The 922,746-nt window shown below is 61.4% G+C and carries 724 protein-coding genes, 5 tRNA genes, 3 rRNA genes, 1 other RNA gene, 2 pseudogenes and 1 riboswitch (1 of these 736 cut by a window edge); of the genes and pseudogenes, 373 read left to right on the top strand and 362 right to left on the bottom strand.

Features of this window, described 5'->3' with window-relative positions; genetic code table 11:
- The first annotated feature begins 19 nt into the window (after positions 1-19).
- Entirely contained in the window at positions 20-376 is a 357-nt protein-coding gene (locus tag AUC43_RS12960) for a hypothetical protein (RefSeq protein ID WP_068194226.1), read from the top strand.
- 126 nt (positions 377-502) lie between these two features.
- On the opposite strand, the gene AUC43_RS12955 is transcribed toward AUC43_RS12960, so the two are convergent.
- The 4 genes from AUC43_RS12955 to AUC43_RS12940 form a co-directional block, all read right to left on the bottom strand.
- Positions 503-1,219, bottom strand: coding sequence for a hypothetical protein (locus tag AUC43_RS12955; RefSeq protein ID WP_157781069.1), 717 nt, complete (start codon positions 1,217-1,219; stop codon positions 503-505).
- A gap of 340 nt (positions 1,220-1,559) precedes the next feature.
- Positions 1,560-2,231 (bottom strand): hypothetical protein, encoded by a 672-nt coding sequence (locus AUC43_RS12950; protein WP_068194211.1) that lies wholly within the window; start codon positions 2,229-2,231, stop codon positions 1,560-1,562.
- 316 nt (positions 2,232-2,547) lie between these two features.
- Entirely contained in the window at positions 2,548-3,279 is a 732-nt protein-coding gene (locus AUC43_RS12945) for a hypothetical protein (protein WP_068194207.1), read from the bottom strand.
- 136 nt (positions 3,280-3,415) lie between these two features.
- Positions 3,416-4,195, bottom strand: a complete 780-nt coding sequence (locus AUC43_RS12940) for a hypothetical protein (RefSeq protein ID WP_157781068.1) — start codon at positions 4,193-4,195, stop codon at positions 3,416-3,418.
- A gap of 149 nt (positions 4,196-4,344) precedes the next feature.
- Between AUC43_RS12940 and AUC43_RS12935 the strand changes: the two genes are divergently transcribed.
- Positions 4,345-4,923 (top strand): hypothetical protein, encoded by a 579-nt coding sequence (locus AUC43_RS12935; RefSeq protein WP_068194202.1) that lies wholly within the window; start codon positions 4,345-4,347, stop codon positions 4,921-4,923.
- 420 nt (positions 4,924-5,343) lie between these two features.
- Here the strand turns inward: AUC43_RS12935 and AUC43_RS12930 are convergent, their stop codons facing one another.
- The 3 genes from AUC43_RS12930 to ffh all read right to left on the bottom strand — a co-directional run bounded on the left by AUC43_RS12930 (position 5,344) and on the right by ffh (position 9,721).
- Positions 5,344-7,236: a CHRD domain-containing protein gene (locus AUC43_RS12930; RefSeq protein ID WP_082685081.1), complete on the bottom strand. Its 1,893-nt coding sequence runs from the start codon at positions 7,234-7,236 to the stop codon at positions 5,344-5,346.
- Between the two features lie 356 nt (positions 7,237-7,592).
- On the bottom strand, positions 7,593-8,300 hold the full coding sequence (locus AUC43_RS12925; RefSeq protein ID WP_068194198.1) for a DUF1345 domain-containing protein: 708 nt from the start codon (positions 8,298-8,300) through the stop codon (positions 7,593-7,595).
- Positions 8,301-8,356: 56 nt separating this feature from the next.
- Positions 8,357-9,721, bottom strand: a complete 1,365-nt coding sequence (ffh, locus tag AUC43_RS12920) for a signal recognition particle protein (protein WP_068194197.1) — start codon at positions 9,719-9,721, stop codon at positions 8,357-8,359.
- A 156-nt stretch (positions 9,722-9,877) separates the two neighbouring features.
- Between ffh and AUC43_RS12915 the strand changes: the two genes are divergently transcribed.
- Entirely contained in the window at positions 9,878-11,191 is a 1,314-nt protein-coding gene (locus tag AUC43_RS12915) for a glycosyltransferase family 4 protein (protein WP_233254006.1), read from the top strand.
- A gap of 363 nt (positions 11,192-11,554) precedes the next feature.
- On the opposite strand, the gene AUC43_RS12910 is transcribed toward AUC43_RS12915, so the two are convergent.
- The 3 genes from AUC43_RS12910 to AUC43_RS12900 all read right to left on the bottom strand — a co-directional run bounded on the left by AUC43_RS12910 (position 11,555) and on the right by AUC43_RS12900 (position 15,173).
- Positions 11,555-12,439, bottom strand: coding sequence for a hypothetical protein (locus tag AUC43_RS12910; RefSeq protein WP_157781067.1), 885 nt, complete (start codon positions 12,437-12,439; stop codon positions 11,555-11,557).
- Positions 12,440-12,474: 35 nt separating this feature from the next.
- Positions 12,475-13,947 carry an MBOAT family O-acyltransferase gene (locus AUC43_RS12905; RefSeq protein WP_068194190.1) on the bottom strand — a complete coding sequence of 491 codons (1,473 nt, stop codon included), beginning with the start codon at positions 13,945-13,947 and terminating at the stop codon, positions 12,475-12,477.
- A gap of 266 nt (positions 13,948-14,213) precedes the next feature.
- Positions 14,214-15,173 carry a S1C family serine protease gene (locus tag AUC43_RS12900; protein WP_068194187.1) on the bottom strand — a complete coding sequence of 320 codons (960 nt, stop codon included), beginning with the start codon at positions 15,171-15,173 and terminating at the stop codon, positions 14,214-14,216.
- A 142-nt stretch (positions 15,174-15,315) separates the two neighbouring features.
- On the opposite strand from AUC43_RS12900, the gene pseB reads away from it, so the two are divergent.
- The 9 genes from pseB to AUC43_RS12855 all read left to right on the top strand — a co-directional run bounded on the left by pseB (position 15,316) and on the right by AUC43_RS12855 (position 24,199).
- On the top strand, positions 15,316-16,335 hold the full coding sequence (gene pseB / locus AUC43_RS12895) for a UDP-N-acetylglucosamine 4,6-dehydratase (inverting) (RefSeq protein ID WP_068198580.1): 1,020 nt from the start codon (positions 15,316-15,318) through the stop codon (positions 16,333-16,335).
- Positions 16,336-16,349: 14 nt separating this feature from the next.
- Complete coding sequence (gene pseC, locus AUC43_RS12890) at positions 16,350-17,540, top strand: UDP-4-amino-4,6-dideoxy-N-acetyl-beta-L-altrosamine transaminase (RefSeq protein ID WP_068194186.1); 1,191 nt, start codon at positions 16,350-16,352, stop codon at positions 17,538-17,540.
- A gap of 105 nt (positions 17,541-17,645) precedes the next feature.
- Positions 17,646-18,326, top strand: coding sequence for a pseudaminic acid biosynthesis-associated methylase (locus AUC43_RS12885; RefSeq protein ID WP_068194183.1), 681 nt, complete (start codon positions 17,646-17,648; stop codon positions 18,324-18,326).
- Positions 18,326-19,060, top strand: coding sequence for a cytidylyltransferase domain-containing protein (locus AUC43_RS12880; protein WP_068194180.1), 735 nt, complete (start codon positions 18,326-18,328; stop codon positions 19,058-19,060). The genes AUC43_RS12885 and AUC43_RS12880 overlap by 1 nt, the downstream gene beginning before the upstream one ends.
- Entirely contained in the window at positions 19,057-19,995 is a 939-nt protein-coding gene (locus AUC43_RS12875) for a class I SAM-dependent methyltransferase (RefSeq protein ID WP_068194178.1), read from the top strand. The genes AUC43_RS12880 and AUC43_RS12875 overlap by 4 nt, the downstream gene beginning before the upstream one ends.
- A gap of 19 nt (positions 19,996-20,014) precedes the next feature.
- Positions 20,015-20,767 (top strand): class I SAM-dependent methyltransferase, encoded by a 753-nt coding sequence (locus AUC43_RS12870; protein WP_068194176.1) that lies wholly within the window; start codon positions 20,015-20,017, stop codon positions 20,765-20,767.
- Positions 20,768-20,907: 140 nt separating this feature from the next.
- Positions 20,908-21,501, top strand: a complete 594-nt coding sequence (locus AUC43_RS12865; RefSeq protein ID WP_068194175.1) for a GNAT family N-acetyltransferase — start codon at positions 20,908-20,910, stop codon at positions 21,499-21,501.
- A complete protein-coding gene (locus AUC43_RS12860) occupies positions 21,485-23,434 on the top strand; it encodes an NAD-dependent epimerase/dehydratase family protein (RefSeq protein ID WP_068194170.1) in 1,950 nt (649 codons plus the stop codon). Before AUC43_RS12865 ends, AUC43_RS12860 begins: the two co-directional genes overlap by 17 nt.
- Before the next feature lie 69 nt (positions 23,435-23,503).
- The gene (locus AUC43_RS12855; protein WP_068194168.1) at positions 23,504-24,199 is read left to right on the top strand and encodes an HAD family hydrolase; all 696 of its coding nucleotides are present in this window, start codon (positions 23,504-23,506) and stop codon (positions 24,197-24,199) included.
- A 72-nt stretch (positions 24,200-24,271) separates the two neighbouring features.
- Here the strand turns inward: AUC43_RS12855 and AUC43_RS12850 are convergent, their stop codons facing one another.
- Positions 24,272-24,709 (bottom strand): hypothetical protein, encoded by a 438-nt coding sequence (locus AUC43_RS12850; protein WP_157781066.1) that lies wholly within the window; start codon positions 24,707-24,709, stop codon positions 24,272-24,274.
- 357 nt (positions 24,710-25,066) lie between these two features.
- Between AUC43_RS12850 and AUC43_RS12845 the strand changes: the two genes are divergently transcribed.
- From AUC43_RS12845 to AUC43_RS12820, 6 genes are all read left to right on the top strand, one after another.
- On the top strand, positions 25,067-26,095 hold the full coding sequence (locus tag AUC43_RS12845; RefSeq protein WP_071885911.1) for an alpha/beta fold hydrolase: 1,029 nt from the start codon (positions 25,067-25,069) through the stop codon (positions 26,093-26,095).
- Between the two features lie 51 nt (positions 26,096-26,146).
- On the top strand, positions 26,147-26,518 hold the full coding sequence (locus AUC43_RS12840; RefSeq protein WP_068194163.1) for a hypothetical protein: 372 nt from the start codon (positions 26,147-26,149) through the stop codon (positions 26,516-26,518).
- A 299-nt stretch (positions 26,519-26,817) separates the two neighbouring features.
- Positions 26,818-27,861 carry a pseudaminic acid synthase gene (pseI, locus tag AUC43_RS12835; protein WP_068194160.1) on the top strand — a complete coding sequence of 348 codons (1,044 nt, stop codon included), beginning with the start codon at positions 26,818-26,820 and terminating at the stop codon, positions 27,859-27,861.
- Positions 27,861-29,165, top strand: coding sequence for a glycosyltransferase family protein (locus tag AUC43_RS12830; protein ID WP_233254005.1), 1,305 nt, complete (start codon positions 27,861-27,863; stop codon positions 29,163-29,165). Before pseI ends, AUC43_RS12830 begins: the two co-directional genes overlap by 1 nt.
- A 35-nt stretch (positions 29,166-29,200) precedes the next feature.
- Complete coding sequence (locus AUC43_RS12825) at positions 29,201-30,577, top strand: DUF7033 domain-containing protein (RefSeq protein ID WP_157781065.1); 1,377 nt, start codon at positions 29,201-29,203, stop codon at positions 30,575-30,577.
- Between the two features lie 34 nt (positions 30,578-30,611).
- Positions 30,612-32,099 carry an oligosaccharide flippase family protein gene (locus tag AUC43_RS12820; RefSeq protein ID WP_068194154.1) on the top strand — a complete coding sequence of 496 codons (1,488 nt, stop codon included), beginning with the start codon at positions 30,612-30,614 and terminating at the stop codon, positions 32,097-32,099.
- A 100-nt stretch (positions 32,100-32,199) separates the two neighbouring features.
- Here the strand turns inward: AUC43_RS12820 and AUC43_RS12815 are convergent, their stop codons facing one another.
- From AUC43_RS12815 to AUC43_RS12785, 8 genes are all read right to left on the bottom strand, one after another.
- On the bottom strand, positions 32,200-33,246 hold the full coding sequence (locus AUC43_RS12815; RefSeq protein WP_068194151.1) for a methyltransferase domain-containing protein: 1,047 nt from the start codon (positions 33,244-33,246) through the stop codon (positions 32,200-32,202).
- A gap of 189 nt (positions 33,247-33,435) precedes the next feature.
- Positions 33,436-36,585, bottom strand: coding sequence for an efflux RND transporter permease subunit (locus tag AUC43_RS12810; RefSeq protein WP_068194147.1), 3,150 nt, complete (start codon positions 36,583-36,585; stop codon positions 33,436-33,438).
- Positions 36,586-36,724: 139 nt separating this feature from the next.
- Positions 36,725-37,804, bottom strand: coding sequence for an efflux RND transporter periplasmic adaptor subunit (locus tag AUC43_RS12805; protein ID WP_068194144.1), 1,080 nt, complete (start codon positions 37,802-37,804; stop codon positions 36,725-36,727).
- A gap of 137 nt (positions 37,805-37,941) precedes the next feature.
- A complete protein-coding gene (locus AUC43_RS12800) occupies positions 37,942-39,246 on the bottom strand; it encodes a TolC family protein (protein ID WP_199243445.1) in 1,305 nt (434 codons plus the stop codon).
- A gap of 132 nt (positions 39,247-39,378) precedes the next feature.
- Positions 39,379-40,017 carry a DUF937 domain-containing protein gene (locus AUC43_RS12795; protein ID WP_068194141.1) on the bottom strand — a complete coding sequence of 213 codons (639 nt, stop codon included), beginning with the start codon at positions 40,015-40,017 and terminating at the stop codon, positions 39,379-39,381.
- 3 nt (positions 40,018-40,020) lie between these two features.
- Entirely contained in the window at positions 40,021-40,179 is a 159-nt protein-coding gene (locus AUC43_RS20985; protein ID WP_199243444.1) for a hypothetical protein, read from the bottom strand.
- A gap of 356 nt (positions 40,180-40,535) precedes the next feature.
- The gene (locus tag AUC43_RS12790) at positions 40,536-41,867 is read right to left on the bottom strand and encodes an OmpA family protein (protein ID WP_082685078.1); all 1,332 of its coding nucleotides are present in this window, start codon (positions 41,865-41,867) and stop codon (positions 40,536-40,538) included.
- Between the two features lie 160 nt (positions 41,868-42,027).
- The gene (locus AUC43_RS12785) at positions 42,028-42,366 is read right to left on the bottom strand and encodes a hypothetical protein (RefSeq protein WP_068194137.1); all 339 of its coding nucleotides are present in this window, start codon (positions 42,364-42,366) and stop codon (positions 42,028-42,030) included.
- 83 nt (positions 42,367-42,449) lie between these two features.
- Here AUC43_RS12785 and AUC43_RS12780 point away from each other — a divergent pair, with 83 nt between their 5' ends.
- From AUC43_RS12780 to AUC43_RS12765, 4 genes are all read left to right on the top strand, one after another.
- Positions 42,450-43,190 carry an electron transfer flavoprotein subunit beta/FixA family protein gene (locus AUC43_RS12780; RefSeq protein ID WP_068194136.1) on the top strand — a complete coding sequence of 247 codons (741 nt, stop codon included), beginning with the start codon at positions 42,450-42,452 and terminating at the stop codon, positions 43,188-43,190.
- Positions 43,191-43,316: 126 nt separating this feature from the next.
- On the top strand, positions 43,317-44,294 hold the full coding sequence (locus AUC43_RS12775; protein ID WP_068194135.1) for an electron transfer flavoprotein subunit alpha/FixB family protein: 978 nt from the start codon (positions 43,317-43,319) through the stop codon (positions 44,292-44,294).
- Positions 44,295-44,504: 210 nt separating this feature from the next.
- Complete coding sequence (locus tag AUC43_RS12770; RefSeq protein WP_068194132.1) at positions 44,505-45,140, top strand: bifunctional nuclease family protein; 636 nt, start codon at positions 44,505-44,507, stop codon at positions 45,138-45,140.
- Positions 45,141-45,283: 143 nt separating this feature from the next.
- The gene (locus tag AUC43_RS12765) at positions 45,284-45,802 is read left to right on the top strand and encodes a YfiT family bacillithiol transferase (protein ID WP_068194129.1); all 519 of its coding nucleotides are present in this window, start codon (positions 45,284-45,286) and stop codon (positions 45,800-45,802) included.
- Between the two features lie 57 nt (positions 45,803-45,859).
- Here the strand turns inward: AUC43_RS12765 and AUC43_RS12760 are convergent, their stop codons facing one another.
- Together AUC43_RS12760 and AUC43_RS12755 are read right to left on the bottom strand one after the other, a co-directional pair.
- The gene (locus AUC43_RS12760; protein ID WP_068194123.1) at positions 45,860-46,675 is read right to left on the bottom strand and encodes an ABC transporter ATP-binding protein; all 816 of its coding nucleotides are present in this window, start codon (positions 46,673-46,675) and stop codon (positions 45,860-45,862) included.
- Between the two features lie 95 nt (positions 46,676-46,770).
- Entirely contained in the window at positions 46,771-47,502 is a 732-nt protein-coding gene (locus AUC43_RS12755) for an MlaE family ABC transporter permease (RefSeq protein WP_068194121.1), read from the bottom strand.
- 100 nt (positions 47,503-47,602) lie between these two features.
- Between AUC43_RS12755 and AUC43_RS12750 the strand changes: the two genes are divergently transcribed.
- Complete coding sequence (locus AUC43_RS12750; protein WP_068194118.1) at positions 47,603-48,328, top strand: SDR family oxidoreductase; 726 nt, start codon at positions 47,603-47,605, stop codon at positions 48,326-48,328.
- A gap of 102 nt (positions 48,329-48,430) precedes the next feature.
- On the opposite strand, the gene AUC43_RS12745 is transcribed toward AUC43_RS12750, so the two are convergent.
- Positions 48,431-49,228: a GIN domain-containing protein gene (locus AUC43_RS12745; protein WP_157781063.1), complete on the bottom strand. Its 798-nt coding sequence runs from the start codon at positions 49,226-49,228 to the stop codon at positions 48,431-48,433.
- 27 nt (positions 49,229-49,255) lie between these two features.
- On the opposite strand from AUC43_RS12745, the gene AUC43_RS12740 reads away from it, so the two are divergent.
- The 5 genes from AUC43_RS12740 (at position 49,256) to AUC43_RS12720 (ending at position 54,251) form a co-directional block, all read left to right on the top strand.
- The gene (locus AUC43_RS12740; RefSeq protein WP_068194112.1) at positions 49,256-49,948 is read left to right on the top strand and encodes an SDR family oxidoreductase; all 693 of its coding nucleotides are present in this window, start codon (positions 49,256-49,258) and stop codon (positions 49,946-49,948) included.
- A gap of 149 nt (positions 49,949-50,097) precedes the next feature.
- Positions 50,098-51,006 (top strand): gliding motility-associated ABC transporter ATP-binding subunit GldA, encoded by a 909-nt coding sequence (gene gldA / locus AUC43_RS12735; RefSeq protein WP_068194110.1) that lies wholly within the window; start codon positions 50,098-50,100, stop codon positions 51,004-51,006.
- Positions 51,007-51,126: 120 nt separating this feature from the next.
- The gene (gene gldF / locus AUC43_RS12730) at positions 51,127-51,852 is read left to right on the top strand and encodes a gliding motility-associated ABC transporter permease subunit GldF (RefSeq protein ID WP_068194107.1); all 726 of its coding nucleotides are present in this window, start codon (positions 51,127-51,129) and stop codon (positions 51,850-51,852) included.
- Complete coding sequence (gene gldG, locus AUC43_RS12725; RefSeq protein WP_068194104.1) at positions 51,852-53,582, top strand: gliding motility-associated ABC transporter substrate-binding protein GldG; 1,731 nt, start codon at positions 51,852-51,854, stop codon at positions 53,580-53,582. Before gldF ends, gldG begins: the two co-directional genes overlap by 1 nt.
- Positions 53,583-53,618: 36 nt before the next feature.
- Positions 53,619-54,251 carry a ferric reductase-like transmembrane domain-containing protein gene (locus tag AUC43_RS12720; RefSeq protein ID WP_068194101.1) on the top strand — a complete coding sequence of 211 codons (633 nt, stop codon included), beginning with the start codon at positions 53,619-53,621 and terminating at the stop codon, positions 54,249-54,251.
- Between the two features lie 12 nt (positions 54,252-54,263).
- Here the strand turns inward: AUC43_RS12720 and AUC43_RS12715 are convergent, their stop codons facing one another.
- Positions 54,264-57,494 carry a WD40/YVTN/BNR-like repeat-containing protein gene (locus AUC43_RS12715; RefSeq protein ID WP_068194098.1) on the bottom strand — a complete coding sequence of 1,077 codons (3,231 nt, stop codon included), beginning with the start codon at positions 57,492-57,494 and terminating at the stop codon, positions 54,264-54,266.
- Between the two features lie 277 nt (positions 57,495-57,771).
- Between AUC43_RS12715 and dnaN the strand changes: the two genes are divergently transcribed.
- Both dnaN and gldC read left to right on the top strand, forming a co-directional pair.
- The gene (gene dnaN / locus AUC43_RS12710) at positions 57,772-58,896 is read left to right on the top strand and encodes a DNA polymerase III subunit beta (protein WP_068194095.1); all 1,125 of its coding nucleotides are present in this window, start codon (positions 57,772-57,774) and stop codon (positions 58,894-58,896) included.
- A gap of 146 nt (positions 58,897-59,042) precedes the next feature.
- Complete coding sequence (gldC, locus tag AUC43_RS12705; RefSeq protein ID WP_068194092.1) at positions 59,043-59,378, top strand: gliding motility protein GldC; 336 nt, start codon at positions 59,043-59,045, stop codon at positions 59,376-59,378.
- A gap of 73 nt (positions 59,379-59,451) precedes the next feature.
- Here the strand turns inward: gldC and AUC43_RS12700 are convergent, their stop codons facing one another.
- The 5 genes from AUC43_RS12700 to AUC43_RS12680 form a co-directional block, all read right to left on the bottom strand.
- Positions 59,452-60,000 (bottom strand): hypothetical protein, encoded by a 549-nt coding sequence (locus AUC43_RS12700; RefSeq protein ID WP_068194090.1) that lies wholly within the window; start codon positions 59,998-60,000, stop codon positions 59,452-59,454.
- Positions 60,001-60,130: 130 nt separating this feature from the next.
- Positions 60,131-60,670, bottom strand: coding sequence for a dCTP deaminase (gene dcd / locus AUC43_RS12695; RefSeq protein ID WP_068194087.1), 540 nt, complete (start codon positions 60,668-60,670; stop codon positions 60,131-60,133).
- Positions 60,671-60,731: 61 nt separating this feature from the next.
- On the bottom strand, positions 60,732-61,613 hold the full coding sequence (locus AUC43_RS12690) for a hypothetical protein (protein WP_157781062.1): 882 nt from the start codon (positions 61,611-61,613) through the stop codon (positions 60,732-60,734).
- A 125-nt stretch (positions 61,614-61,738) separates the two neighbouring features.
- On the bottom strand, positions 61,739-63,037 hold the full coding sequence (gene hemL / locus AUC43_RS12685; RefSeq protein ID WP_068194081.1) for a glutamate-1-semialdehyde 2,1-aminomutase: 1,299 nt from the start codon (positions 63,035-63,037) through the stop codon (positions 61,739-61,741).
- Positions 63,038-63,249: 212 nt separating this feature from the next.
- The gene (locus AUC43_RS12680) at positions 63,250-64,992 is read right to left on the bottom strand and encodes an ABC transporter substrate-binding protein (RefSeq protein WP_068194078.1); all 1,743 of its coding nucleotides are present in this window, start codon (positions 64,990-64,992) and stop codon (positions 63,250-63,252) included.
- Between the two features lie 142 nt (positions 64,993-65,134).
- Between AUC43_RS12680 and AUC43_RS12675 the strand changes: the two genes are divergently transcribed.
- The 3 genes from AUC43_RS12675 to dgt all read left to right on the top strand — a co-directional run bounded on the left by AUC43_RS12675 (position 65,135) and on the right by dgt (position 70,343).
- Positions 65,135-65,818 carry a DUF1361 domain-containing protein gene (locus AUC43_RS12675; RefSeq protein ID WP_071885910.1) on the top strand — a complete coding sequence of 228 codons (684 nt, stop codon included), beginning with the start codon at positions 65,135-65,137 and terminating at the stop codon, positions 65,816-65,818.
- A gap of 113 nt (positions 65,819-65,931) precedes the next feature.
- Positions 65,932-68,922, top strand: a complete 2,991-nt coding sequence (locus AUC43_RS12670; RefSeq protein ID WP_068194074.1) for a M1 family metallopeptidase — start codon at positions 65,932-65,934, stop codon at positions 68,920-68,922.
- 38 nt (positions 68,923-68,960) lie between these two features.
- Positions 68,961-70,343 carry a dGTP triphosphohydrolase gene (gene dgt / locus AUC43_RS12665; RefSeq protein WP_068194071.1) on the top strand — a complete coding sequence of 461 codons (1,383 nt, stop codon included), beginning with the start codon at positions 68,961-68,963 and terminating at the stop codon, positions 70,341-70,343.
- Positions 70,344-70,481: 138 nt separating this feature from the next.
- Here dgt and AUC43_RS12660 read toward each other — a convergent pair whose 3' ends face one another.
- Positions 70,482-71,180: a type 1 glutamine amidotransferase gene (locus AUC43_RS12660; RefSeq protein ID WP_157781061.1), complete on the bottom strand. Its 699-nt coding sequence runs from the start codon at positions 71,178-71,180 to the stop codon at positions 70,482-70,484.
- Positions 71,181-71,361: 181 nt separating this feature from the next.
- Positions 71,362-72,897, bottom strand: coding sequence for a glutamine-hydrolyzing GMP synthase (guaA, locus tag AUC43_RS12655; protein ID WP_068194066.1), 1,536 nt, complete (start codon positions 72,895-72,897; stop codon positions 71,362-71,364).
- Positions 72,898-73,128: 231 nt separating this feature from the next.
- On the opposite strand from guaA, the gene ffs reads away from it, so the two are divergent.
- From ffs to AUC43_RS12615, 9 genes are all read left to right on the top strand, one after another.
- Positions 73,129-73,226: signal recognition particle sRNA small type (gene ffs / locus AUC43_RS12650), an RNA gene on the top strand.
- Positions 73,227-73,407: 181 nt separating this feature from the next.
- The gene (gene fsa / locus AUC43_RS12645; RefSeq protein ID WP_068194063.1) at positions 73,408-74,064 is read left to right on the top strand and encodes a fructose-6-phosphate aldolase; all 657 of its coding nucleotides are present in this window, start codon (positions 73,408-73,410) and stop codon (positions 74,062-74,064) included.
- A gap of 103 nt (positions 74,065-74,167) precedes the next feature.
- Complete coding sequence (locus tag AUC43_RS12640) at positions 74,168-74,371, top strand: fructose-6-phosphate aldolase (RefSeq protein WP_068194060.1); 204 nt, start codon at positions 74,168-74,170, stop codon at positions 74,369-74,371.
- 142 nt (positions 74,372-74,513) lie between these two features.
- Complete coding sequence (locus AUC43_RS12635; RefSeq protein WP_417999857.1) at positions 74,514-75,200, top strand: cell division ATP-binding protein FtsE; 687 nt, start codon at positions 74,514-74,516, stop codon at positions 75,198-75,200.
- 54 nt (positions 75,201-75,254) lie between these two features.
- Positions 75,255-75,761, top strand: coding sequence for a glycosyltransferase family 2 protein (locus tag AUC43_RS20110; protein ID WP_071885909.1), 507 nt, complete (start codon positions 75,255-75,257; stop codon positions 75,759-75,761).
- A complete protein-coding gene (locus AUC43_RS12630) occupies positions 75,644-76,144 on the top strand; it encodes a hypothetical protein (RefSeq protein WP_068194054.1) in 501 nt (166 codons plus the stop codon). Before AUC43_RS20110 ends, AUC43_RS12630 begins: the two co-directional genes overlap by 118 nt.
- 80 nt (positions 76,145-76,224) lie before the next feature.
- A complete protein-coding gene (locus AUC43_RS12625) occupies positions 76,225-77,403 on the top strand; it encodes a DegT/DnrJ/EryC1/StrS family aminotransferase (RefSeq protein WP_233254003.1) in 1,179 nt (392 codons plus the stop codon).
- Between the two features lie 9 nt (positions 77,404-77,412).
- Positions 77,413-78,438, top strand: a complete 1,026-nt coding sequence (locus AUC43_RS12620) for a Gfo/Idh/MocA family protein (RefSeq protein ID WP_082685075.1) — start codon at positions 77,413-77,415, stop codon at positions 78,436-78,438.
- Between the two features lie 118 nt (positions 78,439-78,556).
- Positions 78,557-79,426, top strand: a complete 870-nt coding sequence (locus tag AUC43_RS12615) for a cation diffusion facilitator family transporter (protein ID WP_068194049.1) — start codon at positions 78,557-78,559, stop codon at positions 79,424-79,426.
- A gap of 48 nt (positions 79,427-79,474) precedes the next feature.
- Here AUC43_RS12615 and AUC43_RS12610 read toward each other — a convergent pair whose 3' ends face one another.
- Positions 79,475-80,419 carry a DUF3078 domain-containing protein gene (locus AUC43_RS12610; protein ID WP_071885907.1) on the bottom strand — a complete coding sequence of 315 codons (945 nt, stop codon included), beginning with the start codon at positions 80,417-80,419 and terminating at the stop codon, positions 79,475-79,477.
- 246 nt (positions 80,420-80,665) lie between these two features.
- Here AUC43_RS12610 and AUC43_RS12605 point away from each other — a divergent pair, with 246 nt between their 5' ends.
- From AUC43_RS12605 to AUC43_RS12585, 5 genes are all read left to right on the top strand, one after another.
- Positions 80,666-81,121, top strand: coding sequence for a BLUF domain-containing protein (locus tag AUC43_RS12605; protein ID WP_068194043.1), 456 nt, complete (start codon positions 80,666-80,668; stop codon positions 81,119-81,121).
- A gap of 266 nt (positions 81,122-81,387) precedes the next feature.
- Positions 81,388-84,381, top strand: coding sequence for a PD-(D/E)XK nuclease family protein (locus AUC43_RS12600; RefSeq protein WP_068194040.1), 2,994 nt, complete (start codon positions 81,388-81,390; stop codon positions 84,379-84,381).
- A gap of 184 nt (positions 84,382-84,565) precedes the next feature.
- Entirely contained in the window at positions 84,566-85,018 is a 453-nt protein-coding gene (locus AUC43_RS12595) for a nucleoside deaminase (protein WP_068194036.1), read from the top strand.
- 157 nt (positions 85,019-85,175) lie between these two features.
- Positions 85,176-86,936, top strand: a complete 1,761-nt coding sequence (locus AUC43_RS12590; protein WP_199243443.1) for a chloride channel protein — start codon at positions 85,176-85,178, stop codon at positions 86,934-86,936.
- 142 nt (positions 86,937-87,078) lie between these two features.
- The gene (locus tag AUC43_RS12585) at positions 87,079-88,320 is read left to right on the top strand and encodes a BaiN/RdsA family NAD(P)/FAD-dependent oxidoreductase (RefSeq protein ID WP_199243442.1); all 1,242 of its coding nucleotides are present in this window, start codon (positions 87,079-87,081) and stop codon (positions 88,318-88,320) included.
- Here AUC43_RS12585 and AUC43_RS12580 read toward each other — a convergent pair.
- Positions 88,304-88,567 carry a hypothetical protein gene (locus AUC43_RS12580; RefSeq protein ID WP_068194027.1) on the bottom strand — a complete coding sequence of 88 codons (264 nt, stop codon included), beginning with the start codon at positions 88,565-88,567 and terminating at the stop codon, positions 88,304-88,306. The genes AUC43_RS12585 and AUC43_RS12580 overlap by 17 nt on opposite strands.
- A gap of 149 nt (positions 88,568-88,716) precedes the next feature.
- On the opposite strand from AUC43_RS12580, the gene AUC43_RS12575 reads away from it, so the two are divergent.
- Positions 88,717-90,210 (top strand): diadenylate cyclase, encoded by a 1,494-nt coding sequence (locus AUC43_RS12575; protein WP_068194024.1) that lies wholly within the window; start codon positions 88,717-88,719, stop codon positions 90,208-90,210.
- 102 nt (positions 90,211-90,312) lie between these two features.
- On the opposite strand, the gene AUC43_RS12570 is transcribed toward AUC43_RS12575, so the two are convergent.
- Positions 90,313-91,305: an aldo/keto reductase gene (locus tag AUC43_RS12570; RefSeq protein WP_068194021.1), complete on the bottom strand. Its 993-nt coding sequence runs from the start codon at positions 91,303-91,305 to the stop codon at positions 90,313-90,315.
- A 169-nt stretch (positions 91,306-91,474) separates the two neighbouring features.
- Here AUC43_RS12570 and AUC43_RS12565 point away from each other — a divergent pair, with 169 nt between their 5' ends.
- The 6 genes from AUC43_RS12565 (at position 91,475) to AUC43_RS12540 (ending at position 96,713) form a co-directional block, all read left to right on the top strand.
- Positions 91,475-91,939 (top strand): hypothetical protein, encoded by a 465-nt coding sequence (locus AUC43_RS12565; RefSeq protein ID WP_068194019.1) that lies wholly within the window; start codon positions 91,475-91,477, stop codon positions 91,937-91,939.
- A 3-nt stretch (positions 91,940-91,942) separates the two neighbouring features.
- The gene (locus AUC43_RS12560) at positions 91,943-92,644 is read left to right on the top strand and encodes an SCO family protein (RefSeq protein WP_068194016.1); all 702 of its coding nucleotides are present in this window, start codon (positions 91,943-91,945) and stop codon (positions 92,642-92,644) included.
- A gap of 110 nt (positions 92,645-92,754) precedes the next feature.
- Positions 92,755-93,114, top strand: a complete 360-nt coding sequence (locus AUC43_RS12555; RefSeq protein ID WP_068194011.1) for a c-type cytochrome — start codon at positions 92,755-92,757, stop codon at positions 93,112-93,114.
- A 187-nt stretch (positions 93,115-93,301) separates the two neighbouring features.
- Complete coding sequence (locus tag AUC43_RS12550; protein ID WP_068194008.1) at positions 93,302-94,234, top strand: enhanced serine sensitivity protein SseB C-terminal domain-containing protein; 933 nt, start codon at positions 93,302-93,304, stop codon at positions 94,232-94,234.
- Between the two features lie 167 nt (positions 94,235-94,401).
- Positions 94,402-95,760 carry a M28 family peptidase gene (locus AUC43_RS12545; RefSeq protein WP_068194003.1) on the top strand — a complete coding sequence of 453 codons (1,359 nt, stop codon included), beginning with the start codon at positions 94,402-94,404 and terminating at the stop codon, positions 95,758-95,760.
- 182 nt (positions 95,761-95,942) lie between these two features.
- Positions 95,943-96,713 carry a slipin family protein gene (locus AUC43_RS12540; protein WP_068194001.1) on the top strand — a complete coding sequence of 257 codons (771 nt, stop codon included), beginning with the start codon at positions 95,943-95,945 and terminating at the stop codon, positions 96,711-96,713.
- A 42-nt stretch (positions 96,714-96,755) separates the two neighbouring features.
- Here the strand turns inward: AUC43_RS12540 and AUC43_RS12535 are convergent, their stop codons facing one another.
- A complete protein-coding gene (locus AUC43_RS12535; RefSeq protein ID WP_068193996.1) occupies positions 96,756-97,613 on the bottom strand; it encodes a DUF2911 domain-containing protein in 858 nt (285 codons plus the stop codon).
- 174 nt (positions 97,614-97,787) lie between these two features.
- On the opposite strand from AUC43_RS12535, the gene AUC43_RS12530 reads away from it, so the two are divergent.
- A complete protein-coding gene (locus AUC43_RS12530) occupies positions 97,788-99,251 on the top strand; it encodes an SDR family oxidoreductase (protein ID WP_068193993.1) in 1,464 nt (487 codons plus the stop codon).
- Positions 99,252-99,471: 220 nt separating this feature from the next.
- On the opposite strand, the gene AUC43_RS12525 is transcribed toward AUC43_RS12530, so the two are convergent.
- Both AUC43_RS12525 and AUC43_RS12520 read right to left on the bottom strand, forming a co-directional pair.
- Positions 99,472-102,057 (bottom strand): type IA DNA topoisomerase, encoded by a 2,586-nt coding sequence (locus tag AUC43_RS12525; RefSeq protein WP_068193990.1) that lies wholly within the window; start codon positions 102,055-102,057, stop codon positions 99,472-99,474.
- A 255-nt stretch (positions 102,058-102,312) separates the two neighbouring features.
- On the bottom strand, positions 102,313-103,041 hold the full coding sequence (locus tag AUC43_RS12520) for a hypothetical protein (RefSeq protein WP_157781059.1): 729 nt from the start codon (positions 103,039-103,041) through the stop codon (positions 102,313-102,315).
- Positions 103,042-103,388: 347 nt separating this feature from the next.
- On the opposite strand from AUC43_RS12520, the gene AUC43_RS12515 reads away from it, so the two are divergent.
- From AUC43_RS12515 to AUC43_RS12505, 3 genes are all read left to right on the top strand, one after another.
- Complete coding sequence (locus AUC43_RS12515) at positions 103,389-103,868, top strand: hypothetical protein (protein WP_068193985.1); 480 nt, start codon at positions 103,389-103,391, stop codon at positions 103,866-103,868.
- Positions 103,869-104,169: 301 nt separating this feature from the next.
- Positions 104,170-104,640 (top strand): YsnF/AvaK domain-containing protein, encoded by a 471-nt coding sequence (locus tag AUC43_RS12510; protein WP_071885905.1) that lies wholly within the window; start codon positions 104,170-104,172, stop codon positions 104,638-104,640.
- 115 nt (positions 104,641-104,755) lie between these two features.
- On the top strand, positions 104,756-105,610 hold the full coding sequence (locus AUC43_RS12505; RefSeq protein ID WP_068193982.1) for a YsnF/AvaK domain-containing protein: 855 nt from the start codon (positions 104,756-104,758) through the stop codon (positions 105,608-105,610).
- Between the two features lie 71 nt (positions 105,611-105,681).
- Here the strand turns inward: AUC43_RS12505 and AUC43_RS12500 are convergent, their stop codons facing one another.
- The 4 genes from AUC43_RS12500 to AUC43_RS12485 all read right to left on the bottom strand — a co-directional run bounded on the left by AUC43_RS12500 (position 105,682) and on the right by AUC43_RS12485 (position 112,040).
- On the bottom strand, positions 105,682-107,157 hold the full coding sequence (locus tag AUC43_RS12500; RefSeq protein WP_068193978.1) for an amino acid permease: 1,476 nt from the start codon (positions 107,155-107,157) through the stop codon (positions 105,682-105,684).
- A 195-nt stretch (positions 107,158-107,352) separates the two neighbouring features.
- Entirely contained in the window at positions 107,353-108,372 is a 1,020-nt protein-coding gene (locus AUC43_RS12495) for an LLM class flavin-dependent oxidoreductase (protein WP_068193975.1), read from the bottom strand.
- 3 nt (positions 108,373-108,375) lie between these two features.
- The gene (locus AUC43_RS12490; protein ID WP_157781058.1) at positions 108,376-109,407 is read right to left on the bottom strand and encodes an ATP-grasp domain-containing protein; all 1,032 of its coding nucleotides are present in this window, start codon (positions 109,405-109,407) and stop codon (positions 108,376-108,378) included.
- Positions 109,408-109,861: 454 nt separating this feature from the next.
- Positions 109,862-109,954: riboswitch (SAM riboswitch) on the bottom strand.
- Between the two features lie 121 nt (positions 109,955-110,075).
- Positions 110,076-112,040 carry a TonB-dependent receptor plug domain-containing protein gene (locus tag AUC43_RS12485; protein WP_068193971.1) on the bottom strand — a complete coding sequence of 655 codons (1,965 nt, stop codon included), beginning with the start codon at positions 112,038-112,040 and terminating at the stop codon, positions 110,076-110,078.
- Between the two features lie 178 nt (positions 112,041-112,218).
- On the opposite strand from AUC43_RS12485, the gene AUC43_RS12480 reads away from it, so the two are divergent.
- Positions 112,219-114,705 (top strand): M1 family aminopeptidase, encoded by a 2,487-nt coding sequence (locus AUC43_RS12480; protein ID WP_068193968.1) that lies wholly within the window; start codon positions 112,219-112,221, stop codon positions 114,703-114,705.
- A gap of 341 nt (positions 114,706-115,046) precedes the next feature.
- Here AUC43_RS12480 and AUC43_RS12475 read toward each other — a convergent pair whose 3' ends face one another.
- From AUC43_RS12475 to AUC43_RS12455, 5 genes are all read right to left on the bottom strand, one after another.
- Entirely contained in the window at positions 115,047-115,835 is a 789-nt protein-coding gene (locus tag AUC43_RS12475; protein WP_335340878.1) for a carbonic anhydrase, read from the bottom strand.
- Positions 115,836-115,882: 47 nt separating this feature from the next.
- On the bottom strand, positions 115,883-117,514 hold the full coding sequence (locus tag AUC43_RS12470) for a SulP family inorganic anion transporter (RefSeq protein ID WP_082685072.1): 1,632 nt from the start codon (positions 117,512-117,514) through the stop codon (positions 115,883-115,885).
- A 149-nt stretch (positions 117,515-117,663) separates the two neighbouring features.
- The gene (locus AUC43_RS12465) at positions 117,664-119,058 is read right to left on the bottom strand and encodes a HAMP domain-containing sensor histidine kinase (protein WP_068193964.1); all 1,395 of its coding nucleotides are present in this window, start codon (positions 119,056-119,058) and stop codon (positions 117,664-117,666) included.
- A gap of 222 nt (positions 119,059-119,280) precedes the next feature.
- Entirely contained in the window at positions 119,281-119,961 is a 681-nt protein-coding gene (locus AUC43_RS12460) for a response regulator transcription factor (protein ID WP_068193961.1), read from the bottom strand.
- Between the two features lie 110 nt (positions 119,962-120,071).
- Positions 120,072-120,305 (bottom strand): hypothetical protein, encoded by a 234-nt coding sequence (locus AUC43_RS12455; protein ID WP_157781057.1) that lies wholly within the window; start codon positions 120,303-120,305, stop codon positions 120,072-120,074.
- A gap of 342 nt (positions 120,306-120,647) precedes the next feature.
- On the opposite strand from AUC43_RS12455, the gene AUC43_RS12450 reads away from it, so the two are divergent.
- Positions 120,648-121,784 (top strand): XdhC family protein, encoded by a 1,137-nt coding sequence (locus tag AUC43_RS12450; protein ID WP_068193956.1) that lies wholly within the window; start codon positions 120,648-120,650, stop codon positions 121,782-121,784.
- A gap of 104 nt (positions 121,785-121,888) precedes the next feature.
- Here AUC43_RS12450 and AUC43_RS12445 read toward each other — a convergent pair whose 3' ends face one another.
- From AUC43_RS12445 to AUC43_RS12405, 10 genes are all read right to left on the bottom strand, one after another.
- Complete coding sequence (locus AUC43_RS12445) at positions 121,889-122,164, bottom strand: hypothetical protein (protein WP_068193951.1); 276 nt, start codon at positions 122,162-122,164, stop codon at positions 121,889-121,891.
- A 165-nt stretch (positions 122,165-122,329) separates the two neighbouring features.
- Positions 122,330-123,718, bottom strand: coding sequence for an NAD-dependent dihydropyrimidine dehydrogenase subunit PreA (gene preA / locus AUC43_RS12440; protein ID WP_071885903.1), 1,389 nt, complete (start codon positions 123,716-123,718; stop codon positions 122,330-122,332).
- Between the two features lie 135 nt (positions 123,719-123,853).
- The gene (locus tag AUC43_RS12435; RefSeq protein ID WP_068193949.1) at positions 123,854-125,179 is read right to left on the bottom strand and encodes an FAD-dependent oxidoreductase; all 1,326 of its coding nucleotides are present in this window, start codon (positions 125,177-125,179) and stop codon (positions 123,854-123,856) included.
- Between the two features lie 173 nt (positions 125,180-125,352).
- Positions 125,353-126,219: a nitrilase-related carbon-nitrogen hydrolase gene (locus tag AUC43_RS12430; RefSeq protein WP_227785070.1), complete on the bottom strand. Its 867-nt coding sequence runs from the start codon at positions 126,217-126,219 to the stop codon at positions 125,353-125,355.
- 243 nt (positions 126,220-126,462) lie between these two features.
- Entirely contained in the window at positions 126,463-127,836 is a 1,374-nt protein-coding gene (hydA, locus tag AUC43_RS12425; protein WP_068193946.1) for a dihydropyrimidinase, read from the bottom strand.
- Positions 127,837-127,992: 156 nt separating this feature from the next.
- A complete protein-coding gene (locus AUC43_RS12420) occupies positions 127,993-129,345 on the bottom strand; it encodes an aminotransferase class III-fold pyridoxal phosphate-dependent enzyme (protein ID WP_068193941.1) in 1,353 nt (450 codons plus the stop codon).
- Positions 129,346-129,649: 304 nt separating this feature from the next.
- Positions 129,650-129,946 carry a GIY-YIG nuclease family protein gene (locus AUC43_RS20105; protein WP_071885902.1) on the bottom strand — a complete coding sequence of 99 codons (297 nt, stop codon included), beginning with the start codon at positions 129,944-129,946 and terminating at the stop codon, positions 129,650-129,652.
- 119 nt (positions 129,947-130,065) lie between these two features.
- Entirely contained in the window at positions 130,066-131,538 is a 1,473-nt protein-coding gene (locus tag AUC43_RS12415; RefSeq protein WP_099092897.1) for a CoA-acylating methylmalonate-semialdehyde dehydrogenase, read from the bottom strand.
- A 184-nt stretch (positions 131,539-131,722) separates the two neighbouring features.
- The gene (locus tag AUC43_RS12410) at positions 131,723-133,699 is read right to left on the bottom strand and encodes a WG repeat-containing protein (RefSeq protein WP_082685071.1); all 1,977 of its coding nucleotides are present in this window, start codon (positions 133,697-133,699) and stop codon (positions 131,723-131,725) included.
- A gap of 111 nt (positions 133,700-133,810) precedes the next feature.
- Positions 133,811-134,332: a DUF6799 domain-containing protein gene (locus AUC43_RS12405; protein ID WP_157781056.1), complete on the bottom strand. Its 522-nt coding sequence runs from the start codon at positions 134,330-134,332 to the stop codon at positions 133,811-133,813.
- Between the two features lie 505 nt (positions 134,333-134,837).
- Here AUC43_RS12405 and AUC43_RS12400 point away from each other — a divergent pair.
- From AUC43_RS12400 to AUC43_RS12335, 14 genes are all read left to right on the top strand, one after another.
- Positions 134,838-137,546, top strand: a complete 2,709-nt coding sequence (locus AUC43_RS12400; protein ID WP_068193934.1) for a M14 family metallopeptidase — start codon at positions 134,838-134,840, stop codon at positions 137,544-137,546.
- A gap of 190 nt (positions 137,547-137,736) precedes the next feature.
- Entirely contained in the window at positions 137,737-139,074 is a 1,338-nt protein-coding gene (locus AUC43_RS12395) for a TolC family protein (protein WP_199243441.1), read from the top strand.
- Between the two features lie 111 nt (positions 139,075-139,185).
- Positions 139,186-140,124 carry an efflux RND transporter periplasmic adaptor subunit gene (locus AUC43_RS12390; RefSeq protein WP_068193928.1) on the top strand — a complete coding sequence of 313 codons (939 nt, stop codon included), beginning with the start codon at positions 139,186-139,188 and terminating at the stop codon, positions 140,122-140,124.
- Positions 140,125-140,358: 234 nt separating this feature from the next.
- Entirely contained in the window at positions 140,359-143,487 is a 3,129-nt protein-coding gene (locus tag AUC43_RS12385) for an efflux RND transporter permease subunit (protein WP_068193924.1), read from the top strand.
- Positions 143,488-143,668: 181 nt separating this feature from the next.
- Positions 143,669-147,001 (top strand): efflux RND transporter permease subunit, encoded by a 3,333-nt coding sequence (locus tag AUC43_RS12380; RefSeq protein ID WP_068193921.1) that lies wholly within the window; start codon positions 143,669-143,671, stop codon positions 146,999-147,001.
- Between the two features lie 250 nt (positions 147,002-147,251).
- On the top strand, positions 147,252-148,448 hold the full coding sequence (locus tag AUC43_RS12375; RefSeq protein ID WP_068193918.1) for an efflux RND transporter periplasmic adaptor subunit: 1,197 nt from the start codon (positions 147,252-147,254) through the stop codon (positions 148,446-148,448).
- 93 nt (positions 148,449-148,541) lie between these two features.
- A complete protein-coding gene (locus AUC43_RS12370; RefSeq protein ID WP_068193914.1) occupies positions 148,542-150,110 on the top strand; it encodes an efflux transporter outer membrane subunit in 1,569 nt (522 codons plus the stop codon).
- 211 nt (positions 150,111-150,321) lie between these two features.
- Positions 150,322-151,128 (top strand): phosphatase PAP2 family protein, encoded by an 807-nt coding sequence (locus tag AUC43_RS12365; protein WP_082685068.1) that lies wholly within the window; start codon positions 150,322-150,324, stop codon positions 151,126-151,128.
- Positions 151,129-151,431: 303 nt separating this feature from the next.
- Positions 151,432-153,081, top strand: a complete 1,650-nt coding sequence (locus AUC43_RS12360; protein WP_068193907.1) for a TldD/PmbA family protein — start codon at positions 151,432-151,434, stop codon at positions 153,079-153,081.
- 241 nt (positions 153,082-153,322) lie between these two features.
- Entirely contained in the window at positions 153,323-154,642 is a 1,320-nt protein-coding gene (locus AUC43_RS12355; protein WP_068193904.1) for a TldD/PmbA family protein, read from the top strand.
- A 132-nt stretch (positions 154,643-154,774) separates the two neighbouring features.
- On the top strand, positions 154,775-156,427 hold the full coding sequence (locus tag AUC43_RS12350; protein WP_068193900.1) for a TldD/PmbA family protein: 1,653 nt from the start codon (positions 154,775-154,777) through the stop codon (positions 156,425-156,427).
- Between the two features lie 209 nt (positions 156,428-156,636).
- The gene (locus tag AUC43_RS12345; RefSeq protein WP_068193894.1) at positions 156,637-157,971 is read left to right on the top strand and encodes a TldD/PmbA family protein; all 1,335 of its coding nucleotides are present in this window, start codon (positions 156,637-156,639) and stop codon (positions 157,969-157,971) included.
- 173 nt (positions 157,972-158,144) lie between these two features.
- Entirely contained in the window at positions 158,145-159,794 is a 1,650-nt protein-coding gene (locus tag AUC43_RS12340) for a TldD/PmbA family protein (protein ID WP_068193890.1), read from the top strand.
- A 244-nt stretch (positions 159,795-160,038) separates the two neighbouring features.
- Positions 160,039-161,364, top strand: a complete 1,326-nt coding sequence (locus AUC43_RS12335; protein ID WP_068193887.1) for a TldD/PmbA family protein — start codon at positions 160,039-160,041, stop codon at positions 161,362-161,364.
- A 309-nt stretch (positions 161,365-161,673) separates the two neighbouring features.
- Here AUC43_RS12335 and AUC43_RS12330 read toward each other — a convergent pair whose 3' ends face one another.
- Entirely contained in the window at positions 161,674-162,300 is a 627-nt protein-coding gene (locus tag AUC43_RS12330; protein ID WP_068193884.1) for a porin family protein, read from the bottom strand.
- A 282-nt stretch (positions 162,301-162,582) separates the two neighbouring features.
- Here AUC43_RS12330 and AUC43_RS12325 point away from each other — a divergent pair, with 282 nt between their 5' ends.
- From AUC43_RS12325 to AUC43_RS12295, 7 genes are all read left to right on the top strand, one after another.
- Complete coding sequence (locus AUC43_RS12325) at positions 162,583-163,206, top strand: DUF4159 domain-containing protein (protein WP_068193881.1); 624 nt, start codon at positions 162,583-162,585, stop codon at positions 163,204-163,206.
- A gap of 394 nt (positions 163,207-163,600) precedes the next feature.
- Entirely contained in the window at positions 163,601-164,584 is a 984-nt protein-coding gene (locus AUC43_RS12320) for an AAA family ATPase (protein ID WP_068193878.1), read from the top strand.
- A 151-nt stretch (positions 164,585-164,735) separates the two neighbouring features.
- A complete protein-coding gene (locus AUC43_RS12315) occupies positions 164,736-165,611 on the top strand; it encodes a DUF58 domain-containing protein (protein WP_068193875.1) in 876 nt (291 codons plus the stop codon).
- Between the two features lie 246 nt (positions 165,612-165,857).
- Entirely contained in the window at positions 165,858-166,634 is a 777-nt protein-coding gene (locus AUC43_RS12310; protein ID WP_068193871.1) for a hypothetical protein, read from the top strand.
- 228 nt (positions 166,635-166,862) lie between these two features.
- Positions 166,863-168,518, top strand: coding sequence for a BatA domain-containing protein (locus tag AUC43_RS12305; protein ID WP_071885901.1), 1,656 nt, complete (start codon positions 166,863-166,865; stop codon positions 168,516-168,518).
- The gene (locus AUC43_RS12300) at positions 168,515-170,773 is read left to right on the top strand and encodes a hypothetical protein (RefSeq protein ID WP_068193866.1); all 2,259 of its coding nucleotides are present in this window, start codon (positions 168,515-168,517) and stop codon (positions 170,771-170,773) included. The genes AUC43_RS12305 and AUC43_RS12300 overlap by 4 nt, the downstream gene beginning before the upstream one ends.
- 4 nt (positions 170,774-170,777) lie before the next feature.
- Entirely contained in the window at positions 170,778-172,589 is a 1,812-nt protein-coding gene (locus AUC43_RS12295; RefSeq protein ID WP_068193863.1) for a hypothetical protein, read from the top strand.
- Positions 172,590-172,845: 256 nt separating this feature from the next.
- Here AUC43_RS12295 and AUC43_RS12290 read toward each other — a convergent pair whose 3' ends face one another.
- Together AUC43_RS12290 and murI are read right to left on the bottom strand one after the other, a co-directional pair.
- Positions 172,846-174,222 carry a T9SS type A sorting domain-containing protein gene (locus tag AUC43_RS12290; RefSeq protein ID WP_068193861.1) on the bottom strand — a complete coding sequence of 459 codons (1,377 nt, stop codon included), beginning with the start codon at positions 174,220-174,222 and terminating at the stop codon, positions 172,846-172,848.
- 132 nt (positions 174,223-174,354) lie between these two features.
- Complete coding sequence (gene murI / locus AUC43_RS12285; RefSeq protein ID WP_068193858.1) at positions 174,355-175,206, bottom strand: glutamate racemase; 852 nt, start codon at positions 175,204-175,206, stop codon at positions 174,355-174,357.
- Between the two features lie 119 nt (positions 175,207-175,325).
- Between murI and AUC43_RS12280 the strand changes: the two genes are divergently transcribed.
- Positions 175,326-175,553: a hypothetical protein gene (locus AUC43_RS12280; RefSeq protein ID WP_068193855.1), complete on the top strand. Its 228-nt coding sequence runs from the start codon at positions 175,326-175,328 to the stop codon at positions 175,551-175,553.
- 15 nt (positions 175,554-175,568) lie between these two features.
- On the opposite strand, the gene AUC43_RS12275 is transcribed toward AUC43_RS12280, so the two are convergent.
- Positions 175,569-176,282 (bottom strand): arylesterase, encoded by a 714-nt coding sequence (locus AUC43_RS12275; RefSeq protein ID WP_099092939.1) that lies wholly within the window; start codon positions 176,280-176,282, stop codon positions 175,569-175,571.
- A 200-nt stretch (positions 176,283-176,482) separates the two neighbouring features.
- Between AUC43_RS12275 and AUC43_RS12270 the strand changes: the two genes are divergently transcribed.
- The 9 genes from AUC43_RS12270 to AUC43_RS12230 all read left to right on the top strand — a co-directional run bounded on the left by AUC43_RS12270 (position 176,483) and on the right by AUC43_RS12230 (position 193,859).
- Positions 176,483-177,187 (top strand): ABC transporter ATP-binding protein, encoded by a 705-nt coding sequence (locus AUC43_RS12270; protein WP_068193852.1) that lies wholly within the window; start codon positions 176,483-176,485, stop codon positions 177,185-177,187.
- A complete protein-coding gene (locus tag AUC43_RS12265) occupies positions 177,180-179,708 on the top strand; it encodes an ABC transporter permease (RefSeq protein WP_068193848.1) in 2,529 nt (842 codons plus the stop codon). The genes AUC43_RS12270 and AUC43_RS12265 overlap by 8 nt, the downstream gene beginning before the upstream one ends.
- Positions 179,709-180,375: 667 nt before the next feature.
- On the top strand, positions 180,376-180,798 hold the full coding sequence (locus tag AUC43_RS12260) for a hypothetical protein (RefSeq protein ID WP_068193843.1): 423 nt from the start codon (positions 180,376-180,378) through the stop codon (positions 180,796-180,798).
- 25 nt (positions 180,799-180,823) lie between these two features.
- On the top strand, positions 180,824-182,842 hold the full coding sequence (locus tag AUC43_RS20980; protein WP_068193841.1) for an ATP-binding protein: 2,019 nt from the start codon (positions 180,824-180,826) through the stop codon (positions 182,840-182,842).
- A 231-nt stretch (positions 182,843-183,073) separates the two neighbouring features.
- Positions 183,074-185,419 (top strand): S9 family peptidase, encoded by a 2,346-nt coding sequence (locus tag AUC43_RS12250; RefSeq protein WP_068193838.1) that lies wholly within the window; start codon positions 183,074-183,076, stop codon positions 185,417-185,419.
- Between the two features lie 411 nt (positions 185,420-185,830).
- On the top strand, positions 185,831-187,366 hold the full coding sequence (locus tag AUC43_RS12245) for a lipase maturation factor family protein (RefSeq protein ID WP_068193836.1): 1,536 nt from the start codon (positions 185,831-185,833) through the stop codon (positions 187,364-187,366).
- Positions 187,367-187,398: 32 nt separating this feature from the next.
- Positions 187,399-188,853: a phytoene desaturase family protein gene (locus AUC43_RS12240; protein WP_068193833.1), complete on the top strand. Its 1,455-nt coding sequence runs from the start codon at positions 187,399-187,401 to the stop codon at positions 188,851-188,853.
- A 551-nt stretch (positions 188,854-189,404) separates the two neighbouring features.
- On the top strand, positions 189,405-190,784 hold the full coding sequence (locus tag AUC43_RS12235) for an amidohydrolase family protein (RefSeq protein ID WP_199243440.1): 1,380 nt from the start codon (positions 189,405-189,407) through the stop codon (positions 190,782-190,784).
- 288 nt (positions 190,785-191,072) lie between these two features.
- Positions 191,073-193,859: an alpha/beta hydrolase family protein gene (locus tag AUC43_RS12230; RefSeq protein WP_233254001.1), complete on the top strand. Its 2,787-nt coding sequence runs from the start codon at positions 191,073-191,075 to the stop codon at positions 193,857-193,859.
- Positions 193,860-194,176: 317 nt separating this feature from the next.
- Here AUC43_RS12230 and AUC43_RS12225 read toward each other — a convergent pair whose 3' ends face one another.
- Positions 194,177-194,764: a hypothetical protein gene (locus AUC43_RS12225; RefSeq protein WP_157781055.1), complete on the bottom strand. Its 588-nt coding sequence runs from the start codon at positions 194,762-194,764 to the stop codon at positions 194,177-194,179.
- Between the two features lie 289 nt (positions 194,765-195,053).
- Between AUC43_RS12225 and AUC43_RS12220 the strand changes: the two genes are divergently transcribed.
- Positions 195,054-196,973: an ABC-F family ATP-binding cassette domain-containing protein gene (locus tag AUC43_RS12220; protein WP_068193818.1), complete on the top strand. Its 1,920-nt coding sequence runs from the start codon at positions 195,054-195,056 to the stop codon at positions 196,971-196,973.
- A 99-nt stretch (positions 196,974-197,072) separates the two neighbouring features.
- On the opposite strand, the gene AUC43_RS12215 is transcribed toward AUC43_RS12220, so the two are convergent.
- From AUC43_RS12215 to AUC43_RS12200, 4 genes are all read right to left on the bottom strand, one after another.
- Positions 197,073-197,687 (bottom strand): hypothetical protein, encoded by a 615-nt coding sequence (locus tag AUC43_RS12215; protein WP_068193816.1) that lies wholly within the window; start codon positions 197,685-197,687, stop codon positions 197,073-197,075.
- Between the two features lie 46 nt (positions 197,688-197,733).
- The gene (locus tag AUC43_RS12210; RefSeq protein WP_068193813.1) at positions 197,734-198,585 is read right to left on the bottom strand and encodes a hypothetical protein; all 852 of its coding nucleotides are present in this window, start codon (positions 198,583-198,585) and stop codon (positions 197,734-197,736) included.
- Between the two features lie 186 nt (positions 198,586-198,771).
- Positions 198,772-199,131 (bottom strand): DUF952 domain-containing protein, encoded by a 360-nt coding sequence (locus AUC43_RS12205; protein WP_068193811.1) that lies wholly within the window; start codon positions 199,129-199,131, stop codon positions 198,772-198,774.
- A 171-nt stretch (positions 199,132-199,302) separates the two neighbouring features.
- A complete protein-coding gene (locus AUC43_RS12200) occupies positions 199,303-199,689 on the bottom strand; it encodes a hypothetical protein (RefSeq protein WP_068193808.1) in 387 nt (128 codons plus the stop codon).
- A 152-nt stretch (positions 199,690-199,841) separates the two neighbouring features.
- On the opposite strand from AUC43_RS12200, the gene hppD reads away from it, so the two are divergent.
- Positions 199,842-200,975 (top strand): 4-hydroxyphenylpyruvate dioxygenase, encoded by a 1,134-nt coding sequence (gene hppD / locus AUC43_RS12195; RefSeq protein ID WP_082685066.1) that lies wholly within the window; start codon positions 199,842-199,844, stop codon positions 200,973-200,975.
- A gap of 124 nt (positions 200,976-201,099) precedes the next feature.
- The gene (locus AUC43_RS12190) at positions 201,100-202,836 is read left to right on the top strand and encodes a phospho-sugar mutase (protein WP_068193801.1); all 1,737 of its coding nucleotides are present in this window, start codon (positions 201,100-201,102) and stop codon (positions 202,834-202,836) included.
- 104 nt (positions 202,837-202,940) lie between these two features.
- Here AUC43_RS12190 and AUC43_RS12185 read toward each other — a convergent pair whose 3' ends face one another.
- The 9 genes from AUC43_RS12185 to AUC43_RS12145 all read right to left on the bottom strand — a co-directional run bounded on the left by AUC43_RS12185 (position 202,941) and on the right by AUC43_RS12145 (position 214,533).
- Positions 202,941-205,109 carry a hypothetical protein gene (locus tag AUC43_RS12185; protein WP_068193798.1) on the bottom strand — a complete coding sequence of 723 codons (2,169 nt, stop codon included), beginning with the start codon at positions 205,107-205,109 and terminating at the stop codon, positions 202,941-202,943.
- A gap of 418 nt (positions 205,110-205,527) precedes the next feature.
- Positions 205,528-207,213, bottom strand: a complete 1,686-nt coding sequence (locus AUC43_RS12180) for an ABC1 kinase family protein (protein WP_068193796.1) — start codon at positions 207,211-207,213, stop codon at positions 205,528-205,530.
- Positions 207,214-207,343: 130 nt separating this feature from the next.
- Positions 207,344-207,814: a phasin family protein gene (locus AUC43_RS12175; protein ID WP_068193793.1), complete on the bottom strand. Its 471-nt coding sequence runs from the start codon at positions 207,812-207,814 to the stop codon at positions 207,344-207,346.
- A gap of 250 nt (positions 207,815-208,064) precedes the next feature.
- Positions 208,065-209,042 (bottom strand): alpha/beta hydrolase, encoded by a 978-nt coding sequence (locus AUC43_RS12170; RefSeq protein WP_068193790.1) that lies wholly within the window; start codon positions 209,040-209,042, stop codon positions 208,065-208,067.
- 293 nt (positions 209,043-209,335) lie between these two features.
- Positions 209,336-210,499 (bottom strand): lysophospholipid acyltransferase family protein, encoded by a 1,164-nt coding sequence (locus tag AUC43_RS12165; protein ID WP_068193786.1) that lies wholly within the window; start codon positions 210,497-210,499, stop codon positions 209,336-209,338.
- An 88-nt stretch (positions 210,500-210,587) separates the two neighbouring features.
- Positions 210,588-211,256 (bottom strand): YggS family pyridoxal phosphate-dependent enzyme, encoded by a 669-nt coding sequence (locus tag AUC43_RS12160; protein ID WP_068193782.1) that lies wholly within the window; start codon positions 211,254-211,256, stop codon positions 210,588-210,590.
- Between the two features lie 147 nt (positions 211,257-211,403).
- Positions 211,404-212,426, bottom strand: a complete 1,023-nt coding sequence (locus AUC43_RS12155; protein WP_068193778.1) for a vWA domain-containing protein — start codon at positions 212,424-212,426, stop codon at positions 211,404-211,406.
- A 288-nt stretch (positions 212,427-212,714) separates the two neighbouring features.
- On the bottom strand, positions 212,715-213,638 hold the full coding sequence (locus AUC43_RS12150; RefSeq protein ID WP_068193775.1) for a hypothetical protein: 924 nt from the start codon (positions 213,636-213,638) through the stop codon (positions 212,715-212,717).
- The gene (locus AUC43_RS12145) at positions 213,631-214,533 is read right to left on the bottom strand and encodes a DUF58 domain-containing protein (protein ID WP_068193773.1); all 903 of its coding nucleotides are present in this window, start codon (positions 214,531-214,533) and stop codon (positions 213,631-213,633) included. Before AUC43_RS12145 ends, AUC43_RS12150 begins: the two co-directional genes overlap by 8 nt.
- Positions 214,534-214,570: 37 nt before the next feature.
- Between AUC43_RS12145 and AUC43_RS12140 the strand changes: the two genes are divergently transcribed.
- Positions 214,571-214,984: a DUF4296 domain-containing protein gene (locus AUC43_RS12140; protein WP_157781054.1), complete on the top strand. Its 414-nt coding sequence runs from the start codon at positions 214,571-214,573 to the stop codon at positions 214,982-214,984.
- Here AUC43_RS12140 and AUC43_RS12135 read toward each other — a convergent pair.
- From AUC43_RS12135 to egtB, 6 genes are all read right to left on the bottom strand, one after another.
- Complete coding sequence (locus AUC43_RS12135; RefSeq protein WP_068193767.1) at positions 214,977-215,321, bottom strand: tRNA-binding protein; 345 nt, start codon at positions 215,319-215,321, stop codon at positions 214,977-214,979. The two genes, AUC43_RS12140 and AUC43_RS12135, sit on opposite strands and share 8 nt — an antisense overlap.
- A gap of 44 nt (positions 215,322-215,365) precedes the next feature.
- A complete protein-coding gene (locus AUC43_RS12130; protein WP_068193764.1) occupies positions 215,366-215,950 on the bottom strand; it encodes a DUF922 domain-containing protein in 585 nt (194 codons plus the stop codon).
- A gap of 109 nt (positions 215,951-216,059) precedes the next feature.
- The gene (locus AUC43_RS12125; RefSeq protein WP_233254000.1) at positions 216,060-217,433 is read right to left on the bottom strand and encodes an MATE family efflux transporter; all 1,374 of its coding nucleotides are present in this window, start codon (positions 217,431-217,433) and stop codon (positions 216,060-216,062) included.
- A gap of 101 nt (positions 217,434-217,534) precedes the next feature.
- Positions 217,535-218,647, bottom strand: coding sequence for a pyridoxal phosphate-dependent aminotransferase (locus AUC43_RS12120; RefSeq protein ID WP_071885900.1), 1,113 nt, complete (start codon positions 218,645-218,647; stop codon positions 217,535-217,537).
- A 233-nt stretch (positions 218,648-218,880) separates the two neighbouring features.
- Positions 218,881-219,843, bottom strand: coding sequence for an L-histidine N(alpha)-methyltransferase (gene egtD, locus AUC43_RS12115; protein ID WP_068193753.1), 963 nt, complete (start codon positions 219,841-219,843; stop codon positions 218,881-218,883).
- A 121-nt stretch (positions 219,844-219,964) separates the two neighbouring features.
- Positions 219,965-221,302: an ergothioneine biosynthesis protein EgtB gene (gene egtB, locus AUC43_RS12110; protein WP_068193748.1), complete on the bottom strand. Its 1,338-nt coding sequence runs from the start codon at positions 221,300-221,302 to the stop codon at positions 219,965-219,967.
- Between the two features lie 273 nt (positions 221,303-221,575).
- Between egtB and AUC43_RS20435 the strand changes: the two genes are divergently transcribed.
- The 4 genes from AUC43_RS20435 to AUC43_RS12090 all read left to right on the top strand — a co-directional run bounded on the left by AUC43_RS20435 (position 221,576) and on the right by AUC43_RS12090 (position 224,795).
- Positions 221,576-221,851: a KGG domain-containing protein gene (locus AUC43_RS20435; RefSeq protein ID WP_068193744.1), complete on the top strand. Its 276-nt coding sequence runs from the start codon at positions 221,576-221,578 to the stop codon at positions 221,849-221,851.
- A gap of 40 nt (positions 221,852-221,891) precedes the next feature.
- Positions 221,892-222,962: an o-succinylbenzoate synthase gene (locus tag AUC43_RS12100; protein ID WP_068193741.1), complete on the top strand. Its 1,071-nt coding sequence runs from the start codon at positions 221,892-221,894 to the stop codon at positions 222,960-222,962.
- A 113-nt stretch (positions 222,963-223,075) separates the two neighbouring features.
- On the top strand, positions 223,076-224,359 hold the full coding sequence (locus tag AUC43_RS12095) for an aspartyl protease family protein (protein WP_082685065.1): 1,284 nt from the start codon (positions 223,076-223,078) through the stop codon (positions 224,357-224,359).
- A gap of 58 nt (positions 224,360-224,417) precedes the next feature.
- Positions 224,418-224,795, top strand: coding sequence for a DUF423 domain-containing protein (locus AUC43_RS12090; RefSeq protein WP_068193734.1), 378 nt, complete (start codon positions 224,418-224,420; stop codon positions 224,793-224,795).
- A 138-nt stretch (positions 224,796-224,933) separates the two neighbouring features.
- On the opposite strand, the gene AUC43_RS12085 is transcribed toward AUC43_RS12090, so the two are convergent.
- The 3 genes from AUC43_RS12085 to AUC43_RS12075 form a co-directional block, all read right to left on the bottom strand.
- Positions 224,934-225,467 carry a DUF1573 domain-containing protein gene (locus tag AUC43_RS12085; RefSeq protein ID WP_071885899.1) on the bottom strand — a complete coding sequence of 178 codons (534 nt, stop codon included), beginning with the start codon at positions 225,465-225,467 and terminating at the stop codon, positions 224,934-224,936.
- 508 nt (positions 225,468-225,975) lie between these two features.
- Positions 225,976-227,406, bottom strand: a complete 1,431-nt coding sequence (locus AUC43_RS12080) for an ATP-dependent DNA helicase (protein ID WP_068193731.1) — start codon at positions 227,404-227,406, stop codon at positions 225,976-225,978.
- Positions 227,407-227,537: 131 nt separating this feature from the next.
- On the bottom strand, positions 227,538-227,996 hold the full coding sequence (locus tag AUC43_RS12075) for a PaaI family thioesterase (protein WP_233253999.1): 459 nt from the start codon (positions 227,994-227,996) through the stop codon (positions 227,538-227,540).
- A 211-nt stretch (positions 227,997-228,207) separates the two neighbouring features.
- On the opposite strand from AUC43_RS12075, the gene AUC43_RS12070 reads away from it, so the two are divergent.
- The 4 genes from AUC43_RS12070 (at position 228,208) to coaD (ending at position 230,956) form a co-directional block, all read left to right on the top strand.
- Positions 228,208-228,795 carry a DUF4126 domain-containing protein gene (locus AUC43_RS12070; RefSeq protein WP_233253998.1) on the top strand — a complete coding sequence of 196 codons (588 nt, stop codon included), beginning with the start codon at positions 228,208-228,210 and terminating at the stop codon, positions 228,793-228,795.
- A 113-nt stretch (positions 228,796-228,908) separates the two neighbouring features.
- Positions 228,909-229,412: an NUDIX domain-containing protein gene (locus tag AUC43_RS12065; protein ID WP_071885898.1), complete on the top strand. Its 504-nt coding sequence runs from the start codon at positions 228,909-228,911 to the stop codon at positions 229,410-229,412.
- Positions 229,413-229,536: 124 nt separating this feature from the next.
- Positions 229,537-230,412 carry a DUF3822 family protein gene (locus AUC43_RS12060; protein WP_082685064.1) on the top strand — a complete coding sequence of 292 codons (876 nt, stop codon included), beginning with the start codon at positions 229,537-229,539 and terminating at the stop codon, positions 230,410-230,412.
- 76 nt (positions 230,413-230,488) lie between these two features.
- A complete protein-coding gene (coaD, locus tag AUC43_RS12055) occupies positions 230,489-230,956 on the top strand; it encodes a pantetheine-phosphate adenylyltransferase (RefSeq protein ID WP_068193718.1) in 468 nt (155 codons plus the stop codon).
- Positions 230,957-230,972: 16 nt separating this feature from the next.
- Here coaD and AUC43_RS12050 read toward each other — a convergent pair whose 3' ends face one another.
- Both AUC43_RS12050 and AUC43_RS12045 read right to left on the bottom strand, forming a co-directional pair.
- A complete protein-coding gene (locus AUC43_RS12050) occupies positions 230,973-231,239 on the bottom strand; it encodes a hypothetical protein (RefSeq protein WP_068193714.1) in 267 nt (88 codons plus the stop codon).
- Between the two features lie 238 nt (positions 231,240-231,477).
- Positions 231,478-232,182, bottom strand: coding sequence for an NUDIX hydrolase (locus AUC43_RS12045; protein ID WP_068193711.1), 705 nt, complete (start codon positions 232,180-232,182; stop codon positions 231,478-231,480).
- Positions 232,183-232,319: 137 nt separating this feature from the next.
- Here AUC43_RS12045 and AUC43_RS12040 point away from each other — a divergent pair, with 137 nt between their 5' ends.
- Complete coding sequence (locus AUC43_RS12040; RefSeq protein WP_068193708.1) at positions 232,320-232,823, top strand: metallophosphoesterase family protein; 504 nt, start codon at positions 232,320-232,322, stop codon at positions 232,821-232,823.
- A 187-nt stretch (positions 232,824-233,010) separates the two neighbouring features.
- Here the strand turns inward: AUC43_RS12040 and AUC43_RS12035 are convergent, their stop codons facing one another.
- Positions 233,011-233,388: a hypothetical protein gene (locus AUC43_RS12035; RefSeq protein ID WP_068193704.1), complete on the bottom strand. Its 378-nt coding sequence runs from the start codon at positions 233,386-233,388 to the stop codon at positions 233,011-233,013.
- A 225-nt stretch (positions 233,389-233,613) separates the two neighbouring features.
- On the opposite strand from AUC43_RS12035, the gene ltaE reads away from it, so the two are divergent.
- Genes ltaE through AUC43_RS12015 form a run of 4 tightly spaced genes read left to right on the top strand, consistent with a single transcriptional unit; the run spans position 233,614 to position 237,381 of the window.
- Positions 233,614-234,702 (top strand): low-specificity L-threonine aldolase, encoded by a 1,089-nt coding sequence (gene ltaE / locus AUC43_RS12030; protein ID WP_071885897.1) that lies wholly within the window; start codon positions 233,614-233,616, stop codon positions 234,700-234,702.
- 21 nt (positions 234,703-234,723) lie between these two features.
- A complete protein-coding gene (locus tag AUC43_RS12025; RefSeq protein WP_068193702.1) occupies positions 234,724-236,010 on the top strand; it encodes a cation:proton antiporter in 1,287 nt (428 codons plus the stop codon).
- 60 nt (positions 236,011-236,070) lie between these two features.
- Positions 236,071-236,724 carry a metallophosphoesterase gene (locus AUC43_RS12020; RefSeq protein ID WP_068193699.1) on the top strand — a complete coding sequence of 218 codons (654 nt, stop codon included), beginning with the start codon at positions 236,071-236,073 and terminating at the stop codon, positions 236,722-236,724.
- A 24-nt stretch (positions 236,725-236,748) separates the two neighbouring features.
- Positions 236,749-237,381 carry a DNA-3-methyladenine glycosylase family protein gene (locus tag AUC43_RS12015; protein WP_068193695.1) on the top strand — a complete coding sequence of 211 codons (633 nt, stop codon included), beginning with the start codon at positions 236,749-236,751 and terminating at the stop codon, positions 237,379-237,381.
- A 190-nt stretch (positions 237,382-237,571) separates the two neighbouring features.
- On the opposite strand, the gene AUC43_RS12010 is transcribed toward AUC43_RS12015, so the two are convergent.
- Together AUC43_RS12010 and AUC43_RS12005 are read right to left on the bottom strand one after the other, a co-directional pair.
- Positions 237,572-238,111, bottom strand: coding sequence for a 2'-5' RNA ligase family protein (locus tag AUC43_RS12010; RefSeq protein WP_068193692.1), 540 nt, complete (start codon positions 238,109-238,111; stop codon positions 237,572-237,574).
- 6 nt (positions 238,112-238,117) lie between these two features.
- A complete protein-coding gene (locus tag AUC43_RS12005) occupies positions 238,118-238,690 on the bottom strand; it encodes a DUF1572 family protein (RefSeq protein WP_068193690.1) in 573 nt (190 codons plus the stop codon).
- A 171-nt stretch (positions 238,691-238,861) separates the two neighbouring features.
- Between AUC43_RS12005 and AUC43_RS12000 the strand changes: the two genes are divergently transcribed.
- The 3 genes from AUC43_RS12000 (at position 238,862) to AUC43_RS11990 (ending at position 244,270) form a co-directional block, all read left to right on the top strand.
- Positions 238,862-241,552, top strand: a complete 2,691-nt coding sequence (locus AUC43_RS12000) for a hypothetical protein (protein ID WP_068193687.1) — start codon at positions 238,862-238,864, stop codon at positions 241,550-241,552.
- A 113-nt stretch (positions 241,553-241,665) separates the two neighbouring features.
- Entirely contained in the window at positions 241,666-243,609 is a 1,944-nt protein-coding gene (locus AUC43_RS11995; protein WP_068193684.1) for an ABC-F family ATP-binding cassette domain-containing protein, read from the top strand.
- A gap of 100 nt (positions 243,610-243,709) precedes the next feature.
- Positions 243,710-244,270, top strand: a complete 561-nt coding sequence (locus AUC43_RS11990) for a GNAT family N-acetyltransferase (protein ID WP_068193682.1) — start codon at positions 243,710-243,712, stop codon at positions 244,268-244,270.
- Between the two features lie 15 nt (positions 244,271-244,285).
- Here AUC43_RS11990 and AUC43_RS11985 read toward each other — a convergent pair whose 3' ends face one another.
- A complete protein-coding gene (locus tag AUC43_RS11985; protein ID WP_068193680.1) occupies positions 244,286-244,672 on the bottom strand; it encodes a DUF7793 family protein in 387 nt (128 codons plus the stop codon).
- Positions 244,673-245,059: 387 nt separating this feature from the next.
- Here AUC43_RS11985 and AUC43_RS11980 point away from each other — a divergent pair, with 387 nt between their 5' ends.
- The 4 genes from AUC43_RS11980 to AUC43_RS11965 all read left to right on the top strand — a co-directional run bounded on the left by AUC43_RS11980 (position 245,060) and on the right by AUC43_RS11965 (position 250,265).
- Positions 245,060-245,617 carry a dihydrofolate reductase family protein gene (locus tag AUC43_RS11980; protein WP_199243439.1) on the top strand — a complete coding sequence of 186 codons (558 nt, stop codon included), beginning with the start codon at positions 245,060-245,062 and terminating at the stop codon, positions 245,615-245,617.
- 128 nt (positions 245,618-245,745) lie between these two features.
- Positions 245,746-247,086: a type IX secretion system plug protein gene (locus tag AUC43_RS11975; protein ID WP_068193674.1), complete on the top strand. Its 1,341-nt coding sequence runs from the start codon at positions 245,746-245,748 to the stop codon at positions 247,084-247,086.
- Positions 247,087-247,189: 103 nt separating this feature from the next.
- Positions 247,190-248,665 (top strand): M48 family metalloprotease, encoded by a 1,476-nt coding sequence (locus AUC43_RS11970; protein ID WP_068193672.1) that lies wholly within the window; start codon positions 247,190-247,192, stop codon positions 248,663-248,665.
- A gap of 115 nt (positions 248,666-248,780) precedes the next feature.
- A complete protein-coding gene (locus tag AUC43_RS11965) occupies positions 248,781-250,265 on the top strand; it encodes a M48 family metalloprotease (protein WP_068193667.1) in 1,485 nt (494 codons plus the stop codon).
- A 186-nt stretch (positions 250,266-250,451) separates the two neighbouring features.
- Here the strand turns inward: AUC43_RS11965 and ychF are convergent, their stop codons facing one another.
- Both ychF and AUC43_RS11955 read right to left on the bottom strand, forming a co-directional pair.
- Positions 250,452-251,552 carry a redox-regulated ATPase YchF gene (ychF, locus tag AUC43_RS11960; protein WP_068193664.1) on the bottom strand — a complete coding sequence of 367 codons (1,101 nt, stop codon included), beginning with the start codon at positions 251,550-251,552 and terminating at the stop codon, positions 250,452-250,454.
- A gap of 178 nt (positions 251,553-251,730) precedes the next feature.
- Positions 251,731-252,099: a DUF3276 family protein gene (locus AUC43_RS11955; RefSeq protein WP_068193661.1), complete on the bottom strand. Its 369-nt coding sequence runs from the start codon at positions 252,097-252,099 to the stop codon at positions 251,731-251,733.
- Between the two features lie 370 nt (positions 252,100-252,469).
- Between AUC43_RS11955 and AUC43_RS11950 the strand changes: the two genes are divergently transcribed.
- The 3 genes from AUC43_RS11950 (at position 252,470) to AUC43_RS11940 (ending at position 254,438) form a co-directional block, all read left to right on the top strand.
- A complete protein-coding gene (locus AUC43_RS11950) occupies positions 252,470-253,387 on the top strand; it encodes a DUF58 domain-containing protein (RefSeq protein ID WP_068193658.1) in 918 nt (305 codons plus the stop codon).
- A 61-nt stretch (positions 253,388-253,448) separates the two neighbouring features.
- Positions 253,449-253,676, top strand: a complete 228-nt coding sequence (locus tag AUC43_RS11945; RefSeq protein ID WP_068193656.1) for a hypothetical protein — start codon at positions 253,449-253,451, stop codon at positions 253,674-253,676.
- A 297-nt stretch (positions 253,677-253,973) separates the two neighbouring features.
- Positions 253,974-254,438, top strand: a complete 465-nt coding sequence (locus AUC43_RS11940) for a hypothetical protein (RefSeq protein WP_068193653.1) — start codon at positions 253,974-253,976, stop codon at positions 254,436-254,438.
- Positions 254,439-254,497: 59 nt separating this feature from the next.
- Here the strand turns inward: AUC43_RS11940 and AUC43_RS11935 are convergent, their stop codons facing one another.
- A complete protein-coding gene (locus AUC43_RS11935; protein WP_068193651.1) occupies positions 254,498-254,800 on the bottom strand; it encodes a hypothetical protein in 303 nt (100 codons plus the stop codon).
- 153 nt (positions 254,801-254,953) lie between these two features.
- On the opposite strand from AUC43_RS11935, the gene AUC43_RS11930 reads away from it, so the two are divergent.
- A complete protein-coding gene (locus AUC43_RS11930) occupies positions 254,954-255,334 on the top strand; it encodes a PH domain-containing protein (protein ID WP_068193647.1) in 381 nt (126 codons plus the stop codon).
- Between the two features lie 79 nt (positions 255,335-255,413).
- On the opposite strand, the gene AUC43_RS11925 is transcribed toward AUC43_RS11930, so the two are convergent.
- The 4 genes from AUC43_RS11925 to AUC43_RS11910 all read right to left on the bottom strand — a co-directional run bounded on the left by AUC43_RS11925 (position 255,414) and on the right by AUC43_RS11910 (position 259,748).
- Complete coding sequence (locus AUC43_RS11925; protein WP_068193644.1) at positions 255,414-256,385, bottom strand: deoxyhypusine synthase family protein; 972 nt, start codon at positions 256,383-256,385, stop codon at positions 255,414-255,416.
- A gap of 157 nt (positions 256,386-256,542) precedes the next feature.
- Positions 256,543-257,082 carry an ATP-dependent protease subunit HslV gene (hslV, locus tag AUC43_RS11920; protein ID WP_068193641.1) on the bottom strand — a complete coding sequence of 180 codons (540 nt, stop codon included), beginning with the start codon at positions 257,080-257,082 and terminating at the stop codon, positions 256,543-256,545.
- 130 nt (positions 257,083-257,212) lie between these two features.
- Entirely contained in the window at positions 257,213-258,958 is a 1,746-nt protein-coding gene (locus AUC43_RS11915; RefSeq protein WP_068193637.1) for a pyruvate dehydrogenase complex dihydrolipoamide acetyltransferase, read from the bottom strand.
- Between the two features lie 136 nt (positions 258,959-259,094).
- Positions 259,095-259,748 (bottom strand): histidine phosphatase family protein, encoded by a 654-nt coding sequence (locus AUC43_RS11910; protein ID WP_068193635.1) that lies wholly within the window; start codon positions 259,746-259,748, stop codon positions 259,095-259,097.
- 107 nt (positions 259,749-259,855) lie between these two features.
- On the opposite strand from AUC43_RS11910, the gene AUC43_RS11905 reads away from it, so the two are divergent.
- From AUC43_RS11905 to menB, 5 genes are all read left to right on the top strand, one after another.
- The gene (locus AUC43_RS11905) at positions 259,856-260,290 is read left to right on the top strand and encodes a hotdog fold thioesterase (RefSeq protein WP_068193631.1); all 435 of its coding nucleotides are present in this window, start codon (positions 259,856-259,858) and stop codon (positions 260,288-260,290) included.
- Complete coding sequence (locus tag AUC43_RS11900) at positions 260,290-261,531, top strand: chorismate-binding protein (protein ID WP_071885896.1); 1,242 nt, start codon at positions 260,290-260,292, stop codon at positions 261,529-261,531. Before AUC43_RS11905 ends, AUC43_RS11900 begins: the two co-directional genes overlap by 1 nt.
- A 253-nt stretch (positions 261,532-261,784) precedes the next feature.
- Entirely contained in the window at positions 261,785-263,929 is a 2,145-nt protein-coding gene (locus tag AUC43_RS11895) for a M20/M25/M40 family metallo-hydrolase (protein ID WP_199243438.1), read from the top strand.
- A gap of 78 nt (positions 263,930-264,007) precedes the next feature.
- Positions 264,008-265,774, top strand: a complete 1,767-nt coding sequence (menD, locus tag AUC43_RS11890) for a 2-succinyl-5-enolpyruvyl-6-hydroxy-3-cyclohexene-1-carboxylic-acid synthase (protein WP_068193625.1) — start codon at positions 264,008-264,010, stop codon at positions 265,772-265,774.
- A 130-nt stretch (positions 265,775-265,904) separates the two neighbouring features.
- Positions 265,905-266,729, top strand: coding sequence for a 1,4-dihydroxy-2-naphthoyl-CoA synthase (menB, locus tag AUC43_RS11885; protein WP_068193622.1), 825 nt, complete (start codon positions 265,905-265,907; stop codon positions 266,727-266,729).
- An 83-nt stretch (positions 266,730-266,812) separates the two neighbouring features.
- Here menB and AUC43_RS11880 read toward each other — a convergent pair whose 3' ends face one another.
- Positions 266,813-267,007, bottom strand: coding sequence for a hypothetical protein (locus AUC43_RS11880; RefSeq protein ID WP_068193619.1), 195 nt, complete (start codon positions 267,005-267,007; stop codon positions 266,813-266,815).
- 262 nt (positions 267,008-267,269) lie between these two features.
- Between AUC43_RS11880 and AUC43_RS11875 the strand changes: the two genes are divergently transcribed.
- From AUC43_RS11875 to AUC43_RS11865, 3 genes are all read left to right on the top strand, one after another.
- On the top strand, positions 267,270-267,719 hold the full coding sequence (locus tag AUC43_RS11875; RefSeq protein WP_068193616.1) for a hypothetical protein: 450 nt from the start codon (positions 267,270-267,272) through the stop codon (positions 267,717-267,719).
- A 44-nt stretch (positions 267,720-267,763) separates the two neighbouring features.
- The gene (locus AUC43_RS11870) at positions 267,764-269,518 is read left to right on the top strand and encodes a DUF885 domain-containing protein (RefSeq protein ID WP_068193613.1); all 1,755 of its coding nucleotides are present in this window, start codon (positions 267,764-267,766) and stop codon (positions 269,516-269,518) included.
- Between the two features lie 79 nt (positions 269,519-269,597).
- Positions 269,598-270,713 carry an AMP-binding protein gene (locus AUC43_RS11865; protein WP_068193609.1) on the top strand — a complete coding sequence of 372 codons (1,116 nt, stop codon included), beginning with the start codon at positions 269,598-269,600 and terminating at the stop codon, positions 270,711-270,713.
- 13 nt (positions 270,714-270,726) lie between these two features.
- Here AUC43_RS11865 and AUC43_RS11860 read toward each other — a convergent pair whose 3' ends face one another.
- Positions 270,727-271,425, bottom strand: a complete 699-nt coding sequence (locus AUC43_RS11860; protein ID WP_068193606.1) for a hypothetical protein — start codon at positions 271,423-271,425, stop codon at positions 270,727-270,729.
- 198 nt (positions 271,426-271,623) lie between these two features.
- Here AUC43_RS11860 and AUC43_RS11855 point away from each other — a divergent pair, with 198 nt between their 5' ends.
- The 5 genes from AUC43_RS11855 to AUC43_RS11835 all read left to right on the top strand — a co-directional run bounded on the left by AUC43_RS11855 (position 271,624) and on the right by AUC43_RS11835 (position 275,596).
- Positions 271,624-272,097, top strand: a complete 474-nt coding sequence (locus AUC43_RS11855; RefSeq protein ID WP_071886090.1) for an ABA4-like family protein — start codon at positions 271,624-271,626, stop codon at positions 272,095-272,097.
- Between the two features lie 37 nt (positions 272,098-272,134).
- Positions 272,135-272,968 (top strand): hypothetical protein, encoded by an 834-nt coding sequence (locus AUC43_RS11850; RefSeq protein ID WP_068193600.1) that lies wholly within the window; start codon positions 272,135-272,137, stop codon positions 272,966-272,968.
- A gap of 62 nt (positions 272,969-273,030) precedes the next feature.
- Positions 273,031-273,660, top strand: a complete 630-nt coding sequence (locus tag AUC43_RS11845) for a hypothetical protein (protein ID WP_068193597.1) — start codon at positions 273,031-273,033, stop codon at positions 273,658-273,660.
- A gap of 54 nt (positions 273,661-273,714) precedes the next feature.
- Complete coding sequence (locus AUC43_RS11840; protein ID WP_068193594.1) at positions 273,715-274,740, top strand: sensor histidine kinase; 1,026 nt, start codon at positions 273,715-273,717, stop codon at positions 274,738-274,740.
- A gap of 7 nt (positions 274,741-274,747) precedes the next feature.
- Positions 274,748-275,596: a LytR/AlgR family response regulator transcription factor gene (locus AUC43_RS11835; RefSeq protein WP_068193591.1), complete on the top strand. Its 849-nt coding sequence runs from the start codon at positions 274,748-274,750 to the stop codon at positions 275,594-275,596.
- Between the two features lie 20 nt (positions 275,597-275,616).
- Here AUC43_RS11835 and AUC43_RS11830 read toward each other — a convergent pair whose 3' ends face one another.
- From AUC43_RS11830 to AUC43_RS11820, 3 genes are all read right to left on the bottom strand, one after another.
- Positions 275,617-276,429, bottom strand: a complete 813-nt coding sequence (locus AUC43_RS11830) for a LytR/AlgR family response regulator transcription factor (RefSeq protein WP_068193587.1) — start codon at positions 276,427-276,429, stop codon at positions 275,617-275,619.
- A 140-nt stretch (positions 276,430-276,569) separates the two neighbouring features.
- A complete protein-coding gene (locus AUC43_RS11825; RefSeq protein WP_068193584.1) occupies positions 276,570-277,655 on the bottom strand; it encodes a sensor histidine kinase in 1,086 nt (361 codons plus the stop codon).
- A gap of 313 nt (positions 277,656-277,968) precedes the next feature.
- A complete protein-coding gene (locus AUC43_RS11820) occupies positions 277,969-278,688 on the bottom strand; it encodes a hypothetical protein (RefSeq protein WP_068193581.1) in 720 nt (239 codons plus the stop codon).
- Positions 278,689-278,927: 239 nt separating this feature from the next.
- On the opposite strand from AUC43_RS11820, the gene AUC43_RS11815 reads away from it, so the two are divergent.
- Positions 278,928-279,629: an outer membrane beta-barrel protein gene (locus tag AUC43_RS11815; protein ID WP_157781052.1), complete on the top strand. Its 702-nt coding sequence runs from the start codon at positions 278,928-278,930 to the stop codon at positions 279,627-279,629.
- A gap of 96 nt (positions 279,630-279,725) precedes the next feature.
- On the opposite strand, the gene AUC43_RS11810 is transcribed toward AUC43_RS11815, so the two are convergent.
- Positions 279,726-281,960 (bottom strand): TonB-dependent receptor, encoded by a 2,235-nt coding sequence (locus tag AUC43_RS11810; RefSeq protein ID WP_068193577.1) that lies wholly within the window; start codon positions 281,958-281,960, stop codon positions 279,726-279,728.
- 299 nt (positions 281,961-282,259) lie between these two features.
- On the opposite strand from AUC43_RS11810, the gene AUC43_RS11805 reads away from it, so the two are divergent.
- A complete protein-coding gene (locus AUC43_RS11805) occupies positions 282,260-283,570 on the top strand; it encodes a PAS domain-containing protein (protein WP_082685057.1) in 1,311 nt (436 codons plus the stop codon).
- Positions 283,571-283,636: 66 nt separating this feature from the next.
- Complete coding sequence (locus tag AUC43_RS11800) at positions 283,637-283,999, top strand: CZB domain-containing protein (protein ID WP_068193570.1); 363 nt, start codon at positions 283,637-283,639, stop codon at positions 283,997-283,999.
- A 341-nt stretch (positions 284,000-284,340) separates the two neighbouring features.
- On the opposite strand, the gene AUC43_RS11795 is transcribed toward AUC43_RS11800, so the two are convergent.
- Positions 284,341-285,108 carry a TatD family hydrolase gene (locus tag AUC43_RS11795; protein WP_068193565.1) on the bottom strand — a complete coding sequence of 256 codons (768 nt, stop codon included), beginning with the start codon at positions 285,106-285,108 and terminating at the stop codon, positions 284,341-284,343.
- A gap of 151 nt (positions 285,109-285,259) precedes the next feature.
- Between AUC43_RS11795 and AUC43_RS11790 the strand changes: the two genes are divergently transcribed.
- Together AUC43_RS11790 and AUC43_RS11785 are read left to right on the top strand one after the other, a co-directional pair.
- Positions 285,260-285,649, top strand: a complete 390-nt coding sequence (locus AUC43_RS11790; protein WP_068193562.1) for a BlaI/MecI/CopY family transcriptional regulator — start codon at positions 285,260-285,262, stop codon at positions 285,647-285,649.
- Positions 285,639-287,147, top strand: a complete 1,509-nt coding sequence (locus AUC43_RS11785; protein ID WP_068193559.1) for a M56 family metallopeptidase — start codon at positions 285,639-285,641, stop codon at positions 287,145-287,147. The genes AUC43_RS11790 and AUC43_RS11785 overlap by 11 nt, the downstream gene beginning before the upstream one ends.
- A 97-nt stretch (positions 287,148-287,244) precedes the next feature.
- On the opposite strand, the gene AUC43_RS11780 is transcribed toward AUC43_RS11785, so the two are convergent.
- From AUC43_RS11780 to AUC43_RS11760, 5 genes are all read right to left on the bottom strand, one after another.
- Complete coding sequence (locus AUC43_RS11780) at positions 287,245-288,363, bottom strand: glycosyltransferase (RefSeq protein WP_068193554.1); 1,119 nt, start codon at positions 288,361-288,363, stop codon at positions 287,245-287,247.
- Positions 288,360-289,052 (bottom strand): polysaccharide deacetylase family protein, encoded by a 693-nt coding sequence (locus AUC43_RS11775; RefSeq protein WP_068198546.1) that lies wholly within the window; start codon positions 289,050-289,052, stop codon positions 288,360-288,362. Before AUC43_RS11775 ends, AUC43_RS11780 begins: the two co-directional genes overlap by 4 nt.
- Positions 289,053-289,057: 5 nt before the next feature.
- On the bottom strand, positions 289,058-289,606 hold the full coding sequence (locus AUC43_RS11770) for a hypothetical protein (RefSeq protein ID WP_068193545.1): 549 nt from the start codon (positions 289,604-289,606) through the stop codon (positions 289,058-289,060).
- Between the two features lie 97 nt (positions 289,607-289,703).
- Entirely contained in the window at positions 289,704-290,849 is a 1,146-nt protein-coding gene (locus AUC43_RS11765) for a glycosyltransferase family 4 protein (RefSeq protein ID WP_071886085.1), read from the bottom strand.
- A 257-nt stretch (positions 290,850-291,106) separates the two neighbouring features.
- Positions 291,107-292,510 (bottom strand): oligosaccharide flippase family protein, encoded by a 1,404-nt coding sequence (locus AUC43_RS11760; protein ID WP_257721727.1) that lies wholly within the window; start codon positions 292,508-292,510, stop codon positions 291,107-291,109.
- Positions 292,511-292,719: 209 nt separating this feature from the next.
- Between AUC43_RS11760 and AUC43_RS11755 the strand changes: the two genes are divergently transcribed.
- From AUC43_RS11755 to AUC43_RS11745, 3 genes are all read left to right on the top strand, one after another.
- The gene (locus AUC43_RS11755; RefSeq protein ID WP_068193537.1) at positions 292,720-293,802 is read left to right on the top strand and encodes a GumC domain-containing protein; all 1,083 of its coding nucleotides are present in this window, start codon (positions 292,720-292,722) and stop codon (positions 293,800-293,802) included.
- Positions 293,799-295,274: an O-antigen ligase family protein gene (locus tag AUC43_RS11750; RefSeq protein WP_068193534.1), complete on the top strand. Its 1,476-nt coding sequence runs from the start codon at positions 293,799-293,801 to the stop codon at positions 295,272-295,274. Before AUC43_RS11755 ends, AUC43_RS11750 begins: the two co-directional genes overlap by 4 nt.
- Positions 295,275-295,573: 299 nt before the next feature.
- Entirely contained in the window at positions 295,574-296,005 is a 432-nt protein-coding gene (locus AUC43_RS11745) for a hypothetical protein (protein WP_068193532.1), read from the top strand.
- Positions 296,006-296,271: 266 nt separating this feature from the next.
- On the opposite strand, the gene AUC43_RS11740 is transcribed toward AUC43_RS11745, so the two are convergent.
- The 8 genes from AUC43_RS11740 to AUC43_RS11705 all read right to left on the bottom strand — a co-directional run bounded on the left by AUC43_RS11740 (position 296,272) and on the right by AUC43_RS11705 (position 303,062).
- On the bottom strand, positions 296,272-296,931 hold the full coding sequence (locus tag AUC43_RS11740) for an alpha/beta hydrolase (RefSeq protein ID WP_068193529.1): 660 nt from the start codon (positions 296,929-296,931) through the stop codon (positions 296,272-296,274).
- Between the two features lie 5 nt (positions 296,932-296,936).
- Positions 296,937-297,875, bottom strand: a complete 939-nt coding sequence (locus AUC43_RS11735) for a ring-cleaving dioxygenase (protein WP_068193526.1) — start codon at positions 297,873-297,875, stop codon at positions 296,937-296,939.
- Between the two features lie 94 nt (positions 297,876-297,969).
- On the bottom strand, positions 297,970-298,629 hold the full coding sequence (locus AUC43_RS11730) for a YceI family protein (RefSeq protein WP_068193523.1): 660 nt from the start codon (positions 298,627-298,629) through the stop codon (positions 297,970-297,972).
- 190 nt (positions 298,630-298,819) lie between these two features.
- A complete protein-coding gene (locus tag AUC43_RS21285) occupies positions 298,820-299,041 on the bottom strand; it encodes a hypothetical protein (RefSeq protein ID WP_199243437.1) in 222 nt (73 codons plus the stop codon).
- 309 nt (positions 299,042-299,350) lie between these two features.
- Complete coding sequence (locus AUC43_RS11720) at positions 299,351-300,028, bottom strand: DUF305 domain-containing protein (RefSeq protein WP_068193521.1); 678 nt, start codon at positions 300,026-300,028, stop codon at positions 299,351-299,353.
- Positions 300,025-302,166, bottom strand: coding sequence for a heavy metal translocating P-type ATPase (locus AUC43_RS11715; protein WP_068193518.1), 2,142 nt, complete (start codon positions 302,164-302,166; stop codon positions 300,025-300,027). Before AUC43_RS11715 ends, AUC43_RS11720 begins: the two co-directional genes overlap by 4 nt.
- A 64-nt stretch (positions 302,167-302,230) precedes the next feature.
- The gene (locus AUC43_RS11710; RefSeq protein ID WP_157781050.1) at positions 302,231-302,458 is read right to left on the bottom strand and encodes a hypothetical protein; all 228 of its coding nucleotides are present in this window, start codon (positions 302,456-302,458) and stop codon (positions 302,231-302,233) included.
- Positions 302,459-302,624: 166 nt separating this feature from the next.
- The gene (locus AUC43_RS11705) at positions 302,625-303,062 is read right to left on the bottom strand and encodes a hypothetical protein (protein WP_068193513.1); all 438 of its coding nucleotides are present in this window, start codon (positions 303,060-303,062) and stop codon (positions 302,625-302,627) included.
- Positions 303,063-303,107: 45 nt separating this feature from the next.
- On the opposite strand from AUC43_RS11705, the gene AUC43_RS11700 reads away from it, so the two are divergent.
- Both AUC43_RS11700 and AUC43_RS11695 read left to right on the top strand, forming a co-directional pair.
- A complete protein-coding gene (locus AUC43_RS11700) occupies positions 303,108-303,494 on the top strand; it encodes a COG3415 family protein (RefSeq protein ID WP_068193510.1) in 387 nt (128 codons plus the stop codon).
- A complete protein-coding gene (locus AUC43_RS11695; RefSeq protein ID WP_233253997.1) occupies positions 303,491-304,057 on the top strand; it encodes an IS630 family transposase in 567 nt (188 codons plus the stop codon). Before AUC43_RS11700 ends, AUC43_RS11695 begins: the two co-directional genes overlap by 4 nt.
- A 285-nt stretch (positions 304,058-304,342) precedes the next feature.
- On the opposite strand, the gene AUC43_RS11690 is transcribed toward AUC43_RS11695, so the two are convergent.
- From AUC43_RS11690 to AUC43_RS11680, 3 genes are read right to left on the bottom strand one after another with little or no spacing between them, the layout of a single operon-like run.
- Positions 304,343-305,647, bottom strand: coding sequence for a PP2C family protein-serine/threonine phosphatase (locus AUC43_RS11690; RefSeq protein WP_082685056.1), 1,305 nt, complete (start codon positions 305,645-305,647; stop codon positions 304,343-304,345).
- A gap of 47 nt (positions 305,648-305,694) precedes the next feature.
- Entirely contained in the window at positions 305,695-306,900 is a 1,206-nt protein-coding gene (locus AUC43_RS11685) for an ABC transporter permease (protein WP_082685055.1), read from the bottom strand.
- Between the two features lie 2 nt (positions 306,901-306,902).
- The gene (locus tag AUC43_RS11680) at positions 306,903-307,160 is read right to left on the bottom strand and encodes a hypothetical protein (protein WP_068193501.1); all 258 of its coding nucleotides are present in this window, start codon (positions 307,158-307,160) and stop codon (positions 306,903-306,905) included.
- A 204-nt stretch (positions 307,161-307,364) separates the two neighbouring features.
- Here AUC43_RS11680 and AUC43_RS11675 point away from each other — a divergent pair, with 204 nt between their 5' ends.
- Positions 307,365-307,769, top strand: coding sequence for a hypothetical protein (locus AUC43_RS11675; RefSeq protein WP_233253996.1), 405 nt, complete (start codon positions 307,365-307,367; stop codon positions 307,767-307,769).
- A gap of 78 nt (positions 307,770-307,847) precedes the next feature.
- Here AUC43_RS11675 and AUC43_RS11670 read toward each other — a convergent pair whose 3' ends face one another.
- Complete coding sequence (locus AUC43_RS11670) at positions 307,848-308,858, bottom strand: glycosyltransferase (protein WP_068193495.1); 1,011 nt, start codon at positions 308,856-308,858, stop codon at positions 307,848-307,850.
- A 182-nt stretch (positions 308,859-309,040) separates the two neighbouring features.
- Positions 309,041-310,111, bottom strand: coding sequence for a lysylphosphatidylglycerol synthase transmembrane domain-containing protein (locus AUC43_RS11665; RefSeq protein WP_068193493.1), 1,071 nt, complete (start codon positions 310,109-310,111; stop codon positions 309,041-309,043).
- Positions 310,112-310,234: 123 nt separating this feature from the next.
- Between AUC43_RS11665 and ruvC the strand changes: the two genes are divergently transcribed.
- Entirely contained in the window at positions 310,235-310,819 is a 585-nt protein-coding gene (gene ruvC / locus AUC43_RS11660; RefSeq protein ID WP_068198540.1) for a crossover junction endodeoxyribonuclease RuvC, read from the top strand.
- 166 nt (positions 310,820-310,985) lie between these two features.
- Here the strand turns inward: ruvC and AUC43_RS11655 are convergent, their stop codons facing one another.
- Positions 310,986-311,789, bottom strand: coding sequence for a PhzF family phenazine biosynthesis protein (locus AUC43_RS11655; protein ID WP_068193488.1), 804 nt, complete (start codon positions 311,787-311,789; stop codon positions 310,986-310,988).
- Positions 311,790-311,996: 207 nt separating this feature from the next.
- Here AUC43_RS11655 and AUC43_RS11650 point away from each other — a divergent pair, with 207 nt between their 5' ends.
- The 3 genes from AUC43_RS11650 (at position 311,997) to AUC43_RS11640 (ending at position 315,405) form a co-directional block, all read left to right on the top strand.
- Positions 311,997-312,569, top strand: a complete 573-nt coding sequence (locus tag AUC43_RS11650) for an RNA polymerase sigma factor (RefSeq protein ID WP_068193485.1) — start codon at positions 311,997-311,999, stop codon at positions 312,567-312,569.
- Positions 312,566-314,338: an outer membrane beta-barrel protein gene (locus AUC43_RS20430; protein ID WP_082685053.1), complete on the top strand. Its 1,773-nt coding sequence runs from the start codon at positions 312,566-312,568 to the stop codon at positions 314,336-314,338. Before AUC43_RS11650 ends, AUC43_RS20430 begins: the two co-directional genes overlap by 4 nt.
- 95 nt (positions 314,339-314,433) lie before the next feature.
- The gene (locus AUC43_RS11640) at positions 314,434-315,405 is read left to right on the top strand and encodes a hypothetical protein (RefSeq protein ID WP_068193478.1); all 972 of its coding nucleotides are present in this window, start codon (positions 314,434-314,436) and stop codon (positions 315,403-315,405) included.
- A 173-nt stretch (positions 315,406-315,578) separates the two neighbouring features.
- Here AUC43_RS11640 and hutI read toward each other — a convergent pair whose 3' ends face one another.
- Both hutI and AUC43_RS11630 read right to left on the bottom strand, forming a co-directional pair.
- Positions 315,579-316,838, bottom strand: a complete 1,260-nt coding sequence (gene hutI / locus AUC43_RS11635) for an imidazolonepropionase (RefSeq protein ID WP_068193475.1) — start codon at positions 316,836-316,838, stop codon at positions 315,579-315,581.
- Between the two features lie 187 nt (positions 316,839-317,025).
- The gene (locus tag AUC43_RS11630; RefSeq protein WP_233253995.1) at positions 317,026-318,147 is read right to left on the bottom strand and encodes a spore photoproduct lyase family protein; all 1,122 of its coding nucleotides are present in this window, start codon (positions 318,145-318,147) and stop codon (positions 317,026-317,028) included.
- A gap of 195 nt (positions 318,148-318,342) precedes the next feature.
- Here AUC43_RS11630 and AUC43_RS11625 point away from each other — a divergent pair, with 195 nt between their 5' ends.
- On the top strand, positions 318,343-318,882 hold the full coding sequence (locus AUC43_RS11625; protein ID WP_068193473.1) for a 2'-5' RNA ligase family protein: 540 nt from the start codon (positions 318,343-318,345) through the stop codon (positions 318,880-318,882).
- Between the two features lie 18 nt (positions 318,883-318,900).
- Here AUC43_RS11625 and AUC43_RS11620 read toward each other — a convergent pair whose 3' ends face one another.
- From AUC43_RS11620 to AUC43_RS11610, 3 genes are read right to left on the bottom strand one after another with little or no spacing between them, the layout of a single operon-like run.
- Positions 318,901-320,451, bottom strand: a complete 1,551-nt coding sequence (locus AUC43_RS11620) for an ArnT family glycosyltransferase (protein WP_071885893.1) — start codon at positions 320,449-320,451, stop codon at positions 318,901-318,903.
- Between the two features lie 39 nt (positions 320,452-320,490).
- Positions 320,491-321,495, bottom strand: a complete 1,005-nt coding sequence (locus AUC43_RS11615) for a dienelactone hydrolase family protein (protein ID WP_068193468.1) — start codon at positions 321,493-321,495, stop codon at positions 320,491-320,493.
- Between the two features lie 54 nt (positions 321,496-321,549).
- Entirely contained in the window at positions 321,550-321,795 is a 246-nt protein-coding gene (locus AUC43_RS11610; protein WP_068193464.1) for a hypothetical protein, read from the bottom strand.
- A 149-nt stretch (positions 321,796-321,944) separates the two neighbouring features.
- Between AUC43_RS11610 and AUC43_RS11605 the strand changes: the two genes are divergently transcribed.
- On the top strand, positions 321,945-323,297 hold the full coding sequence (locus AUC43_RS11605; RefSeq protein ID WP_068193460.1) for a YfcC family protein: 1,353 nt from the start codon (positions 321,945-321,947) through the stop codon (positions 323,295-323,297).
- A 106-nt stretch (positions 323,298-323,403) separates the two neighbouring features.
- Here AUC43_RS11605 and AUC43_RS11600 read toward each other — a convergent pair whose 3' ends face one another.
- Positions 323,404-323,811, bottom strand: a complete 408-nt coding sequence (locus tag AUC43_RS11600) for a DUF6960 family protein (RefSeq protein WP_068193457.1) — start codon at positions 323,809-323,811, stop codon at positions 323,404-323,406.
- Positions 323,812-324,159: 348 nt separating this feature from the next.
- Between AUC43_RS11600 and AUC43_RS11595 the strand changes: the two genes are divergently transcribed.
- On the top strand, positions 324,160-326,034 hold the full coding sequence (locus tag AUC43_RS11595; protein ID WP_233253994.1) for an alpha-amylase family glycosyl hydrolase: 1,875 nt from the start codon (positions 324,160-324,162) through the stop codon (positions 326,032-326,034).
- A 97-nt stretch (positions 326,035-326,131) separates the two neighbouring features.
- Positions 326,132-327,016, top strand: a complete 885-nt coding sequence (locus AUC43_RS11590; protein ID WP_068193451.1) for a YitT family protein — start codon at positions 326,132-326,134, stop codon at positions 327,014-327,016.
- 257 nt (positions 327,017-327,273) lie between these two features.
- Here AUC43_RS11590 and AUC43_RS11585 read toward each other — a convergent pair whose 3' ends face one another.
- Both AUC43_RS11585 and AUC43_RS11580 read right to left on the bottom strand, forming a co-directional pair.
- Positions 327,274-327,924 (bottom strand): NADPH-dependent F420 reductase, encoded by a 651-nt coding sequence (locus AUC43_RS11585; RefSeq protein ID WP_068193449.1) that lies wholly within the window; start codon positions 327,922-327,924, stop codon positions 327,274-327,276.
- Positions 327,925-328,161: 237 nt separating this feature from the next.
- A complete protein-coding gene (locus AUC43_RS11580) occupies positions 328,162-328,791 on the bottom strand; it encodes a nitroreductase family protein (protein ID WP_068193445.1) in 630 nt (209 codons plus the stop codon).
- A 179-nt stretch (positions 328,792-328,970) separates the two neighbouring features.
- Between AUC43_RS11580 and AUC43_RS11575 the strand changes: the two genes are divergently transcribed.
- The 7 genes from AUC43_RS11575 (at position 328,971) to trpS (ending at position 335,720) form a co-directional block, all read left to right on the top strand.
- Complete coding sequence (locus AUC43_RS11575; RefSeq protein WP_068193442.1) at positions 328,971-330,809, top strand: glycosyltransferase; 1,839 nt, start codon at positions 328,971-328,973, stop codon at positions 330,807-330,809.
- Positions 330,810-330,877: 68 nt separating this feature from the next.
- Positions 330,878-331,759, top strand: coding sequence for a DUF4198 domain-containing protein (locus AUC43_RS11570; RefSeq protein ID WP_068193438.1), 882 nt, complete (start codon positions 330,878-330,880; stop codon positions 331,757-331,759).
- Between the two features lie 70 nt (positions 331,760-331,829).
- The gene (locus tag AUC43_RS11565) at positions 331,830-332,204 is read left to right on the top strand and encodes an STAS domain-containing protein (protein ID WP_046246220.1); all 375 of its coding nucleotides are present in this window, start codon (positions 331,830-331,832) and stop codon (positions 332,202-332,204) included.
- Positions 332,205-332,274: 70 nt separating this feature from the next.
- Positions 332,275-333,231 (top strand): ribonuclease Z, encoded by a 957-nt coding sequence (locus AUC43_RS11560; protein WP_233253993.1) that lies wholly within the window; start codon positions 332,275-332,277, stop codon positions 333,229-333,231.
- A 111-nt stretch (positions 333,232-333,342) separates the two neighbouring features.
- A complete protein-coding gene (locus tag AUC43_RS11555) occupies positions 333,343-334,089 on the top strand; it encodes a queuosine precursor transporter (protein ID WP_068193434.1) in 747 nt (248 codons plus the stop codon).
- Between the two features lie 48 nt (positions 334,090-334,137).
- On the top strand, positions 334,138-334,737 hold the full coding sequence (locus AUC43_RS11550) for a hypothetical protein (protein WP_068193431.1): 600 nt from the start codon (positions 334,138-334,140) through the stop codon (positions 334,735-334,737).
- 8 nt (positions 334,738-334,745) lie between these two features.
- Entirely contained in the window at positions 334,746-335,720 is a 975-nt protein-coding gene (gene trpS, locus AUC43_RS11545) for a tryptophan--tRNA ligase (protein ID WP_068193427.1), read from the top strand.
- Between the two features lie 234 nt (positions 335,721-335,954).
- Here trpS and AUC43_RS11540 read toward each other — a convergent pair whose 3' ends face one another.
- The 5 genes from AUC43_RS11540 to AUC43_RS11520 form a co-directional block, all read right to left on the bottom strand.
- Complete coding sequence (locus AUC43_RS11540) at positions 335,955-336,866, bottom strand: hypothetical protein (RefSeq protein ID WP_233253992.1); 912 nt, start codon at positions 336,864-336,866, stop codon at positions 335,955-335,957.
- A gap of 89 nt (positions 336,867-336,955) precedes the next feature.
- A complete protein-coding gene (locus AUC43_RS11535; protein ID WP_082685052.1) occupies positions 336,956-338,170 on the bottom strand; it encodes a CaiB/BaiF CoA transferase family protein in 1,215 nt (404 codons plus the stop codon).
- Between the two features lie 45 nt (positions 338,171-338,215).
- Positions 338,216-338,905 carry an ATP-binding cassette domain-containing protein gene (locus AUC43_RS11530; protein ID WP_068193424.1) on the bottom strand — a complete coding sequence of 230 codons (690 nt, stop codon included), beginning with the start codon at positions 338,903-338,905 and terminating at the stop codon, positions 338,216-338,218.
- Positions 338,902-339,234 carry a hypothetical protein gene (locus tag AUC43_RS20975; RefSeq protein ID WP_157781049.1) on the bottom strand — a complete coding sequence of 111 codons (333 nt, stop codon included), beginning with the start codon at positions 339,232-339,234 and terminating at the stop codon, positions 338,902-338,904. The genes AUC43_RS11530 and AUC43_RS20975 overlap by 4 nt, the downstream gene beginning before the upstream one ends.
- Before the next feature lie 43 nt (positions 339,235-339,277).
- On the bottom strand, positions 339,278-340,018 hold the full coding sequence (locus AUC43_RS11520; RefSeq protein ID WP_068193418.1) for a class I SAM-dependent methyltransferase: 741 nt from the start codon (positions 340,016-340,018) through the stop codon (positions 339,278-339,280).
- 346 nt (positions 340,019-340,364) lie between these two features.
- Between AUC43_RS11520 and AUC43_RS11515 the strand changes: the two genes are divergently transcribed.
- Entirely contained in the window at positions 340,365-342,056 is a 1,692-nt protein-coding gene (locus AUC43_RS11515; protein ID WP_068198530.1) for a DEAD/DEAH box helicase, read from the top strand.
- 114 nt (positions 342,057-342,170) lie between these two features.
- On the opposite strand, the gene AUC43_RS11510 is transcribed toward AUC43_RS11515, so the two are convergent.
- The 4 genes from AUC43_RS11510 to argS all read right to left on the bottom strand — a co-directional run bounded on the left by AUC43_RS11510 (position 342,171) and on the right by argS (position 346,483).
- Positions 342,171-343,064, bottom strand: a complete 894-nt coding sequence (locus AUC43_RS11510) for a 1,4-dihydroxy-2-naphthoate polyprenyltransferase (RefSeq protein ID WP_068193415.1) — start codon at positions 343,062-343,064, stop codon at positions 342,171-342,173.
- Between the two features lie 244 nt (positions 343,065-343,308).
- On the bottom strand, positions 343,309-343,815 hold the full coding sequence (locus AUC43_RS11505; RefSeq protein ID WP_227787513.1) for a glutathione peroxidase: 507 nt from the start codon (positions 343,813-343,815) through the stop codon (positions 343,309-343,311).
- A 155-nt stretch (positions 343,816-343,970) separates the two neighbouring features.
- Positions 343,971-344,552, bottom strand: a complete 582-nt coding sequence (locus tag AUC43_RS11500; protein WP_068193409.1) for an LOG family protein — start codon at positions 344,550-344,552, stop codon at positions 343,971-343,973.
- 134 nt (positions 344,553-344,686) lie between these two features.
- On the bottom strand, positions 344,687-346,483 hold the full coding sequence (gene argS, locus AUC43_RS11495; RefSeq protein ID WP_068193406.1) for an arginine--tRNA ligase: 1,797 nt from the start codon (positions 346,481-346,483) through the stop codon (positions 344,687-344,689).
- A gap of 513 nt (positions 346,484-346,996) precedes the next feature.
- On the opposite strand from argS, the gene AUC43_RS11490 reads away from it, so the two are divergent.
- The 3 genes from AUC43_RS11490 (at position 346,997) to AUC43_RS11480 (ending at position 349,399) form a co-directional block, all read left to right on the top strand.
- Positions 346,997-347,503 (top strand): hypothetical protein, encoded by a 507-nt coding sequence (locus AUC43_RS11490; RefSeq protein WP_068193403.1) that lies wholly within the window; start codon positions 346,997-346,999, stop codon positions 347,501-347,503.
- A 53-nt stretch (positions 347,504-347,556) separates the two neighbouring features.
- Positions 347,557-347,883, top strand: coding sequence for a hypothetical protein (locus AUC43_RS11485; RefSeq protein WP_068193400.1), 327 nt, complete (start codon positions 347,557-347,559; stop codon positions 347,881-347,883).
- 310 nt (positions 347,884-348,193) lie between these two features.
- The gene (locus AUC43_RS11480; protein WP_233253991.1) at positions 348,194-349,399 is read left to right on the top strand and encodes an alpha/beta hydrolase family protein; all 1,206 of its coding nucleotides are present in this window, start codon (positions 348,194-348,196) and stop codon (positions 349,397-349,399) included.
- A gap of 250 nt (positions 349,400-349,649) precedes the next feature.
- Here the strand turns inward: AUC43_RS11480 and AUC43_RS11475 are convergent, their stop codons facing one another.
- Positions 349,650-350,624: an arginase gene (locus AUC43_RS11475; protein WP_068193395.1), complete on the bottom strand. Its 975-nt coding sequence runs from the start codon at positions 350,622-350,624 to the stop codon at positions 349,650-349,652.
- Positions 350,625-350,950: 326 nt separating this feature from the next.
- Between AUC43_RS11475 and AUC43_RS11470 the strand changes: the two genes are divergently transcribed.
- Positions 350,951-352,345 carry a type III PLP-dependent enzyme domain-containing protein gene (locus AUC43_RS11470; RefSeq protein WP_068193392.1) on the top strand — a complete coding sequence of 465 codons (1,395 nt, stop codon included), beginning with the start codon at positions 350,951-350,953 and terminating at the stop codon, positions 352,343-352,345.
- Between the two features lie 100 nt (positions 352,346-352,445).
- A complete protein-coding gene (locus AUC43_RS20970) occupies positions 352,446-352,601 on the top strand; it encodes a hypothetical protein (RefSeq protein ID WP_157781048.1) in 156 nt (51 codons plus the stop codon).
- Between the two features lie 171 nt (positions 352,602-352,772).
- Here AUC43_RS20970 and AUC43_RS11465 read toward each other — a convergent pair whose 3' ends face one another.
- Entirely contained in the window at positions 352,773-353,294 is a 522-nt protein-coding gene (locus AUC43_RS11465) for a D-glycero-alpha-D-manno-heptose-1,7-bisphosphate 7-phosphatase (RefSeq protein WP_068193388.1), read from the bottom strand.
- 70 nt (positions 353,295-353,364) lie between these two features.
- Between AUC43_RS11465 and hemG the strand changes: the two genes are divergently transcribed.
- From hemG to AUC43_RS11450, 3 genes are all read left to right on the top strand, one after another.
- Entirely contained in the window at positions 353,365-354,729 is a 1,365-nt protein-coding gene (hemG, locus tag AUC43_RS11460; RefSeq protein ID WP_068193384.1) for a protoporphyrinogen oxidase, read from the top strand.
- Between the two features lie 86 nt (positions 354,730-354,815).
- Positions 354,816-355,580: a polyprenol monophosphomannose synthase gene (locus tag AUC43_RS11455; protein ID WP_068193382.1), complete on the top strand. Its 765-nt coding sequence runs from the start codon at positions 354,816-354,818 to the stop codon at positions 355,578-355,580.
- A 121-nt stretch (positions 355,581-355,701) separates the two neighbouring features.
- On the top strand, positions 355,702-356,625 hold the full coding sequence (locus AUC43_RS11450; protein ID WP_068193380.1) for a TerC family protein: 924 nt from the start codon (positions 355,702-355,704) through the stop codon (positions 356,623-356,625).
- Between the two features lie 29 nt (positions 356,626-356,654).
- Here AUC43_RS11450 and AUC43_RS11445 read toward each other — a convergent pair whose 3' ends face one another.
- Positions 356,655-358,781, bottom strand: coding sequence for a transglycosylase domain-containing protein (locus AUC43_RS11445; protein ID WP_157781047.1), 2,127 nt, complete (start codon positions 358,779-358,781; stop codon positions 356,655-356,657).
- Positions 358,782-358,945: 164 nt separating this feature from the next.
- On the opposite strand from AUC43_RS11445, the gene purB reads away from it, so the two are divergent.
- Positions 358,946-360,286, top strand: a complete 1,341-nt coding sequence (gene purB / locus AUC43_RS11440; protein WP_068193374.1) for an adenylosuccinate lyase — start codon at positions 358,946-358,948, stop codon at positions 360,284-360,286.
- A gap of 40 nt (positions 360,287-360,326) precedes the next feature.
- Complete coding sequence (locus tag AUC43_RS11435; RefSeq protein ID WP_068193371.1) at positions 360,327-361,421, top strand: glycosyltransferase family 9 protein; 1,095 nt, start codon at positions 360,327-360,329, stop codon at positions 361,419-361,421.
- Between the two features lie 46 nt (positions 361,422-361,467).
- On the opposite strand, the gene AUC43_RS11430 is transcribed toward AUC43_RS11435, so the two are convergent.
- The 15 genes from AUC43_RS11430 to AUC43_RS11355 all read right to left on the bottom strand — a co-directional run bounded on the left by AUC43_RS11430 (position 361,468) and on the right by AUC43_RS11355 (position 378,290).
- Positions 361,468-362,586, bottom strand: a complete 1,119-nt coding sequence (locus AUC43_RS11430) for a glycosyltransferase (protein WP_233253990.1) — start codon at positions 362,584-362,586, stop codon at positions 361,468-361,470.
- Positions 362,587-362,763: 177 nt separating this feature from the next.
- On the bottom strand, positions 362,764-363,741 hold the full coding sequence (locus AUC43_RS11425; protein ID WP_233253989.1) for a glycosyltransferase family 2 protein: 978 nt from the start codon (positions 363,739-363,741) through the stop codon (positions 362,764-362,766).
- Positions 363,734-364,255, bottom strand: coding sequence for a DUF4199 domain-containing protein (locus AUC43_RS11420; protein WP_082685048.1), 522 nt, complete (start codon positions 364,253-364,255; stop codon positions 363,734-363,736). Before AUC43_RS11420 ends, AUC43_RS11425 begins: the two co-directional genes overlap by 8 nt.
- A 48-nt stretch (positions 364,256-364,303) precedes the next feature.
- Positions 364,304-364,861, bottom strand: coding sequence for a DUF4199 family protein (locus tag AUC43_RS11415; RefSeq protein ID WP_082685047.1), 558 nt, complete (start codon positions 364,859-364,861; stop codon positions 364,304-364,306).
- Positions 364,862-364,937: 76 nt separating this feature from the next.
- The gene (locus tag AUC43_RS20095; RefSeq protein ID WP_071885891.1) at positions 364,938-367,004 is read right to left on the bottom strand and encodes a BatA domain-containing protein; all 2,067 of its coding nucleotides are present in this window, start codon (positions 367,002-367,004) and stop codon (positions 364,938-364,940) included.
- A 244-nt stretch (positions 367,005-367,248) separates the two neighbouring features.
- Positions 367,249-367,360: ribosomal RNA gene (rrf, locus tag AUC43_RS11400) — 5S ribosomal RNA — on the bottom strand.
- A gap of 105 nt (positions 367,361-367,465) precedes the next feature.
- A 23S ribosomal RNA gene (locus AUC43_RS11395) occupies positions 367,466-370,389 on the bottom strand.
- A 146-nt stretch (positions 370,390-370,535) separates the two neighbouring features.
- A tRNA-Ala gene (locus AUC43_RS11390) sits at positions 370,536-370,612 on the bottom strand.
- Between the two features lie 35 nt (positions 370,613-370,647).
- Positions 370,648-370,721, bottom strand: a tRNA-Ile gene (locus AUC43_RS11385).
- 128 nt (positions 370,722-370,849) lie between these two features.
- Positions 370,850-372,365: ribosomal RNA gene (locus AUC43_RS11380) — 16S ribosomal RNA — on the bottom strand.
- Together the 16S, 23S and 5S rRNA genes with 2 tRNA genes alongside form the textbook arrangement of a ribosomal RNA operon.
- A 939-nt stretch (positions 372,366-373,304) precedes the next feature.
- Positions 373,305-374,573, bottom strand: a complete 1,269-nt coding sequence (locus AUC43_RS11375; protein WP_068193348.1) for an adenylosuccinate synthase — start codon at positions 374,571-374,573, stop codon at positions 373,305-373,307.
- 141 nt (positions 374,574-374,714) lie between these two features.
- Positions 374,715-375,065 carry an STAS domain-containing protein gene (locus AUC43_RS11370; protein ID WP_068193345.1) on the bottom strand — a complete coding sequence of 117 codons (351 nt, stop codon included), beginning with the start codon at positions 375,063-375,065 and terminating at the stop codon, positions 374,715-374,717.
- On the bottom strand, positions 375,062-375,523 hold the full coding sequence (locus AUC43_RS11365) for a Fur family transcriptional regulator (RefSeq protein ID WP_068198527.1): 462 nt from the start codon (positions 375,521-375,523) through the stop codon (positions 375,062-375,064). Before AUC43_RS11365 ends, AUC43_RS11370 begins: the two co-directional genes overlap by 4 nt.
- Positions 375,524-375,747: 224 nt before the next feature.
- Positions 375,748-376,080, bottom strand: coding sequence for a CHY zinc finger protein (locus AUC43_RS11360; protein ID WP_068193340.1), 333 nt, complete (start codon positions 376,078-376,080; stop codon positions 375,748-375,750).
- Positions 376,077-378,290 carry a RelA/SpoT family protein gene (locus AUC43_RS11355; RefSeq protein WP_068193338.1) on the bottom strand — a complete coding sequence of 738 codons (2,214 nt, stop codon included), beginning with the start codon at positions 378,288-378,290 and terminating at the stop codon, positions 376,077-376,079. The genes AUC43_RS11360 and AUC43_RS11355 overlap by 4 nt, the downstream gene beginning before the upstream one ends.
- 140 nt (positions 378,291-378,430) lie before the next feature.
- On the opposite strand from AUC43_RS11355, the gene AUC43_RS11350 reads away from it, so the two are divergent.
- From AUC43_RS11350 to AUC43_RS11340, 3 genes are all read left to right on the top strand, one after another.
- Positions 378,431-378,512 (top strand) — tRNA-Leu (locus tag AUC43_RS11350).
- 88 nt (positions 378,513-378,600) lie between these two features.
- Positions 378,601-379,929 carry a trigger factor gene (gene tig / locus AUC43_RS11345; RefSeq protein WP_068193335.1) on the top strand — a complete coding sequence of 443 codons (1,329 nt, stop codon included), beginning with the start codon at positions 378,601-378,603 and terminating at the stop codon, positions 379,927-379,929.
- Between the two features lie 147 nt (positions 379,930-380,076).
- The gene (locus tag AUC43_RS11340) at positions 380,077-380,784 is read left to right on the top strand and encodes a ClpP family protease (protein ID WP_068193332.1); all 708 of its coding nucleotides are present in this window, start codon (positions 380,077-380,079) and stop codon (positions 380,782-380,784) included.
- A gap of 125 nt (positions 380,785-380,909) precedes the next feature.
- Here the strand turns inward: AUC43_RS11340 and AUC43_RS20965 are convergent, their stop codons facing one another.
- Complete coding sequence (locus tag AUC43_RS20965) at positions 380,910-381,647, bottom strand: outer membrane protein (protein WP_157781045.1); 738 nt, start codon at positions 381,645-381,647, stop codon at positions 380,910-380,912.
- 483 nt (positions 381,648-382,130) lie between these two features.
- Here AUC43_RS20965 and clpX point away from each other — a divergent pair, with 483 nt between their 5' ends.
- Entirely contained in the window at positions 382,131-383,354 is a 1,224-nt protein-coding gene (gene clpX, locus AUC43_RS11330) for an ATP-dependent Clp protease ATP-binding subunit ClpX (RefSeq protein ID WP_068193327.1), read from the top strand.
- 115 nt (positions 383,355-383,469) lie between these two features.
- Here clpX and AUC43_RS11325 read toward each other — a convergent pair whose 3' ends face one another.
- From AUC43_RS11325 to AUC43_RS11305, 5 genes are all read right to left on the bottom strand, one after another.
- On the bottom strand, positions 383,470-387,117 hold the full coding sequence (locus AUC43_RS11325; protein WP_082685046.1) for a reprolysin-like metallopeptidase: 3,648 nt from the start codon (positions 387,115-387,117) through the stop codon (positions 383,470-383,472).
- A gap of 369 nt (positions 387,118-387,486) precedes the next feature.
- Positions 387,487-388,599, bottom strand: coding sequence for a lipid-A-disaccharide synthase (gene lpxB, locus AUC43_RS11320; RefSeq protein ID WP_068193319.1), 1,113 nt, complete (start codon positions 388,597-388,599; stop codon positions 387,487-387,489).
- Positions 388,600-388,722: 123 nt separating this feature from the next.
- Positions 388,723-389,139, bottom strand: a complete 417-nt coding sequence (locus AUC43_RS11315) for a 6-pyruvoyl trahydropterin synthase family protein (RefSeq protein WP_068193313.1) — start codon at positions 389,137-389,139, stop codon at positions 388,723-388,725.
- An 86-nt stretch (positions 389,140-389,225) separates the two neighbouring features.
- Positions 389,226-390,224 (bottom strand): FecCD family ABC transporter permease, encoded by a 999-nt coding sequence (locus AUC43_RS11310; RefSeq protein WP_233253988.1) that lies wholly within the window; start codon positions 390,222-390,224, stop codon positions 389,226-389,228.
- Positions 390,221-391,114: an ABC transporter substrate-binding protein gene (locus tag AUC43_RS11305; protein ID WP_068193310.1), complete on the bottom strand. Its 894-nt coding sequence runs from the start codon at positions 391,112-391,114 to the stop codon at positions 390,221-390,223. The genes AUC43_RS11310 and AUC43_RS11305 overlap by 4 nt, the downstream gene beginning before the upstream one ends.
- A gap of 75 nt (positions 391,115-391,189) precedes the next feature.
- Here AUC43_RS11305 and rfaD point away from each other — a divergent pair, with 75 nt between their 5' ends.
- The gene (gene rfaD / locus AUC43_RS11300) at positions 391,190-392,158 is read left to right on the top strand and encodes an ADP-glyceromanno-heptose 6-epimerase (protein ID WP_068193305.1); all 969 of its coding nucleotides are present in this window, start codon (positions 391,190-391,192) and stop codon (positions 392,156-392,158) included.
- Between the two features lie 150 nt (positions 392,159-392,308).
- Entirely contained in the window at positions 392,309-393,700 is a 1,392-nt protein-coding gene (locus AUC43_RS11295; RefSeq protein WP_157781044.1) for an FAD/NAD(P)-binding protein, read from the top strand.
- A 213-nt stretch (positions 393,701-393,913) separates the two neighbouring features.
- On the opposite strand, the gene AUC43_RS11290 is transcribed toward AUC43_RS11295, so the two are convergent.
- The 4 genes from AUC43_RS11290 to AUC43_RS11275 form a co-directional block, all read right to left on the bottom strand.
- Positions 393,914-394,198 (bottom strand): hypothetical protein, encoded by a 285-nt coding sequence (locus AUC43_RS11290; protein WP_068193301.1) that lies wholly within the window; start codon positions 394,196-394,198, stop codon positions 393,914-393,916.
- 143 nt (positions 394,199-394,341) lie between these two features.
- Positions 394,342-395,352 carry a zinc-binding dehydrogenase gene (locus AUC43_RS11285; RefSeq protein WP_068198517.1) on the bottom strand — a complete coding sequence of 337 codons (1,011 nt, stop codon included), beginning with the start codon at positions 395,350-395,352 and terminating at the stop codon, positions 394,342-394,344.
- Positions 395,353-395,474: 122 nt separating this feature from the next.
- A complete protein-coding gene (locus AUC43_RS11280; protein WP_068193295.1) occupies positions 395,475-396,347 on the bottom strand; it encodes a rhomboid family intramembrane serine protease in 873 nt (290 codons plus the stop codon).
- Positions 396,348-396,479: 132 nt separating this feature from the next.
- Positions 396,480-397,313, bottom strand: coding sequence for a hypothetical protein (locus tag AUC43_RS11275; RefSeq protein ID WP_068193292.1), 834 nt, complete (start codon positions 397,311-397,313; stop codon positions 396,480-396,482).
- 145 nt (positions 397,314-397,458) lie between these two features.
- On the opposite strand from AUC43_RS11275, the gene AUC43_RS11270 reads away from it, so the two are divergent.
- From AUC43_RS11270 to treF, 3 genes are all read left to right on the top strand, one after another.
- Positions 397,459-397,731 (top strand): hypothetical protein, encoded by a 273-nt coding sequence (locus AUC43_RS11270; RefSeq protein WP_068193289.1) that lies wholly within the window; start codon positions 397,459-397,461, stop codon positions 397,729-397,731.
- 184 nt (positions 397,732-397,915) lie between these two features.
- Positions 397,916-399,736 (top strand): glycoside hydrolase family 10-like protein, encoded by a 1,821-nt coding sequence (locus tag AUC43_RS11265; RefSeq protein WP_068193287.1) that lies wholly within the window; start codon positions 397,916-397,918, stop codon positions 399,734-399,736.
- A gap of 483 nt (positions 399,737-400,219) precedes the next feature.
- On the top strand, positions 400,220-401,881 hold the full coding sequence (gene treF / locus AUC43_RS11260; RefSeq protein ID WP_068193284.1) for an alpha,alpha-trehalase TreF: 1,662 nt from the start codon (positions 400,220-400,222) through the stop codon (positions 401,879-401,881).
- A gap of 240 nt (positions 401,882-402,121) precedes the next feature.
- Here treF and AUC43_RS11255 read toward each other — a convergent pair whose 3' ends face one another.
- The 3 genes from AUC43_RS11255 to AUC43_RS11245 form a co-directional block, all read right to left on the bottom strand.
- Positions 402,122-403,375 (bottom strand): hypothetical protein, encoded by a 1,254-nt coding sequence (locus AUC43_RS11255; RefSeq protein WP_068193281.1) that lies wholly within the window; start codon positions 403,373-403,375, stop codon positions 402,122-402,124.
- Positions 403,376-403,441: 66 nt separating this feature from the next.
- The gene (locus AUC43_RS11250; RefSeq protein ID WP_068193278.1) at positions 403,442-404,998 is read right to left on the bottom strand and encodes a SusD/RagB family nutrient-binding outer membrane lipoprotein; all 1,557 of its coding nucleotides are present in this window, start codon (positions 404,996-404,998) and stop codon (positions 403,442-403,444) included.
- Positions 404,999-405,030: 32 nt separating this feature from the next.
- Positions 405,031-408,159 (bottom strand): SusC/RagA family TonB-linked outer membrane protein, encoded by a 3,129-nt coding sequence (locus AUC43_RS11245; protein WP_068193275.1) that lies wholly within the window; start codon positions 408,157-408,159, stop codon positions 405,031-405,033.
- Between the two features lie 387 nt (positions 408,160-408,546).
- On the opposite strand from AUC43_RS11245, the gene nagB reads away from it, so the two are divergent.
- The gene (nagB, locus tag AUC43_RS11240) at positions 408,547-410,481 is read left to right on the top strand and encodes a glucosamine-6-phosphate deaminase (RefSeq protein ID WP_068193272.1); all 1,935 of its coding nucleotides are present in this window, start codon (positions 408,547-408,549) and stop codon (positions 410,479-410,481) included.
- 88 nt (positions 410,482-410,569) lie between these two features.
- The gene (locus tag AUC43_RS11235) at positions 410,570-411,781 is read left to right on the top strand and encodes an anhydro-N-acetylmuramic acid kinase (RefSeq protein WP_068193269.1); all 1,212 of its coding nucleotides are present in this window, start codon (positions 410,570-410,572) and stop codon (positions 411,779-411,781) included.
- Between the two features lie 183 nt (positions 411,782-411,964).
- On the opposite strand, the gene AUC43_RS11230 is transcribed toward AUC43_RS11235, so the two are convergent.
- A complete protein-coding gene (locus AUC43_RS11230; RefSeq protein WP_068193265.1) occupies positions 411,965-413,263 on the bottom strand; it encodes a RagB/SusD family nutrient uptake outer membrane protein in 1,299 nt (432 codons plus the stop codon).
- A 22-nt stretch (positions 413,264-413,285) separates the two neighbouring features.
- Positions 413,286-416,495: a SusC/RagA family TonB-linked outer membrane protein gene (locus AUC43_RS11225; protein ID WP_068193261.1), complete on the bottom strand. Its 3,210-nt coding sequence runs from the start codon at positions 416,493-416,495 to the stop codon at positions 413,286-413,288.
- A 269-nt stretch (positions 416,496-416,764) separates the two neighbouring features.
- Here AUC43_RS11225 and AUC43_RS11220 point away from each other — a divergent pair, with 269 nt between their 5' ends.
- The 3 genes from AUC43_RS11220 to proC all read left to right on the top strand — a co-directional run bounded on the left by AUC43_RS11220 (position 416,765) and on the right by proC (position 420,334).
- On the top strand, positions 416,765-417,946 hold the full coding sequence (locus AUC43_RS11220; RefSeq protein WP_068193256.1) for an acyltransferase family protein: 1,182 nt from the start codon (positions 416,765-416,767) through the stop codon (positions 417,944-417,946).
- Positions 417,947-418,194: 248 nt separating this feature from the next.
- Entirely contained in the window at positions 418,195-419,451 is a 1,257-nt protein-coding gene (locus tag AUC43_RS11215) for a vanadium-dependent haloperoxidase (RefSeq protein ID WP_068193252.1), read from the top strand.
- Between the two features lie 82 nt (positions 419,452-419,533).
- A complete protein-coding gene (gene proC / locus AUC43_RS11210) occupies positions 419,534-420,334 on the top strand; it encodes a pyrroline-5-carboxylate reductase (protein WP_068193248.1) in 801 nt (266 codons plus the stop codon).
- A 103-nt stretch (positions 420,335-420,437) separates the two neighbouring features.
- On the opposite strand, the gene AUC43_RS11205 is transcribed toward proC, so the two are convergent.
- Entirely contained in the window at positions 420,438-422,063 is a 1,626-nt protein-coding gene (locus AUC43_RS11205) for a 3-(methylthio)propionyl-CoA ligase (RefSeq protein ID WP_199243436.1), read from the bottom strand.
- A 108-nt stretch (positions 422,064-422,171) separates the two neighbouring features.
- On the bottom strand, positions 422,172-425,366 hold the full coding sequence (locus AUC43_RS11200) for a glycoside hydrolase family 3 N-terminal domain-containing protein (RefSeq protein ID WP_068193242.1): 3,195 nt from the start codon (positions 425,364-425,366) through the stop codon (positions 422,172-422,174).
- Between the two features lie 570 nt (positions 425,367-425,936).
- Here AUC43_RS11200 and AUC43_RS11195 point away from each other — a divergent pair.
- The 20 genes from AUC43_RS11195 (at position 425,937) to AUC43_RS11100 (ending at position 453,945) form a co-directional block, all read left to right on the top strand.
- Complete coding sequence (locus tag AUC43_RS11195) at positions 425,937-426,356, top strand: hypothetical protein (RefSeq protein WP_068193238.1); 420 nt, start codon at positions 425,937-425,939, stop codon at positions 426,354-426,356.
- A 136-nt stretch (positions 426,357-426,492) separates the two neighbouring features.
- On the top strand, positions 426,493-426,912 hold the full coding sequence (locus tag AUC43_RS11190) for a hypothetical protein (protein WP_068193236.1): 420 nt from the start codon (positions 426,493-426,495) through the stop codon (positions 426,910-426,912).
- Positions 426,913-426,933: 21 nt separating this feature from the next.
- Positions 426,934-427,818 (top strand): TorF family putative porin, encoded by an 885-nt coding sequence (locus AUC43_RS11185; protein ID WP_157781043.1) that lies wholly within the window; start codon positions 426,934-426,936, stop codon positions 427,816-427,818.
- Positions 427,819-427,830: 12 nt separating this feature from the next.
- Positions 427,831-428,505, top strand: a complete 675-nt coding sequence (locus tag AUC43_RS11180; protein WP_068193228.1) for a response regulator transcription factor — start codon at positions 427,831-427,833, stop codon at positions 428,503-428,505.
- Between the two features lie 68 nt (positions 428,506-428,573).
- Entirely contained in the window at positions 428,574-429,911 is a 1,338-nt protein-coding gene (locus AUC43_RS11175) for a sensor histidine kinase (RefSeq protein ID WP_068193225.1), read from the top strand.
- Positions 429,912-430,186: 275 nt separating this feature from the next.
- Positions 430,187-432,763, top strand: coding sequence for a T9SS type A sorting domain-containing protein (locus AUC43_RS11170; RefSeq protein ID WP_068193222.1), 2,577 nt, complete (start codon positions 430,187-430,189; stop codon positions 432,761-432,763).
- Positions 432,764-433,002: 239 nt separating this feature from the next.
- Positions 433,003-433,194, top strand: coding sequence for a hypothetical protein (locus AUC43_RS11165; protein ID WP_068193220.1), 192 nt, complete (start codon positions 433,003-433,005; stop codon positions 433,192-433,194).
- A 274-nt stretch (positions 433,195-433,468) separates the two neighbouring features.
- Positions 433,469-435,292 carry a DUF885 domain-containing protein gene (locus AUC43_RS11160; protein ID WP_068193217.1) on the top strand — a complete coding sequence of 608 codons (1,824 nt, stop codon included), beginning with the start codon at positions 433,469-433,471 and terminating at the stop codon, positions 435,290-435,292.
- 270 nt (positions 435,293-435,562) lie between these two features.
- Positions 435,563-437,407: a DUF885 domain-containing protein gene (locus AUC43_RS11155; protein WP_068193213.1), complete on the top strand. Its 1,845-nt coding sequence runs from the start codon at positions 435,563-435,565 to the stop codon at positions 437,405-437,407.
- Positions 437,408-437,534: 127 nt separating this feature from the next.
- Positions 437,535-439,145, top strand: coding sequence for a serine hydrolase (locus AUC43_RS11150; RefSeq protein ID WP_068193210.1), 1,611 nt, complete (start codon positions 437,535-437,537; stop codon positions 439,143-439,145).
- 131 nt (positions 439,146-439,276) lie between these two features.
- Entirely contained in the window at positions 439,277-440,950 is a 1,674-nt protein-coding gene (locus AUC43_RS11145) for an N-acyl-D-amino-acid deacylase family protein (protein WP_068193207.1), read from the top strand.
- A gap of 53 nt (positions 440,951-441,003) precedes the next feature.
- Positions 441,004-442,782: a DUF885 domain-containing protein gene (locus AUC43_RS11140; protein ID WP_068193204.1), complete on the top strand. Its 1,779-nt coding sequence runs from the start codon at positions 441,004-441,006 to the stop codon at positions 442,780-442,782.
- A gap of 218 nt (positions 442,783-443,000) precedes the next feature.
- Positions 443,001-444,788 carry a DUF885 domain-containing protein gene (locus tag AUC43_RS11135; protein WP_233253987.1) on the top strand — a complete coding sequence of 596 codons (1,788 nt, stop codon included), beginning with the start codon at positions 443,001-443,003 and terminating at the stop codon, positions 444,786-444,788.
- A gap of 30 nt (positions 444,789-444,818) precedes the next feature.
- The gene (locus AUC43_RS11130; protein ID WP_157781042.1) at positions 444,819-446,153 is read left to right on the top strand and encodes an amylo-alpha-1,6-glucosidase; all 1,335 of its coding nucleotides are present in this window, start codon (positions 444,819-444,821) and stop codon (positions 446,151-446,153) included.
- A gap of 17 nt (positions 446,154-446,170) precedes the next feature.
- Positions 446,171-447,538 carry a POT family MFS transporter gene (locus AUC43_RS11125; protein WP_068193192.1) on the top strand — a complete coding sequence of 456 codons (1,368 nt, stop codon included), beginning with the start codon at positions 446,171-446,173 and terminating at the stop codon, positions 447,536-447,538.
- 280 nt (positions 447,539-447,818) lie between these two features.
- Complete coding sequence (locus AUC43_RS11120; protein ID WP_068193191.1) at positions 447,819-449,855, top strand: alpha/beta hydrolase family protein; 2,037 nt, start codon at positions 447,819-447,821, stop codon at positions 449,853-449,855.
- A 58-nt stretch (positions 449,856-449,913) separates the two neighbouring features.
- Positions 449,914-451,428 carry a M28 family metallopeptidase gene (locus AUC43_RS11115; protein WP_068193188.1) on the top strand — a complete coding sequence of 505 codons (1,515 nt, stop codon included), beginning with the start codon at positions 449,914-449,916 and terminating at the stop codon, positions 451,426-451,428.
- Between the two features lie 18 nt (positions 451,429-451,446).
- Positions 451,447-452,385 carry a proline iminopeptidase-family hydrolase gene (locus tag AUC43_RS11110; protein ID WP_068193185.1) on the top strand — a complete coding sequence of 313 codons (939 nt, stop codon included), beginning with the start codon at positions 451,447-451,449 and terminating at the stop codon, positions 452,383-452,385.
- Positions 452,386-452,417: 32 nt separating this feature from the next.
- The gene (locus tag AUC43_RS11105; protein WP_068193181.1) at positions 452,418-453,290 is read left to right on the top strand and encodes an alpha/beta hydrolase family protein; all 873 of its coding nucleotides are present in this window, start codon (positions 452,418-452,420) and stop codon (positions 453,288-453,290) included.
- A gap of 25 nt (positions 453,291-453,315) precedes the next feature.
- Positions 453,316-453,945, top strand: a complete 630-nt coding sequence (locus AUC43_RS11100) for a flavin reductase family protein (protein WP_068193179.1) — start codon at positions 453,316-453,318, stop codon at positions 453,943-453,945.
- Positions 453,946-454,023: 78 nt separating this feature from the next.
- Here the strand turns inward: AUC43_RS11100 and AUC43_RS20090 are convergent.
- The 3 genes and pseudogenes from AUC43_RS20090 to AUC43_RS11090 form a co-directional block, all read right to left on the bottom strand.
- A pseudogene (locus tag AUC43_RS20090) lies at positions 454,024-454,971 on the bottom strand (MBL fold metallo-hydrolase); the annotation flags it as partial.
- A complete protein-coding gene (locus AUC43_RS21280) occupies positions 454,863-455,243 on the bottom strand; it encodes an MBL fold metallo-hydrolase (RefSeq protein WP_071885888.1) in 381 nt (126 codons plus the stop codon). The pseudogene AUC43_RS20090 and the gene AUC43_RS21280, both read right to left, overlap by 109 nt.
- Before the next feature lie 186 nt (positions 455,244-455,429).
- The gene (locus AUC43_RS11090; RefSeq protein WP_068193176.1) at positions 455,430-455,801 is read right to left on the bottom strand and encodes a hypothetical protein; all 372 of its coding nucleotides are present in this window, start codon (positions 455,799-455,801) and stop codon (positions 455,430-455,432) included.
- 125 nt (positions 455,802-455,926) lie between these two features.
- Here AUC43_RS11090 and AUC43_RS11085 point away from each other — a divergent pair, with 125 nt between their 5' ends.
- Together AUC43_RS11085 and AUC43_RS20960 are read left to right on the top strand one after the other, a co-directional pair.
- Positions 455,927-457,144 (top strand): esterase/lipase family protein, encoded by a 1,218-nt coding sequence (locus tag AUC43_RS11085; RefSeq protein ID WP_068193170.1) that lies wholly within the window; start codon positions 455,927-455,929, stop codon positions 457,142-457,144.
- A 78-nt stretch (positions 457,145-457,222) separates the two neighbouring features.
- Positions 457,223-457,546: a hypothetical protein gene (locus tag AUC43_RS20960; RefSeq protein WP_068193167.1), complete on the top strand. Its 324-nt coding sequence runs from the start codon at positions 457,223-457,225 to the stop codon at positions 457,544-457,546.
- A 119-nt stretch (positions 457,547-457,665) separates the two neighbouring features.
- Here the strand turns inward: AUC43_RS20960 and AUC43_RS11075 are convergent, their stop codons facing one another.
- Complete coding sequence (locus AUC43_RS11075; RefSeq protein WP_157781041.1) at positions 457,666-459,216, bottom strand: HTTM domain-containing protein; 1,551 nt, start codon at positions 459,214-459,216, stop codon at positions 457,666-457,668.
- A 293-nt stretch (positions 459,217-459,509) separates the two neighbouring features.
- On the opposite strand from AUC43_RS11075, the gene AUC43_RS11070 reads away from it, so the two are divergent.
- The gene (locus AUC43_RS11070; protein WP_068193164.1) at positions 459,510-459,926 is read left to right on the top strand and encodes a thiol-disulfide oxidoreductase DCC family protein; all 417 of its coding nucleotides are present in this window, start codon (positions 459,510-459,512) and stop codon (positions 459,924-459,926) included.
- A gap of 654 nt (positions 459,927-460,580) precedes the next feature.
- Positions 460,581-463,040: a reprolysin-like metallopeptidase gene (locus AUC43_RS11065; protein ID WP_157781040.1), complete on the top strand. Its 2,460-nt coding sequence runs from the start codon at positions 460,581-460,583 to the stop codon at positions 463,038-463,040.
- Between the two features lie 58 nt (positions 463,041-463,098).
- Here AUC43_RS11065 and AUC43_RS11060 read toward each other — a convergent pair whose 3' ends face one another.
- The gene (locus AUC43_RS11060) at positions 463,099-464,520 is read right to left on the bottom strand and encodes a serine hydrolase (protein ID WP_233253986.1); all 1,422 of its coding nucleotides are present in this window, start codon (positions 464,518-464,520) and stop codon (positions 463,099-463,101) included.
- Between the two features lie 127 nt (positions 464,521-464,647).
- Between AUC43_RS11060 and AUC43_RS11055 the strand changes: the two genes are divergently transcribed.
- Positions 464,648-465,571, top strand: a complete 924-nt coding sequence (locus AUC43_RS11055) for a T9SS type A sorting domain-containing protein (RefSeq protein ID WP_068193155.1) — start codon at positions 464,648-464,650, stop codon at positions 465,569-465,571.
- 147 nt (positions 465,572-465,718) lie between these two features.
- Positions 465,719-466,786, top strand: coding sequence for a WD40/YVTN/BNR-like repeat-containing protein (locus tag AUC43_RS11050; protein ID WP_157781039.1), 1,068 nt, complete (start codon positions 465,719-465,721; stop codon positions 466,784-466,786).
- A 110-nt stretch (positions 466,787-466,896) separates the two neighbouring features.
- Here AUC43_RS11050 and AUC43_RS11045 read toward each other — a convergent pair whose 3' ends face one another.
- On the bottom strand, positions 466,897-467,580 hold the full coding sequence (locus AUC43_RS11045) for a hypothetical protein (RefSeq protein ID WP_157781038.1): 684 nt from the start codon (positions 467,578-467,580) through the stop codon (positions 466,897-466,899).
- A gap of 255 nt (positions 467,581-467,835) precedes the next feature.
- A complete protein-coding gene (locus tag AUC43_RS11040) occupies positions 467,836-470,334 on the bottom strand; it encodes a glycoside hydrolase family 31 protein (protein ID WP_071885886.1) in 2,499 nt (832 codons plus the stop codon).
- A gap of 225 nt (positions 470,335-470,559) precedes the next feature.
- On the opposite strand from AUC43_RS11040, the gene AUC43_RS11035 reads away from it, so the two are divergent.
- The 3 genes from AUC43_RS11035 (at position 470,560) to AUC43_RS11025 (ending at position 474,593) form a co-directional block, all read left to right on the top strand.
- Positions 470,560-471,924: a glycosyltransferase family 4 protein gene (locus AUC43_RS11035; RefSeq protein ID WP_068193147.1), complete on the top strand. Its 1,365-nt coding sequence runs from the start codon at positions 470,560-470,562 to the stop codon at positions 471,922-471,924.
- 78 nt (positions 471,925-472,002) lie between these two features.
- A complete protein-coding gene (locus tag AUC43_RS11030; protein WP_068193143.1) occupies positions 472,003-472,473 on the top strand; it encodes a YdeI/OmpD-associated family protein in 471 nt (156 codons plus the stop codon).
- A gap of 242 nt (positions 472,474-472,715) precedes the next feature.
- Positions 472,716-474,593, top strand: a complete 1,878-nt coding sequence (locus AUC43_RS11025; protein WP_068193141.1) for a glycoside hydrolase family 13 protein — start codon at positions 472,716-472,718, stop codon at positions 474,591-474,593.
- A 144-nt stretch (positions 474,594-474,737) separates the two neighbouring features.
- On the opposite strand, the gene AUC43_RS21570 is transcribed toward AUC43_RS11025, so the two are convergent.
- From AUC43_RS21570 to AUC43_RS11010, 3 genes and pseudogenes are all read right to left on the bottom strand, one after another.
- Positions 474,738-477,017, bottom strand: a complete 2,280-nt coding sequence (locus tag AUC43_RS21570) for a tetratricopeptide repeat-containing sensor histidine kinase (RefSeq protein WP_068193138.1) — start codon at positions 477,015-477,017, stop codon at positions 474,738-474,740.
- A gap of 9 nt (positions 477,018-477,026) precedes the next feature.
- Entirely contained in the window at positions 477,027-479,201 is a 2,175-nt protein-coding gene (locus tag AUC43_RS21805; RefSeq protein WP_068193135.1) for a sensor histidine kinase, read from the bottom strand.
- Positions 479,202-479,324: 123 nt separating this feature from the next.
- Positions 479,325-480,068, bottom strand: a pseudogene (locus AUC43_RS11010) (peroxidase family protein); the annotation flags it as partial.
- Between the two features lie 97 nt (positions 480,069-480,165).
- Between AUC43_RS11010 and AUC43_RS11005 the strand changes: the two are divergent.
- From AUC43_RS11005 to AUC43_RS11000, 3 genes are all read left to right on the top strand, one after another.
- Positions 480,166-480,369, top strand: a complete 204-nt coding sequence (locus tag AUC43_RS11005) for a hypothetical protein (RefSeq protein ID WP_068193130.1) — start codon at positions 480,166-480,168, stop codon at positions 480,367-480,369.
- Between the two features lie 212 nt (positions 480,370-480,581).
- Positions 480,582-480,755 (top strand): uS8 family ribosomal protein, encoded by a 174-nt coding sequence (locus AUC43_RS20955; protein ID WP_199243435.1) that lies wholly within the window; start codon positions 480,582-480,584, stop codon positions 480,753-480,755.
- 21 nt (positions 480,756-480,776) lie between these two features.
- Entirely contained in the window at positions 480,777-481,211 is a 435-nt protein-coding gene (locus AUC43_RS11000) for an outer membrane beta-barrel protein (protein ID WP_071885885.1), read from the top strand.
- Between the two features lie 117 nt (positions 481,212-481,328).
- On the opposite strand, the gene AUC43_RS10995 is transcribed toward AUC43_RS11000, so the two are convergent.
- Together AUC43_RS10995 and AUC43_RS10990 are read right to left on the bottom strand one after the other, a co-directional pair.
- Positions 481,329-481,853 (bottom strand): REP-associated tyrosine transposase, encoded by a 525-nt coding sequence (locus tag AUC43_RS10995; RefSeq protein WP_068193124.1) that lies wholly within the window; start codon positions 481,851-481,853, stop codon positions 481,329-481,331.
- A 229-nt stretch (positions 481,854-482,082) separates the two neighbouring features.
- Positions 482,083-484,137 (bottom strand): alpha amylase C-terminal domain-containing protein, encoded by a 2,055-nt coding sequence (locus AUC43_RS10990; RefSeq protein ID WP_068193120.1) that lies wholly within the window; start codon positions 484,135-484,137, stop codon positions 482,083-482,085.
- A gap of 143 nt (positions 484,138-484,280) precedes the next feature.
- On the opposite strand from AUC43_RS10990, the gene ggt reads away from it, so the two are divergent.
- On the top strand, positions 484,281-486,035 hold the full coding sequence (gene ggt / locus AUC43_RS10985; protein WP_199243434.1) for a gamma-glutamyltransferase: 1,755 nt from the start codon (positions 484,281-484,283) through the stop codon (positions 486,033-486,035).
- A gap of 227 nt (positions 486,036-486,262) precedes the next feature.
- On the opposite strand, the gene AUC43_RS10980 is transcribed toward ggt, so the two are convergent.
- The 4 genes from AUC43_RS10980 to AUC43_RS10965 form a co-directional block, all read right to left on the bottom strand.
- A complete protein-coding gene (locus AUC43_RS10980; RefSeq protein WP_068193116.1) occupies positions 486,263-486,634 on the bottom strand; it encodes a hypothetical protein in 372 nt (123 codons plus the stop codon).
- 156 nt (positions 486,635-486,790) lie between these two features.
- The gene (locus AUC43_RS10975; protein ID WP_068193113.1) at positions 486,791-487,135 is read right to left on the bottom strand and encodes a hypothetical protein; all 345 of its coding nucleotides are present in this window, start codon (positions 487,133-487,135) and stop codon (positions 486,791-486,793) included.
- 160 nt (positions 487,136-487,295) lie between these two features.
- Positions 487,296-489,473, bottom strand: coding sequence for a M3 family metallopeptidase (locus AUC43_RS10970; RefSeq protein WP_082685278.1), 2,178 nt, complete (start codon positions 489,471-489,473; stop codon positions 487,296-487,298).
- 386 nt (positions 489,474-489,859) lie between these two features.
- Positions 489,860-490,882, bottom strand: a complete 1,023-nt coding sequence (locus tag AUC43_RS10965; RefSeq protein ID WP_068193107.1) for an NYN domain-containing protein — start codon at positions 490,880-490,882, stop codon at positions 489,860-489,862.
- Between the two features lie 276 nt (positions 490,883-491,158).
- Between AUC43_RS10965 and AUC43_RS10960 the strand changes: the two genes are divergently transcribed.
- Positions 491,159-491,695, top strand: a complete 537-nt coding sequence (locus AUC43_RS10960) for a GNAT family N-acetyltransferase (RefSeq protein WP_068193103.1) — start codon at positions 491,159-491,161, stop codon at positions 491,693-491,695.
- Here the strand turns inward: AUC43_RS10960 and AUC43_RS10955 are convergent.
- Together AUC43_RS10955 and AUC43_RS10950 are read right to left on the bottom strand one after the other, a co-directional pair.
- Positions 491,692-492,486, bottom strand: a complete 795-nt coding sequence (locus tag AUC43_RS10955; RefSeq protein WP_068193102.1) for a phosphatase PAP2 family protein — start codon at positions 492,484-492,486, stop codon at positions 491,692-491,694. The two genes, AUC43_RS10960 and AUC43_RS10955, sit on opposite strands and share 4 nt — an antisense overlap.
- A 91-nt stretch (positions 492,487-492,577) precedes the next feature.
- Positions 492,578-493,615: a YncE family protein gene (locus tag AUC43_RS10950; protein ID WP_068193099.1), complete on the bottom strand. Its 1,038-nt coding sequence runs from the start codon at positions 493,613-493,615 to the stop codon at positions 492,578-492,580.
- Positions 493,616-493,950: 335 nt separating this feature from the next.
- On the opposite strand from AUC43_RS10950, the gene AUC43_RS10945 reads away from it, so the two are divergent.
- From AUC43_RS10945 to AUC43_RS10935, 3 genes are all read left to right on the top strand, one after another.
- On the top strand, positions 493,951-495,396 hold the full coding sequence (locus tag AUC43_RS10945) for an alpha-amylase family glycosyl hydrolase (protein WP_068193096.1): 1,446 nt from the start codon (positions 493,951-493,953) through the stop codon (positions 495,394-495,396).
- 118 nt (positions 495,397-495,514) lie between these two features.
- Complete coding sequence (gene gloA2 / locus AUC43_RS10940; protein WP_068193093.1) at positions 495,515-495,904, top strand: SMU1112c/YaeR family gloxylase I-like metalloprotein; 390 nt, start codon at positions 495,515-495,517, stop codon at positions 495,902-495,904.
- 112 nt (positions 495,905-496,016) lie between these two features.
- Positions 496,017-496,976: an aldo/keto reductase gene (locus AUC43_RS10935; RefSeq protein WP_068193088.1), complete on the top strand. Its 960-nt coding sequence runs from the start codon at positions 496,017-496,019 to the stop codon at positions 496,974-496,976.
- 209 nt (positions 496,977-497,185) lie between these two features.
- Here AUC43_RS10935 and AUC43_RS10930 read toward each other — a convergent pair whose 3' ends face one another.
- Positions 497,186-498,214, bottom strand: coding sequence for a transglutaminase-like domain-containing protein (locus AUC43_RS10930; RefSeq protein WP_233253985.1), 1,029 nt, complete (start codon positions 498,212-498,214; stop codon positions 497,186-497,188).
- Between the two features lie 270 nt (positions 498,215-498,484).
- On the opposite strand from AUC43_RS10930, the gene AUC43_RS21270 reads away from it, so the two are divergent.
- Positions 498,485-499,342, top strand: a complete 858-nt coding sequence (locus AUC43_RS21270) for a helix-turn-helix domain-containing protein (RefSeq protein WP_068193081.1) — start codon at positions 498,485-498,487, stop codon at positions 499,340-499,342.
- A 160-nt stretch (positions 499,343-499,502) separates the two neighbouring features.
- Positions 499,503-499,910 (top strand): DUF983 domain-containing protein, encoded by a 408-nt coding sequence (locus tag AUC43_RS10920; protein ID WP_071885884.1) that lies wholly within the window; start codon positions 499,503-499,505, stop codon positions 499,908-499,910.
- 329 nt (positions 499,911-500,239) lie between these two features.
- On the opposite strand, the gene AUC43_RS10915 is transcribed toward AUC43_RS10920, so the two are convergent.
- The 3 genes from AUC43_RS10915 to AUC43_RS10905 form a co-directional block, all read right to left on the bottom strand.
- The gene (locus AUC43_RS10915) at positions 500,240-502,231 is read right to left on the bottom strand and encodes a M1 family metallopeptidase (RefSeq protein ID WP_068193078.1); all 1,992 of its coding nucleotides are present in this window, start codon (positions 502,229-502,231) and stop codon (positions 500,240-500,242) included.
- Positions 502,232-502,384: 153 nt separating this feature from the next.
- Positions 502,385-502,762 carry a hypothetical protein gene (locus AUC43_RS10910; RefSeq protein WP_068193075.1) on the bottom strand — a complete coding sequence of 126 codons (378 nt, stop codon included), beginning with the start codon at positions 502,760-502,762 and terminating at the stop codon, positions 502,385-502,387.
- A 54-nt stretch (positions 502,763-502,816) separates the two neighbouring features.
- Positions 502,817-503,503, bottom strand: coding sequence for an alpha/beta hydrolase (locus tag AUC43_RS10905; protein ID WP_068193071.1), 687 nt, complete (start codon positions 503,501-503,503; stop codon positions 502,817-502,819).
- 160 nt (positions 503,504-503,663) lie between these two features.
- Here AUC43_RS10905 and AUC43_RS10900 point away from each other — a divergent pair, with 160 nt between their 5' ends.
- Positions 503,664-505,076, top strand: coding sequence for a hypothetical protein (locus AUC43_RS10900; protein ID WP_068193068.1), 1,413 nt, complete (start codon positions 503,664-503,666; stop codon positions 505,074-505,076).
- Between the two features lie 59 nt (positions 505,077-505,135).
- On the top strand, positions 505,136-507,037 hold the full coding sequence (gene serA, locus AUC43_RS10895; protein ID WP_068193065.1) for a phosphoglycerate dehydrogenase: 1,902 nt from the start codon (positions 505,136-505,138) through the stop codon (positions 507,035-507,037).
- A gap of 29 nt (positions 507,038-507,066) precedes the next feature.
- Here serA and AUC43_RS10890 read toward each other — a convergent pair whose 3' ends face one another.
- From AUC43_RS10890 to AUC43_RS10880, 4 genes are read right to left on the bottom strand one after another with little or no spacing between them, the layout of a single operon-like run.
- Positions 507,067-507,774 carry a GNAT family N-acetyltransferase gene (locus tag AUC43_RS10890; protein WP_071885883.1) on the bottom strand — a complete coding sequence of 236 codons (708 nt, stop codon included), beginning with the start codon at positions 507,772-507,774 and terminating at the stop codon, positions 507,067-507,069.
- Between the two features lie 23 nt (positions 507,775-507,797).
- Positions 507,798-508,235, bottom strand: coding sequence for a hypothetical protein (locus tag AUC43_RS10885; RefSeq protein ID WP_068193059.1), 438 nt, complete (start codon positions 508,233-508,235; stop codon positions 507,798-507,800).
- Entirely contained in the window at positions 508,183-508,401 is a 219-nt protein-coding gene (locus AUC43_RS20075; protein ID WP_071885882.1) for a hypothetical protein, read from the bottom strand. Before AUC43_RS20075 ends, AUC43_RS10885 begins: the two co-directional genes overlap by 53 nt.
- Positions 508,402-508,449: 48 nt before the next feature.
- Positions 508,450-509,892 (bottom strand): D-alanyl-D-alanine carboxypeptidase, encoded by a 1,443-nt coding sequence (locus AUC43_RS10880; protein WP_157781035.1) that lies wholly within the window; start codon positions 509,890-509,892, stop codon positions 508,450-508,452.
- 81 nt (positions 509,893-509,973) lie between these two features.
- Here AUC43_RS10880 and AUC43_RS10875 point away from each other — a divergent pair, with 81 nt between their 5' ends.
- The 4 genes from AUC43_RS10875 to AUC43_RS10865 all read left to right on the top strand — a co-directional run bounded on the left by AUC43_RS10875 (position 509,974) and on the right by AUC43_RS10865 (position 514,634).
- Positions 509,974-511,617 carry a CTP synthase gene (locus AUC43_RS10875; RefSeq protein ID WP_068193050.1) on the top strand — a complete coding sequence of 548 codons (1,644 nt, stop codon included), beginning with the start codon at positions 509,974-509,976 and terminating at the stop codon, positions 511,615-511,617.
- A gap of 104 nt (positions 511,618-511,721) precedes the next feature.
- Positions 511,722-512,003, top strand: coding sequence for a GIY-YIG nuclease family protein (locus AUC43_RS20070; RefSeq protein ID WP_071885881.1), 282 nt, complete (start codon positions 511,722-511,724; stop codon positions 512,001-512,003).
- A 125-nt stretch (positions 512,004-512,128) separates the two neighbouring features.
- Positions 512,129-513,913, top strand: a complete 1,785-nt coding sequence (yidC, locus tag AUC43_RS10870) for a membrane protein insertase YidC (RefSeq protein WP_068193047.1) — start codon at positions 512,129-512,131, stop codon at positions 513,911-513,913.
- Positions 513,914-514,079: 166 nt separating this feature from the next.
- Entirely contained in the window at positions 514,080-514,634 is a 555-nt protein-coding gene (locus tag AUC43_RS10865; RefSeq protein WP_068193044.1) for a DUF6438 domain-containing protein, read from the top strand.
- Positions 514,635-514,677: 43 nt separating this feature from the next.
- Here AUC43_RS10865 and AUC43_RS10860 read toward each other — a convergent pair whose 3' ends face one another.
- On the bottom strand, positions 514,678-515,520 hold the full coding sequence (locus tag AUC43_RS10860) for an alpha/beta hydrolase (RefSeq protein WP_068193039.1): 843 nt from the start codon (positions 515,518-515,520) through the stop codon (positions 514,678-514,680).
- Positions 515,521-515,556: 36 nt separating this feature from the next.
- On the bottom strand, positions 515,557-517,290 hold the full coding sequence (locus AUC43_RS10855; RefSeq protein ID WP_068193036.1) for an ABC transporter substrate-binding protein: 1,734 nt from the start codon (positions 517,288-517,290) through the stop codon (positions 515,557-515,559).
- 173 nt (positions 517,291-517,463) lie between these two features.
- On the opposite strand from AUC43_RS10855, the gene AUC43_RS10850 reads away from it, so the two are divergent.
- From AUC43_RS10850 to lepB, 7 genes are all read left to right on the top strand, one after another.
- Positions 517,464-518,273, top strand: coding sequence for a ParA family protein (locus AUC43_RS10850; RefSeq protein ID WP_068193033.1), 810 nt, complete (start codon positions 517,464-517,466; stop codon positions 518,271-518,273).
- Between the two features lie 104 nt (positions 518,274-518,377).
- Entirely contained in the window at positions 518,378-518,608 is a 231-nt protein-coding gene (locus AUC43_RS10845; RefSeq protein ID WP_068193031.1) for a DUF433 domain-containing protein, read from the top strand.
- Positions 518,608-518,943, top strand: a complete 336-nt coding sequence (locus AUC43_RS10840; protein WP_071885880.1) for a DUF5615 family PIN-like protein — start codon at positions 518,608-518,610, stop codon at positions 518,941-518,943. Before AUC43_RS10845 ends, AUC43_RS10840 begins: the two co-directional genes overlap by 1 nt.
- A 74-nt stretch (positions 518,944-519,017) precedes the next feature.
- A complete protein-coding gene (locus AUC43_RS10835; RefSeq protein ID WP_233253984.1) occupies positions 519,018-520,046 on the top strand; it encodes a ParB/RepB/Spo0J family partition protein in 1,029 nt (342 codons plus the stop codon).
- Between the two features lie 111 nt (positions 520,047-520,157).
- Positions 520,158-520,889 carry a DUF5683 domain-containing protein gene (locus AUC43_RS10830; RefSeq protein WP_068193025.1) on the top strand — a complete coding sequence of 244 codons (732 nt, stop codon included), beginning with the start codon at positions 520,158-520,160 and terminating at the stop codon, positions 520,887-520,889.
- A gap of 109 nt (positions 520,890-520,998) precedes the next feature.
- Positions 520,999-521,718: a 4-hydroxy-tetrahydrodipicolinate reductase gene (gene dapB, locus AUC43_RS10825; RefSeq protein ID WP_068193022.1), complete on the top strand. Its 720-nt coding sequence runs from the start codon at positions 520,999-521,001 to the stop codon at positions 521,716-521,718.
- A 91-nt stretch (positions 521,719-521,809) separates the two neighbouring features.
- On the top strand, positions 521,810-522,958 hold the full coding sequence (gene lepB / locus AUC43_RS10820) for a signal peptidase I (RefSeq protein WP_068193020.1): 1,149 nt from the start codon (positions 521,810-521,812) through the stop codon (positions 522,956-522,958).
- Between the two features lie 203 nt (positions 522,959-523,161).
- Here lepB and AUC43_RS10815 read toward each other — a convergent pair whose 3' ends face one another.
- A complete protein-coding gene (locus tag AUC43_RS10815) occupies positions 523,162-523,824 on the bottom strand; it encodes a uracil-DNA glycosylase (protein ID WP_068193017.1) in 663 nt (220 codons plus the stop codon).
- A 114-nt stretch (positions 523,825-523,938) separates the two neighbouring features.
- Here AUC43_RS10815 and apaG point away from each other — a divergent pair, with 114 nt between their 5' ends.
- Both apaG and AUC43_RS10805 read left to right on the top strand, forming a co-directional pair.
- Positions 523,939-524,325, top strand: a complete 387-nt coding sequence (gene apaG / locus AUC43_RS10810) for a Co2+/Mg2+ efflux protein ApaG (protein ID WP_068193013.1) — start codon at positions 523,939-523,941, stop codon at positions 524,323-524,325.
- A gap of 63 nt (positions 524,326-524,388) precedes the next feature.
- Complete coding sequence (locus AUC43_RS10805) at positions 524,389-525,168, top strand: O-methyltransferase (RefSeq protein WP_068193010.1); 780 nt, start codon at positions 524,389-524,391, stop codon at positions 525,166-525,168.
- A gap of 12 nt (positions 525,169-525,180) precedes the next feature.
- Here the strand turns inward: AUC43_RS10805 and AUC43_RS10800 are convergent, their stop codons facing one another.
- The 3 genes from AUC43_RS10800 to AUC43_RS10790 are packed head-to-tail and all read right to left on the bottom strand — an operon-like array spanning position 525,181 to position 527,208.
- Positions 525,181-525,708 carry an STM3941 family protein gene (locus AUC43_RS10800; RefSeq protein ID WP_068193007.1) on the bottom strand — a complete coding sequence of 176 codons (528 nt, stop codon included), beginning with the start codon at positions 525,706-525,708 and terminating at the stop codon, positions 525,181-525,183.
- A 24-nt stretch (positions 525,709-525,732) separates the two neighbouring features.
- A complete protein-coding gene (gene kdsA, locus AUC43_RS10795; protein ID WP_068193003.1) occupies positions 525,733-526,593 on the bottom strand; it encodes a 3-deoxy-8-phosphooctulonate synthase in 861 nt (286 codons plus the stop codon).
- A 6-nt stretch (positions 526,594-526,599) separates the two neighbouring features.
- Positions 526,600-527,208 carry a methyltransferase domain-containing protein gene (locus AUC43_RS10790; RefSeq protein ID WP_068193000.1) on the bottom strand — a complete coding sequence of 203 codons (609 nt, stop codon included), beginning with the start codon at positions 527,206-527,208 and terminating at the stop codon, positions 526,600-526,602.
- A 125-nt stretch (positions 527,209-527,333) separates the two neighbouring features.
- Between AUC43_RS10790 and AUC43_RS10785 the strand changes: the two genes are divergently transcribed.
- The gene (locus AUC43_RS10785; protein WP_068192997.1) at positions 527,334-528,284 is read left to right on the top strand and encodes a hypothetical protein; all 951 of its coding nucleotides are present in this window, start codon (positions 527,334-527,336) and stop codon (positions 528,282-528,284) included.
- A 76-nt stretch (positions 528,285-528,360) separates the two neighbouring features.
- Here the strand turns inward: AUC43_RS10785 and cphA are convergent, their stop codons facing one another.
- The 3 genes from cphA to rpsA form a co-directional block, all read right to left on the bottom strand.
- Complete coding sequence (cphA, locus tag AUC43_RS10780) at positions 528,361-531,000, bottom strand: cyanophycin synthetase (RefSeq protein ID WP_068192994.1); 2,640 nt, start codon at positions 530,998-531,000, stop codon at positions 528,361-528,363.
- 160 nt (positions 531,001-531,160) lie between these two features.
- A tRNA-Cys gene (locus AUC43_RS10775) sits at positions 531,161-531,231 on the bottom strand.
- Between the two features lie 115 nt (positions 531,232-531,346).
- A complete protein-coding gene (rpsA, locus tag AUC43_RS10770; protein WP_417999856.1) occupies positions 531,347-533,539 on the bottom strand; it encodes a 30S ribosomal protein S1 in 2,193 nt (730 codons plus the stop codon).
- 320 nt (positions 533,540-533,859) lie between these two features.
- Here rpsA and AUC43_RS10765 point away from each other — a divergent pair, with 320 nt between their 5' ends.
- The gene (locus AUC43_RS10765) at positions 533,860-534,696 is read left to right on the top strand and encodes an alpha/beta fold hydrolase (RefSeq protein ID WP_068192991.1); all 837 of its coding nucleotides are present in this window, start codon (positions 533,860-533,862) and stop codon (positions 534,694-534,696) included.
- A gap of 178 nt (positions 534,697-534,874) precedes the next feature.
- Here the strand turns inward: AUC43_RS10765 and AUC43_RS10760 are convergent, their stop codons facing one another.
- The 5 genes from AUC43_RS10760 to tsaD all read right to left on the bottom strand — a co-directional run bounded on the left by AUC43_RS10760 (position 534,875) and on the right by tsaD (position 539,273).
- Positions 534,875-535,801 (bottom strand): fatty acid desaturase family protein, encoded by a 927-nt coding sequence (locus tag AUC43_RS10760; RefSeq protein ID WP_335340873.1) that lies wholly within the window; start codon positions 535,799-535,801, stop codon positions 534,875-534,877.
- Positions 535,802-536,026: 225 nt separating this feature from the next.
- Entirely contained in the window at positions 536,027-536,521 is a 495-nt protein-coding gene (locus AUC43_RS10755; protein WP_068192983.1) for an HNH endonuclease, read from the bottom strand.
- A gap of 241 nt (positions 536,522-536,762) precedes the next feature.
- Positions 536,763-537,554 carry a C40 family peptidase gene (locus tag AUC43_RS10750; protein WP_071885879.1) on the bottom strand — a complete coding sequence of 264 codons (792 nt, stop codon included), beginning with the start codon at positions 537,552-537,554 and terminating at the stop codon, positions 536,763-536,765.
- A 148-nt stretch (positions 537,555-537,702) separates the two neighbouring features.
- A complete protein-coding gene (gene smpB / locus AUC43_RS10745) occupies positions 537,703-538,161 on the bottom strand; it encodes an SsrA-binding protein SmpB (RefSeq protein ID WP_068192980.1) in 459 nt (152 codons plus the stop codon).
- 101 nt (positions 538,162-538,262) lie between these two features.
- Positions 538,263-539,273 (bottom strand): tRNA (adenosine(37)-N6)-threonylcarbamoyltransferase complex transferase subunit TsaD, encoded by a 1,011-nt coding sequence (gene tsaD / locus AUC43_RS10740; protein ID WP_068192978.1) that lies wholly within the window; start codon positions 539,271-539,273, stop codon positions 538,263-538,265.
- Positions 539,274-539,570: 297 nt separating this feature from the next.
- Between tsaD and AUC43_RS10735 the strand changes: the two genes are divergently transcribed.
- The 11 genes from AUC43_RS10735 (at position 539,571) to AUC43_RS10685 (ending at position 554,939) form a co-directional block, all read left to right on the top strand.
- Positions 539,571-544,175 carry a translocation/assembly module TamB domain-containing protein gene (locus tag AUC43_RS10735; protein ID WP_068192975.1) on the top strand — a complete coding sequence of 1,535 codons (4,605 nt, stop codon included), beginning with the start codon at positions 539,571-539,573 and terminating at the stop codon, positions 544,173-544,175.
- A gap of 279 nt (positions 544,176-544,454) precedes the next feature.
- Positions 544,455-545,354, top strand: a complete 900-nt coding sequence (locus AUC43_RS10730; protein WP_068192972.1) for a cell division protein FtsX — start codon at positions 544,455-544,457, stop codon at positions 545,352-545,354.
- A 111-nt stretch (positions 545,355-545,465) separates the two neighbouring features.
- Positions 545,466-545,789 (top strand): DUF3098 domain-containing protein, encoded by a 324-nt coding sequence (locus AUC43_RS20065; RefSeq protein ID WP_082685040.1) that lies wholly within the window; start codon positions 545,466-545,468, stop codon positions 545,787-545,789.
- Between the two features lie 85 nt (positions 545,790-545,874).
- On the top strand, positions 545,875-546,705 hold the full coding sequence (locus AUC43_RS10720; RefSeq protein ID WP_068192969.1) for an undecaprenyl-diphosphate phosphatase: 831 nt from the start codon (positions 545,875-545,877) through the stop codon (positions 546,703-546,705).
- A complete protein-coding gene (gene truB / locus AUC43_RS10715) occupies positions 546,702-547,547 on the top strand; it encodes a tRNA pseudouridine(55) synthase TruB (protein WP_082685039.1) in 846 nt (281 codons plus the stop codon). The genes AUC43_RS10720 and truB overlap by 4 nt, the downstream gene beginning before the upstream one ends.
- 118 nt (positions 547,548-547,665) lie before the next feature.
- The gene (locus AUC43_RS10710; protein ID WP_068192966.1) at positions 547,666-548,613 is read left to right on the top strand and encodes a bifunctional riboflavin kinase/FAD synthetase; all 948 of its coding nucleotides are present in this window, start codon (positions 547,666-547,668) and stop codon (positions 548,611-548,613) included.
- 34 nt (positions 548,614-548,647) lie between these two features.
- Positions 548,648-549,913 carry a carboxypeptidase-like regulatory domain-containing protein gene (locus AUC43_RS10705; RefSeq protein ID WP_068192964.1) on the top strand — a complete coding sequence of 422 codons (1,266 nt, stop codon included), beginning with the start codon at positions 548,648-548,650 and terminating at the stop codon, positions 549,911-549,913.
- Positions 549,910-550,608 carry a CoA transferase subunit A gene (locus AUC43_RS10700; protein WP_068192959.1) on the top strand — a complete coding sequence of 233 codons (699 nt, stop codon included), beginning with the start codon at positions 549,910-549,912 and terminating at the stop codon, positions 550,606-550,608. The genes AUC43_RS10705 and AUC43_RS10700 overlap by 4 nt, the downstream gene beginning before the upstream one ends.
- Before the next feature lie 150 nt (positions 550,609-550,758).
- A complete protein-coding gene (locus AUC43_RS10695) occupies positions 550,759-552,192 on the top strand; it encodes a serine hydrolase domain-containing protein (RefSeq protein ID WP_068192958.1) in 1,434 nt (477 codons plus the stop codon).
- A 114-nt stretch (positions 552,193-552,306) separates the two neighbouring features.
- Positions 552,307-552,966: a CoA transferase subunit B gene (locus tag AUC43_RS10690; protein WP_068192955.1), complete on the top strand. Its 660-nt coding sequence runs from the start codon at positions 552,307-552,309 to the stop codon at positions 552,964-552,966.
- Between the two features lie 230 nt (positions 552,967-553,196).
- The gene (locus AUC43_RS10685) at positions 553,197-554,939 is read left to right on the top strand and encodes a bifunctional GNAT family N-acetyltransferase/carbon-nitrogen hydrolase family protein (RefSeq protein WP_068192952.1); all 1,743 of its coding nucleotides are present in this window, start codon (positions 553,197-553,199) and stop codon (positions 554,937-554,939) included.
- 60 nt (positions 554,940-554,999) lie between these two features.
- Here AUC43_RS10685 and AUC43_RS10680 read toward each other — a convergent pair whose 3' ends face one another.
- The gene (locus tag AUC43_RS10680; protein ID WP_068192948.1) at positions 555,000-555,530 is read right to left on the bottom strand and encodes a GNAT family N-acetyltransferase; all 531 of its coding nucleotides are present in this window, start codon (positions 555,528-555,530) and stop codon (positions 555,000-555,002) included.
- A 242-nt stretch (positions 555,531-555,772) separates the two neighbouring features.
- Here AUC43_RS10680 and AUC43_RS10675 point away from each other — a divergent pair, with 242 nt between their 5' ends.
- From AUC43_RS10675 to AUC43_RS10655, 4 genes are all read left to right on the top strand, one after another.
- Entirely contained in the window at positions 555,773-556,486 is a 714-nt protein-coding gene (locus tag AUC43_RS10675) for an SDR family oxidoreductase (protein ID WP_068192944.1), read from the top strand.
- A 505-nt stretch (positions 556,487-556,991) separates the two neighbouring features.
- Complete coding sequence (locus AUC43_RS10665) at positions 556,992-560,129, top strand: SusC/RagA family TonB-linked outer membrane protein (RefSeq protein WP_199243433.1); 3,138 nt, start codon at positions 556,992-556,994, stop codon at positions 560,127-560,129.
- A gap of 20 nt (positions 560,130-560,149) precedes the next feature.
- A complete protein-coding gene (locus AUC43_RS10660; RefSeq protein ID WP_068192938.1) occupies positions 560,150-561,655 on the top strand; it encodes a RagB/SusD family nutrient uptake outer membrane protein in 1,506 nt (501 codons plus the stop codon).
- Positions 561,656-561,995: 340 nt separating this feature from the next.
- Positions 561,996-563,909 carry a DUF4394 domain-containing protein gene (locus AUC43_RS10655; RefSeq protein WP_068192935.1) on the top strand — a complete coding sequence of 638 codons (1,914 nt, stop codon included), beginning with the start codon at positions 561,996-561,998 and terminating at the stop codon, positions 563,907-563,909.
- A gap of 81 nt (positions 563,910-563,990) precedes the next feature.
- On the opposite strand, the gene AUC43_RS10650 is transcribed toward AUC43_RS10655, so the two are convergent.
- Together AUC43_RS10650 and phhA are read right to left on the bottom strand one after the other, a co-directional pair.
- Positions 563,991-564,725: an RDD family protein gene (locus tag AUC43_RS10650; RefSeq protein ID WP_068192931.1), complete on the bottom strand. Its 735-nt coding sequence runs from the start codon at positions 564,723-564,725 to the stop codon at positions 563,991-563,993.
- A gap of 42 nt (positions 564,726-564,767) precedes the next feature.
- On the bottom strand, positions 564,768-565,541 hold the full coding sequence (gene phhA / locus AUC43_RS10645) for a phenylalanine 4-monooxygenase (protein ID WP_068192928.1): 774 nt from the start codon (positions 565,539-565,541) through the stop codon (positions 564,768-564,770).
- 279 nt (positions 565,542-565,820) lie between these two features.
- Here phhA and AUC43_RS10640 point away from each other — a divergent pair, with 279 nt between their 5' ends.
- From AUC43_RS10640 to AUC43_RS10590, 11 genes are all read left to right on the top strand, one after another.
- On the top strand, positions 565,821-566,780 hold the full coding sequence (locus AUC43_RS10640; protein ID WP_068192925.1) for a stage II sporulation protein M: 960 nt from the start codon (positions 565,821-565,823) through the stop codon (positions 566,778-566,780).
- A gap of 28 nt (positions 566,781-566,808) precedes the next feature.
- Positions 566,809-567,786, top strand: a complete 978-nt coding sequence (locus AUC43_RS10635; RefSeq protein ID WP_068192922.1) for a hypothetical protein — start codon at positions 566,809-566,811, stop codon at positions 567,784-567,786.
- A gap of 377 nt (positions 567,787-568,163) precedes the next feature.
- Positions 568,164-568,841: a DUF4129 domain-containing protein gene (locus tag AUC43_RS10630; protein WP_157781034.1), complete on the top strand. Its 678-nt coding sequence runs from the start codon at positions 568,164-568,166 to the stop codon at positions 568,839-568,841.
- Complete coding sequence (locus AUC43_RS10625) at positions 568,841-570,223, top strand: DUF4350 domain-containing protein (protein WP_068192916.1); 1,383 nt, start codon at positions 568,841-568,843, stop codon at positions 570,221-570,223. Before AUC43_RS10630 ends, AUC43_RS10625 begins: the two co-directional genes overlap by 1 nt.
- A gap of 146 nt (positions 570,224-570,369) precedes the next feature.
- A complete protein-coding gene (locus AUC43_RS10620) occupies positions 570,370-570,633 on the top strand; it encodes a hypothetical protein (RefSeq protein ID WP_068192913.1) in 264 nt (87 codons plus the stop codon).
- A 4-nt stretch (positions 570,634-570,637) separates the two neighbouring features.
- Entirely contained in the window at positions 570,638-571,678 is a 1,041-nt protein-coding gene (locus tag AUC43_RS10615; RefSeq protein ID WP_082685036.1) for an AAA family ATPase, read from the top strand.
- 115 nt (positions 571,679-571,793) lie between these two features.
- Positions 571,794-573,143, top strand: coding sequence for a DUF58 domain-containing protein (locus tag AUC43_RS10610; RefSeq protein ID WP_068192910.1), 1,350 nt, complete (start codon positions 571,794-571,796; stop codon positions 573,141-573,143).
- Positions 573,140-575,188, top strand: coding sequence for a beta-N-acetylhexosaminidase (locus AUC43_RS10605; RefSeq protein ID WP_071885876.1), 2,049 nt, complete (start codon positions 573,140-573,142; stop codon positions 575,186-575,188). Before AUC43_RS10610 ends, AUC43_RS10605 begins: the two co-directional genes overlap by 4 nt.
- 47 nt (positions 575,189-575,235) lie before the next feature.
- Positions 575,236-576,696 carry a hypothetical protein gene (locus AUC43_RS10600; RefSeq protein WP_068192902.1) on the top strand — a complete coding sequence of 487 codons (1,461 nt, stop codon included), beginning with the start codon at positions 575,236-575,238 and terminating at the stop codon, positions 576,694-576,696.
- Positions 576,697-576,746: 50 nt separating this feature from the next.
- On the top strand, positions 576,747-577,361 hold the full coding sequence (locus AUC43_RS10595; RefSeq protein ID WP_068192900.1) for a 3'-5' exonuclease: 615 nt from the start codon (positions 576,747-576,749) through the stop codon (positions 577,359-577,361).
- Between the two features lie 199 nt (positions 577,362-577,560).
- Positions 577,561-578,490 carry a hypothetical protein gene (locus tag AUC43_RS10590; RefSeq protein WP_068192897.1) on the top strand — a complete coding sequence of 310 codons (930 nt, stop codon included), beginning with the start codon at positions 577,561-577,563 and terminating at the stop codon, positions 578,488-578,490.
- 21 nt (positions 578,491-578,511) lie between these two features.
- Here the strand turns inward: AUC43_RS10590 and AUC43_RS10585 are convergent, their stop codons facing one another.
- The 19 genes from AUC43_RS10585 to AUC43_RS10495 form a co-directional block, all read right to left on the bottom strand.
- Positions 578,512-582,312, bottom strand: a complete 3,801-nt coding sequence (locus AUC43_RS10585) for a hypothetical protein (RefSeq protein WP_157781033.1) — start codon at positions 582,310-582,312, stop codon at positions 578,512-578,514.
- 79 nt (positions 582,313-582,391) lie between these two features.
- A complete protein-coding gene (locus tag AUC43_RS10580) occupies positions 582,392-586,273 on the bottom strand; it encodes an ATP-binding protein (RefSeq protein ID WP_233253983.1) in 3,882 nt (1,293 codons plus the stop codon).
- Positions 586,274-586,536: 263 nt separating this feature from the next.
- Positions 586,537-586,794: a DUF983 domain-containing protein gene (locus AUC43_RS10575; RefSeq protein ID WP_068198497.1), complete on the bottom strand. Its 258-nt coding sequence runs from the start codon at positions 586,792-586,794 to the stop codon at positions 586,537-586,539.
- Positions 586,795-586,905: 111 nt separating this feature from the next.
- A complete protein-coding gene (locus AUC43_RS10570; RefSeq protein ID WP_068192889.1) occupies positions 586,906-587,160 on the bottom strand; it encodes a hypothetical protein in 255 nt (84 codons plus the stop codon).
- A gap of 69 nt (positions 587,161-587,229) precedes the next feature.
- The gene (locus tag AUC43_RS10565; RefSeq protein WP_082685035.1) at positions 587,230-587,799 is read right to left on the bottom strand and encodes a DUF420 domain-containing protein; all 570 of its coding nucleotides are present in this window, start codon (positions 587,797-587,799) and stop codon (positions 587,230-587,232) included.
- On the bottom strand, positions 587,783-588,457 hold the full coding sequence (locus AUC43_RS10560; protein WP_068192884.1) for a thioredoxin domain-containing protein: 675 nt from the start codon (positions 588,455-588,457) through the stop codon (positions 587,783-587,785). The genes AUC43_RS10565 and AUC43_RS10560 overlap by 17 nt, the downstream gene beginning before the upstream one ends.
- 3 nt (positions 588,458-588,460) lie before the next feature.
- Entirely contained in the window at positions 588,461-588,802 is a 342-nt protein-coding gene (locus AUC43_RS10555; RefSeq protein WP_068192881.1) for a cytochrome C oxidase subunit IV family protein, read from the bottom strand.
- A 97-nt stretch (positions 588,803-588,899) separates the two neighbouring features.
- Entirely contained in the window at positions 588,900-589,673 is a 774-nt protein-coding gene (locus AUC43_RS10550) for a cytochrome c oxidase subunit 3 (protein ID WP_068192879.1), read from the bottom strand.
- Between the two features lie 22 nt (positions 589,674-589,695).
- Entirely contained in the window at positions 589,696-590,283 is a 588-nt protein-coding gene (locus AUC43_RS10545) for a cytochrome c oxidase subunit 3 (protein ID WP_068192876.1), read from the bottom strand.
- Between the two features lie 93 nt (positions 590,284-590,376).
- Complete coding sequence (cyoE, locus tag AUC43_RS10540) at positions 590,377-591,228, bottom strand: heme o synthase (protein ID WP_068192873.1); 852 nt, start codon at positions 591,226-591,228, stop codon at positions 590,377-590,379.
- Between the two features lie 68 nt (positions 591,229-591,296).
- Positions 591,297-592,442: a COX15/CtaA family protein gene (locus AUC43_RS10535; protein WP_068198491.1), complete on the bottom strand. Its 1,146-nt coding sequence runs from the start codon at positions 592,440-592,442 to the stop codon at positions 591,297-591,299.
- Positions 592,443-592,569: 127 nt separating this feature from the next.
- Positions 592,570-594,447 carry a cytochrome c oxidase subunit I gene (locus tag AUC43_RS10530; protein ID WP_082685277.1) on the bottom strand — a complete coding sequence of 626 codons (1,878 nt, stop codon included), beginning with the start codon at positions 594,445-594,447 and terminating at the stop codon, positions 592,570-592,572.
- Positions 594,448-594,482: 35 nt separating this feature from the next.
- On the bottom strand, positions 594,483-595,556 hold the full coding sequence (locus tag AUC43_RS10525; protein ID WP_068192870.1) for a cytochrome c oxidase subunit II: 1,074 nt from the start codon (positions 595,554-595,556) through the stop codon (positions 594,483-594,485).
- A gap of 86 nt (positions 595,557-595,642) precedes the next feature.
- Entirely contained in the window at positions 595,643-596,977 is a 1,335-nt protein-coding gene (locus AUC43_RS10520; protein WP_068192867.1) for a quinol:cytochrome C oxidoreductase, read from the bottom strand.
- A 3-nt stretch (positions 596,978-596,980) separates the two neighbouring features.
- On the bottom strand, positions 596,981-597,745 hold the full coding sequence (locus AUC43_RS10515; protein ID WP_068192864.1) for a c-type cytochrome: 765 nt from the start codon (positions 597,743-597,745) through the stop codon (positions 596,981-596,983).
- Positions 597,745-598,272 carry a DUF3341 domain-containing protein gene (locus AUC43_RS10510; RefSeq protein ID WP_068192859.1) on the bottom strand — a complete coding sequence of 176 codons (528 nt, stop codon included), beginning with the start codon at positions 598,270-598,272 and terminating at the stop codon, positions 597,745-597,747. The genes AUC43_RS10515 and AUC43_RS10510 overlap by 1 nt, the downstream gene beginning before the upstream one ends.
- Complete coding sequence (gene nrfD / locus AUC43_RS10505) at positions 598,265-599,719, bottom strand: NrfD/PsrC family molybdoenzyme membrane anchor subunit (RefSeq protein WP_082685034.1); 1,455 nt, start codon at positions 599,717-599,719, stop codon at positions 598,265-598,267. The genes AUC43_RS10510 and nrfD overlap by 8 nt, the downstream gene beginning before the upstream one ends.
- 21 nt (positions 599,720-599,740) lie before the next feature.
- Complete coding sequence (locus tag AUC43_RS10500; protein ID WP_068192857.1) at positions 599,741-602,776, bottom strand: TAT-variant-translocated molybdopterin oxidoreductase; 3,036 nt, start codon at positions 602,774-602,776, stop codon at positions 599,741-599,743.
- A 165-nt stretch (positions 602,777-602,941) separates the two neighbouring features.
- Complete coding sequence (locus tag AUC43_RS10495; RefSeq protein WP_082685033.1) at positions 602,942-604,285, bottom strand: c-type cytochrome; 1,344 nt, start codon at positions 604,283-604,285, stop codon at positions 602,942-602,944.
- 524 nt (positions 604,286-604,809) lie between these two features.
- Between AUC43_RS10495 and rpsF the strand changes: the two genes are divergently transcribed.
- From rpsF to priA, 6 genes are all read left to right on the top strand, one after another.
- Positions 604,810-605,187, top strand: a complete 378-nt coding sequence (gene rpsF, locus AUC43_RS10490) for a 30S ribosomal protein S6 (RefSeq protein WP_068192852.1) — start codon at positions 604,810-604,812, stop codon at positions 605,185-605,187.
- Positions 605,188-605,241: 54 nt separating this feature from the next.
- Positions 605,242-605,475 (top strand): 30S ribosomal protein S18, encoded by a 234-nt coding sequence (gene rpsR, locus AUC43_RS10485; RefSeq protein ID WP_035561439.1) that lies wholly within the window; start codon positions 605,242-605,244, stop codon positions 605,473-605,475.
- 93 nt (positions 605,476-605,568) lie between these two features.
- The gene (rplI, locus tag AUC43_RS10480) at positions 605,569-606,012 is read left to right on the top strand and encodes a 50S ribosomal protein L9 (RefSeq protein ID WP_068192847.1); all 444 of its coding nucleotides are present in this window, start codon (positions 605,569-605,571) and stop codon (positions 606,010-606,012) included.
- Positions 606,013-606,109: 97 nt separating this feature from the next.
- On the top strand, positions 606,110-608,617 hold the full coding sequence (locus tag AUC43_RS20060; RefSeq protein ID WP_071885873.1) for a GSCFA domain-containing protein: 2,508 nt from the start codon (positions 606,110-606,112) through the stop codon (positions 608,615-608,617).
- A 69-nt stretch (positions 608,618-608,686) separates the two neighbouring features.
- The gene (locus AUC43_RS10470) at positions 608,687-610,786 is read left to right on the top strand and encodes a thioredoxin domain-containing protein (RefSeq protein ID WP_068192844.1); all 2,100 of its coding nucleotides are present in this window, start codon (positions 608,687-608,689) and stop codon (positions 610,784-610,786) included.
- A 66-nt stretch (positions 610,787-610,852) separates the two neighbouring features.
- Entirely contained in the window at positions 610,853-613,396 is a 2,544-nt protein-coding gene (gene priA / locus AUC43_RS10465) for a replication restart helicase PriA (protein ID WP_068198483.1), read from the top strand.
- Positions 613,397-613,474: 78 nt separating this feature from the next.
- Here priA and AUC43_RS10460 read toward each other — a convergent pair whose 3' ends face one another.
- Positions 613,475-614,095 carry a hypothetical protein gene (locus tag AUC43_RS10460; RefSeq protein WP_068192841.1) on the bottom strand — a complete coding sequence of 207 codons (621 nt, stop codon included), beginning with the start codon at positions 614,093-614,095 and terminating at the stop codon, positions 613,475-613,477.
- Positions 614,096-614,303: 208 nt separating this feature from the next.
- Between AUC43_RS10460 and AUC43_RS10455 the strand changes: the two genes are divergently transcribed.
- The 3 genes from AUC43_RS10455 to AUC43_RS10445 all read left to right on the top strand — a co-directional run bounded on the left by AUC43_RS10455 (position 614,304) and on the right by AUC43_RS10445 (position 616,809).
- Positions 614,304-615,107, top strand: a complete 804-nt coding sequence (locus AUC43_RS10455) for a class I SAM-dependent methyltransferase (protein WP_335340870.1) — start codon at positions 614,304-614,306, stop codon at positions 615,105-615,107.
- 34 nt (positions 615,108-615,141) lie between these two features.
- Positions 615,142-616,404 carry an S-adenosylmethionine:tRNA ribosyltransferase-isomerase gene (locus AUC43_RS10450; RefSeq protein WP_068192834.1) on the top strand — a complete coding sequence of 421 codons (1,263 nt, stop codon included), beginning with the start codon at positions 615,142-615,144 and terminating at the stop codon, positions 616,402-616,404.
- An 81-nt stretch (positions 616,405-616,485) separates the two neighbouring features.
- Positions 616,486-616,809, top strand: a complete 324-nt coding sequence (locus AUC43_RS10445) for a hypothetical protein (RefSeq protein ID WP_068192830.1) — start codon at positions 616,486-616,488, stop codon at positions 616,807-616,809.
- 60 nt (positions 616,810-616,869) lie between these two features.
- On the opposite strand, the gene AUC43_RS10440 is transcribed toward AUC43_RS10445, so the two are convergent.
- Positions 616,870-617,133, bottom strand: coding sequence for a hypothetical protein (locus AUC43_RS10440; RefSeq protein ID WP_068192827.1), 264 nt, complete (start codon positions 617,131-617,133; stop codon positions 616,870-616,872).
- 145 nt (positions 617,134-617,278) lie between these two features.
- On the opposite strand from AUC43_RS10440, the gene AUC43_RS10435 reads away from it, so the two are divergent.
- Together AUC43_RS10435 and AUC43_RS10430 are read left to right on the top strand one after the other, a co-directional pair.
- Entirely contained in the window at positions 617,279-617,746 is a 468-nt protein-coding gene (locus tag AUC43_RS10435) for a hypothetical protein (protein WP_068192824.1), read from the top strand.
- Positions 617,747-617,830: 84 nt separating this feature from the next.
- A complete protein-coding gene (locus tag AUC43_RS10430; protein WP_068192820.1) occupies positions 617,831-618,739 on the top strand; it encodes a prohibitin family protein in 909 nt (302 codons plus the stop codon).
- Positions 618,740-618,818: 79 nt separating this feature from the next.
- On the opposite strand, the gene AUC43_RS10425 is transcribed toward AUC43_RS10430, so the two are convergent.
- Both AUC43_RS10425 and AUC43_RS10420 read right to left on the bottom strand, forming a co-directional pair.
- The gene (locus AUC43_RS10425; protein WP_068192818.1) at positions 618,819-620,207 is read right to left on the bottom strand and encodes a RagB/SusD family nutrient uptake outer membrane protein; all 1,389 of its coding nucleotides are present in this window, start codon (positions 620,205-620,207) and stop codon (positions 618,819-618,821) included.
- Between the two features lie 51 nt (positions 620,208-620,258).
- A complete protein-coding gene (locus tag AUC43_RS10420) occupies positions 620,259-623,366 on the bottom strand; it encodes a SusC/RagA family TonB-linked outer membrane protein (RefSeq protein WP_068192815.1) in 3,108 nt (1,035 codons plus the stop codon).
- A 343-nt stretch (positions 623,367-623,709) separates the two neighbouring features.
- On the opposite strand from AUC43_RS10420, the gene AUC43_RS10415 reads away from it, so the two are divergent.
- The 3 genes from AUC43_RS10415 (at position 623,710) to AUC43_RS10405 (ending at position 627,027) form a co-directional block, all read left to right on the top strand.
- Positions 623,710-624,876, top strand: coding sequence for a ribonuclease D (locus tag AUC43_RS10415; RefSeq protein ID WP_068192812.1), 1,167 nt, complete (start codon positions 623,710-623,712; stop codon positions 624,874-624,876).
- 147 nt (positions 624,877-625,023) lie between these two features.
- Complete coding sequence (mltG, locus tag AUC43_RS10410; RefSeq protein WP_068192809.1) at positions 625,024-626,064, top strand: endolytic transglycosylase MltG; 1,041 nt, start codon at positions 625,024-625,026, stop codon at positions 626,062-626,064.
- A gap of 210 nt (positions 626,065-626,274) precedes the next feature.
- Complete coding sequence (locus AUC43_RS10405; protein ID WP_157781032.1) at positions 626,275-627,027, top strand: hypothetical protein; 753 nt, start codon at positions 626,275-626,277, stop codon at positions 627,025-627,027.
- Between the two features lie 18 nt (positions 627,028-627,045).
- Here AUC43_RS10405 and AUC43_RS10400 read toward each other — a convergent pair whose 3' ends face one another.
- On the bottom strand, positions 627,046-628,566 hold the full coding sequence (locus AUC43_RS10400; protein ID WP_068192802.1) for a hypothetical protein: 1,521 nt from the start codon (positions 628,564-628,566) through the stop codon (positions 627,046-627,048).
- Between the two features lie 90 nt (positions 628,567-628,656).
- Here AUC43_RS10400 and dtd point away from each other — a divergent pair, with 90 nt between their 5' ends.
- Entirely contained in the window at positions 628,657-629,103 is a 447-nt protein-coding gene (gene dtd / locus AUC43_RS10395; protein ID WP_068192799.1) for a D-aminoacyl-tRNA deacylase, read from the top strand.
- 33 nt (positions 629,104-629,136) lie between these two features.
- On the top strand, positions 629,137-629,478 hold the full coding sequence (locus AUC43_RS10390) for a nucleotide pyrophosphohydrolase (protein WP_068192795.1): 342 nt from the start codon (positions 629,137-629,139) through the stop codon (positions 629,476-629,478).
- A 54-nt stretch (positions 629,479-629,532) separates the two neighbouring features.
- Here AUC43_RS10390 and AUC43_RS10385 read toward each other — a convergent pair whose 3' ends face one another.
- The 9 genes from AUC43_RS10385 to AUC43_RS10345 form a co-directional block, all read right to left on the bottom strand.
- A complete protein-coding gene (locus AUC43_RS10385) occupies positions 629,533-630,261 on the bottom strand; it encodes a 2-phosphosulfolactate phosphatase (protein ID WP_068192792.1) in 729 nt (242 codons plus the stop codon).
- A 103-nt stretch (positions 630,262-630,364) separates the two neighbouring features.
- Positions 630,365-631,465 (bottom strand): glycine cleavage system aminomethyltransferase GcvT, encoded by a 1,101-nt coding sequence (gene gcvT, locus AUC43_RS10380; RefSeq protein WP_199243432.1) that lies wholly within the window; start codon positions 631,463-631,465, stop codon positions 630,365-630,367.
- A 154-nt stretch (positions 631,466-631,619) separates the two neighbouring features.
- The gene (locus AUC43_RS10375) at positions 631,620-632,684 is read right to left on the bottom strand and encodes a branched-chain amino acid aminotransferase (RefSeq protein WP_068192789.1); all 1,065 of its coding nucleotides are present in this window, start codon (positions 632,682-632,684) and stop codon (positions 631,620-631,622) included.
- A gap of 166 nt (positions 632,685-632,850) precedes the next feature.
- The gene (locus AUC43_RS10370; RefSeq protein ID WP_068192786.1) at positions 632,851-633,399 is read right to left on the bottom strand and encodes a cob(I)yrinic acid a,c-diamide adenosyltransferase; all 549 of its coding nucleotides are present in this window, start codon (positions 633,397-633,399) and stop codon (positions 632,851-632,853) included.
- Positions 633,400-633,453: 54 nt separating this feature from the next.
- Positions 633,454-634,173: an ABC transporter ATP-binding protein gene (locus tag AUC43_RS10365; RefSeq protein ID WP_068192783.1), complete on the bottom strand. Its 720-nt coding sequence runs from the start codon at positions 634,171-634,173 to the stop codon at positions 633,454-633,456.
- 12 nt (positions 634,174-634,185) lie between these two features.
- The gene (locus tag AUC43_RS10360) at positions 634,186-636,951 is read right to left on the bottom strand and encodes a tetratricopeptide repeat protein (protein WP_157781031.1); all 2,766 of its coding nucleotides are present in this window, start codon (positions 636,949-636,951) and stop codon (positions 634,186-634,188) included.
- Positions 636,952-637,002: 51 nt separating this feature from the next.
- Positions 637,003-637,290, bottom strand: coding sequence for an Asp-tRNA(Asn)/Glu-tRNA(Gln) amidotransferase subunit GatC (gene gatC, locus AUC43_RS10355; RefSeq protein WP_068192777.1), 288 nt, complete (start codon positions 637,288-637,290; stop codon positions 637,003-637,005).
- A 27-nt stretch (positions 637,291-637,317) separates the two neighbouring features.
- Positions 637,318-638,142 (bottom strand): lysophospholipid acyltransferase family protein, encoded by an 825-nt coding sequence (locus tag AUC43_RS10350; protein ID WP_068192775.1) that lies wholly within the window; start codon positions 638,140-638,142, stop codon positions 637,318-637,320.
- A gap of 105 nt (positions 638,143-638,247) precedes the next feature.
- Complete coding sequence (locus AUC43_RS10345) at positions 638,248-638,814, bottom strand: NUDIX domain-containing protein (RefSeq protein ID WP_068192772.1); 567 nt, start codon at positions 638,812-638,814, stop codon at positions 638,248-638,250.
- Positions 638,815-639,285: 471 nt separating this feature from the next.
- Here AUC43_RS10345 and AUC43_RS10340 point away from each other — a divergent pair, with 471 nt between their 5' ends.
- Together AUC43_RS10340 and AUC43_RS10335 are read left to right on the top strand one after the other, a co-directional pair.
- Positions 639,286-639,537, top strand: coding sequence for a hypothetical protein (locus AUC43_RS10340; RefSeq protein WP_068192769.1), 252 nt, complete (start codon positions 639,286-639,288; stop codon positions 639,535-639,537).
- A 110-nt stretch (positions 639,538-639,647) separates the two neighbouring features.
- Positions 639,648-640,226 (top strand): ribonuclease HII, encoded by a 579-nt coding sequence (locus AUC43_RS10335; protein ID WP_068192765.1) that lies wholly within the window; start codon positions 639,648-639,650, stop codon positions 640,224-640,226.
- 28 nt (positions 640,227-640,254) lie between these two features.
- Here AUC43_RS10335 and AUC43_RS10330 read toward each other — a convergent pair whose 3' ends face one another.
- Genes AUC43_RS10330 through AUC43_RS10320 form a run of 3 tightly spaced genes read right to left on the bottom strand, consistent with a single transcriptional unit; the run spans position 640,255 to position 642,707 of the window.
- Positions 640,255-640,698: a response regulator gene (locus tag AUC43_RS10330; protein WP_068198479.1), complete on the bottom strand. Its 444-nt coding sequence runs from the start codon at positions 640,696-640,698 to the stop codon at positions 640,255-640,257.
- Between the two features lie 57 nt (positions 640,699-640,755).
- Positions 640,756-642,312: a sensor histidine kinase gene (locus AUC43_RS10325; protein ID WP_068192762.1), complete on the bottom strand. Its 1,557-nt coding sequence runs from the start codon at positions 642,310-642,312 to the stop codon at positions 640,756-640,758.
- Positions 642,313-642,332: 20 nt separating this feature from the next.
- Positions 642,333-642,707 carry a CZB domain-containing protein gene (locus tag AUC43_RS10320; protein WP_068192760.1) on the bottom strand — a complete coding sequence of 125 codons (375 nt, stop codon included), beginning with the start codon at positions 642,705-642,707 and terminating at the stop codon, positions 642,333-642,335.
- A gap of 239 nt (positions 642,708-642,946) precedes the next feature.
- Between AUC43_RS10320 and prfB the strand changes: the two genes are divergently transcribed.
- Positions 642,947-644,024, top strand: a protein-coding gene (gene prfB / locus AUC43_RS10315; protein ID WP_099092893.1) for a peptide chain release factor 2 whose coding sequence is annotated in 2 segments (ribosomal slippage) — positions 642,947-643,006 and positions 643,008-644,024 — 1,077 coding nt in all. Because the reading frame shifts where the segments join, the coding sequence is not laid out codon by codon here.
- A gap of 99 nt (positions 644,025-644,123) precedes the next feature.
- Here the strand turns inward: prfB and AUC43_RS10310 are convergent.
- Both AUC43_RS10310 and AUC43_RS10305 read right to left on the bottom strand, forming a co-directional pair.
- On the bottom strand, positions 644,124-645,812 hold the full coding sequence (locus AUC43_RS10310) for a SusD/RagB family nutrient-binding outer membrane lipoprotein (protein WP_071885871.1): 1,689 nt from the start codon (positions 645,810-645,812) through the stop codon (positions 644,124-644,126).
- A 12-nt stretch (positions 645,813-645,824) separates the two neighbouring features.
- On the bottom strand, positions 645,825-649,097 hold the full coding sequence (locus AUC43_RS10305) for a SusC/RagA family TonB-linked outer membrane protein (RefSeq protein WP_071885870.1): 3,273 nt from the start codon (positions 649,095-649,097) through the stop codon (positions 645,825-645,827).
- A 1,101-nt stretch (positions 649,098-650,198) separates the two neighbouring features.
- Between AUC43_RS10305 and AUC43_RS10300 the strand changes: the two genes are divergently transcribed.
- From AUC43_RS10300 to AUC43_RS10265, 8 genes are all read left to right on the top strand, one after another.
- Positions 650,199-653,444, top strand: a complete 3,246-nt coding sequence (locus AUC43_RS10300; protein ID WP_071885869.1) for a SusC/RagA family TonB-linked outer membrane protein — start codon at positions 650,199-650,201, stop codon at positions 653,442-653,444.
- A gap of 22 nt (positions 653,445-653,466) precedes the next feature.
- Entirely contained in the window at positions 653,467-655,269 is a 1,803-nt protein-coding gene (locus AUC43_RS10295; protein ID WP_068192749.1) for a SusD/RagB family nutrient-binding outer membrane lipoprotein, read from the top strand.
- Positions 655,270-655,311: 42 nt separating this feature from the next.
- On the top strand, positions 655,312-655,956 hold the full coding sequence (locus AUC43_RS10290) for a hypothetical protein (RefSeq protein WP_068192746.1): 645 nt from the start codon (positions 655,312-655,314) through the stop codon (positions 655,954-655,956).
- Between the two features lie 136 nt (positions 655,957-656,092).
- Positions 656,093-659,488: a SusC/RagA family TonB-linked outer membrane protein gene (locus AUC43_RS10285; RefSeq protein ID WP_071885868.1), complete on the top strand. Its 3,396-nt coding sequence runs from the start codon at positions 656,093-656,095 to the stop codon at positions 659,486-659,488.
- Between the two features lie 18 nt (positions 659,489-659,506).
- Positions 659,507-660,925 (top strand): SusD/RagB family nutrient-binding outer membrane lipoprotein, encoded by a 1,419-nt coding sequence (locus AUC43_RS10280; RefSeq protein WP_068192738.1) that lies wholly within the window; start codon positions 659,507-659,509, stop codon positions 660,923-660,925.
- A 173-nt stretch (positions 660,926-661,098) separates the two neighbouring features.
- Positions 661,099-661,515 carry a hypothetical protein gene (locus AUC43_RS10275; RefSeq protein WP_157781030.1) on the top strand — a complete coding sequence of 139 codons (417 nt, stop codon included), beginning with the start codon at positions 661,099-661,101 and terminating at the stop codon, positions 661,513-661,515.
- Positions 661,516-662,122: 607 nt separating this feature from the next.
- A complete protein-coding gene (locus AUC43_RS10270; RefSeq protein WP_157781029.1) occupies positions 662,123-665,215 on the top strand; it encodes a SusC/RagA family TonB-linked outer membrane protein in 3,093 nt (1,030 codons plus the stop codon).
- 45 nt (positions 665,216-665,260) lie between these two features.
- A complete protein-coding gene (locus AUC43_RS10265; protein WP_068192728.1) occupies positions 665,261-666,649 on the top strand; it encodes a RagB/SusD family nutrient uptake outer membrane protein in 1,389 nt (462 codons plus the stop codon).
- Positions 666,650-666,717: 68 nt separating this feature from the next.
- On the opposite strand, the gene hslU is transcribed toward AUC43_RS10265, so the two are convergent.
- From hslU to lon, 3 genes are all read right to left on the bottom strand, one after another.
- A complete protein-coding gene (gene hslU / locus AUC43_RS10260) occupies positions 666,718-668,127 on the bottom strand; it encodes an ATP-dependent protease ATPase subunit HslU (RefSeq protein WP_068192726.1) in 1,410 nt (469 codons plus the stop codon).
- 213 nt (positions 668,128-668,340) lie between these two features.
- A complete protein-coding gene (gene porQ / locus AUC43_RS10255) occupies positions 668,341-669,402 on the bottom strand; it encodes a type IX secretion system protein PorQ (protein WP_068192724.1) in 1,062 nt (353 codons plus the stop codon).
- Positions 669,403-669,707: 305 nt separating this feature from the next.
- Positions 669,708-672,233, bottom strand: a complete 2,526-nt coding sequence (gene lon / locus AUC43_RS10250; RefSeq protein WP_068192723.1) for an endopeptidase La — start codon at positions 672,231-672,233, stop codon at positions 669,708-669,710.
- A gap of 234 nt (positions 672,234-672,467) precedes the next feature.
- Between lon and AUC43_RS10245 the strand changes: the two genes are divergently transcribed.
- On the top strand, positions 672,468-674,618 hold the full coding sequence (locus AUC43_RS10245) for an OmpA family protein (RefSeq protein ID WP_233253982.1): 2,151 nt from the start codon (positions 672,468-672,470) through the stop codon (positions 674,616-674,618).
- A gap of 4 nt (positions 674,619-674,622) precedes the next feature.
- On the opposite strand, the gene AUC43_RS10240 is transcribed toward AUC43_RS10245, so the two are convergent.
- The 5 genes from AUC43_RS10240 to AUC43_RS10225 all read right to left on the bottom strand — a co-directional run bounded on the left by AUC43_RS10240 (position 674,623) and on the right by AUC43_RS10225 (position 678,325).
- Positions 674,623-675,651 carry an MBL fold metallo-hydrolase gene (locus AUC43_RS10240; RefSeq protein WP_068192720.1) on the bottom strand — a complete coding sequence of 343 codons (1,029 nt, stop codon included), beginning with the start codon at positions 675,649-675,651 and terminating at the stop codon, positions 674,623-674,625.
- Between the two features lie 103 nt (positions 675,652-675,754).
- On the bottom strand, positions 675,755-676,219 hold the full coding sequence (locus tag AUC43_RS10235; RefSeq protein ID WP_068192716.1) for a 3-oxoacyl-ACP synthase: 465 nt from the start codon (positions 676,217-676,219) through the stop codon (positions 675,755-675,757).
- Positions 676,198-676,623 (bottom strand): hypothetical protein, encoded by a 426-nt coding sequence (locus AUC43_RS20950; protein ID WP_157781028.1) that lies wholly within the window; start codon positions 676,621-676,623, stop codon positions 676,198-676,200. The genes AUC43_RS10235 and AUC43_RS20950 overlap by 22 nt, the downstream gene beginning before the upstream one ends.
- Complete coding sequence (locus tag AUC43_RS10230) at positions 676,610-676,807, bottom strand: hypothetical protein (RefSeq protein WP_068192713.1); 198 nt, start codon at positions 676,805-676,807, stop codon at positions 676,610-676,612. The genes AUC43_RS20950 and AUC43_RS10230 overlap by 14 nt, the downstream gene beginning before the upstream one ends.
- Positions 676,808-676,825: 18 nt before the next feature.
- Complete coding sequence (locus AUC43_RS10225) at positions 676,826-678,325, bottom strand: GH3 family acyl-acid amido synthetase (protein ID WP_068192710.1); 1,500 nt, start codon at positions 678,323-678,325, stop codon at positions 676,826-676,828.
- Positions 678,326-678,462: 137 nt separating this feature from the next.
- On the opposite strand from AUC43_RS10225, the gene AUC43_RS10220 reads away from it, so the two are divergent.
- Together AUC43_RS10220 and AUC43_RS10215 are read left to right on the top strand one after the other, a co-directional pair.
- A complete protein-coding gene (locus AUC43_RS10220; RefSeq protein WP_068198472.1) occupies positions 678,463-678,891 on the top strand; it encodes an OsmC family protein in 429 nt (142 codons plus the stop codon).
- A 100-nt stretch (positions 678,892-678,991) separates the two neighbouring features.
- Positions 678,992-679,486 carry a hypothetical protein gene (locus AUC43_RS10215; protein WP_068192706.1) on the top strand — a complete coding sequence of 165 codons (495 nt, stop codon included), beginning with the start codon at positions 678,992-678,994 and terminating at the stop codon, positions 679,484-679,486.
- A 12-nt stretch (positions 679,487-679,498) separates the two neighbouring features.
- Here the strand turns inward: AUC43_RS10215 and dnaA are convergent, their stop codons facing one another.
- The 3 genes from dnaA to AUC43_RS10200 all read right to left on the bottom strand — a co-directional run bounded on the left by dnaA (position 679,499) and on the right by AUC43_RS10200 (position 682,939).
- On the bottom strand, positions 679,499-681,052 hold the full coding sequence (gene dnaA / locus AUC43_RS10210; RefSeq protein ID WP_068192704.1) for a chromosomal replication initiator protein DnaA: 1,554 nt from the start codon (positions 681,050-681,052) through the stop codon (positions 679,499-679,501).
- Positions 681,053-681,205: 153 nt separating this feature from the next.
- The gene (locus tag AUC43_RS10205) at positions 681,206-682,147 is read right to left on the bottom strand and encodes a bifunctional metallophosphatase/5'-nucleotidase (protein WP_068192700.1); all 942 of its coding nucleotides are present in this window, start codon (positions 682,145-682,147) and stop codon (positions 681,206-681,208) included.
- A gap of 30 nt (positions 682,148-682,177) precedes the next feature.
- Positions 682,178-682,939: a 5'-nucleotidase C-terminal domain-containing protein gene (locus AUC43_RS10200; protein WP_082685028.1), complete on the bottom strand. Its 762-nt coding sequence runs from the start codon at positions 682,937-682,939 to the stop codon at positions 682,178-682,180.
- Positions 682,940-683,602: 663 nt separating this feature from the next.
- Here AUC43_RS10200 and AUC43_RS10195 point away from each other — a divergent pair.
- Together AUC43_RS10195 and scpA are read left to right on the top strand one after the other, a co-directional pair.
- Entirely contained in the window at positions 683,603-685,384 is a 1,782-nt protein-coding gene (locus AUC43_RS10195; RefSeq protein WP_068192692.1) for a methylmalonyl-CoA mutase family protein, read from the top strand.
- A 141-nt stretch (positions 685,385-685,525) separates the two neighbouring features.
- Positions 685,526-687,664 carry a methylmalonyl-CoA mutase gene (scpA, locus tag AUC43_RS10190; RefSeq protein ID WP_068192689.1) on the top strand — a complete coding sequence of 713 codons (2,139 nt, stop codon included), beginning with the start codon at positions 685,526-685,528 and terminating at the stop codon, positions 687,662-687,664.
- A 56-nt stretch (positions 687,665-687,720) separates the two neighbouring features.
- On the opposite strand, the gene AUC43_RS10185 is transcribed toward scpA, so the two are convergent.
- Positions 687,721-689,346, bottom strand: a complete 1,626-nt coding sequence (locus AUC43_RS10185) for a T9SS type A sorting domain-containing protein (RefSeq protein ID WP_157781027.1) — start codon at positions 689,344-689,346, stop codon at positions 687,721-687,723.
- A gap of 455 nt (positions 689,347-689,801) precedes the next feature.
- Between AUC43_RS10185 and AUC43_RS10180 the strand changes: the two genes are divergently transcribed.
- Positions 689,802-690,593, top strand: coding sequence for an SDR family NAD(P)-dependent oxidoreductase (locus tag AUC43_RS10180; protein ID WP_068192682.1), 792 nt, complete (start codon positions 689,802-689,804; stop codon positions 690,591-690,593).
- A gap of 176 nt (positions 690,594-690,769) precedes the next feature.
- Positions 690,770-691,312, top strand: coding sequence for a hypothetical protein (locus AUC43_RS10175; RefSeq protein WP_068192679.1), 543 nt, complete (start codon positions 690,770-690,772; stop codon positions 691,310-691,312).
- Positions 691,313-691,371: 59 nt separating this feature from the next.
- On the opposite strand, the gene AUC43_RS10170 is transcribed toward AUC43_RS10175, so the two are convergent.
- The 13 genes from AUC43_RS10170 to AUC43_RS10110 form a co-directional block, all read right to left on the bottom strand.
- Entirely contained in the window at positions 691,372-691,854 is a 483-nt protein-coding gene (locus AUC43_RS10170) for an ankyrin repeat domain-containing protein (RefSeq protein WP_068192677.1), read from the bottom strand.
- 111 nt (positions 691,855-691,965) lie between these two features.
- Entirely contained in the window at positions 691,966-692,706 is a 741-nt protein-coding gene (locus tag AUC43_RS10165; RefSeq protein ID WP_068192674.1) for a J domain-containing protein, read from the bottom strand.
- Between the two features lie 264 nt (positions 692,707-692,970).
- Positions 692,971-694,005 (bottom strand): aspartate--ammonia ligase, encoded by a 1,035-nt coding sequence (gene asnA / locus AUC43_RS10160; protein ID WP_068192671.1) that lies wholly within the window; start codon positions 694,003-694,005, stop codon positions 692,971-692,973.
- Positions 694,006-694,668: 663 nt separating this feature from the next.
- Positions 694,669-695,790, bottom strand: a complete 1,122-nt coding sequence (gene leuB / locus AUC43_RS10155) for a 3-isopropylmalate dehydrogenase (protein WP_068192668.1) — start codon at positions 695,788-695,790, stop codon at positions 694,669-694,671.
- Positions 695,778-696,374, bottom strand: coding sequence for a 3-isopropylmalate dehydratase small subunit (gene leuD, locus AUC43_RS10150; protein ID WP_068192665.1), 597 nt, complete (start codon positions 696,372-696,374; stop codon positions 695,778-695,780). Before leuD ends, leuB begins: the two co-directional genes overlap by 13 nt.
- 200 nt (positions 696,375-696,574) lie before the next feature.
- Positions 696,575-697,969, bottom strand: coding sequence for a 3-isopropylmalate dehydratase large subunit (gene leuC, locus AUC43_RS10145; protein ID WP_068192663.1), 1,395 nt, complete (start codon positions 697,967-697,969; stop codon positions 696,575-696,577).
- Between the two features lie 228 nt (positions 697,970-698,197).
- A complete protein-coding gene (locus AUC43_RS10140) occupies positions 698,198-699,364 on the bottom strand; it encodes a 2-isopropylmalate synthase (RefSeq protein ID WP_068192660.1) in 1,167 nt (388 codons plus the stop codon).
- Between the two features lie 306 nt (positions 699,365-699,670).
- The gene (gene ilvA / locus AUC43_RS10135; RefSeq protein ID WP_068192658.1) at positions 699,671-700,939 is read right to left on the bottom strand and encodes a threonine ammonia-lyase IlvA; all 1,269 of its coding nucleotides are present in this window, start codon (positions 700,937-700,939) and stop codon (positions 699,671-699,673) included.
- 247 nt (positions 700,940-701,186) lie between these two features.
- Positions 701,187-702,254, bottom strand: a complete 1,068-nt coding sequence (gene ilvC / locus AUC43_RS10130; RefSeq protein WP_068192655.1) for a ketol-acid reductoisomerase — start codon at positions 702,252-702,254, stop codon at positions 701,187-701,189.
- A 171-nt stretch (positions 702,255-702,425) separates the two neighbouring features.
- A complete protein-coding gene (gene ilvN, locus AUC43_RS10125) occupies positions 702,426-703,016 on the bottom strand; it encodes an acetolactate synthase small subunit (protein ID WP_068192651.1) in 591 nt (196 codons plus the stop codon).
- Positions 703,017-703,155: 139 nt separating this feature from the next.
- Entirely contained in the window at positions 703,156-704,892 is a 1,737-nt protein-coding gene (gene ilvB, locus AUC43_RS10120) for a biosynthetic-type acetolactate synthase large subunit (RefSeq protein ID WP_068192648.1), read from the bottom strand.
- Positions 704,893-705,018: 126 nt separating this feature from the next.
- Positions 705,019-706,692 carry a dihydroxy-acid dehydratase gene (gene ilvD, locus AUC43_RS10115; protein WP_068192645.1) on the bottom strand — a complete coding sequence of 558 codons (1,674 nt, stop codon included), beginning with the start codon at positions 706,690-706,692 and terminating at the stop codon, positions 705,019-705,021.
- A gap of 35 nt (positions 706,693-706,727) precedes the next feature.
- A complete protein-coding gene (locus AUC43_RS10110) occupies positions 706,728-707,621 on the bottom strand; it encodes a branched-chain amino acid transaminase (protein ID WP_068192642.1) in 894 nt (297 codons plus the stop codon).
- Positions 707,622-708,039: 418 nt separating this feature from the next.
- On the opposite strand from AUC43_RS10110, the gene AUC43_RS10105 reads away from it, so the two are divergent.
- The 3 genes from AUC43_RS10105 to AUC43_RS10095 all read left to right on the top strand — a co-directional run bounded on the left by AUC43_RS10105 (position 708,040) and on the right by AUC43_RS10095 (position 716,047).
- Positions 708,040-709,584 (top strand): hypothetical protein, encoded by a 1,545-nt coding sequence (locus AUC43_RS10105; protein WP_068192639.1) that lies wholly within the window; start codon positions 708,040-708,042, stop codon positions 709,582-709,584.
- Between the two features lie 276 nt (positions 709,585-709,860).
- Positions 709,861-714,384, top strand: a complete 4,524-nt coding sequence (gene gltB, locus AUC43_RS10100) for a glutamate synthase large subunit (RefSeq protein WP_068192636.1) — start codon at positions 709,861-709,863, stop codon at positions 714,382-714,384.
- 193 nt (positions 714,385-714,577) lie between these two features.
- The gene (locus AUC43_RS10095; RefSeq protein WP_068192633.1) at positions 714,578-716,047 is read left to right on the top strand and encodes a glutamate synthase subunit beta; all 1,470 of its coding nucleotides are present in this window, start codon (positions 714,578-714,580) and stop codon (positions 716,045-716,047) included.
- Between the two features lie 18 nt (positions 716,048-716,065).
- Here AUC43_RS10095 and AUC43_RS20055 read toward each other — a convergent pair whose 3' ends face one another.
- Together AUC43_RS20055 and AUC43_RS10085 are read right to left on the bottom strand one after the other, a co-directional pair.
- Positions 716,066-716,890 (bottom strand): tetratricopeptide repeat protein, encoded by an 825-nt coding sequence (locus AUC43_RS20055; protein WP_157781026.1) that lies wholly within the window; start codon positions 716,888-716,890, stop codon positions 716,066-716,068.
- A 326-nt stretch (positions 716,891-717,216) separates the two neighbouring features.
- Positions 717,217-718,383 carry an NAD(P)/FAD-dependent oxidoreductase gene (locus AUC43_RS10085; protein ID WP_068192628.1) on the bottom strand — a complete coding sequence of 389 codons (1,167 nt, stop codon included), beginning with the start codon at positions 718,381-718,383 and terminating at the stop codon, positions 717,217-717,219.
- A 416-nt stretch (positions 718,384-718,799) separates the two neighbouring features.
- Here AUC43_RS10085 and AUC43_RS10080 point away from each other — a divergent pair, with 416 nt between their 5' ends.
- The 4 genes from AUC43_RS10080 to AUC43_RS10065 all read left to right on the top strand — a co-directional run bounded on the left by AUC43_RS10080 (position 718,800) and on the right by AUC43_RS10065 (position 722,797).
- A complete protein-coding gene (locus AUC43_RS10080) occupies positions 718,800-719,510 on the top strand; it encodes a GAF domain-containing protein (RefSeq protein WP_157781025.1) in 711 nt (236 codons plus the stop codon).
- A 56-nt stretch (positions 719,511-719,566) separates the two neighbouring features.
- A complete protein-coding gene (locus AUC43_RS10075; RefSeq protein WP_068192623.1) occupies positions 719,567-720,733 on the top strand; it encodes a 1-deoxy-D-xylulose-5-phosphate reductoisomerase in 1,167 nt (388 codons plus the stop codon).
- A gap of 122 nt (positions 720,734-720,855) precedes the next feature.
- Positions 720,856-722,202: an RIP metalloprotease RseP gene (gene rseP, locus AUC43_RS10070; RefSeq protein ID WP_068192620.1), complete on the top strand. Its 1,347-nt coding sequence runs from the start codon at positions 720,856-720,858 to the stop codon at positions 722,200-722,202.
- A 91-nt stretch (positions 722,203-722,293) separates the two neighbouring features.
- On the top strand, positions 722,294-722,797 hold the full coding sequence (locus AUC43_RS10065; protein WP_068192616.1) for a DUF6702 family protein: 504 nt from the start codon (positions 722,294-722,296) through the stop codon (positions 722,795-722,797).
- A gap of 174 nt (positions 722,798-722,971) precedes the next feature.
- Here the strand turns inward: AUC43_RS10065 and AUC43_RS10060 are convergent, their stop codons facing one another.
- Both AUC43_RS10060 and AUC43_RS10055 read right to left on the bottom strand, forming a co-directional pair.
- Positions 722,972-723,640 carry a DUF2461 domain-containing protein gene (locus tag AUC43_RS10060; protein WP_068192613.1) on the bottom strand — a complete coding sequence of 223 codons (669 nt, stop codon included), beginning with the start codon at positions 723,638-723,640 and terminating at the stop codon, positions 722,972-722,974.
- A gap of 199 nt (positions 723,641-723,839) precedes the next feature.
- Positions 723,840-726,311, bottom strand: coding sequence for a bifunctional YncE family protein/alkaline phosphatase family protein (locus AUC43_RS10055; protein ID WP_071885865.1), 2,472 nt, complete (start codon positions 726,309-726,311; stop codon positions 723,840-723,842).
- Between the two features lie 174 nt (positions 726,312-726,485).
- Between AUC43_RS10055 and AUC43_RS10050 the strand changes: the two genes are divergently transcribed.
- From AUC43_RS10050 to AUC43_RS10040, 3 genes are all read left to right on the top strand, one after another.
- Positions 726,486-727,253, top strand: a complete 768-nt coding sequence (locus tag AUC43_RS10050; protein WP_199243531.1) for a L,D-transpeptidase family protein — start codon at positions 726,486-726,488, stop codon at positions 727,251-727,253.
- Positions 727,254-727,317: 64 nt separating this feature from the next.
- Positions 727,318-728,556, top strand: a complete 1,239-nt coding sequence (locus tag AUC43_RS10045; protein ID WP_068192609.1) for a glycosyltransferase 87 family protein — start codon at positions 727,318-727,320, stop codon at positions 728,554-728,556.
- Between the two features lie 148 nt (positions 728,557-728,704).
- Positions 728,705-729,793, top strand: a complete 1,089-nt coding sequence (locus AUC43_RS10040; RefSeq protein ID WP_068192606.1) for a WD40 repeat domain-containing protein — start codon at positions 728,705-728,707, stop codon at positions 729,791-729,793.
- Between the two features lie 73 nt (positions 729,794-729,866).
- Here the strand turns inward: AUC43_RS10040 and AUC43_RS10035 are convergent, their stop codons facing one another.
- Entirely contained in the window at positions 729,867-731,288 is a 1,422-nt protein-coding gene (locus AUC43_RS10035; RefSeq protein WP_068192603.1) for a DUF5723 family protein, read from the bottom strand.
- 99 nt (positions 731,289-731,387) lie between these two features.
- Between AUC43_RS10035 and meaB the strand changes: the two genes are divergently transcribed.
- Positions 731,388-732,392, top strand: a complete 1,005-nt coding sequence (gene meaB / locus AUC43_RS10030) for a methylmalonyl Co-A mutase-associated GTPase MeaB (protein WP_068192599.1) — start codon at positions 731,388-731,390, stop codon at positions 732,390-732,392.
- Here meaB and AUC43_RS10025 read toward each other — a convergent pair.
- Entirely contained in the window at positions 732,376-732,861 is a 486-nt protein-coding gene (locus AUC43_RS10025; protein ID WP_068192596.1) for a hypothetical protein, read from the bottom strand. The genes meaB and AUC43_RS10025 overlap by 17 nt on opposite strands.
- A 445-nt stretch (positions 732,862-733,306) precedes the next feature.
- Between AUC43_RS10025 and AUC43_RS10020 the strand changes: the two genes are divergently transcribed.
- Entirely contained in the window at positions 733,307-734,926 is a 1,620-nt protein-coding gene (locus AUC43_RS10020; RefSeq protein ID WP_082685027.1) for a S8 family serine peptidase, read from the top strand.
- A 74-nt stretch (positions 734,927-735,000) separates the two neighbouring features.
- Here the strand turns inward: AUC43_RS10020 and AUC43_RS10015 are convergent, their stop codons facing one another.
- The 6 genes from AUC43_RS10015 to AUC43_RS09990 form a co-directional block, all read right to left on the bottom strand.
- On the bottom strand, positions 735,001-737,592 hold the full coding sequence (locus AUC43_RS10015) for a DUF5916 domain-containing protein (protein WP_082685026.1): 2,592 nt from the start codon (positions 737,590-737,592) through the stop codon (positions 735,001-735,003).
- Positions 737,593-737,761: 169 nt separating this feature from the next.
- Positions 737,762-740,674 (bottom strand): M56 family metallopeptidase, encoded by a 2,913-nt coding sequence (locus AUC43_RS10010; protein ID WP_068192589.1) that lies wholly within the window; start codon positions 740,672-740,674, stop codon positions 737,762-737,764.
- The gene (locus AUC43_RS10005) at positions 740,661-741,086 is read right to left on the bottom strand and encodes a BlaI/MecI/CopY family transcriptional regulator (RefSeq protein ID WP_068192586.1); all 426 of its coding nucleotides are present in this window, start codon (positions 741,084-741,086) and stop codon (positions 740,661-740,663) included. Before AUC43_RS10005 ends, AUC43_RS10010 begins: the two co-directional genes overlap by 14 nt.
- 188 nt (positions 741,087-741,274) lie before the next feature.
- Positions 741,275-741,649: a dihydroneopterin aldolase gene (folB, locus tag AUC43_RS10000; RefSeq protein ID WP_068192583.1), complete on the bottom strand. Its 375-nt coding sequence runs from the start codon at positions 741,647-741,649 to the stop codon at positions 741,275-741,277.
- A gap of 132 nt (positions 741,650-741,781) precedes the next feature.
- The gene (locus AUC43_RS09995) at positions 741,782-742,858 is read right to left on the bottom strand and encodes a DivIVA domain-containing protein (RefSeq protein ID WP_068192580.1); all 1,077 of its coding nucleotides are present in this window, start codon (positions 742,856-742,858) and stop codon (positions 741,782-741,784) included.
- A gap of 88 nt (positions 742,859-742,946) precedes the next feature.
- Complete coding sequence (locus tag AUC43_RS09990; RefSeq protein ID WP_068192578.1) at positions 742,947-743,882, bottom strand: WD40 repeat domain-containing protein; 936 nt, start codon at positions 743,880-743,882, stop codon at positions 742,947-742,949.
- A 111-nt stretch (positions 743,883-743,993) separates the two neighbouring features.
- Here AUC43_RS09990 and AUC43_RS09985 point away from each other — a divergent pair, with 111 nt between their 5' ends.
- Positions 743,994-744,683 carry a 4'-phosphopantetheinyl transferase family protein gene (locus tag AUC43_RS09985; RefSeq protein WP_082685025.1) on the top strand — a complete coding sequence of 230 codons (690 nt, stop codon included), beginning with the start codon at positions 743,994-743,996 and terminating at the stop codon, positions 744,681-744,683.
- A gap of 38 nt (positions 744,684-744,721) precedes the next feature.
- Positions 744,722-745,303 carry a redoxin domain-containing protein gene (locus AUC43_RS09980; RefSeq protein WP_068192572.1) on the top strand — a complete coding sequence of 194 codons (582 nt, stop codon included), beginning with the start codon at positions 744,722-744,724 and terminating at the stop codon, positions 745,301-745,303.
- A gap of 171 nt (positions 745,304-745,474) precedes the next feature.
- Here AUC43_RS09980 and AUC43_RS09975 read toward each other — a convergent pair whose 3' ends face one another.
- The 3 genes from AUC43_RS09975 to AUC43_RS09965 all read right to left on the bottom strand — a co-directional run bounded on the left by AUC43_RS09975 (position 745,475) and on the right by AUC43_RS09965 (position 748,786).
- A complete protein-coding gene (locus tag AUC43_RS09975; protein WP_068192569.1) occupies positions 745,475-746,308 on the bottom strand; it encodes a transglutaminase-like domain-containing protein in 834 nt (277 codons plus the stop codon).
- Between the two features lie 78 nt (positions 746,309-746,386).
- Entirely contained in the window at positions 746,387-748,114 is a 1,728-nt protein-coding gene (gene poxB / locus AUC43_RS09970; RefSeq protein WP_068192566.1) for a ubiquinone-dependent pyruvate dehydrogenase, read from the bottom strand.
- 93 nt (positions 748,115-748,207) lie between these two features.
- The gene (locus tag AUC43_RS09965; protein ID WP_068192562.1) at positions 748,208-748,786 is read right to left on the bottom strand and encodes a PH domain-containing protein; all 579 of its coding nucleotides are present in this window, start codon (positions 748,784-748,786) and stop codon (positions 748,208-748,210) included.
- Between the two features lie 277 nt (positions 748,787-749,063).
- Here AUC43_RS09965 and AUC43_RS09960 point away from each other — a divergent pair, with 277 nt between their 5' ends.
- A complete protein-coding gene (locus AUC43_RS09960) occupies positions 749,064-750,320 on the top strand; it encodes a hypothetical protein (protein WP_068192560.1) in 1,257 nt (418 codons plus the stop codon).
- Between the two features lie 100 nt (positions 750,321-750,420).
- Here AUC43_RS09960 and AUC43_RS20945 read toward each other — a convergent pair whose 3' ends face one another.
- The 4 genes from AUC43_RS20945 to AUC43_RS09940 all read right to left on the bottom strand — a co-directional run bounded on the left by AUC43_RS20945 (position 750,421) and on the right by AUC43_RS09940 (position 754,873).
- Complete coding sequence (locus AUC43_RS20945) at positions 750,421-751,140, bottom strand: hypothetical protein (protein ID WP_157781024.1); 720 nt, start codon at positions 751,138-751,140, stop codon at positions 750,421-750,423.
- The gene (locus tag AUC43_RS09950) at positions 751,140-752,768 is read right to left on the bottom strand and encodes an acyl-CoA carboxylase subunit beta (protein ID WP_068192555.1); all 1,629 of its coding nucleotides are present in this window, start codon (positions 752,766-752,768) and stop codon (positions 751,140-751,142) included. The genes AUC43_RS20945 and AUC43_RS09950 overlap by 1 nt, the downstream gene beginning before the upstream one ends.
- A gap of 112 nt (positions 752,769-752,880) precedes the next feature.
- Entirely contained in the window at positions 752,881-753,897 is a 1,017-nt protein-coding gene (locus AUC43_RS09945; protein ID WP_068192552.1) for an MlaD family protein, read from the bottom strand.
- Positions 753,898-754,015: 118 nt separating this feature from the next.
- Complete coding sequence (locus AUC43_RS09940) at positions 754,016-754,873, bottom strand: N-acetylmuramoyl-L-alanine amidase family protein (protein WP_335340917.1); 858 nt, start codon at positions 754,871-754,873, stop codon at positions 754,016-754,018.
- Between the two features lie 184 nt (positions 754,874-755,057).
- Here AUC43_RS09940 and AUC43_RS09935 point away from each other — a divergent pair, with 184 nt between their 5' ends.
- The 11 genes from AUC43_RS09935 to rplS all read left to right on the top strand — a co-directional run bounded on the left by AUC43_RS09935 (position 755,058) and on the right by rplS (position 765,862).
- Positions 755,058-758,048, top strand: coding sequence for a putative LPS assembly protein LptD (locus AUC43_RS09935; protein WP_068192549.1), 2,991 nt, complete (start codon positions 755,058-755,060; stop codon positions 758,046-758,048).
- Between the two features lie 144 nt (positions 758,049-758,192).
- Positions 758,193-758,324: a hypothetical protein gene (locus tag AUC43_RS21710; protein ID WP_257721721.1), complete on the top strand. Its 132-nt coding sequence runs from the start codon at positions 758,193-758,195 to the stop codon at positions 758,322-758,324.
- 35 nt (positions 758,325-758,359) lie between these two features.
- A complete protein-coding gene (locus AUC43_RS09930; RefSeq protein ID WP_068192546.1) occupies positions 758,360-758,581 on the top strand; it encodes a hypothetical protein in 222 nt (73 codons plus the stop codon).
- A 162-nt stretch (positions 758,582-758,743) separates the two neighbouring features.
- Positions 758,744-759,559 (top strand): 3-methyl-2-oxobutanoate hydroxymethyltransferase, encoded by an 816-nt coding sequence (gene panB / locus AUC43_RS09925; protein WP_068192543.1) that lies wholly within the window; start codon positions 758,744-758,746, stop codon positions 759,557-759,559.
- A 314-nt stretch (positions 759,560-759,873) separates the two neighbouring features.
- On the top strand, positions 759,874-761,355 hold the full coding sequence (gene creD / locus AUC43_RS09920) for a cell envelope integrity protein CreD (RefSeq protein WP_068192539.1): 1,482 nt from the start codon (positions 759,874-759,876) through the stop codon (positions 761,353-761,355).
- Positions 761,356-761,511: 156 nt separating this feature from the next.
- Positions 761,512-762,222 carry an RluA family pseudouridine synthase gene (locus AUC43_RS09915; RefSeq protein WP_068192537.1) on the top strand — a complete coding sequence of 237 codons (711 nt, stop codon included), beginning with the start codon at positions 761,512-761,514 and terminating at the stop codon, positions 762,220-762,222.
- Between the two features lie 226 nt (positions 762,223-762,448).
- The gene (locus AUC43_RS09910) at positions 762,449-763,204 is read left to right on the top strand and encodes an acyl-CoA desaturase (protein ID WP_068192533.1); all 756 of its coding nucleotides are present in this window, start codon (positions 762,449-762,451) and stop codon (positions 763,202-763,204) included.
- Between the two features lie 160 nt (positions 763,205-763,364).
- Entirely contained in the window at positions 763,365-763,910 is a 546-nt protein-coding gene (locus tag AUC43_RS09905) for a 30S ribosomal protein S16 (RefSeq protein WP_068192529.1), read from the top strand.
- A gap of 91 nt (positions 763,911-764,001) precedes the next feature.
- Positions 764,002-764,583, top strand: coding sequence for a ribosome maturation factor RimM (gene rimM / locus AUC43_RS09900; protein WP_068192526.1), 582 nt, complete (start codon positions 764,002-764,004; stop codon positions 764,581-764,583).
- 97 nt (positions 764,584-764,680) lie between these two features.
- Positions 764,681-765,358 (top strand): tRNA (guanosine(37)-N1)-methyltransferase TrmD, encoded by a 678-nt coding sequence (gene trmD / locus AUC43_RS09895; RefSeq protein WP_068192523.1) that lies wholly within the window; start codon positions 764,681-764,683, stop codon positions 765,356-765,358.
- Between the two features lie 123 nt (positions 765,359-765,481).
- Entirely contained in the window at positions 765,482-765,862 is a 381-nt protein-coding gene (gene rplS / locus AUC43_RS09890) for a 50S ribosomal protein L19 (protein ID WP_068192520.1), read from the top strand.
- Positions 765,863-765,981: 119 nt separating this feature from the next.
- On the opposite strand, the gene AUC43_RS09885 is transcribed toward rplS, so the two are convergent.
- Both AUC43_RS09885 and AUC43_RS09880 read right to left on the bottom strand, forming a co-directional pair.
- Positions 765,982-766,392 (bottom strand): hypothetical protein, encoded by a 411-nt coding sequence (locus tag AUC43_RS09885; RefSeq protein ID WP_068192517.1) that lies wholly within the window; start codon positions 766,390-766,392, stop codon positions 765,982-765,984.
- Between the two features lie 149 nt (positions 766,393-766,541).
- The gene (locus AUC43_RS09880) at positions 766,542-767,249 is read right to left on the bottom strand and encodes a hypothetical protein (RefSeq protein WP_068192515.1); all 708 of its coding nucleotides are present in this window, start codon (positions 767,247-767,249) and stop codon (positions 766,542-766,544) included.
- Between the two features lie 267 nt (positions 767,250-767,516).
- Here AUC43_RS09880 and AUC43_RS09875 point away from each other — a divergent pair, with 267 nt between their 5' ends.
- The 5 genes from AUC43_RS09875 (at position 767,517) to AUC43_RS09860 (ending at position 770,884) form a co-directional block, all read left to right on the top strand.
- Positions 767,517-767,924 (top strand): 6-pyruvoyl trahydropterin synthase family protein, encoded by a 408-nt coding sequence (locus tag AUC43_RS09875; protein WP_068192512.1) that lies wholly within the window; start codon positions 767,517-767,519, stop codon positions 767,922-767,924.
- The gene (folE, locus tag AUC43_RS09870; protein ID WP_068192509.1) at positions 767,917-768,576 is read left to right on the top strand and encodes a GTP cyclohydrolase I FolE; all 660 of its coding nucleotides are present in this window, start codon (positions 767,917-767,919) and stop codon (positions 768,574-768,576) included. Before AUC43_RS09875 ends, folE begins: the two co-directional genes overlap by 8 nt.
- Positions 768,577-768,693: 117 nt before the next feature.
- On the top strand, positions 768,694-769,029 hold the full coding sequence (locus tag AUC43_RS21685; RefSeq protein WP_250636914.1) for an NAD-dependent epimerase/dehydratase family protein: 336 nt from the start codon (positions 768,694-768,696) through the stop codon (positions 769,027-769,029).
- Positions 769,026-769,628 carry a TIGR01777 family oxidoreductase gene (locus AUC43_RS09865; protein ID WP_250636913.1) on the top strand — a complete coding sequence of 201 codons (603 nt, stop codon included), beginning with the start codon at positions 769,026-769,028 and terminating at the stop codon, positions 769,626-769,628. The genes AUC43_RS21685 and AUC43_RS09865 overlap by 4 nt, the downstream gene beginning before the upstream one ends.
- 230 nt (positions 769,629-769,858) lie before the next feature.
- The gene (locus AUC43_RS09860; protein WP_233254147.1) at positions 769,859-770,884 is read left to right on the top strand and encodes a DUF1259 domain-containing protein; all 1,026 of its coding nucleotides are present in this window, start codon (positions 769,859-769,861) and stop codon (positions 770,882-770,884) included.
- A 32-nt stretch (positions 770,885-770,916) separates the two neighbouring features.
- Here the strand turns inward: AUC43_RS09860 and AUC43_RS09855 are convergent, their stop codons facing one another.
- From AUC43_RS09855 to AUC43_RS09830, 7 genes are all read right to left on the bottom strand, one after another.
- Positions 770,917-773,313 (bottom strand): transglycosylase domain-containing protein, encoded by a 2,397-nt coding sequence (locus AUC43_RS09855; RefSeq protein WP_082685022.1) that lies wholly within the window; start codon positions 773,311-773,313, stop codon positions 770,917-770,919.
- 148 nt (positions 773,314-773,461) lie between these two features.
- Positions 773,462-773,920, bottom strand: coding sequence for a hypothetical protein (locus AUC43_RS09850; protein WP_157781022.1), 459 nt, complete (start codon positions 773,918-773,920; stop codon positions 773,462-773,464).
- 52 nt (positions 773,921-773,972) lie between these two features.
- Complete coding sequence (locus AUC43_RS09845) at positions 773,973-774,365, bottom strand: hypothetical protein (RefSeq protein WP_068192504.1); 393 nt, start codon at positions 774,363-774,365, stop codon at positions 773,973-773,975.
- A 378-nt stretch (positions 774,366-774,743) separates the two neighbouring features.
- The gene (locus AUC43_RS20940; RefSeq protein WP_157781021.1) at positions 774,744-774,926 is read right to left on the bottom strand and encodes a hypothetical protein; all 183 of its coding nucleotides are present in this window, start codon (positions 774,924-774,926) and stop codon (positions 774,744-774,746) included.
- A 74-nt stretch (positions 774,927-775,000) separates the two neighbouring features.
- Complete coding sequence (locus AUC43_RS09840) at positions 775,001-776,656, bottom strand: DUF4153 domain-containing protein (RefSeq protein ID WP_082685021.1); 1,656 nt, start codon at positions 776,654-776,656, stop codon at positions 775,001-775,003.
- A gap of 79 nt (positions 776,657-776,735) precedes the next feature.
- On the bottom strand, positions 776,736-777,029 hold the full coding sequence (locus tag AUC43_RS09835) for a winged helix-turn-helix domain-containing protein (protein ID WP_068192498.1): 294 nt from the start codon (positions 777,027-777,029) through the stop codon (positions 776,736-776,738).
- Positions 777,026-777,706, bottom strand: coding sequence for a hypothetical protein (locus AUC43_RS09830; protein WP_068192494.1), 681 nt, complete (start codon positions 777,704-777,706; stop codon positions 777,026-777,028). Before AUC43_RS09830 ends, AUC43_RS09835 begins: the two co-directional genes overlap by 4 nt.
- A 243-nt stretch (positions 777,707-777,949) precedes the next feature.
- Here AUC43_RS09830 and AUC43_RS09825 point away from each other — a divergent pair, with 243 nt between their 5' ends.
- The 3 genes from AUC43_RS09825 to AUC43_RS09815 all read left to right on the top strand — a co-directional run bounded on the left by AUC43_RS09825 (position 777,950) and on the right by AUC43_RS09815 (position 780,413).
- Complete coding sequence (locus AUC43_RS09825) at positions 777,950-778,795, top strand: hypothetical protein (RefSeq protein WP_068192491.1); 846 nt, start codon at positions 777,950-777,952, stop codon at positions 778,793-778,795.
- A gap of 28 nt (positions 778,796-778,823) precedes the next feature.
- Positions 778,824-779,699, top strand: a complete 876-nt coding sequence (locus tag AUC43_RS09820) for a UbiA family prenyltransferase (RefSeq protein ID WP_068192489.1) — start codon at positions 778,824-778,826, stop codon at positions 779,697-779,699.
- Positions 779,700-779,786: 87 nt separating this feature from the next.
- Positions 779,787-780,413, top strand: a complete 627-nt coding sequence (locus tag AUC43_RS09815; protein ID WP_068192487.1) for a hypothetical protein — start codon at positions 779,787-779,789, stop codon at positions 780,411-780,413.
- A 242-nt stretch (positions 780,414-780,655) separates the two neighbouring features.
- Here AUC43_RS09815 and AUC43_RS09810 read toward each other — a convergent pair whose 3' ends face one another.
- Positions 780,656-781,330, bottom strand: a complete 675-nt coding sequence (locus AUC43_RS09810) for a DsbA family protein (RefSeq protein WP_068192484.1) — start codon at positions 781,328-781,330, stop codon at positions 780,656-780,658.
- Between the two features lie 230 nt (positions 781,331-781,560).
- The gene (gene rho / locus AUC43_RS09805; RefSeq protein WP_068192481.1) at positions 781,561-783,900 is read right to left on the bottom strand and encodes a transcription termination factor Rho; all 2,340 of its coding nucleotides are present in this window, start codon (positions 783,898-783,900) and stop codon (positions 781,561-781,563) included.
- A 446-nt stretch (positions 783,901-784,346) separates the two neighbouring features.
- Here rho and serS point away from each other — a divergent pair, with 446 nt between their 5' ends.
- Positions 784,347-785,624 carry a serine--tRNA ligase gene (gene serS / locus AUC43_RS09800; protein WP_068192479.1) on the top strand — a complete coding sequence of 426 codons (1,278 nt, stop codon included), beginning with the start codon at positions 784,347-784,349 and terminating at the stop codon, positions 785,622-785,624.
- Between the two features lie 56 nt (positions 785,625-785,680).
- Entirely contained in the window at positions 785,681-786,025 is a 345-nt protein-coding gene (locus AUC43_RS09795; RefSeq protein WP_199243530.1) for a DUF2695 domain-containing protein, read from the top strand.
- Between the two features lie 3 nt (positions 786,026-786,028).
- Here the strand turns inward: AUC43_RS09795 and AUC43_RS09790 are convergent, their stop codons facing one another.
- Positions 786,029-787,093: a glycosyltransferase family 9 protein gene (locus AUC43_RS09790; protein WP_068192473.1), complete on the bottom strand. Its 1,065-nt coding sequence runs from the start codon at positions 787,091-787,093 to the stop codon at positions 786,029-786,031.
- Positions 787,094-787,220: 127 nt separating this feature from the next.
- On the bottom strand, positions 787,221-789,053 hold the full coding sequence (locus AUC43_RS09785; protein WP_071885864.1) for a helix-hairpin-helix domain-containing protein: 1,833 nt from the start codon (positions 789,051-789,053) through the stop codon (positions 787,221-787,223).
- 232 nt (positions 789,054-789,285) lie between these two features.
- Between AUC43_RS09785 and AUC43_RS09780 the strand changes: the two genes are divergently transcribed.
- The 8 genes from AUC43_RS09780 to AUC43_RS09745 all read left to right on the top strand — a co-directional run bounded on the left by AUC43_RS09780 (position 789,286) and on the right by AUC43_RS09745 (position 796,198).
- Entirely contained in the window at positions 789,286-789,600 is a 315-nt protein-coding gene (locus tag AUC43_RS09780; protein ID WP_233254146.1) for a hypothetical protein, read from the top strand.
- Between the two features lie 239 nt (positions 789,601-789,839).
- Positions 789,840-790,472, top strand: coding sequence for a thioredoxin family protein (locus tag AUC43_RS09775; protein WP_068192468.1), 633 nt, complete (start codon positions 789,840-789,842; stop codon positions 790,470-790,472).
- A gap of 92 nt (positions 790,473-790,564) precedes the next feature.
- Positions 790,565-791,611, top strand: coding sequence for an FAD:protein FMN transferase (locus tag AUC43_RS09770; RefSeq protein ID WP_082685018.1), 1,047 nt, complete (start codon positions 790,565-790,567; stop codon positions 791,609-791,611).
- Positions 791,612-791,674: 63 nt separating this feature from the next.
- Entirely contained in the window at positions 791,675-791,872 is a 198-nt protein-coding gene (locus AUC43_RS09765) for a DUF4266 domain-containing protein (RefSeq protein WP_335340919.1), read from the top strand.
- Positions 791,873-791,895: 23 nt separating this feature from the next.
- Entirely contained in the window at positions 791,896-793,224 is a 1,329-nt protein-coding gene (locus tag AUC43_RS09760; protein WP_157781019.1) for a DUF3570 domain-containing protein, read from the top strand.
- A gap of 138 nt (positions 793,225-793,362) precedes the next feature.
- Positions 793,363-793,773 (top strand): EVE domain-containing protein, encoded by a 411-nt coding sequence (locus AUC43_RS09755; protein ID WP_068192458.1) that lies wholly within the window; start codon positions 793,363-793,365, stop codon positions 793,771-793,773.
- Positions 793,774-793,853: 80 nt separating this feature from the next.
- Entirely contained in the window at positions 793,854-795,461 is a 1,608-nt protein-coding gene (locus AUC43_RS09750; RefSeq protein WP_068192456.1) for a hypothetical protein, read from the top strand.
- A 182-nt stretch (positions 795,462-795,643) separates the two neighbouring features.
- Positions 795,644-796,198: a DUF4252 domain-containing protein gene (locus AUC43_RS09745; protein ID WP_082685016.1), complete on the top strand. Its 555-nt coding sequence runs from the start codon at positions 795,644-795,646 to the stop codon at positions 796,196-796,198.
- 225 nt (positions 796,199-796,423) lie between these two features.
- Here the strand turns inward: AUC43_RS09745 and AUC43_RS09740 are convergent, their stop codons facing one another.
- The gene (locus AUC43_RS09740; RefSeq protein WP_068192451.1) at positions 796,424-797,716 is read right to left on the bottom strand and encodes an aminopeptidase P N-terminal domain-containing protein; all 1,293 of its coding nucleotides are present in this window, start codon (positions 797,714-797,716) and stop codon (positions 796,424-796,426) included.
- A 199-nt stretch (positions 797,717-797,915) separates the two neighbouring features.
- A complete protein-coding gene (locus tag AUC43_RS09735) occupies positions 797,916-798,368 on the bottom strand; it encodes a hypothetical protein (RefSeq protein WP_068192448.1) in 453 nt (150 codons plus the stop codon).
- Between the two features lie 428 nt (positions 798,369-798,796).
- On the opposite strand from AUC43_RS09735, the gene AUC43_RS09730 reads away from it, so the two are divergent.
- The gene (locus AUC43_RS09730; protein WP_068192443.1) at positions 798,797-799,156 is read left to right on the top strand and encodes a hypothetical protein; all 360 of its coding nucleotides are present in this window, start codon (positions 798,797-798,799) and stop codon (positions 799,154-799,156) included.
- A 93-nt stretch (positions 799,157-799,249) separates the two neighbouring features.
- Here AUC43_RS09730 and trxA read toward each other — a convergent pair whose 3' ends face one another.
- The 10 genes from trxA to AUC43_RS09680 all read right to left on the bottom strand — a co-directional run bounded on the left by trxA (position 799,250) and on the right by AUC43_RS09680 (position 816,522).
- Complete coding sequence (gene trxA / locus AUC43_RS09725) at positions 799,250-799,579, bottom strand: thioredoxin (RefSeq protein WP_068192441.1); 330 nt, start codon at positions 799,577-799,579, stop codon at positions 799,250-799,252.
- 308 nt (positions 799,580-799,887) lie between these two features.
- On the bottom strand, positions 799,888-803,601 hold the full coding sequence (dnaE, locus tag AUC43_RS09720; RefSeq protein WP_068192437.1) for a DNA polymerase III subunit alpha: 3,714 nt from the start codon (positions 803,599-803,601) through the stop codon (positions 799,888-799,890).
- Between the two features lie 339 nt (positions 803,602-803,940).
- Positions 803,941-806,265 (bottom strand): LysM peptidoglycan-binding domain-containing protein, encoded by a 2,325-nt coding sequence (locus AUC43_RS09715; protein ID WP_199243529.1) that lies wholly within the window; start codon positions 806,263-806,265, stop codon positions 803,941-803,943.
- 91 nt (positions 806,266-806,356) lie between these two features.
- Entirely contained in the window at positions 806,357-809,281 is a 2,925-nt protein-coding gene (locus AUC43_RS09710) for an outer membrane beta-barrel protein (protein WP_071885863.1), read from the bottom strand.
- A gap of 81 nt (positions 809,282-809,362) precedes the next feature.
- Positions 809,363-810,010, bottom strand: a complete 648-nt coding sequence (locus tag AUC43_RS09705; RefSeq protein WP_068192428.1) for an O-methyltransferase — start codon at positions 810,008-810,010, stop codon at positions 809,363-809,365.
- Positions 810,011-810,151: 141 nt separating this feature from the next.
- The gene (locus tag AUC43_RS09700) at positions 810,152-810,601 is read right to left on the bottom strand and encodes a YDG/SRA domain-containing protein (protein ID WP_068192425.1); all 450 of its coding nucleotides are present in this window, start codon (positions 810,599-810,601) and stop codon (positions 810,152-810,154) included.
- Entirely contained in the window at positions 810,598-811,836 is a 1,239-nt protein-coding gene (locus AUC43_RS09695) for a M16 family metallopeptidase (protein ID WP_068192422.1), read from the bottom strand. Before AUC43_RS09695 ends, AUC43_RS09700 begins: the two co-directional genes overlap by 4 nt.
- A gap of 84 nt (positions 811,837-811,920) precedes the next feature.
- On the bottom strand, positions 811,921-812,973 hold the full coding sequence (locus AUC43_RS09690; RefSeq protein WP_068192420.1) for a glycosyltransferase family 9 protein: 1,053 nt from the start codon (positions 812,971-812,973) through the stop codon (positions 811,921-811,923).
- 450 nt (positions 812,974-813,423) lie between these two features.
- A complete protein-coding gene (locus AUC43_RS09685; RefSeq protein WP_068192418.1) occupies positions 813,424-813,888 on the bottom strand; it encodes an Lrp/AsnC ligand binding domain-containing protein in 465 nt (154 codons plus the stop codon).
- 408 nt (positions 813,889-814,296) lie between these two features.
- Positions 814,297-816,522: a protein-disulfide reductase DsbD family protein gene (locus tag AUC43_RS09680; protein ID WP_068192415.1), complete on the bottom strand. Its 2,226-nt coding sequence runs from the start codon at positions 816,520-816,522 to the stop codon at positions 814,297-814,299.
- Between the two features lie 260 nt (positions 816,523-816,782).
- Here AUC43_RS09680 and AUC43_RS09675 point away from each other — a divergent pair, with 260 nt between their 5' ends.
- The gene (locus AUC43_RS09675) at positions 816,783-818,117 is read left to right on the top strand and encodes a hemolysin family protein (protein ID WP_068192411.1); all 1,335 of its coding nucleotides are present in this window, start codon (positions 816,783-816,785) and stop codon (positions 818,115-818,117) included.
- A gap of 47 nt (positions 818,118-818,164) precedes the next feature.
- Here the strand turns inward: AUC43_RS09675 and AUC43_RS20935 are convergent, their stop codons facing one another.
- The 9 genes from AUC43_RS20935 to AUC43_RS09630 all read right to left on the bottom strand — a co-directional run bounded on the left by AUC43_RS20935 (position 818,165) and on the right by AUC43_RS09630 (position 826,366).
- Positions 818,165-818,560, bottom strand: coding sequence for an NINE protein (locus AUC43_RS20935; protein ID WP_071885862.1), 396 nt, complete (start codon positions 818,558-818,560; stop codon positions 818,165-818,167).
- 571 nt (positions 818,561-819,131) lie between these two features.
- A complete protein-coding gene (locus tag AUC43_RS09665) occupies positions 819,132-819,644 on the bottom strand; it encodes a gamma carbonic anhydrase family protein (protein WP_068192404.1) in 513 nt (170 codons plus the stop codon).
- Between the two features lie 236 nt (positions 819,645-819,880).
- A complete protein-coding gene (locus AUC43_RS09660) occupies positions 819,881-820,864 on the bottom strand; it encodes a radical SAM protein (RefSeq protein ID WP_068198448.1) in 984 nt (327 codons plus the stop codon).
- A gap of 175 nt (positions 820,865-821,039) precedes the next feature.
- A complete protein-coding gene (locus AUC43_RS09655) occupies positions 821,040-821,924 on the bottom strand; it encodes an endonuclease III domain-containing protein (protein ID WP_233254144.1) in 885 nt (294 codons plus the stop codon).
- A 34-nt stretch (positions 821,925-821,958) separates the two neighbouring features.
- Positions 821,959-822,675: a YiaD family glycine zipper/OmpA-like lipoprotein gene (locus AUC43_RS09650; RefSeq protein ID WP_068192401.1), complete on the bottom strand. Its 717-nt coding sequence runs from the start codon at positions 822,673-822,675 to the stop codon at positions 821,959-821,961.
- Between the two features lie 232 nt (positions 822,676-822,907).
- Entirely contained in the window at positions 822,908-823,189 is a 282-nt protein-coding gene (locus tag AUC43_RS09645; protein WP_068192398.1) for a YMGG-like glycine zipper-containing protein, read from the bottom strand.
- A gap of 197 nt (positions 823,190-823,386) precedes the next feature.
- Positions 823,387-824,133: a YiaD family glycine zipper/OmpA-like lipoprotein gene (locus AUC43_RS09640; RefSeq protein ID WP_068192395.1), complete on the bottom strand. Its 747-nt coding sequence runs from the start codon at positions 824,131-824,133 to the stop codon at positions 823,387-823,389.
- A gap of 117 nt (positions 824,134-824,250) precedes the next feature.
- Entirely contained in the window at positions 824,251-825,153 is a 903-nt protein-coding gene (accD, locus tag AUC43_RS09635; RefSeq protein WP_082685013.1) for an acetyl-CoA carboxylase, carboxyltransferase subunit beta, read from the bottom strand.
- A gap of 166 nt (positions 825,154-825,319) precedes the next feature.
- Complete coding sequence (locus AUC43_RS09630; RefSeq protein ID WP_068192393.1) at positions 825,320-826,366, bottom strand: class I fructose-bisphosphate aldolase; 1,047 nt, start codon at positions 826,364-826,366, stop codon at positions 825,320-825,322.
- A 195-nt stretch (positions 826,367-826,561) separates the two neighbouring features.
- On the opposite strand from AUC43_RS09630, the gene AUC43_RS09625 reads away from it, so the two are divergent.
- On the top strand, positions 826,562-827,578 hold the full coding sequence (locus AUC43_RS09625) for an OmpA family protein (protein ID WP_068192391.1): 1,017 nt from the start codon (positions 826,562-826,564) through the stop codon (positions 827,576-827,578).
- A gap of 82 nt (positions 827,579-827,660) precedes the next feature.
- On the opposite strand, the gene AUC43_RS09620 is transcribed toward AUC43_RS09625, so the two are convergent.
- Complete coding sequence (locus AUC43_RS09620; RefSeq protein WP_071885861.1) at positions 827,661-830,468, bottom strand: TonB-dependent receptor; 2,808 nt, start codon at positions 830,466-830,468, stop codon at positions 827,661-827,663.
- Between the two features lie 305 nt (positions 830,469-830,773).
- On the opposite strand from AUC43_RS09620, the gene AUC43_RS21705 reads away from it, so the two are divergent.
- Positions 830,774-830,908: a hypothetical protein gene (locus AUC43_RS21705; RefSeq protein WP_257721720.1), complete on the top strand. Its 135-nt coding sequence runs from the start codon at positions 830,774-830,776 to the stop codon at positions 830,906-830,908.
- Positions 830,909-830,927: 19 nt separating this feature from the next.
- Here the strand turns inward: AUC43_RS21705 and AUC43_RS09615 are convergent, their stop codons facing one another.
- The 5 genes from AUC43_RS09615 to AUC43_RS09595 all read right to left on the bottom strand — a co-directional run bounded on the left by AUC43_RS09615 (position 830,928) and on the right by AUC43_RS09595 (position 838,345).
- Entirely contained in the window at positions 830,928-833,699 is a 2,772-nt protein-coding gene (locus AUC43_RS09615) for a TonB-dependent receptor (protein ID WP_068192385.1), read from the bottom strand.
- An 840-nt stretch (positions 833,700-834,539) separates the two neighbouring features.
- Positions 834,540-835,163 carry a hypothetical protein gene (locus AUC43_RS09610; protein ID WP_068192383.1) on the bottom strand — a complete coding sequence of 208 codons (624 nt, stop codon included), beginning with the start codon at positions 835,161-835,163 and terminating at the stop codon, positions 834,540-834,542.
- On the bottom strand, positions 835,163-835,993 hold the full coding sequence (locus AUC43_RS09605) for a metallophosphoesterase family protein (protein WP_068192380.1): 831 nt from the start codon (positions 835,991-835,993) through the stop codon (positions 835,163-835,165). The genes AUC43_RS09610 and AUC43_RS09605 overlap by 1 nt, the downstream gene beginning before the upstream one ends.
- Positions 835,994-836,210: 217 nt before the next feature.
- Positions 836,211-837,056, bottom strand: a complete 846-nt coding sequence (locus AUC43_RS09600) for a maleylpyruvate isomerase N-terminal domain-containing protein (protein WP_068198444.1) — start codon at positions 837,054-837,056, stop codon at positions 836,211-836,213.
- Positions 837,057-837,205: 149 nt separating this feature from the next.
- Positions 837,206-838,345, bottom strand: coding sequence for a cystathionine gamma-synthase (locus tag AUC43_RS09595; RefSeq protein WP_068192376.1), 1,140 nt, complete (start codon positions 838,343-838,345; stop codon positions 837,206-837,208).
- A gap of 438 nt (positions 838,346-838,783) precedes the next feature.
- Here AUC43_RS09595 and AUC43_RS09590 point away from each other — a divergent pair, with 438 nt between their 5' ends.
- The 10 genes from AUC43_RS09590 to AUC43_RS09545 all read left to right on the top strand — a co-directional run bounded on the left by AUC43_RS09590 (position 838,784) and on the right by AUC43_RS09545 (position 850,604).
- Entirely contained in the window at positions 838,784-839,497 is a 714-nt protein-coding gene (locus AUC43_RS09590) for a TVP38/TMEM64 family protein (protein WP_068192373.1), read from the top strand.
- A 121-nt stretch (positions 839,498-839,618) separates the two neighbouring features.
- Positions 839,619-839,695, top strand: a tRNA-Arg gene (locus AUC43_RS09585).
- Positions 839,696-839,986: 291 nt separating this feature from the next.
- Positions 839,987-840,271: a helix-turn-helix domain-containing protein gene (locus tag AUC43_RS09580; RefSeq protein WP_068192370.1), complete on the top strand. Its 285-nt coding sequence runs from the start codon at positions 839,987-839,989 to the stop codon at positions 840,269-840,271.
- Between the two features lie 115 nt (positions 840,272-840,386).
- The gene (locus AUC43_RS09575) at positions 840,387-843,215 is read left to right on the top strand and encodes a type I restriction endonuclease subunit R (RefSeq protein WP_068192367.1); all 2,829 of its coding nucleotides are present in this window, start codon (positions 840,387-840,389) and stop codon (positions 843,213-843,215) included.
- Between the two features lie 16 nt (positions 843,216-843,231).
- Entirely contained in the window at positions 843,232-844,812 is a 1,581-nt protein-coding gene (locus AUC43_RS09570; RefSeq protein WP_071885860.1) for a restriction endonuclease subunit S, read from the top strand.
- A 40-nt stretch (positions 844,813-844,852) separates the two neighbouring features.
- Positions 844,853-845,416, top strand: coding sequence for a hypothetical protein (locus tag AUC43_RS09565; RefSeq protein ID WP_068192363.1), 564 nt, complete (start codon positions 844,853-844,855; stop codon positions 845,414-845,416).
- Between the two features lie 58 nt (positions 845,417-845,474).
- Positions 845,475-846,953: a class I SAM-dependent DNA methyltransferase gene (locus AUC43_RS09560; protein WP_068192359.1), complete on the top strand. Its 1,479-nt coding sequence runs from the start codon at positions 845,475-845,477 to the stop codon at positions 846,951-846,953.
- 291 nt (positions 846,954-847,244) lie between these two features.
- A complete protein-coding gene (locus AUC43_RS09555; RefSeq protein ID WP_157781016.1) occupies positions 847,245-847,589 on the top strand; it encodes a helix-turn-helix domain-containing protein in 345 nt (114 codons plus the stop codon).
- Positions 847,590-848,070: 481 nt separating this feature from the next.
- A complete protein-coding gene (locus AUC43_RS09550) occupies positions 848,071-848,457 on the top strand; it encodes a hypothetical protein (protein ID WP_068192354.1) in 387 nt (128 codons plus the stop codon).
- Positions 848,458-849,053: 596 nt separating this feature from the next.
- Positions 849,054-850,604, top strand: coding sequence for a hypothetical protein (locus AUC43_RS09545; protein WP_068192352.1), 1,551 nt, complete (start codon positions 849,054-849,056; stop codon positions 850,602-850,604).
- A 241-nt stretch (positions 850,605-850,845) separates the two neighbouring features.
- On the opposite strand, the gene AUC43_RS09540 is transcribed toward AUC43_RS09545, so the two are convergent.
- Positions 850,846-851,688: an alpha/beta fold hydrolase gene (locus AUC43_RS09540; protein WP_068192349.1), complete on the bottom strand. Its 843-nt coding sequence runs from the start codon at positions 851,686-851,688 to the stop codon at positions 850,846-850,848.
- 270 nt (positions 851,689-851,958) lie between these two features.
- Here AUC43_RS09540 and AUC43_RS09535 point away from each other — a divergent pair, with 270 nt between their 5' ends.
- The 4 genes from AUC43_RS09535 (at position 851,959) to AUC43_RS21560 (ending at position 855,798) form a co-directional block, all read left to right on the top strand.
- Positions 851,959-852,450 carry a hypothetical protein gene (locus AUC43_RS09535; RefSeq protein ID WP_068192346.1) on the top strand — a complete coding sequence of 164 codons (492 nt, stop codon included), beginning with the start codon at positions 851,959-851,961 and terminating at the stop codon, positions 852,448-852,450.
- 128 nt (positions 852,451-852,578) lie between these two features.
- Positions 852,579-852,764: a hypothetical protein gene (locus AUC43_RS09530; protein ID WP_068192342.1), complete on the top strand. Its 186-nt coding sequence runs from the start codon at positions 852,579-852,581 to the stop codon at positions 852,762-852,764.
- A 123-nt stretch (positions 852,765-852,887) separates the two neighbouring features.
- On the top strand, positions 852,888-855,179 hold the full coding sequence (locus tag AUC43_RS09525) for a PAS domain-containing protein (RefSeq protein ID WP_068192339.1): 2,292 nt from the start codon (positions 852,888-852,890) through the stop codon (positions 855,177-855,179).
- A 217-nt stretch (positions 855,180-855,396) separates the two neighbouring features.
- Positions 855,397-855,798, top strand: a complete 402-nt coding sequence (locus AUC43_RS21560; RefSeq protein ID WP_082685011.1) for a type I restriction-modification system subunit M N-terminal domain-containing protein — start codon at positions 855,397-855,399, stop codon at positions 855,796-855,798.
- A 176-nt stretch (positions 855,799-855,974) separates the two neighbouring features.
- On the opposite strand, the gene AUC43_RS21850 is transcribed toward AUC43_RS21560, so the two are convergent.
- The 9 genes from AUC43_RS21850 to AUC43_RS09475 all read right to left on the bottom strand — a co-directional run bounded on the left by AUC43_RS21850 (position 855,975) and on the right by AUC43_RS09475 (position 873,947).
- A complete protein-coding gene (locus tag AUC43_RS21850; RefSeq protein ID WP_068192332.1) occupies positions 855,975-856,343 on the bottom strand; it encodes a glycoside hydrolase family 16 protein in 369 nt (122 codons plus the stop codon).
- 119 nt (positions 856,344-856,462) lie between these two features.
- Positions 856,463-857,968, bottom strand: a complete 1,506-nt coding sequence (locus AUC43_RS21845) for a BNR repeat-containing protein (RefSeq protein ID WP_335340916.1) — start codon at positions 857,966-857,968, stop codon at positions 856,463-856,465.
- A gap of 66 nt (positions 857,969-858,034) precedes the next feature.
- Positions 858,035-861,190 carry a beta-galactosidase, LacZ type gene (lacZ, locus tag AUC43_RS09505; RefSeq protein ID WP_068192329.1) on the bottom strand — a complete coding sequence of 1,052 codons (3,156 nt, stop codon included), beginning with the start codon at positions 861,188-861,190 and terminating at the stop codon, positions 858,035-858,037.
- A 251-nt stretch (positions 861,191-861,441) separates the two neighbouring features.
- Positions 861,442-863,598 carry a glycoside hydrolase family 43 protein gene (locus tag AUC43_RS09500; protein ID WP_068192327.1) on the bottom strand — a complete coding sequence of 719 codons (2,157 nt, stop codon included), beginning with the start codon at positions 863,596-863,598 and terminating at the stop codon, positions 861,442-861,444.
- Between the two features lie 279 nt (positions 863,599-863,877).
- Positions 863,878-865,938: a DUF2264 domain-containing protein gene (locus AUC43_RS09495; RefSeq protein WP_068192324.1), complete on the bottom strand. Its 2,061-nt coding sequence runs from the start codon at positions 865,936-865,938 to the stop codon at positions 863,878-863,880.
- 219 nt (positions 865,939-866,157) lie between these two features.
- Positions 866,158-867,747, bottom strand: a complete 1,590-nt coding sequence (locus AUC43_RS09490) for a RagB/SusD family nutrient uptake outer membrane protein (protein ID WP_068192320.1) — start codon at positions 867,745-867,747, stop codon at positions 866,158-866,160.
- A gap of 33 nt (positions 867,748-867,780) precedes the next feature.
- Positions 867,781-870,753, bottom strand: coding sequence for a SusC/RagA family TonB-linked outer membrane protein (locus AUC43_RS09485; RefSeq protein WP_233254143.1), 2,973 nt, complete (start codon positions 870,751-870,753; stop codon positions 867,781-867,783).
- Positions 870,754-871,041: 288 nt separating this feature from the next.
- Positions 871,042-872,199, bottom strand: coding sequence for a glycoside hydrolase family 43 protein (locus tag AUC43_RS09480; RefSeq protein WP_068192314.1), 1,158 nt, complete (start codon positions 872,197-872,199; stop codon positions 871,042-871,044).
- Positions 872,196-873,947 (bottom strand): glycoside hydrolase family 35 protein, encoded by a 1,752-nt coding sequence (locus AUC43_RS09475; protein WP_257721726.1) that lies wholly within the window; start codon positions 873,945-873,947, stop codon positions 872,196-872,198. The genes AUC43_RS09480 and AUC43_RS09475 overlap by 4 nt, the downstream gene beginning before the upstream one ends.
- Before the next feature lie 630 nt (positions 873,948-874,577).
- Here AUC43_RS09475 and AUC43_RS09470 point away from each other — a divergent pair.
- From AUC43_RS09470 to AUC43_RS09445, 6 genes are all read left to right on the top strand, one after another.
- The gene (locus AUC43_RS09470; protein ID WP_157781015.1) at positions 874,578-878,822 is read left to right on the top strand and encodes a hybrid sensor histidine kinase/response regulator transcription factor; all 4,245 of its coding nucleotides are present in this window, start codon (positions 874,578-874,580) and stop codon (positions 878,820-878,822) included.
- 201 nt (positions 878,823-879,023) lie between these two features.
- The gene (locus AUC43_RS09465; RefSeq protein WP_068192306.1) at positions 879,024-880,157 is read left to right on the top strand and encodes a glycoside hydrolase family 88/105 protein; all 1,134 of its coding nucleotides are present in this window, start codon (positions 879,024-879,026) and stop codon (positions 880,155-880,157) included.
- A 26-nt stretch (positions 880,158-880,183) separates the two neighbouring features.
- Positions 880,184-881,437 carry a DUF2264 domain-containing protein gene (locus AUC43_RS09460; protein ID WP_068192303.1) on the top strand — a complete coding sequence of 418 codons (1,254 nt, stop codon included), beginning with the start codon at positions 880,184-880,186 and terminating at the stop codon, positions 881,435-881,437.
- Positions 881,438-881,513: 76 nt separating this feature from the next.
- The gene (locus AUC43_RS09455; RefSeq protein WP_068192300.1) at positions 881,514-882,278 is read left to right on the top strand and encodes an SDR family oxidoreductase; all 765 of its coding nucleotides are present in this window, start codon (positions 881,514-881,516) and stop codon (positions 882,276-882,278) included.
- A gap of 85 nt (positions 882,279-882,363) precedes the next feature.
- The gene (kduI, locus tag AUC43_RS09450; protein WP_068192297.1) at positions 882,364-883,194 is read left to right on the top strand and encodes a 5-dehydro-4-deoxy-D-glucuronate isomerase; all 831 of its coding nucleotides are present in this window, start codon (positions 882,364-882,366) and stop codon (positions 883,192-883,194) included.
- A gap of 11 nt (positions 883,195-883,205) precedes the next feature.
- Positions 883,206-884,432, top strand: coding sequence for a DUF4861 family protein (locus AUC43_RS09445; RefSeq protein ID WP_068192294.1), 1,227 nt, complete (start codon positions 883,206-883,208; stop codon positions 884,430-884,432).
- Between the two features lie 432 nt (positions 884,433-884,864).
- On the opposite strand, the gene AUC43_RS09440 is transcribed toward AUC43_RS09445, so the two are convergent.
- The 6 genes from AUC43_RS09440 to AUC43_RS09415 all read right to left on the bottom strand — a co-directional run bounded on the left by AUC43_RS09440 (position 884,865) and on the right by AUC43_RS09415 (position 899,821).
- Positions 884,865-887,024 carry a hypothetical protein gene (locus AUC43_RS09440; protein ID WP_082685010.1) on the bottom strand — a complete coding sequence of 720 codons (2,160 nt, stop codon included), beginning with the start codon at positions 887,022-887,024 and terminating at the stop codon, positions 884,865-884,867.
- A gap of 21 nt (positions 887,025-887,045) precedes the next feature.
- A complete protein-coding gene (locus AUC43_RS09435; protein ID WP_082685271.1) occupies positions 887,046-890,486 on the bottom strand; it encodes a DUF4450 domain-containing protein in 3,441 nt (1,146 codons plus the stop codon).
- Between the two features lie 109 nt (positions 890,487-890,595).
- Positions 890,596-893,601, bottom strand: a complete 3,006-nt coding sequence (locus AUC43_RS09430; RefSeq protein ID WP_233254142.1) for a glycoside hydrolase family 2 protein — start codon at positions 893,599-893,601, stop codon at positions 890,596-890,598.
- A gap of 222 nt (positions 893,602-893,823) precedes the next feature.
- Positions 893,824-895,326: a RagB/SusD family nutrient uptake outer membrane protein gene (locus AUC43_RS09425; protein WP_068192280.1), complete on the bottom strand. Its 1,503-nt coding sequence runs from the start codon at positions 895,324-895,326 to the stop codon at positions 893,824-893,826.
- Positions 895,327-895,362: 36 nt separating this feature from the next.
- On the bottom strand, positions 895,363-898,575 hold the full coding sequence (locus AUC43_RS09420; RefSeq protein WP_068192277.1) for a SusC/RagA family TonB-linked outer membrane protein: 3,213 nt from the start codon (positions 898,573-898,575) through the stop codon (positions 895,363-895,365).
- Between the two features lie 163 nt (positions 898,576-898,738).
- Positions 898,739-899,821, bottom strand: coding sequence for a glycoside hydrolase family protein (locus AUC43_RS09415; RefSeq protein ID WP_068192274.1), 1,083 nt, complete (start codon positions 899,819-899,821; stop codon positions 898,739-898,741).
- 238 nt (positions 899,822-900,059) lie between these two features.
- Here AUC43_RS09415 and AUC43_RS09410 point away from each other — a divergent pair, with 238 nt between their 5' ends.
- The 3 genes from AUC43_RS09410 (at position 900,060) to AUC43_RS09400 (ending at position 903,654) form a co-directional block, all read left to right on the top strand.
- Positions 900,060-901,391 carry a rhamnogalacturonan acetylesterase gene (locus AUC43_RS09410; RefSeq protein WP_071885858.1) on the top strand — a complete coding sequence of 444 codons (1,332 nt, stop codon included), beginning with the start codon at positions 900,060-900,062 and terminating at the stop codon, positions 901,389-901,391.
- A gap of 211 nt (positions 901,392-901,602) precedes the next feature.
- Positions 901,603-902,553: a glycoside hydrolase family 43 protein gene (locus tag AUC43_RS09405; protein ID WP_068192272.1), complete on the top strand. Its 951-nt coding sequence runs from the start codon at positions 901,603-901,605 to the stop codon at positions 902,551-902,553.
- Between the two features lie 3 nt (positions 902,554-902,556).
- The gene (locus AUC43_RS09400) at positions 902,557-903,654 is read left to right on the top strand and encodes a glycoside hydrolase family protein (protein WP_199243527.1); all 1,098 of its coding nucleotides are present in this window, start codon (positions 902,557-902,559) and stop codon (positions 903,652-903,654) included.
- A 181-nt stretch (positions 903,655-903,835) separates the two neighbouring features.
- On the opposite strand, the gene AUC43_RS09395 is transcribed toward AUC43_RS09400, so the two are convergent.
- The 8 genes from AUC43_RS09395 to rhaT form a co-directional block, all read right to left on the bottom strand.
- Positions 903,836-906,700 carry a glycoside hydrolase family 2 protein gene (locus AUC43_RS09395; protein WP_068192270.1) on the bottom strand — a complete coding sequence of 955 codons (2,865 nt, stop codon included), beginning with the start codon at positions 906,698-906,700 and terminating at the stop codon, positions 903,836-903,838.
- A 127-nt stretch (positions 906,701-906,827) separates the two neighbouring features.
- Positions 906,828-908,573: a hypothetical protein gene (locus tag AUC43_RS09390; RefSeq protein WP_068192268.1), complete on the bottom strand. Its 1,746-nt coding sequence runs from the start codon at positions 908,571-908,573 to the stop codon at positions 906,828-906,830.
- A gap of 82 nt (positions 908,574-908,655) precedes the next feature.
- The gene (locus tag AUC43_RS09385) at positions 908,656-909,495 is read right to left on the bottom strand and encodes a rhamnogalacturonan acetylesterase (protein WP_068192266.1); all 840 of its coding nucleotides are present in this window, start codon (positions 909,493-909,495) and stop codon (positions 908,656-908,658) included.
- A 13-nt stretch (positions 909,496-909,508) separates the two neighbouring features.
- Positions 909,509-910,291 (bottom strand): rhamnogalacturonan acetylesterase, encoded by a 783-nt coding sequence (locus tag AUC43_RS09380; RefSeq protein ID WP_068192262.1) that lies wholly within the window; start codon positions 910,289-910,291, stop codon positions 909,509-909,511.
- A gap of 121 nt (positions 910,292-910,412) precedes the next feature.
- Positions 910,413-912,359, bottom strand: coding sequence for a rhamnogalacturonan lyase (locus tag AUC43_RS09375; protein ID WP_199243526.1), 1,947 nt, complete (start codon positions 912,357-912,359; stop codon positions 910,413-910,415).
- Between the two features lie 74 nt (positions 912,360-912,433).
- The gene (locus AUC43_RS09370; RefSeq protein ID WP_068192260.1) at positions 912,434-913,951 is read right to left on the bottom strand and encodes a RagB/SusD family nutrient uptake outer membrane protein; all 1,518 of its coding nucleotides are present in this window, start codon (positions 913,949-913,951) and stop codon (positions 912,434-912,436) included.
- Positions 913,952-913,984: 33 nt separating this feature from the next.
- Entirely contained in the window at positions 913,985-917,098 is a 3,114-nt protein-coding gene (locus AUC43_RS09365; RefSeq protein ID WP_068192252.1) for a SusC/RagA family TonB-linked outer membrane protein, read from the bottom strand.
- A gap of 258 nt (positions 917,099-917,356) precedes the next feature.
- Positions 917,357-918,439 (bottom strand): L-rhamnose/proton symporter RhaT, encoded by a 1,083-nt coding sequence (gene rhaT / locus AUC43_RS09360; protein ID WP_068192250.1) that lies wholly within the window; start codon positions 918,437-918,439, stop codon positions 917,357-917,359.
- Positions 918,440-918,701: 262 nt separating this feature from the next.
- Between rhaT and AUC43_RS09355 the strand changes: the two genes are divergently transcribed.
- The 3 genes from AUC43_RS09355 to AUC43_RS09345 all read left to right on the top strand — a co-directional run.
- On the top strand, positions 918,702-920,810 hold the full coding sequence (locus AUC43_RS09355; protein WP_068192248.1) for a bifunctional aldolase/short-chain dehydrogenase: 2,109 nt from the start codon (positions 918,702-918,704) through the stop codon (positions 920,808-920,810).
- A gap of 306 nt (positions 920,811-921,116) precedes the next feature.
- Positions 921,117-922,127, top strand: a complete 1,011-nt coding sequence (locus AUC43_RS09350; RefSeq protein ID WP_068198433.1) for a GntR family transcriptional regulator — start codon at positions 921,117-921,119, stop codon at positions 922,125-922,127.
- 364 nt (positions 922,128-922,491) lie between these two features.
- Positions 922,492-922,746, top strand: the 5' end (the start) of a protein-coding gene (locus AUC43_RS09345) for a sugar isomerase (RefSeq protein WP_068192246.1). It continues 1,026 nt past the right edge of the window; 255 of the gene's 1,281 nt are visible here — the first part of the coding sequence; the start codon lies at positions 922,492-922,494; its stop codon lies off the right edge, out of view.

Here is a 922,746-nt window from a genome sequence, read left to right as displayed (position 1 = left end):
ACCCATTACTTAATTCTTCATGAACCCGAAACCTACCCGCTTTGCTGCCTGGCTGTTCGGCAGCCTGTGCACTTTAGCAGCCGTGGGCTGCACCTGCGAACTAGAGGACCCAGCACCGGAGTTGGTGGGGGTTCGTTACGCCCAAACCCAATGTGCTGACCGCTGGGGCCAAGCTCCAAGCACACAACAACTCGTAGCCGCGGCCCAGGGCTATCTAGCTCAGCAGGGCCTCACGCTGCACCAGCCTCGGGCCAGCGTCAAGGACGCTGGTGCTGTTTGTACCGCCTGTACCTGTCTCACAGGCCTGGTGCTGGAGGGCGCGGTACAACCGGCCGACTTACCAGCCGTGCTCGCATTGGGCTTTACCAAACAGTAGCCACCTCGCCTCTCACCCGTTCCTGTTGCCATTCCGGGCAGTACCCGCATTTGCTTGTGGCTGCGAAAACGCTCCTTTCGCTTTTGGGACCGTTTTTGTAAACCGGCAAGTCGGTAGCCCCTCCCTTTACAGAGCGTTAGAAGCCCCCGCTTTTCGCTTTACGTCGAACCGGTAGCGTAGCCCCACGTTCCACCCGCGCTGGAACCCGAGCGTGCCATTCAATTGCTGGGTGCTGAACGTGCGGTCGATGGTGCGCAGATTTTTGGTCAGCGAGGCCTCTACTGTGGCTTCAACATGCTGCCCGAACAGGTAGGAAGCGGCAGGGCCGAGCGTGAGGTAGGAGTTGGTGGCACGGCTGCCCCACGCCTGTTCCCGCACCACGTGGCCGTTGGTTTGTTCTATGACGGCCAACTGGTCGCGGTACTGCACCACGGTGAGGCCCGCCAAGCCGTCGAATTGGAACCGGTGCGCGGCTTGGTGGGTCAACCGGCGGCGCAGCAGCACCGGCAGGGCCGTGGCCCAGTCCTCCGAAGAAGAATACCGACTGGTCGGCTCCCCCGTGGCGGTGGTGCCGTACGCGGTGCGCTTATCCACAAAGTGATACGCCGAATACCCAACTTCCAAGGCCCAGCGCGGCCCCAGCCACCGGCCAACCTTCACCTGGTACGGCTGCACGCCCGTCAGGCCCGGGGCGTAGCCAGGCACGACGATTTCGAAGTTGTGGTCCGCCAGGTAAACCGCCGCGTACCACGGCTGGCCCGGCCCGGAGGGCAGCGCCTGTGCCGACACGTGCTGCCTTCCGGCAAGCAATAGGGTGACAAAAAAGAGACCGAAGCGGCGCATGCGTTAGTAGTTAGGGAAGCGGCCGGAAAGGTAATGCCCACCGGCTCGGCGCTCCATGTTGGTAGCAGCTGCCAGTTCCGCTGACCGGCGGTCCCGGACATGTAGAATTACGAGGAATGACCCTCCTTTTACTAATCTGACCGTGGCTGTTGCAGAACCCGTGTACCGGCCTAGCGTTCCTAAATTTTCCACCTAACGAGCACGAAAACCGGCCTTTTTGCTGCTTATCCGCTCGTTAACGTCGCCATCAACAGGGATTATATGCACAACGAGGACTTCTGCAACAGCCACGACCGTTTACGTGAACTGAAATCTAATGCCTTTGGGGCCTAGGCTGCTTCTAAAAGGACACGGTAGCGAGCACGCGAAACGCAGGAGTACTGCTCTTTCTCCTGTAGAGCCTAGAGAACGTGGAGCCGTGCGCATGGTCTTCGTAAAGGTCAGTGGTGCGGGTGAACACGTCCTCGTAATACAGTTCCGGCACAACCGCGAAGCGGGAGAACAGGGCAATGGTCGCCCCCATCCCCGCTTGGGTGCCCCAGCCCTGGCCGGTCCGGGTCTGGGTGTAGTCCAAGCAGCCGCATAACCCGCCGGTGTAGTCCCCGGACACGACGCTATTGCGGTAGGTTCCGTCAACAAATCCATAGAACCACGGCAGTTTCCGAAAGGGCACGTAGTGAGCGCCCGCCCGTAGGGTAAGCGCCCGTGCCGTTGTTTCGCCTTCGGGACAATCCCGGCAAGAGGGAATGGGGCCGGTCACGCGCTGGCTGAACCCGGCGCTCGCCCGCAGTCCAGCCCGCCCCGAAAAGTAGTGGGGTGGCGTGTAGCGGAAGAACAGGCCCGCAGGGCCGTGGAGCTGGGAGCGGGCGTCGGACTCCAACGGAAGGGAAACGTAGCTCACCACGTCTAGGCCGACTTCGTAGGGCCGCGGGGCCGTCTTATGCCCCGGCACTTGCCCGTGGGCCGACAGGATGCAGCCCCCGAAGGCCGCCAGCAGTAAAGGATGTTTCATGGGCAAGGGATAGCTAAACGGCGCAGCTGCGCATCAGCTGTGAGTCCGTGACCGCCTAAAGTACTCCTTGGTTGCGTGCCCCCATTATTTATTCCTCGTTTGCGTGAACCGCTGCTTGTGGAAGCGTGCTGGCCCTCTAAACCCGCTCCACCGTCCAGATTGAGTTCAGAAAACTGGTTCAATTAATCAAAGTACAGAAAACGTGCAGAGGCATGAGTTTCCTGAACTCCTTTAATGACGTGTTTATCTTGCCTCGCCAGTGCTAGAACCAGTTAATGCCGAGACTGCTCATTCCCACGGTTAAGCAGAACGAGCCTTAGAACGCATAAGTGGCGCCCAGCAGCTGCACGGGCCGCCACACCAGCGATAGGCGGTTGGCGCGACCCCGCTGGTCGAGATAACGGTCAGTTTCGTCTGCCTTCGTGAATACTTCGCGCACCTGATAGTTCGTGCGCTGGTGGGTATAGGTCAGTGGCAGGGCCGTTTCGGTAAACAACCGAAGGCGGGGCATGGGGCGGTAGCTGAACCCGGCAAAGGGGCGCACCTGCACCTGGAAGTCTTGGGTCGTGCGCTCGAAGTAGTCCATGACAAAGCCCCCGGGTGGGTAAACCTGGCGGCGGGCGGCGGAAAAACCTAGGCGCCGGTAGCCCAATCCCGCTTCCAGCCCGTAGTCTAAGACGATGCGGCGACCCAGCGGGCGCTGCCAAGCAAAGCCAGCAAAGGCCTGCAGCTGCCACTGTCGGTAGCTGGGGCCAGATACGTACCTATCTACGATGCCAATATCCTCAAAATTGCTGGAGTCGGCGTAGCTAACTAAGCCGACTAATCGCAGGCGCAGTGCCTTGGTGGGCGTGAGCTGGCGTTGATAGAACAGGCCCAAGGGTAAGCTGCGGTTGGCGGTAAAGAAGCCATCGAGCACGGGGCTGGCGGTGAGTCCAAACTGGTGCCGGTAGTTGCGGGCCGTGTCGGCGGGCGGGGTAGTCTGCGCAGCCGCAGCGAATGGGAACAACAAGGCGGCGCACAGGGCGCGGGGTAGAAAAAGCGACATTAGGTGTATGTAGCGGAACAGTAGATCCGGCAAGGTAGCACGGCAACAGGTTGTGGCGGGCCGGTTTCACTGTGCCAGCGTGGTAGACTTTGGGAGGCGTTCAGCGAAACGGTAGAAAAGCGAAATGAGGGTTGATTTAGTTTAACTGCTGTGCGTAAGCAAGAACGGTATCTAAGGTTCGGAGCTGACCCTGTAATTCGGCTTCCGTCGTGAAGTACTGCAAATTCGAGTCCGTTGACATCGCTGATATGAAAGGTCCAAACTGCTCTACTTGCATGACCCGGGCCATGACAAAAGCAGCTGTTTTAAGCCCGAAGTACCCGTATACGTCGTCCACGAGCAGCTTCTTTGCCGCGTATTTCGCCAGCGCTTCGCGCAGCAAGGACCGACGTTGCGCCGCCGTTAGTTGCGCCAAGTACTCATTTTGTGCCAACAGCAACTCTACATAGCTGAAGCCGAACGAATAAGCGCCTTGTTGGGCTGGGTCGGGCAGGCAAGCAGGCGTCATCAATTGATAGTGGCGGAGCAACAAGGGCGCCGCCTCCGGACGCTGGCGCAACTCCGCATAGCCATTAAAATTTCCTAGAACGGTGCGGGTGTCCCGTTGCAACCGAGTAGACAAGAGGATGTCTGATAGCAGTGGGTAATCCAAACAGGTCGCCAGCAGGCCCGGGGTAGAAATGGATTGCAGCGTGCTGCTCGGCATCTGCAGTGCTTGCAACATGTCGGCCGTGGTGGTAAGCGAAGCCCACGCGGCCATGCCGGGTCGTAGCGGGTAACGGTAAACATCCGCCGGAAGTGGTGCTACATAAGGCGCACAGGAAGCAGCAGCGGGCGCATCTTTTGAACAGGCAGTCAACGCCAATAAACCCATTAAGCACAACGACTTGCAGAACATGAGTCGAGATGGTTTCATTCGGCGGAGGGTTAAGCGGGGATGGTCTAGGGTAAGACTAGAAGTAGAACTGCAATGGTACTACAAGTTTACTGGCTGTGTAAGCGCGGTTTACAATAACGGTCCGAATCGTAAAAGGAGCGTATTTGCAGTCCCCATTCTTAAACCCTATGCCCCGCCGAAAGCTCACTATCCTTCAGGAACTCCGCGCTGCGATTGACAAAGCCAACGCGGAGGGCAAAGACGTGCTTGCGGCAGAACTCTCCCAGATACGGCACGCCGTTCGGGGGAAAACCAGTCCGCTCGCCTTGGTGCCGTTGCTGGACACTGCCACGAGTCAAATCACCAAGAGCTTCGTCTCGATAGTCCTAGGCGCAGCCAAGGATGTGCGCGTGCTGAAGCCTTTGATGCGGGCCGCCGTTAATCCGGCGAACACCAACTATGCTGCGTGGTACCTGTGGGCCTGTGCCCGCTACGATTGCTCGGCTTACCTCTCGTTTTTCGTGCGCTTCCTCTTAACCTGCCCGGAGGCCAACGAAGCCATGCTGTCCGCGAGTGAAGTTATCAAAGCCATGAAAGGCCCCTTTGCACCCGCGGCGGTCAAAGGCGCTATTGCCCGGCTGCTGCGCCCCAAGCTACGGCTCGAGGAGTTGGAGTCACAGGCCGAATTCTTCCGCGTGCAAGCCGCCTACGCCCTGCTCGATACGTATTACGACCAAGTAGACCACGAGTGGAAAAACGAGCCGTAACCTACTGTACTAGTTTACAAAAACGGTACGAATTGTAGCCACACCTGGGCCAAAAGCATCGAGTTATCCACATATCTCGGAACCCGACGTAATCCCATTTCCCTCAAGCATTTGCTGCCCGGGTGAAACGTGTCCAGATGCAGACCAAATTTGTCCACAAAACGGGCCTTTTTGTGGACAACAACTCGAAAACCATATATTATCTTCGCGTAAATCACTGATAATCAGATAGAAAAAAAGACGGAAGGGAAACCCCTCCGCCTTTCCATACCAAAACACCTTAAAAAACTATTCTTTCACGAGATAGCTAACAAGAATTGCACCAAAAGATTCCGCCAGTTTCAAAAAAAGTTGCTGAATCATTCAACAGCACCGGAGCCGGCCGACAGTGCCTCGCGGACTGACGAGCCTGGGCTGGTTTTATTCTTTTGCCACGCGCGTAACCAGGCGGGAATCGCCCACTTGCAGGGTAAGCAAGTACAGTCCCGGCGCGATGCTGGGCAGCGCCACCGGCATGGAATTGAGCCCCGGCCGCAGGGGCACGGCCCGGCTGGCTACCGGCCGACCCAGCACATCGGTCAGCCGGAGCTGGCCGGCCCCGGCGGCGCGGGATTCAAACGAGAGCATCAGCCCCGTGCTGAAGGGATTGGGCGCCGTGCCAAAGGTGCCGGCCACGACCAGGGCGGGCTGGGTGGCGAGCACGCGCTGCAGGTTGCGGGCGCCGCGGTAAACCTGCCCGCGGATTTCGCCGCCCGGAAACGCCGCGGTATGCAGGTTCATGTACATGCTGTCGGCGCGGAACTGCAGGGAGCGCCGCAACGTGAACGGCTGGCCGGTATTGTCGCTGGTCCAGTACCCGTACACGGCGGTGGGCGCGGCGGCATTATCAAAGTACGGCGCCAGGTTGAACACCACCGGGCCCGCCTGGTTGGGCAGGCCGGTGTGGAAGTGGCCCATGGTGGCCGGGCCCGTGAGCCCGCCCCACACGCTCATGAAGTGGGCGTTGGTCTGGTCGCGGTCGATGCTCACGATGCCCGCGCCGTAGCCGGGGCTGGTGGTGGGCGTGGGCCGCTCCTGCGCGCCGTTGAGCACGATGGTGTAGCCTTCGCGGGCTAGGCGGTACACCTGCCCCCGCACTTCGCCATTGGGGTTGGCGGCGGTGGTGAGCACCACGTTCAGGTTGCCCCGTAGCAGCAGGTTGACAAAGGCGGGGTTGAGGCTGGGCGCTACTAGGTTGAAGCTGGTGACGTTGCCCACCGTGTTGCCGCCGGCGCCCGTGGCAATGGGCACAGAACCCAGCAAGTTGGCGGTAGCATTGGCCTGGCCGGCCGCGCTGTTATAAAAATTGATGGCCAGCGGCGGGCCGCTCAGGCCGGTATAGCCCACTTGAACCCGAATAGTATCCAGGGTGGCGCCCAGCCGGGCCACGGCCACGGCTTTGGCGGCGGTGCTCAGGGCCGGCACCATCTGGGCGCCATCGAAGCGGGCATCGAAGGTGAGGCTGCGGTTTTCGGGAAGCACCTGGGCCCGGATTTCGCCGCCGGGGTTGGTGGTGGTGTGCACGTTGATGTATATCTGCCGCTGCAGCAGCGAGGCAAGGAAGGCGGGCGTGGGCACAATCTCGCCTTCGATAACATTGTTGTTGAGAAAAGGAAGCAAATCCACCACCACGGGGCCGCTCACGCCCACGGCCCCGGTGTGGAAGTGCGTGGCCGTAATGGGGCTGCTCAACCCCGACACCACCACCCGGAATTTCAGCTTGTCCTGGCTTTGGCTGAGGGTAAATACGCCCAGGCCCGTGCCCGAGGTGGCCACGGGCGGCACTTCCTGGGCGCCGTTGAGGGTGCCCGCCAAGGTCAGGTCGGTTTCTAGCAGTATCTGCCCGCGGATTTCGCCGTTGGGGTTAGCGGCGGTGTGCACGTTGATGTAGTACTGCCCGAGCAGGTACTTGGCCAGCTTTTCTTTGGAAATATCGGCCCCGGTGAGGAAGCCCGACAGGCGGTTGCCGCGCACCATGGGCACCAGGCTGGTGATAATGGGCCCGGCCACGCCCACGGCCCCTTCGTGCACGTGCGCGCCGGTGATGGGGCCGCTCAGGCCGCTGAAGGCCGCCTGCACAAAGAGCGTGTCGCGGGTTTCGTTGAGGGTGAAGGCGGCCACGCCCTGGGCCGCAGTGGTTACGGGCGGGGTTTCCTGGGCCCCGTTCATGCGGGCCGACAAGAGCAGGTGCGCACGCAAGTGGTCGGCCGAGGCCGCCAACGGTGCAGCCATCAACAGGGCCGCAACCAAGGAGTGCAGTAGTCTTTTCAACATGGCAGTGGAGGTTAGGTAAGTAAGACAATCGGAACGACGCTACCGGCGCGGGGCCTGCCCTCTCCAACTCGAAATGGCGGGTCCGTTCGTTGCCTGCGGCGCTGGGGTTCTTGGTGGTCTTACTACGACCTGCTCACGCCAAAAAAGTTTGCAAAAAACAACCCTAATCACCTAAACACTAAAGCACTACCTTACCCAATCCAATGTGTTTTAGGTTCATTGCCGCCATAAGGAAGCGGTTACCGATACCGAAAATTCAGGGTTCGGGAATTGGGCTGGCATTGAGCTAAACCACCCCTGAAAACGTGTAGCCGCCCACGGGGCGCGGGTCCCTTGCCGAGCGTGTGTTGGGTTATTTACAGCAGCCCGGCCAGGATGTTGATGCTCAACGCCAGGATAGCCGTGTTGAAGCCAAAGGACAGCATGCTGTGAAACAGCACCATTTGGCGCATCCGGAAGGAGGTTACCGCCACGTCAGCGGTTTGGGCCGTCATTCCAATTACAAAGGCGAAATACACGAAGTCCCAGTACAGGGTCGGGGGAGTGCCCATGAACCCCAACCCGCCCTGCTGGCGCTCGGGCTGAACCCCCGGCTCGGGGCAGAAGTACGTGTGGGCATAGTGCAAGGCAAACAGCGTGTGGAGCATGAGCCACGTGCCCACCACGGCCACCACCGACACCATGACGTGCTCGAGCCGCTCTTCCAAATCCATGGTGAAAAGGCCCCGCAAGAGCAGCGTGACCGCCAGCAGGCTGGTGGCAATGCCCACAAACGAGATGCACAAGAGCAGGCCCCAGGTGCGGTTGGGGTGCAATACCCGGGCCACCCGCTGAATATCGGCGGTGCTGGCCTGCAGGATGGTGAGCCAGGTAAGCAGCAAAATGCCCACCAGGAACCCGTCCCAGCCCAGCAGCAAGCTGGTAATCAGCTCAAAATCGGGCGGTGCCAGCCAGTAGCAGAAGCCCGCCATTACCAAAGCCAGCCCCACGCGCAGCAAGCGCGCCGGCAAGCCCAGCCGGAGCAGCACCGGAACCGCCGGCCGCGTAGGAGTAGAAATATCCATGGCGTAAGAAACAGGTGCACCACCTGCTTCTTACGCCATGTATGGGGTGGTGTTGCTTAGCGCATCATGCCACCGGGGCCGCCCTTCATGCCGCCCATCATCTTGGCCATCTGGGCCATACCGCCCTTGGTCTGGCTCATTTTGTTCATGGTGCGCATCATTTTGCGCATGTCGTCGAACTGCTTCATCAGGGCGTTTACCTGCTGAATGTCGGTACCGGAACCCTTGGCCAGCCGGCGCTTGCGCGAGCCGTTGAGGATGTCGGGGTTGGCCCGCTCCTGCTTGGTCATGCTCTTGATGATGGCCTCGACGGGCTTGAAGGCGTCGTCGTCGATTTCCACGTCTTTCATGGCCTTGCTCATGCCTGGAATCATGCCCATCAAGTCCTTGATGTTGCCCATCTTCTTGATTTGCTCCAGCTGCGAGAGGAAGTCGTCGAAGTTGAACTGGTTTTTCCGAATTTTGGCGTTGATGCGCTTGGCCTCGTCCTCGTCGAACTGCTGCTGGGCGCGCTCCACGAGCGAAATCACGTCGCCCATGCCCAGGATGCGCTGGGCCATGCGGTCGGGGTAGAACAGGTCCAGCGCGTCCATCTTCTCGCCCGTCGAAATGAACTTGATGGGCTTTTCCACCACGGCCCGGATGCTGAGGGCCGCGCCGCCGCGCGAGTCGCCGTCGAGCTTGGTGAGCACCACGCCGTCGAAATTGAGCCGGTCGTTGAAGGTTTTGGCCGTGTTCACGGCGTCCTGGCCGGTCATGGAGTCCACCACAAACAGCGTCTCCGAGGGGTTGATGGCCGCCTTCACGGCTTCAATCTCGCGCATCATCTGCTCGTCGACGGCCAGGCGGCCGGCGGTGTCGATGATGACGACTTTCTTGTTGTTCTTTTTCGCGTACTCGATGGCGTTGCGCGAAATCTCAACGGGGTTTTTGTTCTCGACTTCCGAGTACACTTCCACGCCAATTTGCTCGCCGAGCACCTTGAGCTGGTCGATGGCCGCTGGGCGGTACACGTCGCAGGCCACGAGCAGCACCGTGCGGTTCTGCTTCTTTACGTAGCTGGCCAACTTGCCGGCAAATGTGGTTTTGCCCGAGCCCTGGAGGCCCGAGAGCAGGATAACGGCCGGGTCGCCCTTGATGGTGATGTCCTTCTTCTCACCGCCCATGAGCTCGGTGAGCTCGTCGTACACGATTTTGACCATGAGCTGGCCCGGCGAGACGGCCGTGAGCACGTCGCGGCCCATGGCGGCCTCCTTAATCTTGTCGGTTACGTCTTTGGCAACCTTGTAGTTAACGTCGGCATCGACCAGCGCGCGGCGGATTTCCTTGATGGTGGCCGCAACGTTGATTTCCGAGATGCTGCCCTGGCCTTTCAGGGTCTTAAATGCCCGGTCGAGCTTAGTGGAGAGATTATCGAACATGAGTCGCTGAGTTGAGCGGAATTTACGGAAGGGGCCGATTCGGTACCGGACGAGTTACCGGGAATCAGGCTGGAACTGAACCCCAAAAGTAACCATAAATGCCCGAAAACCGGCAAACCACGTACCTTCGCGCCCCGCTAGTTGTCTCCTTCTTTCGTGCCCTCCCCTCGCCCGTTGCGCCTGCTCGTCATCACCTACTATTGGCCGCCCTCGGGCGGGGCCGGCGTGCAACGCTGCCTGAAGTTTGTAAAGCACCTGGGCTCCTTCGGCGTTGAGCCCACCGTGATAACCGTGGACCCCGCCGAAGCGACCTACCCGGTGCTGGACGAAAGCCTGCTGGCGGAAGTGCCCGCCGGCGTGCGCGTCATTCGCACCGGCACGTCCGAGCCGTTTGAAAGCTACAAGAAACTGACTGGCCGGGCCGTGCCCTACGGCGGCTTTGCCAACGAAGGCAAGCCCGGGCTGATGCAGAAAGCCATGCGCTTTGTGCGCGGCAACGTCTTTATTCCGGACCCGCGCCGGGGCTGGAACCGCCACGCCCTGGCCGCCGTGGAGCGGCTGCTGGCCGCCGGCGAAACGTTTGACGCCGTGCTCACGTCCTCGCCGCCCCACTCCACCCAGCTTATTGGGCTGGAGCTGCAGCGGCGCCACGGCCTGCGCTGGCTCGCCGACCTGCGCGACCCCTGGACGGACATCTACTACTACAAAGACCTGCACCACACGCCCCTGGCCGCCTGGCTCGATGCGCGCTACGAGCGCCGCGTGCTCACCCAGGCCGATGCCGTGCTGGTAACCTCGCCCGAAACCAAGCGCCTCTTCCTGGCCAAGCTCCCGGACTTGCCTTCGGCCAAATTCCACGTGCTGCCCAACGGCTACGACGAATCGGATTTTCAGCAGCCCTCGCAGCCGCCCACCGACTGCCTGCGCATCACGCACACCGGCACCATCACGGAGCTCTACCACATCAACCGCCTGCTGGAAGCCGTGGCCGCCTGCGCCACCCGCAACCCCGACGTGCCCCTGCGCCTGCGCTTCGTGGGCCAGGTATCGGCGGAGCTGCGCCACCAGATTGAGCTGGCCGGCTTGCTGCCAACCACCGAATTTCTCACCTTCGTGCCGCACGACGAGTCGGTAAAGCACCTGCTCTGCGCGTCGGCGCTCCTGATGGCCATCCCCGATGTGCCGCGCAACTTCGGCATCCTGCCCGGCAAGGTGTTCGAGTACCTCGCCGCCAATAAGCCCATTCTGTGCGTGGGCCCCGCCGGCTGCGATGCCGATATTCTGCTGCAGGAATGCGCCGCCGGCCACGCCCTGCCCTACCAGGACTACGCCCTCATGCTGGAAACGCTGGAAGGCATGGTAGACCAGTGGCGCAAAAACCCCAACCTGGACCTGCCGGCAATTAGCCACGAACGGTACTCGCGGGTGTCGCTCACGCAGCGGCTGGCAGAGCTGGTGCGGGTGAAGTGAATTTGGTGGAAACTCACCCCCGGCCCCTCTCCCGCGGAGAGGGATGCTACGGCGGCGCGGTGCTGTCATTGCGAGGCCGTAGGCCGTGGAAATCCGTCCTGGTCTCAGCGACTACCCTTCTAATGTGAAAAGCCCTGGCTCTGCTGCAGAGTCGGGGCTTTTTGCTTTAAAAGAGTTTGTCACAACTCTAGGCTGGTCGCAGCGAGAGGACGGATTGCCGCATTCCGCTGCGCTTCATTCGCAATGACAAGCAGGCTCCCTTCTCTTTTGGAGAGGGGCCGGGGCCGTGCCCGGCAGGGGTGAGGTTCCTCGAGTGGAGTTACCCTTTCACCCCTATTCTGACAGCAAGCCGGCCTCCAGAATCTAAAGCTGCTTTAAATCCTTGGCTAGCTGCTCGCTGAATGTTTTACTAGCGGCCTTTTGCAGGTGGTTGCCATCCGTGGTAGCATAAGGCTGGGTGCTATAATCCAGGTAGGACACCGCTTGGTTAGCAGCCATTTCGCGCATGAGCTGGTCGAATTTGGGCTGGTAGCTTAGCTCAAGTTGATACAGCGAAGGCCCAACCGGCAAACGGACCAAATAGACCCGGCCGTGTTGCTTGAGCAGCTCAATGGTTTGGCGCAACGCCTGCAAGCGCCCGGCGGAAAGGTGCTGCGTGGCTGCCAGCTGGCGGTAATCCTGCAATTTGCGGGCGGTGCGGGCCTGCACCTGGGCACTGTCCGTGCCGATATTTACTTCCAACCAGCCGTCGGGGTGCAGGCGCTCGGTGGCGGTGGCATAGTCGAGCAGGAGCCGGTACAGGGGCTTGGTTTGGTAGCGCGTGAGGTAGGCCAGGTTGGGGTTCTGACTAATCTGGTGGAGCTGGCCAATGAAGGAATTGTCTTCCGGATACGTGCCCTCCCGCCCGGTCAGGGACAGTGACCACGGGTCCACGGCTACGATGTAAAGGCCGTTTTTCACCTCCGGGCGAAGCTTGCGCTGGATGCTGCGCAAATAAGCCGGACCATATGGCGAGTGCGTAAGCGTGAAGGCATAATTTAGCAACGGTGGCTCGAATCTGGGGCCTAGGCTGGCCGTGAGCACCGCCGGCTGGATGCCCTGCGCCGCTCGCGACGTACCCAGGATGAGCGACCCGGCCCGGGGGCTGGTGAAGCGGCCATAAAATGCATCGACATGGCCGCCCAGCACAACCGGGCCCAGCAACAGCAGCCCCGCCACGCCTGCACTAGCCAGCAGCACCAAGCGCACAAGAAATCGGGATACAGCGGGGGACAACGGGCGTATCAGAATTGAAAGTAGATAAAGGAGGTGCTGTTGAAAATGCCCAAGTACAGGATGAGCAGCGTGAGCCCCACGTAGCCCACCCACCGCACCCGAAATGGCTGCGCGGTCATCCAGTCCTGCAGGCTGCGGTTGCGGCCCAGGTATTCGACCAGCATCATCACAAAAACGGCAAACAAGGCCATCGCCAGCTCGGGCCGGTAGTGCTGGGAGAAGTCCAGCAGCAGGGTTCCTATCCGGCGGCCATTTAGCGCAGTCCACCCACTGCCCAGGTGCCGGCTGATGTACAAGGCATCTGCCAAGCTGTTGGCTCTGAAGAATATCCAGGCGTAGGTCACCAGCGTGAAGGTGACCAGCACGCCCAGGCCGTGGCGCAGCCGCGAATGGGCGGCCAGCCCCGTAAGTTGAGCTAGTCGCTCGCGCAGGGGCTTGGCCCAGGTGCTAAGCACCAGGTACAGCCCATGCAAGCCGCCCCAGACCAGGAACGTCCAGTTGGCGCCGTGCCACAGGCCGCTGATGAGGAACACAGCCATCAGGTTGCCATAGGCGCGGGCCGGGGCCACGCGGCTTCCCCCCAGCGGAATGTATACGTAGTCGCGGAACCAGCTGGAGAGCGAAATGTGCCAGCGCCGCCAGAATTCGGGCACCGAAGCTGATAAGTAAGGCTGCCGGAAGTTGAGGTTAAAATCGAAGCCCAGCACCCGGGCGGCGCCCCGCGCCATGTCGGTGTAGCCGGAGAAGTCGCCGTAAATCTGAAACGCAAAGGCCAGCGTGGCCAGCACCAGCAGCGGGCCTTCGGGGTGCTGCTGCGGATTATTAAACACCGGGTTGACGAACAGGGCCAGCCGGTCGGCTACCACCACTTTTTTGAACAAGCCCCAGGCCATCAGACGCAGCCCGCTCACTACCTTCTGGTAATCGAATGCGTGGGTTTGGCGGTACTGCGGCAGCATGTGGCCGCCCCGCTCGATGGGGCCGGCTACCAGCTGCGGAAAGAAGGCCACGAACAAGGCAAACCGCCCAAAATTCCGCTCCGCTTCCAACCGACCCTGGTACACATCGATGATGTAGCCCACCGACTGAAACGTGTAAAACGAAACCCCTACCGGCAGCAGCAGACCCAAGGCCGGCCAGGACGCGTGCGGCAGGTGCAGCGCGCCAGCCAGCTGCAAAGTCGCGTCCCGGAAAAAGTTGAAGTACTTGAATACGAACAGCGTGCCCAGGTTGCTCACCAGACTGAGGTAGAGGTACGGCCGCCGCTCCTGCCTGGTGGGCAGCTGGCTCATGCGGTAGCCGCTGTAGTAGTCTACCAGCGTGGTGGCCAGCAGCAGCAGGGCGTAGGCCGCCCGCCAGCTCATGTAGAAATAGTAGCTGGCCAGCAGTAGCAGCGGCCCGCGCCACCGCGGCGGCAGGCCGTAGTAGAGCCCGACTACTATCGGGAAAAACACCAGAAAATGAAGGGAATTGAATAGCATTCGCAACGCGGAAGAAGCTCCGGCGGCCAAAGGTCGGGAGCCGCGAGCGTTTCTGGGCAGAAGTCCCGCAGACTGGGTGGTTCTGAGCTAAAAAGCCAGGCCTGCTGAGCATCGCCGCATCATCTGCAGAACTGCAAGTGTCTGTCATGCCGAGGCACGAGGCATCTTATCAGGTTAGAACGAATCGTTGCGCCATGAAATCATTCAGACCTGACAAGCTGCTTCGCCAGCCTCACATGTGACATTACCCGCTCCCTTCCCGCCACTTACGCGGCCACTGGCCGCACCCGGGCCTGGCCCGCGCTGTTGTCGACGGGCGTGATGCGCAGGTCGAGTATTTGCTGGCCGCGCAGGACGGTGAGGTAATGAAACGCCCCGATTTTTTCGTGCGTCAGCAACCGGAACAGGTCGTCGCTGCTGGCCACGGGCTGGTCGGCAAATGCCACCACAAAGTCGCCTTCGCGCAGGCCGCCCACCTCGGCTGGCGAGCCCGCCTCCACACTCACCACAAACAAGGCCTGGTGGGTGGGCAATTGGTGAAAGTTCACCACCCGCGGGTGCAGGGCAATCTGCTGGGTCATGAGCCCCAGGTAGCCGCGCCGCACCCGTCCTTCGGTGAGCAGGGCGGGCAGAATGGTCGTGGCCGTGTTGATGCCGATGGCAAAGCACAGCCCCTGCGCGCCCCGAATGGTGGCCGTGTTCACGCCCAGCACCTGCCCGTCGGCGTCGATAAGCGGCCCGCCGCTATTGCCGGGGTTCAGGGCGGCATCGGTCTGGATGATGTTGTCAATCAGGCGCCCGGTTTCGGTGCGCAGGGTACGGCCCAGCGCACTCACCACGCCGCTGGTTACGGTGTGCTGGAAGCCGTAGGGGTTGCCAATGGCAATGACAAGCTGGCCGATTTGAATGGCCGCGGAGTCGCCGAGCCGGGCGGCCGGGTGCCCCGCGGCCGGCGTGTGCAGCAGGGCCAGGTCCGAATCGGGGTCTTCGCCGACCAGCGTGGCCGGGTGCTCGCCCCCGTCGGTGAAGGTGAGGCGGATGTCTTCCGCCCCGTGCACCACGTGGCTGTTGGTGAAGACGTAGCCGTCGGTGGAAAACAAAAACCCGGAGCCCGACCCTACCGGGGCCAGTTTTTGCTGCTTGTTTTTCTTCCGTACGTCAATCTTCACGACGGAATGCCGGGCCGCTTCCACGGCCGAAATAACGATTTGCGAATAGGAATCCATGGGAATTACCGGTTAAGCCAAAAGACGCAGCCGTATGACTGGCAAATAGTTGGCCGCTGGAAAAGCCCGCACCACTATGGCAGGTGAGGCAGCCAACCCGCATTCACCTACTTTTGTGGTCCTATTCGGCTTCCCCTTTTTCATGGCTCTCGACCTCAACCACAAATCCATCCTCGTTACGGGCGGCACCGGCTCGTTCGGCAAGCAGTTCGTGCGCACCGTTTTCGAAAAATTCCCGCAGGTGAAGCGCCTCGTGGTGTTCTCGCGCGACGAGCTCAAGCAGTACGAAATGAGCCAGGAGTTTAGCCCGGCCAAGTACCCGGCCATCCGCTATTTCATAGGCGATGTGCGCGATGGCGAGCGCATGCACCGCGCCTGCGAAGGCATCGACATCGTGATTCACGCCGCGGCCCTCAAGCAAGTGCCCGCCGCCGAGTACAACCCGATGGAGTGCATCAAGACCAACATCTTCGGGGCCGAGAACGTCATCAACGCCGCCCTCGACTGCGGCGTGAAGGAAGTAGTGGCCCTGAGCACCGACAAAGCCGCGGCCCCCATCAACCTCTACGGCGCCACCAAGCTCTGCTCGGACAAGCTCTTTGTGGCCGCCAACAACATGAAAGGCGCGCGCGACCTACGCTTTTCGGTGGTGCGCTACGGCAACGTAATCGGCTCGCGCGGGTCGGTAGTACCGTTCTTTTTGCAGGAGCGCCACAAAGGCGTGCTGCCCATCACCCACCCCGACATGACGCGCTTCAACATCTCGCTCGAAGAAGGCGTGGATTTGGTGCTGTATGCGCTGGAGCACTCCTGGGGCGGCGAGATATTCGTACCCAAAATCCCCAGCTACAAAATCACGGAAGTGGCCCGCGCCATCGGCCCGGAGTGCGAGCAGCAGATTGTGGGCATCCGCCCCGGCGAGAAGCTGCACGAGGCCATGATTACCGAAACCGACGCCCTGAGCACCGTGGAGCTGGACCGCTACTACGTCATCCTGCCGTCGATGCCGACCTGGGACGTGGACAAGTTCATTGCCGAATTCAACGGCAAGCGCGTGCCGTTGGGCTTCCATTACGACTCGGCCAACAACCAAGAATGGCTCAACGCCGAGCAGATTCGGGACGAAATCCGGCTGCACGTCGACGCCCATTTCGCTGTCTAACTTCTCACCGGCCCATGCCTGAAACAGCCTTCCAGCCTACCCGGGCCCTGCCCTACGGCCGCCAACACATTACGGACGCCGATGTAGCGGCCGTGACGGCGGCCCTGCACGCCGACTACCTCACGCAAGGCCCCACCGTGGCCGAGTTTGAGAAGCAATTCGCTGCCTACGTAGGCGCCAGGTATGCCGTGGCCGTGAGCAACGGCACGGCAGCCCTGCACCTTTGCGCCCTGGCGCTCAATGTGCAGCCGGGCCAGCGCGTTATCACCACGCCCCTCACGTTTGCGGCCTCGGCCAACTGCGTGCGCTACTGCGGCGGCGAGGTTCATTTCGCGGACATTGACCCCGCCACCGGGCTTATCGATTTGCTGAGGGTTCGGGCGCTGCTCGAGGCGCACCCCAAAGGCTACTTCACGGGCTTGATTCCCGTGGATTTTGCCGGGCTGGCCGTCGATTTGGAAGCGGCCCGCCAGCTCGCCGACGAGTTTGGTCTTTGGATAATTGAAGACTCCTGCCATGCCCCGGGCGGTTTTTTCATTGACTCCAAGGGCCGGGAGCAGCTTTGCGGCAACGGCAACTTTGCCGCCCTGGCCATTTTCAGCTTCCACCCGGTCAAACACATTGCCACCGGCGAGGGCGGCATGATTACCACCAACAGCGAGCCGCTGTTTCACCACTTGCTGCGCCTGCGCACCCACGGCATCACCCGCGACCCCGCCGACCTCAAGCGCGAGCCCGATGGCGGTTGGTACATGGAAATGCAGGAATTGGGCTACAACTACCGCCTGCCCGACCTCAACTGCGCCCTCGGCCTGAGCCAGCTCGCCCGCGCCGACGAAGGCTTGGCTCGTCGCCGGGCGCTAGCCGCCCGCTACGACGCCGCTTTTGCCCCAGTGCCCGGCGTGAGAGTGCTGGCTCCCGGCCGCCCCGGCCACGCCTACCACCTCTACGTCATCGAGGTAGCCAACCGCAAAGGCCTCTACGACTTCCTCAAAACCAAACAGATTTTTGCCCAGGTGCACTACATCCCGGTGCACCGCATGCCCTATTATGAGGGCTTGGGCTGGAAAGCGGGCGACTTTCCATTGGTGGAAGACTACTATGCCCACTGCCTCAGCATTCCGCTTTTCCCGACCTTGACGGATGAAGAACAGGACTATGTGGTAGCGTGCATTTCGGAATTTGTCCAGAAGCACGAAGAATAAAACTATATCACAGCACGTCATGCTGAGCGGAGCCGAAGCATCTCTATTGCAGCAGTAATTCAATCGATTCAACGAAGCGGTAGAGATGCTTCGCCTGCGCTCAGCATGACGTTCTTTAATTGCCAAATAACCTTGCAGCACACCCAACAAGAGGATTTCTGGGCCGGCGATTTCGGCCGGGAATACACCGACCGCAACTCCCGCCCGCTCGACGAGTGGAACGCCTTTTACCGCGACCTCTACGGCCATACCAAGCTGGAGATGAACGCCGAATTCCTCAGTGACCTGCCGCGCGATGCCCGTATTCTGGAAGTGGGCTGCAACACCGGCATGCAGCTGGTGGGGTTGCAAGCCGCTGGCTTCACCAACCTGTACGGCATTGAGCTGCAGCAATACGCCGTGGAGAAGGCGCGCGACTTTGTACGGGGGGTGAACATCCTGCAAGGCAGCGGCTTCGACCTGCCGTTCAAAGACAATTACTTCGACGTGGTATGCACCAACGGCGTGCTCATTCACATTGCGCCCGAAGACCTGCCGCGCATCATGGGCGAAATGGTGCGCTGCTCCAGCCGCTACATCATGGGCTACGAGTACTACGCCCCCGAAACCACGCCCATCAAGTACCGCGGCAACGAAGGTTTCCTTTGGAAAACCGACTTTGCCCAGGTCTTCCTGGATAATTTCCCGGAGCTGCGCCTCGTGAAGCAGAAGCTATACCCCTACATCAACGACGCCGAGCGCGGCAACCAGGACGTGGTGTACCTGCTCGAGAAAACCACCGCCTGATGCAGCGCGCCGGAATCATTTCGCAGGTGCGGATGGGCAGCACCCGGCTACCAAGTAAGGTGCTGCTGCCCGCCGCGGGCCGCCCGCTGCTCGACTATCACGTGACCCGGCTGTGCCAAAGTGGCCTGCCCGTAATCCTGGCCACCACCACTGAGCCCGCCGACGACGTGCTGGCCGCCTACGCCGAAGCCAACCAGCTGCCCTACCACCGCGGCAGTGAAGCTGACGTGCTGGCCCGCTACTACGAAACGGCTCAGAAATTCGACCTCGACGTCATTGTACGCGTCACCAGTGACTGCCCTTTGGTGGATGGCCCCCTGATTGGGGCTGCCGTGGCGCGCTACCTCGAGGAAGGCAACCCGCTGGTTTACCGCTCCAACTCCATCGTCCGCACCTTTCCCCGGGGACTCGACTTCGAGATTTTCTCGATGGAGCTGCTGGCCGAAGCCTATGCCAATGCCACGCTGCCCTACGAGCGGGAGCACGTGACGCCCTATATCAAGGCCAAACCGGCCACGGCCGGCCGCGTGATTTACCGCGACGAAGTATGGCCCGGCGGCGACCTCAGCCGCTTCCGCATCACGCTCGACACGGCCGAAGACTACGAAGTACTGCGCGCCCTGATTGAGCAATACGGCGCGGCAGAGCTTCGCGTGGCCGACCTGCTGGCCCTGCTCGAAGCCCACCCCGAAATCATGGCTCTGAACGCGCACATCGAGCAAAAAACCACATGAACCTGCCCGATACCCTGCGCCTGAACGAGTTTGGCTTTTACGAAATCAAGCACAAGCCCACGCCGGAGGAGCTGCGCGATTACTACGCCCAGCGCTACTACCAGGAAAATTTGACCACCTACCAGGCCAGCTACCCGCCCGAAGAGCTGGAGCACATTGAGGGCAAGCTGAAGCTGCGGCACTGGGTGCTGGCGGATTTGCGCAACCAAGGCACCAGCGACGTTGAGGCATCAGCTGCTGAAGCAACAGATGTAGCTCAACTTCCCGCTGGGTCTTTCCTCGATATTGGCTGTGGCGAAGGCTGGGCCTTAGATTATTTTCAGCGCCAGGGCTGGGAGGTGCTTGGGATGGATTTCAGCAGCTTCAGCCTGGAGAAGTTTCATCCGGCGCTGCGGGAGCGGCTGCGCACCGGCGACTTGTACGAGGAACTGGAAAAGCTCGTGGCGGCGGGCCAGCAGTTTGATGTGCTGTGGCTGGACAATGTGCTGGAGCACGTACTCGAGCCCGCTGAGTTATTCCGCCTTTGCCGGGCGCTGGTGAAGCCCAATGGCGTGCTGATGGTGGACGTGCCCAACGATTTTTCGGCCCTGCAGCAGCACTTACTCGACGGTGGCCACATCGACCGGCCGTTCTGGGTGGTACTGCCCGACCACCTTTCCTACTTCAACCAAACCGGCCTGCGCAACCTGGCCCAGGCCACTGGCTGGCACGTTTCAAAAGCCATTGCCGACCAACCCATTGACCTTAACCTGCTAAACCCAGCTACCAACTACGTAATGGACCGTGCGGCCGGCAAAAGCGCCCACCGCGCCCGTGTCGAGCAGGACAACCTGTTGCTGCGCACCGCCCCGCTGCCCGCCGTGGCGGCCTACTACGAGGCCATGGCCGGCGTAGGCTTGGGCCGCAGTATTGTCGCATTTTTGCAGCCGGCGTAGTCGCCGCTCAGCTTTTCTTATGTCCGCCACCGCCCCCATTTCCGTCCTCAGCGGAGCCCCTGTTCCCGAGCAGGCCCGCCGCGAAAACTTCGCCCAAACCCTGCGCGAGTCGCCCATCCCCAACACCGAGCTGCTCAACAACCTGGGGCTGTACCTGAACCGGCAAACGTTTTCGCGCCTGCTGTTTTTCACGGAGCTCTACCAGCAAATCATTCCGGTGCACGGCGTGGCCATGGAGTTTGGCGTGCGCTGGGGCCAGAACCTGGCTTTGATGCACGCACTGCGCGGCATCTACGAGCCGTTCAATTACAACCGCAAAATCATTGGCTTCGACACTTTCGGCGGCTTTCCGTCGGTAGACCCCAAGGACGGCGACCAGGTGAAAGAAGGCGACTACGGCGTGACGAAGAACTACCAGGAATACCTCTCCCACATCCTGGCCCTGCACGAGGCCGACAGCCCCATTCCGCACAAGCGCAAGTTTGAGCTGGTGGCCGGCGACGCCTCCGAAACCGTGCCCCGCTACCTGAAGGACCACCCCGAAACCGTCATCGCCTTCGCCTACTTCGACTTCGACATCTATGCCCCCACCAAGGCCTGCCTCGAAGCCATCCGCCCCCGCCTGACCAAGGGCGCCGTGGTGGCGTTTGATGAGCTTAACTGCCCGGAATTCCCCGGCGAGACGCTGGCCTTCGACGAGGTATTCGGCGTGGCCAACTACGCCCTGCGCCGCAGCCCGCTCAATCCGCTGATTTCTTACTTGGTTATCTGATTCTAATTAGCACGTCATGCTGAGCGCAGCCGAAGCATCTCGCGTGCTGTCACTAAACCAATCGTTTAACCATGCGAGCGAGATGCTTCGGCTGCGCTCAGCATGACGGCCTTTTTACGGCCACGCATCTACCGTTTGCCTTGACCACCTACATCCCCCTCCCCCAAACCGAACACCGCTGGGAAAACTACCGGCTCATTCCCATTCGCTACGAAGACCGGGAGCCCATCCGGGCCTGGCGCAATGCCCAGCTGGAGGTGCTGCGCCAAGCCGAGCCGCTCACGGCCGAGCAGCAAGACGCTTATTTCCAGCGTGTGGTAATGCCTTTGTTTGACCAGGAAAAGCCGGGGCAACTGCTCTTTTCACTTCTGCACCACGACGAGCTGGTAGCCTATGGGGGCCTCGTGCACATCTCTTGGCCCGACAGCCGGGCCGAAGTCTCCTTTCTGGCCGATCCCGCGCGGGCTGCGGCGCCGGAAACATACCGGGATGACTTTCTCGCCCACCTGCGCCTGTTGGGCCAGGCCGCTTTTGTTGGGCTGAAATTCAACCGCTTGTTCACCGAGACCTACGACATCCGGCCCGCGCACGTCGCCATCCTGGAAGAAGCTGGCTTCCGGCTCGAAGGGCGCCTGCGCCAGCACGTGCGCCTGGCTCCGGATACCTTTGCCGACTCACTGATGCACGGCCAACTGGCCACCGACTATGCCACAACCTTTGGTTCTGCCCTTTAAACGAATTTTCATCAGCGGCGGCGCCGGCGTTATTGGCCAGGAAATGGTGCGCCGCCTGGCTACCTTGCCCGCCGATATTCAGGTGTTGGTCGGCGACATCAAGCCCCGGCCGGCGGATTTCCCGGTCCGCTTCCAATACCGGCAGGGCGACCTGAACTACCTCACCGAGCAGGAAATCGGCGCTTTCGGGCCCGACCTGTTCATCCACCTCGCGGCCACTTTCGAGCGCTCAACGGAAACCTACGGGTTCTGGGAAGAGAACTTCCAGCACAACGTGCGCCTGAGCCACCACCTGATGACGGTGCAGAAGGACCTGCCTTCGCTCCGCCGCGTGGTGTTTGCCTCGAGCTACCTCATATACGACCCCGCGCTCTACAACTTTGCCGAGGTGCCGGCCCAGGCCCGCAGCCTGCGCGAAGACGACCCCATCCTGCCCCGCAACCTGACGGGCATGGCCAAGCTGGCGCACGAAATTGAGCTGCGCTTTTTGCAAACCTTTCGGGGCGAGCAGTTCAGCACGGCCATTCCGCGCATCTACCGCGGCTACGGCCGCAACGGGCGCGACATCACCTCGCGCTGGGTGCGCATGCTGCTGGCTGGCGAAGAAATCACGGTGTATGGCGCCGAGTCGTTCTTCGACTACCTCTACGCCGCCGACACGGCCGAAGGTATGCTGCGCCTCGCCGCGGCCGAAACCGTGACGGGCATCATCAACCTGGGCACTGGCCAAGCCCGCCGCGTGAGCGAAGTAGTGGAGGTACTGCGGCAAAACTTCCCCGACCTGCGGGCCAAGTACGTGGCGTCGGATATTCCATTCGAAGCCTCGCAGGCCGATATGACGCGGTGGTCGAGCCAGATAGATTGGCTGCCGCCCACCACGTTGGAATTGGCCATCCCCCAAATCATCGCCTACGAGCAAGCCCGGGGCGATGCTCCGGCCACTAAAGCGCCCGGCCATGTGCTCATCAGTAGCGTAGCGGCCAAGGTGCCACTGGTGCGCGCCGTGCAGGCCGCTGCGAAACGCCTGCACCCCGACATGAAAGTAGTAGGCGGCGACATGAACCATGCCTGCCTGGCCCAGCACTTCACCGATGCATTCTGGCATATGCCGGCCACCGCCGATGAGCACCTGCCGGAAATCATCCGCTACTGCCTCGACCACGGCATTGGACACATTATTCCCACCCGCGACGGCGAGCTGGCCTTCTGGAGCCGGCACCGCGCCGCGCTGGCCGAGGCCGGCATTGCCGTGCTGGTAAGTGCGCTGGAGGCCATAAACCGCTGCATCGACAAGCTGGAGTTCTCAACTTTTGGCCAGGAAAACGGCTTGCCCATCATCCCCGCGGCCCTGGGGCTGGATGCACTGGGCATCACCACCGATGTTCACGGCTCGGCCACGCCCGGCTTTGTGGTGAAGGAAAGGCACGGCGCGGGCTCTCTGAGCCTGGGCCTCAACCTACCGGAAGCGGCGGCCCTGACCCATGCGCACGCGCTGCAGGAGCCCATTTTTCAGCCCTTTGTCGAGGGCCGGGAAATCAGCGTGGATGCCTACGTGGACCGCAGCGGCAAAGTGCGCGGCCTGGTGCCCCGCACCCGCGACGTCATCATTCACGGCGAATCGCAGATAACAACCACGCTGGACGCCCCCGGCCTGGTGTCCCGCCTCGTTCCCATTGTCGAAAAGCTGGGCTTGTACGGCCCGCTCGTGCTGCAAGCCCTGCTCACCCCCGATGGCGGGCTGCACATTATTGAGTGCAACTGCCGCTTTGGGGGGGCCTCCACATTGGGCATCGCGGCCGGAGTAGATTCGTTTTTCTGGTTTTTGCAGGAGGCGGCGGAGGCCGATTTAAACCTGTTTCCGTTCCAGCCTGCGGCGGGACCGTTGCGCCAGGTGCGGGCAGCAGCCGATATCATAATGAGGAATTTTGAATGAGGAATGAAGCATTAGCCCAGCGACCAATTCCTCATTCTTAATTATTCATTCCTCATTAAGCGCAGCGCCATGCCCGTTCTCGTTTTTGACCTCGACGACACGCTCTACCCCGAATTGAGCTACGTGCACAGCGGCTTCCGGGCGGTGGCCGAGTTCCTGAGCCCGCTGCTGGGCGTGCCGGCCGAAGCGCTGGCCGCGGGCATGATTGCCGAGGAAGCCACCATGGGCCGGGGCGAGGTATTTGATAACGTGCTGCACCAGCACGGCCGCTGGTCCAAAGCGTTGGTTGGCGCTTGCCTGCGGACTTATCGGCATCATATTCCGGCACTTGCGCTCTATCCCGATGCCGAGCGCTGCCTCACGCGCTTCAGTAGCCAGCCGCTTTATATCGTCACCGATGGCCATAAGGAAGTGCAGGCGCGCAAGGTGACTGGCTTGGGCCTGGCCGGCCGCGTGCGCCATGCCTACCTCACCAACCGGTATGGCCGGCACCGGGCCAAGCCCGACCCGCACGTGTTTGATTTGATTTGTCGGCGCGAACACGTGGCCCCCGGCGAGGTAATTTACGTGGGCGACAACCCGCGCAAGGACTTTGTAGGCATCAAGCCCCTGGGGTTTCGTACGGTGCGCATTATGCGAGGCAACTACGCGCACCTCGAAGCCGATGAGGCCCACGAAGCGCACCGGCGCATTCACTCGCTGGATGAGCTGACGGAAGATTTTGTAACCTCGCTCTGCACGCCCCCGCGGGAACTGGCTGCATAAGGCTTATGGTTGAGGTGTATGGTTTAAATTACCGTTTTGATAGACTCTTAACCGCCCTTGCCGTGAACGGAACTACTCAAAAATTAGGGGTCTGTTTGTTTTCGTCACATAAGACGAATCAGGATAAAAATCCATGCGAATCAGTTGGTACCGGCGGTCTACACGCAAGCTGATGTACTGTTTCTGTTTTAGCGAAACAGCAATCACGCGAATGGTCTTGGGCGGGTGGTTCAAGCCGAAATGCACCTCGCCGATACTTTTTAGCCAATTGCCCTCTTGAAAAACAGGGGCGGGCACGATGGTTTGAAGCCGGCGATTCTCAACATAAAAAAGGATGCTGTCGTTGCCGGGGCCTCCACCAAAGAAAAAAGTCACCCCCTCTACTTTCTTCTTGGGGGTCTTATCGATGTGAAGAATAACTTTGGCTTGTTTATACGCCTGCAAATTGGGCACTTGCGCGCTTGATGCATGTGCAAGGCATACAAGGCCCAAACTCATTACAGAAAGCATTCTAATTGCTCGAATACTAGGTGATGGGTTCAGCATATTGCTAAACATACCCTCCTTCAAGTGAACGGGCCTCGTTTACCTTCGGCCCGTGGCTGTTGCAGAACAGGGCGCAGGTGGTTGCTCTGGTGATGAGGCACCTTAAAGCCGACCGTAACCGGCCGTAGGCTAAGGGGCCCGAAAAGGGCCGTGAAAGCGACGGGTCTGCCGCGGGCCATTGGAAGGCACGGGCACTACCCCGCGGCTTGCGGCCCTTCGGGGCCGTATTTCGTTTTTGGGCAGGCCTCGTTTAGCCATTTCGGCGGGCCGGCTGTTACAGGGCGGTACGTTCTTTTTCACGCGTTTTTATTCTTCCCTTTTATGGAGTTGCATTTTGTCCGCCGCGGCACCGGCCGTCCCCTGTTACTGGTTCACGGCATCGGCGGCAGCTGGCGGTCTTGGAACACGATTATCGACGCCCTGGCCGCCGAGCGCGACGTTATTGCCGTCGATTTGCCCGGCCACGGCGAAACCCCCCAGCTGAACGGCATCCACTCCATCGCCACCTTGGCCGACGCGGTGACGGGCTTTCTCACCCAACACGACCTGCTCGGGATTGATGCCGTGGGCAGCTCCATGGGCGCCCGCCTGGTACTGGAGCTGGCCCGGCGCGGCGGCGTACTCGGCGCGGTGGTGTCGCTGGACCCGGGCGGGTTCTGGCAGGGCTGGCAGATTCCGTTCTTCTACCATTCGGTGGACGTGTCGGTAAAGCTGGTGAAGGCCCTGCAGCCGGTGATGCCCGCCCTGGCCAGCTCGGCGGTGGGCCGCACGGTGCTGTTGCCGCAGTTTTCCGCCCGCCCCTGGGCCGTGGATGCGCAGCAGGCCCGCGACGAGATGTACACCTTCGCCCACTCGCCCGCCTTCGACGAGTTGCTCGACCAGCTGGCGCACGGCGAAGCGCAGCAGGGCGCGGCGAAGGGCAGCATCCCCGGGCCCCTGCTCATCGGCTGGGGCCGGCAGGACCGGGTGTGTTTGCCGAGCCAGTCGAAACGGGCGCTGGCGAAATTCCCCGACGCCCGCCTGTATTGGTTTGAGCACTGCGGCCACTTTCCACAGTGGGACCAACCCGCCGAAGCCACGCGCCTGATTCTGGCCGTCACCAACCGGCAGCCCTTCACCGACGCGTCCATTGCCCGGGCGAGACCCGCCGTGCCGGCACCGGCGTTGGCCAAAGCCGCCGTCGGGGGGCCGCGTTGGCGCTGCTGGCCGGCGGCATCTGGCTGCTTTCGGCGCGGCGGAAAAGGGGCCGGTAGTCCGGCGAGGAACCGGACGGCAGCACGTTGGCGGCCCGGGCTTCCAGGCACAAAAAAGCCCCGGCCCTTTAGCAGGACCGAGGCTTTAAGTAACTAACCGATTTATTGAAGGGCGCAGCGGTACTTTCACGACCAGTAACAACGCCAGATGCCCTTCATTGACTACGTCTTTTATTGCCACTACCTGCTCTTCGGCTGGTTGCGGAAAGACGACTTTCCCGAGGCGAAGGCAACGGTTATCATGGCCAGCAGCAACTACTGCCTTTTGCTCACCCTGCTTTTTGCTTCAGGGCACTTCTTTCGCCTAATCGTTCATCCTGGGATTGCGGTCGCCGGGGGTGCCCTGCTGTTAGTTGGCTACTATCAGTACTTTATTCGCCACGACCGCTATGTGGCCATTGTCAAGCGGTTTGTTGCCTCCCGAAGCCACCAGCAAGTCCAAGACCGGACCTTTGCCGTGGCGTGGGCACTGCTCAACTATTTTGCCATCATCCTCTATGTATGGCTCCGTTATGATTAATGGCTCCTTTCCCTGAACCGCAAAATTAACGGCCTGCCATTCCCGTGAGGGCTTAGAATCGTCTTCCACGGCGTGTATTGAGTTTACGAAAATCGTCTACCAATCAAAGTTTACGAAACCTGGTTAGGAGATGAGTTTCGGAGACTCGGAAAGGTAGGGCTGACAGTACCCCTTGCGTTGGTACATCTTTGGCAAAAACACTCCTGCGATGCCTTAATCCACGATGGGCTACGAGTAATTGTCAGGCCTTGCCTGCGCGGAGCCCTACCTTTGTCGCCCTACTTCGCTTCCCGTCAAACATGACCGAAATTACCATCGGTGGCCGTCCGGTTGGCCCCGCTCACAAGCCGTTTATCATCGCCGAAATGTCGGGCAACCACAACCAGAGCCTGAAGCGCGCTTTGGCCCTGGTCGATGCTGCTGCCGCTGCCGGCGTTGATGCCCTCAAGCTGCAGACCTATACCGCCGATACCATTACCATGGACACGGGCTTTGCCATCGACGAAGAAGGCCAGTCGCTGTGGGAGGGCAAGAATTTGTACAAGCTCTACGAAGAGGCGCACACGCCCTGGGAGTGGCACGCCGAGCTGTTTGCCCGGGCCCGGCAGCACGGCATGCTGGCCTTCAGCTCGCCGTTTGATGAGACGGCGGTAGACTTTCTGGAGACGCTGGACGTGCCGGCCTACAAAATTGCCTCGTTTGAAAATGCCCACTGGCCGCTGCTGCGCAAGGTGGCCGCCACCGGCAAGCCCGTGATTGTGAGCACCGGGGCCGCCACCCTGGCCGAAATCGACGACGCCGTGCGGGTGCTGCGCGAAGCCGGCTGCCGCGAGCTGGTGCTCCTTAAGTGCACCAGCACTTACCCCGCCTCGCCGGCCAACACCAACCTGCGCACCATCCCCGTGCTGGCCGAAACCTTCGGCTGCCCCATCGGCCTGAGCGACCACACCATGGGCGTGGGCGCGAGCGTGGCGGCCGTGGCGCTGGGCGCCTGCGTCATCGAAAAGCACTTCACCCTGAGCCGGGCCGAGGGCGGCGTGGACTCCGCCTTTTCGCTGGAGCCCCACGAGCTGAAAATGCTGGTGGAAGAAACCGAGCGGGCCCACCAGGCCCTGGGCACGGTGCAGCTCTGCATCCAGACCGGCGAAGAAAAAAGCCGCCTCTACAAGCGCAGCATTTACGTGGCTCAGCCCATTGCCGCGGGCGAGGAATTCACTACGAAAAACCTGAAAATCATTCGCCCCGGCGACGGCCTCTGGCCCCGGCACTGGGACGTGGTGCTGGGCCGCAAAGCCACCCGCGACCTGAAGCCCGGCACGCCCCTGACGTGGGAGGCGCTCTAATGCCGCCGCGTACCTTGCCGCTTATTGCGCGGCTGCGCGACATTCTGCAGTTGCGCTTCACGGCGGTGTTTGCAGCGCTGCCCGCAGCGGCCCTGGCCAGCATCTCGCCCGCCAATCCGCTGAAACGGCTGGCGCGGGTGCTGGGCTACGCGGGCCTGCGGCTGGTGGGCAACATCTTTCAGCCCATTCGGAACCGAGAGGACCTGCACGGCAAAGTGTGGCTCTACGTGGTGAGCGCCAACAACTACGACGCGCTGGAGTTCATCCAACAAGCCCGGCCCGATGCCGTGCTGGTGGCCGGGCAAGCCAAGCACATTGGCCGGTATAATGCCACGGTAAACCGGCTCTCATTGCGCCGCAAGCTGCTGTACTACTGGCAGTTTCCACTGGCCTTCGTTGGGCTGCTGCGCACCGATGGCCGCCGGGCGTGGCGTTTTTTTGACTTCATTTTTTACGCCATCGGCTACTACGAGGTGTATCGCCGGGCGCTGCGCCACTACCGGCCGCGCGCCGTGGTGTTCTCCAACGACCACAACGACGACACCCGCTCGCTGCTGCTGGCCTGCCGCGCCGAGGGCGTGCCCACGGCCTACGTGCAGCACGCCAGCGTAAGTGCCAACTTCCCGCCCCTGGGCTTCGACCTCAGCCTGCTGGAAGGCCAGGACGCCCTGGACAAGTACCGCCGCTGCGGCCCCGTGCAGGGCCAAGTGGAACTGGTGGGCATGCCCAAAGCCGACGCCTACCTGGCCCGGCGCAACACCGCGCCAGCCGTGCGACGCGTGGGTGTGGCCTGCAACATCCATGACCCGCTGGAGCCGTTGACCGAGGCGCTGGTGTACCTGCTGCGTGAGCTGCCGGAACTCACCTTCACCCTGCGTCCCCACCCCAGCGACGGGCGCGACTTTGAGCCACTGCGCCGGTTGCTGCCCAACTTACAATGGTCGAGCGCGCGGGAAGAAAACGTGTTCGATTTTCTGCTGCGGCAGGATGCGCTGGTGGCAGCCGATACTTCCACGCACCTAGAAGCCACGCTGCTGAACGTAGCCAGCATTTACTACCGCTTCGGCACCAACCCCCACACCGACGACTACTACGGCTACGCCGCCCACGGGCTGGTAGAGCGCGCCAACAACCCCGTGGAACTGGCGGCGGCGCTGCGCCGGTACGCCCAGCACAAGCCCGCCGACCTCTACCGCCGCGCCGCCTATTACAACGCCACCCTCGGCACACCGGACGAAGGCTGCAGCCAGCCCCGCACCCTGGCCCTGCTCAACCAGTGGCTCGAAGCCCAGCCTCGGCGCTAGCGAACGCGGGCAAGCCCCACCGTACTTTTGCTGCAATGCCTGCCGCTGCTCCTTCTGCTTTGCTACCGCCGCTGGTAGCTACACCGGTTTCGGCCGAGGTACGGCTGGCGTATGTATTGCGGCATTTTGAGCTGGCTTACCAGCGGGTGCCCGCTGTCAGCATCGGTTACGCAGCAGCCCGGCCCACCATCGAAGTTCGGGAGGGCGCGGGCGACTTTTTCAGCGGCACGCTCCCCTACCCGGCGCCGCCCAACCGGCGCGAATGGCGGGGCCAGTTGGTGCCGTTCTTTTTTGATGCCGCCCCGGAGGCGCCGCTACTGGAGTTGAGCCCGGGTCGCACCACCATCAATGCCGATATCATAGCTGCTGCTTTTTACCTGCTGAGCGGCTGGCAGGAATACTTTTCGGCGGCGCGCGACCGGCATGGGCGGTTTCCTTATGCCGAAAGTGTGCAGCAGCAGTATGGCTTTGTGGCCTTGCCCGTGGTTAATTATTATTTCGATGTGCTGAAGACGGCCATCGAACACGTAACCGGCCAAGAGCTAAAGCCAAGAAGTTGGGCTGGAAAAGCCCCGTTCGCCGCCTTCATCAGCCACGACATCGACAACCTGCGCAGCGGCTGGAAAGCCTCCGCCAAGACTGCCTTGCAGCGGCGAAATTGGGCTACTTTCGGCCGCAAAGTCTGGCAACACCTCACCCGGCCCGGTGCCTGGGACAACCTAGAAGCCGTGGCGAAAGCAACAGCCACACACGGCGCGAAGTCTACTTTTTTCATCCTCCCGAATCACCAGGCGAGCGCCGATGGTACTCCCAATGCGGATTACCGGCTCACGCCGCCCCTACGCCAACGCTTCGCTGAGCTAAAAAAGCAGGGCTGTGAGCTGGGCCTGCACGGCAGCATTGGCACGGCAACCGAGGTGCGGCAGCTTGCGAAGGAGCTTCACTCCCTGCAAATTGAGCCACAGGGGCTGCGTTTTCATTACCTGCGCTGGGAGCCCCGGCGCACGCCCGCTATAGTCGATAACGCCGGCTTTGCCTACGATTCCACGCTGGGCTTTGCCGAGCATTTTGGCTTCCGCAATTCCTACTGCCACCCCTTCTACCCCTTCAACTTCGAAACCGGCACCAGCCACCACTTCCTGCAAATCCCGCTCCAGGTGATGGATGCAACCCTGCACCACCCCCACTACCTGCAACTGGGCCCGGAAGAAATCCTACCGGCTTTGACGCCGCTGTTTGCTGAGATTGAGCGGTTTGGCGGGGTGGCCTCGGTGCTCTGGCACAATGAGAACTTTGACCCCGCCAACCAGACCACCGGGCCCCGTCAGTTTCACGAAATCATGCAGCACCTGAGCCAGCGGGGAGCCGTCTTCCTCACGGGGCGCGAAATCTGTCAGCAATTTTCCGTTTAGCCCAACTTCTTCACTTCCTCATTCCCGCACTCTTTTGGGCATCGTTCAGCGCCAGGGCATCCGCAACACCCTGATTTCTTATGTGGGCCTGGCCATTGGCTTTGCCAATACCATTCTGGTGCTGCCGCGGCTGCTGTCGCCGGCCCAGATTGGTCTGGTAGGCAGCGTGCTGGTGCCCATGGCCACCATTGGGGCACAGGTGGCAGCCTTTGGCTTTGCGAATGCGGGCATGCGCTACTTCCCGTTTTTCCGCAACCAGGGGCGCAACCACGCGGGGTTTCTGCCGCTGCTGCTTGGCCCGCCGCTCATCGGCTTTGGAGTGGTGTCGCTGCTCATGTGGGTTGGCAAGCCGCTGCTGTTGCAGTGGTACGCCAAGGGCGATGCGGATTTGCTGGCGCCGCATTATCTGGCGGCCATTGGGCTGGCGGGCTGCATTATGCTGGGCTCGCTGCAGGATGCCTACCTGCGCTCGCTGTTTCACACGTCTTTTTCCTCGTTTTGCCAGGAGATTTTGCTGCGGCTCATGCTGGTGGGCGCGGCCGTGGCCTATAGCCAGGGCTTTTTGACCTTCCATGGCTTCGTACTGGCGTATGTGGGGGCGTATGCCGTGGTGGCGTTGCTGCTTGCGGCCTACCTGGCGGCCATTGGCGAGCTGCACCTGCGGCCCACGCGGGCGGCGTTGCGCATCAAGCCGCTGCGCGAGATGCTGGGCTTCGGGGCTTTTGTGCTGCTGAGCAACATTTCAGGCACGGTGCTGCTCAACATCGACAGCCTGATGGTGGGCACCAAAAAAGGCTTTGCCATGGCCGGCATCTACCTCATTGCCACCAACGTAAGCACCGCCCTGGTGCTGCCTTTCCGGGCGCTCTACAAAACGGCTTTTTCGCTTATCGCCGAGTACTGGAAGGAAGGCGACATGGCCAAGATGGCCGACTTCTACCGGCGCAGCACCCGCATCAACACGCTGCTGGGCTGCTACCTGGCCCTGGGCATTGGGCTGAACCTGAACTTCATTTACGGGTTGATTCACCGGCCGGAGTATGCGGTAGGCACCACGGCGGTGCTCCTGCTGCTGGCCGGCCGGCTTGTCGATGGCATCACGGGGGTCAACGGCATCATCGTGGCGACCTCGCCCCGCTACCGCTTCGACCTGGTTTTCAACATCTCGCTGGCTGCCGCCGTGGTGGTGCTCAACTGGCTGCTGATTCCGTGGCTGGGGCTGGCCGGCGCCGCCCTGGCCTACTGCATTGCGCTGGTCGGCATCAACACGGCGCGCACCTGGTTTGTGTGGCGCACCTACGGCATGCAGCCGTTTGATGGCCGCATTGCGCGCATTCTGGCGGTGGCCGCAGTGGCCGGCCTGGCCGCCTGGGCCCCGCCCGAACTGCCCAACGCTTGGCTCACGCTGCTGCTGCGCGGCAGCATTCTCACGGTGGTATACGGCGCGGGCGTTTTGCTGACCCGCACCGCTCCAGAGCTTACTGGCCTAATGGCCAACCTGAAAGCCCGCCTAACGCGGTAGTGGGCGACTCGTATTTCCAAATAAAAGAACGGTCATGCTTCGGCTGCGCTCAGCATGACCGTTCTTTTATGAGCAGGCCTTCTTTTATCAGGCACAGACCCTAGCAGCAGCTGCCGCCTAATGTTTCTCCCGAGGCCTTGGCCGTGGCCGGTGTAGGGCCGCAGTCGAACAAGCCAAAATGCCGGCTTTTGTCGCCTACCACTTGAAAATACGGCGCGTAGCGGGTGTCGCTGACCATGGCGGCGGTGTTGCCGCACACCAGCATGGGCCGGCCGGTCTCGAAGGTGTGGTGGTCGTCGAGCACAAACTGGGTGGGCTGGCCGGGCACGGTGCCGAGGTAGGTGGCTACCTGGCCGTGGTCTTCGCAGCGGTCTTCCAGGTCGAGCTTGAAGGCGCGCACCGTAAAGGAATAGAAGCCGATGTTACCAACTTTGGCTTCGATTTCGGGGTTGTTGATGGTGAGGCGGCGGCTCGAAAACAGGCGGTAGTCGTGCACGCCCAGGCTCAGGAGCAGGCGCCGGAAATCTTCGGTGTACAGGGCGCCGCTCAGGCACTCGCCGTAAAGGATTGGGTCCTGCCGGAGGGCTTCGGGCACGCGGCGGTCGGCAAAAACGTCCGCGATGAACAGCTCCCCGCCGGGCTTGAGCACCCGGAAAATCTCGCGATACGTGGCCTCTTTGTCGGTACTGAGGTTGAGCACGCAGTTGCTCACCACCAGGTCCACGCTATTATCGGGCAGGCCGGCGGCGAGCAAATCTTCAATGTAGCCGTGGCGGAACTCCACGTTGGGCTGGGTGTAGCCGAACTTTTCGGTGTGAAACGCCACGTGGCGGCGGGCTACGTCGAGCTGCTCCTCAGTCATGTCGACGCCGATAACGCGGCCGTTTTCGCCCACCAGCTTGGAGAGCAAAAAGGCGTCGCGGCCCGAGCCGCTGCCCAAATCCAGCACCGTGAGGCCCTCGATGGCATCGGGCACGCACACGCCACAGCCGTAGTATTTATCCAGCACTTCGGGCGCGAGTTGGGCCAGAATGCGTCGGTGGGCTAGCGGAATATCGTCGGTGCAGCAGGCGTTGGTGAGCAGGTCCTGGCTGGTTTGCAGTTGGGTGCCGTAATAATCTTGAACCTGGGCGTGGGTATCGGACATAGAAAAATCTGGTGGGAAATAATCGGGGACCCGCGGGCCGTTGAGCCAACGGAGTTGCTCTCAACCGCCATTGCAGCGGTTGGTTTGCGCAAATTACCTACGGCCGGGCTTTTCAGTTGGATTTCCAGTGAGTGGCCAGCGGCCCACACGAATTCATCCCGACGGTTGGCGTTGCAACCAGCGCTAGGCTTACGCCCCCACCAGCACGGGCCGCTCCGCTTCCACCTGCTCCGGCGTGGGGCCATCCTGGTGCATTTCGCGGTAGAAGAAAGCGAAAATGAGCGGGAAAATCAGGAGCGTGAGCACCGTAGCTGTCACCAGCCCGCCAATCACCACGATGGCCAAAGGTTTCTGGGTCTCGGAGCCGATGCCGGTGCTCAGTGCCGCTGGAAACAGCCCAATCATGGCCATGAGGGCCGTCATCACCACGGGGCGCACGCGGGAGGCCACCCCCAGGCGCAGGCTTTCGGCCAGGCTCAGCTTCTTGCGAAGGTTCTCTTTGAACACCGTAATCAGCACAATGCCGTTCTGAATACATATCCCGAGCAGGGCGATGAAGCCAATGCCCGCCGAGATGCTGAAGTTGACGCCCGTGAGGTGCAGGGCCGCGATGCCGCCGATGAGCGCAAACGGCACGTTGGTGAGCACCAAGGCCGCGTCTTTGCCGTTGCCGAAGGTGATGAACAGCAAAATGAAGATGATGACCAATGACACCGGCACCACTTGGGTGAGGCGCTTGGTGGCGCGCACCTGGTTTTCAAACTCGCCGGCCCACTCGATGCGGTAGCCTTTGTCGAGCTTGATGGCCTTGTCCATCTTCTTCTGGGCCTCGGCAATGGTGGAGCCCATGTCGCGGTCCCGGATGCTGAACTTCACGGCGATGAAGCGCTGGCCGTTGTCGTGGTAAACGAAGGCTGGGCCGTTTTCAGTTTTGATGGTGGCTATTTCCTTCAGGGCCACCTTGCTGCCGCGGATGGTTGGCACGCGCAGCTCGCCGATTTTGGCTTCGGTGTCGCGGTCCTGCTTGGGGTAGCGCACCGTCACGTCGAACTTGCGCTCGCCTTCGTAAATTTGGGTGGCGGCTTTGCCGCCCACGGCCATTTCCACCACGGTCTGGGCGTCGGCGGTTTGCACACCGTAGGCGGCCATGCGGGTTTGGTCGAGCTTCACGCTCATTTCGGGCTGGCCCAGGTTGCGCAGGATGCCCAGGTCTTTCACCCCCGGCACCGTGCTCAGCACTTTAAACACTTCGTTGGCCTTGCCATCGAGCGCTTTGAGGTCGTTGCCGAAAATCTTCACGGCCAGGGCTGCGTTGATGCCTGCCACGGCTTCTTCCACGTTGTCAATAATCGGCTGCGAGTAGTTGAACACAATGCCCGGGTACTCCTTCAGCTTCTTGTCCATCTCGTCAATCAGCTGCTCCTTCGTGATGTTGCGCTTCCACTCTTCCTTGGGCTTGAGGTTGACCTGGGCCTGCACGTAGTAGATGCCCGAGGGGTCGGTGCCGTCGTTGGAGCGACCCGTCTGGCTCAATACGGAAGTCACCTCCGGAAACGAGCGCAGGATGCGGCGGTAGTTGGCCGCCATCTTGTTGGTTTCGGTGAGTGACGACGACATGGGCAGCTTGGTTTCCACCCAAAGCGCGCCCTCGTTTAGCTCTGGCAAGAACTCCGAGCCCAGGAACTTGAACGAGTACAAACCCAGCGCCACCACGGCCAGCGCCGTGCCCACGCTCAGCAGCTTGTGCCGGTAGGTGAAGGCAAACGCGCCGGTCACGATGCGGTCGAAGAAGTTCACCACCGGGTTGTGCTTCTCCTTCACGTTTTTGTTGAGCAGCAGCGAGCACAGCACCGGCACCAGCGTCAGGGTCAGAATCAGGGCGCCCACCAGCGCAAAGCCCAGCGTGTAGGCCAAGGGGCTGAACATCTTGCCCTCCACTTTCTCAAAGGAGAAGATGGGCAGCAGGCAGGTCAGAATAATCAGCTTGGAGAAGAAAATGGCCTTGCCCAGCTCGCCGCCGGTTTTCTTAATCATGCCCAGCTTGGCCAGCTTGTTGAACTTCTCCATGCCCACTTGGTGGGCCTTGTGGTCGAGCACCACAAAAATGCCCTCGACCATGACCACGGCGCCGTCGATGATAATGCCGAAATCAATGGCGCCCATGCTCAGCAGGTTGGCGCTCATGCCCTTCAGCCGCAGGCAGATAAAGGCAAACAGCAGCGCCAGCGGAATCACAATGCCCACTGTGAGGGTGGTGCGCCAGTCGGCCATAAACAGCAGCACAATCACCGTCACGAGCACAATGCCCTCAATCAGGTTGTGAATCACGGTGTGCGTGCAGTGGTCCATCAGCACGTCGCGGTCGTAGAACGTTTTCAGGTACACGCCCTCGGGCAGTACTTTTTCGTTGAGCTCGGCGATTTTGGCTTTGACGCGGCCCAGCACCTCGGCCGGGTTTTCGCCTTTGCGCATGATGACAATGCCTTCCACCACGTCCGATTGGTCGTCGAGGCCGGCCTGGCCCACGCGGGGGGCGTTGCTCTCCGTTACCTGGGCCACGTTGCGCACCAGTATGGGCACGTCGTTCTGGTCCTTTACGATGATGTTGCCGATGTCTTCGGGCTTGGTTAGCAGGCCAATGCCGCGCACCACGTAGCTCTGCGAGTTCTTCTCAATCACGTCGCCGCCCACGTTCAGGTTTGACTTCTGCACGGCATCGTACACCTCCAGCGGGGTCATGTCGTACTTGGCCAGCATGGCGGGGTTCACGCTGATTTCGTAGATTTTACGGGTGCCGCCGAAGGCCGCAATGTCGGCCACGCCGGGCACCGACTTAAGCTGCCGCTCCACTACCCAGTCCTGAATGGCCAGCAATTCGTTGGTGGTGCGCGGCGTGCGGCTTTGCACCGTGTAACGGAAAATCTCGCCGGTGGGGCCGTACGGCGGCTGCACATGCGACTCACAGCCCAGTGGGAGGTTCACGCTCTGCAGCAGGTTGTTGACCTGCTGCCGGGCGAAGAAGTCCTCCACGTTGTCCTCGAAGTTAATCTTGAGCACTGACAAACCGAACATGCTGATGGAGCGCATGTTGCTCTTCATCTGCACCGAGTTCATGGCCACCTCAATGGGCGTGCTCACAAACCGCTCCACCTCCTCGGCCGAGCGGCCGGGCCAGAGCGACACGATTATCATCTGCGTGTTCGTGACGTCGGGAAACGCCTCGATGGGCGTGTGCACGTAGCTGTAGGCGCCCCCAGCCACCAGCAGCGCCGTCATGAAAAAGACGAAAAACCGATTCTTCAGCGAGAAGGCAACAATGCCCGAAATGAATTTATTCATGGTTGTATGTCATCCTGAGCGCAGCGAAGGAACTTATCACCTCCGCGCAGCACGGGTTAGTAATTCTGGCGAAAGCAGCCGTGATAAGATGCTTCCTTGGCTGAGGCCGACCTTCGGTTCGTCAGCATGACAGAAAGAGCTAGTCGTTTAGCTCGTCGTACACGAGCAGCTGTTCTTTAGCAATCACCACGTCGCCGGGCTTCACGCCCGAGGCCACGTAGCTGTAGTCGCCCACGGTTTTGCTGATGGTCACGGGGCGGGTTTCCACGTGCGCGCGGTCCTTGAAGACCATCACGAAATTGCGGTCCTTGTCAAATACCACGGCTTTGGCGGGCACGGCCAGGGCCTTGGCGCCCTCGGTATTTTCTACCCGCACCTGGGCATACATCTCGGGCTTGAGCAGGTAGCCGGGATTTTCAAGGCGCACGCGCACCTTCATCACCTTGCTCTCGGGGTCGAGCACGTTGAAGACCTTGTCAATCTTGCCGCGGAAGTGCTTGTCGGGGTACGAGAGCGTGGTCACGTCGGCGGAGTAGCCCACTTTCACCTTCGAGATATCCGATTCGAACACGTTGGCCATAATCCAGACGTCGTCGAGGTTGCTCACCGTGAACAGGTGCTGCACGTTGTCGTGGTTGAACTGCTCGTGCTCGCTGGCGTTTTTCTCTGTGATAAAGCCCGAGATGGGCGCCCGCAACTCGTACACGCCGTCTTTGCCGATGCCGAATACGCTCAGCTGCTTGAGGTTCTTGCCCACCGTGCCGCGGGCTTTCGTCACCTCGGCCCGGGCCAGCACCACGTCGCGTTCCGAGTTGAGCCCGGCCTTGAACATGTCTTCGGCCACGGCCAGGTTTTTCTTGGCAATGTCGAGGTCCGAAGTGGCCGCCGTGGTCTGGTTCTGCACATCGGCAATCTCGCTCGATTTGATAACCGCCAGCACCTGGCCCTTGGTCACCTTGTCGCCCAGCTGCACGTTCAGCTTTTCCACCACGCCCCCCACCAGCGGGTACACCTTCACCGTCTTGTCGCCGTCCGACATGATTTCGCCGGTCAGCACCAGCTCGTCCTGCACCGGCCGCTCGCGCACCGTGTCCAGCACTATCTGGTGCATCATGGTATCGGAAAGCCGGAAGGCCGGCTTCTGCTCTTCTTTGGCTTCTGGCTTTGTGCAGCTGGCCAAAGCCACAGCGGCCAGCAAGGGGAGAAAAATGCGATTCATTACCGTTGGTTACTAAAAAAACATCGGGCGGCGTTGGCCAAAGCAGCGCGCTCGCCCCATTGGGGATGATGGATTGATGGCCCCGCGCGGGAGGCGTTGGCGGCGCTAAGCAGCCCGTTTAAAAAGGGGTTTATCTGCTACTCCGCCCGGAATACCGGCTTGCCCACGGCGAAATTGAGCTGTTCGAACGCCCGCACGCGGTTGGCGCGCAGGGTGTTGAGTTGCACCAGGTTGTTCTTGTAGGACTCGTAGAAGTCGAGGTATTCCACCACGCTCAGCACGCGCTTGGCGTAGCTCTGCTCAATGCCGGTCATCAGGCGCGCAAAGGGCGCCGTGTCGCGGTCGGTGCTCTGAAACAGCTCGTCGTTGCGGGCCGCGAGCTGGTAGGCCTGGTGCACTTCGCTTTGCACTACGAGCTGTTGCTGGTCAACCTGCAGCTTGCCGCCGGCCACCTGGGCTTTGGCGGCCTGGATGTTGCCCTGGTTGCGGTTGAAAATCGGCACGGCCATGCCCAGCGTCACGGCGTGGTAGTTGTTGATGTAGGAGCCGGCCTTGTCGTAGGTATAGCCCACGGCCAGGTCGGGCGTGGCCAGCTTCTGTTGCAGGCGCAGGTTCAGGTTTTGCTGCTCCAGGGCGGCGCGGCGGGCGTTGAGGTCGGTGCGCAGCACCTGGGCAGTATCCACCAGCTGCTGCTCGGTGTAGCCGTTTAGATTCAGGTCCCGGGTGCGGGCCAGGTTCACCTGCGGCACGTACTGGCTGCCGGCCGGGTCGCGCAGCAGCACGTGCAGGTCGGTTTGCTCGGCGGCGGCATCGTTGCGCAGGGCTTGCCGCTCGCTTTGCAGCGCAAAGAGGAAGGCCCGCAGGCGAATTACCTCCTTCAGGGCTACGTTGCCCTTTTCGTACTGCGTCTGGTACAGGCCCACGGTGCGGCTCAACGAGGCAATTTCCGTGTTGTACACCTTCAGCGTCTGCTGCTTAAAGAACAGGTCGTAGTACGTGGTGCGCAGCTGGTAGCGCAGCGTGCGCAGCAGGTCCTGTAGGTTGTACTGCTCCACCACGGCCGTTTGCTGGGCCACGCGGTTGGCGGCCCGGCGCCGGCCCGCGATGGAAAACAGCTGCTGCACCTGCAGCACCACCTCGCCGGGGGCGCGGCCATCGAAATGGTCGCGGTTGATGTTTTTGTTGATGGCGTTTTGCTCCAGCGTCACCGTGGGGTTGTCGATGAGGCGGGCCTGAATGGCTTGGGCCTGGGCCACCGTCACGTTGTACTGCTGGGCCAGTACGGCCAGATTGTTCTGGAAAAAGCGCTGCTCGGCGTCGGGCAACGTGAGGCGCACGGTATCGGTTGGGGCGGGCGCGGGGGCAGCGGGCGCCTGGGCCAACGCCGGCAATGCCGCCACTCCCCAAAACCCAAGAAATACCAGAAATGAAAAACGGGACATAAAGAGCATTGATTTCCCCACAAATGTGGACAGGCCCGCATGAGGATAAAATGAACCCTGCGCGCACGCCCTCAATGACTCTATCCGCTCGGCCAATGGCGGTTTTTACCAGCCCAATGGCTTCTCTACTGCCTAGCCCCGCAAGCCAATGCCGGTAGCGGCCTCGCTCGATGCAAAGGAACCCGCGCTGGCTCGGGAGCCGCCCGTGGGGCTGGCCACGTCAGTGGCCGGCAGCCCCCACACCAGCAGGAAATACCGCACCAGCACAAAGGCAATAAACGGCACGAGCAAATGGTACCACCAAGTTCTGAGGCCGCCCGCGACAGTTGGCGCGACGCGCGAAGCCGCCAACCGGCCGTTGGCAGCCGGCGCAGCCCAATTGCCCAATCTGCCCAACCGGAGCACGCCCGTAAGGCCGTGCAGGCCAGCGGGCAGCAAGCTGCGCACCTGCCCTTTTAGCCCCACCAGCAGCCAAGCCGTGCCTATTGCTTTGAGATTATGGCTGCTGGCGTACTGGCCCAGCAGGGCGGGCACCACCACTCCTGCCGTGCCCAGCAAGGTCTTGGCCGAGCTGGGCTTAATGCCTGCATACGCACTGACGGCATCGGCAATGGTCCCGGAATTTGCGCCAAACAAATTGGTTAACAGGCAATCACCCTGTACCATGGCGCCGCCCAGCGTGTCGCCGCTGCCCACGATGCCTAGCAACCCGGTCATGGTGCTGCAGTGGCCACTGGCCGTGCGGCTGGCATTTTGGCTCAGGTCGTACACCAGTTAGGCTTCTCCCGCTCCGACCTTTTTTATGAGTCCGGCCAACTCCACCGGCACAAGGCCGCCCAACGCCTTGCTGACGCCATTCTCAGCCTCGCCGAGCCGGCTGGCGAGGTGGCTTACCAACTCACGGGAGAAAGTAGCCTTGATGGTGTCGAGCAAACTTGTCATCGCTGTGCTGGAAAAGCACGGTAGTTGAAAGTCATGTTATTCAGTCTTAAATCATTTATATAAGTAAATAATAAATAAAAATAGTTATAATATATGGTGCATGCATTATTATTCTCGCTCAACATGTGCCAGCGCCACTCCAATTAATTATTTAATGTTAGAATTAATTAGTTTCACTTAGGCAAGTTTGCCGGCAAAGACCGGTGAAACGCAGCGGTGGCAAGGAATTGAGCTACTTCCACCTGAAAGACCTTAAGTTGAGCTAAAACCCATTACGGGTTTGAACACCAAAAGGCCCCGTCGTGTGCTCGCGGGGCCTTTTGGTGTTAAGCAGAATAGCTTAACTGCTATTTGGCTGTCACCCGTACGTCTACGCGGCGGTTTTGCTGGCGGCCTTCGGGCGTGTTGTTGCTGGCCACCGGGTGCTCGGGGCCGTAGCCCTCCGAGGCGAGGCGGTTGGCCGCAATGCCAGCGGCCACGAGGCGGTTAAGCACCGTTTTGGCGCGCTCGCCCGACAGCCGGCGGTTCAGGGCCGCATCCCCGCGCGAGTCGGTGTAGCCGCCCAGCTTCAGCTTTACGGCGGGGTACGCTTTCAGGATGGCCGCCAGGTTGTCGAGCTGTTCCTGCGAGTCGGGTAGCAGCTCCGAACTGGCCGTTTTAAACAGCAGGCGGTCGAGCGAGAACCACGTGGTTTTATCCACGGGCCGCGACTTGTCGTTAATATAGGCCACCAGCTTGCTCTCGACGCCATTCGCAGGAGCGTTGATGGTGCTGCCATCCCGCAGCTTAATGGCCGTCATAGCACCCAGCTTTGCCCAGCCGGCTTTGAGGGCCGCGGAGGCCGAATCCAGCCCCGTGCTTACGGCCGGGGCCACCGGCTTCGGCATGCCTTTGGTTGTGTCGGCCATGGGGGTGGTTTGCGTGGTAGTTGGGTTGGTAGTGGTTTTGTTGCAGCTGCGCGTGAAAAAAAACAGAAGGGCCAGCACCGCCAACGCCCCCAGGATGAGGGGCCAGCGCGTACCGCCCCCGGCAGGAGCCGGGGTAATTTGGCGCCGCGGGTCACCGCCCGGGTTGGTCATGGCCGAGCCGAGGGTGCCCGCGGCACCGGCCGCCGCACTGCCCATGCGGCTGGCGGCCGCACCCAGGCCCCCCAGCAACGCGCCCAGGCCACCGGGTAGCATGGCCATTACCTGGTCCTTCAGCCCAATCAGCATGGAGCCCATGCTGCTGGCGTTGAGGTTGTTTTGTTTGACGTGGCGGCCCAGCAGCGCCGGCACCGCCATGCCCGCCAGACTCAGCAGCGAGCTGGCCGAACCCGAGCTGATGCCCGCGTGGCTGCTGAGCGGGGTAGCCAGGTTGGAAGCCTGCCCGCCAAAAATCGAGGTCAGCATGTTTCCGGCCTGTGGGCTGCCGGTATTGGTGCCACTCAGCAAGCCCAGCAGCCCTTTGGACGAGCCCAGGCTGCTGCCGTGCTGCTGAAAGGCCGTCTGCGCCATGCTGAAGACCGACTGCGCGCCGTCGCCGTTGCCAACTTTCTGGATAAGCCCGGCCAGCACCAGCGGCAGCGCGGCCGACAGCCCTTTGCTCACCCCGCCCTGGTTTTCGCCCAGGCGGCCTGCCAGCCCACTAGCCAGGTCGGGCGTAATCATTGCCTTGATGGAGTCAAGTAAATTATTCATCGGAAATAGGAAAAATGGTGACGCTTACCCGGCCCTCCGCAGCCCGCATTGCGTACTAAAATAACCATTTTATCTTATACTTTTCCGATTAAAAAATTAAGCATAACACTATCTGCCAATGCCTTTGCTGTAATAATCAAGCAGGGAAGCTATCGACTGCTTAATCATCTTCGTAGTCCAGTCCTAGGCACTTGTTGAGGGCTTGCAGCAGCTCGCTGGCGGCGTGCTGCTGGCCGGCCTGGCGAGCTACTTTCAGGCCGTCGCGGTAAACTTTTTCGGCCTCGTCCTGCTTATCAAATTGCTCGAGCAGCTTGCCGGCATGGTAGTACGTGCCCACATAATCAGGGTGTTCGGACAGTAGTTTTTGGTAAAATCCCCAGGCCCGCTCCGGCTCCTGCGCCCGGTATTCCGTGGCCAGGGCATAGATGGTAAAGGCGTCGGTGGGGTCGTCTTGGTAAAAGGCGAGCAGTTGCTGCAAACGGGTGGACGGCGTGTTCATTCGGGGCGGTTTCAGGTTATCTTTGCGCCAAAATTGCGGTTTTTCCGCGTGATTTCTCCTTTCTCTGGTTTCAGCCCGCTTGCATGAAATTCCTCGTTTGCATTAGTAACGTGCCCGACACGACCACCAAAATCACCTTTACGCCCGATAACAAGGAGTTTAACAAGGCCGGGGTGCAGTTCGTGATTAACCCCTGGGATGAATACGCCCTCACCCGCGCCATTGAGCTGAAAGAGGCGGCCGGCAGCGGCACGGTCACCGTTCTCAATGTAGGCGAAGCCGATACGGAGCCCAACATCCGCAAGGCGCTGGCCATTGGCGCCGACGACGCCATCCGCGTCAACGCCGCACCGCAGGACGCCTTTTTTGTGGCCGAGCAGATTGCGGCCGTGGCCAAAGAAGGCGGCTACGACGTGATTCTGATGGGCAAGGAAAGCATCGACTACAACGGCTTCCAGGTGCACGGCATGGTGGGCGAAATGCTCGGCATCCCAACCGTGGCCCCGGCCATGAAGCTCGACATGAACGGCAATACCGCCACACTGGAGCGCGAAATTGAAGGCGGGAAGGAGATTGTGACCGTAACCACCCCCTTCGTGGCCTCGTGCCAGCAGCCCATGTGCGAGCCCCGCATCCCCAACATGCGCGGCATCATGACGGCCCGCACCAAGCCCCTGAAAGTGGTGCCGCCCGTAGGCGAGCCCGCCCGCACCCAAGTCGCCGAGTACGCGCTGCCGCCCAAGAAGCAGGGCGTGAAGCTCATCCCCGCCGAAAACGCCGGCGAGCTCATCAAGCTGCTGCGCAACGAAGCCAAGGTTATCTAATAATCATCTGTCATGCTGACGCAGGAAGCATCTTATCACGGTTGCGCTCGTCAGAATCACTAATTCATTGCGGCGCGGACGTGATAAGGTCCTTCGCTCCGCTCAGGATGACAAACAAGAAAAATTATGTCTGTACTAGTTGTAGTTGAATGCGCCGATGGCGAAGTGAAAAAATCTTCGCTGGAAGTCGCTACTTACGGGGCCGAAGTGGCCGCCATGCTGGGCACCACCGCCACGGCCATTGCCGTGGGCGAAGCCACCGAGGCCAACCTGGCCAAGCTCGGCGAGCAGGGCATCACCAAGGTGCTCTACGATGCCGAGCCGCGCCTCAAGGACTTTGTAAACAACGCTTACACCAAGCTCATTGCCACCGCAGCCGAGCAAGAGCAGGCCAAGGTGATTATCCTGGCCAACTCCAACATTGGCGCGGCCGTGGGCTCGCGCCTGTCGGTGCGGCTCAAGGCCAGCTTGGCTACCAACGCCGTGGAGCTGCCCAAAACCGATAACGGCCAGTTTGTGGTACGCCGCGGCGCCTTCTCCGGCAAGGCGTTTTCGGACGTGGTGCTGAGCGGCGAGCGCAAAATCATCGCCGTGAAGAAAAACTCGACCGAAGCCAAGCACGAAGCCGGCAAAACGGCCGAAGTGCAGAGCTTCACGGCCCAGCTTACCGATGCGGACTTTGCCGACGCCCCTACCCAGGTGGTGATGCAGGACCAGGCCGGCGGCATTCTGCTGCCCGAAGCCGACCGCGTGGTATCCGGCGGCCGAGGCATGAAAGGCCCCGAGAACTGGGGCCTGATTGAGGACCTGGCCAAGGCGCTGCACGCGGCCACGGCCTGCTCCAAGCCCGTGTCGGACGTAGACTGGCGCCCTCACCACGAGCACGTGGGCCAAACCGGCATCACCGTGTCGCCGAACCTGTACATCGCCTGCGGCATTTCGGGGGCCATCCAGCACCTGGCCGGCGTAAACAGCAGCAAGGTGATTGTGGTCATCAACAAAGACCCGGAGGCGCCGTTCTTTAAGGCTGCCGACTACGGCATCGTGGGCGACGTGTTCGACGTACTGCCCAAGCTGACGGCTGCCGTAAAAGAATTGGGCTAATATTTTTTCAGGAATTGGGGACTTAGGCATTTTGTTTTCGTAAGAAAACGGCTGCTTAAGTCCCCAAATCTTTTATCATGCGGCGGGCCCGGGCTCAGTTCTGCGGTGGATAGCCGGACTTTTCTTTAGTTTGCACCTACATCCCTGCCCCCGCTGCTTCAGGCGCGCCGCCCTCCTCCTAAGTCCCAAGACCCACAGTTCCCCAGTCCCTTGAAAAAAATCCAGCTTGAAATCCTGGGCCTTTCGTCCAGCCAGTCGCAGTCTGGCTCCTTTGCGCTGATTTTGGGCGAGAAGGGTGGCAACCGCCGCCTGCCCATCATCATCGGCATGTTCGAGGCGCAAAGCATCGCCATCCAAATCGAGAAAATCAGCCCCAACCGCCCGCTTACCCACGACCTGTTCAAATCGTTTGCCGAGCACGTGCACGTGGTGATTCTGGAAGTGGTAATTTCTGATTTGAAAGAGGGCGTGTTCTATTCGCGCATCGTGTGCTCCGATGGCGCCACCACGTTCGACATCGACGCCCGCCCTTCCGATGCCATTGCCATTGGCCTGCGCTTCGGAGTGCCCATTTTCACGGTTGAAAGCGTGCTCAGCGAAGCCGGCATCATCCTTTCGGACCTCGATGAAGCCGAAAGCGAAACCGAAGAAGAGGAGGATGAAGACGAGGACGACGATAACGACACCGACGCGCCCCGCCCCAGCCGGACCCAGCCGGAAGCCCGCGAACCCAGCGGCCAGGTTTCGCTGGACGAGCTAACCAAAATGCTGGCCCAGGCCCTCGAAAAAGAAGACTACGAAAAAGCCGCCAAAATCCGCGACGAATTGAACAAGCGCAACGGCTAACGGACGCTGCGCTTTATGAGGAATGAAGAATGAGGAATTGGGAATTTGCTTCCGGTTCCTCATTTTTTTTGTGAGCCAACTGCCGCTTCGTTTCACTCCATCCCCAATTCTTCATTCCTCATTCTTAATTCTTCATTAAAAATATGGTAAGTCTCAGCTACCCCATCGGGCAGGCCCAACTGCCGGAAGGCGCCCTCCCCCCTGCCGAGCGCACGGCCCTCATTCAGCAGCTTGCGGACTTGCCGGCTCAACTCACGGCCGTGGCCCGGGCCGTGGGCGGCGTGGGCCTGGAGCGCCCCTACCGCCCCGGCGGCTGGAATGGCCGGCAGGTAATCCACCACCTTGCCGATTCGCACCTGAACAGCTACTGCCGCTTTCGGCTGGCCCTGACGGAGGAAAACCCTACCATATGCCCCTACGACGAGCAAGCTTGGGCCGAGCTGCCCGACGTAGCCGCCACGCCCATCACGGTGTCCCTGACGCTGCTGGAGGCCCTGCACACGCGCTGGGTCTCGCTGCTGCACCACCTCAGCGACGAGCAGTGGCAGCGCACGTTCTACCACCCCGGCACCAAGCGCGCTTTTACCCTCGACCAAGCCCTGGCCCTGTACGCCTGGCACGGGCAGCACCACCTGGCCCACCTCAAGGCCTTGCAGCAATAAACGAAAGGGCCCGCCCGGCAATGCCGGGCGGGCCCCTTCGGTTTGGAGTAAGTTGGGCTAAATGCCGCCGCCGTGGTCCACGGATTCGGTAAGGGCGGCGAGGCCACCAACCGATTCGTCGTCTACTTTTTTGGCGGCCCGCACCAGGGCGCTGCTGAAGATAAACTCCTGCAGCTCGGGCACTTCGGCATTCAACACCTCTTCTTTGGTGCCGTCCCAGAGCTTTTTACCCTGGTGGAGGAAGATGATGTGCTCGCCAATTTCAATCACCGAGTTCATGTCGTGGGTCACGATGACGGTGGTGATGCCGTATTCGTGGGTGATTTCGCGAATCAATTCGTCGATTTTAATGCTCGTGGCCGGATCCAGGCCGGAGTTGGGCTCGTCGCAAAAAAGGTAAGTACAGTGCGGGGCAATGGCGCGGGCAATGCCCACGCGCTTCTTCATACCGCCCGAAATCTCGGCGGGCATCTTGTCGCCGGCTTTCTCCAGCCCCACGCGCTTCAGGCAAAACTCTACCCGTTCGCGGCGCTCTTCGGGCGTCATTTCGGGGGTGAGCATCTGCAGCGGGAATTCCACGTTCTGGGCCACCGTCATCGAGTCGAACAGGGCCGAGCCCTGGAACAGCATGCCGATTTTGCGCCGGATTTCCTGGCGGATGTCAATCTTGCTGTTGGTGTACACCGTGCCGTCGAAGGTAATGGAGCCGATGTCCGGCTTCATCAGGCCCACAATGCACTGCAGCAGCACGCTTTTGCCCGTGCCGGAGCCGCCGAGCAGCAGGTTGCACTTGCCGGTTTCGAACACGCACGAAATGCCTTTCAGCACGGGCGTGCCGTCGAACGATTTTTCAATATTGGATACTTCAATCATGATGGTTGTCAGTTATCAGGTGTTCGTTGTCCAGAGTTGTTGGGCTGTGAGCCATTAGCAGAGCTAACAACCGACAACCAGCAACTGACAACTAATCAGAGCAGCAAAGCGGCCAGGGCAAAGTCGGCGACCAGAATGGCGATGATGGAGTTGGTAACCGCCCCGGTGCTGGCCGCGCCCACTTCTAGGGCCCCGCCGGTGGTGTAGTACCCCTTGAAGGAAGAAATGCCGGACACGAGAAAGGCAAACACCACGGCTTTAATCAAGGCAAACACGATGTTGTAGGGAATAAAATCCGTCCGAATGCCTTCGATGTAGTCCTGGGCCGTCATCACGCCGGTGAGGGTGCCCGCCAGGTAGCCACCGAGAATGGACAGCCCCATGGCCAGGATAACCAGCAGCGGAAACATGAGCAGCGCGGCAATAATGCGCGGCAACACCAAATAAGATGTGGAATTGATGCCCATCACCTCAAGCGCCGACACCTGCTCGGTGATGCGCATGGTGCCCAGCCCACCGGCGATGCTGCTGCCTACTTTGCCTGCCAGCACGATGCTGGTGATGGTGGGCGCCAGCTCCAGAATGGTCATTTCGCGCACCATGTAGCCAATGGTGGATTGCGGAATAAGCGGATTGGTGAGGTTGTAGGCAATCTGCACGCAGGTAACGGCCCCGATGAACGCCGACACAATGGAAACGATGAGAACGGAGTCGACCCCGATAAGCATGGCCTCTTCCATGGTTCGGTTCCAGAGCACGCTGAAGCGCTCCGTGCGCGAGACCATGCCGCGCAGAAAAAGGACGAACGAGCCTAGAGTTTTAAGCATTGGGGAATAGTTGAGAATAAAAACCGAAGTTTGGGCGGTCGTGTTGCTACAGTCGAGTGCCTGTGTAACGCCGCACCTTACGTAAAATCACGCAGAGATAGTGCAAACGAGCGAAAAATTAATTGTCGTCACCGGCGGCAGCAAAGGTATCGGACGCGCCTTAGTGTCGCGCTTCCTGCGCGCGGGGCACCCAGTGGCCACCTGCGCCCGTTCGGCCGCCGATTTAACCACCCTCACAACCGAGTTGGCCGCGGATGTTCCCGGCGCCCGGCTCCACACCTTGCCGGCCGACTTGAGCCAGTACGAGGACTGCGCCCGCTTTGCGGCCTTCGTACTTGAACTGAATCTTCCGATTGAAGTGCTGATAAACAACGCCGGCGCCTTCATTCCCGGCCGGCTGCAGGACGAACCCGCCGATGGCTCGCAGCTGCGCCAGATGCTGGCCGTGAACCTGCTCAGTGCCTACGACGTGACCCTGCCCCTGCTGCCGGGCCTCATCGCCCAAAGCCGGGGCCATATTTTCACCATTTGCTCCACGGCCAGCATCACCGCTTACCCCAACGGCGGCTCCTACGGCATTGCCAAGCACGCCCTGCTGGGCTTCACCAAAAACCTGCGGGAAGAGCTAAAGCCCAGCGGCGTGCGCGTGACGGCAGTATTGCCGGGCCCCACCCTCACGGCCAGCTGGGAAGGCGTGGATCTGCCCACCGAGCGGTTTGTGCGGGCCGAAGACGTGGCCGAAGCCGTGTTTTCGGCGTTTTCCCTTTCGCCGCACGCCGTGGTGGAAGAGCTGCTGATTCGGCCGCAGCTGGGCGACTTAGGCTAATGTCATGCTGAGCTGGCAAAGCATCTTGTCACGCCAATACGATTCGTGCAGCGGTGATAAGATGCTTCGCCAGCTCAGCGTGACAGTCTTTTTCTAATTCGCCTACTCTGTTTTCTGGCCGCCCTTGCCGATTACTTTGATATCGGTATAGGCCGGCGCGCCGCTGTAGTAAAACGTGCCGTTGCCGGCCACGGTGCCGCCCACCGCTTCGGTGGCGCGCACGTGGGCGGCGCCGTCGCTGTCGCGGGTCATGTTGAAGTAGCATGTGCGCGAGGCCAGGTCGTGGGCGAACAAACGCCCGGAGCCGCCGAGGGTGAAATTGAAGCCGCCGGTGCTGCCGCGCAGGTTTACATCGCCCAGCTCGTACAAATCGAGGTACACCTGGCGGGCTTTCAGGGTGAGGTCGAAATCGCCGGCTCCTACCAAATGGAAGAAGATGGTGTCTTTCACAAACTCGCCCACGGTGCTCACGTTGCCCTGCCCGCGCAGAAACACGTTGGTGATGCGGGGCAGGTGCAGGGTTACTTCGCGGGGCGTGTCGTAGCTGCGGGCCCAGTTGCAGCGGCTGGTATTGTTTATTTCCAGGCTGTTGCCTTTGCGCGTGAACTCGATGTCCGTCATCAGGTTTTCGCCGGTTCGCACTTCGGCGTAGGTCTGGGAGTCCTGCACCAGGCGCAGGTCCACGTTGTCGTAGGCCGTTACGGTTATGAGGTCGGGGGCTACTTCGCGGCGCTCCACGATGATGGTGCCGGTGCTTTTCAGGCAGTCGGTGCCGTGCCCGGGGCCGCAAGTGCTCAGGCCCGCCGCCAACGCCACCCCCAGCCCCGCGCGCCCCAGCCGCTTCATCTTCCCAAACCCCCTTGTGCCGCTAACTTGCGGCCGCAAATTCGTATAGCGCATTTGCATTCTTAATTTTCTCAAAGATAAATGGACCTCACCGGCAAAGTAGCCATCGTCACGGGCGCGGGCAAAGGAATAGGACGAGCCACCGTGGAAGCCCTGCTGGCCCGCGGCGCCGCCGTAGCGGGCTGGGGCCGCACCGCCCCCGAAGGCCTGGTGCACGACCGATTCCAGTTTTTTGAGTGCGACGTGCGCGACGAAGTAGCCGTAGCCGAAGCCTTCACCAACACCGTGCGGGAGCTGGGCCCGGAAATTCACGTGCTGGTAAACAACGCCGGCCTGGGCATCATGGGCGAAGTCGATGGCTTTAAATCCAAAGACTGGAAAGCGATGTTCGATACCAACGTGCACGGGGTTTTCCTGTGCACCCGCGCCGTGCTCCCGCAGATGAAGCGCCAGCACCAGGGCCACATCGTGAACGTGGCCTCGCTGGCGGGCACGGCGGGCTCCGCCGGAATGTCGGGTTACTGCGCCACCAAATTTGCCGTGCGCGGCTTTTCCGATGCGCTGTTTAAGGAAGTACGGCCGGCCGGCATCCGCGTCACGTGCGTCATGCCGGGCTCAGTGGAAACCCATTTCAACGGCAACCAGCCCGGAGCCACGCCCGACCCGCATAAAATGACGCCCGAATCCGTTGCGGCGGCCATGGTGCACGCCATTGAAGCCCCGGATACAACCATGATTTCCGAAATTCAGCTACGGCCGGCCAACGTCAAGTAGGACGATTACACAAGACCGTCATGCTGAGCGGAGCCGAAGCATCTCGCGTGCCACCACTGACTAATGACGTTTGAACGATTGAGTTACTGCTGCACGCGAGATGCTTCGGCTCCGCTCAGCATGACGGTCTTTCTGACAAATAACCCCATATGGTAGAAATAGAACACCTGACCAAAACCTACGGCACCCAAAACGCCGTGGACGACATCAGCTTCACGGCTGGCAAGGGCGAAATCGTGGGTTTCCTGGGGCCTAACGGTGCGGGCAAAAGCACCACGATGAAGATTGCCACCGGCTACCTTCCTCCTACCTCCGGCACGGTGCGCGTGGCCGGGCACGACGTGCTCACCGAAAGCCTAGCCGTGCGCCGGCATGTGGGCTACCTGCCTGAGCACAACCCGCTCTACCTCGACATGTACGTGCACGAGTACCTCGAATTCATCGGCTCGGTGCACGGGCTGCGCGGCCCTGGCTTGCGCACGCGCGTGGCCGAGCTGGTGCGGCGAGTGGGCCTGAGCCGCGAGCAAAACAAGCAAATCGGGGCGCTCAGCAAGGGCTACCGGCAGCGGGTTGGGCTGGCCCAGGCCCTCATTCATGACCCGGACGTGCTGATTCTGGACGAGCCCACCACCGGCCTCGACCCCAACCAGATTCTGGAAATCCGGCAGCTCATCCGGGAAGTCGGCGAAGACAAAACCGTCATTTTCAGTACCCACATTCTGCCCGAAGTCACGGCCCTGTGCTCGCGCGTGCTCATCATCAGCCGGGGCAAGCTGGTGGCCGACAGCCCCGTGGCCGAGCTAGCTGCCCGCGCCGCTGGCGAAACCGTGGTGCGCGCCGAGTTCGAAGGCACCGTGGCCCCGTCCCTGCTGGCCAAGCTTCCAGGCGTGCGCCACGTCGAAACCGCGCCGGATGGCGCCATCCTGCTCCGCACCGCGCCCGGCACCGACCCGCGCGCGGCCGTGTCGCGGCTGGCCGCGCAGGAAGGCTGGATTTTGCTAGGGCTGCGGCAGGAGCAGCAGAGCCTGGAAGAGGTGTTTGGGGAGCTCACCAAGTAGAAACAAAACAACGAAAAAAGAACGTCATGCTGAGCTTGCCGAAGCATCTCTACCTCAACACTAATCAATTACTTGCGCGGTAGAGATGCTTCGGCAAGCTCAGCATGACGTTCAGACACTATGCTAACAATCCTTCAAAAAGAATTCAACGCCTTCCTGAACTCCCCCGTCGCCTACGTGGTGCTGGGCGTGTTTCTGATTGCGACCGGCCTGTTTGTCTGGGTTTTTCCCGACAGCAGTGTGCTGGACTACGGCTATGCCGACCTGCAGACGCTGTTCAACCTGGCTCCGTGGATATTCCTGTTTCTGATTCCAGCCATCACCATGCGCACGTTTGCAGAGGAGAAAAAGGCCGGCACAATTGAGCTGCTCCTCACCCGTCCGCTCACCGATGGGCAGATTATCGGCGGCAAGTACCTGGCCTGCTTTATCCTGGCCTTGCTGGCCCTGATTCCGACGCTGCTGTATTACTTCTCGGTTTACAAGTTGGGCAACCCGGAAGGCAATATCGATTCGGCCGCCACGGTGGGCTCCTACCTGGGGCTAGCGCTGCTGGCGGCGGTGTTTGCGGCCATCGGCATTCTGGCCTCGGCCCTCACGCGCGACCAAATTATCGCGTTTCTGGTGGCGGTGGTGGGCTGTTTTCTGGTGTACTCCGGGTTCGATTCGCTGGCATCGGTGCTGGAAGGCGGCCCGGCGTATTACGTGAGCCAGCTGGGCATTGCGGCGCACTACCGCGACTTGAGCAAGGGCCTGATTGACTCGCGCGACTTGGTTTATTTCTTCAGCGTGGTTGCGGTGGCTTTGCAGGCCACGCGACTGGCCTTACGCAGCCGTAACTGGTAATGGAAAATACGTTGAATGATGCGCCGCTTGCGGCTCCTGTAGCGGCCTCGCGCAAGCAGCGCGACCTGCTTTACTTCGCGGCCATTCTTGGCTTCCTGCTGTTGATAAACTTCGTGGCGCAGCGCTTTTTCTTCCGCATCGACATGACGGAAGAGAAGCGCTACACGATGTCGCCGGCCACCAAAACGCTGCTGCGCGACCTCAAGCAGCCGGTTACCATCACGGTGTACCTTACCGGCGATTTCCCACCCGCCTTTCGCCGCCTGGAGCAGGGCGTGCGCGAAACGCTGACCGAGTTCCAGGTGTACGGCGGGGCCAATTTGAACTATATCTTCATCGACCCCAGCGCGGCCGGTACCGAAGCGGCCCGCAACCAATTCTACGCCTCGCTCATCAAAAAAGGGCTGAAGCCCACCAACCTCGGCGCCACCGAAAACGGCAAGCGCGTGGAGAAAATCATCTTCCCCTGGGCGGTGGTGAGCGTGGGCGGCCAGGACAAAAACGTGCTGCTGCTGCGCGGCAATCAAGCCGCCGCGGCCGACGTTCGGCTCAACCAAAGCATTGAAGGGCTGGAGTATGAGTTGGCCAGCACCATCCGCGCGCTCGTTCCCGGGCTGCGCAAGCGCATCGGGGTGATTGAAGGCCACGGTGAGCTCAGCAACGCCCAGGCCGGCGACATGCTCAGCACCTGGCAGCAACAGTACGACGTGTACCGCGTCACGCTCAGCAAGGTGCCCGACTTGCGCGCCCTCGACGCCGTAGTGGTGGCTCAACCCAAGTCGCCCTACTCGGAAGACGACAAGTTCAAGCTCGACCAGTTCATCACCCAGGGCGGCAAGGCGCTGTTCTTTGTGGATGCCCTGCGCGTGGACCTCGACAGCGTGAGCCGCAACGGCGTGGCCCTGGCTACGCCCTACAACCTCAACCTCGACGACCTCTTTTTCAAGTACGGCCTGCGCGTAAACCAGAACCTACTGCTCGACCTCAACTGCGGCCAGATTCCCCTGGTGACTGGCATGGAAGGCAACAAGCCCAAAATTGAGCCCATGCCCTGGCAGCTCTACCCGCTCATCAACAAGTTCAGCCCGCACCCCATCACCCGCAACCTCGACGCGGTGTACCTCAAGTTTGTGGGCAACCTCGACACCGTGAAGGCCGTGGGCATCCGCAAGACGCCTCTGATGACCACCTCGCGCTACACCCGCGTGCTGCCAGCGCCCGTGCCCATCAACTTCAACGACGCCCGCCTCGAGCCCAACCCCAAGCTGTACCAGAAAGGCTTCCAGCCGGTGGCTTACCTGCTCGAAGGCCAGTTCCCCTCGCTCTTTGCCAACCGCGCCCGGCCCGGCACGCTGCAGTTCCAGCCCGAAAAATCTCCCAACGGAAAACCCAGCAAAGTCCTGGTTATTTCCGATGGCGACTTCATCCGCTCGGAAATCGACCCCAAAACCGGCAACCCCTACCGCCTGGGCTTCGACCGCCTCGCCAACACCGAATTTGCCAACCGCGAGCTGGTGCTGAATGCCACCGACTATCTGCTCGACGAAACCGGCCTCATCTCGGTGCGCGGCAAGCAAATCACCCTCCGCCCCCTGGACAAGGTGAAGCTGGCCGAGCAGCGCCGCCGCTGGCAACTGCTCAACCTGGGTGCCCCACTGGCTTTGCTAGGGCTGTTTGGGGCCGTGCGGGCGTGGCGCCGGAAGCGGCGCTATGCGCGGTTTGCGGCCTAACAACGGGGCATCGTGGCTGCCTCACTTTTTTTGCCCATGGACATTTCCCTACTGGACCTTTCATCGGCGGCGGGCCTGGTGGCCACGGTGCTCCTTACCGCCAACTTCCTGTTGGGCATGATGCTCAGCACCGCCTACCGGAAGTCGTGGTACTGGAAGAAAGCCCCGGCCCTAGTGAAGCGCATTCCGGTAGCCGACATCCACAACTGGACGGCTTACGTGGCCCTGGCCATTGCTGCCGTGCATCCGCTGTTGCTGGTGGTCGATAAAACGTCAAAATTCACGCTGGTTGACGTGCTGTTTCCCCTGCATGCCCCGCATCAGCGGCTTTTTGTAGCACTGGGCGCCTTGGCATTTTACGCTTTGGTGCTCGTGGTACTCACGTCGCAGGATGGCATCCGCAAGCGCATGGGGTTTCGCGCCTGGAAAAACGTGCACCTGATTTCCTACGCCACGGCCCTGCTTTTCGTGGTGCACGGCGTGGTGATGGACCCGCTGCTGAAGGACCGGCCGGTAGATTTTTTTGATGCCGAAAAAGTACTGAGCGAAGGCTGCGCCCTGCTGCTGCTCGTGGCAACCTGGTTCCGGGTACGGTACCAGATGGCCAAACGCAAAGCACCGGTTGAGCAAGCCGTTGCCTCAGGGGCTGAAACTGACCCGCGGCGGTAGTGTCAGGCCCCGCTACAAGCTGCTGGGCGCCGCCGGGGCCGGCTGCTTGGGCAGCGTGATGGCGTCCACGCCCTTGTCGCGAATGAGCTTGTTGAGGGCGGGGATGTCCTGCTCCTTTATCATCTTGAACTGACTGAGCTGCTGGTTAATCTGCTCCGTTACCTCCTTCTTGAATGCCTCGGCCTGCTCGGTGGGCCGGTAGCTGCCATTGCCCACCTGGCTGGCCAGGTTCGCCAGCTTGTTGTTGAGCTGAATGGGGAAGTTCAGCGGGTCTTGGTCGCTCTTGTTTTTGGTCTGGTACAGCAGCTCCTCAATCTGGGTCATTTTCTTCTCGATGGCGCCGGCCGAGTCCACCACGTCCTTGGCGTTGGGCTGGCCTTTCAGGGGCGCCGTGATGGTGCGGAGCTGCCCGCGAATGGTGCGGATGTCCCGGATGGCGTCGTGAGTTTCGGTGAGTTTCTGCTGCACGTCGCGCAGGAAATCGAACTGCGCTTTCAGGTCTTCCGGCGTGGCCTTGCTGCGGGGGTCGGCCAGCACCACAAAGTCAGTTTCCTGGGTTTCCTGGTTGAGGGTCAGGCGGGCTTTGTAGGTACCGGGTACGGCTTTGGGCCCCTGTGTGCCCCCGCCCCACAGGATGAGGCCTTCGAAGCGGCTGGCATCGGGGTAGCCCAGGTCCCACACGAAGCGGTTCAGGCCCTTGCGCGTGGGCAGCAGCTCTTTCTTGGCCTTGGCTTTCTCTTCCTTGGTGAGGTTTTTATCGCGCAGGTCACGGTCGGTGTTGGCGAAGGTGCGGATGAGCTTGCCACTGGCATCTAGAATCTCCAGCTTCACGGCGCTGGTCGAGTCCTGTTTCTGAGCCAGGTAGTAGTACAGCATTACGCCGCCGGGGTGGTTCTGGCCGGCGGTTTTGGGGACGTCGGGCGTGCCGCTGCCTTCCATCTTATAGCTCGGCGTGGGCTTATACAAGTGAAACTTGCTGGCTGCCACCGGCGCGCCCAGCTGGTGCAGGGGCGTCACGTCGTCAATCAGCCAAAAGCCCCGGCCCTGGGTGGCCGCAATCAGGTTGTCGTTTTTGAGGGTGAGGTCGGTGATGGGCGTGGGCGGCAGGTTGAGCTGAAACGGCTGCCACTGCGCGCCATCATTAAAGGAAATGTACATACCGTACTCAGTGCCGGCGAAGAGCAGACCGGGCCGCTTGGGGTCGGCGCGCACCACACGGGTGAAGTGGGTGGCGGGAATGCCAGTGGTGATTTTCGTCCAGGTTTTGCCGTAATCGGCGGTTTTGTAGAGGTAGGGCCGGAAGTCGCCCGACTTGTACATCGTGGCCGCCACGTAGGCCGCGCCCTTTACCGTGGGGTGTGCCTCAATGCTGTTTATCTGAATCCACTCGGGCAAGCCTTTGGGGGCCACTTTCGTCCAGGTTTTGCCGTTGTCGCGGGTCACGTGCAGCAGGCCATCGTCGGAGCCGGTCCAGATAACGCCGGGCTCCACCGCCGATTCGGCGATGGCGAAGATGGTGCCGTAGTACTCCACGGCGGTGTTGTCTTTGGTAATGGGGCCGCCCGAGGAGCCCAGCGTTTTGGGGTCGTTGCGGGTCAGGTCGGGGCTGATGACCTCCCACGACTGGCCTTCGTTGGTGGTCACGTGCAGGTGGTTCGAGCCGGCGTAGAGCCGCTTGGGGTCGTGGGGCGAAAACAGCAGCGGGAAATTCCACTGAAAGCGGTATTTCATGCCTTCGGCGCCGTGGCCCATGGGGTTGTCGGGCCATACGTTTACCATGCGCTCCTGCTCGTTGGCGTGGTCTACGCGGGCCAGGTAGCCGTCGTAGCTGCCGCCGTACACCACGTCGGGGTTCAGCGGGTCCACGGCCAGGTGCGCGCTTTCGCCGCCGGCGGTGCTCTCCCAGTCCCGGTCACCGATGGTGTTGCCGCCGCTGCGGTGCGCTATCCGGACGGTAGAGTTATCCTGCTGCGCCCCGTAGATGCGGTACGGGAAGTGGTTGTCGGTCACAACGCGGTAGAACTGGCCGGTGGGCTGGTTGCCGTAGGTGGTCCAGTTCTGGCCGCCATCGGTGCTGATTTGGGCCCCGCCGTCGTCGGCAATAATCATCCGGCTGGGGTTTTCGGGGGCAATCCATAGGTCGTGGTGGTCGCCGTGCGGGGCGTTGCTGGCCGCGAAGGTGCGCCCGCCGTCCTTGCTTTTGTGGTACGACACGTTCATCACGTACAGCACGTCGGCGTCTTTCGGGTCGGCGTAGATGCGGGTGTAGTACCAGGCGCGCTGGCGCAGGTTGCGGTCGTCGCTGAGCTTGGCCCAGTGCACGCCGCCGTCGTCGGAGCGGAACATGCCGCCTTTTTCGGCTTCCACCAGCGCCCAAACGCGTTGGGAATTAACCGGCGATACCGCCACCCCGATGATGCCCAGCGTACCCGTGGGTAGCCCTTCAGCGCGCGAAATATCTGCCCAGGTATCGCCGCCGTCGGTGCTTTTCCAGAGCCCCGAGCCCGGCCCGCCCGACGAGAAGCTGTAGGGCGTGCGCCGCACATTCCAAGTGCTGGCGTAGAGAATGCGGGGGTTCGAAGGGTCCAAAATAAGGTCCACGGCGCCGGCATCGGGGTTGGCAAACAGCACTCGTTGCCAGTTTTTGCCGCCGTCCTTGCTGCGATATACCCCACGCATCTCGCCGGGCTTATACAGGTCGCCCATGGCCGCCACGTACACCAAGTCGGGGTTTTTGGGGTGAATGCGGATGCGGCCGATGTGGCGCGAGTCCTTCAGCCCAATATTGGCCCAGGTCTTGCCCGCATCCTGCGACTTCCACACCCCGAAGCCCGACGACACGTTGCCGCGCACGGTTTGCTCGCCTTCGCCGGCATAAATCACGTTCGGGTCCGATTCGCTCACGGCCACCGCCCCCACCGAGCCGCCAAAGTATTTGTCGGTGATGTTGGCCCAGGTGCCGCCACCGTCGGTGGTGCGCCACACCCCGCCGCCAGCCGTGCCCATGTAGTAGAGGTTGGGGTTGCCGGGCACGCCTGCTACGGTGCCGGCCCGCCCACCGCGGTACGGCCCAATGGAGCGCCACCGCAAGCCGTTGTATAGGACCGAGTCATAAACTGCGCCAGTGCTCTTGGGCGCATTGCGGCGCCCGGCAGCCTTGCGCTGGGCCACAGCTGCAGGCCCCAGCAGCAACAAAACCACGAGAGCAAAGAAAGCGGTTTGAAAGGTTGAGGTTGGCTTCATGGGAGTAAAGAGAAAATTCCTTTTCAAAGGCGTAGCAGTTCTGAAAAAAGTGCCGGCAGGCCGCCAGGCGCTTTGGGCTCCCAAGGTATTACCGCTTTGTCACTCAGCCAATGGAAACGCGCCGAAGCCTTCCGGCCGGCCGCAGCACAACAGGCCCTATAAGTATGCTACGAGTATGGCAAAGATTCTAAATTCACTCCGGTGCCCGCCCCCCTTCCAAACGCCGAATCCGCCCCCTATCTTTGCCATCCCTTATTCCTAGCCCTAGCCTCGCACCATGAAATTCATCGTCTCATCCTCCGCGCTGCTCAAGCAGCTGCAAAGCATCAACGGCGTGGTTACGAACAACCCCGTGGTGCCCATTCTGGAGAACTTTCTCTTTGAGATTGAGGCCGGTAAGCTGACCATCACGGCCTCCGACCTGGAGACCAGCATGATTACCGAGCTGCCCGTGGAAGCCCGCGAAACCGGCCGGATTGCAGCCCCGGCGCGCATCCTGCTCGACACCCTGAAGAACCTGCCCGACCAGCCCGTGACCTTCACGCTGGACGAGGAAACCTACACCATCGAAATAAGCTCTTCCAACGGCCGCTACAAGCTGGCCGGCGAGAACGCCGCCGACTTCCCGCGCGTGCCCGTGGTGAAGGGTTCGGCCCCGATTGAAATGCCCTCGTCGTCGCTGGCCCGGGCCATCAACAAGACCATCTTCGCCGTAAGCACCGACGAGCTGCGCCCCGCCATGACCGGCATTCTGGTGCAGCTGGCCGACAACCAGGTAACCTTCGTGGCCACCGACGGCCACCGCCTGCTGCGCTACCGCCGCCAGGACGTGGGCGCCGGCCAAACCGCCAACCTCATCATCCCGCGCAAAGCCTTTAACCTGCTGAAAGGCACGCTGCCCTCCGAGGCTACGCCGGTGAAGATGGAGTTCAACCAGAGCAACGCCTTCTTTAGCTTCAACCAGATGCGCCTGGTGTGCCGCCTGATTGACGAGCGGTACCCGGACTACGAGAACGTGATTCCGGTGAGCAACCCCAACAAGCTCATCATCAACCGCGCGGAACTGCTCAATTCGGTGCGCCGCATCAGCATCTACTCCAACAAAACCACCCACCAGGTGCGCCTGCGCCTGGCCGGCTCCGAGCTGGTGGTATCGGCCGAGGACCTGGACTTCAGCAACGAAGCCAAGGAGACCCTGAGCTGCCAGTACGACGGCGAAGACATGGAAATCGGCTTCAACGCCCGCTTCCTCCTGGAAATGCTTTCCAACATCGACTCCGAGGAAATTACCCTTGAGCTGAGCACGCCCAACCGCGCCGGCCTGCTCATGCCCACCACCCCGGACGAAAACGAAAGCATCCTGATGCTGGTGATGCCGGTGATGCTCAACAACTACGTTTAAACTTATTCGCGCCTACTCAGAACGTCATGCTGAGCGCAGTCGAAGCATCTCTACCGCGCAACTAATCCTTTCGATGGGATTGCTGCTGCGGTAGAGATGCTTCGACTGCGCTCAGCATGGCGTTCTGCTTTTCTTCTTTACAAAACATGAAAAAATCAGAAATCCGCTTCAGCATTGCCCTCGACGAAAACAAAGTCCCCGAGGCCATTAGCTGGTCGGCCACCGATGCGGGGCCGGACATCCACTTCGCCAAAGCCATCAACATTGCGCTGTGGGACCGGGAGCAGGTGGGCACCATGAAAATTGACCTCTGGACCAAGGACATGCCCGTCGATGAAATGAAGCGCTTCTGCGTGGACAACATCGGCTCGATGGCCGAAAACATTGTGACGGCCACCGACGACAAGGAAATGGCCGCCAAAATGCGGGCCCTCTGCAAAGAACTGTCCGATTACCTCGACCAGCAAGAGCAGGGCCGCTAAGCCCCTGTTCGTAACAAAAAAGGCCCGTCGCACTTTGCGACGGGCCTTTTTTATGCATTTGGGGTTAGCTAAATTAGCGAGCGTTCCGGCCAAGGTTGCCAGCCGGCCGACTGGTGGGCTTGGCTTTGGCCGGGGCGATAACGGCGTTGTTGGCCCGGGCCGGCGCCGGGTTCTGCACGGCCTCGGTCAGCAGGATGCTAGCCGACTGCGCGGCGTAGTCCTTATCGTATTTATAATAATTAGAACGGGCACTAAAGTAGCTGGTGTATTGGTCGTTGCTGAGCACGTCCTGCAGCTCCTTGTCGCGTTCCTTGCACACGCCTTTGCACTCTGCGTCAATCACGGACGGGTTGCCGGCATTCTTGCGCTCAATGGCCGCCATCTTGGCAATTTTATCGTCGTTGATGGCGCGGAGCTTACCCGCCTGGTACCCGTTCAGGTGCAGGTCGCGCACCATCTGGTTGCTGAGACGCGCGGCCCGGGCCTCCACCGCATTGAGACGCGGGCTGGGCTGGGTTTTATCCTGTAACTGAACCGTGGAAGCAGTCGGGGCTTGCTGGGCAGCAGCACCACCGGCCAGAAGCGCCAGCAGCAATGAAGCAAAAGCTTTTTTCGTAGTCATCGTCGTAGGGGTTTTGGTAACACGCTTACGCAAGGACCGGGCCAGCGTAGCCGAGCCCAGTGACCATTAAACGTAGAAAACATACCCCTGGTTCGAGCTTAAGCCAGCTCACCCAGCTGCGGCACCAGTGCTACCAGGTGTTTTTCCACATCATCGACTCCACTGGCTTGTCGGTGCGGTCGTTGTATTTGGCGTTCAGCTTGCGGTTGTAAAAGGTGTTGACATCGCCCTGCACCGTGAAGTAAATCAACTGGCCGATGGGCATGTAGCGGTACACCCGCACGGGCATGGACACGCTGATTTCCAGGGTCCAATGGTTGCAAAAGCCAACGTCGCCCTTGCCGGCGGTGGCGTGGATGTCGATGCCGAGGCGGCCCACGCTGCTCTTGCCTTCGAGGAAGGGCACGGTGGCATGGGTCTCGGTGTATTCCTGGGTTACGCCCAGGTACAGCGTGCCGGGCTGCAGCACAAACCCCTCGGTTTCGGGGATTTCAAAAACATCGATTTCGTTGTGCTTTCGGGCATCCAGCACCTCATCGCGGTAAGTGGCGAGGTACTGGCCCAGGTGCACGTCGTAGGAATTGGTACCCAGGCAGCTGCGGTCGTAAGGCTGAATAACGATGGTGCCTTTTTCGATTTCCGCGAGTATTTGCTGGTCGGTTAAAATCATTAGAACAAGTTAGGGTGAATTTGAAAGGCTGAACTACTCCGCGGATGCAAATTCAGAGCGGTTAGTCGTCGTCGTGGCGCGAGGGGTCGGCGGGCTCAAAGTCGTCCTCGTCCTCCTCGTACCGGTCTTCGCGCAGGCCCTGCGAGCGGGCCGGGCGCAGGCGGCTGGCCAGGCTGCGGGGTTCGGGCTCGGGCTCCGGCTCGGCCGCCAGGTTGTTTATGCGGCGGCTCAGGCTCGGCAGCACGGTGGTGATGAGGTACAGCAGCAGCAGGGTGCTGGTGAGGCTGAGCAGCAACGTGAAGTAGTCGAGCCAGTCGTGGCGCGGAGCGGCCCCGGATTCGGCCGCAGCCTGCGATGAGAGCGGCTCTTCGTCGTTGGAAGCCGAGGTGGCCGGCGCGTCTTCGTGGGTGGTAAGGGGGGCGGCCATGGCCGCTTCGGGCTGGGCGTCCACGTCGGCCGGAGGCACGGCGGCTACTTCTTCGGGCGCACCCGACGCATTGAATTGGGCGCTGGCTTGCTGAATGAGGCGCTGCTCGGCCCGCACGAGGGCCACCCGCTCATCACGCGGCAGGTTGTGAATAAAGAATTCGAAGTTCTTATCCAGCAGCACCGACTTGAGCTGCTTCTCAAACTCGGCCAGGGTGTTGGGGCCATTGCCGTAGCGGTTCTTGTACCGTTCGGCAATGCCGTTGTAGTTCATGAACAGCTGCTTGAGCGGGGCGTTGTTGCCAAACCCATCGAAGCTGCGGCGGGCGGCCGCGGTGCGCAGGGTGATGGGGAATTTGCCCCGGGCGAACGACTTGTCGTACACCGTTTCCATGGTGCGGAAGTTCAGCTCGTCGATGGTTTTATCAAAGAGGCGCTTGTTGGCCTCGGCGGGGGTTTCGGCGTGGGCCAGCTGCGCCAGCACCATTAGCAGAACCAAAAGAAACTGTTTTACCATGAGACAAAGGTCGCTGGAATATGAGCGCAAGGTTTCGCAAAGTGGAAAATTAAGTCTCGCGGAGCCAAAAGCGAACAGTAATGTCTCTGCGAAACTTAATTTTTTTCAGCCTGCGACCCTGTTCGCTACAGCCCGTGGGCTTCTACCAACGACTCCCGGCAGGCCTTCAGGTACATTTCCACCAGCTCGTCGGTGATGGCCGTGGACACAAACAGGGCTTCGAACTGCGAGGGCGCCAGGTAGATGCCGCGGTGGAGCATGGCGTGGAAGTAGCGGCCGAACGCGGCGGTGTCGCACTTTTTGGCATCTTCCAGGTTGGTCACCGGCTCGCTGGTGAAGAAGAGGCTGAACATGGAGCCCACGCGGTTCACGGTGTAGTTCAGGCCCAGGTCGGCGGCAATCTGGCGGGTGCCGTCGGCGAGGCGGGCACTGCTGGCTTCCAGCGCGGTGTAGAGCTCGGGGTGCTCGTGCAGGTAGCGAAGTTGAGCCATGCCCGCGGCCGTGGCCATGGGGTTGCCGGACAGCGTGCCTGCCTGGTACACTTTACCGGCGGGAGCCACCTGGTTCATAATATCCTCGCGGCCGCCGTAGGCGCCCACAGGCAGGCCGCCGCCAATGATTTTGCCCAGCGTCGTCATGTCGGCCTTGATGCCGTAGAGCTGCTGGGCACCGCCGGGCGCGAGGCGGAAACCGGTCATCACTTCATCAAAAATGAGGACGATGCCATGCTCGGTGCAAAGGGCCCGGAGGGCTTGCAGGAAGCCGTCGGCGGGGGCTACCAGGCCCATGTTTCCCACTACCGGCTCCAGAATTAGGGCTGCTACCTGGCCGGGATTGGCGGCTATCAGGGCTTCCACGGCGGGCAGGTCGTTGTAGGGAGCAGTGAGGGTGTCCTGGGCCACGCCGCGCGTCACGCCGGCCGAATCGGGTTCGCCGGCGGTGAGGGCGCCGCTGCCGGCCGCAATCAGAAAGGCATCGCCGTGGCCGTGGTAGCAGCCTTCAAATTTGATAATTTTGGCCCGGCCCGTAAAGCCGCGCGCCGCCCGAATGGCCGACATGCAGGCCTCGGTGCCGGAATTTACCAGCCGAACCTTCTCGATGCTGGGCACCATCTGCCGAATCAGCTCCGCCATCTCGACCTCGCGCTGGGTGGGCGCCCCGAAGCTCAGCGAGTTGGGCAGGGCTTTGGTCACGGCATCGAGCACCACTTGCGGGGCGTGCCCCAGAATCATGGGGCCCCAGGAATTGATAAAATCAACGTAGCGGTTGCCGTCGACGTCGGTGAGCCAGGCGCCCTGGGCGCTTTGCATAAACACCGGCGAGCCGCCAACCGACCGGAAGGCCCGCACCGGTGAGTTTACCCCACCGGGAATGAGGGGTTTAGCACGGTCGAATAAGGCAACGGAAGTGGTGAGGTTGAGCATATTTGGAGTGACTGTCGAAAGAGAATTATTAAAAGCTTTCATAGTGTGAAGAGCATCACGGTTGGGGTAGTCACCCAATCGTCTGTCATGCAGAGCGCAGCGAAGCATCTTATCACCGCAGAACGAATCGTTCACACCTGATAAGATGCTTCGCTGCGCTCTGCATGACAGGCAAGCTCAGCATGATGTACTGTGAGGAGTACAGATGCGCCCTAGCGCAGCACCTGTAGCTCCAGGTTGTTCAGCTTGACAATAGGCACTACTTGGTTATCATGAGCTCCACCCGTGTAGCTCTGGCCTTCGAAAATAGCCCCGGGCACGGGCCCCACACCAGCCAGACCTGCCTGGAAAGCAGGACCGAACTGGAACAAGGCCGAGCCGAAATACAGCAGCATTTCAAACCCCTGGTTGGCGTAGATGGACGGAGGAATGTGCTGGTACTGCAAATACAGCTGGCGGAAACGCCGGAAACCGGGTGCCTGTTCGTCGTAGTACTTGGGCTGAACGAAGTATATGCCCTGCCCATTGAGCTGGCCAATGCTGATGCGGGGGTTATCTAACCAGGAGCCGGGGCAGATGAGCGGAGGCCGCTTGCCTGCGGGTTGCTGCTGCAGGACATTGAGGGTATAAGGCCCTACGCGGCGGTTGTCGGAGGCCACCACCACGTGGCTGGCATTGGCCAAGTCCAGGCCCGCGAAGGCGGCGCTCAGGCTGACGTCGACGTCAGAATCCAGGCTGCGCAGCACGCCTATTTTGCCGCCCTGCGCTTCGTAGGTGGCCCGGTAGGCATTGGCAAAGGCGGTTTCGTCCTTGGTCTTTTCGTGCAGCAGAATGCCGGGCCGGCCGGAGCCAAAAGCATTGAGCGCAAACTGGGCTGCCACCCGTCCCTGGGTGGCCGAGCTGGGTCCAAACAGGTAGTGCCAGGGGTTATCGAGCACCAAGTCGCCGTCTTCAGATAGCGGATTGACGCACACTATCTGGTGGTCGCGGGCGTAGCGGGCCAGCAGGCGGGCGCCGGATTTGTAGACCGGCCCAATCAGCAAGTCCATGCCGGCCAGCTCGGGTTGGGCCAGCACCTGCTTCAGGGTGAGGGTATCGGCGCCGGTGTCGTAGGCAAAGAGCTGGAGCTGGCGACCGGCGCGCTGCAGGCTGTCCTGGGCCAGGCGCAGGCCGGCGTAGAGGTCGGTTACGAACTGGTTTTTGCGCTGGGTTTGCCAACTCGGGTCGTTCAGCTCGAAAGGCAGCAGCACGGCCACGTTGTAGCTGCTCTTTTTGGTGGCCCGGGGGCGGGGGGTGTAGCGGGCGCGGTCGAGGCTGAACTTGGCGATAAGCTCGTCGAGCACCGGGCGGTCGGCTTCGGTGTAGGCGCCGCCGGCTATCAGGTGGTCGGCGTAGGCCCGCGCCAGGGTGGCATCGTCGGAGCTGCGCCGCAGCAGGCGCAGCCAGGTGTTGCGGTCTTTGATGCGCGGCAGGTAGGTGGCCTTCAAGGCCTCGCGCTCCGGCGTCAACTTATCGGCTGGCATCAGGGCCAGCGTCTTGAGTGCGGTGTCGTAGTCTTCCTGCTCAAACGACGCCTGGCCTTGCAGCAGCAGGGCATCGGGCAGGTTGGGGTAAGTGGGGTATTCGGTCCGGAGCAGGTTGAGCAGCTGCTCGGCTTCGGGCCACTGCTTGAGGCGGGCGGCGGCCACGGCGCTCAGGTAGGCGGCATCGGCGGCGCGGTCGAAGCGGGCCTTGGGCTGGGCCAGGGGCTCGAGCAGCTTCAGGGCCTCGGCGTATTTGCCTTGGTCGAGCAGGGTTTTGCCGCTGCGGTAGCGGGCATCAGGCGAAGTTGCTTGGGCGGGCGCCGGCGCCGGGGTCCGCGGCTTGGCCGGGACTTGGGCTAGCACAGGGCTGCTCAGCAGTAGGCTGGCCACCAGCCACCCGAGCGGCCGGCGCAGCGTAAGAGTAAACGTCATTTAACCGATAATAAGCTTGCCCCTGTGGTAAGCGGCGCGAAATTAGCCACAAATGCCGGGCCCCACGAAGTGCCGGCCCGTACGTATACGCCAGACGCTGCGCCCCGCGTTATCTTTCCCTTCACCAACCCAGCTGCTTGCCGTGTCGCTTTCTTCAAGCCTACCGTTTTCCCGTGCCCGGCTCACCTTGGTTTTTGTCTTGGCTGCTTCCATCACCCTCAGCCTGTTGCTGGTGGTGGGCCGTATGGCAATGACGGGCCGCCTGCAGTTCCTGTTTCTGCTTTGGAATCTGTTTCTGGCCGTGGTTCCCTTCGCGCTCAGCACCTTGCTGGGCATAGCGCGGGCGCCGCTCCGGACCCGAATACTGGTACCGGTGAGCCTAGCCTGGATACTGTTCTTTCCCAACGCGCCCTACCTCCTCACCGACTTGTTCCACCTCAATCCCCGCCCGGGCGTACCGCTCTGGTACGATTTGGCCCTGATTCTGAGCTGTGCCTGGAACGGGCTGATGCTGGCCTACGCCTCGCTCTCGGACATGCAGCGGCTGGTGCAGCTGCGGCTGGGTGCCTGGGTGGGCTGGGCCTTTGCCACGGTAGCGCTGCTGCTCAGCAGCTTCGGCATCTACCTGGGCCGCTACCTGCGCTTCAATTCCTGGGACGTACTTACCAACCCGCTCACGCTGTTCTACGACATTGTGAACCGCGTGCTGCACCCGTTTTCCTTTCCCGGCACCTGGGGCGTGACGCTCGTTTTTGGGCTGTTTTTGTTGGTGGGCTACGGCACGGTGCGCCTGCTGGGCCGTACGCACGAGGACCCTATTCTCTAGCATTGAGCTAAGCTGGCCGTACCCCGAGGGGCCATCTGGCGTGCGGCTGGCCCCTCACCTACTACTTTCACTCGTCCGTTGTTCGTACGGATGTTCCTCGTTTCTACCACTGCATGCAAAACCGTATACTGTTCGGGTTGCTGGCCCTCCTCCCGGGCCTGGCCCTGGCCCAACCCGCCAAACCTGCCAAGACGCCCCGCATTTCTTCGGCCCCTTATTTTCAGCAGGAAGTCAACTACTCCATCGACGTTGCCCTCGACGACAAAACCCACCAGCTCACCGGGCGCGAGGAACTGACTTACATCAACAATTCGCCCGCCACGCTGTCGTTCATCTGGTTTCACCTCTGGCCCAACGCCTACCGCGACAACTCCACGGCCTTCGCCAAGCAGCAGCTGCGCAACGGCAAGCGCAAGTTTCAGTTTGCCAAAGCCGCCGACCGGGGCTTTATCGACGGGCTCGACTTTAAGGTAAACGGCCAGCCGGCCAAGCTGGAATTTGACCCCAAAAACCCCGACATGGCCAAGCTGGTGCTGCCCCAGCGGCTGGCGGCCGGGGCCAGCGCCACCATCAGCACGCCGTTTCGGGTGAAGATTCCGGCGTCGTTTTCGCGCTTTGGGCACGTGGGACAGAGCTATCAGATTACGCAGTGGTATCCCAAGCCCGCGGTGTACGACCGGCGCGGCTGGCACCCCATGCCGTACCTCGACCAGGGCGAATTTTATTCAGAATACGGCTCTTTCGACGTCACCATTACGCTGCCCGCCAACTACACAGTGGGCGCTACCGGCGAGCTGCAAAACCCCGACGAGCGCGCCCGCATGGACGCCCTGGCCGCCGAAGCCGCGCTTAAAAAGACGGCCAAGGAATTCGGCAAAGACCTGTCGTTTCCGGCTTCTGACGCTGCCACCAAGACCCTGCGCTACAAGCAAGACCGGGTGCACGACTTCGCCTGGTTTGCCGACAAGCGCTTTAATGTGCTGAAAGGCAGCGTGACCCTGCCCTCGGGCCGGGCCGTTACCTCGTGGGTGCTGTTCACCAACAAGGAGGCGGAAAAATGGATTAAGGGCCTGCAGGACGTCAACGACGCCCTCACCTACTACTCGCAGTGGGTGGGCGAGTACCCCTACACGGCCGCCACCGCCGTGGACGGCGCCCTGAGCGCCGGCTCCGGCATGGAATACCCCATGGTGACCGTGACCGAGCCCGACGCCATAGTGCACGAGGTGGGCCACAACTGGTTTTACGGCGTTCTGGGCAGCAACGAGCGCGACTTCCCGTGGATGGACGAGGGCGTGAACAGCTACGAGCAGCTCCGGGTAGAAGCCCGCGAAAACCCGCAAAACGGTTTGCTGCAGGGCATTTATAAAAATAAGCGTGCCGCCAGCGCGCTGGGCGTGGAGGGGCTGCCCGGCAGCGCCCTCAACCAGGTGCCGTACCAGGTAATGGCCAGCCGGGGCCTCGACCAGCCGGTGCAGGGCCCCACGTCGGCCGCCTTCGGGCAGAATAATTACGGCATAATCGTGTACTTCAAAACGGCGGCGCTGCTCAGGTACCTGGCCGGCTACCTGGGTCAGGAGAAGTTCGACGCCGCCATGCACGCCTACTATGCCAAGTGGCAGTTCAAGCACCCCTACCCCGAGGATATGGAGGCGGTATTTGAGGAAAGCACGGGCCAGAAGCTGGATTGGTTTTTCCGCGAAATGCTGACCAATACCCGCGAATACAACGCCGACATTTTTGCCACGCAGCAAATTGGCGACGTCGTGAAAGTGCTGGTCCGGACCGATTCGCCGGTACTCTGGGCCGTGCCCGTTTCCACGGTAGATGCCCAGAGCAAGGTGCTCCAAACGCTCTGGACGCCGCCCTTCGGCAACCCCGAAGACGACGCCGAAGCCCAGCTCGACTTCCGCCGGGAAAACGTGGCCGCCGTGGTGGTCGACGCCGAATACGTCACCCCCGAGCTTAACCGCCGCGACGACCGCCTGCTGCTCGGCGATGGCAACTTCCGGCGCTGGGAGCCCGTGCGCCTGCAGCCGCTGGTCGGCGTAGAGCGCTGGGACCGTTCCTTCATCAACTGGGCGCCGGTGCTCGGGGCCAATACATCCGACAAGTTCATGCTCGGCGCGGCCTTCTATAACAATCCGCTGCAAATCAAGAAGGTGCAGTACCTGGCCATGCCCATGTACAGCTTCAACCGCAACGAGCTCAACGGCATTGCGTCCCTCAAGCTCAACGTGCTGCCCGCACGCGGCAGCCGCCAGGTGATTACGGGCGTCTTGGTGCAGCGCTTCGAGCGCTACCTGAAGCTGGAGCCCAGCATCACGGTGGTGCTGCCCCACTCGGCCTACGACCAGCCCCAGCACCAAGTGAAAATAGCCCTCACCTCCGTGGACGACCAGGACCGGGGCGTGAACAACATTACCACCGTGGAGTACGGCGTGCATGCCGGCAATGCCCTGCAAAGTTGGGCGGCCCAGGTTGAGCTAAACCAGCTCGACAATACGTCTAAGGGCGCTGAGTTTAGCGGCACGGCGTTGCTGCTGCGGGCCGAGGCCAGCTACGAGCGGTATTACTCTCCCGAGAAGCGCGTGTCGGTGCGCCTGTTTGGCGGGCGCTTTCTGAATCAGACCCGGGACGACGTGTTCTTCCTCGGCCTCAGCGGCAGCCCCGACTACCGGCGCCAAACCGCCTTCCTGGACCGCCAGCAGATTTCTCACACCGTCACGGCCCAATTGCACCAGACCGACAATCGCGACGGCGCTTTCAAGGCCTATGTGCCCGCCACGAGCGGCAAATGGCTCAGCACGCTCAACCTAAAGGCCGACTTGCCGGTAACGCGCCTTGCCTTATTCGGCGATTTTGGGGCCACCGCCGAGCGCCAGGTAGTGGAAGGCCGGCCAGCCCAACGGCTCTTTTACGACGCCGGTGTGGTGGTGCCGGTTATCCGCAACGTTTTTGAGCTGTACCTGCCCGTAGCCGGCTCGCAGTACCAAAACGGCCTGCCCAACAGCCGCCAGGATTTCACCGACCGCATTCGCTTCGTCCTGAACCTCACCGAAGCGAATCCCTTCCGGCTGCTGGACCAAAAATTAGCTCAATAAGGCCGCCCGGCCCGTTTTCGCCTTCAGTCTTTTCCCCGATGCCCGAGCCCATGCACTGGCCGCGCCTGCTGTCGCAGCGCCGTTTTCCCGACCAGCAACTGCCCCCGCCCAGCGCCGCGCCCGTCCGCGGGGCCTTCGTGCAGGACTACGACCGGGTGGTGTTCAGCTCCGCCTTTCGGCGGCTGCAGCGCAAAACCCAGGTGATGCCCCTGCCCGAAACCGACTTCGTGCACACCCGCCTCACCCACTCCCTGGAAACCGCCGTGGTGGGCCGCTCGCTGGGCCGCCTCGCCGCCCGCCACCTGCTGGAAAACGATGCCGCCCTGGCCCAACTGCTGCCCAACCTCGACCAGGACTGCGGCGACATCGTGGCCGCCGCCTGCCTGGCCCACGACATCGGCAACCCGCCCTTCGGCCACTCCGGCGAAGACGCCATCAGCAGCTACTTTGCCAGCCACGCCGCCGCGCCGTACCTGGACAAGCTCACGCCCGCTGAAGTGGCCGACTTGCAGCACTTTGAAGGCAATGCGGCCGGCTTCCGCATCCTCACTCACACCTACGCCGCGCACAGCACCGGCACCGCCGGCCTGGGCCTCACCTACGCCACGCTCGGCGCCTTCACCAAATACCCCAAGCCCAGCCTCGTGCCGGCCGAAGCCAAATCGGGCGGAGCTTCCGAAAAGAAATACGGTCATTTCCAAACCGAAAATCCACGCTTCCGGCACGTGGCCGCCGAGTTGGGCTTGATTCCCAAAGGCGACCGCGCACTGGGCTTCACCCACCGCCACCCGCTGGCATTTCTGGTAGAGGCGGCCGATGACCTTTGCTATCGCATCATCGACTTTGAAGACGGCCTGAAACTGGGCCTGATTGATCCGCAAGCCGGGCTGGGCCTGCTGAAAAAGATGCTCAACGACCCGGCCGGCCGCGTGGGCAGTGTGCAGTGGCACGACTGGCGCGAGGAATTGGGCTATGTTCGCGCCCGCCTGATTGGCAAGCTGGTGGCCGAATCGGCGGCCTTGTTTGCACAACACGCCCCGGCCATCCTGTGTGGCGAATACGACCAGCCGCTTATCAAAGAACTGGGCTGTTGGGCTGATTTGCAGGAAGTGCAGCGGCTGAGCATCGAGAAGCTGTACCGCAGCCGCCCGGTGCTCGAAATTGAAGCCGCCGGCTTTGAAGTCCTCGGTGGCTTGCTGGATGCTTTTCTGTGTGCCGTGTTCGACGAGGGCCAAGGCCACCGCAGCCGCAAACTGCTGCTCCTGCTGCCCGAGCAGTTCCGCGCCGAAGGCCACCAAGCCGGCGTATCGGCTTATGAAAAGATTCTGTTGCTGACCGATTTTGTGGCGGGCATGACCGACCAGAATGCCTTGAGCCTGTACAAGACCATCAAGGGAATTGAGTTGCCGAAAGGGTTTTAGGGTGCCCGGTTTTAAAACTTATAAAACGGTCATGCTGAGCGCAGCCGAAGCATCTCTACCACAAGAGTAATTCATTACTTCCCCGGCAGAGATGCTTCGGCTGCGCTCAGCATGACCGTTATTTCTGGATTCCTGGGTTTAAAAGGAGAGCAGTTCCCCCTCATGCACAGCCACCAGATTCGCAAGCAGCGACTCCAGCAGCTTGCGGCCCTTCCAAACCGATTTGAGCTTGGCCCGAATCTGCTCGGCAGTCTGCACAAATTCTTGCTCTTCGGCCGCTTCGTGGTTTTCAAACTGCATCAGCTTCTCCACCATTTCCACCGTGAACTCGGGGTGAAACTGGAGGCCAATAATACCATCGCCCCACACAAAACCCTGCGTGGCACAGCCCGCCGACATGCCCACCCGGATAGCCCCCGGCGGTACCGTAAACGTATCGACATGCCAATGAAGCACCCCCGCTTTCTCTGGCCAGCCGCGCAACAGTGGGTGTTCCAGCGCCTTGGCAGAGAAGCGCACCGTCCAAAAACCGATTTCCGGCTCTGCATTGGGCCGCACCTCGGCTCCGAGCTCCTGGGCTACCAACTGCGCGCCCAGGCAGATGGCCAGCGTCACTTTACCGGCCCGCAATACTTCCTTGATGAAGGCTTTCTCCTCACGCAGCCAGGGGAATTTGGCTTCGTCGTGCACGCTCATGGCCCCACCGAGGATGAGCAGCCCATCAAACTCAGCCAGTGCCGGGAATGCCGGATTCGCCTCAAATAATCGTGTAAAAGTGAGCGAATGGCCGTGCGCCGCCAGCCAGTCGGCCGCGTGGCCCGGGCCTTCGTCGGGCATATGTTGGAGGCAGTGCCAGCGCATGTTTTCCTTGTGTTATTAGTCTTTGAAAAAAGGCTGTCATGCTGAGCGCAGCCGAAGCATCTCTACCGAGCAACTAACTCCATCGATTGGATTAGTATTAAGGTAGAGATGCTTCGGCTGCGCTCAGCATGACGTTCTGTGAATTGTCAAGCCCGTTCTACTCCCACTCAATCGTTGCCGGGGGCTTGGAGGAAATATCATACACCACGCGGTTGATGCCGCGCACTTGGTTGATGATTTTATTGGAAACCTCGGCCAGAAACTCGTAGGGCAGGTGGGCCCAGTCGGCGGTCATGCCGTCCACGCTGGTCACGGCGCGCAGGGCTACCACCTGCTCGTAGGTACGCTCGTCGCCCATCACGCCCACACTTTGGATGGGCAGCAGCATGGCGCCGGCCTGCCACACTTTGGAGTAGAGGTCGTGCTCCTTCAGCAGGTTGATGAATACGTTGTCGGCGCGCTGCAGCAGGTCTACCTTTTCGGGGGTGATGTCGCCGAGAATCCGGATGCCCAGGCCGGGACCGGGGAACGGGTGCCGGTTCAGTATCTCGCCGGGCAGGCCCAGGGCCGCGCCCACTTCCCGCACCTCATCCTTAAATAGCATGCGCAGGGGCTCCACTACTTTCAGGTTCATGTCGTCGGGCAGGCCGCCCACGTTGTGGTGGCTTTTGATGGTCACGGCCGGCCCTTTCACTGATACCGACTCAATGACATCGGGGTAAATGGTGCCCTGGGCCAGCCAGGCGGCACCTTCCACTTTGTGGGCTTCGCGGTCGAATACCTCAATAAACGTGCGGCCAATGGCCTTGCGCTTGGCTTCGGGGTCGGTGAGGCCCACCAGGGCGGCGTAGAACTCGGGCGCGGCATTAACGCCGGTCACGTTCAGGCCCAGGCCTTCGTAAGCCTTGAGCACCGTAGCAAACTCGTCCTGCCGAAGCAGGCCGTTGTCCACGAAGATGCCGTGGAGGCGGGGGCCAATGGCGCGGTGCAGCAGCAGCGCGGCCACGCTCGAATCGACGCCGCCGGAGAGGCCCAGAATCACCTGGTCGTCGGGGCCGATGGTGTGCTGCAGAGCTTGCACGGCCGAATCCACAAAGTGGTCGGGCGTCCAGCTTTGGGCGCACTGGCAGATATTGACCACGAAGTTGTGCAGCAGTTGCTTGCCTTCGGTGGTGTGCGTTACCTCGGGGTGAAATTGGATGCCGTAGGTGTCCTGGCCTTCGATTTTGAAGGCTGCCACCGCCACTTCTGGTGTGCTGGCGATGATGTCATAGCCAGCCGGCAGGGTTTGGATGGTGTCGCCGTGCGACATCCAAACCTGCGACTCGGCGTGCAGGCCCTCGAGCAGCGGCGAGGCCTCGTCCAATTGGGAAAGCCGGGCCCGGCCGTACTCGCGAATGGTGGCCGGCGTAACCTCGCCCCCGCCCTGCTGGGCCAGCAGCTGCGCGCCGTAGCACACGCCCAGCAGCGGTACGTGGCCCTGAATGTGGCTCAGGTCGGGGTTGGGTGCGCCTTCTTCCCGCACCGAGCAGGGCGAGCCGGAAAGAATAACGCCCAGAATATCGTCGGTCAAAACGAGGTTCGGGGCGTGGGTATAGGGGTGAATTTCGCAAAACACGTGCAGCTCGCGGATGCGCCGGGCTATCAATTGCGTGTATTGCGAGCCGAAATCCAGAATGATAAGTCGTTCCATGGTGCAAAGCTAACCACGGATGAGCACCGATTCTGAATGGCTTTCCCAGATTCTATAGTCAACTTCACTCCCCGAACCCTGCTTTTAGGAGGCCAGAAACCCGTTCTATTAGCAGAACAGTCAAGCTGTTAATCACGCGCTTATCCCAGTAGCAGTGGCTTAGCTGACTACAAAATCCACGAAATTCGTTTAAAACCCACGCTAATCCGTGGTTCGTGCCTTATCTTTGCATCGGCAAGTCAGAACGACCAGCTCCTGCTGAACTCCCCCAGGACCGGAAGGTAGCAAGGGTAGGTGGTTGTAGCGGTGCGATTTTGGCTTGCTTTTTTTTGCCTTTTCCGGTCGGCCCCATCGCTGCTCTGTTCCGCATTTTGGCGGCCCAATGAGTAGCTTTGGGGCCGACCTTTTTCCGATGAGGAATGCAGAATGAGGGATAAAGAATGGGCGGTGGCACCGCCCGCTTTGCGCCATCATTCCCACTTCTTCATTCCTCATTCTTCAATTATTTCCATGAAGTTCTTCATTGATACCGCCAACCTCAACGACATCCGCGAAGCAGTAGAGTTGGGCATCCTCGACGGCGTGACCACCAACCCCTCGCTTATGGCCAAGGAAGGCATCCGCGGCATGGACAGCGTGATGGCTCACTACCGCCAAATCTGCGAGCTGGTGAATGGCGACGTATCGGCTGAGGTTATCGCCACCGACTTCGACGGCATCATTCGCGAAGGCGAGGAGCTGGCCGAGCTGCACCCCAACATCGTGGTGAAAGTGCCGATGACCAAGGAGGGTGTGAAAGCCATCAAGTATTTCTCGGACAAAGGCATCAAAACCAACTGCACCCTGATTTTCACGGCCGGCCAGGCCCTACTTGCCGCCAAAGCCGGCGCGACCTACGTGTCGCCGTTCGTGGGCCGGCTCGACGACATCGGCCACGACGGCCTGCAGCTGGTGGAACAGATTGTGCAGATTTTCAGCAACTACGGCTACCCCACCGAAGTCCTGGCTGCCTCGGTGCGCCACGTGCCGCACCTAATTCAGTGCGCCGAAATTGGCGCCGACGTGGTGACCTGCCCGCTCAACGTCATCACCGCGCTGCTCCACCACCCGCTTACCGACAAAGGCCTGGCCACTTTCCTGGCCGACCACAAGAAGGTTAATTCGTAATTGAGTTATGAGTTAAAAGTTAGGAGTTATGAGTTCACGGTCAGCTGACTAACGCACTCACAATCCCTACTCATAACTCCTAACTTTTAACTCAACTCGAAAAATGTACATCATCAAGGTAAAAGGCAAGGCCAAAATCCCCGATTACATTCAGTTACGGGACGAAGCCTTCGTGCTCATTGCGTACTTCCGGGCCGACCGGCCGCTCAAGGACTTGCACCGCTACGGGCTCGAAGGCAAGGAAAGCGAGCTGGCCGCCGTGATTGCAGAACTCGAATTTGGCAAGCTGCGGCCCCTGGCAATCTGAGCCAATTATGCTTGGAATCACCAGTAAAACTTGCTGATTTCGCTGCGCGATTTAACGCGTTTTATTTCGCTGAAATGGCAGTTATGCAGCCGAATTAAGCGCAACGCTAAAAACCCACTAACCCGACTAACCCGATAAAACAGTGGTTCAGACAGAAAACGTTATTGAGCTGCACGATGCGACTATAATGCAGGAGCAGCAAGCGGTGCTGCAGGGAGTATCGTTTTCCCTCGAAAAAGGCGCGTTTGCGTATTTGGTCGGCCGCACGGGCGCGGGCAAGTCGTCGCTGCTCAAGACGCTGTATGCCGACCTGCCGCTGCAGAGCGGCACGGGCACCGTGGCCGGCTTTGCGCTACCTAAATTATCCGCCAGCAAGGTACCGTATCTGCGCCGCCGTCTGGGCATTGTATTTCAGGATTTCCAGTTGCTTTCGGACCGCACCGTGGCCGAAAACCTGATGTTTGTGCTCAACGCCACCGGCTGGAAAGGCAAGGCCCACAAGCAGCAGCGCATCAGCGACGTGCTCACCCAAGTGGGCCTCAACGGCACCGCCAACCGCATGCCCCACCGCCTCTCGGGGGGCGAGCAGCAACGCGTGGTCATTGCCCGCGCCATGCTGAATGAGCCGGTGTTATTGCTCGCCGATGAGCCCACCGGCAACCTCGACCCGGACGTGTCGGCCAGCATCATGCAGCTGTTTGGCGAAATTAATAATGCGGGCACGGCTATTTTAATGGCCACCCACAATTTTCAATTAATTGAGCGGTACCCGCACCGCGTGCTCACGTGCAAGGATGGCGAGCTGCTGGATTCGGCCAAACGCGTTTAAGCGAATTCGTGCGTCTATTATTTGCTGATTGCTCATTGCTATTTGTCCATTAACATGGCACTCGGGCTGTCGGTATTAATTCCGGTTTTCAATTGCGACGTCAACGAATTGGTTGACTCCCTACTCGCGCAGCAAACGGCCTGGCCCGGCCCGGTCGAAATCCTTTTATTCGACGACGGTTCAGCCGAAAACATTCGCACGCTCAACCGCCCCTTAGCACACCGCCCCGGCGTACGCTACCACGAACTGGCGCACAACGTGGGCCGCGCCGCGATTCGCAACCGGCTGGCCGCCGCTGCGCAGCAAGAATGGCTGCTGCTGCTCGACAATGACAGCCTGCTGCCGGATGCCCGGTTTCTGGCCCGGTACGCCGCCGCCTGCCACCGCGCGCCCGTGCTCATCGGCGGCACCTGCTATACCACCCTCCCCCCACGGACCCCGCTTTGCACCTGCGCTGGTACTACGGCCAAGCCCGCGAGGCCCGCGCCTCCGCGGCGCGCCAGCAGCAGCCCCACACCCAGCTCACCATCAACAACGCGCTGGTGCAGGCCGGTATTTTAGCTCAATTTCCGCTCGATGAGCAGATGAATGGCTACGGGCACGAGGACACGAAATTTGGCCTGGCGCTGGCAGCGGCGGGCGTTAGCGTTTTTCACCTCGACAACCCGGTGCTGCACAACGGGCTGGAGCCCGGCGCATCCTTTTTGAGTAAAAGCGAGGAAGCCGTGCGCAACCTCGTGCAGGTGCACGGGCACAACGGGGCAAGCCGGCATTCGCGGCTGCTGCGGCTGGCGCTGCGGCTGCGTCGGCTGGGCGTAGCTACGGCGGCCCAGGCCGTGCTGACAGCTGCGGAGCCCCAATTGCGGCGCAACCTGCTTTCGGCCCGGCCTAGTCTGCGGGCGTTCGACTTGCTCAAGTTGAGCTGGCTGCTGAAGCAACTGTAGTCGCATTCTGCTTTTAGCTCAATTTCCCGGCGGCTAAGCTGCCCGGCCCCGGGCGCCGCTAGCCGGGGATGCGGCTATCTTTGGCCGACTTTTTTTACCCGCTGCATTTGATACTCCCGGCTCCTCCCTCTCCTATTCACCTGCTCGATTTAGCGGCGGAGCATGCGGCCATGCAGTCGGCGCTGGACGAGGCCCTGCGCGAGGTAATGGCATCGGCGGCGTTCATCCAGGGGCCGGCAGTGAGCCACTTTGCCACGGAGCTGGGCGAGTACCTGGGCGGCGCTCACGTGATTCCCTGTGCCAATGGCACCGATGCGCTTACCCTGGCCCTGCTGAGCTTGCAGTTGCCAGCGGGGGCCGAAGTCATTGTTCCCGCCTTTACCTACGTAGCCACGCTGGAGGCTGCAGCGTTACTCGGCCTGCGCCCCGTGCTGGTGGATGTGCTGCCTACTACGTTCAACATTGACCCGGCGGCGGCGGAAGCCGCCATCACCCCCCGCACGGGCGCTATCGTGGCGGTGCATTTGTTTGGGCAATGCGCCGATTTGGAAGCCTTGCACGCCATATCTGCCCGCCACGGCGTGGCCCTTATTGAAGATAATGCGCAAGCTATCGGGGCAACGTTTGATTTTGCCAACGGTCAGCAATCGGCGGCCGGAACTGTGGGCGAAGTGGGCACCACGTCCTTCTTTCCCTCCAAAAACCTGGGAGCCCTGGGCGACGGCGGTGCCCTGCTCACCCGCGATGCTACCCGCGCCGACCTGCTCCGCCAGTTGGCCAACCACGGCCAGACCCAGAAATACCACCACCAGCACATTGGGCTGAACTCCCGCCTCGACACCCTGCAAGCCGCCCTGCTGCGGGTGAAGCTGCAGCACCTGCCCGCAGCTACCGCAGCCCGCCAGGCCGTAGCGGCCCGCTACGATGCCGCCCTGGCGGGTATGGCTGGCCTGCACATCCCGACCCGGGACGCGCGCAGCAGCCACGTTTTTCATCAGTACACCATTACGCTGGCCGAGCCGGGTCGCCGCGATGATTTGCAGCACTTTCTCCAGCGCTGCGGGGTGCCCACCATGGTTTATTACCCGCTGCCTGTGCACGCGCAGCCGGCCTATGCCTACCTGGAATACCAAGCTGGGCAGTTTCCCGTGGCAGAGCGGCTGTGCGGGTTGGTGCTGTCGCTGCCCATTCATCCGCGGCTGACGGAGGAGCAGCAGGAGTACATTATTGCGTGCCTGGGCATTTTCTTTGGGCGTTAAATCTGTTTAGTGAGCAATTCTATCTCCGGAGTACGCTTCGTTATCTGCGGGGTGGGCCACATTGGTCGGCGCCACGCGGCCCTGATTTCCCGATACCCAGGCGCCACATTAGTCGCCCTGATTGACGTGCGCCAGGAGTTGCAGCCGAGCCTGGCCGCCGAGTTTCCGGGGGTGCCGTTCTTCGCTTCGCTGGAAGCCTACCTGGCCCACGGCCCGGTCGCCGATGTGCTCACCGTGGCCACGCCCAACGGCCTGCACGCCCCGCAGGCAGTAGCCGGCCTGCGCCACGGCCTGCACGTGGTGGTGGAAAAACCCCTGGCCTTGGCCCAAGCCGATGCCGAAACCATCGTGCAAACAGCCCTGCAAACCGGGCGGCTGGTGTTTTGCGTGATGCAAAACCGATACTCGCCCCCAGCCGCCTGGCTCAAGCAGGTGGTTGACGAAGGCCGCCTGGGCCAGGTGTACCTTGTGCAGTTCAACTGCTTCTGGAACCGCGATGCGCGCTACTATAAGGCCGGCGGCTGGAAAGGCTCCCAGGAACTGGACGGCGGCACGCTCTTCACGCAATTCAGCCACTTCGTAGATTTGCTGTACTGGGTGTTCGGCGACATTACGAATATCGACGCCCGCTTCCGCGACTTCAACCACGCCGGCCTCACCGAATTCGAGGACAGCGGCCTCGTCACCTTCGACCTGCTGCGCGGCGGCAGCGGCACCCTGCAATATAGCACCGCCGTGTGGGACCGCAACCTCGAAAGCAGCCTCACGGTGGTGGCCGAGCACGGCAGCCTCAAGCTGGGCGGGCAATACATGGACAAAGTGGAGTACTGCCACTTGCGCGACTACACCCTGCCCCCGCTGCCGCCCACCAACCCCGCCAACGACTACGGCCCCTACCAGGGCTCGGCCGCCAACCACGTGCAGGTGATTGAAAACGTGGTAGAAACGGTACTGCAGCGCAGCTGCGCAACCACCAACGCCCAGGAAGGCCTGAAGGTAGTGGAGATAATTGAGCGGATTTACGCGTTAAGGTAGTCGGCCACACTTCCTTGCCGTTAAGGTCAACGGCCCGGCCAGTTCCTTGTGGAGCAACCAATTGCCTGACGGATGGCACAGCCTATTGAAGTCGGTTCGCTCTATATTATTGCCGATAATGACAAACGAACAAACCGCTATCAAAGCCACCTATTTCAGCATCGCTGGCAATACCTGCTTGGCTCTGATAAAAGGGGCCGCCGGCGTATTTGGCAATTCCTACGCCTTAGTAGCGGATGCCATCGAATCAACGACGGATATCCTTTCGTCTTTTCTGGTACTGTTGGGAATAAAATACTCCAATAAGCCGGCCGACGAAAACCACCCCTACGGCCACGGGCGCGCCGAACCACTCGTCACCTTTCTCGTGGTTGGTTTCTTAATTACCTCGGCCACCATCATTGCTTACGAAAGCATCCAGAACATCGGCACGCCCCACGCCCTGCCCAAATCCTGGACGCTTTACATTCTCGGCGGCATCATTGTCTGGAAGGAAATTTCTTACCGGCTGGTTCTTAAGAAAAGCAAGGAAACCAACAGCTCGTCGCTGAAAGCGGATGCCTGGCACCACCGGAGCGATGCCATTACCTCGGTTGCAGCCTTTATTGGAATTTCGATTGCCCTGATTCTGGGGAAAGGGTACGAATCGGCCGACGATTGGGCCGCGCTTTTTGCCTCCGGGTTTATCCTATATAACAGCTACTTGATTTTCCGGCCGGCCCTAGGTGAAATCATGGATGAACACCTGCACGGTGACCTGATTGAGGAAATCAGAAAGGTGGCGCTGCAGGTGGACGGTATCAAGGGCACGGAAAAATGCTTTGTGCGTAAAGCAGGCATGCAGTACCACGTCGACCTGCATGCGACGGTGGCCGCGAGCCTAACCGTCCGGCAAGGGCACGACATCGCCCACCAGCTCAAAGACACGCTGTGCCAGGAGATTCCCGAACTAGGGCATGTCTTAATCCACATCGAACCATACGAGTAACCTGCTCTTTCAGAGTGCGACTCCGAAATAGCTGGTAGCAAACCTACGCTACTTCTTCTCGTCCACGAAGTTCTGGAAGGCGTAGGCGATGCCGATGGTCAGGCCCTGGCTGAACTGCACGCTGCTGTCCTGGTCGTAGTCGTAGAGGGCGATGCCGTTGAGGGCGACGTTGATGTATTTACCCACTTTGGCGGTGAGGCCCAGGTCGAGGCGGTGGTCGATTTCCTGGGTGTTGAGGTGCTCGTAGTTGGCGAAGAGGACGTAGCGCGCTTTCAGGTTGACGGTTGGGCTGATGTTTTTGTCCAGCTCGGCCAGGATTTGGGCGGCCAACACTTCAAAGCGGGTACTGTGGCCGGGGTTGACGCCGTAGGGCTTGTCGCCAAGGGCCGCCACAAACCGGTCAGCGCGGTTGACGACGGTGAGGCGCGGGGCGAAGGGAGCCAGCCGCACGTGGAAATACGTTGTGGGGTGGTACTCGAAGCCGTAGGCCGCGGTAATGAACGCCGGGGCAAAGAAATCGGAAACCTGGCGGGCGCGCTCGTTGCCGGTGGCGTCCTTGTCGTACTTGTAGCCCGGCGCAAACTGCGATAGTAAGTTCAGCGACAGGAACATATCCCAATCGGTACTGATGGCGCGGCCGTACTTGGTATCGAGGTACAGGCGGTCCTGGCCTTTGCGGTAGCCCAGGCCCTTGGTTTCGGAAAAGGCAAAGAGGAAATCGGCTTCGTTATCGAAGCTGTGGGGCCCGCTTTTCCGGTTTGCCCGCAGATTGGCCAGGGCGTTGAAACCGATGGTGTTGACCCCGCCGCCGCGCCAGTTGCTGCTCAGCAGCGATTCGTTGAGCCCAAGGCCGGTTTTGCCGGATTTCCGCCACAGGAGCACCGGCTCGGCCTGTGCATCGGCCGGGGCTGCCGCAGGCGCGGGTGTGGTTTGGGCTTGGGCAGGAGCTGCAGCCAGCCCAACGGCCAGCAACGGGAGGAACCGGAGACGCATAAACAAGGAGTAGAGTTTGCGTGGGCAAAGTAATCAGGCACCGCTCCGCTTTCTCTAAGGCCCTGCTCCCTGATGAATGGGCCGCAGTCTTTGAAACGAGGCCCGACCCAAGCATACTATTGGTTACCAGTTTCATTGTTCATGCGTACGGTATCTTTTGCTTAATTTTAGGCTCGCAATGGCCCAGGAGCACAGAGCCCTTTGAGCGTTGCATGAGCCTTGCGGTCACATCTGCTGGTTGCGCTAATGGGCCTTTACCAACTCATCTACCAGAGCCAGTCGCTGGTGCCGTTTGAGACGCCCGAGCTTACGGCCTTGATGCACCAGGCACGGGCCTTCAACCGGATTCACCACATCACGGGCCTGCTTCTCTACACCCCCGACGGCCGGTTTCTGCAAGTGCTGGAAGGCGAAGAAGAGGAGGTGCGGGACCTGTATTACAACCACATTGTATTTGACCCGCGCCACTTCAACTGCCGGGTATTGGCCGAAGGGCCCTGCCAGCGTCGCAACTTCGCCGACTGGACCATGGGCTTCCGCGTGGCGCAGGCCCAGGACCTGCGCAAGCTCTTGAGCCCCGTGCCCCCAGATATCCCCGGCCTGCTCGTGCCGCGCCCCCATACCCGCCCCGAGCTACTGGAGCTGCTGCTGGACTTTGTGGCCAATTGCGAAACCGAGCCGTGGCGGGAGCACCCTGTTTAAAAGTGCGGAGGCCGACTGTCGTACCGAGCGGAGCAGCTCTACCCAGCACTGTCATGCAGAGCGCAGCGAAGCATCTTCTCACGCCTGAGTCGTTCCGCGGCGATAAGATGCTTCCTTCGTCAGCATGACAAGAGGCGCGAGCGAGCTGCTTGGCTACGCCGACCGTCGGTTTGCTGTGCTATGCATGACGGCCCAAAAACGAATTTCTAAACAACTTCGCCGCCGCGCCACCACTCCTATCCGCTGCCTCCGGTATCTTTACCATAATGCCTGCCCGCCCCACTTCCTTCTCAGCTTCTGCCACTGTTGCGCCGCTTGAGGCGCCCATTTCCTTTCTCGCCGCCACCGCCCGCGAGTTGCTGGACCGTTACGGTTCCGGGCCGCTTGATGAGCTGTCGGAAATTGTGGTGGTGGTGCCCACGCGCCGGGCCGTGGTGTACCTCAAAAACGAGCTGGCCCTGGCCCTGCCCACGGGCTCGCCGCTGTGGGCGCCGCGTGTGGCCGCCATGGAAGACTACATGGTGGAGCTGGCCGGCGTGCAGGTAGAGGAGCCCATTGCCCTGCAGCTGCTGCTGTTCGACATCCTCAAAAACATCGACACCCACCTCGACTTCGACCGGTTTGTGGGTTGGGCCGGGCTGCTGCTGAGCGACTTCTCCAACCTCGACCAAAACCTGGCCCCTACCCGCAAGGTGTTTGAGTACCTGAGCCAAGCCAAGGCCCTGGAGCGTTGGGACCTGGACGCCCTGCCGGAAAAAAGCAAGGCCGCCGCGCACTCCTTCAGCTTCTGGGACCAGCTCGAAAAAGTGTACCGCGAGCTGAAGCGCCGCATGCTGGCCAACCACCTCGCCTACCCCGGCCTGGCCTACCGCATGGCCGTGGAAAAGCTGGAAAAGCGCATCCAGGACCCCGCCGAGCCCGAAGCGGCCCGCCACGTGTTCGTGGGGCTGGGCAACCTGTCGAAGGCCGAAGAAAAGCTCATCCGCCTGCTCATCGGCGCCGGGCGGGCCGAAGTCCGCTTTGACGCCGACCCGTTTTACCTGGAGGAAGGCTCGCCCAACCGGGCCGGCCAGCACCTGGGCCGCTACTTCAAGCAGTGGAACCTGCCCCGCGAGAACATGGGCGGCGGGGTGGAGTGGCTGCGCGGCCAGCCCCACCACGTGCGCTACCTGGGCGTGGTCAATCCCAGCATGCAGGGCAAGCTGGCCGGCCAGCTCCTGGCCGAGGCCCGGCGCCAGTACCCCGACGCCACCGTGGCCGTGGTGCTGCCCGATGAAACCCTGCTCCTGCCGGTGCTCCACGGCCTGCCACCCGACGAGGTACCCGACTACAACGTAACCATGGGCCTGAGCTTCCAGGCCACGCCCCTGTTCAACCTAGTCGACCTGCTGTTTGAGGTGCACCTAACTGGCATCCGGGAGGGCAGCGCCGAAAGTGGCTACGGGGTACCCCGCTACCACCACCTGGCCGTGACCAAGCTGCTGGCCCACCCCTTCCTGCGCCGCTACCAGCACTGGCAGGACCGCCAGCCCAACCAGCCCCAGTACCACGGCATTCTGGACCACGTGTGCCGCGAAATCGTGCGCCTGAACGCGGTGCTGCTGCCCGCCAGCGAGCTCGTGAAACTTGGGGCGCACCACCCGCTCATCGAGGCCCTGTTCAAGACCTGGGATAACTGTGACGACATCATTGCCGCCTGCCACACACTGATTGACTTGCTCAAGCAGGTGTATTCCGACAAGCAGTCAGGCATTGAGGCCGAGTACCTGTACCTATTCTATACCCTGATAAAGCAGCTCGACTCGGCCTTCGATTGCCGGGAGCAGCGGCTGTCGGTGCGCTCGTTCCGGCGCTTTCTCTACGAGCAGATGGCCCGCACCCGCCTGCCCTTCTCGGGCGAGCCGCTGGCCGATGTGCAGGTGATGGGCTTGCTCGAAACCCGGGCGCTGGACTTCGACCACGTTATCATTCTGAGCTGCAACGAGGGCGTGCTGCCCGCGCCCAAAAAGCAGCAGTCGCTGTTTCCGTACGACGTCCTCACCGAGTTCAAGCTGCCCACCTACGCCGATGCCGAGGCCATCACGGCCTACAACTTCTGGCGGCTGCTGCAGCGGGCCAAGCGGATTGATTTGGTGCACGTGCTGCCCGGAGCCGAGGGCATGAAAAGCGGTGAACGCAGCCGTTTTTTGCTTCAGCTGCAAAACGACTTGCTGCCGCAAAACCCGCAGCTGACCTTAGAAGACCTGACGGTGAGCGTGGCCGGTCCGGACACCGAACTAGCCGTCGACCCTTACGAGGGCGACCTCATCTTGGAGAAAGACCCCGAGATGCTGGCAGCCCTGCGCGGCGTGCTCGAACGCAACATTTCCCCCTCGCGGCTCAACGATTTCCTGGCCTGCTCGCTGCGCTTCTACTTCTCGAAAGTGGCCCGCTTCCAGGAAAACGACGCCGTGGAGGAAACGCTGGAGGCCGGCAGCTTTGGCACCATGGTGCACGCGGCGCTGGAAAACCTGATGATGCCTTTTGAGCAGCAGGCCCGCCCCATCACGGCCGCCGACATCCCGGAGCTGCTCAAGCACGTGCCCGAGGAAGTGCGCAAGGCCCTGCGCCAGGAAGAAACTGAAAAGCACGCCCGCCCAGACGAAGGCCTGAACCACGTGTACGGCCAAGTGGCGGTGCGCCTTATTTCGCGCTATCTCGAGGGCCTGGAGCAGAACGAGGGCCTGCCGCTGCGCCTGTTCAGCCTAGAGAAAGACCTAGCTGCCACGGTGTTCGTCGATGTGCCCGGCTCCGGCCCGCTCGCCGTGCGCCTGTTCGGCAAAGCCGACCGCGTGGACCAGCTGCCCGACGGCCGCCTGCGCGTGGTCGACTACAAAACCGGCCTCGTCGAGGCCAACGACCTCAACCTCACCAACCGCGGCAAGCTCACCCCAGCCGAAGCCACCGAACGCCTGCTCTGGGAAGCCACCTCCAGCGCCGACAAAGTGCGCCAGCTTTGGCTCTACCGCCTCATGCTGGCCAGCACCGAAAAGCGCGAAACCGAAAACACCGCCATTGTCTCGATGCGCAACCTCGACAAAGGCTTGCTGTCGGCGGACTTAAGCTTCCTCACCCCCGAAGGGCAGGATTTCGTGCAGGTTTCGGAAGAATTGGTGCGTAAAATTGTACTGCGCATTCTGGACCCAACGGAGCCCATTCGCAAAACCGACGATTTGAAAAAGTGCGAGCACTGCCCCTACCGCGGCGTTTGCGCACGGTAGCAGTGCTTCCCTGTCATTGCGAGGACGAAGGACGAAGCAATCCGTCCTCTGAAAGCGACAAGCCATCTATTGTGACAAGCCCTTTTTCAAGTCTCCTACTATAACTTATCACATTATTTAGCTTAGCGCTGAGACCAGGACAGATTGCTTCGTCCTTCGTCCTCGCAATGACAGAATCCCACCCATGACCGACCAGAAACAGAAAGACGAATTCATGCAAGCCGCTATCGACGAAGCCCGCCTGGGCCGGTCGCAAGGAGGCATTCCCATTGGCTCGGTGCTCATCCGGGATGGTAAAATAGTGGGCCAGGGCCACAACAAGCGCGTGCAGGAAAACTCCGCCATCAAGCACGGCGAAATGGACTGCCTGACCAATGCCGGCCGCCAGCGTACTTACCGCGACACTGTTATTTATACCACGCTCATGCCGTGCTACATGTGCGCCGGCACCATCGTGCAATTCAAAATCCCGAAGGTTATCGTGGGCGAGTCGCGCACTTTCGGCGAGTCGCGGGCCTTCCTCGAAAGCCACGGCGTGGAAGTGGTCGACCTCGACCTGCAGGAGTGCGTGGATATGATGAACGAGTTCATCGAAGCCGAGCCCACGCTCTGGAACGAAGACATCATGGAGCTGTAAGCAACCCGCGGCACCGGGCCAGCGAGTTCAACGTGAAAATCGGCGAGCCCACCGAGCTTTAGCGTTTCGCAGGCACCTGCCGGCTTCATTTTTGCGTTGCTAGAAATGCGTTAACCACTCGCAGCCGTCCATGCCCCACCACGCCGTCCATAGATTGTTGCGTCCGCTGCTCGTTTGGCGAGCGCGCCACATCAGCGAGCGGATGTACATGCTCATCTTGAGTATATTGGTGGGCGCGGCGGCGGGCCTGGCGGCGGTATTGCTCAAAGTCTGCATTCGGGCGCAGGTGCAGCTGCTGCAGGGCGACATCTCCGAGCCCTATCGGGTATTTGCCTCCTCGGTTTACCCCATCATCGGCATTTCGCTTACGGTGCTGGTTACCAAGTATTTTCTGGGCGGACAGCTGGGCCGGGGCATTGGGCCGATTATCTACAGCACGGCCCGCGAAAACAGCATAGTTCCGCGCTCCAAGCTGTATTCGCAGCTCATCACGGCCTTTCTCACCGTCAGCTTCGGCGGCTCGGCCGGTACCGAGGCCCCGATTTCGGTGACAGGGGCGGCGCTGGGCTCCAACATCGGGAGGGTGCTGCACGTGGACCGGCGGCGACGGCGCCTGCTCACGGGGTGCGGCGCGGCGGCTGGCGTGGCGGCCATCTTCAACTCGCCCATCGCGGGGGTGCTGTTTGCAGTCGAGACCATCTTGCTGGAGCTGCCGGCTCAATATTTTATTCCGCTGCTCATTTCCTCGGCCACGGCCACGGTGGTGTCTAAGGCGCTGTATGCGGGCCAGCCGTTCGTGCTCATCACCACCAGCTGGCCCGTCGATGCCGTGCCGTTTTACGTACTGATGGGCTTGTTTACGGCATTTTTCTCGGTTTACATGATTCGGACCTACCACTGGTTCGAGCGGTTTTTTGACCGGTGGCCGGGCCTGGACTGGCGCAAGGTGCTGCTGGGCGGCACCCTGCTCGGCGGGCTGATTTTCTTTTTTCCCACCCTCTACGGCGAGGGCTACAACACGGTAGAGCTGCTGCTGCGCGGCCACCCCGAGCACATTACCGACGGCAGCATTTTTTCGGTTTACCAGGACAATAACCCCTGGCTGCTGCTGGTACTGGTGTTGTTTAGCATGCTGCTGAAAGTGGTGGCGACCAGCATCACGGTGGGCAGCGGCGGCAATGGCGGCATGTTCGGCTCCTCGCTCTTTGCGGGCGCGTTGGCGGGGTTTTTCTTTGCCCGGCTCATCAACTTGAGTGGGCTGACGCACGTGCCCGAAGTGCATTTTGTGGTGCTGGGCATGGCGGGCACCCTGGCGGGCGTCATTCACGCGCCGCTCACGGCCATCTTCCTCATTGCCGAGATTACGGGCGGCTACGCCCTGTTTGTGCCCCTGATGGTGGTCAGCAGCTCGTCGTATCTCATTACCAAATACTTCGAGCCGTATTCGGTGTACACCCGCAAGCTCACCGCCCGCGGCGTGGACGTGTACGCCAACCGCGACCGCGGCCTGCTGGCCCAACTCGACCCGCGCAAGCTGCTCGAAACCGATTTCATCCCGGTGCGGCCCAACACCACGCTCGGCGAGTTGGTGGACATCTTCCGGCATTCCTCGCGCGACCTGTTTCCGGTGGTGGCTTCCGGCGGCCGGCTGCTGGGTGTCATCAGCCTCGATGCCGTGCGTAACGCTCTGTTTGACGACGCGCATTACCAAACCACCAAGGTGAGCGAGCTGATGAAGCCGGCTCCCGCCGTGGTGGGCCCCAACGACGATTTGGAACACACCCTCTCCCTGCTCGACCGCCACGGCGCCTGGGCACTGCCCGTGTGCGAAGAAGACGGCCGCTACCTCGGCTTCATCCTCAAATCGGCCATCCTGGCCCGCTACCGCCGGCAACTCATTCTGGAAAGCGAAGCATAACGCTGGGCTTAATGAAGAATTACGAATGAGGAATGAGGAATTAAAAGCGGGCATTAACAAGGACTCCGGGGAACAGCACGAAGAATTACGAACGGAAAATTCTTCATTCCTCATTCCTCATTCCCCATTAAGCGAAGCGTTTGTGGCCATCATCGGTGGCGGACCGGCCGGGCTGATGGCAGCTCAACGGCTGGCCGAAGCCGGGCACAAGGTGCATCTATTCGAAGCGCAGGCCACGGTAGGGCGCAAGTTTCTAGTGGCCGGGCATGGCGGCTTCAACCTGAGCAATGCGGAAGAGTTGAGCCGCTTTGCTGGGCGGTATGGCGCCGAAGAAGCCCGGTTCGTTTCCCTTCTCAGCCATTTCTCACCAGCGGAGCTTCGGACGTGGGCTGCTGATTTGGGCATCGAAACCTTCGTGGGTACCAGTGGGCGCATTTTCCCGGTGGCCGCGCATAAGCCCGCCGATTTGCTGCGCGCCTGGCTGAGCCGGCTGCGCGAGTTGGGCGTTGAAATTCATACCCGACACCGCTGGCTGGGGTTTGCAGGAGCTGCCGGCTTGCGCCTACGCGACGAAAGCGCCGGCCTGGAAGCGGCCCGGGAGTTTATCATTGAGCCCACTGCTACCGTACTGGCCCTGGGCGGAGCAAGTTGGGCTAAAACCGGCTCGGATGGTACCTGGGTGCCGCTGCTACAGGAACTGGGCGTGCCCGTCGTGCCATTTGCGCCGGCCAACTGCGGCGCGGAAGTGACATGGTCCCCGTTTTTTAAACAGAAAACCGGCCGCGCCCCACTCAAAAATATTGCCTTGCGCGTGAACGACGGGCCCGAGGTGCGGGGCGAAATCATGCTGACCGAATACGGTGCGGAAGGCACGCCCGTGTACGCCCTCACGCCCCAGCTGCGGGCCGCACTGGCCAGGGGCGGCCCGGCGGTGCTGCACCTCAACCTGAAGCCCGACCTGCCAGCTGCCACCTTACTTGCCAAGCTGCAGCAGCGCCGCTCCGGCGCCTCGCTGCCTGATTTTTTGCGCAAAGCCCTGCACCTGGGCCCGCCCGTGCCTACGCTGCTGCGCGAAGCCCAGCCCGACGCGGCCAGCCTGGGCCCGGAGGCACTGGCGGAGCTCCTGGCGGCCGTGCCGCTGCCGGTAGCGGGTCTGCGCCCACTGGATGAAGCCATTTCTACGGCCGGCGGCCTTGCGTTTTCGGCGCTGGACGAACACCTGATGCTGCGGCAGCGGCCGGGAACTTATGTGGCCGGTGAAATGCTGGATTGGGAAGCGCCTACGGGCGGGTACCTGCTGCAGGGCTGCTTTAGCACGGGCGCCTGGGTGGCCCAGGCCATCGCGGCTCAACTTCAGCCCAACCGAGCTAGCGCTGGCTCTTGATGGCGTTGGCCTTCTCTTCCGCGTCGCGCAGAATTTGCTTGGCCTCGGCCAGGAGCCGGCGGCCGGGGTCCAGCTCGTCGCGCGCTATCAGGGCGAAGAGCAGGAAGAACGAGACTATCGGCAGCACCCATCCCAGCACAAACCACAGCCAGAACGACCGTCCCCGGCTGTTGGCGCAGTACCCCGTGAGAATCGGGATAAAGGAAATAGCTACCGCCACCACAAAAAGCATGTCGACGAAGAGCATAAGCTTGCGTGGTTAGTGCGGTGAGGTAGAGGCGACTTCGGCGGGCAGCGCCAGTCCGAAGATACGAATTTATGAGCAGTGCATGAAGTGCTGGGAGAGGAAAATTGTTTACATAAACCACTATGCCGAGCTTTTTTCCGTAGTTCGGCATGAAGTCGGGCCCGCAAGGGGGCCCGGCCGTCCTGTACTTGCCCATGTGGGAACACCAAAGTCTATTCCGTGTATCGGCCCAGCTCTTCGCCGAGGGGGTTTTTAATTTGCTTGACCGCAGCCTGCGGCCCGAAGTGTTTCTGCTGGGCATGGCCTCGGCCAAAGAGGCCGACGACCCCGATATGGTGGTACTGGAGCCGACCTCCATCCGCTACTCCCCCGCCGACTTTAAGCATATAAAGGCCCAGGCTGCCACCCTCGAGGCCGATGCCGGCCCCCGGGACGTGGTGTACCATCTGCACCCCAACGACCACGACCGCATTGAGAAGCAGCGCTGGTACGAGCTGGTGTGCCGGGCCACCGAGGCCACCATGAATGCCCTCACGGCCACCCGTGAAGAAAACCGGCGCTCGTTTTGCTCGGTGCCCGTGAGCCTGCAGGGCTACCTGGTAACGGTGGTGCTGCAGCTCTCGGCCGACTGCTACGAGGGCTACTACGCGCTGCCCAAGCACAGCACCGGCCGCCCCTCCAACCTGCCCCACGCGGCCGTGCTGGAGTTCCTGCACGACTGCACCCGCGCCCTGCGCGAAGCCGACACGGCCGACAACGACCAGCCCGTGCTCGACCGCGACTACAACGAGGTGCTGCGCTCGGCGGGCCGCCGCCTGATGCTGCGCGTGGCCCCGGCCGGCACCCACGGCCTGTACGATGCCTGCAACGGCGTGGCCGCCCTGCGCCACGAAGGCGACGAAGGCATCGGCACCATGCTCGTGAGCCGGCGCCAGCACCCGGCCATCGTGCCCGTGCTTACCCTGGAAACGCCCGTGCACATGCGCGACCACCGCTCCATTCGCAAGCTGCTGGAGCTGAGCGAGGGCCACACGGCCTTGATTTCGGATGCCTCCCACGTATTCGGCCTGGGCCAGCTGGTGCCCGAAACGGACAGCCAGTACGAGCCCCTGGTGACGGTGCACTTCACCAACCACTTCAGCTGGGAAATGAGCCACGCGGGCCACGTGCTGATGCGCGTGGTGAGCAACACGCCGCGCCTGCCCCAGGGCCAGGTTGCCGCCGACAACTTCGCCCGCATCGTGCGCATCGTCTTTCCCAAGCTCAACTCCGACAGCACCGATTACCTCTGGGACCTGGCCCAGAAAGCCAGCACCCAGCCCACCGGCACCATCCTGGTAATCACCACCGGAGCCGCCCAAGAAGCCCAGCGCCTCACCCGACAGTGCTTCCGGGTGGTTCCCCGCATCATGACGCCCTCGGTGCTGCGCCTAGTTACCAATATCGACGGGGCCGTACTCATCGAGCCCAGCGGCATGTGCCACGCCATCGGCGCCATCCTCGACGGCCTGGCCACCGAAAAAGGCGATTCATCGCGCGGCTCCCGCTACAATTCGGCCCTGCGCTACGTCAACAGCAGCAAGTACCCCGCGCTGGCCGTGGTAGTGAGCGAAGACGGCTGGATTGATTTGCTGCCATCTTAGTCAATTAACAGTTATCATTTAACATTTATCAGCTGTTCCAACGGGCCCATTTGGTCCTTCGGAAAGGCTGATAAATGTTAAATGATAACTGTTAAATGAAAATTATCCGTTTACCGAGCCCATCATGGCTTCGGGGTAGCGCATGCCGGCTGCGGCCTTGCCCTTGGGGGCAATTTCATCGAGTTGAGCTAACTCGGCGGCGGACAGGTTAACCTCCAGCGCACCCAGGTTTTCTTCCAGGTACTTCACGCGCTTGGTGCCCGGAATGGGCACGATGTCTTCGCCCTGGGCGAGCACCCAGGCCAGCGCCAGCTGGCTGGCCGTGCAGTTCTTCTGCTGCGCCAGGTCGTTGATGCGGGCTACCAGGTCCAGGTTTTTCTGGAAGTTCTCGCCCTGAAAACGGGGCGTGTGGCGCCGGTAATCGTCTTCGGCCAGGTCTTCGAAACTTTGAATATGGCCCGTCAGAAAGCCGCGGCCCAGCGGAGAATAAGGCACGAAGCCCACACCCAATTCCCGGATGGTGGGCAGAATTTCATCTTCCGGCTCACGGCTCCACAACGAATACTCCGTTTGCAAAGCGGCAATGGGGTGCACGGCCACAGCCCGGCGCACGGTGGCCGGTGCCGCCTCGCTCAGGCCCAAGAAGCGGACTTTGCCGGCCGTAACTAGGTCGGCCATAGCGCCCACGGTTTCTTCAATGGGCGTGTTGGGGTCCACGCGGTGCTGGTAATACAGGTCGATGTAGTCGGTACCGAGGCGCTTCAGGCTGGCCTCGCAGGCGGCTTTCACGTACTCGGGGCGGCCGTTTATGCCGCGCTTGGCCGGGTCGTTGGGGTCGCGCTGAATCCCGAACTTGGTAGCCAGCACAATGTCCTGGCGCTTGCCCTGGAAGGCCCGGCCCAGCAGCTCTTCATTCTTATAGGGGCCGTACATGTCGGCCGTGTCGAAGAAGGTAATGCCCAGCTCTAGAGCTCGGTGCAGGGTGCGGGTGCTTTCGGCATCGTCTTGGCCGCTGTAGAAGTCGGACATGCCCATGCAGCCCAAGCCCAAGGCCGAAACGGTGAGGCCAGAGCGGCCCAATTGGCGAGTTTTCATAAGCGTTAGCGTTGGTTAAGGTGTAAGTGGTAAAGAAATAGCGGGTGCCCTGCCTACTACGCAAGATGCCCGAGGTCCTCCAACAGATTCAGCCCAATTTTTGATTTTCCGGGTTTCGCAAGCTCCTCCATCTCCTTTGCTACCCGCCCGCTGCACGTACCTTTGGCCCGTGAAATTCTCCTCCGAATACGCATTGCGCGCGGCTCTGCTGGCCCTCATGCCCCTGCTGGCCGCCTGCCCTTCCCCCAAAAAGCCGATTGCCGAAAATGGCCCGCCGTCTCCCGCCGCTGCGGCCGAGATGGCCCTCATGGCCCGCCACGATTCCCTCATGGTCCAGGAAGACCAGCTGTTTTCACTGAAAGCCAAAATTGCGGCCGCCCACTCCCCCGCCGCCGGCCCCTACCTGCGCGGCCTGGCCGCGGCCGATGCCGCCATGATGGACTGGATGCACCAGTACCACGCCCCCGACTCCACGGCTGACCCCGCCGCGCGGCTGGCTTACTTCCGGCAGCAGCAGCAGGTGCTGGCCACGGTCAGCCAGAAATTTCGGGCAACGATAGACTCGGCTACGATGTTCATCAACAAGCTGCCCGCTGCAGCCGTCCCGGCAAAGCCTGCCGCTTCTTCTAAATAACTCATGCTCAAACGATTTTTCCTGCTGCCAGCCTTGGCCGCCTCGCTTTTCACGGCCTGCACCGGCGCCGAAACCAACACGGTAGCTCAACTTCCCATTCTGGGCGAGCGCGAAGTGAAGCCCCGCGCCGACGGCGGCCCCGCTGATACAATTTTTGCCACGGTGCCAGCCTTCCGGCTCACCGACCAGGCCGGCCAGGTCATCACCAACCAGACCTTCGCTGGCCGGGCCTACATCGCCGATTTCTTCTTTGCCACGTGCCCCGGCATTTGCCCCAAGATGCAGAGCGAGCTGCTAAAAGTGTATAGCAAATACGCCAAGGACCCGCGCGTGGTCTTCCTCTCGCACACCATCGACCCGGCCCATGATACCCTGCCCGCGCTGCGCGACTACGCTCAGCGCCTGGGTATTACCGACGCCAGCCGCTGGCACTTTGCCACCACCGGTGCCCACGGCGAGCCCACGGCCAAGGACACCGTGTTTCAGCTGGCCCGCGCCTATTTCACCGCTGCCCAACCCGACAAGGAGGCTCCCGGCGGGTTCGCCCACAACGGCACTTTCGCGCTGGTCGACGACCAGGGCCACATCCGCGGCCTCTACGACAGCCTGAACCCCAAAGAAGTGGACCGCCTGCTGGCCGAGCTGCCCACGCTGCTGGCCGAGATTGACGCCCGCAAAGCCAAGCCGGTAGCCGGCATTCAATAGTCCATATCAGGGCAATAGCTCTTATTAATCAGCTGATTCACGGCATGTCAGAACACCTTCGTCCGACCACTGACTACCGGCTACTGATTGCTTTCCTACTTATTTCGCTAATGCTCCCGGGCTGCTTTAGCAACAACCGCCACCAAGGGGAGCGGCTGTATGCGCAGCACTGCGCCAGCTGCCACGGCGACCAGGGCCAGGGGCTGGCGCGCCTGGTGCCACCGCTGGCCGGGTCCGACTACCTGGTGGACCACCGCGCCGAGCTACCCTGCCTGCTGCGCCAGGGTCAGAACGAAGTCATCGTGGTAAACGGCGTGGGCTACCACAACGTGATGCCCGGCAACAAGTCCCTGAGCCCCGCCCAGCTCACCAACCTGCTGAATTACATCGAAAGCCACTGGGGCAACGAGGCCGCCCCGCGCACCATACGCTACGTGCAGCAGCAGCTCGACAGCTGCCGCGTGCCCTAAGCCAGCTCCGGCCCGGAGAATGCAGGTGCCAGCAGTGGTGCCTGAGTAGCAAGGCCTACGGCAGAAATGGCTCAGCTTAAGGCCCTGATTTGGCCATTTAACCTCCGCAATTGCCCTTTTTCACCCCATCGCAACGCGGTTTTCGCCGTAGATTGCACTTTCAACTCACTCGCTTCGCTTTTCTATTATGGGTCTGCTCGACTTTCTGAAGAATAAACCCGCCGAGGACAAACCGGCCACTCCTGCCCCGGCTGCTCCCAGCACCCCACCCGCCGCCACCGAAAAGCCTGCCGGCGGCCCCCGCTACCAGGGCGCCAAGTTCACGGCTCCCCCCGCGCCCGCCGAGCCGGTCTTTAACATTCCGGAGCCCGAGCCTTTCCCCTTCGAGCCCGAGAACGTGCTGGAACAGCTCCTGCTCTTGGCCGCTACCGACGAAAACGCCCGCCCGGCCTTTTACCAGGCCCTGCTTCAGGAAGAAATTCTGATGATTCTGGCCCCAATGGAAGGCATTGCCGAAGGGGAAGTGGTGCTGGCCGAAGGCCAGGAAATACAGCTCCAGATTCTGTCTGATGGGAAACTGCCCATCTTCTCCTCGGTGCCCCGCCTCACTGATGGCGGCGTCGACAACGGCCCCGTGAGCTACGTGCGCCTGCCTGGCCACGCGTTTTTTAACATGGTGCAGGGCCAGGACTGCGTGCTGAACCCCTTCTCGCCCGCTGGCAAGCTGCTGCCCAAAGACGAGCTGGCGGCGCTGCTGGCCGGCCAGCTCACCGGCCCCCTCTCGCCCGCGGGCGGCGATGCGCAGGTGCTGCTGAGCCAGCCCGCCGAGTACCCCACGGCCGTGGCCGAGGCCATCAAGACCTGGGCCGCGACCCAGCCCAACATCGAAGCCGCCTACTTGGCCCAGATGCAGTTGGCCGACAACCCCGATGTGCCGCGCCTGCTGCTGGCCTTCGTGAGCAACACCCCCGACCCCAGCTTCATGCAGGAGCTCGGCCCGGTGCTGCAAGGCCAGACCGACGCTTACCAATTCGTGGACCTGATGCTGCTGGATGTAAGCTCTGACGAGGGCGTAAACCCCTACTTCCGTCAAGTTGAGCCGTTTTATAAAGCTGGCTAACGGTTGGCCTAAGTCAGCTGTTGTTTCTGGAACGTCATGCTGAGCGAAGTCGAAGCATCTCGCGTGTAATAGTAAATGAATTACTACCCCACGCGAGATGCTTCGACTTCGCTCAGCATGACGTTCTTTTTTCTTTGTTATTCTGCTTCCCGTCCTACCTTCCGTCCATGAAACTCGCTACGCTCCTATTCCTGGCGCCCTTTGCCGCCCTCGCCCAGACCAAACCAGCCCCGCTGCTGCCCCCCGCCGACCCCAAAATCCAAAAGCTGGTCGATGAGATTTCAGCCAAAAACCTGGAGGCCGACATCCGCAAGCTCGTGTCCTTTGGCACGCGCCACACCCTGAGCGACACCCAAAGCCCCACCCGCGGCATTGGCGCGGCCCGCAACTACGTGCGCGATGAGTTCCTGAAGTACAGCAAAGCCGGCGGCGGCCGCATGACGGTCGAGATGGACACCTTCACGGTGAAGCCCGACGGCCGCCGCATCAACAAGCCCGTGCTCATGGCCAACGTGCTGGCGACCCTACCCGGCACCGACCCCACCGATACCCGCATCATCCTGGTAAGCGGCCACATCGACTCGCGCGTGAGCGACGTGATGAACGCCACCGCCGACGCGCCCGGCGCCAACGACGACGGCTCCGGCACGGTGCTGGTGATGGAGCTGGCCCGCGTGCTGGCCGGCCAGAAGTTTCCCTGCACGCTCAAGTTTGTGGCCGTGCAAGGCGAAGAGCAGGGCCTCTACGGCTCCGGGCACCTCGCCGAGCGCGCCAAGAAAGAAGGCTGGAACCTGATTGCCATGCTCAACAACGACATCGTGGGCAACTCGCACGGCTTCGACCCGGTGATTAACGACGACAAGCACCTGCGGGTGTTCAGCGAAGGCGTGCCGGCCAATGAAACGCCCGAGCAAGCCAAGATTCGCCGCCAGCTCAGCAACGAGAACGACGGCATCAGCCGCCAGCTGGCCCGCTACTCGCAGCGCGCCGGCAAGCTCTACGGCAAAGGCCACGAAGTAGTGCTGGAGTACCGCCCCGACCGCTTCCTGCGCGGCGGCGACCACACGCCCTTCAACCAGCAGGGCTTCGCGGCCGTCCGCTTCACGGAGATGAACGAGGATTACACCCACCAGCACCAGGACCTGCGCACCGAAAAAGGCCGGGCTTACGGCGACGTCATCGAAGGCGTGGACTTCGCCTACCTGCGCCGCAACGCGGGCATTAACCTCGCCACCATGGCCAGCCTGGCCCTGGCCCCCGCCGCTCCCGCCAAGGTCGAAGTTCTCACCGCCAACCTCACCAACCGCACCGAGCTGCGCTGGCAGGCCCCCGCCACTGGCGCCAAGCCCGCGAGCTACGTGGTGCTGGTGCGCGAAACCAGCGCCCCCCAGTGGCAGCAGCGCATCCCCGTGAGCGGCCTGACCGCCGACCTGCCCATCAGCAAAGACAACTTCATTTTCGGCGTGGCTTCGGTTGATGCTGCCGGGCATGAGAGCGTCCCGGTGCTGCCGGTGGTAGGCCGGTAGAAGACTATCCATAATCACCAGTCATGCCGAGCGGAGCGAAGCATCTTATCACTGTTGACGGAATCGTTGACACGTGATAAGTTGCTTCGCTCCGCTCGGCATGACTGGTAGTTGCAATTAGGCTGTAATGCCCACACTATCTCGGCGATATATTGACCAAACCTCACCAATCTCCTTCGGTCATGTCGTCGTTCGCCCTACTCCTCATCATTGTTCTTCTCCTGCTTTCCGGCATTCGCATAGCGCAGGAATACGAGCGGGCTCTTGTTTTTCGACTGGGCCGATTCACGGGACTACGCGGGCCTGGTATTTACTGGATAATTCCGTTCATCGAACGCCAGCAAACCATTGACATCCGTACCAAAACCGTTGATTTGGAGCAGCAGGAAACCATTACCAAAGACAGCGTGACCATTAAGGTGAACGCCGTGCTGTGGTTTCGGGTAGTGAACCCTGCCGATGCCATCATCAAGGTGGCCAATTTCAACCAGGCAGTTTACCAGTTGTCCGTCACGGCGTTGCGCAATATCATTGGGCAGCATCAGCTGGATGAGGTACTGCGGGAGCGCGCTCAAATCAATGCGTCGTTGATGCAAATTGTGGATGCGGCCACCGAATCCTGGGGCGTGAAAATTGAGCTGGTCGAAATCAAGGATGTGGAAATTCCGGAATCCATGCAGCGGGCCATGTCCCGCGAGGCCGAGGCCATCCGCGAGAAGCGCGCCCGCATCATCAAAGCCGAGGCGGAATTAGAAGCCAGCATCAAGCTCACGCAGGGCGCTTTGGAGATGGAGAAAAGCCCCATTGCCCTGGAGCTGCGCCGCATGCAGATGCTCTTGGAAATCGGCATCGATAACAACACGACCACCGTCGTGCTCATCCCCTCGGAGTTTACCAATGCGGCCAAAAGCTTCACGCAGATGGTGAACCAGGGCAATAACTCCGCTTCCTGATTAATGCCTTTTTGTTTAAGTTAAATATCAGCCCAGGCAGCTCTATTTCTTGGCGCCAGCAGCAGTTAGCACCTCTTGGTTCAGGCGCGTGTATTCGGTGCGTGAGACCTCATTCTTGTCGGCTTTTACCAGCTCCAACGACTTGTTGGCCGCCTCTATGGCTTCCTTATTCTTGCCTTGCTTCTGTAGCAGCTTGGCTTTCCAGTAGTAGCTATAGTAGTCAGGTTTGGCCTTAATGGCTTCGTCAATCCATCCAATGGCGGGCGTCAGGTCTTTGCCGGTGTTGTAGTAATACTGAGCGGCCGTGATGTAGGGCTTCTTTTCGCCCTTCATGGCCTCCTGAATCTGGCCCATTACGATGCGGTCGGGGTCGGCGGTGATGGGCAGGGCTACTTGCGTGCGGTCCCAACTCACGACGAGGTCGGCCGCGTTGGGCCGTAGGTTCTCGACGGTCAGCGACATGGTTTCGACCGGCGCGGCCAGTTTGGTGGGCTTCGCTTTCACGCGCAGCACGTCGAGGGCCTGCTTGTACTCATAAGTCCCCCACTGGGCGGTGTCGCGGTTCAGGATGAAGGTCCACTCCTTGGCGTCGGGGATGGTGAGCAGGGCGTAGGCGCCGGCGGGCACGGTTTGGCCGTTGATTTTCACTTCCTCGCCAAAGCGCACCTTGGTGATGGTGTTGGCCCCCGTGCGCCACACCGTGCCGTTGGGCACAAGGTTGCCGAAGGCCACCCGGCCCCGCAGCGACGGCCGCGAGTAGGTCAGCTCGATGTACGACGTGGAAAAAGATTGGCGGATGTGCGTGCTGGGGCTCAGCGGCGGCGCCGTGAGCTTGGTTTGGGCCTGGGCCGCGGAGGCCAGCAGCAGGCCCGTGGCGAGAAGGGGGACGAAGTGTTTCATGCGCGCAAAGATGCTGATTAGTCCCTGATGATGCAGCAGTTGCGGCCAGACTTTACTACGTAAGCCCGAACAAGGCAGTGCCCCCGTTGGTATTCTTCCTGGTCGGCCCTCGGCAAGCCGGGCAGCCCGGCCGGCTTCACGGAAAAGCGCCAGCCCTGATTTCTCCTCTGCCGCATGAAAATCCTCCTCACCGGCGCCACCGGTTACATTGGTCAGCGCCTGCTGCCGCTTCTGGCCACGGCCGGCCACGAGGTGGTATGCTTGGTGCGCGACCCGCGCCGCTTTGTGTTGGCCGACGCCCTGCCCGCCGCCTTGCACGCGCGGGTGCAGGTAGCCAGCGGCGACCTGCTCCGGCCCGCCACGCTGGCCACCCTGCCCACCGACCTCGATGCCGCCTACTACCTCGTGCACTCCATGAGCGGGCACAGCGAAGACTTCTTCAACCTGGAGCAGCAGTCGGCCGCCAACTTTGTAGCGTACCTGAACACGACCTCCGCCCGGCAGGTCATCTACCTCTCCGGCATCGCCAACGACGAGGGCCTGAGCGTGCACCTGCGCTCCCGCCGGGCCGTGGAAACGGTGCTGGGCAAAGCCAGTCCAGCTCAACTCACGGTGCTGCGGGCCAGCATCATTATCGGCTCGGGCTCGGCATCGTTTGAGATAATCCGCGACCTGGTGGAGAAGCTACCGGTGATGATAACACCACGATGGCTAAAATCTCGTTGTCAGCCCATTGGCATCCGCGACATCATGTTTTACTTGATGTCGGTGCTGGACAACCCGGCATGCTTTGGTAAAGGCTTTGATGTAGGTGGCCCCGATATCCTTACCTACCGCGAAATGCTGCTGGGGCTGGCCGCCGAGCGGGGCTATAAGCGCTGGATATACACGGTGCCCGTGCTCACGCCGCGGCTCTCCTCGTGGTGGCTGTACCTGGTCACGAGCACCACGTTTTCCCTGGCCCAGAGCTTGGTCGAAAGCCTGCGGAACGACACCGTGTGTGACCCGGCCAAGAGCATCAGCGCCGTGATTCCGCACGAGTGCATGAGCTACCGGGCGGCGCTGGCCCTGGCGTTTCAGCGCATCGAGCAAAACGAAGTGGTGAGCAGCTGGAGCGACGCGCTGAGTTCGGGCACCATGCGCAAGAACTACATGGACGCCATCCAGATTCCGAAGAACGGCATGTTCTTCGACCGCCAGGTGCTGCCCTTCACCCGGCCCGTGTCGGAGGTGCTCGACAACATCTGGAGCATCGGCGGCGAGCGGGGCTGGTACAAAACCGACTGGCTCTGGCGCCTGCGCGGCCTGATGGACAAAGCCGTGGGAGGTGTGGGCCTGCGCCGGGGCCGCCGCTCACCCAACCAGTTGCGTCCCGGCGACCCCCTCGACTTTTGGCGCGTGCTGGTGGCCGACCGCGACGGCCGGCGCTTGTTGCTCTATGCCGAAATGAAGCTGCCCGGCGAAGCATGGCTGCAGTTCCGCATCCTGGACCAGCCCAACGGCGGCCACGCGGTGGAGCAGCTGGCCGCGTTCCGCCCCCTGGGCCTGGCCGGGCGCCTGTACTGGTACCTGATGCTGCCGTTTCATGGCGTCATCTTCAAGGGCATGCTCGAGAATTTGGTGCATTTTGGCGAGTGAGCAGTGAGCAAAAGAACGTCATGCTGAGCTTGTCGAAGCATCTCTCCGGGGCGCCATTTGTCATGCTGACAAAGGAAGCATCTTATCACGTTTGAACGACTCGTTGAGCCTTGAGAAGCTGTTTCGCCAGCTCAGCATGATAGCCGATTAATAACAGCCGAATAAGTTACTGCCGCACGTGAGACGCTCCACTCTGCATGACAGACGTGCTGAGACACTGTTAACCAAACACCGGCACCACGCGCCCTTCCTCCACCTTCAGCGCAGCATCGTACTTCTTCCCCGTTTTGGCGGAGATAAAGCCTTTGATGACACTTGTTTCGCCGCGGCGCAGCAGCAGCTTGAGCTGGGCCTCGGTGAGGGCCTTGCCACCCCATTCGAAGGCCACGCGGAACTGGCAGTCCTCGCGGAAGCGCGAGCAGCCGTAGGCCGCTTTGCCCTTGAGCATGGTGCCGAGCTTGCACACCGGGCACGGAATCTGCCCCGAGTCGGGAGCGGCGCCGGGCTTGCTGTCGGCTACAAGCAGCAGCGTGGGTTGGAAGGCCGTATCGAGCCCAATGGCGGCGTCGAACTTCTGGCCGTCAGCCCCCACAAAGCCTTTCATAATGGGCGTGCGGCCTTTGGCGAGCAGGGCTTTTACTTGCGGGTCGCTCAGCTTCTTGCCGTGCACTTCGGCGGGCAGGCGGAACGTGCAGCCCTCCCGGAAACGGGCGCAGCCGAAAGCCGTTTTGCCGCGCAGCACGTGCCCAGTTTTGCACATCGGGCAGTAGCCCAATCCGTTGCCGCTGGTGGTACCGGCGGGGTTGGCGGCTTTCGCGGCCTTGGTTCCGGTGAGGCCGGCGGGCACTTTACTGCCCGCGGCCGCGGCGCCATTGGCCGCGCCCTGGCTCATGGCCAGCTCCGCACTGCCGGACGTGACCATGCGCCCGCGGCCGTCGGTTTTCACTTCCTGCACCATCTCGCGCACCAGCCCCGTGAGCTCGGCCAGGAACTGCTCCGACGACAGCTCGCCCTTCTCAATCTGGCGCAGCTTGCGCTCCCACTGGCCCGTGAGCTCCGCCGATTTCAGCGTGGGGTTGCGAATCAGCCCAATCAGCTCAACTCCGGTGGGTGTGGGCAGCAGGCGCTTTTTCTCGCGCCGGATGTAGTTGCGCTTGAACAATGTTTCGATGATGGCGGCGCGGGTGCTGGGGCGCCCGATGCCGTTTTCCTTCATGGCCTGGCGCAACTCTTCGTCGTCGATGTTGCGGCCGGCGGTTTCCATGCCACGCAGCAGGCTGGCTTCGGTGTAGTCTTTGGGCGGCTGAGTGATTTTGCTGTCGAGGCGCGGGTTGTGGGGGCCGCTCTCGCCTTTCACGAAGCTAGGCAGCACGGTGCTCACCACGTCTTCCTGCTCCTCGCCACCGGTCTTTGCGTTGGGTGCGGGGGCTGGGGTGGGCGCCTGCTGCTCTTCGGGGTTGCCGTATACCACGCGCCAGCCGGGACTTAGAATCTGGCGGCCGCGCACCCGGAAGGGGCGCTCGGCCGCTTCGGCCAGCACGGTAGTGTTGCTCACCTCACAGTCGGGGTAAAAGGCGGCAATGAAGCGGCGCGTGATGATGTCGTACACGCTGCTTTCCATGCCGCCGCCCGGGCCGGCCGCGCCGGTCGGGATGATGGCGTGGTGGTCGGTTACCTTGGCGTTGTTGAACACCTTGGGCGTCTTCGGAATCTTGGTGGCCAGCAATGGGGCGGTCAGGCTGTCGTAGCCGATGCCGCGCAGAATGCCAGGGATTTTAGCATACTGGTCGTCGGGCAGGAAGGTGGTATCGACGCGCGGATAGCTCACTGCCTTCTTCTCGTAGAGCCCCTGTACAATCTTGAGCGTGTCCTCGGCCGACAGCCCCAGCTGGTTGTTGCACTGCACCTGTAAAGATGTCAGGTCGAACAAACGCGGTGGAGACTCACGAGCTTTTTTGATTTCCACATTGGTGATAACCAGCGGATCAGGCCGCACAGCCTCAAGTGCTTCTTGAGCCTCTTGCTCGGTCACGAAGTAGCCCAGGGCCCGCAGGCGGGTCTTCTCGTCGGGAGCATCTTCGGCGTCCTTGGCCTGCTTGGGTGGGGCAATGTGGCTGAACATGGTGCCTCGGTATTCGGTCCGCAGCACCCAGTACGGCTCGGGCTTGAAGTTCTGGATTTCGTGCCAGCGGTCTACCAGCAAGGCGAGCGTAGGGGTCTGCACCCGGCCGATGCTCAGCAGCTGCTTGTCTTGGTAGGTGGTGTACTTGAGCGTAAAGAGGCGGGTGGCGTTCAGGCCCAGGAGCCAGTCGCCCACGGCGCGGCTTTTGCCGGCCTGGTAGAGCTTGTCGAAATCCTTGCCGTCACGCAGATTGGCGAAGCCCTGGCGGATGGCTTCCTCGGTGAGCGACGAAATCCATAGGCGCTTCACGGGTTTGCGGCACTTGGCTTCCATCAGCACCCAGCGCTGAATCACCTCCCCTTCCTGGCCGGCGTCACCGCAGTTGATGACTTCTTCGGCCTCGTCCACCAGCTTCTTGATGGTGTGGAACTGCTTCACCACGCCCTCGTCGCGGCGCATGAGCTTGATGCCGAACGAGTCCGGAATCATGGGCAGGTTGTGCAGGCTCCAGCGCTTCCACTCGGGCTGGTAGTCGTCGGGCTCCTTGAGCTGGCAGAAGTGCCCGAACGTCCAGGTGACCTGGTAGCCGTTGCCCTCAAAGTAGCCGTCCATGCGGCGGGTAGCGCCTAGTACGTTGGCAATTTCTCGGGCCACGCTGGGCTTTTCGGCAATACAAACCTTCACTGACTTTTTGTTGATTTAATGGATGCCGCTGATAGATAATGCAGCATCGTAATCAACAAAGGTAACCGGAGAAAAGGTCGGTTTTAGAGGCGAGAGATGCGCCTAACGGGACGGAAGAAATTAGCCACCTTTCTCGCCTCAGCTACTCGATGTGAGATGTGGCTAGCCAGGCCTAGCGCCATACCGCCCAAGCTGCTTTCGCCGCCAGCAAAGCGCAGTTCGGCCTTTCGAAATTCAGTTAGGTTGTCTTGCGGATTACACCACCTCGGCCATCGCCGCCAGTAGCTCGCGGTGAATGGTTTGGGTCAGGTAGCGGGCTTCGTCCACGCGGGAATCGTCGTAGCGCTGGGCTTCTTCGGTATCGGCGGGAGGCGCCAGTTGGCGCAGCTCGGCCAGGGTAGCGAGGCGGGTGAGGGTCTGCTGCACCGGGCCGTCGAGGCGGGTGCGCAGGGCCGCCACCAGCGTGGCATCGGCCATGCGCACTGCTTGCAGGCGCAACAGCTCCTGGGCCACCAGGGCCAGGTCTTTCAGCAGGAGGCCCTCGGCGGGGCTGAGCTCGCGGCGCTGGCGGTCGAGCACGCACAGGCTGCCCACGGCCAGGCCGTCGGGGGTGCGCAGGGCCTGCCCGGCGTAGAAGCCCAGGTTCATCTGCTGTGCCACGAGGGGGTTGACCAGCTCGCAGGGTTCGGCCACGATGTCATCAAACACGGTGAGGCCGTCGTTGAGGATGGCCACCGAGCACATGCTGTCTTCGCGGTTCACCACCAGGGCTTCCGGCAGGCCCGCGTTGCCGATAAACACTACATCGGCGGCGCGCACCAACGACACCAGCGCAATGGGCATGTCGAAGAGCTTGGCCACTACACTCACAAAGTCGTTGAACAGCTCCTGGCCGGGCGAGCCCAGCACCTGGTAGGGCTGCAACGCCTCCATGCGCTTGTGTTCGTGAGAAGGAATAAGGCCGGGGTATTTTATCGTATCCATAGTAAGCGGGCAAACCGAGTACGCACTTGTCCTGCTGTTGACTGAATGCTTCCGGCAGAACTACAAAAGTACACCGGGCTTGCGCAAGCGGTAGGCACCGTTCGGGCAATTAACTATCAACATTGTTCATTGCTACTACCCCAAGCCTTAGGGGAGGCCGAAAGTTTTCAACCCGCCCCTGCCCTATCCAAACCTGGCGAGGCGCAGCTCAGCAAGCGGCGCCGGAAGCATGGGTACTTCCTGCAGCGCAATACTTTGCCGTCCGAGTGTGGCCATTGGGTTCGCGCCGGGCGCGTAAAACCGGGCGCCACCCCAGCCGTAAACCAAGGCTCATCCACTCCCTCGTCATGGCCGGAATCGTCGTTGGATTATTCACTAGTAGCATCGAAGCGCAGGCTGCCGTTGAGCAGCTGCTGGCGGCTGGTTTCGAGCGCAGTCAGCTCAACCTGGCCACCCGGGATACGTTGCGAGGCCAGCACCTGACCACCGACGCCGCTGCGCCCACCGAATCGGTTGAGGACGGCGTCGTCCGGTTTTTCACCGACCTTTTTGCGGGCAATGAGAATGCCGAAGCCCAGGCCCACATCGCTGCATCCGGACCCGATAGCGCCGTGCTAACCGTGAATACCGCCACTGATGAGCAGGCACAGCGGGCGGGCGGCGCCCTCAACGCAAACGGCGCCGTCGACGTGTACCGGCAGGCGCAAAGCCCTGGCAATGCCGCCGCCAGCAGCGCCGCCGAGGATGACATTGTGGACCTGGAAGGCAGCCTTTCCCGCGTGCGCGACGACGACGAGCTAGATGCCAATGGAGTCACCACGCACTAGGCGAAGGCGAGCAAGAATAATCAAAGGAAGGCCCCAGCCGCGGGAGCGGCCCCGCTGCGAACGACAATAAATCTTTAATAAGATTTTGCACTGTCCGGCGCTGCTAGGCGCTGGCTAGCAGGCGCTGCCTTTGCTCGGCTTTAGGCATTTTAACCTTTTGATTTGCAATTATCGCACTGCGCCGTCTCAGCCTGGTTCGCCACTGGCGGTGCCTTTTTTAGCGCCAGTGGCCGCCGACCTTACAGGGGCATGGCCGTTGGGAAAAATCACCCGCGCTTCAGCGAAGGCCGTATTCTAGGCCATGTCTCCAAACACCCCCGAATTCCTCCCCTCGTCGGGTACGCCCGAGTTCCTGCCCCGGACCATTCCGGTCATCGAAGAAGTAGCCCACATCGAGAAAGAAGTGGTCGAGACGGGTACGGTCACCGTGCGCAAAACCGTGCACAATGAAACCCAGACCGTGAACGTGCCCACCAAGCACGAACAGGTTTCGGTGGAACACGTGCCTGTGAATCAATACGTAGAGGTAATACCTCCCGTGCGCCACGAAGGCGATACCATGATAATTCCGGTGTTCCGCGAAGAAGTGGTGGTGACTACCCGCATCCTGCTCGTGGAGGAAGTGCACGTGCGGAAGCAGGTAGTTACCACCAATACCGCGCACCAGGTGGAGCTACGCCGCGAGGTCGTGACCGCCGAGCGGGTAGCCGCGCCAGCCGCTGGTTCTGCCAGCCCCACTTCCGGAGCGCCCACTAGCTCCCTCCCCTCCTAGCCTTCCCATTCCTATCCTTCCTTTCCACATTTTCAGTTAGTTACTTATGGCCCAACAAACAGTAGTAGGCTTGTTCAACAGCGCTTCAGAAGCCCAACAAGTCGTCCAGAAACTTATGTCCGCCGGTTTTGTAAGCAGCAACGTGGACATAGCCGCCCAAGACGCCCAGAATGCCCAGCACATGACCGCGAGCAGCACCGGCACCAACCATAACGACCCCTCCGATTTCCGGAATATCAGCGGCACGGCCGCCGAAGGCGCCGCCGATGCCACCAGCCGGGCCACCGGCAAAGCCGAAGACGGCATCAGCCGATTCTTCAGCAATCTGTTTGGCACCGACCACCAGGACACCCACGCCTACACCAACGCCACCCGCAGCGGCCGCTCGGTGGTAACGGTACACGCCGCTTCGTCGGAAGAAGCCGAGCGCGCCCGTGATATCATGGATGGCAACGGTGCCATCGATGTGCGCGAGCAAGCCACTGCCCAAGGGTATGGCATGACCGGCGCCCAGGGATTCGCGGCCAACAGCGGCACCGCCCAAACCGCCACCGGCCAGCAAACCGGCTCGCTGCCCATCATCGAAGAAAACCTGCAAGTGGGAAAGCGCGTGGAGCAAACCGGCGGCGCCCGCATCCGCAGCCGCATCATTGAAAAGCCCGTGGAAGAGCACGTGCGCCTGCGCGAAGAGCACGTAAACGTGCAGCGGCGCGACGTGAACCGCCCCGCCACCGAAGCCGACTTTGCCGCCTTCAAAGAAGGTGAAATCAAAGTAACGGAGCAGGCCGAGCGCGCCGTGGTTTCCAAAGAAGCCCGCGTAGTGGGCGAAGTCAACATTGGCAAGGAGGTGACCGAGCGCGACGAAACCGTGCGTACCACCGTGCGCAAAACCGACGTGGACGTGCAGCAGCTCGGCGCCACCGACACCCGCACCGGCAACGTGGACAATGACAATCGTACCAACCGATAATTTACCTTAACGGTATAGAAAAAGGCAGCTGAGTAATCAGCTGCCTTTTTTTATACGCGTTGGGCTAGGCGTTAAGCCACCGCTTGGGGAGGAACTTGAGCGGCTGCTTCTTGAGCCAGCCGCAGCTTGCTGTGCTTTTTGCCGTAGCCGTAGTATATCGCCAGCCCAATGGCCAGCCACACTATCAGGCGCAGCCAGGTTTCGCCGGGCAGCGAAAACATCATCACCAGGCACACGATAATGCCCAGGATGGGCACCACCGGCACCCACGGCGTGCGGAAGCTGCGCGGCGCGTTGGGGTTGGTGCGGCGCAGGATGAGCACGCCCAGGCACACCATCACAAAGGCCAGCAAGGTGCCGATGCTCGTCATCTCGCCCACCACGGCAATGGGCACAAAGCCGGCAAACAAGGCGATGAACAGCCCCAGCAGCAGGCTCGACTGAAACGGCGTGTTGAAGCGCGGGTGCACCTTGGAAAACACCGGCGGCAGCAGCCCATCCTTCGACATGGAGAAAAACACCCGCGACTGTCCCAGCAAATCCACCAGAATTACGGAGGTGTAGCCGATAAGAATAGCCAGGATTACGGCCGAGCTGAGCCAGGCGTAGGGCGTTTTTTCAATGGCAATGGCCACCGGCGCCGCGCTGTTTTTGAACTCGGTGTAGTTGGCCACCCCCGTGAGCACGTGGCCGAAAAGCACGAACAACACCGTGCACACCGCCAGCGAGCCCAGGATGCCAATGGGCATGTTGCGCTGCGGGTTCTTGGTTTCCTGCGCCATGGTAGCCACGATGTCGAAGCCAATAAACACGAAGAAAATGACGCCGGCCCCGCGCAAAATGCCGCTCAGGCCAAACTCGCCAAACTTGCCGGTATTGGCCGGAATGTAGGGTTGGTAGTTGGCCGGGTCGATGTATTTCCAGCCCAACGCAATGAACACCAGCACCACGGCCACCTTCAGGGCCACCACCAGCGCATTGAACCACGCCGAGCCCTTGGTGCCCCGCGTGACGATGGCTGTGATAGCCAGCACAATAAGCATGGCCGGCACGTTGACAAAGCCCGACACCACCGAGCCATCGGCCAGGGTGGCTTTTTCGAAGGGCGACATCACCAGTTGCGCTGGAATGTGCAGTCCATACTTGCCCAGGAACTTGATGAGGTACTGCGACCAGCTGATGGCTACCGTGGCCGCCCCTACCGAGTATTCCAGTATCAGGTCCCAGCCGATTATCCAGGCGAATAGCTCGCCCATGGTGGCGTACGAATAGGTGTAGGCACTGCCCGAAACGGGCACCAGGGACGCAAACTCGGCGTAGCACAGCGCAGAGAAAGCACAGCCCACCGCGGCCACAATGAAAGAGAGCGTAACGGCTGGCCCGGCATTATTGGCTGCGGCAATGCCTGTGAGGGAAAAAAGGCCGGCGCCAATGATAACCCCGATGCCAATGGCAATGAGGCTGATGCCGTTGAGGCTGCGTTTGAGGGTGTTGGCCCCCGTTTCGGCCGCTTCCAATCGAAGCAGCTCCAGTGATTTTTTGAGCATGTAATTTGTGAGTACGCGCCATAGGCACGTTAAGTACTAATGCGCATTAATGCGCCTAAAGAACCGTCATGCTGAGCGCAGCCGAAGCATCTCGCTGGCAGTAATAACCCAAACGTGAGAATTACTTGCACAAGCGAGATGCTTCGGCTGCGCTCAGCATGACGTGCTGGTGTTTGGCAATCCGAAATTGCCGGACTACGCTAAAACTTGAATCACCGACTCCGAGAACCGCTCCATTTCCTCAAGCTGCGGGCTGGCCTGCAGCAGGAAGAAATCCACGCCTACTTCTTCGAAGGCGCCGATGCGGTCCTGAATCTGGGCCGGCGTACCAGTGAGGCCGGTGCGGAGGCCGCGGTTCGACACCGAGTAATCGTGCAGCGACACTTGCTGCTCGAGCTGGGTGCCGGCCAGCCACTGCTGGTAGTTGCCGTAGCCCGCGGCTGAGGACTTCACGTTGGTAATGCGGTCGAGCTCCTTCTTCACGTCCTGGTCGTTGTCGCGCACGATGGTGTAGCCAGCCACGCCAAACCTCATGGGCGGCAGGCCTTTCTGCTCGCGGCGGCGGCGCATGTCGGCGATGCGGGCCCCAATTTGCTCCGGCGAGTCGCCGTGCATCACGTAGCCGTCGCACTGGGTCGAAATCAGGTCTTTGGCCGCTTCCGACTCACCGCCGGCGTACAGGAAGGGCGCCTTAGCGGGCTTGGGCTGCAGCACGTTATCGGCCACCTGGTAGTACTTGCCGTCGTAGCTGAAATGGTCCTGCTTCCACACGTTGGTCACCACATCGAGCCACTCGCGGGTGCGGGCGTACCGGTCGTCGTGCTGCTCGAAGTGCAGGCCGTACTTGGTGGCCTCGTCGCGCCACCAGCTTGATACCACGTTCAGCGACAGCCGGCCGGGCGCAATCAGGTCGATGTTGGCGGCCTGCTTGGCCAGCTGCGCGGGGTTGTGGAAGGTGGGGCGCACGGCCACCATGATTTCCAGCTGCTCGGTCACGGCGGCCAGTGCGGCAGCGGTGCTCCAGGCTTCGAGCGAAGGCGCTTCCTGGCCCTTGATGTCGTTGAGGTACAGCTCGGCGATGAGCGTGAGGTCGTAGCCGAGGGCCTCGCTGCGCTGCGCCAGTTTCTTAACGTAGCTCCAGTCGGTGGGCATCTGCTCGTCTTCCACGTTGCGCAGCCAGCCCCCAAAAATGGGCATCCAATATCCGAATTTCATGGCTTAGTGTATTGATTCCGTGACAAGTTGTGGAGCTGATGTGGCCGTGGTTGTGGCAGCTGATTGGGCTGGGGTGCCAGTACCGGGAAGCTGGGCTTCCAGGTAGTCCACGAAGCGGGCGTAGGGGTCGAAGCCGACCACGTTCACGGCGTCGGCCACGAAGTTGGACAGGGCGTTGATGTCGTAGAAAAGCACGTCGCCGGTGCGGTCGTCGATGAGGTATTCGATGCCGCCCACGTCAATTTTGGCGGCGGCCACGATGCGCTCCACAGCGGCAATCACCTCGGCGGGCGGCGTGAAGGCTTCCACCTGAATGCCTTTTTTGGGTGCTTCGGTTAGGCAGAACTCCGCCGACTGCTCCTCCGGAATCTGGCAGATTTCGGCCGGGCACAGGTTGAAGCTCTCGCCGGTGGTAAACACCTTCATGGCGTACAGGAACTTGCCATCCAGCGTTTCCACGCGGTGGATGTTGCCGCCCCGGGGCGTCACGTATTCCTGCACCAACGCGGTTTGGTCGATGCCCAGGTCAATCTGGTTGTTGTCGACCGCCGCCTGCAAGCCTTCCAGCGTGTCGAAGCGGATGATGCCCGCGCCGCTGCCGCCGATGTTCACCTTCACCACGATGGGGAAGCGCAATTGCTGGGCCGCATCGACCGCCCGCGAGGCGTGATTTATCACAAACGACTTCGGGTATTTCAGTTCCAGCGACTCAAACAGCGAGAGCTGGCGGGCTTTGTTGGTTTCGATGGCCGTGGCCGCTGAACCGTTGATAATGCGCGTGCCGATGCGCTCAAGGTGCGTCGCGTAGCCCGCGGTGTGGAAAATGCCCTGCCCATGGCCCCGCAGGTAGGCCGAGGAACTCATCCGGTTCACTACCAGGCTGTAGCCACTCTCCTTCTCGGAAGGGTCGAAGAGGTGGTGGGCGGCGTCAATTTTCTCGTAGGCTAGCCCACGGCGGTCCAGCTCCGCAAAGAGTGGCTTAAACCATTCAGGGTGCTCGAAATAAATGCCAATGGGCTTTTGGTTCAGCGACATATCAAAAGAGTTAGTTGAAATAAATGTGGTGAGAACAGCAGTCCGCAACCAGATTAGGCTGGGCTGCGGCTACAAAAAATCAAGTAAAAGCAGGGTATGATGGGCCGGAAGAGCCTTCCATTCGGGGTAGCCGAACCTTGCGCCGGCGCTTGCTCAATTTTGGGCCACAACAGCGCAGGTAGTTCGACACGAAGCCGGCTGCGCGCACAGCGGAGCAGCCGACAGCAACCCAGAAATAGAGGAAATGAACGCCGCGGGGGCGGCGGTACAGCACACGCAGGCTCCCAGCCTGCGCTACCGCCTGCCTACCCGCGAAGAAACGCTCGGGGCAGGCGGGCTAGGCCAGACAACAACAGCAACAACAGCCCATGCCAGCCCAACGCATGACAGCGGGGCGAGCAGTAACAGCAGCAATCGGAAGGGGGAGGTTGTTGGCAGCGTCCACGGCAACTTGTTTTTATATGGTCAGGAATTGGCACCTTGCCCGCGGTTGCGGATGGTTGCCGGCGCTTCATTGAGCCTGTCTCTCAGCGCCTCTGTATAAAAACAATCCTTTAGGGAGAAAGAATTGATACGGCAAAGATACAGCAAAGCCCCCGATATGTTCCAAATCGGGGGCTTCAATTGTAAAAAGTGCGGGTGGGGATGCGCTAAGGCGCATTTCTCATCTACCGCTGCAGAGCCAGCCGCAGGCCGCCCATCAGCCAGCGGGTGGGCATCTGGGCGCCCAGCAGGTCGGAGTACTTCTCGTTGAACAGGTTTTGCACCTGCCCCGTGAGCCAGAGTTTCTTGGGCAGCAGCGCTACTTCGAGGCGGGCATTGAACACCACGTATTCGGCGGCCTGGCTCCGGCTGATGGCGGCCACGGCGGCGCTATTGCGCTGCTTCCACAGGCCGCTCAGGCTGCCGTTTACGCGGTGGGAAGTGAGGCTGACCGTGCCCGAAATCACCTGGCGGGCAATGTTGGCCAGGTACTGCGAGGCAATGTTCTCGTTGTTGGTAACGCGCACGTTGGTGTAGCCCACGCTGCCATCGAAGCGGGTTTTGGGGGTGAAGGCGTGGGCCCAGCTCAACTCCGTTTCCAGCCCCTGGGTGGTTACCTCAAACAGGTTCTGGGCGAAACGGTACGTGCGGGAGCCGGACAGGTTGGTGAGCCCCGTCACGTAGTAAATGTGCTCACCGGAATCGGGCACGTAGTCTATCTGGTTGTTGCCTTTGCGCACGAAATAGGTAGCCTTGGCCGTGAGGCCCGGCAGCGGGCGCACGTCGGCGCCCAACTCGTAGTTTACCGTGCGCTCGGCTTCTAAGGCGGGGTTGCCCACGTTGAAGCCGTTGGGCACAATGCCGGCCCGGCCGTTGGAGGTGTAGCGCTCCGTAAAATCAGGGGCACGGATGGCCCGGCCCACGGCCCCGCGTATGGTCAACACCTCCCCTATCTGCTGGCTCACGTTAAGCTGGGGCACCAGCTCGGTGCCGTAGGCTTGGTCGTGGTCGAGGCGCAGGCCGCCGGTGAGGGCGAGGCTGGGCGTGAGCGTGACGGCCACCACTCCAAACGCGGCGTAGTGCCACTGGGCGTGCGTGCCCCGGTCGTTGCTGACCACGGCGCGGCGGTCGGCCTGTCCGCCCAGGGTGGCGCGTACCTTGTCGGAAAACTGCTGCTGGTGGCTCAGCAGCACGTTGGTGTAGTGGGTGAGGTGGTCGCTGGCCGCCGACGTGGGCGTGAACACGTAGTAATCGGTGCTGCGGCTGGCCGATACCTGCGCCTCGGTGCGGCTGCGCTCGTTGTGCTGGTAACGCAGCTGGCCCTGGTACCAGTTGCGGTTGGTGGTTTCGCGGGCCTGGTCGGCGGGGTTGGTGGTGTAGAAATACTGGGCGCTGTAGTTGCGACGGTCGAAGCTGCCGCGGGCGGCCAGGCTGAGCTTAGGGGCCAGCTCGTAAGCGGCGGAGACGGAGTACGTTTTCAGGCTGGCATCGCTGCGCAAGGTGCTGGGGTAGTCGCGCGGCTGGCCGTCGGTGGTGTTCAGCAGGATGCCGCCGCCCACGCGCAGCTTGTTCTTGGCCAGGAAGCCGCCGGTGTTGGTGTGCCACAGGTTCCACTCGCCGCGCATGGTGGTGCTGGTGAGCTCGGCTTCGTCGCGGCGCTCGGTGGCGGCAAAGGTCTTGGTCACGATGTTGATTACGCCGCCCACGGCATCGGGGCCATACAGGGCCGCGCCCGCGCCGCGGATGATTTCAATCTGCTCAATTTCGGCAGGGGTGATGGGCATATACGCGCCGAAGTGGCCCGAAAGCGGGTCGTTGAGCCGCATGCCATCGAGCAGGAATAGCACCTGGTTGAAGGTGCTGCCGCGCAGGCTTACGTCGGCCTGAGCCCCGAAGCTGCCGCGGCTCTGCACTTCCAGCGCGGGCAGGCAGCGCAGCAAATCGTCGAGGGAATTGACGGGGTAGCGCGCCACGCTGGCCCCAGAAATCACCGTCACGGCGTGGCCGGTCTGGTTTACGGGTTGGCTCAAGCGCGAGGCGTACACCGTGACTTCGCGCAGCGCGCGGCTGCTGTCGGCGGGCGTCTGGGCCAGGGCATTAAGCGTGGGAATGGCGAGGAAAAGCGGCGTGAGGGTACTAAAACGAAACATTGGGAAATAGTGAATGCGGCCACAAACTTACGCGCCGACTTGGGCTGGCCGCTCCACCGGGATTTGCAGCATGGTCGGCGGGAGCTCACCAATTACATTCGTGACTGGAATTGGCAACCTTGCCCCGGCGGCCGAGTCCTTCGCGCGAATCCTTATTTTTATCAACTTCTTCTTTTTCATGAAGCACCTTTTAGCGTTGGGTCTGCTGGGCTTGGTAGCCGAAGCACCGGCCCTAGCGCAGACCCCCACCACCCCCGCTGCGAAAGCGGAATCCCCCTACCGCGCCTCGGCCACCAAAATCAACGACCTGGTCCACACCAAGCTCGACGTGCGTTTCGACTACGCCAAGCGCTACCTCTACGGCAAGGAATGGGTAACCTTGAAGCCCCACGCCTACCCCACCGACTCGCTGCGGCTCGACGCTAAAGGCATGGACATCAAGACCGTGGCTTTGATGAACGGCGACCAGCAGCAGACCCTGAAATACAACTATGCCGATGGCATGAACCTGCGCATCAACCTTGGCAAAACCTTCAAGCCCGGCGAGCAGTACATCATCTACATCGACTACACCTCCAAGCCCGATGAGCTGAAGGTGAAAGGCAGCGCGGCCATCACCGACGCCAAGGGCCTGTACTTCATCAACCCGGACAGCGCCGTGAAGGGCAAGCCCGTGCAAATCTGGACGCAGGGCGAGACCGAAGGCTCGTCGGCCTGGTTCCCCACCATCGACCGGCCCAACCAGAAAACGACCGAGGAAATCAGCATGACCGTGCCGAGCAAGTACGTCACGCTCAGCAACGGCGCGCTGGTGAGCCAGAAGCCCGCTGGCCCTGGCCTGCGCACCGACACCTGGAAGATGGACCTGCCCCATTCGCCCTATCTGTTTATGATGGCGGTGGGCGACTTCCGCATCACCAAAGATTCGTGGCGCGGCAAGGAAGTGAGCTACTACCTCGAGCCGAGGTACGCGCCCTTCGCCAAGCAGATTTTCGGCAATACGCCCGACATGCTGGAGTTTTTCTCCAACCGCCTCGGCGTGGAGTACCCTTGGAACAAATACGCCCAGATTGTGGCCCGCGACTACGTGAGCGGCGCCATGGAAAACACCACCGCCACGCTGCACGGCGAGCAGGTGCAGCTCACCGACCGCGAGCTGCTGGACCGCGAGTACACCGGCGAATCGGTGATTGCCCACGAGCTGTTTCACCAGTGGTTTGGCGACTATGTGACAGCCGAATCCTGGGCCAATATCACCGTAAACGAGACCATGGCCGACTTTTCGGAAGGCCTCTACGCCGAGCACAAGTACGGCAAGGACGCCGCCGATGCCCACTACTACCGCTACCTGCGCCGCTACCTGAGCTCGCCGCGCGATGCCGCCAAGACCCTGGTGCGCTTCCACTACGACGAGCAGGAAGAGGTATTCGACCTGGTGAGCTACCAGAAAGGCGGCGCCATCATGGACATGCTGCGCACCTACCTGGGCGACGACGTATTCTTTGCCGGCCTGCAGAAATACCTTAAGGACAACGCCTTCGGCAACGGCGAAGCCCACCAGATGCGCCTGGCCTTCGAAGCCGTATCGGGCCAGGACCTGAACTGGTTTTACAACCAGTGGTACTTCGCCCCGGGCCACCCCGTCGTGACCATCGACTACGCCTGGGACGCGGCCAAGAAAGTGCAGTCCGTGACCGTGAAGCAGACCCAGCCGGGCCAGGTGTTCCAGCTGCCGTTTGTTATCGACTACTACATGGGCGGCAAGGTGCAGCACCAGCCCGTGACCATGACCGAGGCCACCCAAACCTTCACCATGCCCCTCGCGGCCAAGCCCGAGCTGGTGAACGTGGACGCCAACAAGAAAACGCTGTGGATTAAAACCGACAACAAGCCGGTGGGCGAGTCGGTGTATCAGTACAGCCACGCGCCCCTGTTTGTGGACCGCCGCGAGGCCGTGGATGCCGCCGCCAAGGCCCAGACCACCGATGCCGCCGCGCGCAAAATGTTGCTGGCCGCCCTCAACGACAAGTTTTACGGCGTGCGCCTGGCCGCCATCGAAGCCCTGAAAATGGACGACAAATCCGTGGCCAAAGCCGCTGCCCCGGCCCTGCGCAAACTGGCCACCAAAGAGAAAGACCCGTTTGTACTGTCCAGCCTGCTCACGGTCCTGGCCAAGGCAAAGGACAAGAAAGACGAGAAGTTCTTCTCCAAGCAGCTCAACAGCCAGTCGTACAACGTGCAAGGCGCGGCCCTGCGCGCCCTGGCTACCGTGAAGCCCTCAGAGGCCCTCGTTCAGGCCAGGAAATATGAGAACGACACCCACGGTGCCCTCACCCAGGCCGTAACGGAAGCGTATGCCAAGAACGGCACCCTGGCCCAATGGCCTTACGTGCGCGACAAGTTCGACGCGGCCCGCATCCAGGGCAAGTTCAACTTGATGGAGCCCATGGCCGCCATGCTTGGCCGCCTCGACGACCCCACGGCCCTGTCCGAGGGCATCGCCCGGTTGAAGGACCTCGGTGTGAAATACAAATCCTACGGCGCCGACAAGCCCGTGATTGGTTTGCTGCAAGGCATCGTGCCCGCCAAGACCGGCCGCGCCAACGCCGCCGAAGCCCAGCAAGCCGTGGAGAAGGCCGTAGCCGAAATTCAAGCGGCGAAGTAATCAGCTTTTATCCACTACCAAAAAGCCCGGCGACTCTAGCAGTCGCCGGACTTTTTAATAAACCCATTGGGCTCAGCAGCAAGTTAAAATGATGGGCGCATCATGCTGAACGCAGTCGAAGTAACTCGCGTGCTCAACTAATTCAATCACCTGTCATGCTGCCGAAGGAAGCCTCTTGTCACACCATAACGATTTGTTCCAACGTGATAAGATGCTTGCTTCGTCAGCATGACAGATGGCTGTTTCGAGCCAGGATAACTATCCTCAACCTCGAGCCCCGATAAACAAAAAGCCTTCCCGCAGCGCTGCGGGAAGGCTTTTTGTTTATCGGGGGCTAATGTTTAGCCCAATACGCTGCGCTGCGCTTGCTTTTCCTTCTCGGGTTTCTGGGCTTTGGCGCTTTCGGGTTGTGGGCTGGCGGGAGCTTCGTGGGCGTGAGCCTCCTGGTGCGGTTCCTCGGCTTCGGTGCCGTAGATGTGCGCCATTTCGCGCATCACGTTCTTGCTGTCCACATTAAGATCTTTGAGCACGCCGTCGGCCACGTCGTACACCAGGCCGTGCAGGCGGGGCGGGTCGTCGGAGCGCATGGCGTTCTGGATGATGTTGGTCTTGGCCAGGTTGCGTACCTGTTCAATGACGTTCAGCTCCACGAGGCGGCGCAGGCGCTGCTTGTCGTCTTTCACGCGCAGAAACTCGGTTTCGTGCAGCCGAATGACGTCGCGGATGGGCGTCAGCCAGTTGTCAATCAGGCCATACTGCTTGTTGGAAGCAGCGGCGGCCACGCCACCACAGCCGTAGTGGCCCACCACCAGAATATCTTTGACACCCAGTACTTCCACGGCGTATTGCAGCACGCTGAGCAGGTTCATGTCGCTGTGAACTACCAGGTTGGCGATGTTGCGGTGCACAAACATTTCGCCCGGCCCGGTACCGGTGATGCCGGAGGCCGGCACCCGCGAGTCGGAGCAGCCAATGAACAGGTACTTGGGCTGTTGCCCGTCGGCCAGCCGCTTAAAAAACCCGGGGTCCTGGGCATTTTTATCGGCTACCCACTGACGATTGTTTGCAAGGATGTCTTCTACACCGGCCATGTTATCGGGGGATTTTGTGATGAGGGAATGAGCAGTCACTGTATACGGGATTATAAAGAAACAGAAGAGCAGGCAAAGCGGCCGGGCTAATGCCCGGCCACGGCCACCGGGGAAATGCCGCGCAGCTCCAGGTCGATGTGGCGCTCGGGCGCCACCTGGCGGAACGATTCGATGGCTTCCAGCACGTCGTGGTCGATGTCCATGGATTTGCTGCCGTCGAGAATCACGCGGCTGCCCCGGGGCAGGCGCTCGAGCGTGTTGATGATGCTGGCCTTGTTGAGAAAGGATACGTGCTCGGACAGGCGCAGGTAGAACGTGCCGGGCTCGCGGCCGGGGGCGTCGCGGGTCAGGAAATAGGCCTGCTCGGCGTTGGCCTTGAGGATGAAGAAGAAGCCCACCACCAGGCCCACGCCCACGCCCTTGAGCAGGTCGGTGAACAGTACGGCCACGATGGTCACGATGAACGGCAGGAACTGCCCCCAGCCCAATTTCCACTGCGTGCGGTAGAGCGCCGGCCGGGTCAGCTTGAAGCCCACCGTGAGCAGCACCGCCGCCAGTGCCGACAGCGGAATCATGTTCAGCACCGACGCCAGGAACAGCAGGCTGGCCAGCAGCAGCAGGCCGTGGATAAAGGAAGACAGCTTGGTTTGGCCGCCGGAGTTGATGTTGGCCGACGACCGCACAATCACGGCCGTCATGGGCAGGCCGCCGATGAGGCCGCTCACCATGTTGCCCACGCCCTGGGCCAGCAGCTCGCGGTTGGGTGGCGTGCGGCGCTTGTGCGGGTCGAGTTTATCAACGGCTTCCACGCTGAGCAGGCTTTCGAGCGAGGCCACAATGGCAATGGTCAGGGCCACGCCGTAGGTAACGGGCCGCGCAAAGGCCGACCAGTCCGGCAAAGTCAGCTGGCCGAGCAAACCGCTGAGCGACGAGATGACGGGCAGCTTCACCAGGTGCTCGGGGCGTACCTGGTACTCTGGGGCCACGGCGCGCAGCAATTGGTTCAGGCCAATGGAAACCAGCACGACCACCAGCGCGCCGGGCACCTTGCGGGCCCAGGCCTGCCGCTGCACCGCCCGGGTATCCCACAGGAGCAGCAGCGCCAAGGACGCAAAGCCCACCAGCACCGAGCCGGGGCTCAGGGCCCGGGCGGCAGCGCCAATGGCTGAGAAGGTGTTCTGGCCATTGAACTGCATAAAGTCCATGTCCTCAAAATAGTCGGTGTCAGCCCCGAGGAAGTGCGGAATCTGCTTGAGAATCAGAATCAAGCCAATGGCAGCCAGCATGCCGCGGATAACTGCTGCCGGGAAGTACATGCCGATGACCCCGGCCTTGGCCACGCCCATCAGCACCTGAATGGCTCCGGCGATTACCGTGGCCGCCAGCAGCGCCTGGAAAGAGCCCAGCGTGCTGATGGCCGTGAGCACAATCACGGTGAGGCCGGCGGCGGGCCCGCTCACGCTCAGCTGCGAGCCACTGAGCCAGCTCACCAATACGCCGCCCACAATGCCCGTGATAAGGCCCGCGAGTAGTGGCGCGCCCGAGGCCAGCGAGATGCCCAGGCACAAGGGCAGCGCCACCAGGAAAACCACCAGCCCGGCCGGGGCATCCTGCCCGATTGAGCTAAAAACCGAAGGCTTGGGCGCCGGGCCGGCCGGCTCGGCAGCCGCCGCAATGCGAGCACCGGTGCGAGCCGGCGAGGAAATAATTTCTGACATAACCGTGTCTTAATAATAGAACGACTGCTGCGAAGGCGAGCAGGCGTCGTAACCGTAGGAATTCTGCCACAAGGTTACGGGGGGGCTATTAAGACCGAATTAAACTCAAGTTAAAAGGAAATTAAAACCAGAAAAACGACCTTTTTGGGCTAAATAGGCCAATTGAGCCATACCTGGGTGCCCTTGCCCACTTCGCTCTCGACGCGCACCGTGCCGCCGTGCAGCGCCATAATGCGCGCTGCCAGCGGCAGGCCGATGCCGTGGCCCGGCACCGCCCGCGCCGTGGCCGCCCGGAAGAAGGGCACGAACACCTGCTGCAAATCGGCCGGACTCAGGCCGGGGCCTTCGTCCGAGACTAGCAGCGTGAGGTGGTGGGCGGTGCGGGCCAGCGAAGCCGTGACCGTGCCGCCATTGCCGGCCGAAAACTTACAGGCATTGTCCAGCACATTGAGCATGGCCGAGAGAAGCAGCGCCTCGTTGCCGCGCACGGTGAAGCAGTTGGCTTCTTCGCCTTCGCGAAAATCGAGGTCGACCCGGCAGGTGGGGTGGCGGCGCAGCAGCTGCTCGTGGGCCTGCAGCAGCAGCTCGTCGAGCCGCACCGGGCCCATGGGCACTTGCGAGGAGTCGTCGGAGGCGCGGGCAATCTGCAGCAGGCCGTTGGTGAGCTCGTTGAGCTGGCGGGCCGAATCGAGGGTGCTTTGCAGCACGCGCCGGTACTCGGCCGGCGGGCGCTCGGCTTGCAGCAGGGCCACTTCCAGCTCCCCAATCAGGGCGGTGAGCGGGGTGCGCAGCTCGTGCGAGGCGTCGCGCACAAAGGTGCGCTGGCCGGCAAAGGCCGATTCCAGCCGGTCGAGCAGGCGGTTGAAGCGCTGGGCCAGGCGCCCGATTTCGTCGTTTGAGCCCGCGGCCTGCGTGAGGCGCTGGCTCAGGTCGGTGGCGGTGATGCCGTCGACTTCCTGCACCATGCGGCGCAGCGGACGCAGGGCCTGCCCGGCAAAAAACCAGTTGCCGATGCCCATGACCACCAGCGCGGCCAGCAGCCCCACGGCCAACAGCTGGCGCAGCTGCGCCAGCTGCTGGCGGCTGTCTTCATCTACGGACGAGGCCACTACCACCAGCGGCCCCAGCCGGGCATCCTGGTAGAGCAGGCCCACGGTTTCGTGGTAGTGGGTTTCGGGCTCCAGCACGGCCCGGCCGCTGCGCCGCACTTCGGCCAGCCAGGCGGCGGGGACTGGCTTGGCTGGGCCCTGCCCTTCCCGAAACACCAGGCGATTGGCGGCATCGTACACCCGGCCTTCTTCTTCGGGCAGGGTGCGGTAGAGCTGGCGCAGGTAGCGCCGGTAGGAGGCCTGCTGGTTGGCGTTGCGGCTTTCCTGACCTTCGGCGTAGGCATGGCCTACCACTAGCGTCCTTTTAAACAGGCTTTGGGTAAACAGCGCCCGCCGCGACTGCTTGGTGGCAAAGTAGATAGCCAACGCAAACAGCAGCAGCGTCACGGCCAGAATGGCCCCAAACTGAATGGCAAGACGCAGGCGTATGGACACGGAGATGTTGCGTTTAAAAGGATGTTACAAACGAGAGGTTGTCAAAAACTCCCCTCCTTAGCCAAGGAGGGGATGTTCGAACCGCAGGTTCGGACGGGGGTGGTTGGATTCGTTGCACGACACCCGAACGATACTACCGCAAGCCGTGCAACGCCCGCAACCACCCCAGCTGCCGCTTCGCGCCAGCGTCCCCTCCTTGGTAAGGAGGGGAGTGCTGTTCTTTTACCCCTCCGTCTTCATCACGTAGCCCATGCCCACCAGCGTGTGAATGAGCTTGGGCTCAAAGCCTTTGTCGATTTTCTTACGCAGAAAATTGATATACACGTCGATAACATTCGAGCCGGTATCGAAGCTGATGTCCCACACGTGCTCCAGCAGGTCGGCCCGGGAAACCACGCGGCCTTGGTTGCGCAGCAGGTACTCCAGCAAGGAAAACTCCCGCGCGGTGAGTTGCACGGCTTGCCCGGCCCGCTCCACGCGCTTGGCGGCGGGGTCGAGGGTGAGGTCGGCCAGGTGCAGCACAGCTTTGGGCGCGGGGGCTTCGGTGCGGCGGCGCACCAGGGCGCGCAGCCGGGCCAGCAGCTCCTCAAAGGCAAAGGGCTTCACCAGGTAGTCGTCGGCCCCGGCGTCGAGGCCGCGAATTTTATCATCGGTTTCACCCAGGGCGGTGAGTATGAGGATGGGCACGCCGGGGTCGTGGGCGCGCACCTGCCGGCACACTTCCAGACCGCTCAGGCCCGGCAGCATCTGGTCGAGAATCAGGCAATCGTATTGCGTAGACTGCGCCCGGCGCAGCCCCAGCAGGCCATCGGCGGCCAGGTCCACGGTGTAGTCCTGCTCGGTAAGGCCCTGGTGGAGGAAGGCCGCCACCGAAGGTTCGTCTTCGACTAAAAGAATTTTCATGGGGCCGGAAGGTAGCGCCGACGGCCCGAAAATACAGTCGGCCCGCTCCGGTAGGTTTACTACGGAGCGGGCCGGCTTGTTTACAATCGGGTTCGGCGGGGCGGGCGGGGTTAGCGCGCTGCCACCGTGCCACCCGCACCAGGGCTCTGAAAGCCAGCCGGTGCGCTCGTGGTTACTTCTTCCTTTGCAGTCGTTCCTGAGCCCAGCGGGGCAGCTTGCAACCGGACTCCAATAGCCAACAGAATAGATAAAGCCAACGCCAGGTAGAAGCGAAAATACTGTTGAATATTGGTAAACATCATCCAGGAGACCGAAAGTGAAGTGCCGAAAACGACTGTTGCCATTCTCACGCTTCGAAAGTATCAGCCCCGTGAATATCGCCCCGACTATTTTAGCCTAACCCCACCCTTTTCCGGACGAACTCCCGCAACTTCTCGGTGAACCGAGTACTACCCAGCTGTCTAGTTGAGCTAACGTCTTAAAGTACAAAACCTGCAGGCAGCTACTATTACCCGAGGTTTGGGGCGCCAAGCTTTTCCATTTGATTAACTACAAAAAGGAATAAAACCTCCCGAAAGTGCCTACAAGAAACCGTAAGCCCCGTACTGTACTTTCTCCTATGGCCCTCTCATCCTCGCTGCAGGTGGCCGCGCAATCCAAACCGGCCGTTGGCTGTTACCTGATTCATGACTGAACTGCAACGCCTGCTTCTGGCCTACGACCAGCACCGCGCCGATGGGCGGCCCTGTGCCCTGGCCACGGTAGTGGAGGTACTGGGCTCGGCCTACCGGCGCCCCGGCGCCCGCATGCTCGTCACCGACGACGGCCAGCTCACCGGCGCCATCAGCGGGGGCTGCCTGGAGGGCGACGCCCGCCAGCGGGCCCGGCAAGCTATTTTCCGGGGCCAACCTGCGCTGGTCACCTACGATACCCGCGACGAGGACGACCCGCGCCACGGCCTGGGCCCCGGCTGCCAGGGAGTGGTGCGCATCCTGCTTGAGCCGCTTGATTTCGCCGATGCCGAAAATGCCATGGAACTGCTGCGCAACTTTGCCAGCTACCCCGAGCCCGCCGTCCTGGCCACCGTCTTTGCCACCGAAGCGGCCGACTTGCGGGCCGGGGTGGGCCAGCGCCTCCTGCTCACGGCAGCGGGCACAGTGCGCGGCACCGCTGACCTGGCGGCCCCACTAGCCGAAGCGGCCCGCGCCACGCTAGCCCAAGGCACCTCGCAGGTGCTGGATATCGACACCGAAGCGGGCCCGGTGCGGGCGCTGGTGGAGCTGCTCACCCCGCCCCTGCGCTTGCGCATCTACGGCGCCGGCAACGATGCCCAGCCGCTGGTGCGCCTGGCCGCCTCGTTGGGCTGGCACATCACCGTGCTCGATGGCCGCCCCCACCTGACCACCGCCGCTCGCTTCCCCGAAGCCGCCGAGGTGCGCGTACTACCGGTGGCAGCCATGGCGCAAGAAGAGCCGGGCACTGCCTACGCCGTGCTCCTCAGCCACAACTACGCCTACGACTTGGCCGCCCTGCAGCTGCACTTGCCTGCGCCCACGCCCTACATCGGCCTGCTCGGCCCCCGCGCCAAAGCCGCGCGCCTGCTCGACGAGCTAGACCTTGCCGCGGCCGAGCAGCAGGAGTTGCTTGCCACCCGCCTCCACAGCCCCATCGGCTTGGACCTGGGCAGCGAAACGCCCGAAGAAATAGCGCTGGCCATCGTGGCAGAAATTCAGGCCAGCCGCAGCAACCGCAATGGCCGCCCTTTGCGCGAACGGGCAGGCACCGTGCACGCGCCCAACACCTTCGAATTGCAAGGCCTATAGCCCTTCGGTTTGGCTCAATAAAAACCGGGCTGCTCACACCTTGCAGTGCGGACAGCCCGGAGAGCAGTGCGGTTGACAAAACCGCAGCGACGAATGCAGACGGTTTAGTCTAGCCGGCGCCGACTGTGGCCGTAGTTGCCGTAGCCATTGTTGCCACCATCGCGCCGGTAGCCGTCATAGTGCGAGCGGTAGGGCGGGCGGTAATAGCGGGGCACCACAACCACGGGGCGGGGCGGGTAATAGTAAGGCCGAACGGGAGCGTAGTACGCATGAACCGGTGGGTAATACCCATAGTCAGCCCCCACCCCAACCGAGGCGGCGCAACCGCTCAACAGCAGCGCGCAAAAACCAATAGCAAACAACCAGGATTTCGTTTTCATAACCAGCTACGCAAGCGCGTAGAATTAACAAGTGGATACAGCCGTTAATGCAAAATATAGACTAGAATAATTGCGAAAGGATGCTCGCAGCAATCTGGGCACTAGTTTTTTACGGCTTATCCGGGAGTAGGTTCTCCCCTTGTTTTGGCAATGAAAATTCTGGGCTTAGGCGGTGGCTGGCAACTCGGTTTCGCCGTTCAAAACGCGGGCTTTGCCGGGTAGGGTTTTGTGGCGCTCTTTGCCCAGGGCAGCTGCCGGCTCGGGGACCCAGTGGTGGCGGCCGCCTGCTTTCTCATCGTTAAATTCGGTGGGCGCCGTGCCGGCTTGGGTGCGCTCCTTCCAGGTAAGGTGCTGGGTGCCGTCGTCGGTGCGGTCCATGGTAATGCAGTCTTCCACCGGACACACCAGCGAGCACAGGTTGCAGCCCACGCAGTTCTCCTCGATGATTTCCGGCACGCGGGTACCGGCGTTGAGCTTGATGGCCTGGTGAGCGCCGTCTTCACAAGCGGTGTAGCACAACTGGCAGCCAATACACTTGTCCTCGTGGATGTTGGCCGTCACCTTGTACTTCATGTTCAGGTCTTCCCAGTGCAGCACGTTGGGCAGGGCCTTGCCCACGAAGTCGTAGATGGTGTTAAATCCCTTATCCACCATGTACTGCTCCAGCCCAGAAGTCATTTCGCGAATGATGCCAAAGCCAAAGTGCATGGCCGCCGTGCACACCTGCACGCTGCTGGCACCCAGCAAGATGTGCTCCACGGCATCGCGCCAGTTTTCGATACCACCAATGCCTGAGATGGGCAGCTTGATATCGGGGTGCTGCGCGCAGTTTTTCACCATGTTCAGGGCAATGGGTTTCACGGCCGGGCCGCAGTAGCCGCCGTTACTGCCCTTGCCGTCCACAATCGGATACGGCGCAAACTTGTCGAGGTCAACCCCAACAATGCTCTGAATCGTATTGATGAGCGAAATGGCATCCGCCCCGCCGCGGCGCGCGGCCATGGCCGGCTCCGTAATGTCGGAAATGTTGGGCGTCAGCTTCACGATGACGGGTTTGGTGGCCACTTCCATCACCCACTCCACTATCATCTGCAACACCTTGGGCTCCTGCCCCACTGCCGAGCCCATGCCGCGCTCGCACATGCCGTGCGGGCAGCCGAAATTCAACTCAAATCCATCGGCACCGGCGTCCTGCGACTGGCGCACGATGTCGTGCCACTCTTGCCGGGTCTGCACCATGAGCGAGGCGATGACGGCATGGTTCGGAAACCGTTTTTTCACTTCCTCAATCTCGCGCAGGTTGTCGGCTAGCGGGCGGTCCGAAATCAGCTCAATATTGTTGAATCCGACCAACCGCTTGTCGCGATAATTCACCCCGCCGTAGCGGCTCGACACGTTCACGACGGGCACGCCAAGCGTCTTCCACACCGCGCCGCCCCAGCCGGCGTCGAAAGCCTTCATGATTTGGTAGCCGGAATTGGTAGGCGGAGCCGAAGCCAGCCAGAAGGGGTTCGGCGATTTGATGCCGGCGAAATTGATGGATAAATCAGGCATTGTTTCTATTCTTCAGAACGTCATGCTGAGCGTAGCCGAAGCATCTTGCTCGCATCGTTGGACGATTGATTTACTACCACACGCGAGATGCTTCGGCTGCGCTCAGCATGACGTGCTTTTAGATTCGGAGAAAATTTACTTGCTCAGGTAGGCGTGAATGCCGCGGGCCGTGAGTTTGGCTTCGGCAGCGGCGTTCACCACTTCGGCCCCACCGTTCCAGGCGTCGCCGGAGGCGAAGTACTGGGGGTTGGTGGTTTGGCCAGTGTGAGCATCGGCCACGATGCGGCCTTTGCTGTCCACTTTCAGGCCCGGAATCAGGCTCAGGAAATCGGTTTGCTTGGCCTGGCCCGTGGCTTTTATCACCATATCGCAGAGCTCCACGAACTCGGAGCCGGCAATTTCTGACACCTTGCCCTCCTTGGTTTCCGTGCGGATAAACTTCACGCCGGCTACGTAGCCATTGCCTACAATCTCAACCGGGGCCACGTTGAACAAGCCCTTCACTCCTACACCTTTGGCCAGGTCGTATTCGAAGTCATAGGCGCCCATTTCTTCCTTGCCACGGCGGTAGGCCAGCACTACATTCTCGGCCCCAAGGCGGGCGGATTCGGAGGCCGCATCCATAGCCGTGTTGCCGCCGCCAAGCACAATTACCTTCCGGCCCACCGCTACCTGGTGGTGATGCTGACGCAATTCGGCAATGAATTCTACGGCGCCGGTGCAATTGATTTTATCTTCTCCGGCCAGGCCCAAGTCGTTTGTTTTGCCCAAGCCAATGCCGAGAAAAATAGCGTCGTATTTATTCTCTAATTCTGCTAATTCTTCGCGAGAATTAATCGGCGAATTAAAGTGCACGTTGTAGCCAAATTGCGCTTGCAAATAGGCCATTTCGGCCAGTGTTTCTTCGTTAGTGATTTTGTAGGGTGCCACGCCGTATACCGTTAGGCCCGAAGGCTGGGATTTGGCTTCAAACACATCCACTTCATAGCCCAACGCGCGCAACTCGCACGCCGCCGAAATCCCCGACGGGCCCGCGCCAATTACAGCCACCCTTTTCCCATTGGCTTCACCCGGACCAAACAGCTTTTTTCCGCTTTCAATGACCTTGGTGGTGGCGTAGCTCTGCAAGCGCCCGATTTCGATGGGCTTCACATCCTGCAGGTTGTACACGCAGGCACCCTCGCACAGCACCTCCGTGGGGCACACTTTACCGCAGGCATTCCCGAAGTAATTGGCATCGTAAATGGTGCGCGCCGCGCCGGTGTCGTTGCCCGAATTTATCTGCCGAATAAACTGCGGAATGTCAATCCCCGAAGGGCAGGCTTTGATGCAGGGCGCGTCGAAACAAAACAGGCAGCGCGAGCTTTCGTATAGCGCCTCCGTCCGGTTCATGTGGGGCTTGAGCTGCGCGAAGTTGAGCTGGAATTCCTGTTCGCTGGTTGGGGTGGAATATTCGGCCATTGGGGCGGGGATTCGGAATATTTTTAAATAACAGAACGGTCATGCTGAGCGGAGCCGAAGCATCTCTACCGCTTCGTTGAGCAAGTATTGATTACTACTGCGGTAGAGATGCTTCGGCTCCGCTCAGCATGACCGTTCCCTATTCTTTAATTAGTAATGGAAGCAGGAAAGCCCTACAGCTCCACCAGCTTCTCGTAGGTCTCCGGGCGACGGTCGCGGAAGAACTGCCAAGTGTTGCGCACCTCGTCAATCATGTCCAAATCGAACTCGCTCACCAGCAGCTCGTCGTTGTCTTCGCTGGCCTGGGCAATGATTTGGCCGCGCGGGTCCACAAAGTAGCTGGTGCCGTAGAACTTGCCCAGGTTCCAGGGCTTCTCGGTGCCGACGCGGTTGATGCAGCCCATGAAATAGCCGTTGGCGGCGGCGTGCGCGGGCTGCTCCAGTTTCCAGAGGTACTGCGAGAGGCCGGCTACGGTGGCCGAGGGGTTGTACACGATTTCGGCACCGTTGAGGCCGAGCACGCGGGCGCCGTCGGGGAAGTGGCGGTCGTAGCAGATGTACACGCCTACTTTGGCGTACTTGGTCTGGAACACGGGGTAGCCCATGTTGCCGGGCTTGAAGAAGAATTTCTCCCAGAAGCCGGAGGTATGGGGAATGTGGTTTTTGCGGTACTTGCCGAGGTAGGTGCCGTCGGCGTCAATTACGGCGGCCGTGTTGTAGAGGAAGCCAGCGGCTTCGCGCTCGTACACGGGCACAATCATCACCATGTTGTACTTCTTGGCGTACTCGGCCATGCGCTCCGTAGTCGGGCCGGGCACGGCTTCGGCCGAGGCGTACCAGGCTTTGTCCTGGCCGGGACAGAAATACGGGGTATTGAAGATTTCCTGCAAGCACAGGATTTGCACGCCCTGACGGCCGGCTTCCTCAATCAGCGGAATGTGCTTCTGCACCATGGCCTCCTTGATTTCTTCAATGGTGCCTTCGCCTTCGGTCATCGGCAGGCTCATCTGAATCAGGCCGGATTTGATAATTCTGGACATGCGGTTGGAGTGGGTTGGGGTTAATTGACTTTGCGAGGAGACACGATGGAGTAAGCCGTCCGGGTCTCAGCGCAAAGGATTGAAAGGTGATGAATTAAAATCCTTATTCGTCAGCCCAAAGTGAGCTAAAAGTTAAGCAAAAAACGGGGCTTTGCACAAGGTTGAGCTGGCCGCATCGGCACAAGGATTTCCTTCGCTCCACTCGGGACGGAAAAGCGCTTGCCCATCAAGCCAATTAGCTCATTAAAAAGCAGTTTTGCTCCGCTTGATGAATTGCCCGTAGCCTTTCGCCACCTTGGTTTCACCGGCATCTACAGCTACTTTGCCGCGCAGCAAAACGGTGTCAATCTTGCCGGTGAGCTCCCACCCTTCGTAGCCAGAATAGTCGCAATTCATGTGGTGCGTTTCGGCCGAGATTTTGTGCTTTTTAGCGGGGTCAAAAATTACCAAGTCGGCGTCGGCCCCAATGCTGATGGTGCCTTTGCGCGGGAACATGCCAAAGATTTTCGCAGCATTCGTAGAGGTCACTTCCACGAATTTATTGAGCGTGATTTTGCCTTTGTTTACGCCTTCCGAAAAGAGCAATTCCATGCGGTGCTCCACGGCGGGGTGGCCGTTGGGAATCTTCGAAAAGTCGTCTTTGCCCATCAGCTTCTGGTCCCACATAAAGGGGCAATGGTCGGTGCCCACTACATGCACCAACCCTTGGTTGAGCCCGGCCCACAAGGTGGCCTGGTCTTTCTTCTCACGCAGCGGCGGCGACATCACCCACTTGGCTCCTTCCGCTTCGTTTTCATACAGCGAGGCGTCGAGCAGCAGGTACTGAATGCAGGTTTCAACCAGCATGCGCTGGTTGCGCTCGGTGGCGCGGCGCACCTGGTTGAGGGCGCCCTCGCAGGTGAGGTGCACGATGTAGGCATTCACGCCCGTGTAGTTGGCAATGTCGGCGAAGCGGCCCGAGGCTTCAGCTTCGGTCACTTCGGGCTGCGAGAGGTAGTGGTAGAGCGGCGAGAGCTTGCCCTGGGCCCGGTGCTGGGCGATGAGCGTGTCAATCATGTCGCCGTTGGTGGCGTGGGCCGTCACGAGGCCGCCGTGCTTTTTCACTTCCTGCATCAGGCCCACCATTTGCGCGTCGTCAATCATGAGCGCGCCCTTGTAGGCCATGAAGGTTTTGAAGGAAGTGATGCCTTCGGCAATCATGTCCTTGATTTCCTCCTTGGTATCGGGGTTGAAATCCGTCACGGCCATGTGGAAGCTGTAGTCGCCCACCGCATTGCCGGTGGCACGGCCACGCCACTCGTCAAAGGCGGCGCGCAAGGAGTTGCCCTGCTTTTGCAGTATGAAATCGATAACCATTGTGGTGCCGCCGTGCAGGGCCGCGCGGGTGCCGGTTTCGTAGGTGTCGCTGCTGAACGTGCCCATGAAGGGCATCTCCAAGTGCACGTGCGGGTCGATGCCACCGGGCACAACGATTTTGCCGGTGCAGTCGATAACCTCCGCCCCATCGGCCGACAGGTTGCGGCCAATGGAAACGATGGTTTCGCCCTCAATCAGAATGTCGCAAACCGCGTCGGAATCGGCGGTGACGACGTGGCCGTTTTTTAGGAGAATGGACATATGCATGCGTAGAACCTCACCCCCGGCCCCTCTCCCGCGGAGAGGGGAGCCACGGCGGTGTAGAAGTATGATTCTTGATTCGCTGTATTCGTGAAAAGTCGGCTGGCTCCCCTCTCCGCGGGAGAGGGGTCGTACCCGGTAGGGCCGGGGGTGAGGTTAGTACACGTACTTATCGGCAATGCTGATGGCCTCGGAAATAATGGCCAGGCCCTCGTTGATTTCCTCTTTGTTAATCGTCAGCGGCGGGCAGATGAAAATGTAATTCCAGCGCACGAAGGTGTACATGCCCAGCTCGCGGATTTTTGCTGCTACTTGGTTCATGATGGCCATCTGGTCGTTGGTCGCATTCCAGGGGGCCATGGGCTCTTTGGTGTCGCGGTTTTTCACCAGCTCAATACAGCCGAAGAGGCCGGTGTTGCGCCAGTCGCCGATGCTGGGGTGGTGGCGCATGAGTTGAGCTACTTGCTCGTCCATGTACTTGCCCATTTCCACCGTGTTTTCCAGTAGGTTATCCGACTCGTAAATATCGAGCACGGCCACGGCGGCAGCGCACGAAACCGGGTGAGCCGAATAGGTCAGGCCCAGGGGCAGCGGCTTTTCGTCGAAGGTCTTGGCAATTTTCTCGTCTACCATCACGGCGCCCAGGGGCAGGTAGCCGGCGGTGATGCCTTTGGCCATGCACATCAGGTCGACTTTCACGCCGTGGTGGTCGGAGCCGAACCACTTGCCGGTGCGGCCAAAGCCCGACATCACCTCATCGGCAATGAGCAGGATGCCGTGTTTGTCGCAGATTTCGCGCACGCGCTTCCAGTAGCCGGGTGGATACTTAATGCAGCCCGACGTACCCGACTCTCCTTCCAGAATAATGGCGGCCACACTGCCCGGGTTCTCGTAGCCGATGATCCGCTCCATGGCGTCGGCGGCGCGCTGGGCGCACTCTTCGGGCGTAGCGCTATACCAGGGGCAGCGATAGAAAAACGGGTTTTCGACGTGTACCGTGCCGGGCATGGCCTGGCTGTCGACGGCAAATTTGCGCGGGTCGCCGCCCACGCTGATGGCGCCGTAGCTGGCCCCGTGGAACGACTGGTACAGCGACACAATCTTGTGGCGGCCGGTGTACACCCGGGCCAGTTTGATGGCGTTTTCGATGGCCTCGGCGCCGCCCAGCGTGAAGAAGGCTTTGGTGAGGTTGGGCGCGGTGATTTCGGCCAGCCGCTTGCCGAGGTCGCCGCGCGCTTTGGTTATCATGCCCGGGTACACGTAGCTCAACTCCCGCATTTGGGCGGCCACGGCTTCGGTCACGCGCTGGTCGCCGTGGCCGATGTTCACGTTCATCAGCTGCGACGAAAAGTCGAGGTAGCGTTTGCCGTCCCGGTCCCACACGTACACGCCCTCGGCGCGCTCGGCGTTGATGGGGTTCAGGCCCGTTTGCTTCGACCAGGAAAAGAGGGTGTGGTCGAGGTTGTCGTGCAGGATTTGGTCCTTGTCGGTATCGAGGGTCGGATGCATAACTATTGTATGGGAAGGAATGGAAGGAAACGGAAGCGAAGGACTTCCCCGTTCGGCGCAACAACTTACGAAACAGGGGGCAGCCTTCTATCTCTGCGGCCCCGAAGCCAGTAAGGTGTTTTGGTACTGTGCACCGTTCAGAAAAGCCCTCCGTTCCGCCACGGCGCGCGGCGGAAGCGCGCCGTGTTGAGTGGGAATTCTCGCCGGGTGTTTTTCAGGAATGAGTTTGAATATTGAGAAAACATCAGGGCGGTCATGCCGAGCGTAGCCGAGGCACCTCGCGTGCTGACGTAAAGTTGGGTAATCAGCCGGTCCAGGTTTGTAAATCTATTGGCTCCCAAGCTGGGTTAATTGTGGAAATAAGAAATTCCTTTTTCCCACGAGCCCAGTTCTTAATCTGTTTCTCTCTAGCAATAGCTTGCCGGGCATCAGGACTGACTTCAAAGTAGACAAGCAGGTTGCATTGATAGCGGCCAGTAAACTTCCCCGCCTCACCCAAACCCATGCTATGCTCGTGCAGGCGACGCTCCAGGTTGTTGGTAACTCCGGTGTATAGCACAGTTCGGGCTGGGTTGGTGAGAATGTAGACGTAAAAACCCAACTTAGAAAGTCATGCCGAGCGCAGCCGAGGCATCTCGTTCGCATCGTTGCTATCGTCATTGATTACTGCTGCACGCGAGATGCCTCGGCTGCGCTCTGCATGACCGTGTTTATTTCAAACTAGCTCATCCAGTTCACCCGCGACTCGGGGTTCCACTTGGTGGTGGTTTTCTTGAGCTGGGTCCAGAATTCGATGGAGCTTTTGCCGGTGATGTCGCAGGCGCCAAACTTGGAATCGTTCCAGCCGCCGAAGGAGAACGGCTCGCGGGGCACGGGCACGCCGATGTTCACGCCTATCATGCCGGCGTTGGCGTGGTCCATGACATAGCGGGCGCTGCTGCCGCTGGCCGTGAATACCGCGGCGGCGTTGCCGTAGGGGTTGGCGTTTTCGATTGCCAAGGCTTCGTCCAGGGTGCTGGTGCGCATGATGGCGAGCACCGGGCCGAATACTTCTTCCTGGGCGATGCGCATGTCGGGCGTCACGTAGTCAATCACGGTGGCGCCCACGTAGTAGCCGTCTTCGTGGCCGGGCACTACGGCGTTGCGGCCGTCGAGCAAGACCTTGGCCCCGGCCGCTTCGGCCTCGGTGATGTGCTGCTCGATGCGCTCCTTGGCCTCTTTGCTAATAACCGAGCCCAGGTTCTGGCCGGGCACAATCTTCTTGGCTTCTTCTACAATCTTGGCCACGATGCCATCGATAGCACCCACGCCTACCATGGTGGAGCCGGCCATGCAGCGCTGGCCCGCGCAGCCCGACATACTGGCGGCCACGTTCGAGGCCGTCATTTCGGGATGGGCGTCGGGTAATACCATCAGGTGGTTTTTGGCGCCGCCCAGCGCTACGCAACGCTTCAGATTGCTGGTGGCGCGGATGTACACCACCTTGGCAATCTTGGTAGAGCCCACGAAGGACACGGCCTGAATATCGGGGTGGTCGCAGATGGCTTCCACGATTTGCTTGTCGCCGTTCACGATGTTGAGGACGCCATCGGGCAAGCCGGCTTCCTTCAGCAGCTCGGCAATCTTAACGGCGCTCAGGGGCACTTGCTCCGAGGGCTTCAGCACCATGGTATTTCCCAGCACAATGGCATTTGGAATGGTCCAGTGGGGCACCATGTTGGGGAAGTTGAACGGCGCGATGCTGGCCACCACGCCCAGAGGCTTGCGCTCAACGCGGGCTTCTACGCCCTTGCTCACTTCCAGAAACTCGCCCTGGATAAGCTGCGGCATGGAGCAGGCAAACTCAGTCAGCTCAATGGCTTTTTCGACCTCGGCGCGGGCCTCGTCGTAGGTCTTGCCGTTCTCCTCGCGCACCAGGTCGGCCAGGGCTTTCATGTCGCGCTCGAGCAGCGTTTTGTAGCGGTAAAAGATTTGCACCCGCTCCTTAATCGGCGTGGCCGACCACGCGGGATAAGCCGCCTTAGCTGCTTGCACCGCAGCGTCGAGCGCTGCGGCCCCGCTTAGCGGAACGGTAGAAATCAAGGCCCCGGTGAGGGGGCTAAATACGTCCATGGTGGCCGTACCGGAATCGTTTGCGGGTTGTCCGCCAACATAATTCTGGATAGCGGGATACTTCAGAGTTTGAACTTCCATATTACTTAAATATTAAGCGGGGCGCAAGCTAAGGGTTTTGCGCGAATTGATGCAATTAGACCATATGTAAATTTATTCTTTTTCAGCAGGCAAGCTCAAAAAGCCCTGAGGCCGCCCGCCATTGCGTGGTGCAATGGCGGGCGGCCTCAGGGCTTTAATTTTTACAGGGCTGAGCTAAAAAGCGCTACTTGACTTCTTCCCCGCGCCGGTCTATTAGAAAGCTCCGGCCCTTCTGGGTGACGCGGGCTTGGCCATCGACAAAGTCGGCGGCCTGCTCGTAGCGCCCAAAGGGAGCCGTGCCTTCGCTGGGGTCGTCCAGGTAATCGGGGGTGATGAAGGTGTAGCCGTCGGGGAGTTTCACCCGCGCCAAGCCGTCGGCGAAGGAATGCGCCTCGAGGAAAATAACGGGCTTGGTGGGCTCGGTGGGGCCCGTGATGTAGTACCAGCCGCGATGGTCGAGCACGGCGGCACGGCCCCCGGCAAAGTCCCGGGCGTTGAAATAATAGTTGCCAAACTCCTCCCCGTCCTCATCGATAAAGGTGTAGGCATCGCCGACACGGGCCCGGGCATAGCCACCGGCGTAGGCATTAAGGGCATCGTAGGCCGGAGGCACCACTTCTTTGCCCGCTTCGTCCACAAACCCATAGGAATGGTCGCGGGCCACCACCGCCCGGCCCCCCTGAAACGGACTTGCCGACGTGAATTGGGCTGGAATCACGGGCTGGCCCTTGCCATCGGCAAAGCCCCACTTGCCATTTTCCTGGTAGGGCACCGGCGGGGTACTGCCCACGTGGCTCAGTCCCCACACCCCAACCCCGCCGATGGCGACCACCCCGGCCACCACCGTGAGCCGCGGCAGGCGCCGACGCCACACCCGCAGCTGCCGGAACCACGGGCTGGCGGTAGCCACAAGGGCGGGCCGCAATGCCGACAGATTAATACCGCGGGGTTTGGGCGGCACCATGGCTGCGGCCGCCGCTGGTGGGCCGGCAGCTGTAGGTGGCGGGGGGCTGGCCGGCTCCGCAGCCGGCTGCGCGCTCAGGCGCTCAATGAGCTGGCTGAGCTGCTGAATCTTGGCGTCGAGTTCCTGGTTGCGGGAGGCCGATTCGGCGCGCGAAGCCTGCATGGCCGCTTCCATGGCGGCTTTTTCGCGGTTCTCGGCGGCCAGGCGGGCTTCAAGTGCCTCCGCTTCGGGGGCCACGGCGGGAGCCTGGGCCAGTGCCGTTCGGAGCTGGGCAATGCTGCGCTCCCGCTCGGTTTCACGGGCTTCCATGGCTTGCAGCTGGGCAGCCACGTCGGCTTGCATTTGCAGGCGGATTTGCTCGAGGCGCTCCTTTTCCTCGCTGCGCGCCGCCAAGGCATCGGAGCTGTACCCATAGGGTACGTCGTCGGGGATGTCGTTGGCCCCAAGCCAGCCCCACAGTTCCCGGGCTTTCTGACTTAGAAAATTAGCTGGCTTGCTGCTATCCGTAAGCTGGGGTTCGGGCTGGCCGGCTGGCTCAATTTCTTCATCATGCGCCTCTTCTAGCTCCTTCTCTTGGCTAGCCGGGTGGGCAAAGGCGTTTTCGATTGGTGGGTGGGCTGGCGCCAGGGTGGCGGCCCACTCGGCCAGGTCTTCCTCGCTCAGGTCAATTTCGGGGCTGGCGAGCTGGCGCAGGCGGCGGGGCAGCTCGGCGGGGTTGGTCAGGAGCTGGAAGCCGTTGGCCGCGGCGCTGTTGAGCGACGGCTCCACATCGGGCCCAAAAGTGACCGGGCCGCCAAACACCACAATGCCGCTGATAAAGCGCAGGTTGGCCTGCTCGGGGCTCAGGCGCGAACTCAGCCATGTTTCCAGCGCCATGCGTTGCTGAATGAACTGCTCAAACGGGTTGTCAAACTCGCCACCACAAGCCAGCGGTGCGCCATCGAGCAGCCACGAGCCATACCCGAGCGCCGGAATGCTAAGCCGCCCGCCCCGGGGCACAAATACCAGCAGCGTAATGCCGTGGGGCCGCATCACCACCGCGTCGAGCGGGCCACTTTCGGCATTAGCCACGGCTAGGTTGCCCAACAACAGCGAATCGGGACCGGCGCTTTCTGCCTGCAGGGCTCCGGCCGCCGCATCGAAAAGGCGCTGGCGAGCAGGGTCAGAAAAAGGAGCAGAAAGGCAACGGTAAAGCATACATGATTAACTAAAGAAACCGGGCGCTAAGAGCTTGGGCTGGTTTCCGGACTTTGGGCGCCTCTGATGTGCCAGGGCGCCGGGGTTTGGTGGCAGATACGAACCGGGTTGCTAATCGTCCTCGCCTTTCCAGCGGCCGTGGCCTTTGCCCTTGCCTTTGCCGTGGTGCTTTTTCGCTTTCTTCACTTTGTATTTGCCCTTGCCTTCGTCCTCGTCGTTGTCCTCATCATCGGCCCTTTCGCCGAAAATTGCTTGCAGTACGGACCGGGTGGGTGGTTCTTCGGGGGTGGCCTGGGGTGCGGCCTCCCGCACAGGAGCCCCCAGCGCCAAGGTTCCGCTGGCCGTGGTGAGCACTTTTACGGGGCGGCCCCGCAGGTCGCAGCCCTGGCCGTCGCGCAGCTCGGTGCGCTGGCCGTCGGGGCTCACGATGAAGCCGTCTTTGGTAATCACAGCGCCGGTAGGCAGGTGGGCATCACGGGTCATGGGCCGGGGCTGGCCGTTTCGGACCACTTCCATCTGGCCGTTTCGGCGCAGGAAGCCGTCGTTGTTGCGGGACTGCTGAGCCCGGCCGGGCAGGCTTAGTGCCAGCATGAGGCAGGCCGCGCCCATCGCCCCAAGGGTGCGCATTGACATAGAATAAGAGTACTGAATAACGGGGCCGAACCGCGGAATAAGCCGGGCAGCAGGGAGTATACGACAATCCGGGTGCAAAGCTGCGTGGCGGGCTGTTTTGAGCGCATTAGGCATGTCACATTTCAATTACCTACGGCCCGCCATGGCACATAAAGCGTGGCAACTTTGCGTTTGTCAGCAAAGAACGGGCTTTATCTGCAAGCCATTCTGACCGGGGCATGCGCCCAGAATAAAGCTCTTCCTCATTTCTTCATAATTGTGCTGCTGCTTTGCAGCGCTTATTAGGATGAATTTTTGGGCTACAGACTTGTTTTAAAGGCTTTTTCCCGCCGACTGGGTCGCCACAGGGAAGCAGCTGCCCTTGCTTGAGCAGCCCTGCTACAGCTTCCCGCATATGCTTTTAAGCTAGTGTTGTGGTAAGTTGCGGGTGCCAATAAAAAGCAATCCATTAGTTGCTTCATCGAGGCCTGATTTTTCCTTCAACACTTCTCTTCCACCATTATATATGAGAAAATACTACGCTTTGCTGCTGGCGGCGCTGATAACGGTTGGGGCGCAGGCCCAAACCAAATCCAACCTCGCCTACTACCTGCCCCAGAACGTGACCTACAACCCGGCCATCCCAACGCCGGCCGCGGTGCTGGGCTACGAGGTGGGCGAATGGCACGCGAGCCACGACCAGCTGCTGATGTACATGCGGGCCGTGGACGCGGCCTCCGACCGGGTGACCATCACGGAATATGCCCGCACCCACGAAAACCGGCCCCTGCTCCTGCTCACCATTACCTCGCCGGAAAACCAGCGCAACATCGCCCAAATCAAAGCCGACCACCACAAGCTGACCGACCCCGCCGAGTCGGGCAAGCTGGACGTGAGCAAGATGCCGGCCGTGCTCTGGATGGGCTACAGCGTGCACGGCAACGAGCCCAGCGGCACCAACGCCTCGCTGCTGGCGGTGTATTACCTGGCCGCGGCGCAGGGCCCGGCCATCGACGAGGTGCTGCGCAACACCGTGGTGCTGGTCGACCCCAGCATCAACCCCGACGGCATGACGCGCTTCTCGAGCTGGGTGAATTCGCGCCGCAGCAAAAACCTGGTCACCGACCCGGCCAACGTGGAGCAGAACGAAGCCTGGCCCGGCGGCCGCTTCAACCACTACTGGTTTGATTTGAACCGCGACTGGCTGCCGCTGCAGCACCCGGAGTCGCGCGGCCGCCTCAAGCAATTCCACGAATGGAAGCCCAACCTACTCACCGACCACCATGAAATGGGCACCAATTCCACGTTCTTTTTCCAGCCCGGTGTGGTCTCGCGCAAGCACCCCCTCACGCCCGACCGCAACTTTGAGCTAACCCAGAAAATCGGCGCCTTCCACGCGAAGGCGTTGGACAAGATTGGCTCGCTCTATTTCACGGAGGAGAACTACGACGACTTCTACTACGGCAAGGGCTCGACGTACCCCGACGTGAACGGCGCGGTGGGCATCCTCTTTGAGCAGGCCAGCTCGCGCGGCCATGCCCAGGAAGGCGCCAATGGCGTCGTGCGTTTTCCCTTCACCATCCGCAACCAGGTCACTACTACCCTGTCGTCCATCGAAGCCATGCAGGCGCTGCGGGTCGACCTGCTGAACTACCAGCGCGACTTCTACCAAAAAGCCGCCAAGGAAGCCAGCGGCCAGGGCGTGCGCGCCTATGTGTTTGGCGCCGAGCAAGACCCGGCCCGCTCCTACGAGCTGGCCCGCATCATCCGCCAGCACCAGATTGCGGTGTACCGGCCCAAAAGTACCCTTCAGCTCAACGGCCGCACCTTCAACCCCGCCGATACGTACGTGGTGCCCACCGACCAGCCCCAGTTCCGGCTGATTCAGGCCATGTTTGAGGAGCGTAGCACGTTTAAAGACAGCATCTTCTACGACATCTCGGCCTGGACACTGCCCCGCGCCTTCGGCCTCGACATGGCCTCGGTGACCAAGCTCCCCAAAGGCGGCTTGCTCGGCCAGCGCCTCGACAGCGTAAGCTTTCCGGTGGGCAAAGTAACCGGGGACAAAACCGCTTATGCCTACGCCTTCAGCTGGCACGGCTATTACGCACCGCGGGCGCTCAACACGCTGCTGGCGCGCAAGCTGGTGGTGAAAGTGGCCACCGAGCCCTTCTCCATTGGCGAGCGGAAGATGGACTACGGCACCATCATGGTGCCGGTGGGCGTGCAAACCGTGCCCGCAGACACGGTATTTGCTCTTATGCAGCAAGTGGCCGCGGCCAATGGCCTTGAGGTAGTGGGCATTACCACCGGCCTTTCTGCCCAGGGCCTGAAGCTAGGCAGCGTGAACTTTGTGACCCTGAAAAAGCCCGAAATCATGCTGCTGGCCGGGCCCGGCGTAAGCCCCACGGACGTAGGCGAGGCCTGGCACCTGCTCGACCAGCGTTTCGGCATGACGCCGAGCCTGGTGGCCCCCGAAAGCCTGGACCGGGTGAACCTGGACCGCTACACCGTCATCGTGGCCTCGGATGGTACGTACAATGGCATCCCCGTGGCGGCGCGCGAAAAGCTGCGGGCCTGGGTGCAGCGCGGCAACACGCTGCTGGCCATGGGCAAGGGAGCCAAATGGCTGGCAAATAACGGCCTGTCGGCGACCAAGTTCAAGGCCAGTGGCCCCACGCCCACAGCCCCGGAAACGGCGTCTGGCCCGGCCGCGCCCAGCCCAACTGCGCCGGCCACTCCCGCTCTGGCTACCGCGCCCGGCGCCAGAGACCGGGCCGGCGCGGTGCCGCCCGCCGCCCCGCGCACCGGCGCCCTGCCGCAGCGCCCCTACGTGGGCATGCGCAACACCGCCAGCGCCCAGGAAATCACCGGCGCTATTTTCCACGCCCGCCTCGACCTGACGCACCCGCTGGGCTACGGCTACGACAGCCCCGATGTGTACCTCTTTCGCGACCACACGGTGTTTATGGAGCGCTCGGCCAGCCCGTATGCCAACCCGCTCATGTACACGGCCAAGCCCCTGGCCAGCGGGTTTATCTCCAAGCCCAACGAGCTAAAACTGCGCAGCACAGCCGCCGCCGACGTGGCCGACGTGGGCGCCGGCCGCATCATTTCGCTGGTCGACAACCCGAACTTCCGGGCGTTTTGGTACGGAACGAACAAGCTCTTTTTGAACAGCGTGTTTTTTGGGCAAATCATACGGGCAAACGCGGCTCCAGCGACTGAAGAATAGGCCAGCGACGTAGAATAAGTGGGTGCCCGGCACGGAAAGTGCGGCTGATAATTCAGCTCCTGTAGTGGCTTTCGGCTGTGAAGGCCGGGGTTTGCGTATGCGGCAGCAAACGTTTACCTATTCCGGCTTTCTTCATCTTTCGAATTACAGTTTTGCGCTAATGCCGGTTGTGTATTTCTGTATTTGGTTCTTGAGTAGAGGAGAGCGCTGGGCGCAACGCGGACTGGCGCTCGGCAGCCTGTGGCTGCTGGCGGGTGGGGCAGGTGCCCAGGTACCAGGACGCGCCACCCTGACCCCGCAGCCCGCTGTGGCGCCCGCCCCGGCCAGCCCGCGCCGGCTCGATGACTTCCTAGGTATAGCCCGCCAAAACAGCCCCCTGCTGCGCGCTACCGCCAACCAGGTGCGCCAGAACAGCCTCGATAGCCTGGTGCGGGCTCGGCAAAATGGCGTGCAGATTGGTGGCATTGGCTCGGCGCTGTACTATCCGTCGGTCACGAACAGCAAAGGCGAAAGCGTGCTGGGCTACGACAACGCCGTGACCAACGGCGGCAACTACGCGGCCCTGGCCCAGGCCACCAAGCCCATCCTGAACCGGTTTCAGCTCCAAAACGACTACCGCATCCTGGCCAGCCAGGGCCAGGTGCTGCGCAACACCGGCCGCCTCACGGCCCTGGACCTGCGCCGCAGCATTACCGACCAGTTTCTGACGGCCTACGCCGCCGAAAGGCAGCTCACCTTCAGCCGCTCGCTGCTGGGCCAGCTGCGCCAGCAGGATGCCCAGCTGCGCAAGCTGGTCGACGCCGGCATTTTCAAGCAAACCCAATACCTGACCTTTTACCTCTCGGTGCGCACCCAGGAAGTGACCGTGGAGCAGGACCGGCTGGCCTACCGCCGCGAGCTGGGCACGCTGCGCTTTCTGGCGGGCGTGGCCGACACGGCCCTGGTGGCGCTGGAGACTCCTTCCCCACCCTCGCACCGCCCCCTGGCCGGCCTCACGGCGCCGAGCCAGCGCCAGTATACGCTCGACAGCCTGCGCCTGCTGCTCGACCGCCAAGCCGTGGACGCCGCCTACCGGCCCAAGGTGAATGCCGTGCTCGACGCGGGCTTGCAATCCTCGTCGTACCTGCCCATGGCCTTGGCGCACAGCGTGGGCTTTGGGGGCGGGCTGCAGCTGGCGGTGCCGATATACGACGGCCACCAGCGCCAACTCCAATACCAGCGCCTGGAGCTGAGCGAGCAGTCGCGGCGCGGCTACCGGCAGTTTCTCACGGTGCAGCGGCGGCAGCAATACGACCAGCTCGAAGGCCTGATTCGGGATTCGGATGCGCTGCTGGCGCGCATTCGGGAGCAGGTGCGCGTGGCCGAGGCGCTGGTGGGGGCCGCCCGCCAGCAGCTGGCCACCGGCGATGTGGCCATTCTCGATTACCTCAACCTGGTGACCAGCTACCGCACCCTGCAGTTCAGCCTCACCCAGGCCGAAATTGACCGACTGCGCAGCCGTTTTGCGTTAGACTATCTGGCTGAGTAAGACCGATGCACCGTGAACCTTAAGTTGAGCTAACTATTCACCAGCTGCCATCGTTAGGCTCCTCCTATTTAGCTCAACTGAAAGGTCACCAACCCCATACTTTTTAATTTTATGAATTTTCACCGGCTGCCTTTATTTCTCCTCCTGCCCGCCCTGGTGGCTTGTGGAGCCCAAGACCCGGCAGCGGGCGAGGATGCTAATGGCGAGGAAGAAGCGGTAAAACCCCGCGCCCTGGTGACGGTGGGCACGGTGCAAACCGATACGCTCACGGACGTGCTGCGCCTCAACGCGGTGTCGGCGTTTCCGGCCAAGGATGCGCTGCGGGCCACCACCACCGGCTACGTGCTGCCCCCGGCGCCGGTGGTGGGCCAGCAGGTGCGCGCCGGCCAAACGGTGTTCACCATCCAAACCAAGGAGTCGAAAGTGCTGCACCTGGACAAGCTCACCGGTGACCCGCGGCTCAAGTTCAGTGGCATCATTCAGATAAAAACGGCCCGCAACGGCGTGCTGGCTTCCGTAGACAAGCTGCCGGGTGACTATGTGCAGGACGGCGAGCAGCTGGGCGTGACCTACGACAAAAGCCGCTTCGGCTTCATCCTCGACGTGCCCGTGACGCAGCTGCGCTTTGTGCACCCCGGCCAGGCCTGCCGCATCCTGCTGCCCGATGGCCGGGCGCTGCCCGGCCGCGTGGCTGAAGTGCTGCCCACCGCCGACGTAAGCACCCAAACCCAGCGCTACACCGTGCGGCCCATCGGCCCCATCCCGGAGCTCCCCGAAAACCTGGCCGTGCAAATTGAGCTAAACCGCACCGAACCACGCCGGGCCAGCACGCTGCCGCGCACCGCCGTGCTCACCGACGAAACCCAAACCCAGTTTTGGGTGATGCGCTTGCTCAACGACACCACCGCCGTGAAAGTCCCCGTGACTGTTGGCACGCAGGACAAGGACAATATTGAAATCAAAGCCCCCAGCTTTTCGGCAAAAGACAAGATTTTGCTGAGCGGAAATTTTGGGCTAGGCGATACTGCAGCGGTAAAGGTGACACGGTGAATAATTGTGATGTTATAACGGAATGCCGAGCGAAACTGAAGAAGCTCGCGCCTCCTGTCATGCAGAGCGCAGCGAACCGGAGGTCGGCGTAGCCAAGCATCTTATCAGGTCAGAACCAATCGTTAGAGCGTGAGAAGATGCTTGGCTACGCCGACCTCCGGTTCGCTGCGCTCTGCATGACAGACGGCGCGAGCTAGATTCTCCGCATGCCGCACTACTAAAGCAATACCCTTTATGCCCCGCACCTCCCCTTTTCAAGCTTACAAAGCGCCGATAACGGTGCTGCTGGTGCTGGCCCTGGCCTTGGGAACGGTGGCGTACCGCCGCATCAACGTGGCTTTGTTTCCGGAAGTCACGTTTCCGAAGGTGAAGGTCATTGCCGAAAACGGGCTGCAACCCGTCGACCGCATGATGGTGACCGTGACCAAGCCCATGGAAGACGCCATGAAGCGGGTGCCGGGCCTGAAGCTGCTGCGCTCGACCACCAGTCGGGGCAGCTGCGAAATCTCGGCCTACCTTGACTGGAGCGCCAATGTGGCCACCAGCCAAACGCTGATTGAATCGCGCCTGAACCAGATTCGGGCCGACCTGCCGCCCACGGTGCAAATCACCGTCGAGCGCATGAACCCGGCCATTCTGCCGGTGATGGGTTACACCCTGGAAGCCCCGGGCAAGTCGGCGCTGGAGCTGCGCAAGCTCGCGCTGTACACCATCAAGCCGTTTTTGTCGCAGGTCGATGGGGTGTCGTCGGTGCAGATTCAGGGTGGGCGCACCAAAGAATACCAGGTGCAGCTGCTGCCCGACCAGATGGCGGCCCTCGGCCTGGGCCCCGACGAAATTACGAAGGCCCTCACCGCCACCAATTTCGTGCAGAGCAACGGCTACCTCAGCGACTACCGCCGCCTGTACCTGACCGTGACGGATGCCACCATCCTGCAGAAAGAAGACCTGGAAAACATTGTGCTGCGCAACGACGGCCGCCGCATCGTGCGCCTCACCGACGTGGCCACCGTGAACCTGGGCGAGCAGCAGGAGTACATCCGCATCAACGCCAACGGATCCGACGCGGTACTGATTTCCATCCTGCGCCAGCCCGATGCCAACGTGGTGCTGGTGTCGGATGGGGTGAGGGCCAAGGTAGCGGCCCTGCGGGCGGGCCTGCCGAGCGGCGTTAAGCTGGCCCCTTACTACGACCAGGCCGATTTTGTGGCCGAGGTGGTGCGCTCCGTGCAGGATGCGCTGTGGATTGGCCTGGCCCTGGCCCTGGTGGTCACGGCGCTGTTTCTGCGCTCGGTGAAGGCCACGCTCACCATTCTGGGCGCCATTCCGGTGGCGCTGGCCCTCACGGTGGCCGTGCTGTATTTCGTGCTGGGCTATTCGTTCAACATCATGACGCTGGGCGCCATCGCCGCCGCCATCGGCCTGATGATTGACGACGCCGTGGTGATGGTGGAGCAGCTCCACCGGGTGCGCGAAGACCATCCGTATGAGTCGGCGGGCGAAGTGGTGCGCCGCTCGGTGGGGCACCTGCTGCCCGCGCTAATTGGGTCGAGTTTGAGCACCATTGTGATTTTCCTGCCCTTTGCGCTGCTGGGCGGGGTGGCCGGGGCCTATTTCAAGGTGCTGGCCACTACCATGGTGGTGGCACTGTTATGCTCGTTTTTTGTAGCCTGGCTGGGGCTGCCGGTCATCTATCTGCTGCTCAGCCGGAAAATGAAAGGCGAAAAGGCCGAGGCGCCGGATGATATCGACGCCGATGATGCCTTTAACCAAGTGAGCGGCGAGGGTGGCGCGGCCCTTTCGCCCAAAACCGACTCCAACCACCACGAAATTCCGTGGGTGCGGGCCGTCATCCGGCACCCGGCCTACAGCATCATCGGCATCGTTGTGCTCATCGGCTCGATGGTGCTCATCATCCCGCGGCTGGCCACCGGTTTCCTGCCCGAGATGGACGAGGGCGCCATCGTGCTTGACTACCACTCGCCCCCCGGCACCGGCCTGGAAGAAACCGACCGCATGCTGCGCCAGGCCGAAAAGCTCATCGTGAAGGTGCCGGAAGTGGCCAGCTACTCCCGCCGCACGGGCACGCAGATGGGCTTTTTCATCACCGAGCCCAACAGCGGCGACTACCTCATCCGCCTCAAAGCGGACCGCAAGCGCACCACCGAGGAGGTCATTTCCGACATTCGCCAACGCGTCGAGGCCACCCAGCCGGCCCTTACCATTGACTTTGGCCAAGTGATTGGCGACATGCTCGGCGACCTTATGAGCACGGTGCAGCCCATCGAAATCAAGGTATTCGGGCCCGACGCCGCCAAGCGCTACGCCCTGTCCGACCAGGTGACGGCCGTGGTGGAAAAAGTAGCCGGCACGGCCGACGTCTTCAACGGCATCGTGCGCATGGGCCCGAGCGTGGACGTGCGCCCCGACCCGCGCCGCCTGGCTCAATTTGGCCTCACGGCCACCGATTTTCAGACCCAGCTCCAGACCCAGCTGGTGGGCACCACGGCCGGCAGCGTGCTCGAAGGCGAGCAGCTGCTTAACATCCGCCTGCGCTACCCCAACGCCGCGCAGGCCACACTGGAGCAGCTGCGGGCCGAGCCGGTGTTTCTGCCCAACGGCCAGCGCCGCCGCGTCGATGAGCTAGCCACCGTACGCGTGACGCCCAGCGAAGCCGAGCTGGAGCGCGAAAACCTGCAGGCCATGACGGCCGTGACGGCCCGTCTCGACAACCGCGACCTGGGCAGTGCCATGAGCGAAATTCGCCAGAAACTGGAAAAACAAGTGCCGCTGCCACCCGGCTACTTTATCCAGTACGGCGGCTCCTATGCCGAGCAGCAGCAGTCGTTTCAGGAGCTGCTCACCATTCTGGGTTCGGCCTGCCTGCTGGTGTTTGCGGTGGGGCTGTTCCTGTTTCGGGACCTGAAGGCGGCGGGGCTGATTTTGCTGGTGGCCATCCTGGGGCCCGCCGGGGGCAGCTTAGCCTTATTCCTCACCAATACCCCGCTGAACGTGGGCTCCTATACGGGCCTTATCATGGTGGTGGGCATCATTGGAGAGAATGCCATTTTCACCTTTCAGCAGTTCAACGAGGCCCGGGCGGAGGCGCCCGTGGAGCAGGCCATTGGCTATGCCATTGCGGCGCGCCTGCGGCCCAAGCTGATGACGGCCTTTTCGGCCATCGCGGCCTTACTGCCGCTGGCGCTGGGCATCGGGGCGGGCGCGCAGCTGCACCAGCCGCTGGCCATTGCCGTGATTGGTGGATTGCTGCTGGCCTTGCCGCTGTTGCTGGTGGTACTGCCCAGCTTGCTCCGCATGGCCTACCGCCAGAAGCAGCAGGTGCCGCTGGTTCCGGCCATTTAGAAAATACACCGGCACTATTTCACTGGCTCGTCGATAAAATCACCCCATATAGCTGATATTAGCAGCTGTTCCTTTGCCGAAGGGGTTAAATTTACCCCTACCTTGCCAACCTTTGCCACCCTAAATGGTTAAAGCCCCTTGCAATCGAGCCGACTTGGGAGAACTCATCAGATAACGTGGTATGTGGATAGTTAGGCTGGCACTGGCGCGCCCCTACACCTTCGTGGTGATGGCGCTGCTAATCCTCGTGGGCGGCGGGCTCACCATTCAGCGGATGGCGGTGGACATCTTCCCCGATATTCCTATTCCCGTGGTGGGCGTGGTGTGGGGCTACGCCGGCATCTCGCCCGAGGAGATGAACCAGCGCATCGTGATTCCCAACGAACGCGCCTTCACCACTACCGTCAACAACATCGAGCACATTGAAAGCCAAAGCCTTAAGGGCGTGGGCTTGATTAAGGTGTTTTTCCAGCCCGGCTCCAACCCCGATGCCGGCGTGGCCCAGCTCACGGCCATTACCCAAACGCTGCTGCGCATCCTGCCGCCGGGCATTTCGCCCCCGCTCATCATCCGTTATTCGGCTTCCAATGTGCCCATTGCGCAAACCTCGCTCAGCAGCGAGACCCTGGGCGAATCGGACCTTTTTGACGCCGCCAATGCCTTTATCCGGCCGGGGCTGGCCGTGGTGCAGGGAGCCTCGGTGCTGCTGCCCAACGGCGGCAAGCCCAAGCAAATCATGGTCGACCTCGACCCCGACAAGCTGGCGGGCAAAGGCCTGAGCGGCAACGACGTGGTGGCCACGCTCATCTCCCAGAACGTCATTATCCCAGCCGGCTCGGCCAAGCTCGGCGACCGGGAGTACGACGTGAAGCTCAACTCCAGCCCCGAGGCCATTGCCAGCCTCAACGACCTGCCCATCAAGACGGTAGACGGCACGCCCGTGTACATCCGCGACGTGGCCTTTGTGCACGAAGGCGCCGCCGTGCAAACCAACATCGTGCGGCAGAACGGCCGCCGCACCGCCATCATCCCCATCCTAAAAAGCGGATCGGCAAGCACGCTGGACATCATCGACAAAATCAAAAAGGCGCTGCCCAACATCCAGGCCAACGCCCCGCCCGGCCTGAACATCAAGCTGCTGTTTGACCAGTCGTTTTTCGTGCGCGCCAGCATCAAGGGGGTCATTGTGGAGGCCTGCATTGCCGCTGCCCTCACGGCCCTGATGATACTGCTGTTTCTGGGCTCGTGGCGTTCCACGCTCATCATTGCCACCAGCATTCCGCTGTCTATTCTGGTCAGCATCATCGTGATGAACATGCTGGGCCAGACCCTGAACATTATGACCCTGGGCGGCTTGAGTTTGGCGGTGGGCATTCTGGTGGATGATGCCACGGTGGAGATTGAGAACATCCACCGCAACATGGGCATGAAAAAGCTGCTGAAACGCTCCATTCTCGATGGGGCTCAGCAGATTGCGACGCCCGCGCTGGTGGCAACGCTCTCCATTTGCATCGTGTTTGTGCCGGTGTTTTTCCTGGGCGGGGTGGCCTCGGCCATTTTCGCGCCGCTGGCCACGGCCGTGATTTTTGCCATGCTGGCGTCCTACGTCCTGAGCCGGACGCTGGTGCCCACGCTGGTGATGTACCTGCTGCGCAAGGAGCTGCCCATCTACCACGCCCTGCCCGAGCCCGACCTGCCCAGCCTGCACCAGCGCAACGGCCGGCCTGTGAGCAAAATAGAGCGCGACCTGGAGCTGATTCGGCACGAGCAGTTCGAGAAAGCCCACCCTAGCGCCACGCCCGAGGAAGAAGCCGAAGAAGCCATTACCAACGAGGAGCGCGCGGCCGGGCTGGCCATCACCAAAACCTGGGTTTGGAAGCTACACGAAGCCTTCGACCACCGGTTTGAGAAGTTTCGGGCCGGCTACGGCCGCGCGCTGGACTGGGCTCTGAGCAACCGGCCCAAGGTCATTGTGGCCTTTGTGGTGCTGTTTGTGGGGTCGCTGGGGCTGTTTCCGCTCATTGGCCAGAACTTCTTCCCGACGGTGGATGCCGGCCAGCTGCGCCTGCACGTGCGGGTGCCCACCGGCACGCGGGTGGAAGAAACGGAGGCCCGCTTCCGCCAGGTAGAAAGCGTGATTCGCAGCGTGATTCCGGCCAAGGAGCTGGACTTGGTGCTCGATAACATTGGCCTGCCCGTCATCCCCATCAACCTGCTGCTGAGCGACAACCCCACCATCGGAGCCGGCGATGGCGAAATCCTGGTGAGCATGAAGGAAGACCACGGCCCCACGGCCGACTACATCAACGAAATCCGCCGCCGCCTGCACCAGGAGCAGCCCGACCTCACCATATTCTTCCAGCCGGCCGACATCGTAAACCAGACGCTGAACTTCGGCCTACCCGCCCCAATTGACATTCAGGTAATCGGCCGCGACAAAGCTGCCAACCAGCGCATTGCCGGCGAGCTGCGCACCAAAATCAACAAGGTACCCGGCGTGGTCGATGCCTTTATCTACCAGGCCTTTGACCAGCCCCAGCTGCGGGTCGACATCGACCGCGTGCGAGCCCAGCAAGCGGGCATTTCGCAGCGCGACATTGCCAACAACGTGCTGGTGAGCCTCTCCTCCAGCACCCAAACCAACCCCAACCAGTGGCTCAACCCCACCACCGGCGTCAACTACACGGTGGCCGTGCAAACGCCGCCGCGGGCCCTTTCCACACTTGATGAGATTGGCAGCATCGGCATCACCAGCGCCACCCAAAACCGAGCCCAACTGCTCAACAACTTCGCCACGGTGCGCCGCTCGCTCACCACGGCCGTGGCCTCGGACTACAACATCCAGCGCACCGTGGACCTCTACGCCAGCGTGAGCGGCCGCGACCTGGGGGGTGTGGCTAAAGACGTGCGCAAAATCCTGGCCGATACAGAAAAGCAGCTGCCCAAAGGCACCACGCTGGCCCTGCGCGGCCAGGCCGATTCTATGCGCACCTCGTTTGCGGGGCTGGGCCTGGAGCTGGCCGGCGCCATCATCCTGGTCTACCTGCTGATGGTGGTCAACTTCCAGAGCTGGCTCGACCCGCTCATCATCATCACGGCCCTACCAGGCGCGCTTGCTGGCATCCTGTGGATGCTGTTTGTGACCCAAACCACCCTGAGCGTGCCCGCCCTGATGGGCGCCATCATGTGCATCGGCGTGGCCACGGCCAATAGTATTCTACTCGTCACTTTTGCCAACGAGCGCCGCGAAGAGCAACCCGACCTCTCCCCGCGCGATGCCGCCCTCGACGTGGGCTTCACCCGACTGCGCCCCGTGCTCATGACGGCTCTGGCCATGATTATCGGCCTGCTGCCCATGTCGTTGGGCATGGGCGAAGGCGGCGAGCAAAACGCGCCGCTGGGCCGCGCCGTGATTGGGGGCCTCATGCTGGCAACTGTTACCACGCTGTTCTTTGTGCCCATCATGTTTTCCTATTTGAAAAAGCAAGCGCCGGTGCAAAACGCGGCCGCTTAGGCTTATCAGTTTAATATGCGCGAGTTTAATAGGCACGTTATGCAGCGTATAGCAAAGCACCTCTATACCCATAACTCAACTAATCGCCAGTCATGCAGAGCGCAGCGAAGCATCTTATCGCCGCGGAATGGTTAGACGTGATAAGATGCTTCGCTGCGCTCTGCATGACAGATGGCGCGGATGAGATGCTCGCCATGACGGTCAATGCACCCAACATGACCGTTCTAGAATTTGATTGATTACCGTCTTGATGTCTGAACCTACTACTTCCAGCTCCAGCCGCTTCTGGCTTATCATTCTCATCGTACTGGCGGTGTTTGGAGGCTTGTTTTTGCTGGGCTATATGCCGCGCCACAACCGGGAAAAAGCCCGCGACAGCGAGGCGAGCCAAAATGCGGCCGCCGCTCCTACCGTGACGGTGGTAGCCGCCCAGGCCGCGCCCGACACCACCACCCTCACCCTGCCCGCCGACACCAGGTCGAACCGGGAAACCTTCGTGTTTGCCCGCGCCAATGGCTATATTAAGTCGTGGTCGGCCGATATTGGGCAGAAGGTGAAGGCCGGGCAGGTACTGGCCGAAGTCACTACCCCGGAGCTCGACCAGCAGATTGCTGAAGCCCGCGCCACCCTCGGCCTGGCCCGCACCAGCTACAACCGCCTGGCCGGAATTGGGCTGCCCGGCGCCATCTCCAAGCAGGAGCTGGACGCCGCCCAGGCCCAGTACGCCGCCCAACGGGCCGGCGTGCAACAGCTGCTGGCGCAGCAGGCGTTTCGGCGCGTCACGGCGCCGTTCAGCGGCATCGTGACACAGCGCAACGTGGAAGTGGGCAGCCTGGTAAACAGCAGCAACACGCCCGGCTCGCACCTCTACAAGCTGGAGCAAACCGATAAGCTGCGGGCCTACGTGCAAGTGCCGCAGAACTTTGCGCCCGCCATCAAGCCTGGGCTGACCGCCGATTTTCTGGTGCCGGAGTTTCCGGGCCGGGTCTTCGCCGGGCGGGTGGTGCGCGAAGCCGGCGCCCTCGATGCCAACACCCGCACGCTGCTCACCGAAGTGGAAGTGCCCAATGCCCGCGGCGAGCTGCGGCCGGGCAGCTACGCCCAGGTGCGGTTCCACTTGCCGCGCACCTCGCCCGGCGTGCTGATACCGGCCAATGCCCTGGTGCCCGGCGGCACCGACGTCCGCGTGGCCACCGTGCAGGACGGCAAGGTTCATTACCAGACCATTACCCCGGGCCGCGACTTTGGCTCCCAGCTGGAAGTAGCCCAGGGCCTGAAAGGCGGTGAGCTGCTGGTGCTCAACCCCGCCGAAAACCTGACCGAAGGCCAGGCCGTGCAAACCCGCGCCTACAAGCCCGCGCCCAAACCCGCCGGCCCCCCACCCGCCAAGCCCCGGCTCAATGACCCCGACGCCCCGCGCGTGTCGTCGCCGGCGCTGTTGAAATAAGAAAAGCTGACAGTGAGTGCCTGGAAAGCAGCGATGTTCTAAATGGTACCGCTGGCGCTGATTACAGACGACTCACTACTGAGTATCAACCCCATGACCTTCCGCGTTTCGTCTTTCTTGCTTGGGCTGCCGCTTTTGCTGAGTGCCTGCGCCACCGCGCCCCGGTACCAGCCGCCGGCGGTGAGCACGCCCACGGCCTGGCAAAATGCCGTGCCCGCCGATACGGCCGGCTCGCGCATCCCAAGCGCCGCCGAAACGCGGGCCAAAGCGCCGGTTGCCTCCCCAAGGTTTGGGGGGCAGGCGCCGCCAGTGCAAGCCGTAGCGCCCGCCCGGTCTGCCACCGATTCGTCGGGCACAAATGCGCCAGCCCAACCGCAGCAGCTACCCCAGGCGCCGCCCGAAACGGCCTGGTGGACGGTCTTCAACGACCCGGTTTTAGCTCAACTCGAAGAGCAGGCGCTGGCTCAGAACTTCACGGCTCGGGCGGCGCTGGCCCGCGTCGAGCAGGCCCGCGCTAGGTTGCAGGTGGCTGATTCTTACCGCACACCCGACGTCACGCTCAACCCTTCGGCCTACCGCACGCAGCTCTCGGGCCTGCGGCCGGTGCCCTTCGATGTGCCCGCCCGGGCCATCACCCAAACGCAGTACTTCGTCCCCGTCAACGTGAGCTACGAAGTGGACGTGTGGGGCCGCATCCGGCGCAACATTCAGGCGGCCCGCGCCGATGCCGCCGCTGCCGAGGCCGACGTGCAGGCCGTGCGCCTGTCGCTCACCGCCGACGCCGCCACCTACTACTTCAACCTGCGCGGCCTCGATGCCGAGCTGGCCGTGCTCGACAGCGCCCGGCTCGCCCGCGTGCAAAACGTGCAGCTCACCCACGCCCGGTACCAGGCCGGAGTAGACAATGAAATAGGCTACCGGCGTGCCCAAACCGAGCTGGCCACCCTGGAAGCCAGCCTGCTGGAGCTGGCCCGGCAGCGGGCGGGCGTAGCGGCCGCGCTGGCCACGGTGGTGGGCCAGCCCGCCAGCAGCTTTGCCCTGCCGTCCAAGGGTGGCACGGAGCTGCCCGCGGCCCCGGCCATCCCCCCGGCCCTGCCCGCTGCGCTTCTCGCCCGCCGCCCCGATTTGCGCCGCGCCGAGCGCCAGCTGGCCGCCGCCAATGCCCGCGCCGACGCCGCCCACCTGGCGCGCCGGCCCACCGTCCAGCTCAACGGCTTCATTGGGTCCCAAAGCGCTGCCCTGGCCAAGCTGCCCCAACTGGCCAATGGCTTTACTTACTACCTAGGCGGCGGCGTGGCCATTCCCATTTTCAACGGGGGCCGGCTGCGGGGCAACGAGCAGCTGGCCCAGGCCCAATACCAAGAGTTCGAAGCCCAGTACCGGGGCGCGGCCCTCACGGCGTTTCAGGATGTCGAAACCGCCCTGGCCAACCTGCGCCTGAGCACCGCCCAGCTGGCCGCCCAGCAACGCGCCCTGCGGGCCGCCCGCCTGGCCGGACGCCTCACCAACGTGCGCTACCGCAGCGGCCTCACCAACTACTTCGAAGTAGTAGACGCCGACCGCCAGACCCTGGAAGCCGCCCGCGCCCTGGCCCAAACCCAGGCCGCCCAGCTCCGCTACAATGTGCTGCTGGTGCGGGCCCTGGGCGGCAGCTGGCAATGATTTTGGCGGCAGCATTTCCGGAGTTCCTCAACTCACTGCTGCTACGCCAAGCCAGCAAATGCCTCCTGGAAGACGTGGGGCTTTTCTCATTTCATAAATTCAAGTCGCCTATTATCAAAAAATTAGGATTTTCAATAGCATCGGCCGACACGTTTATAGCTCGCTTCCGTACTAACGGGTTCAAAATAAACCCTGACCCCACTTTTCTTTCATGCGCTCATTTCTCGTTACCCGTTTCGCCGCCGCTATGCTGTTGTTCGGGGCGCTTCACCCGGCGCAGGCCCAGGTCAAGCCGACCCCTGCCGATACCACCAGAAAATACGCGAACCCCGGCGGGGTCCCTTCCCCGGTAAAAGCCGTCTGGTATAAGAGTAAGTTCGTCAGAGCCATGGCCATTCCGGCCGTGATGATAGGCTACGGCGCTATTACGGCCCAAGGGGATGCGGGCATCAATCACCGGGAAAGAACATTCGTGCAAAAGCAATTCCGGCCGGTCAGTACGGGCTTCGACAATTCGCTGATTATCGCGCCGTACTTCGAGCTGGCGGCGGTGGCGCTGGCGGGCGTGGAGTCGCACAACGACCGCATCAACATCTTGCTCATCATTGCCAAGGGCGAGGCAGTCATGCTGGCCTCCACTTTTGCAGTGAAGTACCTGAGCCGCGAGACGCGACCTAACGGCGACGACAACCTCTCCTTTCCCTCGGGCCACACGGCGCAGGCCTTTCTGGCGGCCAGCATCGTGCACACCGAATTTCGCGACAAAAGCCAGTGGTACGGCATTGGGGCCTACACCATTGCCACTAGCGTAGCCGCCCTGCGCATGATTAACGACAAGCACTGGCAGAGCGACGTGGTAGCGGGCGCCGGTTTTGGCATCATGTCGGCCCACCTGGCTTACCTCTCGCACCGCAACCGCTGGGGCCGCAAGGCCATCGGCCGCGACGTGGGCATGGCCCCCATGTACTTCGGCAACGGCACGCCGGGCCTCACCATCAGCTGGCACCCAACGCATTAATAAACGCCTGGCCACCCCTAGCGCCGTGGCCAGGCGTTTACCGCGCCGCCCAATTTAGCCCAATCACAAAAGCCCCGACTCGTGCTGAGTTGGGGCTTTTGCGTTGTAGCGCGGGCCCCTCTGGCTGAAGAAATTCGTGCGGTACCCAAGGCTTTTGGCCTGAGTGGGCTGGCCGGATTAACAAGTATTCAAATTAAATCCGAAGATTAACGCAACAGTCCGGGCAACTTCATGTCTTTTCAGTTAAGATTTGTGCTCATCTTTACGAATCTCCTTTTTCTATTTCCGAATCTTTACCCGCCTTTGAAACGTCGCGACTTTGTGGGACTCTCCGGCCTGGCGGCCGGCGCCCTGTTTCTGCCAAACTTTCCCAGTTTAGGAGGTACGCCGGTTGACCCGTCCCGCCTGCTGGAAGGCATCGACCCCGCCCTGAAAAAGCGCCTGGCCAATGCGGGCCTCAACGCCGCCAAAACGGCCGGGGCCAGCTACGCCGATGTGCGCATCGGCCGCTATCTCAACCAAAGCATTTTCACCCGCGAAAAGCAGGTGCAGAACATCGCCAGCGGCGAGAGCTTTGGCGCCGGGGTGCGCGTGCTGGCCAATGGCACCTGGGGCTTTGCGGCCACCAATAACGTCACGGAAGCCGGCATTGCCAAAGCCGCCCAGTTGGCCGTGGCCATCGCCAAAGCCAATGCCAAAGTACAGAAAGAGAAGGTGGTGCTGGCCCCGGAAAAAGGCCACGGCGACGTGACCTGGAAAACGCCCATCCAGCAAAACGCCTTCGAAGTACCGGTGGCTCAGAAGGCCGAATTGCTGCTGGCCGCCAACGCCAAGGCCCTGGAAAACGGCGCCAGCTTCGTCAATTCCTCGCTGTTTCAAATCAACGAGCAGAAGTACTTCGCCAGCACCGACGGCTCCTACATCGACCAGGACGTGCACCGCATCTGGCCCACGTTTAGCGTGACGGCCATCGACCGTGCCTCGGGCAAGTTCCGGAGCCGCGACGCGCTGAGCGCCCCCATGGGCCTGGGCTACGAGTACCTCACCCCCAAGGCCGCCGACAAAATTCCGGGTGCCGCCGGCACCGGCCTCATCGGCTACCGCAACAGCTACGACATGCTGGAAGATGCCGCCCTGGCCGCCAAGCAGGTGAAGGAAAAGCTGACCGCCAAGTCGGTAACTGCTGGTAAATACGACCTGGTGCTCGACCCTAATCACCTGGGCCTGACCATTCACGAGTCGGTGGGCCACCCGCTCGAACTCGACCGCGTGTTGGGCTACGAAGCCAACTACGCCGGCACTAGCTTCGCCACCTTGGAGTGGAAGGCCAAGAAGATTCCTTATGGCTCGAAACTGGTGAATATTGTGGCCGACAAGCTGCAGCCCGGCTCGCTCGGGGCGGTGGGTTACGATGATGAAGGCGTGAAAACCAAACGCTGGGACCTCATCAAAGAAGGCATGCTTGTGGACTATGAAAAGATTCGGGACCAGGCGCACATTGTCGGTCAAAACGAATCCGACGGCTGCTGCTACGCCGACTCCTGGGACTCGGTACAATTCCAGCGCATGCCCAACGTGAGCCTGCAGCCCGGCACCGCCAAAATGAGCGTCGACGACATGATAAAGAACGTGGACAAAGGCATTTACATTGCCGGCCGCGGCTCCTATTCCATCGACCAGCAGCGCTACAACTTCCAGTTCGGTGGGCAGGTGTTCTACGCCATTGAAAAGGGCCAGATTGCGGGCATGATTGAGGACGTTGCCTACCAGGCAAACACCCAGGAATTCTGGAACAGCTGCGCGGCTATTTGCGACCAGTCTGACTACCGCTTGTTCGGTTCGTTCTTCGATGGCAAGGGCCAGCCTTCGCAGGTGTCGGCGGTGAGCCACGGCTCGGCGACCACGCGCTTCAACGGCGTCAACGTCATCAACACCGCCCGCAAAATCGGCTAACCGTCGAACAACCACTCCCCTCCTTACCAAGGAGGGGATGTTCGAGCCAACGGCTCGGACGGGGGTGGTTGAATCGTTGAACGATACCCGAACGATACTACCGCGAGAAGTTCAGGCCCAATCGTTCGGGTGTCGTGCAACGCCTCAACCACCCCAGCTGGCACGTCGCGCCAGCGTCCCCTCCTTACCAAGGAGGGGAGTTAAGAAAGACTCGCATTCTCAATCGCACTTCCCTCCCTAAATGGCAATACTCTCTCAAACCGAGGCGCAGGACATCCTGAAGAAAGTCCTCAGCTTCAGCACCGCCGATGAGTGCGAGGCGACCCTCAACGGCAACATCGGCGGCAACGTGCGCTCGGCGCGCAACACCATCAGCACGGCCGGAGCAGTGGATAATGTCTCGCTGGCTGTGCAGTCGCGCTTCGGAAAGCGTAGCGGCTTGGCTACCTGCAACGAATTCGACGAAGCCAGCCTACGCCGCTGCGTGCAGCGCGCCGAGGAAATTGCCAAGCTCGCGCCCGAATCGCCGGAGTACGTGCCCCTGCTCGGGCCGCAGAAATACCTGGCCTCGCCCAGCTCGTTTGCCCAACGCACGGCCGACATTACCCCCGACTACCGCGCCCAGCAAATTGGGGCGAGCATGGCACTGTGTGAAACCAAGAAGCTTTCCTCAGCCGCTTTTTTCCAGGACTCGGCCGGCTTCGTAGCCAAGCGCAACTCCAAAGGCCTGGAGGCCTACCAGCGCCTCACCGGCCTGGACTTTTCCATTACGGTGCGCACGCCCGATGGCACCGGCTCGGGCTACGCCATCACCAACTACACCGACCTGGCCAAGTTCGACGCGGCCCGCCTCACCCGCGTGGCCGCTGAGAAAGCCGCTTCATCGGTGAAAGCCAAGGCCATTGAGCCGGGCAAGTACACCGTCATCCTCGAGCCCGCCGCAGCGGTGGATTTGCTCAGCAACATGATGGGCGCCTTTGACGCGCGCAACGCCGACGAAGGCCGCAGCTTCCTGAGCAAAAAAGGCGGCGGCAACAAGAAAGGCGAAAAGGTCTTTGAAGAGCGGGTGACCATTTACTCCGACCCCACGCACCCCGACGTGCCCGACCTGACCTTTGCCGGCGATGGCCGCCCCCAGCAGAAGGTGACCTGGATAGAAAAGGGAGTGGTGAAAAACCTGTACACCTCACGCTTCTGGGCGCAGAAAGCCGGCATTCCGGACGTGCCCCCTCCCGGCGGCTGGATTATGGAAGGCGGCAACCAGAGCACCGCCGACCTCATCAAGGGCACGGCCAAAGGCATTCTAGTCACGCGCCTGTACTACATCCGGGCGGTTGACCCACAGACGTTGCTGTACACCGGCCTCACCCGCGACGGAACGTTTTACATTGAAAATGGGCAGATTAAGTTCCCCGTGAAGAACTTCCGCTTTAACGAGAGCCCGGTGATTATGCTCAACAACCTGGAGGCCGTCGGCAAGCCGGTGCGCCTGAGCGGCAACCTCGTGCCGCCGCTTAAAATCCGTGACTTCACCTTCACCAGCTTGTCGGACGCCGTGTAGCTGGTTTTGACCGCGAATTAAGGTCGTCATGCTGAGCTTGTCGAAGCATCTCTACCTCAATACTAACTTAATTACTTGCGCAGTAGAGATGCTTCGACTGCGCTCAGCATGACGTTCTAAATCATCATCTTCATGAAAAGACGCGACTTTGTGGGACTTACTGGCCTGGCGGCCGGAGCCCTGTTCATCCCCAACATTCCCAGCTTCGCCGGCAACCTGGTGGACCCCGCCCGCCTGCTGGAGCCAGGGGCTGACGCGGCCCAGAAAAAGCGCCTGGCCGATGCCGGCCTCAACGCCGCCAAAGCCGCCGGCGCTACCTACGCCGATGTGCGCATTGGTCGCTACCTCAACCAGGGCGTGTTCACCCGCGAAAAGCAGGTACAGAACATTTCGAGCACCGAAAGCTACGGCGTGGGCGTGCGCGTGATTGCCAACGGCACCTGGGGCTTCGCAGCCACCAACACGGTGACCGAAGCCGGTATTGCCAAAGCGGCCCAACTGGCGGTGCAGATTGCCAAAGCCAACTCCAAGGTGCAAAAAGAGAAGGTGCAACTGGCTCCGGAAAAAGGCCACGGCGAAGTAGCCTGGAAGGCGCCCATCCAGCAAAACGCCTTTGAAGTTCCGATTAAAGACAAGGTTGACTTGCTTCTGAGTGTCAATGCCAAAGCGCTTGACCTGGGGGCTTCCTTTGTCAACTCGGTACTGTTTCAGGTGAATGAGCAGAAGTACTTTGCCAGCACCGACGGCTCTTACATCGACCAGGACATTCACCGCATTTACCCCACCTTTGGCGTGACGGCCATTGACCGGGCTTCGGGCAAATTCCGTTCGCGGCAGGCGCTCAGCTCGCCCATGGGCCTGGGCTACGAATACCTCACGCCTAAGGCCACCGACAAAATCGCGGGCCCGGCCGGCTCCAACATTATCGGCTACAAGAACAGTTACGACATGCTGGAAGACGTGGCCGCTGCCACCAAGCAGGTAAAGGAAAAGCTGACCGCCAAATCGGTAACGCCAGGCAAGTACGACCTCGTGCTCGACCCCCACCACCTGGGCCTGACTATCCACGAAAGCGTGGGCCACCCGCTCGAGCTCGACCGCGTGTTGGGCTACGAAGCCAACTACGCCGGCACCAGCTTTGCCACCCTGGAGTGGAAGGCCAAGAAGATTCCATACGGCTCAAAGCTGGTCAACATTGTGGCCGACAAGCTGCAGCCCGGCTCGCTCGGTGCCGTGGGCTACGACGACGAAGGCGTGAAAACCAAGCGCTGGGACCTCATCAAAGAAGGCACGCTGGTAGACTACGAGAAAATCCGCGACCAGGCGCACGTGGTAGGCCAGAAGGAATCGGACGGCTGCTGCTACTCGCAGTCGTGGCAGGATGTGCAGTTTCAGCGCATGCCCAACGTGAGCCTGCAGCCCGGCACGGCCAAGCTGAGTGTGGATGAGCTGGTGAAGAACGTGGACAAGGGCATTTACATCGCCGGCAACGGCTCGTTCTCCATCGACCAGCAGCGCTACAACTTCCAGTTCGGTGGGCAGGTGTTCTACGCCATTGAAAAGGGCCAGATTACCGGCATGCTCGAAGACGTGGCCTACCAGGCCAACACCCAGGAGTTCTGGAACAGTTGCTCGGCCATTTGCGACCAGAGCGATTACCGCTTGTTTGGCGCTTTCAACGACGGCAAGGGCCAGCCCTCGCAGAGCTCGGCCGTGAGCCACGGCTCGGCCACCACGCGCTTCAACGGCGTCAACGTCATCAACACCGCCCGCAAAATCGGCTAACCGTCGAACGGTCAACTCCCCTCCTTGGCTAAGGAGGGGATGTTCGAACCGCAGGTTCGGACGGGGGTGGTTGGATTCGTTGCACGATACCCGGACGATTCGAGCGCGAGCCGTGCAACGCCCGCAACCACCCCAGCTGACGCTTTGCGCCAGCATCCCCTCCTTGGTAAGGAGGGGAGTTTGTTCTCTCAACTCAACAACTCTGACTAATGCCCATTCTTTCCAAAGACGACGCTCAGACCATCCTGAAGAAGGTACTGAGCTTTAGCACGGCCGACGAGTGCGAGGTCTCCCTCAACGGCCAAATTGGCGGCAACGTGCGCTCGGCGCGCAACACCATCAGCACGGCCGGTGCCGTGGATAACGTATCCCTGGCCGTAGAAAGCCGCTTCGGCAAGCGCAGCGGCCTGGCTACCTGCAACGAGTTCGACGATGCTACCCTGCGTCGCTGCGTGCAGCGGGCCGAGGAAATTGCCAAGCTCGCGCCGGAGAGCCCCGAGTACATGCCCCTCCTCGGCCCGCAGCAATACCTGGACGGCAGCAAATCCTTCGCGGCTTCCACCGCCGCTATCGACCCCGACTACCGCGCCCGCCAGATGGGCGCCAGCACGGCCTTGTGCGACCAGAAAAAGGTGAGCTCCGCCGGCTTTCTGGTAGACTCGGCCGGCTTTGTGGCCAAGCGCAACTCGAAAGGCCTGGAAGCTTATCAGCAATTCACCAACGTGGAGTTCAGCGTGACGGTGCGAACCCCGGACGGCACCGGCTCGGGCTATGCCGCCGCCGACTACACCGACGCCAGCAAGTTCGACGCGGCGCGCCTCACCCGCGTGGCCGCCGAAAAGGCGTCGTCCTCGATGAAGGCCCGCGCCATTGAGCCGGGCAAGTACACCGTCATTCTGGAACCCAACGCGCTGGTTTCGAACGTGGACACCTCGCTGATGGTGGCCCTGATGGGCGCGCTAGATGCCCGCAACGCCGACGAAGGCCGCAGCTTCCTGAGCAAGAAAGGCGGCGGCAATCGCAAAGGCGAAAAGATGTTTGACGAGCGGGTGACCATTTACTCCGACCCACTGAACGCCGAGATTCCTGACCTCACGTTTTCCGGCGATGGCCGCCCGCAAAAGCGGGTGACCTGGATTGAGAAAGGCGTGGTGAAAAACCTTTACTCGTCGCGCTACTGGGCCCAGAAAGCTGGGATTCCCGACCTGCCCCGCCCCGGCGGCTGGATTATGGAAGGCGGCACCCAAAGCACCGCCGACCTCATCAAAGGCACGGCCAAAGGCATCCTGGTCACCCGCCTGTGGTACATCCGCCCGGTTGACCCCCAGACTCTGCTTTACACAGGCCTGACCCGCGACGGAACGTTCTACATCGAAAACGGCCAAATCAAGTTTCCGGTGAAGAACTTCCGCTTCAACGAAAGCCCCATCATTATGCTCAACAACCTGGAGGCCATTGGCAAGCCGGTACGCTTGGGTGGCAACCTGATTCCGCCGCTCAAAATCCGAGACTTCACCTTCACCAGCCTGTCCGACGCTGTTTAACCGACCAACCCAGGGCCGTCATGTTGAGCTAAATGGAAGCCCTTTATTGCGCGAGTACTTCGATTACTTTCTCAGTAAAGCCGCTGCAGCTTAGCTCAACTTGACGGCCTTTTTGGCACCTGGCACGCTCCCACTAAAACTGAATTATTGACTCACCTTTACTCCTGCAAACAATGAAAAGACGTGACTTTGTCGGCCTTACCGGCCTGGCGACTGGTGCCCTGTTTCTCCCGAGCTTACCGGGCTTTGGCCACACGGCCGTCGACCCGGCCCGCCTGCTGGAGCCCGGCGCCGATGTCATCGTGAAAAAACGCCTGGCCGACGCGGCTCTGAACGCCGCCAAAACGGCCGGCGCCAGCTACGCCGATGTGCGCATTGGCCGCTCCCTCAATCAGTACGTGTTTGCCCGCGAGAAGCAGGTGCAGAATATTGTGAGCACCGAGAGCTACGGGGTCGGCATTCGGGTGCTGGTAGCGGGCTGCTGGGGCTTTGCCTCGACCAGCGTGGTGACCGAGGCCAGCCTGGCCGCTACCGCCCGCGCGGCGGTGGAAATTGCTAAGGCCAACCGGCTGTTGATGAAGGAGCCCGTGCAGCTGGCGGCCCAGCAGGGCTACGGCGAAGTGAGCTGGAAAACACCCCTCCAGCAAAGCGCTTTTGAGGTGCCCATCAAGCAAAAAGTCGACCTGCTGCTGGCGGCCAATGCTGCGGCGCTCGATGCGGGGGCCAATTACATCAACTCGGCGCTGTTTCAGGTGAACGAGCAGAAGTACTTTGCCAGCACCGACGGCTCTTACATCGACCAAGACATTCACCGGCTCTGGCCCACGTTCAACGCCACGGCCGTGGATACAAAGTCGGGCAAGTTCCGCTCGCGGGAGGCCCTGAGCGCGCCGGTTGGGCTGGGCTTCGAGTACCTCACGCCCAACGCGGCAGAGCAGGTGCGCGGCCCGCAGGGTACCGATACTGTGGGCTACAAGCTGCGCTACGACATGCTGGCCGATGCGGCCCTGGCGGGCAAGCAGGCCAGGGCCAAGCTGACGATGAAATCGGTGACGCCCGGCAAGTACGACCTGGTGCTCGACCCGGGCCACCTCGGCCTGACCATCCACGAGTCGGTGGGCCACCCCACGGAGCTCGACCGCGTGTTGGGCTACGAAGCCAACTACGCCGGCACTTCCTTTGCCACGCTGGAGTGGAAGGCCAAAAACCTGCCCTACGGCTCGAAAGAAGTCAACATAGTGGCCGACAAGCTCCAGCCCGGCTCGGTGGGGAACGTGGGCTACGACGACGAGGGCGTGAAAACCCGCGAGTGGGACATCATCAAGGAAGGCAAGCTGGTGAATTACCAGAAAATCAGGGACCAGGCGCACATCGTGGGCCAGAAGGAATCGGATGGCTGCGCCTATGCGCAGTCGTGGGAAGACGTGCAGTTCCAGCGCATGCCCAACATCAGCCTGCGCCCCGGCAAAGCCAAAATGAGTGTCGATGATATGGTGAAGGGCGTGGACAAGGGCATTTACATTGCCGGCGCGGGCTCGTTTTCCATCGACCAGCAGCGTTTCAACTTCCAGTTCGGCGGGCAGCTCTTCTTTGCCATCGAAAAAGGGAAAATCACGGAGCCGTTGGAAGACGTGGCCTATCAGTCGAATACCCAGGAATTCTGGGGCGCCTGCGCGGGCTCCTGCGACCAGTCCGACTACCGCTTGTTCGGCACGTTCTTCGATGGCAAGGGCCAGCCAGCGCAGGTGTCCTCGGTGAGCCACGGCTCGGCTACCACGCGCTTCAATGGCGTGAACGTCATCAACACGGCGCGCAAGGTTTAGCGTCAGGACGACAACTCCCCTCTTTTTTTAAGGAGGGGACGCTGGCGCGAAGCGCTAGCTGGGGTGGTGGCATTCGTTGAAAGATGGACGAACGACACCCAAACGATTCTCACGAGAGACGTTCAGGTGCCATTCTTCGCCTATCGTTCAACGATTCAACCACCCCCGTCCGGGCCTGCGGCTCGAACATCCCCTCCTTGGTAAGGAGGGGAGTTTTTCACCTTTCAATCCCTGCAAACCCCTCATGGCTATTCTCTCCAAAGACGACGCCCAGACGTTACTAAAAAAGGTTCTCAGCTACACCACTGCCGACGAATGTGCGGCCACGCTGCGAGGCCGCACCGCTGGCAACATCCGCTACGCCCGCAACAGCGTGAGCACGGCCGGCTCGCAAGACTCCGTGTCCCTGGCCGTTGAGGCGCGCTTCGGCAAGCGCAGTGGCATTGCCACGTGCAATGAATTCGACGATGCTACCCTGCGCCGCTGCGTGCAGCGGGCCGAGGAAATTGCCAGGCTCGCGCCCGAAAGCCCGGAATACGTGCCATTTATTGGTCCGCAAACGTATCTGAGCCCACCCTCCACGGCCACTACCCTGCTCACGGCGGCCACCCGGGCCCAAGCCGCGGCCGACAGCATGGCCGTGTGTGCAGCCAAAAACCTAACCTCCGCCGGATTTCTGGATGGCGGCACCCGGTTTGTGGCCCTCCGCAACTCCAAGGGACTGGAAGCCTACCAGCAAACTACCAATACCGACTTCTCGGTGACGGTACGCACGGCCGATGGCAAAGGCTCCGGCTATGCTATTGCCGACGTAACCGACCCCGCCAAGCTCAACGCCAAAGTCATCACCGAACGCGCCGCCAACAAGGCGCTGAGCTCGGTGGGGGCCAAAGCCATTGAGCCCGGCAAGTACACCGTGATTCTGGAGCCGGCCGCCCTCATGGCCGGCGATGACCTGTCGCTACTGGGCGGGCTCGTCTTTGGCATGGGCGCCCGCGAGGCCGACGAAGGCCGCAGCTTTCTAAGCAAAAAAGGCGGCGGCAACCGCAAGGGCGAAAAGCTATTTGACGAACGGATAACCATCTACTCGGACCCCATGAACGCGGAGGTGCCCGGCAATGCCTTCGACAATGACGGCCTGCCCACTAAGCGCCAAACCTGGGTTGAGAAAGGCGTAGTCAAAGACCTATTTTACACCCGCTTTTGGGCGCAGAAAAACAACGTGCCCGCTACGGCCTTCCCCAACGGCTTTATCATGGCCGGCGGCACCCAGAGCACGGCCGACCTCATCAAGGGCACGGCCAAAGGCATCTTGGTCACGCGCCTGTGGTACATCCGCGAAGTAGACCCGCAAACGCTGCTCTACACCGGCCTGACCCGCGACGGAACCTTCTACATCGAGAACGGGAAAATCAAGTTTCCCATCAAGAACCTGCGCTTCAACGAGAGCCCCATCATCATGCTCAACAACATCGAGGCCATCGGCAAGCCGCAACGCCTGGCCGGCTGCCTGGTGCCGCCGCTCAAAATCCGCGACTTCACCTTTACCAGTCTTTCTGACGCCATTTAATTAACTAGGTAAGAGATTGGTTGAAAGAGGATAGAGACTGTCATGCCGAGCGTAGCGAACCGAAGGTCGGCGTAGCCAAGCATCTTTACCTCAGTACTAACCTTTCATCTATTAGCCCCTTCTGTCATGCAGAGCGCAGCGAAGCATCTTATCATGTCAGCACGACTCGTTCAACGGTCATAAGATGCTTCGCTGCGCTCTGCATGACAGCCGATTGGGCCATAAGGCAGGCGGTTTAGCTAGTACAAACCGCGAGATGTTTCACTCCGCTCGGCATGACACTCTAATTTTCTTCACACCATCTCAACCCTACTTCTTCCCAAACTGCAGCGCTGCATACACTTGAAACACCCGGTTCTTGAGGCGGGGGTCGTTGATGCCGGAAAGGTTCTTCACATCGTTGATGTCGTTGAGGCCAGCCACCAGCCGGCCGCCCAGCGAGAAGTTGCCGGCCAGCTTCAGCCCCACGCCGCCCACCAGGCTGAAGTCGCCGCGTTTGAAGCTGCCGGTTGCAGGTCGCGAGTCATTGCCGTAGGCGGGCGTGCCATCGGGCGCGAGTCCGACCTGCAGCTTGCCCGATTGGTTGGCGCTGAGCAGCACCCCGAACTGCGGCCCGCCTTCCACAAACACGGGCCCTACGGTAACTTTGGCCAATACCGGAACCGTGAAGTAGTGCAATTCGCTGTCGTAGTTGGTGAAAGCCGATTTTAGGTTGCCGCCGGCCACGGAGTACTGCACTTCCGGCTGGATGGCAATCGGCCCCAGCAGGTTGGCTTGGTAAAAAATACCGACGTGGTAAAACGCTTTGTAAGAGGCGCTTTCTCCCTCTCGGCCGGTTAGCTCAGCGACGTTCAAGCCGCCTTTTACGCCAAATTGCGCTTGCGCCATGGGCGCCGAGAGCATACTTAGCAAAATGATAATCAGGGACTTTTTCATAGGATAAAATAGAATAATGGACGGAGATAAATTGCTGCGATGCATTCGATTAACAAGCATGTTTTCAACTTAAAAAGACAGCTCAACTAGAAGGTGCAGGAATGAGTACGCCAGCTTCCCGCGCAAAAGTTGCACCCACTCTTTCCGAATCAGCTTGAGAAGCGCCCCTACACCGGCGGCGCAATTGCAACGAAAAAGCAACCCCATTATTTCTACTTCGAATAACAGCCCAACGGCCGTGCTTCCGGCCACTTCCCTTTTTACTTCCCTATTTCGTTATCTGTGCCCGGTACCCCTTTCACTTTTGTGCGTTTGAAATACCATTCCGGCGACTGGGACGCCGTGGACGAGCGGATGCCGGCCAACCTGCTGCACTCCCTGGTGCAGTACACCACTGTGCCCGTCGACCCCAAGGAAAAAGTAGTGGCCCTGGATAGTCCGGAGCTGTTCAACTATCCGTTCTGCTACCTGTCGGGCCACCGGCTGGTGCAGTTTTCGGCTATCGAGAAAAAGAACTTTACCCAGTACGTGCGCAACGGCGGCTTCGTGTTTGTCGACGATTGCAATCACGACATCGACGGCCTTTTTGCCCGGTCCTTTGAGGAGCAGATGCGCCAGTGTTTCGGCACGGGCGCCCTCAAGAAAATCCCTAATACCCACCCGATTTACTCGCAGTTTTTTAAGTTCAAGGAAGGCCCGCCCAACACCGGCTTTGAGCTCAATGGCTGGGGCGACGACCTGGTGCACGACTATCTGAAAGCTGTGGAAATAAAGGGCCGCATTGGCGTGCTTTACTCCAATAAAGACTATGGCTGCGAGTGGGATTACGACTTCCGCAACAAGCGCTTTCTGGCCGAAGACAACACCAAGTTTGGGGTCAATATTCTGCTGTATGCGCTGACTTGAGCTGCTGATTATTTCATTTAATCACAAGACACCAATAAGCAATGTATTTCAAGGCGACTACTGGTTTTGAAGTTTTTGCTTTGTGCTGCGCTGGTCTATTTATGCCTATTCTAGCACTTTCAGGCCTGTATTCATTATATCATAAAAGAGGAGCACGGCATGATAAAAGCAAATATCGATTCAGTAATCTTAGGCTCATTCTGTTTTATCTGACGGTCACAGCTTTTGTATATCTATTCTGCATGGATTGGGGCTTAAGAATTCTTTTTGGAACAAGACTAATAATAGGTGCTACACTTCTTAGCCTATATGGCCTAATAAAATATGTGAGCAACACATTTCAAAAACGTTAAATCCTCAGGCCTCTTTTGGCAATGAAGTATTTCTTAACCTAATGACTGAACAAGAAGTGAACACCCTGCTGGCCAAGCTGCCAGTGCTCAAAGCCGAAATTGCCAAGGTCATTGTGGGCCAGGAGACCGTGCTTGACGAAGTGTTGGTAGCGCTGCTGGCCGGCGGCCACGCCCTATTGGAAGGTGTACCGGGCCTAGCCAAAACGCTGCTCGTGCGCACGCTGGCCGCGGCCACCGACCTGCCCTTCCGCCGCATACAGTTCACGCCGGACCTGATGCCGACCGACATCCTCGGCACCGAGGTGCTGGAGGAAGACCACGGCACCGGCCACCGCTCGTTCAAGTTCAACCCCGGTCCCATTTTCGCTAGCCTCGTGCTGGCCGACGAAATCAACCGGACGCCGCCCAAAACCCAGGCTGCCCTGCTAGAAGCCATGCAGGAAGGCCACGTAACCTACGCCGGCACCGAGCACGCCCTGCCCAAGCCCTTCTTCCTGCTGGCCACCCAAAACCCCATCGAGCAGAGCGGTACCTACCCCCTGCCCGAAGCCCAGCTCGACCGCTTCCTGCTCTACGTGCGCATCGGCTACCCCACAGCCGCGGAGGAGCTGGCCGTATTGCGCGGCACCACCGGCGCCAACGGTCAGCAGGTGAAGCCCGTGCTAGGCGGCGCCGACATCCGGCAGCTGCAGCAGCTGGTGCGTCAGGTCAGCTTTAGCCCCGAGCTCATGGATTTCGTCAACCGCTTGGTGCGCGCCACCCGGCCGGCTACGTCGGAAGTGCAGTTCATCAAAGAGTACGGCCGCTGGGGCGCTGGGCCGCGGGCTGGGCAGGCGCTCATCCTGTGTGCTAAAGCCCGGGCCTTGCTGCACGGCCGCTTTGCCGCAACGCTGGAGGATATCCGCACGCTGGCGCCGCCAGTATTGCGCCACCGGGTCCTGCTCAATTTCAACGCGGAAGCTGAAAACCTGACCGCTGACGATGCAGTAGCTGCATTGTTAGGAGCCGTTGCGGTAACGGTGTAGCTGGAAATAGAACGTCATGCTGAGCTAGTCGGTTCAGCGGCGATAAGATGCTTCGCCGCGCTCTGCATGACAGACGGTAAATAGCATAGCCGCACTGCCGATAAATACAACTCCTAAAGGCCCTACCAGACACTCTGACTCCAAGCCCCACATGCTGAACCCCGAACTCCTTCACGGCTTGCGCAACCTCTCCCTGGCCGCGCGGCAAGCGGCCCAGGGCTTTATGAACGGCGCGCACGCCAGCCGCCGGCACGGCCCGGGCATGGAGTTCAGCCAGTACCGCCCCTACCAGCCCGGCGACGACCTGCGCCGCCTCGACTGGCGACTGGCCGCCCGCTCCGACCGCTACTACCTGCGCGAGTCGGAAGTAGACACCTGCCTGACCGTGCACCTGCTGCTCGACGCCAGCGCCAGCATGAACCACCGCGACGACAACGGCCTGACCAAGCTCGACTACGCTCGGCTGCTGCTGGCCGCGCTGGCCTACATCAGCCATCAGCAGGGCGACTCCGTTGGGCTAACTATCCTGAGCCCGGCGGGCCTGCGCCACCTGCCCGCCCGCGCCGACACCCGCCAGCTGCCGCGTATTTACCATGCCCTCGAAACGGCCGAAGCTACCGGCCACTTCCCCGATGCCGCCACGCTGGCCCCGCTCACGGCGCGCAGGCAGCGCTCCCTCACCGTCTGCGTGAGTGATTTGTACGAAGAAGAATCCGAGATAAATGCCCTGCTCACCCGCCTACGGGCCGTGAGCGGCGACGTTTTGCTGCTGCATTTACTCGCGAATAACGAACTGAAATTCAGCTACCAAGGCGCCGTCACTTTCAGGGACTTGGAAAGTGGGCGCACCATGCAGCTTGATGCCGACCAGCAGCGCCCCGCCTACCAGCAACAGCTACAGCAGTGGCTTAAAGAAACGGCCCAGGCCGCCCGCCGCAAAGGCTTCGACTACCACCAGCTCAGCACCGGCGAACCACTGGATTTGGCCATCCGGGAATTTCTGCGTCGCCGCAATTTGTCGAGTTGAGTCGTTGAGCTAGCGGCCGTGCTTGGCCTGATCAGGGGCATAAGTCACCCTGTATTGCCAGGCATTTTTGCTGGTTTTAACCATTAAAGCCACTGGCACAAGGTGAAGAAACCGGGAGGCAGCGGAGGCGTTCTTTCGCTAAAAAAGAACCAGAGCCGTAAGTGACCATGTTTTTGGGCCGGTAATTGCCCATCCTGGTTGGCGCCCGGTAGCCGGACGTTCGTATAGTTTCCCTTTACCCAACTTATGAAACGCATTCTTCTCCCCATCGCGCTTATCGCCCTGATGTTTCCGCTGGCCGTTACCGCCGCCTCGGCCCAACAGACGACAGCGGCCAAGAAAACCACTACCTCCGCCACCACTACTGCTGCCAAGGTGGCCACTACCACCAAAGTAACCACCACGGCCAAGAAGGCGACCGTAACTACCAAAGCAGCCACCAAGAGCAAAGCCCCGGCCACTACCCCCGAACAGGCCTTGCGGACCTTCAGCAATTGGGTCGATGCAAAGCTGGAGCTAAACATGGCCACGGTGCGCCTCGACTGGGGCAGGCTGCAGAGCGACTACACCCGCATGACCAAGCGCTTGGATGGTGCCACCGACAGCCTCTCAGTGCAGTCGCGGCGGGAGTACCTGGGCCAGAAGGCTCGCTACAAAGCCTGGGCCGCCGAGCAGGGCCACCCGGTGCCTGAAACCGTGCTCGTGGGCGAAGCCCGCGACAGCGCCGTGAGCGCCGTGCAGCGCAAGCTGCTCAACACCAGTGCCCCCATCAACCGGGCCATGGCCAGCGCCCTGCCTGACCTCTACTCGCGCCTGGTCGAGTCGACGCGGGCGCAGCATAGCCGCTGGACCAAGGCCAACTGGGACGAAGCCAACCTCGTGTTGAGCCGCCTCAACGACCGTTACAGCCAGGTGGGCGACCAGCTCCCCATCGAAGACCGGGTGCGCGTGCGGTCCCTGCAGGCCGAGTTTAAGACCCTGGAAAAAGCCCGCGACCTGAAGGGCATTCTGGATGGCTTTTAAGCCGTTGGCCGCGCGACGGCCCGTGGTGTAGGCCGGTTGCGGCAGTATGGACAAGGTCAAGGCATAGTTCAGGTAGGGGGATGCAGAAATAAGTGCAAACGGGTTGGCTGCTTCGCCTACTTTTGTTATTCCCGTTTCTCCCGCTGCACCGCTCTTTGTTGAGGGGCCCGTGCAATGGTCAGCAACTTTCCTGCGTCTGTGCCCTGACCTTATCCTGACCTAACTTCCTTGCTTACGCTGCTCACCCCATCTGCACTGCTGGCCTTATTGGGGCTGTTGGTGCCGGTGGCGATTCATCTCTGGAACCGCCGCCCGGGCCGCGAGGTGGCCGTGGGCAGCCTCCGCTGGCTGGAGGCCGGCGCCAATCGCCGGCTCCGCAACCTCAAGCCCGAGCAGCTGTGGCTGCTGCTGCTGCGGGCGGCCCTGCTGGCGGTGCTGGCGCTGTCGCTAGCGGGCCCGGTGTGGCGCCAGGCGCTGCCGGCCGGCCGGGGCCAGGTGCTGGTGAGTCCCGAACTGATTGGCACTCCGGCCCTGGCGGCGTCGCGGCCGCTGGTTGACTCGCTGCGGCGGAAGGGCTATGCGCTACGGTGGCTGGCCTCGGGCTTCCCCAAGATGTCGCGGGCGGCCTGGCGGGCCGATTCGCTGGGGCAGCGCGATAGTGCGCGGCTGCTGGCGGCCGTAAGTCCCTCGGCGGCGAATTTTCAGTGGGCGCGGGTTCAGCAGGCGGCTGGCACGTTTCCCGGCCAGCCGCTTTTCGTGCTCACGCCGGCTTCGCTGCGTGGCTTTCAGGGAACTCAGTCCCCACTTCCCGCTAACGTCACTTGGCAAGCCCTGCCCAATGCTGCTTCTGAAACCTGGGTGCAGGCGGCCGCGCTGCGGGGCGACAGCCTGCGCCTGCTATTGGGCCAAAGCAACGAAACCCGGACCTCGTTTCGGGTGGTATCGGTGGCCCGGCCGGCGGCTGGGGGCCTTGTCCGCCTTGCCGAAGTGCCGCCGCTTCGCTTCGAGACCAACGCCGACGGCAGCCAATTGCAGCCCATTGCGTCAGCTTCGGGCACCGTCGCCAAACAGCTGACCCCCATCCAGGTTCGCTCGAAGCCCCTGCGCATAATCATTTATGCGACTGCTGATTATGCTTCGGATGCGCGTTACCTGCAGGCCGGGCTTCGGGCTGCCGCTGCTGGCCTGCCTGTGCCGCTGGCTTTGAGCACGACCAGCACACCACCCAGCCCAACTACCTCGCCGGACTGGCTGTTTTGGCTCACCGATGCTCCATTGCCAGTCACTTGGCGCGATGCCGTGAAGGCCGGCGCTCAAGTCTGGCAAGAAGCTCCCGGGGCTGGCGTAGTCGATAAGGCTAGCCTGGCCGTGACCGAGGCCGATGAAACCCCCGCAACCATCTTCCGCCGCAGTACGAAGCAGCCCAGCCCGGCAACCGCTGCGGCCAGCTACCCACTGTGGACGGATGGCCGGGGCCGGGCAGTGCTGTCGCGGCAGAAGTGGGGCCAGGGCGCGTTCTACCAACTGGCCACCCGCCTAGCCCCAGCCTGGAGCGACATGGCCGACAATCCAACCTTGCCCACGCGGCTGCTAACTCTGCTACAGCCCGAAACGGCTGATGCAGTAGACATTGCCGAGCCTGCCCTTGCCCAGGAGCTGGCTTCCCACGACCAGCGCGCACTGGACCCCACGCAGCTTCGCTTGAGTGCTGGCACCGCCCCTGGCGCTCCCGCGGTTGCGACGCCGAGTGCCGTAACGCAAAGCTTCCGCCAATCAGATTTGCGGCCGTGGCTGGTGCTGATAGCCGGGCTGCTCTTTGCCCTTGAACGCCTGCTGGCCCGTCGCCGGGAAATGCAGGCTTTGCCTTCTTCTACTGTTCTATGAGCCAGCCGGTAGCCACTTCTCAAACGCTGGATTTAGCGCAGGCTCGGCAGCTGCTGCGGGCGGTAGGGCGCCGCTATGCGTGGCGGCGCGCGGCCGGCATATTGATACCTGCGGCAGCCGGGGCCTTGCTGCTGGTTTTGCTGAGCCGGCACTTGCCCGCAGCTCAACTGGGCTTTGCTACATTGGCGGCACTTGGGCTGCTGGCTCTGGGGTGGCTGCTATGGCCGCTGCGGCACCTGCCCGCCACCATCGCGCAGCGCCTGGACCGTCAATTTCCGGCCCTGGAGGACAGCACCGGCCTACTATTACAGCAGCCCCAAAACCTGAATTTACTGGAGCTACTGCAGCAGCAGCGGGTGGCGCGGCGGCTGGGCGAGCTGGAAGTTGCCAAGGAATTATCTCTTCCTGTTTCCTTCCAAGTGCCGCTGCTGCTCACGGCTTTGCTTCTGACGGGCAGCGCGGCGGTGTGGTGGTTGCCGCAGGTTGAAAAGCTGGTGAAGCCGGCCAGAGTTGCCGTGCATTATTCCAACAGCGCGCCTACAGTAGCGGGGCAAGTGCCGGCCCGCATCTTGGAAACGCAGGTGCGGGTGACGCCTCCGGCCTACACCCGCCAGCCCAGTTTTGCGCCCTCACAAGCATCTTTCCAGTGCCCGCAGGGGTCGGGGGTGCGGTGGCAGGTGCGGGTAAACAAAGCCAGCCGCACGGCGCCCGAAGTGGAGCTGGGCCGGCAGCGGCTGCGCATGCAGCCAGTAGCCGGGCAGCCGGGCGTGTATTTCGCTGAGCAAACCTTGACGGGCTCTACCCTCTACCGCCTGCGCTTTGCCGGAACCGTTTCCGATGACTACGCCATCGACGTGCGCGCCGACCTGGCGCCCGTGGTCCGCATTCAAACGCCTAAGCCTTATGCCTTGGTGGACTTCGGCATGCGGCCCGACTTGCCGGTGCGCGCCACCGTGCGCGACGATTACGGCCTGAGCCACGCCGAGCTGGTCATCACCGTAGCCCAGGGCCAGGGCGAGGCGGTAAAATTCCGGGAAGTGCGGCGTGATTTGAGTGCAGGCCTGGGCGCCCAGCCCACCCAAACCAGCCTTGCCAGCCAGCTCAACCTGCCCAAGCTGGGCCTCACCTACGGCGACGAGCTGTACTTCTACATCGCGGCCCGCGACAACGCCGGCCACTCGTCCCGCACCGACTCCTACCTCGTGCAGTGGCAGGACACCGCTGTGGCCGACAGCCAGGCCGACATGGGCATGGGCATAAAAGTGGCGCCCGCTTACTTCCGCAGCCAGCGCCAAATCATCATCGACACCGATAAGCTGATAGCCGAAAAGCCCCGGCTTGACGCCGCCACGCTGGCCAACCGCGCCAATGCCTTGGGCTTCGACCAGCAGACGCTCCGCCTGCGCTACGGCAAGTTTATGGGCGAAGAAGTGGGCGGCAGCATCAGCCCCCAGGCCCCGCACTCGCCCATTGCCGAAGACGAGGGGGACGCGCCCACTGAGCACGCCGCCCCCACCGCCGAGGCCGCCGAGGAAGAACACCACGACCACCCCGAGCCGCCCGCCTCGTCGGCCAAAGCCTCGCCCACCGCCGAAACCGACGCGCTGATGGAGCCCTACATGCACAAGCACGACGACTCCGAAACGGCCGACTTTCTGGAACCCGCCGTGAAGGCCAAGCTGCGCGCCGTGCTCGACCAGATGTGGGCCGCCGAGCTGCGCCTGCGCACCGGCCAGCTGGCGGCTGCCCTCCCCTACGAGTACCGGGCCCTGCGCCTGCTCAAGCAGGTGCAGCAGCAAACCCGCGCCTTCGTCAAGAAAGCCGGCTTCGTGCTGCAGCCCCTCCCCGAAGCCACCCTGCGCCTCACCGGCGACTTGGCCGGCGCCGCCGTGCCCCAGCGCCAGCAGCAATTGCCCGCGCCCGCCACCCAGCCCGAGGTGCGGGCGGCCCTGCGCTGGCTGGCCCAACACTCCAGCGCAGCGCGGACCAACCCGGCCGATGCCCGCGTGCTGGAGCAGGCTGGCGCCGTGCTTTCGGGCGCGGCGCTGCAGCGGCCGGGCGTGTACCTGCCAGCGCTGCGGGCGCTTAGGCAGCTGGTGGGCGATGTGCGGGCCGGGCGCCCCGCCTGCGCCGAGTGCCGCCCGCCCGTGGAGCACGCCCTCACTGATTTGCTGGCTGCCCCGACCCCGGTACCCCCGGCCACTCCTGCTCCTAACCGCCTGGCCCGCCGCTATTTTGAAGAGTTAAGCCGCTAGAATTTTGCTCCGAACGCTACCCCACCCTACGGTTTACTATATCCTGCTGGCGCTGTGCCTGGTGCTTGGCATTGGGCTGATGGTGCTGGCCTGGCAGCGGCCGCGCCGGCGCCAGCGCGGGGCGCGCGTAGTAGCCGGCGCGGTAGCCGCTGGGGCGCTGTGGTTCCTGGCCTTCCCGCCCATGCGCCAGCTGCCCGCGGCCCGCGCCGAGGCCATCCTGCTTACCGACGGCTATCAACCCGATACGCTGCGCCAGCTGTTGCGCCGGTTGGGGGCTGGAACTCCGGTGTGGTACTACGGCATCGCCGCCGCGCCCACCAAAGCTCGCCCCCTGGCCAGCTTGCTCGCACTAGCTGAGCAGCGGCCCGCGCTGCGCCGTCTGCACGTGGTGGGCCAGGGCCTACCGGCAACCGATTTGGCAACTCTGGGCAATATGCCGGTGCAGTTGCATCCAGCACCAGAGTTCAGCGGTTTCCGCACGGCTTTATGGCCGCAGAAGCTTGCCTTGGGCGAGGCCCTGTATGTGGAAGGAACCGTCGCAGCTCCTAAAGGGAGCAAGCCGGCATGGGTGTATCTGCGGGCCGCCGGCACCGCCCGAGACTCCGTGCGGCTGCCGGCTGGCAGCGGGGCCTTCCGGCTGCGGTACCAGCCCAAGACGGCCGGGCTGGCGCTCTACGAGCTGCAACTCCGCCGGCCGGGCCAGCTGCTGGCCGCCGAGCCGGTACCGGTGGAAATAACCACCGCACCATTGCCTGCCGTGCTGCTGCTGACGGCGACGCCCTCCTTCGAATTTAAATTCCTAAAAAACTACTTAGCCGAAGCTCACTACCCGGTGGCCTTGCGCACCACAGTGAGCCGCGGCCTGGTGCAAACCGACTTCGTGAATCAGCCGGCGCTGGCGTTAAACAGCCTCACGCCGGCCCTACTCAGCCACTATTCGGTAATAATTGCTGATGCTCCGACGCTGGCCGGCTTGGCGGGCGCCGAAGTCCGCGCTCTACAAACTGCCATCAGCTCGGGCCGGGTTGGGCTTGTGGTGCTGGCCAATGGCAGCGCCCTGCCCCGCACCACGCCCGCCCGGGCCGATTTTGCAGTGCTACCTCGCGCGGCGACGCAGGCCCTGCCCCAAGCCCTCGCCTGGCCCGATGCCCCAGCTGAAGCCCGGGCGGCCATACCAGCTCAGCTGCGTCCGGCCCCGGCCCTGCACCCGCTCATCACTGGCCCGGGCCAGGCGCTGGTGGCCGCCAGCCGGCGCATGGGGTTGGGCTTCGTGGTGGTATCGGTAGTGCCCGAAACTTTCCAGTGGGCGCTGCAAGACCGCACGCCGGTGTATGCCTCTTTCTGGACCCGGCTGCTCACGGCCGCCACGCCTCCAGCCCAACCCGCGGCCACCTGGCACATTTCCCCGCGCTGGCCCCGCCCGCATCAGCCAAGCACACTGCGCCTTACCGGAGCTATGCCCGATGCCCAGCCCACGGCGGGCGCCCTGGCCGGAGGCCCAGCCGTGCGCCTGGCCCTGCGCCAGGATACGCGCCTGCCCGAGTGGAGCACCGCCCAATTCTGGCCCGCTGTTCCGGGCTGGTACCAGGTGCGCGGCCCCGGCCGCATCGCTCAGAGTTTCTATGTATTCCCGGCCACGGCCTGGCAGGGCCCCGAGCTACAAGAGCGCCAACTAGCGGCTGCCGGGCGCTCAACACCCCCTACTAGCCCAGGCCAGCAGCCAACCAATACCGTACAAGTGCCCTGGCCAGCAGCCTGGTTTTTCGGGCTATTCCTTCTAGCAGCCGGGTACTTGTGGCTCGAAGAGAAGCTATAAGCGCCTATTTTACCGTAGCCCAACGACGTAGAGACGCGACACTTCGCGTCTCGTCGTGCGCGCCGTTCGGAAATCGTTCACCCATTACCGTTCAACGACGAGACGCAAAGTATTGCGTCTCTACATTGTTCTGGAAGCCCAATTGTTAACCCAAACAGTTTCTTAAAACTCAATTAATAAAAAAGGCCCCTGGTGTAGCAGGGGCCTTTTTACTATCCTAGAAAGCAGTCCAACCAAAAGTTGGGCTGTAACTCAACTAGTTTTTCTGGAGGCGGCGCACGGCAGTAATGGCGCCCTGGCGTACTTCGAGCAGGTAGGTGCCAGCGGCCAGGCCGGCGGGCAGGCGCAGCTGGCGGTCAGTGCCGAGAGCGGCTGGGGCCAATACCAAACGGCCGGTCAGGTCACGCAGGGCAACCGTAGCGGCGCCTGCCTGGGGCAGCGCCACCGTGATGCGGTCGGTGGCGGGGTTTGGGGAGATGGTCAGGCCGGGCAGGGCATTGCCGGGGTTGGTGGCGGTAACCGTTGCGGCGGGAGCAAACGCGACACCGCGAAAGACAGCGTTGGAAGCCGGCGCGGCAATAAGCGCGGCCGGCAAGGTAGTGGTGCTGGGCGCGGCGTTGTAGCCGGCGTTGTCTGAAACGAGGTATACGCCGCCGTTGCCGCTAGCTAGCAGCGACACCGTAGTGCCGGTCGTCTTGCCGTCCAGGCCGCGCAGGGCCGGAGCCGGCGTACCGGTGATGGTACCATTCAAAGTCCAGGTGGAACCCACCAGGCTCCACTTCTGGATGCCTCCATCGGTAGTGGTCCGGTCATCGACTGCATAAACCACATCTACGCCCGGTACGGTGGTACTCAAATCAGCAAAGTAGAAAGCATAGGTGCTGGGGCCACTTGTCGTTGGAAAACCCGGCAGCAGCGTAATAGTCTGGGAGGCCGTGGTGGGCAGGCCCGTGCCAACCTGCGAAATACCGAAGTTGCTACCCGAGGCCGAAGACACGTACAGGTTGCCCCCGAAGATGTTGACGCTGCGGTTGTTAGTGGGCGCTGCGGTAGAAAGTGCGGTGGTAGCAGCCGTGCCGCTGTTACCAAAAGGCACATAGCGTACGCCCGTGTTGGAACCCACGGCGTAGAACGCGGTGCCATCAACCGTGGCTGCCGAGCGAATGTTGGCGGTAGACGCCGAAGTGCCACTGAAGGCGTCGCTGATGCGGGTGCTGGTGTCCACCGTGCCATCGGCAGCCACGCGACCGATGACGCGGTTATTGGTGGCGGATGCCGTGGCAGTTAAGGTCAGAGTGCCCACGGCGGCGTCGTAGCCTGTGAGCACCAGGTAGGCACCGTTCACCGAACGGGTCAGGACGGCGTCGGAAGTTGAGCTTCCCGTATTGGTAAGAATGCTGTTGTTGCCGGCCACAGCCGTGGGCAACGCAATGGTTTGAACCAGCACGCCAGCGGGCGTATACTCGAGCAGGAACGTGGCAGTGGCCGCGCTAGTGAGGGTCGCCGAGCCATCGCCCACGCGCACCACCACAATGTTGCCCGGGGTAAATGGGGCAGCCGGTGCTAGCGCGGGCGCCATAATGAAGAGGGAAGCCAGGCAAGCCCGGAGTTTCGTTGCGAAGAGGTGCTTCATGTGAAGGAATAAGGGTGAAAAATTGAGGTTTTACAATCTGAACCGGTGGCGCGATGCTATCCTAAAGATAGAGCTACGGGCGAGCTTATCATGTTATTAAATTGCAACGATTGGAAAAAATCTGCCCTCGCTTTACTCCCAGAGCGGGTAATGCTCGAGGTGCACCTCATGCTCGAAAAATATCCGCGTGCTTTCCTCAAATGAGCGGGTGAAATCCGACACGTAGAAGTGGTGCGCGGGCGGCGTGGCCGCCGAGGGCGCCAGCAGGCCCCGGGCCGCGAGGTAGGCTTCGGCATCGGCGGCCACCACGTCGGAGGCGTCGAGCACGTCGACCCGGCCGTTGTAGTAGCGGGCAATCTGCTCTTTGATGAGGGGGTAGTGCGTGCAGGCCAGCACCAGCGCGTCGATATCGGCCAGGGCCGCGTGGCTGAGGTAGGTGCCGATGATGTCGTCGCTGATGGAATTTTTAAAGAAGCCTTCCTCAATCATCGGCACGAGCAGCGGCGTGGCCAGGGACTGCAAATCGACGCCGGCATCGAGGTCGTCGACTTTCTTTTTGTATACGTTGGAGTTCACCGTTTGCTTGGTGCCGATGAGGCCCACGCGGCGGCCGCTGTAGGCCTGGCCCAGGTGCGCCACAATGGGGTCGATGACGTTGAGCACCCGCGCTTTGGAGCCCACGTACTCGCGCACCAGCTCGTACGCCGCGGCCGAGGCGGAGTTGCAGGCAATCATAATCACCTTGCAATGTTGCCGGAGCAGTAAGTCGCAGATTTTGACCGAATAAGCCTGAATGGCGGCGGCGCTTTTGTCGCCGTAGGGCAGGTGGGCCGTGTCTCCGAAGTATACAATTCGCTCGTGGGGCAGGCGGCGGGCCACGGCCCGGGCCACCGTGAGGCCCCCAATTCCGGAATCGAACATGCCAATGGGCCGGGCGGCCAGCGCGGCGGTCGAAACGGCAGATGCAGCAGCAGCAGTAGTCATGGAGCAAAGGTAGTTGGCAGCCGCAGCGCCTCCGTATCGGCGCCATTCTTTTGAGTAGCAGCTTTCAAGATTCTTAAAAACCTCCTATATTTCCGCCCCTTCCAGGAAAGTTAATTCCCATGAGCCCCATTTTAACCGAAATAGACCAGGTACTGGCCACCCGCGATGGCCGCCTGGCCCGCCCCGTGGCCATCTATCTCGGCGAGCGCAAGTTCACCCAACTCACCCTCGACGCGGCCCGCTGCCCGCTGCCCGAGCTGAGCACCGACGCCGGCCGGCCCCTCGCCTACCGCAACCTGGAGCTGCTGCGCGACGAGTTCGACATCGACGGTGTTCGGTTGATTTAAGCGGCTCAATCTGCCTTACTCCGTGGCAGGTACTTCCAGTAGCGGCTGCAGCGTGCGCCACACCGTGCGGGCCACAATGCGGTGGCCGGCCGGCGTGGGGTGAATGCCATCGGCCTGGTTGAGGCGCCGGCTGCCGCCCACGCCTTCGAGCAGAAAGGGTATCAGCACCAGCTGGTTCTTTTCGGCAATTTCCTGGTAGAGGGCCTTAAAATCAGTGGCATAGGTTTGGCCCAGGTTGGGCGGAATCTGCATGCCGGCCAGTACAATTTGCGCGTCGGGGCTGCGGCGGCGCACCGTGTCGATGATGGCCTGCAGGTTGCGGCGGGTGTCGGTGAGGGGGATGCCGCGCAGGCCGTCGTTGCCGCCCAACTCCAGCACAAACACGTCCACGGGCTGCCGCAGCACCCAGCCCACGCGGCTGCGGCCCCCGGCGGTGGTTTCGCCGCTCAGCCCCGCGTTTATAACTTCATAGTTCAGCCCCAGCGAGTCGATTTTCTGGCCCACCAAGGCGGGAAAGGCCTGCTCGGGCTCCACGCCGTAGCCCGCGGTGAGGCTGTTGCCGAAAAACAGCAGACGCTTTTTGCCGCTAGAAGCGGCGGGCTTGGGAGCGGCCGAGCGGACGGCGGGCGCCGCCGGCGCGGTACGCCCCGTTTCGGTGGCCGGGTCAGAATTGCAGGCGCTGAGCAGCAGGGCAAAACCAGCGACTAGCGAGGAGCGAATTACGGTCATGGGCAGCATTTTGGGCACTAGGTCGTAAGGACAGAAAACATGGCAAAGGGTTTGACGTCTTCCGTAAGCATAACGAATGGCAGGCCGACCGGTTGCTACGCCGGGACGCCACGGGCACTTGGGCCCGCGTTTTCGGCGCACTATCTTTTGGCTGCCAGCGGCACCGCCGGGGCCCCACCACCGGATATCATTTTTTCTGCATGAGCATTCTTCGCGTCGAAAACCTCACCAAAACCTATGCCAGCGCCGGCCATGCGCTCACCGTGCTGCACGCCGTGAGCTTCGACCTGGCGGCCGGCGACACCTTCGCCATCGTGGGTCCGTCGGGCTCGGGCAAAACCACCCTGCTGGGCTTGTGCGCCGGCCTCGACCGGGCCACTTCCGGCAGCGTGTGGCTCAGCGGCATCCGGCTCGATGCCCTGAGCGAAGACCAGCGGGCGGCCGTGCGCAACCAGCACGTGGGCTTCATTTTCCAGAACTTCCAGCTCCTGCCCACCCTCACAGCGCTCGAGAACGTGCTGGTGCCGCTGGAGCTGCGCGGGCAGCGCGGGGCCTCGCACACCGCCCTGGCCCTGCTCGACCGCGTGGGGCTGGCCGACCGCGCCCACCACTACCCGGCCCAACTTTCGGGCGGCGAGCAGCAGCGCGTGTCGCTGGCCCGGGCTTTTGCCAACCGCCCGGCGGTGCTCTTCGCCGATGAGCCCACCGGCAACCTCGACCCCGACACCAGCGAGCGGGTGGTGAACCTGCTCTTTGAGCTGAACCGCGAAGCCGGCACTACGCTCGTGCTCGTGACCCACGACCTGGAGCTGGCCGCCCTTACCCAGCGCACGCTGCGCCTGCGCGGCGGCAAGGTGGTAGAAGGCCAAACCACGAACGCTCCTTCTACGCTTTCTCATGAGTAACCTGCTCTGGCTCTTGCGCATGGCCTGGCGCGACAGCCGCCGCAGCCGGGCCCGGCTGTTGCTGTTCATGGCCAGCATCGTGCTGGGCATTGCGGCGCTGGTGGGCATCAATTCGTTTGGCGACAACCTGGCGCGGAGCGTCCGCGAGCAGGCCCGCGAGCTGCTGGGTGCCGACCTGGTTTTGTCGGCCAACAAGCCCTTTGCCCCGTCCCTGAAACCGGTGTTGAGCCGGCTGGGCGTGGCCCGCACGCGCGAGGTATCGTTTGCCTCCATGGCGGAATTCCGGCCGGGCAAGGGCGTGCGCTTGGTGCAGGTACGGGCCCGCGACGGCGGTTTTTTCTACGGCGAGTGGCTCACCGAGCCCCGGGCGGCAGCCCAACGCTTCACCGAGCCGGGCGCCGCACCCGGCGCCCTGGTCGACGACGTGCTGCTTTCGCAGTTTGGGGCCAAAGTCGGCGATTCGGTGCAGGTGGGGCGCGTGACGCTGCCTATTATCGGGCGGGTGCTGAAGACGCCGGGCCAAACGGGCATTGCCACTGCCGTGGCCCCCACCGTGTTTATTCCGGCCCGCCTGGTCCGCCAAACCGGCCTGCTGCAGCGCGGCAGCCGCGTGCAGTACCGTCGCTCCTTCCGATTCGCGCCGGGCACCGATGTGGCGGCCGTCATCAAACCCCTGCAGGCGCGCCTCGACAAAGCCGACATCGACGTGGACACCGTGGCCAGCCGGCAGCAGCAAGTGGGCCGGGCCTTCGCCGACCTCACCCGCTACCTGAGCCTGGTGGCCTTTGTGGCGCTGCTGCTGGGCTGCGTAGGCGTGGCCAGCGCCGTGAACCTCTACGTGCGCGAAAAGCTGGCGGCCGTGGCCATCCTGCGGTGCCTGGGGGCCAGCGGCCGGCAAGCGCTGATGATTTATTTGCTCCAAACCTCGGGCCTGGGGCTGGTGGGGGCGGTGCTGGGCGCAGCTCTGGGCGCGGCGGTGCAAACCATGCTGCCGCGGGTGCTCGGCGACTTTCTGCCCGTGGCCATCACCGTGAGTGTGTCGTGGCCGGCGGTGCTCACGGGCCTGGCCACGGGGCTGCTCATGGCCGTGCTCTTTGCGCTGCTGCCGCTGCTCAGCATCCGGCGGGTGTCGCCGCTGCGGGTGCTGCGGGTGGCGTTTGAGGATGATACCACTGCGCCCGACCCGCTGCGGGGCGTGGTGCTCATGATAATTGGGCTGTTTATTCTGGCCTTTGCCTATCAGCAAACCCACGACTGGAAGCTCACGCTGGGCTTTGGGGCCGGGCTGCTGGTGGCCTTTGTGGCGCTGGCGGGCATGGGCCGACTGCTCATGGTGCTGGTGCGCCGCTTCTTCCCGGTGGGCTGGGGCTACGTATGGCGGCAGGGGCTGGCCAACTTATACCGTCCCCAAAACCTGACGCTTACCCTGATAACCTCCATTGGGCTGGGCACCTTCTTGCTGGCCACCCTTTTCCTTACCCAGGCCTTGCTGCTGGGGCGCGTGCAGATTGCCGGCCGGGGTTCCCAGCCCAATCTGGTGCTGTTTGACATTCAGCGGGAGCAGCGGGCCGGCGTGGAAAACCTGCTGCGGGCGCAGCGGCTGCCCGTGCTGCAGCGGGTGCCCATCGTCACGATGCGGCTACTCGCCATCAACGGCCGCTCGTCCTCGGCCCTTAAAAAAGACACCGCCGGCATTCCGCCCTGGGTGCTTTCCCGCGAGTACCGGGTGACGTATCGCGACTCCCTGAATTCGTCGGAAAAGCTGACGACCGGCCAGGCGCCCACCCTCGGCGCCGATGGCATCCCGCTCATCTCCATCGAAACAGCCTACCTGAAACGGGCCAAGCTCAAAATCGGCGACACGCTGGATTTCAACGTGCAAGGTGCACCCCTGCGCGCCATTGTGGGTGGCAGCCGCGAGATAGACCGCAGCCGGGTACAGCCCAGCTTTTTGGTCTTGTTTCCGGCCGGGGTGCTGGAAGAGGCGCCCCAGTTTGTGGTGCTGCTCACGCGCACGCCCAATACGGCCGTACTGGCCGCCGTGCAGCAAGTCCTGGTGCGCGACTTCCCCAACGTGTCGGCCATCGACCTCGGCCTGATTTTGCAAACCGTGGAGGACATTCTCGACAAAATCTCCTTCGTTGTGCGGTTCATGGCCGGCTTCAGCATCCTCACGGGGCTGCTGGTGCTGAGCAGCTCGGTGGTTATCAGCCGCTACCAGCGCGTGCGGGAGAGCGTCTTGCTGCGCACGCTGGGCGCCAGCCGCCGGCAAATCCTCCGCATCACGCTGGTCGAATACGGCCTATTGGGCTTGCTGGCGTCGCTGGCAGGCATTGGCCTGGCCGTGCTGGCCGCCTGGGCGCTGGCCGTGTACGTGTTCGAAGCGAGCTTTGGGCCGGCGGTGTTGCCGCTATTGGGCCTGGCCGGACTGGTCACGGCCCTCACGGCCAGCATTGGGCTGTTCAATAGCCGCGACGTGCTGCGCCGCTCGCCGCTGGAGGTACTGCGGGCCGAGGGGTAAGCTGGCGGGTAAGCGTTGGTTATTAGGGGTTTCCGATATCCTATACCATCGGTATACCAGAACGACTGTAGAGACGCCACACTTGGCGTCTCGTCGTTGAACGACTTGCGTTAGCACGAAACCCGAACGGCGTGGACGACGAGACGCCAAGTGTGGCGTCTCGTCGTCATTTAAGCATGTTGCGCGCGGTGTTATTGCAGCCCTTCCTGAGCGACAGTAAGCTGGACGAATGCGTTGCCCCGAATAGTATCGGGGCGCGTATTGTCATTTCCAAACGGCAGGCTCCTCGCCGTAAGCGTAAGCGCTGACTTGCATTTTAGGCATTAATGGCGCTGCCATAAACGGGAATAAAATCGGCGGAAATTCAGCTCAACCCTACTTTGGGTTTCGAATTAGTTTTTAGAATTATTCCCGATGATAATTAAAATATCTAAACATTGAAAACCACAGCGAATTCGGGCCGCCTGGAAGGTACGCTCTGGCCTTGCGCTGATCAATGCCAGGCTTGTAATGCCTGCCGTTATCACCGGCGGCCCGGAAACGCTGGAGCTCAACCGGGTGCAATACCAAAGAGCCGAGTTTGTCCGTAGCTTGCCTCTTTATAGCTCAACTTTACCTCAGATTATTTCCGCTCGCGAGTAGCGCTTGCTGCGTGGCCCCAATTCCCATGCGCTACATCATTTTGCTGGCCGCCATCTGGCTGCTGGCCCTGCCTGCTCAGACCACACCGCTCCCCACCCCTGACACCGCCGTGCTGCGCATCGACCGTCTGCCCACCAGTGGCCTGATGCTGATCAAAGGCTGGCGCTACCACCCTGGCGACGACCCCGCCTGGGCCCGGCCCGACTTTGACGACAGTGCCCGGGGCACGCTCAACCCCTACCGGCCCCAGCGCGAGTTGCCCGCGCGGCTGCACATGGGCATAGGCTGGCTGCGGCTGCGCGCAACTCGGCGACAGCCTGCGCCAGCGCACCCTGCTGCTGCCCAACGCCAACGGCGCTTGGGAACTGTACCTCAATGGCATCATGCACCCCGGTCCTGCCCGGGTGCAGATAAGGGCACCGAATTCACCATAAGCCTGCCTGTATAAACCACTACAATAAGTAGCCTATTGAATGAAAGCTTACTTTAAATGGATATTGCTGCTCGGGCACCTGGGCGCCGCCGTACTGGCTCACGCTCAGGTGCCCGCCAGCCGGGCCGATAGTTTGCAACGGCAGCTTACCGCGGCTCCTCCTGATACAAACCGGGTGATTTTGCTCACGCAATTGGCCTACGAACTGGCCGAATTTGACCCGGTAACCTCGGCCCGGCGGGCGCGGCAGGCGCTCCAGCTGGCCCAGGAGTTGGGCTACGTGCGCGGCGAATGCCAGGCGTATGTGTGGCTGGGCGTGGGGCTGCGCAATACCGGCGATTTCCCAGGCGCTCAGTTGCTATTACTCCGAGGCCTGCACCTGGCCGAAACCCTTGGCGACCAAGCAACCATCGCAACCGTGTACAACGCCATGGGCCGGTTAAAAAGCGAACAGCACAATTACCGCCCAGCATTAGGCTTTTATCTGCGAGCAAAAAACATAGCTCAGAACACCAGGAAGCTAACTCTGCTCACGCGCGTGACGGGCAACATCGGTGAAGCGTATTTCCGCTTGGGGGTATTGGATTCGGCTAAGACCTACTTGATTGAAGGCTACCGGCTCGACATGCAGCAGCACGACAGGGTGAGCGAAGCGGGTGACCTGTACGCGCTCGGCGTTTTGGCCGCCCGGCAGGGGCAGCCGGAGCAAGCCCGGGATTATTACCGGCGCAGCCTGCGGTTGGCCCATATCGTCACTTACTTGGTGTCCCCCGTGTTTCTGGGCATGGCCGAGTTGGCCCAGTCCGCTGGCCAACCCGACTCTGTGCTGTACTACGGCCACCGGGCGCTGGCAGCCGGGCTTGCGTACCATACCCCAGCCAGCGTATTGGCTGCGAGCAATTACCTCAGCCGTGCCTACGCGGCCCGGCGCGACAGCGCCGCGGCGTTCCGCTACCTGGCCCTGGCCAATGCAACCCGCGATAGTCTCTACAGCCAAGCCAAAACCATCCAGATGCAAACCCTGGATTTCAGCGAGCGCCAGCGCCTGAAAGACCTGGCCGACCAGCAAGCCCAAGCCACTGCCCGGCAGCGCCAGAACCTGCTGCTGGCCGCATTACTCTGCGCCGTGCCGGGGCTGGTGCTGCTCTGGCGCCACAACCGCCTGCAGCGCCGCAGCAACGAGCAACTCCTCCAGCTCAACGAAGCCGTGACGCAGCAGAAACTGGAGCTGCAAGGCCAGCACGACCAGCTCGATTCCTCCCTGACCAGCCTACGGGCGGCCCAGACCCAGCTCATCCAAAAGGAGAAAATGGCCAGCCTGGGCGAGCTGACGGCCGGCATCGCCCACGAAATTCAAAACCCACTCAACTTCGTCAATAACTTCTCGGAGGTGAGCAGCGAGTTGCTCTCCGAATTAGCAGAGGAGCAGGCCCGCTCGGAGCGCGATACCGCGCTCGAAGCCGAACTGGTGGGCGACCTGCGCCAGAACATGGCCAAAATCACCGAGCACGGCCAACGGGCGGCCAGCATCGTCAAGGGCATGCTCGAGCACAGCCAAAATCGCGCCGGCGAGCGCCAGCCCACCGACCTCAACCGGCTTACCGACGAGTACCTGCGCCTGGCTTACCAGGGGCTACGCGCCAAGGATAAAAGCTTTAATGCCTCCCTCACCACGGATTTTTCCACCGACTTACCGCCGGTAACGCTGGTAGGCGTGGACGTGGGGCGGGTGCTGCTCAACCTGTTCGCCAACGCCTTTTATGCCGTGCGCCAGCGCCAGCAGCAAGGCGACCCCGGCTACCAGCCGCAGGTAGGCGTGCGCACCGTACTGCTCAACCAGCAAGTTCAGATTCAGGTCACCGACAACGGCACGGGCATGCCCGAAAGCGTGAAAGAGAAAATCTTCCAGCCCTTTTTCACCACCAAGCCCAGCGGCGAAGGCACCGGCTTGGGCCTGTCGCTCAGCTACGACATCATCGCCCAGGGCCACGGCGGCACGCTCACTGTGGAAAGCCAGGAAGGCCACGGCACCACCTTTTCCATGGGCCTGCCTGTGTGACTCTTGCCCGCTTAGGTTTCCTGCCTGCTGATTGATTGAGCTGGTTTAGGGACGCCCGGCCAGACTATAAGCAGGCGTGCCCTTACAAGCAGGAGCCCTGGGCGATGGCTCATTATAATGAGGCAAATCCAAGGGCAATGCTGCTGGGCTGACTGCCTTCAGATTTTAAGCCAGCTCAACCAAGGATTTCGCAATACCTTGCGGCTATCAAATCGTCCATTTTCTGAGCTTATGCCCAACTATTTACTTGCCCTGACGTCGCTGGCGGTATCATTACCGCTCGCCGCGCAGGCGCAACAGCCACCCGCCCTCACGGCCCAGGACTATGCGCGGGCCGAACGATTCATGGGCTACAACACCCAGGCCCTGGTAGACCACAGCATGGGCCAGCCCAACTGGCTCGGCGGCGACCGGTTTTGGTACCGGGTGATGACCGCGCAGGGCAGCGAATTTGTGCTGGTAGACCCGGCCCACAAGTCCAAAAAACCTGCCTTCGACCACGCCAAGCTGGCGGCGGGGCTTTCGGCGGCCAGCGGCAAAAGCTACGAGGCTACCCGCCTGCCGTTCCGCAGCTTCGCGTTTTCGCCCGATGACAAGCTGGTTTTGTTTTCCTCCGGCGGCAAGAAGTGGCAGTACGACACGGCCAGCGGCCAGGTGAGCGCCGACCCCACGCCGGCGCCCAGCCCAGGAGCGGGGGCCAATGCCCGCAATGAAATTGTGTCGCCGGATGGCCAGCGGGCCGCCTACATCCAGGACTACAACCTGTGGATGCGCGACACCAAAACCAACAAGCTAACCCAGCTGACCACCGACGGGGCCAAGGACTACGGCTACGCCACCGACAACGCCGGCTGGACTACCAGCGACAAGCCGGTGCTGCTCTGGGCGCCGGATTCGCGCAAAATCGCCACCTACAAGCAGGACCAGCGCGCGGTGAGCGACATGTACCTGGTGACCACCAACGTGGGTAAGCCAACGCTGAAATCCTGGAAATACCCGCTGCCCGGCGATAAAGACATCATCACCATCGAGCGGGTCATCGTGGAAGTGGAGCAGCCGAAAGTGGTGAAGTTCCAGATGGCGCCCGACCCGCGCCGCGGCTCATTGGCCGACGACATCTCGGCCGGCAACAAGGGCTTCGACGACGTGGACTGGAGCCCCGACGGCTCGCAGCTGGCGTTCGTGTCGACCTCGCGCGACCACAAAGTGGAGAAGCTCCGGGTGGCCGACGCCGCCACGGGCAACGTCCGGGAAGTCTTTTCTGAAACCGTGCCCACGCAGTACGAATCGGGCCAGGGCGACATCAACTGGCGCTACCTGCCCAAAACCAAGGAAGTTATCTGGTATTCGGAGCGCGACAACTGGGGCCACCTCTACCTGTACGACGCCACCACGGGCAAGCCCAAGTATCAGATTACCAAGGGCAACTGGGTGGTAACCGAGCTGCTGAAAGTGGATGAGAAAGCCCGTCAGCTGTACTTTCTGGCCGATGGCCGCGAGCCGGGCAACCCCTACTTCACCCACCTCTACCGCGTGGGAATGGACGGCAAGCACCTCACCCTGCTCACGCCCGAAGCCGGCAACCACCGCATTAGCTTGTCGCCCTCCGGCCGCTACTTTCTCGACAGCTATTCCCAGCCCAACGTGCCCACGGTGAGCCTGGTGCGCAGCCTGGACGGCAAGCTCGTGACGCCGCTGGAAAAGACCGACATTTCGCGGCTCACGGCCACGGGCTGGAAAGCCCCCACTCCCATCACGGTGAAGGGCCAGGACGCGCAGACCGACCTCTACGGCCTGATGTTTACGCCCACCACGCTGGACCCCAATAAGAAGTATCCGGTTATCAACTACATCTACCCGGGGCCGCAGGGCGGCAGCGTGGGCAGCTGGTCGTTTGCCCCGGCCCGCGGCGACCACCAGGCGCTGGCCGAGCTGGGCTTCGTGGTGGTGGTGCTGGAGGGCAGCTGCAACCCGCTGCGCTCCAAAAGCTTCCACGATGGCTGCTACGGCAACATGGCCGAAAACACCCTCGCCGACCAAACCGCCGGCATGCGGCAGCTGGCCCAGCGCTACCCCTACATCGACCTGAGCCGGGCCGGCATCTGGGGCCACTCCGGTGGCGGGCTGGCGGCCGCCTCGGCCATGTTCCGCTACCCGGATTTCTTTAAGGTGGGCATCTCCGAATCGGGCAACCACGACAGCCGCAACTACGAGGACGACTGGGGCGAACGCTACATCGGCCTGCTCACGACCCAGCCCGACGGCACCTCCAACTACGACTCCCAGGCCAACGCCACCTACGCCAAAAACCTGAAGGGCAAGCTGATGCTGGCCCACGGCCTGATGGACAACAACGTGCCGCCCTACAACACCCTGCTGGTGGTGGAAGCGTTAATCAAGGCCAATAAAACCTTCGACCTGGTGGTGTTCCCCAACGCCGCGCACGGCTACGGCGCTTATTCCGACTACATGACCCGCCGCCGCTGGGATTATTTCGTACGCAACTTAGCCGGCGCCGAAACCCCGCAGGACTACCAGCTGACCGCAAAGCCCGACCCGCGCAACGCGACGCTGTAAGCAGCCCGCTGCTCCATCTTTTTCCCGCTCAATAGCGGCATTAGCCCCAGTGGGGCGGCCCAGCCAGACGCCCCACCGGCGCGCTGGTACGGGTCGCCTCCCTGGGGCTTCTGCTTTGTGCTCCCGGTTTCTCAGCCGCCAGGGCATCCTTTACTTAATCATAATATAGTGAATCAGTTAAGAACAAAACCTCATCAACTACTTCATCTCAAAAGCAGGCTACCCAACTAAACTCGACCTGAACCTGCTCGCCCATTCTAAGTATCTACAGGCAGCGGCTGGGGCTAAAGTCCAGTGAAAGATTCCGAGGTAATAGCCTCCCCAACACCCGGCTATTTACGAATCGGATTTTAGCTCCGGCACCCACCCGAAAAGCACCCGACGTATTGTTTTCCTTCAGCGAACAACACAATGGACAGCCCCGCCCCCAGCGTGTCGCAGGCGCCAGCCGGCCCTCCTACTTACTGGCTCACCCGGTTTGTAATTCTGCGCTTGCTGGGGGCCATCTATGCGGTAGCTTTTCTGGTGGCCATAAACCAGATTGTGCCCTTGATTGGCTCCCACGGGCTGCTGCCGGTGGGCACGTTTTTGCGGCGGGTGAGCCAGGTACTGGGGTCTGATGGGGCGGGCTTTGCGCACCTGCCGTCGCTGTTTTGGTTCTGGCATTCGGATACCGCCTTGTTGACGGTGGCCTGGGTTGGGCTGGCGCTTTCCTGCGTGGTGGCGGCCGGCTGGGCCAATGGGCTGCTGCTGGCGGTGCTCTGGGTGCTTTACATGTCCATCGTGCACGTGGGCCAGGAATGGTACGGCTACGGCTGGGAGATTCAGCTCACCGAAACCGGGTTTCTGGCCATCTTTCTGTGCCCCTTTTTCGACTGGCGGCCTTTTCCCCGGTACGCCCCGCCCATGCCCGTTATCGTGCTGTTTCGGTGGCTGGCCTGCCGCGTCATGCTGGGTGCCGGGCTGATTAAGGTGCGCGGCGACGAAGTGTGGCGGAACAGCACCGCCCTGTATTACCACTTCGAAACCCAGCCCATTCCCAACCCGCTGAGCCGGTGGTTCCATTTCCTGCCGCGCATCGTGCTGCGCCTGGGCGTGTGGTTCAACTGGCTGGCCGAGCTGGTGGCGCCCTTTTTCGTGTTTGGGCCCCGGCTGGCGCGGCACTTGGCTGGCACCGTGATGGTGCTGTTTCAGCTCAACCTCATTCTCAGCGGCAACCTTTCGTTTTTGAACTGGCTGACCATTGTGTCGGCGCTGGCGTGTTTCGACGACGGCTTCTGGGCCCGGCTGCTGCCCCAGCGGCTGGTGAAACGGGCGGAAGCCGCCGCGGCCGGCGCCGAGGAGTCGCGGCCCCTGCGCACGGCGGCGTGGGTCGTCACGGCGGTTATTGCCGTGCTCAGCATCCGGCCGGTGCTGAACATGGTGTCGCCGGGGCAAATCATGAACACATCCTTCGACCCGCTGGACCTCGTGAATACCTACGGGGCCTTCGGCACGGTGGGCAAGGAGCGGCTGAACGTGGTATTTGAAGGCACCCTGGACGAAAACCCCAGCGACAATGCCCACTGGAAGCCCTACCTCTACAAAGGCCTGCCGGTGGCCCTGAACCGGCGCTCGCCGCAAATTGCGCCCTACCAGCTGCGGCTCGACTGGCAGATGTGGTTTGCCGCCATGGCCTCCCCCAACGAATACCCCTGGACGGTGAACCTGGTGTGGAAACTGCTGCACAACGACCCCGGGGCCCTGAGTCTGTTTGCTAATAACCCCTTCCCCGGCCGGCCGCCGCGCTACGTCCGGGCCATTCGCTACCGCTACACCTTTGCCAAGCCCGGCAACGAGCAGGGCCTGTGGTGGACCCGCGACCGGCTCGACGTGTGGCTGCCCGCCATCTCCACCGACAATCCGCGCCTGCTTGCCTTTCTGAAACAGACCGGCTGGATTCCCTAACTTGAGCCGTTTAGCCCAATTTCACCCCACGCATGAGCACATCTGCCTACGATGCCGTTGTCGTCGGCTCCGGCCCCAACGGGCTGGCGGCGGCCATCGCGCTGCAGCAGGCGGGCCTGGCGGTGCTGCTGCTGGAGGGCAAGCGGGAGCTGGGCGGCGGCCTGCGCACCGCCGAGCTGACCCTGCCCGGCTTCCGCCACGACATCTGCTCGGCCATTCACCCGCTGGCCGCCGCCTCGCCGTATTTCCAGACCTTGCCACTGGCCCAATACGGCCTCCACTACCTCACGCCACCTGTGGCCGCCGCGCACCCCTTTGATGATGGCACCGCGGCGGCCGTAGTTACTTCGCTGGCCGATACCGCCCGCAGCCTCGGCCCCGACGCAGCCTCCTACCAACGCCTGCTCGGCCCGCTGGTCGAAAGCTGGCCCAACATTGCCAACGACGTGCTGGCCCCGCTGCATTTCCCCAAACACCCGCTGGACATGGCCCGTTTTGGGCTCTCGGCCCTGCAGCCGGCCACCCTGCTGGCCCGGCGCTTCACCGGCGACAAAGCCCGCGGCCTGCTAGCCGGCATGGCGGCCCACGCCATTCAGCCCCTGTCCAACCTCACGACTTCGGCCATCGCGCTAGTTTTGCTGATTGCGGCACACCGGGGCGGCTGGCCCCTGCCCCAGGGCGGCTCGCAGGCCATTGCCGATGCGCTGGTGGCCCACTTCCGGGCCCTGGGCGGCCACGTCGAAACGGGCACGTTCGTGCGCTCGCTGGCGCAGCTGCCGCCGGCCCGGGCTGTGCTGCTCGACGTAACCCCAGCCCAACTTCTGCAGATTGCGGGGCACAGCCTCTCCAGCATCTACCAGTGGCAGCTCCGGCGCTACCGCTACGGCATGGGCGTGTTTAAAATCGATTGGGCGCTAGCCGAACCCATCCCCTTCACCGCCCCGGAATGTGCCCAGGCCGGCACGGTGCACCTGGGCAATACGCTGGAAGAAATTGCCGCCGGGGAGCGCGCTTCCTCGCGGGGGCAGCACCCAAACAGGCCCTTCGTGCTGCTGGCCCAGCAAAGCCTCTTCGATGCCACCCGCGCCCCAGCAGGACGCCACACCGCCTGGGCCTACTGCCACGTGCCCAACGGCTCGCGCGTAGACATGACCGCCGCCATCGAGGGCCAGGTCGAGCGCTTTGCGCCCGGCTTCCGCGAGCGCATCCTCGCCCGCCACACCTTCGACACTGCCCAGCTGGAAGCATACAACCCGAACTACGTGGGGGGCGACATCAACGGCGGCTTGCTGGACCTCAGCCAGTTGTTTACGCGGCCTGCCCTGCGGGCTTCGCCCTACCGCACCTCGCAGCGGGGGCTCTACCTATGCTCCTCGGCCACCCCGCCCGGCGGGGGCGTGCACGGCCTGTGCGGCTACTACGCCGCCCGCCGCGCCCTGCGCGACGTATTTGGCCTGCCTGCGCCGCCCCTGCACGGAGAGCGGTGAAAGCGCACCTCGCGCGCCTGTAGCAGACTTGAGCCAGCCAGATGCCGAAGCACCATGACCATCCAACTGCTAGGAGCCCAATCGGTAGAAACGAATGAAGCTAATGGCTTCACTTCCTGCTCAAGTAGCTATCTATTGAATCCGGCTATCGAGGCCGGCAAGCTGAGCTTGTCGAAGCACTTTGACCGTTCTTTTTAGCCGATAGTTGGATAGGCTTAAATCTGATAAACGGGAAGGGCGCTGAAGCGCAGACGGCTTTTACCCGTACGCCGGCGCGGTGGGAAGGTGGAGTCTCGAGCTGCTAGAGGCGCTGCTGGAGAGGGCTGAGGCAGCACGGCTTAGGTATTCTTCCGCAGCAAGAAAGGCACACGGTATACTGGCACACGGTATACTCCGAATTCGCGCTGGGCGGAAATGTTTGCAACTGCCCAGCGCCGGAGCTAAACCGCTGCCATTGCAGCGGCTACCTTCGCTTCCGTGAGCCGGCCCTCGGGGCCCTTGGTCGTTTCTCATTATCGCCCTGCAATCTGTTCCTTCCTATGCGCCTCGTCTTGCTTCTCTGTTTCGCCCTGCTGCTCCTTAGCGGCGCCAGCCACGCCCAACAGCTAACCATCGTGCACGTCAACGTGGTCGATGTCGTATCCGGCCGCATTCAGCCCAACATGACGGTGGTTATTGCCGGCAAGCGCATTGCCCGGGTGAGCCCGTCGGCCCGCATTAATCCGCAATCCGGCAAGGTAGTCGACGCCACCGGCCAGTACCTTATCCCCGGGCTGTGGGACATGCACACCCACGTGTATTTCGACGGCACGGCAGCCGCCGGCACCGACCTGATTCTGCCCTTGTTCGTGGCCAATGGCGTCACCGGCATTCGCGACATGGGCAGCGAGCTGGAGGCCGTGCTGCAGGCGCGGGCCGGCATTGCCGCGCACCGGCTGGTGGGCCCGCGCATGGTGGTGAGCGGCCCCATGCTCGACGGGCCCAAGTCGCCCTACAAAGCTTCCATTGCCATTGCCACGCCGGCAGACGGGCGCAAAGCCGTTGACCAGCTCAAAGCCCGGGGCGTCGACTTTATCAAGGTACAGTCGCTGGTGCCCCGCGAAGCCTACTTTGCCATCGCGGCTGAAGCCAAGAAAGCGGGCCTCCCCCTGGATGGCCACGTGCCCGACGCCGTGCGCGCCACCGAAGCCATAACGGCCGGCCAGCGCACGTTTGAGCACCTGATTGGCATTTTCGAGGCCAGCTCAACGGCCGAAGATGGCTACGTGACGGGCCAGGAAAAATCGCCCGGCCGTTTGCTGGCTACCTACGCTCCGGCCCGCGAAGCCGCGGTGGTCCGGCTGCTGGCGGCCCACCCGCAGGTGTGGCAATGCCCCACGCTGTTCTGGGAGCGCGGCCAGTGGCTGGTCGACTCCATTGCCTGGCAACAGGACCCCGACCTGAGCTACGCCGGCCGCAGCTGGGTGAACCAGCGCTGGCCCAAAGCCCAAACCAACATTGCCCGCACCCTCGACACCGAGCCGCTGGCCGTGCGCGCCCGTTTCGTCACCCACGAGCTCGACCTCGTACGCAAGCTGCACGCGGCGCACGTTGGCTTCCTGGCCGGCACCGATACGCCGGCCGGCGTCGACCTGATTCCCGGGGCCAGCCTGCACCTGGAGCTGCAGCGCTTCGTGGCAGCCGGCTTTACGCCCCTGGAAGCCCTGCAAACGGCCACCCTCAACCCGGCGCGGTTCCTCAAGCGGACGCAGGATTTCGGCACCGTGCAGGCTGGCCGCCTCGCCGACCTGGTGCTGCTCAGCGCCAACCCGCTGGCGGATATCGCCAACACCCGCAGCATCGTAGGCGTGCTGGCCGATGGGCAGTACTTCTCGCCCACCGATTTAGCGCAGCTGCGGCAGCGGCTACAGCAGGTGGCGGCTGGCAAATAGGGCGGTTTGGAAGCTGATTTGCGGAAGGTGCCTGGGATGGAATGGGTTGTCGTAAAGCTGTAGAAACGCGACACTTCGCGTCTCAACGTTGAACGACCTGCCTAATCCGCAGGCCTACCAAAGTCAACAACGATTGAGACGCGAAGTGTCGCGTCTCTACAGCTGCTGGGGCGTTCGCGAAGCGGCCCTCTGGCATTCCGCTAACACCTTCGCGCCAGGAGTATATTTGGGGATAATCCCTTCCATATGCCAAAGCCATTCCTCCTAATTACCACACTGCTTTGCCAGTTGCCCGCGCTGGCTCAGCAAGCCCCCAAAAAACCGCTCGACCACTCCGTTTATGACAAATGGGAAAGCGTCGTCAACCCCAAAATCAGCAACAACGGCAAGTACGTGCTGTACCAGGTGAAGCCCCAGCAGGGCGACGGCACGCTCTACCTGAAAACGGCCGACAACCGCCCGCTGGCCCAAATTAGCCGCGGCGACTCCGCAGCCTTCTCGGCCGATTCGCGGTTTGCGGTGTTTCCCATCAAGCCGCCGTACGCGCTGGTGCGGCAGGCCAAAATCAAGAAGAAAAAGGCCGACGACATGCCCAAGGATTCGCTGGGCGTGTACGCCCTCGAAACCGGCAAGCTCACCAAATACCCCAACGTGAAGTCGTGGCAGCTGGCCGAGAAAGCCTCCGTGCTGGCCTTCCTGGGCAACAAACCGGTGGTGAAAGACACCAAGCCCAAAGCCCCGGCCGATACGCTCAAGAAGCTCACCGACGGCCTGCTCGACGCCAACAAAGCCGGCGCGCCCCTCACCTTGGTAAATCTGCTGACCGGCACCACCCGCGAGTTTGCGTCGGTTACCGATTACCAGCTCAGCAAGCCGGGCAACCGCGTGGCCTTCGCCGTGCTGGCCCCCAAAGGCAGCAAGGACGTGAAGTCGGGTCTGTTTGCGTTCGATGTAGCGGCCGGGAAGCTCAAGAAGCTGAGCACCGGCAAGGGCACTTATAAGAATCTGGCCTTCGACGACGCGGGCAAGCAGCTGGCCTTCGCGGCCGAGAAGCACCCGGAGAAGGCCCTGGTGAAGCCGTTCAGCCTGTACTACTCCAACTTCGCCGCTGATTCGGCCGCCATTATCCTGCGGCCCGGCGACAAGGCGCTGAAAAGAGGTTGGTCGCCGAGTGGCTTCGGCAAAATCCTGTTCAGCGACAACGGCGAGAAGCTGTTTTTCGGCACCGCGCCCGACCCCCTGCCGCAGGATACCACGCTGGTGGACTTTGAGCACGCCAAGCTCGACATCTGGAACTACAAGGACGACTACCTGCAACCCATGCAGCTGAAGACGCTGAAGAAGGATTTGCAGCGCAACTACCTGGCCGTCATCTACCCCAAGCAGGCCAACAAGATGGTGCAGCTCGAAGACGAGTACCTGCGCGACTCCTACCTGGCCGACAATACCAATGCCGAGTACGTGCTGGCCACCACCGACACCGCCAAGCGAGTATCGATGCAGTGGGAAGGCAACACCCGCAAGCAGGCCTACCTCGTCTCGACGCGCACCGGCCAGCGCATTGCCATCAACCCGAAAGCTTCCAAAAGCCGGTTCCAGATTTCACCCCACGGCGACTACGCCCTGTGGTACGACGACGCGGCCAAGGCCTGGTTTGCCTACTCGGTAGCCACCCGCAACACTGTGAACCTGACCCAGAAAACCGGCGTGAGCTTCGCCGACGAGGAAAACGACTCGCCGACCGACCCCGAGCCCTACGGCCTGGCCGCCTGGACCAAGAACGACGAAGCCGTGCTGCTCTACGACCGGTACGACATCTGGAAAATCAACCCCAAAACCGGCCTTGCCACCAACTTCACCAATGGCCTGGGCCGCCAGCAGAAGCTGCGTTTCCGCTACCGCATCCCAGTGGACAAGCAGAAATTCATCGAGCCAAAAGACGAACTGCTGCTCCTGACGCAGAACGACGTGGACAAGACCTGGGGCTACTACCGCAAGCCCCTCGGCAGCACCAAAGCCCCCGAGCGCCTGGCCATGGCCCCGATGACTTTCTCCAATGTGGAGCAGGCCAAGAACGCCCGCCGCTACGTCTACACCAAATCGAGCGTGAGCCAGCCGGCCGACGTGTACGTGAGCGCCGACCTGAAAAAAGAAACCAAGCTCAGCGCCATCAACGCCCAGCAGAAGGACTACAACTGGATGACAGCCGAGCTCGTGCACTGGACCACTCCGCAGGGCCACGCCGCCACCGGCGTACTCTACAAGCCCGAAAACTTCGACCCCACGAAGAAATACCCGATGATTTCGTATTTCTACGAGAAGGTGTCGGACGGAATCTACCGCTACCAGGGCCCCGCGCCCACGCCCTCGCGGCTCGACATTGCCATGTTTGCAAGCAACGGCTACCTCGTGTTCACGCCCGACATCAGCTACACCGTGGGCGAGCCCGGCCCCTCGGCCGTGGAGTACGTGAACTCGGGCGTGGAGGCGCTGAAGAAAAACCCCTGGGTTGATGCCGCCCACCTGGGCATCCAGGGCCAGAGCTGGGGCGGCTACCAGGTGGCCTACCTCATCACCCAAACCAACATGTACGCCGCCGCCTGGGCCGGCGCGCCCGTTGTGAACATGACCTCGGCCTACGGCGGCATCCGCTGGGAATCGGGCATGAGCCGGCAGTTCCAGTACGAGCGCACCCAGAGCCGCATCGGCGCCACGCTGTGGGAAAAGCCGGAGGCCTACATCCGCAACTCGCCGCTATTCCAACTGCCCAAGGTGCAGACGCCGGTGGTCATCATGTCGAACGATGCCGACGGGGCCGTGCCGTGGTACCAGGGCATCGAGATGTTCACCGACCTGCGCCGCCTGGGCAAGCCCGTGTGGCTGCTGCAATACAACGGCGAGGCCCACAACCTCATCAAGCGCGAAAACCGCAAAGACATTTCCATCCGCGAGCTCCAGTTTTTCGACCACTACCTGAAAGGCGCTCCGGCTCCGGTGTGGCTCGACAAGGGCGTGCCCGCTGTTGAGAAAGGCCGGAATTGGGGTTTGGAAACCTCGAAGGGGACCGGAATGTAGAGTAGCAGAACGACAGAAAAAGGCCCGTTTCCCAGTTGGGAAGCGGGCCTTTTGCGTTGGTTGAAACTGCGGGATAAGTGATGATGGCTCAGCCGCTGAACTGGCGCGAGTTTAGCGCAGCGTAACTCGTGACGGTTTATTTGGGCGAGGCGGTGCCTCGCATCCGAACGACTTAGCAATAACCTTCTTATGGCCAGTCTTGCGTTGCCGCCGAAGCGGCAGTGGAGGCCCAGCCTCCACCTCATAGCTGGTCACGAGTTACGCTGCACTAAACTTGCGCCAATTCAGGGGCCTAGACTGCTACCTGACTTCAATGCTCAATTTGGAAAAATTGTGGCGGCCGTTTCGTATGACACCTCCTCAATTTCTTTGCGGAAGACGTAGGAGTACACAATGCGTTTGAAATCATTGCGGCCCACCAACCCGGCCCGGATGCGTTGGGCAAGCAGCGGGTTATCGATAAAAAATGCGGGCATATGGCGCGCAAAATCAGTTTCTTCCCACGGCACCACTACTAGGTCGGCCTCGGGGGTAGGGCGCAGCACCCACGCCAGGTAGTGAGATGGCCCGTACTGAGGGCTCATGCCCGGCACCAACTGGTCATACTGCAATACCTGGAGCTTGCCCCTGAGCATGACTCGAAAAAAAGCAACATCCCCAAACGGCAGGTTCATGGGCTGGCCGGCCAGTGCCACTTGCCGCGCCACAGTAAAAGAATCGGGGCCTATGGTGAAATGGCACATCTGCTCGGCAGCCAAGTTCACAGGGTCGGCTTTGCCCTGGTCTACCTGCACCACGTTTCGAGACAGGGTTTGCCAGATACGCAGCCGACCGGCGTGCCGGGTACCGTCGGCCAAGGTGTAGTACCCCGGCTGGTATTTCCCATGAACTGCAGCTTCCAGCAAATTTCGGTGTCGGCCTTGGCCATGCCCTAGCGTGGGCAGCAACAACAGGAGAACTAGCAACCGACTAAGGCTTAGCTTTTCAAGAAACATGCAGGAGGGACTATGGTAGAGTATTTGGAAATAGAGGGCTCTCCGCCCGAACAAATATATCCACAATAGGGAGGCCCCCTTGGCTCTGTGCCTGCAGTCAGGCGATACCTTCCAGCGGGTGAATACGCAGGTGCCATACTCGCGAGCTGGCTGCTTGCGCACACCAACCCCAACCGCTCCGGCCGTACCTTTGCGGTCTATGAATCTGTTATCCGCCGAGAACATCTCGAAGAATTACGCCGACCGCTGGTTATTTAAAGACCTCAACTTCGGCTTGCAACAAGGGCAGCGCGTGGCCTTTGTGGGCATCAACGGCACGGGCAAGACCACGCTCATGCGCGTGCTGGCCGGCCTCGAAATCCCCGATACCGGCCTGGTGAGCGTGCGCAAGGGCATCCGCGTGACCTACCTGGGCCAGCAGCCCGTGTTCGACGAAAGCCTGAGCGTGGAAGAAACCATCTTCGCCAGCCAGAACGACACGCTTAAAGCCATCCAGGAATACGAGCACGTCATCAACGACCCTAATCACAAGTCCGACGACCTCCAGCGCGTGCTCGAGCGCATGGACGCCCTCAACGCCTGGGACTACGAAGCCCAGGTACAGCAAATTCTCGGCCGCCTCGGCATCCTAGGCGAGCTGCTGACGCGCAACGTGGCCCAGCTCTCGGGCGGGCAGCGCAAGCGCGTGGCCCTGGCCCGCGTTCTCATCGAAGAGCCCGACGTGCTGCTGCTTGACGAGCCCACCAACCACCTGGACCTGGCCACCATCGAGTGGCTCGAAAACCGGCTGTCGTCCCCCACCCTCACGCTGCTGATGGTGACCCACGACCGGTACTTTCTGGACAAGGTGGCCAATGAAATCGTGGAGCTTGACAAGGGCAACATGTACCGCTACCAGGGCAACTACGCCTACTTCGTGGAGAAAAAGGCCGACCGCGAAATGCGCGAAACCGTGGAAGTAGAAAAGGCCCGCCAGCTCTTCAAAAAGGAGCTCGACTGGATGCGCCGCATGCCCCAGGCCCGCGGCACCAAGCAGAAAGCCCGCATCGACGCCTTCTACGTGACCAAGGAAAAGGCCAGCACCAACCTCAACAAGCAGCAGGTGGAGCTGAGCGTGAAAACCACCCGCCAGGGCGGCAAAATCATCGAAGCCGACAGCCTGAACAAGAAATTCGGCGACAACGTGGTGCTGAATGATTTCAGCTACGTCTTCAAGAAGAAGGACCGGATTGGCCTCGTGGGCCCCAACGGCGCGGGCAAGTCCACGCTGCTCAACATGCTCACGGGCAAGCTGCAGCCCGATTCCGGCACCATCGACGTGGGCACCAACACCGTGTTTGGCTACTACACCCAGACCGAGCTGGAATTCGACCCTTCGCAGCGCGTCATCGACATCGTGAAGGAAGTGGCCGAAGTAGTGGAGCTGGCCAACGGCGACGTGCTCACGGCCAGCCAGTTCCTGAACCTGTTCCTGTTTCCACCGGCCCAGCAGTACACGCTGGTAAGCAAGCTGAGCGGCGGCGAAAAGCGCCGCCTGCAGCTGCTGCGCGTGCTCATCAAAAACCCCAACTTCCTGATTCTTGACGAGCCGACCAACGACCTGGACCTGGCCACGCTCAACATCCTGGAAGATTTTCTGCTGCACTTCACCGGCTGCCTGCTCATTGTGAGTCACGACCGGTACTTCCTCGACCACCTCGCCGAGCACCTCTTCGTGCTCGAGCCCGGCGGGGCCGTGCTCAACTTCCCCGGCAACTACACCGACTACCGCGAATACCTCGAAGAGCGCGAAACCGAAGCCGCCCTGGAAGCCGAAGAGAAGGCCGCCAAAGCCGCTCGGGCCGCGGCCAAGGCGGCCATCACGCCCGCTGCGGTGAGCACGGCGGTGGCCCCTTCGCCGGCCAAGCGCCGCGCCACCTTCGCCGAGAAGAAGGAATACGAGCAGCTTGAAAAAGCCATGGCCGGCCTGGAAACCGAAAAGGAGCAGCTCACCGCCAACCTGAACGGCGGCAGCGGCAGCCCACAGGACTTTGCCGCCTGGGGCGCCCGCCTGCAAGCCCTGGAAAAGGAATTGAGCCAAAAAGAAGAACGCTGGCTGGAGCTGGCCGACTACATGTAAGCACTACCGTCTCACGATAAACGCAACAGGCCCCCGCGAGCTTTTCGCGGGGGCCTGTTGCGTAGCTGGCAGCTTACCAAAGCGGCAGGCGACTGCCGCTTATTCCCCTGTGGCGATGTTGATAACGTGGTTATTGCCGTCGAACAGGATTTCAAACCAGCCGTCGTATTTCTCGTCGCCGTACCGCGTATGGTTAGCAGCAATGGCCTTGTAGTTGATATTCCGGGACCTTCCGGGCTTGGCAATCGGCTTTAAATCTCGGAGCACGTTATTGTCTATCAGATACCGGGTATAGGTAGTTGGAGCGCCTGGCCTGAGGGATTTTGTTTCGGTAAAGGGTTTGATTTCGGAGGTCAGAACGCCGCCCACCCGAAACGCCTGCTCTGGTGATTTGCCAAAGGCCAGCGTGTTGTCATTCAGCTCAAAGCCCACCAACCCATCTTTGAGGAAGTACAGCTTATTGGCGTTGTAGTAATACACCACGGCCGTATCGGCTTCCATTTCAAAGTACATACTTCCCATCCGGGTGGGCCGGCCCAGGGCCTTCACAGCGGCCTTGGTGCCCTGGCCCAAGCCAAGTTTGGTCTTGCTCCCAGTCTTGGCATTCAGCAGCCCAAGATGCTGCACATCAAATCCTTTCTGGGCAAAAGCGGTGGTACCCCAGCCCAACTGCCAGGCCATCACAATGGCCAGGAGGCACGCTATTCTCTTCATCAAGGTGGTGGACTTTTTGGTGTAAAGTAGGGCGCTAAAGCTAGCGCTACCTGCGCGTATGTACCTGCACAAATTCCAGCGGTACCGCACGGCGGCCCACCGGCGCCTGCACCACCAAGCCGTCGGCCGCGTCGTAGCGGGGGAAATAGAGGTAGCCCCGCACCTGATAGCCCGGCGCCAACGACACCTTGCGCAAGGCAAATTCCTGCAGGTTGGCCGCCCGCGCCTGCATGGCCTCGGCGGCGACGGCGTGGCCGATTTTGGCGGCTGTGGAAAAGGCGCTATAAGTCACGGCCGCGTCGTGAATGGCGGCGCGGCTTTGATATTGTTGGGCCGTTTCCCGCTTGCCGATGCTGGCCACATCCGTGGCCAGGCTGGCGGCGCCCAGGACCAAGCCAAGCCAGTCGATGCGGGCCGCTTTGTCCGCCTCCTTTCGGGCCCGCTCGGCCAAGGCCATTATTTCGGGTTCGGGGTCGAAGGCCGGCACGGCTTGGGGTGGCAAGGGCGGTAGCGGCAGGGCCATGCTGCCAGCGGCCACGGCGGCCGTTACCTTGGCGCCAGGCAGAGGCTTGGGCCGCTTGGCTTTCTGGCCCGGGGCGGGTGCCGGAGCTGGCAAGCGGCTGGCCTGGTACTGAAACGCGGCGGGGTCGATGACCAGCGTGCGCTTCGTGGGGTTAAAGTATTCGGCCTCAAACACGACCCGCGTGGGCTCGTAGCACACAAAACTCAGGCGGACTTCCACGCTGTCGGCCACGGCCAGGGCTTGCTCCCGGCCTTCGGTGTTCTGGCCCGTGGGTTGAGCTGGTTTCAGGCCCAGTTGATACGTGGGGGCGCAGGCCGTAGTAGCCAGCCCAACCAGAGCCAGCAATTGGAAGTGGCGGAAGTAAAAAGGCAGCATAAGACCAGGCGAAAGGAAAAGTGCTTCTGGCCGGAAGATGCTGGTTGCCACCCTGAGGTTGCAAGGCCCGGCACATTTATTTCGCAATATGGTGCTATCCGCTGATTTATTTAGGCTGAGATATCCGCACAGCTTTTTTTAAGCTCAACTTACTGCGTCGGCGCCTAAAAATTATTCCGCCCCGGCTTATTCCGCCCCACCACTCAGCTCTGCTGGCAGCTGGAACTGCCCGACTGTATCCGGCGCGAAAGGCCACACGCGGCGTACCGCCGCCAGCGGCACCGACCCAAATACATGGGCGAAGGCTTCGCCGCGCGAGGCCACCCACTCGCGTTCTACCCGCACATGGGCCGCCGTCAACGCGGCTTCGTCCCACTCCAGCAAAACCAAATCGGCCCGCCTGGCATAGTACCGGCGGGCCGTTTCGAGTATTTGCGGCTGTTCCGAGGAGTGAATAAAGCCTTCGGCCTGCAAGTCGGCGCTGGCAAAAAAGCCAGTTTGTTGGGCTCTTTGCCAGTCGCTGGCTTCGGCAATGCGATAGAGCATTGGTCTGGTATTGATTGAGGATAAAAGTAGAACGTCATGCTGAGCGGAGCCGAAGCATCTCGCGTGCTTTCACTAATCAATGCCTATGCAACGATTGGGTTACTACCACACGCGAGATGCTTCGCTGCGCTCAGCATGACGTTCTGGGTTCGTTCTTACGGAACGGTCAACCTACGCTTTCCACAGCTCCTGCTGCACCTGCTTGCCCACCGTAAGCATGATGCGCACGGGGTTCGGTATCAGCGTGATGCGGGCTTCTTTGCCGGGGTACTTCTCTGAGTCGACCCACACGCCTTCTTTGGGCGAGGGAGTGGAGTTGGGGTCGCTGGGCAGGTAGGCCGTTGGCAGCAGCACGTCGGTGTCAGACTTCAGGTCGGTGTGCACTTTGTCGAGCGCCGTTTCGAGGAAGTCGCCGTATTCGTCGTTGAAGTCGTCTTCCAGGTCGTGCAGGGCTTCCTCCACGTCGTCGTAGCGGGCATCGTCGTAGGTGAGGGTGTGCAGCTCGGCCTTCTTTTCAATCAGGGCCACAAGGGCGCGGTTCAGTTCTTCGGTATTCATGGGAGCGCTAAGGCAGATGATTGGGCACAAAAATGGGAATGATTTGCTAAACACTCGCCGCAGCCGGCCATCAATTTTTAAGTACCAGCCAATTTATATCCGAACCTGTAATTTTACCGCAGTATCCCCACCCTTCTTTTTCCCTCCCACCCATGCAATCCATGACCTCGCCCGAAGTGCTGGCCCAACCCGCCCAGGACTTCCTGCCCCTCAAAGGCACCGACTTTGTTGAATTCTACGTCGGCAACGCCAAGCAGTCGGCCTACTACTACCAGGCCGCTTTTGGCTACGAGCTGGTGGCCTACGCCGGCCCCGAAACCGGCCTGCGCGACCGCGCGAGCTACATGCTGCAGCAGGGCAAAATCCGGCTGGTCCTCACCACCTCCCTCCTGCCCGATTCCGACATCACCCGTCACGTGGCCCAGCACGGCGACGGCGTGAAGGTGATGGCCCTGTGGGTAGACGATGCCCGCAAATCCTTCGAAGAAACCACTAAGCGCGGCGCCCGCGTGGCCTTCGAGCCCTATACTATCGAGGACGAATTCGGCTCGGTGACGCTGGCCGGCATCTATACTTATGGCGAAAGCATCCACACCTTCGTGGAGCGCACCAACTACACCGGGCCCTTCATGCCGGGCTTTGTGGCCAAGAAAAGCCTGGTGCCGCAGGGCGAGCCCGTGGGCCTGCTGCACGTGGACCACTGCGTGGGCAACGTGGGCTGGGGTGAAATGAACACCTGGGTGAAGTTCTACGAAGACGTGATGGGCTTTAAGCTCCTGCTCACCTTCGACGACGAGGACATCAGCACCGAGTACTCGGCCCTGATGAGCAAGGTGGTGAGCAACGGCAACGGCTACGTAAAATTCCCCATCAACGAGCCCGCCGAAGGCAAGAAAAAGTCGCAGATTGAGGAGTATCTCGACTACTACCACTCGCCCGGCGTGCAGCACATCGCCATCGCCACCAACGACATCCGCCGCACCGTAACGGAGCTGCGCCGCCGCGGCGTGGAGTTCCTCTCAGTGCCCGGCACGTACTACGACGACCTGCTCGACCGCATCGGCGCCATCGACGAGGACCTGGCCTCCATCAAAGAGCTCAACCTGCTCGTTGACCGCGACGAGGAGGGCTACCTGCTCCAGATTTTTACCAAGCCCGTGGAAGACCGGCCCACCGTGTTCTACGAAATCATCCAGCGCAAAGGCGCCAAGAGCTTCGGCAAAGGCAACTTCAAAGCCCTGTTTGAAAGCATTGAGCGCGAGCAGGCGCTGCGCGGCAATCTGTAGGTTGAATTATCCGTAGAGACGCATATTTGCGTCTTGTCTTTGAGCGTGGCCCCGGCCACCTGTTCGACGACAAGGCGCAAATCTGCGTCTCTTCATTTCCTGCCCTTACACCTTTTCCTTTCCCATGGCCCTTTCTCCCGACATTCAGAAGACCGTCGACTCGTGGCTCACGCCCGACTACGACGCTCAAACCCAGCTCGCCATCCGCGAAATGGTGGCCAGCGGCCATTACGAAGCCCTGACCGACGCCTTCTACCGCACCCTCGAGTTCGGGACCGGCGGCCTGCGCGGCATCATGGGCCCGGGCTCCAACCGCATGAACCGCTACACGTTGGGCATGGCCACGCAGGGCTTGTGCAATTACTTGATAAAGAGCTTCCCGGGCCAGGAAATCAAGGTGGCCATTGCCCACGACAGCCGGAACAACAGCGCCGAGTTTGCGCAGATTGCGGCCGGCATTTTCTCGGCCAATGGCATCACGGTGTATTTATTCGACGCCCTGCGCCCCACGCCCGAGCTGTCGTTCACCATCCGGGAATTGGGCTGCCAAAGCGGCTGTGTGATAACGGCTTCGCACAACCCCAAGGAGTACAACGGCTACAAGGTGTACTGGAACGACGGCGCGCAGGTGGTGGCCCCGCACGATAAAAACATCATCGACGAAGTAACTAAAATCACCAGCGTCGGAGCGGTTAAATTCGAAGCCGACCAGTCGAAAATCATCAGCATCGGGCGAAACATGGACGCCCGCTATTTTGCCCGGGCGCGGCAGCTCAGCATCGACCCGGCGGCCATCCAGCGGCAGCACGATTTAAAGATTGTGTACACGCCCATTCATGGCTCGGGCATTGCGCTGGTGCCGGGCTTGCTGCAGGAATTTGGCTTCACCAACGTGAGCATTGTGGACGCCCAGGCCACGCCCGACGGCAACTTCCCCACCGTGCAGTCGCCGAACCCCGAGGAGAAAAGCGCCATGCAGCTGGCCCTCGACCAGGCCCAGGCCCAGAACGCCGACATTGTGCTGGCCACCGACCCCGACGCCGACCGCGTGGGCGTGGGCGTGAAGAACAACAAAGGCGAATGGGTGCTGCTCAACGGCAACCAGACCGCCGCCCTGCTCACGTACTACCTGCTCTCGGCCCGGCACCGCGCCGGCCAGGCGGCCCCCAACGATTTCATTGTGTACACCATCGTGACGAGCGAAATCATTGGCGACATCGCCCGGCAGTACAACATCAAAAGCTACCAGACGCTGACCGGCTTCAAGTACATTGCCGGCCTCATCCGCGACCTTGAGGGCCGCGAAACCTACGTGGGCGGTGGCGAGGAGAGCTACGGCTACCTCATCGGCGACTTTGTGCGCGACAAAGACGCCGTGTCGGCCTGCGCCATGATTGCCGAAATGGCGGCCGTGGCCAAAGACCAGGGCCGCACCCTCTACCAGGAAATGGTGCACATGTACGCCCACTACGGCCTCTACGTGGAAGACCTCATTTCACTGACCAAGAAAGGCATGCGTGGCGCCGAGGAAATTCAGGAAATGATGGCCCAGCTGCGGGCCACGCCCCCGGCTACCATCGCCGGCCTGAAAGTGGTAGAAATCCGGGATTACAAAACCGGCCGCATCCACAACCTCACCACCGGCCGGATTTCCGAAACCGGCCTGGAAAGCTCCAACGTGCTGCAGTTCCTCACCGAAGACGGCAGCAAAATATCGGCCCGCCCCAGCGGCACCGAGCCCAAAATCAAGTTCTATTTCAGCGTGAAAGAGCCCCTGCACTCCGCCGTGGATTACGACCTAGCTACGCGCCTGGCCAAGGAGAAAATCCAGGCGATAATTGCGGATATGAATCTGCAATAGCGCGCGAAGGTATCGCGAAGTTGAAAAAGGGAAGTCCCGCAAAGTTTGGCAGAACGTCAAACTTTGCGGGACTTCCCTTTTTAAACTTCGCGGACCTTCGCGCGCTACAGCCGCACCCCAATGCCCGGCCCCAGCAGGTAAAACCACTTGCCGGCGCCCAACAGCCGGCCGCCGCCGAGATACAGCGGAAACGTAAACTTGGCGTCGCGGCGCGTGGGGTACACCGAGCCCAGAATCACAATCCCCAGGTCCCGTTCGCTGGTGCTATTCTGGCTCAGGTTGAAGGCATTGAGCGCCACGAAACCCGCCCCGATTTTGTACGGGCGCAGGCGGTTGATTTTGTCGGGGCTGTAGAAACTGAGCTGCGCCAACGTAGCCAGCGAGATGCCGCCGAAGTTGCCGTAGCCGGTTTCACCCTGGCGGCGGGTGAGCAAGCCCGCCGGGAAACTCACGTCGATGTCGAACTTGTAGCGGCGCTTGAGCACCAGCTCCACGGTTTGGGTGTAGCCGGGCTCGGCGTATTGGCTGGCCTGGTGCTTCACCGTGACCACGATGCGGCTCCAGTCGTCGAAATCGTAGGTTTTGCGCGATAGCAACGAGTTCAGGCTGAGCGGGTCGGTGCGGCACTGCTTGTCGGAGTAGAACACGGCGCGGGGCGAGTTGTCGCCGGGGCAGATGACCACGTTGTCGACGCTGCGCATCTCCATCAGCTCGCCTTTGCTGTTGAGGGTGCGCACTTCAAAGCTCAGGAACTGCTTGCCGTAAAGCTCGTCGCCTTTGTCGATGCCGTTGGGGTTGAACTGGAACACCACGTCGCGGATGGTGCCGTCGTGCAGCACCGGGCCATCGAGCCGCGTGATGGGCCGGGCTGCCTCGCCGTAGACAACCGACACAAAGTCGAGCGGGTGGGGCCGCTGGAATTCCCTTACGCCCAGGGTATAGCCGGTGGACTGCCCGGCGTTGAAGATGGTAATCTTGCGCTTGGCAAAATTTACGGGCACCTGCACCCGGTACACCAGCCGGGTATCGGTGCGCACCGACGAATCGGAGCGCATTATCGGCAAGTCCTCAAAGGACATCCGCGCTTTTTGCAGGCCCTCGCCCTCCAGGCGCACGTCCACGGTTTCGCCGGGGCTCACGCTGAGCGAGGAAGTCCATTCGCCGCCCCGGTGCAGCACCTGCGCGCTGCGAATCACGGTTTGGGGCGTGATGTCGAGGTTGGTGATGTAGCGGGCCACGTCGGCTTCCTTGATGTAGAGGTAGCCTTCGGTTTGGCGGTGCGTGTTGTAGGGGCGCAGGTAGCACAGCACCCGGTCGTTGCTAAGGTACTGGCGCGTAAACACTTCGGCAATCAGCGAGCCACCGGCTTCTTCCTGGTCCTCAATGCGGTAGGTGCGATGCAGCTCGAAGCTGCGGCCGTTATCCAGAATCAGCTCAACGCCCCGGCGCCGGCTCAAGTCGTCCATGGTCACGCTGCGCTGGTCCGGCGACAGGAACCTGAGGCGGCTGCCTTTCACGTTGAACTCCTGCCGCAGCACCGGGAGCTGGTAGCTGAGGCGCCCGTTGGGCAGCAGGCTGGGCCGCTCGGTTTGCAGCTTCACCAGCAGCGTGCGGGCCCCGAGCTGGTTGGGCAGCACGTGCAGGCGGAGCAGGCCGTTGGCTTCGGCCACCACGCGGTAGTCGAAATCGTTGCCGCGCACCCACTCGCCGGTGGCGCGCACGTTGCGGGCGTTCGAGCTGGTCAGCTCCAATACTTTCTCTTCGCCCACAAATAGTTCGGCATCGGGCACGCGCAGCGCCAGGGAGGTGCGGGCCAGCGGCAGCAGCGGCACCACCTGCCGGTGGGGCTCCCGGCCCACCGAGTCGGCCGCCTGCTCCACCACCAACCGCAGGAAGCGGGCAGTAGTGAGGTTCTGAAACTTGAGGCGCGTGCGAAAGCTGCCGTCGTCTTCTTTCGTGAGCGAGTCGAGCTGCTGATAATCGGGGTTTCGGCGCAGGCGCAGCGGCTTGGGGCTGACGGCATTGGCCGGAAACAGGCGCAGCTCCACGGTTTCATCGTCGCGCCGGTACCACAGGTACAGCGTGGGCACGCCTTGCACCATCACCGTATTTCGGCTCAACAGGAAGGTGGCGGTATCGGTGCGCAGGCTGGCTTCGCGCAACACGGGCGGGCCCCAGGGCGCCGTTTGGGCAGCTGCCAGCCGGGGAATGATGCCCCCCAGCAGTATACCAAACGTGGCGATAAGTACCCGGTAGCTAAGCGAAACTGGCATGCCAAATCAAGCGGAACGGAAATAAGGCCCCGCTTCGCAAAGGTCGGCGCGCATAAGCTCGACTACAATGCCTTGTTGACAAATTAGAGCTGTTTCGTGGGGCACCTCACCCACGGCCCCTCTCGTTGGGAGAAGGGAGCCACGGCGGCGCGGTCCTGTCATTGCGAGGAGGTACGACGAAGCAATCCGTCCTGGTCTCAGCGATTAACCCAATAATGTGAAAAGCCCCGGTCCTGCACAGTGCAGGGGCTTGTCGCTTTAAAATAGCTTGTCACAAGTTGGGGTTGGTCGCACAGAGAGGACGGATTGCCGCATTCCGCTGCGCTCCATTCGCAATGACAAGTAGGCTCCCCTATCCGCCGGAGAGGTACCGGGCCGGGCCCGGCTGGGGTGCGGTTTCGTCCGAGCTGAGGTGCTCCTACCCTTTTTCCCGACGGCCCATACCCAGCAGCATCAGAATGAGCAGGATAAAGCCTGTAGCCCCGAGGCTCCACCAGGTAATTTCGGGCACGCCGCGGTGATAGGGCATATCGGGCGAGTAGCGGCCCAGCAGCGACAGGCCCGAAAACACGAGGCCGCCCACGCTGAGCAGAGCCAGGATGGTGCGGCTCACCAGCTGGTCGGCCTTGCGCACCAGGGTGTTGTAGCCCACCAGCTCAAATTTCAGGCGCAGCTCGCCCTTGCTGATTTTGCGCACAATCTGCCGCACGTCGGAGGGCAGCGTCTGGAGCAGCGCCAGCAGCTGCGTGCCGGTGTATTCTGCTTCGCTGAGCAGGTTTTGGCGGGAGTATTGCTCGCGGATAATCTTGGCGCCGTAGGGCCGCACAAACTCGAAGGTGTTGAAATTCGGGTGCAGCACCTTGCCGATTCCTTCCAGAATAACCAGCGCCCGCAGGATGAGGAATACCGCGCCCGGCACCTGCAATTTGTAGTTGTAGATAATGGTCTGGAGCGCATCGGCCAGGTCGCTCATGCTCATCTCCTTCACGTCGAGCGTGGCGAAGTCTTCGATGAGCTGGCTGAGGTCGGACTCGAAGGCGCGCATGTCCGGGATTTCGGCCGTGATGGCCAGCCGCCGAAAATTGAGCGCCATGCTGCGCGCGTCCTGCCGCGCCATGCCGATGAACACGCCGGCAAAGGCGTATTTCTGCTGCTTGGTGAGCCGGCCCACCATGCCAAAGTCGATGAGGACCACCGTGCCATCGGGCTGCACCAGCACGTTGCCCGGGTGCGGGTCGGCGTGGAATATCCCAAACTCAAAAATCTGGGTCAGGTAGATGTCCATGCCCGTTTCGGCTACAGTCTCGGGGCTAAGGCCCCAGGCTAGGAGCTGGGCCTTGTCCGTAATTTTGCAGCCGCTCACGTACTCAATTACCAGAATACGCGCGGTACTCAACTCCCGGAAAGGCTTGGGAATGTAGAAGCTCGTATAGTCGGCGTAGAGCTTGCGGAATTGCTCCATTGAGCGGGCTTCGGCAGTGTAGTCGAGCTCCTTGCTCATGCTGCGCTCGAAGGCATCCACAATGTCCTGTGGGTTCGAGAGACCCTGTTTTTGCAGAAAGCCCGCCGTGAGGCGCACCAGTTCGTGCAGCAAGGCCAGGTCCGAACGCACGGTTTCGCGCACGCCGGGGCGCTGCACCTTCACCACCACTTCCTCGCCGGTGAGCAGCCGCGCTTTGTGCACCTGCCCAATGCTGGCCGAGCCCAGCGTAACGTCTTCAAATTCGCTGAAGACTTCTGAAATGGGCTGGCCTAGCTCTTCCTCAATTATTTGCCGGGCCACCACCACATCAAACGGCGGCACGTTGCTTTGCAGCTTCTCAAATTCTGTAATCAGGGCCTCGGGCAGCAAATCGGCCCGGTTGCTCATGGCTTGGGCCAGCTTGATAAACGTGGGACCCAGCTCCTCGATTACCAGGCGCACCCGCTCCCAGCGTGTGGTTTCGAACACCTGCCGGTCGGCGCGCTGCCAGTTCAGGCGGCGGGCCTGGCTCACAAGGCGGCGCAGCGGCGTGGTAGTCACCACGTCCTCAAAGCCATACCGCAGCAGCACCTCCGCCACCTGCCGGATGCGGGTGAGGTTGGAAATCGTGTTTTTAAACATCGACAGTGAAAGTAGTGCCTCCGCACGGCTTCAGGCCCTAAGGCCCAAGCGCCACGCTGGTTTGGCAACTAACAAAAGCCCCGTTCGCGAGCTGCGAACGGGGCTTTGATAAAGCTAATAGTCGTTGAAATCAGGCGTTGTCGCCGCCAGTGGCCGCCGAGGCGCTGGCGGCAGGTTTCTTGGCAGCGGTTTTTTTGGCGGTGCCGGCTTTGGCAGCGGCCGATTTTTGGGCGGTGCCGGCGGCGCTGCTCACTTTGTCGGCGGCTTTTTTGGTGGCACCGGCAGCTTTGCTGGTGGCGCTGCTGGCAGGCTTGGCGGCCGATTTGGCGGCGGGCTTCTTCGCGGCAGGTTTGCTTTTCGGCTTCGTCTCGCCCAGGCCTACCGTGCTCTTAATGCGCTCCGAGAGGCCCTGAAACTGCTTTTCGAGCTCGGCGCGCTTGCTTTCGCCGCTTTTCATCAGCTCATCCACTATTTTTTTGCCTTCGGCCTGGGTCATCTTGTTGTCTTTCACCAGCTTTTCGATGGTGGTCTGTACCGACTTGCTGCCCTGCGCGATGTACCCAACGCCGGCATTAACGAACTTCTTAAACAAATCTTCCATGGCGATGAAACAAATTGAGGTGAAAATGAAATCGGGGAAGTAGTTGAAGTCAAAGGCCTTGCCGCACTAAACTAGTATGCAAGCCGACTACTATTGCTGCAAACCTACGAATGCTACGCAGTAAAATCGAGCTGTTTACGCCGCTTTTCTCAAAATGTAGTGCTAAAGCGGCAAAATCAAGAATTATTTTTCTGAATACTACCATGAAAGCCAAAAAAATGGCTGCGCCAACGCCTTCATCCTAGGCTATTTACGCAGCCTTCCGGCCCGAAGCAGCCCGCCGCGGTGCGGCCGCCGGCCACGCAATGGCGGCGGCCGGCGGCGCGGCCCACAGCTGCTCCAGGAAGCCGGCCACCTGGTCGAGGGCCTGGCGGGCTTCGGGCACGATGCGCCAAAACAGGTGCCACCAGTGCACCAGCCCCTCAAAGGGCTGCAGCGTCACCTTCACGCCGGCAGCCCGGGCCTTATCCACGAATTTTACCACGTCTTCGTACAGCACTTCGGCGGTGGAAACCTGGATGAGCAGCGGCGGCAAGCCGTGCAAATCGGCCTGGGCAGGCGAAAGCAGCGGGTGCTCGAGGGCAGTTTTGTGGGCGTAGAGCACGCCCCAGGTGCGCATCTGCAGAGCTTCGAGCAGGAGGCCTTCTTCCCGGGCCACGCGGCGCAGGGCCGTGATGGGCAGGTTCAGGTCGGTCCAGGGCGAGAGGCACACGGCGGCGGCGGGCAGGGCCTCTCCGGCATCGCGCAGGGCCAGCAGCAGCGCCAGGGCCAGCCCACCGCCGGCCGAATCGCCGGCCACTACTATGTCTTTAGCCTCGTGGCCGTGGCGCAAGAGCCAGCGGTAGGCGCGCTTGGCGTCGTCGAGCGCCGCCGGAAACGGATGGTCGGGCGCCTTGCGGTAGTTGATGGTGAGCACGTTAAGCTTGCAGCGCTCGGCCAGGCTGCCCACCAGGCTGCGGTGGGTATTGAGCGAGCCCAGCACGTAGCCCCCGCCGTGCAGGTACAGCATCACGCGCTTGGGATGCGCGCCGCGGGGGCGCAGCCATTCCGCCTCGAGCCGCTTATCCAGCTTCAGGCTCTCGAGGTGTACTTTCCAGGGCATGAACTGAAACAGCGAACCGGCCTCCATGGCCAGGCGAATGGCGCCCACACTGGGCTTGTGCCGGGCCAGCGGGGCCGCCGCCGCGGTGAGAAGCTGCTTGAGCAGCAGGTGCTGGAAAGAGGGCATTGGGTGGGATAAATGCGGGAGGCAGAGCGGTATTTGGCAACTTCAACGGGCAACTTCGGAACGCCGGGATTAGCCGGTGTCGGCGCAGCAAAAAGCATCTCGCTCGGCGCCTTTTGTCATGCAGAGCGCAGCGAAGCATCTTATCAGGTTAGCACGACTCGTTCAATCGTGATAAGATGCTTCGCAGGCTCAGCATGACAAACGATTAGAGTACGCTGGTCGTAGAGATACATGGGCCTCGGTAATCACCCGATTACCAAGGCATTCGTCTTATGCTTTAAACATTAGAAACCCTAGGATTTGTGCCCCAGCTTGTTGTGCCGGTACCCCTTGATGGCCAGCGGAATCCAGCCGAGCAAGGGAACGAAATAAGCCAACGTAATGGGGTTGCGCCATAGCATACGCAGCCAGGCGCCCGGGCGGTCGAGCTTCATACGAAAATCCCGGTGACCTTCCTTCACATAAAGCCGCTCAAACTCGGTGAAAACGGCCGGCCAGGCAAATGGCAGGAAGAATGGGAAATAGCGGCGGTTTTCCTTCATGCGCTGCCACAGCTCGCCCCAGCGGTAGGGCTTCTGGCCGTGGGCGAGCACAGCAGCGTCCAGCTCCACCTGCATTTTCTGGCGCACTTGCTCGGACAGGGCCAGGTAGTCGTCGCGGGTCATCTCGGCCGGGGCTTTATCCGTGAGGTCGGAGGGCCGGATGCGGGTGCCCATCACGAAGATGAGCTTGGCCGGGAAGGCCAGGTAGAACGCCCAGGGCTGCACCAGCACCAGCAGCAGCAGCAGCGTGATGGGCAAAAACGGAATGCCGATTTTCTTGGTGAGGTTGTTTACCCAGGGGATGCTGTAGGCGTAGGGATTGAGGTATTCGGCGTTGATGGTGTAGAAGGGCACGATGTCCGTGCGGTGCAGCACGCTCAGGCGCACCATGCTGGTGGCCAGGCGCTGCAGCTGGTACTTGCGGTTGAAGCCCTTGCCAATGCCGGCCACGCCCTCGGGGTACAGCATCAGGTTGTGCTCCTGATAGTACATCATGGTCTCGAAGTTGAGCGTGGTGGCATCCACGGCGCCGCAGCGCTTCCAGAAGTTCCGTATTAGGTACGGGTTCATCAGGGCCGTTTTGGAGAGCAGCGGGGCCGAGAGGGGCCGCGGCAGGTCGTGTATCGACGAGTGCTCGGGCAGGTAGCGAAACAAGTGCGACAGGGCCACGATGGCATCCCAGGGGAAGGCCATGCCGGAGTGGTTGCTGGCAAAAATCAGCGGCCGGTCGGGGTTGTTGCGCTGCGGAAACGGCTCGAAGCCCACCAGCTCGGACCGGAACCACACGCGGTCGAGCAGCTGCAGGATGTTTTCGTCCACCGACCGGGTGAACTCTTCCTCGAAATAGTCGTCGTAGATGTGCTGGTTCGCCTGAATCTCTGGCGGAGGCGACGTAGCAGAAGCAGCAGTGGACATAACCGGAAGAGCAGCAGAAGCGGGAAAGATAGGAGAATTTCGACCGCCGTGCGGCCCGCCCCGGCCCTACCCTGCCGCCCGGACTGGCTTAGCCGCGGCTGCCGAAGATGGCACTGCCCACCCGCACCAGCGTGCTGCCTTCGGCCACGGCCAGCGGGTAGTCGCCGCTCATGCCCATCGATATTTCGCAAAACGCTGGCTCCGAAGCGAAATAGGCCGCTTTTAAGTGCTCGAAGTACCCACGGAGTTGCCGGAATTCCTGACGCAGCCGGGTTTCGTCGGGAGTGAACGTGGCCACGCCCATCACCCCGGTCAGGCGCACGTGCTTGAGCTGTTTGTATTCCGCCGAAGTAAGCATTTCTTCGGCTTCGGCCAGCGTCAGGCCGGATTTGGTTTCCTCCTGGGCGATGTGGAACTGCAGCAGCCCGTTGATGACGCGGTGGTGCGCGGCGGCGTGCTTATCCAGCTCCCGCAGCAGCTTCAGGCTGTCAATGCTTTGCACGGTGTGCACAAAGGGCGCCAGCAGCTTCACCTTGTTGGTCTGGAGCTGGCCGATGAGGTGCCACTCCACATCGGCGGGCAGGTTGGGCTGTTTGGCCGCCATTTCCTGGGGCCGGTTTTCGCCGAACATGCGCGCGCCGGCGTCATACGCTTCCTGCAGTTTCTCGACGGGGTGCGTTTTGGTAACCACGACCAGCCGGGCTCCTGTGCCAGCTAGCTCCTTTTCGATGCGGTGTATATTGTCGGCGATGGACATTTTTAAACGAGTGAAATAATACCGTCATGCTGAGCGCAGCCGAAGCATCTCACGTGCAGTCACTAATCCTGACGATTGGATTACTCCTCCACGCGAGATGCTTCGGCTGCGCTCAGCATGACGTGCTTTTAATAACAACGAACTACGTTAATCCTCCAGTGGATTGCTCAAAAACGTGCTTCGCAGCCCCAGCCAGAGCAGCCAGAGGCCGATGGACAGCCACAGGTACGGCAGGTAAAAATCCTTGGTATTGCGGAAGCGCAGCTGCTTGATTTCGGACTTTTCGAGGCGGTTAATCTGCTTGAAAACTTCGCGCAGGCCGGCCGTGTCCGTGGCCCGGAAAAACTGGCCTTCGGCGGCCGAGGCCAGCTGGCGCATGGTGGTTTCGTCGAGGCGGGTTTGCACATAGCGCGTGCGGCCCAAGGAGTCCTGCCCGTAGGGCACAAAGCCGTCTTTGCCCAGCCCAATGGTGTAGATGCGGATGCCGAAAGCATGGGCCAGTTGGGCGGCCAGCAGCGGGTCGAGGCTGCCGGCGTTATTCTCGCCATCGGACAGCAAGATGCACACCCGCGACTTCGCCGTGGACTCGCGCAGGCGGTTGGTGGCCACGCCCAGCGCCGTGCCAATGGCCGTGCCGTCGAGCTTAATCATGCCCACGCGCAGGGCGGCCAGGTCTTCACGCAGCAGGTCGTAGTCGGTGGTGAGGGGGGCCAGCGAGAAGGCCTCGCCGGCAAAGGCCACCAGGGCCAGCCGGTCGCCCACGCGCGTTTTCAGGAAGTCGGTGGCAATGCGCTTGGCCGCTTCCAGGCGGTTGGGCCGCAGGTCCTGGATTTCCATGGAGCCCGACACGTCGAGGGCCAGCACCAGGTCGATGCCGCGGCCCGACTGCTCCACCCGCTCGTCGGTGCGCTGGGGCCGGGCCAGCGCCACAATGCCAAAGCTGAGCGCCAGGCCCAGCACCACATCGGGCACGAAGCGCAAGGCCGCCACCCAATCGCGCGGCAGCAGGCCGGGGCCGAAAGCTACCCCCACCTGGGCCCGGCGGCGGGCCAGCACCCGGCGCAGCACAAACAGCAGCGGCACCGCCACGATGAGCAGCAGCAACCGCGGCTCCTGCCACTGGTAGCCGGCCAGGGTGGTGTAGCGCAGAAGGTTAAAAAAGTCGTTCAAGCAACCGCGAAGGTAGGAAGTCGCCACGGTGCGGCGCCTGTGGCATTATGGGGAAATGAATGCTGGGAGGCTCGAGCTTCAGTAGCAGTCGTTGTTCTTCGGGTTGAGCTAAACCACTGTTGTCGCTACCGCGCCTTTTGTCATGCCGAGCGCAGCGAAACATCTTATCCCCGCTGAACGAGTCATGCTGGCCTGATAAGATGCTTCGCTGCGCTCGGCATGACAGCCGATTATATGACAGCCGAATAAATGACAGCAGATTAGCTCAACGAACCATTTGTGCGTAGGCTACCCAACCAGCGAGGTATAGCGCCGTTCGGCAAAACCCCGCAGGCGCTGAAAGGCGCGGTCCACCTCTTTGGCGTCTTCGGTTTGCAGGTTGCCGTAAATCACTTTATCGGTCGCGCTCAAGGCATTGCGCACGTCAATGTCGTTTTCGAAGTACGCCACGATTTCGCGGGTGGTAAACGAGCTCAACTCGCTGTTTTCCAGTCCTGCGAGGTAGTTTTTCCAGAGCACCACTGCCCGCTCCACGTTGGTGGCCGAGCGGGATAAGTCGAACCGCTCCACGTGGCGGGCAAATTGAGCCAGAAAGTAACGGTGGTTTTTGCTCAGCTTGTAGGCTTGGTAGCGCCGCGTGAGCCGCCGCCGGAACAGTGCCGCCCCGCCCCCCAGCAGCAGCAGCACAACCGCCGCCCCCGCCAGCCAATACGGGTAATTAAACACGGGCTCGACGGGCACCAGGGTTAGGTTCTGGCGAAGCGGCGGGAGGTCGGCCGTGGCCGGCGCCGAGGCGGCAGTGCGCCGCAGGCGAACCTGGCTGGGCGGCGGCGCCACGCTCAGCGTATCGGGGCCCCGCAGCACGGCCACCGGCAGGGCCAGCGACTGCACCGAATCGAGGCGAAAGGTGCGCAGGTGGTAAATGGTCCGGTCGAGGCTGCGGCCCTGGCGGGTACGCGTGGGGAAGTACGTTTTGCCGGTGTACTCAAACGGCGCAAAACGCGCCAGCGAGTCCGGAAATACCACCTCCAGGCCCGGCTCGTGCTCGTACCTCAGCTCATAGTCCAGCGGCTCCCCTACCAGCACGGTTTTCTTCAGAAAGCGGCCCTGCAGGCCTGCCGGGGGACCCGCCTGCGCCCTGGCCGGGCTGCCGAGCAGCAGGCTGAGCGCCAGGCAGCTCACGGCTTTGCCAATGCTGCTGTACTTACCCACGGCGGCCAGACTGTCGGCGGTGACGGAACAGGTTTACCAGCTGCGGCACGAAGTCGCCTTCGGTGCTCAGCGACACAAAGCCCGTGCGATTGCGGCGGCAGATGTTCACCAGCTGCGCCTCTTGGTAGTCGGCATTGGACTGCACGTGGGCCCGAAAATCGTCGGACGAGGTGTTGACCCAGCGCACCTGCCCGGTTTCGGTATCGCGCAGGGGCACAATGCCCAGGGCCGGGAAGTCCCGCTCGCGCGGGGCCAGGGTTTGCACCACTATCAGGTCGTGGCGCTGGGCCAGCATGGCCAGCTCCCGCTCGTAGTTTCCGTCGATAAAATCCGAAATCAGCACCACCAGGCTGCGGCGCTTGAGCAGCCCCAGCGCCTGCCGGATGCCCGCGCCCACCCCCGTGCGCCGCGACTGGGGCTGCAGCGCAAACAGCCGCTGGATGAGGGCGTACGCGGCCCGCGGGCCCTTGCCGGGCGGCAGGTACAGCTCTTTTTGGTCGGAGAACGCAAACAAGCCCAACGCCGAGCCCTGGCGGGCGGCCGATAGCGCGAGCAGGCCCGCAATGTCGCGGGCCACATCGAGCTTGCGGCGCTGGCCGTCGCCCACTTCCAGCGAGGCACTCACGTCGAGCAGCACCAGCACCTGCTGCTCCTTTTCCTCTTTGTAGGTTTTCACGAAGGTGCCGTGGCCCTTGCTCGACACGGCCCAGTCGATGGCGCGCACCTCATCGCCGTATTGGTAGAGGCGCACATCGTCGACTTCCAGGCCCGTGCCTTTGAATACGGAGTGAAAATCGCCCTGTAGCTGGGCCTCTACCGCCTTGCGAATGCGGATTTCGAGGTGGCGCAGGCGGCGCACCAGGGCGGTGAGGGCCGGGGGCACGGAGGGGTTCATGGCGGCGAAGCTACGGCTTGGGAGTAACTTTGCCCCCGTGAAATCATTCCGTCGTCGTTGCCTGGGCGTGCTGCTGCCCTCCCTCCTGCTGGTCCTGCCCGCGTGCCAGCGCCCCGAAGAGCCGCCCAAGCCCGCCGACCTGCTCCCCAAAGAAAAGATGATAGCCCTGCTCGCCGACTTGCACGTGCTCGAAGCGCGCGTGGAAAGCAGCCGCCTCCAGCCCGATTCGGCCCGGGCGCTGTACCTGTCGCAGGAAAAGCAGCTACTCGCCAGGCGCGCGGCCACCGATTCGGCTTTTCAGCGCAGCTACCGCTACTATTTCATCCACGGCAAGGACCTCGACGACATCTACAAGGCCGTGATTGATACGCTGGGCCGGCGCGAAAAGAAGCTCGACCCGGCCAGTGCCGCCTACAGCAAGGAGCCGCAGCACAACCAGCCGGCTAAATAAGCCGGCTGCCATTCGGCACCGGTCCGGCCACGTCGGCCAGCACAATGTGGCCGTCGGCATCGGCAAAGCCGGTTACCAGTACCTCGGAGCGGAATTTGCCGATTTGCTTGGGCGGAAAGTTGACCACCGCCACCACTTGGCGGCCCACGAGGGCCTCCAACGTGTAGTGGTGCGTGATTTGGGCACTGGATTTTTTCAGCCCAATCTCCGGGCCGAAATCAATCAGCAACTGGTACGCGGGCCGGCGGGCCTCGGGAAACGGGTGGGCCTCGCGAATGGTACCCACGCGCAGGTCCACGCGCTCAAATTCAGTCCAGGTTAAAGTAGCGTCGGGCATGGACGAATGTAGCGCAAGGCGCCCAAACGGCTTATATCCAAAAGCTATTCCTGGGCCGCAAAAGCCTGCAGTTGAGCCAGCTTGGTTTGGGTTTGCTTTTCCCAGTATGCCTGCTTCGCGGCATTCAGGCCGTGGTTGGTTTCCACGTCGTAGCGGTTTTGCTCCCGGTCCCACTCGGCGTACACGCTCTTGGTGAAGTTGTTGAAGGCCGGCTGCAGCTTGGTGCAATCTACTTTGGCCTGAAAGGCCACCAGCTTCTGCCGCATGATGCGGGCGTACACTTCCGTCAGGTCGAAGTGCATCTGCTCGTGGCGCAGCAGCGCGGGCGTGAAGTTCTTGGGGTCCCGAAACCAAGAGGTGTTCGGGTCGAACGTGGCCTGCACGGTCCCGGTAAACACGAAGTCGCGGCAAGCGGCGCCGGCTTTTATATCGGTAGTCGTGAGGGCGGCCAGACGCTCGTAGGGTTTGGGCCGGCTCAGAAAATCGGCCACGGTGAGCGGGCGGTTGGCCGACCAGGCAATAGGGGCCGCCGCGGGTTTGGCGGCTGCGGGAGCCGCTTGGGCAGGCTTCGCCGCCGGGCCCTGGAACAGCGTGGCTGCCGCCAGAAAGGAGGTTAAAAAAGAAAGCATAAAAATGGTAGGGTGGGAAAAAGTCCGAGCTCCGCGGCTGAACACGTGCCGCCCTGCAAAAATTGTCCCAACTACAGAAATTACTTTCCGAGTTCCCTGTGGCGCTGGGCTACACCGTGGCCCGCTCTTCGGCCGCGGCGGGCAGGGCCGCGGCAAAATCCGGCTCGGTTTCGCGGCGGAAGCGCAGCAGCAGTACTGTGGCCACAATGCTCAGGCCCACCAGCAGGCCCGTCCACACGCCGGGTGCGCCCATGTGCAGCTTGAAGCCCAGGAAATACCCCAGCGGCAGCGCCACCGCCCAATACGCCAGCAAGGCCACCACCGAAGGCACTTTCACGTCTTCCAGCCCGCGCAACGCGCCCAGCCCCACCACCTGCAAGCCATCGGATACCTGAAACAGGGCCGCAATGAGCAGCAGCGTCGACGCCTGCGCCACCACCTGCGGGTCGCTGATGTAGATGTACGGCACCAGGTGCCGGGTGAAAATCAGCAGCAGGGCCATGGTGCCCATGAACCCAAAGGTGAGCCAATACGCGGCAAAGCCGGCGTGCCGGGCCGCGTTCAGGTCGCCGGCCCCGCGCAGGTTGCCCACCCGGATGGTGGCCGCCGCGGCAATGCCGCTGGCGGCCATGTACGTCATGCTGGCCACGTCGATGGCCACTTTGTGCGCCGCCTCGGTGGTCACGCCCAGCCAGCCTGCCATGAGCAGCGACAAGCCGAACGCGCCCACTTCCAGCGCCATCTGCACCCCGATGGGGGCGCCCAGGTCCACTACCCGGCGCACGGTGGCGCCCACGGGCAGCCAGCTGGTTACGGCCGCCCGCTCGGCCCGCAGGCGCTTGGCGCGCAGCACGTAGGTAGCCATGAAGGCCGCCATCAGCCCGCGGGCCATGAGCGTGGCCCAGGCCGAGCCCATCATGCCCATGGCCGGCAGCCCCAGGTGGCCATATACCAGGGCGTAGCAGAGCAGGCCATTGAGCACGTTGCCCAATATCGATAGCCACATGGCTTGCCGCGTGAGCCCCAGCCCCTCGGCAAACTCCCGAAAGCCCTGAAACACCATCAGCGGAAACAGCGACAAACTGATGACCTGCACCCACGGGCCGGCCAGGGCCACCACCTCGGGGGGCTGGCCCAGCAGGTGCAGAAACGGGGGCACCAGCTGGCCCAACCCGGCCAGCACCAGCCCGGCCAGCGCGTTGGTCCACACCGAGGCCACCAGCAGGCGGCCAAGCTCGGGCAAGTCGCGGCGGCCGTCAGCGGCGGCTACCAACGGCACGCTGCCCATGCTCAGGCCCACGCCCAGCACCAGGAGCACGCTGGTGGTGCTCACGCCCACGCCTACGGCCGCCAGCGGCACTTTGCCGATGTGGCCCACGACCACGGAATCAACAAAATTTACCAGCACGTGGCCCAGCTGCGACAGCATGACGGGCAGGGCGAGCAGCAGCGTGGGGCGCAGATGCGGACGAAGGTTTTCCAACTTAAACAACAAAATCAACCGGCAAACGCGCCGGGCACAAAGGTACGGCCGCGGGCTTTCGGGCCCGGCGATAACCAGGTATTTCCGGGGTGAGAAAGTTTTTAGACCGCCAGTGGAGCCAACACTTCCCGCATTCGGGCCAACGCCTGCCGGAGCGCCGCCTCGGGCACCGCATAGGAAAGCCGCGCAAAACCGGGCGCTCCGCAGCTAGCACCGTCTACTACCTCCACCCCGCCCGCCGCCAGTTGCCGTACCAGTTGAGCCGAAGCTTCGGTGGCAGGCAGCCCGGGGTCCAGAAAGCGGGTGAAATCGGCGAACACATAATATGTGCCTTCGGGCGCCACCCCCGTAGCTGCCCCGGGCAACGCCGCCAGCCCGCTCAGCAATACATGCCGTGTGGGAAGCAGCTGCGCGCACAGCCCCGCCCCAATGGCTTCGGCGTGCTGCGTAGCCGCCAGAGCCGCCGCTTGAGCTAGAACCGGCACGGCCACGCCGGTACCAAACAGCCGGGCCGCCACGCGGCGCGCCAGCGCGGGCGGCGCCACCAGGCAGCCCACGCCCCAGCCCGCCAACGCCAAAGACTTAGAGAAGCCGCTCACCACCACGTGCCGCTGGTGCGGGTCGGGCAAGGCGAGCAGCGTAGGAACGGGCTCCGCGCCAAAGCAGATGCCTTCGTAAATCTCATCGCTGAGCACCCACAGCTGCGGAAACTCCCGGGTAACGGCCAGCAGCGCCGCCCATTCGGCCCGCGAGTACACCCGGCCGGTGGGGTTGTTGGGGTTGCTGATAATGAGCAGCCGGGTCGCCGGCGTGAGCCTGGCCCGCAGGGTTTCGGGGCTTAGGGCATAATTGTCGGCCGCTGCGAGGGGCAGCGTGCGCAGCATTCCTCCTGCCCGGCGAACCAGCTCATAAAATCCGAACCAGTTGGGTGTGGGCAGCAGCACGTCATCACCCTGCTGCAGCATTTCGCTGAGCAAGGCAAATAGGCCCGTTTTGGCTCCGGCTGTCACCAGCACTTGCTCGGCGGTGACGCGGCTGGCGCCGCGCTGGCGGTAACGTTGGGCTAACGCTTCGCGCAGCTCGGGTGTGCCGGCAGCCGGGCTCACGGCTAGCGGTGCCTGGCGCTGCTGGGCACTGGCTAATACTGTGATGGCGGCTTCCATCGCCACTGCGGGCACTGCAAAATCTCCGTAGCCAGATGCTAAGCTTATCATTTCCACTGGACTTCTTTATTGAGTAAAAGTAGGGTTGAGTTGGGCTAGCTGAAGCCTCACTCGCACCATTTGTCATGCAGAGCGCAGCGAAGCATCTTATCCGGTCAGCACGAGTCGTTCAGCGGTTAGAAGATGTTTCGCTGCGCTCTGTATGACGGACGATTAAGTCACTACACCAAGCGAAATGCTGCGCTCTGCATGACAGACGTTTGCAGCCTTAATACTCAAGCGACTTACTCCGCCTGCGTAGCCAGAACCACATCGGCAAAATCGGTCTCGGCGTCGGTAAACGCAGTCACCACCCGCAACCCAGCCGAGGCGGCCAGCTCCTCAATCTGTGGCAGGGTGAATTTGTAGGAGTTCTCGGTGTGAATGACTTCCCAGGCCGCGAAATCAAAGGTTTCGTCCAGCGCTTCGATGTGCACCTGCTGGGCGCGGGTGCTCACCAGGAAGGAGCGCACGGCCCCGTTCAGGGGGCTGTAATCGGTGTAGTGCTGCCAGTGGGCGAGGTCGAAATCGGCGCCCAGTTCGCGGTTGAGCCGGGTGAGCAGGTTCAGGTTGAACGCGGCCGTCACGCCCTGGGCGTCGTCGTAGGCCGCGCGGATGCGGCGCGGGTCTTTTTGCAGGTCGAAGCCGATGAGCAGCCGGTCGGTCGGCGCTAAGGGAGCGGCCAGCTGGCTCAGGAAACTGAGCCGCTCGGCCGGGTGGAAGTTGCCGATGTTGGAGCCCAAAAACAGCACCGCCTTGCTGCCAGGCCGGGTGCGCAGCTGGTGCAGGGCCGTGAAGTAATCCGACACGGCCGGAGCCACTTGCAACTCCGGCAGCTCCTGCCTGAGTGCGGCGACCAGGCCCGTCATGGCGCCTTCGGAAATATCCACGGGCACGTAGGTAAACGGCCGGCCGGCCTCCAGCAATTCGTGCAGCAGCAGCTTGGTTTTGGCTCCATCGCCGGCGCCCAGCTCCACCAGTGCAAACTCCTCCCCTGCTTCGGGGCTTAACGCAGCCACGATGGCAGCGCCGTGTTCCCGAAAAATGGAGAATTCGGCCCGCGTGGGGTAGTACTCCGGCAGCTCCATTATCTGCTGAAACAGCCGGCTGCCGGCATCGTCGTAGAAATACATCGACGAAATGGCCTTGGGAGTCTGGCGGAGGCCCTTGGCCACGTGCTGGGCCAGGTCGCTTAGTACAGTTACCATTTAACAATGAACATTTTTACCAGCCCTTGCGCTTGCTCACAGGCCGTTAATTTAAAAGAAAAGAGAAGCACCGCGAGGTTGCGCAAAGCGCACAGGTAAAAGAACTGATAACTGTTACCTGTTAACTGTTAAATGACCTCGCCAGCCGAATGCCGGTGAACTGCCAGCGCTTGTCGGCATGGAAAAAGTTACGGTAGCTGATGCGAATGTGGTTTTCGGGCGTGGCGCAGGAGCCCCCGCGCAACACCAGCTGGTTCACCATAAACTTACCGTTGTACTCGCCCAGGGCGCCGGCAGCGCGCGCATAGCCCGGGTAGGCGTGGTAGGCAGAGTATGTCCACTCCCAGCAATCGCCAAGCAGCTGGTGGCAAGCGGCAGGGTCAGCGTCGGCCGGCAGAGGCTGGGGGTCGAGCAGGCTGCTTTCCAGCCAGGTGCCGCCGCGGGTAGTGGCCCCAAAGTAGCGGGCGGCGGTTTCCCATTCGGCCTCGGTGGGCAGGCGGGCGCCGGCCCAGTTAGCGTAGGCATCGGCTTCGTAAAAGCTGATGTGGGTGACGGGGGCGTTCAGCGCTACCGGCTGCAGCCCGTGGTGGGTGAACCGGTACCAGGTGTCGTCGCGCTTTACCCAATACAGCGGCGCTTCCCAGCCCTGTGCCTGGGCCAGGTCCCAGCCCTCGCCCATCCAGTAGCGAAAGTCGTGGTAGCCCCCGGCATCGATGAACGCCAAGTAATCGGCGTTGGTAACGAGACGGTTTTGCAGCTCAAAATGAGCCACCAGCACATCATGCGCGGCCAGCTCGTTATCAAAGCAAAAGCCTTCTTCCTGAAAGCCCACCCGGTAAATGCCACCGGGCACAGCCAACCAGGACGCTTCGCTTAATGAGGAATTATCGGCACCCGCCAATTCTTCATTCCTCATTCCTGATTCTTCATTCTCCTCAATGTAGGCGGGCGCCAGTGGACTGGTGCTGAGAATGTATTTAATGTCGGTGGCCAGCAGCTCCTGGTGCTGCTGCTCGTGCTGCAGGCCCAGTTCCAGCAGCTCGTAGAATGCGGGCGGCAGGGCCGCTTCGGCGCTGAGCAGGGTGGCCAGCGCGGCATCTACGTGGGCGCGGTAAGCCAATACGTCGGCCAGGGGCGGGCGCGACAGGGTGCCCCGGTCGGCGCGGTTCACCCGCGAGCCCAGAGAATTGTAGTAGGAGTTGAAGAGGAACGCGTAATCTGGGTGGAAGAGCTGGTAGCCGGGCGCGTATTCTTTCAGCAGGAAGGTTTCCCAAAACCAGGTGGTGTGAGCCAAATGCCACTTGGGCGGGCTCACGTCTATCATGGGCTGCACCACGGTGTCTTCGGGCAGCAGGGGCGCGCACAGCGCCTGGCTTTGGGCGCGCACGGCTTGGTAGCGGGCCAGCCAGGAGGGGGCAGCCGGCGGGGCTGGGGCGGAGGGAGAATAGGCTGGAAGCATAGCAAAAGGAATGGCAAAAAACCGCCATCAGCTCACTAACCGCATTAGTAGGCTTCGGGTTGCGGCGGGCGCTCGGGGAGGCTTCGGCGCGATTTGCCGAAGCTCGACAAATAAACACGCAGATGAGCTGATAAGTACGTAGAAGCTCGTCAGCATAAATTGGTATTTACACTTATTTTCTGGGTAAATCACAAAAATACCGGGGTAAAAGGGTGGTAGTCTCGACTAAGAGCCCTACACTTGTATCATACTTAACCTCCTTTCATTATTCCTATGGCCTCTTCAGTTTCGAACATCGCCAACACGGCGGCCGCGGCCGCCAAATCGTCCACCCGCCCTGCTAATCGTGTGGGCACAAAAAGCCGCCGGGGCTTTGCTGCCATGAGCCCCGAGACCCAGCGCCGCATCGCCAGCGAAGGCGGCAAGGCCTCCCACGCCAGTGGCCGCGGCCACCGCTTTTCTGCCGAAGAGGCCCGCGACGCCGGCCGCAAAGGCGGCCTGGTAAGCCGTCGGGGCAAGACGGCCGCCTCGGCGAACGCCAACAAGTGAAACCCGAGCTAAGTCGAAGCAGGCCCCGCATCTTTGCGGCATGCTTCGACTTAGCTTTTCACGGCGCCCGCTGCGCTTCAACTTCCCGGCCCGCACCTCCCGTGGGGCTTTGGCGGAACACGTGGCCTGGTACCTGTACCTGGCCCACACCGCCGAACCTACCACCGTTGGGCTGGGCGAGGCCGCGCCACTGGCCGGCCTCAGCCCTGACTACGTCCCCACATTTCCTGCCTCAGTAGCTCAACTTTGTGAGCGCTTCAATGCCGAAGCATTTGCCACCTTCACGGCGGCCGATGCTTCGGCATTTGTGGGTCCGGGGCTCCCCTCCCTGGTATTTGCCCTGGAAACAGCGGCCCTGGACCTGGCCCGCGGGGGGCAGCGGCAGCTCTACGCCAATGCCTTCAGCCGGGGCCAGGCCGCGTTGCCGATCAACGGCCTGGTGTGGATGGGCGACGCCCCGTTTATGCGCGAGCAGATTCGGCAGAAGCTGGCCGCCGGGTACTCCTGCCTAAAGCTGAAAATTGGCAGCCTGGATTTTGCAACCGAGCTGGCGCTGCTCGCCGAGATTCGGGCCGTGGCCGGCCCCGAGCAGCTCACGCTGCGCGTGGACGCGAACGGCGCCTTCGCCCCCGCCGACGCCCCGGCCAGGCTGGAGCAGCTGGCGGCCTTCGGGGTGCATTCCATCGAGCAGCCCCTTGCCGCAGGCCAGGGGCCGGTCCTGGCGGAGCTGTGCCGCACGTCGCCGGTGCCCATTGCGCTGGATGAAGAGCTAATTGGCGTGACGGACCCGGCCCGGCAGGCGGCGCTGCTCGACGAAGTGCGACCCGCCTACATCGTGCTCAAGCCCACGCTGCTGGGCGGGCACGCCGCTACCCGCTGCTGGATTGCGCTGGCCCAGGCCCGGGGCATTGGCTGGTGGATGACGTCGGCGCTGGAGTCTAACGTTGGGCTAAACGCCGTGGCCCAGCTCACGGGCGAGTACGAGGTGCACGGGTTTGCGCAGGGCCTGGGCACGGGCCAGCTGTACCACAACAACCTGGCGGCCCCGCTGCGCATCGAAGCCGGCGCGCTGCGCTACGACCCGGCCGGGGTCTGGGAGCTGCCGGCGTAGCGGCCCGGCGCCGGCTTAGCACTGCCTAGCAGGTGCGGCGGGAAAGTGTGCGGCCCCATGCACAATGGCGACTCTTTTCGCTTACTTTACCGGTCCGGTCACGCCTCCTAGCCATGCATATATCGCGCTTTATGTGTTTGCTGGTTTTCCTGAGCTTTTGCTGGGAAACCGGCGGCTCTGCGCATGCCCAGCTCCCATCTTCGGCCGCACCCCAAAGCCCTAGCTCGCCCTTCGCTTTTACCCGAGCCAAGCGCAAAAAATCGCGGGCGCCCGTTTTTCTGCAGCGCAACCTGCTCATTGTGAAAGCCACGCTCAACCATGCCGGGCCGTATAATTTTTTGCTCGACACCGGGGTCAGCATGTCCATCATCACATCGGCCGAGCTGGCCGATTCGCTGAAGCTGCGCCACGGCCAGCAGTTTCGGGTAATGGGCGCGGGCGGCATGGATTCGGGGCTGCTGGCCTACCAGACGGACAGCGTGCGGGTGGAGCTGCCCAAAATAGTAGCGGCCCACATGACCTGGCTGGTCCTGTCCGAAGACGTGCTAAACCTCTCGGGCTACGTGGGCGTGCCCATACACGGCATCCTGGGGTCGGAGCTGTTCCGCAGCTTTGTGGTCACGCTCCAGCCCGAAGCTGGCGAAATCGTGCTGAGCGCCCCGGCCGCGTACAAGGCCCCCAAGGGCAAGCAGTGGACCAGCATCCCGCTGAGCATCCAAAACAACAAAGCCTACATCACGACGCCGGTGCAGGTCTCCGATTCGCTCACGCTTCCCCTCAAGCTCGTGCTCGATACCGGCGCCAGCCACGCCCTCTCCATTGAGCTGGATTCGGACCCGCGCCTCAAGCTGCCGCCCCAGCGCCTGTCGGCCGACCTGGGGCGGGGCCTCACGGGCCTGGTGCAGGGCTACCTGGGCCGGGTGGCCAAGATTGAGCTGGGCCGCTACACCCTGCGGTCGGTGCTCACATCTTTTCCCAACGCGGCCGACGTGCACCGGCGCGTGGAGGTGCCCCGCAACGGCAACATCGGCTACGAGCTGCTGAAGCGGTTTTCGCTGGTTGTTGACTACCCGCACGAACGCCTGCTGCTCCGCCCCAACAACACCTTCAGGGACCCGTTTGAGCACGACATGTGCGGCGTGGAGCTGCTGGCCACCGGCCCTGACTACCGCCGCTACCTGGTGCTGCGCGTGATGCCCAACTCGCCGGCTTCCGATGCCGGCCTCGCCGTCGACGATGAGCTGCTGAGCATCAACTTAATCCCCGCCAACGTGTTTAGCCTCACCCAGCTCGACCGCATGCTGCACTCCGAAGATGGCCGCGCCTTGCTGCTGGTGCTGCGCCGGCCCGACGGCAACCTGCATACCGCCACGGTGAAGCTTAAACGCCAAATCTGAGCACGGCCGGGCCGTACCTTCGCGGCCGCTGCTCTTATTTACCCCTTCACCCTTCTATATGACTGCTCGTCTTTTGCTTCAACTCGCGGCCCTGCTCGGCGGGCTCGGCGTGGCTATCGGGGCCTTCGGGGCCCACGCCCTGCACGATACGCTGGTGAAAGCCGGCCGCCTCGACACCTTCGAAACCGCGGTGCGCTATCAGTTTTACCACGTGCTGGCGCTTTTGGCCATAGGCGTGCTGTGGGCGCTGCGCCCCGACATGCAGGCCCTGGGCACTACAGGCTGGCTGTGGCTGGGCGGCATCGTTGTGTTCAGCGGCTCGCTGTACGCGCTGTGTTTCACGGGCATTACCAAGCTGGGGGCCGTGGCGCCAATCGGCGGCTTGCTGCTGCTGGCCGGTTGGCTGAGCGTGATACTGGCCCTGCGGAAGCTGTAGCTCAGCAGGATAATAGGCGCGGCTGAACGCCCTTGGCCTCGCTTGCGCTTAAGTTGAGCTAAACACCGAACCCCAAATAACAAAAAGGCTGTCTGCTTGCGCGGACAGCCTTTTTTATGAGTCAGCCATTGGGGCTGCTTACTTCACCTTAGCTTTTACTTTGCTGGAGGTGGTTTTCTCTTTTACTTTTTTAACGTCGGTGGCAACCGGAGCGGCAGTCGAGCTGGCGGCCGTCGTAGCGGCGTTGGCGGTAGCCGGGGCTTCCTTCACCTCGCCTACCAGCGAAACGGTGGTGCTGCCGGCAGCGGCGTTCGACTCAATGGTCAGCACCTTGTTCTGCATGCCCATTTTGCCGGTCGAGTTGAAGTGAGCCGTAATCGAACCGGTTTTGCCGGGCAGTACGGGCACTTTGGTCCACTCGGGGGTGGTGCAGCCGCAGCTCACGCCGATGTTCGAAATAACGAGGGGCGCGGTGCCCGTGTTTTTGAACTTGAAGGTGTGGTCAACGGTGCCGCCTTGTACCACGGAACCGAAGTCATACTTCGACTCTTCAAACGTAATGGCGGGACCTGCTACCGGGCCCACCGCTTTGGTGGCCGGCGCAGTGGCTTGGGCCTGCGCGGTGTAAGCAGCGGCCGTCAGGCTCAGGGCGAGGAGCAAGGTTTTTTTCATGGTACGGGATTTTATATGATTTGGAGAGGGGAGACAGGGGAAATCGGTATCGAACAAATTTACTTCTTTCGGGTCGACTGGCAAATTTCTGACCAAACTAACCGCATAGCTCTGAAGAAACAATGAAGTTAATATTTCAACTCAGATATTATGCTGTAATATATTTACCGTAAGCAGCTTGACACAACTTTCTCCCGAAATAAGTTGCAGCAATTTACCCGCTGCCCGCGCCACTTGTTTGCACCATACGGGCCTCGTGGCTCTCCGCAAAGCTCAATGCTTTCACCGGCGTTCGTGTTGATTTTCAGCGTGCCGGCGCACGCAAGCTCCACCGCGATAACTGGCTTACTGCCGCGCCTCAAAAACCTGAGCTGAGCGCCTGAGAAATTGCGTGAGAATGGGCTGCGAATTCAGTCCCATACTTCCAGCACCACCCTGCACCGGGTTGTCAATCTGTCAGTTGTCCGGGCATTTCTGGCAAGTAGGGCGCTGCAATTGGCCCGCTCCCCTATTCTTCCTCTACCGCGTCGCCGATTAGCTTCTGCTGGAAATTGAGCAGAAACAGCCGTTCCGAGGCGCGCGTGATGGCCGTGTACAGCCACCGGGCAAACTCGCCCGCCAGCGGCTCGTCGGGCTTCAGAAAGCCGTGGTCGACAAAGACGGCCTGCCACTGCCCGCCCTGCGCCTTGTGGCACGTGAGGGCGTAGGCAAACTTGATTTGCAAGGCGTTCAGGTACGGGTCTTTGCGCATTTCCTTGTAGCGCTCGGCCTTGGTTTTGAGGTGGGCGTAATCCTCGCTCACGGCCATGTACAGGGCATTGTTGCGGTCGGAAGGCAGCGCGGGGCTTTCGGTGTGCAGCGTATCCAGGAGCAGCTTTACTTCGATTTCGGGCTCGTCGGGGTAGTCCACGAGGCGCACCTGGGCCTGGGCAAAATGGAAGCCGTACATCTCCTCGCGGCGGATGATTTTGCTGATTTGCAGGAAGTCGCCGTTGGCCAGAAAGCCGATTTCCGAGTCCTTGGGCAGCCAGAAATAGTTGTTGCGCACCACCATCAGGTAGTCGCCGCCTTCTATCTCCTCCTCGGCATCAAACAAGGCCCGCCGAATGAGCTGGTTGTACTGGTTGGCGTTGCGGTTGGAGCGGCAGATAATGGTCGTGTTTTCGTGGCCAAAATTGCGGTACGCCCAGCGCAGGCCGTCCTCCAGCTTATCGCCGCCCATCTTAAAGATGTCGCGAAAGCCCTTAGTGTGCAGCTGAATGTTGGGCACCTCCTCGCGCAGTTCTTCGCGCAGCTCGGTGGCATTCACCAATATGCCCGATTCCTGGGCCTGGCGCATCACCTGGCGCAGTTCCACGCTGCCCACCGTGGCCCGGAAGCGGTGGACCAGCAGCTCCGGGTCCAGGGCCGGGCTCAGGAGCTGGCCCACCGGCGGCAGCTGCGCCGTATCGCCAATGAGCAGCAGCTTGTTGCTCGTTTTCTCGAACACAAAACCCATCAAGTCATCGAGCAGGCCACTTTCGCCGAAGGCTTTCTCGTCCGAAATCATCGAGGCCTCGTCCACGATGTAGAGCGTTTGCTCCACGCGGTTGGGCTGGCGCTGGAAGTTGAGCCGCTCGCTGGGCGCGCCGGAGGTCTGGCGGTAGATTTTCTTGTGGATGGTGCTGGCCGGCACACCCGCGTAGCCAGACATCACCTTGGCGGCCCGGCCGGTGGGCGCCATCAGGGTGTACTTGCGCTGCAGCTTGTGCAGCCACTGCACCAGGGCACTCACCACTGTGGTTTTGCCCGTACCGGCGTAGCCGCGCAGCACAAACACCTTGCGGCCCGGCAGGTCGTCGCGCAAAAACGCGTCGAGCTGCGTGAACAGCAGGGCCTGGTCGTCGGTGGGCTCGTAAGGGAAGTAGTCGCGAACGGAGGGGGTTCGAAGTTTTAACATGGGTATTTCTTAAGCTTCAAATCCAGGGCTCAGATTTGAAGGCAACGCCACGGGATTGGCTCAATCCGGGCTCATTTCCTCAACAACAATAGCCGCACAATCGTCCGCTGGAGGGCCGCTGTTTGGCAAACTTAGTTTGGCTCAATTACCGCCATGGTCGCGCTGGCTTTGGCAATCAGCACGTCGTCGCACCACACTTCCGCCTCGCAGAAATGCAGCCGCCGCCCGGCTTTCAGCACCCACCCGATGGCTTTTATTTTCTGCCCAACGCCGGGGTTGAAGTAGGAAATTTTCAAATCGGAAGTCACCACGCCAAAGTTGTCGGGCACGAGCGTGACAGCGGCAAACCCGGCCACCAAATCGGCCATGGTGGCGGTGAGGCCGCCGTGGGCAAAGCCGCGCTGCTGCAGGTGTTGCGTGCCCATGGTCAGCTCGGCCTCCACCCGGCCGGGAGTTATCACCGTCAAGTCGGCCCCCACCAGGTGCATGAAATTCTGGCGCACGAGCTTCCGGCGAATGCGCGCGACTAAGTCATCAGCGGCTTCAGGAGCGGCCGGTATGGTATTGCTGAGTTGTTGGTTTGAAGACACTGGAATCGTTTATGTTTGCTCAAAGGATAGCCGCAGGCAATTACCTCCCACAGCCTTTGTACCGGTTTGTACTTTCTGTTCGGGCTTATAACTTCTTAGTGCTTTGAAGCTGCTTTTAAGGTGCGGCAGGGCCCATAGCGGTTTAGTCGCCCAAAGGTACTGGCTGGGTTCTGGCCCGTACTTTCTCCTCCCATTTTAGCCTTCTAAAGCCATGGAACAGTTGCCGGCGATGCAGTATCTCGTGGCGGGTGCGCTGGGCCTTGGGCTGGCGGCGTGTAGCGGCTTCCGGGTGTTTGTGCCGCTGCTGGCGGCCAGCCTGGCCTACCATTTCGGCTACCTGGCGCCGGCGGCGGGGTTTGCGTGGCTGGGGAGCTGGGCGGCGCTGCTCACCCTGGCTACCGCCACGCTGGTGGAAATAGCGGGTTACTACATCCCCGTGGTCGACCACCTGCTGGACACCCTTACCACCCCGGCCAGCTTCATCGCCGGTACCATCCTCATGACCTCGGCCCTGCCCCACCTCGACCCCACCCTGCGCTGGACGCTGGGCATATTGGTGGGCGGAGGCACGGCCGGGCTGGTGCAAACCGGCACCGCGCTGCTGCGGGGAGCCTCCACCGCCACCACCGGCGGCCTGGGCAACCCCGTGCTGGCCACGGCCGAAAACACGCTGGCCCTGGGCGGCGTGGCCCTCACGCTGCTGCTGCCGCTGGTAGCGGCGGCCCTGGTGGTGGTGCTGCTGGTGTTTATTCTGAGCCGGTTGCGGCGCTGGCGGGCCCGGCGGCGCCGGGCGGCTTAGGCGGTGTCATTTCTTTCTTTTTGGGCCCCAAACAAACAATGTCGTTAGCCCAACGTTAGGCTTAGTGCCTGCGCTTTCACCTTCGGAAGCGCCGTGGTGCCTGCCGATACGTTATGCCCCATTCGAAAAACCCTCCTCCCGACGCCCTCCTTCAAGCGTATTCCGGTCAGGTAAGGGTACGCGTCGGGGGGCTGCTGCTGCGCGATGGGGCCATGCTGCTGGCCGGCCACCGGGGCCTGCTGCCCAAGGGCAAGCCGTTCTGGTCGCCGCCGGGCGGCGGCTGGCAGTTTGGCGAAAGCATCCGCGAAGCGCTGGTGCGGGAATTTCGCGAAGAGACCGGCTTAACGGTGCAGGTGGGCCGCTTTCTGCACCTCCACGAATTCAGCAGCGGCAAGCTCCAGGCGCTGGAGCTGTTTTTTGAGGTCCACGCCGAAGAAGGTGCCCAGCCTCAGCTCGGCCACGACCCGGAGCACGCCGCCGACCAGCAGCTGCTCACGGAATTGAGCTGGTTTACTCCCCGCCAACTTATGCAATTACCTCCGGCGCAGGTGCACCCCGTGCTGCGCATGGTGCTCAGCCTGGACGACATTTTTGTGCCGCAAACCCGGTTTGTGTAAGGCCCCGGCTTAGCTCAACTATAAATTTGGGCCCCAACCGCTGTTTCCGGGCTGCTCGTTCTTCGTTCCTCGTTCCCCGAAGCCTTATCTTTAGCCCCGGCCATTGCCTGTTTAGCTTCGATTCGTGCCTGCATCCGCTGCTTCTGCTTCTTCCGTCCCCGCGGCCGCGCCGTCGTCCCTGTTGCGCTTGCGCGACGAGACGTTTGACCCCGCCAACCGGGCCGCCTACAACCTGTACCTACTGGCCGGCCCCTCGCGCCTCTACGTGGCCGCCGTCGATGTAGAGCGGCGCAAATTCGTGGCCCTCGAAGAGTACGCCCTACCCGCGGGCGGCGTGCCGGCCCTGGCCGCTCAGCACGATTTTCTGGACCAACGCGGCTGGAACGCGGTGCGGCTCGCCGTCACGGGCCGGGCATTCACGCTGCTGCCGGCGCCCCTGTTCCGGCCCGGCGATGAAGCGGCGGCCCTGCGACTGCACCACACCCCCGCCCCCACCGAAACGGTGCGCCACACCACCCACCCCGGCCTGGAGCTCGTGAACATATTTGCCGCCGATGCGGCCCTGGCCGACTGGCTAACGGCCACGCACGGCGCCACCGGCCGGCTGCTGCACCACACCAGCGCGCTGCTGGCCGGCCTGGTTCACCAGCGGGGCGCCGCGGCGCCCCGCCGCCTCTACCTCAACCCCGGCCAGCAAGAGCTTGCGCTGGTGGTGCTGGGCCAGCACCTGGAGTATTGCAACGTGTTTCCCTGCACCACCGCCGAGGACGTCGTGTATTACACCATCCTGGTCATGCAGGAGCTCAGCCTCGACCCCGACCAGGACGAGGTCACCATCTGGGGCGAATTGACGCCCGACTCCGCCGTGTTCAGCTTGCTGCGCACCTACGTGCGCAACGTCCGGTTTGGCTCCCGCCCCAGCAACGTGCAGTACAGCTACCGGCTTAACGACGTGTTCGAGTATCGGTATTTCGACCTATTCAGCCTGCATTTCTGCTAAAAAGGAAAAAGTGGGGAGCAGAATATTTTTCCGGCTCTTCAATAATTCCTCATTATTAATTCTTCATTTCTAAAGAATGTCCCGCATTGCCCTTTTTCCTGGCTCCTTCGACCCCTTCACCAACGGGCACCTCGACGTGGTGCGGCGCGGCGCGGAATTGTTCGATCAGGTGATTGTGGCCATTGGCACCAACAGCAGCAAGCAGCGCTACCTGCCCGTCGAGCAAATGCAGGCGCTCATTGCCGACGTGTTTCGGGACGAGCCCCGGGTGTCAGTTCGAACGTTTAAGGGCCTCACGGCAGAATTTGCCCGCGAAGTAGGTGCCACCTACCTGCTGCGCGGCCTGCGCAATGCCCCCGATTTTGAGTACGAAAAGCCCATTGCCTACGGCAACCAGCACGTAAACCCCGGGCTGGAAACCGTTTTCCTGCTGACCTCCCCCACCCTGAGCGCCATCAGCAGCACCATCATCCGCGACATCCACCGTTTCGGCGGCAACGTGGACGCTTTTTTACCCTTCCCGCTGACGCCTGTGGCGGGCTAGCAAATTGGGCTAAGCCCTACTGGTTTAGGGAAATGGCCAGCACCCGCAGCCCCAGCAGCCGGGTGGGATGGTTCTCCTGAAAAACGGGCAGCACCAGGTAATGGTCGGCGCCGAGGTGCAGTTGCGCCCGGCGCATCAGCTCGTTTTCGTTGGAGCCCAGCAGCAGGATGTCGCTCACCCGCCGGGTGTGGTAGTCGAAAGAGGCCACCAGGGCCAGGCCCGGCGTCTGGAAATAAGCCGTGGAATCCAGCCGCTCATGCCGCTGCAGCAACGGAATAAGCATGGGGTCAGAAAAGCCAGGCGGAATCGGCCCAGCCGGCCCTATGCGTTGCGTTATTTCATTAATGGACAGCGCCAGCAGGCTGGGAACATTGAGCCCCGCGGCCGCTCGGCCCGGCGCGGCGCCCGAGGAAACCGCGCGGTCGTGGGGAGCATCGTGGGAACCGGAGCAGGCCCCCATCCCCAGTGTTGCCGCTGCCAATAACAGCACGTTGTACGGTCGCATAGACCGCAATATAACGCTATTTCTCTGCTGCGGGCTTTACCTTGGCGTGCTTGCCGGCCATGTTGTTGAGGTAGTACCGCACTACCAGCGCAATGGACGCATAAGAGTCCTCCAGCTTGGTCAGCGCCTCCTGCGGCGACATCCAGCGCACTTCCTCGATGTATTCCTCGGTCTGGGGCTTCATCAGCGTGTCATCCAGGCACTTCATGAGGTACCAGTTGGTCTTCTTCAGCATTTTGTTGCCCTTGTAGGCGTAGCTGTGCCAGGTGCTGGGCAGCTTCTCGCCGAGCTCCAGCTTGATGTTCGTTTCCTCCTCCACTTCGCGCAGAGCACCAGCAGCGGTATCCTCGTCACTCTTGAGCTTACCCTTGGGCAAATCCCATTTACCGAGGCGGTAAATCATCAGCACCTGGTCGCCCTTTACCACCAGCCCACCGCCGGCTTTGGCAATTTTGAACTGGTCTTTGAAGTGCAGGATGACATGCTTTTTCTTTTTGACCAGCATGGTCAGCGAGTGGAGCTTTTTGAGTTTTTTCACCTCCATCAGGCGCAGCAGCCGGTCGATGAACAGCGGGCCGGCGTCGCGCACCAGCACGTCGCCCACCAGGTCCTTCGACGTGAAGTCGTCGTCGGGGTTCAGAATCAGGTCAAACTTGTGCTTGTACACTTTTTCGCTCAGCTTTTTGATAACCAGCGGTATGTCGTTGATGAAAATATTCATCGGGATATGCGAATTGAGAAGATGAAGACGGGCAGCGGGGGGCGCCGGGGTCAGTAATTTAAGGAATAATAAGCCTCGGGCAACGGCTGCAAGATACGCGGCCGTACCGATTTGCCGGTGTGCCGCATATTTGTGGCATGACGCGTATTGGCTTGCTTTCCGACACCCACGGCTACCTCGACGACCGAATAGCGCATCATTTGCGCGACTGCGACGAAATATGGCATGCCGGCGATTTCGGCGATGCCCGCGTGGTGGACGAATTGCAGAGCTTGGCGCCGCGCTTTCGGGGCGTGTACGGCAATATCGACGGCACGGACGTGCGCCGCACCCAACCGTTGGTGCAAAATTTTGAGGTAGAGGGATTACGCGTGCTCATGACGCACATTGGCGGCTACCCGGGGCACTACGCCCCGGCGGCCCGGCCCCTGCTCGCGGCCGCGCAGCCTGGGCTGTTTATTACCGGCCATTCGCACATTTTGCGGGTCATGCCCGACAAGAAGCTGGGCCTGCTGCACCTGAACCCTGGCGCTGCGGGCCGGCACGGGTTCCACCAGGTGCGCACGCTGTTGCGCTTCGGCATTGAGGCCGGCAAGGTGGTCGACCTGCAGGCCGTGGAGCTGGGCAAGCGCGCCGGCTGAGGCTCCGAGCGCCAAATTGAGCTGGCTTTCGCAGGCACGGCGAACCTTGCCTGGTTTTCTTTCTTAGCAATTGCCTATAACACAACAAGCCCCACTGCCTGCAATACAGGCAACGGGGCTTGTCACGTTTGTAGACAAAACCGCTTAGAACAAGACTAGCATGCCTTGCTGGCTACGGCAGGCTAACTTATAGCGCGATTTCGGGCTTGGGGTGCTCGCCTTCCTGACCGTCTTCATTGACGGGCTTGGTTACGGCTTCGGCATCGTCGAAAGCGGCGGCGTTGTCGGCAGCGGTGTTATCGGTGCTGGTCGATACGGCTTCTTTTACCGATTCTACGGCATCGCTAACTACTTCTTTCACTTTGTCAACGGCAGCAGCAGCGGTGTTTTTCACTGCGGCTACGGCGCCGGCTACGCCACCGGTGGTGGTGAAACGCGACTTCAGCTCTTCAATATCCACGTTTTTCAGAACGGGCGTGCGGAGCAGCTCCTTGATGATGTGCTGCTTGTTGTTGGCACGGGCAATGTTTTTGCGGTGCTTGCGCTTGAGGCGGGTAACGGACATGGTGCCGGATTGGTTAAAGTCTAGGGGCTTACGAAACGGAGGGCAAAAGTAGCGCTTTCATTTGGAAAGTGCAAGCCCATGAGGCATTTTGCTGAATTACTGCGTATTCAGGCGGGCCGCCCCGGGCCCGCTTCGAATGTTATTTTTGCCCCAATCCGGGCCGCGGCGCTAGCCAATGCGGTTCGCGAAAGCCTACCTTCGCTTTCTCCCATAGCCATCTATCCTATGTCTTATAGTACCCCCCTCTTCCCCCAGCCCCAGACCACCGACGCCTCCACCCTGCCCGCGGTGGACCTGCGCTCCGATACCGTGACGAGGCCCTCGGCGGCCATGCTCGCGGCCATGTCGGCCGCGCCCGTCGGCGACGACGTGTACGAGGAAGACCCCACCGTGCGCCGCCTCGAAGAAGTGGCGGCGGCCCGCTTTGGCCTCGAGGCCGGCTTGTTTTGCCCGTCGGGCACGATGACCAATCAGATTGCCATCAAAGCCCACACCGAGCCGCTGAGCGAAGTAATTTGCGAGCAGACGGCCCACGTGTACTTGTGGGAAGTGGGCGGCATTGCGTTTCACTCCGGCGCGTCGGTGGCGCTGCTGGCCGGCAACCGCGGCCGCCTCACGGCCGCCCAGGTCGAAGCCGCTATTAGGCCCGAAAATATTCACTATCCCACCACCCGCCTCGTGTGCCTCGAAAACACCCACAACCGCGGCGGCGGCAGCTGCTACAGCTGGGACGACATGGCGGCCATCAGCGAGGTAGCTAAGCGGCACGGCCTGGCCCGCCACCTCGACGGCGCCCGCGTGTTCAACGCCCTGGTGGCTACCGGGCAGCGCAGCCAGGACTATGGGCAGCTGTTTGATTCGATTTCGGTGTGTTTGTCCAAGGGCCTCGGGGCGCCGGTGGGCTCGGTGCTGCTGGGCTCAGCCGACTTTATTAAGAAAACCAAGCGCATCCGCAAGGTGATGGGCGGGGGCATGCGCCAGGCCGGCTACATTGCCGCCGCGGGCCTCTATGCGCTGGAAAACAACGTGGACCGCCTGGCCGATGACCACCGCCGCGCCGCGCGCCTGGCCGAAGTGCTGCGGCAGCAGCCTTACGTGGCCGAGGTGCTCAACCCGGAAACCAACCTCGTCATCTTCCGGCTGCACGACAGCCTGCCGGCGGCCGACTTCCTGGCCGGGCTGGAGCAGCAGGGCATCAAAGCCAGCAGCTTCGGCCCGCAATGGATTCGCTTTGTGACCCACCTCGATGTGGACGATGCCGGCCTGAGCCGCGTGGAAGAGGCCCTGCTTGCCGCGGTACCGGCGGCAGTTTAGCCTTTCGCTGCGGTTTCCTACATGGACCTATACAATGCCCTGGCGCTTCTGCTGGTGACAGCGGCGGCTTTTGCCTACCTCAACCACCGCTTTCTGCGGATGCCGCCGGCCATTGGGCTGATGGTGCTGGGGCTGGCCGCGTCGCTGCTGCTGGTGGGGTTTGCGCACCTGGGGGTACGGCCCATTCTGGACCTGGCCCAGCTGGTGAAGCGGCTCGACTTCAGCACCATCGTGATGCAGGTCATGCTGGGGTTTTTGCTCTTTGCGGGGGCCATTCACGTGGATGCGCGGCGGCTGGGCACGCTGCGCTGGCCGGTGGGCGCGCTGGCCCTGATAGGCACGCCGGTGAGCACCGTGCTGGTGGCCGGGGCCATGTATGGGCTGCTGCCATTTTTCGGTTTCCCGACGCCGTTTATTTACTGCCTGGTGTTTGGGGCGCTGATTTCGCCCACCGACCCCATTGCGGTGCTGAGCATTCTCACCAAAGCCAACATTTCCAAATCTTTGGAGACCAAGGTCATCGGTGAGTCGCTTTTCAACGACGGGGTGGGCGTGGTGCTGTTTGTGGTGACCATGGAAGTGGCCATGCTCGGTTCCCAGCATGTCACGCTCACGCACGCGCTGGGGGTCTTTGCCCGCGAGGCCGTGGGCGGACTGGCCCTCGGCACGGCGCTGGGGCTGGGCGCGGCGTGGCTGCTGCGCACCATCGACAACTACCAGGTGGAGGTGCTGGTGACCCTGGCGGTAGTGGCAGGCGGCACGGCTCTGGCCACCCGCCTGCACACCTCGGGCCCGCTGGCCATGGTGGTGGCCGGCTTGCTGGTGGGCCACTTCAGCCGCAGCGGCGGGGTAATGTCGGACGAGTCGCAGGACTACGTGGACAAGTTCTGGGAGCTGGTGGATGAAATACTCAACGCCATGCTGTTTGTGCTGATGGGCCTGGAAGTGCTGGTGCTGCACATTCCGGGGCGCACGGTGCTGGCGGGCATCATGGCCATCGTGGTGGTGCTGCTGGCGCGGTGGGCGGCCGTGGCGGTGCCGCTGGTGTTTTTGCGCCTCATCCCCTCGTTCAAGCCCTCCGACCATGGCATTGCCGTGCTCACCTGGGGAGGGCTGCGCGGGGGGCTGTCGGTGGCGCTGGCCCTGAGCCTGCCGCAGTCCATGCCGCGTGAGCTGCTGGTGGGCATTACCTACGTGGTGGTGGTGTTTTCCATTATTGGGCAAGGTCTTACGATTGGGCCGCTAGTACGCTGGCTGGGCGTGGGCCAGCCCACCGGCACCGCCAAACCCGTGCCGGAGCTGGATTAAGCAGAGGAAGTGGGCGGAGGGGAGCGGACCCAAAAGGCGACTTCTTACGTTCCACAGGCCATGAATCTTTTCATCATCGGCGATGTGCACGGCTGCTTCCACACGTTTGGCGAGCTGCTCACGCACTGGCAGCCCGATACCGAACACCTTATTCAGGTGGGCGACCTGGTGGACCGGGGCGCCCACGTGCCCGAGACCGTGGAGCTGGCCCAACAGCTCAACGCCCGGCACCCGGACACCACCACCTTCCTGATGGGCAACCACGAGCACGGCATGCTGCGCTACTTTGGCCCCGAGGGCCCCTACCCCAGCTGGCTGCAGTGGGGCGGCCGCAGCACCGTGGAGCAGTACCAGGCCCGCCCCAAGCTCCTGGCCCAGCACCTGCCCTGGCTGGCCGAGCGGCCCCTGCAGTGGCAAAACGGCAACGTGCTGGTCAGCCACGCCGGCTTGTCCGAATCGCCGTATGCCCTCGACCCCGGCCACCCCGACGGGCTGCTCTGGCGGCGCGGCCCCCTGCTCAAGCTGCCCCAGCTGCAGGTAGTGGGCCACACCCCCACCGATGGCAAGCCCCGCTTTGATGCCCGCACCAACGCGCTTTACATCGACACGGGCGCTTTCCTGGGCCGCAACCTGGCCGGCGTGCGGCTTTCGCCCACCGGCCAGGTGCTAAAAAAGGTGCTGGTGCGCACCCACCCCGAAGATTTGAGTTACTAGTTCCGTTCTGCTTTTATTGCCTGCATGATTAACCAAGCTGCCATTCAGCATTTAACCACGGCCGACCCGGTGTTGGGAAGCCTTATTGCGCAGGGCCGCGAAATTCACCCGCGGCCCCACGAAGATTTGTACCTGGCGCTGCTACGCGCCATCGTGAGCCAGCAGATTTCGACCAAGGCGGCGGCGGCCATCTGGAAGCGCTTCCAGGCCTTGTTTCCGCCCGAGGGCTACCCCGAGCCGCGCGAAGTGCTCCAGATGGACGAGGACCTGATGCGCAGCGCGGGCCTCTCGCGCCAGAAAGTGGGCTACCTCAAGGCCATTGCCGAGTACAACGAGCGCGGCCTGCTCGATTACGAGCACGTGACCAGCCTTTCCGAAGAGGATTTTACGGAGCACCTCACCGCTATTCGGGGCGTGGGCCGCTGGACGGCTCAGATGCTGCAGATGTTTGCCCTCGACCAGCCCGACGTGTTTTCGGAAGGCGACCTGGGCGTGCAGAACGCCATGCGCAAGCTCTACGGCCTGGAAGAAACCGGCCGTGCCCTGCAAAAGCGCATGCTCCTGATTGCCGAAGCCTGGCGCCCCTACCGCTCGCTGGCCTGCAAATACCTGTGGCAGTCGCTGGATAATGGCACCCAGATTCCGCCTACGGCTTAAAATTCAATTATCAGTGAGCAGTTATCAGTGAACATTAGAGCAGTATCGGAATCGCTGTACAGTAGCGCGGACTTTTAGTCCGCGAGCCAGAAGCGCCAACGGCCTCGCGGACTAAAAGTCCGCGCTACTGCATACACTAAGGCCGAAACTGCTCTAAATACGCTGTTCAACTGCTCACTGATAACTGCCCCTACGGCTTGCCCGTCAGTTCGAACACCTCTTCCTGCACAAACAGGTCGCCTTTTTTTCGCAGGATGGCCAGATTGTTCACGTTGAGCCGCAGGTTGTAGGTTTCCTTGTTGAGGTAGCCCAGCACAGGACCCAGCAGGTCGGGCGTGGTGTCGTGCAGGGCCAGGGAGAGGTGGGGGAGCCAGCGGTCGGGGCCGTAGGTGCTGCTGGCCCGGCAGAGCGGGGCCGTGACATCGAGCACGCGCTGGTGCAGCAGGTTCAGGTCGTTGGAGCGCAGCACCGGAATGTAGATAACCGGGTTTTCGCCCGGAAATACGCCCAGGCCGGTGGTATAGGCCGAAAAAGGCGGCGTAGTAGTCGCCACTTCCCTGAGCATGTCCTTCAGGTCGTTCAGGCGCCGGGTGCCAATGAGCAGGTACGTAAGGTGCGGGTCGGGCGTGTCCTGCACGTCGTCGAGGGCGAATCGGGTTTCCAGGCTCTTTACAATGCGGTTGATGCGCTTGGCATTGGCAGGGTTGAGCAGCGATGTAATGGCGAACATACCGGGCTAAACTGGAGAAGCGCCCTGCGGGTTGGCACGGAAGGGCATTTGCTGATTGAACTGCTCGCTCTGCCCCCGCGGAATGCTCAGGCTATGAAAGGCTTCGCCCCGAATGATTTTAGCCAGCTGCACTACCTGGCCCACGTGGTAAGCGTAGTGGCTCACCTGCCGCTGCACCGCCGCCAGCACGGTGTGGGCCTCGCCCCGAATGGTGACCGTGCGCAGCAAGTCGTCGGGCTGCAGCTGGTCGAGCAGCGTGAACAAAACCTGCCAGGCGGCTTCCCACTCTAATTTGAGCGCCGGAATATCGGCTGCGCTTGTGGGCTCCTCGAATTCCTTATCGCGCTGGCGGGTAGGCTTTTCGCCATCCGTAGTCAGGAAATCGGTGAAGCGGGAGCGCAGGTTGCCGGCCATGTGCTGCACGATAACGGCGGCACTGTTGCTGCCGGCCGCGGGCACGTGCAACCACTCGGCATCGGTGATTTGGGCCAGGGCGCGGTCGGCCAGCGACTTGTAAGCCAGGAAGTTTTGACGAAACGAGGCGAGCAGCGCCGCGCCGATGGAGTCTTGAGGAGACATGGCCCAAAAGTAAGGAATATAGCTAGTTGAAAATAGGCAATCTGTTTGGCTCTTCAAAGCCCTCGATTTTAACTTACTGGTCGGGAAATCACCCGTCTCCGTCGGCTAAATGGTTCCGAGTTCAATCCTTGAGGGGCGCTTTACCGTTATGCTAGCCTTGCCTTTGTACTCGTGTTAGAACCCCAAACCGCTGCCGATTCCGCCGCTGCCCCCTCAGCTAAGGGGGAAACACCCGCCCCGCGGCCCCGCCGCTGGGCCCGCTGGCTGCTGGGCGCCGTAGCCCTGCTGGTGGTAGTGGTGCTGGTAGCCCAGCAACTACTGGACCCCTGGCTGCGCCGCACCCTGGAAAAGCAGGTATCGAAGCAAACCCACGGCCAGTACCGGCTGCAGGTAGGCGAGTTCCACACCAGCTTTTTTGGGCGCGCTATCCGGCTGCGCGGCCTGCGCCTGCGGCCGGCCGCGGCGGTGGCCGATACCCTGCCCCGCCTCCGCCTCGATGTAGACCAGCTCAACATTACCGGCGTGGGCCTGCTGGCCCTGCTACGCAAAAGCGTGGTGCCCATCGACAGCGTAGTCTTGGAATCAGCCCGGGTAGAGGTGCTGGCCCTGGCCACCAAGCCCACTAAAAACTCCGGCAAACCCTTGTATCAGCGACTTCCACTCAAGATAAAGGGGTTACAAATTGGCTACCTGGGCCTGCTGCACACCCAAGGAAGCTACCTCCCCGGCTCTGCAGAAACAGCTCAATTTAAGCGCGCCGACCTGACAGCCCGCGATTTGCTCATCAGCCCCGCCGGCGCTGCCGACACCCAGCGCCTGGGCTTCGCTGCCGCCTGGGGCCTGCAGCTGCTCCAAGCCAAAGCCCAGCTGGCTGGCCACCGCCTCGACTTGGGTGGCCTGCAGCTTTCTACCGATGTCCAGCAGCTGCAGCTCGATTCCGTTCGCATTCAGCCCAACGGCCCTAGCCAGCCCAATAATCCCCGCGTGGACCTGGTGCTCCAGCGCCTGCGCCTCACCGGCCTCAATGCTGCGGCCCTGCGGCAGCACCGGTTCGCGGCCGATTCGCTATTGCTCCAGCGCCCCCGGCTCACATTCACACCCCCAGCCCAAACCCCGCCAAAAGGCGCAAAGCCCGGCTCAGAGTACTTGCAGCGCCTGGATTTAGCTCACTTGGCCGTGCGCCAAGGCTTTTTGCGCGTGGCCGGCATTGCCCAGGCGCCGGTTATTCGCGGGATTGAGGTGGGCGCTACGGCCATCCACTTCGATGCGGCCGCCAAGCCGGATTCCCGCCGCTTCTTTTTTGCCAAGGACTGGGACGTGGCCCTTGGCCGAAGCCAGGCAACGATGGCCGCGCACGCCCTCACGCTGGGCAGTATGCACCTTTCCACCGCGGCGGGTACGTTTGGCATGCGGGCGGTGCGCATTCGGCCGCCCGCGCCGGGCCAGGGCAAGCCCGGGGGCGTGCGCGTCGACCTCACTTTACCCAGCCTGGCCATCGCCGGACTCGATGCCGCTGCCTTGCAGCATCAGCACCATTTCCAGGCCAAGTCAGTGGTTTTGAATGGGCCCCAGCTCAACTTCACTCCTCCCACCCAACCGCCGCCCCCGGTTTGGAAACTACTGTCAACGTTTCTGCGCCGGTCCGATTTAGCGCTGCTGCGCGTGCAGCACGCCGACATGCAGGTGGGCGGCATGCGACACTCGCCCGAAATCCACAACCTGAACGTCACCGGCCGGGCCATTCGCATCGATTCGCTGGCTGCGCTGGAGCCGCGCCGCATTGCCTACGCCCGGGCATGGCAGGCCAACTCCGGCCTTATCGGGGCGCCTTTCGACCCGCCCTACTACCGCGCCACCAGCCAGCACATGCGCCTGGACACCGACGCCAAAACCATGCGGTTTGAGGACATGGCCCTCACGCCGAAGTACTCGGCCGTGGGGATGAACCTGCACAAAGGCTATCAGGCCCCTTCCATCAAGGTAAATCTGGCGGCCCTGACGGCCAGCGGCCTGGATTTTGCCGCCCTGGTGCGCCGCCGCGATTTCCGGATTGCGCTGGTCACGGTGCAGAGCCCATTGATTAAAATTGCCTCCGATGGGCGCGGGCCCATCAACCCGAACCTATCCAAGGTCACGGCGGAGAGCATGCGGCTGCTGAAGGTGATTGTGGATGTGCGGCGGCTCGACATCAAGGACGGCAACTTGTATTCTATCTACCGCAGCCCACTCACACCTATCCCGGGCACGCTGAGCATCAACCGGTTTAATGGCAGCTTCTACAACCTGAGCAACGACCCCAAGCGCCAGACACCCGCCACGCCCCTCACCGGCCAAGCCTCTACCTACCTCCAAAACCAGTGCCGGCTCGAGGCCCAGGTGTCGATGTACTTGCTCGACCCGCTGGGCCGCCACCACGTGTGGGGTGCCTTCGGCCCCGGCCCGTTTTCCATGCTCAACGCCATGACCGTGCCCACCCGCTTGGTCAAGTTCAAGAGCGGCAACGTGCAGCGGCTGCGCTTTGACCTGCACGCCGACCGCAAACAGGTCACCGGCACGATGGTGACCGAATACACGGGCCTGCAGATGACCCTGCTCAGCTACAAGGAAGAGGAAGTGAAGAAATCCCTATTCAGCCGCATTAAGTCCAAGGCCGTCAATGTGATTGTCATTCGCGACGAGAACCCGCGCAAGGGCGGCAAAGTGGTGAGCGGCGAGATGACCTCGACCCGCGAGCCGCGCTTTTCGATGTTTACGCTCTGGCGCCAAGGCATGGTGAGCGGCTTGTTCAACAACGTGGGCGTGCCCCAGAAGCTGGCCCAAAAGCTGAGCGAAACCAAGGACGAGGGGCCGCTGCCCAAATAGCCCAGTCGGAGAATTTACGGGACGGTTCTGCTGTTAGCCCGTAGCGAGCCGGCGCTTTTAGGTGCCCGCCCCAACGCAGCGCCGTACCTTTGCGCCCGAATACCCCCGACCAGATGATTTCAATCTCCGACCTCGACTTCCACTTTGGCTCCCGCGCGCTGTACGACAACGCTAGTCTGCACATCAAACCCAAAGACAAAATTGGGCTAATTGGCCTCAACGGCACCGGCAAATCCACGTTACTGCGCCTGTTGGTGGGCGAATACAAGGCCGACGGCGGCTCCATTTCGATGAGCAAGGAGGTGACCCTCGGCTTCCTGAACCAGGACCTGCTCAGCTACGACACGCACGAGAGCATCCTGCACGTGGCCATGCAAGCCTTTGAGGAAGCGCTGGAACTCCAGAAAAAGATTGACGACATCCTGGTGCAGTTTGAAACCGACTACTCCGATGATTTGGTCGACAAGCTGGCCACCATGCAGGAGCGGTTTGAGGCGCTGGGCGGCTACACCATGCAGTCGCGCGCCGAAGAAATTCTGGAAGGCCTGGGCTTCACCACCGAGGAGTTGGCCCGGCCGCTCAAAACGTTCTCGGGCGGCTGGCGCATGCGCGTGATGCTGGCCAAAATCCTGCTCCAGCAGCCCTCCCTCCTGCTCCTCGACGAACCCACCAACCACTTGGACCTGCCGTCTATCAAGTGGATAGAAAACTACCTGGCCGACTACGAAGGCGCGGTTATCATCGTCAGCCACGACCGCGAATTCCTGGACCGCACCACCAACACAACGGTGGAAGTGACCGGCGGCAAGCTGGTGCCCTACGCCGGCAACTACTCCTACTACCTGGAAGAAAAAGAGGAGCGCAACCTGATTCAGAAAGGCGCTTTCGAAAACCAGCAGTCCCAGATTCGGGCCGCCGAGCGGTTTATTGAGCGCTTCAAGGCCAAGGCCAGCAAGGCCAAGCAGGCCCAGAGCCGCGTGAAGGCGCTGGATAAGCTGGAGCGCATTGAGGACGTGGCCAGCGACGCGGCCAAGATTAACATGAAGTTCCAGTTCAAGGTGGAGCCCGGCCGGCACATCCTGCGCATGGAGCACGTGATGAAGAAGTACGACCAAAAGCTGATTTTCCGCGACACCCACGTGCACATCGAGCGGGGCGACAAAATCGCCCTAATCGGCGCCAACGGCAAGGGCAAATCGACGCTCATGCGCCTGGTGGCCGGCACCGAAGCCCCCACCGACGGCAAGCACCAGCTGGGCCACAACGTCATCATGTCGTTCTACGCCCAGCACCAGCTCGAGTCGCTGACGATGGAGAACGAAATCATCCAGGAGATGCTGGAAGCCGGCTCCAAGCGCAGCGAAATGGAGCTGCGTTCGGTGCTGGGCTCGTTCCTGTTCACGGGCGAGGAGGTATTTAAGAAAATCAAGGTGCTGAGCGGCGGCGAGAAAAGCCGCGTGGCCCTGGCCAAAACCCTGATTTCGGAAGCCAACTTCCTGCTGCTCGACGAACCGACCAACCACCTGGACATGGTCTCGGTAAACATCCTGATTCAGGCCCTGGAGCAGTACCAGGGCACGTTCATCGTCATCAGCCACGACCGGTTCTTTGTGGAGAACGTGGCCACCAAAATCTGGTACATCGAAGACTACCAGCTCAAGGAATACCCCGGCACCTACGCCGAGTACGAGCAGTGGCAGGAAGACCGCGAGAAAGCCGCCAAGAAAGCCGGCCTGCCCAGCCCCTCGGCCCCCAAGCCCATGCCCAAGGTAGCCGAAGTCACCAAAAAGCAGCTTTCCGACACGGAGCGCCACGCCAACCAGCAGGAGCTCAAGAAAGCCGGCAAGGAGCTGCAGGAAGTGGAAACGCGCATCGCCGCCCTGGAAAAGGAGCTAGCCGTGTACGAAGCCCAACTGGCCGACCCGGCCATTTATTCCAACGCCGCGCAGCTCAAGGACGCCACGGTGAAGTTTGAAACAGTGAAGAAAGAGTTGAGCCAACTGAACACCAAGTGGGAGGCCCTGGCCGAGCGCGTGGAAGCCTTGGAGAAGGCCTAGCGCCTACTCAAACCGTCAAGCACCTGCGCGGCATGGTTTACATGCCGCTCGGTTATATTTTTGGGCAAGGCCTCGCGAAGGCCTTGCCCAATTTCATTTTATGCTGACGGTCAACTTCACGCCTTTCCCCACGCTCACCACGGAACGCCTCACCCTGCGGCAACTCACGCCCGCCGATGCTCTGGCGCTCTTCGAGTTGCGCGCCGACCCGCGGGTGATGAAGTTCATACCGCGGCCCCTGGCTCAATCCGTGGCCGATGCCGTTGAATACATTAACGTTGTGAACGAATGCGCTAGCAAAAATGAGCGTCTTACCTGGGGCATTGCCTTGCGCGCCGATGCTTCCCAAATAATCGGCACCATTGGCTACGTGAGCTTTCAGCTGGAGAACCACCGGGGCACCATCGGCTACATGCTCCATCCTGGCTTTCAGGGCAAAGGGATGATGTCGGAAGCGGTGGCAGCGATTTTGGATTACGGCTTCGACGTACTCAATCTGCATTCGATAGAAGCTGCTGTGGACCCGCAGAATTTGGCTTCCACCCAAGTGCTCAAGCGTAGCGGCTTCGTGCAGGAGGGCCACTTCAAAGAGAACGAATTCTGGGATGGCAAATACCTGGACACGCTCTATTTCTCGCTTCTGCGGCCCGGCAAGCGCTAAAATCAGCTGGGGTAATTACCGGTATTGCTGCAGCCATGCTTTGGCTAGCTTTTCGTCGGCAAAGCTTTTCATGGGAATAGGCGGCGCCTTAAGCGCAAACAGAATATTCATAATAAACTTTGCCAGGCCAGGCTTGGAAACCATGGCCATTGCCGAATAAATAAGCGGCAATTGTGCTGATGCAAATTTCCGGGTCTCTTTTCTCGGAATTGGGGAATTAGACAAATAAATCAACAGCGGGGCGCGCTTATTATTTGTGATTTCCTTTACGAGGGCAACGTTTTTGGTAATGTTTTCAACCGTTCGCTCAGGGCTTTTAGAAACTGAAACCAGGATGCCTTCATCAAACCAGTAGGTAGCTATTTCGCCCTCAAAAACTTGCTTGTCTACTGGACTTGTCATGCGGTAATTAGTGACTTTTATTTAATAATTGAACTGACATTTTACACGGATTTAATTAAATTCAGCTCAATACTTAATCTGAGACCGTGGCAAAGGGCAGTAAGCCTCCCAAAATCACGCAAATCAGGGTGTTGACTACGCACAAAATCACAAAGTTCGTTGCTGGCGTTGCCGTAGGCGCAAAATTAAGTCGAGCGACTAAGCTGCTGTTTTTAATTAAAAGACAATGCGGTTTGGGAAGTGCGTGGCACGGACAGAAAAATAACTGCCAGCCGTCGCTCACGGTCCTCCTACATGGTCAGAATTTCCCTCCTGCTTTTGCTGTCTCCGTGTTAATCTTGTGCAGACATTAAACTGATAGCAAACGACATGAGAAAAATTAGAATCATGGAGCACATGTCCCTGGACGGCGTGATTCAGCACGACGACAGCGACGGCTTTGCGCATGGCAATTGGACGGTGCCCTATCGCACGCCGGCCGGGTTGGCGGCCGTTGTCGAGGCCTTTGGCAGCCCCTTCGATTTGCTGCTGGGCCGCCGCACTTACGATGCCTGGGCCGGCTTCTGGCCCCAGGCCGGGGAAAGTCCGATGGCCAGCGGGCTGAACGCGGCCACCAAATACGTGGCGACCCACCGGCCGGAAAGCCTCGGCTGGGGCCCGGTCCAGGACTTAGGCGCCGACATCCTGGCGGGGATTCGCCGCGTCCGGGCCACAGACGGCCCGGACCTCATCGTCTGCGGCAGCTCCACGCTGACGACCGTGTTGCTCGACCAGGGGTTGGTCGACGAGGTGGTGGTGCTGGTCTACCCGGTCTTGCTGGGCCGGGGCAAACGCTTGTTTTCGGACCATGCCGCGCCGCGCGAACTCGCGTTCGTCAGCTCACAGGCAACGCCCACGGGCGTGCTCCTCAACACGTACCAGCATGTGGGAGCGCTGCGACCCTGAGGCAGTTGGCGTGAAAAGAACCACTTGAGGTGTTTGAAGCCTGATTAGATAGGCGTCGAACTGCCCGCCTACCGTTGCAATGCCTTGCCAGCAATCAGGCAAAACCCATAAATCGTACCTTTCGGGCCATGCGCCTTTTTACTTACCCCGCCCTTCTGCTGGCCACGGCCTGCGTTCCCCTCGGCACCCCCATCACCGACCCCAACGCGGCCCGCGGCACGGCCGGCACCCAGAAGCCCCCCGAGTATTACGCCGACAAAACCCTTCGCTACCAGGACTACACTTACGCCCCCGAGGTGCGCAGCGTGCAGTGCTACGTGGCCACCGGCCAGCCCAACGAGGTGTTTCAGCCGCCGGTGGTGCCGTTGGGCCGCAGCCAGGCCATCACCCTGGAGTTTGACGTGCTGGGCGGGCAGAGCCAGCGCTACACCGCCAAGATGATTCACTGCGACGCCAACTGGCAGCCCTCGGTGCTGACGGACATGCAGTTTCTGAATGAGATAAACGAGTTTCTAATTACTGATTACCGGGTGGGCATCAACGCCAAAGTGCCGTACTTTCACTATCGGATGCGGGCGCCGGGCGTGAAACTGAGCGGCAACTACCTGCTGGTGGTGCAAAGCGCGGGCGGCGTGCCCGTGGTGTCGCGCCGGCTGCTGGTGTATGAAAACCAGGTGCAGGTGGGCCTGCGCCCCGGCATCGTGATAGGCGGGCAGGAGCGCTACACCCTGCAGCAGCTCGATTTCGGCATCAGCTACGCCTCCGTGGACCTGGTGAACCCGGCCGTGGAAGTGAAGGTGGTGCTGCGCCAGAACTTCCGCTGGGACAACGCCAAGTACAACCTGCGCCCCACCTTCGTGCGCGACGCCGAGCGCCGTCTCGAGTACCAGTACTTCGGCTTCGAAAACGCCTTCCCCGGCCTAAGCGAGTACCGGTACTTCGACACCCGCTCGGTGCAGGCCGCCGGCATCGGGGTGCTGCACATAGACCCGCGCGCCACGCCCGTGGCCGTGACCCTGCAGCCCGAAGCCTCGCGCAGCCAGCAGGCCTACAGCCAGTATCAGGACGCTAACGGCCAGCGCGTGTTTGAAAGCCGCGAGTACGGCAACGGCGCCACCAATGCCGACTACGCCGACGTGACCTTTCAGCTCAAGGCCGACCAGCCCGCCCCGGGCCCCGTGTATGTGCTGGGCGCCCTCACCGACTGGCAGCTCAAAGACGAATTCAAGCTGGCCTACGACGAAGCCAAGAAGCTTTACACCGGCCATGCCCTGCTCAAGCAAGGGTACTACAACTACGATTTTGCCGTGGCCGGCCCCCGCGGCACGGCCCCCAACGAAGTGTACTTTGAAGGCTCGCACCAGGAGACCGAAAACCAGTACGACCTGCTGGTGTACTACCGCCCGCCGGGCACCCGCACCGATTTGCTCATTGGCTACCAGACGGTGGACATGAACACCCGGCAATGAACCTGCTGAACAACCCGTTGGGCTGGGCTGCGTTTGTACCCCTACCATTGGAAGCTCGCCCCTAGGGCCCCAATGGAGAACCGTACATCCCCTCTCCGTCTTTATGAAAACACGTCTGATTCAAGCCGTTGGCACGGCTGCGGTGCTCTTATTCACGGGCTGCGCCACCAACCCCGTCACGGGCAAAAAGGAAGTAATGCTGGTTTCCGAAGGCCAGGAGCTGGCCATGGGCCAGCAGTCGGACCCGGCCGTGACGGCCCAAATGGGCTTGTACCCGGACAAAAAAATTCAGGCCTTCATCAATGAGAAAGGCAAAAAGATGGGGGCCGTTTCGCACCGCCCCACCCTCGAGTACCAGTTCCGGGTCGTCGACTCGCCGGTGATAAACGCCTTCGCCATCCCCGGCGGGTACGTGTATTTCACCCGCGGCATCATGGCGCACTTCAACAACGAAGCGCAGTTTGCCGGCGTGTTGGGCCACGAGATTGGACACATCACGGCCCGCCACTCGGCCAAGCAGCAAACCAACTCCATTATCGGGCAAGTGGGCCTGATGGGGGCCATGATAGCCTCGCCCCGCCTGGCGCAGTTCGGCGACCAGGCCATGCAGGGCATGCAGCTGCTGTTTCTGAAATTCAGCCGCGACGACGAAAGCCAGGCCGATGGGCTGGGGGTGCAGTATTCTTCTAAAATCGGGTACGACGCCAGCCAGATGGCCGATTTTTTCCAGACCCTGGCCCGCGAGCAGGAAGCCAAAGGCGGCAGCGCCGTGCCCGACTTTCTCTCAACCCACCCCAACCCCGCCGACCGCTACACCATTGTGCACCAGCTGGCCGACGAGTGGAAGCAGCAGAACGGCAACCCCAAGCTGGCCATCAACCGCGACCAGTACCTGCGCCTCATCGACGGCATGGTGTACGGCGAGGACCCCAAGCAGGGCTTCGTGGAAAACAGCACGTTTTACCACCCCGAGCTCAAATTCCAGATGCCGGTGCCCACCGGCTGGAAGCACCAAAATACCCCCCAGCAGTTCCAGATGGCCGACCCCGCCGGCAAAGCCCTACTTATGCTGATGACGGCGCCCGGCGCCACGCCGGAAGAAGCCGCCCAGGCCCTGGCCAAGCAGCTCGGCCTGCAGCCCACCGAGTCGCGCCAGACCACCATCAACGGCTTTCCGGCCCTCGTGTTTGTGGCCGACCAGGTGCCGCCGCAAGACCAGCAAGGCGGCCAGCAGGCAGCCCAGCAAGCCCCCGGCGTGCGGGTGCTGGGCCACGTCATTCAGGACGGCAAGAACATGTACGCGCTGCTGGGCGTGTCTGCCCCGGCCGACTTCCCCAGCTACGCCCCGCAGTTCAGCAGCGTGGCCGAAGCCTTCCGGCGCCTCACCGACCCCGACAAGCTTAACCGCCAGCCCGAGCGCATTCGCGTCAAAAAGCTGGCCTTGCGCAGCAACCTTTCGCAGGCCCTCACCAGCAACGGCGTGCCCGAAAAGCGCCTCGAGGAAATGGCCATTCTAAACGGAATGCAGCTCAACGAGCAGGTGAATGCCGGCTCCCTGATTAAGGTGGTCGGAAAATAACTGGCACAGCTTTCGATAAAGCTGGGGCTGGCAGACCGCGCAACCCTGCTTTCGGTCATGCGTTTGCAAGCTCATCAATGGCACTTCACCGGCACAGGCCGCTTTACTTATTCCCATGAACTTCTCTTTCCTTCGCCCCCTTCGCACCGGGGCCGCTTTGCTTCTGCTGGTCCCCTTGGCCAGCACGTCCAGCGTCACCAATTGGGCTGACCGCGGCCCGGCCAAGACCAGCCCCATTGCCAAGGTTCCCACGGCCAGCCCGCTGCAAGGCGCCAAGCCCGACCCGGCCGTAATAGCCCAGTTTGGCCTCTATAACAACGCCACCCTGCAAAGGCTCATCGATGCCAAGGGCAAGCAGATGACTGCCGTGTCGGACCGCCCCGGCGACTACGGCTTTACCGTGGTCGATTCGCCGGTTATCAACGCTTTTGCCACGCCCGATGGGCACGTGTACTTCACGCGCGGCATCATGGCGTATTTCAATGACGAAGCGCAGTTTGCTGGCGTACTCGGGCACGAGCTGGGCCACATCACCGCCCAGCACGGCAAAAAGCAGCAGACCCGGGGCACCATTGCCGGCATCGGCATGATACTGGGCTCGGTGCTGGCGCCGCGCGTTATGCAGTCGGTGGGCGGCGTAGCGCAGCAAGTCGTGGGCCTGGGCATGCTCAAGTACAGCCGCAACGACGAGAACGAGGCCGATGCCCTGGGCGTGAAGTACTCCACCAAGATTGGCTACGACGCCAGCCACATGGCCGACTTCTTCCAGACCCTGCAGCGCACCGAGGCCCAGAGCGGCGCCGGGGGCATTCCCACCTTCCTTTCGTCCCACCCCAACTCGGCCGACCGCTACACCCGGGTTAAAAGCCTGGCGGCGCAGGCCAAGCAGTCGGCGGGCCGCTCCACCTTCGCCGTCAACCGCGACCAGTACCTGCGGTCCATCGAAGGCCTGAACTACGGCGAAGACCCGCGCCAGGGCTTTGTAGAAAGCGGCGTGTTTTACCACCCCGACCTGAAATTCCGCTTCCCCATTCCTTCGGGCTGGAAGTCGCAGAACTCGCCCGACAAGTTTCAGATGGGTGAGCCCAACGGCAAGGCGCTGCTTGTGTTTCTAGGCGCCGGCAACGGCTCACTTGACGACGCGGCCCAGGGTTTGGCCAAAGCCATTGGCGTGCAATCGGCCAATGCCCAGAAAACGACCATTAACGGCTTCCCGGCCCTCGTGTTCGAAGGCGACCAGGTGCAACAGGACCAGTCCGGCCAACAGGCCGCTGGCGCCCACGTACTGGCCCAGCTCATTCAGGACGGTCAAAGCGTGTACGCGTTTGTGGGCCTGGCCGCGCCGGCTGATTTCAGCACCTATGCGCCGCAGTTCCAACGTGCCGCCCAAGGCTACGCCCGCCTCAGCGACGCCAGCAAGCTAAACCGCCAGCCCGAGCACATCCGCATCAAAACGGCTACTTCGGCGACCACCCTCGCCTCGGCCCTCGCCGCCAATGGTATCCCCTCGAAGCGCTACGAGGAAATGGCCATTCTCAACGGCATGCAAACCAACACGCAGCTAGCCAAAGGCACGTTGTTTAAAGTAGTGGGCAAATAAATGACGGATTTTTCGGATTGAAACGGATTGCACGGATTTTGTAGCTGGCGCTCACGACTACTTAATTCCAGAAAAACCAATCATAAAAAAAGGCCACCTTTCGGTGGCCTTTTTTTATTTCTAAGGATGGCATTCAATCGACTACAAAATCCGTGCAATCCGTTTCAATCCGAAAAATCCGTGATGTTAGACGTTGAAGCGGAAGTGCATGATGTCGCCATCCTGCACCACGTAGTCCTTGCCTTCCACGGCCATTTTGCCGGCTTCTTTGATTTTGACTTCGGTCTTGTACTCCTGGTAGTCCGGGAGCTTGATAACCTCGGCCCGAATGAAGCCCTTCTCGAAATCCGAGTGGATAACCCCAGCGGCGGCCGGGGCTTTGTCGCCGCGGTGAATGGTCCAGGCGCGCACTTCCTGCACACCGGCCGTGAAGTAGGTAATCAGGTTGAGCAGCTCGTAGCTGGCGCGGATGAGCTTGTTCAGGCCCGACTCCGTGAGCCCGTATTCGCCCAGGAACATGGCCTTTTCCTCGGGGTCTTCCATCTCGGCAATCTGCGCTTCGATGGCCGCCGACACCAGCACCACCTGGGCACCTTCAGCTTTCACGTGCTCGCGCAAGGCGGCTACGTGGTTGTTGCCGTTGGTGGCAATGCTGGCTTCGTCCACGTTGGCCACGTAAATCACGGGCTTGATGGTGAGCAGCTGCAGGTCGGCCACGGCTTCCAGCTCGTCGGGCGTGGCCTGAATGGCGCGGGCGTTCTGGCCGGCTTCCAAGGCATCCTTGAAACGCTGCAATACAGCTACTTCTTTCTTGGCCACGGCGTCGCCGCCCTTGGCGCTGCGCTCCGATTTCACGAGCTTCTTGTCCACGCTCTCCAGGTCTTTAATCTGAAGCTCGGTGTCGATGACGTCCTTGTCGAACACGGGGTCAACGCCGCCGGCCACGTGCACAATATTGGGGTCGTCGAAGCAGCGCACCACGTGAATGATGGCGTCTACCTCGCGGATGTTGGCCAGGAATTTATTGCCCAGGCCTTCGCCCTTGCTAGCGCCCTTCACGAGGCCGGCAATGTCAACAAACTCGATGATGGTGGGCAGCACGCGCTTGGGGTTCACGAGGGCTTCCAGAATCTGGAGCCGCTCGTCGGGCACGGTGATGACGCCCACGTTGGGCTCAATGGTGCAAAAAGGGTAGTTGGCCGATTCGGCCTTGGCGTTCGAAAGCGCGTTGAAAAGAGTGGATTTACCGACGTTCGGCAAGCCGACGATACCGCAGCGGAGGCCCATTACTTGGAATTATGAGTTGTGAGTTATGAATTATGAGTTGACACAATTCGGCCGCAAAGGTACGGCCTGCCGCCACGCAAAACGGCGCGAACCAACCGAAGTCTGTTCACGCCGCTGGAATAGCCCCAAAAGCTAACCGCTACGGGTTAGCCATTCATCACCCCTTATTAGCAGGTATTTAGTAGTTGTCGTCGCTCTTGTTCGGGTCGAAAGCGGGCCGGTCGAAGTCCTGGCGCGGCTTGTCGCGGTCGTCAAACTCGCGGGGACGGTCGAGTTCCGCTACTTCCTCGGCGGTTAGCAGCTCTTCGCGCACGTAGTCCACCGCGTCCTGCAGGGCATCCACAAACTTGAGGAAGTCTTCCTTGTAGAGGAAGATTTTATGTTTTTCGTACGACACCGAATCGTCGCCGTTCATGCGGCGCTTGCTTTCGGTAATGGTCAGGTAGTAATCCTGGCCACGGGTGGCTTTCACGTCGAAGAAATACGTGCGCTTGCCGGCTTTTATGCGTTGGGAGTAAATTTCTTCCTGTTCGTGACGGTCGTCCACGGGATGGGGTTGGGGTATGAGTGGGAAATAAAGCCGGTCGGTTAATTGTCGGGCTAACTTACGAAGGTTGAGCCAAAGGTAAACGCCACAGCAAGGGTTGCTGTTAATTAGATTGAGCAGATAGAGCGTCATACTAATTAGGAAGTACGTCGTGCTGAGCAGATTTGAAGCGTTTCTGCCTCATTATTAGCTCAATTGCCATCCAAAATTCGGCTGTCATGCTGAAGTATGTAGCATCGTATTACGAAGCATTTTGTCCCGCTGAATGAGTCGTGCTGACCGGATAAGACGCTTCGCGCGCTCAGCATGACAGACGCCAGCTCAACTTGCCGTTCTTTATATTTCCAACTGCGCCACTACCACCCTCGCCATGCCCCTCGACCTCGCCGCCGTTCGCTCTTTCGAAAACCTCGAGTTCCTGGCCCGCCAGCTCGTCGATGGCTTCATTACCGGCTTGCACCAGTCGCCCTACCACGGGTTCTCGGTCGAGTTTTCGGAGCACCGCCTCTACAACCCCGGCGAAAGCACGCGCCACATCGACTGGAAAGTATATGCCCGCACCGACAAGCTCTTTGTGAAGCGCTACGAGGAGGAAACCAACCTGCGGGCCCACCTCCTGCTCGATGTCAGCCCCAGCATGTACTACCCCGCGCCAGGCTACGACAAGCTCAAGTTCAGCGTCCTGGCCGCGGCGGCGCTCACCACCCTGCTCACCCGCCAGCGCGACGCCGTGGGCCTCGTCACCTTCGCCGAAACCGTGGAGCTGCAAACGCCGGTGCGCTCCACCAGCACCCACCGCCACACCCTGCTGCTGGCCCTGCAGCAACTGCTGGAGCGCCCGCCGGCTCCCAAAACCGTGCGCGGCACCGACGTAGCCGGCACCATCCACGCCATCGCCAAGCAGATTCCCAAACGCTCGCTTGTCATCATCTTCAGCGACATGCTGGGCCGCAGCACTGCCGACCAAGACGCCGCCCTGGCGGCCCTGCAGCACCTCAAGCACCAGCACCACGAGGTACTACTTTTCCACGTGCTGGACCGCGCCACCGAAGCCGACTTCGATTTTGCCGAGCGGCCATACATCTTCGAAGACGTAGAAACCGGCCTGGAAGTCAAGCTGCAGCCCTCCCAAATCAAAGAGCAGTACCAGGCGGCCATGACGGCCTACGAGCAGGAGATGGCCCTGCGCTGCGGGCAGCTGCGCATCGACTTTGTGCCGGTCGACGTGCGCGAGCCTTTCGAGAAAGTGCTTTACGCCTACCTGGTGAAGCGCGGCAAGGTGCGGTAACCGGCGCCGGCTCAATTTCCACTGGCACGGCCACCTCCTATTCTTCTCCCCCTGATTCCCGATGCGCTTCCTGGAAATAATCTTAGTACTGGTGGGAGCGTTGGTACTCTTCGCCCCTATCACCGGCTACATCGCGGCCAGCTACGGCCGGTCGTTTTGGCGCTGGTATGTGATTGGGCTCCTGCTGCCCTTCTTTTCCATGTTTGTGGCCATTTTCATGGCCATCCGGAGCCGCATGGCCGAGGAAAAAGCGGCCGAAAACGTGCCCAAGCCACCTGCTGCCGAATAGCTCAGCCTTATCTTTGCGGGTAGAGCTATGCCGCTATACTTGTGGTTGAAGCCCTTGTTGTTATTCTGGCGCCGCTCTTCTTTATGCCGCTCATGCCGGGGCAGTTATGGCTTATACCCACAGCCGTTCGTGCTGGCGGTGGTTTGGCTCAGGATGCCAGTTGCTCTACATATCATTATTCGTGATTATGTTCGTGGTGCCCCGCGACCAGGAAAAGTCATCTTTTCAAGCTGCTGCTTCATCTATGGGCTGCTCCCCGGCCCTCGCTTCTAATTTTCTTCACCTTTTTTCGCTTTCATGTCCGCTTATTCGGTTCTGCTCGTTCTCCACTCCTGGTCCCGCTGGTTTGTCATTCTATTTGGCCTCATCGCCATCTACCGCGCCTACGTGGGCTGGACCGGCCGCCGCCGCTTCCTGGGGGCCGATAACGGCATGGGCGCCAGCTTCTCGGGCTTTATGTGGCTGCAGGTGCTCATCGGTTTTGGCCTGTACTTCGGCCTCAGCCCCTGGGGCCTCAACGCCATGAAGCAAGCCGGCGCCATGAAAAACCCAACGGCCCGCTTTTTCGGCATGGAGCACGTGGCCGTGATGATTCTGGCTGCCATACTGGCCCAGGTAGGGCGCATCGCCGTGAAAAAGACGTCCGACGATACCCTCAAGCACAAGAAGGCCTTCACCTACTTCGGCATTGCCCTGCTGCTGGTGCTGCTCATGATTCCGTGGGGAATTTGGAACCCAGCCCGACCGTTGTTTCGATTTTAACTACTAAGTTTGAATCGCTGCGTATAATCTGCAGGCATCCCGCTATTTTGCTCGCTATTCTATCTAATGTTTGCCCCGTGTCCACCGCGCCGAAACGTTGCTATTCTGTAGAGGACTTCTCCGAATTGATAAACTCTCGCCTTCAGGAAATTGAAGGCCAGAAAGAAGCCCAACAACGTTACGGCAGTTTGCTGGCGGTGCTCCGGCAGCAGGTTGATTCGTACCGCCAGCGCCGGACCCGCAAGTAGCCATTCAGCTCCGGGCTCAAGGCCATCACGTAGCAATACAATCATAAAAAAAGCCTGCTGGACACTCTCCAGCAGGCTTTTTTTATGATTGTATATGGCACCCCAGAAGCTCATTGGCGCAAAAGTTACTTGGCGGCATCGTTACGCTTATTGGCATATTCTTCAGTTTGAAATTGATGGGACGTCCCACGCAGCAATTCAGGATTACCCGAAACCCAAGTCGACTAATTTCTTTATACTTACGGGCACCTCTTAATTAATTCCGCCATGGGCTTTTTCTCTGCAATACTGGGCAACGCGGGCGTTGTCCAACCCGCTGAACTACACAGCGAATACGGCGTGCTTCTCGCTGACAACGAATCCATTGAAATCGGCTTTAAGCTGGTGCGCGACGTCTTTATTTTTACCAATAAACGGCTGATTTTAGTTGAAAAACAGGGCCTTACCGGTAAAAAGGTAGATTACCTTTCAATTGCTTACAAAAGCATTTCCAGGTTTGGCATTGAAACCGCTGGCCATCTGGACCTGGATGCCGAATTGAAAATCTGGGTGTCGAGCGAGGCACAACCCAGCATCATCCGCAAATTCGACAGCCAGGTCAATATCTACGACCTGCAAAAGGTGCTGGCTCAACATGTATTGGGCTAGCCGCAGCTCATTAGAAACCAGAAAAGCCCCCGCTGAAAATCAGCGGGGGCTTTTCTGGTTTCTAATGAGCTAGCCGCAATTACTGCCCCAGCACGATGGCAAACACCAGTGGCGCTACGATGGTCGCGTCCGACTCGATGATGTATTTCGGGGTGTGCTCGCCCAGCTTGCCCCAGGTGATTTTCTCGTTGGGCACGGCACCAGAGTAGCTGCCGTAGCTGGTGGTAGAGTCCGAAATCTGGCAGAAGTAGCCCCACAGTGGCACTTCGTGGCGGCCGAGGTCCTGGTGCAGCATGGGCACCACGCAGATGGGGAAGTCGCCGGCAATGCCGCCGCCAATCTGGAAGAAGCCCACTTTGCTGTCGTGGGTGGCCTGGGCGGTGTACCAGTCGGCCAGGTACATCATGTACTGGATGCCGGTGCGCATGGTGTGCACGTTTTGCACGTCGCCGGTCATCACGTGGCCGGCGTAGATGTTGCCAAGGGTGGAGTCTTCCCAGCCCGGGCAGATGATGGGCAGGTTTTTCTCGGCCGCGGCCAGCATCCAGGAGTTTTTGGGGTCAATCTGGTAGTACTGCTCCAGCTCGCCCGAGAGCAGAATCTGGTAGAAGAATTCGTGGGGGAAGTACGACTCGCCGGCTTTGTCGGCCTTTTCCCAGAACTTGAGCACGGTGTGCTCGATGCGGCGCATGGCCTCTTCTTCGGGGATGCAGGTGTCGGTGACGCGGTTCATGTGGCGCTTGAGGAGCGCGGTTTCGTCGGCGGCGGTGAGGTCGCGGTAGTGCGGCACCCGCTCGTAGAAATCGTGGGCCACGAGGTTGAAAATGTCCTCCTCCAGGTTGGCGCCGGTGCAGCTGATGATTTGCACTTTGTCCTGCCGAATCAGCTCGGCCAGCTGAATGCCCAGTTCGGCAGTGCTCATGGCGCCAGCCAGGGTTATCATCATTTTGCCACCATCGGCGAGGTGCTTGTTGTAGCCGTCGGCCGCGTCGATGAGCGCGGCGGCGTTGAAGTGACGGAAGTGGTGGCGAAGGAAGTTGGTTACTTGCATTGGGTTGGATGGGTGGTTGTTTCCGGGATTGGGTTAAACGTCATGCCGAGCGTAGCCGAGGCATCTCGCTCGCTTCGTTGCCTTAAGTGAGTTACTTGGGCACGCGAGATGCCTCGGCTACGCTCGGCATGACGTTCAGGTTATTCATACAGTCCGTCTACACCGGCTGCTCAATCATCAGGTTATGATTGGTGTAAATGCAGATGTCGGCGGCAATGTGGAGGGCGTCTTCCACCATTTGCCGGGCCGACAGGTGCGGGGCGTGTTTCTTGAGCGCCAGCGCGGCGGCCTGGGCGTACATGGCGCCGCTGCCGATGGCGGCCACGTCGGAGTCGGGCTCTAGTACGTCGCCGGTGCCGCTAAGGATGAGCAGCTCGTCCTTGTCGGCCACCACCATCATGGCTTCCAGCTTGCGCAGGTACTGGTCTTTGCGCCATTCCTTGGCTAGCTCAATGGCGGCGCGCTTGAGGTTGCCGCCGTAGCCGTTCAACTTCTCGTCGAATTTGTCGAGCAGCATGAAGGCATCGGCCGTGGAGCCGGCAAAACCGGTCACGATTTTGCCGTCTTGCAGCTTGCGGATTTTGCGCACGTTGCTCTTGGCCACGTGCTTGTCCATGGTGGCTTGGCCATCGGCCCCGAGGGCCACTTCGCCGTTGTGGCGCACGCCGAGGACGGTAGTGGAGCGTATTCTGGTCATTTAACAATTAGCATTTATCATTTAACAATCCGATGAGTTCCATTCCTAGCATAACCTAAATCAGGTGGCCGGACTGGCAAATTGCAAGTCCAACCACCTGATAAATGTTAATTGCTAATTGTTAAATGAATCAAATCAGCATGCGCATGGGGTCTTCCAGCAGGCCTTTCAGGGTCTGGAGGAAGGCGGCGCCGGTGGCGCCGTCCACCACGCGGTGGTCGCAGCTCAGGGTCACCTTCATGATGTTGCCGACCACAATTTGGCCGTCTTTCACGATGGGCGTCTGCTTGATGCCGCCCACGGCCAGGATGCAGGCATCGGGCGGGTTGATGATGGCCGTAAATTCGTCGATGCCGAACATGCCCAGGTTGGAGATGGTGAAGGTGCTGCCCTCCCACTCGGCGGGCTGCAGCTTCTTGCTCTTGGCTTTGCCGGCCAATTCCTTTACCTCGGTGGCGATTTGCGACAGGCCTTTCTGGTCAGCGTTGCGAATCACGGGCACCAGCAGGCCTTCGTCTACAGCCACGGCCACGCCGATGTTGATGAGCTTGTTCTGGCGGATTTTATCGCCGAGCCACGAAGAGTTTACCACCGGGTGCTGGCGTAGGGCCACGGCCGCTGATTTCAACACCAGGTCATTAAACGACAGCTTGATGGGCGACAGCTCGTTCAAGCGCACGCGGGCTTCCATAGCTTTGTCCATGTTGATTTCCATCGTGAGATAGAAATGCGGGGCCGTGAACAGGCTTTCGGAGAGGCGCTTGGCAATCACCTTGCGCATCTGCGATACGGGGGTATCGGTGTAGGTGCCTTCGGTGGCTGCCGGAGCGCTGGGGGCCGCTTGTGGGGCGGCAGCAGCCGGAGCAGCCGTTGGGCTGGGAGCGGCGGCCGGAGCAGCTTGCGGGACGGGAGCAGCCGAGGGCTGGAAGTTCTCCACATCGCGCTGCACAATGCGGCCGTTGTCGCCGGAGCCCACTACCTGGGCCAGGTTGATGCCTCGCTCTTTGGCAATGCTCTTGGCCAGCGGCGAGGCCAGGATGCGGCCAGCAGGCGCAGCGGCTTGAGCCGGAGTCACGGCAGCAGGTTGGGCTGCCGGGGCGGCTGGGGTTGCAGCGGGTGCGGCCGGCGCTTCAGCAGCTTTAGGCGCTTCGGGGGCGGGCGCCGCAGCAGCACCGCCGCTCTGGCCGCCCAGCAGGGCCTGAACGTCGGCACCTTCTTCGCCGATGATGGCTAGGATGCCGTCGACGGGCACGGCTTCGCCGGCTTTGGGGCCGGTGTAAAGCAGGGTACCATCCTCGTAGTTTTCCAGCTCCATCGTGGCTTTGTCGGTCTCGACTTCGGCCAGAATATCACCCGATTTCACCTTGTCGCCTACATTCTTGAGCCAGGAGGCAATGGTGCCTTCGGTCATGGTGTCGCTCATTTTAGGCATGCGCACCACGGTGGCTTTCTTACCGTTGGCCGGCGCGGCCGGAGCTGCTGCAGCTGGCGCAGGAGCAGCGGCGGGAGCAGTTTGCGGCGCAGGTGCCGCGGGGGCCGGAGCCGGAGCAGCCTCGGGCTTGGGAGCCTCCGCCGCCGGAGCAGCACCGCCGCTTTGGCCGCCTTGGGGCTGGGCGAGCAGGGCCGAAAAATCTTCGCCTTCCTTGCCTACAATGGCCAGAACGCCGTCTACTACTACCGATTCTTTTTCCTTCGGCCCAATGTAGAGCAAGGTGCCGTCTTCGTAATTCTCCAGCTCCATGGTGGCCTTGTCGGTTTCGACTTCGGCCAGGATATCACCGGATTTAACTTTATCACCCACTTTCTTGAGCCAGGCCGCGATGGTCCCTTCGGTCATCGTGTCACTCATTTTGGGCATTTTTATGATTTCGGCCATCGGGTTTGTCGCGCTTGAATTGAGGAGGCCAAAATTAGCCCGAAAAGTTGGCCAGACAATTCCTGACCGCAATCCGTTAATAGACGCCCCGGCTGCAGCCGCAAATGCACCCTAATTCCCCGTGTCCGGAGGCTGCTTAAGCCGGCACCTGCAGATGCGACACGTCAAGGAAATTCTTCACCGTAAACATGCTGCCGGTGTACTCCAGCTTGTAGAGACATAAGTTGCTGTGCTCGAAGCCCTCCATGTAGCTCAGCGGGTAGTTGAGCAGCTGGCAGAGCATCACGCGCATGGCCCGGCCGTGCATGCAGATAAGCACCGTTTGTTCTTCTTCCCGGGATTTGAGCAGTTCAATAAACGGGCGCTGGCGGGCGGCTACTTCCTCGGGACTTTCGCCCCCCGTGAGGCGCGCGTGGGTGTTGCCGGCGGCCCAGCCGGCCAGCACCTGGCGGTATTCGGCGTCTTCGTCGAGGGTAATGCGGGTGCCTTCGCGCACGCCCCAGCTGATTTCGTTCAGCCCGGCGTGGGCTTCGTGGGGTAGGCCCAGGTCCAGGAACTGCTGCACCGACTCGTGCGTGCGCCGCAGCGCCGACGTGTAGATTTTGTCGAAGGGCATGTGCTTGTAGGCCTCGAAAAACTGCGCGGCCTGGCGCCGGCCGGTATCGTTCAGGCTCGAATCGACGCCGCTGCCCTGCACTATGCCCTGCACGTTGTAGTCGGTTTGGCCGTGGCGCAGCAGAAAGATGGTCCGGGCCTTCACGTTGAGTGGTAGTTTTGCGTGAACATGCATCAACAATACGCCAGAGTACGGGGTTTTAACCCCGGCCGTTGGCAGTTTTTCTCACAAATTGCGGCGAGCGTGCCGCTTCGACATTCCTCCCCCCTGCCCCTCTCCCCATGACATTGGAAGAAGTGAAGCGCTGGACGGCTTCCCGCCCAACCCTGGCCGATGCCCTCGGCATTGAAATTACCGCCGTTGGCGCAGACTACATCGAAGGGCGCATGCCGGTAGATGGCCGCACCCACCAGCCCATGGGCCTGCTGCACGGCGGCGCGTCGGTGGCGTTTGCCGAAACCCTAGGCAGCATCGCTGCCGCCACGCGCGTTGACCGTACCAAACAGGCCACCGTGGGCCTGGAAATCAACGCCAATCACCTCAAAGGAGTTCGCGACGGCTGGGTGCGGGGCCGCGCCACGCCGGTGCACGTAGGGCGCAGCACGCAGGTGTGGGAAATCCGCATCAGCCACGAAGAAACCGGCGCGCTGGTGTGCATCAGCCGCATCACCATGGCTGTGATTGACCTGCCGGCTGCGCCCCCAATCCCGGCCTAATGAACACCCCCAACTTCCGGCAACTGCGGTGGCCCGCCGCGGCCGCCGGCCTCGATGCCCAAGCCCGCCTGCGCCACGTGGTGGCCGGCGCCTTGCGCACGAACCGGCCGGTAGCCGTGTGGCGCGAGCCCGGCGCCGCCGAGCCCCGGCTGCTGGTGGCCCGCTCCCTGGAAGCGGCCTACACCGGCTTGCCGCCCGCGCTCGATGCCCAGGCTCCGGCCGGCTTTGCCTTTTTCCCCTTCCGCGATTCCGACCACAACCCGGCGCTGTTTCTGCCCGCCGATGTGCTCTACGACGCCGCCCAGCCCGAAACCGTGGCTGTCTCGGCCCTGGCTCGTGACCTGGTACCGGCCCTCACGGCCTGGCTCGCCGCGCCGACAGTGGAAGAGTTGAGCTGGCACTACGGCGCGCAGCCTGTACCCCACGCCGCCACTGAAGCCGAGTACACCGCATTGGTGCGCACCGGTGTGGCCGCCATCGAGGAGAAGGAAGTGGTAAAAGTGGTGTCGTCTCGCGCTGCCCGCCGGCCTTTGCCCCCGAAATTCGACTCGCTCGCTGCCTTTGCCGGCCTAAGCCAGAGGTATCCGCAGGCGTTTGTGTCGCTGGTGAGTGTGCCCGGCGTGGGCACCTGGCTGGGGGCCACGCCCGAAATCCTGGCCGAAGTGACCGCCGATGGCACGTTCCGGACCATGGCCCTGGCCGCCACCCAGCCCCTCACGGCCGACGTGACGCCGCGCACGGCCATCTGGCGTCAGAAAGAAATCGAAGAGCAGGCCCTGGTGGCGCGCTACATTGTGAGCTGCTTCAAGCAGTTGCGGCTGCGCGAATACCAGGAAACCGGCCCGCGCACCGTGGTGGCCGGTGAGTTGCTCCACCTGCGCACTGATTTTGAGGTGAACTTGCAGCACGTGCCGTTCCCCTCGCTGGGCACCGACATGCTGCGGCTGCTACACCCCACCTCCGCCGTGGGCGGCATGCCGAAAGTGGCCGCCATGGACTTTCTGCACAAACACGAAGGCTACGACCGCGCCTACTACAGCGGCTTTCTGGGCCCAGTAAACGTGGCCGCACCCGGCATCGCCCGCCTCTACGTGAACTTACGCTGCCTGCAGCTGCGCGCCGACGAAGCCATCCTCTACGCCGGCACCGGCCTGACCGTGGATTCGGACCCGGAGCAGGAATGGCAGGAAACCGAAATGAAATTGCAAACGGTGGGGACTGTGGTTGCGGCGGCTTCGTAACACAAGTCCTTTAGTAGCTCAACTTGTTAATCAGCTGTCATGCAGAGCGCAGCGCAGCATCTTATTAGGTCAGCACGACTCGTTCACACCTGAGAAGATGCTTCGCTGCGCTCTGCATTACAAGAGGCGCGAGCGGGATGCATAGACCAGCTCAGCATGACGTTCAAACAGATGTGCCTCGAGCCACCTAATGGTCAATACCTTCGCTTCTACAGCCGCCAAATCCATCCACCCAAATCAACGCTCCGTGCTTATGCGTTTTTTTACATTGCTGTTGCTGCTAAATAGTTGGGCTGGAATCGCTGCGGCTCAGTCGCCGGCGTTGCTGCAGGCGTATGCCCGCACGAGCGCGGTGTCGGGCCGGGAGGAAGAAGCCAGTCGCTTCGTAATGGCCTTATTCAAGGCCGGGACTGTGCAGCGCGACCGCCTCGGCAACCTGGTGCTGGTGCTGGGCACTGGTACTCCGCGCCGCCTGCTGGTGGCTCCGCTGGATGAGCCGGGGTACGTGGTGAGCCAGATTCAGGACAACGGCTACTTGCGGGTGGCGCCCGTGGGCAGTGGGCAGGTTGGGCCGCTGTTCCATCAGTTTCTGGAAGGCCACGATGTGAGCATTATCACCGAGCAGGGTGCCCGCAATGCGATTTCGTGCGTGCCATCGTCGCACTACGAAAACCTACGGGCAGAGCCAGAAAGAAACAAGCCGCCTTTTTCCTGGCAAGCAGCTTTTCTCGATGTTGGCGCAACCTCCGCCGCGGGAGTAGCCCAACAAGGCATCCGTTTGCTGGACCCGCTCACGCTTGAGAAAAAGACGGCAATTATCGCCCAGCAGTGGGTGGCGGCCCCGGCCATGAAAGCCAAAGCCGCGGCCATGGCGCTGGCCACCGTAGCCCAAACGCTGGCCGCCGCCCCAGTGAAAGGTACGGTGGTAATTGCCTGGACCACCCTGGAACTACTAAACGGCAAAGGGTTTGAAGCCGTGGCCAATCAATACGGTCCTTTTGACGAGGTATATCGTTTCGACCGTACCCTGGAAGCAGAGCCCACGGGCACTGCCCAATTTCTGGCCAGCCCGGCGCTGCCTTGGGCTCTGCCGGGACAGGTGCTCGTGCAGCCGGCTCGCCCCGCCCGCAAGCCCGTGCTGCCCAATACCAAGCTGGCTGCGGCCCGCACTTACCTACTGGGACTGCCGGCCCGGTACGCCAATACGCCCGTAGAAGCCGTGGCCGTAGCCGATGTGCAGCAGCTGACGCAAGCGTGGCTGCAAGCCGCCGGAGCCGCTACCACCCTGGCCACGCTGCCGATGCCTGCTGCTAAGTCTAATTTAATTCAACCGGCCCAATCGCCGGCTGCAAAGCTCCTGGCCGGCCTCGTGGGGCAGTACGGGGTGAGCACGGCCGAAACACCCGTGCGCGAATTCATTGCGCGGCAGCTGCCCACTTGGGCCAAGCCCGTGGTGGACCCGGCCGGCAACCTCACGCTGACCTTCGGGCAAGGCAAGCGCCACCTGGTTTTCGTGGCGCACATGGACGAAGTGGGCTTCGTGGTCGACTCCATCCGCCCGGATGGCCGGCTGGTGCTGGGCCTGAAAGGCGGGGCGTACACCTGGCTCTGGGAGGCGCAGCCCGCCTTGCTGCACATCCCCGGACAGGCCGACATCGCGGCGGTGTTTGAGCCGCGGCCGGGCTACCAGAAGGCTACCAAAAGCTCCCCCACCGGTGCGCTTACCGCGTTTGCGGGCTTCACATCAGCCCAGCAGGCCCAGGCCGCGGGCATTCGCCCGGGCACCACCTCCGTCACCATGCCCAAGCAGCTGCGCCCGCTGGGCCCGCAGCGGGCCGCCGCCCGCGGTTTCGACGACCGGGTGGGCTGCGCGGCCCTGCTACTCAGCCTGCAGAAGCTCGACCCCGCCAAGCTGCCTTACCGGGTGACCTACGTATGGTCGGTGGGCGAAGAAATTGGGCTGATTGGCTCCGCTTTTGCCGCGCAGCACCTGCAGGACGCCAGCGTGGTGTACCCGATTGATACGTTTGTGTCGTCGGATGCGCCCCAGGAGTCCCGCGCTTTTGGTTACTGCCCGCTGGGGCAGGGCGCGGTTATCCGGGTATTGGAAAGCCCCAACTTTGCCCGGCGCGACTTGGTGCGGGAAGTGCACGCCCTCGCGGACCGCCAAAAGATTCCCATTCAGGAAGGCATGACCGTGGGCGGAACCGATGGGCTGGAATTCCTGAACTACGGCATCCCATCGGTGCCGCTTTCCTGGCCGGGTCGCTACTCACACTCGCCGGTAGAAGTGCTCGACTACCGCGATATGGACAGCCTCGTGCGCCTCCTGCGGGCACTGGTGCAAGCGGAGCCCCCAGTAAAGCCCGCTGCCAAGACTGCCAAAGCCCGACCCTAGCCAAGTACGCTTTTCGTGCGTAAAGGCTCTCCAGCACAAGCCCAGCTGGCCTGCTACAATCCAGATTACCCTGTTTTCATGACCATTCAAGCTGTATTCAACGTTGCTGAAATCTGTGCGCAGCACGGCATTACCGACGTCGTACTGTCGCCCGGCTCGCGCTCAGCCCCGCTTACGCTGGCCTTTGCCCGTCACCCGGCCCTGACGGTGCGCGTGGTGCCCGACGAACGCGCGGCGGCCTTCATTGGGCTGGGTATTGCGCAGGCGCAGCGGCGGGCAGTGGCACTGGTTTGTACCTCCGGCACGGCCGGGCTCAACTACGCACCAGCCGTGGCCGAGGCATTTTTTCAGCACATTCCGCTGGTGATTTTTACCGCCGACCGGCCGCCGGAATGGATAGACCAGCTTGACGGCCAGACCATCCGGCAGCGCAACCTCTACGGGGCCCACGCCAAGGGCGAATTTGAATTCCCGGTGGACACCTCGCACGCCGATGCCAAATGGCATTCGGCTCGCATCGTAAACGAGGCCATCAATCTGGCCCAGGCCGCGCCCGCCGGACCGGTGCAGGTGAATGTGCCGCTGCGGGAGCCGTTTTATCCGAAGGCGGGCGAGGAAGTTGGATATGAGAAGGATGTGAAAATTATCCAAACTCTTCAGGATGCCTGTTTTCCTGCAACACAAGAATTGAAGAGCCTTGTATCGGAGTTCAATGCAGCACCTCGTGTTTTGCTTGTTTTCGGCCAACAACCGCGTCAGCCCTGGCATGACGAGTTTGAATTGTCGGCGCAAAATGACCGTGATAATTACGTCGCGGTAGCTGATATTATTAGTAATGTCAATCAACAAAACGAAGGCTGTTATTCAATCATCAATCTTCATGATGTTTTTTTAGCGGGTGCCACTGCAACATTAAAAGAAGCGTTACAACCGGCGTTGTTGATTACTTGCGGGCAGTCATTAATCTCCAAGTCGTTAAAGCAGTTTTTGCGTCGGTTTCCTGCTGCACAGCACTGGCATATTCAGCCAGCCGGGCCCGTAGCTGATACTTTTGGCCAGCTAACCAAAATAATACGGGCCGACCCTTCGGAATTTATTCCGGAGTTATTGAAAAAAGTCCAGCATACAGAAGCACAGCCACTTGAGCTACGCAATCAACGAAGCAATTTCCGGCAAAGCTGGGCTGCAAGCGAAATAGCAGCTTACAAATTACTCCGTAAGGAAGTATACTCCTTTGAGCACGTTCCTTTTAATGAATTCAGCATCTTCGGCTTGCTACTTCACTGGGTGCAACAAGAAACTGCTCTGCATTTAGCTAATAGCATGGCGGTGCGCTACGCCAATATATTGAGCTTACCGCAAGGAGAAGAGAGAAACATAGAGGTCTTCGCCAACCGCGGCACCAGCGGTATCGACGGCTGCAACTCCACGGCCGTGGGCGCGGCGCTGGCCCAGCCCAACCGGCCAGTGGTGCTGCTTACCGGTGATGTGGCGTTTTTCTACGACCGCAACGCGTTCTGGCACAATTACCCCACGCCCAACCTGCGCGTGGTGCTGTTCAATAACCACGGCGGTGGCATCTTCCGTATCATCGACGGGCCGCGGCAGCAGCCCGAGCTGGACGAGTTTTTTGAGACGCGCCAGACGCTCACGGCCGAGAACACGGCCCGGGATTTTGGCTTGCGCTACTTCCCGGTTTCATCGTTTGAAGAACTTGAAGCCGCGCTGCCGGTTTTCTTTGCACCCGACGGTGGAGCTGCAATTCTGGAAGTGATGACCGATAGCCGCACCAACGCCGCTTTTTTTGAACAGTACCGCGCCGCGGTCAAACAAGCTTTCGCATAACTTTTAATTTAAACGTCATGCTGAGCGCAGCCGAAGCATCTCGCGTGTGGTAGCAATCCATGACGTGAGAACGAAGCGGGCGAGATGCTTCGGCTGCGCTCAGCATGACGTTCTTTTTTCATCTTAATCTATGTCAGAAACCATTCAGTGGAGCCCCATTAAGGAGTTCCGCGAAATCCTGTTCACGCAGTACGGCGGCATCGCCAAAATCAGCATCAACCGGCCGCAGGTGCACAACGCCTTCACGCCGCTCACGGTGCAGGAGATGATTGAGGCGATGAACATCTGCCGCGACCGCACCGACATCGGCGTCATCATCCTCACCGGCGAGGGCGGCCGGGCCTTCTGCTCGGGCGGCGACCAGAGCGTGCGCGGCCACGGCGGCTACGTGGGCGAAGACGCCATGCCCCGCCTCAACGTGCTCGATTTGCAGCGCATCATCCGCACCATTCCCAAGCCCGTGATTGCCATGGTGGCCGGCTGGGCCATTGGCGGCGGCCACGTGCTTCACGTGGTGTGCGACCTGACCATCGCGGCCGAAAACGCCCGTTTTGGCCAGACCGGCCCCAACGTGGGCTCGTTCGACGGCGGCTTTGGCGCTTCCTACCTCGCCCGCGTGGTGGGCCAGAAAAAAGCCCGCGAAATCTGGTTCTTGTGCGACCAGTACGATGCCCAGGAAGCCCTCGACATGGGCCTCGTGAACAAAGTAGTGCCACTGGATAAGCTGGAAGAAACCACCGTGGCCTGGTGCCACAAGATTCTGCAGAAAAGCCCGCTCTCGCTGCGCATGCTCAAGTCGTCGTTCAATGCCGAACTCGACGGGCAGGCTGGCATTCAGGAGCTGGCCGGCAACGCCACGCTGCTCTACTACCTCTCCGACGAAGCCAAGGAAGGCCGCAACGCCTACATGGAAAAGCGCCAACCCGACTTCTCGAAGTTTCCAAAATTTCCGTAACGGCCCGTTTTCTCTGGTCTTTGCACAAAAAAGCCCTGCCGTTCGGCAGGGCTTTTTTTATGGCTGGTCAATGGTTGATTGAGCTAAAACGCGGAGCCAAAAGCCTGAACGCCTTCGCACCAGCCAAAGAAAAACCGCAGTCGGGCGTTTTTGCGCTCTTTTTTCTCGGCCTTGTGCTGGGCCTTTTGCTCGGGCGTCCAGTCGTCGTGCGCTTTGGAGACAGTGGCACCGCTAAGCAGCGGCGTGGGCACGGGGGCGGAATTGGGCTGAACGGTCATGGCAACACGGGGCTGATGAGACACCCATATTAAACATTCTGGGAGCAGAAGTCAAGTAAAATCTTTAGCTCCTCCGCTCCACCAAGCATTAAGCTAGCACCACTGCTTCCCAGGGCGTTACAATCCATGAAATATAGAAAATACAAAGTCCGTTTTTAGCTCAATTTTTAACAAAACCGGAGCGTAATAAAGCGCAATTTCAATTGCCGGAGCTGCCCATGGCGCGCTATTTTTGTTGAAGGCCGAGCCCTGTACTGCTGATATGACGGACGCTGATTTTCACAAAGCCATCCGGCGTATCCGCTGGCTGCACTGGCTGCATTACCCGGTGCAAGGCCTGTTTATGGGGGTGGTGGTGCTGGTGGCTGGCCGGCACGCCGCCGTGGGGCCCACGCTGGAGCCGCGGCTGGCCACGTGGCCGGCCTTGCTGCTGCTCGGGGCCCTGGTGCCGGCGGTAGGAGTGCTGCTGTACGTGCTTTACCGGCGCATGCAGCCCAATTTGCGCCGGCCCGCCGAGCTGAACCTGCGGGTATACCAGGGCCGAATGTTCTTGCGCGACAGCCTGCTGAGCCTGGTGGGCCTGCCCATGCTGGCTTCCTACGTCTTCACCCACGCCGTATTCGACCTGGTGGCGTGCGGGGCCATGCTGCTAGCATTGAGCTGGCGCACGACGCCCTCGGCTAAAACCTACCAACGCTGGCTGCTAACGTAGCGCCTATATTCACGCCACGTTTTGGTATTCATATGGGGTCTGTTATGAAATTTTCTGTGCTTGCGTTCGCATTTCTGGTGCTGTTCACCTTCCGCGTTCAGGCGCAGCAGCGCATGCACCCGGATATTGCCGTGGCCGTGAACGCCATCAAAGGGTTTGAGAAAACGGAATTGCAGCGCGACAGTAGCCTCCACCACCCGCTGCGCTCCCAAACCGAAAGCACCTTTCAGGCGCGCTATACCTTTTATAAAAAAGTAGCCACCAATCTGCGCGCAATCAATAAAAAAACCATGTCCTTCGAGGACGAGGTTAACCTGGAATTATTGGATTATCGGATTCAGGAAGAACTGGCTGAGTACGAGTACCAGGCCTATTTAAATCCGCTATATACCGACACGGGGTTTCACGCCGCCCTGGCTGATGAGGGAAGCGCAACGCTCCGCACTAAAAAGGATGCCGAGCAATATCTTATTCTGCTCCAAGATATTCCGCGCTTCATGCGTGAGAACATTCAGCTGATGCGCAAAGGCATTTCGCTCGGCATCACCCAGCCCCGGGAAGTGCTCAACGGGTACGAAACGAGCTACACCCAGCACATTGTGGAGGCGCCCGAGCAGTCCGTGTTCTGGAAGCCTTTCGCTACCAAGCCCGCCGCCATCCCCGAAGCCGAGTGGCTGGCCCTGCAAAACACCGCCAAAACCGTCATTAGCAAAGACGTAATCAGCAGCTACCAAAAGCTCAAGGTGTTTTTCGACCAGGAGTACTTGCCCAAAGCCCGGGCCACGCTTGGCGCCACGGGTTTCCCCAATGGCAAGGCCTATTACGAGGAGCGGGTGCAGCATTTCACCACCACCAAGCTAAGCTCCGAGGAGGTGTACCAAATTGGCTTGCAAGAGGTAAGTCGAATCAGAGCGGAAATGGATAAAGTTATCCGCGACGTCAAATTCAAAGGTGATTTTAAAGCATTCGTCTCTTTTTTACGCACCGACCCGCAATTTCATCCCAAAACGGGCGATGAATTACTGAAAGACGCTGCCTTTATCGCCAAAACAATTGAGGGCAAATTGCCCGCGCTGTTTGGCAAGCTGCCCCGGCAGCCCTTTACCGTGGTGGCCGTGCCCGAATATCTGGCGCCCAATTACACGTCGGGCCGGTATTCGGGGGCACCTATCAGCAGCAAACAAGCGGGAGAATACTGGGTAAATACCTCTAACCTGCCGAACAGAACCCTTTACACGCTGGAATCACTCACGCTGCACGAAGCCGTGCCCGGCCATCATTTGCAAAAGTCCCTAACCCAGGAATTACCCAACGTGCCGGAGTTTCGCAGAACGTTATACATCAACGCCTTCGGCGAAGGCTGGGGCTTGTACAGCGAATACCTGGGCCACGAAATGGGCATGTACAAGGACCCCTACAGCCTGTTCGGCCGCTTGACGTATGAAATGTGGCGCGCCTGCCGCCTGGTAATTGACGTGGGCATTCATACCAAAGGCTGGACCCGGGACCAGGCCGTGACCTACTTGGCCGACAATACCGCCCTTTCCCTTCTTGAAGTTAATACCGAAGTCAACCGGTATATTTTGTGGCCCGGACAAGCCCTGGCTTACAAAATGGGCGAATTAAAAATCAAGGAGATGCGTGGCAAAGCAGAGGCCGCCTTGCAAGCCGATTTCGACGTCCGCGCCTTTCACGACATGGTGCTTTCCAACGGCACAGTAACCCTAACTATCCTGGAAAAGATGACGGACCGGTTTATCAAAGAGCAGCAGGAAAAAGCGAAAAAGAAGAAAGCCTGAGCTACTCCCGGTTTCCGGCGCGGGCGGGCACGGCGCGGTGCAACGGCATTGCCCAGCCGTGCAGCGCTAGTTTTGCCCCATGACCACTGCCCTGCCCACTTCCCTCCTGCTCAACGGCCGCGAGTTCAGCTACGCCGCCATCCAACAGTACCCGGCCCAGCTTGAGGCCCCGGTGAACGGCTACGAAGCCAAGGCGCTGGACTTTATAAGGCAGTGGCTCAATGGCGTACAGGAATTTCAGCTCACCACTTCCGGCTCCACGGGCACGCCGCAGCCCATTGCGCTGCGGCGCCGGCAGCTGGAGGCCTCGGCCCAACGCACGGGCGACTTCTTCGACCTGGGGCCCGGCGACCGGGCCCTGGTGTGCCTCAACTGCGAGTACATCGGGGGCCTGATGATGCTGGTGCGCGGCCTGGAACGCAACATGCACCTGACCATCGTGGACCCGCACGCCAACCCGTTTGAGCTGGTGGCGCCCGATGCCGAGTTTGACTTTGCGGCCTTTGTGCCGCTACAGCTCAAGGCGGTGCTGGCCGCCGGCCTCGCCCCTCGCCTAAACCAGATGAAGGCCATCTTGCTGGGCGGCGCCCCGGCCGATACGACCTTGCAAACCGAGCTGCAGCCCCTCCGGGTACCGGTGTACCTAACCTACGGCATGACCGAAACCTGCTCGCACGTGGCCCTGCGCCGCCTCAACGGGCCCGAGGCCAGCTCAACCTACCGGGTGTTCACGGGCATTGCAACTGGGCAGGACGAGCGCGGCTGCCTGACCCTGCGCGGCGACGTGACCGACGACCAGCTCATCGTGACCAACGACCAGGTGAACCTACTCGACGCCCACACCTTCGAGTGGCTGGGCCGGGCCGATTTTGTGATAAACTCCGGCGGCGTGAAGGTGCCGGCCGAGAAAGTGGAGCTGGTGCTGGACGTGGCCCTGGCCGAAATTGGGGAGTCGCGCCGCTGCTTTGTGGCCGGCCAGCCCGATGCGCGACTGGGCCAGGCCGTCACGGCTTTCATTGAAGGCGCAGCCCTGGCTCCTGCGCTGGAAAAGCAGCTGCAAGGCCTGCTGGCCGAGCGCCTGGGCCGCTACGAGCAGCCCAAGCAGCTCCGCTATGTGCCCGAATTCCAGACCACGGCCACCGGCAAGCTCGACCGACCCGCCACGCTCCGCAGCCTGCACCTGGCCGGGCACTGAGGCCATGTGCGCGTTAGCCTTTCCGCAGGCCTTCCTGGGTGAAAAGCGGCGTCTTGTTTTTCACCACCTTCAGCAAATCGCCGAGGAAAAGCTTGCCCCGCAAGTAAAAAACGGGGCCGTTGAGCTCCCGCTGAATGGCCCCGGACACCAGCACCGGCTGCCGCCAGCCCACCCCGGCGCCCAGCCCCGCCCACTGAAACACCCGCAGGTGCGCCGATACGGAAGGCTCCACCACGCCCATGAACTGCTTTGGGGTTACGTGAGAACGGCCATCCGGGGTGTTGTAGCGCACGTAGGCCGAGCCCAGGCCGAGTTGGAGGTTGCTGCTCAGCTCCCAGCGGGGCGTTTCCAGCAGCACGTACTCGCCGTACCCGGCCAGGTAGCGGAACCGCAGGTCGGCCTGGGCATCGGCCGCGGCGTTTTCGGGGCGGGCCTGGCGAGTGGTCACACCCGTGCTAAGAAAGTAGATGGCCGTGCCGGCGCGGAAGCGGTTTTTGAACTCCACGCCCAGCTTCAGGCCGTTGATGGTCGTGAAATGGTGGTTGAGAATGGAGTAGCGCGAGTCATACTGCACCACCACCCGGCGGTGCGGAATGCGCGGCACCACCCGTCGGCCCACCGCCGAATCGGGGGAAGGGGCCTGGGCCCAACTGCCGGCGGGCACCAGGGCCGCCAGCCAGAGCAACGTGACGAAGCGCAAGGGAAGCAGCATAGCACAGGCCAAACACGGCCAATGAGCCGAAGGTTGTGAGTACGGCCAGCGTCTAGTACAAAGGGAAGCCCCATCCAAGCCGGATATGGGCGGGCCGGGGCCGCACTTCACCCCCGCTATCCGCGGCTTAACCGGCGCTTTGCGCGGCTTCACCCCGCTTGGGCTAGCAACGGCGGGGCGACTTCGGTAGTTTTGGCCATGCTCTCTCCCGACTCCTTATTCCAGGCAGCCAACCTACTAGCCATGCTGGGCTGGGCCCTGCTGGTGCTGGCCCCGCGCTGGCGGGGCACCCGCGCCGTGGTGCTGCGCGGGGCCCTGCCCCTGCTGCTGGCGGCGGTTTATACCGTGCTCATTGGCTACCAGATGCTCGCGCACCCCGCGCCGGGGGCGGGGTTTGGGTCGTTGGCCCAGGTGGCGGCGCTGTTTCGGGAGCCGTGGGCGCTGCTGGCCGGCTGGGTGCACTACCTGTGCTTCGATATGTGGGTGGGCGCCTGGGAAACCCGCGATGCGCAGCTGCGCGGCGTGCCGCACTGGGCCCTGGTGCCGTGCCTGCTGGCCACCTTCATGCTCGGGCCGCTGGGCTTTGGGCTGTACTGCGGCGTCAGGCGGCTGTTTTTGCCCAACGTGGCCCGCCCAGCGCCAGTGGCAGCCCAAGAGCAGGCGAACCGCTGATTATTAAATCTTAACCGCTGCCTCGCAGCCCGACGACATGACCGGCATCTCCCTCCCCCTGGCTGCTACCCGCCACTCGGGGGCCGCGCCTCACTTCGTGGCCCAGCTGCGGCAGGCCAACCCGGCCCTGTTCTGGACCGGCGCCCTGAACCTAGCCCTGGCCGTGCTGGCGCTGGCGCTGCTGCCCTTCGATGCCCGCGTGGTCACGGGCCTGCCTGTGTGGATGAAGCCGCTGAAGTTTTCCTTGTCCATCCTGGCCTATGCATGGACGCTGGGCTGGCTGCTGGCCCAGCTGCCCAAGCATGCCCAGCGCAGCGTGCGCCGCCTCAGCCTGGGGGTGGCCGTGAGCATGCTGGTAGAGCAGGCCGTTATCTGGGGGCAGGCAGCCCGCGGCACCACGTCGCATTTCAATACCGGCTCGGCCCTGAGCGGCGTGCTGTTTGGGCTGATGGGCTGGTTTATCATGGTCAACACCCTCATGACGTTTTGGGCGCTGTGGCTGGTGTGGCGGCACCGGCCGCGGGGGGCGGCCGGCACGGTATGGGGCATCCGTTTGGGCCTGCTCCTGTTTGTGGTCGGCAGCCTCATCGGCGGGGTCATGATTCACTTCAACCAGCACACCGTGGGCGCCCCCGACGGCGGCCCCGGCCTGCCCGGCCTGGGCTGGAGCACGCGGGCCGGCGACCTCCGCGCCGCCCATTTTCTGGGCATGCACGCGCTGCAAGTGGTGCCGCTGTTGGGCTGGGCGCTCAGCCGCTGGGTGCCGGGCCGGGCGGTGCTGCTCACCTGGGTAGGTGCGGCGCTCTACGCCGGGGGCGTGGCCGGGCTGTTTGCGCTGGCCCTGGCGGGCCGCCCGCTGCTGCCCCTCTAACGCCGCACCACGCTCCTCGGGCCACGTCCATTCTCTCTACCTTGTTTCTGCACTCTTTCATTATGGCCACGCTTCATCAGCTCAATATCCTGGTTCACATCGCGTTTGGGACGCTGGCGCTGCTGGTGGGGCTGGCGCCCATGCTCACGGCCAAGGGCGGACCGGCCCACTTGCGAACGGGGCGCTGGTTTCTGGGCCTGGCGACGGTGGTGCTCGTGACGGCGGTGCTGGGGCTGGCGGTGTTCAACTTCCGGCCCTTTCTCACCGTCATCGTGATGCTGAGTGTGTACCAGGCCTACTCCGGCTACCGGGTGCTGCGCACCCACGCCACCGGCCCCACCCTGAGCGACGGGGTCTTTTCGGCAGTTTTTCTGCTGGGGGCCGGGGCGTTTCTGGTGCTGCTGCCGCGCATTGCGCTGGTATGGTCGCCGGTGGTGATGTACAGCACCCTCGGCACGCTGCTGGCCATGACGGTCTACGACCTGAGCCGGTTTGGGTGGCTGAGCCGCTGGCGGCGCGGGGCCTGGCTCTACGAGCACATCTGGAAGATGATGAGTACTTATTCGGCGCTGCTCTCGGCCTTCACGGGCACGGTGCTGGGCGCCTACAAGCCCTACAGCCAGTTTCTGCCGTCTGTGCTGGGCTCGGCGGTGGCAATGGGATTTATGCTGTATACTTATCGGCGCAGGTAGCGGCGCGCGGCGCCCATGGTGGCCGCCTAGCCGCTACCTGACGAGGGCCACCCCATGAAAGACCGCCGTTTCCGGCTCATCGGCATTCCCGCCCTGAGCATTTTGATTGTCTTGCTGGTGACGCCGCTGCATCGCCTGCTGGCCTCGCCCGCCGATTTTTTCATCAATTGGGCCATCTCGCTGTATTTCACCGCGGCGCTCTGGCTCGGCAACCGCGCGCTGTGGGCGTGGCTGCTGCACCGGCTGCCCCACGTGAGCCAAACGGCCCAGCGGCTGTGGGCGCTGGTGGTGCTGTCGGGGCTGTTTACGGCCGCGGCCACGGTGGTTTTGCAGGTACCGCTGCACTTTTTACTGCCCTCCTACTTTCCATTCAGCGCGCCCTCTCTGCTCGGGGCCATCGGGTTCAACCTGCTACCGACGCTCATTGTGAATACCGTGTACGAAAGCCGGTATTTCTTCGAGCAGTGGAAGGCCAACCTGCTGCGCGCCGACCAGCTGGCCCGCGCCAGCACGCAGGCCCAGCTCGACGCCCTGCAAAGCCAGCTCGACCCGCACTTCCTGTTCAACAACCTCAATACCTTGTCGGCCCTCATCGAGCCCGGCAATGCGCCCGCCCAGCAATTTGTGGAGCAGCTGGCCGATATGTACCGCTACGCGCTGCTGGCCCAGGGCCAGCCCACCGTGCCGCTGGCCGACGAAATCGCCTTTGTCGAAACCTATCTGGCGCTGCACAAAGCCCGATTTCGCGACAACCTGGTGGTGGAAATCTGCCTACCGCCGGCTGCCCTGGCCCGCCGTGTGGCCCCGCTCAGCGTGCAGCTTCTGGTAGAAAACGCGCTGAAGCACAACGTGGCCTCGCGCGAGCACCCGCTGCACCTGCGCCTGACGGCCACCCCCGACGGGGCGCCCGAATTCGTCTTCGTAGAAAACACCCTGCGGCTCCGCTCGGCTGGCCTGGCGCCCGGCACCGGCACGGGGCTGGCTAATGTGCAGCAGCGCTACCAGCTGCTCAACGCCGCGCACCGCGTGGAAATTGAGCAGCAGGAAGGCACGTTCGTGGTGAAATTGCCGCTGCTCTAATCCCGCCATGACCATCCTGCTCCTCGAAGACGAGTACCCCGCCGCCGAGCGCCTCCAGCGCCTGCTAACCCAGGCCGCGCCCGAGGCGCAAGTGGTATCTGTGCTCGATACCGTGAGCGGCGCCCTCGCCTGGCTGGCCGCCCACCCCGCCCCCGACCTCATCCTAAGCGACATCCAGCTCGCCGACGGCCTCAGCCTGGAGATCTGGGAGCAGGCCGTGGTGCCCAGCCCGGTCATTTTCACCACGGCGTTCGACGCCTACGCCATCCGCGCTTTCCAGGCCAATAGCATTGCGTACCTGCTGAAACCAGTGAAGCTGGCCGAGCTGCAAGCCGCCCTGGCCAAGCGGAACGCGCTGCGAGACGCTGCGCTTAATGAGGAATTAAGAATGAGGAATGAAAAATCATCCGGCGAAAGGTTTTCGCAGGCCGAACAGGCTACCTCGCCCCATTCTTCATTCCCCATTCCTCATTCTTCATTAAGCATCGAGCGGTTGCTCGATGCGTTGCCACGGCCCTATAAAAGCAGGTTTCTGGTGCGGCAGGGAGAACAGCTGCTGCCTCTGCCAGTGGCTGACATTGCCTGGTTCAGCAGCCGCCACGAGACCACCACCCTGGTGGCTGCGGACGGCCGCCGCTTCGTGCTCGACTACACGCTCGAGCAATTGGAAAGCCTGCTCAACCCAGCCCAATTTTTCCGGCTCAACCGCCAAATCATAGCCCAACTACCGGCGGTGCGCCGCCTGCACCCGCACTTCAACGGCAAGCTGCTGGTGGAGCTGCACCCCGCCGCCAGCGAAGACGTGCTGGTGAGCCGCGAAAAAGCCAGCGCCGTGAAAGCATGGCTCGAAGGATAATAATCGGGCGGAAGCGGCCTTTAGCGGTCCAGCCAGCTCTTGAACACGTTCACCTTCTCACGGCTCACCAGCACCTGGGTATCGGGCGCGAGGGGCTTGAGCACGGTTTGCAGGCGCGAATTGGTATAGTGAATGATGTCCTGAATGGCGGTTTGTTGGGCTAAATAGGCCCGATTCAGGCGGAAGAAGCGGCGCGGGTCCAGCAGGTTTTCGAGCTGGTCCATGGTGTAGTCCACCACGTACTTGCGGCCTTCGGTGGTTTGCAGAAAGGTGGCTTTTTCAAGGCTGAAGAAATAGGCAATCTGGTCGAGGGGCACCACTTTCAGGTGCTCGCCTACCCGCACCACAAACTGTGTTTTGTAAGCCGCGCCTGGTGTGGTCGTACCCGGCAGGGTTTGCTGCATCTGCTGCAGGAGCTGCCCCAGCAGCGCGGGGTCGAAGGCAGGGGCCGGCGCGGCGCGTGCCGCACTGTGCAGGGCGCGCAGCTTGCGCAGGGCCGCGCTCAGCTCCTCCTCGTCGATGGGCTTGAGCAGGTAGTCCACGCTGTTCACCTTGAAGGCCTGCAGCGCATACTGGTCGTAGGCTGTGGTGAAGATGACGGGGCAGCGCACCGGCGTGCGCTCAAACAGCTCAAAGCTGAGGCCATCGGCCAGGTGAATGTCCAGAAACAGCACATCAGGCGCGGGCTGCGGGCTTTCGAGCATGGCCACGGCCTGGGCTACCGATTCGGCCGTGCCGAGCACCTGCACCGGTTCGGGCTGGCGGGCCAGCATGTCGGCGAGGCGGCGGGCAGCCAGGGGTTCGTCTTCAACGATGAGGGCAGTCAGTTTCATTTAACAATTAACATTTATCATTTAACAGTCGACCGACTTGGGCAAGCCCATTTGGTCAGTTGCAGGGAAACATCAGCGAAAATTGCGACTCAAGACATGCGATTGACGAAGGATAAATGATAACTGTTAAATGATAAATGTTAAATGACGAGCAGTGGCAGTGTCACGACAAATTCCCCGGCCTCCTCGCTCACCACCAGCGGCTTGCTGCTGAGGAAGCTGTAGCGAGCGGCCAGGTTTTTCAGGCCCAGGCCGGACTTTTCCTCGGGCGCAAGGCGGCGGGGGCGCCGCATGTTGCGCACGGTGAGGGTGTGGGCAGCGGCATCCAGGGTCACGCGCACGCGCAGCGGGTCGGCCTGGAAAGCGGTGTTGTGCTTGATGACGTTTTCGAGCAACAATTGCAGGGCCAGCGGCGGCACGAAGAACGGGGCCACGGCGGCGGGTGGCAGGTCCATTTCCACGGCCAGGGCATCGCCAAGACGGGTTTTCTGCAGGTACAGGTAGCTTTCGGCGAAGCGCACTTCCTCGGCCAACGGCACCAGCTCCTGGCTTTCGCTGTCGAGCACGTAGCGGTACACCTGCGAGAGCTGGCGGATGAAGCGTACGGCCCGGGCGGGGTCGTTTTCTTCTACCAAAGAAGTCAGCGCGTTCAGGGAGTTGAATAGAAAATGCGGGTCCACTTGCCGGCGCAGGGAGTCGAGCCGGGCAATGGCGGTTTCCTTTTCCAGCCGCTCGGCGCGCACGGCCGCCGCCCGCCAGCTCATGAAGAATGAGCGGCTGTGGTTAAACAGGGAAATGATGATGGTAACGGCCAGCGGCACCAGCACCTGCCCGTACATGCGCGGGCTCCAGAGCAGCGCCAGCGAGTCGCCCATCAGCGTGAGGAAGGCGGCCTGAATGAGCACAATCACCGCCACCGACCCGCCCACCGCCGTGGCCAACGTGAGCAGCAGCCGGCGCAGGGGCCGCTCGGCCCAGGAAACGCGGCTGTTGAGCCAATCCACCGCGTAGCCGTTCACAAACCACAGCCCCCCGCTGTAAGCGAAGGTGATGGCGAAGGTGATGGCCAGGGCTTTGGCACTGGTGAGCGACCCGGGGTTGAGCAACACCGTGAGCACCGCCGAGATGAGCAACAGTATCCGCAGCGCCTTCCACTTGCTCACCCACGAACCCGAAATGGGCAGGTAGCCACCGGTAAACAGGGAAGAAGAATTGGGCTGGGCCATGGGCAAAGGCGGGCAATGTTCCATCAAAGTAAACGAAAAGCTTCGTTGAGCTGGAATTGAAGACGTTTAGGGATTGTGCTTGAGCCGTTCGTGTCGAGTGGGGCTACGGCATGTCTACCGCGCCGGCTGTCATGCTGACGAAGGAAGTATCTTATCACGTTCGAACGAGTCGTCCAGCGGCGATAAGATGCTTCCTTCGTCAGCATGACAGCCGCTTATTGACAGACGATTGGATTACTATCCCACGCGAGATACCTCGGCTGCGCTCGGCATGACGTTCTCTTGGCTTCGCGTTAGGCTTGAACAACCCTGATTATTTAGTAGCAGTAGTGCTGCCAGCTGCTTCGGTGGCCATTTGCTGCAGGGTAGCTGTCACGGTCTTCTCGCCCCAATTTGGGCTGAGCACGGTGGCGGGCTTGAAGGTGGCGAAGCTTTGGCGGGCCTTTTCGTAGTAAGGGCGCGCGGCGTCGGCTCCGCCACCGAACATCTTGGGCCGGAAATAGAAGTCGTTGCCTAGCACCAGCAGCGCCCGCGGGTTATTGGGGCTGAGGCCAAGGGCTTGTTCCAGCGCCTCGTGCACGCGGCCCGTGAAGACGGGCCCGCGCGTCATCGGCGAAACCTGGATGCGGCCCTGGTAGAGGTAGGCCTGCAGCACGAGAAGCTCGGCCTTGTCGGCGCCGGGCAGCTTCTGGGCCTGGTCGAGGGCGGTTTGGGCTTGGTCCAGGAATTTTTCCTTCTGTTCCCCATCCTTGGCGGCGAAGCTCATTTTGACGTAGCCGCGGGCCTGGTAGTAGCGGGGCAGCCAGTCGGCGGGCTTGGCGCTGGCGGCCCGCTCCAGCTTGGCAATGGTAGCGGGCAGGGCGGCCGCGGGTGCCGCATCCAGCTCGGCAATGGTGGCGGCCATCATGGCGGTGTAGGCATCGGCCGGGGCTTGGGCTGCGATGGCGCCGGGAGCGCCAGCCGCGGGCTGCGATTGAGCCACGGCCGCAAATGAGGCGGCAGCGAGGGCGAGGGTGAGGAGGGTGGTTTTCATGGAATTGAGCTGAATGTGATGAGGTGAAATCCCTGGCGGGGGTTGATGATTCAAAGGTGGCAGCGGGCCGGGCCGGCTGAAAATCCCTGTTGCCGAAGCGTCGGTTTAAGCCGATGAAGCGACGGGACTAGGAGATGACCTTCCCCCGAAAACATTGCCACCGGCCAAGCGCGCCATGCAACGTTTGGCCCGCCAGCAGCCTCATACCGGCAATCCATATCACTTTCCCCATCCTATCCATGCTTTTACCCCGACTCGCGGCCCTTGGCGGCTTGCTGCTCAGCACTCCCCTTCTCAGCCTCGCCCAAACTACCGACCCGGCCCCCGCGCCCCGCTTCTATGTGGGGCTGGGCGCCTACAGCAGCTACTACCAGCATCTGGGCAATCGAGGGTTCCTCGGCGGCGGCGTGCAGGTGCCGGTGCAGCTTACGGTGGGCTACCAGTGGCGCCCGCGGCTGGCGGTGCAGGTGGGCCTCGCCTACAGTGGCATGTCCCATAGCTACTCCAACTCGGGCTACTTTTATGATTATGCTTCCGGCAGCCCGGTCCTGAGGTACTCCGAAATGTCGGGCCGGTACACCGGGCGCAATGCCTCGCTGTCGGTCTTGGCCCGCTACACGCTCACGCGCAATCCGGCCCACCGCCTGCAGTTCGACGCGTTGGGCGGCCTCACCCTGGAGCACCGGGCATCCAGCAGCCGCGGTACCCGCTCCGACAGCGTCCAGAGCAGTTTTGTGGCGTCGCCCTACGGCTACCAGTACTCCCAAAACACACTCCTCCTAACGCTGGGAATGGGCGCACACTACCGCATCACGCCGCGCTTCGAGCTTAACTACGACTTCACCATCAACCGCGCGGTAGCGCCGGGCTATTATCTCACCAACTCCTTCCTTACCCATACCAACGCGCTGGGCCTGCGCTACCGGTTCGGCAGTAAGTAGCCTATGAGTGCAACTCCGAAAGAGCGAGCAGTGAGGAGCCCAAGCAAAAGAGCCACTCAACTTGCGCAGAGTGGCTTTTCTGTATTGCTGCAGGAATCAATCGGGCCGCTCGTTCAAGTCCACTTTCTTGTTTTTGTTGATGGAGATGAACACGCCCACGAACAGCATGCGGGGCGCGCCCGGCGTCACGGCCACGCTGCGGAACTGGCCGTTGGCATCGGCAGTACCGGTGTAGCTGTAGCCGTACACGTTGTTGCGGCCCAGCACATTGGAAGCCGACAGGTAGACGATGGTGAACTGCCCAAACCAGTTGGTGAGGTAGCTCACGTTCAGGCTCAGGTCCTGGTAGGCGGGCAGGGTGCTTTGGTTGTAGCCGGGCAGGTTGGGGTTGTGGTAGCGGCGGCCGCTGCCGTAGCCGTACGTGAAGCCCACCTGCGTGTGGAGCTTCTGCACCCAGTACTTGCCCACCACGCTCAGGTTGTGCCGGGCGGCGAAGGTGGGCACGGCCATCACCGGGTCGGCCCGGAACTGGCGGCGGGTGTCCAGCAGCCCGTAGCTCACCCAGTAGTCCACTTTCTTGAACGTGGTGCGGTCGCGCCACAGCACGTCGAGGCCCCGGGCGTAGCCCCCGCCGGCGTTTTGGTAGGTGCCGGGGTTAAAGCTCCGGGCACCATCGAAGGTGGTAAGCTGGGTATAGTTTTTCTGGTAGACTTCGGCCCGCAGCGTCCGCTCCTTCACCATGCGCTGGTAGATGAGCAGCAGGTGCTCGGCGCGCTCAAACTTGAGCTGGCTGCTGATGCGGAGCAGGTCCGTGGTCGGGCTTTGGTAAAACCAGCCCCAGGCGGCCGATATCTGGCTGTTTTCGCCGGTTTTGTAGGCCAGGCCCAGGCGAGGCGCGGCGTTCCAGCGGCCCAGCAGCGCCGAGTATTCGGTGCGGAGGCCGGCCCGGCCGGCGAGCTTGTTGGTCAGCACCAGCTCACATTCCACCAAGCCGGCGCCGCGCTGCTCGTCTACGCCCAGTGTCTGGGTGGGGCCCTCGGCCGTGGCCTGGTACTGCTGGCGGTAGCGCTGGGCGTAGGCTTCGGCGCCCATTTTCAGGTTAAACCACGTGCTGGCCGAGTCGTTGGTGAGCACCACGCGAGCCACGGCCGACTGGTCGAGCTCGAGCACGGTTTGGGCGTCGGGGCGCACGGTGTTGTCGTCGCGGGTCAGGGCCAGGCCGGTGTTCAGGCTCCAGCCGCGCACCAGCGGGGTGCGGTAGGTAGCGTTGAGGTAGGCGTTGTCGTTGGCCAGGGCAATGGGATGGCCCGCGGCGGCAAATTCGGGGCGGGCATCGGGCTGGCGCAGGGCCAGGCGCTGCTGACTGAAGGTGCCGTAGAGCTTGAGCATGCCGGCCTGCCCAGTGCGGTGGGCTAGCTTGAGGGAGCCGCCCCGGCCCTGCGGTGCCTTGTCCCAGCCAAAGCGCTGGGGCACGAGGTTGAAATAAGGCGCGAGGTTGCTGTAATCAGCCGAAACGGCCACCGAGGTGCGGTCCCAGCGCTGGGTGCGCGACAGGCTGCCGCCCACCGACATCAGTGAAATACCGGTCTGGGTTTCCGGCGCGAGGTCCGTCGAGTTCAGCGCCACCACCGCCGACAGCGCCTGCCCAAACTCGGCCGAATAGCCGCCCGTGCTAAACACCGTGCCTTTGAACAGAAACGGCCAAAACCGCCCCCGCGCGGCCACGTTGGGCACCGCGCTGCCGTAGGGCGTTTGCACGGGCAGGCCGTCGAGGTAGGTTTTGGTTTCCGAAGCCGCCCCGCCGCGCACAAACAGCTTGCCTTCCTCCCCCACCCGCGTGGTGCCGGGCAGGGCGTTCAGCGCGCCGGCAATGTCGCCCAGGGCCCCGGCCGTGGTCACGATGTCGAGCGGCTTGAGGGTGGCCGAGCATTTGTCGTCGCTGGCTTCGAAGGCCCCGGCCGTCACCACCACGTCGCCGAGCTGGGCCCGGTTGGCTTTCAGGCGGATATTGGGCAAGAAAATGGCGCCCTGGCCCAGCGTCAGAGGCAGCTCCAGCGGCTCGTAGCCCACGTAGCTCACCACGAGCGGCAGCCCGCCGGCGGCCTGGTCGGTGCTGAACCGAAACCGGCCCAACGAGTCGGTACTGGCACCGTCGAAGGTGGTTTTCAGGAACACGTTCACGCCGGGCAGGGGCTGGCCGGCGTGGTCGCGCACCGTACCGGAGATGAGCGTAGCCGAGTGGCTGAGTGGCTGGAAAGCGGGCGCCGTTTGGGCCGAGGCAACACTGGAGGCGCTCAGCAGCAGGAGCAGCGGGAGTAGCAGGGTTTTCACGAGGCAGCGGGAAAGGATTGAGCCAAAGGTGCCCGCTGGCCCCACCCGGGCTCAACTTTGTGTTGCCGAACCGGCGAATGGCCCGGATGAAACGCGGCCCCGTGGGATGAGCCTTTTTCAAATCCGCTGGCTTTTTGGCCAAAAAGTGCCGCCTGTGGTTCTGCTGCCACTATCTGGGCCGCCCGTTTGCCTTTCAATTCATCCCCGCCAAAGTACCTTTACCGTCGAGTTTTTCCGGGCCATTCATCCGGTCCACATTCTGAAGGCGCAAACTTGTCCCCTGGCGGCTACCCCTAACTATGACTGCTCCCGATTCTCCCATTGATTACCAGCGTTTATTCCGCTCGTTGCCAGACAGCTTTCTGCTAATGACCCCGGATGCAACCATCCTGGACAATACCGACAGCCACGTGGCCGTTTCGATGAAATCGCGCGAGGAAGCGGTGGGGCGGTCGATGTTTGAGGCCTACCCGGCCGTCGACCAGAACCAGGGCGACATCATTGCGCAGTCGCAGGAGCACGTGCGCCAGTACCTGGAGCCCCACGCCATGCCGGTAATCCGCTACGACCTGGCCCGGCCCGCCGAGCAGGGCGGGGGGCTCGAAGAAATGTATTGGCAGGCCACCCACTACCCCCTGCTCGACGAGCAGGGCCAGCTGCAGTACATCCTGCAGCGCACTCAAAACGTAACCGAGCAGTACCGCGCGGCGCAGGAAGCCAGCAAGGCCCAGCAAGCGCTGGCCGACGCCCACGAACGCACCCGGTTCGTGCTCGAAAGCCTGCCCGTGTCCATCTGGACGGCGCAGCCCGATGGCAACCGCGACTACTTCAACCCCCGCTGGCTGGCCTTCACCGGCCGCACCATGGACCAGGAAGTGGGCGGGCAGTGGAGCACCAGCCTCCACCCCGAAGACCGCGACCGGGTGCTCAACGCCTGGAAAGAGGCCGTGGAAAGCGGCAACCCCTACCAGGTAGAATACCGCCTGCGCCGCCACGACGGCGAATACCGCTGGATACTGGTGCGGGCCACCCCCCGTCGCAACGCCGAAGGCGCCATCAGCATGTGGGTGGGCGGGGCCATCGACATCCACGAGCAGCGCCAGATGGTGCAGGAGCTCCTGGAAGCCAACGAGCAGCAGAGCGCCCTCTCGGAGCAGGCCTACGAGCTGTACCAGAAAGCCGAAAACCAGCGCGAGACCTTCCACAACCTGTTTATGCAGGCGCCGGCCATGATTTGCATCCTGCGCGGGCCGGAGCACACGTTTGAGTTTGTGAACCCCGTGTACCAGCAGATTTTCCCGCATCGGGAGCTGGTGGGCCACACAGTAGCCGAAATCCTGCCCGAAGTCAAAGACCAGGGCATCATCGGCATTCTGGATAAAGTGTACCAAACCGGCGAAACGTTCTACGGCAACGAGCTAAAGCTGCAGTTGGAGCGCGACGCCAGCAAGCAGCTCCAAGATTCCTACTTCAACTTCATCTACCAGCAGTTCCGCGAAAATGACCAGCCGGCTGGCATCATGGTATTTGCCTTTGAAGTAACCGAATTGGTGCTGGCCCACCAAGCCCTCGACCAGCTGCGCAATGCCTCTGGCACCACCCCACAGTAAGTGCCTAGCCGCCTGCTTCGCTAGCTCCCCTCCTTTTTCTGCATTTTTCGCTTACCTCTTTCCCGAATGGCCCTTACTTCTTTCGACTTTCAACAAGCCCGCGTAAAGCAGGTCTTGTTTAAGTCGCGGCTGCGCTCGGTGCTCTACGGGGTACGTGCGGCGGAGCCGGAACTGTTTTCTATTCACGACAATCCCCTCGGCCAATGGCTGCAAACCGCGGTAAAGCCCACGTATGGGGCCTATCCCGAGGTGCGCGAAATTGAGCGGGTGCTGCAGCAAATGCTGCACACCGGCCGGGACCTGGCCGCCCGCTATTCCCGCGGGCTCATCGAAGAATCGCGCACCGGCCTCGACCAAATCAATGGCTACGCGGCCCAGATTGAAACCCTGCTCACCGACTTGGAAAAAGCAGTTACCGCCAAAGCTTGATAAACTCAGGCAATAAAAAAAGGGCGGATGGCTTGGTAGCCATCCGCCCTTTTTTTATTGAAGCTGTTTAGGAGTTCGAGACAAGGATTTCGGCTGTTATGTAAAGCAGAGCAGAGTGAAGCCGCTCGCGTGGGGAACCTCACCCCCGGCCCCCCCCAAAAGAGAGGGGTGCCGAACGCCAGTTAGCTCTATTTCTAAAAACAGAAAGCCCTGGCTCAATACTGAGCTGGGGCTTTCTGTTGCTTAGCATTAGGCACCCCTCTCTTTTGGAGTGGGGCCGGGGGTGATGTTCCGCCGGCATGACCTAAAATCTCTATAACAGCTTCATAATATCTCAGCGGCTACAAGTTGAATAGCGCCGCGGCATTGCGCGAGGTGGCTTCGGCCACTTCTTCCACGTCTTTGCCCAGCAGTTCCGCCACGCGGCGCAGCACGAACGGGAGATAGGCCGGCTCGTTGCGCTTGCCCCGGTGCGGCACCGGCGCCAGGTACGGGCAGTCAGTTTCCAGCAGCAAATGCTTCAGGTCGATGCCAGGCAGTACCTTGTCGGCCCCGCCGTTTTTGAAGGTAGCCACGCCTCCAATTCCCAGCATAAAGCCCAGCTTGATGGCCTGCTCGGCTTCCTCGGGCGTACCCGAAAAGCAGTGAAACACGCCACGCAAGGTGCCATCCTGGGCCGCTTCTACCAGGGCCGCGGTTTCGGCAAAGGCTTCGCGGGTGTGCAGCACGATGGGCAGGTTGTGCTGTTTGGCTAGCTGCAGCTGAATTTTTAGCGCCTCCTGCTGCTCGGCGAGCAGGGTTTTGTCCCAGTGCAGGTCCAGGCCGGCCTCGCCCACGGCGGCAAACGGCCGGCGGCCCAGCCAGGTCTCCACCTCATATAGGTCTTGCTCGAAGCTGCGCGTGACCGAGCACGGGTGCAGGCCCATCATGGCAAAACAGGTTTCGGGGGCCTGGGCCTCCAGCTCCATCATGGCGTCGATGCTGCTGTGGTCCACGTTGGGCATCACGATGGTGCGCACACCGGCTTCCTGGGCGCGGCGCAAGGCGTCGAGCCGGTCGGGCTTAAACTGTTCGGAGTAGAGGTGGGCGTGGGAATCGGTGATGTGCATAGTGGGGCAAAGGTCGGGGGCGCAGCGGGGCCACAACAAATTCAGCTCAACTATCTTCTTTTCCAGCTCAATTTAGCCATTTAACTTATTATTACGTTTTAAAACTGATAAATAAGTTTATAAACTGAATCGTAGGTTATACATTTGAAACATGGAAGATTTAACCAAGACCGAGGAGCGTATCATGCAGGTGCTGTGGAAGCTGAAGAAAGCTTTCGTGAAGGACGTGATTGAGCACCTGCCCGACGAGCCTAAGCCGCCATACAACACCATTTCGTCTGTGGTGCGCATCCTGGAGCGCAAAGGCTACGTGGGCTTCAAAGCCTACGGCAAGACCTACGAGTACTTCCCTCTCATCAGCAAAATGGAGTACCGGGCGGCCAGCCTCAAGCGCATGTTAGCCCAATATTTCGACAACTCCCCCACGGCCCTGGTCTCCTTTATGGTGGAAGAAACCCTGAGCCAGCGCGAAAAGCAGCAGCTGCTCGACCTGCTCCACGATTCCGAAAACCCCTCTAAACCCGACGGCGATGCTCACTAGCACCCTCCTGTATCTGGCCGAGGCCAGCTTTTGCCTGGCGTTATTTGCCCTCACCTACCGCCTGCTGCTGGCCCGGCTCACCTACTTCGCCTGGAACCGGGCCTACCTGCTCGGGGCCCTGGCCGCGAGCGTGCTCCTCCCCTTCCTGGCGTTTCCCGGACTGGCCGGGTTTTTAGCTCAATCCGCTAGTGTCCCGGCCGGGCAGCCGTTGCCATTTCGGTTGAGCTGGCAAATGAGCCCAGTTGCCGCCAGCGCCTCGGCGCCCGCGGCCACTTCACTGGATATTGCGGAGGTGCTGATGCTCAGCCTGCTGGCCATTTACGCTCTGGGCGCGCTTTATAAGCTCATTGCCGCCGTGCGCAACCTGCGGGCCCTGACCGACCTGGCCCGGCGCAACCCCCAAACCAACCTGGGCAGCTTCTCCATCGTGCATCTGCCCGAGCCCAGCCTACCGGCATTTTCCTTTGGCCGGCACGTGTTTCTCTCGCCGCTGCACGACAGGTTGAGCGACACCGAGCGCGAGCAGCTCCTGCTGCACGAGCAGGTGCACGTCCGGCAACGACATACCCTGGACCTGCTGGTGGTGGAGGCCCTGGGCGTGGTCTTCTGGTTCAATGGCCTGCTGCCCTACTTCGGCCGGCAGCTCAAGGCGGTGCACGAGTACCTGGCCGACGAGGCCGTGGTGCGCACGCAGCCCAGCCCTACCGGGTACGACCCCACGCCCTACGGCGAGTTGCTGATAAAGCTAGCTTCCCAGCAGCTGCCCTTTGCCCTGGTTCACGCCTTCTCCAACAAACAACTTTTTCTGCGCATCCACATGCTGACCCAGCCCAGTTCCCGCCCCATGCAAAAGCTTCGTTTTCTGCTGGTACTGCCCGTATTCGCCTTTGCCTGGGTAGCCACGGCCTGCGCCGGCTCGCCCACTCCAGAGGCTGCGGCCCCGGTTGCCACTTCGCCCGCTGATGCGTTCTATTCATCGCCTTCGGCGCGGCCCATCGGCCGCATCAGCTGGCAGGGCAACACGTACTTATCCACGGCCAAGCTGAACCAGGCGCTGGGCCTGAAACCCGGCGACGCCTACGACTCGCTCGAAGTAGCGCGGCGCCTGAGCTTCGGCACCAGGGGCGGCGACATTACCTCCCGCTACATGGACCACGGCTACCTGTTTTTCTCGGTGAGTCCCAAAGCCACGCGCCAGCCCAATGGCACTACCGACCTCGCCTTCACCATAAACGAAGGCCGGAAAGCCGACTTAGGCACCATCACCGTCACTGGCAATACCAAATCACCGACGGCGGCGCTGCTCAAAATGATTCCGCTGCGCTCCGGCGAGCCATTCAGCCGAGCCAACCTTATCGAAACGCAGCGTATTCTAGCCCAACAGGGGCAGTTCGACCAAGCCAAAATCGGTATTAACCCCAAGCCCGTTATGCGTCCCAACCAGCCCACCGACCTGGTAGATATTGAATTAGTGGTGGTTGAAAAAGCCAAGCCCTAGGCTCAATACTACTCCTCGTCTTTCGCCCGACTCAACTGCTCAATGACAGCAGGTTGAGCCGGGTGAATTGCTTTAGTGGGAGCTTTAGCTGCACCAGCTACTCGTAGCGCCGCCCCTTCCAGACCACCGCGCCACCCGATACCCGGAATGCTACAAGACTGATGGTTAGAGCCAATGTATAGAACTCAAACAGCGGAAGCAGCTGCCAGGGCAAGCGCGCACCCGCCCCGCGATGCGCGAAGTGCGCCAAGGTGCCCTGCACCAGCACTTTCAGGCCCCACGCCCCAAGCGCCAACGCCGGCCAGCCCAACGCCGCCACGGCCACCAATGCCGGCCAGAAGCCACTGAAAAACAACAGCTCCAGCCGCAGGCGCAGCGGCAGCGCCCCCACGCCGCGCAGCCAGCGGCGGCGCTGCTTCATTAGGGCCGGCCACGTGGGAATGGGCAGCGAATCGGCCCGCACTTCCGGGTGGAACACTTGCCGGAAGCCGAAGCCTCGCGCCAGCACGGCCTTGAAAAGGGCGAAATCTTCGGTCACGGAAAAAGGCAGCGCTTCGTAGCCGCCCGTGGCTTCGTAGGCGGCGCGGGTCACCAGCATGTTATTGCCCATGGCCGTTACGGGCCGCCCCATGTCGCTGACCACCTGCACCATGCTGAGCGACAGCAGCCAGTCGAGGCCCTGCAGCCGATGAAACAGCCGCGGCCCACTTACGGCCGTGATGCCCGTGACGGTGCCCACGCCCGGCGCCGTGTGCGCCAGCAGCGCCGCTATCCACGTCGGGGGCACGCTGATATCGGCATCGGTGATGAAGAAATAATCGGTGGTGGCGTGGCGGGCCAAGTGCGCCAGCACGTTGGCTTTGCCGCGGGCCGCGCCCAGCGTATCGGAGATGGTAATTACCCGAAACCGGCCGGCGAAGCCCTGCATGGCGGCCACGGCCACGGCGGCCGTGTGGTCGGTGCTGGCATCGTCCCCTACCAGAATTTCCAGCAGCTCGGGCGGGTAGTGCAGCGCCCGCAGACTGGCCAGGCAGCGCGGCAAGGCCGCTTCTTCGTCGCGCGCCGCAACGAGCACGCTCACGCGGGGCAGCGGCGACCGCAGCGGCCCGGCTGGCGCTGCCCCGCGCTGGGTGGCAAAGCGCCAGGCCGTGTAAGCCATGCCCAGCAGCCACAGCGCCAGAAAAACCAGCAGAATGCTCAGCAAGAAGCCGCTCACAGCGTAAGAAACTGAAAGCCCTGCTCGGCCAGGTGCGCCAGCACCCGCGGCAGCACGAAGCGCAGCCGCGCACTGGCCTTGTGGCTGTCGTGAAACACGAGAACATCGCCGGGCCGCACAGCAGCCAGGGTGTAGCGCAGGCAGCTTTCTGGGCTCAGGTCGGGGTCGTAGTCGCGGGTGAGCACCGACCACATCACCACCCGATATTCCGGGCGCAGGGCCCGCAGCAAGGGCCAACTCAGCCGGCCATAAGGCGGCCGGAAAAGTGGAGCTGAAACCACGGGGGGCTGCCCCGATTCGCCCTTCGCATTCAGCCCAATTTCGGCCAATACCTGCTGGCAGCGGGCCACATCGGCCAGGTAGCCGGCGCGGGGCGTGGCCCAGGCGCTGCGGTGATGATGGGTGTGGTTGGCCACCCGGTGCCCGGCGGCCAGGGCCGCGCTGGCAATGTCGGGGTAGCGCTCCAGATTTTGGCCCACGCAGAAAAACGTGGCCTGCGCCCGGAAGGCGGCCAGCTGCTCCAGCACCCAGGGCGTTTCGTCGGGGATGGGGCCGTCGTCAAACGTCAGGTACACCACGGGGGCGCCGGCGGGCGTGGCGCTGGGGCCGGTCCATTCGCAGCCGGGCAGCAGGGCGTGCAGCAGCCGGGGCGGGCGCGTGAGCAAGGCCGCTTCGAGCCGGGAAGCCATGCGCATCAGGAGCGCACCACGCGCATAAACGGCACTTCCGTTTCGGGCGGCAGTGGGCCCAGCACGGTGGCCAATGTTTCCAGGAAGGCCGTGAGGGTGTTGGGCTGGCCGGCCGCCGGGCCGCGGCCCAGGTGGCGGTGCACTTCGCCGGCCCATTCGCCCACCTCGGTGGGCGTGCCGGCGGGGCCGGCCAGGCCCAGGGTAGCTTCCAGGGTGAAGTAGCGGGGGCGCTTTTCTTCGGCTTCGGTTTCGGCCGCGTCCTCATCCTCCTCATATACCAGGGCCGAATAATGTGCCTCCATGGTGGCCTGGGGCGGCGGCAGGTGAAACAGCGCCGTGACCCGGCCGGCTACTTCGTGCCAACTCAGGCGCAGGCCCTTGGGCGCCACTTTCTCGGCTGGGGCCAGGTTTTCGGCGGCCTTGTCCCACACATAATGCAGCAGCTCACGCGCCAGGTAAGGGTCGCTCAGCTCGCGGCGTACCGATGTCGGCCGGCGCCACGCTAGCTGCGGCAGCAGCACATGGGCAAAATTGTAAGGATGCGAACGGGCCATAAGGAAAGGCAAAAGTAAAGTAACGCTTCGCTTAATGAGGAATGAATAATTAAGAATGAGGAATTGGTCTTTGGGCTAATTCCTCATTCTTAATTATTCATTCTTCATTAAGCGCAGCGTCAACCGCTTCCCACAGCACTTCGGCGCTTCGGGCCCACGAAAAGCGGCTCAGATTCTGGTGCCCCTGGGTGATGAGCTGCTGGCGTAGCTCCGGCTCCTGCCACAAGCGGGTGAGGCCGCCGGCAATATCCTCCACCTGGTGCGGGTCGACCACCAGGGCGCCGCCTTCGCCGGCCACCTCCGGCATGGAGCTGACGCCAGCCGTGAGCACCGGGCAGCCACTGGCCTGCGCTTCGACAATGGGGATGCCGAAACCTTCGAAATAAGGCACGTACACCGTGGCCAGGGCCGCCGCATAAAGGCTGGCCAATTCCGGGTCGGCTACGCGGCCGGTGAAATGCACCGACGTCTGGTGGCGCATCCGTTGGTAGGCGTCGAGAATGGGGCCGGCTTTCCAGGCCTTGCGGCCCACAATGAGCAGCTGCGCGGGGGCTACACCGGACCCACCGTTTTCCTTGAATATGTCGAAGGCCTGCAGCAGATGGCCCAGGTTTTTGCGCGGCTGCAAGGCCCCCACAAACAAAAAGTACGGCTGGCCGTGGCTGAACCGCCGCCGGGTTTCGCGCTGGGCGGCCTCGGGCTGGGGCTGAAATTGGGTGGCCGGCGCATTGTACGCTACCCTGATTTTAGCCGGCGCGATGCCATAGGTCTGCACAATGTCGGCCTTGGTGGCTTCCGATACGGCCACCAGCTGCTCGGAGGCCCGCGCAAAGCGGGGCGAGAAAAAGTGGTAGTACTTGCGCTGCAGCAGCCCCACATCGAGCGGATAATGCTCGAAGGCCAGGTCGTGAATGACCGTTACCCGGGGCACGCGGGTGTTGAGGGTCGTAAAGCCGTCGAGGCTGAGGAACGCCGCCGGCCGGCGCCGGGCCAGCCACTGCGCCACCGCTCCCTCAAACCACGCCACGAACAGCAACGGATGCCGGGCCGGCGGAAACAGCACGTGCGGCACCACATTAGGCCCAAACAGGTAGCGGACATCAAAAGGCCGGTCGAACAGAAAGTGAAACGTGACCTCGGGATGCTGCGCCACCAGGTGCCGCAGCGTCTCATACGAGAAGCGGCCAATGCCTTCCAAGTGGTTGCCCGGCAGTAGGAAACGGGTGTTGACAGCGACTTGCACGGAAGCAAAAATGGAATTAAACAATAAACTCCCCTCCTTACCACCCGAAGGTCAGCGAAGCTAAGGAGTGGATGTTCGAACCGCAGGTTCGGACGGGGGTGGTTGTGGGCGTTGAACCGAAGGACGGCGTAGCCAATGATACGCGAACGATTCCAGTACGAGTCGTTCGGGTGTCGTACAACGAACAAACCACCCCAGCTGGCGCGTCGCGCCAGCGTCCCCTCCTTACCAAGGAGGGGACGCTGGTCGTTCGGTGCTTACCGCTTCAACGCCATGATTTCGTTGCGGCGCACCAGCCCTGTTCCGAGCACAATCACCCCAAACACAACGGCCATCACTCCTGCTTCAACCCACCAGCTCAGGGCTTTGCTGAAGCCATACTGCAGCATATACCAACTCCCGCACAGTAGCCCGAAGGCCAGCAACAGCCGGGCCAGCAGCCGAAACGGCACGCCCACGCCGGTGCGCTGCGCCACCAGCACCAGGTAGCCCACCGAGACGGCCGCCGCGCACAGCAGGGTATCGAGCGAGGCGGCCACGGCGCCGTAGCGGGGCAGCAAAAACAGGTTCAGGCCGATGTTGAGGAAAATGCTGCCGGCCACCAGCCAGCTAACCGCCCGCTCGTGGGTGGTGCTGGTAAGCAGCGTGCTGTAGATGGCAAAAAAGGCGTGCACCAGCACGTTGATGAATAATATTTTCAGGCACCAGGTCATCCGGGCCACCTCGGCGGGCGTGCTGTGGCTGAACTGCCAGAACAGCACCTCGCCCCGAAACAGCACAAAGGCCACCACAAACAGCAAGGGCAAGGTGAGGACGCGCTGCCCAAACCAGAGCAGCTGGCGTTGGGCCGAAGCATCGCGGGCCACGCTGGCAAACTTGGCAAAAAACAGCGGCAGCACCGTCCAAGCGTACATCATCACGGCATCGACCCAGCGGTAGGCGCCGGCGTAGTAGCCGGCCTCGGTGGGCGAGGCCAGGCGCTCGAGCATCACCATGTCGATGCGCTCGTTCACGCCGTAGAGCAGGGTCATGAAGGCAAAGGGCAGGCTGGCGCGCAGGGCCGTGCGGGCCACAAGGCCCTGCCAGCGGTACTTTACGCGGCCAAACAGGCGCGTCATCAACCCATAGAGCACCACCGTGGTGAAGGCCGCCGCGCCCAGCCGCGCGCCCACGTAGCGCGGCAGCGTGAGGCCCACCGGCAGGAGCACCAGCACGGCGCCCAGCAGCACAAACTTCTCCACTACCGAGAGCACCGCATCGGTATTGAACTTCTGGTGGGCCTGCAGGGTGCCCCTCAGAAACTGCCCGTACTGCGTGAGCAGCAGTGCAATACCGATGGCGGCCAGCAGCACCAACTCCGAGCCGCGGTAGCCCAGCACCCAGCCCACGCCCAGCATGGCGGCCAGCGCCACGGCGTTGAGGGCGCCGCGCAGGGGCAGCAGCGTGGGAAAGGTCTCGGCCATGAAGGTGGGCTCGGCGGCCACGCGCTGCACGGAGTAGGGCGTGAGGCCGAGGTCGGACAGGGCGGCCACCACCAGTGTGAGGGCCGATAGCGCCGTGATAAGGCCAAACGTGGCATGGCCGAGCCGGTCCTGCACCAGGTTTTCAACCACCACCCAGCCGGGTTTTACCAGCAGGTTGAGCAGGACGACGAAGCTGATATTGCCAAAAAACCGTTTGATGCCGACGAGGGTGCTAAAACCGAGAGAAAATAACCTGCGCCGTGCGCCAGAATCGCAAAGCTACGCACCGCGTCGGGCCAGCCGCGCATGGGGGCGCACGGGGCCTTTTTCCGGCTATCTTTGCTCGCCCCTCCCCCGCTCCGCGCCCAATAATTTAGGCGGACGGGGCAAGCGGCTTTCTTCATTGTATGTCTGCACCTTCTTTCTCGCTGGTGGGCCTGGGCCCCATTATCAACCGCTGGAAGTACTTCGTGGCTGGGGCCGTGGCGTTGGCCGCACTGGTGAGCATTGTGGTGGCGCTGCTGCTGCCCAACTTTTACCGCTCCACGGCCATCTTCATCCCCACCAACCCGCAGACGGCTGACCCCGACCGCCTGCTCGAGGACAACGTGGAAGTGCGCAGCAAGCTGGAGCTGGGCGGCCGGGCCGAAGACCTGGACCGCGCCATCACCATCGGCGAGTCGCAGCCGGTGGCCGAGCAGATTATCCGCAAGTTTGACCTCTATAAGCACTACAAGGCCGGCACGCCCGGCGACGATGCCAGCGACAACTACGTGCTGAGCGAGTTCAACAGCAACCTCAGCATCGTGCACAACGAGCGCGACGCCATTGAGCTGGCGTTCATGGACAAAGACAAGAACCTGGCGGCGGCCGTGGCCAATGCCATGGTGCACGTCATCGACTCGGTGAACCAGCAGCTGACCCTGGAAAACCGCCGCACCGTGCTCGACCTCTACCGCCAGCGCTACGAATACCTGAGCACCAGCTTCGAGCGCAGCCGCCGCGAGCTGGTAGGCGCGCGCCGCCGCTACGGCATCTACGGCCTCGAGATGCAGGGCCGCTACCTGGCCAAGCAGCTGGTGGAAACCGAGGCCGCGCTGCGCAAGGCCGAGGCCAGCGGCGGCGACGTGGCCGGGCTCAAGCGCGTGCTGCGCGGCCTCACCCGCGCCGATGGCGGCAACCTGCTCAACCTGGAAAACTATGTACAGGGCACCGACTCGGTGACCATGTTCACCACCCGCGTCACCGACCTGCAAACCCGCCTCATCGCGGCCCGCTCGGCCTACGAAACCGCCGAGCTGAGCATTAAAGGTCGGATATCCAGCGTGTACCTGGTGCAGAAAGCCTACCCAGCCACCAAGAAGGCCAAGCCCGTGCGTTCACTCATCGTGCTGGGCTCGGTGCTGCTCACGTTCGTGCTGTCGGTGGTCTTTATTGCGCTGCTGGAGCTGTACCGGTACAACCGGCCCCGGGTGGCCCAGCTGGCGTGAACCCGCCCGTGACCGAGCTGCTGCACCGGCTGCGGCGGTCTTTCGAGGGCCCGCAGCTGCTCTTCATGGGCCTTGTGCTGCTGCTGCTGGCCGGCGGCGCGGCCGCGGCGCTCCGGCAGCAGCCGGCCCTGCTGCTGCCGGGGCTGCTGGCGGTGGGCGCGCTGGTGGCGCTGGTGGAGTGGCGCATCCTGTACTACCTGCTGTTTCTGCTGCTGCCTTTCTCCGAAGAAATAAGCTTGTTTGGCGGCCTGAGCATGGACGTGCCCTCCGAGCCGCTGATGCTGGCCCTCACGGCCTGCGTGGGGCTGGCGCTGCTGCTGCGCACCGGCCGCATGCCGCGCCGCGAATGGCTGCACCCATTGGGTATTATTCTGGCACTGATGCTCTTGTGGACGGCCACCGACACGGTTTTTTCGGTCGACAAGGTCAAGTCCGTGAAGTACTTGCTGGCGAAGGTGTGGTACATCACGCCGTTTTTGCTGGGCACCCTGCTCATCGTGCGGCGGCCCAACGACACCTGGCGCTTTGCCGCCCTGTATGCCACCGGCGCCTGCCTGAGCGTGCTTTACGTGGCCAGCCGCCACGCCACCAAAGGCTTCAGCTTCGAGGGCATCAACTGGGCGGTGCACCCGTTCTTCCGCAACCACGTCATCTACGCTACCATGCTGGCGCTGCTGGTGCCGTTTGGGTGGCTGGCCATGCGGGCGGCCCACACCGCCGGCCGCCGCCTGGCCTGGCGGGTGGTGCTGGGCGTTTTGCTTTTTGGGCTGTTCACTTCTTATACCCGCGCGTCGATGCTGTCGCTGCCCATTGCCGGGCTGTTTTATGTGGCAATGCGGCTGCGCCTCACGCGGGTGCTGCTGCTGGGCGTGGCCCTGAGCGCCACCGTGGCGGTGAGCTACTTTGCCCGGGGATACCACTTCATGGAGTACGCGCCCGACTACGAGCACACCGTGTTCAACGGCCATAACTTCGAGAAGCACCTCGAGGCCACCTACAAGCTGCAGGACGTGTCGGGCATGGAACGGGTGTACCGCTGGATAGCGGCCGCCCGGATGATAGCCGACAAGCCGCTAGTGGGCAGCGGGGCCGCCACCTTCTACCCCGAATACAAGCGCTACACCGTGAAAAGCTTCCGCACCTACGTGAGCGACAACCCCGAAAAATCGACTACCCACAACTACTTCCTGCTGCAGCTAGCCGAGCAAGGCATCCCCGGGTTTCTGCTGTTCGTCATCCTCATCTCCACGGCGTTGCTGCAGGCCGAGCGGCTCTACCACCGAGCCCAGCACCAGCCCGAAGTGCGCCGCGTGGTGCTGGCCAGCTCGCTCTCGTTGGTCATCATCATCTTCCACCTCACCCTCAACGAGCTGGTGGAAGCCGACAAAATTGGGTCAGTATTTTTTGTATGCCTGGCCCTACTTATCCGGGCTAAATCCTGGTTAGCTAATGGTAATGAAGCGAATAGCTGATTATGGATACGCTGTCGTACTAAGCTCCCCAGAAATCCCCTTACCGAAGAAGTTTTACCGAATAGGCCTTGGAATACGTGCGGGCTTCGACCCGCCCCGCTGCTGTTCCCAGCGTGATACTTTTCTTCGGGCGCTCCCCATTTGCCCCCGCATTTTTTGACCCTGCTGGACAATTTAAACGGTTGGCAGTTCGAGAAAGAAGAAAATACCGCCGTTTGGTTAAACTTCAAGGCCGTTAAAAATCAGGTGTTCGCTTGGTTCGTTTTTAACCAAGGTTGTCATCGCTGTAACTCTCCGAAATGGCTTTGTCTATGATTGCAGCACAGACCTATTTAGAGGCCGCCAAAGCGTATTTCGCTTTTCTTATTCCGGAATTTGCCTTTACGCTTTCGAAGGAGACGGCCCGGGACGCAGTCTTTTATGAGCTGCAGTACCGTAACCCAGCGCAGATTATTTCCATTTCCTACGAGAACCTCGAGAACTACTTACAAGTTATCGTTTTCCAGTTGGTGAACCAGCAATTGCCGAGCTACGATGACCCGCGGCGAACGCTCCACTTAAACGCCCTCAATCAAGCCCTGGGTGCCCTCGTGGGGCCAGCCAATTGGAAAGAAAACCAGCGCCATTTTCGGCAATTTAAGCCAGAAGGAAACGTCGAGAGGCAGTTATTAAAATCCGCAAAGGAGTTACGCTTGTGCTTAACGCATTTTGAAAAACTCCAGGCACCTTAACCCTCGTTTCAATGAACCGCTTCTTGTGGAGCTGGTACACCCTGCCACTACTTTACAGAACAGATTGAGTTCAAGAAAATGGTTCATGAATCGCCGTTCACGAAATACCCTTAGGAGATGAGTTTCGTGAACTCCTCACAACTCTCCATAGGTAGCGCTCTTGCCTCTTGCCCCCGGCCGCTCTGTTAGCAACACCCAGGTAATAGGCTTCCGGTCCGCCCATAAGCTTGGGCAGGAAAAGCTTGGCTCTCCGCTACCCCAGGGGCTTAGCGAGCAGGGTTAGGGGCCGCCGGCGCAGCGAAGTGCTGGCGAAACCATGCGATGCCCCCATCCACGTCGGCTGGAGTCAGGTTGTGGCCGGCGGGCGTGTCTTGGCGGGTAAGCTGAAAGCCGGCTGCGGATAGCAAAGCCGCGTAACGCTCGGTGGCTGCGGGGTCCACCGTGGGGTCCCGGCTGCCCGGGTTGAAAAACACCGGGGGCCGGCGCGTGGTGTGTACCGCCGGCACGTCGCGGGTGAGCGGCTGCATGGGGCGCCAGAGTACGGCGCCGGCCAGCAGCTCAGGGTAGAGCAGCAGCAGGCTGCCGGCAATGTTGGCGCCGTTGGAGTAGCCCACGGCCACGACCTGCGTCGCATCAAAACCCTCTTTCTGGCTGACCTGCACCAGGAAGGCGGCCAGCTCGTGGGTGCGGAAGCGCACGTCGTCTTCGTCGAACACGCCCATGCCCAGGCGGCGGAAGAAGCGGGGCATGCCGCCTTCCGACACGTTGCCGCGCACGCTCAGCACGTTCACGCCGGGCCCGAAGCCCTGAGCCAGCGGCAGCAAGTCGCGCTCGTCGCCACCGGTGCCGTGGAGTAGTAGCACTGTCACCCCCGTGGGGATAGAGGTAGCCGCTTGATAGATATAGTGCAGGGGTTGGTAGTTCATCGGACTTAGAGGACGAGTTTGGGCAGGCGTTTTTCGAGCTGCGGGCGCAGCGGCTCGTGTTGTTTGGGCAGCATCAGGCCGGTGCCGAGTTGAGCCAAGGGCTCGTCTACGGTGAAGCCGGGGTTGTCGGTGGCCACTTCAAACAGCACCCCGCCCGGCTCACGAAAGTAGATGGCGTGGAAGTAGTCGCGGTCAATCTGCGGGGTCACGTTGAAGCCCTTGGCGGCAATCTTCTGGCGAAAGTGCAGGTGGGCCGCATCGTCCTTCACGCGGAAGGCCACGTGGTGCACCGAGCCGGCCGCGACATGGCCGCGCGGTTCACCGGGCACTTCCACCAGGTCCACGAGCGCGGCGCCTTCTACGGTGTCGGTGGCGAAGCGGTAGCGGTTCACGTGCTGGTCGCTGAGCTTATAGCCGAAAATATCGGTCAGCACGTCGGCCGTGCCCTTGATGTTGGCCAGCGTCAGCGTGATGTGGTGGAAGCCTTTGGTGGCCACGTCGGCCCCCACTTCGGCCGTGGTCCAGGGCGTGCGCGGGTCGGGCGTCTTGGACACCACCAGCTCCAGCTTCAGGCCATCGGGGTCGAGCACGGTCAGGTACTGCTCGCCGAACTTCTCGCTCGGCTTGTTGTAGGTAATGCCGTGGTCCTGGAAGCGCTTAAGCCAGAAGTCCAGGCTTCCCGCGGGCACGGAGTAGCCGATTTCGGTGGTTTGGCCCGTGCCGCGACGCCCCGGTCCAATGCCTTCCCAGGGGAAGAAGGTCAGGATGGTGCCCGCCGAGCCGGCCTCGTCCCCGTAATACAGGTGATAGGTGCCGGGGTCGTCGAAGTTGACGGTCTTTTTCACGAAGCGCTGGCCCAGGACTTTGGTGTAGAAGTCCAGGTTGCGCTGGGCGCTGTCGGTGATGGCCGTGATGTGGTGCAAACCTAAAATACGGGGTTCCATGGCTGGAGAATGAAAATCGGTGAAAGAAAGTAGTTAAGAGTGGTGCCGGAGGCTACTGACGTAATGCGCCTCAGATGGCCCGGTTGCGGGCGGATTAGCGCGTGGCGACGCCGTTGGCTTTGGCAATGACGTTGAAGCTCAACGCGAAGGTGTCATCAACGGCTTTGTCGGCTGCGGCGCCGAACAAGGTCGAGCCAAACGTAACATCGTACTTGGTGCGGTCGATGCTGGCCGTGCCGGAAGCAGCAGCCACGCCGTTTTTCACGCCTACTTTGGCCGGGAAGCTGAGCGGGTTGGTTTTGCCTTTGATGGTCAGGTTACCGGTGATGGTGGCGTTGTTGCCGGTGGCGTCACCCTTCAGGGGTTTGATGCTGGTGATGACGAAGGTGGCCGTCGGGTTCTTTTCAACCCCGAAGAAATCGTCCGATTTGAGGTGGCCCACCAGCTTGGCATTGTAGTCGGCGTCCGTGAGGTCAGTGTTTTTGATGGAGGTCATGTCCACGACGAATGTGCCGCCGGTAATCTGCGTGCCTTTCACCAGCACCTGGCCGCCTTTCAGGTTGATGGTGCCGGAGTGTTGGCCGCCTATTTTCTTGCCCGTCCAGCCGATGGTGCTCAGCTGTGGTTGCACTTGGTAGGAGGCTACCGCCGCAGTTGCAGCGACGCGGGTGGTGGGCTCAGGGCTAGTAGTGGGGTGAGCAGTGGCAGACAAAACGGTAGCGGCCAGCAGCAGGGGCATCAGGAGCTTTTTCATGGGGATGATTTGAGTTGCTATTCGATGTACATACATCAAATGTACGTACATGATTCAATTGCTGGCTTATGTTTTCCTAGCCACCAAGGCATATCTCATCCAAGCACCTGATTAACATTATTTTAATTTTTAGCAGGTATCGAATAAAGGATACCCTACTCATTAGGCATTTCTTGTAGGAGGCCAGACATTAACGGCTAAGGGCAGGCGAAAAATGTGGTTGGCTCAACTGCAGGCAGGTCGGGAAAGGCCCGCTCTTGGCGAAGTAGAACACCTTCGTAGCACCGTATTTGGTGTAAGGCATGAGCGCGCCGTACTGCGGTATCTGTTGCCAGCGGTTCGTATTCCTCACGGTCACGGCATAGAGGCGAATGATTGGACCGGGGTTATTCTCATTGCGGAACAGGGCCATCTCATGAAAGTCCCTGGCCAAAGCCATCGAACTCACGCACCAAGAAACGTTTCGTAGCCCGGACAACGCCCTCGGGCTGGGGCGCATCGCCCGTTGCCGCGACCGGCCGTACTGGCACCATTCCGCGGAACGGGCGGGGCCAGTTCGTTTGTCGGCTTCGACGCGCAACGGCAATTGGGCGTGGTCATTCTCTCCAATGCGGCCGACGACGTGACGGCCATCGGGCAAGCGCTGTTGGAAAGGTAAAGAGTGTACGGGTTCATTTAAACGGCAGGAAGTGCTGTCGTCATGGGGAAGAAGCGAAAACAGTTATCGGGTGGTGCCGGCCGCTTGGGCCTTCAGCCAGCGCTGGTATTGCTTGATTTCGGCTTGCTCGTCGCGGACAATGCGGCGGGCGGCTTCTTTCAGCTCGGCGTCTTTGCCGAAGGCCAGCTCCACCTGGGCCAGGGCCACGCCGGTTTGGTGGTGCACTTGCATCAGGGTGGCAAAATCCGAATCTAAGGGGCCGGGAGTGGGAGGCAGCTGGCGCAGGGGGGCCAGGGCCGCAGCAATGCGCCGCACGAATGGGTCCTTGGTATTGCCGGGGCGGTATTCCTGGCCCTTGGGTGGCTGCCTGGTGAGGGCCAGGGTGAGGACGTGGTTGTCGCGCCCGTGGCCATTGAGCACGTGTTGGGCCAGGTCGCGCAGCGTGGCGTCTTTGCCCTGGGCAATTTCCACGGCGGCCAGGCGCTGGGCACCGGCGTGGTGCACGGTCATGAGGCGGGCAAAGTCCTCGTCCCAACAGCCGTCGCGGTGCACGGTGTCGAGCTGCTGCGCCAGCCGCTGCAGGGTGTCGCGCAGGCTGGGCGGGGCGGCTACGGGGGCAGGCTTGGGCTGGCCAGCGGGGGCCTCCTGCTTGTGGGCGTTGGTGTCGGGCTTGGAATTACAGCCCGTGAATGCCAGACTGGTACCCAAGAGCAGCGCAGCGAGTACGAGGTGGTAGCTCATGACTTGGAGGTGAAGTCCATGCGTTGGATACGCACGGCGTTAAGGATGGCGAGCAGGGCGACGCCCACATCGGCGAATACAGCTTCCCACATGGTGGCTAGGCCGCCGGCGCCGAGGGCCAGCACCACGGCTTTCACGGCGAAGGCCAGCCAGATGTTCTGCCAAACCACGCCGTGCGTGGCCACGGCGATGCGGCGGGCGGTGGCAATCTTGCTGGGGTGGTCGGTTTGGATGACGACGTCGGCCGTTTCGATGGTGGCGTCGGAGCCGAGGCCACCCATGGCAATGCCGACCTCGGCCAGCGCCACCACGGGGGCATCGTTCACGCCGTCGCCCACGAAGGCCAGGCGATGGCCGGCAGCCTTCAGCCGCTCGACGTGGGCGGCTTTGTCCTCGGGCAGCAGCCCACCGTGGGCTTTGGTGATGCCCAGGGTCTGGGCCACGCGCTGCACTATGCTGTCTTTATCGCCGGAGAGCATGACGATGGTGCTGATGCCCTGGGCTTTGAGCTCGCGCACGGCCTGGGCGGCATCTTCTTTGATTTCGTCGGCCACGGTGAGGTAGCCGGCGTATTGGTTGCCCACGGCGACTACCACGATGCTGTCAACCAGCTGGTCGATGTCGGCGGGGTACGCGACGTTGAATTTCTTCAGCAGCTTGGTGTTGCCGGCCAGCACTTCCTGGCCGTCGACGCGGCCGCGCAGGCCTTGGCCGGATATTTCCTCGACGTTTTCAACGGCAAGGGCCGGGCCGGTGGGTTTCACGTGCTGCACCAGCGCCTGGGCGATGGGGTGCGTGGACTTAGCTTCGAGGGCCGCCGCCAGGGCCGTGAACCGGGCTTCGGTCTGGCCGGGAGCAGTGACGACCTGCTGCACGGCGAACACGCCCTTGGTGAGGGTGCCGGTTTTGTCCAGCACCACGGTGTCAATCTCGCGCAGGACGTCGAGAAAATTGGAGCCCTTAAATAGCACGCCCGCTTTGGAGGCCGCGCCGATGCCGCCGAAGTAGCCCAACGGAATGCTGATGACCAGGGCGCAGGGGCAGGAAATCACCAGGAACACCAAGGCCCGGTAGAGCCAGTCGCGGAACACGTACTCGTCCACGAAAAAATAGGGCAGGAAGGTGAGCAGCAGCGCCAGGGCCACCACAATGGGCGTGTAGATGCGGGCGAAGGTGGTGATGAACTGCTGGGTCTTGGCTTTGCGGCCCACCGCGTCCTGCACCATCGCCAGAATCTTGCTCAGCTTGGTGTCTTTAAAGGCGGCGGTGACGGCAATCTGGCTCAGCGTATCCTGGTTTATCATGCCGGCCAGCACGGTTTCGCCCTTCCGTTTGGTTTGGGGCACAAACTCGCCGGTGAGGGCGGCCGTGTTGAAGGTGCCGCGCTCGGACTGCAGGGTGCCGTCGAGAGCCACTTTCTCGCCGGGCTTTACTTCGATGACATCTCCTACTACTACCTCTTTAGGGTCGAGCAGGAGGCGCTGGCCGCCGCGCAACACGCCCACTTCGGTGGCCTGGATTTCGAGCAGGGCCTGGATGCTGCGCTTGGCGCGGTTCACGGCTGCGTCTTGAAACAGCTCGCCCACGGTGTAGAACAGCATGACGGCCACGCCTTCGGCGTATTCGCCCAGGGCAAACGCGCCAATGGTGGCGATTCCCATGAGCAGAAACTCATTGAAAATATTGCCGCTGGGGATGCTTTGGATGGCCGAGCGAATGACCTTCCTGCCCACCAGCAAGTAGGCCACGCCGTACCAGGCAGGGCGCACATAGCCGGTAAAGAAGCTCGCTTGGTAGTAGTCCAGGGCTATGCCGACCAGCAGGAGCACCAAGCTGATGCCGGGCACCAGGTAGGGATTGGTGCCGGCAGGGCCGTGGTCGTGTTCGTCCCCGCTGCCGTGGTCATGGTCGGCGGACTCCTCTTTGGCGACATTTCCTTTGTCCGCCACCCGTTTGCCGGCGGGGTGGTTGTAGCCCGCGTGCTCCATGTGGTCGTGGCCGGGCACGTCGTGGCCTTCGGGCTTGGTGGCGGCCTCGGGCGTGAGCTGGGCGCGGGTGAGGGCGCCCACGTTTTCGGGTTCCACCTGCTTGGCGGTGTTCAGTTCCTCGTTGAGGTTATTGAATGAAGGGTCGGGCATGGGGTGGATTGGCTATTCTTCCGCTTCGGCATTCTTCAGCTGGCCAAGGAGTGCATACGCACTTTCAATGGAAAAATCGCAACGGTAGGCCTGGTGCGGCGGGCAAGTGGACTTCGATGTAGCCGTCCTCGCTTACACCCCGGGTGACGGGCACCAAGCAGTAGATGGCGGCACCAGCCTTGGTAGCCGAGTCGGCGGCCACGAAGATGTAGGCCGCGGAGTCGTACTGCACCACGGCTTTGTCGGGCCGGGTGGGCAGGGCGATGCGGTTGGTTCCGAGGAAGGCCCGCACGAACGTGCCGGGCAATAGCTCCCCATGGCTGGGCAGTCTACGCAGCTAAGTCTTACATACATAGGCACAACACGAATACTTGAGCTCAAGTAAACGGTGGCTCAGGCAAATGAGGGAATCCCTACCGGTTTTTCTCTCGGCAACCCCTCGCCCGGTAAGGCTTCTGTTAGAACGGCACCGTGGTGAACACGCCGTTCGTGATGGTGGTGTACGGGCCCGGAATTGAGCTACTTGAGGCACTGACCTTCCCGGCGAAGCGACCGGAAAAGCTTCCTTCGCCGGCAGGAGTCAGCGTGAAGCTCGTGCCGGCAAAATTGTACGGCGAGCCATTGCACCCGGTGTAGACCAACAGGTTGTGCAGCAAGTAGGTGGAGGCCGGGGAGCCGGGCACTTTGTACAGACTCAGGCGAAGCCGGCCCACTCCCCCAGCGGCCGGAGTCGGCGTCAGGTCGAGGTCGAGGAAATCATAGAACGTGCCGCCAATACTGCCCGCGCTGCGAGTGGCTTTGGCTTGGCAGCTGATGGCGGTGCCGTCCAGCTGGAAACTGCCCGTATTGGGAGCTGGGGATGCCTCTTCTTTCTTCGAGCAACCGGAGGCGCTCATTAGAGCAGTTTCGAATAATATGTACGGGCTTCGTATTTTACGGGAATGAAAGCTTATTCCCTCGATTTGCGAGCGCGCATCGCCGCCGCTTGCCAGCGGCCGGGCGCTACGTTAGCAGCGGTTGCCCAGCAGTTTAGTGTGTCGCTCTCCTTCGTGGAGAAGCTGCGCCGCCGGCAGCGCCAGACCGGAACGCTGGCTCCGGCCGGGGGCCGACGCGGACCGTTGCCGCGCTTGGATGCCGCTGCCCGCCAGCGGCTAGCCGCCAGCGTGGCCGCCCGGCCCGATGCCACGCTGGCGGAACTGGCTCGGCAGTTGGCGGCGGCCGGCGTGCCGGCCGTGGGCCGCACCAGCCTCTGGCAGGCGTTGCAAGACCTGGACCTGCGGCGCAAAAAAAGAGTCTGCACGCCGCCGAACGCGATACCGAGCGCGTGAAGGCCCTGCGCCGCGAGTTTATCGAAGCCCTGCAACACGAAGATGTCACCCGTTTCAAGTTCGTGGACGAGACCAGTGTGAACCTGACCTATACCCGCCGTTACGGCCGCGCCCCAGGCGGGCAGCGCGTGGACGCGGCCGTGCCGCTGCACAACGGCCCCAACGTCACCATCGTGGCGGCGCTCACCCCGCAAGGCCTGGCGGCCGTGATGGAACTGGACGGGGCCGTGAACACGGCCAGCTTCGCGGCCTACCTCGAGCAGGTGCTCGGGCCGACGCTGCAAGCGGGGGACGTGGTCGTGCTCGACAATCTGCGGGTGCACAAGGCCGTGGGCTTGGCCGAATTGGTGGAAGCCCGCGGGGCGCGACTGCTGTTTCTGCCGCCCTACTCGCCCGATTTTACCCCGATTGAACTGGCCTTCAGCAAACTCAAAACCCACTTGCGCGCCGCAGCGGCCCGCACCCGGGAAGCCCTGACGGAGGCGGTGCGCACGGCCCTGGACTGGGTCACGGCGCAAGATGCGCACGGCTGGTTTCACCATTGCGGTTATCACGTACATTAACTATGAATCTGCTCTAACAAAGCAGTGGCTACGAAGGGCGTAGCGAGGAGGCGTACGTTCATGACGGGTGGAGGTAGCAGCTGGGGCGCAGCACCGCTAGACGGTTGATTTTGACAAGCCGGCTAGTGACAATCAAATATAGAAATGCTGTTGTTTCCAATTGACAAAAACAAAGGGCAAAGCGGAGCCACGGCCCGGGCCAACATTGCTGCTGCAACGGCATGCTAAATCCCTCAACTGCGCTGCTTTGCAGCGAAGGCCAACTACCCCACAACGTAAACTACATTACTTAAACCGGCAGCTCAGAATCGTCACATCGTCGGCGAATTGCGCGTTGTGGTCGCTGAAGGCATTGATGCTGCTCAGGAGCTCCTGGTGCAGCTTGGGCAGCGGCAGGTAGCGGTTGCGCTGCAGCACGGAGAGCACGCCTTCTTCGCCAAACTCATTGCCCTCGGCATCAAACACTTCGGTGAGGCCGTCGGTGTAGAGCAGCAGCAGGGATTGGGCTGGAATGTGGATTTCGCCCACGCGCAGCAAGGGCAGCTCTTCCATGATGCCGAGCATGACGGTGCCGTGCTTCAGGGTCTGAACGGCCGCGTTGTCGGTGATGAGCAGGGGGTCGTTGTGGCCGGCGTTTACGTAGTGCAAGCGGCGGGTGCGCCGGTCGTAAATGCCCAGAAAGGCCGTGATAAATTTCTCGCCGCCAGAGTTGCGAAACAGCAAGTGGTTGAGCTCGGGCACAATGGTGGCCAGCTCCACGCCCTGGCGCAGCAGCGTGCGCAGCCCCGCCTGGAAGTTCGACATCAGCAGCGAGGCCGGCACGCCTTTGCCGCTCACGTCGGCCACGCACAGCAGCAGGCGGTGCTCGTCGATTTCGACCACGTCGTAGTAATCGCCGCCGATTTCGGTGTGGGGCACGTAGCTGCGCTCAATGGCCAGGTGGCTGTCGTTGGGCAGGTTGCGCGGGAAGAGCATGGCCTGCACCTCCTGCGCAATTTCAATTTCCTTGCGCACGGCCGCATCGGCCACGCGCTGCGCTTGCAGGCGGTGGTTTTCCACGGCCCCAATCAGCGTATTGGTTAGCGAGCCCAGGAAGGGAATGAGCTGCTGGCGGTCAAAATCGGTGCGCAGGCCACCCACAAACACGTACGCGGCCACCTGCTTCTGCCGCATGATGGGGATTACCAGCTCGTACCGGTCCCAGGCCGGGGGCAGGTGCAGGTCTTCCACGGCCTGGGGCTGCGTGACGCCGCCTTCTATGAGGTGCTGCGAGAGCGTGAGCTTTTCGGCCTCGGCCATGTCGCAGCCCAGGGCAATGCGCACCCGAAAACCTTCGTCTTCAAGGGCAAACATCAGGAGCTGCACCACGTTGCGCTGGCCCTGCAGGGTGAGGCGCAGCATGTGGTAGAGCTCGTCGACGGTGTGGTCGCGCGCCGTCATGTCGTGCGCAATACCCAGCACGGTATCCAACTCGAACTGCTTGAGCAGCAGCTGCCGCCGCAGCTGCTTGAGCTGCTCGCCATGCGTTGCCTGGCTCTCAACGGGGTCGGCTAACGGCTCAGCAGAAGAAATTGAAGACGCAGAGGGCATACAGCAAGGTAAGCAAGGCGAAGGAAACACGCGCCATTGGCACAAATTTAACCGGCCACCGGGGTTTTGGGGTCGTAGGCATCGCGCAGGCCGTTACCGAGCAGGTTGAAGCTGAGCACGAGCAGCGAGATGGCCGCACCCGGGAGAAGCGTGAGCCACAAGCCGGCCTCGGTGCCCAGCAGGTCGTAGCCTTCCTTCACCATGAGCCCCCAGCTGGGCGCGGGGGGCTGCACGCCCAGGCCCAGAAAGCTCAGGCCGGCTTCGAGCAGAATAGCCGCCGCAAAGTTACTGGTGGCCAGCACAATGAGCGGGCCGCGCATGTTGGGCAGCAAGTGCTGGGCAATGAGCCGCGAGGTGGGCAGGCCCAGGACCCGGCCGGCCTCGACATACGTGGCCGAGCGCAGGCTCAGCATCTGGCCGCGCACCACGCGGGCCACGTCGACCCACATGGTAAGGCCCACGGCCACAAAGCTGACCCACACGCCTTTGCTATCCAAGGCCAGCGAAATGGCAATGACCAGCATGATGCCCGGAATACTCCACACCACGGTCATCACGCCCAGCAAAACCGAATCGACCCAGCCGCCGAAATAACCGGCCACCGCGCCCACCGCCATGCCCAGCACCAGCGAAATAAGCACTGCCACCAGCCCAATTCCCAGGGAAATGCGCGTGCCCAGCAGCAGGCGGCTCAACTCGTCGCGCCCGGCCTTGTCGGTGCCTAGCAGGTAGGTGCGGTTGATTAGGTGGTGTTGCTGCACCTCACGCTGCAGCTCGGCCCGGGGGCCGGGGTGGCCCACCACGGTGGCCAGCGCCAGGCGGCGCAGCCGGCCGGCTTCGGCCGAATGCACGCCTCGGGGTTTCAGGATAATGGAGTCGCCCGAAAATTCGTAGCCACCAATGGGTGTTTCCTGCACGTCGGGCTCGCGGCCGTGCAGCCAGGTGCTGAAGATGTTATCGGCGCCCTGGCCGTTGCGGGCCGAATCGGGCAGGGGCTGGCGGAGCAGCAGCACGTGCAGCACGGGCCGCTCCTTTTGAATCTGGACGAAGCCGTGGTTGGCGTTGGGCGAGTTGTCGGGCAGCACCCAGTAGCCCAGCAGCGCCACCAGCGTGCACAGGGCAATAAAGGCCAGGCCGGCCACGGCGGGCCGGTTTTGCCACAGGCGCTGGCGCACGTAGTAGCCCGGCGGCCGGGCCACGGCACTGGCCTGGGCGGCCGCGGCCACAGGTGCGCTCGAAACTGCTGTTGCCACTATTAGCGGGGGTTGTGCTTCAGCAGGCCCTCCTTGGAGGCCAGGTAGGAAGCGTCGCGGGCAATGGCGCCAAACGAAGTGGTTTCGTAGGCCAGCTCCGTATCCACATCGGGCCAGTAGCTGCGGATGAGGCCCTGCTCCAGCAAGTTGCGCAGCTGGCTTTCCAGCTCAGGGGCGGGCAAGCCCGTTTTCTGGAGCAGCGTGCGAAACGGGGTGACGAAGTACAGCTCGTCGAGCAAGTCGAATTCGGGGTCAGTCACGGAAAAATGGCGTGAGGAGGTAGTTAGGCAAATGTAAGGCGGGCAGGCGGCAAAGGCAGCTTGAATTGCGAAACCCTACATTCACTTACGCAAAGGAGTGTGAAGCTTACTACTATTTATCAGCCTTCACTTTAATACAGGGAACTGCTTGACTTTTTACCAGAGATTTAAAGTATGGTGTATCCACAAGAAATATTTCTAAGAATGGAGGTCGTATGGAAAGACGAACATATTCTTGAAGTTGAATTTACCGCCAGCAACGCTTTTTTCAAAGGCACTACTCAAGCTTACGACACAAGTGAATCGCTCAGCGACTTAGCCAATAAACTAGTCGATTTCCCAGACAAAGAAGCTTCAATATTTCATCAGGCTGGAGCAAAAGACGGTTATGCCTATTGCTCAATGAGGTTCTACCCTATAGGCGGCGGATTGATTGGAGTTTTTATACAACTGGAAGAAAACGTATCAACCGCCTACAGGAAGGAAGAAAAATCAAAGCTTGCGTTGGAGCTAATAGTTGAGCCAAATGCCATTGACAACTTTTACAAGCAACTAAAAACAATGGCTCATAAGCAGGAAGGCATTGCTTTATTGGTAGGCAGAGTGTAACAGTTAAAATAAACCCATCCTTTAAAACGAGCCGATTTCTGCAAATACTTGAATTAGCCAGTGGAAGTAAATTTCGATTTACCGCACTGCCCTCCCCTTCCACTCATACCCGCCGCGCCAGCCGGCCACGCCCACGGCCAGCGCATACGGCGCGTACAGCACCTGCAGCGGCAGCAGTCCCCACAGCCACTTTCGCTGCCCGAAAAAGGCTAGCACTGGGCTCAGAAACCAGGCATCGGCTCCGAGCTTGATAACCCACGCCGCCAGCACCCACGGCCAGAGCGCCGGCCAGGCCAGCCCCACTCCTGCTCCGGCGGCCAGGGCCACGTTGGCCCCGAGCACCAGCACGGCCAGGCGGCGCGGCGCGTGGCTTTGGTAGTGCCGCCACTTGCTGGCCCATCGCACCCGTTGCCGTAGCAGCGTGGGTAAGGTACGGGGAGCGGCCGTGCGCACAATGGCTTTTTCATCGGCTAGGAAATACACCGTACCGGGGAAGGCCGCGTGTATTTTGTGCAGCAGAAACTCATCGTCGCCGCTGGCTACGTGGGCGTTATCCACGAAACCGCCCACGGCCTCGAAGGCGCTACGGCGATAGGCCAGGTTGGCACCGTTGCACATGGTAGGCTGCTGGCGCGAGATGCAGGCCCCGCCCACCCCCACCAGGCCCGCAAATTCCAGCCCAACCAGCAAGTGAAGGAACGTAGCCGGCCCCGTGAGCAGCACCGGCCCGCTGATGAAATTGGCCTGGGGCGCGCGCTCTAACTGCGCCGCGTAGGCCGCCAGCCAGCCCGGTCCCACCCGGCAGTCGGCGTCGGTGCACACAAGCCAGGGCGCCTTGGCCGCTTGGAAAGCCGCAAACAGAGCAGCTTTTTTACCCGTTTGGGCGGCCGGCAGCGACACCAGTCGCAGCGCTAGGCCCGTTTCCTGAGCCGCGGCCGAGACTAGCGCCGCCGTGGCATCAGTGGAGTGGTCGTCGGCAATCAGGACTTCGAAGCAAGCGGCCGGCAGCGTTTGGGCGGCCAAATCCCGCAGGAGTTGGGGCAGGGTTTCGGCTTCGTTGCGGGCCGCGATGAGAATGGAGAAAGTCAATGAAGAATGAGGAATGAAGAATGAGGAATTGCTCGTTGGGCTACTTCTGCATTCCTCACTCCTCCTTACTAATTCTTCATTCTCCATTCTTAATTCTTCATTTATATTCCAGCCGCCTCGTAGCCAGCCCATGAGGCCGGCGTATGCCAGGGGCAAAGCCAGCAGCGCAATTCCTGCTGCTATCATCGGTTACTACGCTTTTCGCGCAGCACCCGCAGGCCAGGCACCAGCAGCAAGCCGGCGGCGCTCGGCAGGGCGATGTTGATGACCCACAAACTCAGGCTGGCGCTGAGCACCGGCAAGGCCGGCTGGCCCAGCAGCCCAAAAAGGTGCGTAGCCGACAGCTCCCGCACGCCCACATCGGCCAGCGCATTGAGCGATGGCACCAGGGACTTGAGCAAAAAAGTACCGGCCACCGCCGCCAGCCCCGGCCCCAGCGGCGAGCCCACGCCGTAGGCCATCAGAAGTAGCAGAAACTGCCCGCAGAACACGGCGTAGCGCAGCCCCGAAATGGCCAGCACCGCGTGCAGCGCCCGCGCCGGGTAGGTGGGCATGATGGCCAGAGCCGGCCGAAACCGCCGCAGCGGCCGCCACAACCCCAACGCCGCCAGCAACAGCCGCGACCGATACAGCGGCACCAGCACCAGCCCGCTCAGCAGCAGCGCCGATGCCACCACGCCCAGTCCGGCGGCCGGGTAGCCCTTCAAGTAAAACGTGAGCAAAAAGTAGAGCAGCCCCGCCACGCCCGCCAGCACCGTGGCCACCAGCTGGCAGTAGCGCCCCAGAAACACGGCCCCGAGCGCACTCACCCGGCGGCTTTTCAGCTCAATAATGCGGCCCGCGTAGTCGCCCACGCGGTTGGGGGTGGCAAAGCCCAGGGTGAGGCCCACCAGTACCGCCCGGAAGCTGCGGCCGAACGTGACGGGCTCCAGGTGCCGGGCCAGCCGGTGCCACTTCCAGGCCTCCAGACCCCAATTGACGGGCACCAGGGCCAGGGCCAGCAGTACGGGCACACGCCCGGCCCCGCTCAGGGTGGTGGCCAGCAGCGTGCGCCAGGCCGCCGAGGTATCGGGAGCGGCAAAGATGGAGTTGTACAGCAGGCCCAGCGTGAGCAGCGTGACCAGCACTTTGCCCCAAAACACGAGGCGGCGCCATTTGCGTTTGCCGGGACCTTTTTCGGGCTGCTTTGCGCTTGTGCTGGGTAAAGCAGCCGGCGTGGGGCCGCACGCCTTGCCCGCGTCGTAGCTTTGCAAAGGAAGCCCACTGGCTGCTGTCCATTCCGGGCTTCCCGCTTTTTGCTCCCTACCACCGCTACTTTGGCTGCCCCCCTTCGCCCCCGCCCCGCTCCTGCTGTCGAGCTGCTGCCCAAAATCATCATGGGCGTCGACCCCGGCACCCAGATTATGGGCTACGCCCTGATTGAGGTGCGTGGCCAGCGGGTCGACGTGCTGTGCTACGACGTTATCAATATGAAGGCGCTGGGGTCGAATCACGCCGTAAAGCTAAAGCGGATTTTCGACCGCATGCTGGAGCTCATCGACGAGTACCTCCCCGACGAGCTGGCCATCGAGGCCCCGTTTTTTGGGGTCAACGTGCAGAGCATGCTCAAGTTGGGCCGGGCTCAGGGCGTGGCCATTGCCGCTGCTCTCAGCCGCCAGATTCCCTACGTGGAGTACGCGCCCACCAAAGTGAAGCAGTCCGTTACGGGCTCGGGCTCGGCCACCAAGGAGCAGGTGGCCCACATGCTCCGCCAGACGCTTACGTTGCCGCCCATTGCCGAAGCCTCTAAGTTTCTGGACGCTACCGATGCGCTGTCGGTGGCCCTGTGCCACCATTACCAGAAAGGCAACGCCGCCGGTGCCAGTGGGGGAAAAAGCTGGGGAAAATTCCTGGCCGAAAACCCGGAGCGGCTGGGCGCTAGCACGACCACGAAGAAGACAACTGCCAAGAAAACGGTTTAAGGCGAGGATTTGGTATTAACCCGAAGGCATTACAGGGTAGCGGGGGTATTTCTCTTAATCCGGCTTGTCATGCAGAGCGCAGCGAAGCATCTTCTCACGGCTCAACGACTTGTGCTGACCTGACAAGATGCTTCGCTGCGCTCTGCATGACAGGCGATTTAGAAAATTACCCCACCATGATTTCCCCGGTCGAATAGGTTACGGCATAGCCGCTGATGTCCACCCGGTCATCGCGTAGGCGACACCAGAGCTCGCCACCACGAGGCGAAATCTGCCGGGCGCGCAGCTCGGTCTTGCCCAGTTTTTCAGCCCAATACGGAATTAGAGTGCTGTGCGCCGAGCCCGTGACTGGGTCTTCGGGCACGCCCACGCGGGGCGCAAAAAAGCGCGATACGAAATCGACGCCATTGCTGCCCGGGGCCGTGGCGATGACGCCCACGTATTCGAGCGCACCGATGCGGGCATAGTCGGGTTTCAGGGCGCGCACTTCGGCTTCGGAGCCGAATACGGCCAGCAAGTCGCGCGAGGCCAGCACATGCGAGGGCGTGGCCCGCAGGCCATCTACCAGGCCCGTGGGGTGCACGGCCAGCGGCTGGGGCGGGCGCGAAGGGAAGTCCAGTGTGAGGCGCCCATCGGCTTCCCGCGAAACTTCCAGCGGACCACTTTGGCTGTGGAACACCACTTTGGCCCCCGCAAAGCCGAGGTGGGCAAACAGCACGTGGGCCGAGGCCAGGGTGGCGTGGCCGCACAAGTCAATTTCAACGGCCGGCGTAAACCAGCGGATGTCGTACTCGCTGGCCGAGCCAACCCGGGGCACGATGAACGCCGTTTCGGCCAGGTTGTTCTCGGCCGCGATGTGCTGCATCAGCTCCGTGGGCAGCCAGGTTTGCAGGGGGCACACGCCGGCGGGGTTGCCGGCAAAGGCTTTCTGGGCGAAGGCATCGACGTGGAAATAGGGAATGGCGGGCATGGTGGTTTAAGTGGGATTGAGCAGCCCGGGCTGGGCGGTGGGCATTTATTCGGCAAGGATACGGCCTGGCGGCGGGCCCGCGGCTACTGCCCCGCTCAAACTATTTTCAAAATACCTTAGAGCCCGCGCAACCGTGCCGGCCACTCGCCGGTCAGGGGTGTACAAGGCGGGACCCGTACAGCCTGCCTTTCCTACCAACGTTCTCCTATGCCGCCTCCCGTTGCCCCCGTCGATGTGGCCCTGCTGGCGGCGTGCCGGCGCGGCGAATCGGCGGCGCAGCACCGGCTCTACCAAAAGCTGGCCTACGGCTTGATGGGCGTGTGCCTGCGCTACTGCCCTTCCCGGACGGAAGCGGAAGACGCGCTGCAAAACACGTTCGTCAAAATATTCACCCGCCTCGACCAATACCGGGGCCAGGGTCCCTTTGAGGCTTGGGCCCGGCGCATTGCCGTGACCACTTCGCTGCACGCCGTGGAGCAACACCGCCTGCGCCACCCCGGCCCGGCCGGCGATACGCTCGACGAGCTGGCGGCCGACCTGCCTACGGCCGAGCCATCGGCTCTGGAGCAGCTGGCGGCCGACGACCTGCTGGCCCTGCTGGCTACCCTGCCGCCCGGCTACCGCACCGTGCTCAACCTCTACGCCGTGGAGGGCTACTCCCACCAAGAAATCGGCGAGCTGCTGGGCATCGCCGAAGGCACTTCCAAATCGCAGCTGGCCCGGGCCCGTCGGCTGCTCGAAACCCGCCTGGCGGCCCATCATCACCCGCAATTGCCATGACCGACCGCGAACCCGACGACTTATACGATGCCTTGCGCGACCGCCTGGCCGACTACGGCCAGGAGCCGCCTGCGCAGCTATGGGCCGGCATTCGAGCGCAGCTGCCCCCGCCGGTGGCCCAGCCGCAGCTGCGGCGCCGGCGGCGGCGGGCGCCCGTGGCCCTGCTGGTCTTGCTGCTCACCATCGGCAGTGGAGCCGGCTGGTTTTGGTGGCAGGGCCGCCACCCATCCGGCTCAGCAGCTGACGCCTCACTAGCTACTTCTGCTTCGAGCCAACTGCCTGCTGAGGTTGAAGGCACCCCGGCCACTAGCCCCACTACCGGCACAGGCGCTGGCCTAAACACGGCTTCTTCGAAGGCAAAGCAGCCCAACACCGCTACTACGACCACGCCCCAAAACCGCTCTAAAGTTGCGGACTTGAGCCAGCCAGCAGCTGCGCCCGCCCCTGCTTCCTGGGCCGTTGTTACCGAAAAGAGCCTTTCTCAAGATGCAGCAGTTTCTAGTACTGCTAGGCATACTAGCAAAGTACGACGCGGGCGTACGCGGCGCATTGCCCAGTCCGCCGCGGCATCAGCCCGCCCAGCAAAGCTGGCGAGCGTAAATGGCCTTTTGGTAGCGTCTGGCAATGAATCTAATAAACCGCGCCAGCCATTTGCTCGGAACAGTGGCCCTAATAGAAGCCGTAGTGTCGAGCGGAAGCCAGCTCAAGCAAATACCATTGTAGCTCAACTTGCTTCCGCTGTCTCCAAGCGTAGCCGCAAGCTTACCGAAAACCTGCAGGCCGGAGCCAGCCCCGCAGCTCCAACTTCTAACTCAGCTTCTTCAGCAGTTGTAGCAGCTCAAGTGGAGCTAGCTCAGAACCAGCTCAATGGCGTGGCTGCCAGCTCAACTACTGCCAGCGGCAATGCGCTGGAATCTACCACAAGCAAGGGGGCTGGCGAAATCAACATCTTGAGCCGGCTGGTTGAGCTGCAGCTGGCGGCGTGGCCCCAGCCCGCCGCCCCTCAACCGGTGGCGGTAGAGCAACTGCTACCCCCCGTACCCGTACTGGCCCGGTGGTCGGTGCAGGCCACGGCGGGCCCTGCCTTCACGTACCGTTACCTGCGGGGCGCGCCAGCTGCGGGCAACGCCACGGGCGGGCCATATGTCAGCGCCGTGCCCGGCGCCTCCTACCCTGTTGCATCGCCCAACACGGTGGCCGAACTGGAACGGCCCGCGCTGGGCGGGGGCGCCCAGGTAAGCGTCCGGCGCACGCTCTCCGAGCACTGGAGCCTGAGCGCCGGCCTGGGCTATGCCGAATACGCGACCCGGCTGACGCTCCAGCAAGTACACGCCACCTACACCGTCAAAGCGGGGTCGGCCGGGCCGGACTCCAGCAACACCACCAGCCTTCATCGGCGCGATGCGTACCGCTTTGCCACGGTGCCGGTGCGGGTGGGCTACACCTGGGCCCCGGCCGGGCGCTGGCGGGTGGGCGTGCTGGCCGGAGCCGATGCCGCCATTTACCTGGGCGGCAGCAGCACCGAGGGGAGCAGCTGCGCCTGCCAAACCCAGACCTGGGGCCTCACGGGCAGCCCCTACCGGCGCGTGAGCCTGGGCGCGAGCCTGGGGGCCGAAGTGCGCTACCGCCTCACCGGCCGGTGGGAGCTGCTGGCCCAGCCTACGGCCACCTACCTGCTCACACCCCTGGCCCGGCAGGCCACAGCCTTCTACCCGCGCCACCTCTTCGGGGGCACGGCGCTGCTGGGGGTATCCTACGATTTGCCCTAATGCCCAAACACACGGTTTTCGGCTGGCTGGCCAGCGGCCGAAGGTGCGCAACAGGGTGGTATTTCTATCCACTTTTTTCATCCCGACTACTAGCTATGAAGCATTTTGCATTCGCATGCCTGGGCGTAGCCCTGCTGGCCAGCTGCCGCAAAGACGACATGATTATCTGTGGCCCGCCGGTACCGGCTATTCAGCCGACACCGACGGTCCCATTTGCCGATTTGCGGGCCGCCTCGCCCGCCGTCCAAACCTTTGCCTTTGACCTCGGCCAGGCCCAAAGCCTGCGTACCCGCGGCGGGGCCTCGCTGGCCTTCGGCGCGGGGGTATTCCTGCTGCCCAACGGCACCGTCGCCACGGGACAAGCCGAGCTGCAGGTGCGCGAAATCTATACCGTGGCCGACATGATACTGGCCAATCTGCCCACCTCGACCTCCTCCCGGCAGATGCTCATATCCGGAGGCGAGTTCAACATTCAGGTGTGGCAAGGCACCAGCCGCTTGCGCATGGCCGGCTCTTCGCCGCAGATGCCCCAGGTGCCGCCTCGCCTCACCCTCACCTCGCCCGTACCCATGGCTGGTCTCGACACTACGCAGATGATGCTCTGGCGGCGGGCCTCCCCTGTGGGCGCGGGCACCGCTGCCGACACTTCGGGGTGGCAGCTCAACGGGACGCGGGTGCCTCCCACAGCAGGCTTCTTCAAAGCTGCGCTCCCACTCGATTCCATCGCCAACTGGAATCTTGACCAGTTCTGGCATGCGTACCAGACCAGTCCCCGCACCGTTGTGGGGGTAGACGTTCCGGCAGGGGGCAACAGCTACACCAATGTGTTTTTCCGACCGGTGGGCTTCAATGCCCTGGCACGTACCTACGTGGGCAGTTCCGCGCCTACCCGCTGGCAGTGCACCCTACCCATGGGAGCCGATGTGGTAGCCGTGGTGCTACAGCAGCGCGACGGCCAGCTCTACTTTGGCACCCAGCGCATTACCGTCCAGCCTAACTCCACCGTGACGCCCACCCTACAAGCCCTGACCGCCGCCGACATTGTGCAGCGCATCCGCCAACTCTAAGCAGCTATCTGAGTTAGTCAGAACGATGTAGAGACGCCATACTTGGCGTCTCGTCGTTGAACGATAACGCTTCAGTAGTCATGTGAGAAGTAACGTTCTGAAGGCGCCTACAACGAGACGCCAAGTATGGCGTCTCTACATCGTTCTGACGTTCCATTAATTAATTCAATCAGCTACCACTGGCCGCCAATAACCACGTCGCGCACTGGGTTTTCGCCCAGCCAGTACGGGATTTCGGCCACGCTGCCCACGTTCAGCACCAGCACATCGGCGCGCTTGCCGGGTTCCAGGCTGCCGCAGTCGTGCTGCTGGCCGATGGCCCAGGCAGCGTTGAGGGTGGCAGCGGCCACGGCTTCCTTGGGTCTGAGCCCCATTTTCAGGCAGGCCACCGACAAGGCCAGCCACAGGTTTTTGCTGGGGCACGAGCCGGGGTTGAAGTCCGTGCTCAGCGCCACCGGCAGGCCATTATCGATGAACTCCCGGCCAGCCGCATACTGGCTTTGCCGCAGAAACAGCGGCACCAACGGCAGTAGCACGGCCACCGTGCGGCCTTGGCTCACCTGGGCAATGCGGGCCGCCGCTGCAGGCGTGAGGTAGTCGCAATGGTCGACGCTGGTGGCGCCTAGTTCGGCGGCCATTTCGCAGCCGCCCAAATCGTGCAGTTGCTCGGCGTGAATTTTCAGGCCGAAGCCCATTTTGTGGGCCTGCTCCAGGTAATAGCGCGCCACGGCCAGCGGGAAAGCCCCCTGCTCGCAGAAAACATCGACAAACGCCGCCTCCCCTTTCAGGTCCGACAGCACTTCGCGCAGCATAAAATCGACGTACGCCCGCGGCCCGGCTTCCTTGAACTCGGGCGGCACCACGTGCGCGCCTAGAAAAGTGGGCACTACGCGCACCGGTTGCCGGTGCCCGGCTTCGCGGGCCACGCGCACCAGGCGCAGCTCCGTGTCGCGGTCGAGGCCGTAGCCACTCTTGGCTTCCAGGGTGGTGATGCCGTAGCGACGAAATCCTTCCAGGTGGTGCAGCGCGTTGGCTAGCAGCTCAGCTTCGGAAGCGGCACGGGTGGCTCGCACGGTACTCAGAATGCCGCCGCCGCTGGTCAGAATGTCGAGGTAGGATTCGCCGCGCAGCTTGCGCTCGAACTCATCGGCACGGTTGCCACCGAATACGAGGTGCGTATGGCACTCTACCAGCCCGGGCATCACCACGCAGCCCGTGGCATCGATTAGCCGCGTTTCGGGGCCGATGTGGGCCAGGTTGAGCTCGTTCATGGCGCCCACGGCCACGATTTTATCGCCCACGCAAGCCACGTAGCCGCGTTCGATGATGGTCCAGCTGCTGAGGTTGGGCCCCGCTAATGGGCGTTCGGCGGAGCCGCCGGCCATAGTAAGCACCTGCGCGGCGTGTTGAATAACCAGAGTGTAAGGAAGCATGGGATAAATGTAGGAGACTTCAAGCCCCTGCCTTCTTCAACTGCCACACTGCACGCCATCTGTCATCCAGAGCGCAGCGAAGGACCTTATCACCGAAGAACGACTTGAAGTAATTACTGCTCCAACCGTGATAAGGTCCTTCGCTGCGCTCTGGATGACAGACGCTATTCAGCTTACTACACTCACTCTATGTCCAGTACTGCACGGGCGCGTTGGGAAACCGCCACTGCCACTCCGTGTAAAACCACGCTTTCATGGCCTTCATCTGCTCGGGCTGGTACACGTATTTGAGGCCGCCGAACTTGTTGCGCTTCACGGCGCGGCCCTCCTCGGCCAGGTCGAGGCTGGTGTTGGGGTACCACTGCAGGAGCACGTCTTTCGAGCCGGGCGTGAAGCGGTGGGTGATGAATTCCACGGTTAGGTCGCAGTCGAAATCCAGGGCAGCTTGCAGGCGGTCGAGCAATTCGGTGTAGTGCTGCTGCCAATCGGGGATGGGCATAATGGGCGCGAGCACCACGCCCACGGGGTAGCCGCCCCCGCCTTGGCCGGTGGGCAAGGCCAGCTGGCGCAGCGCCCGAATCCGGGCGCCGACTGAGGCCGTGCCGCCTTCCAGGCGCCGGGCCACGGGCTCGGCATTGAGCGAGAAGCGGGCCCGGCTGCGGCCGTGGTGGGCCAGGCCCAGCAGCGGGCCAATGTGGTCGTACTTGCTCACAAAGCGCAGCTGGGCGCCCTCGCGGGTGCTGAAGTGGCGCACTGCCTCGGCCAGGCTGCCGGTGAGGTGCTCGATGCCCAGCACGTCGGTGTAGCAGCTGGCCTCGAAGCTTACCACGCGGCCCGGCTGCTCGTAGCTGGCGGTGTTGGCCAGCAGCTGGGGCAGGTTGGCAAAGGCCTTGACCACGGGCGGGCCGCTGAGCGAGCCGGCCAGGTAGCAGTACTGGCAGTGCGCGGGGCAGCCTTCGGCCAGATTGAGCTGCCAGTCGGCCGAGGGCGGCGTGGGCTGCAGGCGCAGGGCGCCGGCGGGCGCTTTCACCACGGCCAGGGTGTTTTTGGCGGTGCGGTAGGTGGCGCGCACGTCGTCTTGGCGCAGGCCGGTGAGGCGGTTGCTTTTCAGTAGCTCCACTTCCAGGTTTTGGGCCGAGACGCGGGCCAGGATTTGCTGGCCAAACTCCTCGTCGAGGGCATCGGGCGTGAACACCACCCGCTGGGGCAGCCACAGCTTGGCCGAGTGGGTGCGCGGGACCGCCGCAGGCTGCGGCTGGTCAGTAAGCAAGGTATCGGAAAGGGCAACGAGGGCGCCGGAAGTAAGCATGTAAAGGCATTGGTGACGGATATTTTCCAACGTTTTTCAAGGGAAATTAAGTCCTCGAAAAGTGAGGTAATTCCCTGATTTTCGGTACAATTAATCCTCGCATACGCCTTTCATTGTCAGCTCATTGCGCCAAGCCGACCCAGCGGTTGTGGCGTGGTTTCCGTACGCCTAGCTGCTCCGACTCTGCTCTGCCCCATGCCCGACTTCGACAACGCACCGCTCATCCTCACGCTCATGCTGGACGACGCGGCCCACACGTACTTCAACGCCTTGCGCCGCCAGCACTTTCCGCCCAAAATCAATTACCTGGCCGCCCACCTCACCCTCTTTCACCACCTGCCCGGCGCCGAGCTGGCGTCCGTGTGCGAGCAGCTGCACGACTGCTGCAAGCTGCAGAGCGCGCTGCCGCTGCAAGTAACGGGGCTGCGCTCCCTGGGCCGCGGGGTGGCTTTCACGCTGCACAACGAGGAGCTGCTGGCCCTGCACCGGCGGCTGCAGCTCACGTTTGGGTCCCAGCTCACGCCCCAGGACCAGCAAAAGCTGCAGCCCCACGTCACCATTCAAAACAAGGTGGACCCAGCCGCCGCCCGGCAGCTGCTCACCGACCTGCAGACCGATTTTGCCCCTTTTACCGCCGTGGGCACGGGCCTGGAGCTGTGGGCCTACCGCGGCGGGCCTTGGGAAGCGCTGCAGCAGTTTCCGTTTGTCGCCGCCCCGGCTGCGCGCCTGGCCTAGCTGGCGGGGCCCAGGAACTCACGGCTGGCCCTCCCAAGCGGCCATGCTGGTGCGCCACTCCTGCCGTACCTGCGCCCGGATGGCGCTATCGGGCCGCAGACCAATGGAAATGGCCGTGCCCTGCTCCCGGGCATAGGGGTTGGCGATTGCGCCAAAGCGGCGCAACGACGCAAAATGCGGGGCCACTTCGTCGGTGGGCTCGTCGTCGACGATGATGACGGCCTGGCAGTGGTCCAGGGCCGGGTACCAGAACAGATAGCTGCCGTTCATGCTGCTGGCCCGGGGCATGGGGCGGGTGCGGTTGTAGTAATTGATGGCGCTGGCCTGGCCGTAATTGCCGCAGGAGATGAGCGTGTGGGCCCGCACCGAATCGGGCAGGGTTTGGTAGGCGGCCCAGGTTTTGTCGGCCAGCTCGCGCCAGCCCAGCATGTCGGCATAGTCCTGGGGCAGGGGGTGGTCGCGGCCGTCTTCCCAGCGGTACACGCCCAGGTGGGCGTAGCGGGCGTGCAGGGTGGCCATGGCCGCGGGGCTGCGCACCGGAAACATCAGGGGCAGATACATCACCACAAACGCCAGCGGCAACACCACCAGCACCGGCCGCAGGGCAGTTTTCCAGCGGAAGTTTCTCAGCTCGCCCCATTGGGCTATCCGGGTTTCCCACCACACCGCCCCGAAGGCAAACAGCACGGGGTAGTAGCCCAGGGCGTAGTAGCTTTTGCCGTGCAGCGCCGCCAGGAGCGCCACGCCCAGCACCGCCACCCAGCCCACCGCCCGGTAGGGCCGGAACGTCCGCCCCAACAGCAGGGCCAGCAGCCCCGGCATCCACACCCAGCTGGCGGCCACGCACATCAGCAGCTGGTCTTTCCAAAAGCCGGCGGCTTCCACGTGCACCAGCTGGCTGTCGTGCAGCAGGGCCATGTGGTGCAAAAACGGGATACCGTGCCGCAGCTGCCACAGCACATTGGGCAGCCACAGCAGCCCGGCCAGCCCCACCGCGCCCCAGAAGTGGCGGTTGAGCAGCAGCCGGCGGCTGGGCGTGAGCAGCAGCAGCGCCCCGCCCAACGCGGCCATGAAAAACAGCGTGGTGTACTTATTGAGCAAGCCCAAACCCAGCCCAATTCCAATTAAATAGAGGTAGCGCGCCCGCCCCTCCTGCAGAAAGCGCACAAGCCAGTACAGGCAAAACATAAACCCAAACACCTCGAAGGAATTGGGCTGAAACAGGATGTTGAGCCGGGCAAAACCGGTACCTAGGTAGCAGGTGCAGGCCAGGCTTTGGGCAAACCAGCCGCCGCCCAGCCGCTGGGCCAGCCGCCCGACTAGGTACACCGTGGCGGCACCCCACAAAAACGGCCAGAAGTGCACCCAGCCCTCGCCCCCGCCCAGCGCCAGCGTGAGCCAGCCCTGCGCTGCGATGAGCGGCGGCACTTCCAGGTAGCCCCAGGCCAGGTGCAGGCCCTGGTTGAGGTAGAGGTATTCGTCGCGCTGCAGGTCGTAACCCGGGCTAATGAGGAAGTAGCCCGACACGAACTTGAGCAGCGCAAAGCACAAGGGTATCAGTCGTTTCATGGCCGGTAAGTTCGCCAGAAATCGATTATGGCGGATTCGCTATTTCGTAGCTGGGGCCAAGAGCCCGGCCCACCGCAGAAAGTCGTCGCCGACGTTGTCCCAGTAAAAATCGTCGTAGTTAATCTGTCCGTTTTTGAAACCAAAAAAGTTGTGCTCGCGGCCGGGGTAGTCCCGGAAGGTGAAGTTGGTTTTGTGCAGGCGAATGGTCTCGAGGTGCAGGTAGTCGTCGCCGGCCACACCCCGGTCGCGGGTGCCGTAGCCCACGAAGACGGGCACCTTCGCGCGCAGCAGCACCGGCAGCGGGGTCGCCCCAAAGCCGAAGGTGTTGCGAGGGTCGTCGCCCACACAGTCGGCCACCGTGGGGTTGGCCACCACGGTTTGCCAGCGCTGAAAGGTGGCGGCCGCGGCCACCGAGTCATCCGCTTGCCGGCTCTCGCTTAGCATGGACATGAGCTGGCCCAACGGGTTGCCGCTCAGGTACACGGCGTGGCTCACGAGACTCGGCACGGCGGCCAGATGCGCCACCACGGTGCTGCCCTGTGAGTGGCCAGCGGCCACCACGTGCGCCTTATCAACCCAGGGCTGTTTTTTGAAATAGCGCAGCACGGCCACGTCGCGCCGCACAAAGTAGCCGAGGTAGTTGCGGGCGCAGTAGTACGGCGGCGGGGTGGTCTCGCCGAACATTCGATTGGGATTGCGCCCTTCCACGTCGGCGGTGAGGGGAATACCCGGCTTGCCCACGATGGCCAGGTGGCAGGTTTTCTGCACCGCTTTGGGGTGAAAGGGGAAGACCGGGAAGGCGCCCCGCTTGTCGTAGAGCACCAGTGGTGTGGGCAGCGAGCCCTGCACCCAAAGCAGCAGCGGCTTCTTCTGCATCTCCTCGCCTGGTTTCGAGAGCACCAGCACGTCCACACTGTCTCGGCCGAACATCACCACCAGGTGCCGGTAGCCAAACTCCTCGGGAATGCGCGGGGCCTTACTTGGTTGGGCCACCCCGGGCGCGGCAAGGCCCAGCAGGGCAATAAGTAACCACCAGCCACGCATTCGTACTTCTCTTTTTTAGCCCAACGGCGGCGTTGCCGGGGCGGCGCAAGGACTTCAGAGGTTGCCCGGAAGCTGCACCAGGCGAAGGTAGTCGCCGAGGCCCGAGGGCTTCTGGAAGACGTGGATGAAGAGGATGGCCTCCTCGCCGCGGCTGCGCCAGATTTCGGCATAAAAGCCTTCCACCGCATACAGCGTCAGGTCGAAGCTGTCTTCCTGGCGCTCGGCCAGGCGGTGGCCGTGCCGGGCGAGGTGCTCGGCCTGGCAGCGCTGGTGCAGGGCTTTGAAGGCGGCGATGGTCATGTCATTTAACAGTTAACAATTAGCATTTATCAGCTCGACTGGCCTTGCCGGTGCCAGTCGTCCTAACTTGCCGCCAACTGAACCCTAAAAATAACAGGCCCGGCGAAGTTCCTCACGAGTTGGTTTGCTTGTTAAATGATAACTGTTAAATGTTAAATGATTTCCGCTTTCCTCATCCGCTGGTGCTGCTGGTGGGCTTTATCATCCTGGCGGCCGTGCTGAGCTACGTGCTGCCGGCCGGCCGCTTCGACCGCCGGCAGGACCCCGTGGCCAAGCGCGAAGTGGTGGTGGCCGGCTCCTACCACCGCGTGCCGGCCACCCCCGTGGGTCCGCTCGACATGCTGGTGGATATCCCTAAAGGTCTGGCCGATGCAGCGGGCGTGGTGTTCCTTATTTTCCTGGCCGGCGGGGCGTTCACAGTAGTCGACCAGACCGGGGCACTGCGCCACGGCGTCGACTGGCTGCTGGCCCGCACCCAGGGCCACGAGGTGCTCGTGATTCCGCTCATCGGCCTGTTGTTTGCCACCATGGGCGCCCTCGAAAACATGGGCGAAGAAATTATTGCCCTCGTGCCGGTGCTGCTGGTGCTGGTGCGGCGGCTGGGTTTTCCGGCGCTCACGGCCGTGGCCGCCAGCGCGGGCGCCGCGTTTGTGGGGGCCTCGTTCAGCCCCATTAATCCGTTTCAAGTGGGCATTGCCCAGAAACTGGCGCAGCTGCCGCTGCTCTCGGGCGGTGGCTACCGCATGGCGTTTCTGGTGCCGGCCCTCGGCTTCTGGCTCTGGGGCACCATTCGCCACGCCCAGCGCAACCGCGTGCCGGTGGCCGTCACCCCGCAGGACCTGCAGGCCGATGCCGCAGGCTCCGGGCGCCACGGCCTCATCTTGCTGCTGATGCTGGTGGCCTTCAGCTTCTTTGCCTACGGCGTGGTGCAGCAGGGCTGGGGCTTTGAGGAAATGGGCGCGCTATTTCTGGCCCTGGGCGTAGCGGCCGGCCTGCTGGGCGGGCGCGGCCTGACTGGCACGGCCGAGGGCTTCGTGACAGGCTTCCGCGACATGGCGTTTTCGGCCATGCTCATTGGCTTTGCGCGGGCCATTTTCGTGGTGCTCGACCAGGGCAACATCGTCGATACCATTGTACAAGGACTGGCCACGCCCCTGGCGCACTTGCCGGTAGCGTTTGCCGCCTTGGGCATGATGGGCGTGCAAACCGCCCTGCACGTGCCCGTGCCCAGCGGCAGCGGCCAGGCCACGCTCACCATGCCGCTGCTCACGCCCCTCTCCGACCTCATCGGCCTTTCCCGCCAGGTTATGGTGCTGGCTTTTCAGTACGGCGCGGGCCTCTGCGAATTGATTACGCCCACCAACGGCACCCTCATGGCCATGCTCGCCGCCACCGGCGTGCGCTTCGACCAGTGGTTCAAATTTGTGTGGCCACTGTATCTGGGCTTGCTCGCGCTGGGAATCGCCAGCGTGGTCGTGGGCATCGCCGTTGGGCTGAATTAGGGGTGTTTAAGACTGGGCGTAAAGGCACTGCAACCGTAATGCAAAGCGCAGCGCACAGGGGTGAGGTTCTATAAGGCTTGCCCTTTACCAACGGCCCAACTTCCGCCTAGTCAGCCCGCAGCTCGGCGGCCGTGAAAATGCGCGGCAGCTTGCGCTTGCGCTCCACTATCTGGTAGGTAGCCGTGTCGGTAGACTCGTTCCAGAACACGTCCGATACGTGCCCGAAGTGGCGGTATTGGCCGGGCTGCGGCGTCACTTCTTCCACCGAGTCGCCGAAGCTGAACTTGGGCTTGTGGTAGATTTCCTTGAACAGCTCGGGGCGCACCAGAAACTGCTGCTCGTCGTAGCGAATCGTGACCCACTCGCCCTCTTCGTCTTCGCTGATTTTCTCAAACAGCTTGCCCACCGGCTCCAGCAGCTCAAACGAACGGCGGTTGGCGGGGTGGATATACCGGAAGCCGTATTCGGGCGACCAGCCATAAAGACCAAAAATAACGGGTTTGGGACGGCGCATGCTTCTATAAACGACTAAACAATGGGCAAAGAACACGCGAACAGCCCAATTTGCTCACCGCCGGCGAAAATTATCGGCGGGCGCCGCCCATTTTTTTGCCCCCGGTTTATCAATCCCAGGCCTCATCCCGCCTGCTTGAAAGACTTCTGGACGTGCACCAGCAGCCAGCCGGCGCTAGTGCCGGCCCAACGCAGGAATTGGGCCCAACCAATTAGTAGAACAGCGGTTTGAAGCGAATCAGGCCGTGCTTTTTGGCCGAAAGGTGAGCAGTTGCGTATTGCTGAGTTAACTGCCGCCTGGCAGCAGCCGCATCTTCGGCTGCGCCGGCGGTGGCCTCACGTTTATTTAATGCCCCACTCCTCCGCTTCCGCTCCTGTTCGCGCCAAAGCTGCCCCCAAAGCTCCTTCCAAAAAAGCGCCCTCTCTTTCTTCCGCCGCCCTGCAATCGGGCATGGGCGCCGTTCCCCACGCCCGAGGCACCACCTTCCGGGTGTGGGCCCCGCACGCCGAGGAGGTGGCCGTTATTGGCACGTTTAATAACTGGGCCCCGAAGAAAAACCCTTTACAACCCGAAGGCAACGGCTACTGGGCCACCGACGTGGCCGGGGCCAAGCCCGGCGACGAGTACAAGTTTCACCTCTGCCGCGCGGGCCAGGAGTTTGACCGCAACGACCCCTACGCCCGCCAGGTAACCCACTCGGCCGGCTCCTCGGTGATATTCGATTCTAGTTTTGACTGGGGCGACGACCACTTTCAGATGCCGAGCTGGAACGAGCTGGTAATTTACGAGCTCCACGTGGGCACGTTCAACGCGGCCGATGCCAGCAGCGTGGGCACCTTTCTGAACGTGGTGGAGAAGCTGCCCTACCTGCGCGATTTGGGCATCAACTGCATTGAGCTGCTGCCCGCCACCGAGTTTCCAGGCGACCGGTCGTGGGGCTACAACCCCGCCCATCCGTTTGCGCTGGAAAGCGACTACGGCGGCCCCATCGCCTTCAAGGAACTGGTGAAGCAGGCCCACCGCCACGGCATCGCGGTGGTACTCGACGTGGTGTACAACCACTTCGGCCCCGGCGACCTCGACCTCTGGCAGTTCGATGGCTGGAGCGAGAACGACGGCGGCGGCATCTACTTCTACAACGACTGGCGCGCCGAAACGCCCTGGGGCCACAACCGCCCCGACTACGGCCGCCCCGAAGTGCGCCAGTACATCCGCGACAACGCCCTGATGTGGCTCAACGAGTACCGCTGCGACGGCCTGCGGGCCGATGCCATTGCCTTCATTCGCAACGTGCACGGCGAAGACGACCCGGCCGCTGACCTGGCCGACGGCTGGAGCCTGATGCGCTGGATTAACGAGGAAATCGACCAGACCATGCCCTGGAAAATCACCATTGCCGAGGACCTGCGCGGCAACGCCAGCATCACCGAAACGGTGGGCAACGGCGGCCAGGGCTTCGACTCGCAGTGGGACGGCTCCTTCGTGTACCCCATCCGCGAGGCCCTCACCATTCAGGAAGACGCCGACCGCGACATGGAGGCCGTGGCCGCGGCCCTGGGCCAGCTTTACAACGACAACGCCTTCCGCCGCGTCATCTACACCGAAAGCCACGACGAAGTGGCCAACGGCAAGAGCCGCGTGCCGGAGGAAATCATGCCCGGCGACGCCGCCCACTGGTTCCCGAAAAAGCGCGCCACCTTGGGCGCGGCCCTGGTGCTCACCGCGCCGGGCATCCCCATGCTGTTTCAGGGGCAGGAGTTTCTGGCTGATGGCGCCTTCTCCGACGCCGAGCCCCTGCAGTGGCAGCGCGTGGACGAGCACCGCGGCCTGGTAAACCTCTACCGCGACCTGATTGGGCTGCGGCGCAACCTGGGCGGCAAAACCCGGGGCCTGGGCGGGCAGCACACCCACGTCTTCCACGTAAACAACGAGGCCAAGCTGGTGGCGTTTGCCCGGCAGGCCGGCGAGGGAGGCCCCGGCGACACCACCGTGGTACTGGCCAATTTCGCCAACCAGGGCTACGACGGCTACACCATCGGCCTACCCGGCCCCGGCCACTGGCAGGTGCGGTTTAATAGCGACTGGAAAGGCTACGACGGCGATTTCAGCGATTTCGACAGCTTCGGCGTCGATGCCGAGGAAGGCGAGCAAGACGGGCTGGGCTGGCACGGCAGCTTTGGCCTGGCGCCGTATTCCGTGCTGATTTTATCGCAGGAAGGCTAGCTTGCGGGCTAGCTGCTCGCCTTAAAAACGGGAAGTGCAGCGCCGGCCCGGTGCTGCACTTCCCGTTTTTAGGGGCCTCATCCCGAACCTGTCTGCTATGCCGAACGCCTCCAAAGCCATCAACCGCCCCGCCTCCGAATGGGAGAACGCGGCTTTCATTATTGCCGGCGTGTTTTCAGCTGCCTTTGGCCTGAAGGCCTTCCTGCTTTCCAGCCACTTTATCGACGGCGGCGTCACGGGCATTTCCATGCTGCTGGCAGCGGCGCTGAAGCTTCCGCTGGCCGCCTTTATCCTGGCCATCAACCTGCCCTTTGTGGCCCTGGGCTACAAGCAGATGGGGCGGCGGTTTGCCCTGCGCAGCGCCTTGGGCATCGGGGGGCTGGCGCTGGTGCTGGCCTTTGTGCCCTTCCCCGACGTCACCCCCGACCTGCTGCTCACGTCCGTCTTCGGCGGGGTATTCATCGGGGCCGGCATTGGCCTGGCCATGCGCGGCGGCGCCGTGCTCGACGGCACCGAAATAGCCGCCCTGCTGGTGAGCCGCCACTTGGTCCTGCTCAAAGTCAGCGACATTATCCTGATTTTGAACTTGTTGATTTTTGGCGCGGCGGTCTTTGTGCTGGGCACCGAGCCGGCGCTGTACTCCATGCTGACCTACTTCGCGGCGGCCCGTGTGATGGAGTTCGTGCTCAACGGCATCGAGCAGTACACCGGCGTCACCATCGTGTCGGAAGCGAGCGAGGCCATCCGCCTGGCCATTACCGAAGGCTTGGGGCGGGGCGTCACGGTGTACCAGGGCAAGTCGGGCTTTGGCCGGCGCGGCGACCAGCTCCACGAGCGCGACATCATCTTCACCGTCGTCACGCGGCTGGAGCTGCCGCAGCTCCGGGCCGAAGTGCAGCGCCTCGACCCGCAAGCATTTATCGTGCAATACGGCATCGACGACGCCCAAGGCGGCATTATCAAGAAGCGGCCGCTGCACTAATCAGTTTAAACGTTAGGCAGAGCGCAGCGAACCGAAGGTTGGCGTAGCCAAGCATCTTGCCTGCGCCTCTTGTCCGTGCCGCCTGTCATGCAGAGCGCAGCGAAGCATCTTATCGCCGCTGAACGATTCAAGCGTGAGAAGATGCTTCGCTGCGCTCTGCATGACAGACGGCGCGAGCGAGTTGCTTGGCCATGCTGACCTTCAGTTCGCTGCGCTCTGCCTAACGGCGAGTCCGAATGGCGAACCGGTGAACTGGCTTATGCTTTTTTGAGCAGCTTAAAGGCGTGCGTCCACTGATTGGCGCGGAAGCCGGGAATGCACCAGAGGATGCTCAACGGCTCGATGGCCCGGGCGGCTTCGGCGCCGCCCATATCTTCGGGGTCGAAGCCGAAGGCGCGCACCACCCCGGCCGCTTCCGATTTGGCACCTTCGTCGTTGCCGCAGATAAACATGGTGGGCCGCTCGCCGCCGTAGTCGGGGTTGACCATCACGGCCGCCCCGATGCTATTGAAGGCCTTCACAAAGTTGGCGCCGGGCACGGCCTGCTGGCACTCTTCCATCAACGACTCGTCGAAGTTGGTAAAGAACCGCAGCACGCCGTTTTTCGGCGGCACGTCGTCAATGGGATTGGTGGCGTCCAAGATGGTTTTGCCGGCCATGGTGCTGCCGTCCAGCGTGCGGAGCAGGTGCATGGCCACGTGGCCTTTCACGGCCAGCACCAGCAGCTCCCCAAAGGCGGCGGCTTCGGCAAAACTGCCCACGCGCCCCACCGAGCCGGCCTTGGCCTGCCAGGTGGCCAGCTTGTCGGGGTGGCCGGTGCCCAGCATCACGGTGTGGCCTTGGCCGATAAACCCATCGGCCAGGGTGGTAGCGACCACGCCGGAGCCCAGAATGCCAATATTTTTCATAGAACGAGCGGGTGTTGAGGTAAAGTCGAGAGAAGATAAAAATAGGGTATATCCGCTTTTATATCAAGCTGAACAACTGATAATCAACTTACTTTAGGCCGCCTTTTAGCTCAACTACCCCAACGCACCTGCCTGGCAATGGACCCGAAAAAGAGCCGGCTGGAGCAGCGCGATATGACGCGCCGCTCCAGCCGGCTCCATAACCTGATTCGTTGGGCTCAACAACGCCCAGCCCAATTACACCGTGGCCTGGTCGTAGCGCTCGGTGGCCGGCGTGGGCCATTCGCCTTCAAACATGAACTCGGCCAGCGGCTTGCGAACGCGGGGCGCTATCTCCTTGTCGCGCAGTCCATCGGGCAGGCTGGCGGGGTCGCCGGGGTAGCCCAACGTGAACACGGCCACCGGCTCGTACCCGGCGGGCAGGCCGAAGGCGGTGCGCACCTTGTCGATGGAGAAGCCGGCCATCTGGTGCACTTGCAGGCCCAGCTCGGCGGCCTGAATGGCGAGCGTGGCGGTGGCCTGGCCCACGTCGTGCAGGGCGTGGCGGTTGGGGTTGTCGTCGTGCGAGAAGTGGAGCTTGGCGATGCTCACGGCCAGCACGGGGGCGCTTTTGGCCCACACTTGGTTGAATTCGCCCATGCTGGTCAGGATTTTATTGTAAGCCTCGGGGCTGGTGGCGCGGGTGCCCACCAGGTAGCGCCAGGGCTGCTCGCCAAAGCAGGACGCGGCCGAAGAAGCGGCGGCAAAAACCTGCTTGAGCACATCGGCCGGCACGGGCTGGCTGCTGTAGGCCCGGGGGCTGCGGCGCTGCGTGAGCACGGGCAGAATGGGAGATTCGAGAACGAGGAGGTTGGTGGTATCGGCCATGAGCGGCTAAAAATGATGAGAAAGAATGCCGGTAACCGCGGCCGGGCCCCGATGTTTTGGCGGCCCGCCGGGTGGTTTCCAGCTCAACCATCCAAAAAAATCCATTTACAGTGGCAATTAAACGCCAATGAGCTTACCTTTCGCCACCTTCCTCCCACCGTTCCTTCGCCTGAGCCTCCATGCCCAATACGTTAATCGCCCCCGAACCCTTGTTTCCCGACGCTTTGCTGGTGGAAGTGGCTTGGGAAGTTTGCAACCAGGTGGGCGGCATCTACACGGTTATCCGGTCGAAAGTGCCGGCCACCATGCCGGCCTGGGACGACCGGTACTGCCTGCTGGGCCCGTACTTTCCCAACCAGGCGCAGGGCGAGTTTGAGCCGCTCGACGAGCTGGCCGTGCACACCGCCTCCGACCCGTTTGGGGCCGCCGTGCGCACCATGCGCGCGCAGGGCTACGAGGTGCACATCGGCACCTGGCTGGTAACGGGCCGGCCCCGCGCGGTGCTCATCAACCCGTTTCAGGCCTACCCCCAGCTGGGCCAACTCAAGTCGGACCTCTGGCAGCGCCACAGCATCCCCTCGCCCGACAACGACGACTTGCTGCACCAGGTCATCGCCTTCGGGCACCTGACCACCATTTTCTTCCAGCACGTGGCGGCGCAGGTGCCGCCGGCGCAGCGCCTGCTGGGCCACTTCCACGAGTGGATGACCGGCGTAGCCATCCCGGAGATGCGCCGCCTGCAAGTACCAGTGCACCTGCTATTTACCACGCACGCCACCCTGCTCGGCCGCTACCTGGCCATGAACGACCCCAACTTCTACGACCACCTGATGTGGGTGAACTGGGAGGCCGAGGCGCGCAAGTTCAACATTGAGCCGGCCGTGCGCATGGAGCGCGCCGCCGCCCACGGCAGCCACGTCTTCACTACGGTGAGTGAGCTCACGGTGCGCGAGTGCATTTACCTCCTCGACCGGATTCCGGACGCCGTGCTGCCCAACGGGCTCAACATCGAGCGGTTTGTGGCCCTGCACGAATTCCAGAACCTGCACCAGCAGTACAAGGCCAAAATCCACGAGTTCGTGATGGCGCACTTCTTCCAGTCGTACGCCTTCGACCTGGACCAGACGCTGTACTTCTTCACCTCGGGCCGCTACGAGTACCACAACAAAGGCTTCGACCTGACCCTGGAGGCCCTGGCCCGGCTCAACCACCGCCTGCAGGTGAGCGGCATCGACCTGAACGTGGTGATGTTTTTCATCACCAAACGGCCCTTCACCAGCATCAACCCCCAGGTGCTGGAGCGCCGCGCCATGCTCGACGAAGTGCACGAAACCTGCCGCGCCATTGAGCACCAAGTGGGCGAGCGGCTGTTCTACGCCGCCGCCTCCAGCGCCGACCACAAGCTGCCCGACCTTGACAGTATGGTGGACGACTACTGGAAGCTGCGCTACCGCCGCACCCTGCAAAGCTGGAAAACCAATGCCCTGCCCTCGGTCATCACCCACAACCTGGTGAACGACCAGGACGATGACATCTTGAACTTTATGCGGCGGGCCAAGCTGCTCAACCACCGCCACGACCGGGTGAAAATGGTGTACCACCCCGATTTTGTGTCGCCCTCTTCGCCCCTGCTGGGCATGGAGTACGGCCAGTTTGTGCGGGGCTGCCACATGGGCGTATTTCCGAGCTACTACGAGCCTTGGGGCTACACCCCGCTCGAATGCGTGGCCCGCGGCGTGCCCGCCATTACCTCCGACTTGTCGGGCTTTGGCGACTACGTGCTCCAAACCATCCCCGACCCCGAGCAGAAAGGTATTTTTGTGGTGCACCGCCAGGAAAAATCCTTCGACGAGTCGGCCGAAGAGCTCACCGATATGCTCTGGCAGTTTGTGCAACTCAACCGCCGCGAGCGCATCATGCAGCGCAACGCCGTGGAAAGCTCCGCCGAACTCTTCGACTGGAAAAACCTGCGCGTGCACTACGACCGGGCCTACGCCCTGGCCTTGGACCGGAAATAAGGCACCGTTCTTGCCAACTCGGCTGGCAGCGGCCGCCGTTTGGCACGCTTCGGCAGCCCGGGTGCTCTATGAAAGTAAAGTCCTTGTTCATTTGCGCAGGCCTGTTAGGCGTTGCCACGTTAACCGGCCTCGCCCACGAGTTCTGGCTGGAAGCGCCGCGCTTCCGCATTCAGCCGGGCCAGGTACTTGCCCTGCATCCGCTGATAGGCGCCAATTTCAAAGGCGAACCCTGGACCAACAAGGCGGCAAAGGTGTTGCGCCTGGTGCGCTACGGTCCTGCCCCGGCCGACTCGACCGACCTTACTCCCGCTTCCGGCTTGGCCGCTACTGACACTTTTCGCACGGCTTTCGCCTTTGCCCGGCCGGGCACCCACATTGTACTTCTGCGGTCTACCAATTCCTATATTGAGCTGCCCGCCGAACAGTTTACCGCCTACCTGCGCGAGGAAGGCTTGGACTATCCGCTCAAGCTGCGCCAGGAGCGCGACCAGCAAGCCAACGCCGGCCGCGAAACCTACCGCCGCTGCGCCAAAGCGCTGGTACAGGTAGGCGAGGCCAGTGCGACTGCTGCTGCTTCGGACAGCGCGTGCCTGCACACGTATGGCCTGCCGCTGGAGCTGGTGCCGGAGCAAAACCCCTACCGGCTAGCCGCTGGCAAATCCCTGACGGTGCGCGTGCTACGAGCCGGGCTACCCGTTTCGGGGGCGGCGGTGCAGGTGTGGCAGCGCCAGCCCGGCGGGCTGCCCACCACTCATTTTACCACCCGCGCCAACCAAAACGGCCGCGTGTTGTTACGACTACCCGGACCCGGCCCATACCTGCTGGCCACCGTCAACATGACCGAGGCGCCGGCCAAACTTCGCGACCGCGCCGATTGGCAATCTACCTGGGCTTCGCTAACGTTTGCGGGGCCTCCCGCGTCACCGTCAAGGTTTACCACAAAACATTAGCCAACTTCACCCAAAATTTTGGGTTTTTTCTTTACCTTCGCCGTTCTCTTACCCTCCTTGCCTACGCTGTATGAAGTACACGATTGATAAAAAAGAAAGCTACACCATCATCACGATTGAGGAAAAGAAGCTCGACACCACCGTTGCGCCAGACCTCAAATCGGAGTTTGTGAAGCTTAACGCTGAAGGCATTAACAACCTGATTCTCGACCTGACCAACGTAAAATATACGGATTCGTCGGGCCTCAGCTCCATTCTTATCGCCAACCGGTTGTGCAATTCTACCGGCGGCCTGCTGGTGCTCACCGGCTTGCAAGACCACGTGCTCAAGCTCATTACCATCAGCAAGCTGGAGTCGGTGCTGCACATTTTGCCCACCGTGGAAGAAGGCATCGACCGGGTTTTTCTGCACGCCATCGAGCGCGACCTCACGGACAAGGAATAGGCTAAAGTTACCAGTGGTTGGTTGTCAGTTGTCAGTTTGTTGAAGCTGGCAACCGGCAACCAACTTTTTATTGCCCCTTGCCCACCGCCACCTATCAACTGACAACGAATTCGCCTTGACTTTTGAGCTGAAGATTTTGGGCTCCGCCTCCGCTACGCCGGTCCTGGCCCGCCACCCCACGGCGCAGGTGCTCACGGTGGGCGCGAATAGCTACCTGATTGATTGCGGCGAGGGCACCCAGTGGCAGATGCTGGAGCACCGCGTGCGGCCCCATCAGCTGCGGGCTATTTTCATTTCGCACCTCCACGGCGACCATTACTTCGGGCTATTTGGCTTGCTGGGCACCATGCACCTGCAGGGCCGGACCCAGCCGCTGCAAATCATCGGCCCGCCCGGCCTCGACGAGGTGCTCACCGCGCAGGCTCGGGTTTCCAACATGCAGATGGGCTTCACGATGGAGTTTATCCCCGTGGATACCGAGGCGCATGCCGTGGTGTACGAAGACGCGCTTATCACCGTGGCGTCGCTGCCCATGCGCCACCGTATTCCATGCGCCGGCTACCTTTTTGCCGAGAAGCCCCGCCGCGCCAACCTGCTGAAGGACAAGCTGCCTGCCGGGCTCCGCCCCGAGCAACTAGCGCGCCTGGCGCAGGGCGAAGACCTGGCCGCCGATGAGCACCAGCCAGGCCTGCGCCACGCCGACGTAGCCGGCCGCCCGCCCACCCCGCGCCGCTACGCGTTCTTCTCCGACACGCTGTACACGCCCGCCCTCGCCGACCTCATCCGCGGGGCCGACCTGCTCTACCACGAAGCCACCTTTCTGGAAGACCTGAAGGAGCGCGCCGCCCAAACCCACCACAGCACCGCCCGACAGGCCGCGCAGCTCGCCCACGATGCCGGGGTGAAACACCTGCTGCTGGGCCATTTCTCGAGTCGCTACAAAGCCCTGGAGCCGCTGCTGCACGAGGCGCAGCCGGTGTTCCCCACCGCCCAGCTGGCCACCGAGGGCCTGGTGGTTTCTCTTTAAATTAAGAATTAACAATTAAACAAGAAAACCGCCGCCTGCCGAAGAAAGCGGCTGAAGTGGATGAAGGGCATTTTTAATTTTTAATTCATAATTTTTAATTCCCTTCCCAACATGAGTCCTTTCGCCCACAAAAAGCAGCAGTTGTACCTGGTCCTCAGCGGCATTTTTCTGGTGAATGCGCTGCTGGCCGAAATTATTGGCGTCAAGATATTTTCGGCCGATAAGCTCATGGGCCTGCCCGGCAACCTTACCGCGGGAGTGCTCATCTGGCCGGCCGTGTTTGTCACCACCGACATCATCAACGAGTACTTTGGCAAAGCCGGCGTGCTGCGCATCAGCTACCTCACGGTGGTGCTCATCCTGTTTGCGTTTGGCGTTATTTTCCTCACCACCAAGCTGCCGCCGGCCGATTTTTGGCTCGATGTAAATAAGACCGACAACCTCGGCCGGCCCTTCAACATCGACTTTGCCTACAAGAGTATTTTCCGGCAGGGCCTGGGCATTATCACCGGTTCCATCGTGGCGTTTGCGGTGGGCCAGGTGCTCGATGCCACTATTTTTACGGCCATTCGCAAGGCTACCGGGGGCCGATTTGTGTGGCTGCGCGCTACGGGCTCCACGCTGATTTCGCAGCTGGTCGACTCTTTTGTGGTGCTGTATGTGGCCTTCTACCTGTTCGGCAACTGGTCGCTGAGCCAAGTGCTGAGCGTGGCCAACACCAACTATTGGTACAAGTTCGCGGCCGCCATTCTGCTCACCCCCGTGCTCTACCTCGCCCACTTTCTCATTGACCGCTACCTGGGCCCGGAAGAAACCGCCGAGCTGCAGGAAGAGGCTGTGGAAAACGTCAGCGTTTGATGCACAGCCCTTAGCTACTCTATTTCTATTTTGCTATTTATTCGTCCGTTGATTATCGTGCTTGCGCTGGTCTGGCTGCTGCCGAGCTTAGCCCGAGCCCAGTTTAATTTTGCGCCCGGTACCTACCAGCTGGCTAATGGCGCTACGGGTACGGCTTCGCTCAGGCTGGTCCTGGCCGTAGGCGGCAGCCCAACCGTGGTAGTGGGAGTAAAAAACGGCCGGGAGCGTAAGTTTCGCAGCAACGAAATCACCCCCTTTACCATCGATGGCCATCGGTTTGTGCAAGCGGCCAACTTCCGCTTTCGCAGCGGCGACGACGCCGGCTTCCAGGACCCGGCTTTCCTGGAGATAGTGGAAACCGGAAAAGTTGAGCTGTTTTATTACCACTACCAGGTCACGATGGGGCCCAACTTTCAGGCCCACGTGAAGCTGCCCGTGCTGCGCAAGCCCGGCACCACCACGTTCTTTGCCTACAGCCCCGGCCGTACCCCGGGTTTCGACTCTAAACTAGCTCCCGGTACTTTTGTGGCGGCGCTCTTCCCCGCCGACCCGGTGCTGCAGCGGCAATTTGCCACCAACGGCATCAGCCGGGCTCAACTCGCTGCCGCCGTGCACGCCTACAACCAAGGCGTGCGTTTCACTCCCTAATCCCTCACATGTCCCGCATTCTTACCGGCATCCAAAGCACTGGCCGCCCGCATTTGGGCAATCTGCTCGGCGCCATCCTGCCTGCCATCGAACTGTCGAAAAACCCGGCCAACGACTCGCTCTACTTCATCGCCGACCTGCACTCGCTTACGACCGTGCGCGACCCGGAGCTGCTGCGCCAGAACACCTACGCGGTGGCCGCCGCTTGGCTGGCCTGCGGGTTCGACACCGAGAAGAACCTATTCTATCGGCAGTCCGACGTACCGCAGGTGACCGAGCTGACCTGGTACCTGAGCTGCTTCACGCCGTACCCGATGCTGGCCAACGCCCACTCGTTCAAGGACAAATCGGATAAATTATCGGATGTGAACGCCGGCCTGTTCACCTACCCGGTGCTGATGGCGGCCGACATCCTGCTCTACGACGCCGAGATTGTGCCCGTGGGCAAAGACCAGATTCAGCACCTGGAAATAGCCCGCGACATTGCCGCCACCTTCAACGCCCGCTACGGCGAGACGCTGGTGCTGCCCCAGGCGCGCGTCGATACCGATCTGATGACCATCCCCGGAACCGATGGTGCCAAGATGAGCAAAAGCTACGGCAACATCATCGACGTTTTCGCCCCTGACAAAGAACTGCTAAAAGCGGTGAAGACGATTATTTCGGACAGCACGCCGCTGGAAGCGCCTAAAAACCCGGACACCGATACCACTTTCAAACTCTATTCGCTGCTGGCCACCCCCGAAGAAACGGCCACCCTGCGCGCCAACTACGAAGCGGGCGGCTACGGCTACGGCCACGCCAAAAAGGAGCTGTACGAGCTGATTCTCCGCCGCTTTGCTACGGAACGCGAGCAATTCAACTTCTACATGAACAACCTGCCCGAACTCGATGCCAAGCTGGCGGTGGGTGCGCGCCGCGCCCAGGAATACGGTGCCGACGTGCTGGCCCGGGTGCGGCAGAAAGTGGGGTACGGGCGGTAGGCATAATGACGAGTTTAAACTGTCATTGCGAGGACGCAGGACGAAGCAATCCGTCCTGTCAATCCCAGACACTTTCTAAAGCGACAAGCCCCGGTACTGCGCAGTACCGGGGCTTGTCGCTTTAGAAAGCATTTGTCACAATTCGGGGTTGGTCGCTGAGACCAGAACGGATTGCCGCGCTGCGCTCGCAATGACAGACGGGACTTCGCCTAACTCATAAGCAAAGCCCAAAAACTAATATTCCTGCTGGTTCGAGAAGCTAAAGCCTACTTTGCTGCCACGGCTCACCTGCTGGTTTTCCAGCTTTTGCTTGACGTTGATTTTCTGAATCTCGGCCAGTGGCGGCGCAATCAGGTCATTGTTGACGGCGGCAATCATGGCGCTTTCTACGAAGAGGCGCATCATATCGGGGGTAATTGGGTTGTCTGACATGTCGTTGTCGGGCAGTTCCAGTTGCTGTACCCCTTCCAGGAAATAGTGGTTGTTGATGTTGACCAGTAGGCGGCCCACGAGGTAGCCGGGGTCGTTCATGCGCTGGTACTTGATGCTGTCGGCCATGAAGTTGTAGGCCATGATATGGCCGAAGAAGCGCCGCCGGAAGTCCTGGTTCACGTAGGCGCTGGACATGGGCCCGTAGTCGTCGGGAAAGGTGACGATGTTGGAGTGCATGATAAATATCAGCAAGTCGCCCGAAAACCGGATGTGAAACTCCATCTCGTTGATGGGCCGGTACTCAATCATCACGCTCGAATCCAGCGGCGTGAGCCGGCGGGTTAGCTCCACTACCAGCTCCTGCGAAGCCAGCCGCAAGCAGTCAAATGCCGCCTGCGTATTGCGAAAAATGGCCTGCTTCGCGGTGGATTTCTGCTTGAGGCCTTCGAAAATTTGGTCGAGGCGGTCGGCGGGCGTTTCAGCTGGCGAGCCGGCTTCGGCAGTGGGGAGGTTGTCGGTAGCGGTTGCCCCGGTGTGGCTGGCATCCAGTGCCGGAGTAGCGTCAGACTTGGCTTTCTTCGCCGAGCCGGATTTGGCGGTCTTTTTCTTGGGCGAAGCTGCCGGGGCCGTGGGTTCGACGGCAGCGGGAGCTACTTTTTCCGTGGTGGTGAATAGCTCGGGCTCGGCGTGCTTTTTGGTGGTTGACTTGGCCATGCGAATAGGAAATAACGCCCTGGAAAACAGCGGCGAAAAGGAACACAACGAAGGTAAGCGCAACCGCTGGGGAAATTTCGACTGGGCGGCTACCCTGCAGGTGGTACGGAAATAAGCGGGGCATTAGTTTCGGGCGTGGCTCCTGCAGCTGAGGCAAAACCGGCGGTCCCGCCTTGCCCAAGCGCGGGCGGCGCGCTCAGCTGGGCCGCCACCGCCCACGCATCGCTGCGGAAGGCCACCGTGCGCAGGCCGGCGCGCATTGCCCCCGCCGCGGGCAGCAGCATAGCCTGGCCCAACGGCTGCTCCAGGGCCTCGCCTACCGTGTGCACAGCCCCGGCTGGCACGGCCAGGCGCGCCAGCTCCGCCAGCAGCTCGTCGCCATTGAGGGCGGCTATGGCCTGGCTGAGCAGGGCTTCGAGCTCGGCGCGGTGGGTTACTCGGGCGGGGTTGGTTTGGAAGCGGGCATCGGTAGCCCAGTTGGGCTGGCCCAATGCGGCGCACAGCTTCCGAAACTGGCCATCGGAGCCCACGGCCAGCACCAAATGGCGGCCATTGGCGGCGCGGTATACCGTGCCGTAGGGCACAATGCTGGGGTGGCTCGAGCCCATGGGCAGCGGGTCGTGCCCGGTTACGAGGTAAGTAGCCGCCATATTAGCCAGGGCCGACAAAGCACTGTCGAGCAAACTCACGTGCACCGAGGCCCCTCGCCCCGTCCTTTCCCGTTGGTACAGCGCGGTGAGCAGCCCTTCCTTGAGCTGGTGGGCGGCCAGCAAATCCACCATGGCCACGGGCATTTTCTGGGGTGGCCGACCGGGCCCCTCGGCGTTGAGGTAGTAGAAACCGGCCTCCGCCTGGAGCACGGCATCGTAGCCGGCGCGCGCATTATCGGGGCCGTAGCCGGTGAGGTGCCCGTAAATCAGCCGCGGGTTTTGCGCGGCTAGCGTGGCGTAATCGGCCTGCAGCTTCTCGGCATCGCCGGGCTTGTAGCTGGCCAGCACGATGTCGGCTTGGGCTGCAAGGTGCTGCAGCACGGCTTGGCCGTCTGCGGTGGTCAGGCCAAGTACCAACGACTGCTTGCCCCAATTGGAAGCCGCGAAATAGGCCGAAACTGACGCCTCCAAAGCGGTGCTGGGAGTGGCTGTTTCGGCCGCCGTTTTCCAGGTGCGCGTGACGTCGCCGGCGGGGCTTTCCACCTTCAATACTTCGGCCCCCAGCTCTGCGAAAAACTGCCCCACCTGCGGGCCCGCCAGTACGGAAGCCAGCTCAAGAACGCGGAGGCCGGCGAAAGGAAGTTGATTATTCATGAGTTCACAAAATAAGCGGCCGTAAAACCTCCCCAGCAGGTGGCGCTAATGGGCCAGATAGCCGTAGTCCCGCAGTTCCTCCCTCACGTCGCCTTCCAGCTTGAGCAAGCGGCCTCGGTGCAGCAAATAAACCACATCGCAAAGCGGCAGCACTTCGGCGTAGCGGTGGTCGGTTATGAGCAGGCCCTTGCGCTGCTTGAGGCGCTGCATCTCGTCGGCCAGGGTTTCTACGTGCACGGGCATCACGCCGGAAAATGGCTCGTCGAACAGCGAGAAAGCCGTGTCGGCGTGGAGCAACAGCAGGGTTTGCAGCAGGCGCGCCGAACCGCCCGACAATTCGCCGGCGCGGCAATCGAACTGGGCCCGTAGCGCGGGGAAGCTGGCGGTGGCTTTCTCCAGGTCGACCCCCAGCAGGCGGGCGGCTTGGCGCAGCGGTAAGGAGGGCGGCAGCAGTGGCTCCTGCGGCAGGTAGTTTACCAGTCCCGGCCGGTGGAAAGCCGGCACCACGCGCAGGCCGTTCACGCGTACTGACGCATCGGCCACGGCACGGGCCCCGAAAATAGTTTGAAGCAAAACCGATTTGCCGCTGCCATTGCGGCCCAACAAGCCCACAATCTGGCCGGTTTGCACGCGCAAGTAAATATTGGCCAGCACCTGCCGCGCCCCAAACGCCACCCGAATGCCGTCGGCTTCCAGCACCTGCGGGCCCGCCGGGTTCCAGGTCGCGGCCCTCACGCCAAGCTGGCCCGCATGGCCAGTGCGCCCCCCAGAAAAACGAGCCCATCCAGCGCCACCACGCTGCTCCACAAGCGCCGGCGCGACATGCCCAGGTTGAAATAGAACCAATACTGGTTGGGCCGCAGCTGCTCGGAGAGGTACCATACCACCGGCGCTGTGGCCAGTTTGGTGAGCAGCAGGCCGGGCAGCAAGCCCTCGCTCCAGCCCTCCTGCAATGCCGGCAGCAGCACGGCCAATAGTATCAGGCCCGACAGGCCCAACATGAAAGGCGCCACCGTCCGATAAAACAGCAGCAAGGCTCGAGCGTGGGTAGCCAGTAGGGTCATAACATGGTCTTCCGTGAGGCACACCAACGCGGTCCACCGCAGATTATTCTATTCGCCCAGCCCGCGCAAAAACAGGAAATACCACCTCCCGCTCGCCGGCCCCCCACCGCTGCGTTACTTCCTCCGCAATCAGCGTCACAGCGTCTTCGCCATGCGCTTGCTGGTACTTGGCCACGCTGGACCACGTGCCCAAGTAGTGCAAAAACCACTCGGCCGACCACTGCCGCTGCACCGCAAAATGCGCCCGCTGCACCCGGGCAAAAGGAAAGGGAATGCGCGCGTACTCATCGTCGATGTGCCAGCGGTTGGCATCCCAATACGGGCCCATGGTGTCGCGGTAAAAATGCGCCACGAGGGCGTCGATTTCCGGGCATATTTGCACCAGGCCGTAGCCCCACTCGGCCAGCACGGCGCCGGGCCGGGCCACGCGGCGCACCTCCCGGTGGTAGGCCTCGGCCTCGAACCAATGCACGGCCTGCGCCACCGTGATGAGGTCGAACCGCTGGGCGGGAAAGGGCGTGTGCTCGGCGCGGGCGGTTTGGTAATGGAGGTTGGGCCGCGGGGGTGCCTGGGCTAATTGCTTTTCGCTCAAGTCAGTGGCATCGACCCGCACGAAGGAGTCGGCCAGCACGGCGGCTACCTGGCCGTTGCCGGTGGCGCAGTCCCAGGCGCGCTCGCGGGCCGCTACCTGGGGCAGGAGCCACTCGTAGAGCGCGGCCGGATAGTCGATGCGGTAGCGGGCATAGTCGGCGGCTTGGGCTGAAAAACGGTCGAGGGCGGGCATGGGGTAAATGTAGAGACGCCGGATTTGGCAGCGCCGAAGAACATTGGTTTAAAAGAACGGTCCTGCTGAGCGGAGCCGAAGCATCTCTACCGCGCAGGTAATTCCAATCAAAAGAGGTGGTGACACGGTAGAGATGCTTCGGCTCCGCTCAGCATGACCGGCTGGTGGGATGGGCAAGATAACCCTCTCTGAAATTGCTCTCGACTGTGCCCTATCTTTACACCAAATCAAGCGGTTTGCTGGCCCAAGCACCAAGGTCAGCCCAATATTTCAACCCCAAATAAGCTGAACCTTGACGTTTCACGAATTTAAACTCCACGACGACCTGCTGGCGGGCATCGACGCCATGAATTACCAGCAGGCCACCCCAGTTCAGGAGCAGGCCATTCCCAAAATTCTCGAAGGCAAAGACCTGATTGCCTGCGCCCAAACCGGCACCGGCAAAACTGCTGCTTACCTGCTACCGCTGCTCGACAAGATTTCGCACGCCAAGCACGGCCACACCACCACCCTCATTCTGGTGCCCACCCGCGAGCTGGCCACCCAGATTGACGAGCAGGTGATGGGCTTCGGCTACTACGTGGAAGCCAGCAGCATCGCCATCTACGGCGGCGGCAAATCCGAGAACTGGGAGCAGCAGAAGCGCGCCCTCACCTCGGGGGCCGACATCATCATCGCCACGCCCGGCCGCCTCATTGCCCACCTGCAAATGGGCTACGTGAAGTTCGACCAAATCAAGTACCTGGTGCTGGACGAGGCCGACAAGATGATGGATATGGGCTTCTCCGATGACATCTTCAACATCGTGCGCCAGTTGCCCAAGGAGCGCCAGACTCTGCTGTTCTCGGCCACCATGCCGACCAAAATCCGCGACTTCTCGCAGCAGATTCTCAAGAACCCTGAGGAAATCCGGCTCGCGGTTTCGAAGCCGGCCGCCGGCATCGACCAGCAGATGTACATGGCCTTCGACCGTCAGAAAATCTACGTGCTCGAGCACATCATCAAAACCCAGGACGTGCAGAGCATGGTGCTCTTTACGAGCCAGAAAGCGGCCGTGGGCGGCATCGTGAAGGCCGTAAACAAGCTGGGCATCGAAGCCCGGGGTATCAGCTCCGACCGTACCCAGGAAGAGCGCGAGGAAATCATGCGCGCCTTCAAAAACAAGCAGTTCCCCATCCTCGTGGCCACCGACGTGCTGAGCCGCGGCATCGATATCGACTCGTTGAGCCACGTGGTGAACTACGACATTCCGCGCGCCGCCGAGGACTACGTTCACCGGATTGGTCGTACCGCCAGAGCCGCTACCAAAGGCACGGCCATCACCTTCATATCCGACCAGGACCAGGACCGGGTCGTTAAGATTGAAAAGCTCATCGAGCGTGACCTTGAGAAGCGCAGCATCACCGAGGAGCTGGGCCTGGGCCCGGCCCCGGAGTTTGACCCCAAGCGCTTTGCCGGCCTGGGTGGTAAAATTGGCGGCCGCCCCGAACGCGGTGGCCGGAGTGGCGGCAGCGGCGGAGCTCGCAGCGGCGGCTTTGGTGGTGGAGGCTCCCGCGAGGGCGGCCCGCGCCGCGAAGGTAGCGGCGGCCGCGACGGCGCTCGTGACGGTGGCCGCCCGCCCCGCCGCGACGCGCCCGACCCCAAAGACCCCAAGCACATGGAGCGCATGGCCAACGCCAAAAATGCCCTCGCGGCCCTCGATGCCGGCCACGCGCCCACCGTGCCTTACCAGCGCCCGCCCCGCCCCGAAGGCGAAGCTCGCCCGCCGCGGGAGCCGCGCACCCCTCGCCCCGAGGGGGAGCAGCGCCCACCCCGTGAGCCCCGCGCTCCACGCCCCGAGGGGGAGCAGCGGCCGCCCCGTGAGCCACGCCCGGAAGGCGAAGCTCGTGCTCCCCGCGCAGAAGGCGAATCGCAGGAACCCCGCGCCGAAGGCGAGCGCCGCCGGAGCCGCGGCGGCCGCAACCGCAAGCGCGGTCCCAAGCCCGAAGGCAACGGCGAGGTAGCTGCTCCAGCTGCGCCAGCCCCTACTGCCGAGTAAGTTTTAGCTCAATAAAAAAGCCCCGCTGTGTAGCACAGCGGGGCTTTTTTGTGGGTGCTATTTGACATTTCAGATTCTCACAACACTGAGTAATGCAGCAGCTTGAGCATCAGCTTAAACCACCTGCCCCACGCCAAATAGTACCGTGAAAACAAGCGTGCTCAGAGCCATTTGCTTGAGCAGCGGGTCAATTTGCATGGAGTCCTGCCGCTGCCACACCTGCATGGCGTTGAAGACAAACAGCGGCGTGCTCAGCGCAAACAGCCACTGCCACGGCGAATGATAAGTAAGCGCCACAAACACGGTGGCGCAGCCCAGGCCCAAGAGCAGCAGCAGCCAGTGGTAGCGGCGCGCACGGGCCGGGCCGAGCCGTACCGGAATGGTGATTTTGCCGGCCAGCACATCGGAGTGGATGTCGCGGATGTTGTTCACGTTGAGCACGGCCGTGGCAAAGCAGCCCAGCGCCGCGGCGGGCAGCAGTATCTGCATCGGCAGCGCCCGCACTTGCAGGAAATAGGTGCCGCACACGCCCACCAACCCAAAGAATAGAAACACCGAAATGTCGCCAAACCCCGCGTAGCCATAGGGATTGGAGCCGGCCGTGTAGTTCACCGCCGCCCAAATGGCCGCCAGTCCCAGCGCCAGAAACCCGAGGAACAAGCCAAACCCGGCCGCCCCGAGGGCTACCCACAGCAAGCCAAAGCCACTGGCCAACGCCAGGAGCCCACAAATGACAATGCCGCGCTTCATCTGCGCTGGGGTGATGGCGCCGCTCTGCACGGCCCGCTGCGGGCCTTGGCGGTGCACGCTGTCGGCCCCGTTTTGGGAGTCGCCGTAGTCGTTGGCCAGGTTGCTCAGCACTTGCAGCAGGATGGTGGTGAGGGCCGCCAGCCCAACCACCAAGCCGTTGAAATGGCCCGCAGCGGCCGCCAGAAAGCCACCCGTGAGAATGCTGGCCAAAGCCAGCGGCAGGGTACGGGGGCGGAATGCAGATATCCAAGGTGACATGAACGGGCGGGGCAAGCAGGAAAAACGAAACCGGAACAGAAGCAAAAGAACGTCATACGAAGCTAGCCGAGGCCTCTATACCGCGCCTCTTGTCATGCAGAGCGCAGCGAAGCATCTTCTCACGCCACAACGATTCGTTCCTCGGCGATAAGATGCTTCGCTGCGCTCTGCATGACAAATGGCGCGGGCAAGTTGCTACGCGGCGCTCCGAATGACGTTCTGAAAAATTCAGAAAATGAAAACGCTACTTCATAATGTCGGCCAGAAGCTCGGGGCTCAGGGGCTTCACATCTGATTTGTAGAATTTCACCACATGCCCGTTCTGGTCGACCAGGTACTTGCAGAAGTTCCAGCTGGGGGCGCTGTCTACGGCGCCGTTCTGGGTCTTGTCGGCCAGGAACTTGTAGAGTGGGGCCGTGTCGTCGCCCTTCACCGATACCTTGCTGAATAAGGGGAAGGTCACGCCGTAGTTTTTCTCGCAGAAGGTGGCAATCTGGGCTTCGGTGCCGGGCTCCTGGCCGCCGAAGTTGTTGGCGGGGAAACCCAGCACGGTCACCTTGTCGCCGTGCTTTTTGTAGAGCTCTTCCAGTTCCTTGTACTGCGGCGTGTAGCCACACTCCGAAGCGGTGTTTACAATCAGGAGCTTTTTGCCTTTAAACTGGCTCAATTTCACGTCTTTGCCGTCGATGGATTTCACGGTGAAATCGTACACGGACTTCGGGGCGGCTACGGTTTCAGAAGAGTTGCTCATGGAAGTGGGTTGGGCTGGTTTTGCTGCGATGAAAGCTACTGCTGCGGCTGCGGTGGCCAGCATGAGAAGAGTGGACTTTTTCATTGATTAGAGCGGCGGGATTCATTCGCCGCCTGCATAACTCTTGGTAAGCCAGTAGGGTTTTCGGCGCCGGATTAGGTGGTGGGCGGGGTGAGCCACTTTTCGAGCTGCACCGGCTGGTAGGCCGCCAGCTGGGTCAGCAGGGCCACGGGGTCGGGCGACTGCAGGAGTTGGGTGCGGTTTTCGGCGCGCAGCAGCTCGTCGTCGCGCATGCGGTCGAGGGCCAGCAATAGGTGGTCGTAGTAGCCGTCTACATTCAGCAGCGCCACCGGCTTGCGGTGCAGGCCGAGCTGGCCCCAGGTCAGGACCTCAAACAGCTCTTCGAGCGTGCCGTAGCCGCCGGGCATGGCGATGAAGGCATCGGCGCGGTCGGCCATCAGCAGCTTGCGCTCGTGCATGCTTTTCACCACGTGCAGCTCGGTGCAGCCCAGGTGGGCCAGCTCCTTATCGGCCAGGAAATCAGGAATAACCCCCACTACTTCACCGCCGTGGGCTAGCACCGCATCGGCAATAGTGCCCATCAGCCCAACTCGCCCGCCGCCGTACACTAGCGTGAGGCCCTGGGCCACCATGGCAGCCCCGAGGGCTTGGGCCTGGGCAATGTAGAGTGGGTTGGTTCCGGCGCTGGAACCGCAGTAAACGGCAATGCTTTTCATTATCTGGTTAAATAGAACGGCTGTAGAGACGCGACACTTCGCGTCTCCGCGTTGCTGATGTTGTTATGGCTGTGTGGTATTGGTCGTTCAACCGGGAGACGCGAAGTGTCGCGTCTCTACAGCCGTTCGAACAATTACATGCGCTCGGGCACCTGCATGCCCAGCAGGCCCAGCGACACCTTTATCTGCTCGCCTACGCGGGCCGACAGCGCCACCCGCAGGCTGCGCTTGGCCACGTCGGTTTCCTGGAAAATGGAGACCTCGGCGTAGAAGCGGTTGTAGGCTTTGGCCAAATCGTAGGCGTATTGGGCTACCACGGCCGGCGACAGGTTGCGGGCGGCATCGGCCACCACGGCGGGGTAGCGGGCCAGCTCCTGCACCAGCTCGCGCTCGGTGCCGTCGAGGCTGGCGATGCTGCTCCAGTCGGCCGCTTCGCTGATGCCCAACTCGGCCGCTTTGCGGCGGATGGCGGCGATGCGGGCGTGCGAATACTGGATGAACGGCCCCGTGTGCCCTTCTAGGCTCACCGACTCTTCGGGGTTGAAGAGCATGCGCTTCTTGGGGTCTACTTTCAGCAGGTAGTACTTCAGCGCGCCCAGGCCCAGCATGTGGTAGAGTTCTTCCAGCTCAACATCGTTCAGGCCTTCGGTTTTGCCTTTTTCGAGGGTGGCGGCTTTGGCGGCGGCCACTACGTCGCGCACCAGCTCATCGGCATCCACCACGGTGCCTTCGCGGGACTTCATCTTACCCGAGGGCAAATCCACCATGCCGTAGCTCAGGTGATGAATGGCCTCGGCGTAGGGCTTGCCCAGCTTGCGCAGGGTGGCTTCCAGCACCTGCATGTGGTAGTTCTGCTCGTCGGCGATGACGTAGATGCTGCTATCGTAGCCGAAATCCTGGTACTTAAGCTCGGCCGTGCCCAGGTCCTGGGTGATGTAGACGCTGGTGCCGTCGGCGCGCAGCAGGAGCTTTTCGTCGAGGCCCTCGGCTTGCAGGTCAACCCACACCGAGCCGTTTTCTTTCTTGAAGAATACGCCTTTGCTGAGGCCCTCTTCTACCCGCTCCTTGCCCAGCAGGTAGGTTTCGGACTCGTAGTAATACTGGTCAAAATCGACGCCGATGTTCTTATAGGTTTCGTCGAAGCCTTCGTACACCCAGCCGTTCATCTGGCTCCAGAGGGCTTTCACCTCGGGGTCGCCGGCTTCCCAGGCCTGCAGCATCTGCTGGGCCTCGGTCATGAGGGGAGCTTGCTTTTTGGCAATGTCGGTGGTCACGCCTTCGGCTTCGAGCTGCTTGATTTCCTCGCGGTAGTGCTTCTCAAACAGCACGTAGTACTTGCCGGCGAGGTGGTCGCCCTTCATGCCCGCGCTCTGGGGGGTTTCGCCCTGGCCGAAGTGCCGGTAGGCAATCATCGACTTGCAGATGTGGATGCCACGGTCGTTCACCAGGTTGGCTTTGGTGACGGTGGCACCAGTGGCTTTCAGAATCTCGGCCACCGAGTAGCCCAGGAAGTTGTTGCGCAAATGGCCCAGGTGCAGGGGCTTGTTGGTGTTGGGCGAGGAGTATTCGACCACCACGCGGCGTGGGGCGTCGGGCAGGTTCACCGGTGCCTCGGCGGGCTGCGCGCGCAGCTGGTTGAATACTGTCAGCCACTCCGAATCGGCAACTTCGAGGTTCAGGAAGCCTTTCACCACGTTGTAGCCGCTCACGCGGGGCTCGTTGGTTTTCAGCCACTCGCCCAGCGCTTGGCCGATTTGCTCCGGGCCTTTGCCGAAGGCTTTGGTTAGCGGGAACGTGACGAGGGTGAAGCTGCCGGCAAACTCCTTGCGCGTGGGCTGAAGCGTGAGGCTGGCGGCGGGGATTTCTACGCCAAAAACAGCCTGAGCGGCGGTTTGCAAGGCGGTTTTGAGGGACTGTTCGAGTTGTTGCACGAGGCAAAGGTACGGGCTGGCGTTAACCTCATCCTCTGCCCGCCTCGCCAAAAAAGTGGGTCCCCAATTCCGGTTCTATCCGCTAACTGCTGGCCCGCGGACGCTGGACTAGCGTTGGCCGGATGAAAAACCCGCCGAAACTTGCAGCAACAGAAAGCCCCGTTAGTGTCTAGCGGGGCTTTTTGTTGCTTCACTAATTCAGTTCAGAAAACTCATATACGAACGTAATCCCCTAATCTTTAATCAGTAAACGAGTTTCTTAAACTTGAGCCTACCTGTTAAGGTCTATTTCTGGCCCGTGTAGAATCAGTTAGCACTTTAGATTAAAAGTTTACTGGAAGGAGGGTCTAATTGGGCTGCACGCTTTAGGAAGAGGCTCTGCAGCGTATTTCGCTCCTCACGCCATGTCATCACAGGCCATACAGGGGTGGCTATTTTGAGGACGAGCTGGTTGGCACGTTTCAAGGGAATAGGTGAGGCTGTACCTTCGAGCCCTACCAATAGCTTACAAGAATGCCCACACTTACCGAGCAACTCGCCAACTTCAAACAGGCCCAGCATGCCCTTTACACCCACTTGGGGGTTTCTCGGCGAAATGCTAAAGGCCAGCACATTTCCGTTCCCCAACTGCGCTATACCCACGGCAGCGGTAACCAAGACATTCCCACGGCCTATCCTGAGGTGCTTGATTATCGGGGAAAAGAATGGCGGGCAAGCGAAACCGCAGGCAACAGTGATGAAGAAATTCACATCATGATTGACAGTTCGCAGGACTGGACCCCAAATAACACGATACGCTTTAGCATCCTTTCTATATGGGATACTGAAGAGGAAGGCGGTACGGTGTTCGTGGCTGCCAATCACTTGCTCAAAGCTGACGAGATGCACTACGAACACAGTGATTCCGTCGAGAGCGTAGAAGCAGGAACTAACTTCTACGGCGACACCTGCCTGCTTATCCTTAACCCGCGTTTAGGTGAATCGCTTCTAGAAGATTATCATGAGTACACGCGGAAGTAGTAGTTGAAAAAAGCACCACATTATAGAGCAACTAAAGAGGGTTACTTTCGTGTATGGGTGCTAAACACGTGTGCTTCGCTTGCCGCAAAGCGGTAAATGTGTCTTATGCCGCCACGGGCCCGGTGCGGTGCACGGACTGTGGGGCCGAACTCGTGGTGCTGCCCCATCGGTTTCGGCCGCCCAAAAAACGGGAAGCCGAGGAGTGGGCCGCCGCGCAGTACCTCGTCGAGCAAGGCTTCTGGTACCAACACCTTAATCCTGACGATTTTCCGGATTGGACCAGCGGAGGATATGGAAATCACGTGAGCTACCCGAAAAATCTGCGGGTAGCCAAAGAGTTTGTCGAGGCGTACCGCGCACACAAACGCAAGAACTTATGAGTACTCCGTGTTCAGCCAAACGGTAAAACTTCTATACTAACTTTTCACAAGTTAAACTGCTCAGCAAAACGACAACCACTAAAAAGCCCCGCCAGCTACTGGCAGGGCTTTTTGTTTCTTCAGCGACTTAGGTGGCAGGCTTGGGGTCGGGTCGCATTAGCTGAGGGGAACTTACCGCTGGCAGCCGTTTAGCGCGCAATGCCAACCAGCGGCACAGCGGCCAATCTGCCATCAGGTACTGACCAGTCACCGGAACGTCGACGCCGCGAAGCAATGTTGGGCATGAATTCTTGCTCTAATTCTTCGCCACGTGCTGCTATCCCGTTTTTCCTTCTCTTCCAAATACCGTTTTCTGTGGCTGTTCGTGGCGCTTGTTGCCTCTCCGGCCTGCAAGAACACAGCTCCCGAGCCTGCCGCCGCAGCCCCCACCGCCGAGGCCCCGGTCCTGACCGGCAGCACGCTGATAGGCGAGTATAGCGCCGCCACCCTGGGCAGCCGCGTGCAGGGCGTGCCACTGGCCGGCAGCCTGGTGCGCTACCCCATTCGGGTGTACCGCCTCACCTACCACACCCGCACGCCCGAGGGCACTGAGACCACTGCCTCCGGGGCGGTGCTGGTGCCGGTGGCTACCATGACCCTGCCGGTGCTCAGCTACCAGCACGGCACGCTGGCGCCCAGCAGCGAAGGCCAAGCCCCCTCCTACTACGCCACCGGCAGCGACGTATGGTCGGTGGTGTCGGTGCTGGCCTCGACGGGCTACGTGGTCTCGGCCCCCGACTACCTGGGCTACGGCGCTTCCAAAAGCCTGCCCCACCCCTACGAGCAAGCTGCCTCGCTGGCCTCCGCTTCGGCCGACATGCTGCGGGCCGCCCACGAATTCTGCCAGCAGCAGAAAGTGACCCTGAACCAGAAGAATTTCCTGCTGGGCTACTCCGAGGGCGGCTACGCGACCATGGCGCTGCACAAGCTGCTGGAAGAGAAATACGCCACAACCCTGCCCGTGACGGCCAGCGCGCCCGGCGCGGGCGCCTACCACAAGTCTGCTTTTGCCCGCTACATTCTCAGCGCCACGCAGCCGCTCAGCTTCCTGAGCACCTACGTGTGGGTACTGTGTACCTACGACCGCATTTATGCCCTAAACCGGCCGCTGTCGTTCTACTACCAGGAGCCCTACGCCACCCAGCTGCAAGCCGACCCGTTTGCCGCCGTGCCCAGCCAGCAAGCCCAGCTGTTCACCCCCGCCTTCCGCCAGGCCGTGCTCAATAATTCCGATGCGCCGCTCGCCGCCACCCTCACCGCCAACGACATCTACGACTGGCAGCCCCGCGCCCCGCTGGCGCTGTTCCACGGCACCGCCGATGACTACGTGCCCTTCTTCAACTCGCAGGACGCCTACGATGCTATGCAAAAGCGCGGCGCCACCCAAGTTGAGTTGCATCCCATTGCCGGCGGCAACCACTTCTCCTCGACCACGGAGTACACGCTGGGCGCTTATGCGTTTATCAGCAAGTACTGATTTTACTACCGGCTGTGTATGCTGTTGGCCGCTGCTGGCCGCAGTTTAGCGCAGCGTAACTGCTGGCCGATGGGTGAGGCGAGTTTGCAACTCGCCGTTGAAGCAAGCGGCCCGGCTCCGCATCGTGGCTTTGCCGCCGTGAGTCGCAGACTCACCTCACCCATCGGCCAGCAGTTACGCTGCGCTAAACTGCGGCCAGCGTCCACGGCCAGCGTCCGCCGGCGCCCAGTTCGGCCAGCCGCCTTACGCCTTACCGGCTCACCACCTCATCCAGGCGCAGGCGCTGCTCAATGGCCTCAGTAGCGGCTTCCAGGATGTTGAAGGCATTCTTAGCCATGGTGTTCTCGCTGTCGAGTGTGGGGTTGATTTCCACCATCTCGAAGCACACCACCCGGTCGTTTTCGAGCAGGGCGCGGCACAGGGCAATGGCTTCGGGCACGTCGAGGCCCAGCTCAACGGGCGTGCCGGTGCCCTTGCTGAAGCGCGAATCCAGGGAGTCTACGTCGAAGGAAATGTAGACCATATCGCAGAAGCGCAGCTGTTCGTAAATCTCGCGGGCTACCTGGCGCGGGCCTTTGGCGCGGAACTCGTCCAGTTTGAAGTTCTTGATGCCCAGCTGGTCGATGATGGCATTTTCCTGCTCCTCGGTATCGCGCACCACCACGTACACCAGGTGGTTGGGCGTGAGCTTGGGGCCGGGCTCGCCCAGGTCCTTGAGGCGGCGCCAGAAGAACTCGGTTTCGGGGTCGGGCTGGTTGCGCTGGTGCGAGAGGTTGTCCTGTCCCAGGGCGGCGGCCAGCGGCATGCCGTGCACGTTGCCGCTGGGCGTAGTGTAGGGCGAGTGGATGTCGGCGTGCGCGTCTATCCAGACCACGCCGAGGGTTTTGTGCGGGTAGGTGGCCTTGATGCCGGCAATGGTGGCATTGGCGCTGCTGTGGTCGCCGGCCAGCACCAGCGGGAATTCGCCAAAGCGCAGCGTTTGCTCCACGGCGTTGGCAATGCCTTTTTGCACGGTGTAGATGGCGTCGATGTGCTTGGCAAACGGGAACGGGTTCTTGTCGAACAGCACGTGGTTCAGGTCCGGCACCACCACGGAGTTGAAGCGGCGGAAATAATCGGAGCCTTTGTTGAGGCAGGCCACGCGCAGGGCGTCGATGCCCATGCTGGCGCCGCGCGTACCAGCCCCCAGCTCGGAGCGGACTTCCAGTAATTTGATGCGTTTCATCGGGTGGGAATTTGGGTAGGACATGGGGCATCGTTCCAAGGGGATTCATTATACAATTATCATTCATCAATCAACAGTCGTTCAGTCCGTTAGGAGTGTATGCGCTTGTTAATTGTTAACTGATAATTGTTAAATGAAAAAACCTTCGAGCGCTGCCTTGCGGTAGAGTAGCTCTACCGTAGCCAAGTCGCTATCATTCCATCGTCACGATGCGAGGCGGGACAGCGGTAGAACAACGGATTGTTCCCACTACTTCCCAACCTCGGCGGTACTTTTGACCCGCCGACTGCAAAGGTCGGGTTTTCCCGCCGCATTCAAAAACCCGAATGGATACGTACCACGACCTCATCTCCCAAACCTTCGATTTTCCCACGGCCGATTTCACCGTCCAGGACCACGAGCTCCGCTTCCATGACATCGACCTGATGGCCCTGGTGGAGAAATACGGCACCCCGCTCCGCCTCACGTACCTGCCCAAAATCAGCTCCCAGATCCAGCGGGCCAAGCAATGGTTTGCCGACGCCATTGCCCAAACCAACTACCAGGGCTCGTATTCCTACGCCTACTGCACCAAGTCGTCGCACTTCCGCTTCGTACTGGAAGAAGCCCTGAAAAACGACATCCACCTCGAAACCTCATCGTGGTTCGATATCAGCATCATCCGCAACCTGCATGCCCAGGGCAAGGTCGACAAGCAGAAGCACATCATCTGCAACGGCTTCAAGCCCGAGGCCTACAAAAAGGAAATTGCCGACCTGATTAACGACGGGTTTGTGAACTGCATGCCGATTATCGATGCGCCGAACGAAATCGAGTACTACCACGACCACGTGCGCGAGAAGGTGAACCTGGGCATGCGCCTGGCCTCCGACGAGGAGCCTCGCTTCCAGTTCTACACCTCGCGCCTGGGCATCCGTTACGCCGACGCCATCCCGCTCTACGAGAAGCGCATCAAGGAAGACCCGCGCTTCGAGCTCACCATGCTGCACTACTTCATCAACACCGGCATCAAGGACACGTCCTATTACTGGTCCGAGTTGAGCCGCTTTGTGCACAAGTACTGCGAGCTGCGCAAAGTGTGCCCCACGCTGGCCACCATTGATATTGGCGGCGGCTTCCCCATCCAGACCAGCATCCAGCCCGAGTACGACTACCCCTACATGGTGGCCGAAATTCTGCGCACCATTCAGCGCATCTGCAAGGAAGAAGGTGTGCCCGAGCCCAACATTTTTACGGAGTTCGGCATCTTCACCGTGGGCGAAAGCGGGGCCACCATTTACTCCATCCTGGACGAGAAGCTGCAGAACGACAAGGAGCTGTGGTACATGATTGACGGCTCGTTCATCACGAACCTGCCCGACACCTGGGCGCTTAACCAGCGCTTTATCATGCTCGCGGTTAACGGCTGGGAAAGAGGCTACAAACGGCTGCAGCTCGGCGGCCTCACCTGCGACTCGCAGGACTACTACAACGCCGAAAAGCACATCTACCAGGTGTTCTTGCCCGAGCGCAAGCCCACCGACGCGCAGCCGCTCTACGTGGGCTTCTTCCACACCGGCGCCTACCAGGAAAGCCTGAGCGGCTACGGCGGCATCAAGCATTGCCTCATCCCCGCGCCGCAGCACGTCATCCTCGACCGCGCGCCCGACGGCACGCTTATTGACACGGTGTTTGCGCCGCAGCAGGAAGCCGCCAGCATGATGAAAATTCTGGGATACTAATAATGCAATTTCTGCGCTGGTATTTTTTCTTAAAATATAGGTGTAGCTCCTTATCTTTGAGGCTGAACCCCGTCTCCCCTCACCCGTTTTCTTTATAATTATGAAAAAGCTCGTTCTGCTCGCTGCCGGTTTTGCGGCCCTTTCGCTCGGCGCTTGCAACCGCCAGGTTTGCCCCGCTTACAGCAGCACCAAAGCAGCTAAGCCCGTTTCCGCGCCCATCACGGCCAGCACCGCTACGCCTGCCGAACGCCAGTAGTAATTGAGCTGGATTGCATAAAAAGACCGGCCTCCCCCAAACGGGAGGCCGGTCTTTTTATGTCCAGCGGCAGAACTGTAGGAACGCGCCTTGGCGCGTTCGGCAGCAGAATAATCCGGGCGAAATCGCCCATTGGCACTGTTCAACGATTGAACGCGCCAAGGCGCGTTCCTACATTTTTGCCCCCAGAATAATATCCGTGGCGGCCTGCAAATCCGCGACGCGGGGCGTGAAATCTACCAATTCGGTGTGGCCCACCATAATGCCGCGCACACCGATTTTCTCGCCTGCTTCCATATCCCGGTACCGGTCGCCCACAATCCAGCACTGCGACACGTCGAGGTTGAACCGGGCCACGGCTTTTTCGAACATGCCCGAATCGGGCTTGCGCATGATGGAGTCGCTCACGCTGGGGTGCGCATCGCTGAAATAGAGGGCGTCGAGGGCGTGGTTGCAGGCCGCCTGCAGCTTGGTGTGGCAGTCGAGCACGTCGGCGGCGGTGTAGAGCTTTTTGGCAATGCCGGCCTGGTTGGTCACCACCACAAGGTAGTAGCCGGCTGCCTTCAGGCGGGCCAGGCTTTCGGGCACGCCGGGGCTCACCACGAAGTCGTCCAGCTTCCAGACGTAGTCGCCGATTTCGTCGTTCAGGACGCCGTCGCGGTCCAGAAACACAGCTTTGTTCTTTGTTTTCATTGGCGCAAAGCTACGGGCCAACCGCAGGACTGCCCGGCTAACTTTGCAGCCCAATTCGCGCAAGCTCCATATGAAAATTGCCATCATCGGCGGCGGCATCAGCGGCCTCACCCTGGCCTGGTACCTGCAGCAGGCCGGCGTGGCCTACGACTTGTTCGAAGCCGATGCCCGGCCCGGCGGCGACCTGCTCAGCCAGCACACGCCTGAGGGCTACCTCCTCGAAGCCGGCCCCAATTCCCTACAGCTGAGCACCGAGCTGGAAGAGCTGCTGGCTGACCTCGGCCTCAGCGACCAGATACAGGACAGCGCGGCCGTGAGCAAACACCGCTTTGTGCTGCGCGGCGGGCGCTACCGCCAGCTGCCCGGCTCGCCCCCCACCCTGCTCACCAACGGCTTTTTTAGCCTGAAAGCCAAGTGGCAGCTGCTGCAGGAGCTGCGCCAGCCCGCGGCCCAGCCCAACGCCCACGAAACCGTTGCCCACTTTTTCCGCCGCCGCTTCGGCCCCGAAATCGTGGACTATGCCGTAAACCCCTTCATGGCCGGCATCTACGCCGGCGACCCCGAGCGCCTGCTGCTGCACAAAACCTTTCCCCAGCTCGCCGCCCTGGAGCAGGAATACGGCTCGGTGCTGCGCGGCCTGACCAAGACGGGCAAGGGCGCGGCGCGCCGGCGCATCGTCACGCTCCGAGCCGGCGTGCAAACCCTGACCGATACGCTCGCGGCCCGGCTCACTCATTACCATGCCAATACGGCGATTACCGGCGTAACTCGCCTCGCCGATGGCAGCTATCAGCTCCAGCTCAACTCTTCAGCAGCCGCTCCTGGCTACACGCACCTGGCGCTGGCTCTGCCCGCTTTTGCGGCGGCCGCCCTCCTGCAGCCGCTATTCCCGAAGGAAGCCGCGGCTTTGGCGGCCGTACAGTACCCGCCCATGAGCGTCGTTTTCTCGGCGTACGACCGCGCAACCGTGGCGCACCCGCTCAACGGCTTCGGGGCGCTGCACCCCAAGGTGGAAGGCACCTACGCGGCCGGCTCCATCTGGACCAGCTCCATTTACCCGGAGCGGGTGCCGGCCGGGCAGGTCCTGTTTACCACGTTTGTGGGGGGTGCGCAGTACGAGGCCGCTGCCAACCAAGCCGAGGGGGCCCAGAAAGCCGCCGTACACGCCGAATTGAGCCGTTTTTACGGCATCACGGCCGCCCCGCGCTGGCAGGGCCGCTACTTTTGGCCCCGCAGCATTCCGCAATTCGACGAGCACATTGTAGGAGCCCACGCGGCCGCTTTGGCCTTGGAACCCGAGCACATTCTCGCCGTGGCCAATTGGCGCGCCGGGGTAAGCGTGCCGGATTGCGTGCGCCATGCCCGGCGCGTAGCCGGGGCTTTAGCCGCTTCAAACCAGGTGATTCCTGCCGTGGATTTGCCGCGACAAGCATAGGAATATTACGATTTATCCGCTAAATAGCACCTTGGGAATCAGCACGGCCATGCAGCTTCGTGCGGGCAGGCCCTATCTTTGAGCCCATGAGTGAAGGCCTCGTCCTAATTCCTACTTACAACGAGCGCGAAAATGCAGAGCTGATTATCCGCAAGGTGATGTCGTTGCCGCGGGATTTCGATGTGCTGATTATTGATGACGGCTCGCCCGACGGCACCGCCGCCATTGTGCGGGGCCTGCAAGCCGAATTTCCGGGGCGCTTGTTTTTGGAAGAGCGCAGCGGCAAGCAAGGCCTGGGCACGGCCTACCTCCACGGCTTTCGCTGGGCGCTCGCACACGGCTACGAGTACGTGTTTGAAATGGACGCCGACTTCTCGCACAACCCCGAGGACTTGATTCGCCTGCACGATGCCTGCGCCTACGAGGGCTACGACATGGCCATCGGCTCGCGCTACATTCAGGGCGTGAACGTGGTAAACTGGCCCATGTCGCGGGTTTTGATGTCGTATTTCGCCTCCTGGTACGTGCGCCTGATAACGGGCATGCCCATTCGCGACGCCACCGCCGGCTTCAAGTGCTACACCGCGCGGGTGCTGCGCGCCATCGACCTGGACAGCATCCGCTTTGTGGGCTACGCCTTCCAGATTGAAATGAAATGGCTGGCCTACCAGTTGGGCTTCCGCATCAAAGAAGTGCCCATCATCTTCACCGACCGCACCCGCGGCACCTCCAAAATGTCGAAAGGCATCGTGGAAGAGGCCTTCTTCGGCGTGCTGCAGATGAAAGTGGGCAGCTGGCTGCATCCGCTGAAGCCAGTGGGGCGACAGGCGGGCGACGCGCACGTCAGCTAGCGCGGGCAGAAAAGGCATCCTAGTAGGGAATTGAGCTACGCTAGGCAGTATTGGGGGTGGCGGCGGTATGCGTGCCGCTTTGCCAACCTGCACCTTGCCCCGGCGTATCTTGCCTCCACGCATGGAAAATTCTCCCCTGTTCTGGCTGGCCTTTAATGCATTCGTAATCGGACTGCTACTGCTCGACTTGTTGGTCTTCAACCGCAAGGCCCACGAAATACAGCTGCGCGAAGCCCTGAGCTGGAGTGCGTTTTGGGTCGTTCTTTCGCTGTGCTTCAACGTGCTGGTGTACCGCACCATGGGCTCCGAAGCCGGGCTGCAGTGGCTCACCGGCTATCTGGTAGAGAAGGCATTGAGCGTCGACAACCTGTTTGTCTTCCTGCTCATCTTCAACTACTTCAAAGTGCCCGCGCAGTACCAGCACCGCATCCTGTTCTGGGGCGTGCTGGGCGCACTCATTCTGCGCGGGGTGTTCATTCTGGTGGGCGGGGCCTTGCTGGCCAAGTTTCACTTCCTGATTTACCTGCTGGGGGCCTTCCTGGTGTACACCGGCATTCGGATGGGCCTGACCGGCGACGAACCCGAAATTGACCCCGAAAACAACCCCGTGGTGCGCTTTCTGAGCCGCCACCTGCCCATTACCCGGCAGCTGGACGGCGGAAGATTCTTCATCCGCCGCGACGGCCTGCGCTTTGCCACGCCCCTGTTTGTGGTGCTGGTAATGGTCGAAACCACCGACGTCGTGTTTGCCGCCGATTCCATTCCGGCCATTTTGGCCATCACCCGCAACACCTTCGTGGTTTTCACCTCCAACGTGTTTGCCCTGTTGGGCCTGCGGGCCATGTACTTTGCCCTGGCCCGCATGATGCGTGTGTTTCACCACCTGCATTATGGCCTCTCGCTTATCCTAGTATTTATTGGAGCCAAGATTCTGGTCGAAAGCTTCTTCCCCATTCCCATGCCCATTGCCCTCGGCGTGGTAGGCGGCCTGCTCGTGCTGAGTGTTTTAGCCTCGGTGGTGTGGCCAAAGAAAGAATCAGAATAACTGCTTGCGCGCCACGCACTTTCGCGGTGCTACTTGGGGGCTTTGGGCGGCTCCACCTCCGGCGCGCCGGAGTTCACGCCGGCATCGGGCGTAGCGGCGCCGGTGTTGAGCAAGTCAATCAGGTTGAGGGGCTCAAACTGGCTGGAGTCGGCGGCGGCAGTGGCGCGGGAGGTATCGGGCCGCGGGGCGAAATGCATGAACTGCTTGGCCGGGCCCCGCAGGTTGAGCGAGTAGGCCAGGTTTTCGCGGTCCGTATCCGTGATAAGGCCGCGGGTGGCCATGATGTTGGCAATCAGCCGGAAGAAGTAGCGCGTGCTGCTCCGCAGGCCGCCGTAGGAATCGAATGAGTAGCGCGAATACTTGGGCTTGGGAATGATGCTGGCCAGATAGAGGCTCTCGGTCAGGTTGAGCTCGCTGGGACGCTTGCCGTAGTAGAACAGGGCCGCGTCTTTCACGCCGTACACGCCGCGCTTGCCGCTGGGCCAGCGGTACTTGCTCGGGCCCCACTCAATGATGTTCAGGTATACCTCAAACATGCGCTGCTTGCTGGCCAGGCGCGTGTTTTCGAGCAGCCACACAATCAGGGCTTCTTCTATCTTGCGGGCCACCGTCTTCTGCCGGGTCAGAAACACGTTTTTGACCAGCTGCATGGAAATGGTGCTGCCGCCGCGGGCAAAGCGTTTCTCCTTGATGTTCTGGATGGCCGACTTCACAAACGCCTGCTCCATAAAGCCTTTGTGGGTGAAGAAGCGCGGGTCCTCGGCCGTGGTGATGGCGTGAATGAGGTAGGGCGAGACTTCGTTGTAAGGCACAAAGTCGGGGTTGGGCGGGCCCACGACGAACGTGCGCACGGAGTCGCCCTTGTCGTTGTACACGGTGTGGAGGAAGGGCGTGTTCAGCTTGTTCAGGTCTTCGTCGCCGAAGCTGGTGAGCTTGAAGTTCTTGCCGCGCAGGCCAGAATCAAATTTCAGGCTGTCGACGTGCGCCATGTCCAGGCTGCTGCGCAAGTGGTAAGTGAGCGTACCCGTGCCCTTCACGCCCCGCACCTCGTCGAAAATACCCGTGGGCAGCGATTCAAAGAAGTCGTTGGCCGGCGTCTCAGCCGACGTCACGTTGATGCTGACGGCCCGGCTGGGCTTCAGGCGCACGTTGAGCTCGGGGAAGAGCACGATTTTGTTTACCGTGACCTTGCTGCCCTTTTCCAGCACCGCGGTACCGCGGCCCAGCGTGGCCACAAAGTCCAGGGCGCCGCGCTTTACTTCGATTTCGTCGGCCGCCAGTTTGGGGTGGTACAGGCTAAAGTTGCGGGCCGCCAGCGAGCCACGCACGGTCAGCTTGCCGCCGGTATCGTCGTTGTCGAAGTCCTTGCTGTCCAGCCGCACCAGCACCGTATCGAAGCTTACCAGGGCCCCAAAGCGGCGCGGCACGTACGGCAGCTGCACCGAGCCGCCTACGCCAAACACCCGCGCCGACAGGGCGTAGTCGCCCGGCTCGATGTGCCCGCTGATGCCCAGCTCGTTTGATACCGAATCGATGTTGGCCGTGAGCCGCCCCGAAATGTCGCCGTTCTTGATGCTAAGCTCGGGCAGGCGCAACAGCGCCGAGTGGTGTGGGCTGTAGTACGTGACGAAAAAATCTTTGAAGCTGGCCTCGCCCGGCACGTTGTCGAAGACCGTTTCGAGCACCTGGTTCAGGAGCATCCCGTAGTTGGTGCCCTTCGTGGTGTCGCGCGGCACGGTGCTGGCTTTTTGCTTTTTAATCAGAAAGCCGTAGTTGTCGCCGTGGGCAGTTTTATGGGGCGTGAGGCGAGCCGTCGTGATTTCGAGCCCGCTGAATACCGGCCGCCCCGCAAACAGGGACCGCACGCTCAGGCTGGCCTCCAGCAGCTTGGCGGTGAGCAGGGTATCGGTGGGGGTAGCGCGCGGCACGATGCTCAGCCCGGCGATTTCTACGGTTTTGAAACCCGAAAATTGGGCTGGCCCCAGGGTGAGAATCACCGGGTATTTGCGCTCAACCTTGGCTTTTACTTCGCCCAAAGCGTAGGTCAGCAATTGCTGGCGCTTCCACTGAAACACGGCGAAAGCCAGCAGAAGAAGCGCAGCCAAACTGCCCAGAATGCCGATAAGAAGTCGTTTGGTGGAGGGGGATATGCGCACGGAACTCAATAAGTTGGGCTGGATAGCCAGCGCCAAAGGTAAGAAAAACGGGAGCGGCAAGTGGAAATTTCACTGCCGAGTTGGAGGTACTATACGGGTAATGTGTCGGGTACGGGGGAGCAGGCCGGGCCGGCGCGCTCATTTCAGCGAGTACTTTTGCCTTTATGCCCAGTCCCCTTACCGCCCTCTCGCCCCTCGACGGGCGCTATGCTCGTGCCACCGCCCCGCTGGCCCAGCGCTTTTCCGAAATGGCCCTGATTCGCTACCGCGTACTGGTCGAAGTCGAATATTTTATTTCGCTGGTTGAGTTGCCCTTGCCGCAGTTGCACGGCGTTTCGGCCGAAATATTCCCGGCCCTGCGCCGCCTCTACGAGGCCTTCAGCGAAGCCGACGCCGAGGCCATCAAGGCCCACGAAGCCATCACCAACCACGACGTGAAAGCCGTGGAATACTTCCTGCGGGACCAGTTCACGGCCCTTGGCCTTGGCGCTTACGTCGAGTTTATTCACTTCGGCCTCACTTCGCAGGACATCAACAACACGGCCATCCCAATGAGTTTCCGCGATGCGCTGATGGGCGAGCTGCTGCCGGCCTACGCCAGGGTGCGCAATGCCCTGGCCGACCGCGCCCAGGAGTGGGCGGCCGTGCCCATGCTGGCCCGCACCCACGGCCAGCCGGCCTCGCCCACCCGGCTAGGCAAAGAAATTGACGTGTTTGTGGCCCGCCTCGACGCCCAAGTGGCGCTGCTGGCCCAGGTACCGTTTGGGGCCAAGTTTGGGGGCGCCACCGGCAACTTCAATGCCCACCACGTGGCTTACCCGCAGGTAGACTGGCACGGCTTCGCCACCACCTTCGTTAATGCGCGCCTCGGCTTGCATCGGTCCTTCCCAACCACTCAGATTGAGCACTACGACCACCTGGCGGCCCACTCCGACGCGCTCAAGCGGCTCAACACCATCTTGCTCGACCTGGCCCGTGACGTGTGGCAGTACATTTCCCTGGGCTATTTCAAGCAGACCATTAAGGCCGGCGAAGTAGGCTCCTCGGCCATGCCCCACAAAGTCAACCCCATCGATTTTGAGAACGCCGAGGGCAACCTGGGCGTGGCCAATGCCCTGCTCGAACACTTTGCCGCCAAGCTCCCCATCTCCCGCCTCCAGCGCGACCTCACCGACTCCACGGTACTGCGCAACCTGGGTGTGCCGCTTGGCCACATCCTCATCGCCCTGGGGGCGCTGCAGCGCGGCCTGGGCAAGCTGGCCCTGGACGAAACCGCCCTGCAACGCGACCTGGAAGCCAACTGGGCCGTGGTGGCCGAAGGCATCCAGACCATCCTGCGCCGCGAAGCCTACCCCGACCCCTACAACGCCCTCAAAGCCCTGACCCGCACAGGCGAGGCCATTTCGGCGGCCAGCATCCGGGCGTTTATCGAGTCCCTCGACGTGAGCGACGCCGTGCGAGCCGAGCTGCTCCACATCACCCCTTCCAATTATGTAGGCGCCTAAAGTCCTCCTAACTTTGGCCCCGCACCTTCTTTCAGCCCACTTGACGCTCCACCCCGATTGCCGCCACTTTCGCGGCGACTTGCCCTGCCGCCCCAACAAAACCCACGGCTACGTGTGCGAAGGCTGCCCGGCCTACGCGCCCGTCAGCAGCCGCGTGCTCATCATCAAGCTTGGGGCCATCGGCGACGTCATTCGGACCACGCCGCTGCTGCGGCGGCTACGCCAGGAACGGCCCAACTGCTACATTACCTGGCTCACGCACACGCCCGCCATCCTGCCGCAGCACGAGGTCGACGAAATTCTGAAATTTGATTTTGCCAGCGCCCTGCAGCTCCAGGCCCGGGAGTTCGAAGTGGTTATTAACCTCGACAAGGAAAAGGAAGCCTGTGCGCTGCTGAACACCATTCCGGCCAAGGAGAAATTCGGCTACGCCCTCCGCTCCTACGACGGCGTGGCCTGGCCCCAGAACGAGCTGGCGGAGCACAAATTCCTGACCGGCCTCTTCGACCAGGTCAGCCAGGCCAACACCAAGCCCTACGTGCAGGAAATCTTCGAGCTCTGCGGCTTCGATTTCCGCAGCGAAGAATACGTCTTCGATACCCACGAAGACAAAGGCTATGACTGGAGCCAGCTGCCGGCCGTCGGCCTGCGCATCGGCCTCAACACCGGCTGCGGCGACCGCTGGACCACCCGCCTGTGGAGCGACGAAAAGTGGATTAGCCTCATTACCCAGCTGCAGCAAGCAGGATACAGTCCCGTGCTGCTCGGCGGCGAGGCCGAAGCGCCCCGCAACCAGCAACTGCGGGCCGCCACCGGGGCCACGTACCTGGGCACCTTCCCTCTCCCCCAGTTCATCAACCTGATGCATCAGATGGATGCCGTCGTCACGCAGGTGACCATGGCCATGCACATCAGCATTGCCCTGCGCAAGCCCACCATCCTGATGAATAACATTTTCAATCCCTACGAATTCGACCTCTACGGGCGCGGCCAAATCGTGCAGCCCAACCGCGAGTGCGTGTGCTTTTACCGGGGCACCTGCAAGCTGGGCACCAGTTGCATGGAGGACCTGCCCGCCGAAAAGGTATTTGCCGCCGTGCAAGCCACGTTGCCCATCCCGGCAGCTGTTCGCTAGCAGTTGAGCTGAAGTCTTTGCCGGTTTATTTACAATCGAGCAGTAACTACTTCAGCTCAACTGGCTTCGGTTGCTCGATAGCAGCACCAGCCACTTGCTTTAAAGCGGCCACCATAATGGGCCACGAGAACTGCTTTTTCTGCTCGCGCACGCCGGCTGTAAACGCTGACTCTCGCTGCTGAGCATAAAAATCCACTACCGCATCGGCAATGGCCTTTGCGGTGGGCGGCACCACATAGCCCACTACGCCGTTAGGAATCAGCTCAGCGAGCCCGCCCACGTCCGTCACCAGCATGGGCCGTTCAAAGTGATAGGCTATTTGCGATACCCCGCTTTGGGTAGCGTTTTTGTACGGCTGCACGATTAAGTCCGACGCACAGAAATAGTCCACCACCTTCTCATTGGGAATAAAATCGGTAGCTCGGACTATCCGTGTTTCTAAATTATACCGCTTAATCAAGACCTCATACGGCGCGGCATCTTCGTAGAATTCACCGGCAATAATCAGCTTTACTGGCAGGGCCACAATACGCTCATCGGCAAAAGCCTCAAGCATGATATCCAGCCCCTTATAAGCCCGGATGAAACCGAAAAACAACAAATAACGGGTAGTAGCTGGCAGCTTAAGAGCCGATAATGCTTCCTGTTTAGACTTTATCGGCCCGAAATTATCATAAAGCGGATGCGGCCGGTACAGGGCCGGTTTCCTGCCAAACCCAAGTCGCTGCAAGTCGCTCAATACGCTGCGGCTCATGGTCACGAATCCATCGCACGCACTGAGGAAATAGCGCGTGAGGGGCCCATCGCCCGGTCGTTTCTCGTGCGGAATTACATTATCGGTAATCGCCACCACGCGGGTATGGCCGTTGCCGCGCACCAGCCGCGCTACCGTGCCCAATGCCGGGCCCATAAACGGCAGCCAGAACCGGAACACAACCATATCCGGCCGCTCGGCCCGCAACCGACGCCCCACCCGCCACCACGAGAGTGGGTTCACCGAGTTCAAGCTCACGTCAATATCCAAATCCGCTGGTCCCGCCTCGGTGCTGAACTGCGTTTGGCCAGGAAAAAGAAAATCCGGGTATTGCAGCGAAAACGTGACAATGCGCACCTCGTCGCCCGCTTCCTTGAAAGCCCGCGCCAGACGCTCATTATATGTAGCCAAGCCACCCCGCAAAGGGTACGCTGGCCCAATTATTACAATCCGCATTTAGTAATTACGTACTCGTCCGAATGTACCGCCTTTCCCTTTTCCGGGTGGTTCAGGGCTGTTGATTTGTGGCTTGAGCTAAAAGTATCCGTCGGGAGTTGAGCTGACCTAGAATGCCATCGTTGAGCCAGCTCAATTCAGCGTTTCCCGCACCAGATAGTCATTGCGCCGCGGGCCATTCAATTGCACCATCTCCGCCAGAAAGCCGGCCAAAAACAACTGCACACCCACAATTACCGCCACCAAAGCCAGAAAAAACAACGGCTGGTCGGTCACGTTGCGCGCCCGCAGGTTGTGGTAGGCCAGCCACACTTTCTCACCCGTCAGCCACAACGTGAGCAGCATGCCAAAGAAGAACGACAAAGTGCCCAGGGTGCCAAAGAAATGCATGGGCCGGCGCCGAAACCGGCTGACAAACGTGATGCTGGCCAAATCTAGGAACCCGTACACGAACCGCTCCAGCCCGAATTTAGTTACGCCATACTTGCGCTCCTGGTGCTGCACCACCTTCTCGCCAATGCGACGAAAGCCGTTCCACTTCGCAATCACGGGAATGTAGCGGTGCATCTCGCCGTACACCTCAATGCTTTTCACAACGCGCTGGTCGTAAGCCTTCAACCCGCAGTTAAAATCGTGCAGCTTAATGCCCGAAATCCACCGCGTAGCGCCGTTAAACAGCTTAGTCGGAATGGTTTTCGACAGCGGATCAAACCGTTTCTGTTTCCAGCCACTCACCAGGTCAAACCGGTCCTCCGTAATCATCCGATACAACTCCGGCAATTCCTCAGGCGAGTCCTGCAAGTCGGCATCCATCGTGCATACCACCCGGCCACGCGCCGCCTCAAAGCCCACATTCAACGCCGCCGACTTGCCGTAGTTCCGGTTGAAACGAATGCCCCGCAACGTAGCATCCCCCGTGGCCAATGCCTCAATAACGCCCCAGGAATCATCCGTTGAGCCGTCATCAATCAAAAGCACCTCATAGGTCAGCCCACGCGCAACTAGCACCCGCGCAATCCATTGGGTTAGTTCGGGCAACGATTCTGCTTCGTTGAGCAGCGGAATTACGATAGATAATTCTACCGGAAACACAGCGGACGATTTATTCAAACTCAGGCTTCGAATGCTTAATAAATGCTGAAACGACCGACGCCAGCAACACCCCAAAAAAAACGGTCCCCAGCACCACACCCACCAGCATAATCGGACCATTCATGAACTTACCAGCCATGGCCATGCCTTGGTCAATTTGTTCGTCCGGCAAGCCTTTCGCCTCCATGTCCGCGCGGGCCTTTTCCATCATGCGGCCCACCACCTCGGGGTCGATGATGTTCATGTACACATAAGAGAAAATGGCACTCAGGGCCCCAACTACCGCCGATAATATCGTGCCGATGCCCACGCCTTCCCCAAAATTCATGAAGCCGTGGTTGTTCTCTTTGTAGTACCGCATGGCCATTACCATGCCGCCCACCAGCACCAAAAAGCTTACAAACCGCAGCGGGCTTTGCTCCATGTGAGCAGCGAATAAGCCGAACGATATAATAATGCTAAGCAGCCCCGTGAGCAGGCCATAGCGCATTCCTACCGAAGCAGTCGTAACCGGAGTAGCGTTTGTCTCCATGTAAATTAAAGTTGTGAAAGGTGTGAATAGGCCGAAAGATAATCCGAATTATTCCCGCAGAAATATTCCCGCTGGCACGGCCAACACCAACCCCAGCACCAGCACTTGCAAAAAATTGCTTGTGGCCATATCGCCCACGGTCATATTTTCCACACGCTGAATTTGCTCCCGCTGTTGCTGCGCCGATACCACCACCTTCGCGTTTTCGTGCTGTTGCGCCCGCACAATTTCCATTACTTCGGCCCGCTGCCTGGCCAATGCCGGCTCACCGGCGGCATACGCCAGCCCCACTACACTACCCGCCGATACCAGCGCTGCGAGCAGCGCCGTCAAGGCCCCAACCCCCAGCGAGCGGCCCAATCCGGGTTTATCGGGTTGTAACTTTCGCCGCAAAACCCACTCGCTGGCCACTGCTGCTAGCGGCACCAGCAACTGAGCCATTATTTGCTTGGGGCCAAAGCCATTATTGCCGGTTAGTTGCAATCCCACCATCCAGGCGGCACATAACATTCCTACCCCGACTCCAAAACGCAACCCCAACCGCGTCACGATGCCTGAATCAGACTTCACAGCGGGCGTATTCGGTTCAAAGGAAGAAACAGTCATAAAATGCACCTATTAAAGCGGCAAGTTACGAGCCCTGCGCCACCAGACCCGTTAGACTGCTCACAAAAGCTCAATCCTATGCCGCTACTTTAACCCTGGCAACCGCACGCCGGGTCCCAAAACGAATTAGCAGCGCCTCGGCCAGTAAACACACAAGCGCAAAGGCCAAAAAGTACCGCCACAACGGCTGCCCCGTTTGCTGAGCCTGAAACTTTGCCAAATCCGCGCCGCTTTCTCCTGCCTCTAGCACCCGAATATTTGGCCGGTTCCCAACCATTTTCCGCAAGTCATCAGCCGAATAAGCAGCCAGTTCTGACTCGCGCTTATCCATATTAAAGGCCAACGTGGTTAACGTCTTTCCTTGGCGTTGCACCTGGTAGAACCCCGGCGAATCCATTCCCACCGGCAGTTCCAAACGCACTTCTTGGCCCAACACACGCTGGGCCGGAATGAAGGTCAAACTATCCTTTACAAGCCTAAAGCCCGCTTCATCGGAAGTTCCATTAGGTCTTGCTGCCTCATTGCTCACTGGTGGCAATTGTAAAGTCACCGTTTGTTGAGTCAATGAGTAAGCCGGAAGTTGCTCATTCCGATAGCTCAGCATGGCCATGCGGTACATTACCGGCACGAAGAGCGCATGCGAAGTAAAATCAGAGTACTCTTTCGAGAATGGAGCTGAAAAAACATAGACCCGGCCAGCTCCGCTCGGAAAATCAGCGAGGTAACTTTCCCCATCTCTAAGCCGCAGGATATCTGTCCCCGTCCTTGTCCACCGCAGCACCGGTGCCACACGGGGCATCGTCACGGCGCGCTGTTGTGCCCCAAATACATCCCGAAAAAACGGTTCCCTAGCACTGGGCATGGCCACATCCCGTAGTTCTGGCGGCGCTGTCGCAGCCTCCCATTGAGCAGTACCCAACCCCAAATCCTTGAATAACCGCTGATATGAATCATGAGCCGCTGGCGAAGCAGACGGGACTACTACAACATTCCCACCACGCTTCGCTACTTCTCGCAATCCTTCACGCAGCCCGGCATCAATCGTCTCAACTTCCCGCACTATCACCAAATTCGCTTGCCGCATGGCGGCATAATTCACACTTTGGGGCTTAGAGTAAGTGTACGTAAATAGGGGCTCATTGCCATAAAGCTGTTGAGCCACCTCCTCTGGCCCAATTTCTAACACACGGATAGCGGCCGCAGGCTGCAGCGTAAAATAGAAAGTATTATCAAAAGTCACAGGAGTGTCTTCATTAACTACTCTCCCCAATGCGAGTGCATTATCATTTAACTGCACATGAACAACAGGAGTCACAGTCTGGCCTGGCTCCACAGTCACTCGAAAAGCGGCAACCTGCCTATTACCCAGATAGACCTTAACCGGGCTACCGTTTGCTATTGCTCCCCCTCCATTGTGAACCCGCACATGCAACCCAATATTAGCACGAACGCGCACAAAGGCATCGTCGAGCCACACGCTATCAACATACAAATTGCCGACCTTCTTACCTACAAGCGGCACCAAAACCACATTTTGGGCTGGATTTATATTAGTTAATAGTTTAGGATTAAATGAAGCCTTTTGAAAATCGGATAATATAAATAATGAATTTTTGGATTCAGTTTGGGCATCATCTCCCTCACCAATTTTATAATAGGGATTATGGCTGGTTAGTTTTAATCCATCTAGTTTATTGAGATAAACAGTTTTAGTAACCTGTCCATAACCGCCATTCATTAATTTGAGTCGACCACTCGCAGGCTCTAAATCCGCCAGATGCCTAGCTTGAGCAACTGCTTCCTGGAATAAAGAGCCATGAGAAGCACTCTGTAGCTGCATGCTAAAAGTATTATCGACCAATACATCAAGACCACCCGACTTAGCTCCCTTTACACTTTGTGCAGCAGGAATAAATGGTTGGCAAAAAACCAATACCATTGTTGCAACCGCCAAAATCCGCGCCAATAGAATAAATAGATGCTGCACCTTTCGATGCCGCACAGTTACTAAGTCAACCTCCCTTATAAAAGCAGTATTGGTAAATAGCAGCCGATGTGGCCGACGTAACTGCAGCAAGTGAATAGCTATGGGAATGGCGATTGCCAGCAGTGCTATTAAGAACCAAGGATAATTCAGCTTCATACCCAATGAAAATTGATTAACCGAAAGTACGGCTAATGAACTGATGTCGATAAGCGACTATGGGAGTGTGTGGAAAAAGCTACTGCAGCTGCTACCCTCGCATCAAAAATCACGGCCTCATTGGTACCGTGTTGCTAGCCTAGTATGCGTTAGCCTGCTTTATCGGCTTAGGCGAGCGGGCACAAAATGCAAAACGCCCCCCGCTCGGCTGGTGAAAGCGGCGGGGGGCGTTGTTGGACAATAAGGTTGGCGGCGACCGACTCTCCCACCGGTGAAGGCAGTACCATAGGCGCACCGGGGCTTAACGGCTCTGTTCGGAATGGGAAGAGGTGAACACCCGGGCTAAAGCCACCATTGCTGGCGGGTCACTGCGTGTTCGTGCAGGACTCAATAACGTTGACATAAGGGGACAAAAACGAAGCGTGTGTTGCGCGCTCGACGAATGAATTCAATTGCTTGAAGTAGCGAAGCCCTCGGCCACTTAGTACGGCTCAGCTATTGCATTTCTGCTTGTTCACCTGCCGCCTATCCACGTCGTCATCTCCGACGGGCCTTCAATTGGGAAATCTCATCTCCAGGTGAGTTTCGCACTTAGATGCTTTCAGCGCTTATCTCGTCCCAGCGTAGCTACCCGGCGCTGCACCTGGCGGTACAACCGGCGCACCAGCGGCTGGTCCATCCCGGTCCTCTCGTACTAAGGACAGGTCCTGTCAAATTTCCAACGCCCACCACAGATAGGGACCGAACTGTCTCACGACGTTCTGAACCCAGCTCGCGTGCCACTTTAATCGGCGAACAGCCGAACCCTTGGGACCTTCTCCAGCCCCAGGACGTGACGAGCCGACATCGAGGTGCCAAACCTCCCCGTCGATATGAGCTCTTGGGGGAGATCAGCCTGTTATCCCCGGCGTACCTTTTATCCTTTGAGCGATGGCCCTTCCATGCGGAACCACCGGATCACTATATCCGTCTTTCGACCCTGCTCGGCTAGTCGGCCTCACAGTCAAGCCCGCTTCTGCTATTGCGCTCTGCGTACGGTTACCAAGCGTACTGAGCGGACCTTTGAAAGCCTCCGATACTCTTTTGGAGGCGACCACCCCAGTCAAACTACCCAGCAGCCACTGTTCTCTGGAATCCAGAGTTAGGCATCAGGCACGGCAAGGGCGGTATTTCAACGGTGGCTCCCCGAGAACTAGCGTCCCCGGCTCAGCGCCTCCCGCCTATGCTACACATGCCGAACCCAACACCAATGGCAACCTATAGTAAAGGTGCACGGGGTCTTTCCGTCCCGTGGCGGGTACTCGGCATCTTCACCGAGACTACAATTTCACCGAGCTCACGGCTGAGACAGCGCCCAGATCGTTACACCATTCGTGCAGGTCGGAACTTACCCGACAAGGAATTTCGCTACCTTAGGACCGTTATAGTTACGGCCGCCGTTTACCGGGGCTTCGATTCAAACCTTCGCACCTTGCGGCACTAAGTTCCCCTCTTAACCTTCCGGCACCGGGCAGGTGTCAGGCCTTATACGTCCGCTTGCGCGTTAGCAAAGCCATGTGTTTTTGTTAAACAGTCGCCTGGGCCTTTTCACTGCGGCTTCTCTTGGTTGCCCAAGAGGAAGCGACCCTTCTCCCGAAGTTACAGGTCCATTTTGCCGAGTTCCTTGGCCGTGATTCACTCGAGCGCCTCAGGATACTCTCCTTGACTACCTGTGTCGGTTTGCGGTACGGGCAATAATTGCATTAAAACGCTTAGCAGGTTTTCTTGGCAGTCGGATTAGGCACACTATCCGCGTGTCCCGAAGGACGTACGGTACTATCAGCTTTCGACAAAAAAGGCGTACTTAACTACCTCTCCTATATCTACGGCCTTCAACGGGCACTTCCGTCCGCCCGCGGTGCTTTCACTTCTGCGTCACTGCATCACTTGCAATCATTGGTACGGGAATATTAACCCGCTGTCCATCGAGTTCACCTTTCGGCTGCCCCTTAGGTCCCGACTAACCCAGCTCCGATTAGCGTTGAGCTGGAAACCTTAGTCTATCGGCGTGGGGGTTTCGCACCCCCATTATCGTTACTCATGCCTACATATGCTTTTCTCCACGCTCCAGCACGCCTGACGACGCACCTTCACCGCAAGGAGAATGCTCCCCTACCACGTAACCGTCTTGCAGGTTACATCCATTGCTTCGGTACCAGATTTGATGCCCGCGTATTATCGATGCCCGGTCGCTCGACCAGTGAGCTGTTACGCACTCTTTAAAGGAATGGCTGCTTCCAAGCCAACCTCCTGGCTGTCAAAGCAACTGGACCTCCTTTGTTCAACTTAATCTGGATTTAGGGACCTTAGCAGATGGTCTGGGTTCTTTCCCTCTCGGCCGGGGACCTTAGCACCCCAGGCCTCACTGCCGTGTATAGCCGCTGGCATTCGGAGTTCATCAGGATTCGGTAGGCTCTGACACCCCCTAGTCCTATTGGTAGCTCTACCTCCAACGACCTCACCACGACGCTGTACCTCAATACATTTCGGGGAGTACGAGCTATTTCTCAGTTTGATTGGCCTTTCACCCCTACCCACAAGTCATCGAAATCCTTTTCAACGGAAACTCGTTCGGTCCTCCAGTGCGTGTTACCGCACCTTCAACCTGCTCATGGGTAGCTCACCAAGTTTCGCGTCTACCCCCCCCGACTCCGCGCCCTGTTCAGACTCGCTTTCGCTGCGGCTCCTTGACTCAAGTCAATTAACCTTGCCGGGGAGGAGTAACTCGTAGGCTCATTATGCAAAAGGCACGCTATCAGGAGACGAACTCCCTCTAACTGCTTGTAAGCACACGGTTTCAGGTTCTTTTCACTCCGGTATTCCCGGTTCTTTTCACCTTTCCCTCACGGTACTAGTTCACTATCGGTGTCTGAGGAGTATGTAGCCTTAGCGGATGGTGCCGCTCGCTTCAGACGGGGTTTCTCCGGCCCCGCCCTACTCAGGGTATCGCTACCGTGCATCAGAATTGTCGCTTACCGGGCTCTCACCGTCTCTGGCCTGCTTTCCCAAGCAGTTCAGCTAACTCGATGCAATCAGATGTCGCGACCCTACAACCCCGGACTGGCCGTAACCAACCCGGTTTGGGCTCCTCCCCGTTCGCTCGCCACTACTTGGGGAATCATTGTTATTTTCTTTTCCTGCCGGTACTTAGATGTTTCAGTTCTCGGCGTTTGCCGCCGCGGGTCAAGCCCGTCGGCTCTTGGTTCTTCCAACCAAGGGGTTGCCCCATTCGGAAATGCGCGGATCACAGGGTATGTGCCCCTCCCCACGCCTTATCGCAGCTTATCGCGTCCTTCGTCGCCTCTCAGACCCTAGGCATCCCCCGTGTGCTCTTGCTTACTTCGCTTTCGTAATCACACTTGTAATTCCTGCATTGCTGCAGGCAAGCGCGCTACGCTTCGTTTTTGTTACCCCTTACGTCAAAGAACGTGTACTACTCTGGTGTCTAGTAGTGTCGTGAAAAGCAGCCAATTGCTGTTTTTCGATTATATATGGTGGAGAATAACGGATTCGAACCGTTGACCCCCTGCGTGCAAGGCAGGTGCTCTAGCCAGCTGAGCTAATCCCCCGTGTTTCGTGCCAGCAGCAATCCCGCTAGGTACAGTGGGCCTGCGTGGACTCGAACCACGGACCTCTACATTATCAGTGTAGCGCTCTAACCACCTGAGCTACAAGCCCGGGTTTCGACGATACCCGAAGGCAAACGTAGAATCCGTATTCAAATATTATTTGAATGAGGAAACAAACAAAGAGTAAGTACCAAGCAGTACTTATAATAGATAACGTCGTGAGCAAGGCCGCTCCAGAAAGGAGGTGATCCAGCCGCACCTTCCGGTACGGCTACCTTGTTACGACTTAGCCCTAGTTACCTGTTCTACCCTAACCGGCTTCTGTGACGAGCACCGGCTTCAGGTCTACCAAACTTCCATGGCTTGACGGGCGGTGTGTACAAGGCCCGGGAACGTATTCACCGCGTCATTGCTGATACGCGATTACTAGTGATTCCAGCTTCACGGAGTCGAGTTGCAGACTCCGATCCGAACTGAGAACGGCTTTTCGGGATTGGCGCACCATCGCTGGTTGGCAACCCGCTGTACCGTCCATTGTAGCACGTGTGTAGCCCTAGGCGTAAGGGCCATGATGACCTGACGTCGTCCCCGCCTTCCTCACTGCTTGCGCAGGCAGTCTGTCTAGAGTCCCCGGCATGATCCGCTGGCAACTAAACATAGGGGTTGCGCTCGTTGCGGGACTTAACCCAACACCTCACGGCACGAGCTGACGACGGCCATGCAGCACCTTGCTTTGTGTCCCGAAGGAAAGCCTCATCTCTGAGGCGGTCACGCGCATTCTAGCCTAGGTAAGGTTCCTCGCGTATCATCGAATTAAACCACATGCTCCACCACTTGTGCGGGCCCCCGTCAATTCTTTTGAGTTTCACCCTTGCGGGCGTACTCCCCAGGTGGGATACTTAACGCTTTCGCTAAGCCACCGACCTTGTATCGCCGGCAGCGAGTATCCATCGTTTACGGCGTGGACTACCAGGGTATCTAATCCTGTTCGCTCCCCACGCTTTCGTGCCTCAGCGTCAGTTACAGTCTAGGCAGCTGCCTTCGCAATCGGGGTTCTGGAGGGTATCTATGCATTTCACCGCTACACCCTCCATTCCGCCGCCCTCGTCTGTACTCAAGCCGACCAGTTTCCAGGGCAGTTCCACTGTTGAGCAGTGGGCTTTCACCCCAGACTTAATCGGCCGCCTACGCACCCTTTAAACCCAATAAATCCGGACAACGCTTGCACCCTCCGTATTACCGCGGCTGCTGGCACGGAGTTAGCCGGTGCTTATTCACCAGGTACCGTCAGTGGAGGACGCATCCCCCTTTTTCTTCCCTGGCAAAAGCAGTTTACGACTCAGAAAGCCTTCATCCTGCACGCGGCATGGCTGGGTCAGGCTCTCGCCCATTGCCCAATATTCCCTACTGCTGCCTCCCGTAGGAGTCGGGCCCGTATCTCAGTGCCCGTGTGGGGGACCAGCCTCTCAGCTCCCCTAGCCATCGTCGCCTTGGTGGGCCGTTACCCCCCCAACTAGCTAATGGCACGCAACCCCATCCAATTCCAATAAATCTTTAACCACTGAGCGATGCCACTCTATGGTCTTATGCGGTATTAATCCGCCTTTCGGCGGGCTATCCCCCAGAACTGGGTAGGTTGGTTACGCGTTACGCACCCGTGCGCCACTATCTCCATTGCTAGAGACCGTTCGACTTGCATGTATTAGGCCTGCCGCTAGCGTTCATCCTGAGCCAAGATCAAACTCTCCATTGTAAAATGTTCTACACCCCGGCGAACCGGGGCTGATGTCGAGTGCTGACCTTGCTCACATATTTGACGTTATCGTCTAATTCGTTTCGCTTGGTTTGTTTCACTGTGTTCTTCCCGAAGGAAGAGCAGCAAGTGGAACACTTACTATTTTGTCTGTTTCCGTCATTCAAAGAACGTGTGTTACTTCCATTTGAAGTAACAGTGTGGAGTTAGTCATGACTCCTTTTTGTTGCTGTTGCAGCGCCCTGTTCGATTTGGGAGTGCAAAGGTACGATGCTTTTTCTACTTGGCAAGTTTTATTTAGAAAAGTTTTTAATGCTTTTTCAACTTGCTTTTCAAATTTTCCCCTTCCTATCGAAGCGGGCTGCAAAGGTACGGTAGCTCTTTTCGGCTTTGCAAGTGGTTCGAAAAATAAATTATTTCGAGAATTTTTAAGCGCCGCAGATGACAGACAATTCTAACGTCTGCAGGAGTTCCGACACTTTCAAATTTTTCGCTCCGAACTTTCGTTGCGTTGCGCCCCGCAGTCCGTTTGACGTTTTGGGACTGCAAAGGTAGGAGGAGTTTTTGGAGCGACAAGGGTGATTTTACGAAATACCTGCAACCAGGTTGTAAGTATCTGATTGATGCGTCGAAAAATTTGTCCATATGACAATACTGCGTAGTGACGTATCCCTGTTGAACTAAACCAGCCTAGACGTGAAGCCTAGCAATTGTCGCTTTTAGCTCAATCATTAGGCGAGGACATACTCCTATTAACACTACTATTACAAGCTCACTTAGCCACTGCTTACTTTCTCAATTGGTAGTGGAAGTGTAGTAGACTTGACTGGCAACTATAAAAAAGCGCCGTAAGCTGTCCCTAATGGAAACAGCTTACGGCGCTTTTCTTGGTTTGCACTTGGCAGGGGCCATGCTTTACCGTGGCTTCTTTGGCAAGAATTAGCGGTGGAGGGTGCTTATTCTATCGGGACCAACGCTGACAATGCTGATGGGCACTTGCAGCTCTTGCTCCAGGAAATCCAGGTAGGCTTGTAGATTGGCGGGAAGTTGGGCTGCATCGGTAATGGTAGTGAGGTCGCTGTTCCAGCCCGGGAGGGTGCGGTACTCGGGGGTAATGGTGGTGAGCTCGCCGGGGTCGGGGAGTTGCGGGCTGCTTTCGCCGTTGGCGGTGCGGTAGTGGGTGCAGGCCTGGATTTCGGTGAAGGCGTCGAGCACGTCGGCTTTCATGAGGTGCAATTCGGTGACGCCGTTGAGCATAATGGCGTAGCGTAGGGCGGGCAGGTCTATCCAGCCAGTGCGGCGGGGACGACCAGTGGTTGAGCCAAATTCGCGGCCGGCCTGGCGAATTTGCTCGCCGACCTCGTCGTGGAGTTCCGTGGGGAATGGGCCGCTCCCGACGCGGGTGCAGTAAGCTTTGGTGATGCCGTAGACCTTATCGATGTGCCGGGGCGCAATGCCGAGGCCGGTGCAGGCGCCGGCGGCAATGGTACTCGAAGATGTGACGTAGGGATAAGAGCCGAAGTCAATATCCAACAAGGAACCTTGAGCGCCTTCGGCAAGAATGCGCTTGCCTTGGGTGAGCAGGTCGTTCAGCAGGTACTCGGTGTTGGTGAGTTGAAGGGTGCGAAGGAAGTCGACAGCTGAGAAAAAGTCGGCTTCGAGCTCTTCAATTTCCAACTCCTTATTATAGTGAGAAGCCAGAGAGCCATGCTGGGCGACGGCTTCCTTATACCGAGTTTCGAAATCGGGCAGCAGAATGTGGCCGACACGTAGGCCGACGCGGCCGATTTTGTCGGAGTAGGTAGGGCCGATGCCTTTGAGAGTGCTGCCGATTTTGGAGCCGCCGCGGGCTTCCTCGTTGATGCGGTCGAGGGCGCGGTGCGAAGGCAGGATGAGCTGGGCCTTCTTGGAGATGTACAGGTTTTTAGCCCAATCCACTCCCCTATCGGTTAGCTTTTGGAGCTCGGCGCGGAAGACAATGGGGTCGAGCACGACGCCGTTGCCGACGATATTAAGGATGTGGGGGTGGAAGATGCCGCTGGGCACCTGGTGCAGCACGTGCTTGATGCCGTCGAAGGTGAGGGTGTGGCCGGCGTTGGGGCCGCCCTGGAAGCGTGCTACGGCATCGTAGGTGGGCGCGAGGACGTCTACGATTTTGCCTTTGCCTTCATCGCCCCACTGGAGGCCTACTAATACGTCTACTGGCATTTGAAATGGGTTTGTGTCGGGCTGAGCGTGGGAAGGACTGGATGCTTCCGGGCAGGCTCAGAGAAATTATTATATAAAGGAAAGTGGTGCCTCGGGGTCCGTCGCAGGCTTCGGATGGCAAATGGCAAAAAAACAGCCGCCCTATTGGACGGCTGGGATTAGCTGCTGGCGGGCGGCCGCCTCGTCGGTGGCGATGGCGAAAATGTTATTAAGCTTGGTTAGCGCCAGCATTTTCTTCGGGTGGTCGGCGGGGTTGATGAGGACCATTTCGCCGCCTCGGCTCCGGAATTTGGTGAGGAGCGAGACGAGGACGCCGATGCCGGTGCTATTGATGTAGCGGACTTCGGACAAGTCCACGGCACAGAAATTAAGCGTTTCGCCCAGGTGGTCGTTGACCGACTTAAGAAGCAGGTCGGTATCGGGGCTGCCGATGAGGTCGCCGGCGAGGCGAATGAATAGGATGCCGTTTTGAACGAAACTGGTAATGGTCATGCGGGAGAAACGGATGAACGGGCGGCAGCCTGGGCACGGCAGTCGCCGCAAATGCCGTAAAGATTTAAAGAATGGTGCAAGATATGGAAGTTCAGAAGCTCGCCGACCATGGTCTGGATGCCGTGAATACGTGGGTCGCAGAATTCCACCACTTTATGGCATTCGGTACAGATGACGTGGTCGTGCTGGCGATAACCGTAGCTCTTCTCATATTGAGCCAGATTGCGCCCGAACTGGTGCTTGCTCACCAGGCCCTGCTCCACCAACAGGTCGAGCGTATTGTACACCGTGGCGCGGCTCACTTGCAGGCCTCGCTCCTTCATGCCAGCGTAGAGCTCCTCCACGTCGAAGTGGCCGGAGCGGGCGTAGATTTCTTCGAGGATGGCGTACCGCTCGCCGGTTTTACGCAGGCCTTTGTTTTCGAGGTGGGCGGTGAAGAGCTTGCGCACCTCCTCCAGTTTGTCGGTATTGAGGGTGGCCTGGGAGGCGGCGCTGGGCGTGTGCTTGGCCGCGTAACCCGTTTCGGAAGAGCCGCCTACCTCCTGCCCTGCCGCTTTGGCGGAGTCGGTGGGTGGCTGGGGCGCCTTGCGGGTGGCTTGGGAGGAATTCACTGTATATATAAGGTATAGTTCGGCAAAGGTAGAACCTCAGGCTAGCTAAGCGCCAAAGCTGGCTTTCGGTTTTACCGGTCGAAATAAAGATGGTAATGATTGGCGCAGCCCGGGTTAAAGGCAGCCTGGCACGTTGGGCAGATGTTGTCGCACCCCAGATACTCAGCGATGCTCAAGGTGCTTTTGCAATTGCCGCAGTAGATGGCCTGGGTCGCGAATTCAGCCTTAGGCCAAACCACAGGGGCATGGTCGACCGCTTCTTCGTGGCACTGGATGCAGGCGTAGAAGGCCTCGCAGCACTTGAACTGGATGGCGATGATGTCGCGCTCGGAATGGTAGTGGGCGCATTGCGTGCGCTCGTTTACCCCGGTGCCGTGGCAGATGATGGGGGCCGCGATTTTCACTTCAACGAATCAAACCGCTCTACCTGCAACACGCCATGTACCCTGCTCAGGCGATGGATGAGCTTATTCAGGTGGTCGGTATCGTTTACAAAGACCATAATCTCCCCTTCAAAGATGCCGTCGTTGCTATCCACGGTGATGGCCCGCATGTTAACCTTGAGGCTGGTGCTGATGATGCGGGTTACGTCGTTGACGAGGCCCACGCGGTCGGTGCCTTTGATGCGAATACCAGCCAAGAAAGCCAGCTCAAGTTGCTCAGTCCACTTGGCGCGCACAATGCGGTTGCCATAGTTCGACATCAAATCGACGGCGCGGGGGCAGCTGGTACGGTGAATGATGATGCCGCTATCGGTTTCGAAACCAAACACGTCGTCGCCGGGAATGGGATTGCAGCAGCGCGCAATGCTGTAGTTGAACTTGTCAGTATTCTCCCCCACCACGAGCATATCGGGCCGAAGGCCACGAATTTTCTGCACCTCGTGGTCGAAGGTCTTGGGCTCGAGCACCGAGGCCACACTGGCGACGGGCTTGTCGGCATTGAACAACGACTCCCGAATAGTACGGCCGTCGACCTGCCCTACCGCCAAGCGGTAGTAAAACTCCTGGGCCGTAGGCACATTGAAGTAAGCCAGCAGCCGGTTGAAATTGTCTTGAGTAAAGGGCACCCCAATTAGCTCAAGACGCTTTTCGAGCAGCTGGCGGCCGTCCTCGGCTTTGGCCCGGCGGTCGTCGCGCAGGAAATCCTTGATTCTGGACCGGGCCTTGGTCGTGATGACGTAGTTGAGCCACTCGTTGGTGGGCCGCTGCTTATGCGAGGTCAGGATTTCGACCTGGTCGCCGTTGTGGAGCTGGTAGCTCAGGGGCTCCAGCTTCTGGTTGACTTTGGCGCCCAGGCAGTGCAGGCCGATTTGCGAGTGAATTTCGAATGCAAAGTCCAGCGCCGTGGCCTTGTCGGGCAGAATTACGAGCTTGCCTTTGGGCGTGAAGGCGTACACCTCCTTCACGAATAGGTTCTGGCGGAACTCGTCCATGAATTCCAGCGCGCTCGAATTGTTGGATTCCAGCATCTCGCGCACCTTGTTTACCCAGCCTTCCAAAGAGCTTTCGGGTTGGATGCTGCCGGTGTCCTTATACTTCCAGTGCGCGGCATAGCCTTTCTCGGCGATGTCGTCCATACGCCGCGAGCGGATTTGCACCTCCACCCACTGGCCCGAGCGGGACATCACGGTGGTATGCAGGCTTTCGTAGCCGTTGGCTTTGGGCGTAGATACCCAGTCGCGCAGACGGTCGGGGTTGGGCTGGTAAAAGTCCGTCACAATGGAGTAGACCTGCCAGCAGGCAGCTTTTTCCTGCTCTGGCGGCACGTCCAGAATCACCCGAATGGCAAACAGGTCATACACCTCGTCGAAGGTGATGTTCTGCTTTTTCATCTTTTTCAGGATGGAGTAGATGCTCTTGGGCCGGCCCTTGATTTCGTACTCGAAGCCCTGTGCCTTCAGTTCCTCATCAATCGGCTGCACAAACTCCTTGATGAAGCGGTTGCGCGCGCTCTGGCTTTGGCGGACCTTCGCCTTGAGGTCGTTGTAAGTCTCGGTGTCGGTGAACTTGAGGTACAAATCCTCCAGCTCACTCTTAATAGTATAGAGGCCGAGGCGGTGGGCCAGCGGCGCGTACAGGTACAGCGTCTCGGAGGCAATCTTGAGCTGCTTGTGGCGCGGCATCGAGTCCAGCGTCCGCATGTTGTGCAGGCGGTCGGCGATTTTGATGAGGATGACGCGCACGTCTTCGCTCAGCGTGAGCAGCATTTTGCGGAAGTTCTCGGCCTGCTCGCTGGTGCCGTACTCGAATACGCCGGAAATTTTCGTGAGCCCGTCGATAATGCGGGCCACTTTGGGGCCGAACTCGCGCTCGATGTCCGAAATTTCCGTCGGGGTGTCCTCCACCACGTCGTGCAGCAGAGCCGCCACAATGCTGGTGGTGCCCAGCCCAATTTCCTCCACCGCAATCTGCGCCACCGCCAGTGGGTGCAGAATGTACGGCTCACCCGACTTGCGGCGCATCTCCTTGTGCGCCTCAAGGCTCTGATTGAACGCCTTTTTGATGAGCTTGGTGTCGCCGTCCTTCAGGTAGGGCTTGGCCGTGCGCAGCAGGCGGCGGTAGTGGCGCAGGATTTCCTGGCGCTCAGCTTCGGGAGAGATAACGGGAGGCATAATAGGTAAAGTAACAAAGCAGAAGAAGAAATGGTGGCCCAAAAGTGGGCGCCGCGACTACTTACACTTGGGCTTTGCGTGCAATCATTTTAGCGAGTACCTTTGCGGGCCCGTAGCAATTGGCTGCGCGGCGTTCATATGCGGATATGGCGAAATTGGTAGACGTGCCAGACTTAGGATCTGGTGCCGCAAGGCGTGTGGGTTCGAGTCCCTCTATCCGCACTTTTTTTGATGTAGGCCTTCAGTCGCATAGGCTGGAGGCTTTTTTTTCAACTTTTCAACCTGGCCAGCGGAAGCCGGCTCCCCTGTTTTGAACATTACCCTCGACAAGAACGACGAGCAGCTGACCGGGCTGCTGACGGTGCATCTGACCGAAGCCGACTACGCGCCTACGGTTGACAAGCAAATCAAAGAGTACACCAAGCGTGCCCAGGTGAAGGGCTTCCGCCCAGGCATGGTGCCGGTAGGCATGGTGCGCAAGATGTACGGCAAGGGCATTCTGGCCGAGGAAATCAACAAAATGCTGGGCAAAGCGGTGGACTCATACATCAAGGAGAACAACATCAAGCTGCTCGGCGAGCCCCTGCCCGTGCAGAGCAACGTGGATTTTGACACCGATAAGGATTTCGACTTCCAGTTTGAGCTGGGCCTGCTGCCCGACTTTGAGCTGCCCGCCGAAGGTGCTTTGAACGTAGAGCGCCACCAGGTAACCATCGACGAGGACACCCTGAGCCAGACCAACGAGCAGATTGCCCGTCAGTACGGTGAGACCACCAACCCCGAAGTTTCGGAAGCTGGCGACTACCTGTTTGGCAAGCTGAAGAAGGCTGACGAGGAAGGCGAAGGCCGCACAGTGCTGCTGCCCCTCAACAAGGTGACCGGCGACGTGTCGCAATTCATCGGCAAGAAAGGTGGCGACACCATCACGTTTGACCTGCAGGCCGCTTTCGGCAACGACGCGGCTTCGATTTCGAACTTCTCGGGCCTGAGCAAGGAAGAGGCCGCAGCTGCCACCGGCGACTACGTGCTGAACGTGGAGAAGGTGAACCGCACGGCGGCTCCCGAGTTCAACCAGGAGCTGTTCGACAAGGTATTCGGCCCCGAGGCGGTTTCTTCGCAAGAGGAGTTCGACGCCAAAGTGCGCGAGACCATCCAGTCGAACTACGACCGCGAAAGCGACGGGGCGCTGAACAACAGCATCGTGGAGCAACTCGTGAACACCGTTGACATCAAGGTACCCACGGAGTTCTTCAAGAAGTGGCTGGTGCGTGCCAACGAAGGCAAACTGACGCCCGAGAAAGTAGAGGAGCACTACAGCGACTACGAGAAGGAGCTGAAGTGGAGCATGATTCGCAACAAGGTGGTGGAAGACGCCGGCCTGAAGGTGAGCAACGACGAAATCGTGAACCGCACCCTCGACAAAATCATGGGTCAGTTCAATATGCCCAATATGCCCGACGAAATGCGCGAGTCGATGCGCCAGTACGCCGACAGCTTCCTGAAGCAGGACAACGGCAAGAATTACGTGAGCGAGTACGAGGCCATTCTGGCAGAGAAAGTGCTCGAAAACCTCCGCGGCAAAGTTGTTGTTACGGACAAGCCCGTAACGGCCGAAGAATTCCGGACCCTGCACAGCTAATTCTTAGCCGCGCAGAAACCGCTTTTTCAAAAAGCCCTTACGACGTCGTAAGGGCTTTTTTGTTGGGGTTCCGACAACATTCCTTTACTTCGCCCGTCTTTCTAACCTCACCCGCGCAAGCTTCGGCGGGCGCCTCATTTCCTTCAAATGCTGAATAAACAAGAGTTTCGCAAGTTTGCCGTTAAGCACCAGGGCCTCAGCGGGCTGGGTGTCGACCAGTATATCCAACACGTGGAAGGCCAGACGCGCGGCGGCCTCATCATGCCCACGGGCATGACCCGCTCGGTGATTGAGGAGCGCCCCACGCGCTTTGCCGAAATTGACGTGTTTTCGCGCCTCATCATGGACCGGATTGTGTTCCTGGGCACGGCCGTTGACGATTATGTAGCCAACATCCTCACGGCCCAAATGCTGTTTCTGGAGTCGGCCGATGCCAAAAAGGACATTCTGCTTTATATCAACTCGCCCGGTGGCTCAGTATATGCCGGCCTGGGCATCTACGACACCATGCAGTACGTGAACCCCGACGTGGCCACGATTTGCACGGGCCTTGCGGCTTCGATGGGTGCCGTGCTGCTGGCCGGTGGTGCCACCAACAAACGCTCAGCCCTCCCCCACGCCCGCGTGATGATTCACCAGCCGTCGGGTGGCGCGCAGGGTCAGTCGTCGGACATTGAAATCACGGCCCGCGAAATTCTGAAGCTCAAGAAAGAGCTGTATGACATTTTGGCCCAACACACCGGCAAGACCTACCAGGAAATCCACGACAACTCGGACCGCGACTACTGGATGCGCGCCGACGAGGCCAAGGAATACGGCCTGATTGACGAGGTGCTGGAGAAGAAGAAAGACTAATCCTGATTTAGTCGGATTCTTCGAAATCCTTCAATAAGAAAAGCCCCTGCTGGTTTAGCAGGGGCTTTTTCTTTGCCGGAATGATTGGAATTCAGCTCAAGAAGAGCGAATTGAGCCGACGGCGTTTAGAACTTACCCGTGAGGCCTACTTTGAGGTAGGTTTGGTCGTAGCCCAACTCGGCAAAAGCGCCGAAGTTTTCAAATAGAAAGTAGCGCCCGCCCACAAACAGACCGTAGGCCAGGCCGGTGGAACTGTTGGTGTCCAAGCCGTTGGGATTACTTCCTTCGAAAGACACGCCGGAATGCCGCACGCCCACTCCCACCCCACCGTAGGCATCAAACTCGGGCGTGACAGGGTAGTGAAACGAGCCGCGTACGGTCATCATTACATCCGTGTATTTCCATTTATCGCCGCTGGTCAGTACATATTTGGCGCCCTGGTAGCCCGCGAAGATGCCCGCGCCCAGCACGCCAGGGCCCACGGCCATCAGCCCTTTCTCATAGGACAAGCTGATGGCTGGCGACACGGTGGAACTGCCGCCAATCACCTTCATGCCGTAGTTGTAGCGGCTGCCAACTCCGATACCCAAATTAATGGCTCGGGTGCCGACCTGAAAGGGGCCTGTAGTGAAAGTGGTGGGAAGCGCGGTTTCGAGCAGCGACGGCTCCGGCTCGGATGCGGGTGCCGGCTGAGCTTTGGGCTGAGAGGTCGGCGCGGGAGTTGGTTTAGAAGCTGGTTTAGCAGTTGGCTTGGTAGCCGCGGGGCGAGGTGCCGGCTTGCGAGTGGTTTGGGCTTGGGCCCCGAGAAACGGAAGCGCGGCCACCGCCGAAGCCGCTACTAAAATGTGAAAGACGCTTTTCATAGAAGGGCAAAGTAAGACGGTATGGATAGAAAAGCGCGGCGCTAGGGTGAACACTGGCGGAAGCAAATGGGCAACGCAACAGGCAGCGGCCACTTTCAGCCCCTGGGCATCGGACAAATTGTTCCAAATACTGCCTTGGCATGGTTTCGGCGAGAATTAGAAAAAACTACCGGGCGGGAGGTGCGGTTGTCTTCTCGAAGCCGGTAAAATATTGGTCTTATCGGCAGCGTAGCAACCCTTAGCTCATTGCCAGTGTCTTGATAGCGTGCTTATTGAAAATTGGATAAGTGGGCAGCCAAAAATGCTTTGCCGGTAAAAGCTGGGCCAGGCCCTGATTTTAAATAGCTCAACATCTAGGGAATACCTTATCTAAGCTTTTGAGAATGGCACCAATTTCCGCGCAACAGGCGTTGGCCTTGTTGTACCTTTGAGCCCGCTTGTTTAAAAACTAGCCTTCCCACCTACTATTCTATTCCTCTTTCCGTGGCTGAAATATCCTGTTCCTTTTGTAATAAAAGCAAGCGCGAAGTCGCTGTTATGATTTCGGGCATCAACGCCCACATCTGTGAGAAATGCGTGGGCCAGGCCCAGCACATCCTCAACGAAGAAGCCAAAGCCCAGGACGTCAGCAAGCAGCCCAAGTTCAACCTCATCAAGCCCAAGGCCATCAAGGAGCACCTCGACCAGTACGTGGTGGGCCAGGACGAAGCCAAGCGCGTGATGTCGGTGGCGGTGTACAACCACTACAAGCGCCTGATGCAGAAGCCTCAGGACGACGAGGTGCAGATTGAAAAGTCCAACATCATCATGGTGGGCGAAACTGGCACCGGCAAAACCTTCCTGGCCCGCATGCTGGCCAAGATTCTGCAAGTGCCCTTCTGCATTGCCGATGCCACGGTGCTCACCGAGGCCGGCTACGTAGGCGAGGACGTGGAAAGCATCCTCACCCGCCTACTCCAGGCAGCTGATTACAACCTCGAAGCCGCCGAGCGCGGCATCGTATACATCGACGAAATCGACAAAATTGCCCGCAAGAGCGACAACCCCAGCATCACGCGCGACGTGAGCGGCGAGGGGGTGCAGCAGGCCTTGCTGAAGCTGCTGGAAGGCACCGCCATCAACGTGCCGCCGCAGGGCGGGCGCAAGCACCCGGAGCAGAAAATGATTTCGGTGAACACCGAGAACATCCTGTTCATCTGCGGCGGCGCCTTCTCCGGCCTCGACCGTATCATCAAGAGCCGTCTGAACACCAAGCCCATGGGCTTTGCCAAGACCAACCTCGACGACCAGGTAGATACCGAGAACTTTCTGCGCTACGTGTCGGCTCAGGACATCAAGTCGTTCGGCCTCATCCCCGAGCTCATCGGCCGCCTGCCGGTGCTCACCCACCTCAACCCGCTGGACCGCACCACGCTGCGCATGATTCTGACCGAGCCCAAGAACTCGCTCGTGCGCCAGTACAAGCGCCTGTTCGGCATGGAAAATATTGAGCTGGATTTCACCGAAGACGCCCTAGAGTACATCGTGGAGAAAGCCGACGAGTACCGCCTCGGAGCCCGCGGCCTGCGCTCCATCTGCGAGAGCATCATGACCGACGCCATGTTCGAGATGCCCTCGGAAGAAGGCGCCGACGCGCTGCTCATCAACCTAAGCTACTGCCGCAGCAAGTTTGAAAAGTCGACGCTGCGCCACATGCGTGCCGCGTAAGGCCGCAACGAATCAACTGCTATTTCGCCTGAACTTATCAAGCATCAGCAAAAAGGCCCGCCAATTGGCGGGCCTTTTTGCTTGCGGGAACTGCTTGGTTTCAGCTCAATTTCGCTTATTCGACTACCACACGCCGGATGCTGGGGCTGCGGCCCTCAGCCTGCACGGTGAGCAGGTAGGTACCCGCCGCCAAGCCCGCGGTAGCCAGCTCAGTAGCACTGCCGCTAAAGGTGCGTGTGCTCACTAGTTGGCCCACTACACTGCGTAACGTGAGGGTGGCTTTTGCGGCGCGGGCGGCCAGCTTTACCTGCAGTGCGCCATTGCCCGCCACCGGGTTGGGCCACACGCTGAACTCACTGGTGGTGGCATTGGTGGTGACCGTCGGGGTCGTGACGGTGAAGGGGCTGCCGGCGCTGGCACCGCCTGGTGTGGTGACTACCACGTTGCCGGTGGTAGCCCCTGCGGGCAGGGTAAACGTGATGGTGGTGGCATTCACCAACGTGAAGCCTGTGATGGCAGCTCCGTTCAAAGTCAGGACCGTGGCGCCGGTGAAGTTGGTGCCCGTGACGGTGATAAGGGTGCCGACTGGCCCACTTGCTGGGCTCAGGCTGGTGATGGTTGGGGCCGAAGTTGGGCGGGCACAGGTGGCACTTAGCACGAACGTGCCAGTGTCGCCATTGTAGCCGCTCACAAAGACGAGGTATTGGGTGCTCGCTACCGAATTGAACGTTACGGTAGAGGCCGTTGAGCCAGTGGTGCAGTTGTCATCTTCGTCGTTGCCGCCCACACAGGTATAAGCGCCGCAAGTGCCGGAATATACAAAGAGCTTCGTGTCGTAGTTCGTGCCGGCATTGCAGGTAGAAACGGTGAAGCTGGCTCCCGTCCCGGTGATGCTATAAAACACGCCCCCGCCATCCACCGCGGTAGTACAGGCGGTGGTGGGGTCGCCGGTGGCCGTGGCCCTCACAGTGGTTCCGATCAGGGTCTGGCCGCAGGCCAGGGGGAGCGCATTTCCGCACAAATCATTGGCGGGCGCTACCACAAATTGAGCCGTCGAAGTGCCCACGCCGCCAGCAGAAGTAACGGCGATGGGGCCGGTGGCGGCGCCTGTGGGCACGGTCACCGTAATCTGCGTGGCCGAGTTCACCGTGAAGGCAGGCGCCACGGTTCCATTAAAGGTGATTTGGGTGGCGCCGGTGAAATAGCCGCCCGTCAGCACCACTACGGTCCCCCCGGCGCCGGCAGTAGGTGTGAACGAGGCAATAAAGGGAGCGGGAATTACCGTGAAGCTATTTGCCGAAACGCCTGTGCTTACGGGCGTAATCACGGAAATGGAACCAGTGGTGGCATGCCCGGGTACCGTCGCCGTAATCTGGGTGGCCGAGTTTACGGTGAAGGCAGGCGCGATGGTCCCGTTAAACGCCACCTGCGTAGTTCCCGAAAAATCTGAACCGGTGATTATGACGCTGGTGCCCACTGGCCCGGTGGTGGGGCTAAAGCCGCTGATAACCGGCGGGGCTCCCACCACAAACGGCATAGCAGAAGTGACCGTGCCGGCCGGACCCACAACGCTGATGGGACCAGTAGTGGTGCCGGTAGCTACCATTGCCGTTAGCTGCGTCGAAGAGTTGACGGTGAAGCTGGTAGCAACCGTGCCGTTGAAACTCACCGCCGTTGCGCCGGTAAAGTTTGAGCCAAATACAGTTACTACTGCACCACCCAACCCACCGGTGGGCGTGAAGCTGGTAATGGTGGGCCCCACAGCGGGCGGGGTAATGGTGAAGTCGGCGTTCGAGATGTCAAAGAAGTAGTTATCGGCGGCTTCAACCATTACGCGGGCCCGGGTTTGCGCAGTGATTGGGCTGGGGGCAATTACCACGGCCGAGCCGTCGTTGGCTTCGTTCTGGGCCAATACGATAGGGTACGTCAAGCCACCATCAAGGCTAAGGCGCAGGTTTACCAGGGCGCAGCTCACCGGAGCATTGGTGGTACTGGCTACGTCCCAGGTCACGGTCTGGGCCGTGCCGCCGGTCCAGAACACGGCTGTATTAGGCGCCGTAACCACGAAGGGGCCGGCGGTGCTGCTCACCTCCAGGCTCACGAGGGGGCTGAAGTTTACGCCGCCAATGATGCCGGCCGGGCCGTTGTGCTCGTCGCGGGCCGTGCACCGAAACGTCAGCGCGCGCGTCACGGAGGGCAGTCGCTCTCCCATGGCCGTGGTGTTAGCCACCAAGTTGCTCAACCGTGGAAAGTAGCGGGTACCCGACGCCGTGGGGTAGAAGGAGCGAAACAGCGGCACGTTGTCGCCTGGCACCTGGGCCGTGGTGGGCGCGCCCGCACTGCCCAGGTCTAATTCCTCCCAAGAGTAGGTCAGCGCGTCATTCTCAGCATCGGTGGCCGAGGCCGTCAGCTTGAAGGGCGTGCTGATGGGCAGGGTTTTGCCGCTGGCGGGGGCCGTAATGGTGGGAGCCGTGTTGCCAGTAGGCGATTCAACGCTGCACGTGGTGGCTTCGATGAAGGCCCGCATCTCCTGGTAGTTACCCGTATGAAACGTGGGGTCGGAGTTGGGCTGCAAGTCGTTGGAGGAACCACAGATGCCCGCGTAGGCCATAATTGTGGAGCCCGAGCCCGGCTCCCAGGCCGTGCTTGGGTTGCGGTTGCCGCCCGCGCAGTTGCCGGCGTTGCCATTGAAGGGATGGTTGCCGGCAAACTGATGGCCCATTTCGTGGGCTACAAAGTCGATGTCGAACGCATCGCCCACGGGGCTGGGCGAGCCGGTGACACCGGCGGCTTTCCAGGTGCTCGAGCAGACCACGCCGAAGTAGGCCCACCCGCCGCCCCCGGTGCTCACCACGTGGCCGATGTCATAATTGGCTGGGCCGATGAGCTGGTCAATATTGGTTTGGTTCTGGCTCAGCATGGCGCTGCCGCTGGAGTTGGAGTACGGCGTGGGAGGCTGCGGCCCGACGCCGCTCAGAAAAATCAGCTTGTCGTTGTTGGGCACCAGCACCATGCGCACGGCCAGCTCTTTTTCGTACACGCCCACCACCCGGTTCACGGTCGTGACTTCGGCGGCCATCACGCCAGCCACCGTGTTGCCTTTAGTGAGGGCATACTCCGGCGTGCAGGCCAGGGCCAAGCGGTAGGTGCGCAGCTGCGGCCCACTCGACCGCGCCATGGCGGCACCAGCCAGCACGGCCAGCCGAGCCGCTTGGGTTTTCAGTTCGGCCGCAGTGGGCGCGAAGCCGCACGCGATGGCCGACCCGGCCGCCGCCCTATTCATATCCCGCTGGTAAAAGCCCAAGTAGTGGCGGGCATCATTCCGAGACACGGGGTCGATGTAGAAGCTATTGCCACCGGCCGTGAGCACTTGGCCATGAAAACCCTGCGGCGTCATATCGAGCCGCACCGACGCCGAGGCATCGTCGAGGCCTATGCCGGCGTAGGTTTTTATATCGGGAAAGTGAGCGGCCAGCGCTGGGGCCATTATTGGAGCTTCGTGCAGGGCGAAGCGACCGGTGCCCCCATTGGGCAGAGGCAATGCTATTACCAGCGGCACGGCGCCGACCTGGGCTTCCGGCGGCGCCGTGGCCAGGGCCGCTTGCAGGCCATCTACATCTAGTGTCAGGGCCTGCGACCGGTACAGCGCCGCTGCCAGTGGCGAGGTGGCCGCCGTTGTTCGCGCCGCCACATCGGCGTGGAAGAACTGCGGCGCTTGCTGTTGAGCCTGAGCACCCAGCGTTACACCAAGAGCTAGGAGCATTGAGGCACCAATTCGGCTCAGGCTAGTTTTAACCGCAGAATAGCTTGCCGGCACGCAGGTGCTGTAAAATTGCTTCACGAAGAAATGGTGCCTTTAGTAGCAGGAGTAAATTTAGCCGAAAACGATATGCTATTAGAATTTGATACTCCACCCCTCTTGCTTTGCGTGGTCTAACAGCAATTGATTACCCCGCTAATATTATAAAGACCTAATTACAAATGCCTCGCTAATGGATTTGGGCAGAAAACAAAAAGCTCCGACGCTTATCGTCGGAGCTTTTAGGATAGTCAGCAAATAAAACTTTTCTTAGAACTCGCAGCTGGCACTCTGCAAATGAAGCGAGAACTTAGCTCAACCCGGTGAGCTTTGTTAAGCCTCTTTTAAGTACTTCACCATCAGCTCGGCCGTCTTACGGGCGGCTTGTTGCTGGCCGAGCTTTTCGCGCAGCTCGGCGTAGCCGGCCTTGATGCGGGCCATGTAGTCGGCATCCGTCAGCATGGTCTTAAGCTCGTCGAGCAGGTTGCGCGCGTTGAAATCGCTCTGTATGAGCTCTTTTACGACAGCGCGGCCGGCAATGAGGTTGACCAGGGAGATGTACGGGACTTTGATGACCATCTTGCCGATGGCGTAGCTCAGGCCGCTGGTGCGGTAGCACACAATCTGGGGCACGCCAAACAGGGCAGTTTCGAGGGTGGCTGTGCCGCTGGTAACCAGGGCCGCGCTGGCATGGCTCAACAAATCGAAGGTTTGCTCGAACAGAAACCGGATGCCATTTCGCTCAAAGTGGCGGTAGTAATTCGGGTCGAGGTTGCTCACACCGGCCACGACAAACTGATACTCCTGAAAACCGGGCAGAATGGCAATCATCTCGTGCAGCATCTCCTCGATTTCCTGCTTGCGTGAGCCTGGCAATACGGCGATAATCGGCCGGTTTGGGTCGAGGCGGTTGCGGTCGTAGAAGTCCAGTGCAGGCTGGAACTCGGCCACGGCATCGGCGGTGGGGTTGCCGGTGTAATCCACGTTGTACCCAAACTTCTGGTAGAATTCCTCCTCAAAGGGCAGGATGACGAACATCTTGTCGACCCGGGCCTTCACCTTCTCGACGCGGCCCTGGTTCCAAGCCCAGATTTTGGGCGAGATGTAGTAAAACACCTTGATGCCGTGGTCTTTGGCCACCTTGGCCATGCGCAGGTTGAAGCCGGCGTAGTCTACCAGAATCAGCACGTCGGGCTTGTAGGCCAGCAAATCGGCCTGGCACTGCTTCAAATACCCCCGGAACTTGAGCACGCTGGTGGCCGCCTCCACAAAGCCCATGATGGCCAGGTCCTGGTAATGGCGCACCAGCTCGCCGCCTTCGGCTTGCATTTGGTCGCCGCCCCAGAAGCGGAATTGCGCGGCAGCGTCCTGTCCGCGCAGTTCGCGCATGAGGTGGGCTGCGTGGAAATCGCCTGAACGCTCGCCGGCAATGAGGTAATATTTCATTCTTTCATTTAACAATTATCAATTAACATTTAACAGTAAGCCGTTGCCTCCAAGGTTGTTCAGAGTAGCACAGGCTCATCAATCAACAAGTGTTAACTGTTAATTGATAATTGTTAAATGAAATCAGCCGCCGTAGTATTCTACAAAGTTGCGTGGCGTTTCGTAGAGTTTTACGCAGTGCAGCTTGGCCTCGGTGATGGCGGGTAATTCGCGCTCCAGAATTTGCCAGAAGGCGATGACTAGGTTCTCGGTGCTGGCCATTTGACCGGCCATGAACGGCACGTCGAGGTTGAGGTTTTTATGGTCGACCTGCTCGGTGATGTGCACGCGCAGCAGGTCGGAAAGGGCCTTTAAATCAACCACAAAGCCGGTGTCCGGGTCGGGCTGACCTTTGACGGTTACGATGAGGTCGTAGTTGTGGCCGTGCCAGTTGGCGTTGGCGCAAGGTCCAAATACCTCGCGGTTGCGTTCGTCGCTCCACTTGGGGTTGTGCAGCTTATGAGCGGCGTTGAAATGTTCCTGACGGCTAACGTATATCATTCTTCGGGTTGTCAGCTGTCGGTTGTTGGCTGTCAGTATAGACGAGCCTGTTCCAGACCTGACAACTGATACCTAACAACCGGCAACTATGAATTTCTACGCAGCAAATATACGAAGAAGGGTACCCCGAACAGGGCTGTGACCAAGCCCACCGGCAGGCCGGCCGGCGGGTACAGCAGGCGCGCGAGTAAGTCGCAGGCCAGCAAAAACACCCCACCCAGCAGCGCACACGCCAGCAGATTGTAGCGGCCCGTGGTGCCCAGCAGCCCCCGCGTGAGGTGCGGAACCAGCAGGCCCACAAAGCCTACCGGGCCGCACAGCGCCACCACGCCCCCCGTGAGGCCGGCCGCCAGCAGCACCAGCAGCCACCGCCGCTGTGCCACCGGCAGGCCCAGGGCCGAGGCCCGCTCCTCGCCCAGCAGCAGCAGGTTGAGGTCCTTTTGCAGGAAGGCCAGCACAAACAGGCTGATGCCCAGTGCCGCCGCCGGGTACGGCAGCACGCTCCAGCCGGCCCGCTCAAAGCTGCCAAATGCCCAGAACACCACGCTGCGCAAGCTGCCCTCGGGCGAGGCCAGGAAGGTGAGCAGGCTGCCAATGGCCGCCGCCAGCGCCCCCACGGCCACGCCCGCCAGCAACAGCGGCGCCGGCAGAATGCGGCCGCGCCGGGTGCCCAATGCCACCACCAGCAGCGTGGCCCCAAACGCCCCGGCCAGTGCCGCCACCGGCGGCAAATACACGCCCGCCACTGTGAGCGACGGAACCAGCACGTAGGAAGCAATGGCCCCCAGCGAGGCGCCCGAGGCCGTGCCCAGCAGGTAAGGGTCGGCCAAAGGATTGGTGACCAACGTTTGCAGCAGGTAGCCGCTCACGGCCAGGCTGGCCCCGGCCAGCAGCGCCAGCAGGATGCGCGGCAGGCGCAGCTGCACCAGCACCAGTTGGGCTGGGTCGGTGGGGTCGTAGTGCCGCAGCGTATTAAGAATGAAGGGGTACGAGGTGGAGTAGCTGCCCACGCGCAAGCCCAGCAGCACCAGCGCCAGCATCAGCACGAGGCCCACGGCCAACCACAACAGGGGGCGATTCTTCACTCCGCGGCCTTAATTGTTAAAATCTTTTGCAGCTCGCGCACCGACTCCAGCACGCGGGGGCCGGGACGCTCGAGCAGGTTGCCGGTGATGGGAAATACGCGGTGGGTCTGGTAGGCGCGGATGCGGCGCAGCTCGGGGTAGTTCTTGAAAAAGGTGCTGTCCAGCTTCTCGAAGCTGCCGCCCAGGAGCACATCGGGGTTGAGCTTGAGGATGTACTCGCGGGTGAGGGCCGGGTAAGGCTGCGGGAAGGTCTCGGTGACGGCGTTATGCCCACCGGCCAAGCGGATTTCATCGGTAAACAGCGTGTTCTGGCCGTAGCAGTAGATAGGGTCCTGCCAGGTGATGGCCAGCACCCTCGGCGGCGTGGCGGATTGGCTTTTGGCTGAAGCATCTAAAGCCTTGAGCTGGCGGCGCAGTGAATCGGCGAAGTGCTGGGCCTGCGGCTGGCGGCCCAGGAGCCGGCCCAGGGTTTCGAGGCCGGTAAACACATCCTTGACCCGGCGAAATTTCATGTAATACACCGGAATACCCATTTCCTGCAGGCGTTGGGCATCGTCGACGGAGGTGATGCCTTCGATGGTAAACACGACGTCGGGGCGCAGCAGCACCAGCTTTTCAAAGTCCAGCGGGTAATTGTTGACCACGGGCTTCCGGCGCACGGCGGCGGGGTAGTCGTCCTGGGGCACGCGGGCCACGATGGTGGCGGTATCGGCCACGGCGTACAACATTTCGGTCATGCTGGGGGCCAGCGCTAGCACCCGCCGGGGGTGCGCAGGCAGGGTGAGGTGGCGGCCCAAGTCATCCTGCACGGCTACGGCAGCCGCTTGCCGGGGCTCGGAGTGGCAGGCCGCCAGAAGGGCCAGCACTGAAATCAGTAACGGGTAACGCATGGGGCAAAGGTAGGCCGGATGGCCAACGACCAACCGCAACGGTTTACCTTTGCCGCTCTCCCAAATCCGCCCAGTATGATAGTAGTCACCGGCGCGGCCGGCTTCATCGCCAGCTGCCTTGTTTCCCGCCTCAACGCCTCCAACTTCAACGACATCGTGGTGGTTGATAATTTTTCGATTGCAAAGAAGCTGCCCAACATCGAGGGCAAGAAGCTGCGCGAGTACGTGGACCGGGAAACGTTTTTTGAGTGGCTCGATGCCAACCACGAGCAGGTGGAATTCGTGTTTCACCTCGGCGCCCGCACCGACACCACGGAGATGGACCCGGCCGTGTTCGATGTGCTCAACCTGAACTATTCCAAGCAGATGTGGCAGGCCTGCGTCCGCTACAACCTGCCGCTGGTGTACGCCTCCTCGGCCGCTACCTACGGCGACGGCACCCTGGGCTACACCGATACCGACGAAGCCCTGTTTCCGCTCTACCGGCCGCTCAACCCCTACGGTGACTCGAAAAACGACTTCGACAACTGGGCCCTGCAGCAGGAGGAGAAGCCGTATTTCTGGGCCGGGCTCAAGTTTTTCAACGTGTACGGGCCCAACGAGTACCACAAGGGCCGCATGGCATCGGTGATTCTGCACGCTTTCCGGCAGATTGAGCAAACGGGCTCGATGGTGCTGTTCAAGTCGCACAACCCGGACTACGAAGACGGCGGGCAAATGCGCGACTTCGTGTATGTGAAGGACGTGGTGGAGGTGTGCTACTTCCTGCTTCACCACCGCAAAGATTCGGGCATTTACAACCTGGGCAGCGGCCAGGCCCGCACCTTCCTGGACCTGGCCCTGAACACGTTTAACGCCCTGGGCCGCACCGCCGACATCCAGTTCCGGGACACGCCCGAGGACATTCGCGACAAATACCAGTACTTCACCCAGGCCGACATGAGCAAGCTCGCCAGCATCGGCTACGACCTGCCCTTCACGCACCTGGAAGACGGAATCGCCGACTACGTGAAGAACTACCTGGTACCGGGCAAGTATATGTAGGCTGAAATTTTTAGCTTGCGCCCGGCTTGGGCCGCCCACAACCATCGGGGCGGCCACCGGTTGCCACATTCCCACTGCTACTGGTTCAGCTTTGGGCGTACTTCTCCTTAGGCTAAAATCCTTCCTGCTTTCTCACCCATTATTACCGCTGTGACTCACTCTGGCCGTCCCGTTATTACCGTTGTGGGCGGCGGCTTCGCGGGAACGGCGCTGGTGCTGCAGCTGCGGCGGCAGCCCGCCCTGGCGCAGGCCGAAATGCACCTGATTGAGCCACGCGACATTCCCGGGCCCGGCCTGGCGTACACCGCCCGGCGCCCCGAGTACCTGCTCAATGTACGGCCCGGCGTGCTGAGCTTGTACCCCGAGGAGCCCGGGCATTTTGCCGCGTGGCTACGGCAGCAGCCCGAAAGCACGGGCGGCATGCCTGAGTTTGCCTCGCGCTCCGCCTTCGGCCGCTACCTGCACGAGGAACTGGCGCCCGCGCTGGCGCCGGGCCCGGGCCAGGTGCAGTGGCACGCCACCAAAGCCGTGGCCGCCCTGCTCCTTCCCGATGGCCGCCGGGCCGTGCAGCTGGCCAACGGCACCGAAATCCGAAGCGACTACGTGGTGCTGGCGCTGGGCAACTTTCCGCCCCCGCCGCCCGCCGGCCCCGACTTGGCCTACCTCGCCCACCCCGGCTACCACGGCGACCCGTGGGTGGCCGGCAACCTGCGCCGCATCGGGCCCGACGAGGACGTGCTGCTCATTGGCTCGGGCCTGACGGCGGTGGATGTGTTGCTGGCCCTGCGCCAGGACGGTCACCACGCCCCCATTACGGTAGTGGCCCGGCACGGCCGCTGGCCCGCCCCGCACGGCCCCGAAACGGCCGCTTACCCGAGCTTTTACCCGGAGTTGGTGCACGAAACCACGGTTGCCGGCGTGCTAGCCGTTTTCAAGCGGCACCTGCGGGCGGCAGCCGCGCGGGGCATCGACTGGCGGCCGGTGCTCGACTCGCTGCGGCCTAACTTGGGGCATATCTGGGCGGCCTGGCCGCTGGACGAGCAATGCCGATTCCTGCGGCACCTAGCGGGCCTGTGGTCGGTGAAGCGGCACCGCAGCCCCCCACAAAACGCGCAGGCCATCGACGACCTCACAGCGGCGGGCATGATTAACATGCAGATAGGCACAGTGCGCGAGATTCTGCCCGCCGGCAATCAGCTGCGGGTGCGCATCCGGCCCCACGGCACCGAAGCATGCTGGCACACTGCCCACCACGTGGTGTGCTGCGCCGGCCCACTGCTGGATTATGGCCGCATTGACGACCCGCTGGTGGTGAGCCTGCGCGAGGCCGACCAACTCAACCCCGACCCCTTGCGGCTGGGCCTGCTCACCGACGAATCTGGGGCAGTGCTTGGCACAAGTGGCGCTGCTTCGCCTGGGCTTTTCACGCTTGGCCCCAGCCGCCGGCCGGCCTATTTCGAATCGACCGCGGTGCCAGAGCTGCGGCAGCAGGCAGCGGATTTAGCTGTGGAAATAGCCCGTCGCGAGGAGAATATTGCTTGAGCTGGCTCAATAAGACAAAAGCCCCGGCTACTTCGAAAAGCAGCCGGGGCTTCGTTTTATAACCTACTCGGCTGTCATGCAGAGCGCAGCATCTCGCTCGCGCCTCTTGTCATGCTGACGCAGGAAGCATCTTCTCATGGCTCAACGATTCGTACTGACCGGATAAGATGCTTCGCTGCGCTCTGCATGACAGACGCTTAAATTCGAAATCACTTAAGCGGCCATGCGCTCTTGGTTGGGGTAAATGGGCAGCACGGGCGCCCCTTTAGCAAAGAAAGAAGCAGCGGTGCAAGTGACTTGAGCTGGGACAGTAGCCGCCGTTTCGTCGGCGTGGCGGCGCAGGGCACGCATCAGGAGATATTTGTATTTCTCAGCATCGGCCAGGGCTTGCTCAATGGCTTGCACGGCGTCGGCATAAGCCACAACGGGCTGCAACTCTCGGCGCGGACGGCGGGCTTCAAAAACGTGGGTTTCGAGGTATTCGGCGGCAGACTTCATGACGAAAAATTGGGCTAAATCAATGAGGATAACGGCGTGCTTTATTAACCCCAAATTCCTCATTATCATTCCATCTAACGCAGTATTTAGCTCAATTTAAAGCCAGGAAAAACACGACTTATTTAGCTCAATTTCCCGCTTTGTTATTCGCTGATTTTCAGCACCACTTTGCCAAACTGCGCGCCGGCATCGAGGCGGCGCAGGGCGGCTTCGCCCTCGGCCAGCGGGAATACTTCGTCTACCACGGGAATTATACTTTTCTCGGTTACGAGCTGCAGCATATCCTCAAAGTCCTGCTCGGTGCCCATGGTGGAGCCGAGGATACTGAGCTGCTTCCAGAACACCTTGGCCGGCGGTAGCTGGGGGATGGTGCCCAAGGTGCCGCCATAGAACACAATGCGGCCACCCGGCACAGCGGCATCCAGCAGGGAGTTGAACGGAGCTCCAGCGGCGCTGTCGATGATGACATCGAACGGGCCATCGGCTTGCTGCACGAGGGTTTTCACCCAGTTGTCGGCGTTGTAGTTGATGCCGCCCTTGGCTCCCAGCGCCTGCGCCCGGGCCAGCTTCTCGTCGGAGCTGGAAGTCACCCAGACCTCGGCGCCGCGGGCTGCGCAGAACTGGGCTGCCAGCAAGGCCACCCCGCCGCCAACGCCCGTTACCAGCACCCGCTCGCCGGGCTGCACCTGCGCCCTGGTAAAGGCCGCGCGGTAGGCCGTAAGGCCGCCCAGGGGCAGCGCGGCGCCCTGCTCAAAGCTCAGGTGGGCGGGCAGCGGCCGGATGTAGCGCGCCGGCAGCGTGATGTACTCGGCAAACGTGCCGGGGTCGGGCATACCCAGCACCACAAAGTCTTTGGCCTGGGCGCGGGGGTTGTCGCCCCAGCGCAGGCCGGGGTTGATAAGCACGCGGCTGCCCACGGTGGGGGCATCGGCGGGCACCCCGGGTCCATGGGCGGCTACTTCGCCGGCGCCATCGGCCCCGAGGGTGCAAGGCAAGCGCAGGCCCGCGTATTGGCCCTTTTGAATCCAGACATCGCGGTGGTTGAGCGCGGCGGCGTGTAGCTTCACCAGTATTTCGCCAGCGGCGGGAGTGGGCGTCGGAATATCGCGGACGGCGGCGGATTGGTTGATGGCGTCGAGCTGCAATGCTTGCATGGGTGGGTTTTGGGTTAGAAAGGTTTTGATGGACAGTGCGGCATTGTAATGCGTTAAGCACCGCATTGTTTATCGCCGCGCAAAGCGGAATGCATACCTCGGCAGCTGCCCCGGCCGAAAGCTTAAGGCAGAGTTTTCTTGAGCCCGGCTAGCGCCAGCGGCCCGGCCACAACCAAGCCGGTGAGCAAGCCACCGATGTGGGCCGCGTTGTCGATGTTGCCGGTCAGGCCCGAAAGTAGGTTACTGAGGACCAAGTAGATTACCAGCCCCAGCATGGCGCGGCGGTCGGACTTGTCGAGCACCAGCCTTTTGCTCACCAGCAAGGTGAGCAGAAAGCCATAGAGGCCGAAAATGGCCCCACTCGCCCCTACGGAGTTAATGCCATAAACATGCCACCAGAGGCTTGCCAGCCCACCACCCACGCCACTGGCCAGGTAGACCAGCACCAGCCGCACCGGCCCCACCCGGTCTTCTACCAAGAGGCCCAGCAGCCATAGCGAAAACATGTTCAGGAGCAAATGCGAGAGGCCGGCGTGAATGAACAAGCAAGTGAGCAGCCGCCACGGCTCGCCGTTCAGTGTGAGGCCGGATACATTAGAACCCCAGCGCATGAGCTGATGCCCCGATGGGCTGGAAGCCGACACGCCGTTGAGCACCATCAGGCCGAAGACCAGTAGGTTGAGGTCGAGCAGAATTGGGGTGGCCAAGAAGCGGCGCGAGGGAATGAACAGCCCCTTGAACAAGTGCCCAATCAGCTCGGCCCACGTTTCCTGAGGCTCGGCGGGCGGTGGTGGGGCTGGCTGGCCGGGGGCGGGCAGCAGGCCCCGGCGCTCCAGCTCGGCCACGGCAGCGGCCCCCACGGCTGGCGGGTAGCGGGCCGCATTCTGGGCCAGGTACAGCAGCTCGGCTTCGGGCTTTTGGGCGAAGAGCTGAGCGGCCAGCGCGGCCGTGGAACTGGCGGCCGAGGCGCCGTTGTCGGGGTCAGGTGCTTCCATATGTACTTGCCGCGGCAAGGAGCACGCCACCTTGCCAATCGGCCACTTTGCCAGGTGGCGGTAGCGCCCGCGTCCTTACCCTTGCCGCCTCAACTAAGTAACAACCGAAGCCGCGCATTGCCATGGCAGCGGCTACATTTTGAGCACCGTGCGCTTGTAGGCCCGGCCCGTTACTGGCGACACTCGCACCAGGCCGCCCAAAATGTCCTGCACTTCGGCCGTGCGGCTTACCATTTCTTTATCGGTCAAAAATTTGCGCCCGGGCAGCAGGTCCGGCAAATTGTCCAGAATGTGCTGCTGGCTGCTGGCGGCCTTGGCCATGAGGTCATACTGGCTTTGCATGGCGGGCCGGAAGCCGTAGGAATAAACGGCGGCGTGGTTCCAGGCGCGCCACGTTTCGCGCACCACCAAGGCCTGGTCGGCAAACATGGGTCCGGCCTTGGCGGCTTCGGCTTGGTTGGTGAGGTACTCGGTCTGGGCATTGGCGCTCCAAAAGCGTTTGGCCAGCTCTCGGAACTGGCGCAGGTGCTTGGCATCGGCCTTTTCGGCAGCGGGCATTCGCTTCAGCTGCTGCTCTACGCAGCCAGCCACCACGCCCTCGTAGCTGGGAATCACGGAGGTGGCTACTTCCGTGAGCTGGGGCGCGGTGTGGGGCACGCGAGCGGCCGCGGCCTTTGCTGCCGCCGCGGCATCATTTTTTTGTTTGATGAAATGAAACGTGCCCGCTCCAATGGCTAGCACGGCCGCCAGCAGCACCACCGCGCCGGTTTTGGAGCTGGTTTCTTTAGTCTCGACTGGTACGTAGGCCGGGGTGTCGGGGCTGACGGTGGGCAATAGGCCCCGGCGCTTCAATTCGCCCCGTGCCGCATCTACCACGCTGGGCTGATAATAATCGGGGTGCTCGACGAAAAACAGAAGTTCGGCGTCGGTTTTCTTGTGGTAGAAGTCGGTAGCGGTTTCGGACACGGCAGTAGTTGGGGCTGAGGAATGAATGCGGACAGCAAGTTGGCGAATGGCGGGCAATAAGCCATTCCCAACCGTTGAGCCCCGCCGCCGTAAACCTTCTCCCAGGGCCACCGCGCCCCAATTAATCTTTCATTTTCTCCTAGCCATGCCCATTCCCGAGCCCACCCCCACCGACCCGCGTCCTGACCAAGCCAGCACCGGCGGCCAAACCACTTCGCAAGGCACCGACACCGACCAGAACGCCACCGGCAACCCCGAAGCCGGCACTGCCCAGGACGGCGCTATCCCCAAGAGCACCCAGGAAAACATGGGCGACGGCGCAGGCATCCGCGGCGACTACGGCAACGCCAGCCAGACCAATGGCCTCGAAGGCGGCCCTGAACAGCCCCAGACCGATACCGAGCTGACCGGCTCCTGAGTTAAAGAACAACCCGCAAAACGCAGGCGGAAGCAAGCAGTACCACGTGGCCCAACCCGGCCGGGGCTGCTCGCTTCTGCCTGCTTTTTGCGCAATAGGCTCGGCCAACTTGCGTTGTCAGACTATATGCTACTGGTGTGCTCCGTAATTTGCAGCACTTATTCGTGCTGTTGATATCTGATTAATGCTCCGTTCTTTCCACGCTGGCCGTTTCCTGTTTTTTCTATTTGCCATTGCTTGGAGCAGTTTGGGCGCTCCGGCGCAGGCCCGAATCTCTGCCGACTCCACCGATACCCCGCCGCCCAAGCACGAGCTGCGCGGCATGTGGATTGCCACGGTCGAAAACATAGACTGGCCCAACCAGCGCGGCCAGGCCCCGGAGCAGTACCGCCGCGACTACCGCCGCCTGCTCGACGCTGGCCAGCGTGCTGGCATCAACGCCGTGTTTGTACAAATCCGGCCCGCTTCGGATGCCTTCTATAAGTCGACTTTAGAGCCCTGGAGCAAGTGGCTCACCGGGGTGCAGGGCAAGGCCCCCGCCGGGGGCGACGACCCCCTGCCTTTCCTCATCACCGAAGCGCACCGGCGCGGCATGGAGTTTCACGCCTGGTTCAACCCCTACCGCGCCACCATGGACTCGGTGACGCGCCGCCTCGCGCCCAACCACCCCTATCGCCAGCACCCGCAGTGGTTTCTGCGCTACGGCGGGCAGCTGCTGTACAATCCGGGCCTGCCCGAAGTGCGCGCCCACATCACCCGCGTGATTCTCGACGTGGTGCGGCGCTACGACATCGACGCCGTTCACTTCGACGACTATTTCTACCCGTACCCCGAGCCGGGCCAGGTGTTTCACGACGAAGCTGCCTTCCGCGACTTTAACCCCGACCACTTTGAGAAGCTGGCCGACTGGCGCCGCAACAACGTGAACGTGCTGATTCACGACCTGCACGACAGCATCCGGCTGGCCAAGCGCTGGGTAAAATTCGGCATTTCGCCCTTTGGCGTGTGGATGAACAAATCGGCCGACCCGCTGGGCTCCGACACCCGCGCCGGGCAGCCGTCTTTTTCCAATCTGTACGCCGACTCCCGCCTGTGGCTGGAAAAAGGCTGGATTGACTACATCGTGCCGCAGCTGTACTGGAGCTCCAATTTTCGCCTCGTGCCCTACCCCATCCTGCTGGAGTGGTGGACGCGCAATCACTTCGACCGGCACCTCTACATCGGCCACGGCACCTACCGCATGCTGGAAAGCACGCGCTCCGATACCACCTGGCGCAACCCGCGGGAGCTGCCCCGCCAGATTCGGCTCAACCGCTCGTATGATGGCGAGGCGCCCGGCAGCGTGTTTTTCTCGGCCAAGTCGCTCCTGGCCAACCCACTGCACACCACCGATTCGCTGCGCCAAAACCTGTTCCGCTACCCGGCGCTGGTGCCCCCCATGCCCTGGATGGATGCCGTGCCGCCCCTGCCCGTGGCCAACCTGACGCTGCGCCGCCTCAGCCACTACGTGACCCTGAACTGGCAGCCCGGCCCCGCCGCCCCCGATGGCGACGTGGCGACGTACTACGTTCTCTACCGCTTCGAAGCCAACGAGCGCTCGACGCCCAACGACCCGCGCCGCATCCTGGCGCTGCCCCGCCCCGCCCCCGGCTTCCCCGCCACCTTCGTGGACACGGCCGCCGTGCCCGGCCAGGCCTACGCCTATTACGTGACGGCAGTAGACCGCCTGCACAACGAAAGCCGGCCCATGCGCGTCATCACCATGGGGCTGCAATCAACCGAAATAGCCCAGGGCCAAGCCCCCGCCGGCGCCACCAGCACCGGCGCCCGGCCCGCCACCGTGGCCGCGCAGCCGGGGGCGAGCCGCCCGCAGCCGCGCATCGTGCTCCGGCCCAATGGCCCGAACGAAAGCCCGGAAGCCTCAACGCCATTCACCAAAGTCAAGATGAAAGTTAAAGAGAAGCCTAAGCGGCGCGGCTTCTTCGCGAAGCTGTTTGGGAATTGATTTTTAAAAGCAAAAAAGAGGCTTTCCAATATGGAAAGCCTCTTTTTTGGTGGATTGTGTGCGCTTGAATTCATCACCTGAGGGATAACTAGAAGCGACGGCCGGCGAAGCCAAGCAGAATAAATCGAAGGTCGGCGTAGCCAAGCATCACACTCGGGGCAGGAATTAAATCGGCTGTCATGCAGAGCGCAGCGAAGCATCTTATCACCGTTGGACGACTCGTTCGCACCTGATAAGTTGCTTCGCTGCGCTCTGCATGACAAGAGGCGCGAGCGAACTGCTGCGCAGCAATCCGCATGACGTTTTTTATTGAGCTAGTTTCCTGAGAGCGTTGCTGCTGCCACGCCCAAATTGATACTTAGCCCAACCAGCACCAAGAAAAGTATATTCTTTTTGCCGGGAATTCGTACCCATTTATATGCTGCTGTAGAAGACATATCAAGGCCGCGCCTGCAGCGTTTGTAATAACCTATAACATCATCAATGCGCACAAAATTATTCGGCTGGTTGCTCGGGTTTCTAAGTATTCTGCCGCTGGCTGGCCGCGCGCAAACCGAAACGGCGACGCCCAAGACGGTGCCAAAACCCGTGGCAGAAGCGGCGGCTCCGGCCACGGTACCCAAGCCAGCATCGCCTCGGCAGTTGTTTCCGGGCCTGTTTGAGGCCGTGCAGTTGGGCCGGATTTTCCGCGACGGCAAAACCTTCGTTGATGCGGCGCCTCGGCAGCGCCCGGCCACCATACTGGCCGCGTGGCAACGCGAGAAAAGCAAGCCCGGCTTTCAGCTCAAGGCGTTTGTGGAAACGCACTTCGTGCTGCCAACCGATAGCGTAGCCACTTTCCGCAGCAATGTCCAGGCTGGCCTGCGGCACCAGCTCGATACGCTCTGGACGGTGCTGGCCCGGCCCGCCGCCCCTCCCGCCGACCCCAACGATTCGCTGGCTGCTTTCCGCTCCCTGCTGCCGCTCCCGAAACCCTACATCGTGCCCGGGGGCCGCTTCCGCGAGATGTATTACTGGGATACCTACTTCACAATGCTGGGCTTGGCCGAAGCCGGAAAAGGGCAGCTTCTACACGACCTTACCGACAATTTTGCGTTCCTGATAAGCCGCTACGGCTTCGTGCCTAACGGCACCCGCAGCTACTACCTCACCCGTTCGCAGCCGCCGTTTTTTGCCAGCATGGTCAACCTGATTGCCAAGGACCAGGGCAACGGGATGCTACTACGCTACCGCGCGGCCCTGGAGCGCGAGTATAAGTACTGGATGCTCGGGGCCGAACAGCTGGCGCCCGGCACCGCCGCCCACCGCGTGGTGCGCCTGCCCAGCGGCGCCGTGCTCAACCGGTATTGGGACGAAAGCACGCAGCCCCGCGAAGAATCTTATGCCGAAGACGTGAAAGCCGCCAAGCTCAGCAAGCAGGCGCCGGCCAAGTTCTACCGCAACGTGCGCGCCGCGGCCGCATCCGGCTGGGATTTCAGCAGCCGCTGGTTCCAGCCTGGCGGTGGGCTGGCCACCATCCAAACCACCGACCTCGTGCCCGTGGACCTCAACTGCCTGCTCTACCAAATGGAGCAAACCCTAGCCGAAGCTTGCCGCGTGGCGGGCCAGCCCGTGCAAGCCCGCGACTATACCGCCAAAGCCACCCGACGTCGGGCCGCGCTCCTGGCCTTGTGCTGGGACAGCAAATTGGGCTGGTTTCAGGACTACAATTGGGCTAAGCGCCAGCGCTCGGCGGTGCGCACGCTGGCGGGGGTGTACCCGCTGGCCTTTGGGCTGGCTACGCCGGCTCAGGCTACCCGGGTGGCCAAGGAGCTGAAAGGTAATTTTCTCCGTCCCGGTGGGCTGGTCACCACCCTGAGCAAAACCGGCCAGCAGTGGGATGCGCCCAATGGCTGGGCCCCATTGGAGTACTTGGCCATCGAAGGGCTGCGGCGGTATCAGCAGCTGCCCCTGGCCGACACCGTAGCCCGCCGCTGGGTTGGGCTCAACCGCCGCGTGTTCACCCAGACCGGGAAGCTGTTAGAGAAATACGACGTGGTGAACCCAAACCGGCCCGCCGGGGGCGGCGAGTACCCCTTGCAGGACGGCTTCGGCTGGACCAACGGCGTGCTGTTGCGGCTGCTGGAGTGGTACAAGCTGGAGTAACACCATGCCTGAACGGTGTAGAGACGCGACACTTCGCGTCTCGGCGTCCGCGCCGTTAAAGAATCGTTGGAGTGTCGTTCAATGAGGAGACGCGAAGTGTCGCGTCTCTACACCGTTCTGTATACTACCCCAAACAGCACTTGGCTTAGCATAAAAAAGGGCCGCCTTCCAACGAGGAAAGTGGCCCTTTTTTCAATCTATTCAGCGACTACCGAATCTGAGCGGTTTGCTGTTTCGCGCTTACAGGGAGCGGTATTCAAACTTTACCCTACCGATTCCGCCGCTGGTACTGGGGCGCACGGCCTGAATGCGTAGCAGCATGACTTCGCTGGTGCCGCGCACTTTCACGGCGTACACGTCACCGGCGGTGGCAGTGCCCAGGTCAGCCACGAGCGTGTTTTGGAAGACGAGGTTGCCGATGGCATTGGCCGTGGCCGTCGCATACGGGTTGGCCGTCAGTTGCGCGGCGGTGAGCTTGTAGTAGCGCGTGGTGTTGGGCGCGTTCAAGGTGAGGCTACCCGTAGCGCTCAGGCCGCTCACTTGCAGGTCTTTGCCGGCTACGGGGCTGGCGGAAGGCTCGTTCAGGCCGGTCTTCAGGTTGAAGGCCAGCGAGTCGGGCGTGGAGCCGGCGCCGAAGCTAACCCGGCCCAGGCGCGAGGTGGCAAGGGCCGTGGGCGTACCCACATTCACCGGGGCCGAAACCAGTGTAGTGGAACCAGCCTGAGCGTATGCCGTGAAGGCAAACGTAACCGCCTGCCCGTTGCTGCCGGCCGGTACTTTCACATCAACCGTGCGGGTGTTGGTCACGCCGGCGGTGGGGTTTTTCACCACGCCCTGGCGAACCAGCGGCCCCGTACCAATGCGGGAGAAGTACGTGAGGCTGTCGACGGCTTTAAACAGCTGGGCCGTGGGCGTAGCGGTGGGCGGCGGGAAGGTCGAGACCCCGTTTTCGTTAATAATCAGCGAGTAGCCAATCAGGTCGTTTTCGCTCTGGGCCGCGGCGGCCAGGCCGTTGCGGTACGTAGCCGGGGTGGCCCCAAATTTCAGCGTGGGGTTGTTGGCCACGTTGTACGTGAAGCGGCGCAGGCGCGTAGCCCCGTTGGCAAACGTCGAGATGACGTCGACCCGCACGGGCAGGCCATTGGCCACGTTCGGCACCACGTAGGGCACCGTTTGCACCGTTAGGCCCAGGGCGGTATTCAGGGTGCCGCCGGCGTTGTACGTGCCGGTGGTTACCGAGTCGGTTTTGTTAATTACCTGGAAAACAGAGACGCTCTTGAGCTGGTCGGCCGCGTTGTAGCCCAACGAAATCGGAATGGTTTCGCCCACCGCGTACTTGGTGTTCACGGCGAGGTTGGGCAGGGTGATGGACGCAAAGCCCGTGTCGCCGGCGGGGGTGTAAAAATCGTCGAGCTCTTTTTTACAGCCGGTGGCCAGCACGGCCAGAGCGAGTAGCCCGCACAGCGTGGTGCGGGCCGGTATATATGATTTCATAAACAGAGTCAGTTATGTGAGGCCCGAAAGCCGGAAAAGGAAAGCGCGGCCTGGCCGCGGGGAGCCTCAGGGCATGTCAAACCACAGCGGCTTGGTCACGTAGTCCTGGTCGGAAGTGGCACCCACTTCGGAGTAGAGGCCGGCCACGGCGTTCGGGTTCACGGTCACTTCGGTGGCGCCGGGCAGCAGGCGGCGGGGGTATTTGCCGGCCAGTGGGCCGGTGCCGCTGCCGCTGTAGGTCGGGTACTGGAAGTTCACATAAATCAGGGGGTCGAAGTCGAGACGGCGCAAATCAGACCACGAGTCCGGGTTGAGGAACATGGCAATGTACTTCTGCTCCATGATGGACCGGAGGGTCAGAGTATTCTCGGACTGGGGCACGGCAGCGCTGGCCAGGTAGGCGGCAATCTGCGCGTCGGTGATGACGGGAAACGTCACGGCCGGAGCGGCGAAGGTGCCGCCCCCGCTCATTTTCTTCATGTGCGCCCGGATGCCTTCTTTCAGCGAGCTCAGCGCCAAGGTTCTATCCCCAGCCCGGAAAGCGGCTTCGGCTTCAATAAACTTCACCTCGTGGTAAGTAATGGCCTCGTAGTATCCCAGGTCGCGGGCGTACCAGCTGCCGTAGAAGTCGGTGAGCGTGGAGCCAGGCGTCAGGTTGGCGGTGGAGCTAGTGCCGGCACCGGGCGCGGCGCCGGTGCTGGTGGTCGGCGCTATCACCCCAAAACGGGGGTCGACTACCCCCGGAAAGGTGGTGCCGTTGATGTACTTGATGAAGTTGGTCGAGAACGTAGCGCCGCCGAAATTCGACCGTGTGGTGCCGAAGATGTTGGTCGTGCCCGCGAGCGGGGCCGCGGCCACCTGGAACTGAATCTGGGCATCGTCGGCCGACGACTTAAAGGCATTGGCGCACAAAGCCAGCACCGCCTTGGGGTCGTAGCTGGCTTTCTTGGTGAGGTGCTGGGCCTGGCGGGCCTTGAGGGCATAAGCCAGGCGCTGCCACTTGAGGGGGTCGCCCTTGTAGAGAATGTCGCCGCTTTCGCTGGGGTTGGTGCTGTAGAACGGGCGGAACTCCGCGCTGGCGGGCTTGGCCATTTCTACCGCACCCTCGTCGCAGAGCCGGTTGATTACCTTATAGATATCTTCCTGCTTGTCGTATTTGGGCGTGAAGTTGGCCCCGCCCTGGTAGGCTTCCGAGTACGGAATGTTGCCCAGCATGTCGGTGGCGTGCGCCAGAATCAGAGCCTGCATGATTTTGCCGGCCCCCACGTAATACGGCGAGCCTTCTTCCTGAGCCGTCTTTATCATGCCGGGGATGTTGCCGCCCGACTGATAGTAGGAGTAGTTGAAGGTATTGGTGCTCTGGGCGTTGGTAAAGAAGTACTGGTCGTTACCGCCGCTGTTGGCGGTGCGGCTTACCACGTACTGCGTGATGTAAGGCACGCGCAGCGACGTGAACATCTGGGTTTGAAGGCCGTTGGAAATAATGCCCGGCAACACGAAGTTGGGGGTGGAAACCACCGGGTTGTTGGGGTTGTCGTTTACGTCGAGGAATTTCTCGCACGACGTAAGGGCGCTGCCACTCAGCAGCAAGCCCAGGCCCATCAAAAAATGTTTCAGGTTCATATAATAGCAGGAAGGACAGCGCTAGCCGTCGATTAGAAATTCACACGCACAGCCATGTCCACGCCGCGCGTGGCGGGCACGTTGCCGTAGTCAAACCCACTCGAGCCGCCGCCGCGCACACCGGCGCCAGCTGCGGAGGTTTCGGGGTCTGCGCCGCTGTACTTGGTCAGCAGCACCAGGTTGCGGCCGGTCACGCTCAGCTCCACGCCTTTGATGAAGCCGGTGCGGGACAGGAACGTCGCGGGTACGGCGTAGCTCATGGTCACGTAGCGCAGGCGGGCCCACGAGCCGTCTTCCACGAAGGCGGTGCCCGTGCGGCCCAGAATGCTGGTGTAGTACGTCTGGGTCAGCTCAACGGGGCGCGAGTTAGGCGAGTAAGTGCCGTCGGCGTTTTTCACCACGCCGTCGAACACCACTTGCTTGTAGCGGTCGGCGGTGCGGGGCGAGGTGCCCACGCCGGTCTGGTACCAGTCGTTGCCGTTCACTACCACGCCGCCCACGCGGAAGTCGAGCAGCGAAGTCAGCGACAAGCCTTTGTAGGTAAACGTGTTGGTGAGCTGGGTGGTAAAGCGCGGCGCGCGGTTGCCAGCGTAAGTAAAGTTGGTGTTAACCGAAGGGTAGCCCGTGCTGCCGATGATGACCTTGTTGTAATCGGGGCTGTTGGGGTCGGTTACGCGCACAAAGTCGGTGGCGCCGAGGCCCGTGATGGGGCGGCCCGGGAAGGCGCCGCCTTCGTGCACGTCCGTGATGAAGGCATCCGACTGGAAGATAACCGTGAGCGGGAAGGGCAGCTCTTCTACGCGGTTGGTATTATGGTAGAAGTTGGTAATGATGTCCCAGGAGAAGTCTTTGGTTTTCACGGGCGTGCCGGTCAGCGAAACTTCCTGGCCCTCGTTGGTCACGATGCCGCCGTTGATGTACTGCAGAATGAAACCGGCCGCCTGGCTCACGCGGGGCGCGATAATCTGGTCCTTGGTGCGCGAGTAGTAATAGTTGAAGTCCAGGCCCAGGCGGTTCTTGAAGAACTGCAGGTTCACGCCGGCTTCGTAGGTGCGGGTGCGCTCGGGCTTCAGGTTGGGGTTCGAGCCAAAGAAGTCGTTGCGGAAACCGCCGCCGATGTAGGTGTTCTGAGCCAGGGCAGACTGCACCCGGTACGGGCCAGTGTCTTTGCCTACCTCGGCTATCGAGGCGCGCAGCTTGCCGTAGTTCAGGATGTTGTTCTGCTCCAGGCCCAAGGTTTTGGTAAACTCGTAGCCCAGGCCGGCCGAGCCGTACAGGAAGCCTTTGCCGTAAATCTTGTTCTCATCGGGCCGCGGCAGGGTCGACGACTGGTCGTAGCGGGCCTGCAGTTCCAGAAACAGCTGGTCGAGCAGCGTCAGGTTCAGGCGAGCGAAGTTGCCGATGAGGTGGCGCTTGGTATCGCGCTGCAATGCGTTGCGGTTCACCGTGTTGTTGAGCCCCACGAAGGTGGGGTTCTGGAAAATCAGGCCGAGGTAGTCCACGGCCTGGTCCTGGTTCTCTTCAATGGTGTTGCCCAACACGAGCGCGCCGCCAAAGTTGTCGTTGAAATCGTGGGTGAAGCTGGCCAGCGTGGTGGCGGTTGTCAGGCGGAACTGGTCCACGGTTTCGGCCAGGCCGCCGTTCTGGTTGCCAATCTGCGAAGTGCCCACGGCGCGCACCGAAGTCGTGCGCGAGGTGTACAGGTCGGTGCCGATGTTGTGGCTCAACGTCACCCATTTAAACGGCTTGAAGCTGAGCTGCATGTTGCCGATGAAGCGGTTGGTGCGGTCGGTCTGGGGGTTGTTTTGCACCGTCCAGTAGGGGTTGTCGGCGTCGGCGTCGGTGCCGTTGCCGCGCGCCAGCAGGCGGCGGCGGGTGCCGTCGGGGTTGAGGTAGTTGCGGGCATCGTCATCGCGGGGCCAGTTGAGCAAGCTCAGCAGGAAGCCGCCCGACGACTGGTACAGGCCGGGGCCCTGAATGGGCCGCTCGCCGCCCGTGGTCAGGTATTGGGCCGCGCCGCTCACCTTGAGCTTGGGCGAAATCTCGGCCGTGCCCGACAGGCGCACCGTCGTTTTGTCGTACTTGCTTTCGGGCACTACGCCGGATTGCTGCAGGTTGGAGGCCGACACAAAGAAGCTGGCCTTGTCCGAACCGCCCGACATGTTCAGGAAGTTTTGGAAGTTGTGGCCCTTGTGGAAGAAGTTGCCCACGTTGTCGTACACCTGCTCGCCCGGCGAAAAGCGGGGGCCAAACGAGATGCGCGTGGTGGGGTCGGTGATGCCGCTGGAGCCGCGCTTGTACAGGTCTTGCATCTTGGGCAGGCGGCTCACCTCGTCTACCGAGTACTGGGTGCGGTAGTTGAGAGTGGTGCGGCCGGCCACGCCTTTTTTGGTGGTAATCACCACGGCGCCACCGGCGGCGCGCAGGCCGTAGAGGGCGGCGGCGGCGGGGCCTTTCAGCACCGTGATGCTTTCAATGTCTTCGGGGTTGAGGTCGCCGGCGCGGTTGGCCGAGCCCACCGAGCGGCCCAGCAGGCCGTTGAACTGCGAGCCCGCGCCGGGGGCAGCGCTTTCCGAGAAAGAGCCGTTGTCCATTATCATCCCGTCGATGACGAACAGCGGCTGGTTGTCGCCGTCGAGCGAAGTACCTCCGCGGATGATGATGCCCGAGCCTTCGCCCGGCGCACCGCCCGAGGAGGTGATGTTGACGCCGGCCACTTTGCCTTGCAGCGCGTTCACCACGTTGGTCTGGCGCGAGTCGATGATGTCCTTGCTCTTTACTTCCTGCACGGCCGTCACGAGTTCGCGCTTGGCCTGGGCCAGGCCGTAGCCCGTCACCACCACTTCTTCGAGGCCGGTGGTGCTTTCTTTCAGGGCCACGTCCACGCTGCCATCGGCGGGCACGGCGCGCTCCTGCGGCGCGTAGCCGATGAAGCTAAATACCAACGTGGCGCCCGGTGCCGCCTGCACCGAGAAGCGGCCATCGGAGCCGGAGGTGCTGCCCGTGGTGGTGCCTTTCACCAACACGGTCACGCCGGGCAGGGGGGTTTGGTCGGTGGCGGAGGTAACAACGCCCGTCACGGCGCGAACCGTTTGGGCCCAGCCGGGAGGCGCCAGCAGCACATCTAGCAAGAGCAGGAGTAGCCAGTAATTTTTTTTCATGTGAATAAGTATGGGGTGGGAAAACAGGAAAATGGAAGCCAACAAAAAAAGCCGGAACCCCGGCAAGATGCACCATCAGGTTCCGGCCTAGCGGCGCGGAGAAAACACTATGCGGCTACAACACAACGGTATGTTCGTATTTGGGCTGGTATAAGTGTGCATCAGTAGAGTAGCGGGCCTGCGTCGGATGGGCGAAATGTTCAGGCAAAACTCAACCAAATGTGCGCACAAAAATCGATTTTTCGTGCTGGACTACGGTTGAGAAAGCGCTTTGCTTGAATAGAAAAACCTGATTATTAAAGATTATAATAGCTTTGATTCCTGGTTCGCTTTCGCCTATTTCCGGTTTGGTTGCCTGTCTCATTACCCCATCTTTTCCCTGCACCCATGGCCCCCACCCTTGCCACCTTGCCCACGCACGCCGGCGCCCGCCTGCCCGTCAGCATCTACGCCGACTCCGACGAAGCCTCTGCGGCCGTGGCCGCGCAGATTGCCAACCTGATTCGCACCCGGGCCGCCGAAGGCAAGCCCTGCGTACTGGGCCTGGCCACGGGCTCGTCGCCCACGCGGGTGTACGAGGAGCTAGTGCGCCTGCACCGCGAAGAAGGGCTGAGCTTTCAGAACGTGGTCAGCTTCAACCTCGACGAGTACTACCCCATGGCGCCGGGCTCGCTGCAGAGCTACGTGCGCTTCATGCGCGAATACCTGTTCGACCACGTCGACATCCGGCCCGAAAACGTGCACATCCCCGACGGCACCGTGCCGCCAGAGCAGGTGGCCGCGTACTGCCGGCGCTACGAGGAGCAGATTAAAGAAGCCGGGGGCATCGACCTGCAGCTGCTCGGCATTGGGCGCACCGGCCACATCGGCTTCAACGAGCCCGGCTCGGGCCCGGCGTCGCGCACCCGCATCATCACCCTCGACCACGTGACGCGCACCGACGCGGCCTCCGATTTTTACGGCGAAGAAAACGTGCCGCGCCGCGCCCTCACCATGGGCGTGGGCACCATTCTGGAGGCCCGCCGCATTGTGCTCATGGCCTGGGGCGAAGGCAAAGCCGCCGTGGTAAAACGCATGGTGGAAGGCGACGTCACGGACTCTGTGCCCGCCACCTACCTGCAAAGCCACCCCGATGTGCAGGTGGTGCTGGACGAAGCCGCCGGCGCCGAGCTTACGCCCCGCAAAACGCCCTGGCTGCTGGGCCTGCCCTGCAACTGGCACGACGACGCGCTGGTGCGCAAAGCCGTGACCTGGCTGGCGCGCTGCGTGAGCAAGCCCATTCTCAAGCTCACCGACGAGCAGTACAACGAAAACGGGCTCTCGGAACTGCTGGCCCAATCGGGGCCGGCCTACGACATCAACATTCGGGTGTTCAACGAGCTGCAGCACACCATTACGGGCTGGCCCGGCGGCAAGCCCAACGCCGACGACACCTACCGCCCGGAGCGGGCCGCTCCCTTTCCGAAGCGGGTACTCATCTTCTCGCCCCACCCCGACGACGACGTTATTTCGATGGGCGGCACGCTGCTGCGGCTGGTAGACCAAGGCCACGAGGTGCACGTGGCCTACCAGACTTCGGGCAACATCGCCGTATTCGACGACGAAGCCATCCGCTTCGCGGAGTTTGTGGCCGACTACGACCACGCCTTCCGCCTGCCCGCCGTCGAGCCCGCCGACAACCTCTACCACCGCGTCACGGAATTCCTGAAGAACAAGCCCCCCGGGCAGGTCGACTCCCACGAGGTGCAGCAGATAAAAGGCCTTATCCGGCGGGGCGAGGCCAAAAGCGCCTGCCGCCTGGCCGGCATCCCCGATGCCAATGCGCACTTCCTCGACCTGCCCTTCTACGAGACCGGCCGGGTGCGCAAAAAGCCCCTCGGCGACGAGGACATTCGTCTAACCATGGAGCTGCTCAACCGCATTCAGCCCCACCAGATATACGCGGCCGGCGACCTGAGCGACCCCCACGGCACCCACCGGGTATGTTTGGCAGCCATTTTCCAGTCCATCCACCAGCTCAAAGCATCGGGTACGCCCTGGCTTGATGACTGCTGGGTGTGGCTCTACCGCGGCGCCTGGCAAGAGTGGGACATCGACCAGATTGAAATGGCCGTGCCCCTCTCGCCCGATGAGCTCACGCGCAAACGCCGGGCTATTTTCAAGCACCAGTCGCAAAAAGACCGGCCGCTCTTCCCCGGGGCCGACCAGCGCGAGTTCTGGCAGCGCAGCGAGGCCCGCAACCGCACCACCGCCAAGCTCTACGACCAGTTGGGCCTGCCCGAGTACGAGGGCATCGAAGCGTTTGTCCGGTGGGAGTTTTAGGCGTTATTTGTCCACTGAGGCATTTTATTAGGCACAAGCCGGCACAAAATACTTTTGTACCGTTACTGTAGTTTATAGAGGTCCTAGTATGAATTCTTACGTTGCGCGCCTCTATCAGCTTGCGGGCCAGCCCAGTCGCCGCATCATTGGACTTATGTCGGGCACTTCACTCGATGGGCTCGATGTAGCGCTCTGCCGCCTCACGGGCCATGGCCCAGGCACGCAGCTTGAGCTGGAGCAGTTCCGCACCGTGCCTTACAACGACGACACGCGGGCCCGCATCCGCACTGTGTTTGCCAAAGAGCAGGTCAGCTTGGAATACCTCACGCTGCTCAATCCCTGGCTGGGCAGCCTGCACGCCGCTGCCATCCTGGACTGCCTGCGCGAGTGGCAAATAGCCCCGCACGAGGTGGACCTGGTGGCCAGCCACGGCCAAACGGTGTACCACGCCCCACAGCACCAACATCAGCGCCCCGATTTCTCCATTAACGCCACCTTGCAGCTCGGCGATGGCGACCACGTAGCCGTGGGTACGGGCATCATCACCCTCAGCGACTTCCGGCAGAAGCACGTAGCTGCTGGCGGCGAAGGAGCTCCCCTGGCCGCCTACGGCGACTTTCTGCTGCTGAGCAGCCCCGATGAGGAAAGGCTGCTGCTTAACCTGGGCGGCATTGCCAACTTCACCTACCTGCCCCGCACCGGCGGCGATGCCAGCACCGCTTTCAGTACTGATACCGGGCCCGGCAATACCCTGCTCGATGGTAACGTGCGCACCCACCGCCCCGGCCTGCAGTACGACGAAGACGGCCGCCTAGCCGCCGCGGGCCACGTGCACAACGGCCTGCTAGCAGCCCTGCTCCACCACCCCTTCTTCGCCGCTCCCCTACCCAAAACCACGGGCCCCGAATTATTCAGCCCAACTTTTCTGGCCGAAGCCCAGCAGCGCAGCAACACTGCCACCCTGAGCCTGGAAGACACGCTGGCCACCCTGGCCGAGCTGAGCGCGGTGGGCGTGGCCCGGGCCGTGCAGGCGGCATTTGCGGAGCGGCCGGCCCCCACAGCTGTGTACACCAGCGGCGGCGGCGCCCACAACCCGGCCTTGATGGCGGCGCTGGCCCGGCACCTGCCCGGTGCCCGCTTCCAGAGCACCGATGTTTTGGGTGTGCCCGGCGATGCCAAAGAAGCTATTCTATTTGCGGTATTGGCCAACGAGGCCGTGGCGGGCCAGCCGGTGGCCATTGGCGCCGGCCGGCAGCGGGTGCCGGCCGTGAGCATGGGCAAGATTTCCTTTCCGGGCTGATTTGGGCGTTCTAAATCGGATTCCTTTTTAAAGCAGATGCAATAAAAACGCCGGTCATGCTGAGCTTGCCGAAGCACCTCTACCGCGCAACTAATTGATTTTAGTATTGCGGTAGAGATGCTTCGGCAAGCTCAACATGACCGGCTTTTAGCAGGACGACCGGCTTTAGCTTAATTCAAATCGTTAAATCGTAGGGTCGGCGGGCGTGGCGGAATTGTTCTCCCGCTCTACCCGGGGGTATGGCAAGAAGTTCCGGTTGCGCTCGGCCCCTGTGGTACCCGGGCCGGGCCGGCCAAAGCGCCGGCTGTCGCTGAGGCGGAAACCCTGAAAAGCCAGCTCAATTTGGCGGTTGCGGTAGATTTCCAGCAAGATGGCGTCGGCGGTGAGGGGGCCGGAGTAGGCCGGCAGCGACGCTCCCACGCCGAAGGCATCCGCAGCCGGCGTCTTGGTGAGCACTTTGTTCAGCTCGGTTACGGCGTTGGTCAGGTCGCCTTTGCGGGCGTAGGCCTCGGCCCGAATCAGGAGCATCTCGCCGGGCAGGTACACGGGGATGGCCGCGTTGTTGGCGGTGTAGAAACCGGTGCCCAGGTTTTGCGTGGCGGCCGGGTTCGTGCGGATGTAGAACGGCAGGCGGCGGTCGGCGGAGTTGGGAGCCAGGGCGCCCGTCAGGCCAAGGCTGGCGTTGGTGGGCTCAAACACGTTCTTGTTGCCGAAAGAAGTCTCGAATAAGGGGTTGCGGGTGTTGTCGTCGAAGTTGAACACCGACTTTTTGGTCAGGTCTACTTTGGCGGCGGCGGCTAGGGCCTTGTCGTAGTCGCCGGCTTCGAGGCTGTAGCGCGCTATCAGGGCCTGCACGGTGTTGGTCAGGTCGATGCCGGGCACAATCTTGGCGTTGAAATCGGCCGAAACCGGCGTAGCGGCCAGCTGCGCGGCGGCAGCTTCGAGCTGGGTCACGGCGCTGCGCAGCAGCTCGAGGCGGGGCACAAAGGGAGCATTCTCCTGCGTGATGAGCGGGGCCTGCTCAAAATACTGGGCCAGCGTGCCCAGCGCCAGCGCCCGGAAAATGCTGGCATAGGCCACGATGCCGCTGCGAGTGCCGGCATCCGGGGCGTTGCCCGCGTTTAGCAGAATCAGGTCGGCGTTGGCCCGCACCAGCTGGCTCTGGGTCCAGAGGTTGCGCACCACGCCATTGCTGTTGGTGAGGTTACCGGCCCCGAGGCTGACGTTGTATTCCTCAATGTTGCCCACGTTCAGAATGGCCAGCTCGCGGGTGGTGAGGCCGCCGGCAGCCACAGTGTTGTAGAGCACGCTCAGGAAGCCGCCGGCGGCGTAGCGGTACTGCAGGCCATTGCAGAGTGTGATGAGGCCGTCGGAAGAAGCTACCACCTGGCCTTGGCTGGCGGTGCTGGGGTTCTGGTATTCCTTGTTGCAGCCGCCGAGGGCCAGGGGCAGCAGGGCGGCAAAAATGAGCAGTTTCTTCATGTTGATAAGGCAATAACAGGCTTTAGAAAGAGGCCGACAGCTTCAGCTGGTAAGTGCGCGGAATGGGCACGTTGCCAAAGTCGATGGCCCGCAGCAGGTCGGAGGTGCCGCCGGCGCTGGTTTCGGGGTCGAAGCCGTTGTAGTTATCCCAAGAGTACAGGTTGCGGCCCACCAGCGTGAGGTTCAGGGCGCTGATGAGCTTGGTGAAGGTGGGCAGCGTGTAGTTCAGGGCCACTTCGCGCAGCTTCACGTACGAGCCGTCGTCGATGCGGAATTCCTGGGTGTTGTAGATGGCGAAGATGTAGCCGCGCGGCAGCTGCCCGCGGAGTTCCTGCTCGGCGAGGTCGCCCAGGCCTACCCCCTGGCGGGTGCGTTTGTCGGCGTTGAAGACGCTCACGCCCTGCACGGCGTCAAGCAGCACGTGCAGCGAGAGCTTCTTATACGCCAAGTTGGTCGTGAACGAGCCCGTCCACTTTGGGTTGGGGTTGCCAATGACGACGTTGGCAATGGTCGAGCCCGGGCCGTAGCTGGGCTGGCCTTCGCTGTTGCGGGCCGGCGTGAACTGCGTAGAGCCCACGGCCTGGCCGATGGTGCGCTCGTCCTGCGGGAAGCCCTGGGGCGTGAGCAGCAGCGAGCCGTCGGGGTTGCGGGCGTAGGCCGAGCCAAAAAATACGCCAGCCGGCTGCCCCTGCAGCAAATACACCGGGGCCCCGGCCACGTTATCAATGGAAATGGCCTGGGTGGCGCCGTTGGAGCCGGGCAGGCTCAGCACCTTGTTGCGGTTGCGGTTGTAGATAAAGCCCACGTCCCAGGTGAAGTTGGTGGTTTTCACCGGCGCGGCGTTGAGCGCTATCTCCAGGCCGCGGTTCTCCATCGTGCCCACGTTGTTCACGATGGAAGAGCCGCCCTGGCTCGGGGCCAGGTTGCGGCGCACCACCAGGTCGTTGATTTTCTGGTAGTAGAACGTCAGGCCCAGGTTGAGCCGGTCGCGTAGAAAGCCCAGGTCGGCACCGGCTTCCGTCTCGGCCATGCGCTCGGGCTTCACGGCGGGGTTGGCCAGGGTGGTGCCGGGCGTGATGGTGTTGCGGCCCAGGAAACCCACCGGGTTGAACTGATAAAACCGGTCGTAGGAGCCGATGCCCGTCAGGTTGCCGGCTTCGCCGTAGCTGGCGCGCAGCTTGAGGCTGTTGAAGGCGTTGGCATAGGCGGCGTTCTGCCAGAAGCCCAGGTCAGACAGCACCAGGGAGGCGCTGATTTTGGGGTACACCTGGTTGGTTTCGGTCGTGGAAAACTTCGACGACCGGTCGCGCCGCACGGCCCCGGTCAGGAAAGCCAGGTTGCGGTAGCCGATGGTGGCCTGCCCGTAGTAGCCGCTCAAATCGAAGCGGTCGAGGCTGTAGGCCGACACCACCGTGGTGCTCGCCGCCCCCGACACCGTGGTGATGAACGGCGCCAAGTTCTGCCCCTGCGTGGTGGTGTAGTCCTGCCGGCCAAACTGGTAGCTGTAGCCCGCCCGCAGGTTCAGCTTGAGGTTTTCGCTCAATGCCACCTCGTAGCCGGCATTTATGTCGGAGTTGAGCTGGAGCACGGCGTTGTTGCCGTTGGCCGCGAAACCGAAGGGGTAGCGGGCGGCGGGCAGGCCGGCCGTGGCCTGGTACGGATAAGGCCGGATGTAGCTCTGGCCCACCTGCGAGTAGGCGTCCACGCCCAGCACGTAGTCGAGCGAAAAGCTCTTAAACGGCGTCAGGTTCACCTGCACGTCGCCCACCGTCCGGTTCACGCTCTGCGTAAACTTCATGTCCTCGATGGTCGAGAGGGGGTTCACGCGGGTCGGCTCCACGGCCAGCAGGTTGCCGGAAGCATCGCGCCTATTGATGTCGTAGATGTTGTTGGTGATGTTGATGGAGTTGATGGGGCTGTAGAACACGTTGCCGTTGGCCTTCTCGTTGGAGAAGCTGTTGATGTAGCTCAACCCCGCCGACACCTTGGCCCAATTGGTGAGGCGCTGGTCGACGCGCGCCCGCAGGTTGTAGCGCGTGAAGTCGGTGCCCTTGATAATGCCCTGGTTCTTGAGGTAGTTGGCCGACACGTAGTACTGCGTCTGGTCTGAGCCGCCGGCGATGGAAACCGCGTCGTCGGTGCCGTAGCCGGTCCGGAAAATCTCCTTGAAGTAGTCGTAGCGGGGCACGTCCACCAGGTTGGAAGCCAGCTGCGTGGTGGTGCCGGCCCGGCTGATGCCCACCGTGGTGGTGCCGGGGTTAGCCGCTATCTGGGCCGGCGTGATGCCGCCGATGGTGTAGAGCCGCAGCCCGGCAAAGCCGAACTGCTTGCCGTAGGTATTCACCGGCACCGACTTGCGCAGCTCGTTGATGTTGAAGCTGGTGGATACCGACACCCGGGGCGCACCCGACTTGCCGCGCTTGGTGGTGATAAGCACCACACCGTTGGCGGCCCGTGAGCCGTACTGGGCCGCCGCTGCCGCTCCGTTGATGATGTTGATGCTGGCGATGTCGTTGGGGTTGAGGTCGGCCAGGCGGTTCTGGCCGGCATTGGCCACGCCCACGTCGTTGCTCACGGCCAGCTGCGACACGTTGGTGCTGGCGTTGCTCACAATCACCCCGTCAATCACATACAGCGGGTCGGAAGAGCCCTGGAGCGAGTGCACGCCCCGCAGGCGAATGGACAGCGAGCCGGCCGGGTCGCCGGAGTTCTGGGTAATCTGCGCGCCGGGCACCTTGCCCTGCAGCGAGTTGAGTACCCCACCCGAGCCGCTTTGGGTCAGCTCGGCCCCGTTGATGGTGCTGATGGCATTGCCCAGCTCGCGCTTGGGCGCACTCACCGTCGAGCCTACCACCACCACCTCGTCGAGCTTCTGGCGGGCTACCGTCAGTGCCACGTTGGTAGTCACGGTTTCGTCGGCCCCCAGCGTAATGGCCCGCGTCTCGGTCGTAAAGCCCACCGAGCTAAAGGTGAGGGTGTAAAGTCCGGGCGCCAAGGTCGCTTCTAGCGAATACGCCCCGTCGCTACCCGACGTAGCGCCCGCCGTGGTGCCTTCCAGGCGCACCGTGGTGCCGGGCACATCCTGCCCGGCGGCGTCGGTCACGCGGCCCTTCAGCACATACCGCCGAGTATTGCCCGCGGGCTGGGCCCCCACCTGCATGGCCAGCAGGAGCAGTAAGAGCAGGCCGGCCCATTGCAAGGGCAGCCTACCGAAGACGTAAATTTTTATCATTTCAGCAGGGTTAAAAGGTGAAAGTGGCTACAATCGTCTGTAGCAATAAAGCTACAGAAAACAACATTAATACATGATGGCAATATCTCGGAGTTTTGCCTGCCGCCAGTGCTGGCCACCCTCCTTCCCGGAGTTGATGCCAGCCATTGGTTTCCCAGCTTTTTAGCTCAACAAAACTGGCGTACCGTCCGCTGGCGCTGGCTTTTGCCAGACTGGCCACTTCCTGGTTTTCACTTTTTCTCCCGAAATAAATAACGACCTTAGGCCCCATGCAAACCACCACCGAAGCCGCCGTAGCCACCACCGGCGCCACCCCGCTCGCCGAGGCCTCGCAGCCCGGCCGCCTCATCTCGCTGGACGTCTTCCGGGGCATCACCGTCATGGCCATGATTCTGGTGAACAACCCCGGCGACTGGGGCCACATCTACCCCCCGTTCGAGCACGCCGAATGGAACGGCTGCACCCCCACCGACCTCATCTTTCCCTTTTTCCTGTTCATCGTGGGCGTGAGTTTGGTGTATGCCCTCGATGGCGTGAAGCAAAAAGGTGGCCCGCAGGGCGCCGTGCTGCTGCGCGTGCTGCGGCGGGCGGCGGTGCTGTTTGGGCTGGGCCTGCTGCTCTCGCTCTACCCCAAGTTCGACTTTTCGATGGTGCGCATCATGGGCGTGCTGCAGCGCATTTCGCTGGTGTTTCTGGGCTGCAGCATCATCTTTCTCAAGACCAGCTGGCGCACGCAGGTGTATCTGCTGGCAGCCTTCCTGGTGGGCTACGCCGTGCTCATGCAGCTGGTGCCCGTGCCGGGCTTCGGCCCTGCCAACCTGGAGCCCAGCACCAACCTCGGCGCTTGGCTCGACCGCCTCGTATTCGGCGAAGCCCACCTTTGGAAGCAAAGCAAAACCTGGGACCCCGAGGGCCTGCTCGGCACTTTGCCGGCCCTGGGCACCGGCTTGCTCGGCTGCCTCACGGCCCAGTGGCTGCGGCGGCGCGACCAGCAGCCAGCCGCCAAAGTGGCCTGGCTGTATGTAGCGGCCGGCGTAGTTATCATCGCGGGGCTCGTGTGGGCGCCGTGGTTTCCCATCAACAAAGCCCTGTGGAGCAGCCCCTACGTGCTTTACACCGGCGGGCTGGCCATGGCGGGGCTGGCCGCCCTGTACTGGGTGTGCGACGTGCAGGGCTACCGCGCCTGGACGCGCCCGGCCCTGGTGTACGGCGTCAACGCCATTCTGGTGTTCTGCCTGTCGGCCCTGCTTTCGCGCACGTTCAGCCTGTTCAAATTGATGGGACCCGCAGGCAAAACCGTAGGGCTGAAGGAGTGGCTCTACGAGTGGGGCATCGCGCCGTTCTTCGCCGACCCGCGCACTGCCTCGCTAGTGGGCGCAGTCGTGCTGGTGCTTATCTGGCTCGGAATACTAAGCTGGATGTATAAAAAGGGCATTGTGCTCAAAGTTTGACCAACTCCACACTGCATTTGCTAACTGCCTACGGTTCAGCTTAGATTAAAATAAGAATAAATATGGTTTTAACAATGGTTGTACTTATATTTGCGAGGTCCTCCACCAAATACATCCACAACCACTATGGCAACAACCCTACCCTACCCCGCCCCCCTAAACAATCCCTCACCCGGCGTGCGAGTGCTGTCTTGGCGCTGGCGATTACCCTGCTGGTATCGGCCTGTAGCCACGACCCCGAACCGTTAATGGACCCCAAGCCTGTTTCGGCGCTGGCCGAAACTTACTCGGCCGACGTGGCCACTAAGTGGGCCGATATGGAGCTGCGCCTCGTTAAAAACGGCGTGAGCTTCACCCCACCGGTGGCCTCGCGCGCCATGGGCTATTGCGGCGTGGCGCTTTACGAAGCCGTGGTGCCAGGCATGCCAGAGTATCAGTCCCTAGCCGGGCAGCTCACCAACCTTGCTTCCTTGCCCAAGCCCGAAACCGGCCAGCGCTACAACTGGAACGTGGCGGCCAATGCGGCCGAGGCCCTCATGGTTAAGAGCATGTTTGGCAACGCCAGCGCAGCCCAGCGCGCCTCCATCGACTCGCTGGAAACGGCCCTGAATCAAACCTACCGCACGGCTGAGGAATTCGACCGCTCCGTAAAGTTCGGGCAGCAGATAGCCCAGGCCTTGTTCGACTGGTCCCGCACCGACGGCGGGCACGAAGGGTACCTCAACAACCAGCCCGCCAGCTTCGTGCCGCCCGTGGGCGTAGGCCTGTGGGTGCAAACCACACCGGGCGCAGCCGGCCGCGCCATTCAGCCGACGTGGGGCCAAAACCGCCTCTTTGTGCCAGCCAATGCCACCATGACCATGCCGGCCCTTTCGTACTCCTACTCTACCCAGCCCGGCTCGCCTTACTACGCCCAGGTGCTGGAACTCTACAACACCAGCAAGAACCTCACGGCGGCCCAGCGCACCATCGCCAACTATTGGGCCGATGGCGGCCAGACCATTAGCCCGCCCGGCCACTCCCTCAACATCACCAGCATTGTGCTGCGCGACCGCAAAGCCACCCTGGCCCTGGCCGCCGAAGCCTATGCCCGCGTGGGCATGGCCGTGTCCGATGCCTTCGTGAGTTGCTGGAAATGCAAGTTTACCTACAACTGGCAGCGGCCCATCACGGCCGTGCAAGCCATGCTGGACCCCACCTGGCAGCCGCTGCTGGCCACCCCACCCTTCCCGGAATTTGTGTCGGGCCATGCCTCGCAGTCCGGCGCCGCCTCGCAAGTCCTCGGCGACTTGTTCGGTCCCCAAACGACTTTCGTCGACAACACGCACCAGGCCCGCGGGGCTGGGTACGAGCCGCGCACCTTCACCAGCTTTGCCGCCTTTGCCGATGAAGCGGCCATGTCGCGCCTCTACGGCGGCATCCACTTCCGCAGCGCCAACGAGGTGGGCCTGGCCGAAGGCCAGAAACTGGGCCGCAACGTGAGTGCCCTGCACTTCCACCGCTAGCCCCATCGGCGCCCCGCCGGCGGCAGTGGGATGCTTCGTGCCGAACTTGCGGCCTTACTCTGGTTAGCAAGCAACTATAGCTATGAAAATTCTCATCGTCGGGGGCGGCAACATGGGCCTGACTTACGCCCGCAGCTTTGTGCGGGCGCACATCACCTCGCGGCTCGATTTGCGGCTGCTGGCCCGCTCGCCTCAGCGGGTGGCGGCACTGGCCGCGCACGAGCTGGGCACCGTATCGGGCGACCCCGCCCAGTGCGTGCCGGGAGCCGATATCATCATTCTAGCGGTGAAACCGCAGGATTCGCCAGCCCTGTTTGAGGCGATGCGCGGGCTGGTGCAGCCGCACCAGGTCGTACTTAGCATCATGGCCGGGGTGCGGATTGCCACGCTTCGCGATGCATTGCGCACCCCCAAGGTCATTCGGGCCATGCCCAACCTGCCCGCCCAAATCGGCATGGGCATGACGGCCTTTACCAGCACCGACGAAGTAACCCGCGCCGAGCTGGTGCAGGTACAAAACCTGCTCAGCACCACGGGCAAGACGGTTTACGTCGAGGAAGAGTCGGCCATTGATGCGGCCACGGCCATTTCGGGCAGCGGCCCGGCCTACGTGTACTACTGCATGGACGCCCTGATGACCGCCGCCACGCAAATGGGCTTCACCCCAGCCGAAGCCGAGCTGCTGGTGAGCCAGACCTTCCGCGGCGCGGTGGAGCTGTACTCCCAATCGGGCCTGAGCTGCACCGACTGGATTGCCAAAGTGGCTTCCAAAGGCGGCACCACCGAGGCGGCCATGCACGCCTTCGGCGCGGGGCAGGTGCGCGAAGGGCTGGTGGCGGGAGCCGCGGCAGCCCGCGACCGGGCCGAGGAGCTGGGGAAATGATTTCAATTAACAATTATCAATTAACAGTTAGCAGTCTTTCAGGCAGCCCGAATGGCGCAAATTGAACAGCTGTTAACTGTTAATTGATAAATGTTAAATGACCCTACGCCACCGAGTACCCTGCAAAGTCCTTGCGTAGCTGCGTTTTGAGCAGCTTGCCGGTGGCTGTGTGGGGCAATTGCTCCACAAATTCAACGGCATCGGGCTCGCAGAACTTGGCTACTTTCCCTTTGAAAAAGGTGAGCAGGTCTTGGGCCGATACGTCCATGCCGGGGCGGCGCACTACTACCAGCAGGGGCCGTTCGCTCCACTTGACGCTGGGCACCCCTATCACGGCGGCTTCGGCCACGGCGGGGTGGGCAATGGCCAGGTTCTCCAAGTCGATGCTGGAAATCCACTCGCCGCCGGACTTGATGACGTCCTTCGAGCGGTCGGTGATTTGCATAAAGCCGTCGGGGTCGATGGTGGCCACGTCGCCGGTCCGGAACCAGCCGTCGGCCGTGAGCTCGCCGAGCTTGCCGCTGCGGAAATAGTCGCCCACCACCCACGGCCCCCGCACCAGCAAGTCGCCGAAAGCCACGCCGTCGTGCGGCAGCTCCTGCCCGTCGTCGCCCACAATTTTCATATCCACGCCAAACACCACGCGGCCCTGCTTAGCCCGCACGGCCAGGTTGTCGGTGGGGCTGAGGGCTTGGTGCTTGGCCTTGATGTGGCCGGCCGTGCCCAGCGGGCTGGTTTCGGTCATGCCCCAGGCGTGCATAATGGTCACGCCCAGCTCTTCCTCAAACGCCTTCATCAGGGCCGGGGGGCACGAGGAGCCGCCCACCACCGTGCGCCGCAAGGTGCTGAACGTGTGCTTGCCTTCGCGCATGAATTGCAACAGCGCCAGCCAGATGGTGGGCACGCCGGCCGAAAACGTCACGCCTTCGTTTTCGGCCAGTTCGTACAGGCTGGCGCTGTCCATGCCGGCGCCAGGCAGCACCAGCTTGGCCCCGTTGAGTGGGGCCGCAAACGGCAGGCCCCAGGCGTTGACGTGGAACATGGGCACCACGGGCATTACCACATCCAGGGCCGAGCAGCTCAAGGCATCGGGCAGCGAGATGGCCATGGCGTGCAGCACCGTAGAGCGGTGCGAGTACAGCACGCCCTTGGGCTGGTCGGTGGTGCCGGAGGTGTAGCAGAGCGAGCAGGCCGTGTTTTCGTCCAGCACCGGCCATTCGTAGTCGGCCGATTCGGCGGCGAGCAGGTCTTCGTAGCTGCACAAGCCGGGCAGATTAGAATCGGTGGGCAAGTGCTTGGGACCGGTCATCAGCACCCACTTCTCTACGCTGGGGCACAGGGGAGCCAGCCGCTCCACCAAAGGCAAAAAGGTGATATCGAAGAACAGCAGCCGGTCCTCGGCGTGGTTGATGATGTAAACCAGTTGCTCCGGAAACAGGCGCGGGTTGATGGTGTGGCACACCGCCCCGATGCCCGCCACGCCAAAGTACAGCTCAAAATGCCGGTGCGTGTTCCAGGCCACCGTGCCCACTCGGTCGCCGTCCTTGATGCCCAGTTTCAGCAGAGCATTGGCCAAGCGCTTGCTGCGGTGGTGCGCCTGCGCGTAGGTGTAGCGGTGAATGCCGCCCTCGGGCAGGCGCGAAACGACTTCGGATTCGGCGTGCCACTTGGCGGCGTGTTCGAGCACGCCGGCCACGCGCAGCTGGTCGGCCATCATCAATCCTAGCATAAGTCCGTCGGCAGTAAGGGGGTGGGAATGGCAGCCAAGCTACCTAATATTTCTGATTCCAGAATCCCTATTCCGGCCGTTACTTATCCGGTTCGCAGCCGGCGTTTCTCATTGCTTGTGCACGGCCTCAATGGCTATCTGCAGCAGCGCACTGCGCACGCCCAGCTCCGTCAGCTTGTTGTTGTTGCGGGTAGGATGCACGCGGTTCGTGAGCAGGATTACCACCAGCTCCTCCTTTGGCTCAACCCAGAAATACGTGCCGGTGTAGCCGGTGTGGCCGTAGCTGCTCTGGGAAGCGCTTTTGGCCGAGTTCACGGTCGGGTTGGCAGCGGGCCGGTCAAAGGCCAGCGCGCGGCGGTTGTCAGGGCAGAACTGGCAGCGGGTCCAGTCGGCCAGAATTTCCTGCTTGAAAATCTGCTGGCCGCCGTAGCGCCCGCCCCAGGCGTAGGTCTGAGCCAGCTTGGCCAGGTCGTTGGCAGAGCCAAACAGGCCGGCGTGGCCCGAAAGGCCCCCGAGCAGCGCGGCTCCTTCGTCGTGCACGGTGCCGTGCAGCAGCTGGCGGCGGAAAGCCGAATCAACTTCCGTGGGCACGATGCGGCGCAGCGGAAAGCGGTTGGTGGGCCGAAAGCCCAGGGTGGTGGCGCCCAGCGGGCCGTATACTTCGCGCTGCAAAAAGGCATCAAACGTCTGCCCGGTGCGGGCCTTCACCAGCTCCGGATACAGAATAAACGACAGGTCGGAATACACGTAGCCGGGCTTTTCATTCAGCGGCGACTCCCCTATTTCCTTGTAGATGCGGGCCGGCAGTTTCTTGCGAGCCCACAGCCCCTGGGCGGCCGGCAGCGGGAATCGGGCCGAGGAATCGGCGCGGAAATAGCGCCGGCGCAGCTCGCCGTTCTTCTTGGTGAGCTCCTTCCAAAACGGAATCCACGCCTTGAGCCGGGCCTGGTGGGTGAGCACATCGCGCATGCGCAGGTTGGCCTTGTTGGTGCCGCGCAGGAAAGAAAAGTACTGCCCCATGGTGCTATCGGGGCTGAATTTGTTCTGCTCCTGCAGTTTGAGCAGGGCAGGCGTCGAGGCCATGAGCTTGGTCACGGAAGCCAGGTCGTAGATGTCGTTGTTGCGCACAGGGCGCGGGGTGGACAATGAAGAAGGCGAAATGAGGAGCGAAGATTTTTTTTCGCGCCCCTTCTTCCTTTTCGATTTCTTATTCTTCATTCCCAATTCCTCATTGGGGGCAAAGCCCGCGTAGGTGTGGTTGCCGTAGCTTTTGCGCAGCACCACCGTACCGCGCCGGGCAATGACCACCTGCGCGCCCGGAAACGCCTGGGCCGCCATGGCCCGGCCCACCAGGCTATCTACCTGGGCTTCGAGGCGCCCGTCCATGTCTACGTCTTCGGGGTTGGCGTAGCGTAGGCGCAGGTTGCCGGCGGTGCGCAGGCCGTAGCCGCGCGGGTAGCGGTCCGACACCGTGACCGGCAGCTTGCCGGCAGCGGCCATGCCGCCAAAAATGGCCTGCGCGGCCAGGTTTTGGGCATCGGGGCTCTCTTGGTAGGCCAGCACCACGGCGTCGGCACGGTCGAGGTCGCGCACCTTGGCCACGGCATAGGCCGAGCCAAACACGCTCACCACCACTTCCTGCTTTTGATTCACCAGCTCCCGCAGCAGCAGGTTGGTTTCGGGCGTAATGCCGAAGCTGGTAGCAGGCAGCCGGCCCAGGCTTTGCAGGGACACCAGCACCATATTATAAGGCTTAAGCGCGGTGCGCAGTTGCAGCAGCTCATCCAGCGTGGGCGAGGCCGAGGCATGGAAATGCGCCGTGGGGGCATAGTCGGCCACCGCTTTTTGGAAGTCGGTGGTGTCGCGCGCCGAACCGCCCAGCACCAGCGTGGCAATCCGCAGGGTATCGAGCCGCTGCAGGGGCAGTAGCTTATTTTGGTTGCGCAGCAGCGTGATACTCAGTTCCGTGAGCCGGTGGCTCAGGTACCGGGCGTGGGGCCCGTTGAGGTCTTCGTAAATGTGCTTGGTCTCTATGGGGCGGTAGTGGTCGAGGCCAGCCCACTGCTTGAGGGCCAGCACGCGGCGGCAGTGCTCGTCGATTTCCTTTTGCGAAATCCGGCCGCTATCCACCGCGGCCCGCACCATCTGGATAGCCAGTGGCACATTCTTGCTGAATTCCAGGATATCGTTGCCCGCAATGAGAGCCCGCACATCGGCCTCGCCAGGTGGGTACTTGCTGATGACGCCCTTCATGTTCATGGCATCGGTGAATATGAGCCCTTTAAAGCCCATCTCCTTCCGTAGAAAGTCCGTAATAATGGGCCGCGAAAGGGTGCTGGGGCCACTCACCGTATCCAGCGCAGGCACGTTGAGGTGAGCCACCATCATGCCCCCAAGGCCGCCCGCAATCAGGCTGCGGAAGGGCGGCAGCTCCAGCGTATCGAGCCGGCGGCGGTCCACCCGCACGGTGGGCAGGGCCAGGTGGGAGTCGGCATCCACGTCGCCGTGGCCCGGAAAGTGCTTGGCCACGGCCAGGATGCCCGCATCCTGCATGCCGCGCATGTACTGGCGGCTGTCGCGGGCTACGGCCGCCGGGTTTTCACCCCAGGAGCGGAAGCCAATGACGGGGTTGGCCGCGTTGTTGTTCACATCCACCACGGGCGCAAAATTGACGTGCATGCCCAGCCGCTTGAATTGTTGGGCTACTTCGCGGCCCATGTCGTAGAGCAGCGTGGTATCGGTTTCGCCCCCCAGGCTCATCTGGTACGGGAATTTCACCACGCTGTCGAGGCGCATGCCCACACCCCACTCCCCGTCCAGGGCCACCAGCAGCGGCACCTGGCTCTGCCCCTGGTAGCGGTTGAGCAAGCGTGCCTGCCTAGCCGGCCCACCCTGGAAGAAAATAAGCCCGCCAATACCGTACTGCTTAATCAGGGCCGAAATGGAGTCCTCGTCCACCCGCGTGCGGTTGGAGTAGGCCGCCACCATAAAAAGCTGCGCCGCCCGCTGGTTGGGGGTGAGCACGCGCATGAGGCTGTCAACCCAAGGCGAGTGCAGGTATTGGGTAAAGGCCGGAGCGTTGGCTGCTGTTTTTGGTACAAGAGCGGCTTTGCGCGCCGCCGCTCGGCTGGCGGCGGTTTTGACTTTTGCGCGGGCAGCCTTGGTTCCAGGAGTGGCTGGCGCGACTTGGCGGGAGGCTGCTTTTTTCGGGGCATACCCGGTGCGGTGCTGGGCCGGGGCCAGTAGCGGAGCCGTCAGCAGCAGGCACACGAGAAGAAACTGGAGGAATTTGGGGAGCGACAAGGCGAGGGTGGGATTTTCTTACGAAAGTAACACTAGTGACAGCTCCACCTTAAAGAAAAAGCGCAGCAAACTAAACAAGATAGCCCTATCGAGTCTAAAGTCTCATTTGACGATATTATGCTACTTCGATCAAGTCATGCCCTCCCCTGTTTTTTAAGGCCTTGTTGTACCCATGACCTTTTACAAGTCGGAGGATTTAATTTTTGGACTGCAGGTCATATTTATTTTACAAGTTTTTCAATCTGACAATAAGGTGTGTCACCGCTGGCCGCTCTGCCCAGCGTCTTTTACCATTGCCCCAGCCGGGGTGGAAACCTACTCTAGGAAGTATAAGGCAGCCATCGCAGGTGAACTTCTCCCCAGAACAGTACACGTGCCTCTATGCTCCTAAAGGAAGGTCGGCTGTGGCCCGAACCGCGCGAAAACTAGCTGGCCATTTACACCTATTGCCTATGTTGCCAGGCCCAACAGTTGGGCTGGTTCTTTATCATGTTCGCATCATGTTGAAGGTCTAGGTTTGTATAAATCTTTAATGCTTCCCGCATTTCATTTATTCACCAACCCAAACCCATGAAAAAAGCCCTGTTTTCCGCTGCTGCCTTGCTGTGCTCGTTTGCTGCGCTGGCTCAAGCCCCTGCCGCTACTGGCGTGCAACACCCCGATAAATCTGCTGCCAAGGAGCGCAAGCACGAAGCCAAAATCAAGCTGCGCGGCGAGGACGACGACCGCGACGGTGACAAAGCCGACAAAGTAGCCCCCGAAAACCACGGCCAGACGGTGAAGGCCTTCACCCAAAGCACCACCCTCACCGGTGCCGATAAAGGTGCCGCAGTAAGCGCAGTAGCCAGCGAGGGCCGTTCGGCAAAAGGCGACCGCGCCGCCCGTGCTCCCCGCAGCGCCCGCGGCGACCATGGCCACGGCGGTGCTGGCAACGGCCACGGCGCCGGGGCCCATCAGGGTGCAGGGGCTGGCCACCGCGGCAACCACTAATTCCTGCTATTGACTGTTTCGTCGGCCGCGTTTCTGAGTTGCTCAGGAGCGCGGCCGGCACTGTTTGAACTGTGCAGCTTATTCATTGGAGATGCAGTAATTTGCCAGTAATCGTTGATTCTGGTTTGCTATATTTATGAAAATCATATTTCACTTCTTTTTCTTACTGCTGGCGCTTGGCATCACGCGGGCATCGGCGCAAACCATGCCGGCCGGGCCAGCCCAGGCCGTGCTGGTCAGGGCTGCCGTGCCGGCAACTCGGCCTGAGTTGGTCGAAGAGCTGGGCGCGGCTGCCCAAACCCCGGCTCAGGGCACTCCCGCTCCTGCCGAGCCGCCCGTAAAAGCCGTGCCACAAACCGAGCGCAAAACCAAGCCCCAGCGGGTGGAGGAAGCAGCCACAGCAGAGCCGGCGGAAGCGCCCTCGGCCCGAGGGGCCAGAGCAGAGCAGAGCGCTCGAAGCGCCCGCGGAAGCCACGGCGCTGGTGCCGGACGAGGGGCCCGCGGCGTGGGTGGAGCAGGCCGCGCCAATGGTGTGGGCAGAGGCCGCGGACATTAGCAGCTATTGAATTCCGACGCTATGCTTTTTTTATGCAGCCCCCGGCACCTGCTGGGGGAGCTACTTCTCATTATCCTTCTGGGCAGCCGCTTGGCCGCCGGCCAGGATGTGGGCGGCGGCCAACCCACGGTCACGCCCGCTGCCCCCGCTGATAGCAGCGCCCAGCACGGCGGCTTCACGGCTGCGCTTAGCTACGGCAGCAATTCCTCGTTTTTTGGCCGCACCCAAACCACGCGCTACCCCTACACCACCGGCGAGTTGACGTATAAGTCCCGCTTTGGGGTATGGGGCTCGGTGGTGGGCTACAACTTGCTCAACACCAGCAGTTTTTTGGATGAAACTGATTTGTCGCTGGGTTGGGATGGCGACTTATCCAAGAAAGTGGATGCGTCGGTGAGCTACTCGCGTTTTCTATTTGCGGCCAACAGTCCCCTCGTGAAGTCAAGCGTGAACAACTCCCTTGACAGCTACCTGGGCCTGGACTGGGGCTATGTGTACTCGCGGCTGAACGCGGCCTACTTGTTTGGCGACAGCAACGATTTTTTTCTGGTGCTCGACAACTCCCGCTACTTCGAAATCGCCAAGGTGTTTACGCCCAAAGGATACCTGGCCATTGAGCCCCGCGTGAGCGTGACGGCCGGCACCCAGCACTTCGCCGAAACCAGCCTAGACCAGCAGCAGTCGCGCGGCTTTGGGCGGGGCCGGGGCAAGGCCGCCGGCACGACCACCGTCACCACCACCCGGCTGCAAGTGCTCAACTACGAGCTGCGCGTGCCCGTGACTTACTCGTTGGGCGTGGTTTCGGCGCAGGTGGCCTGGCGCTATGCCGTGCCCGTGAACCTGCTGCCCGGCGACGTCTCGGGCGCCCGCTCCTACTTCACCACCACCCTGTCGCTGAACCTTTAGCCCGCTTTCGCCATGACCGTTTTAATCGTGGAAGATGAGCGCACCCTGGCCCGGGAGCTCGGCATCTTTCTGTACCAGCACAGCTTCGCCTGCACGGTGGCACGCACGGCGCGCGAAGCCCGCGACCAGCTGGCCGACACCCCGTTTGATTTCGTGCTGCTGGACCTGGGCCTGCCCGACGGCGACGGGCTGGACGTGCTGGCCGAAGCCAAGCAAAACAACCTGACGGCGGCGGTCATCATCCTCACCGCGCGCGGCGCCGTCGAGGACCGCATCGGCGGGCTGGAACTGGGTGCCGACGACTACCTGGCCAAGCCTTTTTCGCTGCCGGAGCTGCTGGCCCGCATGCACGCCATCACGCGGCGGCGCTTCGGGCTGCACAAGCCGCTGGTGGGCTGCGGCGATTTTGAGCTCGACCTGCAAAGCCGCCGCGTGCTGCACGAGAAAACCGAAGTGACGCTGTCGGTGAAGGAATTTGACGTGTTGAGCTACCTCGTGCTGCACAAAAACCGGGTGCTCACCCGCCTACAGCTCACCGAACACATTTGGGGCAACCTGCCCGAGTCCGGTTTCGACTCCAATTACATCGACGCCCACATCAAGAACCTGCGCAAAAAACTGAGCCAGCACGCCGACGTGGAATGGCTGGAAACCGTGCGCGGCGTGGGCTACAAAGTGAAGCTATAGAATGCGCCAAGCCGCACTCCGGCCAAGTTTTCAACCCGTTTTACTGCCCTGTTTGACCAACGCCCGCTTTGAAGCTTAGCACGAAATTCTCCTTGTTCAATGCCCTGTCCCGGGTAGCGATTCTGCTCCTCTTGGTGGGTGTACTGCCGCTGGTGATGAGCAGGTTGGCCCTGGTATCGACCGACCACCGGCTGGCCCAGAAAAAGGAAAAAGTGCTGCGCCTGATTCGGCGAAACGGCATTTCGGCGTTCATCGAGGGTGGGCAGTCGTCCTACGGCAGCTACAACCTGCTCAAGGAAGAATTTATTTCGCTGGAGGCGATTCCGCCCGGCCCCCGGATAGATGTGATTGAGGACTCGAAGCGGGCCGTGGAAGATGAGATTGTGGCCTACCGGGTGCTGAGCTACTCGTTTCCGTTGGGTGGCAAGTACTACCTGCTGGAGATTGGGCGCAGCACGGGTTCCATTGGCGAGACGGAGCGCAATTTCCGCCACTACGCCCTCTACATTCTGCTGGTGGCCGTGGCCCTGACCACGCTGGCCGACCTGGCGTTTTTCCGCTACCTGCTGGAGCCGTTCTACACCATCATTCGCCAGCGGCTGAAGAACGGGCACCACCCGGCGGCGTTCAACTTCGCCCCCATTGCCACCAGCACCGACGATTTCCGCTACCTCGACGAGAGCCTGCGCGAGATGATGACCACCATCCAGGCCTCGTTCACGAAGGAGCGCACCTTCATTGCCGATGCCTCCCACGAGCTGCTCACCCCGCTGGCCGCCCTGCAATACCGCTTCGACAACATGCTCGTCGACGAGAGCCTGAGCGACGAAAACCAGCTGCGCGTGGTGGATTCGCAGCGCACCGTGCACCGGCTGCGCACCATCATCAAGTCCCTGCTCATGATTTCCAAGATTGAAAACGACCAGTTTGCCCGCACCGAAACCGTGTCATTGGCCGAGCTGGTGGCCGAGGTAAGTGAAGAAGTGCAGGACCGTCTGGCGGTGCTCGACCTGACCCTGAAGCAGGAAATCCACCCCGATTTTGTGGTGACCAACTGCAACCGCGGCCTGCTGTTCACGCTGCTGTTCAACCTGGTGGGCAACGCCATCAAATACAACCGCCAAGGCGGCCTGATTTACCTGATGGGGCGGCCCGCGCCCGCGGGAGCCGGCTACGTGCTCGAAGTCCGGGACACGGGGCTGGGCATTGCCAAAGACCAGCTTCCGCGCCTGTTTCACCGCTTCGACAAAGGCGCCACCACCACCGACCCTGACAGCTACGGCCTGGGCCTAAGCATTGCCCGCACCATCGCCGACCTGCACGGCATCGGGATTGAAGTGAACTCCATTGAGGGGCTGGGCACTTCCTTCCTGCTCACGTTCCCGCCCCCAACAGAGGGGCAGTAGCCCCCGAGCCCGGAATTTTCAGGGCCAATGAGCCTCGACTGGCTCAGCTTATCATGTTGGCTTCATGTTTAGGCAGTAGTATTGTAAGCGCAACATTAGCGAGCCGTTTGGGCGCCTCGGATCTACTATAACTTATTGCAAATGGGGGCCTTGGCATTATTACATAAGGGGATTTTAAACCCTGGGACAGAACCCAGGTCTGCGCTACTGTTCAGCCCACCGCGCCCCACTGTCTTTTTTAGCTCAACTACACTTTCAACCTTTTTGTCTTTTTCATGAATTCACCCCTACAAACGCACCAGCCGCTTGCCACGTGGCCCCGCCTTCTCGTATTGCTGTGGCTGATGGTGGCCGGCCTGCTGCCAGGCCGCACCCAGGCCCAAACCACCGGCCCCAGCGGCGGCACGCTCAGCCCGGCGGCTTCGTCGGTCTGCGCTGGCTTCAACTCCGGCACCCTTACCCTGACCGGCTACACCGGCTCCATTATTAAGTACCAGGCCGATAGCGGAAATGGCTACGTAGACATTACCGCCAACTCGCCCACCTACACTTTCTCCAACCTTCAGACTACCACCAACTTCCGCGCCATTGTGCAGAATGGCACCAGCCCCGCGGTGGCCTCTACCGTGGCCACCGTGACGGTAGGCCAGCCGCCCACAGCTACCATCAACTCACAGGGCCCCACCACATTTTGCCAGCAGGGCACCATTTACCTGGTGGCCGGGCCCATTGCGGCGGGCAATAAATACCAGTTTTTGCTCAACGGCCGGGAAATAGTGGGCGCTACCAGCGCCACGTACACGGCTCTGGTTACGGCCAACAGCAGCTATTCGGTGGAAGTAACCAACGCCACCGGATGCTCCTCCATTTCGGCCTCCGTAACGGTACTAGTGCTGAAGCAGAACGTGGTAAACCTGACTGCCGCCACGCCCACCACGTTTTGCCAAGGCGGCTCGGTGCTGCTGTCGGCCAATACGAGCGGGCAGGGCGCCAGCGGCTACACCTTTCAGTATGAGAAGGATGGCGTGCAGATTCCGGGGGCTACCAACGCTACTTACACCGCCACCACCAGCGGCGCCTACCGCGTGGTAGCGTACAATCCCGCCACGTGCACTTCTACTTCCAATACCATAAACGTGACCGCCACGCCGCTTCCCACGGTGTCGTTTAGCTATGCCCTGCCGAGCTACTGCCAGAGCGGCCCCACCAACCCCACGCCCACGGCCTCGCCCAGCGGCGGCACCTTCACGGCTTCGCCCACGGGGCTGAGCCTGAACCCCACTACCGGCATTATCAACCTGAGCCAGAGCCAGCCCGGCACCTACGCCGTGGCGTATGGCATTGGGGGTACCTGCCCGGCCAGCGCCAGCGTCAGCTTTACCATCACGGCGGCGCCCACGGCGGACTTTAGCTACGCCGGCGGCAGCCGCTGCGCCGGTACGCAGGGCACCATCACGCCGACGCTGGCGGCGGGTGCCACGGCCGGCACGTACACCGCCAGCCCGGCGGGACTGAGCCTGAACGCCAGCACCGGCGCCGTGGACGTGGCCCAGAGCCAGCCCGGCACCTACACCATCACCAACAGCCTCGCGGCAGCCAGTGGCTGCTCCGCCACCTCGGCCAGTACCTCACTGGTGCTCAATGCCCAGCCCACGCCGGCCCTTGCCGCCGGTGGGGCCACCACTTTCTGCCAGGGCGGCTCGGTTACGCTTACCGCCACGGGCGGCACGGGCGCGGCTACCTATCAGTTCTATAGCAACGGCCAGCCTATCAGCGGCGCCACGGGCACCAGCTACGCGGCCACGGCCAGCGGCTCCTACACCGTGCTCATCACCAACCCCGGAGGCTGCGCGGCTACTTCAGCGCCCGTTTCTGTGACGGTAAACCCACTAACTACGGCGAGTTTCGGCTACGCCAGCGCCAGCGTTTGTCAGAGCAGCGGGGCCGCGGCGGCTACCATAACCGGCACAACCGGCGGCACTTTTGCCGCCTCGCCAGCCGGGCTGGGCCTGAATGCAACTACGGGCACCATCACGCCCGGCAGCAGCACGCCGGGCACCTACACCATTACCTACGCGGTGGGTGGCCCCTGCCCGAGCAGCAGTACCCAAACGGTGACCATCACGGCCCCGGCCGCGGCCACGTTCAGCTACCCTGCCACGGCCTATTGTGCCAGCAGTAGCATCGCCCCTACCCTGGCCAGTGGTGCGTCGGCGGGCACGTTCAGCTCAACAACTGGCTTAGGGCTGAACACCAGTACCGGCGCCATTGACTTGAGCCAGAGCCAACCCGGCACCTATACCATCACCAACACGGTAGCAGCCAGCGGAGGCTGTGCTGCCACCTCGGCTACGGCAACGCTTACGGTGAACGCCCTGCCAGCCCAACCCACCCTGACCTTGGCCAATGGCGTCTTGAGCACAGCCACGGTGGCCGGCGCTACCTACCAGTACTACCTCAACGGTGTGGCCATTGCCGGGGCTACCAGCGCCACTTATACCACCACGCAAGGCGGCGCTTACACCGTGGTTGTTAGCACAAATGGTTGCGCGTCAGCCCCTTCGGCAGCGGTTACGGTCACGGTTACGGCGGCACGCTCGGGGCAGTCGGCTTTTGGTCTGGCGGTATTCCCCAACCCAACTACCGGCTCGCTCACCGTCAGCATTGCCGGCAGCCACTCCGCAGCGCAGCTCACGGTATACAATGCCCTCGGGCAGCGGGTGCTGACCAGCAGCCTGGCTGCAGCCGCCACCGCCCGCGAATTGGATTTGAGCAGCTTGCCCACCGGCGTGTACGTGCTGCGGGCCGTGAGCACAGAAGGCACCGTAACGCAGCGCATCGTGCGGCAATAGCCTCTTGATTCTTAGCTCAATTTTTAAAAGCCCCGGCGTCTTGCCGGGGCTTTTTTGCTGGTCGCTTAAGGCTTGTTGTTGGTTGATAAATACGCCGTTGCCCCGGCATGGCGGAGGCTATTTTTCAAGGTCAATTATCGGTGTAAAATCTTTGTTTACAGAGAGTAAAATCTCACATAATTTTCATTTTGCCCAAAATAAATTTGAATCGTTCGTTCACCCATTAACCCTTACTCCTCATGAAAACGCTCATGCTTTCGCTTGCGGCTGCGCTGTGCACGTTTGCCGCCGTAGCCCAGACCACCCCTGCTTCGTCGTCCGCCACGACCAAGTCTACCACCCAGACCACCCGGAAATCCAGCACGCACCGCATGGCAAAGCACTCCGGACGCAAGGCCGGGCATAAAGCCATGGCCCACCACAAGAAATAAACTGGTGCTGCTGCCATAACCCAGAGCCTCTTCGGTACGCCCGGAGAGGCTCTTTGCTATTATTCGGGGGCCAATCTGGTTTTGAATAATATCTTTATAATTAGCTATTACTCTAAACATCAGGCTCATTGCACAATGGCCATGCCCAAGCTGGCCCCGCCCAGCAGCCGCCGGGGTGGCACCGCGCCGCGCTGCACCCGTGGTTTGGCGCAGCCCCTCGGGTATTTTCCCGTTATTTGACCTCAACGTTCCGCTTAAATCGGCTTTTTACTTCATGAAAAAACTCGCCCTCGCCGGCCTTGTGGCCGCGGCGCTCAGCACGGCCTGCAACCAGACCAAGACCACCGAAACTGCCACGACTACCGAGAAGCCCGCCGCTACCGAAGGCGCGGCCGACACGACTACCGGCCTGCAGGGCCTGTTCAATAGCTACTGGGAAAAGCAGCTGCGCCTCGACCCCATGTCGGCCACGGCGTATGGCGACAACCGCTACAACAACATCCTGCCCAACAACCAGACCCGGGCCTTTCGCGACACGCTGCACGCGTTTTACCAGAACTACCTGACCCGGCTGCAGCGGTTCGACCGCGAAAAGCTGAGCGAGAACGACAAAATCAGCTACGACATCTTCGCCTACGAGATGAACCACGGGCTGGCCGGCCTCAAGCTCAACACCTGGATGATGCCCGCCAACCAGTTCTACGGCTTGCCCATCACGCTGGGCCAGTACGGCTCCGGCCAGGGCAACCAGCCCTTTAAGACCGTGAAGGACTACGACAACTGGCTGGGCCGGGTGCACGGCTTCACGGCCTGGACCGACTCGGCCATCGGCAACTTCCGGGTAGGCATGCGCCGGGGCGTGGTGCTGCCGCGGGCGCTGGTAGTGCGCATGATTCCGCAGCTGCAAGCGCCTGATATTCTGGTAACCGACCCCACCAAGAGCCTGTACTACGGCCCCATTTCGCGCCTGCCCAAAGACTTTTCGGATGCCGACAAAACCCGCATCACGGACGCTTACAAGAAGGCCATCCTGACCGAGCTGGTACCGGCCTACCGCAAGCTGGGCACCTTCCTGCAGCAGGAATACCTACCCAAGGCGCGCACCACGAGCGGCATCGACGCCGTGCCCGGCGGCAAGGAAATCTATGCCTACGACGTGAAGTACGAGACGACGACCGACAAGACGCCGGCCGAAATCTACCAGATTGGCCTCTCCGAGGTGGCGCGCATCCGGGCCCAGATGGAGCAGATAAAGTCGGAAGTGGGCTTCAAAGGCGACTTGCAGGCGTTTTTTAAGTACCTGAACACCGACCCCAAGTTCCGGCCCTTCAAAACACCGCAGGAAGTGTTAGCTGCCTTCGAAAACATCCACCAGCGGATGCTGCCCAACCTGAAAAAGATGTTTGGCCGCACGCCCAAAACGCCGTTTGAAATCCGCGAAACCGAGAAATTCCGCGAAGCCTCGGCTTCGGCTGAGTACAACCAGGGCTCGCCAGACGGCTCGCGGCCGGGTATTTTCTACGTGCCCATTCCCGATGCCACCACGTTTGCCACCACCTCGGGCATGGAGTCGCTGTTTTTGCACGAAGCCATTCCGGGCCACCACTACCAGATTTCGCTGCAGCAGGAAAACACCAGCCTGCCCAAGTTCCGCCGCTTCGGGGGCCAGAATGCTTACGTAGAGGGCTGGGCGCTGTATTGCGAGAGCCTGGGCCCGGAGCTCGGGCTGTTCAAGGACCCCTACCAGCGCATGGGCGCCCTGGGCGACGAGATGCTGCGCGCCGTGCGCCTGGTAGTAGACACGGGCCTGCACTCGCGCCACATGACCCGCGAGCAGGCCATAGAGTACCTGCTGGCCAACCTGAGCACCACGCGCGACGAGGCCACCTCGGCCATTGAGCGCTACATGGCCATTCCCGGCCAGGCGTTGGGCTACAAAATCGGCCAGCTCAAAATCCGGGAGCTGCGCGCCAAATACGAAAAGCAGCTGGGGCCCAAGTTCAAGCTCAGCGACTTCCACGACGAGCTGCTGAAGGACGGCTCCATGCCGCTGGCCGTACTGGAAAAGAAGATGGACGCCTGGGCCGCGAAGCAATAGCGGCTGGAGGAACCGCACGCCGCAGGGTACCTCACCCCCGGCCCCTCTCCAAAAGAGAGGGGAGCCACGACACAAGCTTTTAGCTCAACTTTAACAAAAAGGCCCGGCTCAATTGAGCCGGGCCTTTTTGTTTGCTGAATAACGTGAGGCTCCCCTCTCCGCGGGAGAGGGGCCGGGGGTGAGGTACCCCGCGCGTGCGGTTCCACCCCACCCACCGCCGCCCCCATTTCGAGGAATAGCCGTAGCTTGCTACGCACATTAGCACTTTCGATGAAAACAACCTCTATTGTCTTGCTGGCAGCGCTTTGCTTGCCAGCCGGGCTACCCACCGCCCAGGGCCAGCCCACTAAGAAGGCCACCAAAACCCCGCCCAAAGCCAAAGCAACCACGCACGCAGCAATGGCCAGCTCCACTAAGGCATCGGCGCCGCTGGCGGCCCTGTTCGACACCTATTGGGAAGACCGCGCCAAGCTGTTTCCGCTGGGGGCCACCAGCCAGGGCGACTACCGCTACAACGACCAGCTGCCCAACGACCAGACCCAGGCTTTCCGGCAGCAACAGCAGCGCTTTTACCAGCAGTACCTCGCCTCGCTGCAGAAGTTTGACCGCGCCAAACTCTCGGCCGATGACCAGGTCAGCTACGACATCTTCAAGTACGAGATGGACACCCGCCTCGAGGGCCTGAAGCTGAACACCTGGATGATGCCCTTTGCCCAGTTTTACAGCCTGCCCAATACGCTGGGCCAACTGGGCGCAGGCACGGGCGCGCAGCCCTTCAAAACGGTGAAGGACTACGATGACTGGCTGGCGCGTGTGGGCCAGTTTCCGGTGTGGGCCGACTCGGCGATTGGCAATTTCCGGCAGGGCATGCGGGCCGGCGTGGTACTGCCCCGCGTGCTGGTACTGAAAATGGTGCCGCAGCTGCAGGCCCAGGTCACGGCCGATGCCACCAAGAGCCTGTTTTACGGCCCCATCACCCGTATGCCCGCCAGCTTCTCGGAGGCCGATAAAACCCGCCTCGCCGCGGCTTATCAGCAGGCCATTCTGACCCAGCTGGTGCCCACCTACCGCAAGCTGGCCGACTTCCTGCAAACGGAATACCTGCCCAAGGCCCGCACCACTACCGGCTTGGCCGACATACCCGGTGGCCCCCAGATGTACCGTTACGACGTGCGCCTGATGACCACCACCGACCGCACACCCGAGGCCATTTACCAAACCGGCCTGAGCGAGGTCAAGCGCATTCGGGCCGAGATGGAAGCCGTGAAAAAACAGGTAGGCTTCAAGGGCGACTTGCCCGCCTTCTTTACCTACCTGAACTCGGACCCCAAATTCACGCCCTACAAAACGCCGGAGGATGTGCTGAACGCCTTCCGCGCCATCCAGGCCAAGATTACGCCCAACCTGCCCAAACTGTTTGGGCACGCGCCGAAGTCGCCGTTTGAGATTCGCCAGACCGAAGCCTTCCGCGCCGCTACGGCTTCGGCCGAGTACAACCGCGGCACGCCCGACGGCTCGCGGCCGGGTATTTTCTACGTGCCGATTCTGGACGCCACCAAGTTCAACATCACCTCGGGCATGGAGTCACTGTTTGCCCACGAGGCCATTCCGGGGCACCACTACCAGCTCTCGCTGCAGCAGGAGAATACCGCATTGCCCAAGTTCCGTCGCTTTGCCTCCTACCCCGCTTTCAGCGAGGGCTGGGCGCTGTACTGCGAAAGCCTGGGGCCCGAGCTTGGCCTCTACACCGACCCCTACCAGAAAATTGGGGCGTTGGGCGATGAAATTCACCGCGCCATTCGCCTGGTGGTCGACGTGGGCATGCACGCCAAAGGCATGACGCGCGAGCAGGCCATTAAATACATGATGGACAACGAGCCCATCTCGGAGCAAGGCGCCACGGCCGAAATAGAGCGCTACATGGCCATGCCCGGCCAGGCGCTGGCCTACAAAACCGGCGCCCTGAAGCTGCGCGAGTTGCGCGCCCGCTACGAAAAGCAGTTGGGCAAGAAGTTCGACCTGCGCGCCTTCCACGACGAGGTACTGGCCGGTGGCTCCATGCCGCTGGCGGTGCTGGAACGCAAGATGGACGCCTGGGCCGCCCACCAGAAATAAGCGTCGCTAGTTTCTACCGCTTTTGCTTAGTTTAATTTTCATTAAAACACACGAAAGTATAGCGAAAATGCAATAAAAAGAGTGGACATTTGATAATTCATCAAGCTCACCTTTTCTTATTTTCGATATGCTTCGAACTGTACTATTGAGCAGTGCCTTGGTTGCGGGATTGTTCCTGTCGGCCAAGGCACAAGTGGTTTTCACCCCAGCCATCGCACCGCTCGACGTGGCGGTCGTGGACGCTACAGTAGCCCGTACCCTCAAGGCCTTCGATGTACCGGGCATTGCCGTGGCCGTGGTAAAGGACGGCCAGGTGGTGATGGCCAAGGGCTACGGCGTGAGCTCACTGGCCACCAAAGCCCCCATGGATGCCAACACGCTCTTCGGCATCGCCTCCAACACCAAAGCGTTTACGGCAGCGGCCCTGGGGCTGCTGGTGGAGGAAGGCAAGCTTAACTGGAACGACAATGTGACGGACTACATCCCCGAGTTCAAGATGTACGACCCGTACGTGACGGCCGAATTCACGGTGCGCGACCTACTTACGCACCGCAGCGGCATGGGACTGGGCGCGGGCGACCTGATGTTTTTTCCGGACTCGACGGATTTTACCATCAAGGACGTGATTCATAACCTGCGCTACTTCAAGCCGGTATCGTCGTTCCGAAGCAAATACGATTACGACAACAACCTGTACCTAGTGGCCGGCGAGGTGGTGGCGCGGGTATCGGGAAAATCATGGGCTGAGTTTGTGGAAGCCCGCTTTCTGAAACCGCTGGGCATGAACCGCACTGCTCCCGGCTTTGCCCGCCTGCCCGACCCCACCAACGTCATCGATGGCCACGGCCCGGTAGATGGCCGGGTACAGGTAGTACGCCGCAGCCTGGGCACCGTAGACTGGGCTTGTGGCGGCATGTACAGCAGCGTAAACGACCTAAGCAAGTGGGCCATGATGCTACTCGGCGGCCCCGGCGCCCCTCCTTCGCTCCTCAAACCCCAAACGCAGTGGCAGCTCTGGTCGCCCCAAACCATTTTGCCGGTCGGCCCGGTTCCGGCTGCGTACGTGCCCTTTAGCTACAACACGCACTTTTCGGCTTACGGCCTGGGCTGGTTTCTGCGCGATGTCCGCGGCTACAAGGAAGTTTCGCATACCGGTGGCCAGGTAGGTATGGTCACGAAAATGACGCTACTGCCCGAGCTGCACCTGGGCATCATCGTGCTTACCAACCAAGAAAGCGGGGCGGCCTTTACGGCCATTACCAACACCATCGAGGACCATTACCTCGGGATGACGGGACTGGACCGGGTGAAGTTCATGGCAGACCTAACCGCGGCCAGCAAGTCCGGTGATGATAAAACCACCACGGAAGTGTGGAAGCAGGTAGCCACTGCCCAGAAAGCCGCCTCCAAGCGGCCGGATTTCAAGGCCTTCGTGGGCCGCTACCACGATGCGTGGCTGGGCGACGTAAACATCTACGCCCAAGGCCCGCAGCTGTGGCTCAAAGCGCAACGCTCGCCCCGCCTCGTGGGCCAGCTCATGCCCTACCGCGGCAGTACCTACGTGGTGCGCTGGAAGGAACGCAGCTTCAACGCCGATGCCTTTGCCGCTTTTGCCCTCGACGAAAAAGGCCAAGCGACGGGCCTCAAGATGAAAGCCATTTCAGGTCTCACCGATTTTAGCTACGATTTCCACGACCTGGACTTGCAGCGGGTGCCGGAAACTGCGGCGGCGCAGTAAGAGCTACGATGGTCCGAAATGCATAGACCAGCCTCCCATTCAGGTTTCCAAATACGGTGTTTCGTAACGTTTCGTGCCTTGTAAGCCACTGAGGTTCTAGACTATTCTTCCGTTGGCTTTAATCAAATTGCATGAAAAAGCATTTACTGTTCCTGCTTCTGCTACCTGTCTTGTGTACCTGCGAGCACAAGAACCAATACGCCACCATCATTCGCAACGGCCTGCTCTACGATGGCCGGGGCGGTGCGCCCTTCAAAGGGGACATTGCCTTGAACGCCGACACGATTGCCGCGATGGGCGACCTCGCCAATGCCTCGGCCGACGTAGTGGTGGACGCGCGCGGCATGGCAGTGTGCCCGGGCTTTGTCAACATGTTGAGTGGGGCTGATGAAACACTCCTAGAAGACGGCCGTTCCCAAAGCGACATCCGGCAAGGCGTCACCCTGGAGGTGATGGGCGAAGGCTCGAGCATGGGCCCGCTGAACACCCGCACAAAAAAGCAACTGGCGCGGGGGCAAACGGACATCAAGTACCCCGTCGCTTGGACTTCGCTGGGGGAATACCTTACGTACCTGGAAAAGAAAGGAGTGTCGTGCAACGTGGCCTCGTTTGTCGGGGCCACGACCGTGCGCATGAACGTGGTGGGCGAAGACAACAGGGCGCCGACGGCGGTTGAGCTGGACAGCATGCGCTTGCTGGTGCGCCAAGCCATGCGGCAAGGGGCCATGGGCGTGAGCTCTTCGCTCATCTACGCACCGGCATTTTTTGCCAAAACGCCGGAGCTGATTGCCTTATGCCAGGAAGCCGCCAAATACCACGGCATGTACATCAGCCACCTGCGCAGCGAAGGCAATAAGCTGGATGAATCGGTGGAAGAGCTGATTACTATTGCCAAAGCGGCTAATATCCCCGCGGAGATTTACCACCTAAAAGCCGCAGGCAAGGGTAATTGGGGAAAGGTGGACGGGGTCATCCAGCGCATCGAAAAGGCCCGCGCGGCCGGCCTACACATTACGGCGAACATGTACACGTACCCGGCCGCTGCCACCGGCCTGACGTCCTGCTTCCCCCCCTCCCTGCAAGATGGCGGCTTTGGCGCCTTGCGGAAACGGCTCCAGGACCCGGCGGTTCGGGCCGCAACTGTCAAAGCGATGCACACCGATGCCCAAAATTGGGAGAATAATTACTACGGGGCCGGTGGTCCGGACAACATCCTGCTGCTGGCCTTCAAGCAAGACTCATTAAAAAAATACAGCGGCAAAACGCTGGCCGCCGTGGCCAAAATCCGAGGCACCTCGCCGGAAGAAACAGCCATGAACCTGGTGGTTGAGGACAGCACGCGGGTTACCGTCGCATATTTCCTAATGAGCGAGGAAAACGTGAAAAAACAACTCACCTTGCCCTGGATGAGCTTTGACTCAGACGAAGGGTCTTATGCAACGGAAGGGGTTTTTCTAAAATCCAACGCGCACCCGCGCGCTTATGGCAACTTTGCCCGGGTGATTGGCAAGTACACGCGGGACGAACACCTGATGACGCTGCAGGAGGCTATTCGGAAACTAGCGAACCTGCCGGCGACGAATTTGAAGCTCAAGAAGCGGGGCGCGTTGAAGGTGGGCAACTTTGCCGATGTATTGGTCTTTGACCCGGCCAAGGTGATGGACCACGCCACGTTTGCCAAGCCCCACCAGTATGCGACCGGAATGACCCACGTATTTGTGAATGGAGTGCAGGTGTTAAAAGACGGTGAGCACACCGGAGCCAAACCAGGACGGTTTGTAAAAGGGCCCGGCTACTTGAAATAGCGGCTGCTAGCCAGGAGTACAAAGCTGACTGCCATTTTTACCCTTATAAATTCATGAAACACCGCTACCTCCCCGTACTCGCGCTGGCGCTGACAGCATCTACCTACTCCCCGGCCACAGGGCTTGCTGCGGCTCCTGCCCCGACCCCCGACGCCCGGTTTGACGCCTTCAAAAACCAGTTTCTGCTGGCCCTGTGGCGCCAGGAGCCGGAGCTGGCAGCCGCCAAGGGCTACCACAAATACGACTCGCTGCTGGTGATTCCCGACGCGGCCCAACGGCAGCGGAGCGCCAAGTTTGCCCAAACCAATCTGGCCACGCTGGGCACCTTTGACCTGGCCCGCCTCTCGCCCGCCAACCAGATAGACCTGCGCCTGCTGCGCAACGAGCTGCGCGCCCGCCGCTGGTACGCCGACACCTTGAAGGCCTGGCAGTGGAACCCCGCCAGCTACAACCTGGGCGCCACCGTCGGCCCCCTGCTCAACGGCCGCTACTACCGCCTGGACCGGCGCCTACGCAACATATCCGATAAAATCAGCCACGCGGCTGAATACTACGCCGCGGCCCGGGCCAACATCAGCACCCCCACCAAGGAGCACACCGAGCTGGCCCTGCAACAAGTGGCGGGCGGCATGGCCGTATTTGGCCCCGCCCTGGCCGATTCGGTGCAGAAATCGGGATTAAGTGCGGCTGAAAAACAGACCTTCACCGCCCGCATTGCTGCCACCCGGCAGGCCATGCAAGGGTACCTGGATTTCCTGAAGAACGACGTGCTGCCGGCAGGCAAATTCCGGTCCTTCCGCATCGGCAAGAAGCTGTACGACCAGAAGTTCGCCTACGACATCCAGTCCCGGTTCACGGCCGACCAAGTGTACCAACAGGCCTTGAAGCACAAGGCCGAGCTGCTGCACGACATGGGCCACCGCGCCGCCCGCCTCTATTCCAAATACCTGCCCGGCAAGGCCGCACCCGCCGACTCGCTGGCTCTGATTGCAGCCGTTATCGACCAGCTCACCCTGAAGCATACCACCCGCGACGGCTTCGTGGCGGCAGTGAGGGCCCAGATTCACACCCTTGTGGCGTTTGTAAACGAGCACCAGCTGCTGACCCAGGACCCGCGCCAACCGCTAATAGTGCGCGAAACGCCGCTTTACATGCGTGGCAGCGGCGCAGGCGCCAGCGTGTCGGCTCCGGGGCCATATGAAAAAGGCGCCAATACTTACTATAACGTGGAGCCGATTCCGGCCGAGTGGACGCCGGTCCAGGCCGAGAGCTACCTGCGCGAGTACAACGACTACACCCTGCAGATTCTCAACATTCACGAAGCCATCCCCGGCCACTATACGCAAAAGGTGTACGCCAACCGCTCGCCTTCACTGGTGAAAAGCATTTTCAGCAACGGCGCCATGACGGAGGGCTGGGCCGTGTACGCCGAGCGCATGATGCTGGAAAACGGCTACGGCAAGAACTCCGACGAGATGTGGCTGCTCTGGGACAAGTGGAACATGCGCGTGACCCTGAACAGCATCATCGACCACGCTGTGCAGGTCGACAACCTGAGCGAAACCGACATGGTAACCATGCTGCGCCGCGAGGGCTTCCAGGAAGAGGCTGAAGCCCGCAACAAGTGGCGGCGCGCCACCCTGAGCCAGGTGCAACTCAGCAGCTACTTTGCGGGCTATACCGAAATTGTGGCTCTGCGGGAGGAGATGAAAAAGAAACAAGGCCAGGCCTTTTCCATCAAATCTTTCAACGAGCAGTTCCTCAGCTATGGCAACGCGCCGGTGAAGTACATCCGCGAGTTGATGTTGCAGTCGGCCGTGGCCAAGCGCTGAGCGGCTTGGGCGAAAGCATCTGATGGACGAGAAGCCCCAGTATCGGACTGACTAAAAAAGGGAGCCATCAGCATTAGTATTAAATTCCATTTCCAGCCCATGCAGCCTCAGCTACTAATTCCAGGACCCGGGCCTGCGGCGAATAAAGACATCGCCGCAAAGACAAACTAATACCCAACGACCAACTAATGAGAAGATTACTACCCCTAGCCACATGCTTGCTACTTGCTACGGCGGCGCCGGCAGTGGCGCAAAAAGGCAAGCCCTCAGCAAAGCCTGCCGCAACGGCTGCGAAGCCAAGTAGCCCGGCGCCACTGGCGGCTCTGTTCGAAGCGTACTCGGAAGGACAAGCTCGGCTGTTTCCGCTGAATGCCACCAGCCAAGGCGACTACCGCTACAACGACCAGTTGCCCAACGACCAGACCCGCGCTTTCCGGCAGCAACAGCAGCGGTTTTACCAGCAGTACCTCGCCTCACTGCAGAAGTTTGACCGCGCCAAGCTCGCGGCCGAAGACCAGGTGAGCTACGACATTTTCAAGTACGAGATGGAAACGGTTTTGGCCGGCTTCCAGCACTTCCGGTGGATGATGCCCTTCGGCCAGGCGGGGGGCTTGCCGCAAAGCATGGCCCAATACGGGTCGGGCACAGGCGCGCAACCCTTCAAGACCGCCAAAGACTACGATAACTGGCTGAGCCGGGTGCACGGGTTCACTGCTTGGGCCGACTCGGCCATCGGCAACTTCCGCCAGGGCATGGCCCGGGGCGTGGTGCTGCCCAAGGCGCTGGTGGCCAAAATGATTCCGCAGCTGGATGCCATGGTGGTCACGGACCCCACCAAAAGCGTGTTTTACGGCCCCATTGCCAAGCTGCCCGCCAGCTTCTCGGAGGCCGACAAGACCCGGCTCACCAGCGCGTATCAGCAGGCCATCCTCACCGAGCTGGTGCCGGCTTACCAAAAGCTAAGCGCCTTCCTAAAAAACGAGTACCTGCCCAAGGCCCGCAGCACTTCCGGCTTTGCCGACCTGCCGGGCGGCCCGGCGGCCTACCGCTACGCCGTGCAGGCCGCCACAACGACCACCAAAACGCCCGAAGAAATCTACCAGACCGGCCTGAGCGAGGTGAAGCGCCTGCGCACGGAAATGGAGGCCGTGAAAAACCAGGTGGGCTTTCAAGGCGACCTACCCGCCTTCTTTGCTTACATGAAAAACGAGCCGAAATTCCGGCCTTATAAAACGCCACAGGAGGTTCTCGATGGCTTCGAGGCCATTCACCAGCGGATGCTGCCCAACCTCAAAAAGATGTTCGGCCGCACACCCAAAACGCCCTTCGAAGTGCGCCAAACCGAGGCCTACCGGGCCTCATCGGCCAGCGCCCAGTACTCACGCGGGTCGGCCGATGGCACCCGGGCCGGCATTTTCTACGTGCCCATCCTCGACGCCACCCAGTACAACATCACCTCCCTGCCGCCCATGGAGGACGTGTTTTTGCACGAAGCCATTCCGGGGCACCACTACCAGATTTCGCTGCAGCAGGAAAACACCAGTCTGCCCAAGTTCCGGCGCTTTGGCGGCTACAGCGCCTTCAGCGAAGGCTGGGGATTGTACTGCGAGTCGCTGGGCAAAGAGCTCGGCCTCTACACCGACCCCTACCAGTACGCCGGCTCGCTGGGCGGCGAAATGCACCGGGCCATCCGGCTGGTCGTGGATGTGGGCCTGCACGCCAAGGGCATGACCCGCGAGGAAGCCATCAAGTACATGCTCGACAACGAGGTCATCAGCGAACAGCTGGCAACCGCCGAGATTGAGCGCTACATGGGCAACCCCGGCCAGGCCCTGAGCTACAAAGTGGGTCAGCTCAAGCTCCTGGAAATGCGCGCCCGCTACGAAAAGCAGCTGGGCTCCAAGTTTAGCCTAGGCGCTTTCCACGACGAGCTATTGGTTGGCGGTGGCATGCCGCTGGCGGTGCTGGAGCGCAAGATGGACGCTTGGGCCGCGCGGCAGCGGTGAGTACCTTCCGCTTCGTTTTGCATGCGCGCTATGAATAGGTCTTTTCGAGCGGCCGTGTTTTGCTGTGTGTTGAGCCTAGGCACCGCAAAGCAGGCCGGGGCCCAGGGCCAATCCGCTCCGGTTTCGGTGGCACGCACGGCCGCTGCCGGCAGTTGGGCTGAGCTTACGGCCGAGGCTAACCGAGTGGGCAAGCCCGCCTGGCGCCCCATGCTGGCTTACGTGGCGGCCCTGCACCAGCGGGCCACGCACCCGGCTGCCCCACCTTTCGACTACGAATGGGAGGACCTCGGCCCGGGCTACGTGTACGGCAACGCCTTCGGGCACTGGGATGTGGTGCACGAAATCATCGACGTGCTGCCCTCCTATCCCGAGCACGCCCTGCACCAGCTGCTGAACGATATCAAGAACCAAGAGCCCACGGGGCTCATCCCGGGCTCCATCTACATGCCCGGCGGGCTGGCCCGGCACGACTCGGTGTACTGGAACCACAGCACCCAGGGGCACCCGCCGCTGTGGCCGGTGGCCGTGCAGGACTACGTGCGCCAGACCGGCGACAGCGCCATTGTAGGCCGCTTCTACACCGCGCTGGTGCGGCAGATTACCTGGTTTGAAAACAACCGCCGGGCCGCGAATGGCGGTTTTTTCTACAACGATATCCTGCTGAAAAAATGGGAAAGCGGGGTCGATGAAGGCATTCGGTTTGACGACGTGGCTAAGGGCGCCCTGGCCTGCGTGGATGCCACCAGCCACGTGTACACCCTCTACCACATTGCCGCGCAGTGGGCCCGCCAGTTGGGGCTAGATGCCGACTACTACAACCAGCGCGCCGCCGAGCTGCGCACCTATATCCAAACGCGGCTCTATGTACCCGCCGATGGCATGTTCTACGACAGCTGGGCCGTGCAGAACCCTGCCCTGCGCAACCTACCCTTCGAAAGTATGTGGCCCCTGGTGAGCGGCGCGGCCACGCCCGAGCAGGCCAACCGCTACATCGACAGCTACTTGGTCAACCCCAAGGTATTTCTCACCGAGCACCCGGTTGCCACCGTGGGCCGCCGCGACCCCAAATTTGAGCTGCGCATGTGGCGCGGCCCGGCCTGGAATAGTATGGCCTACTGGGCCGCCCGCGCCTGCCTGAACTACGGCCGGCGGGACGCCGCCCGCCTCATCCTGGAAAAAGCCCTAGACGACTCCGCCAGGCAGTTTCGCCGCACCGGCACCATCTGGGAGTTTTACCACCCGCTGGGCGGCCACCCCGAAACCCTGCAGCGCAAGCCCACCAGCAAATACAACGTGCCCTGCCGCGACTACCTCGGCCACAACCCCCTGCTGGCCATGGCCCGCCTCTACGATTCGTTGCGTTAGCTTAAATACCGCACCCCATGCTCGCCCCCACCGCCTTGCCCACCGAAACTGCCCGCTTTCCCAAAGCAGTGCCCTTCATCATCGGCAATGAGGTGGCCGAGCGGTTTAGCTACTACGGCATGCGGGCCATACTGCCTACGTTTCTGGTGGCTCAATTTTTCAACCCCAGCCACAGCCCGGCCCTGACCGCCGTGGCCGAAGCCCGGGCCAACGACTTCGTGCACTCGTTTGCGGCGTTGGGCTACGCGCTGCCGGTGGTGGGCGCGCTGCTGGCCGACTGGGTGGTGGGCAAGTACCGCGTCATTTTGTATCTCTCGCTGCTTTACTGCGTGGGCCACGCGCTGCTGGCTGCGTTTGCGAATGATTTAACGGGATTCCGGCTGGGGCTGCTGGTGATTGCGGTAGGCATGGGCGGCATCAAATCCAGCGTGACGGCCAACCTCGGCGACCAGTTTACGCGCTACAATGCGCACCTGCTGCCCAAGGCCTACGGCTGGTTTCAGCTGGCCATCGACGTGGGCGCGGCGCTGTCTACGGCGTTCATACCCGAACTCTATGCCCGCTACGGCCCCGCCGTGGCCTTTGGCGTACCCGGCTTGCTGATGGGCGCGGCCACGCTCGTCTTCTGGCTGGGGCGCAGGCGCTACGTGCGCGTTCCACCCACGGGCCTGGTGCAGGGCCTGCGCCAAACCTTCGGGCCTGGCGAGGGCCGGGCGGCGCTGCGCCGGGTGGGCGTGGTGTTCCTGTTCATCCCGGTGGTGTGGGCGCTCTACGACCAAAGCGTGAGCGAATGGGTGCTGCAGGCGGCCCACCTCAACCGCGAGCTGTGGCCCGGCTTCACGCCGCTGCCCGAGCAACTCCAGATACTGGGCATCGTGTTCGGCATTGGGCTGAATCCGCTGCTTACCTACCGCGTGTACCCGGGGCTGGAGCGGCTGGGGCTGCGCATGAGCCCGCTGCGGCGCATGGGCACGGGCATGGTCATTATTGCCCTGGCACTGGCCATTGTGGCGGGCATTCAGCACAGCTTGGATGCCGGCGGCAGCCCCTCGGTGTGGTGGCAGGTGCTGGCGTATTTCGTGGTGGCGGGCGGCACGCTCATGGTGGCCGTTACGGGCCTGGAATACGCCTACACCCACTCGCCGCTCGTCATCAAAAGCCTGACCACGGCGCTGTGGCTGCTCACCATTGCGGGCGGCAATTTCTTCCTGGGCATCATGAACAGCAGCATTGCCAGCGGTGGCTTTTTTGCCCGGTTTCAGGGCGCGAACTACTACTGGTTCTTTGTTGGGCTGATGGCCGTGAACGTGACGCTGTTTGCAATAGTGGCCTCGCGGCTGCGGGAGAAAACCTACGTCGGGGTTGGGGCGGCGGCATTGGCATAAGGTTTTGGTATTGATAGGTCTAATGAGCTGGCTGAGACCTCTGCCTGCCTACAATCGGCTGTCATGCTGACGCAGGAAGCATCTTATCACGTCCGGACGACTCGTTCCGCGGCGATAAGATGCTTCCTGCGTCAGCATGACAGACGTTTTACAACGAAGCGAAAGAATTGACAGAGTTACTTCAGCTCCCCAGAGACTGAAGGAGTACGCTCTACCTTCAAAATGCCGGATTACTTGAGCGGGTCCTTAGCTTTAGCGCATGGTTACCTCTAGGCCTGTCATGAACTCCTTGTTTTCAAAGTTGAGCTGGGCATTGGCCGCGAGTCTGCACCTGCTGATGGCAGGTTCGGCATCGGCGCAAAAGCGCTTCGAATTAGCCGACATCGCCAAAACCGTGGGCGTGGGCGACCCGCAGCTTTCGCCCGATGGCAAAAGCATCCTGGTCGTGGTGTCGCGGGCCAATTTTGCCACCAACCGCAACGATGCCGAGGTGGTGCTCGTGGACGTGGCCAACGGCCAGCAGCGCGTGCTGGTGGCCGGGCGCCCCACCGTGAAGCAGCCGCGCTGGTCCCCCACCGGCGACCAGGTGGCCTTTCTGGCGCGCACCGGCACCGGCAAAGACGCCCACACCCAGCTATTTGTACAGCCGCTGCCCACCGGCGAGCCCGTGCAGCTCACCACGGCGGCCGAAAACGTGCAGCTCTACAGCTGGCGCCCCGACGGCAAGGCCCTCGCCTACTCGGCTGCCGATGCGCCCACCAACGCCGCCGAAGTGGCCCGCGGCAACGACAGCTTCGACGTGGGCAACGGCAGCGTGACCCTCACCGCCCCGCCCACGCCCGACCACCTCTGGCTGGTGAGCGCCGCCGGCAACCAACCCGCCCAACGCCTGACCAGCGGCCCCGGTGGCCTGCCCGACGACTCCTCGGCGCCCTTTGCCTGGGCCCCCGACGGCCGCACCATTGCGTGCGTGCTCCGGCCCAGCGCCCAAACCGGCGACCAGGAAACCACCGTGTGCACACTGGATGTGGCCACCGGCACCGTCCGCCCCCTGCCGGGCTCGCCCCACCGCGTCGACTTGCCTGCCTTCTCGCCCGATGGCCGCTGGATAAGCTACCAGACGCCTCGGGAGCCCCCATTTTTTGAGTCACTGGATTTTGACGTGGTACCGGCGGCCGGCGGCAAGTCGCGCCACCTGGGCCGGGCCCTCGACCGCAACCTGCAGCGGGCCGTGTGGAGCCCCGACAGCAAGAGCCTGTTTGTGGGCGGCAACGACGGCGCCAGCGTATCCATCTGGCAGCAGGGCCTGAATGGCAGCAGCCGCAAGCTCAAGCTGGGCGCCGTATCGCCCAACGGCAGCTATTGGGTAGAAATGGCCGTGGGCCGGCGCAACGCCGTAGCCATCACGGCCAACGAGCCCGGCCGCCCAGCCGAGCTGTATTACCTAGCCTCGCCCACAGCCCCCCCGCGCCGCCTTACCGATGTCAACCACGAAACCGCCGCGCTGCCCCTGGGCCGCATGGAAGCGGTGGAATGGGCTTCGGACAACCTACGCCCGAACGGCATCCTGACATACCCGCCCGATTTTGACGCGAGCAAAAAGTACCCGCTGGTGCTCATGATGCACGGCGGCCCATCCAATGCCTCGCGGCTGGGCTTTTATGGGCTGGGGCAGGCCGTGGCGGCGCGCGGGTACGTGGTGTTTCAGCCCAACTACCGGGGCAGCGACAACCTGGGCTACGCCTTTCAACGGGCCATTCGGGAAGATGCCGGCGCCGGGCCGGGGCGCGACGTGCTGGCCGGCATTGCCATGCTCGAACAGCGCGGCTGGGTCGACAGCACCCGCATCGCGCTTTCGGGCGCTTCCTACGGCGGGTTTATGACGACCTGGCTCATGGGCGAGTCGCGGCGCTGGCGCTGCGCGGTGGCTGCAGCCCCCGTCACCGATTTATTGGACAGCTACAACCTGAGCGACAACAACATCGCCAACGCCGGACACTACGGGCCTTCGCCCTGGCGCAGCGCCCAAAACCTGGAGCGGTACCGCGCGCAGTCGCCGCTCTCGCGAGCGGGCCGCTGGCGTACACCCACCCTGATTCTGCACAACGTGAATGACTTTCGCGTGCCCATCACCAATTCCTACAAGCTCTATCACGCTCTGCAGGACAACGGGGTGGCCGTGCGCTTTGTGGCCTTCCCCATCGCCGCCCACACCCCCTCCGACCCCGTGCGGCTGCGGGAATGGAACCGCCTCTGGGTGGACTGGCTCGACCAGTACCTGCAGCCGGAAGCCGCCACGGCCGCGCCCGGCAAGTAACTTAGCTACCCACATTTCAAACGAATCTTCCACTACATCTAACTACTTAACGCTCCGCATGAATACCCTTTTCAAAACCACCACCGCCTTGCTGCTGGCGGGCCTTAGCCTGGCCGCCCCGCTCACCGCCTCGGCCCAGAAGAAAGCCGCAGCTCCCCCCCGCAAACCCACCGCGACTGCCAACGCGGAAGCCGCCATTAAGGAGAGCGACATCAAGCGCGACTTGTATGCCCTGGCCGGCGACCATTTCCGGGGCCGCGAGGGCGGCACGCTCGACGAGCTGAAGGCCTCCGTGTGGCTGGCCGACCAGATTCGGGCCATCGGCCTGCAGCCCGCCGGCGACGACGGCACCTACTTCCAATGGTTCCACTTGCAGCGCACCCGCCTCACCAAAGCCAGCAAGCTCAGCATCGGCACGCATCAGCTCAAGCCCAACCAGGATGCCCTGATTTTTGCGCCCACCAACTACGCCGTCACGGCGCCGCTGGTGTACGTGGGCACCGGCACCACCGCCGAGCTGGCCAAAACCGACATCAAAGGCAAGGCCGTGGCGCTGCTTTTTTCGGGCACCCCTCCCCCAACGCAGATTTTTCGCTACTTCCTGCGGCAGGTGATGACCGAAAAGTCGGCCGAACTGATGAAGGCTGGCGCAACGGCAGTGGTCTTTGTAGCCGATTCGCGGGCGCAGGCCGTGTACGACCACTGGGGCCACACCTACGAGCGGGGCCGCTACGGCCTGCCCGGCGATGCGACCCTGAAAGTAGTGGACACGCCGCCCATCATGCTGCTGCCCGAAAGCGCCAAGGACTGGGTGCAGCAGGCCGGCCAGCAGCTGGTGGTTGATTTGAAAGTGGAAAGCTTCCTCTACCCATCGGTGAACATCGTGGCCCGCGTGCCCGGTACCGATGCCCAGCTCAAGAAGGAAAACGTGCTGTTCAGCACCCACCAGGACCACGACGGCGTGCGCGCCCCCGTGGCCGGCGACTCCATCTGGAACGGCGCCGACGACAACGGCACGGGCTGCGCCGCCCTGTTGGCCATCATGCGCGCCTTCAAGCAGCAGCCCGCCCGCCGCACCGCCCTGTTTGTGTACCACGGCGCCGAGGAGCGCGGCCTGCTGGGCTCGCGCTACTACTCGGCCCACCCCACGGTGCCGCAAGCGTCCATCGTGGCGGTGCTGAATGCCGAAATGATGGGCCGCAACGCCCCCGATAGCGCCGCACTGCTGGGCTCCATCCCGCCGCACCTGAACTCCTCCGACCTCGTGAAAACCGCCCTGGCCGCCAACCAGGCCGGCCCCAAGTTCAAGCTCGACACCGAGTGGGACAAGGCCACCCACCCCGAGGGCTGGTACTTCCGCTCCGACCACCTGCCCTATGCCCGCCTGGGCATTCCGGCCATCATGTACACCACCCTCCTGCACGCGGATTACCACACGCCCAAAGACGAGCCCAACCGCATCAACTACCCCAAGCTGACCCGCATGACGCAGTGGATGTACCTCACCGGCTGGGCAGTAGCCAACCGCTCCGCGCCGCCCGCCCGCGAGCCCGGCTTCAAGCTGGAGCGGTAACGCTACGCTTCATTCGAGATGAAGAAAGTACTGCTTGACCGCCACCTGCTGGCGGTAGTCGTCTTTTGGCTGCTGGCCTTTGCCGTGCGGGCCCAATCGGCCACAAAGGAGGGCTACATTGAGGTGCCGGGTGGCAAGGTGTGGTACCAGATTCTGGGGGCCGACAAGCCGGGAGTGCCCCTGCTGGTGCTGCACGGCGGCCCCGGCTCGGGCAGCGGCGCCTTTGGCAATTTTACGGCCTTGGCCGATGAGCGGCCCGTGATTCTGTACGACCAGCTCGGCTGCGGCAAATCGGATAGGCCCGACAACCCCAGCCTCTGGACTCTGGGCCGCTACGTGGAGGAGCTGGACGCCGTGGTGCGCGCCCTGGCCTATCCCAGGCTGCACCTGCTGGGCCACTCCTGGGGCACCACGCTGGCCACCGAATACGTGCTTACCAAAAAGCCGCCGCAGGTCGTCAGCCTTATCGAGTCGAGCCCCTGGCTGGATACCCGGCGCTGGATTCGGGACGCGCAGCACTACGTGGCCGAATTGCCACCGGCCAGCCGGGCGGCGTTCAAGCTGGAAAACGCCCCGGATTCGGCGAGCCGCCGGAAGTATCAGCAGGCCGTGGATTACTACTACAGCCTGCACGTGTGGCGCAACCGGCCGGCCGTTATTACGTGGCAGCGCGGCGGAGGCAAGCAGGCCTATGAAACCATGTGGGGCGCCAACGAGACCACCTCGACCGGCAACATGAAAAACTACTCCCGCACCGCCAACCTCAAAAACCTGAAACTGCCCGTGCTCTACCTCTGCGGGCGCTACGACGAGGCCACGCCGGTCTCCACGGCTTATTTCCAGCGGCACACGCCCCACGCGCGCCTGGTGGTGTTCGAAAATGCTTCGCACACGGCCTACCGCGAAGTACCCGACCAATACTTCAAAACCGTGCGGGAGTTTTTGCACCAGCACTAGGTTTTCAGCTCAATTTATTATCCCTCAAGCCGGTGCTCAAAGGTTTTCTTCAACTACTACTGCTCGCGGCGCTGGCCGGCTTCGGCCCCGGCATGGCGGCAGCCCAGGCCCAGACCGCCCCAAAATACCTGACCGCCGACCCGGAGAATAACCCCAAGGCCCCGGCCGGTTTAGCAGAACTAACCATTCCGTCGCACGGCAGCCGGCTGGCGGCTTTCTTGTACACGGCAAGAGGCCCGCAGCTTCACCCCACCCTGATTTTGCTACACGGCTTCCCCGGCAACGAGCGCAACCTCGACCTGGCCCAATCGGTGCGGCGCACGGGCTGGAACGTGCTGTATTTTGACTACCGCGGCTCGTGGGGCAGCGAGGGCGAGTTTTCGTTTCACAACTGCGTGGAGGACGTGACCAGCGTGGTGGCTTTTTGTAAAAAGCAGGCCCAAGCGCTGCGCATCGACACCACGCAGCTGGCGCTGTTTGGACACAGCATGGGCGGCTGGGTTGGGCTGAAAGCCTTGCCGCAGCTGCCGGAAATCCGCAAGGCCGTCATCCTCTCGCCCTGGGACATCTACGCCACCGCCGCCGGGATGGCGAAAGACGAGCCGCGCGCTGCGTTCGACAAGTACGCCGATGGCTTGTTTATGCTCCGCAAAGCGTCGGGCAATGCCCTGATGGCGCCCGTGCTGGCCGATGCCAAGGCTTTTCAGCTCAATGCCGATGGCACGGCCCTGAGCAAAAAGCAGCTGGTGTTTCTGGACGAAAACCGCCGCAACGAAGCGTGGATTAAGGCGATTGGCGCGGCCAACAAGGCCAGCTTTCGCTACGAAGTGTGGAACACCGACCATCCGTTCAGCAACAAGCGCATTGCCCTCACCAAAACGGTTATTGCGTTTTTAAACAAGTAATCCACCAAACGGATTACCACGTCCTATGCACCACATCACCGCGGCCGACATCAAAAACTTTGAGCGGATTTACCGACTCAACCTCGTCAACGGGCTGCCGGGCTTCAAGCCGGCCAACCTCATCGGCACGGCCGCGCCCGATGGGGCCACCAACCTGGCCGTGTTCAGCTCGGCCGTGCACCTGGGCTCCGACCCGCCCTTGCTCGGCATCGTGACGCGGCCCACCACCGTGCCCCGCCACACCTACCAAAACCTCAAAAGCAGCGGCTGCTACACCCTCAACCACGTGCCCGTGGCTCTGGCCGCCCAAGCCCACTATACCTCCGCCGACTTCGGGCCGGAAATATCGGAGTTCGAAGCCTGCGGCTTTACGGCTGTGTACCGCGACGATTTTCCGGCCCCTTACGTCGCCGAAAGCCCCTTGAGCATTGGCCTGCGACTGCGTGAGGAGCTGCCCATTTCCAACGGCACCGTGCTACTGGTGGGCACCGTAGAGCACGTGTACCTGCGCGAAGAAGGCCTGCGCACCGACGGCACCCTGGACCTGGCCGCGCTCGGCGAGGCCTGCATCTCGGGCCTCGACGGCTACCACGAAGTGCTGCCGCCCGTGCGCTTCGGCTACGCCCGGCCGGGGCAGCCGCCCGTGGCCCAGTAAATTCTTGAGCTACCCAGACGCAAAAAGTCCGTTTCAGTAATTGAAACGGACTTTTTTATTGCCTCAGGAAATGCTTACCTATGGATACTGCGTTTCAATCTTCCGGCTTCGTTGGTCGGAATAGCGGTGGTCGGCAAACGATTGGTCGGTGTTGAACTGGCTGGAATCTTTCTGCCGGTTCGGCTCGAAATGGTCGGCGTCAGCAAAGGTGCTGGGCCGGCGGTACTGCCAGTCGGGGCCCGAGGGCCCCTGGGGGGCGGGATTGTCGCGGTACCAGGCCCGGTAAGTGGTGTCGGGCTGGCCTTTGTAGAAGCTCCTGGTGCTTTTGAATCGGCGGCCCTTCTTTTTGCCGTTGCCGGCCGAGGCCAGTGCCACGGCACTAAGGGCGAGGCCCGCCACGGCCAGGCCCGCTACCCACGGTTTTACCAAAGGCGGCGGCACCGAACGCACCCCGCTGGCGTCGGCCGTGGCGGGCTGGTGGGCGTAGCGGCCCACTTTGGGGCGGGCCAGCTGGTCGAAGTGTGCCGACAATTCCGTGAGCTGACGGCGCAGCGCCTCGCCGTGCATGGGAATTCCGTGGCCGGTGGCCGCCACTTCGGGCTCCATGCGGGCCAGCAGCTGCACCGATTCGCGGGCGGCGTCCCAGTCGGGCGTGAAGTAGGCCGGCGGGCCGTGCACTTCCTGCTTCTGGGTGAGGGTGCTCAGGCCCGATTCGGCAAACACCGTGGTGAACGCATCGCCGGCCACCAGCACCTTGTCGTGCTCACGGAAGAACGACACGTGGCCAAAGGTGTGGCCCGGCGTGTGCACCCAGCGCCAGCCGGGCAAGCCGGGCACGCTGCCGTCCACGGGCAGGGCCTGCACCCGGGAACCGAAATCATAAGCGTGCTTGGGGTAGGTAAACGACAGGTAGGCCATCATGCCGCCGCCCACGGTGGGGTCGGGGGCGGATAGCTGGAGCGGCCGGTCAGGTAGGGCAGCTCCAGGGGGTGGGCATACACGGGCACGTTGGGCCAGGCCGCGAGCAAGCCATCCAGCGCGCCCACGTGGTCGAAGTGCCCGTGGGTGAGGATGATGGCCGTGGGCGGGGTATCGGGCCCGAACTGCTCTTCGGCGTGCGCCTTGATTTTATCGGCCGAGCCGGGCAGGCCCGCGTCGATAAGCACCCAAGGCCCCTGCGGCTGGGCTTCCGGGAAAGCATAGTACAGGTTCACAAACACGTCGCGCAGCACGCTCAGGCCGGGCACAACGGCAGTGAAAGCGGGCGTTGAGGCCCGCGTTGCTTCGTTGGTTAGCATCGGTGTAGAAGATGTTAGGGTGAAAAGAAATGTGGGGAAGGATGGCAGTACTACGAGTGCGGACCGGCCGGGGGTTGGTCTTTTTTCGCACTGTTGAGGTTAAAGCCGGGGCACGGCGCCGCTTGGCTCAAACGCAAGAAGCCCGCTATCTGACAGATAGCGGGCTTCTTGCACCGTCCGTTAAATTTATTTGGGCTGGGGCATATCGTTCTTGTTGCCCGTGCCATTGGTCGCCTTATCGGGGCTGGCCATGGTGCCGTTGGGGGCCTGGGGCGACGAGGTGCTCTTGCCGGCCGGAGCCGAGTTGAGCTGGTCCTGCACCGTGCCGTTTTTGATGGCGGCCGCCGAGCCCACGCCGCCGGCAGCGGGCGCTTTCTGCTTGTAGTTGATGCTGTCGCGGTTCACGTCGATGTTGTGGTAGGCAGGCGGCGGGTTAACGAAACCGTGCTGGTATTGCGTGTTTTCGCCGGGGCTCCAGTGATAATCGCAGGACGAGAGCGAGGCGGCAAGGGCAGTGCCCAGCAACAAGGCCAGGGCGGAACGGGAAGAAAGCTTCATGAAGTTGTGCTAGGGATTGGTCGTGCAAAGTACGTTGATTTCGCGCGGAAGGCCAACGCAATGTCTCGCGCGGCGCTACTTTCGGGTTCCATCCCCTGCTGAGCCGTCGCTTGGCCCCTTTGCCCATGACCGATTCGGACCCCAAGCCGCCTTCCCGCTTCCGCCGCGCGCTGGGGGCCGTGGGGCGGGCGGCGCTGCTGCCCGTGCGCGGGGCGGGCTACCTGGTGCGCTCCGGCAAGGCCCACCGGCACTTTTTTCTGCCGGTGCTCAATGGCGCGCTGGGCGACCAGCTGGCGGCCCGCTACGACGCGCGCGCCATCAAAATGAGCTTCCGGCAGGCCGAACGCGACGTGGCCGTGCCGGACCTGCGCCTAACCCAACCGCACCAAAAAACGGTGATTTTTCTGCACGGCCTCATGGGCGATGAGCTCATCTGGCAAGCCGGCTTTCAGGATGCGCCCGACACCCGGCGCTACGGCCCCCGCCTGGCCGCGGAAGCCCACATCCGCCCCCTCTACCTCCGTTTCAATTCCGGCCTGCACCTTTCCGAAAACGGCCGCGAACTCAACCGCCTGCTCACCGAGCTGGTCGAAACCTACCCCGATGCCATCGGCGAGCTGGTGCTGGTGGGCCACAGCATGGGCGGCCTCATCATCCGCAGCGCGGGGTATTACGCTGCGCAGGCTTCGCTTAATGAAGAATTTGGGGAGAATCAGAAGTCGGATGAAAGTGAGAAATTGAGCCAGCACGAAGCACTGAGCGAGAATGGGGAATTGAGCCAGCGGGAGTCCTCCCCGAGCGGAAATTCTTCATTCCTCATTCCTCATTCCTCATTAAAAAAAGCGCCGTGGCTCGCGCACCTGCGGTCCATCTTCTTGCTTGGCACGCCCAACGACGGCTCGTGGCTGGAGCAAAATTCGCACCTCACGGCGCAGCTGCTGCAGCGCATCGACTTGTTTCCGACCCGGTTTCTGAGCAAGGCGCTCAACAAGCGCAGCAACGGCATCAAGGACCTGCGCTTCTCCATCTTGGTGGACGAGGACTGGCAGGACGCCCACGCCGACGACCTCACGCCGCCCCGCACGCCGGTGCCGCCGCTGCCGGGCGTGCAGTATCATATTCTGATGGGGGCGTGGCTGCGCTCGACGCGGCCCTCGGCGCTGCGCGAATATTTTGGCGATGGGCTGGTGGGGCAGGACAGTGCCCGCGGCCATGCCACCTTCGGCGATGAGGCGGCGCTGCTGGCCGGCGCCAGCGTGCGCACGACCGTATTCAGCCAGCAGCACCACGGGGGCCTGCTCACCCACCCGGGTGTTTTCCAGTACTTAAAGCAGTGGGTTTAAAGCCGAAAACCAGCCCAAGCAAAAGAGCCATCTCCGGGCAAGGATATGGCTCTTTTGCTTGAACATTATAGTTCGGCGATGGCTCAGGTAGTAGTGCCCGTGGTGGTGCCCGAAGTGGTACCGCTCGTGGTAGTACCGGTAGTAGTGCCCGACGTGGTACCCGACGTGGTACCCGACGTGGTACCGGTAGTGGTAGTACCCGTAGTGGTGGTGCCGGACGTGCTGCCCGAAGTGCTGCCGCTGGTAGTACCCGTGGTTGTGCCGCTGGTGCTACCCGAAGTGGAACCGCTGGTAGACCCCGCGTTTTCGGAAGCAGTACAGGCGCTGAATAAGGTGAGCGCCGAGCACATGATGGCACCGGTCAGCCCAAAAAGCCATTTACGTTTCATAAGGCAATGGTAAAGTGGAAAAGAAGATTCTGCGGCCAGTGGCCTATAAGCTATACGGGCATTAGCAGCGCGATTTACCCGTATTTTCCTTCGGCTATTACTTAATTTTAATTATCAGAAAGCCCTTCTTTTCTATTCTGATTTCCTAGCTACGGCCGGCGCTTGCGCCGGCAACCCGCAGTCGCACAGCACTTCGCGGGTGGGGGCTGACAGCTGGTAGTCGGGCAGCGACACCTCTTTCATGTACACCACCGTAAGGTGTCGCAGGGGCGCATGGGCCGGGTTCTGGTGCCAGATGCGCAGCAGGTAGTTGCAGTAGTAGGGCCGCATCCAGGCATTGCTTACGAAGAGGTAGTTCTCTGAATACTTGCGCCAGCGGTCGTTTTTGAACAGCGCCACCACCGAGGCGGGCTTGGCGTAGCGCACGGGCGCGCCGTGGCGGTTCAAATCGAGCTTGCGGCCATCGGCGGTGGTGCCTTCCAGGATGTACCAGCCGTCGTCTTTGAAGACCGTGGGCGCAAACATGCCCCAGTGCTGGTCGATGCGAAACAGGTAGCCAAACCAGCGCATGGGCTCCGGCATGAGCCCCCCGGTGGGGCGAATCACGGCCACGTCGTCGAGGTTCCACCAGCACACGTACGCCAGCACCACGGCCACGAAGGTTTCGCGCACGGCCCGCAGCAGGCGCTGGCTGCCCGGCGTGGGCGCGGTGGTGCGCTCGAGACGCAGCCGCCAGGGCAGCTGCCAGGCCGGCAGGCGCGGGCGCCAGCCACGGGCCCGCGCTAGGTGCGGGGCCAGCCGCCGCGTGAGCCAGTCCAAGGCCACGGGCGGCAGCAGCCCCAGCAGCGAGGCCATGTTCACGAGGAAGAATATGCCCACAAACAAGGTGAGGCTGATGACCAGGTGAAACCCAAACAGCACTACCACCACCAGTAGCCGCCAGCGGGCCACGCCCACTGGCAAAAACAGCGCAAACGGCAGCAGCAGCTCGGTGTAATAAGTGGCGAAGGTGAGCACGCGCAGCAGCTCGGGGTACGGGTACAGCAGCCGCCCGCCGGGCATGAGCACCTGGTCGAGGCTGAAGGCGTAGTACAGCGCCGTGCCGTCGCGGGTCCATTCGGGGCCGCTTTTGAGCAGCGCCGTGCACCAGTACAGCAGGGCCAGCTGCACGATGTAGGCCACGGTAGCTGCACTGAAATAGTCGAGGCGGGCCGGCGCGGGCTTGCCGCGCGCATCCCAGGACCACACGCGGCCCCAGGGCAGGAAAATGCCCCAGAACAGCAGCATCCGCAGCAGGTCGTCGCCGCCCTGCCCAATGAGCGGGTTGCGGTTTTGCAGCGACACCAGCAGCACCCAGGAGCCCACCGTGGCCAGCCGCGTGTGGTACCCCAGCAGCAGGGCCAGGGCCAGGCCCGCCGCCACGGCAAACAGCACGGCCTCGGCCTGCCACATGCCGCTGGCGGCGTGCAGCGAAAACTGGTAGGGCGTCCAGCCGTGGTCGAGCAGGGCGGCCATGGGCAGCACGCCCAGGTTGGCGTAGTGGGCTTCGAGGTCGGTGCTGCGAATGGCCAAGTCGAGCAGCACCACCGCCGCCGTGGCCATGCGCAACAAGGCCAGCGCCCGCAAATCGAGCACGAACGGCCGCCGCAGCACTCCCCAAAAACCTACTGTCTGGTTGGGCATAAGCATTCCTGAATCCGGGGCCGGGAGCGGCCGCAAAGTGGTAAGGTGAAAAGAAAGCCGGTTAAATTATTTGCCGTAGCTATACGGCTATTGTTGCATGCATACTGGTTGGGAAAACACTTAATTTAGGGCGTCTCCACCCGGCAAGTATGGCTAAATAAATCCAGTCGACACGGCTGCCAGGCAGTAACCACGGCAATAAGCAGACCCATGGGCCTGCAGGAGCCAAACCTACCGGCGCCCTCCCCGTTACCATTCCCGACGCCAACCAACGCCTTTTTACGCCCCGTTCCATGCTCGCTGCAGCCCCCGATACCATCCTGTTCGACGGCGTGTGCAACCTCTGCAACGGCTTTGTGCAGTTCATCATTCGGCACGACCCGGAAGGCCGGTTCCGCTTTGCGGCCCTGCAGAGCGACGCCGGCCAACGCCTGCTGGCGGCCCATGGCCTGGCGCCTGCTGCCCTGGCGGCCGAGCCCGAATCGGTGCTGCTGCTGAGCGGCGGCCGGCTCTACTCCCACTCCACGGCGGTGCTGCACATTGCCCGCCGCCTGGGGGGCATCTGGCAGTTGGCGGCAGTGGGCTGGTTGCTGCCCCGCGCCTGGCGCGATGCGCTCTACCGCTTGGTGGCGCGGCACCGCTACCGCTGGTTTGGCCGTGAGGAGAGCTGCATGTTGCCCACCCCGGCGCTGAAAGCGCGGTTTTTGTAGCGGCGCGGGCGCAAGCTGCGGCGGCATACTGTACGCCAACCATTGCCAAAGCGGGTAGCAGCGCATGAGGACTGCGCCCTTCGATTTCCTTCTGGCGTAGGTCATAAGCACCCGCTTCTAAGCGGCACTCCGGGTGCTACGGCAATGGCATTTAGCGAAGCCAAATGGTGGAGCTTGTCTCAGCCCGGCGCTGAGTTTCACCGAATGCCTCTAGCGCCGAGCTTCTCCAAGCGTTAAAGGCCAAGCTCTGCAGATTGAGCTAAATGACAAAATCTTTTATGGCCAATTTATTGGGTACCTGCAAGATGAAGTAATCGCGCCTGCCCCAAGAACCAATTTGGCCGCGCGAAATGCGAATGCGCTTGAAAAACAGCTTTTTCGGGCCGGCAGTGTTAAGAATGGGCTGGCAAGTGTGATTTCACCTTTCCAATAATAGGTTTCATTTATTAGCTGATACACTTGCACTTGGCTAAAAATATATAGCATTTACATGGATAATCCCTTGGGCTTTTGTGCCTAACTTTCTAATTAATCACGCTAAAAGCGGGAATTCGGGCCCCGCTTTTTAGCAAGTAGAAATTGTACTTCCGTTCGGCTGTGGCCGGGCTTTTTCCTTTTTCCGCAAGCTCGAACCAGTTGGCTTACCCTTTTTATATGAGCAGACATTACCGACTAACCTTACCCCTATTTCTTAGCTTACTCCTCCTCGTTGCAGGGCAAGCCCACGCCCAAAAACCCCTATCGCTGTGGCGGCCCGCCACTCCCGCGGCCCGCGCCGCCACGGCCTCGCCGGAGCCGGCCAGCTGGTTTACCCTCGATGCGGCCCAAATGGCCACCCGCCTGGCCGCCGCCCCGCCCGAAACCCGGCCCACCGAAGCCGTGACCCTGGAGCTGCCCTACCCCGACGGCACCCTCCACCGCTTCGCCCTGACCCAGGTACCGGTAATGGCGCCGGCGCTGGCCGCCCGCTTTCCCCAGATTCAAACCTACGCCGGCCACGCTCAGGACGACCCCACCACCACGGTACGGCTCGAAACCGGCCCCGCCGGCCTGCACGCCCAGGTAATAGGCCCCGCCGGCGTGCACAGCATCCTGGCCGACCCGGCTGCCGCCAATCGCTACGAAAGCCGCCAGGATGCCCCCATAAAATTTGACTGCCAGGCCCTGCCCAACCCAATGGCCCAACCACCCCTGCAGCGAACCACGGCGCCAACTACTACCGCGCCCTACGGTTCGCAGCTGCGCACCATGCGCCTGGCCCTGGCCGCCACCGGCGAATACACCCGACAGTTGGGCGGCGGCACCGTGGCCGGCACCGTGGCGAGCATGGTAACGCTGGTAAGCCAGCTCAACGCCGTGTACGAGCGCGACCTGGCCCTGCGGCTGCAGCTGGTGGCCAACACCGACCTGCTCGTGTACCTCGACCCCGCCACCGACCCCTTCGACAACAGCAGCCCGTCGGCCCTGATGAACGCCAACGAAGCCGTGGTAAACGCGGCCATCGGGGTGTCGAACTACGACCTGGGCCACGTGCTGGGCTACATGAGCGGCGGCTACTCGGGCGTGGCGTACGTGGGGGTGGTGTGCTCGACCACGCTGGCGGCGGGCGGCGCTTCCACGGGCTCGTCGGCCTCGCTGATGGCCACGGTGCTCACCCACGAAATCGGGCACCAACTGGGCTCGGCCCACACCTTTAATGGCGACCAGGGCAACTGCGCGGGCGGCAGCCGCAGCGCCAGCCTGGCCTTCGAGCCGGGTGCTGGCAACACCATTATGTCGTACGACGGCCGCTGCAACCCCGATAACGTGGGCAGCGCCGTCCCCTACTTCCACGCCGGCAGCATCAGCGCCATTATGAGCAAGTTGAGCTGCGGCACGCTCACGGCCAACGGCAACCACCCGCCCACCCTGACGGTGCCGCCCAGCGGCTACGCCATCCCCATGGGCACACCCTTCAGCCTAGCCGGCTCCGGCACCGATGCCGACGGCGACGCCCTCACCTACTCCTGGGAAGAGCTGGACCTGGGCAACGCCAGCGGCCTGGCCGGCGCGGCCACCGATGCCACGGCCCCGCCCTTGTTCCGCAGCTTTGCGCCCCAGGCCAGCCCGGTGCGCACTTTCCCTTCCCTATCAACCATTCTGAATAATACCGCTTCAACAGGTGAAATCCTGCCCCTGGTGGCCCGCCCGCTCAATTTCCGCCTCACAGCCCGCGACAACCGCAGCGGCGGCAGCGGCGTGGCCACCGCCGACGTGAGCCTGACCGTAGCGGCCGCGGGGCCCTTCCGCGTGACGGCACCCAGCGCGGCCATTTCGGCGGCCGGCAGCAGCACCTACACCGTGCGCTGGGACGTGCTGGGCACCGACCTGGCCCCGGTGAATTGCGCCAATGTGCAAATCCTGTTTTCGAGCGACGGCGGCCAAACCTTCCCCACAGTGCTCCTGAGCAGCACCCCCAACAACGGCACGGCCCAAGTAACCTTCCCCAAGACGGCCACCACCCAGGGCCGCATCAAAATCCAGGCCCTGAACAACGTATTTTTCGCCATCAACAGCGGCAACATCACCCTTTCCGGCTCGCTGCCCGTGGAGCTGACGGCCTTCAGCGCCGAAGCGCGCGCCACCTCCGCGCACCTGGCCTGGACCACGGCTTCGGAAAAGAACAACTCCGGCTTTGCCGTGGAGGCTTCGGCCGATGGCACCGTTTTCCGGCGCCTGGGCTGGGTAGCAGGCCGCGGCAACAGCTCAAGCCCCAGCCAGTACCAGTTCGAGGACGGAACCCTGGCCCAATACGGTAGCCCCACCGTGTACTACCGCCTCCGCCAAATCGACGTGGACGGCACCGAAACCTTCTCGCCGGTGCGCTCGGTGGCCGTACCCGCAGGCTTGGCCGCACAGTTTCAGGTGTGGCCCAACCCGGCCCGGGCGGCCGTGTCCGTAGCCGGCTTGGCGCCTGGCCAGGTCGTCCAGCTGCTTGACCTCACGGGTCGCTTGCTGCTCCAAAAGACCCAGCCCACCAGCGGCTCCCTGCAATTGGAGCTACCCAGCAGCCTCGCGCAAGGCATCTACGTGGTGCGGGCCAATGGCCAGTCGCGGCGCCTGGTGGTTGAGTAAGTGGATTTCCAGTCAGGGCGAAGCCGAATGCCGCGCACATCGACAATAGAGCCTACAGTCATGCTGTGTGGCTCAGCCTGTGGAACCTCACCCCCATCTCCCGCGGAGAAGGGAACCACGGCACAAGGTTTGGCTCAATTTCCAACAACAGAAAGCCCCGGCTCAATTGAGCCGGGGCTTTCTGTTGAATTAACGTTCGGCTCCCCTCTCCGCGGGAGAAGGGGGTGAGGTTCCGATGTGCCCGACATTCTGCTTCGTAAATGCGCAGGCCCAAGTCGCGCAGAAAGGGGAAGCCGATGGTATTGTACTCGTACTTGTCGTCGTTGAGCACGCCGTCGGCGTTCACATAAATCACGGCGCTGAGCAGAAATTCCACCCCTTTGTCGGCGTCCACCATATAGGCATTGTCGATGAGGAAGCCGTAGGCCTGCCCAATTTTATTGAACACGCGCACGCCCGGCGGCAACGGAGCAATGCCGCCTCCGCCCAGCAAAAACTTGGCGTAGGTATCCGGGTAATGGGCCACGTCATAGCGTGGGTGCTGGCTTTCGCGGGGCAGCTGCGACATGGCCTGGCGCAGCAGCGCGTAGTCGTCGGGGGCGAGGCGGAGGCGCTGCGCGGGCGGCACCGCTTCCGGAAACAGCACCGCCCGGAGCAGGCGCTGCAGGTCGGGCAGGGAAAACGCATTCTTCTGGCGGAAGTCCAGCGGGCCCGGCACTAGCTGGTCGCCTTTCATATAGGCCAGCCCAATTTGTTCGCCGTGCAGCCTGGCCCGGGGCCACGGACCGGCGTAGAACGCGGCCGGCTGCTGGTAAAGCAGCTGCGTGGCCGCGGTGTCGGCGTAGAAAGCCACGGGGTTGGTGTGGCGGCTGGCGGGCTCCTGGTCGCCCACCGAGAGGCGGTGCAGCAGCCGGCTGTGGTGCAGGTCCAGCCGGGCCAGGCCCGCATTCAGCTCAGCAGGGCCCACAAATTCATAGAGCCGATTGAAGGCATCATTATCGCTCACCAACAAAGCCTTGCGCACGTAATTGGCCACGCTGGGCCGGCCGGTAGCCGAGGAAGTATCGCGCCGCACCCGCGTCTGGCCCGGGTAGGCCGAGTCAGTGAGCATCACCGATTCGGCCGTGAGGCCGGATACCTGGGCAGCCAGCGCGCGCATCTTTTCCAGGGCCAGCGCAGCGGCGGCCAGCTTGATGGCGCTGGCCGGGTAGAAATACTCGCGGGGCCGCAGCCGGTAGCTAAAGCTGCGGAAATGCGGCCGGCCCGCCGCATCGCGCCGAATGCGGGTGTACAGCAGCTGAAGCCGGTAGGCCTCGGGGTGGGCCAGCACGCGGGCCAGCCCCGCGGTGTCGTGGCGCAGCACTCGGCGCAGGGGGCTGCTCAGAAATTGGGTTGCGCCCAGCCGGGGCCAGGCCAGCAGGAGCAGCAACAGTAGCGCCGTGGCTCTCACGGCTGCATCCACGTTTGGGTCATGCTTCAAAGATAAGCCGGACGGCATGGGGTCTGGAAACGTCATATTTAGAATATCCCATTTATATTGAGCAAATTGATGTTCCTTATTGGGCCGCTGCTGCACGGCGGCCTGTTCACCTTCTGCTTTCGGTTTCATGAAAACACTTCTACACGCTATCCTGGCCTTCGCGGCTGGCCTTTGCCAGCTCGTGGCTGCCCCGGCCCAGGCCCAAATCTTCCCCAACAGTAGCCTCGATACCTGGGCCAGCCGCAACGGCGTGGAAGCCCCCACCAACTGGCAAACCACCGACGACGTAGTTGCCGCGGTCTTAGGCACGCGCATCCCCACCAATACCGTGACCAAAACAACCACTGTGCAAGGGGGCCCTTTTGCCGCCCAGCTCCAGACCCAAAGTGTTCTGGGCCAAGCCATCCAGGGCTCCATCATTTTGGGCAACTCTATTCATGGCGGCGCTGATTTAGCAGGTGGGCTGCCTTTCACGGCCCGCCCCACCAGCATTCAATTTTACTACCAACTCAGCGGCGCCCGCGCCCTGACTGATTCGGCCGCGATGGGGGTGCAGCTCACTCGCCGGGTAAATGGCGTGGCCCAGGTGGTGGCGCAAGCCGAGTACTTATTCACCGCGACGGCAGCCACTTACACCTTGGTTACTTTGCCCTTGCAGTACCAGTCGACCCTCGTGCCCGATTCGGTCTCGATGGTATTTCTCTCCGGCACGGCCAAAACAATAACTGCTGGCACCATCCTGCGCATCGATGACATAGCCTTCGCCGGCGGGGCCACGGCCACCCGCGACGCGGCCCTGGCCGCCGCCCTCAGCGTCTCGCCCAACCCCAGCCCCGACGGGCACTACACGCTCCACGCCACCGAGCAAGCGCTGCTGGCCGGCCCCCTCACCGTGCTCGACGCCACCGGCCGCGTGGTACGCCACGAAGCCGCCGCGAGCCCAGCCGCCACCACCCGCCCTCTTGACTTAAACGACCTGGCCCGCGGCCTATACACGCTGCAGCTGTACACGAGCAAAGGGTTAATTACCAAGAAGCTGGTGGTGCAATAGCTACCGCATTGGGCTGAAATTGCCGTTCCTTTACCTTATAGTGTAGCCAAGGAAGTGTTAGCTCAAGCCCATTGCTTGGGCCAGGATGCAACGAATCCGCCACGGCACCGGTCAGGCCCGTGAATCACTCTTTCTACTTTCGTTGCCATGCGCCTTCGCTTCGCTCTTCTGCTTACCCTCATGCTGGGAATTACCGCTGGCTGCAGCCACGACTCCGACCCGGCGCCGGTCGCGTGGAAGCTCCTGCCCTACGGAGCGCCGCAGCTCTCGGGCTTTTCGGCGGTGCGCTTTGCTTCGGCGCAGGTGGGCTGGATAATCGGCGGGTACGTGCCGGACCAGCTCAATAGCAGCACCCTGCTCACCACGCGGGACGGAGGCGCCACCTGGGCACGCGTCAACATGCTGCCCTTCACCTTCAGCGGGTTCCGGGCCTTGTCTCCCGTGAGCGAGCAAGTGGTTTTTGCCGTGGGCGTAGACCCGGCGGCCGTGTCCCCCACCCTGCCCGGACCGGTGGGCCCCGCCAACGGCCGCGCCGTGTACAAGAGCACCGACGGCGGCACCACCTGGCAAAAACTGCCCGGCACCGGCTTTGCCGACAGCTTTCAGCTTCATTTCTTCGACGAGCAAAACGGGCTTTCCTTTAAAAACCAAACCATCCAGCGCACCACCGACGGCGGTACTTCCTGGCAAACAGTATTTGTCCCGGCCTCCGGCAACTGGGACCGGGTGCAGTTTCCCACTCCCGCCGTGGGCTACGCGGCCGGGGGCGGCATCTCCGGCGGCTTTGTGGTGGGCCTCTTGCTCAGCACGGGCAGCCTGGCCAAAACCACCGACCGGGGCGCCACCTGGCAGGCGCTGCCCTGGACCCACCAATACATCAGCTCGCTGTCGTTTGTGAGCGCCACAGTAGGCTTTGCGGCCACTTATCCCGACCACCACCTCTACAAAACCCAGGACGGCGGCACGACCTGGGCCTTGGTAAACAGCCAGCTGCCGGCTTCCGGCAATGGGCAATTCCTGAATGAGCAGGAAGGCTACTTTGCCGACGGCCAGTCCATTCAGCGCACCACCGACGGCGGCCTAACCTGGCATGAGGAATTCCACACCACGCCCAACTCCCAGTATCCTGCTACCATCAACAGCCTGCACTTCCCTACCGCCGCAGCCGGCTTTGCCGTTACCGCCGATGGGCAGATAATCAGAGGCACGCGCTAACTTTATTGTCAAGTAAAAGCCCCGTTGCTACAGCTTGAGCTGCGGCAATGGGGCTTTTACATCACCAGGCAATATTGGCGCCACGCGGCCCACAGCTAGGAAAGCAAGGCTCAGGAAGACGGTTTTGATAAGTCGAAACCGTAGCGCAACCCGGCTCCGAGGCCGAACTGCTTAGGGCCACCCGATGAGTATTTCTCTACACCCCGAAAGCCGGTGGCCTCAACTAGAAAATCGAGCCGCGGGACAATCCGGAATCCGGCGCTCAATCCGCCGGTGATGTACAGGTGCCGGGTAGGCAAGTCATAATTCACGTGGTTTTGCACTTGCCCTCCCACGGTGACGGTTTCATCGGCCCGGTACCGGTGAAATAGCAACGTGGAACCGAGCAACGCATCGAGGTATACCCGGTGGGTGGGCTTCCAGGCCAGCCGGAAGCGGAGCAAGACGGGCACAGCGGTATCCAGCATCTCCCGTTTGCCAGCGTAGGCAACCTGCTGATTTGCCTGGTTCGTATAGGTGTAGTTGCCCTCGGACTCCACAAGCGTGGAGTGCAAAAAACCCGCCTGCACAGCCAGGTGTGGGGTAAGCTGGTAGCCGGCAAATAGATAAAGCGGCTTTACAATGGCCTCCTGCACGGAGTAGCCAGTATTTACCACCCGGTAAAGTTGGGCGGCCGCCTGAGCCCCAGCATAGTACCGGTATTGATGCTGCCACTTGGTTTTTTGCGTGCTGGGCTGGGCCGGCAAAGCCGCTGCCGATTGGGCTGGAACGGGAGCATCTTGTGCCCGGCACATTGAGTTCAAATTGCCGGTCAGCAATAGCGCCCCAAGTAGAACCCGCGTTTTAAAATTCATTTTGCCTATATAAGAGAAGCGCTGGATTATCTAGCCCTTCTCTTATCGCCAGCTATATCCTTTTATTGCATCACAACCAATAAATTACAGCCAGTGCGGGCGCGCACCAGTAGGGCAGCAGGAATTGCAAACGCCCCGCCGGATTCAAATGGAACACATTTAAACCCGGCGGGGCGCTATAGCAGGTTCAGCGCTTTAAACCAGCGGCGCTTTGGGCGCTACTGGTGGCACTACTACCGGGGCGGCAGCAGGAGGCACCGCGTTCACCCGCACCTCGCCGAAGCTGACGGGCACAACCACGCTCGGCAGGACGAGGCCCGTTTCCAGCGTGGCTTCGGTGGCTTCTGCGGCTTTGCCATTCACGGAGAATACCGTGAGGGCGAGCGGCAGGCCGTGCAGCACCACGCGGTATGTGGCGTAGCTGGGCTGGTAATTGCCTTCAATTTCCTGGGTGAGCACCAGCTCCGTTTCGGAACCCGCGACGGTGAAGCGGCGCAGAGTCTTGTGGCCGTCCTCGTAGGCGTAGCCTTCGCCGCCGTCGTCGTAGTGCACGCTGTCGGCGGTGCCGTTTTTGTAGTAGACGTGCAGCGTGAGCTCCTCAACGGCGCGCTCGCCCACGTACTGCAGCACGGGCTGCATGGGCAGCACGGCGCCGGCGCGCACGTAGAGCGGAATGCGGGTGAGGTCGGCATTGGCCCAGACCTCGCTGCCGCCGGCGGTAGGGGCGTCGGTCCAGTAGTAGAACCAGTCGCCGCGGGGCAGGTACATCCAGCGGCCGTCGGCGCCGGGCTGGGTGATGGGGCAAATGAGCAAGTTGTCGCCGAGGCCAAATTCGGCCATGCGTAGGTAGGTTTCGGTGTCGTTCTGGTCGAGGAAGGTGAGCGGGCGCAGCATGGGCGTGCCGTGCGTGGCGTACTGCCAGAACGTGGTATACATGTAGGGCAGCAGGCGGTAGCGCAGCTCAATAAAGTGCCGGGCCAGGCTCGTGAACGGCTCGCCGAAGCTCCAGGGCTCCTGGTCGCCGTGGTCGCCGGAGCTATGCGTGCGGAAGAACGGGTGGAAGGCGCCCAAGGCAATCCAGCGGGCGTAGAGCTCGCCGGTGGGCGTGTCCACAAAGCCGCCGATGTCGGAGCCGATGAAGCTGAAGCCCGAGATGCTCAGGCGCTGGCACTGGATGTTGGCCAGCCAGAGGTGTTCCCAGGAGGCGATGTTGTCGCCGGTCCAGCCCGAAGAGTAGCGCTGCCCGCCCGAGTAGGTGCTACGCGTGATGGTAAACGGCCGGTTGGGGTAGCTGAACTGCTTCATGCCCTGGGCCGTAGCGCGGGCCATCTGCATGCCGTAGATGTTGTGCGCTTTCTGGTGCGAGGCGTGGTGGCCGTCGTAATTGAAGCGCACGTCGGGCGGAAAGGTGCCTTTTTCGAACACCGCGGGCTCGTTCATGTCGTTCCACACGCCCTTCACGCCGATGTCCTGCACCAGTTCCTTGAACAGGCCGGCCCACCACTCGCGCACGTCGGGATTGGTGAAGTCGGGGAAGTTGCAGAGGCCGGGCCACACCGAGCCCTTCATGAGCGGGCCGTCGGCGCGGCGGCAGAAGTAGTCGTTGGCGATGCCTTCCTGGTACACGGGGTACTCGGGGTCAATCTTGATACCCGGGTCGATGATGACCACCAGCTTAAAGCCGTCCTCGGCCAACTCCTCCACCATGCGCTTGGGCTCCGGGAAGTGCTCCTTGCTCCAGGTAAAGCAGCGGTAGCCCTCCATGTAGTCGATGTCAAGGTAGATGGCATCGCAGGGAATCTGGCGCTCGCGCAGGCCCGTGGTGATTTCCTTCACGTTGGCCTCCGGGAAGTAGCTCCACTTGCACTGGTGGTAGCCCAGCGTCCAAAGCGGGGGCAGCTCGGGCGGGCAGGTGAGCAGGGTGTACTCCTCGGTCACTTCCATGAGCGTGGGGCCGTAGATGAAGTAGTAGTTCATCTCGCCGCCCTGGGCCCAAAAGCTGGTCACGTCGGCGCGCTCGGCGGCAAAGTCGAAGCTGGCCTTGAAGGTGTTGTCGAAGAAAATGCCGTGGGCAATTTTCTGGTGTAGCACGTGGTAGAACGGGATGTTCTTGTAGAGCGGGTCGCTGCCTTTGGTGTAGCCGTAGGTGTCGGAGCCCCAGTTGGTGAAGCGCTTGCCGCGCAGGTTCATGTTGTCGGGCTTGTCGCCGAGGCCGTAGTAGTGCACGCCGGCGGGCACGTGCTTGCTCATCTTCACGATGTCGTTGCCGGTGTCGTAGTCGTACTCCCAGTGAAAACCCTTCTCGTCGTCGCTCAGGATGGAGCCGGAGCGGTCGAGCACGCGGGTTTTGAGGTTCTCCTTCTGCACGATGCAGATGAGACGCTCGGTGGTGATGCGGTAGTGGTCGGCCTTTTCCTTGAACTCCAAGAATTCGGGCGCCGGGCGCTGGCGGCCGTCGGTGGGCACGGCGTAGGAAAAGTCAGGCACCATCGGCCCGTCGGTGAGGTAGCGGAACCGTAGAATTTTGTCGCTGAGCACGTACAGCACCAGGCGCACCCCGTTTTGGCAGTTGAAAAGGAAGCGGTTGTCGCCGAGCGCTTCGGCCCGGATTACTTCGCCGGGATAATGTTCCTGGTGGCTTTGGGCCGCCAGGTCGTTCACCATGTAATTGTTTTCCTGTATCGTGGTATCCATAAATTTATTCTAAGCAAAAGGCAAGTTCAGTCGCAAAACCGGGCAAAAAAAGACCGGCGAGGCCGGTTCTGCGAGTGATGAGTACGCAAGTTACTTTTCAGTGGCCGGGTCCTCACGATTTTTTAGCTAATATGTGGCCCGGTTGACGTAGCATTGAGGATTGTTTGGCAGCTGTACCGCCGCGGGTGCCTCAGCCGGCCGGACCTTGCCTCTACCTTGCTTTTCATGACCCCGCCCGAATTCTCTGTACTGCTGCTGGCCTGGGACGATGCCGACCCGAGTGTGGATGTGCTCGGTGGGCAGGCCCTGCCCCCCACCCTGCCGCTGGTGTACCAGCTGGCCGCCCAACAGCCCGTGCTGGCCGTGTACCCGCACCTGCCCGCCGCATACGAACGGTACGACGAGCCCACCACCCCGCAGCCCAAGCTGCCGACTGCGGCCCCTGCACCCAGCCCAACAAAGGATTCCGGTGATACAGCAATAGCTGATGCGGCCGATGATGCTGAAGAAACCGATGCACTGAGCACGGATGCTTCCGGGCCCGGCGTGCGGCTGCTGGCTGGCCCAGCCGCTGGTTCGCAGGCAGCTAGTGCCTTGGCGGTGCCCGCGTTGCAGTCGCGCATCATTGGGCTGGAAGACCTGGCAGCCGCCAGCTACCACCCGTTGCCAGAAATTTACGCAGCACTTGAAGCTGGGCCCGCCAGCCAGCCCAACGCCCGCTCGCGCAGCCAGTGGCCCACCGGCGTGCACGCGCCGCAATTCCACCAGAGGCAGGAGCCAGTGGCCCCTTACGTAGGGGCTAGCTCCACGAGTGCCGCTTCGCAAGCACTGCTCGTGCCCAACCCGGTGGCTGGCGCCTCCCAATCGGTGCGCGAGGCGGCCGACCTAGCGAACCGAGCTTCCCTCCCGGTGGAAGTTACGCCCTCCAAGATTAAGCGGCAGCCCAACATTGAACCCGAAGCGGAAGACCCAACCTTCGACCCCGACCCGGAGCTGCCGGCTCTTCTGGATGGCAATGCCTTGGATGGCAATGCCTTTACTGAAGCCGTGGAAGAAACCGGCCCTTTTGAGGCCGCGGCGCTCTCGGCCCCCGAAGACGATATCACGTTGGAGGCGTTGGAATTCAGCCCAGTCGTTGAGCTATCCGCGCTCCCTACTTTTGAGCCCGAACCGGAGGTTGCCGCGCCGGTTCCCCGGACCCCAGCATTCGACGGGCTCAATTTCCGCATGATTCAGTACGCCCGGCGTTCGGCGCAGCTGGTGCGCGGGCGCTCCGATTTTGGGGTCATTTATGCGCCCAACTGGCCAGCGTGGCTGGCGGCGCTCGAAATCCGCAACAGCACGGGCCAGCCGCTGGTGCTGTACGTGGCCAGCCTGGCCATCGACTTTAGCAGCCCCGGCGACCGCGGCTGGCTCCTGGAAGTAGAGCGGATGACGCTGCGCCGGGCCCGCATCATCTTGGTGCCGACCGAAGACCTGCGGCAGCAGCTGCAGCTGCAGTACGGCAGCACCATTGGGGAGGTGCGCGTGGTGGCCGCCGCCGATGAGGATGGCGTGCAGGACGTGCTGTGCGAAGTGGCATTTGGGTAAGCCCCGGCGTGCCGGCCGGCGCCGCAATGGTTTACTTTGCCCCAGCAAGTCTCCATAACCCCAGCCCCATTAGCCGCTATGCAACCCGAATACGAATTTGAAGCCATTCTAGAAGCTGGCGAAGACCACGGCGGCGTATTCGTTGTCGTGCCCTTCAACGTGGCCGAGGTGTACGGCACGCGCGGCCGGGTTCCCGTGCAGGCCACGTTCGACAACTACCCCTACCAGGGCAGCATCGTCCCCATCGGCGACGGCCACCACGCCCTGCTCCTGCTCAAGCAGATTCGCCGCGCCATCGACAAAACCGTGGGCGACACGGTGCGCGTCACGCTGTCGCGCGACGTGACCGAGCGCAAAATGGAAGCCCCCGCCGACCTGGCCGAAAAGCTGGCCACCAACCCCAAAGCCGCCGCCTACTTTTCCAAGCTGGCCTACACCCATCAGCGCGAGTTTGTGCGCTGGCTCGAAGGCGCCAAAAAGCCCGAAACCCGCACCCGCCGCCTGGAAGAAACAGTGGAGCTGCTGACGCAGGGCCGCAAGCGCGGGTAGTATTCTAGAACGGTCAAGAAGTGCGAAGCACCTCGCTCGCGGCACTAATTCAATTAGCCGTCAATAAGCGCCTGTCATGCTGAGCGCAGCGAAGCATCTTATCACGCCTGAGCAAGTTGTGCAGCGGCGATAAGATGCTTCCTTCGTCAGCATGACAGACGGCATGACAGCCGACATTATAAGAGGCGCGGCAAGCAAATCAGCCGCCCCGCACCATACTCAGCTTTCACTCATCTGATTCTATGAAAAAAGGATACCTCCTTCTGTTCCTTGTGTTTAGTGCGCTGCTTTCTGGTTTGGCCAGTGCCCAATCCGTTTCCATCGAGCGCGTGAACCCGACCAACTGGTGGGTGGGCATGAAAAACCCGAACGTGCAGCTGCTCATCCACGGTCCCGGCGCGGGCACGCTGACGTACACCATCGCATACCCCGGCGTGAAGCTGGTGAAGTGCAGCACCGTTGAAAACCCCAACTACGCCTTTCTGGACCTGAGCATCGCGGCCAGTACCAAGCCCGGCCGGCTGCAGATTGTGGGCAAAAAAGCCGGCCAGACCGTGACCCAAAGCTGGGAGCTGCGGGCTCGCGACAAATCGCCCAAAGCGCAAGGCGTGACGGCGGCCGATTTCATCTACCTGGCCATGCCCGACCGGTTTGCCAACGGCGACACCACCAACGACAAGTTTGCCAGCCTGCGCGACCCGAACATGGACCGCGCCAACCCCTTCTTCCGCCACGGCGGCGACCTGGCCGGGGCCGCCAAGCGCATTCCCTACCTCAAAGACCTGGGCGTGACCGCCATCTGGTTTACGCCCCTCATCGAAAACAACCAGCCCCTCACCAACGAAGGCGGCACCATGCGCGCCTCCTACCACGGCTACGGCTTCACCGACCAGTACAACATCGACAAGCGCTTTGGGGGCAACGCTGCCTACAAAGCCTACGTGCAGCAGGCCCACGCCGCCGGCCTGAAGGTGGTGCAGGATGCCGTGTACAACCACGTGGGCAACACCCACTGGATACTGCAGGACCTGCCCATGAAAAGCTGGCTGCACCAGTGGCCCACCTACACCAACACCAGCTACCGCTACCAGTCCATCACGGACCCGCACGGCGCCCAGATTGACCGCAAAGTCACGCTCGATGGCTGGTTTGTGCCCTTCCTGCCCGACCTCAACCAGAGCAACCCCTACGTGGCCAACTACCTGATTGAAAACGCCATCTGGTGCGTCGAGTACTTCGGCATCGATGCCTGGCGCATCGACACGTACATGTACAACGACCAGCCGTTTATGAACCGCTGCAACGCGGCTCTCCTAGCCGAGTACCCGCGCCTTCACATTTTCGGCGAGTCGTCGGTGAACAACGTGGTGGACCAGAGCTACTACACCCGCAACACCATCGGCTTTCCCTTCAAGTCGAACCAGCCCGGCGGGCTCGATTTCGTGCTCGAAAGCGCCATGCTCGACGCTCTGAAGCAGCCCATCAGCTACGACGGCGGGGTGCAGCGCTTCTACCAGACCCTGGCCCAGGACGCCGTGTACCAGGACCCCACCAAGCTGGTGACCTTCCTCGACAACCACGACCACGACCGATACCTCTCCGTGATTGGCGACGACCTGGCCAAGTACAAAATGGGGCTGACCTGGCTGCTCACCACCCGCGGCATCCCGAGCATGTACTACGGCACCGAAATCCTGATGAAGAATTTCAAGGACCCCACCGATGCCGAAGTGCGCCGCGATTTCCCCGGCGGCTGGCCCGGCGACAAGGAGGACAAATTCAACGCCGCCGGCCGCAACGCCCGCGAAAACGAAGCCTTCGACTTTGTGAAAAAGCTGGCCACCTACCGCCGCGACCACCCGGTGCTGCACACCGGCAAGCTCATGCAGTTTCTGCCCGAAAACGGTTTCTACGTGTACTTCCGCTACGATGCTACCGGCACCGTGATGGTGGCGTCCAACACCTCCGACAAACCGGCCATGCTGCCCACGGCCCGCTTCGCCGAGCGCACCCGCGGCTTCACCAAAGCCCGCAACGTGCTCACCGGCGAGAACCTGGCCAGCATTGCCTCGCTCCAGCTCCCAGCCAAAACCGCCGTGGTAATGGAGCTGCAGAAGTAGCCGAGTCGCACTGGGTTGGGCTAAATGCAGCCAGCCCGAAGCACCCAAAGCAGGCCAGAAATATTCCAACTGTATCTGCTGAAGCTAGGCGACTCTTCGCCATTAAGCTAGCTCAATTTTCTTGAGTCGGGTTGCCCTTGTGAATTACACGGTAGCATTCACAGGCAAGCCAATGCAGAAAGTCGTGCCTTCGCCTTCCTGCGACTCCACGGTGAGCGAGCCGCTGTGTCCCTGAGCGATAATGTCGTGGCTCAAGGAGAGCCCCAAGCCGGTGCCTTCGCCCGTGGGCTTGGTGGTGAAGAACGGCTGGAAGATTTTTGGCTGCACGGCCGCCGGAATGCCCATGCCGTTATCCGTGACTTGGATTTGCACCTGCTGGTTGAGCACCAGCGTGCGCACGCCCACCTGCGGCTGGTAGCCGGGCTCGCCCAGCTGCTGGCGCTGGCGCACGGCGTAGAAGGCATTGGTGAACAGGTTGAGCAGCACGCGGCCAACGTCGGTGCCCACCACTTCGACTAAGGGCAAGGCGGCGCCGAAGTCGGTGGTGAGCTCCGCGTTAAAGGTCTTGTCTTTGGCCCGCAGGCCCTGGTAGGCCAAGCGCAGATACTCGTCGGTGAGCTGGTTGAGGTCGGTGGGGCGGCGCTCGCCGGCGCGGGTTTGGCTGTGCTCGAGCATGCCCTTAACGATGCTGGCGGCCCGGCGCCCGTGGTGGCCGATTTTGCCCAGGTTTTGCGCCAGGTCACCGGCCAGGGCCGCTACTTCGGCCGAATCGTTGGCGGCGAGGGCTTCCTGAAGCTCGGTCACCAGTTCCGAACTCACCTCGGAAAAATTGTTGACGAAGTTGAGCGGGTTCTGAATCTCGTGGGCAATGCCCGCCGTGAGCTCGCCCAGGCTGGCCATTTTCTCGCTTTGGATGAGCTGGGTCTGCGTGGCGCGCAGATTCGTCAGCGCTTGGGCAGTTTGGTCGCGCTGGCCTTGCAGCAGCGCGTAGGCCCGCTGCTGCTGGCGGTTGCCGCGCCAGAGCACGAACACCAGCCCACCGATGAGCGCCAGCACCACCAGCACGGCCCCGAGCACCCAGCGCTGGCGCCGGGCCCGGGCCGCATCTTGCTGCTGGGCCTGCCCCAATTGCGTAATGCGGGCCTGTTGAGCCCGGCCCGCCTGCTCAATTTCGTAGCGGGCCACGTGCAGGGAGCCCTCGGCGGCCTTGAGGGTATCGGCCAGGCCCACGGCGGCCAGCGCGTACTGCGCGGCCTGCGCCGGCTGCCCGTGACCTTGGTAGAACAGTGCCAGCTCGCGCAGGTACTTCAGCCGCAGCGGCGTCACCCGGCTTTCACGCGCCTTGCGATAGGCAGCGTGCCATGCAGTTTCGGCACGGCCCGCATCGCCACGGGCGGCGTAGTACCGTGCCCAGGTCGCGTCCAGCTCAAAGTCGCCAGCGGTGGTCGTAATGGGCATCTGCAGGGAGTCGGCCGAGTGCTGGGCCGTTTGCAGCAACGGCGGCACTTCGGCGTTGCGGTGCAGAGCTAGTAGCGTCTCTCCTTTCAGCACCAACCCATAGGCTTTTTCCGCAGCGGCCGAAACCGTATCGACAGGTGGGATTGCCAGGGCCTGCTCGATGGCCTGCAGCGCGGCGGGGTAGCGCTGCTGGCGCAGGTACAGACGGGTTAGATTGCGGTACAGGTACATTTTATTGGACTCGTCACCCTTTGCAAATGCGGCCAGGTATTCTTTCAGGTAAGGCAAGGCTTTGGCATCGTTGCCCCAGGCCGCGTAATAGCTGCCCAGCACCAACTCTTCGTTGTAGTAATTTTTGAGGTTGAAAGTGCGGTACAGCTCCGCCGACCGCAGGTAGTACCCGATGGCCTCGTTGTAGTCGGCCCGGTACACGTAGTAGCCGCCCAGCCCGTGGTAGCAGGCGGCCATGTTCTCCACCGCGCCGCGTTTTTGGTAACAGGCCAGCTTGGTGGTGTAATACTTGAACCTGGCTTCCTGCTGGTTGAGCGCGTTATACAAAACCCGCACATCGCTCAGCGCATACGGCACCGGGCGGCCCAGTTGGTCGAAGACAACGATAGCCGCTTGCAGGCTGTCGAGGCTAGGCCCGATGCTCATGGCTTTACCGAGCCGAATCGACGCCCACAGCAGACGGTAGGCCCGCTGCTCGGGGCGGTGCAGGCGCGCGCTGAGGACGGCAGCCTCTTCTGTTTCGCGTGAAGTAGGCACTAAATCAGCCATATGCATCAGCGTGCGCAGGCGGGCCGTGTCGGTGTGCTGCCCGGCCAGCACCCGGCGCAGGGAGTCAACATTAGCATCCCAGTAGCGGTAGCGGGCCGCAGACTGGGCCATGGCGGAGCCGCTGCCCAGCAGCAACGTTAGCAGCAGCAGCAAGCGGGTGAGGCAACGCAGGGTAAAAATCGGCATATACTTATCTTAAGCGGGTAGAGAAATAATGAAATCGGTGCCCCGGCCTTCGTGGCTCTCCACGCTGAGCGTGCCGCCGTGGCCCTGGGTGATGATGTCGTAGCTGAGCGACAGGCCCAGGCCGGTGCCTTCACCGGTCGGTTTGGTGGTGAAGAAGGGCTGGAAGATTTTCTGTTGAATGGCTTCGCTCATGCCCGTGCCGTTGTCTTGCACCCGGATTTCAACCCGCTGCTCGGCCAGGCGCGTGCGCACCTCCACGGTGGGCCGGTGCCCGGCCACGCCCAACTGCTGGCGCTGGTGCACGGCGTAAAAGGCGTTGGCGAACAAATTGAGCAGCACCCGGCCCAGGTCGGCGCCCACCACCTCGACCAACGGCAGGTCGGCGGCAAAGTCCGTGGTCAGCTCGGCGTTGAAGCTCTTGTCTTTGGCGCGCAGGCCCTGGTAGGCCAGGCGCAGGTATTCCTGGCACAAGGCGTTCAGGTCCGTCGGGGCGCGCTCCCCGGAGTTGGTGCGGCTGTGCTCGAGCATGCCGCGCACGATGCTGGCCGCGCGCTGCCCGTGCTGGGTGATTTTGGCCATGTTCTGGCGCAAGTCGTCCACCAGTTCCAGCTCCAGTTCGGCGTCGCGCAGCGGGCGGGCCTGTTCCTCGGCCAGCTCGTCGAGCAATTCGGAGCTGACTTCCGAGAAGTTATTAACGAAGTTGAGCGGGTTCTGAATCTCGTGGGCAATGCCCGCGGTGAGCTCCCCCAGGCTGGCCATCTTCTCTTTCTGAATCAGCTGGGCCTGCGTGGCGCGCAGCTCCGTGAGGGAGCGTTGCAGCTCGCCGGTGCGCTGCATCACTTGGTGTTCCAGCATTTCGTTCTGCTCAGCCAGTAGGGCTTGTTTCTCTTGTTCCTGGGCCAGAGTTTGGGCTGAAAGACGCTCTACTTCGCCCAGCTTCACTTGTAGCAGTTGGCTGTCCAGCGCAAACTCGCGGGCCAAAAACAGCGAAATGCCCAGCGCCGGCGCCAGAAAGGCCAACTGATATAGAACGGTGTCCTCCACGCCCGTATCCAGCAGCCGGTAGCTGCTAGCGTAGACCAGCTGAAACAAGAGGCCCACGCCGAAACCAGTTCCTATCATCCAAGCCCCACGACGGCGCTGGCGCACGCCCCGCGCCGTGAGCCGCAGCTGCTCCGCCGTGACCAGCACCACAAAGGCCACGTTGCAGTAGAAGCCAGTGGTAAGGTTGCCCCGCAGCTCGGCGGCCATGCGCACCGGCGCCAACACCGCCACGCCCACGCACAAGCCCGCGTAGAGCCAGCCGGGGCGGATGGCAAACAAAGCATACAATGCCCGCAGCCCCCACAGGGCGCCGAGGCCGAGCAAGAGGTACATGAGCCCATTGGCCATTAGGCCCCGCCCCAGCGTGAGCCAGTGAACACAATCGAGGAGTTGCGAGGCGCCGATGGCAAGGGCGTAAAAGGCGAAGTAGCGGTTAGCGGGCTGGGCCGGTTGGTACTGAAAAAAGACCCAGTGCAGCAGGCCCAGCAGCAAAAATACCCCTCCGACAAAGGTGACTATGGCGGTTGAATACCCCGCTTCGGTGCGCTGTTGTTGTAAATTTTGCCCCGTTTCCAACCAGAGTACGAGGTCCAACAAGCGGTTCTGCGCCAAGTAGGCGCTGAGCGGCGGGGCAGGCTGCCAGGGCGCAAACCGCACGGCCAGCACTAGGTCCTGGCGTGCGTCGGTGGGCGGAAAGAGCAGGGCGGCCGGAACAATTCGAGTGGGCTGCACCCCAGCGGGGTCGGTGCTGAAGGTTCCGTAGTGGCCGAAGGGCCGGCCGTTGAGGTAGAGCTCAAACCCGGCCATCGTCCGGTTGGTCCGTAAGCCCAGAGCTTGGTATCGCAAGCTGTCGCCCAAGCGGAGCCGGAGTCGGAACCAGCCGGGACCAGCCAGGGCGCGCGCCGGCAAGGCAAACCCGACACGGGCGACGGGGATGGTATCCCAGGAGCTATCGTCGAAATCGGGCCGGGCCCAGGCCGGGTCATCACCGGCGTGGTAGCGCCATCCGTGGCTGAGCAACAGGCCATTAGCGGGCAGGCGTGTGATGCGCAGTACGGCGCTATCGGCGGGTAGCGGCACTGCGGCCTCGGCAGGCAGGGCCAGCAGCCAACAGGCCACTAGCAAGAAAAAGTAGCGCATAGCAACGGGGGTACCACCAAGCAAGCGCTTCTCGTGGTTGGAATTAATCCGAGGGAAAGTTGAGCTTTAAAGCAGCAAGCTACTGACAAACCCAGTTCTTTCTTTATTTATTTTCTCTGATAATCACCATGAGACCAGCGGCTTTTTGCGGCAACGATTTTCCGCCTGCCAGGCGGGTTGCCGCTGGGCCAAATCAACACGGCCCAGATTCATCAGCTTGCTCCACACCGCCACAAAGTCCTTCACAAAGTTCTCCTGCGCATCCGAGCAGCCGTAGACTTCGGTCAGGGCCCGCAGCTCCGAATTTGACTCAAAAATCAGGTCCACGCGGGTGCCGGTCCACTTCACGGTGCCGGTCTTGCGGTCACGGCCGTTGAAGGTGTTTTGCGCATCCGACGTGGAACTCCAGGTGGTGGCAATATCGAGCAAACACACGAAGTAGTCGTTGGTGAGGGCGCCCGGCCGAGTGGTGAAAACGCCGTGATGCGACTGGTCGAAGTTGATGTTGATGGCTCGCTGGCCGCCAAACAATACCGTCAGCTCCGGCGCAATCAGCGTCAGGAGTTGGGCTTTATCGACCAGCATTTCCTCGGCCGCGGCCTTGTGGTGCGGCTTCAGGTAGTAGCGAAATCCGTCGGCGGCCGGCTCCAGCACTGCAAACGACATGACGCCGGTTTGCGCCTGCGAAGCTTCGGCGCGGCCCGGGGTGAAGGGCACCGTCACCTGCTGGCCGGCATTCTGCGCCGCCTGCTCAATGCCGCCGCCGGCCAGCACTATTAGGTCGGCCATCGAAATGTGCTTGCCGCCGGTTTGGGCGCTGTTAAACCCGCGTTGAACGCCTTCGAGCGTTTGCAGCACCTGCGCCAGGTGGGCTGTTTACTTCCCGCCCGGAGTTAATAAGCCTAGGCTTGGCTATCCACTTTAACAGTCGGATAAGGCTGCTCGGGGTCCGTAGCTTTGCCGGATGGAGTTTCAGAAAAAGAAATACACGTTTCGCGGCATGGACGGCTACGCCGGGTTCCGCCACGGCAAAGAGTACGAACTGGAGTTGGGCATGAGCGAGGCCGACGACGAGCGCCCGGCCGAGGTTGTCATCGTCAACCCCGTTTCCAAAGCGTGGATGTACTGCAGCAAGCAGGAGTTCAGTGAACGCTGGCAAAAAGGGTAAGGCGCACCGGCAGTGGTTCGGTGAATGATTTTTAAACGCGGTGGCAAGCGTCAGGGCAATAATAATTATATATTCCTATTGTCTTACCAATAGTTTAATCTTCTATTGTGCCAAGTGCTGATGAAACGGCTCCCTCTATGGTTGCCTGCGGTGGGCTACTCCCCGCCCTGGCCCACGCCCAGCAATAGTTCGCGCTGGGACCGAGAGTGGGGATGAACATGGCCACCTTTCACAACCTGAACGGCTTTGGCCCGCGCTATTCTCATAAAGCCGGGGTGATGGCCGCCTGGGAACGCCGGCACTTCGCGGTGCAGCCCGCGGTGCTCTTTTCACCAAAGGGATACATCTCCCACGCCGATGCGGTACTCTCGGGCAGCGGAAAATGAGTCTCGAACTTCAAAGAAGAGGTGCGCTTGAACTACGTCGCACTGGCCGTGCACCTAGCCTATGCCCCCGCGCATTCGGGCCAGGGAGTCCAGGCGTTTGTCGGCCCCTACCTCGGGGCGCTGGTGGGCGGCCATCGCGTCGTGGATGACCTAATCGCATCTCCACAGCCGGTAGAAATTCGGACCCGGGTGGCAGGCGGCGGGCATCCCTACCCCTTGGTTGACCGCACTTACTATTCCCAACAGCTAGATGCCGGGGTCCAAGCCGGGTTGGGCTACCGGGCCGGGCCTCTGCTGGTGCAAGCCGACTACAGCTGGGGCCTGCGCAACCTTACCCCTCCCGTGGTGGATGAGAACAACAACATCATAGCACCCAGCGGCTTCCCCAGCTATTCCCGCGCCTTCCAAGCCTCGTGTGCCTACCTGTGGAGCCGCAACGCCCAGCCCACGCCGTAAGGTGCGGGCGTTCCACTGCCACTGGCCGCCGTCTAAGCGCAGCAACGACTGCGCGCCGCCCGTAAAAGCGAGTTTGCAACTCGCCTCACCAGTGGCGCTAAAACAACCGCTCAACCTCTACACCGCTTCCAGCCCCGCATAAAACGAAGCGCTCGAATACACATAATCTTCGGCCCGGTAGCAAATTCCCGCCCGCACCGGGTTCTGGTGAATGTAGTGCAGCTTCTGCTGCGCTACAGCATCGCTGAGCAGCTCGATGCTGTGGCTGGGCTGCTGCCAAAATTGAATGTGGGTGTTGCGCTGATTGAAGGCACCGGCGTTTTCAAATATCCATTTCAGCCAGAAGCGGCGGCTTTCCTGCGGGTTGGCGTGCAGGTTTTCGAAGACGCGCTTGGCGGTGTATTTTTTGAAATCCCGCATGATGTCCGACAGGTTAACGTCATCGGCAGCCCGGGCAATCAGGTGCAGGTGGTTGCTCATCAAGCAATACGCAAACAGCTCCAGCCCCTTGGCCTTCTGGCAATGCCGCAGGCTGTCGATGATGATGTCTTTATAAAGCGGCCGGGTAAAGACATCGGCCCATTCCACAACGGTGCAAGTGATGAAGTACAAGCCCTGCTGGTTGCGAATGGGGTAGGCCATTGGAACTGCTCATTTGATGGGAGGTAGAAAGAAACTCGATTAGAATGCGCTTACAGGCTGGCAACTGTCTAAGCGAAGCGACGACAGTATGCCTTGGGTAAAGCGAGTTTGTAACTCGCCTCATATGTCATATGCCAGCACAGAAGCGAGTTACAAACTCGCATCTACGGGCGGCGCGCAGTCGTCGCTTCGCTGAGACTGCGGCCAGTCGAACTGGCTTCTATTACCGCTAAGCCCCCACCGCCTCCAGCACCAGCGCAACCCGGCTCGGCACGTACAGGCTGAGCTGGTGCTCGAAGGTCTCGTACACGTAGGACTCATCGGGCCGGTCGAAGCCGCCGAAACGGCTGTTGTCGGACGATAGGATGACGTGGTATTTGCCCTCTTTCGTGACCCAGAAACGGTAGTCGACCAGACTTTTTTCGACGTGGAAATTGACCACGAACACCAGGCCGGCGCGCTCGAACACCAGCACCTTGTTTTCCTCGTCGTGCTTGAGTAGGTGAGGCGGGCCGGCAGCCAGCAGGTGGCGCTCGCGGGCCATGTGCACCATGGCTTTATCGAAGGCACCGAGCTGGTGGTATTTCAGGTCGGGGTTGTCGCCCAGGCTCCACTGGCGGCGGGCAAAGTGGTAGCTCCAGCCGTTGCCCTCGCGGGGAAAATCGACCCACTCGGGGTGGCCAAACTCGTTGCCGATGAAGGTGAGGTAGCCCTCGCCGCCTGCGGCCAGCGTGAGCAGGCGGATGAGCTTGTGCAGCGCCACGCCGCGGGCCGCGCCGGGGTCGAGGTCGGCGGCCTGCATGTGGGTATAGATGCCGGCATCTATCAGCCAATGCGACAAGGTCTTGTCACCGACCAGCGCCTGGTCGTGGCTTTCGGCGTAGGCAATGGTTTTCTCGCCGGCGCGGCGGTTGGTAAGCGTGTGCCAGAGGTCGCCGAGGGGCCAGTTTTCGTCGGGCGTGTGCTTGAGCAGCTTAATCCAGTAGTCCGGAATGCCCATGGCCAGACGGAAATCGAAGCCCACGCCGCCTTCCTTGATGGGGCGGCACAGACCGGGCAGGCCGCTCATGTCCTCGGCAATCAGGATGCTGCCTTTTTTGTATTCGTGGGCCAGCGTGGTGGCCAGCTGCAGGTAGAGAATGGCGTCCTCGTCGGCAGCCGGCCCGAAGTAGTTGTCGTAGCCCATAAAGGCCACGCCCTCGCCGTGGTGGTGGTAGAGCATGCTGGTCACGCCATCGAAGCGGAAGCCGTCGAAGTGGTATTCTTCGAGCCAGAAGCGCACGTTACTGAGCAGAAACTGCTGCACCTCGGGCCGGCCGTAGTCAAACAGCTTGCTGTCCCAGCCGGGGTGGTTGCCGCGCTCGCCTTTGTGGAAGTACAGGTTGCCGGAGCCGTCGAAATTGGCCAGGCCCTCGGCCTCATTTTTCACGGCGTGCGAGTGCACGATGTCGAGCAGCACGGCAATGCCGCGGCGGTGGGCTTCGTTGATGAGAAACTTCAGGTCTTCGGGCGTGCCGAAGCGGGAGCTGGCGGCAAACAGATTGGCCACGTGGTAACCGAACGAGCCGTAATATGGGTGCTCCTGCACGGCCATCAGCTGAATGGTATTGTAGCCGTCGGCCTCGATTCGGGGCAGGATGTTGTCGGCGAATTCGCGGTAGGTACCCACGCGGCCCTCCTCGGTGGCCATGCCCACGTGGGCTTCGTAAATCAGCGGCTCCGGAACAGCGGCCGCGGTTTTAAACTTCTGGTCGGTCCAGGTGAACGGCGTTTCCGGGCGCCAGACCTGCGCAGCGTAGTCCTTGGTTTGCTCGTCCTGCACGGCGCGGCGCAGGGTGGCCGGCAGGCGGTCTTTGCCCCCGGCGGCGGTCACCACGTGCACCTTGTAGCGGCTGCCGTGGGTGAGGCGATGTTGGTATTCAGCATCGGGCAAAAACACTTCCCACACGCCGTATTCCAGCTTCTGCAGGGGGTTGGCCTGGCGGTCCCAGCCGTTGAAATCCCCGACCAGGTACAGCGCCGTGGCCCCCGGCGCCCACTCCCGGTACACGTAGCCGCCGCGGCGGGCGTCGTGGTTCAGGCCCAGCTGCTGGTGGGCCGTGGCATAATTGGCCAGCGAGCCGTGGTGCTGCTCAATCTCGGCCAGCCGGGCCCGGAGCCGGGCCAGCCGCTGCTGCAGCACGGGCTCGAACGGCGCCAGCCAGGGGTCATTTTTCACGAGTGCCAGCGAGGCCCGGCGCGGGGCTTGGGCGGCTGCGGGAGCGGTAGGTTTCGACTTAGCCATGATTGCGGAAGGTTTGCGCCAAAAGTAACGCGTTGGAGCTACCGGCCCGACAACGGCGGCAGCCGGCCGGTAATTTACTTGCCATCAGCGGCTATTTAGCGCGTGGTGTAGTTACAGCGGCAATCATAACGTTATTTTGCCCAATGATGAAGACTCGTTTTTTTGCTGTTCCGCTGGCGCTGCTGCTGGCCTGCTCGGCCGAGCGGCCCGTAACGTCCACTTCGCGGCCCTTTGAAAGCTCTCTGGCCTCGCCCCTGCCGCAGGCCGCCGCGCCGCGGCTGGCCAACTACGCCATGGTGGTGTCGGCCCACCCGGAAGCTTCCAAAATCGGCACCCAGATACTGCAGCGCGGCGGCAATGCCTACGATGCGGCTGTGGCCGTGCAGTTTGCCCTGGCCGTGGTGCTGCCCGTGGCCGGCAACATCGGCGGGGGCGGCTTCCTGCTTTACCGCGACCGCAACGGCTCGGCCGGCAGCCTCGATTTCCGCGAAACGGCCCCTGCCGGCGCCACCCGCGACATGTACCTCGACAAGCAGGGCAACGTGGTAGAAGGCCTGAGCACGGCCGGCCCCCTGGCGGTGGGCACGCCCGGTACCGTGGCCGGCATGGCGGTGCTGCACAAGCAGCTGGGCAAGCTCTCGTGGCCGGCTCTGGTGCAGCCGGCGGTGGCGCTGGCGGCCAAGGGCTTCCCGCTCACGGTGAAGGAGGCCGCCGGCCTCAACCGCACCCGCGCCGATTTTCAGAAGTACAACCCGGGCAGCACTCCCGCCTACCTGCGCCCTGGTGGCGGCGAGTGGAAGGCCGGCGACACCCTGCGCCTGCCCGAGCTGGCCCGCACCCTGGCGCGCGTGCGCGACCAGGGCCGGGCCGGCTTCTACCGCGGCGAAACCGCCCGCTTGCTGCTGGCCGAAATGAAGCGCGGCGGCGGCCTGGTGAGCCAGAAAGACCTGGATAGCTACCAGCCCAAGTGGCGCGAGCCGCTGCGCGGCCGCTACCGCGACTACGACGTGATTACGATGCCGCCGCCCAGCTCCGGGGGCATTGCCCTGCTGCAAATGCTGCAAATGCTCGAGCCCATCGACCTGGCCCAGACCGGCTACCACACGCCCATGGCCGTGCACGACATCACTGAAGTGGAGCGCCGCGTGTACGCCGACCGCGCCACCTACCTCGGCGACCCGGACTTTGGCTTTGTGCCGGTGCAAAAGCTGCTGGATGTGGACTACAACCGCCAGCGCGCGGCCACCATCCGGCCCGACGGCCGGGCCACGCCCAGCTCGGAGGTGACCGCCGGCAAGGGCCTGCCCGGCTACGAAAGCAACGAAACCACGCACTACAGCATCATCGATGCCTTTGGCAACGCCGTGAGCTGCACCACCACCCTCAACGGGGCCTACGGCAGCAAAGTGGTGGTGCCCGGTGCGGGCTTTCTGCTCAATAATGAGATGGACGATTTCAGCGCCAAAGCCGGGGTGCCCAACGCCTACGGCCTGGTGGGCGGCACCGCCAACGCCATTGCGCCCGGCAAGCGCATGCTCAGCAGCATGACGCCTACCATCCTCACCCGCAACGGCAAAGTGGCGCTGGTGGTGGGCTCGCCGGGCGGCAGCACCATCATCACCAGCGTGCTGCAAACCATTCTGGGCGTGGTCGACTACGGCCTCAATGCGCAGCAGGCCGTGGCAGCCCCGCGCCTGCACCACCAGTGGCTCCCCGATGTGATTGACGTGGAAGCCGGTGCCCTACTGCCAGCAGCCCAGGACACCCTGCGTGCCCGCGGCTACCACCTCAACCCCCGCCTGCCCTGGGGCCGCCTCGACATTATCCGGGTGCTGCCCCAAGGCAAGCTGGAAGGCGGCGCCGACCCGCGCGGCGACGACACGGCGCTGGGCTACTAGCAACAAAAAGAACGTCATGCTGAGCGAAGGCGAAGCATCTCGTCCGTACCTCTTGTCATGCTGACGAAGGAAGCATCTTATCACGTCCGAACGAGTCGTTCAGCGGCGATAAGATGCTTCGCTGCGCTCTGCATGACAAGAGGTACGGACGAGATGCTTCGCCTTCGCTCAGCATGACGTTCTCGTTTTGGACTTTTTGGCTTGACCAGCCGGCAGCTCAACGGCGCTTAGTGAGCGGCGGGCGCGCTGTTGGCCAGATGGCGCAGGTTGCCGGCGGCGGCAATCAGCTTCTGGCTGATTTCGCGGGCCTTGTCGCCGTTGCCGCTGAAGTTGTGCACCGACAGCGCCGATTGGGCCGTCATCTCGCCCAGGTTCTGGAAGGCGATGGACATGCCGGCCGCGTTGTTGTTGTCGATGTGGCCGCGCAGGATTTCCAGCTCTTTTACAATGGGACGCAGCACGGGCTCGTCGAGGGAGCGCAGGTGCTGAATCCAGTTGTCAATCTGGGTGTAGCCCGCGGTGGGGTCCATCTGAAAACCTTGGCCGGTGGCCGTGAACAGGGTTTGGATGCTGGATTCTACTTCGGAAATAAAGCTCATGAGGAGGAATGAAGAGAAAAGGGAAATGGGGCTGGTCGGCACGCGGTGGCCGGCCAACCAGGGCTTGCGCCCACGAAGGTACGCAGCCGGGCAAGCAAAAAACCAATGCTTTGGCACTGGAGCCAGCTACCGGCGCTTATTGCAAGGGCCAAGCCCCTACCCTGCCAGAGTGGTGCTGGCGGCCAGCAGGGCCTCGCCCAGGCGGTGCAGCTTGCTGCGGGTTTCCTCGTCCACGTTGGTATCGTCGGCGGCTTTGGTGGTGAGGTGGCCCAGCGTGTGGAGCGAGTGGCTGATGTTGGCCACATCGCCGTGCCGGATGTAGGCTTTGAGGTTGGTCATTTCAACCAGCATGGCGCCCTGCGCGCCGCTGCCCGTGCCGTCGAGCAGGCGCATCCAGCTATCCAGCTCGCTGGCGGCCAGGGGTGCCGTCAAATCACCTTTCACAGCTTGGATGGCCGCATCGAGCGCCGGGCCCGAAGAGGCAGGATTGAATCTGGACATAGCAAAAGTATTGGATGGAAGAACCTTAGGCTGTACTGGCCTCGGGTTGGAAAGGTTGGGCTGCCGGGCACCTACAAAAAAGGCCCCGGCATTTGCCGGGGCCTTTTTTGGGTAACATCAGCGTTATAGAGCAATCGAGCACCGCTCGCATTCAGCTCAATTAGCTTTTCTTGCCAACCCCCTTCTTAACCGGGGCTTTTGCCGGCGCTTTGGTAGTTTTTTTGGCCGTCATGGGGAAGCCGCGCTCCTTCATCAGTGCGTCGATTTTCGGGTCGCGGCCGCGGAATTTGCGGTAGGCTTCGGCGGGGTCCACGGTGTTGCCCACGGAGAAGACGTACTTGGTCAGGCGCTGGCCCACGGCTTTGTCGTAGGGGCCGCCGGCTTCGGTGAAGGCGCTGAAGGCATCGGCCGCCAGCACCACCGACCACAGGTAGCTGTAGTAGCCGGCCGAGTAGCCATCGGAGGAGAACACATGCGAGAACTGCGGCGTGCGGTGGCGCATCACAATCTCGCGGGGCATGCCGAGCTGGGCCAGGGTTTCGCGCTCAAACTTGTCGGGGTCAATCTTTTGGTCGCCGGCCAGGTGCAGCTTCATGTCGATGAGGGCGCTGGCTAGAAACTCGGTGGTTTCGAACCCCTGGTTAAATGTGGAGGCCTTTTCGATGCGGTCGACCAGGGCCTGCGGGATGGGCTTGCCGGTCTGGTAATGCAGGGCAAAGCGGTTGAGCACCTGCGGGGTGGGCAGCCAGTTTTCGAGCAGCTGCGAGGGGAATTCCACGTAGTCGCGCACCACGCTCGTGCCCGCCAGCGTCGGGTACGTCACATTCGAGGAAAGGCCGTGCAGCGCGTGGCCAAACTCGTGAAACAAGGTGGAGGCGTCGGTCCAGGAGATGAGCACGGGCTGGCCCTCCTTGCCCTTCACGAAGTTGGAGTTGTTCGACACGATGGTGGCCACTTCCTTGCCGTCCATGCGCTGCTGGTTGCGGTAGGCGTTCATCCAGGCGCCGGAGCGCTTGCCGGGCCGGGCGTAGGGGTCGAAGTACCACAGGCCCACGTGCTTGCCGGTGGTTTTGTCCTTCACCTCCCACACCTTCACGTCGGGGTGGTACACGGGCACGTCGGTCACGGGCGTGAAGTTGAAATTGAACAGCTCACCGGCCACCCAAAACATGCCTTCGCGCATCTTGTCGAGCTGCAGGTACTGCTTCACTTCGTTCTGGTCGAGGTCGTAGCGGGCCTTGCGCACCTTTTCGGCGTAGTAGCGGTAGTCCCACGGCTCAATTTTGAAATCGGCCGGGGCGCCTTCTTTTTTGGCTAGCGCCTGCATGTCGGCCACTTCCTGCTTCACGCGGGCCACGGCGGGCGTCCACACTTCCTCCATCAGGGCCATGGCCGCTTCGGGCGTTTTGGCCATGGTGTTGTCGAGGCGCCAGTGGGCGTGGGTTTTGTAGCCCAGCAGCTTGGCCCGCTCGGCGCGCAACTGCAGAATCTGGGTAATAATGGCGTTGTTGTCGTGCACGCCGCCGTTGTCGCCGCGGTTGTAGAACATGCGCCAGGCCTTCTCGCGCAGCTTGCGCTGGTCCGAGTAGGTCAGAAACGGCTCAATCGACGAGCGGGTGTTGGTGATGGCGCCGGCGGCCGTGAGCTTGCGGGCTGTGGCGGCGTTGGCCGCGTCGTCGCGCAGGGAGGCGGGCAGGCCGCTCATTTCGGCCGGGCTTTTCAGCACCAGCACAGAGTCGGTTTCGTCGGCCAGCACGTTCTGGCTGAAGCGGGTGAAGAGGCCGGCCAGCCGCTGGTTGATGGCCGAGAGGCGGGATTTGGCCGTGGCGTCGAGCTTGGCCCCGGCCCGCACGAAGTTGTTGTAGTACACCCAGGTAAGGCGCTGCTGCTCGGGCGTGAGCTGCTTTTTGGCCGGCGAGTTGTACACGGCCTCCACGCGCCGAAACAGCGGCTCGTTTTGGTTAATCTGGTCGGCGAAGGCGGCCATGCGGGGCGACATTTCGCGCTCAATGGCCTGCACGTCGGGGCTGCTCAGTGTGCCAGACCAGATGCCGTACACGGTGCGCACTTCGTCGAGCCGCTCGCCGGCCCGCTCCAGTGCGGCAATGGTGTTGTCGAACGTCGGGGCCTGCTTGTTGCCGGCAATAACGTCGATTTCGCGGAGGTTTTCGGCCATCGCCGCTTCCAGCGCCGGCTTAAACTGCTCTACTTTTACCTTATCAAACGCCGGCACGCCGCCGTAGGGCCCGCTCCAGGGCGCCAGCAGCGGGTTAGTGGCCGTCGAAGCCGCAGTGGCCGCGGCGCCCGACGTGGGTTGGGCATGGCTGGATGTTGGCATCAGGCAGGCAGCTAGGCTAAAGGTGAGAAAGGCATTGGCCAAAAGAGCTTTACCAAGGGACGTATTCGGTGGGGTCATGCGCACGAGCTGAGCGTTGGAATGGGAGTTGATACAAGATATCCGGCAAAGAACCAGATAAAGTTCCTCTTTCGGGTTGGGGTAGTTTCGTTGGGCGTCTGTGATAGCTAGAGCATAGTGACGAGCGTGGCGCACCAACTCGCCCGCGCCTGTTGTCATGCAGAGCGCAGCGAAGCATCTTATCCCCGCAGAACGACTCCGGCGTGATAAGATGCTTCGCTGCGCTCTGCATGACCGTTCTTTTTGGACTGCTCTTACTGGCCTTATTGCGCAGTCCAACGCACCGCCCAAACGCGTTGAGCCATATACTAAGCCTGCCCCTCCTTCTCCTCGCTGGGCTGCAATTCCAGCACGTCGGGGTGGTTGTAATTGAGGATGATAACCGAAAACGGGTGCGGCTCGCCTTCGCGCTTTTCGATGCGAATGGCGCCGGCATCGCGCAATTTGTTGAGCAAATCCCGACGCTCGAAATCGGTCAACTCTGTCAGCTCGTCGGTGAGCACGCGCATGAAGGGGCCCAGCCACAGGTCGCGCACCCGGCGCTGCTGCTTGGCCTCGAGCTTCTGAAATTCGCTGATGATGCAGCCCAGTGTGCGGCGCTCGTCTTCCGTGTCGAGGCGGCGGTAGGTTGCAAAATCGGCTACTTCGTCGGGCACCCGGGGGCCTGGGGGCCGTGGCGTTGTGGGAGCTGGGGCGCCGGGTGCTTTGGGGGCGCCGCCCGGGGCTTGTGGGCTAGCCAACCCCTGCTCGCGCAAGCGACGGCTCTCTTCGATGATGCGCTGGCGCTCGGCCCGGCGCTTCTCCAGCTGCTGCACTCGCTCGTGGGAAAGCAGGTCGCGGGCGTCGAGGAAATGGTCGGCGCCGATGTTTTGGAGCAAGTCGCCGGACACGGCCTCACGGAAGCCCGCCACCAGCACCTGCCGGGCCTGGCGGCGCAGGTGCTGCAGCACCGGGATGTAGTCGCGGTCGCCGGCCACGAGCACAAACGTGCCAATGTCGGGGCGGGTGTACATCACCTCCATCGCATCGATGCAGAGCTGCATGTCGGCGGCGTTTTTGTGGTCGGTACCCAGCACGTTGCGCGTGCTCACGCCCATGAGGTAGAGGGCGCCCTGCGGCGCAGTGGCCAACCGCTCAAAATCGGCGTACGCGTAGCTAATCAACGAATCCAGCCCTTTTTTGCTCAATTCCTCGCGCAGCGAACGGATGATATCCAGCACGTAGTCGTTGAGGTCGGGCGGGTCGTGGAAGTGGTTTTTGAGGAAGTAATAAACGTTTTCAAAGTCAATAAAAACGGCAGCGTACGGAGAGGAAAGCGACTTGGGTGGCATAAGGCAAAATCAGTATAGGGTAAGAAGTTCATTGCTGCCCGAAGTGTTCCCAACGAAGTTCGGCAGACGAGAGGCTATTCGGTGCCTACGTACCCCGGGCGGTAACTTGCTGCTTTCGGAACGGTAGCGGCTGTCGTTTCTGAAGCATTGCCGCGGTTTCGTTCGCACTTTTTCAGTGGTATTGAGCTTGCTTTCCACCCGCGCGCACGTCCTATGCTGGGCCGAAGTCAGCAGAAAGCATCCATTTCTTTTTAAACTCCCGACCTCATGCATACGATGCAGCCCTTTGAAAGCGAGCGGCTCCGCTTTCGCCCCGTACTCGACGCTGATGCCCCGGGCATGTTTACCCTCGACTCGGACCCGGCCGTGCACCGCTATCTGGGCGGGATTGGTGGGCAGCTCGTGACCGAGCCAGCACAGAGCATCCAAACCGTTGCCTTTATTCAGGAGCAGTACCGCACCAACGGCATTGGCCGCTGGGCCGTGTTGCTGCGCGCCACCAACGAGTTTATGGGTTGGGCCGGGCTGAAGCTGGTGGCTGGTCCTATCAACCAACAGCGCGATTTCTACGACCTGGGCTACCGCTTTCTGCCGCGCTACTGGGGCCAGGGCTACGGCTACGAGGCCGCCCAGGCCTGGCTCAACTACGGCTTCGGCACCCTGGCCCTGGGCCGAATCTGCGCGTACGCCGACGTCGAAAATGCCGGCTCGCGCCGTATTCTGGAGAAGATTGGGCTGCAGCAAGGCAACGCTTTTGATGAAAATGGCACCCACTGCGTGTGGTACGAAGCCCAGAACCCGCGGCATCTTTAACTTTTAGGCAACCAAGATTTGGGGGTGATTTTGCGGGCTTCAGTTTGACCTGCTGTTTCGGTGGTAGCGGCGGGCAGCTGCTTGGGCGGCGATACCACGGAAGGCAGCTGCTGGTGCAGGGCCTGGTGCCACCGGCGCCGCTGCGGGGTGAAAATCGGCGAGAACAGCACGTGGATACCCGTTACCCAGCCCACGGAGCTGGCCAGGCCGGCCACCACATCGGAGGGGTAATGCACGCCCAGGTACATTCGCGCCCAGCCCACGCTGAGCGCAAACAGTGGCCCCACCGTCCAGCCCAACCAGTGGGCCCGGTACTGCCACAGCAAGAAGCCGATGGCCGCGGCCAGGGCGGCCGTGTCCATGGCGTGCCCGCTGGGAAAGCTGTAATGCTGCGCCGGCTTGATGCTGAGCCACAGCTCGGGGCGGGGGCGGCCAAACAAGGCTTTTAGTACCTGCGTGAGCCCCATGGCCCCGCCCACCGACAGGGCAAAAACCCAGGCTTCGCGGTAGTGGCGCCGCCACAGTAGCCCAATCGTAATCAGGCAGCCCACCGCCACCATGGGCCCGGTATCGCCGATGTCGGTGAGGGTGGTGGCCAGGCTGTCGAGCACCGGGGAGGAATGCCGGTGCAGGAGTTTCAAAATGGTGCGGTCGCCCACAAAGCCGCCGGTTTGCCAGAGGCTCTTGGCCACGATGGCAAATACTGCCCACGGCAGCACCAGGGCCAGTAGCAGCACGCTATGCACCCGCAGCGCCGCGCGCACCCGCATCCAATTGGCAGCATCAGGCATGGCAAAACCAGGGCGCAGGCAAACAACGAGTGGCCCCGCTCCCTCCTACGCGCGGGGCCTCGGGGCGTTTTGGTAGGGGCGGCGCGTTCGGCTATTTGCCATACTCCAGCACCCGAAACGTACCGGGCACAATGCTTGGCCGGGGGCGTGGGTTGTCGGTGGTGGGCACCGGCGCGGGACCGTAGTCGGCGGTGCAAGTGAAGAGATGGTGGGTTTTGGGGTTCATGGCAATGGTGCGGGCCCCACGGGCGGTGGGCACGTTGGCTACCACGGTGTACTTGTTGGGCGTGTCTTCGTGGATGACGGTAAAGGTACCCGACCCGTTCGAGGTGATGATGTTGTTGGTGGCCGGGTCGAAAACGGCGCCGTCGGTGCCTTTGCCAATTGGCAGCACGGCAACTTGCTTGCCGGTTTTGCTGTCCGTTACCACCAGCTTCTCGTTGGCGCAGGCGCTGAACAGGCGGTTGGTTTTGTGGTCGTAACCCAGGCCGGTGGGCTCTTCGCCGGGAGCCAGGGAGTAGCGCTTGCGCACGCCCAGAGTTTTGGCATTGAATTCGATGACTTCGCTCTTGTCTTCGATGTTAGCAAAAATGGCCCCTTTCCCATCGGCAACACCTTCTTCCACGTCGCCACCCAGCTCGGCGGTGCCCACCACGGCGCCGGTTTTGGCATCGAGCACGGTGCTTTTGCCGCCGTCGTTACCAAATAGAAACACACGGTTTGAGAAGGTGTCGTACAACAACGCATCGGGCTTAGGCCCCGTGGGAATGGGTGCCCCAATGGGCTTCAGGGTTTTGAGGTCGAACACCACGCAGGTGTTGTTGCGTCCGCAGGTGATGTAGCCGCGGTTAGCCGCCGGCACCACCTCGATGCCGTGCACGCCGGGCGTGTTCGGAATGGTACCCATCACCTTGCGGGTTTTCAAATCCACCACTTCCACCTGCGTGCCGTGCGATACATACAGCCGCTCGCCGGACGGGTCTACTTTGAGGTAGTCCCAGCCGCCTGCGCCGCCAATGTTGATGGTATTGAGCAGCCGATAAGGGGCGGGTGCGGTAGCTGTTTGAGCCAAAGCGACATTGCCGAAACAGCTCAGGGCCAAGAGCGCGGCGAGCAGAAGGTTTTTCATGGAAACGACTGGTTAAAAGAGAATGGAGCCAAGTACGTTCGTAATTCTGAAGCTTAGCTGAAGTGGGGTAAAGGCCAATTGAAAGGCAAAATCCTCAGGCAGGAGTTAATTTGAAGCAACAGGTACTTCCAATTGCAAGGCAGTATCTGGCGCGGGGAACCTCACCCCCACACTCCAAAAGAGAGGGAAGCCACGGCAGCGCGCACGTATTGCGGGCTCAACGTAGCGCGGACTTTTAGTCCGCGCGTGGTCCATGTGGAATCCGGCAACTCGCGGACTAAAAGTCCGCGCTACACTCGTCCGGCTCTTTTTCACACTGCCCCTTACTTTGCGGCATGACTCACGCCTCCTTTTCGCGCTTGCTTTGGGCGCTGCTCCCGCTGCTGGGGCTCGGCTCCTGCCAGTCAGGCACAAACTCAGCTACTGAAAAACAGGTGCCCGCGGCCGGCACACCCGATGCCTCGGCCTACACGATAAAGCATCCGGATTGGGCTAAATCGGCCAGCATTTACCAGGTCAATGTGCGCCAGTACACGCCCGAGGGCACCTTTCGGGCCTTCGAGGCACACCTGCCGCGCCTGCAGAAAATGGGCGTGGGCATTCTCTGGCTCATGCCCATCCATCCCATCGGGATGAGCCACCGCAAGGGCACACTGGGCAGTGCCTACTCCGTGCGCGACTACCGCGCCGTGAACCCCGACCTGGGCACGCTGGCCGACCTGCAGCACCTCGTGAACGAAGCGCACAAACGGGGCCTGCACGTCATCCTCGATTGGGTAGCCAACCACACCAGCTGGGACAACGCCCTCACCACCGAGCACCCCGACTGGTACACCCGCGACAGCCTGGGCCATTTCCGCCCGCCCGTGGCCGACTGGCAGGATGTCATCGACCTCGACTACCGCAAGCCGGGCCTGCGCCGGTACATGACCGAGAGCATGGCCTACTGGGTCAAAACCGCCGGCATCGATGGCTTCCGGGCCGATGTGGCCGGCCTGGTGCCCACCGATTTCTGGAACGACACCCGCCAGGAGCTGGAGAAAACCAAACCGGTGTTTATGCTGGCCGAATGGGACGAGCTGTTTCCGCCCACCTTCCTCAAGCGCAGCGAGTTTGAGCCCAATACCCGGCTGCTGGAAAAAGCGTTTGATGCCACCTATGCCCTGCGCCTGCACGGCCTGCTCGACAGCCTGGGCCGCGGGCAGAAACCCACTTCGGAGCTGGCCCACTACCTCGCCGCCGAACGCCAGCGCTACCCCGCCGGCGTCAACCTGATGACCTTCACCAGCACCCACGACATCAACGCCTGGGACGGCAGCGAGTACGAGCGGCTGGGCGCCAACGCCCTGCCCGAAGCCGTGCTCACCGCCCTCATGCCCGGCATCCCGATGGTGTACAGCGGCCAGGAAGCGGCCCTGAAAAAGCGCCTGCGCTTCTTCGACAAAGACACCATTCCGTGGAATGGCTTCCCGCTGCAAGGCTTCTACACCACGCTGCTGCAGCTCAAGAAGCAGAGCCCGGCCCTGCGCAACTACGACGCCGCGGGCCGGTTCCGGCTGCTGCCTGCACCCGCCGAATGTGTTGCGTTCCTGCGCACCAACGCCGATTCGACGGCGCGCGTGGTGGTGGCCATCAACCTAGGGACGAAGCCGCAGCAGGTGGCACTGCCAGCGCCCGGCGCGGTTTACGTCGATGCCTTCGCCCCGGCCAAAGCAACCCAGGCCCCGGCTGCGCCGCTCACAGTGCCGGCCCACGGCTACCGGGTGCTGGTGAGCAAATAGGCGCTTCTTAGCCACTCGATGCTAGCTCAATTTTGCCGCTAGACGCACTGCTCTCATTAGCTCCTCTTTCCGGTTGAATAGCGGAGCCTTGACCCTTACTGATAAACCTACCTCCTCTATGCTCTCGCTTTTAGGCCTGCACCACGTGGCGCTCATCTGTTCCGATTATTCTGTCTCCAAGCAGTTTTATACCCAGGTACTGGGCTTGCAGGTGCTGCGCGAAACCTATCGGGCCGAGCGGGACTCGCACAAGCTGGACCTGGCCGTAAACGGCCAGTACGTGCTCGAGCTGTTCTCGTTTCCCAGCCCGCCGGCCCGCGCCAGCTGGCCTGAGGCGGCGGGCCTGCGCCACCTCGCTTTTGCGGTGGCCGACCTGCCGGCCGCCATTCGCTGGCTCGAAACAAATGGGGTGCCGTGTGAGCCCATCCGCACCGACGAGCTGACGGGCCGGCAGTTCACATTCTTTGCCGACCCTGACGGCCTGCCGCTGGAATTCTATGCGGTTTAGACTTCCTTGCGGCGGGTTACTCAAACCATCGAGCTACAATTCGGCTTGTAACCTGCCGCGCCCACAGCGGGCGCAACGGGGCATTTTTCTTCGTTAATCTTCCATTTCTTTTATGCAAACCCGTCAACTCGGCCGCTCCGGCCTTCACATTTCGCCCCTGATGCTGGGTGGCAACGTCTTCGGCTGGACCATCGACGAAGCCACGTCCTTTGCCGTGCTCGACGCTTTTGTGGCGGGCGGCGGCAACGCCATTGATACTGCCGACGGCTACTCCGTCTGGGTGCCCGGGCACGTGGGCGGCGAATCCGAAACCATCATCGGCAAGTGGCTCAAGCAGCGCGGCCGGCGCGACGACGTCGTGATTGCCACGAAAGTGGGCTGGGAAGTGAACGCCGACAACAAAGGTCTGGCCAAAAACTACATCCTGCGCGCCGTGGAAGGCTCGCTCAAGCGCCTCGGCACCGACTACATCGACCTCTACCAGTCGCACAAAGACGACCCCACCGTGCCCGTGGAGGAAACCCTGGAAGCCTATGCTCAGCTCGTGAAAGAAGGCAAGGTGCGCACCATCGGCGCCTCCAACTTCACGGCCGAGCGCCTGCGCGAATCGCTGGCAGCCAGCCAGCAGCACGGCTTCCCGCGCTACGAAACCCTGCAAAACCTCTATAACCTCTACGACCGGGCCGATTTCGAGAAGAACCTAGTGCCCCTGCTGCTGGAGGAGCACATCAGCGCCATTCCCTACTACGGGCTGGCCTCGGGTTTCCTCACCGGCAAGTACCGCACCGAGGCCGACTTGCAGAAAAGCCCCCGCGGCGGCGGCGTGGGCCAGAAATACCTCAACGAAAAAGGCCTAACCATCCTCACCGCCCTCGACGCTGTGGCCGACCGCCAGCAGGCCACGCCCGCCCAGGTAGCCCTGGCCTGGCTGATGCAGGCCCCGACGGTAGCCGCCCCCATTGCCAGCGCCACCAGCGTGGGCCAGGTCACGGAGCTGCTCGAAGCCACGGAGCTGCGGCTCACGGATGAGGATTTGAAGACATTGGAGCAAGCGCAGCTGGCGACGGTTTAAGAGATTTGGCCGGGCATGGAGAACCTCGCCCCCGGCCCCTCTCCAAAAGAGAGGGGAGCCACGGCACCACGTTTTAGCTCAATTTCTAATAAGAAGCCCTGGCTCAATATTGAGCCAGGGCTTCTTATTAGCTTACCGTCTGGCTCCCCTCTCTTTTGGAGAGGGGCCGGGGGTGAGGTTCCCGGCTGCGCTCTGCCTAACCGTACTTCTTATTCCGTCACGTCGGCAAACTCATACGTCTTCGTTACTTCCAGCGGCTTGCCGTCGGCCTCAGCGTAGGGGTACACGAAGTAGTTGAGCGGCGTGGCGGCTTGCCGGGGCGCGAGCACCACGTCGCGGCCGCGGGTAAACTCCACGCGGTTTTCGTCGTGCGCGCCGAAGAAGTAGTTGCGCTTGCTGGGGTCCTTGGCGGCCTCGGATGCATCGACGGGCACCCAGCCGGTTTCGGGCGTGTAGAATTCAGCCCAACAATGGTAGCCTTTGATTTCGCCCTTGCCGCGCCCGGCCGGCAGCGGCAGCCCGATGCTGAAGCGCGCCGGAATGCCCACGGCCCGGCAGTAGCCGATGATGATGGCGTGAAAATCGGTGCAGTTGCCGCGGCGGGAGTCGCAGGCATAGTAGATGTCGCCGCGGCCCCAGCCCTGGCCGGTTTTGTCATAGGTCACGGTGCTCACCACGTGCTCGTAGATGGCGCGGGCTTTTTCGAGGTTGGTTTTGGCGCCGGCCTTCGCCACTACTTCTTCCGCCTGCTGGCGGATGAGAGGGTCGAGGGGCACGAGGCGGTCGGGGGCCAGCCAGCGGGCCATGTCGGGGTCCGTCTTTTCTTTCTTAGCGGGCTTCGAGGCAGTTGGGCTGGAAGCCAGCAGGTTGAGGTGCTCGCGGCGGGTGATGGTAGCCGTGAGCTTGACCAGCACGGGCGCGGCCGGCGGGGTAGCCAGCCGCAGGTGCAGCATCTGGTTGCCGTAGGCGCCGTTCTCGATTTTGTAGGGCACGGGCGACTCAATTTTGAGGTCGCGCACGTCCTGGCTAACGTCAGAATGCGGCACGGGCAACCAGAACTCGACGGCGGTACCGGCGGGGGCCGCAGGCACGGTGGCCGTGGTGGTGAGCACAAACGTGCGGCTGCGCTTGGCCGGCGCGGCCGGCTGGTGCTCGGAAGGGCTAAAGCTGGGCAGCAACACGCACGCGCCCAGCAGCCCAGCCCAAACGGCCGAGCGATTCAACAACGAAATATTCACAACAACAGGGCACTAAAACGCTGCTGGCGGGCGTCGGTCGAGCTGGAAGGCGCACCCGAAGGGGCGCCCGCCAATGGCCGCTTCCGAGGAATGCGCCCATTGCCCACGCGCTGGAAAGCACGCGACAGTCAGGGCCAACCAGACCCCAGCAGTCCACAAAGTTACCTCCTGCGGCGCGGCCCCGCGGCGCCCGGGGCATTGGCGGGGCCTGCTTTGGCGAAGTTGAGCCGTCCGGCGTGCCTACTTTCGCCCACTTCCCTGCCCTTGCCCATGAAAGCTGTTGGCCCTCCGGTGCTGGCCCTGGCCTCATTTCCGCCGCCTTTGGCCCGCACGCCCTACTACTGCGAACGGCTGGAAACCCACGTGGTGAAGTTTCCGCACGTGAACGTGCCGCACGCCCACGATTTTTACCTGCTGCTCTATATTACGGACGGCACGGGCACCCACACCGTCGATTTGGTGACGTACGAGCTGCGGCCGGGCAGCCTTTTTTTGTTGGCGCCGGGGCAGGTGCACCACTGGCAGCTGGCCGCCGACGTACGCGGCTTTGTGGTGTTTTTCGACACCGATTTCTACCTGTTTCGCTATCCCGGCAACGGCCTCTACCGCTACCCGTTTTTTGATAGCGCCCACCCGCCATTGCTTCACCTGCCGCCCCAGCAAACCGAAATACGGCCCTTGTTTGAGCACCTATTCGCTGAATATCAGGAGCCACACCTAAACCAGGCAGAGGTGTTTCGCACCTACCTGCACCTGTGCCTGGAGCTGGCGGCCCGGCATTATCCAGCTCAACCTACCGCCGAAGTCAGCGCGGCCCCACAGCAAGTCCGCGCATTTGGGGCCCTGCTCAACCAGCACTTCCGCACCAAGCACAGCGTGAGCGAATACGCCGACCTGCTGCATGTCACGGCCAACCACCTCAATGCGCTGTGCCGCCGGGTGCTCAACAAGACGGCCAGCGCCCTCATCCACGAGCGGGTGGTGGTGGAAGCCCAGCGCCTGCTCAGCCACTCGGCCCTGAGCGTGGCCCAGGTAGCCTACGAGCTGGGGTTTGAGGACGCCTCGTATTTCGTGCGCTACTTCCGCAAGTACACCGGCACCACGCCCGAGGCGTTTCGGCACCGTTGATTTGTCCTATAAGTGCCTGAAATGGGGCTGTGAGCGGCCGGAAGCGTCCCGGTAATTTTGTATTGAAAAACGGCACGGGCCGCCGCCGCACCCTGCCGGCGTAGTCGAGCACCGCCTTTGCCCGTATACTTTCCATTCAGCTCCACTTATCTCACAGGTTATGCCTACTCGCATCGATTCCAATGCCGCGGCCTTGCTGGCGTTGCGCTGCCCCCGCTGCCACCAAGGAAAACTCTTTTCCTATTCCGCCCTCAACCTCACCAAATTTGCCGAGATGCCCGCTCAATGCCCCGTGTGCGGGCAGTCGTTTGAGCCGGAGCCGGGGTTTTACTTTGGCTCGATGTACATCACGTTCGCCTTCAACGTGGCCACTATTTTCCTCGTTGGCGTGCCCTTATACTACTTTTTCGGCAATCCCGATACGTGGGTGTACATCGTGACCGTCACAATCGTGACGCTGGTGTTCACGCCGGTTATCCTGCGCTACTCGCGGGCCATGATGCTCTACTGGTTTGGCGGCGCGCATTATGACCCCAAGTGGCAGCAAGGCCGTGTGATTCCATCGTGAACCTCACCCGGCGGACCCTCACGTGCCCCCTGTGGGGCGGGCCCCTCTCCCGCGGAGACAGGAGCGGCGCGGTTCTGTCATTGCGAGGCCGCAGGCCGTGGCAATCCGTCCTGACAATGCGACCAGCCCAATAATGTGAAAAGCCCCGGCTCTGCTACGAGTCGGGGCTTTTGCAATGAAAGACGTTGTTATTGTTCAGGGGCAGGTGCAAGAAGAGGAAAGATTGCCGCGCTGCGCTCGCAATGACAGAACCGCGCCGCCGTCGCTCCCCTCTCCGCGGGAGAGGGGCCCGCCCCACAGGGGGCACGTGAGGTACCCGGAGGCCTACCTTACTTCAGCTCCATAGGCCGCCACACGTTGTTGTACGGGTTGGCGTCGGGCAGCAGCTTGGTGGCGTTGAGGCGCACGAGCGTGAGCGGCGTGGTGGAGTTGTAGCGGAACGTCCAGGTGCCGCCGCGCTGCCAGATTTCAACGGGCAGGTGCACGCGGGACTTTTTGCCGTTGGTTTCCGTCACTTCGGCCGTGACGGGCATGGCGGCCTGGCCCTTGTTTTCGATGGTGATGAGGGCGCCCTGGGCGGGGTCCTGGTTGACGTACGTCACGGTGGTCACGGCCTGGTCGAGCTGCCAGTTGTTGTACACCCACTCGCGCCAGAACCAGGTCAGGTCTTCGCCGCTGGTTTCGTTCATGGTCCGGAAAAAGTCCTTGGGCTGGGGGTGCTTAAAGGCCCAGCGCTTGATGTAGCTGCGGAAAGCGTAGTCGAACCGCTCGGGGCCCAGCACTTCTTCGCGCAGCAGAAACAGGCCGTAGCCCATTTTGCTGTAGGCCGCAAAGCCCAGGTTATACGCCTGCGTGACGTCGGGCACGGTCAAAGGCGCGTCGGTGGTGGCAAGTGAAATGCCCCGCACCAGGCCGGCCACCAGACGAGTTGTGTCGTTGAGCGACTTGTACTCGCCGTTGTTGAAATTCTGGGTCGACAGGATATTGATGAAGGTGTTGAAGCCCTCGTCCATCCACGGGTACTTGCGCTCGTTCGAGCCCACTATCATCGGGAACCAGTTGTGGCCAAATTCGTGGTCCGTTACGCCCCAGAGGCTGCCTTTGCGGGCCTTGGCGCCGCAAAACACGATGCCCGGGTACTCCATGCCGCCCACCACGCCGGCCACGTTGGTGGCCACCGGGTAGCTGAACTCGTACCACTGCTTGGAGTTGTATTCGATGCTCTTCTTCACGTACTCGGTCGAGCGGTTCCAGGCCGTGTCCTGGGCCGACTCCGTGGGGTAGAGCGACATGGCCAGCGACTTGCGGCCGCTGGGCAGGTTCATCTTGGCGGCGTCCCACACAAAGGCGGCCGACGCCGCCCAGGCCACGTCGCGGGCCCGCTGGCAGCGGAAGTGCCAGGTGAGGCGGCCGTTTTTGCCGGCGGGGCGCGAGCTGGCCTGCGTCACCTCATCCGCCGAGCGGACGATGACCGTTTTGTCGGAGCCGGCGGCCTGGGCCAGGCGTTTCTGCTGGGCGCCGGTGAGTACCTCACCGGGGTTCACCAGCTCGCCCGAGCCGCCCACCAGGAAGTTGGCGGGCACGTTGATGGTGTAGTCGAAGTTGCCGTACTCGAGGTAAAACTCGGCCGACATGTAGGGCAGCGTGTTCCAGCCTTCCACGTCGTCGTACACGGCCATGCGCGGGTACCACTGCGCCACCTCGAAGATTTCGCCGTTCTTGGTTTTGAGGCGGCCCAAGCGGTCGGAGCCGTATTCGGGCACGTTGAACCCGTAGTCGATGTGGATGCCGAGCTTGTCGCCTTTGGACTTCATTTCCTCGGGCAAAATGATTTGCATGCGGGTGTCCTGCACGCGGTAATTGGCCTTGCGCTTCTTGCCGTGGAAGTCAATGGTCACGGTTTGCAGGCTGTCGCCGCCCCGGAAGTCCCGGGCCGAGTTGCCGAAGCGCCCACCCGCCACCGGCGTGGCGGCCGCGCCGCGCGAGTCGGCGCGGTAAAGGTTTTGGTCGAGCTGCAGCCACACGAACGCCAGGCGGTCGGGGCTGTTGTTGGTGTAGGTGATGTCGACGGACGCCGTCACGCGGGCGGTTTTGTCGTCGAGGCGGGCGTTGATTTTATAGTCGGCACCATTCTGCCAGTAGGCTGCGCCGGGCTGGCCGCCGGCCGTGCGCGTGGGCGTGGCCAGCTGCTCAATAAACATGGGGCTAAACAGCGTCCGGGCATCGTAGGCCGGGCCAGTGGCCGCCTGCTGCCCCGCGGCCACGCCCGTCGTGAGCAGCGCCGCGCCCAGCACCAGGGTTGAAAAAATCGAATGTCGCATGTGGGAAAACTACGAGGAATAAAGAGTGGCAAATCAGAAAATAGATATTTCTGAGCCAAAGGTAGTCCCCCGGCCGGCGCATGTTAAAACCCTTTTTTACAGCCGCTCACCCGGGCCCGAATCGCTCCAATCCCGGGCTTCGTATCCCCGCACTCAGGCCCCGGCAGCCGGCGCTTCCAGCCGCGCCCGCACCAGCGCCATCAGGCCGTTCAGGTCGGTGGCATCCATTTCTTCGGCCCTAATAAAAACCGACAATTCTCCGGCCACTCCCACGGCAAAGGCGGCGGGCAGCAGCTGGCCGCGCCACTGCGGATGGGCGCGCACAAATTCGTCGCGGTGCAGAAAATCTACCGCCACCGGCAGCGCCCGCACAAACTGCTTCCACTCCGGCCTCATCTGCGTGGCGCCGTATGTGAGGCCGCACAGCGAGCACGGGTACGTAGCCGGCGAGAGCACCTTATGAAACGCATCCTTGAGGCTGGGCAGTAGGCCGCCGTCGGCGTTGTACACAAAAAGCAGGCGCTGGGGCATACGGCAGTAGCGAATGGGCAGGCAAGGTAGCCCGGCCCACCGTTTCCCACGGGCCTACCGGGCTGCTTTATTCGGAGCCAACTGCCGCACCAGCCAGCCCACCACCACGTCGTCCACCTGTTCGCGGCACTCGTCGAGGCCGTGGCGGCAGCCGGGGTACAGGTGCAGCTCCTTGGGCTCTTTGGCCCGCTCGTAAATGTTGCGCGAACACACGTCGGGCAGGATTTCATCGGCCGAGCCGTGTACCAGCAGCAAGGGGCGCGGGCTGAGGCGCGGCACCAGGTCAGTGCCGTAGGTCTGGCTGCTCATGGCCACCACCGCCGTCACGGTCTGGCTGAGGGCCCCGGCCGCGATGACCACGGCCCCGCCAAAGGAGTGCCCCACCAGCGCAATGGACTGATAGCCGCATTTCAGCGCCAGGTATTCCACTCCAATCAGGGTGTCCATGACGCAGTCTTCCAGCTGGTTGGGCCGGCGGTAGTGCAGCCGCAGCGAGGCAATTTCCTGGGCCGCCAGCCGGGCCGCCAGGCGCGGGTACATGCCCCAGGCCGGCCCGTCTAGCCCGCCGCCCGCCCCGCCCACCCACACCACGGCGGGCGCCCCGTTGGGGGCCGCGTGCAGGCGCGCCGCGATGGGGCCATCGGTCGTATTCAAACTCAATTCCTCCACCCCATCAATGGAGCGGTGCGAGGTGACGGATTCGAGGGTTAGCTCAACTTCTTGTTCTTGCTCACGTGCCATGGCCGCTCCTCCAGAAGTAAGGGTATGTTGGCTGTACTTCGCCGGCTCAATTTGGTTATCGTGGAGCTAGGCCGCCCGGGCCAGGTGCGGGGCCGCTACGGTTCAGCCCAACTTACCTTGCGCTTCTTATTGCGCCCTCTTGCCGGAAACTTCTACTTCTTTGCTTCCGCCGGCCACGGCCCGTTTCGGCTGGTTGCTGCTGACCAGCCTGGTGCTGCTCTTTGGCGGCCTCTATAACGGCTTTCCGCTCGTGACCTACGACACGGGCACCTACCTGGGCAGCGGCCTCACGCTGAGCGTGCCCGATGACCGGCCCCTCACCTACGGCCTGTTTATGCGGGTGGCCAGCCTGCAGTTTTCGCTGTGGTTGGTCGTCTTTTTTCAGTGCTTGCTGCTGGCTGGGCTGCTGCTGCGCTACCTCGAAGTGTACGTGCCCCGGGCCCGGCATCCGGCCACGCGGCTGGCGCTGCTGCTGGCCTTTGGGTGGGCCACCGGCCTGTCGTGGATTAGCTGCGAGCTCATGCCCGACATTTTCACGGCCATTGGCCTGCTGGCCCTGGGGCTGGTGCTGCTGGGGCACGCGCGCAGCCAATGGCGCCGCGCCGGCTTGCTGCTGCTGGCCCTGGTGTCGGCCATGATGCACTCTTCCAATGTGCTTACCTTTTCGCTGGTAGTGAGCGGGTTTGGCGCGCTGGCGGCCGGGCGGGGCTGGTTCCGGCGGGGCTGGCTGCGCCCCGCCTACTGGCGCCAAAGCCTGGCCGCTGTGCTGGCCGCCTGGCTGGTGCTGCCGGCTATGCACCGGGCCTTCGGCGGCGAATTTGCCATTTCGCGGGCCGCGCCGGCCTTCCTCATGGGCCGATTGTGCGAAACCGGCATTCTGGAACGTTTTCTCGACGACCACTGCGGCTGGAACCAGGCCTATTCGCTCTGCGCCTACCGCGACCGCCTGCCCAACGACGCCAGCAGCTTTATGTGGAGCCCCGACAGCCCCATGAACCAAACGGGCGGCTGGAACGCCCACCTCGCCGAGTACCGCGGCATCATCGGGCAGGTGCTGCGCACCCCGCGCTACTACCCCTCCCTGGCGGCCGAAGCTGCCCAGGCCACGCTGCGCCAGCTCACCCACGCCCTGCACGGCAACGGCGCCCCGCCGGCCTGCGGCGTCGACACGCCGCCGTACTCGCAAGTGCAGGTTTTCAACCACGGCTACGAGCTGAAAGAGTACATGACGTCGCTGCAAAACCAAAGCCGGCTCGACTTTACCGCCCTCAACGAGCGGCTGCCCTGGGTGTATGTGCTGGCGCTGCTGGTGGTGCTGGCCGGGCTGGCGCGGCCCGGCGTGCGGCGGCGCGTGGGGCCGGCGGGCGGCATGCTACTGGTGCTGGTGGGCGTGGCGCTGGTGGCCAATGCCTTTGTGACGGGGAGCCTGGCCAATGTGCTCGACCGCCTGCAGGTGCGCATGGCGTGGCTGCTGCCGTTTGCCGCCCTGCTGCTCGCGGCCGAGCACGGCCCGGCGGTGCTCCTGGCGGGGCTCCGGCTGCTGCGCAGAGGCCGCCAGTTAGCCAAAAATTAGCCCAATGCGCGGGACACGGGGCTTCAATAGACCAGGTTTGGACCGATATTGCCTCCGTTATGCCGCAGCAACCAGCCCCACTTCCCTACCTCGTCTTCGATTTCGATTCCACTTTCACCCAGGTCGAAGGCCTGGATGAACTGGCCGACATCGCCCTGCAGGGCCACCCCGACCAGGCCGCGGTAGTAGCCCAGATTCGGGCCCTGACCGACCAGGGCATGGCCGGCGAAATCGGCTTTCAGGAGTCGTTGGCGCGGCGGCTGGCGCTGCTGGGTGCCCACCGGCACCACCTGGCATCGCTAGTGGCCCGCTTGCACACCAAGGTGAGCGAGAGCATTCAGCGCAACAGTGCCTTTTTCCGGCAGTTTGCCGACCGCATCTACGTGGTGAGCAGCGGCTTCCGCGAGTTTATTGAGCCGGTGGTGGCCGAGTTCGGCATCGCGCCCGACCACGTACTGGCCAACACCTTCACCTTCGACGAGGCCGGCAACATCACTGGCTGCGACCCGGCCAATGTGCTGAGCCGCGACGGCGGCAAAATCCGCCAGCTCGTGCTGCTCGACCTCGACGGGCCCGTGTACGTGCTCGGCGACGGCTACACCGACTACCAAATCCGCGAAGCCGGCCTGGCCCACCGCTTCTATGCTTACACCGAAAACGTGGCCCGCCCCACCGTGGTGGCCCGCGCCGACGAGGTGCTGCCCACCTTCGACGAATTTCTATACCAGCTCAAGCTCCCGATGACCCTTTCGTACCCCAAAAACCGCATCAAGGTCCTGCTCCTCGAAAACCCCGACGCCCGCGCCAAAGAGCTGTTCACCGCCGAAGGCTACCAGGTGGAAAGCGTGCCCGGCGGCCTCGACGAGGACGAGCTCATTGAGCGCATCGAGGGCGTAAGCATCCTCGGCATCCGGAGCAAAACCCAGGTGACGGAGCGCGTGCTGGAAGCGGCCAACCGGCTGATTGCCATCGGCGCCTTCTGCATCGGCACCAACCAAATTGAGCTGGCCGAGGCCATGAAGCGTGGCGTGGCCGTGTTCAACGCGCCTTTTTCCAATACCCGTTCAGTCGTTGAGCTGGCCCTGGGCGAAATCATCGTGCTGGCCCGCCGCATCCCGGAAAAGAACCCCAAGATGCACGCCGGCGAGTGGGACAAGTCGGCTAAGGGCTCGTTTGAGATTCGGGGCAAGACGCTGGGCATCGTGGGCTACGGCAACATCGGCTCGCAGCTATCGGTGGTGGCCGAGGCCGTGGGCATGAAGGTGGTGTACTTCGACATCGCCGAAAAGCTGCAGCTCGGCAACGCCGGGAAGTGCCGCACCCTGGAGGAATTGCTCGTGCAGGCCGACGTGGTGACCCTGCACATCGACGGCCGCGCCGCCAATGAGAACTTCATCGGCGCCGCCGAATTTGCGCTGATGAAGCCCGGCGCGCTGTTTCTCAACAACGCCCGCGGCCATGTGGTGGACGTGCCGGCCCTGGCGGCCGCCCTGCGCTCGGGCCACCTCGGCGGCGCGGCCGTGGATGTGTTTCCCTACGAGCCCAAAACCAACCAAGAAACCTTCGAAAGCGAGCTGCGCGGCCTGCCCAACGTGCTGCTCACCCCGCACATCGGCGGCAGCACGGCCGAGGCCCAGCGCAACATCGCCGAGTTTGTGCCCGAGCGCATCATGGCCTACATCAACACCGGCAACACCCAGCAGTCGGTGAATTTCCCCAACATTCAGCTGCCCGTGCAGCAGGCCCACCGCCTCATCCACATCCACGCCAACGTGCCCGGCGTGCTCGCCAAAATCAACAACGTGCTGGCCGCCCACCACGTCAACATCCTGGGCCAGTACCTAAAAACCAACGAGCTAATCGGCTACGTCATCACCGACATCAACCGCGAGTACGACCAGGAAGTCATCAAGGCGCTGCGGGAAGTGGAGCACACCATCAAGTTCCGGGTGCTGTACTAAAGCGCCGGCTGCCTCACTAGCTCCACCAGTTACTGACCCTCGGGCTGGGTGGCGGCTGGGGCTTTCCGAATGATGTAAATGCTCATCTCCTTGCGGGTTCTAAAGCCCAGGGATTGGTAGAGCTTTATCGCGCCTGTGTTGTCGGCTTTCACGTGCAGAAAGGGAATACCTGCTGCCGCTCTGATGCGCTGGGCCTGGTATTGGAGAAGCTGCCGGGCATAGCCCCGGGCCAGATAGTCGGGATGCGTGCACACGGCACTGATTTCGGCGTATGGCTCCGGGTGCAGCCGCTGCCCGGCCATGGACACCAGCTCATTCCCGTCGAAAATACCCGCGTAGTGCCCAAACGCAATGGTGTTGCTGGCAAACGGGCCGGGGTTGGTACTCTTGGTGAGCGCCAGCATGGCAGGTACATGCTCCGGCCCCAGCGGGACTAGCTGTTGCTCCCCCACGGCATCCCCAGTCGCAGTTTCCTGCACCATTTGCAACGCGTGCATCTGCTGCACCACCTGCCACTGGCCCGGAAAAACCAGCGCCGTCGGGCTCACCACCCCTAACATGCGCTTCGCGGGGACAAGGTCGTGCAACAGCCCCAGGGCCTGCAGCGAAAGGGTCTCAAACCCAACAAAGGGCGAAACGTCGCTGGCAAAATACTGCACTCCCTCTACGCCTTCGGACAGGCCTTTATTGCCCGTAATCAATGCATTCCAGACGGGGTTATCAAGTACATGGGCCATGAGTTACGGTTTTGGCGCGAGTTTTAGGAAGGCAGGTTTTCCAGGTCGCGCAGGTCTTGGGGGCGGCCACTGGCCTGCTTGGCGGCGCGCAATGCCGTGAGGCCAATGTACCGGACCGGCACGTTGTCAAACACCAGTTCCAGGCCTGTAGAAAACGCTTCGTCAAACCCCACGCCCTGCAATTCGGTCAGCAAATCAATCCACACGCCTTTGGTATTGAAGGATATAAAGTTGGGGACGGTGACGAAATCAGCTTCTTCGAACTCTCCCCGGGTGTAGCCAAATTGCCCGAGCGCCTTTACCACGCGCTGGGCATTTGCCACACTGGGCCGCACCAGCAGGTCCAGGTAGCCGGTGGTGCGCGGGAAGCCGTGCGCAATCACCGCGTAGCCCCCTACCACCACGTACTCAACGCCCGCGGCGTGGAAGTGGCGCAGCAGATTTAAGTATTCTTCCTCCATCGGTCATCAAGGGCGGGTTGGCCGGGTTGGCCGCATAAATCAGCCGTGCCTGCTGGTTGAGCCGAACGGCCAGGGCCAGGCGCTCATGCGGAGTTAGGCTCCAGTAGTAGCGGCGCTGTTGCTCCTCAATCTCGGCTTTGTCGCGGGACTTAAAAACGGGGCTCATGCTCGAAGGTACGTTTTTCGCTTGCTGAAAGTGCTCAGCTGGCCTGCCCTACAGCCGGTCGCGCATTTCGCGCAGCAGGCGCTCCATTTCGTTTCGCACGGGGGCGTCGTCGCCGGGAAATCCGTTGTTGAAGAAGCTCACGGCCAGCAGGCGGCCGCTTTTGGTGCGCACGTAGCCGCAGATGTTCACGCAGTTGGTCAGGGTGCCGGTTTTGCCCCAAAACCAGGTGCCATTGGCATCGTGGTAGCGCTTGCGCAGCGTGCCCTGGTGCCCGCCGGCCGCTAGCAAGCTCAGCAGGCGCGGCTCGGCCACTTCCTGGTGCAGCTTGAGCAGCACGGCGGTGAAGCTGCGGGGCGTGACGAGGTTGAGCCGCGACAGCCCCGAGCCGTCTACCCAGGTGGGCGGGTCGGGCAGGGTATTGAGCTCCTTTTTGAGGGCGTAGTGAATCACGCGGCCGGTGCTCAGCGAGTCGTGCCCGAGCGTGGTGCTGCACATAAGCAGCAGCTGCTCGGCCAGGAAGTTGTCGCTCACCCGCAGCATCCGGCGGTACAGCGAATCAACGGGCAACCCGCGCAGCGTCTGCACTTTATCGGTGGGCCGGGGGTGCCACGCCACGCCCACAATGGGCCGGCGCAGGGTATCGCCCAGCAGGCGCAGCAAGAGCGTGCGGCTGGTGCGGAAAGGCACCTCGTCTATCCATTTCTTGGGCGAAGGCAGGGTATAGAAGCGGTTTTCGAGAGGCGAACGCCGCACGTGGGTATCGGGGTCGATGTCGGGCGACAGGAAGTGGGCCGGCGCGGGCTCGGTGAGCGGCGCAAACGACCGGGGCAGCACGCGCACCCGCTGCGGCAGGGCCACGGCGTGCGCCAGCGAGGCCGTGCCACCAGTGCGGGGGCGGAGCGGCGGCGCCGCGGCATAGAAGCGCACCGTGTTGCCATAAATGGGAAACGCGCCGCGCTCGGGCTGGAAATAGTACGTGAAGTCGTCCCAGCTCCAGCTCGGGCCGTAGGCCGGCACGCAGGCAATGTCGCAATAAGCCAGCAGCTTTTCGGGCCGGCTCTGCAGGAAAGTGTAGGCCCGGCGGCTAGGCACGTCGCCGTGCAGGAAGGTGGGGTCGCCGGTGCCCTGGAAAAACAGCGTATCGCCGCGCGAGAAGTAGCGCAGGCTGGGCAGCGAGTCGGGCAGCAGGTGCAGCCCGGTATAAAAGCTGAACAGCTTCATCATGCTCGCCGGCGTGAAATACCTGGCGGCGTTGTAGCCAAACAGGGTTTCGCCGGTGCCCGCGTCGGCCACGCTGATGCCTACCTGGTGCTGGCGCAGCACCGCCGAGCTGTCGACCAGCAGCTGCAGCCAGGGCAGGTTGGTGGCCGGCAGCACCACGGCCACGGGCGTTTCCGAAGATTGGGCACAGGCCGGCAGCTGGGTAGCGCCCAGCAGCAGAAACAAAAGAAAAGAAAGACGACGGAACAGCACAGCGAGCAACTTTAGCAACGGCGATGGCACGTAAAGCCGCGGCTCTACAAAGCTAATGCGCCTCCGGCCTTGAAACTAGCCCTACCTTTGTCCCCCGAAATGCCAGACCGTTCCCCCACCCCCGCGCCCGGCCCCGCCAAGTACATTTTTGTAACCGGCGGCGTCACCTCTTCCCTTGGCAAGGGCATCATTTCGGCCTCCCTCGCCAAGCTTCTGCAGGCCCGCGGCTTCCGCGTCACCATCCAGAAGTTCGACCCCTACATCAACATCGACCCCGGCACGCTCAATCCCTACGAGCACGGCGAATGCTATGTGACGGACGACGGCGCCGAAACCGACCTCGACCTGGGCCACTACGAGCGGTTCCTGAACGCGCCCACCTCGCAGGCCAACAACGTGACCACCGGCCGCATCTACGACACCGTGATTAGGCGCGAGCGCGAAGGCGCTTTCCTGGGCAAAACCGTGCAGGTGGTGCCCCACATCACCGACGAAATCAAGCGGCGCATGCTGCTGCTGGGCCAAAACGGGCAGTTCGACGTGGTCATCACCGAAATCGGCGGCTGCATCGGCGACATCGAGAGCCTGCCTTTTGTCGAGGCCGTGCGCCAGCTCCGCTGGGAGCTGGCCGACAGCGACTCGCTGGTGATTCACCTCACGCTGCTGCCGTATTTGAAGGCGGCCGGTGAGCTGAAGACCAAGCCAACGCAGCACTCCGTGCGCGACCTGCGCGAGGCCGGCCTGCAGCCCGACATCCTGGTGTGCCGCTCCGAGCACCCAATTCCGGCCGAAATGCGCCGCAAAATCGCGCTGTTCTGCAACGTCAAAATTAACTCCGTCATCGAGTCGCTCGACGCCGACAGCATTTATTCCGTGCCGCTGCTCATGCGCAAGGAAGGCCTCGACGAGCGGGTGATTAAGCGCTTGAAGCTGACCGGTGGCGCCACCGTGCCCGATTTGGAAGCCTGGAAAGACTTCCTGGGCAAGCTAAAGAATCCCACCGAGGAAGTGACCATCGCGCTGGTGGGCAAGTACGTAGAGCTGCCCGACGCCTACAAATCCATCAACGAATCGTTTGTGCACGCCGGCGCGCAAAACGAGTGCAAAGTCACGGTGCGCAGCATCCAGTCGGAACACATCACCCCCGAAAACGTGGCCAGCCTGCTGCACGGCTGCGACGGCGTGCTGGTAGCACCCGGCTTTGGCGAGCGTGGCTTCGAGGGCAAGATTGCCGCCGTGCGCTACGTCCGCGAAAACAACATTCCCTTCTTCGGCATTTGCCTGGGCATGCAAGTGGCTGTGGTAGAATACGCCCGCCATGTGCTGGGCTTGCAGGATGCCAACTCCACCGAGATGGACGCCCTGACGCCTAACCCCGTCATTGCCATGATGGAAGAGCAGAAAAACATCACCCAGAAAGGCGGCACCATGCGCCTGGGCGCCTACGCCTGCGACCTGCGCCGCGGCTCCCGCGCCGCCAAGGCTTACGGCCGCAACCACATCAGCGAGCGCCACCGCCACCGCTACGAGTTCAACAACCAGTTTTTAGCTCAATTCGAAGAAGCCGGCATGCAGATGACTGGCACCAACCCCGAAACCGGCTTGGTCGAAGTAATTGAGCTACCGAACCACCCCTGGTTTGTGGCCGGCCAGTTTCACCCCGAGCTGAAAAGCACCGTGGAGCAGCCGCACCCGCTGTTCACGCGCTTTGTGCGGGCGGCTATCCAGCACCGCAAGGGGTAGACGCTGCCGTCGCACTCCCCTGTCATTGCGAGTGGAGCGCAGTGAAACGCGGCAATCCGTCCTCCCAACGCGACCAGCCCTTGAGATGTGACAAAGCCTAAAATATGCTGCGCACTTATTACGTCTACCTGCTCACCAATGCCAACCACACCGTTCTTTACACAGGCGTTACCAACGATTTAGCGCGGCGTGTAGCCGAGCATAAAGCTGGCGTACACGAGGGCTTTACCAAACAATACAACGTGCGCATGCTCGTGCATTTTGAAACGTACCCGGATATCAACGCGGCCATTGCCAGAGAAAAACAACTCAAAGCTGGCTCAAGAGCTAGGAAACTAGCGCTGATTAACGCGACCAACCCTACTTGGAAAGAACTGGCGGGATAAAAGGCTTTATCACATCTCAAGGGCTGGTCGCAGTGACAGGACGGATTGCCGCGCTGCGCTTCACTCGCAATGACAGACGAGGCCCTTCACTCCGTACCTTTGCCCCTTCGCAACTTAAAATAGTAATGGACAAAAATCAAGCAACCGGCCTTTTCCTTATTTCGGCCTTGCTCCTCGTGTACCTCTTCTTTTTCAGCCCGAAAAAGGATGATAAAAAAGCTACCGGTAAAACGCCGCCGGCTACTACTGCCGCCGCTCCCGCCGCTGCTCCTGCAGCAGTACCGGCCATCGCCCCGGAAGCGGCCCTCGACACCACGGCTGGCACAGCCCAGGATGTAACCCTGGCCAACGCCAACCTCACCGTCACCTTTTCGACCCGCGGCGGCCGCGTGACAGCCGTGCGCCTGAACAAGTACAAAACGTTCTTCGGGCAGCCGCTCGACTTGTTCGATGCCAAAAGTGCCCGCATGGACACGCGTTTTCGCACCGTGGACGGCAAAACCGTGAAGTTTTCGGACCTGGTGTTCCAGTCGGTGCCGTCGCAGGCAGCGGGCGCTTCGGTGCTCACCTTCACCGCGCCCGTGGCCGGGGGCAGCATCGTGCAGACCTACACCCTGCCCGCCAACAGTTTTGAACTGGCCTACAACCTGCGCCTGAACGGCCTGGAGCAGACGGTGGCCCAGGAACCGCTCACCTTCACCTTCGTGGACCAGGTGCGCCAGACCGAGCAGGACCTGAAGCAGAACCGCAACCACACCACCATCAACCACTACCTGGCTGCCGGTGACCAGGGCGCCCTAGCTGAAGCCAGCGAAAAGCCCGAGGAGATTAAGGCCGCCGGCCCGGTAAAGTGGGCGGCGCACAAGCACGACTTCTTTGTAGCCGGCCTCATTGCCGACCAGCAGCCCTTCACGGGCGGCGCGTTCAACTCGGACGTAAAACTGGAGGATACAACCACCATCAAAACGCTGAGCACCACGCTCACCATCCCGGTAGCGGAGGTGGAGCAGGGCCGTGGCCAGTACCGCTTCTTCTTCGGCCCCAACTCTTTTAACCTGCTGAAGGCCGTAGCGCCAGAGTTCGACCGCAACGTGTACCTGGGCTGGGGCTTGTTCCGCTGGGTAAACCGCTTTGTGGTGCTGCCGGTGTTCCACTTTCTGGAGCAGTACATCAGTTCCTACGGCATCATCATCCTGCTGCTGGTGGTCCTGATTAAGCTCGTGACCTGGCCGCTCACTTACAAAACCTACGAGAGCCAGGCCCGCATGAAAGTGCTGAAGCCCGAGCTCGACGAGCTGAAGGCCAAGTACGGCGACGACCAGACCAAGGTGCAGCAAGAAACCATGAAGCTCTACCAGACCTTCGGCGTTTCGCCCCTGAGCGGCTGCGTGCCCACGCTGCTCACGCTGCCCATCCTGTTTGCCATGTTCCAGTTCTTCCCCAACGCCATTGAGCTGCGTCAGCAGAGCTTCCTGTGGGCCAAGGACTTGAGCAGCTACGATGTATTCGTGAAGCTGCCTTTCTACGTGAAATGGTACGGCGACCACGTGTCGATGTTCACGCTGCTGATGACGGCCTCTACCCTGCTCATGACCTGGCAGAGCAATCAGCTTAACACCGCCATGCAGGGCCCCATGAAGACCTACAGCTACCTGATGCCCATTATCTTCCTGTTCGTATTGAACAGCTTTGCAGCCGGCCTCACATGGTACTACTTCGTGTCGAACGTCATCACCTTCGCCCAGCAGGCGATCACCCGCGGCTTGGTAGACGACACCAAAATCCGCGCGCAGCTCGACGCCAACAAAATCAAAAACAAGGACAAGAAGCCCGGCGGCCTTCAAGGCCGCATTGCCGAAGCCATGAAAGCCGCGCAGGAGCGCGAGGCCCAGGCCAAGCGGAAGTCCTAGTAAATAAGCCACTTGCCATGCTCCCCTTCACCTTAGCATGACGACCTAACTTATTGCCCTTCAAACCGGCAGAACGAAAGCCCAGGCACGGTTTTCGTTCTGCCGGTTTTTTGTTTGCCTACATTCACGCAGGCACTCGAGCCTGTCACTGCTTAATTATCCGGCCATGCGCTACTTCGCTGCTCTTCTGTTGCTTTTCGCCTTCAGCTTCACCTTACCCGCCTGCGCCCAAAAAGCCACGCCCACTTCGCAGACCAAGCAGAAGGGAAAGGCCAAAAAGGCCAGTAAAAAAGCAGCCGCTCCTGCTACCCAAGCCTCAACTGTTCAGGGAAAGCAGGATGCTGAACCCGTGCTCACCTTCGAGCGCACGCCGTGCTTCGGCACCTGCCCGGCCTACAAAATGCAAGTCTACGCCGATGGCCGCGTGGCCTACGAGGGCCGGCGGGCCGTACCCGTGATGGGTACCAAAGAGCTAAAAATGGCCCCGGCCGCGCTAGCCGACCTGCTACGCATGGCCAAGGAAGCCCACTTTGAGCAGTTTCAGGAACGATACTCCAAGAATACCAGCGACCTGCCCAGCACGGTAATTGGCATACGCCAGCCCAACGGCCAGCTCAAGACCGTAGTTGTGGAAGAAGGCGCCCCTGACAACGTGCAAAACCTATTCAACCGCTTCGCCAATCAGTTCGACGCCTTGGCCGAGCTGCGGGCCGATAAATAAAGCCAGCTCAATTATTCAGCCTCCGCTAGCTTCTACTAACGCTTTAGTGTGTCCCCGGCGAATTAGTGGCTTTGGGCTTAAAGACCAGCCGGAAAGCCTTGAGTGCGGCCGGATGATAAATGGTGGCGTGGGTTTCCTGCGGCATGGGCTCGTAGTGCCAGGCAATGCTGCGCTCGGGGGTGCTGCCCAGCGCCTTGGTGAGGCGCCCGACGGGCGGCGCAAGTCCCGCGTCGCTGCCGGTAGCCAGGTACAGGAACTTGGGCTGGCCGGCCTTGGGCTTGGCCTTGAGCAGGGTGCTAGCCTGGTTGACCAACTGCTCGTTGTTCCACCACAGGCTGGGGTCGAAAGCCAGGTAAGAATCGAACAAATCGGGTTCCAGCAGCAGGGTTTCGACCACGAATAACCCGGCCAGCGACTCGCCCACGATGGCCGTTTCGGCCGTGGTGCGATAGCGCTGCTTCACCGCCGGCATAAGCTCGGTGCGGATGAACTGGCGAAACGCGGGTGAGCCACCCACGTGCGGCGCTATCTTCTTGTCCTCAGCGTTGGTGGTGGGGCCAGTCAGGTCGCGCCGGCGCTGGGTGTTTTCAATGCCCACCAAGATAAAGGGGCGCATCGTGCCGTTGCCCACCAGCACTTGCACTAGCCCGGCCACGTGCAAAAAGTCTTCGGCCATGCCGCCGTCCGGCATGTACAGCACGGGCAGCTGCAACGTGGTTGATTCGGCATAGCCCGCCGGCAGGTACACGTTGACGCGGCGGGTCTCGCTCAGCGCTTTTGATTGCAGCGTAAACGTTTGGCCCATCACCAGGGGCACAGCCTCCGACGCTTGCCCAGCCGACTGGCCAGGGGCTGCCAAGAGCAAAAACAGAACCGGCAAAAACATGAAAACAACCTTGCTGAACCGAGCCATATTTCCTTTTCAATAAAGTGTAACTTCCTTTTTATCAGCCCAACCAGCCGATTCTTTGTGCACCCGCTCCAGCAGCAGCTGATTCATGGGGTTGGGCGTGAGGCCGCGCACGTTATTTTGCGTGAGCCGCACCACCTCGTCGTAATACAGGCTGATAACCGGGCACTCTTCCACAATTATCCGGTCCATGGCCTGGTACAAGGCCGTGCGCCTGGCCACGTCCTGGGTGCGGCGGGCTTCATCGTAAAGTTTGTCGTAGGCCGCGTTTTTGAAGTGCGTTTTGTTCGGGCCGGCGGGGCTGAAGTTGGGTCTGTAGAACAGCGCCAGGTAGTTTTCGGCATCGGGGTAGTCGCCCAGCCAGCTTTTGGCGAAGAAGGCCACGCGGCCATTATCCACGAGGTCTTGTTGGGCTGCCGATTGGTTGATGTCAATCTGCACCTGCACGCCCACATCGGCCCACTGCTTCTGCAGGTATTCGCCTATCTCCTTGCGTTCTAGCACGGTGCTCAGGCGCAGGCGAAGCGGCCGCTGGGGCCCGTAGCCAGCTGCGCGCAGCAGCTGCCGGGCCTTCTGCGGCTGGTAAGTGTAGCCGGGCACCAGCTTCTCTGAGAATGACGGCAGGGCGGCCGGCACGAAGCCCGACGTGCCCGCCTGCCCCACCCGGTTCAGGATGTAGGTCAGCATCTCGGGCTTATTCAACGCATAATTCAGTGCCTGCCGCACGCGCTTGTCACGCAGAGCCCGGCCCTGAATGGCCTGCTCGCCGGTCAGATTCGCCGAATCGAGTTGAAAGCCCAGGTACTCGTTGTTCAGATACGGCACTTTCTGCACCGTGAACTTGCCCTTGAAATCGTCCCGAATGGTGCCATCGGGATTCATAATCAAGTCGCGCGAGCCGGCGCGAATACCCGAAAGGAAATCAAGCTTGCCCTGCATGAAGGTCAGGAACTCCGTTTTGCGGTCGGCCAGGAAGCTAATGGCCACGGCATCCAGGTAGGGCAGCGGACGGCCCTGTCGGTCGCGCCGCCAGTAGGTGGGGTTGCGGGCATACAGCAGCACGTTGCCTTCGTCCCAAAGCTTGAACCGGAACGGCCCGGTGCCTACCGGGTGCTCCCGGAAGTCCTTGCCGTACTTTTCTACCGCTTCGTGGGGCACCACGTAGGCATAGGGCATGGTGAGAATGCCCAGGAACGGAATAAACGGCTCCTTGAGATGGATGCGCAGCGTCGAGTCATTGACCGCCACAAAACAGGTGTCGCTGGGCGTACCATCGGGCTTCTCCAGCACCTTGCCCCGGAAAATCCATCCGCCCGTGCTGGCCGTAGCCGGGTCCAGAATGCGTTTGAAGGAATACACGAAGTCGGGCGACTTTACTTCACGCCCCTTGCCACCAGGAAAAACGTCGCTATCATGAAAGCGCACGCCCGGCCGCAGCACGAAGGTATAGAGCCGACCATCGGGCGAAATGGTGTACCGCCGGGCCAGGGCCGGGGTGGGCAGCAGGGTCGAGTCCAGCTCCACCAGCCCGCTGTAGAGCTGCCCGACGGCCCACCAGTTGGCCTGGTTACGGGCAAAGGCGGGGTCGAGCGAGGTAAGGGCCTCGGGCTGGTTGTAGCGGAACACGCGGCGCTCATCGGCGGCCGGGCGGGCCGCGTCGTGGCAGCCACCTAGTGCCAGTAGGGCCAGCAAGGGCCCCAGCGGTTTAGCTAGGCGGCTAGTCCAGCGAGCCAAAAAAGGGGGCATGCGAACAGGGAAAGAATGTATCTTTGTGCAATGCTACGGCAAAAGTTATTAGTTCTTAGTTGTCAGTTGTTCGTTGTTAGTTGGTAGTCGCAGGCCTGGAAAGGCCACTAACTGAGGATGAAGCCCTGAACCGCTAACAACTGGCAACGAACAACTGACAACTAGAGAGACTCATGGGAAAAATCATCGCGGTAGCCAATCAAAAAGGCGGGGTGGGCAAAACCACTACTTCCATTAACCTCGCGGCGTCCCTGGCCGCCCTGGACTACCGGACCCTGCTCGTCGACGCCGACCCTCAGGCCAACGCCACTTCTGGCGTCGGCTACGACCCCAAGGACATCCAGAACAGCATCTACGAGTGCATGGTGGACGGCATCAACGCCCAGGATATCATCCTGCCTACCAACATTCTGCCCCACCTCGACCTTATGCCCTCCCACATCGACTTGGTGGGCGCCGAGGTGGAGATGATAAACCTGCCCAACCGGGAAGAAAAAATGAAGGAGGCCCTGCGCCCCCTCGCCGAGCAGTACGATTTTATTATCATCGACTGCTCGCCTTCGCTGGGTCTCATCACGGTCAACGCCCTCACGGCGGCCCACTCGGTTATCATCCCGGTGCAGTGCGAGTACTTCGCTTTGGAAGGCTTGGGCAAGTTGCTGAATACCATCAAAATTATCCAGAGCCGGCTCAACACGGAGCTGGAAATCGAAGGCATCCTGCTCACGATGTACGACGTGCGCCTTCGCCTCTCCAACCAGGTGGTGGAAGAGGTTCGGATGCACTTCCAGCAGTTGGCCTTCGACACCATCATCCCGCGCAACGTGAAGTTGAGCGAGTCGCCCAGCTTCGGCATCCCCGTTATTTTGCACGATGCGGAAAGCAAAGGCTCCATCAGCTACCTGAACCTGGCGCGCGAGATTGTGGAGAAGAACAGCGTAGAAGCCCGCCCCGAGGAAACTGCTGAAGACGAGCGGATTTAATTAAGAAAGTTGAGCTAATAAAAGCCCCGGCGGGGCGGCATTCGTTAAACGAGTGGCGCCCCGCCGGGGCTTTTAGTAGCTCAAAGTCATACCTTAGGCTTCTAATGTATACCTCCCCTGCCCACCCGTTAATTGGCATCGACCCGGAAATCCGGTTTGGGCGGGCGTGCATTATCGGCACCCGCATCAGTGTGGACGATGTGCTCGGTTGGTTGGGCAATGGCATGAGCAACGCCGACATCATTGAGGATTTTCCTGAGTTGACCGAAGAGTTGATTCGGGCTTGCCTGCGCTATGCTGCTGACCGGCAGCGCCACACCCGGCTAGTGGCTTAATGAAGCTGCTTATTGACCAAAACCTTTCGTACCGGCTGGTTAAGCAATTACAAGAGCTTTTTCCAGGTAGTGAACAAGTGCGACGCCTGGGCCTCACAGACCGCCGCGATTCCGCAATCTGGGAATATGCGCAGCAGCACGGGTTTGTTATTTTAACCCAGGACGAAGATTTTTTAGACCTGAGTTTATTGCGCGGCTCCCCACCGAAAGTCATTTTGCTGCGAACCGGCAACTTGCCCAGCGCCCAGGTTGCCGACTTATTGCGAACGCATCAGATGATGATTTATACCACGTTGGCTCCCGAAAGCGAAGTTCACTGCCTGCAACTGGCCTGATTTCAAGCTGAACCGGACCCGCCAAACTTCCCGGCTTGTCCTTCGCCCAACAATCCGTAATTTTGAAGTTCCGTATGCGCCGACCTTTCGGCCAACAGGACCTTGCCGAGATGACTCCAGAGAAGAACGACGAGAAAACCACTCCGGCCACGGCCGCGGCTCCTATCCCTAAGCGCAAGATTGGCGGCCTGGGCCGGGGCCTGAACGCCCTGATTGAGGGGAGCTACGAGAAAAAAGGCGACCGGCCCGGCCCCAGCGACCGGCTGGTGTCGCACCCGGTCAATTCGGTGGGCTTTATTTCGGTGGAGCACATCGAGGCCAACCCCTACCAGCCCCGCACCCACTTCGACCAGCAAGCCCTCCAGGAACTGGCCGAAAGCATTAAAATTCAGGGCATTATTCAGCCCGTGACCCTGCGCCAGCTCGGCACCAACGCCTACCAGCTCATTTCGGGCGAGCGGCGTTTGCAAGCCTCCAAGCTGGCCGGCCTGGAGACCATCCCGGCTTACATCCGCAAGGCCGACGACCAGCAAATGCTGGAAATGGCCCTGATTGAGAACATTCAGCGCGAAAACCTGAATGCCATCGAAATTGCCCTCAGCTACCAGCGCCTGCTGAGCGAGTGCAACCTGCGCCAGGAAGAGCTGGGCGACCGGGTGGGCAAAAACCGCTCGACCGTTACCAACTACCTGCGCCTGCTCAAGCTGCCGCCCGACGTGCAGATTGGCCTGCGCGACGCCGAAATCAGCATGGGCCACGCCCGTGCCCTCATCGGCATCGAAGACCCCAAGGCCCAGGTGGAGCTGTTCCGCAAGATTGTGGCCGAGGAACTGTCCGTGCGCCGGGTGGAAGAGTTAGTTCGCAGCGGTTTTGGCCGGCCTACGGCTACCAATGGAACCGAAGCCGGCGCTACCACCGCCACAACGCCGGCTCAATCCGTCGTGCCCGCCGCCGAGCTGCGCCGCACCGAGCGCCACCTCACCGACCGGTTTGGCTCGCGGGTGCAGGTGCGCCCCGGCCCCAAGGGCAGCGGCGAAATCAAAATTGCTTTCGATTCGGTGGAGGACATGCAGCGCATCCTGCACATTTTGCATCCCTCCTGATACCACCCTCAGGTGGTAGGTGCGGGCTCTCTATCCGCCGAAGAGTCATTCTTCGGGGGCCAAAGCCGGCTAATACGCTAAATCCGGGCGTTTTCCGTTAGCAGGTTTGCTATGACAAAATCGTATCACCACATCGCGGCCCTGCTGGTTTTCGTGGGCCTGCTCTTGGCCGGCAACGGCGGCCGGGCGCAGGTGTTTGCCCCGCCCACACCGCCCGTGATTCGCCCGGATACGACCGAGACCCGCGAGGTGGTGGTTACGCCCGCCGACAAGCGCAGGAAAGCCGCTGCCGATTCGGCCAAGCGCACCGAGCACATGTTTCGCGCCTTTGGCTTTCCGGGCATTCGCCTCACCCGGCCCGGCAAGGCGGCGCTGCTGGCGGCCATTCTGCCCGGCGCCGGCCAGATTTACAACCACCGGTGGTGGAAGCTGCCCTTGGTCTATGGCTCCCTGGGCGGCGTTATTTATGGGGAATATTTCTACCAGACCCGCTTTCGGCAGTACGTCGACGCCAGCAATTTGCTCACTTCCCAGGCGGGTGTCGCGGGGGGGGCTCGCCCGCAGGACATTAGCCTGCCGATGCCCGTTCGGCGCGAACCCAGCATCGACGCCATTAATACCGGCATTCGCTTCTACCGCGGCAACCGCGACCTGTTCTACCTCTACATCGGCCTGGCCTACAGCTTGCAAATCGTCGATGCCTTGGTCGATGCCCACCTCAAGAGCTTCGACGTGAGCGAAGACCTGAGCCTGCACTGGCAGCCGGCGCTGCTGCCGGTGCCCGGGCGGGCCCTGGCCCTGCCCACGGCGCCGGGCGTCCTGTTTGCGCTACGGGTCAAATAAATTTTCTTAAATGGTCGGCTTGCAGTAGCCAATACCCCAACTTGGCAGCTCAATTTTGGTCCATTGCCTTTTGCTAGACTACCCGACTACCGATTACTTACTACCACGCATGAAAATTCTACTCATCGGCTACGGGAAAATGGGCCAAACCATTGCGGCGCTGGCTGCGGAGCGCGGCCACGAAATCGCGGGCATTGTGGACTTGCACGCCAGCCAGCTCAACATCACCGACTTCACGCCCGCCACGGCCGATGTGGCCATCGAATTCACGCATCCCGATTCGGCATTGGCCAATATCGCGGCCTGCCTGCGCCAGGGCATTCCCGTGGTGTGCGGCTCCACGGGCTGGCTGCACCACTTCGAAGAAGCCAAAACCCTGACCAAGGAACTGAATGGCAGCTTGTTTTACGCCTCTAATTACAGCGTGGGCGTGAACCTGTTCTTCCACTTTAATGAGTACATGGCGGCCAAAATGCACCAGTTTGGCGGGTACGACGTGTCGGTACGCGAAATCCACCACACCCAGAAAATCGACCAGCCCAGCGGCACGGCTCTCACCACAGCCGAAGGCATCATCCGCCACTTCCCCAGCAAAACCAGCTGGCGTAACGAGCCGGCCCAAACCGAGGCCGAACTGGCCATCCTCAGTGAGCGCACCGGCGACGCCGTGGGCACGCACATTGTTACTTATACGTCGGCCGTTGATACCCTGGAGCTCAAGCACGAAGCCCACAGCCGCGAAGGCTTTGCCATGGGCGCGCTGCTGGCCGCCGAGTGGCTGCCCGGCCGCAAGGGCGTCTTTGGAATGAAAGAACTGTTGGATTTGTAATTGCCCCACCTGCTCGGGGTGGTGGCGCCTGCCAGCATTCTGCTGCGTTTCTTTACCTGATTTTCATTGCCAGGCCCAAGCTTGCTCCCCCATGTCACTGCTCAAAACTGACCGTTCCACTACCCCCAAACCGCCTAAAACGAAGGGCCGTGAATGGGCCGATTCGTTGATTTTTGCCATTGTGGCGGCTACGCTCATTCGTTGGGCTACGTTTGAGGCGTACACCATTCCCTCGCCCAGTATGGAGAATTCGCTGCTGGTGGGCGACTACCTGTTTGTGAGCAAGTTGCACTACGGCCCCATCACGCCCCAAACGCCGCTGCAGGTGCCCCTCACCCACCAAACCATCTGGGGCACGGGCCTCAAAAGCTACTCCGAGCTGATTCAGCTGCCCACCTACCGGCTGCCGGGCTTTAGTAGCATTAAGCGCAACGACGTGGTGGTGTTTCACGTGCCCCACGAGTCGCAGTACCCCGCCGACCTGCGCACCAACTACATCAAGCGCTGCGTGGCCGTAGCCGGCGACACCCTCGAAATCAAGGATGCCCAGGTGTACCTCAACGGCAAGCCCGGCGTGACGCCTCCCGGCCTGGAAACCACCTACTTCATGCAGGTCGACAATCCCAACGACGAGGTGCTGGCCGCCTTGCGCGCCCAGGGCGTCGTCGACTACGACCAGCCCAACGGGAGCCCGCAGGCCGTCACCACGCCCGACGGCAAATCGGGTTACGCCATCAGCTGCACGGTGGCGGCGGCCAACTACTTCCGCAAGCAGTCCTACGTGAAGAGCATGACCGTCATTCAGCCGCAGGTGCAGCTGTTTCCTGACGTGGCCGATTTCCGCAATTCCGACGCCATGAGCGCCACGCCCCGCGGCTGGACGCTCGACAATTACGGCCCGCTGCCCATTCCCAAGAAAGGCCAGACCATCGCCCTCACGCCCGGCAATGCCGCTATTTATTACAAAATCGTGGCCCGCTACGAGCACAACACTGGCATCACCTGGAAAGACGGCATGATTTACCAAAACGGCAAAATGCTCACCAGCTACACCGTTAAGCAGAACTATTACATGATGATGGGCGACAACCGCCACAACTCCGAAGACTCGCGCTTCTGGGGCTTCGTGCCCGAAGACCACGTCGTGGGAAAGGCCGTGCTCATCTGGCTGTCAGTTGACCCCAATGCTGATTTCTGGCATAAAATCCGGTGGAACCGGCTGTTCAACCTGATTCACTAGAAGTTGACCTCAGCCCGGGCGGAACCTCACCCCCGGCCCCTCTCCCGCGGAGAGGGGAGCCTGATGTCAATTCAATGAAAAAGCCCCAGTTCAATCTTGAGCTGGGGCTTTCCGTTTTTAGAAATTGAGCTAAACCCTTGTGCCAGGCTCCCCTCTCTTTTGGAGAGGGGCCGGGGGTGAGGTTCCTCAAGGTCGAGGTTGAGCTACCACTCTATCGGCGTCAGCCCTTTACTCTTGAGCCACGCATTGGTCTTGCTAAAGGGCTTGCTGCCAAAAAATCCTTTATCAGCCGCAAATGGAGAGGGATGCACCGATTTGATTACCAGGTGTTTTTTCTCGTCAATCAGCTCAGATTTCTTGCCGGCGTACGCGCCCCAGAGAATGAATACGACGTGCTCTTTCTCTTCCGACACCTTGCGGATAACGGCGTCGGTAAATTCTTCCCAGCCTTTTTTCTGGTGCGAGGCGGGCTCGCCGGCCCGCACGGTAAGGGTGGCATTGAGGAGGAGCACGCCTTGCTGGGCCCAGCGGTCGAGGTTGCCGTTGGTGGCGGGCGTGGTACCGGGAATGTCGTCCTGCAACTCCTTAAAAATATTCTGCAGCGAAGGCGGCGTGCGCTGCCCGTCCTGTACCGAGAAGGAAAGCCCGTGCGCCTGGTTTCGGCCGTGATAGGGGTCCTGGCCCAGTATCACCACCTTCACTTTGTCGAACGGCGTGGCGTCGAACGCATGAAAAATCTGGGGCCCGGCCGGGTAAACGGTAGCCGTGGCATACTCCCCTTTCACAAAGGCAATTAGACGTTGGAAGTATGGCTTCTCAAACTCATCGGCTAACACGTGCTGCCAGCTTTCGGCTATCTTTACCATCGAAATTTTTAGGGAAATAAATGGGCTTTTGCGGCGTTCAAGCGTAACTTTTGCGTAAAACCAATTCTGGCGGGCGCATGTTACGCCCGCAGCTACCTATAAGCTACGAGACCTATGCCCACCACCACTACGCAAGGCGTCACCGTTTCGGTTACGACCAACTACCTGCCCGATTACTCCAGCCCCGGCCAAGAGCATTTCGTATTCGCCTATAAAATAGATATTCGCAATAATAGCGAGTTTACCGTGAAGCTATTGCGACGACACTGGCACATCCACGACGCCAACGGCGTGGTGCGCGAAGTGGAGGGCGAAGGCGTGGTGGGCCGTCAGCCCGTGCTCGAGCCCGGCGAGGCGCACCAGTACGTAAGCGGCTGCAACCTGAAATCGGGGGTGGGCAAGATGCGCGGCACCTACCTAATGGAGCGCCTGGCCAACGGCCAGGAATTCTCCGTGGAAATCCCCGAGTTCACGCTGATGGTGCCCTATCGGCTCAATTAATAACCTTTCGGAGAATAGCGGGCGGGCGTGCGACCTTTGCGGTTCGCATTGCCCGCCCGCTTCTTGTTTCAACTCCTCGCTTACTTCCGCTTCTGGCTTCGTTCGGGCAATGCCCACGGGCTCCACTCCCCATTCGTGTTTGGGCTCTACACCTCGGTGGTGCGCCACACCGGCTTTTTTGGGGCCTATGCCCCCATCGAGGAGCGGCGTCGGGAGTTGCTCCGCAGCTCGGCCAGCATTGGCGTCACCGATTTCGGGGCCGGTTCGCACACCGGCGCCGGCCAGCAGCGCCGCATTGCCGACATTGCCCGGACCGCGGCCAAACCGCCGCACCTGGCGAAGCTGCTGTTTCGGCTGGTCAATTATTTCCGGCCGGCCACGATTTTAGAATTGGGCACCTCGCTGGGGCTCACCACCTCTTACCTGGCTGCGGCCGACTCGCGCCAGCAAGTCGTCACCTTCGAAGGCTGCCCCAACGTGGCCACCGTGGCCCGCGAAACGTTTGCCACGCTGGGCCTTAGCAACATCAACATTGTCGAAGGCAACATCGACGACACCCTCGCTCTTGCCCTGGCCGCCCTGAGCAAACCCGTCGACTTTGCCTTTTTCGACGGCAACCACCGCCTCGAGCCGACGCTGCGCTACTTCGAGCTGTGCCTGGCCCACCGAACCAACGAATCCGTGTTTGTCTTCGACGACATCCACTGGTCAGAGGAAATGGAGCAGGCCTGGGAGGCCATCAAGGCCCATCCGGAGGTGACCATGACGGTTGACCTATTTTATATTGGGCTGGTTTTCTTTCGCAAGAATCAGCCCAAGCAGCACTTCTGGCTGCGCGCTTAAGTACAGTTTGGATTATTGGGTGGCAATTGCCTTCCGGACCAGGACTTCTCGCTCGGGCCGCTCGGCGCCCCGCATTGCCAGCAGAAATTCAGCGAAGCGTATGGCATCGACGTCAACGGGGCCGAGGGAAATATTCAGCTCCTGAAATCCTAGCTCTTTGCCTAGTTTCGCCATGCCTTGGTGGAATTGGCCTTTTTTTCGAGAAGGCTCGAATGCCTCATCTACCACTAAGCATACGAATTGCTGGCGGTGTATCTCGACGAGGTAAGCATCCCGAATGAGTTCCCAATTTATGAATTCGTGATGCGTGGTGCGGTCAAACACCCCGAACTCGTTGACAATAATCTGGGGACGGCGGTCAAGGAGTTGGAAAATGCCGATGGAAAAACAAAGGCCGAAGAAGCCAATAATTGCCCAGATTACCACTTGTGGTGTGCCTGGTTGTCCCAGCAAGAAGAAGCCAATACCGACGAAGGCAGCACACCCAAGCAACAACCTCTGGGCTTTCCAGCGAGATTTATAAAGCCGAAACTCAATCATTGGCTCTATTCAACTAGTCCCATTTTAGGCCTGTAGCCCCTGCGGGTCAACCTCACCAGAGTCCCGAATGGCCTCGCGCACCCGCGTAAGCTTTACCATCAGGGCTTCGAGTTGGTCGAGCGGCAGCATGTTGGCGCCGTCGGATAGCGCGGTGGCCGGCGTGGGGTGGGTTTCGATGAACAGGCCGTCGGCGCCCACGGCAATAGCGGCTTTGGCGATGGTTTCGATGAGGGCGGGCTGGCCGCCGGTCACGCCGCTGCTCTGGTTGGGGCGCTGCAGCGAGTGCGTCACGTCCATTACCACGGGCACCTGGAATTCGCGCATGGCGGGCAGGTTGCGGAAATCCACCACGAGGTCGGAATAGCCAAAGGAGTTGCCGCGCTCGGTGAGGATGACGTGCTCATTGCCGGACTGCCGGATTTTATCCACGGCCCATTTCATGGCCTCGCCGCTCAGGAACTGGCCTTTTTTCACGTTCACCACTTTGCCGGTTTGGGCCGCGGCAATGAGCAAATCGGTTTGCCGGCACAGGAAAGCGGGAATTTGCAGCACGTCGACGTACTCCGCCGCCAGCGCCGCCTCGCCCGATTCGTGGATGTCGGTGACGGTGGGCACGCCGATTTCGCGGCCTACTTTCTGCAGGATGCGCAGCGCGGTTTCGTCGCCGATACCGGTGAAGGAATCGAGCCGCGAGCGGTTAGCCTTGCGGTAGGAGCCTTTGAAAATAAAGGGAATCTGGAGCTTGTCGGTGATGTGCTTGATGCGCTCGGCAATGCGCAGCGCCATGTCTTCACCTTCGATGACGCAGGGGCCGGCCATGAGGAAAAACTGGCCGGAATTGGTGTGGCGAAAATGCGGGAGCGTGTTGGCGAGGGCGGTGAGCATACGTAATTATTTCTTTTTCAAACAAATAAACAGCTCCCGCCCCTGCCGGGGCGCAAGCGAGTTGGTGGCCGTTTCGAAATGGCGGAAGTCGAAATACGGCGCAAAGTACTGGCGGTACTCTTCTTTGGTGCCGCCAAACGGGGGCTCCTGCACCGGGCCAAAATCGGTGTCGAAAAGCAGCCCCATCAGCGTGCCGCCGGGCCGCAGCAGCGCCGCGCAGTTCTGGGCATAGGCCGGGCGCAAGGCTGGGTTTAAGGCACAAAAGAAGGTTTGCTCCACAATCATGTCGTAAAGCGGAGCGTTGGGCAGGGCAAAGAAGTCGGCCAGCAGCAAGTGGTCGGCGGGAAAATCGGGCACGCGGGCCGCTAGCGCTTGCAGGGGCTCGGGCGCCAGGTCGGCCACAAACACGTGCCGGAAGCCCAGCTGGTGCAGGTACTCGGCTTCGTAGGCCCGGCCGGCCCCGGGGATGAGGATGCGCGGCTGCTGCGCTACGTCGAGCTGGTCGAAGTACGCGTGCAGTGGGGGCGTGATGCGGTGGGCATCCCAGCCGTCGCGTCCGGTGGCGTAACGGCCTTGCCAGTAGGCGGCATCGAAGGCCGGAAAAAGCGTTTCCATTCCGTCAAAGTTTAGGTAAAACTTGCCAGGGCACGGAAGTCCCCTATTTTTACGCCCAAAGGTAAGCGCCGCACTGCGGCGCGCGCCTCAAATACTTATCGCATTTCTCGCTTAATAATTCCCGCATGGACCCTAACGAAACCCCCGAACCCCGTTCCAATAACAGCCGCGTCCTACTTTGGGTAGCCCTTGTGCTGGTGCTGCTTGGCATCAATGGGGTTTTGTTTTACCTCAACCAGCAGAAAGGCCAAAAGAACGAGGAGCTGACCACCGAGGTAAAAGCCAAGGATACCAAACTGCAGGACCAAATAAAGCAATACGAAGCGCTGAAGGCCGATTTTGAGCGGCAAAGTCAGGAATTGCAGGCCCTGGGCCTGAGCAACGATTCGCTCGAGTCCAAGATTGCCAGCGTCAATGCCGATCTGCTGAAGCTGCGCTCCTTCAAAGCCGGCAGCTTCTCCATTGCCCAGCAAAACCTCTTCAAGCAGCGCGCCCTGAACCTGGAAGGCCAGCTGCGCAAGAAGGACGACGACATTGCCCAGCTCAAGAAAGACAACGAGACGCTTTACACCGAAACGAGCACGCTGAAGGAAAAGCAAAACAAGCTGACCGACACCATCAGCACCATCGTGCGGTCCAACCAGGAGCTATCGGAAAAAGTAGGCGTGGCCTCGCGCCTGCAGGCCGATAACATCAAAGTGGCCATCATCACTTCCAGGAATAAGGAGAAGGAGGACGACAAGGAAGAGTTCAAGGCCAAGAAGGTGGAAAAGGTGAAGGTTACCTTCAACCTGGCCCGCAACGACGTATCGCCCAAGGAAACCAAAGCCATTTACATGCGCATCTTGGAGCCCGACGGCGCCGCGCTGTATAACCTAAGCACCGGCGGCGGCACCTTCACCGTGGACGGCCAAGAGGCGTTTTATACCCAAAAGCAGGACGTGGTGTACGACAACACCAAGCAGAAACTCGAATTTGTGTACGCCAAAGGCGCCGATTACAAGAAGGGGCAGCACACCGTGGAGCTCTATGAAAGCGGCCAGCTGATGGGCAAAACCACCTTCACCCTGAAATAGCTACTGCTAGGCACAGGGCATAAAAAAAGCCGCTTCAGAAATCTGAAGCGGCTTTTTTATGCGCAATCGGTTCACTTTACTGAGCGGTCACTAGGCTTTCATATTCATCGAGTTTGGCCAGGGTGGCCGAAATATCTTCCGTTAGCAGCGTAATTACTGCGCCTTCCGGAGCATTTTCGAGCACGTAGTCGATAGATTCCATTTCGTCCTCGATGTAGGTAATGGGCAGGTCGGGCTTGTCGAGCCGCAGGCCACGCTCCATGATTTCGCGCAGGTACTCGGCGCTCTTGCCGCGCAGGTCGTCGTTCTGGCGCAGTATTACTTCATCGAAGATGCGACCTGCAATGCGCGCGAAGCTCAGCGTGTCCTCATCGCGCCGGTCGCCCAAGCCCGAAATCACCCCGATTTTGCGGGTGGCTGTAGTTGCCTCCATGAACTCCGCAAATTTGGTGATGCCCGCCGTGTTGTGGGCGTAATCCACAATGACTTCGAACTTCGGAAACTTGTAGGAGTTCATTCGGCCCGGCGTCTTGGAGCCCGAGGGCACAAAGGTGCGGAGGGCTGTTTTGATGTCGTCGCGGTCGAAGCCGGCCAGGTAGCCGGCCAGGGCCGCCGCCAAGCTGTTCTCGATGTTGAAGCCAGCCCGGCCCCCAAACGTGACGGGAAACTCGGCGGCGCGGTCGATGCGCAGCTTGTAGCTGTTTTTGTAGATGGTGATGTAGCCTTCCTCATAAACGGCAGCCACGCCGCCCCCTTCCACGTGCTCGAGGATGCGTGGGTTATTCTCGTCCATGCTGAACAAGGCCACGCGGCAGTCGACGGTGCGGGCCATGGCGTATACCAGGTCGTCGTCGGCGTTGAGCACGGCCCAGCCGCTTTTGCGCACCGTGCGGGGCAGCACGCCCTTCACGGCCGCCATTTCCTCCACCGTGTTGATGTCGCGCATGCCCAGGTGGTCGGCTGCTACGTTGGTCACCACGGCAATGTCGCAGGTGTTGAAGCCCAAGCCAGAACGCAGCATGCCGCCGCGGGCTGTCTCGAGCACGGCGTAGTTTACGGTAGGGTCCTTCAACACAAATTCAGCGCTTTGGCTGCCGGTGCAGTCGCCTTTTTGCAATTGCACGCCCTGAATGTAAATACCGTCGGTGGTGGTGAAGCCCACCTTGTAGCCCTTGCTGGCCACCAGGTGCGCAATGAGGCGGGTGGTGGTGGTTTTGCCGTTGGTACCCGTCACGGCAATGATGGGGATGCGGGCCGTGGAACCGGGCGGAAACAGCATGTCGACCACGGGCGCGGCCACGTTGCGCGGCAGCCCTTCGGCCGGCGAAATGTGCATGCGGAATCCCGGGGCGGCGTTTACTTCAATCACGGCGCCGCGGCTTTCGTTGAGCGGCACGGCAATGTCGGTGGCCATGAGGTCGATGCCGCAGATGTCGAGCCCCACGATGCCTGCCACCCGCTCGGCCAGCAGCACGTTGTAGGGGTGCATCATATCGGTCACATCGGCAGCGGTGCCGCCCGTGCTGATGTTAGCCGTGCTCTTCAGGTACAGCGTCTCGCCGGCGGGCAACACCGATTTTAGCGTCAGGTCCTTGCTTTTGAGAATGTCCAGCGTGTGCTTATCGGCTTTGATGGCCGTGAGCACTTTCTCGTGGCCCACGCCGCGCCGGGGGTCTTTGTTCACTTCGTCAATCAGCTGCTGAATGGTGCTACTGCCATCGCCGGTCACGGCGGCGGGCGTGCGCTTGGCGGCGGCAATGAGCTTGCCGTTCACCACCAGCAAGCGGAAGTCAAAGCCTTCGATGAACTGCTCCACAATCACGGCCCGCGAATACGCCTGGGCGGCCTTCAGCCCCTCCGCGGCATCCTTCCAGTTCATGATGCGGATGGTGGCGCCCTTGCCGTGGTTGCCATCCAGGGGCTTGGTCACGATGGGGAAGCCCAGCTCTTCGATGGCGTCGCGCAGGCCGTCTTCCGAGTACACGGTGGTGCCGCGGGGCACGGGCACGCCCGCGTCTTTCAGCATGGCCTTGGTGCGGTTCTTATTGCCGGCTACCTCCACCCCGGCGTGCGACGTGTAGCTGGTAGTGGTGGCCCAGATGCGCTTCTGGTTCACGCCGTAGCCCAACTGGATGATGTTGCTGTTCTTGAGCGAGATGTAGGGAATGTTACGGGACGCCGCTTCCGCCACAATGCTATAGGTGCTGGGCCCAATAAACTCTTCTTCCCGAATTTCGTGCAACTCGTCGATGATGGGTTTCAGGTCCACCTTCTCTTTTTTGCACACCGCCTCCACTATCTCCACGGCCGCCTCGATGGCCCGGCGCCCGGCGCGCTCCTCCTGGTAGTCAAACACCACGTACTCCACCCCTTCCTCCTGCGCCGGGTACGACTTGCCCCAGAACACGGGCATGCCGGCCAGCCGCTGGAGCTCCAGGGCTACGTGGTAGATGACGTGGCCCAACGGTTCGCCGTCGTTCAGCTGGTCCAAATTGAGCGGTGGGCGCTTGGCCGACTGCTTGCCGCCGCTCATGCCGCTCGGCTGCGCCTGCCCAATGTTCGGGAAGAGCTTGATTAACCGCCCGCCCAGCCCGGGCACGGCATTCGACCATTTCCCGGCAAATTCTTCCAAATCAACTTTGGCAACGATAAGCTTGGTGTGTTTAACAGACCAGTAGCTTGGGCCGCGCATGGTGCGCAGGTCAATGATTTTCATGTGTGGAAAGGAAAGGCGTTTGAAGCCCCGTACGTAAGTACCCCGGGCTTGGCTGCTAAATTTAGGCATAATGCAGCCCAAAACCGTCAAACCACCATGCCTAGCAAGAAAAAAGCCCCACCTGCCGGTTGGCAAATGGGGCTTCTTCCTTAATACTCAGAGGTGACGGGCGGATTCGAACCGCCGTAGGAGGTTTTGCAGACCTCTACCTAGCCACTCGGTCACGTCACCAGTAGTGGTCTTTGGGAGCGCAAAGGTAAGCAGCCCGTTTGGGGTGGGCAAGGCTAAGGCACAAAAAAAGCCCCGGCATTGCGGCCGGGGCTTTTTCAGTAGCGGAAGCTAAGCGTTAGGCTTTGGCTTCGTCGTCCTTTTTGTCGGCGTCGTCGCCGGCAATCAGGTCTTTGGCTTTGTCAACCAAGTCGCCGGCTACTTCCGAAGCTTTCTCGAAAGCAGCGGAGTGGGTTACGGCGTCTACGGCGTCGGTGGCAGCGTGCTTCACTTTGTCGAAGGTCTCGTTGTGCGAAACGGCTTCGGCAGCGTCGGCGGCTACTTCCTTCACCTTGTCGAAGGCAGCAGTGGCAGCACCGGCGATGCCGGCCAGCAAGCCACCCTCTTCGGCCGGTGCCTCAGCAGCCGGAGCAGCTTTGGCGGCCTTCGGAGCCTTGGCAGCAGGAGCTTCCTCAGCAGCAGGCTTGGCAGCGGCAGCAGCAAGCTTCTGCTCGCCAGCCTTGCGCTCGTTGCCCATCATCTGGTCGCGCAGGGCGCTCAGCGCGTCGAGGTCGCCCAGGGTGGACTTCTCTTCGGTCTTCTTCAGGTCGCTGATTTTGCCTTCGCCCTGGGGCTCACCGCCTTTGGCGTTGGTCTTCTTCTTGAACTTGGCGTTGCGGCTGTCGTCCTCGGCGGCTGCAGCCTGGTTGTACACGGCAGTGTGCGAAAGCACGATGCGGCGGTCATCCTTCGAGAACTCGGTTACGCGGAAGTCCAGTGCTTCGCCGTTTTCGGCGGTGCTGCCGTCTTCCTTCACCAGCGACTTGGGGTAAGCGAAGCCCTCGATGCCGTAAGGCAACTCGAGAACAGCGCCACGCTCCGACTTCTCGGTGATGGTAGCACGGTGTACCGAGCCGGGGGTGAATACCGACTGGAACGTATCCCAGGGGTTTTCCTCCAGCTGCTTGTGGCCCAGGGCCAGGCGACGGGCGCCCAGGTCCAGCTCCAGAACAACTACGTCCAGCTTGTCGCCCACCTTCACCATTTCCGATGGGTGCTTGATTTTCTTGGTCCACGACAGGTCCGAAACGTGCACGAGGCCGTCTACACCCTCTTCCAGCTCAACGAACAGGCCGAAGTTGGTCAGGTTGCGCACGAGGCCGCTGTGCTTGGTGCCCACGGCGTACTTGTCGCCGAAGTCGCCACGCGTCCAGGGGTCTTCGGTCAGTTGCTTGATGCCGAGGCTCATCTTGCGGTCTTCGCGGTCGAGCGTCAGAATTTGCGCTTCTACCGTGTCGCCCTGCTTGATGAAGTCCTGCGGGTTGCGCAGGTGCTGGCTCCAGCTCATTTCCGAAACGTGGATGAGGCCTTCTACGCCCGGTACCACTTCCATGAAAGCGCCGTAGTCGGCCACGTTCACGATGCGGCCCGATACTTTGGAGCCCGGCTGCAGGTCGGCGGGCAGCGAATCCCATGGGTGGGGAGTCAGCTGCTTCAAGCCCAGCGAAATACGCTTCTTGGCTTCGTCGAAGTCCAGAACCACGATGTTCAGCTTCTGGTCCAACTGGAGTACTTCGCTCGGGTGAGCGATGCGGCCCCACGAGATGTCCGTGATGTGCAGCAGACCGTCGACACCGCCGAGGTCGATGAACACGCCGAAGTTGGTCATGTTCTTGATGTTGCCTTCCAGAATCTGGCCTTTCTCCAGGTTGTTGAGGATGGCTTCACGCTGCTTCTCGAGGTCTTTCTCGATGAGTACTTTGTGCGAAACCACGACGTTGTCGAAAGCGGAGTTGATTTTCACAACTTTCACTTCCATGCGACGGCCCACATAAATGTCGAAGTCGCGGATGGGCTTCACGTCGATTTGCGAGCCGGGCAGGAAGGCTTCTACGCCGTCGAGCTCCATGATGAGGCCGCCTTTGGTGCGACGCTTCACTACGCCTTCGAGGATGGTATCCAGCTCGAGGGCATCGTAAATGGCCTTCCAGGCCTGCTTGATTTTAGCTTTCTTGCGGCTCAGGATGAGCTGGCCGTTGGCATCTTCCTGGTCTTCGATGAACACCTCTACCTCGTCGCCGATTTTCAAATCGGGCAGGTCGCGGAATTCGGTAATCGACACAAGACCATCGGATTTGAAGCCGATGTTCAGGATTACGTCGCGGTCGGTGATGCCAACCACGGTGCCCTTCACTACTTCTTCTTCCTGTACGGTCGTGAGCGTGTCGCCGTACATTTTCTCCATCTCGGCACGCTGGTCAGCCGAGTAGTTTCCACCAAAACCGGTGGCTCCGACATTATCCCAGTCGAAATCGTCAATCAAATCTGCCATAAATAGCTGTTGGGCACCTCTTAGGTAAACGTAGCGGCCGGTGCCCGGGCCCTTACGCGGTTCTTGTTGAACACCTTGCCGTTGTGCAGCAAGGCCCGCCACCCTGGCGGGGCCGCAAAGGTACAGGATTTGGGGCGGTTATGCTAGTGCATCGGCGTCATCCCTAACCTGCTTTTTAACGAAGCTCAACGGCTGGATATAATATCATCCTCTTCCACTATCGTCTCAATTGTGGCATTGGCCCAGTGAGCTTTGCAACCACACCCGGCCGCGGACGGTAAGAGAAAAACATCTCTCTTAACTCCAAAACCCTCTCACGCATGGCCATCCTAAAAGCAGGAACCGATACCGCCGGACATCCGGTGAACATTTTTTACGAAGACTGGGGCCAGGGCAACCCCGTGGTGCTGATTCACGGCTGGCCGCTCGACCACACCATGTGGGAGCACCAGATGGTGGAGCTGCCCAAGCACGGCCTGCGTGTGGTGGCGTACGACCGCCGCGGCTTTGGCCGGTCGTCGCGCCCGTGGACGGGCTACGACTACGACACGCTGGCCGCCGACCTCAACGCCCTGCTCGAAGAGCTGGACCTCAGCAACGTGACGCTGGTGGGCTTCTCGATGGGCGGGGGCGAAATAGCCCGCTACCTCGGCACCTACGGCGACGCCCGCATTGCCCGCGTGGCCTTCATCAGCGCCGTGACGCCCTTTATGCTCAAGACCGACAACAACCCCGAAGGCGTACCCCAATCGGTATTTGACGGCATGCAGGACGGCATGAAGAAAGACCGGTTCGACTTCCTGCAAACCTTCGCCAAGAGCTTCTACGGCGTGGGCATGATAAGCCACCCGGTGAGCCAGGGCGTGCTGGACTGGAACTTCACGGTGGCTTCGCTCGCTGCGCCAAATGCCACGAGCGACTGCGCCAAGGCCTTTTCCAGCACCGACTTCCGGGCTGATTTGCAGGCCGTGAAAGTGCCCACTCTGGTGATTCACGGCGATGAAGACGCGACAGTGCCCATCGAGGCCAGCGGCGCGCGCACGGCCAAAATGATTCCGCAGGCGGAATACAAGGTTTACAAGGGGGCGCCCCACGGCCTGTTCTTCACCGACAAAGACCAATTGACGGTGGATTTATTGTCGTTTGTTGGCAGATAATTATTTGATAACCGGCTGTCATGCTGAGCGGAGTCGAAGCATCTCTACTGCTTCGTTGGACCGATTGGTTTAGTGTTGCGGTAGAGATGCTTCGACTCCGCTCAGCATGACGTTCTGGCAAAACAAAAAGCCCCGACGCAGCTGCGTCGGGGCTTTTTGTTTATCGGCTTAGCTCAACCTAAGCGGCGCGGCCCATCTGGCGGAGGAAGCCTACGTGCGAGGCAATGGCCGAGCGGGTGTGGCGGTAGTTGTTGTAGGTCACGTCAAACTCGCTGCACACCTGCTGCACAATCTTGCTGATGGCGGGGTAATGGACGTGCGAAATCTTGGGGAACAAGTGGTGCTCAATTTGGAAGTTGAGCCCCCCTACCAACCAGCTTACCACCTTATTATCCGTAGCAAAGTTGGCCGTGGTGCGCACTTGGTGGATGGCCCACTCGTCTTCGAGTTTAGCAGTAACTGGATGAGGCACGGGAAAAGCGGCATCCTCTACGGTGTGGGCCAATTGGAACACCATGCTGAGCACAAAGCCGGCCACGGCCATGCTCAGAAAGAAGCCGGCCAACCAGGGCAGGAACCCTACCATGTAAATGGGCAGCACCACGAAAAGCACCAAATTGAGGGCTTTGAAGCCCCAGAAGCTGATGTGCTCACCGGCGTTCATGGGCTTGAGGCCTATGGCGCCGATTTGACGGGTGAAGTACTTCTGGTAGTCCATGGCAAAAATCCAAGTGATGTACAGCATGCAGTACAGGGCCCAGAAATAGAAGTGCTGATAGCGGTGCAGCGAGTGCTTGGGCTGGTCGGGGGTCATGCGCATCCAAGGCTTCACGTCGATGTCGTCGTCGTGGCCCTCGATGTTGGTATAGGTGTGGTGGATGAGATTGTGCTTGGAATTCCACATGTAGGGGCTGCCGCCCATCACGCCCAGGGTGTAGGCCGCCATTTTATTGAGCCACGGAAAGCGGGAAAAGCTGCCGTGTGCTCCGTCGTGCATCACGTTAAAGCCCGTGGCCGCAATGACGCAGCCCATGAGGGTACACTCGAGCAGGGCCCAGGCGGCAGCCGGCGTAAAAAACACCAAGTGCACGTAAAGCGCGACCATGGTGCCCACCAACAAGATTGCCTTTAATAAGAGGCCCGAATCCCCCGTCATTGGCCGACCAGACTCCTCGAAGTATTGATTAATGCGAGTTTTAAGCTCGGTGTGAAAGGAGCGTGTAGCGGCAAATTTGGGTAAGGACATGGGCGGGATTTAGGGAAACGAGGCACAAAGGTACCCCTCTCCAACGGCGCATGGTCCAACTTAGTTTAAAACTTACGGTTCAGCTCAATTCAAATACGCGTGCCAGTTCTGGTCGATGGTGCCGGCCGATAATTTGAGGAAGCCCGCCAGGGTGGGTTTCTTGGGCTGCTGCCGGATGGTAAGGCCGGCTTCGTTGGGCGTGTGGTGGCCCTTGGCGTGGTTGCAGCGGGCGCAGGCTGTGAGCAGGTTGGTCCACGAGGACTCGCCGCCGCGCGAGCGGGGCACCACGTGGTCGAGCGTCAGGTTTTTGGTGGAGCCGCAGTACTGGCACTCAAAATGGTCGCGCTTGAAAATGTTGTGCCGGCTCAGGGCAATGCCTTTGTAGGGCACGCGCACGTACCGCTGCAAGCGAATGATGCTGGGCTTGGGGTAGGCATGCGAAATGGTGCGCAGCGTGCCGTGCTCCGACTTGGCCACCATCTCAGCTTTGTCGAGAAACAAGAGCACGAACGCCTTCTGCACGCTGCACAGGGTGATGGCGGTATAGTCGCCATTCAGCACTAACACTTTTTGGTCCATACACGCTTTTGGGCTCGGATAACCCGCCGAAATCTAGCGGTTTCCAAGCAAATAAACAAGCGGTATTGGGTTAAGTTCAGTGATGCGGAGGCCTGAAAAAAGAACGTCATGCGGAGCTTGACGAAGCATCTCTACCGCGAGAGCAACCCCAATTGAATGGATTACTTCAGCGGTAGAGATGCTTCGACAAGCTCAGCATGACCTTCTGGATAATGACCTACTTGTTAGCTTACTTCCTCCCCTACTCCGGCAGCAGGCGTTTGAGCAGGCGCAGCTTGTGAGAGTAGCGCTGCCGGTCGCGGTTGTAGATGCCGTTGTGGTCGAGCGGGTCGAGGCGCACTTCGCCGTGGGCGTGCAGAATTTGGCCTTCGTCCATCACCATGCCCACGTGCACAATCCGGCCTTCCGCGTTATCGAAAAAGGCGAGGTCGCCGGGCTTGGCCTGGGCCACGAAGTGCACGGGGCGGCCGTGGTCAATCTGCTGGCGGGCATCGCGCGGGAGCTGAATGCCCACCAGGCCGTAGAGCTGCTGGCAAAGGCCCGAGCAGTCGAGGCCGAACACGCTTTTGCCGCCCCACACATAGGGAGCCTTTAAATAGAGCAGGGCCATTTTGCGCAGCAGCGCGGCCTGGCGAACCGGGTCGGGGGCGGCGGTGGGGTTGGTGGCGGTGCCGTTGAAAAAGTACTGCCGGTCGCCGAGGCGCAGGTTCATGCCATCGAAGAACGGCAGGCGGCTGCCCAGGGTAAGCGGGATTTTGGTGGTGGCGTCGCTCACGGCCTGCACCACGTCCAGCACGCGGGGGTGGTCCTGGGCGCACCAGGCGTCGTAGTACTCGGCCGATACGGGCGTGTGCTGCTTGTAATCCATCCAGCCCACGTAGCCGTCGGCGGCGAGCTGCACCTGGAACCAGTTTTCCTGCTTGACCAGCACTTGGTAGCACTCGCCAAAAAGCAGTTGGGTAACCAGCTCAGCCCGGTCGTTGGGCTCGGCGCGGACGGGGACAGCGCTCAGGGCGCAGATACCGGGATTCAAAAGAGTGACGGAGTAAGTGGGGTGACTGAATTTCGAGTGACTGAGTGCCAGAGCAACTGAGTAATTTCCTGCAAAGAAAGGCGAAAGCGAAACGCGGCTCGGCGGCTGAGCGGTGCTTCACTCAGTCATTCAGCCGCTCAATCGCTCCCTAGAGGCGTTCCATGTCGCGCTTCTGGGCTTTTTCCTTGAGGTCGTTGCGTTTGTCGAACAGCTTCTTGCCTTGGGCCAGGGCGATTTCAATTTTAGCGAAGCCGCGGTCGGTCACGAAGAGGCGCAGGGGCACGATGGTCAGGCCCTGGTCGACGCTTTTGCCAGCCAGCTGCTTGAGCTCGCGCTTGTTGAGCAGGAGCTTGCGCTCGCGCATGGCGTCGTGGTTGTTGTAAGTACCCAGGGAATAGGGCGCGATGCGCACGCCGTGAATCCAGAGGCTGCCGTCGGTATGGAACAGGCAGTAGCCGTCCTGGAGGTTGACGTTGCCGTCGCGAATGCTCTTTATTTCAGTGCCTTGCAGCATCACGCCCGCGTCGTACTTGGCCAGAAAAGTGTATTCGTGGCTGGCGCGGCGGTTTTTGATATTGATGATGGCGGGTTTATCGTCTTTGGCCATGTAGGGAGGGTAACGCCACTTTTAGTGGGAGGGTCATTGTACGGTAAGGGTAGAACGCGAAAGCAGGCAGCGCGGACGACCGTTCCAACCGAAAGTTGGAGTCACAGCTTCAGGCGCGGGTCGGGGCTGGTGAGTTGGGTGGCAAAGTCGCCGGCTTCGAACTGGAAGTGCGCCGTCATGGCCACCATGGCCGCGTTGTCGGTGCAAAAAGCAAAGTCCGGGATGAAGACCTCCCAGCCCTGGGCCACGGCTTCGGCCTCCAGGGCGGTGCGCAGGCCGGAGTTGGCCGCTACGCCGCCGGCCAGGGCCACTTGCGTCAGGCCGGTGTCGGCGGCGGCGCGGCGGAGCTGGCGCAGCAGCGTGGCCACGATGGTGTGCTGGATGCTGGCGCAGAGGTCGGGCAGGTTTTCGGCCACGAAGTCGGGGTTGGCAGCCGTTTCTTTCTTCAGGAAATACAGCACCGAGGTTTTCAGCCCACTAAACGAGAAATCGTAGCCCGGCATGGCCCCCACCGGAAAGGCAAATCGCTGGGGGTCGCCCTGGCGGGCCAGCTTATCGAGGTGCGGGCCGCCGGGGTACGGCAGGCCGAGCAGCTTGGCAGTTTTGTCGAACGCTTCGCCGGCCGCGTCGTCGATGGTTTGGCCCATTACCTCCATTTCCAGCGCCGATTTCACCACCACCAGCTGCGTGTGGCCGCCGCTCACGGTGAGGCAGAGGAAGGGAAAAGTGGGCTTGGGGTCGCGCAAGAAGTGGGCCAGAATGTGGGCGCGCATGTGGTTCACGGCCAGCAGCGGCTTGCCCAGCGCCAGGGCCAGGGTTTTGGCAAACATGCCGCCTACTAATAAGGAGCCCAGCAGGCCGGGGCCCTGGGTCACGGCCACGGCGTCGAGGTCTTCCTTGGTGATGCCGGCTTCCTGCAAGGCCGCTGTGACCACGGGCAGCATGTGCTGCTGGTGCGCCCGCGACGCCAGCTCGGGCACCACGCCGCCGTACTGCTCGTGCACTTTTTGGGTGGCCACTACATTGCTCAGCAGCTGGCCGCCGGCCAGCACGGCCGCGCCGGTGTCGTCGCAGGATGATTCGATGGCGAGGATGATAGGACGAGCGAGCATGGTGTTAGCGCGAAACAGCGCTTCGCGGCGTAGATATCAGGGGTAAAGGGACGCACCGGCAAGAAAGCCCGTGGCAGCATATGGCTGTGCTATACAACCGCCCGCCTCACTTTTCGGCCCGGCAAAGGTAGCAGCGCGGCCCCGCGGCCGGGCACCAAAAGATGAACCCGAGCCCCGGTCCGGCCGTTCCCATGGCTTGATACTTGCGCTAGGCTGCCCAGCCGTTGTCGCAAACGGCTAAAAAACCGCAACTTTGCGGATTACCTCGCGTTTTCCGCTTAATTCCCTCCTGCCCCGGTGCGTCGTTTCTTCTCCGTTCTGCTAAAAGTACTGCTGGGCCTTGGGCTGGTGGTGGTGCTGGCCGTGGTAGGTGCCCTGATTGCTTTGCGGATTCCCAGCGTGCAAACGCGGATAGCCCACGAGGCCGCGGATATCCTGACCCGCAAGCTGGGCCAGCGCGTTACGATTGGGCGGGTTGATGTGCGGCCGTTTTCGCGCGTATTGCTTGAAGGCGTGCGCGTGCAGGACCGGCGCGGCGGGGAGCTGTTCAGCATTGGGCAGGCAGATGCCAATATTTCGCTGTTCTCGGTGTTTGACCCGCGGCACCTGCACATCGCCAAACTCACCCTGAACGAGCCGCGGTTTGAGCTAAAAAACCTGGCGGGCCAGCCCGATTCCACCACGTTCAACCAATTCCTGGCGGCCGTGAAGCGGCTGGTGGGCCCTTCAACTGACACGACCAAAAAGGCGCCGTTTGATTTTCGGATTTCCGACGTTGCCCTGCGCAACGGCCACTTTGCCATTGAAAAGCAGGACGTGCCGCACGCGCCCACCTACGGCAAGAGCATCGACTACGACCACCTGGTGGCCGACAGCATCTACGCCGACATCTCCCAGATACACCTCGGCGACACGGTGGGCATGCGCATCAGCCACCTGCACGCGGTGGAAACGCCGTCGCAAACGCAGCTGCGCGAAATTACGGCTGACATGCTGTACCACCCGCACTTCTGGGAGTTCAAGAACCTGAGCCTGCGTGTTGGCAAAAGCCAAATCAAAGATTACTTGCGCTTTGAGTACCGGGTCTTCAGCAACTTCACCGATTACAACGACTCGATGAAGACCATTGCCCGCCTGCGGGGCTCGCGGGTGTACACCGATGATATTGCTAAGTTTGCCCCCCAGCTGGCGACGATGCACGAGTCGGTGGCGATTTCCGGCGATGCCTCGGGCTACGTGCGCGATTTCAAGGTCAATAACCTCGACGTGCGCTACGGCAAGGGCACCCACATTGTGGCCAAGCGGGCGCACGCCGACAACCTGCCCAACTACAGGGAAAGCTTCATCGACCTGCGCCTGATGCCGTCGGTGGTGCTGGCCAGCGACCTAGAGCGCTGGCTGCCTGCCTCGGCCAATAAGATTGTGCAGCGTCTGGGCCGGGTGAAGCTGCAAGGCCAGGTGCTGGGCTTCTACAACGACTTCGTGGCCAATGCCTCGTTCGACACGGCCCTGGGCTTTGTGGCGACAGACGTGAACCTCAAGACCAAAACCGACCTAACCCACGCGGCTTACGAAGGCACGGTGCGGTCGAATAACTTCCAGTTGGGCAAGTTCTTGGGCGATGAATCGGTCATTCGGGACGTGACGCTGAACGGGCATGTAGCGGGCGTGGGATTCATTCCGCCCTTTGCGCGCGGGCAGGCCACGCTCACGGTGCCGGCCATTTGGCTCAACGGCTACCGCTACCACAACATTTCTCTGAAGGGTGACTTTCACCAGCAGGCCTTTAGCGGGCACTTTGCCGTGAACGACCCGGCCGTGCGCCTCGTGGGCGACGGCCACGTCGACCTCGACCGCGAGCATCAAGACGTGGCCGTCAAGACCAAGATTGACTACGCCAACCTGCGCACCCTGGGCCTCACCAGCCAGCCGTTTACGGTGGCCACCACGGCCGACGTCAAGTTTAAGGGTGTGGAGCTCGACTCACTCATCGGCCACGCCTACCTGCGCAAGTCACACTTTAGCATGGGCCCCCGCAAGCTCAACCTCGACACCCTCGACGTAGTGAGCACCCGCAACAGCCGCAACCAGCGCCGCGTGACGCTGCGCTCGGAAGCGGTGGACGCCAGCGTGGCCGGCACCTTCAACACCTCCGACGTGGTGCACGACGTGGTGACGCTCATCACCGAATACCGGCTCAATTTTGAGAGCAACGCTACCGCTACGGCCAACTACTACCGCAAGAAGCGCCAGCGCGTGCTGCCGGTGTATCAGATTGACTTGCTGTTGAATCTGAAACGGCCCAACCCGCTGCTGGCGCTGTTTGTGCCCGACCTGGAGGTAGCCAACGGCAGCCGCATCGACGGGTCGTTCCGCAGCGGCGAGACGTCCATCTTCCAGCTGGGCGGCCACCTCGACAGCCTGCGCTACGGCCCTGTGCGCACGGTGAACAACGACTTCGACTTCCTCACCTCCAAGCTGCCGTACAAGGCCGACATTCTGGCCCAGGCCAGCATCACGAGCGAACGTCAGGTGCTGCCCACGCTGGCGCGCACCGAAAAATTCATTCTGGAGGGCGTGTGGGACCAGCAGCGCATCAACTTCTCCACGTCGCTGGCCCAAACGGGCACCACCAACAAGGCAGTTATCAACGGCTCGTTGGGCTTTTTGCCACGCGCGGTGGAAGTGGTATTTCGCCAATCGGGCCTGCACCTGCTGGATAAGGATTGGGCCATTGCGCCCAATAACTCGGTGCGCATTTCCGGCTACGGCCGCGAGTTCGAGATTAACAACCTGAATTTCAGCAGCGGCAACCAGTTTGTAGGAGCGCAGGGCTTCATCTCGCCCGATGCTAAAAAGCGGCCGCTGGAGCTGTCGGTGCGAGACTTCCAGCTGGCCACGCTGAACACCCTGATTGGGCAGCGCCTGGAAGGCCGCGTGAATGCCCTGGGCACCGTGAGCGGCGTGTACGGCCCGCTCACCATCAATAGCACCATTGGGGTGGATTCTTTGACCTACGACGGCACGCTCATCGGGCAGGTGGCCGGTCGCGGCGACTGGGACAACACGGCCAGCAAGCTGAACGTGAACCTGGACGTGGCCCGGGCGGGCCAGTCGGTGCTGACGGTGCTCGGCGACATTGCGCCCAAGGACCCCACCAACCAGTTTAACCTGACGGGCACGCTCAACGACGCCCCCATTGTGCTGGCCCAGCCGTTTCTGGGCTCGTTGTTCCGGAACCTGGGCGGCACCGGCAAGGGCGAGCTGCGGCTCACCGGCCTGTTTGCGGCGCCCAACCTGCTGGGGCAGGTCGACGTGAGCAACGGCCGCCTCACCTTCGGCTACCTGGGCACCACCTACACCTTCGCCGACCGCATCACCTTCACCAACCGCAGCATCGAGTTCCGCAACATCCGTTTGCGCGACGTGCTGGGCAATACCGGCACCGTCGACGGCATTGTGCGGCACCACGGCTTCAAGGACATGACCCTGGACATTGCGGCCAACTTCCGCCGGATGCAGGTGCTCAACACCACGCGCAAAGACAACGAGCTGTACTTCGGTACGGCCTACGCCACGGGCACGGTTCGCGTAACCGGCCCCACCAGCGACCTCGACATTGTAGTAAGGGCCAGCAGCGAGGCGGGCACGCGCATTTCGCTGCCGCTTGATAATGCAGCCCGGGCCCAAAAAGCCGGTTACATCAAGTTCGTGAACAATAACCCATTTGGCGATACTGTGCTCATAAAAAAGGCGCAGGTGGTAGCGGTGCAGGACAAAATCGACCTGTCGGGCATCAAGCTCAACATGAACCTGACCATCACGCCGGAGGCTTACGTGGAAATCCTGCTCGACGAGAGCACCGGCGACGTCATCCGCGGCTCGGCGGCCGGGCAGCTGCGCCTGGCCATCGACACCCGGGGCGACTTCAACATGTACGGCCAGGTGGAAATCGTGCGCGGAGCCTACAATTTTACGCTGCAGGGCCTGATTAACAAGGAGTTTGTGGTGCGGCCCGGGGGCCTTATTTCCTGGAACGGCGACCCGCTGGCCGGCGAAATGAATGTGACGGCCACCTACACTCAGCGCACGTCGCTTGCCCCCGTGCTCGGCACGGGGGCCTCGGGCAGCGCCGCCGTGGTACCCGTAACGGCCGTGATGAACCTGACCGGCCCGCTCCTGCTGCCGGCCATCAAGCTCAACCTCGAATTCAACGATGCGCCGGGCACGCTGCAGGGCGAATTGGCCGCGTTCACCACCTCGCTCCGCAACGACGAGCAGGAGCTGAACAAGCAGGTATTCAGCCTGCTGGTATTCAAGCAGCTGTCGCCGCCCGGCTCCATTGCCAACTCCATTTCCCTGCGCGGCCAGGACAACACGGTGCAGAACAGCCTGGGTCAGATTTTGAGTACGCAGCTGGGTTTGCTCACGTCGCAAATCGACCAGAACCTGGAGATTGACTTCAACATCAACGGCCTCACCGCCGAGCAGCTGCAGGCTCTGCAGGTGCGCCTGAGCTATTCGTTCCTGAACGGCCGCCTGCGCGTGACCCGCGAAGGCGGCTTTACCAGCAACGCCAACCTGGTAAACACCGGCACCGCGCAACCCAACTCAAGCAATACCGCCGGCCAGGCCTCCCTGCTCGGCGACCTGAGCCTGGAATACTACCTGCGGCCCGACGGCAAGTTCCGCACCAAGCTGCGCTACGAAACCACCCCGCGCGACCTGGAAACCATCAACCAGCCCCGCGCGGGCCTCTCCGTGCTGCACACCGAGCAGTTCAACTCGTTTGGGGAGTTGTTCAGCCGCAAAAACCCAAAAAAGAAGGAGCGTAACACTCAAAAAGCCCGCGAAGGCAAGGAAGTGCTGACCGTAGACGAGGACCCGAGAACGAATTTATAAGTCAGAAGCGACGGTCAACTCCCCTCCTTAGCTAAGGAGGGAATATTCGAACCGCAGGTTCGGATGGGAGTGGTTGGACTCGTTGCACGATAGGCGAACAATACTCGAACAACACCTGAACGATTCTACCGTGAGATGTTCAGGTCCAATCGTTCGCCTCTCGTTCAACGGCTCAACCACCCCAGCTCAACTTAGCAGTTGAGCGTCCCCTCCTTGGTAAGGAGGGGAGTTGTCGTTTGGTTTCTTTCATCGCCCCACTGCAGCTACCTTTGCCCACCTATGGCCGCCCCCACCACCCCCAGCACCCGCAAGAAAAAGCTCGGCTCTTATCCTACGTTGCTCGTGGTGTTCAGCATTACGCTGGCCTTGGTGGTGATTGGCTTGTTTGGCTTGCTGCTGATTCACGCGCAAAAACTCTCGGAAGTGGTGCGCGAGAACCTGGAGGTGCAGGTGTACCTCGACCGTGATTTGCCGGAAACTGAATTGCTGCGCCTGCAGCAGGACCTGGGCCACCTGCCCTATGTGGCCGAGCGCAACGGCAAGCCCCAAATCCGCTTTGTGAGCCGGGAAGAAGGCGCCCGGCAGCTGCTGCAAAGCACCGGCGAAGACTTCCGCCAGTTCTTGGCCGACAACCCGCTGCGCGATGCCTATGTGCTCAAAATCAAGCCCGAATACACCGACACCCTGCACCTGCGGCAGTTGGAGCGGAGCCTTTCCACCCAGCGCGGCGTGTTTGAGGTACAGTACCCGCAAGACCTGTTTGCCAGCATCAACAACAACCTGACCCGCCTGAGTTTGGTGCTGCTGGGCTTTGCGGCGGTGCTGGTGCTGGTGGTGGTCATTCTGATTAACAATACCATCAAGCTGGCGCTGTTTTCGCAGCGCTTCCTTATCCGGTCCATGCAACTGGTGGGCGCTACGCCGCTCTTTATCCAGCAGCCGTTTCTGCGCCGGGCCACCTGGCAAGGGCTGGCGAGCGGCTTGTTGGCGGCTTTGCTGCTGGTGGCGCTGCTGCAGTACGCCTACCTCGAAATTGAGCCGCTGCGCCTGCTGCGCGACGACCTCCGGCTGGGCCTGCTCCTGCTGGGCGTGGTGGTGCTGGGCGTGATAATCGGCTTTTTCAGCTCGGCCCGTGCCGTGCACAAATACTTAAAAATGTCGCTCGACGACCTGTACTAAGTCATTTATCAATTATCATTTATCAGCTGTTCTACTAGTCTAGCCGGCAAGCCGTTCTGAGAATGATAACTGTTAAATGATAACTGATAATTGATAACCGTTAATTGCTAAATGACACCTAAACCCGCGCCTCGCTTCGCCTTCGGCCCCCGCAACTATCGCCTGATGTGGATTGGGCTGGCCGCTCTGGCCGCTGGCTTCATCACCATGATGTTCGGCGACAAAGACAACTACGGCGAGGACTTCGTGGGCATCACGCTGGGGCCGCTGCTGCTCCTGCTCGGCTTTGGCATTGAGTTCGCCGCCATTCTGGTGCGCGACAAGACTCTGACTTCGAGCGCCAACGCTCCCACAGCCGCTCCCGGCACTACTACCGACAGCCTGACCTCGGCCCCGGCGGCTCCGGTGGCGGCCCCGGCCTACAAGCGCCTCTAATTAATGGTTAATGGCAAACGGTCAATGGTTAATACGGCCATTCATCGTCATTAACCATTAACCGTTTACCGCTAACCATTACTGCATGACCTATTGGCACGCGCTGCTCCTCGCCATCGTGGAGGGCATCACCGAGTTTTTGCCCGTTTCCAGCACCGGGCACATGATTATTGCCTCGGCCCTGCTGGGCATTCCCACCACGGCGTTTACCAAGCTTTACTTGGTGGTTATTCAATTTGGTGCCATCCTTTCGGTGCTCGCCGTGTATTGGAAGCGCTTTTTTCAGAGCGTCGATTTCTACCTGAAACTGCTGGTGGCCTTTCTTCCCATTGTGGTGGTGGGCCTTTTGCTCAAGAAGCACATTGATGCGTTGCTGGAATCGGTGACGACGGTGGCCGTGATGCTGCTGGTGGGCGGCATCGTGCTGCTGTTCATCGACCGGTGGTTTCCGCAGGAAGAGCCCAACGAGGGTGGCCACCCCGTGACGACGCCCAACTGGCGCGAGGCCTTCACCATTGGGCTGTTTCAGTGCATTGCCGTGGTGCCGGGCGTGAGCCGGTCGGCGGCCACCATCATCGGGGGCCTCACGCAGAAGCTCACCCGCCGGGCCGCGGCGGAGTTCGCCTTTTTCCTGGCTATGCCCACCATGGCCGCCGCTGCTGCCAAGGACCTGTATGACTACTACAAAGTGACCAAAGCCCAAGGGCTGGATCTGGCCCACACCTTCACAGCCGTGGAGGTGAAGCAGCTGATACTAGGCAATGTAGTGGCCTTTGTGGTGGCGCTGCTAGCCATCCGGCTGTTTGTGGGTTTCGTAACCAAGTACGGCTTCCGGGCCTTTGGTATCTACCGCATCATCGTGGGCGGCTTGCTCCTGATAATGTTGGGCCTGGGCATTAACTTACAACTGGTATGAGTGCAAAGCAGCTAGCCGATTTTGATTTTGAGACGGGCGAAGTCCTGCTGCTCGACAAGCCCCTGACCTGGACTTCGTTCGACGTGGTGCGCAAGGTGAAAAACGCGCTGCGCATCAAGAAAATCGGCCACGCCGGCACCCTCGACCCCCTGGCCACCGGCCTGCTCATTCTCTGCACGGGCAAGAAAACCAAGGAAATCGACCAGATTCAGGCGCAGGAAAAGGAGTACGCCGGCACCTTCCGCCTCGGCGAAACCACGCCCAGCTTCGACCTGGAAACGGCCGTGGACATGGCCCGCCCCTACGCCCACCTCACCCCGGAGGAGATTATCGCCGCCACGCTGCCCTTTGTCGGCACCATTCAGCAAACGCCACCGCTGTTCTCGGCCGTAAAAATCGACGGCAAGCGCGCCTACGAAATAGCCCGCCAGGGCCAGGAGGCCGAAATCAAGTCTAAGACCGTCGAAATCAAAACCTTCGAGTTCACGCGCATTGCGCTGCCCGAAGTGGATTTCCGGGTAGTCTGCTCCAAAGGCACGTACATCCGCAGCCTGGCCCGCGACCTGGGGGTGGCCCTGGGCTGCGGCGCCCACCTCACCCGGCTGGTGCGCACCCGCATCGGCGAGTTTCGGTTAGAGGATGCGTTTTCGCTGGAGGCCATCCAGGCCCTGCGCCCGCCCCGGCCCGAGGGCGAAGGCCGCACCCGCATCGAGCGGCCGCGCATTGCCCCCAACCGCGTGGGTCTGCAGTATTATGCGGCTCTTCAGGCCGATGCGCTGGCCGCCAAGGGACACCAGGCCCACGATGCCGCCGCCCCCGCGCCCGACATCGCGCCGGAATAACCTGCTGGATGAGGCCCGCCGGTTGCGGGGCAGCCGCAGCGCTAGCGCGCAGTTCGGGTAAGTGCCCGTTACCTTCGCGGCACATCTTTATTTGTCCATTCGCTTCCCCGGCGCCCCAATGCACGTCATCCGCGACCCGGCTCAATTTCCTTTTCTGGCCAATGCCGTCGTCACGAGCGGCACGTTTGATGGCGTCCACGTGGGGCACCAGCGCATCATGGCGCGGCTGCGCGAAGTGGCGCAGGCCAGCGGCGGCCCGGCGGTGGTCATCACCTACTGGCCGCACCCGCGGCTGGTGCTGGGCCCGCCGCCCTCGCACCCCGAGCTGCTGGAGCTGCAGCTTCTCAACACCCTCGACGAGCGAATTGAGAAACTGGCTCAACTCGGCGTTGACTACCTGCTCATTGTGCCCTTCACCAAGGAATTCGCGCAGTGGACGTCGGAGGAATACATCCAGAACCTGCTGCTGAAAACGGTGGGCACCAAGCAGCTGGTTATCGGCTATGACCACCGCTTTGGCAAAAACCGGGAAGGCGGGTTCGACTACCTCAGTCAGCACGCCGCCCGCTACGGCTTCACGGTAGAGGAGATTCCGCGCGCCGACGTAGACGCGGTGGGCGTGAGCAGCACCCGCATCCGCCAGGCCCTGCGCCAGGGCGACATCGCCACGGCCAACCGCTACCTCGGCTACCAGTACCCGCTCACAGGCACAGTGGTGCACGGCCAGAAGTTGGGCCGCACCATCGGCTACCCCACCGCCAACCTGGTGCCCACCGAACCGCTGAAGCTGGTGCCGGCCCGCGGCATTTATGCCGTGTGGGCTACCACCGCCGCGGGCACCCGGCACGAGGCCATGCTTAGCATTGGCGTGCGGCCCACCATTGGCAACGATTTGGCCCAGACGATTGAAGTCAATCTGCTGGATTTCACCGGCGATTTATACGACCAGCTGCTGACCCTTGAGTTTGTGGCCTGGCTCCGAGCAGAAGAAAAATATGACGGCCTGGACGCGCTAACGGCCCAATTGGCGTTGGATGCAGAGAATACCCGGGCCGCCCTGAAGTAGCTCGGCTTCTTTTTATCCCATAATTAAGCTGTTCATGAATTACTTACGGATATTTCTAGGATGCTGCTGCTGGCTGGGCGCCCTGACCGCAGCCCAGGCCCAGGGCAAACTCAGCGGCGTGGTGCAGGACTCGGTCACGCACGAGCCGCTGGCCTTTGCCAGCGTATTTCTGGCCAATACCACCCTGGGCGTGACGACCACCGAGCAGGGCAAATTTGAGTTTCCCAAGGTGCCGGCCGGCACCTACGATGTGGTGGGCTCCTACGTAGGCTACCGCCTGGCCAAGCAAACCATTACCGTGGGCCCGGCCGCCCAGCAAGTAACGCTGCAGCTGGCCCCCACGGGCAACCAGCTGGGCGAAGTAGTAGTACAGCCGGCTCCCAACAAGCCCGAGGAATACCAGAAATTCTCCAAGCTATTCGTCGGCCAGAGCACCTTCTCGGCCCAATGCCACATCAGCAACCCCGAGCAGGTGCGCGTGCTCTACGACGACTCCACCAAGCAGCTCACGGCCCAAGCCAAGGAGTACGTGCAGATAGACAACGACGCCCTGGGCTACCGCCTCAAGTACTACGGGCTGCAGTTTGTGTACGATGACGAAGACCGGTCCATTGCCTACTACGGCCAGCCGGTGTTTGAGGAAATGACCCCGCGCGACGACCGCCAGCGCAAGCAGTGGGCCACCAACCGCGCCATCGCCTACACGGGCTCCTTCATGCACTTCCTGCGCAGCGTGTACCAGAACCGCCTGAAAGCCGACAACTTCCTGGCCCAACAGGTACTGGTGGTGCCCAACCCACGCTACGAGCGCGCCGAAGCCCAACGCACCGCCCTGCTCGCGCGCCGGCCCGATGGCGCGTTCACCGACGCCGAGCAGGACTCGCTGGCCAAGTGGGACGCCATTGCCCCGGCCCTGGCTTCGCTCTACCCCGAGCCGCGGCCCATCGACAGCCTGCGCCGGGTGTCGGCCGACGGGCGGCACACCTACCTGCGCTTCACCGGCGAGCTGCAGGTGACCCACTTCGGCGAGGCCCCCGACCCCGCTTACAATCGGCGCATGGCCTCGCTCGGCCCCTCGCGCACGCCTTACCCCGCCAAGCGGCAGGTGTCGCGGCTGAAGCTGCAGGGCCGCGAGGCCGAGATTCAAGCCAACGGCTCGCTGGTGAACCCGCTCGAGGCCTACAACGGCGACTATTGGGGCTTTGAGAAAATAGGTGAATTTTTACCGGTCGATTACGTACCCCCCACCGCTACTGCCAGCGCCACTCCCACTCGTAGTACCACTCCCACCCACCGATGATAGACAAAACCGTTCCGAACGCCCAAGCCGCCCTCCAAGGCCTCGCCGATGGCATGACCTTGATGCTCGGCGGCTTCGGCCTGTGCGGCATCCCCGAAAACTCCATTCAGGAGCTGCTGCGCCTCGGCGTAAAAAACCTCACCTGCATCTCGAACAACGCCGGCGTGGATGACTTCGGCATCGGCCTGCTGCTGCAAACCAAGCAGGTGAAAAAGATGATTTCCAGCTACGTGGGCGAAAACGCCGAGTTTGAGCGGCAGCTGCTCAGCGGGGAGCTGGAAGTGGAGCTGATTCCGCAGGGCACGCTGGCCGAGCGGTGTCGGGCCGGCGGGGCAGGCATCCCGGCCTTCTTCACCCCGGCCGGCTACGGCACGGAGGTGGGCGAAGGCAAAGAAAGCCGCGAGTTCAACGGCAAGATGTACCTGATGGAAACCGGCCTCATCGCCGATTTTGCCCTGGTGAAAGCCTGGAAAGGCGACACCGCCGGCAACCTCGTCTACAAAGGCACGGCCCGCAATTTTAACCCGATGATGGCCACCGCCGGCAAAATCACCGTGGCCGAGGTGGAAGAGCTTGTGCCCGCCGGCGAGTTGGACCCCAACCAGATTCATACGCCGGGCATCTTCGTGCAGCGCATCTACCAGGGCCAGCACTACGAAAAGCGCATTGAACAGCGCACCGTGCGGCAGAGCTAAGCCCCGCCCTTAGAATGTCATGCTGAGCGCAGCCGAAGCATCTCGCTCGCATTGTTGAACGGAAGGTCAGCGCAGATAACAATAGAGTTACCACCACACACGAGATGCTTCGGCTGCGCTTAGCATGACGGTCGATTTTTAAAGTAGCCTATGAAAAAGACTTCTTCTCTCGCCTTACTGCTAGTCCTCAGCGGCTACAGCGTTACGGCCCAAGTAGCGCCGCCGGCCCGGAAAGCACCGGCCCGCAGGGCAGTGGTGGGCAGGCTGCTACCCGCCACCTCGGCCCCGGCCACGGTCGACCCGCCCGAAGCCCAGCGCATCGACCAGCTGCTTACCCAGTACACTGCCAATGTGGGCTCGCGCGGCGCGTTCGGCCCATTATCGAAGCCGACGGCCAACGGCTCCATACGCCGCTACGATAAACACGTGCCCGGTGCCCTTGCTCTGGTACTACGCGATGGCAAGGTGGTTTACCGCAAGTCCTTCGGCGTTGATGACATGTTTGCCCAAACGCCGCTCCGCACCGACGCCATATTCCGCATTGCTTCCCAAACCAAAGCCATCACCAGCATCGGCCTGATGCTGCTGTATGATGAGGGCAAGTTTCAACTCGACGACCCGATTTCGAAGTATTTGCCAGCCTTTCGCAACCCCAAGGTGCTGGCAACTTTCAACCCGAAGGACTCGACCTATACCACGGTGCCGGCCAAGGGCGAAATCACCATCCGGCAGCTGTTCACCCACACTTCGGGTATCAGCTACCCAGTGATTGGCAGCCCGGAGGCCAAGGCCATTTATGCCAAAGCGCGCATTCCGAGCGGCATTGGCACGCCGGCTGGTTCGCTGGCAAAGTCCATGGATGCGCTGGGGGCCTTGCCGCTGATGCACCAGCCGGGCGAGCGGTTCACGTACGGGCTGAGCGTGGACGTGCTGGGCCGGCTGATTGAGGTACTCTCGGGCCAGCCGCTGGACCAGTACCTGCGCACACGCCTGTTTGAGCCGCTGGGCATGAAGGACACCTGGTTTTATCTGCCCGCCGATAAGAGGGCCCGCCTGGCCGAGCTTTACACCGAAGATGCAAATAAAGCTACTGTGCCTATGGAACCACGCGACGGCATGTTTCCGAACTATCCAAAGGCGGCGGGCGGCACGTACTTCTCGGGCGGCGCGGGCCTCTCGTCCACCATCGACGATTATGCCCACTTCCTGGAAATGATACTCAACAACGGCACCTACAACGGGCACCGTCTGCTGAAACCCGCCACTGTGGCCCTGATAACGCAGAACAACATGGGTGAGGTAAGCCAGGGCGGCAACAAATTCGGCCTAGGCTTCAGCATCGTGAGCGCGCAAAATGCGGCCAAGCAGCCGTTTGGCTTGTCGGAAGGCTCGTATGAGTGGGGCGGGATATTCGGCACCACGTACTGGGTAGACCCCAAAGCCAAGCTGGTGGCGTTGATTTACACTCAAAAATACCCCAACACCACCGGCGGCGATTTAGCCAAGAAGTTTAAAGAGGCGGTATATCAGTCGTTCGTCCCCTCGGCGGCTCCTGCAACTTTGGGGGCTGGGGCCGCCAAATAACGTCTGGCCCGCCACGGCAATTCAATTATTCAACAAAGGAATAAGTGCCCCACGCGAGATGCCTCGGCTGCGCTCGGCATGACTGCTTTTCCATTCTTCATTCCCACCCAACTCATGCTCGACAAACACGGCATCGCCAAAAGAATAGCCCAGGAAGTAAAAGACGGCTCGTACGTCAACCTCGGCATCGGCATTCCCACGCTGGTGGCCAACTACATCCCGGCCGGCATCAACGTGGAATTGCAGTCCGAAAACGGCTTGCTTGGCATGGGCCCCTTCCCCACCGAAGACCAGGTGGACCCCGACCTCATCAACGCCGGCAAGCAGACCGTGACCACGCTGCCCGGCTCCAGCCTCTTCTCCTCGGCCGATTCCTTTGGCATGATTCGCGGCGAACACGTGGACCTGACCATCTTGGGGGCCATGGAAGTATCCGAAAACGGCGACATTGCCAACTGGAAAATCCCCGGCAAGATGGTGAAAGGCATGGGCGGCGCCATGGACTTGGTGGCCTCTGCCAAGAACATCATTGTGGCCATGCAGCACGTGGCCCGCGACGGCTCTAGTAAGCTGCTGCCGAAGTGCACGCTGCCCATCACGGGCCTGCACTGCGTGAAGAAAATCGTGACCGAGCTGGCCGTGCTCGACGTGACGCCCGACGGCTTTGTGCTGCGCGAGCGCGCCCCCGGCGTGAGCGTGGAGCAGATTAGAGCCGCTACGGCTGGAAAGTTGGTGGTGCCCGATGGCGAAGTGCCCGAGATGCAGGGCGTTTAGCTCAATTAATTCTGCGGGGCTGCCGCCTGTTTCTTTACTCCGCGCGGCGTGGTGCGGGAGTAATTTCGGCCTTAATGCACCGTTCTGTCTAGATTTTCGTTTATCAACCCGTTGGCTACCTCTGCCAACGGGTTTTTTTACGGGTAAATTTGTTGGACCGGCTTCTTAAATAGCCGCGCTGCCACGGTTTTCAGCCCAATTTCTCCAGTCGTTTCGTTTTCGAACTATATATGGCCACTTCTTCTAACGGCAAAGCTTCGGCTGCTGCCTCCTCTAATGGCAAAGCCACCACTGGCGGCAGCCATGCCAAAAAAGTGGGCAAGCCCGCGCTTACCCCGTCGGTAGTCGAGCGACTCACGCCCACGGCCGTGCCGGCCCACAAGCTGGTGCTCCGCACGCTGCGCCGCTCCGACTTCAAGGCCGTGAAGGAAATCATGGACAAGGTGTATTCCAACATGGAAGGCGCCTGGGCCGCCGACGAGTTTGCGGCCCTGCTCCGCAAGTTTCCCGAAGGCCAGATTGGCATCGAGGACAACGGCCGCCTGGTGGCCGCCGCGCTGGCAATCATCGTGCAGTACAGCGACTTCGGCGACCGCCACACCTACGCCAAAATCACGGGCCACGGCAAGTTTGACACCCACAACGACAACGGCGACACGCTCTACGGCGTCGACGTATTCGTGGACCCCGAGTACCGCAGCCTCCGCCTGGGCCGCCGCCTCTACGACGCCCGCAAGGAGCTGTGCGAAAACCTGAACCTGCGGGCTATGGTGGCCGGCGGCCGCATTCCCGGCTACGCCCAGTACGCCAACGAGATGACCCCGGCCAAGTACGTGGAGATGGTGCGCAACAAGGAAGTGGTCGACCCCATCCTCACCTTCCAGCTCTCCAACGAGTTTCACGTCCGTAAAATCATCCGCGGCTACCTGCCCTACGACTCCGAATCGAAGGCCTTTGCCACACTGTTGGAGTGGATAAACGTGTACTACGAGGAGGAAGAAAAACTAATCGGCAACACCAAGAGCAACGTGCGCATCGGCATTGTGCAGTGGCAGATGCGCGCCACCCGCAGCCTGGAAGACCTGCTGCAGCAAATGGAGTTTTTCGTAGACACGGTATCGGGCTACAAGGCTGACTGCGTAATGTTCCCGGAGTTTTTCAACGCCCCGCTCATGGCCCTCACCAACGAGGACTCGCCGGCGGTGGCCATCCGGGCCATGGCCGCCTTCACCGAGCCCATCAAGGCGAAGATGATGGAGCTGGCCGTGAGCTACAACATCAACATCGTGGCCGGCTCCATGCCGGTGTACGAGGACGGCAAGCTGTTTAACGTGGCCTACCTCTGCCGCCGCGACGGCACCGTGGACGAGCAGTACAAGCTGCACGTAACGCCCGACGAGGCCAGCTACTGGGGCATGCGCGGCGGCGACAAGCTTAAGTGCTTCGACACGGACTTCGGCAAAATCGGCATTCTGGTGTGCTACGACGTAGAATTCCCGGAACTGGCCCGCATGCTGAGCGACGAAGGCGTGAAAATCCTGTTCGTGCCGTTCTGGACCGACACCAAAAACGCTTACCAGCGCGTGCGCATCTGCGCCCAGGCCCGGGCCATTGAGAACGAATGCTACGTGGCCATCACCGGCTCGGTGGGCAACCTGCCGCGCGTCGAAAACATGGACATTCAGTACTCGCAGAGCGCCGTGTTTAGCCCTTCGGACTTCGCCTTCCCGCACGACGCCATCGTGGCCGAAGCTACGCCCAACACCGAGATGACGCTGATTGCCGACCTCGACCTGGATTTGCTCAAGGACCTGAACACCAGCGGCGCCGTGCGCAATCTGCGCGACCGCCGCAAAGACCTCTACTCGCTGGGCTGGACGGTAAAAAAATCGGACCGCGACGACGAGCTGCTCAGCCAAGGCACCGAAGAACGCATCACCCGCAGCCGCCGCAAGGCCATTGCCGCTGGTTAAATTTGTTTTTGCAGTTATCAAAAAAGGGAGCAGCCAACCGGGCTGCTCTCTTTTTTGCGTTTAGGCGGCCAGCAGCTTATAGTAGATAACCGTGGCGTGCCGGGTGCCGTCGCCGCTTTGGGCGTATTCGGGCACCACGCCGGCTGCCTGGTAGTGCAGAGATTGATACAGCTGCTCGGCTACGTCGCCCTGCCGGGTATCGAGCACCAGGGTGGTGCGGCCCAGTTGGGCTGCTTTGATTTCGAGGGCCTGCAGCAGCTGCCGGCCGAGGCCCTGGCGGCGGGCGCTGCGGTGCACCATCATCTTGGCCACGTCGGCCCGGTGGCGGCCGTTGGTTTGCGGGGCCAGGGCCAGCTGCACGGTTCCCAGCACTTGTTGGGTGGCTTCGTCCCGGGCCACGAACAGATGCAGCGCCCCCGCCCGCACCCCGTCCCGAACGCGGCGCCAGAAGCTGCCGGCCTCCTCGTCAGTAAGGGGCGACAAAAACCCAAGCGCCGCCCCCGAAGCAATGGCATCCTGAAACAGCTCCACCAGCTGCGGCAGGCTCAGCTCAATTTCTTCGGGAGCAAGGGTGGTAATCTGTATGCTCATGTTAAAATCTAAGGCAGGGTTGAGTCTCAAATGTACCGTCCTAATCTGCTCCTGCTAAGAGCTGAGAAAGAATCAGTAGCCCGAGGAACTGCGTCGGCGGCAACCCCTGCCGGCGTGGTCTGTTGAGGTAGCTCAACTCCATCTGCTCCCGCAGGTATTGTTGCCAAAATAGCAAGGCGGGCTTTTTTGCGTAAACTGCAGGCCCTTTTCGCACGCACTTCCTCACTCCACCTTAAAACTATATGCGCGTTTTCATCACCGGAGCCAACCGGGGCCTGGGCCTCGAACTTACCCGCCAGTACCTCGAGCGCGGCGACCACGTATTTGCCGCCAGCCGGCACCCCGACGCCGCCACCGAGCTCCAACAGCTGCACCAGCAGTATTCCGACCGGCTCGTGCTCGTACCCCTCGACGTAACCGACGCGGCCTCCATTGCCGCCGCCGTGAAAACCGTGAGCGACAACACCGACGCCCTCGACGTGCTGATAAACAACGCCGGCGTGTACCCGCACGCCGGCTCCGGCGATGCCCACCAGCGCCTGGGCCAGCTCACCCACGACGATGCCATCGAAACCATGCAGGTCAATGCCATCGGACCGCTCCTGGTGTCGCAGGCGCTGCTGCCGCTGCTGCGCGCCGGCCGCAAGGGCCGCATCATCAGCATTTCGTCGGGCCAGGGCTCCCTGACCTGGAAAGCCACCGGAGACCCCTACCACTACAGCGCCAGCAAGGCCGCCCTGAACATGTACATGCGCAGCCTGGCCGCCGAAATCGGCCACATGGGCCTGATTTCGGTTATCGTGGACCCGGGCTGGATGCGCACCGACATGGGCGGCGACCACGCCACCCAGGAGCCGGCCGACTCGGCCCGCGGCATCATCCGCCTGGCCGAGCAGCTGCACGCCGAAGAAAACGGCAGCTTCGTGACCTGGCAGGGCCAGCCCGTGCCGTGGTAATCCCAGGATAGAGTTGATGGGTGGGTCTTTCACTGGCCCATCGCCCGGTGTTGTAATTGAATTAATGGGCCCCTCCGGTTGAGCAATCAGCGGAGGGGCCCGTTCTTTCTAGGCCGTCCGCGAAGGGTGCCGCGAGGCACCAGAGGGTGTTTATATAGCCAAAACCAAGCATAGCCCTGTTGGCAACGCGCTGGATACGATTGGGGAAAGCCAGCAGGCGGCTTTGGACCAACAGGACGGCCGGGTTAGCAGCCATCGGCTTGTTTCCAGCCAGGTTTTTCACCCCATCATTTATAAAAACCTCCTCGAATATCAGTGAATTTTCATTCATTCAAGTACACTCACTACCATTAGGTTATGTAAAAAGGCTGTTTTTTGTTGATTATTTTTTCTTAAACGATAACCCGGTTGTGTAAGCAGGGCCGCTACATTAGCGAAAATAAGCACACTCACCTTTTACTTAGAAACCAACCACATGAGAAGAATCTTACTCTTATTTTTTTCAATGGTCCTGGCCTTTGTGGCCCACGACCTGCAAGCCCAGAGCCGGACGGTTTCCGGTGCGGTGGTGGGCTCGGATGGTGCCTCGATTCCGGGCGTGACCGTAATCGTGAAGGGCGGTAACCAGGGCACCTCCACCGACGTCGATGGCAAATACAGTCTGTCGGTTTCGGAAGTGGCCAAGACGCTGGTGTTCTCCTTTGTTGGCTACGACAGCAAGGAAGTAGCCATCGGCAACCAGTCGACCATAAACGTGACCCTGAAGGTGAACCCCACCGGCCTCGACGAGGTGGTGGTAGTGGGCTACGGCACGCAGGCACGCCGCGACCTGACGGGCAGCGTTGCCTCCGTGAGCGGCAAGCAAATCGCCACGGCGCCGGTACAAAGCTTCGACCAGGCCTTGCAGGGCCGGGCTTCGGGCGTGAACATCACCACGCCCAACGGCGTGCTGAACAACCCGCCCGTTATCCGCATCCGCGGCGTAAACTCGATTAGCCTGAGTTCGGGGCCGCTCATCGTCATCGACGGCATTCCCGCGTTCAGCGGCAACTCCTCGGCGGTGGGCAGCGTGCCCAACAACCCGTTGAGCAACCTGAACCCGGCCGACATCGAAAGCATGGACGTGCTGAAAGACGCCTCGGCCACGGCCATTTACGGCTCGCGCGCCGCCGGCGGCGTTATCCTGGTAACGACCAAAAAGGGACGCAAGGGCCAAAGCCACCTCAGCTACGACACCTGGGTGGGCTGGTCGAAGCCCGTGCGGTTGTACGACGTGCTGGGCGCGCAGGACTACGTGACCATCAAGAACGAAGCCGTGCGCAACCTAAACGCCAACCGGCGCTCGGTGGGGCAGCCGGCCACCAACGTGGAAGGCTTTAAGCTGGCCGACGCCAACGGCAACGCCGCCGATACCCGCTGGTACGACTACATCTACCGCACGGGGTTCGCGCAGTCGCACAACCTGAATTTTTCGGGCGGCACGGAGAAAACCACGTTCTACTCGTCGGTGGGCTACACCGACCAGAAGGGCATGATTGTGAACAACGACTTCCAGCGCGTTTCGGCCCGCTTGAACGTTGACCACAAGGTGTTCAGCAACTTCAGCGTGGGCATGCGCGTGGGCTACTCCAACACGCACAACTCCTCGCCCAACACAGGCTCGGTGGGCGACAACTCCTTCGGCTCAGCCGGTCTGGGCCGCGTGCCCATCCTGCTGCCGCCCAACCTGGCGCCCTACAACCCCGACGGCACCCCGAACGCCAGCGGCCCCAGCATCGGAGCCGGGCCCAACATCAACCCCGCCACGGGCTCGCCCTTCGTGATTGGCTTCATCAACCCGGTGGTGGACATAGCCAACAACCGCTTCAACTCCGACGGCAGCGAAATCCAGGGCAGCGTGAACGCCGACTGGGAAGTCATCAAGGGCCTGAACCTGCGGACGCAGTATGGCATCAACAACATCTCCTTTGAAGACCAAGCCTTTTACACCTCGCTGGCCGGCACCCTGAGCAACCCGGGCGGCGAAGCCGACAACTACTACCGTACCAACAAACGGACGAACTGGCAGAACACCGCGCAGTACGACCGCAGCTTCAACGAAAAGCACAACTTTTCGCTCTTGCTGGGCAACGAGCAGCAGACCACCAACGTGCAGCGCTGGGGCGCCGCGCGCACCGGGGTAGCCGACCCTTTCTTTACCACCTTTCAGGGCAACTACACCACCATCGCCCCGTCGGGCAACTTCCAGGGCGCCAACTACTTGGTGTCCTTTTTCGGACGTCTGAACTATAACTTCGACCGCAAGTACCTGGCCACCGTCAACGTGCGCCGCGACGGCTTTTCGGCTTTTGCGAAGAAGTACGGCAACTTTTACGGCGCCTCGCTCGGCTACGTCGTGTCGGAGGAAGGCTTCTGGAAGAACGCGGCGTTTGCCCAGGCGTTCTCGTTTCTGAAGCTTACCGGCAGCATCGGCAAAGTCGGCAACAACCAGGGCATCGGCGACTTTGTGTCGCTGCAAACCTATGATTCGGGTTTCTACGGGGCTAATTCCACGCTGGGCTTCAGCAACGCCGGCAACCCCAACCTGACGTGGGAAGTGAGCAAAAAGTCCGACTTGGGGGTTTCATTTGGCTTTATGCAGGACCGCCTGCGGGGCGATTTATCCTATTACAACAACCTCGTGGACGGCCTGATTCTGAGCGTGCCGCAGGCGCCCTCGAAAGGCATCCCGGGCAACGCCATCCTGGGCAACGTGGGCGCGATGCGCAATACCGGCGTGGAGCTCAACCTTACCTACAATGTCCTCCAAGACAAAGCCTTCACCTGGACCGTGAGCGGCAACGTGACGACGCTGAAAAACCGGGTGCTCGCCCTGGCCACCGAAGGCCAGCGCCTGCCCACGTCCACGGGCGGCCTCGAAACCGCCAATTTTACCCAGGTGGGCAACTCGGCCGGTCAAATCCTGGCCGTTAAGTCACTGGGCGTGAACCCGGCCAATGGGCAGCGCATGATTCAGAAAGCCGACGGCACGGTGGCTCAGTACAACCACCTGGGCCTGGGCTGGACCAACGTGGCGGACGGCAAGCCGACGGCAGCCCCCAACCAGCTCACCGACGGGGTCTACTACGGCCCCGTGTTGCCCACCTACTACGGCGGCTTCGACAACACGTTCCGTTATAAAGGCATCGACCTGGGCCTGTTCGTGCAGTTCTCGGGCGGCAACTACATCTACAATGGCACGAAATCCGGCCTACACGACCAGCGCTTCTGGAACAACGCAACCGACATCATGGACCGCTGGACCGAAAGCAACCCCAACGCCAAGTGGCCGCGGGTGGTGTACACCGACAACGTCTCGAACGGGTCGGCTCTGGTGATGTCGTCGAACGTGGAAAAAGGCGACTTTGCCCGGTTGCGGCAGGTTTCGTTGGGCTATTCCTTTGCTCAGCCCCTGCTGGACCGCGTGAAAGTGGCCAACGCCCGCATCTATGTGCAGGTGCAAAACGCTGCCCTGCTGACCAAGTACTCGGGCATCGACCCGGAAATATCTACCAACGGAGCTAGCAATACCGGCGCGGGCGTCGACCGCAACTCGGTGGGCCAGGCCCGCACCTACACCGTGGGCTTCAACATTGGCTTCTAACCTTCTTGCTTCAATACCTCATGAACATATCGATAACCAACAAAGTGGCCATCGCGGTGTGCTGGTCGTTTTTGGCAGTGGGCACCTTCGCCTGCCAGCCCGACAAGCTGAACCCGAAGCCCGAAATTCTGTTTTCCGACAAAGTGGTGTTCAGTTCGCCCGCCCGCATCGAGCTGCAGGCCAACAACATGTATGCCTACGTGAAGTCGGGCACCTTTCTGGGGGGCCGGTTCCAGATTTACAACGACATCCGGGCCAATGACTTCATCAACCTGCGCTCGAACGGCGTTACCGGAACGGGTGTGTGGAACCACACGCTCACCGAAACGTCGCAGAACGACGTCATCAACACCTGGGGCGCCGCCTATCAGGCCATCAACCAAATCAACGTGTTCCTCGACGGCCTCGACGCCAACGCTTCCAAGTTTGTAGCGCCGGTGTTTCCCGCCGATTATGCCAACAAGGCCAATAACTACCGGGGCGAAGGGCGGCTGCTGCGGGCCCTGTGCTACTACTCTTTGCTGCAGCTATACGCCCGGCCCTACGTGGACGGCAACGGCAGCAAGCCCGGCCTGCCGCTGCGCCTGAAGGGGGAAGTGGACGACAAAAACAACGACCTGGCGCGCAGCTCGGTGGGCGAGGTGTACACCCAAATTCTGGCCGACCTGGACTTTGCCGAGAAAAACCTGCCGCTCAACAACGGCTCTGCCCCCCTGAACGTGACGCGGGCGCACCGCAACACGGCCATTGCCCTGAAAACGCGGGTATACCTGAGCATGGCCAAGTACGACGACGTGATACGGGAAGCCAACAAACTGGTGCCGGCGACGGGGCCTTTTGTGGCACCCACCGGCGTGCCCAATGCGCTGAATGCGTCGGTGGCCGCTGTGTTTGCGGTGCCGCAGGAAACGACGGAAAGCATCTTGTCTTTCCCCTTTACGTCCCAGGATCAGCCCGGCACCCAAAACCAGCTGGCCTTTTATTACCTGCCCCAGGGCGGGGGCGGCAATGGCGAATACTCCCTGAATTCCGGGCCCGGGGGCATTCTGAGCAACCCGGCCTGGGCCGCTGCCGATGCCCGCCGCACCAACTTTGTGCTTGTATCGGGCACTGAGTCGTACTTGAAAAAGTACCCGACCGGGGCGCCCAATCCCTACACCGACAAAGCGCCGGTGATGCGCTACGCGGAAGTAATGCTGAACCTGGCTGAGGCGCGGGCGCGCACCACCCCCGGCGTCGACCCCCAGGCTCTGTTGCTGCTGAATGCCGTGCGCGGCCGGTCCAATCCGGCTGGGGTATACACCGCCGCCGGCCTGAGCTCGGCCACGGGGCTGATTGATGCCATCCTGTTGGAGCGACGCATTGAGTTTTTAGGCGAGGGCATTCGCAACATCGACCTCATGCGCCTCAACGCCACCATTCCAGGCAAAGGCTCGGTTTCGGCGGTTGCCCCCAGCGACCTGCTCTACGTGTGGCCCATTCCCTTCACGGAGCTGGCCACCAACAAGCTCATGACCCGCAACTAAGGGCGCTGCCCCTAGTCCGGTCCCTGCAAAAGCGGCTTGCCCAAATTGGGCAAGCCGCTTTTTCGTTTTAGGAACCACGTATTGGCTTCTGCCTTGGTCCACTACCTTCATGAGGTTTCAGGTACCGCAACCAGACTTGGGCCAGCCAGCCCAACTGCCAGATTAAAACGAGGTTAAATAGTGAGAAAGGGAAATCCGAAAGAGAAATAGATTCCGTAGCTCAATATCTGAATGTTATTTCTCAGCTTACCAAACCCTTACGTTGATGCTCATTACTTCTACTCCTTGGAAAGCGGCCTTGAAAGGGGCGGCTTTCGGTACTCTCCTAGCTGGTGCTGCCATGTTGCCCGCTTCGGCCCAAACGGTTTATGGTCTGGCCTCGGTGGCAGGTATGGCAGCTACTTCGCTGGTTACGTTTGATGCCACTGCTCCTGGCACCTTCACGGCTACGTTGCCCATTACGGGGCTGGGCGTTGGGCAAACGCTGGTGGGGCTCGACACCCGGCCAAATACCGGGCAGCTGTTTGCCCTGGGCTACAACCCCACCGGCACGCAGGCCCAGCTCTATACCCTGAACACCACCACGGGCGCCCTTTCGCCAGTGGGTGCCGCCCTTACCCTGAACCTAGGCCCCACCACGAACCGCATCGGTTTCGACTTTAACCCCACCGTCGACCGCATCCGCGTGACGGGCAATAACAACAGCAACTTCCGGCTCAACCCCAATAATGGGGCTCTCGCGGCCACCGATACCAACCTGGCCTACGCGGCCACCGATGCCAATGCGGGCCAAACGCCCGGCGTAGGCGCGGTGGCCTATGGCAACTCCTTTATTGGGGCCACCATGACGGTGCTTTACGATATCGACGAGGCCAACAGCCGCTACACCACGCAGGACCCACCGAACGCGGGCACGCTCAATAGCCGGGCCCAGCTTATGGTGAACACAGCAACGGCCCTGGCCACCGACCTCGACATCTATTTTAACCCGACGACCCGCGCAAACACTGCGTACCTGACCATTGCCACGGGCACGGCGGCTGCGCCCACCACGCAGCTCTACACGCTGGATTTCATCATGGGAACCGGCATGATGGCCGTTGGGGCCATTGGGCCGGTTGGCACGCTGGTTACCGACATTGCCTTTGCCATCGACCGGCCGGCCACGCTGCCAGCCGTTAGCGGCCAATTGGTGTATGCCCTGGCTGGCACCAACCTGCTCACCTTCGACACGGCCCAGCCGGGCCTTATTCGGACCTCCGTGGGCATTACCGGCGTAGATGCTGCTCAGACGCTGGTGGGCATGGATATTCGCCCGGCGACCAACTCGTTGTACGCCCTGGGCTACAACGCCACGGCGCAAACCTATCAGCTGTATACCCTTAACTCCCTGACGGGGGCAGCCGTGGCCGTGAACACTGCCCCCGTTGCCCTGGCGCTGGGCACGGGCAAGGTCGGCTTTGATTTCAACCCGACCGTGGACCGCATCCGCGTGACCAGCGGCAACCGGACGAACGTGCGCCTGAACCCCGCCGACGGCACCATCGCCGCCACCGACACCCCGCTGGCCTATGCCACCACCGATGCCAACAGTGCCGCTACCCCCAACATTGGCGCGGTGGCGTACACCAACAGCGTGGCAGGAGCCACTGCCGCCGCCACTACGCTCTACAACTACGACCTGAGCCTGAACATCCTCACCACCCAGAACCCACCCAACAACGGCACCCTGAACACGGTAGGAGCCACGGGAATAACCGCAAACGCCACCACGCCCAACGTAGACCTGGACATCTACTCCCCGGCGGCGGGCACCAACACGGCGTACCTGGTGGCCAACACCGGCACCAGCGCCAACACCAGCTTGTACACCGTAAACCTGACCACCGGAGCCACTACCCTGGTGGGCGCCATTGGCAACGGGATAGCGGCCCGCGACATTGCGGTAGCAGCCGGTACCGGCGTAACCACCGCCGCGCGCGAGCGCACCGACCTGGCCAGCGGCTTCAGCCTCTACCCCAACCCGGCTAACGGCAGCGCCCGCCTCACTTTCGCCCTGGCACGGGCTGGGCGCGTGGAGTTGGCTGTATATGATGCGGCAGGCCGCCGCGTAGCCACCCAAGTTTCGGCGGTGCTGCCGAGGGGCACCCAAACCTTGCTTTTGCAAACCGGCAACCTGAAAGCGGGCTTGTACATGGCTCGCCTCGTAGTGGATGGGCAGCTGGCTGCGGCACGTCAGCTGGTAGTGGAATAAGCGCGCCTTTTCCACACAAAAAGCCTTCCTGAGTGTTCAGGAAGGCTTTTTTGTGTGGAAAGTCATTCAAACAAAACCAGGCTACTGCCCGGCCAGGTGAGCATGGTCGCGCAGAATGGTTTGCAGGAAGGGACCGTCCTGCAAGTCAGTGCGGATGCCGGTCAGGGACTTTACTTTATTAGCTAGCTCGTTCAGCAACTGATAGTTTTGACGGGCACTGGCTTGGTGCAGCAGCTGGCGCACCAGGGCCACGTCGTGGTCGGCGAGCAAGGCGGCCTCTGGAAAGACTACCTGGTAGCCTGCCAAGGCGCTGAGTTCGGTGGGTGGCGCCGTATGCGGCTGGCTTGGGCGCAGCTTTACCACAGTGGTGCCGGCAGCAAGGTCGCCGAGGCGCTGCCCGCGGCCATTGGCCGCAATGGTGATAATAGCCACCAGCCCAGCAAACTGAAGGTCAACAATGCGCAGCAGCCAGCGCAGCAAGTAATCGCCGATGCGGGGAGCCGTACCGTCGAGGCGCATCACCTTGATGTTTATGGCTTTTTTGCCGATGCTCTGGCCATTGAAGAAAACCTCACACACAAGGTTGTAGAAAACGTAGGGCAAACCAATGAGCGACAGCATGGCAATTACCCCAACGTTCATCTTGTTCAAGCCACCTCCTGAAGAGGATACCATGGTGATTATCAATCCGCAAGCAATAGCCCAGGCGCCCAGCACCACGTAGTCGATAATGGTGGCCACGATGCGGTCGCCCAGGCCGGCGACTTCGTACTCAAGCGTGACGTTTTGGGCGGTGTGGACGCGGATGGAGCTCATGCAAAAGCGGGGTAGAATGTTTTCAGCCCCGCAAAATAGGGCTTAGCCGATGGATGCCGGCTGCAGGGCCAGCAGCCGCAGCAGCTCGGCCTCGAGGGCAGGCACGGAGGCGGCGAGCTGCTCGTACGAATCGATGACGAAGTACACGTCCTGCATGCGGTCTTTTACATAGGGCGTGGCCAGGATGTCGACCACATCGAAGGGCCGGCGGGCGGGCTCGTCACTCAGGCAAAACCGCGTTTCGCCGCCCGAGGATAGAATACCCGCCCCGTAAATGCGCAAGCTGCTGCCTTCGGCAATCAGCCCAAACTCGACGGTGAACCAGTACAGGCGCGAGAGCAGCTCCACGGCCAGGGCATCGTGCAGGTGGCGAAGGGCCAGGGTGCCCACGGCCTGCAGGAAGTCGGCAAAAAACCGGTCGGTAAGCAGGGGCACGTGCGCAAACACGTCGTGGAACATGTCGGGCTCTTCGAGGTAGTCGAGTTGTGCTGGCGTGCGCAGCCAAGTGGTGGCCGGGAAGCGGCGGGCCGCCAGCAGCTCAAAAAAGGTACGGTCGTCCACGATGCCGGGCACGGCCACCAGGCTCCAGCCCGTGGCCGCGTCCAGCAGCGGGTTCACCTCGGCAAAGTCGGGGATTTTGGTGGCTTGGAAGTCTACGCGGGGTAGGCCCTCGAGAAACCGGCGCGACGCCACGGTGGGCAGCACCTGCATCTGGCGCTCAAACAATGTTTGCCACACCCATTGGTCGGCGGGCGTGTAGAGGGCGTAGTCTTGCTCGAGGGCAACGAAAGCAGCGGTGGCGGGGGCGTGGGTCATAAAAAAGCGAAAGTGAAATTGACCTGAAATAAAAATACCTGCCTCCGAGGTGGGAAGCAGGCATTTGCAGATTTGCAAGAGGAGTGCCGGGACTAGCCGCGCCACGCCAGGGCCGCTTCGCACCAGGAGGGTGCGCAATAGCAATAGCGGTAATAGCGACGGGCCAAGAGTGCGGGCATGGCCCAAAGATAAGCCCAAGCGCAGCTTAATAAGCAAGGCGCCGCTGAATGCGGCCCGCTGGCAGCCACTTGCTATCTTTAAGCCCTTCAAATTCAAGCAATGCGAGAAGCCGTTTTTTTGCGTCAGAACCAGGAGCGCTGGCAGCAGTACGAGCGGCAGCCCCCGGCCGGCCCCGACGAGCTGGCCGCCCGCTTCGTGGCCCTCACCGACGACCTGGCCTACGCCCAAACGTTTTACCCCACCTCGCCTACCACCGCCTACCTCAACGCCCTTACCAGCAAGCTGCACCAGCGCCTCTATGCCAATAAGCGCGAGAGCAGCGGGCGCTTTGCCCGGTTTTGGGCCGTGGAGCTGCCGCTGGTGGTGGCGCGGCACCACCGCACGCTGGCGGTCACGGCCCTACTCTTCGCGGTCTTCACGTTTCTGGGGGCCCTGTCGGCGGCTTACGACGACACTTTTGTGCGGGTGATAATGGGCGACACCTACGTAAACCAGACCATCGAAAACATCCGCAAGGGCGACCCCATGGCCGTGTACAAGCAGCAGGGCGAAACGCTGATGTTTCTGGGCATCACGGCCAATAACATCTACGTGGCGCTCAACATCTTCGTACAGGGCGTGACCCTGGGCGTGGGCACGCTGGTGCAGCTGTTTCGCACCGGGCTGATGCTGGGCTCTTTCCAGTACTTTTTCTACCACTACCACGTGCTGCGCGCCTCGGTGCTCACCATCTGGATTCACGGCACGCTGGAAATCTCGGCCGTGATAGTGGCGGGCGCTGCGGGCTTTGTGATGGCGCGGGGCCTGTTGTTTCCGGGCACCTACGGCCGGGCCGAAGCCTTTCGCCACTCGGCGCGCGATGGCCTGAAACTGGCCATTGGGCTGGTGCCCATTTTTGTGGTGGCCGGCTTTCTGGAAGGCTTCGTGACGCGCCACACCGAGATGCCTGTGGCCGCCAGCCTGGCCATTATCGGCAGCTCAGCGGCCTTCATTGGTTGGTATTTTATTGTGTACCCCATTCGGCTGGTGCGCCGGCTGGAGGCCAAAGCGGTTGCTTAACCCTGCTTCTTTTTTTCTGCCTTTTGATATGCAAGCAAAGCTTACTTACACCCGCGAAGCCGATTTTCGGCGGGAGCGTGATTTTGGAGCCAAAGTCGGGGCCACGTTCGAGTTTGTGATGGCCCAATTTAGGCCACTGTTTAAGTGCCTGCTGTATTTCGTGCTGCCGGGCGCGCTACTGGCAGGCATCGGCATGGGGCTGTTTTTGAGCAACATGCTAAGCATGATACCGATTACCGGGCGCTCGGGGCATGGAGGGCGCATTAGCATGCTCGGCAACTCGTCTTTCCTGGGCATGGGAATGGCTACAGTGGGTTTTCTGGCTGCATTTCTCTTGCTTTCGAGCACGGTATATGCCTTTGTGCGGGTGCGCATTAGCACACCGCCGCAGGAAGTGGTGCAGCCCGCTCAGGTGTGGGCGTTTGTGTGGAAGCGGCTGGGGCGTGTGGTAGCCGCTTGGCTGGTGCTGAGCCTGCTGATGCTGGCGGGCATGGGCGTGCTCATGGGCGGCTTGGCCTTGATAGGACCGGGCTTTATGTTCCTCATTGTGTTTCCTGCCTTCTGGGTGGTGGTGTGTCTCACACTGTATTCCCCCATTATCTGGCTGGAAGACGAGGGTATACTGGCGTCGCTGCGCCGCTCGTTTTACCTGATAAAGGGCAAATGGTGGTCCTCGCTGGGCCTGTACATGATAATGTCTTTTATTACTGGCATCGTGAACTACCTGTTCATGATACCTTTCTACGGCCTGATGGTGGCCCGCACGATGCTCAAGCTGCCCGGCTTCGACTCCGGAATTCTGAGTGTAGCCGCTACGAGCATCTACGCCTTGGGCTGGATTTTCACGGCCGTGCTGCCCTTGGTGGCCATGCTGTTTCAGTACTTCAACCTTGTGGAGCGCAAAGACGGCATCGGCCTGCGCCAGCTCGTGGATTCATTGGGCCAAACGCCGGCGCCCCACGTGAGCAACAGCACCTACCGGCCCGATGATGAAGGCGAGTACTAACGCTTGATACAATAAACCAAACGTCTGTCATCCTGAGCGGAGCGAAGGGCCTTCTCACGGCTGCAGCAATCGTTCGAACGTGAGAAGATACTTCGCTCCGCTCAGAATGACAGACGACTGAGTAGTTGAGCCAGAAAGGCGCAAGCTGCCAAGCACTAGCTCCAAAATCCAACCAGATTTTCAGATACTCTCACAGCGTGCGCAGATTCGGGGCTATTCTAAATAACTTAAGCAAACGGGACCATCTGGTCCGGCGGTCGGTGTTGGCGCTTTGCCTGGCTGCGGCCTTGCCCGCTACGGCCAGCCCTCAGCCAGCAGTTCCTTCTGCCACCAGTCACCGCCAGCCCCTACCCCCAGACCGCAGTACAGCCCTGCCCGTGCGGCAACTCAATACGACTCGCCTGCGCGAGCTAAGAGCCCAACGCGAGTTTCGCTACGTGGAGCCCGACGCCAGCACCGATGCCTGGGACGCCTTCTGGGCGCGGGTGTGGCGCTGGTTGAGCCGGCTGCTGGGCAAGCCGTCGTCCTCCGGCACCTGGAGTAGCTGGAGCCAAGCCTGGAAGTACGGCTTTTATGCGGCGCTGCTCGCGGTGCTCGCCTACGCGGTGCTTAAGCTGCTGCAAGTAGACATTACGGCGGCCTTTGGCCGCTCGGCTCGGCGCGGGCTGCTGGCCTACGATACCGCCACCGAAAACATTCACGAAGTAGACTTCACCACTCGCATTGCCGAAGCCGAGGAAGCCGGCAACTTCCGCCTGGCCACGCGCCTGGGCTACCTGGAAGTATTGAAGCACCTCACCGACCGGGGCCTCATCCAGTGGCAAGCCGACAAAACCAACCACGCCTACCTGGCGGAGCTGGCCGCAGGCCCCCTGCGTGAGGCTTTTCGTGGCGCTACCCGGCAGTTTGAGTACGTGTGGTACGGCGAGCTGCGCCTGAATGCCGCCCTCTACCAGCAGGCCCGGGCAGGCCAGCGGGCCGTAACGGCGTTGCTGGGCACCCGGGCGGCCACCGCTCCCCCAGCCGTTGTTTCTCCTAATATCTTGCCTGCCTGATGCGCCAGCTCACCACCTTTCGGCTGTATCTGTTGGGCATTGTGCTGCTGTTTGTGGGCTATGTGGTGCTGGAATACAACCGGCCCAAGCCCCTGAACTGGACGCCGACCTACACCAACAAGGACAAGATTCCTTACGGCGCCTTCGTGCTCTACGACCAGCTCCCCCGCTTGCTCGGCACCGACTCCATCGAGGCCGTGCGCCTGCCTGTGTACAATCAGCTCACCGGAACCGACGAGCCCGGTCCAATAGACGCTTCTGCAGATTCAGCGACGGTGACTCAAGGTGAGCACAACGCATCTTCATCCACTGAATCGGTTGCAGCCCAACCTATACCAAAAGACGATACTAGTGCCCTTCATTCTAATAGCAAATGGGTAGCCTTGGCACCTGTCAAGAAGGCAAAGGCCAATTACCTTTTTATAAGCCAGGAGTTTAGAATCGACAGGGCGGATACGCGGGCCTTGCTGGCTTTTGCCTCCCTGGGCAACGACGTGTTTATTGCCGCCGAAGACTTTAGCGAACAGGCCCCCTTTCTTCGCGATACGCTGGGCTTTTCTGCCGTCGAAACCCTGCTGCCTACCCGTAAGGGCTCGGCCGGCTTGCCCGTGGCCGATTCCATCGACCTGCGCTTCACCAACCCGGCCTTGCGGCACGCCCAAATTCGCCTGCCCGGCGCCTGGGCGCAGCACTTTGTGGTTGATTCGGGCCGAGTGGGGCGCACCCTGGCCACGGATGCGCAAGGCCGGGCAGTATTTATTCGGCTCAATTACGGCCGCGGCCATTTTTACCTCTGCAGCGCGCCCCTGGCTTTTACCAACTACTACCTGCTGCGGCCGCGCTCGGCGGCTTTTGCGGCAGCGGCGCTGGCGTACCTGCCGGCCCGCCGCACCTGGTGGGATGAGTATCAGAAGCAAGGGCCCGCCAGCGAGCAGTCGCTGCTGCGTGTGGTGTTTGCCCACGATGCTCTGCGCCAGGCTTATTACCTCACGCTTGTGGGCGCCTTGCTCTTTGTGCTGGTGGCAGCCCGGCGCCGCCAGCGCATCATCCCGACGCTGAAGCCGCTGCCCAATACCACATTGCTCTTCACGCGCACCGTGGCCGGCCTCTACCGCCAGGGCAGCAGCCATGCCCTCATTGCCGAGAAAAAAGTTGGGCTGTTTCTGGACTACCTGCGCACTCGCTTCCAGGAAACCAGCCCCGATTTTGGCGACCCCGACTTCCGCGAGCGGCTAAGCCAGAAGGCTGGAGTGCCCCGCCCCCGGGTAGACGAGTTGCTTAGACTCGTCAATTTTGCCCGCACCGCGCCCCGCATGACCGACCACCAACTACTGGTATTGAGCAAAGCATTAAGTGATTTTCGCCGCGAAGCCAACCGTTAGCTCAATATTGCACTGAACGTAGAATGACCCTTTTTAGCAAATTGTATTATTCCAGTAAAGCCACCTGAAGCCTACTCCAGGCCAATTTTTAAGCTTCTTTCACCTTTCCGATTTGCTTTTTTCCTTTCCCCACTGCCTTCCGTCGCATGCTCACCGTTGAAAAGCTGATGGTCCTGATAAACTGCAACTGGGACGATGACCTTTTCGCACGAGCCGCCTCAGCCCGCGAGAAAGCGCTGCTAGCCGACCTCAACTGGGGCAAATATGTGTCGTTGCTGCAGGACTTGGTGCTCGTCTCCAGAAATTTAGTCTCGAAAGAATACGCTCAAAAAATTCATCAGCTGCTTCTTGCCGCCTGCGCCGACGAGGAAACCGCCCAGACGTTTATTGGCTACGCCAGCACTTTATAGCTCCATGGAAAACGAAACCCCGGACTTCTCCCCCACTCCAGTCATCGACGCGCTAGAAACACCCGCCGCCCCCGAAGCGACCTTCGCACCGCGCACCGACTTTGCCCGCCTCACGGCCCAAACCGACGCTATTCGGCAGGAAATCGGCAAAATCATCGTGGGCCAAACCGAACTCCTGGAGCTGCTGCTCACCGCCGTGCTGGCCGATGGCCACGTGCTGCTGGAAGGCGTGCCCGGCGTAGCCAAGACCCTCATGGCGAAGCTGCTGGCTCGCACGCTGGAAGTACCGTTCAGCCGCATCCAGTTCACACCCGATTTGATGCCCTCGGACGTGCTGGGCACCTCGGTTTACCGGCAGAACAAGTCCGACTTTGAGTTTCGGCCCGGCCCCATTTTCGCCAGCGTGGTGCTGATTGACGAAATCAACCGCGCGCCCGCCAAAACGCAATCGGCCCTGTTTGAGGTGATGGAGGAGCGCACCGTGACCCAGGACGGCACCTCCTACCCCATGGCCGAGCCCTTCCTGGTGCTGGCCACCCAAAACCCCGTGGAGCAGGAAGGCACCTATCGCCTGCCCGAAGCCCAGCTCGACCGCTTTCTGTTTAAGCTGCACGTGGGCTACCCCACCCTAGCCGAGGAAGTGCAGATTCTCAGCGGCCACCACGCCGGCCTGGGCAGCACCAATCTGGAAGCCGTGCAGCCCATCCTTTCAGCCGCAGACTTGCACGCCCTGCGCCAGCAGATACGGCAGCAGCGCGTCGAGCCCAACATTCTGGAGTATATCGCCAAGCTGGTGGGCCAAACGCGCGCCCACAAATCGCTGTACCTGGGTGCGTCGCCCCGTGCCTCACTGGCCTTGCTCAACGGCGCCAAAGCCCTGGCCGCCCTGCGCGGCCGCGACTTTGTGACGCCCGAAGACGTGCAGTTTCTAGCACCTAGCGTGCTGCGCCACCGCATCATGCTAACCCCCGAACGCGAGATGGAAGGCAGCACGCCCGATGACGTGGTGAAGCAGATTATGCAGCAAATCGAGGTACCCCGCTAGCGCGCAAATTGTAGCCAAGTTTGAAATAAAGTCTCGCCAAGTCGATGGTCGATGTTGGTAGGCCTTTTAGACTTCGCGAGACTTCCCTTTTAAACTTCGCGAAACGTCGCGCGACATGTCCGTATTCCTGACCAAGAGGTTTTTCATTCTAATCGCGGGCCTGGTGGTGGGCTTAGTGGTGGCGTTTTTTCTGCCCTGGCTGCTGGGGCCCATGCGCATTGCCCTGGGCCTGCTGGTGCTGCTGACGCTGCTCGATGTGCTGCTACTCTACGCGCCGGGCCGCAACAAGACCGCGCCGGTGTTTGCCCGCCGCGTGATGGGCGACAAGCTAGCCAACGGTTCCGAAAACGACATTCAGATTTACCTCGAAAACCACTACCGGTTTCCCATTTCCACCGAAACCATCGATGAGATTCCGCATCAGTTTCAGCGGCGCGATGTGCTGTTTCAGGCGCGTATAGGCGCCGGCGAAACCCAGATAATCAACTACCAATTGCGGCCCACTAAGCGGGGCGAATACCACTTCGGGGCGGTGAATATCTACGCGGCCTCGCCGCTGGGGCTGGTGCGGCGACGGTTTCGCTACGACCAGGGCCGGAAAGTGCCGGTGTACCCGTCATTTCTGCAAATGCGGCAATACGAGCTGCTCGCCATCCACAACCGCCTCACCGAGGTGGGTGTGAAGCGCATCCGGCGCGTGGGGCACAGCCTGGAATTTGAGCAGGTGCGGCCCTACGTGCCCGGCGACGACCCGCGCAGCATCAACTGGAAGGCCACGGCCCGACGGGCCGGCACCGGCGCCACCGACGAGCTGGTGGTGAACCACTTCCAGGACGAGCGCGCCCAGCAAGTGTACTGCCTCATCGACAAAGGCCGCGTGATGCGCATGCCCTTCGACGGCCTGAGCCTGCTCGACTACGCCATCAACGCCACGCTGGTGGTTAGCAACATTGCCTTGCTCAAGCACGACAAGGCTGGCCTGCTCACCTTCTCCAACCAGCCCGGGGCCACCCTGGCGGCCGACCGCCGCCCTGGCCACCTGCTCAAGCTGCTCGAAATCCTGTACCGACAAAAAACCAAGTACCTCGAAACCGACTTCGAGCTGCTCTACGCCACGGTGCGGGCCCGCATCAAGCAGCGGAGCTTACTGATTTTGTTCACCAACTTTGAGACACTGCACGGCATGCAGCGGCAGCTGCCCTACCTGCGCCGCCTGGCCAAAAACCACCTGCTGCTGGTAATCTTTTTTGAAAACACCGAGCTGCGGGCCTACCTCGACGCCCCAGCCGACACCACCGAAGACGTATACAACCAGACCATTGCCGAAAAATTTGCCCAGGAAAAGCGGCAGATTGTGCTGGAGCTGCAGCGCTACGGTATTCATTCGCTATTGACTGCGCCCCAGGATTTAACCGTAAACACCATCAACAAATACCTGGAATTCAAAGCCCGGGGATTGATATGAGGAGACTGACACTGGCGTACGCCGGTTTTTTAGGACTGCTGCTGAGCATCTTGAGCTACAATCCAGCTCAAGCGCAGGCGCCGCACCACCTGATGCCCGCGCCCGCCGAAATGCACTGGGGCAAGGGCCGCCTGAACCTGAAAACACCCCTTAAGTTGCAGCTCAGCCCCACGGCCGACCCAGCCGTGGCCGCCGCCGCCCGCCGCCTGCTCACCCGCCTGCAGGGCCCCGCCCAGCCGGCCACCGGGCCGGTGCTGCAGATACGCTACGGCCGCACCGGCCTGCCCGAGAAGTTTGACGAGGAGCGCTACAGCCTGCGCGTGACGCCCGTGGGCGTGAGCATCGACGCGCCCACCAGCTTGGGCGTGCTGCGGGCCCTGGCCACGCTGGAGCAGCTGCCCGTTACCGAAAAGCGGCAGCGCTACCTGCCCGAGGTCGACATTCAGGACCAGCCGCGGTTTGCCTGGCGCGGCCTGCTCATGGATGCGGCGCGGCACTTCCTGCCGGTGCCCGTGATTAAGCGCAACATCGACGGCATGGCGGCCGTGAAGCTCAACGTGCTGCACTGGCACTTAACTGATGACCAGGGCTTCCGGGTGGAGAGCAAGGTGCTGCCGCGCCTGCACCAAGTGGGCGGCGCCGACGGCTACTACACGCAAGAAGAGGTGAAAGACGTGCTGGCCTACGCCGCCGCCCGGGGCATTCGGGTGCTGCCCGAGTTCGACGTGCCCAGCCACGCCACCAGCTGGATTGCATCTTACCCGCGGCTGGCCTCCAACGACTCCACTTACGGCGTGTACCGCAGCTTCCGCACGTCCAACATTGCCATCGACCCCACCCGGGAAACCACTTATACGCTGCTCGATTCGCTGTTTACGGAGATGACGGCGCTGTTTCCGGACCCGTATTTCCACGTGGGCGGCGACGAGAACGACGGGCGGTACTGGCGGCGCAGCCCGCGCATCTCAGCGTTTATGCGCGAGCACGGCATGGTGAAAGCCGACGGCAAAACCGTGGACAAGCACCAGCTCCAAACCTACTTCAACCGCCGCGTGCTGGCCATGCTCCAGAAACACGGCAAAATCATGGTGGGCTGGGATGAAATCCTGGGTCCCGACCTGCCCAAGGAAATTGTAATCCAGAGCTGGCGCGGGAAAAAGTGGCTCGAAGATGCCGTGAAGCAAGGCCACCCCGCGCTGCTCTCGGAAGGCTACTACCTCGACCTCAACTACAGCGCCGCCTCGCACTACCTCCCCGACCCGCTGCCGGCCAACAGCACCCTCACGCCGGCGCAACAGAAGCTGGTGCTGGGGGGCGAAGCAGCCATGTGGGACGAATTCGCCGATTCGGTGATTGTGGATTCGCGCATTTGGCCGCGCGCCGCGGCCGTGGCCGAGCGGCTGTGGTCGCCCCAGGCCGCCACCCAGGACGTGGCCGACATGTACCGTCGGCTCAACCTGGTATCGCTGGAGCTCGATGCCCTGGGCCTGCGCCACCGCCGCGCCCCCGAACAGCTGCTCCTCCGCATGGCGGGCTATTCCAACGTGGGCCCGCTGCGCACGCTGGCCGAGGTGCTGGAACCGGTAAAGGAATACAAGCGCCATTTTCAGGGCATGATTTACACGCCCCAAACGCCCCTAAACCGCCTGGTAGACGCTGCTCCGGCCGAATCGGAAGTGGCACGGCGCTTTGGCGTGCTGGTAGATAGCATGCTGATGCGCAACGCGGCCCCACCCCGGCCCTCAGTTTCGGTACGACAGCTGGCGGCGCTGCGGGCCCAGCTGCTGCTTTGGCAAACCAACGACACCCGCCTGCAAATGATGCTGGTGCTCAACCCGGCGCTGCGCGAATACGGCCCGCTGTCGACGCGGCTCGCAGCCGTCGCCAAACTACTGCTCGAGCGGCTCACCCAGCTGCAAGCCGGCCAGGCGCCCTCGGCAGCGTGGCTGGCCACCGCCCGCACCACGCTTGATGCCGCCCAGGCGCCCGCAGGCCAGGCCGAGCTGGCCATTGTGAAAGCGGCGCGCCGGCTGGCCGGCGTCTGAGTTTCGGCCCGATGTATCAAGCTCCTGCTTTGACTAAAATTCCGCCCTTGCGCCTGCTCTTGCTGCGGCTGAGCTTGCTGCTGGCGCTGGCGCCGTTTCTGCTGCTCACGGCGTTTACCCAGCCTTTCTTTGATGATTTCCGCAATGCCTACTGGGCCCGGGCTCACGGCATGTGGGGCGTGCAAAGCTGGCTGTTCCAGACCTGGACTGGCCGCTTCACTTCCACGATTTTCATGACCGTGCTCAACCCTGTGAGCTACGGCTGGCTGGGGGGCGTAAAACTGGTGGCGGCTGTGCTGTTTGTGGCGCAGTGGGCCAGCATCGCGCATTTCCTGCGCGCCCTGCTGCTTACTGCGCTACGGGTTTCGTTCTCCTGGAGCTCAGCTTTTTGGGCAGCGGGGCTGCTGCTGGCTTTGTTTTGCAACGCAGCGCCCGCGCCTTTCTCTTTTCTGTACTGGTTCTGCGGGGCCGTGGCTTACCAGATTCCGCTTATTGGCTTGCTCAATTTTACCGCTCTGGCCTTGCGAGTGGGCTGGGGACCTGCTTCCGGCCAATGGCGCACGGCCCTGCTGGCTTGCGTGCCGCTGGTTCTGGCCCTAGTGGGCAACGAGCTAACGCTGGTGCAAGCCGTGCCGGTGCTGGTCCTGCTGGCCTACGCGCTGCCCGCGGCCAGCCGCCCCAAACTGTGGCTGTGGCTGGCAGTAGGTGGCCTGTCGGCGGCCGTGGCCGTGGTAGCGCCCGGCAACTGGGTGCGCGCCGTCGCGATGGCCCCGGCCGACCCGCTGCATGCCTACCGCTGGCTGGTGCTGGGCCCCCGCACCTTGTATTCGACTGGGCTTTTCATCGTGAGCCCCATGATAGGCCCCAGCCTGGTGGCCGCCGCGCTGGCGGGCCTGTGGCTGGGCTACCGGCACCGGGCGTCGGGGGCCGTTTCCTGGCGGCTGTCGCGCCAGCAGTGGTGGGCTGCGCTGTTGGCCTTTGCGGTTTTGAATGGCATGGGCTTCCTGCTCTTTCGCTACCTCATTGTGGGCGCGCCGCTGATGCGGGCACAAAATGAAATCTTGCTGGTGATGCTGATTTCGGTGGCCGCCCTGGCCTGGGCCGTGGCTCAGCAGCTGCCCGATGCTACTGTGCGGCTGCCGCGGGTTTTTCGGCACGGCGGCTTGCTCGTGCTGCTGCTGGCGGGCTTGTTTGGCTTGGGGCACGTGCCCGAGGCCTGGCGGGAGTTGCTCACCAGCGCCGCCTCGTTTGATGCCCAAATGCAGGCCCGGTTTGGCATGCTGCGGGCTGCTCAGCGGGCCCGGCAGCCGGCCGTGGCACTGCCGCCGCTGCGCCTGCCCTACGGGCACGTGCTCATTCCGCTGCGGCAGTTCAGCACTTTTATTGAGTTTGATATTGACCTGACGCAAGGCTGCGAAGGCAACATTAACGGCGTGATGGAGCGCTATTTCGAGGTGCCGGATGTGTGCTGCAGCCCCACGGCGCCGGCAGTTTTAGCCAAGGAATAAACGCCGGCGGCCCCAGCCGAAAGCTGCCCGGGTGATTAACTTGCGGCAATATGCAAGCAGAAATTACCCACGCCCTGGCGGGCCTCAACTTTACGGCCATCGACTTTGAAACCGCCAACGAGCGCCGCGCCAGCGCCTGCGCTGTGGGCGTGGTGCGGGTGCGCAACGGCCAGATTGTGGAGACCTACCAAACGCTGCTGCGACCCCGCGAGTTGCGCGTCGACTGGCGCAACTACCAGGTGCACGGCATTGCCGAAACCGATTTACACGACGCCCCCACCCTGGCCGACGTGTGGCACGAGCTGCTGCCCTACTTGCACCGCCAGCCCGTAGTGGCCCACAATTCGGCCTTCGACGTGAGCGTGCTCGAGCATACCCTGCGCGACTACGACCTGCCCATCCCCGCCTTCCACTGCCTGTGCTCGGTGAAGCTGAGCAAAGTGGTGTGGCCGCAGCTCGAGCGCCACAAGCTCGACCACGTGGCGGCGCATTTTGGCATTCCGCTCAACCACCACGATGCTCTTTCCGACGCCCGCGCCTGCGCCGAAATCACGGTGCATGCCTTCCGCTCGGGAGCTTACCTGCCGCTGTGCTTCAAGCAGCGGGAACTGACGGCCGGCTTGGCCAAACGGGCGGCCAAACCGGCTTTCTCCACGGCTCGGTAGCAGCTCCGGCGCGCGGCGCCAGCCCCCGGCCCAGCAGCGCCACCATCGCCGAACCCCGGCAGCTAACGTATACAGCACTGATTTTCCAGGCCTTAATTGAGCCAGAAATGACGGCTGTATTTCTGTGGCGAGCGCACCGCCGGCATAAGATTCCGGCCATGAGTTGCGTTGGCTTTCTGACCTTTTAACTTCTATCCCTATGAAGCGCCCGCGCCTTGCCTACTGGGTCAGCCTGCTGCTTGCGCTGCCCCTCTGGAATGCCTGCCAGTCCTCTAAAACCGACGAGCAGTCTACCAGCGGCACTGCCAAAAAGCCTTTGCAGGAGGCCGGCCTCACGCCCACCGCCACCCAGGCCGATATTTTAGCGCAGCGCTTCGGCCCCATCCTGAAGGGCGCCTGGGTTTCGACGGCCTACCTGGCCGCGGTGCAGAAGACCAAGTCGCCGCTCAAGGCGGCCGATGCGGCGGGCGAGGTTTCCGAAATCCATATCAACCCGGCCATGCGAAACGCCGATAGCCTCGTGGCCGACGTGGGCCTGGGCAACCACGAAGGCGGCAACCTGACGATTTACTTTCGGCCCGGCCAGCAAGCCAGTGCCCTGCCCACCAACTTCCGCGACTACGATGCCCCGGGCAGCTTTGCCGAGCTCAGCTACCGCGTCGCGACCCGCGACACCACCCTGGAGCTCACCACCTACAGCAACAGCCGGAAGGTCTTGGCCCGCACTGCTTTTCGGCGCGTGGCGGGGGCCCGGCTCGGCACGCTGGGCGCGGCCAATCTGGCCGTCAACCAGCTGCTGCTGGCCGGCAACTACACCGGCGTAGATTCCCTGGGGCGGCCGGTGAGCATGCAGTTTGAAGCCAACGGGCGCGTAAAAGGCCTCAAAGGGTTCCGGAGCTACACCGTCAATACAGACTTCAGCGGCGGGCCCGGCACCGAGATTGACCACCTTGTGCTCGACCCGCAAACCACGCACCGCCGGCTCCTGGGCTATAGCCGCCGGGCCAACACGCTGCTGCTGTACGCCGCCTTCATGGTGGAGCCGCGGCTCGTGGCCGGCACCGAAGACGACTACACCCTGCCCGAATTGGTGCGGGGCCGGCTGCTGTTCACGCTGGAGCGGCGCTAGGGCTGCGCCGCGCGGCCGGGCCTAGAACAGCACGGCTACCTGCATGCGGCCGGTATGCACAGTTCGCAGGCCGTTGGCTTTGCGGCCATCGTAGGCCACGGTGATATTCAGGCCGTTGCTTAGGCGCTGCTCCACGTTCAGGTTCCACGTGAAGTTGCTGCCGGGCCGCAGGGCGTTGAGGATTTCGACGGCTACCACCGAATTGGGATTGGTGCCGTCGAACTGCACGCGGGTGTAGCGGGTGGCGGCCGTGATGGTGCGCTTGTTTACCTGGCTCAGGCGGGTTTCCAGGCCCAGCTCGTCGAAGATGCCGGGGTGCAGCTCCGCGTCTTTGCCGGCCAGGGTGTTCTGCTTTTGGGTGTGCAGGTAGGTGCCGGTGAGGCGCAGCGCGGGCGTGGGCTGGTAGCTGATTTCGGGCTGAACAGTGAAAATCAGCAGGCGGTAGTTGCGGCTGAGCAGGTAGTCGCTGGTGGCTTCGCGAATGTCGCGGGTGCCGGTGAGGCGGCCCGTGAACGAGGTGGCCAGCGTGCGGCGCACCAGCAGGCTCTGGGTGCTCAGGTTGCGGCGGTCGAAGCCCTGGGCGAGCAGCGTTTTTTGCTGGGTTTGCTGCACGGTGAGCTCGGCCCCAAAAATGGGATTGGACCGGTTGAAGTAGAGCGTGTTGCGCATCAGTTGGTTGAAGGCCAGCAGTTGGGCATCCTCCTTGTCGTAGCTGAAGGGGCTGAGGCGCGAGAGCAGCGAGGGGTCGGTGGTGCGGCGGTCGACGGTGACGCTGCTGAGCGTGGCAAAGCGCGCCAGCATGCCGCGCCAGCCGCCGGCTTCGCGCCAGCCGCGCGGCGCCGCCGTGGTGAGTCGGTAGCTGAGCCGGTTGGTGAAGGCGGTGATGTAGTCCGAAGTGGGCAAATACACCTTGATGTAGGTGCGGTACTGCGCATCCGGCGTTTGGGCTTCAAAAAACTCATCCTTTTCCTGCTGGCCGTTGCCATTGGCATCGCCGCCGTAGTAGTGCGTGCCCTGGCCGGCGGGCACGGCCAGATAGGAGAAGTCGCGCTTGAGCTCCCGGCCGGTGGCCACGCTGTAGCTCAACTCCGAGCGAATCTGGTTTTGCAGCAGGCTGGCGTTGTAAAACACCTGCCCCAGCACCGTGCGGTTGCGGGCCAGGCCCAGCGAATCCAAGTCGCGGTAGGTGGCCAGCACGCGCAGGTCCTGCGTTTTGCCCAGGCGCGAGGCCAGCGTGCCCTGCCAGGTTTGGGCAGTGCCGCGCTGCTGCAGGGCCGTTTGCTCGCGGTTGGGGGTTTGGTCGCGGCGGTAGCTGTAGTCGAGGCGAAACTGAGTGCGGGCCGAGTCGCGGCTCTGGATAAACACGTTGTGCTCGTCGAAGTAGTTGGCCGAGCGAATGGTATCGGTGAAGGCGGAGCTGACGCGGTTTTTATCGAAGCGGTAGGCGTAGCCGGGCACTATTTTGCTGCCCACGAAGCGGCCCGTGGCCTCGCCCCGCGCCCAGTCGGAATGGAAGCGGCCGGCATCCGAGTTGAGCACAAACAGGGTGCCGCGCAGCTCCAAGTTGCCCACTTTCTGGGCCGCGTCCAGCCAGTGCTGCAGCCCGCTCACCTCGCCCGGCCGGAAGCGCCGACTGAGCCGGTAATTCACGTTGTTGTTCACGTCCTTGGCCACGCCCACGCTGAAGTTGAAGATATTGTCTTCGCGGGCGGTTCGGCCGTTGGCGGTGCTTTGCAGGGTATTGGTGGCGCTCCAGTTGCGGTCAAACTCGATGTCGCGGTAGCGGTCTATCGGCGAGAAATGCTTGCCGGTGTACTCGTAGTCGAGGGTAGAGCGCAGCCGGTAATTGCGGAGCAGGCCCCCGGCCAGGGCAGCGGGCAGCTGACGGTCTTGCACCACGTAGCCCATGCGCATGGCCCCGTCCTGGTCGCTTTCGGAAGAGAAGCGGTTGCGGTCGAGGCGCGAGTGGGCGGCGTCGAAAAACACCGTCGTGCTGCTGTCGACCCGGTAGCTGATGCCGCCGGACACCATCTGCTTGAGCAGCGGCGTGGGAATGCGGCGCACCGGCTGGTAGCGGCCCTGGCCCGCCCCCGCGAATTCGTACACGCGGCCGTTGGCGCTCACGTCGGTGGTGGTGAGGCGGTAGTCGCCGTTGCCTTGCCCCACGTCGGTGAAGCGCACCGAATACACCGTGCCCAGCGTATCGGCCCCCACGGCGCGCCGGTACCGGCCAGTGGCCGTGTCGCGGCGGTAGAGCACCTGCGTGCGGGTGTAGGCCACCGGCTCGCCCCCCGGCGTCACGGCGAAGGCCACGTTGCCGGCCCGCTGCAGTTGGGCCCGGGAAGAGTCGGTCAGGCTGAGGTTGGGCGCGTTGTTGGGGTTGTCGGCTTCCTGGTAGAAATTGCCGCGCATGCTCAGGCGGCCCACTTGCTGGTAGTGGCTGGCGGCCAGCAGGGAGCGGGAATAGTTGAGGTCCGAATACTCGAAATCAATCTTAATCCGCGAGTTGCGGGTGATGAGGTGGCGCGGCGTAAACGTGACTTCAGCCAGGTTGTAATCGATGGTATAGTCGGCGTCGAAGCCCCGGGTTTGCAGGCGGCCGTCGAGGTACACCCGCTCCGAGTTGGCCAGCACGATGATGAACTGCTCGCCGTTGGGCCCGTTGAGCCGGTACGGGCCCTGCACGTTTTCGATGGGCGGCACGTCGGTGCTCGCGAATTTGCCCTTGGCTACGCCGCCCGCCGCCGAAGTGGACGACTGCCACACCAGCCCCTTGCGCACCCCCGAGCTGCTAACCGTAGCGCCCGTGGCAGGCGCCCGGTCGCCGAGTGGCAGCGGCGCGCCGGCCCCACTCGGCTCCTGGCGGTTGGGGTCAGTGAGCTGGGGCTGGCTGATGGCCGGCGGGTTGAGCGTCTCCGGCGAGGGGCCGTTGAGCTGGCCACTGGGCACCTGCCCGGCCTGTCCGTTCAGGTACACCGCATTGGCTACGCCCGGCGCGGCGCCCAGCCCGGCTAGCCCCACAATGGGCGGCCCGAAATTGGCCTCGGCCGCCGCGCCCTGAATGTTTTTGTAGTAGCGCAGGAAGTAGTCGGGCTTGTTGCGCAGCACCACGTCGCCGGCCGTCAGGTTCCAGTTGGGGTTGGTGAGGGCGATGTAGATTTTGTCGAACTGCTGCAGCTGCTGGGTGTTGCCCTCGGGCTGGAACGGCACGTTCTGGTCGCTGATTGCGGCCGTGAGGTTGATGTTTTCGGCCAGCTTGCCTTCCAGCTGCAGGTTGAGGGCCGAATTGACGAAGACGTTTTGGGTGTTGCCAAAGCTGATGCCGCGGGCCAGGTTGCCGGTTTTGTTGATGCCCGGCGTGCTCAGAATCTGCTCTTTCACCGAGAAATCTTCAAACCGCATGGCCTCCCGCCGAAAGCTCAGCGTGTCCATCATGCTGAGGGGCCGGCGGAAGCGGGCCGCCGAGAGGCGCAGCGGCAGCACCCGGTAGCAAACCAGCAGCGAGTCGGACAGCGGCGCGCCGCTGCTGTCGCGGGGCGCCGGTCGAATCCAGCGGTACTGGTCGCTGCGGGCGTCGTACGCCACTGCCCGGCCGCCTGCCACCACCGAAGACGGCACCACCGTGAGCGTATCCGGAAGGGAAAAGCTGGTGGTGTCGCGGCCCGGCGCGAGCGCCACGTAGCGGCAGCGGCGGGTGCTGGGCGGTGGGGCCTCGCCGGACGTAACAGGCCGCACCTGCGCCTCGGCCCCGTTGCTCAACAATAACAGCACCGCCACGAGCAGGCCCGCAAAGGGGAAGCACAAGCGTAAACGGCGGGTCATGCAGTAAAGGTCGGGGTTGGCAGGTAACGACGGGGGCGGGCGGTTTCGTGCCGTTGCGCGGGCCGCCCCGCCCGCGGCCTTACCCAGCCAGCGGCAATTCAATATAAAACACGGTGCCCTCCCCCACTTTCGTTTCAAACCAAACGCGCCCCCCGGCACTCTCAATCCCGCGCTTGGCCACCGCCAGCCCAATGCCCGACCCGGTTTCCTTGGTCGTGAAGTTCGGCACGAACACCTTTTCGCGCACGTCCTCGGGAATGCCCGCGCCGTTATCACAAATGGCCACGCGCACCGTGCCCGCCTCGGCCGCCGTGAGCGACACCCCAATGTGGGGCTCGCGGCCCTCGGGCACCGCCTGGCGGGCGTTTATCAGCAGGTTGTTGAAGGTGCGCACTAGCAGGTTTTCATCGGCAAACACCACGTAGTGGCCGCTTTCGGCGTCCGGTGGCAGGTGCAGGTCCAGGGCACCGTCGTTGGTGTCGGGCTGGTGCAGGGCGGCGCAGCGGCGCAGCACGGCGGCCACGTCGAGCCGCTCGGGGCGCATGGCGGGCAGATTGGTGAAGGTGCTGAAGGACGTGGCAATGTCGGTGAGCACGTCAATCTGCGTGATTAGTGTTTGCGATATCCGGCCGATGAGCTCCTCGGCATTGGGCCGGCGCTCGGCAATGGCTTTCTGCAAGTACTGCAGGCTCAGCTTCATGGGCGTGAGCGGGTTCTTGATTTCGTGGGCTACCTGCCGGGCCATTTCGCGCCAGGCGGCTTCTTTTTCCTGGGCGGCCAGCTCGCGCTTGCTGGCTTCCAGCTTGGTGAGCATGGTGTTGTACTCGCGCACCAACAGCCCAATTTCATCGTCGGAACTGCGGTAGTCCAAAAACTCGTTTTGGCCGGTGAGGGTGGTTTGGGTCAGCTTTTCGGTGATGAGCTTGAGGGGCGCCGTGAGGTGGCGCGCGGCCACAAACGCTAGCCCCAGAAACAGCAGAAACATCAGTGTGAAGATGTTGAGAATGGTCGTGAACAGCTCCGTGAGCTTGGTATTCAGCTCTTTCTCCGAATCGAAGAAGGGAATGCCGATGTAGCCCAGAATGGGGCCGGTGGGCAGGGCTGTATCGTCGGCCGCAGCTCCATCCAAATCGGTCTGCAGCGGCGAAACCGCCCTAGCAGGCGCCGCAGGCTTGGGAGCCCGGCTTTGGCGCTGGGGGCCGATGACGTGGCCGCCCAAATCGGCTACCACTTCCTCGCCCACCCCGGCCCGCACTGGCAAGTATAAGGCGTTGAACGACAGTGAGCCTGCCTTCTCGGTGAGCAAGGCCCGTGGGTGGTTCTGTTCGCGCAAGGACACCACAGCCTGCGGGTTGAGTAAGGGTCCTAGCAGGCCGGCCTCAAAAATCAAGGGCTGGCTACTGGCCAGCAGCTCGCCGTGCACATCGTAGAGGTTGAGGTCGGTTTCGGTGAGCGCGGCCACGTTTTTGGCCAGGGCGGCCAGCGTGGGGCGGGCCGTGCTGTCCGAGAGCAGGTGGCGCTGGCGGCGCAGGCTTTCCAGGGCCAGCTGCCCGCGCCGCTCGTAGGTGCGGGCCAGGTCGCGCTGGTAAGAAGCAATGAGCTGGCTGGCCGTGGCAATGCTCACCACTAGCAGCGGCACCACAATGCCCACGTTCAGCAGCAGCTGGATGCGGGCACTGAAATTGAGCCGGAGCCGCATGGCGGCGCGCCCCCGCAGCAGCAAAACCAAGCCGCCCACCAGCAGCCAGAAAAACGTGGAGAGCAGAAACTGGAAGGAGAAATTGGCCAGCCAGTCGCCCGGCGAATACGTGGCCGAGGTCACCACCACCGTGCGGTCCATGGAGCCGTGCACGGCATAGTGGTGGAAGCCGTGGCGGGTCACGCCCCCTTGGTAGAGGCGCGGTTCGGCCAGCAAGCCCACGGGCAAGTGGTTGGCGTAATCGAAGTCGCCTTCGCTGTACACCAGCCGCCCCCTGGTGTAACCCGCGTAGCTCAGGTCGGTGGCCAGGCTGGGCTGAAAGAACTTTTGGTCCACCAGCAGCTCGGGCAGTACGCTGTAGGAAGTGAGCTTTTTAAGGGTGAGCTCCACGCGCACCGCGCCCAGGGCCGGGCCAAACCCGCTAACCCGTGTGCCGGGCACCATGATTTGGGCCACGTAGCGCCGTGTGCTGAAGGGGTTGCCCGAGTGCACGAGGTACACACCGCGCTGGTCGGTGGGCGTGGCAACGCGCTCCAGAGCCGCGCGCGCCTCCACAAAGCTGGGCGTACCCGGGGGCATGCCCAGCGGCTGTCCTGCTTCGTCGTAGAGAATGATGTTACTCTCGTATTTGTCGAAATAGTCGCTTAGGTACTGGCGCGCAATGCGCTGGCGCACGGTTTCCGGCCTCCCGAACGCCGCCGTCAACGACCGCCGAACAAACGGGTCGCGGGCAATTTCCCGCATCCGCTCGCCCAGCAGGTATTCGCCCTGCAAATCATTGTCAATAAGCAGGTTGTTGGCAAGGCGCTGCTTGTCTACCAATAGCTGGCTCTCGAAGTGTGAGTACAGTGCCAGCGCACCGGTAGCCGAGGCCAGCGCCAGGAGCAGTACAATCAGCACCGAGGCTTGGTAGCTGCCGGTGGTGGGCTTGGCGCGCATCCCCGCCGCGCGTACCAAGCACGCAAACAGGAGCAACACCCCCACCAGCAATACCCACGGCAGCCCAAAAACCAGCCCCACGCCCAGCACTGGCACGGCCGCCAGGCCCGGACCCAGTAGCAGCACCCGCCGGGGCACGTGCTGCAACAGCGCTCCCGCCAATTGCGTCAGCCCAAAAAAGCCCACCAGCCACGCCGCGGTATGCAGCGTGACCGACAGGGCCAGCACCACCCAAAAGCCCGATATCTGGAGGTTACGGGTCACGTCCAGGCTAAGCTGAGGGCTGCCAAACGCCGTGGTGTAATATTCGAACAGCAGCACCAGCCACAAGCCGAATCCTGCGCTTAGAAGAACTGCCGCTAATGCCTGCCCCTCAAGCGCACGCGGAGCGCGCACCCGCTCCAGCACCCGCTGGCTACGCCACAGCACCATGCCCCCAGCCGCCACCAGCAGGACCAGCAGCGCATCCAGCAGCAAGTCGCCCAACGATGGCGCCCACCACGACGCCGCGTACACCCGCGGGTCAAACAAGGGCAATTCAATAAATGAATACGGCAGGCCCAGATTCAGCAACACAAAACGCAACACCGCGAGCGGCAGCACCACCGCCGCAACGGCAGCTCCCCGCTGCCCGGCCCGCCACAAGCGCAGCGCCAGCAGCAGCCACCCCGCGGCGTACAGCAAGCTGCCCAGGCCCAGCAACGCCAGCGGCACGTACTGCCCCGTGAGCGGATTGGGCTGCAGCCGCTTTATGGAAAAGACATAGTGGCCGTCGGCCGCCCGAAACTGGGCGCCGTTGCTGGCGGTGCTGTCGGCGACTACCTGTAGGTCCAGCCCCCGGAACAGCGCTTGCTCCCCCCCCTCCCGCAGGTAGCGGTTACTGATGCCGTAGTGCCGCTCCAGCGGCAGATACGTAAGTATCAGGAAACGGCCCGCAAGGCGCGGCAGCAGTAGGAAATGCCCCACCGGCGTCTCGATTAGCCGTTCGACCAGGCTGCTGACTTCAGCTTCGGGCCGCAGGGTAGCGTCGGACCAGTAGCGCAGCTCGCCGTTTTCCAGCACGCAGGTGGGGTAGGTGGTTTGCGCCAGCAGCTTTTGGAAGCTGTAGTTGCCGCGTGGCAGCTCGGCCGCCACCGAATCGGTCTCGCGGCGGGCCGTGAACTCGGCCTGGAGCACCACCTGCTGCAGGCGCGCGATGTCGGTGCGCTGCACCACTCCCGGCGCCAGCGCATAGCGGCTGGCCAGGTAGCCTCCCACAAAACACAGCGCCGCCGCAAGCAACAACAGCCAGGGCAAACGCCGCCACTCAGGAAGTTGAACCACAGATTTGCGAGGGTTGTGAGAAGAATGCAGAAAAAATCCAGCCCAACCAATGTCCAGGGGGCATAGGCCCCGGAAAGGCACCAAATTAAAACCGAAGAAACGGCGGATTATTTCGCTTGCCCAATAATTGAACGAGCGAAGCACTCCCTCCGCCTTAGCACGCCCTACAAAATCCAAGCCCAACAAAAAATGCCACCCCGGGGCGGCATCATTTTCTTGGTCCAAGCCGTTGCCTGGTGCGTTACGCTTTAGAATAACGAGGTTCAAAAATTGGTCCCGCCAAAAGCATAGAGCATAACCGCCCGGGCGTAGCGAAACATCAACGGCGTAAACGCCAGCACGGCAGCAGCCACGGCCACCACATACACCCACACGTCGGGGTCGTGGCCCAAAAAGTACAGCAGCACGCCCACAATGGCTACGATAAAAGTTGAAAAGCCGTAGCTGATGTACATGGCTCCCCAATAAAATCCCACCTCCGGCTCAAATGCCTGCCCGCAAACAGGGCACGCATCCGGCATTTCATCGAACTTGCTAAGGTTCAACGCCGAATGCGTAAACAACTTGCCTTGATGACAGCGCGGGCACCGCAATGCCAGCAACGCCAGCAGTGAGGATGCAGGCGTGGCCACTTACTTCTTGGCCGCTTTGGGGTGCGTGCGCCGGTACCAGAAATAGCCCACCGCGCCCATCAGGATGTAGGGTACCGTCATCATGTACACAATTCCTTTGTTGAGGCCCGACACATCGTAGTCGTCACGCTCTTGCCGCGCCGATTCTACCTGCGACTTACACATCACGCACTGCGCCCCAGCCGTCAGGGGAGCCAGGCTCAATAAAACGCCCAGCAACAGAGCGAAGGTTGAAGCAAAAAAGGTCTTTTTCATAAATAAGTGAACACCAGGATTGAGGCAAAGTTTCCAATAAGTAATGGGCGTTGCCGCTACGAAATAAGCTTAGGTATAATACGGCGAAATCATGAAATAAACGATAACGCCCGTCACGGAAACATACAGCCAGATGGGGAAGGTCCAGCGCGCAATGGCCTTGTGCTTGGTGTATTGCCCGGTAAGGGCAAAATACAGCGTAAACAACACCAAGGCCACCGTCACCACCGCTAGGCTGATATGGGTCAGCAGTAGGAAAAAGTAAGCGTAGCGCACGGCGCCTACGCCGCCAAAGTGGGTGCTGGCCACTTGCGAGTGGTAGGCCACGTACGAAAGCAGAAACAAGCCTCCCAAGGCGAAGGCGGTGCCCATCATGGCGCGGTGGCGCAGTACCTGCTTTTGGCGAATGAAATAATAGCCTGCCAGCAAGCAAATAGCCGTCAGCGAGTTCAGGACCGCATTTACCGCGGGCAGAAACTTCACCTCTGCCCCGGGTATGCGGAACAAGTCAGGAAACGAAAACAGCACCGCCACCAAAAGCGGTACCACTACTCCCAGCGTACCGAGGATGATTTTGTAGCGCGTGTAGTCGCCGGGAGCCAGCACTGGCGGGTGCAATTGGTTAGTGGGGGTGTTCATAATCGTAAAGCTGCACGGTAACTTCCGTCAGTAATCGGTCTATTTCGCGGCCGTCGGTGCCATCATAGATACCGCGCACCCGGCGCTGATTGTCAATCAATAACAGCCGACCCGCGGGGATGTTGGCCGCGTACACAGCCCCGGGCATGCGCTTGGGGTCAGCCGTGAGCCGAAACTCTCGCAGTGTGAGGCGCTTGAGTGTGTCGGGCGAGCCGGCGAGAAAAAACCACTTGCCGGCAATAGTGCCGTATTGCTCCGCCAGCTTCGAGAGACGGGCGGTATTGGTTGCATCGCGGTTCAACACGAATGTTACCAACTTCACGCGCGGCTCGTGCCGGAACTTCTCCTGCACGCGCAGCAGCTGGCGGGCCACTTGGGCACTGGCTGCGTTGTCCGCAAAGAACTGGGCGATGTAAAGTCCTTTGCCCAGTTCCTGGCTGCTTACCACCCGGCCCGAAGAGGCCACCAGTTGAAACGGCTCAATTTGGTGGAAAACAGTATCGCGCTGCCACTTACCGCCAACCTGCGTGGAATCCACGCGGTCAGGCAAGTAAGTAGGCAGCGCGTAACGGTTGGTGCCGAAGCGAAAAAGGAACAGAAAAGCCAGTACAGGCAACAACAGCAGCAGCCCCAGCAACAGCGTTTGGCGGGGCCGCATGCGCTATTTGAACATGTTTTGCAGGACTTCGCCGATGAACGAGCCTTCCGTAATCAGGGCTACCAGCAGCCAAATCAGCAAAGCCACCGGTACGAGAATGGTCCAAATCAGGCCTTTCGTCTCGTGCTTCAAGTGCATAAATTCTCCAACGATGAAGAAAGCCTTGAAGATGGTGAGGATAATGAAAATGCTGTTGCGCAGCGTGCTCGGGTGCATCAGGAACACAAACACGAACTCAACGGCCGTGATGCCAACCAGAATGCCAAAAACTCGCCAAATCCAAGCGGTATTCGGCTTGGCAATTTCCCCGGTGTGGGTTTCTTCAGTAGTTGCGTGAGCAGCCATAATCTGTGAAAAATGAAAGAGTGAATGAGTGAGATTGCAGAGAACAGGGCCCGAGGATATTGCTATTCACTCCGCGGCCCGTTCGCCCATTCACTTTTTAAACGAGGTAGAAGAACGTAAACACAAACACCCACACCAGGTCTACAAAGTGCCAGTACAAGCCGATTTTCTCAATCATCTCGTAGTGGCCGCGCTTGTGGAAGGTGCCGTTGGTAGTGGCGATAAAGCACCAAATCAGCAGGCAGACGCCTGAAAAAACGTGGGTGCCGTGGAAACCGGTGATGAAGAAAAACAGGTCGGCAAAAAGCACTGGACCGTACTGGTTTACAGATAGGTTAGCGCCGTGAAAAACCGTACCATCGGCCATGCGCGTGCCGGCCTCGGTGCCGTGAATGAAGTGGCTCCACTCCCACGCCTGGCTGAGCAGGAAAGTGCTGCCAAAAAGGATGGTCCACAGCAACCACTTCTGCACATCATTCTTATCCATGCGGTGGCCGGCCTCTACGGCCAGTACCATCGTCACCGAGCTCAGAATCAGAATCATTGTCATCAGGGCCACAAAGCCCAGGGGCACGTTGGCATGGCCCATGCCAGGGAAGGCATTGAACACGTGGTCCGGAATGGGCCACCAGCGCGAATTGAAGACAAAGTCCTTGGCCTCGCCGGTAAATACCTCGTGCTTATGGCGAATCATGCCATAGGTAGTGAGGAAAGCAGCAAAGGTGAATGCGTCAGAAAGCAGGAAGAACCACATCATCAGCTTGCCGTAGCTCGCCTTGAAAGGTTCGTTGCCGCCGTCCCAGTTGCCGGTGCGTGGGGCGTCTTGGGTAGCGGAAGCAGCGGGCGGCTGCAAAGTGGTCGGTTGGGCCATAGCGGACAGCGTAACGTCAGTTTTAGTGGTTCAAAAGTAAGAACAAATACAGGTACAGCCAAAGCCCGCCCAGGAAGTGCCAGTATAAGGTAGCATTGCCAATGGAGAGCATCGCACGCGAATGCACCTGATAATTAAGGACCCGCTTCAGCACGACGGCCAGAAAAATAAGGCCCGTAACCAAGTGAAAAGCGTGGACGCCCATCAAAACGTATACGAAAGAACCCGAAGGATTGGCATCGGCACCGCCAAAGTAAGTGTTGCCGGCCACCAAATCGCCGAAGCTGATGTACTGGCCGATTAAGAAGGCCAGCCCCAACGCCAGGGTAATGCCCAGGCCGGTTTTCACCCGGCTAATTTCATTTTTCCGGGCCGAAAAGTAGGCCCACTGCATGCTGGCGCTGCTCAAGGCAATAATAATGGAGTTAAATAGTAGTGAGGCTGGCAGGTCAAACTCGCGCCAGTTGCCCTCGTCGCGCCGCACAATGTAGCCGCTGGTAAAGGCCGCAAACATCATGACAATGCTAAAAATGAGCAGTACGAGTAGCACGCGCTTGGGGTGCCAACCAAGCCCAACTTCTTTTTCTGATAAAGTGTCCGATGGATTCATAATGAGAGAAACGCCCGCTCGCGCCGACGCAGATTATTGATAAAACCGGGTAATTGCTCACCGCAGCGAGCCCTCATTTACAACAACGAACAGCTATATTTTGTCCAGCACCAGCGCAATTTGCACGATGGGCAAATACAAAAAAGAGGCAAACATGATGCGCAGCGCTGCCTTGCGCGACTGTGTGCGCATGAGTTGCACCGTGAGCAGCAAAAACAACACGCCGCACACTACCGCCACCAGCGCAGAAATGCGGCCCGATATGTTGAACTCCAGCGGCAAAAGGCTGAGCGGAATCAGCAGCAGCGTGTAGGTCATTATCTGAAACGCCGTGCGCATGTCGCGGTTGCCCGGCGAAGGCAGCATTTTGAAGCCCGCACGCTTATAGTCCTCATCTGCTACCCAAGCAATGGCCCAAAAATGGGGAAACTGCCACATAAACTGTATGCCGAAGAGCACCCACGCCTCTACCCCGATGTACCCCGTCGCGGCCACCCACCCAATCAAAGGCGGCAAGCCTCCAGGAATTGCCCCCACCGCCACACAAATGGGCGAAATCGTTTTGAGCGGCGTATAAATGAAGCCGTAGAGAATGAGCGACAGCAGCGAAAGGGCTGCCGTGAGCGGATTGAAGCAATAGGCAAGCAAGCCCAGCCCCGCCACGCCCAGCCCCACGCAGAACGTCCAGGCCTCGGCTGAGGAAAGGATGCCCAGCGGTAGCGGCCGCTTGGCGGTGCGCGTCATCAGCTTGTCGAGCTCCCGCTCGTGGATTTGGTTGATAATGTTGGCGGAACCTGTTACGAGCAGCCCCCCCAGCATCACGAGCAAGGCCCTGCTCCAACTGAACTCATGCGCCCCCAGCATATACCCAATGGCGCTGGAAAACGCGACCGTGAGCGAAAGCCGGAACTTGAGCAGCTGAAAATAGGCGCGGGCCTTAGTCATTAATACGGGTGATAATTTCGTCGTTTGGGGCCTAAGCAATCCAGCCTTGCCCAAACGGGGCCGCAAAGTTACGCAACAACGTGCCGGGAGGCATCCGAGGAAGCAACTGTTTCCTGGGTTTTTCGCCCCCGAGCTACTGCTAATAGCGTCAGAAACTGAACGCCAAACAAAACCGTGGCCAGCGTGAGGTGCACCGGCTGCACCGAAGCCGGCAGCGCATACGACGCCAGGACGATACCCGCAAGAATTTCCAGCCCAATAATCCCCAAGGTTGCCATCACCAACTGCCGCATGCGCGGCTTTCGCAATTGCCACAACTCATACCCGACGTAAACATTCAGGAGCAATACCAGCGCTGAAACCGTCCGGTGAATGCTGAATACACTGCCCAACTTTTCCACCCAGCCCTCCCGGCCCAGGTAGCCTGCCGCAGCCGAAACGATGTCGACCTGTTCCCGCACTTGCGTACCCAGCATAATCTGCCAGAACGTAAGCAGAAGCGCAGCCCATATACTCCACTGCAGGCCGGCGCTGGGCTTTTTCAGGTAATATTGAGCTGAATTCTCTTCTATATAATTCGGCGACAATTGAGCTCGGTTTTCAATGCGCGATTGGGCCCGGTCTACCGCATACAGCAGCAAAGCCACAATCACCAGCGCCAAGGCCATGTGAACGGTCACCATCACCGGCAGCAAGTTGGTAGAAACCACAAGGGAGCCCAAATAACCCTGCACGCCAGTCAGCAAAAACGAAGCACAGGCCAACCAAAAAATGGTCCGCTCACGCCGCCAGTAGGGTAAGGCAAATACTACGGTCAGGAACACGAATACACCAATCAATGCGCCCAGCAATCGGTTCACATACTCAATCCACGTTTTCACGGGATTAAAGTCCGTTTCGATGTATTGCGTGGGGTGGGCGAAGATGCTGCCAGCCACTTGGGCAAAACCCATCCGCTGAAGGGTACGCGCCAGCTTCTGGTTCTTCGCTACTCGCTGTGCAGTGTATATCTCCTTATAGTTGGCAGGCAACTGGCTGGCTTCCGTTGGCGGAACCCAGCTACCAAAGCACTTGGGCCAATCGGGACAGCCCATTCCGCTCCCGGTGCTGCGCACAATACCACCAACTAGAATCAGGAGGTATACGGCTATTACCGTCAAAATTCCTACAAGGCGGAAACGTCGTGCTGCAGGGCTTATTAGTAAACTATTCATTGCCATTTAAACACTCTTTTCGGCCTATTTGTCCCGGTCAGTCACTCTATTGTTCAGTTGAGTTTGACTAAACAAAAACGGGCCGCCGGTCAGGCGGCCCGTTTTCGGACGCTGTGAATCTATCAATCTACTCGGCCATGTCCTGCTCGTAGGGCAGGTTCGATGACTGCGTTTGCGAATAAGGCACGTTCTGCGGGATGAAATCCAGCTCTGCACCAGGCTTGCTGTAGTCGTAGGGCCAGCGGTACACCGCAGGAATCTCGCCGGGCCAGTTGCCGTGGCCAGGCTCGATAGGTGCTGTCCATTCCAGCGTAGTCGAGTTCCAGGGGTTCTGGGTAGCGCGACGGCCGCGGAAGATGCTGTAAAAGAAGTTAAAGATGAAGATAAACTGACCCAAGAAGGCAATGATAGCTGCAATCGAGATGAACTTGTTCATATCAGCGAATTGCGAGAAGGCATCAAAGCCAGTCCAAGCGTAGTAACGACGGGGGAAGCCGGCGATGCCAACATAGTGCATCGGCATAAATACGAGGTATACACCCACGAACGTCAACCAGAAGTGGATGTAACCCAACTTCTCGTCCATCATGCGACCAAACATCTTGGGGAACCAGTGGTACACGCCGGCAAACAAGCCGAAGAATGCCGAGCTACCCATTACCAAGTGGAAGTGGGCTACCACAAAGTAGGTGTTGTGCATCTGAATATCCAGCGTTGCGTTGCCGAGAATGATACCCGTCAAACCACCCGAGATAAACAGCGACACGAAGCCAATAGCGAATAGCATTGCAGCCGTAAAGCGGATGTTACCGCGCCACAACGTGGCCAGCCAGTTAAACACTTTAACACCCGATGGAACGGCGATAATCAGGGTCAGGAACATGAAGACCGAACCAAGGAATGGGTTCATGCCCGTCACGAACATGTGGTGAGCCCACACTACGAACGAAAGCAACGAAATACCAATCAGTGAGCCAATCATGGCGCGGTAGCCGAAGATGGGCTTACGTGCATTCGTAGCCAGTACTTCCGACACCATACCCATAGCCGGCATGATTACGATATATACCTCGGGGTGGCCCAGGAACCAGAACAAGTGCTGGAACAATACCGGCGAACCGCCTTGGTTGCTCAATGCCTGCCCAGCGATGTAGATATCAGAGAGGAAGAACGAAGTACCAAACGAACGGTCAAATATCAACAGCAAGGCTGCTGAGAACAATACCGGGAAAGACAGGATACCCAGAATAGCCGTCAGGAAGAAAGCCCAGATGGTTAGCGGCAGCTTGCTCATGCTCATGCCGCGGGTACGCATGTTGATTACCGTAGTCACGTAGTTTACACCGCCCAAAAGCTGCGAAACAATGAAAAATGCCATGCTGACCAACCAAAGAGTCATGCCAGCTCCGGAGCCAGGAATTGCCTGGGGCAAGGCGCTCAAAGGCGGATAAATTGTCCAACCAGCTGAAGCCGGACCAGTCTCAATAAATAGAGAGGAGAACATGATAACACTCGACAGGAAGAAGAACCAGTACGAGAGCATATTCATAAAGCCCGAGGCCATGTCGCGGGCGCCCACCTGTAGCGGAATCAGGAAGTTGGAGAACGTACCGCTAAGGCCGGCAGTGAGCACAAAGAACACCATGATGGTGCCGTGCATCGTTACTAGGGCCAGGTAGAACTCCGGATTAAGTTTGCCCGCTTGAATCCACTTGCCCAAGAAAGGGGTCAGCCACTCCATTGAGCCTTCGGGCCAGCCCAACTGCAAACGAAACAAGCTAGACAATGTGCCACCCAAGATGGCCCAGAACATACCCGTAATCAGGAACTGCTTGGCAATCTGCTTGTGGTCTTGGCTGAACACGTATTTCCACAGCCAGTGTTGGTCATGGTGCTCGTGGTCATCGTGGTGCAGGTGGTCGCCATGCTCCGTGGCGGGCACCGGTGCGGTACCAATACCGCCTTGCGCTTGCACGCCTGGCGAAAAATTGGGTTTGGCTGCCATGTCTGACATATAGGGATACCGTTAGTGTAGAGTGATTAGTAAGAAGCAGCCAAGGGTGCAGGTGCTACTTCTTTGGCTTCGGTAGGCTCAACTGATTGCGAAACCAGCGATTTTGGTTTCTGTTTCAATGCCGCCAGCACTTCGGGGTTTTTTTGCGAGAAAGACTGCTGCGCAGCATACCAGTTCTGGTAATCATCCGGCTCATCTACAATGATGGTTGCCTTCATTGCGAAGTGGCTACCGCCGCATACCTGGTTGCAAGCCAGTTCATAGTTAAACTTGGGGTTACCCAAGCGGGCGCGCATCTCATCCGTCGTGGTAGTAGGCGTAAACCAGAAACGGGTTGGCATGCCTGGCACAGCGTACATCTGCACGCGGAATTGCGGCATATACACGGCATGCAGTACATCGCGCGAACGAATCTTAATCAGCACCGGTACGCCTTTAGGCACGTGAATTTCATTGGTCGTGAAGTCGTCAAGAGCAGACTTATCGCTCAAGTCAAAACCAAACTCATTAACGGCGTCAATCATGCGGTAATTGACTACGCCCAGTTTCATGTCGCGGCCGGGGTAACGAACCAACCAGTTAAACTGCTTGCCCATCACTTCAACGACCACCGAATTCTTAGGAGCAGGGCCAGTGATGCGAGTCCAAGCTTTCCAGCCAGCGAAAATCAGCGCTGCCATTACAATAGCAGGAATCACGGTCCAGATTACCTCAATCTTGTTATTGTGCGCAAAGAAGTAAGCGCGACGGCCGTCTTTATGCTGATACTTGTAGGAGTAAACAAAAAGCAGCGTCTGCGTGATAGCAAAGGCTACTCCGATTACCGCCATAGTAATCCAAAACATCCGCTCCATCTGGTGGCCATGCACCGAAGCAATGGGCGGGTTCATCTTGTTGAAATTTTCAACAAATGAATAGGCAAACCAAGCACCACCTACCACCAAAAACACCAACATCAGGATAGCGTTAACGCTATTGCTCATGCCAATATCCCGAGTAAAAGTGCCCGAAAAAATAGAAGTCAGAATCTGTAAGCGAAACAACAGGCCGAATACGACCAGGAGCAACACCAACACCAACAAAATAGTAAGAGCCGTCATTGAGTTTTTAGTATTAAGTACTAAGTAATGAGTAGCGAGAAATAGCCTATTGATAGGCTTTATTCTCACTACTTCATTCTAGAATCTTAGGTAGTGTGGTGAATGCTCTCGTCCAGGAAAGGATGATTAACCGGAACAAGCGAGGCAGAAGCTAAACGCCGCGTGAAAAGAATCAAGAAAGCGCCCAGGAAAATGGCAGCGACGCCAATCTCAATTAGAAACCCGTTTTCCCCCTTCAAAGTGCCCGGCATTAACATCAAATAAAAGTCTGACCAGTGGCCAATTAGGATGGCAATGCAAACAATTTTCATGATAATCATCTGGCGCTTGGCATCCCGCGTCATCAGCCCGAGGAACGGGAAGACAAAGTTGATGACAATGTTGAAGAAGAACATGCCAGTATAGCGACCTTCGAAGCCCCCGAGGCGCTGGTTGTAGTACACTGCTTCCTCAGGCAAGTTGGCATACCAAATCAGCATGAACTGTGCGAACCATACATAGGTCCAGAAAATGCTAAAACCGAACATCAATTTGCCCAAGTCATGCAAGTGGTTTGATGTTATTGCTCTCAAGTAGCCTGCTTGTTTCAAGTAGATGGCTGTTAGGGCAATGGCGGCAATGCCCGATACCCACCACGAGGCAAATACATACCAACCGAACATCGTGCTGAACCAGTGCGTGTCAACCGACATAACCCAGTCCCAAGCCGACATAGAAGAAGTTACGGCGTACAGGACTAAGAAAAGTGCCGAAGCATTGATGCTCTTGTGAAACCAAACGGTGCCGCCCAACTGGTCTTCGGCTAGCGAGAGCTGACGCAACTTGTAGCTAAAATAAGCCCAGATGGCAAGGTAAATGATGGTACGGATGAGGTAGAACGGCAGATTGAGGAACCCGCTTTTACCAGCAATAATCGCATCATAGTTGGGGTTGCCCTTATCCATGATACCCTCGTGGGTCCAGTGGAAGATATCGTGACGACCTAACAGGAACACGACGAGCATAATAGCAGCACCAGGAATAACCCAGGCGCTTAATGCTTCTGAAATTCGCTTAATCAAAACCGACCAACCAGCGTAGGCAACATAGTTGATTGCCATGAACACGGTACCAATAGTCGATACGCCCAGGAAGAAGACATTGCTGTGCCACAGGCTTACCAGCAAACGCTTCAGCCAAACGGGGCTGCCTTCGTGGTGTAGAGAAGCACCGGCCCCATGGCCAGCCGAAGCCCCAAGGTGGCCAGCTGCTTCTCCGGCAGCTGCATGATGCTCCTCACCCCAGCCCAAAAGCGAGGCCAGAATGCCAATGATAAGCACCACCACGCCAGCAACAATGATGGTAATAAAGGTTTTACGGGCGCCATCCGTAACAACGAGCCGTTCAGCCGTGGCGCTTTCTTGGTGCGTCAGAGTTGCCATAAGTTATTTGTTGCCGGGGGTGTGGGTAACGCCCGAGCCATTGGGGGAAACGGTGCCGCCTTGGCCTGGGGTTTCAGAGGCTTTATTGGCTTGCGCCTGCCCTACAGGACCCTGATTGGCCCGGTCAGTCATTTCAGTAGAGTCGTTAGCAGTAGAGGCCGGGCCTTTTAATACCAGTTTGCTCAAAGCATCGGGGCCTTCGCCACGCTGCAAAACGCGCACGTACATGGCAATTTTCCAGCGCTCTTCCGGGTTCACGATTGAGCCGTGGGGCATCATGCGATTACGGCCCCATTGAATGACGTGGTAGATATGCCCGTCATTCATGGTCTTATAGGCGCCCGCAGCATAATTTGGAACGCCTTTGAATTTTAAGCCAACCGGTCCCTGCCCGTTGCCAGCTTCACCATGACAATGCGAGCAAATGCGGGTGTAAAGCACTTTTCCCTCCTCCAGGTTTGCTTTGGTGTAGGGGAAAGGATTGCGCAACGTGCGCTCAGCAACGCCGACACTATCCTTAGGAATATGGTCGTAGTAGCTGAGCTTGCCGCGTGGCACGGTAGCAATGGGAGGCATGCGCTCGTTGATACCGAAAGCATTCACTCGGTTGAAGTTGGTTTGCTTCAACGGCTCATAAGGAATGGGGTCATACATCTCCGGAGCGTATTCCACGCCGGGGTCGTCTGGCCGGGAAGTGCAAGCCGTGGCTAGCCCCAAGGATAGCAGCAGCGCCGAAACGCGCAAGCTAAGGTTCAGCGAATGCGTCATTAGTTGTTGGTCATTTCTTTTTGGTTGACTTCTGAAGCGCCGTTTTCGCGCAGCAGCTGGGTCAGCCGAGAAAATTGCGAGCTGGTTTCATCGAGTTCGATAGCCATGACGAACTTGTCGTCGGTAGCCCGAACATCCATTACCGGCACTTTAGGACGAGGGTAAAGCCCCTGAATCGTAAAGAAGGTGATGGCCATACCGTGACAGGTAAAGAACACCGTCAATTCGAATGCAACCGGGATGAAGGCCGGCAACGCGATGTGCGGCTTGCCACCAATAATCATTGGCCAGTCAAAACCGAGCATGTAAATCTGCAGCCACAGCGCGAAGGCCAAGCCCGTCATGCCAAAGAAGAAGGCAGCAATAGGCAGACGCGAGCGTTCGATGCCCAGGGCATCGTCGATGCCGTGAACGGGATAAGGCGAGAACACATCGTAAATCTTCACGCCAGCGGCGCGAATGTTTTCTACGGCGTTCAGCAGCACGTCTTCGTCTTCGAAGATGCCGACGGCAAAGCGCTTAGTCATGCTTGTTGTAAGTTATGGGTGCCGAAGCCGGAGCCCCGATGGCTGGTTGAGGAGCGTGAGCGTGGGCGGCCTTCTGGGGATTGTAAGTCGGACCGTTGTCCACCGTATACTTCAGGATGGTTTTTACTTCAGCCATGTTAATTACCGGGAAGAACTTGGCAAAGAGCAGGAACAAAGTGAAGAAAAGACCCAGCGTACCCAAGTATAGGCCGATGTCGATGATGGATGGCGAGAACATGGCCCAGCTCGAGGGCAGGTAGTCGCGGTGCAACGAGGTCACAATGATTACAAAGCGCTCGAACCACATACCGATGTTAACGATAATGGAGAGGATGAACGTGAGGGGAATGCTATAGCGAACCCGACGGAACCACACCAGCTGGGGGGTAATTACGTTGCAGGTCATCATCGAGGCATAAGCCCACCAGTAAGGACCCGTGGCGCGGTTGATAAAGGCGTACTGCTCAAACTCAACCTGCGAGTACCAGGCAATAAAGAACTCCGTGATGTAAGCCACACCTACAATAGAGCCTGTTACCATCATGATTTTATTCATGAGAGCAATGTGCTCTAGGGTAATGTAATCTTCCAAGCGGAATACTACGCGGGTAATCAACATCAGCGTGAGTACCATGGCAAAGCCCGAGAAGATAGCGCCAGCCACGAAGTAGGGAGGGAAGATGGTGGTGTGCCAGCCCGGTACAACCGAGGTAGCAAAGTCCATCGATACAATAGTGTGTACCGAGAGTACCAGCGGTGTCGAAACACCGGCCAGAATCAGCGAGACGGTTTCGTAGCGCGACCAAGCTTTGGCAGAACCTTTCCAGCCGAAGCTGAGCATGGAGTAGCTAAACTTGGCAATAGTGCCTTTGGCACGGTCACGAATGGAAGCAAAGTCAGGAATCAGACCTATGTACCAGAACACCAACGACACAGTAAAGTAGGTCGAAATGGCGAACACGTCCCAAAGAAGAGGTGAGTTAAAGTTTACCCACAACGAACCGAACGTGTTCTGGAAGGGGAATACCCAGTAAGCGAGCCAAGGACGGCCCATGTGCAGAACTGGGAACATGGCGGCGCAGATTACGGCGAAAATTGTCATGGCTTCTGCAGCCCGGTTGATGGACGACCGCCATTTCTGGCGGAACAGCAGCAGTACCGCCGAAATCAGCGTACCAGCGTGGCCGATGCCTACCCACCACACGAAGTTGGTAATGTCCCAGGCCCAGTTTACGGTTTTGTTCAGGCCCCACTCCCCAATCCCGTACCACACGGTGCGGTATACGGAATAGAAGAATACGCCCAGAAAGAACAAGGCTACACTCAAGGCGGCCATCCAACGGATGTTGGGTTTGGCCTCTACCTGATAGCAGATGTCTTGCGTTACGTCGTGTAGCGTCTTACCCCCGGTTACGAGCGGCTCGCGTACGGCTGATACGTGCTGCATAATCTTATAGGTTAGTGATTATTAAGCGTTTTCTTTAGCAAAGAACTCAGATTCCGCGTTCCGAATCTTGGTCAAGTAGGTCACGTTGGGCTGCACGTTGATGGAATCCAACGCGTGGAAGGCCCGCTCGCCGTCTTCGCGACGCAGTAGCTGGCTGATGCGGCTGTTCGGGTCGCGCATGTCGCCGAATACAATAGCCTCGGTGGGGCAAGACTGGGCACAGGCCGAAACAATCTCACCATCTACTGGGCGACGCTTCTGCTTTTTGGCTTCGAGCTTGCCAAGCTGGATACGCTGGATGCAGAACGTGCACTTCTCCATCACGCCGCGGGCACGAACGGTAACGTCCGGGTTCAAGACCATGCGCCCCAGGTCCGTAAACATGTGGCCGTTAACGGTTTCAAACTTCTCATTGGAGTAGTAAGAGAACCAGTTGAAGCGACGCACTTTGTACGGGCAGTTGTTGGCGCAGTAACGGGTACCAATGCAACGGTTGTACACCATTTGGTTGATGCCTTCCGAGCTGTGCGTGGTAGCCAATACCGGGCATACCGTCTCGCAGGGAGCGTGGTTGCACTGTTGGCACATCATCGGCTGGAATATCACCTGCGGGTTGTCCGAAGGGTCTTCCATAGCAGCGTAGGTAGCCACTTTACCTTTGGTTTCGAACTCGTCCTTGTGGTGGTCCGAGCTGTAGTAGCGGTCAATGCGCATCCAGTGCATCTCGCGGCGGTTGATAACCTGCTGCTTACCTACTACGGCAATGTTATTCTCCGTCTGGCACCCAATCACGCACGAGCCGCAGCCGATGCAGGAGTTGAGGTCTACTGCCATTCCCCAGTGGTGGTTGTTGTAGGAGTAGTCCTGCCACAGCGACACTTTGTTGGGCTTTTCCAACCCGTCAGGCGTAGCAATTTTCTCGTACTCGGTTACCTCTTTTGGGTTCTTGATGTATTGAGCCAGCGTGTTCTCCTGCACCACCGGCTTGCGGTCCATAATGGTGTGGTGAGTCTGGGTCTGAGCAATGGGAGACGTAGCTTCGGTCTTGGTCAGCGTCACCACGTTGTTATACATGGTGCCGTTGGCGTTAACCATCGCCAAAGGAGCAGCATTCGCGCCAACTTGGTCTCCAGCCTTGCCAGCCAGGGTACGGCCGTAGCCCAGGGCTATGCTGACCGTGCCATTGGCCTGACCAGGCTGAATCAGCACCGGCAACTCAACACTATAGCCATTTGCTGACACTTTGATGACATCGCCTTGCTCCCACTTGTTCTCAACGGCCATCTTACGCGGCACAGCCACGTAGTTGCCCCAAGTTGCCTTGGAGATGGGGTCGGGCAGTTCCTGGAGGAAAGGGTTGTTGGCTTCGCAACCAGCGGCGCCGATGCCTACCTTTTCGTAAAGAGCCAGCTCAATGCCAGCTGAGCTGGCAGGGCGCTGAAGCTGGGCAACTGCTGCGTCTGGAGCCAAGGCAGCATGGAGCATGGCAGGAGCTGGTGGCAGAGCCGTCCCAGTAGCAACCCCATCGTGCACGACCTTATCCCAGGCAGCATCGTTGGGGGTCAGGGCCCGCCAGCTCGAGCGCAGGTACTTGTAGTAAGTCGTGTTGTTGCCAGCCCAACGCAGCAAGCTCTCCTGAGCTTGACGAGTTGCAAACAGCGGGGTGATGGTGGGCTGGGCTAGGCTCAGGAAGCCACGCTTCGGCTCAAAGTCGTTCCACGACTCCAACCAGTGATTGTCCGGAGCCGCGTACTGGCAGAGAATGCCGGTTTCATCTAGCCGGTCGTTCAACGAAATGGTCAGCGGCACTTTTGCAATGCCTGACTTTACTTTCGCGGCCAGCGGGTGGTTGTAGACTGGGTTAGCGTTGTAGAAAATGACTGCACCAACGCTGCCGTTGTTCATGTCATTTACCAAAGCTGCCATGCGGGCGTCATCGCCTTGACGCACGTAGCTCGGAGCGGTCAGGTCAACGGTGGTACCAAGGTTACCCAAAGCCTGGTTGATGGCAGTAACCAAGGACTGAACGGCTGGGTCGTTAGAACCAGACACCACGAGGCTGGCCCCACGGTTTGCCTTCAGGTCGGCCGCAGCTTGGGCCAACTTGTCGTTCTTATAGGAAGAAGCGCCACCTGCGCCCGTTACAGCGTTGTACAACGCAAGTGCCACAGCGCCCATTTCGGATGGCTTCACGGCCACGCGGATGTCGGCGTTGCTACCGCTGAGTGTCATTGCCGTCTCGAACTGGTAATGACGCGACATGCTGCGCTTGTCCCGGTTAATCTTGCGGGTCATCGCATAAGCCCGGCTGTACTCAACGGGCGAAATCCAGGTGCCGAGGAAATCAGCCCCGAGGCTTACAATGATGTTGGCGCGGCTGAAGTTGTAGCCGGGCACAATGCCGTTGTTGGCCTGCAGCAGGCCAGTTACCGATTGCGCGTCGTACATGACGTGCGTGGTATTGGGGTAGCGCGTAGCAAACTCAGCAATCGCCTTCTTGGTAGTCGGGCTGATGATGGTTGGCGAGACGATGGCAATGCGGCCGGTCGTAGCCGCCAGCTTCGTGCGAATGGCTTGGTCAACCGCCGCAGCCTCTGCTTTCTGGTGCTCGTTGCCCGACTTGATGGCAAAGTGCTGCAAGCGACCACCATCGTACAGGCTCAGAACAGCTGCCTGGCCCCGGGCCGACAAACCGCCACGGGTGATGGGCGACTCGGGGTTACCCTCGAGCTTGATTGGCCGGCCTTCGCGGGTTTTCACCAATACCGCATTGTAGTCGGCACCGGTGAAATAGGTCGAAGCGTAGAAGTTGGAGATGCTTGGGTCAATCTCTTCGGGCTTGTTCAGGTACGGAATGGCCTTGCGAACCGGAGTTTCACAAGAAGCCAAGGTGGCCGCAGCCACACCAAAACCCATTAGTTTGAGGAAGTCGCGGCGGGGAGCCGAGGTGGCATCGCTGCTCTCGTGGCTTTCTTTAACCGGCATAAATTCGGCAAATGCCGATTGCATGAACTCCGGGGCGCTTTCCAGTTCCTCAATTCCTTTCCAGTACTTCATTTTCGGGGACTTAGGGACTCAGGGTCTTAGTGGCGTGGGGCCGGCTAAGCCGAGAGGTACTTGATTTTTGAGCGGAATCTTTTTTGTAGCGATAGTAAAACGGCAGCGGTGAAGGCTTTTGGCAGAGTTAAACTCCCAAGGCCCTAATGCCGGGTCTACTTATTATTAGTAGTGGCACTTCGAGCACTCGGTGCCACCATTCGAGGACACCGTGAAGGGTGCGCCGGCGTTTTTGGTGTCGTGCAGCTTCACGAGGTTGTCGTAGTACTTGTTGTCCTTGGTATTGAGGGGCATCTCGCGGTGGCAGTTGATGCACCAGCCCATGGTCAGAGCCGAGTACTGGTATACCACTTCCATGTTCTGGATGGGGCCGTGACAGGTCTGGCACTGTAAGCCCGCTACCTGCGTGTGCTGTGAGTGGTTGAAGTAAGCCAGGTCGGGCAGGTTGTGAATGCGCACCCACTGAATGGGTTGCTTCCGCTCGATGGCACGGTAGATTTTCTTGATTTCGGGCGACTCCGTTTTAATCTGCGAGTGGCAGTTCATGCAGATGTTGGCCGAAGGAATGTTAGCCGATTTGCTCTTATACACCGACGTGTGGCAGTAAGCGCAGTTAATCTGGTGCTCGCCAGCGTGCAGCTTGTGCGAGAAAGCAATGGGCTGGGTGGGCTGGTAGCCCTGGGTCAGGCCCACAGCCATTACGCTTTGTACGCCTTCATAAAGTAAAACGAGGGCAAACACGACACCTACAATACCGCGCAGCATAGGCGAGCGGTACAGCTTACCCCAATCGAAGCGCTGCTCCAGGATTTCAACATCGCGGCCGTCGAGGTCTTTACGACCACGCAGCACATCCTTCATCAGGTTGCCGATGATAACCAGCGTCACTACCAGCACTATCAGGACTACAACCAGTACGATGAGGAGGATGTCCACATACTTGCCGGCACCAGCTTCGGCGCCGCCAGCTTCTTGGCCGTCGGTGGCAGCAGCGTTTCCGGCGGTAACACCAGCCGTGGCAACAGTTGAGGCCTTTCCTTCTTCCGAAGTAACGTAAGCAATAATGGAAGTAATTTCCTTGTCCGACAGGGCAAAGGATGGCATCTGCTGCTTATTGAACTTGTTGAAGAGGGCTACCGCGTACTCATCGCCGCTGGCCACTACTTTGCTTGAGTTTTTCACCCAAGGAATAAGCCAGGTGATGGGGCGACGCTTGCTGATGCCAGCGAGGGCGGGGCCTACTACCTGCTCATTCACGGCGTGGCATTGGGCGCAGTTGCCCTTAAATAGTGCATCGCCGGCGGCAATGGCTGCGGCATCGCCACCTCCGGCAGCCGGAGCGGCAACGGTTGCGGGTGTAGCAGCAGCAGTGGCACCGGGCACCACGCCTTCTTTTTTCACATCGCCAGTGGCACTTGCTCCTTGAGCGGCAGCCTGTTGGGCGCCGGCAAACGTGAGCAAGAGGGCCAGCAACAGATGAGGTAACGAACGAAGTCGAATGCTATTCATAAGAAAATAGACGGTAAAACGAAACGCTAGGGCATTTCAAGGCCACAAATGTAGGTCAGGAATCGTAGGCAGCAAAAAGTGAAATGCAATTTCTGGGCATCCTTGGCTGGTCATATCGGGCCATTTTAAGCCCTCCTGCCCTATTCCCAATTAGTTGCCCTTTTTCTTACTCTGTTCCAAGTATTGCTTTCGGCCTTCCGCACCCAAAGCTTATATCAGTTGGAGTAACCCCTTGAATTACAATTTTGATATAAACATTTTTGTTAAGCTTTCTCATAAAATTGATGATTTAGGGACTTTTAGCAAAGCCAACTCGTTTTGCCTTTACAAATGGCAACGTGCATGAGGCCAGCAGCCTCCCCTTTGTACTACTGCTCCTTTGTTTCTACCTCATCCATTATAATAAGGTTATGCCGGCGGTCATAATTAGCTGATTTAACCGCGGCCCTTGGCAATGTACCCGAAAGTCAGTACCTTTGCGCCCCAATCAATTTTTTTCACCCCCAAATTTTCACCCCGTCGTAATGGAAGTAAGAAATTACGAGACGGTCTTCATCGTAACTCCCGTTTTGAACGAGAGCCAGGTGCAAGAGACGGTCGAGAAGTTCACCCAGGTGCTTAAGGAAAATAGCGCCGCCATTTTGTCCACTGAAGCCTGGGGCCTGCGCAAGCTGGCGTACCCAATTCAGAAAAAGACCACAGGCTACTACTACTGCCTGTCGTACACTGGAACTGGTAACATTGTTGACGTGCTTGAGCTGGCGTTCCGCCGCGACGAGCGCATCATCCGGTTTTTGTCCACCGTGCTCGATAAGCACGCCGTGGAGTACAACAACCGTCGCCGCAACGGCGAGATGAACCTGCAAAAGGCTGCAAAAGAAACCGAAAGCGTAGCCCAATAATCCAGTAGTAATATGGCAACTCCCGCATTCAACCGGAACAACGACCGGTCGGCTATGAACAAGCCGCAGGACACCCGCAAGAAATACTGCCGCTTCAAGAAGAACGGCATTAAGTACGTGGATTACAAAGACCCGAACTTCCTGCTGAAGTTCGTGAACGAGCAGGGCCGCGTGCTGCCCCGGCGCCTCACCGGCACCAGCCTGAAGTTTCAGCGCAAAGTGACCCAGGCCATTGCAAAGGCCCGCCACTTGGCTTTGATGCCCTACGTAGCTGACGCCCTGAAATAAATTATGAGTTATAAGTTTTGAGTTTTGAGTTGCTACTTCTGGCATTTCTTAACTCATCACTCATAATTCAAAACTCATAATTCTGAATAAGACATGGAAATCATCCTCAAAGACGACGTTAAGGGCCTCGGCTACAAGAACGACATCGTGACCGTGAAATCGGGCTACGGTCGCAACTTCTTGTTGCCGCAGGGTTTGGCCATGCTGGCCGACAAAACCAACAAGAAAATCACGGCGGAGAACGTGCGCCAGGCGGCTCACAAAGCCCACAAAATCAAGGGCGATGCCCAAGCCATTGCCGACCAAATCGGGGATGCGTTCTTGGAAATTCGCGCCAAAGTGGGTGAAAGCGGCAAGATTTTCGGCCGTGTCACCACCCTGCAATTGGCCGAAGCGCTGAAAGCCAAAGGTGTGGACATCGACCGCAAGCGTCTGTCGTTCGACCAGGAGCCTTCGGCTGCCGGCGACTACACTGCTACAGCTAACCTGCACAAGGAAGTGAAGCAGACGATTAACTTCCGCGTTGTAGCCGAGTAGTTCTCGCTCAACCACAATTAGAAAAGCCCTGCCTTTCGGTGGGGCTTTTTTATTACACCTTCGGGCCAAACACGGCTTTAGGGCTATTTTTGCTTTGATGTTTAGAACCGAACTCTCTATTGCCCCGGCCACGGACCAGCTACCGCGCACGGCACGCGTCTTAACCATGGGCTCCTGCTTTGCCGACAGCATCGGCACGCGGCTGGCCGCCAACAAGGTGGAAACCCTGGTGAACCCCTTTGGCACCGTGTTTCAGCCGCTCGCGCTGGCCAAATTGCTCCGGGCCGCGGCCGGCGAAGAAGTCGATTGGCAGCAGCACGTAGTGGAAGCGCGCGGCCGCTGGCAGAGCTACGACCTGCACGGCAGCATCGGGGCCGATTCGCCCGTGGACTTGCTCCAGCAGATTCATGAGTTGGTGCGGCGCGCGGGCGATTTCCTCCGCAGCGCCGATGTGGTGCTGCTCACGCTGGGCACGGCCTGGGCCTACCGCCTGCGCGAAACTGGTGAGTTGGTAAACAACTGCCACAAGCAGTCTGCCGACTTGTTTGTGCAGGAGCTGCTGACCCCGGATGAAATCATCAACGGCTTGGCCGAAACGCACGCCTACTTGCGGCGCATCAACCCCAATTTACGATTTGTGCTGACGGTGAGCCCCGTACGGCACCTAAAGGACACGCTGCCGCTGAATTCGGTGAGCAAGTCGGTGCTGCGGGTTGCTACGCATATTCTGAGCGACTTACTACCGGGAGTGGCGTATTTTCCGGCTTACGAGCTATTGCTGGATGATTTGCGGGACTACCGCTTTTATTCGGCCGACATGCTGCATCCCTCGGAAGTAGCCGAAGATTATATCTGGGATAAGTTTGCCCGGACGTATTTCGACGTTGACTTTGGCCGGTTTCGCAAGGAATGGGCATCGGTGCGGCAGTCGTTGGGCCACCGCCCCTTGCATGCTGGTGCGCCTGAGCACCGCCAGTTCCTGGAAAATACGCTTGCTAAACTGGAGCAGCTGAGCTTGCGAAAGGTGGCCGTGACTGATGAGCTGAGCGAGGTGAGAGCCAAACTTGCGGCACTGCCCGTGTCTGCATTGCCGCAAGTGGAAGAACTTGTAGAAGACGATGAGGAGCGCATTGATATTGGCGAAGGCTCTATTTCCATTGAAGACGAACTAGCGCCTCCGGCAGCAGATGCGGTGCCTACTGCCGAAGCCCGCATGCCCCGCTTGTCGCCCGAAGAGTTTCGTTCGCAACGGGCGGCCCGCTCTGGCCGACCGGAACGAGGCCGCCGCGATGGGCGAGGCAAAGGACAACCGCAAACCCCGACTGAGAATGAGCAGTTTCAGGGTGCGGCGGCCTTTGCCGACGACCAAGGGGATGCTCCGGAGTCGCTGGCCCCAACCCAACTGGGTGCAGCCGAACATCTTTTGGAGCAAGCCGCTACCGCTACGCCCATGGCGAGCTCGGATGGCACTATTAGCGCCGAAGATGGCGTGAAGAAGAAAAAACGCCGCTCAAGAGGCGGGGCTAAGCGCACTGCACGCAAAAACGCGCTTCGCCTTGCCGCCGGCGAAATCCTGCCTGGCCAGGAGCCCACTGCTCCGGCCGAAGTTGAGCTGAACGCACCAATGCCGGATGCGCAGCTAGAAAGCCGCAACCTGCGGCCAGAAGGCAAAAAATCCTCGGTCATCACCAAATCGGTCCCGGTGAAGCGTGGGGGGCGCAATAATGAATCGAGTCGCATATCGCGGGCGGAACTGTATGCTGCTCCGGCTGAAGCTCCGGCTACTACTGAAACGCCAGCAAACATCGACGCTGAAGCGCCCATCCCGACGCCGGTTGAGTTACCGATTGCAGCACCAGCGATTATTGGCGAAGCGCCCAATGCCGCGCCAGCTAAGTCGCGCAACAGCCGAAACAGAGGCCGAAAGGCGCCGATGCAAAGCGGCACAGCGGAGGATGCAACTACCGCTGCCGCCGCTCCAGCTGAGCTAAATCCGGAGTCCAAGCTGGGCAGTATTGAACAACTATCTAGTACTGCTGAGCAAATTGAGCCAACGGCAGGCAACGAGGCTGAGCGCAACAAGCATATAAGCCAGCCCAACGCCGCCCCGGAAATAGCCGCAACTCCAGTCGTCGCGCCGGATACAAACGAGGCTGCTGCCGAAACAACCCCGGCTCAAGCACCTCCGCGGCGTTCCAACCGCCCTAAGCGGGCGGTCAGCGGAGCCCGGGCTGAAAAGCCGGCCGTTGATACTCCGGTTGTGCCAGTTCCAGACGCGCTGGACCTGCGTACCCAGGTAGCCGCCGGCCGCATGACCGGCTCTTCGGCCTCCTTGATTGAGCAAATCGAGCCGAAGAAAAAAGCTCCTGCTGCGAAGAAACCGGCAGCACCCAAAAAGGCCGCTGTGGCCAAGGCCAGACCCGTAAAGCCAAAACCTGAGCCGGTGCCCACGGATCCCTCCACGGCCGTACCAGCCGAAGCCCCAGTTCCGGCGCCCAAGCGCAAGCCAGCTGCAAAGCCGAAGGCGGCCGGGCCGAAAGCTGCAGCGCCTACACCAGCCGCGCCCAACCCCCGGGTGCCCAGGAAGCCTGTAAAGCCCGCCTAACCATTTTCGAAACCAAACCCGGCCCCGTAGCCGGGTTTGGCGTTTTAATACCTTTCCTATCTTGCTGCTATGGCCCACGCTTCACACCCGACCAACCGCCTCGCTGAGGAAACCAGCCCCTACCTGCAGCAGCACGCCCACAACCCCGTGGACTGGTACCCGTGGGGCGCGGAGGCGTTGAGCCGAGCCAAGGCCGAACAAAAGCCAATTTTAGTAAGCATCGGGTACGCCGCCTGCCACTGGTGCCACGTGATGGAGCGCGAATCGTTTGAAAACCAAGCCGTGGCGGCGGTGATGAACCAGCATTTCGTGTGCATCAAGGTAGACCGGGAGGAGCGGCCCGACGTGGACCAGATTTACATGGATGCCCTGCACGCCATGGGCCTGCAGGGCGGCTGGCCGCTCAACGTGTTCCTGACCGCCGACGCCAAGCCATTTTATGGTGGCACGTATTTTCCCAAGGGGAATTGGGTAAAGCTGCTGGAGAATATCGGCCAGGCCTACGCCGGCGAGCACCGCAGCGAACTGGAGCAGTCGGCCGAGCGGTTTATGGAGGTCATTGGCACCAGCGAGCTGCAGAAATACGGGACGCAAAATCAGGGCGCGGGCAAGCCTGCTGATAACCTTGACGCGCTGCAAGCCATCGGTGTGGCTCCGCAAACGGGGCCGGCGGGCGTTTCGGATGAGGAGTTCAAGCTGCTGATTTACAACCTGGGCGTGAAGTTTGACCGGGAGCGGGGCGGCATGAACCGGGCGCCCAAGTTTCCGATGCCCAGCATCTGGCGTTTTTTGCTGCGCGCCCACGCCATCAGCGGCAGCAAGGTGCTACTGGACCAAACGGTGCTCACCCTGCGCGAAATGGCCTGGGGCGGCATTTACGACCAGGTTCACGGCGGGTTTGCGCGCTACTCGGTGGATGCCGAATGGCTGGCGCCGCATTTCGAGAAAATGCTTTACGACAACGGGCAACTCATCAGCCTATACAGCGAAGCCTTTCAGGTGACGCAGGAGGAACTTTTCCGGGAAGTGGTGTACGATACCATCGAATTTGTCCGGTTGGAGCTGACCAACGCCGACGGGGGCTTTTATTCGTCGCTGGATGCCGACAGCGAAGGCGAAGAAGGCAAATTCTACGTGTTCACCAAGGACGAATTGCGCGAAATTATCGGCGACGAAGAGCCCCTGTTTTCCGATTACTACAATTGCACGGCCCAGGGTAATTGGGAGCACGGGCGCAACATCCTGCACCGCCGCCAAAGCGACGAGGCGTTTGCGGCCGTTCACGAGCTAGCCCCGGCCGTTGTGGCGGAGCTGGTAGCCGGCTGGAAGCAGAAAATCATGGCGGTGCGCGCTACCCGTGTGCGACCGGGCCTCGACGACAAAATCCTCACCGGTTGGAACGCCCTCATGCTCCAGGGGCTGACTGATGCCTACCGGGCGTTTGCCGAGCCGGAGTTTCTGGTGGTGGCCGAGCGCAACGCCCGCTTCATTCAAGCCAATCTGCGCGATGGCCAGCGTTTGTATCGCACCTGCAAAAATGGCCGGGCCAGCATCAACGGCTTCCTGGAAGATTATGCCCTGGTCATTCAAGCCTACATTAGCCTGTATGAGGTGACTTTCACGGAAACGTGGCTGCGCGAGGCCGAAACCCTTACGGAGTATGTGCTCGAGAACTTCTTTGACCCAAGCGAAACGCAGTTTTTCTACACCGATAGCAGCGCCGACCCGCTCATTGCACGCAAAAAGGAGCTGTTCGACAACGTAATTCCCGCGTCCAACTCGGTGATGGCGCACAACCTGCGCCGCCTGGGCCGCCACCTGGAAAAAGCGCGCTACACTGACCTGGCGGCCGATATGCTGGCCCGGGTGCGGCACCTGGTAGTAAAGGAACCGCAGCACCTCACCAATTGGGCCTCGCTGTACGCGTCGCTGTTGCGGCCCGGCGCCGAGCTGGCCATCATCGGGCCCAAGGTCGAAAGTTTTCGCCGAGAACTTAGCCGGCGTTTTTTGTTTGATACCGTGCTGGCCGGCACCAAGAAAAGCTCGGAGCTGCCGCTGCTTAAGCTCCTGAACCCCGTGCCGGAAGGCCGCACGGCCGTGCACATCTGCCGGAATCAGGCCTGTTTGGCACCGCTATATAGCGTGGCCGAGGCCCTGGCTGCTTTGTAGGGCCGGGGCATGGGCCGGCGCTACCGTCGTGCTATCTTTACTATCCGCCCCTACCCTATTGCTGTTTTGAGTCTCGCTCTCGATTTTATTTCCCCCGCCGCTGCCCCCGCAGCCGACCGGGTTACGCTGTTTGCCGACGTTATTCTGCCGTTGCCGCTGCCCCGGCTCTACACTTACCGGGTGCCGTTTGAGCTCAACGACAACGTGGTGATTGGGGGGCGGGTGATTGTGCAGTTCGGGGCCAAAAAGACGCTTAGCTGCATTGTTGCGGCCGTGCACGAAACCCCACCGGCCAACTACCAGGCCAAGTACATCCTCGAATTCATCGACGATGCGCCCGTGGTGACCCAGCCCCAGCTCAAGCTGTTCCGCTGGATGGCCGACTACTACATGTGCACCATCGGCGAGGTGATAAACGCAGCCCTGCCCTCGGCGCTCAAGCTTAGCTCCGAGTCGCGCATTCAGCTCCACCCGGCCTTTTCGCGCGAGGAAAACGAGTACCCGCTCACCCCGCAGGAAGAACTGATTGTGTACGCGCTGGGTAGCACCGAAGAAGGCAAGGCCCTGACCTTTACCGAAGTCGGCGACCTGTTGGGCATCACATCCTTTCATAAGGTGATAAAGTCCCTGATGCACAAGGACGTCATCTTCCTCTTCGAGCACACCGCCGACAAGTACGCGCCCAAAGTGGTAAAGAAAGTGCGCTTGGCCCACCATTTCGTCTCGGAGGCATCGATTGAGCAGCTTTTCAACAGCCTGTCCAGCAAGCCCAAGCAGCTGGATGTGCTGATGAAGTACCTGCAGCGCGTGCCGGTATATCAAAACGAGCACTCCAATCAGAACGGGATTGAGAAAGCGGCGCTCACCAGCAGTCCGCACCTCTCGGCCTCGGCGGTGAACACGCTCATCAAAAACGGCGTACTGGAGCAGTTCGATGTCATTGTGTCGCGCTTTCCGCTGGAGGACGAGCCCACGGCCCAGCTCCACTTCACCCTGACCGAGGCCCAGACCACGGCGCGGGATGAAATCATGGCCCACTTTGGGGAAAAAGACATTGCGCTGCTTCACGGCGTGACCGGCGCCGGTAAAACCGAGATTTACATCGACCTCATTCGCAAGGCGCTGGACGGCGGTGGGCAAGTGCTGTACCTGCTGCCCGAAATTGCCCTCACGGCCCAGATTGTGGGCCGGCTGCTGCGTGTGTTTGGCTCAAGATTGGGCGTGTACCACTCCAAGTTCTCCGACAACGAGCGGGTGGAAGTGTGGAACGGGGTGCTCTCTGGCCGTTTTCAGGTGGTGGTGGGCGTGCGCTCGGCGGTGTTTCTGCCATTCGATAACCTCGCACTCATCATTGTAGACGAGGAGCACGAGTCTTCTTACAAGCAGTATGAGCCCGCCCCGCGCTACAACGCCCGCGAAGTCGCCCTGATGATGGCCAACTTCCAGGGTGCCAAAACCCTGCTGGGCTCGGCTACGCCGGCCGTAGAAACCTACTACCAAGCCAAGCAAGGGCGCTACGGGCTGGTGTCGCTCACCAAACGCTTTGGCGAAGCTGGCATGCCCGATATTGAGCTGGTAGATACCCGCAAGGCCCGCGAGAAAAAGACCATGCACAACCACTTCACCGCCGAACTGCTGGGCGAAGTGGAGCGCACGCTGGGCCGGCAGGAGCAGGTAATTCTGTTCCAGAACCGGCGCGGCTACGCGCCCGTGGTAGCCTGCCAGGACTGCGGCTGGATACCCAAATGCACCAACTGCGCCGTGAGCCTGAGCTACCACAAGCACAGCCACGAGCTGCGCTGCCACTACTGCGGCTACCACGACTCCATGGTGACGCAGTGCCCCGCCTGCGGCTCCCGTGCCGTGAAAACCCAGGGCTTTGGCACCGAGAAGATTGAAGACGACCTGAAAATCATGCTGCCCCAGGCCAACATCCAGCGCATGGACCTGGACACGACGCGCGCCAAAAACAGCTACCAGCAAATCATCGCCGATTTCGAAAAGCAGGCCACCAACGTGCTGGTGGGCACCCAGATGGTGACCAAGGGCCTCGACTTCGCCAACGTGAGCCTGGTGGGCATTATCAACGCCGACAGCATCATTCACTACCCCGACTTCCGGGCCCACGAGCGGGCCTACCAGATGTTTGTGCAGGTAAGCGGCCGGGCCGGCCGCAAGGGCAAGAAAGGCAAGGTACTTATCCAGACCTCGGACCCCACGCAGGTGATTTTCGACAAGGTGATTCGCAACGATTACGTGGAGTTTTACAACTACGAAATCGTGCAGCGCCACGAGCACGGCTACCCGCCCTTCATGCGCGTGATTAAGATGACGGTGAAGCACGTGGAGCAGGGCCTGGGCGAGCAGGCGGCCATTTTGCTCACGCAGGAGCTGGTAGACCGCCTGGGCCGCGCCGCCGTGCTGGGGCCCGAGGCGCCCTATATCTTCCGCATCCGCAACTTCTACCTGCAGGAAATCACCATCAAGCTAGACCGCGCCCACACTGCCCTGAAATGGGCCAAAGAGCAGATTTGCGCTGCCATGGACGTGGTGAAGGACCAGAAGGAGTTCAAGCAAGCCCGCCTAGTGGCTGACGTGGACCCCATGTAAACTCTGTTTTAGCCCCACAGAAAAAGGCCCGACTACACGAGTAGTCGGGCCTTTTTCTGTGGGGTTAAAATGATGGGCCTACAAGTTATCCAGCAGCCAGAGGACGAGGAATATCACACCGATGAGGGCAATGATGGTACCAATCAGAGGGCTAAAGATGCCGACAATCAGACCAATTAGCACGAGAATAATGCCGGTGCGGAGGTTGCCGCTGATGGCGCTGGTCTTGGTAGTCGAAGCCGTGTTGTCGTGCTGGCGCGCGGTAGCCGAGTGCTGCATGAGCTTATCCATCCTGCGCGTCACTTTATTCAAAGCCAAACGCTGCATGGCGTTGAGCTTGGGAGTAGTGGTGGCCACGGCCTGATTCGTTTGGGTGGCTACGGCAGCCGCTGGGGCTACGGCTACTTTTTTGGCGGCTGCTTCGGCCTTGGGAGCGGGTGCAGCGGCGGTGGCGGGGGCCGCCGCGGGCGCAGGCGTGGCGGCTACCGTTACCGTGGCTGCTGCTTCGGGCGTGGCGGCAGGCGTTACGGCGGCGGTTGCTTCTGGCTGGGCAGGTACTGGCGTAGCGGCGCGGTTTACGCCGTGGTACGAGCCGCCTTTGGGCAGCATGGCGTACTCGGCACGGCTGCAGCTACCCAGGGTCAGGGCGCAGGCGGCCACGGCAATAATTTTGGCGAAGGGAGGAAAAGTGTTTTTCATGGGTAATGAGGGTAAGAGAAAGAGGAAATGCTCGTTCTACGGTCAAATGTACATGCAGGTGGTAGTCCCCAGCTATTTTCTTATTGTAGCAATCAGGTATTGATTTTAAGCAACGTGCCGCCCCGGGCAGTCGCCGGAATAAACTTGGGCTGAACGCTCTGGCTCATGTAGCTGTTGACTACCCCGAATGTGCTTACTTGCGGATTGTATGAAGTTCTATTTCCCAGTCTGGCACCGGACTTTGAGTGTAGTTGGCGCATGCGGCAGCCTTGGCTTGCTGGTATGGGGCTGCACGCAAATTCCCGCCGAAACGCGTCCCTCGCTCGTTGCTGAAAAGCGCATGCAAGCGGCTGTGCTAGCCGATACCACCGGCTACGAGGTGGCCTCCCCGCGCGACCCCAACGGCATCGGCACCTACTACATGGGCCGCCAGATAGCCCACGTAATGGGCCACGAGGGCGCCGATTGGCTGGAGCGCAGCGGCCGCCGCCAGGAAGAAGGCACCGACATCCTGATACGGGAGCTGAAGCTGAAGCCCACCGACGTGGTGGCCGACATTGGGGCCGGCACGGGCTTTTTCTCGTTCCAGCTGGCCAAAAAGGTGCCCAAGGGGCAGGTGCTGGCCGTCGACATTCAGCCGGAAATGATAGCCTCCCTGCAGGCCAGCAAGCGCAAGCTCAACGTGCCCAACGTGCGCCCCGTGCTGGGCACCACCACCAACCCGGCCCTGCCCGCCGACAGCGTGGACCTGGTGCTCATCGTGGATGCCTACCACGAGTTCGACCACCCGCGCGAGATGGGCCGGGCCATTCGGCGCGCCCTGCGCCCGGTTACGGGCCGGCTGGCGCTGGTCGAGTACCGGGCCGAGGACGCGAACGTGCCCATAAAGCGTATTCACAAGATGAGCGTGGAGCAGGCCCGCAAGGAAATGGCTGCCGTGGGCCTCGAGTTTGTGGAGACGGTGGAGACCCTGCCGCAGCAGCATTTGCTGCTGTTCCGGCGGGCAAATTAGGCGCCTTTGGCCGGCCGGCGCGACCTTTGCGGCCATGACCAGCCCCCACCCGCGCGACCTTTCCATTCACGACTTCACCTACCCGCTGCCGGCAGACCGCATTGCCCCGGAGCCCCTGCCCGACCGCGCCGCCAGCCGGCTGCTGGTCAGCCGCCACGGTCAGCTCTCGGATAAGCAGTTCCGCGACCTGTCCCAGGAACTGCCGGCCGGCTCGTTGTTAATCTTTAATGATACCCGCGTGGTGCGGGCGCGGCTGCTGGCCCGCCGGCCCACCGGGGGCCAGGTTGAGCTGTTTTGCCTCGAGCCCGTGGCCCCACACCGCAGCCTGGAGCTGGCCCTGCAGCAAACCGGCCAGTGCACCTGGCGCTGCCTGGTGGGCAACGGCCGCCGCTGGAAGGAAGGCCCCGTAACCTTGGAATTTGAAACCGCCGACGGCCAGACCGCCACGCTCTGGGCCGAGCGCCAGGCCCAGGAAGCCGGCACGGCGCTGATAGATTTTCGCTGGGAGCCCGCCAGCCTGCCCTTTGCCGAAGTATTGCGGGCGGGCGGTCACCTGCCCCTGCCCCCCTACCTGGGCCGCACCGATACCCCGGCCGATGCCATTCGCTACCAAACGGTGTACGCGGCGGCAGAGGGCGCCGTGGCAGCCCCCACCGCCGGGCTGCACTTCACCCCCGAGCTGCTGGCCGAGCTGCGTGCCAAGGGCTTCGATATCGGCCACGTAACGCTGCACGTGGGGGCCGGCACCTTCCAGCCGGTGAAGGCCGACCACATGGCCGGCCACCCCATGCACACCGAGCCGATTTTGGTCACGGCTGCGTTGCTGCGGCAGCTGCTGGCCCACCGGCCCCTGCCGGTGCTGGCCGTGGGCACCACCAGCCTGCGCACCCTCGAAAGCCTGTACTGGCTGGGCGTGGGCTTACTGCACGCCCACCAAGCCGATGATACAGAGCTGGCCGTAACGCAATGGCAGCCCTACGACATGGCCGCCGCGGCCGCCAGCATCAGCCCCGGAATGGCCCTTGAGGCACTGCTGCACCACCTCCAAGCAACCGGGGCCGATACCCTGCAGGCCTCCACGCGGCTGCTCATTGCGCCGGGCTATCAGTTTCGCTTGGTCGATGGCCTTATCACGAATTTTCACCAGCCGGAGAGCACGCTGCTGCTGTTGGTGGCCGCCTTGCTGGGGCCCGGCTGGCGCGACGTCTACGAGCACGCGCTGAGCCACGGCTACCGGTTTCTGAGCTACGGCGACAGCTCGCTGCTGCTACCTGGCACGGTAATGGAGGGTCAATAGGCAGTACAATCGGCCGGGACAGAAAACATATACTCCGGTGCTGCGTACAACCCCCGAATTTACCTTAAAAAAGCCCTTCCTATGAAAAAGTCCCTTTTGTTGCTCGCCGGCCTGGCCCTTGCTACTACCGCTGCCAACGCCCAAGACGTGACTCCCGCCAACCCCAAGACCGAAGTAAAGGTTCGGGACAATGGCACTGAAAAAGTTGTAGTAAAGACCGGCAAAACCAACGTTGGCGCCGCCCTCGACAATACCAAAGATGCAGCTGGCAACGTGGTGCACAAAACCGGTCACGTCCTGAAGCGCGGCGCCCAGAAAACCGGCCACGTGGTTAAACGCGGTGCTCAGAAGACGAGCGGTGCCGTGAAGAAAACGACCCAGAAAGTAGAAGCTAAAACCGAGTAGGTTTCCCTAATACACAAATTCCCTAAAGCCCCGGCCGCAACGCCGGGGCTTTTTTTGTGCTTAATAGGTGCTCAATAACGGATAAACCGAGCTCTGGGAAGGCTTTTCCTGCAGCTCGTGCCGCATCCGCTCCAGTACGCCGCGGCCGAATAAGCTAACCCCGGCATTGAGGACGACTAGGGCCGCGGTGCCGGCTGCTACCCATTTCGCGGTGGGTACTTTCTGGGCTTTGAGGTGGCCAGCCCAGGGCACCATGCTGGCGCCGGCCCCAATGGTGAGCAGGCCCAGCGGGGCAAACAGCAGCCATTTGCTTTTGTGGGTCATCGCTAAAAAATAAAGGGTTAGGAATGATGTAATGCACGCCGCCCAACCACGATTAAGGACATGGCTTTGCTCCCGCGCGTACCTTGCGGCTTTCTGCTTACGCACCGCACCCGGCCGTGTTACGGCATCCAAGCCCCCTTTTCTCATGAGTCCTTACGAACAGCTACTGCACCTCGCCTTCACCGCCCCCAACGACGTGAAGTACTACCTCACCCCCACCACCCTGCGGGCCTACGACCAACTGCGCGCCGCGCCCACCGCCGAGCGGCCCTTTCGCTTCGAGCAAGTGCGGCTGGGCGTGGCCATGAGCTTGCTCAAGCTGGTATCGGAACTCGGCGAACACGACGAGAGCCGCCAGGTGCTGGATGTATTGCACCGCGCCCTGAGCGAAGCCCGCTCGCCCGAAGACATTGACCGCATTGTGGGCCGCGAAGCCCGCCTCTTCGACCGGCTCTACGAGAACCTGTACGTGAACGAGGAAGGCGAAGAACTGCTCAACCTCTTCGGCCGTACCCTCGATGCCGACGCCCCCGAGCTGCTCGAAGAAGTAGCCCAAGAGGGCGTAGACCTGGCCCGCACGCTGGATTTCAGCACGGATGACGACGCGGAATAGATGGTTTCAGCACCTCTGCACACCAATTAGGGTCAACCTTGGCCTTGTCACTTTTCACCACTTTAACCAGGTAATAACCCTCCCATGACCCTCACCGTCCTCGGTTTCATAATCTTAATTTTGGGCTTGAATGCTTCGCGCTTCGAGCGCCTGCAACCCCTGCGGGGCGGCCTCATCTTTCTGGGGGGTGCCTTCCTGGTGCTGGGCCTGGCGTTGAGCACGGTAGTGCAGATTGGAGTGGGCCAGGTGGGCGTCCAAACGCTGTTTGGGAAGGTGCAACCGCGCGTGCTGCAGCCCGGCCTGAGCGTGGTGAACCCATTGGTCGACATCACGCGCTTCGATACCCGGACGCAGAATTATACCATGTCGGCCCAGCACGGCGAAGGCGCCCAAGTGGGCGACGATGCCATCCGGGTGCTTTCGGCCGATGGCCTGGAGGTCATCATCGACTTGACGGTGCTTTACCACGTGGTGCCGGCCCAGGCGCCCCGCATCCTGGCTACCATCGGCGAGGACTACCAGGACAAAATCGTACGGGCCATTTCGCGCACCCGCATCCGCGACAACGCCGTGTATTACGATGCCGTGGCCCTCTACTCCACTCGCCGCGAAGAATTCCAGACGCGCATTCTTAACTCTATCGAAAAAGACTTCCGCACCAGCGGCCTGCAACTCGACCAACTGCTCATTCGCAACATCCAGCTGCCGCAATCGGTGAAAGCCAGCATTGAGAGCAAAATCTCGGCCGAGCAGGACGCCCAGAAAATGCAGTTCGTATTGCAGAAAGAGAAGCAGGAGGCCGAGCGCAAGCGCGTGGAGGCCCAGGGCATCGCCGACTACCAGCGCATTGTAAACACCGAGCTCAGCGACAAGCTGCTCCAGTACGAAACCATCAAAGCTAACCAGGCCATTGCCACCTCGCCCAACGCCAAGGTCATCATCATGGGCAACGGGCGCGGCACCGGGCCCCAGCTGCTGCTCGGCGAGAAGTAAGCCGCGAGAACCCATCATAAAAAAGGCCCTGGCAAATGCCAGGGCCTTTTTTGTTGAATCCTGTTTTACAAGCAAGGGCTTACTTATAAGCCTCGTTTTGTTCCAGGTTGGGGTTGATGTCGGTTTCGCGCTTGGGTATTGGGAATATCAGGCGGGGCGAGTTCCAGGGCAGCACGGCCGTACCGGGCAGCGGCTCGGTTACCGACTCTTTGTTGCGCTTAAGGTCGCCAAGACGGAAGCCTTCGAAGGCCAGTTCCAGCTTGCGCTCAAGCAGGATAGCGGGCAGCGTCAACGCAACAAGTGGCGTTAGCCCAACACGGGCCCGCACACGGTTGACATCGGCCAGCGGGGTAGCGCCCACCGTGGTACCAGCCCGGAAGTTGGCCTCGGCCCGGGTGAGGAGCATTTCGGCCAGGCGAATCACCTTGACGTTGCTGCCCACGCCGTTCACCGCGTCGAACTTGCCCGAGAGCCGCTTGCCACTGGTCACGGTGAACAGCGTCCGCCGCTCATCGGTAGTGCCATATTGGTTAAAGTGCTTGTCTTCGATGGACACATCGCCCCGCGTTTTGTAGAACGTGCTGAGGGCATTGCTGCCGCTTTGGGCCGATATCTGAACGGCAAAGATGTCTTCCGTCGTGTTGGATGCGCCCGACCGGAACTCGGCCGCGTAGGTAGAGGTGAGCGAGAACGGGCCCGCAATGGCCCGGTTGGCGGCATCAGCCGCTTCGGGAAACCGGTTCTGCTGCAAGTACACCCGCGACAGCATGCCCGCCGCGGCAAAAGTCGAAATCTCGGCCGCGGAGTTGGCAGCGAAGGCCGGCAGCGCGCCGCCAGCTTTCATTTTTGTTTCCGCATCGGTCAGGTCGGCCAGCACTTGGGTGTAGACCTCGGCCACGGTGTTGCGCTTTACCTGGCTGGAGGCATCGAGCACTTTAGTAGGCGTGAGTACCAACGGCACGCCCGGGTTGGCCGAAGGGGTACCGTCGCTCCAGTCCTTAGCAAACAGCCGCACCAGCTCAAAGTAAAGCGCCGCCCGGATGAACTTCGCCTCGCCTTCTACGCGGCTGCGCTTGGCCGACGAATCGAGCTTGTCGATGTTGGCCAGCACGTTGTTGGCGCGGTTGATGGTGCTGTACGCGTTTATCCAGATGGTCGACACAAAACCATTATCGCGCAGAATGTTCTTACGGAAAATCTGGGGTGGGTCGGAAAAGGTGCCCACGAAGCTTTCTTCGCCGTTGTCGGCCAGCAGGTCCGACGTTAGCTGAATGTAGCCGCCGTAGCTACCCACGGCCTGTAGGCCCGTGTAAGTGCCCACCAGAGCCGCTTCCACGTCAGACGACGTTTCCAGGGCCTTGTCGGCGTTCACGTTGTTGACGGGGTCGATGGCAAGCTTTTTATCGCAGCTGGTGAGAGGGGCTGCCAGAAACAGCGCCATACCCAGCGTATAAAATGTTTTTTTCATACCAGGAGTTAATTAAAGGAGAGAGCTGGCTGCCTATAGGCGGCCAGCTGGCTAAAAGCCAATGTTGACGCCTAAGGTGAGGGTACGGGGCTGGGGCGTGGAGTAGAAATCGATGCCTTGGTTTATGTTGCCCGCCGTGGTGGTGGTGCCAAGGTAATCGGTGTTCACCTCCGGATCGGAGCCGGGATACTTGGTGAAGGTGAGCAGATTCTGGCCCTGCACGTAGACACGGGCTGACTGCAGATAACCCTTCTTCACCAGCGTACCGGGCAGATTGTAGCCCAGGGTGAGCGTGCGCAGGCGGACGTAGGAGCCGTCGTACACAAAGCGCGAGGAGTTGCCGATGCCGTTGCCGCCGTTATAAATAGCTTTCGGGACATTCGTGATGTCGCCGGGCTTTTGCCAGCGGTTCAGCTGGTCGCGCGTTTGGTTGTCGGGGCCGTTGTTGAAGCCCACCGAGTAGAACTGCCCGGCAGCGTCAAAGATTTTGTTGCCGGACACGCCAATGAAAGTAGCCGTCAGGTCGATGCCTTTGAAGGTGAACGTGTTGGTCAGGCCACCCGTCCAGGTAGCATTCGGGCTGCCAAGCGGCACAGCCTGGGCCAGGTTGATGTTGTTGGTGGTGCCAGCACTGTGGTCGATGCTAGCGGCCGAACTGGGGTCGCCAGCTGGCTTGTTTTTGTAATACAGGGCATCGCCGTTGGCGGGGTCAACACCGGCATACTCAGGGCCGAAGAACGTGCCGATGGGATAGCCTTCTTGTGCCCGGCTGAGGTAGCTGCCCGATATGGGAAGCCCTTTCAGGTTGGTCACCTTGTTGTAGTTGCGCGAGGCGTTGGCTGTGGTGGTCCAGGTGAAGGCACCGGTGAGGTTGCGGGTGGTCAGAGCAAACTCAATGCCCTTGTTTTCCAGCTTGCCCACGTTCTGAAACTGGCTGGTGTAGCCCGTGGTCGCGGGCAGTGGCGCGTTGAGGGCCAGGTCGGTGGTGAGTTTCTGGTACACGTCCACTTCGCCGCTGATGCGGTTGTCGAAGAAGCCAAACTCCAGGCCGGCGTCGGCCTGCCGGGTCGATTCCCACTTCAGGTCGGGGTTGGCAATCTGCAGCGGGCGCTGGCCCGGAATGCCTACGTAGCCCGCGCTGCCGGCATAGAGACCCAGGGAAGCAAAGTCGGTGAAGGCCTGGTTGCCGGTGACCCCGAGGCTGACGCGGGGCTTCAGGAAGCTAAGTACCTTTTGGTCTTTGAGGAAGCTTTCTTCGGTGACTACCCAGCCTGCCGAAGCCGCCGGAAAGAAGCCGTAGCGATGGTTGGCTCCGAAGCGCGACGAGCCGTCGGCGCGGGCGCTCAGGCCCAGCAGGTACTTGCCGGCGAAGGAGTAATTGAGGCGGGCAAAATACGACAGCAGGGAGTTGCTAGTACCCGAGGAAACGCCGTTGTTGAACGTGGCCGCGTTCACGATGGTGCGGTACGCATCACTAGCAAACTGGCTGCCCGTGGTGCTGGTGTAGTTCACGTTCCGCTGCTCGTAAGCCGTGCCCAGGGTGGCTTCCAGGGTGTGCTGCTCAGCCAGGACTTTGCGGTACGAGAAGAAGTTGTTGGTGATGTAGCGACCGCTGGTGGTGTGGGCGCTGAAGGCGTAGCCGTTGCCGGCCGAGCTGTTGCCCACCACCGTTACGCGCGCGCTGTACTGGTCTTCGTCCTGGTTGAGCAAGTCGGCCCCCAGCTCCGAGCGGAACGTTAGGCCGGGCAGGATTTCAAATTGGCCGTACACGTTGCCGAGGGCGCGGTAGCCGATAGCCGTGTAGGTTGCGGCATTGTTTTGCAGGCCCAGCAGCGGGTTGTAGTAGAATGGGAAGCTGGTGTTGGGCTTGCCCGTGGTCAGGTCCAGGGCACCGCTGGTCAGGCCCGTGCGGGGGTCAATTACGGGGGTGATGGGCGCCAGGGCCACAATCTGCAGCGGGTTGGAGAAGAGGTTGTCGTTGGGCAGGCGGCTGTTGTTAGTGCGCGACAGCGCCACGTTTACGCCCAGCGTCAAGCGGTTAGAAGCCTTGTGGTCTACGTTGAGACGGGAGGCTATGCGGCTGAGCTTGTTGCCCAATACAATACCTTCCTGCCCGCTGTATTGACCAGAGAGGAAAAACTTGGTCTTTTCGCTACCGCCACTGGCGCTCAGGTCATACTGGTTGAACGCGGCTTTGCGCAGCACCTGGTCAGCCCAGTTGGTGTCCACGTTGTAGTTGGCATCTACGGGCACACCCGCGGCGTAGCCCTGAAGGCGGGTGGCAATGGTAGCATCGCTGCTGCCGGCGTTTTTCCGCGCTTCAGTCATCAGCGCCACGTATTCTTTCGCGTTCAGGAACTCGCGTATGTGCGTGGCTTGGCTCGTGCCCACCTGGTAGCCCAGGTTGAAGCGGGTGTCGCCGGCCTTGCCGTGCTTGGTGGTGATGAGCACTACGCCGTTGGAAGCCCGCGAGCCGTAAATAGCCGAAGCAGCTGCATCCTTTAGAATGGTGATGCTCTCGATATCATTGGGGTTAATGTCGGCCAGCGGGTTGGTAGGGGCGCTTGTCGAAGAGAAGTTATCCGACTGAACCGGAATGTTGTCAATCACATACAATGGCTGCGTGTCGCCGCTCACCGACGAGGTACCGCGTACCCGCACCTTGATAGCCTGCCCTAGTTTACCACTCGAGTTTTCGATAACCACGCCAGCGGCTTTGCCCTGAATGGCTTGCTCAAACGTCTGCACCGGGGCATTGGCAATGTCCTTGTTTGTTAGGCTCGCTACTGAACCCGTCAGGTCGGCCTTTTGCTGGGTACCGTAGCCTACTACCACGGCCTCGCTGAGTTCGGTAGCCGAAGTGGCCAGGGTTACGGTAATGGTGCTTTGGTTGCCAACGGCAACGTTTTGCGAAGTGTATCCCACCGAGCTGATTACCAGCGTAGCGTTGGGCTTCACGGTGAGGCTAAAGGAGCCATCGGCCCCGGAGCTGGTGCCGTTGGTGGTGCCGCGCTCGAGTATCGTGGCGCCGGGCAGGCCGCCCCCATCGGAACTTAGCACGCGGCCGGAGATGGCCTGCTGCGCCCAGGCGGGCATCGCAAACAGGCACAGTGCCAGCAGCGAAAAGAGTTTGAGGTGAGTGAGTAAGTTGAACTTCATGGGAAATGGGTTTGTGAACCAGTAAAAAAAAGAGGTGTTGTCGAGCTATGCACTCAGGTATTTTAAAAGCAGGAATCCTTAAAACTGAGGGTTAGGCTAGGCTTTGTGATGATGATGTTAAAGCGAAGGTAATTTACACAGCTCGTCCTTGATGTTTTTTTTAGAATGGTTTTTTGCTTTGTGCCATAACTCGGCTGTTAAATCAATGTTTTGCAACTGTTATATCAATATCCCAAGCCAAAGCTCCACAACCGATTTGTCCTTGGTGCTTACGCCAGTTGCCTACCTTTACCGCTGCTAACCCTTGCCAGACTTGTAGCTGGCTCCCTTGCCTTCAGTCTTAATGCCGACGATACATTACCTCACCACTGCCGACGCTATTGCCGAGGCGGCCGCTCACTTTGCCACCCTGCCGCGCATTGGCATCGATTTGGAGTTTGACGATATGCGCCACCGCTACGGGCGGCACCTGGCGCTCATCCAGGTTTTCGACGGCCAGGAAGCGTACCTGATTGACCCGCTGCCGCTGCCCGACATGGCCGCCGGCCTGGAGCCCCTGTTTGCGGTGTTGCGCGAGCCGGCCGTGGCCAAGGTATTTCACTCGTGCAAGTCGGACATTCTCTTGCTTGACGAGGTTTTCGGGGTAAACTGCCGCAACATCGTCGATACCAGTGTCCAATTTACACTGCTGGCCGCTGAGGATAACAACATTTCTCTCGGCCGCCTCATCCAGTCGGAACTGGGCTTTGAGGTTGACAAAGGCGAGCAGAAATCCAATTGGCTGAAGCGCCCGCTGACCGACGCCCAAATGGAGTACGCCGCCAACGACGTGCTGTACTTATTTGAGCTCACGGACCGCCTCACCACCCGCCTCAACGAATTGGGCCGCGGCGAGTGGGCCGCCCAGGAAAACCTGGCCCTGGAGGCCGTGCGCTACGGCCGCGACGACCCGCGCCCATGGTCGCGCAATGCCGCCAAATACAAGATTTCGCCCTCGGAAATGCCCATTTTCCGGGAGCTTTACATGCTGCGCGACAGCGTGGCCCGGCAGCTCGACCGCCCGCCGTACCACGTGCTCAGCAACGACCGCCTGGCGGAGCTGGCCCGCCAGCCCATCGAAAACGCCAACCAGCTGCGCACCGCCAACGGCCTGCACCCCGAGCTGAAACGCTCGCCCTACGCCGAGCAGCTGCTGGCCATCGGCACCACCGATTTGGCCCCAGAGGCGCCGCTGCCGCCCGAGCAGCGCAAGTTTCCGTTCCGCCGCCGGCTCAACGGCCCCGCCGCGGCCCGCGCCGAAGCCCGCGAAACCTTGCTCAACGCCCTCAAAACGCACCTTGCCACCGACCACGGCACCACCATGGCCAACATGGTGCTCAGCAACCGGCTGATTTCGGAAATCATCGAGCAGGGTGCCAACGCGGCCCTGCGCCCTTGGCAGCAACAGCTGCTGCGCGAATCGGCGGAGCGCCACGGCGAGGATTATGGCCAGATAGCCGAGCCCTTTTAACGAGCCGTTTTAAGTAGCGGCTGAAACCTGCGAGCGCGGCTGCCTTGTTGACTGCGAATTGCGGGCGGCGGCACCTACCGGAATAATGCGCCCACCCGAGCGGGCCGCCCCGGAGGCCGCCGTGGCCCAATTAGTGCAAGAAGGATAATGAAGCGCCCCCTCCTCCTCGTTGGCTTGCTGGTACTGCTACTGTTGCTCGGTGCCGGTAGCTACGCGGTGTGGCGCGTGCTGTACCGGCCCAACGTGACGGTGTTTGCCGAGGGCCCGGCCTATTTGTACATCCGCACGGGCACGGGCTTTTCGGCGGTGCTCGATTCGTTGCAAAAGCAGCAGCTGCTGCTGGAGCCGGCCACGTTTGAGTGGACGGCCCGGCAGCACGACTACCCCGCCCACGTGAAAGCCGGCCGCTACCGCCTCGACCCCGAACTGAGTAACCTGGACCTGGTGAACATGCTGGCCCAGGGCCGCCAGGACACGGTGCAGTTTGAGCTAAAGCCCTTTCATTACCTCGACCAGCTGCCGCCCCAGGTGAGCCGGCAGCTAGAAACTGACCCGTTTAAGCTGCAGTTGCGGCTGGGCAACAACGCCGACCTGCTGGCCCGGTTCCGGCTCGACACCTGCACCATCCGCACCTTGTTCATCCCCGGCCAGTACCGCCTGCTGTGGAACACCAGCGCCCCCGCCTTCCTGGACACCGTGGCGGCCACCTACCGCCGCTTCTGGACCGCGGAGCGCCGCGCCCGGGCCGATTCGCTGAAGATGACGCCGGTGCAGGTGAGCGTGCTGGCCAGCATTGTGCAGCGCGAAACGGCCCAGCCCACCGACAAGCCGCTCATCGCCGCCGTGTACCTCAACCGCCTGCGCAACGGCCAGCCCCTGCAGGCCGACCCCACCCTGCTCTGGCCGCTGCACGGCCTGGGCACCCGCAAACGCGTGCTCAACGTGGATAAAAAGGTGGATTCGCCCTATAATACCTACCGCCACAAGGGCCTGCCGCCGGGCCCCATCACCACGCCGCTGCCCAGCTCGCTGAACGCGGTGCTACGCCCGGCCCATAACAAAAACCTGTTTTTCTGCGCCCGCCCCGACGGCAGCGGCTTCTCCGATTTTGCCGAAACCTACGCCCAGCACAAGCGCAACGCCCGCCGCTACCAGCACCGGCTCGACAGCCTCGGCGTGAAGCGCTAAAGCAGCCCAAAAAGGCAGCCGCTGGCCGCTAGTTAAACATTGATTTAATGAAACTTAGAGTTTTCTACGGTTTCAATTCCGGGTTTGCGGCTTTTCGCCGCGGTGCTGCGGTTGTGCTATCTGCCGGCTGTGTACTTTTGTTTCCCAATTTTCCGAAAAACGGTCCGTATACGTCCATTTCTCTTCTTTAAACTTCCGCTTTTCTCTGGGTTGACGGCATTGGCGGGTGGGTTTGGTACCGGCCCGCAGGGCGCGCGGGTACTTGGGCTGGGCTGCGCCAGCACGGCCTACATCAACAGCATTGCCGGGCTCAGCACCGCCCCCGGCCTGCCGGCCCAGTGGGGCGGCTCTCTAACCCGCATCAGCCTGGGCGGCATCGGCCAGATTCGGCGCGCCTCCTTCATTGGCCAAGACACCTACCAGCGCACCGACCAGGACCTGGCCATTCAGCCCGGCGGCGACTTCTACGCCGCCCGCGCCCTGAGCAAGCGCGTCAGCTTTGGCTCGGTCCTCACCACCCCCTACGGCTACCACACCAAAGTGGGCACCACCCTGATGCTGCCCTACAGCCGCGATGCCTGCAACCCTCTGCGCGACGCCGACGTGCTAGACAACTTCAAGAAGCTGCAGCGGGCCAGAGCCGTGCTCGATGCCTACAACGCCGACCTGGAAAACCTGGCCCACAACATCTACCGCCTACCCGAAGTGGAAATAACCAACCACAGAAGCGCCCTTGACCTGGACGGCATATTGTTCAACAACGTGGCCGATATCATTTCCGTCAACGGCGTGGTGTACTCATTGGAGCCGGTGCGGGGCAACTTCTTCTCGCTGGATTATTACTCACTCACGCCCCGCGGCAATGGCCTGGTGGCCAATACAATCATCTCGGCCATTAACAAATCCTACCGGGCCAACATCCCAGCGGTGGACGTAAACAACCAGCCTACTGTAGCCCAATAAAGCGGGAGCTACAATTATTTAGTTGAGCCGATAAAGGCGCAGCGGCAGCGTGTCGGCCGCTGCGCCCCGCCAGGCGGCCAGCGTTTCGGCGTATTCCAGCCCCGTAAATTCGGAATGCTCCAGAAATAGCAGCGGCCGTTGCAGCTCCGGTGCCGCCCAGGCCGCTACTGGCACCTGGCGTCGCAACGAATCGAACCGATGCACGCCTGCTACGCGCCAGTAGCCATCGAGCAACACGTACTGGTAGCCTCGCGCACGCAGCCCGGCCAGTTGGCGCTCATCGGTGATGATGGTCAGAGTTTGGCTTTCGTTCAGGTACGGCGCTAGCCCCGTGCCCACTGTGCTCACCACCTTAGTGCCGCCGTGCTGTTGTAGCCACGCCGCCACCTGCGGGTAGCGCGTCGGCAGGGGCGCGTACAGTTCCCGCTGAATCCGAAGCAGGTTAAGCCCCACGGCGGCCAGCACCACCCCGGCCAGGGCCCAAGCAGGCAGCACGCGGCGGCCGCCCAGCACCGCCAGGGCCGCCAGCGGCAGGTAAGCAAACAAGAGCCCCCTGGGGGCTTTTATCAGCAGCGACATGCCGGCCAGCAGGCAACCTGCCAACACCAGCAAGTACGGTAGCAGCGGCAGTGACCGGCCCCGAAAACCGGCGCCGTTACGCCAATCACGCCACACCAGCCCCACCGCCAGTACCAGCCCAACGAGCAGCAGCGGAGACTCATAGCCCGCCAGGTACCGCAGATAATACAGCAAATCGAGGTGCAGCGTCGTCTTTCGGCCCGCTACGTTGGCTGCCGCTGGTACCACCGTGCGGATGTAAACTGCCAGCCAGCGATACCACGGCAGCCCAACCAGCACTCCCAGCGCTCCAAAAAGCACGTAAGGCGCCGCCAGCACCAGCAAGACCCGCCACCAAAGCCCCCGCTGCCGCCATAATCCATCGGCCTGCACGATTTCCAGCAGCGCCAGAATCGGCAGCGCAAACAGGAATTTATAGTTCACGCACAGCCCCACCGCCAGCCACGCCGCCACACGTAGCGCCGCGGCTGCACTCGGCCGCTGCAGCCGCGCAAAATGGCTTTGCAGCAGCCCCGCGAACACCACCAGGCTCACAGAGCTCATGGTAAAATCGCGCCCCGAAAACGTGAGCAGCAGCGACGTGCCGCCCAGCAGCACAAGGCATGCGGTTTCGGGCCCCGTCAGCTCAGCTTTCTTAGCCACCCAGGCCGCGAAGATGCCCAGCCCAAGCAAGCCGAGCAGCGCATTTATCGTTTGAAAGACTAAAAAATCGCACGTGAAAGCTGCTACCGGCACATATAGCAGCAGAAACCCCGGGCTGCCGTGGTGGAACAAATGCGCAAAGTTACCCTGCGCCAATTCCTGGATAACCTGCCAGTTGCGCACCGAATCAAAATCGGGCGGCCCGGTTTCGGGAAGTCGCCACAGCCGCAGCAGGGCCACGGCCAGCAGCGCCGCCAGCAGCCAGAGGAGTCGGTTGGGAGATTGGTGGCCGTTATTTGTACCGGCAGATGAAAGCATGAATTAACTCGGCGCTGGTTGCCGCGAAGGTCGGCATAGCCCGCGTGTTATCGGTGCGCCCGCTCACTCTAAATCCCACATTTCCCTTACATGCGTCTTGTTATTCAGCGCGTTCGCGAAGCCCAGGTTACCGTCGAAGGCCAGATTACCGGCCAAATTGGCCCCGGGCTGATGGTCCTGGCCGGCTTCGCTCCTACCGATAATACGGCTTCCCTTACCTGGATGTGCCGCAAGCTGGTGCAGCTGCGCATTTTTGGCGACGAAAACGGGCAGATGAACCGCAGCGTGGTCGACACCGACGGCCAGATTCTGGTGGTGAGCCAGTTTACGCTGCTGGCCGATGCGCGCAAGGGCAACCGCCCCAGCTACATTGGCGCCGCACCGCCCCCCATCGCCGAGCCGCTGTACCAGCAATTTGTGGCTATGGTAGCGGCTGAATTGGGCAAACCCGTGCCCACCGGCATCTTCGGGGCCGATATGCAGGTGAGCCTGCTTAATGATGGCCCCGTGACCATTGTGCTGGATTCCCCGGCTTAAGTTTTTGCCATCCCGCTTTCAATTCTTGTCCCTATGACCATCGAAGAAGCCCAAAAGACCGTCGATACCTGGATAACCACCACGGGCATCCGCTACTTCAACGAGCTCACCAACATGGCCATCCTCACCGAGGAGGTGGGCGAAGTGGCACGGCTCATCTCCCGGCAATACGGCGAGCAGTCGTTTAAAGAATCAGACAAAGGCCGGGACCTGGGCGACGAGCTGGCCGATGTACTGTTCGTGGTCATTTGCCTGGCCAACCAAACCGGCGTCGACCTGACGGAAGCCCTAACCCGCAACTTGGCCAAGAAGACCCAGCGCGACTCCCAGCGGCATCAGGATAATGAAAAATTAAGAATGAGGAATGAGGAATGAGGAAGTTCGGCCACTTCAGCCGAAATCCAATTCTTCATTCCTCATTCCTCATTCTCAATTAAGCGCAGCGTCGACCAAACGGTCGTCCTGCCACAGCGGGAGGACGCCGGCGTAGGCATCAACCCGCATACAAAACTCAAAGTCTTGGCTGGCCTCTAGCGAGTTGAGCCGGCGGACGTGGGCTGATTGCAGTAGGTACGCTGGCAAATTGGTTTTGCCCTGCTGCCAGAGGTGCAGCGCCGCCAGGGTGGCATCGGAGCTGCTCACGTCGAAATCTGCTGCCAGCCGTTCGGCCAGCGCCCCGCCAAATACCGTGTCTTCCAGGCAAAACTGACCTTTCCAACCGGCGCACACCACCAGCACGTCGCGGCCTTGCTGGCGGGCAAAATCAGCCACGGCGGCTAAGTTCAGAAATGCCCCCACTACCACCGCTTCCGCGGCCAGGGAGCGCCGCAGGGCCGCCGTACCATTGGTGGTGCTGATGGTGAGGGCCCGCCCCCGCACTGGCCGACTGGCCTCCAAAAACCCAAACGGCGAGTTGCCCAGGTCAAAGCCCGCGGCGGGCAGGCCGTCGCGCTCGGCTGCAGTAAGGCAGCCGTGCTGCTGTCCGTAGGCTGTGCATTCTTCCAGCGACGCAACAGGGAAAACGTGCGTCACGCCCTCCCCCAGGGCCGTTACAATGGTGCTAGACGCCCGCAGAATGTCTACAATCACAGCTACCTGGCCGCGCAGGTCATACAGGGGCAGCAAGTCTGGCGAAAAGCAAATATCTAGCTTGGGCACTCCTGGAGTTATGAGTTTTGAGTTATGAGTGCTGAGTTTAGCGCTATGAGTTCAAGAATTATCTCACGACCAACTCAGCACTCATAATTCAAAACTCATAATTCTATTCGGCGCCTTTGGTCAGGGGCAGTTTGCTGACGGTAGCCGGCAGGTTTTTGCCGCGTATCTGCACAAAAATCTGGGTGCCGGGGGCAGAAAACTCCGTTTTCACGTAGCCCATGCCGATGCCTTTGCCGAGCGAAGGCGACTGCGTGCCGCTGGTGACGTCGCCGATTTTGTTGCCTTCGGCGTCTACCAGCTCGTAGTGGCCGCGCGGAATGCCAGTGCCATCCATGATAAAGGCCACGAGCTTTTTGCTAACCCCGGCCTCCTTCTGTTTTTTGAGGTTTTCGGCGTTGGTGAAGTCCTTGGTGAATTTGGTAATCCAGCCCAGGCCGGCTTCCAGGGGCGAGGTGGTGTCGTCGATGTCGTTGCCGTAGAGGGCAAAACCCATTTCGAGGCGGAGCGTGTCGCGGGCGCCCAGGCCGATGGGCTTGATGCCGTACGCCTGCCCAGCAATCATGATTTTATCCCAGACGTCGGCTGCGTGCTCGTTCGGAACATACAGCTCGAAGCCGCCGGCGCCGGTGTAGCCCGTGGCCGAAATGATGACATCGGGCGCGCCGGCAAAGGTGCCCTGCACGAAGGAGTAGTAGGGAATGCTGCTCAGGTCCACGTCCGTGAGGGGCTGCAGGGCGGCAATGGCCTTGGGGCCCTGCACAGCAAACAGGCTGGTGCGGTCGGAAATGTCTTCCATTTCCACGCCCTGGGTGTTGTGCTCCCGAATCCAGTTCCAGTCTTTTTCGATGTTGGAGGCATTCACGACCAGCATGTAGTCCTCATCGGCCAGCTTGTACACCAGCAGGTCGTCCACGATGCCGCCGGTGCGGTTGGGCAGGCAGGAATACTGGGCTTTGCCATCGGCGAGCTTGCTGGCGTCGTTGCTGGTCACGCGCTGAATCAGCTCCAGTGCGTGTGGGCCCCGCACCCGGAACTCGCCCATGTGCGACACGTCGAAAATGCCCACTGCGCGGCGCACCGTGTGGTGCTCGTCGAGGTCAGAGGAGTACCGCACCGGCATGTCGTAGCCGGCAAAGGGGACCATTTTAGCACCCAACTTGCGGTGCGTGTCGTTGAGGGTAACGGTTTTCAGGGAAACGGTCATAATAGTGACGGAGTAGCGGAGTGACGGAGTGGGAATGTACTTGGCGGTGCAAAGGTGCGGCAAAAAAGAAAAGCCGCTTCAGCTTGAAGCGGCTTTTCTTGGGCGGCGGCAAAAATGAGTGAGTCGCTCAGTCATTCTGCCGCTTAGTTACTCGCTACACGCGCACCATCCAGTTGTGCACGTCGGCACCTTCGCCGGTACGAATGGCATCAAGCGCCGCGCCCACGCGCTTGGAGAAGGCCGTTGGGCCAACCACGGGCAGCTCATAATCGTGGCCTTCGTGGCCAATGGTGGCAATGGGCGCAATTGTAGCTGCCGTACCGGCGCCGAAAGCTTCTTCCAGCTTGCCGGCTTTCAGGGCAGCTATTATCTCGTGGCTGCTCACTTTGCGCTCTTCCACGGTCAGGCCCATGTCGCGGGCCAGTTCCAGCACGCTGCGGCGCGTAACGCCGTCGAGGATGGAGGTACTCAAGGCGGGCGTTACCACCTTGCCGTCGATGACGAAAATGGCGTTCATCGTGCCCGATTCTTCCACGTACTGGTGCTCGGTGGCATCGGTCCAGATGAGCTGGTTGTAGCCTTCCTGCTGGGCCAGTTTGGTGGGGTACATGGCCGCGCCGTAGTTACCGGCGTTTTTGGCGTAGCCCGCGCCGCCGGGGGCGGCCCGCACGTACTTCTGCTCGAAGCGCACCCGCAGGGGCTTGTTGTAATACAGCCCCACGGGGCTGGTGAAAATCATGAAACGGTACGATTCCGAAGGCCGCACGCCGATGAAGCCATCGGTGGCAAACATGAAGGGCCGGATGTAGAGCGAGCTGCCGCTGCCCGTGGGCACCCAGGCCGAATCCAGGCGAATCAGCTCGCGCAGGCCTTGCATAAACAGTTCCTCGGGCACGGTGGGCATGCACATGCGCTCGGCCGAGGTGTTGAGGCGGGCCCAGTTGTCGAGGGGGCGAAACAGGGCAACTCCCCCATCGGCCTGGTGGTAAGCCTTCATGCCTTCAAAAATGGCCTGCCCGTAGTGCAGCGCCGAGTTTGCGGGGCTCACTGCCATGTTGCCGTAGGGCACTATCTGGGCTTCCTGCCACTCGCCATTGTGGTAATCCATGGCAAACATGTGGTCAGAAAACACCTTGCCGAACTCCAGGTTGGTAGGGTCGAGCTCGGCCAGGCGCGAGGCCGTGGTGCGCTGCGTGCTAATGGGGAGAATGTCAATCATAACGTTTAATTTCTGGGTACTGGTGGGTGGGATTTTCCGAGTACGGAAGTTGAAGGTAGGGTGGCTGAAATTATAAAATCTAAGGAAAGTTCGGTAGGAAAGGCAGCCGGCTAGCGCCGTGTAGTCAGGTTAAAACCAGCTCAATAATGCTGCAACCCCAACGGGGCTAGAGTCGTGCCTTCCAGGTTACTTCTTCTACGCCCAGTTCGTGGGCCATGTAGCGGCTGAGGACAAACAGGTAATCGGAGAGACGGTTCAGATACACCACCACCAGGTCGGCCACAAACGAGTCTTCGCTCAGGTGGATGACCATGCGCTCAGCCCGGCGGCACACGCAGCGGGCCACGTGGGCCTGGCTCACGGCGGGGTGCCCGCCCGGCAGAATAAAGGCGCGCAGCTCGGGCAGTTCGGCGTTCATACGGTCCATTTCGTCTTCCAGCAGCGTTACGTCGGCGGGGTGGAGGTCGGGCAGCTTCATCTTCGACTTCTCGGGGTCGGCGGCCAGGGCCGAGCCCATGGTGAAGAGCCGGTCCTGAATTTCCTTGAGCAGCGGCCGGCGGGCGGCGTTTACGTCCTGGTCGCGCACCAGCCCAATGTGCGAGTTCAGCTCGTCTACCGTGCCGTAGCATTCGATGCGCAAGCTGCTTTTCGGCACGCGGGTGCCCCCAATGAGGGAGGTCAGGCCCTGGTCGCCGGTCTTGGTATAGATTTTCATGACTTCCGGGATAAACGGTAGTTCCCCAGCTTAGCAAACAGGGAAGCGGCCGGCTTAATGGTTGGCTAGGGCGTGAACGCGCACTTCCTTGTTCACCTCATCCGACTCCAGCAAGCCGTCGCGCAGGCGCACAATGCGGTGGGCATAGCGGGCAATATCCTCCTCGTGCGTTACCATGATAATGGTGTTGCCTTTGGCGTACAGGGCCTCAAACAGGTCCATGATTTCGTGGCTGGTCTTGGAGTCGAGGGCACCGGTGGGTTCGTCGGCCAGCAGCACGCTGGGGCTGTTGACCAAGGCGCGGGCAATAGCCACGCGCTGGCGCTGGCCACCGCTGAGCTCGTTGGGCCGGTGCAGGGCGCGGTCGGCCAGGCCCACCGAGCGCAGGCTTTCCATGGCGCGCTCGTTGCGCTCGCGCTTGCCCAGGCCCGCGTAGATGAGGGGCAGCGCCACGTTGTCGAGGGCGCTGGCGCGGGGCAGCAGGTTGAAGCTTTGGAAGACGAAGCCGATTTCCTTGTTGCGCACTTCGGCCAGCTGGTTGTCGCTCATGCGGCTGACGTCCTGGCCATTGAGAATGTACTGGCCGCTGGACGGCGTATCGAGGCAGCCGATGATGTTCATCAGCGTAGACTTGCCCGAGCCCGAGGGGCCCATGAACGCCACGTACTCGCCGCGCGGAATCTGGATGGTAATCGAGCGCAAGGCATGGATTACCTCCGCACCCATGACGTAGGTTTTGGCGATGGCCGTGGTCTCAATTACGTTCGCGTTCATGGCACAAAGGTCTTATTGCAGAGGTGGGGAAGCCGGCGCCTCGGGGAAAGATGCCTGCCGGGCCGCGCGGGCTGCTTGGTGGGCCGCGTAGTCAGCAGCTAAAGTAGCATACGTAGCTGGAGACAGCCGCTTGCGCAGTTGAGCCAAGGCGTCGGTGGCATATTCGGTCAGCCCGGCGTCGGCCGCCGCCAGCACGCATGCCCCCAACAGCGGCAGCGAGCCAGGGTTTTCGTTGAGGCCGGCGCGTAGGGCTTCGTAGGCCGCCGCGTACTCGTGGCGGCGCGTGTGGAAGGCCGCCGCCGCTATAATGGCGGGCTCATTAAAGGGCGCCTCGCGCACGATGCGCTGGTAGTCGGTCCGGGCAATGACTACGCCGTTGGGCTGCTGCTCTACCCGCTGCGCCTCACTCAGCCAGTCGTCGCCCACCCGCCGCAGGGTCGTTGGGCTGGCCGCTAGATTTCCGGCTGCCAATTGCTGCTGGGCCTGGCGCCCCTGCTCTCGCAGCGCCGAATCAGGAGAAGCCACCAGTTGGGCCGCTACGGCCCGCGCCGAGTCCATCTGCCCACTCAGGGCCAGCGCGTAGAACCGGGCGCTACGGGCCGTGGTCACACCATTGGCCGCGGCGTAGCCCAATTGATCGGCGGCCGTGGCGTATTGGCCTTGCTGCAACTGCCACATTCCCAGCAGCTGCTGGTAGTAACCGGCCGTGGCCGTGGTGCCTGAGGCCAAAGGCAGCAGCCGCTGCCGGGCGGCCCGCTCCTGCCCCACAGCGTGCAAGGCCAGCGCCTGCAGAAACTCCAGCTGCTCGTAGTACGAAGCGTTGGCCTCGCGAGCCGCCAGCTGGGCCAGCGGCGCTACCATCGCGCTGGTGAGCCGGTTGTTTTGCTGCCCGATGCTCACCAGCACCCAATGGTACAGCTGGGCAAAACTGGCGTCGTCCAGCACCATCAGCTTAGGGTCGGGAGCTACGTGCTTCTGGTCGGGCCCGAGGGCCGCCCGCAGCTGGGCAGGCGTAGTGGCCGCGCGCAGCTGCAAAAGCAAGTAATTGCTGGCCAGCGCTGGCTCCTGGTCCCGCACCCGGAGCTTGCCGCTCACCCGCTTGGCTTCCTCCAGCAAATTCTGGCTCAACAAAAACCCCAGCTGGTTGGTCTGGCTGGCGTAGCTGCCGGGCGCCAGCTGCTCGGTCTTATCCAGGTAGTAGGCGACCGAATCCGTGAGGGACGTTTGGGTGAAAAGTTGAGCTAAATCGCCGGCCAGGGTCGCGCTGTGCGGCTGCGCTTTCAGCCCGCGCCGCAGCACTTCCAGCCCCTCAAACAAGTCGCCGGGCTCGTTAAACAGCGAGGCCAGCCGCACCGATACTTTCTCGTTGGGCTCGCGGAGCAGGGCGCGGCGCAGGGCGTTGATTTCGTTTTGGCGCTGCGCCCGGAAGCGGTAGAGCGCCGCCCGGCCCAACTGCGCGTGCAGGTTGGAGCGGTAAAGCACGTCGCCGCTTTCGGCGTAGTAGCGTTCGGCCAGCAGGGCCAGGCCCATATCGTCGGGCTGAGCTTCGCTTTGCTGGCGGGTCAGGTCGCCGAGGTTGTTGTATTGGGCGGCCTGCACCTGGTCGGGCAAGGTCAGGTTTTGGCGCGTCTGGATGATGGCGATGCTGCCCACCGCCAGAATGTACACGGTATAGAACGGCAGCCGCCGGGGCTCAAACACCACGCGGTACACACGCAGCCTCTGCCGGATGAGCGGCATAAAATTGATGAGCACATACACCCAGAATGCCCCGCCCAGCAGCAAAAACGCCAGGCCGGTGAAATTCCGGGCCGCTACCAGCAAGGGCGTATTGGCCGTGGCAAAGGCATAAGCCAACGCCCCAGCGGCCCCCATTACCAGTATCGGATAAAGTTGAGCTGCGCCCCGGGCGTAAGGCACCCACTGGGCATAGCTGGGCGCGCGCAGGCGCAGGCCCAGCCCTGCCGTGAGCACCGCAGGCAGCAGCAGTACCAGTGGGTCCAGGGCCACCCCGGGAAAGAGCTGTAGCGCGCCATCGTTCCACACATACAGAAGCAAAGCGCCCAAGTAGAGCAGGCTGGCCACCAAAAACGGCCCCAGCCCAAACCGGCTGGCCGGCTGCTCGGCTTGGGTATTGAACCACAGCAGGGCGCGGATATTCTCCACTCCCACCCACAGCACCAGCAGCGCCACCAGCACTGCGCCGCCCGGCGTGGCATAAGCAGCCATTTGCAAGGCCGTTTCCACCGGCGGCAGCTGGCTTTGGGCAAACAATATCAGACTCAGCCCGGCCACTATCACGCCCATCACCACGTAGCGCCAGCGCAACGACAACGACTCCGCAAACGCGTGCAGCCCAAAGGCCGCCCCGCCCACCAGGCCGAGCATCAGGTACAGGAAATATCGCTCCCCGGTGTTAAAAACCCCCAGCGACTCGGTATTGAGCGAAAGCAGCAGGAAAATCACCGGCACCATGCCCACCACAAAGGCCGTGCGGCTCAGGGTGCTCACCACAGCCACCCAGCCCGCCAGCCCCACGGCCAGCAGCACTAGGAAGAGAGCCGCCACTCCTGGCTGCGTGAACGGCCCGTCCACGTTGTGGGTCAGGCTTAGGATAAAGCCGCTGGCCTGCACCGGCAAACGCACGGGCCCGGCCGCCACGGCATCCAGCGTAAGCGGAATAGCTTGCAGGTGTGGCACCAGGCGCATGGGCAGCGCGCCAGATTCTCCCGTGAAGTAGTAAAACACGGCCAGCCCCACGGCTAGCGTAGCCAGCACCCCCAGAAAACTGTGCCGCCAGGCGGGGTTCGAAAGCAGTTTCGTGGCCAACTACTCCAGCACTTTGGGCACCCGGAAGTAGTCCGAGTCCTTGCGGGGCGCGTTGCGCAGGCCATCCTGGTGGCTCACGGTGTTGCGGGCTTCGTCGTCGCGCAGCACGTTTACTTCCTGCGAAAGGTGCACCAATGGCTCCACGCCGGTGGTGTCCAGGCCTTCGAGCTGGGCTACGAAATCGAGGATGTTGTTCAGGTCGGCCAGCATTTGCTGCTCGCGGGTTGCGTCGAATTCGAGGCGGGCCAAATGGGCCAGGCCGCGCAGGGTGCCAATGTCAGTACTCAAGGGAGTTGCAGAATAATAATTTGTAAATCAGGAATGGGCGGACTGCGGCTGTTGCGAAGACGCACTGCCGGACGGTGCCCGCCAGGTGCTCGGCCCGGGCTTTACGGCGCCCTCGGGCAAAAAATCGCCCGCCAGCTGCGCCGCCACTTGCTGCTTCAGCGCCGGGATATCGGCCAGCGTGAGCCCAACCGTGGGGATAGGTGGATGAAACACAATTTTGAGCCGGTGGTACCGCACGCGCAGGCCTTTTTCCACATCGGGCATAAACATGTGGTTCAGGGGCATGCCCACCGGCACCAGTGGCACGCCCGCCTCAATGGCCATCTGGAAGGCGCCGTCCAGCAAGGGCAGCAGCTCTTTGCCGGGCTTGGGCGAAATGCGGCCTTCGGCGAAAATGGCGATGCTCTTGCCCTCGGCCAGGGTGCGGCGGGCCTCCACCATGGCGCGGCCCCGGCTCACGGCGCTCGTGCGGTCCACGGTAATGTAGACCCGGCCAAAAATCGGTCCCCAGACCGGCACCCGCGCCAACGACGCCTTGCCCATCATCTGCAGAAAGCCCGGGATGTACTTGAACAGCATCATGATGTCGATGTAGGAGCCGTGGTTGGCCACATACACGCAAGGCTGGGGATAGGGAACTGGGCTTTCGCACACCACCTCCACCGGCACGCCCCACATGGTAATGGAGAGCTTCGACCAGAACCGGTTCAGGGCATGCACCACCCCCTCACCGCCCGGGCGCCGGCTAAAAAACCACTGCACCGGGTACGTAAGCACAAACGGCACCAGGAACCAGAACGTGGCCCAGGTGGTGTACAGACGATGGCCGAGGTAACGAAGCAGGTGGCGCATGCCAGCAAAGTTAGGGGATGGCGGGGTTGGCATAATGAAGTACGAGCCGGCCAGCCTCCCTCCCTTCCGTGAAGCTTGCCGGCCAATCGCGGCCTCTTAGCTCAATTACGGGCGGCGTTGGGCCAACACCTTCTCGGCCTTGAGCAAGCCCGCTACGCTAATGCCGTCGGTGATGCGGTCGTCCATCACCATGCGCACGGCTTCGGCCAGGGGCAGCTTCCAGAGGCGCAGGTCTTCGGTTTCTTCCGGCTCCACTTCGCCGTGGGTCAGGCCTTCGGCCAAGTACACAAACCCTTCTTCGTCGGTTACGGAGTTAGAGGTGTGCAGCCGGGCAATGCGCGTCCAGTGCGCGGCCGTCAGGCCGGTTTCTTCCTTCAGCTCGCGTTGAGCCGATTCCAGCACGTCGTGCTCCAGCAATCCCCCGCCCATCGGAATCTCCCAGCTGTACTCGTTCAGCGGGTAGCGGTATTGGCCCACCAGCCAGGTGTTGCCCTCGGCATCGACGGGAATAATGCCGATGGCTTTATTGCGCATGCTCACCACGCCGTAGATGCCGCGCCCGCCGCCGGGGTTCAGCACCTGGTCTTCGCGCACCGAAATCCAGGCGTTGCGGTACTTCACCTCCGTGCTCAGGGTTTGCCAGGGGTTGTGGGTTTCGTCGAAATCAGGCACGGCAGTAAGAGCGGATAGAGAGAAAATAAGCGTAAGCCTCCGCAAAATTACGCGCTGTGAGGCAACCGCTAACTGGCCAAAACGGCGGAATTTCCGGCCATCCGCGGGGCCAATTCTGCCGTTGGCCGGCTAAACTGTGGCATTGGCCCAAAATTCTTTGCGCTACCGCCTCCAAATCTTGTATCTTTGAACCATAAGTACCCCCGCACGGGCTGGAAATGTGGAAAGGAAGGACCTCTCGTGCGGCGGCGTTCTGGTTGAACAGGTGGGGTAGACACCTCTAAACCAGACCCGCCACTTTAAGGCCACCGCACTTGTGCGGTGGCCTTTTTGTTTGCCAGGGGTAGCTCAACCACGCGCTACAGCGTAACCTGTTGTTTGTAGAAGCGGTGCGAATGTGCTTTCAACCCTAACCGGTGCTCCACCGTACCATTTACTCCGGCTGCCCACATTCCAGCCGGCCCCTATCCCATGGCTCAGTCCAAGTCCAAATCCAATCAGAATTCTGATTCCAACGAGCACGACCCCCTCTTCAACCTCAAGCACGCCCAGGCCGAAGCCGACCTGGAGCAGAAGACCCAGGGCCTGGGCCCCGTCACCAACGAATACCTGACCACCGACGAAGACAGCGAGATTGACGAAGGCCCCCGCGACAGCCAGGGCTTCCGCCGCGGCGAAAACAACGCTCCCATAGAAGGCAGCAGCGCCGGCGACCACAAGTAAGATTCCCCGATACTTTTCCGACGCCCGGGCGGCCGCCTCTACTGCGGCCGCCCGGGCGTTTGCGTTAGGCCAACGGCGGGGGCACGACCCGGGACTATTTTTGCGCACTTATGTCACTTTTAGCTAGCCACAGCGGGCACTTCCTCGAAGCCGGCCTCGACGAAGCGGGGCGCGGCTGCCTGGCCGGGCCCGTGTTTGCGGCGGCCGTCATCCTGCCGCCCGACTTCAGCCCCCGCTTCCTCAACGACTCCAAGCAGCTCACGGCCAAACGGCGCGAAGCCCTGCGCCCCGAAATCTGCGCCGAAGCCGTGGCCTGGGCCGTGGGGCAAGCATCGGTGGAGGAAATTGGCAGCCTCAACATTGCCCAGGCCAGCTATCTGGCCATGCACCGGGCCGTGGCCGCCCTGCCCGTGGTGCCCGAGCACTTGCTGGTCGATGGCAACCGGTTTCGGCCGCTGGTCGGCTTCTCTCACACCTGCATCATTGGGGGCGATGGCCTCTACCGCAGCATTGCCGCCGCTTCCATCCTTGCCAAGACGTTCCGCGACGAACACATGGAGGCCCTGGCGGCCGAATACCCGGCCTATGGCTGGACCCAGAACGCGGGCTACCCTACCCAGAGCCACCGGGCCGCCATTCTGGCGCACGGGCCCACCCCACACCACCGCATGGGGTTTCGGCTGCTGTAGCAGCGAAATTGGGCTAAGCAGGCGATGCCTAATCCTTCAGTTTAAGCAGGTCCAAAAACAGGCTAAAGCCATCGACGCTGGTGCCGCCTTCGCCGAAGGTATCAAAGCTCAGGGGCTTGATGATGTAGCCACTTACGGCAAGCTGCTGCGCCTTCAGTCGTTCCGATTCCAGGTCCGAGGTCGTCATGATAAAGACGTTCAGCCCAACAAACTCGGGGTCGGAACGCAGGGTTTCGAGCAGCTCTAGGCCGTTCATGCGGGGCATGTTGATGTCGAGCATCACCACGCTGGGCTTGGCAATTTTGGGTTCCGAGCCTTCGCCGCGCAGCATTTTGAGGGCATCGCGCCCGTTGCGGGCCAGCAGCAGGGGCACGTTGATGTTTTGGCGGCGCAACTCGCGTTGCACGTTCATGACGTCCATCTGGTCGTCTTCCACGAGCAGAATGCTGGGCGTGGGATAATCGGCGGACATAGGCTTAGCAATTTTCAACCGCGGGAATATGCCCGCAAAAGCAGCTCCGGGCTGCCCTTAGTTAGGAAGTGGTACGGCAGAAGGGGGCACGGCGGCCATGGCCGGTGCCGCGGGCTTGGCTTTGGGTGGGTGCTTGGGCCAGGTAAAAATGAACTTAGCGCCTTGGCCCTCCGCCGATTTCACCCCAATACGGCCGCCCTGGCGCTCCACAATTTTTTTCACAATGGCCAGCCCCACGCCCGTGCTTTCCAGGGTATCCCGTTCGGTCAGGGTCTGGAAAATAACGAAAATACGGTCGTGGTAATCCGGGTCAATTCCGGGGCCGTCGTCGGCCACTGAAAACAGGTAGAATTCGCCCGCGTCGTCGCAGCCAATGTGCACGGTGCCGGACTCGGGGTGGTCGTGGTACTTGAGGGCATTGCTGATGAGGTTGGCAAACACCTGCTGCAGCTGCACGGCATTGGTGGTGAGCGTGGGCAGGAAAAACGGCAGCTCCACGTTGAAGCCCGGGGGCGGGTTGAGCGAATCAATGACTTCGCGCAGCAGCGACCGCACAAATACCGTTTCATCGGCCTGGGCCACCCGGCCCACGCGGGCCAGGTCCAGAATGCCGGTGATGAGCTTCTCCATGCGGTGCACCCGCTGGCGCATCATGCCCAAAAACTCCCGGATGTGCTCCGGCAGGGCGTCCTTCCCCATGTCTTCTTCAATCCAGCGCGAAGCACTTTCGATGCCGCGGAGTGGTGCCTTCAGGTCGTGCGACACCACGTAGGCAAACTGGTCTAGCTCCTGGTTGCGGCTTTCGAGCTGTCGGATGTTGGCGCCCACCGTGCGGGCCATCACGTTGAGCGCCGAGGTGAGCTCGCTCACCTCGTCCTGCTCCGTGTCCACAATCTGGCTGTTGTAGTCCCCACCGGCCATGCGCCGGGCCAAGTCCAGCATGCTGCGCAGGCGCCGGGCAAACACCCGCACGATGTACACCGCCCAGAGCAGCCCTAGTATCAGCGCGGCCGCGGCCAGGCCGGCCGAAAGCCACTGCGCCCGCCCAATGCTGTCGTCGAGCCGCTGGCGCAGCTGCTGGCGGATAAGGGCTTCGCGGCGCTCAAAAGCCGCGAGCCGCTCCCGAATGTTGTCCATCACCTGCTTGCCGGTCAGTCCTTCCGTAAGGCGTCGGTGCGGCAGTCCTTCCAGCCCGCTCTGCCGAGCGTTGCGGCGGCGGGCTTCGCGCTTTTCGGCCACCAGCAAATGGCTGTACCCAGCCCACTGCTGAAACAGCCGCTGGGTCTGGTCAATCAGCTCAACCTGGTCGGGCGACTCCGTGACCAGGGCCCGCAACTGTGCAAACCGGCCTATGAGCTGCCGCTCGCCCTCGTAGTAGGGCGCCAGGGTGCGCTCGTTGCCGATGAGCAGGTAGCCCCGAAACCCGGTTTCCATGTCAATAATATGGCGCAGTAACGTCGATGCATCATTCGAAATGCGCTGGGAGGCTTCTACTTTCCGCGCGTTTTGTACTACCTGCCCGGCCAGCTGGTAGTAGAAAAGCACCACCACCGAAAAGAGCGCCAGCAATAAGACAAACCCGGCAAATAGCTTAGTAGTAAGCGTGATTTTCATGCTGCTGTACCGTCAAATTATCAGGCCTCGGTACGCAGCTTCGCCTCCATAGTTTGCAGCAGACCCACCATTTCGTCAGCCAACTCCTGCAGGGGGCCAAATCCGGTGAGGGCTTCATCGGCGCGGCCGGCTTGGTAAAGGTCAATCAGACGGCTTGCTTCGCGGTGCATCCGCACGTGCTCCTGGTCGAACCGGCGGGCTTCGGGCAGGTGGGCATACGGGCCGCTGCCGCGTAGTTGGCTGGTTATCCACTGCCCCAGGCTACACAGTTCGGGGTCGCGCAGCAATTCTTCGTCGCCTCCATTCCCAAACAGAAACGAACGCAGCCGGCTTTTAAAATGCACGTGCCTAATGCGGGCCGATTCAAAGTCCTGTTTTAGCTCTTGGCTATTCATGTACAAATTAAAGTAGCTTAGACTTTAAAACAGCGCGAACCCAGAATTGTGAGGCCGCAGCGGAAGTTTAATCGGCTGGCCCAACCCCGCGCTCGGGTTTCCCGAATGTCCGCCCGGCTGCAGCAGGCGGCCTGCCGCCCCAGAATATGGTACTTTCGCGCTTTAGCGGGCCACTCCGAAAGCGGACCGACTTATCGGGAAGCCTTTTAGGGCATCCCTTTCTTATCCATTTTCCCACCATGACCCAAGACCAGATAAAGGACTTGAAGGGCCGCGCCGAGGCCCTGAGGAGGTATCTTTGACTACGATACCCGTAAAACACAAATAGCTGCAGCCGAGGCGCAAACCGTGGCCCCGGGCTTCTGGGACGACTCCAAAGCCGCCGAGGCCACCCTGCGCGAAATCAAGGCCATCAAGACCTGGACCGACGAGTACGACGCCGTGCAACAGGCCCTGGCCGACACCGAGGTGCTGTTCGACTTCTACAAAGAAGGCGATGTGCCCGAGGCCGAGATGCAAGCCGACTACGACGCCACTACGAAGAAAGTGGAAGAGCTGGAGTTTAAGCGCATGCTCTCTGATGAGGAAGACCAGCTCTCGGCCATCATCGACATCAACCCCGGCGCCGGCGGCACCGAAAGCCAGGACTGGGCCGAAATGCTCATGCGCATGTACATCATGTGGGCCGAACGGCACGGCTTTGGCGTGCGCCAAATCAGCTACCAGCCCGGCGAAGGGGCCGGCATCAAGTCGGCGTCGTTGGAAATCGACGGGGACTTTGCCTACGGCTACCTCAAAAGCGAAATCGGCGTGCACCGGCTGGTGCGCATGTCGCCCTTCGACAGCAGCGGCCGGCGCCACACGTCGTTCGCGTCGGTGTTTGCCTATCCGGTGATTGATGACACCATCACCATCGACATCAACCCCGCCGACATCTCCTGGGATACCTTCCGGGCCGGCGGCGCGGGTGGCCAGAACGTGAACAAAGTGGAAACGGCCGTGCGCCTGACCCACGCGCCTTCCGGCATCATCATCGCCGTGCAGATTGAGCGCAGCCAGCTCATGAACAAGGAGCACGCCCTGCGCATGCTCAAGTCGCGCCTCTACCAGATTGAGATGGACAAGCGCCACGCCGAGCGCGACAAGGTAGAAGCCACCAAGAAGCGCATCGACTTTGGCTCGCAGATTCGCAACTACGTGCTGCACCCCTACAAGCTCATCAAGGACCTGCGCACCGGCATCGAGCGCACCGACGTGCAGAACGTGCTCGACGGCGACCTCGACGAATACATCAAGGCATTTTTGATGCAGAGCTAGCCCAATAACGGCGAACGCACTCGCTGTCCGCTGGCCGTTTTAGCTCAACAAAAAAGGGCTGCCCGATTGGGCAGCCCTTTTTGTAATCTATTGGGATGGTTAATCCATCTGCCAGAAGATTTTCGTGAATTGCGTCACGCCAGCAGGAATGTTGGCCTGGTTGGTGCTCACTTCCGACTGAGGATAGAACAGACGCTTGGGCAGCGGATTGGCACCGCGCTGCAGCGAGAGCTTGATACGTGGCAGCCCCGTACGACGGAGGTCGTCCAATGCCTCAGTAGCCGCGATGGTGTTCTCGGCCAAATACTTCTGGTAAAGAATCTTCTCTTGCGCAGTGACAACGCGAGGAGTTGTCAGCGGAGTCGTTTGCGGGTCCGTTCCTTCAGGCACCGTTGTAGTAGGAGCGTCGTAGTTCACTAGACCATTGGTGAGGTTGACGGTAGCGGTGATGTAGGAATTGTACTGCGCAATGCCCGGCAAATTAGCCGAAGTAGCCGAAGCCAGGGTTGCGGGAGCAGTAGTAGCGTCGCGGAAGGTGGTCACGAACGAAGACTTGATGCCGTCATTGAAGTCCTGCTTGGCATCGGCTGAGGCGCCAAACAAGGCACGGGCCTCCAGCTCTGCTTTGTTGAACAAGTGTTCGGACAACAGCATTAGCACCGTGGGGGCGGTTGCGGCGCGCAGGAAGGTACCACCCTGCAGAAAACGCGAGCCTACCGTCTGGCAACCGCAATCGCCAGCGCTAAACTGAGGAGGCGTTCCTTCACCCAGGTCAGTTCCAACATAAGCCGGCGTGGCGTGGGTCGGGTCAGCAGCCCCATTGTTGCGCTGGCCGCGACGATACAATTGCGCGATGCGCGCGTCGGCATTTGACTCGTACTGACGGATGATGTAGTTCGTGGGTACAATAAAGTTATATTCCGACTGCGCCCGGGTTGCGCCAGGAGCGAAACCATAACGGTCATAGAACGGGTTCTGTTGGTTGGTGTTAGCCGTATAGGTAGGCTGCACCACAACGTCGCGGTCGATGAATCCACCACCGGTGGGGGTTGCGGCCTGGGTCTGCAGAGCTGCTAACTCGGTCTTAACATAGGAATTCAGCGCTGCGTTATTCGTCGAGGACTGACGCAACAGAATGCGCATGCGGAGGCTGTTGGCAAACGCCTTCCACCGGGTCATGCTGCCATTGAACACCACGTCCTCTACGCCCACGGCCAAAGACCCGGCAGGTACGCTGTTAATGTCATCCACCGCGCCTTTGAGCTGAACCACGAAGTCCTTGTAGATGTCCTCGGCCTTGTCATATTTAGGCGTCGTATTCCCAAGGCCTTTCAGGGCCTGCGTGTACGGAATGTCCCCGAACTGGTCAACCAGCAGCAGGTAGTTGTACACCTTCATAATACGGGCAATAGCCGCGTGGTTAGGATGGGTCGTAGCACCGTTGCGCTGAATGAGTTCGTAGTCGTTGAGGTTGTCGTAAGTAGCGTTGAACAACGTCTGGTTGTAGGTATTGTTGTAGACGTATGTTCGCTCGGGCGAGAAGCCGCTAACCGTACCCGACTTGCCCCAGTAGCCGGCCGCAAAGCTGGCGTAGGTGTTGTAGTTGTTGCCATTAGCCACGCCGCCCGTGTAGTTGGCAGCTGTGGTAACCAAGGCATTGGCCAACAAGGCGTCGGGTGTTACCGATGTGGGCGTGTTGGGGTTTTCGTTGACGTCGAGAAACTTCTCGCAACCTGTTGTCGCGGTTGTAAGAGCCGCCGCAATCAGAACTTTAAAAAGTGCTTTCATGGATAGGTCTGATTAAAGGGTTACGTTGAGGGTAGCCCCGTAGAATTTGGTAGGAGGAGTTTGCAGAACCGTGTTGATGCCAATGGCGTTGCTGCCCTGGGAAGTGCCGCTGAACTCGGGGTCGGTGTAGATATTCTCCTTTGGTACCCACGTAAAGATGTTCCGGCCGAAAACATTCACGGAAGCACCTTTTACGAAGCCAATTTTCGATACCAGAGTGGTGGGAAGGGTGTAGCCCAGGGTTACTTCGCGAATCTTGAAGAATTTACCGGAGGTTACGTAGTTCTCAGCAACGCCGGTATTCCAGCTTGCGGTGTTAGCCCAGAACTCCGAGCCGCCAGGGGTCAAAGCCGACGTGTTAGGAACGTAAGTAACATTGCCCGCGGCGTCCGTCTGCGGAATAGCCGAGTTGGGGTATACAAAGTCCTTGCGGTCAAACTGGGTGCTGCGCGTGCCAATACCCGTGAAGTCGAGGTTCTCACCGATAGTGTTGTACACGACATAGCCCGTACGCATCTCAGCCTGTCCGGCCAGCGTGATGCCTTTGTAGCTGATGGTGCTGTTGAAGCCGTAGCGGTATTTAGGCTGCGTATTGCCAAAGTTCTTGGTGTCCGTGGCAATCATTGGAACGTAACGAACCAGGGAAGGGTCGTTGGGGTCGCTCACCTTGGACATTTTCACGCGGCCATCAGCAGTGCGCTGGTAGTAGGTGCCTACGAGCGATGGGAAAGCCTGGCCGGGGATAGCAAACAGGTCGGCGTTGGTGCTCTGACGGCCGCTGCCGGTCAGGTTCAACTGCGTCAGGCCGTTGGGAAGCGAAACCACTTCGTTGGCGTTGTAGTTGAAGTTGCCACCAACCGTAATCGTCAGGCCGTTATCTACACGCACAGGCGTCATGTTCAGGTCCAGTTCAACGCCGCGGTTCTGTACCTCACCGGCATTGAGCAGCACAAACTGAGCACCGGCAGCACCCGAGATGCTGGTCGTAACCGTTTGGTTGGTGCTCTTCTGTGCGTAGTACGTGGCTGCAGCCGATACGCGGCGCTTCAGGAAGCTGAGTTCGATACCGGTTTCAATGGAGCGGGTATCCTCTGGCTTGAGACCGGGCTGTACAAGGGTTCCGCCGGCAGTGAAGCCTGACTTAGAGGGGAAGGGAAAGCCGAGGCCCAAGGGGAAGGTTTGGGCAAGCGAGTACGCGCCGCCGGTGTTGAACACACCGTTGGAAGTGAAGCCACCCAAGTTTACTTGGCTAACCTTCGAGATACCACCACGAATCTTACCGTAATCCAGGAAAGAAAGGTCTTTCAAAGCCGAAACAGCGTTAGTGAATACGAACGAAGCGTCGACGGCTGGGTAGAAGAAGCTGCGGTTGCCGCGCTCCAGGATGGACACGTTATCGTAGCGGCCCGAGCCGTGCAGGTAGAAGAAGTCCTTGTAGCCCAGGGTCAGGTCGCCGTAGTAAGCGTACAGGCGGGACTGCGCGCGGGCGCTACGGCCTTCCAGGTTGCCGATGCGGTTGTTCAGGTTGAAGACGTCGCCTTCCACGGGCACCGCGAGTGCCGTAGATGCTACGTAGTTGTAGCGGCTGTCGAGTTGCTGAATGTTGTTGCCGACAATGGCCTGCACCGTGATATCACCAAAGGTTTTATCCATGCTCAGGAACGCGTCCGAGTTCAGACGGGTCAGGCTGCTGCCCAGGTCCTGTACGAAGCCGGTGTAGCTGGCAATTTGCTTGGGCGAACCCGCAGCCAGCGAGAACTTGTTCTGCGTGGTGAGGCTGGACTGAGCCGTGCTGGTAGTACCCAAACGGTAATTGAGACGCAGCCAATCGGTCAGCTTATAGCCCAAATCGATGTTGCCCTGAATCGTGTTGCGACGGTCCTTGGTGCGGTTAGCATCGATGATGAAGTAGGGGTTGAAGTAGTAAGCGTTGTAATAGCCATAGTTTGGCTCCGAGTACTTGTCGTTCTTATAATCGCTGTACTGCGTGAGAGGAGCCATCACCGTGGTATTGAAGACGTTCCAATATACCGACGTGTTCCGGTCCAGGTTCGACGTCACATCAGCAACTTGCTGCGAGTACGAGGCGTTGAAGCCAACGTTTAGGCGACCAAATTCACGCGAGGCGTTGAAACGGAAGCTATTGCGGTCGAACTGGTCTTTGGGTACGATGCCGTTGTTGTGCACGTTCTGGTAGGAAGTGAAAAACTTGGTCTTCTCATCACCGCCCGAGAAGGTAATGCCATTCTGCATCTGGTACCCGTTGTTGAAGAACTTCTTCTTCTCGTTCGGACGCGCTTCGTAGGTCAGCTTCTGCACGCTGCCATCGGCCAGGGTCTGACCAAAAGGCTGGAGCGTCCCATTGAAACGGGGACCGTACTGCTGGTTTTCGAAGCCCTGGTACTGGTAGTGGTACTCTTCGTCTACAGCCCCACTCGGGTCGAAGAAGATACCAGCCTTGGCGTTATCCGAGTTGTTGTACCAGTCGGGCGAGCCAGGGCCGAACTCATTCTGAAACTTGGGCAGAAACGAAATCGACTCGAGCTGTGAAGTGTGCGAAAACGTAACCTGGTTGTTGTTACCGCCTTTTTTGGTGGTGATAATCAATGCCCCGTTCGAAGCCTGCGAGCCATAAAGAGCGGCTGCGTTAGCACCTTTCAGGACGTCGATGGATGCTACGTCGTCGGGGTTAAGGGCACCCAATACTTCGTTGGTGGAGATAACGCCGTCGATTACAACAAGGGCTTCGTTGTTGCCCGTCAAGGAACGGCTGCCGCGCAGCGTTACGCGAGGAGTGGGGTTGACACTGCTGCTCAGGGTCTGAATTTGCAAGCCCGACACTTTACCAGCCAGGCCGTTGGCCACGTTGGTAACCCGGGCCTGCGTCAGCTCTTTGCTGTCAAGGGTAGCCGTGGCATAACCCACTTGCTGCTGCTGACGCTGGATGCCCAGAGCGCCGGTAACTACGACTTCGCCGAGTTCCTTTGCGTCGGTAGCGAGGGCCACATTGTAGGTGTTGTCAGCGCCAATGGGCTGCTCCACCGTGGTGTAGCCAATGGAGCTGAACGTAAGCGTAGTAGCCGTAGCGGGTACGCTCAGGGTAAAACTACCGTCTGCATTCGTTGATGCTCCCACCGTCGTCCCTTTTACCAGGACAGTCGCTCCGGGCAGTCCCTGGCCGGAAGCCCGGTCAGTGACTCGCCCGGAGAGCGAGCGGTTTTGAGCATAGACCTGCTGCAACAGGCCGGTCATGAGAAGCATGACCATACATAAGAGTTTTTTCATTTGAGTGGTTGGTTGGTGAGTGAAAAGGTAAAAAAACAAGGGTTAAAGGTGAGAGAAAAGGTAATTACACAGAAAATAAGCTTCCGTAATCACTACAAGCAGTTCGAGCAGGGAGTATCCCTCCCCTGCGTGCCCAGAAGGAGAATAGGAACAATTGAGTTTTTAGAGTTCGCATCCACCCGCTGAACCCAATACGCCCAAGGCAAAAGCAGCTCATGAACTTTAAAAAGGCTGTTTGCACTACAGTTCTTTGCTCGTTTCTGCTAACTGGGTGGGTGAATTAAGACCGGCTGCCCTCTTGATTTGCTATGGTAGCTGTTTTGCTGACTCTCAGTACCCGACCGCAAAAGCCCGAAGTGGAACTGACGCGGTAAAAAACACAAGAGTTACAACGCAACCAAGCATAATGCCCACTTATTCGGCTTAATTCTTTGGCAAGGTATTACAAGTTTTCGTTACCTGAAGGTTAACACCATGAAAATTTAGTGAGGCGGAGCTTAATGAGGGACAAAACCCTGGTATTAGGGCCTATATCGGTCTTGGCTGGCGCCAGTATGGAGATGCAGCCCATGGCAAAGAATGCATAAAACGGCTTCCATAAATCACAGCTATAAGGTGTCCATAGCAGCTGATAAGGAGGTAATTGGCACTTATCAATCGCACTCTCCAGAAAATATACAATATTATTTAATAAAAAAACACAATCAATAAGCTTGAAAGCCCTTAACTTTCAATAAGGGTGGTACTGCGAAAGGCACTAGCAGGAGGCAAGCGGCGTCATCCGGCAATAAAGGGTATGCTTTTATAAATAAAATTAAAACGCACCACGCCATACAACAGATTACCCAGGCCCAACCTTTGTATAGTTCAATATCATATACCACTTCATCTAGTGGCAGCAAGGAGTTGTTATACTAACTGCTTTTAATAGGTATCATACTAATCAGGTAAGCACACGGTGGAGCATACTGAAGCTTACCCAAGTAAAACCCAATGCCGGCCTACATTTTTAGGCAAAAACACTACTTTCAACCCTTGGAATCCTGCTCGTTGACATCCTCTCCCCTTTCCCTTCCCTGAATCACCCTCTTTGATAATTCAATGAAGAGACCACTACTATTCTGCCTGCTCTTACTGCTCTCTCTGACGGGGCGGAGCTGGGCCCAGAGCCGGCCGGTGTCGGGACGCGTGCTTGATAAAAGCACCAACGAGGGCCTGCCCGGCGTGAGCGTGATTGTGAAAGGCACAACCGTGGGCACAGCTACCGACACAGAGGGACGGTACGCGCTGAACGTGGCCGGTCCGGAGGCCACGCTGCAATTCAAGTACCTGGGCTACGTCACGGTTGAGCAAGCCGTGGGCAACTCCGCCACCGTGGACGTGGCCATGGCCGTGGACACCAAACAGCTGGATGAGGTGGTGGTAACGTCCCTCGGCATTCAGCGGGAGAAGCGGGCGTTGGGCTATGCGGTATCGGAAGTGAAGACCGAGCAGGTGGTGCAGCGCTCCGAGCCCGACATCCTGCGCACGCTGACGGGCAAGGTGCCGGGCGTGAACATCACGAGCTCCAGCGGGGTGCCGGGGGCGTCGTCGCGCATCACCATCCGGGGCAATACCTCGCTGCTCGGCAACAACCAGCCGCTGTTCATCGTGGATGGCGTGCCCTACGACAATTCCCAGACCGAATCCGAGAACCAGCTGGTGCGGGGCGCCGGCTACTCCAGCCGCACGGCCGACATTGACCCCAATAACATTGCGTCCATCAACGTGCTGAAGGGCGCGGCCGCGGCGGCGCTGTATGGCTCGCGGGCGGCCGGAGGCGTGATTGTCATCACCACGAAAACCGGGGGCGGGCAGCGCGGTGCCAAGGGCGTGCAGTTGGGCTACACCACGGGCTACTCCATCGAAAAAATCGCGGGCCTGCCCGACTACCAGAATACGTATGGCACCGGCGCCAACTTCGGCAGCGGCGGCAACAACTACTCCACCAACGGTTCGTGGGGCCCGGCCTTCGGCAGCGACATCGCGCCCACTACCCTCCCCCACCCCCAGGCCGGCAACGCCAACCTGGGCATTCCGCTCGATGCCACCATCCCGTACCAGGCCTACCCCAACAACGTGAAGGACTTCTTCGATACGGGCCACTTGTTCGAGAACTCAGTGTCGCTGACCGGTACCGGCGATAACGCCACGTTCTCGACCATCCTGTCGCGCGCCGACCAGGTGGGCACCATCCCGAACTCCAAGTTTATCCGCAACAACGTGAGCGCGGGCGGCTCGGGGCACTTCAACAAGTTCAGCATCAACGGCACGGTGGGCTACACCAATACCGAGCAGCAGGGCCCGCAGCTGGGGGCCAACAATGCCTTTGGCAGCGCGTCGGCGTTTGCGCGCACGCTGTTCATTCCACGCAACCTCGACCTGCAGGGCCTGCCCAACATCGACCCGGTGACGCATCAGCAGTACTTTGGCTGGCTCTCGGGCCAGGCAGACAACCCGCGCTGGAGCACCGAGAACAACGAGTACACCTCCCGGGTGGACCGCATCACGGCCAGCGCCAGCCTGAGCTACGCCTTTAAGGAATGGCTGACGTTGAGCTACACCGGCGGCATCAATACTTATACCGACAACCGCCGCACCACCGTGCGCCCCGGCTCCAACGGCTACGGCGGCGTGGGCAACGTTCTCGAAGACAACATCCAGAACACCGAGCTGGAGCAAACCGTCCTGCTCACCTTCAATAAAAACCTCACCGAAGACCTCAGCCTGCGGGCGTCGGTGGGCCAGAATATCAACCAGCGCAAGCAGGACTTCCGGGCGTATTCCGGCCGCGGCATCATCGTGTTTGGCATCGACAACATCGAAAACACCACCGACAAAAACACCAACGGCTACGACTTCTCCAAGCGCCGCCTCATGGGCGTGCTCGGCGATGTGACGGTGGGCTACAAGGACTGGGCCTTTCTCACGGCCACGGCCCGCAACGACTGGTCGTCGACGCTAAACAAGGGCGGGCAACTGGGCAACAGCGGCCGCTCGTTCTTTTACCCCAGCATCAGCGGCTCGGTGGTGGTAAACGAAGCGCTTGGGTTGGAAATCCCGTGGCTATCCTTGGCAAAGGTGCGGGCGGCCTACGCCCGGGTGGGCCGCGACGCGCCCCCGTACACCGCCGGCCCCACGCGCTTTACCATCAATCCTTCGTTTGGCAACGCCGGCCAGGGCATTGGCACCGAGTTTCCGTTTAATGGCATCACGGGCCTGGGCCTGGGCGGCGCCATTGGCAACCCGGCCCTCACCCCGGAATTCACCAACGAGCTTGAATTGGGCACCGACTTGTCCTTTTACAAGAACCGCATCACGCTGGGAGCTTCGTACTACGACCGGCGCTCGACCAACCAGATTGCGCCCGTTGATTTGCCGGTGGCCTCGGGCTTTGGCGCGCTTTTCACCAACTTCGGCGAGATTTCCAACAAAGGGTTTGAAGTGGCCTTCACCGCCATCCCCGTGCAAACCAAGGGCGTTGTGTGGAGCAGCACGTTCAATTTCACACGCAACAAAAACAAGGTCGAAAGCCTGACGGCCGGCCTGCCCCAGCTCACGTTTGGCACCGGCTTCGCGGGCGGCATTCAGGCCATTCTCAAGCCGGGCGAAGACTACGGCGTGTTCTACGGCTCGGCTGCCGCGCGCGACGAGCACGGTGACTACCTCATCAACCCGGCCACCGGGCACATGATTCAGGACCCCAACTCCAAGATTATTGGCAACCCCAACCCCCAGTTTCTAATGGGTTTCATTAACCAGTTCACCTATAAGGGAATTACGATGAACGTGCTGGTGGACTACCGCAAGGGCGGCGACCTGTACTCGACTACCCTGGCCTCGTATCTGGGCCGTGGCGTAACCAAAGACACCGAAGACCGGAACAAGCTGGTCATTATTAAAGGCGTGAAGGGCGACCCCACCACGCACCTGCCGTTGCGCAATGCCGATGGCTCCACTATTCCCAACAACACCGCCATTTCGGTCAACGACTACTACTTCAGCTCCGGCGCGGCCGGCCTGGGCGCGTTCGACGAGAAAAACGTGTACGACGCCACCACGGTACGCCTGCGCGAGGTGTCCTTGGGCTACGACCTGCCCAAGTCCTTGCTGGCGAAAACGCCCTTCGGCGTGGTGAACGTCTCGGTTTCGGGTCGCAACCTGTACTGGTACTCACCCAACATTCCGCAGCACACCCACTTCGACCCCGAAACCAACACCTTCGGGGCCAGCAACCAGCAAGGCTTCGAGTACACGAACGCGCCCAACACCCGGCGCTACGGCGTGAACCTGCGGGTGAATTTCTAATCAGCCTTCGCTTCTCCTCACCATGAAATTTCGCACTATTTCCACCGCACTGGCCCTGACTGGCCTGCTCATGGGAACCCCGGGGTGCAAAGACTTTTACGACGTCAACGTCGACCCCATTCACCCGTCGAAAGCCGAGCTGCAGCAACTCCTGCCGGTAACCCAAACGGCCACGTCCACTTACCTGGGCTTCAACATTGCGGGCCTGGGCCAGCCCACTTCCGCCCTGATGCAGCAGCTTTCCAACGGCCGCAGCATCGGCAATTTCCAGCAGACCGGCGACTCCTTCAGCGGCCCCTGGAACGGGCTGTACTCCGACATGCTGGCCAACAACGAGTTGCTCATCACGCAGGGCACCACCGAGCAGCGCTGGGGCTACGTGGGCATTGCCCAACTGCAAAAGGCCTACGTCTTCAGCCAACTGGTGGACATGTTCGGAGACGTGCCGTACTCGGAAGCGCTGAAAGGCGCGCAGAACACGTCGCCGCGCTTCGACAAAGACGCCGACATCTACAACGGCAATCCGGGCCTCGGCATCCAGGGCCTGTTTGCGCTGATAGACGAAGGCTTGGGCAACCTGGCCAAGCCGGGCGCGGGCGTCACGGGCACTGCGGACTTGATTTATGGCGGCGACCTCACCAAGTGGGCCCGCTTTGGCCGCACCCTCAAGCTGAAGCTGCTGGTGCAGATTCGCAAAACCCGTTCCGATGCCGCTTTTCAGCAGCAGGTGGCCGCCTTGCTGACCGGAACCGGCGGACTACTGGAAGCAACCGATGATTTTGAGTTCAAGTACGGTGCGTCGGAGTCGCCGGCCAACCGCAACGTTGGGTACCTGGCCGATTACGTGAACGCGGGCCGTGAAAACAACATCGGCCGCTTCCTGTACCTGCTCATGAAGTACGGCGACGGCACCAACCCCAGCCCCACTGCGGCGGTGCGGCCCATCCCCAACCCCGCGCTGGGCTACGCCGACCCCCGCGTGCCGTATTACTTCTTCAACCAGCTGGCCACCCGCATCGCTCCCGACCGCGCCACCTACGACTACCAGGACCCCAATGACGCCCGCTTTGTGACCACGCGCGCCGGCAGCACGGGCCCGGCCAACGCCAGCGCGCTGTCGTCGAGCACGCGCACGCTGCCCGGCCTCTACCCCGTGGGCGGCCGCTACGACGACGGCCGGGGCGGCAACGCCAACACCACCTTTGGCCGGGGCCTGGTAGCCCAACGCCTGCTGCCCTACTTCAGCCGCAAGTTTCTGGAAGCCGAAGCCCACCTCGTCATCCTGAACAACCGCGCTGCCGCGCGCACGGCGCTGCAAGCGGCCCTGCAGGCTTCCTTTGATAAAGTAAACGCCATTGCCCTGGCCGAAGGCACCTCGCCCAGCCCCACCACTACGTCCGGTGCCCCCTACCCCACGGCCATCCCGAGCGGCTCGCGCGCTCTGGGCCCCATTCCGGCGGCCGAAATCGCCACTTATATAAACGGAGCGCTGGCCCGCTTCGATGGTACCGCCACCGGCCCGGCCAAGACGCCGCTGCAGGTCATCATGGAAGAGAAGTACGTGGCCAGTTTCGGCATGGGCCCCGATATCTATACCGACTGGCGCCGCACGGGCTACCCCATCCTCACCGTGCCCGACAACAACAACATTGGCAGCAACGTGGGGCTGGTGGAAGACAACGACCCCATTACCACGGGCGCGGGCTTGTTTCCCCGGCGCCTGTACTACTCCCAGCAGGACATCACGGCCAATGCTAACCCCTCGGCTCCCAAGGCCCAGGTGGACCCGGCCAGCCCAACCTACCGCATTTTCTGGGACCGGTAACCGTCCAGCTCTTCCTTGTATATAGTCTCGCCTATCTATCCCATGAAAAAGCTCATCCTTGGCTTCCTGCTCGTTTCGGCGCTGGGCTCGCTCAGCTGCTGCAAGGAAAGCAGCAAGATTCCGGCTCCCGCGGTCACCAGCGTGCCGCTGATTTTCCCCAAGGTCAGCGCCGATGTGGAGAAAAGCTACTTCAACACCACCCGGGCCGCCGCCAGCATCGCCAACCTGGCCCGCCTGCCGGACCCCACGCGCCCGGTATTCGAGTTCAGCTTCGACATCCAGGACCAGCGCGACGTGAAAATCCGAGCCGTGGAGGTGTACAAGAGCTTTCAGCGCGGCATCAACATCGGGCCCCGCGTGCTGCAGGGCTCGTATAGCACGTTTCCGGCCAAGGTTTCGCTCAACAGCCAGGAAGCGCTTACGGGCCTCCAGCGCCTCTTTTTCGCTACGGGCGAGGCATTGCCCAGCCTGCGCAACCTGCTAGGCGCCACGCCCACCAGCCCCAACGAAGTGCTCACCGGGGACCTCATCGTCTTCACCTTCGAATACGTGCTCGAGGACGGTTCGCGGGTGATTCTCACGCCCCTCTCCGACGTTAAGCTGGCCGGCGGCGCTACTGCCAAGGTTATCTCCGGCACCCAGATTAACCCGCCCTATGCACTGTATGCAAAATTTACGGTGCTCTAACTGATAAACCACTTCTCGACGCTGAATCATATAAGCCAATCAACCGAGGTTTCACAACGTAATTGCCACGCCTTACTTGCAAGCAACTCATTTCCTTTAGTCTCTCTTTTTTTCTTACTCATTCATTACTCACTTCATGAAAAGAATACTACTCATGAGCATGGTGCTCATGGTCACTTTTTTCCACGGAGCCCTCGCGCAGACGCGAGCCATCTCCGGGCGGGTGACCGACCAAAAGACGGGCGAAGGGTTGCCCGGCATCACGGTGCTGGTGAAAGGCACGACCAATGGTACTTCGACGAGCCCAGACGGTGCCTTCACGCTCAACGTGCCGGAAACAGGCGGAACGTTGGTGTTCAGCTCAGTGGGCTATGTGGGCCAGGAACGCCCCATAGGCAGCGAAGCTACCTTTACCATTGTCATGGTGCCAGATGTTAAACAACTCAATGAAGTAGTGGTAACGGCCCTGGGCTTGACGGCCAACCGCGACCAATTGGGCACGGCCCAGGCCACAGTGCAGGGCACGTCGCTGGTGCGCTCGGGCGAAACGAGCGTCATCACCGGCTTGTCGGGCAAGACGCCGGGCGTGCTCATCACCCGCTCGTCGGGCGACCCTGGTGCCAGCGCCAACATCCAGATTCGCGGGGCCAGCACCATCACCGGCAACCTGCAGCCCCTAATTGTGGTGGACGGTATTCCGATTTATAACTCGTCGGTGGGCGACGACGGCATTTTGTCCAGCAACGGCGGTGCCGGTTCCAACCAAGTGAACGGCGTGGTGCAGGCCTCGCGCCTAAACGACATTAACCCCGACGACATTGCCACGATGGAAGTGCTGAAGGGGGCCGCGGCCAGCGCCGTGTGGGGCACCCGTGCCGCCAACGGCGTTATTGTGATTACGACCAAAAAAGGCGCCAGCGCCAACGGCAAGCTGAACGTCAGCTACCGCTCCTCGTACGGCGTCGACCAGATTAACCGTGTGCCCCCCCTGCAAACCAAGTTCGGCCAGGGCGGCGGCGGGTTGTACAACAACACCACATCGGCCTCGTGGGGCGACCGGATTGCCGACCGCAAGGGCGGCGCCGACACTTACATCACCGACCCGACGGCTACAGGCTACCTGGGATATGCCACCCTGCCGGACGGCACCCGCGTCTACAACATCGCCAACGGCACAGCCGCTAACCCGCACGGCGGAAAAAACAGCCAAACTACCTACGACCAGGCCCGGGCCCCGTTCACCACCGGCTACACCTGGGACAACATTGCTACCGTGAGCGGCGGCGACACGCGCAGCAACTTTTACGTGAGCCTGGGCAACACCTACCAGAAAGGCATTGCCCTTAACCACAGCGACAACGACCGCACCACGGCCCGCATCAACGTGGACCGCCAGCTGTCGGACAAATTCCGCGTGTCGGTGAATAGCTCCTACATCCGCACCCGCTCGAACCGGGCGCAGCAGGGCTCCAACGTAAGCGGCATCTACCTGGGGGGCCTGCGTACCTCACCCGACTACGACAACAGCCGCTACATTGGCGACTACACCGACCCCGCGGGCAACATCTTTCTCGACCGTCAGCTCTCGTACCGCAACAAGCTGGGCCGGGCCGTGGTGAGTGCGGCCAACCCCAACGGCATTACCAATTCCGGCTATGACAACCCGCTCTGGAACTTGGACCGGGTGCGAAACGAAAGCCGCGTCAACCGCTTTCTTGGCGCGCTGGAAATGACGTACGACGTGACGCCTTGGCTGAACATCCTGAACCGGTCCGGGGTAGACACTTATACCGACAACCGCTATGCGTACTTCCCGGTTGGGGCGGCGACCTCGTCGACCGGCAGCCTGACCGAAGAAGTCATCCAGGAAACGCAGGTCAACAACGACCTTATTGCGCGGGCGCACACCAACCTTGGCGAGAACGTGACCCTGACGGGCCTCGTGGGGTACAACCTAAATGCCCGGCGCAGCAGTCAGCTTGGTACCACGGCCACTGGCTTCATCAACCCCTTTTCGCCACCACAGCTCAACAATACCCCTTCTACCAACCGCAGCCCCTACAACGCTACCGTGGAGCAGCGCACGGCCGCCATCTATAGCCAGGTCGATTTGGGCTTGTTTAATCAGCTTTTTCTTACCGGCACGGTTCGCGGCGAGCAGGCTTCCACCTTCGGCCCCGAGGCCAAGAGCACGTTTGTGTACTCCGCCGGCTCGCTGGCTTGGCAGTTCACCAAGCTGCCCATTCTGGCCGAAAACCGGGTATTAAGCTTCGGCAAGCTCCGGGCTTCCTACGGCGTAGTGGGCGTGCAGCCCACCCCCTACCTCACGCGCACCTACTACACGCCGGCCAACGGCAGCGTGCTGGGCGAAGGCTATGGCACGACTCTGGATGCATCCAACTACGGCGGCGGCTTCGTGCGCTCCACCAGCAAGGGCAACCCCCTTATCCGGCCCGAGCGCAAAACGGAGCTTGAAGGCGGCCTGGACCTGCGCTTCCTGCAAAATCGCATCGGCCTGACCCTGACCGGCTACACCAACAAAACAGTCGACGTCATTCTACCGGTGCCTGTTGCCGCTACTACCGGCTACACCAACACCAACGCCAACGCGGCCACCATCACCAACCGGGGCCTGGAAATCAGCATGGACGGGGACGTGGTAAAAACCGATAAGTTCACCTGGAACGTGGCGCCCAACTTCTCGCTCAACCGCAACAAGGTGACCGAGCTGGCCGGCGCAACGTCCATCGGCCTGACGGGCTTCAGCGGCAGCGTCTCGTCGCGGGCCGTGAAGGACTACGCGCTGGGGGCTTTGTGGGGCAACTCTTTCGACATTAGAGACAATGGTACCTATAACACCGACGCCAACGGCTTTCCGCAGTTGGCCGACAACGGCACCGCGCGGGTGATTGGCAACCCCAACCCCCAGTGGCGCGGCGGCCTAAACAATACGTTCAGCTACCGGGGCCTTTCGCTTAACGTGCTGATTGACCACGTGCACGGCACGGATATCTGGAACGGCACCAAAGGCGCCCTGTACTTCTTCGGCACCGCTGGCGAGCTCGGCGAAGAAATCACCGTTTCGGGCGCGCAAGCCGCCAGCCTGAAGCTCTACACCGGCCAAACCCTGGCTTCGGCTTACAAGCCGAACGCGGACGGCTCCTATACCTTCCGGGGCAAAGTGCAGAATTTTGGCTCCGGCGACGTGGCCCTCGACGAGCAATGGTATCGCAACGGCTTGGGCAACGGCTTCTCCGGCGGCCCGGGCGCTCCGTTTGTCGAGCATGTGAACTACACCCGCCTGCGCGAAGTGACCCTCAACTACAGCCTCACCCAAAGCTGGCTGCGCACGGCCACCAAGCTCAGTGCCATCGACCTGGCCGTGACCGGCCGCAACCTCTACCTGTGGACCAACTACACCGGCGTAGACCCCGAAACCAACCTAACAGGCGTGAGCAATGGCCGCGGGATTGATTACTTCAACAACCCGAGCACCCGCTCCGTCATCTTCTCCATTAAGTTCACCTACTAATTTTCGGAGAACCTTAACATGAAAAATCTCAAATACTTCTTGCTGTTGGGCGCCCTGGGCCTCACCTTCGGCAGCTGCAATAAGCTTGTTAACGGCTACGATATCAACCCCAATGCCCCCCAAGACGCCCCCGCCGACCAGCAGCTGACGGCCGCCGAGCTCAGCGAAGGCTTGTTTATGAGCGGCGAAATGCCGCGCCTGACCGGCATCTGGTCCGACTATTTCACCGGCTCCGACCGGCAGTACCAGGGTTTCGAACTGTATAACATCGGGGCCGGCGACTTCAACTCGGCCTGGGCCAATGCCTACGCCACCACGCTGGCCCAGGCCCGCTTGGTGCAAAGCAAGGCGCAGGCCGTGAACAACCTCCGCTTGCTCGGCATAGGCCAGGTAGTAGAAGCCCAGATTGTGGGCAGCATCACCGACCTGTGGGGCGATGTACCCTACTCCGAAGCGCTGAAGGACGCCCCCGGCAAGTTTGACCCCCAGGCTTCGGTGTACGTCGCCGTGCAGACGCTGCTTGACCAGGCCATTACCAACCTGCCCAAAAATGGCATTTCGCCCGGCACCCGCGACGTCTTTTACCAAGGCACCGTAAGCAGCTGGGTGGCCGCGGCGCACTCGCTGAAGGCCCGCTACTACCTGCACGTAAAAAACTACGCTCAGGCCGCGGCCGAAGCCAAGCTCGGCATCGCCAGCAAAGCCGGCGACATGCTCATGCCCTATAACGCCGCCACCGCCAACGGCAAGGACGCCAACCCCTACTACGACTTCACCACGAACTCCCGCGTCGGCTACCTATCGGCCGAAGGCCCCGCCGCCAACCCGGCGCAGGGTTCTTACGCCTACCAGCTGTATACGAGCCGGGCTAATGCCAAAACCAACGAGCTAGGCCGGCGCAATTACTTCTTCATCAACACCCCGGCTTCCTCCCCCAACGGCTATGCCGTGGACCTGAACGTGGTGAACGGCGCTTTTAAGGTCAATGCCGCCGCCCCACTCGTCACCTATTTCGAGACGCAGGCCATTCTGGCTGAAGCCCTGGCCCGCACGGGCGACGCCGCGGGCGCCCTTACGGCGCTCAATACCCTGCGCGCCTACGACGCTGCTACCTACACCGCGGCCGGCACCAAGTTTACGGCCTATACCGCCACCGACTTTGAAGTGGGTGGCTTGCTCAATACCACCGCCGGCCAGACCTCGGGTCAAGCCCTCCTCAAGGAAATTCTGACCGAAAAATACTTGGGCATGGTGGGCCAGCTGGAACCCTTCAACGACCTGCGCCGCACCAACAACCTCATTGGCATCCCCAAGAAAAGCAGTGTTTCGTCCGATATCCCCCAGCGCTTGCTATACCCGCAAAGTGAAATCGATACCAACCCTAACGTGCCCAAGCCCATTCCCGGACTGTTTGTAAAAACACCCGTGAATGGCTAAATAGACAAGTAACGACCTGCTCCCATTTTAAAAGGCTGCCCTCCAGGCAGCCTTTTTTAGTTCGTAAATCTGCATTGATCCGTCCACAAACCCTGGCTCTTTTCCTATGTCTTGCTAATAAGCTGCGCTATTGAAGACGACGAGGCATTTGGCCTAAGTGCAAGCTTTCAAATGTGAGAAATTGTGTTCGTACGCTATCTACAGGCGGCTGCACGGGCTACTCCATCCTGGTGGTGCACGCCAACAACATTGGGCCGCGCGTGCTGCAGGGTTCGTACAGCACGTTCCCGGCCCGGGTTTTCCTCAACAGCCAAGAGCCGCTGAGCAGCCTGCAGCGCCTTTTCTTTGCCACCGGGGAGGTGCTGCCCAGCCTGCGCAACCTGCTAGGCGCCACGCCCACCAGCCCCAACGAGGTGCTCACCGGGGACCTCATCGTCTTCACCTTCGAATACGTGCTCGAGGACGGCTCGCGGGTGATTCTCACGCCCCTCTCCGACGTGAAGCTGGCCGGCGGCGCCACGGCCAAGGTTATCTCCGGCACCCAGATTAATCCGCCCTACGCGCTTTACGCCAAGTTCACGGTGCTGTAAGCCGCTCAGTCTAACTCAATCACCACCTAGAAAGCGCGGCCTTAGCAGTACGCGGTAGGCTGCTGGCTAAGATTATGGGAGATATTGGGGAGGCGCGCCTGCTGGCCGGTTAAGGGTTGGGCTCGCCGACAGGCAAACAGCTCAAGTTTCCGATTCCGAGCTGCTCTCTTAATTCCCTCTGCGCTTGCTACAGATTTAGCCTCAACACTAGTCCGTTTGTTCAGAATCCGGTCAAAAAACCGACTCCTTAGTAAGGTACAAAAAAGCCCCAACCGCTACGGTTGGGGCTTTTTTTCAATGGCTTACTGCATACTTCCACTACTTAATACAGCATTATTTCACCCCTGAAAAACAACAAGATATCCGCAGCCAATTAGCCTGTATCGAATAAAAAGCTCTCACTGACAGTTAATTACGCTCTTTTTGACAGAACTTAATTAAGTATATCAATTCGTTACGAAATCTGAAATTTTTATGAAGGACTGATGTTTTTTTTCCTCTGGTATGACATTCGTAGCGTATTTTTGACAATACAAAGCTTCCCAAATTCTCACTTTACCTACATTTTTTGTTCATGAAAAAAATCATACTCATGAGTCTTGTACTCATGTTTACTCTTCTGCAAGGAGCGATGGCGCAAACCCGCTCCATTTCAGGCAGGATAACCGACCAAGCAACCGGCACCGGCCTTCCTGGTGTGACCGTGCTGCTTAAGGGCACTACTAATGGCGTATCGACCAATGCTGATGGCAGCTTTAATTTGACGGTGCCTGAAACAGGCGGCACTCTAGTGTTTAGCTCCGTGGGCATGACCACCCAGGAGCGGGCCATCGGCTCCGATTCACAGTTTACCGTGTCCCTGGCCACCGACACCAAGCAGCTCACCGAAGTAGTGGTGACCGGCTACGGTGGGTCGCAGGACGTGAAGGACATCACGGGTTCAGTGACCACGGTTAAGGCTGAGAAATTTTTGAACCAGCCGGTTCAGAGTTTCGATCAGGCCCTGACGGGCCGCGCAGCCGGCGTGCAGGTTACCAACACCGGCGGTGCTCTAGGTGATGCCGTGACGGTGCGCATTCGCGGTTCAAACTCTATCAGCGGCAACTCGAACCCCCTCTATGTTATCGACGGCGTTCCAGTTAGCACCCGTGACAACGCCAACGTCTTCAACGGTGGCAACGGTACCCGCTACAACCCTCTGGCCGATATCAACCCCAATGACATTGAGTCGGTGGACGTACTTAAAGATGCCTCGGCGTCCGCAATTTATGGCTCGCGTGCAGCCAACGGCGTTATCATCATCACCACAAAGCGTGGCAAGTCTGGCCAGAACCGCATCAGCTTCAATAGTTATGTGGGCCTGAACGAGGTAACGCGCCTGCCAAAGTTGCTGAACGCAGAGGACTTTATCGCCATTCAGAACGAAAAGGCAGCCAACCGCTTCGGCGCTACTTCTCCAAATGCAATTATTGCAAAGGATGTGGACGTGAACGGTGATGGCTCTCCCGACCGCACTGACTGGCTAAAGCAAATTTACCGGAAGGGTGTTTCCCAAAACTACCAGGTTGCCCTGCAGGGCGGCAACGATAAAGCCAGCTACTATGGCTCGGGAGATTATTCCGACCAGAACGGGGTTATCAGAACCAACCGCCTGCGTCGTGGTTCGGTGCGTCTTAACCTGGACATAACGCCCAAGAAATGGCTGAAAGCCGGCCTAGGCGCCAACTATGCTCAATCGCAGAACAACGGCGTTTTGACCGATGGTTACCTAGCAGGTGCTACCATTTCGGGCTACAATGCTGCGCCTAACCTTCCGGTGTATGGTGCCGATGGCACTTACTACCTGAACGCTGCCGGTAACCTGGGCCAGGGGAACAACACCACCACCACTTCCTATATCGCCAACGCGGTAAGCCACCCTTTGGCCGTTCTTGAGTTGAACCGCAACGCCAACACCTCACGGCGTCTGCTGGCCAATGGCTACATCGAAATCCAGCCCATCACGGGCCTGCGCCTGACTTCTAAATACGGCGTTGACTACCTGGACAACTTCGAAGACCAGTACAGCGACATTCGCCTTTCCGGCCTGGGCCGCGCGTACTCGGGCCTGATTCAGGACAACCGCCTTGACCGTACCCAAACCAACTGGCAGAACTACGCCAACTATGACAAGACGTTTGCCGAGAAGCACAACGTGAGTGCTACAGTTGGTTTGGAATACCAGGAAACGCAGGAAATGCAGGTATATGCCGGTGCCCAAAACACCGCTGACCCTAAATTCAACGCCATCCTCGATGGTCTCCAGTCGGGTACCCCATTCAGCGGTGGCACCAAGTTTGGCAACGGCTTCCGCTCTGTATTCGGGCGCGTGGCCTATAACTACGGCGACCGGTACTACCTGCAGCTTTCGCAGCGCGCCGACGAAGACTCCCGCTTCGGTGCAAACAACCAACGTGGTTACTTTCCGGCGATTTCGGCTGGCTGGCGTATCAACGGCGAGAGCTTCATGGAGAACGTGAAGTTCTTGTCGAACCTCAAGCTGCGCGGTAGCTACGGTTTGGTAGGCAACTCCAACGGCATTGGTTCGTACGCCTCGCGCACTCTGGGCGGCGGCGGTCAGTACGCTGACCTGAACGGCCTGTCGATAGTTCAAATTGGTAACCCCGACCTGAAGTGGGAGACCTCGAAGAAGCTGGATGTTGGTTTGGACGCCGGTTTCTTGGGCGACCGCATCAACATGTCGTTCGACTTCTTCAATAACGACATCAGCGGCTTGCTCCTGAATGCTCCCCTGCCCTTTCAGTTGGGCGTACCCGGCGGCTCAATTTTCCGCAACGTTGGCTCGATGTACAACCGTGGCGTTGAACTCACTATCAACACCATCAATGTTCAGGCTGAAAACGGCTTCCGCTGGACTTCATCGTTCAATACGTCCATCCTGAAAAACCAGGTTACTGCCCTAAACGACCCGGCCGATATTCAGAGCGGCGTGCAGCGTGCCAGCATCGGCAGCGCCCTGGGTGTGTACAAGCTCATCCGTTGGGCTGGCGTAAACCCTGCCAACGGCAACGGCCAGTTCCTCGATAAGGATGGCAACATCAAGCAGTACAACCCGGTAACGGGCACCTACCTGACCGCCACCGGCGAGCCCACGACTCCCATCACCCAGAGTGATGCAGTTTACCTGAAGGAAACCGGCTACCCCACCTACTACGGTGGCTTTGATAACACCTTCAGCTTCAAAGGCCTCGACCTTGGCGTATTCCTGCAGTACAGCGGTGGCAACAAGATTTTCAACGCCACCCGCCAGGGCCTGCTGACCAACCTATACAACAACAACATCGAAGAAATTAAGGACCGCTGGACTACTCCTGGTCAGCAGACGGACGTTCCCCGCTTGTACCTGGCCGACAACACGGCACAGCAAAGTTCGACCCGGTGGTTGGAAGACGGCCGTTTCCTGCGCTTGCGTCAGGTTAGCCTGGGCTACAACCTGCCCAAGGGCATCAACAACGTTATCGGTGTAAGCAACCTGCGTGTCTACGCTCAGGTGCAGAATGCCTTGGTGTTTACCAAATACAAAGGCACCGACCCCGAGGTGAATTCCAACCGCAACAATACAAACGTTGGTTACGGCATCGACAACCGTTCGGTACCCCAAACCCGCAGCTACACGCTTGGTCTCAACGTTAGCTTCTAATCTTACTAGTATATGAATCTGTTTCAATCTCGCACCGTAGCTTCGATGCTTCTGTCAGCTGCACTGCTGACCGGTCTCCCTGCCTGCGAAGTTCTCAACCAGGACCCACCGGCTAACTTCACGGTTGATGATGCCTTTGCCACGGCCGACCGCATCAACAAGTCCATTCTGGGCGTGTACAACGACCTGCAAAACGCAGAGTTTCTGGGTGGCCGCGCGCTTATCTATTCCGATATCCGTAGCGGTGATACCGACGTACCCAGCTACTTTGGCAACGTGGGCCGCTTCCAAATGCTCTCTACAGACGGATTTGCCCAAACCGCTTGGCAGGGCGGCTATCGCACTATCTTCGGAGCAAACTCCTTTCTACAGAATATTGCCCTCAACAGCGGCAAGGTTTCCCCTGCTCTGGAAAAGCAATACATTGCTGAGTGCAAGTTTATCCGCGCCCTCACCATGTGGCACCTGGTGAACCTCTTTGCGCAGCCGTATAACTTCACGGCTAATGCTTCCCACCCGGGAATCGTGTTGCAGTTGACGGCGCCTGCATCGGCTGCTGATGCGTTCGATGTGAGCCAGCGTTTGCCCCGTGCCTCAGTAGGGGAAGTTTACGCCCAGATGGAGAAGGATTTGACGGAGGCAATTGCCGACCTACCGGCAGTAACACCAGCCCGCAGCATCCAAAACGTGGGCCGGGCAACCAAAGAAGCCGGCCGCGCTCTGCTAGCCCGGGTGTACCTGTATAAGGGAGATTACGTTAAGGCAGCCGATTTTGCTGGCCAGGTTATTACCGGCAACCAGTATGCGCTTAACCCCAGCCCCCGCGACGCCTTTTACACTTTCACTACTAAGGAGTCCATATTCTCGGTTGCGTTTAACTCAACCGACAACCCCAACACGAACAACGCCATTGGCCAGCACTACGGTCCTGACCGCCGGGCCGACATTACGGTAACGCCTTATGTAGCCAGCACGGGTCCGCTGTCCGCTACCGACAAGCGCCGGACCACGTTGCTCGACGTTAGGGGCGCCAACACGTTTACAGCCAAATTTTACGCTGTTGACAACTGGGTACCGGTCATTCGCTACCCTGAGATACTGCTGACCCGCGCCGAAGCGTTGGCTCAAACTAGCGCCACGCCCAGTGTCGAAGCCATTACGCTTCTGAATCAGGTGCGTACTCGCTCAACCACTGCAGTGCCCGTTACGTCCGTTGCCACCCAGGCCGGGCTGATAGATGCCATCCTCGAAGAGCGTCGCTTGGAGTTGGCATTCGAAGGCTTCCGTTTATATGATTTGCTGCGTTATAAGCGTGACATTCCCGCACACGGTACCGTGCCCCTGGTTAAGTACAATGACCCTCGCGTTATTTTCCCGATTCCGGACCGCGATGTGCAGCTGAATCCGCTCTTGAAACAGAACACCGGTTACTAAGCACTAGCAGTAGTTCAATAAAAAGCCCCGGCCAATTTGGCCGGGGCTTTTTTTATGGGCAGCGGAGGCTACAAAATGTACTGGCTCAAGTCGCGGTTCTTTACCATGTCGTTGAGCCGCTCGTCTACCAATGCGGCCGTGATGAGAATGTGCGCGTTGGCCCCAATCTTATCGGGCACGTCGTAGAGAATGTCGTTGAGCAGCCGGCTCATGACCGTGTGGAGGCGGCGGGCCCCGATGTTCTCCACTTCGGCATTGACTTCGGAGGCGATTTCGGCCACGCGCTCCAGGGCAGCATCGTCGAAAGTCAGCTCCACTTCTTCGGCTTTGAGCAGGGCCTCGTATTGCTTGGTGAGGGCATTCTTGGGGTCCTTCAGAATGCGGAAAAAGTCGTTCTTGGTCAGGCTTTGCAGCTCCACGCGGATGGGGAAGCGGCCCTGCAGCTCGGGGATGAGGTCGGAAGGCTTGCTGACGTGGAACGCGCCAGCCGCGATGAACAGGATGTGGTCGGTATTGACGATGCCGTACTTGGTGCTTACGGCCGAGCCTTCCACGATGGGCAGCAGGTCGCGCTGCACCCCCTGGCGGCTTACGTCGGGGCCGCCGCCGCTTTTGCCGCCGCTGCTGGCTACCTTGTCAATCTCATCGATGAAGATGATGCCCGCGTTCTCACACTGCCGGACGGCTTCCTCCTTCACCTCGTCCATGTCGATGAGCTTGGCGGCTTCTTCGTCGAGAAGGAGCTTGCGGGCTTCGGCTACCGTCACTTTGCGCTTGCGGGTTTTCTTGGGCAGCATGTTGCCCAGCATGTCCTGCAGGCCCGAGAGCGTGCCCTCGTCGATGCCGGGAGGTGCGCCCATGATGCCCACGCTGGGGCCGGATTGCGCTACCTGAATCTCAATCTTGCGGTCTTCCAGCTCCCCATTCTTGATTTTCTGGCGGAACCGCTCGCGGGTACGCTCGTTCAGCTCGGCATCGGACTGCGGCATGGCATCCTCCCCTCCCCCCGTGCTGGGGAAGCCTACGCTGGACCGGGCCCCGGCGGGGCGGGGCACCGCCGGAATTAGAGCATCCAGAATGAGTTCTTCCACGGCTTCGGCGGCCTGGGCCTTTACGGCTTCCTGGCGGCGGGCTTTCACGCGGTTCACACTTTGCTCGGCGAGGTCGCGCACCATGCTTTCCACGTCGCGGCCCACGTAGCCCACTTCGGTGAATTTGCTGGCTTCTACTTTCACAAACGGCGCATCGGCGAGGTGAGCCAGGCGGCGGGCAATTTCGGTCTTGCCCACGCCCGTGGCCCCAATCATCAGGATGTTGTTGGGCACAATTTCGGCCTGCATGTCGGCCGGGGCATGGAGGCGGCGCCAGCGGTTTCGCAGGGCAATGGCCACATGGCGCTTGGCATCGTGCTGGCCGATAATGTACTTGTCGAGCTCGGCCACAATCTGCGCCGGAGTTAAGAAATCTTGGTTGAGCATGGAAGGGTCAGTGGATATAAGCGGCAGATACGTCTTAGATGCCCGTCATGCAGAGCGCAGCGAAGCATCTTATCGCCGATGAAAGAATCGTGGTGGCGTGAGAAGGGGCTTCCTTCGTCAGCATGACAAATGGTTCGAGCAAGATGCTGCGCTCTGCATGACGGTCTAGGCACTCAGTTACGACGGGCTGCACAGTTGCATTAGCTGTTTGGGTTACTCCTTTTTCTTAAACAATGAATCAAGGTTGCGCGCCAGCGTGAAGTATTCGCTGGAGCCGGCGGCCTGCAGCGTGGCGTGGGTGTAGTCAAGCTGAAAGGTGCTGATTTTAAGCATAAAGCCAAAGCTGAGGCCGGCGCTGCCGCTGGTGTTATCCAGGCGCAACTCGCGGCGCTGCAAATGGTTGTAGCCCACGCGCAGGTTGAAATTCTGGCCCAGCACCAGCGTCGCGCTGGCGGTGAAATGGCGAGCCAGGTTGTCGCCGAAGCTTTTGGTGGGCTTCTTCACTACGTTGTTGGCGTCGGGTTGGCCGCGTTGGTTGGGGTCGAGGTACTGAATGTCCCACTGCTGCAGGTGGTGGGCCGTGAGCGACAGGCGCAACGGCATGTGCTCTGGCTTGATGGTGGCGCCCAGCTCCACGTCCAGCGGCAGCGGGCCACGGTCGGTGCCCGGGTAAGGCGAGAATTGGTAGCCCGCGTTCTTGGCCGCCAGGCCCACCGTGAAGTCCTGGGTGGGGTGCTTGAAGACGACCCCGGCATCGGCCACCCCGGCCAACGAGCGGCTGCCCGCGATGCTGGAAACGGCCAACTTGGTGGTAGCGCCGAAGGTGAACTTGCCCTTGGTGTAGGAGTCTGACACCCCTACCGTGTATTCGTTCACGCCAAACGTACCCAGGCTGTTGCCGGCCGCGTCGTAGCTCTCCAGCTGCCCGTAGTTAAGGTAAGTAAGACCGATGCCGAAGCGGCCCGCCTTCTGGGTATTGAACACATAAGCGGCGGTGCTTTGCTTGATGTCGGCCACGTAGGCGACATAGCTCAGGGCCAGGCGCCCGTCCATTTCCGGGTTGAGCAAGGCCGGGTTGGCAAAAAGCATGGTCGGGTCGTCGTTGCGAGCCGATACGTTGGTGCCACCCAACGCTGCTTGCTGTGCTCCCGCCGGCAAATCCAGGAAGGGAAACACGGTGCGCCCCCCAATCTGCTGCGCCCGGGCCGGTAGCAGCCCCATCACCCCCAGCAACAGGCAAAAACCAGCAGCCCCACGGGCGGAAAAGTGCTTCATTGGTCTAAGATAACAGGGAACCGGAGCCTCCGTCGGCCCCAAACGAAATCAGGAGCGGGAAGGTACCTGCGCGCTAATTTTTCAGTTGTCCGATGTGAAAAAGAACATCATGCTGAGCGGAGCCGAAGCGTCTTGCTCGCGCCATCTGTCATGCAGAGCGCAGCGAAGCATCTTATCACGGCCGAACGACTCGCGCAGCGGCGATAAGATGCTTCCTTCGTCAGCATGACAGACGATTGGGTTTACTGCTGCACGCGAGATGCTTCGCTGCGCCCGGCATGACGTTCTCGTCACTGAAAACGTAACTATTGCACCTCCACGCTGGGCCCATTGGCGGGCACCGGCTCGTCGCGCACGGGCAGCTTCTGCGGGTGGGGCACTAGCTCATCCAGCAGAGCCACACGCAACACGTCATCAACGCGGTCGGCGTAGTGAATGGTGAGGCCTTTGAGGTAGTCTTCCTGGATTTCCTCGATGTCTTTGCGGTTTTTGGGGCAGAGAATAATGTCTTTCATGCCGGCGCGGCGGGCGGCCAGCAGCTTTTCCTTGATGCCGCCCACGGGCAGCACCTTGCCGCGGAGGGTAATTTCGCCGGTCATGGCCATGCGCGGGCGCACGCGGCGCTGCGTGTAGGCCGAGGCCATGCTGGTGAAAATGGCAATGCCCGCGCTGGGGCCGTCCTTGGGTACCGCTCCCTCGGGGAAGTGGATGTGCAGGTCGTACTGCTCAAACAGGCGGTAGTCGATGCCGATTTCATCGGCGCGGCTGCGCAGATAGGAAAGCGCCGTGATAGCCGATTCCTTCATCACGTCGCCCAGTTGCCCGCTCAGCGTGAGCTTGCCCCGGCCGCGGCTCAACAGGCTTTCCACGAAGAGAATATCGCCGCCCACGCTGGTCCAGGCCAGGCCCGTTACCACGCCGGCGGTGTCGTTGTCCTGGTACTGGTCGCGGTCAAAAATGGCAGCCCCAAGGATTTTGCGGATTTCGGCCGGCTCCATCACGGCGGGCACGGGCTCTTTGCCGGCCTTGCGGCGGGCCAGGTTGCGCGTCACGGCCGCGAGCTTGCGTTCCAGGCCGCGCACGCCGCTTTCCCGGGTGTAGTCGTCGGCCACGCGGTGCAAGGCCGCGTCCGTGATTTTTACTTCGGCCTCGCCCAGGCCGTGCTCCTTGAGCTGCTTGGGCCAGAGGTGCTTGCGCGCAATCTGCACTTTCTCCTCCTGGGTGTAGCCGGTCAGGTCGATGATTTCCATGCGGTCGCGCAGGGCGGGCTGAATGGTATCGAGCGAGTTGGCCGTGGCAATGAACAGGACCTTGCTCAGGTCGTACTCCACCTCCAGGTAGTTGTCGGTGAAGGTGGCGTTTTGCTCGGGGTCGAGCACTTCGAGCAGGGCCGAGCTGGGGTCGCCGCGGAAGTCGCTGCTCACCTTGTCAATCTCATCGAGAATGATAACGGGGTTCGAAGCACCGGCTTTCTTAATCTGGGCAATGATGCGGCCAGGCATGGCGCCCACGTAGGTCTTGCGGTGGCCGCGGATTTCGGCTTCGTCGCGCACGCCGCCCAGGCTCATGCGCACGTACTTGCGGCCCATGGCGGCCGCGATGCTGCGGCCCAAAGAGGTTTTGCCCACGCCGGGCGGGCCGTACAGGCACAGTATCGGTGCCTTCAGATCCTGCTTCAGCTTTAGTACGGCGATGTATTCCAAAATCCGCTCCTTTACCTTTTCTAGGCCGAAATGGTCGGCGTCGAGGATTTTCTTGGTTTGCTTGAGGTTGAACTTGTCCTTGGTGTATTCGCCCCAGGGCAGGTCGAGCAGAAACTCCACGTAGTTGATGCTCACCGAATAATCGGGCGCCATGGGGTTGGTGCGGGCCAGCTTGTCCATTTCCTTTTTGAAATGAAGCGCCACCGACTCGGGCCACTTTTTGGTTTCGGCGCGGGCGCGCAGGCGGTGCATGTCCTCGTCGGGGCCTTCCTGGCCCAGCTCATCCTGCAGGGTTTTGAGCTGCTGGCGCAGGAAGTACTCGCGCTGCTGGGCATCGATGCCGGTGTGCGTTTTAGAACGAATGTCCTGCTTGATTTCGAGCAGCTCGGCCTGGCTCAGCAAGGCTTCGAGGAGCTGGCGGGCTTGCTGCTCGGGGTCGGCCAGTTCCAGCAGCTTCTGCTTAGCGGGCAAGTCGAGCTGCACATTCGACGAAAGAAAATGCGTGAGAAACGCCGGCGACTGAATGCCATCGAGCATGGCCCGGGCTTCCATCGGAATTTCCGGCGTGAGCTCCAGCACCTTGGTGGCGGCTTCGCGCAGGGCCTGCAGCAGGCCAAATTCGCCGGGAATTTCGGGGTTCAGGGCCACCTCCGAGAAGTAGCTCACGCGCGCGGTGAGCAGCGGCGTGTAAGTGAGCTGCTCCTCGATAGTGAAGCGCACCTGCCCCTGCAGGATGATGGTAACCTGGCCGTCGGGCTGCTCGAGCAGCTTGAGAATGCGGGCCAGCGTGCCCACAGGGTGCAGCTCGTCGGTGGTGGGCTCGTCGGCGTCGGGACTTTGTTGGGCCACTACGCCCAGGAGCTTATCACCGGCGTAGGCCTTGCGTACCAGCTTGATGCTCTTTTTGCGGGTGACCGTGACGGGCAGCACCACGCCCGGAAACAAGACGGTATTGCGCACCGGCAGCAGCGGCAGCGTGGGCGGAGCGTCGTCGCCGCGCAGCAGGTGGTCGGGGTCGGCCGCCATAATCGCAATGGCTTCGGGTTGGGAATTGGAGTCGCTGAACGCCTGAATAAAGGTGGTCGCGGAGGAAGATGTATCGGAGGGAATAATGGATGCCAGACGCATGGGCGGGGATAAAGCCAAAAGCAGCGGCAGCGGGTGCCACAATGGCAGCCCGCCGCCCGGTAAAGGGGGAAGTACAAGATACGGCTTCCCGACGGTTTAGGTCGTCAAGGGCCGTGCCAGTGGGGCCGCCCCGCCAAAGCGGCGCAATCGGTTGCAGGGTCCGGCTGATTATCAATTTATATAGTGTTAATTTGTTGGCAACTTGCTCAAATCTTTTATTTTAGTACTTTACTAATGTCTTCTTTATTGCGTTGGTGCCGCGTCCTGTTCCTGCTCGCGCTGGGAATGGCGGCCGCGCCGCGTGCCCACGCCCAGCGCCGCGCCGCCAAAGCCATCCCGCCTGCGGCCTCGCCTTCGGCCGATACCACCAGCGGCGGCGCTTCGGCGGCCCCAGCCACGCGCAAGGGCGCTCCGCGAGCCAAGCCGGCCGCTACGGTACGCCCGCCTGCCATTGCGCCGGGCACCTACCGGGTGCGGAGCCTCAGCAGCCGTACCATCCGCAAGCTGCACCTGCGCCCCGATGGCACGCCGGACTTCGTGAACATCAACCGCTACCCGTATTACGAGGATAAAAAGGCGCTGCGGGCCATTACCAAAGCCGAGCGGCGGCACCAGTACCGCCCGGCGCGCGTGCTGCTGGAAGAATACGTGGCCCGCTTCGGCCCCACCAACTTTGCCCGCAACACCGACCTGCTCTGGCACCTGGGCCAGCTGCTGGAGCGCGACAGCCAGATGGTGAAAGCCAAAGCGTATTACCGCCTGGCCCTCAAGCACCACCGCTCCGACATCACCAAAGTGCAGCTCTACTACGACTCGCTGGAGCAGAAAAACCAGGACCTGTACGTGCCCCTGAAAACGTACTACGACCTGGTGGAGTACCGCAAGAACATCAACACGTTTCACCCGCCCAAGGGCGTGTACACGAGCATGGGCGACGCCATCAACGGCAAAGCCCCCGACTACGGGCCGGCGCTGGCCAACAACGATTCGACCATTCTGTTCAGCAGCAAGCGCAAGCGCCACAGCATCACCGGCGTTATCGACGAAGACCTGTATACCTCGCACAAGGAAGGCGTGAGCTGGAGCGACGCCGAGCCGCTGCCCAAACCCATCAACTCGCCCAACAACGAGGGCTCGGCCTGCCTGAGCAAGGACGGCCGCACCATCTTCTTCGCCCGCTGCGAGTGCGCCACCTGCCACGGCAACTGCGACCTGTTTACGGCCACGAAGGGCAAAGACGGTAAGTGGAGCATGCCCAAAAGCCTCGGCACTGCCGTGAACTCGCCGGCCTGGGACTCCCAGCCCACCCTCTCCCAAAACGAGGACACGCTCTACTTCGCTTCCGACCGCCTGGGCGGCTTCGGGCTTTCCGACATCTACTTCACCCACAAGCTGCGCAATGGGCAGTGGAGCCAGGCCGAAAACGCCGGGCCCGTGGTGAACACGCGCGAAAGCGAAGTGAGCCCGTTTTATCACCCGCTCTACCACGTGCTGTACTTCAGCTCGCGCGGGCAGCTGCTCAACTTCGGCGATTTTGACATTTACAAAACCTACCGGGTGGGTGGCCGCTGGCAGGAGCCCAAAAACATAGGCCCCCTGGTAAACGGCAAAGGTTCCGAGTACTACTTTACCATCGACGCCCAAAGCAAAAACCTCTACTACGCCCGCTCCGAAGCTGCGGAAATCAACAACCTCGACCTCTACTCCTTCCCGCTGCCCATGGAGGCCCAGCCCTTGGCCACCACCAAGGTAGAAGGCACGCTACTCGACTCGGTATCTAGCAAGCCGCTGAAGGGCATTGTGAGCATTATCGACACCGACAACGGCATCGAAGTCGCCAGCAAGTTCATCCGGCCCGACGGCACCTTCGACTTTGAGCTGATTGAGGGCTCGCACTACGCCATGCTCATTCAAAGTACCGACTTTTTCAGCGTCGAGAAGCAGTTTGCGCTGAAAGGCGACACGGTGATGACGCTGCTCACCAACAGCATCGACTACAAGCTGCCGCTGATTTTCAAGAACATTGAGTTTCAGCCGGGCAAGTTTGCCATTCTGCCTTCCATGTACGCCACGCTCGACCGCATTGCCATTTTCCTGGTGGACCACCCCACGTTCCGGCTCAACATTGGGGGCCACACCGACACCAGCGGCGACCCCGACGTGAACGAGCGGCTCTCGCAGGACCGCGCCGAGGAAATTCGCCGCTACATCGAGCGCAAAGGCAAGCTCAAGCCCAACCGCATCGAAAGCTTCGGCTACGGTTCCTCAAAGCCCCTGAAGGACGAGATAACCGACGCCGACGCCAAGGTGAACCGCCGGGTTGAGTTCCGTCTGCTCAAGCCCGAAGGCGACAAGCCCGCCGATGGCGGCGGGGAGTGGAAATAGGCGCCTACTCAAACTCCCACCACGCCTCGCGGCGGGCGGGCTCACCCAGGGTGTACGGCTCCCCAATGCGGGGCACCGTCACGGGCAGGCCCAGGGCATCAGCGGCGGGCAGCAGGCGCTTGATGGGTTCGTTCCAGGGGTGGTAGGCCAGCATAAATTTGGCCCAATGCACGGGAAACAGCATCTTGGCCTGCAAATCGACGGCAGCCTGGGCCGTTTCTTCGGGCAGGGTATGAATGGCCTGCCAGCTGGGATTGTACTGCCCGTTTTCGAGCAGGGCGAGGTCGAAGGGCCCGTACTGCTCGCCGATGGCCTTGAAATGGCGGTTGTAGCCGCTGTCGCCGCCTAAGTAGAGCCGATAGCCCGGCAGCTGCAGCACATAGGCGGCCCACAGCGTGCGCTGGGGCCGCAAGCTGCGGCCCGACATGTGCTGCGCGGGCACGGCCGTTAGCTGCACCTGGTCGGTTACGGTGGTGGTTTGGTGCCAGTTCAGCTCGGTAATGAGGTTCTGGGGCCAGCCCCAGTGCTGGAGGTGGGCGCCTACGCCCAGGCTCGTCACGACGTGCTTCACCTTGCCGCGGAGGCGTACCAGCGTCTGGTAGTCGAGGTGGTCGTAGTGGTCGTGGGTGAGCACCAGCACGTCAATCGGGGGCAAGTGGTCCACGTTGTAGCCATTGGCCCCGGCAAAGGCCTGCACCGACCGCGGAATGGGCGAGGCATTGCCGCTAAACACCGGGTCAACTAGAATATTCAGCTCCCGCAGCTTTATCAGGTACGACGAGTGGCCAAACCAAATGATGGTGGGCCGCGCGTAGCTGGTCGAGGTCAAGTCCGTTTGCACGGCGGGCACGGCCCGCGATGGCTTCACCGATTTGGGCTTGTTGAGAAAGTCGCGCAGCATTTTGCCCATGGGCGCGTCGCTCACACGGAACTCCACACCGTCGAGATTTCGGAATTTGCCATCCCGGAAATTGGGCAGCTTCGCAAAGGCTTGCAGCTGTTCAGCCGATGGATTTTTGCCCAGAATTTTCATACAATTGTCGTTGCGCAAAAGGATTGAGTTGGCCGCGCACCAGCCGCGGCCCTGCCAGACGTTTTTCGGCCGTCGATATTTCAACCACCGAAAATTGAGCTGGCTATTCCACCGCCAGCACCCGTACCGGCTTGCCGTTGAACACCACTTCCTGCCCCGCCCGCAGGCCCTTGAGCGCCACCGCCACCGGCGCCGCGCCCGACACCGCAAAATACTCCTCCCCTTCCACCGCCAGCTTGCCGGCGCTAATGCCAATGTAGAAACGGCCCAGATTGGTGGTTACCAGCGCGCCGGGGCGCACGGCGTCGCAAGCCGCATCGGGGCTGATGCGAGCCAGCTCAACTTGTAGTTGCTGGGCTTGCTGCATGTGCGCAGCGTTGCGGTCACGCTCGGCGTTGGCCATTTCGCGGCCGGTTTCATACTTGTCGCCGGCGCTGCTCTTGGTTTCGGAGCTTGAGGATTCCTGGGCTGCCTGCATGGCAGTGCGCGCCGCGTCGATGCGTTCCTGGATAAAGGCCTGGCAGGCGGCGTGGAGTTGGGGTTTGGTCATCTCGTTTCGGCTTTCCATACTATTTGCGGATTGGCTTTCATCTGCCAATTCGCTAATAAGCCCCCTAATTTGTTGATGGCAGCCGCTTCAGAGGCTATCGAGAATTCAAGATGCGCGGCTCCCTCTTCGTTGTTGTCCGCTATTATTTTCAGTGTCGTATCACCTACTGGGCTAGCGCAATATGCTTTTATAAGCAAATAGTCAAAAGAAGATGGATGTCCGACTTGGCCAACTTCAAAACTAACGGTATCTGTAGGGCTTTGGGGAAACCTCATTAATGCTTTGCCAAAAGCTGCAAATGTGTCGACATCGCCATAAAAATGGGCATGCGCTTTTACGTCTGGCCGAATAACGTTTATATCAAATAAACAGTCGTCGTCATAGTCTATGCTAACGGAAAACACGATTTTACTTCTCTTCATTGCTGGCCGCTGAACTGCGAGGGAGTTTACTAAAGGCATGAAGCGCCTTTGCCTGCCACCGCAGATATTCCAATACCGCTTGTTTTTCAGTTACGGTCATTGTTTGCCAACGGGCAAAGTCTTCCGCATCCTGGTCGTGGTGTAGTAGTACTTTGTGAGTAACGGTTCTATCAAGGCGGAGCATGGCTAAAGTTATGGATTTCTACCCTGCTGCGATTATCCCTTCCGCCACCTTCCGGTCATTGCCCAACCTGGGTACCTTGTTCTGCCCACCGAGCCGGCCCAGGCTTTTCATATACCGCTGAAACGCTCCTGCTGGCAACGGCGTTAGTTGCAGCGGCACCAGAATATTCCCTTTCCGCAAGTCGTCATAATACGAGTTGCGGCGGCGCAACGAAGTATCTAAAGCAGCGGCGAAAGCAGCCGCATCCTGTGGTGGGCGGGCAAACTCAACCAGCCACTCGTGCCGCGAGGGCGTGGCCGGGTCGTCGCTCACCAGCGGCGCCACGGTGAATTCGATGACCTCTACTTCTGGAAATTGAACCATGGTTTCGCGCAGCGTCTGCTCCACTTCCTCCCCTATCACATGCTCGCCGAAGGCCGAGAGAAAGTGCTTGATGCGGCCCGTAACCACCACACGGTGCGGGCGCAAACTCACGAAGCGCACCGTGTCGCCAAGAGAGTAGCCCCACAGGCCGGCATTGGAGGTCAGAACGACGGCATAGTTACGGTCCAGCTCCACATCGGCGATGGTGAGGCGGGGGGCGTTGGGCTCGAAGAACCGCTCGGCGGGGACGAACTCAAAGAAAATGCCGCTGTTGAGCAGCAACAGCAGCCCCGGGTTGCCGGGCTCGTCTTGGAAGGCCAGGAAGCCCTCGGAAGCCGGAAATAGCTCAATACTGTCCACGGGCCGGCCGATACTTTCGAAGAGCTTGGCGCGGTAGGGCTCAAAGTTGACGCCGCCGTAGACGAACAGGTTGAAGTCGGGGAAGATGTCCTTGATGGGCCGGCCGGTGCGGGCCGTGAGGCGGTCGAAGTACATTTGCACCCAGGGCGGGATGCCCGAAATCAGGGTCATTGGCTGGCCCAGGGTTTCGTCCACGATGCGCTCGAGCTTGGTTTCCCAGTCTTCGATGATGTTGGTGGCGTAGCTGGGCAGCTGGTTGCGGCGCAGGTAGGCCGGCACGTGGTGGTTGGCAATGCCCGAGAGGCGGCCGGTATGGATGCCGTGGTGCAGCTCCAGCTCCGGCGAGCCCGACAGGAATATCAGCTTGCCGTCGAGAAACTGGCTGCGACCGGTGCGGTGGATATAGTAGAGCAGCGCGTCGCGGGCGCCGTCGATGTGGTTGGCGATGCTGGCGTGAGTGATGGGGATGTACTTGGTGCCGGAAGTGGTGCCACTGGTTTTGGCCAGGTACAGCGGCCGGCCGGGCCAGAGCACGTCGGCCTCGCCGGCCTGGGTGCGGTCAAACCAGGGCTTGAGGCCCTCGTAGTCGCGCACGGGTACTTGCTTAATAAAGTCAGCATGACTCGAGAAGGCCGCTACCTCGTGGGCCCGGGCAAAGGCAGTAAAGCCGGCGGTTTCAGCCGTCAGCTTCTCCAGCAGCCGCAGCTGCGCGCCCACGGGGTCTTGCTGCCGGCGCTGGTCGCGGTGCAATACGTAGGCAGCCAGGGGGCGGCTCAAAACGGCTTTGATACCCATTAGCTCGGAAAAAAACGCTGTTGGTGGGCGGCGAAGATACGTTGGCCGAGGAAGCGGCCGGGCCGGCAAACCAAATCGGTTGGTTCGCGTTGTCTATGCTCATCACAATTTTCAACGACCAATTTCCTTTTACTACAATGATTAACCAACGTGGCAACGCTGTCTGGAACGGCGACATCAAAGGCAGCGGCACCATTTCCACCCAGAGCGGCGTCATCAACGCTCCCTATTCCACAAGTGCCCGCTTTGAGGGCCAGAAAGGCACCAATCCCGAAGAACTCATCGGAGCCGCCCACGCCGGCTGCTACACCATGTTCCTCAACAGCATCCTGAGCAAAGACGGCAAAACCGTTGAGCAGCTCACCACCGAGTCGAAGGTGACGCTCGACCTGAGCACCGGCGCGCCGGTAATCACCAAAATCCACGTGACTACCAGCGGTAAAGTAGCCGGTTTGTCGGCCGACGAGTTTAAGGAATACGCCGAAAACGCCAAAGCCAACTGCCCGGTTTCCAAGGCCTTGGGCTCGGTAGGCGAAATGACCCTGGAAGCCAATCTGGCCAGCTAATTTACTTTGCTGCTTGCCTCCGAAGGCCGTTTCAGTACTGAAACGGCCTTTTTTTTTGGCTGAAACCGGTTGCTCTCCGATTGGTTCCTAAATTTGTCCCATGCCCACTGGTACCACTCGCATTCGCCTTCGCCCCGCCAACACTTCCCGCATCCCTTTTTGGGGCCAACTCGCCATCGGCGGCTTTTGGCTGGCCTACGTGGTGTTCTCGATGTGGGACAACAGCGGCATCAACGACTACCACTTCCTGCACTGGGTGTTCCTGGTGTTCACGTTTGTGTACATTGGCTACGTGCTGGTGCACAACGCGCCCATTTTCGGCACCCAGAGCTACCTGGAGTTTGCGCCAGGCTACTTGGTGCACAAAAACGGCCTTTTCCGCCCCAAGCAGGTATTTGCCGCCGAAAAAATTGCCGCGCTCGAGCTGCGCCCCATGATGCTGCGCGTGCAGCAGAAAGACGGCGAGGTATACGCCCTAAACCTGCGCGAAGTAAAAGGCAAAACGCGCAAGCAGCGCTTCCGCGAACAGGTACGGCAGTTTGCCAACCAGCACAACGTGCAGCTGGTGGAAAGCAACCCCACGGCCACGGCCTAAGCCGGGAGCGCGCTACTTCGCGAACTTCTTCCGCAGCTCTTCGACCTGCTCGCGGAATTTCTTGTCCGAATCCACCAAATCCGACACCGTCTGCACCGAGTGCATCACGGTGGTATGGTCGCGCCCGCCGAAGTGGAAGCCAATGGTTTTCAGCGTGTGGGCCGTGTGGTGCTTGGCAAAATACATGGCCACCTGCCGGGCCGTCACCACTTCCTTTTTGCGGGTTTTGTCCTTCAGCAGCTCCACCGAGATGTTGAAATACGCGGCCACGGTCTTCTGGATGAAGTCCAGGTTGACCTCGGCCTCCACTTCCTCGATGATGTGGCGCAGGGCCTGCTTCACCATTTCCAGGTCGATGTCGCGGCGGCTCAGGCTGCTCTGGGCCACCAGCGAGGCAATCACGCCTTCCAGCTCGCGCACGTTGGTGTGCACCGAGTTGGCCAGGTAGTCCACCACGTGGTCCGGCGGAATGTCGATGCCGTCCTGCTCCATCTTGTTGCGGATGATGGCCACCCGCGTCTCGAAGTCGGGGCTTTGCACGTCGGCCGTCAGGCCCCACTTAAAGCGGTTCAGCAACCGGTCTTCCAAGCCTTGCAGGTCCTTGGGGGGCCGGTCGGAGGTCATCACAATCTGCTTGCCGGACTGGTGCAAGTGATTGAAGATGTGGAAGAACATCTCCTGCGTCTTGCCCTTGTTGGCCAGGAACTGCACGTCGTCCAGAATCAGGGCATCTACCTGCAGGTAGAAGTTGGCAAAGTCCTGCACCTGCGCGCGCTGCACGCTGTCGATGAACTGGTTCGTGAACTTCTCGGCCGACACGTACAGCACAAACCGCTCGGGGGCCGTGGCCTTGATGTGGTTTCCGATGGCCTGCACCAGGTGCGTTTTGCCCAGGCCCACGCCGCCGTACACCATCAGGGGGTTGAAGCTGGTGGTGCCGGGCTTGTTGGCCACCGCGAGGCCGGCCGAGCGGGCCAGGCGGTTGCAGTCGCCCTCGATGTAATTGTCGAACGTGTACGAACCGTTGAGCTGCGACGGCACGAGGTTGCCGTCCATGGGCCGGGCCGTGTCGAAGGGGTTGCGCGGCGGGGCCAGCGTATCGGCCGACTGGTTGTTGATGCCAAAGTTGCCGCGCGGCGTGGTGCGCACCGCCGCCGAATTGACGTAGCGCGCCGAGGCCGCCCGGCCGCTGCCCGCCAGGGGGTTGCCCACGTTGCTCTGCATGGGCTGGGGCGCATCGCGCGGGTCGGGCGCCGAGGTTTTGCGGGAGGGCGGCAGGTGCAGGGAGCGCGGCGGCGTCTGCTCGTTGCCCTGGTCCACCACCACGCTGTATTCGAGGCGGCCATCGGGGCCCAGCTCTTGGAACAGCGCCCGGCGCAGCTCGTCCACGTAGTGCTCCTCCAGCCAGTCGTAGAAATAGGCGCTCGGCACCTGAATGGTGAGCACGTTGCCCTTCAGCTCCACCGGCGCGATGGGCTGAAACCAAGTCTTAAAGCTCTGCTCCCCGATTTCCGCCGAGATGCTGCGCAAACAGCCAGCCCAAACCGTACGAAAATCTTTGAGCATGAGAGCAGTTAGACAATAGCCGGGTGCGGGCCGGAAGCGAAAAAAGTGATAAAAGCAGCCACCTCGCAGCAGCCAGTTTTTCTTAGGGGGGGACAAAATTGTGGAAAACTCTGCACTTAAAAAAGCCCGGAGTCCCTTGTTTATGTCGTGCTTTTAACAGGCTGCCCGAACCGGCACGACGGAGGCACTGGCTAAGCCGGCACGCTTGGTTTTATGGGAAAATTCATAATCCAATCTGCCCAGGTTTATACCCGACCAGCCTACTTGGTTAATCAGCGTCGAGCGGCCATCGGGGCTGGCGATGGGTTCGGGCGCGTCCATGAAGGTGTGGGTGTGGCCGCCCAGTATCAGGTCGATGCCCGACACCTGCGCCGCTAGCTTGCAGTCGTCGAGCTTGGCGCTCTCGTACTTGTAGCCTAGGTGCGACAGGCAGATGACCAGGTCGCACTTCTCGGGGCCGCGCAGCTGGGTCACCATTTCCCTGGCTTTGGCTACGGGGTCGAGGTACACGGTGCCGCCAAAGTTCTTGTCGCTCACCAACCCGGCCAGCTCAATGCCCAGGCCAAACACGCCAATGCGGATGCCCTGCTTCTCAAACACCTTATAGGGGGCAAAGCGCCCGGCCAGGGGCGTTTTGGAGAAGTCGTAATTGGCAATCAGGAACGGGAAGGTGGCATTGGGCAGCTGGCGCTGCAAGCCCTCGAGGCCGTTGTCGAAGTCGTGGTTACCCAGGGTGCTGGCGTCGTAATTCATCTGGCTCATGAGCTTGTATTCCAGCTCCCCGCCAAAGAAATTGAAGTACGGCGTGCCCTGGAAGATGTCGCCCGAATCGAGCAGCAGCACGTTGGGTTCTTTGCTGCGAATGTCTTTGATGAGGGCCGCGCGCCGCGCCATACCGCCCAGCCCGGCCCACTGCCCGCCGTTGTCGGGGAAGGGCTCGATGCGCGAGTGCATGTCGTTGGTGTGCAGGATGGTGAGCTTTACCGGGGCCTTGGCATTCACAGCGGCTTCGGCCGAATTGGCCAGGCCGCCGAGCACGGTGAGGCCAGCGGTGCCGAGCAAGGATTGACGAAGAAAATCGCGGCGAGTAGTCATCGGAATAGAGAATATTTGGGGCCTGGCTGGTTACTGTTTCACGCGGCCTTCTACCTTGGCCGTCACGGGTTGGCCGGCTTTGGTGAGGGCGCGGATGTGGTCGGCTATGGCGGTGCGGAGCAGGATGTTGGTGTGGCGGGGCGTCAGGGTTTTGAAAAACACCATGTTGTCGCCACCCGTGGCCAGGTAGTCGGAAATGGCAATGGGCCAAGTTTTGTCCTGATTTGGGTCAAAGGGCTGGCCACCGATGCGGATGTCCTTGGGCAAGCCGTCGAAGGTGATGGCGTAGGTAGCCCCCGATACGGCCATTTTGCTGTGGGCGGCATACTCAAAAAGCTGCTGCACCACCGGGCCGGGCGCATCCAGCACCACCAGCTCGTTCTCAAATGGCATGAGCTCAAACACCGAGCCCAGGGTGATGGGGCCGGCCGCGAAGCCCGCGCGCAAGCCGCCGTTGGTCATCACGCCCAGCGGAATGGGCTGGTCTAGGGCCTGGCTGGCGCGGGCACGCTGCAGGTCGGCCACGAAATTGGCCAGCGGCGACTCGCCGGGCATTTTGACCAAAGCCTCCGGCGCATTGCCGATTACCTCCTGCATCTGGCTCGTCACTCGGTCGTGGTACGGGGCAATGAGCGCGGCCACAGCCGGGTCTTCCGCCTGGGTTTTGCCCACCACTTGGCTCGTGACGGGGGCAAAGTGGGCCGTGGGCGCGTAGGCCGCGCGCTGGCAGCCAGCAGCCAAGGCGAGCGCCAGCACAGGAAACAGGGGAATACCTAAACGACGTAGGAGCATCAGAAAACGAAAATGGATAAAACAGCGACAGTGAGTGCCAGCCCAAAGAGCCGGCAATCGGCCTACTGGATTAGGTCAAGGCTAATCAAGCAGTAAAGGTGCAAAATAGTACTAGTGGCATCGATGGCTTTGCTAAAACCACTCGCCTTTTGTGCCCACCCCAGCGCCGAAAATCTATGGCTGCTAACGGCAGGTGGGCTCAGGCCGAAACCTAATAGCTATTCAAGTCCCGAGGCTTGTAGCTGCAAATTGTCATCGAAAACAAACACAGTAGTGCGAAGGCAGCAGGTAGATTTCTGTTCATTCCAGAGAAGTGGTTGGGATAGGGATTAATTAAGAAGCCGGTAGGGCCAAAGAATGCCAGGCAAAGCTACGGCGCTGGTATGCGCTACCGCCGCTAAGCTCAACATTTAAATAGTGGGCTGAAGCATGCAGCGCCGGGCAAAACAGAGCCGGGGTACCGCCGTATTTTCTTCCAAAGCCCGAGCCAGCAGCCGGGACGCTTGCGCTACTTGCGGCAACGGCAAGCAGGGCACCCCGTACCCTTTCGAGCTCGGCACTGGACGCTTTGAGGCCCGCGCGGTATCTTTCGCCCTGTTTTGGATGGTTGCCCGTATTCTCCAGGTGCCGCTGTGCTGTTAGCAGAAAAAGCCTCTAAAATTTATGTCTGATACCCCCGTGGCCACGCCCGTTTCTTTTGCTGAATTCCCGGCCGTGACAACAGCGGAGTGGCAAGCCCGCCTGACCCGCGACCTCAAAGGCCAGGACCCGGCCACCCTGCGCTGGCCCCTGCCCGACGGCTTCAGCGTGGAGTCCTTTTACCACCGCGAAGCCTGGGCAGCCCTGGGGGGCCCGCCCGCTCCCCTGGCCCACCCGCAAGCGCCCTGGCTCAACGTGCCCGCCATTACGGTGCCGGCTGGCGAGGGCCGGGCCCAAATTGAGCAGGCTGTAGCTGCGCTTGCCAAAGGCGCCGATGGCATTCATTTCATCCTCACGGATGCGCCGGCCTTTGCCGTGCACTACCTGGCCGAGCAGCTCCCGCTGGCGCACACCTACATTGGCTACACCGTGGCCACAGGCCCCGACGAGCTGTTGCGCCAGCTGGTGGAAGCGGCGCCTGGCACGGCGCTGCGGGGCTTCCTGCGCTTCTCGCCTGTGGCCGTGCCCGAAGGCGCCGAGCTATCCGACTACCGCAGGGCCCTGCGCCGCTGCGTGAGCCTGACCACGGGCATGCCCGATTTCCCCACGCTGGCCGTAAACGGCGCTTTTTTCGGCAACCGAGGCGCGACGGCCACCCAGCAAATTGCCTTCAGCCTGAACACGGCCGCCGCCTTGCTGGCCGAGTTGCCCAACGCCGAAATCAGCCCAACTCAGGTAGCGGCTGCGATGCATCTGCACGTGGCTATCGGCCCCAGCTATTTCCCCGAAATAGCCAAGCTGCGGGCGCTGCGCCGGCTCTGGGCCACGCTGCTGCACGCCTACGGCCTGCCGGCCGCGCTCAACCAGCGCCTGCGCATTCACGCTCACACCGCCACCTGGACGCAAACCACCCTCGACCCGCACACCAACCTGCTGCGCCACACCACCGAGGCCATGAGCGCCGTGCTGGGCGGGGCCGATACGTTGTCGGTGGCCCCATTCGACAGCCTTTTTGCGGAGCCCAATGACTTTTCGGGCCGCTTGGCGCGCAACCTGTCGGTGCTGCTGCGCGAAGAGTCGGGCCTGGGCCAGGTGCAGGACCCCGCTGCCGGCTCCTACTTTATTGAAACTCTGACCGACCAGCTCGCTCGCGAGGCCTGGGTGCTGTTTCAGCGCATGGAGGCGGCCGGTGGGCTGCCGCAGGTGCGGAGCCAGATGTTGGAAGAAATCAAGGAAGCAGCCACCGAAACCTTCCGGCGCATTGCGAGCGGGCAGCAGGTGGTGGTGGGCACCAACCGCTTCCAGCAGCGCGGGGAGCGGTTCAGCTTCCACCCCAAAAAGCTGCTGCGCTCGGCGGCCTTCGACGTGACGCGGGCCACCTACCCTACCGAGGTGCTGCGCCTGGCCACGGCCCTGCACTTTGAGCGCCGGGAGAAGAAGAGCAAGCGAGCGGCCGTGGTACTGCTGGGCAGCAACACCAATCAGGTTATCCTGGAATCGTTTCTGAACATGCTGCTGCCCCACGAGCGGCCCGAAATAGCGGTGAGCCACCCGCCGGGCACGCTGTCGCTGCTGTATTCATCGCCCGAAGAAGCCACGCTGATGTACGCCACCCCCGAGCAATTTCAGCAATTTGCCCGCTTCATCTACCAGATTCCCAGCGAGAAGCAGGTGTTCATCCCGCCCACGCTGCTCAGCTCCGACATGCCCACGCTGCAGGAAGCCGTGCGGGTGTTTGGCTTCCAGGAAATGAAGGTGCAGGGCTACACCACCGAGCAAGTGCTCGACCGCCTGCAAGGCCGCTAGGCAAGGTCTTGGTGCGAAACTATTGAACGTCATGCTGAGCGAAGCCGAAGCATCTCGCGTGCTCAAGTAATCAACTCAACGAAGCGGGCGAGATGCTTCGGCTTCGCTCAGCATGACGGCCTTATTATTCATTGAATCAAAATGAAACCCGATTTCTCCACCATTCCCTACGACGCGGCTCCCGCTCCCAGCGCCGCGCCGGTTGCGGCTGAAACTGCTGCCACGCTCACGCCCGAGGGCATTGCGTTGAAGCCCGTGTACACCCCGGCCGACGTGGCCGGGCTCGACCACCTGGGTTTTGGGGCGGGCCAGGCGCCGTACCTGCGCGGGCCCTACGCCAGCATGTACGTGCAGAACCCGTGGACCATTCGGCAGTACGCGGGCTTCTCCACGGCCGAGGCCAGCAATGCCTTCTACCGCCGCAATCTGGCGGGCGGGCAAAAGGGGCTGAGCGTGGCGTTTGACCTGGCCACGCACCGCGGCTACGACTCCGACCACCCGCGGGTGCAGGGCGACGTGGGCAAGGCCGGCGTGGCCATCGACTCGGTAGAGGACATGAAAATCCTCTTCGACCAGATTCCGCTTGGCGAGATGTCGGTATCGATGACCATGAACGGGGCGGTGCTGCCGGTGCTGGCCTTCTACATAGTGGCGGCCGAGGAGCAAGGCGTGAGCCCCGACAAGCTGGCCGGCACCATTCAGAACGACATTCTGAAGGAGTTTATGGTGCGCAACACCTACATCTACCCGCCCGCGCCGAGCATGCGCATCATCGCCGATATTTTCAGCTACACGGCGGCGAATATGCCCAAGTTCAACTCCATCAGCATCTCGGGCTACCACATGCAAGAAGCCGGCGCGACGGCAGACTTGGAGCTGGCCTACACCCTGGCCGATGGCCTGGAATATGTGCGCGCCGGCCTCGCGGCGGGCATGAAGATTGACGAGTTTGCCCCGCGCCTGTCCTTTTTCTGGGCCATTGGCATGCCGCATTTCATGGAGATTGCCAAGCTGCGCGCCGGTCGCCTGCTCTGGGCCAAGCTCATGCAGCAGTTCAACCCGACCAACCCCAAAAGCCTGGCCTTGCGCACGCACTGCCAGACCTCGGGCTACTCGCTCACCGAGCAGGACCCGTACAACAACGTGGCCCGCACCGCCATCGAGGCGCTCGCGGCCGTGCTCGGCGGCACCCAGAGCCTGCACACCAACGCCCTCGACGAGGCCATTGCCCTGCCCACCGACTTCTCGGCGCGCATTGCCCGCAACACCCAGCTTTACCTCCAGCACGAAACCGACATCACCAAAGTGGTAGACCCCTGGGGCGGCTCCTACTACGTGGAAACCCTCACCCACGAGCTGGCCGACAAGGCCTGGGTTCTCATCCAGGAAGTAGAAGAGCTGGGCGGCATGGCCAAGGCCATCGAAACCGGCCTGCCCAAGCTGCGCATCGAGGAAGCTGCGGCCCGCAAGCAGGCCCGCATCGACTCGGGCAAGGAGGTAATCGTGGGCGTGAACAAGTACAAGACCACCGAGAAAACGGAGGTAGAAGTGCTCGATATCGACAACGACGCCGTGCGCACCAGCCAAATTGAGCGGCTCAACCAGATACGGGCCACCCGCGACACGGCCGCCGTGCAAGCTGCCCTGGCCGCCCTAACCGAGGCTGCCCAGACGGGCGCCAACAACCTGCTGGCGCTGGCCGTGGACGCCGCCCGCGTGCGCGCCACGCTGGGCGAAATATCCGACGCCTTGGAAGTGGCCTACGGCCGTCACCAAGCCACCACCCGCACCGTGACGGGCGTTTACAGCAGCGAAATGGACTACGACCAGGAATTTGCCAAGGCCCGCGCCGCCGCCGAAGAATTTGCTGCCCGCGAAGGCCGTCGCCCCCGTATGCTGGTAGCCAAAATGGGCCAGGATGGCCACGACCGCGGCGCCAAAATCATCGCCACTAGCTTCGCCGATGTAGGCTTCGACGTGGACATTGCCCCCCTCTTCCAAACACCCGCCGAAGTAGCCCGCCAAGCCGCCGACAACGACGTGCACGTGGTGGGCGTGAGCAGCCTCGCCGCCGGCCACAAAACCTTGCTCCCGCAGCTGCTCACGGAGCTCAAGCAGCTCGGCCGCGAGGACATTCTCGTCATCGCTGGCGGCGTGATTCCAGCTCAGGATTATCCGTTTCTGTATGCGGCCGGCGTGGCCGGCGTGTACGGGCCGGGAACGGTGATTGCCACGGCGGCGCAGGAGATTCTGGGGAAGCTGGGGGCGCAGTCAGAATAAAAAGCACGGCCGGAATGCTTATCCGGGCCGTGCTTTTTCACCTATGAACTGTGCAGCTACTGCACGGCGAGTTGGGTACGGGCAATTTTGCCGTTGCCTAAAATAGCCCGCAATTCATATAGACCTGCGGCTGCGCAATCTAGAGAAACGGAGTGGGGGCCTGCGGTGACAGGCAAAGCTTGTTCGCGCACGACGCGGCCGAGAGCGTCGATGAGGAGGAGATGGCCGCCGCCAGCGGGCAAATCAAACGTTGTGTAAGTAGATGCTGGGTTGGGATAGACGCTTAAGGCCAAAGTTACTACCGCTGCCGGGCGAATACCAGTCAGCACGCTGCCCGGCGTGAGTTTGGCTACAAATGCTTCCGCAAGTCCCGTGGTGGAAAACGAACCCAGCGCGACTGTACCCGAAAAAGTACCAGACAGATACCCATTCCCACTCGCATCAAATGCAAGGCCAGTGCTAGTTGAAAAATTGCCGCTGGCTCCCACTGCACGGTCTGCCCATACGGCAGTGCCTTGGCTGTCGTAGCGGGCAATAAACAGGCTCAGGCTTGGGGTGGTAAGCGAAGTATTACCAACAACGATTGTGCCGGCGAACTCCCCAGTTACATAATACCCACCACGTCCGTCATAGGCAGCGCCGGTGACATAGTTAAGTGCTGTAGTGGTGGACGCAATCTGTCGGGACCAAACTGGAACTCCCTGCGTGGTGAAAAGGGCCACATAAATCTTACTAACAACGTTGTCGTCGTCGTAAGACCCACACACGAAAGGATTGCCAGTGGCATCTACGGCCAAACTCGTTGCAATGTCGTTGCTGGGCCCGCCGTCGCGCACGGCCCACAACACATTGCCGGCAGCATTCAGCTTGCATAGGTAAATATCTGAATTTCCGGCGCTAACCAAGGCGATGCTGCCAAACGTTGAGGTACCAGTAAATGCGCCTGCTATATAAGCGTTGCCCACGCCGTCAATAGCTAATGCTCCGGGTACCCCCCCTGACCCAACCCGGAAGCCTTGAACGACAGCACCTGTCGGCGACAATTTGAAATAAAACATGCCACCGCCCGAAATAGCCACGCCACCGAAGGACACCGATGTCTGAAAATACCCGGTGATGCAGACGTTGCCGCTGGCATCCGTGGCCAAGCCACCAGCCGCTACGCCGGGGCTGCCGCCTTGCTTCACCCATTGCTGCATACCCTGCGCATCATATTTCACGAGGTAGGTATCACGAGTGGCCGTAGTGAGTGTGGTGGATTCGAATGTAGCGGACGAATTAAAATAACCGGACAGGTAAACATTGCTGGCCGCGTCCACAGCCAAAATTGCGGCTCGCAAGTCAACGCCTTGGTTGTTATCTGCATCCATTTTTTTTACCCAGACCACATCACCAGCCGCGTTATATTTAGCTAGGTAGCTGTGTGCTGAACCAGCGCCCGGCGTCACCGTCACAGTGCCCAGCGTAAGAGTGCAATAAAACATCCCGGTAACGTACTTACTGCCATCGGCCGCCACAACAATTTGGCCCCCATTATTATGGGCATTACAGGCGGCGCTATTGCGTTGCACACTGGCCCAGGTGGGGGCAGTTTGGGCACTAACGCTTACCACTGCCAAACTTAATGTTATCAAAAGTGCTAGAAGACGTATTGATGAATTGTAGTTTGTAGAAATTTCCATTCAAAAAAGGAGGGTAATATTAGTAAAAAGTAGAATTTTGCCACTCTCAAGAGACTTCAAAGGTAGCAATACCTATATATTAAAAGCCGGGCATTACCAATACGCAAGCAGAATAAAGCGATACAACAGAACATCTTTACAGTAACTTATTGGTTTATAATATTTATATAGAATATTTAAAATCAGTTTTATTTATAACTTTTCGTTTAACCAAAATGCCTATCCAAGTTTTTAGACTTCTCTGTGTACTTGCCTAAGGTTGTCTTCTACTAATGACATGAGGTATGATATATGAATTATCCTGCAAAGCGGAATTCACTACGGGGCTTAAACCATAAGCTTCAACAGGGACAGTAGTAAGCGCAATTTATCCTTAAAACCGAATAGCCCCGGCATACAAATCCGGACTTGGCACGTTTAGGCTTTTACGTTTGAGGCCTAGCCGTTCATTTACCATGGATTTACAACTCACCAATAAAGTCGCCCTTGTCACCGGCTCCACGGCCGGAATTGGGCTGGCCATTGCCCGCCGCTTGGCGGCCGAGGGCGCCGAAGTCATCATCACGGGCCGCACGGAGGCACGCATTCAGGAAGCGCGGTCCGCTATTCTGGCCGAGACGCCGGAGGCCGTGGTGCGGGGCGTGGCCGTCGATTTTGGCAAGGCCGACGAGGTGACCCAGCTGCTGCACCACGTGCCCACCGTGGACATTCTGGTGAACAACATCGGCATTTTCGAGCCCAAGCCGTTTGCCGAGATTTCGGATGAGGACTGGATGCGCTTTTTTGAGGTGAACGTGCTGAGCGGCGTGCGCCTTTCCCGCCATTATTTCCCGATAATGCTGGCCAGCAACTGGGGCCGCGTCCTGTTTATCTCCAGCGAATCGGCGCTCCAGATTCCGCAGGAAATGATTCATTACGGCACTACCAAAACAGCTCAACTAGGCGTGGCCCGCGGCATGGCCGAGCTCACCAAAGGCACTGGCGTGACGGTAAACGCCGTGCTGCCCGGCCCCACCGCCTCCGAAGGCGTCGATGAATTCATCAAGAAACTAGCTGCCGAAGGCAAAACCAAGGCCGAAGCCGAGCACGACTTCTTCCAGCACGCGCGGCCGTCGTCGCTACTCCAGCGCTTCATCACCACCGACGAAGTGGCCAGCATGGTGGTGTTCTTGTGCAGCCCTCTGGCCGCCGCCACCAACGGCGCTTCCGTGCGAGTAGACGGCGGCGTGGTGCGCAGCATCGGCTAATGCCCGACGGGTCCTGGCCGCTTGCGGGTGGGCGGCGCGGCTAAGGAGCAGCTTATAAAAAGTTACGCAGGCAGGCAACCCGAAGGGAGGAGTAAGCATCTGGCGTTGTGGCACTGGCCTTCTCGTGCGGGCGGGTGCCACAACGCTTTTTTCTGCACGCTTCTCACCTTTCTGCAATGCTCAAAGCTTTCCTCCCCCTCCTGGCCAGCGCCCTGCTCCTTGGCGGCGCGGCCCACGCCCAGGCCCAGGCTGCCGAAGTGCAGGCCCTCACCAAACGGCTCAACCAGCTCTTGCACTCTCCCAAAGCCGAGGACGACGGCGAAGCCACGGTGTCGTTGGCCGATTGTGGCGTGAAGCAAACCATGCGCAAATACCGCGGCCCCGACGACCACAACTCGGGCAACATCTCGGTAAACAGCAGCAAAAAAGGCAGCAGCTGGGCCATCAAGACCGACGACAAGGTGCAGCTCGAGCTCAACCTGAGCCTGGATTGGGCCGAAGTGGGCTCCGTGACCTACGTCCCTAAAAAGCGCGACAAAGACGGCAGCCGATACTACGACATCGTGGTGAAGCGCCACGCCCGGGCCGATGGCAAACCCGCCTCGGGCATCGCCGACACTATTTCCCTCTCGCTCTTCACGCAGGACGAAAACGAAGTGGCCGCGCTCGTGAAAAAGCTCGATACCGTGCGCCGCCAGTGCAGCAGCCAGAAAGGCTAACGGCCCCGGCCCGCTTCACTTTCCAGTGGTAAAGCGGGTCGGAGCCGTGGCTGTTAAGCTTACGCCAGTTGCTTGAGCGCCTCCTCGTTGCCTTGCTGCAGGGCCAGGCCGCGGGCGGTGAGGCCCCGGGCGTCGGGAATGGTTTGGTCGGCCCCGGCTTCCACCAGGAGTTTCACCAGGTTGTTGCGGCCAAACAACGTGGCAAACATGAGGGCGGTGCCGCCGTTGCCGTTTTGCAGGTTGAGGTTGGCGCCGTGCTCGATAAGTAGGCGCGCAATTTCGGGGTAGCCTTTGAAGCTCACGCCCATCAGGGCGGTGTTGCCGCTCACGTCATGCACGTTGGGGTCGGCGCCGGCGCCGAGCAGGAACTTGGTGGCGTCGAGGTGCTCGTCGTACGCGGCTAGGATAAGGGCCGAAAAGCCTTTGCCGTTGGTCACGTTCACGTCGAGGCCGCTGGCCAGCAGTTCCTGCAGCGTGGCCACATCGCCGCGGCGGGCGGCATCAAATAGCAAATCTTCGGGGCGGGCTGAAGTAAAGTCCATGTGTTGGTAGTCAGAAAAGGGGCTTGGCAGGAAATAGTCGGTAAACGAAGGTTAGCCGTTGGCGGCCGGATTAAGGGCCAATGGCTCGCTTTCGCCAGCTCAATAGTGCGCTTACAGGAGCACTATCAGCGCCAGCAGCGTTAACAACCCGCTCACGACGGCAGTGTTTACCACGGTTTCGGGCGAGCGGGCGGGCCACACGCCCACGGCCGCCACCACGCCCAGCAGCAGCGGCAGCAGGGCAAAGGTGCCGTAAATATTGCCGCTGTAGGGCTGAAACGGCGCCGGACCATCGGGAGAATCGGGGGAGCTCACGCGCTGCACCACGCCCAGCAAGGGCGTTTTCCAGACGGTAATGCGCTGGTTTTCGCGCACGCGGTAGCCTATGGCGCTGGGCAGCCGGAACGAAGTGTGCTCGGTGTGCACGCGATAGGCCAGCTGCGGGTCGGAGAGCGACGACGACACGAACATGGGAAAGCGGCTGCGCACGGTTTCGTTGGGGTATTCGCGCAGCGGCAAGGCCCAGTCGAGGCCCAGCACCAGGCAGCACGCCAGCAGGGCCGCGTTGAGGCGGCGGGCCACGCGGGCGTAGCGCGCCAGCTGTTCATCGTCGCGGGGGCGGCGGGGTGGCGCGGGCACGTCGGGCTCCTGGGCCAGAAGCAGGTCGTAGGCGATGCGCCGGCGCGGGTTGGCCAGGATGTCGTAGCCCGCTTCTACCTCAGCCAGCCGCGACTGCATCACGCGGTCGGCTGCCAGGCGCTTCAAGCGGGCACGTTGGCGCACGTAGGCCAGCTCAATTTGCACAGCCGTGGCCGTGGGGCCAATTCCCAAAACGCGGTAGTAGTTCTGCATGACCTGGGCGGGGGCGAAACACTAAAATACAGAGCACCCGCGCGAATCCAAAACGATGCTGGGGCCGCGCCTATTGCCCTCAGCTGGCAGCACTTGCCCGCCAGCCCGGCTGTGTGGGGCCGGCAAGCGATGAAAGCCAGAAACGAAAGCCACCCCAAGCCGGGCAGTGCCTCCGTGCGGCCAAACCAGCAAAAGGGTTGAACCACCTTTCGGCAGCCCAACCCTTTTCCAGCTCAACTTATGGCTCAATTAACCCGCCAGCGGCTACAGCAGCCCCACGCCGGCTTCGGCCAGCTCGCGCCGCACCGATTCGGACCAGATGCTGACCTGTACCTCGCCAATGTGGGCTTTGCGCAGCAAAAACATGCACACCCGCGACTGCCCAATGCCGCCGCCGATGCTCTGCGGCAGCTGGTCGGCCAGCAGCAGGCTGTGGAAATGCAGGCTTTGCCGCTCGGGGCAGCCGCGCATTTCCAGTTGGCGGGCCAGGGCCACCTTGTCGACCCGAATGCCCATCGACGACACCTCGAACGACGTTTCCAGCACCGGGTTCCAAAGCAGAATGTCGCCGTTCAGGCCGCGGTGGCCGTCTTCATTCGGGGTGCTCCAGTCGTCGTAGTCGGGGGCGCGGCCGTCGTGGATTTCGCCGTGGCTCAACGCCCCGCCGATACCCATCAGGAACACGGCGCCGTACTCGCGGGCGGCTTCGTGCTCGCGCTGCTTGGGCGTGAGGTCGGGGTAGCGCAGCAGCAGGTCTTCGGCGTGCACAAAAGTGATGCTCGGCGGCAGCGTGGGCGCAATGCCAAACTGCTCGCTCACCTGCTGCTCGGTGGTTTTCAGGGCCGCATAGATGGTTTCCACGGTGTCCTTCAGGAAGGCGATGGTGCGCTGCTCGGGCAGGATGTGCTTTTCCCAGTCCCACTGGTCCACGTAGATGGAGTGGATGGGGCTGTAGTCTTCGTCGGGGCGCAGGGCGCGCATGTCGGTGAGCAGTCCTTTGCCGGCGGGGATGCCCAGCTCGCGCAGGCGCAGGCGCTTCCATTTAGCCAGCGAGTGCACCACCACGGCGCGCTGCTCGTCCAGGGCCTTGATGGGGAAGCCCACGGGCCGCTCCACCCCGTTCAAATCGTCGTTGATGCCCGTGCCATCGAGCACCACAATGGGGGCCGATACTTTCACCAGCTGGAGCTGGCGGGCCAACTCTTTCGCAAAGGTTTCCTTCACGAACGTAATGGCCTCTTCGGTTTCGAGCAGGCCGGCCGCAACGGGCCAGGCGGTGGGGGAAGAAACAGTTTTCATGGTTGACAAATGGGGTTGGAAGTTTGAAGAATTAATTAATTGAAATGACAGATGCTTGAGTTTGGGCAATAAGCGGCCGCCTCCGCGGTAGGGAGTTTTTTTAATTCCGTAAATGCGCCTCAGCGGGCTGGGAAGGCCAAAAAAAAGCCTTCCGAATTAGGGAAGGCTTTTCAAATTGAAAAATTGTTCTTAGGTTTTTACTTCTGAACAATAGCCTCCCTGTCTCGGAATAAATTATTATTCGAGTTATTATTGAAGGTATTGTTACTACGGAAGGACATAGTCGGTGCTGTTTGTCTTAGCGAAGGCAATTTGGAGGCAAATAATTTAATAAGCAAGGTTTATTTTCTAATTCCAGCTCAATTAATATGTGAATAATTAATTGAGCTGGAATGCGGTGATTAGCTTGGCTACTTATAGCTAACGTGCAGATAAGTAATCATTATTGGGCTAATTAGGAGTTCATTGACAAGGGCATTTTTTACGTCATGCAGAGCGCAGCGAAGCATCTTATCACGCTCTAACGATTGGTTCTGACCTGATAAGATGCTTCGCTGCGCTCTGCATGACAAGCGGCGCGGGCGAGATGCATAGTTTCGCCAGCCTTCGATTTGCTGCGCTCGTTATGACGTTTTAATTGCCTGATGGCCAACCAACTATTCCTCAAATAATCGTGATTTTGCCGCAGGCAACGTTGCTGCGGTGCAAATGGCACTCCATCAAATCCAGTACGCCGTAGGCGATGAAGCTGCCGACTTGCTCGGTGGTGTACGCCGTGCTGTTGTTGAGCTCGGGAGTCAACACTTGGTCATTCAGCGCATTTTCCACGGCATCGCGCACGGCGCGGGCTTCCTCGGGCAGGCCAAAATGGTCGAGCATCATCGCAGCTGAGAGGATGGCGGCAATGGGGTTGGCAATGCCTTTGCCCTTGGCCTGCGGGTAGGAGCCGTGGATGGGCTCGAACAGCGCGGCCCCGTCGCCCACAGAAGCCGAGGGCAGCAGGCCCAGCGAGCCCGCAATCACGGAAGCTTCGTCGGACAGGATGTCGCCGAACATGTTCTCGGTCAGAATCACGTCGAACTGCCGCGGGTTGAGGATGAGCTGCATGGCCGCGTTGTCGACAAATAAGTAGTCGACGGCCACCTCCGGGTATTCCGGAGCAATGCTTTGGATGACTTCGCGCCAGAGCCGGGAGGTTTCCAGCACGTTGGCTTTGTCTACCAGCGTCAGCTTTTGGCGGCGGCCTTGGGCGGCCCGGAAGGCGCGGTGGGCAATGCGCTCAATTTCCTCCGGGTGGTAGGTACAGTTGTCGTAGGCAGTGCCATCAGCGGTACGGCCTTTTTCGCCGAAGTACACGCCCCCGGTCAGCTCCCGGAAAATGAGTAGGTCGGTGCCCGCAATGCGGTCGGGCCGCAGCGGCGAAAAGTCCAGCAGCTGCTCGTAGGCCGTAACCGGGCGGATATTGGCGTACAAGCCCAGGCTTTTGCGCAGCGCAAGCAGGCCCTGCTCGGGCCGCACTTTGGCCGTGGGGTCGTGGTCGTACTTTGGGTCGCCGATGGCGCCGAGCAGCACCGCGTCGGCCTGGTGACAGGCCTCGAGCGTGGCATCGGGCAGCGGGCAGCCGGTAGCATCGATGGCGCAGGCCCCCATCAGCCGGTAGTCGAAGGTGAAATGGTGCCCAAATCGTTCGGCTACGGCCTTGAGCACGCGCACGGCCTCGCCGCACACTTCCGGGCCGATGCCATCGCCGGGCAATACCACAATGCGTTTACTTAAAAATTCCATGGGCGCTGTTGTTCGTAAGTAGTAATGGCGGCCTGCTGGCTGAGCAGGTAATCGATGTCGTCGTAGCCGTTTATCAGGCACTCTTTTTTGTAGGGGTCGAGGTCGAAGCCGATGCTTTCTTCCCACACGGGCACGGTGAGCGTCTGGGCGGGCAAATCCACGACCAGCTGCGTGCTGGGGTAGTGCGCGACGCGCGCCACGAGGCGCTGCAGCACTTCTTCCGTCACCTGCAGCGGCAGCAGGCCGGTGTTCAGGGCATTGCCCCGAAAAATATCGGCGAAATAGCTGGAGATAACCACCTTAAACCCGGCATCATACAGCGCCCACGCGGCGTGCTCGCGGCTCGAGCCGCAGCCGAAATTCTGACCCGCCAGCAGTATCTGGCCGTGGTAGCGCGTGTCGTTCAGCACAAAGCCGTGCTTGGGCTGGCCGTCGGCGGCGTAGCGCCAGTCGGCAAACAGATTGGCCCCAAAGCCTTCCCGCGTCGTCGATTTCAGAAACCGGGCTGGGATAATCTGGTCGGTGTCAATGTTCTCCAGCGGCAGCGGAACTGCCGTCGAGTGCAGGGTCTGGAATTTGTCCATGGGAAGTGGTGGGGTCGTTAAGGGGCAGCGTGGCATAAGCAGAAAACTGAAAAAGACCTTTTTGCTCGGCTTGGCGCAGTAGCTGGGCCGCGTAGCTAATCCAATCGATGGGGTTATTATCAGGATGAGGATTCTTGGAAAATAATAGCATATCGTTCTAATTATTAATTCATTCCCACTTCACATACCGTCTTTCTAAGCTAATTCAAGTACTTCGTAATGTCGACAATCCGGCCTTCCACGGCCGTGATGGCGGCCACCAGCGGGCTGGCCAGCAGCGTGCGCGCCCCGGGCCCCTGCCGCCCCTCGAAGTTGCGGTTGGAGGTCGACACGCAGTAGGCGCCAGCGGGGATTTTGTCGTCGTTCATGGCCAGGCAGGCGCTGCAGCCGGGCTCGCGCAGCTCGAAGCCGGCCTGAGCTAAAATCTTGTCGAGGCCTTCGGCAATGGCCTGCTTCTCTACTGATTTTGAACCGGGCACAATAATGGCCTCCACGTGGGCGGCCTTGTGCTTGCCCTGCACATAGGCGGCCACGGCGCGCAGGTCCTCGATGCGCGAGTTGGTGCAGCTGCCGATGAAGACATAGTTGATTTCCTTACCCAGCAGCGACTCGCCCGGTCGGAATCCCATGTACTGCAGCGATTTGTCGAAGCTGACCGCTTCGCCGGCCGACACTTGGGCTGGAATGTGACCGGTGAGGGCGATGCCCATGCCGGGGTTGGTGCCGTAGGTTATCATCGGCGCAATGTCTCCGGCGTCGAAGGTCAGCTCGGCTTCGAACTCGGCGTCTTCGTCGGAATACAGGGTTTGCCAGTAGGCCAGGGCCTGCTCCCACCGCTCGCCCTGCGGCGCGTAGGGGCGGCCCTGCAGGTAGGCATAGGTGGTGGCATCGGGCGCGATGAGGCCACCGCGCGCGCCCATTTCGATACTCATGTTGCAGACCGTCATGCGGCCTTCCATGCTCAGGGCGCGAATGGCGCTGCCGGCGTACTCCACAAAGTAGCCGGTGGCGCCGCCCGTGCCCAGCTGCGCAATGATGTGCAGAATCAGGTCTTTGGCCGTGACGCCGGGCCGTAGCTCGCCGTCTACGGTGATGCGCATGCGCTTGGGCCGGCTCAGGAGCAGGCATTGGGTGGCCATTACCTGCGTCACCTGGCTGGTGCCGATGCCGAACGCAATGGCTCCAAACGCGCCGTGCGTGGAAGTGTGGCTGTCGCCGCACACGATGGTCATGCCTGGCTGGGTGAGTCCCAGCTCTGGCCCAATGACGTGCACAATGCCCTGGTTTGCGTGCCCCAGCCCAAACAACTCAACGCCGAAGCTGGCACAGTTCTCGGTGAGCTTATCCACTTGCGAGCGTGAAATGGGGTCCTGAATTGGCAGATGCTGGTTGCGGGTGGGCACGTTGTGGTCGGCCGTGGCCACTATCTGGGCCGGGCGCAGCAGCGGCACGCCCCGCTCGCGAAGCTCATCAAACGCCTGCGGACTCGTGACTTCGTGAATCAAGTGGCGGTCGATGTAAAACACCTCCAGCCCGCCAGCAATGGCTTTCACCACGTGCGACTCCCAGATTTTGTCGAATAAGGACTTGGCCATTATTGAAGGGTTTTTATTAAAAACGGTCATGCTGAGTTTATCGAAGCATCTCGCCCTCAGTAGTAATCCAAAGTAATCCAATCGCCTGTCTTGCATATCTGGCGTCCCGAAGGAAGCATCTTATCACGACTGAACATTTCGTGCGAACGTGAGAAGATGCTTCGTGCCTCAGCATGACAAGAGGCCCGGGCGATATGCTTCGACAAGCTCAGCATGACGTTCTTTTTATTAGCCTGCATTTATCAATTGCTCCTGCTCTACCAGGGCGTGGAGGTCGTGGTCTACTACTTCCTTCTGGCGGTCGGCGAGCTGCAAAAACGAGGCGTAGGCCTTGTTGAGCGACTGCCGGTCGAAGTCATAGCCAATTTTCTGGAGGCGGTAAGCCAAGGCGGCGCGGCCGGAGCGGGCGGTGAGCACAATCGAAGAATCAGCCATGCCCACGTCGCGCGGGTTCATGATTTCGTAGGTTTCGCGGTGCTTTATCACACCGTCCTGGTGGATGCCGCTGGAGTGCGAGAATGCGTTGGCGCCCACCACGGCCTTGTTGGCCTGCACGGGCATGCTCATGAGGTGCGCCACCATGGCCGAGGTTTCGGCCAGCAGTGGCGTTACAATACCGGTAGCGAGCTGCAGGTAAGGGTGCTGGCGCAGCACCATCACCACTTCTTCCAGGGCCGTATTGCCGGCCCGCTCCCCTACCCCGTTGATGGTGCACTCAATCTGCCGGGCGCCGTTTATCGCGCCGGCTATGGAGTTGGCCGTCGCCATCCCAAGGTCGTTGTGGCAGTGCGTGGAGAGCGTCACGTTGTGAATGCCGGTCACGTTCTCGGCCAGGTACTTGATTTTGGCGCCGTACTCCTGGGGCAGGCAGTAGCCGGTGGTGTCGGGAATATTGAGCACGGTGGCCCCGGCCCGGATGGCGGCTTCGCACATGCGGGCCAGGAAGACATTGTCGGTGCGGCCCGCGTCTTCGGCGTAAAATTCCACGTCTTCCACAAAGGATTTGGCCAGCTTCACGGCGGCCACTGCCCTGGCCATCACATCCTCTGGCGTGGTGCACAGCTTGTAGCGAATGTGCATCTCAGAAGTGCCAATGCCGGTGTGGATGCGCGGATAGCGGGCCAGCTTCAGGGCTTCGGCGGCTACGCGGATATCATTTTCCACGGCCCGCGACAGGCCACACACGGTTGCCTCGCGGGTTTGGGCGGCAATGGCCTGCACAGCCTCAAAGTCGCCGGGGCTCGATACCGGAAATCCCGCTTCGATTACATCAACCCCCAGTAGCTCCAGCTGCTTGGCAATCACCAATTTCTCGTCGCGGTTCAGCTTGCAGCCCGGCACTTGTTCGCCGTCACGCAGGGTGGTATCAAAGATTTGGATTTTCTGGCTTGCCATGGGAGTAGCGGCTTTAGGCGCTCAATTCTACCCGCAAGTACACCGCTTACACAGCCGTAGGAAAACAAATTTTTCAGTGACTTACTATTTCTAAACTAGCAATAACTTCACTCAAATTTCTTATTAACAAACACTTAATGAAACAATAGCTACAATAGCTAATCGCGCAGCTCCTATCATTCGCGTGCCAATGTCCTGGTAGGAACGCGCCTTGGCGCGTTCGGCGGCCGGGCTGTCTGGCTTACTTGAACGTATGGTTTCCTTTCAGCCCAATCGTTCAACGATTGAACGCGCCAAGGCGCGTTCCTACACCAGCAGGCTCAGGAAATCCGGCTTGTCGTTGAGGTATTCGTAGGCAAAGCCCTCGGCCAGCATACGCGCCTGCATGCCCACTACTTCGCCGGGCTGCTGCAGCTCAATTCCCACGAAGACGGGGCCTTTTTCCTTGTTGTTCTTCTTGATGTACTGGAAGTGAATGATGTCGTCGTCGGGGTGCAGCACGCTGTTTACGAAACGGCGCAGCGCTCCCGGCCGCTGGTCAAACGTGACCATGAAGTAGTGCTTCCGGCCCTGGTAGCGGGTGGCGCGCTCCTTGATGTCTTCCATCCGGGTGATGTCGTTGTTGCTGCCGCTAACCACGCACACCACGGTTTTGCCCTTAATCTGGTCGGCATACTGGTGCAGGGCCGAGATGCAAAGCGTACCGGCTGGCTCTAGTACAATACCTTCCTCGTTGTACATCTTGAGCAAGTCGAGGCATACCTGGCCTTCAGGCACCAGCACCACGTCGTCGAGCAGCTCGCGGCACAGCTCGAAGGTGAGCTCGCCGGGGCATTTCACGGCCGCGCCGTCCACGAAGCTTTCAATCTGGCTCAGGGACTGCCGCTGCCCGGCCGCGATGGACCGCTGCATGGACGGCGCCCCCAGCGGCTGTACCCCAATGAGCTTGGTGTGCGGGCTCAGCTGGCGGAACACGCTGCCCACGCCCGAGGCCAGCCCCCCGCCCCCAATGGCCATAAAGCAATAGTCAATCGGCGCGGTCGCGGCCTTCAGGACTTCCAGCCCCACGGTGGCCTGGCCTTCCACAATGGCCAGGTCGTCGAAGGGATGCACGAAGGTGCTGCCGCGCTCGTCGCAGAATTCCTTGGCCGTTTTAAAGGTGTCGTCGAAGGTGCTGCCGGTCAGAATCACCTCTACCTGCTCCTTGCCGAAGAGGCGCACCTTATCCACTTTCTGAGCCGGCGTTTGGGCGGGCATGAAGATGTAGCCTTTCAGCCCCAGCAGCTGGCAGGCGTAGGCCACGCCCTGGGCATGGTTGCCGGCGCTGGCGCATACCACGTTGCGGGCGCCTTCGGCGGCCGTCATGCCGGCCATCTTGTTGTACGCCCCCCGGATTTTGTAGGAGCGCACCACCTGCAGGTCCTCCCGCTTCAGGAGCACCGTGGCGCCAAACGTTCGCGAAAGCCCCAGGTTGAGGAGCAGCGGCGTTTTCGCGATGACGCCCTTAAGGTTGCGGGCGGCCCGTTCCACGTTTTTCAGCGTGACAATGGGCGGAGCTGCGGTGGCGTTGTCCATGGAATTGGGCAATTGGGATTTTTAAAAACGTCATGCTGAGCGAAGCCGAAGCATCTCGCGTGGGGTAGTAACTCAATCGGCTGTCATGCTGAGGCACGAAGCATCTTCTCACGACTACACGATTCGTTCAGCCGTGAGAAGATGCTTCGCTCTGCTCAGCATGACAGCCGATTGAGTTACTACCCCACGCGAGATGCTTCGGCTTCGCTCAGCATGACGTTCTATTGAGTTGAGAAAACAATCACCTCTAGCCCAATTCCTCCACCTTTTCGGCGGCTTTGGAGCGCAGCTGGCGCACGGTGGCGCCGGTCTGCCACAGCTCGGAGTCGCCCACTTCTTTCAGCTCCGCTTCCAGCTCCGAGCGGTAGTTGGGCGTGCTGCCCCGCTCGATGGTGCGGCGGGCTTCCTCGCCGCTGGCCACGCTGTCGTAGAGCTCGTTGAGCACCGGCAGGGTGGCTTCGCGGAAGCGGCCTTTCCAGTCCAAGGCGCCGCGTTGGGCAGTTACGGAGCAGTTGGCAAACATCCAGTCCATGCCGTTTTCGCCCACCAATGGCACCAGGCTCTGGGTGAGTTCTTCCACGGTTTCGTTGAAGGCCTCGGAGGGCGAGTGGCCGCGCTGGCGCAGCACTTGGTACTGGGCCTCGATGATGCCGGCCAGGGCGCCCATCAGCACGCCGCGCTCGCCGGTGAGGTCGGAGTACACCTCCTTCTTAAAGTCGGTTTCGAACAGGTAGCCCGAGCCCACGCCGATGCCCATGGCCACGGCCTTTTCATAGGCATGGCCGCTGGCATCCTGGAACACTGCAAAGGAGGAATTGAGCCCGCCGCCGGCCTGGAACAGGCGCCGCAGGCTGGTGCCGCTGCCCTTGGGTGCCACCAGAATCACGTCCACGTCGGCGGGTGGAATGATGCCCGTCTGGTCGTTGAACGTGATGCCGAAGCCGTGCGAGAAGTACAGTGTTTTGCCCGGCGTCAGGCGCTCTTTCAGCATGGGCCACAGTGCAATCTGGCCGGCATCGGAGAGCAGGTTGCACACGATGGTGCCGCGCTCGGCCGCTTCCTCCAGCGAAAACAACGTTTCGCCCTCCACCCAACCGTCTTTGATGGCCCGGGTCCATGAGGCAGTGCCCTGCCGCTGGCCCACGATGACGTTGAAGCCGTTGTCGCGCATGTTCAGCGCTTGGCCGGGGCCTTGCACGCCGTAGCCGATGACGGCAATGGTGTCGTCCTGTAGCACTTCCAGCGCTTTTGCCAAGGGGAATTCGTCGCGGGTGACTACGTTTTCATCGATGCCGCCAAAATTGATTTGTGCCATGGAGGTTGAAGTTTTGAGTGTTGATTGTTGAGGTTTGAATTAGTTGGGTTAAAAGGCGGTCATGCTGAGCGCAGCCGAAGCATCTCGCCCGCATCGTTGCACGATTGAGTTAATACCCCACGCGAGATACTTCGGCTGCGCTCAGCATGACGTTCTTTTTTAGTCGCACTATCACATCGCGAACACGCCGTCGCGGTCGTTGAGGTATTCGTTTTCGATGACTTCGTCGCTGGGCTGAGTTTCTTCAAACTCGTTCAGCTTGAGGTGGAAGCCGTCGCTGGCCTTGATGATGGCGATGCGGGCGCTGCGCACGAACTCGATGAGGCCAAACGGCTCCAGCACCCGAATCAGGTTGTCGGTTTCCTGGCGGTGGCCGGTGGTTTCAAACACCGTGTAATCCTTGCGGATAACCACGGCGCGGGCGCCGTTTTCGCGCAGCAGGCGCTCTACCAAAGCCCGTTCGGCAATGATGTCGGTAGGCACTTTGTAGAGCGCCATTTCCTGCCAAATCACCTCGTCGTTGGTGTTGTAATACACCTTGAGCACTTCCACCTGCTTCTCAATCTGACGGCAGATTTTGCGCACTACTTCCTCCGTTTCGTTAATGACGATGTTGAAGCGGTGAATGCCCTCAATCTCCGACGGCGAGGTATTCAGGCTTTCGATGTTGATTTTGCGGCGCGAAAAGATGATGGCAATGCGGTTGAGCAGGCCAATGTGGTTTTCGGTGTAAGCCGTGATATTGAACTCCTGGCGTTCCATGGCGAGTTTTGATAATGGCGGTCATGCTGAGCGCAGTCGAAGCATCTCTACCTCAGTACTAATCCAATCAGCTCAACAAAGCGGTAGAGATGCTTCGACTGCGCTCAGCATGACACATTTTTAAGGTTATGCGGCCCAACTACTTGAGCCGGATTTCACTCACGCTGCAGCCTTGCGGTACCATGGGAAAGATGTTTTGCTCCTGGGCCACCATTACCTCCAGCATGTAGGAGCCGGGGTGCGCCAGCATGGCCTGTAGTGCGGGCCCGAGCGCGGCGCGGTCCGATACGCTTTGGCCTTCGATGCGGTAGCCTCGGGCCACGGTCACATAATCGGGGCTCTGGATATCGACGAAAGAATAGCGCCGCTCACTGAACAGCTCCTGCCACTGGCGCACCATGCCCAGAAACTGATTGTTGAGCACGATGATTTTGACGGCAATGCCGGTCTGCATTAGCGTCCCCAGCTCCTGGATGGTCATCTGCACGCCGCCGTCGCCGATGATGGCCACCACGGTGCGCTCCGGCTGCCCAAACTTGGCCCCGATGGCCGCCGGCAGCGCGAAGCCCATAGTGCCCAGCCCCCCACTGGTAATGTGCCGGCGCGACTCGTTGAGCCGGGCGTAGCGGCAGGTCACCATCTGGTGCTGGCCCACGTCGGTTACCAAAATGGCCTCGCCCTGGGTTAGCTCGTTAAGCTGCTGAACGACCTCGCCCATAGTCAGCTCGGCCGAAGTCGGGAACAGCGCTTCGCGGATTACCACGTCTACTTCCTCGGCCTGGAACTCGGCAAACCGCTGCCGCCAGGCCGTGTGGGTGCGCTCGGCTACTTGCCGCGTGAGCATGGGCAGGGTCTGCTTGCAGTCGCCCCACACGGCCACGGTGGTGGCCACGTTCTTGTCGATTTCGCTGGGGTCGATGTCGAGGTGAATCACCTGGGCTTGGCGGGCGTACTTGTCGAGGCGGCCGGTTACCCGGTCGTCGAAGCGCATGCCGATGGCAATCAGCACGTCGCACTCGTTGGTGAGCACGTTGGGGCCGTAGTTGCCGTGCATGCCCAGCATGCCCACGTTCAGGGGGTGGTCGGCGGGCAGCACGCCGGCCCCGAGGATGGTCCAGGCCGCGGGAATGCCGCTCTTTTCGATGAAGGCCCGGAACTCCCGCTCGGCCGCGCCCAGCACCACGCCCTGCCCCCAGAGCACCAGCGGCCGCTGCGCCTGGTTGATGAGGTCGGCCGCCTGGGTCACGGCCTGGGGCCGCACCACCGGCGCGGGCCGGTAGCTCCGGATGTGCGTGCAGGGCTCATAGCCGGCAAAAGGAATTTTGTCGAGCTGCGCGTTTTTGGTGATGTCAATCAGCACCGGGCCGGGCCGGCCGCTGCGGGCAATGTAGAAGGCCTTGGCCAGGATGCCGGGGATTTCGCTGGCCTCGGTAATCTGGTAGTTCCACTTCGTGACCGGGGCCGTGATGTTGATGACGTCGGTTTCCTGGAAAGCATCGGAGCCCAACAAGTGCGCAAAAACCTGCCCCGTGATGCACACCAGCGGCGTGCTGTCAATCTGGGCATCGGCCAGGCCCGTAATCAGGTTGGTAGCACCCGGGCCGCTGGTGGCAAACACCACCCCCACTTTGCCCGAGGCGCGGGCGTAGCCCTGCCCGGCGTGAATGCCGCCCTGCTCGTGGCGTACCAGCACGTGGTTCAGCTCCTCCTTGAAGTCGTAGAGGGCATCGTAAATGGGCAGAATGGCCCCGCCCGGATACCCAAAAATGGTATCGACGCCTTCGGCCAGCAGCCCGCGCAGCAGCACTTCGGCCCCGGAAATTTCGCGGGTTTCGGCCGTGGTGGCCTCCAGAACGGGTTGTGCTTGCGTGCTCATGGCGTTGAAAAAGTTGAGGTTAATTCAGTAGGGTGCGGGGTCGTACCCGGCAGGGCTTGTCCCCGCCCGTCGTTGGACGGAATCGTTAATACAGCCCGGATAACGGGCGGGGGCAAGCCCCGCACCCTACTGGTCTGTAATGCAGCCGGTGCTGGCGCTGCCCACGGTGCGGATGTACTTGCGCAGCACGCCGCGGGTAGCATTGGGCGCGGGTGGGCGCCACTGTTCGCGGCGGGCCTGCAGCACGGCCGCATCCACGTGCACGTCTATCGTGTTTTTGCTCGCATCGAGCACTATCCAGTCGCCGTTTTCGACCAGGGCAATGGGGCCGCCGTCGTAGGCTTCTGGGCAGACGTGGCCGATGACGAAGCCGTGCGTGCCGCCCGAAAAGCGGCCATCGGTGAGCAGGGCCACTTTGTCGCCCAGGCCAGCGCCCATGATGGCCGAAGTGGGCTTGAGCATTTCGGGCATGCCCGGGCCGCCCTTCGGCCCCACGTAGCGGATTACCACCACGTGGCCGGCCTTTACCAGACCCTGGGCTAGGCCTTCGTTTATCGCTTCCTCGGAGTCGAACACGATGGCCGGGCCGGCAAACTGCTCGCCTTCTTTGCCCGAAATCTTGGCCACTGCGCCATCCGGAGCCAGGTTGCCGTAGAGAATCTGAATGTGGCCGTCGGCCTTGAGCGGACTTGAGCTGGGACGCAACAGGTCCTGCTCGGCGCCCAGGGACCGGATATCGGCGACGTTTTCGGCCAGGGTCTGTCCGGTTACGGTGAGGGTGTCGCCGGTAATCAGGCCTTCGTTGAGCAGGGTTTTCAGCACGGCCGGCACGCCGCCCAGGGCTGAGAGGTCTTCCATCAGATACTTGCCGCTGGGCTTCAAATCGGCCAGCACCGGCACCCGGTTGCTGATGGCCTGGAAGTCGGCTAGCGTGAGCTTCACCCCGGCGGCATCGGCAATGGCCATGAGATGAATCACGGCATTCGTTGAGCCACCGAGCACGGTGGTTACCACCATGGCATTTTCGAAGGCCTCCCGCACCAGGATGTCACGGGGCTTGATGTCGCGTTCCAGCAACAGGCGCAGGTAATGGCCGGTGTCGAGGCACTCCTGCATTTTGGAAGCGCTAACCGCTGTGGATGAAGCCGAAAACGGCACCGACATGCCCAGCGTCTCGATGGCGGCGGCCATGGTATTGGCGGTGTACATACCGCCGCAGGCACCGGGCCCCGGGCAGGCGTTGTTGATGATGCCGCGGTAGTCCTCTTGGGAAAGATGGCCGCGCAGCTTCTGCCCGTAGGCCTCGAAGCACGATACGATGTTGAGCTGCTGGCCCTTGAAGGTGCCGCCCTTGATGGTGCCGCCGTACACCATCAGGGCCGGGCGGTTGAGCCGGGCCATGGCGATGAGCGCGCCGGGCATGTTCTTGTCGCAGCCCACCACGCAGGCCAGGGCGTCGTAGTTGTGGGCCCCGGCCATGGCCTCGATGGAATCGGCGATGATTTCGCGCGACACCAGGGAGTAGCGCATGCCCGGCGTGCCGTTCGTGATGCCGTCGCTCACACCGATGGTGTTGAAGCGCAGCCCCACCAAGCCCTCAGCCGCCAGGCCACGCTTCACCTCGTTGGCCAGGCCGTCGAGGTGCATGTTGCAGGTGTTGCCCTCAAAGCCCGTGGAGCACACGCCCACAAACGGCTTGCGCAAGTCGTCCTCGGACAAGCCCGCTCCGATGAGCATGGCTTGCGAGGCAGGCAGGCTGTCGTCCTGGGTGTAGATGCGGCTGTATTTGTTGAGGACCATGAGTTAGAATTTTTCGCCTTTTCCAAGTGCCGTTTTTAAACCGCTACTGCCACGGGCTCCCGCTGTCCCGTGACCAGCGCGCTGTAGCTCGCGGCCAGTTGGGCACCCAGCGTTTGCTCAAAGGGCGTTTCAAACAGCACGTCATCAACGGAGGCCACGCCGATGACTTCGGCGGCGGTGCCCGTCATGAAAGCGCCGGTGGCGCCGCGCAGCTCGTCGGGCCGGAAGAATCGCTCAGTAACCGTAATGCCTGCTTCCCGGGCCAGGTCGATAATGGTGTTGCGGGTGATGCCGCGCAGAATGCTGCCGCCGGGCGCGGTGAACAGCTCGCCGTCTTTCTCCACGAAGAAGTTGGCGCCAGGCCCTTCGGCCACGTAGCCGTTCATATCTAGCAGCAGGGCTTCGTCGAAACCGCGGCCCTTGGCTTCGGAGCTGGCAATGATGGAATTGGCGTAGTGGCCCGATACCTTGGCCTCGATGGGCACGGCCTTAGGGTTGGGCCGCTCGTAGGGCGAAATGGTTAGGCGCAGGCTTTGGTTGCCCAGGTATTTGCCCCAGTGCCACACGGCCATCAGCAGGTTGCCGCTGCCGGGCGTGGTGAGGGTCATGTGTGGGGTGGCGGCGAAAGCCAGCGGCCGGATGTAGGCGTCCGAAAGGTTGTTCTTGGCCAGTAGCTCGTAGCTGATTTCGGTGAGCTCCTCCACCGAGTAATTCAGCGGCAGGCCAATAGCCTGGCAGGAATAGTGCAGCCGCTCGTAGTGCTCGCGGGCCTTGAAAATGCGCGTGCCGCCGGGCGTGGCGTAGGCCCGGATGCCTTCGAATACGGCGTAGCCGTAGTGCAACGATTGCGCGTAAGCCCCGCAGGTGGCTTGCTCGGCGGGCATAAAGTCCCCGTCGAGAAAGACGAGGGTGCTGCTGTCGAAATACATGTAGGGAGTACTGAGGGATGGATGACCGAGGAAAAAGCAGAAAAAAGCCCTTCCAAGCACGGGGCTGAGAAAGGCTAATTGCGGGCAGGCAAGAAGGCACTTTCAGCCCTGCGGCTGGCGAATAATGACTAGAATGACGGTTGAAAAAGAGCGGCTCATGGTGCTTCAGGTAGTTGGGCTGGGCAATACCAGCGGGGGCGTTCTTGCTTAGCTTGCGCCGCGCTGGCTGCCAATCCGGGCGCTGGGCAGCGAGCCAAACAGGCCCTGCGACAATGCTTAGTATCTTGGTACTGAGCACAATTTTAGCGAGGCCGGCCAGGGGCGGAAAATTTATTTTAAGACGGCCTACTATTTCTAAAGCGGATTTTTACGCGCGCAACCACTTGATAAATAGCGCGTCGCATAATTGCCTACTACAATGCCAAACGAAAGCCAGGACCCGGTTTTTCAATTAGTGAAGTCGCTGACCCGCTCGGAAAAGCGGCACTTCCGGCTGTTTGCCAACCGGCAGGGCTCCACCGAAGGCTTGAAGTTTCTGCAGCTCTTCGACGCCCTGGATGCCGCTGCGCAGTACGACGACGAACGGGTGCTGACCCAGGTGCCGGCCATCAAGAAGGTGCAGTTGGCCAACCTCAAGGCCAACCTCTACCGGCAGCTGCTGGCCAGCCTGCGCATGTACCACGCCGGCCAAAACCTCGACATCCAGCTGCGCGAGCAGCTCGACTACGCTCGCGTGCTCTACAACCGCGGCCTCTACCAGCAGAGCCTGCGCATGCTCGAGCGCGTGAAAGTGGCCGCTCAGCAAGTGGGCATGAGCCACATTGCCCTGCAGGCCCTCGATTTTGAGAAGCTCATCGAAGCCCAGTACATCACGCGCAGCCTTCAGGGCCGGGCCGAGGAGCTCTCCCACGAGGCCCTTACGCTGGTGGGGCACGTGAGCCAGCAGCACGTGCTTTCCAACCTGGCCCTGCGTATGTACGGCTTTTACCTCCAGATTGGGCACGCCCGCAACAAGGCCGATTTTGAGCGGCTGACAGCCTTTTTCCAAAACGCGCTGGCCCACGTGGACATGCGCAACACCGATTTTTTTGAGCGGCTCTACTACTACCAGGCCCACGTGTGGTACTACACCATCACGCAAAACTTCGTGGCCTGCTACCGCTACGCCCAGAAATGGGTCGACTTGTTTGAGGACAACCCCACCATCCGGGAGCAGCAAACCACGCTCTACCTCAAGGGCCTGCACAATCTGCTCATCACCACCTACAACCTACTGCACTACAGCAAGTTCAAGCAGGTACTGGCCCGGCTCGAGGCCTTTGCCGATAACCCCGACCGGCGCTCCAACCCCAACATCGAGATGCTGCTGTTTTTGTACATCTACACCAACCGCATCAACCTGTCTTTTATGGAAGGGCGCTTCCGCGAAGGCCTCGCCATCGTGCCGCCCCTGCTGGCCAAGCTCGGTGAGTTTCAGCAGCAGCTCGACCCGCACCGCCTCATGGTGTTCTACTACAAAATTGCCAGCCTGTACTTCGGCAGCGGCGAGTACAACAAGGCCATCGAGTACCTCACCAAGATTATCCAGTTCAAGGACAGCGCCCTGCGCGAAGACATCCAGTGCTTTGCCCGCATCCTGAACCTGATAGCGCACTACGAGGCCGGGCGCGACGAAAGCCTGGACTACCAAATCAAGTCGGTGTACCGCTACCTGGGCAAGATGAACGACCAGCAGCAGATGCAGGTGGCCATTTTCCGGTTTTTGCGCTCGCTCGGCGACACCAACCCGCGGGAGCTGAAAGGCGCCTTCACGCAGCTGAAAGACCAGCTCACCGCCATTGCCGCCAACCCGTTTGAGCGGCGCCCCTTCATGTACCTCGATATCATTTCCTGGCTGGAAAGCAAGATTGAAAACCGGCCCGTGCAGGAAATCATGCAGCGCAAATTCGAGCTGTTGAAATAGGAAAGTAAGCCGGACCACACCGGAACATAACGGCGTGGGCCGTTCCCTATTTGGGATTGTAGCCCAATAGCCACCATATCATTAATTAACAGATAGTTAATCAGTTCAATTAAGAACTGGAAATAGTATTCATTCGGAAAATAAAATTCTGGCCGGTAAACGGGTGGCAGATATTGCTGAACGTCATCAACTGTGGCTTTGAGCCAAAACCGGCAGGCATTGCCTAATGGACCATGCTCGCAGGCTGATGTATTCTCCTCGATTTTATTGTTCGCGATGCAATCCACTGACAATGCCGACGGCCTGTACCGCCCCGAATTTGAGCATGATGCCTGTGGTACTGGATTTATCACCTACCTCAACGGCCGCAAAACGCACGGCATCATCACCGATGCGCTCACCATGCTCGAAAACATGGAGCACCGCGGCGCCTGCGGCTGCGACGCCGACTCCGGCGACGGCGCCGGGCTGCTGCTGCAAGTGCCTCACTGGTTCTTTCTGGAAGAGTGCACGGCCCTAAATATTCGCCTGCCCGAACCGGGCTGTTACGGCGTGGGCATGGTGTTTTTGCCCAAAGACGCCACCGCCCGCGCCGCCTGCCGGGCCGTCATTGAGGCCGGTGCGGCGCGGCTGGGCATGCCCCTGCTGGGCTTCCGGCCCGTGCCCGTGAACCCGGCCGGCATTGGCCACACGGCCCTGGCGGCCGAGCCCGTAATGGAACAGGTATTCGTGGGCCGGCCCGCGGGCATCGCGCAGCCCGACGACTTTGAGCGCAAGCTGTACGTGCTGCGCCGGTTCATTGAAAAAACGGTGGGCGAAACGGTGGGCGCCGCGGCCGACGATTTTTACTTCACCTCCTTCTCCTACAAGGTGGTGGTGTACAAGGGCCAGCTGACCACCTACCAGGTGCGCGGCTACTTCCCCGACCTCAGCGACGAGCGGGTGACTTCGGCCTTTGGCATGGTGCACTCGCGGTTTTCCACCAACACCTTCCCGAGCTGGAAGCTGGCTCAACCCTTCCGGCTGCTGGCGCACAACGGCGAAATCAACACGCTGCGCGGCAACCTGAACTGGTTTTACGCCGGCTTGCGCAACTACGTGTCGCCGTATTTCTCCGCGGAGGAAATGGACATGCTGCTGCCCGTGATTGAGGCCAACCAGTCGGACTCGGCCTGCCTCGACAACATCGTGGAAATCCTGCTGCACTCGGGCCGCTCGCTGCCGCACGTGATGATGATGCTGGTGCCCGAAGCCTGGGACGGCAACACCCAGATGGACCCGCTCAAGAAGGCCTTCTACGAGTTCCACGCCACGTTTATGGAGCCCTGGGACGGCCCGGCCGCCCTGCTCTTCACCGATGGCAAGATGATAGGCGCCATGCTGGACCGCAACGGCCTGCGCCCCCTGCGCTACGTGGAAACCAGCGACGGCCGCGTGCTGGTGGCCTCCGAGGCGGGCGTGCTGCCCATAGCCCAAAGCACCGTGGTGCAGAAAGGCCGCCTGCAGCCCGGCAAAATGCTGCTGGTGGATACCGTGGCCGGCCGCATCATTGCCGACGACGAGCTGAAGGCCCAGGCCGCCGGCCAGCAGCCCTACGGCGCCTGGCTCAACGAGTACCAGATTCGGCTGGAAGAGCTGCCCGAGCCGCGCCAGGTGTTCACCGACCTGGCCGCCGACTCGGTGTTCAAGTACCACCAGGTATTCGGCTACACCCGCGAAGACATCGACACCATCATTTCGCCCATGGCGCTCGATGGCAAGGAGCCCATCGGCTCCATGGGCGTCGACGTGCCGCTGGCCGTGCTCTCGGACCAGCCGCAGCACCTGAGCAGCTACTTCAAGCAGTTTTTTGCGCAGGTGACCAACCCGCCCATCGACCCCATCCGCGAGCGGCTGGTGATGAGCCTGGCCACGTTTCTGGGCAACAACGGCAACATTCTCGACGAAGACAAGCACCATTGCCACTGCGTGGCGCTGCGCCAGCCCATCCTGAGCAACCACGAGCTGGAAAAGCTGCGCAGCATCGACACAGGCATGTTCAATGCCAAGACCTTGCAGGCCTACTTTAAGGCCGATGGCAAGCCCGGGTCGTTGCAAAACGGCCTGGCCCGCCTCTGCCGCTATGCCGAAGACGCCGTGAACGACGGCTTTGAAGTGCTGATACTGACGGACCGCGCCGTGGATTCGGAGCACGCGCCCATTCCGTCGCTGCTGGCCGTGTCGGCCGTGCACCACCACCTCATCAAGTTGGGCTACCGCGGCTCGGTGGGCCTGGTGGTGGAGGCCGGCGATGTGTGGGAAGTGCATCATTTTGCCTGCCTACTGGCGTTCGGGGCCACGGCTATCAACCCGTACCTGGCGCTGTCTACGCTGCGCACCATGCGGGAGGCCGGCAAGTTTGCCACCACCCACGACTACCCCAAGCTGGCCTACAACTACATCAAGGCGGTGTGCGACGGGCTACTTAAGATTTTCTCCAAAATGGGCATCTCCACGCTGCAGTCGTACCACGGCGCGCAGGTGTTCGAGATTCTTGGGCTGAACCAGGACGTGGTGGACGCGTATTTCTGCGGCGCCGTAACCCGCATCGGCGGGCTTGGGCTGGATGAAATAGCCCGCGAAACGCTCTACAAGCACTTCCAGGGCTTCAAAAGCACCACGCCCGAAGAGCAAAGCCTGCTGCCCGAAGGCGGCGTGTACGAGTGGCGCCGCCGGGGCGAAGCGCACACTTTCAACCCCGAAACGGTGCACCTGCTCCAGCTGGCCACGCGCACCAACAACTACGCCACCTACCAGCGCTACGCCCGCCTGATAAACGAGCAGCCCGAGCGCATGTTTACCCTGCGCGGCCTGCTCGATTTTGCCCACCACCGCGAGGCCATTGCCCTCGAAGAAGTGGAGCCGGCCGAAGGCATCATGAAGCGCTTTGCCACCGGCGCCATGTCGTTTGGCTCAATTTCGCACGAGGCACACAGCACCCTGGCCATCGCCATGAACCGCATCGGCGGCAAGAGCAACACCGGCGAGGGCGGCGAAGACCCGCTGCGCTTCGAGCGCATGGCCAACGGCGACTCCATGCGCTCGGCCATTAAGCAGGTGGCGTCGGCGCGCTTCGGCGTCACGGCCCACTACCTCACCAATGCCGACGAGCTGCAAATCAAGATGGCCCAGGGCGCCAAGCCGGGCGAAGGCGGCCAGCTCCCCGGCCATAAGGTAGACGAGTGGATTGCGAAAGTGCGCCACGCCACGCCCGGCGTGGGGCTGATTTCGCCCCCGCCCCACCACGACATTTACTCCATCGAAGACCTCGCACAGCTGATTTTCGACCTGAAAAATGCCAACCGCGCCGCCCGCATCAACGTGAAGCTGGTGAGCAAGGCGGGCGTAGGCACCATTGCGGCCGGCGTAGCCAAGGCCCACGCCGACGTCATTCTCATTGCCGGCTACGACGGCGGCACCGGCGCCTCGCCCATCAGCTCCATCAAGCACGCGGGCCTGCCCTGGGAGCTTGGGCTGGCCGAAGCCCACCAAACCCTAGTGCGCAACCAACTGCGCAGCCGCGTGGTGCTGCAAGCCGATGGCCAGCTCAAAACCGGCCGCGACCTGGCCGTGGCCGCCCTGCTGGGCGCCGAAGAATGGGGCGTGGCCACGGCCGCGCTGGTGGCCGGCGGCTGCATCATGATGCGCAAGTGCCACCTCAACACCTGCCCCGTGGGCGTGGCCACGCAAGACCCGGAGCTGCGCAAGCTCTTCACGGGCCAGCCCGAGCACATCGTCAACCTGTTCCGCTTCCTGGCCGAGGAGCTGCGCGAAATCATGGCCGAGCTGGGCTTCCGCACCATCAACGAGATGGTGGGACGCCCCGAATTTCTGAAGGTGCGCGAGAACCTCACACACTGGAAAGCCCGCCACCTCGACCTTTCGGGCATTCTGCACCCGGCCGCCAACATCTCCGGCGGCACCCTCTACCACAGCGAAGACCAGGACCACGGCCTCGCCAATATCCTGGACTGGCAGCTGCTCGAGCACGCCCAACCGGCCCTGAACGAGCGGATTCCGGTCTTCGCCTCCTTCGACGTGCACAACACCGACCGGACCATTGGCACGCTGCTTTCCAATGAGATAGCCAAACGCTACCACGCCGCCGGCCTGCCCGAGAACACCATCAACTTCAGCTTCAAAGGCTCGGCCGGCCAGAGCTTTGGCGCGTTCAGCGTGAAAGGCCTATCGTTTTCCTTGGAAGGCGAAGCCAACGACTATGTGGGCAAAGGCCTGAGCGGCGCGCAGCTGGCCATTTTCCCCTCGGCCGAAGCGCGGTTTGTGCCCGAGCAAAACATCATCATCGGCAACGTGGCGCTGTACGGGGCCACTTCCGGCGAGCTGTTTGTGCGCGGGCAGGCCGGCGAGCGGTTTGCAGTGCGCAACTCCGGCGCCACCGCCGTGGTGGAAGGCGTGGGCGACCACGGCTGCGAATACATGACGGCCGGCCGCGCCCTCATCCTGGGCCGCACGGGCCGCAACTTCGCCGCGGGCATGAGCGGCGGCATCGCCTGGGTGTACGACCCCGACGGCGCCCTGCCCCAAAACTGCAACCCCGAAATGGTGGAGCTCGACCCACTCGGCCCCGACGACGAAGCCCAGATTCAGGCGCTATTGCGCAAGCACATGCAGCTCACCGGCAGCCAGGTCGCCACGTTCCTGCTAGCCAATTGGGCTGAGGAGGCCGGGCGCTTTGTGAAGGTATTTCCCAGTGAATACAAAAAGGTGCTGCAAAAAGCGCAGTACGCCACCGCTGGCTAATTATAAGGGAGACAGCTGGTTAAAAATAAGACGTCATGCTGAGCTTGTCGAAGCATCTCTACCTTAGAAGTAATCTCAATCGGCTCAACTAAGCGGGAGAGATGCTTCGACAAGCTCAGCATGACCGTCTTAACCAGCTCATAATGCGCGTTTCACCATCAGCATGACCGGCTAGAAAATCAGACTTAATACAATGGGCCACATCACCGGATTTAAGGAATTTAAGCGCGAGCTGCCCACCAAAACTGCCCCGCAGGAGCGGATTGGGCACAGCCGCGAATTTGTGGGCGCCTACTCGGAACCGCAGCTCAACCAGCAGGCGGCGCGGTGCATGAACTGCGGCATTCCGTTCTGCCACTCAGGCTGCCCGCTGGGCAACATCATCCCCGAGTTTAACGACGCGGTGTATGAGCAGGATTGGGAGGAAGCCTACCGCATTCTGGCTTCTACCAACAATTTCCCGGAGTTTACGGGCCGCATTTGCCCGGCGCCGTGCGAGTCGGCCTGCGTGCTGGGCATCAACAGCTCGCCCGTGGCCATTGAGGAAATCGAGAAGCACATCATCGAAACCGCCTTTGCCAAGGGCTACGTGCGCCCCAGCGCGCCCCTGCTGAAGTCGGGCAAAACGGTGGCCGTGGTGGGTTCCGGCCCCTCAGGACTGGCCGCCGCGGCACAGCTGGCCAAGGCCGGGCACACCGTCACGGTTTTCGAGCGCCACGACCGCCCCGGCGGCCTGCTGCGCTACGGCATCCCCGATTTCAAGCTCGACAAAGGCGTCATCGACCGGCGCATCAAGCTGCTGGAAGAAGACGGTATTGTGTTTCGCTGCAATACCGAAATCGGCCGCGACCTGTCGGGCCAGGAGCTGACCAGCACCTTCGACGCCGTGGTATTGGCCGGTGGGGCCAGCATTCCGCGTGACCTCAAGGTGCCGGGCCGCGACCTGCCCGGCATTCACTTCGCCATGGACTACCTCACCCAGCACAACCGCCGGGTGAGCGAGCTTGAGCTGGCCGACGAGCCCATTATAGCCCACGGCGAGCACGTGGTGGTCATCGGCGGGGGCGACACCGGCTCCGACTGCGTGGGCACGGCCAACCGCCAGGGCGCCGCCTCGGTGACGCAGTTTGAGCTGCTGGCCCAGCCGCCCAAGGAGCGCACCGAGCACATGCCCTGGCCCAACTACCCGATGGTGCTCAAAGTCACTTCCTCGCACGAAGAAGGCTGCCAGCGCTACTGGGGCGTCAACACCAAGGCGTTTCTCGGCAACGACGATGGGAAGCTCCAGGCTCTGCTTGTGAACGAAGTAACCTGGGAAACCGACGTAATGGGCCGGCCCATGCGCTTCGAGGAAGTGCCCAACTCCGAACGCGAAATTCCCTGCCAGCGCGTGCTACTGGCCATGGGCTTCACGGGCCCACGCACCGCCGGCCTGCTGGCCGAGCTGGGCGTTGAGCTGGACGAGCGCGGCAACGTGCGCGCCACCGAAAAAACCTACCAAACCAACCTGCCCAACGTATTCGCAGCCGGCGACATGCGCCGCGGCCAATCCTTAGTGGTTTGGGCCATTTCCGAAGGCCGCGAAGCCGCCCGCCAGGTAGACATGTTCCTAACTGGCAAAACGTCGCTGCCGAGCAAAAATGCAGTGGGGATGTTTGCGTGAGGGATTTACTTAAACGTTCTATTTTCCTGCTAAGGCCGTTACAATTTCTACAACAGATTTTTTTGCGTCCGCAGGGATGAAACCTGTATTTAGCTCATCCACTTTAACTGTTTGCTTAGCAGGAAAGAACCTATAAATTGTCCGTAAATTCCTTGCCAATAACGCATCTGTCTCGGAGTAATAATCAACTCGAATTATTACATCCTTGAATGAAATATTGGATTTATTTTCAATTGTCAAATTATGTATTCCTACCGCACCAAATCCACCTTTTTCCCAAGATTGACTTTTTACTTTTAGATAATCTGTGGGATTATATGCTTGAGCAGTTTTTTCATACTCTTTCCAGCGCTTTGCGGACCCTTTGAAATACTTAGTCTGTTCATCCCAATTTTCAATTTGTTCCAATGCAATATTTCTAATTTTTATATCGTCTTCCGTTGCGGAATTAATGAATTCCTCATAAAAATATCTCGCTTGACCAAAATCATTGAGACTAAAAAAATACAGGTGGGCTAAATCATATAATGCTAATGGCGTACTATTCGCATCAGGATAGTTTGCTTTAACCCTTTTATATTCTTCAATCGCATTGGTGTAAGCCTTCAAGTTTCCATACGAAGTGCCTATCATTCTTTGAGCATCATCCGCTAAGGAACTTTTAGGATATTTCGAAATAAATTTTCGGAAACTAGCTATAGCTGCTTGACTATCACCATTATACCATAGGCTATACCCCCTTTGGTATTGTAACACCTCTTCAGCGCTAGGTTTTGGCTCATTTTTTTTTTGGCTTGACAGGTAGTTTTCTGATAGAATCTTTATTCTTTGATTGTGACTCACTGAGGACCGAGCTAGCTTCCTTCTCTCGGCTACCATCGTTACAACTTATGGGAGCAATGAGAAAAACCCCGAAGTAAAATAGCAGTTTGTACAAGTTCATTATTTCTCTGATGTCGAAACAACTAGGACTAATTGAACAAACATAATATTAAATATTTCATATAATACACAATAAATTTCTATTGATTCAAAAGCCGCCTAGCTTTTGTGCCTATTGTTATTTGCCCGTATCGATAAAGATAGAGTTCTTACGCTGAAAGCAATTCTTGGAGCAGAAGCCGAATTAGCATCTTGTGATGCATCAGGGCCAGTTTTAGGAAAGAGTCCTACCCTATTGCCTTCTGCACCCAGGGCTTCAGCCCAGGCACACGGGCCAGGCGCACGGCGGCATTCACCAGCCACGGCTTGGTGCTTAGGAAGCGCATGAGGCGGTAGCTTTTGGCCAGCTTCTTCCCGATTTTTTCGGCTACCTGGGCATCGTAACTGGCCATGTGCCCGGCGTTGAAATCCTGCTTGGTGAAGCACGCCGTGGCCTGCACGGCGGCCAGCATGCCACTCTGAATGGCCGTGTCGATGCCGTGGCCCTGCAGCGGGTCAATCAGCGAAGCGGCGTCGCCGCACAGCATAAACCGCTCGCCGCTGATGGGCCGCACCCGCCCGCCACCCAGCGGCAGCCCGAAGCCCACTGTGGGCCCCAGCTGCCGGGCTTCGGCGAAGCGGCCAGCCAGGGCAGGGTGCGTGGTGAGCAGGCGCTGCAGGGTTTCTTTCAGGTCTACTTTGTGCTCGGCCACTACTTCGGCCAGCATGCCCAGGCCCACGTTGTAGCGGCCCTGGCCCACTGGAAACAGCCAGCAGTAGCCCGCCAGGTAATCACGGGTGAGAAAAAACTCGGTCGTGCCGCTCTCGGCGCCGGCAATGTTTTCGAAGTAGGCGCGCACGCCCACGCAGTGGTGGGCCCGGGCCAAGCGCGGCTCCGGCAGCAGCTTGCGGCTCACCACGGAGTTGGCGCCATCGCAGCCTATCACCAGCTGGCACGTGATTTCGGGACCTTGCGTGGGCTGCAGGCGCACGTGGTCCAGCTCAATTTGTAGGCCCTTCAGGCTGGTGTTTTCGAGAATAGTGGTGGCCGGAGCATGCGTGCGCACCAGAGCCAGCAGGGCATCATCGAAGGTTTCGCGGGGGCAGTTGAAGCTCGGCAGCTTCCATTGCAAGACTAGGCTGTCGCCGTTGGGGGCCACGAGCTTGGACTGGCGCACGGCATCCAGCGGCTGGAGTTGCCACAGGCTGTCGGCAAAGGTGGGGTCGAGCTGCCGCAGGGCTTTGAGGGCGTGGCCAGGGATTGCATCGCCGCACACCTTGTCGCGGGGAAACTGGGATTTGTCGAGCAAGGCCACGCGCAGGCCGCTGTGGCGCAAACCCAGGGCACAAGCCGCGCCAGCCGGGCCCGCGCCGATGATGGCAACGTCGTAGTCGAAAGTGGGTGGGGTGGGCACGGCTTCAAAGGTAGCGGGGAGTACGGGCTACCTTCTGAAAGAACTGTTGCCGATGATGAGATTTCCACTGTAATTGGCTCGCAGCACCTTGTCCACGCCTCTTGTCATGCCAGAGCGCAGCGAAGCATCTTCTCATAGTTGAACGATTGGTTCTGACCTGATAAGATGTTTCGCTGCGCTCTGCATGACAGACGTTACTCAGCATGACAGCCGATTGGCAAACTCCTGCACAGCTCAACTGCCAACAACCCACTAAACACCCGCCCGCCCGGTCTTTCAAAACCTGCTTAATATTAAACCCCGGCATTGCGAAACCCTTGCGCACTAATCAGGGTACACAAATCCTGGGCAGTATGCCGCGCAGGCTGCTGGCCGGGGTAGTGCATTTTTGTTGACCTGCTGTTTTTCTCTTCGCATTGAGCACAACTCCTACTTCCCTTATTCCGGCCAACGACGTATCCCGCTTGGCAGCCCTCGAACGCTACCAACTGCTGGACGCCCGCAGCGAAAAAGTACTCGATGAACTGGTGGCAGCCGCCGCGAAGTTGTTTCGGGTATCCAACGCCATGCTTTCCATCGTGGAAGAAGATAAGGTGCTGATAAAAGCTCCCTACAATTTACCCGTTCCCCTGGAGCGTATTCCCCGGGAGCAAAGCCTGTGCTCGGCCACCATCCTGCAGGAGGACACAGCCGTATTTGAGGACCTGGACCAGGCCAGTGCGCCCGGCATCGACATTTCGCTGGTTCAGCAGCTGGGCTTGCATTTCTACGCCGGCCACAACCTGCGCACCCCGGACGGCTACAATATTGGCTCGCTGTGCCTTTACGACGGCCCGCCTCGGGAATTCACCCTCGTCGAACGGACCTTACTCGGCAGCCTGGCTGGCCTAGTAATGCGCCTGCTCGAGCTTCGCCGTGAGTTGGGCGCCCACGCCGACTCCACGGCCATGCTCTGGGAAGCAGTGTACCGGGCCCTGGGCCAGCAGCTGGCCCGACTCACGGCTTTGGTCGAACGGGTGGCACCAGCGGGCAGCCCAGCCAACCTCACCCCCGCCGTGGCCAAGGAAGCCGGCGACATTGTGGGCATCATCGACCAGTTTGTGGCCGCTACCTTGCGGCGTACTTAAGCCAGGCCGTGCGCGGAGGCGCTGTACTTTTGCAGGGTTTCTGTGTTTGTAGCATTATGGTTGAAGAAAACAAGGTGAAAACGCTGGCCCTGCTCGGCGCTACGGGCTCGATTGGGACGCAGGCGCTGGAGGTGGTACGGCAGCAGCCGGGCCGGTTCCGCGTGGCGGTGCTCAGCGCCCAGCGGCAGTGGGAGCTGCTGGCGCAGCAGGCCCGGGAGTTTCGGCCCGCCGTGGTCGTGATTGGCGACGACAGCTTCTATCAGCCGCTCAAAGCCGCCCTGGCCCAGCAGCCCGAAACCCAGGTGCTGGCCGGCGCAGCCGCCCTGGCCGAAGTAGTAACCCGGTCAGAAATCGACATCGTGCTCACGGCCCTGGTGGGCTACGCCGGGCTGCTGCCCACGGTGGCGGCCATCCGGGCCGGCAAAGACATTGCGCTGGCCAACAAGGAAACCCTGGTAGTTGCCGGTGAGCTGATTACTGGCCTCGTGAAGCAGCACAACGTGCGCCTGCTGCCCGTCGATTCCGAGCATTCGGCCATCTTCCAGTGCCTAGTGGGCGAGGAGCAGAATCCCATTGAGAAAATCATCCTTACGGCCTCGGGCGGCCCATTCCGCGGCCGTTCGGCCCAGCAGATGGAGGCCGTGACAAAGGCCCAGGCCCTGAAGCACCCTAACTGGGACATGGGTGCCAAAATCACCATCGACTCGGCCTCGCTCATGAACAAGGGCCTCGAGGTAATTGAGGCCAAGTGGCTGTTTGGCCTCACCAACGAACAGATTGACGTGGTGGTGCACCCCCAAAGCATCGTGCACTCGCTGGTGCAATTCCAGGACGGCTCGCTGAAGGCCCAGCTGGGCCTGCCCGACATGAAACTGCCCATTCAGTACGCGTTGGGCTACCCGCAGCGGCTGGCCAATACCTTCCCGCGCTTTTCCTTTCTCGACTATCCCACCCTCACCTTTGAGGCGCCCGACCGCGCGGCCTTCCCCAACCTAGAACTGGCTTTTGGGGCCATGCGCCGGGGCGGCAACGCGCCGTGCGTGCTCAACGCGGCCAATGAAGTGGCCGTGGCGGCTTTTTTGCGCGAGCAGGTGGGCTTCCGGCAGATGTCGGACCTGGTAGCGGGGTGCCTGGCGCGGGTTTCGTACCTTGCAGAGCCGCTACTGGCCGACCTGGTGGCCACCGACGCGGAAACGCGCCGGGTAGCGGAAGCACTACTGTAAAAAACTATTGTCATGCTGACGCAGGAAGCATCTTATCACGGCTGCCTGCATCAGAGTTAGTAACCCCCCGGCGCAGACGTGATAAGATTCTTCGCTGCGCTCAGAATGACATAACCATTCCCTTGGAAATTCTCACCATGATTGGCCAGCTGCTGCTGGCCCTGTCGCTGCTTGTTGGCTTGCACGAATTCGGCCATTTCGCCTTCGCCAAGCTCTTTAAAATTCGGGTTGATAAGTTCTACATCTTCTTCGACTTCCTGTTTCCCATGCCCGGGGTGATGAATTTCGCCCTGCTGAAAAAGAAAGTGGGCGAGACAGAGTACGGCATTGGCTGGTTTCCGCTGGGCGGCTACGTGCAGATTCACGGCATGATAGACGAAACGCAGGACGCCTCGGCCCTGGCCGGCCCCCCGCAGCCCGATGAGTTCCGTGGCAAGCCGGCCTGGCAGCGCCTGCTGGTGATGCTCGGCGGCATCATCATGAACGTCATCACCGGCATCGTGATTTTCGCGGCCATGACCTTCCACTACGGCGACGTGTTTCTGCCCGCCTCGGAGGCCCGCTTCGGCGTGCTGCCCAACGGCCTGGGCCGCGAAATCGGCTTCCGTACCGGCGATAAAATCGTCAAAATCAACGGCCGCCCGTTCACCGAGTTCGACGACGTGTACAAGCCCGACGTCATCTTGGGCAACAACTCCTTTTACACCGTGGACCGGGGCGGGCAGCTGGTGGACATCAATATCCCCAACAACTTCCTCGACAAGTTCGCCAAGCAAAGCGCCGATAGCCTGCTGGTGCGCCCCCGCGAAACCTTCGCCGTGGAGCGCGTGGTACCCGGCGGGGCCGCTGCCAAAGCGGGCCTGAAGGCCGGCGACCAGATTACCACCGTGGGCGGCCGCCCTGTGCAGTTCTTCGACGAGCTGCAGGCGGCGCTGCTGGCCAACAAAGGCAAGAAAACCGAGGTAATTGTGCAGCGCAACGGCCAAACCATCCCCCTGGCCATAGACGTGAGCGAGTCGGGCCGCATCGGGTTCGAGCGCAAATCGACGCTGCACCTGGGCACCCGCCACTACACGCTGGCCGAATCCATTCCGCAGGGCGTGAATAAGGCGTTTGGCGTGATTGGCTTGCAGGCCCGGGCATTCGGCAAAATCCTGCGCCGCGAAGCCTCCGCATCGGAGAGCCTGGGCGGCCCGGTGGAAATTGCCCAGCAGTTTGGCGGCATTTGGGAGTGGCAGCACTTCTGGGGCCTGGCCGCGGGCCTGAGCATGGTGCTGGCCTTTATGAACCTGCTGCCCATTCCGGCACTGGACGGGGGCCACGTGGTGTTCCTGCTCTACGAAATGATTCTGCGCCGCAAGCCGTCCGATAAGTTTTTGGAGGGCGCCCAGCGGGTCGGCACGGTTCTTATTCTGATGCTGATGGCTTACGTCATCATCCTCAAGCCCCTGCTGAAGGCCATTTCGTAGTTTACGGGTGGTCAGCAGCGGCAGCGGGTGGCTTGGCAAAGGCCAGCTTTAGCTCAACCTGACCACCTGCTTACGACTACAACCATCTGCTATGCGCCTGCTTTCCCCTTTTGCACTGCTGCTCGTGCTGCTCCCCCTCATGGGAGCCGGCTGGGCCTTGCACGCCTACCACACCACCCTCACCGAGCTGCGGTACAACGCCGCTAAAAAGCAGCTGGAGCTGTCGGTAAAGGTGTTTACCGACGACTTTGAAAAGGCCCTTTCCGAAGGACAGCCCGTCCACGTGAACCTGAGCGACCCGGGCCCGCGCCCCCTTGCGCTGGCCTCGGCCTACGTGCAGCGCACCCTGAAATTCAGCACCGCGGCTGGGGCCCCGCTCCCGCTGCAAGTACTGGGCATGCAGGCCGAAAAAGATGGGTATTGGCTGTATTGCAAAGTGCCGCTGCCGGGGCCCGTGCCCAGCGTGCAGCTGCGCCAGGCCATGCTGCTCGACGTTTTTGGCGACCAAATGAACATCGTGAACATCGAAGCCGGCGACAAAAAGCAAAGCGCCCTCTTCCGCGCCGGCCACGAGCAGGAATTACTAACCTGGTAAAGCTCCAGCGGAGCGGCATATCGGTAGCATCTACCTAAACCATAATTTTAAAAGCCCCCGCGGGGCGACACTCGTCTGGCGAGTGTGGCCCCGCGGGGGCTTTGTTATTTGCATTTTGCCTTTACTACCGGCGTGCCGCTCCGCTGGAGCTGGGTGCTGTAGTTAGCCGCCGACTTATTGAGCTATTGCCTCCCGCAAAAACTGGCAGAACGGCACCATGGCCCGAAACACCTCCAGCACGTGCGCGCGAAAATCATCGTGGTTGAGCACGTCGCTATCCGGCATCAGGTGAGTAGCAGTGAAGCTCTTGTGCTTAAGTAGCTCAATTTCGGGGTGGTCGACTGAATAGGCGGCGGGGGCTTTCTTGAGCTTGTCGCCGCTCATGCCGCCGAAATAGCGCTGGAAATTGGGCGCGGCGAGCAGGGCTTTCAGCGTATCGGCGTTGTAGTCTATCTCCTGGCGGATAGCGGCCAGCTGGGTTTTATCGGGCTGGTAGAGGCCGCCGCCGAGGAGGGTGCTACCGTTGGGGCCGAGTTGGAGGTAGTAGCCGGGCGCCTCCACTTCCTTGCCCGCGCTGGCGGTGAAATACACCGAGAAATGCGTTTTGTAGGGGTCCTTGTTTTTGCTGAAGCGCACGTCGCGGTAGATGCGAAAGACACTTTTGCGGCCTTCGGGCCCCGCCAGCGCCGGGTCGAGTTGAGCTAACTCTCGAACCCAGAATTCGGCGTCTTCTACAAACTGCTCGCGTAGCTGGTCGTACGTGGCTTTGCGCTCCTGAAACCAGGCCCGGTCGTTGTGCTTGGCCAAGCCGCTGAGAAAGGTAAAGAGGGGTTTGAGTTGCATAGAAAAGGGAATGCAGAACGAAAAGACTCCCCTCCTTACCAAGGAGGGGATGTTTCAGCGCTAGCTGAAACGGGGGTGGTTGTGGCGTTGAGCTAACCTGTTGGGCTAGAATCGTTCGCTCATCGTTCAACGAATCCAACCACCCCAGCCGGCGCTGCGCGCCAGCGTCCCCTCCTTATCTAAGGAGGGGAGTTTTTGTTTAGTCCTCGTCTTCCTCCTCCGCCTCATTCTGCTTGGCTTCACGCACGGCGGCGCTGCGCCGGGGCGCGGGCATGCGGCTGTGCTCGCCCCGCACAGCCTGCCAGATATTTTCATTGAAAGCCAGGTCGGGAGCGGCGTCTTCGCGGCTGAGGTCGAACTTGAGGGAGCGGCGGGCGGGGGCGTTGAAGGCGGTGTTGCGCACGTCCTGTGGAGTGGTGGCGGGGCGCAGGTTGTAGGGGGAAAAGTTGGGCTTATTCGTGAAGCAGGCCCAGAGCGGCAGGGCCGCGGCATCGTACTGGCTCATCGGCGGCAGCCCCAAAATCAACTCCAGGGTGCGGAGCATGCCAGATGTGGTGTAGGCGGTGTGCACCACGGCGTGGCGGCGCACGTAGGGGCCCACCAGGTAAGCCGTCGAGCGGTGGGCGTCGATGTGGTCGGGACCGTTTTGGGCATCGTCCTCCACTATCATCACCACCGATTCTTTCCAGACCGGGCTCTTGGAGAGATGCTCGATGAGCCGGCCCAGCGCCAGGTCGTTATCGGCGGCGTAGGACAAGGGGCTGAGCTGGCCCTTGCGGGCGCCGTAGGTGTGGTCGTTGGGCAGGCGGATGATGCTCAGGTCGGGCAGGGCATTGGCGGCCACCAGCCGGTCGAAGTCCTGCTCCCATACCTTCTCGCGGTCTACGTCTTTCACGTCCAGGTCGAAGCCGGCATAGCCTTCGCAAAAGTGGCCCACTAACGACGGTACACTGGCTTTGCCCTTGTACACAAACTCGCCGTAGGAGCGGTAGCTGCGGCCGGCGCGCTTGCAGTAGTCCCACAGGAAGCCGTCTTTGGGCTCGGCTACTTCGCCGCGGTTGCCCTCGAAGTCGTAGTTGCCGCCGCGGCCGCTGTAGTTGCCCGGCCAGGTTTTCTCCACAAAGTCGGTGGCGTAGGCGGCGGTGCTCCAGTTGTGGCCATCGGCACTCACTTCGGCATCGACGTAGAAATTATCCAGCAGCACAAAGTCCCGCGTGAGGGCATGGTGGTTGGGCGTCACTTTTTCCGGGAACAAACACAGGCTCGCATCGCCGTTGCCGGCCGGCAAATCGCCCAGCACCTGGTCGTAGGTACGGTTTTCCTTGATGATGTAGAAGACGTGCTTCATGGGCGAGGCCTCGCCCACGCGCTGGGGCACGGGGCTGCCGGCGGGCACTTCGGGTGAGGCTTCGCGCGCTTTGGTAAAGGGCGTATTGGCGTATACCTGGGCCGAAAACGTGGCCAGCGCCGCGGCATCGGGCAGCGGCAGGCGCAGCAGCGAGCTACCCAGGAGCCCCCCGATGTAGCCCGCGCCCTTCTCGCCGTCGTCGTGCACGGGGTTGGGCCCGTTGGGGTTGGCCTTCGATATGCTGCCTTTGCCGTTGACAACCAGCAGCTGCGCCCCAGCTACGCGCACCGTCGTGGGGTACCAGCCGGTGGGCACAAAGCCCAGGGGCCGGCTGGCGGCTGGGTCGCGCACGTCGAACACCGCCAGGCAGTTGTTGTCGGCGTTGGCGATGTAGAGCTGGGTGTCGTCGCCGTTCAGGGCCACGCCATCGGGCGTGCTGCCGGCGGGCGAGGCCGGAAACAGGGCCGTGTTCAGGGTTTCGGTCACGCGACCCAGGCGGGTGTCGATGACGGACACCGAGTTGCTGTTGGCATTGGCCACAAACAGGCGGCGGCCGTCGCGAGTCAGGGCCATGTCGTTGGGGTGGCTTTCGACCGGAATGGTGGGCAGCAATTGCTGCCGGGCAATGTCGTACACCGCCACCGCGTGGCCGCCCCACAGGCTGATGTAGAGCCGCGCGCCATCGGGGCTGAGCAGGGCGCCGTAGGCTTCGGCGGGCAGCTTGATGGTGCGCAGAATCCGGCGCGTTTTCAGGTCGAAGGTGTAGAGCGAGTTGTCTTCGCGCGTCACGGCGTAGAGTACGTTACGGGGGCCGTCCACGGCCAGCCCGGCCACGCCGATTTTCTGCTTGGGCCACTTGGTACCCAGCACCAGGGCGCTGTCGGGGCGCAGCTTCTGGCCCTCTACCCGGAAGCAGTGCACGCGGTTGTGCTGCCCACCGGAGGCATACACCGTGCGGCCATCGGGGGCGAAGGCCAGGCCGGCCCAGGCGGCGGGCACTACTTGGGTATCCAGCAGCTGGCCGGTGGCCGCGTCGAGCAATTGCACCGAGTTCTGGCCCCAGCCGGCGTTCACTACGGCGGCCAGGCGGCCGTCGGGGCTGAGCTGCACGTTCAGGGGCAAGTCGCCGAGGGCCGTGGCCGTGCCCACGGGGCTCAGTTTCCAGCCGTTGGGCAGTTGGGTTTGGCTGGTGCCGGCAATGGGACCGGGCAGCACGCCGGGCGCCTCGGGCGCGGGCTTGGTGCTGGGACTCCCCGTGCAACTCCATAACGCCAGCAGCGGCAGGAGCGGGATAAATAGCCGGAATCGGAAGCAGGAAATCATAGGCAGGCGCCGGCGGGAACACAAGCCCCGCTGCACAGCACGAAGGTAGCCAGCAAGCCGGGCAGTAGCTCAATTGAGGAGCTTATCCGGCAGCTCCAACCATTTATGAGAATAACGAAATAGAAACAAGTGAATGTCGTTGTAGGCGCAACTCCCTTCATTCCGGCTGGTTTTATGTTGCGTCGTTTGTCGTGCTGCGTGTTCGTGGCGTTGCCCATATACAAGCTGTCCGCTCAATCCTGCACCACGTCCACCGACAGCTTGACCCGCGCTCATTCACTCGCCTTCTGGCAGCAGCAACTGCAGTTTCCGCGGGTGCGGGCGGCGCAGGCCACGGCCGGGCCCACAGTTGCTAATCGCCTGCGCGCCCACTCCCTCGACGCCCGGCGGCTGGAAATCTTCTTCCGTCTCATCAAAACGCGCCGCGAACTGGAGGTATGGGCCCGCAACCAGGGCGCCGGCCCGTTTGAGTTGCTGCACTGCTACCCGCTGGCGGCCACCTCGGGCAGCCTTGGCCCCAAGCGCCGGGCCGGCGACTACCAGGTGCCCGAGGGCTTCTACGAAATCGACCGCTTCAACCCCAAGAGCAACTACCACCTCTCGCTTGGCCTGAACTATCCCAACGCCGCCGACCGCGCCCTGGGCGAGCCCGAGCCCGGCGGCGATATTTTCATCCACGGCGGCGAAGTCACGGTGGGCTGCCTGCCCATCACCGACGCCGGCATTGAGGAAGTGTACCTACTGGCCATCACGGCGCGGGCGGCCGGCCAGGCGGTTATTCCGGTGCACATTTTTCCGTTTGCCATTACCGAAAGTGAATTAGCCAAGCACCCAGCCAGCCCACACCAGGCATTTTGGCGGGGGCTGATGCCGGGCTACGCCTATTTTGAAAAGCACCACGAGCCGGCCCCTCCAGCCCAACTCGCCGCAGCTGGGCACTAACCCAGCCCGAACCGATGCCCGGTACCAGCCCCGCCCAAGTTGAGCTAAGCGCTAACTTGCCGCGGTGCCGCGCCCTCTCCTGCTTTTTCTGGCTCTGGTGGCCTTGTTCAACCTCAGCCGCGTGCTCCGCGAGCCCCGCCCCGACGCCGACCGGCCCATGGATTTTCGCACCTGCTACGTGGGCCAGGCTGTGCTGCGCGCCGGCGCCAATCCCTACCACGATGCCACCCTCAAGCAGGGTTGGCAGCGCATCATCAGGGAAGAAAACCTGCAGAGCCGCACCCAGCCCGGCCTGCCCAACCTGCCTTTTCTGTATCCGCCGTGGGCTGCCGCGCTCTTTGGCCTCACGGTGGGCCGGCTGCCGTATGCGCTGGCGTGGCCGCTGTGGGGTGCCTTGGCGCTCCTGAGCCTAGTGCTGGTGTCGCGCCTGTGGCCGGCCCTGCTGCAAGCCGAAATTGGGCTAACGGTGCCGTGGTGGCAGTTTCTACTAGCGGCGCTGGCTCTGAAGGGCACCATACCCGCCCTGCTCACAGGCCAGCCCACTTTTGTAGCGCTGGCACTGGGCGTGGGTGCCTTGGCTGTGGGGCGCTTGTCGAGCCCAGGCTTTTCAGCTCAACTTTCGCATTCAGCTAGTTCAAGCACAACTGGAATCGAATCTTCTGTCGCCCCTGTCTGGGCCCCTGCGGTGGCGGGCGTGCTGCTGGGCCTGGCCGCTTTTAAGGTGACGCTGCTCCTGCCTTTTGCCGCCTGGTTTTTATGGAAGAAGCAATGGCTGCCCTTGGCCGTGGCGGCAGCCGTAGTGGCGCTGCTTAGCGCCGTGGCCTGGCATTGGACGGCCTTTCCGGCCGACTTATTGCTCGCCTACGAGCACCTGCTGGCCCAGGTGCGGGCCCAATCTTTCGACCCCTCCGACCCGGACTATCCCCTCACCCAGGGCATGACCTTGCGCCTGGAGCTGGGCAACGTGCTGGAGTGGCTGCGGCCGGGCAGCAGCGCCTGGCACCCCTTGCTCCACGGGGCGCTGTGGGTAGCGACGGGGCTGCGGCTGGTGTGGCTCCGGCAGCAGGGCCGGCCGCTGGCCGACTGGCACGTTTTTCTGGTACTGAGCACCCTTACGCTCCTGACCACCTACCATTTGTACTACGATGCGGTGCTGCTGTTGCCGCTGCTGGCGTTTGGGCTCCGGCTCCCGAAGCGGTGGCAGTGGCTGTTGTTGATACTGCTGCTCCCGCTGCTGCTGCCGCTCAACGGATTGGCCCTGGCGCTGGGTAACCCGTGGGGCTGCACGTGGTGTATTTTCTGATGCCGCTGGCGCTGCTGGGGGTGGTGGTCTTACTGCTGGCCCGGCCGGAATGGCGCCGGCAGTAGGCAGTTGAGCTACCACTTTTAAGGCATACACCAGTCGGCACGATTTTTTCGTTTAGCTCCACCACAACCCGATTCTTCACTTTATGAAACGTCTTTTTCTCGTCTTCTTGCCGTTGCTGGTTTCGGTGGCGGCCCGCGCCCAGCGGCCCACCGATATCTGGTACTTCGGCCAGCAGGCCGGCCTCACCTTCGCCGATGGCACGCCCAAGCCCCTCGGCGATGGCAAGATGAGCACCTACGAAGGCTGCGCCGTGGCCACCAGCGCCCGCGGCGAGCTGCTGTTCTACACCAACGGCGAAACCGTGTGGAACCGCAAGCACCAGCCCATGCCCAACGGCCACAAGCTGATGGGTAGCGGCAGCAGCACCCAATCGGCCCTCATCGTGCCGGACCCGGGCTCGGGCAACGTGTTCTACATTTTCACGGTGGCGCCGCAGGGCACGCCCAACGGCCTGCGGTATTCCATCGTGGACATGACTCGCGACAACGGCTACGGCGACCTGCCGCGCCTGAACCTGCTCCTCATTCAGCCCGTGGCCGAAAAGCTGGCCGCCGTGCGCCACGCCAACGGCCGCGACACCTGGGTAGTGGCCCACCGCTGGAACTCCAACGCCTTCGTGTCGTACCTCGTCACGGCCGATGGCGTGGCTGCCAAGCCCATTATGAGCAACGTGGGCAGCATGAACGCCGGCCCCGGCCGCAACGCCATCGGCGCCCTCAAGTTCTCGCCCGATGGCCGGCACCTGGCCGCCGCCCTGTGGCGCGAAACCAACAAATTTGAGGTCTACGACTTTGACCGCAGCACCGGCAAGGTGAGTAACCCCACCAGCTTCGGCCCCTTTGCCGAGGCCTACGGCGTGGAGTTTTCGCCCGATGGCACCAAGCTCTACGGCACCTGCAACGGCGTGGGCGGCGGCCAAACCGAAATCTGGCAGTTCGACCTCAAGACCAAAGCCAAAACCCTGGTCGGCAAGTCGGCCAACCGTAAAATCGGCGCCCTGCAGCGCGGCCCCGACGGCCGCATCTACGTGGCCCGCGAAGACAACCCCAACCTCGGCGTTATTCAGCAGCCCAACGCCCTGGGCAAGGACTGCCAATACGTGGACGAGGGCGTGAAACTGGGCGGCCGCCGCAGCAAGCTTGGGCTGCCCGGCTTTGTAGTGGTGCCGTAATTAGGCAGTGAGTAACAACAGAAAAGGCCCCTGCTTACTAAGCAAGGGCCTTTTCTGTTCTATTGCCGCCTTCTTACTCCTTATTCCCAATCTTAAACCGCAGGAAACCCAGCGCCACGGAGTAGTAAGGCGACTTTTCGTTGGTGTAGCCCAGCACGTCGCGCGAGCTGATGCCGGCTTCCCACGAAGGCGTTACCAGGGTGAGGCCCAACGGCAGGCTGGTACCGTAGCCCGCGCCGCCGCTCACGCCGCTGCTCAGGCGCAGCCAGTGGGTGGGCTTGTAGTCGAGGCCCAGGCCCAGGAAGGGCGAGGTGAGGTTGCCGGCCACCTTTTTCAGCGGCGCAGTGAAATCCACACCCGCTTCGAACAAGCTGCTGATGCGGATGCCGGCGCCCAGGCGCACCTTGGCGGGTAGCGAGGCGGTGCGCTTTTGTTCGGCCTGGTAAGTGAAGAAGTTGCTTTGATTGGTATCGAACTGGTTGACAATTTCGGACAGCACGTCGTAGGTCTGCAGGCTGGTGGAGGTGGGGCGCTGCAACTTCTGGTCGGTGGCCGTGACCACGTTGCCGGTCCAGGTCATCGTGCCCAGGTCGGTAACCGAGGCGCCCAGGCGGATGATTTTGCCTACTTCGGCGGCCAGGCCCAGGTCGTAGCCGTGGCCGTGGCCCACGGGGTGCAGCCCCGAGCCGGTTTCGGCGTTGAACTGGGGGCTGCTGGCCAGGGTGCCGTAGTCGACGTTGAAAATGGGCGACAGCGCTGAGTAGGCCGATAAGTTGCCGCCCTCCACCTGAATATCGGCAATGCCAATGCCCTGGATGTAACGGTAGCCCGCCCCGGCCGACAGCTTCAGGCCGGGCTGGTCGAGCACCAGCATGCCGTAGGAAATGTTGTATTCGCTGGTCCAGGCCAGCTGAATGGCCGTGCCGTCCAGAAAGGTCGACAGCGGCGGGGGCGGCAGCGTGGGGGTGCCCGTTGGGGTGGTGGGGTAGTACGGCTGCACGCTGGCCGCGTCCTTGCCGTTGATGATGACGTCGGCGGCATTGTGGTTGAGGGCCAGGTGGGAGCTCACCCGCTGGCGGTTGCTGACGGCCAGGCCACCCAAGCCGTTGGGCAGGCTGATGGCGAAGCCTAGCGTGGTAGCGTCGACGTTAAAATTAAGGGCGTTGGCACCCTCAAAGCCCTTCACGAGCTCGGCCCGTTCGGCGGGGCCGATGGCCTGGTTGCTGTCGAAGAGAATGTGCTTGAACAGCGTTTTGCTGAGCGAGCGGGACGCCAGCCCCGCCCCTACTTCCCCGATGGTGAAGGCCACCGTCGATTCGCTGTTGCGGCCCAGGTTGGCGGGGTTGATGCCGATGGCCTGGTAGTCCTGCGCAAAGGTGTTGATGACGCCCCCGCGGCCGGTGGCCGTGAAATTGCTGAGCTCATTTTGGGCCTGCACGGCCGCGGGCAGGGCCAGCAAGGCAGCCAGCGGCAGGAAACGTAAGGAAAGGCGCATACAGAAAAGGAGTGTCGGGTTTAGCTTGCGGCCGGATAAACGCCTTTTTAAGACGGCAAGCGTTTATCCGGCCGCAAGCTAACGCCCCACCTCAATATTTTGCCCCCAAAACGCCTTTCCGCCACCGAGTACGCCGAGGGCATCCTGGCCGGCAACCGCACGGTGCTGGGCCGCGCCATCACGCTGGCCGAGAGCACCTTGCCCACCGACCAGGCTCTGACCCAGGACGTGCTGCAAGCCGTGCTGCCCCACTCCGGGCGCAGCCTGCGGGTGGGCATCACGGGGGTGCCGGGTGTAGGCAAAAGCACCTTTATTGAGGCGTTGGGCCGGTATTTGGTCGAGACATTGGGCAAAAAGCTGGCGGTGCTGGCCGTAGACCCCAGCAGCCAGCGCGGCGGCGGCAGCATTCTGGGCGATAAAACCCGCATGCCGTGGCTGGCGGCGCACCCGGCGGCGTTCATTCGCCCCTCCCCTGCCAGCGGCAGCCTGGGCGGCGTGGCCCGCGCCACCCGCGAGGCGCTGCTGCTCTGCGAAGCGGCGGGGCACGACGTCATTTTTGTGGAAACCGTAGGCGTGGGCCAGTCCGAAACCACTGTGCACGGCATGGTCGATTTCTTTCTGCTGCTGCTGCTGGCCGGCGCCGGCGACGAGCTTCAGGGCCTCAAGCGCGGCATCATGGAAATGGCCGACGCCGTGTGCATCACCAAGGCCGACCACGGCAACGAGCAAGCCGCCCGCCGCGCCCGCGTCGACTACCAGAACGCGTTACACCTGTTTCCGCCTGCGCCCTCGGGCCAGCCCCAGCCGGTGCTGCTCACCTCGGCCGTGAGTGGCACTGGGCTGGCCGAGGTGTGGGAAGCCATCGAGCACTACGCAGCCGCCACCCGGCTAAGCGGGTACTTCCAGCAGCGGCGGCAGCAGCAGCAGCTCCAATGGCTGCACCAAAGCATTGTGCAGGAGCTGGAAATGCGGTTTTATGCCGATGGCGCCGTGCGCGCCCGCCTGCCGGCCATAAAACAAGCCGTGGCCGCCGGACGGTTGACACCGTTCGCAGCGGCCACGGAACTGCTGGGGCTAGCCGGGAGCGTTACAAAGACGCCGTAGCCAGCCCGTTCTCTACGCGGTGCGAGGTCGATTCGCGCACGGCAATGGTGGTGGCGCCCGGCGCTTTGGTGTCTACCTGCACGTTGTAGCGGTAGCGGTCGCGGTCCACGCGCAGCAGCACGGCATACTTCCCGCTGGGCAGGTTGTTGAACTTCAGAAGCGTGCCGTAAGCGGGCTCCTTGTGGGTTTCGCGCAGTATCCAGCGACTGTTTTCGAGTTGCACCACCCCCAACACGGCCGGCTTTTTGGTCGAGTTGTAGATGCGCACCCGCAGGCTCTCGCCATCGGGCTGGGTCACGGTTACCGGCTGGCTGCCCTGGGCCAGTGCGGGGCTAGCCATGCCAGTGCCAGCCAGGGCCAGCAGGCCCAGCAGCGCCGGGCGAATGCCCTTAGCCAGGGCGAATGAACGAGAGGTAGCCGTTGCGGGGGCGAAGAACTGAGCAGCGGGAGTGTTGAACGAGGTTTTCATGATTTGCAGAAAAAAAGGTGGGTGATGGATGAGTTGAGCTGAATGACTGACTGTACTTCCCCTGGCGAGGCCGGCGCAAGACAAATGCTCATGTCCGGTTTTGAGCATCTGCCGCCCAAGGGCATTAGGGTAAATTCCAACCGCGTGCCAATTTTATAACAGTCTATTAATCTTAACATTACAGCCATAAATAGCTTGTCCCATTCTGAAAAATCCGTTCGATAACGGGCAAGTGTCCGGTTGCGAACATGCCCCGCGAGAGAACTACAGTAAAACATGGAATGATGCCAGCTTCCCAATATAATTACTATCTAGAGGCCGCCCTGATTCCGGAGCTTCGGCAGCGCCGGCGGTTTCGTGGCCGGCTGTGACGCCGTCGGGGTGGAGACTTTACCCGCCGGGGCTACCTTTATCGGCATATTTCGAAATATTTTAATTTTTCTGAATGTTCCTTTCTACTTCGCCGCGCTACTCCCGCTTGGCCCTGCTTGGCCTGCTCACTTTTGCTTCCTTTACAGCCCGGGCCCAAACCGACGCGGTGCGGCGCTGGCAGCACCTGGACTTAAAGGCCGATGGGGTACCCGGCATCAGCGCCGACCGGGCGTACCGGGAGCTGCTCGCCGGCCGCAAGCGCACGCCGGTGCTGGTGGCGGTCCTGGACTCGGGCATCGACTCCACTCACCAGGACCTGAAGCCCATTCTGTGGCGCAAGCCCACCGAAGTACCCGGCAACGGCGTGGACGAGGACAAGAACGGGTACGTGGACGACGTGCGCGGCTGGAACTTCCTGGGCGGCAAAGACGGGCAGAACATCGCGGTGGAGACCCTGGAGCAAACCCGGATTTATGCCCAGTACCGGGCGCAGTTTGAGGGCAAGAAGCGCAAGGCGCTGGCGCCCGCCGACCAGGCGCTGTTTGATGTGTACGAGTTGGCCAAGGCTGCTTACCAGAAGGACCTGGCTCATGAAAAAGAGCAGCTGACGAAGCTAACGGAAGCTTTTGCCAGCAACACGGCTTCGTTTGGGCGCATGAAGCAGGCGCTGAACGCGGCCGTGCTCGATACGGCCCTGCTGCGGCAGGCGGCGCAGTCCCGGCCCGATGTGCCGAGTGCGGGTTCGCTGCTGGCGTTTCTGCGGCGCAATGGCTACGGCAGCACCGACGAGGCACTCAAGAGCCTGAACGAGGCCGTGACCCACTCGCGCGACCGGGTAGAGAAAAGCCTCAATGCGGAGTACAACCCGCGCCCCCTGGTGGGCGACGATGTGGCCAACCTAAGCGAAACCGGCTACGGCAATCCGGATTCGCAGGGGCCGGATGCCACGCACGGCACGCACTGCGCGGGCATCATTGCCGGGGTGCGCGGCAACCAGCTCGGCGCCGACGGCGTGGCCGAAGCGGTGCGCATCATGAGCGTGCGTTCGACTCCTAGCGGCGACGAGCGCGACAAGGACGTGGCCAACGCCATTCGCTACGCCGTGGACAACGGCGCCCAAATCATCAGCATGAGCTTTGGCAAGGACTTCTCGCCCGACAAGGCAGCCGTGGACGCGGCCATGCAGTACGCCGACCAGAAAGGCGTGCTGCTGGTGCACGCCGCTGGCAACAGCAGCCGCGATACCGACACGGGGCGGAACTTCCCCTCGGCGCGCTACCTCAGCGGACAGGACATCCCGAACCAGATTTCGGTGGGCGCCAGCAGCCGGCTCAACACGCCGGCGCTGGCCGCCGAGTTTTCCAACTACGGCAAGCAAACGGTGGACGTGTTTGCGCCCGGGGTCGACATTTATTCCTCTACGCCGGGCAATACCTACTCCACGTTCAGCGGCACGAGCATGGCGGCCCCGGTGGTGGCGGGCGTGGCGGCGGTGCTCAAGTCGCTCTACCCGCAGCTCACGCCGCAGCAGCTCAAGCAGATTATCCTGCAATCGGCGGTGCCCTACCACACAAAGGTGAACAAACCAGGCACCAAGAAGCTGGTGGATTTCGCGTCGCTGTCGAAAACCGGCGGCATCGTGAACCTCTACGAGGCCGTGAAGCTGGCCGACCAGCAACTGGCGGTGAAGTAAGCAACCGGGCCGGTGGGCGCCGGGGCGAAGGGCTTTGCCGTTCCTTCGCGCCAAGGCCCACCGGCCCAACTGGGCTAGCTGCGCCGGGGCCGCAGGGCCAGGTAGTCGAGGTAGTACAGCACCTTCACCGACACGTTGTTGTTGTGCGGCGTGTTGAGGGTATTGCTCAGGTTATCGAAGTACAAGGCCGTGGCCTCGTTGGCTTCCAGGAAAGCGGCGCTGGCGTTTTTCCACACCACGCTCACCTGCGAGCCGGGCGCAAACCACCAGGAGTACACCGCGTCGATGTTGAAGGCGTTGAAGGTGTTGTCGCGGTTGCGCTGGTAGTCCACTGGGGTTTCCAGGCCGTCGGGGTGCAGGCGCGAGAAGGCGCGGTAGTGCACGTTGCTCACGTAGTGCCGCGCCCGCACGTTGAACGACATGCGGTTGGTAAACGTGAAGGTGGCCGTGCCGGTGTTGGTCACGGTTCTCACGTTGCGGCGCCCCATGAGCACGTCTTGGCCAAAGGCTCTCTGCAGCGGTACATCCAGGGGCTGGCGGCCGTCGAGGCCGCCGGCGTACCCCATCTGGTTGCGGCGCAGTTCGTATCCTACACTATACACGAAGCTGAGCTGGTTGCTCACTCGGAAGCGGGGGCTCAGGCTCAGGGCCACGGTGTTGCGGCCGGTGCGGTCGCCGTCGACCACAAACAAGCGGGCGCCGTAGCTGATATCATAGGCAAATTTCTTGCGATAGTCCGACGACAAAAAGCCGTTGAGGCCAAAATTACCCGGCTTGCTCAGGTAGTACCGGCCCAGGGGATAAGTACGCGGGTCGAAGTAGTCGCGCGTTTGCGGCTGGGCATCCAGGTTGATGCCGGTGGTCAAGAAGCTTTTAGTGAAGGTGGTGTTGCCCCCCAGGTACAGGCCCACGTTCTGGTAGCGGGTGGGCGTTTGCAGCAGCGAGTAGCTGATGCTGCCAAAGGTGCGCAAGTTGTTTACCTTCCAGAAAGGCTTGTAGATGTTATAGTTGGCGTTGATGGATTGCTCGATGCTGTTGTTGCTGAACAGCAAGCCCAGGTCGTTGGGATTGTAGGTGCTCGACTCGATGCCCTGGTCGACGCTCCACGTGAAGTTGCCGCTGATTTTGCCGAAGTTCAGGTAGTACTTGTAGCCATCCTGGTCCGAGATGTTCCGGTCGGAGAGAAAGGCCTTGCCGCGGCGGTGGGAGTACACCACTCGCCCGTTCAGGGCGTAGCGGTTGGCCTTGTTGGCGAAGCGAAACAGGCCGCCGGTCACGTTGGCGTCGTAGGTCTGGCCGGCGCGCGTCACGTTGGTGTTGATGAGCGAAACGTAGGAATTGTTCTTCAGGCTCTGGTCGAGCACCACGATGTTGTAGTTGGTGAACGGCTGGGTCAGCACGTCGCGCCGGGCGCCGGTGGTGCTGTCCTGCACGGTGGCGTACACATCGTTGCTCAGGGCATTGAACACCCCGATGCCCAGCCCCTTGCTGGTGCGGCCCGACACTTTGGTGGCGTTCAGCAGGCGCGTGATGCCGGGGTTTTGCACCACAAACTCGCCCTTGCTCCGGCTGCCATCGGCCTGGCGCGCGCCGGTGTGCAGCTGGCTTTCTACCTGCCCAAAGCCGATGGGCGTGGCCCCCACCCGCCGCGAGTAGAACAAGCCGCCTTTGTTGAACAGCTCGGTGCCTTCGGTGAAAAAGCCCCGGTTCTCGTTGTATTGCACTTCAAAGGGCGAGAGGTTGAGCACCTGGTTGTCGCTCTGCACCTGCCCAAAGTCGGGCACCAGCGTGGCGTCGAGCGTGAAGCTTTCGTTGATGCCCCACTTGATGTCGGCCCCGCCGTTGAAGCTGGTGGTGGCGTTTTTCTTGCCCTGCTCGTTGAAGGGGTAGTGGTTGACGTAGGCCGACACGTAGGGCGTGAGCGAGAGGCGCAGCGGCGGCTTGAGGTCGCGCAGGCCCGTGAGCTCGCCCCACTGGTTCACGAAGCCCGACACCTGGGGCTTCACCTCGTTCCAGAAAAACTTCTGCCGGGTGCTACGCCGCTGCCGCGCAAAATTGATGCCCCACACCTGATCTTTGGCCTTGCTGAAGCGAATGGCCGAGTACGGGATGCGTATTTCGGCCACCCAGTCGGTGCCCTGCAGGGAGGTGCGCGAGTCCCACACGGCGTTCCAGTTGCCGTCTTCGCCGTTGGCCGGTGAATACCGCGCATCCACTTGCACCCCGCCCGAAGTAAGAATGAACTGGTACCCGTTGAGGTGGTCGTTATAAGTATCGATGAGCACGCCAAACCAGTCGGAATTGCCGATGTTGTCGCGGGCGCTGAGCTCCCGCAGGATGGAGTCCTGCGAGATGTCGTGCATGATGGTGCCCACGTAAATGGCGGCATCGTCGTAGAGCACACGCACTTCGGTCGGGTGCGTTTCGAGGGCGCCGGGCTTGGGCTCCAGCTCATAAAACTGTGTGGCCACGGGGGCCGACTGCCACACGGCGTCGTCGAGCACGCCGTCGAGCCTGGGCGGCGTCGTGATGCGGACGGCCTGCAGCTGGCGCTTAGGGGCGGGCTTGGCCGCATCGGCCGCCGCCGACGGCACGGCCGGGGCTTGTTGCCCTTGGGCCACGCTCACAAAAATCCCGAACCAACAACCCAGTAAAAAACGAACCATAAAATGTAGCCTCCCGATAATAGCCTTGGCGTAGGCCAATAGATGGGCACAAAGTTCCAACGGTTGCTTTGGGGAGCCTAATTTTTGAAGATAATAAGCTGAACCGTACCGCAAAAAAGCCGGCCCTCCGCTAAGGAGAACCGGCTTTTGCAGCCTGAGCTGGTTTTAATTAATCAAGCGAAACGTTTATGTTGAAATTCTGCCCCGGGCCTTCGTGGCCCACCAGCTTGCGGTACTTGGCGGCCAGCTCTTCCGATTGGCGCTTGCCATTCACCGTCAGCCCCGAGTCGTTGAGCTGGAGCTGAAAGCTCTTGTCATTCTGGCCTATCAGGCCGTCTTTGCGGAGCTCGTCGCGCAGCGTGCGCGTGTCGACGCTGGGCGCGCGCGGTGGCGGCGGCGGAGCCGGCACCTCCGACATGCTGGGTGCCGGAGGGGCTGGGGGGGCCGGAGGGGCCAACGCGCCGCTGGCCGGACGGGGCGGGCGCGGCGGCTTCGGGGGCCGCGGCGGGGGCGGCATGTCGTTGACGTCGCCGCTCCGGCCCATGAGAATGGAGCTGTTGGCCATGACTTTGTGGCCGCTGGCTTTTTCGTACAGCTTGCGGTACTTGTCCAGCACAGGCTTGGGCTGCACTTTGTCGTCGATGCGCAGCTCGTTGTTTTTGAACTCAACCTGAAAATTGTAGCGGTTCTTGATGAGGCCGTCTTTCAGCAGCTCGTTCACTATGGCCTCTTCGGCGCCATTGCGGCGCTCGTCCTGGGTTTCCCGAATGCGCTCCCGAATCTCCTCTTTGCGAGCCTGCACTTCCTCTTGGCGGGCCTGCACTTCTTCCTGGCGGGCGCGCACCTCGTCTTGCCGGGCGCGCAGTTCCGCGTTGCGTTCCTGCCGGTCTTCATCGCTCAGCACGAACACCTCGCCGCGGCCCGCGCCCGGCACCACCGTCGCGCCGTTGGAGCGCATCGAGCGCGGGGAGCTGTCGAGGCGCTTGAGCTGGCTTTGCACATCTTTTAGGCGGGCATCGATGCGCTTGCGCTGTTCCGCAGACAGGTTTTTCACGCTGCTGGCTTCGCGCAGGGCCCGTTCGGCGGCGCGCAGGGCGCTGCGGGTCTCGGTCACATTGGGGCCCGGGCCCGCCATGGCCGCACCGGGCGACTGCAGCCGGTACGTTCTATCCAGCTGCGCCAATTGGCGGTACGTGCCCGGCGCGGCCGGCGAAAGCCGGCGCAGCTCGTTGAGCCCGCCCGGGGTGATTTCGCGGTAAACCCGGGGCAGGGCTTCCGGCGCAGGCATGGGCGCGGGCATGGCATACACCCGCGGCAAGGTGCGCATGTACGTCGTTACGCCCCCACCGCTGCCGCCCCGGTACACAAAGGCCTCCGCCCGTGGAGCATAGCTGGGGTCTACCTGAATGACCTCATACTGCCCGTCGTCGCCCTTTTTGTCCTTGATTTTAATCTTGCGCTTGCCTTTTCCGTTGTCGGTGTCCACGTGTTGGCCGTTCACCACCAGGTCCGTTACGCGGCCCTTTTTGTCTTTGGTGATAACCACCGTGCCGGGAGTGCCGGGGAAGGCGGGCGGCGCCATGTTGCGGCGGTCTACGAGAACGCGCCGGCTGTCGCGCAGCCGGGCCAGCCGGCGCCGGGCGGCGCGGCCCCGCAAGAGGAGCGTATCCTGCGCCGGCACCAGGGTCTCGGCCTCAGGCGTAGCGGTTGCTGCTGTCAAGGTGCGCGTTTCGTCGCCGGTCGTGGCGCCATCGGTAGCTGCTCGCCCACTGGCTGTGGCCGTACCTGCGGCCGCCTTGGGGGCATCACCGGCTCGGGTGGCCGCCGGGACCTGCGCCGGACCGCCGCCCTGCCAGTTGAAGGCCGCGAGCTTGCCAGGAGCTAAGACCGGCTGCGCAAAGGGGCCGGCAAAGGCCACGCTGCTGCCCAGCAGCCCCAGGCCGCCCAGCACCAGGGCACCGGCCAGAATGCCTTCCGCCATGGTAGGAGCCGCGGGGCGGCGCTGCACCAAGCGGCGCACGCGGCGCAACAAAGCCCCCCGCTTGCCGATAGCGGCCAGCGCCAGCCGCGGCGTGGCGGGCACCACGGCGCTTTGGCTCCACTCGGCGAGGGCCGTGAGGGCGCGGGCAAGGCGCAGGGAGTCGCCGCCACATAGGGCCGTGGCGGTGTCGTCGCAGCAGTTTTCGCGTTCGGTGCGCACGCAGTTGGCCACAAACCACACCGCCGGATGGTAAAAGAACAGCACTTCGGCCACCGTTTGCAGCAGGTTCACGAGATAATCGCGGCGTAGCACGTGGGCCAGCTCATGGGCCAAAATAGCCTCCAGGCTGGCCGGCGAAAGGCCCGCCACCACGCCCAACGGTAGCAAAATTACGGGCCGCAAATGGCCCACCACCACCGGCACCTGCACCAGGGCCGATTCCAGCAGGGCCACGGGCCGGCGGACGCCGCTCCGTTGAGCCAAAGCCGCCAGCCGCTGCTGCCACATGGGGTTGAGGGGCCGCACGCGGTAGCGCCGCAGCCGCTGCACATACAGCAGGCCGCCGAGCATGCGCAGGCTCATGGCCAGCAGGCCGAGCAGCCACAGCAGCACCAGCAGCGGCAAGTGGTTGTCGAAATACCGCAGGCCCGTGGTGAGCCAGCCGGGAGCCGCCGGCCGCCCCTCGGAGGCTACGCTGGAAACTAGCGTAGCGGTCGGGGCTGCCGCTTGCGGCTCGTCGCCGGCCACCGCTACACGAGTTGCTGCTTTGGCAACATGCACATCGGCCGATGCCAGGGCTACCGGCAACCGCTTCTCGTCGGGGGCGGCTTTCACGGTTTTGAAGGAGCCCGTGGGTAGAATTGCGTCTGTGCTAGCTCCCGAGTTAAAATACAACCCAAACGTGATGCCGGCCAGGGCCACCACCACGCCCAGCGCCCCGGCCGAAGCCACGTAGCGCACCTCGGCGCGCTGGCGCCGCAGCAGCAACAAGGCCCCGGCCAATACGGCCGCCACCAGCGCCCCCTGCCACAGCGAGTGCAGCAACGTCCAACCCAGGGCCCGCGTCAGCGCGGGCGAAACGAAGTTATCAAGCGTGCTCATCGTCGTCGGCAGTTGAGGTGGAGTTTTGGATTTCGATGTCGTTGAGCAGGCGGCGGATTTGCGCCAGCTCGTCGGCCGAGGTCTGGCGGCTGCCCAGGGCCTGCATCACCAGCTTCAGGGCCGAGCCGCCGAAGGTGGCGTCCACGAACTTGTCGAGGAGTAGGCCTTGGGTTTCCTGCTCGCGCACGGCGGCCCGGTACACGTGGCTACGGTCGGCATCGTCGCGCCGCACAAGGCCTTTGTCCAGCATCAGCTGCAGAATCTTGAGCGTGGTGGTGTATCCCACCTCCGCTTGCCGGCGCTGGCTCAGGTTGTCGTTGATGGCCCGCACGGTGGCGGGCCCGTGCTGCCAGAGCACGTGTAGGATTTCCAATTCGGAGTCCGTAGGTTTGGGGGGCGGGGCTTTGCTCATGCTGGGGAAACGTGAGGTTACTACGAATTATTTCGTAGAATAAAGCAAAGGTGTTACGAAATCCTTCGTAGTTGCAAGGCATATCTACGAAATTATTCGTACAAAGTCCCAAGTATCATTTATTGGGCTGATTTTCAGCTCAATATTTTTCATCCAAACTTTCGGGGTTTGCTTTTTCTCCTGTTTTTCTAAACAGCGAGGCTGCGCTTGCGCCGCCGCGCCAGCGTCACGCGGGCCCGGTGGCAGATGCCGCCCAGCGGCGGGTTAAACTTGCTGACGTTGATTTTCACCTTCCGCACGTGGGGCAGTTCGGCCATGATACGGTCGAGCACCCGGTGGGCTACGTGCTCCAGCAGCCGCGCCGGCGCGAGCATCTCCTCGGCCACGAGGCGGTAGAGGACCTCGTAGTTCACGGTCTGCTGCAGCTTGTCGGAGGCGCCGGCCGCCAGCAGGTCGGTGCTGATGTACAGGTCCACGCCGTACTTGTTTCCAATTTTCTGCTCCTCGTCGTAGTAGCCGTGGAACGCGAAAAACTCCATGCCTTCAAGTGCGATTTGGCCCATGCTGTTTTCTTCGATACTGATGTGTGATGTGCTGACCGATGCTTGCGCGGTAGCGAGGGCAAAGGTCGTCGCATAAAAAGAAAGCCTACCAATGCGGTAGGCTTTCCCAAGAATCGGCTTTAAAACCGCAGGCTAGATTTCGTCAAAAAATGACTTCTCCGCTACCGCGGCTTCCACTGGAGCTGGGGTTGCGGCAGCCTTTTCCATGCCCGGGTGCATTGGGGGCGTGGGCTGGGGTATTTCGGGGCGGTCGGGGCCCACCGGACGAATTTCGGGCTGCGTGGGCTCTACGTTGGGAGCGCCTGGGTGCGGCACCCGGGCGGGGCCGGGCGGGTCGATATGGGGCGCGGGCGCGATGCCGGGGTTTTCGGCCGGCGCGCCGGGGCGCTCAATATCGGGATGGGGCGGTGAGTTGGGGTCGGGCTGCTGGCCGGGCTTGGGGTTGTAGGCCTGGGGCTGCGCGGCCTCTGCTTTGGGCTGAGATGCGGCAGCCGAGGCAGCCGGCTGCGAAGCAGGGCGGCCGGCATCGAAGGAAGCCGGCGCGGCGGCCACGGCAGCAGCAGGCGACATGGCGGAGGAAGTAGTAACCTGCATGGGGGTAGTGGGCTCGGGGGTGGGTTCGGTGCCCGGTTCTTTCGGGCGCTCTACCTGTACGCGGGCCGCGCGCGAAAGGATGGCCGCCGCGCTGCCCTTGGGCCGGTTGCGGGCCTTCTCTACCTTCTCCAAGGCATCGGAGGCCAGGTTGTGCAGGTCGCGCACCAGGCCGTCGAGCTGCTGCTCCAGGCGCTGGCACTCCTGGCCCAGGCCCGTTACTTCGCGCTGCATATCGGCCACGGTTTTGTCGGCCTGCTGGTAGGCTTCGTCCACGATGCTGCGGGCGCGCAGGCGGGCGTCGTTCAGGAGGTGCTCGGCTTGCAGCTGGGCTTCGCGGATGCGCAAATCGGCGTCGCGCTGGGCTTGCTCGGTGATGCTGTTGCCGGTGTCTTCGGCCGTTTTGAGGGTACGGTAGAGGCTGCTTTCCACTTCGCGCATCTTCTGCACGTCCTGCTGCGCGTGCTCGAGCTTGAGGCGCAGCTCGCGGTTTTCGTCGCCCAGCCGCTCCCACTGCTGCGAAATCGTGTTCAGAAATGCTTGCACCTCGTCTTTATCAACCCCACGGAAGGATTTTTCAAACGTTTTCTGGCGGATATCGAGGGCGGTTATCTTCATAGAAGCGGTTAGCTTTTAGCCGGTGGCTATTAGCTGTTTGGATTAATAAACTAAAGGTAATTCAGGCGAAAGCAGCTACCGCCAACAGCTAAAAGCTAGCGGCTTGCACCTCCCATACGGCTAAGCTGCGGTCGTCGCTACACGAAACTAGCCGGTTTTCGGCGCCCAGCCAAACCAGCCGGTTCACGGAAGTACCGTGCCCGGCCGAGCGGGCCCGGTCGAGCACCCGCAGCAGAATCATGCTGGCCGCGTCCCAGAGCTTAATGCTCTTATCGAGGCTGCAGGAGGCCATATACCGGCCATCGGGGCTAAAAGCCAGGTGGTTGATGGTGTACATGTGGGCCGGCACAGTGCCGGCCAGGGCGTAGTCGTCGGCCACGTTCCAGGTGCGGATTTGGGCATCGCGGCCGGCCGTGAGCAGGCGCGCGCCATCCGGAGAATAAGCGACCGAAAAAACCGAATTCGTGCTTTCGCCCAGGGTAAACTTGGTTTCCAGCGAATCCAGGTCCAGAATGCGGGTGAGGGCGTCGGAGCTGCCCACGGCCAACTCGCCGCGCTCTTCGTGCAGGGCGAGGGTGCGCAGGCTTTTGTCGGCGAGGCGCAGGAGTTTTACCAGCCGGAAATCGGGCACCGTCAGCACGGCCAGCGTGCCGTCGCCCAGGCCCACGTACAGCCGCTGCCGGCTCTCAGAAAATACTATTTCGAAGATGGCCACCGGCGGCAGGGCCGTGGCGTGGGCCAGCTGCCGTTGGGCTAAATCGATGGCCTGAATGCCCTGGAAATTGTGCCCCAGCACCAGCAGATTGGCCGCTGGCAAGTGGCGTAGAGCATACACCGAGTTTTGAACGCGGGCCAGCAGTTCGCCGTCGTGGGCCGGGTTGGCGGCGTCCCAGCCCACCACCATGCCATCGGCGCTGCCCGAATACACGGTACCGCCCGAGCCCCCGGTGAGGGCGTACACCGCGTCGCGGTGGCCGGCCAGGGTGGCAATTTTCGTAACGGTGGGGCGGAATAGTTCGGACATACGGGCGCCGCAAAGGTAGCTTCGGCCTAATTTGTAAGCAGTCAATGCTCCGTATCGCGGCGCTTTCGCTCCGGGCGCCCGGCGCTGGCTGCCCAGTACCATTCCCCACGCATGCCGCTTCACTCCTTTCAGCGCCTCTCCCCTACCGCGGTGCTGGGCCTTTGGCAACTAACCGAAACCCCGACCGAGCTTTGGCTCAACTTGCCGCAGCCCGCCTCCTACCGGCCCCTATTACCCGCCACCGCCAATGCCACCCGCCTGGCCCAGTGGCTGGCCGGCCGGGTACTGGCCCACCGCCTCATTGCGGAGCTGGAAATGGAGCCGCCCCCCGACCTGGTGGTGCACAACGACGCTACCGGCCGCCCCTGGCTAGCCGGCGACGCCCGCGATTTAAATCTGTCCCTGTCGCATTCCGGCGCGTGGGTGGCGGCGGTGCTGGCCCGTGGCGGCCGCGCCGGCGTGGATGTAGAAATGGTGCGCGACAAAGCCCAGCGGCTGGCCAGCAAGTTTTTGAACGCCGAAGAGTGGGCCGATGCCCAGGCCACCACCCTAGCCGCACCAGATACGGCCAGCACCCACTACACCCTGCTCTGGAGCGCCAAGGAGACGCTGTACAAGCTGGCGGCCCAGCGCGGCATCATTTTCAAAACGCAGCTGCTGCTCAGTTCTTTTGCCCCGCAGGAATCCGGCGAAATCCCGGCTACGTTGGTATTGCCCGACGCCAATACGCGGCACTGCATTTGCTATTCTCAGCCGTCGCCCGGCTACGTTCTTACGTATTGCCACCAACCGGCTCTGTAGCCCCCGGCGCTTCCTCCCGTATGCCTTACCTTGCCGCCATGTCCTTTCGCCGAATCTCCATTCTCGCCGCCGTGGCCCTGCTTGCCATCACCCTGGCCGTGAGCACCGCCCGCGCCCAAACCGGCAGCCCCATCGCCGACTTCACCCTCAAAACCGCCTCCAACGCCGACGTGGCCCTGAAAAGCTATGCCGGCAACAAAGCCGTGGTGGTGGTATTTCTGAACCCCGCCTGCGCCTTCTCGCGCCTCTACCAGGAGCGGCTGGCCTCGCTCAGCAGCAGCTACCGGGCCAAGGGCGTGGAGTTTTTGTTTATCAACGTACCCATCAATCTCGACGCCCCCGGCACCGCCGCCCCCGGCGAAGTGGAGCTACCCACGCTCACCGACCCCAGCCTGCAAGTGAGCAACCTCCTCGGCGTAACCAAAACCGCCGAAGCCGTGGTACTGGAGCCCAACTCGGGTGGCTTCATCGTCCGCTACCGCGGCGCCATCGACGACAACCCACAGGTAGCCAGCAATGTGCAGCAGCACTACCTCAAGCAAGTGCTCGACAACGTGCTGGCTGGCCGTCCCGCCGGCGTGGCCGAACGGCGCGCCGCCGGCTGCTTGATTAAGCGGTAATTCCGGAACCTCACCCCCGGCCCCTCTCCAAAAGAGAGGGGAGCCACGGCGTGAAGAAATTAACAAAAAGCCCTAGCTCAATTGAGCTGGGGCTTTTTGATTTAAAGTTGAGCTAACCCATGTGCCGTGGCTCCTCTCTCTATTGGAGAGGGGCCGGGGGTGAGGTTCCGGTTACTCCAGAATACTTAGCAGCACCGCCACCTCCGCGGCTTTCATGGGTTCCTGGAGCTTCTCGAAGCTCATTTGCAGGTTGCGCAGGGCGCGGCGCACGATGTCCAGATTTGAGCAGGGCTCGAAGAACATGGGGTTGGAGGAGATGTTGAGCTGGCTTACGTAGTGCTCGATGTCGGTGCGCGAGAGCACCAGGCCGCGGTTGTAGCAGTTGATGTAAAACGGCTCGGCGCCCGGCAGCTCGGGGCGGAAGGTGAGCACAAACAGGTTGGGCAGGTTTACGCCGAAAACCGGCAGGTGCAGACGCTGGGCTACCAACAGGTAAATCACGCAGAGCGTGAGCGGGTTGCCGCGCTTGGTTTCAATCACGCGCTGCAGCATGGAGTTGGCCGGCGAGTGGAAATGCTGGGTGTTGGCTGCGAACTTGTGCACCCGAAACATGACGTAGTTCAGGGTCTGAACCTGGTCGGCGGGGTGCATTTCGGGGCGCAGGGCCGTCCACACCTCGAAGCGAAGTTGCTCGATGGCCCGGTTTAGGGCCTGCAGGTCGGCATCGGGATACTGGTACGTGTTCAGCAGCCACATGCCCTCGAGCAGGTCGGTGGCGCCGGCTTCGCGCCACACGCGCAAGCGCTGCTGCAAGCCCTCAAACTGCAGGTGGTGAATCAAATCCTCCAGGCGCTGCTGCTGTTGGCCGTCGAGGGTTTCCTCCCACGACTCCTCCAGAAAGGGAATGATGCTTTCCCCCAGGTTCTGGATTTTGTCCTGGATTTGCGGCGCCACTTCCGGGTCGTCGAGCAGCGAGATAAGGGCTTTGATTTCTTTGTTCGTCATCACGGAGGTAGAACGGCCCGGCAAATTTACGTCCGGACATCGTTCAATGCCTATTCGGGCATTTTTTCAACACCCGCTTCAGCGAAACAAGTTCGTTTTGGCCAGCTCCAGCAGCTCCCCGCCGCGCCCGTCTATCAGGGCCTTCACGGCGTACAGGCTAAAGCCGGCCACCTGCTTGCGGTCGATGCTGGGCGGCATGCTCAGCTCCTGCCGTTTGACTACGGCATCAACCAGCACGGGGCCGTCGTGGGCCAGGGCCTCGCGCAGCACGCCCTCCAGCTGCCCGGGGTCGCTCACGCGGAAGCCGCGCAGGCCGGCGGCTTCGGCCACGGCGCCAAAGTCGGGGTTATCGAGCTCGGTGCCGTATTCCAGAATGCCAGCTGCCTTCATTTCCAGCTCCACAAAGCTCAGGGCCGAGTTGTTGAACACAATGAGCTTGACCGGGACTTTGTGCTGGCGGATGGTCAGCAGTTCGCTCAGCAGCATGGCCACGCCACCGTCGCCGCACATTGCCACCACCTGCCGGCTGGGCTGGGCCAGCGCCGCCCCGTAGGCCTGCGATACCGCGTTGGCCATGCTGCCGTGCACAAACGAGCCAATGAGGCGACGCTGGCCGTTCATGTGCAGGTAGCGGGCGGCCCAGATGGTGGGCGTGCCCACGTCGCAGGTGAAAATGGCGTCTTCGCTGGCCAGCTCGTCGAGCAGGCGGGCCACGTGCTGGGGGTGCAGGCTGGTGTCGCCGGGCTCGCCGGTGGCCAGCTCGGCTAGGTGGGCTTCGTCGTCGGCGTGGCGCTGCTGGGCGTCTTCGAGGTGGGCCGCGTCGGTGCGGGGCGCCAGGTGGGGCAGCAGCAGGCGCAGGGTGTCGGCCACAGTACCCACCAGCCCAATTTCGACGCGGGTGCGCCGGCCAATGTGCTCGGGCCGGCTGTCTACCTGCACCACCCGGGCATCGTCGGGGTAAAACTGCCGGTACGGGAAGTCGGTGCCCAGCATCAGCACGGTGTCGGCGTCCAGCAGGGCGTGGTAGCCGGCGGGCATGCCCAGCAAGCCGGTCAGGCCCACGTCGTAGGGGTTGTTGGGCTCCACCCATTCCTTGCCGCGCAGGGCGTGCACCACGGGCGCGTGCAGGGCGGCCGCCGTTTGCAGCAGCTCGGCATGTGCGCCGGCACACCCAATGCCGGCCAGAATGGTGACCTTGTCGCCCGCGTTGAGCAGGGCCGCCGCTTGCCGGATATCTGCCTCTGCCGGCACCAAGGCACTGTTCCGGCCCTGGGTGGGCAGCCGCACTTCGGGCGCGTCGGTTTCGAGGTAGGCCACATCGCCGGGCAGCACCACTACGGCCACGCCGCGCAGCCCAATGGCGGCCGCCACGGCGCTTTCGATGGTGCGCACGGCTTGCTCGGGCACCGAAATTAGCTCGCAGTAATGGCTGCATTCCCGAAACAGCCGCTCCGGGTGCGTTTCCTGAAAGTAGCCGGTCCCGATTTCCACGTTGGGAATCTGGGCGGCCAAGGCCAGCACCGGCACGCGGCTGCGGTGGCAGTCGAACAGGCCGTTGATGAGGTGGGTGTTGCCCGGCCCGCAGGAGCCGGCGCACACGGCCAGGTCGCCGGTAAGGGCGGCTTCGGCGCCGGCCGCGAAGGCCCCGCCTTCCTCGTGCCGCACGGCCACAAACTCGATGCCCTCGCGGGTGCGGATGGCATCGGTGATGCCGTTGAGCGAGTCGCCCACCACGCCAAACACGCGCCGGACGCCAGCGGCTTGCAGGGTATCGACAATGATTTCGGCTACGGATTTCTTAGGCATAGCGAGGGGTGCATCGACGTAGAAAGCTAGTGCTTGCTTACGACGGATGCACCCCAGTGTTCAAGTGGCAGAATAAGCCCTTTCACAAGCCACCTACCACAAGACGAGCATGGCGTCGCGCCGCTCCTCAAATTCGTCTGTACTGATAAGCCGGTACTTCAGCATCTTTTCGAGCTGGTTCATCTTCACGGATAGGTCGTCGGGGGCGCGTGGCGGGGTCGGGGGGAGTTGAGCTGAGCCGGCTTCCGGCAGCACGCAGCCCCAAAGGGGAAACTGGGCGTATTCGCGGTCCTGCGCCTCCCGGTCCTGCACAAACTGACGGAGCTCTAGGCACGCTTTTCTAGGCAGATATGCCATCTGCCGCGTCCGCCGGGCGGTTTTCAACAGCAGCTTTGCTCCCAGCCAGCCTGGCTCAAATCGGGTTTCCAGCACGTCTTTCCACTGGTAATCCTCCAGCTCCAGGCTCAGCCCAAAGTCCCGAACCCAGCAAAAAATAATGCGCCTGTAGGTGAGCACGACGTAATCGGGAGACCCATTAAACAGCAGCCGCTTCTGGGCCGTCACGCACTTCACCTCTTCCCCGATGGTGAGCAGGCAGCCAACTTTGCGCATCAGCTTTTCCACGATTCTAGGGTCATGGTTTTCGTGCAGCAGCTTCGAGAACGCACTCATAAAATCGAGGGAGTAATATAGAACATATAATATTTTGTTCCGTGCAAAAACATCTCACCCAGCCCCTTACCAGCCCAATTGCTGGAAGCCCAGACTAGCTCGCCGATGATTTCCGGCACCGGGTGTACTTTTAGAAATAACACCCCCGAAGTGTTACATAAAAAGAGAAGCGGGCTTCATTGCCTTGGGAGGGGTACAAAGGTGAATTCGGGCTTCACTCCAGACAAAGGCCAATTCTTTCTTTTTATTTGACCTGCAATTTCTACCCTACGCTCTAGTGCCCCACATCTCTCCCCGCCTACACGCCGCCTTGCGCGATGCCGTGGCCGCCCGCTTTGGGCAACCCCTTCGCTACCCCAGCCACTGCGACGCCCTCGAAGCCGAGCTGCAAAAAGCCTCCCACTCTACCGGTCGCCGGCTAAGCCCCAGCACCTTGCGCCGCTTCTTTGGCCTGGTGGAAAAAGAAGGCGGCTACCACCTGCACACCCTCGACACCCTGGCCCGCTACGCCGGCCACGCCGACTTTGCCTCGTTTGGCCAAGCCATCTCGAGCCTGGTAAAGACCACCGACAGCACCGTTCCCGCCCGCCTAGTCGATATCCCGGAACTGCTGGCCCTGGAAAAGCTGGCCCGCCCCGAGCAGTTGTTGTTGGGCTATTTCCTGGGCCGCGTCACGCGGCCGTCGCACCCCCGGGGTCCGGCCGGCCCGCTGGCCCTGCGGCTGGCGGCCCACCCCGCCGGGCAGGAGCTTTTTGTGGAAGCATTCGTGGACCTGGCCCACCTAAACGGGGCCTATGGCGAGGTATTGGAGGAATACCTGCGGCATAAGCACACGCCCGAAGCCCAGCTGTTTGGGCATTGTGCGCTGTTTCTGGGTGAGTTTCTGGCCGAAGACGAAGCGGCGTGGCGGAGGCGCCTGCCCTACCTGCTGGCCCTGCCCGTGCCGGCCGATGTGCACGCGTTTCCGCGGGGCCGGCGGGCCTTTGCCGAAATCGTAAGCGCCTGGTTCGATGCCCCCGACCAACCCGTGGCCCCCGCCCTGCTGGCCCGTGTGCGGCAAGAGGCCGCGGCCGCACCCCGCACCCCCACGCCTTCGCCCCGGCTGCCGGCGTTCTACAATCATTTCCCAGGCGGCTACCACTTCCTCGTGGCCGAGGCGTTGTTCCTCACCGGCCAGTTTGCCCCGCTGCTGGAGTGGCTGGCCTTTACCGAGGCCGAGTTTCCCGAATTGGCTCACCTGGAAGCCAACGTGTATAACGAGCTGCTGCGGGCCTTCCGGGCGGTGGCGGAGTTCCGCACGGGCCGCGCCCCGGCCGGCGCTACCAGCATCCAGTCGCTCTTCCACCTGGAAAGCCACATCTGGCTGCTCGACTACTACCAGGTGCATACCTGGCTCGTGGAGCTGCATCTGGCCGCCGGCCCTGCCGCGCCCGAAGTACCGCAGTTGCTAAAAGAGGTGCGGGAGTTTGCCGAGCTGCATCGCATGCCGTTCTTCGAGCGGGTGGCCCAGGGCATTGTGGCGGGCTGGCACTAACCCGGTGGGGCGCGCTAATTGATTACCGCCCCTAGCTGGCATCATTAGTCACGAGTTACGCTGCGCTAAACTCGCGCTAGTTCGACGCATTTCATTTATGCTATTCCACCTTTTTGAAAAGCGGACACTGGTATTCCCAAGGTTTATCAAAACCTCGCTGCCTCTTAAACCGAGCATCTACCCAGACCGGCACCCAATAAGTGGTATCCGACATAACCGCTCGATAGCGTGCTTCGATTCGCACTTGATATACCGAGTCATTTATTCGCTGGCCTTCCAAGATGCCTTTTCGAATGAAGTAATGCTCGTTGCCTGATTCCAAGACACCGCTGGCACTGGTTACCGCGCAAAGCTTCAGCTTTAGCAGTTCTTGGTCAACATAGCGAAATCGGTTTTCGGGAGGGAGTTGAAACATGATGGTTTCCTGCCATTCGCTATCTATCTCGGTACGCACTAGCCTTCCATCCTTAGTGCGGCGCATCGGTGCATTGAAACTAGAGAAATGAAACAGTAAAGCATTCGGAGTCTGTACCGCAGCAAGACTGTCCTCATCATAGAAAAATGAATTGAACTTATACCCGCAGGGCTTTGCAACAACTTTTCCTGGTACTTCATCAGACACCCGGGCTAAAGCAAACCCTGAATAAAATTGAGCCTCTTCAATTTTGTTGATGGCATCTGGCACCTCATTTATATCTGGGGGTGGGGGCGGCGGAGGCGGTGCCAGTTTGCCCCTTTTCACTTCAGCAACTGACGAATCATTTGAGTGGCAGCCCCACAGACTCATTAACAGTGCACAGATCAAAAAGGGCAATTTCATCACACTTGAATAACCCCCACGTTATACGCCTTCTCAATCGGCGCATGATTCGCGGCAGCAATTCCCTCCGAAATGACTTTCCGCGTTTCCAGCGGGTCAATCACTGCATCGATCCAGAGGCGGGCCGCGGCGTAGTAGGGCGATAATTGCTCCTCGTAGCGGGCTTTGATGCGGTCCAAAAGTTCCTTTTCGGCTTCCGGGGTGATGACTTCGCCTTTGGCTTTGAGGGAAGCCACCTGAATTTGCAGCAGCGTATTGGCGGCCGCGGCGCCGCTCATTACGGCGAGTTGAGCGGTGGGCCAGGCCACGATGAGGCGCGGGTCGTAGGCTTTGCCGCACATGGCGTAGTTGCCGGCGCCGTAGCTGTTGCCCACGATGACCGTGAACTTGGGCACCACCGAATTGGCCATGGCATTCACCATCTTGGCGCCGTCCTTGATGATGCCGCCCTGCTCGGAGGCCGAGCCCACCATGAAGCCCGACACGTCGTGCAGAAACACCAGCGGAATGCGCTTCTGGTTGCAGTTCATGATGAAGCGCGCGGCTTTGTCGGCCGAGTCGGAGTAGATGACGCCGCCCATCTGCATGCCGGTTTTCTTGCTCTTCACGATTTTGCGCTGGTTGGCCACGATGCCCACAGCCCAACCGTCGATGCGCGCCAGCCCGCAGATGAGCGTCTGGCCATACAGGTCCTTGTAGGGCTCAAACTCCGAGTTATCAACCAGGCGGTTGATGATGTCCATCATGTCGTAGGGCTTCACGCGGTCGGATGGCAGCAGGCCGTAGATTTCCTGCTCGTCCTGCGCCGGCTTGGCTGGCTCAACCCGGCTGAAACCGGCCGAAGCCTGGCCGCCCATCTTGTCGAAGATGTTGCGGATGTGCTCCAGGCACTCTTCATCGGTGTCGAACTTGTAGTCGGTCACGCCCGAGATTTCGGAGTGCATGCTGGCACCGCCCAGCGCCTCGTTGTCGATGGTTTCGCCGATGGCGGACTTCACCAGGTAGGAGCCGGCCAGGAACACCGAGCCGGTACCGTTCACTATCATGGCCTCGTCGCTCATGATGGGCAGGTAGGCGCCACCGGCCACGCAGGGGCCCATGATGGCCGAAATTTGCACAATGCCCATGCTGCTCATCACCGCGTTGTTGCGGAAAATGCGGCCGAAGTGCTCCTTATCCGGAAAAATCTCATCCTGCATGGGTAGGTACACCCCGGCCGAGTCTACGAGGTAGATAATCGGCAGCTTGTTTACGATACTGATTTCCTGGGCCCGCAGGTTCTTTTTGGCCGTGATGGGAAACCACGCGCCAGCCTTCACGGTGGCGTCGTTGGCCACCACCACGCACTGCCGGCCGGCTACGTAGCCAATCACCACCACCACGCCGCCGCTGGGGCAACCGCCTTCTTCCTTATACATGCCCTCGCCCGCAAACGCGCCGATTTCGACCGTGGCCGCGCCTTTATCCAGCAAATAATCAATCCGCTCGCGGGCGGTGAGCTTGCCTTTGGCTTTGTGGGCGGCAATGCGCTTTTCGCCGCCGCCGAGGGCTACTTTTTGAAACTTCTGGTGGAGCTTAAAGCTGAGTTGCTTGAGTTGGTCTTCGTTGCGGTTGAACTCGACGTTCATAAATGGAGCGGGTGGGATTTTGGAAGAATGGGCACAAAAAATCCGCCCGAAGGCGGATTTCAAAGGTACGGGCAGGAGCGGGAAGCCCCGCTTCAGCAGCGGCGCGGGGGCACTACTTCATGGGCGCAAGGGCCGGCGTGGTTTCTACCTTTTTCACTTCCGTGGTGGTGGTTCCGTTGGGCTTCTTGGTGGTCTCTACTTTGCTCTTCTCTTTGCCACCGCCAAATACCGAGAAGTGCACGTAACGCTTCGGGTTGGCCTTGAGGTCCACGAGCAGGTCGTTGGAGCTGGCGGCCGTGGCGTTGAGGTTGTTGTAGAGCAGGGTGTCGTTGAGCAGCTTGCCCATCGAGCCTTTTTTGTCGTTCAAGGCGCGGTTCAGGCTAGCCACGGTGGTTTGGGCCTCGGCCATGGTGGCGTTGAGGCGGCGCAGGGCGGGGCCCACGGGCGCGGCCTTCAGCGAGTCGGACAGCTGCGAGAAGTTCACGGCAATGCGGTCGAGCTTGCCCGTGGTCTTGTTCAGCGCCGTGCTCATCTGGGCCAGGTTACGCGTAATCTGGTTGATGTTGCGCTGGTTGTCTACAATCAGCTTTTGCAGCGCCTCGGTGGTGCCGCGGGCGCCCAGCAGGGTCTGCTGAATGTTGGTCTGGGCGTCGCGGTTCAGGAAGCCGTTGATGTGCGAAAGCGTGGCGCCCACCGTATCCAGCACGGGCAGGGCCTTGGCCTGAAACGCGTCGGTAATGCTGGAAGGGGTCACGGTGCGGATTTCCTCGCCGCCGGTATACACCTTCGTGTTTTTCCCCAGCGTCAGGGTAATTCCTTTGGAGCCGAGCAGCGTGCCGCCCAGGCTCGCCGTGGTCGAGTCGCCCACCACGATGTCTTTTTGCAGCTCCAGGGCCACGCGCACGCTATTGTCTTTGTCGGGCTGCAGCTGCATGCTTTTCACCTGCCCCACCTTGATGCCGTTGAGCGCAACCATCGCGCCCACGTTCAGGCCCTCCACCTTGGGATAGGTGGCGTAGTAGGTGTGGTCGGAAGACAAAACGTTGCTGCCGCGCAGAAAATTATAGCCGATAACGAGCGCCGCAATGGCCACAATGGTCAGCAACGCTACTTTTATTTCTTTAGACACGAGAGGGGAGTAATTGGATGGGTGAATGGAGAAAGCAGCGGCCTTGACTTAAACAATGGTACGACACTACGCGAGAGCTGGATTTTACCGCCATAAATGCACGCCGGGGCGCCTTAGTTCAGGAGCCGCCTTCGAGTTCGCGCTTGTATTCGCGGAAGGCCCGATAGATTCCCGCCGCCATATACGACTGATTAGCTTTGTCGTTGAGGTACCGCTCTTCGGAAGGGTTGGTGAGGAAGCCGGATTCGATGAGCACCGAGGGCATGGTCGACTTCCAAAGCACCAGAAAGCCGGCCTGCTTTACGCCGCGGCTGGGCCGGCTCACGCTGGTGCGCAGCTGCCGGTCTACGCGCTGGGCAAAGCGCAGGCTGTTGGTGATGTAGGCCGACTGGAACAGCGAGAACAGAATGTGGCTCTGGGGCGAGCTGGGGTCGAAGCCGTCGTAGCGGGTTTTGTAGTCCTTTTCCTGGAGAATAACCGAGTTTTCGCGTTGGGCCACGCCCAGGTTGGCGGTGGTTTTGTGCAGGCCCATGGTCCACACCTCGGTGCCGTGGCTTTGGCTGGGGCCGGCGTTGCAATGGATGGAGATGAACAGGTCGGCGTGGTTGCGGTTGGCAATGGCAGCACGCTCGTCCAGCTCAATAAACACGTTGGTCTTGCGCGTGTAAATGACCTTCACATCGGGCATGTTTTCCTGAATCTGGCGGCCCAGGGCCAGCACCAGGTTCAGAGCCACGTCGGCCTCCCGGGCCGAGGCGCCCGCGCAGCCGCGGTCTTTGCCGCCGTGGCCCGCGTCGAGCACCACGGTGCGCAGCCGGTAGCGGTAGGGCGCATTGGGAGAATCGGGGGCCGTGCGCGCAGAATCGAGCGCGACGCGGGTCGAATCGGCCGGCGTCTGGGCCTCCGCGTTCCACTCCCCGCTGCCGGCGCCGAGCACCAGCAGGGCGGCACTGGCCAGGATGACAATAATCCGCACGTTGTTCGTTGAAGGGGCGGTAGCGACCTGCTACCTTTGTATAAGCCCCAAAAGTAAACGAATTAACCGCTACTATACTTTGCCTGTTTGGTTTGGCCTTCGTTCTGAAGCCGGGTTTCGGCCATGGCCACCCCACGCAGCCCCTGTTGGGGCCCGCATCAGGCTGCTGGGCCTCTTAATTTTAATGGTGGCCGGTGCGGCCGGATCCGCCTGGGGCCAGGCCGTGACGCCACCCAAGCCCACGCCCCAAGCCAAGGCAGCGAAAAAGCGCACGGCCACCAACGCCCCGGCGCCCGCCCAGCCCAAGGTGCCCCTGGCCAAGCCCACGCAGCGGCCGGGCAGCGCCCCCACCCCACCGGTGCGCTTTATCTCGCCCGACCCGCGCGACCCGCAAGGCCCACCTCCGGCCGGCGCCCGCAATACCGGCCAGCCCCGCGTGCCCGGCACCTCGCACAAGCCCGTGCCCGACACCCTGGCCCCCGGCGGCGTCCGCAACACGGGCTTGCCGGGCGCCGTGAGCCGCACCGGCGACTCGTTGCAGGTCTCGGGCAAGCCCAAAGGCCAGATTGAAACCACGATAAAGTACGCGGCCAAGGACTCCATCCAGTTCGACGTGACCGGCAAGGTGGCCCGCCTCTACAACAAGGCCAGCGTAGACTACGGTGACACCGACCTGAAAGCGGCCGTCATCACGGTGGACTACGGCAAGAACACCATGACGGCCGACGGCAAGCGCGACTCGCTGAACAACAAGCTCGAAGGCCGGCCTGTGCTCAATGACAAGGGCGGCTTGTACACGGCCAAAAGCATTGCCTACAACTTCAAAACCAAGAAGGCCCGAGTAAGTGAGGCCGTGACCACCCAGGGCGAAGGCTACGTGAGTGCCTCCGTGATTAAGCGGCAGCCCAACGGGGACATTGATGGCCTGATAGGCCGCTACACCACCTGCAACCTCGAGCACCCGCACTTCTACATTCAGGCCAAGCGCATGAAGGTGATTCCGGGCGATAAGGTGGTGACCGGCCCCTTCAACCTCGTGATTGGCGACGTGCCCACGCCGCTGGGCTTCCTGTTCGGCTTTTTCCCCATGCCTACCACCAACCGGGGCTCGGGCGTCATCATCCCCACCTTTGGGCAGGCTGCCGACCGCGGCTACTACCTGAGCAACGGCGGCTACTACTTCGCGCCCAACGACTACATCGGCGTGCGCCTGACCGGCGACGTGTACGCTGGCAACGCGCAGAGCTTCGGCGGCTGGGGCGCCACGGCCGACGTGTCGTACCTGAAGCGCTACACCTTTCAGGGCAATTTTAACTTTCGCTTCTCGACCCGGCCCAGCGACCAGATTCTAACCACCGACGCGACTACCGGCCCGGCTTACATCAAGCCGGCCGCGGCCAACTCGTTCTGGATTACCTGGAGCCACACGCCCGTGCCCAAGCCCGGCGGCGGGCGCTTCTCGGCCAGCGTGAACGCCGGCACCAGCAGCTTCAACAAAATAAACAGCCTCGACGCGCGCCGCTACCTGTCCACGCAGTTCAGCTCCAGCATCAGCTACTCCAAGCAGCTGCGCAACCTGCCCATCAACTACGACGTGCGGCTCAGCCAGAGCCAGGGCACCGACGGCTCGATGACTTTTACCCTGCCCGACGTGAGCCTGGGCTTGGCCCGGCAGTACCCGTACCAGTGGTTTGGCATTGAGCCGGGTGCGTACAAGCTGGGCAAAGTCTACGAGCAGTTCACCCTGAGCTACAACCTGACGGCGCGCAACGAAGTGAGCAACATTGTGCCGGCCCGCAGCCTCGCCAACGGGCTGCCCCTGCTGGGTGGCACCACCGTGCCCACCAACATCCCGCTCAACCTTGACAATATCGGGAAGGTGCTGCGCAACTCCCGCAACGGCGTGCAGCACAGCTTCGGCATTGGGTTGGGCTCCTATTCTATTGCCCAGCACTTGCAGTTCACGCCGTCGCTCAACTACGGCGAGGTCTGGTACGGCCAGCGGCTCAACTATCGCTTTAGCCCCGTGGCCCAGGCCGTGCGCATCGATACCACCTACGGCCTGTACCGCATCAACAACTACTCGGCGTCGGCCAGCCTGAACACCACGTTCTACGGCACCATCAACCGCAAGGGCACCCACAAAATCCAGGCCCTGCGCCACAAAGTCACGCCCAGCCTGAACTACAGCTACTCGCCGGACTTTACCCAGCGCAGCAGCGTATTCCCCCAGCCCGACCTCTACGGCCTGCGCAACCAGTTCAACCAGCTGGTGCCCCGCGACCAACTCCAGGTCGTGAACGGCCGCAACCCCTACCCGTTCAGCAGCTTCAACAACTTCCTATACGGCACGCCCGGCGGCAGCAAGCAAAGTCAGATTACATTCAACCTGCAGAACTCGGTGGAGATGAAGGTGCGCGAAGCCAACGACACCACCGGCACCAACCCCTTTCGCAAGGCCAGCCTGATTGAAGGCCTCGACTTTAGTACCGGCTACAACTTCGCGGCCGACTCGCTGAAGCTCCAGCCGGTAGCGGTCAACTTCCGCACCCAGGTGGCCCGCAAGCTCAACCTCAACAGCACTGCCCTCTTCGAGCCCTACCAGCGCGACGCCCAGGGCCGCACCATCGACAAGTACTTGTTTGAGGCCAACCCGCGCAAGCTCCTGCGCCTGGCCTCGGCCACCTTCGGGGCCACCTATTCCTTCAACCCCGCCTCGGGCAACCGCAAGAGCGTGGTGCCCCGGGCCGTGGCCCCCACCAACGACCCCACCCTGGGCACGGTGGGCCAGCCCAATTATTACGCCGATTACGTCGACTTCGAGATTCCCTGGGAGCTGGCCCTGACCTACGCGGCCGGCTACACCACCAACCCCGTTCCGCTGAAACCCGGCGACGTGCGCCCGCCCATTCTGGCCCTGAACACGGTGGGCGTCACCGGCTCGGTAAAGCTCACGCCCAACCTTCGCCTGAGCTACAACCTAGGCTACGACATTACGCACCAGACCATTACCTACCCCAACGTCACGTTCTTCCGGGATTTGCACTGCTGGCAAATCACTGGCCAGTGGATTCCGTTTGGTGTCACCAAAGGCTACGGCTTCACCATATCGGCCAAGAGCAGCCTGCTGCAGGATTTGAAACTCAACCGCAACCGCTACCAGCAGTACCAGTAAGTTGAGCCAATAGGTGAGCGCCGGTTCGCGCCGTTCGGGGGCGCGGTGGAGTCGTTGGCAAAGTCATTGCATCTGTTGGTCTTAAATCTCCATTCTGCCGGCCGTTTGGTTCTGACCTTTGGCGTGCAATTCTATCCGCACCCTATGCCTGCCCATTCCCTGCGTGTCTTATTGGCGGTCGATGACCTTAAATTAGCCAAAGAGCTGGCGGCCCCTTTTCGGCAAGCCGGCCACGATGAAATCATTGTGGTAGAAGCCCGGGGGAAGCCGCCCTGAAAGCCGCGCGGCTCCTCCACCCCGATATTCTCAGCTTGTGTGGCCCGCTGCGGGGCGACCTCGACGTGGTGAGCCTGACGGCGGCCCTGGAAGCCGGCAGCTCTACGCCCGTGCGGGTACTGCTGGTAACCGACCCGGCCGAACTGCCCGACCTGTTGGCGCTGCATGATTACTCCCGGCTTTCCCAGCCCAACTCCGAAGAATCGGACACTCCGGACAAATCCCTGGACTCTTCGCTGGAAGAAGCGGAACTGTAAGAAAAGCAACCATTCATGGGCGCCAGCCTGCGCCCTCCTTTTAGCCCCTGCGCCTTGGCCAGGGGCTTTTTGGTTCGGGTACGGCGGAGGCTAACGAAATTGTTGCCAGCTTTGCCCCGCCAGACGGCCCTTTACCCCAATCCCTGCCCTCCCTCGCCCACCATGTCGCAGCACAAGGAAGTCAAACTCGTTACCACCCACCAAATGCTGGCCATGAAGCAGCGGGGGGAAAAAATCTCCATGCTCACGGCCTACGACTACTCGATGGCCCAAATCCTTGACGGGGCGGGCATCGACGTGCTGCTCGTCGGCGACTCGGCCTCCAACGTCATGGCTGGCCACGAAACCACGCTGCCCATTACCCTCGACCAGATTATCTACCACGCCCAAGGCGTAGTGCGGGCCGTGAAGCGCGCCTTTGTGGTGGTAGATATGCCGTTTGGCTCGTACCAGGGTAACTCTTCGGAAGCTCTACGCTCGGCCATCCGCATCATGAAAGAGAGCGGCGGCCACGGCGTGAAGCTCGAAGGCGGCGCCGAGGTGAAGGATTCCATCATCCGCATTCTCACGGCCGGCATCCCGGTCATGGGCCACCTGGGCCTCACGCCCCAGAGCATTTATAAGTTCGGCACCTACACCGTGCGCGCCAAGGAAGAAGCCGAGGCCCAGAAGCTGCTCGAAGACGCCCGCCTACTCCAGGAAATTGGCTGCTTTGGCTTGGTGCTCGAAAAAATCCCCGCGGCCCTGGCCAAGCAAGTGGCCGAGGAGCTGACCATTCCGGTTATCGGCATCGGCGCCGGGCGCCATGTCGACGGCCAGGTACTGGTCGTGCACGACATGCTGGGCCTCACCAAGGAGTTCAAGCCCCGCTTCCTGCGTCGCTACGCCGAGCTACACGACATCATGACCGAGGCTGTGCAGCACTACGTGGCCGACGTGAAAAGCCGGGAGTTCCCCAGCGAAGAAGAAGGCTACTAAGCCACTTACGGAAGAACGTAACAAACCCAGAATGTCATGCTGAGCGCAGCCGAAGCATCTCGCGTGCAGCAGTAACCAAGCTAGCTCAACGAAGCGAGCGAGATGCTTCGGCTGCGCTCAGCATGACTGTTTTCTTTTGTCTTTTCGGATAGGTTCTAAGCCACCGAAGAAAAATTGAGCTAAATAAAAAAAGCCTGGTCGGTAGCCACTCATGGTGCTACTGCCCAGGCTTTTTTTATTTTCTTCAGCTTGATACCAATTTATGATTTCTTCCTTTACTTTGTAATTCAAAGTACTTCTAAGCACGCGCAGCCATGGACACCTCCCCCACCATCTTCGACCGCCTCAACAGCTGGATGAGCGGCTCGGTCACCCTCAAACTGCTCAGCATCGGCCTGCTATTGCTCTTGCTGCTGATTCCATCGAGCATGGTGCAGGACCTTATCACGGAGCGGGCCGAAAACCGCGACGCGGCCACGGCCGAAATCAGCAGCCAGTGGGGCGGCGCGCAATTGGTGCTGGGCCCCGTGTTGGTGCTGCCGTACACGGCCCGCGTCATCGATGAGAAAGGGAACGTGAGCGAAACCACCCGCTACCTTAGCCTGCTGCCCGATACGCTGGCCACCACGGGCACCTTGGCGCCCGAGCGGCGGCACCGCGGCATCTACGAAGCCGTAGTGTACCGGGCGGGCTTGCACGTGCAGGGCGCTTTCCAGGCCCCGCCCCTGTCCGACCTGGGCGTGCCGGCCGCCAACGTGCGCTGGTCCGAAGCCTTCGTGGCCGTGGGCATTTCCGACATGAAGGGCATCCGAAACGCCCTGGCCCTGCGCTGGGACGGCCAAGCCCATGGCTTCGAGCCGGGCGTGCCCGCCGCCGACGTGTTGCCCTTCGGCACCGCCCCCACGCACACGACCGAAGTCACCACCGAAACCAATGAGCGGCTGCGGGCGGCCAAATACCTTGGCGATGAAGCCGGAGCCCGGGGCCGGGGCCAAGCAGCTAATGGGCTGAACGCCCTGGTGCCCCTGCCCAACGAAGCGGCCCTAACCCGCCGCCACACCTTTTCTTTCGACCTAGACCTGAACGGCAGCACCGGCTTGCTCGTAGCGCCCCTGGGCCGCCAAACCAGCCTCCGCCTGAGCGCCCCGTGGGGCGACCCCAGCTTTATCGGCGCCTTTTTGCCGGCGCACCGCACCGTGGAGCCTAAGAAATTCACGGCCGACTGGCGGGTGCTGCACCTCAACCGCAACTACGCGCAGCACTGGCGCACCGACGGCGACCGGCCCAATGTGGACGCCTCCACCTTCGGCGTGCGCCTGCTGGTACCCGTGAACGAGTACCAGAAAACCATGCGCGCCGCCAAATACGCCCTGCTGCCGCTCACGCTCACCTTCCTCGTTTTCTTCTTTGTGGAAGTGCTGAACCGCCGTCGCATTCACCCTTTCCAATACATCTTGGTGGGCCTGGCGCTGGTCATTTTCTACGTGCTGCTGCTGGCCTTGTCCGAGCAAATGCCGTTTGATGCCGCCTACGGGCTGTCGGCCCTGGTGATTGTGGGGCTGGTGACGGCCTACGCAGCGGCCAGTTTCCGGCAGCGCCGCCTCACGGCCGCTACCGCCGGGGTACTGGCGGTGGTCTACGGCTTCCTGTTTGTGGTGCTGCAGCTGCAAGACTATGCGCTGCTGGTGGGCAGCCTGGGCCTGGTCGTGGTGCTGGCGGCTGTGATGTTTCTCTCACGCAACGTGGACTGGTACCACCCGGCCGGCGAGCCCGCCGAGGGCCCGGTCCGGGTGTAAGGCAGTTGGGGTCCTGCTCCCGCTCAGCTTCGTATCTTCGCCGCTATAAGAGCAAGAGCGGAGCGCCCGGTGAGTGTGGTCTGATGATGTGCGGAAGCCCCCGAGTGGGCCCAGGCCCCCTCCTGCTGAACCCAATATCCCGCCCGCACCCGCCGCGTGAATCGTCCCAACATCTGGTCCGAAGGCAGAGAAATTCTGTTTGAAGACAACCACCTCCTCGTTATCAACAAGCCGGCTGGCCTGCTCGTGCAGGGCGACGCCACCGGCGACGAGCCCCTTTCCAAGAAAGCCGCCGAGTACCTGCGCTTCAAGTACAAGAAGCCTGGAGAAGCCTTTATCGGCGTGTGCCACCGCATCGACCGGCCCGTGAGCGGCATCGTGGTGCTGGCCAAAACCAGCAAGGCCCTAAGCCGGCTCAACGAAATGTTCCGCGATGGCCTGATGACCAAAACCTATTGGGCCCTCACCGGCAAGCCGCCCGTGCCCGAAAACGGCAAGCTGGTACACTGGCTAGTGAAAGACACCGTGCGGAACGTGACCAAAGCGTATTCAGAAAAGCACTCGCAGGGCTTGCGCTCGGAGCTGGAATACGAGCTGTTGGGCCAAGCCGGCAACCGCTACCTGCTGCAGGTAAACCCCGTGACGGGCCGCCCGCACCAGATTCGGACCCAGCTGGCCACCGGCCTGGGCACGCCCATTGTGGGCGATGTCAAGTACGGCTTCATTGCGCCGCTGCCCGACGTGAGCATTGCCCTGCACGCCCGCCAGCTCAAGTTGCAGCACCCCGTCACCAAGGAGATGATGACCTTCGTGGCACCCCTGCCCGATGCCCCGCACTGGGACGCGGCCCGGGAATTTTACAAGTAACCGCGCGGCTCTAAGCCGCCGTTTTGTGACACTAGCTCAACGCCAGCCCAAGGAGGCAGTTGGGCCGCGGCTTATTTGCACGTAACGGCTCGTTTGGTGCAACATTTTGGCCTTCGCCGCTCGAGCCCATCCGTCCGCGCACACCGTGGCCGTAATTTTGCGTTACCAATGCTGAACCTTACCACCGGCTTTTTGCTTGTGCGGGCAGTTCAGCTTGCTACTTCCTATGGCTATCCTCATTTTCTTCGTCGCGCACTACTACTTATCGTTGTTCACCCAAACATTTTACCTGCACCGCTACGCGGCGCACAAAATGTTTACAATGAATAAGTTCTGGGAGAAGTTTTTCTTCGCCTTCACGTACATCTGCCAGGGCAGCAGCTTCCTCTCGCCCCGGGCCTACGCGCTGCTGCACCGCATGCACCACGCCTATTCCGACACGGCCCTGGACCCGCACTCGCCCCACTTCTCGAACAACGCGTTCGACATGATGTGGAAGACCAAGGTGATTTACAACGACGTAGTGAACGACGTGCACGAAGGCGCCAAGCGCTTCGAAGGCGACATTCCGGAGTGGAAGTGGCTCGATAAGTTTGGCGGCACGGTGTACTCCCGCGTGGGCTGGGGCACAGCGTACGTGCTGTTCTACATCAACTTCGCTACCGCTTGGTGGCAGTACCTGCTGCTCCCCATTCACTTCCTAATGGGCCCCATCCACGGCGCCATCGTGAACTGGGGCGGCCACAAGTACGGCTACCAGAACTTCGACAACAACGACAAATCCAAGAACACGCTGGCCCTGGACTTCCTGGCCTTCGGCGAGCTGTTCCAGAACAACCACCACAAGCTGCCCATGCGCGTAAACTTCGGCGTGAAGTGGTGGGAGCTCGACCCCACTTATTCCGTTATCTGGACCCTAGACAAAGTCGGCGTCATCAAGCTGAAGCGCAAAGTAGCCAAGCGCGTCGCTGTACCAGCCTAACGCAAGCAGCTCAATAACTATCAAAAGCCCTGGTTTCAACGCCAGGGCTTTTTTCGTGCACGTGCTAGCTAATGCCCTGAACAAACGCTACCTTTGCACTCCAAATTTTTGGATATCTCACTAGACGCACGAGTTGCGTCGCACAAAACCCCAACGGTTTATGGCAGTTAAAATCCGCCTCGCCCGCCGTGGCCGCAAGAAGGCCGCGACTTACGACATCGTAGTAGCTGACGCCCGCGCTCCCCGCGACGGCCGTTTCATCGAGAAGCTCGGCACCTACAACCCCCAAACCAACCCCGCCACCATCAACTACGACGCCGACCGCGCGTTCTACTGGATGATGACCGGTGCTCAGCCCACCGACACCGTTCGGGCCATGCTCAGCTACCGCGGTGTACTGTACCGTCGTCACCTGCAGCTGGGTGTTGACAAAGGCGCTATCACGCAAGAGGTAGCCGACGAGCGTTTCAACGCTTGGAAAGAAGAGAAAGACGCCAAAATCGAAGGCAAGCGCACCGGCCTAGTTGACGCCAAAGCAACTGCCAAGCAGGCTGCTTTCGCTGCTGAGACCAAGGTGAAGGAAGCTCGTTCGGAAGCTCAGCGTCAGAAAGCTGCCGCTCTGCTGGCTGCCAACACGCCCGCTCCCGCTGCCGAGGAAGCTACCGAGGCTCCGGCCGAAGAAGCTGCTCCCGAAGCTGCCGAGTAGTTTTTAGGTTTCTAAACCGAAAGGGTTTGGGGGTTGTGAGCCGGACCGGCTGGCAACCCCCAAACTTTTTTCGTTATACCCCTCCCCGCCCATGCTTCTCGACGAAACGTATCAGCTCGGCTACATCATCAAGACCCACGGCCTGCGCGGCCACGTGGTGGCCCACTTCGATGTAGACGATGCCAAGGCTTATCAAAAGCTCAAAACGGTGTACCTGGCCCTGGCCGGGGCCCCCACCAAGCTGGTGGAGCACAAAGTAGAAATGGTGCAGCCCCAGACCGGCTCCAAAGTGCTGCTCAAGCTCAGCGGCATCGACCGCATTGAGGAAGCCGAGCCCCTGCGTGGCTCCCAGCTCCACCTGCCCCTCACCGACCTGCCGGCGCTGGAAGAAGACCAGTTCTATTTCCACGATGTCATCGGCTTCACCGTAATCGATGAAAATCTGGGCGAGCTGGGCACCGTGGAGAACTTCTACGAGCTGCCCCAGCAAGACATGCTGGCCATGCGCTACCAGGGCCAGGAAGTGCTGATTCCGGTAGTGGATGAGCTGGTGAGCCACGCCGACCACACGAAGAAGCAGATTTACGTGAACCTGCCCGACGGCTTGCTCGACGTCTACCTCAAGCCCTCGTCCCGCGACAAGGAAGAGCCCGACGAATTCGACGAGGCGTAGTGTAGTAAGTATAGTAGCGCGGACTTTTAGTCCGCGCGTGCACGACAACTGAACGAGCCGACCATTCGCGGACTGAAAGTCCGCGCTACTGCCCACCATGCGCATCGATATCCTCACCTGCCTGCCCGAGTTGCTGGTTAGCCCTTTCTCCCATTCCATCGTGAAGCGGGCGCAAGACAAGGGCCTGGCCGAAATACATCTGCACCAGCTGCGCGACAAAGCCATCAACAAGCACGGTCAGATTGATGATGCCGTGTTTGGCGGCGGTGCCGGCATGGTGTTGCGCGTGGAGCCCATCGCGGCCTGGATAGATGAGTTGCAGGCCCAGCGGTCTTACGACGCCATTATCTACCTCACGCCCGATGGCGAGACCCTGCGCCAGCCGCTGGCCAACCGGCTGTCGCTGTTCCAGAACATCATCATGCTTTGCGGCCACTACAAGGGCATCGACGAGCGAATTCGCCAAACCTACATCACCCACGAAATCAGCGTGGGCGACTACGTACTGAGCGGCGGCGAGTTGGGCGCGGCCATCCTGGTTGATGCCGTGGTGCGGCTGCTGCCCGGCGTGTTGGGCAATGAGGAGTCGGCCTTGTCGGATTCTTTTCAGGACGATTTGCTGGCGCCGCCGGTGTACACCCGCCCAGCGGAGTGGCGCGGGCAGGCCGTGCCCGACATTCTTTTATCGGGCAATACGCCCAAAATTGAAGAGTGGCGGCATGAGCAAGCCCTGGCCCGCACGCAGGCCCGGCGGCCCGATTTACTGAGCCACTAGCAGTTGGTACTGCTTTGCGTAATAAACACTTGCTATCCTCGACCGAAAGCGCTATCTTTGCGCTCCGTTTCGATAAAATACTAATTCCCGACGGCGGCGCCGTCTTTCGCAATTTTCTCAGCCATGAGCGTACTACTTGACTTTATCCAGGCCGAATCGCAGGAGCGCCGCGCCAGCTTCCCCCAGTTCGCCGCCGGCGACACGATTAACGTGCACGTGAAAATCCGCGAGGGCAACAAGGAGCGCATCCAGCAGTTCCAGGGCGTGGTGCTGCAGCGCCGCAACCCGAGCTCCAACGGCGAAACCTTCACCGTTCGCAAGATTTCTAACCAAATCGGTACCGAGCGTATCTTCCCCCTGCTCTCGCCTAACATCGACAAAATCGAGGTTGTCCGTCGCGGCAAAGTACGTCGTGCCCGTCTGTTCTACCTGCGCGGCCTGTCCGGCAAAGCTTCCCGTATCAAGGAGCGTCGCCTCAACCAGGTTGCCAAGGCTTCGGCTTAAGCACTCCCGCAGCCTTCGGGTTGCCCTGTTATCAAAAAAGCCGGCCCCACGTGTGGGGCCGGCTTTTTTGGGTTTACGTGGCTACTACTTAGCCCAACTACGCGTGAAGCAGGCCGAGCCTAGCTATGCGAAGAGAAGTCCTGGGGCAGGCTGCCGTCTACTTCTACCGAGCCACCGCCCTGCAGCTGCTGCGCAACTGCTGTGAGTACCTCACCGAGCTTGGTGATACGCGTGGCCGTGTTTACGTTCTCCGCGAAATTGGCGGCTTGGGTGGTGTTGGTGCCCAGACGGGCCAATAGTGGGGCAATGACATTTACGTCGAGGGAGCCACCGCCAAAGTGCGCCTTGAGGGCTTGCATGTCGACCACCAGCTGGTGGAAAGCGGGGTTGTTGGCATCCTTCAGGTCTTCAATCCAGCGTTGAAACTGGTTGTCGAGGCCGGCGCGGGTGGCGGATTCCGTAAGGTCGCCGGTGAGCAGGCCAATGGCCCCATCGAGGTGTACTTGGTGCTGAACTTCTTTCTTTTCCATGGTGGGTGTTGTTGGTAAGCGGCCGCTACGGTTGCGGTCTATGTAGCCAACGTAGTTCAGGCCGCCGGGGTTGGCAGATGGGCCAAACAAAAAGCCCCGCCGTTACCGGCAGGGCTTTATTATATAAGATATTCGAGGCCTATCGAAGACTATTCAATCTTGGTCATGCGGTCTTTCACGGCCTCCAGGGCCACGCGCATGTTGACAATATCACCGCGGGCGGCTTCCTGCTCTTTCAGGTTCGCATCGATGAGGTTGTTGAACTGCTGAAGTTCGGCAGCGTTGGCGGCCAGCATCTGCTGGATTTCAATTTTGCGGGCCTTGTTCTTCTCGATGTCCTTCTTGATGGTGTTGGACTTCTCAATCACGGCCATGTGGTTGTTTTGCGAGGCTACCAGGGCGCGCTCGGCTTCGGCAATCTGCGACACGATGTCTTCGCGGTACATCATGCGGGCGAAGTCCTTCAGGTACTTCTCGGCCGACTTCCACTGCACCGGGGTCTTCTCTTTGGCGAGGTAAGCGTTGCCCAAGTCAATGCTCCACCATACGGTGGTTCCAGTAGGCGTAGCGTCCACCTTGCTGATAACCCGAATCGGGGTGGGTGCAATTTCTTCGATGATGATGCCGTCCAGCGTTAGTACACCTTTGGTGTTCTTTAGCTTGTTGCCAAACTTCTCGCTGAGCTGCTTGAGCCAGGCGGCCTCTACGCGCTTGTTGTCGAGCTGCACGCTCACGCGCTGGCCCGTGCGGGGCACGTTGTTAATCGACATATCATATTCGTCCACAGGTGACCGCTGCGCGTAACCGCCCAGTGTAGCCAAGAATACAACGAGCAGGATGAGTAGGCTTTGTTTCATGGAAATAATAATTTTATGAAAGCTTTAAAAATGGGCGAGAAAAAAGTCGAATTGAAACGGTGCCGTTGTCTGGCATTTCAAATTTAGGGTCTTTCTTCTATCCAAATTCTTCCGGGTACTACTTTTTTGAGAATAACCCCGTTTTTATTCCTTAAATCATATTATTGCTTTTATAAATTCCAATATTTTTGCAGCCCTAAATATCTGGCGGGCAATTGGCCATGGCTGGCTGCAACAAAGCTCGCCTGGTACCGGTTGTAGGCCTCTATGCAAGTTACCGTTTGCCGCACCGAGCACTTTAATGCCGCCCATCGCCTGCACAACTCCAATTGGAGCGCCGAGCAGAACACCCGGGTGTTTGGCAAGTGCAACAACCCCAACTACCACGGCCATAACTATAACCTGACCGTGCGCCTGACCGGGCCGGTGGACCCCGAAACGGGCTACGTGTATGACCTGAAACGGCTCAGCGACCTTATTAAGCACGAAGTGCTGGACCGCTACGACCACCGCAACCTGAACCTGGATACGGAAGAGTTTCGTACCTTAAACCCCACGGCCGAAAACATCGCCACTGTAATTTGGCAGCGCCTGCGCCCGCACCTGGACACCGGCCTTGCCCTTTCGGTCACGCTCTACGAGACGGACCGCAACTTTGTAGAATACCATGGATAACCTCTCCGGCTTGGCTCCGGCAACCGACGCGCACCTCCCGAGCAGCCTGCGCACCCCTCTTCGCGACGACGCCTTTGACCAAGCCGACGAGGCGAAGATTGCGGCCATTGCGGGGCATTTCGAGGCCATCATGCGGGAGCTGGGGCTGGACCTGCGCGACGACAGCCTGGCCGGCACGCCCCGGCGCGTGGCCAAGATGTACGTGCAGGAGTGGTTCAAGGGCCTGGACCCCAAGCACCGCCCCGAGGTGCGCCTGTTCGAGAACCGCTACGGCTACCACCAACTGCTGGTCGAGCGCGACATCACGCTCTTTTCCTGCTGCGAGCACCACTTCGTGCCCATCATCGGCAAGGCCCACGTGGCTTACCTGCCCGGCAGCCACGTGGTGGGCCTGAGCAAGCTCAACCGGGTGGTGCAGTACTACGCCCGCCGCCCGCAGGTGCAGGAGCGCCTCACCCGCCAGATTGCCGAGGAGCTCAAGCTGAGCCTGGGCACCGACGACGTGGCCGTGCTCATCGAAGCCGACCACCTCTGCGTGATGAGCCGCGGCGTCAACGACACGAGCAGCTCCACCCTGACCAGCGAATACGGGGGCCGTTTTGCCTCGGACGAAGCATTGCGGAGCGAGTTTTTGCGCCAGATTGGCAAGTAAGCCAGCGCCTTTGTAGGTTCATGTTCTGGAACGGCCGCACGGCTCCACCGGCAAGGGAAAGCGGCGGCGCGCGGCAGCCATTCTACCTTTGTTTGCACTAGCTGGCAATAATCCCCCATGACCGAAAACTCTCCTCGCAAAGTCCTCATTACCGGCGGCACCGGTCTCATTGGGACCCGCCTTGCCGAAATGCTGATTGACAGCGGCTACGAAGTGGCACTGCTCAGCCGGGAGCCCACCAAGAGCAGCCGCTACCGCAGCTTCCGCTGGGACCCGCGGGCCGGGACCATCGATGAGGCCGCCATTCCCTACGCCGATTACATCGTGAACCTGGCCGGGGCCAGCGTCTCGGATGGCAAGTGGACCGATGAGCGCAAGCGCGACATCATGACCAGCCGGCTGGGGGCCTGGCGCTGCTGCACCGCGAGCTGGCCAAGCAAAAGCACCACGTGAAGGCCTTTATCTCGGCCTCGGCCATCGGCGTGTACGGCGACACCGCCGACACCGTCCTCACCGAGGACACGCCGCCCGGCCTGCCCACCCACGATTTTCTGGCCGACGTGGCCCACCAGTGGGAGCTGGCCACCGAGCCCATTGCGGCCCTGGGCATCCGCACGGTCATTCCGCGCATCGGCATTGTGCTGAGCACCGAGGGCGGGGCCCTGCCCCAGATGGCGCGCCCCATGAAGCTGGGCGCCGGCGCGGCCCTGGGCAGCGGCAGGCAATTCATGTCCTGGATTCACCTCGACGACCTTTGCCGGCTCATCATGGCCATGATAGACGACGACAACTGGCAGGGCACCTACAACGCCGTGGCCCCCGCCCCCGTCACCAACCAGCAGTTTACCGAAACGCTGGCCCAGGTGCTGCACCGCCGCCTGGTGCTGCCCAAGGTGCCCGCCTTTGGCCTGAAGCTGGCCCTGGGCGAGATGAGTGAGATTGTGCTGGCCTCGCAGCGGGTTAGCGCGGACAAGGTGTTGGCGCAGGGCTTCACCTACGAGTACCCGGAGCTGCGCGGCGCGCTGGATGCGCTGTATGGGGAAACGGTGTAGCTTCGCGATTGCCCCTTGGGGCGCTACTGGACAGCGTGTTAAAAAGCGCGCGATGCCAGGAGATATTTCAGCTTAATTCAGGTGATTGGCCGGCTAGGTATCGGCTAGATTCCCAGGCAACTGCTGCCTAAAATCCTGTCGAACCGTACAAGGAAGCAGTCCCATTCCTTACGGCTGCTGGTTGAAATCAAGAGAGCAGACCAAGCCAAGAGGGCTTTAACCTGACTCCGATGATGAATGCTCAATTTTCCCGTCGCGATTGGCTCAAGACCACGGCACTGGTCACTACGCCGCTGCTACTAAGCCCTGTGGGCGCGTTTGCAAAGCCAACAGCCTCCGGCAGGACGCCGCCGCTGAGCGCGGCCGACATTGCGGCCATCGAAGCCGCCATGGGCAAGAAAGGCACCTACGTGGAGGCGCAGGCGACCCTCACCACGCCGCTGCCCCGCAACGACTTGAAAGTAACCATCAAGGGCGAGCCGGTGCCCACGGCCCTGGGATTCGGCGGCTGGGTGGCCATCAAGCACACGCTGGACGGTAAGTCGGCCATGCTGATGAGCGACACCGTGCTGCTGCAGGAAGAAGTGAACCCGCTTATCTCGGCTGCTCATGCCAATGGCCTGGAAGTGGGCGCCATTCACAACCACTTTTTCTACGAGGAGCCGCGCATCTTCTACATGCACATCCATGGCATGGGCAGCCCCTCCGAACTGGCCCGGAAGTATGCCGCTACCCTGAAAAACTCCAAGCTGCTGCCGGCCAACCAGCCACAAGCCAGCCCAACGACGGCAACCCAACCGGGCAACACCACCACTCCAGCCGCCGCTGCGCAAACCGGCAAAGAGCTGTTTGACCTGGCTGCGCTCGACCAGATAGTGAAGTACCAGGGCACCGTGAATGGCCCAACGTACAAATACACCGTGGGCCGCGCCGACTTGCAGTCCGTGATGATGGGTACGGAAATGACGGCCGCCATTGGGCTAAATTCCTGGGCAGCATTCGCGGGCAAGCACGCCGATGCGCACATCGCCGGCGACATCGCCATGCTGGAGCGTGAAGTCAACCCCGTTATCAAAGCCTTGCGGGCCAACAACCTGGAAGTAGTAGCCGTGCACAACCACATGCTCTTCGACCAGCCCCGCATGATGTTTCTGCACTACTACGGGCGTGGGCCGGCCGCGCAACTGGCTCAGGGCTTCCGGGCGGCGCTAAACGAACTCGGCCAAAAAGAGGGAAGCCCGCACATGCAGCACTAGCTGCGTGGGCGGGCCCCAAGAGCAGGTGGCTGCTAGCGCCGCGGCAGGCTGTCGGGCACCCCGCCGCCAGCGCTGTTCATGCGCTCCAGCAAGTTGTCGGCGGCGATGGTGTCTACGGCTTCGGCGCGGCGGCGCGGCTCGCTGGGCGAGACGCAGTTGTATTTCTTGCTAATCTTGACGGTGGGCTTGGGGAAGGGGCCCGGGGTGTAGCCCAATTCCTTGTCGCGGTACACCTTCTCCATAAACTTGCCGAAGATGGGCAGCGCCGTGCGGCCGCCTTCGCCCTGCTGCGAGCCCGTGAAGTGAATGCTGCGGTCTTCGCCGCCCACCCACACGCCGGTCATCAGGTCCTTGGTCATGCCCATGTACCAGCCGTCGGAGTAGTTGGAGGTGGTGCCGGTTTTGCCGCCAATCTGGTTGTTGTTGCGCCAGAGCTCGTAGTCCCACAGGGCCTGCGAGGTGCCGCCGGGCTCTTCCATGCCGCCGCGCAGCATGTAGGTCATCAGCCACGCGGTTTCGGCCGAGACGGCGCGCTTCTGCACGGGGTCAAACTGCTTGATGACGTTGCCGTTGCGGTCTTCGATGCGGGTAACCAGGCGCGGCTCGCTGCGGAAGCCCGTGTTCATAAAGGTGCTGTAGGCGTTCACCATTTCAAACACGCTCACGTCGCCGCCCGAGCCGAGGCCGATGCTGGGCACCGCCAGCAGCGGGCTAGTGATGCCGACTTTGTGGGCGTACTTGGCCACGTTCTCCCAGCCCACTTTCTCGGTCAGCTGGGCCGTGACGGAGTTGACGGAGCGGGCCATGGCGTGGCGCAGCGTCATGTTGATGCCGGTGTACTCGCGCGTTACGTTGTCGGGCTTCCATTCCATGGGCTGGCCGTTTTCTACATAGTTGATGGTCACGCGCTTGTCCTGAATGCGGTCGCAGGGCGAGTAACCGTTGTCGATGGCCGTGAGGTACACGAAGGGCTTGAACGTGGAGCCGGCCTGCCGCTTGCCCTGCTTCACGTGGTCGTACTGGAAAAAGCGGTAATCGAGCCCACCCACCCAGGCCTTAATCTGGCCAGTGAAGGGGTCCATGCTCATCATGCCCGATTGCAGAAAGTGCTTGTAGTACGCCAGCGAATCGAGCGGCGACATCACCAGCGTGGTGTCGTTATCGTCGTGCTTCCAGGTAAATACCTTCATGGGACGCTTGGCGTGCAAGGCCGAATCCAGGCGCTGGGGCTGGTTTTTGTAGCGGTTGGCGAGGGTCTTGTAGCCCTCGGTGCGCTTTATCTGGGTTTCGATGAAGTCGGGGATTTCGTTGCCCTCGTCGTCCACCCAGGGGTTCTTGCCCTTGTTGCGCCAGAAGTTGTCGAACTGCCGCTGCAAGGCCTTCATGCGCTCGTGCAGCGCCTCCTCGGCGTGGGCCTGCATGCGCGAATCGATGGTGAGGTAGATTTTCAGGCCGTCGCGGTACATGTCGTGACCGGTGCTGTCGCACCAGGCGTCCACAAACTGGCTGATGGCGCTGCGGAAGTAAGTATCCGGCCCGTCGATGTGTTTCTCGACGTGGTAATCGAGCACAATAGGCGTGGCTTTGAGGGCCGTAATCTCGCTTTTGGGCAGCACCCCGGCGTGGCCCATGCGGTCGAGCACCACGTTGCGGCGGCGCAGCGCGGCGGCCGGGTGAAAGCGCGGGTTATAAGCCGTGGGGTTGTTGAGCACGCCCACCAGCATGGCGGCCTGCTCGGGCCTGAGGCTGTCGGGCGAGGTGTTGAAGAAGGTTTTGGCGGCTACTTTGATGCCGAACGCGCTGGAGCCGTACTCCACGGTGTTGAGGTACATCCGCAGAATTTCTTCCTTGGTGTAGCGCTGCTCCAGGTCCACGGCGGTGAGCCACTCCTTGGTTTTGGCCACGATGGTGCTCACCACCGGAATGTAGCCCAACGCGCCGCGGCTCTGCTGCCGGCGAATTTTGTAGAGGTTTTTGGCCAGCTGCTGCGTGATGGTGGAGCCGCCGCGCTTGTCGCCGCGCAGCGACGAAAAGGCCCCGCCCACCACCGCCTGCAGGTCGATGCCCGAGTGCTCGTAGAAGCGCACGTCTTCGGTCGCAATCAGGGCCTTAATCAGCAGAGGTGACATCTTGCTGAGCGGCACCGGCGAGCGGTTTTCGCGGAAGTACTTGCCAATCAGCACGCCATCGGAAGTGTACAGCTCGGAGGCTTGCTCCACTTTGGGGTTTTCCAAATCGCCCAGGCTGGGCGACTTGCCGAAGAGGAACATAAAATTGGTGCTCACCAAAAACGGGTACACCAGAAACAGAATCACGACAACGCCAAAGAGCACCCAGGCCCAGCTGGTGAGCCGCAGCGGCCAGCGCCGGCGCTTTTTCAGTTTCGTGCCGGTAGCAGGAGAAGTAAGTGGCGGTTTGAGGTCGGCCATGCGAGGCAACGTGTGGTAAACGGGGACGAATCCCTTCCGGGTACGACCCCGCTGCGAGGAAAGACAAATATACCAGCCCCCCACCTCAAAAGGTCAGGAGTAGGGAATGGCCACCCCGCAAAATTGCGTTTTGCGCGCTGCCCCGCCCCTACTGCCGCTGCCGGCCCGCCAGCAGGGCCTGGTGGTGCACGTTGCGCCGGGCCTTGGCCCGGCGGCGCTGCCAGCGCCAGCCCAGCTCGCCCAAAGCCAGCAAAATGATGCCCAGTCCCAGAAAATAGCTCCAATACAGCATACGGATTTGGCCCCGGGTGGGCGAATCCAGCTCCTGAAACAGTATCAGGCCCCAGAGCTCATCGAGCAACGTGAACACCCACACGGCCGTGGCAAAAACCCGCCCCACCCGGCCCAGCATGAGCTGCCAGTGCAACAGATAGAGCACCACGCCGGGCAAGGCCGACAGGAGCACCAAAGGCGCTTCTTTCACCAACGGCAGGCCCAAAAAAATGATGCTCAACGTTTCCTTCAGCACTTGCGCACCAGCCAAGGACCGGCCCAAGCGCGAAAGTTTTGGAGCGTACGGCAGCGGGTGCAAGTGAGAAGTGGGCATAGGGCTAACCGGAACTAAGTAACCGTTGAGCCGCCAATATACTGATATGCCGTTAGTAACGGCGAGTCATCATGCGCGTGGACTGGCAGCGCCATGTGAGTATCACAATGAGCAGTCCTTTTACGGAATCGAGCAATAAATTGCCAGGCTTTCCGAAAGTATAATAAATGCCAATTCCGATACCTATCCACCACAAGCCCAGCAGGTAACACCACGTCGCGTAGCTGGGCCGCCGCTGCCACACCTGGCCCGCTGCCACCAAGGCGGCCAACGACACAAACAGCAGCAGCCAAGCCACGATATAGGCTAGAAAAGCCGTTTCGGGACCGTATTTCGCCCCAAATTGGGCCAGGGTGAAAGCGGGGGCAAAAAAAGCACCTCCCGTCAGCGCCAGCTCAATGAGCAGGCCAACGCAGAGCACAACCAAAAGCAACGTACGGGGCATACGGCAAAGGCAAGCGTGAAGTCGTCACGGGCCTTTCTCATTTTGGGAAGCCCAACGGGGCACCAAACTAAACAATTAACTTGATTTAATCATTATTCGGGCCATTAGGTCGCAGCTTTACAGGTAAGCTATAACAGTTGACTGTTTATGCCTTAGGTAGCGCATTGGCTCAGCTTCTCATGGGCAGCGTCTTCTTTAGAACCTATTTCTGCGCGGCACTTCTTCACCGGATTAGTCCAATACCGGCTTTCCAGCTTTGAGACAGCTTACCGGGAATAGCCCAAACGGACACACGGCAATGCCCGCGAGCAATTCTGAGCTAAAGCCCGAAGAATGCTGGCTATTGCCTGGACCATAGCAGCATGAGTTGGGTAAAGGCTAGGAGCAGCAGCCCCAGCAGCACCACGGTGGCGGGCAATACCCGCGCACCAGGCGCTGGCGCCTGGCCGCCGGGGTAGGCGCCCGTTCCTGCCAGGTGAGCACCAAGCCCAGCGCGGCCACATCGCCGACGCAAAACAGCAGGCCCAGCAAGGTAAGGGCAATTTGAGGGAGGGAAGTCATTGGATTGAGGTGGGTTTGGAAAAGATTCATGCGGACGGCTCAAGTCGTAAGCCACAGAACACTGACGGTAAAGGCTACTGGATCCCAGTTAGCTGCTTGTAGGTCTGCCAGTTGGAGAGAGTGCGGCCCTGCCAGTCGGGGTGGGCTTCGTAGCGGTGTTTCCAAAGGGCCACGGCCGCATCGAGGCGGCGCTGGGCGTCGGCGGCCGGAAGGAGTACCGCGCCATTCCCGGTGTCGGCGGTGAGCTGGGGCGTGTGGTTGAGCAGCTCGCGGTGGGACACCAACGTGGGCAGCACGCGGCCGGGCATGTCCAGCAGAAAGCCGATGTCAATGCTGCGAAAGCGGGGCTGCAGGTTGTAGCTGGCAATCCAGACTTCCCAGTTGCCCGCGGCCAAAAGCAGCAGGGCGGCGTAGGCGGCCAGCGAATTGAGCCGAATCAGGCTGTAGGCCGAGCGGCGCTGCCAGATTTTGAGCAGCACCGTGCCCAGCCCAAAGAATACCAGCAGCAGAAAGAAGCACACCCCGATGCGCTTGTAGGCCAGGCCACAATGCAGGATGTAATAGTAGTTGCGCAGCCCAACTGATATGGCGAGCACCGCGTTTTGCAGCACCCACACAGTGGCGCCCCAGCGCAGCCACGGCAGCCCGGGCTGGTAGAAGTTCAGGTTGCGGCGGAAAAACCAGAGCACGATGCCCATGGCCAGCAGAATGCTGAAGATGAGCACGTAGGTGCCCTCGTGCACAAACTGGGTGAGGTCGAAACCGGGTTTGGGCACAAAGCCAAACCACAGCCAGTTCACGTCGATGGCATTCACCACCAGCAGCAGCGCATTCACCAGCCCGAACACCGCCGCGGCGGCCACAAACTCCTTGCGCAAATCCAGGGCGCGGGTGGTGCGATGCTGGAAATTGGGCCGGCGCACGGCAAACGAAGCCACCCGGTCGCGCTGCCGCCGGATGAATTCGCCAAAGCGCGATTCGTGGTCGGCAAGCAGGTACACCGGCACCATGACCACCGCCCCGGCCGTAACCAGCACGCCCAGCGTGAAAAACACCAGATGGGCCAGCGACACCTCCGGCAGCAGCCACAGCAGAAAGTCGGCCACCGCCGCCACGACGCGGCGGCTGAGCGCCTCGTACCGCGGGTTGGCCAGCACAAACAGGATATGGAAGGCCCCCAGCACCACCAGCGGCACCACCAGCATGCGGGCATAAAACCACCCGCGGCGCACACGGCCGCTGGCATTGCGCGGCGCCCGCAGCCCCAGCAGCACCCGCGGCCCCGCCTGCGCCGCACTGCCCAGCGCCGTGAGCAAGGCGTAGGGCAGCAGCTTCAGGTGCGGCTGGTTGACGTAGCCCAACAGCAGGAGCACCGAGGCCAGGCAGGCCAGCGCCGCCACGGCCGAGCCGTACACCGCCATCATCGCCCCGCTGAACAGGCTGCCGCCCACCATGAGCCAGAAGTAGCCCGAGCGCCGCACCGCCGCCACCCTTGGCAACAGCACGAGCTGCGCCGCCACCAAAAAGACGGTGAACACCAGCATATTCGGCCCACCCTTTTCCAACCAAAACAGCCAGTCGAACAGGAGGGCGCCCAGGGGCAGCAGCAGCTTTTGAGCCATGCTGAGCGGAGCATAGACTGGCGCCGCGGCCGCAATAGCAGCCGGCGATACCGGACGGGCCGATTGGCCAGCCGGCCACGGCGCAGAGGGTTGGGCTAGATCTGTCATGATTAAGGTATGTTAAAGAACTTTGTGTTTCAAAGTGAATAGGCAAAAAAAAGAGCGTATTGATTCCTTTGTTCGTTTTTCAGGGGCGCAGCAGCTTCTCCAGCGTGCTTAGGTGCTGCTGAAAAGCGGCCTTGCCCGCGGCGGTGGCCGTGTAGGTGGTGTTCGGTTTCTTGCCGATGAATTGCTTGTTCACGTGGACGTATTCGGCCTTTTCGAGGGCGGCTACGTGGCTGGCCAGGTTGCCGTCGGTGAGGTCGAGCACCTCTTTGAGGTCGTTGAAACTCACCGATTCGTTGGCCATCAGGACGGCCATTACGCCCAGCCGCACGCGGTGGTCGAAGGCCTTGTTGAGCGTATGGATGAGGTGCTTCACCGGACAACTGCGGAGTTAGCCGCCGCGCCGGCCGTGCCCGGCCGCTCGTAGCGGTTGTACATAACCAGGCCGTAGCCAATGTGGCCCAGGCCAAAGCCAAGCGCAAAGAAAAGCAGCCCCCAGCCGGGCAGCAGCATGCACACCAGGCCCAGCCCAATCTGAGTAAGCCCCAGCCAGCGGATTTCGTCCAGGGTAAACTTGCTGGCATTGAGCAGCGCCAGGCCGTAAAATATCAGCAGGCCCGGCACCACCATGGCCGCATCGCTGCCGAGGTACAGCCGCAGGCAAAACAGCCCGCCCACCACCAGCGGCACCGCCAACGATGCCACCAGGCGCCGGGCCGGGCCGTTCCACATCGGTTGGCCGTCGTGCTTGGTGCGGCGCTGGGTAAAGAAATACGCCACCAGCAGTGCCACGCCTATCATCACAAACGACAGCAACAGCAGAAACGGCAGCGCCGCTTGCCGCTCCTGCACCGAGCCTTGCATCAGGTGCAGGTAGCCGTCGGAATAATGGCTTTTTAGGTAGAAGTGGCCCACCGCGGCGCCCGCCAGCGCCACCACCCCGGCCCCTACCCCACTCAGCCCCGACAGCGACAAATAGCGCGAGCTGCGGTCCATGATGGCGCGGATTTCGGTGAGCTGGGCAAGCGGGTCAGGATTAGCGGCGGGCTTCATAGTGTTCGAAGTGCTTTGGGATGCAAAGTTGGAGAAAAGAAATGATATCTTTAGTACCACCTTTTTCTTTTTTCTTAAACGACAAGCTTAATTTTTTAATACCTACCTAGCGGCATGGGCAAAGCAAGGTAACCTGGCTATTGCCAGCCACCGTTGCACTCAATTGATAGGCCAGCTTATAAAGCTATTTCCCAGCAACAGAAAATATCGTCGGCACCGGCTGTTTCTGCGTATCCATGGGCCATGCGCCTCCGCCTTCGTTTGTTTGAATTTGAGGACTTGCCGTGGTTCCCCACCGTTATCCGGGCCGGGATGATGGACTACCTGCGGTTCATGATTTCGGCGCTGGGTACCTACCGGCCCATCGCGCCGCTGCTGGCCGAAGGCCTGCGCCGCACCGGCCAAACCGCGCTGCTGGAACTCGGCGCCGGCGCGGGCGGTGGCACCGAAACCGTGTGGCGCGCCCTGCAAGCCGAAGGACTGGCCGACGTCACCGTGACCCTTACCGACCTCTACCCCCAGCCCGCCGCCTGGGCCGACATCGCCCAGCGCACCCAGGGACGCATCGGCCACGAGCCCGCGCCCGTGAATGCCCTAGCCGTGCCCGCGCACCTCACGGGCTTTCGGGTTATTTTTTCCGCGTTTCACCATTTTCCTCCTGCCGCGGCCCAGGCCCTGCTGCACGATGCCGTGCGGGCGGGTACCGGCATTGGGGTATTTGAGGGGGCTGGCAAGCATTGGGCTGAATTGCTGTTGGCCTGGACGGTGCTGCCGGTAGCTCAACTGCTGCTCACGCCTTTTTTCCGGCCCTTCCGCCTCAGCCGCTTGGTGTTTACCTACCTCATCCCGCTCATTCCGCTCTGCACCATTTGGGACGGCTCTGTCTCGCTGCTGCGCATGTACTCAACCCAGGAGCTGCTGGCGTTGGCCCAACAGGCTGACCCCACCCAGCAATTCACCTGGCAGGCCGGCAAAAAACGACACTGGTGGGGCCCCGAAGTCACTTATCTGATAGGCTGGCCCAACGCTCCGCTCAATGAAGAGTTGAGAATGAGGAATGAGGTCTTACCAGAGCCACCTTTGCACTAATTCTTCATTCCTAACTCCTCATTCCTAATTGAGAATAGAAAGCTACCGTCGGGCACTGCCGCTGCTCCGCATCCCGTTTTCCATTTACCTCATGCCCGTGTTCTGGTTTGGGCTGAGCGCCCTGCGCGGGCCCTGGAGCGGGTGGAAAGCCGCCGGGGTGTTTGTGGTGCTGCACCTGCTGGCTTACCCGGCCTCCAACGGCTACAACTCCTACTACGACAAGGACGAGGGCAGCATTGGCGGGCTCAAGGCGCCCCCGAAAGTGACGCCCGAGCTGCTGCACCTCGTGTGGCTGTTCGATGCGCTGGCCGTGGCCGGAGCCGCGCTGCTTTCGCTGCCTTTTGCGGCGCTGGTGGTGCTGTATCTACTGATATCCAAAGCCTATAGCTACGACGGCATCCGGCTCAAGAAGTACCCGCTGCTGAGCACGCTGGTAGTGGTGCTGTTCCAAGGGGCCTTCACTTTTTTGATGACGCAGGTGGGCGCCGGCGCATCCTGGGCCCAGCTCAGCGACGAAACCAACCTGCTGCTGGCACTGGTGAGCACGCTGTTTTTGTGCGGCTCCTACCCGCTCACGCAGGTGTACCAGCACGACGAAGACGCCCGGCGCGGCGACTGCACCCTGAGCTTGCGGCTGGGCATTCGGGGCACGTTCGTGTTTGCGGCGGTGGGGCTGCTGGCGGGGGCTGCTACCCTGGGCCTGGCCTACTGGCTGCGCCAGGAAATACGGCCGCTTCTGATATTTCTGGTGGCCACCGGACCGGTCGTGTGGCTGTTCGGCCGCTGGGCCTGGCAAGTATGGCACGACGAGCGAGCGGCCAACTTTGAGCACACCATGCGCATGAACCAAGTGTCGTCGTTGTGCCTGAGTGCCGCTTTTGTGGCCATGTTGCTCTGGCGCTGAGCAGCTTGAGCGGCCAAGTCGTAGGCCACCTTCTGCCGGCTTGCCACGTACTTTGAGCCAGTCGTTGTTGCCTTAGCTTCCCCTCGTATGCGTATTGCCTGGTTTGCCGTGCTGCCGCTGCTAGCGGCCTGTAATTCGACGCCCTCAGCCGTGCACGAGGGCAGCATTTCCCGTATTGCGGACCGGAACAAACCCGATACCCCGGCCCTGCCGCCACCCGATTCCACCCGCGCGGCCGCCGTAAACGCCCAAGCCGATACCCTGGTCACGGCGAAGCAAGTGCATTTGTTCAGCCAGCCGGGCGGCAAGCCCGACGTATTCCGCCTGGTGCTACGGGGCCCGTCGGTGCTGGAGGGTGCCGCCACGTTCACCATCACCGATGCGAGCGGACAGGTCATTTTTCGGGAAAGCCTCAGCGCCGCCGACCTGGAAGCACCCATGGTCTATGAGATGAAAACCCCGACCGCGACGCCAGCCGAACGCGAAGCTTTTATGCGGCGGCGCATCCGCGAGTTCTTCCGGCCAGCTCAATTTTCCAGCCCGGCCGTGCCAACCGCCGCCCCCTACCCCACCGGCCCCGAAGCGCCCGACCACGCCACCTGGAACGACCTGCGCAAACGGCCCGACAGTATTCGCTTCACCTACCTGGTGGGCAAAGAAGACCGGCGCAGCATCGCGTGGTCGCCCCTGAAAAAACAGGTGGTGCGACTGTGACGCTGCGTTTTTTCAATGAGGAATGAACGACACTCCCCTCCTTAGCTAATGAGGGGATGTTGCCGCGCCTGCGGCAACTGGGGTGGTTGAAACGTTGCACGATGGACGAACGATTCCAGCCCAACTCGTTCGGGTGTCGTTGGCTGCGCCGTCCTTCGGTTCAACGAAGGCAACCACCCCCGTTTGAGCTGTAGCTCAAACATCCCCTCCTCGACTGAGGAGGGGAGTTATCCGTCAAGTCCTCATTCTTCATTAAGCGCAGCCTCACTGAGAAGCTGCTCGAGCCCCTGCCGCACCTGCTCATAGGACTGGTAGCCGCGGGCTAGCACATAGCCTTGCTCTCCGATGCGCACCACACTGGTTGGAAAACCCTGCACACCGATGCGGGCCACGGCTGCAAATTCCTGTTGGATAGCGCGGGCCGTTTCGGGGGCGGCAAAGCGGCGATGAAACTCCACCGCATCTACTCCAAACGGCGCCAGCAGGTCGTTGTAGGTGCTGGGGTCGTTCAGGTCCTGGCCGTCGCGGAACAGCGCCACCTGCACAGCATGGGCAAAAGCCACTGCGCGGGCCGGGTCCTGGGTAATCTGGCGGAAGGCTACGATGGCCCGGCTCGGCGGCTCGGAGTCGTACACGTAGCTCCCTTCTTCACCCAGGGCCCGGAGGCCGGCCCCAAACTGCACGCCGGTGGCCTTTTCTACATCGGCCAGGGCGTTTTGGAGAAACTCCCAGGTCTCGGCAATGGGCGCAACTTGCTCGCCGGTGGCCATGCCTCCGCAGAGCACCGACACATCGAGACGCCCGGCAAACTCGGCCTGCACGCGGTTAATAACCGGGCTCATGCCGTAGCACCAGCCGCAGAGCGGGTCCTGAATGTAGAGCAGTTCGGGGAGGTTGGCGGGAGCAGCAGTGGCCATGGCGTCAAAATTATTTGAGCCAAAATTACGCCTTCCCAGCGCCGGCAGGGCCATTGTGCGGCGATGGCGTCAACTCCTCAGTAAATTATATTCCGATTGTTGAATTTAAAACACCGGCCGCTGGTTTGCTAGTCGTTATGTTATTGAATGACTAAGTGCCGATTATTAGCTATCAAAAAAGCCCGCTGCAGTGATGCAACGGGCTTTTTTATTGAATGCAGGCTTGGGCTTTAGCCGTTCATGGAAATGAGGAATTCCTCGTTGTCCTTGGTGCCTTTGATGCGGTCCTTCAGGAATTCCATGGCCTCGGTGGCGGTCATGTCCGACATGAACTTGCGGAGCACCCACACGCGGCTCAATTCGTCCTTGCTCATGAGCAGGTCTTCGCGGCGGGTGCCGGAAGCCGGGATGTCGATGGCCGGGAACACGCGCTTGTTGGCCAGCTTGCGGTCCAGCTGCAGTTCCATGTTGCCGGTGCCTTTGAATTCCTCGAAGATAACCTCGTCCATCTTGGAGCCGGTTTCGATGAGGGCCGTGGCGATGATGGTGAGCGAGCCGCCGCCTTCCACATTGCGGGCCGCACCGAAGAAGCGCTTGGGCTTTTGCAGGGCGCCGGCGTCGATACCACCCGATAGGATGCGCGACGAGCTGGGCTGCACCGTGTTGTAAGCCCGCGCCAAGCGGGTGATGGAGTCGAGCAGAATCACCACGTCGTGGCCGCACTCCACAAGGCGCCGGGCCTTGTCGAGGGCCATTTCGGCGATTTTCACGTGGCGGTCAGCCGTTTCGTCGAAGGTTGAGCTAAGCACCTCGGCCTTCACGGTGCGGGCCATGTCGGTTACTTCCTCGGGACGTTCGTCGATGAGCAGAATCATCAGGTACACCTCGGGGTGGTTTTCCGAAATGGCGTTGGCCACTTCCTGCAACAGCACGGTTTTACCGGTCTTGGGCTGGGCCACAATCAGGCCGCGCTGGCCCTTGCCGATGGGCGCAAACAAGTCGAGCACGCGGGTGCTGATTTGGCTGGACTTCGTGCTCAGCTTCATGCGCTGGTCGGCGAAGAGCGGGGTGAGGTGGCTGAACGGCACCCGGTCGCGGACTTCTTCCACGGTGCGGCCGTTCATGCTGTCTACGCCCACCAGGGCAAAGTATTTCTCGCCTTCGCGCGGGGGGCGGATGGTGCAAATCACCGTGTCGCCGGGCTTCATGGCAAACTGCTTCACCTGCTGCGGCGACACGTAGATGTCGTCGGGCGAGGACAGGTAGTTGTAGTAGGGCGAGCGCAGGAAGCCGTAGCCGCCGTCGGGCATCAGCTCAAACGTGCCGCCGCCGGGCACCACCAAATCCAGGTCTTGGCGGGCGGGGCGCTGGGGCTCGCGCTGCTGCTGCGGTTCGCGCGGTTCGCGCTGGGGCTGGTCGGTGCGGGGCGTGCCGTCGGGGTTGAGGGCGCGCTGCTGGCGCTGCAGGTCGCGCTGGGCGTAGCGCTCCTCGCGGGTCAGGTTGCGGTTGTCGCGGTCGTTGCGGGGCTGGTCGGTACGCGGCTCGCGCGGCTGGCCTTCGCGGTTCTCGCGGGGTTGGTCGTTGCGCGGCTCCCGGGGCTGGTCATTGCGCAGTTCGCGTGGCTCCCGGTTGTCGCGGGGCTGGTCGTTCCGGGGCTCCCGCGGTTCACGGGGCTCGCGGTTTTCACGCGGCTGGTCGTTGCGGGGGCGCTGCTGGTCACGGCCGTCGCGCCCGTCCCGCACTTCGCGGTTGTCGCGCTCGAACCGGTCGGCGCGGTTCTCGCGGCGGTCGGCAAAGCCGTTGCCACCGAATTCGCGGCGGCTTTCGCGGCCATTATCGCGGCCATCAGCACCGTTTTCGGAGGGAGCAGTAGCGGCTTGGGCAGCGGCGGCAGCTTCGGCAGCCGCTTTTTCAGCAGCCATTTCGGCGGCGCGCTGCTCCGTGATGGGGCGACCAGCGCGGTCTACCCGCTCCCGGCGCGGGCGCTCGGGGCGGCCGGCATTGTTAGTTTCCGACTGCTCAGCACCGTTATGTTGCTCGGCGCCATTAATCTGTTGGTCGGCGCTGGGGGCTGCGTCGGCACTGGTTTCGGTGGCGGGTGCGGCGAGCACGGGCTCATTGGCCAGGGAGGCGCCGGTAGCATCTTGGGCCGGCACCAAGGCCAAGCCTTCGATGGGGTCTAATATTTCCACGGTAGCGGCGGGGGCAGCCTGGGACACAGCAGCTTCGCGGCGCGGCTCGCGCGGCTGGCGTGCCGGGGCTTTGGCTGCCGGGGGCGCTACGTCCGAGAAAGGCTGCTCGGCCGTGCTCGGGGCCGGGCGACGCCCGTTGGGCTTGTTGCCATTGGCGCGGGTCGGGGCGGCTTCGGCCACGGGCGCTTCAGCCACTGCGGCGAGGGCCGGCGCGGGGGCGTCTTGCTCGGCGGCGCCGGGGGTCAGGGCCTGCTGGTCGAGGATTTTATAAATCAAATCCTGTTTGCTGAGCCGCTTGAAGTTGCCCACATTCATTTGCTCGGCAATCTCTTTGAGGTCGGACAGCAGCCGGTCCTTCAACTCGTTAATGGTGTGCATAAAGGGAATAGGGGAGAAACATCGGCTTAAAGCGAGGGGGCTGGCTGCCCAGGAGGCCCGCTTGGGGGCTCAAAAAGCCAGCTACGGCACGAAAGCGGCCAGGCCGCGATAAAGCATTGGCAGGAAACGCGGGCTATAAAGTATAGCAGCGCGCGGCGCGCAATGGAATAAGCAAGAAATGAGGTGCGAAAGGGGACCGCTGGGTAATCAGCAAAAGACGGGCCGGAGGCGAACGCTGAGGTCCGCGGTTCCTGCCACGGCGGCCGGTTGCTAGCGCAATGTTAGCGCATTACGGGCAAACCGCCAAATCGGATACTTGATGGCAAAGGTTTAACACCGGCTGGCGCAAAATAAGTTGCGGCAAGCTTCGCAAGCCCCACGGCAACAAGCCTGTGGTTCCGCCCGGTTTTACTTCCGACATTTGCCCGCATTCCACTACGCCCCCTATGCTGCAGATTTCCGTTCTCCGCGACCAGACCGAGCTTGTGCTGGCTGGCCTTGCCAAAAAACATTACGCCACCGGCCCCGCCGACGTCGCCGCCATCCTCGACCTGGACCAGCGCCGCCGCTCGCTCCAAACCACCCACGACGCTTCTCAGGCCGAAGCCAACGAGCTGGCCCGCCAAATCGGGGGCCTGATGAAATCGGGCGACAAAGCCGGCGCCGAAACCCTCAAGGCTCGCACCGCCGAGCTCAAGCAGCACACCCAGGCCGCCGCTACCGAGCTGGCGCAAGTAGAAAAAGAGCAGCAGCAGCTCCTTTATAAGCTCCCCAACCTGCCCCACGCCAGCGTGCCCCAAGGCCGCTCGGCCGCCGATAACGAGGTAGTGCGCGAGCACGGCAGTAAGCCCAACCTCGGCCCCGACGCCCAGCCGCACTGGGAGCTGATTAAAAAGTATGACATCATTGATTTTGAGCTGGGCAACAAAATCACCGGCGCCGGCTTCCCGGTCTACAAAAACCAAGGCGCCCGGCTCCAGCGGGCCCTCATCAACTTCTTTCTGGACGAGGCCCGCAATGCCGGCTACACCGAAATGCAGCCGCCGATTCTGGTGAACGAGGCCAGCGGCTACGGCACCGGCCAGCTCCCCGACAAGGAAGGCCAGATGTACCACGACGCTAAGGACGACCTCTACCTCATTCCCACGGCCGAGGTACCGCTGACCAATATTTACCGCGACGAAATCATTCCCGTCGACAAGCTGCCCGTGCGTATGGCCGGCCACACGCCCTGCTTCCGCCGCGAGGCCGGCTCGTGGGGCGCCGACGTGCGCGGCCTCAACCGCCTGCACCAGTTCGACAAGGTAGAAATCGTGCAAATCACGGAGCCCGACCAGAGCTACGACGCCCTGGAAGCCATGCTCGCCCACGTCGAAGGCCTGCTAAAGCAGCTCAACCTCCCCTACCGCGTGCTGCGCCTCTGCGGCGGCGACATGGGCTTCACCTCGGCCCTCACCTACGACCTCGAAGTGTGGAGCGCCGCCCAGGGCCGCTGGCTGGAAGTAAGCTCGGTGTCGAACTTCGAAACCTACCAGGCCAACCGCCTCAAGTGCCGCTACCGCGCCGACGGCGGCAAAACCCAGCTGCTGCACACGCTCAACGGCTCGGCCCTGGCCCTGCCCCGCATCGTAGCTGCCCTGCTGGAAAACAACCAGACCAGCACCGGTATCGACTTGCCGCTGGTGCTGCACAGCTACTGCGGTTTCGAGCGAATTGAGCTGTAATTGAGCTAATTCCTTTGTATAAGAAGGCCCGGTCATTACATTGGCTGGGCCTTCTTGTGTTCTATCGCAGCGCGCGCTATCAATTTAAAAGTCGAAAGGCTATGCCATCCCAAGAAGACAAGCAACGCCGGAAGGCCTTGCAAAATCAGCTAAATGAAGAAGCCAAAGCTAGCAAGCTAGCGTCTCTTCCCATGCCAAAGGAGAAACTGGCGGTTTACTTCGATTATTTAGACCAGGAATTGACTGAGCATGGATGCGACGACACTTTGCACTTAACAAAGCAATTTGCCGAGGCTGAAGGGCTGGCATTTGAACCCATCAAGCTTTGGTTGTCGGACTATGGTGGATACTGCGACTGTGAGGCACTAGCCAACGTCGAAGAGCAATTCGAACACCTTTAGTTTTTACCGTCCATCGCGGGCAGGCGGCAAATCCAGGTCGAGGTTCTGGTCGCGCATGCACTTAAAATGGCCTTGCGGGCATTTATCAAAGCCGATTTTGGAACACGGCCGGCACGGCAGGCCTTTTACTTCCAGCACTTTGAATTCGGTGCGGTAGGGGTACATGCCAAACTCAGGCACGGTATTGCCCCACACGCTGAAAATCTCCTTGCCGAAAGCGGCCGCAATGTGCATCAGGCCGGTATCGTGGCTCACCACAAATTGCGCCTGCCGCAACAGCGAGGCCGACTGATGCAGGGTATAGCGCCCGCAACCATTAACAATGAGCGGCTGAGCGGCTGAGTGACTGAGTGGCTTTTCTGGAAAACGGTACGGTCTGTCGGGAATGGTAGCCACGGGAGCTGCTGCCGTGGCTGCTTTCGTCGCAAAGGCCTGCTCAATGATATGGCCAATGCTCTCGTCTTCGGGGCCGCCGAGCAGCACGATGGGTCGGGCCAGCTTGGCGCACAACTCAATTAGCTTTTCGACCGGGAGGCGCTTGGTAGCGTGCTGAGCCCCGATGGCCACCGCCACGTATCCCCGCTGGAAAGCCGCGGGCAGGGTATTCAGCTCAACTTCCTGCCCTTCCGGAATGAAGTAGTCGAGCCCATGGCCGTCGTCTTTCACGCCAAGCATCGCGGCCGCCTCCAGATAGCGCTGCACGATATGCACGCGCGGCAACCGGTCAATCTTGAAATTAACCAGCAGCCACTTCTGCCAGTTGAGCTTGTCGAAGCTGTTGCCGGGCACGCCCAAGCGCATCTTGAGCAGGGTGGTGCGCAGGTTGTTGTGCAGGTCGACCACGAAATCGAACCGCTCGGCGTGCAGCTCGCGCACCAGCTGGCCGAGGCTGCCGGTAAGGCAATGCACTTTGGTGATGTATGGATTGGGCTCCAGCAGGCCGCGGTAGCCGGGCTTGGTGGCAAAATGGACTTCCGCGTTGGGCACCTGCTGGGCCAGCGCCCGCACCACGGGCGTGGTGAGCACGATGTCGCCGATAGAGGAAAAGCGGAGAACGAGGATTTTCATGGGATAACAGAACGACCAACTCCCCTCCTTAGCAAGGAGGGGATGTTTTCGCGCAGCGAAAACGGGGGTGGTTGGGTCGTTGAACGATGCCTGAACGAAACGTTCGAACGATTCCAGCGCAAGTCGTTCAACGCCCACAACCACCCCAGCTGGCGCTTCGCGCCAGCGTCCCCTCCTTGGTAAGGAGGGGAGCTTGACGTTTACTCAAACAACGACTTTTTGTATTCCAGCGGGGCTTGATAGCGGCTTTTCGTTTTTCAAAGTAGGCCGCGGCTTCCTCCACCGACTTCGCGTTGAACGTCATTTCCTTGGTCAAAAATCCCTTGCGGCCCATGAGCACGCCGTAGCGCATGTCGGCGTATCCGTCGGTATGATGGGCGTCGGGGTTGATGCTGAGCATCACGCCCTGGTCGTGGGCGTAGCGCACCCAGCGCCAGTCGAGGTCGAGGCGCCAGGGGTTGGAGTTGATTTCGATGATGACCTGGTGCTTGGCGCAGGCGTCGATGACGGCTTTATAGTCGATGGGGTAGCCCTGGCGGCGCAGCAGCAGGCGGCCGGTGGGGTGGCCCAGCATGGTGGTGTAAGGGTTTTCGATGGCGCGCAGCAGGCGTTCGGTGGCTTTGCGCTCGTCCATTTTCAGGTTGGAGTGCACGGAGGCCACGATGAAATCGAAGCTGGCCAGCACGTCAGACGGATAATCCAGGGAACCATCGCTGAGAATGTCGCTCTCGATGCCCTTGAAGATGCGGAAGGGCGCGAGCTCGGCGTTGAGCTTGTCGATTTCCTGGTGCTGCTGGCGCACGCGCTCCACGCCGAGGCCGTTGGCATAATGCGCGGCCTGGCTGTGGTCGCAGATGCCGAGGTACTCGTAATTGTGGTCGCGCAAGAAGGTGGCCATCTCGCGCAGGCTGTGGTTGCCGTCGGAATAGGTGCTGTGGTTGTGCAGGGAGCCGCGCAGGTCGCTGTCTTCGAGTAGGCGGGGCAGCTTTTTCTCGGCAGCCAGCTCAATTTCGCCCAGGCCTTCGCGCAGCTCGGGCACGATGAATTGCAGGCCGGCTTTCTCGTAGAGGGCTTCTTCCTGCTGGAATGTTTCGCGGCGGGCCCACTGGCGCAGCGTGGCCGGGGCCCCGCCGCCGTGGCCCTGCACGCCGGGCAGCGGCTCGTTTAGGTGCTCCTCGGCGGCCGAGTTCAGGAATAGCTCGGTGGTGAAGGCTTCGGCCGTGGTGAGCAGCACCTCCACCTGCACGCCCGACTCGGTGGCCGTGCCGCGCCAGGCAAACGGGCCGGAGCGGTGCGGGTTGGGTGTGAGGCCCTCGAGGGAGTTGAGCAGCAGGTGGGCCTGGGCCGGGCGGTCGGTGGCGGCCACGAGGCGCACGGTTTCCACGGTTTCGAGGCGGCGGCGGATTTCGCCGGCCACGGCTACTTTCTCAGTTTTTAAGCCGTTGCGCAGCTGCTGGCACAGCTGTTCGGCCAGGCTTTCGGCCTGCGGGTACAGCAGCTTGCCCTTGCTTTGGCCGGCAAACTCGAGGGCTTCCAGTATGGAATCCTGGGTCTTTTTGCCGAAGCCCTTGAGCTTACTCACCAGGTCTTTTTCGGCGGCTTCGCGCAGCTGCTCGGCGCTTTCGATGCCCAGGTCGCGCCACAGGGCCCGGATTTTCTTCGGGCCGATGCCTTTGATGTTCAGCATCTCGACCACGCCGGGCGGGGTGATTTCGAGCAGATGGCGCAGCTCCGGAAACGTGCCGGTATCGAGCAGTTCGGCTACTTTGGCGGCGGCGGTTTTGCTCAGGCCAGTGCGGTCGGGCAGGCCGGAGCGCTCGATTTCCGACACCGGGAAGCTCAGGGCGTCCAGGGCGTTGGCCGTGCCTTCGATTGCGCGGATTTTAAAGGGGTTTTCGTCGTGCAGCTCCATGAGCTGGGCAGCCAGCTTGAAGGCGCGGGTCAGGGCGCGGTTATCCACGGGGAAGGGGTTTTGTGGGAACGAATGTAGCGTACACTGCTGCTTACGCGGCTTGCGCGCCAATGGCCAAACCAGCCCAACTAACGTACCTACTTGATTCGCCTTACCTTTCAGGCCCTACACTTCGCAGAAATCAATGCTTAGGTTGCGTTCTCTCTTCCGGCTGCTGCTGCCTCTCCTGCTCGTTTTAGCTGCCAGCTGCCAGCGCCGCCGCGCCGTTCCCATCCCAGCCATGAAGAAACTCGAAGGTACCTGGCTCCTTTCCAGGGAGGAAAACAGCGAAGACATCCTCGTGTACCGGCCCAATACTTACGCCTTTCCGCCTTCGCGGGGCCGGACGGGCTTTGCCATCAAGCCCTACGGGCGGTTCGAGCAGTTCGACATCGCGCCCACCGATGGCCTGGCGGGGCGCCCCGGCGCCTGGACCCTCGACCGCGGCACGCACCTCCGCGTCAACCTCACCGAAGGCCCCGACCCCAGCTATACCCTGGAAATCGTGTCGCTGGACACCGTAAAGCGCATCCTGAAGGTGCGCCGGTTGCCCTAGCGCCCGCGCCGTTTCTCAGCCCCTGGGTGCGTTGTGGCCGGGTTCTTGCCAATTCGGAGGACCCGAGTACTCATGGCATTTTCCTGATGCGATAAGACCTTTAGCCCCGACGGGTGGTTCTAAAGCTTGAAATTGAGCTAACCTGCCACAAGGCGGAGCTTCAACCGCTGCCTTGGGCCGCCGTAAGAACTGACCGGCTCGGGATTTTGCTATCCGTTTCACATTTTATGCCTTTCCGCATGTCCTTTATTCCTTCCGTAAGTCCCGTTCGGGCATTTGTTCTGGCCCTGGGCCTGGTGGCCGCCCATTCGGTACAGGCACAGCAGGCAGCCGTGAAGGTCAAAACCAAAACCTCGGACGCCGCCGGCAACACCGTCAGCAAAAGCAAAGTGGTAACGCCTGCTCCCGTGGCCAGCGCCCCCAAGCCGGTGTCGCCCCTGGTTTCGTCGCCGCAAGTGATTTTGCCCGCGCAGGCCGACGGCAACACCACCTGGCTGACCGACCTGAGCGCCGCCCAGGCGCAAGCCAAAGCCACCAAACGGCCCATTCTGGCCGTTTTCTCCGGTTCCGATTGGTGCAAGCCCTGCATCATCTACGAGCAGGAGGTGTTTGCAAAGCCCGAATTTGCTGCCTACGCCAAAGACCGGCTGGTGCTGGCTCACTTCGACTTTCCGCGCCAGAAGCGCAACCAGCCCACTGCCGCCCAGGTTAAGCTCAACGAAGCGGCCGCCGCGCAGCTCAACCGCGAGGGCGACTTCCCGCTGGCCGTCGTTATCTCGCCTGAGGGCAAGGTGCTGGCCAAGACCGGCTACATTGCGGGCGGCCCCACGGCCTTCGAGGCGTACCTTAAAAAGGTAGTGCCCACGCTGTAGGCAGAATCGGCTTTTTTAAAGATTTCACAAAGCTTCGTAGGGGTCGGCCGGCTTTTCCGACTCTATCCGTTATCGTCACCTATTGATGCTCCATGCCGAGTTGGAAGCCCGCCCCCGTCTTAACCCTGCTGCTGAGCCTCTTGTTGTTCAGTGGCTGCCCCGGCCGTGCCCAAACCGCTCCGCAACGACACACCTTCACGCGCAGCGCCCACCTCATGGGCTCCCGCTTCACCTTCACGGTGGTGGCGCCCGACGACTCCACCGGCCAGCGGGCCCTGCGGGCCGGCCTGAGCGAGGTGCAGCGCATCGACCACCTCATGTCGTTCTGGGATTCTACTTCCGAGGTAGTGCGCATCAACCGCATGGCAGGGGTGCGGCCGGTGGCGGTGTCGCCCGAAACCTTCGACCTTATCAACCGCACGCTGCGGCTCTCGCGGCTCAGCGACGGCGCGTTCGACATCACCTTCGCCAGCGCCGACAAGCTCTACAAGTTTGACCGGCAGCCGCACGCTGGCCTGCCCGATTCGGCGCTGGTGCGGGCGTCGGTGCGGCGCATTGGCTGGCAAAAAATCAAGCTGGACCCAGCTCAACACACGATGTACCTGCCCGAAAAAGGCATGCGCATCAACCTGGCGGGCATTCTGCAGGGCTACGGCATCCGGCGGGCCAAGCAGGTGCTGGAAGCCAAAGGCATCAAGGGCGGGCTGCTGAACGGCTCGGGCGATATCTATTGCTGGGGCCGGCAGGCCGATGGCTCGCTGTGGCGCGTGGCCATCGGCGACCCTGACCACCCGCGCAGCGTGGCCGCCTGGGTTGACGTGACCGACGTGGCTGTGGTGACGGCCGGCAACTACGAGCAGTACTTCACGGTGGGCAGCCAGGTCTACGGGCACATCATCAACCCGCACACCGGCTACCCGTCCATTGGGCTGCGCTCGGTCACCATCATCTGCCCCGATGTGGAATTGGCCGACGGCTTAGACGAAGTCGTCTTCGTGAAAGGCCCAACCGCCGGTCTGGCGTTCATCAACGGCCTGAAAAACGTTGATTGCGCGTTGATTACCGACGACAACCGCACGCTGGTGTCCAAGGGCATGAAACTGAATTATTACCGCGGCAGCGCTACCACCCATCCCTGATTCTTAGTATTGCTAGCTGTGAAAAAGTCTTTGCTCCTCTCCTGTCCGCGCCTGGGGCTGGCGCTGGTGTTGCTGCCGCTGGGCGCCGCGCTGCCCAGCTGCGTGTCGGTGGCCGCGTACCAGAAAGTATATCTCAACGACGAGGATATGAAACTGAGCAGCAAAATCGTGGAAACGCCCGAAACCAATTTTGAGAGCTACCGCGAAGGCGCCGGTGGGGCCAACGGCGGCAAAGTAGGCGGCGGCTGCGGCTGCAATTAATCATCCGGATGTCGCTTATGACGGTGAAAAAACTACTCGCCACGCTTGGTATCTGGAGTGCCCTGGCGGCGCCGGCTCTGGCCCAAACTACGCCCGGCACCACCCAAAACCCCAACCGCATCGACGGCTACGGCGCGCCCGTGAGCCCCTCGGTGCCCGTGAACCGCGCGGCCGATGAAACCACCATCGACATAATCGGCGGCTACTACCGGCAGGACGGCACCCACGGCGCCGTGGAAGGCGGCCGCGGCACCGAGCACCTCACCGACGTGCCGCCCGCCATCATCGTCAACGTGCCGCTGGATACGGTGAGCCGGCTGACGGCTAACGTAGGCGCCGACTTTTACGCCTCGGCATCGACCGACCGGATTGACTTTGCGCTCTCCACGCCTTCGGCGCACGACACCCGCTTTCACGGCGACTTCGGCTACAGCCGCGAGCACAAGTACAAGGGCACTATTTGGGGCGTGGGGGCCGGCGTTTCGAAAGAGTACGACTACTTCTCGGTCAACGGCACGGGCTCATTTGCCAAAACCTCGCGCGACGGCAACCGGCAGCTCAGCCTGGCCGGCCATATTTTCCTCGACCAGGTAACATTGATTACGCCCATTGAGCTGCGCACCACCCCCACTCGCGGCAAAAGCGAATACGGCACCGACACCCGCCAGACCTACAACCTCACGGCCACCTACTCGCAGGTGCTCACCAAGCGGCTGCAGGCGGCCATCAGCACCGAGCTGGTTTCGCAAAACGGCCTGTTGAGCACGCCCTTCCACCGGGTGTATTTCTACGACAGCACCACGCCCAACCCCGTGACGTCAGTAGACGCCGCTAATTTCTCGTCGCGGGTGCCCACCGCGCCCAAAACCGAGCTGCTGCCCCGCTCCCGCTTCAAGTACCCCATCAGCCTGCGCCTAAACTACTTTGCTACTGATGTGGTGCAGATTCGGGCCTTCTACCGCTTGTACAACGACAATTTCGGCATTACGGCCCACACCGCCGAGCTGGAACTGCCGGTGAAAGTCACGCCGTTTTTCGTGCTCTACCCCTTCTACCGCTACCACACCCAAACGGCCGCCAAGTACTTCGCGCCCTTTTTGCAGCATTCCATCAGCGACGAATTTTATACTTCGGATTACGATTTGTCCGATTTCAGCGCCAACAAAGTGGGCCTGGGTTTGCGCTACTCGCCGGTGTACGGCATTAGCCGCTTCCATGTGCCGGGCCAAAACGCGGCGGGCCAGCCGCGCATCATGCGCCTGAAATCGCTGGACCTGCGCTACGCCCACTACCAGCGCAGCACCAACCTAGTGGCCAACATCGTGAGCTTCGACCTGGGCTTTGCGCTCTAATACGAGAGGCATATGAGGCGATAGCCGTTGGATTTATTTTCTTTGTGATGTGCAATACAGCGGCCGGCCGGCATCTATGCCTGTGTCGGCCGTTGGCATTGGGCCCGGTTGGGCCATTTCATCGCCCCAGTCCCTTTTATGAAGCATTGGCTTGTTAAATCTGAACCCGAAGCCTATTCCTGGGCCACGTTTGTAGCCGAAGACGGCACCGCCTGGACCGGCGTGCGCAACTACCAGGCCCGCAACAACCTGAACCTGATGCAGCCCGGCGACCTGGTATTGTTCTACCACAGCGTGAGCGAGAAAGCCGTGGTGGGCATTGCCGAGGTAGCCGCCCTGGCCGCACCCGACGCCACCGCCGAAGCCGGCTCGCCGTGGGTGGCCGTGGCCCTGCGCCCGGTAGAGCCGCTGCCCCAGCCCGTGAGCCTGGCGCAGCTCAAGGCCGATGCCCGGCTGGGCGAGCTGGCCCTGCTGCGCCAGTCGCGGCTGTCGGTGCTGCCGGTGCGGCCCGAAGAGTTTGACGCGGTGCTGGCCCTGAGCGCAAAATAAACCAGGCTTTCGCAGGACAGAAACGCCCCATTCGGTTGTAGCTTTAGAGTAGATAATACTCGTTGGAGTAGTTTTTTCAGTTGGATTTTACGGCGTACGGACATGAAACTTCGCTACTTTTCCTACTGCTCTCCTACTCGGTGCTGGCCAGCCTGCCGGCCGCGCGCGCGCAGAAGCGCCCCGATGCGCCCACGCCGCCCGATGCCCCCGCGCAAACGGCCCGCACCGAACTGCCTTTAACTGCGTTTGAAAGCGAAGTGCACGTGCAGGCCCTGCCCGCCGACAGCACCGTGGTACTGCTGGTGGGCCGCAACAAGGGCCTTTCCAACAAGTCTACCTTCGGGTTTCAGCAGTACGACAAAGACCTGCACCTGCGCCACGAGCTGGCGCTGGAAATGCCCCAGGAGTTCGGCTTCACGCGCATGTGCGCCGAGGGCAACACGGTGTACGCCCTGTTTACCTCCACCAGCACGCCGGGGCGGCTGTTTGCGGCGGCCTACAACGGCCGCTTGGGCCAGGTGCGCACCCAGCAGTACGACACCCGCCTGAGCCGCGAAATCGTGGACCTAAAGGCGCTCGATGGTCGCCTGTTTGCCACGGTGCTGCTCAACGACCAACTCCACGTCACGGCCCTGCTGCTCGACGTGGCTTCGGGCCAGATGCAGTACCTCTCGTCCATCTACGAGCCGCTGCCCACCCAGCTCACCTTCGTGGCCGACGCTGCCAGCCGCCGCGCCGAGTACGTGCTGAGCCAAACCAACGGCCGCAAGTCGCGCCTGCTGCTCAAGCAGCTCACCGACCGCGGCCAGCTCGTGAGCTCCGAATTTGTGCAGGCCGAAAGCGAGCGGAGCCTCATCACCGCCCAGCTCACGCCCCCGCAGGACACCACTGCCCGCCTGCTCATGGGCACCTATTCCCTGCGCGACCCCAGCTTTGCCCAGGGGCTGTTTGCCACCGACCTGCGGCCCACCGCGGGCACGGGCGCCAAGCCGCCACTACGCTTCTACGATTTCCTGCACCTGAAGCACTTTTTCGACTACCTCAAGCCCTCGCGCCAGGCCCGCCTCCGCGAGCAGACGCAGCGCCGGGTGGCCCGCTCGGAACCGCCCAAACGGTGGCACTACCGCCTGCTGCTGCACGAGCTGCTGCCCCAGCCCGACGGCGGCTACGTGCTGGTAGCCGAAGTGTACTATCCCCATTACCGCTACAATAGCTACGGCAACCTGCCGCCCTCTTTTTACAACGGCCCCCAGTACGGGTACGGCAATGGCAACGCGCGCGTCTTCGACGGCTACCAAACCACCCACGCCCTGGTGTGCGGGTTCGACCGGTCCGGCACCTTGCTCTGGGACAACACCTTCGTGGTAGAAAACCTGCGCCGCACCGACCTCGAAGAAGCCGTGCGCCTGCAGCCCCTGCCCGACGGCCGCCTCGTGCTGGCCTACATCGACGAGGAAAAGCTGCGCTACAAGGTGATAAACCGCGCCGAAACTTCTTCCAACGACCATGAGGTTCCTCTCCAGACCGGCACGGGCGCCACGGCCGCTGCCGAACGCGTGAGCGACACCTCGCAGGCCGATTTGCTGCCGTGGTTCGGCACCCGATTCGTTGCCTCCGGCTACCAGCGCATCCACGTAGACCACGGCCCCGACCGGGAAGTATTTTTCCTGAATTCGGTGGCTTTCTAGGCAAGGCCGTGCGGGCACCGGCCGGACCAAAATATTGAGCTGCTATTCATTATAAATGGCCGGCTTCTCGCTCCATTCGGGCAGGGAAGCCGGCCTTTCTTTTAGCTCAATTCCCGGATAAAGGCAACCGTAGCGAGGCTAGGGCGCGTAGAACGCACCTATCTTCTCGCCACCTTTGCCTCATGATTACAAAACTCCGACTCCCTGCCCTCTTCCTGTTTTTGCTAATGGTGGGCTGCCGCGCCGCTGGGCCCGGCTCGCCGGCTCGCACCGTGGCCTCGTTTTTTTCTAAGTATGAAGGCCGCGAAGGCTTCAAAACCACCGAATGGTCGGCCGACTTGCTTCAGCGCCTGGCCCTGGTGAAAGCCGCCAAGCTGCTCGGCGGCTCCGACCTTACCGATGCCATCACGGGCATCCGCTCGGCCAAGGTCATCAGCTTTGCGCCCACCTCTGGCGCGGCCCGCGAGCTGGCCCAGCAGGGCCTGCGCCAGGAAGCCACCGGCATTTTGCAGGGCGAGAAATACACGCCGCTTTCCACCTCCGGCTTCGGCGGCAGCGACTACGCCGTGTCCACCCGCGGCTCGGGCGACAAGGTCTCGGAGTTTGCGGCCCTGGGCTCCCTGCCCGATGTGGCCGATTCGTTTGTGCTGGTATCGGTGCAAGGCAATTTCACCAGCAGCCAGGTAGCAGCGCTGAGCAAGTACCTGCCTCAGATTGTGCAGGCTACTAGTAAGTAAGGTTGTCCTGCAACGCGGCGCCTCACGCACGCGAAACCTCACCCCCGGCCCCTCTCCCGCGGAGAGGGGAGCCACGGCACAAATGTTAGCTCAATCCCTGACAACAGAAAGCCCCGGCTCAATATTGAGCCGGGGCTTTCTGTTGAATGGTTAACGTCAGGCTCCCCTCTCCGCGGGAGAGGGGCCGGGGGTGAGGTTCCGAGTGCGTGAGGCATCGCGCTGCCCTTACGCCTTGCCCATCAAGTCCTCAATGGCGTCGGCCTGCAGGGGGATATTGGCCATCAGGTCCTCATTGCCATTGGGCGTGAGCAGGATGTCATTCTCCAGGCGGATGCCGAGGCCTTCCTCCGGAATGTAGATGCCGGGCTCCACGGTGTACACCATGCCGGCTTCGAAGGTGCGGTACTTGTAGCCCACGTCGTGCACGTCGAGGCCGAGGTAGTGGCTGGTGCCGTGCATGAAGTACTTCTTGTAGAGCGGGGCGGCGGGGTCCTGGTTCTTCACGTCGGAGGCATTCAGCAAGTCGAGCTTGATGAGCTCCTGCTCCATGCACTCGCCCACGGCCTGGTGGTAGGCTTCGATTTCGCCGCCGGGCACGAGGCGAGTTTTGGCGAAGGTCATCACGGCCAGCACCGAGTCGTACACTTGGCGTTGGCGCGCCGTGAACTTGCCGTTGACGGGGATGCTGCGCGAGAGGTCGGCGGCGTAGTTCGCGTATTCGGCCCCGAAGTCGAGCAGAATCACGTCGCCGTCCTGGCACTGGTTGTCGTTGGTGGTGTAGTGCAGCACGCAGGCGTTTTTGCCGCTGGCCACGATGCTGCCGTAGGCCGGGCCGCGGCTGCGGTTGCGCATAAACTCGTGCACGATTTCGGCCTCAATCTCGAACTCCCACACGCCCGGCTTCACAAAGCCCAGCAGCCGCCGAAACGCCTTCTCGGTAATGTTGCAGGCCTCGCGCATCACCCGGATTTCCTCGGGGCTCTTGATGGCGCGCTGGCGGTGCAGCAGCGGCGCGGCGCGGCGGTAGGTGTGCAGCGGGTACTGGCTCTGCAATGCTTTGATGAAGCGGGCGTCGCGCGTTTCCACCTCCACCACGGCCCGGATGTGCTCGTTGGAGTTCAGGTACACGTTTTCGGCCTCGTTCATCAGGGCCGGCAGCACCGTCTTGAAGCTGTCGAGCCACATGATGCTGCGGATGCCGGAGTTGGTGCGGGCCTCGTCCTTGGTCAGCTTGTAGCCCTCCCAAATGAGGATGTGCTCGGAGGTTTCTTTCAGGAACAGGATTTCGCGGTGCTGCGGCAGGCGCGCATCCGGAAAAATGACCAGAATGCTCTCCTCCTGGTCGACCCCGCTGAGGTAGAACAGGTCGTTGTTTTGCCGGAATGCCAGGGTGCCGTCGGCATTGGTCGGCATGATGTCGTTGCTCTGAAAAATGGCCAGCGAAGCCGGCGGCAGCTGCTCGCGGAAGCGGCGGCGGTTTTCAACGAAAAGCTCGGGGGCCAGGGGGGTGTAGCGCATGCGAAAGGTTGGTTGGGAATAGCGAGCGCAAGTTAGGTCCCGGGCCGTTGCCAGAATACGCCCGGCTGGGGAATCCAGCCCACGCGCAGGCCAGCTCAACCCGGGTCGTTTCTCCTGGTTCGATATCCCTGCTATCGCTGGCCACAAAAAAGCCCCTGCTATTCTTAGCAGGGGCTTTTCAACGCCGAAGCCTACCGGCTTACATTTTCGATTTCACCGTTTTGGTGGTCGTTTTATTCGCCTTGTACCGCATATCGGGCGTGCCGTCGGCTTTCGTGGGGCCGGTCACGGTCTTGGTTTTGGCGGTTTTGTTGGCCGAGTAGCGCATGTCGGGCGTGCCGTCGGCTTTCATTTTGGTGCTGCTCGTGGTCTTGGTCACGCCCGAGGGCGTAGTTTGGGTGCTCGACTTGGTCATCGTCCCCTGCTGCTGGGTGCTGGTCGACGACTTGGTCATGCCGGCCGGGTTGCTCATCGTGCTCGACTTCGTGGTCGTCGTCGTGGCCGGAGTTTGCGCCGTGCGGGTGGTCATTTTCGACGAGCTGGCACTCGTCTTGGTGGCGGACGTAGCCGGCGCCGTGGTGGGGGTCTGGGCCAGGGCGGCCGAACCGCCCAGCAGGCTCAAGGAAACGAGAAAACCGAGAATGCGCTTCATAACAAAAATGGAAAAGGTGGGTGAAAAGATGGGCCTCCTACGCAGCTTCGGGCCTTGCAGTTGGCGGGAAATTTAGTCAATTATTTGACATTGACTGTAAACCGTTTAGGGCTCAATGCAATGTATCAGAAAATGCATGTATGCTCGATTAGCGCAATAGTAGGCCTGCTATTTTAATGTATATCACTTTCTTATGATACATCAAGATGTGAGTCGTTTGGCCGTTGCTTGTCAAAACCACGCTGCCGGGCTCCCTGCGCTACATCTGCTGCTTGCAATGGAAAGGAGCCTGGTTTCATGCTTCATAAATCTTTTTATATATACTCATTTATTATCAATAAACCATTGCAATATGGCTGTAGATTTTATTACTTTGGAGCATCGCAAATACTTGTTCACCAAGGTAAAACCGCACTAATTAATTTCAGATGAAGAAGAATTTTTACTTCCTGCTCGCCTTTGGGGTAGCTGCTGCCCTGGTACAAAGCCCGGCCCAAGCCACGCCTCTGGCGGGCAATGCAACCGGGATTGACCACGCAGCTGCTCCGGTTTCCATGGCCGAAGCATCCAGGCCCGTGGAGTTGAGCACCTCGCCCACTTCCAAGAGCCCAACCGGCAAAGTGCGCCGCAATACGGTGCTGGCCATGTTGGGACTGGCAGAAAGTAAAAAAGTAATATCTCCCGCCAAACTCAACCGGGAACAGCATTTGCGCCAGGAGCAGCTCAAAGCCAAGGCCCGCAGAGAATCGCGGGCGCATCGCCGCCGCTGCCCAAAAGCCTTGAACTAACAGGATAGCTGGCAGTTTGCGACCAGCCCCACCCATACAAAAAGCCCCTTGCCAGATTGGCAAGGGGCTTTTTATTTATCGGCAATAACGGAATTAAGCCGTTACCTGTGCTTCTAGTTTCTGGGCCAGCACGTGCTTGGGCACAGCACCTACTTGTTTGTCCACGATTTGGCCGTTTTTAAACACCAGCAGCGTCGGGATGCTGCGGATGCCGAATTTCATCGAAGTTTGGGGGTTGGCATCGACGTCAACTTTGCCCACGACAACTTTGCCTTCGTATTCGCCGGCAAGTTCTTCTACCACGGGGCCTACCATGCGGCAAGGGCCGCACCATTCGGCCCAGAAATCGACCAATACGGGCTTGTCGCCGGCGATGATTTCGTCAAAGTTGGCGTCGGTTATTTCAATTGCTTTGTGTCCCATTACGGTTTGGGTTGGGGTTAAGGATGGTCTGGCGTGTACGGCCAACGGGGTCGCAAGGTAGCAGATTGGAAGGTTAAACAGAGAGTACGGGGGAAAGTTCAGAAGGGTCATTGCCCCCGCCGAGAGGCCCGGCGAACGGCTCAATTAACTATCCGAAAGCTGGGAATATCATGCTGAATGCAATCTATTTCGCTCCGTCTGTCATGCTGAGCGCAGCGAAGCATCTTCTCACGGATCAACGATTTGTGCAGCGGTGATAAGTTGCTTCGCTGCACTCAGCATAACAGATGATTAGACGGATGAATGCCCTAAATGAGGGTGCAAACCTCCATTTCCATTTCGTGCATCTTCTGGATGAACGTCTTCGGCTCAATCTGGAACTTGCGCGAGAACATGTCCACGGCCAGGTGCTCGTGGGGCTCCACAAACTGGATTTCGAGGCGCTTGCTGCCGGGCGCGTGGTCGATGGCGTCCTGCAGGCGGTCGAGCATGGGGCCGGTCACGGTGCGCAGGTCCAGCTTTACGCGCACGCCTTTGCTGCGCTTCTCGGCCACGTCGGCCAGCGGCTCCATCGTGAGGATGCGCAGGTCCCACTGGTCCTGGGTATGGCGGCGCAGCTCTTGCTTGAGGCGCACGTACATGGGCGGCACCTGCTCGTTCGGGTAGTTGCGCGGGTTGATGAGCGGCGCAAACTTGGTGTAGTCGTCGCGGAACAGCGCCGGGTTGATGCTGGTTTCGTAGTCTTCCAGGGTGAAGGTGCAGAAGGGCTGGCCGGTCTTGGTAGTCTTGAACAGAACGTTGTTGATGAGGCCGGCCACGGCCAGTTCCTTGTTCTTTATCTCATCCACCTTCTCCAGGCCGCAGGTGCAGTAGGCGTCCAGCTCCAGCTTGTAGCTATCCAACGGGTGGCCCGAGAGGTAGAAGCCCACCACTTCCTTTTCGCGGCGCAGCTGCTCGGTTTTGCTCCAGGGCTCCATCTCGTGCATCTTGGGCAGCGGCGCGGCCACCGCCCCGAAAGCCCCCGCCCCGAAAAGGCTGTGTTGGGCTGATTCCTTGGCGGCTTGGTGCTGCTGGCCCATTTTCATGGCCTTCTCGATGAGGTTCTGGTCGCCGGACGGGGCATCGAGGTACAGGCGGCGGTGCTTGCCGAAACCGTCGAACGCGCCGGCCTGGGCCAGGCTTTCAAACGTTTTCTTGTTCACGGTGCGCAAGCTGACACGTTTCGCGAAGTCGAAGATGTCGGAGTACTCGCCGTTTTTCTCGCGTTCCTCCACCATGCTTTCCACCGCGAGTTCGCCGGCCCCTTTCACGGCGCCCATGCCGAAGCGGATGGCGCCCTCCTGGTTTACGTTGAACTTGAGCAGGGATTCGTTTACGTCGGGCCCGAGCACGGGCACGCCCTGCTTGCGGGCTTCCTCGATGAAGAAGGTCACCTTCTTGATGTCGCCCATGTTGTTGGTGAGCACGGCGGCCATGTACTCGGCCGGGTAGTTGGCCTTCAGATAACCAGTCTGATACGCCACTACGGAGTAGGCGGCGGAGTGCGAGCGGTTGAAGCCGTACTCGGCAAACTTCTCCATCACGTCGAACACCTCGTTGGCCTTCTTCGCGGGGATGTCGTGCAGCTTCTTGGCGCCTTCGATGAACTTCTCGCGCTCCAAGGCCATCTTTTTCATGTCCTTTTTGCCCATGGCGCGGCGCAGCAAGTCGGCGCCGCCCAGTGAGTAGCCGGCCAGAATCTGAGCCGTCTGCATAATCTGCTCCTGGTACACCATGATGCCCTGGCTGTACTCCAGAATGGGCTTGAGCAGGTCGTGCGGGTACACCACTTCCTCGCGCCCGTGCTTGCGGTTGATGAAGTTCGGGATGAACTGCATCGGGCCCGGGCGGTACAGGGCGTTCATGGCAATCAAGTCCTCGATGTTGGTGGGCTTGAGGTCCTTGAGGTACTGGCGCATGCCTTCCGATTCAAACTGGAAGGTGCCGATGGTGTCGCCGCGCTGGTAGAGGGCGTAAGTCTTTTCGTCGTCGAGCGGAATGTCGTCGATGTCGATTTTCACGCCGTGGTTGCGCTCAATCAGGCGCAGGGCATCCACGATGATGGTCAGGGTTTTCAAGCCCAGGAAGTCCATCTTGAGCATGCCGGCGCTCTCAATCACCTTACCGTCGAACTGCGTGATGAGCAGGTCCGAGTCCTTGGAAGTGGAGACCGGAATGTACTTCGTGATGTCGTCCGGGGCGATGATGACGCCGGCCGCGTGAATGCCGGTGTTGCGCACCGAGCCTTCGAGCTGCGTAGCCAAGCGCAGAATCTGGCCCTTGAGGTTATCGGCCGATTCGTCGCGCCGAATCATGTCTAGCTCCTGGTTTTCGGCGAAGGCGCCGGCCAGGGTGGTGCCGGGCTTGTCGGGCACCATCTTGGTCAGGTCATTGGTTTGCGGCAGCGGCAATTCCATTGCCCGGGCCACGTCCTTAATGCTGGACTTGGCGGCCATGGTGCCGAAGGTGATAATCTGGGCCACCTGCGTCTTGCCGTACTTATCCACCACGTAGTCGATGACTTTCTGACGGTTCACGTCGTCGAAGTCAATGTCGATATCGGGCATGGACACGCGCTCCGGGTTCAGGAAACGCTCGAACAGCAGCGAGTACTTAATGGGGTCGATGTTGGTGATACCTACGCAGTAGGCTACGGCCGAGCCGGCGGCCGAGCCCCGGCCCGGGCCTACAGCCACGCCGATGTTGCGGCCGTGGTTGATGAAGTCCTGGGTGATGAGGAAGTAGCCGGCAAAACCCATCGTCTGGATGATGCGCAGCTCATAATCAAGCCGTTCCTCGATTTCGGGCGTGCGCTCGGAGTAGCGCGGCGGCTTGGTCATCGTCACGGTGCCATTGCCGGCGCCGGGGCCGAAAGCGCCCACATAGGTCAACTCGCGTAGGAATTCGTCGGCGTTGGCGAAGGGTGCCGGGATGGGGAAGTTGGGCAACAGAATGTCGCGCGCCAGCTTCGGCGGCGTGATTTTGCCCACAATCTCATTGGTGTTGTCTACGCTCTCGGGCACGTCGATGAACAGCTCGTTCATCTGCGCCTGGTTTTTGAAGAAGAACTGGTCGTTGGCGAAGCCGAAGCGGGTGTGCGGCTTGGGCTTCTGTAGTTCCTCGTCGATGCGGCGTAGCTGCTTCTGGGCCTGCTCGTCGCGGGCGTGGTCGCGGCGCAGGTTGTCGAGCAGGTCGTAGCGCACCTTGCCGTTGCTGGTCAGCAGGGTGTAGTAGTTGGTACGAATATCACCGACCGGAATGCTGTGCTCCTCGCCGGTGTTCACGCACAGCAGCAGGTCGTGGGCCGCGTAGTCGGTCTGGTCGACGTAGTGCGAGTCGTTGGTGCAAATAACCTTGACGTTGTACTTCTTGGCGAAACCGAGGAGCACCTGGTTCACGTCTTCCTGGCTTTTGCCGGTGCCGTCGAAATTCATAAGGCCGTGGCGCTGGATTTCGATGTAGAAGTCCTCGCCGAATAGGTCGAGCCACCACTTCAGCTTTTTCTCGGCTTCAGCTTCGGTCCCGAACAAAATGGTCTGGGGAATCTCGGCGCCGATGCAGCACGAAGTAGCAATCAGGCCCTCGTGGTACTGCACCAGCAGTTCCTTGTCGATGCGGGGAAACTTGGAGTACAGGCCCTCGATGAAGCTCAAGGAGCAGAGCTTGCTCAGGTTGTGGTAGCCGGCCTGGTCCTTGGCCAGCAGCAGCTGGTGGTAGCGGTTGTCGCGCTCGCCCTTTTCCCGGCTGAAGGTTTTCTTGTGCCGGTCCTCCACCATGTAGAACTCGCAGCCCACGATGGGCTTCACGTTGTACTTGTTGGCCTCGGCCACGAAGTTGAACGCCCCGAACATGTTGCCGTGGTCGGTGAGGGCCACCGCGGGCATCTCGTCCTTCTGCGCCTTCTTCATCAGGGCCGAAATGCTGGCCTGGCCGTCGAGCAGCGAGTATTGGGTGTGCGAGTGAAGGTGCGAGAAAACGGGCATCTTGGAAGGGCTGAGTTTTGAGGGTTGAGTTTTGAATGTTTGGCTAATTCAACTCAGCACTTAACATTCAAAACTCAACCCTTCTGGTAAAGATACCCCCGGCTGGCGGGCATTCCCAAACCCCATTTGCCTGCTGCCTGATTCCCTGAGTGCTGCGTTTTTTGGCTGCGTTCGCACCTAAAGGCCGCTCCTCCGTGGCAAGCATAAATGGCCGTGTGGGAACGTGCCTTGGTGCGTTCGGCGGCAGAACTTTTTGATTCAGAACAGCACTAGCGCAACACCAGTCAAAACTGTTCAATAATTGAACGCGCCAAGGCGCATTCCTACACAGGCTTCCAACTATTTGGCGCTGGCCTGGATGCGCAGCACCTCCCCCACTTTCACGTTGCCATCTAGCTTACCATTCAGGGCCTGAATGTCAGCCACTTTTACCTCATACCGGCGGGCAATGCTGTATAGAGTTTCGCCTTTGGCAACGGTGTGCTCAATGGTGGTTCCGGCCGCAGGCGTCGGCGCGGGAGCAGCTTGCGGAGCTGCAGCCTTCGGAACATAAATCGCCGGGTTGGGGCGGTTGGTGGCTTGGTTGGCTGGGCGCGTGGAAGCGACTGGAGTTGCTACCGGAGCGGCGGCAACTGCTGGAACCGGCAGTTCCTGCGACTTCAGGACCAACACCTGCCCTACTGCCAGGTTCGCCGGCAGCGTGAGGTGGTTTAGGGCCATGAGGGTAGCCGGAGGAACCTGGTAGCGCCGGCTGATGGAGTACACCGTTTCGCCCGGCTCAACCCGGTGGGAAGCTTCGTTAGCAACAGCCGCGGGAGTAGCTGCGGGCGTGATTACGGGGGGCGCGGCAGGCTTAGGCGCAATGGGGCGCGGGGCAGCGGTCACTACCACTGGCTTAGCTGGTGCTGCTACTGGCTTAAATGGTGGTCCCACAGGCGCTGGTGTTACGGCCGGCGCCTGCTCAACTACGGGAGAATTACTCACCGTTGGCTCAATTTCTGGCTCAACCTCCAGCTCAGCGGTGCGGGGCTCGTCAGCCAGGGGCGCGGGGGCTGGGGCCGAAGCAGGAGGTGGCAGTTGGGCTGCCACAGGCTCCGGCGCGGCAGGGCGCACGGCCGGCGGCCTCATGGGCGGGGCAGGTACGGACGGCACAGATGCTACAGCAGGCACCGAGGCGGCCGGGGGCGTATTCGTTCCGGATATGGATTCTCCCCAACCGTCGCTGGCCTCGGCTTCTTCGTCTTTGCCGGGGGTAGCTTTTCTTTTGGCTATGGCGCGGGCTGTCTCGTGGCGGGTGGGAGCAGTCTTCACGGGCTCGGGGGCCATCATTTGGTCATCGGCCATGGCACGGCTGGCCGTAGCCGAGCCTTCGATGCCTTTGCCTTCGGGCAAGCGGCGGTACTCCACGGCCACTTCGCGGGGCCGCACGTGCCGCAGCCACAGCACCCGGCCCGGGCTGGGTTGTTCGATGCGAGACATCCGGTTTTTGGCCAAAATCGCCTTTTTGCGAATGCCGTACTTCTGCGCCACGTCGAACATGGTTTCGCCGGGCTGCACCACGTAGTACTCCACGGCGCCCACGTCGCGCTTGCGCTGCAGGTAATACGGCCGGCCGGTCACGGCCACGTCGAAAGCCGTCAGCTCGTTGTCGCGCAGGAATTCCCGCAGCTTCCGGCCCCCACGTTTGGCCAGGTCGGCGGTGGTTTCGCCGGGCAGCGCAATCAGGGCACGCAGGTCGTTCAGGCGCACTTCGGCTGTGTTGGCGGCTACGGCTGGCGCGGTGAGCAGCTCACCGCGGCTCTGGAGGCGCTGGTTGGCCACGATTCCAGCGGCCTGGGTCACATCGCCGATGGGCACGATGAGCGTGTAGGGCCGGTCGGCGGGCACGGCACCGGCCAGCAGCCAGCGGTTGTGCATGGCCAGGGCGTCAGGCTCCACGTGCAGGAGCTGGGCCTGGGCTTCGAGGGTTTGGCCGGCGGTGGCGGGAAACTCCTGCAGGCGCAGCGGGGGCCTGGGGTTCAGGCCGCAGGCGGGTTCAAAGGCCACTTTCTGAGCTAGAAAGGTCAGCACGTAAACCGACGTCGCCTCGGTGATGGCCATTTCGGTAGCATCGACGTCGGTGGGCAGGATGTAGGGCTTCACGCCGCTCAGGCCGGTGTTGTAGCTGAGCAAGGCATTCACCCAGTTGTGCAAGGTGGCATTGTTGCGGGCGAGGTAGCGGGCGGCCGCGCGGGTGCTGGCCGTAAGGTGCTTGCGCTCGTCCACGTCGTCGTTCACCAGCAAACCCAGGCCGACGGCTGTTTCGCGCTTGAGCTGCCAGTAGCCCACGGCTTCGTGCACGCTCTGGGCATCGCCGAGCAGGGCGCTTTCCTGCAAGGCCAGGTAGCGGAAATCCAGGGGCACGCCTTCTTCTTTCAGTACCCGGTCGATGATGGGAAAGGACGCATCGGCCAGGTCCACGCGGGCTTGAAACGAGGGCTGGTGGCGGCTCAGGCCATCGGCCTTTTGCTGCACCAGGCGCTGAGCTTCCTCATTCAGCACGAGATGTATCCCGGCCACATCCATGGTGGCGGGCACCGTGGGGTGAGCGAGCGGCGCGGCAGGTTGAGCCGCCACGGGCCCGGCCAGGACCAGCAGCAATAACAAGACAACAGGATTTCGCATAAACAACGCGGGCAGGAGGCGGCCACCGCGGCCACCTCCTGCCCGGAAGCTACAAAGAACCTGAATTTTGGCCAGAAAGCCGGACACTGCCCTACTGCGGGCCGCCACCGGGAGGGCCACCAGCCGGCGGGCCGCCCGCGGGAGCTGCGCCACCATCGGGCCGGCCGTAGCCGCCGGGCTGCCCAAAGCCCCGCTCACGCCGGCCCTCGCCGCCGCTGGAGGGAGCCACCACATTGCCGCTGCGGATGTTGTAGGTAAACATCAGCATGAAGTAGCGCTGCAAAATGGTGGTTTGCACGTCCTCGTAATAAGCCTCCGTCACGTTGCGCTGGATAGCGCGGTTCTGGCCCAGCAAGTCGAAGGCATACACCTTGATTTCGCCGCGCTGGCCGGGAAAGATTTTTTTGCCCAGGCTGGCATTCCAGAGCAGGTACTGCTGGTTGTAGCCGGCCGAAAGGCCCGAGTAAGCCTGGTGCACCAAGTCGGTTTGGAAGTTGATGCCCGGCCCCACAATCCAGCCCAACCGAAAGCGGGTAACCTGCGCGAAGTAGTTGGTATTAAGCTTGGCCTGCAGGGTATTGCGCACGAAGTTCTGGCTCGACGTGGTAGAGGCAGTAAAGTCTAGATTGGGGCTGATGTTGGAGCTGAGCGTGAGGCCGGCCCCGAACGAGGGCACGCGGGCGTAGTTCAGGCCGCCGTTCACGATGCCAGGCGTCTGGGTGAAGTTGGCGTTGGCGCTCAGGTTCACGTTGGTTTTGATGGGCTTGATGGGCCGGCCGTAGCTAATGAGCGAGCGCACGGTGTACTGCTGGCTCAGGTTGGTGGGCTGGGTGAGCTGGCCCCCGGCCGGCAGGCGCACGCCGGGCGCGCCCTCCGGCACCACGGTGGTGTCGCGGGAAGCCACCAGCGTGCGATTAGAAATCGGATTCTGGGTGTAGGAACCCGAGAGCAGCGCGAAGAAGTTGCTGGCTACCTCCGGGCTCGACGCCGTGTAGCGGAAGTTTACGGAGTGCTGAAATTCCTGGCGTAGCGTGGGGTTGCCGATGGTCAGCTGCAAAGGGTTGGAATTGTTCACCACGGCCTGCAGCTGGCTCACGCTGGGCGGGTTGGTGTTGGTGCGGTAGTTAAAGCGCAGGTTTTTCTGCCGCGTGAAGCGGTAGTTGACGTTGGCGTTGGGCAGCACGTTTACGAAGTAGTAGCGCCCGATGCTGGCCCGCGGAAACTGCGCGTCGCTGTACAGCTCCGAATACTGCCCCGACAGGCCCACGCTGGCCTGGTACTTGGGCGTGATGTGCCGGTAAGTCACCCCGCCCGACTGCGTGAGGTAGTAGTTATCGAACACGTTGCTCAGGGCGTCGTTCTGCTGCTTGGTGTCGCCGGTCAGTAGGTCGTAGGTGTACTTGCTGGAGCTATTCGGCGCGTAGTTGATGGCGTAGTTGCCCTGCAGCACGTCCTGCTTGGTCAACGCCTCGGTCAAGGACAAGTTTGCATTCATGCTGCCGCCGTGCTGCCGCAGCGTACTGGTCTGGTTGAGGCTGTTCAGCGCCGAGCCCGTGTCCAGGGTGCGCAGGGTGGTGTTGCCGTCGCGCTGGCTGTAGGTACCGCCGATGCTCAGGCTGGCGGTGCGGCCGGCCTTGGGAAAACGGTGGCGCAGCAGCAGGTCGCCGCCGGTGTTCAGGCCCTCGTTATCCGAAGCGTAGTTGCTCGTGATGCGGCTTTGCTCGGTGCCGCTGCGGCGGGTGAGGCCCACCACGTTGCTGCCCGCATCGTTTTGCTGGTAGCTGAAGCGCGGCCGGAACAGGATGGAATTGGCCGAGTCAATCTTGTGCTCCAGGCGCATGTTGAAGCGCTGGTTGGTGTTGAGGCCGTTGGTGTTGGCGCTTTGGGTGTAGGTGGTGCTGGCCTGCTGGGGCAGCACGTACTGGCGCTGGGTGCTGCTGAGCAGCGTGTTGTTGGCCCGGTTGAAGAAGTAGCTGGCCGACATGTCGGTCTTCTTGTTCCAAGAGTTCGAATAGTTCAGGCCCACGGCGTTGGTTTTGGTGATGCCGCCGCTCTGGTTTACCAGGAAGTCGCCGGCATTGCCGCCGTTGCCCCCGCCGCCCTGGCCACCTCCTCCACCCCGGCCACCCCGGCCCCCGCCGCCCTGGTTGGAGTTGCCCACCACGCCCAGCAAGTCCTCAGTGCCGAAGTTCTGCTCGTTCACGTTGTTGGACTGCGCCAGCACCGACACCCGGCGGTCGCCCTTGAAGTTGTTCACGTTGCCGCTGGCTTTGTAGCGGTCGGGGCCCGCGCCGGCCACCACCCGCCCAAAGGTGCCGCTGCGGAATTCCACCTTGGTCACGATGTTGATGGTCTTGGTTGTGTTGCCATCGTCGAAGCCCGAAAAGCGGCTCTGCTCGCTGCGCTGGTCAAATACCTCCACCTTGTCCACCATTTCGGCGGGCAGGTTTTTGAGCACGGCGTCGGGGTCGTTGCCGAAAAATTCCTTGCCGTCGACCAGCACGCGCTGCACGTTTTCGCCCTGGGCCTGCACTTTGCCGTCGGTGCCTACGCTCACGCCGGGCATCTTCGTGATGAGGTCCTGCGCGTTGGCGTCGGGGTTGGTTTTGAACGCCTTGGCGTTGAACTGCGTGGTATCGCCCTTCTGCACCGATTGCGCGGCCTGGCCCGTCACCACCACGCCCTTGAGCTGCACCCCGCCCGCCTGCAGGGCCAGCGCCCCCAGCTGCACCGGCGCCCCATTTACGGTCACGGCCTGGCTTAGCTTCTGGTAACCCACAAAGGAGGCATCGAGCACGTAGCGGCCCGCGGCCACATTGTCGAACTGAAAGCGGCCCTCCGCATCAGCCGAAGCTCCGGTTTTCACCGAGTCGGGTAGGTGTATTAGCAGCACGTTGGCCCCGATGAGCGGCGACTGGTCTTTCCCGTCGGTCACGCGCCCGCTCACCGTGGTGGGGGCCTGGGCCCGGGCCGCCAGCCCAATCAACAGAAAAACGAGTAAGGATACGAGCCGCATAGAACTGGATAAAGCAACGGAAACACACCTGACGGCATTCGGCCAGCCAGGGCTTGCAAACCAGTCAAGCGGGCAATTGGGCTACTTTTTACGCAACAGCAGCAGCCCATCGCGCAGAGGCAGAAAAACCGGCTCCACCCGTGCGTCCTGGGCCATCTTGTCGTTGAAAGCCCGAACAAAAGGCGTGTCCTTGTCCCCGCTTTTCACTTCGTGCGTGGGCAGCACCTTGCCGCTCCACAGCACATTGTCGACGATGAGCAACCCGCCCGGGCGCACCTGCCCGATGACTGCCTCAAAATAAGCGTCGTTGCTCCGCTTGTCGGCGTCAATAAAGACCAAGTCCCACACTTCATCGACCAAGCCCGGCAAAACGTCGAGCGCTGCGCCAATGTGCAGGCGCACCTGCTCCGTAATACCGGCCGCCGCCACGTACCGCCGAATGCGCGCCTCGCGCTCGGGGTCGATTTCGATGGTGTGCAACAGCCCGTTAGCGGCCAGTCCCTCGGCCAGGCACAGCGTGGCATACCCGCAAAAGGTGCCAATTTCCAGCACCCGCCGAGGCCGCATGAGGTGGCTCAACATGCTCAAAAACCGTCCCTGCAGGTGGCCGCTGCTCATGCGCGGCAGCAGGGTTTGCAAGTGGGTTTCGCGGGTGAGCTGGGCCAGCAGCGGCGGCTCGGGCGCTGTGTGCTGCTCGGCGTAGGCCTGGATGGGGTCGTTGTTGGTCATTAAATAGCCATAAGTAGCTAGTCGCGCAGTCGGCTGTCATGCTGAGCTTGCGAAGCATCTTATCAGGTTCGAACAGTTAGTTCAGCGGTGATAAGATGCTGCGCTGCGCACAGCATGACAGCCGATTACGGCTGACGATTTTCAAAAAATAGGCCGCAGCCGGAAAACGTATACCTGAAAGCCCGATTTCCCGGGCCCGTAGGTGAAGTCCACCACTTGGTACAGGCCTTCGTATCGGTACACGTCCAACCCATCGCCTTCAGCGGGCACTTTGCGCATCACGCGCACGGGTAGCTTGGTTTCGATACTCTTCAGCAAGGCCAGAATGCCGGTGGTAGCCATCTGGTCCATGATTTGGCGGCCGGTTTTGGGGTCGCGCCCCCCGTTGCCGGAATACAGAATTTCATCCTCCCCAAAGTCATCCTCCTCGTACTGCCCAGCCAAGACGATGCTTTCGGCACCCAGCAATTGGGTGCCGCACACACCCGTGCGGCGCGGCCGGTGCACCCCACTCAGCGATAGGTCGATGCGGTTGCGAAAGGTATCGCCGGGCCGGTAGCTGCCCACGTGCCCGAATACCGGCTGGCTCATTTCCCCTCCGGCACATACTGCAGCACGCTCAGGTGCTCGTCCGTCAGCACTTCGTTGGCCATGTCGCGCAGTTCGGCCGCCGAAATCAGCTCAATTTTCTCGAAAATCTCGCTCAGCGGCTCCACGCGGCCCAGGTCGAGCGTGCTTTTGCCCAGAAGCTGCATCAGGCCGCTGTTGCTTTCCTCGCTCATGGCAAGCTGGCCCATGAGCTGGTGCTTGGCCGTGTGCAGCTGGTTGGTGGTCAGGGTTTTCTCGCGCAGCAGCTTCAGCTCCTTTTGTACCAGGCCCAGCGTGCGTTTCACCTGCTTGCCCTCGGTGCCGAAGTAGATGCCGAACAGGCCCGTGTCGGTGTAGGGCGAGTAGGTGCTGTCGATGGTGTACACCAGGCCGTATTTCTCGCGCACGGCCAGGTTGAGCCGCGAGTTCATGCCCGGCCCCCCGAGGATGTTGTTGAGCATGAAAAACGGGATACGGCGCTTATGGCCAATGGAATAGGCCGGGCCGCCCAGCAGGCAGTGGGCCTGCGAAATGGGCCGGGACTCCACCTGCGTTTTGCGCTCGTAGCTGCCCACCGGGCGGCGCACGCGCGGCCCAATTTTAGCCGGCAGCGGAGCCAGGAATTTATCAGCCAGCCGCTTCACTTCTTTGAAGGGCAGGTTGCTCACCGAGCTGAACACGAGCCGGTCGGTGCGCATTTGCTCCTGCAGGAAGGCGTGGAAGTCGGCCGTCTGGAAGCGGCTCACGCTCTCGCGGGTACCCAGGATGTTCACGCCCAGCGGATGGTCGCCAAAAACCACCGTGTCGAAATCATCGATAATGGCGTCTTCCGGGGCGTCCTGGTACATGCTCATTTCTTCCAGAATCACGCCCCGCTCCTTCTCCACCTCGCGGCCGGGAAACACCGAATTGAACGTCAAATCAGTCAGGAGCTCAAACGCGCGCTCAAAATGCGTGCTGAGTAGCGCGGCGTAGAAGCAGATTTTTTCCTTGGTGGTGTAGGCGTTCAGCTCGCCGCCCACAGTTTCGAGGCGGTTGAGAATGTGGAACGACTTGCGCTTTTCGGTGCCCTTGAAGGCCATGTGCTCCCAGAAGTGGGCCAGGCCCTGCTGGTGCGGGGCCTCATCGCGCGAGCCAATGTCGAGCAGGAAGCCGCAATGCGCAATCTTTGTATGAGGTACCTGCTTGTGCAGCAGGCGGATACCGTTTGGGTATTCGTGGATTTCGTAGTCGGGCATAGGAATAACAAAGGTACCGGACGCTGCGCGTAATGAGGCATAAACAAGCAGGCCCGCAGAATTGCTTTGGCGACGCCTGCCTCTTTAGCCCACCGAATTCAAGGAGTGAAGCAGCTGGTCTACTTCAATGGTATAAGCGCACCGAAAGTGCCCCAGCGGACAGGCGCCGTGCCCGTGCAGCCCGCAGGGCTTGCACGCCAGCGGCTCACGGGTTTGTACAATGAAGGACACCGGCGAGAGCGGCCCAAACCCAAATTCGGGCACGGTACTGCAAAACACCGCCGTGACGGGCGCCCCCACGGCCGAGCACAGGTGCATCGGGGCCGAGTCGTTCACGTAGTTCATCTGGGCTCCGCGCATGAGCGCAGCCGAGGCCAGCAGACCCATTTTGCCGGCTAGGTTGGTTACGTTGGCGCGGCCGCTGGCGGCAGCCAGCCGCTCGCAGGGCGCCACATCGGGCGGCCCGCCCAGCAGAAACACCCGCAAACCAGCGGGTAGTGCCGCGAGCAGCTCCAGCCACTTTTCCTCCGGAAACTGTTTGGTAAACCACACCGAAGTGGGCGCCAGGCACACGTAAGGCTCGCCAGCAGCAAAAGTCGCGGCCGTAGCTTCATCAGCGGCCGAAGGATACAGCTTGGGCCTTGTTAATGAGGAACGAGGAATGAAGAATGACGAATTACTCGCCCTCAATTCTTTATTAAGCGAAGCGCCCAGTAGCGCCAGGTTGCGCGCTACTTCGTGGGTGCCGTCGCCGATAGTATGCGGCACGCGGCGGGTGAAAAACCGGCTCAAGGGGTTTTTGGCGAAGCCCACCCGCTCCGGAGCCCTCGAAAAGGCGGTGAGAAACCCCGTGCTTGCGAACCGCTGCAGGGTGACTACCCGGCCGTAGCCAGTGGCCCGAATCTGGCGCAGGAGCTGCCACAGCGCGGCATACTTGCGGTGCTTTTTATCCCAAATCAGCACCTGGCGCACGTGCGGGTGGCCGGCCAGCAGGCCCTCGTTGCCGCGGCGCACCAGCACGTCGACTGGTGTAGCCGGCTCGGTGTGGTGCAGGTGTTCCAGGAGCGCCGTCATCAAAATAACGTCGCCAATGAAAGCGGTTTGAATGAGCAGCGTAGCGGGCGGGGCAGTAGGCATGGGCGAGGCACAAAATTACGCTGCGCCGGCAGGTCTGGCTCTATTCCGGAGAGGGTGATTTAAGATGAGCGGAGTAAATGAGGGCGCATGAGGAAAGAACGTCGCTCCGGCGGCACCTCACCCCTGCCGGGCACGGCCCCTCTCAATGGGGAGAGGGAAGCCACAGCAGCGCGGTTCTGTCATTGCGAGAAGGCACAACGAAGCAATCCGTCTTCTCTCTGCGACCAGCCTACTAATGTGAAAAGCCCCGGCACTGCGCAGTACCGGGGCTTTCTCCATAAAAGGCTTTATCACTTCTCAGGGCTGGTCGCAGAGAGAGGACGGATTGCCGCGTTCCGCTGCGCTTCACTCGCAATGACAGTTTACGTCAGGCTCCCCTCTCCGCTGGAGAGGGGCTGGGGCCGTGCCCGGCAGGGGTGAGGTGCCGCCGACCAACCTAAACCCGACGAGTTAAGTCAGTTGGGCTGGGCGGTTGATAACTTCCTCCAAGGAAATTAGCGTTTCGGTGCGCTCAATGCCGTCGATGGGCTGAATGCGGTCGTGGAGCACGTCGCGCAGGTGCTGGGTGTCGCGGCATACTAAGCGGGCAAATACGCCATAGGCCCCCGTGGTAAAGTGAATGCTTACCACCTCCGGAATTTCACGCAGCTGGTTCACCACACTGGTGTACACCGAGCTTTTCAGGAGGTAAATGCCCAGGAAAGCATTTACCCCGTAGCCTAGCTTCTGATAATCAATGCGAAGTGTGGCTCCCTGCACTATGCCGATTTCCTCGAGCCGGGCCATGCGCACGTGCACAGTACCGCCCGATACGTTGACTTTGCGGGCAATTTCGGTGTACGGCATTTTGGCATCCTGAATTAGCAAATTCAGGATATTCCGGTCAGTATCATCAAGTTCGTAATTTCTGGCCATTTTCTGCAGGTAGAAGTTAAAGGAAATACAAAACTAGGTGGTTATAATTAAGTTTTTTGCAAATTCTTCGTTGTTTAACATTGTCGTTTGCATTAACTCTCTTATACTATTACATTTGTCACAATCCAAGGCTGAAAGCCAGGGCTATCAAGTAGCAGAGAAGCAGGTGCTCACAAACGCTGATACGTCAGCGCTATTGCGGGCTAAGTTCCTCACAGAAGGGTTTATTCCTTTCACTACGGCCGTGGTTGGATACAGAGGAGAAGAGGGGAAAAGGGGGCAGCGCATCTGGGTGGGTGCGCGCCTCACACAAGGAAGAGGCGGCCTCTGGGTGGGGGCCGCCTCTTCGTGTTTAACGTCATTAACGAAAATCGTTTTTTGCCTGAGTTGAGCTGGCCGACCGCAGGCTTAGCGCTTGGCCACGGGCGCCCGCTGGTTGCTGAACTGCTGCAGGCCCGCCTGCAAAAACGCGCTGAATTGGGCCACGTCGGGCTCGTAGGCAATGGGCGCAATCAGGGGCTTGCTGGCGGCATCGTCTGGGTCGATAATCACATAGTAAGGCTGGGCGTTGAAGCCGTAGCGGGTCACCTGCAGGTCGGCGTTTTGCTTGCCCAGGGTGGTTTTGAGCTGCTGGTCGCGGGCCGAGGTGTACCACTCTTTCTCGGGCAGCTCGGTCTTGTCGTCCACGTACAGCGCCACCACCACGTAGTCGTTGCGTAGGCGCTCGAGTACTTGCGGGTCGCTCCACACGGTTGCTTCCATCTTGCGGCAATTCACGCAGGCATGGCCCGTGAAGTCGATAAAAATGGGTTTGTGCTGCTGGCGGGCGCAGCGCTTGGCCTGCTCCAGGTCGAAGTAGCCGTTGAGGTTGTGGGGCAGCTCCAGAAACTCGCCAAAGCGGGGTGCCTCGCACTGCTGCGTCTTGCCGCTGGCGGCCAGGGCTGGGCTACCGCCGTTTTCGGCCGTAGCCAGCGAAAAATCGTGCTTGCTCTGGGGCGGCAGGTAGCCGGCCAGCAAGGGAAGCGGCGCCCCAAACAAACCCGGCACCAGGTACACGGTGAAGGCAAACGCCAGCACGGCCATCAGCAAGCGGCCCACGCTGAGGTGGTCGAGCGGTGAGTCGTGCGAGAGGCGAAACTTGCCCAGCAGATAAAAGCCCAGCAGCGCCGACAGCACAATCCACAGCACGATGTACACGTCGCGGTTGAGCAGTTGCCAGTGGTAGGCCAGGTCGGCGGTGCTCAGGAATTTCAGGGCCAGCATCAGCTCCACAAAGCCCAGGACCACCTTCACCGTGTTGAGCCAGCCGCCGGAGCGGGGCAGGCTTTTCAGCCACGACGGGAAAATGGCGAACAGCGTGAAGGGCAGCGCAAACGCCAGCGAGAAGCCCAGCATGCCCACGATGGGCTGAATCCGCTCGCCTCGGGCGGCCAGACTCAGAATGCTTCCCACGATGGGCGCCGTGCACGAAAACGACACCACCACCAGCGTGAGGGCCATGAAAAAGATGCCCGCCCAACCGCCTTTGTCGGCCTGGGTATCCACGGTGTTCACGATTTGGTGGGGTAGCGTGATTTCAAATAAGCCCAAAAACGACAGGCCGAACACCACAAAGACCGCAAAGAATATCAGGTTGGGCAGCCAGTGGGTACTGATGAGGTTGGGACCATCTTCGCCCAGCAGCACCGACACGAGCACGCCCATCAGCACGTAAATGCCAATAATGCTGGCCCCGTACACCAGGGCCTTGAGGATGCCGCGCTGGCGGCTGTCGTTGCCGCTGGTGAAGAGCGACACCGTCATGGGCACCATGGGAAACACGCAGGGCGTAACCAGCGCAGCCAGCCCAAAGGTGAAGGCCAGGAAAGCAAAGCCCCACAGCCCCCCGGCCTTGCGCACGGGGTTTTCGGGGGCCGTGGCGGTTGCGGCCGGCGCGGCGGCCGTCACCTTGGCATCTTGGGCAGCGCTGGGCACGTCATCGCCCGGCAGGGCCGGCGCGGTGGCCGCGGCCAGTTGCGTGGCCGAATCGGCCGGTGCCGTAGCAGCCGGGGCAGCCACTGCGGGGGCAGCCGCAGGAGCTGTCGCTACTTCTGTTTTGGCGGGGCCCGGGTTGGGGTCGGCGGCCCCGACACTCTTGGCCGGGGCTGCGGCGCCCGTCACGGCGATGGGGCCGAAGCTCAGCGTTTCGTTGCCGGGCACGCAGCGGCCGTCCACGGTGGTGCAGCTCTGGTAGTCGGCGGCGGCCGTGATGGTGAGCGGGCCGGGCTTCAGCACTTTAATGCGCTGGCGCATCTGGCCGGTTTTTTCCCAAAAAGCCACTTCCCCTTTAAAAACTTCGTCTTGCTCGTGGTGCGATTTAATGGACTGCAGCTTGCCCACCAACGCATAAGCTGGGCTGGGTTTGAAGGTCAGGGTGAAGACCACGGGCCCCACTTCGTCGCTGAAATCGGAGGCGTAGAGGTGCCATTTGTCGTCGATGCGGGCATTCACCACCAACTCAATCTCCTCCCCCACTTTGGCCGTGGGGCGGCTCAGGGCCGTGCTCAGGTGCGTGGGCGTGAGTATCTGAGCGGTGGCCGGAACCACCACACCCAGCCAAAGCAACAAGAACTTAACCATCAAATAATTCTTCATAATTGCAAACCAGAAGCATCGTGTATTGTGTTACCCCTTCGTCCTGGCAGAAGGTGCTGGCTGCGGAATCCGTTCCCGCTCCTTTCGTGGTGCAGACGGTTACCTCCGCAATTGCTTACACGCACTTTGGGCCACAAAATAAGGGTGTCCGTACCACAAACTGTTGGCCGGAAAGTTCAACGGACCAACCGCCCACGCTAAACTCCGTACTTTTGAGCAACTAAGGCCCCCAGACCGACCGCGTCGAGGGGGCCATTCACATGGGCTTACAGATATTATTTACCGTTTTACTCGTTCTGGTAAACGGATTTTTCGTGGCTGCCGAATTCTCGCTGATTCGCGTGCGCCTTTCGCAACTGGAGATAAAAGCCAAAGAGGGCAGCCGCATGGCCAGCCAAGCACTGGGTGTGTTGCACAAACTCTACGACTACCTCTCGGCTACCCAGCTCGGCGTGACCATTGCCTCGCTGCTACTCGGTGCCGTGGGCGAGGAGCTCTTCACCGAGATATTTCTGGGGCTGATGCCGCGCCTGGGCGTGCACGTGGCGCCGCTCACGGCGCACAGCATTGCGGTGGGCCTGGGGCTTATCATCCTGACGTTTCTGCACGTACTATTCGGCGAGCTGTTCCCGAAGGCGCTGGCCATTCAGCGCCCCGAATCGGTGAGCCTGGCGCTGGTGCTGCCGCTGCGCGGCTTCTACTACATCACGCGCCCGCTCACGTGGTTCTTGTCGAAAGCCTCCAACCTGATGCTCGGCGCCGTGGGCATTCAGAACTCGCACGGCACCGAGGCGCACACCTCCGACGAACTGCGCCTGCTGCTGGACCAAAGCAAGGAAAGCGGCGAGATTCAGGACTCCGAGCACGAGCTGATTGAGAACGTGTTCCAGTTCAACGACCGGATGGTGAAGCAGATTATGGTGCCCCGCACCAAGCTCTCGGCCCTGGACGTGAACGCGCCCGAGGACCAGATTCTGGACATCGTCTTCAACGAAGGCTACTCGCGCATGCCGGTGTACGAGGGCAACATCGACAACATCGTGGGCGTGCTCAACGTGAAGGACCTGCTGCCCATCATCCGGCGCGGCGAGCCTGTGGAGCTGGCCCGCATCATGCGCCCGCCCTACTTCGTGCCCGAAACCAAGAAAATCAACCGGCTGCTGCGCCAGTTCCAGCGCAAGCACATTGTGATGGCCATTGTGAGCGACGAGTTCGGCGGCGTGTCGGGCATCGTCACCATCGAGGACATCATGGAGGAGCTGGTGGGCGAAATCCAGGACGAGTACGACAACGAAGTGCCGGTGGTGGAGAAAGTGGCCGAGGACGAATACCGTGTAAACCCCGCCACGCCCATCTCCGACGCCAACGAATACCTCCCCTTCCCCCTGCCCGAAGGCGAAGACTACGAAACCGTGGGCGGCCTGCTCAACGTCATCTACGGCAGCATCCCGGAAGTGGGCGATGTGGCCGTGCTCGACCCCTACGAGTTCCGGGTGCTGCAGCGCTCGCGCCGCGCCGTGGAGCTGGTGCAGCTGCGCGTGACCACCGTGGCCGAACGCGCCGAGCCGCGCAACGACATCGGCGACGAGGTATAGGCCTGGCTTATGCTTGGCGCCGTAACCAGGACTTGCCAAACACCGCGTTAAAACTTCCCATTCGCCGGCTCCAGCCCACCGGCCAGGATGCGCACGCCGTCGAATAGCGCACGCAGGTACACATAAGCAATACCGCCCGCGCCCAACAGGAGGAGGAAAATGCCCACAACCGCCCCGCCCATGCCGGCACCAAAAGCCGCCGAGTTGGCCACCGGAACGGCGATTAGCATCAGCCCGATGCACACCAGCGTGGTCAACAGGTAGGCAAGGGCCGGCTTCCGGTCGCCTAGATAAAACAGGTGTGCCCCCAAATAGCCAAATAGTACCGCCAAGAGCACGGCCAGGCCCTTGCTGTAGTGTCGCGCAGGGTCCGGCGCTGGTCGTTGAGCCAGCTGAGTTGCATGCGAGACCTTATGCCGCTCAACCCGCGGCCTTGGTACCATTGCTGCGGCTTTTGAAGGGCTTGGGTGCGCCACATTGCGAGCAATTGGCTCAATGCGCCGAGGAAATACCCGGCGCGCTGCTGGCCGGTGAATGCCCCTGGCCTTTTGGTATTTTAGCTCAATTGCTTCGGCGGGCTCAGCAAGCGTAGCTGCAGCAGCTACCTGAGCATTGGGCTCTGGCTGTTGTTGCATATTAGCGGCTTGGAATGTGTAACTGGCGCGCTGGCAACTACCAATCAGCCCTGATAGCGTGAAGCCAAAAAGCACACAAACAGCGCGGCAGCAGATAGACATTGTTTACGAAGCATGAGGTAGAAGCGCAACGAAGCACCACCAAAGTCACAACTCGTTCCAAGCCATAATTTGGATGCATTAGATTTTGCATTCTTCGTATCGAAGGCAAAAAAGCGGCTCCAACTGCCCCAACGACTATAAATACAGTCATTTTGCGGACTTTACAAGTCGACTACTGCCGAGCAAAAGAAGCTCCGACACGTCAGGCGTTGAGGAGTTTCTAAAAAGTCAAATTGAGCCGACTTTAGCCAATTTGCCGCCACGCACCAGCCTGCGCCTACTGCAACCAGCTTGCGTAAGTCTGGTAATTGGTGGCCGTGCGCTCCAGCCCTTTCCGCTGCTCCTCCGTCACGGGTTTGATTTTCTTGGCTGGCACGCCCGCGTACAAGTACCCCGGCTCGCACACAAAATTCTCGAGCACCACCGCGCCGGCCGCGATAATGCAGCCGGTGCCTACCACGGCGTGGTCCATCACAATGGCGCCCATGCCGATGAGCACGTCATCTTCCACGGTGCAGCCGTGCACGAGGGCGCGGTGCCCAATGCTCACGCGGCTGCCAATGGTGAGCGGCGCTTTCTGGTAAGTGCAGTGCAGCACCGCGCCATCCTGAATATTGGTTTCTTCGCCGATGCGGATGCGGTGCACATCGCCGCGAATCACAGCCGTAAACCAGACGGTGCAGCCCCGGCCCAGCACCACATCGCCCACGATGGTAGCATTATCAGCCACAAAGCAGTCGGGCGAAATTTGCGGATGGAGGCCGTTTACGGGGAGGATGAGGGCGGGCATAGGTTTGAGCAGTGAGCAGTGAGCAGTGAGCAGTGAGCAGTGAGCAGTGAGCAGTGAGCAGTGAGCAAAAGAACGTCATGCAGAGCATAGCGAAGCATCTCTACCTCAATACTCACTTAATCGTTGGTCATGCAGAGCGCAGCGAAGCATCTTCTCACGTTCGGACGACTCGTTCAGCGGCGATAAGATGCTTCGCTGCGCTCTGCATGACAGACGCATTAGCTCTACGAACCCAGCTACACCCCAATCAACCGCTTCCACGTGCCTTTTTCCCAGTTATACTTCAGCGTGCTGGGCAGGGCCTGCCAGAAGTACTTGCTCGTTTCGACCGCGAAGCTGGGCTGCATGTAGCAATTGATGGTACAGCCCTCACAGGCCGGCAGCCGGCCTTCGAGAGCCGCCAGGCGCTGCGTTTCAGGCGCGTTATATAGGTCAAACAGCTTGCCTTCGATTGGAAATTTTTGCTCGCCGAGGTGGTAGCAGGGCAACACCAGCTCATTGCTGGGCGAAATGACCAGCGTGGTGCTGGCGGCCCGGCACACGGGCGCGGCTACGTGGTTGCCGCCGTCGCGCCGCAGCTCAATAAACGCTTCGTTCAGGTACACGCCTTTGCGCTTGCCGAAGGCGGAGAGGTAATCCAGCTCTTCGGGCGTCAGCTGCTCGCCGGTTTCCACGTCGCCGTATTCGAAGGCGGGGTTGAGGATGAGCACCAGGCCGTTGGGCTGGGTAATGCCGCGGTACACCGCTTCGAGGTCCGCCAGGTTTTTGCGGAACACGGTGAAGAGGATGTCCGGCCGCTCGCCCAGCGCCTTGGCCACGCGAATGCTTTCGAGCACAAAATCGTAGCAGGCCACCCCACGGCCCAGGTCGTGGGTAGCGCGGTCGGCCGAATCAAGCGAAAAGTGCAGCATATCCACCAGTCCGCGCAGCTTCTCCGCGTTCTTGGGATACAGCAGCCCGTTAGTGGTCACGGTGGTGATGAAGCCCATCTCGCGCGCCAAGGCCAGGAACTCGGGTAGCTGGCGGTGCAGCAGGGGCTCGCCGCCGGTGAAGTCAATCACCGAAACGCCCAGCCGCTTGAGGTCGCGCAGGTTTTGGGCCACATCCTCCAGCGTGATGTAGGGCGAGGGCTTTTCCCAGATATCGCAAAACGCGCACTTCGCATTGCAGCGATACGTGACGTAGTAATTGCAGAGAACGGGGTGCTTAATGAGGCGCATGGTGTAAAGGTACTTGTTACTGAAGTGCCCAGGGAACACTTACTGGCCGTCATGCAGAGCGCAGCGAAGCATCTCTACCTCGGAAATAATCAACACTGCCACAACGAAGCGGGCAAGATGCTTCGCTGCGCTCTGCATGACAGTTAGTTGTACCAGAACCCCTCGCTCGAGTATCTTAATGCGGCAGCTTGCCCCAGGCAGCCGGGTCCCACTGCGTAGGCGTAGCAGCCAGCGCCTCAGCGGTGGCTTCGCCGTAATGCTCCAGGTAGTAGTTGCAAAAGCCCTTCAGGGGGCAGCGCGGGCAGTTGGGCCGCAGGAAAAAACAAATTTGCTGCCCGTGCCAGTAGTTGTGCTTGTGGAAGTTGAACAGCGTTTCGGCATCGGCGGGCAGCAGCGCCAGCAGCACCGCATGGGCCTTTTCCACCGACACCTTGGGGCCCAGGAACCCCACGCGCTGGGCTACCCGGTGCACGTGCGTATCCACGGGGAGCACGGGCTTGTGGTAGTTAAAAAGCAGCAGCAGCGACGCCGTTTTTAGCCCAATGCCGGGCATTTCGGTGAGCCAGGCCATGGCGCGCTCCAGCGGCCAGTCGGCCAGAAAGTCCAGGTCAAACGGCCCACCGGTTTCGGCCTGAATCCGGCGCAGGATTTCCTGAATGCGCGGCGCCTGCGTATCGGGCCAGCGCGTGGTGCGAATGGCGTGGGCCAGCTCGGCCGTGGGCGCCGCCAGCACCCCCGGCCAGTCGCCGAAGGTTTCCAGCATGCGGTCGTAGGCCAGTTCCTCGTCGGCGTGGGTGGTGCGGTGCGAAAGAATGGTCGAGACCAGCTCGCGCATGGGCGTGCGGCGCGGCTCGGGCGGCAGGTGGCCGTAGAAATGGTCGAGAATGACGTGGTCGGCCCAGGCTTTTTCGGCGGCGGGCGAGGCGTAGGTAGCGGCGGGTGCGGGCATGGCTCGTTGTACCCGCCGGTGCCGGGCAAGGTTGTGCAGGACGACCGGTTGAGCTAAAATGCCATAAAAAAAACCGGCGGCCAGGACGGCCACCGGTTTGTTCAATTGCATGCCGCAAACGGGATTTGCAGCCGGATAACGGAGCTTAGAGCTGGCCGCGCTTGGCTGCTTTCTGCATTTTCTCGTTGGCGAAAATGGCTACTTCCACGCGACGGTTGGCCGCTTTGCCAGCGGCCGTGGTGTTGTCGGCCACGGGCTGGGTCGAGCCGTAGCCGGTAGCCGTGATGCGGGCAGCGTCCACGCCTTCGTTGATGATGGTGTTGGCCACGGCCTGGGCCCGGCGCTGCGAGAGCGGCTGGTTGATGGCGTCCGAACCGGTGTTGTCTGTGTGGCCTTCAATTACCACGTTGGTGTCGGCGTACTTCTTCAGGGTTTCGGCCAGTTGCGAAACGTTGCCCGCAGCGTCCGGGGTCAGGCTGGCCGAGTTGGTGGCGAACAGGATGCCCGAAGCAAAGGTGATTTTGATGCCTTCGCCCACGCGCTCCACTTTGGCGCCTTCCAGGTCGCGGCGCAGCTCGGCAGCGGCTTTGTCCATTTTGCGGCCGATGAGGGCACCGGCGGTACCACCCACGGCAGCACCAATGATGGCACCCTTAGCGGTACCGGATTTGCCGCCAATCAGGCGGCCGGCCACGCCGCCGGCTACTGCGCCACCCAAGCCGCCGATGAGGCCGCCTTTGAGGGTTTTGCTCATGCCTTTCGGCTTGTCAGTCGAGACGGTGGTGCTTTGGGCTTGGGCAAAGTTGTTTACCAACAGCAGCAGTGCCAGTAAGAAGGTCAGTGATGAGCGGAGAAATTTCATAATCAAAAAAAAGGGTTGGGTAATAAGTAAACGGCCTGAGGCAAACCGCCGCGGAGGGCAACGGGCCGGCAAGTACGCCATTTGCAACCACCTTGCCAAACTTTCCAGGCTCGACGGTAGCGGCGCTTACGGTTGCGTAACACGGCGTAACTCAGCGATAAAAAAACGGCCCCACTAAAAGTGAAGGCCGTTCTTAGCTCAACAACACCAGAGTTGCTGTCGGCGGTTCCTGCTATTTCTTCTTGTTGTGGTAAGCCTCGTAGCGGGCCGGGTCCTGCCGCTTGTCTTTTCGGCGGCCCAGCAGGCCACCGCCCACTGCCCCCGCCGCGCCGCCGATGAGGGCGCCCTTGCCACCGCCGAGCACTGCGCCCGTTACGGCACCCGCGCCACCGCCAATGGCAGCGCCTTTGGCTTTATGGCTCCACGTCTTTTTGGGCGTCTGGGCCTGCGCCGCCGAGCCGGCTAGCAGCAGGAAGGAGAACACCAGCAGAAAAAATACCTTGAGCGTTTTCATGTCGGTTAAAAGTTAAGGTTGAAAAACAACGCTGATTTAAACGCGGGCCCTTTGGTAGAGGTTTTACCGGGGCCGCGTAATCTATTGGTTACGCACAAGAATAATACCACTAAAAAAGGCCGCCCGATTGGGCGGCCTTTTTCCTAGGGTTGTTTGCTAACTAGCTCAACTATAGTTGACCTAATAATCAGCTCAACTTACAAGCGGCCTTCTTCGGCAGCTTTCTTCATCTTCTCGTTGGCGTAGATGGCAATCTCAACGCGACGGTTGGCCTGCTTGCCTTCGGGGGTGCTGTTATCGGCCACCGGCTGGGTCGAGCCATAGCCCTGCGTGGTGATGCGGCTCGACGACACGCCTTTGGCAATGGTCGAGTTGGCCACGGCCTGGGCCCGGCGCTCGCTCAGGGGTTGGTTGATGGCGTCCGAACCGGTGTTGTCGGTGTGGCCCTCAATCAGCACGTTGGTGTCGGGGTATTTCTGCAGGATAGCGGCCATCTTAGTGATGTCGGTTTCGGAAGCAGGACGCAGCGTGGCCGAATTCGAGTCAAACAGAATGCCCGAGTCGAAGGTGATTTTAATGCCTTCGCCCACGCGCTCAACTTTGGCGTCTTTCATGTCGCGCTGCAGGTCTTCGGCCTGCTTGTCCATTTTGCGGCCAATCAGGGCACCGGCGGTGCCACCGGCTGCAGCACCCACAATAGCGCCAATGGCCGTGCCGCGGGCACCGCCACCGATTACCCGGCCCAGGATAGCACCAGCGGCTGCGCCGCTACCGGCACCAATCAGGCCGCCTTTGGTCGTTTTGCTCATGCCGGTTTTGCGGGCGCCGGTACCGTTGTTGGTCGAGAGGTCGGGCTGGGTCGTGGTCTGCTTCGTGCTCGCGCAGGAGCTGAATAACAGGACGAAAGCCATCAGCACGGAAAGAAGAGATTTGGAGGTGTTCATAGGAAAATGAAAAGTTGGTGGAGATATTCTCGGGCTTATACGGGAAAAACCCGTTCCGGTAACGGAAACGGGCTTTTCAATAAGTGTGCCGAAAGTAAAAAAAGCCCTGGGCTGGCCCTAATGCGCTTTGGATGAAGCCCGACGGGCATCGCGCGGCTCGGGTGCCGCTACCGCCGCCGGCTGCAGCATGCCCAACAAATCGGCCAGGCGCTGCTTTAGCTCGCGGCGGTCCACGATGAAATCGAGAAAGCCGTGCTCGAGCACGAACTCGGCGCTTTGAAAGCCCTTGGGCAAATCCTTGCCGATGGTTTCTTTGATAACGCGCGGCCCGGCAAAGCCGATGAGCGCGCCCGGCTCGGCAATATTAAAGTCGCCGAGCATGGCAAACGACGCCGTGACGCCGCCCGTGGTAGGGTCGGTGAGCAGGCTCACATAGGGCACGCCCGCTTCCGAGAGCAGGGCCAGCTTGGCCGACGTTTTGGCCATCTGCATCAGCGAGTAGCCGGCTTCCATCATGCGGGCGCCGCCGGAGCGCGAAATCATGAGGAAGGGCGTGCGGTTTTTGCGGGCAAAGTCAATGGCGCGGGCAATTTTCTCGCCTACCACCGAGCCCATGGAGCCGCCGATGAACTTGAAATCCATGGCCGCCACCACCAGCGGCTGGCCCGTCGACAGGCCGTGGGCCGTGCGCACCGCGTCTTTCAGGCCGGTGTTGTGCTCGGTGGCGGCAATGCGCTTGGGGTATTCCTTGGTGTCGACAAAACGCAGCGGGTCGCCGGACGTCAGGTTGGCGTCGAGCTCGGTAAACTGGCCGTCGTCGAACAGGAACTCGAAGTAGTCGGCGGCGTCAATCCGGTCGTGGTGGTTGCAGGAGCCGCACACGTACCGCAGCCGCTTGTGCTCGGCCATGGTCACCACCGTTTTGCACTCGGGGCATTTGTGCCAGAGGCCGTCGGGGGTCTCCTTTTTTTGATCAGTGGGGGTGACGATGCCCTTTTCTACGCGCTTAAACCAGGCCATTTGATGTTAGCTTTTAGCTGTTAGCGGATGGCTATTAGCTTTTATTTTTTGAGGAAGAGCCGCAAGCTTCAGGCTTGCCGTGACTAATAAACAGGGCGTCAAAGATAAGCCATAACTACCGGCCTGATTGAGCCCCGGGCTGAACAATAGCAAGCCCCTGCCCCCTCTACGCAATTGTGATGGCCGGGTCGAGGTAAACATCCTGAATGGCATTCAGCAGGTCCACGCCCTCGGCGAATGGGCGCTGAAAGGCTTTGCGGCCCGAAATGAGCCCCTGCCCCCCGGCCCGTTTGTTGATGATGGCCGTTTTCACGGCGGCCTCGCGGTCGCCGTCGCCCAGGCTTTCGCCGCCCGAGTTGATGAGCCCGATGCGACCGGCGTAGCAGTTGAGCACCTGGTAGCGGGTCAGGTCGATGGGGTGGTCGCCGCTGAGCTTGTCGTACATGGCCGGGAAGGTCTTGCCGAACTTCAGCGTGGTGAAGCCGCCGTTGTTTTCGGGTAGCTTCTGCTTGATGATGTCGGCGCCCATGGTCACGCCGAGGTGGTTGGCCTGGCCGGTAAGGTCAGCCGCTACGTGGTAGTCTTTGTCGCTGGTCTTGAAGGCGTTGTTGCGGGTGTAGCACCACAGCACGGTGGCCATGCCCAGCCGGTGGGCCTCCTCGAAGGCGGCCGTGACTTCAATAATCTGATGGTTGCTTTCGGCAGAGCCGAAATACACAGTAGCCCCCACGGCGGTGGCGCCCATGTCCCAGGCCTGCCGCACCGAGCCGAACATGATTTGGTCGAACTTATTGGGGTAGGTCAGCAGCTCGTTGTGGTTGATTTTGACCAAGAACGGGATTTTGTGGGCATACTTACGGGCCACCGTGCCAAAGGTGCCGAAGGTGGTGGCCACGGCGTTGCAGCCGCCTTCCACCGCCAGCCGCAGGATGTTTTCGGGGTCGAAATACATCGGGTTGGGCCCGAAGGACGAGCCCGCGGTGTGCTCGATGCCCTGGTCGACGGGCAGGATGCTGACGTAGCCGGTGCCGGCCAGGCGGCCGTGGTTGTAGATGGCCCCGAGGCTGCGCAGCACCTGCGGCGTGCGGCTGCCGGGCACAAAGCACCGGTCCAGAAAGTCGGGGCCGGGGGTGTGAATCATGTCTTTGCTCACCAGCGCCTCGTGCGTCAGCAAGGCTTCGTTTTCTCGGCTCAGGGTGAGGGAGGAGGCCATGGGGAAAGGAAAAGCGGGGTGAGGGCCGCCCCGGTGGGCTGCTGAGCAAATATAGGCCGAAAAACACGAGGCAAATCGGGCGTGGGAGGCGCTGGCTGCGGGTTAAGCGCTACCTTGCTCTTCCATTACGGCCGGACTGCCCGGCCTTCCACCGCCCGACATTCAGCCTTCTATTTATTACGTGAAAATTATTACGTGAAAAACTTCTCCCCTGCCCTGCTGGCCCTGTCGCTGCTGGCGGCGCCCGCCCTCAACAGCTGCGTAACCGCCAAGAAATACGACGACCTGAGCGCCCGCCAGAAGGCCGACGCCGACGGCAAAGCCACCGCCGAGCGCCAGTACCTCGGTGCCACGGCCGAGCTCAAGAAAGCCTCCGATGAGCTGGCCCAACTGCGCCTCACCCAAAAGCGCCTCGTGACCGACTCAGCCGAAACCGGCGCTGCCTACCGCAAAACCCGCACCCTCTACAACGAGCTCAACAACAGCTACGACAAACTGCTCAAGAACAGCGACCGGGAGCTGGCCAACAAGTCGTCGGACTACAACAAAGTGGCCAAGGACCTGGCCCGCCGCGAAGCCGAGCTGGGCGAGCTCGACACCAACCTACAAAAGAGCAAAGCCGACAACGACCGCCTCGCCGCCGACCTCAAGGTGCGCGAAGCCCGGCTCACCGAGCTAACGAAAGCCCTGGCCGAAAAGGACAAGGCCGTAAACGACCTGAAGGCCCGCGTGAGCAAGGCCTTGCTCAGCTTCAACTCCAGCGACTTGCAGGTGAAGCTGAAAGACGGCAAGGTGTACGTCTCGCTTTCCGAGCAGCTGCTGTTCAAATCCGGCTCCACGAAAGTGGACCCCAAGGGCCAGGAGGCGCTCAAGAAGCTCGCCACGGTGCTGCAGGAGCAGAAAGACGTGAACGTGGTAGTGGAAGGCCACACCGACAACGTGCCCATCCTGCGCGGCACCGCCGGCCTCACCGACAACTGGGACCTGAGCGCCCTGCGCGCCACCGAAATCGCGCGCCTGCTCACCAGCAGCGGCGTGCCGCCGGCGCGCGTCACGGCCTCGGGCCGCGGCCAGTACGTGCCCGTAGCATCCAACGACACGCCCCAGAACAAGGCCATGAACCGCCGCACCGAAATCATTCTCACCCCCAAGCTCGACGACCTGTTTCAAATTCTGGACAGCAACTCGGCCACCCCGGCAGCGGCCAAGTAAGCAGCTCAACCCTCACCAAAAAGGCCAGCCCCGAATCCGGAGCTGGCCTTTTTGGTGGTGCAAACCAAGAATTTCTTCCTACTTAAAACGCTACGTTGACGCGGGCAAAGTAGAAGGCTCCCTGGAAACCGAACTGGTTGGCCTGGTACACAAAGCGGCCGCGGTTGGTGTTGTCCAGGGTCGAGTTGTAGCTCAGGGTGGGGTCGACCGAAAAGTTCGTCTCAAAGTTGCGCGGGTTCTGGATGAACTTGTCCGGATACACATCAAACAGGTTGTTGATGCCCACCAGCAGGCTTACCTGCTTGATGATTTGCGCGCTCAGGGTCACGTCGGTAATCCATTTGGCGGCGAAGGTCTGGTCCAGAAACGAGCGGGCCGGGTCGGCGTCCTTGTACTGCACCTCGCCGAAACGCACGGTGCGGGCCTCGATGCCGAAGATGCCGTAGTTGTAGTTGGCCGACAGGTTGATTTTGCTGCGCGGGTTGCCCGACTCGAGGCGCGTGCGCTGCTGGCGGTCAAACAGGGTATTTTGCAGGTTGCCGGTCCCGACCGTCTGGTCGTTGTTGATGGTGGACGACGTGCTGTTGAAGCTGCGCACGGTGGTCTGGTTGAAGTTGGCCGCCGCCGTTAGGCCCAAGCGGCTTTTCTCGCCGAGTACCAGCCGCTCGTTGGCCACAATGTCGAGGCCTTGGGTACGCGTGTTCACCGCGTTGGCAAAGAACTGCACGCGGCTCACGGGCAGCGAGCCCAGGATGGTGTTTACGGTAGCGTTGGAGCGGGCAAACGACGAGGAGAGCACGATGCGGTCGTCGATGTCAATCTGGTAGGCGTCCACGGTCAGGGTCACGGTCTGGGCCACGCGGGCGGTGAGGCCCAGGCTGTAGTTGCGCGAGTTTTCCTGCTTGAGCGCCCCCACCCCAAAGCCCTGCTGGCCGCTGCCCCCGAAGGCGTTGCGCACGATGGGGTTTTCGTTGTTCACGGTTAGAATCTGGTTGGGCAGGCCGCTGATGAACTGGGTGCTGACGTTGGTGAAGTAGCGCTGCTGCAGCGAAGGCGCCCGGAAGCCGTTGCCAATGGAGCCGCGCAGGGACAGCCCCTCCACGAGGGTAAAGCGGGCAGCGGCCTGGCCGCTCACGCTGGTACCAAAGTCGCTGTAGCGCTCCAGGCGGCCGGCCGCGTGCACCAGCAGCTTCTCGGTTACGTCGCTTTCCAAGTCCACGTAGCCGGCTACGTTGGTACGCGACTTGTCCACGGCATCGGTGGGCTGGTAGCCGGGGAACACCTGCGAGCCCGAGGCCGTGGGCGTGGTGCCAATCAGGCGCCCGCCGTTGATGTAGGAGTTGGGCTCGCCGGCTTTAATCTGAAAGCGGTCCACCCGGAACTCGCCGCCAAAGGCCACGTTCAGCGTAGCCAGCGGACCCACTTCGGAGAATTTGCGCGCCAGGCCCAGGTTGGTGGTGTTCTGGCTGAATATCAGGGTACCGGCGTAGAACTCGGTTTGGTTGCGGATGCCCGGGCCCTGCGGCAGCGAGGCGTTCACGCTGTTGCTGATATCATAGCGCAGCTCGTTGCGGCCAAAGGTGTTGCTCAAGTCGGCCGCGAAGCCCCCAAGGCCCTTGCGCAGCCCCACAATAGCCGACTGGTCGTTGATTTTGGTGTTGATGAAGGGCAGGAAGCCGTTCGGGAAAATGGTCAGGTCGCTTTGCGTGGGCTGGTTGGGCAGGCGGTTGAAGCCGGCCGATTTGCCGGTGCGGTGCGTCACGCCGCCCGAGAGGTAAGCCGTCAGGCCCCCACCCAGCCGGTACTCCGAGTTCAGGAAGCCGCCGTAGTTGCGGGTATCGGCGCTGCCCACGCGCAGGTCGTTGCGGTTAAAGCCATTCTGCTTCACCAGGGCGTCGTCCTGGGCCTTGAGGTCGCGGCGGGCCTGCTCCGTATTGGCGCTGGCCGGGTACTGGCCGCCGCTGCCGCCCAGGTAAATGAGCGGGGCGGTGTCGGGCAGGCCGCGGTTGAAATAGCTGTGGTTCTGAAACTGGCCGCTCACGTCCACAAAGCCGCGCCCGCCCAGGCCAATGCCCACGTTGGCGTCGGCCTGGAAAACGTCGCCGTCGCCTTTGGTGGTCTGGCCCACGGTGCTGCTGGCCGTTACGCCGGTGGAGTCATCCTTGAGCTGGATGTTAATCACGCCGGCAATGGCGTCGGAGCCGTAGAGGGCCGCCGCGCCGTCGCGCAGCACCTCAATGCGCTTGATGCTGGCCGTGGGAATGGCGTTCAGGTCGGTGCCCACCGAGCCGCGGCCGATGGAGCCGTTGATGTTTACCAGGGACGAATTGTGGCGGCGCTTGCCGTTCACGAGGACCAATACCTGGTCGGGGCCGAGGCCGCGCAGGCTGGCGGGGTCGATGTGGTCGGTACCGTCCGTAATGGTCTGGCGCGACGACTGGAACGACGGCGCCACGTAGGACAGAATCTGGGCCACGTCAATCTGGGCGTACGCCTTGATTTCGCGGGCCGAAATCACGTCGACCGGCGCCGTGGTCAGGATGTTGGAGCGGCCCTCGCTGGCGCGGGAGCCCGTCACCACCACCTCGTTCAGGTCCTGGGCCGCGGCCACGAGTTGCACGTCGGGCAGGGTGGTGCGGCCGTTCACCGGCACCTGCTGGGCCTTGAAGCCAATGGCCTGAATGGTGAGCGTGGCCTCGGGCGCGACGGAAAGCGAAAACTCGCCGTTGCCGCCCGTAGAAGTTCCGTTGGAAGTGCCGCGCTCCAGCACCGTGGAGCCGGGCAGGCCTTCGCCCGACGCCCCCACCACCCGGCCGGTCACGGTTATTTTCTGGGCCTGCGCCGTCAGCCCACCCAGGACCAACAGCAGAAGAAGTAAAAGATTTTTCATGCGAAAAAAAGGTTGGTAAAAAGATATAGAGATTTCAAAAGATGAGCTTTAAGCGCAGTCTGCGGCTGCCTCGCGCCGCCGGCGCGCCCGGCAACGGGCAGAATCAGCTTCCTACAAAAAGTTTTTGGGAATGTACAAAATATGGTCTAATCACTAGCTACTGGCCTGAGCAACAACCATAACCGTATCCAAACGGGCAACAACACAAAAGCCGCGCGGTACGCAAACGCAGGAACTCAGGCGCTGTGGGCAACCCAAGCTAGGCACTCGCGCCCACAAAGTCAATACTTTGGCCCTGAGTCCCCTTGCCCAAGCTCCTATACGGGCCGCCCAAAAGCGGGCTGGCTCGTGGCGTGGGCAGGACCCAACGGCAGGCCCGGTGGCCCAAGGTGCCGGACACCAAAAAGGCCAGCCCAATAATGGAGCTGGCCTTTGCTTAGGTTGCTGCAACTGCTAACGCTACAGCGTCACGTTGAGGCGGGCAAAGTAAAACGCGCCGTTCATGCCAAACTGGTTGGAACCGTACACGAAGCGGCCGCGGTTGGTAGCGTCCAAGGTCGAGTAGTTCAGGCTCTGCTCGTTGTTGTTGGGGTCGAGGTAGAGCCGGTCGGGGTACACGTTAAACAGGTTGTTCACGCCCACGCTCAGGCCAACCTGTTTAATGATTTGGGCACTCAGCGTGAGGTCAGTGACCCACTTGGCGGCAAAGGTCTGGTCGATAAAGGAGCGGTTGGGGTCGGCGTCCTTGGTTTGCACCTCGCCAAAGCGCACGGTGCGCAGGTTCAGGCCGAAGATTTTGTAGCCGTAGTCGGCGCTCAGGTTGATTTTGCTGCGCGGCTGGCCGTTTTCGAGGCGAGCCCGCTGGGCGCGGTCAAACAGGGTGTTTTGCAGGCTGGCGTTGTTGTCGATGAACGTGGAGCTGTTGAAGCTGCGCACCTGCGTCTCGTTGAAGTTAGCGGCGGCCGTCAGGGTCAGGCGGCTGTCGGCGCCCAGGGTCAGGCGCTCGTTGGCCACAATATCGACGCCGCGGGTGCGGGTGTTCACGGCATTGGCGAAGAACTGCACGCCCTGCACGGGGTTTTGGCCGGGGCGCGGGTTGGCCGTCAGAATGGCCGCCACGGCAGCATTGCCCCGGCTAAACTGCGAAGAGAGCACAATGCGGTCGCGGATGTCAATCTGATACGCATCGGCCGTGAGGGTGAAGGCGCGGCCCACGCGGGCGGTGAGGCCCAGGCTGTAGTTGGTCGATTTCTCCTGCTTCAGCGGCCCAATGCCGAAGGCGCGGGTGATGGGGTCATTGTTGTTGGTGGTCAGCACTTCGCGCAGCTCGCCGCTCGTAAACTGCGTGCTCGAGTTGGTGAAGAAGCGCTGCTGCAGCGAAGGCGCCCGGAAGCCGTTGCTGATGGCACCGCGCAGGGCCAGCGCGTCGAGAATGCTATAGCGGGCGGCCACTTTGCCGCTCACGTTGGAGCCGAAGTCGGAGTAACGTTCGGCACGGCCGGCCACGTCCACCAGCAGCTTATCGGTCACGTCGCTTTCCAGGTCCACGTAGCCAGCCACGTTGGTGCGCGACTGGTTTAGGGCATCAGAAGGCCGGTAGCCGGCAAATCCCTGCGAACCAGCGGCCGCGGGCGCGCCGTTTACCTGGCGCGAGCCCAATATATAAGAGCCGCTTTCGCCGGGGTTAATCTGGAAGTTATCGACCCGAAACTCGCCGCCGAAGGCCACGTTCACGGTAGGCAGCAGCCCCACGTCGGTAAACTTCCGGGTGAAGCCCAGGTTGGTGGTGTTCTGCTGGAAGGCCAGCTCGCCGGCGTAAAACGCGGTGGGGCTGGTGCCCTGCGGCAGCGAGGCGTTGATGGTGTTGCTGATATCGTAGCGCAGGGCGTTGCGTCCGTAGGTGTTGCTCAAGTCGGCCTGGAAACCGAATACCTGGCCCCGCAGGCCCACAATGGCCGAGCCATCGTTCACGGTGCTGTTGATGAACGGCAGGAAGCCGTTGGGGTACACAGCGGGGTCCGATTGCGTAACGGCGGTGGGCAGCCGGTAGAGCGCCCCCGAGCGGCCGGTGCGGCGCGTGAGGCCACCCGAGAAGTACGCTTCCAGCCCAATGCTGGGCGCCAGCGTATAGGCCGCGTTCACGTAGCTGCCGTAGGTGCGCGTGTCGGCGCTGCCCACCCGAATGTCGCGGCGGTTGAAGCCGTTTTGGGTTACCAGGGCATTGTCGCGGGCTTTCAAATCAAGTTTCTGCTGGGAGCTGAGGCCCGCAGGATACGCGCCACCGCTGGTGCCCAGGTAGATGAGCGGGGCGGTATCAAGGCCGCTGCGGTCCACAAAGCTGCGGTTGCTGAACTGCCCGCTCACGTTCACAAAGCCACGGTGGCCCAGGCCAAACCCGGCGTTGGCATCGGCCTGAAACAGCTGCCCGTCCGACTTGGTCGTTTGGCCGGCGGTGCTGCTCACGTTCACGCCCGTGGTGTCGTCCTTGAGCTGAATGTTGATGACGCCGGCAATGGCATCGGAGCCGTATTGGGCCGCTGCGCCCTCGCGCAGCACTTCAATGCGCTTGATAGCCGCCGGCGGAATCACGTTCATATCGGTGCCCACCGAGCCGCGGCCGGGCGTGCCGTTGATGTTCACCAGCGCCGAAGTATGCCGGCGCTTACCGTTCACGAGCACCAGCACCTGGTCGGGGCCGAGGCCGCGCAGGGTGGCGGGGTCCACAAAGTCGGTGCCGTCGGTCACGGTCTGGCGCGTGCTCTGGAAAGAGGGCGCGATGTACGTCAGGATTTGGGTAACGTCGGTTTGGGCGAAGGCGCGGATTTCGCGGGCCGAAATCACGTCCACCGGCGACGTGGTGAGGATATTGGAGCGGCCTTCGGTGGCGCGCGAGCCCGTCACCACCACTTCGTTGAGTTCGGTTTGGTTGTCGGCCAGGCGGATTTCCAAGGTAGTGCGGCCATTCAGCGGCACTTGCTGGGTAACGGAGCCCACAGCCGAGAACACCAGGGTGGCCGTGCCCGGCACGTTGCTCAGGCTGAAGCGGCCTTCTCCGTCGGTAGAAGTGCCGTTGGTGGTGCCTTGCTCCAGCACCGTCACGCCGGGCTGGCTTTGGCCGGCGGTGTTCAGCACGCGGCCCGTTATGGTGATGTTTTGCGCCCAGGCGGCCACGGCAGTCAGCCACAACAGCAGCGCCACCAGCCCGGTGCGGGTAATAAAGGGGTTACTCATAAGAAAGAAGAAGGGGAAGAAATAGGGCTATTCGCTGCGGGTAGCCACCATGGGCCGCTTTTGCGCAACGGGACGCCAGAAAAAGAAAAAGGGGCCGCTCTTGACACGCCAACGCACGTCCAAGCTACCGGAGCAGCTGAAAAACCCGAGAAAATGAGATGGACCAACTAGGTCACGGTATGCAAAGCCGGCAGCAAGGGGCACGGTACCCCCTCATTTGCCTAACCTGAATTAGAAAGTAGTTGCCAGCAGCATGGCCGCCGGCAACCAACTACCTGCTACAACAGCAACAGCAGCCAGCTGCAGTGGCGCTTGCGGGCGCAACCTGGCTGGAAGTGTTCAAGAAAAATCGGGTTGTAGTCAGCCCAATTGCCTGCAAGTGAGGCGCGGCTGAGAGTAATTGTATCACGTAGCAACAGTATAATCTAACTTCCGGACTGCATTCAGCGCCCGAAATCGAGCCTGTATAAGCCAAGGAGCTCTTAAATGGTTTAAATAATTTCTGGATTGTGCTCCTGCGGGCAAGCGCAGTGTTGGATTTAGCTCAACTTCTGCCGAGATTCCATATTATGACTTAGGAACCTCACCTACCGAACTTTGCTGACGCTATAAAAGGGAATTGGGCTGATTAGGACGGTTTCGGCGTGAGCGTATGGCTGGGCAGTAGCGCGGGCTTTTAGTCCGCGAGGCAGTTGGCGCTACGGAATCGCGGACTAAAAGTCCGCGCTACTGCCTACACGCACGCCGAAACTGTTGAGCACGGGCAATAAAAAGCCGTCATGAAGAGCGGAGCCGAATCATAACAGCTTTTTGTCAACCAATCGGCCATTACTGTATCACTTAAAAATCGGCCTTAACGCCCAGTGCCAAGGTCAGAAGTTGGCCGATGCCCAGGCCACCGTTGCGGTTGTTGAGGTAGCTGGCCAGGTAGAGGTCGTTGCTGCCCAGCTCATAGTACACCGAGAGCTTGCGGGGCAGCCCGGTAGCTGGCACCGGCGCCGTAAGATAGGTAACGCGGCCGCCCACCAGCGGGCCGTAGCGGGTATCGGTCGAAAACCAGTAGTAGTCGCTCGAATACTGGCCCTTTATCTCGTCGTTCAGGGTGCCGTGAGTATAGCTAAAATACGCGCCCACAGTTATGGGCAATACCTGCACCTGCTCGGCCACCCGCAGGCGGAAGGGCGAGTACATGAACTTCAGCGAGGCCAGGCTGAGCGTGGAGCCGGCGAAGCGCTTGGGCACGTAGCCAATTAGAACGTCGGTTTCGAGGCGGTCTTTGGCAAATTCGTAGCCCGCGCCGCCGGCCACCATGCCCAGCCCACCGCCGGTTTGAAGCACCAGGTGGCTGGGGCGGTACCACGGACGCTCCACCGGAGGCCGCCGCGCGCCGGCCGTATCGGGTGGGCCGGCGGCCTGGGCGCCCAGCGCCGCCAACAGAAAAGCAGATAGCAAGTACTTTTTCATTAGAATGCTACCCGTTTAATGCGAAACTGCTTGTCGCCCCACACCGTCACCACCATGTAGTGGCGCTCCGAAAACGCGTCGGAGTTCACGTAGGTCACGCCATCGTTGTAAGGCTGGCTGATGCTGGAGGAGTGGTTGTGGCCGTTCATTTCGAAGACCAGGCCGCGGGCCTCGCGCAGGGTTTGCACGTAGGGCGTGCGCAGGGCCGGGTCAAAATCCTCGTTGGTGGGCGGCACGTGCGAGATAACCACCTGCCGGCGGGCCCCGTCGAGGCTGGCCAGCTGGGGCCGCAGCCAGCCCAGGTTGGGCACCTGGCCGTTGAAATTGTATTCGCGGCCGTTGGTATCCACCATGGTAAACTTGGTGTCGCCGTACACGAAGGAGTAGTCCAGGGCGCCGAAGATGTGCTGGTAGGCTTCGCGGCCATTGCCCACCAGGTCGTGGTTGCCCACCACGGTTACGTAGGGCATGTACAGGCGCCGTAGCTTCTCATCTACCCAGCGCATTTCGCGGCCCAGGCCAAAGTCGGAAATATCGCCGGCCACCACCAGGAAGGAGATGCCCGGCTGCTGGTTCACGCTGGCCACCAGGGCCTCGGCCTCGTCGTAGAACTGCTGCGAATCGCCGGTAAACACAAATCGCAGGGTGTCGCCGGCGGGCAATGGCTTGGCCTGCAGCTTGGCCAGGTTCTTCCGGGTAAGGTTGGTAAACTCCTCGGGGACGCGGTGGTCGTTGGGGCTGAATTCGAGCATATCGCAGCCCGCCAAGCCCAACAGAGCGGCCAAGGGCGCGACGCGGGAACAGCGGCGCAGAAAAGAAAGGGAGGGCATGCGAAAAGGCCAGCAGTGGGCCGGAAACGGTAAATAGTCCTTAAACAGGTCTTAGATTAATCTAGTTGGCTATAGCGCTGTTTTTAACGAGGTTTTAATGTGGGCACGCTCGTGCTTTGCGCCGCTCAAAGGCTCCTTGCAAGTGAGCCCCCGCCACTTAGCTACCCAGACGATTACTGGTCCCCGTTATCTCACTCGTCCTGGCTTTAGCCCACCATCAGGCCATCACGGCCAGCAGGTGCAGCGCCGCTTCCGCCAGCGGCAGGTCGCCGCTGAGCTGCGCGCGCTCACGGGCTTGCGCTGGGCTGAGGCCTTTGGTGAAGAGCTGCCAGGCCACCTCCGGGCTGAGCGTCACCTCGGCAGCCGGGGCGGCACTGGCGGTTGCGGGAGTCCGGAGGCCCCAGGCGTCGGTAGCTTTCACGAGCTGCCACACGCCCCCAATGGGCGAGTCGATGCGTACCTGCACCACCGTGCCCAGCGGCGCGGCCACCTGCCGGTAAGCGTGCGGCAAGCCGCGCAGGCACGTTTCCAGAAAAGGACGAAACAGCTCTTTGGTCAACAAGCCCGGGCCGCCCACCGCCGCGTGAATCTGCTGCTGGTGGTGCCACTTTTCGGTATAGTCCCGGGCCACGTGAAACCAGTTGAGCGACTCAGTTTCGCCGGCCCAGCCCACGGGCCAGGCCGCCGGGGCCCACGGGTCGAGCGTAGCCAGATAGGCCGTGTATTCTGGCCCAGATTGGGCCAGCAGCTCAATTAGCACCGTGGGGCTGAGGCGGCGCGAGGCCCGTACCCAGTCGGCATTCAGGCGGTTGAGGTAGCGCACCATGCCGACGTAGGAATCGGGGTCCTCCGGCGGCGTTTCGCCATAATAGCCGTCGCGCAGCATCGAGAGCGTGCGCAGGTTGCCGTCGAGCAGGTGCGCCGCCACATCTTTCACCGTCCACTCCCGGGCCAAGGTGGGGCGCTGCCAGTCGGCCGGCGCCAAGGAACGCAGCAGCTCCAGCAGCTTCTGGTCCAGCACCGGAAAGAGCGGCAGGACATCGATGGGGATAATGCGTGGCATAGCAATAGGCAGCTTGTAACGAAAGAACGTCATGCTGAGCGCAGTCGAAGCATCTCTACCGAGTGAGTAAATTAATTACTCCCACGCGAGATGCTTCGACTGCGCTCAGCATGACGTTCCTACCTTCTCCGAACGGAGAAACGCGCTGCCTAGCCGATGGCTTGGGCCAAATCTTCAATCAGGTCCTCGGCGTCTTCGATGCCCACGCTCAGGCGAATGAGCGAGTCGCTCAGGCCCGACTTGCGGCGCTGCTCAGCTGGGATACTGGCGTGCGTCATGGAGGCAGGGTGGCCGCTGAGGCTCTCCACGCCGCCCAGGCTTTCCGCCAGGGTGAAGTATTTGAACTTCTCGAGCACGGCAATGGCATCTTCCTGGCGGTCGCCCTTGAGCACGAAGGACATCATGCCGCCGAAATCGCGCATTTGTTTGGCCGCGATGGCGTGGTTGGGGTGGTTTTCGAAACCGGGCCAGTATACTTTCTCCACTTTGGGGTGCTGGCGCAGGAATTCGGCCACGGCGCGGCCGTTTTCGCAGTGCCGCTGCATGCGGATGTGCAGCGTTTTGAGGCCGCGCAGCACCAGAAAGCAGTCTTGCGGGCCGGGCGTGCCGCCGCAGGCGTTCTGCAGGAAGCGCAGCCGCTCGTGCAGCTCATCATCCTTCACCACCAATGCGCCCATCACGGTATCGGAGTGGCCGGCCATGTACTTGGTAAGCGAATACATCACAATGTCGGCTCCCAAATCCATCGGGGTCTGCAGATAAGGCGTGCTGAAGGTATTGTCGACCGCGAGCAGCGCGCCGCACTCCTTGGCCACGGCCGCCGCGGCCGCAATGTCGATGACGTTGAGCAGCGGGTTGGTGGGGGTTTCCACCCAAATCAGCTTGGTCTTGGGGCCGGCCACGGCGCGCACGGCCTCCATGTCGTGCATGGGCACAAAGTGGAATTTGATGCCCAGCGGCTCGTACACTTTCGTGAACAGGCGGTAGCTGCCGCCGTAGAGGTCGTTGGTTGAAATCACCTCGTCGCCGGGCTGCAGCAGCTTCACCAGGCAGTCGATGGCGGCCATGCCCGAGGCAAATGCCAGGCCGTGCTTGCCGTTATCGAGGGCGGCCAGGGCGTCCTGCAGCTGCGAGCGGGTGGGGTTATGGGTGCGCGAATACTCGTAGCCCTTGTGGTCGCCGGGCGAGCGCTGCACGTAGGTCGAAGTCTGGTAGATGGGCGTCATGATGGCGCCGGTGGTGGGGTCCGGGTGCACGCCGGCGTGGATGGCTTTGGTGGCGAATTTCATAGAAACAAGAGCGGGAATTTGACGGGTATTTGCCCAGAGCGCCCGGGCTGAACCGACGGGCTTGGGCCGGCAAGTTACGGATGCCAGCCAAGGCAAAGCCGCAAGCATAACCCAAGGTTGACCGGCCGGTTTCCGTTAGCCCAATTTCACCCGAAGTCCCGCACCAGATGGCTTACCACGCTGCTACTGCTAACTACAGCTCAACTCCCGTCAGCCGGGGCTCGGCCAGCTGCCTCCCGGAAGTGGAGCTGAATTTGGCCGGCCGGGACTGTTGAGCTGCCGGACACTCGCCTTACAGCCGCTAATGGAGCCGAAATAAACTTCCGCCTTCGGCTGACTATTAGCCCGGGTGCAGCGTAAAGGCACAGCACCGTGGGGCAGCTCTTGCCGGCGCCAGAGAGCCCGACAAGGCCCGCCCCGCTCCTACCTTCGCTGCCCATGAAATTTCTGCGCGAGCTTTTCCGAAAAAACTTTTCCACGCTGCTCACCATGTTTCTGCTGGTGGCGGTGCCGCTGCTGGGCTCTTCCTCGCTGCTGCTCTTGCTGTACGAGCGGCAGCAGTTGCTGCAGCACCTGAGCGTGGGCCAGCAGCTGCTGTACTTCGTGGTGATTGCCATCACCATGGCCTTTGCCTTCACGCCCACCACGTTCGTAGCCATCGTCACGGGGTATTATTTCGGTTGGGCAGGGCTGGCGGGTATGGTGCTGGCCTACGCGCTGGCCTCGGCCATTGGCTACGAGCTGGCCCAGCGCCTCGACCACGGCAAGCTGCGCCATTTCCTGCACCTCTTTCCCAAAGCCGAAGCCGTGCTCAACGAATTGCAGCACCAGAGCTGGCAGCTCATTCTGCTCACGCGCCTCTCCCCCGTGCTCCCGTTTGCGCTCATGACCTTTGTGCTGGCCATTGTGGGCGTGCCGCGTCGTCGGTTCCTGGTCGCGTCGGTGGTGGGCATGCTGCCCCGCAGCCTGTTTTTCTACTGGCTCGGCACCGAAGCGTCCGACGTCTTAACCCTGTTGCGCGACCCAGACCAGGGCGCCCTGAGCAAAATGGTGCTTATCGGCCTGGTTGCGGCCTCGCTTTTCGGCCTGCTCTTCATCTTCAACCGGGCTTTGCAAAAGGCCCTCCGCCGTAGCGCAACCGAAAACAGTTAAAATCTTCGGTTGATTATTAGCCATTTGGCCACAAAGACCAACTTTTCTTCACGAAAATTGCTGTCGTGGTTTGCACTGCCGCATTTTTCGCTCTTACCTTTGCGGTCCCATCACGGGAACGGGTTGTGTAGCTCAATTGGATAGAGCATCTGACTACGAATCAGAAGGTTTAAGGTTCGACTCCTTACACGACCACCAGAAACCGCCTCTACGATAACGTAGAGGCGGTTTTTTTGTGTCTTAGTACCACTGTAGTACCAGTAATGAATGAGAGGTTCATCTTTTACCTTAGAGTACCCATGATTCCGAGTACTTGGGCTGGGACTAGGGACAAAACCCGGAATGAAGGGACATTAGAGTTTCGTTTGCTGCCAGCTTTTTAACGAAGTATCAGCATTAAAGCTCAAAAAATTGGGGATTCGGTTGGTAACGGCGCCGGTGCGCTTGGCGTAAACTCGGTATGGAAATACCATCAACCTGTTTTCTCCAATGCAAATCACCCTGAACTTACCGCCGGACTTCTTCCAACATATATCGGTCGAACTACTGGAAGCGATGCGCCGCTCCCAAGCCCAACTGGCACCACCAGCGGCGCCATCGGAACTCCTCACCACGCAGATGGTGGCCGCGCGCCTACGGCGATGCACGAAAACGGTAAACCGTTATATCCGCTCCGGCAAACTTCACGCAGCCAATTATGGAAGCCCAGCAAAAGCGGACTACCGGGTGAGCGAAAAAGATTTCCATGACTTCTACGCCATGAACTGCCGGTAATAGGTGCGCGATTTAGGTGCGCGGATTCAGTACCTACCTGATTTGATGAGTTTGAGGAGGAGGCTCAGCACTAATAGTAGACTACTTTCGCAGTTCTACCGCCCCCCTTCCTTTCATGCTCACCCCCGAACAGCACGCTCGCCAGCTCATCGATGCCCAACTGTCCCTCGCCGGCTGGCTCGTGCAGGACTACAAGCAAATAAACTTAGGAGCGGGCGCCGGCGTAGCGGTGCGGGAATACCCCACCGACTCGGGCCCCGCGGACTACGCCCTGCTGGTCGACCGCAAGCTGGTGGGCATCGTGGAGGCCAAGCGGGAAGGCACCTCGCTCACGGCCGTGGCCGAGCAGACGGCCCGCTACCAGGCCAGCGCCACCAAGCACGCCCAGCGGGTGGCCGACCAGCTCCCCTTCGGCTACGAGGCCAACGGCCAGGAAATCCGTTTCGCCGACGCCCGCGACCCCGAGCCGCGCTCGCGGCCGGTGTTCGGCTTTCACCAGCCCGAAACGCTGCGCGCGTGGACCCGGCAGCTGGGCGGCACCCTGCGCGCCCGCCTGCGCCTGCTGCCGCCCGTGACCACCGCCGGGCTGCGCGACTGCCAAATCGAAGCCCTGCGCAACCTCGACGTGAGCTTGAAGGACGACCGGTCCCGGGCCCTGATTCAGATGGCCACGGGTAGTGGCAAGACTTTTACGGCGGTCTCGTTCATCTACCGGCTCATCAAGTTTGCCGGGGCCAAGCGCATCCTCTTTCTGGTGGACCGGGGCAACCTGGGGCGGCAGACCCTGCAGGAGTTTCAGCAGTACACGGCCCCCGACGACGGGCGCAAGTTCACGGAGCTCTACAACGTGCAGCACCTGACCAGCAACCAGCTCGACACGGTGAGCAAGGTCACCATCACCACCATCCAGCGGCTGTACTCCATGCTTCGGGGTGAGGCCGAGTTCGACGCGGGCAACGAAGAGCGGTCGGGCTTTGAGCTGAACGGCGAGGCGCCGCAACGCCCCCGCGAGGTGGCCTATAACCCGGCCCTGCCGCCCGAGGGCTACGACTTCGTGGTGATTGACGAGTGCCACCGCTCCATCTACAACGTGTGGCAGCAGGTGCTCGAGTACTTCGACGCCCACCTCATCGGCCTGACGGCCACGCCGGCCAAGCAGACCTTCGGCTTCTTCAACCAGAACCTGGTGATGGAGTACAGCCACGAGCGCGCCGTGGTCGACGGCGTGAACGTGGGCTCCGACGTGTTCCGCATCGAGACCGAAATCACGGCCCAGGGCTCGCGGGTGGAAAAGGGCAGCAGCGTGAGGCTCATGGAGCGCCAGACCCGCACCAAGCGCTGGGAAACGCTCGACGACGACCTGGTCTACACCGGCACCCAGCTCGACCGCTCGGTGACGGCCCCCGACCAAATCCGCACGGTGCTCGGCAAGTGGAAATCCAGCCTGTTCACGGAGCTGTTTCCGGGACGCGAAATTGTGCCCAAGACCTTAATATTTGCCAAGAGCGACCACCACGCCGACGAAATCGTGGAGCTGGTGCGCGAGCTGTTTGGCAAGGGCAACGACTTTTGTAAGAAAATCACTTACGGCTCGGACGAGAACGCCGACACGCTGATTCGCAAGTTCCGCAACGAGTACAACCCGCGGGTGGCCGTGACGGTGGACATGATTTCGACCGGCACCGACATCAAGCCCCTGGAGTGCCTGCTGTTTCTGCGCGACGTGCGCAGCCGGGTGTACTTCGACCAGATGAAGGGGCGCGGCACCCGCGTCATCAGCCCCACCGACCTGGAGACGGTGACGAGCGACGCGGGCGCCAAAACCCGCTTCGTGATTGTGGACGCGGTGGGCGTGACCGACTCGGTGAAGAAGGACACCGAGAGCGTGGAGCGCCTCGGCGGCCTGGGCTTCGAGAAGCTGCTGCACGCCGTGGCCCAGGGCAACCACGACCCCGCCCAGCTGCGCAGCCTGGCCACCCGCCTGGCCCGGCTCGACCGCCAGCTTACGCCCGACGACCGGGCGGCCGTGCAGGCCCAGACCGGCGGAGCCACCGTGCAGCAGCTCGCCGCCCGCCTCTACGACGCCGTGGACCCCGTGCGGCAGGAGGCCGAGGCCCAGCGTGTGGCTGCTACCGAAGCTGCCGCGAACGGCCAACCCGCCCCCGGCGAGCCCGGCAGCGCCCTGGACGAACCCACCGATGCCCACTGGCAGCAGGCCGTGGAGGCTCTCACCGAGCGGGCCGTGCACCTGTTCGACGACCCGGCCCTGCGCACGCTGCTGACCAAGGTGCACGCCCAGCACGACCTCATCATCGACCTGGTGAGCCAGGACCGGGTGCTGGCGGCGGGCTTCGAGAGCCGCACCTCGCCCGAAGCGGCGCAGGAGGCCCTGGCCCGACAGCGGGTGGACAAGTTTCAGGCCTTCATCGAGGTGCACAAGGACGAAATCACGGCGCTGCAGCTGCTGCACAACCAGCCCTACGCCCGCCGGGCCGTTACCTTTGCCCAAATTCGGGAGCTGGCCCTGGCCCTGCGCCTCGACCACCCGGAGCTGACGCCCGAAGGCATCTGGGCGGCCTACGAGCAGCTGGAAAAGGCCCGCGTGCGCGGGGCCGGCCCCAAAACCCTGCTTACCAACCTCATCAGCCTCGTGCGCTTTGCCCTGCACCAGACCGAAACGCTGACCGCCTACCCGCTGGGCGTGGACGAGCGGTTTGGGGCGTGGCTGGCGGCGCAGCAGCAGGCCGGCCGCACGTTCTCGGAAGAGCAGCAGCGCTGGCTCACGATGATGAAGGAGAAGGTGGCCACCTCGCTGAGCGTGGAGGCCGAAGACTTTACCCTGCCGCCCTTCGTGGACCAGGGCGGCTACGCTCGCGCCCGGCAGGTGTTCGGGACGGATTTGAATCAGTTGGTAGCCGAATTAAACGAGGCCCTGGCCGCGTAGGACATCTAGAACTAGCATGCAAAAGAGTAACGAGGTAGAGGCTGAAATGCTATTCGAAATTCCAAGGAATTGGAAATGGTGCGAATTAAAAGATTTGTTGGTCAGAGCGTCGACTGGCCCTTTCGGCTCAATGCTGCACAAAGCGGATTACGTTATTGGCCAAATCCCTTTGGTGAACCCAATGAATATTGTGGATGGGCGCATCGTTCCATCCATGCACATGACGGTGGCGGCAGAAACGAAAGAGCGGCTAAGTAGCTATGTGCTTAAAACCGGTGACATTGTTATTGGTCGAAGAGGAGAAATGGGTCGCTGTGCTATTGTCACCTCTACCGAGGATGGGTGGTTGTGTGGCACTGGGTCTTTTTTCTTACAACTTCAAAAAGCTGTTACCAACGACTACTTCGCACTGTTTTTCAGCTCCGAATTTTCTAAGAAATACCTGAACGGGGAGTCTGTAGGCTCCACCATGAATAACCTTAACCACACCATTTTAAACAAATTACCCTTCCCCCTTCCTCCCCTGCCCGAGCAGCGGCGCATCGTGGCAAAACTGGAGGAGCTGTTCAGCAAGCTGGATGCGGGCGTGGCGGCCGTGCGCCGCACCCAGGCCCTGCTGAAACGTTACCGCCAGTCGGTGCTGCACGCCGCCGTCACGGGCGAGCTCACCCGCGCCTGGCGCGAAGCCCACCCCGCCCCCACCGAAACCGGGGCCGCCCTGTTGGAGCGCATCCGCGACGAGCGCCGGGCGCAGTGGGAAGCTGCTCAGGTGGCCAAGCGCGGCGGCCAGCTGCCGCTGGGCGATGGGTGGAAATCGAAGTATGTGGAGCCGGAAGCGGTTGACACTTCGGAGTTACATGAGTTACCGGAGGGATGGACTTGGTGCCGGCTGGATAGTATCGCAGAAATGTGTTTGGGCAAAATGCTTGATGAAGCAAAGAACAAAGGCACACTACAGCCCTACCTGCGCAACGTTAGCGTGCGGTGGGGCTCGTTCGATTTGGAAGAGTTGAAGCTGATGCGTTTTACCGAAGAAGAGGACGAACGTTACTCGGTAAAAAAAGGCGACTTGGTTATTTGTGAAGGTGGCGAACCTGGCAGAGCTGCCATTTGGGAATCTGAAACGCCGATAAAAATTCAAAAGGCGTTGCATCGTGTTCGCATCAAAAGCAAATCCCTGCTCAATCGTTTTTTATTCTATAGCCTGCGCCACGACGCTCTAGGCCATTATTTGAGCACCTACTTCACCGGTACTGGCATCCAGCATTTCACCGGCGCTGCTCTGGCGCGTTACACCTTTCCTCTCCCACCCCTAGCCGAGCAAGCCGAAATCGTAGCCGAAGTAGAGCGCCGCCTCACCGTGCTCGACGCGCTGAGCCGGACCCTCACCGACGAACTGAAACGCGCCGAGCGCCTGCGCCAGAGCATCCTGCACCGAGCCTTCACCGGCCGCCTCGTGCCCCAGGATGCCACCGACGAGCCGGCTGCGGCGTTACTGGCGCGGCTTCAGAACGAGTCCACGACCCCGCCGAAAGCGCGCAAGGCCCGGGCAAGCAAAACCTCACTGGCATCCAAACAGCTCTCTATGCCCTTGTAGGCGCGGAACTGCATCTGTTTACTTCACCCTGCCCTACCCCATGCGTCTTTCAATCCTACTGGTCCTGACCTTACTGCTGGCTCCGTTTCGCGGCTTCTGCCAGAGCTACTCCTCGCTGCGCTCCCATTTCGTGGAGGCCCTGTTTAGCGACGACGCGGACCGGTACAAGCACGATGTCGAGTCGTTCATCGAAGACCCCGAAAATGCGGCGCAGAAAGCCGATGCGGAAGCGCTACTGTCGGTATTCAAGCTGCTGAACGACGACACCAGCGAGCAGCCCTACGTGTGCCAATTCAACCAGGCCATGCGCGAGGTGGGGCTAACGTATAGCGCCGCGGCCACAACCAACCCCTACCTGCAAATCCTCAAGGTGAAGGTGAACGGCCGCTACGTGGTGATTTTGAAGAACACGCACCGGCAAAGCGGCTACATGGCCAATTTCACCGGCGCTTCGCTCGATAAAACCAGCACCTCGCGCATCAGCCGCGGCATCGGCCTCTATAGTTGCGCCCGCATGACCCGCACCGACAAGCCCTTCTCGTACGCCTACGCCGGCGCCAAGAAGAGCGAGTACCTCTCCAACGAAACCGTCCCCTGCCCGTAGCGGCAGCCCCTTATCAAGGGTCCCCGTGCGGGGCCTCCCCTCTTTGCTTCCTACTTCCATGCGTCAACCCACCTTGAATGCTACTGCTCAATCCCTCGTCCAGCGCGTCTGGGGCTACGCTACCGTGCTCCGCGACGACGGCGTGGGCTACGGCGACTACGTCGAGCAGATTACCTACCTGTTGTTCCTGAAAATGGCCGACGAGCAGGCCGGCGCGCCCAACGCCCCCGCCGTGCCCGAAGGAAAAGACTGGGCCAGCCTGCGCGCCCTCGAAGGCGACGCGCTGGAGGTGCAGTACCGCCACCTGCTCTCCGACCTGGGCAAGGAGCCCGGCATGCTGGGCGTCATCTTCAAGAAGGCCCAGAACAAGATTCAGAACCCGGCCCGGCTCAAGCACCTGCTGGCCCTGATTGACCGCGAAAACTGGTCGGGCCTGGGCTTCGACGTCAAGGGCGAGATTTACGAAGGCCTGCTGCAGAAAAACGCCGAGGACGTAAAAGGCGGCGCCGGCCAGTACTTCACCCCGCGCCCGCTCATCCAGGCCATTGTGGAAGCCGTGGCCCCCACCCCCGGCCAGACCATCTGCGACCCGGCCTGCGGCACGGCGGGCTTCCTGCTGGTGGCCCGCGATTACCTCGTCGACACCTACGGCAAGGACATGGACCGCGAGCAGCTCAAGTTCCTGCGCGACCACACCTTCCACGGCACCGACATCGTGGACTCGGTGGTGCGCCTGGCGGCCATGAACCTCTACCTGCACGGCGTGGGCTCAACCGAAAGCCCGGTGCAAAACCGCGACTCCCTCCTCTCCGACCCCGGCGAGCGCTACGACTTTATCCTGGCCAACCCGCCCTTCGGCAAGAAGAGCAGCATCACGGTGATGAGCGAGGAAGGCCAGACCAGCAAGGACACGCTCAGCTACGAGCGCACCGACTTCGTGGCCACCACCAGCAACAAGCAGCTCAATTTCGTCCAGCACATCTACACCATCCTCAAGGTGGGCGGCACGGCCGCCGTGGTGCTGCCCGACAACGTGCTCTTCGAGGGCGGGGCCGGCGAAACCATCCGCCGCAAGCTGCTGCAGGACTGCAACGTGCACACCCTGCTGCGCCTGCCCACCGGCATCTTCTATGCCCAGGGCGTGAAGGCCAACGTGATTTTCTTCGAGAAGCGCGCCGCCGCCGAGCAGGCCCAGACCAAAGACCTGTGGGTGTACGACCTGCGCACCAACCAGCACTTCACCCCCAAGGGCAACCCGCTCACCCTGGCCCACCTGCAGGACTTCATCGCCTGCTACGGCAAGCCCGGCCAGCGGGCCCAGCGCCAGGAGACCGAGCAGTTCCACCGCTACGAGCTGGCCCAGCTCCTGGCCCGCGACAAGGTGAACCTCGACATCTTCTGGCTCAAGGACGACGCCCTGGAAGACAGCGCCACCCTGCCCGCCCCCGACGTGCTGGCCCTGGAAATCACCGAGAACCTGCAAGCCGCGCTGACGCAGTTCGCCAGCATCGCCGAGGAGCTGGAGATAGCGGAGTAGCACCGTTTCTGCAACGTCGCCACGAGTAGAGCTTTTGCCTATTCGTGGCGACGTTATCATTCGCCTTCGCCCGACAAACGCCGGGCGGGAGTTAAGGAAGCACGGCAACCTTGCGCCAATTCAACTAGCTGTCATTAAGCTTTTTGTAAAAAAGGAGAAATACTACGGTAACGGGCCCCTTGGGGTTGTCGTAAAGGAGGCATGAGAAACATGACGAGTCCTCTACCCGCAGGAACCACGCCTTCAACCTTCGCAAAAAAAGCTGGTGAGCAACCATTCTATGGGTTCACCATGTGGCCGACCCTTATCGCTCCGCTACTCGAGGAACTGGACCGGTATGCCCGCCGAGCGGTCCGCGAAGAGTACGAGTTGCTGCTGGCAGAGAAGGCTGCCGCCGTGGAAGCCGACCGGAACGACCAGGTTTTAACCGTGAATCAGGCCGCTCAGCTTCTAGGGCTATGCCCCGAGACGGTCTACCAGTGGGTCAGGACTAAGAAGCTTCAGGGCTTTAAAGTAGGTCGCGAGGTACGCGTCAAACGGGGCCACGTGCTGGCTGCCTTGGAACTGCAAATTCAACCCAACGGGCGACGCAGATACGGGCGCCGCACCACGGGCCGCCCCAGCAATGCCAGCTAATCTTCGTGGTGCGTGCCCGCTACTCGCCAGCGACAAAGGGTGTTCCCACCTACCACTTGTGGTCGAGGTTAACGGAGTCATCGTCGGCTCCCGCTACTGGTCAGCCCTGTTATTACCCAGCAAGTACAAAACTTAACAGTTCCCTAACCTGGGATAACCGGTTTTTATCGCGGGTTTGGCCGCTTTATGGTACCGTTCTAGCAAGTCGTCACCGGTTAAAAATCCTGCGTGGAGTGATTTGAACGACAAACAGGTGCCCGAGGCTGGACAAGCAACCTAAAAACCGTTGGGCTGGGATACCCTCGCCCTCCCCTGGGTATCCCCTTCCTGTCCCGCCCCGCCTGGGGGGCCACAATTTGTAGTGGGTGCCCCAAGATTTTTCAATAATTTCTGGGTTCAAGATAACAGGTGAGTATAGTGGTAGACTGCCACGTCCGAGCGGCGAAAGGCAAGCCCCAGCGCAACACAAGTGCTGCAGGTCATGCTTCGGGGGTTTCGCCCCGAGGCTACGGTCTTCTTTCCGCTGGCCAACTTTTACAACGAAGCCGCCAGCGTCGACCAGGGAAGTGTTGTCGAAATGCACTGCCGCTTCAGCCAGTTCACCATTCCGTCCAACCCCAACGCCCGCGGCAACCTGCGGTTGGAGTTGGTCCCGATGAGGAAGGCGCTCACCCTGGCGCAAATCGCGGAGTTACGAAACTTCTACATGGCCCGCGGCATGGACGGCTGGGCCCGAGCCTACGACCGCATGCGCACAGACTTCAAGCTCACCGAGCACCAGGCCCGCGAGAAGGTCAAGGCCGTGCGCAGCGAGGAGCAGTTCAAGCAGCTCAACCGCATCCTTCACCAGGCCCAGCTCGACCACTAGGACGGCAAGGTCAAGAAGACGCTCGGGGGCTACACCCTGGCCCGCATCAAGGAGGGCTTCCCCATCTACCAGAAGCCCACCAAGACCAAGTAACCACCCCCGGCTTTTACACTTTTTTCCGGGCCTACCCATCTCATAAACCCTTGACTCTGAAACCCACATCGAGATTATTTCGCCAACTGTACCCGAGTAAGGGGGAGGAGACGCGGGGAGCCCTGGACCGGGTAGCCGGGGGAGGATACCTGGCGGGGAGCCCGGGACGGAGCCTGGTGGCGGGGAAACCGGGAGCGGGGGCCTGGTGGGGTGCCCCCGGCACAACGGACATGAGATGGCTTCCAGAACTACCGCGCGCCCGCGCGCCCGAGGCAACTCTGTTTTACGAATTTTTTAAGCTCGACCGGAAAACGGCACCACGGTCGGCGTATTTACCCCCAGAAGGCCGGACCTGGTCTTCCGAGGAGCCGCACTCATCCAGAGCGGCCGGGGCTGGGGGAGGTTTGGTTTAGGCCTTCCCCGGCGCTCCATCCCGCCCAACTAGCCCGCCGGTCGTGGAACACCGGAGTCACCCTTCCCGCCAACACTAAACCCCGCCCCCCGTGGCCGCCACCTACGTTACCAACCGCGTCTTCAACGTCCCCGGCAAGCTCGCCGACATCCCCAGCATGCTCTGCGCCTTCGGCTTCGACGAGCACAGCATCCACCACCACCAGGACAAGTACGCCGACTTCCTCAGCTACCTGGTCACCGCCCCGTGCTTCAACCGCCACCTGAAGCCCGGCGACTTCGTGCCCGTCAACCAGTGCGTCCTGAAGCAGAAGTACGGCTCCCGCTACGTCAAGGACATGCTCCACAATCTGACCAGCACCGGCGTCATCGAGTGCGATGGCACCGCTGACCACCGCACCGGCAAGAGCTACGGCTACCGCATCGCCCCGGACTACGTTAGCAAGGCCGTCGCCCTGTCCCCCTTCAAGCCCGAGGTCCTGGCCAAGCGGCTCGACGCCTGGGCCGCCCTCGACCTCAAGGGCCTCCGCAAGGAGCGTTTCCTCAACCGCATCCACAAAGACATGAAGCACCTGCGCATTCGCCACGAGGCGGCCCACGCCCACCTCGACGCCATCGCCGCGGCCACCGGCGAGTTCCTCTTCGAGCACAAGTTCACCCTCTCGGTCAGCCACTGCCCGCTGAAGGCCTACGCCGATCTCCTGGACGAAGCCGCGGCCGAGAGCCCGCTCATCATGCTGCCCGAGCGCAAGGAGGTCGCCAAGCGCGTGCGAGACGCCCACAAACGCGGCGAGTTCGAAAGCACCTACTACCTGGTCATGCAGCAGAGCGTGCGCGACGCCCTCGTGGCCAACACCATCGCTGTCGACATGCTCCGCCGGCTCGACACCGGGCTCACCCAGCGCCCCAAGGTGCACCGCAAAATTGGCCGGCGGGAGGAGTACTTCAAAGAAGTGGACGGCGAGATGGTCAAGAAGTTTCGCATCGTCTACTACAAGGACCCCACCCGCCAGCCCCACCTAGCCCGGGTCTACACCTTCCTCACCAACTTGGCCACCCACCTCCGCCCCTTCCTCTACCACGTCAAGCACGAGGACGAGGTGCTGGTCAACCTAGACATCCGCAACTCCCAGCCCTTCCTCCTCAACGTGCTGCTCAACCACCGCTACGAGGGCCAGCAGCGGCCCAAGGACGTGCGCCGCTACATGCGCTTGACGGCCAGCGGCACGTTCTACGAGCTGGTCGCCCGGGTCCACGGGCTCCGCGCCGCCAGCTCCCGCGAGCGCCGCGAGTTCAAGTCCAGGTTCTTCGGCTCGGTCTTCTTCTGCAAAATGGAGCACACCGCGGGCAGCCAGCTCGGCCAGTGGTTCATGAAGCACTTCCCCAACGTCTACGAGCTCATCGCCTACAACAAGCGCGAGGCCTACCACAACCTGGCCATCGAGATGCAGCGCATCGAAGCCAACCTGGTCATCGACGTGGTGACCACGGCCCTCCAGACGAAGAAAATCTGGTGCGCTTCCATCCACGACTCCATCGTCTGCCGCCCCGGCGACCAGGAAGCGGTCATGGCCATCCTTGCCGACGCCTTCGAACAGGCCGCCGGCATCAAGCCCAGCATCAAGCCCGAGCCCCTGAAGTAATACCCCCGGGCCCGGAGCCCACCCCGGACGCCCCCGCCGCTATCTTTGCCGGTGGGGGCGTTGTTGCGTTGTACGCCCCGGCGCCCTGATTGCCTAACCTTGAAGCCTTGCTCCACGCGCAGGAGCCCGTTTTGGCAACAAGTAAATTGATGCGGGCGGGGTCTCCTCCCTGGCAGGTCGGTGATATTCTTTATGGTTTTACCCAATTATAATATCGGTAACGCGCTGCACCGGGTTTCCGCTACCTCGTGCGCGTACGACCGCTAGGACTGACGGCCCCAAGACCATCCTTTTGCTTGGGCCCTGACTCATTCACTGCACCATTTCCACCAAGCGGGGTAGGCTTTCGACTAAGGGGCTTACCAGCCAAGGTTTGGAGCAGCGCGGCCCGGAGGCTCTCGGGCTGCGTGAGTACCATCAGGTGGGTTCCCTGTGCAATCCTCACCACTTCTGGGCTTTTCGACCCCGGCAGGATCCGGTCGCGGTCGCCGTGCAGGCGGACGGGCGAGGGCGGAGGAGAAACGCTTTCCCAGGTCAGGATGCAGTCAAGAGCCCGCGAAAAGTAGTGGGCCGGCATTGTTTGGAGCATTGCGTCGAAGAGCTGGGCCTCCGCAGGGGTGCGAATTCCGAAGGTCCGCCGGGCGGCGTGTGCGTACCATCGACACCCGGCATCGCCAAACAGCCGGTGCAAGGGCAGCAACTTCAATTGCTTAATGCTTAGCGGAATTTCCTGACGGCTGGCGGCCGATGAGATGAGAACCGTATGCGCGGGCCGATAGACTTTGGCAATCTCGCTGGCACACATCCCCCCAAACGATACGCCCACCAGAGCGTAGGCCGTGGTGGTGTCCAGCTGGCCGGCCAGCCGCAACGCATAGTGCGGCAGGGTTTCCTTTTTCTCTACCGGCACCCAGTTGATGGTCTTAACCCGGTACGGCAGGGACAGGTGCTGAAAAAGTCGGCCATCCAGCCCCAAGCCCGGAAATAGGTAAACGGTGAGCGTATCGGTTGCGCCAACCGACTGTCCATGGCTCCACGAGGGTCCAGCCAGTAAGAGCACCAGCAAAATAAAGGCTTTGGGCATATACGGGCCCCTACCGGGTGTCGGGAAAACAGGTGACCGAAAAAGTAGGGCCTGCAGACACATCCCCTCGCGGTGCAGACCATAAAGGTACGGGAGCCTCTTGCCGCCTCTGAGGTCTCCTTGTATATTTATTTATTTTAATTACACTGAAAGGCGCACTGAAAAGCCTGAAATTCATTCGCTATTGGTCGATAAATCAATAATTTATGCAATCGTTTCAATTGAATAGAAGTCATGAATTCTATAATCTTTATTTGCTGTAGGCTGGGTTTGTTGCCACCTTTATCCGCCGGCTCGCCCCTGCCCGCCGCCGAACTCGACCTGCTCCAAATCGAGCTGACCATTGCCAAGCAGGGGGGAGGATTCGAACTGGGCATCATCGACAAAGGCAAGCTCACGCCCTTCACCTGCCCCGACTGCCACGGCGCCCTCACCCAGCTCATCGAGGGCCAGCTCATCCGCTACCGCTGCCACACCGGCCACGCCTACACCGTAAGCGCCCTGCTAAGCGAGGTCACCGAGTCGGTGGAGAGCATGCTCTACCAGTCCATGCGCGGGCTGGAAGAAGCCAGCATGCTGCTCCAGAACCTGGGCCAGCACTTTGCCGACGCCGAGCAACCGGACGTGGCCGCGCTCTTTTTGCGCAAAGCCGCCGAAAGCGGCCAGCAGGCCCGCCTCGTCCACCGCTCCATCCTGCAGCAGGAAGCCCTCAGCGGGGACTTGCAGTTCCAGAAAAAGAAGCTGCCGCATCCGGCCGACTAACGAGGCGGCCGGCGGAGGCCGTTTCGGGCCCGCCAAAGGCCGGGGTGGAGCTGGGCGCCTGCTTCGGTGCCGCATCCTTTCGGGCATGCGCGCGCCCGTCCCGTTGGCTAAGCCAACAACCCGCCGAGGTGGGCACCGCCACGGACCAGCCGGCACTGCTCACCCGCGGCCTGAGCGTGGTCGGCGGCACCGCGCGGGCGCCCAACCCTTACGAACGGTTCCTGCTCGACCCGTTCGTGCGCGGCAACCTAACCCTTGACCGGGTGCTTGCGCCCATGGAGTCGAAGCAATACGAGCAAGTGCGACGCCTGTAACACCGGTCGCCAGCCGCGGCATCCAGTGCGCTTGGCCGCCTCGATCAAGCGCTTTCCGCTGGCCAAACCCGTACCTTCCTGAAAATCCTGCTTGATTGCCCTTTAGTGCTTGACGCCGTGCCGATGCCCGACCCCTCCTTACCCGGCCTGTCCGGGCCGGCCCCCGAGGCACCGGCGCACCGCCAGCGGCTCCACGCGCTGGTGCAGGCCGCGCCGGCCTGTCTGGCCGGCCTCTCCGGGCCGAGGCACGTCGTCACGGTGAGCAACCCCCTGTTTCGGCAGCTGTTTGGCGACCGGACGCTGGCGGGCCTGCCCCTGCGCGAGGCGCTGCCGGAGTTGCAGAGCCAGCCGTTTTTCGAGTTGCTCGACGGGGTGTACGCCTCCGGCACCGTCTGCCACGGCCCCGGGGAGGTCGAATTCCGCGACGCCACCCGCCCCGACCCGCGCGGGCCGGTCCACTTTACCTTCATCGCGCAACCGCAGCGCGACCCCCGGACGGGGGAGGTCACGGGCCTGCTGCTGTTTGCCTACAACGTGAGCGCCCACGTGCGGGCCCGCCGGCAGGCCGAAGCGCGCGGCGACCGGCCCGCCGCGACTGCCCAGCAGCTGGCCGTGGCCAACGCGGCGCTGGCCACCAGCAACGAGGAGTTGTCCGTGACCAACGAGGAACTGGCCGTCACCAACGCGGAGTTGGACGCCACCATCGGCCAGCTCACGGACAGCAACCAGCACCTGGCCCGGGCCAACGCGGCGTTGAAAGCCGCCAACGCCGACATCCGCGCCCACGCCGCCGAGCTGCACCTGAGCCAGCAGGCCCTGCGCCAGCTCAACCGGCAGCTGGAAACCCGGGTGCGGGAGCGCACCGGCCAGCTGCAGGCCGCCCTGCGCGCGGCCGAGCAGCAGCGCGCGACCATCGCGGCCGTCTTCGACCAGACGCCCGCCGCCGTGAGCCTGTTGCGCGGCCCCGAGCTGCGGCTGGAGTACGTCAACGATAGCTACCAGGCCCTCTACCCGGGCCGGGTGCTGCGCGGCCGGCCGCTAGCCGAGGCCCTGCCCGAAGCCGAAGCGCAGGGCTTCCTTGCCCTGCTGCACCGGGTCTACGCCACCGGCCTGCCCTACCACGGCCAGGAAATGCCCCTGGTGGACGAAGGCCCCAACGGCCCGCGCACGCGGTTCTTCGATTTCACCTACCAGGCCTTCCGGGAAAATGGCGCCGTGGTGGGCGTGGCCGTGTGCGCCTTCGACGTGAGCGAGCAGGTGCGGGTGCGCGAGCAGGTGGCCGTGGCCATCTTCCGGGGCCCGCGCCACGTCATCGAGCTGGCCAACCCCGCCGTGTGCGCCATTTGGGGCCGCACGGCCGAGCAGATGCTCGGCCAGCCGCTCTTTGAGGCCCTGCCGGAGGCGGCCGGCCAGGGCTTCGAGGAGTTGCTCGCTGGCGTGCTGGCCACGGGCGTCCCGTACGTGGCCACGGAACTGCCCTCCACGCTCGACCGGGCCGGGCAGCGCGACACCGTGTACTGGAACTTCGTCTACCAGCCCCTGCCCGACGCCGACGGCCGCATCACGGGCATCACGGTGGTGGCCACCGACGTGAGCGAGCAGGTGCGGGCCCGGCAGGTGCTCGAAAAACTCGGCCAGGAGCTGGCCGCCGCCTACGCCACCCTGCGGGTCGCCCACGTCGACACGGAGCTGGTCAACGCGGCCCTGTGCGAGAGCAACACCCAGCTGACGCGCACCAACGCCGACCTCGACAGCTTTGTGTACGCCGCCAGCCACGACCTCAAGCTGCCCGTGCTCAACCTGGCCGGCCTCATCGGCGAGCTGCGCCGCGGCGTCACCTTCACCGACCCGGCCGAAGAAGGCGTGCTGGTGCCCCTGATCGAGCAAACCATGCGCCAGCTCACCGCCACCCGCGACGACCTGTCGGCGCTGGGGCAGATGCAACAAGCCGCGCTGGACCCGCCCGAGGCCCTGAATCTGGAGGAACTGGTCGCCGACGTGCTGCAGGTGCTCGAACCCCAGGTTCGGGCCGCGCGCGCCCGCGTCACGGTCGACTTCGCGGCGCGGCCCGTGGTCTCGTACCCGCGCGCCGGCCTGCGCACCATCGTGCTCAACCTGCTCAGCAACGCGTTTAAGTACGCCGACCCGGCCCGGCCAGGCCGGGTCCACGTCTCGCTCTGGCTCGACGCCGGTCAGCCGGTGCTGTGGGTGAAAGACAACGGCCTGGGCTTCGACGCCGCGGCCCACGGCCCCGACCTGTTTCAGCTCTTCCGGCGCTTTCACACCCACCCCGAGGGCACCGGCGTGGGCCTCTACCTCGTCAACCGCTTGGTGCAGGCCACCGGCGGCCGCATCGAAGCGGACAGCCGCGTGGGCGAAGGGGCCACGTTTCGCGTCTACCTCGGCCTGCAGTAGGCGCGGGCGGCGAGGAATTATTTGAGATTTACTTGAGCCGGTGGATAGATTCCATAAAGAGCTTCTTGCAGGGAACCGCGGGGCAAAGCTTTCATCGTTCAAAAAATTCTCTTTGCACCCTATACCGTACCTAAAAAAATCAAAAAAACCTCCCACGGTATCATGAGAGGCCTTATTTGTACCTGATACGGGACTACCCTCTTCGCTACCTACTCCCATGCGTCAACCCACCTTGAATGCCACCGCCCAATCCCTCGTCCAGCGCGTCTGGGGCTACGCCACCGTGCTCCGCGACGACGGCGTGGGCTACGGCGACTACGTCGAGCAAATCACCTACCTGCTGTTCCTGAAAATGGCCGACGAGCAGGCCGGCGCCCCCAACGCCCCGGCCGTGCCCGCCGGAAAAGACTGGGCTAGCCTGCGTCCCCTCGAAGGCGACCCGCTGGAGGTGCAGTACCGCCACCTGCTCTCCGACCTGGGCAAGGAGCCCGGCTGGCCCACAGCCCCGTGCGGGCTTTGTCAAACGGGCTGGCGGCGGCAGGGTCGGTATCGGGCATGGGAAGAAAAAGGAAAGGCGCGGCCAAAGGTACCGGCGCCGGACAGTACCTTGGCCCGGTGACGTTCTACCAATTCAACCCTTTGCCCGAGGAGCAGCAGCTGGCCGCCCTGGGGCGTGTCGAATTTCCAACTACCCTGCTCTACTCGCCAGTATTTGTGTATGATGCGGCGTTTGCCCTTGCCGCTGTGCCGTCGCCCGCTGGCCCTGGGCGGCACGTTACTTCCCCGCGCCCTGGGCTAGCGCTGGTACACCCGCACGTAGTCCGCTTCAAAGCGGTTGGGAAAGGCCGTGTTGTTAAGCGGGCCGCCGTTGTCACCGCCCAGGGCCAGGTTTAGCAGCACGTAATGGGGCTGCGTCATGGGGTTGAACCCGGAGCCGTCCTCGTTAATAGTTTCGGTGAGGGGCGTTTCGTTTAGCAGTTCGTCATCGACGTAAAGGCGGATGGCTTGCGCGTCCCAGTCCATGCGCCAGACGTGAAATTGGTGGGCCCATTCGGGGTCGGCAAAGCTGGTCACGGGTTTGGTCTGGCTGTGCCACCGGGCATTATAATGCTGGCTGGTGCCCGAGGCGACGTTAGCGAAGATCTTCCCCTGGTAGTACTCCATTATATCGATTTCGCCATTGGAGGGTCAGGGCTGGCTCACATCCAGGGTCCAGAAAGCGGGCCACAAGCCGGGGTTGGGGCGCGGCTCGTGCCGGGCTTCAATGACCAGCAGGCCGCTTCTCAGCGGGCACTATCGGGTAGGTACCATTGCAGCTCGTGGTTGCGCACAAATCCGTTTTCAAACTTTAATCTTCGGGGGTCGTGCGGTCCGGGGGTGTTGAACTCGTCGACCCATACCAGCTTCCAGCCATCGGCCGCATGCGTGGGCGCCGCGGAGGCGCGGCCCACCGGCGCGGCTACGGTGTTGGGGTTCCATTCCAGGATGTACACCGGCTGGGGGGCCAGCTTCTCCAGGGTCTCGCCGTCGCCCTGACCAGTGCGCTGCACGAACAGGCTGAGCACGCCTTGTTTTTTCCAGCGCTCGGTGTCGTAGCTCGGCTCCCAGCTGCCCACGGAGATGGTGGTGAGGTCGGTGGTGGTCCACTGGTTCTTGGTCAGGTCGACGCATTGGGCTACCGATATCCGGTCCTGGCGCTCGGCATCTCGGAAGAGGACGTACACCCTACGGTGCCCCTTCTTCTCCCCCACCAGCACCTGAGGGCGGGCCATCGGAATCTTCTTGGTGCCGGCGCCGCTCAGGCTAAACGGGGTCGTGCGCTGGCCTACTTGCGCTGTTTTCCACTGCTTCGCTTCCAGGTACACCAGCTGGTACTGCGGAACCTGCATACCCGCCGGCCGCCAATACGTGGCGATGTAGGGGTTGCCGCTGGCATCGGCCGTGATGGAGGTCTGGTTTATCAGCTCGCTACGCTGGGGGATGCGGCAGGCGTACTCGGCCGTGCGCTCGGTAATGGGCACCTGGTAACGCTCGCCGGTGCTCTTCTGCCAGGTTTTGCCGCCGTCCAGGGAGCGGGCATAGGCCATGTCGTGGTTGGAGGCCACATCCGGCGACTCGCGCCACACCCATGACACGTGAATGGTGCCCCGGGCATCGATGCAGGCCTGCCAGTAGGCATTGCGCTGGCCCTCGCCGTCAATCAGCACGTCGTGCAGGCGCCTCCATTGCCGGGTTTTGGGGCGGTAGCGGTTCAGCACGAGGTTGCCGTTGCCGGAGCCACCGTCGCGGTACATAAACAGCAGGTCGCCGTTGGGGAAGCGGTGAAACTCCGGGTAGCTCACTTTCTGTTCCTGCTGGCCGGTCATGGGCTGCAGCTCGCCCATGTCCAGGGAGCCGGGCACTTTACTGCGGCAGTAGTGCAGCGGGTTGTTGTGGTGGTCGAAGGACAGGTGCACGTAGCCGGCGCCGTCCACCATCAGGCTGATGACGTTGTGCGCGTCCTTCACATTGCCTTGGTATTGCGTGCGCTGCACCTGCCACGGCCCAGCCGGCAGGTGACGCTTGGCCAGCACCACGTAGCCCAACGAATCATAGTAGGCGGTGAACTGCTCCCGCTTGTGCGTCACCACAGAATTCTTGCGGAACACGGCGCCGTTGACGTTGTTGCGGGCCCAGCCTAGCCCCAAGGCCGTTTGAGCACGGCTGGCCCGCGGCAGCCCTAAGAGGCTGCCCAGCACCAGTAATCCCAATAGTAGGTAGCGGCGTGAGCCTGAAGAAGGGTGCTGCATGGCTGGTAGTAGCAAAATGTAGTGTCGAAAACGAGCGAAAGAACCGAAAATTTGCCTAAGCGGCCCTTAGGGCTGCGGCGTTTTCTCATCCACCAGCCGCAGGGTGTAGCTGTAGGAGTATGTTTTATCGAGCAGGCGGTACTGGTCGTGGGGCAGGGCGCCCCAGCTGTTGTCGCCGCCCACGCCGCGCTGCTTCAGGTCCACGCTCAGGTACACCTGGTCGTGGCGCTTCACGTCGCTGAGGTGCTGCTGCTTTTTGCTCAGGCCGGGGTCCAGCTCTTCGGTGCGCACATCGAGGGCGCTGAAGCTGAGCGGCTGGGTGCCTTCTACCCGCAGGCCCAGGCCAGCAGCATTGGTGAGCGTGAGCCAGCGCGTTTCGGTGTGGTTGCCCCCCTCCTGGGGCCGAATGTAGTTGTTGACAAACTGGTTGCGCACCGAGTCGCGGTACAGGCCCAGGAAGCTGGCCGTGTTGCGGTCGTTGTAGTTTTCCCAGGGGCCGCGGCCGTAGTAAGCCAGGTTATTGTAGCGGCCACCCAGCTCCATTCGCATGCCGAAGCGCAGCAGTTCGGGCAGCTCGCGCCCCGTCATGTCCATGGAGGCCGTCACCTGCACCGCCCCATCGGGCCCGATGAGGTAGGCCACGGTATAGGGCACGGCGATGTCGGTAAGCAGGTATTCCACCTTGATGGACAGGCCGGCAGCCGACTGCTCCCCTACTGTTACGCGCTGCACCTTGCGCGCCGTGTGGGCCGTGCGCCACACGCTCAGCTTCAGGGGCATGCCGCTCCCGAAGTCATTATCGGTGGGCGCGCGCCAGAAATACGGCTCGGGGTACTGGTTGATAATCTGATTTTGGCCCAACCGGTAGTTGCTCAGCCGTCCCTGCGCGGTGTTGAACTCGCCGCTCACCTCGCCGGCCGCAAAGGTCAGCTTGTCGCCGTCGCGCTTGATTTGCAGCCTGGTGCTGGCCGCCACGGTTGGGCGCGTGAAATACCTGGTCTCAGGCGTGAGGCGAAACTGCTCGCGGGCCACTTCGTGACCGGCCGGCACCAGCGGGGCGGCGCTTTTGGATCGGGCAAATACGTTAAGTACATACTCCGTGCCCGGCGCTGCCGCCAGCGCGGGCAGCGGCAGCTTCACCTCCTGCTCCTGGCGTGGCGCCAGCTTCACGCCAAAGGTGCCGGTTTTCGTCACCGCGCCGTTCTTCAACAGCTCCCAGCGGAAGACATAGTTGTCCAGATTGCGAAAGGAAAAGCCGTTGTGCACCGTGAGGCGCCCCGCGGCGGGCTGCGCTGCGCTGAAGCGAATGTCCTGGTACACCTTTTTCACCTCGTACAGGCCGGGGTGCGGGGTGCGGTCGGCCGCGACGAGGCCGTTGGCGCAGAAGTTCTCATCGTTTTGGCGGTTGTAGCCGCCCAGGTCGCCGCCGTAAGCAAAGTACGGCAGGCCGTGGTCGTCGGCCTGCAGGCCCTGGTCAACCCAATCCCAGATGAAGCCGCCCTGCAGGTGCGGCTTGCTCCGAATCAAGTCCCAGTACTCCTGAAAGTTGCCGTTGCTATTGCCCATGGCGTGCGAATACTCGCACATGATGAAGGGCCGCTTTTTGTCGGTGGCCGCAGCGTAGCGCTGCATGGAGCCCATGCCGGGGTACATGGGGCATACGATGTCGGTATCGATGTCTTCGCCGGCTTGCTCAAACTGCACCGGTCGGCTGGGGTCGCGCCGCTTCATCCAAGTGTAGGCGTCGTGAAACACGGGGCCGTTGCCGCACTCGTTGCCCATGCTCCAGATAATGACCGACGGGTGGTTTTTGTCGCGCTCCACCAGCCGCTCGATGCGGTCGAGGTGGGCGGGCGCCCACGCGGGCAGGTAGGCCGGGTGCTTACTCTTGTCGAACCAGCTCTGAAACTCAGCGCCCATGCCGTGGCTTTCAATGTTGGCCTCGTCCACGAGGTAGAAGCCCAGCTCGTCGCAGAGGCGGTACCAGCGCTCGTCGTTGGGGTAGTGGCTGGTGCGCACCGCGTTGATATTGAACTGCTTCATCAGCTGCAGGTCGCGGCGCATGCCGGCGGCGGTCACCACGCGGCCAGTGGTGGGCTCCAGCTCGTGGCGGTTCACGCCGTGCACTTCCACCGGCACGCCGTTCACCAGCAACTGGGCGTTTTTGATTTCGACTTTGCGGAAGCCCAGCTTGCAGCCGGTTACGGCCAGGGCGCGGCCCTGGGCATCTTCCAGCGTGAGGCGGCACTGGTAGAGCGTGGGGATTTCGGCGCTCCATGGGCGCACGTTTTTGATGGTGCCGCTCAGCTTCACGGTCTGCGTGCCGCTAGCGGCCAGCGCCGGCACGGGCTGCTGCTGGCGCAACACCGTTTTGCCGTTCGCGTCCAAAATTTCCACTGCCAGGTGGGCCGGGGTGCCGGCCGCCGCGGCGAAGTTGCGCAGCGCCACATCGGCGCTGAACTGGCCGTTTTTATAAGTTTCGTCCAGGTCGGCGTGGGCAAAGAAGTCCCAGATGGTTTGCTGGGGCAAGCTGTAGAGGTACACGTCGCGGTCGAGGCCCGAAAGCCGCCAGAAGTCTTGGTCTTCGAGGTAGCTGCCATCGTGCCAGCGCATCACCTGCACCGCCAGCAGGTTTTCGCCCGGCTTCAGGTACTTCGTGATGTCGAACTCGGCCGGCGACTTGGCCACCTTGCTCATGCCCACGCGCTGGCCGTTCACAAACACTACCGCGTAGCCCGAAATGGAGCCAAAATTGAGCAGCACCTCGCGCCCGGCCCAGCCAGCCGGCACCGTGAAGCTGCGCCGGTAGCTGCCCACTGGGTTGTCGCGTCCGTCGATGAACGGGGGGGTGCGCGGAAACGGATACGTAATGTTGGTGTAGATGGGCGTGCCAAAACCCTGCAACTCCCAGCTGGAGGGCACGGCAATGGATTTCCAGGTCGCGTCGTTGAAGCCGGGCTGCTGGAAATCCAGGGGCCGCTGGTCGGGCCGGGCCACGTAGTTGAATTTCCAGGTGCCATTGAGCGCCTGGTAGTAGGGCGAGCGGGTGTAGTCGTTGGCGGCCACATCAGCGGGCCGCTCATATACCATGAAGCTGGCGTGCGCCTTCTCCTTGTTCTGGTCTACCACTTCGGGCTTCTCCCATTCATTGGGGGTTTGCTGGGCCGAGACAGCCCCGGCTGCGAGGAAAAAGCTTAAGGTCAGAAATCGAAAAATAGCCATAAACGGGTGGGTATAGGTCGTGAAATAGCGCGAGGCAGCCGGTGCCGAGCCAGATAGATGCACGGCCTGAAAATCTGCTGCAATACTAGCCCCACGCCCCGGGCGAGGCGGGGGCATTTTCATTGAATGGGGGTACTTTTTCGGCAGTGCCGCCACCGTGGCGCTTGAGCCGTTAGCCCAACCATCTACAACTGCGGGGCATCCCGGTTTACGCGCTGCTGAGTCAGCCCCTACGGCCCCGCACGGGAAGATTATTTCCCTCGCACTGGCCGAATTCCAGCGTGCGTGGGAACCACTGGCTTGATGCTCCCGTCGGGGTTGAACTCCAGCTTGTCAATGCACACCTCGCGGTGGTAGCCGGCGGCCTGGCCCATCCCGATGCCCTGCGGATAAGTGAACCGGTGGTACACCAGGTACCACTCGTCGCGGCCCGGCACCTGAATGGTAGAGTTGTGGCCCGTGCCGTAGATGCCCGCAGCCGCGTCCTTGCTAACGACTAGGTTATTGGCCGGCACCGTTAGCGGCCCCAGCGGCGACGTGGCGGTGCCGTAGCGCACCCGGTAGTCGGGGTCACGGGTGTCGTTTTCGCTCCACATGAAGTAGTAGGTGCCGTTGCGGTACAGCACGTGGGTGCCCTCGCGGAAAGTGGCATCCGGCGTGAGCACCCGCTGCGTTTCGGGCTTCAACGAAATCAGGTCGTCGTTTAGCTCGGCGGCGGCCATGTAGCCATTGCCCCAGTACAGGTAGAGCTTGCCGGACTTGGGGTCGCGAAACACGTCCGGGTCAATCTGCTGGCCGCCCTTCACGCCCTCGGGCAGCTTATCCAGCAGGGGCTTGCGCGAGTCTACGAACGGGCCGGTGGGGCTGTCGGCCAGGGCCACCCCAATCTTGGCGCCCGCGCAGAAATAGTAGGCGTACTTGTAGCCGGTGGCCGTTTTCTGCTCGATGATGCAGGGGGCCCAAGCGCTTTTTTTAGCCCAACTCACGTCCTTCTCCAAATCCAGGATGGTGCCCTCGTCTTTCCAGCTCACCAAGTCCGGCGACGAAAACGCCTTAAAGTAGGTGCCCGACCAGCCCGTGAAGCCGTCGCTGGTGGGGTAGAGGTAAAACTTGCCGTTTTTTTGCGAGTACAGAATGTCAGGGTCGGCGTAGTAGCCGCTCAGGGCCGGGTTGTGCGTTTCGGTGGCGCTCACGGCGAAGGTTTGCTCGCGGCCACCCACGCGCACCGCGTAGCGCACCGGCCCCTTCGTGAAATCGCGCCGGCCCGCCGGCGTGAGGCTCACGCCCGCAAAAGTGGCAAAGGCCGGATCGAATGCCTGGAGGTTAGTGCCTGGCTGCACCAGAAACGCCACCTTGCCGCCCGCCGTGTCGACTACGGTGTTATTGCGACGAATGGCGGGGTTTAGGGCCGATTGCAGCACGTCGGACGGGGCCAGCCAGCGGACCGCCAGCCGGGCCGCCTCGGTGGCCGTGATGGGCAGCACGGTGCCGTGCCGGGGGTGAAAGTTCATGCTCACCGCGTTGTCGACTACCGCAAAGTGCTGCAGGTCGCGGGTGCGGGTAAACTGGTACTTGCCCTTGGTGTACACGTCGTACATTAGGATGTAGTCGTCCGAGTTGTTGAGTTTGAAGGTGCCGGCGCCTTCCACCGGGTCGGTGGTTTGCTGCACGTACTGGTCTTGGAGTACATAGCCGCTGGTGAGCTTATCCGACACGGCGATTTTGATTCCGTTGCCCTGGCCTTCGGTCTTGAAGAACAAGTAAAACTTACCGTCTTTCGCTACGATGTCGCCGTCGATGAACGAGCCGTTGGTGGGGCTGACAAACAGTTGCTTGAGCTCGCCTTCCAGGTCCGTAAAGTCCTTGTTGGCATAGGCGTAGTAAATTTTATCGGGGTCGTTGCCGTACTTCAGCGAGAAGTAAACCAAGTACTTGCCGGCTTTGGCGTCGTAGATGGTTTGCGGGGCCCACACCCGCTGCAGCGTTTCCTGGCCGGGGTATTTCTTCTGGATGTTGACCACGCTGGACTTCCAGTTAATCAAGTCCGTGGAGCGCAGCAGCACCATGGCCCGGTTCGAGCTCCAACCGTTGGCCGAGACCATGTCGGTAGCCACCATGTAAAATGTCTTGCCATCGGCCCCGCGCAAAATGTGCGGGTCGCGCACCCCACCGGTTTCGCTGATGGCGGCCGAGCTCACCACCGGCCGGTTGCCGTTGAGGGCCACGTAGCGGTAGCCGTCGGGACTGAGAGCGAAGCGAATGGCCTCCTCCGGCTTGGTGTTGCCCGTGAAGTACACAAACAAGTAGGCGCTGTTTTTCTCTTTGGCGGGTGGACCAGGTTTACGGGCTGCAGCCGGCTGAACCAGCCCCAGCAAGGCGAGCACGAGCAACAGGAAACTATGTCTCATTTGGTTGATAAATTGGCTTAAGCGACCTGGTCACCCGGGCCAAGGGCTCCAGGTAGTCCAAGCAAAAAACTCAGGTAAAGGCATACCTGAGCAATAAAAATTTACGAACGCACGGCCCGACCAGCAGCCGGCAAAAGGTCCCACCTCTCACCGGCCAACAGCTCCTTTAGCAAAGGGGCCGAGTTTTCACTTTCAGCTCAACTGAAGTCTCACCACACAGCTGGCATCCTATTTCGCTCTGGTCAGCGCCGTACGTTCGTTAAAGTTGGTTACTGCGGTTTAGTTGAATTTTATGGTCTTGCTGCTGCCGTCGCTGAACGCCACGGCCACGCTGCCATCCTTGGAAGGCTTGATTTTTTTCACGGGCATCAGCTCGTCATCTGTCCAGGGTTGGCCGGCTTTCTTCCAGAGCAGCAGCGCGGCAAACAGCGTGGGCTGGTTCGCCGACACCCGCCCTACCGCATTGATGATGGCGCTTTCCGGCTTCACCGGGTGCAGGCCGGTGGTGGTCAGGGTTTCCAGCTTGTCCCAACCGCTGAGGGGCACCATCGCCAGTTGGTAGGTGCCGTTGTCGATGAGCTGCACCTCGTGGCCCTTTACCTTGCGGGTGGTGCGCCGGATGGTACCTGTGAGGTTAGGCAGAGCGTAGTGGCCCAGGCGCAGGGCGGCGGCTTCCGAGCTGTAGCTTTGGTCGACGCGCAGGATGCCGTTGGGCAGGGTCACATCGGCCAGGTGCAGCTTGATGTCTTTGTTGGATTCCAGCTCTGCGTCGCGGTAATACACCCCAGCCTCGAACTTGCGGAAGGCGTAGAGGCGCAACGGCTCCCACTTATTGTCCTTGTTTTTGAACACGTAGTCCATGGCTACTTCACCGTTGGGCCCGTCGGCCTGCCAGGGAAAGGCGCTGTTGTAGCTCAGGCGGTTATAGCTTTCGTTGCCGCGGTAAGGGTCGCTTTTGTCCTGAACCGATGTAACCCGAATTTCGGCCGCGCCGCAGTTGGGGTAATCGGTGACGAGGATATTGGGGCCCGGCTCAAACTTGTTGAACACCGTGCCTGTGGCAATGTCCTTGCTCCAGGGCCCATCGTTTTCGGTGGCTGTCCAGAAGGGGCTGTCGGCCGGCACCAGCAGGCCCAGGAAGGCCTTGCTCATCCAGAACACGCTGCCCCGACAGCTATACGCCTGCACGGCCGGGTCGAAAGGGCCATAGAACCCCAGGGTGGGGATGTTGTCCTGCAGGAAATCCGGGTTTTCCAGGAATTGCATCAGCGTGCCCGAGGCGATGCGCCGCATCCAGCCGAAGTTGGTGCCAGCCTGGGGCTGCAGGCCCATCAGCGGGAAGGGCACCACCGCCGCAAAGCGGTAGGTGATGCTACGGCCCCACATTATCATGCTGCCATCGCGGCCGAACATGTAGGGGTACGTATCCTTGAGCGGGGCAAAATTGGCCGTCAGTTGGGCTGCTACCTCCGGGTAATGCGCCCGCCCGTAGTATTCGGACCACAGCCGGCCGTACATCTGGAAGGCCCACATGCTGTAGTAGTCGAAGGTAGGCGCATCGTGGTACCAGCCTTCGCCGCGGTAGTGGGTCAGTTGCTTTTGCAGGTATTCGGCCATCAGCTTTTCGTTGACGGCGTAGCCCCGGCTTTGGTAGAAGCTCAGGATGAATAGGTTGAAGTAGCGCCAGTTCTGGGGCACGGTGGGCCCGTCGCCGTAGCTGAGCATGGTGGCGGCCAGCGCGTCTTTGGTGGCCTTGGGTAGCGGGTCCCACAGGATTTCGGGCGCCGCAAACAGCGCCACCGACAGCCCCCCAAACTCCACCAGATTCTGGCTCGGGCCACCGTCCTTGGCTCTGGGTTGGATATACGCTAGGCTGGCCGGGTTCACCAGCTGGGCCAGCTGGTGGCGGTAGTAGTCTCCCACCTTCACGCCGTTCAAAGTCAGGCCGGGGTCTTCTTTGAGCAGCGGCGCGGCCATAAACAGCGTGCGGCACAGGCCTTCGAGCTTTTCGGTGGGCACCTGGCCGGCGTTGCGCGGGTAGCTCTTGCCGGGCTGCTTCGGAAATTGCATCGGGTCGTCCAGCGTGTGCACGTAGCTGAACGCGCCCGCGAGCAGGTAGCGGGCCGCATCCTGCCAGTGTCGGCGCGCAAGGCCGGTATAAGGGCTCAGCTGCTTATCGGGGCTTTTGACCTCGAACAGCGGCAGCTTGGTAACCGCCGGTGTTACGTGGGTGTCGAAGAAGGGAGCGGTGGCACTTGGTTGTGGTTGGGCCAGTGCTGGTCCTCCCGCTAGCAGCGCGAGGCTCAGCAGCCAGGAGCGAGTAGTGGAGCGCGGGGTCACCGGAGCAGCAGCAGGCCTTTGGGTAGGGAAAGGAAAGCGGTCTATCAACTCGAGAATAGGTAAGCGTAAGCGCAGTCGGTCGCCTGGCCGGGCAACCCCTGCCAGCGGAGGGTAAGAGACCTGGCTTTCACCGTCACCATGGGTTGCTTCGCGCCCAGGGCCGGAGCCTGTTTTCTACTAACAGACTCCGACACAGGCGGCCAACCACCGATTAAACTATTAGTAGCCGGGGTTTTGCGCAAGCGTGGCATTCACGTTGCGGTCGATTTCCGACTGCGGCACGGGCAGCAGCAGGTGCTTGCTGGTCAGGCCCGTGATGGAGGCGCCGTTGAGGCGGGTGGCGCGGTCTACGAGCGTGCCGGTGCGCATGAGCGTGAGGCGGCGCTGCTCCTCCCCTATCAATTCGCGGGCGCGCTCGTCCAGAATAAAGTCCAATGTCATCTGGCTGGCCGTTACCTGGGCGGCCTGGGCGCGGGTGCGCAGCACGTTAATGCTGGCCGCGGCCCCGGTCGTGTTGTTTTGCTTCACCTGGGCCTCGGCCAGCAGCAGGTAGGTTTCCCCCAGGCGCATCATGGGCACGTCCTTGATGGTGCCAAAGCCGAAGGCATCGGCCGGGTTATACTGGTTCCACTTGGTGGTGTAGGGGGTGATGAAGTAGATAGTGTCGGTGCCCTTGAGGCCGGTGACGCGCTTGCCGAAAAGGGCGGTTTGGGCGGGGTCGTTGTAGTAGAAGCGACGCTTGAGGTTGTACTTGGAGTTGCGCATGTCGGCGTTCTCGTTGGCCGGGTACAGGCGGTAGTCTACCCAGTTGCTGAGGCGCATCCGGCCAATGCCGCGCCCGCCCAGCGAGTCGGCGATTATCATGCCTTTCACGTTGTAGTAGCCCGGTACCCACATGCGGCGCTGCTGGGCGTTGGTCTGGGCACCGGGCACGTTGAGTTGCTGCTCTAGGCCCCAGATTAGCTCAGTATTGCCCTGGTTGCGGCGCTGGTTGCCCACCACAAACATATCCGAGAAGTAGTCGCCGGGTGAGGTGGTGCGCACCCCGTAGCGGGCCGAAATCAGCTTGTACTGGTTGCTGCTAATGAGCGTTTGCAGCACCGTCTGGGCTTGATCGGGCTTGTTCATGCGCAGGTACACTTGTCCTAGCAGCTGCTGGGCCGCGCCCTGTGCAATGCGCCCCGAGGCTGCCTTGCTGGCATTGAACAGGTTGGGGATAGCCGTCGTGAGGTCCGTTACGATGAAGTCGTTTACGGCCGCCACCGGCGTGCGCGTGAAGTCGGTGCGCGGCGTGGTCACGGGCTGGTCCACCAGCGGCACGTCGCCGTAGAGCGTGGCCAGCAGGTCGTAGGCGTAGGCCCGGTAGAAGCGGGCTTCGGCCGAGATGCGGTTTTTGTAGCCCTGGCGCAGGGTGCCGGGCGCAGCGGCGGCCCCGGCAATTATCTGGTTGGCGTTGTTAATGATGCGGTAGGCCTGGCTCCAGAAGTAGGCGGCGCCCCCATCCTGCGAGTTGAGCAGGGTGTAGTTGTAGTAGGGCACCTCAATGCCCTGCACTTGGCCGGGAATGGCTACGTCGGTGCCTTCCTGCATGATGCCCAGCATGCCCTGGCCCGGGCTGTCGGTGGTATAGAGGTCGCGCGCCACCGACTGCAGGCCGGCCATTGCGGCCTCAAAGCCCAGCGAATCGACCAGCACGGTCTGGGGGGTGTAGAGCGAGGGCGGGTTTTCGTCCAGAAAATCCTTTTTGCAGGAGCTCAGCAGCTGAGCCGTGCCCAGCAGACCCACAAAAATTAAAGCGAGGCGTTTCATAATCAGTGATGTAAAGCGAGTGGGAAGAAGAAATTAGCGCAGGCTCACGCTGAGGCCGCCCACGATGCTGCGCACGTTGGGGAAGTTGGTGCCGCCGTTGCCGGTGCCGTTGCCCACGGTGTAGCCCTGCTCGGGGTCCCAGCCCACCCACTTGGTCCAGGTGTAGAGGTTGCGCCCGCTCACGTACACCGACAGGTTGCCCAGGTGCCATTTCTCGGTCAGCGTGGCCGGGACGCTGTAGCTCAGCGTCACGTCCTTGAGGCGCGTGAAGCTGGCGTCGCTGGGGTAGCCGTAGCCGCGCGGGTTGGTGAAGTTGAGGCCGGGGCGGTCCTGGCTCAAGTTCTGGGGCGTCCAGTAGCCAATTTCCTGCGGCAGGTTCACGCGCCCGCCCAGGTCCACGAAGTTCAGGTTGCCGTTGTTGCGCAGCACCCCCTGCACCGTCTGCAGAAACACCCGCAAACTCAGCCCCTTGTAAGTAAGGGTGTTGGTGATGCCACCCTGCCAGTCGGGCAGGGCCGTGCCCTGGTATTGCCGGTCGTTGCTGTCGATTTTGCCGTCGCCGTTGATGTCGGCAAATTTCAGGTCGCCGGGCTTGGCGCCGGGGTCGGTTTTCGACACGTCTTCGCCCTGCTGCCACACGCCGGTTTTCACGTAGGTGTAGATGCCGTAAAGCGGCTTGCCGATGAACAGGTTGCTGCCGATATCGTCGGCGCCGGTGCCAAAAATCTGCGTCACGCGGTTGCGCACGGCCGAGAAGTTGAGGCTGGTTTCCCAGGTGAAGTTCGGGGTCTGCACGTTTGCCGTCGTCAGCGTGGCTTCGATGCCTTGGTTGCGCACCGAACCGACGTTATCCAGAATTGAGTTATAGCCGGTGATAATCGGAATCTGGCGCGCCAGCAGCAGGTTGCTGGTTTTGGCATCGTAGTACTCCACCGTGCCCGTGATGCGGTTCTTAAGCACGCCGAAGTCGACTGCGTAGTTGGCGCTGGTGGTGTGCTCCCAGGTGAGGCTGCTGTTGCCGATAGAGTTGGCCCGCAGGCCCACCGCCGTCACGCCGGCGTAGGCGTACTGCAGCTGGGCCAGGCCCGTAATGGTCTGGTAAGGGTTGATGGCCTCGTTGCCGGTGGTGCCGTACGAGAAGCGCAGCTTCAGCACGTTCAGGATGCTGTTGTCTTTCAAAAACGCCTCGTTGGCTACGTTCCAGCCCAGTGCCACCGAGGGAAAGACACCGTACTTGTCGGCGTTGGCCCCGAACACGGAGGAGCCGTCGCGGCGGGCCGTAGCCGTGAACAGGTAGCGGCTGTCGTAGTTGTAGTTGAAGCGCAGCATCTGCGAGAGCAGCCCCCGGCGCTCGCTGTACGAGCCGATGGTCGGCGTCAGCGAGCCGCCCCCGAGGCCGTTGTAGCCAATGTTGTCGTTGATGAAGCCGCTGGCGTTTTCGGTGGTCGTGTAGTACGTATTCTGCTGGGCACTGTAGAGGGCCGTCACATCCACGTGGTGCTTGCCGAAGTTTCGGTTGTAGCTCAGAATGTTCTCCAGGGTGTAGTTCATGCGCTCGTCATTCGTGAGCTGCGCGTAGCCGTTGAGGTTGCCGAAGGCCCGGCCCTCGTAGTAGGCCGAGCGATAGGGCCGGTACGCGTACGTGCCGTTGAGGCGGTAGCGCAGCCCTTCAACCGGCAAGTCCACTTCGGCGTAGCCCGTACCCACGAGCTGGTTCACGCGGTTTTCGCGCTTGGTGGTAAGGCCCAGCATGGGGTTTTTCAGCAGCAGCTCGGGCAGCTGGGGGTAGATGGCGTACGTGCCGTCGGGATTAGTCAAGTTGCCGTAAGGGCTAGCTATCTGGGCCAGCGTGAGGTCGGCCCGGCCGCCGCCGTCGTTGCTGGTCGAGAAAAACGACGAAGTACCGATGCGCAGCCAGGGCTTGATATTGGCGTCGATGTTGCTGCGCAGGCTGTAGCGCCGGAACTGGAAGCCCTTGAGCACTCCGCGCTGGTTGAAAAACTCCCCCGACACGAAGTACTTCACGTTGTCGTTACCACCCGACATGGACACGTTGTGGTCCTGAATCGACCCCTGCTGCCCGATTTCCTTCATCCAGTCCACCGTTTTGCCGGCTTGTAGGTTCACCACCTCGCTGGAGTTGGGCAGCGGCTGGGTGGGCGTGAAGCCACGCTGGGCCGCGAAGTCGAGGTACTTCTGCGCGTAGGCCGGCCCATCGAGCGGGTGCAGCTTGTTCACCAGGTACTCGGGGCCGCCGTAGCCGTTGTAGCGAACCTCGGGCGTGCCGGTTTTGCCCCGCTTGGTGGTGATGAGGATAACCCCGTTGGAGCCGCGCGTGCCATAGATGGCCGTCGAGGAGGCGTCCTTCAGCACCTCGATTGAGGCGATGTCGTTGGTGTTGATGTCATTGAGCGTACCCGGAAACGGCAGCCCGTCCACCACAAGGTAGGGGTCGGTGCTGGCCGAAATGGAGCGGGCCCCCCGGATCTGGATTCGGGGCTGCGCCCCTGGCACCGCCGAGCCCGTTAACACGTCGACACCCGCCACCGCGCCGGCCAGCGCCTGCGCCACGTTCGACACCGGAATTTTCTCCAGCCGGTCCTGCCGCACCGATACCACCGAGCCAGTCACGTCTGAGCGTTTCTGGGTACCGTAGCCCACCACCACTACCTCGTTGAGGGCCTGCGTGTCGGGGGCCAGCCTCACGGTAAACGTCGACTGGCTGCCCACTGCAATTTCCTGTTTCACGTAGCCCACGTAGGAAATGACCAACGTGGGCGCGGAGGCGCCAGCCGTAATCTGAAGCGTGAAGCCACCGTTGGCGTCGGTGCTGGTGCCGGTGGTCGTGCCTTTCAGCACCACCGTCACACCGGGCAGGCCCGCGCCTTTTTCATCGAGCACGGTGCCCGTGATGGTGCCATCGGCGGCCGGGGCGGCCAGCCCATAGGGAGCCGTCGGGTTGGCGGCCCAGCTAGCAGGGGCTTGGGCTACTGCTAATGGCAGCACCCCGCAAAGGAGTAAATGTTTTGCCTGCATATGATTTAGAAAAAAGGCAGCTGACTTTGACTGCTTGAAGTGGGAATTACTGGGAATGCCGGGTGGCGTTGGCTGAGGTAAAAGTACCGGCCTGCTTAAGCGGCTCCCGGGGTGCTTTTGAGCAAAAAAGGGGGGGTAATTAGGCCTTGTCCTCAGGCAATCGATTGTGAAAACTTACCCATCTGATTAGTATTTTGATAATTAAACCATTAATCGTGGTAATTCACTTAACAGGCCGCTGCCACACGGGCATCCATGCTAAGGGTTGGCAGCGCCTTGCGCATTGGTGGCGTCGAACACGCTCAGGTTCCAGCGGTCGGCCCATTGCAGGCGGGGCTGGTCGCCCTCAAAACGGAGCGGCAGCCAGACGTAGCCCCCGTCGATGGGGTTTTTGGGCGTCCAGCGGTCGGCCATGAAAATGAAGGCGTCCTTCTTCCCGGCCACGGGCAGCAGGTAGGTGCTCTGCGAGTTGTAGGTGACGTTGGCCTGCGGCCCGGTGGCGGGATTATCCAGTTGCTGCCACGGGCCCCAGATAGTCGAGGCCACGAACGAGCGGGCCGCGTTGGGGTCCCAGCCGGTGCAGCCCGAGGTGATGAGGTAGTACTTGCCGTTGCGCTTGCAGATGGCCGGGGCCTCGTTGTGCCCGGCCGGCGCAATGGTGTTCCAGCGGCCCGTGAAGCCCTGGTAGTCGGGCGTCAGCTCGGCCACGTGCAGCGTCAGGTTGTCCTCGGAGGAATGGATGTTGTAGGCCTTGTCGTCGTCATCCACGAACACAGTCATGTCGCGGGCCATCTGGCCGGGCTCAAAATCGCGGCGGATGAATAGGCCCTCTGCCACGGCCTTGCGCCACTCGGGTGTCCACCATTTCAGGTCTTTCTCGCCCGGCACGGGCTGCTTCCACTCTGGGGCGCAGCCCAACGGCCAACGCCCCGCTCCGGGGCGGTACGACTTCACGTAGACATACGGGCCGGTGGCTTTGTTGCTCACGGCCACGGCGGTGCGGGCGGCAGAGTAGCCCTTGCCCTTGAGTTCCAGATGGAACCACATCACGTACTTACCGGTCTTTTTATTAAACACGACCTTGGGCCGCTCGATGATGCTGCCCTGCTCAATTTCGGAACCGGATTCCGCCGGCGCCACCGCCAGGGCAATGCCTTCATCGGTCCAGTTGTACAGGTCCTTCGAGGAGTAGCAGTGCACGCCCACCTGGGCGCTGTTGCCCCGGCCGCCCGCAATCTTGTGCTCGCCAAACAGGTAGTAGTGGCCCCGGTCGTAGAGCACGCCCGCACCGTGGGCGTTGAGGTGGGTGCCATGGTTGTCGGGCCAGACCTGGCCGGGCTCGAACGCGGTGCGCTGCTGGGCCTGCGCTAGGCCGGCCACCGCCAGCAGGGCGGCTACAATGAGGGTCTTTTTCATGGCTGAATGCTGGCCGCAGCCGGCTGCAGCTCGCTGAGGATGGCGTGGTTGAGGAACGGAAGCGCAGCTTGACGGGGCTTGAGCAACTCCAGCACGGTGATGGTATTAGCACCTTTTTTCAGCCACTCGGCCGGCACGTAGATGGTCTGCTGCGGGCCGATGGCCCAGTAGCGGCCCAGGTTGTGGCCGTTCAGCCACACGCAGCCTTTGCCCCACTGGCGCAGGTCAAGGTAAGTATCCACGGGTTGAGCTACAGTAAAGGTGTTCGAGCGCAGCACAGGCCCGCTGGTAGCAGCCCGGGCTTGCGCGGCGGCCTTGGCCACGGCTGGGGCTAGGTCGAAGGGCAGGCCGTACATGCGCCACTCCTTCACCTCACGGCCGCCCAGGTGCACGCTTTTGGTGATGCCCTTGGTGTTCTGCAGCAGGTATACACCGAAGTTGACGCGACCCAGGTTCTCCACCAGAATGTCAAGCTGCACTTTGCCGGCGGGCAAAGCCACGCGCAGGCTGTCCTGCTTTAGGCGGCGGTCCAGCGTGCCCACGCGCTGGCCGTTCACCAGCACGATCGCATAGTCGCGCAGGTCAGCAACTTTGAGGGTCTGCGTGCTGCCGCCAGTCACGGTGCTGCGGTACAGCACGAAGCCATAGGCTTGCTTAAGGGCTTCAAAAGTCAGGGGCGTGGCATTAGCCACGGGCTTAGGCAATTGGTCAACCAAGCTGGTGGCGCGGGTAAGTTGGAGCACAGGCAGGGCGGCGCTGGGACGGGCGGCAGGCACGGGCGGCAGCGGCTGCCCGGCGGGCCGGTACTTGGCAATGACCTGGCGGAAGGCCATGAACTTGGGCGTGGCATTGCCGGCTTCGTCCAGCGGGGCGTCGTAGTCGTAGCTGCTGATTTGGGGTTCGTAATGCGAGGAGTCCCCCTTGTAGTTGGCGCCGTTCAGGAAGCCGCGGGTGCTGCCGCCGTGGAACATGTACATGTTGATGGACATGCCCGCCTTTAGCACCGAATCGAGGCCGGGCGTGTACTTGCTGGCGGGCACGGTGTGATGCGGTGCGCCCCACCAGTCGAACCACGCCGGGTACCACTCGGCCACGTAGTAGGGCCCTTGGCCGTGGTGGTTGGCGCGCACCAGCTGCCGGATTTGGCTCGGCTTGTCGGTGCCGTTCACGGCGGGCAGCAGCCCGTCGAGGTGGCCGGCGGCCACGTCGCGCACGGGGTCGCAGGTGTAGAGCAGGCCGTCGAAGCCAGCTTGTTCAAACAACTTCTTGTTGAGGGCCAGGTACTGCTTGTCGCTGCCGTAGGAGCCGTACTCGTTTTCCACCTGCACCATCAGGATGGGGCCGCCGTGGTTCACCTGCAGCGGGGCCAATTGCTTGCCCACGGCTTGGAGGTAACGCGTGTAAGCGGCCACGTACTGCGGCTCCTGGCTGCGCACTTTCAGGCCGGGCACGTTCTGGAGCCAGTACGGGTAGCCCCCGAATTCCCACTCGGCGCACACGTAGGGGCTGGGGCGCAAAATCACCCACAAGTCCTCCTGCTGGGCCATTTTCACGAAGGCGGCCACGTCGTTATTTCCAGTGAAGTCGTACCGGCCCGGCTGGGGCTCGTGCGCGTTCCAGAACACGTAGGTGCCGATGGTGTTAAGGCCCATGGCCTTGGCCATTTTCAGGCGCGCGCGCCAGGCCTCGCGCGGAATGCGCGGGTAGTGCAGCTCGCCCGAAATCATCTGAAACGGCTTGCCGTCCAGCAGGAAATGCTCGGTGCCCAGCCCGAAGGTGTGGTGGGCCGGGGTGGTGGGGGGGCACTGGCAAAACCCACGCTAGCCGCTGCCAGCAAGGGCAGCAAGCGGCGCAAATGACGGAGAAAGGTGTTCATGCTATTATATCGTTTTCGACAGTCGGGAATGAGTTTCTATGCGCCGGCACGCTCCTGGCAGCCCCGGTTCCGGTGCATGCTCAGCAGCCTTTCGCAAAACCTGCTTCCGAGCACTTTATAACTTATTGCCCCGACAAAACTACCGGCGTGACCGGCGGCTTAAGGGGGCATTTTCGTTAAAAGAGCGGGTAATTTTGGCCGTGTATCAGAAATCGCAGCTCCCCTTTCCCGCAGCCCATAGACGGGTAATTTGATAGCCAACGGGACCATTGTCCCTACTTCTAAAACCCCTACCTTGCGCCGCAACCCGGCCCCTGCCGGCCGCTAGACCCAGGCCATATAGATGGTTTCTACCCCGTCGCTCGCGGGCTTTTCATCACCAAGCTGAGCGGTCCGCGGTTGCATCTGTCCTTCCCGAACCGTTGCATTCCCGCCCATCTCATCCTACGTGCAGTCTCCATTCGCCCCGAAGTGGGCTTTTCTTTTTGCCACTTTTATACTCTTGCTTGGGCTCCATGTGCGCGCCCAAAATGCTGCTCCCAGCGCTTTCCGCTTCGAGCACCTGACCGTAGACCAAGGCCTCGCGCACAGCGACGGCATGGCCGTGGCCCAGGACCGCGCCGGCTTCATTTGGGTGGGTACCAACCGCGGCATCGACCGCTTCGACGGCTACAGCCTCAAGCAGTACACCCTGCCCATCAACCCGCGCAACGGCATCTCGGGTAACCGCATCAAAGCCCTGCACGTGGCGCCCGACGGCCGCCTGTGGGCCGGCACTGAGCGCGCCGGCCTGGGCCTCTACGATGCCGACGCCGACCGCCTGCTCAACTACGACGAGCAGCTGGTGCCCGCCCCCTACCGCCCGCTCATGCAGCGCCTGGCACAAGCCACTATCAATGCGCTAACTTCGGATAAGCAAGGCCGCCTTTGGGTCGGAACTTCGGCAGAAGGCGTGTTTGTACTCAGTTTCGACCACCAGGGCCACCTTAGTAGCTTGCGCCAGGTGCCTCCGCCAGCCACCAAACCCACCGAAACCTTCCAGGTAAGCAGCCTGGTAGCTGATGAGGAAGGCAAAATCTGGATGGGCACCTTCAACTGCGGCCTGCGCGTAGTGAGGCCCGAAAACAAGGACCTGACGGCCGAGCCCACCGAGGTAACCGAGCTGGTGCGGGTGCTACACCTCGACCACCGCGGCGACCTCTGGATTGGCACCGACCAGCACGTGCTGTGGGTGAGCGCGGCCAACCGCCGCACGGCGCGCCAGCTGCTGGCCCACCCGCAGGCCCAAACCTACCCGCAGCTGCAAGCCCTCCTCATGGATTCGTTTGGGCGGCTCTGGGTGGGCACCATCTACGGGCTTTACGTGTGGGAAGCAGGCGCCATGACCGGCAGCACCCCGCCGCTGCGCCCCACCCCCACCCTGCTGCTGCCCCAGGACAACGAGCCGTTTGGCATCAACTCGGAGCGGGTGCACCAAATTTTTGAGGACCGCAACCAGATTGTGTGGTTGTGTGCTTCGGCCGGCGGCCTCAATAAGGTGGACCTGCGCCAGAAGCCCTTTGGGCGGCTGCGCCAGCAGCTCTCAGGCAGCTCCACGCTGGCCAACAACTACGTCAACACTGTTTACAAGGAAGAAGACCCCAATATTTTGTGGTCAGGCACCCGCAACGGGGTATACGGCTACGACTTAACTCACAAAACCACCCACAGCTACCTCAACCAGCAGTGGGCCGGCACCACCCGGGGCGTGGACGTGTCATCCATCTTTCAGACCCGCAACGGCATCCTCTGGTTCGGCACCCGCAACTCCGGCCTGAGCAGCCTCACACGGCGCCACGGTCAGGAAACGCTGCGCACCTACGAGCAGCTGCCCGGTGGCCCCGATCTGCGCAACGCCAGCATTGAAAGCATGGCCGAAGACCGGTTCGGCACGCTGTGGGCCGCCACGTTCAGCGCGGGCCTGGTACGCCTGAGCGCCGACGGCCAGTTCTTGGGCGCCTACCGCAAAGGCAGCAGCGCCTTGCCCACCGACCACTTTACCTACCTGCTCTACGACCGCCGCCAGGACGTGCTCTGGGCCAGCACTACCGACGCGGGCCTACTCAAGCTGCGCGTCACGCCCGATTCGCTGGTGCTGCTCCAGCAGTTCCGCCAAACTGCCGGCGCCCCCGACGGCCTGCGCGTGAACTACGTGTGGCCGCTGCTGCTTGACGGCCAGGGCACGCTGTGGATTGGCACCATCGGCGGCGGACTGCACCAGCTCAGTCGCGATGCGCAGGGCCACGAAGTGGTGCGCAGCTTGGCCAATTACCTGCCGGAGAGCGACGTGGAAAGCATTCTGGCCGACGACGAGGGACACCTCTGGATTGGGGGCACGGGCCTGTACCGCTTCACGCCGGCTACGCGCCAGTACCTGCGCTACGATGTGGCCGACGGCCTGCAAAGCAACGCCTTCAAGATTGGGGCTGCCGCCCGCGCGCAGGACGGCACCCTGTACTTCGGCGGCATCAACGGCATCAGCTACTTTCAGCCGCACGCCATCCAGCCCAATCCCTACCCGCCGGTGGTGCAGATTACCGGGCTGCGCATCGCCAACCAGCCCGTGGCCGTGGGCAAGCCGCTGAACGGCCGCGTGGTGTTGCCGCTGCCGCTGTCGAAGCCGCAGACGGTGACCATCAAGGCTTCAGAGAACGACTTTTCGGTGGAATTCGTGGGCCTGAACTATGCCAACCCCCAGAAAAACCGCTACGCCTACCGCCTCGTGGGCTACAACGAGAAGTGGGTGTACCCGGCGCCCGGTCTGCGTACAGCCAGCTTCGCCAACCTGCCGCCGGGCCGCTACAGCTTCGAGGTGAAGGCCAGTAACGGCGAGGGCATATGGTCGCAGAAAGCGGCTACCATGCAATTCGACGTGCGCGCACCCTGGTACAAAACCGGTTGGGCCTACCTGCTATACGCGGCCCTGGTGCTGGGCGGCGCGGCCCTGTACCGCCGTATCGAATTGGCCCAGCAACGGCTGAAAAACCGGGTGGCGCTGGAGCAGTTCCAGACCGAAAAGGAAAAGGAGCTCACCGGCCTCAAGCTGGGCTTCTTCACCAACGTCTCGCACGAGCTGCGCACCCCGCTCACGCTGATACTCGGGCCGATGGAGGAAATCATCGCCAGCCCGGGGCCGGTAGCCAACCTGCGCGAGAAAGTGGAGCTGATGCACAAGCAAACGCGCAAGCTGCTCGACCTCGTAAATCAACTGTTGGATTTTCGGAAGGTAGAAACCGGCAACGTGCCCCTGCGCGCCAGCCGGGGCGATGCCGTGGCCTTCGTCACCGACATCTACCCCGCTTTCAGCCTCAAGGCCCGGGAGCGCGGCGTGAAATACGTGCTCGACCTGCCTACCGAGCCCGTGCGGCTGTATTTCGACCGCAGCAAGCTCGAAATCATCCTGACCAACCTGCTGGCCAATGCCTTCAAGTACACCCGCCCCAATGGCTTGGTCGAGCTCACCGCCACGCCGGTGGGCAACCCCGGCGGCGAGGCCGTGTACACTAGTGGCAAGCTTTCCGGCAATTACCTAAAAGTGACGGTGGCCGACAATGGCGTAGGCATCAAGTACTACGAGCTGGAGCGCATTTTCGACCCCTACTACCAGGCCTCGCACACCAACACGCTGCGCATGACGGGCACGGGTATAGGCCTGTCGCTGGCCCGGCAGTTTGCTGAGCGCCACGGCGGCCAGCTCACCGCCACCAGCGGCGAAGGCCTGGGCACCACGTTTGAGCTGCGCCTGCCCTTTGGTCGGCAGCATCTGCGCCCCGAAGACATTCAGTCCGAATACATTCCGGAAGAAGAACCAACGCCGCCCCAGCCCTCCGACGAGCAGGCGCCGGAGCAGCTCGAAGCCGGGCCACTCGCCCCGGCTGATGCCGAGCCCGCTGGGGCCCGCCTGCCCCGCCTGCTGGTGGTGGAAGACCACGACGACGTGCGCCAGTACCTCCAGCAGCTGTTTGCGGCGGAGTACGAAGTCCTCACCGCCGAAGACGGCCTGGACGGCTGGGACAAAGCCCTGGCCCAGCTGCCCGACCTCATCATTTCGGACGTGATGATGCCGCGCAGTGACGGCCTGGAGCTGTGCAAAAAAATCAAGCAGCACCCCAAAACGGCGCACATCCCAGTGCTGCTGCTCACGGCCCGCACCGCCGAAACCCACGAGCTGGAAGGCCTCGGCATGGGCGCCGATGAGTACATGAGCAAGCCCTTCAACCCGGCCCTGCTCCAGGCCAAAGCCAACGCCATCCTGCGCAACCGCCGCAAGCTGCATGAATTTTACCAGCGGCAAATCCTGCTCGAGCCCACCGAAATTGTGGTGGCCGACGCCGACCGACAGTTCTTGGAAAGCGCCATGGGCGTGGTGGAGCGCCACCTCGACGACTCCGAGTTTAGCGTGCAGGTGCTGGTGAAGGAAATGGCCATGAGCCAGTCGGTATTCTACCGGCGCATTAAGAGCATCACGGGCCAGACGGCCGTGGAGTTCATCCGGGATGTGCGCATGAAGCGCGCCGCCCAGTTACTGGTCCAAACCCAGATGCGGGTGTCGGAAGTAGCCTTTGAAGTAGGCATCGAAGACGCCAAATACTTTCGCAAGGCGTTCCAGAAAATCTATAACCTTTCCCCTTCCGAATACGCCAAGCAGCACCGGCCGGGCCGGGAAGCTGCCGCCCCCACGGCCGAGGATACGGCCGTGGCGCCGTAGCGCGGTGCCCTAGCCGCAAGCGTGAACGCTGTTTAGAGCCTGCCAGGCCAAGCCCGACGAAAATGCCCCCCCATTTTCTCGAAATACCCCCGATGCATCTGGGAGCCGGGGCCTACTATTGCGGTTGATTTTGGAATAGTGCAGCGGGCCCGCTTATTCGGTCAAGCGGCCTTATCCCTGCTGCTACTTAACTCATCCGCTATGCCCTCTCTTTCCTCGCACTTCGTTCGCCCGCTTGCCTGCGGCCTGCTGCTGGCGCTGGGCCTTGGCCACAGCAGCCACGCCCAGGCGTTGGCCAAAGCCGACCAGGCTGTTTTCAAGCCGAAGTTCATCAAGAAGCAGCTACTAAAAGCCACCAAGTGGCAGCTGGCCCACCCCAAGCACAAGGTGACGGACTGGACCAACGGCGCGTTCTACTCCGGCGTGTTCGCCGCGTATCAAGCCACGCATTCCAAGCTGATTCTGGACTCGCTGCTGGCCATGGGAACCCGTACCCAGTGGCGCCCCGACCGCCGCTACGACCACGCCGACGACATCGTCATTTGCCAGACCTACCTCAACCTGTACCGGCTGAAACACGACCGCCGCATGATTGAGCCGACCCTGGCAGTGGTGGAGAAACTCCGCACCGAGCCGGGCCCGGAAGTGCAGAAAAACGGCATTGCCTGGTGGTGGTGCGACGCCCTGTTTATGGGCCCGCCCGTGCTGGTGAAGCTGGGCATGCTGGAAAACCAGCCCAAGTACCTCGCCCTCAGCGACACCCTGTACCAGCAGACTTATCGGCGCCTGTTCAATCGCCAGGAGCACCTGTTTGCCCGCGATGCCTCTTACCTGTGGAGTGAATCGGGCGAGGGCAAGAAGGAAAGCAACGGCCAGCGCATTTTCTGGAGCCGCGGCAACGGCTGGGTGATGGGCGGCCTGGTGCAGGTGCTGCAGGAGCTACCGTTCGACCACCCCACACGGCCTTTTTACGTGGGGCTATTCAAGGAAATGAGCGCCCGGCTCGTTCAGCTGCAGCAGCCCGACGGCTTGTGGCGCTCCAGCCTGCTCGACCCGGCCGCGTATCCCGGCGGCGAAACTTCGGGCTCAGGCTTCGACACCTACGCCATGGCCTGGGGCATCAATAACGGCATACTGGACCAGGCCACATATCTGGCCGCTGTGCAAAAGGCCTGGGTGGCGCTGAACAAGGTGGTGTCGCCGGAAGGCCGCGTGGGCTGGGTGCAGCCCATTGGGGCCGACCCGCGCCGCGACTTCTCGGCCGATAGCTGGGAGGTGTACGGCACCGGCGCTTTCCTGCTGGCCGGCTCCGAAGTTATCAAGCTCAAGCCCTGATTTAGCCCAACCCGGCTCCGCTACCTATGAAGCGACGCTCATTTATTACGGGAGTTGGCGCTGGCCTGTCGGCCCTGTCGCTGCCGGCCGCAGCGTTGCCAGCCGTGCCTTCAGTGCTAGCTGCACTGCCCACCAAGCCCACTGCTGACCGGGACTACTGGGTAACCACCCTGCTGCGCATCGTGGAGCCGGTGCTGGCGGCGGGAGCTGCCGGCAAACTGAAGACGGCCATGCCCGTGGAATCGGCGGCGGGGCAGCAGGAAGGCCGCCGCAAAGTGACTCACCTCGAAGCCTTGGGCCGGACGCTGGCGGGACTGGCCCCCTGGCTGGAACTGGCCGATGCCTCCGCCGCCGAACAAGTCCGGCAGCAGCGCTGCGCCGAGTTGGCTCGCCAGGCCATTGCCCACGCCGTGAATCCGCAGTCGCCGGGCTTTTTGAATTTTAGCCAAGGTGGCCAACCCGTGGTCGATGCGGCGTTCCTGGCCCATGCGCTGCTGCGGGCGCCCTCCCAGCTGTGGACCAAGCTGCCCGCCGCCGCGCAACAGCAGCTGGTGCAGGCCCTGCAAAGCAGCCGCGTTATCAAGCCGGTGTACAGCAACTGGCTGCTGTTCAGCGGCATCATCGAAGCTGCGTTGCTCAAGTTCACGGGCAGCGGCGACTTAATGCGCATGGACTACGCCATCAAGGAGCACCAGACCTGGTACAAGGGCGATGGCACCTACGGCGACGGCCCTGATTTTCATTGGGACTACTACAACAGCTACGTCATCCAGCCCATGCTGCTGGACGTGGTGGGCACGCTGGTGACCGCCGGAAAGGAAAATAAGGAGCTGCTGGAGCGTCTACAGGCTCGCGCCCGCCGCTACGCGGTTGTGCAGGAGCGGCTTATCGCGCCCGATGGCTCGTTTGCGGCCTTTGGGCGGTCCCTGGCTTACCGCTGCGGCGCCTTCCAGCACCTGGCCCAGGTAAGCTTGCAGCAGCTGTTGCCGGCCGAGCTGCCGGCCGGGCAGGTCCGCAGCGCCCTCACGGCCGTAATTCGGCGCACGCTGGAGCCCAAAGGCACTTTCGACGCCCAGGGCTGGCTGCAGATTGGGCTGTGCGGGCACCAACCAGGCATTGGGGAAACCTACATCTCGACCGGCAGCCTGTACCTCTGCACCACCGCGTTTCTGCCCCTGGGCCTGCCAGCGAGTGACCCGTACTGGACCAGCCCGGCGCAGGACTGGACCGCCCGCCGCATCTGGTCGGGCCAGGATGTCAAGACCGACCACGCCCTGTAAGCCCACCCCGCAACTTTTAGCCTAACTCGTGAAGAAAAAGGGCGCCTGACTCTGGCCGCCCACTCCCCTGCCCGCTATGAATTCAATGTTCGACCTGACTGGTAAAACCGCCTTGGTAACGGGCTGCAACAAAGGCATTGGCCAGGCCATGGCCCTGGCCCTGGCCGAAGTCGGCGCCGACATCATCGGCGTGTCGGCCACCCTCGCGCTTATGGGCAACGATACCGAGCGGCAGGTCCATGTTCTGGGCCGCGAGTTCCGGGCCTACCAGGCAGACTTCAGCCAGCGTTCGTCCGTAGACGCTTTTTTGACCCAGGTGCAGCAGGACTTCCCACGCATCGATATCCTGATTAACAACGCTGGCACCATCCGCCGCGCCCCGACCGCCGAGCACAGCGATGCCGATTGGGACGAAGTACTGACAATTAACCTCGATGCGCCCTTTCGGCTGGCCCGCGCCATCGGTGGGCGCATGCTGACGCAGGGCACGGGCAAAATCATTTTCACGGCCTCGCTCATGTCCTTTCAGGGCGGCATCAACGTGCCCGGCTACGCGGCCAGCAAAGGCGCCATCGCCAGCCTGGTGAAGGCGCTGGCCAACGAGTGGGCCGGCAGCGGAGTCAACGTGAATGCCATTGCCCCGGGCTACATCGCCACCGATAACACCGAGGCCCTGCGCAACGACCCCGCCCGGTCTACCACCATCCTGGGCCGCATTCCGGCCGGCCGCTGGGGCACCGCCGACGATTTCAAAGGCCCCACCGTGTTCCTGGCCTCGACCGCCAGCGACTACGTGCACGGCACCATCCTCACCGTCGACGGCGGCTGGATGGGGCGGTAGATTTTAATGAGGAATGACGAATGGAGAAGGACGAATTCCCAGTCGCTAATTCCACCTGCTTCATTCCTCCCTTCTCCTTGAAACCATGACCCAGCGCTTCGCCATCGGCCCCCGTGAAACGGCCACCCTCAATACGAGTGGTATCCGCGAGCATTTCCTGATTGAGTCCATCTTCGCCGCTGGCGAAATTGAGCTGACCTACACGCACTACGACCGCATGATTGTGGGGGGCGCCCAGCCCACCGAAGCGGCCATGACGCTGCCGTGCCCGGAATCGCTGAAGGCAAATTTCTTCCTGGAACGCCGCGAGCTGGGCGCGCTCAACATCGGCGGTGCGGGCACCGCAACGGCGGACAGCACGGTGTACGAGCTGGGCCACGAGGACTGTCTTTACGTCGGAATGGGTTCGAAAGAAGTGGCCTTTGCCAACGTCGACGCCGCCAATCCGGCGAAGTACTACCTGCTCTCGGCCCCGGCCCACCATGCCCACCCCACCACCCTGCGCACGCAGGCCCAAGCCACGCCCGTGGAAATGGGCGCCACCGAGACGGCCAACCGCCGCACCATCTACAAGTACATCTACGCCAAAGGCATCCAGAGCTGCCAGCTGGCGATGGGCCTCACGCAGCTGCAAGCCAGCTCGGTGTGGAACACCATGCCCAGCCACACCCACGACCGGCGCATGGAGGCCTACCTCTACTTCAACCTGCCCGCCGGCCAGCGCGTGCTGCACCTGCTGGGCGAGCCCACCGAAACGCGCCCCTTATGGGTGAGCAACGAGCAGGCCATCCTCTCGCCGCCGTGGTCCATCCACACCGGCTGCGGCACCAGCGCCTACGCCTTCATCTGGGGCATGGCCGGCGAAAACCGCGAATACACCGACATGGACGCCGTGCCCCTCGACGCCCTGCGTTAAGCATTCTCATTATGAATAAATCCAAGCTCTGGTCCGTTGCCCTGGTCGCATTGCCGGCAACAACCCTGCTGATGGGTAGCGCGGCCAGCCCAGAGCCGCAGCCCACCACCATCACCGTCCGCAACCCGCTGCCCCTGCTGCGGCGAGTCGAAACCATCAGTCTGCCCTTGGCAAAGCTGCCCGCGGCTGCACGCCAGTTTGCGCCTGCCAACCTGCGAGTCAAGGACGAGACAGGTACGGTGCTGGTGAGCCAGCTGATAGATAGCAACGCCGATGGCCAGCCCGAGGAGCTGCTGTTTCAAACCGATATGCCGGCCAAAGCCAGCAAGAAGTTTACGCTCATTGGTATGCCGGCCGGTACGGCTGCGCCAGCCAGCCCGCACACCACGTTTTCGCGCTTCGTGCCGGAGCGCACCGACGATTACGCCTGGGAAAACGAACGGGTGGCCTTCCGGACCTACGGACCGGTGGCCGAGCAGCTCGCCGTGGCCAAAGATCCCAACGGCACCCTCACCAGTGGCATGGACTGCTGGCTGAAGCGCGTCGACTACCCTATTATCGACAAATGGTACGGCCGCCACGTGCACGAAAAGCCCTTTGCCTACCACACCGACACCGGCGAAGGCTACGACCCCTACCACGTGGGCGGCAGCCGCGGCACCGGCGGCACGGGGGTACTGGACAAGGGCAAGCTGTATGTGTCGCGCAACTTCACCAGCTACAAAACCCTGGCCACTGGTCCCATCCGCACGATATTTGAGCTGACCTACGCGCCCTGGGATGCAGCCGGCCACCAGGTGACGGAGAAGAAAATCATCAGCCTCGACCTGGGCAGCAACCTCACCCGCTACGAAGAGCATATCCGCAGTACACCTGCCCTGCCCAATTGCACCATCGGCCTGACGCTGCATGCCCAGAATGGGGTGGTAAAAGGAGAGGTAAAGGCCGACCCCAAAGCGGGTTGGTTTCGCTACTGGGAGAAGATTGACGACTCCTATCTGGGCACCGCTGTGGTGGCAGCCCCACGCTATATCATCGATTATCATGACCACCGCACCCCCGAAAAAGACCAAACCCAGCTCTACGTCGTGACCAAGCCTCAACAGGATGTGGTGGTGTTTTACGCCGGGTTTGGCTGGCAGAAAAACGGACAGTTTGCCTCCGCGCAAGCGTGGGATACTTACCTGGCCGAGTTTGCCCAGCGCCTGGCTGTCCCGCTGCAGGTTCATTGGAAATAGGCGGCGGCAAGGTCCTGCTCAGCCCCTGCTTTTTAACTAGGCATTTACCACTAGCCAGTATAGTTACTCCCGGGATTGGCCGGCTAGCGGTAGCAGCGCTTTGCCGCAGAACAGCTGAATCCACCCGGCGACAGGGAAGCGAGTTACCGGATGTCCCGCATGTTCCAGGCCGCTGTGGTCGCCCTTACGCCAAGTTAAGCGAAGCGCTGCACGAGCAAGAAGTGGATCTGCTGCAGGCCCACGGGTAAAAAGCTTTGGCCAACGTACCCTCGCCAAGCTGGTGACTGGCAATTGCATTAGCAGCGCAACTACGGCCGCATGCCCATCCAGCAGGGGCGACAGCGAAATGGCTCCTTTGAACCTCAGTTATTTAGCCACCCAGGCCAAAGCCCCGAGCTTTTTCAGTCCAATGCTGTCAGGAGTGGCCTGGTCTCAGGGCATTTTCTGCAAGCCTTCCCAGCGCACCTGCCAGCCGGTTTTGGGAATGCCGGGGTTTGGGGTGGGGCAGCCGTCGTAGCCGGCGCACATGAGGGCCACGGCGGCGAGCAGGCCGCCATTGCCGGGCAGGTAGATGGGCAGACGGCCTTCCTGGTAGTTGTGGCCGCTGGGCAGGTAGGTGTTGGTACGCACCTTCATGAGCAGGGCGTCCACGGCGCGGTCGGGCAGGCCGAGGCGGGTGGCGGTCATGGCCGTCATGGGGAAGTCCCAGCCCCAGGTTTTGTCCCAGCTCCAGTCTTTCCAAATCAAGTCGAAGGTGCGGCGCATGGTGGCTGGGTCTACCTGGCCGGTGGCGGGCATCATGCCCAGCGCGGCCAGCACCGAGGGGTGGTCGGTTTTATATTCGGGGTTGGTGTAGGAGTCGGGGGCGCTTTCGGCGGCCAGGTACACACCGCCGGCCTGCGGCAGGGCCGAAAGCTTTTGCAGCACCTCGTCCCACCGGGCGTTGCGGGGCTGGCCCAGGCGCTCGTGCCACTGCTGGGCCGTAGCCAGGGCCCAGTGCCAGTACACCAGCTCGAAGGTGGGGTTGAAGGTGTCTTCGGCGTTAAACCGCTCCTGAGCCGGAATCACGCCTTTGCCCAGGATGTAGCGGTTTTTGTCTTTCTCAAAAAAAGGGTAGCTAGCAATGAAATCGGCGGTGGCAAACACCCGCTCCCGGTACAGTTGGAGGGTGGCGGCATTGGGGTGCGCCCGGTAAGCTTCTTCAGCGAAGTAGATGGTGTGGGGCTGCTGCCAGAGCAGAAATGCCCCGACAGACGATGGGCCTTCCTCGCCCCAGGGGTCGGTCATCTTTTGCCAGCGCACGCCGTCGTATCCCTGGCGGCGGGCAATGCCGCGGGCCTCGGCCTGCACGTCTGGCCGGCCGTACCAGGTCAGGCTTTTTTCGAGCAGGGCCGGGCGGCCCCAGAGCGCGAAGTGGGCCGAGTGCCACCAGTGCATTTCGAGGTGGGGCCGGCCGTACCAACTGTTGAGCACCAAGCCGGTTTCCTGCGGCGGCTGCGAGCCGGCGTTCTGCAGCTTGGTGAGGTACTGCGACAGCACAATGCGCCGCTCCAGCTCCCGGGCCCTCGGGTCGGTGCTGCCACTGAAATCGACAGCGCCCCCGCTCTTCCAGAATGCTTCCCACTGCTGCCGGCTGTTGGCGCGCGTGGCGGCAAACGAGACCAGCGGCACGGTGGCCCGGCGGGGCGCAAACCGGCAGCTTACTTCGAACACGCCCGCCGCTTTGCCGGGGCTCAGCACAAACTCGTGCACCCCGCCCGGGGCCAGCGTGGCCGCCTGGGCCCAGCCCAACGCCACGGTGTAGCGAGTAGTATCGACCTGATGCGACAGCAGCGCAGCCCCTTTCTGCTGGCTGATGATGGCCGAACGATGCTGGTTTTCATGTGAATAGTCAGTGCCCACATCAGCCCAGCCCGCGGTGGGAAACGGGAAACGCAGCGCCAGCTTCAGGCGGCCGGTTTTCAGTAGCTCCGACTTAATACGCACGGCGATGGCGTCCTGCTGCTGGTGGCCAACGGTGACGACATCCACCGCCGTGCCTTCCAGGGTGAAGTGGCTGGTGAGTTCGCCGGTCCAGGGGTTGAGCCCCTGGCGGATGTTGCGCAGGTCGTGGATGGTGGCGGGCTGGCCGTTTTTCTTAAGCAGCCGAAAACCCAGGTTGCCCAGCTGCAAGCGGTGCGGATTGGCCCGCAGGTAATCGACGGCCTCTTTGTTGCCCGGCGTTTTCACCTGCACCGAATATCTCACGGGGTGGCCGTTGAGCACATACTCGCGCAGACTTTGGGCGAACTGGTAATTCTCCTTGTTGGAAAAACGGTGCCAGCCCCACTCCGATTCGGTGCCCAGCGGCACGCCCTTTTCATAGTAAGCCGGGAAGGTTTGGAGCCCGGTAATATCGGCCGTGAAGGCAAACGCCCCGTTGCCCACCGACAGCGACGCCAGGGTGTCGGTGGTAGTGTTCACCACCCGGTGGCGTTCCACCAGCGCCTTGCGGTCGATAGCACCGGGCACCGCCTGCGCGGCCACGTCGCCTACCGCCGCCACAAGGCAGCCGGCGGTAAGGAATCGAAACAATCGAAAAGCTAGAGGCATAAGCGGGAGCAGAAGGAGCCGTTAATTGCGTTGCAGCGTCACGCTCATCAGCCCAATTACCACGTCGTTGGCGAGGGCTTGCAGGGTGAGGCTTTTGAGATTTTTGCGGGGGTTCAGGGGCATATCCAGCACGGTGGCCGCACCGCCGTCGATGGCCCGCGTGCTGAAGCCTTTGATGGCCGTGTACTGGGTAAATTCGCGGGTGAGCAGGCCGGTTTTCAGGTGCAGGCGGTACGGGTGCGGGCCGGTGCGGAAGGCAAAGCCGTCGTCGGCGTAGTCCTGCTCGATGGGCCACCAGTTGTCGGGGTTGCGCAGCGGCAGCGTATCAGTGGTGCCATCGGTGTAGGCAATGCGCACCTCACCGTTAAGCAGCTGGCTTTGCATGGGGTTGGTGGAGCCGGCCATGAGCAGGTAGGCGTGCGAGGCCTGGCCGCTGAGCGGCAGCGTGCGCTGGCTGGGATAGTTTTTCCACTGCGATACGAACAGGATGTTGTTGGCATCAGCCGCCCCCGGCGTGCGCAGCGGGATGCCGCCGGGCAGCTCAATGGTGTTCCTGGTTGCGGCCAGCTGGCGCAGGCCCGCATCATCGATATTCGCTTCCGTGAGTGGGTAGCACCAGTTGCCGATGCCCTGCGTGGGCAGTTGCAGCGTGGGCCCAGTGGGGCGCGGCGCCAGGTATTGATTCTGGAAAATGCGCGTCACCCGGTCGTTGAAATATGCCGCCAGGTCCACGGCGGCCCACTTGGCCGGGCCCGTTGCGGGAGCTGCTGGTACAGCAGCCAGCGGACGCGCAATGGTTACGCCAACCGGCTCCCACCACTTCAGCTCTCCCTGCCGCAGCTGCACGAAGGCGGTATGGCTGCCCGCGGCTCCAGCCACCTGAGCGGTCAGTTCGCTTTCGTTAGTTTTCACCTGCTGCAACACGTGCTGGGGGTCGAAAACCTGGGCAATGGCCGCGTGCGCAAACCGCACCGTGAGCGGCGCGCCAGCCTGGTAGTTGGGCTGGGCTGTGGCGGCGTCGGGCACGTCGCCCTGCCACCGGATTTCGACGACATACTGCACCGCCGGCGTGCTGCTTAGCTCAATTACCGGCCGGCCCACCGCGGCATCCAGGTTGCGCCATGTCACCGGCTGGCCATTTAGCGTGACCGATTGCACAGCTGCCGTCCGGGCCTGCACCTGCAGCTTCAGCCGCAGGGGCTTGCTGAATGCGGGCCGGATGGTGTAGATGTCGCGGGCTCCATCCCGCTTAAACTCGAAGGAGATGCCGGGCACAGCCAGGGCGGCTTCGTTCCACGCCTGGGGCAGGCCGGGCCTAATAAGCAGGGTGCCCTCTAGTCCATTGGGCACGATGCCGAACAGGCCCTCCACCAGCGTGCGCGCCGCCACGCCGACGGGGTCGGCAAAGTCGCGGTACAGCTCGCCGCGGTTGGCATCGTAAAACGAAATCTGCTGGAAGTTGCCGGGGCTGGCGCCGAGGTACATGCTTTCGAGCAGGGCGCTTTTCCAAAGCAGAAAGGCCTGCTCGGTACGGCCGGCCTGCCAGTTGGCCAGCGTGGTGTGCAGCACCTCGGCCATCACCACATTGTTCAGCGACCAGTCGTAGGGCTGCCAGTTAGTGGTAGACAGTAGGTGGTAGCCGGCATCGGGCAGGCCAGCGGCGCGCACGGGGATGTGCGGAATTTCAGCGTCGACGTAGCGCAGCAGCTGGTAGGCCTGAAAAGCATCGGGCACTTCCGAATCCAGCGCGTGATACACCGTCCAGAGGCCGGCGGCGGGGTGGCGCTGCTGCAGCCCCAGCGCATCCTGGTACTCGGCAAACCAGCCCTGCGGCGCTAGCCACAGGCGGCTGTTGAGGGCTTGGTGAATATGGGCTGCCTCCCGGCGGTAAGGCACGGGGTCTTCGCCCAGCAGTTGGGCCAAGGCGGCGGCTTGCTGGTTGGCGAAGTAGTTGTAGGCCGAGGTGTGCGTGACGGCGCCGCCGCTGTACTGCAGGGCGTCGCTGGCCCAAATGGCGGCGTAGGCGTCGTAGAGGCCGTCGTTGTCGGGGTCAAAGTTGCGTTTTTCCCAAGCCAGGTGGCGCTGGAGCACCGGCCACATCTCGCGGGCAAAAGCCAGGTCGCCAGTCCAGTGCAGGTGCCGTAGCAGGGCATCAATGTACACCAGGTTCATGTCGTAGTGGTGGGGCCTAAAGTCGCCGTCGGGGTTACGGCTGATGTAGCCGCTGCTGAACACGGCCGTGCCCAACTTCTCAAGGTGCCGGGCCAGGTGCAGGGCGGTGTCCATCACCACCGGGCCGGTTGCGGGGCTGATGAGCTGCGACTTGGCGTAGGCCCGGAAGTGCGACTGGCCGCGGTCGTGCCAGCCCAGCGGGTCGGCGGCGTAGGGCCCGCGCCAGCCGTTGAGCCGCATGCGCCAAGCCACGGCCCCGTGCATGTAGGAGGGGGCTTCCCAAATGGCATCGGCCGCCACGGCCAATGCGCCGCCGAGGGTGTTGATGTACGGGTCCGGCGTGACCACGCGTACGCGGCCGGCCAGCACTTGCCGGGCCGCCTCGGCACGAGCAAAAGCGGCTGGCAATGCGGAATAAGCCACAGTTGCAGCGGCCGCGCCAGCCGGTTTTTGCACCGTGAAATACAGCTCATCCCCCGCCCGCACGGGCACCAAGCCCACCACCACCGGCGTGGCCGATGCGCCGGAAGCCCACAGCTGCGCCGGCGACTCCTGCTGCGCGGCATCGGCCACGTGGCTCTTTGATTTGGTGGGGAATGTTCCGGTCAGGATTTTCGGCGCGGGCACCCCGTTTCCAGCCGCGGCGGCCACTGCTTTGGTGGGCTTCTCCCCTATCCCATAAGTGAGCGCAAACGTGCTTTTTTGCAGCGCAAAGGCATTGCCCTGGCAGTACTCCGGCTTTAGATAAAAGCTCGATTCGGGGTCGGCCCCAATGTCGCCGTCGCGACTGAATTTCTTGCCCGTGACGCCACCGAAAGCCCACAGCAGTTGCACCTTTTTGGCAGGCACATTTTCAAACCTTGCTTTCACCACCACGCCTTCGGCATTGGCCAGGGCCAGCACTTCCAGGTGCAGCTTCCCGGCCCCCAGCAGCGGGTCGGTGATGTCGTAGAGCATGGCACCAGGCCGGTAGTGGGCCGTTATGCTTTCGGCCTTTATCAGCCACTTGCTCTGACCATTGGCCAGCAGGCCAAACTTCAGGTTGCCGCCCATGCCGGGCAGGTACAGTGCCATTTCCGGCAGGTCGCCAGCCTCCACACGGAAGGCAGTATTGGTACCGTAAAGGGCGCGATTGAAGCGGCGGGTGCCGTTGGTGATGACGAAATCGGTTCCTTCGGGGTGGTAGCGCATGGTGCGCGGCTGGTTGTGCCAGAGAGGAGGTGGCGCCACCTGCGCGTGGGCAAGGCTGGTCAGGAGCAGGAGTGTGCTGAGTAGCTGGAGGAATCTCACCCCCCAGGCCCTGCCGGGCATGTCCCCTCTCCCTCGGAGAGGGGGAGCCAGACGATACAAGCCTGCGCAAGTAGCACCCTGCAATTGCATAAATATGGACGGTTAAAACTTATGGCTTCTCATACACCTCGACCTCTACCAGGCCCAGCGTACCGGGCGGCCCCGGCTGGTCGATAGCTGCTTTGGCAGCTTCCAGCTCCGTGATGTTGAAGGCATCCTGGGCCTGGGTGGTGCCAATTAGCTCAATTCGCAGCTTCTGACCCGTGTGCGGCGGAAACACGGCCGTGAAGTAACCCAGGCTGCGCTCCGTAGTGCCCTGGAAAACCTCCTGCCCATCTACCAGAATGCGGATGGGGTAAGTGCTGGTGCGCCAGCCCGTGAGCTTCATCGCCAACTGACTGATGGCGGCGGGCCGGGCCAGCGCAAATTCAATCCACGGCTGGGCATCCTTGCGGTCGCTAACCCACTCCGACAGCTCGTTGTCATCAACGCTGAACGCTGCGTTGGCAGCATTGGAGCTGGCCGCGACGCCGGTAACCGGCACGCTCACCCGCGACACCGTGAACGCCGGCCCTGCCGGCGTGGGCCCGCGCCGCAAGCTCACCGGCAGGTCGGCGCCGGGCAGCTGCGTGGCCAGGCCATTTTTCACGGCTACGGGCTGCGATTTCAGGCTGAGGGTGGCTGGCTTCAGCCCTTCGGCTGAAGCCGTGAGGGTGATGCTGCCGGCCTGCTTGGTGCTGCGAATAAGCACACGGTTTACGCCGCCTTCCACGGGCAGGCTTTTGGCGAGAATGTAGTTGCCCTGCCCCTGGGCCAGGCCGCCGCGCCACTCGGCCGGGCCGCTTAGGGCAAAGTTGACCATGTTCAGCGCCGTGGGGCAGCGGCAGCCCTGGGCGTCCACGGCCTCTACCTGTACGAGGGCGAGGTCGGTGCCGTCGGCGTGCAGGCCGGTGGGGCTGGTGGTAGGCGTGAGGCGCAGGGCCACGCCGAGGCCGGCGGTCTGGTGTTCGGCTTCGCTTGTCTTGCGGCCGGCAGCATCGTAGCTCACCGCGCGCAGGGTGCCGGGCTGCCAGGCCACTTGCTTAAACGTGAACAGGAACCGGTGGCTCTGCTGCCCGTTGCCCAACGACTTGCCGTTGAGAAACAGCTCAACCCGCTCGCCATTCGACACCACCGAAACGTCCTTCACCACGCCGGCTTTGTAGTTCCAGTGGCCGATAATGTGGGTGCGCGGGCGCGCGGGCTCCACCCAGCCGTCCCACATTACCTGGTGGGCGAAGTAGCCGTCTTTGGCAATGCGCAAGGCGTCGACCTCGCCGCTGCGGCGGTAGTTTTCTTCGCCGCGGTAGTGGGTGTTGGTGTCGGAGAAAACGATGTTGACGCCGCCAGCGCTGCTGCGGGTGCCGGTGCCGGGCCGCTCGTGCCAGTAGTCGTACCAGCGCATCACGTCTTCGCGGGCCTGCGAATCCTGGTTGCGGTTGTACTCGGCGGCGTTGGCGCCTTTGTAGGGCGGGCCGGCGCCGTCCTGGTGGAAGGGCGGCGAGAATTCGTCCCAGTACTTGCGCAGCGCTTCGTCGCGCGAGTACTCCATGGCCCAGAGCGGCTTGGTGGCGCTTTTGTTGATGTAGAGCATCTCGCCGCCGTATTCGGCCTCGGGAATATCCAGCATCTCGCGCGAGCCGATGGCGCGGCCGCCGTGTGGGTCATATTTATCCCGAATATCCTTTAGCTCCTGCATGTGCGCAGCGCTGATGCTCTCGTTGCCGCCCTCGTAAAACACGATGCTGGGGTTGTTGCGGTTGTACACAATGGCGTCGCGCATCAGCTCCAGGCGCTGGCCCCAGCGGCGGTCGGTTACGTCTTTTTCGGCGTCGCCGGCGGGCATGGCTTGCAGCAGTCCCACCCGGTCGCAGCTTTCGATGTCCTGTTTCCAGGGCGTCACATGCATCCAGCGCACCAGGTTGGCGTTGCCGGCCACCATCAGGCCGTTGCTGTAGTCCGAGAGCCAGGCCGGCACACCCAGCCCCACGGCGGGCCACTCGTTGCTGGTGCGCTGGGCGTAGCCGTGCACCTGCAGCACCCGGTCGTTGAGCTGGATGAGGCCGTGGGCAAACTCGGTTTTGCGGAAGCCGGTGCGGGTTTTTACTTCGTCCACCACTTTGTGGTCGGCTACCAGCCGGGTGCTGACGGTGTACAGGTAGCCGTAGCCCCAGCTCCAGAAGTGCAGGCCGGACAGCTGGGCGCGGGCGACCACCGTTTTGGTTTCGTTGGGCTGCAGCGTGGTGGTGCCGCCGCTGAACGTGCCAATGACCTTGCCGGCACCATCGGCCACGGCGGCCTCAAATGTGAACGTGCGCGGGGCGGCAAACTCGTTTCTCACCTGCGCCTCGGCTACCACCGTGGCCCGGCCGCCGGCCACGTCAAAGTCCTGGGCGTAGATGTAAACGCCCGTGGTGCCCAGCGTGGAAAACAGCGGCAACGTCTGGTGCAGCGGGCTCATCACGTGCAGGAACACGTTTTTGGGAATGCCGCCGTAGTTGGCGTTGAAGTTGCGGTTGCTCCACTGGTAAATCTGGCCCGAGGCTTTTTCCCGGTAGTCCCAGTCGTTGTTGATGCGCACGGCCAGCACGTTTTCCAGGGGCGCGGGGAGCAGCAGCGGAGTTATGTCGAAGCCAAAGGCCATCACCCCGTTTTCGTGCTGGCCGATGGGCTGGCCGTTCAAATAGAACTCGCCGGCCTGCCGAATGCCCTCAAACTCCAGAAACACCTTCTGGCCCGCGGCCCCGGCCGGCAGCCGGAAATGCTTGCGGTACCAGGCAATGCCCGTGCTCAGGTCCTTGATGTCTTTTTGGAAGGCTTCGCTTTCGTTCCAGGCGTAGGGCAGCGTCACGGCTTTCCACTGCGCATCGTCGTAGCTGGCGGCCTCAGCACCAGGCGCCTCTCCTACCCGCACTTTCCAGCCGGGGTTGAAATTATACTTCTCTCTGCCTGGAATAGGCGCGGCGGCCAGCATCGCCGGCACCAGCCCCCACCACAACGCCACGCACAGCCAGCGCCACAATGCCGACGGCCGCGGTGCCATTGAGCCTGAGGAAATACGCGGGACTTGATACATGGCACAGGAGGAAAAGGGACTGCCCGCAAAAGAACTCGGCCCGGCTGCACCCACTGTCCTGTACTGTGGGGTATGAGCGGAGGCATGCCGCGGCTGGGGGTGGCGACGCGAAAAAAAGAATATCCTGCTGCGCATAGCGCAGCAGGATATTCTTGTCGTTGGCCTATTCAAGTTACTCAACTTGGGCTGTTTATTTTCAGCCCAAGTGCAGTAGCAGCTAGATTAGTACCCGGGGTTTTGCTCGTAGAGGCCGGGGGCCGAGCTCAGCTCCACTTGCGGCACGGGGTAGAGCAGCAGGTTGGCCGTGATGGGGCGGGTGATTTTGTTGCCCACGTCGTCCTTGGGCACCCAGGCGTTCATCACGGTCAGGGCCAGGCCGGAGCGCATCAGGTCGTTCCAGCGCAGGTTTTCGCCGGCAAACTCGCGGCGGCGCTCCTCCATCAGGCTTTCCAGCGTGAGGGTGGTGAGAGCCGGCTGCGCGGCGCGCACCCGCAGGGGGTTGATGAGCGTCAAGGCATCGGCCGTGGAGCCGCCCACGCCGCGCACGAGGCATTCGGCTTTCATCATCAGGATGTCGGCGTAGCGCAGCACAATGTAGTTAATGGACCAGTCGTTGCGGTTGGCGCCCTTGGCGGCCACGTTCACGTATTTCTTGTAGAAGGGCCGGGTATCCGTCACGTTCTGGTAGGTGTAGCCCGACTGGATGTTGACGCCCTTGCGCAAGTCGGTGGTGGCGTAGGAAGTGTTCACTAGGTCATTAGAGCAGGGCTTGATTTCGACCGAGCCGGCCGAGAATGTGAGGCCCAGTAGGCCGTAGTAGCCATCGGGCACCACCACGTTGCAGAACGACGAGCCCAGGCTGCCGTTGTTGATGTACTGGATGTCGAAAATCACCTCCGAGTTGTTCTCGTTGGTAGGCGAGAAGATGGCGGCGTACGTAGGCTGCAGGGCGTAGCGGGCCGTGCCGCGGGCGGCAATGAGGTCGTCGAGCAGCACGCTGGCTTTGCCGTACTCATTCAGGCCCAGGCCCGGGCCGTTGATGCCGTAGGTGGGGCCCGAACGGGTGAGGTACACCTGCGCCAGGATGCCCTTGGCAGCGCCCGCCGTGACGCGGCCGATGTTGTTGCCAGTGTAGGAAACGGGCAGGTTGGTGATGGCGAACTGCAGGTCGGAGATAATCAGGGTGTACACTTGGGCCACGTCCTGGCGTGGAATCTTGGATACTTCCTGCGGCAGCAGGGCGTGCTCGATCACGGGCACCTTGCCAAACTTGCGCACCAAATCGAAGTACATGAAGGCCCGTATAAACTTGGCTTCGGCCTCGTAGCGGATGCGCAGCGACCCGGTTACGGCGCCGTTGGCGGCCAGCTGGTCGAGCAGGGTATTGGCCCGGAAGATGGCCGAGAAGTCCGAGGCCCAGGCATCGGCCACGTAGGGGTTAATCGAGAGCGTGGAAGCAAAATTGTTAATGGGGTCCCAGTCGCGCGAGCCGATGGCGCTCACCGCGTACATGTTGTCGGAACGCAGCTCGGAGAGGATGACTTCGCGGTCGGGGAAGCCGCGCAGCTGGCTGTAAACCGACGTCATGGCCTGGTCGAAATCGGCTGCCGTTTTGTAAAAGTCCGGCACCGAGCCATTCGAGATGGGCGTCTGGTCCAGGTCCTTTTCGCAGCCGCTCAGGGCCACACCGCAGGCAATGGTTAAGAAGAGGAAGATACGTTTCATGGGAATTCGGGAAGGGAGCGGGGCAAACCCAGCCGATTAAAAAGTAAGGTTAAGACCCAGCACCAGCGTTTTGGCCAGTGGCAATCCGCCGTAGTCCGAGCCCGACACGAAGGTGCCGCTGTTGCTCGTGTTCAGGGCGTCGGGGTTAAGGCCGCCGTAGTAGTTGTCGTGGCCAAACCAGTTTTCGGCCGTCACATACACCCGGGCGCCTTGGGCCACGCTTTTCTTGATAATAAGGCCCAGGTCGTAGCCCAACGTGATGGAGCGCACCCGGTAGTAGTCGGACGAATACAGCCAATCGGTGTTGCGGATGAAGCCGAAGCTGCCCGTGGCCTTGCCCTTGATGCCATCGCCGGGGTTTTCGGCCGAGAACCACCGGTCGCGCACGCGGCCCAGGGCGTTTTCCTTGTAGCCTACGCTGGTGCGGTCGATGGCGCGGCCCAGGGTGGAGTAGATGGAGCCGCCGCGCTGGCCCTGCACCAGGAAACTCAGGTCGAAGCCCTTGTAGCGCACGGTGTTGGTCATGCCGAAGGTGTAGGTGGGGTTGGGGTTGCCCACCACCTGCCGGTCGTTGCTGTCAATCTTGCCGTCGCCGTTAAAGTCTTCGTACTTGGGGTCGCCGGCGGTTTCGGCCCCGAACAGAGCCGCTTTGTTGTCGATGTCGGACTGGCTGAGGATGCCGGTTTGCCGCACCACGAACAGGCTGTAGATGGGCAGGCCCACTTTCAGGATGTTGCTGGGCGTGTCGAGGCCATTGGGTACTTCAATGGTGCCGTCGCCGGGGCCCAGGTGCACCACCACGTTCTCGTTGTGGCTCAGGTTGAACGAGGTGTTCCAGGACAGGGCGCCTTCCAGGTTGCGGGTGCTCAGCTCCACTTCCCAGCCCTTGTTGCGCACCTCGCCGATGTTCACCAGATTGGTGCCGAAGCCGGCGGCCGTGGGCACGGGCACGTTTAGAAGCAGGTCCTGGCTGGTTTTGGTGTAGATGTCGGCCGAGGCCACGATGCGGTTCTTGAACAGGCCGAAGTCAACCCCGAAGTCGATGGTGCGGTTGCGCTCCCATTTCAGCTGCGAGTTGCCCACTTTGTTGGGCGCCTGGCCGGTCACCTGCACACCGGAGGTGCCGCCAAAGGCGTAGTTGGCGAAACCCAGCGTGGCAATGCTGCTGTAGTCGCCGATGGTGTTGTTGCCGGAGTAGCCCAGGCTGCCGCGCAGCTTCAGGTCGCTCAGGAACGCGACGGGCTGCAGAAACGATTCCTGCGAGAGGCGCCAGCCCGCCGACACGGCCGGGAACACGCCGGCCCGGTCCTCGAAGCCAAAGCGCGAGGAGGCATCGCGGCGCACGCTGGCCGAGAGCAGGTACTTGCCATCGTAGGCGTACTGCAGGCGGCCGAAGTACGAGAGCAGCACGCTCTGGGTCTCGGTGGTGAAGTTGCTGCCCGTGCCCGTGATGTTGGTGGCGCCGTTCAGGGTCGTCACCGTGTTGTTGATGAAACCACCCGAGGCGGCCAGGGCCACGTTGTCGAGCTTGGAGAAGTTGTAGGAGTAGCCCGCCAGCGCCGAGAAGTCGTTTTTGCCGAGGACCTTGTTGTAGGTGACCGTGTTTTCGTTCACAAACGTCTGGCGGCGGAAGCCGCTGTACGAGCCCGAGGCCAGCGAAGTGGCCAGGTTGCGCGTAGCCGGCTGGTACGACTTCGACGTCACGTCGTTGTTGTCGAAGTTGAGGGTGGAGCGCAGGCGCAGGCCCGGAATGGGCTGCAGCTCGCCAAACACCGTTCCGAGGGTGCGGAACGTGCGGGTGTCGCCCTTGAATGCTTTGATAACCGCAATGGGGCTGGCCGTGCTCACGCCCCAGCGGTACACGTCGTTCTTGCCGTAGCCGGTGTTCACGCCGGCCGTGTCTTCCACAATCGGAGTTTCCGCGAGCAGCTGGTGAAAGCGGTTGTCCTTGCCCTCAATGCCGGGGTCGGTTGAGATGGAATAGGTCGGGGTCAGGGTCAGGCCGAAGCGCAGCTTGTCGCTGGCTTTCACTTCCACGTTGGCGCGGGCCGAGTAGCGCTTGTAGTCCAGCCCAAGGGCGAAGCCCTGCTGGTCGTTGTAGTTGCCCGATACGTAGTAGTTCACGTTGTCGGTGGCGCCGGAGGCACTCACCTGGTAGTTCTGGCTGATGCCGGTGCGGTAGAGCTGGTCCTGCCAGTCGATGTAGGTGAGGCCGGGGTGGCCGGGCATGGCCCAGCGGTCGTCCAGCATCAGGTCGGGGTTCACGTTGTTGCCAGTCAGGCCCAGGATGGTGCGGCGCTGGGCCGTGGTCTGGCCGGCCGTGCGGCCCGTGCCCGACTTCACCCAGTTGTTGTTAATAATTTCTGTCGCCCGTGAGGCCCACTCCTCACCGCTGAGCACGTCGAGCCGTTTGGCCGCTCGCGAGCCGCCCGCGTAGGAGTTGACGCTGATTTGGGGCTTGCCCGACTTGCCGCGCTTGGTGGTGATGAGCACCACGCCGTTGGCCGCGCGCGAGCCGTAGATGGCCGCCGCGGCGGCATCCTTCAGCACCTCAATCTTCTCGATGTCGTTGGGGTTTATGTTGTCGAGCGGGTTGCCGCTGCTGAAGCGGCCGCCACCGTTGGCCGCCACGCTCTCCAGCGGGAAGCCGTCAATCACATAGAGCGGCTCGCTACCGGCCGAAATGGAGCCCGCGCCCCGCACCTGGATGCTGAAGGCCCGGCCTGGCACGCCGGAGGTCTGCTTTACCACCACGCCGGCCAGCTGGCCCACCAGCGCCTGGTCGACGCGGGCAATAGGCCGCTCCTCGAGCTTGCGGGCGTCAAGGGTGGCAATGGCGCCGGTCACGTCGCCCCGCTTCTGGGTGCCGTAGCCCACCACCACGACTTCGTCTAGTGCTTTGTTGTCGTCCACCAGCTTAATGGTGATGTTCTCGGCGCCGCTGAAGCTGTGCTCCTGGGTCTTAAACCCAATGGAGCTGAACACCAGCGTACCGGCCGCTTCGGGCACAGCCAGGGCAAAGGTGCCGTCCACATTAGACGTAGTGCCAATGGTGGTGCCCTTCAGCACCACGGTCACGCCGGGGAGGCCTTCGCCCGAGGGAGACATGATTTTGCCGGTCAGCTGCCAGTCGGCCACCATGTGGAGAACGGGGCGGGCGGGGGCGGCCACCGCGCCGGGGCCGTGCAGCAGCAGCAGCGGCAAGCAGACGGCCAGGCCGTATCGTTGCCAGGTGTAACGCTTAATCATTAGAGGAAAAATTTGGGTGAGATTTTGAGAAAAAGGCGGGCGGGAGAGGCAGGAAACTGTGACCAAATTACTTTTACCCAAAGCCCCTACCCTCCTGTAGACTACTGCTTAGGGCATCATCCTTGCTAAAAATCATGGCGGCTCCAGCTCAATTTTGGCGCGGCTACGTGATTTTGAACATAAAGGCAGAGGCCGTCAGGGCCGCGCCGCCCTGCGAGGCGCCGAACAGATAAACCGGTTTGCCGTGCCGCAGCAGCAGCTGCGGGCGCTCGAGGCGGCCGTAGCGTTTCAGGCCGGCGGGGGCGGGTGGCTGCTGCACGCCATAGTCGCGCAGCGGCCGGAAGGCGATGGTGGGAAACGTCCACTGCCGGCCGTCTTCCGACTCCAGATACAAGCCCACTTCCTGGCTGTACACGCCCATATCGCGGGCCAGCATCCGGAACTTGTCGTGCTGCCGCCACACAAAAGCGTCCTCAAACTGCTTGTTGCTGCCCTGCCTGGAGAAGTCGATGACCGGGTTACCTTCGAATTTCACGTACGGGCCTTGCAGCTTATCGGCGATGGCCAGGCCATACTTGCGGTTACCGCGAATTTCCTTGCCTTTCGCCTCCTCGTATTCCTTGGTGTTCCAGGACTTGTAATAGAGCCAGTACTGCCCGTTGGGGTGTTTGATGAAAGCCGGGTTGGTCGTGCAGTGGTCGTCCCAGGCGCCTTCGGGGCCGGGCAAGAGCAGGGGCGCATTGGGGCGCGTCCAGGGGCCGCTGAGGGTGGGCGCGGTGGCCAACCCAATGCGCTTGGTGTCGGTTTTGCCATTGGAATTGCCCATGTAGAACAGGCAGTACTTGCCGTCTACATACTGAATGCTGGGGTTGTGGCAGGTGGTGGCATCCCAATAGCCCGGCCCGCGCGGGGCCAGCACCGTTTCGAGGAAGGCGTAAGGGCCTTCGGGGCGGTCGGCCACGGCGTGAGCTATTTCCGAGCCGTTGAGCCAGCCGCCCATGCCTTTTTTGGCCGGCCAGCGGGAGAAAAAGACGTGCACGCGGCCTTCGGGGCCATAAATGGGCGAGTTGCACCACACATACCAATCGGGCAGCTCCAGGGCCCGCCCCACCGGCTGCAGGTGCTTGCTAAACCTGGAAAAGCTGCCCCGGGGATAATCGATGAGGCGAACACTGGCCAGCCCAGCCCAGGCCCGCGCAAACGGCGCCAATACCAATCCAGTAAGAAATGCACGACGGGCAAGCATAAAACGGCTGGAAAAGTGGTGGAGTAGCTAAGAGCAGCGCAAGAAACCCAGCTGCTGCACCCCCACTCTCCTGTACTCTGGGGTGCGGCCCAGGCCGGTGTCGGCAGACGCATGGCGCTGCTACTCTTTCGGCTGCGGGCATGACAGTGCAGGTAAGCGCCCGTACCGGCAGCCGGTACTTTTAGTCCCGATAGTACCCTGCACGTAGTCCCGATAGTACCCTGCACGCGCCTCCTCTATGAAAAATCTGCTTTTTGCGGCCGCCTGGGCCGGCTCCCTGCTCTCCACCGCCGCGGCAGCCCAACCCACTAAAGCGGCTTTCAAATTTGATTTTGGCCCCGGCAAAGCGTCGCCCGGCTACCAGCAGGTGCTGCCCACAGCAGTGTACAGCCCCACCACCGGCTGCGGCTTCGATTTCGGCACCACCGTATCGGGCGCCGACCGCGGCGGCAAGGATGCGCTGAAGGGCGACTTCGTGACGAGCGACAAGCCGTTTTACTTCTCCGTGGACTTGCCCGAAGGCAACTACAACGTGACCGTGACGCTGGGCGACGCGCAGGGCGCTTCGTCCACCAGCCTGCGGGCCGAATCGCGCCGCCTGCTGCTGCAAAAGGCCGAAACCACTCCCGGCAAGTTCATCACCCAAACCTTCACCGTCAACATCAAGAGCCGGCAGATTACGCCCACCACCACCGTTCAGCTCAAGCCCCGCGAGCTCAACAAGCTGGACTGGGACAACAAGCTGACGCTGGAATTCAACGGCGTCCACACCTGCCTCAACGCCCTGGAAATAACGCCGGCGCCCACGGCCGTCACCGTTTTCCTGGCCGGCAACTCGACCGTGGTTAATCAGGACGACGAGCCCTGGGCCGCCTGGGGCCAGATGATTCCGCGCTTCTTCAAGCCCGGGGTGGCCATTGCCAACCACGCCGAATCGGGCCTAAGTTTGGGCAGCTTCCTGGGCTCCAAACGCCTCGATAAGGTGCTGAGCGTGATGAAGCCGGGCGACTACCTCTTCATAGAGTTTGGGCACAACGACCAAAAGGAAAAAGGCCCGAACGACGGCGCGTACAATTCCTACACCGAGCGGCTGCGGCACTTCGTGAGCGAGGCCCGTAAGAAAGGCGGCCTGCCCGTGATTGTCACCTCGACCAGCCGCCGCAGCTTCGGGCCCGATGGCAAAATCGTGAATAGCCTCAGCGACTACCCTGCCGCCGCCCGCGCCGTGGCCCAGCAAGACAATGTGCCCCTGATTGACCTCAACGCCATGACCGTGAAGCTCTACGAAGCCATCGGCCCCGAAGAATCCAAGAAGGCCTTTGTACATTACCCCGCCAACACTTACGCCGGTCAAACCCAGGCCCTGGCCGACGACACCCACTTCAACCCCTACGGCGCCTTCGAAATCGCCAAGTGCATCGTGGAAGGCATCAAGGCCAACAAGCTGGGTCTGGTGAAATTTCTGCGCAACGACACCCCGGCCTTCGACCCCACCCACCCCGATGCCCTGGCCAGCTGGAGCTGGCTCGACAGCCCCCGCAGCACGGTGGTGAAGCCCGACGGCAATTAACTGCTATTAAGCCGGAGCATCATGCAGAGCGCAGCACTTTGCTCGGGCTAGTGGTAGCTAATCGTCTGTCATGCTGAGCTTGCGAAGCATCTTCTCACGGCTCAACGACTCGTTACGCGGGGATAAGATGCTTCGCGGCGCTCTGCATGACAAATGATGCGAGCGAGATGCTTCGGCTGCACTCAGCATGACAGGCTACTCAAATGAATAAATGTCTAGAATAAAAATCTCCGCCCTCCTCGCGCTCCTCGCCCTCAGCTCCTGCGCTACCCGCGCCCAAACCGTTTTAAAGCCCAACGAAGCCCTCGTCTTCTGCTATTTCAAAGGCAACGGCGGAGACGGCCTGCACTTGGCCAGCAGCCGCGACGGCTGCAACTGGACTGCCCTGAAGCACGACAGCACCTTCCTGCGCCCCACCGTGAGCAAGGACAAGCTGATGCGCGACCCCTGCATCATTCGGGGCCAGGACGGGCTGTTTCACATGGTCTGGACGGTGAGCTGGCAGGACAAGGGCATTGGCTACGCCAGCTCCAAAGACCTGATTCATTGGTCGGAGCAGCAGTTTCTGCCGGTGATGCAGCTGGAGCACAAGGCCCGCAACTGCTGGGCCCCGGAAATCAGCTACGACGCCCGCAGCAAGACCTACCTTATCTATTGGGCCAGCACCATTGCGGGCAATTTTCCGGAAACCCAGAGCACCGAGGAGAATGGCTACAATCACCGGATTTACTCGGTGAGCACGAAGAATTTCAAGACCTATACTCCCACCCGCCTGCTCTACGAGCCGGGCTTCAACGTGATTGACGCCAGCATCCAGCCCGACGGCAAGCGCTACGTGATGTTCCTTAAAGACGAAACCCGCGAGCCGGTGCAGAAGAACCTGCGCGTGGCTTTCAGCGAGCAGCTGGCCGGGCCCTACGGGCCGCCGTCGGCGCCCATCACCGGCAATTATTGGGCTGAAGGGCCCACGGCCGTGCGGCTGGGCACGGAGTGGCTGGTGTATTTCGACAAGTACCGCGAGCACAAATACGGCGCCGTGAAATCTGCCGACCTGACGCATTGGACCGATGTGTCCGACCAAATCAAGCTGCCGGCGGGCGTGCGCCACGGCACCATTTTCCGCGTCACGGCTAAGGAGCTGAAGCGCCTGGAGCAACAATAGCCCATGATGGATTTCCTGAAAAGCACCTGCCACCTCGCTACCGGCGGCCTGCTGGCGGCCCTGCTGCTCGGTGGAGACGCCCAGGCCCTCGCGCAAAAAGCCGCTGGCAAAGCTCACGTGGCTAAAGTAGCAGCCGCTACTAAATCTCAGCCCAACGCGGCGGCCAGGCCCGCGCCCAAGCCGCTGTTTCGCGACCCGGTGTATGATGGTGCGGCCGACCCGGTCATCATCTGGAATAAGCAGGCGAAGAAATGGTGGATGTTCTACACCAACCGCCGCGCCACCGACACCACCGCCACCGGCGTGACCTGGGTGCACGGCACGCGCATCGGCATCGCCGAATCCGGCGACGGCGGCACCACGTGGACCTACCGCGACACGGCTAACATCGGCTACCGGCCCAACCCCGGCTACACGCACTGGGCCCCCGACGTTGTGGAAGACCAGGGCCAGTACCACATGTTCCTGACCTACGTGCCGGGCACATTCACCGACTGGAATCACCCGCGCGTCATCGTGCACCTCACCAGCTCCGACCTGCTCAACTGGCGCTACGTGCAAACCCTGCCCCTGGTCACTGACAAGGTGATTGATGCCAGCGTGTTCCGGCTGCCCGATGGCACCTGGCGGCTGTGGTACAACAACGAGCGGGACCATAAATCCATCTACTACGCCGACAGCCCCGACCTGCAATTCTGGACCGACCATGGCCAGGCCCTGAACGAGCGCGGCGAAGGCCCCAAAGTCTTCCGCTGGCACGAGCAGTACTGGATGATAATCGACAAATGGCAGGGCCTGGCCGTGTACCACTCTGCCGACCTGCTGCACTGGCAAGCCCAACCCGAACGCCTGCTCGAAGCCCCCGGCCAGGCCCTGGACGACCAGGCCATCGGCGGCCACCCCGATGTGGTGGTGAGCGGCAACCGCGCTTATTTGTTCTACTTCACGCACCCCGGCCGCAGCAAAGCCCACCCCGCCCCAAACAATTCCATCGCCGCCAAGCGCAGCGTAATTCAGGTAGTTGAGCTGGAATTCAAAGACGGCAAGCTGACGTGCGACCGGGATAAGCCGACGTTTGTGCGGCTGCTTAATCAGCGGTAACCTCACCCCCGTCCCCTCTCCATAAGAGAGGGGAGCCTGAAGGTAATCAGGCAAATAGAAAAAAGGTCCAGCTCAATAGTGAGCTAGACCTTTCTGTTTAAAGGAGTTGAGCTGGTTCTTGTGCCGTGGCACCCCTCTCCGCGGGCTTCGCGCATCAAGCGGGCCGGGGGTGAGGTGCCGCCTAAAACAAGTCGTCCTTCACCGGCGCGATGTAGGGCTGGGGCTTGCTATCCGTTGGCGGCAGGCCGAAGTAGAAGTACAGCGTGCGCTTTATGGGCGCGCCGCTCAGGTGGTTGGTTTCGCTGTTGGCCCCCAGGTTTTTGGGGTTGTTGTCGATGTTCAGCCCAAGCTTGGTGCCGATGGGCGGGATGGCATCCAGGAAGGAAATATCGCCGGTGGGCAGGCCGGGTTGGGGCTTCACCCCGCTCAGGCCGTAGAAGTTGAAGCGGCGAATGAACAGGCCCTTGTCGGGGCTGGCGATGAGGAACTTGCCTTCCACGGTGTTCATCTCCATCCAGGCAATGTCGGCGAAGTAGCCCTTGAACTCGGGGTAAATCCAGGGCGCCGCGGCGGTCTGGGTGTTGTTGTTGGCGTTTTCCCACACGTTGGTGCTCACGCCCTGCAGGCGGTTTTTCCAGACTCGATACGGGCCCTGGCCCAGCCACTTGGCCCCGATGACAAAGTTCTCCGGGTAGGTGAAGCTGATGCCGGTGAAGGGGTAGTCGCCGGTGAGGGCGTACTCGTATTCCATGCGCAGCCAGCCGTTGGCGTGCATTTTCCAGCGCACGGCTTTCAGGTCGCCGGTGTAGGTGGCTTCCACCGCTTCGCCGTCGGGCTCGGCGTGGTGCTTCAGGCCGGTGAAGGCGGCGGTGCCGGCCACCAGCACGGGGCCGTTGGTGAAGGAGAGTTTGTCGCCGTTGTTGCCTTTCACGCCGGAAATATGGCCGTTGCTTTTGTTGAAGGTGACGGCGATGTTGTTGGCCTTCAGCGTCAGCGTGCTGTCACTGTCGGTCACTTCCACGGCCGCCTTCGCTTTGGCTTCGAGGGCCAGCACGCCGTCGAGCAGCTTGGCATTGCCGCCGGTTTTCCAGGTCCACTTGTACACCAGGTTCTTGAACGGGTCGTAGGCCGAGAGCACCAGGGCATCGTAGTTTTTCCAGTCTTTGGGCAACTCGAGTTTCAGCTTGCCGGTGGCCAGTGGGGCCAGCGCGGGGCTTTTGATGCGGCTTTTCTTGCCCGTGATGCTGCCCGCAAACGGGTCGCTGGGCTTGCGGTAGTTCACCAGTTCCCACTGGAAAAAGCACTGGCTGAGGTTGGTAAAATGGTAGCGGTTTTCCACCTCCAGCGTGCCATTGAACTTAGCGGGCAGCTCTTTTAGCCCAATTCTTATGGGAGAGAAAATCTCGCGAATGGCAAAGAAGCTTCCCTCCTTCTCGCGGTGCGGGCCCATGAGGCCATCGGGCGCGTTCACGCCATTCACGTCGATGATGCCGCGCTGGTCGGTGCGCACGATGCCCTCGTCCACCATCGCCCACAGAAAGCCGCCGCCCGAGCGTTGCGACTTCCAGTGCAGCTCCCACATGTCGGCCAGGCCAGCTCCTCCCCCGCCGTCGTCCTGGCTGTGCAGGAATTCGGTGGGCATGTAAATGAGCGAATCAGCCAGAATTTTCTGCGTGCTGTAGTAATCCTCGTAGTGGTTGCAGTCGATGCCGCTGGCCGCGTTGCCGGGGCGGTGGTGCGGGTGAATAACGGGCCGTTTGGTAAGGTCGTACTGGTAGAAAATGGCGTCCAGCTCCTTATTGGTGCCGCCCTCGTTGCCGTTGTCCCAGAAAATGATGCTGGGGTGGTTCTGGTCTTTCTCCACCATGGAGCGCACCAGCGGGGTGCCGGCCTTGGTGCTGTAGTATTTCTGCCAGCCGGCCAGCTCGTCGAGCACGTACAAACCCAGCGAGTCGCAGAGGTGCAGAAACTCGGCATCGGGCGGGTAGTGCGACATGCGCACGGCGTTCATGTTCATCTCCTTCAGCAGCTTCACGTCCATGAGCTGGATGGAGTCGTTGAGGGTGCGGCCGGTTTCGGGCCACCAGCTGTGGCGGTTGGTGCCCTTCATTTTCACCTGCGTGCCATTCACGTAGATGCCCTTGCCACGGCGCACCTCAATGGTGCGGAAGCCAAACGACTCGGTGGTCTGGTACTGGGTTCCGGGGCCGGTGCGCAGCGTGAGGCGGGCGCGGTAGAGGGTCGGCGTTTCGGCCGTCCACGGGCGCGGGTTTTTGAGGGTGGCAGTCAGGCGAGCCACGGTGTCGTCGGCGGCTACCTCGGCGCGTGCGGTTCCCACGGTTTGGCCGGCGGCATCCAAGATATCAGCCTGAAGTTGGGCTGGCTGCTTCACGTTGCGCACGTTGGCGCGCAGGGTAAAGGTGCCGTTGGCCCGGGCGTCGATGGCTATGTTTTCGGCGTATTGCTGGGGGTAAGACTGCAAATACACCGGCCGAAAAATTCCGCCAAACACCCAATAATCGGCCAACCGCTCGGCGTTGTTCACGCTGGGCTCGGCCGACATTTTGCTCACCTTCACTTCCAGCAAATTCGCCTCGCCAAACTTGAGCTTGTCGGTGATGTCGTACTTAAAGCGGTAGAACGCCCCCTGGTGCACGGCCCCGGCCACCTGGCCGTTCACCTTCACTTCGGTGTCCGTCATCGAGCCCTCAAACACGATTTCGACCCGCCGCCCGCGCCAGCCGGCCGGCACCGTAAACGAGTGCTTGTACAGCCCCTGCTCGTCGGCGAAGCGAAAGTTCTTGCCGTAGGTTTTGTAGTCGCGGCCGTAGTTATAGAGCCCGAAGCCCTGCTGCTCCCAGCAGGAAGGCACCGCAATGGTGGTCCAGAAGCCGCTTTTGCGCCCGCCCGTGCAGTAGAAATCCCACTTCACGGTGGCGCGGTTGTCGCGGCCGGAGAGGTATTGGATTTGCTTCTGGGAGGAGGGCTGCGCGTAAGTGCTGAGCGCCAGAGATAAGTTGAGCAGCAGCAGGCAGAAGTATTTCATAGGCGGGTGATGTAGAGACGCGACACTTCGCGTCTCGCCGTTGCTGTTGTTGTTAAGGCGCAGATTGGTGCAATTCGAGTCGTTCAACGGGAGACGCGAAGTGTCGTGTCTCTACACTGTTCGGCGCTTAGTAGTGCGTGTGGTTGACCACGCTGTTTCTCAAATACTCCAGGTTCTTTTTTGAGTCCTTCCCGCCGTGTATAGCCCGGCGGCTGCCGTACACACTCAGCCGGCCCTGGCTCAGGGTAATGACTTCCTCGGCGCCCCGGCCCGTGAAATCGAACATGTGAAAGACCGGGTCGTGAAAGTACAGCTCGCCGGTGCCCACGTCGTTGAGCCGGAATTTGTGCCAGAACAGCTCAGTGGAGCCGTCGCCGCGCCAGTTGCCGCGCACGAAATCGGGGTTGCCGTTGATGGGATTGCCGGGCCACTTTTTCACCAGCGTGCCCGCCTTGTCGAACCAGTATAGCTGGCTGGAGAGGCCGGGCTCGCCGGCTTCGCGGCTGCCGTAGGTGCGGCCGCCCACTACCACCTGCGGGCCGGGCACGTTTTTGAGAAAGTTACCCACGGCGAGCTGCTGGCTGTGCTCGGCGGTGTTTTGCCAGATGATTTTGCCGGTCAGGGCCTCGTACACAAACACGCCGGTTTCGCTGTTGGCGGTGGCGATATCAAGCTTGCCGTCGCCGTTGATGTCGATGAACTTGTAGCTGTCGGCGTGGTCGTGATTGTCGGGCAGCAGGTCGAAGCGGTTCCAGATTTCTTTGCCCTGGGTGCTGAGCAGCAGCGAGCCCACCAGCACCTCGTCGAGGCCGTCGCCGTTCAGGTCAACCGGGTAGATATAGTGGCCAAGGTTGTCCTTTTTGCGGTGCTCGGTGTGCTGCCACAGCAGCTTGAGGTCGGCGGCGTAGGCGGTTACGTTTTCGGTGCCGCCCATGTCGGTGTAGGCCACCAAGTCGTTGGCGGGGCCGGGGTGCAGGTGCGCAATGGCCAGCCGGAAGTTGTTGTACACGTGGGGCAGCGGCTGGGTGGGCCAAGCCGTTTTGCGCAGGATTTTGCCGGTGCGTCCATCCGCCACCACCAGCCATTCTTTGCCGTCAATGAAGCGCCAGTGCACTACCTCGGCCCTGCCCGTGTGGTCGAAATCCCAGAGCACGCCGGGGGCCTCAAATTCTGACCGTTCCTTTACGTATTCGGTGGGGGCTTTGTAGGCCCACAGTTCCCGGCCGCTGTTATCGAAAACGTGAGCCGAGAAGTCTGGCTCCAATACCATAAAATCCGTTTTCCCATCGCCGTTCACATCCCCGAATTTCACGGCATTGGAAAGCGGTATGGTGTACTGTCGGAGCAGTTGCACATCTTCGGGCAGCTGGTAGGGCCGCACGTCTTCTTCCTTTAGGCTAGCGTTTTTGGAAAGCACCAGCACGTCTACCACCGGCCCCATCTCGATGCGCGTCAGCTTCACGTAGGCCGGGCCAGCGGGCAGCTGAAACGTGCCCCCCTCCTGCCAACTCAACGCACCCCGGCCGAAGCTGCCGGCCGTCACCTTGTCGTTGACGGCTACTTTGAAGCTGGTGTTTTTCTCGCCCTGGCTGCGCACAAACAGCGTGTAGCTGCCGGCCTCTGGCACCTGCACCCGCACCTGCATGTTGGTTTTCGATTTCAGCACCAGCGCCGTGTTATTAAAAATCCAGGGGGCGTGCAACAAACCGGCATCGGCAATGATGTCGCCTTTGGGAATTTCCTGGATAAAATTAGAGGCCGGAATAATGACCGTGGCCGGCAGTGGCGCAGGCCGGGCTGCGGCTAGCTGAGCGCTGCTTCTTAGGCTACCGAAGCAGCTCAGAGCCACAGCCACAACGGTAATTTTTCTCATGTTGAATGGGAATTGTAGCGCGGACTTTTAGTCCGCGAGTGTAGGAGATTCGAACGGGTTGCTCGCGGACTAAAAGTCCGCGCTACTTCTTCAGATACTTGCGCAGCGCCAGCCCTTTGGTGGCACGAATTCCCTCCGCCACAGTGGCGGCGTTGAGCTGCGCGCCGGCCTCGATGGTGTGCGTGTGGTCTTTCGAGGTGAAGTACACGGTGCCCACTTTGGCCTCGCCTTCGCGGTCGTATTTATCGGCTACCAGCTTATTCAAATCAATGAAATAGGCCCCGCCCTGCCGAGCCGCTTCGGCCGCCCACTTGGTGTAGCCCTTCGTGGCACGGTTCACTTTACCTTCTTTCCACCCGTTGCGCGGAATGAGCGAGCATACCACCGGCGTGGCGCCCTTGGCCTTGGTATCGGCAATAAACTTGCGCAGGTACCAGCCGTAGCTGTGCACCACTTCCTGCTGCTTGGAGAGGGGGTTGTACACTTCCTGGCTTTCCTCGCCGTTGCTTTTGATGGTGCCGCGGGCGCGGGCGGTGTCGGCCAACGGGCCGTCGTCGTTGTGCCCAAACTGCATAATCACGAAGTCGCCGGGCTGGATTTTGGCCTGCACCACGGCCCAAAGGCCCTTGGTTTGGAAGGTGCGGCTGCTGGTGCCGCCCAGCGCATCGTTTTCGATGTGAATGCGGGTGGTGTCGAAGTGCACGAGCAGGTAATTGCCCCAGCCCCAGAGGCCGCCGTCGCCCTTGCCCTTGCCGTTTTTCACGGTCGAGTCGCCGATAAGAAACAGCGTGGGCTTGCGCGCCTTCTGAGGCAACAGTGTGAAGGCTGAGCTCAGCAGGCACACAAGCAGCAGCGCGTAGCCCAGCACGGAGCGGCCAAGTAAATTATTGAGCTGGCTTCCGGGGTTGTCGTTTGATTTCATAAAGGGAAAGGCGTTATTTCTTAGCCAGGTATTTATTCAGCGCCAGCTTCTTGTTGCTTTTAATGCCATCTACCACCGACTCAGCGTTCAGGCGGGCGCCGGCTTCGTTGGTGTGGGTGTGGTCGCCGGGGAAAAACTTCTTTACCTCGTCCGGACCCAGCTTATCGTATTTCAGCGCCGTTATCTCGTTGAGGTTGATGAATGCCACGCCCTCTTGTTGGGCTACTTCCTGGGCCCACTTGCCGAAGTCGTTGCTGGCGCGGATGACTTTCCCATCCTTCCACTCGTTGCGCGGAATCATGGAGCAGACCACCGGTGTGGCGCCTTTGGCCTTGGCTTCGCGGATGAATTTGCGCAGGTACCAACCGTAGGTGTTCACGGTTTCGGGGTGGCCGTCGGGCCATACCAGGTCCTTGGTTTCTGCGCCGGTGCCGCGCAGCACGCCGCGGCGGCCGGCCTTGGTGGTGTCGGGCGCGCTGCCTTCGTTGTGGCCAAACTGCATGATGAGAAAATCACCGGGCCGGATGGCGGCAATAGTTTTCTCCCAGCGGCCTTCCGTGATGAACGTGCGGGTGCTGCGGCCAGCCTTGGCGTTGTTGCGCACCTTGATTTTGGTCGTATCGAAGTGGCTGGCAACGACGTTGCCCCAGCCCATTTGCCCGTTGCCGTTGTTGTTCACCGTGGAGTCGCCAATGAGAAACAGCGTGGGCGGCCCCGCCGGCTTGCCAAAGCCCACCAGCAGGAAAAGTACTGCGACCACTGTCAAGCAGCGGGTCGCAAACCAAGATTTATTCATCGTAAAAATTGAGAAAGGAAGCCGACGGCTTAGGGGTTAATAGTCAAAAGTTGCACCAAAGCCCCGCCAGGGTGTCCTGCACTCACCTGCGCAGCGGCGGCCCAAACTCGCCGCGGCCCCGCTACAGGGCTTTCATGCCTTCGCCCAGAAAAAAGCCGGGGTGCGGCGGCTGGTTGTAGCCCACGTTTTCGCGGGCCACGCCAAGGCGGTAGGCGCGGTCCTGCATCAGCGTGGTGAGGCGGTGCGTGGTGGGAATGGTGCTGCTGAAAATCAGCAGCGCGGAGTTGTTGGCGGTGCGCCAGACTACTTCCTCGCGCCAGTCGCCCAGCAGGTCGGCGCTGAGGCAGGGCGTGGCTTTGCTGCCGTTGCAGGACGCGGCACCGAAGGCTTTGCCCTCAAGCGGCTTGTTGAGCTGGCCGGCCTGGTAGTCCCACTTTTCCACGCGGGTGTCGTTGAGCAGCTCACGCAGCAAATCCCCATCCCACCACAGGCCAAAGTTCACGGAGCGCGGCGACGGGCCGATGCGCTCGCCCTTGCAGGTGAGCAGGCCCAATTCCGGGTTGCTTACCCAGACTTCGGCGCCGGGGTAGCGCGGGTCGATGTCGGCGGCCATGCCGCGGCCCACGTCCTGGCCGGGCAGCCGGGCGAAGAGGGTTTTGCCGGTTCGGGCATCGTACATCGCGGCCCCGGGGCCGTTTTCGTAGCCGGGCACTTTCTCTTCGTTTTCGTGCACGCCCCAGGCTTCCAGGCCGGGCGTGCTGGGGTCGAGGTCGCTCACGTGCAGGGCGTCGCCGTGGCGCAGGCCGGTGCTGTAGAGCCCCGTGCCATTGTCGTCGACCACCATCGAGCCGTACACGATTTCGTCTTTGCCGTCGCCGTCCACATCGTTCACGCTCAGGCCGTGGTTGCCCATGCCGGAAAAGGGATTCTTGCCATCTTTCGAGTCGAAGACCCAGCGCGACTTGAGCTGGCCACCGCGCCAGTCCCAGGCGGCCAGCACAGTGCGGCCGTAGTAGCCGCGGCACATCACCACGCTGGGCCGGCTGCCGTCGAGGTAGGCCACGGCGGCCAGGAATCGGTCGGCACGGTTGCCGTAGCGGTCGTTGCCTCCGTTGCCGCCGAGGCCGCCCCAGCCGCTCAGGTCGCCACGGGCGGGCAGGTAGGGCGTGCTGGCTAGCGCCGCGCCAGTGAGACCGTTGAACACCGTGAAATACTCTGGCCCGGCCAAGATGCGGCCGTACTTGGCATCGCGGGCCGTGAGCACGCTGGGGCCGTCGCTGGGCACAGTGAGCGAGCGGTAGTCTTTGGTAGCATCGCCCACAGCTTTGCCCATGCCATCGACGGTGCCATCGGCGGTTTTGCAGGCCACTTCGGCTTTGCCATCGCCGTCGAGGTCGTACACCATGAACTGCGTGTAGTGCGCGCCGGCCCGGATGTTTCGGCCCAGATTGATGCGCCAGAGGCGGGTGCCGTCCAGCTTATACGCATCAAGAATGACGGGGCCCGTGAGGCCGCCCTGGCTGTTGTCGTGGGCGTTGGTGGGCTCCCATTTCAGCACAATTTCGTACTGGCCGTCGCCGTCCAGGTCGGCCGCGGAGGCGTCGTTGGCGGTGTAGGTGTAGGCGCTGGTTTCGGGGCCGCTGCTCACGGTGCCTTCGGGCGGCGGTTGCAAAGGCACACGCAGGAAGCCTTCGCTCCAAGCGGTAGCCAGCGCAGAAGCGTCCGAAGCATCGGGAGTGGCGGCAGCTCCGGCCACCCGGACGAAGTACTTCGAGGATGATGTTTTGCCGGCTATGTCCAGAAAGTTGGTGCCCGCAGTCAGGGGCTGGTCATTGAGCTTGATGGGGGCTCCGGCGCCGTTGGTGCGGTACACGTTAAAGCCCACCCCAGGCGCGTCAGAAGCCAGCAGGCGCCAGCTAATGAACACCTTGCCATCGGGTTGGGCAATGGCTACTATCCCGCGCCCCAGCCGTTCGGGCTGCGCCTGGGGGGCCGGGGGCAAGGTAGCCGAAGGGCCCGCCCCAAGCAGGGCGGCAGCCAAGGCCAGCGAAATGCAGCGGGATTTCATCGGGCAAAAGGAATGACGGAGGCAGTTGGCAAAAAAACGGCGGGTTGGAGCCCGCCGTTTTTGAATTATTCAGGCTAGTTGTAGCCGGGGTTCTGCTGCCAGAAGCCGGGGTTGATGCGCAGCTCCAGCAAGGGAATGGGGAAGAGCAGGTCGTGCTCGTCGAGCTGGCGGAAGCCGCTGTTGATGGTCAGCCGCTTGTAGGCCGTCATCACCGAGATGGCGTTGCCGGTGCGTACCAGGTCGAACCAACGCAGGCCTTCGGCGGCAAACTCGTACTTGCGCTCCTTCAAAATAGCGGCAATGAACGCGGCTTTGCTGGCCGTTTCGGGCGAGGTGGCGGTGTAGGCCGCGACGCCCGAGCGGGTCCGAATCTGGTTCACCAGCGACAGGGCTAGCGGCTGCACCGAGCCGCTTTCCTCGGTCAGCACCTCGGCGTACATCAGCATTACGTCCTCGAAGCGAATGATGGGGAAGTTGTTGGAGTAGTCGCGATTGTTCTGCGGGGCGGTGGTGCCTTTCTCCAGGAACTTGGTGAACTGCGCCCGGGTCACGGTAATGGCGTTGGTAGTCGGGTTCACATATACGGTGTCCAGCGTGGCTTTGCGGCGCAGGTCCTTGATGGACCAGTTGCGGCCCAGGAAGTCGGGGCTGGGCGTGATGTCGGTCTGGCTGGGCGAGAAGGGCGACCACCACGACGGAAACACGCTGCCCTGGTCCCACGGAATGGTGCTACCCAGGCCCACGCCGCCCGAGGCGTACTGGATTTCAAACACCGCGTACTTGTTGTCGTTCACGGTTTTGAATAGGTCGGCGAAGTTGGCGGCCATCGAGAACGTGGTGGGGCCGGCAGCGGCGTACACATCCATCAGCTGCTGCTTGGCCAGCGGCAGGGCGCTGGACTGGCGCAGCGGGTAGCCGTACATGGTGAGGTACACGCGGGCCAGCATGGCCTTGGCAGCCCACTTGGTGGCGCGGCCCTTGTCGGTGGTGCCGTAGGAAGCGGGCAGGTTGGCGGCGGCAAAGGTCAGGTCGTCGACGATGAGCTTGTACACGTCGGCAATGGGTGCGCGCGGCACCGTTTTCGACTCCTCAATGCCCAGCACGTGGTCGGCAATGGGCACCGGGCCCCAGTAGCGCACCAGGTCGAAGTAGGCGTAGGCGCGCAGGAACCGGGCTTCGCCCTTGAACTGGTTCACGCGGGCAAAGGAGAAGGGCTGGATTTTCTCGAGCAGAATGTTCGAGCGGTACACCACTTCAAACAAATCGGTCCAGGTGGCCTGGAGCTGACCCAGCTGCGAAGTAGCCGTGAAGTTGCTGATGTCGCTGAAATCCCGCTGCACGGTCTGCACCTGCGCGTTGATGTTATCGGAGCGAAACTCCGACATGTTCCAGTTCGAGCTTTGCGGAAACGAGAGGGCGCCGTTGTAAATGGCAATTACGCCCTGGTTTACTTGTGCCTCGTCCTTGTAGAATTCGTCGGCCGTGTTGTTGGCCACGGGCGGAATGTAGAGTTCTTTTTCGCTGCAGGAAGATGCCAGCAGCGTGCCCAGTCCCAGTGCGGCGGAGTACGCCAGAAGTTTAAGTGCGTTCATCGAAATATCGGTTTAAAGGGAGTGGAAGGGCACTTAAATCGACAGGTTGAAGCCGAACGTGTAGGTGCGGGCCTGCGGGTAGCTGCCGTTGTCGTAGCCGCCGGCTTGCAGCGCCTCCGGCGAGAAGCCGCCGGTGTAGTTGTGCCAGATGTAGGCGTTTTCCAGCGCGAAGTACACGCGGGCCCCGCTGTAGAAGCGCTGCTTGGGCAGGGTGTAGCCCAAGGTGATGTTCTTCACGCGGATGTAGTCGGAGCTGTACAGCCAGCGCGAGTCAAAATAAGCACCGGTGGTGGCGCCGATAGATGGCGTCTTGCCGTCGCCGGGGTTGGCTTCGGAGCGCCAGCGGTTGTTCCAGTTCGAGGAGTGGTTGTAGAGGTAGCCCATGCCCGGCCGGTCGATGGAGCGGCCGATGAGCGAGTACAAGTCGCCGCCCTGCTGGGCGTTCACCAGCACGTTCAGGTCGAAGCCTTTGTAGCGGAAGTTGTTGGTTACCCCGAAAGTGAACTTGGGCTGGGGGTTGCCAATGATGGTGCGGTCGTCGTTGGTGATGACGCCGTCGCCGTTCACGTCGCGGTATTTGGTGTCGCCCACGCGGGTGCCGGACATTTTGGGGCCGGCATCAACCTCGGCCTGGGTCTGGTACACGCCGATGGCATCGTAGAGGTAAAAGGAGTTGATGGGCACGCCCACCTGCAGCAGGCTGGTCAGGTTGCTGAAGCCGCCGGGTACGGGCGTGTTGTCGGTGCCCAGGCGCACCACTTTGTTGTCGTTGTAGGAAGTGTTAAAGGAGGTATTCCACTGAAAGGCGCCCACGAGGTTGCGCGAGTTCAGGCCCAGCTCCACGCCCACGTTGCGCACGTCGCCGATGTTTTGCAGGCTTTTGGTGAAGCCTGTGATGGACGACACCGGCACGGTGTAGAGCAGGTCGGTGGTGTTTTTGATGTAGTAGTCGGCCGACACCTGCAGGCGGTTGTCGAGGACACCGAAATCCACGCCGTAGTTAAAGCTGGCGGTTTGCTCCCAGCCCAACACGTCGTTCTGGAAGTTGGCGGGGCTGTAGCCGGTGGCGGCGGTACCTGTGCCCAGCGGGTAGTTGTTCACGCCCAGGGTGGCAAACTGCGAGTTGCTGGGAATGCGGTTGTTGCCGGTAACGCCCCAGCTGGCCCGGAATTTCAGGTCGCTGATAACCGATATGCCCTGCATGAAGTCCTCACCCGACACGCGCCAGCCCACCGACACGGCCGGGAAGTAGCCAAATGGCCGGCTGTTGCCGAATTTCGAGGAGCCGTCGCGCCGCAGGCTGGCCGACAGCAGGTACTTCTGCTTGTAGTCGTATTGGGCGCGGGTGAAGTACGACAAAAGCATGTCCTTCACCGGCACAGCAATGCTGGTCTGGTTGGTAGTGGAGTTGGCGCGGTCAAACAGGTAGGTCCAGTCGTTGGGCAGCTGGGCATTTTCCTGCTGCGACCGGTCTTCCTCGGTGCGCTCGACGGAGTAGCCTGCAATGGCGCTCAGGTTGTGGTTGCCAAACGAGCGGGTGTAGTTCAGCACGCTCTGGAAGAGGTAGCGCGTGTTGAAAGTCTGGTAGTAGCGCGAGCGGCTCAATGCGCCTTCGTTGGTGGCGTTGAACCAGTTGCGGTCGGTGTTGGTGGGGTAAAACTGCTGGTCCTGGTAGTAGCCGTTGTCCAGGGCGCCCAGCAACTGCAGCTGCAGGCCTTTGTAAAGGTCCAGGTTCAGGCCCATGTTGGCGTTGAGGCGGGTGCGGGTGCCTTGCACCTGGCTGCGCTCCAGCACCGCCACCGGGCTGATGTAGTTGCCCGAGTAGTTGTAGGTGCGGTAAGGCTGGGCGCCCACGTAGTTGCCGGCGTCCTTGGGGCCCACGGGGGGCATCTGGGCGGCGTTCAGGGCCTGCCCACCGGTGCCGTCTACGCGGCCCAGGCTGGCCCACTCCATGCTGGGCGCCAGGGTCATAAACAGCTTGATGCCTTTCTTAATCTGGGCATCGAAGTTGGCCCGCAGGGTGGCGCGCTTCAGGTTGGTGCCCACAATCACGCCGTCCTGGTCGAGGTAGGAGCCGTTGATGTTGTAGGTTACGTTGTCGGTACCGCCCGACACGCCCACCGTGTACTGCTGCATCCTGGCCTTGCGGAACAGGGCGTTCTGCCAGTCGGTGTAGGCGAGGCTGTCTTGGCCGTATGCCCACTTGGGGTCGTAGGTGTAGCGAATGATGTTGGTGGTGCTCGGCGGCACGCCGTTCACGGTCAGGCGCTGAAGGCGCGTGGCCCGGGAGTCCTCGGGGCGGTTGAGCGGGTTTTGCTTCACCCAGTCCTCGTCGATGCCTTCTTTGCGCATCTGAATCCAGTCCTCGGGCGATTGCACGTCGAGCTTGCTTTCTACTTTCTGAATACCCGTAAAGCCCGAAAAATTGAGCTTGGCCGCGCCTTTCTTGCCGCGCTTGGTGGTTACGAGCACCACGCCGTTGGAGCCGCGCGAGCCGTAGATGGCGGCCGAGGCCGCGTCCTTGAGCACTTCAATGTTGGCCACGTCGGTGGGGTTGATGCCGCGCAGGTTGTCCACGGGCACGCCGTCTACCACATACAGCGGCTCGTTCGATGCATTAATAGAAGCCGCGCCCCGCACCCGAATCTGCAGCTCGGCGCCCGGCTCGCCGGATGGCGTCTGCACGTACACGCCGGGCATCTGGCCCACCAGCGCGTTCTCGATGCGGTTGATGGGCCGCTCTTCAATCTCCTTGGCCGTGACGCCGGTGATGGCGCCGGTCACGTTTCCAGCTTTCTGGGTGCCGTAGCCTACCACTACCACCTCGTCCAGCCCTTTGGTATCGACGGCCAGGGCAGGGCTAATGGTGGACTGACCCGCAAGGGCAATTTCCTGCGAGGCATAGCCCACAAAGGAGAACACCAGCGTCCCGCCCTCGTTCGGCACCTGCAGGGTGTAGGTGCCGTCGGGGCCGGTGCCGGTGCCGTTGGTGGTGCCTTTCAGCAGCACCGTCACGCCGGGCAGGGCTTCTTTGGTGTCGGCAGTAGTCACCTTACCGCTCACGGTGCGGCCCTGCGCCAACGCGCCCGGCATATAGCCAGCGAGCAGAAACAGGAGCAAGCAAGCCAGTCTGTAGAGCTTGTTCATAGAAAAAGTAGTTGGCGGTTTTAAAAAGTGTAAAGTCAAAGCGGAGTCAACGACCAGGCATCTTTTACCCAGCCATCAAAACTATTGCAATCGATTGTGTGCACTTACCTGTCCTCTCCTGTATTTTCCAGTTTCTATATTATTTTTTCATAATTCTCACATCTGACTGGTTGTATATGCCAGCCGCAAAAAAAAGGCCCCCGTCGATGGACGGGGGCCGCGCTGTTTATCATGGAAGACTATGCGCTGAATATTGAGCTATTCGCGGGCACTCACCGAGGCTGAGGCCTCCTTCTCGGGCTTCTCCGAGCCCAGGTAGTTGCCGTAGCCCACTATGACAGTAGACAGCACCACCGCCAGAATGCCCAGCGACACGGTGCGCATGGTGAGCTTGTTGGCCCCACGCCACTCGTGCAGGTACAAGCCCCAGAAGCTGCTGAAGGCGATGATGAAGGCCATGTGCAGCGTCCAGCCCGAGAAGCGGTAGGCGCCCATCTGGCTGTCGCCCATGCCGTAGAAGAAGAACTGGAAGTACCAGGTGGTGCCCGCCAGCGCGCAGAAAATGACATTGCGCAAAGCCGGGGCCGACGGATTGAGGTAGTCGGTGTAGGTCTTGTTTTTGAGGTTGAGGTAGATGCACCACACCGCGTTGGTGGTGAGGCCGCCGAGCAGAATAATGACCAGAATGGCGTTATTGGCAAACAGCTCGCTGGTGCCGGAGTGCTTGGCGATTTCGGCAATGGGCTGGCCGGCTGTGAGGCCAAAGGAGAAGCAGGCACTCATAACGCCCGAGAACACAGCCACCAGCACGCCCTTGCGCAGCGAAAACTCGGCAATGGTTTCCTGCTTCTGCGCGTCAGTAAGCGACCTTTCCTTCATAAAGCCGGCCAGGCCGCACACCACAATGCCCATCACGCACACCACCAGCCCCATCATAATCACCTGCCCCGAGGCCGAGTGAATCAGCTCGGGGAAAGTGCCCAGCCACAGCGGCGGCACCACCGTGCCAAACACCGCGCAAAGCCCCAGCGTGACGGCCATGCCCAACGACAAGCCCAGGTAGCGCATGGCCAACCCAAAGGTGAGCCCGCCGAAGCCCCAGAGCACGCCCCATATATAGGTCCAGAGCAAGGTGGAGTGGTCGGCCTGGGCCAGCACCCCAAACAGGTTGTGCACCGTGAGCGAGCCCATGATGATGGGCGCAAATACCCACGACACGATGCCGCCCACCAGCCAGTAGCTTTCCCAGGCCCAGCCGTTGACCTTCTTATAAGGCAGGTAAAAACTGCCGGAGGCAAAGCCGCCCAGCGCGTGAAGGATTACTCCCCAAATGACAGCCATAGTTGTAGGGTAAGGTTTTAGACAAAGCTGCCGGGTTGCCAAGCGCAAACCCTCCTGTGCTCTCCTGACCGCGAAGTAAAGCCGAATGCGGCAGCCGGTGGGCATTTCTTTTTCAGTTGAGCTAATTTCTATTCCCTGCTTTCTTAACATCTTTTTTACAAGCAAGCAGGAGAGTGCAGGAGGTTGGCCCCGCTCCGCCCGGGCACCTTTGTAGAAAAGCAACCCTATCCCGTTTTCTGGTCAACGAAACAGAAGCACTATCATGGAAAAAACGCTCACTTTCCAACACGTCAGCTACCTCTGGGACGAGGCCAAGGCACTGGAGCTGGCCGGCGACGAAGTCGCCCTGTTCCTCTACCGCTCCAACCTGCTCGGTGCCGACCTGCGCCTTACCAACTACGCCGGCGGCAACACCTCCTGCAAAATCACCGCCACCGACCCCGTGACCGGCCAGCCCGCCGACGTAATGTGGGTGAAGGGCTCGGGCGGCGACATCGGCACGCTCACCAAAGCCGGCTGCGCCAACCTGTATGTCGAGAAGCTACACCAGCTCAAGAACCGCTACCGCGGCCTCGCATTCGAAGACGAAATGGTGGGCCTGTTCGAGTACTGCCTCTTCGACCCCAAGTGCGCCACGCCCAGCATCGACACCCCGCTGCACGGGCTGCTACCCTTCAAGCACATCGACCACCTGCACCCCGACGCCCTGATTGCCATTGCGGCCAGCAAAGACGGCGAGCAGATTATGAAAGAAATCTGGGGCGACACCATGGGCTGGCTGCCGTGGCAGAAGCCGGGCTTCGACCTGGGCCTGCAGCTGGAGAAGATTGTGACCGACAACCCCGGCCTGCGCGGCGTCATCCTCGGCGGCCACGGCCTGTTCACCTGGGGCAACACCAGCTACGAGTCCTATCTCAACACGCTCGAAGTCATTGAGCAAGCCGCCACCTACCTCGAAGCCCACTACGGCCAGAAAGTCCCCGTGTTCGGCGGCGTGAAACTGGAGCAAACCCTCGACGCCGCCGGCCGCCGCCAGCAGGCCGCCGCCGTGATGCCGGTATTGCGCGGGCTGGCCAGCAGCCAGCGCCGCATGCTGGGCCACTACACCGACGACGCCCGCGTGCTCGAGTTTGTCAACTCGAATGATTTGGCCCGCCTGGCCGCCAAAGGCACCTCCTGCCCCGACCACTTTCTGCGCACCAAAATCCGCCCACTGGTACTCGACCCCGAGCAAATGCAGGCCGATGCAGCCAGCGTGAAGACGTACCTGGAAGGCCAGTTTGCGGCTTACCGCCAGGACTACGCTGCCTACTACGAGCGCAGCAAACACGCCAACTCGCCGGCCATCCGCGATGCCAACCCGGTCATCATCCTGTGGCCCGGCGTGGGCTTGTTCTCCTTCTCGAAAGACAAGCAGACGGCCCGCGTGGCTGCCGAGTTCTATACCAACGCCATCAACGTGATGAAGGGCGCCGAGGCGGTGAGCACCTACCAGGGCCTTCCCGAGCAGGAGGCCTTCAACATCGAGTACTGGCTGCTCGAAGAAGCCAAGCTCCAGCGCATGGCTCCGCCCAAGGCCCTCTCCGGCAAAGTGGCCTACGTGACCGGCGGCACCGGCGGCATCGGCAAAGCCATCTGCGAGGAGCTGCTGAAACTCGGCGCCTGCGTGGTGGCCGTGGACCGCGACCGCCTGGAAGAAACCCAGGTTGAGCTGCGCAAAAAATTTGGCCAGGACAGCGCCCTCACGGCCGCCATCAACGTGACCGATGCCGAGAGCATCGCCGAGTCACTGCGCCAGGCGGTGCTGCAGTTTGGCGGCGTTGACATCATCGTGAACTGCGCGGGTTTGTCGATTTCCAAGCCTTTGGCTGAGACGACGCAAGCCGATTGGGACATTCTGAACGACGTGCTGGTGAAAGGTCAGTTCCTGGTGAGCCAGGCGGCCGTGGCCATCCTGCGCCAGCAGGGCCTGGGCGGCGACATCGTGAACATTGCCAGCAAAAACGGCCTCGTGGCCGGGCCCAACAACGTGGCCTACGGCACGGCCAAGGCCGCGCAGCTGCACATGAGCCGCCTGCTGGCAGCCGAGCTCGGCGGCGACAAGATTCGCGTGAATACCGTGAATCCCGATGCCGTGCTGCGCGGCTCCAAAATCTGGGAAGGCGACTGGGCCGCCGGCCGGGCCAAGGCCTACGGCATCTCGGTGGAAGAGCTGCCCCAGCACTACGCCAAGCGCACGCTGCTGGGCGAGGAGCTGCTGGCCGAAGACATCGCCAAGGCCGTGCGTGTCTTTGTGGACGGCTCGCTGAGCAAGAGCACCGGCAACGTGCTCAACGTCGACGGCGGCGTGGCCATGGCCTTCGTGCGCTAAGCGACGACCATTGCTCACTTATCCGGAACGTCAGGTTGAGCTGGCCGAAGCATCCGGCGTGTGGTAGTAACCCTTTCGATTGGATTACTGCTGCACGTCCGATGCTTCGGCCAGCTCAACCTGACGTTCTTTTTTATTTAATGCCAATAGCTACGTTTCGGAAGTGCTTTTGGCACCGCCAAAAAAGCTACATTTGGGGCAGCCTCCTTTCTCACCTTTTTCTCATGCGATTGAATTCTGAGTGTTTAGACCGGTGTTTCTACTAGGTCTTGCTCCACGCATTCGCATGGTTTGCCCACCGCCGGCATGTATCAGTTACAACTAAAGCCCCTTGATAAGACGCCGAAGTACAAGCAGATTGTGCAGTCGGTCATCATGGATATTGAGCGCGGGGTGCTGAAAAACGGCGACCACCTCCCAAGCATCAGCGAGCTGAGCGTGGAGCACTACCTGGCGCGCGACACCGTGGAAAAAGCCTACCGCGAACTGCGCGAGCGCGGCTTCATCACCTCGGTGCAGGGAAAGGGCTATTACGTGGAAAGCAACGACACCTCGAAGCTGAAAATCCTGCTGGTGTTCAACAAGCTGAGCTCCTACAAAAAAATTATCTATTACGCTTTTCTGGAAACCCTCGGCGACCGCGCCACGGTAGACCTGCAGATTCATCACTACAACGTGAATTTGTTTCAGGAGATCATCGAGAAGAACCTCGGCAAGTACAACTACTACGTGGTGATGCCGCACTTCACCCTCGACACCGATAAAGCCCAGTACCACGCCATTCTGAACACCATTCCGAGCCAGGAGCTGGTGCTGCTCGACAAAGACATTCCGGAGCTCAAGCACGACTGCCTGCGCGTGTTTCAGGACTTCGACAAGGACATTTTCACGGCCCTGGAAAAGGCCGAGGACCTGCTGGAAAAATACACCCGCCTGGTGCTGGTGCTGCCCTCCGATGCCAACCACCCGGAGGAATTGCCGTGGGGCTTCCGCTCCTTCTGCCTGATGCGCAACAAGGAATTTTCGGTGGTGGAAAACGCCATGAACGAAGTGGTGCAGGCCGGCACGGCCTACGTGGTAATCCGGGAAACCGACCTGGTGGAACTGGTGAAGAAAATCCGCCAGACCAGCTACCTGCTGGGCCGCGAAGTGGGCATCATTTCCTTTAACGAAACCCCGCTCAAAGAACTGCTGAACATGACGGTGATTACCACCGACTTCGAGGCCATGGGGCAGACCGCAGCTAACCTGCTGCTGGAGAAGCAGCGCGTGAAAGTGAAGAACCCGTTTTATACCATTCGGCGCGGGTCGCTGTAGGAGCTCGCAAATTGAGCACGAGGTAAAAAACGGTCATGCAGAGCGCAGCGAACCGAAGGTCGGCGTAGCCAAGCATCTTGCCCGCGCCTCCTGTCCGCGCCACCTGTCATGCTGAGCCTGCGAAGCATCTTATCAGGTTTGAACGAGTCGTGGAGCCGTGACAAGATGCTTCCTTCGTCAGCATGACAGATGATTGGTTTAGTTATGCGGTAAAGATGCTCCGCTGCGCTCGGCATGACGTTCTGCTCGCAGCTTTCAAACTTTTCCTGGCAAACAGGAGAGCCCAGAAGAGTTAGGGGCGGTGAGTACAGGTAATTTGCTCTTCCCAAGCGGGTATTTATTCACAAATCCCACCCCAACGCGCATGTTCTCTGACCAACGCCTTGCCGACCTCAACCAGCCGCTGCTCGCCGAGCACCAGTTGCAGTTCCAGCACCTCGCCGATTCGCCGCGCCTGCGCCAGGTCGACCTGCCCGGGGTGGTGCAAAAGCTGATGGATTTTCAGGTGGCCATTCCGAGCTGGGCGCTGGGCACGGGCGGTACCCGCTTCGGCCGCTTCGCGCTGGGCGGCGAGCCGAGCACCCTGGAACAGAAAATCAGCGACGTGGGTATTCTGCAA

Source organism: Hymenobacter sedentarius, from assembly GCF_001507645.1.
Classification (GTDB): Bacteria; Bacteroidota; Bacteroidia; order Cytophagales; family Hymenobacteraceae; genus Hymenobacter; species Hymenobacter sedentarius.
The sequence above is the reverse complement of the archived record's forward strand: the minus strand, read 5'-3'. Positions and strand labels throughout refer to the sequence as shown.

Excerpts from the sequence above, each read along its gene's own strand:
- AUC43_RS12960 (WP_068194226.1), top strand. The coding sequence starts at position 20 with ATGAACCCGAAACCTACCCGCTTTGCTGCCTGGCTGTTCGGCAGCCTG.
- AUC43_RS12955 (WP_157781069.1), bottom strand. The coding sequence starts at position 1,219 with ATGCGCCGCTTCGGTCTCTTTTTTGTCACCCTATTGCTTGCCGGAAGG.
- AUC43_RS12950 (WP_068194211.1), bottom strand. The coding sequence starts at position 2,231 with ATGAAACATCCTTTACTGCTGGCGGCCTTCGGGGGCTGCATCCTGTCG.
- AUC43_RS12945 (WP_068194207.1), bottom strand. The coding sequence starts at position 3,279 with ATGTCGCTTTTTCTACCCCGCGCCCTGTGCGCCGCCTTGTTGTTCCCA.
- AUC43_RS12940 (WP_157781068.1), bottom strand. The coding sequence starts at position 4,195 with ATGAAACCATCTCGACTCATGTTCTGCAAGTCGTTGTGCTTAATGGGT.
- AUC43_RS12935 (WP_068194202.1), top strand. The coding sequence starts at position 4,345 with ATGCCCCGCCGAAAGCTCACTATCCTTCAGGAACTCCGCGCTGCGATT.
- AUC43_RS12930 (WP_082685081.1), bottom strand. The coding sequence starts at position 7,236 with ATGTTGAAAAGACTACTGCACTCCTTGGTTGCGGCCCTGTTGATGGCT.
- AUC43_RS12925 (WP_068194198.1), bottom strand. The coding sequence starts at position 8,300 with ATGGATATTTCTACTCCTACGCGGCCGGCGGTTCCGGTGCTGCTCCGG.
- ffh (WP_068194197.1), bottom strand. The coding sequence starts at position 9,721 with ATGTTCGATAATCTCTCCACTAAGCTCGACCGGGCATTTAAGACCCTG.
- AUC43_RS12905 (WP_068194190.1), bottom strand. The coding sequence starts at position 13,947 with ATGCTATTCAATTCCCTTCATTTTCTGGTGTTTTTCCCGATAGTAGTC.
- AUC43_RS12900 (WP_068194187.1), bottom strand. The coding sequence starts at position 15,173 with ATGGATTCCTATTCGCAAATCGTTATTTCGGCCGTGGAAGCGGCCCGG.
- pseB (WP_068198580.1), top strand. The coding sequence starts at position 15,316 with ATGGCTCTCGACCTCAACCACAAATCCATCCTCGTTACGGGCGGCACC.
- pseC (WP_068194186.1), top strand. The coding sequence starts at position 16,350 with ATGCCTGAAACAGCCTTCCAGCCTACCCGGGCCCTGCCCTACGGCCGC.
- AUC43_RS12885 (WP_068194183.1), top strand. The coding sequence starts at position 17,646 with ATGACGTTCTTTAATTGCCAAATAACCTTGCAGCACACCCAACAAGAG.
- AUC43_RS12880 (WP_068194180.1), top strand. The coding sequence starts at position 18,326 with ATGCAGCGCGCCGGAATCATTTCGCAGGTGCGGATGGGCAGCACCCGG.
- AUC43_RS12875 (WP_068194178.1), top strand. The coding sequence starts at position 19,057 with ATGAACCTGCCCGATACCCTGCGCCTGAACGAGTTTGGCTTTTACGAA.
- AUC43_RS12870 (WP_068194176.1), top strand. The coding sequence starts at position 20,015 with ATGTCCGCCACCGCCCCCATTTCCGTCCTCAGCGGAGCCCCTGTTCCC.
- AUC43_RS12855 (WP_068194168.1), top strand. The coding sequence starts at position 23,504 with ATGCCCGTTCTCGTTTTTGACCTCGACGACACGCTCTACCCCGAATTG.
- AUC43_RS12850 (WP_157781066.1), bottom strand. The coding sequence starts at position 24,709 with ATGCTTTCTGTAATGAGTTTGGGCCTTGTATGCCTTGCACATGCATCA.
- AUC43_RS12845 (WP_071885911.1), top strand. The coding sequence starts at position 25,067 with ATGGAGTTGCATTTTGTCCGCCGCGGCACCGGCCGTCCCCTGTTACTG.
- AUC43_RS12840 (WP_068194163.1), top strand. The coding sequence starts at position 26,147 with ATGCCCTTCATTGACTACGTCTTTTATTGCCACTACCTGCTCTTCGGC.
- pseI (WP_068194160.1), top strand. The coding sequence starts at position 26,818 with ATGACCGAAATTACCATCGGTGGCCGTCCGGTTGGCCCCGCTCACAAG.
- AUC43_RS12830 (WP_233254005.1), top strand. The coding sequence starts at position 27,861 with ATGCCGCCGCGTACCTTGCCGCTTATTGCGCGGCTGCGCGACATTCTG.
- AUC43_RS12825 (WP_157781065.1), top strand. The coding sequence starts at position 29,201 with ATGCCTGCCGCTGCTCCTTCTGCTTTGCTACCGCCGCTGGTAGCTACA.
- AUC43_RS12815 (WP_068194151.1), bottom strand. The coding sequence starts at position 33,246 with ATGTCCGATACCCACGCCCAGGTTCAAGATTATTACGGCACCCAACTG.
- AUC43_RS12810 (WP_068194147.1), bottom strand. The coding sequence starts at position 36,585 with ATGAATAAATTCATTTCGGGCATTGTTGCCTTCTCGCTGAAGAATCGG.
- AUC43_RS12805 (WP_068194144.1), bottom strand. The coding sequence starts at position 37,804 with ATGAATCGCATTTTTCTCCCCTTGCTGGCCGCTGTGGCTTTGGCCAGC.
- AUC43_RS12800 (WP_199243445.1), bottom strand. The coding sequence starts at position 39,246 with ATGTCCCGTTTTTCATTTCTGGTATTTCTTGGGTTTTGGGGAGTGGCG.
- AUC43_RS12790 (WP_082685078.1), bottom strand. The coding sequence starts at position 41,867 with ATGAATAATTTACTTGACTCCATCAAGGCAATGATTACGCCCGACCTG.
- AUC43_RS12785 (WP_068194137.1), bottom strand. The coding sequence starts at position 42,366 with ATGAACACGCCGTCCACCCGTTTGCAGCAACTGCTCGCCTTTTACCAA.
- AUC43_RS12780 (WP_068194136.1), top strand. The coding sequence starts at position 42,450 with ATGAAATTCCTCGTTTGCATTAGTAACGTGCCCGACACGACCACCAAA.
- AUC43_RS12775 (WP_068194135.1), top strand. The coding sequence starts at position 43,317 with ATGTCTGTACTAGTTGTAGTTGAATGCGCCGATGGCGAAGTGAAAAAA.
- AUC43_RS12765 (WP_068194129.1), top strand. The coding sequence starts at position 45,284 with ATGGTAAGTCTCAGCTACCCCATCGGGCAGGCCCAACTGCCGGAAGGC.
- AUC43_RS12760 (WP_068194123.1), bottom strand. The coding sequence starts at position 46,675 with ATGATTGAAGTATCCAATATTGAAAAATCGTTCGACGGCACGCCCGTG.
- AUC43_RS12755 (WP_068194121.1), bottom strand. The coding sequence starts at position 47,502 with ATGCTTAAAACTCTAGGCTCGTTCGTCCTTTTTCTGCGCGGCATGGTC.
- AUC43_RS12745 (WP_157781063.1), bottom strand. The coding sequence starts at position 49,228 with ATGCGCTATACGAATTTGCGGCCGCAAGTTAGCGGCACAAGGGGGTTT.
- AUC43_RS12740 (WP_068194112.1), top strand. The coding sequence starts at position 49,256 with ATGGACCTCACCGGCAAAGTAGCCATCGTCACGGGCGCGGGCAAAGGA.
- gldA (WP_068194110.1), top strand. The coding sequence starts at position 50,098 with ATGGTAGAAATAGAACACCTGACCAAAACCTACGGCACCCAAAACGCC.
- gldF (WP_068194107.1), top strand. The coding sequence starts at position 51,127 with ATGCTAACAATCCTTCAAAAAGAATTCAACGCCTTCCTGAACTCCCCC.
- gldG (WP_068194104.1), top strand. The coding sequence starts at position 51,852 with ATGGAAAATACGTTGAATGATGCGCCGCTTGCGGCTCCTGTAGCGGCC.
- AUC43_RS12720 (WP_068194101.1), top strand. The coding sequence starts at position 53,619 with ATGGACATTTCCCTACTGGACCTTTCATCGGCGGCGGGCCTGGTGGCC.
- AUC43_RS12715 (WP_068194098.1), bottom strand. The coding sequence starts at position 57,494 with ATGAAGCCAACCTCAACCTTTCAAACCGCTTTCTTTGCTCTCGTGGTT.
- dnaN (WP_068194095.1), top strand. The coding sequence starts at position 57,772 with ATGAAATTCATCGTCTCATCCTCCGCGCTGCTCAAGCAGCTGCAAAGC.
- gldC (WP_068194092.1), top strand. The coding sequence starts at position 59,043 with ATGAAAAAATCAGAAATCCGCTTCAGCATTGCCCTCGACGAAAACAAA.
- AUC43_RS12700 (WP_068194090.1), bottom strand. The coding sequence starts at position 60,000 with ATGACTACGAAAAAAGCTTTTGCTTCATTGCTGCTGGCGCTTCTGGCC.
- dcd (WP_068194087.1), bottom strand. The coding sequence starts at position 60,670 with ATGATTTTAACCGACCAGCAAATACTCGCGGAAATCGAAAAAGGCACC.
- AUC43_RS12690 (WP_157781062.1), bottom strand. The coding sequence starts at position 61,613 with ATGGTAAAACAGTTTCTTTTGGTTCTGCTAATGGTGCTGGCGCAGCTG.
- hemL (WP_068194081.1), bottom strand. The coding sequence starts at position 63,037 with ATGCTCAACCTCACCACTTCCGTTGCCTTATTCGACCGTGCTAAACCC.
- AUC43_RS12680 (WP_068194078.1), bottom strand. The coding sequence starts at position 64,992 with ATGACGTTTACTCTTACGCTGCGCCGGCCGCTCGGGTGGCTGGTGGCC.
- AUC43_RS12670 (WP_068194074.1), top strand. The coding sequence starts at position 65,932 with ATGCAAAACCGTATACTGTTCGGGTTGCTGGCCCTCCTCCCGGGCCTG.
- dgt (WP_068194071.1), top strand. The coding sequence starts at position 68,961 with ATGCCCGAGCCCATGCACTGGCCGCGCCTGCTGTCGCAGCGCCGTTTT.
- AUC43_RS12660 (WP_157781061.1), bottom strand. The coding sequence starts at position 71,180 with ATGCCCGACGAAGGCCCGGGCCACGCGGCCGACTGGCTGGCGGCGCAC.
- guaA (WP_068194066.1), bottom strand. The coding sequence starts at position 72,897 with ATGGAACGACTTATCATTCTGGATTTCGGCTCGCAATACACGCAATTG.
- fsa (WP_068194063.1), top strand. The coding sequence starts at position 73,408 with ATGAAGTTCTTCATTGATACCGCCAACCTCAACGACATCCGCGAAGCA.
- AUC43_RS12640 (WP_068194060.1), top strand. The coding sequence starts at position 74,168 with ATGTACATCATCAAGGTAAAAGGCAAGGCCAAAATCCCCGATTACATT.
- AUC43_RS20110 (WP_071885909.1), top strand. The coding sequence starts at position 75,255 with ATGGCACTCGGGCTGTCGGTATTAATTCCGGTTTTCAATTGCGACGTC.
- AUC43_RS12615 (WP_068194049.1), top strand. The coding sequence starts at position 78,557 with ATGACAAACGAACAAACCGCTATCAAAGCCACCTATTTCAGCATCGCT.
- AUC43_RS12610 (WP_071885907.1), bottom strand. The coding sequence starts at position 80,419 with ATGCGTCTCCGGTTCCTCCCGTTGCTGGCCGTTGGGCTGGCTGCAGCT.
- AUC43_RS12605 (WP_068194043.1), top strand. The coding sequence starts at position 80,666 with ATGGGCCTTTACCAACTCATCTACCAGAGCCAGTCGCTGGTGCCGTTT.
- AUC43_RS12600 (WP_068194040.1), top strand. The coding sequence starts at position 81,388 with ATGCCTGCCCGCCCCACTTCCTTCTCAGCTTCTGCCACTGTTGCGCCG.
- AUC43_RS12595 (WP_068194036.1), top strand. The coding sequence starts at position 84,566 with ATGACCGACCAGAAACAGAAAGACGAATTCATGCAAGCCGCTATCGAC.
- AUC43_RS12580 (WP_068194027.1), bottom strand. The coding sequence starts at position 88,567 with ATGCTCTTCGTCGACATGCTTTTTGTGGTGGCGGTAGCTATTTCCTTT.
- AUC43_RS12575 (WP_068194024.1), top strand. The coding sequence starts at position 88,717 with ATGAAGTCGGGCCCGCAAGGGGGCCCGGCCGTCCTGTACTTGCCCATG.
- AUC43_RS12570 (WP_068194021.1), bottom strand. The coding sequence starts at position 91,305 with ATGAAAACTCGCCAATTGGGCCGCTCTGGCCTCACCGTTTCGGCCTTG.
- AUC43_RS12560 (WP_068194016.1), top strand. The coding sequence starts at position 91,943 with ATGCTCAAACGATTTTTCCTGCTGCCAGCCTTGGCCGCCTCGCTTTTC.
- AUC43_RS12555 (WP_068194011.1), top strand. The coding sequence starts at position 92,755 with ATGCTCCCGGGCTGCTTTAGCAACAACCGCCACCAAGGGGAGCGGCTG.
- AUC43_RS12550 (WP_068194008.1), top strand. The coding sequence starts at position 93,302 with ATGGGTCTGCTCGACTTTCTGAAGAATAAACCCGCCGAGGACAAACCG.
- AUC43_RS12545 (WP_068194003.1), top strand. The coding sequence starts at position 94,402 with ATGAAACTCGCTACGCTCCTATTCCTGGCGCCCTTTGCCGCCCTCGCC.
- AUC43_RS12540 (WP_068194001.1), top strand. The coding sequence starts at position 95,943 with ATGTCGTCGTTCGCCCTACTCCTCATCATTGTTCTTCTCCTGCTTTCC.
- AUC43_RS12535 (WP_068193996.1), bottom strand. The coding sequence starts at position 97,613 with ATGAAACACTTCGTCCCCCTTCTCGCCACGGGCCTGCTGCTGGCCTCC.
- AUC43_RS12530 (WP_068193993.1), top strand. The coding sequence starts at position 97,788 with ATGAAAATCCTCCTCACCGGCGCCACCGGTTACATTGGTCAGCGCCTG.
- AUC43_RS12520 (WP_157781059.1), bottom strand. The coding sequence starts at position 103,041 with ATGGATACGATAAAATACCCCGGCCTTATTCCTTCTCACGAACACAAG.
- AUC43_RS12515 (WP_068193985.1), top strand. The coding sequence starts at position 103,389 with ATGGCCGGAATCGTCGTTGGATTATTCACTAGTAGCATCGAAGCGCAG.
- AUC43_RS12510 (WP_071885905.1), top strand. The coding sequence starts at position 104,170 with ATGTCTCCAAACACCCCCGAATTCCTCCCCTCGTCGGGTACGCCCGAG.
- AUC43_RS12505 (WP_068193982.1), top strand. The coding sequence starts at position 104,756 with ATGTCCGCCGGTTTTGTAAGCAGCAACGTGGACATAGCCGCCCAAGAC.
- AUC43_RS12500 (WP_068193978.1), bottom strand. The coding sequence starts at position 107,157 with ATGCTCAAAAAATCACTGGAGCTGCTTCGATTGGAAGCGGCCGAAACG.
- AUC43_RS12495 (WP_068193975.1), bottom strand. The coding sequence starts at position 108,372 with ATGAAATTCGGATATTGGATGCCCATTTTTGGGGGCTGGCTGCGCAAC.
- AUC43_RS12490 (WP_157781058.1), bottom strand. The coding sequence starts at position 109,407 with ATGTCGCTGAACCAAAAGCCCATTGGCATTTATTTCGAGCACCCTGAA.
- AUC43_RS12485 (WP_068193971.1), bottom strand. The coding sequence starts at position 112,040 with ATGTTTCGTTTTAGTACCCTCACGCCGCTTTTCCTCGCCATTCCCACG.
- AUC43_RS12480 (WP_068193968.1), top strand. The coding sequence starts at position 112,219 with ATGAAGCACCTTTTAGCGTTGGGTCTGCTGGGCTTGGTAGCCGAAGCA.
- AUC43_RS12470 (WP_082685072.1), bottom strand. The coding sequence starts at position 117,514 with ATGTCAGAAATTATTTCCTCGCCGGCTCGCACCGGTGCTCGCATTGCG.
- AUC43_RS12460 (WP_068193961.1), bottom strand. The coding sequence starts at position 119,961 with ATGAAAATTCTTTTAGTCGAAGACGAACCTTCGGTGGCGGCCTTCCTC.
- AUC43_RS12455 (WP_157781057.1), bottom strand. The coding sequence starts at position 120,305 with ATGGCAACAGTCGTTTTCGGCACTTCACTTTCGGTCTCCTGGATGATG.
- AUC43_RS12450 (WP_068193956.1), top strand. The coding sequence starts at position 120,648 with ATGACTGAACTGCAACGCCTGCTTCTGGCCTACGACCAGCACCGCGCC.
- AUC43_RS12445 (WP_068193951.1), bottom strand. The coding sequence starts at position 122,164 with ATGAAAACGAAATCCTGGTTGTTTGCTATTGGTTTTTGCGCGCTGCTG.
- preA (WP_071885903.1), bottom strand. The coding sequence starts at position 123,718 with ATGCCTGATTTATCCATCAATTTCGCCGGCATCAAATCGCCGAACCCC.
- AUC43_RS12435 (WP_068193949.1), bottom strand. The coding sequence starts at position 125,179 with ATGGCCGAATATTCCACCCCAACCAGCGAACAGGAATTCCAGCTCAAC.
- AUC43_RS12430 (WP_227785070.1), bottom strand. The coding sequence starts at position 126,219 with ATGTCCAGAATTATCAAATCCGGCCTGATTCAGATGAGCCTGCCGATG.
- hydA (WP_068193946.1), bottom strand. The coding sequence starts at position 127,836 with ATGTCCATTCTCCTAAAAAACGGCCACGTCGTCACCGCCGATTCCGAC.
- AUC43_RS12420 (WP_068193941.1), bottom strand. The coding sequence starts at position 129,345 with ATGCATCCGACCCTCGATACCGACAAGGACCAAATCCTGCACGACAAC.
- AUC43_RS12415 (WP_099092897.1), bottom strand. The coding sequence starts at position 131,538 with ATGGAAGTTCAAACTCTGAAGTATCCCGCTATCCAGAATTATGTTGGC.
- AUC43_RS12410 (WP_082685071.1), bottom strand. The coding sequence starts at position 133,699 with ATGCTTTACCGTTGCCTTTCTGCTCCTTTTTCTGACCCTGCTCGCCAG.
- AUC43_RS12405 (WP_157781056.1), bottom strand. The coding sequence starts at position 134,332 with ATGTCAATGCGCACCCTTGGGGCGATGGGCGCGGCCTGCCTCATGCTG.
- AUC43_RS12400 (WP_068193934.1), top strand. The coding sequence starts at position 134,838 with ATGAGAAAATACTACGCTTTGCTGCTGGCGGCGCTGATAACGGTTGGG.
- AUC43_RS12390 (WP_068193928.1), top strand. The coding sequence starts at position 139,186 with ATGAATTTTCACCGGCTGCCTTTATTTCTCCTCCTGCCCGCCCTGGTG.
- AUC43_RS12385 (WP_068193924.1), top strand. The coding sequence starts at position 140,359 with ATGCCCCGCACCTCCCCTTTTCAAGCTTACAAAGCGCCGATAACGGTG.
- AUC43_RS12380 (WP_068193921.1), top strand. The coding sequence starts at position 143,669 with ATGTGGATAGTTAGGCTGGCACTGGCGCGCCCCTACACCTTCGTGGTG.
- AUC43_RS12375 (WP_068193918.1), top strand. The coding sequence starts at position 147,252 with ATGTCTGAACCTACTACTTCCAGCTCCAGCCGCTTCTGGCTTATCATT.
- AUC43_RS12370 (WP_068193914.1), top strand. The coding sequence starts at position 148,542 with ATGACCTTCCGCGTTTCGTCTTTCTTGCTTGGGCTGCCGCTTTTGCTG.
- AUC43_RS12365 (WP_082685068.1), top strand. The coding sequence starts at position 150,322 with ATGCGCTCATTTCTCGTTACCCGTTTCGCCGCCGCTATGCTGTTGTTC.
- AUC43_RS12355 (WP_068193904.1), top strand. The coding sequence starts at position 153,323 with ATGGCAATACTCTCTCAAACCGAGGCGCAGGACATCCTGAAGAAAGTC.
- AUC43_RS12350 (WP_068193900.1), top strand. The coding sequence starts at position 154,775 with ATGAAAAGACGCGACTTTGTGGGACTTACTGGCCTGGCGGCCGGAGCC.
- AUC43_RS12345 (WP_068193894.1), top strand. The coding sequence starts at position 156,637 with ATGCCCATTCTTTCCAAAGACGACGCTCAGACCATCCTGAAGAAGGTA.
- AUC43_RS12340 (WP_068193890.1), top strand. The coding sequence starts at position 158,145 with ATGAAAAGACGTGACTTTGTCGGCCTTACCGGCCTGGCGACTGGTGCC.
- AUC43_RS12335 (WP_068193887.1), top strand. The coding sequence starts at position 160,039 with ATGGCTATTCTCTCCAAAGACGACGCCCAGACGTTACTAAAAAAGGTT.
- AUC43_RS12330 (WP_068193884.1), bottom strand. The coding sequence starts at position 162,300 with ATGAAAAAGTCCCTGATTATCATTTTGCTAAGTATGCTCTCGGCGCCC.
- AUC43_RS12320 (WP_068193878.1), top strand. The coding sequence starts at position 163,601 with ATGACTGAACAAGAAGTGAACACCCTGCTGGCCAAGCTGCCAGTGCTC.
- AUC43_RS12315 (WP_068193875.1), top strand. The coding sequence starts at position 164,736 with ATGCTGAACCCCGAACTCCTTCACGGCTTGCGCAACCTCTCCCTGGCC.
- AUC43_RS12310 (WP_068193871.1), top strand. The coding sequence starts at position 165,858 with ATGAAACGCATTCTTCTCCCCATCGCGCTTATCGCCCTGATGTTTCCG.
- AUC43_RS12300 (WP_068193866.1), top strand. The coding sequence starts at position 168,515 with ATGAGCCAGCCGGTAGCCACTTCTCAAACGCTGGATTTAGCGCAGGCT.
- AUC43_RS12290 (WP_068193861.1), bottom strand. The coding sequence starts at position 174,222 with ATGAAGCACCTCTTCGCAACGAAACTCCGGGCTTGCCTGGCTTCCCTC.
- murI (WP_068193858.1), bottom strand. The coding sequence starts at position 175,206 with ATGACTACTGCTGCTGCTGCATCTGCCGTTTCGACCGCCGCGCTGGCC.
- AUC43_RS12280 (WP_068193855.1), top strand. The coding sequence starts at position 175,326 with ATGAGCCCCATTTTAACCGAAATAGACCAGGTACTGGCCACCCGCGAT.
- AUC43_RS12275 (WP_099092939.1), bottom strand. The coding sequence starts at position 176,282 with ATGACCGTAATTCGCTCCTCGCTAGTCGCTGGTTTTGCCCTGCTGCTC.
- AUC43_RS12270 (WP_068193852.1), top strand. The coding sequence starts at position 176,483 with ATGAGCATTCTTCGCGTCGAAAACCTCACCAAAACCTATGCCAGCGCC.
- AUC43_RS12265 (WP_068193848.1), top strand. The coding sequence starts at position 177,180 with ATGAGTAACCTGCTCTGGCTCTTGCGCATGGCCTGGCGCGACAGCCGC.
- AUC43_RS12260 (WP_068193843.1), top strand. The coding sequence starts at position 180,376 with ATGCGCTACATCATTTTGCTGGCCGCCATCTGGCTGCTGGCCCTGCCT.
- AUC43_RS20980 (WP_068193841.1), top strand. The coding sequence starts at position 180,824 with ATGAAAGCTTACTTTAAATGGATATTGCTGCTCGGGCACCTGGGCGCC.
- AUC43_RS12250 (WP_068193838.1), top strand. The coding sequence starts at position 183,074 with ATGCCCAACTATTTACTTGCCCTGACGTCGCTGGCGGTATCATTACCG.
- AUC43_RS12245 (WP_068193836.1), top strand. The coding sequence starts at position 185,831 with ATGGACAGCCCCGCCCCCAGCGTGTCGCAGGCGCCAGCCGGCCCTCCT.
- AUC43_RS12240 (WP_068193833.1), top strand. The coding sequence starts at position 187,399 with ATGAGCACATCTGCCTACGATGCCGTTGTCGTCGGCTCCGGCCCCAAC.
- AUC43_RS12220 (WP_068193818.1), top strand. The coding sequence starts at position 195,054 with ATGAATCTGTTATCCGCCGAGAACATCTCGAAGAATTACGCCGACCGC.
- AUC43_RS12215 (WP_068193816.1), bottom strand. The coding sequence starts at position 197,687 with ATGAAGAGAATAGCGTGCCTCCTGGCCATTGTGATGGCCTGGCAGTTG.
- AUC43_RS12210 (WP_068193813.1), bottom strand. The coding sequence starts at position 198,585 with ATGCTGCCTTTTTACTTCCGCCACTTCCAATTGCTGGCTCTGGTTGGG.
- AUC43_RS12205 (WP_068193811.1), bottom strand. The coding sequence starts at position 199,131 with ATGCTCTATCGCATTGCCGAAGCCAGCGACTGGCAAAGAGCCCAACAA.
- AUC43_RS12200 (WP_068193808.1), bottom strand. The coding sequence starts at position 199,689 with ATGAATACCGAAGAACTGAACCGCGCCCTTGTGGCCCTGATTGAAAAG.
- hppD (WP_082685066.1), top strand. The coding sequence starts at position 199,842 with ATGCAATCCATGACCTCGCCCGAAGTGCTGGCCCAACCCGCCCAGGAC.
- AUC43_RS12190 (WP_068193801.1), top strand. The coding sequence starts at position 201,100 with ATGGCCCTTTCTCCCGACATTCAGAAGACCGTCGACTCGTGGCTCACG.
- AUC43_RS12185 (WP_068193798.1), bottom strand. The coding sequence starts at position 205,109 with ATGCCAGTTTCGCTTAGCTACCGGGTACTTATCGCCACGTTTGGTATA.
- AUC43_RS12180 (WP_068193796.1), bottom strand. The coding sequence starts at position 207,213 with ATGTTTAAAAACACGATTTCCAACCTCACCCGCATCCGGCAGGTGGCG.
- AUC43_RS12175 (WP_068193793.1), bottom strand. The coding sequence starts at position 207,814 with ATGGAAGATTTGTTTAAGAAGTTCGTTAATGCCGGCGTTGGGTACATC.
- AUC43_RS12170 (WP_068193790.1), bottom strand. The coding sequence starts at position 209,042 with ATGCCCTCTTTCCAGCACCTGCTGCTCAAGCAGCTTCTCACCGCGGCG.
- AUC43_RS12165 (WP_068193786.1), bottom strand. The coding sequence starts at position 210,499 with ATGTCCACTGCTGCTTCTGCTACGTCGCCTCCGCCAGAGATTCAGGCG.
- AUC43_RS12160 (WP_068193782.1), bottom strand. The coding sequence starts at position 211,256 with ATGTCCATCGCCGACAATATACACCGCATCGAAAAGGAGCTAGCTGGC.
- AUC43_RS12145 (WP_068193773.1), bottom strand. The coding sequence starts at position 214,533 with ATGAACCCCTCCGTGCCCCCGGCCCTCACCGCCCTGGTGCGCCGCCTG.
- AUC43_RS12135 (WP_068193767.1), bottom strand. The coding sequence starts at position 215,321 with ATGCCCGACGCTACTTTAACCTGGACTGAATTTGAGCGCGTGGACCTG.
- AUC43_RS12130 (WP_068193764.1), bottom strand. The coding sequence starts at position 215,950 with ATGCTTTCTTTTTTAACCTCCTTTCTGGCGGCAGCCACGCTGTTCCAG.
- AUC43_RS12120 (WP_071885900.1), bottom strand. The coding sequence starts at position 218,647 with ATGATAAGCTTAGCATCTGGCTACGGAGATTTTGCAGTGCCCGCAGTG.
- egtD (WP_068193753.1), bottom strand. The coding sequence starts at position 219,843 with ATGGTAACTGTACTAAGCGACCTGGCCCAGCACGTGGCCAAGGGCCTC.
- egtB (WP_068193748.1), bottom strand. The coding sequence starts at position 221,302 with ATGCTTCCAGCCTATTCTCCCTCCGCCCCAGCCCCGCCGGCTGCCCCC.
- AUC43_RS20435 (WP_068193744.1), top strand. The coding sequence starts at position 221,576 with ATGGCCTCTTCAGTTTCGAACATCGCCAACACGGCGGCCGCGGCCGCC.
- AUC43_RS12100 (WP_068193741.1), top strand. The coding sequence starts at position 221,892 with ATGCTTCGACTTAGCTTTTCACGGCGCCCGCTGCGCTTCAACTTCCCG.
- AUC43_RS12095 (WP_082685065.1), top strand. The coding sequence starts at position 223,076 with ATGCATATATCGCGCTTTATGTGTTTGCTGGTTTTCCTGAGCTTTTGC.
- AUC43_RS12090 (WP_068193734.1), top strand. The coding sequence starts at position 224,418 with ATGACTGCTCGTCTTTTGCTTCAACTCGCGGCCCTGCTCGGCGGGCTC.
- AUC43_RS12085 (WP_071885899.1), bottom strand. The coding sequence starts at position 225,467 with ATGAAAAAAACCTTGCTCCTCGCCCTGAGCCTGACGGCCGCTGCTTAC.
- AUC43_RS12080 (WP_068193731.1), bottom strand. The coding sequence starts at position 227,406 with ATGTTAAAACTTCGAACCCCCTCCGTTCGCGACTACTTCCCTTACGAG.
- AUC43_RS12070 (WP_233253998.1), top strand. The coding sequence starts at position 228,208 with ATGGAACAGTTGCCGGCGATGCAGTATCTCGTGGCGGGTGCGCTGGGC.
- AUC43_RS12065 (WP_071885898.1), top strand. The coding sequence starts at position 228,909 with ATGCCCCATTCGAAAAACCCTCCTCCCGACGCCCTCCTTCAAGCGTAT.
- coaD (WP_068193718.1), top strand. The coding sequence starts at position 230,489 with ATGTCCCGCATTGCCCTTTTTCCTGGCTCCTTCGACCCCTTCACCAAC.
- AUC43_RS12050 (WP_068193714.1), bottom strand. The coding sequence starts at position 231,239 with ATGCTTATTCCGTTGCTGCAGCGGCATGAGCGGCTGGATTCCACGGCT.
- AUC43_RS12045 (WP_068193711.1), bottom strand. The coding sequence starts at position 232,182 with ATGAATATTTTCATCAACGACATACCGCTGGTTATCAAAAAGCTGAGC.
- AUC43_RS12040 (WP_068193708.1), top strand. The coding sequence starts at position 232,320 with ATGACGCGTATTGGCTTGCTTTCCGACACCCACGGCTACCTCGACGAC.
- AUC43_RS12035 (WP_068193704.1), bottom strand. The coding sequence starts at position 233,388 with ATGTCCGTTACCCGCCTCAAGCGCAAGCACCGCAAAAACATTGCCCGT.
- ltaE (WP_071885897.1), top strand. The coding sequence starts at position 233,614 with ATGTCTTATAGTACCCCCCTCTTCCCCCAGCCCCAGACCACCGACGCC.
- AUC43_RS12025 (WP_068193702.1), top strand. The coding sequence starts at position 234,724 with ATGGACCTATACAATGCCCTGGCGCTTCTGCTGGTGACAGCGGCGGCT.
- AUC43_RS12020 (WP_068193699.1), top strand. The coding sequence starts at position 236,071 with ATGAATCTTTTCATCATCGGCGATGTGCACGGCTGCTTCCACACGTTT.
- AUC43_RS12015 (WP_068193695.1), top strand. The coding sequence starts at position 236,749 with ATGATTAACCAAGCTGCCATTCAGCATTTAACCACGGCCGACCCGGTG.
- AUC43_RS12010 (WP_068193692.1), bottom strand. The coding sequence starts at position 238,111 with ATGTTCGCCATTACATCGCTGCTCAACCCTGCCAATGCCAAGCGCATC.
- AUC43_RS12005 (WP_068193690.1), bottom strand. The coding sequence starts at position 238,690 with ATGTCTCCTCAAGACTCCATCGGCGCGGCGCTGCTCGCCTCGTTTCGT.
- AUC43_RS11995 (WP_068193684.1), top strand. The coding sequence starts at position 241,666 with ATGATTTCAATCTCCGACCTCGACTTCCACTTTGGCTCCCGCGCGCTG.
- AUC43_RS11990 (WP_068193682.1), top strand. The coding sequence starts at position 243,710 with ATGCTGACGGTCAACTTCACGCCTTTCCCCACGCTCACCACGGAACGC.
- AUC43_RS11985 (WP_068193680.1), bottom strand. The coding sequence starts at position 244,672 with ATGACAAGTCCAGTAGACAAGCAAGTTTTTGAGGGCGAAATAGCTACC.
- AUC43_RS11980 (WP_199243439.1), top strand. The coding sequence starts at position 245,060 with ATGGAGCACATGTCCCTGGACGGCGTGATTCAGCACGACGACAGCGAC.
- AUC43_RS11975 (WP_068193674.1), top strand. The coding sequence starts at position 245,746 with ATGCGCCTTTTTACTTACCCCGCCCTTCTGCTGGCCACGGCCTGCGTT.
- AUC43_RS11970 (WP_068193672.1), top strand. The coding sequence starts at position 247,190 with ATGAAAACACGTCTGATTCAAGCCGTTGGCACGGCTGCGGTGCTCTTA.
- AUC43_RS11965 (WP_068193667.1), top strand. The coding sequence starts at position 248,781 with ATGAACTTCTCTTTCCTTCGCCCCCTTCGCACCGGGGCCGCTTTGCTT.
- ychF (WP_068193664.1), bottom strand. The coding sequence starts at position 251,552 with ATGGGCCTCCGCTGCGGTATCGTCGGCTTGCCGAACGTCGGTAAATCC.
- AUC43_RS11950 (WP_068193658.1), top strand. The coding sequence starts at position 252,470 with ATGCCCCTCGACCTCGCCGCCGTTCGCTCTTTCGAAAACCTCGAGTTC.
- AUC43_RS11945 (WP_068193656.1), top strand. The coding sequence starts at position 253,449 with ATGCGCTTCCTGGAAATAATCTTAGTACTGGTGGGAGCGTTGGTACTC.
- AUC43_RS11940 (WP_068193653.1), top strand. The coding sequence starts at position 253,974 with ATGTCCGCTTATTCGGTTCTGCTCGTTCTCCACTCCTGGTCCCGCTGG.
- AUC43_RS11935 (WP_068193651.1), bottom strand. The coding sequence starts at position 254,800 with ATGAGCTTCTGGGGTGCCATATACAATCATAAAAAAAGCCTGCTGGAG.
- AUC43_RS11930 (WP_068193647.1), top strand. The coding sequence starts at position 254,954 with ATGGGCTTTTTCTCTGCAATACTGGGCAACGCGGGCGTTGTCCAACCC.
- AUC43_RS11925 (WP_068193644.1), bottom strand. The coding sequence starts at position 256,385 with ATGCAAGTAACCAACTTCCTTCGCCACCACTTCCGTCACTTCAACGCC.
- hslV (WP_068193641.1), bottom strand. The coding sequence starts at position 257,082 with ATGACCAGAATACGCTCCACTACCGTCCTCGGCGTGCGCCACAACGGC.
- AUC43_RS11915 (WP_068193637.1), bottom strand. The coding sequence starts at position 258,958 with ATGGCCGAAATCATAAAAATGCCCAAAATGAGTGACACGATGACCGAA.
- AUC43_RS11910 (WP_068193635.1), bottom strand. The coding sequence starts at position 259,748 with ATGCATGTTCACGCAAAACTACCACTCAACGTGAAGGCCCGGACCATC.
- AUC43_RS11905 (WP_068193631.1), top strand. The coding sequence starts at position 259,856 with ATGACATTGGAAGAAGTGAAGCGCTGGACGGCTTCCCGCCCAACCCTG.
- AUC43_RS11900 (WP_071885896.1), top strand. The coding sequence starts at position 260,290 with ATGAACACCCCCAACTTCCGGCAACTGCGGTGGCCCGCCGCGGCCGCC.
- AUC43_RS11895 (WP_199243438.1), top strand. The coding sequence starts at position 261,785 with ATGCGTTTTTTTACATTGCTGTTGCTGCTAAATAGTTGGGCTGGAATC.
- menD (WP_068193625.1), top strand. The coding sequence starts at position 264,008 with ATGACCATTCAAGCTGTATTCAACGTTGCTGAAATCTGTGCGCAGCAC.
- menB (WP_068193622.1), top strand. The coding sequence starts at position 265,905 with ATGTCAGAAACCATTCAGTGGAGCCCCATTAAGGAGTTCCGCGAAATC.
- AUC43_RS11880 (WP_068193619.1), bottom strand. The coding sequence starts at position 267,007 with ATGACCGTTCAGCCCAATTCCGCCCCCGTGCCCACGCCGCTGCTTAGC.
- AUC43_RS11875 (WP_068193616.1), top strand. The coding sequence starts at position 267,270 with ATGACGGACGCTGATTTTCACAAAGCCATCCGGCGTATCCGCTGGCTG.
- AUC43_RS11870 (WP_068193613.1), top strand. The coding sequence starts at position 267,764 with ATGAAATTTTCTGTGCTTGCGTTCGCATTTCTGGTGCTGTTCACCTTC.
- AUC43_RS11865 (WP_068193609.1), top strand. The coding sequence starts at position 269,598 with ATGACCACTGCCCTGCCCACTTCCCTCCTGCTCAACGGCCGCGAGTTC.
- AUC43_RS11860 (WP_068193606.1), bottom strand. The coding sequence starts at position 271,425 with ATGCTGCTTCCCTTGCGCTTCGTCACGTTGCTCTGGCTGGCGGCCCTG.
- AUC43_RS11855 (WP_071886090.1), top strand. The coding sequence starts at position 271,624 with ATGCTCTCTCCCGACTCCTTATTCCAGGCAGCCAACCTACTAGCCATG.
- AUC43_RS11850 (WP_068193600.1), top strand. The coding sequence starts at position 272,135 with ATGACCGGCATCTCCCTCCCCCTGGCTGCTACCCGCCACTCGGGGGCC.
- AUC43_RS11845 (WP_068193597.1), top strand. The coding sequence starts at position 273,031 with ATGGCCACGCTTCATCAGCTCAATATCCTGGTTCACATCGCGTTTGGG.
- AUC43_RS11840 (WP_068193594.1), top strand. The coding sequence starts at position 273,715 with ATGAAAGACCGCCGTTTCCGGCTCATCGGCATTCCCGCCCTGAGCATT.
- AUC43_RS11835 (WP_068193591.1), top strand. The coding sequence starts at position 274,748 with ATGACCATCCTGCTCCTCGAAGACGAGTACCCCGCCGCCGAGCGCCTC.
- AUC43_RS11830 (WP_068193587.1), bottom strand. The coding sequence starts at position 276,429 with ATGAAACTGACTGCCCTCATCGTTGAAGACGAACCCCTGGCTGCCCGC.
- AUC43_RS11825 (WP_068193584.1), bottom strand. The coding sequence starts at position 277,655 with ATGGCCCAGCCCAATTCTTCTTCCCTGTTTACCGGTGGCTACCTGCCC.
- AUC43_RS11820 (WP_068193581.1), bottom strand. The coding sequence starts at position 278,688 with ATGAAAACCACCCTCCTCACCCTCGCCCTCGCTGCCGCCTCATTTGCG.
- AUC43_RS11815 (WP_157781052.1), top strand. The coding sequence starts at position 278,928 with ATGCTTTTACCCCGACTCGCGGCCCTTGGCGGCTTGCTGCTCAGCACT.
- AUC43_RS11805 (WP_082685057.1), top strand. The coding sequence starts at position 282,260 with ATGACTGCTCCCGATTCTCCCATTGATTACCAGCGTTTATTCCGCTCG.
- AUC43_RS11800 (WP_068193570.1), top strand. The coding sequence starts at position 283,637 with ATGGCCCTTACTTCTTTCGACTTTCAACAAGCCCGCGTAAAGCAGGTC.
- AUC43_RS11795 (WP_068193565.1), bottom strand. The coding sequence starts at position 285,108 with ATGCACATCACCGATTCCCACGCCCACCTCTACTCCGAACAGTTTAAG.
- AUC43_RS11790 (WP_068193562.1), top strand. The coding sequence starts at position 285,260 with ATGGAAGATTTAACCAAGACCGAGGAGCGTATCATGCAGGTGCTGTGG.
- AUC43_RS11785 (WP_068193559.1), top strand. The coding sequence starts at position 285,639 with ATGCTCACTAGCACCCTCCTGTATCTGGCCGAGGCCAGCTTTTGCCTG.
- AUC43_RS11775 (WP_068198546.1), bottom strand. The coding sequence starts at position 289,052 with ATGGCTTCCCGGCTCGAAGCGGCCTTGCTCACGCGCCCGCCCCGGCTG.
- AUC43_RS11770 (WP_068193545.1), bottom strand. The coding sequence starts at position 289,606 with ATGGCCCGTTCGCATCCTTACAATTTTGCCCATGTGCTGCTGCCGCAG.
- AUC43_RS11755 (WP_068193537.1), top strand. The coding sequence starts at position 292,720 with ATGTCTGCACCTTCTTTCTCGCTGGTGGGCCTGGGCCCCATTATCAAC.
- AUC43_RS11745 (WP_068193532.1), top strand. The coding sequence starts at position 295,574 with ATGGCTTTGTCTATGATTGCAGCACAGACCTATTTAGAGGCCGCCAAA.
- AUC43_RS11740 (WP_068193529.1), bottom strand. The coding sequence starts at position 296,931 with ATGAACTACCAACCCCTGCACTATATCTATCAAGCGGCTACCTCTATC.
- AUC43_RS11735 (WP_068193526.1), bottom strand. The coding sequence starts at position 297,875 with ATGGAACCCCGTATTTTAGGTTTGCACCACATCACGGCCATCACCGAC.
- AUC43_RS11730 (WP_068193523.1), bottom strand. The coding sequence starts at position 298,629 with ATGAAAAAGCTCCTGATGCCCCTGCTGCTGGCCGCTACCGTTTTGTCT.
- AUC43_RS21285 (WP_199243437.1), bottom strand. The coding sequence starts at position 299,041 with ATGGCCCTGTTCCGCAATGAGAATAACCCCGGTCCAATCATTCGCCTC.
- AUC43_RS11720 (WP_068193521.1), bottom strand. The coding sequence starts at position 300,028 with ATGAGCTACCACCTCGTACTCGCTGCGCTGCTCTTGGGTACCAGTCTG.
- AUC43_RS11715 (WP_068193518.1), bottom strand. The coding sequence starts at position 302,166 with ATGCCCGACCCTTCATTCAATAACCTCAACGAGGAACTGAACACCGCC.
- AUC43_RS11705 (WP_068193513.1), bottom strand. The coding sequence starts at position 303,062 with ATGAGCGCCTCCGGTTGCTCGAAGAAAGAAGAGGCATCCCCAGCTCCC.
- AUC43_RS11700 (WP_068193510.1), top strand. The coding sequence starts at position 303,108 with ATGAAAGCTTATTCCCTCGATTTGCGAGCGCGCATCGCCGCCGCTTGC.
- AUC43_RS11690 (WP_082685056.1), bottom strand. The coding sequence starts at position 305,647 with ATGCCCTCTGCGTCTTCAATTTCTTCTGCTGAGCCGTTAGCCGACCCC.
- AUC43_RS11675 (WP_233253996.1), top strand. The coding sequence starts at position 307,365 with ATGGAGGTCGTATGGAAAGACGAACATATTCTTGAAGTTGAATTTACC.
- ruvC (WP_068198540.1), top strand. The coding sequence starts at position 310,235 with ATGGGCGTCGACCCCGGCACCCAGATTATGGGCTACGCCCTGATTGAG.
- AUC43_RS11655 (WP_068193488.1), bottom strand. The coding sequence starts at position 311,789 with ATGCCCGCCATTCCCTATTTCCACGTCGATGCCTTCGCCCAGAAAGCC.
- AUC43_RS11650 (WP_068193485.1), top strand. The coding sequence starts at position 311,997 with ATGCCGCCTCCCGTTGCCCCCGTCGATGTGGCCCTGCTGGCGGCGTGC.
- AUC43_RS20430 (WP_082685053.1), top strand. The coding sequence starts at position 312,566 with ATGACCGACCGCGAACCCGACGACTTATACGATGCCTTGCGCGACCGC.
- AUC43_RS11640 (WP_068193478.1), top strand. The coding sequence starts at position 314,434 with ATGAAGCATTTTGCATTCGCATGCCTGGGCGTAGCCCTGCTGGCCAGC.
- hutI (WP_068193475.1), bottom strand. The coding sequence starts at position 316,838 with ATGCTTCCTTACACTCTGGTTATTCAACACGCCGCGCAGGTGCTTACT.
- AUC43_RS11630 (WP_233253995.1), bottom strand. The coding sequence starts at position 318,147 with ATGCTTACTTCCGGCGCCCTCGTTGCCCTTTCCGATACCTTGCTTACT.
- AUC43_RS11625 (WP_068193473.1), top strand. The coding sequence starts at position 318,343 with ATGCCCGACTTCGACAACGCACCGCTCATCCTCACGCTCATGCTGGAC.
- AUC43_RS11620 (WP_071885893.1), bottom strand. The coding sequence starts at position 320,451 with ATGAAACGACTGATACCCTTGTGCTTTGCGCTGCTCAAGTTCGTGTCG.
- AUC43_RS11615 (WP_068193468.1), bottom strand. The coding sequence starts at position 321,495 with ATGCGTGGCTGGTGGTTACTTATTGCCCTGCTGGGCCTTGCCGCGCCC.
- AUC43_RS11610 (WP_068193464.1), bottom strand. The coding sequence starts at position 321,795 with ATGACCATCGCCGCCTTCAAAGCCCTGCACCAGCGCTGCCAGGCCGAG.
- AUC43_RS11605 (WP_068193460.1), top strand. The coding sequence starts at position 321,945 with ATGTTAAATGATTTCCGCTTTCCTCATCCGCTGGTGCTGCTGGTGGGC.
- AUC43_RS11600 (WP_068193457.1), bottom strand. The coding sequence starts at position 323,811 with ATGCGCCGTCCCAAACCCGTTATTTTTGGTCTTTATGGCTGGTCGCCC.
- AUC43_RS11595 (WP_233253994.1), top strand. The coding sequence starts at position 324,160 with ATGCCCCACTCCTCCGCTTCCGCTCCTGTTCGCGCCAAAGCTGCCCCC.
- AUC43_RS11590 (WP_068193451.1), top strand. The coding sequence starts at position 326,132 with ATGCCGAACGCCTCCAAAGCCATCAACCGCCCCGCCTCCGAATGGGAG.
- AUC43_RS11585 (WP_068193449.1), bottom strand. The coding sequence starts at position 327,924 with ATGAAAAATATTGGCATTCTGGGCTCCGGCGTGGTCGCTACCACCCTG.
- AUC43_RS11580 (WP_068193445.1), bottom strand. The coding sequence starts at position 328,791 with ATGGCCGATACCACCAACCTCCTCGTTCTCGAATCTCCCATTCTGCCC.
- AUC43_RS11575 (WP_068193442.1), top strand. The coding sequence starts at position 328,971 with ATGCCCAATACGTTAATCGCCCCCGAACCCTTGTTTCCCGACGCTTTG.
- AUC43_RS11570 (WP_068193438.1), top strand. The coding sequence starts at position 330,878 with ATGAAAGTAAAGTCCTTGTTCATTTGCGCAGGCCTGTTAGGCGTTGCC.
- AUC43_RS11565 (WP_046246220.1), top strand. The coding sequence starts at position 331,830 with ATGAAGTACACGATTGATAAAAAAGAAAGCTACACCATCATCACGATT.
- AUC43_RS11555 (WP_068193434.1), top strand. The coding sequence starts at position 333,343 with ATGAGTCCTTTCGCCCACAAAAAGCAGCAGTTGTACCTGGTCCTCAGC.
- trpS (WP_068193427.1), top strand. The coding sequence starts at position 334,746 with ATGTCCCGCATTCTTACCGGCATCCAAAGCACTGGCCGCCCGCATTTG.
- AUC43_RS11540 (WP_233253992.1), bottom strand. The coding sequence starts at position 336,866 with ATGGCCAAGTCAACCACCAAAAAGCACGCCGAGCCCGAGCTATTCACC.
- AUC43_RS11535 (WP_082685052.1), bottom strand. The coding sequence starts at position 338,170 with ATGAATAATCAACTTCCTTTCGCCGGCCTCCGCGTTCTTGAGCTGGCT.
- AUC43_RS20975 (WP_157781049.1), bottom strand. The coding sequence starts at position 339,234 with ATGACCCTACTGGCTACCCACGCTCGAGCCTTGCTGCTGTTTTATCGG.
- AUC43_RS11520 (WP_068193418.1), bottom strand. The coding sequence starts at position 340,018 with ATGCCCGCCCTCGACCGTTTTTCAGCCCAAGCCGCCGACTATGCCCGC.
- AUC43_RS11515 (WP_068198530.1), top strand. The coding sequence starts at position 340,365 with ATGAATTACCAGCAGGCCACCCCAGTTCAGGAGCAGGCCATTCCCAAA.
- AUC43_RS11510 (WP_068193415.1), bottom strand. The coding sequence starts at position 343,064 with ATGTCACCTTGGATATCTGCATTCCGCCCCCGTACCCTGCCGCTGGCT.
- AUC43_RS11505 (WP_227787513.1), bottom strand. The coding sequence starts at position 343,815 with ATGAGCAACTCTTCTGAAACCGTAGCCGCCCCGAAGTCCGTGTACGAT.
- AUC43_RS11500 (WP_068193409.1), bottom strand. The coding sequence starts at position 344,552 with ATGAAAAGCATTGCCGTTTACTGCGGTTCCAGCGCCGGAACCAACCCA.
- AUC43_RS11490 (WP_068193403.1), top strand. The coding sequence starts at position 346,997 with ATGCCCACACTTACCGAGCAACTCGCCAACTTCAAACAGGCCCAGCAT.
- AUC43_RS11485 (WP_068193400.1), top strand. The coding sequence starts at position 347,557 with ATGGGTGCTAAACACGTGTGCTTCGCTTGCCGCAAAGCGGTAAATGTG.
- AUC43_RS11475 (WP_068193395.1), bottom strand. The coding sequence starts at position 350,624 with ATGAAACGCATCAAATTACTGGAAGTCCGCTCCGAGCTGGGGGCTGGT.
- AUC43_RS11470 (WP_068193392.1), top strand. The coding sequence starts at position 350,951 with ATGGATACGTACCACGACCTCATCTCCCAAACCTTCGATTTTCCCACG.
- AUC43_RS20970 (WP_157781048.1), top strand. The coding sequence starts at position 352,446 with ATGAAAAAGCTCGTTCTGCTCGCTGCCGGTTTTGCGGCCCTTTCGCTC.
- AUC43_RS11465 (WP_068193388.1), bottom strand. The coding sequence starts at position 353,294 with ATGAAAACAAAGAACAAAGCTGTGTTTCTGGACCGCGACGGCGTCCTG.
- hemG (WP_068193384.1), top strand. The coding sequence starts at position 353,365 with ATGAAAATTGCCATCATCGGCGGCGGCATCAGCGGCCTCACCCTGGCC.
- AUC43_RS11455 (WP_068193382.1), top strand. The coding sequence starts at position 354,816 with ATGAGTGAAGGCCTCGTCCTAATTCCTACTTACAACGAGCGCGAAAAT.
- AUC43_RS11450 (WP_068193380.1), top strand. The coding sequence starts at position 355,702 with ATGGAAAATTCTCCCCTGTTCTGGCTGGCCTTTAATGCATTCGTAATC.
- purB (WP_068193374.1), top strand. The coding sequence starts at position 358,946 with ATGCCCAGTCCCCTTACCGCCCTCTCGCCCCTCGACGGGCGCTATGCT.
- AUC43_RS11420 (WP_082685048.1), bottom strand. The coding sequence starts at position 364,255 with ATGGAGACAAACGCTACTCCGGTTACGACTGCTTCGGTAGGAATGCGC.
- AUC43_RS11415 (WP_082685047.1), bottom strand. The coding sequence starts at position 364,861 with ATGACTGTTTCTTCCTTTGAACCGAATACGCCCGCTGTGAAGTCTGAT.
- AUC43_RS20095 (WP_071885891.1), bottom strand. The coding sequence starts at position 367,004 with ATGAAGCTGAATTATCCTTGGTTCTTAATAGCACTGCTGGCAATCGCC.
- AUC43_RS11375 (WP_068193348.1), bottom strand. The coding sequence starts at position 374,573 with ATGCCAGTAGACGTATTAGTAGGCCTCCAGTGGGGCGATGAAGGCAAA.
- AUC43_RS11370 (WP_068193345.1), bottom strand. The coding sequence starts at position 375,065 with ATGACCATTACCAGTTTCGTTCAAAACGGCATCCTATTCATTCGCCTC.
- AUC43_RS11355 (WP_068193338.1), bottom strand. The coding sequence starts at position 378,290 with ATGCCTCCCGTTATCTCTCCCGAAGCTGAGCGCCAGGAAATCCTGCGC.
- AUC43_RS11340 (WP_068193332.1), top strand. The coding sequence starts at position 380,077 with ATGCTGAATAAACAAGAGTTTCGCAAGTTTGCCGTTAAGCACCAGGGC.
- AUC43_RS20965 (WP_157781045.1), bottom strand. The coding sequence starts at position 381,647 with ATGAAAAGCGTCTTTCACATTTTAGTAGCGGCTTCGGCGGTGGCCGCG.
- AUC43_RS11325 (WP_082685046.1), bottom strand. The coding sequence starts at position 387,117 with ATGCTCCTAGCTCTTGGTGTAACGCTGGGTGCTCAGGCTCAACAGCAA.
- lpxB (WP_068193319.1), bottom strand. The coding sequence starts at position 388,599 with ATGAAATATTACCTCATTGCCGGCGAGCGTTCAGGCGATTTCCACGCA.
- AUC43_RS11315 (WP_068193313.1), bottom strand. The coding sequence starts at position 389,139 with ATGATATACGTTAGCCGTCAGGAACATTTCAACGCCGCTCATAAGCTG.
- AUC43_RS11305 (WP_068193310.1), bottom strand. The coding sequence starts at position 391,114 with ATGCGTTACCCGTTACTGATTTCAGTGCTGGCCCTTCTGGCGGCCTGC.
- rfaD (WP_068193305.1), top strand. The coding sequence starts at position 391,190 with ATGATAGTAGTCACCGGCGCGGCCGGCTTCATCGCCAGCTGCCTTGTT.
- AUC43_RS11290 (WP_068193301.1), bottom strand. The coding sequence starts at position 394,198 with ATGAAGTCTGCCGCCGAATACCTCGAAACCCACGTTTTTGAAGCCCGC.
- AUC43_RS11285 (WP_068198517.1), bottom strand. The coding sequence starts at position 395,352 with ATGCAAGCATTGCAGCTCGACGCCATCAACCAATCCGCCGCCGTCCGC.
- AUC43_RS11280 (WP_068193295.1), bottom strand. The coding sequence starts at position 396,347 with ATGGAAGCACCTGACCCCGACAACGGCGCCTCGGCCGCCAGTTCCACG.
- AUC43_RS11270 (WP_068193289.1), top strand. The coding sequence starts at position 397,459 with ATGCCCATTCCCGAGCCCACCCCCACCGACCCGCGTCCTGACCAAGCC.
- AUC43_RS11265 (WP_068193287.1), top strand. The coding sequence starts at position 397,916 with ATGCTCCGTTCTTTCCACGCTGGCCGTTTCCTGTTTTTTCTATTTGCC.
- treF (WP_068193284.1), top strand. The coding sequence starts at position 400,220 with ATGCGCACAAAATTATTCGGCTGGTTGCTCGGGTTTCTAAGTATTCTG.
- AUC43_RS11255 (WP_068193281.1), bottom strand. The coding sequence starts at position 403,375 with ATGAAATCATATATACCGGCCCGCACCACGCTGTGCGGGCTACTCGCT.
- AUC43_RS11250 (WP_068193278.1), bottom strand. The coding sequence starts at position 404,998 with ATGAACCTGAAACATTTTTTGATGGGCCTGGGCTTGCTGCTGAGTGGC.
- AUC43_RS11245 (WP_068193275.1), bottom strand. The coding sequence starts at position 408,159 with ATGAAAAAAAATTACTGGCTACTCCTGCTCTTGCTAGATGTGCTGCTG.
- nagB (WP_068193272.1), top strand. The coding sequence starts at position 408,547 with ATGGCCCCCACCCTTGCCACCTTGCCCACGCACGCCGGCGCCCGCCTG.
- AUC43_RS11235 (WP_068193269.1), top strand. The coding sequence starts at position 410,570 with ATGAATTCTTACGTTGCGCGCCTCTATCAGCTTGCGGGCCAGCCCAGT.
- AUC43_RS11230 (WP_068193265.1), bottom strand. The coding sequence starts at position 413,263 with ATGAAGAAACTGCTCATTTTTGCCGCCCTGCTGCCCCTGGCCCTCGGC.
- AUC43_RS11225 (WP_068193261.1), bottom strand. The coding sequence starts at position 416,495 with ATGATAAAAATTTACGTCTTCGGTAGGCTGCCCTTGCAATGGGCCGGC.
- AUC43_RS11220 (WP_068193256.1), top strand. The coding sequence starts at position 416,765 with ATGCAAACCACCACCGAAGCCGCCGTAGCCACCACCGGCGCCACCCCG.
- AUC43_RS11215 (WP_068193252.1), top strand. The coding sequence starts at position 418,195 with ATGGACCCCAAGCCTGTTTCGGCGCTGGCCGAAACTTACTCGGCCGAC.
- proC (WP_068193248.1), top strand. The coding sequence starts at position 419,534 with ATGAAAATTCTCATCGTCGGGGGCGGCAACATGGGCCTGACTTACGCC.
- AUC43_RS11205 (WP_199243436.1), bottom strand. The coding sequence starts at position 422,063 with ATGCTAGGATTGATGATGGCCGACCAGCTGCGCGTGGCCGGCGTGCTC.
- AUC43_RS11195 (WP_068193238.1), top strand. The coding sequence starts at position 425,937 with ATGAAAAAAGCCCTGTTTTCCGCTGCTGCCTTGCTGTGCTCGTTTGCT.
- AUC43_RS11190 (WP_068193236.1), top strand. The coding sequence starts at position 426,493 with ATGAAAATCATATTTCACTTCTTTTTCTTACTGCTGGCGCTTGGCATC.
- AUC43_RS11185 (WP_157781043.1), top strand. The coding sequence starts at position 426,934 with ATGCTTTTTTTATGCAGCCCCCGGCACCTGCTGGGGGAGCTACTTCTC.
- AUC43_RS11180 (WP_068193228.1), top strand. The coding sequence starts at position 427,831 with ATGACCGTTTTAATCGTGGAAGATGAGCGCACCCTGGCCCGGGAGCTC.
- AUC43_RS11170 (WP_068193222.1), top strand. The coding sequence starts at position 430,187 with ATGAATTCACCCCTACAAACGCACCAGCCGCTTGCCACGTGGCCCCGC.
- AUC43_RS11165 (WP_068193220.1), top strand. The coding sequence starts at position 433,003 with ATGAAAACGCTCATGCTTTCGCTTGCGGCTGCGCTGTGCACGTTTGCC.
- AUC43_RS11160 (WP_068193217.1), top strand. The coding sequence starts at position 433,469 with ATGAAAAAACTCGCCCTCGCCGGCCTTGTGGCCGCGGCGCTCAGCACG.
- AUC43_RS11155 (WP_068193213.1), top strand. The coding sequence starts at position 435,563 with ATGAAAACAACCTCTATTGTCTTGCTGGCAGCGCTTTGCTTGCCAGCC.
- AUC43_RS11150 (WP_068193210.1), top strand. The coding sequence starts at position 437,535 with ATGCTTCGAACTGTACTATTGAGCAGTGCCTTGGTTGCGGGATTGTTC.
- AUC43_RS11145 (WP_068193207.1), top strand. The coding sequence starts at position 439,277 with ATGAAAAAGCATTTACTGTTCCTGCTTCTGCTACCTGTCTTGTGTACC.
- AUC43_RS11140 (WP_068193204.1), top strand. The coding sequence starts at position 441,004 with ATGAAACACCGCTACCTCCCCGTACTCGCGCTGGCGCTGACAGCATCT.
- AUC43_RS11130 (WP_157781042.1), top strand. The coding sequence starts at position 444,819 with ATGAATAGGTCTTTTCGAGCGGCCGTGTTTTGCTGTGTGTTGAGCCTA.
- AUC43_RS11125 (WP_068193192.1), top strand. The coding sequence starts at position 446,171 with ATGCTCGCCCCCACCGCCTTGCCCACCGAAACTGCCCGCTTTCCCAAA.
- AUC43_RS11120 (WP_068193191.1), top strand. The coding sequence starts at position 447,819 with ATGAACTCCTTGTTTTCAAAGTTGAGCTGGGCATTGGCCGCGAGTCTG.
- AUC43_RS11115 (WP_068193188.1), top strand. The coding sequence starts at position 449,914 with ATGAATACCCTTTTCAAAACCACCACCGCCTTGCTGCTGGCGGGCCTT.
- AUC43_RS11110 (WP_068193185.1), top strand. The coding sequence starts at position 451,447 with ATGAAGAAAGTACTGCTTGACCGCCACCTGCTGGCGGTAGTCGTCTTT.
- AUC43_RS11100 (WP_068193179.1), top strand. The coding sequence starts at position 453,316 with ATGCACCACATCACCGCGGCCGACATCAAAAACTTTGAGCGGATTTAC.
- AUC43_RS21280 (WP_071885888.1), bottom strand. The coding sequence starts at position 455,243 with ATGCTAACCAACGAAGCAACGCGGGCCTCAACGCCCGCTTTCACTGCC.
- AUC43_RS11090 (WP_068193176.1), bottom strand. The coding sequence starts at position 455,801 with ATGAAGCTTTCTTCCCGTTCCGCCCTGGCCTTGTTGCTGGGCACTGCC.
- AUC43_RS11085 (WP_068193170.1), top strand. The coding sequence starts at position 455,927 with ATGACCGATTCGGACCCCAAGCCGCCTTCCCGCTTCCGCCGCGCGCTG.
- AUC43_RS20960 (WP_068193167.1), top strand. The coding sequence starts at position 457,223 with ATGGCTCAGGTAGTAGTGCCCGTGGTGGTGCCCGAAGTGGTACCGCTC.
- AUC43_RS11075 (WP_157781041.1), bottom strand. The coding sequence starts at position 459,216 with ATGCCCAACCAGACAGTAGGTTTTTGGGGAGTGCTGCGGCGGCCGTTC.
- AUC43_RS11070 (WP_068193164.1), top strand. The coding sequence starts at position 459,510 with ATGCTCGCTGCAGCCCCCGATACCATCCTGTTCGACGGCGTGTGCAAC.
- AUC43_RS11065 (WP_157781040.1), top strand. The coding sequence starts at position 460,581 with ATGAGCAGACATTACCGACTAACCTTACCCCTATTTCTTAGCTTACTC.
- AUC43_RS11055 (WP_068193155.1), top strand. The coding sequence starts at position 464,648 with ATGAAAACACTTCTACACGCTATCCTGGCCTTCGCGGCTGGCCTTTGC.
- AUC43_RS11050 (WP_157781039.1), top strand. The coding sequence starts at position 465,719 with ATGCGCCTTCGCTTCGCTCTTCTGCTTACCCTCATGCTGGGAATTACC.
- AUC43_RS11045 (WP_157781038.1), bottom strand. The coding sequence starts at position 467,580 with ATGTGCCGGGCACAAGATGCTCCCGTTCCAGCCCAATCGGCAGCGGCT.
- AUC43_RS11040 (WP_071885886.1), bottom strand. The coding sequence starts at position 470,334 with ATGGATACCACGATACAGGAAAACAATTACATGGTGAACGACCTGGCG.
- AUC43_RS11035 (WP_068193147.1), top strand. The coding sequence starts at position 470,560 with ATGACCCCGCCCGAATTCTCTGTACTGCTGCTGGCCTGGGACGATGCC.
- AUC43_RS11030 (WP_068193143.1), top strand. The coding sequence starts at position 472,003 with ATGCAACCCGAATACGAATTTGAAGCCATTCTAGAAGCTGGCGAAGAC.
- AUC43_RS11025 (WP_068193141.1), top strand. The coding sequence starts at position 472,716 with ATGAAAAAAGGATACCTCCTTCTGTTCCTTGTGTTTAGTGCGCTGCTT.
- AUC43_RS21570 (WP_068193138.1), bottom strand. The coding sequence starts at position 477,017 with ATGCCGATTTTTACCCTGCGTTGCCTCACCCGCTTGCTGCTGCTGCTA.
- AUC43_RS21805 (WP_068193135.1), bottom strand. The coding sequence starts at position 479,201 with ATGCGCTACTTTTTCTTGCTAGTGGCCTGTTGGCTGCTGGCCCTGCCT.
- AUC43_RS11005 (WP_068193130.1), top strand. The coding sequence starts at position 480,166 with ATGGAGTTTCAGAAAAAGAAATACACGTTTCGCGGCATGGACGGCTAC.
- AUC43_RS20955 (WP_199243435.1), top strand. The coding sequence starts at position 480,582 with ATGAACATGGCCACCTTTCACAACCTGAACGGCTTTGGCCCGCGCTAT.
- AUC43_RS10995 (WP_068193124.1), bottom strand. The coding sequence starts at position 481,853 with ATGGCCTACCCCATTCGCAACCAGCAGGGCTTGTACTTCATCACTTGC.
- AUC43_RS10990 (WP_068193120.1), bottom strand. The coding sequence starts at position 484,137 with ATGGCTAAGTCGAAACCTACCGCTCCCGCAGCCGCCCAAGCCCCGCGC.
- ggt (WP_199243434.1), top strand. The coding sequence starts at position 484,281 with ATGATGAAGACTCGTTTTTTTGCTGTTCCGCTGGCGCTGCTGCTGGCC.
- AUC43_RS10980 (WP_068193116.1), bottom strand. The coding sequence starts at position 486,634 with ATGAGCTTTATTTCCGAAGTAGAATCCAGCATCCAAACCCTGTTCACG.
- AUC43_RS10975 (WP_068193113.1), bottom strand. The coding sequence starts at position 487,135 with ATGTCCAGATTCAATCCTGCCTCTTCGGGCCCGGCGCTCGATGCGGCC.
- AUC43_RS10970 (WP_082685278.1), bottom strand. The coding sequence starts at position 489,473 with ATGCCAACATCCAGCCATGCCCAACCCACGTCGGGCGCCGCGGCCACT.
- AUC43_RS10965 (WP_068193107.1), bottom strand. The coding sequence starts at position 490,882 with ATGCCACCCAAGTCGCTTTCCTCTCCGTACGCTGCCGTTTTTATTGAC.
- AUC43_RS10960 (WP_068193103.1), top strand. The coding sequence starts at position 491,159 with ATGCAGCCCTTTGAAAGCGAGCGGCTCCGCTTTCGCCCCGTACTCGAC.
- AUC43_RS10955 (WP_068193102.1), bottom strand. The coding sequence starts at position 492,486 with ATGCCTGATGCTGCCAATTGGATGCGGGTGCGCGCGGCGCTGCGGGTG.
- AUC43_RS10950 (WP_068193099.1), bottom strand. The coding sequence starts at position 493,615 with ATGAAAAACCTTCTGCTCGCCGCGCTCTTGGCCCTGAGCTGTTTCGGC.
- AUC43_RS10945 (WP_068193096.1), top strand. The coding sequence starts at position 493,951 with ATGACTCACGCCTCCTTTTCGCGCTTGCTTTGGGCGCTGCTCCCGCTG.
- gloA2 (WP_068193093.1), top strand. The coding sequence starts at position 495,515 with ATGCTCTCGCTTTTAGGCCTGCACCACGTGGCGCTCATCTGTTCCGAT.
- AUC43_RS10935 (WP_068193088.1), top strand. The coding sequence starts at position 496,017 with ATGCAAACCCGTCAACTCGGCCGCTCCGGCCTTCACATTTCGCCCCTG.
- AUC43_RS21270 (WP_068193081.1), top strand. The coding sequence starts at position 498,485 with ATGAAAGCTGTTGGCCCTCCGGTGCTGGCCCTGGCCTCATTTCCGCCG.
- AUC43_RS10920 (WP_071885884.1), top strand. The coding sequence starts at position 499,503 with ATGCCTACTCGCATCGATTCCAATGCCGCGGCCTTGCTGGCGTTGCGC.
- AUC43_RS10915 (WP_068193078.1), bottom strand. The coding sequence starts at position 502,231 with ATGCGACATTCGATTTTTTCAACCCTGGTGCTGGGCGCGGCGCTGCTC.
- AUC43_RS10910 (WP_068193075.1), bottom strand. The coding sequence starts at position 502,762 with ATGCCCCAGCGCCTGCTTTTTGTGTACAACGCCGACGGCGGCCTACTG.
- AUC43_RS10905 (WP_068193071.1), bottom strand. The coding sequence starts at position 503,503 with ATGGCACGTGAGCAAGAACAAGAAGTTGAGCTAACCCTCGAATCCGTC.
- serA (WP_068193065.1), top strand. The coding sequence starts at position 505,136 with ATGCCGCAGCAACCAGCCCCACTTCCCTACCTCGTCTTCGATTTCGAT.
- AUC43_RS10890 (WP_071885883.1), bottom strand. The coding sequence starts at position 507,774 with ATGGCCCATGTACTTGATAACCCCGTCTGGAATGCATTGATTACGGGC.
- AUC43_RS10885 (WP_068193059.1), bottom strand. The coding sequence starts at position 508,235 with ATGGAGGAAGAATACTTAAATCTGCTGCGCCACTTCCACGCCGCGGGC.
- AUC43_RS20075 (WP_071885882.1), bottom strand. The coding sequence starts at position 508,401 with ATGAGCCCCGTTTTTAAGTCCCGCGACAAAGCCGAGATTGAGGAGCAA.
- AUC43_RS10875 (WP_068193050.1), top strand. The coding sequence starts at position 509,974 with ATGCCAGACCGTTCCCCCACCCCCGCGCCCGGCCCCGCCAAGTACATT.
- AUC43_RS20070 (WP_071885881.1), top strand. The coding sequence starts at position 511,722 with ATGCTGCGCACTTATTACGTCTACCTGCTCACCAATGCCAACCACACC.
- yidC (WP_068193047.1), top strand. The coding sequence starts at position 512,129 with ATGGACAAAAATCAAGCAACCGGCCTTTTCCTTATTTCGGCCTTGCTC.
- AUC43_RS10865 (WP_068193044.1), top strand. The coding sequence starts at position 514,080 with ATGCGCTACTTCGCTGCTCTTCTGTTGCTTTTCGCCTTCAGCTTCACC.
- AUC43_RS10860 (WP_068193039.1), bottom strand. The coding sequence starts at position 515,520 with ATGTTTTTGCCGGTTCTGTTTTTGCTCTTGGCAGCCCCTGGCCAGTCG.
- AUC43_RS10855 (WP_068193036.1), bottom strand. The coding sequence starts at position 517,290 with ATGCCCCCTTTTTTGGCTCGCTGGACTAGCCGCCTAGCTAAACCGCTG.
- AUC43_RS10850 (WP_068193033.1), top strand. The coding sequence starts at position 517,464 with ATGGGAAAAATCATCGCGGTAGCCAATCAAAAAGGCGGGGTGGGCAAA.
- AUC43_RS10845 (WP_068193031.1), top strand. The coding sequence starts at position 518,378 with ATGTATACCTCCCCTGCCCACCCGTTAATTGGCATCGACCCGGAAATC.
- AUC43_RS10840 (WP_071885880.1), top strand. The coding sequence starts at position 518,608 with ATGAAGCTGCTTATTGACCAAAACCTTTCGTACCGGCTGGTTAAGCAA.
- AUC43_RS10835 (WP_233253984.1), top strand. The coding sequence starts at position 519,018 with ATGCGCCGACCTTTCGGCCAACAGGACCTTGCCGAGATGACTCCAGAG.
- AUC43_RS10830 (WP_068193025.1), top strand. The coding sequence starts at position 520,158 with ATGACAAAATCGTATCACCACATCGCGGCCCTGCTGGTTTTCGTGGGC.
- dapB (WP_068193022.1), top strand. The coding sequence starts at position 520,999 with ATGAAAATTCTACTCATCGGCTACGGGAAAATGGGCCAAACCATTGCG.
- lepB (WP_068193020.1), top strand. The coding sequence starts at position 521,810 with ATGTCACTGCTCAAAACTGACCGTTCCACTACCCCCAAACCGCCTAAA.
- AUC43_RS10815 (WP_068193017.1), bottom strand. The coding sequence starts at position 523,824 with ATGGTAAAGATAGCCGAAAGCTGGCAGCACGTGTTAGCCGATGAGTTT.
- apaG (WP_068193013.1), top strand. The coding sequence starts at position 523,939 with ATGCCCACCACCACTACGCAAGGCGTCACCGTTTCGGTTACGACCAAC.
- AUC43_RS10800 (WP_068193007.1), bottom strand. The coding sequence starts at position 525,708 with ATGATTGAGTTTCGGCTTTATAAATCTCGCTGGAAAGCCCAGAGGTTG.
- kdsA (WP_068193003.1), bottom strand. The coding sequence starts at position 526,593 with ATGCTCACCGCCCTCGCCAACACGCTCCCGCATTTTCGCCACACCAAT.
- AUC43_RS10790 (WP_068193000.1), bottom strand. The coding sequence starts at position 527,208 with ATGGAAACGCTTTTTCCGGCCTTCGATGCCGCCTACTGGCAAGGCCGT.
- AUC43_RS10785 (WP_068192997.1), top strand. The coding sequence starts at position 527,334 with ATGGACCCTAACGAAACCCCCGAACCCCGTTCCAATAACAGCCGCGTC.
- cphA (WP_068192994.1), bottom strand. The coding sequence starts at position 531,000 with ATGAAAATCATTGACCTGCGCACCATGCGCGGCCCAAGCTACTGGTCT.
- rpsA (WP_417999856.1), bottom strand. The coding sequence starts at position 533,539 with ATGGCAGATTTGATTGACGATTTCGACTGGGATAATGTCGGAGCCACC.
- AUC43_RS10765 (WP_068192991.1), top strand. The coding sequence starts at position 533,860 with ATGGCCATCCTAAAAGCAGGAACCGATACCGCCGGACATCCGGTGAAC.
- AUC43_RS10760 (WP_335340873.1), bottom strand. The coding sequence starts at position 535,801 with ATGGTCGCGCTTTACGTGCACTTGGTGTTTTTTACGCCGGCTGCCGCC.
- AUC43_RS10755 (WP_068192983.1), bottom strand. The coding sequence starts at position 536,521 with ATGGACCAAAAAGTGTTAGTGCTGAATGGCGACTATACCGCCATCACC.
- smpB (WP_068192980.1), bottom strand. The coding sequence starts at position 538,161 with ATGGCCAAAGACGATAAACCCGCCATCATCAATATCAAAAACCGCCGC.
- tsaD (WP_068192978.1), bottom strand. The coding sequence starts at position 539,273 with ATGCTCGCTCGTCCTATCATCCTCGCCATCGAATCATCCTGCGACGAC.
- AUC43_RS10730 (WP_068192972.1), top strand. The coding sequence starts at position 544,455 with ATGGCCGCCCCCACCACCCCCAGCACCCGCAAGAAAAAGCTCGGCTCT.
- AUC43_RS20065 (WP_082685040.1), top strand. The coding sequence starts at position 545,466 with ATGACACCTAAACCCGCGCCTCGCTTCGCCTTCGGCCCCCGCAACTAT.
- AUC43_RS10720 (WP_068192969.1), top strand. The coding sequence starts at position 545,875 with ATGACCTATTGGCACGCGCTGCTCCTCGCCATCGTGGAGGGCATCACC.
- truB (WP_082685039.1), top strand. The coding sequence starts at position 546,702 with ATGAGTGCAAAGCAGCTAGCCGATTTTGATTTTGAGACGGGCGAAGTC.
- AUC43_RS10710 (WP_068192966.1), top strand. The coding sequence starts at position 547,666 with ATGCACGTCATCCGCGACCCGGCTCAATTTCCTTTTCTGGCCAATGCC.
- AUC43_RS10705 (WP_068192964.1), top strand. The coding sequence starts at position 548,648 with ATGAATTACTTACGGATATTTCTAGGATGCTGCTGCTGGCTGGGCGCC.
- AUC43_RS10700 (WP_068192959.1), top strand. The coding sequence starts at position 549,910 with ATGATAGACAAAACCGTTCCGAACGCCCAAGCCGCCCTCCAAGGCCTC.
- AUC43_RS10695 (WP_068192958.1), top strand. The coding sequence starts at position 550,759 with ATGAAAAAGACTTCTTCTCTCGCCTTACTGCTAGTCCTCAGCGGCTAC.
- AUC43_RS10690 (WP_068192955.1), top strand. The coding sequence starts at position 552,307 with ATGCTCGACAAACACGGCATCGCCAAAAGAATAGCCCAGGAAGTAAAA.
- AUC43_RS10685 (WP_068192952.1), top strand. The coding sequence starts at position 553,197 with ATGGCCACTTCTTCTAACGGCAAAGCTTCGGCTGCTGCCTCCTCTAAT.
- AUC43_RS10680 (WP_068192948.1), bottom strand. The coding sequence starts at position 555,530 with ATGAGCATACAGATTACCACCCTTGCTCCCGAAGAAATTGAGCTGAGC.
- AUC43_RS10675 (WP_068192944.1), top strand. The coding sequence starts at position 555,773 with ATGCGCGTTTTCATCACCGGAGCCAACCGGGGCCTGGGCCTCGAACTT.
- AUC43_RS10665 (WP_199243433.1), top strand. The coding sequence starts at position 556,992 with ATGGTCCTGGCCTTTGTGGCCCACGACCTGCAAGCCCAGAGCCGGACG.
- AUC43_RS10660 (WP_068192938.1), top strand. The coding sequence starts at position 560,150 with ATGAACATATCGATAACCAACAAAGTGGCCATCGCGGTGTGCTGGTCG.
- AUC43_RS10655 (WP_068192935.1), top strand. The coding sequence starts at position 561,996 with ATGTTGCCCGCTTCGGCCCAAACGGTTTATGGTCTGGCCTCGGTGGCA.
- AUC43_RS10650 (WP_068192931.1), bottom strand. The coding sequence starts at position 564,725 with ATGAGCTCCATCCGCGTCCACACCGCCCAAAACGTCACGCTTGAGTAC.
- phhA (WP_068192928.1), bottom strand. The coding sequence starts at position 565,541 with ATGACCCACGCCCCCGCCACCGCTGCTTTCGTTGCCCTCGAGCAAGAC.
- AUC43_RS10640 (WP_068192925.1), top strand. The coding sequence starts at position 565,821 with ATGCGAGAAGCCGTTTTTTTGCGTCAGAACCAGGAGCGCTGGCAGCAG.
- AUC43_RS10635 (WP_068192922.1), top strand. The coding sequence starts at position 566,809 with ATGCAAGCAAAGCTTACTTACACCCGCGAAGCCGATTTTCGGCGGGAG.
- AUC43_RS10625 (WP_068192916.1), top strand. The coding sequence starts at position 568,841 with ATGCGCCAGCTCACCACCTTTCGGCTGTATCTGTTGGGCATTGTGCTG.
- AUC43_RS10620 (WP_068192913.1), top strand. The coding sequence starts at position 570,370 with ATGCTCACCGTTGAAAAGCTGATGGTCCTGATAAACTGCAACTGGGAC.
- AUC43_RS10615 (WP_082685036.1), top strand. The coding sequence starts at position 570,638 with ATGGAAAACGAAACCCCGGACTTCTCCCCCACTCCAGTCATCGACGCG.
- AUC43_RS10610 (WP_068192910.1), top strand. The coding sequence starts at position 571,794 with ATGTCCGTATTCCTGACCAAGAGGTTTTTCATTCTAATCGCGGGCCTG.
- AUC43_RS10605 (WP_071885876.1), top strand. The coding sequence starts at position 573,140 with ATGAGGAGACTGACACTGGCGTACGCCGGTTTTTTAGGACTGCTGCTG.
- AUC43_RS10595 (WP_068192900.1), top strand. The coding sequence starts at position 576,747 with ATGCAAGCAGAAATTACCCACGCCCTGGCGGGCCTCAACTTTACGGCC.
- AUC43_RS10590 (WP_068192897.1), top strand. The coding sequence starts at position 577,561 with ATGAAGCGCCCGCGCCTTGCCTACTGGGTCAGCCTGCTGCTTGCGCTG.
- AUC43_RS10585 (WP_157781033.1), bottom strand. The coding sequence starts at position 582,312 with ATGACCCGCCGTTTACGCTTGTGCTTCCCCTTTGCGGGCCTGCTCGTG.
- AUC43_RS10575 (WP_068198497.1), bottom strand. The coding sequence starts at position 586,794 with ATGCCGGATGCGTGCCCTGTTTGCGGGCAGGCATTTGAGCCGGAGGTG.
- AUC43_RS10570 (WP_068192889.1), bottom strand. The coding sequence starts at position 587,160 with ATGAAAAAGACCTTTTTTGCTTCAACCTTCGCTCTGTTGCTGGGCGTT.
- AUC43_RS10565 (WP_082685035.1), bottom strand. The coding sequence starts at position 587,799 with ATGAACACCCCCACTAACCAATTGCACCCGCCAGTGCTGGCTCCCGGC.
- AUC43_RS10560 (WP_068192884.1), bottom strand. The coding sequence starts at position 588,457 with ATGCGGCCCCGCCAAACGCTGTTGCTGGGGCTGCTGCTGTTGTTGCCT.
- AUC43_RS10555 (WP_068192881.1), bottom strand. The coding sequence starts at position 588,802 with ATGGCTGCTCACGCAACTACTGAAGAAACCCACACCGGGGAAATTGCC.
- AUC43_RS10550 (WP_068192879.1), bottom strand. The coding sequence starts at position 589,673 with ATGGCCCAACCGACCACTTTGCAGCCGCCCGCTGCTTCCGCTACCCAA.
- AUC43_RS10545 (WP_068192876.1), bottom strand. The coding sequence starts at position 590,283 with ATGAATCCATCGGACACTTTATCAGAAAAAGAAGTTGGGCTTGGTTGG.
- cyoE (WP_068192873.1), bottom strand. The coding sequence starts at position 591,228 with ATGACTAAGGCCCGCGCCTATTTTCAGCTGCTCAAGTTCCGGCTTTCG.
- AUC43_RS10535 (WP_068198491.1), bottom strand. The coding sequence starts at position 592,442 with ATGAATAGTTTACTAATAAGCCCTGCAGCACGACGTTTCCGCCTTGTA.
- AUC43_RS10530 (WP_082685277.1), bottom strand. The coding sequence starts at position 594,447 with ATGGCAGCCAAACCCAATTTTTCGCCAGGCGTGCAAGCGCAAGGCGGT.
- AUC43_RS10525 (WP_068192870.1), bottom strand. The coding sequence starts at position 595,556 with ATGACGGCTCTTACTATTTTGTTGGTGTTGGTGTTGCTCCTGGTCGTA.
- AUC43_RS10520 (WP_068192867.1), bottom strand. The coding sequence starts at position 596,977 with ATGGCAACTCTGACGCACCAAGAAAGCGCCACGGCTGAACGGCTCGTT.
- AUC43_RS10515 (WP_068192864.1), bottom strand. The coding sequence starts at position 597,745 with ATGACGCATTCGCTGAACCTTAGCTTGCGCGTTTCGGCGCTGCTGCTA.
- AUC43_RS10510 (WP_068192859.1), bottom strand. The coding sequence starts at position 598,272 with ATGACTAAGCGCTTTGCCGTCGGCATCTTCGAAGACGAAGACGTGCTG.
- nrfD (WP_082685034.1), bottom strand. The coding sequence starts at position 599,719 with ATGCAGCACGTATCAGCCGTACGCGAGCCGCTCGTAACCGGGGGTAAG.
- AUC43_RS10500 (WP_068192857.1), bottom strand. The coding sequence starts at position 602,776 with ATGAAGTACTGGAAAGGAATTGAGGAACTGGAAAGCGCCCCGGAGTTC.
- AUC43_RS10495 (WP_082685033.1), bottom strand. The coding sequence starts at position 604,285 with ATGAATAGCATTCGACTTCGTTCGTTACCTCATCTGTTGCTGGCCCTC.
- rpsF (WP_068192852.1), top strand. The coding sequence starts at position 604,810 with ATGGAAGTAAGAAATTACGAGACGGTCTTCATCGTAACTCCCGTTTTG.
- rpsR (WP_035561439.1), top strand. The coding sequence starts at position 605,242 with ATGAACAAGCCGCAGGACACCCGCAAGAAATACTGCCGCTTCAAGAAG.
- rplI (WP_068192847.1), top strand. The coding sequence starts at position 605,569 with ATGGAAATCATCCTCAAAGACGACGTTAAGGGCCTCGGCTACAAGAAC.
- AUC43_RS20060 (WP_071885873.1), top strand. The coding sequence starts at position 606,110 with ATGTTTAGAACCGAACTCTCTATTGCCCCGGCCACGGACCAGCTACCG.
- AUC43_RS10470 (WP_068192844.1), top strand. The coding sequence starts at position 608,687 with ATGGCCCACGCTTCACACCCGACCAACCGCCTCGCTGAGGAAACCAGC.
- AUC43_RS10460 (WP_068192841.1), bottom strand. The coding sequence starts at position 614,095 with ATGAAAAACACTTTTCCTCCCTTCGCCAAAATTATTGCCGTGGCCGCC.
- AUC43_RS10455 (WP_335340870.1), top strand. The coding sequence starts at position 614,304 with ATGAAGTTCTATTTCCCAGTCTGGCACCGGACTTTGAGTGTAGTTGGC.
- AUC43_RS10450 (WP_068192834.1), top strand. The coding sequence starts at position 615,142 with ATGACCAGCCCCCACCCGCGCGACCTTTCCATTCACGACTTCACCTAC.
- AUC43_RS10445 (WP_068192830.1), top strand. The coding sequence starts at position 616,486 with ATGAAAAAGTCCCTTTTGTTGCTCGCCGGCCTGGCCCTTGCTACTACC.
- AUC43_RS10440 (WP_068192827.1), bottom strand. The coding sequence starts at position 617,133 with ATGACCCACAAAAGCAAATGGCTGCTGTTTGCCCCGCTGGGCCTGCTC.
- AUC43_RS10435 (WP_068192824.1), top strand. The coding sequence starts at position 617,279 with ATGAGTCCTTACGAACAGCTACTGCACCTCGCCTTCACCGCCCCCAAC.
- AUC43_RS10430 (WP_068192820.1), top strand. The coding sequence starts at position 617,831 with ATGACCCTCACCGTCCTCGGTTTCATAATCTTAATTTTGGGCTTGAAT.
- AUC43_RS10425 (WP_068192818.1), bottom strand. The coding sequence starts at position 620,207 with ATGAAAAAAACATTTTATACGCTGGGTATGGCGCTGTTTCTGGCAGCC.
- AUC43_RS10420 (WP_068192815.1), bottom strand. The coding sequence starts at position 623,366 with ATGAAGTTCAACTTACTCACTCACCTCAAACTCTTTTCGCTGCTGGCA.
- AUC43_RS10415 (WP_068192812.1), top strand. The coding sequence starts at position 623,710 with ATGCCGACGATACATTACCTCACCACTGCCGACGCTATTGCCGAGGCG.
- mltG (WP_068192809.1), top strand. The coding sequence starts at position 625,024 with ATGAAGCGCCCCCTCCTCCTCGTTGGCTTGCTGGTACTGCTACTGTTG.
- AUC43_RS10400 (WP_068192802.1), bottom strand. The coding sequence starts at position 628,566 with ATGCTTTCATCTGCCGGTACAAATAACGGCCACCAATCTCCCAACCGA.
- dtd (WP_068192799.1), top strand. The coding sequence starts at position 628,657 with ATGCGTCTTGTTATTCAGCGCGTTCGCGAAGCCCAGGTTACCGTCGAA.
- AUC43_RS10390 (WP_068192795.1), top strand. The coding sequence starts at position 629,137 with ATGACCATCGAAGAAGCCCAAAAGACCGTCGATACCTGGATAACCACC.
- gcvT (WP_199243432.1), bottom strand. The coding sequence starts at position 631,465 with ATGACCGTTTCCCTGAAAACCGTTACCCTCAACGACACGCACCGCAAG.
- AUC43_RS10375 (WP_068192789.1), bottom strand. The coding sequence starts at position 632,684 with ATGATTGACATTCTCCCCATTAGCACGCAGCGCACCACGGCCTCGCGC.
- AUC43_RS10370 (WP_068192786.1), bottom strand. The coding sequence starts at position 633,399 with ATGAAAATCTATACCAAGACCGGCGACCAGGGCCTGACCTCCCTCATT.
- AUC43_RS10365 (WP_068192783.1), bottom strand. The coding sequence starts at position 634,173 with ATGAACGCGAACGTAATTGAGACCACGGCCATCGCCAAAACCTACGTC.
- AUC43_RS10350 (WP_068192775.1), bottom strand. The coding sequence starts at position 638,142 with ATGCGCCACCTGCTTCGTTACCTCGGCCATCGTCTGTACACCACCTGG.
- AUC43_RS10340 (WP_068192769.1), top strand. The coding sequence starts at position 639,286 with ATGGCTCAGTCCAAGTCCAAATCCAATCAGAATTCTGATTCCAACGAG.
- AUC43_RS10335 (WP_068192765.1), top strand. The coding sequence starts at position 639,648 with ATGTCACTTTTAGCTAGCCACAGCGGGCACTTCCTCGAAGCCGGCCTC.
- AUC43_RS10330 (WP_068198479.1), bottom strand. The coding sequence starts at position 640,698 with ATGTCCGCCGATTATCCCACGCCCAGCATTCTGCTCGTGGAAGACGAC.
- AUC43_RS10325 (WP_068192762.1), bottom strand. The coding sequence starts at position 642,312 with ATGAAAATCACGCTTACTACTAAGCTATTTGCCGGGTTTGTCTTATTG.
- AUC43_RS10320 (WP_068192760.1), bottom strand. The coding sequence starts at position 642,707 with ATGAATAGCCAAGAGCTAAAACAGGACTTTGAATCGGCCCGCATTAGG.
- AUC43_RS10310 (WP_071885871.1), bottom strand. The coding sequence starts at position 645,812 with ATGAAAGCACTTTTTAAAGTTCTGATTGCGGCGGCTCTTACAACCGCG.
- AUC43_RS10305 (WP_071885870.1), bottom strand. The coding sequence starts at position 649,097 with ATGAAAAAACTCTTATGTATGGTCATGCTTCTCATGACCGGCCTGTTG.
- AUC43_RS10300 (WP_071885869.1), top strand. The coding sequence starts at position 650,199 with ATGAAGAGACCACTACTATTCTGCCTGCTCTTACTGCTCTCTCTGACG.
- AUC43_RS10295 (WP_068192749.1), top strand. The coding sequence starts at position 653,467 with ATGAAATTTCGCACTATTTCCACCGCACTGGCCCTGACTGGCCTGCTC.
- AUC43_RS10290 (WP_068192746.1), top strand. The coding sequence starts at position 655,312 with ATGAAAAAGCTCATCCTTGGCTTCCTGCTCGTTTCGGCGCTGGGCTCG.
- AUC43_RS10285 (WP_071885868.1), top strand. The coding sequence starts at position 656,093 with ATGAAAAGAATACTACTCATGAGCATGGTGCTCATGGTCACTTTTTTC.
- AUC43_RS10280 (WP_068192738.1), top strand. The coding sequence starts at position 659,507 with ATGAAAAATCTCAAATACTTCTTGCTGTTGGGCGCCCTGGGCCTCACC.
- AUC43_RS10270 (WP_157781029.1), top strand. The coding sequence starts at position 662,123 with ATGTTTACTCTTCTGCAAGGAGCGATGGCGCAAACCCGCTCCATTTCA.
- AUC43_RS10265 (WP_068192728.1), top strand. The coding sequence starts at position 665,261 with ATGCTTCTGTCAGCTGCACTGCTGACCGGTCTCCCTGCCTGCGAAGTT.
- hslU (WP_068192726.1), bottom strand. The coding sequence starts at position 668,127 with ATGCTCAACCAAGATTTCTTAACTCCGGCGCAGATTGTGGCCGAGCTC.
- porQ (WP_068192724.1), bottom strand. The coding sequence starts at position 669,402 with ATGAAGCACTTTTCCGCCCGTGGGGCTGCTGGTTTTTGCCTGTTGCTG.
- lon (WP_068192723.1), bottom strand. The coding sequence starts at position 672,233 with ATGCGTCTGGCATCCATTATTCCCTCCGATACATCTTCCTCCGCGACC.
- AUC43_RS10245 (WP_233253982.1), top strand. The coding sequence starts at position 672,468 with ATGTCTTCTTTATTGCGTTGGTGCCGCGTCCTGTTCCTGCTCGCGCTG.
- AUC43_RS10240 (WP_068192720.1), bottom strand. The coding sequence starts at position 675,651 with ATGAAAATTCTGGGCAAAAATCCATCGGCTGAACAGCTGCAAGCCTTT.
- AUC43_RS10235 (WP_068192716.1), bottom strand. The coding sequence starts at position 676,219 with ATGGAAAGCCGAAACGAGATGACCAAACCCCAACTCCACGCCGCCTGC.
- AUC43_RS20950 (WP_157781028.1), bottom strand. The coding sequence starts at position 676,623 with ATGAAGAGAAGTAAAATCGTGTTTTCCGTTAGCATAGACTATGACGAC.
- AUC43_RS10230 (WP_068192713.1), bottom strand. The coding sequence starts at position 676,807 with ATGCTCCGCCTTGATAGAACCGTTACTCACAAAGTACTACTACACCAC.
- AUC43_RS10225 (WP_068192710.1), bottom strand. The coding sequence starts at position 678,325 with ATGGGTATCAAAGCCGTTTTGAGCCGCCCCCTGGCTGCCTACGTATTG.
- AUC43_RS10220 (WP_068198472.1), top strand. The coding sequence starts at position 678,463 with ATGATTAACCAACGTGGCAACGCTGTCTGGAACGGCGACATCAAAGGC.
- AUC43_RS10215 (WP_068192706.1), top strand. The coding sequence starts at position 678,992 with ATGCCCACTGGTACCACTCGCATTCGCCTTCGCCCCGCCAACACTTCC.
- dnaA (WP_068192704.1), bottom strand. The coding sequence starts at position 681,052 with ATGCTCAAAGATTTTCGTACGGTTTGGGCTGGCTGTTTGCGCAGCATC.
- AUC43_RS10205 (WP_068192700.1), bottom strand. The coding sequence starts at position 682,147 with ATGACTACTCGCCGCGATTTTCTTCGTCAATCCTTGCTCGGCACCGCT.
- AUC43_RS10200 (WP_082685028.1), bottom strand. The coding sequence starts at position 682,939 with ATGCTCCTACGTCGTTTAGGTATTCCCCTGTTTCCTGTGCTGGCGCTC.
- AUC43_RS10195 (WP_068192692.1), top strand. The coding sequence starts at position 683,603 with ATGTCTGATACCCCCGTGGCCACGCCCGTTTCTTTTGCTGAATTCCCG.
- scpA (WP_068192689.1), top strand. The coding sequence starts at position 685,526 with ATGAAACCCGATTTCTCCACCATTCCCTACGACGCGGCTCCCGCTCCC.
- AUC43_RS10185 (WP_157781027.1), bottom strand. The coding sequence starts at position 689,346 with ATGGAAATTTCTACAAACTACAATTCATCAATACGTCTTCTAGCACTT.
- AUC43_RS10180 (WP_068192682.1), top strand. The coding sequence starts at position 689,802 with ATGGATTTACAACTCACCAATAAAGTCGCCCTTGTCACCGGCTCCACG.
- AUC43_RS10175 (WP_068192679.1), top strand. The coding sequence starts at position 690,770 with ATGCTCAAAGCTTTCCTCCCCCTCCTGGCCAGCGCCCTGCTCCTTGGC.
- AUC43_RS10170 (WP_068192677.1), bottom strand. The coding sequence starts at position 691,854 with ATGGACTTTACTTCAGCCCGCCCCGAAGATTTGCTATTTGATGCCGCC.
- AUC43_RS10165 (WP_068192674.1), bottom strand. The coding sequence starts at position 692,706 with ATGCAGAACTACTACCGCGTTTTGGGAATTGGCCCCACGGCCACGGCT.
- asnA (WP_068192671.1), bottom strand. The coding sequence starts at position 694,005 with ATGAAAACTGTTTCTTCCCCCACCGCCTGGCCCGTTGCGGCCGGCCTG.
- leuB (WP_068192668.1), bottom strand. The coding sequence starts at position 695,790 with ATGGAATTTTTAAGTAAACGCATTGTGGTATTGCCCGGCGATGGCATC.
- leuD (WP_068192665.1), bottom strand. The coding sequence starts at position 696,374 with ATGGACAAATTCCAGACCCTGCACTCGACGGCAGTTCCGCTGCCGCTG.
- leuC (WP_068192663.1), bottom strand. The coding sequence starts at position 697,969 with ATGGCCAAGTCCTTATTCGACAAAATCTGGGAGTCGCACGTGGTGAAA.
- AUC43_RS10140 (WP_068192660.1), bottom strand. The coding sequence starts at position 699,364 with ATGGCAAGCCAGAAAATCCAAATCTTTGATACCACCCTGCGTGACGGC.
- ilvA (WP_068192658.1), bottom strand. The coding sequence starts at position 700,939 with ATGGACAACGCCACCGCAGCTCCGCCCATTGTCACGCTGAAAAACGTG.
- ilvC (WP_068192655.1), bottom strand. The coding sequence starts at position 702,254 with ATGGCACAAATCAATTTTGGCGGCATCGATGAAAACGTAGTCACCCGC.
- ilvN (WP_068192651.1), bottom strand. The coding sequence starts at position 703,016 with ATGGAACGCCAGGAGTTCAATATCACGGCTTACACCGAAAACCACATT.
- ilvB (WP_068192648.1), bottom strand. The coding sequence starts at position 704,892 with ATGAGCACGCAAGCACAACCCGTTCTGGAGGCCACCACGGCCGAAACC.
- ilvD (WP_068192645.1), bottom strand. The coding sequence starts at position 706,692 with ATGGTCCTCAACAAATACAGCCGCATCTACACCCAGGACGACAGCCTG.
- AUC43_RS10110 (WP_068192642.1), bottom strand. The coding sequence starts at position 707,621 with ATGTATTTCGACAGCAGCACCCTCGTCTTTCTCGACGGGGACTTTATG.
- AUC43_RS10105 (WP_068192639.1), top strand. The coding sequence starts at position 708,040 with ATGCCAAACGAAAGCCAGGACCCGGTTTTTCAATTAGTGAAGTCGCTG.
- gltB (WP_068192636.1), top strand. The coding sequence starts at position 709,861 with ATGCAATCCACTGACAATGCCGACGGCCTGTACCGCCCCGAATTTGAG.
- AUC43_RS10095 (WP_068192633.1), top strand. The coding sequence starts at position 714,578 with ATGGGCCACATCACCGGATTTAAGGAATTTAAGCGCGAGCTGCCCACC.
- AUC43_RS10075 (WP_068192623.1), top strand. The coding sequence starts at position 719,567 with ATGGTTGAAGAAAACAAGGTGAAAACGCTGGCCCTGCTCGGCGCTACG.
- AUC43_RS10065 (WP_068192616.1), top strand. The coding sequence starts at position 722,294 with ATGCGCCTGCTTTCCCCTTTTGCACTGCTGCTCGTGCTGCTCCCCCTC.
- AUC43_RS10060 (WP_068192613.1), bottom strand. The coding sequence starts at position 723,640 with ATGCAACTCAAACCCCTCTTTACCTTTCTCAGCGGCTTGGCCAAGCAC.
- AUC43_RS10055 (WP_071885865.1), bottom strand. The coding sequence starts at position 726,311 with ATGATTTCCTGCTTCCGATTCCGGCTATTTATCCCGCTCCTGCCGCTG.
- AUC43_RS10050 (WP_199243531.1), top strand. The coding sequence starts at position 726,486 with ATGTTGCGTCGTTTGTCGTGCTGCGTGTTCGTGGCGTTGCCCATATAC.
- AUC43_RS10040 (WP_068192606.1), top strand. The coding sequence starts at position 728,705 with ATGAAACGTCTTTTTCTCGTCTTCTTGCCGTTGCTGGTTTCGGTGGCG.
- AUC43_RS10035 (WP_068192603.1), bottom strand. The coding sequence starts at position 731,288 with ATGCGCCTTTCCTTACGTTTCCTGCCGCTGGCTGCCTTGCTGGCCCTG.
- AUC43_RS10025 (WP_068192596.1), bottom strand. The coding sequence starts at position 732,861 with ATGAAAACCTCGTTCAACACTCCCGCTGCTCAGTTCTTCGCCCCCGCA.
- AUC43_RS10020 (WP_082685027.1), top strand. The coding sequence starts at position 733,307 with ATGTTCCTTTCTACTTCGCCGCGCTACTCCCGCTTGGCCCTGCTTGGC.
- AUC43_RS10015 (WP_082685026.1), bottom strand. The coding sequence starts at position 737,592 with ATGGTTCGTTTTTTACTGGGTTGTTGGTTCGGGATTTTTGTGAGCGTG.
- AUC43_RS10010 (WP_068192589.1), bottom strand. The coding sequence starts at position 740,674 with ATGAGCACGCTTGATAACTTCGTTTCGCCCGCGCTGACGCGGGCCCTG.
- AUC43_RS10005 (WP_068192586.1), bottom strand. The coding sequence starts at position 741,086 with ATGAGCAAAGCCCCGCCCCCCAAACCTACGGACTCCGAATTGGAAATC.
- folB (WP_068192583.1), bottom strand. The coding sequence starts at position 741,649 with ATGGGCCAAATCGCACTTGAAGGCATGGAGTTTTTCGCGTTCCACGGC.
- AUC43_RS09995 (WP_068192580.1), bottom strand. The coding sequence starts at position 742,858 with ATGAAGATAACCGCCCTCGATATCCGCCAGAAAACGTTTGAAAAATCC.
- AUC43_RS09990 (WP_068192578.1), bottom strand. The coding sequence starts at position 743,882 with ATGTCCGAACTATTCCGCCCCACCGTTACGAAAATTGCCACCCTGGCC.
- AUC43_RS09985 (WP_082685025.1), top strand. The coding sequence starts at position 743,994 with ATGCCGCTTCACTCCTTTCAGCGCCTCTCCCCTACCGCGGTGCTGGGC.
- AUC43_RS09980 (WP_068192572.1), top strand. The coding sequence starts at position 744,722 with ATGTCCTTTCGCCGAATCTCCATTCTCGCCGCCGTGGCCCTGCTTGCC.
- AUC43_RS09975 (WP_068192569.1), bottom strand. The coding sequence starts at position 746,308 with ATGACGAACAAAGAAATCAAAGCCCTTATCTCGCTGCTCGACGACCCG.
- poxB (WP_068192566.1), bottom strand. The coding sequence starts at position 748,114 with ATGCCTAAGAAATCCGTAGCCGAAATCATTGTCGATACCCTGCAAGCC.
- AUC43_RS09965 (WP_068192562.1), bottom strand. The coding sequence starts at position 748,786 with ATGAGTGCGTTCTCGAAGCTGCTGCACGAAAACCATGACCCTAGAATC.
- AUC43_RS20945 (WP_157781024.1), bottom strand. The coding sequence starts at position 751,140 with ATGAAATTGCCCTTTTTGATCTGTGCACTGTTAATGAGTCTGTGGGGC.
- AUC43_RS09950 (WP_068192555.1), bottom strand. The coding sequence starts at position 752,768 with ATGAACGTCGAGTTCAACCGCAACGAAGACCAACTCAAGCAACTCAGC.
- AUC43_RS09935 (WP_068192549.1), top strand. The coding sequence starts at position 755,058 with ATGGTGGCCGGTGCGGCCGGATCCGCCTGGGGCCAGGCCGTGACGCCA.
- AUC43_RS21710 (WP_257721721.1), top strand. The coding sequence starts at position 758,193 with ATGCCTGCCCATTCCCTGCGTGTCTTATTGGCGGTCGATGACCTTAAA.
- panB (WP_068192543.1), top strand. The coding sequence starts at position 758,744 with ATGTCGCAGCACAAGGAAGTCAAACTCGTTACCACCCACCAAATGCTG.
- creD (WP_068192539.1), top strand. The coding sequence starts at position 759,874 with ATGGACACCTCCCCCACCATCTTCGACCGCCTCAACAGCTGGATGAGC.
- AUC43_RS09910 (WP_068192533.1), top strand. The coding sequence starts at position 762,449 with ATGGCTATCCTCATTTTCTTCGTCGCGCACTACTACTTATCGTTGTTC.
- AUC43_RS09905 (WP_068192529.1), top strand. The coding sequence starts at position 763,365 with ATGGCAGTTAAAATCCGCCTCGCCCGCCGTGGCCGCAAGAAGGCCGCG.
- rimM (WP_068192526.1), top strand. The coding sequence starts at position 764,002 with ATGCTTCTCGACGAAACGTATCAGCTCGGCTACATCATCAAGACCCAC.
- trmD (WP_068192523.1), top strand. The coding sequence starts at position 764,681 with ATGCGCATCGATATCCTCACCTGCCTGCCCGAGTTGCTGGTTAGCCCT.
- rplS (WP_068192520.1), top strand. The coding sequence starts at position 765,482 with ATGAGCGTACTACTTGACTTTATCCAGGCCGAATCGCAGGAGCGCCGC.
- AUC43_RS09885 (WP_068192517.1), bottom strand. The coding sequence starts at position 766,392 with ATGGAAAAGAAAGAAGTTCAGCACCAAGTACACCTCGATGGGGCCATT.
- AUC43_RS09880 (WP_068192515.1), bottom strand. The coding sequence starts at position 767,249 with ATGAAACAAAGCCTACTCATCCTGCTCGTTGTATTCTTGGCTACACTG.
- AUC43_RS09875 (WP_068192512.1), top strand. The coding sequence starts at position 767,517 with ATGCAAGTTACCGTTTGCCGCACCGAGCACTTTAATGCCGCCCATCGC.
- folE (WP_068192509.1), top strand. The coding sequence starts at position 767,917 with ATGGATAACCTCTCCGGCTTGGCTCCGGCAACCGACGCGCACCTCCCG.
- AUC43_RS21685 (WP_250636914.1), top strand. The coding sequence starts at position 768,694 with ATGACCGAAAACTCTCCTCGCAAAGTCCTCATTACCGGCGGCACCGGT.
- AUC43_RS09860 (WP_233254147.1), top strand. The coding sequence starts at position 769,859 with ATGATGAATGCTCAATTTTCCCGTCGCGATTGGCTCAAGACCACGGCA.
- AUC43_RS09855 (WP_082685022.1), bottom strand. The coding sequence starts at position 773,313 with ATGGCCGACCTCAAACCGCCACTTACTTCTCCTGCTACCGGCACGAAA.
- AUC43_RS09850 (WP_157781022.1), bottom strand. The coding sequence starts at position 773,920 with ATGCCCACTTCTCACTTGCACCCGCTGCCGTACGCTCCAAAACTTTCG.
- AUC43_RS09845 (WP_068192504.1), bottom strand. The coding sequence starts at position 774,365 with ATGCCCCGTACGTTGCTTTTGGTTGTGCTCTGCGTTGGCCTGCTCATT.
- AUC43_RS20940 (WP_157781021.1), bottom strand. The coding sequence starts at position 774,926 with ATGACTTCCCTCCCTCAAATTGCCCTTACCTTGCTGGGCCTGCTGTTT.
- AUC43_RS09840 (WP_082685021.1), bottom strand. The coding sequence starts at position 776,656 with ATGACAGATCTAGCCCAACCCTCTGCGCCGTGGCCGGCTGGCCAATCG.
- AUC43_RS09830 (WP_068192494.1), bottom strand. The coding sequence starts at position 777,706 with ATGAAGCCCGCCGCTAATCCTGACCCGCTTGCCCAGCTCACCGAAATC.
- AUC43_RS09825 (WP_068192491.1), top strand. The coding sequence starts at position 777,950 with ATGCGCCTCCGCCTTCGTTTGTTTGAATTTGAGGACTTGCCGTGGTTC.
- AUC43_RS09815 (WP_068192487.1), top strand. The coding sequence starts at position 779,787 with ATGCGTATTGCCTGGTTTGCCGTGCTGCCGCTGCTAGCGGCCTGTAAT.
- AUC43_RS09810 (WP_068192484.1), bottom strand. The coding sequence starts at position 781,330 with ATGGCCACTGCTGCTCCCGCCAACCTCCCCGAACTGCTCTACATTCAG.
- rho (WP_068192481.1), bottom strand. The coding sequence starts at position 783,900 with ATGCACACCATTAACGAGTTGAAGGACCGGCTGCTGTCCGACCTCAAA.
- serS (WP_068192479.1), top strand. The coding sequence starts at position 784,347 with ATGCTGCAGATTTCCGTTCTCCGCGACCAGACCGAGCTTGTGCTGGCT.
- AUC43_RS09790 (WP_068192473.1), bottom strand. The coding sequence starts at position 787,093 with ATGAAAATCCTCGTTCTCCGCTTTTCCTCTATCGGCGACATCGTGCTC.
- AUC43_RS09780 (WP_233254146.1), top strand. The coding sequence starts at position 789,286 with ATGAAGAAACTCGAAGGTACCTGGCTCCTTTCCAGGGAGGAAAACAGC.
- AUC43_RS09775 (WP_068192468.1), top strand. The coding sequence starts at position 789,840 with ATGTCCTTTATTCCTTCCGTAAGTCCCGTTCGGGCATTTGTTCTGGCC.
- AUC43_RS09770 (WP_082685018.1), top strand. The coding sequence starts at position 790,565 with ATGCCGAGTTGGAAGCCCGCCCCCGTCTTAACCCTGCTGCTGAGCCTC.
- AUC43_RS09755 (WP_068192458.1), top strand. The coding sequence starts at position 793,363 with ATGAAGCATTGGCTTGTTAAATCTGAACCCGAAGCCTATTCCTGGGCC.
- AUC43_RS09745 (WP_082685016.1), top strand. The coding sequence starts at position 795,644 with ATGATTACAAAACTCCGACTCCCTGCCCTCTTCCTGTTTTTGCTAATG.
- AUC43_RS09740 (WP_068192451.1), bottom strand. The coding sequence starts at position 797,716 with ATGCGCTACACCCCCCTGGCCCCCGAGCTTTTCGTTGAAAACCGCCGC.
- AUC43_RS09735 (WP_068192448.1), bottom strand. The coding sequence starts at position 798,368 with ATGAAGCGCATTCTCGGTTTTCTCGTTTCCTTGAGCCTGCTGGGCGGT.
- AUC43_RS09730 (WP_068192443.1), top strand. The coding sequence starts at position 798,797 with ATGAAGAAGAATTTTTACTTCCTGCTCGCCTTTGGGGTAGCTGCTGCC.
- trxA (WP_068192441.1), bottom strand. The coding sequence starts at position 799,579 with ATGGGACACAAAGCAATTGAAATAACCGACGCCAACTTTGACGAAATC.
- dnaE (WP_068192437.1), bottom strand. The coding sequence starts at position 803,601 with ATGCCCGTTTTCTCGCACCTTCACTCGCACACCCAATACTCGCTGCTC.
- AUC43_RS09715 (WP_199243529.1), bottom strand. The coding sequence starts at position 806,265 with ATGCGAAATCCTGTTGTCTTGTTATTGCTGCTGGTCCTGGCCGGGCCC.
- AUC43_RS09710 (WP_071885863.1), bottom strand. The coding sequence starts at position 809,281 with ATGCGGCTCGTATCCTTACTCGTTTTTCTGTTGATTGGGCTGGCGGCC.
- AUC43_RS09705 (WP_068192428.1), bottom strand. The coding sequence starts at position 810,010 with ATGACCAACAACGACCCCATCCAGGCCTACGCCGAGCAGCACACAGCG.
- AUC43_RS09700 (WP_068192425.1), bottom strand. The coding sequence starts at position 810,601 with ATGAGCCAGCCGGTATTCGGGCACGTGGGCAGCTACCGGCCCGGCGAT.
- AUC43_RS09695 (WP_068192422.1), bottom strand. The coding sequence starts at position 811,836 with ATGCCCGACTACGAAATCCACGAATACCCAAACGGTATCCGCCTGCTG.
- AUC43_RS09690 (WP_068192420.1), bottom strand. The coding sequence starts at position 812,973 with ATGCCTACTGCCCCGCCCGCTACGCTGCTCATTCAAACCGCTTTCATT.
- AUC43_RS09685 (WP_068192418.1), bottom strand. The coding sequence starts at position 813,888 with ATGGCCAGAAATTACGAACTTGATGATACTGACCGGAATATCCTGAAT.
- AUC43_RS09680 (WP_068192415.1), bottom strand. The coding sequence starts at position 816,522 with ATGAAGAATTATTTGATGGTTAAGTTCTTGTTGCTTTGGCTGGGTGTG.
- AUC43_RS09675 (WP_068192411.1), top strand. The coding sequence starts at position 816,783 with ATGGGCTTACAGATATTATTTACCGTTTTACTCGTTCTGGTAAACGGA.
- AUC43_RS20935 (WP_071885862.1), bottom strand. The coding sequence starts at position 818,560 with ATGGTACCAAGGCCGCGGGTTGAGCGGCATAAGGTCTCGCATGCAACT.
- AUC43_RS09665 (WP_068192404.1), bottom strand. The coding sequence starts at position 819,644 with ATGCCCGCCCTCATCCTCCCCGTAAACGGCCTCCATCCGCAAATTTCG.
- AUC43_RS09660 (WP_068198448.1), bottom strand. The coding sequence starts at position 820,864 with ATGCGCCTCATTAAGCACCCCGTTCTCTGCAATTACTACGTCACGTAT.
- AUC43_RS09655 (WP_233254144.1), bottom strand. The coding sequence starts at position 821,924 with ATGCAATTGAACAAACCGGTGGCCGTCCTGGCCGCCGGTTTTTTTTAT.
- AUC43_RS09650 (WP_068192401.1), bottom strand. The coding sequence starts at position 822,675 with ATGAAATTTCTCCGCTCATCACTGACCTTCTTACTGGCACTGCTGCTG.
- AUC43_RS09645 (WP_068192398.1), bottom strand. The coding sequence starts at position 823,189 with ATGAAAACGCTCAAGGTATTTTTTCTGCTGGTGTTCTCCTTCCTGCTG.
- AUC43_RS09640 (WP_068192395.1), bottom strand. The coding sequence starts at position 824,133 with ATGAACACCTCCAAATCTCTTCTTTCCGTGCTGATGGCTTTCGTCCTG.
- accD (WP_082685013.1), bottom strand. The coding sequence starts at position 825,153 with ATGGCCTGGTTTAAGCGCGTAGAAAAGGGCATCGTCACCCCCACTGAT.
- AUC43_RS09630 (WP_068192393.1), bottom strand. The coding sequence starts at position 826,366 with ATGGCCTCCTCCCTCACCCTGAGCCGAGAAAACGAAGCCTTGCTGACG.
- AUC43_RS09620 (WP_071885861.1), bottom strand. The coding sequence starts at position 830,468 with ATGAAAAATCTTTTACTTCTTCTGCTGTTGGTCCTGGGTGGGCTGACG.
- AUC43_RS09615 (WP_068192385.1), bottom strand. The coding sequence starts at position 833,699 with ATGAGTAACCCCTTTATTACCCGCACCGGGCTGGTGGCGCTGCTGTTG.
- AUC43_RS09610 (WP_068192383.1), bottom strand. The coding sequence starts at position 835,163 with ATGAAAAAGTACTTGCTATCTGCTTTTCTGTTGGCGGCGCTGGGCGCC.
- AUC43_RS09605 (WP_068192380.1), bottom strand. The coding sequence starts at position 835,993 with ATGCCCTCCCTTTCTTTTCTGCGCCGCTGTTCCCGCGTCGCGCCCTTG.
- AUC43_RS09600 (WP_068198444.1), bottom strand. The coding sequence starts at position 837,056 with ATGCCACGCATTATCCCCATCGATGTCCTGCCGCTCTTTCCGGTGCTG.
- AUC43_RS09595 (WP_068192376.1), bottom strand. The coding sequence starts at position 838,345 with ATGAAATTCGCCACCAAAGCCATCCACGCCGGCGTGCACCCGGACCCC.
- AUC43_RS09590 (WP_068192373.1), top strand. The coding sequence starts at position 838,784 with ATGAAATTTCTGCGCGAGCTTTTCCGAAAAAACTTTTCCACGCTGCTC.
- AUC43_RS09580 (WP_068192370.1), top strand. The coding sequence starts at position 839,987 with ATGCAAATCACCCTGAACTTACCGCCGGACTTCTTCCAACATATATCG.
- AUC43_RS09575 (WP_068192367.1), top strand. The coding sequence starts at position 840,387 with ATGCTCACCCCCGAACAGCACGCTCGCCAGCTCATCGATGCCCAACTG.
- AUC43_RS09570 (WP_071885860.1), top strand. The coding sequence starts at position 843,232 with ATGCAAAAGAGTAACGAGGTAGAGGCTGAAATGCTATTCGAAATTCCA.
- AUC43_RS09565 (WP_068192363.1), top strand. The coding sequence starts at position 844,853 with ATGCGTCTTTCAATCCTACTGGTCCTGACCTTACTGCTGGCTCCGTTT.
- AUC43_RS09560 (WP_068192359.1), top strand. The coding sequence starts at position 845,475 with ATGCGTCAACCCACCTTGAATGCTACTGCTCAATCCCTCGTCCAGCGC.
- AUC43_RS09555 (WP_157781016.1), top strand. The coding sequence starts at position 847,245 with ATGTGGCCGACCCTTATCGCTCCGCTACTCGAGGAACTGGACCGGTAT.
- AUC43_RS09550 (WP_068192354.1), top strand. The coding sequence starts at position 848,071 with ATGCTTCGGGGGTTTCGCCCCGAGGCTACGGTCTTCTTTCCGCTGGCC.
- AUC43_RS09540 (WP_068192349.1), bottom strand. The coding sequence starts at position 851,688 with ATGCCCAAAGCCTTTATTTTGCTGGTGCTCTTACTGGCTGGACCCTCG.
- AUC43_RS09525 (WP_068192339.1), top strand. The coding sequence starts at position 852,888 with ATGCCCGACCCCTCCTTACCCGGCCTGTCCGGGCCGGCCCCCGAGGCA.
- AUC43_RS21560 (WP_082685011.1), top strand. The coding sequence starts at position 855,397 with ATGCGTCAACCCACCTTGAATGCCACCGCCCAATCCCTCGTCCAGCGC.
- AUC43_RS21850 (WP_068192332.1), bottom strand. The coding sequence starts at position 856,343 with ATGGAGTACTACCAGGGGAAGATCTTCGCTAACGTCGCCTCGGGCACC.
- AUC43_RS21845 (WP_335340916.1), bottom strand. The coding sequence starts at position 857,968 with ATGCAGCACCCTTCTTCAGGCTCACGCCGCTACCTACTATTGGGATTA.
- lacZ (WP_068192329.1), bottom strand. The coding sequence starts at position 861,190 with ATGGCTATTTTTCGATTTCTGACCTTAAGCTTTTTCCTCGCAGCCGGG.
- AUC43_RS09500 (WP_068192327.1), bottom strand. The coding sequence starts at position 863,598 with ATGAGACATAGTTTCCTGTTGCTCGTGCTCGCCTTGCTGGGGCTGGTT.
- AUC43_RS09490 (WP_068192320.1), bottom strand. The coding sequence starts at position 867,747 with ATGAAACGCCTCGCTTTAATTTTTGTGGGTCTGCTGGGCACGGCTCAG.
- AUC43_RS09480 (WP_068192314.1), bottom strand. The coding sequence starts at position 872,199 with ATGAAAAAGACCCTCATTGTAGCCGCCCTGCTGGCGGTGGCCGGCCTA.
- AUC43_RS09465 (WP_068192306.1), top strand. The coding sequence starts at position 879,024 with ATGCCCTCTCTTTCCTCGCACTTCGTTCGCCCGCTTGCCTGCGGCCTG.
- AUC43_RS09460 (WP_068192303.1), top strand. The coding sequence starts at position 880,184 with ATGAAGCGACGCTCATTTATTACGGGAGTTGGCGCTGGCCTGTCGGCC.
- AUC43_RS09455 (WP_068192300.1), top strand. The coding sequence starts at position 881,514 with ATGAATTCAATGTTCGACCTGACTGGTAAAACCGCCTTGGTAACGGGC.
- kduI (WP_068192297.1), top strand. The coding sequence starts at position 882,364 with ATGACCCAGCGCTTCGCCATCGGCCCCCGTGAAACGGCCACCCTCAAT.
- AUC43_RS09445 (WP_068192294.1), top strand. The coding sequence starts at position 883,206 with ATGAATAAATCCAAGCTCTGGTCCGTTGCCCTGGTCGCATTGCCGGCA.
- AUC43_RS09440 (WP_082685010.1), bottom strand. The coding sequence starts at position 887,024 with ATGCCTCTAGCTTTTCGATTGTTTCGATTCCTTACCGCCGGCTGCCTT.
- AUC43_RS09430 (WP_233254142.1), bottom strand. The coding sequence starts at position 893,601 with ATGTATCAAGTCCCGCGTATTTCCTCAGGCTCAATGGCACCGCGGCCG.
- AUC43_RS09425 (WP_068192280.1), bottom strand. The coding sequence starts at position 895,326 with ATGAAACGTATCTTCCTCTTCTTAACCATTGCCTGCGGTGTGGCCCTG.
- AUC43_RS09420 (WP_068192277.1), bottom strand. The coding sequence starts at position 898,575 with ATGATTAAGCGTTACACCTGGCAACGATACGGCCTGGCCGTCTGCTTG.
- AUC43_RS09415 (WP_068192274.1), bottom strand. The coding sequence starts at position 899,821 with ATGCTTGCCCGTCGTGCATTTCTTACTGGATTGGTATTGGCGCCGTTT.
- AUC43_RS09410 (WP_071885858.1), top strand. The coding sequence starts at position 900,060 with ATGAAAAATCTGCTTTTTGCGGCCGCCTGGGCCGGCTCCCTGCTCTCC.
- AUC43_RS09405 (WP_068192272.1), top strand. The coding sequence starts at position 901,603 with ATGTCTAGAATAAAAATCTCCGCCCTCCTCGCGCTCCTCGCCCTCAGC.
- AUC43_RS09400 (WP_199243527.1), top strand. The coding sequence starts at position 902,557 with ATGATGGATTTCCTGAAAAGCACCTGCCACCTCGCTACCGGCGGCCTG.
- AUC43_RS09395 (WP_068192270.1), bottom strand. The coding sequence starts at position 906,700 with ATGAAATACTTCTGCCTGCTGCTGCTCAACTTATCTCTGGCGCTCAGC.
- AUC43_RS09390 (WP_068192268.1), bottom strand. The coding sequence starts at position 908,573 with ATGAGAAAAATTACCGTTGTGGCTGTGGCTCTGAGCTGCTTCGGTAGC.
- AUC43_RS09385 (WP_068192266.1), bottom strand. The coding sequence starts at position 909,495 with ATGAAATCAAACGACAACCCCGGAAGCCAGCTCAATAATTTACTTGGC.
- AUC43_RS09380 (WP_068192262.1), bottom strand. The coding sequence starts at position 910,291 with ATGAATAAATCTTGGTTTGCGACCCGCTGCTTGACAGTGGTCGCAGTA.
- AUC43_RS09375 (WP_199243526.1), bottom strand. The coding sequence starts at position 912,359 with ATGAAATCCCGCTGCATTTCGCTGGCCTTGGCTGCCGCCCTGCTTGGG.
- AUC43_RS09370 (WP_068192260.1), bottom strand. The coding sequence starts at position 913,951 with ATGAACGCACTTAAACTTCTGGCGTACTCCGCCGCACTGGGACTGGGC.
- AUC43_RS09365 (WP_068192252.1), bottom strand. The coding sequence starts at position 917,098 with ATGAACAAGCTCTACAGACTGGCTTGCTTGCTCCTGTTTCTGCTCGCT.
- rhaT (WP_068192250.1), bottom strand. The coding sequence starts at position 918,439 with ATGGCTGTCATTTGGGGAGTAATCCTTCACGCGCTGGGCGGCTTTGCC.
- AUC43_RS09355 (WP_068192248.1), top strand. The coding sequence starts at position 918,702 with ATGGAAAAAACGCTCACTTTCCAACACGTCAGCTACCTCTGGGACGAG.
- AUC43_RS09350 (WP_068198433.1), top strand. The coding sequence starts at position 921,117 with ATGTATCAGTTACAACTAAAGCCCCTTGATAAGACGCCGAAGTACAAG.